This is a genomic window from Kaistella flava (ex Peng et al. 2021), assembly GCF_015191005.1.
GTDB classification, from domain to species: Bacteria; Bacteroidota; Bacteroidia; order Flavobacteriales; family Weeksellaceae; genus Kaistella; species Kaistella flava.
This window is the reverse complement of sequence record NZ_CP040442.1, coordinates 403,700-1,326,445: the sequence shown is the minus strand read 5'-3', so window position 1 is coordinate 1,326,445 and position 922,746 is coordinate 403,700. Positions and strand designations below refer to the sequence as shown.

Here is a 922,746-nt window from a genome sequence, read left to right as displayed (position 1 = left end):
AAGATATTATAAAATCTACCGAAGCCGACTTAATCATTGACGGAGAAATTCCTGAAATGCAATTTTAACCAAATTCAGTCTTTATATTAAATCCTTTTCAGTTTTCTGAAAAGGTTTTTTTTTCTAAAATGCGCTCGCAGATTTTACAGATTCAGCAGATTTAATACTTCATCATATTTAATCAGCAAAATCTACGACATGTCAGAATTAATGAAAGGACAAATTAAGAAGTGGTTAATTAACTCGCGTCTAATTTTCAAAAAAAGGTTTCGACAAGCTCAACCTGACATTACCTAAATTAAATGATTCATAATAGAGATGTCATGCTGAGCTTGTCGAAGCATCTTTAAATTTTTAGCCGAAGTTTCCAGTCCTTGAGGTGTAATTATTTTGTTTCAATAGAAAAGAATAAGAGAAATAACAGCACTATGAATTTTTCATGACACAAGACCATTATTGATTCTCCTACAAATCAAAAAATCCTTTTCAAAACTGAAAAGGATTTTTTTAACCAAGCATTTAATATAACACTGTGATGCTGAGATTATCGAAGTGTCATCAAAAAATATTATTTCAAAATCTCTTTCAAAAACATTAAGGTATGATCCCAAGCTCTCTTCGCCATTAGCGCGTTATAATCAGGTGACTTAGGATTCGTAAAAGTATGTTTTGAATGTGAATACGTGATAATCTGCCAATCTGCATTTCCGGCATTCATTTCCTTAACCAAATTACTGTAATCCTCCGCAGTAACACTTTCATCATCTGCTGGATGTTCTACTAAAATTTTTGCAGAAAGCGGTCCGTTTTCTCTCGCTTTATCTTTTCCTAAACCACCATGAATCGAGACGACTCCAACAACCGGCATATTTGCTCTGGCTGCTTCCAAGGCGCCGCTTCCTCCAAAGCAATAGCCGATAATTGCAATTTTAGCCGGATTTGCACCGCTCTTTTTCAATTCATCTAAAGCTAAGGAAATTCGTTTTTGATAAGACTCAAAGTTTTGTTTGTAATAACCTGCCGTTTTTCCGGCAGAAGCATAATCGGTTGGAATATTTCCTTCCCCATAAATATCTGCGATAAAAGCAATGTAACCTTGTTTTTCCAGTCCGAGCGCGGCGGCTTTTGCTTCGTCATCAATTCCCATCCACGCTGGTAAAATTAAAACTCCCGGAAGCTTTTTTTCGGCATTGGAAGTGACCAATCCGTTAAGTTTTTGAGCGCCGTCTTTATAAGAAACCTTTTTAAGATTCTGACTAAAAACAGTTCCTGAGGCCATAAATAAGCCTGCTAATAATAGTGAATGTATCATATTTGTAGTTTTATTTAGGTTAAAAATACATACAAAATTGCTTAAATAAGAGAAAAATATAGAATGATTTCGATTGATTTTTTTAATAATGAGAAAGAAAATGTTTTTATTTGGTAAAAAGTTAAATTTTAAAAACAGCTTTACTTAAATTTATTGACCGAAAATGAATTTAGCCAAAAATTTAATTTGTAATTTTAAACCTCTTAAAAATGAAACATGTCAAAATATAAAATTCAAAAATCACCTTTTATCGTTCCGACAACTGACGGAAAACTCATTGAAGAAATCTGGGGGAACTCGACCGGACATCCAAATATTTCAATTGCACACATGGTGGCACCACCAAACTGGAGCGAACCTTTTCAAACTCCTGAATTTGATGAATTCACTTATATTATTAAAGGAAAAAAACAATTTGAAATTGACGGTGAAATCGTCGTTCTAGAAACCGGACAAAGTATCATTATCGAAAAAGGAGCGCGCGTTCGGTATAGTAATCCGTTTGAAAATCCTTGCGATTATTTAGCAATTTGCTTGCCTGCATTTTCTATGGATTTGGTAAATCGGCAAGAACTTTAAACCACAAAAGTCACAAAAGTTTTTTTAGAGATGGAACTTATTGGGTTTATTAAGTTCATATAATAGGAGTTTCTTAAACATTTCCAATTTGTCTGAGACGAACTTTGCGCCTTTAAATATTTTCAAGGAATTAAAAAACTTTGCGTCTTTGCGTGAAATATAGAGCCTGTTTCAGTTTTAATAAAACAGATGAGTCACATAAGATTTAGTTCTCACTTTAAAAATATCTAGAACACAAAGTTGAACATTTATGCGTCAGTGAATCTTCGATTTATGGTTAAAAGCTTACTCCCAATTGTCTTAATTCCTTATCTAAATCTGTATGCTGTTTGATGTGAACACAGATAAATCCTAAACTTTTAGCGACTTCAATATTCTTGGCGTTATCATCAATGAAAACAGATTCTTCAGCTTTAATTTTATAACGGTCAAGTAAAACTTGCCAAATGGTTGGATCGGGTTTAATCAATTTTTCTGTACCCGAAACCACAATTTTATCATTAAATATTTTAAAGAAATCGTAGTTTTCAAAAGCATAAGGAAAAGTTTCTGCCGACCAGTTTGTTAAGCCGAAAAGGTCATGTTTCGAATGTTCCAGTTTTCGCAAAACCGCTACGTTATGAGGAATATCTGACTTTAACATTGTCGTCCAATTATCGTAATAAGCGCGGATTTCCTTTTCCCATTCCGGATGTTTTGCCACCTGAATTTCTGTTCCCTCTGCTAAAGTTCTTCCGCGATCTTGTTCTGCATTCCATTCATCGGTAACGATGTTTTTTAGGAAATGTTCCATCTTTTCATCATCCTTAAAATGATCCTTGAAAAAATAACGGGGATCCCAATCCATCACCACGCCACCGAAATCGAAAATAATATTTTTAATCTTCATTTAATTATCGTTTAAATTGTTGACTTATTAAGAGTGAATTTTTTCGTATTTCTAAATATAATTGAACCCAAAGTAATCACCAAAAGAAGATGCAAATAAAAGGAATTCAATACCAAATCAGTATAGCTCATTTTAAAATTACTCAAAGAAATCAGAAGCAAAATCTGTGCACCATATGGAATAATACCTTGTACATAACAGGCAAATATATCAAGTACAGAAGCGCTTTCTTGAGGTTTTAAATCGTACTTATCCGTAATTTCTTTCGAGACTTTTCCAGAAATTAAAATAGCGATCGTATTGTTGGCCACACAGAAATTAGCGACACTTACTAAACCGCCAATTCCCAATAAAGCAGTTTTCTGTGAATTGATAATTTTGTTGATATTTCTTAAGAGGAAATTAATTCCGCCCGCTTTTTCAACCAAGGCTGCTAAACCACCTGTGAGAAGGGAAAGTAGAAAGATTTCGGTCATACTTGTAAAACCTTCATAAGTATTTTTTGCAAAATCCATTACCCCAAAAGTTCCATAACCCATTCCTAAAAGTCCGGCGAAAAGCAATCCTGAAAAGAGGACTACAAAAACATTAATACCGATGATAGAAAGTGTAATAACTAATAAATAGGGAAGGATCAGCATGAAATTAAAATTCTTTTGTTCCATGATAACGGACGTTGTTTCCTGATTAAATCCGATAGCGACTAAAATAATAATGGCAATTATAGCTGCCGGTAAAGCGAGTTTAAAATTGACTCTAAATTTATCTTTCATGGCACAACCCAAACTTTGAGTGGCTGCGATCGTCGTATCGGAAATTACGGAAAGATTATCTCCAAAAATCGCTCCCGAAAGCAAAGCTGCACCAATTAGTCCAAGTGGCGAACCGCTTTTTTCTGCCAGTTCAATAACAATCGGTCCTAAGGTAACAATAGAACCCACCGACGTTCCAGAAGCGAAAGAGAGAAAGGAAGCAATCACAAAAATCCCAACTGGAAAATAGGCTGCCGAAATATAATTTAAACCTAAATTGACAATGGTATCCACACTTCCGGTGGCTTTTGAAACGGTGGCAAAAGCGCCGGCCAAAAGATAAATGATGCACATGGTCAATATTTTACCATCGCCACATCCTTTTAGAAAAGTATCTATTTTCTTGTTCACTTTGCCTTTGAGTAAAATAAATGCGAAAACAATTCCAATTAAAGCTGCGACAGGAGAGGGCAAAGCGTAAAAATCCTGATTGTAAATACCTGCTCCCAAAAAAACAAATACAAAGATCAATAAGGGAATTATGGAAGTAAAGGAGCCGTTCGTTTTAGTCATGGTGCAAAACTAAGCTTCAAAATGTCAAAATGCAAAAAGTTGATGATGAAAAGAATAATCTATAAAGATTGTTATTGCAGAATAAAATAGAAATATCGATTAAAATTCACCTTTATAAAACTCATATTTTCCATCAATAAACTTCGCGTAAATATGCTGCAAACCATTACTCAGGATAATTTCCTCCGCATCTAAAACTGAATTATATCTTGCGGCTTGTTCAAAGGTTTTTTCAGTAAGTTTAATTTCAGGAGCTTTACATTCGATCAGAATTTTAGCAACTGTTTTTTCGGTGACAAGCAAGTCAATTCTCTTCGTAGTTCCGTTTAAAACCAACTTTTTTTCTAGAATTAAAGAAGATAGATTCCGACCTTTAGTCAGGTGAAAATAATGCACCCAATGTTGTCGCACCCATTCTTCGGGCGTGAGCAGCAACCACGACTTGCGAACCAAATCATAAATAAAAAACTTATCTTTGTCTCTCTTGATTTGAAAGTCAAAATCCTCATTAAAATTCAGTTTCGGAAGTTCCATTTATGAAAGAATTAGATTTAATCCTCAAAAATATTAAAAATAAAGAGCTTTTGCCGATTTATTTTTTCCACGGCGAAGAACCCTTTTTTATGGATGTTGCTTTGAAGTCCTTTGAAAACGATGTTTTGGAGGAAGATGAAAAGGCATTTAATCAAACCGTTGTTTACGGAAAAGACACCACGTTTTCAGAAGTGCTTTCATTAGCACGACAATTCCCGATGATGGGCGACAAGCAAGTAATCATAGTGAAAGAAGCACAGGATATTACGCTTACCGAACCTGAAAGTACCGCCTTAAAACTCTACGCAGAAAATCCTGTAGAATCCACGATTTTAATCATCGCTTACAAATACAAAAAAGTCGATGCGAGGAAAGCTTTTACCAAAATTCTGACCACCAAAAAAATGATTTTTTTGAGTGAGAAAGTGAAGGATTACAATGTGCCAAAATGGATTGAAAACGAGATCAGAACTTTAAAAATTCAAGCCAAACCTAATATCCCAACATTGCTTGCAGAGTATTTAGGAACGGACTTATCAAGGATTTCAAATGAGTTGTTGAAACTCAAAATGATTCTGAAAGACGGCGAAGTTCTGGATGAAAAAATCATTGAAACCAATATCGGAATCAGTAAAGATTTCAACGTTTTCGAACTCATCAAAGCACTCGGAAAAAAGGACGAAATCAACGCTTTCAAAATCGCACACTTTATCGGAAAATCGCCAAAAGCAAACCCATTTGTGATGACAACCGGGAATTTGTACAACTTCTTTTCCAACCTGATTATCTTCCATACCATGGCCGGACAGTCGCCACAAAATCAAGCTTCAACGATGGGGATTAATCCTTATTTCTTAAAAGATTTTGCCGAAGCTGCACGGTTTTATAACCTCAAAAATTGTACGCGAGCCATTTCCATTTTACGGGAAATCGACCTCAAAAGCAAAGGGTTAGGCGCCATCAATATGACCGACAGCGAACTTCTGAAAGAAATGGTTTACAAAATTTTACACATCGACCAATACAAAGTGAAACTATAAAAACCTGTCTTTTGGAGGGTATTTATTTTTCTTTTTTGGGCGACAATTTCCGTCCTCCATTCCCGCTTTTTTGCTTCACTTCGTTCCACAAAAAGAGCTCCATTCAGGCCGGGTCGCGGTTGGGGTTTTCTTTCAAATATTTTGCAAAAAACTAATCTTCTGTTATTTTGAATAATAGAAAATCTGCGCAATCTCCAAAATCTAAGAGAGATTAATACTTTATTGTAGAATATATATTCCAACTTTTATTACAATGCGTCACTCCATTTTCAGTCATTGACAAAATTCATCGCCAAATAATTCGATAACCCGAAATAAATCACGATTTTTGAAAACTTTAAAAATCAATTTTAAATCTAATTTTTTATAATGGAAGACAATATTTTAGACTGCGTGATCGTAGGTTCCGGGCCATCCGGTTTTACAGCTGCAATTTATGCGGCCAGAGCCGACTTAAAACCTGAATTATACACAGGTCTTGAACCAGGTGGACAATTAACCACTACGACCGAAGTCGATAATTTCCCTGGATACCCGAACGGAATTACCGGTCCGGAAATGATGATGGATTTGCAAAAGCAAGCAGAAAGATTCGAAACAAAAGTTCATTACGAAATGATCACCAAAGCTGAGTTCTCTAAAGAAGTGGGTGGAATTCACAAACTTTGGGCAGGAAACAAAGAAATTTTGGCAAAATCAGTGATTATCTCAACCGGAGCAACTGCAAAATATTTGGGACTTGATGACGAAAAAAAATATTCTGGCGGAGGAGTTTCAGCTTGTGCTACATGTGACGGATTTTTCTACCGAGGAAAAGATGTTGTTGTAGTAGGAGCGGGAGATACGGCTGCAGAAGAAGCTACTTATCTGGCGAAATTGTGTAACAAAGTAACCATGTTGGTGAGAAAAGACCATTTCCGTGCTTCAAAAGCGATGATTCACCGTGTAAGTAATACAGCTAATATCGAAGTATTATTCAACCATGAACTTACTGGCATCGAAGGTGAAAATTCATTAGTAGAGAGAGCGGTGGTAATTAATAATCAAACTCAGGAAACGGCAAAAATCGATGTTCATGGAGTTTTTATCGCGATTGGTCACAAGCCAAATACTGAAGTATTTAAAGGTCAAATCAATTTAGACGAGAACGGATATATCAATACAATTCCAGGATCAACCAAAACGAATTTACCAGGAGTTTTCGCAGCAGGAGATGTGCAAGATAGTCATTACAGACAAGCGATTACCGCTGCGGGAAGTGGTTGTATGGCAGCAATGGATGCTGAGAAATATTTAGGCGAATTAGTGTAAAATATAAAAGAGCCAAGTAGAAAGAACCAGTAAAATATAAAATAGTTAAGGTGGATTTTATTTAACTTAAATTCTAAAGCCTATTACCTAATATCCAAAAAGCATTGAGGAACTTATTTTACATATTCATAGGAGGAGGATTAGGAAGTGTTTTACGCTTTCTGGTTTCCAACTATACCCAGAGGTTATGGAATGTTAATTCATTCCCTATGGGGACATTTGTGGTGAATATCATCGGCTGTTTTTTGATTGGAATAATTACTTCCTATTTCATCAAAGTTGATAATTATCTGAAGTATCTATTGATTTCCGGATTTTGCGGAGGCTTTACCACCTTCTCTACTTTTTCTGCGGAAAGCTATTCTTTATGGCAAAGTGGTGACTATCCGATATTGATATTTTACATCTTATTGAGTGTGATGGTGGGGTTATCCGCTGTTTACCTCGGATTACAAATGGTTAGAAATTAATTTTTCACTTTGAATATGAGTGATTTAAGATATTTTTGCAAAAAACATTTGGTCAGTATCAAAAAGGTCTTTATATTTGCACCACTGAAAAAGAGAAATCAATTTCATTGGAGAACTGGCAGAGTGGTCGATTGCGGCAGTCTTGAAAACTGTTGACTGTAACAGGTCCTGGGGTTCGAATCCCTAGTTCTCCGCTGGTTGCGAAACTAGAACACATCAAAAGCCTTTAAATAGTAGTATTTAAAGGCTTTTTTGTGTTTTATGATGTATCAAAATACATCATTATAATACAAATGAAAGGTGAGTAGGGTGGTGAGTACTAAGAAATAATAATTAGGTACCCACCGAATTTTAACATAAACAGCCTGTTCATCAATTATACATGCTATTGAACATCTTGTAGGTTTAAAGGTTCAGATATAAATTTATTAACCCCTTTAAATTATTACCTATGCAAACTTACAGTTTACTGTTCTATGCCAAAAAAACGAAAAGTAATCCTAATTTTTCGGCCATTTATTTACGAATTACAGTGGATGGAAAAAGAAAGGAACTCTCCACAGGGAAAACGATCAAATCAACTGACTGGAATTCCAATTCAGGACAATTCTCTGGGCGCTCTTCCCATGCAAAATCTTTTAATTCATTTCTAGAAAGTCTGAGAACAAAAATGTTCGAATCTTATAATTACCTTTTAAATAATCGGAAAGTGATCACCGCTGAAAGTTTGAGAAATCGATTTATGGGTATTGATGAACGAACAGTCACTTTGGTAGAAGCATTTACAGATCATAATAATCAAATAAAAGAACTTATAGGAAGAGGATTTGCTCATGGAACTTGGGAAAGATATGAAACTTCTCTAAGGCATACTCAACAATTTATGAAGTGGAAATATAATATTTCAGATATTGATGTGCGAGAGATTAATCCTGCATTTGTTTCAGATTATGAATTCTTTTTGAGAACGGTACGCAATTGCGCAAATAATTCTGCCGTAAAATACGTCAAGAATTTTCAGAAAATAATTAATATCTGTTTAGATAATGAATGGATGGTCAAGAATCCTTTTTCGAATTATAAATCCAAAATTATTGTTACTGATGTGCGTTTTCTAACAGAAGACGAGTTAGAGAGTATAAAAAATAAAGTATTCAGTACTGAAAGATTAAACATCGTTCGCGATATATTTTTATTTTGCTGCTTTACGGGATTGGCATATTCAGACGTTAAAAAGTTAGCACATGATAATATATCAATCAGTGCAAATAACGAGAAATGGATTAAGATCAAAAGAACAAAAACAAAGGTTGAGGCAAGTATTCCACTTCTTCCAATTGCTAGCGAAATTTTAGAGCGTTATAAGACCAACGGAAAGTGTGTGAATGATGAAAAGGTTTTACCTGTTTTAAGTAATCAAAAGATGAATGAGTATTTAAAAGAGATTGCCACTTTATGCGGATTGGACTTTGATATCAGTTTTCATACCGCCAGACATACTTTTGCAACCACAGTCACTCTAAATAATGGGGTGCCCCTTGAAACTGTAAGTAAAATGTTAGGACACTCTAATGTTCAAATGACGCAACATTATGCTAAAATTCAAGATCGAAAAATTGGAGATGATATGAAATTACTTAAAAAGGTATTAACTAAAAAGACAAAAATAAAGGAAATTAAATAAAAGAAAATAAATTAGTATTAGCGGTAGTAGTTATTGAGTGGTAGTGTTTGCGATTGTTGTGAATCGTAGTAGCTTCAAAGTCGGGAGACTTCGGAGAGTACGTATTCAGGAGGATAAAAGGAAATGTTATATTTAGAAATAAACTAGTGGTGTTTGTTATTTCAATCATTTTGTTTAAATTTGTATGAAATAACAAACGTTATGAATAAAAAGCAACAGGTAATCCTTCCTAAATTCACTCAGTTACTTGACGAAATGGGAGAAAATATAAAACTTGCCCGAAAGCGAAGAAAACTAACTGCGATTCAAGTGGCGGAAAGGGCAGGTATTGCTCGGTCAACATTGTATTTAATAGAGAAAGGGGATTCGGGTGTTTCTATGGGAGCCTATTTTAATGTTTTAAGAGTTTTAGGATTGCAAAATGATTTTCTGAAATTGGCTGCAGATGATGAGTTTGGCAGGAAACTTCAGGATTTGGATTTGCTTAAATAATAAGAATCATGAAACAAGGAAAATTTGATATTTATGTATTTGCTGACTGGAAGGGAATGCCGGAGCATCAATTAATCGGTGTTTTGTCGGCACATTATGGAAAAGGTAAAAAGGCCTTTAGTTTCGAATATGATCAACATTGGTTAGATACAGAAGGTCAATGGTTGATCGATCCGGATATTCAGTTTTTTTCAGGTGCGCAATTTCCAAATAGTAAAGAAAACTTTGGCGTCTTTTTAGATAGCATGCCCGATACTTGGGGACGCACTTTAATGAAAAGGAAAGCCGCCCAACAAGCAAGAGAGAAAGGCGAAAAAGCACAAATGCTTTATGATATTGATTATTTGCTAGGCGTTTATGACAAAACAAGAATGGGTGCATTGAGGTTTAAAACTTCTTTAGACGGTTTATTTCTTGATGATGACCATAATAATTCAACACCGCCTTGGTCGTCTATTCGGGAACTGCAAGCCGCTGCGAAAAATCTTGAAGATGATGAAAATGCAAATGTCAAAAAATGGTTAGCGATTCTAATGGCTCCGGGGTCTTCATTAGGTGGAGCAAGACCAAAAGCCAATGTTGAGGATGAAAACGGTGATTTATGGATTGCTAAGTTTCCTTCTAAAAATGATACGATTGATAAAGGAGCGTGGGAATTTTTAGCATACCACTTAGCTTTGAATTGTGGCGTTGAAATGGCTGAATGCAAAATCGAAAAAATTGCAGGAAAATACCATACTTTTTTTACGAAAAGATTTGATAGAGAGGGCAGTCAAAGAATTCACTTTGCTTCTGCAATGACGATGACTGGGAATAATGAAGAGTCTTTAAGGTTTTCAACAGCGAGTTATCTAGATATTGCAGAATTTATAATGAATTTTGGTGCTAATGTCAATGAAAAACTCCTGCAACTATGGCGAAGAATAGTTTTTAATATTTGCATTTCCAATACAGATGACCACTTACGAAACCATGGTTTTATTTTAACAGATAAAGGATGGGTTTTATCTCCGGCATATGACTTAAATCCTTCTGTTGAAAAAGACGGATTAGCCCTAAATATCGATATGGACGACAATGCACTGAATTTCGAACTGGCAAAAAGTGTGGGTGTCTATTTTAGGATCAATGAAACCGAAATGAATGCAATCATTTTTGAAGTTAAAAATGCAGTAAGCAAGTGGAGAAGTATCGCTTCAGAAATCGGAATTTCACGGGGAGAACAGGAGTTGATGCAGCATGCTTTTCGATATTAGTTTTAAAGAGTGTTTTTTTTAAATTCGTTTCATCCATTTTGTATGAGATTTTTTGTCCTCGATGAACTAGTGTAAAATCTTTTTGATGAGCGTTTTGAGAAGTAATAAAGCAAAAACATTGCAACATACGGTGGTTGTATTTATAGGCATTGACTATAATCTGCAGCATAGGAATCTCCTAAGTCAGGAGACTTCTTAGAGCGCGGAATTAAGATTTGTTCGTCAATTGTATAATTTCTATTTTGCAATATCTAAATAATGAATTATCAGTTTGAAATTTTAAATATGAAAAAACTATTACTATTTTTATGGGCTCTCTTATTTTCGTTTGGATATAGCCAAAAGACAGTAAAACAAAAAGAAATACTGAAGATATATAACTCCAAGAAGTTTTATAATGATGACATTTTTTTGAAAGATTTGGAAGGAGCTATAAAATATGGTGTACTTGATCATAATGAAGCTGAAATTGAGTGTTTAGGTTATTATATTGGTAGAATGAAAACTTTAGGAAAGCTTCAGGAATTAAGAAAATACAAGCACGAAGAAATCTATTGGATGTCTGAAGCTGAATGTCAGATTCGGGATGAAATGCAAGCTGAAAATGACTCATCTGAAAAGATTGATAGGAGTGCTCCAGAAAAAAGACCTGTTCTTCAAAAGTCCAACAAGGAAGCCAATCAGTATATTCAGATTCAATTTTCAAAAACAAAACAGGGGTGTACTTTCTTTTATACCAAAATCATCGAAGGTGATTTAGTAAACATTAATGCGTCTGAACATCTTCAAGATATAATAAAACAAGATTTTGAAAAAGACAAACCCGGCAACTACACCGCTTTCTATGATGTGTTTTATGTAGATGATAATCCAAAGAAAATCACATTAAAAACAAGATTAAACCGATAACTCTAGTGTTTTTTTTTATTCCCCACTACCGCACGATTGTATCGGGTAGTTTATCATTACAAACTCGCTACAGTGCGTTTAGAATGTTTGATTTTTATAATATGACCACACGAAAGGATTCGTGCGGCAGCGAATGGAGCTAGGTGCTATATTAGCATCGATTCACAAGAAAATTAGACCTGATACCTCGAGTCAATCTCTTAATTATGGTTTTCCACAGTTGGACTAATTATTTTATTAATTGTTTTTCTCTGGAAAAAAGGCAAAAAAAAGAGTCCTCAAATTTGAGGACTGGAAATAAATTGATTAGTTGCAACCAGTACAATAAGAACAGTCTACATACACTTTACTGCGTCCACAATAATAGTAGCATCCTCCGCGTGGACCTACGATTAGGGTTTGACCATTGTATGTGCATCGCTTAGAAACTGTTTTTTTACTTTACTTTTTGATTTCTTTTTTTTTCTGTTGCGAGGTAGAAAATTCAAGTTTATTTCTTACAGAATTCTCAGTTGCACCGCTTTGTACAGGTATTAAAAGGCTGAGTCCAAGCAAACCTGTAATAAAAAACTGAGCCCAAGTATACCTGTAATAAATTTTTTTTCATTTTGTTGTTTTTAGAATCTAGCTTGTATGGCACGTCGGGCTGCATGTTTTGCAACCATTGGATTGCGTATAATATCGCTTTGCTTCAGCTACAGCAGCTACACAAGAAGAAAATTCTCCAAGGTAATTACGATTTGCAGGAAGAGGTAAGTACATGCAATTTTCGTGATGAACCTCATGATCTCCGTTTCGTTGCGCATTTTTGTTGACATAATACTTTTTCATAAAATAATAATTTTAGGGATTAGACATTTCAAAAATACCATCATCAAGGTCAACTACATTACGGATATCCGTAAAAACAACACTTTTTATTAAAAATTGAAAGTTGCTGTAATGGTATGGAGCTAATTTTGTTTTAAATCACCCCTAAATCTTTACAGAATGCAATCAGCTGTTCATTATTATTAATCCTCAATTCTTCTTTAAGAATATTCAATCTTTTTTCAACACTGCTGAGACTGTTAGGTTTGATGTCATTGGTCACGAGATAGGTTGGTATGTTCTTTTGTATAACTCCTTTTGACAGAAGTGACACTAAAGTAATGTCATAGGAAGTAAATTCATAACTGTTTAATTTTTTTACTTCATGTTTTATGTCCAGGGCAAGATAATTTTTACCAGCAAATACCGCATCAATTGCCTTTTTAAGTTCTTTACCATCATTTCTCCCTTTTCGAACATAGCCATTAATACCATTATCTTTGAATAAGGAATCAATAATCCCGGATTTCTGTTCTGCAGAAAAGACAATTACTTTAATGGAGGGAAGAACCGACCGAATTGCGCTGACCATTTCTCTTCCATCTTTTAATTTCTGCTCCCTATGATCGGTGTCAAAATGAAGATCGGTAATCACAAGATCATAGGGTGAATTATCCCTGATGCTTTTTCCTACCCTCGCAAGTGCATCATCACAATAGTGCACGTAGTCCACAATAGGGATATTGAAATCATGAAGTGTTCTCTGTAAGGAAAGGTTTTGGATTTCGTGATCTTCGGCGATTAAAACTTTTTTAAACATATAATTCTTATTTATAAGCCAGAAAAAGAGAAATCTATTTTTAATCCTTTTTCTAATTCTGTGTCAAAAATAATCACTCCCTCTAGATTTACAATACGGGATTCCATATTTCGCATTCCGTTTTTAAAAATAGTTTCTTTTTTTATTCCTATCCCTGTATCTCTGTAGACTACTGTAATGCTGTCTTCTATTCTTTCAAATATGATCGTTACCCGATCTGCACGACTGTGTTTTTTCATATTAATCAGCATTTCTCTCAATATTTGATAGACTTCCCCTTTTTTAAAGTGGCTGACCCCTTCCCAAACCGATGGGTCATTTCCTGCAATAAATGTCTGTACGTTGGGGGTGTTAAAATACCCTATTAATTTTCTGATTTTTTCACTGAAATTTTCCGGGCTCTCATGTGACTCAATAGCATCATACGATATGTTTCGGGATCTATCGTAGACGTATTCCAAATCATCAAGCGTTTCATCTCTGCTGATATCCAAATCGTGTTCTAATTTGGTCATCAGCTGATAAATACCATTGGCCACTACGTCATGAACTTTTTTCGAGTATTGTAACTCCGTTTTTTTTACTTCCAGGTCTTTTTCCTGTTGCAGCCTTTTTTGTCTTTTCTTAGAAGATATTATACCAGTTATCATCATCATGATCAGTCCTAACACTAAAATCGCCAAGTAAATCTGTTTCTTCTGAGATTCCAGTTTTTCTACTTTTAAAATACTATTTTCGGCTCTGCTTTTTTCTACCCCGTACCGTATCAAAGCAAACTGGTTTTTGGCTTTGCTACTTTCAAGTTGAATTTCATCACTGAGGGTATTGTAATTCTGAAAATTTTCCAAGTAATTATTTTTATTCAAAATAATTATTCTCTTAATGGCCTCCAGAATATCCGGAGTGCTATTGGCTTCTACCGCCGTCTGTTTCATTTGTTTTGCGAACTGTAAAGAGATGGTGGGATCTTTATCAGCGTAGTAATCACACAGATTGATATAACTTGAATTTAAGCCGTGTTTATTACCGTCTTTTAGTCTGATTTTTAATGCTTTATAGTAATAGGGTATAGGATTAAAACTCTTATCACTAAAATGATTTGCATAAGCCCAATTATTTAAAGCTCTTGCATAACTTATGCTATCTTTTACGTGAAGCGCCATCTGCAAATTCCGAATAGCATTTTTAAAGTCACCTCTCGTTATTAATACATCCCCAATATTATTATAATAAACATATTTATTTTCAGGATCAGTCACATTTTTTAAAGCCAGGTTGTAAAAATTCTCAGCATGATCAAAGTTTTTAAGTTTAGTTGATGCAATGGCAAGATTATTATAATTTGCAGCTAAAAAGCCTTTAGGAATACTCTCATTTTTATTAACCAATAGTGTGTCGGCTTCGAGAGATGTTTCAATACTTCCAAAATAATCTCCGTTATCACACTGTATAATTGCCATGTTGATCAAAGCTTGAGCGGCTTTTATAGAATCGTTTTTTAATAAATATTCATCCTTTGCTATACTATAATAATAAAATGCAGAATCGGAAAGCTGTTCACTTCTAAATAAATTGGCTTTGTTGTGATTCTTATTATTGACTGAAGGATCTTTATTTACAGGATCTTGTTTTTCGCAGGAGTAGACAATAAAAACGATTAGAATTAATATAATTCTGAACATATATAATTTTTCATGCAAAATAATGAAAAAAGGCAGATATCTCGTATCTGCCTCTTAATAATGTAGTTATTAGGGTTATGGTGGGGTCTGTCCAGTATTTCCCCCAATTGGTCCATGTGGTTTGTCCCCTCCAGTGTCTAGACCTTCCTCAAGTCCTGCAACCTGAGTGGTAGTTTGGTTTCCTACATTGTTTGAATTTTTGTAACCACTAGTATTTCCATTATGATTTCCCCATGCTAAACCTAGTAGCATTAATAAGAATTGTATCATCGTTTTCAAATTAAAAATTGACATTGGTGCTCTTCCTCGCAAAACTGATTGCGAGTGGTGTTGCACGATTTTAGAATAAGAAGCGCTTCTTAAAATTTTCAGGGAAGTACGGCAGGTGATCAGCAAAGGGGAATTCCGCTTCCCCAAAACCAGTTTTACCCTTTGCCTTTTCTGCCTTTTTAAAATCAGTTTTGTAACTTTGTTTTAGTGTTTTATATCACTGATTTCTAGGACAAAGTAACGGCTGCGGTAATGAATTCGAAAGACAGTGGCGGGACAGGTGGCGGACAGGTATTCTGCTGTGTTTTATGGGAAACCTTATTTTTTAAGACATCAAACTGTCTATTTTTGGACAATAATTTTAAATATTTCTCCTGACCGCTATGGAAAAAAAACGTACGCTTCTCAAAATGGTGTTTGATCATGCAAGAACAGAGCTTCCTCAGGGAAGCATAACGACGCTGGCCTCTTATTTAAGTGCGCATTTTGAAGAAAGGTTCGGATATGCTAAAAATGAACGAACATTTGCGCGGTATTACAAAAGTCTTGTGGTGAATCATATGGATTATGCAATCGATGAAATCACGCTTGATCATTTAAGCGTATATCTAGGTTTTAAAAACTTTTCAGAATTTTCAAGGAAAGCCATAGCGAAAGAGACCCATCTAAAACATCCCTTACAGGTTACGATTTCAGATGGGGGAAATGAAGTGAGTACGCTTTCCGAAACGCTTTCCAATATTGTAATTAACATCACTAACTCACCGGTGTTCACGCTTCCACAGTTTATTGCGCATCATAAAAACAGTTTTGGTATCGTGGGCTTTTTGTTATTGGGAGGTTTTATTGCGAATCAATCAGGATACTTTCAACAGCAAAAAGCGCAGCCTCTATCAGGGACGGGCAATCCTGTGCAGACAGAGATTCCTCAGAATCCCATAGCCATTCCCCAAACACTAATATCAGCAGCAACCACAGCTGAAAATAAACCTTACGCTACTGTAATAGTACCATCACAGGAACGGAAAAAGGAGTGTATGTACTGGAAAGAAGACCACTATGAAGCGGTTTTCTGCGATGAAAAGATAGCAGGAGCCACCATTATCGCATGGGATGAAGGACAATACAAGCAACTGAAAAAAATCAATTTGCCGGATACCTTAACGGTTGATAATGCGCTCGGAAAAGTCTGGTATGACAAGTCTAACAATACCCTTGAATATTTTACCAATTATGGTATTCATCCGGTGAACGGTAAAACGCTGAGACCGATTACGAAGCATATTGTTGAGAACCATCTCGAATAGTATGATACCTCTATGTCCTAAGCGTAAATTCTTTAGTTTGGTTCATATTTTCGATGTAGCCATCAGTGAATAGTAGCACAATATTTTTGTTTTTTTTAACTAATTGTATGTTATCAGTTGGGAGATTTACGTATTCTCCCTTGTGGATTAGGAAAATCTTTTCCTAAATCCGAAAATAATTTCCGTACTTTCAATCGCCAGCTCAACCTCACTTCTATCCAGCTTTTTCCGCCTTCAACGATATCGATCCTGTCGTGCGAATGAGTAGGGCGGTGCGATTTGGAGTTTTGAGGTTCATCAAATTCCAAAAGTAAATCAGGATGTTCTAAAACATGTTTTTCAATATGTAAATCAAAAAGAGATTGGTGCTCAGTCGAGTGATATCGGTTTCTTTTTTCCGAAAGTTGATGGTATAACTCCGTTAATGGTATTTTATTGGTAATAAAATCTAAATCATAAATATCTTTCTTCGCAAAGCGATTGGTAGCACTCATCAATTTGAAAAGACCAATGTCGTTTTTGTGAAGCATTCTAATTTGTTAACGATTTCGGGATCAAATAAGCATTTCATATTTTGCAGAAATTCGACTTTTATCATTTCACTTTCTGCAGTAATAAACGTGCGTAAAAATAAATATTGCTCGCCCAGATCTTCATTAATAAGAATTGACTTCATTATCCTATTTCCAAAATGTTCTTCCAACTCAGAAATAATTTTTCCGAAACCTTTTTTTTCTAATAATATGGGGAGAAATGAAGTCGATATCAATGGAAATGCGATGCTGGTAACGAATGGCGAGATTAGTGCCTTCACCTAAAGCAAACTTCAATAGAGAAGAAAAATTTTGTAATTCAAGAATCGTTTTTTTTAATTCTTCACTTACGGTACTCATCTCTTTTTGAACCTTACAAATGGAGTAGTGTGATATCTTTTAGAAACCAGTGCACAAACTTCATTACTAATCAACTCTTTGGTGTTTTTAAGGTGATCAAGAATTTCCTTTTTGGTGTAAAGTCTTTCTAACCTTTCAATATCCTCTTCAAATGAATCACAGGTGGTTGCATACATCGCCCTTGGAATAATAATATCTTGGTCCTGTTGAGGACTCAATTTTCTAAAAATCCATATCCCCAAAAAGATATTTGGGAAAAATAGTTGATATGTTAACAATTTGTTTCACTATACAAATTTAATCAAAATAATATCATTAAAACAGATCTCCTGTTTTTTTATGGAGCGGAGTTTAAAAACTAAGACTAGGAAGAATCTCTTACACCGCTTAATAAAAGTGCGTTACAGAAAGATTAGGTTGGGCCAATCGTTAAAGTTTTAGAAAGACTTATATACAGCTATTGTAATCTTCCCCAAAAACAGGAACGATTAAAAATATAGTTTTTAAATTTGGGAAGAATATGAAAAACAGTAAATTTTCAGAAGTTCAGATTATCAAGATTTTATCTGAACAAAATCAGGGAAAGACGGTGAATGAGATTTGCCGCAATCACGGAATAAGTCAGCCAACCTTTTACAATTGGAAGAGTAAATATGGTGGATTGGATGTTCAGCAACTTTCAAAGATGAAAGAGATGGAAAAGCAACTTTCGCAATATAAAAAGATTGTAGCTGAGCAAACTTTGGAGATTGTCGTTTTAAAAGATGTGATCGAAAAAAAGCTCTAACGCCTTGTGAGAAGCGTGAGTTGGTGGAATATTCGAAAGAGATCCATAACATGAGTTTGCGCAAGGCTTGTAAAGTGTTCAGTCTAAGAAGTTCAGTTTATTATTATCGTCAGGTATTTAAAAGTTCAGATGATGAGATCCGTGCAGAACTTATTTTAGTTGCGGATTCTAATCAAACGTGGGGGTTTTGGATGATGCACAATCGGTTGAAAAACTTAGGCTTTGGATGGAATCACAAAAGGGTTTACCGGATTTATAAGTCAATGAGATTAAATTTGCGAAGCAAAAGGAAGAAGCGGCTTCCAGCACGGATAAAACAACCACTGGTTCGCCCCATCTATCCGAACGTGACTTGGAGCATGGATTTTATGCACGACAGTTTGGAAAATGGCAAAAGCGTGAGAACCCTTAATATCATTGACGATTTTAACAGAGAGATTTTAAACATCACTATTGATAGCAGTTTGCCCTCGTCAAAAGTAATTTTTCAACTCGAACAATTAATTGAGTGGCGTGGAAAACCAGAAAAAATAAGAGTGGACAACGGACCGGAATTTATTGCAGAAAAAATGAAAGATTATTGCCGCAAAGAGAATATCGAACTGGGCTTCATTCAACCAGGGAAACCTACACAAAACTCATTGATTGAGAGGTTTAACAGAACGTTCCGGACAGAGTTTTTAAGTGTTTATCTCTTTGAGAACATCAGACAAATGAGAAATTATGCAGAAATATGGATGTGGATGTACAATAATGAGAGACCGCATAGTGCGTTACAATACCTTACACCACGGGATTTTTTATTGAAATATGGAAAACTCAATCAAAATAGCGCACATGAGTTTCCCACATTCCAACAAAATTTCAACAACGACAACAATAAAATATTAACAAAAAACTCTACTTTTGAGTGTGCCTAAAGAGGGGAAGATTACACTTTGATTCGTTTAATTAATTCCATGGTTATTTTGTTAATATTCAAATATAAAATTATTAGTTTAAATAAAAAATTTTTAATTTTTAGTTATGAATAATCTATTTATCCCCACAAATTACCAACCCTTTACTTATAAACTCCCCATAAGAAATTTTTAATCCGTCCCAATCAGGATCATCTAACCATATTTCCTCCACCTTACTAATTGAAGGGTTATCGTGTGAGGCGCCTTTTGCAGCACCATTTAGTGCATAGGTTTTGCCATTGCTTGCTTTCCCATATATCTCGGCGTATCCGGAACAATACACTTCCATCTTATTTACCGCAAAAGGCCATTTCCCCACAAATTCCTTTTTCGTAAATTTTAAAGTATCTAGTGTTGTATTGGTACATGATAATGCTAAGAACATCATGCCTAAAAAGTATAGTTTTCTCATCATTAAAATTTTTTATTCAAATATATTAGTTAATCTTTTTAGATAATTACGGAAAACCTCAATAGACTTATTGTTAAATATGGTATTTTTATAAACTAATTCTTACTTTGTAATTGATTTAAATATGAAAACCTTAAAATTGTCAACTAGAGAACCGGAAGATTTATGCAAAGGCATCGAAGAAAAAATATTCAATAATGAAATACGCTCGTGGGAAATTGATGATCAGTCAAAAGTTATTTCACATAAAGGAGAGCAGTATAGAAATCATTTTTATTTTGAAACAAAAGTTGATGATCTGAAAGGTATTTTGGAATTCAATTTTCATAGTAGTGGAACGAGTGAATTTGCAGATTCGAGGGCTTTTCAGCTTTTAGAAAGAATGTTGCTATCTCACTTCAAATCTAGAATAGAAATTCTGAAATAAAAGCAATTCGGTTAACTGCGGTGAATGATTTGGCCACAATCGTAAGATGGACCATGACTGCAGAAACCAGACAGTATCAGGAAAGTCTTGTGATTAATGAAGCGATTAAGAACAATATAAATCTGGAGCGCGAATGGGAAAACTTTCAGGAAAAGCCTGAAATTGAAATGCTAGAGAGGGAAGTCGAGGCGATTGAATAATAAGTGATTATTATCGATGAAGTGCAGGACTTTATTAAACTTGTTTCCTAAGTAATCAAAATTTTTAAGCAGCGAAATTATATAATTAGGATTACTATCCGCTTAGGCATATTTATGATAAAACACACTTAAACATGAAAATAAAAATTAAAGAACTGATTGAATTTAAAGACTACAGTGAAAGAAAAAAGCAAAATTTCGTTTTAAAGCTCAGGCTCCCTGTCGTTGTATTAGAGGAAAGCGATAAAGGTGGTGGTGATTACTGGATTCGAGGTATTTCGGCTATAGTAGCATCTTGCAAAGAGAATAATAATGAAAAAATTGTGCAGAAAATTAATGATATAGAAAGGAACAAAAATACGACAACAAATAGCAGAACCATAAAGCAATATGAGAAAAATTTAGAAATTTTAAACACGTTTAGAAATTTTAATTTCAGAGACCTCTTTCCCGAGAACTATGAAATTCTCAAGAAAACCATTAAAAAAGGTGAAATAATCGTTCATAATAATTTTGAAATTAAAGTTCAAATATCACTCCCTTTTACTTTTGTAGAAAGTGAACTTACCAAAGTTGGAGTTATATGGTTTGTAGCAATCAAGAACGGATACAGCCGATCTCAACTTGGAATCTTTGCTGAACTTGCTTATAATTTCCTAACTTCTAACTATTCCGAAATCTATGAAGTGTGTCCAGAGAATATTTTGATTGTTGACGCGTATTCTACTAGCAGTGTAAGTTACAGTATGGTCCAAAATGGACAGATACCCTCACAATTAACTTCCACACTTACAGAAATATCAAATACTTTATAATGATAATTTTAGGAATGAAATAGAATGAAAACTCTCTTTTTCAGAGACTAATTATGAAGTGCTAATTAAACAGACTCATAAGTTTCTCTAGACTGTGGCCGCAAGAAAGAATTCGCAGATCTGTGGAGAGAAGTTTTGTATGTTAAATTTTATTCTTAAATTTTCCTTAATAACCAGAAGACTTATTTATGTACATATCTAGCCTAAAACTTTGGAATTTCCGGAAGTATGGATCTCTTACTTTTGATTTAGAAAATCCTGATTTAATTGTTCCTTTAAACAAAGGAATGAATATACTCATTGGAGAAAATGATTCAGGAAAATCTGCTATTATTGATGCAATTAAATTAGTTTTAAAAACACACGCATATGAATGGATAAAAGTTGAGGAAAGTGATTTTTTTAGTGTTGGAAATGAAACCTCAGAAGTATTGAGAATCGAAATTGAATTTTCCGGAATAACAAATCGAGAAGCTGCACATTTTACGGAATGGTGCGGTTCAGAAAATGAGGAAGTTAAAATAGTTGATCAAATACAGATTCAGCGAAGGCCCAAATTATTTCTGATTTATCAAGTTCAAATAAGAGAAGGTAAAATAATTCCTACAGATATTAGAGCGGGCATGGATGGACACGGTAACACCTTAACAGCTGAAGCAAAAGAGTATTTAAAGTGTACCTACTTAAAGGCTTTAAGGGATGCTGATAGTGAATTGACAGCTAAGAAAAATTCTCGATTATCTCAAATTTTAAAAGAGCATAAAGAATTCAAAACTAAGCAAACAAACGGTTTACATGAATTTGAAGAGTTATTTGACAAAACAAGTCATACCATCCGAGATAAATTTAAAGAAGAAGGAGGCGGTTATAATGTAAACATTAAAAACGTGGTTGACGATTTTGTGTCTGCTTTCATCGGTAATGACTCTCAATCTTCTTTTGATCTAGGTCCAACAAAAATAAGTAATATCCTAGAAAAAATATCTTTAGGTATAGTCGATTCCAATAATCTGGGCTTAGGTACAATGAATCGTTTATTTATGGCAGCGGAATTATTGCATCTTAAAAAAGCAAACTGGAACGGACTAAAGCTATGTATGATCGAGGAATTAGAAGCGCATCTACATCCTCAGGCTCAATTGAAAATAATAAACAGACTAAAAGAAGAGCCAGATATTCAGTATATCCTTACAACGCATAGTCCTAATATTACTTCCCAAGCTGACCTTGAAGACATTATTATCTGTAAAAATAATAACGTTTATCCCTTAGGTCAAGAACATACCAAACTCAATAAAGAGAGTTATAAATACTTAAAACGTTTTTTAGATGTTACAAAAAGTAATCTTTTCTTTTCTAAGGGTAATATAATTGTGGAAGGTTGGTCAGAAGAAATTTTACTTCCTGTGCTAGCAAGAAAAATTGACATTGATTTAACTAAAAATGAAATATCAATAATTAACGTTGCTTCTATAGCTTATCTACACTTTGCAAAAATTTTTCTCAGAGAGGATGGAGAGAAAATGAGTGTACCCATTTCGATTGTTACAGATTTAGATAACAGATCAGATGAAAACGGCATTTTTAAACCATTACATGAAGAAAGTGAGAAAGTTAAAAAGAAGCAGGGAAATCTCGAAATCTTAAAAACCGAATTGAACGAAACTGGTATTTCGTTGCAAATTGCTAAAGAGTGGACTTTAGAATGGTGTTTATATAAATCGTGTTTATCGGATCTGTTTAAAAATGCTATAGCCAACGTACACTCGGGAACAGATGAATTTAAAAAAGGTGAGGATGATAATTTTAAAGTAACATTTCAAGAAAAGTTTATTAAAAAACTATCCAAAAAAGAAGGAACTACACCAATAGATAAAGTTGCTGTTGCAAATGAACTAGCAGACTTAATTGAAAAAGATATTGTAGTAACAAAAGACCAAATAGAACGAGATCCATATCTATTGTATATAATTAATGCTATCAAACACGTTTGCGGAAATGGAAATTAATCCTGATGACATTAGAAAGGCCGAAGAGGTTTTAATTGATGGAGATCAGTTTGATGAAGAAAGGAAGAAATTCATTAATTGTATGAACACCCTTGATTTGTTAGCGGTTCCGGGAAGTGGTAAAACGACTGCACTCTTAGCAAAATTATATTGTATAGCTCAACAGATGCCTCTTGAAAATGATGCAGGAATTCTTGTCTTAGCCCACACTAATCATGCTATTGAAGAAATTGAAAAGGTTTTAAAACCAATTTGTCCTCAGCTTTTTTCATATCCAAATTTTGTTGGAACCGTTCAAAGTTTTGCAAATAGATTTATTGCAAATCAAGCTTGTTTTGAACTTTATGGAAGTTACATTAGAAAAAATGATGATGAAATGTATCTGTATGAAGTTGAAAAATTTTACAGAATCTTAAATTATAACAAAAATCCACCAGCACTTAAAAATAAATTATTTGGTATAGCAAATAGAGACTTTGATGGAACATCTAAAGAAAAAGAAAATAATATTTTAGAATTTTTAAAGTCGTGTTCATTTGATTTAGAAGGTAGAAAAATAAAACTTGGGAAAACAACTAAAATAGCATATACTGGTGTTAATCAAAATTACTACGTAGAATTAGAGAATTGGAAGATAGCCTTATTGTCTCAAGGTATACTATCATATAAAGATAGTTTTGATATTTCGAAAAGATATCTTAAACTCGAAAATGCCCAGAGCATAAAATCTATTTTGCAGCAAAGATTCAAATTTGTTTTTATTGATGAAATGCAAGATTTGGATCAGGATCAAGTAAACCTAATCGAAAATGTTTTTTTTACACAAGAATCTGATACTGTAATTCAAAGAATTGGGGATAAAAATCAAGCAATTTATTCAAATGTCTCTGACTCAGGTGATACTATTTGGAAAACTAGGCATGAAGTATCACCGAAAATATATACAGAGAATTTTAGTCTGAATAACTCTCATAGACTAACCTCAATAATCGCTAATCTTGTAGATGGCTTTGTAATGGATAGAGATGACGGGTATAAAGTTATCGGCATATCAGCACATCAACAAATACCGCCATATTTATTAATCTATAACGATGAAACAGATGCGGAAAAATTAAAAAGTAAGTTTATTGCATTAATTAAGAATTACGGGCTGGAGGAAAATCCAAAAAATACCACGAGGGGTTTTCATATTGTTGCTTGGACAACAGATAAAGAGGAAGACTCAGATAAATGGCATTTAAGAAAATTATTTCCTGAATATTCTAAAGAAAGCAAACAGAAAAAAGAAGATTTTGACTGTTTAAGAAAATATGTCTTTTTGTTTGATCATAACAAAAAGACATTTGAATCAATCAGAAAATCTTTGCTAAATGGAATTATACGGATACTTCGGATTGAAAATATTTACATGGATGAAGAGAGTAAAAAACATTTTCGCAAATCAAGTTTTATTCAAAGGTTAAAAGATAATAGTGAACAAACTTATCATGATTTCAATCAAAAATTATTTGACTGGTGCTATTCTGTGGTAGTTAATAAAAATTATGAGGAGATATTTATTCAGTATTCCAATTATGTAAAAAATGAGTTGTGCGAATTGTTTCCCAATTTCTCGGTTTCAAAATCAAGTAATTTCATAAATCAAGAATATGATTATGTTCCTATATGTGACTTAGGTGACACCGAAGATTCTAAAGATGAAATTCAAATTAAATTAGGCTCTATTCATTCAGTTAAAGGTCAAACCCACTGTGCAACTATGTATTTAGAAACTGATTATCATAACAGTGAAACAGTGAAATTGAATGTTGAGATAATTAAAGAAACTAGAAAAAGACAACAAGTTTTAGGAAATAATCCATTGTTTTTTCAGGAACAGAATTTTTCTCATTTAAATAAAGCAAGATCAAATGAAACTTTAAAAATGATGTATGTAGGTTTTTCTAGACCTACAGATCTTTTATGTTTTGCTGTACGAAAACAAAATATTGAGAATGATATCGAAAAATATAAAGCCTCTGGTTGGCACATAGAATTTATCTCACCATAAAGTACTAATCTTATTAATATTTATTTTTGAAATAAAATATCATATCAATTATCCTTAAAGGCAAACAATAAATGAATAAAGACTGGTTAATTTTAGTACAAAAATTTGACGTTGAAAGTGCTAGAATAAAATTCGAAAACATCTGTGAAGGATTATTTAGAAAATTAAATCCTACAAAAACGGTAAGAACTGTAAGAGTTAATCACGGCGATGGAGGGATTGATGTTTTTGTTGGAGAGATAGGAGAAGAACCTATTGATGTAATTCAATGTAAGTTTTTTGTTAACGGTATTGAAGAATCTCAACAAAATCAAATTAGAGAATCATTTAAAAAAGCAATTGGATCTAACGAATTTGAAACTAAAAGTTGGACTTTATGCATTGTAAATATTTTAGACTTACAACAAAATAAATGGTGGAGTTCTTGGAAAAAAAAGAATGAAGAAAACTACCAGCTACCGAGCAACTTTATTTCTTTAAAAGATGGTAACGCGATAATTGATTTAATAAAAGAGCATAATCTATATAATACGTCTTTTGAATTAGAAGATAGTCTAAAGATCGATGAAATTCATCAGAAATTAGTTAGAGAAAATTCACAAATTGATATTGGAAGCATTCTAAAAAGTACTTCCTACGCATTATTGCAAGTTAGAAATTACATTGAAGATAAGACCAATGCTCATATTGTAAGAAGTGAAGTTACATCTATATATAATTGGATAATTCAAGATCTACCATCAAATCAAAAAAATGTTTTGATTTTAAAAGGAGAAAAAGGATTGGGAAAATCTGCCATATTAAAAGATTTATATGAGAAGCTTAGCATAGAAAAGTATAATGTTTTAGGGCTAAAAGCAGACAAGTTCTATTGTAAATCAATTGTTGAACTTGAAACTAAGTTATTTGATAATTTACTTTCATTTGACAAGTTAATTAAAGAAACTGTAGGAAAAAGAGAAAAGCTAATTGTTATAATTGACCAAATTGATGCTATGTCTCTTACACTTTCTTCGAGTAGAGAATATATTGAAACTTATAATAAACTTATTTCGAAGTTGCAAACCTATCAAAATGTTAGAATTATAATTTCTTCCAGATCATATGATTTAAAATATGATTCTGAATTAAGTATTTACAATTCTGACAGCTATAAAAAAATATTAGTCAATCTTTTTTCAGAGGAAGAAGTTAAAAGTATTCTTACAACTTTTAATATAAAACATCCCTCACAAAAAGTTTTACATCTACTAAAAACTCCTAATCATTTAGATATTTTTTGTAGAATATATGATAGTAATTCAAAGCGTGAAATTGATTCAATTTCTACATTAAAAGATTTATATGATCATTTATGGAAAAAATATATCTCTCCACGGAAAGAATTTAAACTAAAGGAACTAATATATAAGATAGTTCAGAGGATGTATCAAGAACAGAGAATTTCTGTAGGAAACATCTACGAAGATGATTATTTTTCTGAAATAGGTTATTTGAGTTCAAATAGTATCTTAATTGAATATGATAAAGAAATTCAATTCTTTCATCAAACATTTTATGAATATGCATTCGCAAAACACTTTGTTGATAATGATAGGAATCTTGAATCTTACATTATTGAAAATGAACAAAGCTTGTATGTTAGGTCAATCACTAAAATGATTGTTGAATATTTAAGAGAGTCTGATATTCAGAAGTATATTAATACAATTAAAAATATTTTAATATCAGATAAATATAGATTTCATATAAAATCATTAATAATTAGTCTACTAGGTGGAATTAAGAATCCTTGTGAATTAGAAAAAAAGTTTGCTCTTGAGGTTTTGTTTGAAAATGATGACTATGAGAATGTATTTATAAGTTCTATTCATTCATTTGGATGGGTTAACTTTTTTATTTCTGAAAACATTCCGTCAAACTATTTTAGTAAAACAAAGATAGGTACCGAGACTGAAGAGGAATATAAATTTAGAAAGAAGAAATATTCAGATTACAATTGGAGTGTATTTGTAAATAACATAAATGAAAGCCCTACAAAACTCATTGACCATCTTGAGTTACTAAACTTTGAAAATAAAGAATTTTTTATTCCAAATTTACTTTTCTATATTAATGATTGGAGTGACGCTGACCTTATACCTTATTTTGAAAAATACATTCCTTTTCAAAAGGAATCAGAAGGAAAAAGAGATAATCATTATTTTTATGAAGTTCTTAGAAAAATATTTCCACATAATAAGGAATTTGCTTATGGAATGTTAGGAACTGCTGTTGCTGATTTCTATGATAAGTTTGAATTCAATTATAGATTTGAGCATTCTTTAAATGAAATTGTCAAAGATTTTTGTAAAACTGCTCCATTAGAATCTTTTAAATATTTGTTCTCTATCTATAAAGAGATAGTTGATAAAACAAAAACACCATATTTATATTATGGAAAAATTGAATCTCCACTTTATAAAAGTTCAAAAATAAATGATAAAGACACTCATCAAATTTATTCTGGAAAACGTGGATTAGAGGATTATTTGGAAGTATTTATTCTAAATAGTAACACAACCTTTTTCTTAGAATTTTATCAGAATTATAAAAATTCCGATGATACTCTATTACTAAAAATGATTATAAAAAAATTAGATTTTAACTATTCCTTTTATAGGAATGAAATTCTTGAATTGATTGAAATCCTTACTTATAAAAATATATTTGGAGGTAGTGATGATGATTTGCAACTTCAACTCAGAATTTTAATTAGTAATGTTTATAAATTATTAGAAAAAGAACAAAGAGAATTCATTGATAATATCTTATTGGATCTTAGAACTACATATGATTATTGGATTTGGAAAGATGAAAATGGAAAAAGAAGAATCAGTTTAAACGAGTTTGGAAAAAAGAAATATCTCTTTATAAAAGCACTTCCTTTTGATGAACTAATAAAAAACAAATTACTCTTCAAAACATACAAAGAGCTTAATAGAAAATTTGGAGATCTAAATCCTAAAATAGCTACTGATACTTCTGGAGCTACATGGTCTTCTGTAAGTCCTCCTCTATCAGAATCAGCTTGTAGAAAAATGACTTTGAAACATTGGAAGAAAAGTATGATTAAGTACAATGAAAATTATAAGTCAGATAGATGGGCATTCGGTAATATTGAAGAGCATTCAAAAGTGTTTCAAAATATCGTTAAAGAGAATCCAAGTAAATTTTACGAATTCATAGAAGGTTTATTTAATGATAAACAAATTTCAGAAAAATATATTTTAAGAGGAGTAGGAGGATTAATTGATGGAAATTATAATCCTAATAAAGTTAAGAAACTATTCAAACAATTAATTACCCTTGATATTATTAATAGTTATTATGGAAGTATTGTTAACCATTATATTGGGTACTTTATTGAAAATAAGAATATCGACAAGGACATTGTTCTTTATTTAAGTGATTTAGCTCTTAATTACCCTACTAAAGACAAAGAACACAATCCTAATTATCCATTACATGATGCAGTAAATTCAGTTGTAGGTTCTGCTTTGAGTGAATTAATTCATTGTTTTTATAATAAAGAGTTTGAAGAGATCATTTTTTCAACAATTGAAAAGTTGATTGAAAAACCATGCTGTAATGATTCTGTAAAAATCATGATTCTTAATGACTTAGTACATCTTAATCGTTTAAACATTATAAGTGCTTTTAAGATTTTCAGTAAGCTAACTGATACCTCAGATTCTAAAATTTTAAAACATTCTATTAATCCTTCTCAGTATTTTAATAATAGATTTCATGATGAAATGGATTGTTATTTTGAAAGGGTTTTTGAATGTCCTGAAATATACAAGCAAAATTATGTATTGATTTCTAGCTGGATTTTAGGCTTAGATAATGAAAAAAAATGGTACAATAAATTTATCGAAAAAGGTAAAGATGCAAAACTATGTGCAATAGATGTTGCTGAAAATTTCCTGATAGATGAAGATACTGGAGTAATAAATGTAAAAGCACTCGAAATACTTTCAGAGTTTTTATCAGAAACTGATAAAGAATTTGCAGGAGAATATTCTTGTGTGATTCTAAGAAAATTTAAACCCGAAAATTTTCAATATTTTTTCCCATTCCTTAATGAATACTCAAAAACAGTATTATGTAGAAAAGACCCAAGATACTTTTTACAATACCTTTCAACATGTTCAAAAAATTATCCAGAAAAATGCTTAGAATTACTTGAAAAAATAGATTTTAGAGACAAACCTGATATTCAAGATAGTGGTCATTATGACAAAGAACCAATCCAATTAATCCTTGCAATCTATAGTAAATTAGTTTCAGAAGTAATTAAAAATAAAACTTTAATTAATCAATCTTTGGATATTTTTGATGGTATGTTAAAACATAGACATTTAAGAAATAATGCTAATCAAGCGATTGAAACAATACAATAGTTCATGATGGATTATATGACCAGTGCCGGAATTGAACTGTTATTTCTTGTTTTTTTCAAATAAATCATAGTCAGAAGATTTCGGAAAAATGCCTCCAATCTCAGGAGACTTCGTAAATCGGGATTATCGAGTCTTACAAAACGTGCTTGAATTAATTTGTCGTCCATCGAGAATAAATTTGCACAGGAGAATAAAATTTAATTTCTATTTCAACAAAATTGGTTATTTTAGTACACTTAAGCGATTAAGTTAATGTTTTTGTATATTTGTAAATTAAAGATCTTACAATACATCAAGTATTGTAATCTTCCCCTCTTTAGGCACACTCAAAAGTAGAGTTTTTTGTTAATATTTTATTGTTGTCGTTGTTGAAATTTTGTTGGAATGTGGGAAACTCATTTGCGTTATTTTGATTGAGTTTTCCATATTTCAATAAAAAATCCCGTGGTGTAAGGTATTGTAACGCACTATGCGGTCTCTCATTATTGTACATCCACATCCATATTTCTGCATAATTTCTCATTTGTCTGATGTTCTCAAAGAGGTAAACACTTAAAAACTCTGTCCGGAACGTTCTGTTAAACCTCTCAATCAATGAGTTTTGTGTAGGTTTCCCTGGTTGAATGAAGCCCAGTTCGATATTCTCTTTGCGGCAATAATCTTTCATTTTTTCTGCAATAAATTCCGGTCCGTTTGTAATCTTCCCCTCTTTAGGCACACTCAAAAGTAGAGTTTTTTGTTAATATTTTATTGTTGTCGTTGTTGAAATTTTGTTGGAATGTGGGAAACTCATGTGCGCTATTTTGATTGAGTTTTCCATATTTCAATAAAAAATCCCGTGGTGTAAGGTATTGTAACGCACTATGCGGTCTCTCATTATTGTACATCCACATCCATATTTCTGCATAATTTCTCATTTGTCTGATGTTCTCAAAGAGATAAACACTTAAAAACTCTGTCCGGAACGTTCTGTTAAACCTCTCAATCAATGAGTTTTGTGTAGGTTTCCCTGGTTGAATGAAGCCCAGTTCGATATTCTCTTTGCGGCAATAATCTTTCATTTTTTCTGCAATAAATTCCGGTCCGTTGTCCACTCTTATTTTTTCTGGTTTTCCACGCCACTCAATTAATTGTTCGAGTTGAAAAATTACTTTTGACGAGGGCAAACTGCTATCAATAGTGATGTTTAAAATCTCTCTGTTAAAATCGTCAATGATATTAAGGGTTCTCACGCTTTTGCCATTTTCCAAACTGTCGTGCATAAAATCCATGCTCCAAGTCACGTTCGGATAGATGGGGCGAACCAGTGGTTGTTTTATCCGTGCTGGAAGCCGCTTCTTCCTTTTGCTTCGCAAATTTAATCTCATTGACTTATAAATCCGGTAAACCCTTTTGTGATTCCATCCAAAGCCTAAGTTTTTCAACCGATTGTGCATCATCCAAAACCCCCACGTTTGATTAGAATCCGCAACTAAAATAAGTTCTGCACGGATCTCATCATCTGAACTTTTAAATACCTGACGATAATAATAAACTGAACTTCTTAGACTGAACACTTTACAAGCCTTGCGCAAACTCATGTTATGGATCTCTTTCGAATATTCCACCAACTCACGCTTCTCACAAGGCGTTAGAGCTTTTTCGATCACATCTTTTAAAACGACAATCTCCAAAGTTTGCTCAGCTACAATCTTTTTATATTGCGAAAGTTGCTTTTCCATCTCTTTCATCTTTGAAAGTTGCTGAACATCCAATCCACCATATTTACTCTTCCAATTGTAAAAGGTTGGCTGACTTATTCCGTGATTGCGGCAAATCTCATTCACCGTCTTTCCCTGATTTTGTTCAGATAAAATCTTGATAATCTGAACTTCTGAAAATTTACTGTTTTTCATATTCTTCCCAAATTTAAAAACTATATTTTTAATCGTTCCTGTTTTTGGGGAAGATTACAGTATTATTTAAGATAAAATCTCTAAAAATCGTCCGATATCAAAATGGAGAAAGTTTTAATTGATAAAAATATTGTTGTAGCAGGCGAGTTTAAACCATCTGCATATGATAAATTATACTTTATAAAAAATGAAATTCTAGAGGAAGAAGATTTCTTAGAAGACAGTATATTCTTGCCTGATAATTCTATTGTATCGACTGAAAATTTTAATATTGATATTAAATTTAATAGGATAATTATATCATTTAAGAAAAAACTAAATTCTGAAGAACTAAAATTAGATAGTTTTTTATCTCATTTATCTGCGACATTGTTTGGTTTTAATTTTAAATGGCTTTTGATTGTTGATGATTTTTTGGAGTTTTCCAAAGCAAATTTCTTTTTTGAACAAAATAAATTAAATCATTTTTTTCCTGAAAGCGAAAGTTCTTATGGCTATTCAATTAGTTCTACTTTTGAAAATAGCAAGGTGAGATTAAGAATTAATCCAATCGAATTAGTTGCTAAAGATGGCACTAATACAAAGGAAGCCTTAGAATTTAATTTCAATTATCATTTTTGGGATAATTATAAAGAAACAATTCAGCAGTTTGAGAAATTTGAGTCGCATTCAAATAAAATATTAAGCGCTTATGAGTGATATAAAAGACTTTGACATTGTAATAAGTAAAACTTCTTACAGCAGTGATAACAACTATTTAAACTCAGGATTTATATTACCAGAAGAGAATGATATGTGTTTTACATCAATTAATTCATTTAGCTTTAATACGACAGAACCATCATCATATCAATTATTAATAGGGCATATTGAGAGAGAGAATATTTATATTAGTGCTATTCGTAATTTGATAAAACAGAAGAAATATTTAAGTCTAGTTTATGAATTGTCCAATGACTATATTTCGGAAGAAGAGTTTCATAATGAATTAGACTCGAAGGAAGATGAATACCTAATCAAAGTTGAGCATAACCATTTATCGCACTCAAAGATTGATAGTTTCATAAATGTTTTATCTAAAATTGATGTTGATTTCGAGGAAGATGATTTGTTAGAAATTTTCTCAATTATGGGTTCTAATATGGATTCGAACTTTTTGTCGCTAAAATATTCTAAATGTATTTTAAATGATAAAACTCGTCCATAATAATTCTACTATAGAATGCTTATCCGCTAAAGTCATATCGAGAAAGATTATGCCTGGATCATTCATTGATCTTCCGAATATTGGAAAATGTTTTTCTTATAAATGCTCTAGAAATAGTGAGGCAAAAATTCTAAAAGAACTTACTCCTAGAGCAGCAATTGTTAATGAGTTTTCAGGTTTAGAACTTGATACGATTTTAGAGTGTGAAAATTTATATGTTGCAGTAACAGCAACAAAACCATATAAACTCGATGTGATTAATCATTCAGGAAGGCATAAGGCTCGGACTTTTGAATCCAAAGAATTTACATTTGCTAAAGTTATACTTCAACATCATAATATTAAATTTTTAGTTCCTGAAAAAGAAATTAAATATTTACCTAAAAGGATTGACTAATATTTTTAGTTTGGATTTTTTATAAAAATGACATTATCCCGCAAAGTGTGTAATTTTAAAAGTTTGAGACTTGAGTTTTTTATAATCTGAGCCTTTTTTCAAATATAAGCATAAATTGATTGAGTAAGATTTTCAAATTTCTACTGGCATGGTCTTTTTTTAAGGCTTATCTTATGGCAAGGAGAACCTCAGTGGTGTACTTTGTGTCGGAATGTCACTCTTTTTTAATGAGTCATTAAAAAGTATAATTCGCGCTTTTTTCTTAAATAATGCATTTAAGTGTTGCACTTTATCTCGGAATAATTGGTGCACTTTTTTTTGGAATAATTGGTGCACTTTGCTTCCGAATGGTGATTTGTTTTACATTAGAATATCTACATATTGATGTTTTCATTTTTCTGTATTTTTGAAATATCCCAAATTTTTTTAATATTTGGAATTAAACATTACCTTTCATTCCCAATCATGGTTTATATTAATGATTTGTTTTAAATAATCATTTTCTTTTTTGATTTCTTCGCAGTTTTGAGCAAAAACAAAGTTGGATACAATTATTAATAATAGGAGCAATTTATTTCTCATAATTTGTTTTTAAGTTTTATAGATTATAATAATTATTTTTTACTAACATTTTGAAATTCCAACTTCCATCAGGATTTGCTATCTATAATAGCTAGCTTTTCATTTCATTTCTTGCATAAAAAACGAAAGCTTATGTTATTATGTACAGTTCTTTATCGTCAATAATTGTACAGAACTTTTTTTAATTTAATATTATTTCTGGTGCGACTAATTCTGCTAATTTAGAAGCTATATCTTCCATTGAATCTTTAAAGTACTTAAACCACTTCGTGAACCAATTAATGGCTCACATCACGTAACTCATCGTAAGCTGTGTTATGAACAATTGGAATCGTTTTCCCATAAAAACCAAAAAAAGGGTCTTTTAACCCTTTTATAAATAAGAACTCCAATTCTCGTCAGAATTTAAGTTTTGAAAATTTTTCTTTCGCTGCAAATTCTAAATTCATATAATATAATTCTTTTTGGGCTGTAAGTTTTTTCTCAAGACTTAAACATTCTTTAATGATTGATAAAATTGATTCTAAGGGTTGTAAAATAAATAGGGCGTGAAAATCTAACTCTAATAATCGGCATACTTTAAGCAAGTTAGCCCAGCTAGTAGAATTCTCATATCTTTCTATTCTACCAATAGTAGTACCATTGGACTCAAACATTAGACCCAAATCATCTTGTGAAAGTCTTCTTCTTAACCTTTCTACTTTTACTATACAGCCGATTTGTAAGCCTAAAGCATCAATTTCTTCATTACTAAATTCTTGCATTCAGTAAAATTTGTGATTATTAATAAAATTATTCGATACAAATATGTATTGAATAGAAAATATTTATTATATTTGTCTCAAGATTACATTCAAAAATGTAATTTTGCGATACTTCAAAGAATAATAGAAGCTATTGCTTAGAACCTCGACTTGAAAACTGGTAATTTTTAGTACACGAGAGGATAAGTATAGTAGCTCACGCTAAAGCGTGGGCTCACTTATCTGTGTACACGGTATACCAGTACCTCAAGTCGGATATGTTGAGTTCCACGCTGTTTTTGTATCCAGTATTCTCAATTCCCTAAGCCCGCTTTTCAATATAAAGTATCTACGACACTTACAATGGTGTGCACAACCATTGCGGCTTAATTGCTTCGCGGGAAATTGGGTTCTTAAACACTGAAACAAAATAACCTTCATGCCCCAAATCATGAAAAAACTCCACCTCTAAAATCTCACACCTCATGTCTCACCTCTAATATCTAATAAAAAAAACATTCATATCAATGCTCCTTAAAGGATTGGTCCTTAGCGGGAAAGTGACCCTACTGCAAAAGCGTTTCTACACACTTTCCCCTAAGACAATCCGATCAATTTTGGTCACTAAGCGAAGCTGAAGCCAAAAGAAAAAAGAGCCAAGCAAAAAGAGTTAATCTGTATAGCTATTTCAGGACGGGTCAACCTAAAAAAATGCCCGAGGATCCTTCCCGGATGCTTCATGGTTCCCCCTAGGATACTTCATGAGGAGTTCATGAAAAGTGTTTGAGAATTTCACTACAAAAGTGCAGTTCAGAAAAATGGTAAATAATAGAAACTATGATATTTTTTTATAACAGTCATAAAAGAACAAGACATTCATATCAACTATTTTAAAGGATAGTCTTTAGCGGGAGAGTGACACTTCTTCATAAGTTTCTACACGCTTTCCCCTAAAGCATTCCGAATAATTTAAAATTATAAAAAAGAAAGCCCTTTCCCTAAAGTTTGCAGACCCGACAGGAAAGAGCACAGAATTAATTAATGTATAACTAAAACCTTTACAAAACTATGAAAAATAAGTTTTGCAGGGAAATTCTTTCCCTGATCTTTATGATGCTCCTGTTTTCGCATGCAGGTGCCCAACAGAAACCTCTGAAAATCGGAGATGCCCTACCCGAGAAAATATGGCGCACTCCTTTACAAGTCGTCAATGCGCCACAGAAAACGATGACGCTTTCTGCAGATCAAGACAAACTCATTCTGCTCGATTTTTGGGCGACGTGGTGCAGCAGTTGTCTGAAGGCATTTCCTAAAATGGAAAACCTTCAGCAGCACTACGGAGACCGCATCAAAATTCTTGCGGTCAGCAGCCAGGATCGCGCTACCCTGGAAAAATTCTTTGCTTCAAAAAACGGTCAACGATTCAAAGGAATGGTGTCGGTAACAGATGATCAGCTTTTTACGACACTTTTTCCCCATGCAGGTGTTCCCTTCATCGTCTGGATCAAAAATGGAAAATTGCTGAATACCACGGATGGAGATCAGGTAAGTGAAAAAACGATTGCGGAAGTACTCAATGACTCAAGATCTTCACTGCAAACGGTGGTGCAGCGTGATGATGATGGACCGCTTATGATATCATCTAATCTCCATCTTGAAAAAGGATTTACGCTCAACCATTATACTTTTTTTGGAAAAGGCAGGGTAAGAGGGTTAGGCTATGGTACTAAGTTTCATAGGGAAGCGGGAAAAACCTATGGAAGACAATTTACCAACCTTTCTTTATTGGAGATTTACAGAGCGATTGCGCAGGAGCTCTTTAACCAAAATGGGGAGAAACTGAATGTAAAACGAATACATAATTTAGTTGAACATCGCGAAAAAATTGATTTTACACCCGACAGTGAAAATGAATCTCAATTATATTCGGTGGATTACCTCGTTCCAAAAGCAGAATCGGATTCTCTGTACCGCAGAATGTTGCGGATGGTTAATGAAAATACAGCCTACCATGCGATCATTCAGAAAAAACCGACCAAGTGTTTGGTGTTGAAACGCACTTCAACCCAAGATAAAATAGCGACTAAAGGCGGCGTATCGATTAACACTTTTCTGAAAAATCCCTCGGTACTGCAGAACACGACTTTAGATTTTATGTTATCCGCCCTGAATGCGAATAATGATTTTACCGCCCTTCCGGTAATCGATGAGACTGGTTATCAAGGAAACGTGGATTTGCGCTTTTCAGCCATAAAAGACCTGAAAACTTTGCAAAAAGACCTTGCCGCCTATGATCTTGCGTTAGAGGAGACCGAAAGAGATTTGAACGTCTTGGTCATTGAAGATAAAAAACCCTTAAAACCATAGTATATTATGAAAAAACTTTTACTAATACCATTGATCTGTAGCAGTATTACGATCTTGGCGCAGCAAGAGCTGACCGGAGTGGTAGTGGATGCAGTAACGAACAAACCCATCGCTGGAATTCGTATTGCAGTTGCAGAGACCCCGCTCGTCACTCTTACCGATGATGAAGGACGTTTCTCCTTGAAACTTGGTGAAGCAAAAGTGATCTCGGTACCCCTGCTTCTTTCCGGGTCGGGATACAAAAAAAGCGAAATCACTGCCCACCTCTCGCAGAAGCAACTGCTTAAGATTTACCTGTCTCCAAAGATGATCGATATCGAAGAAGTGAGCCTTTCTACAGGGTATCAGAAAATACCGAAGGAACGGGCAACAGGATCTTTCTCTTCGGTGAACCAAAAGTTATTGCAGCAGCAGGTAACTACTAATATTTTGGAACGTCTTCCTGCTATTACGAGCGGACTGATGGTGGGTACGGGACTTACTGGAAAAGGGCAGTTGATGATTAGGGGACTAAGCACCCTGCAGGGACCTAAAAGTCCTTTGATTGTTGTGGATAATTTCCCGTATGAAGGAGATCTCAGCCGGATCAATCCCAATATGGTAGAGAGCATCACCGTATTAAAAGATGCTGCCGCATCCAGCATTTGGGGCGCCAAAGCAGCGAATGGCGTTATCGTGATTACCACCAAAGGCTCCCGATTCAATCAGCCGCTATCTGTAGAATTTACTTCCAATACAACCCTAAGTTCCAAACCAGATTTGAGTTACAGCAGGCAAATTTCGAGTTCAGATTTTATTGATGTAGAAATGCAGCTTTTTAAAAATGGCTACTACAATAGCGATATCAATTCTTCCAGTCATCCGGTATTGACTCCAGTAATAGATTTGTTGAACCGGGAAAAGAAAGGCCTGATTTCTCACGCAGAAGCCATGAAGCAAATCGACAGGCTTCGGTCGGTTGACGTGCGGGATCAATATCGGAAATACATGTATCTGCCGATGGAGAACCGACAATACGCCATAAATGTGTCCGGCGGTTTCCCTAATTTCTCCTGGACCTCTTTCATTGGTTTTGATGACAATACCGGAAGCTTGGGTGAAAAGTACCAAAGGTTGAATACCCGATTCCAAAATGTTTGGAAACCTATTAATCAATTAACCCTTACTACGGGAGTGCAATTTTCCAATACCGATTCTAAAAGCGGAAGAAGTGCCTATAACAGTATCACCATGAAAGGAAACTGGAAAATTCCCTATTTAGAAATGGCGGATAGCAATGGTAATCCATTAGTAGTGAATGCTGATTATGATCAAAATTATAAAAACAGTCTCATTGGTCAAGGTTTGCTTGACTGGAATTATTATCCACTCACCGACTGGCAGCATACCTTGGCTAAAAATACCACGAACGAGATCATCCTCAATGCCGGCATTAATTATAAATTGCTGAAAGGTTTAGATGCAGATGTGAAATATCAATACCAGCGTTTGAACGGACAAAGCTCTAATAATAATGATGAGCAAAGTTACAATACAAGGTTTCTGATCAACAGTTTTGCACAGCGCAATACTAATGGCACCATCAAATTCATCATTCCAAAAGGAAGTATTTTGGATAAAGGCAATACGCAGACGGGCATCGACAATTTTCGGGGACAGCTTAATTATAATGCTGCGTTTAAGAAACATCAAATTTCCGCCATTGCAGGAGGAGAAAGCCGAACAACGGTTACCAAAGATGAAGGGAACCGATACTACGGCTACAATCAAAATGACATGTCAACTGCCGCTGTAGATTATACGCATAACTATCCCGATTTTGTAAGCGGAGCCAATATCTACATTGCAAAAAATAATTCGCTACGTGAAACCCATCTTAATTTTTTATCATTTTATGGCAATGCTGCCTATACGTTTGATAAAAGATATACGGTATCTGGAAGTGTGAGGAGGGATGCGAGTAATCTCTTTGGTCTGAAAACTAATGACCAGTGGAATCCATTTTGGTCCTCGGGAGCAGCATGGAACATCTCTAATGAAAACTTTTATCAATTGGCGTGGCTTCCTGTTGTCAAAGTGAGGGGCTCTTTTGGATATAGTGGAAATATCGATCCAGCCATGGTCGCTGTTACCACAATTGCTTATGATACTGATGTATCAATTTACACCGGAGAACCTACGGCGAGGATTGATCAGTATTTCAATCCCAAACTGCGCTGGGAAATGCTTAGGATGATCAATTTAGGAATTGATTTCGAAACCAAAAACAATAGGATCTCAGGATCACTTGAATATTACACTAAAAAAGGCAGCAATTTGTTTGGGCGGGCTCCGATTGACTACACCACCGGCATCACTACTTTATTATGGAATGTTGCGGGAATGAGCGGCAACGGAATTGATATTGTTTTGAATACGAAGAATATAGACAAAGCATTTAAATGGAATACTATTCTCAATTTCAGTTCCTATAAAGACCACGTCACCGAATATTACCTTCCGAATACGTTTGCGAGCAACTTCGTTGCGGCCGCAGGGACTACAGCTCCTATATCTGGAATCATTGAATTTCCTGTCTATTCGGTTTTTGCCTATAAATGGGCGGGTCTTGATCCTAATACTGGTGAAGCCAGAGGATATTTGAATGGGCAGATCAGCAAAGACTACACCAAAATATTGGCTTCGGATACAGGGATCGAAGATTTGCAGTACTTTGGTTCAGCCCTACCTACCACTTACGGATCACTAATCAATTCCATGAGATTTCAGCAGTTCAGTGTCGATGTAGGAATCACCTATAAATTCGGATATTGGTTCCGCCGAAATTCCATCAACTATACTTCCTTCATCAGTGGAAGAGATGGGCACAGCGATTATGCGAAGCGATGGCAAAAGCCGGGTGATGAACTGATCACAGACGTTCCATCTGCTGCTTTTACTACAAATTCAGCAAGAGATAGTTTTTACAATGGCTCTGCAGTCCTTGTAGAAAAAGGAGATCATGTCCGGTTACAATACCTCAATATTGGGTATCAGATTAAAGAGGAAGCTCTCCGAAATGCGCGCTTAAAAAATCTGCAGCTTTACTGCTCCGTCAGTAATTTGGGTATACTCTGGAAGGCTAATAAATCTGGTATAGACCCCGATTACAACTGGGGAACCTACTCTCTGAAACCTGTCACTACTTACACACTAGGGCTTCGTGCCCAATTTTAAAACAATGATTATGAAAAATAAAATCGTATTACTCGTTTTGATGTCTTTGCTGTTTTCAATTACTGCATGCAGAGAGTTTCTAGAAGAAAAATCGGATACCAAGCTGGTTACGCCTCAAACCTTGCAGGATAATCAGGCATTGCTGGATCGTATTAGTAATTTATTAGGCGACAACAGCATCAGCGGAGAAATTTCTGCAGACGACATTTATATTACAGACAGCGATTATAACGGAGTGAGTTATGAATCGGATAAGCGACTTTACACTTGGCAACCAAATTTAGTCGCAAGAGGAAGTGGAAATGATTGGAGAAATTGCTTTAGCAGAATAAATATTTGCAATACCGTTCTGAATAATCTTGAACAGTATCAGATTTCCAATGCGGATGATGTAAGAGGGCAAGCTTTGGCAGTTCGAGCTTCCATTTATTTGGAAGCGGTCCAAATCTGGTCCTTAGCCTATACCAAAAGTACCGCACAAAAAGAGTGGGGCTTACCGCTGAGATTAAGCCCTGATATAAATCTTCCGTCGGTACGTACTTCATTACAACAAACATATGATCAGATTTTAGGGGATTTGCATACCGCTGTTTCCCTTCTTCCTGATCAGCAGGTCTCCGCTGCCCGGGCATCTAAGGCAATGGCGCTGGGGTTTTTAGCAAGAACGTACCTATATATGGGAGATTATCCCAACGCATTACTTTATGCTACAAAAGCTTTATCAATAAATAACCAATTGATGAATTTTAATACCCTCAATTCTGCAGACCCTTATCCCATAAAGGAGATGAATGTAGAAGTATTGTTGCCTACTTTTGTTGGGTATTCACCCATATTAGGAACGAATGCCGCAAAGATTTCAACATCGATTTATAACTCTTATGAAGATAATGATTTGAGAAAGAGGGTCTATTTTAAAACTAATACCCTGGGAGAAATCATGTTCAAAGGAAATTATTCTGGTAATTCGACCAGAACATCGATTCTGGCAAATGACGAACTCTACTTGATTGCAGCGGAAAGTTATGCACAGTTGGATGCGGTCGATAATGCCATGGGAATTTTAAATCAGCTGTTGGTAAAAAGGTGGAAATCTGGAACCTTTATCAACTTTACTGCACCCAACAAGGTCGCTGCTTTAGCGCTTATTTCTACAGAGCGGCGCAAAGAGTTGTTGTTTCGAGGCATTCGGTGGGCAGATTTGAAAAGGTATAACCGGGATGGAAAAAATATTATTTTGCAGAGAACCGTGAATGGGCAAACATACACTTTACCCCCGAATGATCTTCGATACGCGATCGCAATTCCGGAAGATATTATCAAACTCACCGGTATGCCTCAAAATCCAAGATAACACTAAAAAGGCGGGAATGACTTCCCGCCCCTTAGTAAAAATCATCTCCCCTTAAGGTGCTGATTTTCTGCTCTCTGAAATGTCTAAGACTTGTTGATTGTCCTTGGATTCAAGAACATCCACGAGAGAACTGTTTTGCGGAACAATCAATTTACAAGGTCGTACTCCCGAAGTTGAACAACCAATTTCAGCACTATTGGAAGTGGTCCAGTTACTGACATTCTGAAATGCACCTTCGCTCATATCATCACTATTATAGTAATAAGCGGTATCTGCAGCTCTTTCTTCTGCCATTTTAAATGACATGGTAACTCCTGCTGTTAGCAAGGCGATTGCCACTAAAAAGTGGTTTCTTAAAAATGATATTGTTTTCATTTTTCTGGTCTTTTTTTAATAAAAAAGATTCCCTTAAAAACTCAAATGAATTAATAATTAATTACGTATTCTGCCAACTCTTGGCAGACTGTTATCTGCGACGCAAAAGGATTCGTCAATCTTTTTGCGTTCGTGATGCAAACAGGAATTCACTGTTTATAAAGTTCACTGAATGCCTAGGACATTCTACTCTGAAAAGCGTGCACGCTTTTTATATTTTTTTATTTTGATCTCCCTGCCTTCATTGTCAAAATACCAGTGAGGGCAGTGATCATTAATCCTAGATTTAAAACTAGATTGTCTTTCCAAGTCATCTTTTCAAAAAGTCCGATACAGGTGCAGGGGAGGTTTTTACTGTCAGTCTGGATGAGGGCAATATATCCTGCAAAGACCGTTACCATTCCGAAGGTTAAGCATAAACCCCATAATCGGGAATGCTCATAACACAGCAAAAAAATAGCGGTCACCTGAAGAACAAGAATGCTGTAAGCCAACGTCTCACCAAACCGCTGAAGTCCCGGTGCCTGCTCCAATTGATTTCTAAAGTATTCGAAATTTCCTGCTTTGCTTATTACAGCGTACGAAAAGAGAATCACGAAGAAGACGGTTATGATAGTACAAATTATTTTTTTTAAAATTTTCATGACCAAAAATTTATAGTTAGTTTTTAACACATTAGGATCAATTTCCATTCGATTTTTTTACCACCGTAATTGGGCATTTCACTACCTTTTGATATTGCACACGTGGTTTTGAAATTTCCTATACTTTCCCATATTCCACTCTGGGGACATAATAAACCACTTTTACGGACGGTAATTTTTACAGGTAAACTCATGGTGTTTCTAAGTTTATTCCTTTTTATTTACTACCCTCCAATCTTGTCCGTCTTTAATCGGCGGATTTGGATTTTTTACAGTGTCTTTTGCTGCACTATGAATCGGGTAGATTACGTATGCTTCTAGCAGGTTTTCACTAAAAGTAGGACGAATTACTTCTTCAGATTCTCTACATGAGTAAACACCTAAAGTAAATAATAAAATTGCTGAATAAGAGATTAACTTTTTCATAATAATTGATTTTGTTTTAAGTTATCTCGGCCGAGTTTTGAAGAATTCTTAGTTCAAATGTAAGCGAGTGTTAGCTGTTATAAAAGACTTTGTGGGTGTGATTTATAATTTTTTACGTCCATATTCTTAAATTTTGACAAGCTCTGTAGTATGTCAATCTTGTGGAATAGAAAATCTCGCAATCCGAAATGTATTTTTAAATAATTACCTTTTATAAAAAACAATTAGCATAATTTGTCTAATTTTGAAAAGCATCTTTATTTAAAAAGTGGGGTTATGAGTTGCTTTAAAAAAATATCAATTGTCGTTTTGATTGCCGTAATATTTAATTGTTTACGTGCGTCTAATCCTTCTGACTATACAGCAATCAGAAAAAATTACGAGAATTTTAAAAAAAATGATAAGAAGGCGCTTCCTTACGTAAATTCATATATTAAGAAAGCAAAAAAGGAATCTAATTTCCCCAAGTTGGTCCAGGGTTACAGAGATGCCGTTCTTTTTAATTCGTCGGCCTATCAAAAACTGGTTTACTCTGACAGTATGATATACGCTGCATTACGATCAGGTGATGAAGATTTAATTAGTACGGCGTATTTGGGAAAAGGTATTATTTATTATTCCGATTTTAAAAGGTTTAAACCGGCATTAGATGAATATGTGAAAGCATATCAATATTCGAAAGACACCAACGATAAGTATTTAAAGCATAAAGTGATTTATCATTTGGGAATGGTAAAAAATTATCTGGGCTATTATGAAGAAGCATTAACGCACTTCATAGAATGTGCAGGTTTTTTCGAGACTAAAACTAAAGAGAATCTTCACACGAACGAACTTTACAATAATACAAGAGGTTATTTTAATAGTTTACATCAATTAACTATTTGTTATGGGAATACGCAACAATACGTAAAAGCCGATAGTATTATTACGCTAGCTTTTGCTAAAATTGATAAGTCTGATAAAACCCATGATTTTTTGATCGAGCGTAGTTATTTTTTAAAGTCGAGGGGAATCTTAAATTTATGTCTAAATAATTACGAAGGAGCTACCAATGACTTAAATCAAGCTCTTCACAACATTATTAGGGTAGGCGATTTTGAATGGGCGTCCATTATTTATTACAATCTGGGAAGAAGTCATTTGAAATTTGATCACGATAAAGCGATCAATTATTTCCAAAAAGTTGATTCTATTTTTACCAAGCATCGTTTTGTGGTGCCTAGAATTAGAAACAATTATGAATTTTTGATCAATCATTATAAAGAGAAAAAGAATATTGAAAGGCAATTATACTATACAAACCAATTATTAAAAGCTGATAGCTTACTTTCCAAGGATTTTACGTATTTATCACTTAAAATTCATAGAGAATATGATAGACAGAGCTTGTTAGATCAAAAAAAAGGTTTGGAGAAGAGTAATTTTAATAGAACGATGCTTGCGTCTGTACTACTTCTGTTGATTATTATTTTGTTAATCTATTATATATTTTATTTCCGAAAAAGAAGAGAGGTCAAACTTAAATATCTGGCATTACTAAATACATTAAATGATGATCAACGAGGGATTGGTGTAGAAAGAAATATTCCTAAATCTGCTGCAGAATCCAATAGAAAACTTACTGATACAATAACTCTTGATTTAATTGAAAAATTTAAAATATTTGAAGAGAATAAAGATTTCCTCAAACCAGGTTTAACGCAGAATAAGTTGGCGGTCAGAATGAAAACAAATACTAATTATTTATCAAAGTTTATTAATCAATCTAAAGGAATGAATTTTACTCGGTATATCGCCGAATTACGAATTGAGTACATCACTAAATTACTTTATACGGAGAGAAAATATCTTAATTATAATATTGAAGCTATTGCTGAAGAATTTGGATATGCGAACCGTCAGAGTTTTTCAGATCAGTTTTTCGAAATTAATGGAATCAGACCAATCGACTTTGTTAAAAGGAGAAAAGCAGAAATTGAAAATGATAATGATTGATCGAGTCTAATTTGTTTTTGTACATTTTATAAAAAATTATGATTACAAAAACAGTTTTTAGAAAAATTCATCATGTATTAAACAAATTAAATTCTGAATTAGTCCAAATTTCGGAAGAACAGGAGAACGTAATTTTTTCTGCCGAGTTTTCGTTAATGAAAATTGATGAGGCGATACGAGAAGTTAAATCTCTCATCTCTGAACATCGTTTTGAATGTGTCGCAGATGAGGTCTTATTTTTCAAAACGCAAAAACCGTTGTTCATATCAAAGTTTATTTATTTTTCAAAAATTCTGACTATCGAAGCTTCGAAGCCGGTGGCTGGTCAGAAAGAAATTAAAAAGCATTATTTGGCTGAGCTTGCGAAATTGAAGCAATATCATATAGATAATAAAGACTTTCATAACTACTACTTGCGTAATGCTACGTATCTGGATCATAAATATTTTGTGCGTAAGTCATATGATCTTAAGATGGAGCTCTCACCCGAACTATATAATTTTGACGAAAACTTTACAACCTCTCATGACAATAAAGTAGCTTTCATAATGGCCAACGAATTTTTGGAAATTTATTTAATAAATTCAATAAATAATATTGGATTAGTTTCTTCGGAAAACAAGTCTAAATTTCCTCTAGTATGGTCGGCATCGAAGGTTTCTTTAGTTGAACTTTTGTATGCACTTTATCTTACACGTTCTTTTAACGGTGGAAATATTGAATTCACTGAAGTAATTAAAGCAATTGAAAAGTTATTTGAAATTGATTTAGGGAATTCTTATAAAACCATTGCTGAGATTAGAAATCGTAAAAATGGAAGAACCAAATTTTTGCAATTACTGAATGATAATTTAAATCAGCTGTTTCTCGACAGTGATAAATAGTATAATTCTTCGTTAATTTCCAGTTATTGAGCAAGTCACACACCAGCTTTTAATTCAAAACTATTTATCAATAGGCTTTACAAAAGAATCGTTCGGTAGTACCGATGAACTACCGAATGAAATTCTTTTTGATTTTGAAAATTTGTCATATAAAATAATTTCAAATTATGGCAATAGCAATTATCACCAAAGAAGACCTTCAGCAGTTTAAAATTGAACTGCTCGAAAGTATCGAAAACTTACTTCAAGGAAAGAAGACAGAAGAGAAATTATGGCTTCGAACTTCTGAAGTCAAGGAGCTTTTAAAAATATCTTCAGGAACCTTACAAAACCTGAGAATTAACGGAACCTTGTCGTACAGTAAAATAGGAGGGACGCTATATTACAATTATAAAGACATCCAGAAACTACTGATGGATTTTAAACATTAATTGTAATTCAGTAATTATGAAGCAGTCTAAAAATATCATCAGTTTTTTTGAACGTGTCATTGAGGATGACCGTTTAAATCCCTCTCATATCAGTATGTACGTTTCTCTTTTCCAGTTATGGAGTTTAAACCGGTTTCAAAATCCTTTTCGTATTTGCCGAGAAGAAGTAATGAAGTTGGGTAAAATTAAATCGATTGCTACTTACCATAAATGCATTAGAGAGCTTTACGAGGCGGAATTTATTATTTATTTACCCAGTTACGATTCCTACAAAGGCAGTTTGATTGAAATTATTGATTTTGAAAGTGAACAAGCAGATAGAAATAGATTATTAATAAATCGAAAATTATTATCAAAAGTGGAGATTTCTTTTTCTGTACCGATGAGGTATGAAGTTGAATTATATTTTAACGAACGTGATTTGCCTTCTACAACTGCAGATCAATTTTATTCTTCGTATCAATCTACAAATTGGAAATTGAGTAATAATAAACCCATGAAATACTGGCAAGCGGCTGCGAGGAATTGGATTTCTAAATTGAATAAAGCTCAAGATCATTCAGGATAATCAGATGAACTAGTAATTTAAAAGATAGCATCAAATGAAACGCATAGATCCTAAAACACCGATTTGGCAGTTAACCGTTGAAGAATTCTTAGAAGTTTCCCAAAATCTCAATTCTTATAAAAAGTATGAATACGGTTTGAAAGGATTGGCGAAGGTTCTTGGATGCTCTGTGTCAAAGGCTTCGGAAGTAAAATCTTCAGGTATTTTAAATGATGCCATCATCCAAAACGGAAATATTATCATCATCGATATAGAAAGAGCATTGGAACTTTTTGGAAAAAAATAAGCATGTATTATCTTGAACTCATTCAACGGTTTTGGCAATTTAACAAAGAAAATCAAGTAGGTTCGACGGCAATCTCAATGTATCTCTACCTTTTGAAAACTAGTAATGACACCAATCGTTATGATTTCAATATTTCGGATGTTGAAATTAGTAAGCAGTTAGGATTGACAAGAAAAACGGTAAAGTCGACAAAAGAGAAACTAAGGAGTTTAGGTTTAATTCAATATCAAACTAAAAATGGTTCTCCTGGGTCTTACAGATTGATTTTAGATTATCCTTTATTGATTACTCACTCTAAAGCTTCGGAAAAGCAACGAAAGGGAAGAGAGACTATTTCTCCAAAAACTGAACAATTAGAAATTCCATTGCAGATTGTTTTACCGATTCAAGAGGCTGGCGAAAACATTCCCAAAATTGTCAATCAAAACATTAAACCTCAATTTTTAAAAGTATCAAGCCCAATCAGCGATGATAAAAGGATTCCTACAATTGAAGAGTTCATTAAATATGCTCAAACATTAGAAAGTTATGATTCCCAATTAGATTTCAGCATTAAAGAAAAATATGAAAATTGGATCAATAATAACTGGAAAAATAGTTCAGACCGGCCGATTACCAATTGGAAGTCTTCATTGAAAAGCACTTTGCCTTTTATGAAAAGCGCCACGATCAATACAATACCATCAATTCCAAATATAAAGCGCACTAAGTTTTCAATTGATTAGTAAGAAAGTGAAAAATAGGTAATAAACTACAAAACAAAACCTAAAAAACGATTATGAACAATCCAGAAAAGGATTTGAAATTAATCCGCAAGGAATTTGAAACAAAAGACGAGAGATTTCCCGACAGAATTAGACTGGGAAATAATTTCGTGGACGATTTTATTTTTGAAAATAGTGAGGCGGCAGATATTCCGATTAATGCACTACGGGTGATTTTCAATATCGTTTCAATTATTAGTAATGAGCAATTTCGACCAGAAGACCGTCCGAAACAACTGACTTTATTCGATGAAGAATTTGAAACCGAAAACAACACTTTTGCTTCTATAAAAATTAGGAACAGTAAAATCTCGCCAAGTGGTTCTACAAAACAAGTCGTAGATGCGTATGAGTTTTTGGCTAAATATAAAATGAGCTGGTACAAATCACTAAATTCAAAAGGTAGAGAAATTAAGACTTTTGGCGGACTTATTTCTACGCCAAGTTACGACCACAGAGGATATACTTCATTTTTGATAAGCAGTTATTGGTTGAAAAAACTAATGGTCATTCCTGAATATAATTACATCCTTTACAATTTGGTGTACAACATCAAAAATAATAAACATATCATTTTTGCAATATGGCTTTCTAAATTACCTGAAAACGGAACGGTTTTAAAGCTTTCTACCTTGAATAAGAAATTCAAGTTGAATTATAAAACAGCCAATGATTTTTGCTTTAAATTTTTAAAATCTGTGAGAATCAGCCTTGATAAGTTCAATAATTTGTCTTTCAATTATAAATGCGAAAGAGATCATATTTACATCATTCCTTATCATACCAAAACGATTTTGGATGATACTTTATCCATAGATGCACAAGATCGATTGGAAATTACCCGAAGATTAATATATTTCAGAAAAAGGTATGGTTTACATGAAAGTGAAATGCTTCAGTTTTCACATCAATACAGAAACATTCCGCAAACTAGAGCGTTAATCGACCAATCTTTCAAAGAGTTTGTCAGGACTAACCGATTAAATGGAATTAAATCTACAAATTTTCAGGGAAAAATGTTTTTGAATGAAATTCAGGAAATAATAATCGAAAAGTACAGAAATACAAAAATGGGAGAGTTGATTCCGAATGGTTATCCAATTATTATTTGAATTCGGATTTGCACTCATTTCATTTCGGAATTGCACTCATTCAGAATTCGGAATTGCACTCGCTGAAGTTAAGGAAATGTTAAAATAAATGGAAATAGGAACAAGTTTTCGGAATTGCACTCCTTTCAAAATTTCAAAATCATTCTAACTATGGATAATGATATGAAATTACGACTAACTGCGATTATTGCAGAAAAAAAAATATTTCTATTCGGAATTGCACTCATTCCAAAACAGGTGAATTTTCGGATTTGTACTCATTTCAGTTTCGGATTTGCACTCATCCTTGATTCGGAATTGCACTCATTTCAAATCCTTGTTAAATGACTTGTCACAAGGTGTTTCAGGTATTCATTAAAAGTGTATTTAAAAGTAATTAAAAGTCTTTTTTTATTAAAAAGGAAAATGTGGATTAAAAATTTGCTTTAAAAAAGAAAAAAAATGAATTGCGAAAAAATAAAAAACAAAGTAAGTATAAGAATGGTTTTAGAATCATTCAATCTTTTTCCGGTAAAGGAAAACCAACGGACTGCATTTTATTTTGCTTTGGATAGAGTAGAGGTAGTTCCGAGCTTTTCAGTTGATTTTGTAAAAAATGCAGGATTTGATTTCGGAACAGGAAAAAGTTATGATGTTATTTCGATTGTTCAGCAAATTAACAAATGTTCAGTTTCTGAAGCTTTGAAATATCTTTCGGAATTCAATTTTTGTGGTCCAGAAAAGGATTTTAAAAATGAAAAAACGAAGAAAAATTATCAAATTCTTGAAGTAAATGAGATTAAACATCCAGCATTAATTAAATACTTGAAATCCAGAAAAGTTTTTGAACAAAGTCATTTTGTTAAAGAGATTTATTATGAATTGAATGAGAGAAAGTATTTTGGAATTGGTTTTTATAACAATTCCGGAGGAGTCGAAATCCGAAATAAATATTCTAAAATTTGTCTGGGTAAAAAAGATATTACGTTAATTAAAAATTCAAATCAGAACAATGAAATTTGTGTTTTCGAAGGTTTTTTTGATTACTTAACTTTAAGAAATATTGAGAAATCAGAAAACGTAACATCAGATTATTTGATATTGAACTCTACTGCAATGCTTTTTAAAGCTGATGACATATTGAAAAATTATGATAGAATTTCGCTTTTCTTGGACAATGATCCAAATGGAGAAATCACAAAAAAAATCATTCAGCAGAAATATCAAAATGTGGAAGATTGTTCTTTGTTGTATTGTGATTTTAAGGATTTTAGTGAGTGGTTTTGTTCAAACAGTGCATTTCCATAATGACATTCATCAAAAAAAAATATAACAAGTTTTACTTTTAGCTAATTGTAATTATCCCCAAATAACAGAGCTTTTAAAAACTAATATTTAACCAAACTTTCCGTTGTTCAATAATGCAGAGTACTGTTGAAAACATATTTTTAGCGTCCCATAATTTTATTTATGTTAAGTATAATATTTTTGTCATCTTTTTACATGGTATCGTTTACCAATTGTCCCGATCGAAAATTGATATTTACTATCCCTGTCATAATTTCTGAAAAAACCAAATTTCATATCAAGATCAGTAGACTCTGCAGCACCACCATATCCATCATTGCAATTAACTTTAATAGCAATATTTGTTAGATTATTTCCTTCAAATTTCACATCCGAATAGTTAAATGTGATATTTTGTTTAGAAAGGTTTATTTGTGCATTATTTAGTGAATCTAAATTCCAATTCTTTTTAATTATCAGTACAATGTTTTTTTTATTACCAGCGCTATTTGAGTTAGTGTGATAAAACTTACTAGTACATGAAAGTAAAAAGAAAGGAAGCATATAATACTTTATCTTATCCATATATCGTCTTTTTCAACTGGGTTATTGTGGTTTTTCATAAAACGCCAAATCATCTCATTGAATAACTTGTATTTTTCATTATTCGAAACTTCCTTACCTTCAATATATGTTTTATAATTGAACGAACTATTTGAAAGCATATCGTTTTTACTTGGATTTTCTGCTATCTGTTTTAAGACTTTAAGATACTTTTTTCGGGACAGTAGTTTTATTCTTGAAGGAATAAGAGAACTGGTTTCATCAATGTTTTTTATTTCGACTGCTTCAAAACTATAATCTCGATCGTCAGAAGATATTTTTAATATTAATCCTGGTAATTTTTTAAATTTATATGGACCCTCATTAATAGGTATATCTAGAGCATACCAAGCGGTGTATTTTCTACCTCTGAATTCCATTGTTGCAGATTTACATAGATGCCCCAAAATTGATAAAGTGTCTTTCTTCAAATCCCAGTTAATAACCACGTCATCTTTGTAAGCATAATATTCATCTAATTTAATGTAATTGATAACTGTATTATGCTGTAGGTTATTGTAAATTGTATAAGCAGTTTTTAATTTATTCAATATTTGACTATTATCGAGTTTTTGATTAACCTCATTATTGTTAAATGAAACATATAATGGCGCATAATAATAACTTTCAAAATTAATAATGTCTAGAAAATGAACATCCTTTTCAATCTTATTTAAGTTCAAAGTATCCGGTCTCATTTCAATTTCATACACAATCCTCATTTTTTGGCTTAAAAGATAATTTGAGATAAAAAATAAGATTAATAAATAGGTTAATTTCTTCACTATTATTATTATTTTAAAATAAAAAAAACTGATTTAAATATCTATCTAGAAGGATAAGGCTGTTACAGTTAGTATTTCTATAACAGCCTGTGCATTATACTCTTTCTTTAGCACCAATAACTTCAAATAATAAATTTAATTTTTCTTTTGTTTCAACATCAACATTGAAAATATTTTTCAAATAAATTGCTCTTTCAGATTGAAACTGTAGGTAATTTTTTGATTTTAGGTTTGTTACCATATTTACCAAAGAACTATAAGCTTGAATAGCATTTTCATTTTTGCTTTCGGATAGAATATTGGCTAATAATTTTGTTTTTTTGTATTGTGTCTCATTCATTGAAACTACTGCTAATTGTTCTTCTTCTTCTCCTTCTTTGCTGCATGTACATTTAAACCAGTTACAAGAACAAGAACAAGATCCGGAACCACTGCAACTAGTGAAGGTGCAATCAGCACGACAAAGCACACCTAAATCCATTGCTTTTGAAAATTCAGGAAATGGTGACGAATTATTCATATTTTTAGCGCTAAGTGTAGAATGCAAACCTAAACCTAAAATAAATAAAAATGAAATTAATAATTTTTTCATGATATTAAAATTTAAAAATACACCTACTTAGTTTATCAAAAATTCACGCTGAATTTTTTTTTGATTTTCATTATAATGGGGCAGGTGTTCGGTTTTGTCCTACCCATTTTGAATATTATTAACAGTATCTTTGTTGTCAAAGCGTTTCGTCTGTTTTCCTTTTGTCAATCGAGATATGTCATTGCAAAAATGATATTGTGATAACGTTCTGTGTAATAAAACAGTCTAAAAAATTGTTATTTTTTAGTTGGAAAATATTTGAAGCAAAACTAGCTAGCATTTTTGTCATTTATTTTCTATTTCCAAATATCACAGACTTTACAATTTTATACAAGCAAAGTATCTCGTAATTGATAAATTTCGGCTAATCAAGCTGCTTAATTTGTAAATGACATATTAAAAATGATTCAATTGTATCAAACTGTGCTTGCTTTTATTATCTTAGCAGAGAATAAAACAACACATAACAGACGATTGGTGCAATTGCCTGCCGCAGGCGCAACACAGGCAACTGCACCAATCGTCAACCGTTATCTTTAAGTTTCAAAATCAGGACATTAATTCTAATAGAAATACAGTGATGATAAGGAAAGGCAAAGGAAAAAAAGACCGAATGGTTCCACTATCCAGTAAAATTTTAGAATTATTAAGGGATTATTACAAACAATACCGACCAAAAACCTGGTTGTTCGAAGGTCAAAATATTGGCGAACAATATTCTGAGCAAAGTTTGCAACATGTTTTAAAACAAGCTTTGGTAAAAGCAAATATAAAAAAACCAGTCACTTTGCATTGGTTGCGTCATAGTTACGCCACTCATTTGTTGGAAAGCGGAACTGATTTGCGTTATATTCAAGAATTACTGGGACATAACAGCAGTAGAACAACGGAAATTTACACCCATGTGAGCACAAAGAGTTTACAACAAATCAAAAGTCCCTTTGATGATTTGTGATTTTTCTATTGATTTCATAAAATTGATGAAGTATTACCAAATTTTTCAATATATTTGAAAAACAAATAAGTATCAAGTTTATGATACCAATACACCGTATCTCGGGTGTGTTTGTATCACGCAGTGATACATATAAGAGAGTTAGCAGAAAGTCTATGAAAGCCGTTGTAAAATTAATATTCATATTATTATCAATCCAGAATTATTCTCAAAATACTTCTACTTCATACTGCTTTGAATCTATAGAAAATGACGGGATAAAAACGAAATTACAAATTGAAGTATTTCCAAACCGTAATTACATATGGAAATCTCAAAATTTGAGTTCACCAAATTTTGGTAAAATTGAAAATCAGGAATCTGGAGTTATAATCGAAAGAGATGGTAAATTATATCTTGGAAAAAAGGATTCTGAACCCAACTCAGAATTTCCAATTAAAATGACGAAAACTAAATTGATTATTCTTGGATTAAAAAAAGTGAAAAAATTTTTAAGTAATAAATATGAATACAAGTTGGTTAATGGAATTATATTTAGAAAAAATAATTGTGGAAATAACTAATCATTAAAAGACCTTCTGCTAACACGGTATTTCTATTAGCGGGGCGGAAGTTCCTATCATCAAGATTTTCGTTAATTGTTCAATTCGTTATATTTACAAAGACTTGTTATAAAAAGTCCCCGCCAACAGAAATACCCAAACGTTAGCAGAAATGCCATACAAACAATCGCCCATTTTCAAAACATGAAAAAATTTAATATTTTAAACGATGAAATTTGCCTGTCCTGTTTTAATTTTGCTACTTTTATTGTCCTGTCAGAAACATATAAAATTTGATAAAAATTTATGGAATAGCGATGATACTGATGATAAGATAAGTTATGATTTAAGATATGAAATGCTAGATGACTTATTAGCGAACTACAGGTTAAAAGGTAAAAATATTCAGGAAATTGAAAAAATTATTGGAAAGATTAATGAAAAAGGAAATGACGATCAGAAAACACAAGATGCTCTAATTTATACAGTTTTAATAAAATGGCGCGGAATTGATCCCGTACAATACAAATATTTAAATCTTCATTTCAACAAGCAAAAAATTATTGATAGTGTATTTATATCTGAAAGAGAAGTAGATTAGAATTAAAGAATAATGGATATAGGCACTTCTGCTAACACAGTATTTCTATTAGCGGGTCGGAAGTTTATATCATAACGATTTTCGCTAATTGTTCAATTTGTTATATTTACAAAGACTTGTTATAAAAAGTCCCCGCCAACAGAAATACCCAACCGTTATCTACAATCCCCCCTATACCCCCGAATTGACTTCTCAAGCTAACGTTTGGTGCGTATAGAAAATATTTTCTAATTTTATTAAGCTCTTTGCAAGGCCGATTTTAAAATTGTTGCGTAATAGCACGGGTGCAATCCTGGTTGAGATGTATGTGATGACTTCAGTGGCGGTCTAATTGATTAGAACCCCGTTCAGAATATTTTTTTTGCCTAAAGAACATCTCCTTAGAGTATTTTTAATCATTAATTTTTGAAAATATGAATGAGAACAAAATTTCAATGGAAATTATCAATTCAAATGCTGCAGGAATTGATATTGGTAGCCGATCTCACTGGGTTGCGGTTGGCCAAAAAGAGGAAGATATTAAAGAGTTTGGTGTTTTTAATGAGGACTTAAAAAATCTCTCAAATTGGCTCAAAGAAAAAGACATTCAAACCGTTGCAATGGAAAGTACAGGAACTTATTGGCAAGCACTTTATGCTATTTTATTGGCTGATGGATTCCAAGTGATTTTGTGTAATGGCAAATTCACTAAGAATATTAAAGGCAGAAAAACAGATGTTCAAGATTGTCAATGGATTCAAAAACTACACAGTATAGGCCTTTTAACAGGTAGTTTCCTTCCAGATGAAATTACAGAGAAGCTCAGAACCTACTGTCGTCATCGTGCAAATTTATTAGATTCTGCAGCAAGCACTTCAAAAAATGCAAAAATATTTACGGTTATTAAACCTTCGATTAGATGTTGTTGTTAATGACATCTGTGGTTTAACTGGATTACTCATCATTCATGCGATTTGCAACGGAGAAAAAGATCCTTTAAAATTAGCCGAATTAAGACACGGTAATTGCAGAAAAACAGAAGAAGAAATTTCAAAAGCACTTCATACTAATGGTAGAGAAGATTATTTATTTGCCCTCAATCAAGAGCTTGAGATGTATGAAGTCTTGCAAAGTAAAATTGTACAATGCGATGTAGAAATTGAGAAAATCTTAAACTCAACAATCGGAAAAGACGACAATAAAAGACAGCATCACATTGAACCTAAAAAACACAAAAAAATTAATAAAAACACTCCTAAAAATATCGACTTAAATTTAATGGCCTATCAATATTTTGAAGGTGTAGATTTACTGGCAATAGAAGGAGTTTCCTATTCAACCGTACTTTCAATAATGAGTGAAGTTGGATTAGAGGGTATCAAGAAGTTCCCGACTGCAAAACACTTTGCAAGCTGGTTGAGACTGACCCCAAACAATAAAATAAGTGGTGGTAAAATACTTTCTAATAGGATCCCAAAAGGAAGTAACCGTTTAAAAATCGCTTTAAGAAATGCAGCAAATGCGATTGGTAATCTAAAAGACTCAACACCATTATCGGATTTTTTCAAGCGAATCAATTTTAGAAAAGGTCGAGTATCTGCAATCTCAGCAACTGCAAGGAAATTAGCAATCATCATTTGGAATATGGTCGTTAAAAATCAAGCTTATGTCAATCCGGAAGGCTACTTATTTTTGGATGAAAAAAGAAAACTAGGCTTAGTAAAAAGGATTCAAAAACAAATTACTAAATTTGGTTTGACTAATGAAGAAATTAATTTCGCAACTAATTGATTGTGAGCAAAAAAGAAAAACGTTAGTCAGAATTATAGAACACCGTTTAAATGAAATTTAAGTTTATAATATTAATATTTCCAATTATCCTCATAAATTGTAAGAATGAAATTAAAAAGAAAGAAAATTGGCAAAATTTCATTGTGGATAAAAATATAAATAAGAATAAAGTTTTTAAACAATTATCTTCTCAAAATGAGATTCAAATGATGATTGATTCAGAATCTCCAAAAACAAAGAAAACCACTAAAATTATTTATGATGAAAGTGATGAATTTGTCTGCAATCCAATGTACTGGAAAGGTTTTGATACTTTAAATATAAATATTGTTTATCATTCTGGATTTACATCGAGTGGATTTAATATCAGAGTTAACAAAAAAAATTATGATATTTATCCGTTTTCCGCAGATGACGTAATTACGGATTACGAGAAACCTTCGAAATTTAAAAATCCTAAACAAAAATTAATTTTAAATAAATCTTCTTACAAACCAAATGACAGCATTTATGGTTATGTCGAATTTGAAAAAATAGAATATGATAATTTTGGAAATATAATTCCACATAAAGGAAAAGGTTATTTCAGAGGAAAAATTGAAGACTATAAATAACTGCAGATAACAGCGGTTTTGCAATAGCGCGGGATTTTCGCCAGGTTTAAAGATTTTAGATATTCCGAAGTTTAGTTAATAATAGAAAGATTTTATATATTAAGCCGCACCATCGCAAAGCCGCAAAACGTTAGCGGTAATCCCCCCTATACCCCCGAATTGACTTCTCAAGCTAACGTTTGGTGCGTATAGAAAATATTTTCTAATTTTATTAAGCTCTTTGCAAGGCCGATTTTAAAATTGTTGCGTAATAGCACGGGTGCAATCCTGGTTGAGATGTATGTGATGACTTCAGTGGCGGTCTAATTGATTAGAACCCCGTTCAGAATATTTTTTTTGCCTAAAGAACATCTCCTTAGAGTATTTTTAATCATTAATTTTTGAAAATATGAATGAGAACAAAATTTCAATGGAAATTATCAATTCAAATGCTGCAGGAATTGATATTGGTAGCCGATCTCACTGGGTTGCGGTTGGCCAAAAGAGGAAGATATTAAAGAGTTTGGTGTTTTAATGAGGACTTAAAAATCTCTCAAATTGGCTCAAAGAAAAGACATTCAAACCGTTGCAATGGAAAGTACAGGAACTTATTGGCAAGCACTTTATGCTATTTTATTGGCTGATGGATTCCAAGTGATTTTGTGTAATGGCAAATTCACTAAGAATATTAAAGGCAGAAAAACAGATGTTCAAGATTGTCAATGGATTCAAAACTACACAGTATAGGCCTTTTAACAGGTAGTTTCCTTCCAGATGAAATTACAGAGAAGCTCAGAACCTACTGTCGTCATCGTGCAAATTTATTAGATTCTGCAGCAAGCACTTCAAAAAATGCAAAAATATTTACGGTTATTAAACCTTCGATTAGATGTTGTTGTTAATGACATCTGTGGTTTAACTGGATTACTCATCATTCATGCGATTTGCAACGGAGAAAAAGATCCTTTAAAATTAGCCGAATTAAGACACGGTAATTGCAGAAAAACAGAAGAAGAAATTTCAAAAGCACTTCATACTAATGGTAGAGAAGATTATTTATTTGCCCTCAATCAAGAGCTTGAGATGTATGAAGTCTTGCAAAGTAAAATTGTACAATGCGATGTAGAAATTGAGAAAATCTTAAACTCAACAATCGGAAAAGACGACAATAAAAGACAGCATCACATTGAACCTAAAAAACACAAAAAAATTAATAAAAACACTCCTAAAAATATCGACTTAAATTTAATGGCCTATCAATATTTTGAAGGTGTAGATTTACTGGCAATAGAAGGAGTTTCCTATTCAACCGTACTTTCAATAATGAGTGAAGTTGGATTAGAGGGTATCAAGAAGTTCCCGACTGCAAAACACTTTGCAAGCTGGTTGAGACTGACCCCAAACAATAAAATAAGTGGTGGTAAAATACTTTCTAATAGGATCCCAAAAGGAAGTAACCGTTTAAAAATCGCTTTAAGAAATGCAGCAAATGCGATTGGTAATCTAAAAGACTCAACACCATTATCGGATTTTTTCAAGCGAATCAATTTTAGAAAAGGTCGAGTATCTGCAATCTCAGCAACTGCAAGGAAATTAGCAATCATCATTTGGAATATGGTCGTTAAAAATCAAGCTTATGTCAATCCGGAAGGCTACTTATTTTTGGATGAAAAAAGAAAACTAGGCTTAGTAAAAAGGATTCAAAAACAAATTACTAAATTTGGTTTGACTAATGAAGAAATTAATTTCGCAACTAATTGATTGTGAGCAAAAAAGAAAAACGTTAGTCAGAATAATATGATCAAAGCACCGAAACAAAATATATCTGCCAAGAAAGCGACCGCCTTACTAAAAGACGGAAGTAAATTGTTCGATTTATGTATTGAAGGTGAATTAAAAATTGAAAGCACGGAAAAGTGGAATAAACAATTAGTTATGGAAAATTGTTTAATTGAATATTTTTCAGGAAGTGTCACACAATTTGAAAAACAAGTACAATTTATAAACTGCAATTTCAAAAATTGCCAATTCGTTTTTACGTACTTTTTAGGCGGACTTACAATTGAGAATTGCACTTTTGACAATTATCTAGACTTTCAAGCAGGCGGACATAATCAGAAAGGAAATTCAATAATTATAGCAAATAATGATTTTAAAGGATTTGTGAACTTTTTTGATTGCATTTATGAGGATGATGTGATTATAGAAAATAATAAATTCCAAAAAGGCACAAACTTATTAGGGAAACCTTTCAATATTCCTGTGACTTTTAGCATTAAACCATTTATAGATAAAAACGTTGGACAACTTGATGCAAACGATGAAGGAGAAACTAGGTAATACAATGGATAATTATGAAAAATATTACTACCGCTAACAAGGTATTTATACAAGCGGGTATGAAGTTTTCATCGAAGATTTCAGCGATTAATTAAGATTTTAGCAAGTAGAAAGTTTTCGTATTTTTATCCCGCCTGCATAAATACCCAACCGTTGGTGGCAATCCCCCCTATACCCCCGAATTGACTTCTCAAGCTAACGTTTGGTGCGTATAGAAAATATTTTCTAATTTTATTAAGCTCTTTGCAAGGCCGATTTTAAAATTGTTGCGTAATAGCACGGGTGCAATCCTGGTTGAGATGTATGTGATGACTTCAGTGGCGGTCTAATTGATTAGAACCCCGTTCAGAATATTTTTTTTGCCTAAAGAACATCTCCTTAGAGTATTTTTAATCATTAATTTTTGAAAATATGAATGAGAACAAAATTTCAATGGAAATTATCAATTCAAATGCTGCAGGAATTGATATTGGTAGCCGATCTCACTGGGTTGCGGTTGGCCAAAAAGAGGAAGATATTAAAGAGTTTGGTGTTTTTAATGAGGACTTAAAAAATCTCTCAAATTGGCTCAAAGAAAAAGACATTCAAACCGTTGCAATGGAAAGTACAGGAACTTATTGGCAAGCACTTTATGCTATTTTATTGGCTGATGGATTCCAAGTGATTTTGTGTAATGGCAAATTCACTAAGAATATTAAAGGCAGAAAAACAGATGTTCAAGATTGTCAATGGATTCAAAAACTACACAGTATAGGCCTTTTAACAGGTAGTTTCCTTCCAGATGAAATTACAGAGAAGCTCAGAACCTACTGTCGTCATCGTGCAAATTTATTAGATTCTGCAGCAAGCACTTCAAAAAAATGCAAAATATTTACGGTTATTAAACCTTCGATTAGATGTTGTTGTTAATGACATCTGTGGTTTAACTGGATTACTCATCATTCATGCGATTTGCAACGGAGAAAAGATCCTTTAAAATTAGCCGAATTAAGACACGGTAATTGCAGAAAAACAGAAGAAGAAATTTCAAAAGCACTTCATACTAATGGTAGAGAAGATTATTTATTTGCCCTCAATCAAGAGCTTGAGATGTATGAAGTCTTGCAAAGTAAAATTGTACAATGCGATGTAGAAATTGAGAAAATCTTAAACTCAACAATCGGAAAAGACGACAATAAAAGACAGCATCACATTGAACCTAAAAAACACAAAAAATTAATAAAACACTCCTAAAAATATCGACTTAAATTTAATGGCCTATCAATATTTTGAAGGTGTAGATTTACTGGCAATAGAAGGAGTTTCCTATTCAACCGTACTTTCAATAATGAGTGAAGTTGGATTAGAGGGTATCAAGAAGTTCCCGACTGCAAAACACTTTGCAAGCTGGTTGAGACTGACCCCAAACAATAAAATAAGTGGTGGTAAAATACTTTCTAATAGGATCCCAAAAGGAAGTAACCGTTTAAAAATCGCTTTAAGAAATGCAGCAAATGCGATTGGTAATCTAAAAGACTCAACACCATTATCGGATTTTTTCAAGCGAATCAATTTTAGAAAAGGTCGAGTATCTGCAATCTCAGCAACTGCAAGGAAATTAGCAATCATCATTTGGAATATGGTCGTTAAAAATCAAGCTTATGTCAATCCGGAAGGCTACTTATTTTTGGATGAAAAAAGAAAACTAGGCTTAGTAAAAAGGATTCAAAAACAAATTACTAAATTTGGTTTGACTAATGAAGAAATTAATTTCGCAACTAATTGATTGTGAGCAAAAAAGAAAAACGTTAGTCAGAATATTAAAAAAGATTTCGCACAAATGAAGAAACACATAGTAACATTATTTATAGTTCTTATTGGACAAATACAATTATTTTCTCAAAAACCTGAGAAAGTAATTATAGATAGCACAAATTATTATTACAAACTTGTACCTAAATCAAAACCAATTGGAACAATAATTATTCTTCATGGTGGTTCAGAAGATGCTAAAGGAGTAATGAATCAAATTACATTAGATGAAATTGCTTTAAAAAATAATTTTATTGTTATTTTTCCAAATATCGAAGATGACGATTTTAAAATGTCAGTATCACAAGAATTATTGAATACTATCGCAAAACAAATAGTTGACAAGCATAAAGTTTCAAAAGATAAAATATTTCTTGGTGGACTTTCAGGCGGTGGAATGCAAACAATAACATACACTGAAAGAGCAATTAGAGATAAAGATACTTACTTCATACCTAAAGCAATATTTGCACTAGATCCACCACTTGATTACGAAAATATGTATTATCGTTATCAACGAGAAGTAGAAAGAAATTTTTCAGAAGTTGGCGTAAACGAAGCAAAATGGTTTTTAGAAGAAATGGAGAAAAATTTGGGAGGAACTCCTGAAACAGCGAAAGATGCATACATCAAAAATTCAATGTTTTCATACCGGCAAAAAGATGGCGGAAACGCAAAATATCTTGTAAATATTCCAATTAAAATTTATACCGAACCAGGAGTAGAATGGCAACTTAAAAATAGACATAGAGATTTATATGACTTGAATTGTGCGGACATTTCAGCAATGATAAATTTTCTGCAACTCAAAGGGAATAAAAACGCTGAAATTGTAATTACTCATGACAAAGGAATTAGACCAAATGGAATGGTACATCCTCATTCTTGGTCAATTATGGACTCAAAAGATTGTATGGCTTGGATTTTAAGACTAATGAAATAAAAACACTGCCACCAACACGGTATTTCTATTAGCGGGGCGGAAGTTCCTATCATAAAAGATTTTCGCTAATAGTTCAATTTGTTATATTTACAAAGACTTGTTATCAAAAGTCCCCCCGCCAACAGAAATACCCAACCGTTGTACACAATTTTATAAAAATCATGTTTAATTTCAGAATCAAGATAGTTGTAATTTTAAATTTGTCACTTCTATTGACGAATTGCACAAATAATGATAATAAATTTCAACAAAATGAAATCAAAAAGATTCAATTAAGTACATTTAATGCTAAGTTTTTCTTAACAGATAATATTTATGAATTAAATGAAGATTATAAAAAACCAGGAATTCATAATTTAAAATTTACGGTAAAAGATATTGAAGAAATAAAGCAAAATATAATTTCTGAAAAAATATATGAATTGCCAGACTCATTAAAGTATATAAAATCTTGTGAAAAAGTATGTTGGGTTGAGATAGATATCGAATATATAAATAACAAAAAACAAAAATTTAGAATTGATAATTCAAATTACAAATCTAATTTTCCACTAAATCTAAAATATAAAAAATTATCAAATCTTGAAGCGTTAATTTCCAGGAAAATAATGGATAAAAGACTTGAAATGGATGCTAAAATTGAATTAATGTAAAAAAAACTGCGTACAACAAGGGTGCTTGTTGCACAACCAAAAATACTAAAAATAAATTTTGCAAATATTCAGAAATAAAACATGATAACTATTTGACAGTTAGCATATTATTTGTAAATTAGTGCATGCAAGGAAAGAAAATAATTACGCCGCAACTCTTTTACCATCAAAGCCTGGATGAGATGGTTCCCAAAGATAATTTCTACCGAAAAGTAAATGAAAATCTGTCACTCGATTTTCTTTATAAAGCTACCGCAAACTATTACGGCAAATGTGGCCAAGAGAGCATCGATCCGGTCGTATTCTTCAAAATTCTGATGGTAGGTTATCTCAATAATATTAACAGTGATAGAGGCTTAATACGCTTTTGCAGCAATTGTCTGGATATCCGTCTTTTCTTAGGATATGACATTAATGAAAGTTTACCATTTCACTCCACTATTTCCCGAACAAGATCTCTTTTCGGGGAAGAACTTTTCTTAGAATTATTCCGTAAAGTTTTGAGTTTGTGTGTAGGGAAAGGAATGGTTCGTGGCAAAAGAATGGCGGTAGATTCAGCTTTCATTAAAGCCAATGCGAGTATGGATTCTTTAATCGAAAAAGAAGTTTTGGAAGATGCTTCAGCCTTTGTAAATGAACTGGAAGATAACAGTGAATTTAAAACAACTTCGACCAGAAAGAAAATGGTAGACCAGCACCATGACTGGAAAAAAAAAGAGTATGAAGGAATGCCGGGCACTAATAAAAGTGACAGAAAAGATGAAGATGGCAATGCAATTCGGCCAAAATACTTGAGCAATCACACCCATTACAGTCCCACCGATCCTGATGCAAAGATTTCTGTAAAACCAGGTAAAGCCCGACAGTTAAATTATTCTGGACAACTGGCTGTGGATGATGCTTTTCATGTTATAACCGGTGCTTGTGCCAGTACATCGGGAAGTAAAGATTCTGTTATTTTTCCCGAGATTATGAATCAGACTTTAGAAAACTGCAAACAAAATCACATTGCGCTTGATGAAGTTTTAGCCGATGCGGGTTATAGCAGTGGCGAGGCTTTAAAGTATTGCAAAGAGAAAGGTATTAATGCCTACATTCCGAACTTCGGTCAATACAAACCATTTCGGGAAGGCTTTGTCTTCAACAAAGAAGAGAATCGGTATGAATGTGTAAAAGAAGGTGGTTATAACGCTTTACTTCTCTTTAAAAAAATCAAGACAGATCCCAAAGGTTATTCTTCCAACCACTATCGCAGCAGCGAGAGCGATTGTAAAGATTGTCCGCTCCGAGCAGAATGCTGTGGCAAAACAACCAAGTTTAAAAAGATCGATACTACGATCCACAAACCGCTCTACGATGAAATGCACGAAAAACTCAACCGCGATCCAAATTACACTCGTTTTCTCACTAAACGCAGAAGTTCCCGCGTAGAGCCAGTTTTGGGTACGTTGATTAATTACCACAATATGAAACGGGTGAATACTAGAGGAATAAAAACGCCAACAAACATGTTTTGATGGCTGCTCTCACTTACAATCTGAAGAAATACCTAAAATTCATTACCAAAAAAGTCCATCGAAATGTTGCAATAATGAACCTTCCTCAAGGAAAGTTCTGGCAATTTTTCAGAATTCAAAATACGAGTTATATCGCCAGGAATTAAACCACTCCAAAAATCAAAACATTCTCTTTGCCAAAAAAACCAACCTCTCTTAAATCGCTTTAAAAGAGGTTGGTTTTTATCTTGTTTTTGAAATAACTGAAAAATTGAAGGGTTGTGCAACGGCTACAAGGTATTTCTATTAGCGGGGCGGAAGTTCCTATCATCAATATTTTCGCTAATTGCTCAATTCGTTATATTTACATAGACTTGTTATGAAAGTCCCCGCCAACAGAAATACCCAACCGTTGTGCGCAATTTTAACCAAACTATCGTCCATTCAATGAAACTTTTATTAATTCTATTTTCAACGCTTTTCTTATTTGGGTGTAAAAAAAACCGAAACAGAATTGAAACGATGAGTGCAAACGGAGGGGAATATTATGTGAAAAAATATTTCAAAAACAATTCAAAAACCAAAATTGAAGTTTACAGAAAACCTTCAATTTTAGTTTATACTAAAGAATTTGAAAATAAGATATTAACCAAATTTGTTGAGTATTATCCAAATAAAAAAATTAAAGTATTAGCCGAGATTCTTCATAAACCTGATTTTTTAAATGCAAAAACATATTTTCAAAATGGTAAATTAAAAGGCAGAGGCTCATATTTATACAATTATGAGACTGACAATGCATTAATTACCGATTATTGGATTTATTACAACGCGAATACTAGTGAGGCTGACTCAATTGTTCATTACTTTTGTGATGGTAAAAACACTTCGATCGCAACTGAAGTTCAAAAAATTGACAATAAAAATCATAAATCCACTAAAATTAAATATTTTGATGTAAAACTTAAAGATAGCGTTGGAGATTTTTTAAATTATGAATTACGAAAAGTAAAAACAAAAAATTAAAAAAAACTTCGCACAACATGGTATTTCTATTAGCGGGGCGGAAGTTTATATCTTAAATATTTTCGCTAATTGTTCAATTTGTTATATTTACAAAGACTATTTATAAAAAGTCCCCGCCAACAGAAATACCCAACCGTTAGCAGAAAGCCTATGACGACAACGAATAACAAAACAATATCGAACGAACAAAATGAAGATTATTCTTACTGGATAATAAAATATTGTTCACCGAATTTTGAATATCCGTTATTTTTAGTTTGGTACACTGATACAGACAAAGCAAGTACTGACCGACTGTTGACATATAGAAGCGGAAAAATTCTTGCTGCTGAATCTCTAGTAAATTTATATTCAACATTGCTATCACAAATTGATAGTCTAACCATATCCGAAAACTTTAAACTTTGGTTAGACAGTTTAACGAAAGTAGATTTAATTGCAGATTGCACTTATAATCTTATTTCGGTATCAAATAATATTAAAAAAGGTTCTTTAGATATAAATACAGTTGAAGATTTTGCAAATTTTATAAATTTATATGGTGACTTTATAAATCAAGATGAACGAAACAATTATCTACAAATTTATGCAGACAACGAATTAATAAAAGGACTTTGGGACTATTTTTATAATTTCATTTTTTGGCCAAGATTCAATGATAAAGAAAAATTTGATGTGAGTGAAATTGCAAATTTAGAAATTGACACGAAAGATTTATTAATAAAACTTCACGACATTCTTAATTCCTTTGATAAATGTATCAAAATAGCGGAAAAGGCCATCTGCTAACACGGTATTTATACAAGCGGGTCTGAAGTTTTCCTCGAAGATTTTAGCGATTAATTAAGATTTTAGCAATTATAAAGTTTTCGTATTTTTATCCCGCCTGCATAAATACCCAACCGTTGTACGATATGTATAAAAACTGCCTTAAAAACTAAAATCCAACAAATTATGAAAAGAATTTTTACTTATTTATTTTTATTTGTTTTTTATAATTTCTCTTTTGCACAATGGGAACCACTCAATCTTGGTGTAAATATAAATTCCTTTTACGATATATTCTGCATTTCCCCCACTGTGATTATCGCAGTTGGTTCAGAGGGCACGATTTTAAAATCGACCGACGGTGGCGATACATGGACGAAAAAGCTTTCAGGCACAGATTCAAATTTAACGAAAGTGAAATTTCCTACTGCAAATATTGGATATATAATTAGTGGTAGTGGAAATATCTTAAAAACTACAGATGGAGGAGAGACATGGACAGCCAAACAAACTGGATTTAGTGGTCCTTATTTTTCGGATTTATCATGTGTTGATGAAAATATAATTTTCACCTCCAATCTGAAAAGTACAGATGGTGGGGAAAATTGGGTATTATTTAGTGAGACGTATTCTGACAGAGCTCAATTCGTAAACGGTAATGTTGGATTTGCGGGTGAATATCTCTGGCAACAAAGTAATTGGCAAAATCCCCAATTTTTTAAAACTATGAATGGGGGCAATTCCTGGCAAACTATATCTGGAGTTGCCCCATTTCATTTTTTAAATGAAAACATTGGTTTTTATTATTTGGGAGGGCTTTATAAAACAACTAATGGGGGTCTAAATTTTGAAAAGTTAAATAATCATGGAGATAACAATTACTCTTTACGTGACATTTTTGTTGTTAATGAAAATACAGTATGGGGATAGTTTATCTATCAATGCTTGATTGGGATACTTCAAGTAGAGGCTTTATAAAAATTTCTTCGAACGGCAATGAATCTTTCACAGAGCAAATTCTCTACGACTCTAATCCAGCGCTTGATTTTCAATCAATTCATTTTGCGAACGAAACACTGGGATTTGCAGTGGGACGCAATAATAATCAAGGCATTATTTGGAGAAATGGAAATGGTATAAATCAAACTATGTCAACGAAAGAAATTGATCATTTAGAAATTCAAATTTATCCTAATCCAGCAACCACAGAAATTAATATTAATTTCAAAAAAACTATTAAAGAAAATGTTAATATCATCTTAACTGATATAAGCGGAAAAATTTTGTACTCTAAGGAATTTTTAAATAAACAAAATATTAAGATTAATACATCAGAATTCGCAAAGGGAAATTATATTCTTTCGATAAAATCTGACCAAAAAACATTTAATAAAAAAATCATAATTAATTAGAAAAAACACATCGTACAACATCGTATTGGCAATAGTGCGGAGCAATCGCAAGTTTAACTATTTTAGATGTTCCGAAAATTATTTTATAATAAGATAGTTTCTGCATTAAAGCCGCACCATCGCCAATACGCAACCGTTATCTGTAATTGTAGAAAAAAAAACGCTAAAAAAACACTAGATATGAAAATATTGATTTCACTTTTTTTACTTATTAGTACTATTTTATATTCCCAGACTCATCGTTTCATTTATGAATTTAAGTATTTGCAAAATCCTAATCAAACTGAATTGAAAAAGGAAAATATGACTTTAGATATAAATACTGAAGACACTAAATTTTATAATTACCATTATGTAACGATTGATTCAACAAATATCACTAAAGGACAAAATAGTCAACTTTGGGATTCTTCCACTCCTGTAATTGTAAGGAAAAAAAACTCAAACCTTAATAGTAATTATACTCTAATTGATGATGTTTTTGTTTATGAAACTAACGACAATATAGATTGGAAATTAGAAAACGAAACCAAAAAATTTGAAAACTACATCTTACAAAAGGCAACTACAAAATTTGGAGGAAGAAATTGGACGGCTTGGTTTGCTAAAGAAATTAATATTGCGGAGGGACCTTATAAATTTCGTGGATTACCTGGATTAATTTTCCAAGTATATGACGATAAAAACCATTTTGAATTTACTCTTGTTAAAAGTTTCAAATTAAAACCCACTTATAAAACGCCATTTTTAGAAAGTTTTTATGGACAAAAGCCTATTAAAACAACAGAAGAAAATATCAATAGAATGTTAATGAATCTGTATAATGATCCTTATCACGACACAAGAGAAAGGTTTTCAAAAAACAGTAATACTAATACAGAGTTTAATATTAATGGAGTTATCATTAAAAATGTAAGTCAGTTTAAAGAATTAGCGGAAATAAGACAAAAAAATATACGCGAAAATAATTATCCAATTGAAATTGAAAAAGCATTAAATTATTCTGCCAAATAAAAAACAACTACAGATAACAGCGTATTGGCAATAGGCGGAGTTTCGTCTTCGCAAGAAAATTTTTGCTAATTTGAAGATTATTTCTTCGATTGAAGTTTTTCGCTACAAAGCCCGCCCATCGCCAATACGCAAAACGTTACAGGCAATCCCCCCTATACCCCCGAATTGACTTCTCAAGCTAACGTTTGGTGCGTATAGAAAATATTTTCTAATTTTATTAAGCTCTTTGCAAGGCCGATTTTAAAATTGTTGCGTAATAGCACGGGTGCAATCCTGGTTGAGATGTATGTGATGACTTCAGTGGCGGTCTAATTGATTAGAACCCCGTTCAGAATATTTTTTTTGCCTAAAGAACATCTCCTTAGAGTATTTTTAATCATTAATTTTTGAAAATATGAATGAGAACAAAATTTCAATGGAAATTATCAATTCAAATGCTGCAGGAATTGATATTGGTAGCCGATCTCACTGGGTTGCGGTTGGCCAAAAAGAGGAAGATATTAAAGAGTTTGGTGTTTTTAATGAGGACTTAAAAAATCTCTCAAATTGGCTCAAAGAAAAAGACATTCAAACCGTTGCAATGGAAAGTACAGGAACTTATTGGCAAGCACTTTATGCTATTTTATTGGCTGATGGATTCCAAGTGATTTTGTGTAATGGCAAATTCACTAAGAATATTAAAGGCAGAAAAACAGATGTTCAAGATTGTCAATGGATTCAAAAACTACACAGTATAGGCCTTTTAACAGGTAGTTTCCTTCCAGATGAAATTACAGAGAAGCTCAGAACCTACTGTCGTCATCGTGCAAATTTATTAGATTCTGCAGCAAGCACTTCAAAAAAAATGCAAAAATATTTACGGTTATTAAACCTTCGATTAGATGTTGTTGTTAATGACATCTGTGGTTTAACTGGATTACTCATCATTCATGCGATTTGCAACGGAGAAAAGATCCTTTAAAATTAGCCGAATTAAGACACGGTAATTGCAGAAAAACAGAAGAAGAAATTTCAAAAGCACTTCATACTAATGGTAGAGAAGATTATTTATTTGCCCTCAATCAAGAGCTTGAGATGTATGAAGTCTTGCAAAGTAAAATTGTACAATGCGATGTAGAAATTGAGAAAATCTTAAACTCAACAATCGGAAAAGACGACAATAAAAGACAGCATCACATTGAACCTAAAAACACAAAAATTAATAAAACACTCCTAAAAATATCGACTTAAATTTAATGGCCTATCAATATTTTGAAGGTGTAGATTTACTGGCAATAGAAGGAGTTTCCTATTCAACCGTACTTTCAATAATGAGTGAAGTTGGATTAGAGGGTATCAAGAAGTTCCCGACTGCAAAACACTTTGCAAGCTGGTTGAGACTGACCCCAAACAATAAAATAAGTGGTGGTAAAATACTTTCTAATAGGATCCCAAAAGGAAGTAACCGTTTAAAAATCGCTTTAAGAAATGCAGCAAATGCGATTGGTAATCTAAAAGACTCAACACCATTATCGGATTTTTTCAAGCGAATCAATTTTAGAAAAGGTCGAGTATCTGCAATCTCAGCAACTGCAAGGAAATTAGCAATCATCATTTGGAATATGGTCGTTAAAAATCAAGCTTATGTCAATCCGGAAGGCTACTTATTTTTGGATGAAAAAAGAAAACTAGGCTTAGTAAAAAGGATTCAAAAACAAATTACTAAATTTGGTTTGACTAATGAAGAAATTAATTTCGCAACTAATTGATTGTGAGCAAAAAAGAAAAACGTTAGTCAGAATGCTATAAAGAAAGGCGGCCCTAAAAACCAAATCAATGAACATAACATCTTGGGAAATATTACTAGGAATTCCAGCCATAATAATTTTTTTTCTAATTATTATGAGCCCCATTTTTGTTTTCCAAAAACTTACGTTCGTAATCCATAACAAGTTCTTGAATATATTAAGCACATTCATTATAAGTTTAGTACTGTCCATCATCCTTACAATTGCTGTAACCTATTATTATACCGAATTTTCTAGCAATTTTCTTTTGCAAAAGTTTGGCTTTTATGAAAACGGAATGAATGAATTTGAATATTACAAAAATGTTAATTTAGAGAATCTTGCGAAACTAAAAGAAATAAGAAATTCGCAAATGGGGATTGGATGGCCGTTAAAAGCCATGTTTGCTTGCGTTTTTTTTACTTTACCGACGAATGCGATAATGAGCATAATTTTAACACTGAAAAATCGAAGAAAAAAGCACTGCCTGTAACACGGTATTTCTATTAGCGGGTCGGAAGTTCCTATCATAAAGATTTTCGCTAATGGATCAATTTGTTATATTTACAAAGACTTGTTATAAAAAGTCCCCGCCAACAGAAATACCCAATCGTTAGCGGTAATTTTAAGAAACCTCGCTTGAAAAATCAATATGAAAGTATATAAAAAATTTTAATTTCTTGTTTTCTAATTTTTTTGTCTAGTTGTAGTTATCTATACAAAATTGAAAAAGATAAATTTGGAGAACCAATTCTAAACGAAAAAGCAAAATACACTTTTAATGAAAGGCTTTCTAATGAAAACTCTAAAAAAATTGATACTATCGCATACTATATGCAAATTTTTGAAGGACAGTATTACAATGAAAGTGAAATGAAAAATCCCAGAATAATTATATTCCATAATGATGGATTTTTCAAAAGAGAATCTTTATTATACTACGGGTATCATGATAAAAATAGAGATAAAAATTCTGTTTATTACGGTGGTAAATATAAAATAGTAGATTACAAAATTTATTTGGAAAAATTTTATCCACTCAGAGGAGATTACACCAAATATTATACAAAGGAAATTTCAAAAGGAAAAATAGAAGGAGACAAATTAATATTTGAAGACAAAAATTCGATAACTATTTTCCAAAAAAGAAAGACATTACTAAAAAACTTCCGCTAAGACGGTATTTATATTAGCGGGTCAGCAGTTTATATCATAAAGATTTTCGCTAATTGTTCAATTTGTTATATCCTGTAATAGATAATTTTGGAATTGGACTCGGAATCTTAGATAAATATGAATACTATTATAATCTTAAAAATGAGAAATTGGCACCATAAAGTAATAAAACTTATTCCCGTTTTCCTATTTGTGCTTGGTTTTGGGCAAAGATCACAAAAACATTATGATTCTATTTGTAGCATTGCTTATAAAGATGATTCTATTTTGTATTTAAAATTAAGGAAGGAAGCAAGACATGTGAATTATAAAAAACTAACAGAAAAAATTATTAATGATATACAATGGGATAGTTTAAAGAAGGCTAATCTGATTTTTTATATTACTTCAATAAAAAGAGAATTTAATCCAATGGATTATCATCCAATGAAAACTTGTGAATTTGACCAAAAATCGAAAAACCCTAATTATAATGACACGATATTCTGGAACAAAAAAAATATCGAGTTTATCGTGAAAAAGTATAAAAAAAATCTAATCCCAAAGATTGCTACTAGTTTTATTTATGACAAAACAAATACATTTTTCGTCATTGGTTTAAATCACTTTATAGAACATACTAGAAAACAAAAAGAAGGAATTTTTAAAGATTCACGTAGTCATCAAGAAAAATTTCACTATTTCGCATATGAGAAACAAGAAAAATTGGTTTTAGATAATGAGGAAGAGAATTATAATCAATTATTCCTTTCTTTTACTAATGAATTAGGAAATATTGTAAATGTAGAATATGCGTATGGTGATGGTGCGTTATTAAAACAATATCGTGTTGAAAAAAAATACCAATACGTTAATAAAAAGTGGATTGAAATAAAGGATGATGAATAAAACTGAAAACATAGCATAATGAGAAACTGACACAAAAGATTAATCCAACTACCGCAAAATGTAACAGGAAACAATGTCGTAATTGGAGTTATAGATGTGGGGTTATTAGAATTTGCAAGAAAAAACACTAGAAATGTTGATCCTGAATTGTCACCTCCCTACTATAAAGTTGCTCATCCTAGTTTTGATGACAATAGTGGCGCGCAAGAAAGTAGAGTCTTTTTCAGAAAGAGTGATGAAGATCAGCATTTGAACACCGAGAAATAAATATTAACATTGGAAAATATTATAAAAAAACTACGAACCAGCTAGAAAATTTAGATGTGAGTAGCGAATATACGTTTCAAATAGCTTGGTTAGTCTTGGGATCAATTATTCCTAATCCCTCACCATTTCCTACAGATAATGTGATGGATTATTTCCAATTTAAACCTTATGGCGAAGACAAATTACGGAAACTGATCTGGAAGTGGAAAATGAAGAAAATATGGAATATAGATTATGGTAATACAAAGCTAATTAAAGAGTAATGAAAAAACTATTGATAATATCTTTTCTCTTTATTCATATTTTGTCATATAGTCAAGAGTATAAATCGATTAAAAATATTTTTGGAAAAAGTTGTTCTGATGAAAATTATAAGGAATATATTAATATAAAAAAACTTTATTTGAAACAATTACGTTCAGATTCTTCATTAGTAATATACAGAAATTCTTACAACTCTTTTTTTCTTAAGGATAAATTAGACAGTATTGCTATTTCTGAAGGCATAAAAAACATCAATAAGATTGAATTTAATAATATGGAGCAAAGATATAGATACCAATACTTTTTAAAATATAATAATTTCAAAATATATGGAAACTCTCCATCTACCTCAGCAAAAGTATTATACTACCTTGAAATTTTTAAAAATGACAAGCGTTTAGAAACAGTCCATTTTTACGGAAACGAAGATATAAGTATAGAAATTTCACCTGATGGGAGATACAAAAGAACGGAAATGTATTCCGGAAATCCTAGAAAATGTTCATATTATACACAAGATACTTTAATGAGCAATGTTTTTGTCGGGGAAAGTTTATTTTATGATGGAGAAAAAAGCAGATATACTGATTGGGACAAAGAATTTACTGTTACTGATGAAAAATTATTGAAAATTTTACCACAATTGTTTTTGCAAGCGATTCAAATTCAACAAGATAAAGTCAAAAATCTTAAAGGAAAAGATATTGGGTCTGGCTATATTGTTACGAATGAAGATATTGATGTGGCTTTAAAATATTTAGATGAATTATTGATTACATTCCAAAAGGATATTAAAAATAATAAAAAAAACATAGAATTTGAAAAACTCTTTAGCGAAAAAAGACAACCTATTTGGACTGTGGAATATGGAATTGGTTTGGTTATAAGTGGTAAATCAGGTAAATTGATAAATGTAAATGGATTTAAAACTATCCAAGATTAATATGTAATTCTATCATATATACCACAGTATTAATGATGACGAATATAGATTTAGCAGATCTAGGGATCAAACTCTGGATGTACTAATTTAGCGTCCAGTTAGAGTTAAGCATAAAACTGGACGCTAAATTAGTACATCCATAAAGCAACTACACAATAATGTAAACGGAAGCGAAAAAAATCTAAAAATAAATGAAAATATTTTAACTATAAGTGTTCGAAATATTATTAAAGAAAAAACTGAAAAACACAATTCTATATTTACAATTACGACAGTTAAAAAATCATAAGTTTAACCAGAGCGGAACTTGAAAAAAACAATATTTTAAATAAAACTACCGCTAACACGGTATTTCTATTAGCGGGTCGGAAGTTTATATCATAAAGATTTTCGCTAATTGTTCAATTTATTATATTTACAAAGACTTGTTATAAAAAGTCCCCGCCAACAGAAATACCCAACCGTTGCCCGCAATATGAAAAAACTGTCTCAAATTTTAACAATCGCAATTTTGATGTTGAGTTGTGACCTTAAACAGAAAACTGAACAGAAAACTTTTGAGAAAGTTGAATCGGGATTAGGAAATTACGAAGAAAAAGACCAAATGAAAAAAATGGAGTTTTTAAAAATTAACGTGTTTACCGGACTTAAAAACCTGAACTCAGGATTCGACTCGGAATCAATATATTATTTCTCAGAATCTGATTTTGAAATCGTACTTGACCGCGTTGAAAAACTTGGAATTGGAATTATGGGAATTGAACCATGGTTGGACGAAGATTTTTATGGAGTTAAAGTATTTGAGGATTTCAATATGGAAGCAACTGACCCAAAATGGTATAGAAAAGCATTTACAGAATTTAAAAAGGACAAAAAGAATTTAATATATGCTGCGAGTTACCAAGTTCCAGAAAAATTATTAGTTAAATAAAAATACTGCGGGCAACACGGTATTTCTATTAGCGGGGCGGAAGTTCCTATCATCAAAATTTTCGCTAATTGTTCAATATGTTATATTTACAAAGACCTGTTTTAAAAAGTCCCCGCCAACAGAAATACCCAACCGTTATGGTTAATATTTCAAGGCCGCTTTTTTAGAAATTTTTTTTTGAGTTTTAAAACTTGATTTTTATTCAAAATTCTTAAAATATGCTGAATTACACTTTTGACAAAAAGGAAAATAATTACGGTTGGAAATTTAAAGAATGGAAATTTACAGTGAATAGTGGAAAAAACTACACTTCAAAACTTTATCTTGAATTGCGAAACTGACTTAAAATATTAATCATGATCATATTGAATAATGGAAACTACTACTCTTTCTAAAAAATTATTGAACTGACTAAAAATTTCAGCCTAACAAAAAACTTATTGGAGAAGAAATACTAACCATAACACAATATTTCTACAAGCGGGGAATAAGTTTTTAGTTGAAGATTTTAGATGTTTTCACTACATTCGTAAATAGAAAAGGTGGTTATATTAAGCCCCGCCTGCAGAAATACCCGGACGTTAGCAACAACGCCATAGAAAATTTTGCATCAAATAAGCGGTTCTGAAATTATCAAAATTTGAACTTTAAAGAAACTGAATTCAGACCAAATTTTCTTTGCGCAAAAGGTCTAAATTCTGTTTCTATTATTGATTCTGAAAAATCCACCAAACATTCCAAAAGCGTGAATTAGACAAAATTATCAACGACTTTTATTACTAACTGTTCAAGCCAGATTTGTTCTATTTTAGACAAGAGATTGCGCCGGAATAAAATATTGAACCAAACTTTGCGCACCAACTTTGTGAATAAAATTTGAACTGAAAATAAATATTTTTGCAAGTAGACAGACCAGAAAACTGTAAAGTTATTGCGCAAAACTGAATGAATAATTAAAAAAAATTAGAGTTTTAACCATAAAATAATGGATGGAAAATTCAAAGAAAACTGTTTAGAGATTGGAAATAGGCGCAATTGCTAACACGGTATTTCTGCAAGCGGGAAAGAAGTTTTTAATCGAAGATTTTTGCGATTAAGTAAGTTTCTTGCTAATAGAAAGTTTTCGTATTTTTATCCCGCCTGCAGAAATACCCAAACGTTAGCAACAACGCCATAGAAAATTTCGCATCAAATAAGCGGTTCTGAAATTATCAAAATTCGAACTTTAAAGAAACTGAATTCAGACCAAATTTTCTTTGCGCAAAAGGTCTAAATTCTGTTTCTATTATTGATTCTGAAAAATCTACCAAATATTCCAAAAGCGCTGAATTAGACAAAATTATCAACGACTTTTATTACTAACTGTTCAAGCCAAATTTGTTCTATTTTAGACAAGAGATTGCGCCGGAATAAAATATTGAACCAAACTTTGTGCACCAACTTTGTAAATAAAGACGGAACTAAAAATAAATATTTTCGCAAATAGACAGACTAAAAAAAACTGTAAAATTATTGCGGAAAACTGTTTGAATAATTAAAAAAAAATTAGAGTTTTAACCATAAAATAATGGATGGAAAATTCAAAAAAAAACTGTTTAGAGATTGGAAATAGGCGCAGTTGCTAACATGGTATTTCTGCAAGCGGGAAGGAAGTTTTTAATCGAAAATTTTTGCGATTAAGTAAGTTTCTTGCTAATAGAAAGTTTTCGTATTTTTATCCCGCCTGCAGAAATACCCAAACGTTAGCAACAACGCCATAGAAAATTTTGCATCAAATAAGCGGTTCTGAAATTATCAAAATTTGAACTTTAAAGAAACTGAATTCAGACCAAATTTTCTTTGCGCAAAAGGTCTAAATTCTGTTTCTATTATTGATTCTGAAAAATCCACCAAACATTCCAAAAGCGTGAATTAGACAAAATTATCAACGACTTTTATTACTAACTGTTCAAGCCAGATTTGTTCTATTTTAGACAAGAGATTGCGCCGGAATAAAATATTGAACCAAACTTTGCGCACCAACTTTGTGAATAAAATTTGAACTGAAAATAAATATTTTTGCAAGTAGACAGACCAGAAAACTGTAAAGTTATTGCGCAAAACTGAATGAATAATTAAAAAAAATTAGAGTTTTAACCATAAAATAATGGATGGAAAATTCAAAGAAAACTGTTTAGAGATTGGAAATAGGCGCAATTGCTAACACGGTATTTCTGCAAGCGGGAAAGAAGTTTTTAATCGAAGATTTTTGCGATTAAGTAAGTTTCTTGCTAATAGAAAGTTTTCGTATTTTTATCCCGCCTGCAGAAATACCCAAACGTTAGCAGAAATTTAAAAAAATCGTGAAATATTTACAATTTGTTTTAATACTATTTTTAATATCTTGTTTTGATAACAAACAAGATATTAAACTTGTCAAGGTTGCTTATTACGACAACAAATATCAGATTGAAATCGTTACAGATTTGAATGAAAAAAGAATTTATTTTTATAATACAAAAAATTACGGTCCTACTCCATATCCTCCTCCAACTATGGAAACATTTAGTTCCGAAATTGGATTTGAAAATTATAAAAAAGAAAGTGCAGAATACGATAATCAAAATTATATATCTCCTTTTAGTGCAAAATTAACAGAAATTGAAATTACTGACATTAAAAATAGGTCAAAAGTTATGATGAATCAAAAGTCTGAAGTATCAGAATTTAATGCCTTTCACACGAATGTTCTAATATTTGACTCAAATGGTAAATTTAAAAACTTAAATTTTGATCAGGTAATTAGTAAATTTAATAAAAATTATTTGTCTAATATTTTGAATATTGCAAAAAGTAAAACTAATAATAATGCAAACTTGAAAATTCTAAATGAACTTACAGAAGAATTATAAAAAACTTCTGCTAACACGGTATTTCTATTAGCGGGTCGGAAGTTCCTATCATAAAGATTTTCGCTAGTTGTTCAATTTGTTATATTTACCAAGACTTGTTATAAAAAGTCCCCGCCAACAGAAATACCCAACCGTTAGCAGACATTTATAAAAACCTGTACTAAAAGAAAATCATCGCATGAAAAAAATATTATTTTTAATTATTATTTGTCAATTTAGTTGTAAAGGTCAAGAAGATTGTCCACAAGGAATTAATTTATTGCCAATGTATGGAGAAGTAAAAAAATGTAAACAACAAATTGACTCTGATAAAAATTTTATTTTAGAATCAGAAAAAAAATTTGGAGATAGTAAAAAAGCATCAGAATATTATGTTTCAAAAGGTTGGGAATATTTTTATGACAATGACAACGAAACATCTATGAAAAGATTTAATCAAGCGTGGCTTTTAGACAATACTAATTCACAAATTTATTGGGGATTTGGAAATTTATTGGGAAGGTCAAATAAATTTGAAGAATCACTAAAATTCTTAAAAAAATCCATACAAATTGACCCAAATAAACCTGAAGTTTACGAATCTATATCAGTTAGTTATGGACAATTATTTTATAAAACAAAAGATGCTAAATTTTTAAACTTACGACTTGAAAATCTTAAAAAAGCAATGAAAATTGAGCCTAGAAATGGAAGAGTTTTAGGAGAAATAGCAAATACATATGCATATTTAAAACAAAAAGACAGTCTGATTAAATATATTAAAAAAACAGATGAAATTGATTCTAAATTTGTAAATCCAGAAGTAAGAAAACTTACAAAAAAGAAATAAACATCTGCTAACACGGTATTTCTATTAGCGGGGCGGAAGTTTATATCATCAAGATTTTCGCTAATTGTTCAATTTGTTATATTTACAAAGACCATTTATAAAAAGTCCCCGCCAACAGAAATACCCAAACGTTGTGCGTCACTTTAAAAACAGATATATAATTCAAAGTTTTCAAAAAATCAATTTTAATCTATGAAAAATATAACATTTTAAATGAAAAATTTAGAGTCATTAATTACCGACCAAGAAACATGGACATCTGCTGAAGGATCAAATGATGGAGTAATTTTCCTATTAAGATTCAGACCAAATCTTCAGGCGTTTATTAGCACTGAGAAATATAATGAGAGAATAACTTTGACTTGGAATTATGATTCTGACGATAGTTCATTAATGCCTACCGAAAAAGAAATGGAATTAATGGAAAAAGTTGAAAATTCTTTGGTAGACGTTCTCGAGAATGATTTGCAGGCAATATTATCTTTTGTTTATTTAGGAGATAATCAAAAGCAATGGCATTGGTATTCCAGCAATGTTGAAGAAACTGGCAAAAGAATAAATGATGCTTTGTCAGATTTTGAAATACTTCCAATTGAACTTTCATCAGAGGAAGATCCCAAATGGTCTGAATATAATGCTGTCATTGACGGCGCTGATGATTCTGATTACGAAGAACTCGCTGAAAAATAAAGCGAACGCACAACACGGTATTTCTATTAGCGGGTCGGAAGTTCCTATCATAAAGATTTTCGCTAATTGTTCAATTTGTTATATTTACAAAGACTTGTTATAAAAAGTCACCGCCAACAGAAATACCCAAACGTTATGTGACATTGTCAGAAACCACGCGCTAAATGGAACAGAAATTATTTTCGAAATTGATTTTTGAATTTTTAAATGAAAATTATCCAGAGTTTATTAAAACAATAAAATTCCAAGATGATGGTTCTTTTGACTGTGATTTAAAAAGTGAATCAGGAATATTTTCAATTTGGATTGCTACATATAATTGTGAAATCACTATCGGAATTGAAGACCCAAATGGAAAAACTGACATTCACAGTCATATTTCTTGTTATGAATTGGACGATTTAGAAACTTGTTGTGAGGAATTGTCTTCATTTATCGAAAATATCAAAGCCGACAAATTAATTTTGTATCAAAACAAAGATGGAAAATATGATTGGATTGAAACAATCAATTTTGAAAATTTAAAAGGAAGTAAAAAATATTCTTGGCGAAAGTAATCACAACGCCACATAACAGCGGTTTTGCAATAGTGCGGGATTTTCGCAAGTTTAAAGATTTTACATATTTCGAAATTTATTTTATAATAGCAAGATTTGTCATATTAATCCGCACCATCGCAAAGCCGCAAACCGTTAGGCAACATTTGACCAGACCACCGAAAATCGGAACAAAATGAAATTAATCGTAGGTAATTATTACGAAAGTATAAAATGTGAGAGCTTTAAAGATAACGAAACTGGAAGAATTCGAGTTAGACCTTTAGATGGACAAAATTTACCGACAAATTTGGTAATTGAATGTAGTAAAAGCGAAAGAGAATCAAACCCTATTGGAACAAAGTTTATAACGGAAAATGTAAAAGTCTGCCAAAAACCAGATGGACGAATTTATTTACGAGCAAAAGACCAGTTCATTAAAAAAATAGATTAGAGGAATGAAAATTGACAAATTAAAATCGGAATATCTAAATCTGACTAAAATTTGTGCGGAAATAGATTACTCTGACAAAAAATCTGTAAAAAGAAATAATTCTGCGGTTAAAAGAATGTATATAATTATGAATCTACTTTCGGAAAATAATAACGAAACTGAAATTCTAAACTTTGCGGAATTACTTACTGTTGATGAGAACAAAACTAATCTTTGGCTTGCAGCTCAAATGCTCGAAAAATTGAACGTTGACAAAAAAACTGAACAAAAAGCATTGAAAATAATTAAAAAAGCAGCTAAAGGAAATGGAACAGAAGGAATGGGATTTCAAAGTTGGTTAGCTGAATATAAATTAAAGAATTGAACAAAATAAAAAACGTTGCCTAACAAGGTATTTATACAAGCGGGTATGAAGTTTTCATCGAAGATTTTAGCCATTAATTAAGTTTTTAGCAAGTAAAAAGTTTTCGTATTTTTATCCCGCCTGCATAAATACCCAACCGTTAGCAGAAATACTCTCCACACAATGTACAAAATTCCCACTTTATTAATTTATTTATTTTGCAGTTTAACGCTTGTCAATTGTTCTACAAAAAAGAAATCCATAAAAACGACTAAAAAATTACAATCTTTGGATTTTAAGTATATTGAATCCAATTTTAATAAAAATTATATTTTCATAGGGTATTTTAAATGTGATGATCTTAACATTAGAGTAGAATCCACAGCGGATAAATCAGATTTCAAACATTTTATGAAATTGGGAAATCCTGAAGAAATAACATTTTTTTCAAGCCAAAAATTTTACTTGAATACAAATTCTAATGCAAAATTATTTGTCAAGGAAGGAATATATTATATTGAAAGGCTTGCTACAGAAAGAAAACTTTTAGGAATGAATTATCCTAGAAGAAATACAATCTATGAGGTGACTTTTACCAATAATGAACTAGTTTTAAGAAACTTAACCACAAAAGAATATTGTGAGAAATATGAAATAATAAATTGGTAAGTACTTCTGCTAACACGGTATTTCTATTAGCGGGTCGGAAGTTTATATCATAAAGACTTTCGCTAATTGTTCAATTTGTTATATTTACAAAAACTTGTTATAAAAAGTCCCCGCCAACAGAAATACCCAAACGTTGTACGACATTTTAAATAAAACCATTTATGAAAAAAAATTTAGTTATAATATTAATTTTTTACAGTTTTTTGAATTTATATTCTCAACAAAATCAAACGGATTATTTTTCTGGGAACCGAACTTATTGCAAAAAACCTGATAACGAAAGAGTTAAAAAAATATTTCCTCTTGGAATAAAATGTATCCAGCAAAATCAATATCTTGGAAGTGCTGTAGAAATTTTTACTGAAGTCATAAAAATCGATAGTACATTCTGTGACGCATATTTTTGGGCAGGTTATACTTTAAGATTAAGTGGTATGAATAAAGAAGCAGTTGCTTTGTATTATGTTGCAGATAGCCTTGCACAAAACAAATCAATAGAATTTAAACAAAATCTTGCAACAACTAGTATGTTGATTGGAAATTTTAATCTTTCAAGAAAAAAATATACAGAAATAACAAAATATTTTCCAGAAAGTCCTGAAGGATTTTACGGGATTGGATTAACTTCTTTATTTATTGAAGATTATTTGAATGGACTTGACAATATAAATATCGCAGAAAAAAAATACAGTTCTGAAAATAAAGATTGTCAATCTCTAAAGGCTGTTTTATTGACTCTTAATGAAAAATACTTGGAATCAATACCATATTTTGAAAAAGTCGAAAATAAATTTAAAAAAGATGACACTTTTAACGGTTGCTATGCATTGAGTTTAAAACAAATAGGAATTAAAAATTCCGATGAAAAAATGATAAAGAAAGCCAAAAAATATTACGAAAAGATAACAAATAAAAGTGGACTTCCTGAGAAAGTGAAATTTGCATTCAAAGACACTTAAAAAAACGTCGTACAACATCGTATTGGCAATAGTGCGGAGAAATCGCAAGTTTAACTATTTTAGATGTCCCGAAGATTAATTTATAATAAGAAAGTTTCCGCGTTAAAGCCGCACCATCGCCTATACGCGGAACGTTAGCCACAATCTTCCCAAAAGTACGTTTTAAAATGAAATTTAGTATATGCAGTCTGGTTTCCTTTATATTGTGTTTTAATTGTTGTAGTAAAAATGAAGATATATACAACTTAAAATCGCAATTAAAAAAAGTACCATCAAAATTATTACGTTTTGGAACTAAAGAAGAATATATAAATTCTCAGTACAAAATTGATTATTCCGAAAAAGGGTATATTAAAATTGCTTATCTAAATAATAGTATTAGTCAAAATAAAATTAATGCAGTAAAATTATTGAGAGTAAAAAATAAATATTATAATGGTTACGACTTAGATGAAAAAGACAGTTTAAATACTAATTCTTATTTATATCTATCACTCAATCCTAATGATTCATACCAAAGAATATATAACCTAAAAACATCCGATGATACACCGCCACCTCCTTATGAATTTCCAGTTTATAATGATAGTATTATTTTTAAAAAAAATGGAAACCTAACAAAAATGTTCATAAAAGACAATAATACAAATAGAATTAAATCTACGATCATCTATTATGACTCCAATTTTAGGATTAAAAAAATTGAACAAAAAATTTATGATGTTATTATTAATTATGAATAATAAAGACTGTGGCTAACACGGTATTTCTATTAGCGGGTCGGAAGTTTATATCATAAAGATTTTCGCTAATTGTTCAATTTATTATATTTACAAAGACTTGTTATAAAAAGTCCCCGCCAACAGAAATACCCAACCGTTACCATACATACAAAAAACCAGAACTATGAATCAAGTTAAAGTATTAAAACAAGACGAATTTTACTGCAGAATATTAGTTACAAGTGAAAGTGACTATTTTGGATTGGACGGACTAATTGAGTTAAGTGGAAAACTTCTATCAACTAATAAAACTTTAGGAGTTAAAGTTGCAAACCCAAGTTGTAAAATATACTGTATGACAGACAATCATTCAAATTATATGGGAATTGAAAGTCGCTTGAGTGTTGAAACAGAAATGATGTAAATATGCCACGAATTGAACTTCGCACTGAAATAAAAGCGGATAAGAGAATAGTTTTCGACCTTTCAAGAAGTATCGATTTACATAAAATTTCAACCGAACATACAAATGAAAAAGCAATTGCGGGAAAAACGAGCGGATTAATAGGAATGGATGAAAGCGTTACATGGAGAGCGAAACACTTTGGAATTTATCAAAATCTAACTTCCAGAATTACGGAGTTTGACCGACCAAAATACTTTGCTGACGAAATGGTAAAAGGAGCGTTTAAAGAATTTAAACACGAACATCATTTTGCGGAATTGAATGGAGGAACTTTAATGACTGACTTTTTTGATTACAAATCACCTTTTGGAATTTTAGGAAAATTAGCAGACGAGTTGTTTCTTAAAAGATATATGACTGAATTACTAACAGAGCGGAATCGGATTGTAAAGGAATTTGCGGAATCTGAAAAATGGAAAAAATTTTTAACTGAATAATGTACGTATGGTAACAAAGTATTTCTATTAGCGGGTCGGAAGTTCCCATCATAAAGATTTTTGCTAATTGCTCAATTTGTTATATTTACAAAGACTTGTTATAAAAAGTCCCCGCCAACAGAAATACCCAACCGTTACCATCAATTTTAAAAAGAATCGTTTTTATATGAATAGTAGATATTTTAAAAAATTTTGGGAAGAAACAACCGGAGAAGAATTGACCGATTCTTGGGGTGATTCAACTTATTTTTTCGAAACAGATAAAAACTTAAATGTTATAAAGCAAATTCAACTTTTCCGAAATGGCAAAATCCTGAAATATGACGAACAGTATTTAGAAGATGAATTTGGAGGTTTAGCAGATCAACAACTTGAAATTGCTGAATTTATTGACAACGAAATAACAGAGGTTGAGTTTTTAGAAATCTGGAATAAACCGCACTAAAAATAAACTATGGAATTACTTTAGAAATATGGAATTGAAAAATGATTCAAATGCTAATTCTCTTTCTAACTGTCAATTAAGAATCTAACTTCAAAAAAAACTGCTGGTAACAAGGTATTTCTATTAGCGGGTCGGAAGTTTATATCATAAAGGTTTTTGCTAATATTTCAATTTGTTATATTTACCAAGACTTGTTATAAAAAGTCCCCGCCAACAGAAATACCCAACCGTTACCACACATTTTAGAGCAAATTGAGAAATTGGAAAAACATAGAATGGATTTTTGAAAAGGATGGAGCCTTACGAGATATTTATGTCCAAAACGCAACGATTTCGGATTGGCAAAATGTTGTTGATTTATTAAACTCTGAATACAAATTGACTTTTGGAGTTTGGGGAGATAATTTGACAGACAAAATTGATTTTGAAGTTGTGAAAATAATGTTCGCGGACGAAACTGGCGAATTGGAAATTAAATCTGCAACAATTGATTTAAACGGAATCATTATTAAGTGCTACTTCTTTCTCGAAAACCAAATTGAGTTCGACATAAATCCAGCCGAAATTAAAACGGAATTAGAATTTAATAAGATTTCAAATTTCATGAAATCCATTAGTTTGAAATTAGAAAAACAGATAACTCTTTGTGGTGAAAATCAACCTGAATTTCCGCTAATTAAAATTGACACTAAAAACGGAGTTGAAAAAATATTAAGTGAAAAAGAGGCTAAAAATTTATGGAAGAAATTAGACAAAAACATTAGCCTTTATGCGAAGTTAAAGTCAAATATAATCATGAAATACTTTCCAAAATTATTTGAAAGGAGAATTCTGGAAAGTGGAAATAAAGAATATAAATCAACACCTATAGAAAAAAACGCGTGGTAACACGGTATTTCTATTAGCGGGTCTGAAGTTCCTATCATAAAGATTTTTGCTAATTGTTCAATTTGTTATATTTACAAAGACCATTTATAAAAAGTCCCCGCCAACAGAAATACTCAAACGTTGTAGGCAATCCCCCCTATACCCCCGAATTGACTTCTCAAGCTAACGTTTGGTGCGTATAGAAAATATTTTCTAATTTTATTAAGCTCTTTGCAAGGCCGATTTTAAAATTGTTGCGTAATAGCACGGGTGCAATCCTGGTTGAGATGTATGTGATGACTTCAGTGGCGGTCTAATTGATTAGAACCCCGTTCAGAATATTTTTTTTGCCTAAAGAACATCTCCTTAGAGTATTTTTAATCATTAATTTTTGAAAATATGAATGAGAACAAAATTTCAATGGAAATTATCAATTCAAATGCTGCAGGAATTGATATTGGTAGCCGATCTCACTGGGTTGCGGTTGGCCAAAAAGAGGAAGATATTAAAGAGTTTGGTGTTTTTAATGAGGACTTAAAAAATCTCTCAAATTGGCTCAAAGAAAAAGACATTCAAACCGTTGCAATGGAAAGTACAGGAACTTATTGGCAAGCACTTTATGCTATTTTATTGGCTGATGGATTCCAAGTGATTTTGTGTAATGGCAAATTCACTAAGAATATTAAAGGCAGAAAAACAGATGTTCAAGATTGTCAATGGATTCAAAAACTACACAGTATAGGCCTTTTAACAGGTAGTTTCCTTCCAGATGAAATTACAGAGAAGCTCAGAACCTACTGTCGTCATCGTGCAAATTTATTAGATTCTGCAGCAAGCACTTCAAAAAATGCAAAATATTTACGGTTATTAAACCTTCGATTAGATGTTGTTGTTAATGACATCTGTGGTTTAACTGGATTACTCATCATTCATGCGATTTGCAACGGAGAAAAGATCCTTTAAAATTAGCCGAATTAAGACACGGTAATTGCAGAAAAACAGAAGAAGAAATTTCAAAAGCACTTCATACTAATGGTAGAGAAGATTATTTATTTGCCCTCAATCAAGAGCTTGAGATGTATGAAGTCTTGCAAAGTAAAATTGTACAATGCGATGTAGAAATTGAGAAAATCTTAAACTCAACAATCGGAAAAGACGACAATAAAAGACAGCATCACATTGAACCTAAAAACACAAAAATTAATAAAACACTCCTAAAAATATCGACTTAAATTTAATGGCCTATCAATATTTTGAAGGTGTAGATTTACTGGCAATAGAAGGAGTTTCCTATTCAACCGTACTTTCAATAATGAGTGAAGTTGGATTAGAGGGTATCAAGAAGTTCCCGACTGCAAAACACTTTGCAAGCTGGTTGAGACTGACCCCAAACAATAAAATAAGTGGTGGTAAAATACTTTCTAATAGGATCCCAAAAGGAAGTAACCGTTTAAAAATCGCTTTAAGAAATGCAGCAAATGCGATTGGTAATCTAAAAGACTCAACACCATTATCGGATTTTTTCAAGCGAATCAATTTTAGAAAAGGTCGAGTATCTGCAATCTCAGCAACTGCAAGGAAATTAGCAATCATCATTTGGAATATGGTCGTTAAAAATCAAGCTTATGTCAATCCGGAAGGCTACTTATTTTTGGATGAAAAAAGAAAACTAGGCTTAGTAAAAAGGATTCAAAAACAAATTACTAAATTTGGTTTGACTAATGAAGAAATTAATTTCGCAACTAATTGATTGTGAGCAAAAAAGAAAAACGTTAGTCAGAATTTAAAACCAGAACAAAAATGAAAGATTTCAATCTTAAATTAAAGCCATTTGATTCACTTCCGTATTCCGACGAAAGTTCTGAAATACTTAATATTGATTATGATTTATGGACTTTGAGAATTACTTTGAAATTTTTTAAAAGTGATAATGTGATTTACGTCGTATTTAAAAACGTAATAGGATTTAGAGTTTTAGATGAAGGAAACTTATTAGAATATTGGAATCCAGAAATAAGAGTTTCTGGTTGGATGTGGGAAGTGGAAGAAGGCGGTTGGTTTGATATGGAAAAATTGAGAACTGAATTTGTTGAAGGTTTACACGAAAATAAATTAAGAAAAGAGTATTTGTTAAGTGGCATTAACGATTGCGTAAGTGTAATTACAACTTCTAAACCTGAAATACTATATTCAGAATAAAAATAAACTGCCTACAACACGGTATTTCTATTAGCGGGGCGGAAGTTCCTATCATCAAGATTTTTGCTAATCGTTCAATTTGTTATATTTACAAAGACTTGTTATAAAAAGTCCCCGCCAACAGAAATACCCAACCGTTATGTGCAATTTGAGATTCGGCTTCTAATAAAAGCAGTCTTTAATGAAACGTAAAAAGGTGGGTTTTGAAATAAGAAAATAGATGTATTTTCTTCAAGCCTTACAAATGAGATTTGCGGAAAACTTTATTTTCAAAGCGAAGCCGCTTTAAGGCTTGGTGAAGTTATGAGAAAAAAATGACAAAGTCAAGTTTTTTATTATAACTATTTCAAAACCCACGTTTTAGAGTGATTTATTTAGACTGGATTTAAAAAAACTGCACCTATCATTACGGTCTGATAGGAGCAATATTTTTAAATCATTTATTAAGAATCCTCATGCCTCAAACTGTGCTTGCTTTTATTATCTTAGCAAAGAATAAAACAACACATAACAAGCGATAAGCACAATTGCCTGCCGCAGGCGCAACACAGGCAACTGCGCCTATCGCCAACCGTTATGTGCAATTTGAGATTCGGCTTCTAATAAAAGCAGTCTTTAATGAAAGGAAAAAAGGTGGGTTTTGAAATAAGAAAATAGATCGATTTTCTTCAAGCCTTGCAAACGAGATTTGCGGAAAATTCATTTTCAAAGCGAAGCCGCTTTAAGGCTTGGTGAAGTTATGAGAAAAAAATGACAAAGTCAAGTTTTTTATTATAACTATTTCAAAACCCACGTTTTAGAGTGATTTATTTAGACTGGATTTTAAAAAACTGCACCTATCATTTCGGTCTGATAGGAGCAATATTTTAAAATCATTTATTAAGAATCCTCATGCCTCAAACTGTGCTTGCTTTTATTATCTTAGCAGAGAATAAAACAACACATAACAGGCGATTGCTGCAATTACCTGCCGCAGGCGCAACACAGGCAACTGCAGCAATCGCCAACCGTTACCTGCAATGCTAACTAAATAAGTTCATAAATGAAAAATATCGGAATCTTCTTTTTACTATTTTTTTTAACTTCTTGCAATGAAAATAAAATTATTAAAAATAGTATTATTTTAAAGGATCCATCAGATATTTATGACTTTAAAAATAAGGTTCACTCTCATTTCGATATAATTGGCGACGGTTCTAAAACACGATTCTACTTAACTGACAAAGATTGGAATTATCTTGAAAAAAGTTTTATAAAAAATAAAATCTATGATCTAAAGGATAAAAAAATTGGATTTTATACTAATTCAATTGACTTTGGATATGCTTTGAAAATTGAAACTAAAAAAGAAATCTTAACGTTGAAAACAGAAGGATTACTTTCAGACAAAAAGGGATTTTTAAATGATGAAAGTCAAAAGTATGATAAATTCGTGAGAGAAGTTTTTTCATTAGCAAATTGGAGAAGTGAAGATTCAGAATTCTCAAAAAAGCAAGTTGATTCAATGGTTAAAAAATATTACTCGGAAAACTATTGAACAAGCACTTCAGGTAACATGGTATTTCTATTAGCGGGTCTGAAGTTTATATCATCAAGATTTTCGCTGATTTTTCAATTAGTTATATTTACCAAGACTTGTTATAAAAAGCCCGCCAACAGAAATACCCAACCGTTATGCGACATTTTATGAAGACACCGCTAATATTAATATTTTTTGTTTTAAATACATTCCTCTTAAATGCACAACTTTCTAAGTTTGCATTGATTGACGGTATTGATAAATCACCGGTCAGTTACGCAAACATAAAATCTCAAAATAATGATTTCGGAACGTCATCTGATTCTCTAGGAAATTTCTTTTTTGAAAAGGAATCCAAAGTTTTAATAAACGCTGTTGGATATGAGAAAATTACGCTTGACTTGACGCAAAATAATTCCGTCATAGAACTTTTTCCAAAAGAAAAACTACTTCAAGAAGTCATATTATTCAAAAGAAAAAACCAAAATAAAATACTGCTTGACGAATTTAAAGCATCAAAAATTAATAAATATTATGGATTATCTGCAACAGAAAATTCGTCATGGATAATCGGAAAATTCTTTGAAAACAAATCTTACAAAAGTAAATTTGTAAAAAACATAAAAATTGCAACCAACAGTATGGTGCAAAATTCAATTTTCAACGTTAGAATTTATTCAGTTGATAATTATGGTAATCCTTTGAATGAATTATATAACGAAAATATTATTGGAATTGCAAAAAAAGGGAAACATAAAACTAATGTAGATTTATCATTCACAAATGTTATAATTCCTGAAAGTGGAATTTTCATTGCTGTAGATTGGATCAAAAATCAAAAAAATTTATATGAATATAAATATATAATGAAAAATAGTAGCGAAAAACTGTTAGGTAAATCGTACTCTCCTTCTTTCGGAAGTATTCTAAGTCAGGATGAAAATAAGACGAAAATTTTTAGAGGTAACAAGTGGCAACCAGCAATTAAAGACATGACCAATAACACAAATAGTTACTGTATTCTTGCTATGGAACTGACATTAACAGATTAAAAAAAACGCCGCATAACATCGTATTGGCAATAGTGCGGAGGAATCGCCAGTTTGACCATATTAGGTATTCCGAAGAATATTTATAATAGAAAAAGACGGTTTTTTTAGCCGCACCATCGCCAATACGCAAAACGTTAGTAGCCATTTTAGAACCCAAACAGAATAAGAAATGAATAGAACTTTAAAAATTATCTTAATTATTATTTTATCAATTGCAATTATTATCGGAATAGTATTTTTTATTGCTAACGGAAAGATGAAAAAGTCAAACTTAGCAAAACAAAACGCTGACAATATTATTGAAAATTTAGATAACCAAAATATCTTAAAAGAATTTCCAGACAAAAACTTTCCTGACAAAGCACAAATTCAAAACCTTATTTCTGGAATTTCACAAAACTGTGACTGGAAAAAAAAAGATGGAAAATTCGTTGACTTTTTCACAATGAAAAACATTGGTGGAGTTGACCAAACTGCATATATTTATGAATATTATCTTAAATGTGATAGTTTAAGATTTATTTTGACATACAATATGGATAAAGAAAAACCTGAATTATCTAGATTTGATATTCAACCTTTAGAAGAACCAAATGAAATGATAATCTATCCAGAAAAACAACTGAAAAATAGAAAGTAAAAAAAACGGCTACTAACACGGTATTTCTATTAGCGGGTCGGAAGTTTCTATCATCAAGATTTTCGCTAATTGTTCAATTTGTTATATTTACCAAGACTTGTTATAAAAAGTCCCCGCCAACAGAAATACCCAAACGTTATGTGCAATTTGAGATTCGGCTTCTAATAAAAGCAGTCTTTAATGAAACGTAAAAAGGTGGGTTTTGAAATAAGAAAATAGATGTATTTTCTTCAAGCCTTACAAATGAGATTTGCGGAAAACTTTATTTTCAAAGCGAAGCCGCTTTAAGGCTTGGTGAAGTTATGAGAAAAAAATGACAAAGTCAAGTTTTTTATTATAACTATTTCAAAACCCACGTTTTAGAGTGATTTATTTAGACTGGATTTAAAAAAACTGCACCTATCATTACGGTCTGATAGGAGCAATATTTTTAAATCATTTATTAAGAATCCTCATGCCTCAAACTGTGCTTGCTTTTATTATCTTAGCAAAGAATAAAACAACACATAACAAGCGATAAGCACAATTGCCTGCCGCAGGCGCAACACAGGCAACTGCGCCTATCGCCAACCGTTACCTGTAATTGTATAAAAATGACTTCCCAAAACCAAATTTCTATAATTTTTATTTTTTTAATTATTGTTAGTTGCAATAAAAAAAACGATGAATGGACTCAGACCAATTTTGACAAGAATATATCGCAAAATGATAGTATAAAAATGATGAATAAATTATATGACCCCGAGGAATTTTATAATGATTCTATTTCGGGAAATAAAAAAACATCGTTTATTACTTACGACAATGATTATAACAAGAATGTTTGCGAAGCAGAACTCATAAAAGATACATTAAATATTAGTATTGGGTTTTCAAGTGGATTTTCATCAAAAGGTTTCAGAATTTTATATCATGATAAAAAATATAAAATTGAACCATATTACGGAACGGATAATATTGCAGTTTTCGTAGATGATAATGGAAAAGAGGTTTACGAAGAACCTCCAAAACATTATTTCAAGAATCAAAAACTAGTATTAAATAAAACACAGTATAAAAAAGGAGATAGTATTTATGGGTATGTTGATTTTTCATCTTTAGAGGTCGGAAAAGATCAAAACTTAAATCATAGTGGTAAAGGATATTTTAAAACTAAGATTGAGTAAAAAACAACTCCAGGTAACATCGTATTGGCAATAGTGCGGAAGAATCGCAAGTTTAACCATTTGAGATATTGCGAAGATTAATTTATAATAGAAAAAGTCGGTATTTTTAGCCGCACCATCGCCAATACGCGAAACGTTGGCAGTCATTTTCAAATGACCACAGAAATTAAGATTTATAAAAATGAAAAAACTATTATTTCTCGTAACACTTTTTACATTTACTGTTTCAGTATTTGGCCAAACACAAGAAAATTTGAAAACTCATTGGGCAGAGGAATATAAATGGAAAATTGGCTCAAATCAGGAAGACAATTCTAGCCATATGATAGAACTACTCAGTGGCAACGAAACTTTTGACAATTGGACAATACTTGGAACAATGATGTCATACAAAAATGTAAAAATTTCTAATACTGACCAAATAGTGGAACTATACAGAAAAGCATCAATAAAAGAATCACCTAAAGCGAAATTGGCTATTTTAGAAACTAACGAAACAGCAAAAAACATTTGGGTGCTTTTTAAAGTCGAAACACCCAGTTTTCCAAACGATCCGAAACCAGAATCACAATTATATTACGCAACTCAAGGCGAAACAACACTTTATGTAAATTTTATCGCAATTAAAGAAAAAAAATTATCGAAAGACTTTGTGGAAAAATGGTCAAAAGTTTTTAAAGATAGTGAATTTGTATATCAGTAGAATAACAACGAACTGCCAACATATTCTATGACAAAAAGCAAGCGAAAATTGAAAAAATTAAGCAGCAAACTTTTGTAGGTTAACAAAGTTTGATTCTCGTTGGATCACCGCAAAGATTCTGTAGACAATTTTACATTTTATATTGTTTAAAACCAGCATCGTATGTTTTCCTTCCGCTTTTTTCCGGGTATAATAGTCTTTCAGTTCAGGATCGTATTTAATTGCAGTGAGCGAGACCATATGTAAAAGCGATTTCATCTTTTTATCCGCCAAATGACTGACTCTTGTTTTCCCCTTAATGCTGGTTCCAGAGGTGTGTTCGAACGGTGCTACACCGGAATAACACGCAAATTTTCGCCCGTTTGTAAATGCCGTAAATCCTTTGGTGACCATTAAAAGATAGACGGAAGTGATTTCACCGATTCCCGGAATACTTTTTAGAAGTTGCTGCTGTTTGTACAGTACTTCATCTTCGCGGATCAGTTTTTTAATCTTATCATCCAGCATTGCAAGCTGTTTTTTCAGGTGTTTCACCGTTTGACGATTGATGGCTTTTACGCTGCCGAAAACTTCTTTGCTGAGGAACATTTCGTTTTCCATGGTTCTTTCAAAAACTTTAATGGCAGCAATGGTTTTCTCGCGTTCAGCAAATACGATTTTTAGTTGCTGGAGATTCAATTCCGGAAGTACGGAAAGCGTGATTTTATCGGTGTTGCGTTTGGCGTAATATGCAATTTCTTTAGCGTCTACTTTATCACTTTTGCCGCGCGTAATTCCCAAAGAACGTTTTATTTCCAGGGCAGGAACCTGCGCATAATCGAGTTCGGTTTCGCTCAAAACCAAAGAAAGCAAGGAGGAATAAATGCCTGTGTTTTCAAAGACGAAAAGCATTTCCTTCAAATCGTGTCCGCCTTTTTTGAGGTCTTTTAAAAATAAGTTCAAGGATTTCTGAGTGTTGAGGAGTTGCCCTCTTTCCAGCTGCTGATCTTCTGTTACCAAGCAATAATCGAGGGTTAATTTAGCCACATCAATTCCGAGGTAAGTCCTGTAATTTTTCATAATTTAGTAGGGTATTAAATTAAATGTTGAAATTCTTTAAAATCTTTATTAGATCTGGGTAATCTGGTATTCTATCTAAAGCTGTTTCAACTGATTAAAACAAGACAGAGGACTGATATGTTAGTGAAGTCTATTAATCTTTAACGGTATTTCTAGTTCACCTCTGTCTTGCTTATTTAAAGGTATTAATTTTATGAATGTAAAGTAAAGACGGTATTTCTATTAGCGGGTCGGAAGTTCCTATCATAAAGATTTTCGCTAGTTGTTCAATTTGTTATATTTACAAAGACTTGTTATAAAAAATCCCCGCCAACAGAAATACCCAACCGTTACCTGCAATCCCCCCTATACCCCCGAATTGACTTCTCAAGCTAACGTTTGGTGCGTATAGAAAATATTTTCTAATTTTATTAAGCTCTTTGCAAGGCCGATTTTAAAATTGTTGCGTAATAGCACGGGTGCAATCCTGGTTGAGATGTATGTGATGACTTCAGTGGCGGTCTAATTGATTAGAACCCCGTTCAGAATATTTTTTTTGCCTAAAGAACATCTCCTTAGAGTATTTTTAATCATTAATTTTTGAAAATATGAATGAGAACAAAATTTCAATGGAAATTATCAATTCAAATGCTGCAGGAATTGATATTGGTAGCCGATCTCACTGGGTTGCGGTTGGCCAAAAAGAGGAAGATATTAAAGAGTTTGGTGTTTTTAATGAGGACTTAAAAAATCTCTCAAATTGGCTCAAAGAAAAAGACATTCAAACCGTTGCAATGGAAAGTACAGGAACTTATTGGCAAGCACTTTATGCTATTTTATTGGCTGATGGATTCCAAGTGATTTTGTGTAATGGCAAATTCACTAAGAATATTAAAGGCAGAAAAACAGATGTTCAAGATTGTCAATGGATTCAAAAACTACACAGTATAGGCCTTTTAACAGGTAGTTTCCTTCCAGATGAAATTACAGAGAAGCTCAGAACCTACTGTCGTCATCGTGCAAATTTATTAGATTCTGCAGCAAGCACTTCAAAAAAAATGCAAAAATATTTACGGTTATTAAACCTTCGATTAGATGTTGTTGTTAATGACATCTGTGGTTTAACTGGATTACTCATCATTCATGCGATTTGCAACGGAGAAAAGATCCTTTAAAATTAGCCGAATTAAGACACGGTAATTGCAGAAAAACAGAAGAAGAAATTTCAAAAGCACTTCATACTAATGGTAGAGAAGATTATTTATTTGCCCTCAATCAAGAGCTTGAGATGTATGAAGTCTTGCAAAGTAAAATTGTACAATGCGATGTAGAAATTGAGAAAATCTTAAACTCAACAATCGGAAAAGACGACAATAAAAGACAGCATCACATTGAACCTAAAAACACAAAAATTAATAAAAACACTCCTAAAAATATCGACTTAAATTTAATGGCCTATCAATATTTTGAAGGTGTAGATTTACTGGCAATAGAAGGAGTTTCCTATTCAACCGTACTTTCAATAATGAGTGAAGTTGGATTAGAGGGTATCAAGAAGTTCCCGACTGCAAAACACTTTGCAAGCTGGTTGAGACTGACCCCAAACAATAAAATAAGTGGTGGTAAAATACTTTCTAATAGGATCCCAAAAGGAAGTAACCGTTTAAAAATCGCTTTAAGAAATGCAGCAAATGCGATTGGTAATCTAAAAGACTCAACACCATTATCGGATTTTTTCAAGCGAATCAATTTTAGAAAAGGTCGAGTATCTGCAATCTCAGCAACTGCAAGGAAATTAGCAATCATCATTTGGAATATGGTCGTTAAAAATCAAGCTTATGTCAATCCGGAAGGCTACTTATTTTTGGATGAAAAAAGAAAACTAGGCTTAGTAAAAAGGATTCAAAAACAAATTACTAAATTTGGTTTGACTAATGAAGAAATTAATTTCGCAACTAATTGATTGTGAGCAAAAAAGAAAAACGTTAGTCAGAATATTACAATGAATCGCATAACTAGGAATTTTTTAATAGCTATTTTCTCTATTTGTATACTCTACGTTTTGGTTCCCGAAATTTTGACACCCAACTGCGAATATTTTACAAATGAAATCCGTGAAGAAAACTGTGAAATAAGAATTAAAAGAGTCGAGCATCTAAATTCTTTTATAATTATAGGTGAAAATCCTAAAACCTCTGAACCTTGCGAATGTATACACGATAACAGATGGTGGCAACAATATAAAAATGAAATGAATGAGGGAGATTATTTTATTAAAAAGAAAGGTGAACTATTTTTACAAATAGTTAAAAAGGATACTGTTATTACACACACATATAAATGTTATGAAAGATAAAAATATAAACTAATAAATATTTCAGAATTATGAATATATTAGATCTGAACTGTATGTTAGATTAAAAAAAATACTGCAGGTAACACGGTATTTCTATTACCGGGGCGGAAGTTCCTATCATCAAGATTTTTGCTAATTGTTCAATTTGTTATATTTACCAAGACTTGTTATAAAAAGTCCCCGCCAACAGAAATACCCAAACGTTATGTGCAATTTGAGATTCGGCTTCTAATAAAAGCAGTCTTTAATGAAACGTAAAAAGGTGGGTTTTGAAATAAGAAAATAGATGTATTTTCTTCAAGCCTTACAAATGAGATTTGCGGAAAACTTTATTTTCAAAGCGAAGCCGCTTTAAGGCTTGGTGAAGTTATGAGAAAAAAATGACAAAGTCAAGTTTTTTATTATAACTATTTCAAAACCCACGTTTTAGAGTGATTTATTTAGACTGGATTTAAAAAAACGGCACCTATCATTACGGTCTGATAGGAGCAATATTTTTAAATCATTTATTAAGAATCCTCATGCCTCAAACTGTGCTTGCTTTTATTATCTTAGCAAAGAATAAAACAACACATAACAAGCGATAAGCACAATTGCCTGCCGCAGGCGCAACACAGGCAACTGCGCCTATCGCCAACCGTTATCTGCTATCTGACCAAAATGAATGTATTAGAATTAAAAAAATATTTGGATAAGGAATACTTATTTTATAAAATTTTAGATTATTTTCTTGCAACTTTTTTTTTAATAGGTGGGTTATTCTTTATCTATAAATTGTTATTGACTGACTGGTCAAATAATTTAAGCGTAGGATTATTCATAGCGACCTTAATTTTTTCTATTTATTGCATTTATTTTGGAGCAGCAGGTTTTTTCAGGATTCCGTATGTGACAGAAGTCCACGTTATAATAAATAACAGTGGAAGAGAAAACAATGAAAAAAGAATTCGTGATCTTTCTACGAAATTTAATTTTTTTATTTATCCATACGAAATAAACGATAACATAATAAAGTTTGACACAAAAAAAATTTTAATGGGAAACAAAGAACTGTTTTTCTCTTATGATGACAAGGGTATTTATTTTAATGTGCAACATAAAAACTTTAGAGATCCTAAATATGGATATTATTATACTACCAGGAAATTAATTAAAAAAATTAAATTGGAGTTAACAGACAGCAGATAACACGGTATTTCTATTAGCGGGTCGGAAGTTTCTATCATCAAGATTTTCGCTAATCGAGCAATTTGTTATATTTACAAAGACTTGTTATAAAAAGTCCCCGCCAACAGAAATTCCCAAACGTTATCTGCTATGTCACCAAAAAACCGTCATAATAAATGAAAATAAAATTCTTTTTAATAATTCTTTTTACATTTCCTTCTTATGCGATTCGAGCACAAAATGGAAATGAACTAACAATTCAGCAAAAACAATACATTAATAAATTTATATATCCACTTTCGACTTTTGAACCTTCTACTGAAAATAATGAAGATTTGAAAGTATTAAATAAATTTATTGGTAATTGTGATATTGTAGGATTAGGTGAATCAACTCACGGTTCGAGTGAAGTTTATAAGATGAAATATCGGATTAGTCAGTATTTAATTAAAGATTTGAATTTTAATATTTTCTCGCTAGAAGCAAATATGCCAGAAAGTTATCTGATGAATGATTACATCAGCAGAAATATAGATTCCCCAGAAGATGTTTTACGCGGAATGTATTTTTGGCTTTGGCAGACACAAGAAACTTTAAATTTCGTTGAATGGTTAAAAATTCACAATGAAAATACAAATAATAAAATATTATTTGATGGATTCGATATGCAATATTATTTCGGAGCATTAAAGCAAGTTAGAGATGTATATAATGCTAATAATTATCCTTTAGATGATATTAACAGTTTGATTAAAATTTTAAAAGATAATAAAAGAGGTCAAAAAAAGTACGCAAAAAAAATTCAAGTTATCGTAAATGAATTGTTAAATAAGGTTTCGCAAAAGGCTTTAACAATTGTAGATATTGAAAGTAGAAAAAGATTTTTACAGAATATTTCAATCATTAGACAAAAAATACAAGTAGGCAGTTCAGCAACGAGAGATAAATTTATGGCTGAAAATGTAGATTGGATCAAACAAAACTATGTTCCAAGTAAGGTGATTTTATCGGCTCATAATAATCACGTGTCTAAAGGAAATTCTACGTCAATGGGCTATCATGTAAATCAGAAATACCACAATGATTATGTGAATTTTGGATTTGCATTTTATGAAGGAAATTACACGGCAAGTATTGGTAAAAAGATAGGAACATTCCCATCACAAACAGCACCTACTGGAAGTTTGGAATATAACTTAAACTCTTTAAATATACCTTATTTCATTTTAGACCTAAAATCTATAAAGGAAGATAATAATGAATTGGGGAAATGGATATTAAAAAAGATTAAGTTTCGAAAAACCGGTTCTGGATCTAAAGATGATGAGTTTAGAAAAACAAATATTGCAGATTCTTTTGACTATTTGATTTTTATAAATAAATCTTCACATTCAAATTTGTTACGAGAATATTAAACTGAAAGACACATCAGATAACATCGTATTGGCAATAGTGCGGAGGAATCGCAAATTTAACCATTTTAGATGTTCCGAAGTTTAATTTATAATAAGAAAATTTGTGCATTTAAGCCGCACCATCGCCAATACGCAACCGTTACCAGCAATCTCACCCACATGCCGTCAATAGAAATAATATCAATAAATTCGAAAGGTTTAAATCTCAACCAAGATGAGTTCGATTTTGCTATTATTGAAGAAAGTGAAAAAATTGAAACGCACCGCAGTTTGTATTTTGACTTTTTAAAAACATTGAGCGGAACTATAATTCATATTGGAAATCCTGAAATGATTGATAATATAGACAATGGTTTTTTTGGGGGAAAATTAATCGACTGGAGTTTCGGCGAAGAGAATAAATTTAAATTTTTAAAAACATATGAAAATGATTTTCTAAAAATACTCAAAATTGCTCATGAAAAATCGCCTAAAAAATTAATACTTTTCCTAACCGACTATCAATTTGCTGGAAGTAATGCGAACGAAATTAAATATCTGACACTCGAAAAATTCATTGAGGAATATCAACAGAATGGCGTTGAGTTCAACAAATTATATGAAATTGAAAACTAGAGACTGCTGGTAACACGGTATTTCTATTAGCGGGTCGGAAGGGTCTCCTATATGGCGGTTCTTATCCGAAGCCAGTTTACGAATTACTTATGTTTTCCAGCGTTACCCTAGCGAAAAAGAGACTTGTACTTTATGAACTATCTTCCTTTAATTCAGCGAATTTATTTATATTTACCATTTAAGGTGGAAACAAGATCGGATATAAAAGTTTTCATCGAACGGTTTGGGGATTAATTAAGTTTCATGAAAGTAGAACGATTTGTGATATTTTTCGTGGCTTCAGAAAAACCTAGTCGTTAGCCATCACAAAAAAAAGAAAACCTATAATCGAAAAAAAATGAATAGATTTATTGGAATATGGCAAAATGAGATTGGAAATAAACTTCTTATCAAGAAAATCGATGAAAAAAAAGCAAGTGTTACTTTTATTTCCGGAAAAACAAATGAACCTATTGGAAGACCATATGCAGATAATAAACTGACAATTGATATGAATGCTGAATTAGATTATTATGGATCAAGCGTGGAAGTTGAATTGTGGGAAAAAGGAAAGGGATTTATGTTGTGTCTCATTGATAATGATTATAAACAAAAAGCAGAGGAATTGAGTGTAGGAATTTCTCGTATTGTAGATGAAAAATTTGATTTTTTAGTTAATTATTATCACCTATTTGAACCATTGAGTTCATATAAAAGAGTAAAAATGTAAAGCTTTGGCAGTAATCCCCAAAAAAAGCCATTCGAATATTTTTCTATCTTCCCTATTTTTTCAATATAACATTTTGTGATTTTATTCCGACTCCCATGATGCTGCCGTTACTGCAAACCCTAAAGCCAACATCGCCTATATGAACAAAATTGATTTTGCTTTTCTCAATTATTCTATTTTCTCCAATATAATGCGCAAGTGAATAGATTTGTCTAAGAAGTGATTTTTATTAGGGATATGGTTTCTAAAAGTATATTTACAAGCATTCTCTTATTAGATACGAACAGTAAAGATGTGAAATTTTTCTATCGAGAATTATATAAAGTTGATCTACGCAAAAAGCTAGTAAAGAATATAATTGGAATATTTCGATGGGAAATAGTATGATGACAAAGCGAAATGTAAATAGTTGCAAAATGAAAAACTATGTGTTTGTAGATATAGATTACTATCATATAAAACTACTAAAATGATCTGGGATATTTCTTCTGAAACTAAACTCAAAAAAATTACCATTTACAAAAAGCCACAAGAAAATTAGGCGAAAGAAAATGGATTGCTTGGTTCTCAAAAGATATTATTTACAAAGCCCTTTATAAAAAGTCTCTGATTGCAGAAATGCCTAACCGCGCGTTACAATAAAAAAACACTGATGAAAGCAACATTAACAGTACTTACTATTCTTATCTCAATATTAAGTTTTTCCCAAACAAAAGTTTATAAATCTCCTAATGGAAAAATACTCTCGCAAGAAGAATATAAAAAGGCGAAAATTTCTTCTTTAGAAAATATGAAGAAAATGTTAGGTGCGGATTATGAACTTTATGAAAAATTAGAAGTTAGTAAAAAAACTAATAGTAGTATTTTATACTCGTTTGAATGGGAGTTTTTAAATGAAGAAATGCATGCTGAAAAGTTAGTTTTAGAAAAATTACTTGGAACTAAAATCGATTTTAAAAATCTAAATTTCCTGGTACATAACGAAAAAAACAACGTTGATTATAAAAAACCAACATTTGTGAATTTTTGGTTTACGACTTGTCCACCTTGCATTGAAGAACTACCTGCTTTAAATGAATTGAAAAATAAATATCAGGATAAAATTAATTTTGTTTCAATAACTTTTGATTCTTCCGAGAAAGTAGAAAAATTTCTAACGAAATATGAGTTTAATTTTATTCATATTGTTGGAGAAAAAGATTTTATTAATTCACATGGTTTTAATGGTTATCCAAAAACATTTTTATTAGATAAGAATCAAATTTTAAAATCTGTTACAGGTTCTTTACCGTCTAAAAAGGATGAAAATGCTTATAATGTGCAAATGAAATTAATGGAAGAAGCACTTCAGAAATTATTATAGATAAGAGGGAAGTGATTAATTCTCTTCATAAGAAAGCGATTAATTTTCATCTTGGGTTAAATCGATGGGGTAGACGGTGTTCATTATAGTGAGTTTAGCGAAGATTTGAAGTCAAGCTATTCAAAAATATTTAATTGGATCTAAGAGTCTGTTTAAGTTTCATCTTTAAAATTTTCTCGCATCTTCAATTTTGTAATTTTCTCGCAGATTATTTAAATTGAGCAGATTATTCAATTATTATGCTTCTATAAATCTTATAAATCTGCAAGAAAAAGAATCATAATATGATTTTAAATCAAATTTAAACAGGCTCTAAGAACTTTAGGTTTTTTTGGTGATAATCATACTGTTTATATTGTGCCAGGCAATATCTTATTCACAATGTAAGTGTAATCTTCCCCTCTTTAGGCACACTCAAAAGTAGAGTTTTTTGTTAATATTTTATTGTTGTCGTTGTTGAAATTTTGTTGGAATGTGGGAAACTCATTTGCGTTATTTTGATTGAGTTTTCCATATTTCAATAAAAAATCCCGTGGTGTAAGGTATTGTAACGCACTATGCGGTCTCTCATTATTGTACATCCACATCCATATTTCTGCATAATTTCTCATTTGTCTGATGTTCTCAAAGAGGTAAACACTTAAAAACTCTGTCCGGAACGTTCTGTTAAACCTCTCAATCAATGAGTTTTGTGTAGGTTTCCCTGGTTGAATGAAGCCCAGTTCGATATTCTCTTTGCGGCAATAATCTTTCATTTTTTCTGCAATAAATTCCGGTCCGTTGTCCACTCTTATTTTTTCTGGTTTTCCACGCCACTCAATTAATTGTTCGAGTTGAAAAATTACTTTTGACGAGGGCAAACTGCTATCAATAGTGATGTTTAAAATCTCTCTGTTAAAATCGTCAATGATATTAAGGGTTCTCACGCTTTTGCCATTTTCCAAACTGTCGTGCATAAAATCCATGCTCCAAGTCACGTTCGGATAGATGGGGCGAACCAGTGGTTGTTTTATCCGTGCTGGAAGCCGCTTCTTCCTTTTGCTTCGCAAATTTAATCTCATTGACTTATAAATCCGGTAAACCCTTTTGTGATTCCATCCAAAGCCTAAGTTTTTCAACCGATTGTGCATCATCCAAAACCCCCACGTTTGATTAGAATCCGCAACTAAAATAAGTTCTGCACGGATCTCATCATCTGAACTTTTAAATACCTGACGATAATAATAAACTGAACTTCTTAGACTGAACACTTTACAAGCCTTGCGCAAACTCATGTTATGGATCTCTTTCGAATATTCCACCAACTCACGCTTCTCACAAGGCGTTAGAGCTTTTTTTCGATCACATCTTTTAAAACGACAATCTCCAAAGTTTGCTCAGCTACAATCTTTTTATATTGCGAAAGTTGCTTTTCCATCTCTTTCATCTTTGAAAGTTGCTGAACATCCAATCCACCATATTTACTCTTCCAATTGTAAAAGGTTGGCTGACTTATTCCGTGATTGCGGCAAATCTCATTCACCGTCTTTCCCTGATTTTGTTCAGATAAAATCTTGATAATCTGAACTTCTGAAAATTTACTGTTTTTCATATTCTTCCCAAATTTAAAAACTATATTTTTAATCGTTCCTGTTTTTGGGGAAGATTACATAAGTTGAAAAATTATTATAAAGACTTTTGCGCATCACAAGGCTTAATATATTTTAGATAATACTTTCTGCAGAAAAGGTTTCGACTTTCTCACATTTTTAGATAAGTATAAATAATAGGATATTACTTTGCACCACCACTATCTTTCTCCACGTTAGTTTTAGTATTCTCTTTCACTTTTTGATTTCCAAATCTTTTGACTAACGAAAATGAAATTCCATACCAATCAGAGGCGAAATTATATCGGAATTGTCCTATTGGTGCGTACGTGGTACTATCGAAATTTGGCTTAAATAGAAAGTTGTTTAATCTTACGGTTGCCTCCATTTGCAATGGTGTGAAGATTTTCGTTGCAGATAAACTGTGAAATATGTTTTGTTTATTTGAAACCGAATTCCCGCCATTCTGACTGTAAACGCCAACCCAAGCATTTAAATTGATGTTCTTTCCAAGTAAGTTGGTATAAGACATATTGCTAGAACCACTGAAATTGGTGATGTAATTTTTAATATTTAGATTATTTTTAATATTGAAGTCGCTGCTGTCCGAGTATTCTACGCCAATATTGAGATTTACAGTAAACTTATTTTTGAAAAAAGTTTGATTGGTGCTAAAATTTCCCGAAAGTCGTTCAATCCGTCCATCAAAATTTGTGGGTGTACTGATTGTTTTTCCATCTTCAATGACATAAGAAGTCCAGTAATCATGGTTGCTGAAGAAGTAGTTTGCTGATAAAAAATATTTCTTTTTAATGCCCAATTTTAAACCCAATCGATCACTCGGATTAGGTTGTAGATCTAAATTTCCACGGTAGTACATTCCTTCATCACTAGGCAAGAGAAAAGGATTAAATTCTGAAAAATAAGGACGCCATAAATTATGATTATAGGTCGCACTCAAACTATAATTATCCGAAAAAGCATATTTTAATAGTAAATCGGGAAGTATTGTGCTGTAAGATTTACTTCTTTCTACATTGCTGACTTCTTGCTTAACAGTGTATGACAGATATTCGAACCGAAGTCCGATTCTTGTTTCCAGTTTTTTGAAAAAAGTCTTACTAATATTAGCATAAAGAGAATTTAGGTTGTCGGTATATTGAAAATTATTTGTTCGGGATTGATCAAATGTCCACTGGTGATCAATTAAATTTAAATAATCGTAAGGAATCACATTGTTTTTAAAACTTGTTTTTCCACCAAATTCTAATTGGCTCCCACTATCTCCAATAGGTTGCGAATAATCCACTTTAACATAATATTCGCGGTCTTGTCTGTGATTATATATTCTACTTCCTAAAGGAACTGGAGTTGATGTAAAATTAGTTATATGATCATTTTGATCGTCAGATAGTCTATAATTGATACCGGCATTGACGTCTAAAATTTTGTTTTTGACCTTATCATAGTATTTGTAGAATACGTTAGTTCCTACATTTTGATAGTCGCCTTCTAGATTTTGAGTTTTCGTAAATGAATCTTGTAAGTTACCATTGATATAACTGCTTCCATAGGAATTCATGTCACTGAATCGTTTCGATTTTCTATACTCGAGAATTAATCCAACATTATTTTTCTCGCTTAATTCGATCTCTGAAGTACTGGAGAATGATGGACTTCTATCTGTTGAAGTGCTTTCAGCATTAAATAGGGTAAGTGCATTATTATCATAAATTAAACTTTCGCTGTCCCTTTTATAAAAATTAGTATTGTCGTTGTATCCTGCGGTTAAGTTTTGAGTAAAATTCTTTTTATGATAATTAATGTTCAGATTTGAATACTGGGAATTCTTGGAACTTTGATTATTAGTAAAACTAGCACTCCCTTTTAAACCTTCATTCTCTAATCTTTTCAAAACGATATTAATAACTTCTCCAGTTGTTTCGTACTTTGAAGAAGGACTCGTTATCACCTCGATTTTCATCAGATTATCAGCGGGGATTGTATTCAAATACTCTTTAAGTTCCTTTCCCGAAAAAACCGATTTACGGTCATTAATATAAACCGTGACGCTTTGACCTTCCGCCTTGATCACGTCATCACTGTCAATACTTACTAAGGGTGTTATTCTTAGGACATCCCAAGTCGTATTTCCTGAAAGTATAGAACTATTTGCAACATTGAAAACGGTTCGGTCTACTTTGTTTTCTACAGTTGGCTTTCTAGCGATGACAATAACTTCTTGAATATCTTTCAGTTTGATACTGTCTTGTTTGGATTGTGCGGTAATAAATGCGGTGCTAAAAGTGGCTGCAGTAATAAGTGTAAATTTCATGCAATAGTTTATGTTTTTTATAGAGACAATAGTAAGAAGTGTTTCGTTACATCATCTTATTATTTTTCATGTTTTTTTTGAAAAGAAGAATGATCATGATATAATTTCGAACTTAAGGTATTTCGGATTTCTGATATCCAGTCGCAAACATATACATGAAATTAGAAACCTGATAGGGAAATTGTTCATATAAAGAATTCCCTTCATTGAATGTAAATCCATTTTTAAAATCATTATTAGCTTCTAAAAGTAAAATTTGCCCCTCTTCTTTTTTATTAAGATTTAGTAAGGAAAGTGCTTTGTAATATTTGGCATCAGAAAAATTCTCATACTGTTCCAATGATTTATTGAAATTGTTTATTGCATTCTGATAATTCTCTTTTTCATATTCTATAATTCCTAAATAAAATAGTTCATAAGGATTTACGAAATTATTTTTCTGTCCAAATACAATCGATTTCTCTATAAAATTTTTGGCTTTATCAAATTCATTTAATTGCAAATAGCATAAACCCATCCAAAAACTGTAAGGATGATCCATTATTACTCCGTCGTCACCATTGATTTTCGTTAAATAATTAAACTCTTCCAAAGATTCGGAATAGTTCTTTTGGAAAACACATTTAATGAAAGCTCTGTATTCTCGGTAATGATCTGTAGGATCAAGTTCGATGGCTTTATCTAAATATTTCATCCCAAGTTCATATTTTTTTTGCTTGAATAAGGGCATTGCTTTTTGTTGCCAAAAAAAAGGTTCTTTTGGAAGAATGGCAATTAAAGAATCCAGATAAAGTTGATGTTGTATAGAAAAAAGAGAAACCTTGGCATCGTTAGTGATAAGCTCTAAAAAGATTTTCTTTTGCGCTCCATCTAATTCTTTAATCATACTTGAATTTTGGGAAAAAAGTAAGAAAGGAAAGAATAGTATTAATACTTTAAATATGATCTTCATTCTAATTTTCATTTATATTCTATCTTATCGTTTAGCTCAATTGGATTGTTTTTCTCTTTTAAAGATTTTTGCATCTTTCTTGACATATCATCGTAACTTCTATCAAGTTTATTTCCTTTGTCATCGGTAACGATCATTTTTGCACTTTTTGATTTTAATTCACCAAATGGATTTTCATAAAAGTTCATTTGTATTTTCTCCATTATCGACCAGTTAATAAGTTTTCCGGTTTTAATTTTAAATAAATTATTATTTTCTGCTTTTTTTGACTCAATCAAGCTAAAGGCGTAATCTCCTTTATCGTCAATTATCTTGATGATTAATCCGGGGAGACCGTTAAATATATAAGGTCCCTCCGGAAGAGGTATACTTTCTGTGAACCATGCTTCCCATTTTCTCCCTCCATATTCTAACGTTGCTTTCTGACAGTTTATATTTGATATTAACTCTGTTTCCGGCGATATTTTCCAATTCAGATTTTCAATTAATATATCATAACTATCCCCATAAATTGGAGTAGTAATCGTTTTGAACACTTTTTTTGTCCGTAAATCTTTACGCGAATATATTTGATTGAAATCGAGGTAATTAATCGAACTTCTTCCACTTTCAAAATTTACTGAATCAGAATGCTTTTCTCTTTCCGAACGAAATACTGATTGAGATTCAGAAATATCTAGATAATAATTTTCATTTTTCACAAAACGGTTTTCTTGGCTTGGTCTATACGCTAATTCGTAGGTATAAGTAACATTTTGACAATATATCAAAATTGTATTTAACACAAAAAATAGAGAAAGTGTTAATTGCATTTTTATAATTTTTTTTGCTGACATTAAATTAAATAAGAAATTAATATCGTAACAAATCAATTTCTATAATATTATTATCTTTTGAAATCTTTTCTTTCAGACTTTTTTCAACTCTTAATACGATGTCCATTCCGGAAACTGTATTTCCATTATGATCTCTTTGATGTGGTATTTTCCCTGCCATATATTTCATTCTAATTTTTGATGCAGGATCATTTCTGTAAAAATTTAGTAATTCTTTGTATTTTTCCAGAGACAGTTCTATTTTTTTTTCTTTTAAATCAGGATATCTATAAGATGCTTCCAAGTTTTTATTCCCCATTAAAGTAAATTGATGTTGCAATTTTACATCAGCAATATTAACAATAAAGCCAGGCAAACCATGAAACTTATAAGGTCCATCGTTAATTGGTATTTCAGTTGTAAACCACGCTTCCCATTCTCTACCTGCAAAAAAGGCTTTTGCTTTTTGTACGGTGTAATTATTAATTTGTTTTTTATCTTTTAAAATTTTCCAATTAATTTTTCTATCATCCTTTATTACTATTCTACCCATTTCTAATTCAGTATTTTCATAAACAACTTCTCCATTTATTGATTTAATAATTTTATAAGTGTTGTTCATATCTTTGAAAGACATTGCATACTTTCCTGTTCTATCGGCTTCTGCTAGCAAGGAATCGGAAGCAAGTTTTGTTTGACTGAAAAATTCTGATTTTTCTTTAAAAATATCAAGAAACATAACTTCGGTTTTCTTCAGTTGAACATCTGTAGAATCAGGATAATAATCGTATTGATAAAAGAAACGCTTGTCTTGAGATTGTAATGTATTGCAGAACAAAAAACTAATAATAAAAAATATTTTATTGTACATAATAAACGATTTGTTTAAAAAAAGATTCTTTCCTTCCGCATGAGAGAAATTTATCGTTGAATTACAATTACTGGATTCTTTATTATAGAAACATCTAGATGTTGATGTTGCTTCACTTAACAGTTGTAATTCCTTTTTCCAAGTTCTTTTTAAATTTTTCATAAAACAAATCTTTTAATTATTTGTCATTATTGAAGCGTTAAACTTAAAATTAATACTTCAAAATATTATATAATGGTATATCGAGATTGATTATTTAAGGGTTTTCTAATTTATATATTGTTAATAAACAATATTTTGTAAAATAATTTATTTCTAAGTAATCAGACCAAAACGTGCAACTATCTACTGGTTTTGTAAACGTATTTTTGTGATTATTAAATTTTCCTATTTTTTAATCAGCAAAAGCAAATCTTGCTCGGAAGATAATCCTGTAGAAGCTCCCAAAATTTTCAGATTGTTATCAACTAATACAGTATAAGGGATGACTGTATTGAATTTCAATAATATTTGTAAATCGTTAAAAGATGGGTTTTTCTGATCTACAACAAACTGCTTCCAAGGCATTTGTTCTTGCATAAGTGCATTTTTCCATGAGTTTCTATCATCGTCCGTAGATATAGAAATAAACTCTATATTTTTTCCATTGCTTTCATATACGCTTTTAAGCATGGGAATTTCCAATCTGCAGGGACCACACCAACTTGCCCAAAAAACAATGAGATGTCTTTCGTAATTAGTGTCAATCACGGCAGCTTTTTCTCCAATACTGCTTTCTAATATAGGAAATACTATTTTTTTAATTTCTTTTACTTTATTGTTATATTTTACGAGACCCTTGTAAGGTTCACTCTGCTTTATATTGTCATCAAACAGTTTGAGAAAATCATCAGTTTGATGGGTATTAAATGTAGTTTTATTTTTAATAATACTGTAAAGTATATGATAAGAATAAGGAAACTTTTTAAGTTTTTCTTTTATCATATTTATCTTCTCCGGATTATTGTTTCCGAAAATTTGATCACCAGTATTATATAATGCCTCCGTTTGTTTCCCTGCTTTTATTATTGGGCTATTAGTAAATATTACCTCTGGAGATGTTATAAGATTTACAGGTATATAATCTTCAATGTTTCCTTTAATATTAATTAACGGATCTGACATAAAAGTAGGAGAGCCCCATTTTGGCACATTTGTTTTGAAACCAAAAATTCTTTTAAGTCCATTTTTATCAACGTGAAATAACCCTAGATAAAAAGGTTCTTTTACTTTATGTTCAAAATTTATTTCAAATCTACCCTTTGTTACTTTCGCACTATCTATTTTGGTAAGCATGGTTTCTTTCCAGAGATAAATAGTACCATCAGGTAAATTGGGAATATCTCCAATAATCTTTACTGAATTATTTTTACTACACGAGTAAAAAAGTAATAATAAACAAATAGCATAGGTTAGTTTTTTCATTTTTTTTTTATCTATATTTTATCTTATAATTCAACTCGATAGGATTATTATTTTCTAAAAGCATTTCTTGTGTTTCCTTGACTCTTTTTCGATAATCAATTTCCATTGTACCACCACTTCCGTTATCTTTAACAACTTTCATCCCTTTCGCTTTTGCAAAGTTGTAAGGACTATCAAAATAATCTTGTAATATCTTATTAAATTGGTTCCATGTTATTTGTTTCCCACCATCTATTTCAAACAAAGAACTATTCGCTAAGTTTTTTATTTCAGTGGCTTTGAAAAGATAATCTTCTTGGTCATCTTGAATTTGCAAAATAAGACCTGGAAGTCCATGAAAACAATAAGGTCCTTCTGAAACTGGAATCTCTTTAGTAAACCACGCAAACCAATTTCTACCTCCGTATTCCACTTCTGCTTTTTGACAATTAAAATTTGCGATTACTGTAGTTTCAGGTAATATTTTCCATTTTAACTGATCATCGATTTTAATGAAAAATTTGTCACGACTCAATGGTGAGACAAAATGCTTTCTAATAATCGAATGATCTCGATCTTTTGTTAAATAGAGTTCATGGTTAGGATCTGTATTATAACCCAAACCAAATCCTGTTTTCGCAATTAGTGAATCAGAAGATCTACGGCTTTCAGTACGAAAAATTGATTTTCCGCCTAAAATATCAAGCTTATAATTCTGCTTTTTTATTCTGTCTTTTTGAGTCGGATTGGTTTTATAAATAAATTCGTAGGAAATACTAGAGTTTTGCGCAAATATTGTTAAGCTGAAAATAAACAGTATTAAACAGACTGTTTTTTGAAAGAAAAATAGGATGGTTTTCATTTATATTGTATTAATTATTTTAATAAATCAATTTCTATAAGATTATTATCTTTCTTTAGTTTATCTTTTTCTCTCTTTGAAATTTCTAACCAAAGTTCTGTTCCTGTTTTCATATTTCCATTGCGATCAGGTTGGTCGGGAATACTCCCCATTAAATCTGCTGCTGGATTTCCTCGGTATTCTTCAAACTTCCTTTTAAACATTTTATAGTTTATCGCAGGTAAATCTTTTAAACTGACGGAGGAAGGATAAATAAAGTTTTCAGTAGAGTTTTTTACACCTACTAATTCAAATAAATGTTGGTCGTTTTCATCTGTAACTTTTACAATAAGTCCAGGTAAGCCGCGAAACTTATAGGGTCCATCGGTAAAAGGAATATCTCTGGTGAAATAAGCGATCCATTTTCTACCTCCGAAAGTGGTTGTTGCCTTTTGAACTTTATACCCAAGTATTTCGACAAATTCTGATTCTAATTTCCAGTTAATCTTTCGATCATCTTTTAATAAATATGATGTTACTCCTAAAGTAAGTTTATGATCAAGTGTTTTCTCATTTGGATATTTTAAAATTCTGTAAGTTGAAATATATTCACTTTGAGTATATCGGGGATCATTGTTTCCCTTATTTCTTCTAGCTAAAAGTGTGGAGTCAATTTTCATTTTTTCTATACTATAAAACTCAGATCGATCTTTATTAATGTTTAAAATCATTAGTTGAGAAATTTTATTTTCTGTTGCAGTAGAATCTGGTATAAATTGGTATTGATACGTGAAAATTTGACTATACATAATTGAATAATTAATTAATAAAAAAAGTAAAGATAAAAGTGATTTTTTCATAATATTGATAAAATAAATTTTAAAAGATAATTGAAAACCTTATCTCATGAAGATTAGATTTAGGTAATTGCTTGTTTTTAATTGAATCTAAGAAGCTCAAAAACAACCTAATAATTTGGGCCTTTTTCATTGATATAGTGATAATTCTAAAAAATTATTATTTTTCTTTAATTTTTCTTTAGCTTGCTGATCTCTCATTATTAGGATTTCCTGCCTTGAAATTTCCCTTCCAGTATTATCGAACATCTGTAGTTTCGCTTCTGAATTCTGGGAAAAAATCTGACGGATTTTTTTTGTAGGATCATTAGTATATTCTTTCCATAACTGAGTGAATTTTTTAGCAGAAATTTCCAATGGCTTAACTTCTGAGTCAACATTAAAAGTTGGATATGCAATTACTTTTTTACTCCCAACAAATTTAAATGCATGATCTCCTTTTTCATCTTCAATATTTAGGATGAGTCCAGGTAAACCACTAAATTTATAAGGTCCGTCTTGGATAGCTATTTCTGTAGTGAACCAAGCAATCCATTTTCTTCCACCAAATTCAGTAGTTGCTTTCTGGGCTTTTAAACCTTCAATTTCTTTATTTTGAGCCAGAATATTCCAATTTAATTTGCCTGCATTAAGTACAGAAAATTGATCTCCGTTAATTGCGGTGTGGAGCTTTGTTTCAAAATTGGGATATTTTTTGGTCACGGAATATTCAATTTTATGATTTAACGGAATTTTTGAAAAATCCACATGATGTGATTTCATAGATTGCGCCCTTTTCTCCTCAATACTTGTCAGAGAATCATAAACAAATTTTCCACTGCTGTAAAAATTGGAACCGTCTTGCGTTATATCTAAATTCATCAGTTCTTTTTCAATTAGATTTCTATTCAGAGAATCCATCTTAAATGAATACTCATAAGTTATTCTATGATTTTGGGAGGATAATTGAAGCGACAGTATTGAAAAAATAAAGAGGATAATATATTTTTGCATTGTATTTTTTATTTGAGAATGTTTTTATTGATCAATGATTGTATATTTTCGGGAATAAGATTTTGATAATCATCCATTGTAATCAGTGATGTTTCTTCAGCATCACTAAATTCAGGTCTAACGATATAGATATTTTGTACCAATTCGTATTTGTAGGAAAAGCCTTTTTGAGATATTTTGGACGTGTAATATTTTGCGATCGATTTCAAATCTTTTAGTTTGAAATTTGTGCTTTTGAAACTTTCGGTGATATAATGATCTGTTACTTCAGATTTTAAACCTAAGATAGATTGCTTTTTGGTTTTTAATGGTGAGTTATAAACAATATTAATAGTTAAATTATTCTCATTAGTAATTGTGTAGTCTTTTTCTTTTATTTGAATTTTATCATTTTCAATTTTTACATTATTCGAATTAAGGAGCTCTTCATAAAAAGAAAAAGGATAAATATTAGAGCCTACGCTAAGTGTTCTATTGGGATTTTCTTTATAAAAACGATTCAAGAAATCTACATTTTTCAATAGTCGTTGTTTAATGATTTTAGTTTTGCGAATTTTTTGGGTTTTGGTATTAATCGTATATACAATTATTCCATCAGAATAAGATTGCGGCGTATTATTGATCAGCTGGTAAGAAATGAAGTATGCATATAAATTTAAATATTTTTTGGACTGATTTGAAATTACTACTTCATCGATATCTTTGGTTTTAAATTTCTTTAGAATAATAGTGTCATTATTTAATTTTGAGTTAATAAAGCTTATTTGATAATCAGCATGAAATAGCTCTAAATTGTTTGAGGGATGTTCTGCGATATTTAATTTTCCATTCAAATCTGAAATTCCAACTATTTCTCCATTTTCATTTATTGCTTTTACATTTGGGATTGTCATTTTTTCCTCATCCATTACCATGAAAATTTGGGAATTAACAAAAATATTAAATAGAAAAAAGCTTAAGGCAAATTTTTTATTCATAGTTTATTTTAAATATAAATCGATCTTTCAAATAGTAGAATTAACATTAAAATCTCAATCGGATTATTGTCTTTTGCGAGTTACCTCATTTGGTTTTTCCAGTGTTCATTATATATTTAGTTTCGTAAATAAAACTTAATTTCTATGAAAAACTTAAAGTCGATATTATGAGAAAGAATAAAGTATACTTCATTTTAAAATTTGATGGTGAGAATTTCTGCTAACGGTTGGATATTTCTGTTGGCGAGGAGTTTTTATAACAAGTCTTTGTAAATATAATAAATTGAACAATTAGCAAAAATCTTAATGATATGAACTTCCTACCCGCTAATAGAAGATGTTATCTGCTATGTCTTATTTTAGCAGGTCGATTTCGATGATATTATTGTCTTTTTTTAAACGTTCCACCCACTGATCATTTAGTTCTTTTATTATTTGTGTAGAAGTTCTAAAATTTCCATTTGCATCTCTTTGGTCTGGAATTTTACCAACTAAATCAGCTGTTGGATTTTTTCGAAAATTCTTATATTTAGTTACATATTGATCATAATTCAAATTATAGCCTTTAGAATTATTCACATTTGGATAGTCAAATTTGGTAGTGTTGCCTTTTATTCCTATTAATTCAAAACTGTGATTTTTAGTTGAATCTTCAACTTTCAGAATTAAACCGGGAAGGGTTTTGAATTTATAGGGTCCATCCTGAATTGGGATTTCTTTCGTAAACCACGCAGTCCATTTTCTTCCGCCAAAATCAGTTGTTGCTTTTTGCACTTTATAACCCAAGATTGTATCAAAACTATTTTCTAAATGCCATTTTAAATCAATATCTTGTTTCACAGTATATTTATCCCAAAACATGATCGTTATATAGTTGATAAGATTTGAATGAGGATACTTTATAACTCTATCATTAACCATTACTTTATTGAAAGGCATTGCCATAATTCCTTTCTTACTTTGTGCTAACTGAGTTGAATCAGAAGCATATCTTTCGGAACTATAAAATTCAGATCGATCTTTTTGAATATTCAAAATCATTAATTCTTCTTTCAAATTATCTTTATTAGCTGAATCAGGAATAAATTTATATTCGTATAGAAATAATTTGTTTTGGGCAAATGCCATATTTGTTAAAGTAAGAAAAAGTAAAATTTTTAATTTTTTCATTGTTTGTTTTATTTTCTGTGACATTTTACATAACGTTTTGTAAACTGATATTAGCAATCGTTTTTTCTATTTATTTAATTTTTCTAATTCGGGTAATTCACTTTTATACTTTTCCACGTCCCAACTTAAATTCCAATTTTTAACATAGTCAGAGATTGAACCTAAGCCAACTTCTGCTCTTCTTTTATCTACGTTGTCAGGATCAATTAAAGGTAAAACATATTGAGTTTTATTATCTGGTTTGGTTCCTATCTGGCTTCCGTAAATTTGCTTTCTACCTTCTCGAATTTCGATCCTGTCAATTAATAAAGCTAAAGAACCTGAATCTGCATTTCCTTTTATTACAGCTTCTTTCATCATCGGTAAATATTTTTTTTGCGTTTCCAAATCTGAATGTTGAATGACGAGGAATATTGCACTGTTGGCTTGTGCGCCCACTTTATCTTTACCAACCCAACCTTTTTCATCTAATATTTTTTTTACTTTTAATAAGTTAATGGAGTCGCTCTGAAGTGTTATTTTCCAGAGATCCTGCATTTCTTTAGAATCATCACTGGATTTTTTTAGAGTTTCATGGATTTGTTTTCTATATTTTTGGTCTTCGTCATAAATTGTCAATAATTCAGCCTGCAAGGGTTTATCATAATTTGATTCTATTATCTCTAATTTTTTTTCTAACTTTTCAATTGTTTTTCCCCATTCTTTTTTTGAATGTAAATTTTCTAAATCGGTATCAGAATTTAAGTGCTTTAGATTTGTCCAACCTTTTTCTATGGATAAGTTCAACCATTTAAATGCTTTTTTTGTATTTCCAGCTAAAGAAGATGCACATGCGCCATTATATAAGTGACTTGGATTTTTGCTTTCAATTTTAAAAGCTTTATCATATAAATCAGTAGACATTTTATAATCTTTTGTTTCATATAATTTGTTTGCTTCACTTATTAATTTTGAATATTCTTGAGCATTAACGCTTGTGAATAAAAATAATAATAACAAAGTATAAAAACTGTTTCTCATTTTTTTTAGTATTAAATTTTAGATATTTTAGTTCTGTTTTTTTTTAATGTCTGCTAACGGTTGGGTATTTCTGTTAGGGGACTTTTTATATCAGGTCTTTTTAAATATAACAAAGTACGTAATTAGCAAAAATCTTTATAATAGTAACTTCCTTTTTTTTATTTGTAAAGTTCTAAATCTAAATAATTGTTAACATCTCCAATCAATCTTTTAGCATAGTTCAATTCCTCTCTTTTTGCTTGTGTCAGATCCATTTCATTTCCATGCGCATCAAAACTTTTTCCACTGAGCAGCCCAGGATTCATAATCATAAACTGTTCAGTACCACCTATGGGATTATTCCTGTAAATATTCCACTTTTTATTAAACTGTGAGCGAGTTATTGTAGCAGATAAAAGATAAGGTCTTTCAATAATATTTGTTTTTACATTTGCAGTTTTATAATTGGCGATTAATGAAAAAGAATGTTGATTTTTTTCATCATTAATTTGGATGATTAAACCAGGAAGATTGCCAAAAACAGAAGGTCCTTCTTGAAGTGGTATTTCTTGAGTGAACCAGGCAATCCAATTTCTTTTTCCAAAATTGATGATGGCTTTTTGACAATGATAGCCTTGAATATTTTTAGTTTCCTTTAAAAGCTCCCAATTAAGTTTTTCATTTTGTAATACTTTAAAAGGTTGAATTCCTACAAATTCTAAACTATAGTTAAGTTCCTTACTTTTGTAAACGATATTTTTATAATTCCCTATTGGAAAAGCACCATCTTCATCACCAATGTTTTTTCTAGTCGCAGAAAGAGAATCTCTTATTGCATTCAAATCGCTCACAAATTCAGAATGGTCTTTAAAAATTTCTAATCTTGTATTTTCAACAATAATACTGTCGCTTTTTGTTGAGTCAGCAACAAATTTATATTCATAAATAAATCGGTGCGACTGAGCAAAACAGAAGTTGGAGAGAAATAGAATAAATAGTAATATGTTTTTCATCTTTTTTATTTAGTTCTGAATTTTTCTGACATGGCAGATAACGGTTGTGTATTTCTGTTGGTGGGGACTTTTTATAAATGACTTTTATTTATATCACCGCCAGAACCTACTCCAAATCTTTCAATGTATTCTTCTTCAATTGTATTACTACCCCAAAACTGATTTTAATTCAACCCTTGAAAGTTTTAGTAGATTTTTCATAATAAAAATTTTTAAATATTTGTCTTTATTGTCTGTCAAACTTATAATTAATATCAGAGGTTGTGGTAAAAAGCACATAGGACTTGATAAATTTCGTCTTACTATTTTATATTATATTGCTAGATAATTTATTATTAAAAAACTATAACAAGACATGTTGCGATAGATGTTATATTTTCGAAGTCGGGGCTAAAAATACAGAATTAATTGATGAAAATTGTAATTTACATTTTGCTAAATTGTTCACTTCAATAGATCAATTTCTAAAAGATTATAATCTTTCTTCAATTTGTCTTTTTCTTTTTTAAAAATTTCTAACCAAATTTCAGTTCCTGTTTTCATACTGCCATTGCGATCAGTTTGGTCGGGAATACTCCCCATTAAATCTGCTGCCGGATTTCCACGGTATTCTTTAAACTTCTTTTTAAACATATTATAGTCTACCGATGGTAAATCTTCTAAACTGACAGAGGACGAATAGACAAAGTTTTCTGTGGAGTTTTTTACACCTACTAATTCAAATACATGCTGGTCGTTTTCATCTGCAATTTTTACAATAAGTCCAGGCAGTCGCGAAACTTATAGGGTCCATCGGTAAAAGGAATATCTCTCGTGAAATAAGCAACCCATTTTTTACCTCCAAAAGTGGTTGTTGCCTTTTGAACTTTATACCAGTATTTCGGCAAATTCTGATTCTAAATTATTAAATATTTCATGATTTTTTTTTAAATTAGAAAAGGTTACTTTTTACGCAATCTTTCAACATATAGGAATTAATAGGGTGTCTGGTCAAACTAGTACCAGCATCAGTGCAATACAAATCATTAGAATCTCCGAATGCACCGAAAACTGCAACCGGAACCGGCGCAACAGCAATAAAACCCAGGCCCGACAAATCTAATATCTTCTTTTTTTAGCTGATTTCTTATGATTTCTTTAAGTTTTTTAATAATAAAGATTTTTGTTTTTTACCTACTTTGTAAGCTTTTCAGATACCGCTATAAATTATTTTTCAAAGATGGAATCGTTTAACACCTTTTGCAAGAAAGATATGTCTAAATTGATAAATTCAGTATAATTCAATCGGTAATTGATAAAAATAGGACTAAAACAATAATTTATATAATCAATATTTAACTAATTATAAGATATTTTTATATTCTACAAACAATTTATCGCTAAAATCTGTACTATTGCAAAAACATTGCAACTATGTGGAAAAACCAGTTAACGATTCTCCTGATATTATGTTACAATCTTATAATCTGCCAAAGTGTAGTTGGTTTTAAGATTCCAGACTCCCTTAAAAATAGAAGTGGAAAGGAACTTAATGATGCCTATGATAAGGTATTTCGAATTGATAATGTAAAATCAGAACTGTATGCAAATACAATTCTTCGTAAAGGCAAAATGTCCAAAAATTCTAATTTAATTTATGATGGTTATTATAAAATTGCGCATGTGAAAGGTCTCGCTTCTGAAAATGGACATCCTTTTGCAGATTCTTTATTGCAAATGACAAGAAATTTTATTTCAAATGAATATCCTGCAAAAGCACATATCATAAAAGGTACACTATTATACTATGACTTTAAGTATTCGGATGCGCTCGATTATTTCATTTCTGCTCAAAAACTGGCAAAAGATAAAAATAAAGATCAATATTTTTATGTAAAAAAACTTATTGGTATTCTAAAAACTGCTACAGCAGAAAATGAGGAAGCGCTTCCTCTCTTTATAGAATATTATCAATATGAAAAAAATAAAATAGAAAATAATAACGGAGATATAAAAAACTATATAGGATCTATCTTTTCTCTATCAAACAGCTACAGTAAAAATGAAAAGTATAATAAAAGTAAATTTTACTCTAGTGTAGGTTTAAAAGAATGTCAAAAATATAATGATTATACCTACTATACTTATTTTATACTGTCCGATGGGGTTTCAAATTTCTACTTAAAAAATTACGAAGCAGCGATTAAAAACTTTTTATCCGTAGAAAAGGAATTCTTAAAGAATAAGGATTATGAAAATTTAGCAGTTTCCTATTATTTCCTTGGTAAGACTTATGATCAAACTCAGAGAGAACAAGAAGCGATAAATTATTTTCTAAAGACTGACTCATTATCTTTTGCGTTAAATAAATTTCTACCTGTAACTCGTGATGGATATGAAAGATTAATAGATTATTATAAAAAAGAAGATAATAAGGTTGAACAATTGAAATATATTAATCATTTGTTTTACGCAGATAGTGTAATGGCTAAGAACAATAAATATATTGCGAAAGACATTTACAGGAAATATGACACCCCATTATTACTACAGGATAAAGAGCTGCTAATTAATAAACTAGCAAACAAAAACAATTCGCTGCAGTGGTTTCTTATATTTAGTTCACTATTAGTTCTTGTCTTGACAGTTATATATTTCCGTGCGCGAAAGAGATTACGACGATATCAAAAGCAAGCTATTATTCTTCTGGATAATGTAGAAATTGAGAATAGGAATAAATTGAGCATCGTAGAAAGTGAGAATAGATTAAATAATAATCAAAAAAAGAAAAGCACTTTATCTGATGAGAATTATCACGAAATAAAAACGAAAATAATTAATTTCGAAAGTACTAAAGGTTTTATTCAAAACAATCTAACGTTAGGTGAACTAGCTAAAGATTTAGATACAAACCGGGATTATCTATCAAAATTTATAAATGAGGAAAAAGGAAAAAATTTCTCGCAATATTTAAACGAGTTAAGAATTAATTACATCCTTTTAGAACTAAAAAATAATAAAAAATTAAGAAAATACACCATTAGTGCTATTGCAAGTGAAGCTGGATTTAGCAATTCAGAATCTTTTTCGAATGCTTTTAAAAGAATTACTGGGACTTTACCATCTTTTTACATTAAATTACTGGAAAAAGGAAGTGATACGACAACGCATGATTAATAGTGGTTTAAAAGTTTATTTAAACGACATTGATAAATTTAGAGAATAGTTTATTTATTTTTATAAAAATACACCCTACTTTTATAAAAAATAAATTTAATTCAAAATGATACTATTCTGGATAGAACAGATAAAACAATTTCAGTAATTATTAATCTATAAGTTATTTTTTCAACCGAATTCGCAATAAAAAAAATCAGTTATTTAAAATATAATTTACTGATTTTTTTTTATCATCAAATAATGAAGCAATATTTTTCTTTCTTTTTAATACTATTCTATAGTTTATCATTTTCTCAAAAAATTTCTATAAAACAATTTGAGAAAATTGATTTTAATCAAATTGAGAGCTTGGTACAATATCTCTCTTCGCAAATTCCCCAAAAATACGATGAAAAGGATAAAGCAACTTATTATGATAATATTTTCCGGATAAGCATGGCGGCTGGTAAATATGAGACAGCAATGAAGCAGTTAGATTCGGTTAAAAGTATTTTTATGGAAAGCAATCCGACGATTGCAAATGCAATGGGAACACAACATGAGATTTATATTAAAACTATTGTAAATCCAAATTCGAAAAATAATTTTGAAAAAATTTATAAAAACGAATTTAAAAAAAAGTATGAAGAACTATCTTTAAAATCGCAAATTAGTCTACCGGTCTATTTCAAAGGTGATAGTGATCAAATAAAGAAAGGCGTTGTAGATTTGCTGCAAAAAGAGTTTGTCGGAAAAGATAGTGTTAATGTAAATACTGCTTTGGAACTTTGCAGAGATTACAACGGTTATATTGTAGTAAAAAAATCTTTTCATCTAGCAAATCAATATTTAAAAGAGTTTGACGCGGAAAACTTTACGGTCAAAGACAGTATCCTGATAAAAAACAAATCCAATAGCAATATATCTATAAGGGTAGTGTTAAATAATAAAATTAAAAAACCAGAATCTACGATTATCATCAATACAATTTATGCTGATGAAAATGATATTAATGATGCTAAAGTGAAGGCAAGCTATGGCTATAACTGCGTATACATTTATACTCGAGGAAAACATTTAAGTAATCATAAAATTGAACCTTTTGAACATGAGCAAGAAGATATTAATGAGGTGATTAACTGGATTATTAAGCAACCCTGGAGCAATGGTAAAGTTGGAATGATTGGAGGTAGTTATTTGGGCTTTAGTCAATGGGCAGCAGCCAAAAAATTGCATCCAGCTCTTAAAACCATTATTCCTCAAGCCTCTGTGGGAATTGGTTCTATGGATTTCCCTATGAATAACAATGTCTTTGGCACTTATTCTTTAAGATGGCTGAATTATGTTACAAATAATAAGACAACGGATGCTGAAAATTTTAGAAATGAAGAAAAATGGAACTCAGTTTATAAAAAATGGTATGTAAGTGGAGTTCCTTTCAATAAATTAGATTCTATAAGCGGAAACAGAAACGAAATTTTTCAACGTTGGCTGCAACACCCGAACTATGATCAATTTTGGAAAAATATGGTTCCTTATAAAGAGGAGTTTTCGAAAATTAATATCCCGATTTTAACAATAACTGGATATTATGATTCAGATCAGTTAGGAGCGCTATATTATTTTAGAAATCATAAAAAGTATAACAAAAATGCTAATCATTATTTAATAATTGGTCCTTATGATCATTCCGGAGCGCAAGGTTACATCAAAAATGAATTATTAGGATATAAAATTGACCCTATAGCTGAAATTAACCTGACTGAAATCTGTATGGAATGGTTTGATTATGTGTTGAAAGAAAAGAATAAACCAACATTTTTGAAGGATAAAATTAATTATCATGTGATGGGAACTAATGAATGGAAACATTCTTCATCAATTGAACAATTTGATGAACATCAACTAAAATTTTATTTTCAAAAGCACAATAATCAATTTGTCTTATCTCAATCAAATTCAAAAAAGAGAGAGTTTTCAAGACTGAATATTAATTTTGAAGATAGAAGTGACGCTGATGAATTAATAAAACAGGAATTCAACATTATAAAAAGTTCTATTTATAACAATAACAATCTAACGTTTTCAACAGATACCTTTGATGAGCCATTTGAGTTTTCTGGAAATTTTTCTGGAACCTTTAGAATTTCAGTCAATAAAAGAGATGTTGACCTTAATGTGAAACTATATGAAGTTTTACCAGACGGAAAACATTTTCTGCTTTCCAGTTATTTGGGTAGAGCCAGTTATTCTCAAAATCCTGAAAAAAGAATGTTGCTCACTCCAAACAAGAAAGCCACTATACAAATAAAAAACAATGAATTTGTCAGTAAAAAAATAGAGAAAGGAAGCCGATTATTTGCAGTAATTGGCGTTAACAAAAATCCATTCTGGCAAATAAATTATGGGTCTGGAAAAGAAGTTAGTGAAGAATCAATCGAAGACGCAAAAGAACCTTTAGAAATTAAGTTTTATAATGACAGTTATATAAAAATCCCGATTTCACAAAACTAAATGGCCAATTTTTCTATCAATTTTTCAATAATTTGTTGCAAGAGCTCCTGTTTTATCCTGCAAAAAAGTCCAAAATCTATTTTTAGAAGAAGAATTAAAAAATTACAATATTATACGATAAATGTTGATCTTGATGGTAGTATTACCTTTTTGAAATTTGATAAAACAAATAAAATAGGAGCTAGTATATTTGATTTTAAAGTAAAAACTCTTCTGGACAAGTTGAAATGATCACTGATGGTCGCTTTGATGAAAGATCTCTTTAAAAGCAAAAATATAATTTTCCGCATGGCGTGTAAGTTAAAAAGTTGAGGCTTGGATTATAATCTGAGTCTTTCTTCAAATAAATGCATCAATTTATTGAGTACGATAATGTATTTCTGTGGTGCCTTTTTAATAGGAGGTTTCGAAATTTTATTTAACAGATTGATTGTAAATTTTAAGTTTATCTCTTTCAATCGGATTGTTTATTAACATTATCTCGTCTGATAATGCCTCTTCAATGTTTTTCTTACTTTTATCAACATGCATCACGTTACCATCTTTAAGTACAAAAGAATATCCATTTGGTAACACAACCATTTTATCAATGTTATTATTAACATTTTGTGCAGTTTCTGCCATAAGTTTATAGTATTGATTCCATGAAATAGTTTTTTCTTGAAGAGTCGTATTAGGTTTGACTTTAGAAATGTTTTTTATTTCTATTAATTCAAAAGAATGTTCATTTTCAGAGTCATTTATTTGTATAACTAATCCTGGCAAACCATTGAATTTATAGGGACCATCCTGTAATGGTATTTCATTTGTGAACCATGCAGTCCATTCTCGGCCTAGATATTTTACAGTTGCTTTTTGGCATTTATAATTAGAAACTGTTTTTTTTTCGTTAATAATTTTCCATTTTGGCTTGTCTTTCTCTTCAATTTTGAAATTTATATTACCATATTTTATATGAACTGCAACTTCATTCAAAAGATAATCTTTTGAAATACGGTAATTCAAATTGGGGTTATATCTTGGGAAATCGAATCTATTTAGTTTTTCAATAATATTTATGAGCGAATCAGTTTTCTTTAGTGATTGACTATAATAATCCGATCTGTTTCCATCTGTATCAAGTTGCATATAATCTGTAAGAATTAAATCTTTTTTTTGAGAATCTGGGACGTATTTGTATTCGTAAACAAACTGCTTCGTTTGCGAAAAATATAAACTGGAGAGAAATATTAAAATTATGGAGAATTTGTTCATTGCTTTTCTATTTGATTAAAATGATGAAATATTATACTATTATCAATATATAAAATACAAAAGAACGGAATATTAAGAATATTTTCATCATTAAAGTTCCCAAGATTGATAAATCTTGGGAATAGTATATTTGAAATCGTTGGAAATTAGAACTTTGTATTTTATTCCTATTGGACAATTTTCAAATAATAGGAAGGAAGTGTATCGTTTTTTTTAAATAAATTAGTGAACGATTCCGAATTGTTGAAGCTGGCTTCTCTCGCAATTCTAATAATGATCAATTATTGCCCTTAGAAAAGCTATTGTTAATTATTTCGTTCACAATTGAAGGAGTTGCAAAAGAGGAATTTTTTGAAGGTTTTTCTGTGCCTCGAAATAAAGAAATCATGCGGATTTTCAAAGATCTGGATTTGGTAGAGCAACTCTGTTCAGGTATTCCTCGTATTTTACAATTTTATAAGAAGGAATCATTTCAATTTTCGGAGAATTTTTTAAGAATTGGTCTGCCTAGAAATGTTGATGAAAAAGGTGGTCAAGATGGTGGTCAAGTAGGTAGTCAAGAGAGTGGTCAAGTTGATCTTTTTAAAATTGAAATGACTCCTTCACAAAATCAGGTTTTTAGTTTGATAGGTGAAAATCCGAAAATATCTAGAAGAGAACTAGCGAAAAATCTAAAGATTAATGAATCAGCGATTCAAAAACATAGAAATAATTTGAAAGACAAGAAGGTCATTCAAAGAGTATGGAAGACGAATGGCTACGGGGAAATAATGAGAACTAATTGATCAAGATTCAAAATAAATATATGCAACTAAAACTATAAATATCGAATGTCAGCAGCAGGCAATACAGTCTGTGGTGAAAGTATTTGATGGAAATACCCGAAACACTTTTGATAATGCAAACCTTGAGGGAGTCCGATCCAATTTTTCTAATTTAGATTTAGAGGAATTTCAAGAAAATATTAGAAATGTTGCCCAAGAAAATGGGCTGTTATCTGAGATTATAATCTTATAAATTTTTGAAGAAAGTCCATTCCTTGTATTATTATATGGATGTATTCTTTAAAGTTGCTCCAAATTATAGCGATAAAGTTTCCTAAATTGGTATAAATTGTATCTGTATTTGCAGGAAATTGCAAGTAATAATAAGAGTAGCCGTTGAACTAAAACAAGGCGACCTTCCACAATCGGTAATCGTTGAATTCGTCGTTGACAAAGAAAAACTATCGAATTCTTACTATTATTGTAAATGATATATTTTTTTTGTCATTTTAATATGAGTAAAATGAACATAGGATATTTTATAACCTGCGCAAAAACGACTTATCTAATTGTAACGATTCCGTCAGTATTTCCTGCATCAAACGGTAATAGTACGTGCTTCATTTCCCATACCTGTGTAAAATAAACAAAGGTACCTGTGTCAAATAGGTACAGGTTTCATTACAAATATAGTTTTATACCAGATGGTAATAAGAAAGATTCCATTGTTCAAGATATAATGACCCTCGATGTTGACCTTAGTAAAAAAGAATCTAATTTTTATAATGACGCAAAAAGATATAACTACTCAATTTTAAGTAAAAATGGGGCAAATGCTGTACAACGGCTGTTTTTTCTACAACACAATTCTAACCTCACGTATAATATATCCAAAGATTTGTTGAAGGACAAAATGATATACCGTACAGTTTATGCTGGAATTCGAATGAAAATCACCGAAAAAAATCGTCCGATATGGATTCTTGCGAATGAAGAAAAAAAAATTGGAGATTATCTATGTCAGAAAGCACAAACAAATTATAAAGGGCGAAGTTGGATTGCTTGGGTTACAAAATAAGTTCCGGTTTCTGAAGGTCCATATAAATTTTCAGGATTACCAGGATTAATTGTTGAAATCTATGATGAAGGAAATAACCACGAATTTAGCTTAATAGAAGTTATAAAAAATGAAAATATAGAATTACATGATTTTTCAAAAAAAAAAAAAGAAATAACCCAAATGCAGTTGAATAAGCTTATTGACGAAGGATACAAAGATACTAATGCAAACATCAGGGAAATGCACATTTCAAATAGCAATTATACATTCCTATTGAATGATGGAAACATCTTGAAAATTCGAAAAGACATAAAAAATTTAGACAATGAACTTTCAAAACAAATGCGGCGTATGACGAATTCTATTGAAATTGAAAAATAATAATTATACTTATCTTTAAATATAATATCTACTTGGATTATCAACCAATCAAAATCATCAATGTAAAAGAGTGAAATTTTTTCGAATTCTTTCAGAACTATTTTATATTATTCAGAATTAGAAAATGGGATTTTTTAAAATTTAAGATAACAAAAATGACCTTTTTTCAGTAGATCATTTCCACACAGTAAAACATGTATGAAGAACCAAAGATAATTTGAATTAATTAATGAAATTATACAATGATAGAAAATCAATCCTGCATTTTCTCGATTTATTTAAAATCGGAATTATTTATTACGGACTACAAGATTTAAATAAGCGATTAATTATTTTGATAAGTCTTTACAACAATACCCTAATTTTTCAGATGCCCAATTCTACAAAGCGCAAACTTATTATTTTCTAAATGATAAAAAGAAAGGCATTAAAACTGTTTATAAAATCTTCAGATAATTTTCAAAAAAGATATACCATAATAGAATACAATGCAGCATATGAAGAATATCCCTATTAGATAAAGAAGTAGAAATTTCGTAATTATTGTGATATCCTAGATTTTAATAAATAAGTTTTATATTTTTATTTTGAAACAAATTCCATTCTATAAGCAACCTGATGCCAAAGACTGCGGCCCCACTTGCTTACGAATTGTAATTAAATTTTATGGAAAAACCATTCCCTTACAGCAAATCCGTAACCTTTCAGAAACCACAAGAGAAGGAAGTTCTTTACTGGGAAGTGATGCCGTTGAAAATTTGGGTTTTAGAAGTTTATATTGATTGCAATATCATCGTGTTGTAATAATTTTTTTGAGCTCGCTTTTCACTATTGTAGTTTATTAATCTTTTAAAACGATATTTTACAAAACACTAAAAATCAAACATTTAAAATGACCTTTATTCCAAGATTTATCAATTTCGATATACAATTGTACTTCTGTAAAAGTTTTATTTATAGTTTTGAACTGTCAATAATGACACAAAATAATTTAAAACATTTCTAATTATGAAAAAATTAAGCTTAGATGATTTAAAAAAAAGGTAAATTATTTAAAAAGGTAATTAACAATTTGGATCTACTTAAAGGAGGATCTGTAGCACCTGCGGAATTTTGTCATGTCGTATTAGGTCAGTCTTGGGGGAAGCCTGAAGATAAAATGAAATGGACATAGTACAATAGAAAATATCCCAAAAGTCAAAAACATAATGATTTTATCATTTCAAAAAAAATATTTTATCAAATATTTTTTGAATTTGAAATAGAAACTTTTGGGATAGTTTCTTAAATTCTTAATATGAAAATAGATTTTATAGAACTTGAAAAAAATATAATAGAGTTTGGTTTAGATCAATTGTCTGACTCTTTAAAAGCCTTATTATATGAATATGATCAAAGTATATTTGATGATTTTTATTTTGACTCTAATTATTTGGAACCTCAATTGTTTTATCTTTTTTCAAAAAAAAATATAGATTCTCCATTGCAATATATTTTAAATAAATATATGAATAAGGAAAAGTCTGTAATATTTGATTGAAAACCCTTACAAAATTCATTATATACCAGGTTATGGGACAACTCAAAATATTAATGATAAAAAATTAGTTTTTAAAGATGGGTCATTTTATAATTTACATGGAAAAAATATAGAAATAGAAGCAGATATAAAAATTTCTGAATCTGATATTTGTCTATGCTCATCCGTACCAAATGTACTTGTTAATTATACTAAAGGTATATCCTACCAAGGTATTTATAAAACTATTTTAAATAGTATACCAAACATTGAAACAGCATGGAAAAATATTACAACATATTCGCCAGATTTTGGAGACTGTATTAACAAATCAACAAAAGAAATATCAATTAGTAATTTCCCAGAAATGCCATCATTTGCTTCTAGAGCTTATTTCGGAACTTCCTTCATTAATATTCATAATCAAACCCTACGGATTTTTTTTTTATGGACGAAATAGCTCATCAGTCAGGTCACACAATATTTTATTTATGCACATTAAACCCCAATGATTATTTTAAATATCCTTTCAATACTCCTTTAAAAAATATAAATGGTAGTGTATATGAAACGAGAGAGATTTATGGGTGTTTTCATAGTATGTTTACACTATGTACCATAATTCATACACTCAACAATTATTTTTCAAGTGGGGAATTTGAAAAAAATACAAAAATTGAATTAATTGGAAGAATTGGTTTTTATTTAAACAAACTAATTTTTGACGTTAATAATTTGGCTAATTGCGACATTTTTACAAATGAGGGGCTCTTATATTACGAGATGTTCAGAAAAAATAGCATTTTTTATTCTGATTTATATGAAGGACTGTTTAAAAAACTTTCATTTGAAAATCAGAATTATTATTTTAATTTAGATGTTTTTATGAATGAAAATAAAAAATTTATTAATGAAAAAAATATTATTGTTTAGCGTTTTACTATATGTAGCCACATATTCACAAAAAATAAATAAGAATCAAGTATATGATAAATATTTAAAAAATGGTGCATATCAAGGTTCTTATTATAACCCAAAGTATCAAAAATATCTTGACTCTGCGTTAGTTTTATTGCCTAAAGACCCTTATTTATGGCAACAAAAATCAATGCCTTATTTTAAGAAAAAACAATATGAATTAGGTTTTTTGGCACTTGATAATGCAGTAAAATATGATGATGAGTATTACACATATCATAGTTATCATGCCTTCATAAAGTGTATTTTTGAAAAAAATTACACAGATGCAGTAAATGAGTTTGATGCACTAATAAAATTTTACCCAAAGGGTATTATAATGGATCATTCCTATTATTTTTATAAATCCTTATCTTTAATTCAATTAAATAGATTGAATGAAGCAGAAGAAAATTTAAATATTTCTTTAAATTTATTTAAAGGCAATATTGAACCTCATTTTTTGGAATTATTTTATATGGGTATTATATGTTATGAGAAAGAGGATTATGAAAAAGGCATACAGTTTTTTGACAAGAGCCTTAAGCAATACCCTAAGTTTTCAGATGCTCTTTATTATAAGGCTAAATGTCTTTATAATATTAATCAACCTGATAAGGCATTTGAAATTCTCAAAAAGTCTAAGGAATTTTTATCTGAAAAATATACAATAAATGAAGATAATGCTTTTTATGAAGATTACCCATATCAAATTAAATCTTGGATGGTTGATAATTTAATTCAACAAATGGGGGTCGTTATTAAACAAAGGTAATCACCGTTAATTTAGATTTCTTGAACAAATTCCCCTTTTACCGCCAACCCGACAATAAAGATTGCGGACCAACTTGCCTACGTATAATAAGTAAATTTTACGGCAAAACTATTCAGTTGCAGCAAATCCGCAACCTTTCAGAAACGACAAGAGAAGGAAGTTCTTTACTCGGTTTAAGCGATGCCGCAGAAAATTTGGGTTTCCGAAGTTTGGGAGTGCAAATCGACTTCACTACTTTGGTTGAAGAAGTTCCTCTTCCTTGTATTGTCCACTGGAATAAGCAACACTTTGTTGTGGTTTATAAAATTGATAAAACAGGAAGAATTTATATCTCTGATCCGAGTTATGGTTTAATCACTTACCAAAAGCAAGAATTCATCAAGTTCTGGATTGGCGAAAATGCAAATGAAAACACAGAGTTTATGAATAAATATAGGTGATTTTTAAACCTGCGTAAAGTAGGACAAGGTTAAACCTGCATAAAATAAACATAGGTACGATCGTTGAACCTGTAAAATAAAACCAGTTACCTGCGTAATAAATATACAGCTACCTGCATAAAAAGAATACAGGTTAAAATTATTATTATTTGATTTACAGTGAGATAAATGATTTTTTCTTTACAAGCAATAAATAATATTCTTTCAAAATCACAGCGTTCCATTAACGACTGTTTCCATTGAAAACAAGTGAAATAGTAAAAGACACTAATTACCAATACTATATATGGATTTTCAGACCTCTAAAAAATAAGGATTCATTTTTAGCAAGATGTGTCTTTGTATATACAAACTTTCGCAAGTTTTATATCCAAAGACTATCTTGCTTTTTTTGCAAAAAGGGGAAAAAACTGCGGAACTTGTTTTTTTTATTTTATTAGAATTTTTAAAGTAATATTCCAAATTAACCCAATGTATTCTTTTTTAATCTTTTCAAAATCCAGATGAATCCAGATTGTTCTTATTTAGCCCAAACGCTTTGATTACTATTGTTTTAGACGGTTTTAACCCTCAATTTTGTCTCGAAGTTTTTAATCAAAATACAGATGAGAAAATTGATTTATTTTTTATTATTGCTAATAGCAATATCCGTTGAGGGACAAGTTGGTATCAATACGCAAACTCCAGAAGCTACATTAGAAGTGGTAGGAAAACCAAATGATGTGAATCATTTTGATGGAATTATTCCTCCACAAATCACGGGTGATCAGTTAGCGAAAAAATCTTATTCTTCAACAAAAAAGGGTGCTATCATCTTTGTAACAACTGTAGCATCTATTCTCTCGGGACAGGTCATTCATGTAACCGAACCGGGCATATATTATTTTGATGGTAGTCTATGGCAATCTTTTTCAAAAGAAAAGCCACCGATTGAATGCAGAATTGTATTGACATTTGACCATAACAGCGCCGCAGGTCTTACCACAACCTCTACCTGGTCTGAACCCGTTAACTATTCGGGAAATCCGAACGTCTATTTAACAGCTCTTAAATCTTATACGATAGGAACGAAAAATTACGGTGGTTTAAAAGGATCAGTATTATTTAGAAAAGTTCAAGGAATCGTCAATGTATTTTTTCAAATCTACAGATCAAGTGAATCAGAGCCAATATTGGATGACGCCTTTATTAATATCGGAAATATTTACAGTGATATCGGTTATATTCCTAATCAGATTGTTTTACTGCATACCGAAAATTCAACCCAATTTTTTCCCGCACTACTTGAAAATTTTGCGATACAAATTCCGAAAAGCTCTTTAGAAGCAATATCTAAGACCTACTATACCTACGGAGAAATTCAAGGGTACTCCAATTGGACCAAACCCTATTTACCTTAAATTAAAAATATTATTGGTCTTATTATTCAGAAGAATATTCGGGAATATTTAAAAATAAGATGGTGAAAGAAAAACTGATAATTCTACGAATTCAGAATTCTAAAAAAGAAGATTGGCAAAAACACTGTGCGAAAAGAAATATTTCTCTGACGAGCTTAATCATCAATTCAGTAGAAGGTAGAATTCTGGACGACGAAAGAAGAAAAATAATAGTGTTCATTGAAAAGCAGGATAACCTATTTGTAAAAATTGAAACCAACATTAATCAGGTTGCAAAAATCGTGAATGGACAAAAATTCATAAGTGAAATAGAATTAAAGAAATTTTCAGAAAAGTTATCAGAAATAGCAATTCTTAAAAAACAGCAAAATGAAACGTTTGAAAAAATTTACTCTTTGCTTGCAAAATGATTGTTAAGGTTATGGCTGCGGCGGGTTCGAGTTTTCCCGGAGTCAATTACAACGATAAGAAAATTGATAAAGGAAGCGGAGAATTAATGCTGATGAAAAATTTCCCATCATTCATTAATGAGTCCAGTAAGAAAGAGCAAGTCAGAGATTATTTGAGAGCGATTTCAATTGGGAATAAAAAAGTACTAAAACCTCAGTTTCACGCCATGATCTCGACCAAATTTCAGGAACATTCGAAAGAGGAGTTGGCGAAGATTGCAGAAAATTTCATGGATGAAATGGGTTACGGAAAACAGCCATTTACAGTAGTTTTTCATAATGACACCGATAATAACCATGTGCATATGGTTACTACAAGAGTGGACAAAACAACCGGGAAGAAGATTAATGATAGCTATGAAAAGCTAAAATCACAAAAAGCGTTGGCTCAAGTGATGGAAAAAATATACGGACTCAATGAGGATGAAAAATTAAACAAATTATTGAAATACAAGATCAGTTCTCTTAACCAACTGGAAACTTTACTCGAAAGAAGCGGATACAAAATGGTCAAAAATAAGAAAGATGAAAACGCTTTTGATATTCTAAAAAACGGAGTGAAACAGAAAACTATTGATGGTAATCAAATCATTTTTGACCACCAAAAGAATGACAACAGGAAAAATCAAATCAAAGCTATTTTGATAAAATATAAAGAGATTCATTCGAATAGAGTTTTTAAAGTGGAAGATAATAGGAGGCAAGAATCAATGCTACCAGATGAAAAATTAGCTCCTCGAGAAAATCATTCAAAAATGAAAATTGAGTTTGAAAGTGAACTTCAAAAAAAGCTGAAAGACATTTTTGGAATAGATATAATTTTTCATCAAAAAGAAGATTTAAAACCGTTTGGGTACACTTTGATTGACCACAAATCTGGAAAGGTATATAAAGGAAGTGAAGTGTTGAAAATGAATGAATTGTTTGAATTTACTTCTGATAAAATTGATAAAAAGCTTTTTGAAATATTGAAGGATTACAATATTCCCAATCTAGAGTCAAAAATGATTCTACTTGAATTTTTAAAAATAAAAAATCCAGTAGCCGGATTACAAGATTTTATGCTTTTTGAAAACAGAGGAAAAAAAGATTTGGATACCTATAGAAAAGTTCAAAATGAAGTAAGGGATTTTATTAAAACGAAGGGAAAAGTGAATGATTGTATTTCTATTACAAAAAGTGAGGATGGAAAAGTGTACGCAGTTCACACCAGATTCCATTATATCGGAGAACTTCGATCATTATTGGGAGAAAATGAATACCAAAGATATTTCAATCCAGAAAGTGTTTTCAATATGGAAATAGAAAACCGACCTCAAAATAATGAAAAAAATGAGATTATAAAAGCAGTAGATGAAATGTTATTTGAATTGATGAAGAGTACGATAACTGCAAAAGATCCTGCTGAGAATGAACTTAAAAAGAAACGAAAACGTAGAAAATAAAAACGGAAAAAATGATTATCACTTTTGCAACTCAGAAAGGAGGAACCGGTAAAACTACACTTGCCATTGCCTTCGCTAATTACATTTCGACAATTTCAAAAAGAAAGCTTAATGTCTTTGATTTTGATTTTCAAAAATCATTTTACCACAAATGGAAGGAAGATGAAGCGCTGAATCTTCCAAAGCTTTACGAAGTGGAAATTATAGAGGAGGAAGTGGAGCAGCCGTTTTCCGATTTTGAAACCATTATTGGACTTAAAGAGAGTGAAGATATTAACCTGTTTGACTTGGCAGGAACGCTGGATGAAAAATATATCGATTTATTGATTTATAGCGATTTCATCATTATCCCTTTTGAATATTCTGATGTCTCTGCAAAATCAACTTTAGTATTTGTCAATTTAATGGGACAGTTAGAAAGCCAGGCGGAACGAATTTTTATCCGGTCAAAATATGATAAAGGCTATAAATATCTTAATCAGGAAGGAATGGATTCGGAAATAGTAAAATATGGTCTTCTATTGAAGAACCCTGTTTTTAAAAGGAATTGTCTACAAACAATTAGTACGAGAGAATTAACGAAACATCAAAAATATGCAGTTAAAAACTCATTGGATGAGCTCATTAATTGCATCAACGGATCGCTGGAAATTTCGCTTTAATAAAAAATGTTACCAGAAAAAACACTTGAAACAAATGACACAATTTATCATTATTCTACTCGCACTTTATGCACTCTATTACGTTGGGAATATCGTCTATGACCTCTTTCTTAAAAAAGAATCTGCTGTGAATTCTGAAGAGAATGAAGACTTTTATCACCTTGATTTTGAGGAGTTAAACAAAACCGAAGTCACAACTGTAGGTATTGAAGATGTCGAAAATTTAAATACTCCAAAATCATTTAGTCAACGTGAATTTCCAATTGAAACAACGCTGTTAGAAGAAAGACAAAATATGGATCATTGGAGAGAACGGTTTGAATCTGAACAAAACATTGATTCGTTTAATGCTAAAAAATTGATAGAACCAACCGAAGAAAAAATTATTGAAGATTCCGAACTAAAGTTTGAAGAGAAACTTGATTCCGTAATAATCGACGATGAACGAATTCAGAACCAACAAAATGACGAAGTGAATTTAGCAATCAAAAAATTAAATAGTGACCGATGGAAGAAAATGTTAAATCTAGCTGAAACCAATGTTCAATTAATTAAGAACATCGATGGATTCAAAGTTTATCAATCATCCGCAATGTAAATCAATAATAATTTTTAACCCTTAATTTTTTAACATGATGAATCAAGAATTCAAAAAACACAAAATGATGAAAAGAGCAATAACTGTTTTTGCGATTGTTCTGTCCTTAACTCCTGCATTTGCACAATCTGGTGGTAGTGCGGCTTTAGGTGCAGCAGCCTCAACTATTTCCGGTTATATCACCGATTTGGGATTGCTGATTTATGCCATTGGTGCCATCGTAGGAACGGTCGGAGGAATTAGGATTTACAACAAATGGACGAATGGAGACCAAGACATCAACAAAGAAATTGTTGGTTGGGGAGGTGCCTGTATTTTCCTTTTGCTAGTTCCAACATTTATTGCGGCAATATTCTAATGGGATATTTCCTTTATAAGGGGTTGAAAAAGCCCCTTATATTTTTCGGACTAAAAGACAAGTATATCTACTTCGCGATGGGTTCAGCCGTTGGTGGACTTATTACAGTTGCGATACTTTCTTCTTTGTTTGGATTATTCGGAATGATCATCGGCGCAGCAATAGGAGGAACTGGAGTCTTTCTCAGTTACAAAATGCAGGATAGCAAAGGGCTATATAACAAAACAAGGAACGAAGAAGAATTGCACATTATTCCGACAAAATTCAGAAATGTAAAACTTTTACCAAAAAAAGTAAATCATGAACTTAAAGAAAAAAACTTTTGATATTCCTTTTATCGGGTATGATTACGGGAAAGATAATAACTGGAATTTTGATGTGCTCATCGGTCAGTTCGGCAATCCTGTTATCGGAATTCAAATCAAAAATAATGTAGAACAATATTCTGCTGATCCTGATGCCTATCTACAATTTCATACGGTTTTGAATCAAGTTGTTGCGATCATTGGGGAAAGTCATATTGTTCAGAAGGTTGATATTTTCAGTAAACAAAAATATACTGCTGAAAAATCAAATGAATTTTTACAGCAAAAATATTCCGAACATTTTGACGGTAGGATGTTCAAAACCATCGATACCCTTTTATTGTTTACAGATATAATAGATCAAAATACAAAGAAAATCAAATACAATTTTTCTGAAAAAGCGTACAAAATATTAAGAGATAAATGCCTTAAAATCTTTATGCTATTATCTCAAAATGACTGCGATCCCCAGTTTTTAAAGGAAAAGGATTTCGAACATTATATCAGTGGAATTTTATCAATGAATTTTGCTCAAACGCCTTCTTTTGATAATATTAAAGCCACGCATGAACATCTTAACATCGGTAACAAATTTGTTAAAACGATTAGTTTCGTAGACATAGAAAAAATCGAATTACCTTCAGAAATTGAAACCTATTCCTATTTAGGTGGTAACGGTTCCGCTTCGGAAACAGCAGTTGACAATTTTTCTTTTATCAATGAATTAGACGATTACAAAACCATCGTTTACAATCAGATTATTTCGATTCCTCATCAAGCTTCAAAACAGCGAGAATTAGAAAAAAAGAATAAAAAGCATGAAGGCGTCGCTAATAATTCACCCTCAAATGCCATCGTTGCAGAAGAAATTGATGAACTGCTTCATAATATAGCGATGGACGGTCAACTCATCGTCGATGCCCATTTTTCTATTTCCTATTCTACAGATTCTCTTGAAAAAATGGAAGAAACTCAATCCTTAATTGAAAATAAATTGTTCATGAAAGGAATTATCGTTTCCCAAAATTCTTACAATCAACTGGAACTTTTTAGATGTTCTATTCCCGGAAATGCAGTGGAACTGAAATCATACGATTTATTTACAACGACAAGCGAAGCTGCGCTTTGTTTTTTTTTTAAAGAAAGTTATCCCGTAAACGAAGAATCAAATTTTTACTTACGCTTCACAGATCGACAAGGAGTACCCTTAAAAATAGACCCATCAGATTTACCAATGAAAACCGGCAGAATAAATAACAGAAATAAGTTTGTACTTGGTCCGTCCGGTTCTGGTAAATCTTTTTTGATGAACAATATCGTGGAACAATATCTTACTTACAATTATGATGTAATTATTGTAGATACCGGCGATTCCTATTCCGGTCTTTGTGCTTACAAGGGTGGAAGATATATTCAATACACCGAAGAAAAACCAATCACAATGAATCCCTTTTTAATGGATAAAGAGGAGTTCAATATTGAAAAAATTGAGTTTTTAACCAATCTTATTTTTTTGATTTGGCAAGGTGCAGATGCTTCGATGAGTTCGACTCAAAAATCTATTTTAGATAATGTGTTGATGTCTTATTATCATCAGTTTTTTAATGGTGGCAACAATTGGTACGAAGAGAAAAGCTCTGAAGATTTGTTTCATTATTTGAAAAAATACAACATTCACGAAGAGGATATTCATGCTGATTTTGAAAGCGAAATTAAAGAGCATCAAACCTATTACGATATTCTGGAAATTCCTTTTGATGCTACCACTGCTCATGTTAGAGAAAAAGGACGGAAAATGATTCAGATTTATCATCCCGATAAAAATTTGGATAACCCGGATTACGATTCTTCTAAATTTTTTCAAGTCTTTGAAGCTTACGAAACTTTGAATGATGAAGAAAAAAGAAAAATTTATGACGAAACGCAACTCATTTTGACCAAAGCTAACTCTGTAATAAAAAGACCAGAGAATACCAAAGAATGGAACGATGCACTACGAAAAGCGCTCATCAAAAGAATTGTTGAGTTAGAGAATAAACTTGCGTTTGCAGAATTATCATTTAACAGTTTCTACGACTATTGTGATCAGTTCTTACCGATTTATCTCAATAATAAAAAGCACCGAATTGATGAAAGTGAATTCAAACTAAGAACCTTCTTATTCGTATTAAAAGACTTTTACAAAGGTGGACGATATGGCACAACGCTGAATGAAAATGCAGATAGTACTTTATTTGATGAGCCCTTTATTGTTTTTGAGATTGATAATGTAAAAGATAATCCAAAACTATTTCCAATCGTCACGCTTATTATTATGGACACGTTCATCCAGAAAATGCGATTGAGAAAAGACCGACGAAAAGCATTAATTATCGAAGAAGCTTGGAAAGCAATTGCCTCAAAATTAATGGGAGGTTATATTCTTTATTTGTATAAAACAGTAAGGAAATTCTGGGGTGAAGCGGTCGTGGTAACTCAGGAACTCGATGATATTATTGGCAACACCATTGTGAAGGATTCTATCATTAATAACTCTGACACTTTTATCTTATTAGACCAGACTAAATTCAAAGATAATTTTGATAAAATCGCCTCTTTGCTATCACTAAACAAAGTGGAACAAAACAAGATTTTCACCATTAATAATCTGAATAATAAGTTCGGAAGAAGCCGCTTCAAGGAATTCTATTTGAAACGTGGATCGAAAGGAGAAGTCTATGGGAATGAAGTTGCCTTGGAGCAATATTTAACCTATACGACAGAGAAACCCGAGAAGATCGCCATTGAATATTACGCGCATCAATCTGATAGTTATGATGAAGCACTGCAACTTTTTATCAAAGACTTTACTGAACTGGAGGACAAAATGGAAAATATGGTTGGTTTAGTCAATCTCTATCAACAACCTCTTGATGAAGATATTCTTGGTTATTATCAGGAAATAAGAAATGCAAACAAAGACCAAAATATTTTGAAAATAATTGGACAGGAAATGCAAGATCGTGGATTGAATTTAAAAGAACTCCTTCATTCTAAAAAGCACGATTATGAAAAAGTTTAGACTTATTCTTTTGTTGATCGTAGTAAATTTCGTCTCGGCGCAAAACACTTACATCGATGTGACAACAACACTTGCGTTAAAATTATATTCGGATAATCTTGAAAATCAGCAGGAAAAAACAATTACGGAACAAACAAAACTGCAACAAGCTCAAGCTTGGGTAGGAACACAGATGGTGGTGGCAAATAATATTCAAAACACCGTTCTCAAAGGTTTGAATGAGGTATCTGGAACATTGAAAAATGGAGTACAGGTGATTGGGATTTATAACGAACTGGACCGCTGTTTACAGTATTCAAGTGATATTTTAATTCTAACAAAAGACAAACCACAATATGCTGTTTTTGGAGTTAAGGCGTCTCAAAAAGCGTATGAACAGGTCATAAAATTGACCACAGATGTGACAGACTTATTAAAGCCGGGAGAATTAAATCTTGCTACTGCAGGAGATCGTTATAAACTACTTTTTTCGGTTTCTCAAAATGTAATAATGCTTAAAATATGGTTGCTTTCTACCAAACTGAATATCGAAAGAGCTATAAGGTTAGGATGGTTTCAGTCTATTAATCCTTTTCAAGGTTATATCAATACTGATATAAGCATTGTGCAAAACATTATGTGGACTTATAAAAACAGATTTTAATATTAAAAAAAGCACCATGAAAAAAAGACTATTTCTTTCAATAATGCTTCCAACAGTTTATCTGGTAATTACTTCATCCGGAGGAAATCCGACTCCTCCGTGGGAAAAAGAGAATGTTTCATTTCCGATGATGAATCAAGAGATTCGGCACACGATGCAGGAAAATGAAAGACAGAAAGAAATGAAAAATTGGCAAGACACCAATTTAGCAACCGAAGTTGTCAATAAAAAACAATGGGAAAAGTTTAAGGAAACCACGACTAAAATTCAAGACCGATTGAGAATTGTTGATTTTGCAATGCAGGCCATTCCCACCGGTTATGCCATTTTTCTGGAAAGTCAGAAAATACAAGATATTCAATCCAAGATAATTACAGAAATTCAAACCGCTCCTTATTCGCTCATTGTTGTTTTGCCTGCAGAAATAAAATTTGTTGATGATATGCAAATGATTGTGCGATTACTAACGGGTATTGTTCTTTCCTATGGTGCAATTAATCAAATGGAAAAATCCGAACGAAAAATTTTGTTAGAATATGCTTTGGAGGAAGTTACAAGACTTCGAAGAGATTCCTTTTTTATGTTGATGAAGATCAGAGATATCAAGCGGAAAGTGGAGTGGACAAAGTTTGTTGTCCTCAATTATATCAATAAGGACAAACAGATTGTAGAACAAATTATCAATCACTTTTAATAGTAAGAACATGAAAAAAATAACGCTTGCTCTATTGACTGTTATAGGAGGATTAACTTTTACAGAAGGACAAACTATTGTGATAAACGACCAACTGATAGCACAATTGACCAAAAATCAAGCGGTTCGATTGGCGAGCAATGAATCCTTTCTAAACTCTTATGAAAAGCAGAAAAAGTTATACAACGATATCAATCAAAAAATTGCCCAAGTAGTTGCCATTCAAGAATTCATCTATGATAAACTCACCAATATAAATTCAGCAATCAAGCAAGGAAAGCAACTATATTATTTATCTAAAACTTTTGTACAAATCGGTCAAAATGCAAATGACGTTCTGGCTCTAACTGCTCAACATCCCGAATATGCTATTCTAATGAACAGATTTTACATAGCAGCTGTACAGGAACTCCTTAAAATGCAGGCGGAACTTACGCAGGATATACTTCATGAAGAAAACGATTTTCTGATGGATCCTTACGATCGCCAAGTACTGATTCAAAATCTTTCTTCCAAAGCTCAAATGATAAATGGCTATCTGATCTGTATTAAAATAAGGCTGAAAAACGCTAAGAAAATTCCATATATCTATCAAATTCCGACCATTAATACTTATGTAAATCTTGACAGAGCTATTGTTAAAAAAATCATAATCTATTACCAAAACCTTTTTAATTAATACGATGAAGAAAAATTACACAAAAAAAATCTTGCTTTTTCTTACAATTTTTGTTGGAAGCTCATTAAGCTATGGGCAAGTCAAAAGATTGAATGATCCTTCAATTGTCGCGCACAATAAGAGAATGGTATTTGAATCATGGGGAGATTTTCGTCCCTATCCAAAATACTTTTTAGGAATACAAACCAATTTCGCTTATGCCACCGTTTGGGGTTGGCTCGCTCCATCAAGAAATAGAGATTACAAGGATGGTGCAGACATTCGACCATTGAAACCAACCGGATTAGAAATTCAAAGATTCGCTGAGTTAGAATTTCAAAGAAAAGAGGCTGAGAAAATCAAACTTCAAGTCGATACTTTATACACAAGAAACGTACAAGATTTTGCTCACTGGACTTCTGTAACTGTTGAAGCCGATCCTCTTTGGTTGCTCTATTATAAAAGAATGCTCAAACCATTGAAAGAGTTTCCCGACAATCCTCAAAATTATATCCAATGGCAAATAAAGGAGGATAAAACGTATCAAAATATGTTGGCTAATGGAGGAATTGCACATCTTGAAAAAGAACTTGCACTACTAAAAGATAAGTACAATAACTCGCGGACTTTGGATATGCCTCGTGGAAAGCGCTTTCTAATGTATCACGAAACCTTAATTGGTTGGAGAAAATTTGTAAATCAGTTAAGAGCTTTCGATCAAAAAAATAATTTATTTCTCGACTATAAAAAACTTCTGACGAAATCAAGAACGAAATTAGAATCTGATTGGAGATCCAATGACTTGGCGATTGCTCAAAAAATGATGATTGAATATAAAAATAAATTTTAAAGCATGAAAAAATATTTAACGCTAACGCTTTGTCTTTTACTATTCCTTTTGCCAATGATAATTTTTGGTCAAAGTAACGATCCTATTTTAAGTCAGGCTGGCGAAACTGATAGTTATAACAAACTGCTACAATTTCTAAAAGGTGATGGTGCTTTTGAAAAATGGTTTATGGAGGCATTTACAAGATTAGACACTACAATGGCAGCTCAGTCGGCAGGCGCGGTAATGCTCGGACAGGCGGTTGGTGGTTTCGGAGCCTTATGTTATATGGGTTATTTGGGTTGGCAAATGCAGGAAGGCGCAAGACCTTGGGAAGTAACACCGATGATCCGTCCTACAATCATTGCTTTTATTTTAATGTATTGGGGTGCTTTTACCAATATGATTCAATATCCACTACAATCTTTGGCAGAACCAGGAATCGCTCTTTTTCAAGATATTGAAAAAGATGCTAATGATTTGAGAGTTGAAAGATTCAAAAAACAAAATCAAATCTTAGAAATTCTTATAAAAACGCAAGCAGAAGAGGAAGCCAAGCAAGAAACTTTGGATAAGTTAGAAAAAAAAGCAGACGACAGTTGGTTCGATATCGATGTAGACAAATTACTGGCGCCCGCTAAAGAATGGTATATGAAAATGGAATTTAAAATTCAAAAAACATTATCAGAAATTATTGAAGCAGTTTCTCTTACCATTCTTCGGGTCTGTACCTATCTGATTTTTTTTATTCAGAAAATATGGAGTTACATATTAATTGTTTTGGGCCCTTTTGCCGTAGGAATGTCCCTCATACCAGGATTTGAGAACTCCTTTAATAACTGGGTTACCAAATTCATCAATATTAATCTTTACAGCTTCATCACGTACACGATTATCAATATTGGTCAGCAATTGATTATGTCAGGATATCAAATGGAACTCGATCGATATGCGCTCATGATTGATTCCGGCGGTGTTGCAGATATGAATACGCTTCGGGTTTACGTACAAAACAGCGGTATGATGTACACCGCTCTTTTTCCTGCAGTTGCCTATATCATAACCGGAATAGGAATTTTGATGGTTCCTTCGATTTCCGATTCAATTGTCTCCGCTGGCGGTGCTGGAATTATGAGCAAAGGAAAAGCCGCCGGAGGAACGGTAGCGAGCGCAGGAAAAGCAGTGGGAAGAACTGCAACAGCAGCGGCTGCGGGCGGAGTTGCAGGAGCCGTAGTTGCGGGTAAAGAAATAGCAAAAGCGGTCGGTAAAATGAATAACAAATAAAGATAATCTCCTATCTGAAGTCTAACATTTACAACTTTAAATCATGCTAGTTAAAAATATAGAACAAAAAATAAAAATAAATAAAGCGGTGTCAATAGCATCGATACTCTTTGCGGTTTTCGTTGTTATTGCAGGATTTGTGATGGCTTACAAAACTGTGCAAGATTCACGGAAATCGCTGTACGTGATTGACAACGGTGTTCCAATTTTGGTTAAACAAACAGACGAATTATTAAACAGACCGGTGGAGTATCAATCTCAGATCGAATTATTTCACCGCTTATTTTTTACCCTCGCACCAGACGACAGATACATCAAGGAAAACGTCGAGAAATCTCTTTACCTCATTGATGATAGTGGAAAAAAAGAATATACAAATCTGCGAGAGAAGGGATTTTATAATCAGATTATCTCTGGAAATTCTCTGGTTACGGTAAGGAACGATTCCATAAAAATAGATTTACCAAATAGAAAATTCATCTATTATGGTACGCAGATGATCAACCGGAAAAAGTCCCTAATCATTCGGAAATTGATTACAGAGGGGAATTTTGAGGACATGATAAGAAGTCCAAATAATCCACACGGTGTTCTTCTGAGAAACTGGAGAATTTTAGATAATAGCGAACTGTCTAACAAAGTAAAATCCAACTACTAATGATCATTGAAAAATACAACTTCGTTAAAGAACAATTACTTCAGTTTAAGGACTGGATTATGAAACATCCAAAGCAAGTTTACGGTTACGTAATGATTGTCTTGCTCATTTCTTTTGGTTTGATCTTCATTCAATATTTTTATTTCACGCCGAAATTCTCCTTCAAAAATAACATTCCAAACCTTTATTCAAAAAGCGATCAAATAAAATCTGATATGGATAAAACTGAACAGAAAATGAGTAGCGTAGTGAAGGAACTTCAGCAATTAAAAAACAAAAGAGAGAATGGTCCTTTAACTAAAAGTGACAGTCTCAGAATCGAATATTTATTCAACCAATATCAAACTTTGAAAAATGGATATTAAGAAACTCAATTTCAAACAGCCAAAATATATTTTTCCACTGATTCTTCTACCAGTCATTCTTTTTCTTGGCTATCAGACGACAAAATATTTGGGGAAAGAAAAACAGCCACAGAAAGTAACGCAAGATTTATCGCTTAATCTGGGAGAAACGCAGGATTCTATATTATCGAAAAATGCAGCCTATGATGATTTTTTCAAAAAAGGAGATGGAAGATCAATGCTTGATGGAATTGATAAAGAAGAAGATAGTTTGCAAAATTTTTCGGATAACCTTGATGATCAACAAAAACGGTATATCGATTCTCTTAAAACAGTTCGATCTCTTAATAATGGAAGTTCAACTGATTTGGGAAAGGGTAGTTACTACAAGCAACAGTCAAAAATAAATTCTGATGAAAAAGATTTTCAGCGTTCCGCAGAAATGATACGGATGCTGAATAATGAAAGCAATGGACAAGGAAGAAACGCAAGTAATTATTCCGATTCTCCATCAGGTTTAAATGCTGCAAAACAGGAAAAAGAGAATGATCCCGTGAAAATGTTAAGAAAACAAATGTTGATGATGGATTCTTTGGAAAAAGCAAAAGATCCGGAATATCAGTCTGCATTGGCTTCTGAAAAAAAGTTGAAAAAGAATAAAGAAAAGATGGCCGCTTTTTTAAATTCCACACTTCGCGTAGATAAGTCATCATTGAATCCAAGTTTTAATTCAATCTCGAAGAAAAAGGATAACAATTTTATAAAAGCAGTGATTGATGAAAATCTAAAAGGATATCTCGGAAGCCGAATCCGTTTTCGTCTGTTGGAAGACATCAATGTTGGAAAACATAAAATTAGTAAAGGGTCTATTTTGTACGGTCAAATATCAGGATTTTCTCTACAGAGAGTGAATTTGAATGTGATTTCAATTTTAAATAACGGTGAAATTCTTCCCATCAATCTTTCTGTTTTTGACATGGACGGAATGCAGGGATTATATGTACCACAAAGTGACTTTCGAGAAATGCTCCGAGAAATGGGTGCCAATTCTGTACAGGGAACTCAAATGGATAGCAGTGGAGAAAGTTTTTTCACCAGTCTTTTTAGCAGTTTATTCAGTTCGACTTCTAAAACCATTTCTAACATGATCCGCCAGAACAAAGCAAAACTGAAATACAATTCTTACATCTTTCTTATTAACGACAAAGAACTTAAACAAAATGAAAATGATTAAAAATACATCGAAAAGATTACTTCTTGCATTATCGATTTTTGCAGTAATATCAGTTTCTGGTCAAACAGAAATGCCCGAAAAGCGAGTGTCAGATCTAACAAAATTAGATATTTCAAATGGAGTTAGTCTTCATATTATTTCTCCAGAGCCCATCCAATTTGTGGATTTATCAACCAGTAATCTCACTGGTGATTTGCCTGCTGAAAATATCGCACGAATAAAAATCACCGATGCGACTGAAATGGATTCAACTTCAATTCGTAAAGATATTGACGTAAATAATTTAGGAGTTATTACCATCGTTTGCCAATCGTTTATGGCTCAGTACAAAGTCAATTATTTAGATTTTAAAGGCAACGCGGTAACCAATATCCAAATTCAACCCGAAGACATGCAGCCGCTTGAATATCCTAAAATGGCATTCTCTAATTCAGAACTGCATCGATTCTCTTTAGATATTTTGCGTAAAAAGAAAGTAAATAAACCTATTCGGGAAGTAAAAGGCCTCAAATTAACGATGCAAATCAACAATGTTTATGTGGTAAATGATTACATCTTTTTGGACATGACTTTTCTAAATTCTTCCAATTTAGGTTATGATATCGATGCGATTAAATTTTCTGTAGAGGATAAAAAAATCTACAAGGCAACCAATAATCAGTGCATCGCACTTGACCCGGTTTTTAAATTATATGATCAAAAACAATTCAAGAAAAGTTACCGCAATATTTACGTCTTCAAAAAATTTACTTATCCCAATAGTAAGGTGATGAAAATTCGACTTTTAGAAGAACAACTCTCTGGAAGAGCAATCGAAATGACCGTGAAGTATTCTGATATTTTAAATGCTGATACTTTTTAATCTCTTCAGTCTTCAGTTTCATAACCTCTAATATTTCACTCATGCAAGAACAACAGAATCAAATTAAGATCTATAGCTTTTTCCAAAAGATGGTTTATTTTATCGTCTTATTGGATTGTGCTTCTTTGTTTTTTCTTTCTGCAAATATTCCATTTGTAACTGATCTTTTGACAAAGTTCGCGAAGATGGGTCTTTTTTACCCACCTTTAAATGCTAAAATCTGTACGATCATTCTTATTACACTGGTTGCAATAGGAACAAGGGCAAAGAAAAAAATAGATTTGAATATTGGTAAACAAATCCTTTTACCAATTATCATAGGATTATCACTGATGTTTTCTTCCCTCGTTTTTATTTCTGAAGCAGGAAACAATACTCTTCCGAAAGTAATTCCACCATTAAATCTGTATCAAATTATTTATACATTTTTATCTTTTCTAGGGGCATTGATAGCGCAAGTTGGTGCCGATAATATTTCAAAATTAATGCAACAGAAAATGGGTAAAGACCGCTGGAATATTGAAGAGGAAAGTTTTGCTCAAAATCAAGAACTGGTGAAAACCGACACATCGATTAATATTCCTTACCTCTTTCGGTTTAATAAAAAAACCAACAAAGGTTGGATCAACATCAATCCGTTTCGAGGAACGATGGTTATTGGAACGCCTGGATCTGGAAAATCTTTCGGTGTTATTAATCCGGCAATACGACAAATGATTGATAAAGGTTTTTGTCTTTGTATTTATGATTTTAAATTTCCCGATTTGGCCAAAATCGCCTACTATCATTATCTCATAAAGAAAAGAAGCGATTCTAACTATCAACATCAATTGCATGTCATCAATCTGAACGACGTTGAGAAATCCAAAAGAGTTAATCCATTCAAAAAAGAATACATCCGAACTTTAGCAGAAGCACAGGAAATGGCAGAATCTATGGTTTCATCTTTACAAAAAGGAGGCTCAAGTTCTGGTGGTGGTTCGGAAGCATTTTTTACGCAATCTGCGATCAACTTTCTTTCTTCTTGCATCTACTTTTTTGCGACTTTCGAGAATGGAAAGTATTCTGATTTACCTCATATTCTATCTTTTATGAATAGAAGTTATAAAGATATTTTCGATACTCTTTTTACCAATGAAGAAATTTATTCCTTGCTTTCACCTTTTAAAACTGCTTATGATAACAAAGCATTTGATCAGTTAGAAGGACAAGTCGGTACTTTGAAAATCTTCCTTTCCCGATTGGCTACCAAAGAAAGCTTTTGGGTTTTTTCAGGTGATGAAGTAGAACTGAAAATAACAGATAAAGAAAACCCATCCATTCTAATTTTGGCTTCAGATCCGGGAACACAGGATATCAATTCTGCATTGTATTCATCGGTTTTAAATCGAACATTACGATTGATCAATTCGAAAGATAATTTGCCGGGAGGAATTATCGCCGATGAATTTCCGACCATTTATATTCATAAAATAGACAATATTGTTGCCACTGCAAGAAGCAATAAGATTGCCGTATTACTAGGACTTCAAGAAATTCCGCAGCTTCGCCAGTTCTACAAAAAAGAAGTTGCTGATACGATTTCTGCTATTGTTGGAAATATTCTTTCAGGTTCAGCAAGAGATAAAAACACATTGAATTGGATGGAGAAAATGTTTGGAAAAATCAAACAGAAAAGTTTTTCACAATCTATTTCACAACAAGGAACGACTACCAGTATTAATGAAAAAATGGATTTTATGATTCCTGCAGGTAAAATCGCTGCGCTCAAAACTGGGGAAATGGTCGGGATGATCGCACAAGGTGAAGAAAATGATACTGAAGAGTATAAAACATCGGCAATCAATGGGAAAATTAATCTTGATATGAAGGCAATTAAAAACGAGGAAAATAATTATGTCTCACTGCCAAATTACTATTCATTCATCGACAAAAAAGGAAATGACCGGAAGGAAGAAGTTCTAATGACCAATTTCAGAAAAATAAATAAAGAAGTAGAACTCATTGTTAACGAAATGATAACAGCCTGAAATTATGAAACTAAAATTTAAATATAAGGTCAGTTTTCTAATCTTGTTTTGCAGTTCGCTGGTATTTGCGCAGTTCAATACGCTTACCAGAAATTCAATAAAGAAGGATGAAGTTTTCCCTAAAAAAGAAGAGATGCAGCAAGATGGAAAGGACAAAGATGAAAAAGTCAAAGATGAAAAAGAGAAAAAGAAAAGCAGTCGAATAAAATTCTTTAATACCACTTCAAAATCAGATTTGAAGAGAGAATTGGATTCTTTAAAAACACTTATGCTCAAATATAGTTTGTCCAAAAACAAAGAGCAAAAACTCAATTTCAAAAAGATTGAAGATTCCTTAATACAAATGATGAAAAAAAATATTGAATATTCAACCGAAATTAATTCAAGAACATCTATTAAACAATATGATTTTGTTAATGATGATCAACCAAATGCAATTTCAAAAATATTTATGCCATTGAAAAATGGAATTATGGTGACCTCACCTTTTGGAACTCGTATTCACCCCCTATTTGGAAAAATGAAAATGCATAATGGTGCTGATTTAAAAGCGAATTATGAAAATATACATTCTGTAATGGACGGAATCGTAATGGAGTCAGGATGGGATTCTGGCGGTGGTGGAAATTATATTAAAATCAAACATTCCAATTCCTATGTAACCTCCTATCTCCATTTATCGCAAATTTATTACAAAGTCGGTGAATATGTAAAAGCCGGATTTATCATCGCGAAAAGTGGAAATTCTGGAAATTCTACTGGAGCACATTTACACTTTTCTGTTACTGAAAATGGAAATTATATAAATCCTATTCGGTTCCTAAATGATCTTATAAAAGCAAACAATTTAATCGCAACCTATTATGCAAACTAACAATTTACCAATTGACGACTTAAAAAAATACGGAATCGTCGATGCAGATAACTCTTTTTCAAAAAAACTTTCTGCCAACGATATTCAAAAGTTTTTGCAGGGATATACCATCGTCGCAGATAACGACAAAAGCAGAGCAACTTTCCAACTCGTTGAAAATAACAGCAGACTGAATGTGATTTTTCTGGAGAGAGATAAGAGCATTTCTGAAATCCTCACCAACAGTAAAGATAAAATCGAATATTCCAATATTCAAGATTTTTCAAAATCTGATAATGAATTGAATTTTGAGAAAAAAGCATTTGTAATTGATAAAGAAACCAACAAATTGGTGGAGTTTGATTTAACTAAAAATGCAAGAGAATTGACAGCAATTATCGTTGATAAAAATGATGCTCGTGAGACAAACCGCTACAAAGTTGAACTTTTAAAACTGAAAGGTTTTCTTCAGGATAAAATTGATCAATTCCCTGAGATGGCAAAAGAAATAACCAACGATTTAAATATTGTGTCAAAAGAAATCAACACCGTAAATGGTATTTCTCAAAATGAGAGTAATTCTCAAAAACAAGAACAATCAGAAGTTCAACTCAATGTGAATGATCCTGATTTGTACCAAGATGCTAATCGAATAAGAGAAGAAGAACTCGAACGAGAAGAAGACCAAGAGAAATCGCGAGGTTTCAGAAGATAAACAGTTAAAAATCCCACCATTCTTAAAAACTAAATATGAGTGTAACATTAGAAATAGGCAAGTACAACGAACAAATTGAATCTGCGGGCTTTCAGAAAATGGAATTTTCTGACATCGATGAAGCGATAGCTAATCTCGAATTTATGAAAATGGGATTCAATTATTTTAAAACTGGAGAATCTTTGATCGTGAGATTAGAAGAAGGAAAAAAGCCACATCTCATCGATTACGATGCAGTTGTTCCGATTCAGGAAATTAGAAAAGAACTCGAAGATAAATACCACCCCAATTTAACTCAAAATGAAAAAGAAGTTCAATCGATTGCAAGAGAAGCAAAAACGAAAATATCGGCAAACTCAAATTTTATTTTTGAGGAAGATGAAACAACAAGGTATGCAAAAACCTCGTCGGGTGAAAAATTACCGTTTAAATTGTTTAATCCCAATGAAACTGGTGCAGGATCCAATTTACTACGGGAACCGGAAAATTCTTTGCAATCTAACGATTTTGCATTAGTAGAACGGCGTTTTGCTGAGAATAAATCACTTCAACTCTTTGGAAATGAAAAAATCGGAAGTATTGATGATGTTGCGTGGCTATTTAAAGCACTGGAAGATGAAGCCGTAGAACATGCTTTTTTAGTCTATGATTTTGAGGATAAAGGATATTTTGTTCAGCATATTTCTACCGGAACTTTTGATGCAGCATTTGTAGATAATCGGCTTTTGATTGGAAATGTTTTGGAAGTCAAGCCAAAAGAAATAACTCTAGTTCATAACCATCCGAGCGGAAATTTGAAAGTTTCAAAAGCTGATAAGGATTGTATCATCAAATTAAAAAAAGCATTAGAAGATTCAAATATAAGGGTCAATAATGGGGTCATTATCAATTTACGAAGTGGAAAGTATGTCGTATTTGATGAGAATGAAACTGAAAATATTGATATGAAATCAAACCCACAATCTTTTAAAGAAATACAACCGTATTCTTTCAGTAAACAGGTTTTAGTCGAAAATTATCAACCAGTTAAAATAACCAGTTCAACAGATATTGCAAAATTTATTACGTCTCAAAAATTTGGGATATCCGATAAGACGGAATTGCTTGTGCTCAACAATCAGTTGAATATCGTTGGGAAATTCATCATGCCGCCAGATAATCAACTTGATTTTATCATTGGAAAGGTTGCAAAGTTCGGTGGGTCAAAGTGCATTTTATATGGAAACAATATCACTCCGGAGCAAGTTAACGCCTACAATAAAAAACTTCATTTTTCAGGAATTGAGATTTTAGATGCTATTCTATTCAACAGTGAAAATGGAAGAAAATTGTATGAATCATTTGCTGACAGTGGAGTACTTAGAACTCAAAAAGAAATGAATGGCGAGGTAAACGAAAATGAAATCACTAATGATTACAAAAGGTCGGAAATAATTAAAACAATCCAAGAGAAGCCATCTAGATATGACACCAATATATTAAGTGATAGCGGAAAATGGGCAGATAGATTTAGAGAGGAAAAAAAAGAATCTGAAAATAAATTAAATCATATTAACAATCAAAATCCAAAAATTATGGAAACACAAAAAGAATTTAACCAAGTAGATTATTTAAGAAATCAATTAAAATACCTTGGTTTTGGTGAGGGAGAACAACTTCACAACGATTTAGAATCGGGAATGAATTCTGCTGAAAAACAGTTTGAAATTAAAACAAATTCAGACAAAGCATTACCTGGAAATAAGGTTGATTTTACCTTGAAATTCAATAAAACAGAAAGTGGTGGTGTTTTTCTTAATTCCTACCATGCCGTTTTGAATAATAAGAAGGGTGAAGATATCTCTCAAAATTTCCCTGTAAATAGAGAAAATACATTTACCGCTAAAGAAGCAGTCAACCTTTTGGAAGGTCGTTCCGTGAAAATAGAATTCACTAATCCGAAAACGGAACAACTGGAACCCGCTTTCGTTAAACTCAATTTTGCGGAACCTAAGACTGAAAAAGGAAATTATAATTTTCAAAATTTCTACAAAAATTATGGAGTCGATACTGATCAGATTGTAGCGAAATCCAACCTAATTTTCGATCAACCAGAATACAGAGAAAGCACTATAAAATCTTTAGAAAAAGGAAATGTTGTAAAAGTGAAATTTGAGATCGATGATCAAACGGTAGAAGGAAAAGCAGTGCTCAATCCTCAATACAAAAATCTGAGTCTCTATGATCAGGATATGAACAGGATTAATACCAATAAACCTTTGGAGGGTTTGGAGAATGATAATAAGCACGAAAAAAGCAACGTCAAGGAACAGAGTATTAAGAGATAATAATTACTTACTAATTGCTATTAAAGAGCGGTAAGTCTTAATTCATAAGCTTGCCGCTTTTTTCTTTAAATCGATTTATTATGAAATCACAGATGTACGAGTTTACCACAAAAACAATTGTTAGAATGCATAAAATCACCATTATATTACCCGCACTGTTTTTCCTTTCTATTACAAATTCTTGTAACAAAGAAATTAAAGCCGAAAAAGGAGGAATTGACCTTATTTCAAATGTCTATTTTGACGCTTCCAAAGGATTGGACAAAATGCAAAATTTTCATTTATCCAGGATTAATTATTCGGGAGAAACCCTAGTAGAATTAGTTCCTGATCTCACTTTTCCTGAAATCACCAATGAAATTTATTATATAAAAGACTCATTATGCTATTCGCTTGGAAAAGAAAATAGCAGGAGCATTGTTCTTTCGGAAATTTCAAAAAAACAGAAACCATTTTTAGTGGAGAAAAAGAAAGAGGGCGGTCTTTTTTCAAAAGAATGGATTCCCAATTATCTTCATCGTAAAAACATCAGCGACACGGTTTTGTTCAATAAAAAATACAAAAGATTTGAAGTGAACTCTGCCAAAAGTTTTTCAAGATTTTACATTTATCCAACCGACACTATTTTACCTTATTCTATTTATAAGCACGCTGAAATCGACTATGCAGGAAGGTTAGAGCGTATTGATTCCTATAATAAAGAGAAAGATGTTTTTGTCACGCTTCAACTATTACCACGAAAAAACTGGGATGAGGAAGCCAAAGAAATTTTTGAGTTTAATGAGTTTGTGAAAAAGAAAAAGTGATGAATACAAATCCAACTCTTTATACGACTGCAGAAATTGCTGAAATTTCAGAGAGCGTTTCTGTTTTAGATTATTTCCTTCATCATATTTGAAAATAGGCAATGAACAGTAATTGGTTGAAGAATTGAGTAAAATAGGAAGAAAAATTTCAAGCGATAGCAATATCCCTCTTTCTGCTTTTGAAGAAATTTTCAAGGATTCTAACAAGACATCTCAGTTGTTTAATTTGTTACGATTTGAAGGAAAAAACAATTATCAATCTGAAAATACTGACATCGAAAACAAGATAGAGAATAAATTAAAACGTTAATATTGATTAAGATTCAAGTGAAGATATAACATTTAAAATATTTCCATCTTCCAGTTCTTTTTTTCGTTGCTTTATGAAATCAGTTGGTCGTATTCCATTGATTTCCTGAAACAGATCAGAGAAATTCTGCCGGGAACCTATTCCACACTCATCTGCTAATCCCTGAACTTTCAGACGAAGGTATTTCGGATTGTCATACATTAATTGTGTAATATAATTAATACGAAGTGTAGAAAGATATTTGCTGAAATTCACCCCTTTGGTATCATTAATATACTGGGAAAGGTAGGATTTGTTGGTGGCAAAATTATCGGCAAGTTGTTCAATCGTAAGACCACTCTCATTAAAGCCTTTATTCTCTTCAAAATCCTGTAATTTTTTATATAATTCCGAAAAAATATCTTCACTGATAATGGATTTTCCTTGTGCGGAAATACTCTCATAAGAAATAGAAACTGAGTTTTTATTTTGCTCTAGCAGTTTTTTCTCAAGATCAGAATATTTCTGTTTTATTAGTTTTTCATTTTGATAATATCTCCAGACCCAAAAAGACAGCATCCCAATAATGGAAGTAAGTATCAAAATAACTACTAAGCTCCATTTACTTCGTTTTTCCAGTTGGGTTTTCGCTTCCACAAGAACTTGATTATCAAACCCTCTATGTATTTTAGAAGAAAGGTAGGGGAAGTCTTTTTTTAAAATGCTATTCACTTTCAGTAAATCATTCGTGTAAGATAATTCTTTTTGATATTCATTCTTCCTTCGAGAATATGAAATAAGTAGTTCGTAGTTTTCCTGTAATTCAGGAAAAATAAATTGTCTTTTTCGGAAAATAGAATCTACCTTTTTAAACTGCTTAATTGCAGAATCTCTTTTATCCATGCTCAAAAGACTTTTCCCAATATAAAACTCAGAAACAGAAACCCAGTAAACATCATCATTCTTTTTCAGAACGGATAATGCTTTGGTAAGACTTTGCTCGGCTGTTTTGTAATTTTTATGGTAATAATCCGAAATACCTTTGCATTTCAGAAAATAAGCTTTTTCTAATGGGAAATCTTTGGATTGATCAGTAAAATTAAATCCAATATTAATTATTGAATCTGCTTTTTTATAATTATTAATTTTTTGGTAACAAGCGATTGCCTGATGCATACTGTTCAGATAGCCTTTAGAGTCATTATAAACTTGATTAGGATGATTTTTCTCTTTGGTTCTACGTTCAAAATAAACGATGCATTCTTTAAAATATTCCAGAGCTTCATCATAATATCCCAGATAGCTTTTTACTAATCCCATTTGATAGACTATTTTATACTTCAGGTAATCATCATTTCCTTTTTTAGAATAATCATATGCTCTTAGGTATTCTGTCAATGCGGCCGGATAATTTTTGTAATAAAAGTAGTATAAACTCCCCTTCAGTAAATAGGTAGTAGAAATTAAATTATTATCACTTGTTTCTTTCGCAGAAATAATAGCACTATCGGCATATTTTATTTTTAGGGATTTATCGGGTGAAAAAAAAGTACCATCTCTGTATCCTTGCACTAATTGTGCTTTGTTCACTTCTTTCTTTGCTTTTTGGATGAAAAGATTGATATGCTGAAGAGCAGACCCGTCATTCTCACTCAAGTTTTCATATTTACTTCGCAATTTATCAAAAGTTTCCTGACCGCTTATTTTCCCAAAAGAAAAAAAGAGAGAAACATAGAAAAAATACAAAATAATTTTTTTGAGGTGCATTTTAAGAAATATCATTGTGTTTGGTTTCCAAAAGTAATCAAAATCATTAAGATTGTATTAAAATTTATGGATTTTACATAAAATGGTGTTTTTATCTAATGTGTAAAATATCAATGGCTTATCCGTCTTAATTTCTCAATTAGGACGTCACAATTCGTCAATTGACTGATTAGGACATACTTATTTTGCCTAAAGGGCACTATCCAGATAGTTTTGACCCAAGAATTCGATCAAAAAAAAATTCCCGGCGCCGGGATAAACTTCAAAAACAAAATTTAATTATTATGAAAAAGTTTATCTCTTGGGTAGCAGCAGTTGCTGTATTAGTTTCAGTAGTCAGTTGTAGAGAAGCTGAAGAACTAACGGCTATACCAGAAACAAATTACGTTAATGCAAAATTAAAGAAAGATTCTTTGGAAATCAAAACAGAAAATCATACTTCATTGGACACTTCAAATACAGTAAATGATGCAGAGGGTGATCCTCCAAAGAAAGATGAGATCAAATGGTAGTTCTTAAAAAATGATTTGTCATCTGTGGATTTTGTAGTGCGCAATACAAATAAAAACAGATTATAGATAAGTGTAAATTAATTTTTTAACCAGTAGCTAAGAATAAAGTTCCCGACTTAGCTTCTTACTAAAAAACAATTGGGAACAACATTTTTTATTATGAAAAGAATAATTTTTTCTACAGTAGCAATAGCAGCTACTTTTGTTGTGTTTTCTTTTGCTCCTGCTGAGAAGAATAACACTATTAACAAGACCGAAGTTTCCACATTGAAGATTCCAGAAGGAGGAGCTTGTGATGCGAAGTTTCAAACAAATCAGACATTTAGTAAATGTGATACAAGATGGACTGAAACATCGACTGCAGGAAAATCTCAAGATACTGCTCTTAAAGCTTTGTAGTTATTAAAAAAAGAATGTCCTTTTGGAAAGAAGGACATTTTTATTCCCAATTTTCAATTTATGAATTTTATGAATTGAGGTATAATAAAACTTTTTAATAATACATACAATCGCTATTTGCAAAGAAATAAAATAAAAATTTTTTAGTAATAAACAAAAGTTAAATAATATGGGAAAATCAAAGCAGTTTTTATTAACCTCGTTTTTTATAGTACACTTGGTATTAATTTTTTTTCAAGGAGCAAATACTACAATAGATAATTATTGGAGTTATCATTATAAATCAAAACCTAATTTACCCAGATTTTTCACACAAAATGAAAATAATGAATGGTACTATATTCTAACAGGCATCAATACTGGATATGGTTTTTATGGTATAAAAACCTCATCTAAGAAATATTTTAAAATTAGTTATTACGATAATCATAATAAACTTATTCTAACTGATAGATATTTTGGACTAAATAGCACAAATGGAATTCAACGATTAGGTGGGTATTCTTCGTATATGGCAAATTACATAGCAGATACAGAAAAATTAATAAAAGAAGATAGTTTATCCAATTTAGTTAAATTTAGGAGGCAATATATAACAAAATCTATGAAATGGTTGGGAAAGGAAAAGGCCTATTTAATTCCAAATTGTAACTCATATAGAGTAGAACTTCTAACTATAATTCCAGATTACTATAAAGATGTCAATAAAAAAATAAAATTATATGCTTTACAAAGCAATTTATACCACGCAAAATAGAATATTAGGTTACTTCAAGCGAGAATATTCAGAAGTTTCTTTTTTACTTTTCTTTAGAATTATGATAGGTTTAATAGCTATCATTGAAATATTGTCATTGAAAGGGGATTTGTCTTTGTTCTTTTCCTCGTCTAATACTATGATTCCACAAGAGTTGATGTATATGGAAACAGGTGTTTTTAAATATCTACATCCACTTAGTTTGTTTCTTAAAGAAAAGGGATTATTTGATTTTTTTTATCAATTTACTTTATCTGCTTACCTTGTTTCTTTATTATTTTTAATAATTGGATTTTTGACTCGTTTTTCTGCATTTTTCGCATTAATCTTACAACTAATTATCTTTAAGAGTTTTGCTCAATTTAATTATGGTTATGACCAATTTATGACTATTTCATTATTTTATTGTTTTATTTTTCCCGTCGGAAAATACTATTCTTGTGATAATTTGATTTTTAAAAAGAAAAATGTTGAGATGTTTTTTAATTATCAGGGTGTATTACAAATACATCTGTCTATAGCTTATTTTTTTTCAGGCTTAGCAAAAGCATTAGATTCTGGTTGGTGGAATGGTAAATCTGTTTGGAATGCTTTGGCATCACTTGATGGTAATTTCTATCCAATACCTATTATTTATATTGTTGGAGGTATTTCAACAGTATTACTTGAATTATCTTATCCAATTTTAGTTAATTTTAAAAAAACAAGAAAAATTATTGTAATAGCAATGATATTAATGCATTTATTTATTGGATTAATGATGGAGCTATTTGCATTTTCAATAATAATGATTGTTTGGAATATTGCTTCTTTTGGAGAATTGAGTTTGGTAAAAGAGAAAAAATTACAAAATAATTCTCTGAATCAAATAGCATAAAAGACGTTTTTTATCCTTATTATTTTCTAAATATCTTTTGTAAGTTTATTATTTTAAAAACATATAACCTTAACATCGTTAAAATTTAATAGTAAGATTTAATTTTTTACTCATAGCAAATACTTTTTAAAATAATTATCAACCAAACACACACACCCTTAAAAATACTTAATATGAAAATATTTATTTTAATTTTTGCCGTTATTTTCGGGCTAGCCAATGCACAGACTCATCGCTTTATTTATGAATTCAAATCTAAACAAAATCCTAAGCAAGCTGAGTTTAAAAAAGAAAATATGACTCTGGATATAAATCCAGATGATGTCAAATTTTATAACTACCATTACGTTACAATAGACTCTACCAATATCACAAAAGGACAAAATAGCCAGCTTTGGGATGTTTCTACTCCTGTTGTTGTTCGAGTAAAAAACTCTAATACAAATAGCAATTACACTTTAATCAATGATGTATTTGTTTTTGATACAGAGGATAAAATAAATTGGAAACTCGAAAAAGAAACTAAAAAATTTGAAAACTATACTTTGCAGAAAGCAACAACAACTTTTGGTGGAAGAAATTGGACTGCTTGGTTTGCTAAAGAAATTAATATTTCTGAAGGTCCATATAAATTTCGAGGATTACCCGGAATAATTTTTCAATTGTATGATGATAAAAATAATTTCGATTTTACTTTAGTGAAAAGTTTTAAATTAAAAACTACCTACAAAACTCCGTTCATTGAAAATTTTTATGGTCAAAAACCAATAAAAACAACCCAGAAAAATATAGATATGATGTTGATGAACGAATATAAAGACCCATATCACGAAACTCGTGAAGAATTCAAAAAAAATCCTAATACCACATTTAGCATTAACGGTGTTGATGTAAAAGACATAAGCCAATTTAAAAAATTGACTGAATCAAGGCAACGATATATTAGGGAAAATAACAATCCTATCGAAATAGATAAAGCTATTCATTATCCAGAAAATAAAAAATAATCTATAGCACACTCACTCTGCAGAATATTAATGGCTAATCCTTACGATATTAATGCATATATGTATCGTTATAAGTTTTAATTTATTCTTTTTTTAATCAAATATGATTGTCTGGAATCTAATTGTATATTATTTTAATTACTATGAAAAATCCGATTTTAAAAGCCCTGCTGCTAATCCTGTTAGCCTTGCTAAGTCATAATTATTTTTATGGGCAGTCATATAAAATAATTTATGAAATGACCTGGAAACCCTCGAAAGATTCCACAGATTACGAAAAAGAATTAATGTCATTGGTTACAAATGAGAAAGAACCTTCTTATTTCCAATCTTATGACAAATTCAGATACGATTCTCTCAAAACCAAATTGGTAAAAGATTATATGGAAAACGGTGGAGAATCTCTACGATTTCCAAACGAAACTAACCAATCGAAATACAGAACATTTATCACAAAAGATGTATTAAATAATACTATATCCGCAGAAAATAAATTTTACACCTCAGTATTTCTTACAAAATACAAATGCCAATTCAAGTGGAAAATCAATAATACTCAAAGCCAAAATATATTGGGATATAAAACCTACAATGCAACAACCAGCTTTGGTGGTAGAAATTGGACAGCTTGGTACACCACCGATATTCCAATACCTGATGGACCTTATAAATTTTATGGCTTACCTGGATTAATTCTAAAAATATCCGACAGTTCCGGCGATTACGATTTTGAAATAAAAGGAATAACCAAAGAAAAAAACGATATAAGTCGTAGAGCATTTTCTTATAAAAAAGCAGTTGAACTCACTCCCAAACAATGGACTGATTTCTGGAAAAAATATAAAAAACAACCCTCGATGATTTTGGAAAACCTTAATACCACACATACAACTTACGTCATCAATGGAAAAGATGTCAACAGCCGTGAAGTAAAAGATGAATATGATAAAAAAGAATGGGAAATAATAAATAATTTTGAAAACCCAATCGAATTAACACCAACTTGTGACTAACACCTTTTTCAAATGATTATTATTTATGACAATTATTGCCAAAACTGTACCCAATTTATAAAAGTAATTGAAAAATTAGACTGGCTAAATTTCATTGAAATCAAAAAATTGAGGGCATCAGATGACTTAAAAAAACTCTCAAATCTAAACTACAATCTTGCACTGAAACAAATGGCATCTTTCAGGGGAAGTTGGGCTTATGGATATACAACATTATTCAGAATATTTTTAAGAATTCCTACTTTTTGGCTTTTTATTCCTTTCTTTTGGTTTTTAAAAATTTCAGGAATCGGACAATATTTATATATGCAACTTGCAGTAAACAGGCAAATAATTCCATTGCATTGCACAGAAGAAAGTTGCGAATTAAAATAAAAATTAAATTAGTTTTTGTTAATCCATTACTAAACAAATTCTAAATAAAATGAAAAATGAGAAATTGACCAAATTGTTATCAGAACTTCCAAAGAATGCAGACATTCTAAAAAAGATTCTACAACCATCTCCTTAGATGACAATGATACAAGGGGCCCGCCTATAAAAGGAGCCCATTGGAAAATAAAATAATAACAAATTCTTCAAAAATTCACTGTAAATACAATTTTTGAAAAAAAATATTCAGTAGCTACGAATTGCGAGTTTTGTTTATTACTCACAGGAAAAAAATAAAATAGTGAGATTATGCGACCACAATAAAATAAGTATAAGGTCGCTTTAACGCTCAAGACCAAATGGAGCAACAATAAAATAATTTATTATGAAAAAATTAATTTTCGGTGCGCTACTTTTAGGTGTCACTACATTCTCGTTTGCTAAAACAACGACTAATTTAAAAAATTCTAATGCTGAAATTTCGACAATTTTAAATGATGATAAAGGTCAAAAAACAGTTTTGACTTTAAATGCAGAAAACATTAAATCTATTGACGAATTAAAAGAGTCTTTATCTAAACAATATGCTGTTAAGACAACTGATATTTATATCTTTATTTTGGAGGATGGAACTGTAATCGTTATAATTGTACAATACTAATCTATTTTTTTTGGAGGCGTATTTCGTACGCCTCTTTTTTTATCACTAATAATAATTACAATATGAAAAATATAAATATTTTAATTGCTTTATTGATTTTTATTTCGTGTTCTGCACAAAAATCACAAAAAATGGAAAATTCAATGAAAAATACTACTGTTGTTACTTATGAAGAAACAAACAATGTAGATAGTCAACTATCACAAATTCCTGATGAAAATTTAAGAGCTCAAATTAAAAGTCAACTTACTAAGCCTGCTTATTTTGACCTTATATTTAATGAAAATGAGTCCAATTATGAAAAATCGAAGAGTAGTGATTTGAAAAAAGATGACGACTTAGGTGTTCAACAAAAATTTCAAGTCATTACAATGAATGCCCAAAGTATGATCTATAGAAATCTTAAAACAAATAAATATTTGAAAGGAACGAGTTTATTAGGCAAAGATTTTCTAATTGAAAATGAACCAAAAAAAATAGACTGGAAATTAGAAAACGAAATCAAGAAAATAGGGAATTATAATTGTAATAAGGCTTTTGCAACTATAGACGGGAATTTGGTGGAAGCTTGGTATGCCAATAGTATTCCTTTTTCTGGTGGTCCCGCAGATTACTTTGGTTTGCCGGGTTTGATTTTAGAACTGAAAACAAATAAAAAATATTACCTCGCAACAAGCATCAAGGAAAGCAAAGATGTTGAAGTAGTAATTCCTGCAAAAGGCAAAAAAATAAGTGAGCAAGAATTTGAAAAACTGAAATTGGAATCTTTAGAAGAAATTAAAAATGGGGTTTTCCAAAAATAAAAATAAATTTTTTATTTTCCTGTCATTTCTTTTCTGTTACAATTTTCATTCTCAAATAAAAATTTTTGGAAATGTTTTAAACCAAAACCAAAATCCGTTAGAAGGGGCAATTGTTCAGGTAAAAAATAATTCTGACAAGTCTGTTTTGGCTTATGCAAGAAGTGATGAAAAAGGTTTTTTTCAGTTGGATGTGCCTTTCGTTTCGTCCTATTATGTTGAGTGTAATAGATTAGGCTTTGAAACGGACATACAAGAATTTTCACTAAAAGAAAATGAGAAAAAAGAAAATCTAAATTTTTCACTTTCGGAAAAAGTAAAAACCATTGATGAAGTAAAAATTTTAGGACAATCTTCTGTTATAAAGCAGAAAGGAGACACTTTGTCATACAATGTCAAAGGATTTATAAACGGAAATGAAAAAAATCTAAAAGATGTTTTAAATAAATTACCCGGTTTTGAAGTGAGAGATGATGGTAAAATTGCAATCGGAGGAAAAACGGTGGATAAGCTTCTGATAGATGGTAAAGAATTTTTCGGAGATAACCAACAAATCGCTACGGAAAACCTAGCTGCAGCAATGGTAGGAAATGTAGATGTAATTAATAACTATACTAATAATTCTAATATAAAAGAATTTGATAGCTCTAATAAAACAGCTGTAAATATTAGTGTAAAAGAAGAATATAAAGGTAAAATTACAGGTGATGTTTCCCTAACTTCAGCATATGAAAATAGGTACAAAGCAGGAGCTAACTTATTTCGATTCGACAAGAAAGCAAACATTAGCTTCATAGGAAACAGCAATAATACGAATCAGGAATCGATTACTTTTGAACAATATTTTAATATGAAAAAATCGATACAAAGTGATTTTGTAAGCGATAGTAGAACAGACTATAATAACTTTAGTATTCCTAAAAGTTTACTTTCAGATGATAGAGTGAGTAAAAAAAATCTAAATTTTGGGGCATTTAACTTATCTTATGTACCCGATACAAAATTAAAAATAAATGCCTATACCATTTTAAATAATAATTTTCAAAACAGAAATATTCTCGAAACAAATACTTTTTTTAATCCGCATTTACATATTACAAATCAAAATAAAATTTTCCAAAAAGAAAATCTATTTTTCAGCCAAACAAAATTGTCGGCAGAATATCAATTAAATGAAAAAAAATTATTGAATTACAGTTTTTCTTTTGACCCGTCAATCACAAAACAAAACAAAACAATTCTGCAGACACAGAATACCTCTATAAATCATATTAGCGAATCTGAAAATGAACAGAAAATAGATTTTGGGCAACAACTTAGTTTTGCTAATAGATTATCTTCGAATAAATTATTTTCTATTTATGCATATCAAGAACTTAAAAATCAAAAAAATAAATATGACTTATACTCAGATTTATCATTGTTTGATTTATCCAATGTTTTTCTACAAACTCAAAATTTTAAACAAAATGAAATTGGCTTTCTTAGCAAATTTATCATAAAGCCTAAAAACATAATCTATTCTGTTGGGTTGGGCTACGCCTATACAGGACAAGATTACCAATCGAATCTTGATGCAAATGTTAATACATTTATAAATGATTTGAGTATAGAAAGAAATAGGTTTTCTTTTGACGCTGAGATTTCTAAAAAAAGAGGTTTTTTTCAGTTTTCTATATATAACAGGTTCAGTTATATACGATTACAAAACAGCAATCCAAAGAGATTGCTGTTACCATCTATACAGGCGAAATTTGAATTTTCTCCAACTTCTTTGCTTTCATTTTATTATAAAGAAATGAATTATTTTGCACAACAAAATCAGATTTTCGAATCTAAAGTAATCGATAATTATTACACGATAAAAGAGGATAATCAAATAAGAGAAAACCAATTGCTTAATGATAACAAATTGGGTGCTAATTATTTATATATAGATTTGCTCTCAGGAACTGCTTTGTTTGCGGATATTAATTTTTCAAATAAAAAACAATCTTTAACATCTAATAGCACTTTAATTAATAACTATACTGCAGTAAAAAATGTTCTTACAGATGTTAACAGCACATTAGCCTCTAATATTTCTTTTGAAAGACGAATAAAATTTATAAAATCTCGAATAAAGACCACTTTTGTTTATACCAACCTTAAAGGACAAAATTTCATAAGCGGTGTAGGAAATGAGTTTTCCTCAGAATTTTTTTCTTCAAAATTCTCACTTTACAGTAAATTTAAAAATAAAATATTTAATTATAATTTGGGCTATGAAACCCAAGTTAATAGGACAGAATTTGAAAATAATTTGAGCACTAAATTGGAGACGAAGAAATTGTTTGCAAACTTTGATGGCTCATTTAAAGACGATATTAGATATTATTTCAATAACTCATACATATGGAACAAATCTGAAAATAATACAAGACATTTTCTGAAAATAGATTTAGAAATTGTATTTATTTCTCTGAAAAAAAATTGGGAATTCAGCCTAATTGGGAATGATATACTAAATTTTAATGAAACACAAATTATAGACAACCGTTTGCAAGATAATTTTCTAAGAGAAAGGATTACAGACAGACTATCAGGATTTTTGGGGGTTGGAATAAAATATAAATTACTTTAAAAAAAAATAATAATCACCATTATGATTAAGTAGAGCTTAACCTCGCATAACGCCAACCATATTGTCGGAAAAGCGAAAGTTGAAGACCGACGATTTTCCTCAGATTTTAGAATCAAAATCAGCAAACTTCAAAATTGGGGATTAATACTTGGATGGCAGCTCAATATATTCAGGATAAACAGAATGGTAGAAATGTTACTCTTCTTTCTGTAACTCCTTTTACCAACAAACCTTTGGAATATTATTCTATTTTATCTTTGATTGCAAATAAACGTCTAGAAGAGTCTGGGTATTTCAATGTGAATACTTTCTTTGAAACCTTTATGGAAGCGGATAACGATATGGAAATTGATGCAAAAGGCGATGTGAAGTTTAAAGCAAATGTCCGAAGATTTAAAAATAATTCGCTGTTCCAACAACTCCTTTCGGAATTTATTGATGTAAAAGGTGAGGAAGATAATGGTGAATTGATTCGTCCAAAAAAAATCAATAAAGAGTATAAAATTGAACAGAACGATCTGACGAAAGAACAATATAATTTACTAAATGAAAATTTCAATCACACGGAGAAAGGTGCGATCTTAACGCTCGCTTAATTGCGTTTTCTCCTTATTTATCGCTTTATTATAATGGTGAAGATCCTTAAACCAAAGAATTTGTAGAAAATTCGCCAAAATTGCTTGAAACAATGAATCTGATTCGTCAGAACAAAAAAGACATCCCTGAATCTGGACAAATTATTTATTCTGAATTAGCAGTTTCTCAATTTCCGAAATTGAAAGAATATCTTATTAATGAAGTAGATTTTAAACCTGAAGAAATAGGAATCATTACTGGAGCAACAAGTAAGAAGCAACGAATTTCCATACAGGATGATTTTAATTCTGGAAAAATTAAAGTTATCATCGGAAGCGAAGCTATTCAAGAAGGAATGAATCTTCAAGAAAATACAACCGACGTTTATTTACTGACGCTACCTTACAACTTTACGTCGCTGCGGCAGATAGAAGGAAGAGCCTGGAGACAAGGTAATAAAAATGAAAACGTACGTGTAAACTTCATGCTTACCAATGATAGTATTGATGTTTTTATGCTTCAAAAATTACAGTCAAAACAAGCGAGATATTTAGAAGCGATGAAAAAGGGAGCGAATGTGTTAGATATTTCCGACATCAGTACGCAGGAATTGAAAACTTCAATCATCACCAATCCTGAAACGAGAGCGAATATTGAAATTGAATTAATTAAGAAAAGAATTGAGAGCGAAAAAAATAAATTTCTTGCAGATAGTGCTTTTGTATTGAGAAAGTATGAAGATTTCATTAAAGTAAAAGAGGATGTTACTAAGGCAGAACATTCTTACAACAGGATTTTAGGCTATGCAAAAGATTCAGAGGATGGCAATTCTGACTACTGGAAAAACCAACTTCCTTTTTATCAGAAAACTGTAGATCTGGCTAAAATTGAAGTTCAAAAAACAATTGAAAATCTTGCCGGAAAAGGTGTTAATGTTACAGAAATTGAAAAACAAACGAAAGCTACCGAAGATAATATTGCGAAACTCGATGCGAAATTGGAAGAACTTCCAAAAATAAAAGAAGCATTAATTGTTCAGTATCAAAAAGAAAAAGAGCAACAATTGATGATGAATGAGAATAAAGATTATGTGAAGGAAAGAGCTTTTGAGAACAGTGTTTTGTTTAGACAAGTCAATCACAATAACCCACAATCATTGATGTCTGTTTCTACTGAATCAGAAATCAACAAAAACGAAAATATAGGGGAGGAGAAGAGAGAATTCAGTTGGCGGAAAAGATGATTGGATTTTAACCTTAATTTAACTTACACAGTTAATGGGACGCTGCCCGAAAATACCAGACTGTTTCAGTTTGGTATTTTTCATCTCAATAGGGTTGCTAACTTAAAGAATGATGTCTTATTATAACACCTATTTCTTTAATCTATTCAATCTTCCCTGATAAGCTTGCAGGTAATTGCGTTTTAATTTTTCACTCAGAAAAGAATTGTCAATGAGTTGAGTTATTTTTCCCTGGTTGGAAGTTAAATTACGCATAATCTTCTCAATGATTTTTTTAGGTATACCTGCTTTTTCACCTAGAAGAACAAACTGTAGTAAATCATTTCCTTTTGAAAAAGATTTAGGCAGAAGTCCTTCTTTTAATGCAAATTTAGAATCTTCGATATGGATTCTGGTATTCAGTAAATCATAAGCAGGACTTAACTTGTAATCTCCCTGCTGCGTTTCGATGATTGAAAAATTTTTTAAATGAGCATCACCATTTGAAAACAAATAGTTGAAAAGAATCAATGTGAACAGTTTTGGTGCTTCCACTTTCCAGGCCGGAATATATCTTTGCAAGGCTTCAAAAAGTTCGTAGTAGTTCCCTTCATATTTATACTGTTCACCATGCGTTGCCGGAGATTTTTGCAGTAATGATGCAAAGTCCTCCACAGCTAACTTATTTTCCTTTTTGTTATCGACGAGAGAAGAGTTTTCTAATCTGTCGAAACGTTTTGTAATATATGCAGGAGTGCCGTCTTCAAAGAATATTAGTGAATTTTCAGCTACCTCCATTTTAAAAATTTGTTGTGCAATCTGCATCGTTAAATGTTCATTAGCAGGAGCATACTCATTGTTTTTTGGTAAGTCAGATATTGGTTTTAGTATATACTGTCCGTGTTCATGTTTATGAGTTAAACGAAGATTCTTTCCATCAAGAATTAAAGAATATTTTTCCTGAAATCCTGAAATGGAAATATGAGTTTGATTTTCATTGAAAGTTTTCTTTTCCTTTTTATTAGTTGGAGATGCATAGGGCAGAATAGGACTTACTTTCCGTCCAAGAAACATTTTTTTTAGAACGGCTGGGCTATACGAGGAAAATCCTTCTTTTAAACTTCCCGGACAATTTGTGAACTTTAATTCCATTTTAGATTCTTTGTAGAGTTACTGCTCCAATAGTATCGATTTTAGAAGTATGCAACAAAATTCCAAACTCATCATCTTTATCAATTTTAAAAGTTCTGCAGACTATTCGTTTGTTGGCACCTTCGGGTAGAAGGTGATAAAAAAAAGGAAATAAAGTTTCTGAATAGAACTCATCTTGACTTTTTGGCAATGTGAGGCTGATTGCTGGTTTTAACGGATCAGACAGCCAATCTCCATTGTACTTAAAATGAAAACTACCGTTGTCTTTTTGTGTTAGAATTCCCGCAGAATCGCCTTTATATAAAACATTAGCTGCCCTCATTATTCAGTTTTTTTAATTTGAAATTTTATTTCCATGCCTAAAGCATCTCCAATTTTTTGTATTGTTTCAAGCGTGGGATTTCCTTTTCCACTTTCGAATTGTTTGATTGTTCTCAACCCTACACCGGAAACTTCTGATAATGTTTCCTGCGTAACATCCAAAACTCGCCTGCGTTCTTTAATTTGTTCAATTAACGTCAATGGTGTCATATAATGCACTTTTATACAAATGTAAGAAGAATTTTTTAATGTACTATGGCAATAGTGCTATTTAGTGCACTTTAATTGTGAATTTGATTAATATATAATGAATTCAGTGGTAAAGTGTGTTTTAATACACTTTTATTTTTGCTAAATTAGGTTGTCAAATGAATCTGCTGTTTGCACTATTTAGTATAACAGAGGTTTAAAAGCCTTAAAAGAAGAATCTGTATATGACATGATTAAATTTATCTATTTGGAATCAATTTGCAACTGTTTATAACACTAGGTTAAGGAGGAAGTTATAGATGTTTTTGAGTTTATGAACAAGAAAAGTGATGAAATATTATTTGGTTTATTCAATGGATAAAGAACGAATTTAACAATAAACTTATTTTTTATTTAAACTAATTTATTTACTAAATTTGAAGTTACCAAAACGAATCAAAAATCTACATTTTTCAAGGTGAGTAATTAGGTGAGTAGGTGTTATAAAATCTATCTCAAGTCCGGTCTGTAAACGTATTTAAAGAGTTGATAACGATCCCTAGTTCTCCGCCAAAATCCCTATAAGTTAATACTTGTAGGGATTTTTTTTGTTGAAATTTCTTCCCCACCTCCTCCCCAAGGTTACAATGGATCAGTATCAAAAGTTGGGGACTAAGCAAAAAGTTTAGATAATCTGAACAAGAAAAATGTTTTGTCTTTTACACCTCGAAGTTGTAATCTGAAGTTTTTTATTTTCGCATTAAAAGATTCTGCAGAAGCATTTGTGCTTCTCTGATCAAAATAATTGAGAATATCATTGTAATGATTCATAATGGTTTTCATGAGTACTGAAAATGATTTAAAGCCCGATTCTTCTACCTTTTTGAACCAATGTGCTAATTTGAGCATTGCGACGGACTTTTGAATATTTTGATTGTAAATTTTTCTCAGCCCATCAGATAAATGATAGGCTTTTTCTAAGTCGGGATAGTGCGAGAATAATATGTCCGCTCTTTGGTTTTGGCTTGGTGTCCACTTTTCTTTGGTTTTGTAGAGTAAATATCGGCTCCTTGCCAAGAGTTGCTTTCTGGTATCACCATTTTCAAAAACTTCAATTTCCGGCTTCTTCTTTCTCTCTTTGCCTCGGTTAGTAAAGTGTTTTCCAAATCAATGGCTTCCCATCGATGTTGTATTCTGAGGTTCTGCAATGCTTCTGTGGCGAGCTTTTGAACATGAAAGCGGTCAATAACCTGCACGGCATTGGGGAAACATCTTTTAGCAATGAGTTTCATTGAACCTGCCATATCGAGTGTGATCTCTTTAACTTTCTGTCGGAGTTTTCTACTGATTTTCAGAATTTGTTCAATGACTTTATCACTCTGAGTTCCTTTAATAATGGCTACGATACTTCCTTTTCTGCCCTTTGCTTTTTTGGAGGTAAGAACAGTGTACAATTCCCCGTCAGAAAGAGCGACTTCATCTAAAGAAAGCTGGTCAGAGAGGTTTTCAGAATATAAGATCCAGTCTGCAGCATGTTCTTTCTGATCCCAATCTTTAAAGTCGCTAATGCTTTTTTTATATTGTCGTTGAAATTTTCTTCCATTCACGCCATACATTTCTGCGATGGTTTTACAAGGAAGTGCTTTAGTATCGGCTGATTTTTTTTAAGAACTCTGCAAAATCCTGTGTCATGCGAGTTCCTTTAGCGATGAGATTCCAATCTCTTTGAATAATGTCTCCCGATTTCACATCTGTCCATCTTCGGCGTTTGATATGGAGTTTTACAGACTTTCCACGCAGCGGAAAATCATCTACCGTTATTTCGGGCAGAAAACCCTTTGATTGCAAAGTAAGGGACGTAAATTCTTTGGGAATCGTATTTTTTTCCTCAAAATAAAGATGCACAACTTTATTTATTTCTTCAAATTTCACAATTTCAAAATGATCAATTAAAAATTCAGGTAGTAATAATTTAAGAACTTCTGTTTCGTTTAGCATCTAACAAAATTATCAAATTTATTCTTTCTCCCCAAGTTTTGAGACTGATCCAAAACTTGGAGCATGTGAAAATTTATTAATAGATAAATAAAAAGAAAAGAAGTGGCTTATCTTCAATAAAAGAATATTTCAATATCTATTTCGCAAGATTTGGAAGTGAATACATCATAGAACTCAGACAATTTCCAGAAAAACTTTATGGTTAGATATTTCTTTTAATATAATCAAAGGAAAAATTAAATCGCTGCTGTTTTATGGTCCTATGTCTAAAACCGAAGATTATTTAAATCTGAAATTACACTGATCCTATTGCATGAAAATTGTGTTTTTTGGGCGAATTTCTCAGTACACTTTTCATGCACTCCTCATACACTATCCATGCTTTATCTATGAAGTATACCATTTTAGGTGACCCGTTCTTGATCCGACCTGAAATAACTATACAGATTATTCAATAAATACTGATATAACTATACACGTAACAAAGGTAACCCGATTTTGAGGGTTATGTCTTTATCCTTTGATATGTGGTGAGTTAACCTGCAGTCAACATGCACTTTGGCATACTGTATTCATACTATATCTATTGGATTGGTTATCTTTGTTAAATCCTTTAATCTTTAATACCATGGCGAAACTCAAAGGTGTGCTGAAAATTACCGGAAAGCTGGGCGGGCTTTCATATTATGAAATGAACGGCAAGATCATCGTGCGGAAACCTGGCGGATTTGATGGAGAAAAAATACGGGCGGATGAAAAATATGTGAACGTAAGGAATAATGCGTCTGAGTTTGGGCGCTGTTCAAAATTTGGGGGAAGACTTCGGCGTGCTCTTCAGCCGTTTGTAAAGGATCTGAATGATCCCCAACTTCATGGGAGAATGGCAAAGATGCTACACAATGTTATGAAGATGGATGTGCTGTCTGGAAAGGGTGATCGGACGGTAGAGTTTGGGCTGCTCCACGCTGAAGGCAACGAAATTCTGGGCGGTTTTGTCTGGAACCTTAGTGACAGAAAAAGATGCCGATATGATTATGGTCAGCGGATGCTCTTTTTCGACCGTATTCCTAAGGGAAGTACGAAAGCGGAGGTGACGCTGAGGTTCATCAATCCTGAATCTGGGCAGGATTTGTTGAGATATGTGGAGGCTGTTTTTGAGGTTTTGCTACCGTGTGATTCGTTTTTCATTCCTGAGAATGAGGGATTTGATTTTGATGAAGGCCTGTTGAAATTTGCGCTGATCCGGTTTTTTGACAGAAGTGGCTTACTGTTGCCAGGGAAAACTGCGGTGGAGCTGGGGTAGTTTTGGGAGGATGAGGGTGTGTATAAGGCTGGATGTTGCAACTCTGAAGTTCGACCCGTCCTGAAATTTTAGCTTGTCCCCAAGTTTTGGACATGATCCGGGGCTAAGCAAAAATCTGCGTTAATCTGAAGATGAAAAATTTTCTATCCGTTACACCACGAAGTTGCATTCTAAAGTTTTTTATTTTTGCATTAAAGGATTCGGCACTTGCATTGGTACTTCTGTTGATAAAGTAATTTAGAATATCATTATAATCTTGAATGATGGTTCTCACTAGCGTATTAAAAGACTTAAAGCCCGCATTTTCTACCTCTCTAAACCAGTGTGCCAGTTTTAGCATCGCAACATCTTTTAGTGTTCGTTTGTCGTAAATCTGTAGAAATCCATTGGTTAAACCATACGCTTTTTCTATATCAGGATAGTTTTGAAAAAGTATTTCTGCACGTCCCTGTTGTGATTCCGTCGATTTTTCTTGGCTTTTATAAAGCAAATATCTACTTCTTGTCAGAAGTTGTTTTCTGGTATCTCCATTTAATTTTCCCAAGTTTGATGCTTGGCCGGAATCTGTAATTTGTTTAATAAGCATTGTACAAAATTGTACTTTTAAACTCATCGATTTAATACTATATTTATCATTATGTTAAAATTAGATGAATGTGAAAGCTGTGCTTAAAAAAAAGATAAGAAATTATAGTAATGATTATTTTACTAAAAAAGGAGCTCAAACTAAATGTCGTTTTTCGATAATTGCTCTCATTTATTAAAAATACAAGAATTTAATATTTCTTACTAATATCATTTAATTTTTTCATTATTACTCATAAATTTTCTTAACTTTGACTATTTACCAGTGTATTTATGTTTATTTAATTAGGACAATAACAAGAACTAAAACTTACAATGATTTTTAAAAAAGCACTTATATATTTATTTTTTATCGTCCCAATTTTTTGCTTCGGCCAGAGTTTCAAAAAGGAGAAACGTATTTATATGTTAGATATCACAAAATCAATGTGGGGATTGGCAGGAAAGCCATTCGATGTTTTTGATAAAGTTAAGGAAGAGTTATACAAAGGAATTGGAGATATAAAAGATCCAAATACAATAGTCACAATAATTCCGTTTCAGGCTACTTATACCTATGATATTTTACATTCCTGGACTTTTAAAGCAGGCGATCAAGCAGCTTTTGGTAACATGAAAAAAGTAATTGATTCTTATACCATCAAATCCGTTCCGGGAGGGTATACTGATATTTATTCGGCCTTAGAAAAAGCGAAAAAACAAATAGATCCTGATAGAACTAATTATCTATTTCTATTAACAGACGGCGAACAGTCAGCTGTTCCAAGTTCACAAAATAGAAATTATCAAGTTGCATTTGATAATAATGCGCTGTTAAAATCATTGGGAAATTGGTGTCAATTCTCTCAAGGAAAAGATGTTCACTTATTTTATACGATGTTGACAGCAGCAGCGGTAGATCAAAAAATCATTAACATTATTAAAAGTCAATGTAATGCATACGTTACTCAGGGCACAAATATTAATATCGCTTTCGTTCAGCCCGCAATGAACCGATTGAAAATCAATCTTCACGATAATCCCGACCAAATAGAGATTCCTTTTGACGCGAATAATTGGGCGTATATAAAAAAAGGGACGGTAATCAATGCAAGTTTGTCAGATAATACTTTGTTTGAATTGAGCGGTAATTCTGCTGAATTAAAGAACAACAAAATCATTTTAAAACTCAAAAGAAAAGGAGGTGTTTCTTTTGCTAACTTAATTAAAAATAACCCAATAAATAATATTTTAGAATTGAAATTATCCAGCCCTACTGAAGTGATTATTTTGAAGCCTATTATTCAGCTACAGGTTAGTAATAAAAAAGAAAGAGTGTTGAATCTAAATTTTTCTAAAAATGATTAAACGAATTACTCTACTTTTAATAACCAGTGTATTATTTCTAAGTTCTTGTAAGGATGAAAATTATGTGGGAGAAACTGCTGATTTTGGAACGGCAAAATATTACAAACCCTTTTTATTTGTAAAAAGCGATACTGTTGTTTTAAGTAAAACTTTAAACTATGATTTTAATGATTATGCAGTTGAGCAAAAATCGTTTGCAAAAATCAAATGGGTAGACGAGAATAAAAAACCTATTCAAAATAAAAATATCCGATTTTTCGTCAATGGAGTACAATCGGATTCAAACGAATTTGAGATTTCAAGTAAGGTAAATAAGGGTCAACTCGAGCTTGGAATTCAAATGCTTCCTGATTTTCCTAAAGGCTACACCTCTGGATTCTTATCCATTTCAAATCATCAATTGGATGTTGTGAATAATTTAGATTTGGGCAGCGCATCAGAGGATCGTATTTTTAAATGGGAAGCCACACATAAAGTGGTTATGAATCCATTGAAAAAAGGTTTAATGTGGGTTGGGATTTTAATACTTGCCTTGTTATCAGTTTGGTTTTTAGTCCTTCGCAATATGTTACATCCTAAATTTAAAAGAGGAAAGATTCAAATTCTTTCACCTTATTTTGGAGGAGTATCATTTAATCAAAATACAAAACTCATTGTCTTTACTTCCACTATTAAGAAACAGAGTGCATTTAATAGAATATTCACAGGCAAGATTATTTATGAAGTGAACCCAATCTATTCAAACGACATAATATTAAGACCAGGAAGAGCGAATAAAATAAAGATTAAATTACCTGTGGGAGTTACAATCAAACCAGCTGTTGCTAACCTGGACAAGTTTAGCGAATACACAATCATGTTAAATAAAAATATAATAAAAATACAATACTCATAAAACTCACAACTATGGCAAAATTAAAAAGAAGTCTATTTATTGGTTTAGGCGGCACAGGATTAAAATCTATTTTACACACAAAAAAAAGATTCATTGATACCTATGGAGAAATACCTCCGATGACTGCATTCCTTGCTTTTGACACTGATGGAGATAGTATCAATGTTAGCTTAGACAGCCATTTAGGAGACAAAAAGATAAGTTTAGATAATTCTGAATTTGTATATATACAGGTTAAAGGTCCACAACAAGTTCTTAAGCAGCAACCAGAACTGTTTGACTTTGTACCACAAGTAAATAGAGATTTACTTGTTAATTTATCAGATGGTGCCGGACAAGTTAGATCTAACGGTAGATTTGCCACCCATTTTAATTACGGTGCGATAGAGAACGCTATTCAGAGTAAGCTTACGTCTATATTAAATGCAGACTCCATAGCTAATGAGAAATTTAAAGTTAACGGAAATGACGTAGAAATTAATATGATGTTTTCTGTAGCAGGAGGTACAGGTAGTGGAACTTTTTTAGACATTGCTTACATTGTTAAAGAGGTCTCTAAAAGCATCAATGCCAATGTAGGAGTTTCAACTATTGCGTTTGCTATTTTACCTGATGTATTTAACGCAATGATGAATGGACCAGCTATGGCTAATGTTTTACCCAATGGTTATGGTGCTTTTTATGATTTAGATTACTTAATGCATCAAAATTATGATAAAAAACCTCTGGAGATTAAATATGCTAACAAAACTATTCAAGTTGAATCTCCTCCATTTGATTTAGTATTTACCATAAATAATAGTGATAAAAATGCCAACACCTACACCAAAGTAAATGATTTAAGTGAACTCATTGGTCTTGCTATGTTTACGGGAGCTAGTGAATTAAGTGGTGGAATGTCAAGCTCATATGATAACGTGAAAACCGTAATTGCAGGAGGTTCTATGAAAGTAGCAAACAAACATTCCTGGGCTTGTGGATTAGGATTAAGTGAACTTTATTACGATGGTAATAAATTAGGGAATATTTATGCGCACAAAGCATCTGTAAGCATTATCAACAATTTGATTGCAGCGGAAACAGACTCTTTCAATTTAGACGATATTTTTATTACTGATGCCAAAATAAGAGAAAATAATGGAGATGAAAATAATGATTTAATCGATTCTCTCTTATCGGCAAATCCTAAAATCCAGTATTCCTTTATTCAAGATGAGAAATCTGTAGAAAATGAGATAAAAGCGTATTTAGGCAATGTTTCTGAGTCTGCTAAAACAGATATTGAAGATAATTTTAATTCCAAAGAAACTGATGTAAATAAAAAGTTAAATGATTTTGTTATTGAACATATTAACAAACCTTACGGAGTTGGAAATGTAGAACGTTTTTTAAATGCCTTAACGAAGCATGTCAATCTTTTCTTAAATGAAATGAAAGAAGAGAGAGATGAGAAACACAATAATGATGAGCTATTTAGAAATCAGTTAAATCAAACTATTTCGGAATTAAAAGATCTCGGATTTATGCAGAGAAAACTGGGTTCAACCTTAAAAAATACTAAGAGCGATGTGATACAGTCTGTAAATTTAGTTGCAGGCAATATTCATGAGCACATAAGACGTCAATATGCAATAACCTTTTTCAATAATTTATTATTAACAATTGATAAAGAGTATACTAAAGTTAAGGACATCAAATATAAGCTGAAGAAAGTTGCTGAAGATTGTGAATCTCAGTTCATAGGGTTACAAAACCAAATCAATGAGGAACCAAAGAAATTCGTAAAAGAATTACACAGAGATTTTGTAAATACGGTGGTAGTTTTAGATGAGGACATTAGCGTAGGTGATTATATAAAAAGCTTTTCCAGTCATACCAACGATAAGGGAATTTTTAATTTCGCAGAAATTTCTGATAAACTAATAAAAGATTCATTTTGGGGTTTTTCAAAAGAATTACCAAAAGCTCTGGAGTTCAGAAATCGAAAAATTGATGATGTTTTGTCAACGTACACTCCTGAGAAATTAAATGAAATGATTAAGGAGTTAATTACCAAATCTAACCCTTTGTGGTCCTACAATTATCAAGGTCACGTTGTCAGCAGGCAACATCATGAAGCTTTTATCGTAGGCGTTCCTAATAGTAATAATTCAGTATTTGTAAAAGATAATTTATTTGTGAATCTTCTTGAAGCGAATCAGAAAGCAGATTTCAATTCCACTAATATGGATGATCGGATTGTAATCTATAGAATGGAAGCAACGGTTCCGATTTATGCAGTTTCCAATATGCCTTTGTACGGAGAGAAAAGTAAGATTAGTAATATCAGCCACCATATAGATGCAAATTGGCTGTTAAGAATGCAGCGAGAAAATTTTGACATTTATCCTACTAAACGGGAAGATCATAATTTGGAATATTGGGTAACTGGTTTTATCTATGATTTTATCAAATTTGACGGTGAAAAATATATGGCCTATAGCGAAGAACAGGGCGACCCCATCGAAGATTACTGGATTGAATTAGGCCACTATAGAGACGAAGCATTTGATGATTTTAAGCGACGCAAGCTTCAGGAAGAATTTAAAAGAATGATTGACGCAAAAATAAATGCTCTGGGAGAAACTGAAAATCAAAAATTGATTAAAGAGGTTACGACTGGAACAAACTACAACGAAAATTTTTCTAAAAAGAATTTTGATAACAACGATTTGAAAGACTCTAAAATGATTAAAGTTAGAGAGCTATTTTCTGATGAAATTAATTTTGTAAAAAAAGTACTGGCAGTATAGTACAAAAATTTGTATTGTGATTAATCCGTTCACCATTGGTCAAATTCTTTATTTGATTCTTGTTGAACGGAAAATCACTTTTTACATAGACCACATTTTTCTACCTAAGTTTCAATTTAACATTTAATTTATGCCTTCTTCATCCATCAATATTGGTATTAATCGACAAGGGAAACGACTTGTAGATAAAATTAATCTGCATTATAAAAATCATGAACCTGATTTTTACAACAATCATATCCTTAATGCGGCCATGGAGTCGGGCGATACAGGTCACAAACTTTTCACTCTTTCACAAGATCAATTTGTTCCATCGCATAATGATGACACTAAAGTTTGGTTTGACGTGGAATTATATGGTGAAGTACGAAGATTAAGTAATTTAATAAATGAAACCGTTGGTAGTTCAATTGATGTCAATATTATTTTTTCAATTTGTGATAAAGAAGCCACATCTCAGTTAAAACTGCTTTTGGAAGCCATAAGAATTTTAAAAGATAGCGAACAAATTTCAGGAGTTGATGTTAAACTTTTTGTGATTTTGTATGAATTAGACAACACTAAATCATCAAACTATTCAGGTGTACAACAAGAATTGATTTCCATAACGGAAATGACGCAAGAATACGATTCGATACTCACAGATATTTATTATTTAGATGATCGAAATGTTGGTCAAGTCATTTTAAACTTAAATACAGAATGGTTGGCTTTTGCACTTGCTGAATTTATCGTTTTTGAAATGCTAAAAGAAAGATCAGGTGCGATACTGAGAAAATCAAAAATTTTTGGAGTAGGAGTTATTCATTTCAACGAAGTACTTTTTCGAAATGTGATTCAACACACCATTTTACAGTATAAATTTGAAGATGAAGGAATTCTTGACGAAGATGCCGTTGTACTGAGAGATTTATACCGGAAGTGCAATCCATTTATTGAGAGCCATCAGAACTTTTTCACCCGATTCTTGGAGGCATTTCCTTATACTTCAAATAATAGTGGAGAGTTAACATTAAACTCTAAAAAATATATTAGTGATTTCAAGGGTACTTTAGAACAGTTCATTACTAATGAGGAGTATAAAGTTGGTGAATCTAAAACTTTACTCGCACACTTATTGGGTGAAGATGATAACAAACTGGAAGGTATAAATTGGTCTGGTGAGCGCCTAGATATTAATGATCTGGAATTTGATGTTATTAATTATTTTAATAAATATTTAGAAGAAAATGATCGTGTCAAATATCCTGAACAAAAAGCACGTAAAAATTCAATTACTGAATTATCGCAGGGAATAAAAAGAGAAGAGAGAATTCTTCGCGATTTAGAAGAAACTTCTAATGAAATATACAGGAATTTAAATGTATCATTTAAAAATGGAACCTTTAGTTTAGATGGAAAAAGAATTAATGCATCGGGTTATATTCCTTCGCCGATCAATCCCAGCGATGAATTTTATACCTATCCAGATGAAAATATTCCGACTAGTCTTGATTTGTCGATGTATTTATCTGCCGTTAAAAATCAAGGAGACCTAAAGAGTTGTACAGCCTTTCCGATCTCAACGGTATACGAATTTTTTGCACAGAGAAATAGAAAAAATGTTAACATCAGTGAACTTTTTATTTATTATAATTCCAGAGAACTCAATGGAAATATAAATAATGATAGTGGAGCTACCCTTGTTAATGCCATCCATGCTGTAAAAGAAAAAGGTGCCTGTTATACTAAAATGTATCCATACGATACTGAATCTTTCAGCCAACTACCAACAGACGATGCTTACTCAGAAGCTAAGCATCAAGTAGTCAGTAAAGCCAGTCGAATTAACATCACCGAAACAGATTTCAAACATGCTATTGCCAATGGGCATCCGGTTATTATTGGTCTGAAAATTTTTGAATCCTTTTACCCTCAAGATGCCTCGGGAATTATTCCTTTCCCTTTGATTAATGAAGCAGAATATGAACAACATGGTAATCATGCTTTACTTGTTGTTGGTTATAATGACGAAGAGAAACTCTTTAAAATACGAAATAGTTGGGGTGAAGAATTTGGTGATAGAGGATATGGCTACGCTCCATACGATTATATAGCAAATCCAAAATTCTGCCATGAAGCCTTTGTAATTACCGAAATAGTAGATCTGTCTTATGAAAAATTCACCTATGATGAAAATTCAAACTTTTCATTTTTAAAAGATGCAACTATAAGAAGAAAATTAATCGTCGAATATCAATTGAGAGCTAAGAAAAGAGAATTAAAGGAAGTGAAGATAGCTTATGATGATTTAGCTTTTCAAAATGAAAGAAACTCTGAACAAATAAAAGATCCAATATTCAGAAGGAGATTACTAGACCAATTAATGGTAGCGACGCCTAACGTTTCAGTACAAGAACCTATTGTAATAAAAAAGCCTCAAAATAAAATGTGGGGGCTTCTAATAATGGTCATTGGAACAACCTTTATAAGAGCAGCAATAGCTTTAAAGAAAGATCTTGGACATACGGGATTGCTAATTGCAATAGGACTCGGCGTAATTATAATATTAATCGGAGTTGTACAATTATTCAGAAAAAAAACGGTATCAGAAAATCCCGTACCTGTAACTGCAACACCAAGATTTGGCGAGCAAGATAGGTACGCATTTGAAGCTGCAGATAATTTATTTGAAGCCTTCGATGGCATGAGGCAAAATTTAGTTAGAAGATATAAAGCGATATCGAACTACTACACCAGAATTAAAGAATGGCAAATAGAGAGTAAGAAAAAGCTTGATAAAATTGAATACAATTCTCCTGATTTTGTAATTAATGTTATTAAAAAAGAGCCGCTGCTTCATTATTTGGAAATGAATAAATCTGAATTTCTAAGAAACTTAATCAATTTCTCCACTATTTTCCACAGAGACTACGATCCGGCTTCCGATAATGTTGACCAGGTTTACAATGATTTATATAAAAATTATTTTCTAAATATCTCTGAAAATATCGACGGGATTTTAGAAATGAGTATTGTAGACTACATTCAAAACAGAGTAGAATATCCATATTTAGAACCTGCTCCTGTTCTCCAAAGTACAATAAGAAATATTCAAAACGTGTCGATGCCTTTTTGTAATATAAAGCAGACCGCAAACTCAATCAATATTCAAAACTATGTTATTCACGAAAAAATTTCAAGTAATGAAGATTCTAAGCTTAGCGAGTTTGCAAGACATAGGGATGCGGCGATAAATCCAATTTTAACTTTCAGAAGCGACAACAAGAAGAAATATGTGGCAATTCAGGTAGCGGCTATTGAAAATGTTGAGGATATTGCGAGGTTTAATTTATAGTGTATTATTAATCGTCAGCAAAGACGTAAACTGCTTTAACGCTAATCGAAGATTTTGTTTTTATAATTTCCGAGTTTTTAAGACTAAATGAGCAACTACAAAAAATAATTGATTAATGAAAATTGCTATTTCAATCTGCTTTCTATTTTTTATAACAATCCTTAACGCCCAAATCAAACTCCTCTCTTGGAACATCGAAAACCTAGGCAAATCAAAATCAGATTTTACGATCACTTATGTTGCCGAAACCGTAAAAAACTATGATATTATAGCTATACAGGAAGTTGTAGCGGGTTATGGTGGAGCGCAAACAGTGGCTAGATTAGCAGATGAATTGAATCGTAAAGGAGCTAAATGGGATTATACCATTAGTGACCCAACGAGTAGCAGCGCCTACAAAACGGAACGCTATGCGTTTATCTGGAAAACAAGTAAAGTCAAGAAAATAGGAAAAGCTTGGCTTGAACGAAAATTCCATTTAGAGATTGATAGAGAGCCCTACTTCTGTACTTTTCAATATGAGGGCAAACAGTTCACTGTAGTTAATTTTCATGCGATTACTAAAAATAGACAACCGGAAACTGAAATTAAGTACTTTAAGTTTTTGCCCCATGAATATCCTAACTTAAACTTGATTTTTGCGGGTGATTTCAATTGTCCGCAATCACATACGGTTTTCAATCCTTTAAAGAAGATGGGTTATCGATCGATATTAATGAACCAAAAAACATCATTGAAAAAGGAATGTCGAGAGGATTTATGTTTAGCCTCAGAATTTGATAATATGTATTTCAATGCGGCTAAAATCAAACATCTCAATTCAGGAGTTATTCACTTTTACAAAAATTTCAATTCGCTGGAGGATGCTAGAAAAATCTCGGATCATATTCCTATTTGGTTTGAATTTGCAGTGGTAAACTAAATCATATAATTGGCGCACGGTTAACGCAAATCATATGGATGTAGACGTATTAATACAAATTACAGGTAGAAATTAATTTTATATTATCTAAAACTTGCCTTACGCAATATTTTAAAACAAAAATTAGTGTCTTTGTGCCTTCATTACAAACGTATTGCAAATCCAAATATCTAATAGAGCTAAATAAAACATGCCCTCACAAAAAATTTTGGAGATTATTGATTTTATAAAAATAGATTAGGAGTTATTATTAACCTTTATACTAGTTGAATCCCGACAACATTCTCTGTTATTTTTAATGGTAAACTTGCTTTTTAAAATTTCAAATGCCACTATTATAAATCCTCTCTATAGACAACAATATTATTCCGTATAACGATTTTTTTAGCAAGTTTAAAAGTGTTTTCGTTGATGATTAAACTGCTATCGAAACTTCTGTTCCTAAATTCGTTTCTCATCAGATGAAGGTAGGTTCCACGTGCAGTTGTCCAACCAGGATTACACACTTCCTTGTTGAAACTTTTGATAAGTTCTTCATCGGTTTGTGCAGCCAGACGATGCTTCCAAAGTTGTTCCTGTTTTATCATTATATGTTTGTTTTTGATTACGCTTTAAACCAACGTAATTATTTTATCTGTCATCTTTGAAATAATAAATCTGAAAGCATCTTTACCAAATTTACTTTTATTAGGAATTTGATTTTTATGCAATAATTCAACTGCAATTTCTCTGTTTTTCTGTAATAAACTTTTACTAATATATTCAGGTAAAATATTTAAACACATTGCTTTGTTAATTCGGGTAAGATATTGTTCGTGAAGCAGAATTCGACCGGTCTCATTGGTGGTTTTATTAAGATCTGATTCATAGTGGAATTTAAAATTAAAACTTTCCCGACCTCTGTCTAAAACATCTAAACCCAGAACCAATCCTTCCATCATGTCTCGGATGACTTTCACTCTTTCTTCTGCATCGAAACCTCCCTCAACAAAGAATTCTGAACCGTAATCCTGGTACGGAAATAAAAGTTTAAGATCAATGAAATCTTCATGTGAAGATTCATCAACTGCATAAACTTCAAGATATTCTTTTGGAGAAATTTCTACATTTTGCTTATAAACCTGACCTATTGTTTTAGTTGCCATATCTTTTTCAATGTTTTTAGATTAGATTAAACCGTTGTCTTAATTTTAAAATTGATGATTAATTATTTTCTTTTAATCAACATAAATTCACCATCTATTATTCTACACAACTGCAGCGTATCCGCAATACGATCAACACCAGAAATGATGTAAAGTGCAACTTCACGTCCTTCCATTAATTCCACAAAATCATCAGTTAATTTCGGCGATGGATAATTCATACTGCTTATAATTAGGGGCAGTTTATTTTCTTCTTCAAGCATATATTCATCGATTGTGCATTTTTCAGTGTATTCTTCTGCTACCAGATTCCAGGTAGATTCAATTGTTTTAAATATTATGTTTTTACAACCTGACTCTTTGTAAAATTCATGAACCAAAGTGTGACCGAAGATTGTACTGAAGTCCGGATTTATAAATGAAATATTGCTGTGTTGCGTAACAAAATTGCTTACGGTCACTTCAAATTCCGAATGGTCCCTCTTAAATTTAAATTGTTGTTCGTCAATGAGATATTCATATAATGAATCCAAAACGCTGTGAAGAAAGGTGTCTCCTAGATTTTTGTGCGTAAAAGAACAAGTGTTAACCCATTTGAATCTTTCGATTAAATACTGCTTAATAACTTCTTTGCTTTTTTCCAAATCATTATTGTAAAAACAAAAAATCCCGTAATCTTTCTTTAATACTTCTAAGGAGTTATATATTTCGTTGAGCGAAGAAATCATTTTGTTGACAAAGACTATTAATCTGTCTTTAAAATTCAAAAAATGGTATGTTTGTTCTGAATAACTATCGAACTTAAAAGTGAAAGGATAGAGGATTTTACCCTGAAAAAAATGGGGTGAGTACTCATCAATTCTAAATAGTATTGTTTGTCCCTCGGATATCATTTCGTATAAGTGACTGTTGTCTTCACCTTCCTTATTTGAGTGATATTCACTATTCTTTACCGCATTACAACTCATAGTTTATATTTTCAATTTGTTCTCTTGTAATTTTCTTAAGTGTTTTAAATTCGCCATTCTTAATCAGTTTTAAATCCATAGAATGTTCATATCCGGATAATTGTGATTTATTTAGAAAAACAACTTTCTGTCCCTCCATTCTTTTTATCAGTTCGGGTATGATTTTCGGTGAAATACCAAATTGTGTCCCTATAAATAATGGAAGTTTACCGTCTTCCTTGTTGAGATACTCATCGATCCCACTTTGTTCCAAATATTCATCAGGAATTCTGGTGTTTTTGTGATTCGTTTGAAGCATTTTTAGCAATTTGCAATCTTCTCCCATTTCTTCAAAAAACCTTTCGTGCAGTTTAGGATAAATGCTCCAATTCTCTTCTCCATCTAAATTAATGATGTATTTATATTCACTCAAAATATCTTCAAATATATCTTCGTGTTGAATTTCTTTATTTCTTATGCTGTAGTAAGGATTTTTTATAAGAACTTTAAATATTGCTTCCGCGAGACTTTGCTTGAATGTAAGTCCTACATTTTGGAAAGGAAATTTATTGATCGTGTTTTCAATAAATGGATCTATTACAATTCTTCGAATATTATTTTTTCCATCTTCAGAATGCTTGTTATACTGGCAAAATTTTGCAGAAATTTCTTTTATATATTCGATATTTATTGCAATATCTTCTAAAATAGAGATCAGATTTCCTACATATTCCTTTACATGTTCTTCAATATTGTATGGAAGGAAATAATGCTCTTCAGTAAAATAATAGAACTTGATGTTGGGAAATGGAAAGATAATTTCACCATAAAAGTGATGTTCAATGTAATTTTCAATATTAAAAATAATATTATTTTCTTCACGCGAAAATTGGTAAATAACACACATATCAGTTGGGTTTTTTTAGTTATTGTATTTTAATCTTGAATATGGTTTTCATTATTTTCGATAAATTCCTGCATCAGAAACCAGTCGTAATGGCCTTTTCTTTTATTCATACTTTGTTGTGCAAGAAGAAAGAGTTTCTCTTCAAAAGGTTTCGCCAGATATTCTTTCAGTTGCTGTTCAAGATCACTAAAACAAGGTGGTTTGGGATTAGTCGTAAAAGTTGTAGTGATTTCCAGATCTGCACATTTACCATTGCTGATGAAATATTGGGAAAGAAAAGTAAAGATGCCTTCGCTAAAGTTGATATTAGAATTTTCTCCGTCATTAAAATCAGGAAAATGAGCCCGCATAAAAACGCCTAAAAGTTCATCTCTATTACGAATGTAGATTTCGCTTTTGCCATTATTAAAGTTTTCCAGATTGGTCAGCAGTTGCAGAAAATCTTTTCTGATGATTTTATTATGCTCTTGAATAATCGCTGAAATTTCAAAACATTTCTGAATCAAATCCTGACCTGCAGAATTCTGTTCTTCGTCATTAAATTCTTTTGAATCTTCCGGTATTCGTTGTAGCACTAAACCATTAAAAGGTGAGAGTATTTGTAATTCCACCAAAGTCGGCATGCTGATGGAAATATTACCTACGACGATTCTGTCGTTGTTTTCAAAATAGATAATACTGTTTCTCATAGGATTTTAATTTTAAAATCGAAATAATGAACAGGAGGTTTTGGCTGAAATTGTTGGGATATAACCTTTTATTTTGGCAGGTCGCCCTCATTCTATACCACCGCGGAGGGTTAACTCTCGGTTGGTGTCCCGCATTTGCAGAATCTCCTGATGATTTGTTTCGTTGATTTCTATTGCAAAGTAAAACATGATATATGCATTCTATCTGCACAGTTTATTTTTTATAGAATTAAATAGTAAATAATCTTATTTGGATGAAGAAAATTATTCTTGGCGGGCAGTCTTAGTATTTATTCCATTTTTGGAGTCAAACCACTCCTTTGCAAGGTCATTATAAGGCAACCATTTCCCTTTTACATGATGCCTGGAAAGATAAAATTCCTTTTCTACATCAGTAAACTTTTCAAATTCTTGGCGTAATAACTTTGATTCAGTGGTAAGGGATAGGCAGGGATAAGAATATGAAGATTCCGTAATGGCAATCTCAAGCTGCTGTGCGAAATCCACATTTTTCTCGCGCTGTATTTTTTTATGATAATTTTTTATTTCGGTGTCATTTCTGCCATCACATAGATATATATATAAACATGATCACAATTTTGTTCAGTTATTAGATTTCTCATCTTTCGGAGCGTGATATCACGGTCTTCATATTCATAAATGTCAGCAATAGATGATTGTTTCGTTAAAATGAAATGCTTTAAGGAAAGAGTGATATTTTCGATGGTTCGTTTACTGAAGAATTTCATATCATCATCAGCCCACCATTCAAATCTGACTTCCTCATCAATACTTTTCCAAACGAATCTATGATAACATCTTTCGGTTGACTCATGGTTCAGAAATTTGGCTTTATCATGAAGACTATCGCTGGCAAAACGTGAAAAGTAGAAGTAACCTTGTGATACTCTAAAGATAAGGTTCCTTATAATCCAGAAATTATTTTCATCGTGCAAGTCATCGGCATCTGTAAAGTATTCTCCTTTTATTCCTGGATAGGGATAAATGACCTCGATTTCCACATAATATTTTTCTGGAATTTTTACATTGACGATCAAAAATTGACCCATCGCCCATTGTACAAAAGTAGTTTCCATATGATTGTAATTTTTAAACAAACATCAAATCATCAGTAAGGAAAATGATTGTAGTAACCTTTTATATTTGGCAGGTCGCCCTCATTCTATACCACCGTGGAGGCTTAACTCTCGGTTGGTGTTCCCGTGACTTTGTTCGGGACTCTCCTGATGATTTGTTTCGTTGATTTCTATTGCAAAGTAAAACACGATATATGCATTTTATCTGCACAGTGAAATTCAATTAAAAGTTTTTAAATTTGATTTTATAAAATAGACCGATGATTACTTCTCTGAAAAATGCCACCATTAATGATATTGCTGTAAAAGAATTAATTTTCTATGATGACAGCGATGTTGAAGGACTTGTCCAGTTTTGCCACAGGAATTCTATTTCTTATTTACCATCGAAAGACCGGAAAAAAGTGTACAGACTCATTAAGAATGTATTTGCAGAAATAGAGCTGCATCATCATATGTGCCTTTCACCGGAAGATTTGCTTTTTGAAGAGACTACTTTGGAAAAATTCAGAAAGGTGAATGAACATGAAATTAAGTTTGTTACTGAAAATGAAAAAATTGTTGGTGTGGTTCATATTGTTGATTATAATAACGAATTTGTAGCAGTAGAGTTGTACCGTGCTTTTTTTAAGTTTGAAAATAACTTGAGAACCCTACTTATACGCGAAAAGTTGACCAATGAGGATTTCCTTTCGTGGTTAGGTCATCAAAGAGATATTGAAGTCAATGATAATGACATCGATTCAGATTACTGGACAAACAAGTTTAAGTCTTATTTTCCTCTGGATGAAAAACACAAATCATTGAAAGAGCGGGAAAGAAAAAGTGTTTTCCCATTTCAAACTTTTTACTTCTCCGATATTTTGTCATTTGCAATAGATCAAAATATTCTGGATGAAAATATATTCTCACCAAAATCCTTAACAAAACTAAGGAATTATATCGCTCACAACCGTCATTTCACCTCCATTAGTGAATCAGATGAGGGGCAACTTATTTACGATTTTTCGCACCTTTTAAAGTTTATTGAGAACATTAATTTTTTTTTCATTTCTTATGAAGAGCTGCTGAACCAGTTAAAGGCACCTGAAAAAACTGCAGTGTAAAATTCATGTAAGTGCAGGTCAAATGCACAACTTGCCGTTTGCTTTGTAGATCTAATCCATCAATATTATAATCTACAAAAAATGAAACAGGCAGTTATTCATATTCCGCATTCCTCAACGCGCATTCCCATTCTCGAAGGTTATACCGTTAACGGTGATTTTTTAGAGAAGGAAATTTTAAAACTTACTGACTGGTATACCGATGATTTATTTTACTCTGAAAATGATATCATCATTAAAGCTAATTTTTCAAGAATTTTTTGTGATCCTGAAAGATTTGCAGATGACGAGCAAGAAGTCATGGCCAGGTTTGGAATGGGAGTGCTTTACACAAAAAGCGATGAAGGCAAACTGATTCGTGATATTACGCCCGAATTAAGAACGAAAATTCTAAACGGCTATTACTGGGTTCATCATAATGCATTGACCAACGCCGTAAAAAATCAATTGGATGAATACGGTCAGTCGCTCATTATCGATGGGCATTCATTCCCGCATATTCCACTTAAAAGAAGTTTAGATAAGAATCTGAACCGGCCTGATTTTAATATTGGTACCGATTTATTTCACACCAGTCCCAAGTTAGTGGAGGCTTCAGAAACTTTTTTTAATGACAGAGGATTTTCTTTAGGAATCGACTGGCCTTACACAGGTTCTATAGTTCCACTTGAATATTATAGAAAAAATCCAAATGTACAATCCATTATGCTCGAAGTCAACAGGAAACTTTATTTAAAAGAAGATTCAAATGAAAAATCTGAAAGTTATTTAGAGATTAAAAAAGTGGTAGGAGAGTTTGTTAAGACCATGAAAAATATAGAATGGTAGTATAGGTTAAATGAAGATATTTTTAACAGGTAATTTTGTACAAATTTGAACTTTTTTATTATTGTCTATTTTCTTATTTTTACTTTCTACTACTTCTTTTAAATAAATAACTTAAACTACTTTTTAAATGAAATTAAATTTACCTACCGCTATTAAAATCCTCTTAGCCATTCTCTTTTTTCTATGTTTGCTACCAATGCCTTACGGATTCTATCAATTGGTAAGAATGCTAGCTTTAGTCGGTTTTGCCTTGTTGTCTTTTCATGCGAATCAGCAGGGGAAGTCAACAATAATGATTATTTACATAGGACTAGCTTTGCTTTTTCAGCCGTTTTTCAAAATCGCATTGGGCAGAGAAATTTGGAATACCGTGGATGTCATTGTGGGGATAGGACTTTTGATATCGATATTTATCAAACCTAAAGTAAACGTTGTTTAATATAGAATTCATCTTGAAATTTTATAGTGTTACTATAGAAATTTATAAACTAAAAATATAGTTGAAATAAAAAATTATTGCCGATTGTAGCCTAAATTTAATATCATAAAAAAATTGCTATCAAAAGGAATAGTCGCTATATTTGAGAATTGCATCTTAATATTGAATAAAACTTAAATATTGCTATTTTTAAATGATTAAAAATCTCAGTAATCTAACATAGTAATAAGTGATATAACAAACGATAAAAATGAAAGAAGAATTACTTCATAAAATTACAGAACTGCGCTTAGCCGTTGGGTATATGATTGAAAAACAGGAATGGTGGAACAGTACATTTTTCGCCCCCCACGCAAATGATTATTTGGGTTACATATTTCCCAAATCAACTAAGGAAAATGCTGGCTTTTTTTTAGATTCAATAAAATTTTCTGTAGATGCTGAAGTAGGTGCGAATTATTATCATTTGTTTCGACTCCCCGTGGAACTTGAAGAGCAATTGCACAAAATCACTTTCGATATTAAAGAATCGATAAATAGCGATGAAAAAGCTTTACATATTTTAGAGCAGTTATCTGACGGCTTAACAGTCGAAGTTAACAATGGACCAATTAATATTGGAAATTCGGATCAGCTAAATTCCGACATTGTTCAGGCATTCGCATCACAATATTATTCTGCATTTTTAAATCATCATAAAGTACATCCCTATTTAAATTAATGACTGCGATTAAATACGTATACAATGCTAATTTGGCTAAGGGTACAGGTTTAATAAATGAAACCTTGACTCTTACCGAATTTTATAAAGAGGGCGATTCAAAAGAATCATTCTTAAATAGGTGCATTTCCCACAATATTTTAAACAAATCAACAGAGCATAGGACCAAAGATATTATTAATTTGGTCTTTTATCAGCGGTACTGGAATGTAGATTATCAAGTAGTAAAGAACCTAAAAGACTTAAGAGAATACGGATTAAGTTTAGAAGGTTTAAAATCACTTTTTTATGTGTACACCGCGAGAGCAAATCAAGTATTATTTGATTTTGTTTTGGAGTTGGGTGAGTCGAACCAGAATCAAAAGATTAATAATGAAACATCAAAGAGTTTTCTTTTAAGAGCGATATCAAGTTTAAAAGCTCCAGCGTGGAGTGATTCAATTATCAAGCGTGTTTCTTCCTATCTCATTTCATGTTTAAAGGATTTCGATTTAATTGATAGGGAAGGGACTTTGAAAATGAATCATCCCAACCAAATGGTTGTTAATTATTTGCTCCACGAACTTCACTTTATGGGCCTAAGTGACGGTGCAATTGTACAAAATAAAGTATGGAAATTATTTGGGTTATCAGAAAATGATATTATAACCGAAATTGAGAAGATTTCTTTTAAAGGAACTTTCATTTTTCAACACTCAGGCGAGATATTAAGAATTGGATGGAAGTACCATAATATGGATGAATTTATAGAAAATGAATATAGATAAAAGATTTACAGATTTGCTAGACTATTTGGTGCAGCCAAAAGCGCATGATCACAGTGGAGATAAAACTATCTGCTACCTCACTTTTCCAACGGAAAAAATACAGCACGTTAAACGAAAACTTAATGAAGGCTGGTTAGACATTGCCAAGCACAAAGGAATTAATCCCATAGTACTTTCTCTACATGAAGTTTTAAAAGATTTTTTTATCGAAGATGATTATAGAATTACAGCGGGAGAAGATGCGGTGGAAGATGAAGAAGAAATGAAAGAAACCTATAACAGCTTAGGGGAAAATATGAAACAGCGGCAAGTGTTAGAGAATGCAATTTTAGACAAACAAGAAAATGTAAAGAGTTTAAAGGATGGCGTCTTGATCATCACAGATCTTGAAGCAATTCATCCTTACAGCCGTTTTGGACCAATAGAACAAGAAATATATACTAAAGTAGAAGTTCCCATTATCGTAATGTATCCGGGGGAAATATCAGGCTCAGCCCTTAAGTACTTAGGATTTTATCCAGAAGATGGAAATTACAGATCAAAGCATTTTTAAATAGACAGAAAGATGACAAAAATTAGAGAAATATTTGGCGCAGATAAAAATATCTACCGCTCCATAGAAAAGGTAGTAACTTTTGGCAACGCTACAGAACTTAATCTTAAAAATGAGATTTCCGAATATGTAGTTACGGACAGACTTAAAGACAATTTCGATAAAATTCTGGATGCCTTACATCATGGAATGGGAGAAAAATCTACTGAAGTAGGAATTTGGGTTTCTGGTTTTTATGGCTCAGGTAAAAGTTCTTTTGCTAAATACTTAGGATATGGGCTTCAGAAAGATTATACAGTTGATGGTCAATTATTTTTAGACCGCTTATCAAACAGGATTAATTCAATACCTACCTCTCAACTTTTTAAGAGAATTGTTGAAAATTATGATCCAGCAGTTGTTCTGTTAGATTGTGCTACAGAACAAATTAAAGGCGGAACACTTCCTCCAATATTGGAACTGCTAATTGCGAAAGTAAATCAATTGGCGGGTTATTCTACAGATGGGCAATTAGCTAATTTGGAGCAAATGCTACAAAAAGATGGTAAATTGGACACGTTTATTAATGAAATTCAAACAGAACATAATGAAGACTGGCACGAGATAAAAATGCATGACCAGTTAAAAGCAAAAGGAATTGCTTCGACATTGGCCGCTAATTTCTATCCGAAAATTTGGAGAGATGACAAATCATTCAAAACCACAAAGGTTGATGACATGCGAACCGATAAGCAGAAAATAGAAGAGCTGCTTTCAACAATTCGGAAAATCACAGGTAAAGAAAATATTATTTTTGTTGTCGATGAAGTGGGACAATACATTTCTGCTAAAGAAAGTTTGATTCTTTCTCTCCAGGGAACACTCGAAAATTTGAAAGATATTGGAGGTGGAAAGGCCTGGTTACTTGCGACCGCACAACAAACATTAACTGAAGATAATCCTAATTCCCGTTTAAATTCAGATAAACTTTATAAGTTAAAAGACCGATTTCCCATTAAAGCTGAAATTGAAGCTTCTGATATTAAAGAAATTTGTACGCAAAGAATTTTAGGAAAATCCCCCACATCTTCTGATCAACTTAAGCAGTTGTACAAAGCGCACGGAGAAAAACTTCGTCATTATACCAAGCTTGAGAAATGCGAGCGAACCATGTACAGTAAAGATGATTTGGACGAACAATTATTTACCAATCTATATCCATTTTTACCACAGCATTTTGAAATTATCATTTCATTATTGGGAAGGTTAGCTAAGATTACCGGTGGAGTAGGTTTGCGTTCGGCAATTAAAGTAATCCAAGATGTTCTTACCGCTAAACTGTCTTCTGAAGATAAAGCATTAGCAGAGTTTGACTTAGGAAAACTTGCAACTGCTTACCATATCTATGATGTCTTAAAAGCAGATATTAGAAAATCGTACAGCCATATTGTAGGAGCAGTCGATAAAATCGCGGCGCTTTATGGTGAATCTTCTGAGCATGCGCAAGTTGCAAAATCCATAGCAGTTCTCCAGTTATTAGATGATTTCTATTTGTCAACAAAAAATGTAGCAGTATTGATGCATCCAAACGCAACAAGTGATTCTGTGATTGAAAAAGTTACAGCGATTGTTGATGAATTAAAAAATACACCGGGTTGTACTCTAAATGAAATCGATGGTGAATTAAGATTCATGACCGATGCTATTATTAACATTGAGATCGAAAAGAATAAGATCCTGCCAACTTCTAGTGAAATTAGAAAGGTTTATGAAGACATTATCAAAGATATATTCTCTCCCGTTCCGCAGGCGAGACTCTTAAACACTAAAACGGTGCGAACCGGAATTAACTTAAATCAAAACGGTAAAATATCTAAACTGCTCGAACCTAATGAGGAAATTCAAACGGATGTGATTATTTCTAATGCTGTTGAATATTCTCAACTGGTGATCGATCTCATCAGAAACAGTACTGACAGTTCATCGTCATCCAAAATATTTCTAATCGGTAAAATCGAAAAAAATATTGATGACAACATTATGGAAATCGTTAAAAATGAAGCGATTTATAGTACGAGAAATAAATATAATGACAAAGAGATTACTGATTATCTGAACAGCCAGAAACAGGAAGCTTCCCGCTTGAAAGAACTAGTAACTAGAGTTATTGTCCAGGCTTTTGAAAAAGGTGAATTTGTTTTCAGAGGAAGCAATAAGCCTGTTACCAGTTATGGGAATAAATTTAGAGACTGTACCAATAGTAAACTGAGCGAAGTTGCTAATTTGGTATACGATAAATACATTCAGGCTCCTATTAATATTGGAGGTTCTGATGCAGAGAAATTATTGAATTTTCCAAATTTAAAAGTTTTGCCGTCATCTCTTAATCATTTTGATTTGATTAAAGGCGATGGAAGTATTGAATTAGATAAGGAATCGCTCAAATCTATCAGAGAATTTATCATTAAAGAGGATCAAGTAGAAGGCCGTAAACTGCTGGAGCATTTCGATGCAGCACCGTATGGCTGGAGCAAGGATACAACGCGGTTTTTAATCTCTGCTATGTTTATTGCTTCCGATGTTAAATTGAGAATTTCAGGGGAGGATATTAAGGTGGTTGGACCCAAAGCAATTGAAGCTTTAAAAAATGTAAATGGGTTCAGTAAAATTGCAATCTCTGCTTTTCAGGCAAATGAAAAGCCTTCTGCCGAAATGGTTTCGTTATCAATTCAGCGGTTAGGTCAACTTACTGGAAAGGTGATTGCCCCTCTTCCAGACAAAATTGCGGAGGCAGTACGACATTATTTCCCTGAATTTCAAACTAAATATTCCTCCGTTAAAACCAAACTTCAGTATTTGGGCTTGCCGGGACAGGATAAAGCACAGGAAGTACAGGACGGTATTGCTGAAATTTTGAAAGGCGAAGGTTCAGATGCTGCATTCAGATTAGGCAAGCCAGTTTCTGATTTATTTACAAATTTAATTTGGATTGCCGAAGTCCAAAAAGGATTTGATAACGGAATTGAAGAATCTTTTATTGAAGCAAATGATTTAAAAAAGAGTATTTCTGAACTTCCTGATTCCGGCCTTCTAAAAGATTTGAAAGAAAATGCCCAAAACGATTTCGATATTGTACATCAAATTACAAACAATACTAATTTCGTATCCAAAATATCTGATTTAAAAGAAGCAAATAGCAATATTAAAAACTTGTGTTCAGATTATTCACAAAAATTGCTGTCTGCTGAAAATGAAAATATCACTGCAGAGATTTCGCAAATAAAGTCCGCTGAAGATTGGAGTAGATTAAAAGAGGATCAGCAAAAAGAGATTGCGACACGATTGGAAGGTTTGAAAATCGAAAACCAACAGGGCTTGGAAGGAATTAAAAATATTTTAAAATACAATTATACCATTTCTAATAACTTAAAGGAAGTTCGTGAGCAAATAACGGAGTACACAAAAATTAAACCTGTAATTATAATTGAACCCGTTGTAGTTCCAGATCCTCCGGTTCCAAATCCGAATCCTGAACCCACGATAATCGAAAAGAGTAAGGTTACAAAAAGTTTATCTGCTTTTTCAAAAACGATTTCTAGTCAAAGCGAATTGAATCTTCTTATCGAAGAACTGCAAAACATCAAAGAAGAATTAGATGCAGGAAATATAATTGAAATAACTTGGTAACATGGCATTAACACAAGGCGCAAGAAATAAAATAAGATCCGTTGTTCAGTCTGCGAAAAAATTGCTGATGAACGAGTTCGAAAGTCAATTACAACAGTATTATGGCATTCGTCCGGATGGTTCTTATTTATTGGTAGAGGAATTAACAACGCGCAAAGCATCCGAAATTGAAACTGCACGATTACTCCGGCAGCGTCTTCATTATTTGGAAGAAGGAATTGCGGGTACCAAAAAAGCTCCCGAAGCAGTACGGCAGTTAATACGTGAACAGGCCTTTACTATTTTGAACCGTTTCGCTGCCGTAAGAATGTCGGAGGAAAGAAATATCATCCGCGAATCTATTCGTAAAGGATTTCAATCGGAAGGCTTCCTTGTCTACGATCAGTTGACCGGCGGTGCCAAAACAGCAGATGAATTTACGCGCTATACTTGGTATATCGGTCATGTTTTTGATGAACTGGCAATCGATCTCCCAGCGGTGTTTGACCGTTTTTCTCCCTACGCTTTATTGTTCCCCTCTGAAAGAGTCTTGCTTGAATTACTCACCATCATCAATGATGACGAGTTGAAGATGTATCGGGAAACCGGACAACAACCTGTAAACCTATGGATAGAAGATGAAACAATCGGTTGGATTTACCAGTATTACAATAGCCGCGAGGAAATTTCTGAAATGCGCGACGCTTCCGGTGCTCCCAGAAACAGTCGGGAGTTAGCCGTTAGAAATCAGTTCTTCACGCCGAGATATGTCGTGCAGTTTTTGGTGGATAACAGTTTGGGAAGACAATGGTTTGAAATGACCAATGGACAAACTTCTCTGGTTGATTCCTGCCAATATATGGTGAAAAGAGAACATGAGATTTTTCTGAAAAAAGGAGAATCAATTCCTGAGACCACCATTGAAGGCGCCAATTATATTGAATACCGAGAATTAAAAGATCCACGGGAAATACTGATGCTCGATCCTGCTTGTGGATCCATGCACTTTGGATTGTATTGTTTTGATCTTTATGAACAGATTTATATCGAAGCTTGGGATAATCATCCGGAATTAATGCAAGATCTAAGAGCAGATTATTTGCGGGAAGATTTTATTAAAATGATTCCCGGTTTTATTCTTCGTTATAATATTCATGGAGTAGATATCGATCCTCGTGCGATACAGATTGCCGGACTCAGTTTATGGTTGCGGGCGCAGAAGACATTTGACCGACTGAACTTACAGCCTGCAGACCGACCTGCGATCAGCAAAAGTAATTTGGTCTTGGCAGAACCTATGCCGGGAGATGTACATATGTTGGCTGAGTTTACCCAAAGTTTACCAGGCCCAATTGGAAAATTGGTGCGCGTAATTTGGGATAAAATGCAGTTAGTTGGTGAAACCGGACTTCTATTGAAAATTGAAGAGGAACTGAAGAAAGAAATTGAAATTACAAAAGCGGAGTACGAAAAACACAAAGACAGCTCTGCTCAATTGAGCATTTTTGATGAAGGCCCTGAACTTAAAATGCGAGAAATGGCCGCCATTTATGGCAAAGGTCAAAAGATCAGCAAAGACTTTTTTGATACCGCGGAAGATGAAGTGTTGAAAGCTTTACAACGTTTCTCTGAAAATGCAGAAGGTAGTGATGCTTTTCAGAAATTACTCTTTGCAGAAGATACTGCACGCGGTTTTGCATTTATAGAATTGTGCAGAAAAAGGTATGACGTCATTGTCATGAATCCACCATTTGGAGCAGCTTCGAAAAACTCTAAAAAATATATTGAAGATAATTATTCTCTAAGTAAGGCAGATTTAGCATCAGTATTTATAGATCGAATGCTTCTTATGCTTTCTAACGATGCCAATTTAGGAAGTATTACTACCAGAACAATATTTTTCCTAAGCACTTATTCTGCTTGGCGTAGAAAATACATCCTTGAGGAAAATCAAATCCAAACGATGATAGATTTGGGTGGAGGAGTTCTTGATGCGATGGTAGAAACTTCAGCTTATGTAATTAAAAAAGGAAAAAGTACTAACAAATCAATATTTTTCAGACTGACTGATTATCAAGATAAAGAACTAAATTTAAAGACAGTTCTTTTAGATTCTTTATCTAATAATACCTATAAATTAAATCCAAATTTATTTTTATTATTACCAAATGCTCCTCTTTGCTACTGGGCAATAAATAAAGCATTTGATCTTTCAAAAGATAATCCGAAAATAAGTGATACTACCGCAAGTGCTAAAAAAGGGTTAGATACGGGAAATAATTTTAGATTTATCCGAAATCAGTGGGAAATAATTGAACAAAATAATTGGGAGTTTTTTATTCTTAATGAAGAAAGTACTAGGATATTCGGGGATTATTACACAGTTATTAATTGGAAAGAGAAAGGTAAGGAAGTAAAAGTTTACGGAGGAAATATCAGAAATGAAAAAGAATATTTCAAAGAAGGTTTAAGCTGGGCTTTTAGAAGTGTTTATTTTAAACCTCACATAATTCCAAAAGGATTTATACCAACAAGTTCTAAATCTTTGATGGTATTCTCCCATGCTGATGATATTTCAGTAATTTGTGGATTATTTAATTCGCAACTTTATGATTATATTATTAAATTGAATTTAGAGAAGGATTATCAACCAGCATATAATAATGGAACAGTTAACAATTTACCAATTCCACATTTAAATGCGGTTCTTGTTAATGCGATTAAGCAAATAGTTTTAACAAATTATGAAAAATTAAAATACGTCAAAGCACTTGATTCCAAAAGTGTTAACTTTAAATTTAACACTTTTGTGAATAAAAAGTCTATCTCTATTTTCTTGCAAAATATAACCGAAAAATTACAAAATTATAGAGATCAATATGTGTCTGATCTGAGCGAACTGAATTCCTTAGTTTTTAATTATTTTCAGATTACAGAATTGGAGAGAGATGCAATTTTGAGAATTGTGTTAAAAGCTGGAGAAGATGATGAGGGAAAGATATTTCAAATTGACAAAAAGTCTCAATTTGATAAAATATTGACAATATTAGTAGGCTCTGCTTTTGGCAGGTGGGATATCCGTATTCTAAAACATTGGGATCAAGAATGGAGTGATGAAGATATTTTTAAAGCTAGAAAACACAGCCCTTTTTTATATGGAAAGAGGGAATCAACTTTAGATTTGGTGCTTCCAGAATACCACGATAAAATAAAAGAAATTTGGGAAATCCCTTATCCAATTAAAGTATTGGAAGAGGTTGCCACTGTTTCAGATATCAATCCGATTGTAGGCAAACTAAAAGAAGTTATCCAATATTTCTGGCCGGAAACTCATGGCACCATTGAAGAAGAATTAACCGAGCATTTTAAAGTCAACGAACTTTCTGAAATATTTGACAAACATTCTAAATTCTTTGAGGCGCATTTAAAAGATTACTCGCGCAACAAAAGAGTCTCACCAATTTACTGGCATTTGGGTGTTCCTTCCGGCAAGTTTAATGTTTGGGTTTATTATCCAAAACTTAACGCGGGTTCTCTTTTCAAAATAATTAATGAACTGGTTGATCCAAAAATCAAAGAAGTCGCCAAAGAAGTAGAGGGTTTAGAATTTAATGGGACTGGTAAAGAATTAAATGATCAAAAATTATTTTTAGCCGAGTTAGAAGATTTCAAAGAAGAATTGCTACGAGTTGCGCAATTGCCTTACCAACCCAATCAAGATGACGGTGTCCTCATCACTGCTGCACCACTACACAATCTTTTCCGCCACCCGAAATGGAAAAAAGCCACCCAGGACTGTTGGAAACAACTTGAAAAAGGAGATTATGACTGGGCACATTTGGCCTACAGCATTTGGCCGGATCGCGTCCGCAAGAAATGTGTAAAAGATCTGAGCATGGCAATCGCTCACGGTTTAGAAGATATTTGTACGGTAAAGCCGAAGGAAACAAAGGGAAAAATAGTAAAATAAATAAACGCAGATTAGTAAAAATATTTCATGAAAATAACACCAACACCACTTACGATAAGTCAATTGTTCAGTACTCGGAATGAGCAATTTTTCATCCCTGCCTACCAAAGAAGATATGCCTGGAAATGGAAGCAGTGTAAAGACTTATTTAACGATATCAAAAACTTAACCGATGATGATTCTCATCTACTCGGCAATTTAGTTTGTTTAACAGGCGCACACACTGCGAAAATTAATCAGTTAGAAGTGATTGACGGGCAACAAAGAATTACGACTTTGTCTCTACTGCTAACGGCATTAAGTAAAGCTTTTGAAGAAAAGAAAGATACTGAAGAGGCAAGTAAAATAGAGGGTTACCTTAAAGCAAGTGGAGTTGATCGCGTGAAGGAAAATAAAGTAACATTGGGCGAACTGGACAATCCCGATTACATTAAAGTTTTAAAGGATGCTGATCCGGAAACCATTCACAATGAAAATCTTAAAAATAACTTTGCCTATTTTACAGAATGGATTTCAGAACTGACGGATGATGAGTTCAATTCATTCTATTATAAATTGATGGATAAAGTATCGGTGATTCGTTTAGATGTTTTCCAAGCGAAAGATGCTTACAAACTTTTTGAAACCATCAACAATCGAGGATTAAGTTTAAGTCCCACCGACATCATTAAAAATTTTCTGTTAGGCCATGCTTCAAGCTTGGATCAGGAGACTTTAACAGCGGTAAAGGAAAATTGGAGGGATATAATTATCTCACTTGATGGAATAGATACCGACGAATTCTTCAGACACTTTATGTGTTCTCAATTAAGGAAAAAAATCACTTATACATTTTTGAATGATGAGTTTAAAAAATTATATGTTAATTCCGTAGAAGCCTGTGAAGGTCTAGCCGAGTATAGAGTTTACAGTACAATGAAAATTGAAAAGGAGGAAGATGATATTGAAGATGAACTTGAATCCGATGAGGAAATAGAAAATAGCAGTAAAGAAGAAGTTGAAGATGAGAAGAGTGAAGAACAAAAGATTACAGCCGTTTCTTTTACTGAAATGTTGGCAAATTATGCAAAAACATATTCCTATATCAGAAATCGAAAGTTCTCCAATAATAAAATAAACAACGCTATATTAGATTTACAACGTATAAAGTCAATTCCAACCTATACTTTTTTATTGGAATTGTTCTCTCGAGACAATATCACCGATTCGGATAGAATTGTTATTCTGAAAATGGTCGCAGTATTTATGCTTAGAAGACATATTTGCTTGAGACAGACTGCTATATTGGACGATATATTTTCAGACTTAGTAAACATGTTAGATAAACACAATATTATCGATGCAGTAGGTAAGCGGTTGAGTAAAGATATTCCTGATGATGAAGAGTTTAAATTAAATTTTGTAAAAGCAGATTACAAGAGAAGTATCAATAGAGCTAAATATGTTCTAGAGCAATTTGAATATAAACTCCATGAAACCGAAGGAGAGTTTACTATTAATTCTGGTGTAGAAGTTCATTTGGAACATATTATCCCCCAAACGATAACTACCAAAAAATCAAAGAAAGAATTTGGTGATTGGGAATTGTATTTAGGAGAAGGTGCGAAACACAAGCACAGTGATGTAGTTAACAGAATTGGGAACTTAACATTATTGGGACAAAAATTAAATATTGTTGCATCCAATAATCCTTTTGAGGATAAAGTAGAACAATACAATAAATCATCGCTGAAAATAACTAAGGAAATCGCTGAAAATTATGAAGAATTTAAATTTGATCAGGTTGCGAGCAGATCAAAAGATTTAGCAGATAAGGCGATAAAAATCTGGAAAATATAATGATAAAAGAATATATCCATCAACATTTTCAAAAAAAACTAGACTCAGGTTATGGTTTGGTTATTTATGATCCCACTTTATTTTACAAGGAAATTGTCCAAGGTTTAGAAAACGATGATGTCAAAGTTTTTGATGCTTCAGAAAATGTAGTGACCGCTCGGGAAAATGCCCTGGAATATTGGGTCAATGTGATGCCTAAAAATAAACACGCGAAAATCGTGGTCTACGTTCCCTTTGAAGTAAAAAGAGATCAGGATGATTTAACCTTTGATCCATTTATTATATTTTCTTCCGGAGGTTGCGTATTTCCGGACCAGGCTGCAGATGAATATAAACAGCTATGCCTCGCCGCTCTTCCGGAGAAAGAAACTAAAATTGAAGAGTTTTTTAGAGATGAAAAATATCCTTCCTTCGACGCAATCGATGCATTGCAGGGAGGCAATAATTACCCAAAATTAAAAAGTGGATTAAATGCCTCCTCAAACGCAGAAATTCTGATCGCAATGTTGATTCCCTCCACGGCTCAAAAGGAATTTTTACAAGCCGATAAAACTTGGATTAAAGAATTAAAAACTTTTACAAAAAGCGTTTTAGGGATTACTTTACAAAACCAAAAGTTTGAGTCTGTTTCGCAGGAATTATGGAACCTTGTTTTATACAGTGAATTTGTACATGATTTACCAATTGAACTGCCGAAACAACTTAAAGATGTCCCGCTTGCACAACCAAATACAATGGTTTTGATTCAACAGGTTTGTACACAACTAAGAAAAACAAAAGATGTTGAAGAAATTTATGTAAATCAAGCACAGCGCGTGAGTGAAGAACTTTCTTTGCCGAAACTATTTGCTCAAGAAACCGACTTAGGTCGTATTAATACCTTCGCTTTTGAAGACACTACTTTCTTTAATGAATTTAAAGATAAACTCGTTTCCGGTGATTTAAAAAAAGCGGAATCACTTCTCAACCATGAATCTATTTGGAGCACCTATGATGATGACCGAAGATCTTCTTGGTTGATTGGTCAAAAGGCGCATCTTATTAAAAAATTGGTTGAGAAATTAACTGTTGATGCCAAAAAATATACTGACCTTAATTCCATAGTAAATTGGTATGCGGCCGAAGTTCACCAGTTAGATACCTTGCACAGAGAACTGGATAAAAGTTATGCTGAGTTAATATCCGCTTCTCCGATACTAAAAGAAGTTCATAAATACGCAGTAGATGCTTATTTGATTTTTGTGGAAGATTTACAAAAAACCTTTTTAGATCAAGTGAAAGGTCAAGGTTTGAGCACCCTTTCGATTCAACGAAATATCGATTTATTTGACAAAAGAGTAGAGCCACTTTTTAAATCAGGTAAAAAGACCGTTTATTTTTTAGCGGATGCAATGCGTTACGAACTGGCAAGTCAATTGAAGGAAAGATTGGAAAGAAATCAGTTTGATACTGAACTGGAACCGGCTTTGGCTTTTTCTCCTACGGTTACTAAATATGCAATGGCAGCCTTAATGCCAAAAGCATCTTCGAATTTATCACTCAAAATAAAGAACGAAAAATTAGAACCTTATCTCTCTGACGTTGAATCTTCTACGCGGGAGAGTCGTATAAAATATACTTCTCAAATCTTAGGAGATAAAGCTTCTTGGGCGTGGGATAAAGATATATTGACCGACAAATATGATAAAACAGATTTGTTGTTTGTGACCACAACTGAAATTGATCAGGCAGGAGAGAATTCTCCAGATAACGCACAATTGCTCATTGAACAGGCATTGATGAAAATCCTTAAAATTTCCAGTAAGTTGAAAGACGAAGGTTATGAGGAATTTGTATTGGCTGCCGATCATGGATTTGTTTTGCTAAATGAATTTAAAGCAGGTAACAATAGTACCAAACCTGTTGGAGACTGGTATCTTCAAAAAACACGATGTCTCGCTGGAAAGGGTGCAACAAATAATGACCATATCGAATTGTCAGCGGTAGAATTAGGTATTAATTCAGAAGTAGATCAATTTTTATTTTTAAAAAATTATGCTACTTATGAACGCGGTAAGCAATTTTTCCATGAAGGTATTTCGTTGCAGGAAATTATTACCCCATGCTTGACTTATCGCCCGCAGAAAGTTTCGCAAAAAGAAGACATTCAAATCAATTTAACCTACAAAGGTAAATCGTCAGGTAGTATCACTACATTAAGACCCTCTTTGGAACTTGCTGCTTTTGGAGAATCTCTTTTCGGAGAAATTAATGATGTTCAGATTGAAGCGGTGAGTGGAGATAAAGTCGTTGGTACTCCAGCGCCTTCAGAATCGGTTAATTCAACGACAGGATATGTTGAAATCGCGGAAAACACGACCATGAAATTTTCACTTGCAATGGAGGAGGATTTTGAAGGTGAATTTACTGTATATGCAAAATCACCCGCTACAGGTCTTATCCTTTCAGAATTAAAACTAACAACCAATTACATGTAAAATTATGGATGAATTAGATTTAAAATTAAACGAATTCTATCCCGGAAAAGTGGTTAGAAAAGATTTGGTTCACGATATTAAAAAAGCGGCGAATGTTCCAGCTTTTGTTTTGGAATTTCTATTGGCTAAATATTGTGCAACAGATGATCCCGAGGAAATCATTGCAGGTAAAATGGCTGTTCTGGAAGTTGTTGAGAAAAACTATGTTCGACCGGATGAAGCGAATAAAGCCCAGTCAATGGTGCAGCAAAAAGGACGTCATAAATTTATAGATAGAATTCATGTAAAATATAAAGAACGAGAAAAACGGCACTGGGCGGAAATGGAGAATTTCGGCTCTAACCGCATTGCCATTAACGAAAAATTCTACAAAGACAATGAAAAGCTATTAGAAGGCGGAGTGTGGGCAGAAGTTACCGTGGGTTATAACGAAATTGAAGATGATGATTATGCCTTTTACATAGAAGATTTAAAACCCATTCAGTTATCTCGATTTGATTTCAATAAATTTCTGGAAGGCCGAAGAAACTTTACTACTGAAGAATGGATAAATGTGGTGCTGAGAAGTGTAGGTATTAATCCTGAAATTATCGATCATCTTCCACCAGAATATAAAGGCAGAGTTCCGGAAGGAAAAAGATTGAAGTTTCATTTTTTAGCACGCTTGATTCCATTGGTTCAAGCAAATTACAACTTTATTGAATTGGGACCTCGTGGAACTGGAAAATCTCACTTCTACAGTGAGTTCTCTCCCTATTGTACTTTAATCAGTGGTGGTAAAGCCAGTACTGCAACCTTACTTTACAATAATGCTCGAAAAAAAGTTGGTCTGGTTGGGTATTGGGATACCATTGGTTTTGATGAAGTAGGTAATCTTAAAATTACAGATACGGATACAATTCAGATTATGAAGGATTATATGGCCAAAGGTAGATTTAGCCGTGGTCGAGAAGTGATTGCCAATGCAAGTTTTGCTTTTGTTGGAAACATTGATCATTCTATAGAACAGGTAGTGCGCTCCTCTGATCACTCTTTATTTATAACCCTACCAAAAGCCTTTGACTTTGCAATTCAAGACCGATTTTTTTACTATTTACCAGGCTGGGAAATTCCTAAAATGGATCCAAGGTGGTATGCGTCCAACTATGGATTGATTACAGATTATTTTGCAGAAGCATTTCATCACATGCTTAAAAATAGCAGCGCATATAGCAATATACTTTCGTCTAAAATGAGACTCGGACCAAATGTGGAAGGACGTGATGATCTAGCTATTCAGAAGACTTCAATGGCCTTATTGAAAATTATCCATCCAGATGCTAATCCAACTGATGAGGAATTTGATGAAATCTTGGAGTATGCGATTGAAGGACGACGCAGAGTAAAGGAGCAAATGGATAAAATGAAAGATGATGATGAATACAGTCGTGTAGATTTATCATATTTTAATAAGGACGGAATTGAAAAAATTATTTACTGTCCGGAAAGTAAAGCGGTGCTACAAGGTATTTCTTTAAAGAAAGGAAAAGATAATACTCTGCAAATCGAAAGTGTAAATGCGGAACTAAATTTCGATGCTGATCGTACTCCAGAAGTTCAATCTGAGAATTTCACAAAACAAACTGAAACTAAACCGAAGAATCTCAAAATTCTTTACGGTGACATTGGGTACAGTTACGAAGATGTATTTAAAAGTTATTTTATCGGTGCAGAATCTATTACTATTCAGGATCCCTATATTAGATTGAAGCATCAAATTTCCAATTTTATTAAATTGGCAGAAATGATTGTGAAAATTGGAGACTGCAAAAAAATTCATCTTATCACCTCACGTGATGATCGAGACCAGCGAGAAGAAAATAAAATTGCTTTTGAACAGATTGCGGATAGCTTGTATGAAAATGATATCCAGTTTACATTCGAATTCTCAGATACCATCCATGGGCGCGAAGTTAAAACAAGCAATGGTTGGAGAATTGTGATGGATAGAGGTTTGGATTATTTTCAGTCTCTAGCTGGTAATTATTTGCAGATTGGTGCGAATGATCAAAGTTTGAGACCGTGTTTAGAAACGAGTTTTGACTTTATTCGAAGTGATGAATGATGTGAGAATTTCTGGATTTTTAAAATGGAAAGTATTACGTTTTTAAAAATTTGAAAGACGTCAGGAGTATTTAATTATCAATAAAAGTTCAAGTAAATAAATGTTATTATCAGTTGACATAGAATACTTTTCAAAGAAAATTACCTCTAAAAGACATTTATTTGAATGTCAAAAGTGCAAACAGACCCTCGGGATAAAAAAGTTTCTAATCCATTTAGCAGATGTTCATAATGAAGATGTTTCTAATAAATATTGGTCTGCTTATTTATTGAGATGTACAAAAGTAAATGCAATCTTTGAACTTACAGAAGAATTTAGGGGTGGTGAAGCTGAGATAAATCATGCAGTTGAGAATTATATAAAACCTAAAGAAAGGGAGTTTAGCGCTTTTCAATTAAAAGAGAACGAAAAAAGAGAGAAACTTCTTAGTATAGAAAGACAAAATCTTAAAAGAGAAAAAGAAGAAAAAATTAGGGCAGCTATTGTAGAAGAAGAAAAACGGGCAAAGCAAATTCTTGATTTGAAAATTAGTGAAAGCAAAACCGTCTATATGGTTTGGGAAGATGTAGTTTTTGGAAAAAATAAAATAAGTTTTAAACATAAAACTGAATTTATTTTACCTATTGATATGCAAGGTATTGTGGAAGAAATGAACTTGCTAAAAGAGGGTTATTTTAAAAAATATTATAATACCCTCCTTAAATTTTTAGTGCATAAATCAATTGTTTTAAAAGAACAATCACCAGGCTGGGATAAAATACAGGATACTGTAGTTTTAGTTGAAGAACGGGTAAGGAGTGAATTAAATTTCAATAGAAGTGGTAGTAACAAAAATTTAGTTCAGCTCCCTTCCGTTGAGAATTTGACTAATGAAGAAATTATTGAAAAATATATCGGTAATAGAAGTAAATCTTATTATATCCAGTTGCTAGCTAGTATGCATAGCGCTACCCGAAAAATCGTTCCTATAATTGAACAGCGAGATACTGTCAAAGAAGTTAGTTTTTTATTTACAATAAAGTCAAAAAGCAGATTTTATATTGTTTGGGAAAATTGTAATGATTTGAGGGGAACGCATATTTTTAGAGCAGGAAATGAAGAGATTGATAAAGTGCTGCGAAACTTAACAACATATATCCAAGATCCTGAGATCTTACAAAAAAGGATTGTATTTTGGAATAAAGATGTAAATTCACTCCAGCTTAAACAAAAACTTCAACATTATCAATCTCTCAAGCACAATAATAGAGATGCATTTGTTCAGGGAATTAAAAAATTATTGAAATGATTTCGAATAAAATGGCGATAATCCACTTTAAGGAGTTTCCCTCAATTCGAATTGCTGGATATGACTAACTACCAAATTAGAAAATAAAACAAAAGCTCAGAATTAAATCCGAGCTTTTATTTTTATATAAAATAATGAAGAATTACGCCATATTATTCCTCAAAGAAATTATCCTTCGTATCCTCATTTCTTTGGACTTTTGAATAATAAACATCGCGCGAAGTTCTGTCTTTTTCAAACATTTTCTTAATGCCGGCTTCGTTTTTCTCAAAAATCAAAGTATTGGTGATGGAAAGATTAAGTGCGATTTGATCTACGTCGTGATCGGTTCCGATATAGGTAAAAGTCCATTTTTCTTGTTTCAACTTTTCAATCAATTCTTTAATCTGTTTTCCAGAATATTCCTTCGATGCATTTTCTTCACCATCGGTCATAATAGTTACCAGGACATTACAGTTCTGCTGATCTTTTACGACCTGATGTAATTTAGTCACCGAGAATCCGATAGCGTCAAAAAGTGGAGTACAGGCATTTGGCTGATAGAGATCAGCATCGATCTCATTAAGTTTTTCTACAGGATCAATGAAGTGCAACAATTTGTTGCCAAGATCATTAAAACTAACGACAGAGATAAAATGTTCCTGCTCAGGGAATTTTTTCTGAGAACCTTTAATCGACTGAACGGTTTCGTTAAAGCCCGAAATGATTTGGGATTTAATGCTGTGCATGGAGCCACTTTCATCTAAAATAATAAGGTTGTGTACATGTTGCTTTTCCATAATAAATAATTTTAATTGTTAGACCAATATTGATGACATTTTATAATTTCCTTAATACTGAAGATTCCTTCTTCTTTTAATTTTCGCCAGTTTTTTGTAAAACCTAATTCCTGGCAGAGTTTATAAAATCCGTCGCCTTCTTCACCATTTTTCGAAAGAACTACTGCGCTTAAAAGCGGTCGTTGGTGATTAAATTCGTGTACTGAGATTTCGCCCAGAATTCTACCGATTTCTGTTCGGTCTGCTGGATTCTCTCGCATGTCGAGTTTTAAATTGCAGACATTACATAATTCCTGATACGTGATAACTGCTTTATCTTTTGCAACCTCGATCAATTTTTTTCTTACTGTTTCATTCATAATCTAGTGTGTTTTCAATTTGATTTGCGGTATATCCAAGTTCTAAAAGTTCTATAGTTTGCACTGCATTTCCGCCAATTCCTTTAATCGAGCCGTACATATTCACGGTGTTGTTGATCACTTTTTGAATCTGCTTTTCGCGTTGTTTCCAACTGCGCATCATCGCTCTTTTTTCGGTGTTCAAATCTATTTCCATTTGCTGGAAACCTTCGATGATTCCTTCCATTTGCATTCTGAATTCTGTACCAGAAAGAAAGTTATAAAGCATCACCATTTTATCACCTTTGTTTTCCTGCGACTGAATCGCGGTACTGATGGTGATTAATGACTGTCGCAAAATATTAGAAAGCCCTTTGAATTCGTCAAAACGACAGATGTAAATTCCCTGATGAAATCCCATTCTTTCCATTCCGGTAGGTAAAACTTCGGTTACCAAAACCCCAATATCTGCGCCTTTCTCACGAATATCATTTTTGAATTTTTCAATCCAGCCAGACGAAAAGTTCTTCGCACGCTTGCTTTCATAATATATGGTGCCACAGTTTTGGGTATCGAAAGTGTTTACGGTTTGAAGACAGTCTGCGCCTGAAGCACCTTTTTTAATTTCTTCAATGGTATCCAATGGAAAATTAGAAGCAAGGAAATTTTCAATTGCCAGTTCCATCACTTCTCCCTGCAATTGCATTGATCCTTGATCCTGTTTGCGTTTCATTTCCTCCGTAAGTTTTTTCTGATCATCCAATTTCTTCTGGAAGTCTTTTATTTCCAGTTCATGTTTAGACATAATCTGTAATTGAATTTTTTGTCGTTCTTCTTCAATTTTTGTATTTAATTTTTGCTCATTTTCCGCTTCAAGGGTTTCTTTCAGTTCATTTTTCTCACGTTCAATTCTGGCAAAATCTGTTTTCATTTTATTATAAGCTCTAACCTGCTCAGATTTCTCTTTAAGTTCGTCATCCTTCATTTTGAGAATTTCTTCATGGTCTGCCTGCAACTTCAGTTTCATTTTTGCCTCTGCCTCTTTTTCAATTTTCTTTTTTTCTTCCTCCAGTCTTGTCTGCAGAATTGAGTCTTGATTTTTCATTAAATCCTCGACTGCTTTTCTCTCTGCATGGAGAGTTTCTTCTTTTTTCTGAAATTCTTCTTTTAAAGAATTTTCTTTGGCAAGAAGTTTTATTTTTAAACTTTCTTCGATTTGATGTGACAACACATCATTCACGTCGATTTCAGTTCCACATTTCGGGCATTTGATAATTTGATTTTCAGTTTTCATCATTTATGTTTTATTATTTATTTACTCTACAAAAGTATTTGTATCTTGTGCAGTGAATCTGCATATTAAATAATTCTACTATGGCAATCAATAAAAATGCTTACTTCCGATACCAAATTTTGGATAATTGCTTTCGCAATACGGGAAGAACTTATAACATCGATGATTTGTTAAAAGAAATAAACGATAGATTATTTGAACGTGATCCAGACAATACAGGAATTCAACGCCGCCAATTATTCGAAGACATTAAGTACATGGAAAGCGAAGATGGTTTTTCGATTCCTTTAGATAAGATAAAAGATGGACGAAGGAAAATTTATCGATATTCAGATAGGGATTTCAGCATCAGAAATGAACCCATTAATGAAGCTGAAGCACTTCAAATGCAATCGGCCCTACAGATTCTGTCACGTTTTTCTGGTGCCCCTCAGTTTGAATGGATGGATGAAATGTTACCCAGATTAGAATCAAAATTCGGCGCAATTCCGGAAAGTGAGCATATCATTAGTTATGAATCGAATATTGATTATGTAGGAACTGAGTACATTAAGGTGATTTTTAATGCGATTCATAACCAACGCGTTCTTAATGTTTCTTATCATCCCTTCACGCAGGAAAAGTCAGTAAATATAGTTTTTCATCCTTATCATTTAAAACAATACAATAATCGCTGGTTCGTATTTGGACGAAATGAGGAGAATGGAATCAAAACCTGGAATTTAGCGTTAGACAGGGTTAGTGGAGTAAAAGAAACTAACAAAACCTATGTTGATGCAGACATTGACTGGGAAGATTATTTCTCCGATATCGTAGGAGTGAGCAGACCTTTTGACGCAGTTGCGGAAGAAGTGAAATTACTCTTTAGTGCCGAAGCGAAGCCCTATATATTAACGAAGCCTATTCATCAGTCCCAAAAGGCAAGAGAAATTAATGATCAGTTAGAAGTTCGCATCAAAGTTATTCCTAATTTTGAACTGCAAAAACTCATTCTTTCTTTTGGTTGGCAGGTAACCGTTATTACTCCTGAAAGTTTAAGAGATAAGATTGCTTCTATTTTAAAACAGGCCGTCGGGAATTATTGAAATTTTTATCTTAAGAGGTGAATTGATAATATTGTTTTAAATAAAACTACAAGTATTTTTATGAAATTTAATGAAATTGGTTTTGTTTCTGTTTAATTCGATAATGACTTCTTAATTTTCATTATCTTTAGGATTAATAAAAAGTTTTTTAATATGGCATATTCGGAGGAACTTGAGGCAAAGATGATAGAGTTAGGGATAAAAAAAGAAAATATTCTTTACTTGACTATTGAGAATGTTAATATTCAGGAAATGAGAGATGGTGCCAAAAACACTGAGTATCGGGAAGTAACAGAATTATATTTAAGCAGGCTTTTTTCAAAAAATGCAGAAAAGAAATTTCAGAAAATGAAACCTAAAACTCACATTTTATTTCAAGGCGGTTATAATCCGGATAGTCCGCGCATAATCATAGAGTTGTTAGGCTTTTCGGTTGGAAATCAAATCTTCCCACAGGATGGTGAGCTCAAACAAAATTATCGTTTATATGAGGCTTTAGATATGTTTTTAGGTAACATTGTTTATGACAGTAAGAACGCTGATTTAATTATTTCCCCTATTAGAAAAACAAAGGCTACAATAGCTTCAAAAAGTACTAAACAAAAGTCGAAAGGAAAATCTATCTTAACAAGCAGTCGTGATTCGAAAAATAACGAAAGTTTCACTTATACTTACAATGTAACTGAATAAAAATGAGGATCCAAATCTTTTGAAGACGAATTTTGCATTTCCTTTTGGGAGATTAAAAAAGCATCAAATTAATAACTCTTTTTTGAGTTCTAGATTATAAATATATCTTTTTAACTACACGAAAGATTACGATTCAGCAAATATTCGTAAAACTGAAAAAATTAGTATCATATATTTTCGCACACATTTACATCACTGCTTCTAATTGAAAAATCCTTTCCAATTCCTCCACTTTATTACTAGGCAACTTGTTGACATACACTCCTGTACTTTGTCCCTCACGAACTCCTCTTAAGAATAAATAAATAACTCCTCCAAAGTGAGTTTCATAATCAAAATCAGCTCCCAGTTTGCTTTCGACAAACCGTTTCATAGCGACGGTATAAATACAGTACTGCAAATGATAGTTGCTCTCATTCATGGACTCATTGAGCTGGTCTGCGTGATAACATGCAATCGAATCTCCTAAGAAGTTAGACTTCCAGTCGAGGATGTAATATTTTCCCTCATGCTCAAAAAACAAATCGACTAAACCATTCATCATGCCTTTGACATCGCCTGAACGTTTTGTTAGAATCTGTGAATGATCCATCATCACGCTTTCTAAATCCATCATTCCAAATTCATTTGCAATTTTGAAATTGAATTCAATCTCATTGATTCTTTTTCCCCGTTCTATAGCTTGTAATGAAAAGGTGTTTCCATAAGCGTCTGTGCCTAAATTAGCATGAACAGTATGGTGAACGAGTTGATATAAGTTCTCTAAAAAAACAGTGTCTTCAATATTAGATGGCGCAAAACACTGCACAGAAGTACGAATAACTTCCGTCCAATTGTCTGTGTCTGAATAATTAATAAATTCAAAGATGTTGTGCAGTAAATTTCCTATTTGGGCGCCTTTTTTTAAATCTTTAAAAACAAAATGGTCATAGTGACTTTTCTCATAAGAAGTTCCGTCTTGTTTGGTAGATTTTGAAGGATGAGCAGACAGAAAAGAGTAGCTCATCTTGTTATAATTTTTATCTGCAAAAACGAGTTTTGGAATTGTCTTATCAGAAGAGGGTATCGTTTCCTCTTGTAATGTAATAGGATCCGGATTCCAGTCGACAATATCTTCTTTTTTATAAAGTTTAATATTGTTGTTTGTCGTTTGTAATTTAGCCAGTAGGTTTGAAAGGGTACTTTTTCCAACCTTACTAATTACAATCGCATTATATTTAGCACGGGTCAAAGCAACATATAGCAGACGTCTGTTTTCTTGATTTTGCTGACTTATAAATTGAACTTTCAAGGAAAGATCACTTATTGGCTTTCTTGTAAAAACATAATCACTTTCACCTTCTTTTTCTATTCTTATACTACTAAACTCACCTTTTTCATTCTCGTTCAGATTCAGATAAGGAGCTATGATGACATCATATTCTAATCCTTTACTTTTATGAATGGTAACAATTTTTACTGCATCTTCATCACTTTCTATCCGTTGCGAAAGTTCTTTGTTTTCTGTATCATCAACTGATTTTGTCTGATTGTATAAGTAAAAATAAACTTCATTTGGTGTTAAGGCATTATTCTGTTCTTTTTCCTGCAGCAACTCTAATAATTGCCTGATGTTCGAAAGGATTCGATGTCCTTTCGTGATATCTGACTGGTTTTTTGCTATCAAATTAAAATCATTAATCACCTGATTTAATGCTACAAAAATACCGTCTTTTGTCCAGTTTTTTTGATAGGTAGAAAATTTTTCAACCCAATAATCGAAATCAATATCTTCTAGATCAATAACTTTTTTCCCTAATACAGAAGTTAGAAACGCCTTTTGAATGGCTGCTTTTTTTGGATTAAGAATCGCTTGCAGGATAAACAATAATTCATTTGCTTCTGCTGACTGAACCACTTTGCTGTCATCCAAAATTACGGAAGGGATATTTTCACTTTCCAGTATTCTTTTTAGTGTTTTTCCTTCACGATTGGTTCTGATTAAGATAGTGATATTAGAAGGTTTTAAAGGTTTTTTATTTAAGGTCACGTCTCCTTTTAATAAATGTCGAATGGTTTTTCGTACTATAGCGTTGACCTCTTCCTCACTCTTATATCCATCAATTATGGTTAATGGGGAAAGCAACTTGTTATCTATATTGAGGCCTTCAGCATTTTGTTGTTTTGCTTTTACAACTTCGTATTTTATTTTTTGGTGACCCTCTACTGCACCATTTTCGAAAGTATCGAAATCAGTGTTGGGCAGGAAAAACTTGTTTAAAGCATCGATATAATTTGTTGTGGACCGGAAATTCGTCTTCATCGTAAAACGTTTTTCCGAGACGATAGCGTTTCGTGCTTCGAAATAGGTATTTAAATCCGCTTTTCTCCAGGCGTATATAGATTGTTTTGGATCACCGATATAGAAAATTATTTTGGAAGGATCGTGTTGGAAAATTTCCTTGAAAATAGCATATTGTTTTTTATCGGTATCCTGAAATTCATCAAGAAAAATAGCATCATACTTCGCTCTCATTAATAGCTTTAGCGCATCCTTGTCTCGCGATCCGTGTAATTGATCGATTAAATCATCAAAGGTGAAATGGTTTTTAGACTTCAATTCTTGCTTAACTTTTGGAAGGATCCAGTCGATGGCTTGCTGAAAAAAAACATTTTTAGTCGAGCAGGAATAAAGGTCTCTTTCCTGTTTATTCTTTTTGCACTCTGCAATTTCAATTGGGAAAAGATCGTTAAAATCAAATTTTATTTTATCTGCATCTAGCTCAAAATAAATTAATAGTTTATTATTATCTTCAATTTTAGATAAAGCTGATGCTTTGCCGTATCCCTTTTTTACATAATTATTTATAGTATTAGTCATTGAATCTTTGCTGTTTTGCAAATATTCAATTGTGGCATCTCTTATCTTTTCTAACTCTTGATTGTACTCTAAAAGAGAATGAACTTCAGCATGATCTCCGTGAAGTTTTTGTCCACTTAAAGCATTTTTAATGATTCCAGTTAAGATTTTCTCATTGCTTAATTCGCTTATTTCGAATAATTCAGGATTTATTATATTTAAAACTGCGCGTCTAAATCCATTCGTATGTTTCGTCACAATATCTGAAATATCCGATTTTAATTCCTTACCAAAAATCTGATTGGTTTCAAAAGCAAATTCATTCAGCGTTTGCTGGCAAAAACTATGAATTGTACACATCATCGCATTATCAATGTTCAACAAGGCTTTGCGAAGTCTATTTTCAATGTCAGCACTCGTCTGATTATTGTTAAGCGCATTTTCTACCACTCCCTTAATAATTTCATTTCCGGATGATCCAGAGTTCTCTATTTCTAACAGGGCTTCTCTTATGAATTTTATAGAACGTTCTTTTAATTCTGCAGCTGCTGATTCCGTAAAAGTAACCAACAACATTTTTTCGATTGGTATCCATTTCTCAACCAATAATCGAACTACCAATACTGCAATCGAAAATGTTTTGCCGGTTCCTGCACTGGCTTCGATAATATTTGCTCCCGAAAGATCAACTGATTCCACTTTAAATTCTTCCATGTTTATTCTTGTAATCCAGATTCAACTATTCCTATTATTTCTATGTAAGTCGTTTTAAATTGATCAAATGCCTGTTCTTCATCTAAAAAACCATTCTTTAATTCTCTTGTAAAATATTCAGAGGCATATACTTTTGAGGGTTCAGGAGCGTTTAATTGACTGTGAAAATATTCTTCGAGATCAGTAGCACTTAAATAAGTATCCATTTTTTTTGCCGTAATCTTTATAAAATCACTCGTAAAATGAATTAATTCTGATGACCCTCGTTCAAATAGTTCGCATAACTGAATCAAGTTATTTTCAAAATCTTCCTTTTTATTTAAAGGACTTTGGTCTTTCTTATGGATATAAGAACCCTGGGTTTTACTAGTGTCAAAAAGAGTTAACACCATAAAATTGATTAGTGAACGGATTCTATATTTCCATTTATCAGTTGATACCGTAGCAAAAAGGTACTTATCATCATAAACGCCATCAATGTTCCCTATAATTCTGTATTGATTACAAACAAAGTTAATAGGTACTGATCTATTAACTGTTTCTGAAAACCAATGTGGTAATTTAGCTAATAGTGAATCAACTTCTTTCATGTTTTCACTTATTGGAGCAATACCAAAATTTCTAAATGGAAGCTTTCCTCTACGCTTTTTTTCCAGAACAGAAGTTTCATCATCTTGATTTATTTGCAATCGTTTTTTTAATAAATCATCTTTAATACTCCAGTTCTCTAAGTGACTTAATGCAAAAGGTTCACAGTCTTCCAGATCTATTGTTCTATCTGAATAATATATACCTAAAACCCTATTGTAATAATGACGAATTGGATCTTCAATAAATCGAATCAAACTGTGAAGTGGAATAATTTTATTTCCTTCAGCATCTTTTTCTAATTCTAAATTTGCAAAATTGGAGACTGCCGCTTTTTCAATTTCTTCTTTGGTTGAATTTGAAAATCGAATCAAGCGCGGATCGTTTTGATTGTATTTTGTGCTAAACAAATGCAGAGGATGTTTTGCGATAAAAGTATCTTTCGGAATTCCCCATTTTTTTAAAGCATCAGTTAATTCCTCAATCAAGGTACTTGGCGGAATGGAAGAATTGTCTGTAACACTCTGTCCGATGTAACTGATGTATAATTTTTCTTCAGCCCCAAGAATTAAGTTCAAAAACATATTTTTGTCTAATCCTGAGGCACTAAATTCTTTCTCCTCCGAAAGTAAATCAAAACTTAATTTGCGGCTTAATCTTGGAAATTCGTTTCCATTCATTCCCAGGAAACAGTAGATTTTAGCAGGTACAGCAATATTTGGATTTGGAGAAATAAAACGGATACCACCGTAACCTATCTTTTCAGACTGTTCTAAATTGTCGAAAAGTTTTTTCAAATGATAATGTATAACTGCGAAAGGGACATCTTCACTAACCAAATCTCTTACTTTCATCAATCCGTCTAATTGTCGGTTAAACACATTTGGATCCTGTTCCTCAATGTTGATGAAGTTTTCGATAGTTCGTTCTAAATGTTTGATCCAGTCAAACAAACTGCGTTTTTCTTCTTTTAATTTTACCCAGTCATAGAGTGTTTCTACAAAATGATTTAACCGAATTATTTCAAAAAAGTCGCCGTCTTCAAATTCAGAAACAGGATAAAATTCGGTATCGGCAAAAGTGAGGAGTTCATCAGTGTTCTCTATACAACCGCCATAAACTAATCGTTTTAAACCATATCGCCAAGAGACCATATCAGTTTCTAATTCGATATCTCCATCTATTCCGTGACGGATATTAGCCAAATATATCGCACGTTTGATCGTTTCTAAATCCTCTGCAAAACCAAATTTCTCTCGAATATACTTATATTCTAATAATCCAAAAACCTGCTTAGAAGTAAATTCTTTTTCATCCATAGCATACAACGCCAATAATGCCTTGTAAGGAGAATCCTGGATTTTATAACTGGTGTTGAAAAAAGAATAGTCAAATTTCAGATGATCGTTTCCAAAAATTGCTTTAATTGCAGGAGCATATTTTTCAAATGAAGGAATGATCACACAAACTTCACGTTGCTGTAGATTTTTATCGGCATCAAATTGAGTAATCAAATAATTCCATAAAGCCTCAACCTCTCTATAAACCGAATAATTATTGGTAATTTGAATAGAGTCATCCGTTTCGTTAAAAGCATAATTAACAGTATTCGAACCTACTAATTCCTGTTGAACGGAACTTAATAAAGTGTTTTCAGCCTGTGAAACTGATACCGGTAATTTTTCAGTGATGATACCATTGAATAAAGGAGCCTGTTTCTTCTGAAAGCCGGAAAGTGTTTCGTAGAGTCTGCAGGAATAGGTGTCAGAATCATGATCTAATCTAAATATTTGAATATCAATATATTTCCCTAACTCAACTAAAAAATTGACGAAATCGGTGGTATAAGGAACAGTTCCATAAAAATAAAGTGAAGGTATTTTTTGAGTTAAGATTTTTTGATGGTCTAAATTCCCACTTAAATGAGCAAGAATCTCCTGATACATTTTTGAGAGCGAGCTGAAGTTATTGCTGGCAATTTGATTGAGCTGTTTCCATATAAAAGACTGCCAGCGAATATGTTCTTCATTATTTTCTCCTGTTTCATCTTCTAATTTATTGATTAGATTTTGATCAAACTCCTGGTATTTAGAAAATAAACTGGCTATTTTCTCGGCTAAAGTAAAGCGCTTTAAATCATCTGCGGAAAAATAGTTGGCTATCGTTGGAAACTGCCTTGTAAATTGTTCTTTTTTAAGAATAGAAAAAATAATCCAGTTTAATTGACTGGATTGAAGAAGCTCTTTTCTGGAGTTTCCCAGTCCCAGAATCTGATGAATCATTTCAACACATTGCAGCGGTTTTTTAAAAACAAAATTGGCTGAAATGGTGTTGTATTCAGCCACTTGTTCTACAAGCCACTCTTTGGTTTCATTATTTGAAATACCTACGAATATGGGGGTAAAAATGCTATTTTCTTTTTTGATACTTGCAGCAAATTGCTGAGCTAAGTCGTTATTGTTTGTGGTAGTATACTGGATGATCGACATGCTGTTAATTATTTTGAATACGTTCTTTAATTCCTGACACCCGATTTACAAAACGGTCGGCGGTCGCCACTATGACTTCTAAAGTGCCTTGTATATAGGCACGCTCTTTTGCTCTTGTAATACCGGTATATAGTAGTTCGCGCGTTAAAATCCGATTATCCTGATTCTTTGGCAACATCACAAAAACGTCCTTGAATTCTGAACCTTGGCTTTTATGAATGGTCATTGCAAAAACGGTTTCCCACTGTTCAATAAATCCAGGCGTAACAACATGATACTTTTTATTTTCGTCCTGAACCGAATTAGACTGTAACTGTGGGAAATATACTTTTAATTTATTTTTATCATCTCTCCGAACAATGCCAACATCTCCATTAAACAAATTCAAATCGGGTTGGTTTTTTGTAACCATAATCAACTGATTATGATATAACTCGCCTGAAGGATTAAATAGCCCTATCTGATTGGCGAACTCCCTTTTCAAAAAACTTTGGATGCGTTCATTTACTTTATAAATACCTTGTTCTGACTCTCTGTTCGCACATAAAACTCTGCAGTTATTTAATTTAATCAGTGCCTGTTCTATATTAACTTCTTCAATATAGGCTTTGTATTTCTTTAAAAAGTTTTCAAAAAAAGTTGTTTTATAATCGTAATCAACAAATAAGCAATCATCATCTGGTGAATTGATGATCGATTCCAATTGCCCCGATTCTCCTTTAATAATGGCTTGCGTAAACCTTCCCATTTTAGAATTCTGATCAAAGCGATACGTTTTCTTCAATCGAACCAAATGCTGATTCAGAAAATTATCAGGCTTTTCTAGAACATATGAGACAACTCTATCAGGTTGAATTAATGAATTAATCAACTTTAGATTCTCATTAGCAAATTGATTTTCTGTCTCTTTTTGAGAAAGACAAACATCTCCAAATAAACTTCCGGCATCGACTGAGGCCAACTGTTCTGAATCACCGAGAATAATTATGCGTGTATTTTCACCAATTGCCGCTAACAATTTTGAAAACATCGCAACACTGATCATAGAAGATTCATCTACAATTACGACATCATAGGGTAGTGGATTAGTGCTGTTATGTTTGAAAAATGGAGAATTTAAATTGGTTCCCAATAATCGGTGAAGTGTTTTCGGTTCGGTTTTATTCACCACATCTTCAATATTCAAACCTTTGTATTGAATGACGCTGGCCAAAAGTGATTCCTTCATTCTCACCGCAGCTTTACCGGTTGGTGCAGCTAAAGCAATTTTCAATTGATCGCCTTCAGTTTTTTTAAGAAGTGCTAAGATTTTCGCAACACTGGTAGTTTTACCCGTTCCTGGTCCGCCCGTGATAATCGTTAAATTATTCAGTACCCCCTGTATTGCAGCGACAGCTTGCCAGTCGGGTTTTTCCTCAGCTGAATAACTGGAAAGGTCTTCAACAGGTGAAATCTCTTCACGGATAAAATCGATTTGTGAACGCAATGCTTCACTTCTTTCTGTAAATTTACCTTTACTTTTAGCGAGTGATTCTAAACGGTTTAAAATAGTAGTTTCATACTGAAAATAGCGTTGCAGATAAAATTTATCATTAAAAAGAACAAAGGGTTTTAAATCTGTTTCATTCGAAGTTACTAAAGAAGAATCTTTGAAAGATTGTTGCTTTAAATAGCCACCTTCTTTCAATTCTTCATCAATACTGCTGTTTACTGGAATACAGATATGTCCATTCTCCATTCGTTTTGACAAAACGTAAACGAAAGGTTCAACAAGTTGATCATTAAAGTATGAGGCAAAATGACGATGGAGCTTATGTGTGTTTTCCATGAAATGGTAGATTTGTAATTATAAGGTAGGTTTTTGATTTTATTAATGAAACGATTAAAAAACCAGTAGTTTGTGTTTTTTTAAATCAATTCGCAGTCTTCCATATCCGAAATAAGGTATTTCAAACCTTCTTTTGCCTCTTCATGTCCTAAACTGATTGCTTTTTTAAACCACTTTCTGGCTAAGAACATGCAGCTTTCATCACACATAAAATCGCCTCCCCAATTCACTGCATTATCATATAGCAAACCAACGTTAAAGATTGCATCAACATTATTTTCGGCTGCAGCTCTTTTAAACCAATACATTGCTTTATTAAAATTTTCTTTAGGAAGATGAAATTTGTTTATTTCGCTATAATCTATTTCAAAATCCCAATGTCTGTCATTCCAATATTCACCTTTCTCTACGTCTTTTTTTATATTTCCTTTCCCGTTCTTGTAAATATTAGCTAAAGTATTCATCACCATGAAGTTACCGTTTTCTGCGGCTTTTTCAAACCATTGTATGGCTTTATTGTGGTCTTTTTCTACTATATCTCCGTTGTAATAGAAGTAGCCGATTGCTTTCATAACTTCTGAATCGGTCGTTTGCAAAATCTCCTGCAACCATTTTTCTTTTTCTTCTTCGTTTTTATCTTCGTGGCAAATAACGACAAGACATCTTTTCGCCTCATCAGAACCTAATTGGGCAGCTTTAATAAATAACTCTTTAATAGTATGATTTTCCTTTTCAATTTCAATTCCAGAGTTCTGTAGTTCCGCTAATTGTAATATAGATGGAACGTAATCTAAATCTGCCGCTTTCTTAAGCCAATGATATCCTTTTACTTCATCTTCTTTTACATTTTGACCGTAAAAGTACATTTCTCCCAATGAATGCATTGATTGAACATCACCTGCCATCGTTTTTTCAAATAATTCAACGACATCGGAAGCATTCCAATAATTAATTTGACCCACTATGCTATCTCTATACATTAAGCCAAGTTTTACCATTGATTCGGTATTTCCCTTGATTGCATCTTTTGCAAGAAATGGAAATCTTTCCGCATAAGTGGCTTCATGTTCACGCCTATTTCCTAATTGATAATCTCCATTTTTTTCATTGTACAGTGACCTCCAGTAATTGGCTTGATCCTCCTTTTCATCTTCTTCTTTCTCGCCTGCAAGTTTATTATCATATAATTCTGCAAGTTCTAACATTGCAAGAAGATTATCATTTTCTAATGCTCTTTCTGATAAATTATTTACTTTTTTCTTAGTATATAATTCAGTCCAATAATGTGCTTTTTCTTTATCAGCCTCCAATTCTCCAGCTACACCATTTTCGTATAGATGTGAAAGTTCAAGCATGGAGTCGGTAATGTCTGATTCAAAAGGAGTATCAGTATATAGAGCAAGGTCTGTTAGATTAATTATTCTTTTTTCAGTTTCGTTTTGTGTTTCTTCTTTGTCTGGCATAATTGTTATTTTTTTAAATGGTTGAAGATTCTTAATTGGGTTCTATCAAGCAACTAATTCTATTTGTAATTCGTTTGCAATTCTTTTTATTCTTACCTGCTGTTCTTTTTTGCCTAAATGGTTACTGTAAAAATAATCCTCATGTGATTTTACTCGGTCGTAATTTCTTGCTGCTCCTAAAACATCATCAAGTTGATCACGAGTGAAATATTTTTTTAAAGTTTCATTCTCTTCTAACCGATGGCTAAAATTATCGATGACAAATTGTATAAATCTTTTATATTGCTGAGCGGCGTTTTTGTCGTTCTCGCTTAAATTAAAGATTTTTCTGTCCATTACCTTTTCGACTTTATTTTCATCCATCTGAAGGGACGATTTCTTAGGTAATGTTGTAGTTTTTTGTTCCTCCTTTGTGTCAAAATCTTCCATTTCCTCGGATTCAATAATTTCAATCTCCTTAATCATATATTTTTTTAATTGAGGAAAATTAAAATGCTCATCTGCTAAATCTACCAATTCAATTCCAGCCAATTTATAAGCTTCATCTTCAGAAACAAACAGCGCAGTTTTCTGATATTTCTTTAATTGAAGATTCTCCTCTTTTAAAACTAAATTATATCTACCAAATTTTTCAAGAAATAGATTACATAACGCGTCGGTATCTTTGATGATTTGAATTAAATGCTCGTTAAACAATTTATTACCGGCAACCTTTCTTGGGAATCCATGCTCTTGCACCAATTTAACTTTAGAATCAATTTTTATTTCTTCCAACGCAGCTTTACTGATTTTTCCACTGAATAAAACTTTGCTGTTTGGCAGATACCAAATTCCTGCACCTATAAGCGTCTCAAGCAAACCTCTTTGAGATTCATCTAAATTTTTATCATGGTATAATGGAGCCAACATTGCTATCGCTTTTGCCAATACTTCGGTTTTCTTTAACAGATTATCTTTTTTCATAGTTTATTTTTTTTTAGGTTACATAAATACAAATAATTTTTAACTTTTAACGGAATATTTTGATTTAAATTAATGATTTATTACATATTTAGTAATTAATATTCTTTGATTTGATCCGGGAGCGATTTCGTATATAATAATACACGGTTTACTAGAGTTTTTTTAGAAAACTATATTTTTCCAAAATAGGAGCGGCTTCTTCAACTCCGTACATCTGCAACACGTTTGCAAAGTTGAAAAATGCTGCGTCGAAGTGATGATAATCAGCTGCATCAAGTTCAAAGATGTGGTTTGCATTTTCGTGAACTTCATCAACAAAAACAGTTTCAGTTTTCGAATCACGTTTATAATATTCTGTTTCAATTATTTTTACTGAATTAGAAGAAAATAATGCTGCAATTCGGATCAGTAAAAAAGCATCAGTATCCTCATAAAGTTTAAAGAATGATTGATGGTCAAGAATCGTATCACTATCAGCATCAGCATCACCAAAATTTTCTATCTCAAAATGAGTGTACAATTTTTTTAAATCAATGATGTCGATTTTGTTGATATCAAAATCAAATTCGTGTGTTGCTGTTGCGGTGTTTTCCATGATTAATTATTTTAAGATTTAGTGTTATTGAAATGAATTTTCAATTATCGTTCTGCAAACATAATATATTTTTTACAAATAAAGTATTATTTTTACACAAATTGTGTAATTGTTTTTATTTCAGTGTAAAATGTGTATATTTGCATCAAATTAAATTACAATGACTGGAGTTTTTTTACTGCTTCTACTTATGATCGATTTCAAAGATAAAAATGATGAAACCAAAGAATACTCATTCGGCGATCTGTTTGACCTACAAGCTGGGATTGTTGAAGATAAATATTCAGCAATAACTACAGATCAACAAGAGAAGGTCGAATTTGTGAAAATAAATTCTTTTACCGAAGACGGGGTATTAATGATGGAGCATCAATCTGAGAATCCTAAAGAAATTTCCCGAACAAAAGCAAAAAGGAAAACAGCAAAAGATGTTCAGCTTAAAACAGTAACTGAAAGTAAAGTCATTCAGGAAAATGATTTTCTAATTTACACCCGAGGTAAACCCAGAGGATTCTCTGGAAAAAAGTTTTTAATGGATGCCGATAAAAACTATGTTGCCACCCATCATTTTATTTATTTGCGCCCCAGAGTAAATGTTCTTGATATTGATATGACCTATCTTCATTTGATGCTGGACTTATACACCCGGAAAGACCTTACTGAAAACTACGAAAGAAAAATAAACGAAAAAAGGTGGACTCAAAACATGGGCAATTCAATCAGCATCAAAGAACTGAAGGATTTGAAAATTACCTTACTGAAAGACCGCTTTTCACAGCAAAAAGTGGTTTTAGAATATGAACTCAAACAGAAAGAGTATCAGAATTCCATAAAAGATTTAAAAGATTTAGAAAATTGTATGCGGAGTAATAATTTTGATATAGATAACGAAACCAGTGTTTAAAATGGTCAACTTGCTGATATGATGTGGTTTTTTTGAAGATTATTTCATAAATTTACTATGATTTAGTCTCTATTAAAAAACAGGGACTATAATCTCTGTTTTTTTGTTTTTATCTGTAAAAAATATTTTCTATAAGTTTTTCGTGTCATAATGGTTATCAAGTTTTGATTCGAGCGTATTTCCTACTTTGCATTTCTTCTTTAATATTATCTTTTTTGATTTTTTTTATAAAAAAACACAAATCAAAAATACATGTTCAATTGGTGATTCAGAAAGCATTAACATCTATTTTAACTACAGGTTTTGAAACATGGTCGTAATTAGGTGTTTGGTATTTCCTTGAATTTTTCTTGTATTAATTTTAATTTTTCAATTAAATCTGAAAATGATAAACTTTCGCCTATAATCATATTTTCCTGCATTTGTCTGTAATCTGCTTCCCAAAGATCAATAACTTCCGCTGGCGGAATGATGTTGAGTTGATCTCTTTTATGATTTTCAAAAGAAATCCCTCTCACATTATTCATCAGTTCTCTAAATTTAGCAATCTTATTGAAAAGATCTTTGTCGGTAATTGCTTTTTCACCGTATTCAGAATTCATGAGCCGATCTAAATCATACAAATGACGACTCAATTTATGATGTCTAATTTTCTCTAGGGGTTTTGAAAATTCTTCATGCAGAAGAAAAACTTTTTCCAGAAATGTTTTTGTTGGAATGGTAACTTCCACCTCAAATTCAGGAAAAGCAAATTCATATCCTTTAAAACTCTGATCGATGTATGAACTTATTTTTCTTTTCTCAGAAGGTTCTGATAGAGCTCTTGCGCCCATCTCAATAATCACTTTCTTTTGAATGTGGGTTTCACTTGGAACCACTGATTGATATGATAATTCCAATGTATTGGGGTCACTTGTATCATCAATTTTTGGGTCAAATTCTATGATGAACATTTCTTCCGGAATTCCTAATGTTTTAAGTTGCTCAGTCAATTCTACTCTGAAATCGCCAATAACGAAATGTCCTGAAGCTTTGCGAAGTTTCTTTATTTGCGATTTCGATTTAAAATCATCAAAACCAAGAAAATGATAATCAACAATTAAATCAACATCTTCGGAAAACCGTTCAATAACAGCATATGCTTTACTTAATGACGTTCCTCCTTTGAAAACGATGTGTGTATTATATTTCGATTGAAATACAGCTCTTAAAACCATACAAACCCACCAATCTTTTTCGATGACCACGTCGGAAAAGCCAAGCTGAGCAGAAGTCTCATTGATTATTTCGAATTGTTGCTGTTCTGTTAATGTAAACCAATTATTCATTATTGAGGGACTTTAAAAGGATTTCTCTGATCCACGCTGGAGCAAGTTTAGCATCGTGAAGAATATTATTTTCTTCTTCATTTTTCAATTGTTCAGAAATTTTATTCAGAGTAATTTCATCTACATTGTCTTTTTTTATTTGTTTCAAAGCTTGAATAACCAAAGTAGAAATTTTTCCTTTTGTAGATAAATTTTTAGGAACTGTAGATTTGAAATTGATTGTTCGGTTGCCCACTTTAATAATTCTCGCAGCACCATCTGTGAGGAATGTGAACTTCATGGGAACTTGTGTTGTTAATCCCAATATGTTTTCTGCAAAAGCACCAGTCGGGATTATTCTTGCGTGATCTCTTCTTGCAATAGCATTTGCAATATCTTCGATTGATGGAATAAGTTCTCCAATAATTTTACTGAGTTTTGGCTTATAATAAATACCGTGAGATAGTCTTTTGATTTTTTGTTTTTCTTCAAGTCTGAGCAATGCTTTTTTTACACTTTCCGAGGTTCCAAAATCTAAAAAATCATCCACAAAAAAGATTGCTCCATTTTCTAGGGTATCTATTTGATCTGAAATATGTTGTTCAACTTTTGGTCTCATAATAGTCCCAAATATAATAAAAATTTGGGACGAAATAGAGTTGAGGACTAAATAATTTCTAATTGGAAATACAATATTTCAGTTTAATATAAAGAAATAGAATTGCTGTTGCTGACATCTGTTAAAATGAAGGAAAATCCGCAGGGTTGATGTTTCTGATTTTTCTACATTTAAAAGATTGATTTTTATAAATTTCTCATTTCTATTTGCTTTGAAACCAAACTTCATTTCTCTCTGTGAGAAAAATAATCTAGATTCGGTGAATGTTCTAAAATGAAAAGGATTACTGACTGATAAAAATGGAGTAACTTCCAATTTAGTCCCTACTTAAAAAACAGGGACTAAATTGGGAGTTGTTCATTGGTTTTTGGTAACTTCTACTTGAGTATAAATGTTTATAAATAATTGATAATCAATACGGTATTTGCTTATTGGTTTCTATTAGTTTTAATAAGGAAAACCTAGTTCTCCGCCCAAATCCCTATAAGTTAATACTTTTAGGGATTTTTTTTGTTATAATTTCTTTCCGTACTTCTTGAATCGATTTTAAAACGAACCAGTCACAAAATTTAGGGACAAATGATGGATATGTTATTTTTGCTAAATGATCAATAGCTTTGAATTACTTCAATTGTTTCTATTAGGATTTATTGTTGAACACTTTGAGTTTATTTCTGCCGAAGAATTCGATCGTGTTTTGTTTTTGATCCTAAAAAATGAACCTATATTTTTTCAACATTAAGGCTTAATGGAGGAATTAATGAAACTCAAAAACCAATTTGTATTCTGTAAGGAATTTTGGAAGTTCTTTTTTTAGAGAAAAATTGTTTTTATGGTGATTTCGTTTTCATGAACTCGTCATGAACTATCCATGCTTTATCCATGAAGTATCTATGAGGTATGTATGAAGCGTCATTTTGGGGACCCGTCCTGAAATAGCTATACAGATTAATAGGTAAATCCTGACATAACTATACACTTGTATTTTCAAAGTTAAAACGTTTATAATAATTCTTCCATCTCTTGTTTAATTTTCCAGATTTTAGATGTGCTTGTATTGGGGTTAAATAATCACAACTGGCATGTGGTCTTAATTCTTTGTAAGATTTAAATATCTTCTGAACCTGTAGCAATAAAAAATCCTCGGTAATTTATTGTTTAAGCAGGCTTAGTTGTTATTGATTTAGTTATGGTCTGTAGTGCATGGAAATCTTTTCTACTTTTATATTATTCTAATTATCAGGATTAATAAATACACCTGTGGAAAATTCTTTCCTACCTTGAAACTAAAGTAATTCTAAAGGTTAAAGGGTATAGATTTTTCGAATTGATTTTGTTTCTTCTGATATAGAATAGGATTCTCATTTTTGTAGGTTTTTTAAGAATTAGAATGGGTCACTAAAGTAGTAAATGCGTTACCTTATTGTATGTCTTCTTTTATATAATTTGAGATTTATTAGAATAGTATCATAATAGGAGAGAGTATAGGGAATCTCCAAAACCCTCACTTAACCCCACAAAAAAAGAGAATCAATTTCTTGATTCTCTTTACTTAGTAGCGGAGACACGACTCGAACGTGCGACCTCCGGGTTATGAGCCCGACGAGCTACCTACTGCTCTACCCCGCGTTATTATGGTGCAAAAGTACAACAATTTCTTGATAAACAATTTTAAAATGGAAAAAATATCAATTTAATTTTATCCACTCCTAAAATAATTGTAATTAATCGAAATCATAAAAAGGAATGAAGGATTGTATTATTTTCGTAAACTACATGATTATAGTAGTTTATGAAATAAATATATGCTCGAAAATTTTAAATCTATTGATTTTCTAACAACGATTTATATTTTTTCTCCTCATTTCTTTTACAATTAAATTTTTCAGATCCGTGTTTTTGATAGGAAATACAGTGAGATTCATGGAGGAAATGAACAAGTAACGTAGAGGAAATGATCTTTTTTAGCCGGAACTTTTTTTGAAAAGCACAATTTATTCAATTATTTGAAGCAACTTTAGTTATAACCTCCTTTTTGAATCACTTAGTACTATAAAGCTTTTGTGACTTTAGTACTTTAAAAAGCCATGTATAATTTTTTCAATTCCTAAAACGGCAAATCAATCCCTTCCGGCACCACAAAATCCTTCGTATAAGGATTCTCGAGAAAACTTAAAAAAGGTTTTTGAAACTGAATAATATCGCCTCTTTGAATTCCATAAACCGACCAGTAATTGGTTAACAACTGTGCAAAAACCTCGTCATCCCAAAATCCGAAAATAGGTCTGTTTTCATTAGCGGTAATAGGAACTGCTTCGATCGTAATTTCGGTATCGGTATTTTCAATTTTGAATTCTGGTTTGTACTGTAAAATATAATCGGAGTAATGAAACCTGGCAAACAGTTCTTCAAACTGGAGCGGGTGTAAAACATGACCTTCCATTTTTTCGAGAATCTCTTTTTGTTTTTCACCTATAATTCCGTTATCCTGCATACAGGCGATAAATCCAAAACCATTGACTCCAAACTGGAACAATAAATTAACAGTATCGTCGCGGTAACTGAAAATATCGGCCGAATATTTAAGCGGAAATACGGCAATGCTCCACGGTTTTTGTCCCACAAAAGAAATCGGTTCTACGATAGACTGCATCATGAGATGGAAGTTTCCAAAACGTTCGCGCAGCGTAGCAGACAAATCAAAATTTTCTCTTAGTCTGAGCTTGCGTGAACTTTCATACCGCATTTCGTGATACAGCATTCCGTAAACCATTCTGCCTGTCCAGAGGAAAAGCAACTGTTCGTCGAGCGCTTTCATTCCTTCAAATCCTTTTTTGTAGGCTTCCTGAACTTTTTCTTCCAAGTCTTCAAAAGCTTTTTTTACGCGCGGAGAACACGGCAATTGAAGATCTGCATAAGTATAAGCCTTCGATTTATCCATCATCTCAATTCGGTCGGTCCCAAATTTAAAATGATCCATCAGCCATTCCGGATAAACGGACATTTTTTCAGTGGTTAAATCTCCAGTTAGGAAGCAAAATTGTTCGTCGAAAATTAAATCTGTGAAAGGATTAAATAAGGATAAAGACATAATTAAATAGCTCGTTAAGTTTTGAATTTTGCAAAGATAGCCATTAACGGTGGGTTGTTTTATGTAATTTAAAGAGAATTTATTTCAGAAATAAAATTAATTAGAATGTTCTGAATAATACTGATTCCAAAGAGAAGATATTTACTTCAAATAACTGATCAACTTTAGTAAACTGACTTAGTTTGGCGCTTTGATTTAGGATCTTTGTCAAAATAAATATAGAGCATGGAAACAAAATTTAATTTTAAAGTATTGGATTGTATTGAAAAGATATACAATACATCGAAAGAAAGCCAGTTAAAGGATGCGTTGTTTATAGAAATAGAAAGTGAGGTGAAATTGCTTTCCGACTATTTAAAACTAAACGCTATCGAAACGGTTTTGTTTGCCAATGCTTTTGCGATGTGGTTTGAGACCAGTAATTTTTCTGATGTTTTTGACCATTTTGGCTTAACCAAATTTCAGGTTTTGAAATACAGAGAGTCGATAGAAACGCTTTACAGCCGAAATTTATTAATGAATAAAAACAGCCGTAAAAAACAGATTTCTACATATGAACTTTCTCAAAATCTTATCAACAGTATTTCTAAAAATGAAGTTCTAAAATACAGTAAAATAGCGGAGTCTACAGAACCCAAAAATTTTGTCGATATCCTGGAAGAGTTTGATAAAATGAGTGATCAACTCGGTGATCAGTTAATTTCCCATCTGGATTTTAGAGAATATGTTTCTACGATTTGTGATGAAAATATAGAAATGCCGATGTTTCGTGAGATCAAAAATTATCAGCTCGAGGTGTTTGAAACTTATTTCCTTTTAGATACGATTTGGGATGCCATCAAAAACGGCGATAATGATTTTAATACCAACGTAATCATGACGGTTGATGATTATTTTGCTCATAAAAGTCAGGCTTTAAAGCATGTTAAAAAAGTAGCCAACAAGGAAACCAAACTTTCGAAATTAGATTTGATTGATATTTCTAAAGAAGATTTTTTCAGTAAACACAATGCAAAGGTTTCTAAAAAAGTAACTGATTTCCTAAGAGAGCACGAAAATGTAATCATTGATGAGGTTTCGAAAGAGTATTCAAAATTGATAAAGACCGAAGATATCCCAGAGAAAAAGCTCTTTTTTAATACCGATGAAACTGCTCAGCTGAATCAGATTTCGGCCATTTTAAGTGAGGATAAATTCAATGAAATGCAACAGCGCTTGAAAGATAAATCAATGCCAATTGGGGTTACAGCGATTTTTCACGGCGTTCCTGGAACAGGAAAAACGGAGAGTGTTTATCAGTTGGCAAAACAAACCGGCAGAAAAATTTATAAAGTTGATATTTCTTCAACCAAAAGTATGTGGTTTGGCGAAAGTCAGAAATTGGTCAAGAAAATTTTCACTCAGTATAATGAAATGAAACTGACCGAAGATCTTTGTCCGATCTTGCTCTTCAATGAAGCAGACGCCGTTATCGGAAAACGCAAATCAGCCGGAAGTTCTAATGTCGCTGATACCGAAAATGCTATTCAAAATATTATTCTGGAAGAAATGGAAAAGTTCAACGGAATCCTTTTCGCCACCACCAATCTCGTCGAAAATATGGATGCTGCTTTTGAACGCCGCTTCTTATTTAAAGTAAAATTCGAGCAACCTTCCTTAGAAAATGCTGCTAAAATCTGGTGTGAAAAATTTCCTTTTTTGTCGGACAAAGAAAGCATTGTTTTAGCCGAAACCTTCAATTTCTCCGGTGGTGAAATGGAAAATATTGCCCGAAAATCTGCGATGCAGGAAATTCTAACTGGTGAAAAACTTCTTTTCGAAGAGATTAAAAACTTATGCAAAAATGAAAAATGGAGTGGGGAAGAGAAAGGGAAGATTGGGTTTTAAATTTTCTTTAATGTGTGATGAACAGCTTCTGTGAAAGTTGGGGTTTAATTAAAAATAAAAACTATTCGCAAAAAAACCTTGAAAGTATTATCAATCAAGGTTTATATAAAATTTTATAAAGCTCAAATTATTATTTCATTTTCATATCTTCTTTCTTAATCGGCATCAAAACCGGAATCATTTTACTCACGCCTTGCAGATACTTTTCTGGATTAGGATTTCCGCGGTGGCAAGTGATGCAATAAACAGAGGTTATTTGTTTTGGTTTTGGATCTGGTGCGTGCGGCAGAAAATAATTCGCATTAATGTCATTGGTCATTTTAAGCATACCACGTGCGATTTCTTTGTTTTTGTTGGCGTCAGAAGGGAAATCCATTTTGTCAGGATTATCTTTTTTCGGAGTATGACAATGAGAACAATCTACGCCTAAAGAGTTGTTAAAGGTATGCATTACAAACATCAGACTGTCTTTTGTAATGTCCTGAGGCAAAATTTTAAGATTTTTCCATTCGCTCTGCATCTCACTTACCGGGCGATAAGTTTTGGTAGAATTGGTAGTTAAAGTAATGATAACTCCGATAATTCCTAAGAATCCCAAAAAGGATACAAAGGATTTTAATTTGTTAGTTTTCATGATAATTATGTTTTTAATGGAACATCTAAGTTAGAAATTATTCTTTTAGGAAACTAAAATAAATTCGAAAAATTCAGTAAATTCAATTGAAGGTGAGTGGGTTAGGACTTGTGAGAGATAAGTTGTATCTAAAGAAACTGTATAATTTTCACTCAATCAAAGTTTGAATTATTTAGCAAGTTTTATTTTAAAACCGTCATGTATTGTCGTTTAAGTTTTCTACATTTACTTTTTAATAATCGTAAACTCAAACTTCATCCAATGGCAAAAATTGAACAAATCCTTCGTCTTAAATTCATTGAAGATTTTTTGAGAAGCAGAAAAAATAAAGGAGCGTCTTATGATGATATTTTTGATTATTTATGTCAAAAATTTGAAGATAAAGATATTGAAGCGGACAAATTAAAATTTACAAAGAGAACTTTCCTGCGTGATAAAGAAGCGATTTCTAAAGTGTTGGGAACCGATATTATTTACCGCCGTTCTACAGATACTTACGCGATTGAATCTGATGAGCTCGATGAAATTCAGGAAGATGTATTTGATAATTTATTATTGGTCGAAGCATTTCGGGAAGTGAAAGGACGAAAAAATGTCATGTTCTTTGAGCAAAGAAAATCCCGGGGTTTACATTTACTTAACGGATTGGTTCACGCCATTACGCATCACAAAATAATCACGCTGCAGTACACCAAATTCTGGGAAGGCGTGGCGTATAAAAAAACTTTGGAACCTTATGCTTTAAAGGAATTTCGAAATAGATGGTATTTGTTGGCCAACGAAAAAGACGATCGCGATTTCTTTATTAAGACCTTTGCTTTGGACCGAATTTCAGATTTTGATTTTGCACCATCTTCTTTCAAACCAAAAAAATACGATACCGAAAAAGCCTTTGAAAACTCATTCGGAATTATTTCTACTTTAAATGAAGAAGCGCAAGAGATTGTTTTGTCGTTTGATTCTGATCAGGGAAGTTATATAAAAACGCTTCCGCTTCATCATTCTCAGGAGATTTTAATTGATAATGAAACAGAATTTAGGATTAAATTGACTTTGTTTCCGACTTACGATTTCGAACGTGAAGTTCTTTCACATGGCAAGCGCGTGAAGATTATTTCTCCGGAAAGTTTTAAAATTCATTTAAAAAAGGAAGTATCAGAAATGCTGAAGAATTATTGAGATCAAACTTATTAAAAAACGACCTACATTTTATCGAAATATAGAGTTTTCCCGATCCATTGCCATTTCCAGAAACCACGGACAATAAGTTGACCATCATCTTTAATTTCGGCATAAGAATCCCAAGTTCTTCCACTGGAAGCATCATAAATTTTACCGTTTTCCCAACGTTGTTTGGTGGTATTGAAATATAAATTCTCTAAAATATCCATTCCAATCAATTTTCTATTTCTTAATTTAGGATCGGGATTTCGGGTATCTACTCTTGAATTTATTGGCTGTCCATTTCCTAATTTTTCATCAAACCAAAGGACTTTCGCTCTGATTGCTTTTCCCTCTTTATAAACCAGTACGCTCACACTTTTGTCAGTAGCCATCCATTTTCCCAGGATGTCTTCCATCTTTGTTTGACCCATCACAGAATGACAAAGAAGTAGAAAAAAAATGATTGAGGATTTGACCATTGTGATTTTAAGTTTCAAAAGTTATAACGGATTTAAGAGGTGTTTTATGATTTTCAGAACAGATAACGTGGTTGTTTTAACTAAACTTTAATAGAAACGCTTTCGTTTTGTTAGAATCGTGAACAAAATAGCTTTTATCCATTATCGAGCCATTTATTCAGCGGCAAAACTCGGCTTATTTTTTTTAGTTTCAAAGAGGATATTTCAATTCTTTCAATCTCTGAAGTAATCGGATTTCTAATTTGCAGATAATGAGCTTTATAAGCTTAAATAAGAGCGCAATTAATATTTTAAAATTGGATTTATTTATTCAAATACTTATTAAAGATGTATTTTTTTTATTTAAAATTCTAACTAAAGGTGCTGATATATTGGTTGTTAAAAATGAATCAATAATTATTCAATCGGAAGTTCTTATTGTTTACATATTAAGTTCCTTTCCAATAAAATTTAAATGAATCATTTATTGAACTAGTTCAACAAGTTCTTTTCTATGCCCAAACTACCTTTGTCCAAGATTAATTGAAGAGAATCACTTTCTTGATATAGTAAAGTATTTCGAGATAGGTAGATGAACTTTTAAAACTTTAGAAAAGACAAATTATGAAACAATACCTTAATAATACGACCGCATTACTTATTATAGACATCCAAAATGACTACTTTCCAGGTGGAACGATGGAATTGGTAGGATCAAATGAAGCAGCAGAAAAGGCAAGTACGGTACTTTCTTATTTTAGAAATAATAATATGCCGGTCATTCACATCCAGCATATTGCGGTTCAGGAAAGCGGGACTTTCTTTTTGCCAGAGACAAAAGGTGCAGAAATTCACCAAAGCGTTGCTCCCTTAGAAACGGAAAAGGTGATCACTAAAAACTTTCCGAACAGTTTTAGAGAAACTGAATTATTAGATTATTTAAAGCAGAAATCTATTTCAAATTTAGTAATTTGCGGCATGATGACCGACGTTTGCGTAAGTTCTACCACCAGAGCTGCCATGGATTTCAGTTTTCACAATACAATTATCGCAGATGCAGTAACCACGAGAGATCGCGAACTGAATGGAAAAATTATTCCAGCTGAACAGATCACAGAATCATTTTTGGCAGGATTAAATGCATTAGGCGGATTGTATGCAACACTTGAAACAAGTGAAAGCTATATAAAACACCACTAAAACAATATGGGGGCGTACCCTTCCTTCGAAAAGAATATCCTAAAATACGTTGATTTATCACAGGATGAATTAGCCAGGTTCATCTCTTGTTATCAAATTGAAACCGTAGAAAAGAACAGGATTATTCTAAAGGAAGGCGAAGTGTGCGAATTTGAAAGCTATGTGCTGGAAGGTTGTTTTAAAGTTTTCTATCAGGACGAAAATCTCAAAGAACATATTCTCTATTTTGCCATCGAAGATTGGTGGGTTTTAGATATCGGTAGTTTTGTGTCTGGCAAAGTCTCAAGATTAAATATTCAGGCATTAGAAGATTCTGTTATTTTAACGATTGACCGCGCGAAAAAAGAGCAGTTGTATATCGATATTCCGAAAGTGGAAAAGCTCTTCCGGATCATGAATCAAAAGTCTTTATCATCGATGCATTTAAGAATGATCAGTATGCTTCACAAAACTGCAGAGCGAAGATATTTAGATTTTACAGAAAGATATCCGACCCTTAATCAAAGAATTGCCCAGCATCAAATCGCCGCCTATTTAGGAATCTCCCACGAATTCTTAAGTAAAGTGAAAAAAAGACTTCTGCGAAATAAATAGCAAACCTTTAGCATTCAATAATCTTTAACAATTTATAAAGCAACTCAGAATTAAGATGCAGTAAACTACTGTACTCTAAAATTAAATTTTCACAATTATGAAAACAGGAAAAAATATAATCATCACAACCGCTCTATTGTTCATGTCTTGCATGGCATCAGCTCAATATGTGCAAAAAGAAAACAGTCTGAATCAGGCAGGCGCATTGAAGTTAGCAGAACAGGCCGGAATTGAAGCTCAAAAATTAGATAAAAAAGTATCGGTTGCTGTACTCAATTCCTCCGGCGTTACCTTGTTATTATTAAAAGCTGATAACGTTGGACCGCACAATACAGAAGCGTCCAGACGAAAAGCGTACACGTCATTATCAACAAAGACTCCAAGTTTAGACTTGATGAAAAATGCAGCCAATAGCGAAAGTGCTAAAAACTTAAACACGCTTCCGGAATTACTTTTATTAGGAGGTGGCGCACCAGTTTGGAAAGATGGCGAACTCATAGGAAGTTTGGGTGTTTCCGGCGGTGGAAGCGGAGAAAATGATAATAATATCGCGATGAAGGCAATAGAAAACTTAGGATTTAAAACCAATAAATAAATAAAAATGAAATCAAGAAATTTTTTAATCGTACTCATGCTTGCCTTTGCAAGTTTCAGCTTTGGACAAGAAGCAAAGTTCCAATTATCCAGTCACATCTTAGATATTACGAAAGGTGAACCGGCTCCAGGGGTAAAAATTAGTTTATCAAAACAGGATAAAGCAGGAAAGTGGATCGCTGTTGATGAAAAAATCACAGACCAAAACGGTCGTATTACCGATTTTTTAAAGGTAACAAAAGGCGTCGATAATCAAGGTATTTATAAGTTGACCTATTTTGTGGAACCTTATTTTAAAAAGTTAAACCAAAATTCTTTTTACCCTTTCATAGAGGTTGTATTTGAAATCAAAGGAGAAAGTCATTTCCACGTTCCGATTACGTTATCTGCTTACGGATATTCCACGTATAGAGGTAATTAATATTTGGAATTGAAATAGACAAATAGTTTTCAAAACCCTGGTCAAGCTGGGGTTTTGTTTTTAAAACTTTTTAATGAAAATAATTACACCAGATTTATTTCTCTGTCTATGACGATCATTTTTATTTAAAATCGGTGCTGCAATTCGATTCTACGGGTTTTCACTATTTTTGCACGCTGAAAAAACACCCAACTACTATCCCTAAATCCACACTTCCAGGAAAGAATTTTACTTCATGAAGAAACACAAAGCTGCTCGGTTTTTGATGATATCAACTGTTCTATTTGTTCAGGTTATATTTTTATTAATGATTATTAAAGAGCAATACGAATCCAACAATTTTGTTACCATCATTTCAATAGTGCTCGTGACCTTAACGCTGATATTTGGCTATAAATATTTGGATTTACATCACGAAGAATATGTTTACGAAAATATGTCTGTTGTAATTTGGGTGCCAATCGGAGCAGTGACTTGCTATTTATTGAATACTTCTACCGATTTAGGAAGTGTTTTATCAGTCGGAATTACGGGCGCTGTTGCCTCTTTTTTACCTTCCATCGATAAAAAATCAGATTATTTTAACAAGTTACCAGCCGCTATTTATTGTGGTGCTTTCATCGGAATGTCGAGTGTAAAAATTGCACCATCGATTGGTTTTGTAATTGCTGCGGGAATTTTAGCCGGTCTCTTTTTCATGTTGGCAAAAAATCTATTTGTCGGTATTGGCGGAAAATTCGGAAGTATTGCATTTTGCAGTATGGTTATTATCTCTTTAATTAATTGGTTTTTATGAATGATTTAATGATGACTACGGTCTCAGGAATTCTTGGTGCGACGCTTACTTTCTATGTGAGCGAACATTATAAACTGGGTCCGATTCGGTCTTCAGCTTTACTTTCGGTTTCTGTAGGTTTGTTTTTCTACTGTTTTCCGCACCTTTTCAATTCTTATCTTACTAAAAATATTCCTCTTGTATTTATGGGAACATCCTTTATTGGAATGGTTTCCTCCAAGTCATATGGAAGTTATTTCCGTTTGGCAGTTGCCGGAACTTTATTCAGTACAATTTACTGTAACAAAAGTCTTTTCTTCGAAGGTTTTGGCGGCGCTCTTGGAGCCTTGGCATTTATTTCTTTGTTAACCGTAATTAGCATTTCGGATTTACTTTCCAGAAAAGCTAAAATGAAGAGGGTTTATGTCCGCGCCAGACGTAGCGTTTTTAAATATAGAAATTAGGATAATTAGAATTTTTTTCAAACGTTTCTCACTTTCTTTATCTTTATTTTAGAATTAATATTTTATTTAAAATGGTCTCTTAGGATAATTTTCATTATTAAAATATTCCCCTTTTGAATTCCAACAAATATTTATAATGTAACTTTCAACCTGTAGAATAGGGAAGGAGAATTTTCTATGTGACCATTTTCCAATCTAAAAATTCACTTTCTATTTTAAATTTAAATTAAAAAATGAACGTTCATTCTTTTTTTTATATCTTTGCAAAGTAAAATAAAAGTCAAGTAAAATGAGAGTCATATTTTGGGTGATCGTAAGTATCCTTTTAGCAGTTGTAATGATGGTTGCCGGTGTTTATCATTTATGGAACCCTGAATTCTATGTTCCGATTGTTCCATCATTCTTACCGTTTCCATTGGCAATCGTTTATTTGTCGGGGATGGTTGAATTGCTTTTGGGGATTGTTACTTTATTTTTAAATCAAAAATACACCAAGTATGGAATGTTGGGTATTTTTGGTTTGATGGTGATTTTCTTACCACTTCATATTGCAGATGCTTTGAAAGATCAGCCCGTAATCGGAAGTCATATGGTGGCGTATTTCAGATTGGTGATTCAATTCGTATTGATTTGGCTGTCTTGGAAATCATACAAATTTACTTCGCTCGCAAAATAGAATTTGAAATGGCTAAAAAAGAAAAAATATCAGACAAAAAAAGTGCGTTACTGAATGCTACACTTACTTTGGTGAATAACCACGGGTTTCATAATGCGCCAATGTCTAAGATTGCAAAACTGGCAGGCGTTTCACCGGCTACGATTTATCTGTATTTCGAACATAAACAGGATTTGATTAATACCCTTTATTTAGAAGTGAAGGAATCATTTAGTGCCTGCGCTTTTGAAGGGTATCATGAAGAGATGTCTGTGAAAACTGGTTTTGAACTTATTTGGTTTAATATCGCCAACTATAAATTAAATCAAATCAAAGAAGCTAATTTTTTATCTCAATGTGATAACAGTCCGATGATTGATGAAGCGATTAGAATTGAAGGTTTAAAGAATCTGCAACCATTACTCGATTTATGGGAAAGAGGAAAAAAAGAGGGAATTATAAAACCGATTTCGGACTATATTTTGTATTCATTTACTGTTTATCCTTTGTCTTTTTTACTGGAAATGCAGGAAAGAGAAATCTTCACTTTAGATGAAAAAGTAAAAAACGAAACTTTTCAGTTGGCTTGGGATGCAATTAGAGTTTAACTCTTTTTTGACCTTTTAAAAAAATGAACGTTCATTAATTAAAACGAAGCAAGTTGCTTTCCAGAATACTTTTTTAAATAAAAATGATAAACCTCAGTAATCCAGCATTAGCGATAAGAGTAATTTAAATTTAATAAAAACCTTTAAAGATGAATAAAACAATCACACTAAACAGTCGTCCAGTTGGGAAACCTCAACTTTCAGATTTTAAATTTGTTGAGGAAGAAATGCCTGTCCTAAAAGAGGGTGAAGTTATTTTAAAAACAAAATTCGTGTCCGTAGATCCGTATTTAAGAGGAAGAATGAGTGATGCAAAATCGTACGTACCGCCTTTTGAACTACAAAAAGTAATAAGTTCCGGAGTTGTTGCAGAAGTGACAGAATCTCAAAATGAAAAATTCAAAGTTGGAGATTTTGTTTCAGGAATGTTGAACTGGAAAGAATTTCAAACTTCAACTGGAGAAAACCTTTTAAAAATAGATGATCAAATAGCGCCACTTTCTAACTATCTCGGTGTTTTGGGAATGACCGGATTAACCGCTTATTTCGGACTGACAGAAATTGGAAAGCCGCAAAAAGGAGAAACCCTTGTTGTTTCCGGAGCCGCCGGAGCAGTCGGAAGCATCGTTGGTCAAATCGGAAAAATATTAGGTTGTCGCGTTATCGGAATCGCTGGAACGGATGAAAAAGTAGAAATGCTGAAATCAAAATTCGGTTTTGATGAAGCCATCAATTATAAAACAACGAGTGACATGACCACAGCCATTGCAGAAGTTTGTCCCGATGGAGTCGATGTTTATTTTGACAATGTTGGTGGAACCATTTCCGACAGTGTTCATGCGAACATCAACAGATTAGGAAGAATTATCGTGTGTGGAGCAATTTCCGCTTATAATGATACTTCAGTTCCGCAAGGACCAAGAGTTGAACATTTTTTAATTCGAAAAAGTGCTTTGATGCAAGGTTTCATCGTAGGGAATTATGCAGAGAAGTTTCCGGAAGGAATGAAGCATTTATCGCAATGGCTATCCGAAGGAAAACTCACTTATTCAGAAACCATCGTGGAAGGTTTTGAAAATATTCCACAAGCTTTTATCGACCTTTTCGAAGGTAAGAATAAAGGAAAAATGATCGTAAAAATATAAACATTAAAATACATAATATGAACAATTTTAAATACAGAAATCCAACAAAAATATTGTTTGGTAAAGGACAAATTGAAAATCTTCCAACAGAAATTCCAGCAAATTCAAAAATACTGATGCTTTACGGCGGAGGAAGTATTATGAAAAATGGAGTTTATGATCAAGTGAAAAAAGCACTTTCAGGATATGAAGTCGTAGAATTCGGTGGAATTCCCGCAAACCCAGAATACAGTGTTTTATTGGAGGCTTTAAAAGTAATCAAAGAAAAAAACATCACTTACCTTTTAGCAGTTGGTGGCGGTTCAGTCATTGACGGAACTAAATTTTTATCAGCCGCAGCTTTATATGAAGGCGAAACTCCTTGGGATTTATTGACGAATAAAAAACCAGTAACGGAAGGAATGCCTTTCGCAACAGTTCTGACACTTCCTGCAACGGGTTCAGAAATGAATTCTGGTTCTGTAATTACGAGAGCAGAGACCAAAGAAAAATTAGCGTTTGGTGGACCGGGAATGTTCCCGCAATTTTCTATCCTTGATCCTGAAGTGATCAAATCAATTCCACAACGTCAGTTAGCAAACGGAATTGCTGATGCTTTCACGCACGTGATGGAACAATATATGACGTATCCGATCGGTGCAAAATTACAGGATCGTTTCGCAGAAAGTATTATGCAGACTTTGGTTGAAGTGGCTCCGGAAATTATGAAAGATCCAACCAATTATGAAGCGGCGTCCAATTTTATGTGGAGTTGTACCATGGCTTTGAATGGATTAATTCAGCAAGGAGTTCCCGGAGATTGGGCAATTCACTCCATGGGTCACGAATTGACCGCGATGTACGGAATCGATCACGCCAGAACTTTAGCCATTTTAGCCGGAAATCATTACCGTTATAATTTCGAAACCAAGAAAGAAAAATTAGCGCAATACGCAGAAAGAGTTTGGAATATTACCGACGGAACTTTAGAAGAAAAAGCCCACGCTGGAATTGACAAAACAGATGAGTTTTTCAAATCTTTAGGAATTGATATTAAATTATCAGAGTATACCAAAGATTATTCAGGAACCGGAACTGCTGTTGCGAAACGTTTTACTGAAAGAGGTTGGGAAGGACTTGGAGAACATAAATCTTTAAAACCGTCTGACGCTCAGAAAATCATCGAAATGAGTTATTAAAAATCAGAATTATAAAAATTCGTATTAACAATTCATTGCGGGCATTGCTAAGTGAAACGCCTTTGCGAACTTAAGGAGGTACGTAAAACAGTATGTTTTAAAAAAAAACTTTGCGAGGCTTTGCGTTAAAATTTTATTGTTCAATATGAATAATCATTAAATTATTAAAAATTAAAACACTAAAAAAATAGATATGAAAATATTATTTGTCTTAACATCACACGATCAATTAGGTAATACTGGCGAGAAAACTGGATTTTGGATTGAAGAATTCGCAAGTCCTTATTACTATTTAGTAGATAAAGGAGTTGACGTTATTTTAGCTTCTCCAAATGGCGGTCAACCACCAATTGATCCAACCAGCGATAAACCTGAAAATCAAACAGAATCAACCATCAGATTTAAAGCAGATAAAGATTTACAGGAAAAATTAAGCAGAACGCATAAACTTTCTGAGGTTTCATCTGAAGATTACGACGCCGTATTTTATCCGGGCGGTCACGGACCATTATGGGATTTGGCTGAAAGCGAAACATCCGCAAAACTGATCGAAAGTTTTTACAATTCCAACAAACCTGTATCTTTCGTTTGTCATGCTCCCGCAGCGTTGAAACATGTGAAAAATACGGATGGAGAACCATTGGTAAAAGGAAAAAAAGTAACCGGATTTACCAATACCGAAGAAGCTTTGGTACAATTGACAGATGTTGTTCCATTTCTCGTGGAAGACATGTTGAAAGAAAATGGTGGAATCTATAGTAAAAAAGGAGATTTTGAAGAATATGCGATTGAAGATGGATTATTGATCACGGGTCAAAACCCGGCTTCTTCAGAAAAAGTAGCTGAAATGTTATTGGCTAAACTTCAAAAATAAAATAGACTTAAGTTCTATTAATTAACTAAAATGTTCCAAAGTGAGTTTTCGCTTTGGAACATTTGTTTTATAGAAATTTGATAGCGTAGTTTTTCAATTGGTGATTTTAATTTATCTAAAGAGTTCCTCCACTTTTTCCTAAATTCGTTTGATAATAAATTAAGATGGACGAAAATATTCTGGGATTGGTTGCTGGTGGAATTACCTCGGTGGCGATGTTGCCGCAACTCATCAAAGTTTTGAAAAATAAAGATGTCGAAGATTTATCTTTATTGATGATTTTATTCCTGATTGTCGGACTTTCGCTCTGGGTTTGGTATGGCTTTATCAAAGAAGAACTCCCCATTATTCTGTCGAATGCTTTTGCAGTTTTGGTAAATGTTTGTCTTTTAATTTCCTATTTTATCTTTGGAAAAAAGAAGAGTGATAAAAACTAATTTCAGCACTATTTTACCATTTATAAAGTTGAAGAATTAATCCATTTTGGCAGACTTTTTTCTGTGTAGCTGATACTAAAAACTAAAGTTATGGCTGCTAAAAATAATTTCTTCGAAAAATTTTCAAATGCTGCAACAACTTTTACAGGAAGTTCTTATGCATTTTTAGGCGCCTTGGCAATCGTCATTATTTGGGCGGTGAGCGGACCGGTTTTTAAATATTCAGAAACCTGGCAGTTGGTTATTAATACGGGAACCACGATTATCACTTTTCTAATGGTTTTTTTGATTCAAAAAGCACAGAATAAAGATTCTAAAGCCATTCAAATAAAACTCAATGAGTTAATTGCTGCCAACAAAACAACCAGCAATCGGATTGTAAATATCGAGGATCTAACAGAAGAAGAACTCGATCGAATTCACAAATACTACGAAAAGTTAGCTGAAGAAGCCCAGGAAGATGCAGATTTACATGCTTCACATTCTATCGATGCTGCGACGAAAAACCAGGAAGAAAAATCGGAATATTTCCGAAATGATAAACACTGATAAATTTTCACACCAAAAGTCCTAAAGTAGTCTTAAAAATTTGTGCTGTTAGTGTTTAAAAAGAAATTGCAATTTCCGAAGGCAATCTTAATCCTCTTAAGGTCTTAACTAAATCTTAATGGTAAAATAAACGGTACTTTATCTTTTATTAATTAAATCAATCTCCTTCTTCAAACTCAAAAACATCTCCTTCACCGTCATCATATCCAAAGTTTCGTTCTCAAATTCTTCCGTATTAATACTGCAGGAATACTCCCAAATTTCCACCAAGTCCGAAAGTTTAATGTCATAAGGTTTGTATAACGGATTATCTGAACTCACCGTAATGCTTTTTGAAGTTTTCTTTTCAAGTCTTTTATAAACCACACCTTCATTTTGAGTAATGAAAATATAAGTTTTGTCTTTCTTCAAATCACTCACATTTTCCACATATTTCCCCACGATGAAAGTTCCGTCTTTAAAAGGCGGCATCGAATCTCCACTCGCCGGAAAAGCCCGAAATTTCCCGTTCCTCAAAAACGGTAAAGAAATGGTTTGTAACCTTTCAATATATCCCGGATCGCTGTACCCTTGCAGATAACCCATTTGGGCTTTTTCGGGAATAATTTCTATTTTGTTTTCGCCTTTTTCATCCACCATAATCGGAAGGATGGTACGGTTATCAGGAAGTTTCATCATCTTTTCTAATGAATATTTACTCAAGTCAAGACCGACCAATAAATCGATGCTTATTCGGTAATATTTCGACAGACGAATCAGGATTTCGATAGGCGGCTCACTGGAACCATCTTCATATTTGGCGTACCGTCCGCGCGTAATAAGAAGGTTATCGGCGATTTTCTGTTGCGCGTATTTTTGCTGACCTCTCAGATACCGCATGTTTTCTGATAAAATTGACATTGCTATAAATTATAGCAACAAATATACAAATATTTGATATAAATCGTACTAATTTTGTACCATGGAAAGAGCAATTGCACATATGGATTTGGACACTTTTTTTGTGTCCTGTGAAAGATTACAGGAATCGAAACTCAACGGAATTCCCGTTATCATCGGTGGTGGCGACCGTGGAGTAGTAGCATCCTGTTCTTATGAAGCGCGTTATTTTGGCGTTCGTTCTGCCATGCCGATTAAAATGGCGATGAGGTTATGTCCCGAGGCAAAAGTAATTCGTGGTGACTACGAACGATATTCTAAACTCTCCAAAGAAGTCACCGAAATTATTCAGGAGAAAGTTCCCGTTTTAGAAAAAGCCAGCATCGATGAATTTTATATGGATTTATCCGGCATGGATCAATTTTTTGGCTGTTATCAATGGACCAGGGAAATTGCAGATTCTGTTACGAAAAATACAGGATTGCCGATCAGTTTCGCGTTGTCTACCAACAAAACCGTTTCCAAAATTGGGACCGGAGAATCGAAACCCGTCGGAAGATTAGAGATTCCGGCTCAAAATATAAAACCTTTTCTCAATCCTTTATCTGTACGGAAAATTCCGATGGTTGGCGATGTTACTTTTCAATTGCTTTCCCGTGTCGGAATCAGAACTATTCAGACTTTAGCAGAAATGCCCATTTTGGTTTTGCAGCAAATGATTGGTAAAAACGGTAGCGAACTTTGGAAAAAAGCCAACGGAATTGATTTGACTCCAGTTGTCCCGTATTCTGAAAGAAAATCATTATCAAGCGAACATACTTTCACCAATGACACGATGGATATTTTCGAATTGAAAAGGCTGATTTCAGGAATGGCAGAATCGTTGGCCTATCAACTCCGAAAAGAAAAGTGGCTAACTTCCACGGTCGTTTTAAAAATACGATATGCTAATTTTGATACAGAAACCAAGCAGTGTAAAATCTCCTATACTTCTATTGATCATACTTTAGCCAGAGTCGCCTTGGATTTATTTGAAAAACTCTATACGCGAAGAATGCGGCTGCGTTTGGTCGGTTTGCGATTTACGAATCTAGTTCATGGGACCTATCAAATGAATTTATTTGAAGACAGCGAAGAACTCATGAATCTCTACCAAGCCATGGATCGCATGAAAAACCGTTTCGGCAAAAATGCTTTGGGACGTGCGTCTGGATTTGAATTGGTTTCTATTTAACCATAAAAGTCACAAAGTTTTATTACTGTTAAACTGAAAATGGTGCTTCTGAAAGTTCACAAAATTATTGAATTTAACCATTAAGATTAATGAAGTAATTAAGTTCATTAAGATTTCCTTCGGAAATTGAACTGCGCTGAAACTTCTGTGAACTGTGCGTTTGACTAAAAACTAATGTGATTAATGTAGAAAAAATAAATCTGAAAATTTATAAAAGCATTCATCTTAAAAGTTATTCAAAATAATAAAAAAGATAAATTGGTATTTCCCTTTGCTAAGTGAAACGCCTTTGCGCCCTAAAAAGTGCATGAAAAACGCGCGAATTGGAAAGAATACTTTGCGTCTTTGCGTTAAAAATATTAAACCTTAAAACCTAAAACCTAAAATCTAGAATTTATAATTCAAAATTAATTATCGTGTTCCTCAATTCCCACACTTTTCACAGCCTTCGCTACGGCACTTTATCAGTTGAAGAACTCGTGAAGCAAGCCGCCGATTCCGGTACAAAAGAATTGGTGCTGACCGATATCAATACCGTCACTGCGATTTATGATTTTAAAAAAGAATGTGAAAACTTCGGCATCAAACCAATTGTAGGAATGGAAATTCGTAAAGAAAACCAACTCCTTTACATTACCATTGCCAAAGATGAAACAGGAATTGCAGAGATCAACCGTTTGCTCACGAATCATAATTGCGATGGAGTAGAACTGCCGCAAGTTTCTCCGGATTTTCAGAAAGTATTTGTGATTTATCCTTTCGGAAATATTCCAGAGGAATTAAAGGAAAATGAATTTATCGGAGTTAGGGCAGAAGAACTCAATCTTTTAATTCGTCCGGAATGGAAAAAGTTTTTGGATAAAATGGTGGTGTTGCATCCGGTTACCTTTAAAACAAAAAAAGAATTTAATCTGCACCGAATTCTAAGAGCGATCGATCAGAATACTTTGATTTCAAAACTGTCGGAAACTGATTGTTGTTCGCCAAATGAAGTTTTTCAGCCGATAGAAATAATTGCAGAACAATTTAAAAACCATCCAAAAATTATAGAAAACACGCAATATATTTTGGATGAATGCTCCTTTAATTTTGATTTTAAAACACCAAAAAATAAAATCTACTTTACCGAAAATAAAGAAAACGACGATGCACTCTTAAGAAAACTCGCTTACGAAGGTTTAGATAAGCGATATCCGGAAAGAACACAAATCGTCATCGACCGTATTGAAAAAGAACTGAAAGTGGTTACCGAAATGAACTTTGCAGGTTATTTTCTCATCACTTTGGATATTGTAAAATACAGCATGAGTCGTGGTTTTCTGCATGTCGGTCGTGGAAGTGGCGCGAACAGTATCGTCAGTTATTGCCTGGGGATTACAGAGATTTGTCCCATTGAACTGAATCTTTATTTTGAACGTTTTCTCAATAAACACCGAAATAACCCGCCTGATTTTGATATTGACTGGAGTTGGCGGGAACGCGATGAAATTTTGAAATATATTTTTGAACGTTACGGAAAAGAACATGTCGCTTTCTGCGGAACGAATGTCGAATTTAAATACCGTTCTATTTTTCGGGAAGTTGGGAAAGCCTTTGGTTTGCCGAAAGAAGAACTCGATGTTCTGGCTAAAAATCCAATGGCCACTCATGATACTAATAAAGTGGTAAAACTCGTGCAGAAATACGGAATGTTACTGGAGAAATTCCCAAATCAACGAAGCATGCATTCCTGTGGAATTATTATTTCCCAGGAACCGATTACGAATTATACCGCTTTGGAAATGCCGCCGAAAGGTTTTCCGATTGTACAGTTTGATATGAATGTGGCGGAAGATATCGGTTTTGAAAAATTTGATATTCTTTCTCAGCGCGGCTTAGGAACGATTAAAGATACTTTGGATCTCGTTAAGAAAAATCAGGGAATTGATATTGATATTCACAATACGACTCTTTTTAAAAATGATAAAAACTGCAATGATTATTTAAGCATTGGAAAAACGATTGGGTGTTTTTATATTGAAAGTCCCGCTATGCGTGGATTATTGCGTCGTTTGAAATGTGAAGATTATAAAACCTTGGTCGCCGCATCTTCAATCATTCGTCCGGGTGTGGCGAAAAGTGGCATGATGAAAGAATATATTTTCCGACATAATAATCCGGATCAATTTGAATATTTTCATGATGTTTTTAAAGAGCAACTCGGCGAAACCTACGGAATTATGGTTTATCAGGAAGATGTAATTAAAATTGCCTTGCATTTTGGTGGTGTTTCTGCTGATGATGGTGATGTTTTGAGAAGAGCGATGAGCGGAAAAAGTCGGTCGATAGAAAAATTGCAAGAAGTTCGCGAACATTTCTTCGAATCCTGTGCCAGACAAGGACATCCAGAACAGTTATCAAAAGAAGTTTACCGACAGATCGAATCATTCGCGGGTTATTCTTTTTGTAAAGCGCATTCGGCGTCGTATGCGGTAGAAAGTTATCAAAGTCTATATTTAAAGGTGTATTATCCGATTGAGTTTATGGTTTCTGCCATTAATAATGGTGGTGGTTTTTATCGCACAGAAGTCTATGTTCATGAATGCAGAATGGCGGGTGGAAAAATTCATAATCCGTGTGTAAATAGGAGTTTGTTTGAAACTACCGTTTATGGAGAAGATGTTTTTTTAGGTTTCATGCATATTGAAAAACTGGAAAGCAGAATCGCCAATTTTATTCCGGAAGAAAGAGAAAAGAATGGAGAATATACTTCATTGGAAAACTTTATTAAACGAGTTCCGGTTGGGATTGAAACTTTGCAGACTTTGATTTTTGTGGGTGCTTTTCGGTTTACGGGAAAACCCAAAAATGAACTTTTGATTGAAGCGCGGTTGCTCATGATTCATTTCAAACCTGAATATCGGTTACCGACTTTCTTTGAAACGCCTGTGCAGGAATATCAACTTCCGGTATTGAATAGAAACCGGTTTGAGGATGCTTTTGATGAAATAGAAATTCTGGGGTTTGCCGTGTCTTGCAGTCCGTTTGATTTATTGCAGACGAACTACCGAGGTATCATTATGGCCAGACATTTACCGCAACATCATAAACGACAAGTGAGAATGTTGGCCTATTTAATTTCCCGAAAGCACGTTCCGACTAAAAAAGGAACTATGTTTTTTGGAACCTGGATTGATTCAGAAGGAAACTTTTTCGACACGGCTCATTTTCCTGATAATTTACAGAAATATCCTTTTCAGGGTGGTGGTTGTTATCTGTTATTGGGACAAGTGGAAGTAGATTTTCATTTCCCTACGATTACGATTTTCAAGATGGCGAAAATGCCTTTTATTCCGGATCCACGATATGCCGAAGATCAGCAGAAAAGTTATGAAGTTCACAAAAAGATTAATGAAGATGTGAGTATGACGACGAGAAATCCTTATCCACAGGAACATGAGATTGGGTTGCCGCGGAATAAAATGGTGGTGAAGTAAATAAAATATCTTAATAATTTTTTCCCTCTTGAAATGACTACGAATATTATTGTTTTATAAACACTTTGAGGATAATTTTTAAATTTGTTTAAAACTTTTATGCGATGAAATCTACACGGGAAATTTTCAAAAATAATCCTTCCTTACTTCAAGAGCCACAAGTGATCGAACTTTTGGAATATTGCGAGGAACTGGAAACCGAAATTATAGAACTCAAATTTCAGAAATCGAACAGCAAAGAATTAGCAATGATTGATATGTTGCAGGAAGTTATAAAAGGATGCAATGACTTGGAAAAAGAACAGATGGAACATGACCGTTTCGGGTATGAAGTGCCGCACTATCAGGAAGCGATTTTAAGTTTAAAAAAATATATTTTGGACCGTTGTAGAGATGAAAAAATATGGCTTTAAGATATAAGATGCGTGATGGTATTTCTAAATTATCATTAGATCCAATAAATTGTCTTAAATCATTTTCGTTTTTAGTAATACATAGTAATGTAATGAAAACACCAATCTGGATGACACTCTGAAAAAAAACTTTCATTTGCAGAAAAATTGTTCACATAATTTATGTTTTTTGAATCCTGATTTTTATAAATCATATCCACTATCAAAGAATCGTCCTTTCGAACAATTCTCCAATAATTAAAACATTCTATTATTAGTTTTAATATCCCATCTGCAGCCCGACTTGAGTAGAGCTCATTTTTATTGGTGGCTGAGCGGAGTCGAAGCCACCAATAAAAATAGCGGGAACCCTTCGACAAGCTCAGGGTAAACTCAGGCGGAAATGTCTGCCCAAATAATCATTAAAAACTAACAACTTCGGCGAAAGATTAAAAATTTTAGTCACATGAACCGAAAATGAAAACGGTGATTTAAAAATTAAACCTATATTTAACTTTCAAAAAAAATTAAACGCATGAAAAACTCTAAGTATTTTATACTTCCTCTGGCTTTTGCGCTTTTGCAAAGTTGTGCCGCCAATCTTTCTTATTCGGGTTCGCCATTTAAGAAATCGTATGAATCAATTACGTCTGACGAATTGAAAACCCATCTCTATATCGTCGCTTCCGATGAAATGGAAGGTAGAGATACGGGAAGTGAAGGACAGAAAAAGGCGGGTCGCTATTTGATTGAGCAGTATCAGAAAATGGGTGTTTCTCATCCAAAATCGATGAGTTCTTATTATCAGATTGTGCCGAAAGATGCATTAAATGGAAGAAGAGGAAACTTACCGGAATCAGAAAATATTTTAGCTTTTATTGAAGGTTCAGAAAAACCCGACGAAGTTATTGTGATTTCTGCGCATTATGACCATATCGGAATCTCGAAGGGTGAAATTTATAACGGTGCCGATGATGATGGAAGTGGAACAGTTGCAGTTCTAGAAATTGCAAAAGCTTTTCAGATGGCGAAAAAAGCCGGAAAGGGACCGAAACGATCTATTCTATTTTTACATGTTACCGGTGAAGAACACGGACTTTTAGGTTCAAAATATTACGCTGATCATCCGATTTTTCCAATGGCTAATACGGTAGTAGATTTGAATATCGATATGATTGGAAGATGTGATGCAGGCAATTGTGGAAAAGACTATGTGTACGTCATCGGTTCGGAAATGTTGAGTTCTGAGTTAAAGAAAATTAATGAACAGGCGAATAAGGAAACGGTCAACTTAGAACTGAATTATAAGTATGATGATCCTAATGATAAGGACCGATTATACTATCGTTCAGATCATTACAACTTTGCGAAAAATGGGGTTCCGGTGATTTTTTACTTTGATGGAATTCATGAAGATTATCACAAGCCAAGTGATACGCCTGATAAAATTGATTACGTTTCCTTGAGAAAACGAACGCAATTGGTATTCGCAACTGCGTGGGAACTGGCGAATAGAAAGGATAGAATTGTGGTGGATAAAAAATAAAGCCAAGGTAAAAGAGTAAGTAAAAAATTTTAAAGCTGAATATTAAAAAGAATCAAGTATAGCCTTGGTTCTTTTTACTTTTTACTTGGCTCTTAGAATGTGACTTCACCGGGAATCGAACCCGGATCTAAAGTTTAGGAAACTTTTGTTCTATCCGTTGAACTATGAAGCCGAAAAGGAAATCAAATTTAAGGTTTCTGCTTTAGAATGTGGTATGGGTTTTTTAAATATTTGAAAGCGCTGTTAGAGCTTGAAGCTCTAACAGTACTAATCAAAAAAGCCAACTCCGAAAAGTTGGCTTTTATATTTAATTTTAAATTATTTAAAAAATTTGTAAACTTTTATTGATAAAGTGATTGTCAATAATGGGATCAGAAAGAAAATTAAAGAATATGAAACCCAACCTGCTGTTATAATATGTTCCATTTCTAAAAAGTAGATGATTCCTGAATAAATAAAAAGAATCAGTAATAATAAAATAGTGAAATCGATATGTTTTTTAGGTTTCACAATCATCCACAAAATGATCGCAATCAAAATGGGGATTAATAATGTATAAAAATAAAACATCATTGTTTCTTTCATTTGCTATTTCAATTTCTCTTTTAAATATTTTCCAGTATGCGATTTTTTATTCTTCACCAAATCTTCCGGAGTTCCTGCAAAAACAACTTCGCCACCGTATTTTCCAGCTTCTGGGCCGATGTCGATAATGTAATCTGCGGTTTTAATAATGTCGGGTTGGTGTTCAATAACAATTACTGAATGTCCAAGTTCTATTAATGCTTGAAGTGATTTCAATAATTTATTAATATCATGGAAATGTAATCCTGTAGAAGGTTCATCAAAAATAAATAATGATTTATCGGTTGTCGCACCTTTTACTAAAAACGATGCTAACTTCACTCTTTGCGCTTCACCTCCAGAAAGGGTTGAGGAACTTTGTCCCAACTGCAAATAACCCAAACCAACTTCCTGCAGAGGTTTCAGCTTGGTTACGATTTTGCCTTGGTCGTTATCTTTAAAGAATTCCAAAGCTTCATCAACCGTCATGTGAAGGATATCTGAAATATTCTTTTCGTCGAATTTAATTTCGAGGATTTCATTTTTAAAACGTGCGCCGTGACAAGTTTCACATTCCAATTCGATATCGGCCATAAACTGCATTGATACGGTAATTACACCTTCACCTTTGCAATCATCGCATCGTCCGCCATCTACATTAAAAGAGAAATGTTTCGGCATTAAACCTTGCATTTTTGCCAGTTTCTGTTTCGAGAATAAATCCCGAATATCGTCGTATGCTTTTAAATAAGTAACTGGATTCGAACGGGAAGATTTACCAATCGGATTTTGGTCAATAAGCTCAATGTTTTTAATGAGTTTCGTTGGAAAATCTACAGAATCGTAATCGCCTTTTTTTCCGCCCATTCCCAATTGAATCTGAATATCATTGGTTAGGATTTCTTTCATTAAAGTGGATTTTCCACTTCCGGAAACTCCTGAAATTACGACCAAACATTCCAATGGAATATCAACGTCGATGTTTTTTAAATTATTCTGACGCGCTCCTTTGATGTGAATCCATTCTTTTGGTTTTCTACGGGTTTCCGGAACTTTAATTTCTAATCTTCCGGTCAGATATTTCGAAGTTAAAGTATCCGCATTTTCTAACTCATCAAAGTGTCCGGCGAAAACTAATTCGCCACCCAGATATCCTGCTTCCGGACCGATGTCGATAATGTAATCTGCGGCTTTCATTACATCTTCATCGTGTTCTACAACGATTACAGTATTTCCTAAATCACGAAGACTTTTTAAAACTTCGATTAAATTTTCGGTGTCGCGGGAATGCAAACCAATCGATGGTTCATCTAAAATATAAATCGATCCAACCAAAGAACTTCCGAGCGAAGTTGCTAAATTAATACGCTGACTTTCCCCACCTGAAAGCGTGTTTGAAGTTCTGTTAATCGTTAAATAGCCTAAACCAACTTTATCTAAAAATTCTAAACGAGTCGTAATTTCGTACAATAAACGTTTTGCAATTTCAGCATCGTGTTTGGAAAGTTTTAAAGATTTTATTAAAGGTAAAAATTCATCTAAGGGCAATTCAATCACCGACTGAATATTATGTCCGTCGATTTTCACCCATTTTGTTTCTTCACGCAAACGCAAACCTTCGCAAGTTGGACAAAGTGTTTTCCCGCGATATCTGGAAAGCATTACTCGGTATTGAATCTTGTATAAATTTTCCTCCAGCATTTTGAAGAAATTATTAATGGACGGGAAGGTCGCTGTGCCATCACCTTTCCACAAATAATTTTTCTGCTCTTTCGTTAATTGATGATAAGGTTTATGAATAGGGAAGTCTTTGGCTTTTTTAATGAAATCTCTTTTCCATTCGCTCATAGTGTCGCCTTTCCAACTCGCAACGGTTTCTTCGAAAACCGATAAATTTTTATTTGGAATCACTAAATCTTCATCAATACCGATTACTTTTCCGTAACCTTCACATTCCGGACAAGCGCCGTAAGGATTATTAAAACTGAAAAAATGAACATTCGGTTCCATGAATTCCATACCATCGAGTTCGAACTTATTAGAGAATTCGGTGATTTTTCCGGTCTCAATATTTTTTAAAGAACAATATCCACGACCTTCATAGAAAGCCATTTGAATAGAATCTGCTAATCTTTGTAAGAAACTTTCATCCTCTTCATAACTAAAACGGTCAATCACCAATTGAATTTCCATGTCAGGTTCAGGAATAAAACCGAAGCTTTCTAAATCTTCAATTCCAGCCACATTTCCATTAACTTCTAATCTCGTAAAACCCGAAAGTTTTAAAGTGTTTGCTTGCTCAGTAAATTTAGAAACATCAAAACTTAAAGGAGTTCGCAAAAGGAAAGTTTGGTTTTCATTTTTTTCAATGAATTGAATAACATCGGTAACCGAATCCTTTTTGACTTCATTTCCTGAAACGGGCGAAAAAGTATGTCCAACTCTGGCAAACAGTAATTTTAAATAATCATAAACTTCGGTGGAAGTTCCAACTGTAGATCGTGGATTCGAAGAAATTACTTTTTGCTGAATCGCAATCGAAGGAGCCAAACCTTTAATATCATCAACTTTTGGCTTTTCTAATTTTCCTAAAAATTGTCGTGCATAAGAACTCAAACTTTCGACATAACGCCTTTGTCCTTCAGCATAAATCGTGTCAAAAGCGAGCGAGGATTTTCCACTTCCCGAAACTCCCGTAATCACGATGAGTTTGTTTTTAGGAATCAGAACGTCAATATGTTTCAGATTATTAAGGTGCGCATTTTTTACGAAAAGTTGTTTCTTAATATCGATATCTGTCGGTGTAATCATTATAAAATTTAAGGCTACAAAATTACGGATTTTTTAAGAGAAAAATTCTTAGAATTGTTTGCTTATTTCGATAAAATTTACAATATTTGTTGTAAACAAAATAGTGTAATATCATGAGAAAAATTCTGAATGATTTAATTACACATTTGATGAGAAAAAGATAAGTTTTTAGTTAAACCTCTAAAGAAAATGCAATACTTCGGTGTTGCATTTTTTGCATTTAATACAATTTTATTTCTTAAAATAAGATTTGCTTTTTTGCGAATTTCTTAAATATATTTGCCGTTTTAAATCACGATAATCATTATTAATAAAGGTAATTGACCAAATTTAAGGATTATCAATTCAGAAGAATTTAAACGTTAAAAGTATTTTTATGAAAAGAATTGTAGTAAGTATATTACTTCTAGGTATCGTTTGTCAGGTTTCAGCACAGGAAAAGGAAAGTTCAATTCCAGAAGTTACAGTTCAGGGAAGGTTTCTGGAGCTTCCGATAAAGAAAGTTAATGAAAATATTACCGTTGTTTCTAGAGAGGAAATAAAAAATTCACCAGCAAAAAGTGTAGAAGAACTTTTGGCAGAAATCACGGGATTTGATATTCAACGAAGAGGAGGAAATGGCGTACAGGCAGATATTTCTTTGCGGGGAAGTAGTTTCGAACAGGTGTTAATTTTGGTGAATGGCATTCGAATGAATGATTCTCAAACGGGACATAATTCGATGAGTCTTCCTTTTGATCTGGCTTCTGTAGAAAAAATAGAAATTATCAAAGGTCCTGCTGCAAGACGTTTCGGTCAAAATGCCTACGCTGGAGTTGTGAATATTATTACCAAAGCAAGTTCTGAAGAAAAGGCGATTGTTTCTGCAAGTGGAGGCGATTATAAAACTTATTCTTTAGGTTTAGGAGCAAATTTCGGGAATGAAAAATTTTCTAATTTTATTCAGGCAAGTTCTTCGAGTTCTGACGGATATCGTCACAATACCGATTATAAAATCAATAATCTTTTTTATCAAAATCAGTTTAAGATTAACGACGGTCAGTTGAAATTCCAAGCTGGTATTCAGGAAAAGAAATTCGGGGCAAATGGTTTTTATTCTTCTCCTACAGCAACTGAGCAATATGAAGAAACACAAGCTTCGATCGTAAGTTTGGGTTATGAACAAAAATTCAATCACTTCAATTTAAATTCAAATATTTACTGGAGAAGAGGCCAAGACATGTATTTGTTCAATAGAGAAAAGCCTGAAATTTATCGAAATATGCACATCGGAAATAATGTGGGTGCCGAACTTAATGGTTCCTATTCTTCAAGTTCAGGAACGACAGGATTAGGGGTTGAGTTCAGAAAAGAATTTTTGGCGAGTAATAATTTAGGACATCGTGAAAGGTTTTTAACACAGGTTTTCTTTGAGCATAATTTTTCTCTTTTTCAAAATAAATTACAGATTTCGCCGGGAATTTCCTGGGCAAATTATGATAGTGTCGGAGATTTTTTCTATCCCGGTTTAGATATTGGATTTGACTTTGATGAAAACCATAAAATCTATGGAAACATTGCCAAAGTAAATAGGATTCCAACCTTCACCGATTTGTATTATGTAAGCAAAACAGAAATTGGAAATCCTGATTTGAAACCTGAAAATGCGATTTCTTCCGAATTAGGATATCGTTTTCAAAAAAATAATTTCTTAGGAAAAGTGAGCGTTTTTAACAGAACTTCGGAGAATTCAATTGATTGGGTGAAATCAACTCAAAATGGAATTTGGGCTGCAGAAAACATTGGAAAAATCGAAACCAATGGAGTAGAGGTTGAAGTTGGTCAGCGCTTCAATTCTTTCGTGAAATCTTATTCTTTGGGTTATACTTATTTAGACAGTAAAGCAAAACAGCCGCTGAATTTAATTTCTAGGTATGTAATGGAAAATCTGAGACATCAGTTTGTGGCAAAGTTAGAAAATAAATTCTTTAAAAATTTTACTAATCAATTGATTTATAGATGTAATGAAAGAGTAACCACCGGAAGTTATCAACTGCTCGATGAGAAATTAGGTTACGATTTTAAAGATTTGAATGTATATGTTTTAGTGAATAATATCACCAATACGAATTATACCGAAACCTTTGGCGTACCAATGCCTAAACGTTGGTTTCATCTTGGGTTTACTTATAAAATCGGACTTTAATTCAAGACGATAAAGATATTTAACCTTTTTAAAAATTTATTTTTCCAGCCAAAAACAGTTTTGACGATTTTGAAGATTGAATTTTCCATCCTTAGCAATAAGGATGGAGTTTTTTTAAATATTTATAGAATATTTAGGAAAAAATATAGTTTAAAAAAAGTTAAATAATTTAATTTTGTAAAATGTTACACCGGATTTATGTACTTTTAATTCTATTATCCATGCTGAATCTCTCAGCACAGGAGGAGCATATATCCAGTTATAATTCCATTAATCTAAATTATACAATTAACAAGAAGTTTTCCATTTATGCGGAAGGTCAGCTGCGAAGTATTGCAGATTTTTCGTATCCTGATCATTACGAAATAAAAGGTGGATTAGCATACAAGCTTCCTAATAATCATAAAATTATGGTTGTGATTGGCAGGTATATGAATTACAAAGATCACTCCGTAGATAAAGAAGAATTTCGTATTTGGTTGCAAGATGCTTATAAGTTAAATGCTGGGAAATTTGAATTTGAAAATCGGGTGAAATTAGAGAAAAGCTGGTTTTATAGTCCTCAAAAAGATGAACATTCAGGTCGAATGCGTTTTCTGTATCGGCTTAATGTTTCTGTGCCTTTAAATTCAGCAGAAGTGAAACCGGGAACAATATCTGCAAATGTGTATGACGAAGTTTACTTCCTTTTAACGGATCAACCGTTCTTTTCACGTAACCGTGTTTTCGGCGGTTTTAGCTATCAGGCTGATCAAATTTTTTCTCTTTCGGCGGGCTATCTATGGCAAAGAGATCTTGCGCTGAGTGGGAATAAGAATCTGCATTATCTGTATCTTGCTTTAGGAATTAAGCTGGATGGCAGTAAATCACGAAAAGTTAAGACAGCGAAAGCTGATTAATGTTGGTAACTTTTTAACGGAAACCTTTTTTATCACCCAAAATATTGCATTTTTTAGGGTTTAATTTATATATTTGTGAAATTAATAATAATTGATTTTTATGAAATTTATTGTTTCAAGTAGCGAATTACAGAAAGCCCTTCAAACCGTGAGCGGAGTTATTTCCAATTCACAGTCAAGGCCAATTTTGGAAAACTTTTTGTTTGAAATTGAAAAAGAAATACTGAAAATTACCGCTTCCGATGGTGAGACGACTTTGATTACTTCTCTGGAGGTAAAGTCTGACGTTGAAGGTAAGATTGCAGTTCCCGCAAAAATATTTCAAGAATTTGTGAAAACTTACGGTGACCAACCTTTAACGCTTTCTGTGAAAGATGCTGAAGATGGAAACGGTAAATTGCTCGAAATTTTGGATGAGAAAGATAACTTCGCAGTGGCCTTGGATCACGCAGAAGATTATCCGGAAATCCCTGAATTTGATGCAGCTCAAAGCGTAACGATTTCTGCAGGTATTTTATCTGAAGCATTAAATAATACTTTATTTGCAACAAGTAACGATTCTCTGCGTCCAGTAATGACGGGAGTTTTGTTCCAGTTCAAAGAAGATGAAACCAATTTCGTTTCTACAGATTCGCACCGTTTAGTGGTTTATAAAAGAACCGATTTAATGAATGCTGAACCAGTAGAATTCATTATGCCTAAAAAACCTTTGGCAATTTTCAAAAGCATTTTAGCATCTTCAAACGAAGACGTTTCTATTGAGTTTAATGAAAATATGGCGAAGTTCACTTTTGGAAATAATATTTGGATCTGCCGTTTGATCGATGGAAAATATCCAAATTATTCAGCGGTTATTCCAAAAGAAAATCCAAATGTATTGACGATTAACAGAAGTCTTTTATTGAATTCAATTAGAAGAGCTTCGATTATGTCTAACAAATCGACGAACCAAGTTCGTTTCAAATTATCAGGAAACATTCTTCATTTACATGCAGAAGATACTGAGTTTGCCAACAAAGCTGATATGCAGATTCCTTGTGATTACAACGGTGAAGATATTAATATCGGTTTCAGCTCTAAGTTTTTAACTGAAATGTTATCAGTACTTTCTGCTGATGATATTACAATGAAAATGTCGCAACCAAACAGACCGGGAATTATTGAACCAGTTGATGGTTTAGAAGATCAGGAAAAACTATTAATGCTTTCGATGCCAGTTATTGGAATGTAATAAAAAGCAATTTTAAATAATTGTACTATATATTAATTGAGATTCAAAATTTTTTGAATCTCAATTTTTTTTTAACCTTCAAAATCACGATATTTGCACCTTTCCGATTTGAATGTATCTATTTATGAAATCGGAAATCTAACATCTGAAATTTACGACAGAAATGAAAATCTCAAACAACTGGCTGAAAGAATACATTAACACTGATTTAAAATCCGAAAAGATTGGCGAAATTCTGACCGATATTGGTCTTGAAGTCGAAGGGATTGATCCGTTTGAATCTGTGAAAGGCAGTTTGCAAGGAATCGTTGTTGGGAAAGTTTTGACTTGCGAACAACATTCAAATGCTGATAAATTAAAAGTAACAACGGTAGATGTTGGAACTGGAAAAATCCTAAATATCGTTTGCGGTGCTCCTAATGTTGCAGCGGGACAAACTGTTCCTGTGGCCGTAGTTGGTACCAAAATTTATGGAAAAGACGGAAGTTCTTTTGACATTAAAGAAGCCAAAATCCGTGGTGAAGTTTCTCAGGGAATGATTTGCGCTGAAGACGAAATGGGCTTGAGCGATGATCACGGCGGAATCATGATTTTGGATGAAACTAAATTTGAAGTTGGAAAAAATTTCGCAGATTATTTTGATCTGACTAATGATTTGGTTTATGAAATTGGTTTAACGCCAAACAGAACTGATGCCATGTCTCATTACGGTGTTGCCAGAGATTTAAATGCTTATTTAACTACGCATCAAATTAATTCTAATTTCGAAAAAATAGTTTCAAAACCTTTAACTATTGAAGGAACTACTGATTTTCAAATTGAAGTTGAAGATTCAGAATTATGTCCAAGATATATCGGTGCAGTGATCGAAAATGTAGAAGTAAAAACTTCTCCAGATTGGTTGAAAAACCGTTTAAAAGCGATTGGTTTAAGTCCGATTAATAATATTGTTGATATTACGAATTATATTCTTCACGGTCTTGGACAGCCACTTCACGCTTTTGATGCTGATAAAATTTCAGGTAAAAAAGTGAAAATCGGAGTGAATGAAAAAGGAACAAAATTCACCACTTTAGATGGCGTTGAAAGAACTTTGAACGGAACTGAAATCATGATCAAAGACGGCGAAAATAACCCAATGTGTATTGCGGGAGTTTTCGGTGGACAAAATTCTGGCGTGTCAGAAAATACAAAAACGATCTTTTTAGAAAGTGCTTATTTTAATCCGGTTGGCGTAAGAAAAGGAGCGAAACATCATGCTTTAAATACCGATGCTTCTTTCCGTTTCGAACGTGGAGTTGATCCAAATATGACAAGAACTACACTGAATCATGCAATTACAATGATTGCAGAAATTGCGGGTGGAAAAATGGTTGGTGAACTTTTAGAGCATTATCCAACAAAAATAGAAGACCATTATATCATTCTTCGTTTCTCTAAAGTAGAGCAAATCTTAGGAACTAAAATTCATAAAGAGAAAATTAAAGAAATTTTAAAATCGCTTGAAATTACTGTTTTAAATGAAATTCAGAATGGTTTAGAAATTTCTGTTCCAGCTTACAGAGCTGATGTTACCAGAGAAATCGATGTAATCGAGGAGATTCTAAGAATCTACGGTTATAACAAAATTGATTCTCCACAGAAAATTTCTTTTACGCCGGTAAAATTAAGTTTTGATGATCAAGATGCTTTAGAAAACGCTTGGGCGAGAACTTTACAAAGCAATGGTTTCAATGAAGTAATGAACAATTCTTTAACTTCTGTGAAAGATGAAACTGATGCTGTTCGTTTATTAAATCCTTTAAGTGGAGATTTAGCGTTTATGAGAAAGTCTTTATTAGAAGGCCTTTTGGAAAATGCAGATTATAATATCAAAAGAAAAAATCAAAATATTAAGTTCTTTGAACTGGGTAAAATCTACCATAAAAAAGGAACGTATTTAGAGAGAAAACAACTGGCGATTTTGGTTACCGGAAGAGACGAAGCAGAAAACTGGTTGCAACCAAAATCTACTACGGATTTCTACAAACTGAAATCTTATGTGAAAGTTCTTTTGGATATACTGCCAGTTTCGATTGAAGAAAAATCTTTAGAAGATGTACGTTTTTCAGATGCAATTGAATTATCAGTAAATGGAAAAACCGTTGCAAGATTGGGTAAAGTTGCTCCTTCATTATTGAAAGATGCGGATATCGACCAAGAATGTTTCTACGCAGAAATCGAGTTAGAAGTTGCGCAAAGTTTCAGAACTAAAGAGAATTTGAAATTTAAAGATATTCCAAAATTCAATAAAACCAGAAAAGATTTGGCTTTATTGATTGATAAAAATGTGACTTACACTGAGCTTTATAAAGCAGCCAGAAGCAATCCTTCCAAATATTTGAAAAACATTAATTTATTTGATGTTTATGAAGGTAAGAATCTTCCGGAAGGTAAGAAATCGTACGCCATGAGTTTTGAATTATTAAACGAAGAAAAAACCTTAGAAGACAAAGACATTACGGAAGTAATGAACTCTTTAATCAAAACCTTCCAGAAAGAATTTTCTGCAGAGTTAAGGTCTTAATTTAAAAGCTAGAATAAATATTAAAAGCATTTCTGAAAAGAGATGCTTTTCTGTTTTACGAGAAGAGTCTTTAAGATAGAGATTGTCTAAATTCTTTTAACCGCAAAACAGGCAAAGTTCTACTTTAAAATAAATGAATCAAAAGTTTGCAAAAATTTCAGAAAACAAAGATTTTTCGATTTTGTAATCTTTTGAGATTCTATTTATTAGTATTGGTCTTTTGTTTCTTTTGCGGTTAAAAGCGTGAAATTATCCGTATTTAGATTGTTACTCAATTTAATTAATTAAATTTACGGTATTAAAATTTTAAAAATGAAAGCAATTCACTTCCCTCAGAAGAATATTTTCAGAAATATTTCCTTAGCAATTTTTACTGCTGCCACGATTGTTTCTTGTTCAACAATGTCTACCTCCAAATCAAAAGTGGGAACACCACAACCGAATATCGCAAATACCCAATGGACTTTAGCGGATAATGTAAAAGGTAAAAAACCAACATTGGTTATTGAATCAGCGAAAATTACCGGAAATGGTGGTTGCAATAGTTATTTCGCCGATGTAATGCTGGACCGTACAGTTGGGAATTTTTCCACTAAGAATATTGGTTCAACTAAAATGGCCTGTCCGAATATGAGTGAAGAATCCAACTACTTCAGCATGCTTGGTGCGGCAACAAAATATGTTGTGAACGGAACTACTTTGGAATTGTATAAGGATAAACTTTTGTTGTTGAAATTTAACAAGTTATAAACTTTGATTCAACAAAAATTGACATAAAAAAAGGAACTCTAATTAGAGTTCCTTTTTGTTTTTTTGCTATTTAGTCTTCTTCTTCTTCATCATATTTAGCGAGTTCTTCGTCGCACCATTTGAAAGCTGCTTCGACTACTTTAGTAGCTTCATCTGCTACTGTTTCTTCGTCATCTCCTTCCAGGTCATCGAACCATTCTACTTCCTCTTCCTCAACATTCAAAACAAATCTTGGGTATTCGGTATGAACTACGAATAAATCTTCAGGAAAATCTGAATTGTCTGCTAATAAAAACTTTGGTAATTTCATTTTCTTAATGTTTATAACTGGGTCAAAGATAATAATTATTTATTGAAATTGATTCTTATCAATTTTAATTTTTCGTGAATATTCGAGATAACTAAATGATAGTTTTCTTAAATGTAAGCGTAATTTATAAAACTATTTCGCAAACATTTTCGCAACTTTCTCCGCTTTTCTACTTTCGCTATAATCGTAGAATCCTTCACCTGATTTGATACCAAGTTTCCCTGCCATCACCATATTTACTAATAATGGATTGGGTGCGTATTTAGGATTTTTAAATCCGTCGTACATTACATTTAAAATCGCTAAGCAAACATCTAATCCAATGAAATCTGCCAATTGCAAAGGTCCCATCGGATGAGCCATTCCCAACTTCATTACAGTATCGATTTCTTCAACTCCCGCAACGCCGTTGTATAAAGTTTCGATCGCTTCATTGATCATCGGCATCAAAATTCTGTTCGCTACAAAACCTGGATAATCGTTCACTTCTGTTGGAACTTTTCCTAAAGTTTTACTCATCTCATAAATCTCGTCAAAAGTTTCTTTCGAAGTAGAGTAGCCTTTGATGATTTCCACCAATTTCATAATCGGAACTGGATTCATAAAATGCATTCCAATCACTTTTTCCGGACGGTTCGTCACCGACGCAATTTTAGTAATAGAAATCGAAGAGGTATTGGTTGCCAGAATACAGTTTTCCGGAGCTAACTCATCCATTTGTTTGAAAATTTTCAGTTTCAAATCTAAGTTTTCAGTAGCAGCTTCAACGATTAAATCAGCGTTTGCTGCACAATCTCCTAAGTTGGTAAAGGTCGAAATATTGTTTAAAGTAGTTGCTTTTTGCTCTTCGGTCATATTACCTTTTGCGATAATTCGGTCAAGATTTTTTGTAATCGTTGCAATACCTTTATCTAATGCTCCCTGCGAAACATCAACTAAATTAACGGTAAATCCGGTTTGTGCAAAAGTGTGTGCAATACCGTTTCCCATGGTTCCTGCGCCGATAACTACAATGTTCTTATTCATTTTTAAATTCTTTAATAATTTTTAGTATAACTTTTACCTTCTTCTAATAGTGTTGCTTTACTTTCAGAGGTTTTAAATTTCGTTTTTATAAATGTTCTTTTTCCGTCTATTCTATTGATGAATACTGCAAAATGTAAATGTGGCCCACTTGCAAAACCCGTGCTTCCACTATAACCAATAAGTTGGTCTTTCTTTACATAATCACCTTTTTTAACGATTGCGCCGTAGTATTCCAGGTGAGAGTAATCAGCAAAAGTTCCGTCGCTGTGCATGATGACGATTTTGTTATTGTATTTTGCGCAGGAAATATCAGGACAACTCTGGCTGTTATTGTTAATCACTACAACCACAATTCCGTCACGGGCAGCCATAATTTCACTTCCAGTTTTTAAATCAAAGTCTAACGCGAATTCATTCTGATGAGAAAATATCCCATCATAACCTTGGAAAATAGATTGCGTTTTTCCTTTCGCGAAAGGTAAAGAATAAATGTATTTTTCATCAAAACTTTCCTGTAATGCATTTCCGAAATTATACGAGTTGGTATAAGAAAAAGAATTGGCTTCATTTGCTTTAATAGGAGCCAGTTTTGCAATCAGAAATTTTTTAGCTTTTGGTGGTATTACCACTATTTCGTCATTAGGAAGAGTACAGGTTAAATTCGATAATTTGAAGGCAAACTGGGCAGATATTGGCATTTCTTCTCTATTATCTGCGTAAATAAAAACTTCGTTACTAACAACTTCATTATAAAACTGAATATCCCATTTCTCTTGTGAGAATATAAAGGTTTGAATAAATAGAAATAAAAGTAAAAGTATTTTTTTCATTAAATGTGATTTTTGCAAAAATAATCAAAAAAAATCTTAGAAATATCGGCAATTATTTTGGTATTCGTCTCTTCGTTTTCCATAGAATCTGAAACGAAAACGCTTATCGCATAATGCTTTCCATCTGGAAGGGTAATAATCCCGATGTCATTTTCCGCAACGGTCATTCCTTTTTTATCTTTTCCCGAAGATCCGGTTTTGTGTGCAACTGGAGTTCCTTTTGGCAAGTGAGAAACGATTTTATTCTTTCCGGTATTGGTTTCGAGCATAGTTTTCATTAAAAAATCTGTGGAACTTTTAGAAAGAACTTTGCCGTCATAAAACTTTTTCAATAGCGAATTTGCAGCATTTGTCGTTGTCCAATTCAAATACATAAATTCATAACCTTGATGCATTTTTTCCTCGTCAGCTTTTATTTGAAAGGCTTTAATTCCTTTTGAATTAATGAATTTTTGAACGGTTTCTGTTCCGCCAATTAATCTTAGCAATAGATCACAACCATTATTGTCACTTTGTGCAACAGTAAATTTGATGAGTTCGCTCAAAGGCATTTCAATATTTCCATTCGGATATTTTTCACGAATCGGACTCCAGGTATTTTCTAAAAGCTCTGATTTTTTAATGAAAATATTTTGATCCAAACTCAATTTCCCTTCATCAACTTTATTCAAAACAGCCAACGCAATATGAAATTTGAAAACACTCAACATCGGAAGTTTTTTATTTCCGTTAATGTCAATCGATTTGTTATTTTCGAAATCTAAAACAGAAACAGCAACGGTTGCGTTTTTACCTTTTATAATTTCATTGATTTGATGCTTCAGAACATTATTTTGCCCAAAACTAAAAAGAGAAATAAAGAGAAATAATGCAGTGATTTTTTTTAACATCGATAAAGTGATTTTCTAAGATTTTCGTTTTAAATATTCAGAATATTCTTAACATTTTTAATTATGAAATCAACCTCACAATTTCCAGTGCCACTTTCAAAGCTTCCGTTCCATCTTCCAAAGAAACTTCTACACTTTTATTTTCAGTAATGGCATCAGCAAAACTTTCCAATTCATCCAAAATTGCATTATTCGGCTGAATGTTTGGATATTCAAAAATGATCTGATTTTTTTCACCTTCTGCATTTTCAATAATCATATCGAAATCACTTGGGTGTTCCGGAGCCGGTTTCATGCGGATTACTTCTGCTTTTTTCTCTAAGAAATCTACAGAAATATAAGCGTCTTTCTGGAAGAAACGAGATTTACGCATTGCTTTCATCGAAATTCTGGACGTCGTTAAATTCGCAACACAACCATTTTCAAATTCAATTCGGGCATTACAAATATCCGGAGATTTCGAAACCACAGAAACGCCACTTGCATGAATCGCTTTCACTTTTGATTTTACCAAAGAAAGCAAAATATCCAAATCGTGAATCATTAAATCTAAAACTACAGAAACATCTGTTCCTCGCGGATTGAATTCTGCCAAACGGTGAATTTCAATAAACATCGGATCTTTAATGAAATCTCTCGAACCAATAAACGCAGGATTGTATCTTTCAACGTGACCAACTTGCGCTTTTATTCCGAATTCACGGCATCTGTGGAGAATTTCTTCTGCTTGTTCTAAAGTTTGAGTAATTGGCTTTTCAATGAAAAAGTGGATTTTTTTATCGATCGCTTTCATCGCGTAATCGTAGTGATATAAAGTCGGGGTTACGATATCCAGCATTTCGATTTCATTTAATAAATCATCGAAATTTTCAAAATATTTATAACCGAATTCGCTTTCCAGTTTTTTACCGTTTTCCTTATCTGCATCATGAAAGCCGACTAAGTCGTACTTTTCTGATTTTTGAAGTAACATTAAATGGATTTTTCCTAAATGGCCTGCGCCAACTAAACCAGCTTTTAGCATTGAAAATAAATTTTTGTAAAGATAATAAAATAGATGAAAAGACATGAGAATAAGAGACCCGAGACTAAGAGACCGTAGATCATTATGGAAATATAGAAAATTTTAAAATCTCTAATCTCAAGTCTTTGAATCTCGAGTCTATTTCCTATTTTTGTGAAATGCAGGATTCGTACGTACATAAAGGGAAAAGGAAAATTTTGATTGATTATCTCCGTGATAAAATGGGAATTGCCGACGAGAAAGTTTTGGCTGCCATCAACCAAGTTCCCCGTCATCTTTTTTTAGAAAGTGTTTTTGAAGATTTCGCTTATGAAGATCGGGCTTTTCCGATTTTGGCAAAACAAACTATTTCTCATCCATCAACTGTTGCTGAGCAAACTGCTCTTTTAGAAATAAAAGAAAAAGACAAGGTATTGGAAATCGGAACGGGATGCGGTTATCAAACAGCGGTTTTAATTGCTTTGAATGCTTGGGTTTATACCATTGAACGTCAAAAAGGTTTGCATGACTTTTCACTTAATAAATTGAGAGAATTGAATTTCCGTCCGAAATTTCAAAGTTTTGGCGATGGCTTTTTAGGATTGCCGACGTATGCTCCTTTTGATAAAATCCTCGTGACTTGTGGCGCTGAAGTTCTACCCACCCAATTACTGCATCAATTAAAAGTAGGTGGAAAAATGGTCATTCCTTTAGGAAAAACCGATGAGCAAATCTTAATGAGATTTACCAAAAAATCAGAACGCGAATTTGAAAGAGAAGAATTTGGAGCCTATAAATTTGTCCCGATGTTGAATAATACCAATCATTAAATGAATACAGAAATACTCCTTTTCAAAACAAAAATTGGGAAAAGCTTTCTCGGTTTGTATCTCCTAATGTTCTGTATGATTTTATTGATGACCATCGTCACTTATGTTTCAAACATTGACTCTTCGATGTTCGGTTTTATGGCAGGAATCTGTATTGTGGCTTTTTTATTTATGGCCTCCACTTTTTTCCTTTTGAAGATTAAGATTGAAGATGAATTTTTATGCGTTGATCTTTTTTATCCAATTTATAAAGTTGACATTAGAACAATTACGACCATTATCACTGGTAAAACTATGTGGGTTGGTTTTCACAAACACTGAACGGCTACAAAGGGTTTGATCATTTCTTCAAAATTTAAGAATGATGTTTACATTACTCCAAAAAATGAGGAATTATTTATTCAAAAATTATTGGAAATCAATCCTGTAATCATTATTAAAAAAGACTAATATATCCTTTATTACTTCTACATCGAAGAATCAGATAGTTTCATTCGGTTTTTTCAATGTTAATTAACTTAAAAAAAGAGTTGCAAATTCGCTAATTCAGATTATAGATTGTATTTTTGCAATCGTTCAATTTATTCTAAATTAAAATACCTGAAATCAAGAATAAACTTTTTTTCAGTTAAAAAGTAAATTTTTAGATTCTCATGAAAAAAATTCAAGATATTCTTATTTCGACCAGAACCATGGCGGTTTTATTATTAGTATACGCTGCCTCAATGGGTTATGCTACTTTTCTGGAAAACGATTACGGAACTCCTACTGCAAAAGCACTGATTTACGAAGCAAAATGGTTTGAGTTGGTCATGCTTTTACTCATGTTAAATTTCGTCGGAAACATTTCAAGATACCGACTTTGGCGAAGAGAAAAATGGCCGGTTTTGGTTTTTCACCTTTCCTTTATTTTAATTTTCCTTGGTGGAGCAGTGACGCGATACATTAGTTTTGAAGGAATTATGCATATTCGTGAAGGAGAAACTTCCAACGAAATTATCACCGACAAAAATTTCTTTAAAATTCAAATCGAAGAAAAAGGAGATGTTTTGAACTACCAAGACGTTCCTTATCTAATGTCGCCGCTTCACAAAAACTTTAAAGCAAGTTATCAATATCACGATAAAAATATTTCTGTAAAAGCACTTGATTTTATTCAGCGTAAAAAAGACAGCTTAGTCGTTGATCCAGCAGGGACAGAATATCTTCACCTAGTTTCTACAGGACAATCTGGACGAGAAAATATCTACATCAAACCAGGAGATTCTAAATTGGTGAACGGAACTTTAGTTTCATTCAACAGAGCGATCGATGGAGCAGTAGAATTCAATAATACCAACGGAACGATGCTCATCAAAACTCCGGTAGAATCTGAATACATGACCATGGCGACCCAAGCAAAAGGGACGACGAAAAAAGATGAATACGAACCTTTGATTTTAAGAAGTCTTTATAATATCAACGATTTGAAGTTGGTTGTTCCTGCAGGTTTAATGAAGGGAAAACTGATTGCTTATGAAGGTGACCGTAAGAAAGATGCAAATGTTTCTGATAATTTAAAAGTAGAAGTTCAGGGACCAAAATCAAAAGTGATTGTTGATCTTCCAGTTGAAAAAGGAAATCCAAATGCCTTTAAACAAGTCTCAGTTGACGGAATGAATATCATTCTTGGATTCGGACCTAAAGTGTATACAACGCCGTTTTCTATAAAGCTTGAAAAATTTGTGATGGAAACTTATCCGGGAAGTTCTTCACCAAGTGCTTACGAGAGTCACGTTCAAATCATTGAAAACGGAAAACAAACGCCTTATAAAATTTATATGAATCACGTTTTGAATCATGAAGGTTACCGATTCTTCCAGTCAAGTTTTGATCCGGATAGAAAAGGAACTGTTCTTTCTGTGAACCACGATTTCTGGGGAACATTGCTAACTTATATTGGTTACTTTTTCTTATTCACAGGAATGTTCGTTATCTTCTTCTGGAAAGGAACTCATTTTTGGAAACTGAATCAAATGTTGAAAAACGTAAGCAAAAAGAAAGCAGCAACACTATTATTAATTTTACTGACTTTAAACTTTAATGCTCAGAAAATTGAAACCCACGGAACAAACGATGGTGCTGGCGAACATGTTCATTCTGCAGATGATGGTCATGGCCACGGTGCAGCAGATTTGTTAACTGCAGAACCTGCTCCTAAAAAAGAACAGGCTGTTGGAATGCTGAAATTTCCAAAGCCAATTACCGCTGACGAAATTATCGCAAGAAATAAAATTTCAAAAGAACACGCAGATAAGTTCGGTTATTTGTTAGTACAAAACTACGAAGGTCGTATTGTCCCGATGAATACTCAGGCATTAGACGTTCTTAGAAAATTATACAAAAAAGATGCTTTCCGCGGAACTGATGGAAAATATTTAACAGCAGATCAGTGGTTTTTATCAATCAATACCGATACTGCAAGTTGGACCATGGTTCCTTTAATTAGTATAGGAACAAAAGGTGGCGGCGAATTGCAGAAAAAAACAAAAGCAAATGACGAAGGTTATACGACCTTAATGTCGCTTTTTCCTGCTGACGAAAATGGTGCGCTTCACTATGTTTTAGAACAGGATTACCAGGAAGCATTTAGAAAAAAACCAGCTGCACAAACTAATTATGATAAAGAAGTAATTAAAGTAAATGACCGCGTTCAGGCATTTAATGAATTCTTCAGCGGACAGTTTATGAGAATTGTGCCCGTGAAAAATGATCCAAATAATACCTGGCATTCTTGGTTAGATCAAAATTTCGAACCAGATACCGCTTCACAAGAAGTGATGGGACCTTATTTCTCAGAAGTATTAGCTGCACAGAAATCAGGAAACTGGAGCAAAGCAGATGCTGAATTATTGAAATTAGAACAATACCAAAAAACTTGGGGAAAAAACGTTGTTCCAACTGAAGCAAAAGTAAACCTTGAAGTATTCATGAATAAAGTAAATATCAACTTTCATTTGATGATATTCTACAGCGTAATAGGTGGCTTATTATTACTTTTAGGGTTCATTGAATTATTCAAACCAAATAAGATTTTAAATAAAATTATCAAAGGTTTAATCCTTGTTGGCTTAATTGGCTATTTCGCCCAATTCTTAGGATTAGTTGCAAGATGGTATATTTCAGGTCACGCACCTTGGAGTAACGGTTACGAAGCAATTATCTTTATCTCATGGGTTGGTATTACCGCCGGATTATTATTGTACCGAAATTCAAACGCTTTAATTCCTGCAGCCGGATTTATGGTCGCAGTAATCATGATGGGCTTTGCACACGGAGGTTCAGCACTTGATCCGCAGATTACACCACTTGTTCCGGTATTGAAATCATATTGGTTAATTATTCACGTGGCGATTATCACGTCGAGTTACGGATTCTTCGGACTCTCGATGGTGATTGCGATTATCACCTTGTTCTTTTATATTTTCTCTAATAAAGCAATCTATAAAATTCACCATGATACCACGATTAAAGAATTAACAATCGTTTCAGAAATGTCACTAACCATCGGTTTATACGCCTTAACTGTCGGAACATTCATGGGTGGAATTTGGGCCAATGAATCTTGGGGAAGATACTGGAGCTGGGATCCAAAAGAAACTTGGGCCTTCATTTCAGTAATGGTTTACGCCTTCGTTTTACACATGAGATTGGTGCCAGGATTAAGAGGAAGATGGGCATTCCATGTTGCTGCATTATTCGCAATCAGCACTATTGTGATGACTTATTTCGGAGTAAATTATTACTTAAGCGGACTGCATTCATACGCAGCAGGAGATCCAGTTCCTGTACCAATTTGGGTATACCTCGGTATAGCTTTCATGTTCACTTTAGCAATCGTTTCTTATATAAGATTCAAAAAATTAAATACGAAATAATTAAATATTAAATCCCGGAATCTATTTTCGGGATTTCTTTTTAGGAGCATCAAGATTTTCGCTTCTCACAACATACGTCCCGCTTTCACTACTCGCTTTTTTTGCGATCGAAAAATTCCGTTGAAAAGAAAGGATAGGGATTCGCAAAAAAGAGCTCAAACAGACCGTTCAATCGGGGCTATAATCAAGATTGTTTTTATCTTTTAAAAGTCCTCAAAATATTCATTAAATTTGTTTCAATTAAAAAACGCAATCATCCATCATCCATCAACAATCATCAATCATCAATCATCAATCATCAATCATCCATCACCCAACACCTAGCACCTAACATCTAACACCATTTTGAGCGCACACCTAACTATTCTCGGCTTCAATTCAGCAATTCCTACCGTAAATTCGTCTCCCACATCACAGTTTTTGGAAATGGATGAGCGCTGTTTCCTCATCGATTGTGGCGAGGGAACACAAGTTCAGTTGAGAAAAGCAAAAGCACGATTTTCAAAAATCAACCATATTTTCATTTCACATCTTCATGGTGATCATTGTTTTGGTTTGCCAGGATTAATTGCATCTTTCCGTTTGTTAGGACGAGAAACTCCTTTGCATGTTTACGGCCCGAAAGGAATTAAAGAATTATTGGAAACGATTTTCAAATTGACAGAAACGCACAAAGGTTTCGAAGTCGTTTACCACGAATTACAAAGTAAAAAATCAGAGAAAATTTACGAAGACCATAAATTAGAAGTATTCACCATTCCTTTAGATCACCGTATTTATTGCAATGGTTATCTGTTCCGTGAAAAACCAAAAGAAAGACATCTCAACATGCAGGAAGTTTCGAAATATCCCGAAATAGAAACCTGCGATTATCAAAATATAAAAAACGGAAAAGATTTCGTTCTAAGCGATGGCTACGTTTTGAAAAACGAAATATTGACAACGGATCCAAACCGATCAGTTTCTTATGCTTTTTGTAGTGATACCCGTTATTCAGAAAGTATTTTACCCATCATCAATGAAGTAGATTTACTCTACCACGAAGCCACCTTTTTACACGATTTAAAAGAAATGGCAGATTATACAGGACATACAACCGCTTTAGAAGCCGCCAGAATCGCCCGTAAAGCCAACGTAAAGAAATTAATTGTCGGACATTTCTCCAACCGTTACCATGATTTAAACGTTTTCTTAGATGAAGCACGCGAAGTGTTCCCAAACACGGATTTACCGAAAGCTTTAGTGCCAGTTGAAATTAAATAGTAAGGAAGTGAATAATTCCACCGTATATCCAGATCCTAAATTTCTAAAAGATTTCCTTAATGAAAAAGCCGATTTGTATAATCACATCGACTTTATCGAAAATGATCCAATTCAGATTCCGCACCGTTTTTCTTTAAAACAAGATATTGAAATCGCTGGATTTCTAACCGCAACAATTTCCTGGGGAATAAGAAAATCAATCATCAACGATGCAGAGAAAATTTTGTCCTGGATGGGAAATTCTCCGTATGATTTCGTCTTGAATTTTAAAGAAACCGACATGGATTTCTTTAACCACAATTCAGTTCACCGAACTTTTAATAAAGAAGATCTGAATTATTTCATCCGAAACTTAAGCAGACTGTACAAAGAAAATGACTCGCTCGAAAATCTTTTTTTGGTAAAAGAAGATGAAATCAATTTCTATCACAGTCTCGACCGTTTCAGAACAGAATTTTTTAAAGAAAACCAAATTCACCGAAGTACAAAACACGTAAGTTCAACTTATAAAAACTCTTCGGCAAAACGCTTAATCATGTTTCTGCGTTGGATGGTTCGCCAAGACCGAAAAGGAGTCGACTTTGGTATCTGGAAAAATATCGATCAGAAAAATCTATCGGTTCCTTTGGATGTTCACACCGGAAATATTTCCCGCAAACTCAATCTTATTCAAAGAAAACAAAACGACTGGAAAACCGTAGAAGAAATGGATTTGATTTTAAGAAAATTTGATGATAAAGATCCCGCAAAGTATGATTTTGCACTTTTTGGTTTAGGAATTGCTAAGGAGATTTAGGACTTATAAACCATAAAAATTTAGGAGTTATAAACCACAAAGTCACAAAAGTTAAATTCACTAAAAGTCATTGCCTTTGTAAGTAAAGAAAACAAAGTTTTTGAAAATCTGTAGATTTTCTATTTTGTGAACTTTTAATTTTAGGTAATTTGCACACCATAAAACTTTTGTGTCTTTTGTGGTTGAAAAGATGATATGATTATTTATTAATTTGACGTAAAAAGTATGAAAAACAGAGAAGAAAAAACCAAAGAAAAAATCGAGCTTCTTGTTCGCATTACCGATGGTGTTATGTGGTGGATTGGTTCTATTCCGTCTTTAATTGTCCATTCAATTCTTTTCATCACTGCATTTTCCCTTCCTCTTTTTGGATTCGTAGCATTTGATAAAATGCTTTTAGTTCTTACAACCGTACTTTCTTTAGAAGCAATTTATCTCGCCATTTTCATTCAGATGTCAGTGAACAGAAGTCAGGTCCATATTGAAGATTTGAAAGACGATGTGAACGAAATTCAGGAAGATATTGAAGATATTCAGGAAGACATCGAAGAGATTAGCGAAGACATCGACGATATCCAGGAAGATATTGAAGATATCGCTGAAGACGAAGACGATGAAGATCACAACGAACGCGCCAGAAATGTGATGCTGAAAAGCAATGTTTCTTCTAATAAAAATGATATCAAAGCAATGCGAGAAGTAATTGCTAATCTTCAAAAACGATTAGAGGATTTAAGAAGTGAAGAAGAAAAGCAAAATCTTCCTCCGGAAAACTAAGTTTATAAATCTTGATTTTTCTCAAAAAACCTTGTCAAGGTTCTGAACCTTGACAAGTTTAAGTTTTTCCCTTTTGAATAATTTTCAAAGATTATACAAAAAAACCATTTCAAATATGAAATGGTTTTTATTTTTTTAAGAATGCTCTTTCCAAAGTTTGGTAAATGCAATAAAATCTTCTACCGATAATTCCTCGGCTCTTTTATCCATAAACTCATGCGTTTTCAATGCTTCCGGAATATCCAATGCTTTCCATGAATTAGATAATTTCTTACGTCGTTGTCCAAATCCTGCTTTTACAATTCGCTTGAACAAAACTTCATTTCCAGCTAAACCTTCTTTCGGATTTCTCGTCAATCGAATAACGCCTGACTTTACTTTAGGAGGTGGATTAAAGACGTTTTCATGAACAGTAAACAAATACTTGACATCATACAACGCCTGAACGAGAACTGATAGAATTCCATAATCTTTCGTTCTTGGAACAGCCGCCGTTCTTTCGGCAACTTCTTTCTGAAACATTCCCACCATTTCTGGAACTCGATCGTAATAATCAATAATTTTAAATAAAATCTGTGACGAAATATTATACGGGAAATTTCCAATAATAGAGACTTGGCCTTCAAAAGTTTCCGCAAGATTTAATTTTAGAAAATCACCGATGAAGTGTTTTTCTTCTAACTTCGGATAATGACTTTTTAAATACGCAATCGATTCGGTATCAATTTCTGCTACGAAAATCTCGGCATCTTTTTCCAAAAGATATTTGGTAAGCACTCCCATTCCTGGTCCGATTTCCAAAACCTGATTTTTATTTTCGTAACTCAATCCATCGACAATATTTTTGGCAATATTTTCATCCATTAAAAAATGTTGACCGAGGTGTTTTTTGGCTCTTACGCTCATCCAGAAATATAATTTTATTTATTAAAAATAAAGCTCAAAAACCCATTTTTCGAAGGTTCGCTTTATTTCTTTTAAGTTTTTTTTAACAGCGATTTTCCGCGTTTGTCCGCAAATTACGGAAGTTTTTTTCTATTTTAGCAGAAATTTTTTATTTAATGGCTAAGATAGTTGAAGATTTTAACAAAAGGCGACTTCGTTCCAGCAATATCACCGTAGTGATAAGTATTGCATTGGTGTTATTTTTATTAGGGTTAATGGGACTTATCCTTATTAATGCTCAAAAATATTCAGATTATATCAAGGAGCAATTGGTAGTGAATGCTTATTTTGATGAAAATTACGAGGCAAAAGACTCTGTGAAAATTGCAAAATTAGAGGCAGAAACCTTTAAGAGAATCCAAGTTTTGGCTCCCGTAAAAAAAGCAACTTACATTTCCAGAGAAATGGCTGCTGAAGAGGCAAAGAAAAGTATGGGTATTGAAAGCAGTGCGCTTTTCGACGAAAACATTTTCCCATCTTCTATTGAAGTTGCCTTGAAACCCGAATTCGTAGATCCGGCAAAAATCGATGAAGCGATTAAGCAGATTAAATCTACGCCCGGAATTGTTGATGTGAAAAACAACAGTACTTTAATGGTTGAAGTGTACAACAACCTGAACAATATTTTGAAATGGATCTTAGGATTTTCAGTCCTGTTTTTAGTGTTAGCAATTGTCTTAATTAACAACTCAATACGTTTGAAGATATTCTCTAAAAGATTCATTATCAAAACGATGCAGTTGGTTGGTGCAAAACGCCGTTTCATCTTGAAACCATTTATTAAAGAAGCAATTATTCTTGGAGTAATTGGAGCTGTTATTGGTTTACTTGTGCTTTTTGGAGCCTGGTATTATTTCATTACCCAAATCGGAACGCCATTCGCACAGGACAATAATCAATTAATTATCTTAGTCGTTGGTATTTTCTTGCTGGGAGTTTTCATCACTGTTTTCTCTACCATTTTCGCAACATGGAGATTCTTAAGATCCAATGTTGATGATTTATATTATTCTTAAAAATGAGCAAAAAAAATAAACAATTCTCTGCGGACTCGATTGGTAAATCGGTAGAAGTTTCAGAAAATAATCCTTTCTATTTCGGTAAAGAAAATTACAAACTCATGTTAATAGGTTTGGCTTTAATTATCGCTGGATTCCTTTTAATGATGGGAGCTGATGCCAATACCGTTGATGGGAAATACGATCCCAACGTTTGGAACGAAGGTATTTTCTCCATTCGCCGAATTCGAATTGCACCCATGTTAGTGATTGCAGGATTCGTCGTGGAAGTTTACGCGATTTTGAAAAGAGAGAAGAATTAATAACGATTTCTAAATTACATCACTTTGTCAAAGTTCTACAACTTTGACAAAGTTTTTTTTAATCACATCTCACTCTGAGCAAGTCGAAGAGTTTTAATATCAAAGATAAAAATGGATTTATTCAAAGCAATTATCATTGCAATCATCGAAGGACTTACCGAGTTTCTTCCAATTTCTTCAACCGCACACATGGGTTTTATCGCCAACTTAATGGGAATGGAAGAAACAGAATTCTTAAAAATGTTTCAGGTGTCGATTCAGTTCGGAGCAATTTTAGCAGTGGTCGCTGCTTACTGGAAAAAGTTTTTCGATTTTCAGAACCTTAAATTTTATTATAAATTGGCGTTCGCAGTGCTGCCAGCATTAGGATTAGGGTTTTTATTTGATGATAAAATTGAAGCACTTTTGGGGAATCAAGTCGCAATTTCGGCAATGCTTGTTTTGGGAGGAGTCGTTTTATTATTCGCAGATTCTTGGTTTAAAAATCCAACTATCGATGACGAAAAAGATATGTCAATCAAGAAAGCCGTTATCGTTGGTTTTTGGCAATGTCTCGCAATGATGCCAGGAACGAGTAGAAGTGCCGCTTCGATTATTGGAGGAATGTCACAAGGTTTAACCCGAAAAGCCGCCGCAGAATTTTCATTTTTCTTGGCAGTTCCAACGATGTTGGCAGTTACCGTTTATTCAATTTTTGTTAAAACTTGGGGAAAAACAACACCAAATCCGATGAAAGGATACGAGATGATTCTATCTTCATCAGATTTTATGATCGCATTTGTTGTTGGGAATGTGATAGCGTTTATCGTTGCATTAATCGCGATTAAATCGTTCATTGGATTGCTCAATAAATACGGTTTCAAACCTTGGGGTTGGTACCGAATTATCGTGGGAATTGTTTTGTTGATTTATTTTACACAGTTTCAATAATTTTATTTGGACAGATATTTGACTTGGTCGAATGTCTATCTATTTTTTTTATTGCAGACATTTCCGCCTGAGTTTATCCTGAGCTTGTCGAAGGGTTCCCGCTTTTTGTATTATTGTCTTCGACTACGCTCAGACAACAATACTAAAGAGCTCCACTCAGGTCGGGCTGCAGCGCAGAACTTTTCACCAATTTAGTTTTTAAAAATGACCGATACCGATTTCTTAGAAGGCCAAATAATACTTCTCGACAAACCTTTGGATTGGACGAGTTTTCAGGCGGTGAACAAATTGAAATATAAACTCAAAAGAGAATTTAATCTTCCGAAGAAATTTAAAATTGGTCACGCGGGAACTTTGGATCCACGCGCGACAGGATTGTTAATCGTCTGCACCGGAAAATTCACCAAGATTATTCCTGAAATTCAGGATGCGCCAAAAGAATATTTCACCGAAATAAAAATAGGAGTTCAAACAGAATCTTATGACACTGAAAAACCTGAGATTCTTCAACAGGATATTTCAGACATTACTGAAGAAGAAATCAAAGAAACTTTAGATAAATTCCTCGGTGAAATTGATCAGAAACCGCCCATTTTTTCAGCCATTAAAATCGAGGGGAATCGTGCGTATGATTTAGCCAGAGCTGGAAAAGAGGTCGAAATGAAATCCCGTAAAACCACTATTAATTATATCAGCGATATTGAGATCGAATTGCCCTTCGTTCGCTTTACCGTCGGTTGTTCAAAAGGAACTTATATCCGAAGTTTAGCGCACGATATCGGTCAGGAATTAGGAGTTGGTGCTTATTTGACCAATCTTCGCAGAACAAAAATTGGAGATTATAATATAGAAAATGGAAGTTCAGAATATCTGGAAAACGAATACAGTTTTGAAAACTTCAAGAAATAAAGAAAAATTTGAATTGTGAATTTTTTAAACCGCAAACCTGCCTTGCCGGCAGGATTCACAAAAGATAAATGTTTATTTAAGCCAATCAAAAGATCTAAAAAGTGGAGTGCATTTTAATTTCCAAAGGAAATCTTAATAAACTTAACTTCTTAATCTTTATCTTAATGGTTAATTTTTCACTAGTGTAATTTGTGAAAATATTTGTGCAATATGTGTTTAACTTTGCAATCTTAAAATACATAATTTTCGATCAATGAAAAAATTATCCCTACTGCTTTTATTGGTTTCTATTTTTGGATTTGGCCAAACGGAGAAAAGACCAATCCAGGGTTTTTATTTCAGTCCGGAAGTGAGTGCAGGATTTAATTTATCAAATATCATTCAAGGAAATCGAGATAGAGACAACAATCCGTATAATCCTCCTGTGAATTATCCGAACGATTTTTCTTACGGAATTTCAGCAGTTACAGGATTTAATTTTATTCCGAATTTGTCTTTAGGCGGCGGATTAAAATATACGTACACGACCGATAATTTTCATATTGTGTACGGAATTATCCAACCGAAAATCCTTTTCAATGTTGATGATGGAGAACCTGTTTTTATTGATTTGACTTATGGATTTCAACTGAATAAATCGGTGGTTGAAAATTCAGATTTATTTGGAATAAAAGTGGGAAAATTAGTTTCTCACAGTAAAAGATTAAGCCAGCAAGGCGGCTTATATTTTGAAGGTCAACAATTAGGAAATACCGGAGTTACCTTTGTGGGGTTATTTTACGGGCTAACGATCTTCAGTAACAAAAATTATAATGAGTATGGAAAAGACTAGAATAAATAAATACCTTTCAGAAGTTGGATTCTGTTCACGCAGAGAAGCAGACCGAATGTTGGAAGAGGGAAGAATAACCATCAATGGCGCTGTTCCAGAAATGGGAACTAAAGTTTCTGACGATGATGAGATTTTCGTGGATGGAGTGACCATAAAAAAAACAGAAGAAGAACCCGTTTATATCGCATTGAATAAACCGGTCGGAATTGTCTGTACTACTGATACCAAAAGAGAAAGAGATAATATCATCGAATTCGTGAATCATCCGAAAAGAATTTTCCCGATTGGCAGATTAGATAAACCGAGTGAAGGATTAATTCTTCTGACGAATGATGGTGATATTGTGAACAAAATTCTTCGTTCCAGAAACAACCACGGAAAAGAATATATTGTACGAGTTGACAAACCAATCACACCGAAATTCCTAATGCAAATGCGTGGCGGAATTCCGATTTTGGATACCATTACCAATAAATGCGAAGTAGAACAAATCGATAATTTATCGTTCCGAATTGTTTTGACACAAGGCTTAAACCGCCAGATTCGTAGAATGTGTGAGTTCTGTGGTTATGAAGTAAAAAAACTTAAACGAATCCGTGTTTTAAATATTAAACTTGATCTTCCAATCGGAAAGTGGCGGGATTTAACTGAAGCGGAAGTGAGCGAATTAAAAGCCTTGGTTTCGGATTCTGATAAAACGGTTAATTAGTATTTTTCTTTTAAATAAAGATAAGCCGTCAGATACTTATTCAATCTTTTCATATCTCTTTCTGTCATCAAATTATTAAATCGGGTCAGATTCATATTGTCCTGCAAATCATTTAATTTTACGGAAACGGCCAATGGAGATTGTTCAGTTTGTTTGATGAATTCTTTGTAATCAACATCTGCCGGAGTTTTGGTGAGGCATTTAATCGCGAAAATTATCTCTTCAGAAAAGCCTTCTTCAACCAAAGTTTCATAAGTGATTTCCGGGCAGTCTTCGATGACGTCGTGAAGAACTCCAACGATTTTTTCGTCGTAGGTTTTTCCTGCATTCATCACTCGCATCACGTGACCGATGTATGGTGTTCCGAATTTATCGGTTTGTCCTTTATGCGCTTTTTGAGCTAATTTAATAGCTTTGTTAAGCAGTTCGTCTTTCGTCATTTTATTTTAATTAAGGCGTGAAATTCGATTTAAATATAATTGATTTTTTGAAATTCATTCTAAATCAGCTCGCAAACTTTTAAGAATTATTGGTCGGTTTCGACAGCATTTTGACTTTCTTATTCAGCTCCTCTAAAAGTTCTAGTTGCTTCTGCTGAATATCGCAAAGATGCTTGTACTGATCGATTATAGAAAGGTCGACTTTCTCGTGGAGATTTCTAATTTCAATCTCAGATTTGAGGTTGATCATATAATCATTAATCGCTCTTTTGCGGTCTTTAACTTCTTTTCTGTTTTGACTCATCATAATGATTGGCGCTTGGATTGCGGCAATACACGACAAAATTAGATTAAGCAAAATGTACGGGTATGGATCAAAACTTTTATTGTGCTTAATTTCAGTATTGTAGAAAATCCAAATCATCAATAAAACACCAAAGATGATGATGAACTTCCAGCTTCCACCCAATTCAGCAACTCTATCAGAAAGTTTTTCGCCGTACGTCCGCTCTTCATCAGTGTCTTGAATGGTCGTGGTGATTAGCGTTTCTTCCGTTATCGCCTTTTCAATGATATCGTGCATTTTGTGAAGTTGCTCGTCTTCACTTTTAAGGAGATCCAGGACGTATTTTTTATTTTTCATTTTTTAAATTATAAAGAATGATTATTACAAACTTTAATAAAAGTAAGCGTTATTTCTGAATAAACTTTATTTAAGCCAGAATTTATGCAAAAGAACCACTACAATAATTCCAATTCCTATAATTGAAATACCAAATAGGATTTCGGCCGCTAGCTCCAGTCGGTGCGTCCAGATTCTACTTTCACTTTTAATGGAGAAAAAAGACAGCATTACCGACACACAAAGCATTGCTGCAACAATACTTGTAAATTCATCTAAGATAGAATTTATCGTTGCATTACTGATATGCAGTGAGGTGATGACGATAAGACAAAATCCTAAAAGATTTGATGCCGTAGGGAGAATGTGTTGTGAGGTTTTATTGGGAATTGACATTTTTTTAAAAATATTTTATAACGGAATCTGCAAGCATTTTTGAGTTGCCTCCGAAATGATGATCCCCTGGAAGATGAAGAAATTGATAGTTTTTTAAAGTGATTTCATTTTTCGGAAAATAAATTTTTTCAAGATCGCTTACTATTAAAGTGAAAGGCACATTTTTCAAATGATTAATTTCGTTGATGACGCTATAACCATATTCCATGTGGCCGGTGATATATTCCTCAAGATGAATTTCAAAATCGTTCACTTGCGAAGGTCCTATGATAATTAAATCCTGAATTTTTTTTTGAAAATCTTTATCGAAACGGTTATAGATAAACGGTGCAACATCGGCTCCATAAGAATATCCAATAATGATTATTTTTTTATTTATTCGATTTTTAATAACCTCTTTCAGATAATTTTCAGTGTCCTGCGAGGCTTGTAAAGGAGTCTTTTTCTTCCAGAAATATTTTTTAGTATTCAGTGCAAAAACATCATAACCATAACGGTGAAGTTCTTGTGAAAACGTTTTCGAAAAATTATTAAAACCGGCGTCACCACTGATATAAAAAATAACCGGTTTGTCGCTGTTGCCGTTCCATTCAGATACTGGAAAACCTGAATCCTGACAGGAAAATAAAAGCAATAATGAAGACATGCTTAAAATTTGCGCTAATTTTTTCATTTGGGTTTTGTGATTTTATTCAAAGCAGCTGGAATTTGCAACAAATCAAAATCATTGCCATAAATCAGATATTTATTTTCCCATTGATCCGCATATTTTTCTTTGAAATCACGTAAGCTTTGATAATGTTTAAAACTCCCAATACGATTATATACGAACTTTAATATTTCCTCTGCCGTATTATCGGGTTCTTTAATTCCTCCTAAAGGCGTTAAACCAAGGTTGATATAAAGCAATTCCTTTGACTTAGCATATTCCACAAGTTTTACAATCATCGCATCCATGCTTCCATTTGGGGCGTTTACCGTTTTTCGAATCAAATCATACGTACATTCCTCAGGCGCAAAATCTGGAATAATATTAAGAAACGCTTCGATCTTTCCAATTTCATTTTTAATTACGATTAAATCCTGATTTTCTATTTCAGCGCGATCAAACATTCCTTGCGAAAAAACCATTTCCTCTTTATCGAATTCCTTCAGCCATTCATCTGAAATATTTTGAATTTCATTCAGGATTTCTTCATTCTGAGGATGGTAAAGAATCTCTGAAGTGTATCCTTTTTTAGCTAAAGAATTCAAACCGTTTCTCAATGTTTTTCTGTCTTTTCCTTCTAATTTAAAGTTTTCGGTATTCATAATTGCTTCCTGACCGATAAATAATTTCTGTTTTTTTAAAGGTTTAAATAGAAATAAACTCTGTTCGTCAATTCGATAATAGACCGATTTTAAACCATTTTTTTTACAGAAATCTTCAAACTCCTCGATGATTTTTTCTTTATGATCTTCTTCGCAAACCGGTTCTTCCAAGACGAATGCAAAATTATTCGCAACGCTGTAAGAAACAAAACCTTCAACCTCATCAGAAAAATAGAATTGTTTGTCTTTTGCTACTTTAAAGAAATCCAACGGTGAAGTTCCATACATCTGTACTAAATTTTGTGCTTCTTCAAAATCGTCGAAACTCTCCTTAGTATCGACAAGTTTTCGAACATTAAACACAGAGAAAATAAGCAATAACCAAGAAACAATTCCGAGGAAGTAATTGAGATATTCAAAATCTCGGGCAAATCCAGTTTTTGGTATCAAACCATTATCTTGAAAAAGAAAAAAACTTTGAACCGTATAATAAAGAGATTCTCTCCAGGTAAAATCAATTCCAAAATGGCGTCTGTCAATAAAGTAAAAACTTAGAAAATTGAAAAGTATTACGGCAATAAATAGTCCAACGACCCACGAAAATCCAAGTCTTAAATATTTTCTGTTCGTCTTTAAAACATATTCTTTTCGACTCATTAATAACATGAAAATTATGACCAAAGCCACAATCGCTTCTTCATAATCAAGTGCTTTAATTAGATTCCCGAAAAAAGAAATTACAGCGAGAATAAGGGCAAAATACCACCCTCTTTTTAAACCTCGCAAAAGATAAGCAGACGTTACCACCAAAAGAATTCCCGCGATTAAAGTCAGTATTTTTGAAATATGCATCGTATCTTCTGAAAGATAATGTTTACCGATTCTCAGACGATCTGCAAGTGGCGGAGTAATTACCGAAACAATATTGATTAAGCCCAAAATGAAAATGGAAAGTGCCGGAAAGATTCGGGCAACGATTTTTCTGCCCTTCCAAACAAAAGCAAAAAGTCCCAGTAATAAAGGCAACCAAAATTCAAATACCCGATAAAGCAAAGTAATTCCCAATCCTTCACTGTGAGAGAATCCAAAGTTTGCCAAAATATAAATCAAAGTAAATTCGACCGCACCAAGACCTCTTAAAAAAGGAGAAACCAGCATCAGCAAAACTGAAATCGTGTAACCTACCGCCGCTGCAGAAAAAGATCCCGTTGCACCAAATGCAAACATGGCAATCAGTAAATGAAAAATTCCGCAAAACTCGATTAAAGTCGAAATGAAGATGGTGATGTAAAAATATTTTTTGTGAATTTCGCCACCGAAAAACCCATCAATATCGGTGACTTTTTTCGGGAAATGTTTCTCTAAAAAATGATAGATAAATCCTTTGGTTCGAAGGGAATTCACCAGCCAGAAAACGGCTGCGATAAAAATTCCTACGCCCAACAACCAAATCCAGGAATTTCCAAAATTTTTATTAACAAATGCGGCGTACGCAACTACGGGGATTCCGACTAGGAAAACGGTAACAATTCCAATAAATCCATAGATGGCGCTCGCTTGATGAATGCTGTTTTTATCATAATTTTTCCGCTGAATCTGTCGCGGTGTAAAAGCGAGAGAACTGATTCCGCCCGCAGGAAGAAAAACGCTTAGGAAATTTCTTTTTAAAAATAATTCGAGCGCATCTGAAAGTTTCAGTTTTACGCCAACTGCCCGAAAACTTGCCATGTACATTGCGGCTTGCAAAAAAATATAAACGCCGGTGAGCAGAACTCCGGCAACAATCCAAAATGGTTTCGCCTGATAAAGCTGCGGTAGAATAGAAGCCATTTCTTTTCTTTCACTTCTGAAAAAAACGAACGCCAGAAAAAGAATTAAAACCGCAAGAATTTCCTGCCATCTGATTTTCAAAATGGTTTTTTTGAGAAATAAGTAACTATTTTTAATCATGAATTTTAATCTAAATTTTTTGGTCCTGAATTCAGCAGTAAAAAAACGGTGCTGCTTAAATGAATATTCTAATGGTGAAAATAAGCTTTCTCATTTCATCATGAAAATATTTCTTTATTAAATAGAAAAAAATCAAAAAACATATAATGAAACTTATTTGGTGTTATAAACTTGTGTGGTGCAACGGTGATTATTTAGGTTTTTACTCATATCTCAAGGCTTCAATTGGGTCAAGTTTAGAAGCTTTCAAAGCAGGATAATATCCGAAGAAAACGCCAGTAATTGCACAAACGACAAAGGAAAGAATAATCGAGGATTCCGTAATATAAGTAGGCCAGGAGAGAAAAGCGGTAACCAATTTCGTAACGGTAATTCCGAGGATTACTCCTATAATTCCGCCAGTTACACTGATGAGAATTGCTTCAATTAAAAACTGATACAGAATATCTTTTCCGCGTGCACCTATAGACATTCGCAAGCCGATTTCTTTCGTTCTTTCTGTCACCGAAACGTACATGATATTCATAATTCCAATTCCGCCGACTAAAAGGGAAATTCCCGCGATCGCTGATAACAGCACCGTTAAAAGTTGACTGGTAGAACTCATAGTCGAAATTAATTCTGCCTGTGTTCGCACCGAAAAATCATCACTGTTTCCGTCTGGAGAAAGATGATGCTGTTTGCGAAGAATCTGAGAAATTTCATCAGAAGCTTTTGAGGATGTATTTTCGTTGGTGGAAGCGGCGTAGATTGTTTGAACATAATCAATTCCTAAAAATCTTCTTTGCACGGTATTAAATGGTGCAATGATTACATCGTCCTGATCCTGACCAAACGTATTGGCGCCTTTCGATTCGAGCACACCAATAATCGTCATCGGAATTTTATTAAACCGAATCACTTTTCCAATCGGGTCTTCTCCATTTGGAAATAAATTGGTTAAAACCGTTTGTCCAATTAAACAAACTTTACTGGAGGAAGAAACATCTTTCTCCGTAAATAATGCTCCGTCAGAAGCTTTCCAGTCACGGATTTTAAAATAATCAGCATTCACGCCCTGAAGTTGAGTCGGCCAGTTATTGGCACCATTAATCGATTGACCATTGGTTTGTACTGCTGGAGAAACATACGAAACATCTGGAGCGCCTTTTAAAATCGCGTCGACATCTGCCGTTTTTAAACTCTGCAACCCGGACGCACCAATTCTTGCACCTCCCGAAACATTCACATTGCTTGTCGGCCGAATGTTAATCATATTCGAACCCATCGAAGAAAGCTGATCGCTGATGCTTTTTTTCGAACCTTCACCAATGGCGGTCATGGCGATAACAGAAGCGACACCAATGATGATTCCGAGCATGGTCAGAAACGCCCGCAGTTTATTTCGGAGAATGGCTTTCCAGGCAATTTTGAATAAATTTGAGAGTTTCATCTTTTAGGGTTTATAATCGACATCTACCGGCAATGCATCAAGTGCATCTTTTGCACTTTTAATATTTTCATTTTTCACATCTTTGATGACTCTTCCGTCTTTCAAAGTAATCGTTCTTCCACTAAAAACGGCGATATCCGGTTCGTGCGTTACGAAGACAATAGTTTTTCCCTGTTGATTGAGTTCCTGCATCAAAGTCATAATTTCGTAAGACGTTCTTGTATCTAGATTTCCAGTGGCTTCATCAGCTAAAATCATTACGGGTTCGTTGACCAAGGCTCTTGCAATGGCAACTCTTTGCTGTTGTCCGCCCGACATTTGATTTGGGAGATAGTTGATTCGGTCACTCAATTTTACGGTTTCCAGCGATTTCAAAGAACGTTCATATCTTTCCTGACTCGATATTTTTGAATTGTACAAAAGCGGAAGTTCCACATTTTCTAAAGCAGAGGTTCTTGCCAGTAAATTGTAAGACTGAAAAACAAATCCGATTTTTTCATTTCTTAATCGAGCGAGTTGATCTTTGTCTAAATTTTTTACATTGACGCCATCCAGAAAATAATCACCCTCCGTAGGTTTATCCAGGCATCCTAAAATATTAAGCATCGTCGTTTTTCCGGAACCACTGTGTCCCATGATGGTCACAAATTCACCTTCTTCTACAGTGAAACTTACGCCACGTAAAGCATGAACGGTTTCTGCGCCCATTTTAAAATCTCTTGTAAGATCAATGATTTCTAATATTTTTGCCATGTCTTTACATTTATCTTGGTCCTCCGCCACCGCCACTTGGTTTTTTTCCACTAGATCTTTGTGGCAAGAAGGGACTTTTAGAAGCGCCGGTTGTTTTTTTGGTTAAAGTTTTATAACCTGTGATCACATTGTCGTTGACACTTAAGCCTGAAATCACCTGCAGATCGGTGTCATTGCTCGTTCCTGTTTTTATCTTTTTTCTGGAAATAGATTGGTCTGTGGCCAAAACCCAAACTGCCGCTTCACCTTTTGGCATTTCTTTATTAGCTGTAGATTTTTGGCCGGTCCATTGTTTTTTCTGACTTGCAGTGTAAGGAGAATTAATGGTGTAATTGCTGGCTACTAAAGAATCCGGTTTAAAGTTAACTGCCTGCGCTGGAATTTTCATGACTTTAGAAATATCGCTTGTAATCACTGAAATATTTGCGGTCATTCCAGGTTTCAGTTTCAGTTCAGCATTATCGGCATTGATGATGGTGATATAATTCACTACGTTGGCGGAAACGGTCGGGTGTAAACGGATCTCAGTGACTTCACCACTAAAATTGAGATCAGGAAAAGCATCTACCGTGAAAGTTACTTTTTGTCCAGCTTTCACATTTCCGATATCGGCTTCGTCAATTGACGCACGAACCTGCATTTTTGTTAAATCTTTAGCAATACTGAATAAAGTTGGGGTACTGAAGCTCGCAGCTACCGTTTGACCTTCGCTTACATTTCTGGATAAAACGGTACCGTCAATCGGTGAGTAAATTCTAGTATATGATAAATTTTTATTGGCGGCAGAAAGCTGAGCATTAATTGACATGATCTGGGATCTGGCTGCATTGTTTTGATTTTCGGCCACTTGCAGATCGGCTTTACTGATTGCTCCAACTTTGTAGAGTTGCAGTTGACGATTATAATTATTTTGATTATAGGCTAAATTACTTTTGGCATTGGCAAGATTCCCGGCGATCTGTAAAGCCTGATCTTTTAATAAAGAAGGTTCCAAAGTCGCCAGAAGTTGACCTTTTTTTACTTGCGAATTAAAATCGACATAAATTTTATTCAGCGTTCCTGAAACTTGTGTACCGACCGCAACCGTATCGACCGGCTGAATAGTTCCCGTCGCGGTAATGGATTCGGTGATATCGCCCATTTCGGGTTTTACGGTGGTAAGTTGTATTTTGACGGCCTCACTTTTTTTGAAATAGTACCAAAGTCCGATTCCCAAAACTAAAACTGCAGCAGCCCAAATCAGCCATTTTTTATTTTTCATCGTCATGTTTTTACAAATTAATTTCTTGCCCGGCGTAGAATTCGTAGATTTTCTTATTGAGAACTGCCGAGTATTTTGCCTGTAAATAATTTTGAAGAGCTTGAATATAAATCAGTTTCTGTTGCTGAAGTTGCACATAATCAATGGCACCAAGTTTCAGCTGTGCATTAACAATAGAATAAGTTTCTTCGTTAATTTTCATTTGCTTTTCGGCTGATTCATATTGCGAAATTGAATTTTGAAGATTAATGAAAGCCTGTTCGATCTGTTGATTTAAAACCGTTCTGGTATTTTGTAAACTTAGATTAGCTTGCTGTATTTCGATTTTCGATTTTTCGATGTTGGTTCTATAAATTCGGTTATTGTAAATGGGAATTCCCAGACTTAAACCAACCGGTAAATAAAACTGATTTCCTAACTGATTAAAATAATTGCCGTTTCCCTGAGAATAATTAGTCGAAATATTTCCTGCCAAACTTAAAGTAGGTTTAATGGAAGATTGTGCAATTTTTAAATTGGTTTCAGAATTTTCAATATTCAGTTGACCGTATTTAACTTCAGGTCTTTTCGTCTGTGCCGAATTTTGAACTTCCTGAAGCGTTTTAATATCATCACTGACGAGAATATCTGAAGGTGCCGAAATTTGAAAATCATAAGATGACGGCAATTGCAGAAGCTGTTTTAAATTCAATAAATCTGTTCGTAGCGTGTTTTGGGCGGCAACCAAATTATATTCGTCCTGTGCTTGCTGAGACTGAAATTGCAGAAAGTTTAATTTTGAAATACTTCCGGCATTATAAAGTTGCGTTCCCTGTTTAAGTTGAATTTGAGTTGTGGAGAGTAAGTTTTGAAAGTAAATAAGATTTTCCTGCGCCATCATCACATTTAAAAATGCTTGTGTCACACTCAACGTAATATTATTTTCCGCTTCATTAACAGATAAATTCGCCATTTGAACCAATAAATCTTTTGACAAAACAGTATTGTTAATATTGTTGTCGTGGTACAGAATCATAGAAGAACTCGCACCAATACTTTGGGAATTTGCGCCATTAATATGAAATCCATTATTCCCGCTAACGGCAAAGATTCCTTGCGAAACAGTTCCGTTTAGATTTGGATATTTTGCTGCTTTTGCCTGTAAAAGATCTTGATCTGATGAGTTTTTTGATAGTCGTAAAGAAGTGATGCTGAAGTTATTTGTTTTTGCGTATTCAATGGAATTCTGCAAAGTCCACTGATCCGGATATTTAATATTTTGTGAAAAAACATTTAAATAAAAAAAATTCAGAATGATTAGAAATCCTATTTTTGTTTTCATAATTCCTATTTTATACTCGATATTAAGGACTGAAAATTCTAAACCAAACGATTGTATGATTTTTGTTTTAACTCAAAATTAACCTGAATTAAATAAATATTAAATCAAAGTTACTGCTTTGAATCTGTAAATGATATTAAAATGGATTAAATTATGCAGTTTTCACATTTCCTGTTCTTTTCAGAACTCCCCAGTTTTGAATTTCTCCTTTCACTGCTTTACGGAAAGATTTGAACAAAATATAATACATCATTTGTCGATAGATTACGCGTTGAGGAATCATCCAGATCAGTTTGCTGAATTTTTCTTTTTCGAAGGCAAAAGCCACTGCAGCTCCTAAAATATCGACGAGGGAGAAAATAACATAGTATAGAATGATGTGATACGGATCGGCAACAATTAACCCCAATCCGGACAGAATTAAACTTACGAGCAAAAGCAAATCTGCGAGTGGAGCTAAAAACGGAAGTAAAATCTGATAGAGCAAAATATTAGGCAACGCAACTCGTCCGAAATTTTTATATTTTTTTCTGAAAATCGCATCACGGTGTTTCCAAAAACTTTGCAGAATTCCAAAACTCCAGCGGAAGCGTTGTTTTAAAAACTGTCCGATAGTTTCGGGCGCTTCGGTGTAGGAAATGGCATTATTACACTGTTCAATAATATATCCCAGTTTGTGCAATCGCATTGTTAAATCACAGTCTTCCGCTAATGTATCGGTTGTAAATCCGCCAGCCTGTATAACAGCTTCTCTTCGGAAGGCTCCTAAAGCTCCTGGAATTACCGTAATACAGTTGAGTAAAGAAAAGGCACGACGGTCAAAATTTTGAGAAGTAATATATTCAATACTTTGCCATTTCGTAATCATGTTAATTTCGTTGCCGACTTTTACGTTTCCTGCTACAGCACCAACCTCCGTTGGTTTTCCTGCCAAATAAAAAGTATTCATCAATTGGGTAACAGCATCGGATTTCAGTTGCGTATCTGCATCAATGCAAACCACAAATTCTGAATCGGTTTTTGAAATTCCGAAATTTAAAGCGGAGGCTTTTCCACCGTTTGATTTGGTGAAGACTTTAACTTTAGGATTTCCTTCAAAGGCTTTTTTTACATTTTCAAAAGTGTTGTCCTTACTTCCATCATCCACAAAAACGATATTGATATAGGGATAATCCTGACTTAATAAAGAATCTACGGTTCTTATTGAATTCATTTCTTCATTATAGGCAGGAACAATAATACTTACTTGTAAACCGTCTGGAATTCCTTTGAATACGGCCTGTAATTTCTTTTCTTTTTTGGTTTGAAGATAAGCCAGAACTCCCATGAAAATCATTCGGCTCATGGACAGAATAATTCCAATCAGGAAGAGCGAATAAATGACTTGTCCGATCCAGTAACTTGCAGAAGCGAAAAAGAAATTCAGATCATTTTTCCAGCTTCTTTTTACCGGTGGCATTAATTGATCTTCCGGAACCTTCATTAAATCTGCAACGGTCGTGAACTTACATCCTTTGTCTTTAAAATATTTAATGATTCTAGGCAATGCATCTACAGTAGGCTGTCTTGTATCGCCACCTGAATCGTGCAGCAGAATAATACTCGCATTATTCTGAGTCGCAAAACGAATGGTTCGGTTGACGATCGAATCTGCATTCATTTTTGGATCCCAATCGTTCGGATCGATACTTTCACCAATCGCGATATAATTATCTCTTTTACTTTGCACCAAAGGTTCGAGTTCCTCGTAAGTCTGAGGTTCAGAATCCGCATTGTAAGGCGCGCGGAAAAGAACGGTGGATTTTCCGGTAATGCATTCAATTAAAGAACGCGTCGTTTTCAATTCTAAAGCAGCTCTTGCAGGAGACATTTTCGCCAGATTCCCGTGCGTGAAAGTATGATTCCCAATTTCGAAGCCGTCGCGGTTAATTCTTTGAACCAAAGGAATATTGGCTTCTGCATTTTCACCAATTAAAAAGAAGGTCGCCGGAACTTTTTCTCTTTCTAAAATGTCGAGAATTTTCGGCGTGTATTTCGCGCTTGGTCCGTCGTCGAAAGTTAAAATAATCTTATGGCCAGGTCCAATTTTAGTACTGTCTTCCGCAAATTTTTCATAGAGAAAGCCAGATGGCAATTGTGCATAACTTTCAGACGCGATTAAGTTTTCATTTTTATCGGTCTGAATTCTGGTTCGACCTTGTTCCGGAGAATATAAAATGTTAATAATTTCACCACTTCCGATTGCCGTTGGTTTACTGTTGAAATTGGGAGGCATCATCTCTAGAATAGTGTAATTGAAAGGATTTTTCTTTAGACTTTCAGTACTTAAATCTCGGGCATAAAAAGACCAAATTCGAGGATCCTCACTTCCTAATCTCCAAAGTGCAGTGCCGGCATTTCGGTAATCATCAGAAAACCGGATGATATTATAAGCAGTTGCAGCATCCGTAAACCAAACACTGTTTTTAGAAGCGGGTTCATCATTACTTCCCGAAAAATTGTAAGCATAATGAAGGTTGTAGGAATTTTCATCAAAATTTATGGAAGATTTTGAAATCTTGGCGCGATCAATAACCTGGCTGTATGTTAAGTCTTCTGTTCGCGTACCATTTTCATCGGTAATCCATTGTCTTCCGTAGGCACCGATACCTAGGATTAGTTTTTCAGAGGGAATATCTTTTGCAATTTGATCGAGTTGTTTTTCAATCCATTTCTGATCGCTGATTGGTCCAGCTTGTGAATTGTCATTAAACTGATCATAAGCCATCACGATAAAATAATCGGTGTAATCTTTTAAATAATTATGATTGTAATCGGTATTGTCTGCCATGATGTCGATGGAAACAATTAAGCCGTTTTGTTTAAACTGCGTATATAAATTTTTCATGAAAGCATTCAGAAATTCATCTGAGTTTTCCTTCATTTCTTCAAAATCAATATTAATTCCCTGCAGATCGTTTGCTTTTAAAGTCGTAATAATCTGACCAATAAGTTGGTTCTGAATTTTCTGATTATGAAGAACGGTGTGCAGTAAATCACCGCTGAAATTCCCTTGTTTTCCGGGAATTGAAATGAAATTATTAAGAATCGGCTGGATACTCAATTTATGATGTTTCATCACCTCAAGCGCTTCTTTGTCGATTCGGGAATCCAGCTGATAGGTTTTTGGATTGATGAAAAACCACTCTGGATAAATGGTGTTCAGTTTGCTTCCGTTCGTTCTAAGATCGTACAGCGAAAGGGGAGACCATGGAACATAAAAGGCACCGCGAATCAGTTGAGCATTCACGACATTGGTTTTTGCTTCTTCTGCCATGATTTTTTTCTGCAGAAAATCTTTGAAACCTTTAAATTTTTTATTCAGCGGAGTTGCTAAAGTGAATGTATTGTCCGGGTTTATTTTTGATTCAAATGATTTCTGGATAGAATTCATTTGTGGCATCGAAGGGTTTTTTCCCCGAGCTACAGCAATACCTACAACCACGACTATGAAAAGAAGAACAGATGCGATGGTGCGTAAAGTCCATTTGGTAACTTTGTATCTTTTTGCATCATTAGTTTGAAATATTTGTCTTGAATTCTCTGACATCTTTTGTTTAATTTGTTAATCAAAGATATATTAGATTTCAAGTGATTTTCTTTTTTAAATCGATAATTTCAATGAATATTTTAAATATAGTTGGGTGTTAATAATTGCTTTTATCTATTAGAAATGAATAAAATTGAAATAAAATCTACATTATAAAATGGTGTCTTAAAGGATTTTAAATAATATTAAAAAATTTTGTGATTGTTTTTATAGTTACTTTTATTAATTTTACCTTGTTATTTTATCATCATGAATCTATCTCCGGAAGGACAAAAACTCTTTAATAAACTGATTTCTGAAATGCTGGAAGACGGCTTTGTAAAAATTAGTGAACATACTTTTTATAAAAAATTAGGAAGTATGACCGTGTCTTTGGGAGATCGAGCATTGAATATTATGCATAACGGTAAATGTTACGGCATCATTCCGGAACGTGAATTTCTGAAATTATCCAACGGGATTGAGCCGCTCCTTTTTCAGTTAAAATATCTGCTTGCCTTTTCAATGAGACAGGATATGAACCGAGTTGTGAATTTCCTGTCAACTTATTTCTGGAATTAATTTCAAAATCAATCACCTTTAGAAATTAAAAGCTTGAGATAGCGGGAAGGAATTTCTATTTTTCAATCGCCACCAAATATTCAGGATCTTTAATAATATTCACATCAATTACTGCTTCGGCATTATTTAAAAGTCGAATACAATCAGCACTTAGATTTTGAAGATGAACTGTTTTTCCAGCTTCACTGTATTTTTTGGTAATTGAATTCACGGCTTCAATTGCCGACATATCTGTAATACGGGATTCTTTGAAGTTGATGATAATCGTATCAGGATCTTCGGCAACCGTAAACTTCTCCGAAAATGCCATCACGGATCCGAAAAATAAAGGACCGTATATATCATAATGTTTTATTCCTTCTGCATCTATAGTTGTTCTCGCCCGAATTCTTTTCGCACTTTCCCAAGCAAATACAAGAGCAGAAATAATAACACCTACCAAAACTGCTAAAGCTAAATTGTGCAAAATAACTGTAATAATTGCGACCAAAACTCCGACGAAGATATCGTGTTTCGGCATTTTTTTAATAATTTTAAAACTTGCCCATTCAAAAGTTCCGAAAGCGACCATGATCATTACGCCGACCAAAGCAGCCATCGGTAATTTACCAATAATGGGAGCTCCGAAAAGAATAATCAGTAAAATAGTTATTGCTGCGATAATTCCCGAAAGTCTTGCGCGAGATCCGGCTGAAAGATTCACGAGAGTTTGAGCAATCATCGGACAACCGCCCATTCCGAAAAAGAAACCATTGGCAATATTCGAAGTTCCCTGTGCGATACATTCGCGGTTTCCATTTCCTTTTGTTCCAGTCATTTCATCGACTAAATTTAAGGTCAAAAGTCCTTCTGTCAATCCAACCGCTGCAAAGATCATCGAGTAGGGAAGTATGATTTTAAAAGCTTCCAAACTAAAAGGAATATTAGGAATATGAAAAGGAGGAAAACCACCTTTAACTGAAGCGATATCCTGAACAGTTTTCGTATTGATTCCAAATCCAACGACCAAAGCAAATACGACAATAATTGCCACTAAAGAGGCAGGAATTTTTTTTGTAATCTTAGGAAATAAAACAACGATGGCAATTGTTAAAGCCACTAAACCAATCATAATCATTAATGGTTCTCCTTGCAACCATGTCAGTTGTCCATTCGACAGAACTTTGAATTGATTGAGTTGCGCCATAAAAATGATGATGGCCAATCCATTGACAAAACCGTACATTACCGGCTGCGGAACGAGTCTTATGAATTTACTGAATTTAAATAGACCGATTAAAATTTGAATCACTCCCGCAAGTGCAACGGCGGCGAAGACATATTCAAGTCCGTTAGAACGCATTAAGGCAATTAAAACGACTACCGTTGCTCCAGCACCACCGGAAACCATTCCTGGTCTGCCTCCAAAAACTGCGGTGATCAAGCCAGCAATAAAAGCAGCGTATAAACCAACGAGCGGGGGAAAACCTGCCAGAATTGCAAATGATAAAGATTCCGGGATCATGGTCATTGCGACCGTTAGTCCTGCTAATATTTCGTTTCTGTAATTTACTTTTTGAGTAAAGTCAAATAGGTTGAGGGCAATCTTCATGTCTTTTTAAATTTTTGAGATAAGCTACCTCGACGGATTTTCATGCTAATTTTGGTACAGATGCAAAAATAAAGCAATATTATAACTTGATGAGGTTTTTTTTAAAAGTGAATCATTTAATGCTGTTCAAAAAAATTACTTTTCCTTAGGGTGAGAATAGTTTTATTTATTTAAAAAAAAAGCAGAAAGCTAATTGATATCAACGTTCTGCTTTATTTTATTTAAAAATAACGATATTATTTTTCCGTCATTTTCCTATCTTTCTTCATCACTGCATCGTCTTTCATCATTGCCTCATGTTTCATCACTGAATCCTGCTTCATCATTTTGTCGCTTTTCATTTTTGTACTGTCGGTCATCTCATTATTCTGCATTGTGCTGTCACTGACCATAGCGGGGGTGGTATCATTCATCATATTATCAGAAGTCTCCGTTTTTTTTGCACAAGAAGCCATAATAGCTAAAGTTGCAATTGCTAAAAAAGTAGTTTTCATAATGTTGAATTTTAAATATGAAAAATTTGCTAATACAAAATTACGAAGAAACGGAGCTAAAGCTTATCGTCTTAACTCCATTTTTTTTAAAAGAAAAGACCAGTTTTTATTAAGCTTTAAAACTGAATGAATCAGCTGTTTTTTCGTTTTTTTACTTAGTTATTCTTACTTAAATATTATTTATTTTTTTTGAAATGTACTCACATTCAATCTTTTATTCTACTTTTGTCGTACATAATGGTAAAGGTTTTTAAGTTAAATAACTCATCTAAAATTTTATATTATGTTTAATAAATTAAGTCATTATTTAATGCTCTTATTGACTGTTTTTGCCTTGAGCTGCAACAAAGCTCAGAATGAAAACAAAAATAATAGGATGCAAAAGAGTAAAGAGGTTTCTAATCAATATCCAATGCAGCTTTCTGATGCCGAATGGAAAAAGAGACTTACTCCAGAACAGTATGAGATTCTTCGTGGAAAAGGGACAGAAGTTGCTTTTACTGGGAAATATGATCATTTTTATAAAAAAGGAACTTATTATTCTGCGGCATCATTGCAACCCGTTTTCAGTTCTGCTACAAAATTTGATTCAGGTACAGGATGGCCAAGTTTTTACGAACCTATTTCGCCAGATGCTGTAAAATATATTACAGACAACAGCGATGGAATGGGACGGATCGAAGTGGTAGACAGCAAAAGTGGTTCTCATTTAGGTCATGTTTTTGATGATGGTCCAAAACCTACCGGAAAAAGATATTGCATGAATTCTGCAGCTCTTATTTTTGTTCCAGAAGGCGGTACACCTCCGACTGCTTCTCATTAATTAATTTTTTTTAAAAATGGAAAGGATTAAAAAAAAGCATCCACTCGCTATCAGATGGTTTCACTGGGTGAATTTCCCCGTGCTTGCAGTAATGATATGGAGTGGATTGCAGATCTATTGGGCCAATGATGTTTACAAAATACAGATTGGTGGCAAAGATTTTATTCATTTTTTTCCTGATTCATTCTATGATGCTTTAAATCTTCCTTATCATCTCAGCGAAGGTATGGCGTGGCATTTTGTCTTCATGTGGTTCTTTTTTGTGAATGGATTTCTCTATGTTGCTTACACGTTATTTTCTGGAGAATGGCGATTTTTGCTTCCCAATAAAAATTCCTTTAAAGAAGCTTGGCAGGTCTTACTCCATGATCTTCATATTCGAAAATCAATTCCTCCTCAAGATAAATACAATAGCGCTCAAAAAGTTGCTTACACTGCAATCGTTATTATGGGATTTGGTTCTTTATTGACTGGTTTAGCGATTTATAAACCGATACAGTTAGGATGGCTCTGTACTATTTTCGGTGGCTATGAAAGCTGTCGTATTATTCATTTCATTTTGATGATCGGCTATTGTTTATTCTTTATCATTCATGTTTTACAGGTTGTATTGGCGGGTTGGCAAAATTTCAGCAGTATGGTTACGGGTTTTGAGGTTTTAAAAAATAAAAAGAAATAAAATGGAAAAAAATAATAGAAAACAAGAGGAAGAGGTTTCATCGGCAAAGATTAGAAATCTAACCATTGCTGCCTTTGTGATTTTTATTCTGCTTTTTGGAGGTGGAGCATTTACTTTTTTTAAAATTAAAAATCAACCAGGTGAAACGCAGCAAACAGGCGTGCAAGATCCTTTAAGAAAAGTGCTTAACGAGAATGAGAATGTTTTTAATAAAGTATTTTCCTCTAATCATCTTGCGAAAACATATCCGAAATCTGAAGCGGTGAAAAATGTAAGAGTAAACGGCGATGTGGGAATGGGCAACGATTTTGACGCAAAAGACTGGAAATTAAAACTGGTAAAAGCGGATGGAGATACTTTAGCTATTTCTTTGGCGGATATTCAGAAACTTCCCAAAACAGAAATTACGTTCGATTTCAAATGTATCGAAGGTTGGAGTCAGGTAACAAATTGGGGCGGTGTGAAATTCAGTGATTTTGTAAAAGCCTATCATTTAGATCAGCAATCACAGAAAAAATATATCGGCTTGGTAACACCGGACGGAGAATATTATGTGGGGATTGATATGCCAAGTGCAATGCATCCGCAAACGCTGCTTTGTTATGAAATGAATGGCAAACCTCTACCAATGGATCAGGGTTATCCTTTGAGATTGATGATTCCTACAAAGTATGGTATCAAAAGTTTAAAACGAATCGGAACACTTTCCTTCAGTAATGAAAGACCAAAAGATTATTGGTATGAAAGAGGATATGATTACTATTCTGGTTTGTAGGATTAATTTACTTTAAAAGTGACAGATTTCGTTTTTCTATTTTTGAATTAAATAATTTCTTAAAACGACTGCCTGATTAAATTCAACATTTTTTGCAGAGTATAATAAAGTCAGATGTTGTTTCTTGGCTATCAATTTTAAACGTTCAATTTCATCACTTTTTAAATCCAGTTCCGCTTTATAGCGTTTTTCAAATTCAGGAAATCGCTCTTCTGTATGGTCAAACCATTTTCGAAGTTCGGTGGAAGGTGCGATGTCCTTATTCCATTCATCCAGTTTTGCTTCTTCTTTTGAAACGCCACGTGGCCACAAGCGATCAACTAAAAGTCGATAGCCGTCATTCTCCGAAGCTTCTTCATAAATTCTTTTAATGGTAATGGTTTTCATGATTTTATTTATTTAAAGTAATAAAAATGCCTAAACGAAAGATTAAAGTTAAGGACAATATTTTATTCCCAACCCGGTTTTTTCAAAATTAAATGGTAATCTTTTGTTTAAATTTTTTAGATAAGTCTTTGTGAATGAAAATGATAGTAATGACGATTGTTTTTTAGTCGTTCTCGATTTCTTTCTGAAACTAAAAAAAAATCCAAGCTCTAATAAACTTGGATTTTTTTTTAATTTTAAATGCAACTATGGTTCCATTGCAATTACATTATTTAGGAAATCCACAATGTCTTGCCCGGAATAATCTGACATACCTTCTGTGATATGAGCGATATTTCCCTGTTTATCCAAAATTACGGTTGTAGGCAAACTCCCGCGGAAAAATTCGGCAGGAAAATCTCCGGCAGGATAATAAAGAGGTAAATTCAATTTTCTATTTTCCATGAATTTTGTGGCTTTAGTTTTATTTCCTTCTGCTTCTAAAATTACAAAAACGATGTCTTTATTGTCTTTAAATTTATCATGAAGCTTTTGGATGGAAGGCATTTCTGCGATGCATGGTCCACACCAGGTTGCCCAGAAATTAATAAATACTACTTTGCCTTTCAGATCTTCCAAAGAAACTTTATTTCCTTTTTCATCGATAAGATTCATGGTGTAATTTGCTGGTTCAGCGGTTTCTGGATTTGAGTTTTGAGAATTTGCTGAGAGTGTAGATTCGTCTAATTTTGGATTAAAAAATCCCAGTTTCATTAAACCTTGTTGCATTGTTGCCTTTACATTGGGTACAAATAGTATGGATAGAATTAAGCCGATAAAGCCGATATTGAGAACTCTTTTCATTGTTTCTTTTGTTTTAGTATTCATAAATATTTGTTTTATGTGCATTAAAAATTGACATTCTGAGCTAGAATGTAAAATCATCGATAAAAAAAATATTAAACTAAAGAGGAGCGTAATTGCTGATAGAGGATGTAAAGAGGAACAGATCTGGCTTTTCGAAAACCAGTTTTCACTGATGTTGAAATTAAAATCTGATCAGTAAATTTTAGAACTGCGTATTGATTATCTTCCTTTTTTACGGCAACTTGTTGCGATTTTTGTAAAGCCGTGAATTGAACATATTGACAGGAAGAACCAGATTTAGCGCTATTTGAAGTAAGATTTTCAATGTTGAAAATCTGTTTAACAGATTGTTTTATTCCACAAGGTGTGAGAACTAATACTACAATCAGTATCAGAAAACTCAACGTTTTGAAAACCCCTGATGATGGAAAAAACTTTTTCATTTCGGCGAAAATACTATGATTTAAATCCTTAGCCCAATTTTTAACAAAGTTTATATTTTGGGAAAAGTATTGTAAACGGCGGATTTATAAAAGTTGCCTTATTTAACTTATTTAATTACGTTGAAAATTATTAAAATAAATAATAGGATTAGCATTAATAAAATTAAAAACCAACCTGGTTACAAGTTGGTTTCTTTAATAAAATCTGAGAAGTGTAAATTTAAAAATTTCAGAAATTATGAGATTCTTTAGAGTTTTGATATTTTTGTGTTTATAGTTTCTAAAACGTGTAATATTTGGATTTAAAAGTACTATAAACTAAACTCTAGAATTGTTTTTCGTCGAGCTAATCCGTTCAGATTCGTCCAGTTATATTATTTTATATAAAATAAATAAAATCTTATTTTACAATAATTTTCCCCTTCATTACTAAGTGAATAGTGCAATAATAATCTGAAGTTTTCTCGGGAGTAAAAGTCCAGGATTGCCCTGGCTGTAACATTGGAGAAGCCCAGGCTTTATTTACTTCTGTTGCATTATGTTCCACAATGTCTTTGTTGTTGAACGTTACTTGATCTCCTTTTTTCACAGTAATCGTTGCTGGATTATATTTCATGTTTTCTATGGTCACAACATGAGTTTCAGCGTTTGGATTAGTACTCGGAGTTGCTGCAGTCGCACCGGTTTTTGCTGTCATTGCAGTATCAACTGGTGGTGTAGCAACAGTAACATCTGGACTGCTTGTCGTTGCACTGGAATTGTCATTTTCTGCAGGCATGGTGTCTTTGGATCCCGAATTACAACTGGTTATATTTAATAAGCAAACCATTGCAAATAGTGAGAATCCTATTCTGAAAAAATTCTTTAACGAAATCATTGTTTATTATTTAAATTCTTTCTGAATCATTTTTGCATGCTCAAGATGAGTTTTAAAAATAGGCAATGCTTTTTCAAGTAAAGCTTTCAGTTCCGCATTTTTAGCTTGTGGAATAAGCATATCTTCCACTGTTTTAATGACTGATTCGTGATAGGCTACTTCATTGTCAACATATGCTTTATCAAAAGCTCTTCCTTTTTTAGCATTTAAGACTGCTTTTTCTTTAGTGGCGGCTGCTAATAAAGATTTTGAAACTGCATTCGTTTTTGGAGTGACTTTCAATTTTGTGACAAGATCCACAGCCATTTTAATGACAGCGGTGTGGTCTTTTTTCATCGTTGTAGCAAAGTTTTTAACGTCTTTGTTGACCGATTTTTTCAATGCTATTTCAGCATATCCGATATCGACTTGGTTTGCGGTTACGGCTACAGAGGCGATTTCTGGATCTGTAAGCTGAGGTGTTTTGTGTTCCTGTGCAGAAACTTTGGTGGTAAATAACAATGCTGATAGAAGCATCGTTCCAGATAAAGCTAGGTTTTTTAACGTTTTCATTGTTTCATTGTTTAAGTTAATAGATGATTTTATTTAAATTTAAATGAAACACTAGGTCACATTTAAAAATAATTTCTTTATTTTTTTAAACTTGGTTGATTTTTTTCTAGAAAACTATGACGAAGTTACGATGTTCTATAAATGAAGCCAAGTTTATTTAGGAATGTGTAAAATAGATTATATTTATAATATTGCTATTGATTTGATAATTTTAATTTGTAATATTTAGGAATAATAAAATAAATGAAGCGGAGAGTTGGTTATTTTATTCCTAGAATAGTCAGGTACTTCTTAGAAATAATTAAGAATTTTAATCCAGATATCTTAAAATTTACCCCATTATTTTATCAATTGCTTTGGCGAGTTGATGATCTTTTTCGGTGATAATGTCACCTGCGTCATGGGTGCACAAGGTGATCTTTACTTTGTTGTATTCGTTGGACCAGTCGGGGTGATGTTGTTGGCTTTCGGCAACCAAGGCAACTCTGGTCATAAAGGCAAATGCTTCGGAAAAATCTTTGAACTTAAAAGTCTGCTGCAATTTCCCATCGGTTTCTTTCCACATGATTTTATATTTTATTGGTTAAAATTTTTGTGAATATCAAGTCGTCTGATAAATACAAATTTAATGAAATACAACCCGTCGGTGTTACGAAATTAATTGTTCTAGTTATAGAAGTATTTGTTTTTTTGTAAAGTTGAGAATTTTTAAAATAATAGATTTACGAAAAGATTGGTGTAATGTTTAAGTGTACATTTCTATTTTATCAGTTAAGAATTGACATTATAAAATTTTGAAATCTTGTAAAGGTTCTTCAAAATCTGAAAACCTATGATTAAAGCAAAAAATCCCTCGATAAGTACAATAAAATATTAACAAAAAAACTCTAATTTTGAGTATTACTAATAAGAGAAAATAAAAGACTTTGAAAAAATAATCAAAAAATAGTCGGATTAAAAAGTGCTTCTCAATCCTGCTGTTTTTGAATAAAAAAAGAGAAGACGAAAAGCACGATGAGCACTCAAATTTATTATACCGTCTTTATAATTCTATTTATTGCAGTCCTGATTTTTAGCATTATAGAAATTGTGAAAAGTCCTTATTCAATGCCCAGAAAATTAATGTGGCTTTTTATATGTCTATTAATGCCTTTTTTTGGCTCGATTGTATTTCATTGGTATAGAAAGGGATAATTAAATCTACTTCATAGTTTTTCAAGTAAATAAGTGTAGAGAATGTATCTTGGGTTTCTAATTTAATCTGGGAGTGTGTTTTTATTTTGAGTTTACTTAACACTGTATTTTTCATTTCCTTACGTTGAGCATGGTTTTTAAATCTGAGAGCCAAAAAATCAAGAATAAAACTTGAAGATTATTTTGATAATAGGGAAATAAAAAACTACCATTTATTATTCTATGAATCTCTATATGCAAAGGCTTTTAAAATATAAAGTGCTTTTTTGTATTAATGAAATTATATTGATTTTTCGGTCGTAAGAAGAAATGCCTGAAGTCATAGCCCGATGGGAGCGGCATCCCCGCGCAGCGGGATATAGCGGACAGCGGGACGGGATTTGTAAGGAGCGAAAGTTTTGGTGCTTCTTATTGAGGACTTCGTGATTGGATTTCTTTTCAAATATCGGTTGATAATTTTTTAAAACAAAAAAAACCAATGATTGCTCATTGGTTTCCTAATAGTATTACTTTTTTTCTTATCTAAAGTTGGATTTAAATAACTCGCAATGAAGAACTGAGCATTACCTCCATAGTTTAACAATAATATATAAAAAAGCCGTCTCAATATAAAATTTGAGACGGCTTTTTTTTTGATGCTATTTTTCTAAACTAACAATTCTGTTTTAAATGAAATTGATTCATTATAAAAAAGAAAATACTAAAGTGAATTTAATGTAAAATCTTTAAGAGACTGTTTGAATTCAACACAAAAAAATTTAACCACAAAAGTCACAAAAGCTTTAGGTAAAAACTACTTCTAAAAGTTTACATAAGTTCCGAAAATCGGCTGTGTTCTACAGTGTCTTCTACGGCTTCGTAATTTCTGATTCTATATTCAATTATTTTCATCAATATAGTTTTCTCAAATATAACATATTTAAACAAATTTCACTAATACAAAATATGACAGAACTTCAAAAAACACTACTTTTAAAGTCACCGATAGCGCGGATTTGCAATCCGTGCTTAATATAAAAAAAGAACGCCCCGATTTCTCAGAGCGTTCAAACCACATATCAAACTATTTCTAGTAAGATCCTTTTTCCACGAAATGGGCTGCAACCTTTTCAGTTAATGCAACTACATTTGGCATATTGGTATATTTTGTAAATCTGCGTAATCCAGAAAGCATCATGCGCTGTTCGTCGCCTTCTGCAAAGGATACGATTCCTTCTTTCGCTGCGGTGGTAATTGCTTCCACGGCTTTGTAAAGATTTAATCTTGCCATTGCTGCTTGCACAGAATCGGTATCGAAATGTTTCTCTGCTCTTAAAACTGCAGATTCTGCCATATAGATTTGGTTCAGAATTTCAGACGCATTTAATAATAAGTGCTGCTGTTTTTCGATGTCCATCATGTATTTCTGAAGCGCTGCTCCGGCAACCATTAAGAATACTTTCTTCAAGTTGTGAAGAATTGCTCTTTCTTCAGACATGTATTCTGAATAATCAGGAACTTCAAAAGAGGGAATTCCCATCAGTTCTTTTCCGATCGCCATGGCTGGTTTCAACAAATCAAGTTCGCCTTTCATTGTTTTCTTGATCAACATTCCTACCGCAAGTAGTCTGTTGATTTCATTGGTTCCTTCGTAGATTCTACCGATTCTGGAATCTCTCCAGGCTGCTTCCATTGGGGCATCTTCCGAGAATCCCATTCCACCGTAAATCTGAATTCCTTCGTCAGCGATATGTTGGGTTAGATCTGAAACATAAACTTTAAGAATAGAACATTCAACCGCATATTCTGCCAAAGCATTCATTTCTGCGTTTTCGTGAGACATTCCACCAGCAACCAATTCTTCGATTTTATCTTCTACATTTTTCGCTGCTCTGTACGCTCCAGATTCTGAAACGAAAATCCCTGTTGACATTTCTGCAATTTTCTTACGGATTGCTCCAAAAGTAGAAATTGCAACGCCGAACTGTTTTCTTTCGTTGGCATATTTAATGGCAAGACCTGTAATTCTTCTTTGTCCGTCTACGTTTGCTGCTGCCAGTTTAATACGGCCAGCGTTCAAAGCGTTCAAGGCGATTTTGAAACCGTTGTTTCTTTCTCCTAAAAGATTCTCCACGGGAATTTTCATATCATTAAAGAAAACCTGACGGGTAGAAGAGGAGCGAATTCCTAATTTGTGTTCTTCTTCGCCCATGGTCATGCTGTTTGGATCTTCCAGTTCTGAACGGTTGATCACGAATCCGGTAATGTTTTTATCATCTCCAATTCTTGCAAAAAGGGTAAAAGTCTCTGCAAATCCAGCATTCGAGATCCACATTTTCTGTCCGTTGATGATGTAATGTTTACCATCTTCCGTTAATACTGCTCTCGTTTTTCCAGAGTTGGCATCGGAACCTGCATCTGGTTCTGTCAAACAGTATGCACCGAATTTTTCACCCGTCGCTAAAGCCGGAAGGTATTTTTGTTTTTGCTCTTCAGTTCCGTACAATAGGATAGGAAGCGTTCCAATTCCAGTGTGCGCTCCGTAAGCAGTTGCCAATGATCCATTTCCACCAGAAACGACATCACATGCTAACATTGTACTCACGAATCCCATTCCAAGACCGCCGTATTCTTCTGGAACTGCAATTCCTAAAGTTCCCAGTTCTCCTAGTTTACGCATGGTTTCCTGAGTCAAAGCGTAATCTTTCTGTTCAAATCTCTCTCTGTTTGGAATAACTTCTCTTTCCATGAATTCATGAAGAGAATCACGAAGCATTATTTGTTCTTCTGTCAGTTCTTCAAGACTGTACAATTCTGCTGCAGGAATATCTTTGATGATGAATTCACCGCCTTTTAGTGTTGTTTTTGTTGTATCGCTCATTTTATTGTTTTTTTTTATTGAAAAGTACTTTTGCTTATTGATTGTACTTGTAAATTTTTATTTTTGATCTTTTTTAAATTCATCAAATTCGGTTTTAAGTGCCTCTAAAATTTGACTTTCTGTAGGTAAATACAATTGATATTTACTTGCCAAAATGCTTTTGTTTTCTTCGGGTAAAGTAAATTTCACCAAAGAATTATTTTTGTCCGCACATAATAAAATTCCGATGGTTTTGTTTTCATATTCCAGCTTTTCCATGCGATCGTAGTAATTAACATACATTTGTAATTGTTCCAAATCTTCATGAGTAAGCTTATGAGTTTTGATTTCGAAAATGACAAAACATTGCATTAACCGATTATAAAAAACCAAATCGATAAAAAAATCATCTCCATCTAAATGAATTCTTTTTTGCCTTGCAACAAATGAAAAACCGTTTCCTAATTCTAACAGAAAATCCTGTAAATGCGTAATGATCGACTCTTCTAAATCTTTTTCATAATAAGCCGATTCTCTTTTTAATCCCAGAAATTCTAAAACCATAGGATCTTTGATAATCTGTGAAGCATCATTTGGAATGAGTTCCCCTTTTGCAATTGCTAAAACACTTTCTTTGTCGTTGCTCATTAATAATCGCTCATACAAACTGCTGTTAATCTGTCGTTCTAATTGTCTTGCAGACCAATTGTTTTTCACAGATTCAGCGATGTAATATTCTCTCTTATGTGCATCATCAATTGATGTAAGTAGTTTATACTGAGTCCAGTTCAATTGTGTCCGCAGTGCGGACATAATTGGAAATGTCTTGTAAAATTGGCGATACCAATTCAGTTGTCTGTAAGAAAATCCACTGCCAAATTCTGGTTGAAGTTGCTCTGAAAGATATTTAATGAGATAAGTTCCGTATTCTGCGCGTTCTTCTCCATTTTGCTCTTCCTCAAAAATTCTTTGTCCAATATGCCAATACATCAGTGTCCGCTGATAATCTACCGAACGAACCGCATTATCTCTTGATTGGGAAATAATGTTTTTAATTTCAGAAATTAATGATGCATTTGTTAACATTTGTAAGGATTTTAAAGTCGAAAATTTTACAAAAGTTCGAAGATTGAAGCCGCTCCCTGTCCAGTTCCTACGCACATCGTTACCATTCCGTATTTCATGTTTCCGCGTTTGCGCATTTCATCAAGAAGTTGAACAGTTAATTTTGTTCCGGTACATCCAAGTGGATGTCCGAGTGCGATGGCGCCTCCATTGACATTTAAAATATCTGGATTAAGATTCAATTCTTTTTTCAAAGCAACCGATTGAGAAGCAAAAGCTTCATTCAGTTCAATTAAATCGATGTCTTTTAATTCTAAACCTGCTTGCTTCAATGCTTTTGGAACAGCGTATAATGGACCCATTCCCATAATTCTCGGCTCTAAACCGGCAGCTGCGTAAGCAACTAATCTTGCTTCCGGTTCCAATCCTAATTCCTTTACCATTTCTTCCGACATTACAATAACGAAAGCTGCACCGTCACTCATTTGAGAAGAGTTTCCTGCAGTTACACTTCCACCATTTGCAAAGACTGGACGTAATTTTGCCAAACCTTCTAAACTTGTACTTTTTCTTGGACCTTCATCCACGGCAAATTCATATTTCTTGGTTTGCATTTTTTGGTTCTCATCCAGATAATTATACTCAACTGGAATCGGAACAATCTGATCTTTGAATCTTCCTGTTTCATTAGCTTTTAAAGCTTTGTTATGAGAATCGAAAGAAAATGCATCTTGCTCTTCACGAGTGATATTGAATTGTTTCGCGACTTCTTCTGCGGTATAACCCATTCCCCAATAATAGTCAGGATTGGATTTTGCCATATCACTTTCCGGAACTGGTTTGTAACCGCCCATTGGAATGTAAGACATTGATTCTGTTCCACCTGCAATGATACAATCAGCCATTCCTGCCTGAATTTTCGCCGAAGCAATAGCAATCGCTTCGCTTCCAGAAGCGCAATATCTGTTCACCGTAACACCTGGAACTTGATCTGTTTTCAATCCCATTAATGAAATTAAACGCGCAACGTTTAAACCTTGTTCTGCTTCCGGCATTGCGTTACCAACGATTAAATCGTCGATTCTGTTTTTATCTAACTGCGGCACTGCAGCCATTAACTTTTCGATAACGGTTGCTGCCATGACGTCGGGACGCGTGAAGCGAAGTGAACCTTTGGGAGCCTTTCCGACGGCCGTTCTGAACCCTTTAATTATATATGCTTGTTTCATTTTAGATTAGAGATTTTTAGACAAGAGATTTGAGACTCTTGTCGTTTAAATTATTTATTAATATTTTCTTTAAAAACATAAACCATTTTTTGAACTTCATTTAACTTCACCAACAAAGCTTCATTAACTTCAGATGAAATAAAATTTAACCTTTCAGAAATAATTAATTGTGTTTGAAGTTCATAAGAAGACCCATATGCAATATTTAAAAAATGAGAAAATTGTGGATTTGTATCTCTTCCTGCACCTTCAGCAATGTTGGAAGGAATTGAAACCGCTGATCTTTTGATCTGTGATGAAAGTCCATATTTTTCATCATTTGGCATATTTGCCAATGCTTGATAAACATCAACACACAAATCAATTGAATCATTCCAGATTTTTAATTTTTTAATATTATGCATGATAAATAAGTTTATTTAAGATTTACATTTTATTTTTAATTCTGAAGTTGAAAGTCTTTTAGTCTCAAGTCTGTCCGTCTCAAGTCTAATTACGAAGAGGTTTCCCTTTTGTCAACATGAACTGAATTCTTTCTAAAGTTTTTCTCTCTCCACACAATTGTAAGAAAGTTTCTCTTTCCAGATTCAATAAATACTGCTCTGTAACAATTGTTGGTTCAGAAAGATTTCCTCCGACTAGAACGTTCGCTAATTTGTCCGCAATCAACTTATCGTGTTCAGAAATATATTTTCCGGTTAACATTTGATCGGTTCCGACTAAGAACATTCCTAAAGCATCACGTCCTAAAACTTTTACTTTTTGTTCAATCGGTTGCGTGTAACCATGTTCTGCTAGACTTAAAGCAAGCATTTTTGCAGTTTTAATCTGACGGTTTTTATTCACCACCACGATGTCTTTATGGTTTTCTAAAATTCCCATATCGTACGCTTCGTAAGCAGAAGTTGCCACTTTCCCCATTGCGATATTCATGAACATATCACGAAGTCTGTTGTTCTTCACATCATCAGAATGGAATTCGCGGGAAACTCTCAAGGCCATTTCTTTCGTTCCACCGCCGCCAGGAATTACACCGACACCAGTTTCTACCAAACCGATATACGTTTCCGCTGCAGCAACAACGCGATCAGCATGCATCGTCATTTCGCAACCACCACCTAAAGTCATTCCGTGTGGAGCAACTACGACAGGAATTGAAGAGTAACGAACGCGCATCATTGATTTTTGGAAATAGGCAATTGCCATATTTAAATCATCCCAATCCTGATCGATGGCCATCATTAAAATCATGGCTAAATTAGCTCCGACAGAGAAATTCGCTCCTTGATTTCCTATTACTAAACCGTCGTACTCTTTTTCAGCTAAGTCGATGGCTCTGTTCAAACCATCTAAAACTTCACCACCCAAAGAGTTCATTTTAGAGTGGATTTCAAAGTTGATAATTCCATCGCCCAAATCCTGAATTGAGGATCCTGAATTACTCCAAAGGGTTTTATTTTTTCTAATATTATCAAGAATGATAAAAGATTCCTGACCCGGAATATTATTATAATTTCCAGAGTTTTTGTCGAAGTAAATACTTTGACCTTCATCATTCACTTTATAGAAAGTCGCTACGTTTTTCACCCAATCAGAAACTTCATAACCGGCGTCTTTTGCCAATTCAATTCCTTTTTGAACTCCAACTGCATCCCAAATTTCAAACGGTCCATTTTCCCAACCAAAACCAGCACGCATTGCATCATCGATTTTGTACAGTTCATCAGATATTTCCGGAACTTTATGAGAAACGTAAGCGAATAAAGCTCCGAAAGATTTTCTATACAATTCTCCGGCTTTATCTTTTCCACCGATAAGAACTTTAAAACGGTCAATTGGTTTATCGATAGATTTCGTTAATTCCAGAGTAGGGAAGTCTGATTTACCTTGAAGTTCGTATTCCATGGTATCCAAATTCAAACCTTGAATTTCTGATTTACCTTCGGCATTTTTCACTTTCTTATAAAAACCTTGCTCCGTTTTTGAACCCAGCCATTTGTTATCAACCATGGTTTGGATGTATTTCGGAAGTTTGAAAACATCATTGAAGTCGTTGGCTTCAGCACCACTTTGACTTACTCCGTTCGCAACCATGACCAAAGTATCCAATCCAACAACATCAGCAGTTCTGAATGTTGCAGATTTCGGACGACCGATTACCGGACCGGTTAATTTATCAATGTCAGAAACATTTAATCCAAGATTTTGAACTTCATGAAGCAAATTCATCATGGAGAAAACTCCGATTCTGTTCGCAATAAATGCGGGAGTATCTTTCGCTTCTACCGTTGCTTTTCCTAAGAATTTTGCTCCATATTCCATGTAGAATTTAACGATTTCAGGATCAGTTTCCGGCGTCGGAATAATTTCCAAAAGCGGTAAATATCTTACTGGATTAAAGAAATGCGTTCCTGCGAAATATTTTTTGAAATCATCGCTTCTTCCTTCAATCAAGAAATGAATGGGAATTCCGGAAGTGTTTGATGAAACTAAAGTCCCAGGTTTTCTAAACTGTTCTATCTTTTCGTAAACCGATTTTTTAATGTCGAGTCTTTCAACTACAACCTCAATAATCCAATCGGTTTTTTTGATTTTTTCTAAATCATCATCGAAGTTTCCAACGGTTATTCTCTCAGCAAATTTCGGAGTATATAAAAGTGCCGGACTTGATTTCTGTAATTTCACAAAGTTTTCGGCAGCGATTCTGTTTCGAACCACTTTATCTTCTTTGGTCAGACCTTTTTTCTGTTCAGCTTCTGTCAGTTCAAAAGGAACGATATCTAATAAAAGCACTTGTACGCCGATGTTGGCAAAGTGCGCTGCGATACCGGAACCCATAATTCCTGAACCGAGAACCGTTACGTGTTTAATTCGTCGTTTCATTGATATTTATTTTTTGTTATTTAATTCGTTTGCAATTTTCAAAATGTCGGTCATGACTTCTTTGAAAATTTCCATTTTTTCAGCAGGGATTTTCTCAATCACCTTTTTGTTGAAATTCACCACGACTTCTTTTGATAAGTTTCTGCTGTTCAGACCTTTGTCAGTAAGTTTGATGATGACTTCTCTTTTGTCGTTGGTGGTTTTTTCTTTGTAGATGTAGCCGTTGTCTTCCAGAAGTTTAATTATTCTGGTTAAAGATGTCGGTTCAATGGCCATTTTTGGTCCCAGATTCGTGCTTCGTGTTCCTTCTTTCGGATCAATCTTTAAAAGAGTCAAAGCTTGAACGGCTGTCGCGTCATGGTCTTGCGCCAGTTCCGAATACATTTTCGAAACAGCAAGCCAGGTCGATTTTAGAATCAGATCGACGTTCTCTACTTTTTCATTGTTCGTTTTGTTCATAATATTGAGATAATGTGGTTATTCAAATATAAATAATATTATGCATGCATAGTATATTTAAATTGTTAAAATTTTGTTAATAACTAGCAATCAAACAGTTAAAAGGTATGAAAAGCATAATACTATGCATGCATAGTACTTTTGAAAACGTTGAATGAATAAGGATTTAATGAAGGTTTTGAAGGAATTTAGCAATTTCTTCAAAAGAATCATATTTTTGTTGAATAGGAGGGTTTGAAATCTCCCAAAAAGGTTCTTTAAACGTAAATTTAAATTCTGAGAGGTTGGTTTTGAAGTTTTTTTGTAGAAAAGAGTAGAGCATTTCTTTGTGTAATTCTGGGGCGAAAATTTGTGGCGGCACAAATCCTTCGTTAAAATTAAAAATGCTTGGATTGAGTAATTCGTTATGGTTTAAAAGAATCTCTTCAGTTATTCCAGCGTGAAGTTTTTCATTGCTGATGAGCCATATTTTGTCGGCAAACTCTTTTGCTAATCTCCAGTCGTGCGAAGAAAATAAGATGAGTTTATTTTGTGTTTTCGCTAAGTTTCGAAGCAATTTGAGAATGATGATTTTGTTCTCTTCATCTAAATGAGTTGTTGGTTCATCTAAAATAATCATTGGTGAATTTTGTGCTAAAGCTCTGCCGATAAAAGCTTTCTGAAGATTACCATCTGAAAGTTGACTCAACTGGAAATCCCGGTATTGTGTTAGATTAAGACTTTCAATAATTTCTTCAACTTCTTGTTGGTCAGATTCTTTCAGTTCAAAATAATAAGGATAATGAATGTATTTTCCGAAAGAAATTAAATCGCGTAAGGTATAATTGGCTGGAATTTGCGACTTTGAAAAAACTACGGCAATTTGTTCTGCCATTTCTTTTGATGAAAGGGTTTTAGTCTCCGTTCCATTTAATAAGACTTCGCCATCTAATAATTCGATTTGATTAAGAATGCTTTTAATTAAAGTCGTTTTTCCTACGCCGTTGTTTCCGATTAAAAGGCAGATTTCACCTAAAGCCAAGCCAGTATTAACTTCTTTAATTAAAGGAGTTTTATAACCAATTGTTGTGTTTTTTAATTCTAGAAACATTTCTTTTAATTAAACTGAAAAGGTTTTTTATTAAATTGTTTATTAACGCAAAGTCGCAATGTTTTTCTATTTATCATTCTTTTAAAGTTAAAAATACTTTACGTTAAAAAAAGTATCAAGCTTTTCTACCTCTTAACATCATAGTTAGTATTACCGGTATTCCAAACAACGACGTAATCACATTCAAAGGAAACTGCGTAGATTCTGATATAATCGAGAAAAATTCCATGATTAAAATTCCTAATAACATATTTAAAATCCATTGTTGCCAAAGTTTTGCTGGATTAAAAAGCATTCTGCAAAAATGCGGAACTACAATTCCGATAAATAAAATAGGACCTAAAAAAGCCGTTACAGAAGCTGATAAAAGCGATGATGAAATGATCACAAAATACTTTAAGTGTTTCAGATTAACGCCTAAACTTTGAGCATAAGCTGTTCCTAAGGAATTTCCAATTAAAGGTTTGATGGTTTTGAAACTCAAGATTAAACCAATGAAAACGAAAATACTTAAAACGATGATTTGATTCTTCGAAACCTGATTATTTGCACCGAAACTCCAAAGAATGTAATTTTTTAAACTTTGATTTTCTGCATAGAACTGCAAGATAGAAACGAGAGCGCCGGCTAAAGCAGAAATTAAAAATCCGAAAATAATTAAAAATGATTTGTCTTGAAATCGTCCTGAAAAAGCCAGTAGAACAACCATTAATAATAAACTTCCACCAATGGCAGAGAAACTTAAAAAACTATTTTGTAAAAATTCTGGTAGAATAAAATCTTGAGAAAAGAAAATATAGAAAGCGACACTCAAACTCGCCACAGAAGTAATTCCTAAAACAGAAGGACCAGCCAAAGGATTCTGAAAATATTCCTGTAATAAAAATCCTGAAGTTGGAATTGAAATTCCCGCCAACATCATAACCAATATTCGATTGATACGAAGTTGTGCAATCTGAGAATTTTCAGAACTGGACGAAAAGAAATCTGAAAAATTTAAATCCATAAAACCAATATTCAAATTGATTATGATCGAAATGATAATTCCGATGAGAATGAATATTCCGGTGATTTTAAAGTTTTTCGACATTTTAGATATACAAAAAAGTCACAAAAGTTGTGTTTTTTTATTAGAGATCAAAAGTGATTTTGAAAGCTTTTTTTAGATTAAAAATCTATACTTTCAAAAATACTTTTCAACTCTAGTTTTACAGTAACTTTTGTGACCTTTAGTTGGATTATTTAAAAGAATTTATCTTTTCTGTTAACGCTTCCATGCTCATCATTCCTACAGTTTCGTCAGTTTTATCGCCTTTTCTCATAAAAGTAAAAGGAATCGAACCGCCGTCCCATTGTTTGAAATTTGCTGGGAAAAATTCTGGAGTTAATGAGGATCCATCTAATAAAACTACATTTTGTGAAAGACCTTGTTCTTCAGAAAACTTCTTCACTTTCGTGTCCCAATCTCCTTTTTCATCTAAACTAACGAAGGTAAATTTAACCGGTTGCGATTTTAATTCTACCATTTTTTCTTTAAAATGAGGAATTTCTTTCATGCACGGTCCGCACCAAGTTGCAAAGAAATTGGTCACATATAAGGTGTCATTATCTTTTTTACCGAGAAGTTTTGAAGCTTCCTGCTGACTTACTTCAACGTGCTTAAAAGGAATGACAGCTTCTGTAGCAACTGCTGATTCACCTGTACCAATAGAATCTGTCGTTTTTGACTCATTGGTTTCAGTTACTTTTGCTTCTTTGTTACAAGCTGAAAGTGCAGTCAATAACACTACACCAAAAATCAATTTTTTCATTTTATTTTTATTATTTTTGAATTCTTAATAACTATGGAAAATCTCTTACCTAAAGCAAGACAAATAGAATTTCACCCGCTAAAATTAGCGAAAAAGCAAGAACTGACCAAAACTACCTTTGCGCTCGAATTCGAAATTCCGCTGAATTTATCATCCCAATATCATTTTGAAGCAGGGCAATATGTTACGCTTCAATTCTTAAGCGATGGAAATTTGGTACAGAAAGATTTCTCAATGACTTCGGCGCCGCACGAAGGAAAAATCACTTTAGGAATTAAAATCAGCAGCGAAGAAAGTTTCGCAAATTCTTTATTTAACAATTTAGAAGTTGGAGATGATGTACAAGTTTCTGAACCGAGAGGAAGATTTACGTTAATTTCTAAACCACATGAGTTTCGTACAATTGTTGGTTTTGCAGGCGGAATTGGGATTACACCAATTTTAAGTCATTTCAAAAATATCTTACACACCGAACCCAGAACACGTCTTTTTCTTTTTTACGGAAATAAAAATAAACGGCAAGTTGCCTTTAAAAATGAATTGGATGAATTGGTGAATCAATACCCAGATCGATTAGAAATTCATTATTTTTACTCTCAGGAAAAATTGGGAAATGGTCTTTTTGAAGGAAGGTTAAACGCCAAGAAAGTGGCTTTAATCATCAATCAAATTTTACAATTAGATGATACTGATGAAGAGAGTACAATCTGGGACGCTGTTGATGAAGTTTTGATTTGTGGCAAAGGTGAAATGATAAAATCGATTGCCAACGCTTGTTATAAACACGGAATTCCGAAGAAAAATATTCACTTTGAATTGTTTGAGGAATTTAATGAAGATATTTTTCCTATTGAAAAAGAGTTTCCTTTAATGGAAAATATTGAGGTAGATTTTAAACTTTTTAATAAAGAATATAAAACTACTTTGAACAATAATAAAATGCGATTGTTGCAGCAATTATTGATTCAAAAATTCCCGGTTCCTTATTCCTGTAAATCCGGAATTTGTGGAAGTTGCGAATGTATTTTAGAAGAAGGCGAAGTTGAGCTTTTGGAAAATGAATATTTGACCGAAAAAGAAGAAGCCTCTGGAAAAATATTGGCTTGTATGTCAGTAGTTTTAAGTAAAAATATTAAAGTTAACTTTGATTTAATATAACCGTTTTGAAAAAGATATTAGATTATTTGAAATCATTTTTTAATCTCGTTGAAATCGGGATTCTACTTATGATTTTGGCTAATATCTGGGTATTTGCCGTAACCAACGGAAAAACGTACACCAAGATTTCTAAAATTCCGCCCAGAGAAGCAGCACTTGTTTTAGGAACTTCACCCAAAATGAGATCCGGAATTTCGAATCCTTATTTTACGGCTAGAATGGATGCCACGGCGCTTTTATACCATCATGGGAAAATCAAAAAAATCATTGTGAGTGGCGAAAAAAGTAAGGGTTATGATGAACCGGCGGCCATGAAAGATTACCTTATTTATCAGGAAGGCGTTCCCGAAAATATCATTATTGAAGATCCAAAAGGTTTTAAAACCCAAGCCAGCATTAAAAACTGCCTGGATGTTTACCATCAAAAAGATGTGATCATTGTTTCCCAGGGTTTCCACAATTTACGTGCTTTGTTTTATGCCAGAAATAGCGGAATGAATGCGCTCGGATTTGATGCTCAGGATGTTCTCGCTAATAAAAGTTTTTATAGAAATCAATCCCGAGAGTTTTTAGCACGCGTAGTTGCCGTAATTTATTACGTTTTAAATATTGAAAGAAAAGTGTAATTTTTTATAGTGACAATTAAGTGGTAGGTTTACTCAAGAATTTACCACAAAATCTTATATTTGTAAAAATATAATTTATGCTCGTAATCGGAATTGCAGGAGGAACCGGATCAGGAAAAACCACTGTTGTCAATAAAATTCTTCAGCAACTCAATATAGAAGGCGTTAATGTGCTCTCTCAGGATAATTACTATCATGATAATCCGAATCTTACCTTGTCAGAAAGAGAGGTTTTGAATTATGATCATCCAAAATCCATCGATTTTGATCTTCTTATTAAACATGTAAAAGCCTTGAAAAATGGCGAAACGATTGAGCAACCTTTGTATTCTTTTGTAACGCACTCCAGAACGGGAGATCATGTTTCAATTGATCCTAGAAATGTTTTGATTGTAGAAGGAATTCTGGTATTGACTAATTCTGAATTGTTGAAAGAATATGATTTAAAAGTTTTTGTTCATGCCGATTCAGATGAAAGGTTGATTCGTAGAATTAGACGTGATACACAAGAACGTGGTCGCGATTTGCAGGAGGTTTTACACCGCTACCAAACGACTTTGAAACCGATGCATCAGGAATTTATCGAACCATCGAAAAATGAGGCAGATTTAATTGTTCCGAATATGAAGCAAAATACCGTTGCGATTGACTTTCTTTCGACAGTAATTAATAATACTTTGAAAAACGCTCACTAAAATGGAAGATCTAATTAAAGAAATTAAACCCAAATCACCGAAGTTAAAATTCATTCAAAAATATTTTGTGAATAAATATTTCGTGACTATTTTTCTTTTTTTAATGTGGATGATTTTCTTTGACAGTACTTCTTTTTTAGTTATTAATGAGTTGAATGGTGAAGTAACAAAGTACGAGGATCAATTGGCTTATTACCAGGCTGAGTATCAAAAAAACGATGATTTCTACAAGAAATTAATGAACAATAAAGCGGAGAAAGAAAAGTACGCCCGTGAAAATTACTTCATGAAAAAACCGAACGAAGAAATTTTTATTTTGGTGGTGGATAGTACGAAAGCGGTTAAGAATTAATTCATCAGATAAAAGCCGATTAGTGGCGCCATGAAAATTATGTTTAAAAAAACTTCACTTCAAGACTGGGAATCTGTTGTTCAGAAACAATTGAAAACAGAAAATATCTTCGAGATTTTATCTAAAGAAAACCTCGAAGGAATTGTAGTTAAACCTTATTACGATTCTGTTTCGAAACCTTTAAGTAATCTTCCGAAAGTAGAAGAATCTACACATCTTGTTTCTCTTTATCACGAAAGTGCCGAAGAAAATGTCTTTGCTTTTCTTTTAAATAACAATGTTGAAGATCTTCAAGAGAAAGTGATTTTCGTCAACGATAAAGATTTAGCAGAACACATTTCTCTGGACGAAAGCAACCGTTATTTTTCTTTAATCGATGTTTTTTCAGAAGATAAAAAGGGAGAATTAAACCAACAGTTAGCAAAAGAACTTTTGGCGAAAAATTTTGAAAGAAATATTTGTGTTGATATTTCTTTGCATCAAAATGCAGGTGCAGCAATTGTTCAGCAATTAGCAATCGCTTTGGCAAAAACAAAAGAAATGAGCGAAGTTTTCGGCTCAGAAATTTTAAATAAGATTATTTTTAAAATAGCAGTTGGTGGAAATTATTTCTTTGAAATTGCTAAAGTTAGAGCACTTAAATTAATCTTTAATGAGTTTTCAAAAGAATTTGGTTTAGATCAAATACCTTATATTTTTGCAGAAACATCTTTCAGAAATAAAGCAAAAAATGATGCTGAAAATAATCTGATTCGTTCAACATTAGAACTTTCAGCGGCGATGATTGGCGGTGCAGACGCCGTTTTCACCAACGATTATAAAATCGAAAACTCAGATTCTGTTTCCGAAGAAATTTCATTTAAACAGCAAATCGTTTTAGCCTACGAAAGTATCATTAATGTTTTTGATGATGCTGGAAATGGATCTTATTATATTGAAGATTTAACGCAACAATTCGCAGAGAAGTCCTGGCAACTATTTTTAGAAATGGAAGCTGAAGGTGGTTATTGCGAACTTTTAAAGAAAGGCTGGATTCAACAAAAAATCTACAATCAAGCCATCAAGGAACAAAATTGGGTTGAAGAAGGAAAAGTTAAAATCATCGGTGTCAATCTTTATCCGAAATTAGAGAAGACCAAATCTGTTGAAGAATTATATTCTGTAAATGAAATTAAAGCAGTTCGTTTAGCTGAAATGTTTGAGTAGTTTTTTGCCACGAATGCACGAATCTTTAAATGAATAAAAATGTAATTAGTTATAAGTTTAAAATGTGTTTTTATGGCAATTATCTATAAAGAAGAATCATATGAAATTATTGGAATTTGCATGGAAATCCATAATTATTTAGGTTTTGGCTTTTCTGAAATTGTGTATAAGGATGCCTTGCAAATTGAATTTGGAAATGCTGGAATTCGTTTTGAAAGAGAAAAGAAATATGAAATTGAATATAAAGGAACTATTTTACCACATTTGTTTTATGCCGATTTTATTGTTTTCGATAAAATTATTTTAGAAATTAAAGGCAAGAAAGAAATTGCAGATGTTGATTTAGCGCAAGCGATCAATTATCTAAAAGTTTCTGAAAATAAGTTGGCATTAGTTATAAATTTCGGTGAAGAAAAATTAAATTATAAAAGGATTGTTTTATAATCTGCCACGAATCCACGAGTTTTATAATTTAACTAGGAAATTCATTTATTCATGGCATTATTTCATCCAAAATTAATTCGTGCATTCGTGGCATTTATTTTTAAATTAAATAAGTGGAAATTAAAATATTAGATTCAGAAGTTCAAGAATACATCAATGCAAATCTAAAAACGGATTTGCATTCTTTGTTATTGAAGAAATCGCGTTTCCCAGAAGTTTCGATGCAGGAAATGGTGCAGCAGATTAGAGGGAAAAAAGTTGCTCAAAAGAAGTTTCCGTATTTATTAAAAGACGGAATTGTATTTCCACCAAACCTAAATTTAGAGCAGGCATCTTCTCAAGCAACTGCAGAATTCAAGGCTAAAAATTTAAAAGGAAGAAGTTTTATTGATTTAACTTCCGGGTTTGGAATCGATGCTTATTTTTTAAGTCAAAATTTTGAAGAAGTTACTTTAGTAGAGCAGAATTCTGAACTCTTAGAAATTGTAAGACATAACTGGAAAATTTTAGATAAAAAAGCGAATTTCATTAATGAGAATTTAGAAAATTTATTGAATCAAAATCACGAAAAATTTGATTTGATTTATCTCGATCCAGCCAGAAGAGATGAACATAAAAATAAGAAGTTTTTACTGGAAGATTTATCACCGAATCTTTTAGAAATCCAAAACGATTTACTGAAAATTTCCGATCAGATTATCATTAAACTTTCTCCATTGATTGATATTTCTTATTTAATTTCAGCTTTAAAGAATGTCGTTGAAATTCAAATTATTGCAGTTAGAAATGAAGTAAAAGAATTGTTGGTTTTAATTAACTCAACTCAAAAGAAAGACCAAACTATCATTTCTTGTATCAATCTTGAAAGTGAGGAAAATACGTTTTCCTTTAAATATAAGGAGGAGAAATTGGCAGTTTCAGAATTTTCAGAACCACTTCAGTATTTATATATTCCCAATAATGCGGTTTTAAAATCTGGTGGATTTAATAGCATTTCAGAAAAATTTGGTTTAAAAAAGCTTCATCCCAATACACATTTTTATACTACCGATGAATTTGTAGAAAGTTTTCCCGGTAGAATTTTACACGTAGAAGTCATTGATTCAAAACAAATTAAGAAAGGAAGCCAATTTAATATTATTTCTAAAAACCATCCTTTAACTCCGGACGAAATCAAGAAGAAATATAAAATTTTAGATGGAGGAAAAGACTATTTAATCTTTACTCAAACCCAGAAAAATAAAATTATTTTAAGAACTGTTTAGAATTTAGGGAAAGCCTTGTGGAAAATATTAATATTTCTTACTTTTGGGGCATTCAAAAATAGAAGGATTCTTAATCATCATAAAGTAGATATGAAAAAAATTATTTTAGCCGTAGCAATCGCAGGTTTAGCAATGAGTTGTCAAAAAATTCAAGCGGGTTCAAACAAAGGTGTTTTGAAAAGAGAAAGTGGTGTTGAAAGATACAGCGACGATGTGATGAAGGATGAAAGTTCAGCTACAGTTGAAGCAGCACAAGCTGGCAAAGCTGGCGTAATGATGTCTTCGGACAGTGCTAAAGTTACTGCTCAGCCAGCAGTAGCAGTTAAGAAAGACAGTGCAGTAGTTGCACCTTCTTCTACCGAAAAGAAATAAGTATTTTAAAACATATTCGTAAATGTCTTGCTTCGGCGAGACATTTTTTTTATTTTTACCAAGTTCGATGTTAAATAATTTTAATTAAAATAAAATGAAAGAAACCTTAAATTACATTCAGGAAAATAAACAACGTTATGTTGATGAACTTTTTGAATTGTTAAAAATTGCTTCTATCAGTGCTGATCCTGCTTACAAAGATGAAGTATTGAAATGTGCGGATGAAGTGGCAAAATTCTTGAAAGATGCCGGTGCTGATGATGTAGAAGTTTGCGAAACGAAGGGATATCCTATTGTTTTTGGTCAGAAATTCTTAGATAAAAATTTACCAACGGTTTTAGTTTACGGACATTACGATGTTCAACCACCAGATCCATTGGAATTATGGACAAAACCACCTTTCGAACCATATATCGAGAAAACTGAAATTCACCCAGAAGGTGCAATTTTCGCCAGAGGTTCTGCAGATGATAAAGGTCAATTCTTTATGCATATCAAAGCTTTTGAAGCGATGATGAAAACAAATACTTTGCCTTGTAATGTTAAATTTATTTTTGAAGGAGAAGAAGAGGTAGGTTCAAAAAGTCTGGAAGATTTCGTTAATGAAAATAAAGAAAAATTAGCGTGTGACGTTATTTTAATTTCAGACACTCATATTTACTCTAACGAACAACCGACTGTAACTACTGGTTTAAGAGGTCTTAGTTATGTAGAAGTTGAAGTTGAAGGACCAAACAGAGATTTGCATTCTGGTTTATACGGAGGTGCAGTTCCAAACCCAATTCACGTTTTGTCAAGAATGATTGCTAATCTAATTGATGAAAACGGACATATCACCATTGATGGATTCTACGATAATGTAGAAACGGTTTCAACGGAAGAAAGAACTGATATGAATAAATTAAAAGATGATCCAGAACACTTCAAAAAATCAATTGGTCTAAGTGGAGTAGAGGGTGAGAAAGGATATACAACTTTAGAGAGAACATCGATTCGTCCGACTTTAGACTGCAACGGAATTTGGGGCGGCTATATTGGTGAAGGTGCGAAAACAGTTATTCCGTCAAAAGCATTTGCGAAAATTTCTATGAGATTGGTTCCTTATCAAACTCCGGATGAAATTACAGAAAAATTCACGAAGTACTTTGAAAAAATTGCACCAGCAAACGTGAAAGTTAAAGTAACTCCACACCACGGGGGAATGCCTTACGTTTTACCAAGCGATACGAAAGAGTTTTTAGCTGCTAAAACGGCTATGGAAACTGCATTTGGAAAAGAAGTGCTTCCGTACAGAAGTGGAGGAAGTATCCCAATCACGGCGATGTTCGAACAGGTCTTGGAGGCAAAATCAGTCTTGATGGGCTTTGGATTAGATTCCGATGCGATTCACTCTCCTAATGAACATTATGGATTATTTAATTTCTATAAGGGAATTGAAAGTATTCCATTATTCTTTGAGAATTACACAAAATAGATAGAAAGCACCTTTTTTTAAGGTGCTTTTTTATTTTTGTTAAAAGTATTTCTGGAATTTAATAAAGAAAATGTAATTGAAAGTGCCTGCCAATTATCGACGATGGAAGTATATTTTTTTTGGATGGGATGTGAGGCGATGTGCTCATAGAAAGAGATTTGACTTTTATAAGCAAAGTTAAAGTATTTAGGAATTCACAAGATAAAATCAATTTTAAAGTCATTTTCTAAAAGAAATAGCTTTTTTGTTGTTGAAAATTTCATCTTTTCAATTTTTTTCATATATTTGAATTTAATTTAAATAAATATATTATGAAAAGAACATTTACTATTTTAGCAATTGCAGCACTTTCTGCAACCGCAACTTCTCAAGTAATCACCCAGAATTCAGTTCCAAATACAGTTACCTCAGGGGCTTCTGTTGCATGTGGTAATCAAGCAGAAGGATATACTTCAGACAATTATTATTCAAGAGCATTTACACTTGCAGATTATGCGATCAATTACGATTACAAAATTACCAATGTAGCAATCGGTGTTGAAAGTGTAAATGGAGGTGACTTTGATGTTACCCTTAATCTTTACAGTTTAGTGGGTACTTATCCAGGTGGAACTAAAACGTTATTAAATACAGCTCCGATCCCTGTAGTAATGGGTGACGATGACTTAAAGATGGTAAGCACACTTGATGGTTTAACTCAAGTAATTCCTGCAGGATCTAAATTCGTAGTTGAAGTTTTTCACGATGGATCGGAAACTGGTACTACTTTTTATATGGGTGCAAATCCTGCGGCTCAAACAAAACCTTCTTATTTAAAATCAATTGCTTGTGGAATTGCTAATCCAGTTGCAACAGGAACAGGTGCTCTAGCTGGTTTTGCAGATGCAAAATGGGTAATGACTGTTACTGGTGTAAATAACTTAGGAGTTACAGAAATTATCAACTCTAAAGATCTTCAGGTTTTCCCAAATCCTGTAAAAGATGTTTTAAACTTTAAAATGGCAAATAATCTTCAGGTTGAATCTGTTGAATTATATGATATGACTGGTAGAAAAGTAAACACTGTAAATGCTAAATCAATTAAAGATGTAAATGTATCGAACTTCAGAAAAGGTACTTATATTCTTAAAGTAAAAGCAAATGACGGAAACGTTTATGTTCAGAAAATTTTAAAAGATTAATTATCTAATCTAAATTATAAGAGCACCTTTTTTAGGTGCTTTTTTATTTTAGTTAAAGAATTATTTTGCAAGTTCAAGTTTTTTTTGAAATTACTTCCTTTTCAGCCAATAAATAAAAAGGATTGGAGTCGGGGTAAGAGTAACGTTGGTGGTGTGGTGTTTGTTTTTAACTAGGTGTTTTAATTTTTTAATTTTTATTAAAACGCTATAATTGTTTAATTATAGTGCTTAAATTTAGATTTTTGTTGCTTGTTATAAGTTAAAAGAATATTAATCTTTAAATTATATGTATTTTAATATTTTTTTTCCTTAGCTTTGAGTAAATATAAAATTATTCAATATGAAAAAACTTTTACTTTTTGTTTCCTTTTTAGGATTAACATTTTCAAATGCACAAACTAATGTGTATAATTATGGATTTGACGTAGCTTTCAATGTGGACTGGACAATGACAAACCAAAGTTCGCCGGCAACAGCTACATTGTGGTCAAAAGCTGCTTATACTACAGCTTCTACTGCAATTTTCGGAAGTACTCCACCTGCTCTTCCAAAGGGGCAAGACGGGACGTCTAATACATTTGCAATAGTTAATTATACAAGTACATCTGGGGCAGGAACAATCAGTAACTGGTTAATTACGCCTGCGGTAAATGTACAAGATGGTGATATCGTTAGTTTTTACACTAGAAAAGGAACAGACGGCGCGACAGATTATGCTGACCGTTTGGAAATGCGTTACAGTACTGCTGCAACAACTGTGGTTCCTTCAGGCGGTTCGAGTGGTTTAGGAAGTTTTACAAATCTTGGCGTTACAGTTAATCCCGATCTACTTGGTGGATTTGTATATCCAAAAACTTGGACCAAATATTCATTTACTGTTACCGGTGTTGGTACTACTGCAATTCCTGTGAAGTTTGCGTTTAGATATTTTGTAACAAGTGGAGGGCCATCAGGGAATAACTCCGATATCATTGGAGTAGACACATTCTCAGTTGATAGACCAGCCATGGCTGTAAGTGAATCGTCGAATGTAAAGCTATCAGTTTATCCAAACCCTACAAAGGATTTCTTGAACTTCAGTGAAAAAGTAAAATCAGTACAGATTTTCGATGCATCTGGAAGAAAAGCTAATTCTTTACAAGTGGTTGATAATAAGGTTGATGTTAGAAATCTTGCAAAAGGTATTTACATCATTAAATTTGAAACTGAAAAAGGAGCTCAGTCTCAGAAATTTATCAAAGAATAATTTCTTTTTTTAAGAAAATTAGAAGAGCGTCCCATAATTGGGACGTTTTTTTTATCTTTATACAAATAAAAAGTAATGAAAAATAAAGTAGCTTATATTACTGGTGGAACGAAAGGTATCGGCTTAGGAATCGCACAAGTACTCCATAATCATGGAATCACTGTTGTTATTTCTGGACGTAATAAAGAAGATGCAGTTGAAGTTGCGAACCAATTATCTACGATGGAAGCACCCGTTTTTGGGATCGGCTCTGATGTGAAAAACTTTGAAGACGAGAAAAATGCAGTTGCCGAAATTACCAAGAAATTTGGAAAAATCGATTATGTTATCGCCAATGCGGGACTCGGTGTTTTCAAACCTGTTGATGAACTTTCATTAGAAGATTGGTCTTCAATGATTGATACTAATCTCACCGGAATTTTCCATACTTTGAAAGCATCGGTTGAACAATTGAAAAAAACAGAAGGATATTTTATCACTATTTCCAGTTTAGCAGGAACTAATTTTTTTGAAAATGGTTCTGGTTATAATGCTTCAAAATTTGGCGCAGTTGGCTTTACGCAAGCAGCGATGCTGGATTTAAGAAAATATAATATTAAAGTTTCAACGATAATGCCTGGCTCCGTTTCTACTCATTTTAATGGAAACGAACCGTCAGAAAAAGATGCCTGGAAAATACAACCAGAAGATATTGGTCAGTTGGTACTGGATATTTTAAAAATGAATCCACGGACTTTACCTAGTAAAATTGAAATTAGACCTTTAAAAGTAAAGGGTTAATTATGTATGTAATATAATTTTTTTAGATTACTATGCATGCATAGTAAATAATTTTTTATCTTAGCAAAAAGTAAAACAATAAATATTAGCACATGAAAATATTAGTTTGTATCAGTAGTGTTCCAGATACTACGTCCAAAATTAATTTTACAGCAGACAAATCTGCTTTTGACAAAAATGGGATTCAGTGGGTGATTAATCCATTAGATGAATTCGGATTAACCAAAGCAATCAAATTGCAAGAATCAGCTGGCGCTACGGTGACAGTAATCAACGTTGGTGATGCTTCGACAGAGCCAGTGATTAGAAAATCATTAGCAATCGGTGCCAATGATGCAATTAGAATTAATGTTGAGCCAAAAGACAGTTATGCTGTTGCAAAAGAAATTGCCAATATCGCTCAAAGTGGTGGTTATGACTTAATCCTTTGTGGTAAAGAATCAATCGATTATAATGGTGGCGCTGTTCCCGGAATGGTTGCCCAATTATTGAACCAACCTTTTGTAAATGCTTGTGTAGGTTTAGAAGTAAATGGTTCTGAAGCTACTGCGGTTAGAGAAATAGAAGGTGGTAAAGAAACTATTTCTGTAAAACTTCCAGCGGTTATCGCAGGTCAAAAAGGATTGGTTGATGAAAAAGATTTAATAATCCCAAACATGCGTGGAATTATGTCTGCAAGATCAAAACCTTTAACTGTTAATGAACCAATTAGTAACGAAGTAAAAGTAGATGCGATTTCTTTCGATGCTGTTCCGGCAAGGGCGGCAGTGAAAATGGTATCTCCAGACAATCTTGATGAATTGGTAAGATTACTTCACGAAGAAGCGAAAGTAATTTAATTCTTAACCTTAAACAAAATCAATCATGGCAGTATATGTATACGCAGAAAATATAAACGGAATCTATAAAAAAGCGGCGTTCGAGGCAATTTCTTATGCCAAATCAATCGCAGATAAAACTGGAGACACCGTAACCGCAATTTCCGTAAACCCAACAGATTCTTCAGACTTATTATATAAATATGGTGCAAATCAAGTTTTAAATATTAAAGACGAAGGTTTAAAAAGTTTCAGTGCAAAAGCTTATGCACAAGCAGTAAGCGAAGTTGCAGACGGAAATATTATTGTATTCCCTCACACAACTGATGCTTCGTCGGTAGCGCCAATGTTGGCAATTATGAAGAACTATTCTTTGATTACCAACGCTTTGGAAACTCCAGAAAGTATCACTCCGTTCCAGGTGAAAAGAAGAGCTTTTTCCGGAAAAGGAATGATGCATGCAAAAGCTGATGCTTCAGGAGTTATTGTAACTGTTTCTCAAAATGCTTTTGGTGTAAAAGAGAATGCGGTTTCAGGTTCTGAAGAAGTGAAGAATTTATCGGTAGCAAATGAAGATACCAAAGTTATTTCGCACGAACAAAGTTCAGGAAAACTCGATTTAAAAGAAGCTGAAATAGTAGTTTCTGCAGGTCGTGGAATGAAAGGTCCTGAAAATTGGGGAATGATCGAAGATTTGGCAAACCTTTTAGGTGCAGCAACAGCTTGTTCAAAACCGGTTTCTGACATCGGCTGGAGACCTCACTCCGAGCACGTTGGACAAACAGGGAAAGCAATTTCACCAAACTTGTACATCGCAGTTGGTATTTCTGGTGCAATTCAACATTTGGCGGGAGTGAATTCTTCTAAAACAATTGTTGTAATTAACAACGATCCAGAAGCTCCTTTCTTCAAATCTGCGGATTATGGAGTAGTAGGTGATGCTTTCCAAATCATCCCAGCATTAACTCAGAAAATTAAAGCATTAAAAGGATAAACTCTTTTTTTGATTATAAACTTAAAGTCCGGATTTTATTTCGGACTTTTTTTTCATGATTTTTTCACAAAAACGGGTCTTCAAAACCTGTGATGTTAAAAATTGATTTATATTTGTGTTATGGATTATAAAAAATTAACCATTCGAGGGATTTCCTATAGCCAAACGCAATCTGGCGCTTATGCGTTGCTTTTGGAACATGAAGAGACCAACATTAAACTGCCGGTAGTGATCGGTAATTTCGAAGCGCAATCAATTTCTTTAGGTTTAGAAAAAGATATTCATCCGCCACGACCTTTGACTCATGATTTGTTTTCAAAATTTGTTTCTGCAACTCATTTTGAGATTACTTCTGTTATTATTTATCAAATCATCGATGGTGTGTTTTTCTCCAATATCAATTTTAAAAATAAAACCACGGAAGAAGAACTTATTTTAGATGCAAGAACTTCTGATGCGGTTGCAATGGCAGTTCGTTTTGATGCGCCTATTTATACCACTCAACAAGTTTTAAATGAAGCAGGTATTTTATTGGAACTCGATGTTCCTTCAAAAGAAGCTCATGTAGAGGAAGCAGTTCAGGTAGAAGGAAATTTATCGTCACTATCTTCTGAAGAATTAAATAAACTGCTGGAAGATGCAGTTAAAGATGAAGATTTCGATGCCGCTTTAGAAATTCAGGAAGAAATCAAACGTAGAAAAAAGAAAATCGACTAAAAATTTTAATAATATTATGAATTTAAAATTAAGACTTACCATTCTGTCTTTCCTTCAGTTTTTTGTGTGGGGGGCCTGGTTAATTACCATAGGAGTTTATTGGTTCGGAACAAAACATTGGGGAGGTCAGGAATTCGGAAAAGTTTTTGCGACTTTAGGAATTGCTTCTCTTATAATGCCTGCTCTTGTTGGAATTATCGCTGATAGATGGATAAATGCAGAGAAATTGTACGGTATTTTGCATATTCTGTACGGGATTATCCTGGTATTCTTGCCTTCAATTTCGACTCCGGAAAATTTCTTTTGGATCATGCTCATCGCGATGATGTTTTATATGCCAACGATTTCTTTGTCGAATTCTATCGCTTATTATATTCTGAAAAATAATAATTACGATGTTGTCAAGGTTTTCCCACCAATTCGTGTGTGGGGAACGGTCGGATTTATTGTAGCCATGTGGATTACCAATCTTACAGGAAATAAAGATTCCGGAAATCAGTTTTATATTGCTGCGGTTATCGCTTTCGTTTTGGGGATCTATGCATTTACATTACCAAAATGTCCGCCACAGAATTTAATACCTGCGAACGCTACTTTATCAGAGAAATTAGGATTAAATGCATTTTCTTTATTTAAAGATTATAAAATGGCGTTGTTCTTTTTATTCTCCATGTTCTTAGGTGCAGCATTGCAGTTGACGAATATGTATGGTGATACTTATTTATCAGATTTTGGAAAAATTCCAGAATACGCTGAAAGTTTCGTGGTAAAACGTTCTACTTTGATTATGTCGATTTCGCAGATTTCAGAAACATTATTTATTTTGGCGATTCCTTTCTTTTTAAAGAGATATGGAATTAAAAATGTGATGTTATTATCAATGTTTGCATGGGTTTTACGTTTTGGATTTTTCGCTTATGGTGGGCCTGAAGGTTTTGGTTTAGGATTAATTATTCTTTCCTGTATCGTTTACGGGATGGCGTTTGACTTCTTCAATATTTCGGGTTCTCTTTTTGTGGAAACAACTACTGATTATAAAATTCGTTCTTCAGCTCAAGGTTTATTCATGATGATGACTAATGGTTTTGGTGCTATTGGTGGAAGTTTACTAAGTGGTTGGATGATTCAACAATATTTTACCCTTGAAAACGGTGATAAAATGTGGCAGGAAATCTGGCTTGTATTTGCAGGTTATGCTTTAGTGATTACGATATTATTTGCCATAATGTTTAAGCACAAGCACGATCCAGAAGTGGTCGCTGATTTAACGCATTAATTTTTAAGATATCAAAACACACTTTTTTTAAAGTGTGTTTTTTTTTGTAATTTGGCGTACTTAAAAAAATATAAAATCTACATAATGAAAGAAGTATTCATCGTATCAGCAGTAAGAACTCCAATGGGAAGTTTCTTAGGAAGTTTAGCCACAGTTCCGGCTACAAAATTAGGTTCAACTGCAATCAAAGGTGCTTTAGATAAAATTAATCTTGACCCGAAACACGTTCAGGAAGTGTATATGGGAAATGTATTGCAAGCAGGTGAAGGTCAAGCGCCGGCACGTCAGGCTGCAATTGGAGCAGGCTTGTCAAATCATACACCAGCAACTACTATTAATAAAGTATGTGCTTCAGGAATGAAAGCAGTGATGATGGCAGCGCAATCCATCAAAGCAGGTGACCAGGATGTTATCGTTGCAGGTGGAATGGAAAATATGTCTTCAGTTCCTCATTACTATAACGCCAGAACAGCAACAAAATTAGGCGATGTTAAAATGTCAGACGGAATGGTTCTGGACGGTTTAACAGATGTTTACAATAAAGTTCACATGGGAGTTTGTGCTGAAAAATGTGCAGCTGAATATGGCTTTACAAGAGAAGATCAGGATAACTTCGCCATCGAATCTTACAAACGTTCTGCGAAAGCTTGGAGCGAAGGTAAATTTAAGGACGAAGTTGTTTCCGTTGAGATTCCACAAAGAAAAGGTGATCCAATTATTTTTTCTGAAGATGAAGAATACAAATCAGTAAACTTCGACAGAATCGGAACTTTACCAACAGTTTTCCAAAGAGAAAATGGAACGGTAACGGCAGCAAATGCTTCTACTTTAAACGATGGAGCTTCTGCTTTGGTACTTATGTCTAAAGAAAAAATGGAAGAATTAGGCTTAAAACCTTTAGCAAAAATCGTTGGTTATGCAGATGCAGCACACGAGCCAGAATGGTTTACAACTGCACCTTCAAAAGCTTTACCTATCGCTTTGAAAAAAGCAAACTTAGAAATTTCAGATATTGACTTCTTTGAATTTAATGAAGCATTTTCTGTTGTAGGTTTGGCGAATAATAAAATTTTAGGTCTTGATAGTTCTAAAGTAAATGTGAATGGTGGAGCAGTTTCCTTGGGTCACCCACTTGGAAGTTCAGGTTCTCGAATCATTGTTTCTTTAATTAATATCTTAAAGCAAAATAACGGTAAGTACGGTGCAGCTGCAATTTGCAACGGCGGTGGCGGTGCTTCGGCAATTGTTATTGAAAACTTATAAAATATTTAATAGCCTTTAAATCAAACCATTAAGAATAACTAGTGATTTTTTCAGTAGATTCTTAATGGTTTTGTTATTTTTGTTCAATCAATTACTTAAAACATGTCGGAAAACGAATCTCTACAAACTCCAAATATCAAGAATAATCCAAAGATCATGAATGCGTGGGCTTTGTATGACTGGGCGAATTCAGTTTATTCATTGGTCATCACATCAACTATTTTTCCGATTTATTATTCGATCATTACAACGGCTTACAAAAAAAAGGTTTTTATAGAAAGTTCTGGAGAGTGGAAAGAAGTTCCTGTTCCTCACATGATCAACATAATGGGAAACGCTTATGAACCGACTGCAATTTTCAGTTTTTCATTAACCTTGTCTTTTTTAATCGTTGTTATTATTTCACCAATATTATCTTCTCTGGCAGATACGATCGGAAATAAGAAATCTTTTCTGCAGTTTTTTTGTTATTTGGGAGCGACTTCTTGTATGGGGTTAGCAATGTTTACAGGAATGCAAAACGTATTTCTAGGTTTGCTGTTTAGTATTACCGCAAGTGTAGGTTTTTGGGGAAGTTTGGTGTTTTATAATTCCTTCCTTCCTGATATTGCAACACCCGATAAGCAGGATGCGCTTTCTGCAAAAGGCTATGTATACGGATATATTGGTTCTGTGATCTTGTTAATTTTCTGCTTACTGTTAATTCAGGTAGTAGCGAAAACGCCGGAAGACACTAAGATTTATACGAGAATTACCTTCCTAGTTACGGGAGCTTGGTGGTTTGGTTTCTCACAATATACTTTCCGATATTTACCACAATTCGGTATGGTCAAAGATAAATTACCGAAAGATCTAGTGCTTTTAAATTACAAGAATATCTTCGAAAAACACGAAGAGCATGGTGGTGTTTTTGAAGTAATTAAGGATAATTTAGCATTTTATGTTGATATAGCGAAAGAAAGTTTCCGAGAGTTATTTAAAGTAGGAAGAGAATTATTTAAAGACCGGAATCTGAAATTTTTTCTATCGTCTTTTTTCTTTTACAGTATTGGGATGCAAACTATTTTTTTAATGGCAACCTTATTTGGGACCTCAGAAATTTTTACAAGAGAAGAAGATCAATACAAACTGATTATCACTATTTTGGTTATTCAGATTGTCGCAATTTTCGGAGCTTTGGCTTTTTCCAGATTATCAAAATCAATAGGGAATAAGAATGTAATTAGTATCGCGGTCGCAATTTGGATTGTTTGCTGTCTTTCTGCATTTTTTCTTAAAAAAGAAAATCCTAACGTTGAGATACAATTTTACGTTTTAGCAGGTTTTATTGGTTTGGTAATGGGTGGATTACAAGCGATGTCACGTTCTACTTATTCTAAATTATTGCCGGAAAACAGTATGGATAATACAACCTACTTTAGTTTTTATGATGTTTTAGAAAAGTTGGCAATTATTTTAGGATCACTAATTTTTGGTATTGTAATTCAGAAATTTCACAATATGCATTATGCGTTCATAGGAATGTCTGTCTTTTTTGCAATTGGCTTGATATTGATCAGATTCCTCAAGTTAAAATCCTATAAATCATAATTAATACGAAATTCCTATTTTAATAAGTAATTTATTGATATTCAGAAATTTCGTATATTTGCAAAGGAAAACAGATTATAAACTATGACCAACCCTTTATTTTACGCAAAGATTCTTTTGTTCGGCGAATACGGTATTATCGAAGATTCGCAAGGGCTTACTTTACCGTATAGTTTTTATAAAGGAACTTTGAAATTCTCTGATTTGGAGAGCGATTTTGAGAAGAAATCAAATGATTCGCTTTTAAAGTATTCAGAATATTTAAAAGATTTACAACTTCCAGAAATATTTCAACTTAATATTTCTAAGTTCATAAAAGACATTAAAAAAGGATTATTTTTCGATTCTAATATTCCGCAAGGATATGGAGTTGGAAGTTCCGGTGCTTTGGTTGCTGCTATTTTTGAAAAATATTCGATCAAAAGTTATCAGCCAGAACAAGTTTCTAAAGATGAGCTTAAAAATCTTCGAACAATTTTCGGTCAAATGGAAAGTTATTTTCACGGAAAAAGTTCAGGAATTGATCCACTGATCTGTTATATGAATCTTCCGATTCTTATTGAAAGCAGAGACAGTGTAGATAAGGTTTCTGTGCCGGCAAGTCATGAAGGTAAAGGAGCGATTTTCTTAATTGATTCTGGAATGACTGGAGAAACTGGACCGATGGTTCAAATCTTCTTCGAGAAAATGAAGACTGAGGGTTTCCGTAAAACGATGAAAGAAGAGTTTATCCGTTACAATAATGCTTGTATTGATGCTTTCCTGAAAAAAGAAATGACGCCACTTTTTAGGAATTTAAAGAGTCTTTCAGTTTGGGCATACGAACATTTCAAACCGATGATTCCCGAAAGTATTTATAATGCCTGGAAAAAAGGTTTAGATACCAATGCGTATTACCTAAAACTCTGCGGAAGTGGCGGTGGCGGTTATATTTTGGGCTTTACCAAAGATTACAAAAAAGCAGAAAAAATGCTTGAAGGTTTTCACAAAGAAGTTATTTACAGGTTTTAGATCATTTTTAAAGTCCAAAGCCACCAATCAAAATTCAATTTTAATTAAGCAGTTTGTGACTTTACGGTCTATGAAAAATCCCTTATTTTATCGGTTTTCACAGTTCATTGCCTTTCTCATGGGCGCACGGGTTTTCGTGGCTTTACTACTTACTTTCGCTTTATATGTTTCTACTTTTTTCCTTTTTAATCAAGAAGAAAGTTTACGAAATTTCGTCTTCGATTTCAAGGTTCACGGTATTATTCTGTGTTGTATTTTAAGTATTCTTGCCGGCGGAATCATCAATCAATTCTACGATCGCGAAAAAGATCGCGTTACAAAACCGTTCCGGACAAGAGTTCAAAATTTCCTTAAACAAAAATATTTCCTGTACGCTTATATTGTACTGAATACATTCTCATTAGGAATTGCCGGAATAATTTCGATGCGGGTTTTTTTCTTCTTTTTAATCTATCAGTTTCTGATGTGGTTTTATAGTCATAAATTAAGTAAACTGTTGATTATTAACAATCTAACTTTTGTTAGTTTATCGCTCTATCCATTTTTTGGAATGTTATTTTACTACAAAACTTTCTCACTTCAAATCTTTTTAATGTCCATTTTTATTTTTGTAATGCTTTTAATTATTGATGTTTTAAAAGATACTTTAACAAAAAATGCTGATAAAATTTTTGGCTATTACACCATTCCGAATTATTTCAGTTCTGCAATTTCACGCACTGTTATTGTTATACTTCTGATTTTTGCACAAGTTTCTTCTGGATTAATAATTTTAAAAATGGGCTTGCACAGCATAATGAGTTATTATTTTGCAGCCAGTATTTTTATTCAAATTATAGCGGTGTTTTTAGTTTTAAACCAAACCAAATATTCGAAGTTCGCCAATTTGAATATGTTAAGAATCTGGATTTTCGTTGGTATTATTTCGATGCTGGCCAATGGAATTAATCAGTATTATTTTTTCTGAAATAGAACCTCCTTTTTAGAACTTTTCTAACGAACACTATTTTCTTCAGTATTAAATTTTAGAAAATTATAAAATTTAGTTCCTATCTTATTGCATTGTCGCATTTAAACAAATAAAAAATAGCTTATCTTTGCAGATAAATTTTTCAGAACATGAGCAGAGATAGTTATGGTAATAAGAAGCCACGCATAAGCAAAATTTCTAATTCAGGAAGTTCCGTGAAGCCACGCGCAACAAAATCTGCTCGTCCCCGTGATGAAAAACCAGATGAGAAAAAGGCTCCAAAAGAACCGAAAGCGCCAAGAGAACCGAGACTAATGTCCCAATCGGAAGCAAAATCTTACGAAAAAACTTTTGATAAAGCACCTTCTAGAAAGATGGGAAAAAGAATTGGAAAATCTTTTGACAAAAGCCCTACAAAATCTGGAGTAAAAAAACCGTACAAGAAACCTTTCGTTCCAGTTGATGAAGCTGAGAAAACCCGTTCTTTTGTTCAAAAAAGAAGGTTTGATAAATTGGCGAAAGAAACTCCAAAAGAATCAATCCGTTTAAATAAATACATCGCTAATTCAGGAATTTGTTCTCGTAGAGAAGCAGATGATTTGATTACGCAAGGGTTGGTAGAAGTAAACGGAAAGCCAGTAACTGAAATGGGTTACCAAGTTCAGAAAACCGATAGAGTTGTTTTCGACGGACAGGGAATTACGCCAGAGAAACCAGTTTACGTTTTATTGAATAAACCAAAAGGATATATTTCTACTACGAAAGACGATAAAGCAAGAAAAACTGTTTTGGATTTAGTTGCGAATGCATCACCTTACCGATTGTTCCCAGTGGGAAGATTAGACCGTTCTACAACCGGAGTGATCTTGTTGACCAACGATGGTCACATGACTAAGAAATTGACGCATCCATCTTTTGCAATGAAGAAAATCTATCATGTTACTTTGGATCGTAAATTAGACAGAGCTGACTTAAATATGATTCAGGAAGGAATTCGTTTGGAAGAAGGAATTGCCGAAGTTGACAGTATTTCTTACATCGAAGGAAAACCGAAAAATGAAATCGGAATCGAATTGAGTATTGGTTGGAATAGAGTAGTGCGTCGTATCTTCACAAAATTAGGTTATGAAGTTGAATTGCTTGATCGAGTTTTGTTTGCAGGATTAACCAAGAAAAATATCAAACGTGGACACTGGAGAATCTTAACTGATTTAGAAGTGAATACTTTGAAAATGATATAAATTTTTCTTTAAATAAAATTAAAGGAATTTAGAAATATAAAACCCTTTTTGCTTTGTTGCAGAAAGGGTTTTTAGTTTTTGGATCTTGTGCGTAATTAACAATAACTGGTTTTAGCTAGAACTTATTTAAGTGAAATTAAAAATTTAAGTCATAAAAGGCAAGTTATAATGTCTTAAGTAAATTCGATATATTGAAAAGAAAACAAAAGCTCTGAAAATCTTTAGATTTTCAACTTTGTGAGCATCTTTAGAAGAAGATGATTATCTTAAGCATGCGTAGCGTTTTTGTGACTTTGTGGTTAAATTAATTGTTTCATCTAATGTTCATTATATTTAAAGTTTAAAGTTTTCTGTAACAAATATTTCCAATCGATACTAACTTGTTAGATTACCCAAATATGTCTTCATTAGAAAAAGAATTTTTAGAAAAAATAGAAAAGCACCGGGGTGTTATTTTTAAGATTTCTAAAATGTACATGGATAATTTCGACGACCAAAAAGATTTATTCCAGGAGATTACTTTTCAGGTTTGGAAAGCCTATCCAACTTTTGAAGCGAAAAGTCAGTTTTCAACTTGGCTATATCGAGTTGCTTTAAATACGGCGATTATATTTTTGAAATCAGAAAAGAAGCGAAGTTTTATTAAAAATGATGAAGTCGAAAATTTTAAGATTGTTGCTGATGATTACGATGATGATCAGGAAAAGAAACTCGCAGTAATGTACAAAGCAATTCAACAATTAAATGAAATTGATAAAGCATTGATATTTTATTATCTACAGGATTATTCAGGTAAAGAGATTGCAGAAAATATGGGAATCACAGAAGTGAATGCAAGAGTAAAACTGAATCGTGCAAAGGAAAAACTAAAACAACTTATTTAAATTCAACATCATGGAATTAGATCAACTTAAAAATATTTGGGGTAAAGAAGAGGTAACTGAAACTCCAGAAATCTCTACAGAAAAACAAAAAGAAATTCATCTTCCGCTGGGAAAAATTCGTAAAAATATGCGAACGGAGTTTTGGTCAACTGCGGTGATGTTTCTTTTAATCATTGTTTTCTTTGCATTAAAAGACATGTACATTTTCAAGTTTAAAGTCTATGTAATTACTCTGGTTTCCGCTCAGATGTTGGTGACGAGTTTCTACTTTTTTAAATTTTTTAATTTGTACAAAAACTTAACTGCAGTTGACTTTAATACCGCAGATAGTTTAAGAGAACTCGGATATCAATTCAAATTAAATAAGCAGTATTATCTATCATTTTACATTTCATTCGTACCATTTGTTGTTTGCGAAATGTTGTTAATTTTTGAGTTTACTCCCAGCCTAAAAAGTATTCAGGGATTAGAATTTATATTAACCTTTTTAGGGTTATGTTTATTCACTTTATTATTGCTTTACTTTGTTGGAACCTGGTGGTTTAAAAGATATTACGGAAAATATATTTCTCAAATTACACAGATAACGAAGAATTTGAAATAGTTTTAAAAATTAATTATAATTAAAACTTTGAAGGTTTAAACAAACAAAACTTCCCGAGCAATTCAGGAAGTTTTTATTTTATAATCGAAATGAAATTTATTTTAAAGCAGAAGTATTAAGTTCTCCCAACACTTTTTGTAATTCATCATAAGAAAAACCATCTGCACTTACGGTTAATAAATAGCGGTTTTTTAAGACGGTCTCAATTTTAGAAGTGATTCTATCCCCACTTTTATTTTCAGAAATAATGGATTTTGCTCCATTGATTTCAGTGCTTTTTTCAAAACCAGTTTCGGTAGTTTTCTCTTTATTCACATTCAGTCCCATTATCATGATAGAAACCATGGCGCTTCCAGTCTCACCGGCACCGTCGATAATTTCTACTTTAATTCGCTTATTAGCTTCATCTGAATATTTAGCTTCTGCTGTTGATAAATTCATCATAGCGTTGTCACCAACTGAAAGTTCCTTTCTTTTTAAGCCCAACAATTGTTCGGGTAAAACGGCTTTCAATTCATCATTAGTAAGCGGCGGAATATTCTTTAAATTTTCAATGTTTTTGGTCACGTCCTGCATAGAACTGCTCACCTTGCTATAGTCTTTTGCACTTGAAACAAGATCCGACAAACTGCCAGTTTTCTCGTTCTTGACTTTTTCTTCTTTGGAACAGGCGACAAGCATTAGAATGGCCGTCGTCATCATTAGTTTTTTCATGGTATGAATTTTTAGTTTAAACAAAAGTAATGAAATTTAATCTCATTGTAAAATGCTGATTGATAATACAAAAACACTCCCCAAAACTGGAGAGTGTTTTCAATTTATATAAAATGTATCTTGTTAAAAATACTAATTAAATTCCGTCAATAATTGCGTTCAAAGTTGAAGAAGGTCTCATTGCTGCACCCGTTTTCCCAAAATTAGGTTGGTAGTATCCACCAATATCCTGAGGTTTTCCTTGAGCACCAATTAACTCTTCATTAATTTTAGATTCCTGATCCTCCATTGCTTTAGTCACAGGAGCGAAAATAGCCGCCATTTCAGCGTTCTTGGTTTGGTTTGCTAATGCTTCTGCCCAATACATCGCCAAGTAGAAATGAGAACCTCTATTATCGATTGATCCTAATTTTCGTGATGGTGATTTATCATTAGCCAAGAACTTCTCGTTTGCTACATCTAAAGCATCTGCTAGAATCTGCGCTTTTTCGTTATTTTGGGTTTGAGCCAAATGTTCTAAACTCGCCTGTAACGCCATAAATTCTCCTAAAGAATCCCAACGTAAATATCCTTCCTGGATAAACTGTTGGATGTGTTTCGGCGCAGAACCTCCCGCTCCGGTTTCGAATAAACCACCACCATTCATCAATGGAACTATAGAAAGCATTTTCGCCGAAGTTCCTAATTCTAAAATAGGGAAAAGGTCCGTTAAATAATCTCTCAATACATTTCCAGAAACTGAAATCGTATCTAAACCTTTTCTAATTCTTTCTAAAGTAAAAGTCATCGCATCTTCGATGTTCATGATGCGAATATCAAGACCGGTAGTATCATAATCTTTCAGGTATTTCTCAACTTTCTTGATCATTTCACGGTCATGCGCTCTTTTATCATCTAACCAGAAAACTGCGGGAGTATCAGATAATCTCGCTCTGTTAACAGCCAGTTTTACCCAATCCTGAATCGGTGCATCTTTCGCCTGACACATTCTGAAAACATCGCCAGTTTGTACTGGTTGTTCCATATATACATTACCATTCGCGTCAGAAACTTTTACCGTTCCGTCTGCAGTCAGTTGGAAAGTTTTATCGTGAGATCCGTATTCTTCCGCTTTCTGAGCCATTAATCCAACGTTGGGAACCGAACCCATTGTTCTTGGATCAAGTGCACCATTTTTCTTCATATCGTCAATCGCCGCTTGGTAAAAACCTGCATAACATCTGTCCGGAATCATGGCAACCGTATCTTCTTCATTTCCTTCTGCATTCCACATTTTACCACCGCCTCTAATTAAAGCAGCCATAGAAGCATCAACAATAATATCAGAAGAAACATGGAAATTGGTAATTCCTTTGTCAGAATTGACCATCGCGATTCTTGGTCCGTTTTCAATCGTTTTAGCAATATCCGCTTTAATTTCTGCTTCTTTTGGATGACCGGAAATTTTTTCGAAAAGTGTTGCTAATCCGAAGTTTGGATTAATATCTAATTCTTTGAAAGTGTCTTTGTACTTTTCAAAAACATCTTTGAAATAAGTTTCTACAATTGCTCCAAAAATAATTGGATCAGAAACTTTCATCATCGTTGCTTTTAAATGTCCGGAAAGAAGAACATTCGCTGCTTTTGCTTCTGCCATTGCATGAGCAACAAAATCTTTTAAAGAAGAAAGATGCATTACCGAAGAGTCGATAATTTCGCCGGCTTTTAAAGGAGAAAGTCCTTTCAATTCTTTTACAGAACCGTCATTTCCAAAGAATTCAATTTTATATTGAGAATCATTTTCTAAAGTCACTGATTTTTCAGTACCATAAAAATCTCCGCTGGTCATATTCGCTACTGTCGTTTTAGAATCCGCTGACCAATCGCCCATTCTGTGAGGATTTGTTTTTGCGTAATTCTTAACAGCTTTTGGTGCTCTTCGGTCTGAGTTTCCTTCTCTAAGAACAGGATTCACAGCACTACCAAGAACTTTAGCATATTTATTTTTAATTTTTTCCTCCTCTGCATTTTTTGGTTCAGCAGGATAATTTGGTAAAGCAAAACCGTGCTTTTGTAATTCGGCAATTGCTTCATCTAATTGAGGAACTGACGCTGAAATATTTGGAAGTTTGATAATATTCGCTTCCGGAGTAGTTGCCAATTGACCTAGTTCAGCCAGGGCATCTTCTACTTTTTGATCGTCTTTCAGATATTCCGGGAAATTAGCCAAGATCCTTCCAGCAAGTGAAATGTCTTTTGGTACAATTTCGATATCTGCAGTTTTGGTAAACGCTTGTACAACAGGTAAAAAAGAATGAGTTGCCAACATCGGCGCCTCGTCTGTCCAAGTGTAGACGATTTTTGATTTTTCTGCCATTATATTTGATTTTTAATTATAAAATTAAGCAAGCACAAAAGTAGTGAATTTTAGGCGAATTTGGAATGGTTTCGCACGATTTGTTACCGCTATGAAATCCAAATAGATGTGTAATGTCAAGCTATTTCTTTTATCTATGATACCTATTTATTTTAAAAGAATTCCACGGTTAGACTTTATTGTATTTTTGCTTCTTTAAATAGATTTTAATTGTAAGAATCTAATAAAAATATCGAATTATGAATATCAAAAAAAATATTTTCAGTCTATTGTTATTAATGTTGAGTTTTATGTTATCAGCTCAATATATTGAAAAATCAAATTCACTCAATCAAGAAGGAGCTATGCGATTAGCAAAAGAAGCCAATGCCGAAGCTCAGAAATTAGACAAGAAAGTTTCAATAGCAGTTTTGAATAATTCCGGAGTTGTTTTATTGTTATTAAAAGGAGACAATGTTGGACCTCATAATACAGAAGCATCTCGTAGAAAGGCATACACTTCATTTTCTACTAAAACGGCGTCTTGGGACTTAATGAATAACGCTGCAAAAAGTAAAGATGCCCGCAACCTTAATACTTTACCGGAACTTTTATTGTTGGGTGGAGGAATGCCTATTTTTAAAGATGGCGACTTGATTGGAAGTGTTGGAGTTTCCGGTGGTGGAAGTGGTGAGAACGACCACAATATCGCCAAAAAATCAGTTGAAAATTTAGGATTTAAAGTATCAAAATAATGATTTAAATTTGTTCTTCACTTTAAAATGAAAATCAACTTTTTATCTTTTTTAAAGGGAAATTTTCAAACAGGAAAGAAATTGAATTTCAATAATACACAAATGAATTTAGACAGAAAAAAACATTGGGAAACCGTTTACGAAACCAAAAATCCTGATGAAGTAAGTTGGACGCAAGAAATCCCAAAAACTTCTTTAGCTTTTATAGGATCTTTTGGATTAGATAAATCAGCTAAGATTATTGATATCGGTGGCGGAGATAGTAAACTCGTTGATTATTTAATTGATCAAGGTTTTAAAAATATTACCGTTCTCGATATTTCTGAAAAATCCTTTGAGAAAGCAAAAGTACGTTTAGGTGAAAAAGCAAAAAAAGTAACTTGGATTGTCAGCGATATTCTGGATTTTGAACCGACAGAAATTTATGATATCTGGCACGATCGCGCCGCTTTTCATTTTTTAACTACTGAAGCAGAAATCGAGAAATACAAATCAATTGTAGAAAAAGCAGTTAATGGTTATTTGGTCATTGGAACATTTTCAGAAAATGGACCATTAAAATGCAGTGGTTTAGAAATCAGTCAATATAGTAAAGAAAAATTGACGTCAACGTTCAAAAATAATTTTGAAAAGATAGATTCTATTCTTGAAGATCACGAAACACCTTTTGGAACAACGCAAAACTTTCTCTTCTGTAGTTTTAAGAATAAATAAAAGTATTTTTAAAAATCACATCAATAATAACTATCTAAAAGCATAAAGATATTAACCGTAAAAGTGACAAAAGTTAAACGTTAAAACTAGTTATTCAAAAGTTTGCAAAAAGTAAAATCCAGATTGTATTCATCTTTTGTAACCTTTTGAATTTGCCTTTTAGAATAAAGCTTTTGTAACTTTTGTGGTTTTAAATAAAAAAGAGATTCCTTTCGAAATCCCTTTTTTTATTTTTAGTCAAACAAGTCCCTAACCTTGTCGAAAAAAGTTTTTTCCTTTCCCGATGGTTCAGCTTGCATTTCACCATTTGCCATCTGCTTTTCGAAAAAATCTTTTTGTTCTTTGGACAGATTTTGTGGCGTCCACACATTGATGTGAACAAACATATCACCAGTTCCGTAACTATCGATGCTTGGTAAACCTTTTTTAGAAAGTCTTAAAATCTTTCCAGATTGTGTTCCTGCATCTACTTTTATTTTAACTTTTCCGCCAACGGTCGGGATTTCTTTATGAGTTCCTAAAGCCGCTTCAGCAAAAGAAACATACAATTCCTGATGAAGATTATCACCTTCTCTTTTAATTGTAGCGTCAACTTCTTCCTCTACAACTACGAGTAAATCTCCCGGAGTTCCACCGAATGGCGCGTCATTTCCTTTACCACGAACATTCAGCTGAATTCCTTCTCTTGCTCCTGCCGGAATATTGATGGTTACTTCTTCGTCCTCTTTAATCAAACCTTGCGAGTTTGCACCAGCTGGAATTTTATCGGCAACTTTACCAATTCCCTGACAAGTTCCACAATGCGTTTGCGTTTGCATTTGGCCGAACATGGTGTTCATCACTTTCACTTGAACACCAGAACCGTGACAAGTAGGACAAGTCTTAGAAGTCGCTCCTGGAGCCAGCTTCATCTTTTTAACTTTAATGGTTTTTTGGGTACCATTAACCATTTCCTCCAGATTCAGTTTTATACGAACGCGAAGATTACTTCCGCGCAACTGTTGTCTTTGTTGACCACCGCCACCGCCGCCGAAATGTCCACCGAAAATATCACCGAACTGAGAGAAAATATCGTCCATATTCATTCCACCACCGAATCCACCGCCTCCGCCGCCAAATCCGCCACCACCGTTCATGCCGGCGTGACCATATTGATCGTAACGTGCTTTCTTATTGCCGTCGCTCAAAATTTCGTAAGCTTCTGCAGCTTCCTTAAATTTCTCTTCTGCGGCTTTATCACCAGGATTTTTATCCGGGTGAAATTTGATTGCCATTTTTCGGTAGGCTTTTTTTATTTCCTCTGGAGAAGCACTTTTAGATACTTCCAGAATTTCGTAGTAATCTCTTTTAGACATAATATTGATAGTGAATTTCTTCAGATAAGAACTGAGAAATGTTTTTAGTATATGTTATTTGGGCAGCTTAATCCATCTTCCGTTCCCGCTTCCGCAGTGGCGGAGAGCTCCACTCAAGCCGGGCTGCACAATTCGACTGTTTAAATTTTAGTTCCCAGTAACCACTTTAGCGAATCTGATCACTTTGTCAGAAAGTTGGTAACCAGTTTCAATAACGTCTACAATTTTACCTTTTAACTCAGGAGTAGGTGCAGGAATTTGTGTAATCGCTTCGTGGAAATCAACATTGAAATCATCACCAGCATTTACAGTCATTGCTTTTAATCCTTTATCAGTCAATTTGTTTTTTAATTTTTGATAGATCAATTCAACACCTTTTAAATCAGCTTCATTACCATTTTTGGCAATTTCCTTCAAGGCACGTTCGAAATCATCCAGAACATCCAACATAGAAATCATCATATCCTGATTCGCGTATTGAAAGAATTCCATCTTCTCTTTGGTAGTTCTTTTCTTATAATTTTCGAATTCAGCAAAAAGTCTGATATAACGGTCTTTTTCTTCTGCCAAAAGGTCTTCTGAAGATGGTGCTGCTGTCATGTTTTCAGCAGTTTCTTCTGAGGTGTTTTGGGTAAGATCGTCTTGTGGATTTAAGTTTTCTTCGTGAATATCTTTGTTGTCTGACATAATATTAAATTTTATATCGTACGTTTCACAAAGATTTTGCCAAAAAGACGTTTAAGACATTTCGGCAGATTTTACGTATAAAGAATAATATTACATTTCAGCAAATGTCTGATAGAGCAATACAAGATTAAGAACGAGAATAATTCCTGAGATCATCCAAACTAAAATTTTCAGCCAAGGTTTATTGACGAATTTCCCCATCTTTAGTTTAGAATTGGTAAACATCACCAACGGAATAACCGCGAAACTTAATTGCATTGATAAGATAACCTGACTCAAAACCAATAAATCGGTTGTTCCTTTTTCACCATACATTATGGTTACAATCAAAGCGGGAATTACGGCAATTGATCGGGTAATTAATCTTCGCAACCAAGGTTTCAAACGAATATTAAGAAAACCTTCCATCACAATTTGTCCAGCCAATGTTCCTGTTAAAGTCGAATTTTGACCAGAAGCTAATAAAGCAATCGCGAAGAAAATACTGGCAAAAGTAGTTCCCAAAATTGGGGTTAACATTTCGTGAGCATCGTGAATATCAGCAATGTCATTATTTCCGGTCGTATGAAAAGTTGCGGCGGCAACGATAAGAATCGCTGCATTAATAAAAAAGGCTATAAATAAAGAAATGGTGCTGTCAATCGTGGCAAATTTAATCGCTTCTTTTTTTCCTTCATCATTTCTTTCGTAGTTTCTTGTTTGTACAATGCTGCTGTGTAAATATAAGTTGTGTGGCATTACCGTCGCACCTAAAATCCCAATTGCGATATACAACATCGAAGGATTGGTAAGCACTTCTTTCTGCGGAACTAATCCACTGAGAAGTGGGAAAATATCGGGTTTACTTAAAATGATTTCGTAAGCAAAACTTCCTAAAATAACAAAAGTTAAGCCCGCAACAATGCTTTCAATTACACGGAAACCTTTTGCCTGAAGGAAAAGAATAATGAATACATCAACGATCGTGATGGCAACTCCCCAAGTTAATGGAATTCCGAAAAGTAAATTTAAGGCAATTGCTGATCCGATTACTTCTGCTAAATCACAGGCGGCAATCGCAATCTCACAGAGAATCCAAAGAATAAAATTGGTTGTCGGATTAAAATGGTCCCGACAGGCTTGTGCTAAATCCCGCTCTGCAACAACTCCTAATTTTACTGATAAATGCTGTAGAACCATTGCAAAAAGATTCGAAATTAAAACCACAGAAAGTAGAGTGTAACCAAATTTTGCACCTCCGGCGATATCGGTTGCCCAATTTCCGGGATCCATGTAGCCAACCGCAATCATTAAACCAGGACCGGCGAATGCAAAAAGTTTCCTCCAAAAGCCAGCGTCTTTTGGAATATTAATAGAAGAAAAAACTTCTGGTAAAGAATTGGAATGTTTTTCTCTCCTCCAGGGATTTTTTGACTCGCTCACAAATGTTAGATTATCCTAACAAAAATAATTAAATAAATCTTACCATTAATTATAAAACAAAAAAAATCCCGAAAAAATTTCGGGATTCAAATGATATAATTTTAATAAAATTACTTTGTAAATCGTACGGCCATTTTTCTGTCAACCGCTCTTTCGTCGTTTGAAGCTGTAGCAGGAACTTTAGCGAATTCGCTTCCGTAACCTTCTGCGCCAGCAACCTGTGCTCCGACACCTAATTTGCCAAGTTCAGCTTTGATAAAGTCAGCTCTTTTTTGAGAAAGCTCTTTATTTTGTGCAGCGTCACCAGTCATATCAGTATATCCACCAATTTTTATTTTTGCATCGGGATAAGCTTTCATAATTGCGGCTAAGTTTTGAATTTGTCCTTCAGAACCTGGCTCTAATTCTGTAGCAGAACCCATTTTAAAGTTAACATTGTCAAAGTCGTACCAAGTATCTTTTAATGCTGCATCATCTTTTGCATTCTTGTAACCATCAGATTTCAGGAAATTAATCATTGATGCTTCCATTCCGTTCGCATAACCTTTAATCATTTTTCCATTTAAATCAATGTCTGTAACTTCTTTTGTAGGCATTATAGCAGTTGCGCTGTCGTTAGCAGTTGTGTTCATAGTAGTAGAATCAGCAGCAACTTCAGTAGTTTCAGTTACTGGTGCAGTTTTTTTACCATATTGAGTCCAAAGGAACCACGCAGCTAAAGCTACTAATATAAGTGGTAATAACCATTTCCAAATAGATCCGCCACCGTCATTGTTGTTATCACTTGGCGAAGGATGTGAGTTAGTATTTCCACCTCTGTTAACTTCTACTTTCGGTTGATCATAAGAAGTAACTTTTACATTTTCCGCTTGATGTCCACCGAAAAGATTTCCAACTCCTAATGAAGCAAGAGAAAGACCAGCAGGAAGCAATGATGACACAATTCCTTTTTGATCATTCAGTAAACTGGTAATTCCAGATGCACCAATGTTATTATCTGCAGCATATTTTCCAACAGAACCTAAAGTTGCTCCGGTAACCATATTCAATAATGAACTGGAAGATTCATTACTCACTCCAGAGTAAGTAGAAATTGAATTGACGATACTTCCAATTTTATCTCCAAAAATTGCTGTTAATACCGTTGTAATTAAAGAATTGTTTGAAGTTCCTCCTAATAAATTACCAAGAACTCCACTTGAAGCTGCTCCAGTAATTGCATTAATGACTCCTGGTTTATCAGCATTATTAGCCATTCCGCCAACTACTGCCGGAAGTAATCCACTAATCGCTTTCGAAACTCCTGATTCGCTTTCTCCTAATTGAGAGGCTGCCTGTGAAATCAACGCTGGACCTAATTGTCCTTTGATAAGATCAATAATGTTTAATGCCATAATAGTTTAATTTTTAAGGTTAATTCTTCGAATATAAGCAAAGTTTAGTCCAAAAACTTGCAGATTAATTAATTTATAAAAACATTAACATTTTAAAAAACACAAATTACTTATGGTTAAATTAGTAGGATTTAGCGAAAATTACTCTTTGTTTCGATGGTTTTCCGGTAATTAAAGAGATTCCATCTTCTAATTCATTATTTAAAGGAATGCAACGAATCGTGGCTTTTGTTTCATTTTTAATTTGTTCCTCTACTTCGGCAGTTCCGTCCCAGTGTGCAGAAATAAATCCACCTTTTTCTTCCAATACTTTTTTAAATTCGTCGTAAGAATTAACAGGAGTAATGTGTGAATCTCTGTAATTCAACGCTTTTGCATAAATGTCTTTTTGAATCGTTTTTAATAATTCTTCGATGTAAACCTCGATATTTTCAAGAGGCTGTACTTCTTTAGTTAAATTATCTCTACGCGCTATTTCTACCGTTTGATTCTCTAAATCTCTGGCACCCATTGCTATTCTAATTGGGACTCCTTTCAATTCATATTCTGCAAATTTCCAGCCCGGTTTATTTTCAGTTCTGTTATCGTACTTAACTGCTATACCTTTCGCCTTTAATTTATCTTGAATTTCAAAAGCAACTTCATTAATTTGATTTAATTGCTCTTCACCTTTAAAGATAGGAACAATAACCACTTGAATCGGAGCTAAACTTGGAGGAAGAACCAAACCTAAATCGTCAGAGTGCGTCATGATCAAACCACCAATTAATCGGGTCGAAGTTCCCCAAGAAGTTCCCCAGGCATGTTCTATTTTTCCTTCTTTATTCGTAAATTTTACATCAAATGCTTTACCGAAATTTTGTCCTAAAAAGTGAGAAGTTCCTGCTTGTAAAGCTTTTCCATCTTGCATTAAAGCTTCTATACAATAGGTTTCATCAGCTCCAGCAAATCTTTCTGAAGCGGTTTTGATTCCTCTAATTACAGGAATGCCCATGAAGTTTTCTACGAAGTCTGAGTAAACATGAATCATTTTTTCAGTTTCTTCGATTGCTTCCTCTTTAGTAGCGTGTGCGGTATGACCTTCTTGCCATAAAAATTCTGCAGTTCTTAAAAAGAAACGTGTTCTCATTTCCCAACGAACAACATTGGCCCACTGATTAATTAAAATTGGTAAATCACGGTAAGACTGAATCCATTTTTTATAAGTATTCCAGATTATAGCTTCAGAAGTTGGACGAACAATAAGTTCTTCTTCTAATTTTGCCTCTGGATCCACGATTAATTTCTTAGGATTATTAGGATCTGTTTTTAGACGATAATGGGTTACAACTGCGCATTCTTTAGCGAATCCTTCTGCGTTTTGTTCTTCGGCTTCGAAATAACTTTTTGGAATAAAAAGAGGGAAGTAGGCATTTTGGTGACCTGTTTCTTTGAATTTTTTATCTAATTCATCTCGCATTTTTTCCCAGATTGCGTAACCATAAGGTTTAATAACCATACAACCACGAACCCCTGAATTTTCTGCCAAATCAGCTTGTACTACTAATTCATTATACCATTTGCTATAATCTTCAGCTCTCGAAGTAATTTTTGCCATTATATTTTATCTTTTAATTTAACTAATACTCGCTTTTAATATCTAATCTAAAAAGCCTATTTTTACTCAAAATTTGTACTTAATAATTGGTACAATTTTGGTGCAATTTGCAAATATAAATCAAATTAAAACTTTTTCACCTTATCATGAAAAAAATTACTTATAAAAATTCAATAGGATTACTGAAATCTAAAGCGGTTTTAGCAATTTTGGGCGGTTTTATTTTAGCCTCTTGTGGTGCGACAATGGGTGGTTATAGTGAGACCGACGGCGTATATTATGACCCTAATAAAGATACCATTCCGCAGGGAGTTGTAATGAACAATGGAAATCAAGTAGGAGAGTATTATGACTATCAGCAAACTGACAATCAAAATAAATATTTGAATTCCGAAAATAGAAATCAAAGTTGGGCAGATCCCCAGAATTCTGATTGGGGGAATTTTACGGGTACAGAAACTTATTATAATGATTCTTGGGGATATCCTTACGGAATGTATTCAGGATTTAGTTTTGGGATGAGTTTCGGATTTGGTTCACCTTGGGGTTATGGTGGCTATTATAGTCCTTGGGGATTTGGCTACAGCCCTTTCTCTGGATATTACAGTCCTTATTACAACTACTATAATCCTTATTACGGTTACAATCCTTACGGATATGGATACGGTGGTTACGGACATGGAGGATATAATGGTTACAACAGTTATAACGCACCTCGATTTAATTATAAAAGAAGTGGCTCTGATGGATCTGGATTTAGACCTACTCAAAATCAATCTGGAATGAGACCAAGTATTAATCAGAATTCTGGTTTTAGAAATGACAATCCTCGATATAATGCGCAGCCGAATAACACAAGATATAACACGCCGCAGCAAAATAACAATCAACCGAGATATAGAACTTCGCCTCAACCGAATTCAACGCCGAGACAAAATAATACTCCTCGTCAGGAAACTCCTAATTACAACAACCAACCAACTAGAAATAATTCTAATGATGGTGGTTTCAGATCTGGGAATTCAGGAGGTGGTTTCAATAGTGGATCATCAAACTCAAGTTCTGGTTCTACTAGATCTTCAGGAGGTTTTAGACGTTAATATTTAATTCAAGCATATTTTAAAAATGATTAAAAAGTCTTTTATAATTTTGGGTATTTCTGCAGCATACTTTGTGAATGCCCAAGATATTTCTACCCTTAGAAATACAGCAGATGTTTATTCTAATTCTTCTTTATATGGAACATCAAAATATAATGCGATGGCCGGATCTATGGGAGCGTTAGGTGGTGATTTTTCTGTATTAAATTCGAATCCAGCTGGGATTGGAGTAAGTATTACAAGTGAAATATCAGGAACTTTAGCTATTCAAAATAGTAAGAATGCAACTTCATTAGCAGGGAAATCCTTTGATTATAAAGTTAATCGAACTGACCTTGGGAATGTTGGTGGTGTTATGGCATTGAAAATTGATGGTGCTTCACCCTGGAAATTTGTAAATATTGGAGTTAATTATTCTAGTCAGTCTATTGAAGATTATTCAGAAACACCTGGAAATAGTAATGTTAATTTTAATATCAATGATGGGACAGGTGCCTTAATTGAGAATGTAGCATTTTCTGGTCATGCGTACAACCGTTATGGTGATGTCTCAAAAATGAGCATTGCTGTTGGTGGTAATTATGATAACAGAATTTATGTTGGTGCTGGTTTGAATTTTCATAACGCAAATATCGACCAGTATGATTCTGCCGCATTTGATTCCAGCGCAAACGGCTCTACAAGCGTTTACAACAAACAATACACTCCATTTTCTGAAGCATCGAATGGCTTTTCTGCTACAATAGGAATTATAGGAAAAATAAATCCACAATTCAGAGTAGGTGCAGCCTTAGAAACACCAACTTGGTGGAGTATTGCCAGAGTTTACAACGAGTATGAAAACCCAACTGACGGAACTTATACCGAAGATAGAAATCTTTCTACTCCAATGAAAGCGACATTAAGTGCAGCTTTTGTTCCGAATAAAAACTTTGCAATTAACGTGGATTATAGTTTAGGTTTAACAAAACCAAAATACAAAGTGTACGGAAATGCAGAAACTGAACTAAACAATTTCTTCAGCGATAATTCTAAAAATTTATCAGAAGTAAAAGTAGGAGCGGAGTACAGAATTCAAGCCTTCCGTTTAAGAGGTGGATACGGTTTCGCCTCAAGTCCTTTTGATTCAATGAGTATTTCATCTTTTTCAGATAATGGAACTGCCGGAAATAATTCTTACGATAATTTAATTGTAGGAAAACGTTCGACAATTGGAGCCGGGATCGGTTATGATTTCAAATCTTTCTATATTGATGCAGCTTATCAAAATTCAAGTTCAGAATATAAAAGTCCGTTATTGCGAGGTTCTGCAAGTAATAATACAGGATATTTCTCCGATAATTATATTGTAGAATCCGATGCATCTGTAGTTTCAAATGTAAAAAATACAAGAGACAATTTCTTTATTACACTCGGTTGGAAATTCTAACTGAATAAAATTTAGCGATAATAAAAAAGAAGCCGTCTCAAAATACAATTTGAGACGGTTTTTTTATTTTCATTTGTAAGGTGTTAAATTTTGATTATTTGTGATTTTTGCACATTAGGGCAAAAAGATGCTTTTGTTAAGCACTTTTCTTTCTTAGATTGTGTGCTAAAGCGTGTAATCCGAACTCTAATTCCACTTTTTCTATTCCGGTGTGCGTAAAACGCTTGAAGTTCCGGTTGGATTTGATATGTGCAAAGACAGGTTCGACATCGGCAGTCCGTTGTCTACGTTTTATTTCACCTACTTCACTTAAGAGATTTTCCCGAACTCTGTCCTTATGCCGTTCTAAATTTTGGTTCCGTTCTATTATTCTGTTTCCCTGCGCTTTGTGGCAAGTCCCTCGCAGCGGACAACCATTGCAGTTTTGAGCCTGGTACAGTGAACTTGTCTGAGCATAACCGCTTTTGGTTTTTCGGTTTTTAGAATATATTTTGTTCATCGGTTGCCCCATCGGACAGATATACTGATCTTTCTCTTCGTTGTAATAAAGTTTATCGCGGTGAAAGTCTTCGTTGATTTTTTTCTTTTCGATTTTAAAATACCCTGTTCCTTATCGAAGGTGTTGTATTTTACGAAGGTTTCTATATTTTTCTCTTCCAGAAAATCATAATTCTCTTCACTGCCATAGCCTGCGTCAGCAGTAAGTTCTTTCGGCAAAACTGATAAAGTTCTTCAAAAGTATTGAGGTGTGGTTTAAGCGTATTTAAATCATTGGTGTTTTGGTGTAAAGTATAATGAATGACGAACTGCGATTCGGAACTTATCTGAACATTGTAAGCGGGTTTAAGTTGCCCATTCTGCATATGATCATCTTTCATGCGCATAAATGTGGCATCGGGATCGGTCTTACTGTAACTGCCACGTCCTGCCAAAACTTTTTCCTGCTGCTCGTACTTATCCAGGTTCTGAGAAAAATTCTTTTGAATGTATCTTAATTTTGCCTTTGCTTTAGTAGAAGCATTCGGATTTTTGCTGATGATCTCTTCTATTTTCTTGGTGGTCTTCTCTATTTTATCTTTATCGATTGTTTTAAACTCCGGTGGTGTAGGATCGCTGTCTTCTTCATCAGCAATGCTTTGGGCATAGTTCCACATTTGTTCAAGTTGTTCTGCCATCTTTTCTTTTCTGGTTTTAATGGCATTGCCCCAAACGAAAGTATATCTCCCGGCAATAGACTCTATCTTGGTTCCATCGGTAAAAACTTCTTTCAAGCTAACGAGTCCTTCCTCTGATAATAACAGGACGACCTGTTTAAAAATATCTTTGAAAATAGTCTTGAGTTTCTTACTCCGAAAACGTGCAATGGTGTTATGGTCTGCGACCTGTTGAGCGGACAACCACATAAAATTAATATTCTCCCGCATCGCTTTTTCGATCTTCCTGCTAGAATAAATATTATCCATATAAGCGTAAACCATTACCTTGAGCATCATCTTGGGATGAAAGCTGGGTTTGCCATCTTTACTATACTCTTCAATGAGCAATCTCAGATCAAGTTGCTCAATAATCCCATTAACGATCCGAACTGGATGACTTTCTGGAATCAATTCCTCGATTGATGGTGGAAATAACCAGTTTTGCTGTTGGTTATAATTTTTAAACTTAATACTCATATCATTGATTATCAATACTTAAAGATACAAAAAAACCATAAAATAAACAATAATTTTCAAAACAAATCACAAAAAAACCGCCTCAGTTTTGAGACGGCTTCTTTTATTTTTATTAAATTTTTAATGATTGTGAAAAAGATGAGTAGTCATCGCCAGTAAAACACCAAGCGTCACGTAACCGATTTTCTTCCAGTCTACATTATGATTCTTATTACTTTCGAAAATAATAACGGAAGAAATATGAAGGAAGATTCCACCTACTAAAGCCAGGAAATAAACTTCAAGATTTGGATCAAAGTATTTCCCAAGAACTAAACCTAAAGGCGAAGCCAAGGCAAAAATTGAAATAATTAATAAAGCTGACGGTGAGAATTTTTTGTTCTTCACCAGGAAAGCTCCAAGAATAAATGAAATGGGAATATTATGAACCAATATCCCCGTTAAATACGGAGTTATTGCTTCATGCTCATTTGCTAATGGAATTCCTTCTAAAAAAGCATGAATAAAAAGTCCAACCATTAAAGCTAAAGGAAGAATATTCTTTCCTTCAGAATGATGATGAAAATGTCCGTGTTCAAAACCTTTGGTTAAATTTTCTAATAACATTTGAAGTAAAACTCCGCCAATGACCCAAAGGCCGATATTATGATGTTCACCAGAATATATTTCAGGAAAAACCTCATTCAAACAAATCGTAATTAAAAACCCGGCACTTACAATCAAAAGATTCTTCGCGAACTTTTCTCGGTCTCCGAAAAATCTCCCGAGAAAAACGCCAATTAAGACACTAAGAATTAATAGAATAATAATCATAACTCAATCGGTTTAGTTGTCGCTTTTCTTTTTAAAAACATTAATACAACGTGGTGACGTTTCTAAATCGAATTCATTTAAATGATAATCACCGAAAATTTGAACTCTTTCAAAACCAAATTCTTCAGCGTAACTGTTGATTTCGTCTAAGGTGTGTAATTTCACTTTTTCAAAAAAATGATAATCCTTTCCGTCATCATTAAATGTAATATCTTTAATAACGTGCTGATCTTCAATTTTCTTTTTAATTGTAAAATCAATTCCTTCTTTCGAAGTTTTATCTTCTTCAATTAAAGTATTTTCCACCCATTTTGCATTCAGGAAATCCAAAACAAAATAACCGTTGTCTTTCATAACATTTGAAATCGACTGAAAAACTTTTCGATCATCATTTTCATCTTCAAAATAGCCGAAACTGGTAAAAAGATTTAAAACTGCATCTACTTTTTCAGCTGATATTTCTGGAAAAATTTCATTCCGCATATCGTGAACTTCAAATTTTAAATCCGAATTTTCGAACTGTTTATTATGATCAATGCTCTGATGAGATAAATCCAAACCCAAAACTTGGTAACCTAATTTGTTCAAAAAAACAGAATGTCTGCCTTTTCCACAAGCCAAGTCGATTATTTTCGAATCTTTCTGAATATTTAAGTAGTTGATTAATAGAGTAATAAAATTTTCTGCTTCTGCAAAATCTCTGTCTTTATAAAGAATATGATAATAAGGAGTATCAAACCAAGTTTCAAACCATGCCATTCTGCAAAAATAACTAAATTTGCATTTCTAAAACGATAAGTTTTGAAAAGATTTCTTTTGAAGATCATATTCTAAAAAGTAAAATTTCAACTTTGTCATTTTTGATACTTTAAAAATAAACGCAATTCGCAATTAATAAATATCAACAAATTGTTGGTCACCAATATATGGATACAGAAAATTTAAAAATACAGATTAAAACGTTTTTCGGACTCGAAGAAATTTTAGCAGAAGAAATCAGAAAACTCGGCGGAACCAATGTCGAAGTAAAAAACCGTGCGGTTAACTGCGAGGGAGATTTGGGGTTTCTTTACAAAATTAATTACTCAGCCAGAACGGCGTTGAAAATTTTAGTTCCAGTTTTGACTTTCAAAGCTTGGGATGAAAACCGTTTCTACGATAAACTTTTCGATTTTCCATGGGAAGAATATATGACGGTTGATCAAAGTTTTGCAATCGATACCACGATTTATTCTGAGCGTTTTTCGCATTCTCAATTCATGGCTCAAAAAATGAAGGACGCCATCGTTGATTATTTTAAATTCAAATTTAATAAAAGACCGAGCGTTGATACGCAGGATCCAGATATCAAAATTCATCTTCACATCGACCGGGAATTGGTAACTGTTTCTTTGGATTCTTCTGGAGATCCTTTATTTAAAAGAGGGTACAGAAAAGAACAGGGTGAAGCGCCATTGAATGAAGTGCTTGCTTCCGGAATGTTACAATTAGCAGGTTGGGATGGAAAAGGAAATTTCCTGGATCCAATGTGCGGTTCGGGAACCTTATTAATCGAAGCAGCTATGATTGCGATGGATTTACCAGCCCAAACTTTCCGTAGAAGATTCGGATTCCAAAACTGGTTAAATTACGACGAAGAATTGTTCAAAACAATTAAAGAAGTTCGTCTTAATCGGGTAAAAGAATTCACCGGAAAAATTGTTGGTTACGATATCGATTCGGATATGCTTCACGCTGCAAGAATCAATATCGAATCTGCCGAAATGGAAGATGTAATCGAAGTAAAACACCAGGATTTCTTTGAGTCTAAAAAAGAATTGTTCCCATTAATGATGGTTTTCAATCCTCCATATGATGAAAGAATTGTAATTAACGATGACGAGTTTTACGCTAAAATAGGAGATACCTTTAAGAAAAACTATCCAAATACTTTGGCTTGGTTAATTTCTTCAGATTTAGATTCATTGAAAAGAGTAGGATTAAGACCTTCACGTAAAATCAAACTATTCAACGGAAAATTAGAATGCCGTTTTATGCAATACGAAATGTATGAAGGAACGAAAAAGATTCACAAATTAGAAGGGAGAGAAGGAGATAGTTAAACAATTCCATTTTCTTTTTTGAACTTTTGGGAAATTTTTAGAAATAAAACTTTTGTGCCTTTTGTGGTTAAATAAACTATGCAGTCAATTTCAATAATCATCGCCATCTACAACCGAAAAGACGAACTTTTTGAGTTGCTCAATTCTTTATCACATCAAACAGATAAAGACTTTGAGGTGATTATTGTTGACGATGGTTCGATTCTTAATTTGCGTCCAACTGCCGAATTATTCAACGAAAGTTTAACTATAGAATTTTTTCGAAAAGACAATTCCGGTCCGGGCTTATCACGAAATTACGGAGCCAGAAGAGCCAAAAATGACTGGCTAGTTTTCGTCGATTCCGATGTGATTGTCGAGACTGATTTTATTCAAAATATAAAGAAGAACATTTCCGAAATTCCATGTGATGCTTTTGGTGGTGCGGATAAGGCTCACAAAGGCTTTAATCTCATGCAAAAAGCGATTTCCTATTCCATGACTTCCGTTTTTACAACGGGCGGAATTCGTGGTAATAAGAAGGCGGTGACTAAATTTCAACCCAGAAGTTTTAATATGGGCGTTCGAAAATCGGCTTTTGAAAAAGTCGGTGGTTTTTCAGAAATGCGCATTGGCGAAGATCCGGATCTTTCAATGCGACTTTGGGAAAATGGCTTTACGACGGCGTTTTTCGACGATATCGGCGTTTATCATAAACGTCGCGTTGACTTCGGAAAATTCTCCAAACAAGTCTATCAATTCGGTTGTGCGCGCCCGATTCTTAATCAGCGCCACCCGAAATATGTGAAGATCTCTTTCGCGTTTCCATCGCTCTTTTTGTTGGGCTATTTCCTCGGATTTATCGAATATTTTTTCTTCCAAAAAGGCCTCATTTTAGGTTTTTACGGACTTTACACCTTCATCGTTTTCTTCCACGCTTTGTACAAAACCAGAAACGTCAGCATCGCTGCAATGGCGATTATGGCGACCTATATCCAAATGTTTTCCTACGGTTACGGCTTCCTGAAATCATGGATTTTGCTCAATGTTTTCCGCCAAAAACCTGAAGATGCATTTCCTTCCCATTTTCATAAACAGTAATTTCAAGCTGAGCTTGTCGAAGTTCAGGGCGCACAATTGACTTCGTCGAAAGGCTTTATTTAATAATTGTTTTTTGGACGCCTTTTCCGGCTTTCACTACTCGCTTTTTTTTTGCAGCCGCTTGTTGCCTTTGCTTAAAAAAAGAGCTCAAACATGCCGTTCAATCCGGGGCGCAACCTTCTTTAAAAACAAAATTATTTATTTTGTTCTAAATTTTAAAACAACAGATTGAAAAAGCAATTCACCTTCTTGTTACTTATTCTGAGTTCTTTAAATTTATTTTCTCAAAACACTTACCTGTTTATGGGTTAATTTAATAGAGACAAAAACACAGAAGGAATTTACGTCTATCAGTTAGATACCGTGAGCGGAAAACTGTCTAAGATCACCACTGTAAAAAATATTCTTAATCCTTCATTTCTAACTTTGTCCACTGACGGAAAATATCTCTTTGCCTGTACAGAAAGTAAAACTCCAAACGCGGGAAGTGTAAGCAGTTTTGAATTTAGTCCTAAAAATAAAACGTTGACTTTTATAAACAGTCAGAAAAGTGGTGGAGAAAACCCAATGTATTTGACGGTTCACAAAAATGGAAAATGGCTCATAAATGGAAACTACACCGAAGGAAGTATTTCGGTTTATCCTATTACCGAAAACGGAGTTATAGCACCAATGGCTCAAAATTTTCACTTTGATGAAGGAAGTGTAAACAAGGAAAGGCAAAGTCGCTCGCATATTCATTCAGCCGTTTTTTCGCCGAACTTTGATTATATATTTTTTCCGGATTTGGGTGCAGATAAAATTAGAACATATAAGTTTGAAAACGAAAAAACCAAACCCTTGGAAATTGCCAAAGTACCTTTTATTCAATCAACTTTAGGAAGCGGACCGAGACATTTTACCTTTCATCCAACCTTACAATTTGCTTACTGCATTGAAGAATTAACGGGAACTGTAAATGCTTATCAATACGAAAACGGAAAATTAGAAAGCATTCAGCGAATAAATTCCCATTCCGAGAAATACAAAGATAATTTCGAAAGTTCTGATATTCACATTTCACCTGATGGGAAATTTTTGTACGCTTCAAATAGAGGGAATGAAAATAACATCGCAATTTTTAAAATTCAGGAAAATGGAACTTTGAAAAGTGCTGGCTATCAATCTACTTTAGGTAAACATCCACGGGTATTTGCAATTGACGAATCCGGGAAATTTCTTATTGCCACTAATTCTGTAAGTGGAGATGTGGTAGTTTTTAAGAGAAATGCTGACACTGGCTTACTGAAAAAAGTCGGTAGAAAACTAAAAATTAAAAGTGTTTCCTGTGTACAGATCAGGAAGTATTAATTTTCGTTCTAAAATAACAGGTATTAGAGTACCTATTTCTCAGGTCAATTTTATCGAGATAGATTCGGCTTAAAAACCTTATTTTTGCAAAAAAATAAGCATGCAAAATTACCTGGAATTTAATTTCAAAATACAGCCACTACAACCCTGGAACGAAATCTTAATGGCAGAACTCATCGAAATCGGTTTCGATAGTTTTACTGAAGAGCACGACGGGATTTTAGGCTACATTCAAACAGAATTATTCAAAGAAGAAGACCTGAAAGAAGTGCAATTACTTCAGAATCCTGAAATCAACATTTCTTATACTTTCAAAGAAATGCCGAATATCAACTGGAATGAAGAGTGGGAAAAAAACTTTTCACCCATTAATATTGAAGATCAAGTTTCCATTCGTGCCGAATTTCATCCGAATCAAAACTTACCTCACGAAATTATCATTCAGCCAAAAATGTCTTTCGGAACTGGTCATCATGCCACAACTTATTTGATGATTCAGCAAATGCTCGACATGAATTTCGAAAATAAAACCGTTTTGGATATGGGTTGCGGAACTTCTGTTTTAGCCATTTTTGCCAAACAACAAGGTGCAGGAAAAACCGTAGCCATTGATATTGATGAATGGTCCGTAGAAAACTCGATTGAAAACGCAGCAAGAAATAATGTACAATTAGAAATCTCTCAAGGAACTGCCGATAATTTAGGAAAAGAAAAGTTCGATATTATTTTAGCAAACATCAACAGAAATATTCTAATTTCAGATATTCCAACTTATGTTTCAGTTTTAAATAATGGCGGACAATTATTGCTTTCTGGCTTATGTTTCTTCGATGTAGATGATATTCTGGAAGTTTGTACGGAACAAAAATTAATTTTGAAAAAGAAATTACAGAGAGAAGAGTGGGTTTCTTTACTATTAGAGAAATAAAAAAAACCTAGCAAATGCTAGGTTTTTAGTGACCTCGACTGGATTCAAACCAGTAACCTCCTGAGCCGTAATCAGGTGCGCTATTCAGTTGCGCCACGAGGCCTGTTTTTCGGTGTGCAAATATAACAATTTTTTATTCCTCTCCAATAATGAAATCAACTTTTTTTACTTTATTATCATTTTTTCTTCTTTTTTCATGTAAAAAAGAAATTAAAACAAGTTCCGAAGATTGGCAAATCGTCTCAGAAAATGTCCAGTTTAAAAGGGATGCAAATGTTTTCCATTTAAAATCTGGGAAGTTTAATTATGATATTCCGACTTCTAAACTTCCTTTTAAGAAAGTGATTTTGCTCAATGCGAGTTTGGTTGGATATTTCACCGAGCTTGGTTTAGAAGAAAACATCATTGGAATTTCCAGTCCGGAATATGTTTATTCAGAAAGGGTTCATCAATTAATCAATGAAGGAAAAATTCAAAATGTGGGAAATGAACAGAAATATAATTTGGAGAAAATTATCGCTTTAAAACCTGATGCGATTTTCACCAACTATATTGCGAGTTTTGAGAATACATACGATTTAATAAAGAAAAACGGAATCGAAATTATTTTCCTGGATGAATATTTAGAACAAAATCCTTTAGAAAAATCAAAATATTTATTGGTATTTGGGGAACTCTTTAATAATGAAAAGAATGCAATGACTAAAGTAGAAGAGATTCAGAAAAGTTATGATTCTTTGAAAACTTTAGCGAATACTGCAGCAACAAAACCGATTGTTCTTGCCAATGAAATGTATGGAAATCAATGGTTTCTTCCTGGTGGCCAATCGAATTTAGCCCAGTTTATTTCTGATGCCAACGCCACTTATATTAATGCTGATAATCAAGAAACGAAAGCAATTCCAATGAGTTTTGAAGAAGTTTTTGCAAAAGGCCAGAAAGCCGAATATTGGGTGAATATTGGGAATCATGAATACAAAAAAGAGTTGTTGCAGATCAATCCGAATTACACCAAACTTCCGGTTTTTAATAATGGTAAACTGTACACGATTACCGGAAGAACTAATGGCAAATCAAACGATTACTTCGAAAGTGGAGTAGTTAGAGCAGATTTGGTTATCAAAGATTACATCAAAATTTTTCATCCGGAATTGTTACCAAATTACCAATTAACGTATTTAAGGGAGTTGAAGTAAATATTATTTCTATTTTTGCACCTTTGAAACTGTTTACTCATTGACCGATTATTTTATGTGGAAGAAAATTAAAAGACTCATCTATATCCTGATCCTGGCAAATATTCTTTTTATTGTCTGGGGTAAATTCTTTAATCCGCCCATCACCTTTACTCAAATCGGTGGTTTGCTGGAATATGGAAAACTGAAAAGAGATTATATTTCTTATGATGAAATGGGTAATAATGTAAAAAAGGCGGTGATTGCGGCCGAAGATCAAAGTTTTTTCGATCATAATGGTTTCGATTATAAAGCGATTGAAAAAGCCATGCAACATAATCAGCAAGGCAAAAAGATTCGTGGCGGAAGTACGATTTCTCAACAAACTGCAAAAAATGTTTTCCTTTGGCAGGGCAGAAGTTGGATCAGAAAAGGTTTTGAAGCCGTTTACACCTTCATTATCGAATTGGTTTGGGGGAAAGATGTTATTCTGGAAAGATACCTGAATTCAATCGAAATGGGCCGTGGCGTTTTCGGTGTTGAAGCTGCTTCACAATATTACTTTAATAAAAGTGCAAAGGATTTAACCAAAAGTGAAGCCGCCTGGATTGCTACGATTTTACCAAATCCTCAGAAATACGATCCCAAAAATCCGTCTCCTTATCTTAATAAAAAGCACAATTGGATTATGCGTCAAATGAATAATATCACGCTTAAATAATTTATCTTTACCGATATTATGGGATTTATTTTTCGACATAGAGAAGGTTTCAGTACCATTTTGATCAAATATTTTAGTTTTAAAAATGAGACTAAATCTTTGGATCCACTTATTGAATTGCTTACAAGTATTCGTTCAGAGGATTTTCATGAAGTGTTGGATTTTCTAAAAGAACATCACGAAGTCACCGAGAATCTTGGATATTATATTCGCAATTTATTTGAAGGAAAACCATTCAATCTTTCGTTGACCGAAGCCAATATCTTATCAGAAAACGCTTTCTATCCAGAATTAAAGAAAAGATTACTCGATAAAATTTTACCGAGTGTTGAAAATGAAGAAACCATTTGGTATTTGGTTGACACTGTTTCTGTGCGTCCAAAACTTGATTTAGAATATTTTAGAAATCTTCCGAAAGAGAGTTTGGATGAGATTTTTAGATTACTAAATATTGATCGGTATATTTTAAAACCAGGTGTTAAGAACGAATTGTTATTTTCATTAAATATTCTGTCCTGGCGTATCATTGGAAATGCGATGGACGTACAAGTGGTGAATATGGCGCCCGAATATCGGAATTTTGACAATCCGTTTTTGGCGATGCAAAATGAGCTCGATCTATTAAATCAAAGTTATAAAGACAATCCTGATTTTAATTTGACGTCAAAAGATGTCAATTATAAGCAGATTAAAGTTTTAATGCAGCAATGTTTGGATTTTGTTGCCTTGGCTTTCAAAAACTCTTCTAAGTACGGGATTTCGGGGAAAATCAATCAGTCTTTAATGAAAATCAGACAGCAGTTAGAACGAATGTCAGACATTCTTTCGGTCATGATTTTTGATAAAGAAGAAGATATTCTTAGAAATTCTAAAAGATTGTTTTTCAAGATATTAGAGTATAAATCTCACAAAAATAATTTGCGTGAATTGATTTCGGACAGTACCAGGCTGAAATCTCACCTGATTACCAATCACACTGCAGAAACCGGTTCTCACTACATTACTTCTACGTCCAAAGATTACATGAGTATGTTTTGGCGAGCGAGTGGTGGTGGAGTTATTGTAGGCGCACTTTGTGTTCTAAAATTATTATACGGTTATATTCCCGGCAGTGATTTCTCGCATGCATTTTACTATGCTTTTAATTATGCAATGGGATTCATTATGATTTATTTAATGAATTATACTTTGGCGACAAAGCAACCGGCAATGACGGCGGCAACGATGGCGAAAGTACTTTCGGAAGGAGAGAATACCCGTAAAAATTATGTTGATTTTGCGCATTTGGTTTCCAAATTGTTCCGATCTCAATTCATTGCTTTTATGGGAAATGTTTTATTGGCTTTCCCGATTGCACTCGCCATTATTTACGGAATGGATGTTATATTTAAACAGAATTTTGCCATAGAAAAATCTGCCGCATTGTTGAGAGATTTGGACCCCGTTCAGTCTAAAGCTATTTTCCATGCTTGTATTGCCGGATTTTTCTTATTTATTTCTGGGATTATTTCTGGTAATGTTGGGAATAGTTCTGTGTTTTACCATATTCCAAAACGAATTGAAAAAAATCCTTTCCTTAATTATTTCTTTGGAAAAAATATCGCAAAAGGACTTTCTGAATATTATGCAAAAAACTGGGCAGGAATAATTTCGAATTTCTGGTTTGGTATTTTCCTTGGAGTTACCGGTCCAATCGGACTTTTCCTCGGTTTAGATTTAGATATTCGTCACATTACTTTTGCTTCTGGGAATTTTGCTTTGGGACTTTACGGAGCTGATTTTTCTGTGAGCAGTGCTACTTTCTGGATCGCTTTCGGAACAGTATTCCTAATCGGATTCTTCAATTTTGCAGTGAGTTTCGGCTTGTCGATGATTTTGGCCTTCCGATCCAGAAAGGTGAATTTCGGAGAAGTGAAGGAAATTTATAGAGAAATTTTCAGATACTTTATGAAAAATCCGCTGCGGTTTTTCTTGCCGATTCGCTCTAAATTAGATGATAGTACCAAAGAAATGGTTGATAATACGGTGGCTATAAAACCAGAAGATCAATAAAATGTTCTTCGCCGAATTTCTCCTGAAACTTCTTTAGGTAAAATGTTTTTCGCATTCTAAAGTCGTTTTTCAGCAAAGGAGATTTTATTCTGATTTCTAAAATTTTCTTGTTGATATTCACCGATTCTATTTCGCTGAAAAGAGCATCGTTTAAATATTCGTGTAAGAAATCTTTAACCTCAAAAGCAAGTAATTTATTTTCAAAGCCATAGATTCTCGCAAATGATTTCACGAGTTCTGATGATTGATATTCTCTTTTCTTCTTTTTCATGGTCGTGTTACGAGTTTCGGGTTTGTAGTTTCGAGTTTAAAAAATGTGGTTTCAGTTATGGTTTAGTATTTCCATCGTTCCAATTTATTCTCACCCATTTTAGGTAATTATTAATCTTTCCTCCTAATAAATCGTAGTCATTACGCAGTGGTTCAAAATCATCTTTTAAATCAGGATATAAATGCAAAAGTTTTTCTAAATGTCCAATAGTTTCATCGCAACTTGAATGGCTGAAAACTAAAAACCTTTCGTATTCTTTTTTATAATAACTTCTTCCGTAGCCTTCAATTATATTTGATAAAACCGAATCAGATGAACGTCGTAATTGACTTCCCAATTCATAAAGTTCATACTTTGGAAGTTTTAATGAAGTAGGATGCGTTTTTAAAAATAGATCAAAACTCATTTTATAAATGTCAAGTGTTCTGTAACTCATTATTTCTGTTTTTTAAAAATTAAAGTACTATTCAAATATATAAAGTTTAAATATCAAAACTTAAATCGTGCGACACGTAACCCGAAACCCGAAGCCCGGAACTTTTTTTACAATTCAAAAATTTTTGATTCCTCATTAATTCTCTTCACCACATTCTCCGTTCTTTCTCGGCTTGTATCCGTAATGAAAATTTGCCCAAAATGTTCTTGATTGACGAGTTCAATTAATTGTGAAACTCTGGAATCATCAAGTTTATCGAAAATATCATCCAGCAAAAGAATCGGAGTTTTTCCGGTTAATTCTTTAATGCGATTCATCTGAGAAAGTTTTAACGCAATTAAAAAAGATTTTTGCTGTCCCTGACTTGCCGTTTTCTTCATTGAGATTCCGTTCATCTCAAAAAGCAAATCATCTTTATGAATTCCTTTCGACGTGTAAGTTAAGATTCTGTCTTTTTCTAAATTTTGTTGAAGTAAATCTCCGAAAGAATTTTCACTCAAATCAGATTCATAAATCACCGAGATTTTCTCTTTTCCTTTAGAAATAATTTCGTAGTAATTTTGAATTAGTGGTACAATCGAATCGGTGAATTCTCTTCTTTTCTCAAAGATTCTCGTTCCAAATTTACTTAAAGGTTCATTGTAAATTTCCAAACTGTCGGCATCAAAATATCTGTTTTTAGCGAAATCTTTTAATAAAGCATTTCTTTGCTGAACCGTTTTTTGATATTGAATTAAATTGAAAAGATATTCAGAATCCGTTTGCGAAATCATGGCATCAAGAAATTTCCGTCGGCTTTCACCAGAGTCAGAAATCAAATTAGAATCGTACGGCGATATAATTACACTTGGTAAAAATCCGATATGATCTGCCATTCTATCATAAGATTTATCATTTTTCTTAATGATTTTCTTGGCATCTTTCGGTTGCTGAATTTTGATAATATTTTCTTTTTCGCCATCGTCAATTGTTCCTTCAATGGTGAAAAAATCTTCATCAGTTTTAATATTGTTAAGATCTTTATTTCCCAGGAAACTTTTTGCCATCGACAAATAATGAAGAGCATCAAGAATATTGGTTTTTCCTACACCATTATTTCCTACAAAACAATTGATTTGTTTAGAGAAATCGAAGTCTCGTTCTTGATGATTTTTGAAATTCTGAATTTTTAAATTATTGACAATCATTTTCTATTTTTTCAAAATTTCCAGTATTTTTTTTGGATTCTGCTTACTATCCCAAAAAGAAAGAATGTAGATATTATGTTTTTCAATTTTATAGACCAAACCGTAATTTTCAAAATGGATAATTCGTGCATTATAATCTTCAATTTCTTCACCGATTAAAGGATTTGACTCCAGTAAATCTATTTTCTCGTAGATGATTAAATTAATCCTTTTAGAATAGGAATTACTTCTATTTCTTTTATTCCAATATTCAAAAATCTTATTTCTTTGGGTAATGGCTAGATTGGTCCAAATTACAATTATTGCATCCATTCCTCATCCAGTTTTCTAAGTTCTGCATCGGTTAATGTTCTGCCATACTTAATATCCTCTTCAGCCAATAGAAGTATTTCTTTCTGTGTTGCGGAAAGTTGAAATTTCTGTTCAGTATCATTTTCTGTAGATGAAAAAATTTTGTCTAGCGCATCTAGTAAATCTATATTTTTTGTTAAAAATATTTTTTGAACCAATCTGCTTCTTAATACATCTAAATTTTCCATCACACTAAATTTCTGTAAAGATAAAAATTTCATTTCAGAACACTCTCAAAAAAAGACTTCTAAAGTTTAGTTTTCAAAATTGACAAAATGAGGAATATCCGTTCCAAAAGAATTGATAGGAAGCATTGTATTGCGGTAATTATTGAATTCATAAACCGCTTTGTTGTCAAAAGGAACATTTGGATAATAGACAAAAGATACCTGAATTTTGTTAAAAACCAAATAAGGATTATCTATCAGAATACCAATTCCAAATTTCGAATTGGTTTTGGCTTTGAATAAGATTTCGTTATTTTTCGCAAGCCAACCAAATTCTACGATACTGTACGGACTAAAGTGAAAATTCTTCCAGGTTTTATCGACGAAAAATTGCATTTGATGTCGCAGAATTAGTTTTTTTGTCCCAATAAAATCTTCACTGTACGCCGGAAATTCTTCCTCACCAGAAATCGTCATTCGGTCTTTGTAAGTGGAATTATATGCCGGACTTCCCCAAGCAAAAGTCGGCGAAAAGAAATGTCTTACTTTACCAAATTTATAATCGTGCAACTTTGTAAAATAAGTTCCCTCTAATCGGAAAGAATCACTGTTTTCTTTTTCTTCATTAAAGAATCTTCCATATTCAGCTTTCACGGTAAAATATCCCCAGTTGATAAAACTGCCAACAGATCCGGAAATTCCGGCATAAGGAACAATCTTACTGCTTCTTTTTAGTAACCCTCCAGTCATTCCAAGCGATTTTCCGTAGGGAATATCTTCGGGAAGGTTATATTCAAATATATTTCTTTTTACAGAGAATTTCCTTTCTACATAAGTTGCTGAAGCCAGAAAACTATTGTAAGAAGAGAAGAAATTTTGATCATCAATCGCTGGATTGTCTTTATATTGATAATTTTGAAAACGTCCCAATACCGCAATATTTCTGGAAATTTCCGTTTTGTCTCCGAAGAAAACTGGGAATTGATAACCGCCCCATAAATCCTGATTATAAACTTTGATTTGAACTTCAGGAAAGACTTCGGTATTTTCAACAGGCATCAAAACTTTTTTCATAAAATATTCAAAAGTAAATCCTCCCGCCCATCTTGTAAGTGGCGAAAAGAAATCCCGTCGCGCACTGAAAGTGATTCTTTCATTATTTAAAAAATCTTTTTCTCCAGAAATTCCTGCATTGATAAAAGAGCCGAAAAGATTGTACGCCATATAACTTCCCGAGATGTGATTCTCTTTTTCTTTAAAATCATTGGTGTAAAGAAAATTGAATTCATGGCCCAAACCGAGTAGATTTTCTTCTGTAATCCCCGCACCAATTTTGCTTCCGGAAAGACGTAATCTGGGTTTTAAACTCCAGGAATCCAAAACTTTTACCAAAATATCAATTGAATCTTTGGTGCTTATACTGTCAATAATACTGATGTTCACGCGGTTGATAAACGGCATGTCACGCAAGATTCGTTCGGATTCGTACAGTTTCTGAGCATTATATTTTTCTCCTTTTTTGAAAAGTAAATAATTGCTGATCGTCGATCTTTTAGAATCGATGTGAATGTGTTCTGCAGTGCGATCAAACCATTTAGGTTCCGTATTTTTTTTTGAAATTTCGTGACCAAAAGGATCAATAGTTTCAATTTTAATATTTCGAATGATTTTTCCATTATAAGAAATTCGAGAATATTCTTGAGTTCTCGATGCGACCGAAACAGAATCAGCTTCACGTCGAAAAATAAAACGGTGAATAAATTTGGTAGATTTTCTTTTGTCAGAAAACTCTTCAATTTTATAATACAAGGAATCCTTTTTTTCTAATGAATCGTTTGTCTCTTGCGCTGAAACAAAAGAAATACAAGATAAAAATAAAATTAAAGGGAAGATATATTTGGACTGCAATATGATTTTTTAAGGAAAAGGGAGTATCAATTAATGAGCCGATTTAAGATTACAAATAAAAACGGCAAAGCCGAACAGCTCTCAACCCAAAATGAAAAGTAAGAACCTTTATTGGAATTCTCTGAAAAATAGATCAATACAAAGGTGAAAATCAATGTTAGGAAAAATGCGAAAGAAAATTCAATCTTTAAATAAAATATCGAAATAATTAAACTGAGAAAAATTAATAGGTACGCCAAGTATTTTGTATTCTGAACACCGATCAATTGAGGAAAAGTAATAACGGTATCTGATTTCATATCCCGAATGTCGAAAGGTAAAACCAAAGCCGTGATAAAGAATAAACTGATCCAGAAAATCTCGGCATTAAACTCCGGTAAAATCAGCCAGGAATTAATTAATGCCCAAGTTAAACCAACATAAAATATTTTGAATAATGGGATTTTTCTTACGAAAAATTTAAGAAAATTACTGTCGTATAAAAGTCCTAAAACCACAATAATCAGCCATTTTACTAAGCGGATTTCATTGTGATTAAAGATAATTAAAGCTGCAGAAGCCAGTCCGGAAATAACATTGAATATCAGTACTTTGTAAAATAATTTACCGGTATTTTGGTATTTGGTATAGAGATATCCGCTAAAATAAGTAATGAAAATAAGTGCAATGGTCGGCGTTTTGATAATGCTTTGCTCCCACATAAAAAAGACAGCAAACAAAGTTCCCATAAGGGAAACATAAATTTGACTGTCGATAATGTATTTTTTTAGTAAATTTAAACAGTGCTTAACCATAAACCTTAGTGGTTATAAAAAAACCTACAAGGTTTTACATATTATAAAACAAATCTATGAAAAATAAATTTTTTACTCTCGTTCTTTTTCTTTTTACTTTAAATTCTTTTTTTGCCCAAAAACAGTACGATTTGCAATGGAAAAAAGTTGCAGAAAATTATCATTCAGGTCAATATAAATCGAATCTTCCATTAATTTTAGACATTCAAAACCAAGCCATGAAAGAAGACAATCCGGTGCAACTTATTCGTTCTTTGAAAGCAGAATTCAGTATTATTAATCAAACTTATGATGATACTAAAAATGATACTTCGACTCAATTTTTCACAAAATTAAATGGTTTAGATGCAAAATTAAAAGGTGATGAAAAGTTATTGTATCAAGTTTTATTAGGTGAGTTTTTTACTGAGTATTACAATGAAAATCAATGGCAAATTAATCAAAGAACAAATTTAAATAATCAGGATTTTACGCAAATTGAAACTTGGTCGAAATTGGATTTTAAAAATTATTTAACGAGAAATTTTACGAATTTGGAAACAAAGAAAGTAGAATTGCAAAAGATTTCAATGTCGAAGTATAAATCGATTTTTGAAGGAACCGAAGACTTGGATTACTTCCCGACTTTGTTTGATTGGAATGCGATGAATGAAATTAAATTCTACAATAATTCGCAACTTTTTACTCCGAATGAAAAGAAAGGCAATCAATCGAAGATTTCAAATTTGTATTCAGAATTAATTCAGAAAAATACAGGAAATTCAAAACTCTATTTTCAACATCAAAAATTGAATGACGATTGCTCTTTTTCAAATTGTAAAGACAAATCTCAGCAACTCCAAAATTTAGTAAAATCTCCAACTGAAGGTGATTATAAAGTAATGATTATTGCAGAAATCATCGATCAATTAATTGCTGACCAAAAATATAACGAAGCGCTTTTATTGATTAAAAATACGAAAGAACAATACGCAAAATCTAAATTTATAAACAATATTCTCAATCGGGAAAATAGTATTCTTCAACCATCTTTAACGATTTATTACGAAACGCATACGGAAGCAAATTTGCCGATTCAACTGGTTGCCGAAGCCAAAAATATTTCAAAATTTTCTTTGAATATTTATGAAGTTAAAGATGATCAGCAGAATTTTTTGAAATATGTGGCAAACTCGTATGATAAAACTCGTTTTCCGGCGGTCAAGAAAACTTTAGTTAGAAAAGAAAGTTTCGATTTGCAGGATTTAAAAGATTATAAAAATCACAAAACTTCTTTAGAAATAAAAGCACTTCCGTCTGGAATTTATCTGGCGGAATATGTGGTTGAAAATGCGATTCAGGAAAATTTCTATTTCATCGCCACGAATTCCAGAATCATCTATAATAAAAAAGATGAACGTAAAACGATTGCTGACCAATTACAGTTGGTGAACCGTGAAAATGGAAAATCTGTTTCTAATGAAAATCTGAAAATTTTTGAATTTACAAACGATAACAAGGCCAATTCTTTTGCGGTAAAAACTGATCAATCTGCGGTTTTCAAATTTCCTGTTTCTAAAGATAATCAGTATTACAGATATTATTTGGTTCAACAACCTTCGACCAATGATTATAATTTAATGCAGGTTTATGGCAATCAATATTATAATGAACCGAAGAAATTAGGAGAAGAAAATCTGGCGCAAATTTTTATCGATCGCGGAATTTATCGTCCCGGACAAATCGTTTATTTTAAAGTGATTAATACCAAATTATTTTTAGATAAAGAATCTGTAGCATCTGGAGTTTCCCAAGAAATAACTTTAAATGATGCCAACGGTGAAAAAATATCTTCTCAAAAATTCACCACCAATGAGTTCGGTTCTTACCACGGAAGTTTCACTTTACCTAATGGAAAACTGAATGGTCAATTCTCTCTAGAAGTTGATTCTGATGATTTAGATGATTCTGCGACCAAATATTTCCAGGTTGAAGAATACAAACGTCCAAAATTTGAAGTGACTTTTGATCCGATTGTAGAAGAATACAAATACGGACAAACCATCGAACTGAAAGGTAAGGCAATGATGTTTTCCGGCGTTGTGTTGAGCAATGCAACTGTGAATTATGAAATCAAAAAACAAAATATTCGGTGGAGATATTTCTGGTGGTTTCCACGTGGAAATGATAATGAAAACTCTATTTTAGGTGAAGTTAAAACCAATGATAAAGGAGAATTTGTCATAAAAATCGATCTCAAGAAAGATGAAACTTTAGACGGAATTCAAATTGATAATTATCAGATTAATGCTTCTGTGACAGACATTAACGGAGAAACCCAATCTTCCACAGAAAATGTAAAAGTCGCTTCCGTTTCACATTACATTAAAACCGATGATATCAAAGATACTTTTACCGATGAACCTTTAAAAATTAAAGTTGAAACAAAAAATTACAACGATCAAAATTTAAAGAAATCGTATCAGGTTAAACTATCGAAACTTCAACCGAAAGAGAGAGTTTACCGGTCTAATTTCGAAACTCAAATTCAGGACTTACCGAAATTTTCGAAAGCAGAATTCATTCAAAAATTCCCACATGATTATTTCTCTAAAGAAGAGCAAGAATGGAAAACGGAAAAAATCTTGATTGAAAAGACAGAGCAACCGTCAACTGTCAACGCTCAACTGTCAACTAATTTAGATCTCGGAAAACTTGCTGCTGGAAATTACAAACTTGAACTCTTTAATATTGAAGGAAAAGATACCATTAAAACTGAAAAAACTTTTGAAGTTTTCGATAAACGATTTTTAACAGATTCACAGAAACCTTATTTAAAAGTCATCCAACCAAAAGCCGAATTCAAGCGAACTGAAAAAGCGAAAATATTTGTTTATTCCGCAATTCCTGATGCTTTGGTGAATGTTTATATTCAAAATGGAAATGGCGAAACTTTGACCGAACAGAAGAAATTTAAAAATGGACTTTTAGAATATGAAGTTTCATTTCCAAAAGACGAAAGTATCGATCAAATCAATGTTCAGTTTCAGTTGGTCGCTTTTAATGATGTGCAAACGCAATCCGTTAATTTGAACATTGCTTCCGACAAAAAACCGTTGCGAATTGAAACCGTAACCTTCCGCGATAAATTGCAACCCGGACAAAAGGAAAAGTGGACGGTTAAAGTTATAGGCGACACTTCGACGGGGCTTAGTGCAGGCTCAGAGAAAATCAACGCTGAAGTTTTGGCGAATATGTATGATAAATCTTTGGATCAGTTTGCAAGTAACTCTTATTCTTTCCAACAAATTTATCAAAGATCTTTCATTATGAATTCTTATGGAATTAATGAAAATCTGGCTCAGGAAAACTTCAGTAAAAAATTGCATTACTTAGATCAGAAAATTATTAATGTCCCACAATTTAATTGGTTTGGTAGTAAAATTTACGGAGATATAGTAATGAACAGAATGTATTCTGCTTCTGTAAAAATGGAAGTTCAAGCAGAGACAGAAGGTGCCGGAATGGAAGATGCTCTGTACTCCCCACCGCCACCACCACCTGGAAATGGAAAATATACGAATAAACAAGCAGCCAATTCACAAGAAAACCTCGATAAAATCCCCGTTCGTCAAAATCTCAACGAAACCGCTTTTTTTTATCCAAACTTAATGACCGACAAAGACGGAAATGTAACTTTTGAATTTACGTCTCCGGAAGCATTGACGCAATGGAAACTGATGTTTTTGGCGCACACGAAAGATGCGCGTTCAGCAACTTTAGAAAAATCAGTAATTACGCAGAAAGAGTTTTCTGTGACGCCTAATTATCCAAGGTTCTTACGAGAAGGTGACGAACTGAATTTGCAATCAAAACTCTCTAGTTTAGTCGCTAAAAAATTGAGTGGAACTGCGCAACTGCAAATTTTAGACGCATTTACGAATGAAGATATTTCCAGTAAATTCAATTTAAATGAAACTCAAAAATCATTTGAACTTAAAGAAAATGGAAATGAAGTCGTGACTTGGAAATTGAAAGTTCCAAATGATATTTCTTCGATGATTATTAAAGTCGTGGCAAAAGCGGGGAATTTTTTAGATGGTGAACAAAAAGCAATTGCCGTTTTACCAAATCGAATGTTGGTTACAGATGCCGTTCCAATTTTTGTGAAAGAAGGTCAAACCAAAACTTTTACTTTAGAAAATTTAGTAAAAAATACTTCGACAACGGCAACCAATTTTTCCAATACTTTGGAATTGACAACGAATCCGATTTGGGAAATTATGTTCGCTTTGCCAAGTCTGAAAAATGATCCGAACAATTCTGCAGATGTCGTCTTCAATAAATGGTTTGCCGATGTTTTGGCTTCCGAAATCTTTAAAGCGAATCCAAAATTAAAAACTGTTTTTGAGGAATATCAAAGTAAAGGTTTACTGATTTCTAATCTGGAGAAAAATCAGGAACTGAAACAAATGTTATTGGAAGAAACGCCGTGGGTTTTAGAAAGTAAAAATGAAACTGAACAAATGGAAAAACTCGCCAGATTATTTGATGCGAATAATATGCGAAATTCCATTCAAACCGATTGGAGCGAATTGCAGAAATTGCAAAATCCAGATGGTGGTTTTTCCTGGTATCAAGGTTATCCGAGTTCGTACTATAACTCACTTTACATCTTGAATAATTTAGGAAAAATCAATGAATGGCTGAAAGAAGATACAGCAGATTATCAATCTTCGGAACAGAAGGAAATGGTTGCAAAACTAATTAATTATGTTGATTCTGAAGTTCATAAATATTGGGACGTGAAGAAAGAATACGTTTGGAATAATTATGTTTTAGACTATCTCGACACCCGAAATTATTGGGAAAAAGATTATCCATTAACAGGAAAAGGAGCGCAATTGAAATCATTGGTCATTAAAAAAGCGCCGACCGCGAAAATCACCGATTTCACGTTCTTCGGTTTGCACAGAGCTGCTCTGCTTTTCAATGATTATAAACTTCCTGTTTTATCTAAAAAATTATTGACTTATTTAAAAGAAACTTCCACCGAATCAGAGACACAAGGAATTTACTGGAAACAAAACCTGAATGATTGGGGATGGTATTCTTCCAAAACGGTGAATCACGCCGGAGCGTTGGAAGCGTTTAATAAGTTAAATCCAAATGACACCAATTTTATTGAAGAAATGAAAATTTGGCTGATTACTCAGAAAGAAGTCAATTCTTGGGGAAGTTCGCGCGGAACGGCGGAAGTAATTTTCACCATTTTAAATTCAGGTAAATCCTGGACTTCTGCAGATAGCGATAAAGCCACGATTATTTGGGGCGGAAAAGAACTCACCAATCCAGATGCGAAAGCGACAGGTTATGTGAAATCAACTTTAAAAGGAGAAAATATCGATAAGCAATTAGGGACAGTTACGGTTACAAAACCAGGTCCTGGAATTGTTCAGGGTGGATTATTCTGGCAATATTATGAGGATCTGGATAAAATAAAATCTTCCGAATCTTATCTTTCAATCGTTAAAGAATTGTACAAAAAAGTGAAAACCGTAAACGGTGAAGAATTGCAAAAAATCGCAAATGAAACCCCGCTGAAAGTTGGTGATAAAGTAACGGTAAGAATGATTTTAAACACCGACCGAAATATGGAATTCATTCACCTGAAAGATATGCGTGCTGCAGGATTTGAACCTTTAAATGTCATTTCCGGTTATGAATGGAAAAACGGTTTAGGATATTATCAAAGTACAAAAGATGCGTCCACGAATTTCTACATCGAGAATATGCCTAAAGGAAAATACGTTTTTGAGTACGATTATATTTGCAACGCATCAGGAACATTCAGCAACGGAATCACGACTTTGCAAAACTATTACGCGCCGCAAATGAATGCGCATACAAAAGGAACGAAAGTTACGATTACCGAATAATCTACTTTGACAAATCTTAGATTCCACGAAGTGAAACTTTAAAATCTTGGCAAAGTTTTAAAGAGATCCGTTTCAATTTTGAAACGGATTTTTTTTGGTTTATCCGAAAAATCCGACCGCATATTTTTTCGTAAATTTATTTATGGATAAGTTGGTGAAGACAAGTCGAAATTTATTACCAAGAATTCATAAGGGAAATGCGCTTTTTGACAAATGTCAAAGGATTCGGTTTCCATTCTCCGCAACTTTGTACCATCAAACAAACAAATAGAGAAAATGAAAACCTTTAAAAATAATTTGGGCAAACTGCTGCTATTTTTTCCAGCATTAATTTTTGCGCAACAGGCACCGACTTTACAGGAATTAATTGACAACGCTTTGGTGAACGATGGAACATTAACCCAACAAACCCTTGAAAATAAATATACCAAACTCGATGATCAAAAACTGAAAGATGTTTTTCTTCCCAAAGTTGATGTCTCTGGGAAAGCTGGTTATCTGTATGCGAGTGCTCATCTAAAATCGCCGGAATTCGGTATTCCCGCAATTCCAGGAATTTTTCCCGGCGCTGTAATTCGGGAAGGTCAACTCGATAATAATCTCAATATTTCGGGCCTTTCTACTTTAGCCAAGGCTGAAGCCAGTATGCTTTTATACTCGGGCGGAAAAGTGAAATACCTGAAAGAAGCGAATAAAGAAAAAAATATTTCAGAAAACCTGTTGATGCAAAAAAGCCGCGACGAGATCATTACCGAAGTTTCAAAAGCGTATGACCAAATCGCATTGGTTCAGGAATCAAAAAAAGTTTTGGACGAAGCGAAAAAGCGTTTGGACATCAATAGAAAAACGGCTGATAAAGCTTTAGGTTATGGACTGATTACGCCATATGACCGGAAAAAAATCGAATTGGCGCAGGCAACTTTAGATTCTAAATTAGTAGAATACGAAGGAAAAAAAGAATTGCTGATTACCCAGATCGAAATATTAACCGGAATCGAAAGAGAAAGAATTGCCTTAATTCAACCACAATTGCAAACCATTTCCTACGAAGTTCTTGATCAAAATATTGAAAATAGAGTAGAAATACAGGCATTGGATCATGGTATTAAAGCGACCGATTTTAAAATTAAAGCCGAGCAAAGATGGTGGGTTCCGAAAGTTCAGGCGCAGACTTCACTGAGTTATTTCGGTCTGTTCAACAGTAATATCGGAACTTCTAAAGAACTCTTGCCAAACACAGGAAAAAAACTGGATCTGAATCCTGCGAATACAAGTGTATTCCCTTTATTTCAGGCCGGAGTTGGTTTTAAATGGGATGTTTTTGATGGTAATGAAGGAAAGCATTTGGTTGAAAAAGCAAAAATTGAAAAAGAGATTTTAGAAAATAAAAAGCGCGACGCTTCTAAAAAACTGAATTTGAATTTAGCCAACAATCAAACCAATTACACGATTGCCAACGCGCAAATTAAGTTGAAAGAAAAATCCCGTGAGATTGCGAAAGAAGGTTTAGAGCAAGTTGAAAAAGAATTTCGATATGGAACAAAAACTTCATCAGCTTTGATCGATGCTGAAAATGATTTAGAAAATGCCGAGCTGGAATTGCAAACTGCTATTTTTAATCAAAGAAGAAGCGCCATCGAACTTATGAAATCGACTCAGAACTTGCAGATTGAAAAACTTTAAATTTTAACCGCAAAAGAGACAAAAGAAAAATGGATAAATAAAGATTTCCAAAAGTCTGAAAAAATTAAAATATTGACTGTATTCACTTTTTGCAAACTATTGATTCACTTATTTAAATAAAACTTTTGCATCTTTTGCGGTTGAAAAAAAACTAAAAACCAATCTTAACCATAACAAACAAACAATCAAAATGAAAAATACTGTATTAACATCTTTGGCTTTGGTAAGTGTCATCACACTTTCAGGCTGTAAAGAGTCAAAACCTGAAAGAGAAATTGTCGGCAAAACGAAAAAGGAAGTTATTTCTTTTGCACCAAAACTCACCGGAAGAATTTTAGCCATTAAAGTAGAAGAAGGGCAAACCGTAAAAGTTGGCGATACGCTCGCAATTTTAGATGTTCCCGAAGTTTCCGCGAAAATTGCGCAGGCAAAAGGCGCAACTTCTGCCGCAAAAGCCCAGGTTCAGATGGCACAAAATGGTGCCACCGCTGATCAGCTTCGTCAATTGAAAGCAAAACAAAAAGGATTACAAGAGCAGTTTCAATATGCTCAAAAATCTTTCAACAGAGCGAAAAACATGTATCATGACAGCTTACTTTCTCCCCAAAATTACGATGAATATTTTGCAAAATATCAAGGAGCAAAAGCACAATTAGACGCGGTGAATGCTGAACTTCATGATGTGCAAGCTGGGACGCGATACGAAAAAATTGAAATGGCTCAAGGTCAGGCGAATCAGGCGATGGGCGCTTTGCAGGAAGCAAATATTGCGAATTCTGAAAAATACATCATTGCCACAAATGACATGGAAATCGAAACTATTGCATTAAACAAAGGAGAATTGGCAACAGCAGGTTATCCATTGTTTACCGGTTATATTCCAGAAACTTCTTATTTCAGATTTACCATTCCTGAAAGCAAAATTGCAAAATATCAAAAAGGAATGACCGTAAAAATGTTGGTTAATTACAACAATAAAGAATTTACCGGAAAAATTGTCGCCATCAAACAATTGGCGAAATACGCAGATATTACGACGGCTTTCCCTGATTACGAACCGGAAGAAGCAATTTATGAAATTAAAGTTGTTCCAGAAAATCAGAAGGCCGCGAGAGATATTTTGGTGAATTCAAATGTGACTTTAAAGTAATTGGAAAATTAAATTAAATCTCACAAAATGAAACAAATAAGATATTTATTAAAAAGAGAATTCCGCCTGTTCTTAACGAACAAAACCTTGATTTCGGTTTTCTTTTTAGCGCCGGTTTTCTATGCGTTGCTCATCGGATTTACCTATCAATCAGGGAAAGTAGAAAACATTCCCGTGATCGTGGTGAATCACGACAATACGCCTTTATCCGACCAACTTTTGGAAATGCTGCAGGACAGTAAATCTTTGAAAATATTAAGTTATATCAACGAACCTGCAAATCTGAAAGATGAAACTATAAAAACGGAAGCAGCTGCTGTGATCATCATTCCCGAACGTTTTGAAGCCATGATGCTTCAGAAAAAATATCCGGAAGTGAATGTTTATGTGAATACTTCAAACGTTTTGACCGCGAATTTTGCCACGAAAGCCATTCAGTTAACGCTCGGAACTTTTTCTGCCGGCGCGGAAATAAAAGCACTGCAAAAAAAAGGAATGACTGCAGATTTGGCGAAAACCCAATTTGAACCTTTCAAATCGAATTATATAACGCTCTTCAACACGACCAGTAATTACCTGATTTTCATGTGGCCTGCGATGATGGCGGTCGTTTTACAGCAGGTAATTCTATTGGCAATGGCAGTCTCGTTTTCCGAAGAATTTAAAAGAGAATCGTTTATCAAAGATTTTGCGGGAAAAGAAAAATATGCGGTTGCCGTTATGGCGATAAAATGTCTGCCGATCTGGGTTTTTGCGAATTTCAACATTCTTTTCTTCTATCTGTGCAGCCTCTATTTCAAAATTCCCGTCCCGGATAATGTGTGGAATTTCTTCCTAATCACCGCAGTTTTTGTTGTGGCAGCAACCAATCTCGGCGTTTTGGTAAGTATCGTAATTCCGGATGCGCTGAAAGCGACTCAGTATTTAATGGTGATCGCGTCACCTGCATTTATCATAAGTGGATTTACGTGGCCGACTTACGCAATGCCGGAATTTATCAAAAATTTTACGGCGATTATTCCTTTAACGCGTTATTTAGAAGCGCTGAAGATTATGGTTGTTCAAAACGGATCTGCAATTTTGACTAAAAAATATCTGGTTCACCTTTTTATATTAGGTTGGGTGTATTTTATTTTAGGCTGGATTGCTTTAAAAATTAAAATCCATTTCCTTTTCAAAAAATATAAAATATCTCAGAATCAGGAAGTTGAAAGTATAACCAAATAATTTCTTCTGAAGAATAAATTGTAAGTCATAACAGTTTTCATACTGTTTGTTTGTTGGGAGCGTCTGGACTTATTGTTCGGACGTTCTTTTTTTAAGTGTTTAATTTTGGGCAGACATTTCCGCCTGAGTTTATCGTGAGCTTGTCGAAGGGTTCCCGCTTTTTTTATTGGTGGCTTAGTTTCGACAGGCTCAACTGCCACGACAAGCTCAGCCACCAATAAAAAAGAGCTCCACTCAAGTCGGGCTGCATATTTTGCTTCTTTAAACAGATAATTATTAATTCAAAGTCTCTGCTTTTTTACCAGATTCTTTCATTATTTTTGTGAAAACTCCATTACGTGAAACTTCTTGACCAAATTTCAAAATACATAAAAGTAGACGCTGTTACCGAGGATTTTTTCCGAAACGAAACGCAGACAAAAACTTTTCCGAAAGGCGAATTATTAAGCCATCAAAATACCCACAACCGAAATGTTTATTACATGGAAGAAGGTTTGGCGAGAACCTATTATTTTGAAAAAGGAAAAGATATCACCACCAATTTTTATTCAGAAGGAAAATCATTTGGCAGCATCGACACGATTTTTGCAAATGTTCCTTCCATCTATAATATCGAAACTTTAGAAGAAAGTACCATCACTTTTTGCGATTATAAAAAGTTAGAAGAATTGTGTTCAGTTTCTTTGACTTCCGCTAATTTCAGTCGGTTTCTTTTGGGGAATTTAATGACACAAATGTCCAAACGAGTGAGTTCATTGCAACACATGACTGCGAAAGAAAAATACTCCCAACTTTTGGAGGAAAATCCAAATATTATTCTGCGAGCACCTTTGGGAATGATTGCTTCTTATCTTGGGATTTCACAGGAAACATTAAGTAGAATCAGAAGTGAAATTTAAATTTGAAAATAGTACCGTAATAATTTCTATTTTTGTTAAGTAAAACCAAACTATGCAAGATATCTTCAACGCCAAAGAAGCGCAGAACTACATCGACAGAATCAATAAACTTTCTCCCGAAACAAAAGGGAAGTGGGGAACAATGACGGTTGACCAAATGTTGACACATTGTAACGTGACTTACGAAATGGTTTATGAGCCTCAAAAACATAAAGCACCAAGTGGAATCGCGAAATTCATTTTAAAGAATTTTGTAAAATCAAAAGTGGTCGGAGAAAAATCTTATTCACAAAATTCTCCCACTGCGCCACAATTTAAAATTAAAGGCGATCAGGATTTCGATTTAGAAAAAAAACGATTAATCGGCTTTATTCAGAAGACACAACAGTTAGGACGCGAAGCCTTTGACGGAAAAGAATCGTTCTCCTTCGGAAAACTAAAAGCTCAGGAATGGAATAATATGTTTGCGAAACATTTGAATCATCATCTAGAACAATTTGGAGTTTAATATGAAATATCTTTTAATTCTATTTTTAGGAATTTCAACAGGCTTGTTTGGTCAAGTTCAGAATTCATTTCCTTACAAAAATGCTGACCTTTCAAAAATTATACATAATCAGGATACTTTTTATATCGGCCAGATTGATGGAGACAAAGCGTATAAAATCAAATTTGAATCTGTTGTTAAGAATCCACTAGCACCAGAAAAATACATTATAATTGGAGTGACAGATGTTGAAGGTATAATTACGAATTTTAAAGGTGAAATTATTTTTAAAGAAAAATTTGCAGTGAAAAATAATCCCGATACGGTTTTGCTTTTTGGAGATTTTAATTTTTCGGAAGTATCCTCTCGGCATAATACAGATTTCTTTAAGGGTAAAATAAGAGTGCAAACTGGCAGTGATATTAGTAAATCAGATGGATTAAGTAATGTTACTTTTAAAGGAGAATTAAAAAGAGCAGAGGATAAAACTCACCAGATTTGGTTTGGGAATTTTTACCATAACGATATCGATAAAGTAATTTTTAGATAAAAACACATCATGATGAAAAACTTAACTCTTTTATTGCTGTTGATCAGCGCCTCTGCCTTCTCGCAAATGCCTAATATTTCAAATGTTTGGATGAATAATTCTCAACCTTATATTGGAACCATCAGCGCTGAGAAAATGCCGATAAAGTTGAGAATTTTAACTTCTGAACAAGACAAAAAGAATGATCAGGAATATTTTGTTTCCGGATTTACGTTGGTTGATAAAACGCATACCAATTTTGAAGGCAAACTGAAAATCACAAAATACAAACCTGGCAAAAAAAGAAATACTGTTTTCGGTGAATATGAATTGGCTGAAGAAGACAAGGGAAAACATTCTGGAATCTTAAAAGGAAAATTTATTTACACCTTTATCTGGAATAAAACGACCGAAAAAATTGACCAGCAATTTATCGAATTCATCGGTGATTGGAAGAGTTACGATGGAATTTTGAATTACCCAACCAACTGGAAAAAGCAATAATCATGATCAGAAAAATATTGGCGCTTTTAGTAGGAATTATTGCAACCAGTGTTGTGGTCGGACTGGTTCAGCAACTGGGACATTACCTGTTTCCGCTTCCTGTAGGAACCGATCCTAACGATCCGGAAGCCATCAAAAAATATGTAGAAACGGCACCTTTCATGGCAATATTCTTTGTCATTATTTCTTATTCGGTCGGTGCTTTTACAGGTGGGTTTGTTTCCACAAAAATCGCAAATAACGGAAAGAAAATCTACGCCATCATCATCGGAATTCTTTTTTTAATGACGTCAATTTACATGATGATCATTATTCCTTCGCCAATTTGGTTTTGGATTTTGGGAATTGCAGTTTGGACTTTGGTTTTAGTTGGATACAAATTAGCTTTGAATAAAAATGAATATACAAATCATTGATTTTGAATCAAAATACAGAGATGATTTTAAAAATATGAACGTGGAATGGCTACAGAAATATTTTGTGGTAGAGGCGTTTGACGAACAGCAACTCTCTAATCCCTAATCTGAAATTTTAGATAAAGGTGGGAAAATTTACCTCGCGAAAGTCGGCAATAAAATTGTGGGAACGTCGTCGCTGCTGAAAGAACACTATATTTACGAACTCGTTAAAAATGGCAGTAACAGAAGATTTCAAAGGCCATGGAATCGGAAATCCTTTGATGGAATATTCAATTGAAGAAGCATAGAAATTAGGCTCCCAAAGACTGATTTTACTTTTGAATCTGAGTTTGAAACCAACTTTAACAATGTATGAAAAATTCGGTTTTGTAGAAAATCCTTTAGATGAAAAAACGTCTTACGAAAGAGGAAATATCAAAATGGAACTAAAATTAAAATAATTTTAAACTTAAATTAAAAATCTAATAATCATGGCAACAATTAATCCTTATTTAACCTTCGACGGCAATTGCGAAGAAGCATTCAATTTTTACAAATCAGTTTTCGGTGGTGATTTTCCAATGGTCGGAAAATTTGGAGATATGCCAGCACAAGAAGGGATGCCGCCACTTCCCGAGGATGCCAAAAACAGAATCATGCACATCACGCTCCCGATTTCGACCGAAACAATTTTGATGGGCAGCGACACGATGCCGGGAATGCACAATCATAAAATTGGCAACAATATTTCACTTTCCATCAATACCAATTCTAAAGAAGAAGCCGACAAAATTTTTGAAGGACTATCTGAAGGTGGAGTAGTAACAATGCCACTCAACGATACTTTTTGGGGCGCTTATTTCGGAATGTGGACCGACAAATTTGGCATCAATTGGATGGTGAATTATGATGATCCGGCCAAAGTTCAGGCACATTAATTTCTGATAATAAAAAACCCTTTCAGCCTTTTAAAGGCTGAAAGGGTTCTTAAATAAATTGGATAAAGTTTAGATATTTACATTTTCCAGAATCACGGCGTAACCTTGTCCAACGCCTATACACATTGTTGCCAACGCATATTTCTTACCCGTTTTCTGAAGTTCAAGAGCAGCAGAATAAGTAATTCTGGTTCCGCTCATACCAAGTGGATGGCCGAGTGCGATTGCACCGCCATTGACGTTAACTCGAGCATCATCATTTGCGATTCCCAATTCTTTTAGACACGCGATACTTTGTGCTGCGAAAGCTTCATTCAATTCGATAATATCAATTTGATCTAAAGTTAAGTTGGCTCTCTTTAAGGCTAATTTTGTGGCTTCAACAGGACCGATTCCCATAATGCTCGGTTCAACGCCAACTACGGCGGAACTTACGATTTTAGCTAAAGGTTTTAAATTATAATTTTTAACTGCCTCATCTGAAGCGATAATTACGGCAGCAGCACCGTCATTTAATCCCGAAGCATTTCCTGCGGTAACCGTTCCGTTTTCCTTCATGAACGCTGGTCGCAATTTTCCTAAAATCTCTAAAGTAGAAGTTGGCTTGATGAATTCATCTGTATTAATAACAATCGCATCACCTTTTCTTTGTGGAATTCTAATCTCAGAAATTTCTTCTGCAAATCTCCCACTTTCTTGAGCTTTGGTCGCTTTCATTTGAGAATTTAAAGCAAATTCATCTTGTTCTTCGCGCGAAATATTATATTTAGCAGCTAAATTTTCAGCAGTTTTTCCCATCGCATCAATGCCGTACATTTTCTCCATCGCAGGATTTACGAAACGCCATCCAAAACTGGAATCAAACATTTTAGAATCTGTTCCGAAAGCCGATTCGGATTTAGAAAGAACGTAAGGCGCTCTGGACATTCCTTCAACGCCACCAGAAATAAACAAATCACCTTCACCAGATCTGATCGCTCTCATCGCTTGAACAATCGAGCTCATTCCAGAAGCACACAATCTGTTAACTGTTTCTCCCGGAACATTAATTGGAATTCCAGCCAGAAGCAAAGCCATTCTCGCAACATTACGGTTGTCTTCACCCGCCTGGTTCGCGCAACCAATAATCACATCATCAATTTTATCTAAAGGTAAATCTGGATTTTTTTCAATTAAACTTTTTAAAACAGAAGCCATTAAATCATCAGTTCTAACTGGTGCCAAACTTCCTTTAAAATTTCCAATCGCAGAACGGGTTCCATCGATGATATATGCGTTATTCATTTTTTATTTTTTAGTGAGCGTAAATTTAAGAAAATTAAAAAGACTCTTCTAACGTCAATTTTCACTTTTAAAACTTTACAAAATTTTATCTTTTTTCCATTTACTGATTTTGTAAAAGATAGTTTCTGTCGAAAAATCGACTTCTTTTAGGTAAAATTAAATTTTAATTGAAATTATATATCTCTTCGGCAGATTCTTTGCTTTGATCATGGTTTTTGGCACCGTTTAAAGAAAAATAAAAAGCAGAACGTATTCTTCTTTTCAATTAATTAAATGATTTATAAAACTAAATACAGACAACTTATTCATTATTCGCTCATTGCGTGTGCGTTGTGTATTCAAGTCATCATTTGCATCTTTATTTACAATGAATATTTTAATGGAAAGAAATTAGAAGTTATTCAGAGTCAAATTCAGGAAACTCATGTGCTGAAAAATTTAATGGAAGATTCCCGAAAAGATTTATTGAGCGCGCAGGATAATTTGCAGAAGTATGTTTTTGATAATGACAAAAAATATTTAGAAGCGTATTTTCAGTCTTTACGAAATTTGAATAAAAATCTGGACCGCATCAGTGCTTATAAAAATATCAATCCTACTTTAAAAAATTTCATCGATTCCAGGAAATCTGAACTTTCAAAACTTCCTGATTTAGAAAAATCGATTAATTCTGTTTATCGAGAGTTTCAAAAACCTTCACCAGAGAAAGTAGCTTTTAAAATTAAAGATTTTGAGATCAAAAGTATTCCTAGAAAGTCTGATACCAAAATAGAATATCGCCTGGACAGCGTGGAGAAAAAGAATTTTCTTGGGCGGCTGAAATCTGCCGTCAAAAACGATGTAGATGTTCAACGAGAATTGACGATTATTTCAACCCAATACGGAGATTCTGTAAATACAGACCAGATTAAAACGTCTCTCGACAGCACAATAAATGCGGTTAACAGACATTATGGTAAGGAAATAAAGAAGTATGAATCTGGCATTATGGCTTCTCAAACGAAGAATAATAATCTGTATCAGATTTACGACCAGTTGATTGTTTACAGCAATAACTGGATGGGAATTTATAATATTGCCGTAAGTGATTTCAGTAAAAATCTGGAAAAAGATCTCTATGAACAAAATTCGATTAATAATAAAATTAGAAGATATTCGGTTTTAGGATTAATGATTTTGATGTTCTTTGTAATGATTGTCGTGGTTTATTATAACAGACAATCTTATTTGTACGAGAAAAAACTGAAATTGGCTTATGAAGAAATTAATAAAAACCTGAACTTTAAAAATAAAATTTTGGGAATGTTGAGTCACGAAATTCGTTCACCTTTGAAAATCATCAATATTTTTATTGACCGAATAAGCAGAAAGACAAAAGATGAAAATATTGCAGATTATCTGAAAACGATAAAATTCACCAATAATTCCTTATTAATTCAGGCCAATCAAATTTTGGAATACACCAAAAATCAAGAAAAAAAAGTTGAATTAAGACCAATCGAATTTAATCTTAGAAATGAAATAGAATCGATATTAAGAGCATTTGAACCTTACATCGAATCGAAGAATAATGTCTTTGAAGTACGAAATGACATCGATATGGAAACAGTTGTTCTAGCTGATAATATTAAAATTCATCAGGTTTTCACGAACATTTTGGGGAATGCAAATAAGTTTACGGAAGATGGTAAAATTGAAGTAAATATAGATACGACTTACGTTACCGACAAAATTTTAAAACTAAACGTTACGGTTTCGGACACAGGAGCGGGAATTTCGAAATCGGATATTAAGAAGATTTTTGAACCTTATTTTCAAGGAGTTCTTTCCACAGAAATTGATAATCTTGGCGCAGGTTTAGGTTTAAATTTATGCAAGGAAATTATCGATCTTTTTCATGGAACTATTTCTGCGCAAAGTACTTTAGGACAAGGAACAACCGTAACTTTCGCCATTAATCTGAATATTGTAAAATGAGTAAATCGATAACATTTCTGTTGGGTGATGATCACAATATTGTCCGTCAAGGTCTTCAGTTTGTAATTGAAGATGTGGTTGAAAATACAGAAATTAATCATGCTTCGAGTTTGGATCAAATTTTAAGTCAATTAAAATCGAATTCTTTTGACATTGCCATCCTAGATGCACAGTTCCCTGATGGAAATTCACTTTCAATTATTGCTGAAATTAAGCGACTTCAACCCGAAATTAAAATTCTGATTTTCACCAGTTTTGAAGAGGATAACTATTCCTTAAAATTCATTAATGAAGGTGCAGATGGTTTTCTCAACAAGTTAAGTGAAGAAGCTGAAATTCAAAATGCCATTCAGGAAATGATTGAAAAAGGAAGTTCGTTTCCGCCGTTTACCACAAAAATGTTACAATTGTCTGATGAACATATTGCGCTTTTAAATCCTTTAAACCAACTCACCGAAAGAGAATTAGAGATTGCTGTTTTGTATGCAAAAGGATTTGGAAACCTTGAAATTGCAAACAGTTTGTCACTTCGACAAAATACCATAAGCACCTTTAAGAAAAGGATATTTGATAAACTTAAAGTCGAAACCTTGGTTGATTTAATTGACCTGGTAAGAACGCATCACGATCTCTAAATATCTTTCTTGTAGATAAATATCTACAAACCGCTCGACAAACATCGACTCGAATTTCCCCGAAAAAAAATCCGTTTCCCTTTACTTTGTAAGTGAATTTAGTTAGTAACTATAAAGTTTAGGAAAATGAAAAAAGCTCGTATACAGAAGAAAGAATTTTTACGTGAGAAAGTAGATCGTGCAGTCTCAAAAATAAAAGCATTAAGCAAAAAAGAATTCGGTGTTTTAATTGCGGTTCAAATTGTAATGTTTAGCGCTATTTATGCCGTTAATAATTTTAGTCCTTATTTTGAGGAACTTCATTTTGTAAGAATGCAGACGATTTCTGGGAGAATTTTAGTTTTCTCTTTGTTGACGATTTTGATATTTCAGGTTTCATTTCTAATTTATATCGCCTATTTATTTTTTAAATATAAATCGATACCGTCCGTTACCGATGCTGAACTGCCAAGTTGTACCGTAATTGTTCCAGCGTATAACGAAGGAAAGTTGGTTTATGAAACTTTGCTAAGCATTGCTGCAAGTGATTTCCCAATACATAAAATGGAAGTTATCGCCGTAGATGACGGAAGTAGTGATGATACCTGGTATTGGATTAACAAAGCAAATGCAGATTTAGGAAATACGATTACGGTTTATAAACAACCAGAAAACAGAGGAAAAAGACACGCCTTGCATCTTGGATTTACGACTGGAAAAGGAGATGTTTTCATTTCTATCGACAGCGATTCGGTTGTGGAAAAAAATACGATCAGAAATTTGATAAGTCCTTTCGCAGTCAATAAAAATTGTGGCGCCGTTGCAGGAAATGTTAAAGTTTTGAACAAAAATCAAGGCATGATTCCGAGAATGTTAAATGTGAGTTTTGTATTTAGTTTTGAATTTATGCGGGCTGCACAAAGTTCTTTAGGATTTGTATTATGCACGCCGGGTGCTTTGTCTGCTTACCGAAGAGAAGCAGTTTTACATTGCCTGACAGACTGGATTGACCAAAAGTTTTTCGGACGCGCTGCAACAATCGGAGAAGATCGTGCGATGACGAATTTAATTTTAAAACAAGGTTACGATGTTCAGTTTCAAAGAAATGCAAACGTTTTAACCAATACGCCGACTTCATTTAAAACCTTGCACAAAATGTTTACGAGATGGGGCAGAAGTAATGTTCGCGAAACATTGATGATGAACAAATTTATTTTTGATGATTTTAGAACGAAAAATAAAACAGGAGCACGATTTATTTTCATTAACCAATGGGTGAACTTACTTGCTGCTTTCCCTCTAATGATTTTGATGTTCTATTTTTTAATGACGCATCCGCTTTTATATCTGAGTTCAGCATTGACAGGAACATTTATTTTCGCAAGTATTCAGATGTTGTTTTTCAGTAAAAAATATAATTTTATCGATGCGCTTTGGGCGTATCCGTACAGTGTATTTTATTTATTTGGTCTTTTCTGGATTTTCCCTTTTTCGATTGCTACGGTTAAAAACGGAGGTTGGTTAACGAGATAAAATTCAATTTAAATAATAGAAAACTCCCTTTGATATTCAATTATTAAAGGGAATTTTTTTTGAAAATTTTGAGACCACTGCTGATAAAGATAATTCCAGCGGCAACCAAAGCAACTAAATAAACCTGCTGACTTACTTCTTTGTTCGCCATTGCAATAGCAACCAAAGCCCAAACTGCAACGAAAGCAAATACAGGTGCATTCTTTTTCCAAGTCATGAAGATATGAATGAGAGAAGCGATTATGATTAAAATAATCGTCCAGTTAATTTCTGAAATTCCCAATCCGCTCCATTCAATTTTTGTTAGCCAAGCTGCCATCGCTGCGATTAAAGCAACACTTACCCAACCAGCGTAAATCTGGAAAGGAAAATTGATGAACCATTTTTGTGCGTTACCTGAATTGTATTTTAAAGCTTCCATTAATATCATTAAAAGAGATATAAAAGCGATTAATAAAACAATTACAGATAAGCCAGTAAAACCATAAAGCCACGTCAAAATCCAGGCACAGTTTGCGAGACAGGAAACTACAAACCACCAGCCGATTTTTTCAACAAATGCGTCAGCTTCATTTTTAGAAGGATTAAATAAACTTCTACCCGTATAAAAAACAAAACCAATTAATAATAAATAAATAAAACCCCAAATCGAAAAGGCATAACCTGCAGGCGTAAATAAATTATGATATTGATCAGAAACATTCGCGATCGTTTTCCCATTAAAAATCCCGGTATTGCTTAAATAATTAAAGATGATGGTGAACACCAAAAAGAAACCATTTGCGATTTGTAGTATTTTTTTCATTTTAAAAGTATTTAGGAATGATTGAATTTAATTAAAATCTAAATTAAGAATTTTTACACAACGTCAGCAATTTCATCGCTCATCAAATTTGACAAAAATGGTTTTTTAAAATAGATTTAAAAAACCAAAATTTTATTAGGATTTAATTACTGATAAGCTTCCCACCATTTTTCGTAAACTTTCTGATCATCTTCCCAGTTTACTTTTTCTCCAATTTTCGGTGTGATCAAGCGGAGATTTTCTTTTTCATTTAATTCTGAGATTTTCTCTAAAGGTTCTTTCCAATCATGCAGTGAAAGGGCAAATTTTGAATTATGAACGGGGATAATTCTTTTCGCTTTTAAATTTTTTGCAGCAACTAAAAATTCTTCCGGCAGCATGTGAATGTATCGCCAATCTTTATTGTATTGGCCGTTTTCTAGAATAGCCAAATCGAAACCTCCATATTGAGTTCCGATCTTTTCAAAATGATCATCAAAGCCAGAATCACCGCCGATATAAATTTTATGCTTGAGAGTTTCAAAAACAAAACTCGCCCAAATTGCCTCATTTCGTTTAAAACCTCGTCCGGAAAAATGTCGCGCAGTTTCCGCATAGACCTTAAACCCATTTCCTAAATCAAAATTTTCGCCCCAATCTAATTCAATAATTTTTTTCGGATCGTAATTCCAGTATTCTAAATGTTCACCAGTTCCTAAACCTGTAATCACTTGATTCACTTTTGGATCAAGTTTTTTCACCGTTTCAAAATCCAGATGATCCCAATGATCGTGCGTGATGATTAAATAATCCAAATCTGGAATGTCATCTGTAGTATATAAATCAGTTCCTTTAAATGCTTTGGTGGTGAAAGTTACCGGTGAGGCATTTCCGCTGAAAACGGGATCAACAAGAATTTTTTTTCCATCAACCTGCAGAAAATAGGAAGAATGTCCCATCCAAACATAGATGTTTTCGGTTGGATCTAAATTCAGTAAATCGGTTTTTGTGAAATTGAATTTCTGCTTTGGTATTAAATTTTTGCTTTTAGAAAAAAGGAAATTGTACAGCACTTTCGGCATTGAAGTATCTTCTGCAAGCTGCGGCGTGAAATTAATATTATCGAATTTATCTTTCTTATAATACGGAGATTTCAAAATTCTTTCGAGACGTTTTCCAGACGGAGCTTTTCCAAATTTAGGATGTTTTAGGAATAGCGATATTGATACTATAATTAATAAAATGAGGATTAAAAAAACGATCATGAAATATATTTTAAGGTCGTAAAAATTTGAAAAAATAAAGAGCGAAATTAAACCAAATATTTATCATGTTGCTTGTAATGATGTTTAAATTTTGCCTAATTTTAAGTAATCAATTTGTTGAACCCATTAATACTTAAAGTTATGCACGAGAATGTAATCGTTAAACAACGAGTTAACGCACCAGTAGAAAAGGTTTGGAGCGCAATTACCAATAAAGCGCAAATGAAAGAATGGTATTTTGATATTCCGGATTTTGAGCTCGGTTTGCACAACGAGTTCAATTTTTATGAACCCGGAGGAGCAAATAAATACCACCATCAAGGTGAAATTCTGGAAGTAATCCCGAATGAAAAATTCAAATACAGTTGGTCTTATCCTGAAATTTCTAAAGAAAGAACCATCGTTAAATGGGAGCTTGAAAAACGTGGAGACGGAACCGAAGTTACCCTAACTCATAAAGGTTTAGAAAATCTGGATCACTTGGGAAAAGATTTCCAAATGGAAAGTTTTGAAAAAGGGTGGTTAGGAATCGTAGGGCATAATTTAAAAGCATATGTAGAAAAATAAACAGTTTATCTGAAAACAAAAAACACGCTCGAAAGCGTGTTTTTTTTGTGAAATATTTTAGATTAAGCTCTTTCTTTTTCTTCTTCTAATTTTCTTTTCTGTACTTTTTTAAAGGTATAAGCACTCATTATAATACTGAATTCATACAATAATAAAAGTGGAAATGCTGCCATCATCATACTCAGAACGTCTGCAGGGGTAATAATCGCGGCAACTACCAGAATTAAAACAATGGCGTGACGGCGGTAAGTTCGCATGAATTTCGGCGTAAGAATTCCAATTGCCGTCATGAAATAAACAATTACTGGAAATAAGAAAATAACGCCCATTCCTAAAACGATCTGAAGGAAAAGGGTAGTGTAATCACTTAAATCAAAAAGTTGCGTAATCGAATCTGAAACTTTGAAAAGCAAACCAAAATTGATTGCAAATGGAAGGATTAAAAAATAACCACATAAGATTCCACAAGCAAAAAGGATCCAAACAAAATTAATTAACCAAACAGAATTCTTTCTTTCTTTTGGATGAAGTGCCGGAGAAATAAATCTCCAAAGTTCCCAAACCAAATAAGGAAATGCGGCGACCATTCCACCAAAGATAGATACCGCCATCATCACATTAAACTGTTGAAATAATTTCTTTTGTTGTACCGCAAAATGCGCTGGAAGTGTAATACTGTCGTGACCAAGTAATTCACGCGAATAATGATTCACTACTCGAAAAGTAAAAAAATCATTTCGTGTTGGTCCGAAGAAAATATGATCCATGATCCAGTTGACATTAAAGCCAACCACAATCGCACAAACGACAATTGCAATCATTGCGCGAATCAAGTGTGCTCTCAATTCTCCGATGTGTCCCCAAAAAGACATTTCTTTTTTTTCGCTCACGAAAATTTTTGTTTTAAGATTTTATAATGGTTGTATTTTATAACAACTAATTCTTTTCAAGTTGCGAAATTAATTAATTATTAGCGAATATCGTTTAAATCAATTGATTTATAATTAATCAAACAGGTTCAACAAACTTTAGGATTCGTAATGATATATAATGAAATTTGTAAAAGCCTTTAGTTAATTCCTTCGTCCAATAATTTGTGAATGTCGATGATTCCGAAATATTTTCCGTTTTCGGTAACGATTAACTGACCGATATTTTTATCTTTTAAGATCTGCATAGCTTCTTTTGCCAACGCATTTTTATCAATGCTCTTCGGATTTTTACTCATAATTTCTTTAGCGACGAACTTCGATAAATCCTGTTCGCTCATCAACATTCTACGCAAATCACCATCAGTAATAACTCCGATGATTTCTTCGCCGTGAGTGACAACTGTAATCCCGTGTTTTGAACTGCTCACCGAAATAATGATGTCCCGTAAATTGGCTTCTTCAGAAACTTGTGGTTTTTGTGCAGATAAAAACTGTTCTACTTTGGCTGTAAGATTTTTTCCTAAACTTCCACCTGGATGAAATTTCGCAAAATCTGATTCTTTAAAACCATTAAGTTCCATTAAACAAACAGCTAAAGCATCACCCAGAGCCATTTGAACGGTAGTAGAACTTGTTGGTGCCAATTTAATTGGACAAGCTTCTTTTTCAACAAAAGTATTGAGAACGACATCAGAAAATTCTGCGAGTTTGCTGTTTAAATTCCCAGTCATTCCAATGAGGCTTGAAGAATATTCTTTTAGAAAAGGAGCTAATGTTACAATTTCCGGAGAATTTCCAGAATTCGAAATACACAATACGACATCCGTTTTTTGAATAACTCCTAAATCACCGTGAATCGCTTCCGAGGCATGAAGGAATTGCGACGGAGTTCCTGTTGAATTTAAAGTGGCAACCATCTTATTTCCGACATGTGCCGATTTTCCTATTCCGACAATAATAAGTTTTCCTTTTGAAGATTTAATAATGTCTACCGCTTTTAAAAATTGTTCGTCTAAACGGTTTTTAAGAAGTTCGAGCTCAGCAATTTCAATCGAGATAGCATCTTTTGCAAGCTGAAGGATTTCTTGGTTATTCATAAAATTAATGGTTCATTTTATTTATAGGATAATCGGCACTATTTTCTACATTATTCAACAGAATTCAGTGTAAAAATGGGATATTCCCTATAATATACAAAAATATTAAATGTAATGTTCTTCAAAATTAAATATCATTTTTTTTTAATGTGATAATAATTAATTAACTTTGATTATTATGCAAATTTAGGAAAGAAATTTTAGAACTTAAACCTAAAATCTAAATTTTCAGGCAGAGTGAAAATGAAGATATTCTACCCATAAACGCTGCTCAAAAAAATGTCAATTTAAAGATGAACATAAAAAATACCGATTTATCAAAAGAATTAAAGAAATATTTCGGTTTCTCAAAATTTAAAGGTCAACAAGAAGAAATTATAAAAACCCTGATGAAGGGTGAAGATGTTTTTGTTTTAATGCCTACCGGAGGAGGGAAATCCCTTTGTTACCAGCTACCAGCATTGATTTCTGAAGGAACTGCAATTGTAGTTTCCCCATTAATTGCTTTAATGAAAAATCAAGTTGATGCGATCAACGGACTTTCTTCTGTTGAAGGGATCGCCCATGTACTTAATTCTTCGCTCAATAAAACCCAGACTAAACAAGTATTCGATGATATTAAATCGGGTGTCACCAAATTATTATATGTTGCCCCCGAATCTTTAATTAAAGAGGAATATCAGGAATTTTTGCGAGATGTTAAAATCTCATTCGTAGCGATTGATGAGGCACACTGTATCTCAGAATGGGGCCACGATTTCCGTCCGGAATACAGAAACCTGAAAAGTATTATCGATAAAATTGCGGATGTTCCAGTTATTGCTTTAACGGCGACGGCAACTCCGAAAGTGCAGGACGATATTCAGAAAACTTTGGGCATGAGCAATGCGCTGGTTTTCAAGGAAAGTTTTAACCGTCCGAACCTTTATTATGAAGTAAGACCAAAAGTTAATATCGACCGTGAAATTGTAAAATTCATCAATGCCCGTAAAGGAAAAACGGGAATCGTTTACTGTCTAAGTCGTAGAAAAGTAGAAGAGTTTGCTCAAGTTCTTCAGGTTAATGGAATTAATGCATTGCCTTATCACGCTGGGTTAGACCAGAAGACAAGAGTGATGAATCAGGATAAATTCTTGATGGAAGATGCAGATGTCATTGTAGCTACAATTGCGTTCGGAATGGGAATCGATAAGCCTGATGTTCGTTACGTGATTCATTATGATATTCCGAAATCTTTAGAAAGTTATTATCAGGAAACTGGTCGTGCCGGAAGAGATGGAGGTGAAGGATATTGCTTGGCTTTTTACGATCCAAAAGATATTGAAAAACTAGAAAAATTCTTGGCTCAGAAACCTGTTTCAGAAAGAGAAATTGGGTTGCAACTTTTAAATGAAGTGGTTGGTTATGCCGAAACTTCGATGAGCAGAAGACAATATATTCTTTATTATTTTGGAGAACAGTTTGACCCTGTAACTGGCGATGGTGCGTTGATGTGTGATAATGCTACAAATCCACCAAAACTAAAAGATGCTTCTAAAGAATTGAGATTGGTTCTTAATTTAGTGAAGGAACTCGAAGAGAAATTCAAAACAAAAGATTTGATTTCTGTGATTGTAGGTAAAGAAAATCCAGTGACGAAATCTTATAAATTAGAAGCTACTAAACATTTCGGTATTGGTAAAAATGAAACAGAAAATTTCTGGAAATCGATTATCAGACAAGCTTCTGTGCAGAATTTCTTGCAGAAAGATATTGAAACTTATGGTGTTCTGAAGTTAACTGAAAAAGGAAACAAAGCGCTTTCTTCCAAAAAAGAGACTGAGTTCTTTATTGCTGAAGATCGAGAATATAATTTGGAGCAAACCAAAGCGGATTCTGATAAAGTTCAGACCGAATCCGGTGGTGGTTTAGATGAAGTTCTGTTTGGTCAGTTAAAAGAATTGCGTAAAAAAGTAGCGAAAAAGTACGGAATTCCGCCTTACACTGTTTTCATGGATCCGAGTATGGAAGACATGACGGTGCAATATCCTATTAACATTGAGGAAATTGGAAAAATATATGGTGTTGGTGAAGGAAAAGCCAAAAAGTATGGAAAAGAATTCGCTGATTTTATCAAAAATTATGTTGAAGAAAACGGCATAGAACGAACGCAGGATATGGTGATGAAAACGGTCGCCAATAAATCCAGTCACAAAGTTTTTATTATTCAGAGTACCGATAAAAAAATAGATTTAGAAGATATCGCCAAAGCCAAAAATATTTCAATGGATGATCTTTTGAAAGAAATGGAAAGGATTGTTTATCAGGGAACTAAATTGAATATCAATTATTACGTTGATGAAAATTTCGATGAAGATATTGTGGAAGAGTTTATGACTTTTATGGGAGAATCTGAAAGTGACAGTATGAAAGTTCTTTTGGCAGAATTTGGTGATGATTTAAGTGATGAAGAAGTAAGAATGTTGCGAATTAAATTTATTTCAGACGTAGCAAATTAAATGAGGTGTCATGGAAAATCCAACATTAGAAAAGAAAAAAACGCTGATTGAATGGATCGAAAATCTTGATGATTTAGAAATCATTCAACAGCTATTGAATTTAAAAAATGTTCATGAATCATCTACATTGATTTCAGATATCAATTCTGAAACTATTGTAAAAGAAGATTTTGATGAACAGTTTGCTGCGGGAATGACTTCTGACGAACTTCTGGAAAATATTGCGGCGCATATTGAATCTATAGATTCGGAAGAAAAATAGATCATTTCAAATGAGATTATTATAAAATAATTGAAAAAATTGATTCAATGGAAAATCCAATTTTAGACTTAAAAAAGGAAATTATCATTTGGGTGAATAATCTTGATGATTTAGATATTCTATCAGAACTGATTGAGTTAAAAAGTAAGGATAAATCTATTCCATTAATTTCAGAAGCCCGATCTGAATATGCCGTAAAAGATGATTTTGATGAAAGATTTGCGAAAGGAATGAGTTCTACGGAATCTCGAAAAAGAACAAAGGCGTTTATAGAAAGTTTACCTTGGAAGAAGTAATTATTTTTTCTGAGGAATTTCACTAGGTTTTAGAAGAGTTAGTTGAAATTTTATTTGTTAAAGAATATTTTGGTTTTAAAATCGATTGCGATCTTTATGTAGATGAAATTTATGGCTATATAGAAAGTTATATAAGTTTTCCAATCTCCATAAATTCTCCTGAACCTTTTCAAAAATTCGGTAAGAAATATCTCCGATACAAAGCGAACAGTCAAACTTTCTGGTATATATTTTTTGATTAAAAAGATAATCAATTTATCATCAATCATATTTTAAATAACCATTCTCAAGACTTTCCGGAATTGTTGTAAATTTGATAAGAGATAAAATTCATATGATGGAAAATCCAATTTTTGAAATTAAGAAAGAATTGATCAAATGGATCAAAAATCTTGATGATTTGGAAACAATTCAAAAGGTGTTGGATTTGAAAAATTTTGATGAACCTGCTTCATTAGTTTCCGATGCTCAATCCGAATACTCCAGGACAGATGATTTTGATGAAAGGTTTGCTAAAGGCTTAAATCCAGAAAATGCTCGAAAGGAATCAAAAAAAATAATCAGAGAATGGTGGGACAAATAATTTATTCAGCTTACTTTATTTCTCAATTAGATCATCTTGCAAAAATACTTTACATAAAGCAATATTTTAGTTATTTAGAAGATGTTGACAATTATATTGACGAAATTTACGATGTTATAGAGAATAACATTGAAAATTCAATTTCTCAAAACGCTCCCGAACCTTTTCGAAAATTTGGTAAGTACTTCCTTAGCTACAAAGTGAATAAGCATGCATATTGGTATGTTTTCTTTGACCAAAAAGACAATCACTTTATCATCAATCATATTTTAAATAACCATTCTCAAGACTTTCCCGAATTGTCGTAAATTTGTTTTTCGATTGAAAAAATTTAACCCATGAAAAATCCAATTCTAGACCTTAAAAGAGAAATTATTAGTTGGGTTCATCATCTTGATGATTTAGATATTCTAACACAATTGATTGAGTTAAAAAGTAAGGATAAATCTATTCCATTAATTTCAGAACCTCAATCTAAATATGCGGTAAAAGATGATTTTGACGAAAGGTTTGCGAAGGGAATGAGTTCTGCGGAATTCCGAAAAAGAATTATTCAACACATCGATTCTTTACCTTGGGAGAAATAACAATATATTCTGACTCTGCACTAGAAATATTAAGTGAGTTAGTAGATATCCTTTATACTAATAGTTATTTTGGTTTTAGAGATTCAGCGGTCGAATATACAATGAAGATTGTTGATTTTATTGATCAGAATATTGATAAATCGATTTCAAAAAATTCCCCAGTAAAATTTCAAAAACATGGTAATAAATACCTAAAATATACCGCGAACAAAAGGACCGTTTGGTATATTTTCTTTGACCAAAAAGACAATCAATTTATCATCAATCATATTTTAAATAACCATTCTCAAGACTTTCCCGAATTGTTGTAAATTTGAGATTCACTTTGTCAAAGTTGAAATCTTTGATAAAGTTTTATAAAAATACATGAAAAAAATCTCTATCCTCTTTATACTTCCCGATTTAGAAACTGGCGGAGCAGAGCGAATCGTAACAACGATTGCGAATCATTTGCCACGCGAAAAGTTTGAACCAAAAATTCTACTCTTAAGAAAAGAAGGAGGTTATCTGGAATTTTTAAAAGATGATGTTGAGATTATCGATATTAAAACGCCCCGAATTCGTCATTCTTTAAAACCAATTTTAAAGGAAATTCGCAAGAGAAAACCTGATGTCGTTTTCAGTGGTTTCGGTGAAGTGAACGCTTATCTTGCTTTATTTATTAAACTTTTTCCGAAGACAAAATTCATCGCCAGAGAAACTAACGTTGTTTCGCAACACGTTACCCGAAAGGAAATCCGATTTTTTTATAAGTTCTACAATAACTATGATAAGATTATTTGTCAGAGCGACGATATGCAAAATGACCTGATTGAGAATTTTAAAATTAAAAAAGAGAAATTGATTAAGATTAATAATCCGGTTGATTTTGATTTTATTGATGAAAAGTTAGCAACTTCAGAAAAGCCAGGATCTTTTAAAGATGATTTTAAAAATATTGTGGCTATTGGAAATCTATCTTCCAGAAAAGGTTTTGATAATTTATTAAAAGTTTTCAGTCATTTAAAAAATGAAAAGATTCTGCTACATATTTTAGGAAATGGACGAGATAAGGAACTGCTTCATCAAATGAAAAAAGATTTGGGATTAAAAAACGTCATCTTTCACGGACAGCAAAAAAATCCTTATCAGTTTTTGAAGTTCGCAGATTTATTTATTCTCTCTTCCCGTTACGAAGGTTTTCCAAATGTTTTGTTGGAAGCAGGAGCGTGCGGAACTTATTCTTTGGTGAATAATTGTCTTGGTGGAATTACTGAAATTATTCAGCCAGGAATAAATGGTGAGATTTCTAATATTGAAAATCATCTGGAATTTGGAAATAAAATATTGACTGTGCTTAAAGAAGCTCATGATTCTGAAGCCATCAAAAATTCTATTTCCTCTCGGTTTTCAAAAGATTTTATTTTAAAGAAGTACGAAAATGTTTTAGAAAACATCATTACATAAATAGTATGAAGAAATTTCTAATTTTAATTTTGCTAATAATTCTTTCTTGTAATGAGAATAAAAAAATTGTCGAAAGTAGTATTGAAACTGATAAAGTAAAAAATCTTGAATTATTAACTTTTATGTTTCAACCATCATTAAAAGAGAATACTGAAGTAGTTCTAAATTTTGATAAAAAATATTTAACATTTAAAAACATTTATCCAAACATTCAAGAACCGCCGGCACCGCCAAGTGCAAATGGTCAAAGTAGTAAAAGAGAATATGTTTTGAGAAAGCCAATTCATCCTTTCGTCACGAATTTAACGAATGAAGAATTGCTTCCCATAAAATTAGCATTGAACGATCTGTCAACTGTTGATTACCAAATAACAGAAGGAACCGAAATTGATGGAACAAGTTATGGTTTTAGTATTCTATTCTCAGATAGAAATTTTAAAGTAGGATTTATTGCTAATGAAAAAACTGAGAAACAAAGAAAATTAGTAGATGTGATTTTAAATTTATTGAAGAAAAAAAATATCTTTCCAGAAAATGAAATCATTTTAGAATATTATTCTAGGTATTAAAATAAATATTTTCAACTTAATAGACGTTTTATTATTTATAACAACTCGGCAAAAAAAATCTTTATTGGAAATATATAATTCTTTCTTAAGTTTATGATTTTAATCATATTGTAAATTTTATTTTTTGTGAACTTTTATAATTTTTAAAATATTTATTTTGTTGATTTACAAATGGTTGAATTAAATTATTTGCAAACAATTTTTTATTAAAAGATACTTCTGTATATTTATTTCGTCAAAAAAATTAATTATGGAATCAACTCTCTTAGCAAAAAAAATAAAAACTTATACGTACGATGAAGCAATTCAATCTTCCTTACAATATTTCGAAGGTGATGATTTAGCCGCTAAAGTTTGGGTGAGCAAATACGCCTTAAAAGATTCAGAGGGAAACATTTACGAACAAAATCCCGATGATATGCATCACCGAATTGCGTCCGAAATTGCCAGAGTTGAAGCGAAATATCCAAATGCTCTTTCGGAAGAAAAGGTCTTTGATCTCATTAAAAAATTCAAATATATTATTCCGCAAGGAAGTCCGATGACGGGAATTGGGAATAATTTCCAGATTGCTTCGCTTTCAAATTGTTTTGTAATTGGCAGCGGAACGCAAAGTGATTCCTACGGAAGCATTATGAAAATTGATGAAGAGCAGGTTCAGTTGATGAAGCGACGCGGTGGAGTTGGTCACGACTTGTCACACATTCGTCCGAAAGGTTCTGCAGTAAAGAATTCTGCGTTGACGTCAACGGGTTTGGTTCCTTTTATGGAAAGATATTCTAACTCGACGCGGGAAGTTGCACAAGATGGTAGGAGAGGCGCGTTGATGCTTTCTGTGTCCGTAAATCATCCGGATTCTGAAGATTTTGTAGATGCGAAATTGGAGCAGGGAAAAATAACGGGTGCGAATATTTCCGTGCGAATCGATGACGAATTTATGAAAGCCGTTGTCAATAAAGAAAATTATATTCAGAAATATCCTATTCATAGTGCAAATCCGAAATTTCAAAAGGAAATAAAAGCGACTGATCTTTGGGATAAAATTATTCATAACGCCTGGAAATCTGCAGAACCTGGAATTCTTTTCTGGGATACCATTATTAATGAATCTTTGCCGGATTGTTATGCAGAAATCGGCTACGAAACAGTTTCCACGAATCCGTGTGGAGAGATTCCTTTGTGTCCGTATGATTCTTGCCGATTGTTGGCGGTGAATCTTTTCTCTTACGTGGAAAATCCGTTTACGAAAAAAGCGAAATTTAATTTTGAATTATTCAAAGAGCATGTTGGTTATGCCCAAAGAATGATGGACGATATTATCGATTTGGAAATTGAAAAGATCGATGCGATTCTGGCGAAGATTGAATCCGATCCGGAAGGTGATGAAATCAAAGCAACAGAGAAAAATCTTTGGACAAAAATCCGTCACAAAACAATTGAAGGCAGAAGAACCGGCGTTGGAATTACAGCGGAAGGCGATATGTTAGCTGCTTTAAATATTCAATATGGAAGCAAAGAAGGCAATGAATTTTCCACTTTAGTTCATAAAACTTTGGCTTTGGCGGCTTATCGTTCATCGGTAGAAATGGCGAAAGAAAGAGGTGCTTTTGCAATTTATGATGCGAAAAGAGAAGCGAAGAATCCGTTCATTTTAAGAATGAAAGATGCCGATCCGGAATTGTACGAAAATCTAAAAAAATACGGTAGACGTAATATCGCTTTATTGACAATCGCACCAACTGGAAGTACATCTTTAATGTCGCAAACTTCGTCTGGAATTGAACCTGTGTTTATGCCGGTTTATAAAAGACGCAGAAAAGTAAATCCAAATGATCAGGATATTCGCGTGGATTTTGTAGATGAAGTTGGCGATTCCTGGGAAGAATATTTGGTTTTTCACCACCGTTTTAAAGAATGGATGGAAGTCAATGGAATCGACACGGACAAAAATTATTCTCAAGAGGAATTAAATAAAATTATTGAGCAATCGCCCTATTACAAAGCGACTTCCAATGATGTGGATTGGTTGAGCAAAGTAGAAATGCAGGGTTCGATTCAGAAATGGGTGGATCATTCGATTTCGGTAACGATCAATGTCCCGAATGATGCGACGGAAGAATTGGTGAATCAACTCTACATCAAAGCGTGGGAAGTGGGTTGCAAAGGCGTGACGGTTTATCGCGACGGTTCACGTTCCGGAGTTTTGATTTCGGCAGACGAGAAAAAAGACGAAAAACCAGAAATGATTACGTCTGTTTTCCCTACGAAAAGACCGCATGTTTTAAATGCAGATGTGGTTCGTTTTCAAAATAATAAAGAAAAATGGATTGCTTTTGTTGGTTTAATTGAAGGTAAACCTTACGAGATTTTCACTGGTTTGGCCGACGATGAAGAAGGGATTTCCGTTCCACGTTGGGTGAATGATGGGGTGATTATTAAAAACCAGGATGAAAATGGAAAATCGCGTTATGATTTCCAGTTTAAGAATCAGCGTGGTTATAAAACAACGATTGAAGGACTTTCGCACAAGTTTAAACCAGAATTCTGGAATTATGCAAAACTGATTTCCGGTACTTTACGACACGGAATGCCGATTGAAAATGCGGTTGAATTAATCAACCGTTTAGAACTCGATTCTGAATCCATCAACAACTGGAAAGCCGGAGTTGCACGTGCATTAAAGCGCTACATCGCTGATGGAACCGAAGCCGGCGGAAAATGTTCAAGTTGTGGTTCTGATCAAGTGGTTTATCAGGAAGGTTGCTTGACTTGTAAGAATTGCGGGAATAGTAAGTGTGGGTAAAACTATATTTTGATATAAATAATAATGGCTGCTTCAATTTTGAGGCAGCCTTTTATAATTCTATAGAATTGTGGAGCAACCATATCATCAAACAAAAAATAGATGAAGTTCACCAAATTCTGTGGAAACGACTTTAGTTTCTAAATCAGAAGATTACTTTTACTGCAGTGCTAAAGACTATGCAGACGAGACAGGATTTTTAAGTGATGTTGTTGTTGTTTTCGGGTCTGATGATTAAAATAATATTGGCTTATTGACCGATGCCACACGAAAGGATTCTTTTGGCAGCAGGAGTCTTAGCATTTTTTATTATTTATTAACAACTACTTGTGATTTATTAAAATTTACACCGGTTTTGAAAGTTTTGGATCTCATTTGTATCTTCGGAAATATTTTTTAGTAATTTTGATATACACAAATGAGCATAGTGCTTAATTTCCCTTATTTAAGCTAAATTAAATAGTAGCTCACCTTATTAACTATTTAAATTTATAGACAAAATGAGTTCAAATAAAGTAAATTCAGTATCAGCAAAAAATACGGATAATGCTCCAAAAAGTATCGGTCCTTATTCACAATCGGTAGCTTTCTCTCATTATAATAATCTTTCAGCGCAATTACCTATCGATCCAAAATCGGGCACATTGGTAGCTGGTGGTATAAAAGAGCAGGCTGAGCAATGCTTTAAAAATATTAGGGCAATTGCAGACAGCATCGGCCATGTGATGAGCGACGTTGTCAGAATCACAGTATTCGTTAAGAATGTTAAAGATGTTGACGCTGTAGACGAAGTTTATAAAACATTCTTCCCAACCTATGTTCCTACAAGAACTACAGTTGCAGTTGCAGCTTTACCTATGGATGCAATGGTGCAGGTAGAAGCACTTCTTTCGCACGGTGAAGGTACAATTCCGAACGCGCCACAATCTGGCGATCTTATAAAGCTTACAAATAATACGGAAAATGCGCCAATAAGTACTTTATCGACACAAACTGTATCTTTCTCTCATTACAATAATCTTTCAGCTCAATTACCGATTTGTCCAAAATCTGGTAGATTGGTAGTGGGTGGTGTAAAAGAGCAGACTGCACAATGCTTAAAAAACATCAAGGCAATTTTGGAAAGTATCGACGTTCCTTTTGATGATATTGTTAAAGTTAATATCTTCCTTAATAACCTAGCTGATATTGAAGCTATAGACGAAGTTTATTCAACATTCTTTCCAGATTCGGCTATTGCCAGATCTGTAGCTTATGTTCCTGCACGTACAACAGTTGGAGTTTCAGCTTTACCGATGGATGCTTTGGTGCAAATCGAAGTGGTGGTTTCACACGGCGATGGAACACCTCCACAAGCTATTGAACACCGACATGGAATCGTTATTTGGGCAAATAATACTGAAAATGCACCAAAATGTTCTCTGTCTAACCAAACGGTAGCTTTTTCTCATTACAACCATCTTTCAGCTCAGTTACCTGTGGACTCAAAAACAGGGGAATTGGTTTCTGGCGGTATAAAAGAGCAGGCTGAACAGTGTTTAAAAAATATCAAGGCAATTGTAGAAAGTATCGATCACGTTATGGATGATGTGGTTAAAGTAAATATCTTCCTTAAAAATATCGCGGATATTGCTGTTGTAGATGAAGTTTATACAACATTCTTCCCGGGCGGAATTCCTGCAAGAAGAACAGTTGGAGTATCAGCTTTGGCTAAAGATGCTTTAATCCAAATTGATGTAGTTGTAGCAAACGCTGAGGGAACACCTCCACAAGCATAATAGGCATTTGTCTGTAAATACAGGAACTATAACGTTACTTGTAAAGGCAGAGAGCAAATGCGAAACTGCATATTCTAATCATAAGAAGTCTGTCTGAAATGAAAATTGAGACAGGCTTCTTTTTTTAGTTTCGGGATGTTTATGAATAATAAAGGCTGTTTCATTTTTGAGATAGCCTCTTTTTTATTTTCTTTTCCGATGAACTACATGTGAAGGTTGCTCCGCAGGAGCAATATCTCTGTAGAAAATATTAATTAGTAAGAGAGGTGCGCTCCATAGGAGCGCTATCTTTTTCCATCATTTTTAATTGAGATAAAAAATAAGAAAGTTAAGTTTCTAAATTTTGCAAAGTTTATCTAAATCCAGTAATAGTTTTCTATAAAAACTTGGATAAAGTTATCTTTTGAGTTAACTTTATCCAATGAGTAGGCGAATTGATTTTACCAAAATCACTTTTTGGACTTTTATAAAGTTCAGGGTGAGAAGGTAAAATCTAAAATAAAAAATGTCCTCGAACTTATCAAACAAGTTGACAGAGTTCCTGAAAATTTTTGAAACATTTGTCTGGAACTGATGGGATTTATGAAATTAGAATTGAATACCAATCGAATCTCTACCGAATACCTGTCCGCCGACAGGCAGGTTCTGTTGTTTTGGCAAAGGGAATTTAGTAATTCTGTTCAATGCGTTTCAGAAGAAATCACAGAAAACGCCGCAGAATGAATTGGACAAAGCAATAAGATTGAAAAATGAAAATTTTAAGAATAAAAAAGATTAAAAATGGATAATTACACAGATATTAAAACCTTTGACCAACTGATTGAATTAGAGCATGGTAAAATTGGGACTGAAAGTAGAGTGGAATATGAAGAAAATGCTCAAATGTTTATTATCAGTGAGATGTTAAAGCAAGCCCGCAAAGAAGCAAACATGACACAAGAACAACTTGCAGAAAAAACAGGTACCAAAAAAAGTTACATTTCAAAAATTGAAAAAGGCAAAGGAAATATACAACTCTCTACCTTATTTCGACTTTTTGAAGTGGGTCTAAACAGACGGATAGGATTGACCTTTTTGTAGAGTAGTTGTGGATCTTACCAATTGCTTTATAAGGGAATAAGTATGTGTTAGTGAAATGTACAATTTTGTACTTTTTTTACTAGATAATAGTAATTATGTTTGTAAAAATATAATTTTAACAATATGAAAACAAAATCTATTATTACAGGACTTTTAATTTCTGGTTCATTAGCGCTAACAAGTTGTGCTTCTAGTCATTATGGAACTTTACAAAGTTCGGCTAATCTAAGTTCTAATAATTTCAACTATTCGGCGAATAGTATCACAGGAACTTCCACAGCGACATATATATTTGGAATTGGTGGTATGAAAAGACAATCTCTTGTTGATGAAGCAAAACAAGATATGCTTGCAAAAAATCCATTACAAAAAGGTCAAGCACTTGCAAACACAACAGTAAATATAAAAAATTCTATGATGTTTGGAATTGTTCAAGAAGTTATGTGTACTATTACCGCAGATGTTGTAACTTTCAATTAATAAGGTCTTTTCATTTAAGATTTTTTGAAAATTCCGCTTAACAATGTTGCGCGGAATTTTCTTTTAGATTAAAACATATTGGCCATAAATATTTTACGTGTGCTTACTTTTCCTGCTCGCTTTTCCACTCATGCTCAATATTCGTCATCAACAAAGCATTGTCAAAATTCACTGAACCTTTTGGAAAGATTTCTTCATTTTCAAAAAAACTTGTTTTCACATTTGAAACTTCAAGCGGTTTAACTTCCCATTTGTAGGCTTTCAATCTTAATCCATCAAACTTATCTTTGTTGGGTGAATATCCAAGGTCTCCATTTTCAAAAAAGTCAGAAGCATTTTCTAATGTTTTGAAGATTGAGTTCTCATAAAATACTTTGGTTTCAGTTGCATCAATTGATGTTTCGGTTTCATCGGAACTTTTAAAGTCGATGTGATAATTTCCATTTGCTTCTTGTACGTTGAATTTTGCCAGATAATGTTTACCCGGAAATAGTCGACCGCCAATAAATGCGTTTAATTTTAGAGAAGTGTCTCTTCGTGGAATGTAAACACCAGATTTTGTTTCACCATTCTCGTCCCATTCGACGGCAATTCTGTGTGCGCCATTTTCTGAATTGACGCCGATGAAGTCAGGAAATCCTTTTGGTTTAATGTCTTTTAGTCTGATCAAGCAAATTCCTACAATGGCTTTGTCTTTATAGATTTTTGGTCGAAAAGGAAAAGGAATAATTTTCTCTACAGATTTTGGATCAGCGGTAAAGTTGATTAAAATTCTTCTGTCGATATAGCCGTGGATTGTAGGGATTTTCATTTAGATCAAATGTTTTTTATTACTTACCGTACGAAAGGATTCGTGCGGCAACGCGGGAGATTTATTTCCAATCATATTTTATTGGAAAATCCATTCCATCTTTTAAGAAGTCTATTCGATCTTTCAGGTTTTCTTTTATCATATCATATTTAAATTTATATGGAATTTTCTGGCTGATAGATTCAAAATCTTGTAATGTTTTTTCTTTTCCCTCAAAATAATAACTTATACCCATTCTTTTATATATCTCAGGCTGATCCTTATATGGATCGGGATTTTTTAACAAGATATTTATTTTTGGTTGATTTCTTTGTAGTTCATTATAATATTGTAACATTTGTTTTTTATACAAAATTGATTCTGTTAATGCCATGCAGTAAAATTGACCGAACTTTAAATCTTGCTTTTGTGCTGAATTTAATGAGTCATTTTTAATCAATAAGTTATAGGTACCAATCATTTCTTTTAAATCATTATTCAGAATTAATAATCCTAACTTCTTACTCAATAGATTCACACTATTTGGTTGTTTTGTTAGCAAAGTATCTAAATATATTTTTGTAGAATCATAATATCTATGAAAATTGGTAGAATCTTTTTTTTCAATTGCAAATTGCGTTTTATCATAAAACAAGTTGTACTTTTTATGATAATCAGATTGTTTTTTATTTTCATCTTGCCCCTTACAAGAGAGAAATAACAGCAGTAATATTAAGGGTAGTTTTTCCACTATTATTGTCGTCATTGATTTTGGATCAGCGGTAAAGTTGATTAAAATTCTTCTGTCGATGTAGCCGTGTATTGTTGGGATTTTCATCATTTGTGCTTTTCATTTTTCTAATATAAAAAAAATCTATTTACAGAACGAAAATAAATTTTTTAGAATAATGCTTATTGCAATGAATGATTTATACTGATACAAAAAGATTAATAAGAAATAAAAGCTTCACTTAAATAACATTGTATATTGTTTAAGTTTTACCTATATTTGTGTAATATTTAAATCATATGAAAAGTTTTTTAACAGCATGGGAACTGCAAAATGCAATTGATACGATTTCTGAATCAATATCAGTGGCGGAAAAACGTAAAAATGAATTGGAGAGATTCTCAAGTTTTTACTTTATCGATCAAGAAGTTGATCATGATTACTTGGAAAGATTAAATCTTATTCGAGGATATTTTAGAAAAGAAAATGCCGTATCTATTAGCGAGATTGAACAGCTAAATTTATTAGAGTACAATCTTTCTACACAATTATATGATGAGCTTAAAATCTTAAGAGAAGTAGAAATACTAACCTCAGAAATTGAAAGTTTAAAACTACGAAAAAAACAACTTAAGCGTAGTTTAGCATTGTGTAGAGGTATTTTTGACGATCGAAAAATCATTAGGAACCAAAAAAATAACATTAGGACATTCGACGATGAAGAAAATACAGATTTTGACTTAGTTAAAGAAAGTTTATTAACAGCTCAAAATCTAAATTTCAATGTCTACAAAATATATAAAAAATGCGCTTAGTGATATCATAGAAAATTATGAATTAACTGAGGAAGTCAAAATCGCTTTAAATGATTTAAGAGAAAAAATCAGTGATGATTTAACTCAAAAAGAAAAATTTGAAATTTTAATCAAGTGGATTTCCATCTTTAAGGATGTTGGTAATCTAGCAGTAACAATCCAAAAATTATTTGAATGACCTTAGGAGAAGTAATAAAAATCTTATTAAAGAGAAAAGGACTTTCTCAAGTACAACTTGCAGCACAAATTGGGAAAAGTAAAACGAGTGTATCACAAATTATTAATGGCGTTTATAGTCCCAGTCCAGAAACTCTTGAAAGTATTTCAAAAGTTTTAGAAGTTCCAGTGCCAGTGATTCATTTCATGTCATTGTCTGAAAATGACATTCCGGAAGATAAAAAACAACTTTATAAGATGATATCACCGATGATGGACAAGTATTTATCTGAGCTCTTTAGTATTGAAATTTAATCTACATATTTTTTTTAGAATGGAATGAAAATATTATATTACTTTCTTACTTATTACTACAAAACCGACAATCTTTTTGTCGGTTTTGTAGTAATATACATGTATATCACAACTGTTTAAATCAATAGCCCTGATTGCAGCGGCATCCTTTTTTGCTTTCTCAAATTTTCTTTTTATAAATGAAATTTCTAGCAAAAAAGATATAGCGAAAAGCAGGTTCCCGGCTCCTAAAAAAGTCTCGAAAATCTCTGCAAATCCACACCATCCAAAGCGAAAATATTTTGTAAATTTGCCCTACTTTTAATTAAATCATAAAAAGATAAATATGAGTCAATTCGATGTTACCGTAATCGGTTCCGGTCCTGGTGGTTATGTTGCTGCAATTAGATGTGCGCAATTGGGTTTCAAAACAGCAATTATTGAGAAATATCCAACGATGGGCGGTACTTGCCTGAACGTGGGTTGTATTCCGAGTAAAGCGCTTTTGGACAGTTCTGAACATTTCGAAAATGCAAAACACAATTTCGCGAATCACGGAATTATCATCAACGATCCTGTGGCAGACATCAATAGAATGGTGGCTCGTAAGAATGAAGTGGTGGACCAAACGACCAAAGGAATCCAGTTCTTGATGGATAAAAACAAGATCACGGTGTTCGAAGGGGTTGGAAGTTTTGAATCTGCAACTCAGATCAAAGTGACTAAAAACGATGGTTCTACGGAAACGATCGATTCTAAATATACGATTATCGCGACGGGTTCTAAACCGAGTACGCTTCCTTTTATTACTTTGGATAAGGAAAGAATCATCACTTCTACGGAAGCATTAAATCTGAAAGAAATTCCGAAACACCTGATCGTTATTGGTGGTGGAGTTATCGGTTTGGAATTGGGTTCTGTTTACAAAAGATTAGGTTCTGAAGTAACGGTGGTAGAATTTATGGATAAAATTATTCCTACCATGGACGGTGCTTTGTCGAAAGAATTAAACAAAGTTTTGCGCAAACAAGGAATGAAATTCAACCTTTCTACGGGAGTTCAGTCTGTTGAAAGAAATGGCGATACCGTAAAAGTTACAGCGAAAGATAAAAAAGGCGAAGAAGTAGTTTTCGAAGGTGATTACGTTTTGGTTGCTGTTGGTAGAAAACCTTACACTGACGGACTTGCTGTTGAAAAAGCAGGTGTTGATTTGGATGAAAGAGGAAGAGTGAAAACAAACGAGCATTTACAAACCAATGTTTCGAATATCTACGCCATCGGTGATGTTGTAGCAGGAGCAATGTTGGCACACAAAGCGTCTGAAGAAGGAACTTTGGTGGCTGAATTAATCGCTGGACAAAAACCTCATATCAATTATAATTTGATTCCAGGTGTTGTTTATACTTGGCCAGAAGTTGCTGCTGTTGGTAAAACAGAAGAGCAATTGAAAGCGGAAGGTGTTGCCATTAAAGTGGGTAATTTCCCGATGCGTGCTTTAGGAAGAAGCCGTGCTTCCGGTGATGTTGATGGTTTCATCAAAGTAATCGCTGACGAAAAAACGGATGAGATTCTTGGAGTTCACATGATCGGAGCGAGAGCGGCAGATTTAATCGCAGAAGCGGTTGTTGCAATGGAATATAGAGCAAGTGCTGAAGATATTTCAAGAATGTCTCACGCGCACCCGACGTACGCTGAAGCTATGAAAGAAGCGGCTTTGGATGCGACTGGGAAGAGAGCGATTCATTTTTAATTGTACAAAGTAGAATGTATAAAGTATGATGTATTAATTGCATTGTAATATAAATTTAAAGAGAAGTTTCGGCTTCTCTTTTTTTTTGTTTGGTACTTTTTAAAGCCATCCCGAAACTTCGGGACACGAATTTTTTTCCTTTAATATCTTGTGTTTATTCTTTGGAGGATTAATTTGAAGTATAAAAGCAGCATAAAAAGAGATTCGTGCATTCGTGGCAGAAATAATTTAAAGAGAAGTTTCGGCTTCTCTTTTTTTGTTTGGTTTTTTAAAGCCACGAATGCACGAATTTTTTCTTTTTATAACTCTTTGTTCACTGAGTTCATTAATAATAAAAGGGTAAAAATCTGTTTAAGAGTTGTGTAAATATTTGAAGTCAGAAGTATACATAAAAGAAATCCGTGTCCCGAAGTTTCGGGATGGCAAAAATATTTTATGCGTGTGATTCGCTTTGATAATGATTTTTAGGGAAGGTTAAAGCGGTTTTGAGGCAATTAATGTATTAATTAATAATTTGCATATATTCATTGAAATAAGGTGATAGTAGCAGTTTTTGGCATCATTATAGAGTAGTGTTCTGTAACAACCTTTAAAATTTAATATTATGAAAAATATTTTTACTTCTTGTTTATTATTAATGAGCCTTGGTGTTTTTGCCCAAGAAGCTGGACGAGCTGGTGAACTTCTGAAAAATGAAGCGAGAACCAATGAAATGCAAAATCCACGAAATGACAATTCTGGAAGAACGAATGACAAAGTTCTGGATAATTCAAATTACAGAACTCCGCCAACGTACAATAATCCAAAAGGAAATACGAATACTACAAATTACCGCTGGAATTATAATTCCGGAAATTCTGAAGTATTTGTAAGGATTCCACAAAACGGAAATTACACCGTAGAAGTTGGTGATCAAATGATGAGTAACTCTTCTGGGAAATTTAGATTTTTTGATTTGCAATTTGGAACACTTCCTATTTCAATTTATCAAAATAATTATCTGATTTACAGAACGAATTTGAAACTGAAAACGTACACAAGACTGGTCCTGGATTTCTTTCCAAATAAAGGATTATATCTTTTAGGAACTTATCCGGTTCAAAACCAATCTTACGGAATTAATGAGTGGGACGATGTTTGGAATAATCCTTACGGAAATCAAAATGGGAACTGGAACGGGAATAACGGAAATGGAAATTATTATGGAAATGCGATGAATAATCAGGATTTTAATAATTTTATGTCGTCCGTAAAAAGAAATGGTAGTTTTGACAAGGATAAAATGTCGATGATTACGATGACTGCTAAAAATATAAATTTCACTTCGCAACAAATTTACAGCCTATTAAAAACGATGGATTTCGACAATAATAAACTGGAAATTGCAAAGCTTCTTTATGTAAAATGTGTAGATCGCCAAAACTATCATTTGGTTTTTGATGCTTTTGATTTTAGTACTTCGAAAAATAAACTGACTGATTTTATTTCAAAATATAGATAAAATAATTTACGACTTGTTCGTTTGATCATATTAATAGAGAAGTTTCGGCTTCTCTTTTTTTTGCATTAATTTGATTTATTGACATTCAATTTATTTCGTGTCGCAATTGATGCTTCATATATTTGCTTTCTGATTTGTTGAATTTTCCCAACGGGCTGTAGGTTTTCAGCGTTTTCAAATGGATTGAAATTTAGATTTTCAATTTCGGGATCATTAGAATCAAGAAGGGAATCCTGGGGAATTACAATTTTTCCTAAACAATATTCCGGTGCATTTTTCCAGGTCTTCATTAAATCATTGACAGGTTGATTTTCTAAATTTTCACACAATTGAATGGTTAAGAGAAAATTTGAGTCTTGTAGGGAAATAAATTCTGTAATCGATTCCTGCTGAGATTCGTTCTCGCCAATACCAGAAAGGTTTCTGACGGGTTTTAAACCAATTTTCATGATGTAATTCCCAAGACGATAACAGCCAATTCCATCATAATTAAAGGAAAAGAAAAAGTCTTTTCGTTTCGGTATAAATTTGATTATTTTCTTTAAAACATCTACCGAAAACATAGAAATGAAAAGAGATAAACTGTTTTTGATCAGCGAAGGTAGATCTAAAACTGAAACTAGAAAATTATCCTGTTTCGTTACTAAAAAAGTATTCACTGATCTGAAAAAATTTAAAAATATTGAAGGTGAATTCGTTGGAAATAAAGGGAAATTAACCAAAGGAAAATTCGCATCCTGACCTTTTACCTTTTTAATTTTTAATGAAAATCCGTATAGTGGAGTATCTCTTCCTTTTTTATTAATAACCAAATTTCCATTTGAGAAACGTGCTAAAAGTTCGTATTCCTTTTGGTCGAAAATATCGGTTATAAATTCAGGTAAATCTTCGGATATTGTTAAACGCGCTTTTACGGTGGCATATGTTTTTGAATGAGCATCGCGGGTGGCATGATTAACCTTGCTTATTTTTGAAGAACTTTTTATAAACTGTTCTACGGACTTTACCGCTTTTGCTAAATCACTATTTTCTGCGGCTGAAAGTTGGTCGAGGTCAGAACTATATTGAAGGAGTGATTTCATATAATTTTTCTTTAGCAATAGCAACAACCATTCCCGAAAATTTCTGAGAAAATACCTTATCTTTGCACCTTACAAATATTTACTTTTAGTCACCTTCATTATGAACATCGGAAAAACTCAATTATTAAAAATCGCAGAAAAAAATTATTCAGGATTATTTCTGGAAGATGAAGAAGGTATAAGATGTTTTCTGCCTAAAATTTTCGCTTCTGAAGATGCTGAAATTGGTGATGAAATGGAAGTATTCGTTTATCAGGATGATGATAAATTAAAAGCAACGACCGAAAAAGCAAACGCTGAAGTAGGAGAGTTTGCGGTAATGACTTGTGTACAAAGTTTGCCAGCTGGTGCTTTTATGGACTGGGGAATTATCAAAGATTTATTCGTTCCATACAAACAGCAGCGCGCAAAAATCCTGGAAGGGAAAAGATATTTGGTTCAAGTTTATATTGATGACGTTTTAGGCTTAGTTACGGGAACGACGAGATATAAGAAAAATCCACATTACGAAAATCTGCCTTTTCAAAGAGGGGAGAAAGTGAACTTAATTATCGCTGGCGAAAGTGAATTAGGCTGGAATGTGATTGTGAACAAAGAATATGTCGGTTTGATTTATACTTCTGATGTTTACAAAAGATTATTCCCATTGTCAGAAGAAATCGGTTACATCAAATCTATTCGAGAAGACGGTAAAATCGATGTTTCTCTTCAGCCAGAAGGTTATGAAAATATTGATGAATTTCAGAAAATGATTATCGATAAATTAGAATTAAATTACGGTTTAATCTATCTTTCTGATAAATCTACGCCAGACGAAATTAAAGACGAATTGCAAATGAGCAAGAAGAATTTCAAGAAAGCCATTGGTGGTTTGTACCGTGATAAGAAGATTGAAATTTTGGAAGATAAAATTCGATTAATTGCGGAGGACGAAAAAGTTTAGAATTAGGTAATCTATTAAAATATAAAAGAGCAGAAATTTCTGCTCTTTTTTTTATGGAATCTTCGAAAGAATCTTTTGTTTAATTTCTATTTTTAATTAAAACCCAACCGTTTAATAATCTTCCGTCAGATACTTTTATGACGTACCAATAATTTCCTGTTGGTAGAACTCGTGAGTTGGAGAATCCGTCCCATTCGAAAGTTCCGTTGGTGATTTTCTGGAAGACCAGAGTTCCGAAACGGTCGAAAACCTGAATTTCAGAGTTTGGATAATTTTCGATGCCATCGATTTTCCAGGTATCGTTTATTCCATCTGCATCCGGACTGAAAGCATTTGGAATACTGAAGATGCTAAAGTTCATTGAGCCAATAATACAACCTGATTTAGTTTTAACAAAAACGGTAAAATTTCCATTGGAAAGGTTTTTAAATATATTTAAATTCTGCCAGGTTATATTATCCAAAGAGTATTCAAAATCACCAGCAGCAGACATTTGAACCGCTGCGGTATTATTAATAATTTGAATTCCCACGATGTTCGCAATCACAGATTGGGTCACATTTACCGACGCCGTATTTTCACAAAAACTATTTTTGACTTTAATTGAATATTTCCCTGCTTCTGAAACGACCAAAATTTGCTTTTTTGAAATGACCGTTGGAGAATCATCTTTGGTCCATTCATAGGAATCAAAACCACTTCCTGCATCTAATGTTACCGTTTGACCATTACAAAATTCTTTGTTTAACGGAAGATTTAAAATCGGTTTTGGATTCAGCGTTAAATTCAATTTCACAAAGTTGAAACACCCCAATGAATTAGAGATTTTTACGTTAAATAAATTAGAACCAATATTTAAATTGACGTTTGCAGGATTTGGAATAACTTGATTGTTCGCATCGAAAAATTCAAAAATATAATTCGTTGAATTTGTAATTAAATTTCCTTTGTAATTGTTAAGATTATCAGTTTTAGTATTTCCTATGGTATCATTACAAAATGACCAAGGAAAATCTATTGCCGGAATTCCGCCATTGGTAATTGAAACGGTTACAGCAGTTTTCTGAGTACTTTCACAACCATTTACCGTCTGAGTTGAATAATACGTTTCACCATCAACAAGTGGTGTAGTTCGTGGTAAAAGAGTTCCAATTCCGTTGTACCATTTTACATTTTGTTCAATAAGGATAATATTTGAAATTGTAGGATTTTGCGCCGAGCAGAAATCCTGAGTTGCATTTCCTGTTGGAGCATTTGGATCATTGACGTTAACTAAAATTTCTTTTTGAGCACTTTCACAACCATTTAAAGTTTGGGTGGCAAAATATTTTGTTCCATTGACTAACGGCGTATTTCTATTTAAAAGAGTTCCGGCTGCATCGTACCATTTTACGGAAGTTCCTGTAATTTGAATAGTTGAAATTTTAGGATTATCAATTAAACAGAAATCCTGAACTGAATTAGCAGTTGGCAAAGGTTCACTTGTAATGATAACATTTTGGTCTTGGGTAGAACTATTTCCATTTCCATCTTTATAAATCCAGTGAATAACATAATTTCCCGGTAACGAATATTGCATTGGATCTGCAGTTGTTCCCACAATATTTCCAGTACAATTATCAAACGCGGTAGGAAAAGTAGTTATAACTGTTTTACAATTTCCGGTGATTGTTGGCAGATTAGTAACATTCGGAATTGGTGCAGTAATATCTTCAACTTTTACGGTTACAGAATAAGATCCATCACAATCGCCAGTTCCTGAAATAGCGCAGATATATATTCCGTCATGTATAGAACTTGCATTCGTAATTATAGGATTAGGTAACGAAGATGTAAATCCATTTGGTCCGGTCCAGGAATAAGAAGTTCCGCCGGTCGCCAACAATTTGATTTCAGACCCTGGACAAATATTTGAATTGGCAGAAGCAGAAACATTATTTTGGCAATAATTGAATTTGACAACATAACCATCTTCCCAAGTGTTGTATTTGTTTTTTTGATAAGCGTTTGGTGATGCGATGTTTATAGAACTATAGGTTCTTCCCCCTAAATAAATATTTTTTAAAATTTTATCAACATGTAAAGCTGTTTCAACTTCAAAACTGTCGCCTCCGAAATAGGTTCCCCAAATTTTACTGTAATTATTCACGTCATATTTAATGGCAAAAGCATCTTCTGAATAATTGTATCGAAGAGGTTGAAAAGAATTTGGCGTTGCCAATCCATCTGTTGTTGTTGAACCTGCGATCAAAATATTTCCATCAAAGTCAAATCCGCAATCAGTAATTTTATTGTAAAAATAGCTGCCCATCAAAAGCTGTCCGTTTTTGTCAAATAAGGAAAATATAGATCCCAGGGAATTCGAACCGACAACTGGAGTTGGGTAAGGAGCATTTGGAGTCGATAATTTTGTGGTACTGTTTGAGTTTCCAGAAATAATTACTTTTTGATCAGCATAATCAATTTTAGTAAAATATTCGTTATTTTCTCCTCCATAATATGTTCCGAAAATGATGTCGCCAGATTGGCTGAAAAGGGCTAAAACCGCATCAATTGGTCCATCTTTCAGCGCTTTATACGGGATGCCAAAAATCATATTATCATTGCTTGAAGTTTCTCCAATGATATAAATATTACCTGCTTCATCTAGAGCACAGTCCTTTAGTATATCTTCTCCACTACCTCCATAATAGGTTCCCCAAACTCTTTGTCCGAAAGTATTAATCTTTGCAATGAAACCATCTTTTGAGTAGCCACTTCTGTTTTGTTGATGCGCAGAAGCACTTGCTATTTCCGTAGAACTTTCTGTATAACCAACAATAATGACGTTATCATTTATATCTATTGAAGATCCATAAATATATTCTTCACCGGGACCACCATAAAAAGTTCCCCATTCTCTAATTCCATTTGGGTTTAATTTTAAAATGTAAGCATCATGATTATAATTATTGTGATTGGGTTTGTGAGTTCCAGGAGTACCAATATGACTAAGAAAATAGACGTTTCCTGTCGATATAACATTATTGTAACTGTCAATATTAATATCAGCAACTGATCCATTTGTATAAGTTCCCCAAAGTTTAAAACCATTGGAGTCCATCTTCATAACGTAAGAATCTAGGTTACTTGGCATATAAACTGAGGTAATAAATCCACCCGCTGTAGCAATGTTAGTAGTACTAAATGTATTGCCGGTAATACACACATTCCCAAGCTTATCAGTAACAATTTCGCTAACGTAATCGGTAGAATCACCACCGTAGTAACTTGACCACATTCTATTCGGAACCGGATCAATTACGACCACTTTGTCAGATATATCTTTGGCTGATGTAAAACCGAATGTTTCATTTCCGAGATTTCTAAATCCAATCTCAATTGGATTTTTGTTTAATCCTTCCTCTTCCCAAGAATGTGGAATATTTTCCTGCATTTCCCCAAAACGTAAATTCATCGATATTTTACCGTTTTTCAATTGGGTTTTTGCTCCCTTGAATTTTAATTGTATATCAGAAATTCTTCCACCAGGATTAACGATGAAATTATATTCAATCGGTTTTAAACTGTCATTTGGTTTAAAGAAAACAAGATCAATATTGGGGTAAAGATTCTTATAAGTTAACTTTTTGTAACGACGAACGTTCGTAACACCATTTGGCTTTCCTGGAATATTATAATAATTCTCGTAATCCTTGGATTCCCCTTCTGCAATGATTTCTGGATTTTTATTTCCATTTATAAAATCAATATCAACTCGGTGAAATTGATAATTTAAATCATAATCAGGAGCGTTTTTTCTCGGTTTGAAATTGAATTCTTATGGTGCTTATTTTTCTTTATTAAAGTTTTCTTGACTTCATAAACATCATAGGAAAATCCCCCATTTTTAAGTTGAACATTAAGACCGTTTGAATGAAAAAGATATTGGACAGCAGAATTTTCTTTGCCTTTTTGATCAACAATTTGTCCTTTGTTTTCGTAGAAAAAATAGTCAGAACCTGATTTTTGATTTTGGGAAAATAGAGTAGTACTCAAAGTAAAAAGGAAAGAAAATATAAAGAGTTTTTTCATTAAAATAAATATGCTCAAATATAAATTATTCTAGATTGATGACCAAAATGAAAAACTTGATAAATACTATTAACCATCAATTATAATCAAAGCTTTCAGATATAGAAATGGTTTTAAGTCAAAATAAAAAAGAGCAGAAATTTCTGCTCTTTTTGGTCATTTATTAAGAAGGTTCTTCAGAAGAATCATCTTTTTTAATTTCAGGTTCTTCTTTCGGTTTCTGTGGATAAACCACTTTAGTTTTTTCTTTAATGATCGTTGCCTCCTTTGGTTCTTCCCCTTTAAGATAAGTCGGTAAATTCAAACCAGCCATATTAAATAAATCATTCAAAGGCGGAACAGATTTCATCATTCCAGAAACAAAATTCGCAGTAGAAGTATTTCCTTCTGTATTATTTCCACCATCCCAAACGGTGATTTTATCGATCTTAATATTCTTCACCGCTTCAACCTGTGTTTTTACCAATTCTGGTAATTTCTCAATCAATAGCAATTGGAACGCACTATTCGTGTCGCCACCTGCAGCTTTAATAATACGGTCGTAACCTTCGGCTTGCTTGGTTAAGATTTCAAATAAACCTTTTGCTTCAGCTTCCATTTTTGCGAAGATCGCATCAGCTTCACCTTTTGCATTTAAACGGATTTTTTCGGCGTCGGCTTCAGCTTCGATGATTTGCTTTTGTTTTGCAATTTCGGCGTGAATAACAATATTTGCATTTTGGGTAGCGCGCTCTCTTTCTGCTCTGGCTTTTTCAGCTTTCTGTTCAGCAACATAAGATTCTTCCAAAGCTTTTGCAGCCTGTACTTTTTCGGCAGTCGTTGCAATTTTCATTGCTTCTGCTTCTTTTTCACGACGCAATGCATCTGACTGTGCGATGGTAATTTTTGCTTCGTTTTCTCCTTTTACAGCTAATGAATTCGCTTCGGAAGTTGCAATTCTGGCTTCTTTTTCCGCCACTGCTTTTCCAATACTTTCGTCTTTTCCGGCAGAAGCAATACTTACTTCCCGGTCTTTTTGAGTAATGGCAATTTTCACATCACGATCTCTATGCGTTTCGGCAATCTGAGTATCGCGTTCTCTATCGGCCATTGCTTTTCCGGTTTCCCCGATTTTTTCCTGTTCAGCAACAGAAATTTTCGCTTCGTTAATTGCTTTCGCCGCAGCTTCTTTTCCTAAAGCTTCAATATATCCAGATTCATCTTTAATATCGGTAACGTTGACGTTGATCAATTTTAAACCGATTTTCTTTAATTCATTATCAACGTTTTTAGAAATATTTTCAAGAAATTTATCTCTGTCAGAATTAATTTCTTCAATCGTCATCATCGCAACTACCAAACGCAATTGTCCGAAAAGGATATCTTTAGAAAGTTCCTGAATTTGTTCTGTACTTAAGCCCAAAAGTCTTTCCGCAGCATTTCCCATAGAATCCGGTTCTGTAGAAATCGCAATCGTAAATCGACATGGAACGTCAACTCTAATATTTTGTTTCGAAAGGGCGTTGGTTAAATTGGCTTCAATAGAAATTGGCTTAAGATCAAGATAAGCATAATCCTGAATGACCGGCCAAATAAAAGCACCACCACCGTGAATACATTTTGCAGACTGTCCGCCGGTTTTACCATAAACCACTAAAATTTTATCTGAGGGACACCTTTTGTACCTCGAAACTAGAGCAAGAATGGTAACAAACACGACGAATGAACCAATGCCAATAAGAATAAATCCTTCCATTAAATACTATTTTTTTAAATTTTTTCTACAAATAAAACTTGATTTTCAATTCTCACAACTCGCACCGTTTCTCCTGAACTGATTTTTTCATCCTCTTCCGTAAATGCTTCTAATTCATGGAAACTTCCATTAACGCTCAATTGTACTTTTCCGGAACCTGATTTATTAGCAGGGATATTAATATAAACCTGAGCCGTTTTTCCTAAAGTATTATTCAGATTAAAGGTATTGTCTTCCTGTAATTTTAGAATTTGTTTAATAATGAAAAAGAAGATGCCGACGAAAATAATTCCGACTATAAAAGCGATTATTACTAAAAATGCCTCGTTCATTTTGCCATAAAAAGCAACGCCTGTCCAACCAAATCCTAATAAGAAATTGATTAAGTTTCGAAAAGAAAACAGTTCAAAAGGAGCTTCTACATTATGAAAATCACCATTGAAGTCTGCATCTAAATCAGCAGAAGCATCGGTGCCTAAAAAAGTCAAAATGGTTTGAAAAATAAAGATTAAACTGGCGAAAAAAGCGAGATACCAGAACGCTTGTTGCAAAGCCGGCATCTCAGAAAAGAATTCTGGAATCATATGTTAAATATCAAATGCTAATATAAAGAAAAGAAACAGATTTTTCATAAAATATAAGGTCAAAAATTAACAGAATGAATTCACTGAATAGTTGTTACTGATCAGATTGATGATGGACTTATTTCTAATTAATTTCTATTTTTAATTAAAACCCAGCCGTTTAATAATCGTCCATCAGATACTTTTATGACATACCAATAATTTCCTGTTGGGAGAACGCGTGAGTTAGAAAATCCATCCCATTCGAACGTTCCGTTGGTTATTTTCTGTAAAACTAAAGTTCCGAAACGGTCGAAAACCTGAATTTCAGAGTTTGGATAATTTTCGATGCCATCGATTTTCCAGGTATCGTTTATTCCATCTGCATCCGGGCTGAAAGCATTAGGAATACTAAAAATAGTAAGGTTCATTGAGCCGATAATACAACCCAATTTAGTTTTAACAAAAACGGTAAAATTCCCATTCGATAAGTTTTTGAATACATTAGAATCCTGCCATTTAAGATTGTCCAGCGAATATTCGAAATCACCAGAATTCGACATTTGAACGGTTGCGGTATTGTTCACAATCTGAATTCCAACAATCGTTGCAATGATTGATTGGGTGACGGTTACCGATGCCGTATTTTCACAAAAACTATTTTTGACTTTAATTGAATATTTCCCTGCTTCTGAAACGATCAAAATTTGCTTTTTTGAAATGACTGTTGGAGAATTATCTTTCGTCCATTCATAGGAATCAAAACCACTTCCTGCATCTAATTTTGCTGTTTGACCATTGCAGAATTCTTCGTTTAGCCGAAGATTTAAAATCGGTTTTGGATTCAGCGTTAAATTCAATTTCACAAAGTTGAAACAACCTAATGAATTAGAGATTTTTACATTAAATAAATTAGAACCATAATTCAAATCAACGTTTGCCGGATTTGGAATAACTTGATTATTAGCATCGAAAAATTCAAAAATATAATTCGTTGGATTTGTAATTAAATTTCCTTTGTAATTGTTAAGATTATCAGTTTTAGTATTTCCTATGGTATCATTACAAAATGACCAAGGGAAATCTTTTGCCGGAATTCCGCCATTGGTAACGATAACTTTTACAGCAATTTTTTGAGTGCTTTCACAACCATTTACCGTTTGTGTGGCATAATAAGTTTTGCCATCAACGAGTGGAGTAGTTAGTGGTAAAAGAGTTCCAATTCCGTCGTACCATTTTACATTTTGTTCAATAAGGATAATATTTGAAATTGTAGGATTTTGAGCGGAACAGAAATCCTGAGTTGCATTTCCAGTTGGCGGATTTGGATTGTTAACGTTAACTAAAACTTTCTGTTTTGCACTTTCACATGCACTCAAAGTTTGAGTTGCAAAATATTCTTTTCCATTGACTAAAATGGTATTTGGATTTAGTAAATTATTATTTACATCATACCATTGTATATCTGTTCCGTAAATTATAATGTCTGAAATTTTCGGAGCATCAATTAAACAGAAATTTTGAGTAGCATTGGCAGTTGGCAGTGCAACTCCCTGAACAATTACATTTTGGTTTTGATTCAGCGTATGTCCATTTCCATCATCATAATTCCAGTGAATAATGTAATTTCCAGGAGTATTATACGAAAGCGGATCTGTAGTAGTCGCATTAATTTTTGTTCCACAACCAGTTGTTGCGGTCGGAATTGCAGTTACTGTTATCTTACAGAAAGCAGTGATATTGGGTAAATTCGGAATATCTAAATTCGGTAAAGTCGGACTTCCTATGTTGACAATTACTGAAAATATTCCACCGCAAGATTGCCCGCCTGTAATCCGAACAAAGTACTCACCCGAATCACTCGCCTGTGCATTCACTCTGATAGGATTTTGTAAAGTCGAAGTAAAACCGTTGGGGCCAAACCATTCGTAGCTCGTTCCTCCCGAAGCATTCAGTTGAAGGTTTTGATTAATACAAGTCGGAACAAAAGATACTGTAACATTGGAAGCACAGTCTGCAAACTTTGCGATGAAGATATCATTCGAAGGATGACCGCCAACTTGTTGAAAAGTGCCCGGAGTTGCGATACCTGTTTTATTGTTAGATGACATTCCCGAAAAATAAAGATTGTCGGCATAATCTTTTATGATCATTCCTATTTGGGTTCCACCATCACCCTGGTAAAATGTCGACCAAATTTTTTGAAAATTAGAATCGTACTTCGTGAAAAAAGCAGAAATGTATTGTCCGATTTTGGGCATGTAAGCACCAGATGTAGTGACTTGGTTTACCCATGAATCGTTTGGACTTGCTCGACCTGAAGTGAAAATATTTCGCTGACGGTCAATATAAATATCTCCATCATTATTAAAAACAGTTACTTCCTTGTAATCTTTAATGATCTTTAATGAGGTGTCAACAAGATAGTAGCAAAATTTATTTTTCGTTTGCATTCGAGCTCCAAACATTACTTCATCACCAAATCTTTGAGCACTTAAAAAATAGTAGTATTCATTTGCACCGATATAGCTCGACTTTACTAAATTTCCCGCTTCTGAAAACTTTACGTACAGACCATTACTGCCGTTACTTCCTTGATTGTTTAAAACTTGAAAAGCATCAACCATAGGAAAATTGAGTGTGCTGGTTGTTCCTAAAATTTCAATACCTGTAGAGTCTGCATTGAAAATAGTATAAAAAGAAGTCGAACCGATTCCGCCGATATAGGTGAAGTAATCTAAATCTCCTGTCACTGCATCGAATTTTGATAGAAAACCAGATTGTCCTGAATTTAAATTCGCCTGAAAAGTTCCTGGTGTTCCAAATCCATCAATCCTGGTGTAACCGGTAAAATAAACTTTATTGTTAAATACTTTAACGTCATTAATTTCTGTTTCATCTCCATATGCGTTATAAGATGGATTGCCTGTTTCACTACCAATTTCTTTATTAAATATTAAAATACCATTCGGATTTAGTTTTAGTAAAACGAGTTTTTGGTGCCAATAATAATAATTTCCTGGATATCGGGGATTTGGTTTTTGAGATACAATAGCGGTGTAAACATTAAACTGGTCATCAAAATCAACAGATCCTGTGATATCAAAATAAGGTTTTCCATAGTAAGTTCCCCAAAATCGCTGGCCATCTTTACTTATTTTTGAAATGAATGCATCTCTACCTCCTGCCAAATTACTTTGATAGCTTCCAGTTGTAGCGATATTGTTAACACTTCCAGTAGTTCCAAAAACATAAATATTATTATTTTTATCAGCTTTTATGAAGCCATAATCCTCGCCATTTCCACCAAAATAACTTCCCCAAATTCTGGTCGGAACGGGATCAATAACGACCACTTTATCAGAAATGTTTTTCTCTGAAGCAAAACCAAATGTTTGATTTCCTAAATCTTTAAACTGAACAGAAATTGTGTTTTTAGCAATTCCTTCTTCTTCCCACGAATGCGGAATATTTTCCTGCATTTCTCCAAAACGAAGGTTCATGGAAAGTTTTCCGTCTTTCAGTTTAGTTTTGGCGCCACTGAATTTTAATTGGATATCAGATATTTTTCCGCCAGGATTTACAATGAAATTATATTCCACCGGTTTCAAAGTATCTTTAGGTTTAAAGAAAACCAAATCGATATTAGAATAGAGATTTTTGTAAGTAACCTTTTCAAAACGGTGAACATTTTCGACCCCTTCTGGCTTATTAGGAAGATTGTAATAATTATCATAATCTTCTGATTTGCCTTCTGCAATGATCTGTGAATTTCTATTCGCACCAACAAAATTAATATCAACACGATGAAACTGAAATTTTAAATCATATTCTGGTCGCTGTTTATCTTTTACTGAAAGATTATCTTCCTTCCTTTTTTTTCTTTTAATTAAAGTTTTTCTAACGTCATAAACGTCATAAGAAAAACCCTCGTTTTTAAGTTGAACATTTAAGCCCCCAATATTCAAAAGGTATTTCACTTTAGAATTTTCTTTGCCATCCTGATCAACAATCTGACCTTTATTTTCATAAAAAAAGGCATTAGAATTGTTTTTGGATTTTTGACTAAATAGAGTAGTTGAAAAAGAAAATAGAAATAAGAAAAGTAGAGTTTGTTTCATTAAATAAAATATGCTCAAAGATAAATTATTCCTTCCTTACGAGCAATATCCAATCATCCTCTAATAATTTATATCCAATATCATAAAGAAAACGATATTCTGCCCCATTTTTATAAACAATTAAACTGGTGAAATATTCGAAATCGAAACCTTCAGAAATTAACTTATTTCGAGTGGTTTTGGCTTTTCCTTCAATGAATTTCTGTTCAGAAAGAATACGATGATTTTTGCGCAATCTATTATTAATGTTGCGCATCAGATTCGATGAATCTTTGTTGTGCTTATTATTGTAGGCATTTCTGCAGCCGTCATTGCAGAATTTTTTATCGCTTCTTCCGATAATTTTTTCACCACATTCCAGACAGTTTTGCATAGTAATCATTTGTTTATCAAATATATAAAAAATATCCGTTTGTAAACGGATATAATTTTGGAATAGGTCGTGGATCAACTTTTTGAAGGTTCATGATAAAATGTTATTGATCTTTAAAAGAACATTATAATCAGTCTCTCTATATTTAATGTTTTACTAAAAGTGAATTTGTCAGTGAGTTTTAGTATTCTCCATTTCATCCATTGCAATAGTAGCATGCGCATAAGCCGCTCCGGCACGCATTTCTGCCGCGACCCAAATCGCTTCCATAATTTCTTCTTTAGAAGCACCTTTTCGCATCGCCTGTTTAGAATGGGATCTTATACAATATGGACATTGGGTGACGTGTGCAACCGCAACGGCAATGAGTTGTTTTGTTTTTTCATCCAAAGCGCCTGCTTCAAATACTGTTTTGCTGAAGTTGCGCCAGGCTTCAACATTTTTTGGGGCTAATGCCGCTTTTTTATCTAACAACTCGTTGGTGGTTACTGGATATAAATCTTGATTTTCCATGATATACTATTTTGGTTAATGATATAAATTGTCTAATTTTTTGAAAACCACAAAAGGCACAAAAGTTTTATAGAATCTAAGTTTTACTTTTTGCATCCTTTTGAATAACTGCTTTTATGCATTTTTCTTTTGCCTCTTTTGCGGTTGAAAATTTTTATTTTTCTAAAAACTGGCGTAATACATATTGTAAGATTCCGCCATTTCTGTAATATTCAATTTCAATTAGAGAATCTAAACGGGCGATAACCATAAATTTAATTTCGCTACCATTTTCATTTTTGGCTGTAATCTCAATTTCTTTTAAAGGTTTGATATCGGTTTCAATTCCTGTAATAGAAAAGATTTCTTTCCCGGTAAGTCCTAGTTTTTCTGCCGTGTCACCTTCTTTATATTGCAGAGGTAATACACCTAATCCGACTAAATTGCTTCGGTGGATACGCTCGTAACTTTCTGCCAACACTGCTTTTATTCCTAATAGGAAAGTGCCTTTTGCTGCCCAGTCTCGGGAAGATCCGCTGCCATATTCTTTTCCGGCCAAAACTAATAAAGGCGTTTGCGTTTCTTTGTATTTTACCGAAGCATCATAAACGGTCATTTCTTCCCCAGTCGGTAAATAAGAAGTGAAGCCACCTTCTTTTTTGGCTAATTTATTTTTGATCCTCACGTTGGCAAAAGTTCCACGAACCATCACCTCATCATTTCCACGTCGGGATCCGTAGGAATTAAAGTTTTCTTTTTTTACACCTTTGCTTAAAAGGTATTTACCCGCTGCAGAAGTTTCGCTGAACGCACCTGCCGGAGAAATATGATCGGTTGTTACGCTATCTCCCAAAACCAATAAAGCTCTGGCATTTTCAATATCCTGTAAAGGTTCAGTCTCTATTGGAAGATTGTGAAAGAAAGGGATTTCTTTAATATAAGTGGAGTCTTTGTCCCATTCATACAATTTGCCTGTCGGAACTTCGAGGTTTCTCCAGATTTCATTGCCATCAAAAATTTCATCATAGTTTTTTGCAAAATCGGTTGGAGATAAAACTCGGTTTAATATTTCATTTATTTCATCATCAGTTGGCCAGATATCTTTCAGATAAACCGGTTCCTGATTAGAATCATAACTGATAGGTTCTGTAGTTAAATCGATATCAACGCGACCAGCAATTGCATAAGCAACGACCAACATTGGCGACATTAGAAAATTCATTTTTACCTGTGGATGAATTCTGGCTTCAAAATTTCGGTTTCCTGATAATACCGAGGAAACAATCAAATTATAATCGTCTACGGCTTGTGAGATTTTTGGAGAAAGAGGTCCTGAATTTCCGATACACGACGTACAGCCATAGCCAACCAAATGGAAATCAAGAGCTTCCAGATCTTTCATCAAATCTGCTTTTTCGAGATAATCGGTCACCACTTTTGATCCCGGTGCGAGCGAAGTTTTCACCCAGGGTTTTACATCAATGCCATGTTCTCTGGCTTTTCTGGCGACTAATCCTGCACCAATCATCACAAATGGATTGGAAGTATTGGTACAGGAAGTGATGGCGGCTATAGCTACAGCACCGTCTGAAAGCATGAACTTTTCATCACCTCGGGTAATCCAGACGGTTTTCATTCCATCTTTATCCTTGGCTTCTATTTCTGCATTCATCGGTTTTTGTCCGGCTTTTGGAACCGGTAAATCACCACCTTCATTATCAAAACGGGTAATTGAGGATTCACTTTCCCGATCTTCAGGATGAATATATTTTCGGTTAAAAGAAGTATGAAGTAAATCGATAAATGTATTTTTAAAATCCTTTAAAAGTATTTTATCCTGCGGACGTTTTGGGCCTGCCACAGTCGGTTCAATGGTTGAAAGGTCCAGTTCTAGTACAGAAGTATAAGTTATTTTATCTTCATTCTCCCGCCAAAGCATATTGGTTTTACAATACGTTTCTACCAAATTAATCTGGGTTTCGGAGCGGTTGCTTTTTCGCATATACTCCAACGTTTTATCATCAATAGGGAAATAGGTAATGGTGCAGCCAAATTCCGGTGACATATTTCCAATCGTCGCCCGATCTGGAACAGAAAGGTTGGATAAACCGGGACCAAATACTTCTACAAACTTTCCGACGACGCCAAATTTCCTTAGCAGATTGGCAATTGTTAATACCAAATCGGTGGCGGTAGAACCTAAAGGAAGTTTTCCAGTCAGTTTTAAACCAATGACTTCTGGCATAATAAAATAGAGTGGTTGTCCAAGGATCGCGGCTTCGGCTTCGATACCTCCAACTCCCCAGGCAACGACGCCAATACCATTAACCATCGGCGTGTGACTGTCTGTTCCCACCAAACTGTCCGGAAAGACTTCGCCATTTCTTTCGATGACGCCTTTGGAAAGATATTCCAGATTGATTTGATGGCAAATACCCATTCCCGGTGGAACGACACTAAAATTATCAAAAGAATTCTGTGCCCATTTTAGAAACTGGTAGCGCTCTTTATTTCGTTTGTATTCTTCATCCATATTGCGGGAATAGGATTCTTCAGTGCCGAAATAATCGACTTGAACCGAGTGATCAATAATCAAATCAACAGGAACCAGCGGATTGATGGTATCTGGATCTTTTCCTTTTCTCGCCACCTCAGCACGAAGTGCCGCAATATCTACAACCGCCGGAACTCCGGTGAAATCCTGCATTAAAACCCGGGCTGGTTTAAACGGAATATCTTTGTCTGAACCTTTAGGTGTCCAATTTAATAGTGTTTCAATATTTTCTTTGGTGATCGAAAAACCATCGTAATTACGCAATGTATTTTCTAAAAGAATCCGAATCGAAAAAGGCAATTGATCAATTTTGTATCCTTGACTTTGTAATTCAGGAAGGCTGTAATAATTAAAATTCCCCTCTTTGGTTTGCAGATTTCTTTTAACTTGAAAAATATCTTTTTCCATAATATTGATGTTTTATTGGTGAACTATTTAAAATTTAGAAGACAACGAATTAATAACATTGCTTAAATGAAAACATGAAAATTATTTTTCTGAATAACTGGAAAGGTTTTATTTAAAGTAGTAGCGTTATAAAAACGAGTGATCATTTCCTTTATTAATGATTTTTATAAGAAGATAAAAACCTTAATATCTTACCCTATAAAATTTCTAATGAAAATCCACGGGTTATTTTGTTCCTTTCAAAGTTAAGAAATAAAGGAAAGCAAAAGGGAGAATTTGCATATTATCTGATTCTGAATGTGTTGTATTTCTTTTAACCACAAAAGGCACAAAAGTTTTATTTTTACAAACTACCTAAAAAAGATTGCAAAAGGTTTATGGAATAATTGTTTTTTTTTGCATTCTTTTGAAAGCCTTTTTTCGAGTTTATCTTTTGTCACTTTTACTTCCATTGTTTATTGATTTTTTTTTAAGGAGTCAGTGAATCTTCGATTTGCGATTAAAAACTTCAATTTTAAATATTTACTAAAGGTCATAAATGCTCTATCTTTTCTGCATTTTGAATTGAGATGGTTTTGAATGAATTAACTTTGTAATGGAATTATTTTAAAAGAATAAAATCATGGAAAACAAATCATTATTAGTAATCGTAGGAGCCGGGCTAGGAGTAAGTGCAGGTGTCGCAAGAAAATTTGGAACCAACGGATTTAAGGTCATTCTTATTTCAAGAAAACAGGAATCTTTGGACTTGCAGATTGCTGAACTTCAGAAGAAAAATATTGAAGCCCACGGAATTATCGCTGATGCTTCAGTCCCGGAATCTATCATTTCGGCTTTCAATCAAATTAATTCAACCTACGGAAATCCGGATGTTTTAATATATAATGCAGGCGCTAATTCAATCAATAATCCTTCTGTTTTAACTCAGAATGAATTACTGAACGATTTCAAAGCCAATGTTGCAGGTGCTTTGATAAGTGCTCAGCAAGTCATCCCTCAAATGATGGAACGTAAGAAAGGAACCATTTTATTTACAGGTGGTATGTTGGCTTTAAATCCAGTTCCATCCAGAGCTTCTGCTTCAATAAGTAAAGCGGGGTTGCGAAATCTTACCTTCACTTTAGCAGATGAATTGTCGCCGTTTGGTATTCATGTCGCAACCGTTACGATCGGAGGTGTTGTAAAAGCAGGAACCTTTTTCGATCCCGATTTAATCGCTGAAGCTTATTGGAACCTTTACATTAAAAAAGATCAAAAGGAAATTTTATATAAACCAGCATAGGAATTTTTGGTTTCGGCAAAATCTATCTTCCACCGAAATGAAATATAAAACGATTTAATTCAAAAAAAGCTACCGGGAAATCGATAGCTTTTTGATTTTTATAAGTCCAATGCCTTTATGATGGTTTGATAAATGTATCTTAAATCAGCTGTTGAAATACAGTAGGGAGGGACCAAATAGAGAATATTCCCCAATGGCCGTAATATAATCCCCTGACTTAAAAAATACGGATAGAGTCGTTCATGCTGTTTGTTGAAATAAGAAGTTTCTTGGATAATCTGTAGCTCCAGGGCCAGAATAGTGCCACGTTGTCGGACATTTTTTATGTTGGGATGTGCAGATATTTCTTTTGCAAATAGTTCATGCTCATTGCAAATTCGCTGGATGTCTTCCTGGGTTTCTTTTCTTAAAAGCAATTCCATACTGGCTAATGCAGCGGTGCAGGCTAAAGGATTTGCGGTAAAAGAATGTCCGTGAAATAAGGTTTTGTACGCATCATCGGAATAAAAAGAATCAAAAATAGCATTTGAACAAGTTGTAATTCCCAACGGAAAAGTGCCACCAGTTAATCCTTTTGAGAAGCACATGATATCTGGTTTTTCCGTTAAATAATCTGTTGCAAACAATTTTCCAGTTCGGCCGAAGCCTACAAAAATTTCATCCTGAATCATTAGAAGATTCTTTGAACGGCAGTAAGTCATTAAGGCACTCAAATCTTCAGGTTCGTGCATTAACATTCCAGCCGCTCCTTGTACAAGAGGTTCATAAACAAAACAAGCCAACTGATCCAGGTGTTCGTCAATGATTTTCTTTATTTCCGGAAGATTGTCTTGTGTAGGGACATCGATAAAAATAACTTCAAAAAGCATTTCGCCAAAAGGCTGCGTCCAAACACTACGACTGCTGACTGACATTGCACCAAAGGTATCGCCATGATAAGAATTGTTAAACGCTAAAATCTTGTTCTTTTTTAAACCTTGATTATGGGCGTATTGAATACACATTTTTAAGGCGACTTCAATTGCGGTAGAGCCATTGTCAGTATAGAAAACTTTATTTTGGTTTTCGGGCAATAACTTTAATAGATTTTCAGAAAGTTGTACGGCAGGTCCATGCGTAAAACCTGCAAAAATTACCTGCTCCAGAACATGCAACTGTTCAGAAACTCTTTGTGCAATATAAGGATGAGCGTGTCCGTGAAGCGTAACCCACCAGGAAGAAACTGCATCGATGTATCGATTTCCCTTGTCGTCAAAAAGATAAGCGCCTTGACCTCTAACGATCGGAATGATGTCAGTGGCAGTTTTCATTTGGGTATAAGGATGCCAGTTTACTGCTTTGTCTCTTTCTTTTAAATTGTTGTGCATGCAGATTCTTTTTCTTTAATCATCGGTTTTAATCCCAAATTGTTAAACATTGCCATATCTTCTGAAAGACCAGGATTTGGAGTAACCAGTAAGGTTTCGCGTTCTCCCGTAAAAATAGAATTGGCTCCAGCCATAAAACACCAAGCTTGTTCTTCTTCTGACATTTCAATTCTTCCGGCACTTAAACGGACTACTGAAGCCGGCATAATAATTCGTGCAGTAGCAATCATTCTTACCATATCCCAAATAGCCACTTTTGGAAGATCTTCAAGAGGTGTTCCTTTTACTCTTGCCAGTGCATTTACAGGAACGGATTCCGGATGTTTGGGCATTGTAGCCAAAGTCAACAACATTGAAATTCGGTCAATATGTGTTTCACCTAAACCGATAATTCCACCAGAACAAACAGTGATTCCTGCTTTTCTTACGTTGTTGATGGTATTGATGCGATTGTCAAATTTTCGGGTAGAAATAATTTCATCGTAATATTCTTCCGAAGTATCTAAATTGTGATTATAGGCATAAAGTCCAGCTTCCTGTAATCTCAAAGCTTGCTCTTCAGTAAGCATTCCCAGAGTACAACATACTTCAAGACCTAAATCATTTACGCCTTTTACCATGTCAATGATGCGGTCAAAATCTCTGTTGTTACGTACTTCACGCCAAGCTGCCGCCATACAGAAACGGGAAGATCCTCCGTCTTTTGCTTTTTGCGCATGTGCAATCACGGTTTCTGTTGGTAAAAGTGCCTGTACTTTAATGTCGGTGTGATATCGCGCTGCCTGGCCGCAGTAGGAACAATCTTCGGGACATCCACCTGTTTTTACAGAAAGTAAGGTGCAGACTTGGATTTCCGAAGGTTTATGCCATTCCCGATGGATCGTTGCAGCTTGGTAAACCAGTTCTAATAAGGGTTGATGGTAAATGCTAATAATTTCTTCTTTGGTCCAGTCGTGTCTCAATTGTTTTGTTGTTTGCATGTCGTTAGATGTTTTTTAATTTGTTAGCGATTTCTCGAATGGTGTTGGGTTCGATTGTTTTTAAATTTGGAATATGTAAAATTTGTGTGTCTTCATCAAGATATTTTTTAATGACGCGAAAAGTGTCTTCATCAAAAGTTCCATTAAAAATGAAATAAGCGATTGGTATAGAATTTTTTCGTAAGCTTTCGATCGATAATAAAGTATGATTGATGCATCCCAAATAATCTTTAGCGACCAGAACTACCGGTAACTTTAATTTTTTGATAAGATCCAGCATGAAAACCTCATCGGAAAGCGGAACCCACAATCCACCGGCTCCTTCTACAATCAGATGATTTTCAGTTTCTGGTAATTCAAAGTCTTCCAGATGTATGGAGATGTTTTCTTGGGCAGCTGATTTATGCGGTGAAGCTGCCAGTTTAAAACGGTGTCTTTCGGGATGGATTGTAATTTTATTATTGACAAGACTTTGAACAAGCATACTGTCTGTTTGGTCTAAATCTCCAGATTGAATGGGTTTCCAGTAATCTGCTTTTAAATATTCAACGAGTATAGCGGAACAAATCGTTTTGCCGATTCCAGTACCGATTCCGGTTACAAATAATTTTTTTGGAGTGTTCATGTTTTAAGTAATTGTCTGATTTCTTTTTAAACCACAAAAGACACAAAAGTTTTTATTCTATTATCTGTGTTAAATAAATTCCTTGATAATAGTGGTTAACTGATTAATTTCTTCTTTTGAATTAAAAGAATGCAGGCAAATCCGCAATCGTTCTTCACCTTCCTTTACGGTTGGAGCTACAGCCGCAAAAGTTAAAAATCCTTTATTTTCTAAATGTTGTTGTAATTTTTTTGCTGATGAAATATTTCGCATTGGTAAAATCTGAATAGGACTTTGAACATCCGATAGTGTAGGCAGATTGATCTTTCTAAATTCACTGATGTTTTCCTGTAGCTTTTGGCTCAAATTTGAATTGTTTTCCAGAAATTGATATCCCTTTTTGATACTCATCGCATGAAAATCATTGCTACCTGTCGTATAAATAACCGGAGAAGAAAAATTAACGAGATATGAGATCATTGTTTGATTTCCCAATATCGCTGCTCCGTGCATTCCCATACCTTTTCCGTAGGTTACAACGGTGGCAAATACTTTTTTATGTAAGTTTTTTTGAGCAACTAATCCATATCCGAAAACTCCGAATGCGTGTGCTTCATCAACAATTAAAAACGCATTGTATCGTTCAGCAAGTTCTGTCAGTTTTTCTAAAGGAGCGAAATCACCTTCCATGGAATACAAACTTTCAACCGCTATAAAACAGTTTCCTTTTGCCTCTTTTAATAATTTTTCTAAATGGTCTAAATCATTATGTGCAAATTTTGATCTTTTTGCATTGGACAATCTTAGGCCGTCACGCACTGATCTGTGAATGAATTCATCCATCAAAACGATATCTCCACGTTGAGGTATGGCCGAAAATAAAGCGACATTTGCGACAAAGCCCGAAGGTAAAAGTAAGGCACTTTCTACTTTGTGCTTATTTGCTATATAAGCTTCAACTTCCATCGTGAAATTCGAATTACCACTGATTAATCTTGATCCTGTCGCACCTTTTAAAAGATGAGGTTGTTGATTGATTTCTTTTAAAAGGATTTCCTGAAATGTTGCATTTTGTGCCAATCCCAAATAATCATTTGAATAAAAATCAATCCCTTGTTTTTCTGGATTTAACGATCTTAATACATTTTCCTTATTTCGCTTTTCTAAACTGTCTTTAAGTTTTGATAAGGTGTTAAGCATTGCTAATCTCTTTTTCAATACAAATAATCCAGTTATCAAAAAGTTTGTGTTCTAAAGTCAGAATAGCAACAGCATACTTTTCCCAATCCGTATGAAAGTTTTTCAGTTGCTGAATCATTTCTTCAAGATGTCCTTCTTCTTCCAGTATGATTGATTTCACCATTACTTTATGTCCTTTTTCAGTAAGCACTTGCTGGTATTGAGGATACAGTTCATCGGCACGTACTTCAATCGCATAGGTCACAAACAGATAGGCCGCATATTTCAATTCCTCTCCTGATAATTGAAAATTTTCTTTCAGATAGCGACAGGTTTGAATATCTAATTGATGTAAATAGTAACGGGTTGCTTTAGCAGCGAGGAGTTCACGATTATCATAGCTCGAACAAATTTGAAAATTGATTTTGCCAATTTGCTTTTTTAAATAATACGCGTGTCGGTGTTCTTCTGCTGCATGTTTAAGTTGGATGATATTAACTTTTGTTGGATGCTCACATAAAGAGATTTTCCTCGCACCAGCATTTTCCATAAAGGATAAGGTATTTAACCATTTTGCATGCAATTCATTATTATTTACAAGTTGTTGAAGTAAATTGTACATCTTATTTTTTTATTTTGCCAAAAGTAGTATCTTTCCGGTCAATCAAATGGTGCCACTTTTCGTATTATGGGTAGTCCGGTTTTAATTCCTTATCAAAGTTTTGTACATATCGATCGTGAATCGGCTACTGCCGTTTACATGCAAATTGCCAATCAACTCATCAATGCTATTCAACGAGGATATCTTATAGAAGGAACAAAATTACCTGGAACACGGGTGTTAAGTGAAATTGTGGAAGTACACCGCAAAACTATCGTAGCAGTTTATGATGAACTGGATGCTCAAGGTTGGGTAGAAACCCGACCTAATAAGGGAACATTTGTTTTGAGTAGAAAAGACAGTAAACCCAATCGTTTTCAACCTTTTTTACAAAATAAGCTAGCCACTTATCCAGGAAATACCGGTTATTCTTTTAAAAAGTCAAGTTTGCTGGATAATCCTTTTGAACACTCAAAATGTGAATATGTTTTTAATGATGGAACGCCAGATATAAGACTGACACAAGTTGATCATTTATCCCGCTTGTACAGTTCGAGTATGAAACGCAAAAGCAATCGGCGTAAACTGGGTTATTACAATCAGGACGGAAGCGAATACTTTAAAGAAAACCTTTCTAATTTTCTCAACTTATCCCGAGGACTGCATATTTCTAAAAACAATGTGCTTATTACCAGAAGTACGGAAATGAGTGTTTATATTATTTCTGAAATTTTACTGGCTGTTGATGACATTGTGGTTGTGGCTTCATTGAGTTATTTTTCTGTGAATATGATTTTTCAGAAATCAGGTGCTCGAATTCTTCAGGTTCCTATTGATAACGAAGGGATTCAAGTTGATGCCGTTCGGGATTTGTGCAGAAAACATAGTGTGAGAATGCTATATCTTACACCACATCATCATTATCCTACAACAGTTACATTGAGCGCACAACGCAGAATTGAACTTTTGGATTTGGCGAATGAATTCGGATTTGTGATTTTGGAAGATGATTACGATTATGATTTTCATTATGATAAAAGCGCGGTACTACCTTTGGCAAGTGCAGATACCAACGGAATGGTTATTTATGTTGGTTCGTTTGGTAAATCTCTTGCACCCGGCTTCAGAACGGGTTTTATCGTGGCTCCGGAAAATTTGATGGATGAAATGCGAAAGTATTTAGGAATTATTGACCGACAGGGAGATGTCTTGATGGAGCAGGTTTTGGGAGAAATGATTGAGGAAGGTGAAATCCATCGGCATCTAAAAAAATCAATAAAAGTTTACCATCAGCGCAGAGATACTTTTACAGCACTTTTAGAGAACAACTTTGAAGGCTATTTGCAGTTTAAAAAACCATCAGGAGGTTTGGCAGTTTGGGGAGAATGGCAGTTGCCCATCAATCTTCTGCAATTAAGTAATGGTTGTGCCAAAGATAATCTGTTTATTCCTAAAACCTTGTTGTATCAAAATCGGCAGTTAAGCGCAATGCGCCTTGGTTTCGGACATTTAGACGAATCTGAAATGCAACATAGCGTTGCTATTTTACTGCATCATGTAAAGAAATTTTCCTGATTATTTTTTTAGGAAAAAGATCAAAAGGAAATTTTGTAAAAGTAAGTTTAGAAAATTTGGTTTGGGATATTATGATGAGGTTACATCAGAAACTTTCACCATTTGTTTGCCGATATTTTCACCCTTAAATAAACCGATAAATGCAGCAGGAATATTTTCAAATCCTTCGATGAGGTTTTCTCTGTATTTTAATTCGCCACTTTTGAGCCATTGCGAAATTTCCTTTTTGGCACTTTCAAATTCATCCATAAAATCGAAGACAACATAACCTTCCATTCTGGCGCTTTTTTGAATCAGAATATGATGAGGTCGCGGTCCTTGTGGCGGATGATTTTCATTGTAATCGGAAATCTCACCGCAAATAACCAAACGCGCATGTTTGTTAATCGAACCCAAAACCGCATCGAATGTTTTCCCACCAACATTGTCGAAAAATATATCGACACCATTTGGACAAGCCTCGGAGATCGCTTTCGCTAAATCATCGGTTTTTTTATAATTGATGCCGACATCAATACCAATTTCTTTTTCCAGATATTCGATTTTCTTTTCAGATCCTGCGATTCCGATTACTCGGCAACCTTTTATTTTGGCGATTTGTACTGCGATACTTCCAACGCCACCTGCTGCACCAGAAACTACAACGGTTTGTCCTTTTTTTATTTCTCCGATTTTTTCAAGACCAAAATAAGCAGCAAGTCCGGGAACTCCTAAAACACCGACTGCCGTAGAAATTGAACCTAAAGTAGGATCTACTTTCTCTACTTTTTTAGCATCGATGGTTTGGTAGATTTGCCATGGTAAACGACTACTAACGATATCGCCTTTCGCAAATTCACCGCTTTTACTTTCTACAACTTGTGCAACCGATCTGCTCGTGATTGGAAAGCCTATTTCAAATTTTAATCCGATGGCATCGTCGGTTCCTTTATTCATAAATCCACGCATTCCCGGATCTACCGAAACGTAAAGAAGTTTGACAAATACTTCACCCTTTTTTAATTCGGGCATTCCGATTTCTTTTAATTCGAAGGTGCTTTCTGTAGGGATTCCGGCTGGTCTTTCGGCTAAAAGAATGACTTGGTTTTTATCTTGATGTTCCATGTTTTTAGAATTTAAATAATGGAGAGAAAGGGTTTCTAATGTGATTCCTAAAGTGAAATTACATCTTACAAATTTAGCAGAAAAAAATAGAGTAGGTGATCATCAGTTGAAATGATGACTATCGATTATAGCAATGTTTTCAATTACCGATGCTCAATTGTTTTCCAGCTGGTAGAAGAATTTAGTTGTGCAATGCTGCACATTCCTTTTCCAATATTCCTTTTATTAAAATCGGAGGAGTGGACCATTTTTTAATGGTGGTGTCTAAAAGCAAAGGCAGTTTAGAACTAAATCCACCAATTTCTCCAGTTGCTATTCCTGTTACGATGATCGGGATTTTGGTATGTCGAATTACATATGAACACATAATGCACGGTTCGTGCGTGGTGTACATGATGCAGTCTGATAAATCCTGCTTTTCTATCTTTTTTGTTGCATTCCGTATCGCTTCGATTTCCGCATGAAAAGTAATGTCTTTATGCGTTTTTCCACCTTCAATTCCTTCCCCGATAATGACTCCATTTTGTACGATGATTGAACCAACAGGACTGTCGCCTCGCTGCTTTGCAATTTTGGCAAGGTCTAAACAAATTCTCATATAGGATTCGTGCTGTTGTAAATCGGTATTGTTCATTTTTTGTTTTTAATATTCCTTTGCGGCTCCACAAATCCTGCTTTGCCAAATGATTGTGGGGAATCTTATTCTCTTTTATTTTGTTATTTCGTCAATAAAACCGTGAAGTTTTTTAAGTTCTATTCTCCCTCTATTTTTCTCTCCAAGAAAGCAAGTTGCGGTAATTACCATTTTTAAATCGGGAATAATACAAATAATTTGTCCGCCGTAACCAACTGCTACAAAAGCTTGATGTCCGTTTGTTTTTCTACGCCACCAATAATAACCGTAACCATTTGCATTGGGTAAGACATCCCAAGAATCTAATTTAACTTGTTCAGCCGTTGCTTCTTCAATCCATTTTTGAGATACAATTTGGTTGTTTCCAATTTTCCCTTTATTGAGGATTAATGTTCCAAACTTTAGCATATCATTTGGTTTCATGAAAAGTTCAGAACCAGCAAGATTTCGATCTAATACGTTCGTATCCCATTTTTCAATTTTTAAAGATAAAGGATTGAATAAATTTTTGTCAGCAAATTCTTTCAAATTAGATTTCACCAATCGGGAAAGAGCAGCACCAAAAACATAAGTTTCACCAGTGCTGTAATTGAATTTATCGCCAGGATATTCTTCAAAAGGTAAGTCTAAAACAAATTTCACAGGATCTGAAGATAAGCCCATCGCTCTTGAAAGTTGACTGTTTTCTGTGAAGTCGAAACCACCTTGCATGGTCATTAAATGTCTTAAGGTTACTGTTTTCCTTATAGAATCGTGAAGCATCTTTCCTTCAATATCTGAAATGTTTTTAAATTGACTTCGGGAAATATCATATTCGGGAAGGATTTTTAGAACAGGTGTATTTAAATCTGCAAGCATTCCTTGATCTCTTGCGATTCCAGCTAAAATGGATGTTACACTTTTGGTAACAGATTTTACGTTAAAAACTGTTTCTTTATTTGCACCGTGAAAATAGTGTTCATAAATAATACGGTCATTTTGAGAAACAATAAATGACCCAATAGAAGGAATAGAGTCGTTTAACTTTTTTGTAAATTCTTCGTAAAATGGTTTGGGTAATTCTTTGGTTTTATAGGTCTGTGATTTTAGAGTAAAAGAAAAAAAAATTAAAAATGATAGGATTGAAATATACGATATTGATTTATAATTCATTGGTCTTACTTGTAAGTTTAATAGTGGTAGTCTTTGAAAAGATCGGTATTTATTTCTTTCAAAAATAGTTGAATTATTTTAACAAAAATAAAAAAACGGTGAGTGTTTTATAACGTTTGCGTATTCAATATGGCTGTATATTCAAAGAATTTTTAAGCGCAACAAAAGTACAGTAATCAAACAGTTGAGATGATGATTCATTGCTCAATTAAGAATTTTAAGCTCCATTAAGAACAAAAATTGATGGTTTGATATGGAAAATGCTTGCAGTTTTTTGTCTATGCTCCGAATTGTCTCAAATGATGGTCAATATGTTTATACGCCATATAACCAATTTGTTCTTTTGTCATTTTTCCGAAAAAAGAATGAATGAATTCTGGATTTGAAAAATAGTCATACTCTTCAATCAGGCTAATCCATTTACTTTTTTCCGCTTCCAGGTCATCTGTTGTTTTTATAACTTTCAGAAAAGAAAGAGTAGGTACATTTCGCTTTAGTGGGCTTTCATCTTTTAAGATATCTTTCAAAGCCATTTTTCCAAATAAGCGTCCAATCAATGCTTGTTGATATTGAGGCTTGTTTTTTCCTAATATCCATTCGTCATATAGCGTACAATGCTTTATCATTTGGTAAATATTCATTTTGCCGAATTGAGCTAAACTGTTTTTATCAAGTTTGCTTATTCTTGCAATTAATTTTTCTCTTGTTTCTTTGTCAAAAATCGTTTTCATTGCCAATGAGTTTTGAATAAATATTTTTTCTTATTTGCTTGACAAAAATAAAGTTTAGGGTTTACAATTAGAGCAATTCGATTCTCCAATTAATTTCCCATTTTTATCAAACTCATATTTACAGCATTCGTTGAAGTTTTTCTTTAAAATATCTTTTGCCCGTTTAATCCTGGCCTTCACATTTTCAAGACTGATATCTAATTCTGTTGCAATGTCATTTTGCTTCTTTCCTTGTATATAAACCAATTCAATGACTTGTTTGTAAATTTCTGGTAAATCGTTAATGAACTTATCAAAGCAGCAAATATTTTGATATTCCTCTACCTCGTTTTCTTTGTTATCTTCGAGATTCTCAACATAAACAGATTCTTTATTAAAGTAATTGGCTATTTCGTTTCGGGCAATTTGAAAAACCCAGGCTCTTGCTTTTTCATCGTTTTTGAGCTGAGATAAATTTTCGTGAATTTTCAGAAAGGTATTTTGGAAAATATCATTAGAAACTTCCTTATTTTTAACTTTCTTAAGAATAAAAAAGTAAAGTTCATTATTGAAATTATTCCAGATTTTTTGAGTTTCCATATTCGTAAAAATAAAAAAAGATTAGTTGAATAACTAATCTTTTTTCAATTTAGCAACAAGTGCATTTAGTACATTCGCATTTTACACAAGGACAATTGTTTTCGGCACAATTTCCACATTTACATTTGGTGCACTCACAATTAGTGCATTTACATTTGCTCATTTTATTAAAATTTTAAGTTCATTAAGTAGACTGATAAAATGTATAAAGGATACATTTTATTTTTATTATAGAACTTTAAGAGGTTGAAAAATACCGTTTATTACTTTCAAAAAAAGTATCTTTTTCTGCAATGCTTACCATAATCCATTTATTGATGAGTTGTCACTCCTACGATGACTCCGAAATTACCGTCGGTCTGTATCCAGTTTTTTTCAGGTTGATAGGTTCTGCTAACAAAACCGTCAAAAGAAAGGGCATTTTTACAACCTAATTCTTTTAAGCGCTTTGCAAAATCAAAAAGGCTGACTTCTCTTTTGGACATGATAAAAACTAAATCATTATTTGGTAAGACACCAACTCCATTTCGGATATTCAAATTCGTAGATCCTTGTTTAAAGTCCGGGTGAATTTTTCCATTAATAACAAGCATGGGACCGGATTGAGTGGCGTATTTTATCTTTCCATTATTTTTAAAATTCTCAGTGGTACAAATAACAGCATTGTTTCCAGTATCGATATACAAAACGCCATTCGGTTTCCAATAAAAATTACCCGCAGCTTTCCTGGTATTCAATGGAGTAATCATTTTTTGATCCTGGATAAAGAGACCCAGTGGGGAGTTGTCCGCCTTATACATTCCCGCATTTGTTGCGAATATAAGCCTCTCTTTTTTTGCGCCAAGCCAGTTTTTTAGATTTTGAATGCTTTTGAATTCTTGATTCTTATCATCCTTCCAGTATAGTTTTAAATCTTGTTTTTTTAAATTGACCTGATAGATTAGAAAAATTTCATCATCAGATTTTGAAACAGTGAATGCAGAAATTCCCAGGATAAGCAGTGCAAAGGGAATAAAAAGATGTATTATTTTCATGGTATAAATATAACCTGTTAAATGCTAAATTCGATCATTCGTTACCTGAAAAAAGTTGGAGAAAAGTTTCCAAAATGAATTTGATCTGGCGCAAAGCCGAAGATTCAGCGTGCTTGTATTTCTTGTCTTGCAGACAAAACGAAAGCTTAGTTTTATCGCTAAAATTTTCTCAAAGCTTATATAAGTGTCTCCAATTCTATATGTCATTTTTAAACGTTTTTTGGTTAAAATATCCGTAAACGTCAGTCTTTGAAAAAAAACGTTTTATTACTTTCGAAAATAGCTAAATCATTTTAATAAAAGGAAGGAAATTAGTATAATGCCTCACCGAAATGACCGCAGTCAAATGTTTTTCTTCCGAGTTTAGAAAATTCCATTTCTGAAGAATGTTTAATTCTTTTTACCGCTGCTTTTCTTAAAACAAACCACTTAATTTTGCGATCCTAATTGAAAGTTGAGGATCATCGTGCCCACCAAAGCATTATTAAATTGACCACCCGGATTAATGATGTACTGTACATCTGCTTTTACATTGAACCAATTCGTAATGACTAATTTATAAAAAGCTTCCACGTTGGCTTCGTTCTGTTTTGACAAATTTAATTGGGGACTTAAATTCACATAGTTTGCCGAAAAACCTAGGGCGTCATTACTTCGCTTGGCAGACAAGCCTGTCCAAATAATACCACCGCCATATTGTGCGTAAATTGCTGTGAGATTGGGGTCAGTTAAACCTAAATCAAGAAACATTCGTATTCCTCTGTCATTTGTTTGGTCAGAAAAAGGTTGCCATAATGTTTGGTTAAATATGGCGTACATCCCATTTGCACCTTGCTTGCTTTTATCATTAAAGTTCGAGAAAGTTCCCGTATGTTGCCATAAGCCAAGTTTAAAATTTCCATCTTTTTTAAATCTGGATAAATGACTCCATGTTAAACCCGCTTCACTTAAAAGCAATACTCCGTTTTTCGTTGGTTGGTCAGACATTGGATTTCCATAAAAATTGAGAAATCCTGCCTTTTGATTAGCATAATCTATTCCCAGACTGAAGTAAAATAATTTTCCCGGTGTAAAAAAAACATTAATTCCCGGCGCTGGATCAGGAAAGGTTGGAAAAACGAAAAGTGTCGGCGAAACCTGTGTTGAACTGTTCATAAATTCAAGTCCGTTTTCAATTACGCTAAATTCTGTATTGGCATCGATCTTACCTATTTTTATTCTTAACTTCGAATTAAACAGTTTCTGCTGATACCAAAATTCAAATATTTGTGCAAAGGGAAATGAATTATTTCTATCAAAAAGTTGAAAATCGCCAATTAATTTTTTAGAAGGATTATCTCCGGCGTGATACTGAAGGTCGGCATAAAAAGTAGCATTTTTCAGTCCTATTAATTTTTGCAAATCCAAATTGATGTTCGCATCGAAAGTGGAAGCATAAGCAGTTCCTGTTTTAATCCCACCTTTCAAATTTTGGTAACCTTCCAATGATTCGCTAACGGCAAAGGTGATTCCTTTTTCATTGAGGTTAGTGAAAATATTCTTTTGTTGAATGGAATCCTGAGCACTGCTGTATAACCCCATTGAAATGAACAATACATAAAAACATTTGAAAATAACCCTCGGAAATAGAATGGTAATTTCTAATTGGTTAGTTCTTGTAGTTTTTTGAAACATAACTATTCTTCCATTTTAAATTTCTAAAAACATCATATCTGCCACACGAATTTGAGTTAATTCCTGTTTTGTTTCTCGTTGACAATGAATGCTGTTATGGTACCGTTGCATAAAATCTAATAGAATTCGCTTTGTTGAAGTTAATATTTTTTGGTGAATAAATGAATTGCAAATATTAAAAGGAAGGAGTTTGAGAACCGTGATCTCTATTGATTTTGTATTTTTAAACTAATAAAAAGCAAAAAGCAGTCCTACTAAAAAACTGCTTTGTAATGCTAAATTGTTAATTCATTTCTTTCAGATAGAAGAAAGATTAGTTATTTTGAGTTGGTGTTTCAGGTTGAATGTAATATTCCTGGTCTAAACCCTTTTTTTCTAAGTTGATGATTTCCAGTAATTCCAAAATTTTCACTTCCTGAATACTATCTGTTTTAAAATTTAGTTTTTGCTTATTAAATCTTTCTCTATTTCCATTTTCCCTTAAATCACTTTTAATATTTTCAGGGACGAAAAATGTAGCCTTTTGCCCCAAATGCTTTTTGTATTCATTTAAATAAATTCCAATTCCTGCTAGGTCAAAGTCTCCAAAATGTAGATAATTGTTAGGAATAGATTTCAACCATTTTATCAAATCTTTGTTTTGATTTTGTGGATAACGTGAAACAAATAATGGATTTAAACCTTCAAATAAGTATTTCTGTTCTTGAATTTGACTAAAGTTTTTGGCGTTTTCCACTCCTATAATCGTTATATTTTCGGGTATTTTAAAAGTTTCATAGTCATAAATAAAAATAAAACTACCTAATGCCGGATTGATTGTTACCATCCGATTGTTTAGTTCAGCTATAATTGGAGAATAACAATTTACCAAAAAGCCTTTAAAAGCTCTTTCTTTAGATTTTTTAGAATCGCTGGTGATTTTTACAGATTCTGAACGACTTGAATTTTTGTTTTCTAGAAGTAAAATATAACTTTCTAAATCATTAATTTGCAGTTGGTTTTCTAAGTAAATTTGCAGTTGGTTTTCATCTAACAACTGTAAAGTTTTTTGATGTTTTCCCTTTCTGAAAATGATATTTTCTGCTACTAAATCGTCAATGAACTTGCATCTAGCAGAACTGCCTGGAATAGTTTCACCTTTGATGAGTTGAACTAATACTTTTGCGATTTTTAAAGTTAAATTCATTAATTAAGAACTTTTGAGTTAACTTTTACCAATCGATTTATTTTAGTGATATATTTTTTAGCATCCGTTTTAGATTGCTCTTTGGCGAGTTTATAGGTGTATTTATAGTCAGTCGCATTTTGGCTTGTTGGCGAACCATTGATTAATAAAATGTTTCTTTCATTGGCAAATCGTAAAATTCCTTTTACATTATTTGGGTGAAGTCGTCCAATTTCATCCATCATACAATGCAATTTAAAGTCTTTAAATTGTTTGGAAGCACTTTCTTTAAATACATTCAGCAGCAAAATATTAATCATTGCCTTTACTAAAACATCTGTTCCTTCACTTCCCACATTCGAAAGTTTTTCCACCCAACCAGAATCATTGTCGTTTTCTACAATTCTAAACTGTAAATCAAAAGATTCTGATAATGTAACTGAAGTATTTTTAGATTTTTCGAGCTCTTTTACCAGTTGTTTTAATAATTCTACTGCTTTTTGATTTTTTGAATTGGTATCTGAACCCGTAAATAGATTTGATTCGCCTAAAAGCAAACTATTCTCGTCGTTAAATTCTTTAATCTGAATGAGTAATTTCACTATCGGATTGGAACTTTTTTGCGTTCTCATTTCCATTTCTTTAATAGCTTGCACAAAATTTTTGTTTACAAAATCGTCATTTATTTTTCTGATAATTTTTTCAATTTCTGCTTCCTTTGAGTTTAACTCGGTAGTTTCTCTTCCAATTAATCGAATAATATTGGCAAAGCGTTCGTTAACTCTTTTTTCAAATTCATTTATTTTATCGGCTTCAATAAACTCTTTTAAGTCTGAGGCGAAATTTAGAAAATCTATATCTTCATTTAATTTTACTTTAAAACTGAAAATATTATGCTCATTAAAGTTTCCATTAAAATTATTGATGGCTTGCTGCAATTCTTTGAAGGTTTCAATTCCTTTATAATGCTTGTCATTTATTTCCGAAATAATTGCAACAGCAGTTTTTGTATCTTCAACTTTGTTTGTTGCATCAGAAAAATAAGCTTGAATACTTGCATATGTTTCAGATTTCTTAAACTCTAGAAACTTACTTTCGTCACTCTCAAATTCAGTAATCTTTAATTGAATTTTATCAACAATCTCTTTTTGATTTCTATATTTTTCTTCTAATTTATTAAGTTCAATTTTATGTTCCGTTTCGAAAGCATGTTGCTTTTTTTCTAAACTTATTTTATTTGCTTTCAGTTCCGGCATTTTATCAAAAAGTTCTCTTTTGTCTTTTTCAAATTCAATAACGATACGTTCATTAAAAGCTATGAAATCTATTGATTTTACCAATTCTGTTAATCTAACATCAATTAAATGAAGTCTTTTTGTATCTGCACCTTTATCGTCGAGCTCTGAAGTTTGTTGTTTTTTAAGTTCAAGAATACGATTGTCACACGCTATTTTATTTGCAGAAATTGCGGTTGAAATTTCTTCAATTCTAGTATTCTTTATGGTGTTTAGATTTGAAATTTCGGTGGCTCGTTCTTTTTCTTTTAAAGTAATTTTGCGCTCAATTCCTTTTTTAATGAGCTCTATTTGCTCTTGTGCCTTAATCTTTTGAGAAGTTATTTTATCCAATTCACTATCCAAACTTAATAGAATTTTTCCTTTTTCAGATTGAGCTTTTTGAAGCCATTCATTAAATTCAATGTTATTTTTCTTTAATTTTTCATTAGTTTGTGTACTAACATATTCGTTCTCTGCACTTTTATCTTTAAACTCTTTTAGAATTTTCTGGAATTTAGTTTTAAGTTTTAGCAAACTAGAACTTTTATCTAAATTTAATTTATCACTTGCTTTTTGAACTTCTTTAATCTTATTTTTAAGTTCTTCAATATCAAAATTATATTCTTTTACCGTTTTTATTCTGCTATTCAAAGCATTTAAATTTAGCTCTATACCGTAAAAAGTTGCGACTTCATTATCAATTAATTTAGGATTTAAGTCCGAATTAAAAAGCACAGTATCTTCATCAATTACTTTCCCAATCGTATTTTCCCAATTTGGTATTGTATCATTTAACCAACCGTAAAATGAAGATTTACTTTGTTTGATTTTGTTTTGAATGACCTCAATTTCGGCTTCCAATTTTTTACTATTGTCTATTGCTTTTTCAATGGAAACGGTAAAATTTCTTTCTATTTCTTTTGTTTCTAATTCCCATTCTTTTCGAATGTTTTCTGATTTGTTTTTTGAATCTGAAATTATTGAAGTAGATGTATTTAACTGATTGTTTAGCGTTTCTTTTTCTGCTTTGCATTTTTCAATTTCTGCAATAAAAAAGGTTTGATGTTTTAGTTCAGATTTTTTATTTTTAATACGATTTTCTTCACTTTCAATATTTTTTAATTCGTTAAAAGCCTTTTCTTGTTCCGCTTTATGATCTTGTTTAATTTGTGAAATCAACGCTTGATACCGATCGATTAATGCAGCTTTTTCATCACTAAATTCACTTTGGATTTTATTTGTTTCGGCGTTTTGAGTATTTGTATATTCCTGATGTTGGTTTTGAACCTGAGCTAATAAAGCTTCATATTTTTGACTAATTAAACCAAAAGAAGAAGTGAGAAGATTTTTTTCTTCACCCAAGGTTTTTTGCTCATTACTCAATGTGTTTTTTTGCGCTACTTTTTGAATTAAATAGGTAATATTTTGATTTTTGTATTCTGTTTGTTTTTCGCCAGCCTTTGCTAATTCTTTTGTTATATATTTAATATCCGAAACAATATTTTGTTCTCTTTTTAAATGAAGTTCTTGTAGGTTTTCTTTCTTTTTAAAAATGGAATTAAAAGTATTGTTTTCAGTCGAAAAATTGGATAATAAAATGGGTTTTTCGCCTTCAATATAAGACATTCGAGAATTTAAACTTAAAGCTAATTCTCTTTTTTCTCTATTCAAATAATTAAAAACTCTGTATTTATCAATCACTCTATCTGCTTGATTTCGAACAATAATTTGACCTTTTTTGTTTTTGTTAAACCATATTTTAATATCATTAATTTGAGTTTCAAAATCCCGCAAATGACTTTTTGCATAGTTTTCAATATCGATTATAAATTCATCTTCATTTAAAGAATTGATAATGGTGTCTTTGATGAATTTGGCCTCTAAATTGGAGTTCAACAATACATTTTGGATGGTTCTAGGAATGTTTTGATATTGCTTACTTTCAATTAAAGCATATTTTCTAAAATCAGCATTTAGTCCTTTGTTATCGCCATAAATTATCCTGCGAAAATCTTCATAACTTGAAACCAAAGGCGTGTAATGAATTTCTTTTCCAAACGCATTTCTAATTTTATCCCAGCTTTCAAAGGCTCGATTATTTGCATCAACAAAATTTTCTCGTTTGTATTCTGAATTAAAAAATCGAAAAGCAACCTTGCCATTTACTTTGTAGGCTAAAACACAAAAGGGGACATTATCTTTAACAACTTCATAAATAATATAGGAGTTTTGATACTCAAAATAATAATCGTCAAAGCTTTTCTTCTCTCTTGGGATGCCCAATTTCGTTTTATTCGCATTATAAAAAAATAAAATAGCTCGAAGCAAAGTACTTTTTCCAACACCTTGTGTACCAATTAAGTGGGTGTTTCCGTCTAACTCAATTTCGGCATATTTTATAGATGCACTGTTGATAAAAACTATTTTATTCAGGTATCTCATTTTCTATTTCTTCAGGAATATTAATAGTTGTAATGATGTCTTTTAAGTAATTGAAAGAAGTTAAAACTTTGTAGGTTTCAGAAATTTCATTTTCTAAAGTAATGAAATTATCTTTTTCTAGTTTTTCAATTATTTTTTTAATTCGGTCGGTATAATTTTTTTGTTCACCGCTTATTTTTTTAAGACTATCTAATTTTGTTTTTAAATCAGCATTATTTTTTAACTGATTGACAATATCTGCGGGCGAAAACCGAAAGCCAACATCAAAAGAAGAATCAAAAGTTTTAAAGAAATCTAAAATATCAATCCAATTAAATGCTTTTTCTAATTTTCTGTCTAAATCAACATTGTTTTCAACACGACTAAAATAAAAATATTCGTTGCCTTGCTCTAAAATGTAATTGATTTGGTAGAAATACTCATATAAATCGGCAAAAGTATCTTGTTCTTCCAGTACTTTATAGAGGGTTTGAATATGTTCATTTGGACTGTTTGAACAGATAAATTGTCCTCTGCGAAGCACGTCAAATATCTCTGAAGTATATTTTGTAATCATAAGCTTTATCTTGAATATACGATGGCGTATTCTATATCATTTGTTTTTTGAAAATCATCTTCTATGACTAATTCTTGCTCATACTGAGAAATAATTTGACAAAAAACCGTCACTCGTTCATCAAAATCAACTTCTTTCTGAAAATCATAATGAAGAATAAAATTGAAGAGATTATCGCTCGTTGCCACAAACTTATTTCTAATTTCTTCCAAATTTATCATCACTTCACTTTCAATATTGCTTTCGAGGTATTCATCAGAAATTCTATCAGCTAATATCGGTTTGGAATGGTTTCTGTTTTTATGATTTTTTGCAATTCTTTTAATCGCTTCAAAAGCTTTTTCGCTTTCTCGAAGAAAATCTAATGATAAATTTAAGCGTTCAATTGATCTTGTTTCAAAAACAACTTGGTTTTTAGTGGCTATTATTTGCTTAATATCCGTTTCAGCTTCAATTGTAAAATGGTCTTTTAAGTATTTTAATTTTCGAAGTTTTTCTAAAAATTTCCCTTGATGCTTTATTTGATTCAGATAATCTATGATTTGTTTTTCTATTTCAATCAAGTTATGCGAACATTCTCCCAATTGGTATTTTAGCTCAATAATAATTCTGTTGAGTTCTTCATCTAATGCTCTGTTGAAAAATGTAATTTCATCTTCGTTAATCAATTTTAAAGTATGATTAATGAGGTTTTCAATAACTTTTCTCTTCGTATCGAAATTTTCTAACTTTAGTTGTTTGTTTTTATAATTAGCTTCATTTTTAAAAGTATTCTCGATATTTCGTCTCAAATCTACGACACTTCGACGAGTAACAGTTCCCATTTTCCGAAAGGTCTTTTTTATAAATCGTAGATAACTGTATTTTTTGTTCTCATTATTTTCATTTAAAAAGTAATCAATATTTTCTCTAATATTTTTGATGTTTTCATCAATATAAGACAAGTTAATTTCCTCATTAACATCTAAAATCTGTTCAAAAAATTCTAAAAATTGGTCGTCAAGCTCTAATAATCCTCCATTTTCTCTTACAACTGATCTTTGTATTAAATAATCAATCCGATTTTCGTCATAATCAACCAAGGCTATCGCATCGCTGTACTTGTAATCAATAGATTTTCTTTTGCTAAACATTTCAGAAATCAATTTTTCCTCTCTTTTCAAAGCAGAAATTAATTCCTTTATGTCATTGAATGTATTCATCTATATGTTTTATTTAACTAGCATTGGCACAAAACAATTCTTTTGGTTTTCTCCGCGTTGGAAAAATCGTAGGTAAAACCAAATGTACATTTATGTAAACTGATTGTTTAGCTTTTACAGAATGGTAACCTGTGAAAAAATCTCCGTTTATTACTTTCAAAAATAACTAAATTATTTCAATAAAAGGGAAAGCCGATTAGTGCTTCAAAAACCGTAGGAATTAGCAAAAAAAAGCAGTCCTACTAATAAAACTGCTTTATAATGCTAAATTCTTACTTCATTTCTTTCACATAAAACGAAAGATTAATTATTTTGAGTGGTTTAATCTTGCTTCTACTATTTTCTCCATTTCTAATTTCTTAAAATCAAACCATTCTTGTCTAAAATCCGAATTATCGATTGAATTCTTAAAATTCTGAAATGGTTTTCTCTCCTGTAAAATATGTTCCAGTTTCGCTTTATATTGCACATCAGCAATTTGGTCAACAAATAGTTCCATGATTTTAAAGGATTCAGAACTTTCTAAAGGATCTATTTCTATTAAATCTGCTCTGTTTTTCTCGATTGCTTCTAAATCCTCGTGAAACAACTCTTGAAATTCTTCTTCATCCTGAATGATTGAATAATTCGGAATTGCGATAATTTCATCCGTTTTAGGATTGTAATAACATTCATTTCCGCAATCTAATTCTTGCGCGATTTCATTAATTATTTTCGACTTGGTATTTTCCATTTTTTTATAATTCTATAATTTATATTCGCTTTTTAATCACACTCCTCGGCTACCTCACGAATCCTTCGTGTGGTCTTTCTTAAATCATACATTCTAAATACAATTTAGAAATTTTTATGCTATAGACCACACGATATAATCGTGCTGCAGCAGTTATTCTTTTGACCACTATTTACTGTTTTCAAATTCATCTTCTACATTTTCACGTAAATCATAGAGGAGCCATTGTTTATTCATAACGGCTGATTTTTCCTTTTGCAAAAGATTGCTGAACTCTTTTATTCCCAATGGTTCATTTCCATTGCCATGTATCAATACAATGTTTCCGTTATGTGCAACTTGTCCTTTTGCCAGCCAGGCATCGCTGCCAATTGGAATCAATCCGTAATTGGTAACATCTTCAACCAACTGATGGTCAGAAACCAATCCTGGAAATCTAAAGAATGCAGACAGTTTCAAATCCTTTTCAAGCAATGCCATTTCAGTGCCCAGTATTTCAAAGTTTAGATCAGTTCCGGGTTCTAACAGAAAATTATTTTTTAAGGGCACTTTCGGATTAAAATGATGATTGTAAGTATGATTAACCCAGGTAATATTGATATAGCCAGTTTTTTCTAAATTTTTCAACCATTCTATATCTTCGGAATGGGTAATCATGAATCTTCCGGTAATCGACAATGCGATCGGTACTGGTTTCTCGTATTTGTTAAATTCATTGATGAGCGAGGTGAATACAATACGGTCTAATGGTTTATGAGAAGGGCAAAGGTCAATCGTTAATACAATGCCTTTATCGGCCGGATATCCATTAATTATTCCGGCATTTTGAAGGTCGAATGATTGTTGTTTCGCAGCTAATATCGCTTTTATATACGGTGTGTTTTTGTAGCCAATCAAAATCTGCTGCCAATTGGAAGGACTCACTTTTATTTGATCCGAAGATAGGATAGAAGTACTAATATCATTAGGATTAATTCCTACATAAAACTGCTTTCCAGCTCGTGAAAATTGTCTGATGACGATGATTTTTTTATTGTTGTAATCTCCAACTCCTAAATAAACTTTATAATTACTAACACCAATACCTTGCGCGTAAACATTGAAATTCAATGATAATAAAAGGATGAAAAATGCAACAACTATTTTCTGTGTAAAAGTAAAATTGATGGTATTCATTGGTTATTATTTTTTGCATCGTTACTAATGGAGGTAAACTTCAATAAAATTACAAATAATGAATTTACTAAAAAAATTGCTAAAGAAAATGCAATCGACGATATTACGGAATCGAATTAGTAGGCAACAAAAAGCAGTGCAGTCAGAACACTGCTTTTAATTTAATAACGGTCTGATTTAAAAATGGTATTAATCAAAAAAAATACTGTTTTATGAACTTAATAGACCTAATATATTCCATCTTTTAAGATTCTTTTGTGACTTTTGTGGTTTAAAAGATCTTTGTGGTTTAAGAAATAATGGTACCAATCAAATAAACGTGCAATTTTGTGAACTTGATAAACGTAATATATTCCATCTTTAAAGATTCTTTTGTGACTTTTGTGGTTTAAAAGATCTTTGTGGTTTAAGAAATAATAGTACCAATCAAATAAACGTCCAATTTTGTGAACTTGATAAACGTAAAATATTCCATCTTTAAAGATTCTTTTGTGACTTTTGTGGTTTAAAAGATCTTTGTGGTTTAAGAAATAATAGTACCAATCAAATAAACGTCCAATTTTGTGAACTTGATAAACGTAAAATATTCCATCTTTAAAGATTCTTTTGTGACTTTTGTGGTTTAAAAGATCTTTGTAGTTTAAGAAATCTTACTTCCCAACCTCTAAAATATGAAAAGTCCCATCAATCATTCTTAATCTTTTTTCGTTCTCTCTTATTTGTTTTTCATATTGCGCAGTCGGCAAATAAACTTTGTGCGAAACAGGATCTAAAGTCAGTGTTCGTGCTCCAACCTCTGTAATGATATTGTCCAATTTTATATATTGACCTGTCGCATTTTGGGTATAAACACTCAGCGTTCCATCATAGTTAGAAGCGAAAATATGATTGGTTTCAGGGTCGAAAGCTACGCCGTCACAACCTTTACCAATCGGTAAATTAGTTACCAGTTTTCCGTTCGTGGCATCTACGATAAATAAGCCATTTTCACACGCTGCAAATAAATGGTGGTTTTTAAGATTTAAAGCTAAACCACTAGGACTTTCACCAGATGCTAAAGAAAAGTATTGAAGCACCTTTTGTTGTTTTAAATTCACCTCCGCAATTTTACTTTTGTCTTCGATGTTTACATAGATTTTTCCCTTTCCGTCACTTGCCATATATTCGGGATTGCCGATTAAGGTTATCGTTGATTCTACTTTTAAAGAACTTGGATCGATAATACTTAATGAATTACTTCCGGCATTCGCCACGATAACTTTTCCTGAAAATGCATCGTAAATCACAGCATCCGGTTTCGTACCAACCTCGATACTGCTTACTTTTTCATTCGTAGCAACATCAAAAACATAAACAGAATTAGATTTCCCGTTCGTAACATAACCTCTGTTTTTTTGGTCAAAACCGATTCCGTGAACGCCTTGCTGATTCTTAATAATTCCTTTGGATGCCAACGTTTCTGGATCGATAATATTCACCTGTGTCGAATGACTGGCATACAGGTAATGATTCAAAGGATTTATCTGAATATAATCCCAGCCGCCGTTTCCTTCAGCAGGTATTGATTTCAGCACTTTCAGTCCACTGTTTTGGGCATTAAAGATACCAAGACCCAAAGTAAGGACCATCACGGTGTGTAGCAGTTTATTTTTCATTGTTAATGAGGATTAATGATTTAAAATTAAAGTTTGTAATCTGATTTAAAATGAAGTTTTTATTCTTCTTTATATTTATTAAAGTCGATTTTATTAAGCAATGTCGGCAACACAATCAACAGAAGCGGAAGTGCTACTATAAATCCACCGATAACGGCAATGGCCAAAGGTTGGTGCATTTGTGCGCCGGTTCCAATTCCCAAAGCAAGTGGCATTAAGGCGATAATAGCACCGATTGCGGTCATTAATTTCGGACGTAATCTTGTGCTGATGGCATAAATCAGCGATTGCTCTTTGGTCTGGGTTTCCAGATTTTCGTGAAACTGAAGATAAGTGAAAATAGCATTTTCACCGATGATTCCTACCATCATAATCAGTCCGGTGTAACTTCCTACATTCAGCGGTGTTCCGGTAATAAAAAGTAAAAGATAGCTTCCTGAAATTCCCAAAATCGCAATCAGTAAAATAATCAAAGCCACTTTTACATTTCTGAACAAAAACAGAATTGTGGTGAAAACCAACAAGCAGGAAATAAATAAAATCAAAAGCAACTCACCGAAAGATTTTTGCTGTTCTGCATAAGCGCCGCCGTAAACAATATTGTAACCGCTCGGAAGTTTGACTTTCTGATCAATCTGTTGTTGAATGTTTTTAATCGTTCCGCCCAAATCGCTGTTGTTCAAACGTGCTGTTACGATTCCTAAATTCTGCAAATCTTCCCGCTCAACCTCCGCAGAACCTTTCTTGATATTCACAGACGCAAATTCTTTCAGAGGTTTCAACTGCCCGTTTGGAAGCGAAATCATGCTGTTTTCAATCTGGTTTAAAGACGCATTTCCCGAATTGTTATATAGCGTTCTGATCGGCGTATATTGTTGTTTGTCGAATAATTCGCCCACCACATTTCCTTCTAAAATTGTCTGCGTCTGAAACTGAAAGTCCTGCGCCGTAATATTATATTGTCCCAAAACAGAAAGATTCGGTTGAATCTCAATCGACGGACCAGCGATTATAATTCCATCAAAAACATCGGCCGTGCCAGGAACTTTTTCAACAATTGCTGCAATTTTTTTTGAATATTCGTGAATAACTTGCGAGTCGTTTCCGAAGATTTTAATTTCAATCGGCTGAACACTACTCATTAAATCGCCCAGCATATCACCGATCACCTGACCGAAATCGACAGTTAAGGGCAAACCGGTTGCTTCTATTTTCGTGCGGATATCGTCAGTAACTTCGTCGGTAGTTTTACTTCTGCTCTTTTTTAATTGAATTAAATAATCTCCTCTGTTCGGCTCGGTGATGAAAAATCCCATCTGAGTTCCTGTTCGTCGGCTGTACGCTTCAACATTAGGATCTGCTTTGATGATTTTTTCAACTTCGCGCAGTTCGCGATCTGTTTCTTCCAAAGAGGTTCCCGGCGGAGAATTATAATCCAGAACAATGCTTCCTTCATCCATTTCAGGTAAAAATCCGGTGGAAATATTCGGGATAATCAAAGCGGAAATGATGACTAATAAACCCATGAAAATATAAGAGAAAATAGGTCTTCTGATAAAGAAACCGACCCATTTCTGTTCTTTTACTTCGTGATGAACTTCTTTTTTCGTTTTCTTTTTTGTTAAAAATAAATAGACAACCGGAAGTAAAATCCACGTAGCAAAAAACGAACAGACCAAAGTGATGATAATCGTATTCGTCATTACTTTAAAATAAGCACCTGCAACGCCACTCATTAAAATAAAAGGAAGGAAAATAACAATCGTGCTCAGGGAAGAACCAATCATGGCTTTCAGCAGATAATTCACAGCTTTCTGCACCAGCGTTTTGCTCGTTTCTTCGGGATGTTCTTCGTGGGTTCGGTGAATTTGTTCTACGACGACAATTGCATCATCGATGATTAAACCAATTGCGGCAGCAATCGCGCCCAAAGTCATAATATTAAAAGTCTGTCCCGTTGCCGACAAAACCAAAACCGTTAAACTTAAAGTAATCGGAATCGTGATGAGAATCGCCGCACTCGCTTTCCAGGATTTTAAAAAGATAATGGCCACGACAATCGCAAGTAGCAAACCAATCCAAAGTGCATCGGTAACACTTTTGATGGAGTCATTTACAAAATCTGCCTGAACGTAATACGGTTTTAAAACAACATCTTTCGGCAGAGTTTTCTGCAGATTGACAATTTTAATTTCCATCTCTTTTGCCAGATCTACTACATTGGCATTCGGTTGCTGAACGATGGCGATCAGGATGCTTTCCTGGCCGTTGGCATTGACTTTAATATATTGTTTTGCACTGTGAATATTAATCTGGGCGATATCTTTAAAATAAACAATGCGGTTACCGTCGTTTTTAATGACGATATTTTTTAACTGATCGATATTTCTAATCTGAGAATCGGTTAAGGTTAAATAAAGATAATTGTAATCGGACGAATAACCGTCTGATTTAATGAAATTGGTATTGTTCAACGCTGTAGAAATAGTGGCCGGATTTAACCCAAGTCTTGCCACCATATCCTGATTAAGGACTGCCCAGTATTCTTTGTCCTGACCACCGATTACGCGGATGTCACTCACGCCATTAACTTGCGACAGAAAAGGTTTAATCGTATAAAGCGCCAGCTGTTTCAAATCAATTGGCGACATCGACGTAGAATTCAGCGAATAACCCATCACCGGAAGAATCGATGGATTCATTTTTTCCACGGTGATGTTGATGTCAGGAGGCAAAGTATTTTTGATTTGATTGATTTTTCCTTCAATCTGTTGTTGACTCAAATCGATATTGGCATTCCAACTCATGAAAGCAGATATTTCGCAACTTCCTCTGCTCGTGGTGCTTTTAATGATTTCTAAATCGGGAACCTGCTTGATGGCATTCTCCAAAGGTTTGGTAATCGCCACCGTCATTTGATCGACTGGCTGTTGCCCAGCTTCTGCAATTACTTTTATTTTCGGAAAGGTAATCTGCGGAAACAGCGACGATTTCATTTTGGTATAAGAAAATACGCCACCGAAAATAATCAGCAGAATAAGAATGAGCAAAGGGTTTTTATACTTTACAAAAAAGGACTCCTTCATTTAGAATGTTTTTAAAGCTGTTGAGCTGTTTTATTTAAATAATAGTAATTAACGGTCTGAATTTGAGATTGAAACAGGAACATAGAATCTATCTTTTACCTTTTGTTTCCTTTTAAAAGCATTTTTTTACTTTTATCTTTGTGACTTTTGTGGTTTAAAAAATTAAATAAACTCTTTCAACATCCCATTTTGTGAACTTAATAAACCCAATATGTTCCATCTTTTAAAGTGCTTTTGTGACTTTTGTGGTTTAATAAATTACATAAACTATATCAATATCCTATTTTGTGAAATGAATAAACCCAATATATTCCATCTTTAAAAGTCCTTTTGTGATTTTTGTGGTTTAAAAAACTAATGTGCGCTCATAAAAAGCTCATTTGTTAAAACTGAAAAAACTAATGTGCCTAATGTGTTATAAAATTATTTATTTCTTCAAGACTAACAAAATAATCTGATAAACCGCAGCGTATCCCTTGATGCTCTTTTTTATTAACTTTCAGCTGCATCATCTTTGTGCCTTTGTGGTTTAAAAACTCAAACAAACTCCTTCAGCATCCTATTTTGTGAACTTAATAAACCCAATATATTCCATCTTTAAAAGTCCTTTTGTGACTTTTGTGGTTTAAAAAACTAATGTTCGCTGATAAAAAGTTCATTTGTTAAAACTGAAAAAAGCTAATGTGTCTAATGTGTTAAAAAATTATTTATTTCTTTAAGACAAACAAAAAGATCTGATAAATCGCAGCATACACCTTGATGCTCTTTTTTATTAACTTTCAGCTGCATCATCTTTGTGCCTTTGTGGTTTAAAAACTCAAACAAACTCCTTCAGCATCCTCTATTTTGTGACCTAAATAGCCCCAATATATTCCATCTTTAAAAGTCCTTTTGTGACTTTTGTGGTTTAAAAAGTATCCAGTTTAAAAAAAACTAATGTGCCTAATGTCTTAAAAAATTATTTATTTCTTCAAGACAAACAAAATAATCTGATAAACCGCAGCATATCCCTTGATGTTCTTTTTTAATAATTTTCGACTGCATCATCTTTGTGCCTTTGTGGTTTAAAAAATCAAACAAACTCCTTCAGCATTCTATTTTGTGAACTTAATAACCCCAATATATTCCATCTTTAAAAGTCCTTTTGTGACTTTTGTGGTTTAAAAAAGTTTCATGGTATTAACCCTGTAAAAGTTATTTTGTAACAATTACAAAAGCCGTATCCTCTAAACCATAATTCCCAGATGTAACAATTCGATCCGTTTTCGAGATATTCCCAGAAATAACCTGAACCCACTGATTAGTTTCTATCCCTTTTACAATATCAACTTTCACTGCCGTTGTATCATTTTTCATTTTCATCACCCAAAATTGGGACTGGGTTTCATCACTAAGAACTGCCGTTTTCGGAACGTAAATTCCACCCGTATTTTCAGTCTTTCTTAAACTAACCGTTCCTATCAAGTTCTCCGGAATCACACCACCGTATCTCACTTTCACCAAAACCTTTTCTGTTTGCGAAACGGGATCGACAGCAGGCATAATTTTCGCCACATAACCATCCAAAGAACTTCCGTCTGGCAGATTAATTTTAAGGGAATTATTGCTTCTCACAAGCTGGTTATATTCGTAAGGTACATTCATTACAAAACCAAAACTGCTGGAATCTGCAATAGTCGCCAAAACTTCACCGTCCTGCACATAATCGCCCACTTGATGATTCATCATTTCCACATAACCAGCGGTCGGACTTGTGACCGAAGTCGTTCCTGAAAATCGAAAAGACGGATCCAGTTTATTAATCGTATTTCCGAGTGCGCGTGCCTCTTTGGTTTGCAAAGCGAAAAGAACCTGTCCACGCGCAACTCTATCTGCAAGTCGAATCGTCACTCTGGTGATATAGCCGTTGGTGTTTGCTTTGACATCAGATTTCAAAAGGTAAGAAGATGTGGCATTTAAAGTTACATTGTCGCTCACGTTCACCGTGTCTGAAGGATAAGCGATGGTAACTGGTGTTTTCGGTTTCGCTGTATTTTCAGTTTCAGTGATGGTTTCTTCAGCCTTTTTTTTGCAGCTAAAAACCACAAACACTAAAACCGGAAATAATATGGATTTGAAGATTTTCATTACTGAACAATTAGGTTGGATAAATTATTTTGAAGTCGCAAAAGATTATTTTCATACTGAAGAATTCCCGTTTTCAGCGTCGTGTAATTGGTGATGGAAAGGATGAAATCCACCATTCTCACATCGCCCGTTGGCAACTGTTTTAAATTAGCCTCAATCAAAGTTTGCGAATATTTCATCTGCGTTCTCGCAATTTTCAACAGTTCCTGATATTGCTGCATTTGATTACGGATCAAATTAATCTGTTGTAAATATTGATTTTCAGTATATTTTAAATATTTCGTTTTAGTATCGGTTTCTATCACTTTTTGCTCGATAAGCATTTTACGTTGATGACCATCATAAATCGGAACGGTGAGCGACAAACCTACACTAACGCCAAAATTCTTGTAAGGCGTATGAATGAGTGCCGACGAATACCCACCATCTGCAAAGGCTGAAACTTTTGGTTTGTAATCGTAATTAATGATTTTAATATCGTTGGCTAACTTTAAACTGTCGGTTTTGAAGGAGTCCGCATAAACGGTTTTGGTAAAATCCAGATCACCAGTATTTTCAATATTCGGAGCGGATAATTTTTTGAAATCAGTACTTACCAAACCTGAAAGGTATTGCAACGCTGCATAATTATTTTGCCAGTCTGCTTCATGCTGTTTTTGATTCAGCAAACTTTGCTGATGCATGACTTTAAAAGTAAGATAATCGGTCTGTTTAAAAACCGAAGCCTGCGTAAGTTTTTTTAAAATTATATCTTCCTGGTCCAGAATATGGATGATTTCTTTGTCGATGGCAAACTGTTCCTGTGCCGAATAAGCCAAAATATACTGTTCGGTAATGGCTCTCTTTAAATTTAAAACAGAGAGTTTTTTCTGGTTGAGAATCTGCTGAATGATTAAAGAAAAATTTTGAAGACGCGTATTTAAATTGTCTTTTCCCAGAAAATCTCGGGAAACACGCCCCAAAAGCGCCAGATTATTACCGTTAATTGTAGAGTTACCGTCATAACCCCAACCGTTGAATTGTGGAGAATAAGAAGCATCAGCGATACCATTTACTTTAAAACCGAAATCAGCACGCTGTTTTAAACTGTCTATTTTTGAGGAGAAAATTCGATTGTTATAATCATTAAGTAACGGACTGTTTTTTTCGGCCGTCGTAAGATAAAACTCCAACGTATTTTTGTCCTGCCCAAAATATTTTCCCGAAAACATCAGAAAAAAAAGAGCAAGTAGGATTACTTGATGAAGTGACTTTCTTTGCAACATCTTTTGAATAAATAAGGAATGAATAGGTAAAGATAATTTCAAAATCTGAATAAAAACTGAATTTCAATAAAAAAGTCAATAAAAAAGCGGTGAACAATTATTGATTCACCGCATCATTAATTCTATTGAAAATGATTAATCTTTGACTATTTTAATAAATTGTCCGTTAGCCGTAAACATGGCGTCGCCACTTTTTACTTCGGCTTCATATTCAACTTTTCCATCTGCTTTGGTAATCATTGAAACTTCTTTTATTTTTCCTAAATTATTTTTCAAGATATAATCTGAAGCGGCTTTTGGAAGTTGAGAAACTGGGATTTCCATTTCGGTTTCTTCTAAAGTTCCGTCGGCATTATACAAAGCACTTGTTTCATGTTTTCCCTGGTCGAAATTGGCTTCGTATTTTCCATGTTCGTTTTCCCATTTAGCAGTTACGCCAGGAAATTTTTTTGCAAACGCCGCTTTTACAGCTGCCGGAACATCTTCTGTTTTTCCTTTTTTCTGTGCAGATAGAGTAGTCGTTCCAAATCCTAAAGCGATCATTCCAATTAATGCTAATTTTTTCATTATATAAATTTTAAATTTTTGTTGGTGTTGAAAAATGTCTTTCATTGTTTTAACACTACAAAGTAGCGATGCAAAACTGAACAGAATCTGAATTTTTACCGCTGAAATAAAATTTAACAACAATTAACGCCTATTGAAATATTTATAAAATTACATTATCAACTAAGATTTAGTTATTACTTTAAAATATGTAGAGTACAAAATTTGGAATCAAATATTTCGGAATTTATTTGAACTTTTTTAAGTCGTTTATAACTAAAACTTTTGTGACGTCTGTATCAATTATCCAGCATCAAAGCGAAGCAAAAAACTTCTGTGATCTTTACGAAGTACCATTTTAGCTTTAAGAATCATAAAAACTTTTGTGACTTTTGTGGTTAAAAAAAACACTCGTTCGATTATTCCACAGTATTAATCAGCAAATTCACAACAATCTGCGGGTGCCAGTTTTTCACGCTTTAATTTCCAAGGTAAATCACTTCATCAACTATCAACTATCAAAGCGAAGCAAAAAACTTATGTGATCTTTACGAAGTACCATTTTAGCTTTAAGAATCATAAAAATTTTTGTGCCTTTTGTGGTTAAAAAAACACTCCTCGCTTAATCCACACTTTCAATCAGCAAAATCTGCGGGTGCCAATTTCTAGCGTTCTAAAGTTCCAGAGGAAATCATTTCATAACTACTAAGAGCCTGTTTAAATTTTAATAAAACACATAAGTCACATTAGAATTAGTTCCCACTATAAAAATATTTAGAACACAAAGTTAAAAAATCGTTGATTTTCGAAACTTATATGCACTTTTTAAAGTCATTTTTTTTCTAAAAACTCATGTGACTTATGTGTTTAAAAAGAATATTTTGTTAAATTTAAACAGCCTCTAAAGCGAAGCAAAAAACTTATGTGATCTTTATTAAGTACCATTTTCACTGTAAGAATCATAAAAACTTTTGTGCCTTTTGTGGTTAAGAAAAACACTCGTTCGATTATTCCACAGTATTAATCAGCAAATTCACAACAATCTGCGGGTGCCAGTTTTTCACGCTTTAATTTCCAAGGTAAATCACTTCATCAACTATCAACCATCAACTATCAAAGCGAAGCAAAAAACTTATGTGATCTTTACGAAGTACCATTTTACTTTAAGAAGCATGTAAACTTTGTGCCTTTGTGGTTTAAAAAAACACTCCTTGCTCAATCCACAGTATTAATCAGCAAAATCTGCGGAAGCCAATTTCTCATTCTTTAATTTCCGAAGGAAATCACTTCATAACCATCAAAGCGAAGCAAAAAACTTCTGTGATCTTTATAAAGTACCATTTTCACTTTAAGAATCCTAAAAACTTTTGCGCCTTTTGTGGTTAAACTATTTTAGTAATTAAATTTCAACAGACTCTTAACTACAAAGAATTTTTATTGAGGATAGTAAAATGATGTTTTTGATCTTTAAAATGATAAGAAAGTTCCAAACCGAAATTCTCGCAAATCTTTTTGCTGATCTCCAAACCTAAACCAGTACTGTTTTCTTTACTACTTTGTTTCTGAAACCTCTGAAAAAGTTTGTCCATATTTAAACTTTCGTTTTCTGCATTATTAATGATTTCAAAAGAGTTTTCATGAGCATTAATGAAAATGTCGCCATTGTTTGGACAATATTTTATCGCATTGGATAATATATTATTGATCAGAATTTCCGCCAGATTTTGATCCATCTTCACTTTCATTTCTTGTGTGAAATCAGTTTTTATATTGATGTTTTTAAATTGAATCTGATCAGTATTCGATTTTAAAAACTTCTCTGAAAGTACATTAAAATTGACCACTTCAATATCATTAAATTGTTGATTGTCGATTTTTGAAAGCAGTAAAAGTGATTTGTTCAGTCTGCTCATTCTGGTATTGGCTTCAGAAATGTTTTCTAAAAACTCGGCTTGTTCTTCAGAAATCGGTTCGGTCTGCCAGACCAATTCTACATTATTCTGAATAATGGCGAGTGGCGTCTGCAACTCATGAGAAGCGTTTTCGGTAAACTCTTTCTGCGACTGATAGAGCTTTTTATTTTTTTCGGTAAGCGTGTTTAAGGCGGTATTTAAATCATTGAGTTCCCTGATTTTGGTTCCTTTTAAATTTAAACTGTTGGCTTCGTCAATTCTGAAATTCTTCAGTTCATCTAAGGTGTGATAAAAGGGTGACCAGATATTTCTTTTAACGATGATATTAATGATGAACAAAGAGATAATTAGAAGTCCCAATATTCCGAAAAGCAGATAAAGAATACTTTTCAACAAATCTTCACTTTCCACTAAAGATTGCTGAATTCGAACATTGTAGGTTTTCGTAGAAGTGGTAACGGGAAATTCAATCACTCTGAAACTTTCGGTTTCATCATCTTTTTTATTAAAGATATCTTCGGTAAAAACTTTGTTGTGATTGAGCTTTTCAGGATTTTCTTCGATTTTAATGCGTTCATCAAAAATGTGAAAACTCCCTAAATCAGCTGATTTTAATTGTTTGGTCGTCCACTTTTTTTGGTCCTTAAGATTTTCATCAATATTATTGGTTAGAACTTTTTGTATCACAACGTAAAAGACAGGAATAGAGATCAGTAAAACCAAACAGGAAATTCCAATATATCGGATTGATATGTAATGTGTTAATTTCATTTTGCTTCCAGTTTATAGCCCATTCCGTACACTGATTTAATCATATCGTCGGCACCTGCGGAAGCCAATTTTTTCTTAATGTTTTTAATGTGCGCATACAGAAAATCGAAGTTATCAAAGAAATCTGTATTCTCTTGCGAAAGGTGCTCTGCAATAGCGTTTTTTGAAATAACACGGTTTTTATTCACCGCGAAATAAAGCATCAAATCATATTCTTTTTTAGTAAAATCAATAATTGTATTTTGATGAGAAATGGTTTTTGCAGAAGTATCAATTACCAAATTATTAATGATTAAATGATCATTCCCATTGAATTTACGACGCCTAATAATCGCTGAAATTCTGGCACCAAGTTCGGACAAATGAAAAGGTTTCGGCAGGTAATCATCGGCACCGAGTTGAAGACCTTCGATTTTATCATCTAAAGAATTCTTCGCAGAAATAATAATAACGCCGTCCGTCTTATTTTCGTTTTTAAGTTCTTTCAAAAGATTCAATCCGCTTCCATCAGGAAGAGAAATGTCCAGCAGAATACAGTCGTAATCGTATAATTCCGTTTTTTCTCTCGCTGAAGAAAAATCTTCCGCCAGTTCGCAGGTGTAATTTTCGGATTTCAGATAAGCGAGAATACTTTTAGACAGTTCTTTCTCGTCTTCAACCAATAGAATTTTCATTTTATTTCTTTAGTCAAAAATAGAATTTAATTCTGAAGGAAATCTGAATCAACAACAGGAATTTTTTATTGAAATTAAAATAGCATACTTTGTTTCAGGTAATCACCCGGCTATATAATGATCCTCCAATGATAACCAATATAGTGGAAGCTACGAATAAAATTCCAAAATCAAAAGGTAAGTTAAATGTAGAAGGCGTTCCTGTCATCATGGTGCGGAGCGCATCAACCATGTAAGTAAGGGGATTCACATGCGCTAAGACTTTTAACCAACCCGGCATAATGTCGATAGGATAAATGGCGTTGCTTGCAAAAAATAAAGGCATGGTCATTAACTGCCCAATCCCCATAAACCGTTCACGTGTTTTTACCAGACATGCAATGATTAATGAAAAGGTAGAAAAGAAGATAGCACCCAACATGACCATTATTAATACGCCCAGTAAGTTTAATGGATTCCATACGATATGCACCCCAAGCAATACGCCGAGAATGAAAATAATAACGACAATGGGTAATGTTCTTATGCCTGCTGATAGTGCTTTGCCCAGTACAATTGCAGTACGCGGCGTGGGTGTTGCTAATAATTTATGAACGAGACCCAGATCCCGTTCCCAAATGATGGCAATGCCGGAAAAGATAGAAACAAATAAAACACTCTGTGCAAGTATTCCGGGCGTCATAAAATCAATGTAATTGGTTTGCCCTGGAATGGCGTGTAGTCGCGCAAATACCTGTCCGAAGATAAGCAGCCATAAGGCAGGTTGTACCGCTCGCGTTATAATTTCTGTAGGGTCGTGAAAGATCTTTCGTATTTCCAGTTCGGTAATCACGAATGATTTATTGATGAAGTTTAGTATTCCCATAATATCCTGTTGATTAACCTAAACGTCCTGTTGTTTTTCTTTCTATTGAAACATTGCGGAAGTTGCTGCCAGACTCGCCTAAATTATCTGCTGTGTAATGAATAAAAACATCTTCCAGTGTTGCGCCCTCTTTACCAATAGAAGCCTTTAATCCTTCCGGCGTACCGATCGCTGACAGTTTTCCTCTGGCCATTAAAGCTACTCTGTTGCAAATCCCATCGGCCTCTTCCATTAAATGGGTGGTCATCACAATCGTTGTCGAATATTGTTTTTGCAAAGCAGATATATGTTCCCAGACCGTATTTCTACCGATCGGATCAAGTCCTGTAGTCGGTTCATCAAGGAATAGAATAGGAGGGCGGTGCAATGTTGACTGTGCAATTTCAAGCCGTCTGATCATGCCTCCGGAATATTCTTTTACCAATTTGTAAGCAGAGTCTGCCAATCCCATAAAATTGATTGCCTCCTTAATTCGTTCTTTACGTTGATTTCTAGGAATATCATAAAGCTTGGCAAATAACGATAAATTCTCATACCCAGTTAAAGAACCATCAGCAGAAATCATCTGCGGAACATAGCCAATAATTTTCCGGATCTCATTCGTCTGAGTTTTAATGCTAAATCCATTGATAAATGCATCGCCGCTTGTTGGTGGAAGAAGGGTAGTAAGCATTTTAATCACGGTACTTTTACCGGCTCCATTAGGACCAAGCAGGGCAAAGATTTCACCTCTTTCTATGGTAATGTCTAAACCATCTACTGCTGTAAATGTTCCGAATAAACGAGTGAGGTTTTTAGTTTCCAGAATACTCATGACTATTTATTTGATTAGGTTATGAGGTTTTGAAAGGGCTTCTGACTGTTGTGTATTTCTGCAAGCAGAGGACTTTTTATAAGTCTTTGTAAATATAACAAATTGAACAATTAGCAAAAATCTTGATGATAGGAACTTCCGACCCGCTAATAGAAATACCATGTTACCAGCAGTACTTATTTTATTTATAATGGGTTACGTTAATAATTTTTGAATTTCTTGCATCAATAATAATTGAAAAAGCTCCACCAAAAGAAAATCTGTTTATAGTTCCATTAATTACCCAATAATTTTTTATTAAATATGCTTCGTATGGTTTTTCATCTTCAATTTTTTTTTTGCCATAAATTTCAAATAATATTGGTTCAGCTACTTTTATAGCTGTATTTTCATCTTTAATTAAAAGTTCATTTTTATCAAGAATAGCTATTTTAGTCGTGTCATTTAATGTACTTTCAAGTTCTTTTTTGGCATTTTCTATACCTAATTTATTATGTAAAACTTTGTTACAACTAATTTGCAAAATCATAAAAAGCATTAGGATAATTTTTTTCATTTAATTGTTCGATTTTTCGCTTTTTTACGTTTTTTCGTCGTATTGCTGGTAACGGTTGGGTATTTCTGTTGGCGGGGACTTTTTATAACAAGTCTTTGTAACTATAACAAATTGAACAATTAGCGAAAATCTTTATGATAGGAACTTCCGACCCGCTAATAGAAATACTTTGTTACCTGCAGTGCTTTCTTTATATTCGGTCAGTATTATCTCTGAAAGAATCAATAAATTTAGTTTGTTTTATGGCTTCCAAAAGTTTTATGTTATATTTTTTATTTAATGGAAGAATTTGAATTTCACCAGAATAATGAATATAAAAAATAATATTTTGATTTATATCGGTGAAATGATAATCAAAAAATCCACTATCACAACTCGTAATTTCATAGAAATTTGGTAGAAACTTATCTAACTCATCAATTTCTATTTGAATTCCGCCATTAAATTTACTGTCAATTTTTAAAGATTTAAAATATTGAAGAGTTTTTATTAATGGTTTATAATCTTTTCTGTTTTGAGTCTCCTTTGAAATCCATGATTTATTTTTACCATTAAGAAATATAAATTTTTTAAAATCTAGTAGTTTTAAAATTTTTATAGTTTCTGCGGTTATTGTTTTTGAGGAACTTTTTTCAAGTTTAATCCAATACTGAGATTTGTAATTTGGAAAATAATAAACTTCTGAATCTGTATCTTTTTCATATTCAATCAAAGGAAGTTTTCTATATTTTATTAGACAAATATCTCTTTTAATTTTCTTTATTCTTTTGGACATAATCTTGTGCATTGCAGGTAACGTTTTGCGTATTGGCGATGGGCGGGCTTTTTAGTGATAAACTTCAATCGAAGAAATAAACTTCCTTTAAGCGAAAAATTTATTTCGAAGACGAAACCCCGCCTATTGCCAATACGATGTTAGCGGTTCGGGCTTCTTTCTTTGTCGTTTTATTTAGTTTTAAAGATTTAATTGTCAATCTTTCAATATTACTCCAAGTCTGTCGGCAAGTCCTTTTACATATTCTTTATGTCCGTTCTTTATTTTAATTTTGTTGTAGTAGTCTTGAAATAGTTTTTCTGCTTTTGATTTGTCTCGGTGAAATTCAATTAAAGCAACGTTCAATTTTGCTCTCGGTGAATCACCTTCCAAATTTCCTAAGTTTCTGCAGATCTTATCTCGATTTTCAAAGTTGTCAAGCCAATCAAGTCCGTGTGAACTTAGTCCGTTAATAACTTCTTTCGCTGTTTTATTATTATCGTCTGAAATACTCCACCAATGGTCTTGTTTAATAGTCAAATGAGGCAGTCGTTCTCTAATTTGGCAATCGTAATCTTGGTAGATGTTTTTCGGTTTGTTATGGCTATCAAGTTCATAAATCTCTCTAACCATAACTCCTAAATTCACTGTAAAGTTGCCATATAAATTTTCCCTAAATCCTGGAATTACATACTTATCGTCAAATTCGTATCTGCCACTCTGAATATTAATTACTTGATAAATTCCGTCTTCCGTTTGTCTGTTAAATGCCCGTCCTTTTTTCTTAAATCCTAACGGCTTCAAAAACAGAAAAATTTCATTCTGTATGCTTTCCAAATGAGTTTTGAGTTCCAAATTATTTGTCAAATTTTGGTTATTTGATTTTTCGTCAGTCAATTCTGGTTTATTCTTTAAGAAGTCAAAAAATCCCATTTTCAGTTTCTGTTTTTTATTCGGTGTCGTCTTTTAGTCTGACCGCTAACGTTTTGCGGCTTTGCGATGGTGCGGATAAATATGCAAAATCTTTCAATTATAAACTAATCTTCGGAATATCTAAAATCTTTAAACCTAGCGAAAATCCCGCACTATTGCAAAACCGCTGTTAGTGGCTGGCTATTTTTTCATTTCGTAAACCATCATTTTTATGTTCCATTCCTTTTTCTCTTTCTTTTTTAATTTAAAATTTGGCTTGAAGAAAAAATTTCTAGAATTAATTAAGTCGAAGCAATATTTAGGAAGACTTGTTGTTGAAATTGCATCAGAGCAACTATTAGTCATAAGATAATATTTTTGTTTTAGTAAATAATTCATCTTTTGAAGAACTGAACTTTTATTATTATTTTTCTTAGCGAAAAGAATAAATCCTACACATTTTAAGGTTCCGTTTTCGGAATCTATAAGTTGTTCAATTTCACTTTCAGTAATCTGATTTTCCAATTTTAGAATTTCTAAATATTGATGTTCACATAATTTATAACCAACGTATTCTGTTGATTTCTTTATATTTCGAATTTTAATAGCTGAAATAGAATTTTTAGAAATTTGCTGAACTAGTTTTCCTTTTTCAGAAATAGAATCATTTAGTATATTATTCTGTCCAAATAAACTACTAGAATAAAATAAAAGTAAGAAAAATATAAGATAAGTTCTCTTCATTAATTATGGGTTTAGTCTCGGTTTTTTAGCTTGCCACTAACGTTTGGGTATTTCTGCAGGCGGGATAAAAATACGAAAACTTTCTATTAGCAAAAAACTTATTTAATCGCAAAAATCTTCGATTAAAAACTTCCTTCCCGCTTGCAGAAATACCGTGTGCTTGTTGCACAACCAAAAATACTAAAAATAAATTTTGCAAATATTCAGAAATAAAACATGATAACTATTTGACAGTTAGCATATTATTTGTAAATTAGTGCATGCAAGGAAAGAAAATAATTACGCCGCAACTCTTTTACCATCAAAGCCTGGATGAGATGGTTCCCAAAGATAATTTCTACCGAAAAGTAAATGAAAATCTGTCACTCGATTTTCTTTATAAAGCTACCGCAAACTATTACGGCAAATGTGGCCAAGAGAGCATCGATCCGGTCGTATTCTTCAAAATTCTGATGGTAGGTTATCTCAATAATATTAACAGTGATAGAGGCTTAATACGCTTTTGCAGCAATTGTCTGGATATCCGTCTTTTCTTAGGATATGACATTAATGAAAGTTTACCATTTCACTCCACTATTTCCCGAACAAGATCTCTTTTCGGGGAAGAACTTTTCTTAGAATTATTCCGTAAAGTTTTGAGTTTGTGTGTAGGGAAAGGAATGGTTCGTGGCAAAAGAATGGCGGTAGATTCAGCTTTCATTAAAGCCAATGCGAGTATGGATTCTTTAATCGAAAAAGAAGTTTTGGAAGATGCTTCAGCCTTTGTAAATGAACTGGAAGATAACAGTGAATTTAAAACAACTTCGACCAGAAAGAAAATGGTAGACCAGCACCATGACTGGAAAAAAAAAGAGTATGAAGGAATGCCGGGCACTAATAAAAGTGACAGAAAAGATGAAGATGGCAATGCAATTCGGCCAAAATACTTGAGCAATCACACCCATTACAGTCCCACCGATCCTGATGCAAAGATTTCTGTAAAACCAGGTAAAGCCCGACAGTTAAATTATTCTGGACAACTGGCTGTGGATGATGCTTTTCATGTTATAACCGGTGCTTGTGCCAGTACATCGGGAAGTAAAGATTCTGTTATTTTTCCCGAGATTATGAATCAGACTTTAGAAAACTGCAAACAAAATCACATTGCGCTTGATGAAGTTTTAGCCGATGCGGGTTATAGCAGTGGCGAGGCTTTAAAGTATTGCAAAGAGAAAGGTATTAATGCCTACATTCCGAACTTCGGTCAATACAAACCATTTCGGGAAGGCTTTGTCTTCAACAAAGAAGAGAATCGGTATGAATGTGTAAAAGAAGGTGGTTATAACGCTTTACTTCTCTTTAAAAAAATCAAGACAGATCCCAAAGGTTATTCTTCCAACCACTATCGCAGCAGCGAGAGCGATTGTAAAGATTGTCCGCTCCGAGCAGAATGCTGTGGCAAAACAACCAAGTTTAAAAAGATCGATACTACGATCCACAAACCGCTCTACGATGAAATGCACGAAAAACTCAACCGCGATCCAAATTACACTCGTTTTCTCACTAAACGCAGAAGTTCCCGCGTAGAGCCAGTTTTGGGTACGTTGATTAATTACCACAATATGAAACGGGTGAATACTAGAGGAATAAAAAACGCCAACAAACATGTTTTGATGGCTGCTCTCACTTACAATCTGAAGAAATACCTAAAATTCATTACCAAAAAAGTCCATCGAAATGTTGCAATAATGAACCTTCCTCAAGGAAAGTTCTGGCAATTTTTCAGAATTCAAAATACGAGTTATATCGCCAGGAATTAAACCACTCCAAAAATCAAAACATTCTCTTTGCCAAAAAAACCAACCTCTCTTAAATCGCTTTAAAAGAGGTTGGTTTTTATCTTGTTTTTGAAATAACTGAAAAATTGAAGGGTTGTGCAACGGCTACCCGTGTTACCTGATGTTTTTTTTATTGTTGTAAGTTTCTAATAATTTTCCGTCAAAGTCAATTTTATATTTTGTTTTTGCAAAGTCTGTTAGTAAAATTCCATCATTTTCAATTTTAAAATCTTCGTCATTGTCTATCGATACAAAAATGTCAGAACCACCAAATTCCCATTTTATATTTCCGTTTTTGTCAAGTTTTGTTACTTGAATTTCTCCATGTATTATGTAGTCTTCTTGATTTTTGAAAATTTGAAAACAAGTTGATTGGTCTGCTTGTATTTTCCAATTTAATTCAAGGTCTGGAAGTGTTAAACAAAATATGCTATCGCAACAACATAGTAGTAATTTGTCATTGTCAAGAAGCGAAGAGTTTTTAGAGATACCTGTTGCTCCTCCTGAACCAATTATAATACAACTATTAATAATTTGTTCGTCTTGATAGATTTTTATTCCATGTTTGGAAGTTGGATATTCGCTTGCGCCATCTCCAAAATAATGTTTTAAATAATTGTAATTATTGTCTGATGAACTGAACTTATATGTCGGTTCATTAAGCACCTCAATTGTCAAATCTTTATATTGATATCGGTTCATTTTATTTTGAGGCAAAGTTTTAAAAATAGCAGGTAACGGTTGGGTATTTATGCAGGCGGGATAAGAACACGTAAACTTTCTACTTGCTAAAATCTTAATTAATGGCTAAAATCTTCAACTGAAAACTTCCTACCCGCTTGTATAAATACCTTGTTAGCGATAGTGCCAATGTTAAGATATGTATGTTTTTGCAAGTTTTATAAAATCATTATTAGCATTCAGAAAGTTATCAAAATAAGGTTTTCGCTCTTTCCAATATTCCGTATAGAGTTCGTCATTTTTCATTCTAATCTTTTTTTCTTCTTCTGCTAATTCCTTTAAAAAGTCAGTGACATCAGAAGATTTTGTAAAATTTTCCACAAATGTATCTTTAAGTGATTTCCCCCACTTTAAATTAAATTCTAATTTTCCCAGTAATCTTTGTGTAAAATGAGAGTAATCTAATATAACCATCTGTAATTTATGTGATTCCATAACTAATTCATGATTATCAGACCAAAATTTCAAATTATTTTGAATTACATTTAATGCACTATATTTTCTATCAATTTCCTTTAATCTTGTTTTAATCTCTTCATAATTATTGTAACCATAATCGAGAATTTTAATATCTAATGCACCATAAACTAAGTCGCTGTATAATCCTAAAAATTCTATAATTGATTTTCTTTCTTCATTCTTTATTTCAATTTTTTGATTTTTTTCAAAATCTAAATCTGAAGATATTTTTGATAGTTCTTTATTTAAGTCCAGTTGATATAACGCTAATTTTTCACTATATAATGCTTGTTGCTCATTTGACTTTTCGTTTAATGTTTTTTGTATTTCTCCTTGAAGTTTGGTTAATTGAGCATCAAATTCATATTGCGCAGATTTTTCGATAGAACTTTTAAAATAGATCCAAAATCCTGTTAATATTATTGCTAATAGTAAAAAAAACACTAAACCAGCAATACCAGAGTATAGATAAACTTCATCAAGTTTTTTAATAATTTTGTCAAAATCGTCCATAGTAATTTTTTTAATGGGATTGTAGCTAACGTTTTGCGTATTGGCGATGGTGCGGCTAAAAATACCGCCTTTTTGTTTTATAAATTAATCGTCGGAACATCTAAAATCGTTAAACTTGCGATTCTTCCGCACTATTGCCAATACGATGTTAGCAGAAGTTTTTTATAATTCTTCTGTAAGTTCATTTAGAATTTTCAAGTTTGCATTATTATTAGTTTTACTTTTTGCAATATTCAAAATATTAGACAAATAATTTTTATTAAATTTACTAATTACCTGATCAAAATTTAAGTTTTTAAATTTACCATTTGAGTCAAATATTAGAACATTCGTGTGAAAGGCATTAAATTCTGATACTTCAGACTTTTGATTCATCATAACTTTTGACCTATTTTTAATGTCAGTGATTTCAATTTCTGTTAATTTTGCACTAAAAGGAGATATATAATTTTGATTATCGTATTCTGCACTTTCTTTTTTATAATTTTCAAATCCAAATTCGGAACTAAATGTTTCCATAGTTGGAGGAGGATATGGAGTAGGATCGTAATTTTTTGTATTATAAAAATAAATTCTTTTTTCATTCAAATCTGTAACGATTTCAATCTGATATTTGTTGTCGTAATAAGCAACCTTGACAAGTTTAATATCTTGTTTGTTATCAAAACAAGATATTAAAAATAGTATTAAAACAAATTTTAAATATTTCACGATTTTTTTAAATTTCTGCTAACGTCTCGCGGCTTGCAGAAGTGGCGAACTTCGTAACCGATTATTTTCGGCTAAGATAAAATTTCTTGCGAAAGATAAACGTGAATTTACCACATATTTCGCCATTTTTGCAAACCGCTGTTGTGCGTTCGCTTTTTTTATTTATTATTCTCCCCATAAATTATAAACACTCATTTCATTTTCATCATTATTTATTATTACAAAGCCATTCTCTTCAATTGAGTTGTCGGTTCCTGGTTCGATAGTTACAAAATTTGTTTTGAATTTATAAATTGTAATGTTTGAGTTTATCCATCTAGGAAAATCTTCGGATATATTGTCCTCCATTAATTTGGGGTTAAAACCTTGTGAAGTCAGAGGAAAAATAGATTTTCCATTTTCTACCCAATCTTTCATATTTTCTGTATTAAACTTTTCAGTTCCTGTTAAAGTCCATCCATTTTCTTTAGCAAATGCTATAATATTTTCAGATTTAAAAGTTTTTTTAGATTCTGCTTTCCAATACATTGCTCTATGTCCGCCATACGGACCTTGATTACTAATGTTTTTAACTATATAATTACTCTCGAAATTTTCCCAGAAAGCGGTTGGGATTAAATTTTTACAAGAATTTAATAAAAGTATAGAAATCAAACAAAGAAATATAATGCGAGTCAGTTTCATTTTTGTTTTTTATTTATTTACTTTCTGTTCGGTTTTCTGTCGCTCGAAAGTGACGCACAACGTTTTGCGTATTGGTGATGGTGCGGCTTTAACGCGAGAATTTTCTTATTATAAATTGAACTTCGGAACATCTAAAATGTTTAAACTTGCGATTCCTCCGCACTATTGCCAATACGCTGTTATAGGCAGTTGCAATCCACGATTATGGGCGATTCGTATTTTCCAGTAACAACTTCTGATTTTATATTTTTTTTAGAATCTATAATTATTTTATTTCCGTCGTATTTGATTTTGTCCACAATATGATAAACATCTTCATGATGAAATAATTCTATTATTTTAGTGCACATAATGTCGCCATTATTTGAACCGCGAATTATCATTACTGACTTTTTTCCATTAGGATTTATTTTGAAACTTAAATTTATTGAGATATTTTTAAAAACCTTTTCTTTTAAAAGTATCTCGGTATTTGTTTGATTAACTAATATTTCAGTTTGAACAAGATTTATAATATTTAATTCCGCAATATCATTTGCAACTAAATTACTTAAAATTTCAAAAGCAATTTCCTCAAGTTTTAAATTTCTCTGTGTTTCATTCAGGTTATTAAATTTTACTTTATCCAACCCATAAAAGATGTCTTTATTCCAACCTAAATCATAAATTTCGGTTTCAACTATTTTATTTTCTGAAATTTTGGGATTTAAGAAAACATATAAATGGTCAAAATCGTCAAACGTAAAATGATGTTCATTTAATTTTTTCGCAATTCTAATACCTATATTTTTTGAATCAATTGTATCATTATATACATTTCCTAAAATTCCATCGAAGTTTCCAATATAATTTTCAGGCTTTATTTCAAAAAAACGAATATCTTTAAAATTCAGTACTTTCATTCGATGCGATTTTTTTCTCTGCAATTGACTATAACGGTTGGGTATTTCTGTTGGCGGGGACTTTTTATAACAAGTCTTTGTAAATATAACAAATTGAACAATTAGCGAAAATCTCGATGATAGGAACTTCCGACCCGCTAATAGAAATACCGTGTTACCAGTAGTTTTTCTATCTATTGTCATTCTTGATTTTCCGTTTCATTTGTTTTCCGTATAAATATAATTGTGGAATGAATAATAAAACCAAAAATAAGTTTCGTGAATTAAAGCCTTTTATTATTATAAAAGTTGTCACAATAATTGTTGCTAACACAAGTATAACTGTGTTAATTCTATATGCTGTTTTTATGTAGCCCTTGTCTGACCATTCATCCCAACTGTCAATTTCTCGTACATCATTTCTTTTCGTCAAAATGCCAAGTTGATAAATGAATTTGTTTGCGTCTTTTACTTGAACTTTTGCATTATTAATTTTTATAGTTCGGTCAGCAGTTATTATTTTTCTCAATAATTGTCCGCTATCAATTACAATAGTTTTAATGTCAGCGATGTTTACAGGTTCTATGTCGTCATAATTAAATATTAGTTTTCTTGTCCATCTGAATTTTAGTTGTTCATTATTAATAGAAACCGTTAAGTGTCCAACAACAAAGTAATAAACCGTCAAAACATAAACAGGGAAAAGCACGAGACCTATAAATATGTTGTTTAATTCAGCACATAAAATAAGTATTCCAATTAATGAAATTGGTGTCAAAAAGAGTCCAACCAATACTCTTGATTGTCTGAAAATGGTCAACTCAAATTTCTGCATTGTCGGTTTTCTAAAATTACTGGTAACGTTTGGGTATTTCTGTTGGCGGGTACTTTTTATAACAAGTCTTTGTAAATATAACAAATTGAACAATTAGCAAAAATCTTGATGATAGGAACTTCCTACCCGCTAATAGAAATACCGTGTTGTGGGTTCGTTGTTTTTTGCTGTTATTCCGTTTTGAAATCTACAACTTCATAACCTTTTCCATTAAATTTAACATAAACCACAACTTTATTTCTAACTTTAGTTCCGAAAGCATTTTCACTTCTAATTTCTCTAACTACTTGGAAAGTACCTTTGTCGTAGTTTATGTTTTTTGAAGTGTCTTTCCGAATTAAGGTGTTTGTAGCATAATTTTTTGTAAACTCTCCATCAAAACCTTTCATTTCTAAAGTTTCTGGAAATTTTGAAGACGTTGCAATACTATTATTAATAAGTTCATTAAGGTGAAAATTAGGTGCTTCAAATTTGTTTTTTCCTTCAAAAAAAGAATCTAATAAAAAGGTTTTGTCGGTGATTGGAAGGTCTGAATATTTTTGAGACTGTAACTTTTCGATTCGCGGGTCAATTACATTAACGATTTCTTTTTTATCGTTAGATTCATTAGAAAATAAATTCACTAAAATACCTAATCCAACAAAGCATCCAAAAATTATCAGACCAATTTTTAAACAGCCATTTTTCTTTTTGATTGGTGGAGTAGTATTTATTTTTTGTTTCAAAGATTCAATTTCCTCATCATTCATTGAAGTTAATTGAGCAATGTATTTAAATAATTTGTCAATATGATTATTCGCATTTGTAATTTCCGCAGGTTGATTAAATGAACCTATTTTTCGCCTAATTTCAAGGTTAATTTCCGTTTTATTTTCGCTAATTGAATTTAGATGAAAATCTAAAAAAACACCAACACTTAAAAACTCAAATGACTCAAAAGTAAATTGATTAAAGATTTCATTGGAAGAAGAAAATCTATAATTCTTATTTAGTAAAGGAATATTTAAAATGCTTTTTTTAATTTTTTCAATTGGAAAATCTACTTGGATTGTTTTTTTTGGATTTGGAATTGCAAATACTGCCATAGTTATATTTTTTTAATTTCTTTTGAAACTGAAGTTTTTATACGGACATTTCCTGACAATGACCCACAACGTTTTGCGGCTTTGCGATGGTGCGGATAAATATATAAAATCTTTCTATTAAAAACTAAACTTCGAAATATCTAAAATCTTTAAACTTGCGAAAATCCCGCACTATTGCAAAACCGCTGTTATCTGCAGACGATTTATTTTTTTACTTGTTCAAATTCTTGTTGCGTTATAATTTTCTTTTTTAGCATAACATTTAACCAACTTAAAATTTTTTCTTTTTTTGATTTGTCGAGTTTAGAAATGTTTAATGTTGTGTAATCGCCAATTTCATTCTTTAGTTCGTATTTTTCAGTAATTGCATCTAAATAATCGATATATGCTTTTTCGTCATTATATTTCTCCGCCATGATTTTAGAATAAATCATTAGTGAATCAGTCCGTTCTCCAAAATTTGAATCTTTAAAACTGTAGAATAATTCTGAATATGCATCTTCATCCCCATATTTCATAACTCTATTTGTAATTGAGTCATAACTTCCAGAAAGTTGATTCATTGTAAAAATTTTTTCGTTTTCGTCTACACTATTAAATTTTTCTGACTTTTTACAAGAAGTTAGAAATACAAATAAAATCAAAATATATAAAATTTTCATCTTCGGTTTTAAACGTCGGTTTCGTTTGCAGATAACGTTTGGGTATATGAAAAGTAGCGGCTTAAATTGCCGAAACTTTCGGTTAAACACTAAACTTCGAAAATAGCGAAAATCTTCGATTAAGCACAGAATCCGCTATTTTTTATATACCGTGTTGTAGTGCGTTATTTATTCTACGCAATGTTATTGGTATATTTTCCAACAGCTTTTAATTCCGCAACTCCACTTTCGTTTTCAGCTAATAATTTCAGTTCTCTACAAAAAATATCTATCGAATTTGGCTCAACAATCAATTCCATCACAAGCTTGTCTTTCTCTTCTTTTCTATATTCTGTTGCAACATTTTCTTCCATTTTGATTTGTAATCCGCATTTTCCAGTCAAACCAATTTTATAAAATTCCATTTCAAAATATGCGTAACTGTCTTTTTCTCCGCAGGAGTGAGTCACTTTATCTTTTCCAAATGGAAATCCATTAAGTTCATTTACAAATTTCAGTAGGGAATCAGATACTTCGTATACTTCTGTAATTCCAGAATAGCGTCCGTTATTTGCCGAAACTTTTAATTCGAACATATCCTCATCTTTCCAGATAACTTCTAATTTTAAATATCTTTCGTTCATTTTTTTTTAATGCACTACAACGTTTTGCGTATTGGCGATGGTGCGGCTAAAAATACCGTCTTTTTCTTTTATAAACAAATCTTCGGAATATCTAAAATGGTTAAACTAACGATTCCTCCGCACTATTGCCAATACGATGTTATGCGGCGTTTTTTTAGTCTATTAACATCTGTTTAATTAATTCTTTTTTGCCCATTTTTTTTACTGAAATCATGGTTTCATAAGCGGGTTTATTATTCTCCCATTTATTTTCTAATTTTTCCATCTCTTTTTGGCTGTTTAAATCGCCTATTAATAGTAGTGAAAAATATATGTTTGAATCGTTTAATTGAGGATTAAATTCTTTATTTTGATTTCTTTCTTTAAATAATTCAATACTTTTTTGATAATCTTGGTTTGCGAGTTTTTGATTTCCGTTTAAATCGTTAATCAATCCTTTAAATGTCCAACCTTCTGCGAAATCTGGTTTTATTTCCAATTGTTTTTGAATTGTTTTTTCGGCTTCATTTAAATTGTTTTGCTTAATAAACATTTGTGCTTTTATCGTATAAGCGTTATAATTTTTTTCATCTGCTTTAATCGCTTGCTCGGAATATTTTAACGCTTCTGAATATTGTTCCACACTAATCGCATTTATCGCTTTATTATTTAGTTCAATCGATTTTTCAGAAATTTTATCAGATTTACAAGATGTTAATAGAATAAGAAAGATAAGTAAATAATGAGGGAATTTCATTTTGATAAAAGTGTTGGTTAAAATGTCGCATAACGTTTTGCGTATTGGCGATGGTGCGGCTTTAACGCCGAAACTTTCTTATTATAAATTAATTTTCTAAATATCTAAAATCTTTAAACTTGCGATTCCTCCGCACTATTGCCAATACGATGTTATAGGCAGATTTATTTCAAATTTCTTTGATTGATATCCTGTTCCAGTTGATCACTTGCATTATTCCAGTATTTATTGGATAGAATATTTATCTGCTTTACAGTCAATTCGTTTTTATCTTGGTCATATATTTTTATTGTTTCACAACTAATTGTCAAGGTACCACCACAATAGTTAAAGTCTATGTCATGTTGATTACAAGCAATTTCCACCTTTCCATCTTTGATTTCCGCGGACAGCAGTTCAAGTTCTGCTTTGAAAATATCATTTAGTTTAGTCAAAGTTTGCACCGGTAAATCAAATGGATTTGGCCATGTTTCTAAGAATAGTTTGTCAACTTTCAAAAGTTCAACATAAAATCTATCAAACGATTTGTCAATAAGTTCGGCTAAATATTGACAATCAACTGTCAAAGTCAAAAAACTCTTATCTCCTTTCCATGAGGAAATTGCTCCATCATGAAGTATTGAAAAAATGTCTCGTATATTATTGGTAGCGGTCATTTAATTTGCCTATAACGGTTGGGTATTTCTGTTGGCGGGACTTTTTATAACAAGTATTATTAAATATAACGAATTGAACAATTAGCGAAAATCTTGATGATAGGAACTTCCGACCCGCTAATAGAAATACCGTGTTGTATGCAGTTTTTTTTAGCGAATCCTTTTTACTTCCCAGGTTATTGAGTCACTCAAAGTGTCCTTTGGCTTTGCTTCGAAATATTTAATCTTAGTCATTTTTTTGTTTTTGTTGTCAATTCTTTCCACGTCTACAAGTACGGAAGTATCTCCGTCACTAAAATAATGTCCAATTGAATCGATTTCTCCTGTTTGTTTATTGTAAAACAACCAATAACTCACAGGACTTAAACTACTTTTTTTATAATTATATAGAAGAGAACCTTCACTTTCCTTTTTTCCATTTTCGGAATAATTTTTCACTCCAAAAAAATTAGGTTTTTTCAACAGTGTTGCAATTAATTTTTTCTTTAGATTTGGATAAAATTCCACAATTTTTGTAATTGTTTCTTTGTCAAATTCTGTGACGATTAAAAGTTTATTTGTGTTTTTATCATAAACCTCCATTTTACTTTTTGAATTATTTTTGAAATATTTCTTCACATAATTTTTACCATTATTTGCAGACATTTCCTCCACTCTGTCAGGATTTTCTTTGCAGGCATAAAAAGTGAAAAGAAAAATGATAATCAAATATTTCATTTAAGCGCGGTTTTTATAAAATTCTGACTAACGTTTTTCTTTTTTGCTCACAATCAATTAGTTGCGAAATTAATTTCTTCATTAGTCAAACCAAATTTAGTAATTTGTTTTTGAATCCTTTTTACTAAGCCTAGTTTTCTTTTTTCATCCAAAAATAAGTAGCCTTCCGGATTGACATAAGCTTGATTTTTAACGACCATATTCCAAATGATGATTGCTAATTTCCTTGCAGTTGCTGAGATTGCAGATACTCGACCTTTTCTAAAATTGATTCGCTTGAAAAAATCCGATAATGGTGTTGAGTCTTTTAGATTACCAATCGCATTTGCTGCATTTCTTAAAGCGATTTTTAAACGGTTACTTCCTTTTGGGATCCTATTAGAAAGTATTTTACCACCACTTATTTTATTGTTTGGGGTCAGTCTCAACCAGCTTGCAAAGTGTTTTGCAGTCGGGAACTTCTTGATACCCTCTAATCCAACTTCACTCATTATTGAAAGTACGGTTGAATAGGAAACTCCTTCTATTGCCAGTAAATCTACACCTTCAAAATATTGATAGGCCATTAAATTTAAGTCGATATTTTTAGGAGTGTTTTTATTAATTTTTTTGTGTTTTTTAGGTTCAATGTGATGCTGTCTTTTATTGTCGTCTTTTCCGATTGTTGAGTTTAAGATTTTCTCAATTTCTACATCGCATTGTACAATTTTACTTTGCAAGACTTCATACATCTCAAGCTCTTGATTGAGGGCAAATAAATAATCTTCTCTACCATTAGTATGAAGTGCTTTTGAAATTTCTTCTTCTGTTTTTCTGCAATTACCGTGTCTTAATTCGGCTAATTTTAAAGGATCTTTTCTCCGTTGCAAATCGCATGAATGATGAGTAATCCAGTTAAACCACAGATGTCATTAACAACAACATCTAATCGAAGGTTTAATAACCGTAAATATTTTGCATTTTTTTGAAGTGCTTGCTGCAGAATCTAATAAATTTGCACGATGACGACAGTAGGTTCTGAGCTTCTCTGTAATTTCATCTGGAAGGAAACTACCTGTTAAAAGGCCTATACTGTGTAGTTTTTGAATCCATTGACAATCTTGAACATCTGTTTTTCTGCCTTTAATATTCTTAGTGAATTTGCCATTACACAAAATCACTTGGAATCCATCAGCCAATAAAATAGCATAAAGTGCTTGCCAATAAGTTCCTGTACTTTCCATTGCAACGGTTTGAATGTCTTTTTCTTTGAGCCAATTTGAGAGATTTTTTAAGTCCTCATTAAAAACACCAAACTCTTTAATATCTTCCTCTTTTTGGCCAACCGCAACCCAGTGAGATCGGCTACCAATATCAATTCCTGCAGCATTTGAATTGATAATTTCCATTGAAATTTTGTTCTCATTCATATTTTCAAAAATTAATGATTAAAAATACTCTAAGGAGATGTTCTTTAGGCAAAAAAAATATTCTGAACGGGGTTCTAATCAATTAGACCGCCACTGAAGTCATCACATACATCTCAACCAGGATTGCACCCGTGCTATTACGCAACAATTTTAAAATCGGCCTTGCAAAGAGCTTAATAAAATTAGAAAATATTTTCTATACGCACCAAACGTTAGCTTGAGAAGTCAATTCGGGGGTATAGGGGGGATTGCCACTAACGTTTTGCGTATTGGCGATGGTGCGGCTTTAAAACGAAAACTTGCTTATTATAAATTAATCTTCGGTATATTTAAAATGGTTAAACTTACGATTCATCCGCACTATTGCCAATACGATGTTATCTGCAGTACCTTTTATTGTAGCAGGTTTACTTCGATTATATTATTGTCTTTTTTAAAACGTTCTAACCACTGATTATTTAATTCTCTTATTATTTGTGTAGAAGTTCTAAAATTACCATTTGCATCTCTCTGGTCTGGAATTTTATCAACTAAATCCGCCGTTGGATTTTTCCGATAATTCTTATATTTTTTTACATATTGATCATAACTCAATTTATACTCTTTATAATTATTCAAATTTGGATAGTCAAATTCGGTAGTTGCACTTTTTATTCCTTTTAATTCAAAAGTGTGATTTTTATTAGAATCCTCAATTTTCAGAATCAAACCTGGAAGGTTTTTAAATTTATATGGTCCATCTTGAATTGGGATTTCTTTAGTAAACCATGCAATCCATTTTCTTCCTCCAAATTCGATTGTTGCTTTTTGAACATCATAATTTAAAATTTTGGAGAAATCATTTTCCAACGTCCATTTTAAATCAATGTCTTGTTTAATAATATATTTATCCCAAGATAAGAAAGTTATGTAGATTATGAGATTTGAATTAGGGAACTTTATAACTCTATCACTAATCATTTCTTTACTAAATGGCATTGCCATAATTCCTTTCTTACTTTCTGCTAACTGTGTTGAATCAGAAGAATATCTTTCGGAACTATAAAATTCAGATCTATCTTTTTGAATATTCAAAATCATTAATTCATTTTTCGAATTATCTCTACTAATCGAATCTGGAATAAATTTATAATCGTATAAAAATAATTTGTTTTGGGCAAATGCCATATTGGCTAAAGTAAGAAAAAGTAAAAATTTGATTCTTTTCATTGTTTGAAAGATTTTTGTAAGATTGGAGATTTATTTTATTTCTGACACGGTTTCAGTGATTTCAATATTATCCATATTTTTAAACTTCAAAACCATGTTTTTATGATTGAGCAAATAAAAATTTATTTCTTGTCCGTCTAAAAATTCTGTAACTTTTTTATTATTTATTTCTGTCAAATAAAATCCCTCTCTAATTCCTAAATTATATAGTTCAGAATTTTCATTTATTACAGACACAATGTAACCAATATTGTTATTGAGAAACCAAATATCTTTTAACGTAGAGAAGAATTTATTTTCATTTAAATAAAATTCTTTATTTTCTATGTCAAAATATATAATGAAATTTTGTAATGTTAGATTTCCAATGACATTACGGGAATTTTTTATTTTAAATGACTGAAAATTAAAATTTACATTTTTTTCATCAGGTAAAATAATGTTGCATAAATCAATATGTTTATTAGTAATAGATAATGATGAAATTGTATATTTCGTACAGTTCGCATTATTAGCAAGAATTGATTCAGATATCTCCCCAAACAACGGATTTCCGGTGTCAATCAGAAATTTTTCATTTTTCATTAAAATTCTAGGATAACCCTTTTTGACCATTTTAAATTTATATTCTGGACTAACTGGAAGTTCCGTTCCTAAAATTATTTTTTTGCTTTTATAGTCAATCATAAACTTTTGATAGCCCAAGTCAGTAAAAAATTCCACACCTACAATGCCTGAAATATTTAATTGATTTAAAAACTCCCAATCTAGAACTATAAATGAAACATCATTTAAATCTTTATTTTGAATGGTTATCAGTTTGACGTCCGTTTTAAATGATTCTGTTTTACCTTTATAACCACCTATTTTTCTTCCATCTTTTAATTTAAAATGACTTTCATCAGCGAATTTTTTGGTTAAAACATTTCTTGCCCCAGTATCAAATATAAAATGTTCTTTCTTACCATTAACACCAATTTGAATATTAATTAAATTATTTTCATATGTAAAAGGTATCTCAATCTTTTCTTGAGAATAGATTAAACTGTATAAAATGAGACTTAGAATTATATATATGTTTTTCAATGTAGTTTCTTTTGGGATTCTGACTAACGTTTTTCTTTTTTGCTCACAATCAATTAGTTGCGAAATTAATTTCTTCATTAGTCAAACCAAATTTAGTAATTTGTTTTTGAATCCTTTTTACTAAGCCTAGTTTTCTTTTTTCATCCAAAAATAAGTAGCCTTCCGGATTGACATAAGCTTGATTTTTAACGACCATATTCCAAATGATGATTGCTAATTTCCTTGCAGTTGCTGAGATTGCAGATACTCGACCTTTTCTAAAATTGATTCGCTTGAAAAAATCCGATAATGGTGTTGAGTCTTTTAGATTACCAATCGCATTTGCTGCATTTCTTAAAGCGATTTTTAAACGGTTACTTCCTTTTGGGATCCTATTAGAAAGTATTTTACCACCACTTATTTTATTGTTTGGGGTCAGTCTCAACCAGCTTGCAAAGTGTTTTGCAGTCGGGAACTTCTTGATACCCTCTAATCCAACTTCACTCATTATTGAAAGTACGGTTGAATAGGAAACTCCTTCTATTGCCAGTAAATCTACACCTTCAAAATATTGATAGGCCATTAAATTTAAGTCGATATTTTTAGGAGTGTTTTATTAATTTTTGTGTGTTTTTTAGGTTCAATGTGATGCTGTCTTTTATTGTCGTCTTTTCCGATTGTTGAGTTTAAGATTTTCTCAATTTCTACATCGCATTGTACAATTTTACTTTGCAAGACTTCATACATCTCAAGCTCTTGATTGAGGGCAAATAAATAATCTTCTCTACCATTAGTATGAAGTGCTTTTGAAATTTCTTCTTCTGTTTTTCTGCAATTACCGTGTCTTAATTCGGCTAATTTTAAAGGATCTTTTTCTCCGTTGCAAATCGCATGAATGATGAGTAATCCAGTTAAACCACAGATGTCATTAACAACAACATCTAATCGAAGGTTTAATAACCGTAAATATTTTTGCATTTTTTTTGAAGTGCTTGCTGCAGAATCTAATAAATTTGCACGATGACGACAGTAGGTTCTGAGCTTCTCTGTAATTTCATCTGGAAGGAAACTACCTGTTAAAAGGCCTATACTGTGTAGTTTTTGAATCCATTGACAATCTTGAACATCTGTTTTTCTGCCTTTAATATTCTTAGTGAATTTGCCATTACACAAAATCACTTGGAATCCATCAGCCAATAAAATAGCATAAAGTGCTTGCCAATAAGTTCCTGTACTTTCCATTGCAACGGTTTGAATGTCTTTTTCTTTGAGCCAATTTGAGAGATTTTTTAAGTCCTCATTAAAAACACCAAACTCTTTAATATCTTCCTCTTTTTGGCCAACCGCAACCCAGTGAGATCGGCTACCAATATCAATTCCTGCAGCATTTGAATTGATAATTTCCATTGAAATTTTGTTCTCATTCATATTTTCAAAAATTAATGATTAAAAATACTCTAAGGAGATGTTCTTTAGGCAAAAAAAATATTCTGAACGGGGTTCTAATCAATTAGACCGCCACTGAAGTCATCACATACATCTCAACCAGGATTGCACCCGTGCTATTACGCAACAATTTTAAAATCGGCCTTGCAAAGAGCTTAATAAAATTAGAAAATATTTTCTATACGCACCAAACGTTAGCTTGAGAAGTCAATTCGGGGGTATAGGGGGGATTGCAGATAACGGTTGGGTATTTCTGTTGGCGGGGGTTTTTTATAACAAGTCTTGGTAAATATAACAAATTGAACAATTAGCGAAAATCTTGATGATATAAACTTCCGACCCGCTAATAGAAATACTTTGTTAGCAGAAGTGCCTATTTCCATTATTCTTTAATTCTAATCTACTTCTCTTTCAGATATAAATACACTATCAATAATTTTTTGCTTATTGAAATGAAGATTTAAATATTTGTAGTGTACAGGATCAATTCCGCGCCATTTTATTAAAACTGTATAAATTAAAGCATCTTGCGTTTTCTGATCGTCATGTCCTTTTTCATTAATCTTTCCAATAATTTTTTCAATTTCTTGAATATTTTTACCTTTTAAACTGTAATTCTCTAATAAGTCATCCAGCATTTCATATCTTAAATCATAACTTATTTTATCATCAGTATCATCGCTATTCCATAAATCTTTATCAAATTTTATTTGTTTCTGACAGGAGAATGAAAGTAGCAGAATTAAAAAAGGACAGGCAAATTTCATCGTTTATAAAATTAAATTTTTCAAGTTTTGAAAATGGGCGATTGTTTGTATGGCATTTCTGCTAACTCTCTTATAGGTATCACTGCGTGATACAAACACACCCGAGATACGGCGTATTGGTATCATCAACCTGATACTTATTTGTTTTTCAAATATATTAAAAAATAGATTAATTCCTCAATGATTTTTCAAAATCAATAGAAAATTCATAAATCATCAAAGGGACTTTTGATTTGTTGTAAACTCTTTGTGCTCACATGGGTGTAAATTTCCGTTGTTCTACTACTGTTATGTCCCAGTAATTCTTGAATATAACGCAAATCAGTGCCACTTTCTAACAAATGCGTGGCATAACTGTGACGCAACCAGTGTAAAGTAACGGGCTTTTGTATATTTGCTTTTACCACAGCTTGTTTTAAGACATGTTGTAAACTTTGCTCAGAATATTGTTCGCCAATATTTTTACCTTCGAACAGCCAGGTTTTTGGTCGGTATTGCTTATAATAATCCCGTAATAATTCTAAAATTTTACTGGATAGTGGGACCATTCGGTCTTTTTTTCCTTTACCTTGCTTGATCAGGACTATATTTCTTTTAGAATTAATATCTTGACTTTTTAAATGAAGCAATTCACTCCGCCGTAATCCACAACTGTACATCAAGCAAAGCATCGTTTTATGCTTAATGTTGAGATGTGCATTTAAAATCAATTTTACTTCCTCTTTACTCAAAACATTAGGCAAAACTTTAGGGGTTTTTGGCCGATTAATTTTTTCAATTTCAATTTTAGTTTCACGAACGGTTTTAAAATACAATTTTACGGCACTCGTTATTTGATTTTGATAGGAAGCGGAAAAATTATTTTTTAAAATATATTCCGTGTTAAAATAAAGGACATCATCGTTTGTAATTTCTGAAATATTCTTTTTTCTGAAAAAAATAAAAAAAGAACGGAGTGCGTCAGAATAAGTTTTGATTGTGTTTGGGCTATATCTTTGCACAGAAAGGCAGCGGATAAATTGATTAAGTTGCTCTTTGCCCTCCTCAGAAGGTTTGGTATCTTCCTTTTGTACTATTTTGAAGCGTTCTCTATTTTCAAAAGTATCTGGAATATGCCAATACTTTTTTTGAGGATTCCAGCGGGCATCACTAATCAGCTTTATTCTACGGATTAGTTCTTCATCCCTCTCGAATTCCACAGCAATCCTGCCTACATTATGGTGTTTAATTAATTTGGCTTTCCAGATCATAGCGCGCTGATTTTGAGAGATAAAGATAATCAAAATTGGAATACGGAAGTTTTTATAAATATTTTGGAAATTCAAACGCATTTAAAAGGTTTTAAACATAAACTTTACAGATTTACAGCAATTCTTTAAGGAATCGCCCGATTTTTTTTAATAAAATTATGTTTGAACAATGACAAAGAAAACAATGATAATCTATACGTAATCTTTACCCTAAACTTTAAACCACAAAGAGGCACAAAAGAGATATCTATATATTATTACAAAAATAACAAGCATGCACCTTGATGCTCTTTTGTACAACCTTTTTTTAAGCATCATCTTTGTGACTTTATGGTAAAAAAATAAAAACTTTTTAGCTGTTCTATTATTTTTGTTACCTTTAACAAACCAACCAATTCTTTAGTTCGGTCATCCTCTGAACTTCTCCATACCAAGTCCATAGTAGGTCCATAGTAAGTCCATATAAAGTATAAAGATGCTATGCTTTTGTAATAGATTTATTATGTACCTTTATACCATATAGGGAGTAGAAACCCTAAACAAACGTACACGCAAAAACACAGAACAATGGCAAGAATCTCCAAGAATACAAACCTCAGCGGTGCGGTTGCAAATTTGGTCTTTGTACAAAATGGTAAAGAACAATATGTAAGAAGCAAACCGGGAAAAGTGAAACAGTCTGCGCAAACTAAAGCAGCAGCTTCGGTATTTGGGTGGGCGAGTACCCGAGATAAAATCTATAGAAAGGTATTGGTTGAAAAATTGGCGATCGTCACCGACAACCGCTATGCAGCGAGACACCGCGCAAGAATGACCAAAACGCTTATTAAGGCAACTCCTGATCAATCTTCAACTGCCGATTTATCCTTTCAAAATCCAGAAGCCTTATTGGGATTTGATTTCAACAGCAACTTGCCTTGGGAAAAATCGACCCAGTTTTATCCGGAATTTAGCCATGATGAAGCACGTAATGTGCAATGCAAAATTCCGTCTTTACAATGGGGAAAGCAGATAAAACCTCCTAAAAAAATCACTAAAGCTCAACTCATATTCGAAGCCTTTACGATTAATCCCAATACTGAAAATATAGCAATCACAAATCTTGCTACATTGACGGTAGAGATTTCTGCGACTCGAAATCAGGAAGCAATCACCTGGGATTTCGCTTTTCCCACCAATAGTGAATGGGTGGTCGTGATTGGAATTTTATCTTTTGATCTCAGTCAATCTAATTTAAGTTCCACCGAAAGAAGTTCTGCAACTTATCTTTGGGCAAAAAACACCAGTAAAATAGAGTAGTGTCGCCAAAATAGAGTATTGGTCTAAAATTGTAAATCTCTTATCTTTTAACTATAAAAGAAAAAACATTGGCCACCGCACGAATTCTTTCGGGTGGTCATTATTAAAATAAATATACTTTAGAAACTTTGTCTGTCATAAGCCACAAGATAAACCGTTTGGCAATGCCCTTCAACAAAATTAATCTGCTCAATCTGCCAAATCAGCAAGAATCAATTTCCAATCAATTCAATTCCACAAGGCAATCTGAATGAACTTTAATTACTTCATCAAAATCTTAAAGTTGAAATTAAGATATTCTAAAATTCACCATTCACCATTCACCATTCACCATTCACCATTCACCATTCACCACTCACTATTCACCTTCCTTACCAGACGTAAAACGCACCACCGAATTTTTAATGGGTTTAACTGTTTTTAAATAAGCAAAAATTGCACTCAGGTCTTCATCATTCATCTTGCCATACATCGTCCATGGCATCATCGAATTAAAATCTCCGGGTTTAAGTTTGGTGTTAAGAATCGTAGAATCCGAACGGGTATGAAATAAATCAAGGAACATTTTTTCCGTCCAGTCTCCCAAACCGGTTTCTTTATCAGGCGAAATATTGCTGGAACGAACAATCGAACCATTGGGAAAAGGAAATTCTCTTCCTCCTCCGAATTCTGTTCCGGCAACCAAGCTGCCTTTCTCAAATTTGGTATGACATTCCACACAAGCTGCGGCATTCGTCAAATATTTCCCATAATTAATAATATCGGTTTTTGCGGGTATTATTGTAAAATTTGCCTGGTGTGGAATGGTGTTGATGATAAAATTCATCGGAAAATCAGACGTAGAATTAGGCACCCTATTTTCGATAGATTTCAAGGTGCGGATGTAGGCAATGATGGATTTAATATCTTCCTGATCCATTTGTCCGTAGTAATGATAAGGCATTACAGGAAATATAGCTTCACCTTCTTTCGTAACACCGGTTGTTATTACTCTGAAAAGTTCACCATCGGTGTAACGACTTAGTCCGTACGGTGTAATATTTTTTGCATAATATTTTCCTGGAAACCCGAAGTTTTTATCGAATAAATCTCCACCAATTCCCAAAGTTCCTTCAGTTGAAGCTCCCGCAAATCTTGTCCAGTCACGTTTGGAATGGCAATCCATACAATTGGTAACATGGTTGGCGAGATATTGTCCACGTGCAATTCTTTCGGGAGTTCTTTCTATGGTCATACTCGGAGCTTCTCCGACATTGGGTAAAAAAAACTTGACATAACTTAATATTGATATTCCTATGATCCCAATGATTATAAAAAACCAAAGTAGAATTTTAAATAGTCTTTCATTAGTTTTAGGTACTTTTATTATTTTTTTGGCGAATAGGGATAGTGGGAATCATGAAGGATGATCTTCAGTTGACCCGTATTATTTTTCGTGTAGGCAAAAGAATATTCTACTTTTCCTTCATTACCACCTGTTGCCGGTGTGAAATAATAATTGCCCATCGCTACAGCCATATTACCAATAATTTTAGTCCCAATATTTTCCCACCGCACAGCGCTCCATGGATTAATAGCAAAACCTGCATCTTCCGGATATTTGCTGTTCCCTGCTACAAAATAGGATAAGGCACCTTCAAAATCAGTACGGAACTGATTTTGAGAGGCTAAAGTTGGTTTAAACAAAACAGTACCTTCCTGATAATTATAAAAATTATTGAGGTGTGCAGTAGCAGCCGCTTTGTAGTCACCATGTTCTGAAAAAACTTTTCCAATGTTCACAATACCTTCGCCCCATGCTTTCTGCGCATCTGCTACTTCTTGTTTGGTAATAGTTTTAGTTCTAATATCAATTTGACTGTTTGTTTCACTTACTTTACAGGAAGTAATTCCTAGCAGTACCATTGCAGCAAAAAATACCGCAATTATATTCCAGTTCATTCTCATTTTAAAGTTTGTCGTTTTCATTTGGTTGGTTTTTAAATTATTTCTTACTCTTTTAAGAATTGTCGGATTCTCCTTTTGTCTTTACAGGAATGCTAACTTTTATGTAAATGAGCTGTGAAGTGTTTTGGCTCATGATTTTTGATAAGTAAAGGCGTGAATTATTCTTTTATCATTACCATACCAAAGGAGTAAGGAATCACATCTTTACTAGAAATAGGATATATTTATCGTACCATCAAAATTACAATTATTAGTTCAGTAGGAATATGTATAACAAACTGATATTGAGGTAATTGTTTTTAATTAGTGCCGATGGGAAAAGGAAAAGTTGACATGCCAGCTCTTTTACGATGAAAGTCTGTGTGAATGGATTGCGAAGATAATTTCGATTAAAAACTAATGGGGAATTTTGGGTTGACTTTCCCGTAAAAAGTCACCGCTTTTTATCAGAAAGTTTGATCTGTTACCAAAAAGATAAATGTTCTTGTGTTGCGCTAAGCAGAAGTTTTTTGATCTTTTATGGTGAAAATAACACCCAGTATTAGAAAAGTTAAGAAGATAGAATAGAGGGTAAAAAATGGAGTATGAACTGAAGTTATTGATAACACTAATGATAAAAACAGATGCAGGCCGGCAATCACAATAATTCCTACGGTTCCGATAGCGAAAAATGGATGAAACTTTTTCATGATGGTTTGGTTTTAAACTGAAAATAGAAAAGTAATTTGCTGTTTCTCAATCAAAATTACAATAAATATTTTAATTAAAAAACATTGAACTGGCTGGTATTTAGATGATTGTTTTAAATTAATAGATCTGATTAGAGGAAATATTTTGAACCTAAAAAAGCTTATATTCTTGATGTTTATTTATAATTGTTTAAAGTTCGTTGGTGATATTTGGAATGATAATGTGAGGATAGAATTTTCAAATTAATTTTAAAACGAAACTGATATTTATTATAAGTATAAAAATAGGCATAGCTATTTAGGAGTATATAATTTCTTACGCTTTTTCATCAAAAAAAACACGGCTTAAAAAAACCGTGCTTTCAAATTTATTTGTTTTTCGAATCCCGAATACTCAGAACCCGTACCTGAAATTTACTCCGTATGTCCGTACATTTCATTATACAGCTTGATGTACCTTTCTTTCACTGCTTTTCTCTTCAGTTTCAAAGTAGGAGTGAGGAGACCTAAATCAATCGACCAAACTTCTGGCGTGAGTTCGAATCTTTTAATCTGTTCCCAGTTTCCTAATTTGGTGTTGAGATAAGCGATTTCTTTTCCTATTCTTTCTTTGAGTTCCGGACTTTTAGCCATTTCGGCTGGCGTAGTTCCGATTTTTAACTGTTTTCTTTCTGCCCAGTTTTTGATGAAATTGAAATCCGGCTGTACAAAAGCACACGGCATTTTTTCACCATCACCAACCACCATAATTTGCTCAATGAATTTTGACGCTTTGGCTAGATTTTCAATCACCTGAGGCGCGATATATTTCCCACCAGAAGTTTTGAACATTTCTTTTTTACGATCGGTAATATGCAAATAACCTTCATCATCAAGATGTCCGATATCGCCTGTTTTAAAGAAACCATCAGCCGTAAATACTTCTTTGGTCATCTCTTCATTTTTAAAATAAGATTTAAATACAGAAGGACCTTTTACCGTAATCTCACCATCTTCCTGAATTTTAACTTCCAGATTATCTAAAACATGACCTACCGTTCCGATTTTAATTTTACCGAAACTGTTCACTGAAATTACTGGCGAAGTTTCCGTTAAACCATAACCTTCCAATATAGGAATTCCGGCATTTTGAAACATTTTATTTAATCGTGCAGACAACGCCGCAGAACCCGAAACTAACGTAATGATATTTCCTCCCAAACCTTCTCTCCATTTGGAGAAAACCAATTTATCAGCAATAATTTCTTTTAAACCAGATGGTTTTCCTAATTTCTCTTTGGCTTTATTCACGCCAAGTGCCCACAGGAATATTTTAGATTTTAACCCACCGGCACTTGTTCCTTTATCGTAAATCTTATCGTACACTTTCTCGATCAATCTCGGCACTACCGACATAATATGCGGCTGCACTTCCTTGATGTTATCGCCCATCTTTTCAATGCTCTCCGCAAAATAAATCGCATAGCCATTGTATTGATAAAGATAAAAAAGCATTCTTTCGAAAATGTGACAAATCGGTAGGAAACTTAAAATTTTGATATCCGAATATTCCAAACCTTTCACTCTCGGAATTCTTGGATTAGAACCCAATACATTTGATACAATATTCAAATGGGAGAGCATTACTCCTTTCGGTTTTCCTGTCGTTCCAGAGGTATAGATAATCGTTGCTAAATCTTCTGTATTAATGGAGTTAGAGATATCTTCAACTTCACCTTGTGTCGCTTCATCACTTCCTAAATCAATAATTTCCCGCCAGTTCGGTGCACCGTTAATTTCATCAAAACTAAAAACACCTTGTAACGTGGCTACTTGGTTTCTAATTTTCATCACTTTTTCATACAAGTCATTATCAGAAACAAAACAATATTTCACATCAGCATTATTAAAGATAAAATTATAATCGTCAGCCGAAATACTTGGATAAACAGGTACAGAAACTGCGCCGATTTGAGAGATTCCCAAATCCATTACCGCCCACTCAGTTCTTGTGGCAGTGGTGATTAGCGCGATTTTATCTCCTGGTTTTATGCCGAGTTTTAATAACCCTCGAGACACTTTATTTCCTAGAGCGATAAATTCGCTGGTCGATGTTTTTTCCCACTTACCATTATATTTGGTAACGAACATATCTTCTCTTGAATATTTTTCTAACGCATTATGCGCGAAATCAAAAGTTCTTTTTATTGACATATGATAGTTTTATTGATGAATACCTTTATTTAATTCAAATATTTTATTGAATTAATGTAAAAATATCATTTTTATTTAAACCCACAATAGCTATTTGAAAGTAAGTTTTATTTTAATTTTTTCCTTTTTAGAAAAATTGTATTTTTACAACCAAACAATTTTTAAACTTTATGAATTTTAATTTATCTGAAGAACAGTTAATGATTCAGCAAGCTGCAAGAGATTTTGCACAAACTGAACTTTTACCAGGAGTAATAGAAAGGGACAACGCTCAGAAGTTTCCTCACGAACAGGTAAAGAAAATGGGAGAACTGGGACTACTTGGTATGATGGTAGATCCTAAATATGGCGGTGCAGGAATGGATAGCGTTTCTTATGTACTTGCTATGGAAGAAATTGCAAAAGTAGATGCCTCTGCGGCGGTAGTAATGTCTGTAAACAATTCATTGGTTTGCGCTGGTCTTGAAAAATTTTGCAACGAAGAGCAAAAAATGAAATATCTAAAACCACTTGCAAGTGGGGAAGTAATCGGTGCATTTGCTTTATCAGAGCCGGAAGCGGGTTCAGATGCTACTTCGCAACAAACAACGGCAGTTGATAAAGGTGATCATTATATCTTAAACGGAACTAAAAACTGGATTACCAACGGTGGTACTGCAACTTACTATATTGTTATTGCACAAACCGATCCTGAAAAGAAACATAAAGGAATCAATGCTTTCATCGTTGAAAAAGGATGGAAAGGTTTCGAAATCGGTCCAAAAGAAGACAAGTTGGGAATTCGCGGAAGTGATACGCATTCTTTGCTTTTCACAGATGTAGTTGTTCCGAAAGAAAACAGAATTGGTGAGGACGGTTTTGGATTTAACTTCGCAATGGCAGTTTTAAACGGTGGTAGAATCGGTATTGCTTCTCAAGCTTTAGGAATCGCTTCTGGTGCTTACGAATTGGCTTTAAAATATGCTAAAACACGTAAAGCCTTCAAAACAGAAATTATCAATCACCAGGCAATTGCATTTAAATTAGCAGATATGGCAACGTCGATTATGGCAGCCAGAATGTTATGTTTCAAAGCAGCTGTAGAAAAAGACGAAGGAAAAGATATTTCTGAAATCGGAGCAATGGCAAAATTGTATTCTTCGCAAGTTGCTATGGATACTACAATTGAAGCAGTTCAAATCCATGGAGGTTACGGTTATGTAAAAGAATATCACGTTGAAAGAATGATGCGTGATGCGAAAATCACTCAAATTTATGAGGGAACTTCTGAGATTCAAAAAATCGTAATTTCAAGAAGTATCGCCAAGAACAGTAATTAGTAAAAAGTAAACGCTATGAAAAAAATCTGGATCGTTGTTGTGGCCGTTCTTCTCGTTTTGGGAGGTTTTATGTGGTATAAATATTTTTTCGTTTTTGCGGAAGGCGTCAAATCAGGCTATCTTAATTACGCTACGAAAAAAGGATACCTATTTAAAACTTACGAAGGGAAACTTATTCAGGAAGGTTTTGGTCGCGGAAAAACTGGCGGTCTTACCAGTTATGAATTTGAGTTCTCTGTAGAAAACGAAGCTGTCTTTAAACAGTTAGAAGAAAACAGCGGAAAGCAATTCGATTTGCATTACAAAGAGTACAACGGTGCAATTCCATGGCGTGGAAATACCAAATATGTGGTTGATAAAGTAGTCAACATGAAATAAAGAGAAAATCCTTTCAGCATTCTGAAAGGATTTCTTATTTTTAGAAAATGAAAGAATATATCTTAAAGAAGGAAAGAGTTTTCCATTTTTTATTGCTCGCTTTAATTGCAGGATCGATGTTTATTACTGATCCAATTCAAAAAATGTTTGTTTTAGTTTTTGGGATTTTGGGTTTGCTGGTTTTGTCCGCACTCAAAAAACAAAAGATTTTGGTCATCGTTTATTTTGTTCTAATGATCGCCGCCGGAGTTTTCTATTATCTAATGACGAACGGCAAACTGAATTTCTAATAATACTTTTTTGGGCAAACATTTCCGCCTGAATTTATCCTGAGCTTGTCGAAGGGTTCCCGCTTTTATTATTGATGGCTTAGTTTCGACAGGCTCAACTGCCACGAGAGGCTCAGACAAAAATAAAAAAGAGCTCCGTTCAAGTCGGGCTGCAAATTGGACAAATAAATAACTGATGTTTTTAATTTTAGAAATTACTTTTCTTCAATAATTTATATTCCGCAAAACCTTGTCAGTGTTCAGAACCCTGACAAGATTAAATGATCATCTTTTTGCGACCTTCGCAAAGTGAAACAGAAGATTCGACGAAGTCAAAATCCTTTGCGCCCTAAAAGCATTTCACAAACATTCGAATTGTAAAAATTCTCTTTGCGTCTTTGCGTTAAAAGTAGTTCCACAATTCTATTACCTCTAATTAAATTAAAAATGAATAAATTTTTTCCAATTGCAATCTTATTCAGTTTCGCTGTAAACGCTCAGGACTTGCCAAAATTCACGGACGATATCGCAACGAAACTGGCCGAGAAACCAATGAAATGCATCAATCAGGAATATCCCAATAAAACGGCTCATATCATTAATAATGAAAAGGAAGCGACTTTAACTCCCACCGAATTACATCCAAGTTTCTACGGTTGTTTCGACTGGCATTCGTCTGTTCACGGACATTGGATGTTGGTTCGCTTATTAAAGTCAAAACCACATTTGGCTAATAAAAAAGAAATCCTTGAAATTTTGAACGCTTCTTTTCAGCCCGAAAAAATAAAAGAAGAATCGGCCTACTTTACAAAATATGCGGTTTCAATGAATTTTGAAAGAACGTATGGTTGGGCGTGGTTGCTGAAATTAGATGAAGAACTCATGACCTGGGATGATCCTCAAGCGAAGGTTTGGCATCAAAATTTAAACCCTTTAACCGATGAAATCCTGCGACTTTGGAAAATTTATTTACCCAAACAAACCTATCCAAACAGAACTGGAGTTCATCCGAATTCTGCCTTTGCCATGGCTTTTGCAATTGATTGGGCCAGAACAGCAAATGATAAAGTATTCGAAAATCAGCTGGTGGAAAAAGCAAAATACTTCTATTTAAAAGATCATAAAACGCCGGCTTATCTGGAACCGGACGGAAGTGATTTCTTTTCGCCAAGTCTTGAAATTGCTGATTTGATGCGAAGAATTCTGCCTCAAAAAGAATTCGTAAAATGGTTCAATCAATTTTACGATAAAAAAAGTATTGCTAATATTTCGGAAATCCCAATCATCAGTGATATTAATGATTTTCAAACCGTTCATTTGGTCGGACTTTCCTTTACCAGAGCCTGGACGATGAAGGGGATTTCTAAATCATTACCTGACAATCATCCGCTTAAAAAACAGTTTGCGACAACCTCCGATAAATTTTTAGCCAACGCTTTACCTTTGCTTTTCCAGGGTAATTACGGTGGAGATCACTGGTTAGCGAGTTTCGCAGTTTATGCTTTGAGTGAGGAATAATTGTAAACACTAATTGCACAAATAGGTGCACGAATTACATAAATAAAGGACGAAGAAATGGTTTGATTTCTTCGTCCTTTCTGTTTTAAATGCAGTTTATTATTAGTGACATTTGTGAAAATCATTAGTGACATTTGTGTTTAAAAAAAAACACAGTTATTTCTATAATTACATCAGTAGATATTATCTTTAGCCAATTGAAATTGATTTAGCGAGGTAATTTCATGGACTTTAAAACGATTAGTAAATCACTTTTATTGTCATAATTCTTTTGTGACTTTTGTGGTTTTTAATTATTATTTCGGCAAATATTTCGAATAATCTGGCTCGTCAGAATCTTCGTTATTTTTCTTTTCTGCGATATCAGATGGAGTAGTGGTTTCTGTTTTTTGAACAGAAACAGAACTTTGATTTTCTAATAATTTCAACTCCTTATTCTTTTTATTTCGTCTCACAAAATAGAAGATTAAACCCGCAATTAAAAAGATGGGCCAGAAGGGGAGAATCGCAACCATCATATCTCCAAGAACTTTAAAGCCACTCATAAATGCTGACGAAGATTTTGAACCAAATGAATCAGAGTATTTATCACTGCTGTCTGTAACGATTTGATTTGAAGTAGTTAACTCTTTCTGAACTAAAGTGATTTCTACATCGCACATTTGGCTTGAAATATAATCGATTCCTTGACTTTCAGTTGATTTTGATTTAACTTCACCCAATCCATTTGATACCGTAGAAACCAAATTGTCGAAATTATACAACGGAACTTTTGCCGTAATATATTCCCTTTCAAATCCTTCCTGTTTACTGAAATTTTCCGAAACCAAATCAGCACTACTTTCGCGAATTTTCTGTTTCAAAATCGATTTTGCCTGAGAAATGTCATCTACCTGAATTTCTAAAATCGCCGTTTTAACCAAAGGGTTTTTTTCCACAATTGGTGGAACGACAACCGTATTATTTTGATTCGTTGTTGGATTTTGACTTTCAGTTTTCGCTGAAGTATTCGTTTTTTGGGCTTGCGTTCTTTTCAGAATTTTATCTGCCGTTTTGCTTAAAACGGAAAGTGCATTCTCACCGTTTTGAAGTGCTTTATTGGCCGAATCTAAAGTTTTCGCAACGTCTGTTCCAACCTTTACATTCTTCGTAATTTCTGCAATATCTTTATGAAGAGAATCGATTTTCCAACTTCCGGATTTCAAAGTGCTGTCGATTCTTTTAGTCTGTTTTTCAATTGTTGGAATAAGGACCTTTCTTGCAATTCCATCAGAATCATTAATTCTTTTTGAAATGGAATCTATGGTTTTTAAACCGTCATTGGCCTTCATAAAAAGACTGTCGGCTCTTTTGATAGAACTTGTTGCGTCGGAAAACTCCTGCTTACTACAAGAACTTAAAAGACCCAAAAGTAGCAAGGTGGCAAATATTTTTTTCATGATGATTTTTAAATTTTAATCGGTGCAAGGTAATCAAATAGCATTCCCTTAAAAATAGAAAAAGACTCTTAAAATCATTAAGAGTCTCTCTATCTGTGTTTTGCAAATTAATTTACAAAGACTTTACAAATTATTCCTGTTTGAAATTTTATTAAAACCACAAAAGTCACATAAGAATTAGTTTTATCTTGAAAATATTTAGAACACAAAGTTGAAAATCTTTGATTTTCGGAGAACTTATGTGACCTTTCCCAAGTTCATTTTTAGGTAAAACTTTTGTGCCTTTTGTGGTTAAAATATTTTGATACTAAATTTATAAAAGATCTTAGTCTTGTTTGAATTCACTGATGAAGTGCAATTTCACGTTCGGGAATTTCTCCTGAGTCATGTGAATCGTAAAAGAAGAATCGGCCAAAAATACCGGACGTCCATATTTATCCTTACACATAAATCGTTGTTTCAATCTGGCAAATTCTTTGAATTCTTCAGATTTTTCATCAGCTTCAATCCAGCAAGCTTTGTGAATGGAAAGTGGTTCATACGTACATTTAGCACCGTATTCATGCTCCAAACGGTATTGAATAACCTCGTATTGAAGCGCTCCAACTGTTCCGATAATTTTTCTATTGTTCATGTCCAACGTAAACAATTGCGCCACACCTTCGTCCATTAACTGGTCGATTCCTTTCGCTAACTGTTTCGCTTTTAATGGATCATCATTATTAATATATCTGAAATGCTCTGGTGAGAAGTTCGGAATTCCTTTGAAACTCATTTTTTCACCACCGGTCAAAGTATCACCAATTCTGAAATTTCCAGTATCGTGAAGTCCTACAATATCTCCGGGGAAACTTTCGTCAACGACTTCTTTTTTATCGGCGAAGAAAGCATTTGGCGAAGAGAATTTCATTTTCTTATTTTCTCTAACTAAGAGATAATTTTCATTTCTTTTAAAAGTTCCTGATACGATTTTCACGAAAGCTAATCTATCGCGGTGTTTCGGATCCATATTGGCGTGGATTTTAAAGATAAATCCAGTGAAATCTTTTTCTTCTGGTTTTACCAATCTGGTATCGCTTTCTTTCGGCTGTGGATTGGGTGCGATTTCAATAAACGCATCCAGCAATTCGCGAACACCAAAATTATTTAAAGCTGAACCAAAGAAAACAGGTTGTAAATCACCGTTCATATAATCTTCACGATTAAATTCTGGATAAACTTCCTGAATCAATTCTAATTCTTCTCTTAAAGTTGCTGCGGCTTTTTCACCGATCGCCTCATCAATTTTTGAATCATTAATGTCATCAAACTTAACTGCGCTTCCAACTCTTTGTTTTTTCTCTTCTAAAAACAATTGAATATTATGTTCCCAAATATTATAAATCCCTTGGAAATCACTTCCCATACCAATTGGTAACGAAAGTGGAACAACAGTTAATCCCAATTTCTGCTCAACTTCATCCAACAAATCGAAAGCGTCTTTTCCTTCACGGTCCAATTTATTAATGAAAACGATCATCGGAATATTTCGCATTCTACAAACCTGAACCAATTTTTCAGTCTGTTCCTCAACTCCCTTTGCAACATCAACTACCACGATTACAGAATCAACTGCCGTTAAAGTTCGGTACGTATCTTCCGCGAAATCTTTGTGACCTGGCGTATCTAAAATATTGATTTTGTGACCTTTATATTCAAATGCCAAAACAGAAGTTGCTACAGAAATCCCTCTCTGTCTTTCAATTTCCATGAAATCGGAAGTGGCGCCTTTCTTAATTTTATTCGATTTTACCGCACCAGCTTCCTGAATCGCACCTCCAAAAAGCAAGAGCTTTTCCGTAAGCGTGGTTTTTCCGGCATCCGGGTGGGCAATAATTCCGAAGGTTTTTCTTTTCCCTATTTCTTTAAGTAGATCTGACATAATTATATTTGAGTTTGCAAAAATCGTTTTTTTTTATCGAAAATGAAAATGGAAGCGATTCCTTCTTTTTTAAAGAGTTGGAATTTTCGTAGAGAAATAAACTCGTGGGCTTCGTCGGTTTTTATTTAAAGATTTATCTTTGCCCAAATTAAAAATTCATGGAAGATAAACCGGTTTGGAAAAAATTCGTTTTTGACGGTAAAGGAGCGCTCGCTTTGGTTGGTGGATTTTTCGCCGGAAGTGCTTTGATTGCCGTTTTAAACGTCTTCTCAGTTTTCGTTTTTAAGATCAACCTCCAATACCAGGATTATTATTTATTATTGGCCAATGCAGCTGGATTTTTATCAGCCATTTTCGCGTTCGATTATTTCGTCTGTCGACCAACAACTGGGCAAAAATTGAATTTCAATTTCTCGAAGACCAATTTGATGACCTATCTTTTGATCTTTCCGATGATGCTCGGAATGATGTTTATTGCTGAATTCATCACTTCACAAATTCCGATTACCGGACCATTCTTTGGAGGATACTATCAATATTTTTCAAGATTAATGGATCAAATGACCAATGATAAAGCCACTTTAATTGTGCTCGCTGTCGTGATGGCGCCCTTATTTGAGGAAATTGTTTTCCGTGGAATTATTATGAAAGGACTTCTTAACAAAGGATTGAAACCCAAAACTGCGATAATTATTTCTGCCGTAGTTTTCGGATTGGTTCATGGAAATCCCTGGCAATTTGTAGGTGCAGTTTTATTGGGAAGCGTTCTTGGTTTGGTTTATTACAAAACAAAATCACTGCTTTTACCGATTCTTTTGCACGCATTTAATAATTTATGTTCCTCTATTTTAATTTTTTATAATAAAACAGAAAGTTTCGCCGAAACCTTTAAAATGTCGGAATGGCTAATTCTGGCCATTGGAATCGTACTTTTCACCACATTTTATCTTCTGTTTACCAAAAAATACAGAGTTCATTACAACGAAAATTAATACCCTTTGTCAAAGTTTAAATCTTTGACAAAGTTTAAATAACAGCATTTTTTAATATTACTCATTACTCATTACTCATTACCCATTATCAATGAAAAAGGAAATCCTCATCGCCACTCACAACGCTCACAAGAAAGAAGAAATTCAACAAATATTAGGAGAAAACTTCACCGTGACTTCTCTCACTGATTATGATATTCACGATGAAATTGTAGAAGACGGAAATAGTTTTCACGCCAACGCTTTAATCAAAGCACAATATTGTTTCGATACCACGGGAAAACCAAGTTTAGGAGACGATTCTGGCTTAGTTGTAGAAGCGCTGGACGGAAGACCTGGAATTTATTCTGCGCGTTATGCAGGTGATCACGATTTTGCCAAAAACATGGCGAAAGTTTTAGAAGAATTAGAAGGCGTAGAAAACCGCAAAGCTTATTTCGTAACCGTAATGTGTTTGGTTGATGAAACGGGAACGAACTATTTTGAAGGTAGAGTTTACGGTAATTTAACGAAAGAAGTTCGTGGTGAAAAAGGGTTTGGTTACGACCCGATTTTTATTCCGGAGAATTATGAGATTACTTTTGCAGAAATGAAAGCCGAAGATAAAAACAAAATCAGCCATCGTAAAAAAGCAATTGAGCAGTTTTTAGAATTTATGGAGAAGTAGATTCTTAAATAACAAACGCACAAAGTTTTTATACTAATTTAAAGTAAAACATTCTTTGCACTTGAACCATTAAGTTCTGATTAAGAAGTTAAGAGCATTAAGTTTTCCTTCGGGCTATTGCATTAAAAACTAATGTGATCTTGACTTTACTTTTAAAACTAATGTCACTTATGTGTTAAAAAAGTTTAGCAATTAAAAAAAAATTAAGGTTAGAATCAAAACACTTTTTTGTTCTTGATTCTCCAAAAATAAATTTAGTTATAATCTGGTAAGGCCTTTTAACCGAAAAATTGTATTTTTGCACTCACTTATAATAAAGAAAATGTTAGAAAAGATTGATGCCTTATTGGTTGAAGTAGAAAATTTCAGTTCAATAAATAAAGATGAAATTGAGCAGTTCCGCATAAAATTCAGCGGTAAAAAAGGTATTATCAATGATATTTTGGCGCAGTTCAAACAAGTTCCGAACGAACAGAAAAAAGAATTCGGACAAAAAATTAATACCTTAAAACAAGCGGTAGAAGCAAAGTTGGAAGGTTTAAAGAGCGCCACAACTTCCAGCATTCTTTTTGAAAAAGACGATTTAACCAAACCAGGTTTTCCTTCAGAATTAGGATCTCGTCATCCAATCAATTTAGTGAAAAACAGAATTATCGAAATCTTCAGATCGATCGGTTTTGCTGTGGCAGACGGACCGGAAATTGAAGACGACTGGCATAATTTCACCGCTTTAAATCTTCCGGAATACCATCCGGCGAGAGATATGCAGGATACTTTTTTCATCGAAACCAATCCAGATTTATTATTGAGAACGCATACTTCTTCGGTTCAAATCCGTTATATGGAAGAAAATGAACCGCCAATGAGAATTTTATCTCCGGGTCGGGTTTTCAGAAATGAAGCAATTTCTTCCCGTTCACACTGTATTTTCCACCAGATCGAAGGTTTGTATATTGATCAAAATGTAAGTTTTGCAGATTTAAAACAAACGATTCAGTTCTTTACAACAGAACTTTTCGGAAAATCAAAAATCAGATTAAGACCTTCCTATTTTCCATTTACCGAACCAAGTGCAGAAGTTGATGTTTATTGGGGTTTAAACTCTGAAACCGATTACAGAATTACCAAAGGAACAGGTTGGTTAGAAATCATGGGTTGTGGAATGGTAGATCCTGCCGTTTTAGCAAACGTGAATATTGATGCTGATAAATATTCTGGTTACGCGTTTGGAATGGGAATCGAAAGAATCGCAATGTTGATGTATCAGATGAGCGATATCAGAATGTTCTTTGAAAATGATAAAAGAATGTTGGAGCAATTCAAGACTCTTTAATTAAAGAGAAATTCAAGTTGATTCTCTTCGAATCGGCTTTAAATAAAATAAAAAAACTTCCGGAATGATCTGGAAGTTTTTTCGTTATAAAGTGCAGAGTTTAAAATTATTCTTTCTTTTTAAACCAATTTTTCGCCTGATTATAATTCAGATAATAGGTTAATTTCAAAGAGATATTATTGACCATCGGCTCATTAAATAAAGTGCTGAAATTATCCTTAAACTTCATTCTTGAAATTCCCAAATAATCTTGAACGGCATTTCTATACATCAAAGTAAGTTGGCTTCCGGGTGCAAACCACCACGAATAGCGCAAATCGACATTCCAGGAATTATAAGTTCCATTAAGATTCTTGTCGAAATTATTAGTAGAAGTTAAAGTTCCGTCTTGATTCAAAGTGAAGAAACTTTTATACGTTACATCTGAATAATAATGACGGAAAGCCAATGAAAGAGACATTTTATCATTAAAGGTATATTGTGAAGTGAAACTGTTTTCATAGGTATTTCGCTGTCTTTTTCCCATGTAGATCTCAGTGCCTTCTTTTCCTGCAAAGCCATTTTCATTGTTACTAAAAGACGGATTAAATCTCCAAACAGTATTGAATTTGTCGGAGAAACGATATCTTAAATACATTGAGGGACTTACAAGATTTCTCCCTTTTTCATTATAAGCGTAATAATCAAAATTCAAATTATACTGAAACTTTTTTCGACTGTCACTTTCAGTCCAAATCCAGGTATTTAAATAAGAAGGAGTTTTTAAAAATCGACCTTCTGTTCGAGGTTCGTAAATGTCATTTTCACCAAAAGGCGTAAATTCAAAACCGCCGCCGTAACTTCTAAAGTTCTTATTCGTAAACTGATTATTGTGATTAATCACCAAATTGGTAAATAGATAAGGCTCTAATCGGTGGTAATAATTGACATTAAAATTCAGATAAATATTATTAAATTTTTTCGTTGGTTCTAAAATCCGATATCCATAGTAACTGTTGTAATTGGCGAAATTGGTTGACGTAGAAAAGCCTAAATCATTGATGTCCCAATTTTTCGTAACAAAATTTCCATCAAATTTAAATTGATTCTTTCCGGAATTTTTAGCGAAACCGACTTGGCCTCGAGATCCGAATTTGGTGCCGTCATCCATCACCCAACTGCCTTTGATTGCCCCGAAATAATTATAAATGTTTTTCTTATCATTAATGTTCCACAGAAAAGCCGTAGAATTCGCATCCCGGAAATTACCGTCGCGAACGACATTTGTGTTGACTAAAGTTACCGAAGAATTCTCATGAAACCTTTGATCCAAAACCAAGACATTATAATTCGTCCAAGGCTCTACGACCTCCTTTCTGGTTTCACCGGTTTTTTCATTTTGAATTTGGGCTTCCATTTTTTCGGTAATTCCATTGAAAAATCCGATTCCTAAACCTTTATTGGTTCTTCCAGAAATTTTAAAAGCGTTGAATAATTTTACTTTAGCAGGATATTCGGTCACTTTTTCATCAACTGAAGTTTCAGGATATCGCGACGGATTACCACCAATTCTTCTGGAATAAAAAAGATTTCCTTTATTAAAAAGTTCGGTTCCTTCAGTAAAAAATGAACGTTGCTCATCAAACTGCTGTTCGAAAGGGCCTAAATTTAAAATAGAATTATCGAAATTGGTTTGTCCGAAATCTGGAATCAACGTCATGTCAAAAGTAAAGGCGTCATTAATTCCATATTTAATATCCATTCCGCCATTGAAATTGGTGGTTGTTTTACCGTCAAAATTATTCAAATACGTAGAAAAATATGGTGTTAGGGATAATCTTAAGGGAGGTTGAATATTCTGGATTCCATCTAAAATTCCGTCATACATTAAATAAGTTGCTTTTTTATTATCAACGAAATTCCAAGTTAAATTCTGATTGGTTTTCTGAATCAGTCTAACGAAATTAATTCCCCATTTCTGAATATCTTTCTTCGGAAAACGCAGTTCTGAATAAGGAATTTTCATTTCAACGGTCCAACCGTTTTCGTTAATCTTAACTGCTGAAAACCAAACGGCATTCCAGGAGAAATCATCGTTTGCAGTTGACATAATTTTCGCATCTGCCTGCACACCAGAAGCCTGAACGAAGAATAAAACCGCTTGTTGATGATCGTCATATCCATTAATGGTAATTCCGAAAACATCATCGTTACCGATATTATCACGCTCTGCCAATTGCTTTTGAATGTTTTCAGGATTTGGATCATACATCGTTGCACCGAAATAAACACCTGTGTCATCGTAAAGAACTTTAACGGTGGTTTTAAAATCCTGAGATTCCGGTTTTCCGTTGTTCGGATTTCTCTCAATGAAATGTTCTGCTACCGCTGCATTTTTCCAAACTTCTTCATCCAGGATTCCATCGATTTTTGGAGCACTGCTAATTTTGGTAATTGTAATTTTCTTTCTTGAAATGCTGTCTTTTGCAACAGTTTGTGAATTCGTCTTTATAAAAGAAAGTAAAAGTAGAAATGTCGTGAAAATGAGCTTCATGTAATAGTTTAGGAATAAGACAACGAAAACCTCAATATTGTTACATCACTTTCAAAAAAAATCAAAAAAAATAAACGAACAAGGTCCGTTTATTCTATTCTTAGTTATTGATCTAATAATTTACTTTGTAAAATTGAGTGGATATTTTACATTCGAATAGGAATCAATATCAGCTTTCAATGATCCCACCGCTAACTCTGCTTTTATAGCAAGCGGAACGTGATTTCTATCGTTGCTTACCCAAAGTGTAACGCCTTCTTTGTCTTTAAAAACTCTACCACTGATTACTTGAGGAACAATTTTCAAACTGTTGATCCAACCAAATTTCGTTTTGATGTTTTCTGTTCCAACTACTTTTAATTGAAAAGGAAACATTTCATCATCAATCCAAATGTTGACTTTTTTCACACTTCCGACTTTTAATTCGCTATCATCTAAACTTCTTAAATAATAGAAAGCAGACAACATGTCTTGAATGCCCGTAACGGAATTTAATGACTTCGTAATATTTTTTTCTTTATCAGTCAAAAGTAAAGTTTGATTACTGTGGTTAAAAACCGTTTCATAATGTTGGGTATAATTCCCTTCCTGTACATCTCTGACATAAAAACTTGGTAAACCTGTATTGTAATTAATGAAACTTTCATAATTATCTTCTACTTTAAAAAACGCTCGAACGGCTCCGGTGGTTCTTCCGTATCCTTTGACATAATAATGAGGTTGACCTTTGTAAGTCGTTTTCAAAGTTGTTAAACTCGCTGTTCCCGCATTCAAAAGTCCATAGTGAATTCGGTAACGCAAAACCTCACCAGATTGGATGTTCTGAAGTTTCTGCGCGTTTCCGAGAGTGATGAATAAAAGTCCAAATAGTACTAAAATCTTTTTCATGGGTTTGCTTTTGCAAATAATTTGCCACAAAGATAAAACATTGGTTTTATTCGATTTCATTATGACAAAAATCATAAAGAGGCTCAGCATAGTACTTTTAATTTTTGTAAATTTGTGGGATTATTTCCAAAATTTAGATTAATGGTTACTACAGATATATTGATTATAGGAGCCGGCCCGACCGGACTTTTTACTGTTTTTGAAGCAGGTTTATTAAAGTTAAAATGTCATCTTATTGATGCACTTCCGCAGCCGGGAGGTCAATTAACGGAGTTATATCCGAAGAAACCTATTTTTGATATTCCAGGATTTCCTTCTATTAATGCAGGAAATTTAGTTGATAATTTGATGGAGCAAACCAAACAATTTCAACCAGGATTTACTTTGGGAGAAACGGCCCAAACTTTAACCAAATTAGAAGACGGAACTTTTGAAGTTATTACCAATAAAGGTACTGTTCACCATGCCAAAGCAGTTGCAATTGCTGGAGGTTTGGGAACTTTTGAACCTAGAAAACCTGCTTTGGAAAACTTGGCAGATTACGAAGAAAAAGGAGTTGAGTATTTCATTAAAGAACCCGAACATTTCAGAAATAAAAAAGTAGTAATCGCCGGAGGTGGTGATTCTGCTTTAGACTGGAGTATTTTCTTGGCAGATATTGCAAGCGAAGTTACTTTAATTCACAGAAGAAATGAATTCCGTGGAGCATTGGATTCTGTTGAAAAAGTGCAGGCTTTAAAAAATCTAGGGAAAATCCATATGATGACTCCCGCAGAAGTTACTGGCTTAAAAGGTGATGGCAAGTTAACTGCGATTACAGTAGAAAAAGAAGGGGAAACCTTTGATATTGAAACTGATTATTTTATTCCTCTTTTTGGTTTAACACCGAAATTAGGGGATTTAGGAAATTGGGGACTGGAGATTGAGAAAAATGCAATTAAGGTAAATAATGCTTTGGATTACCAAACTAATATTCCGGGTGTTTATGCGATTGGTGATATCAATACGTATCCAGGTAAACTGAAACTGATTCTATGTGGTTTCCATGAAGCAACTTTGATGTGTCAAAGTGTTTACAATATGCTGAATCCAGGTAAAAAATTCGTGCTGAAATATACCACCGTAAGTGGTATTGATGGGTTCGACGGAAGCCGTAAAGAAGCAGAGAAAGCAGTCGTGATGAAAATTGACTAGTTTTCCAAGAAGTTAAAAAAACTAAATGAAGTCACGAAGTGGCGATTTAACAAAGAGTAGGGTAAAGCCCTATTTATAAGATACAAACAACAGATGCAAGATATTAATCTTAAAATTACCGATAGAAACGGCGATATTCATGAAGTGGTTGCCCCGACTGATATGTCGATGAATTTGATGGAAGTCATTCGTTCATACGAATTGGCAGAAGAAGGAACCATCGGAGTGTGCGGCGGTATGGCGATGTGCGCTTCTTGTCAGGTTTATGTGGTGGAAGGATCAGATAAATTAACCGAAATGGGAGCTGAAGAAGATGCCATGTTGAGCGAAGCATTTCATGTTCAGGACAACAGCCGTTTAGGTTGTCAGATTCACATCACCGCAGAAATTGACGGTTTAGAAGTTGCGATCGCACCTTATCCATAACAGAAATCGTTTTTAATAAAAGTTTAAAGGGAAGAAAATTTAGTTTTTCTTTCCTTTTTTATTTTCAGTAAATGACTGGAAATTGTACGATACTTTTCTTACCTTTAGTAGACAAATATTCAATAGATGTCTTTTCATATTCCCGAACATTTAAAAGGTTTAACTGACGAAGAAGTTCAACGTTCTCATCAGAAATTTGGTTTTAATCAAATGAAACAATTGGAGAAAAGCAGTTGGCTCAAATTGCTGTTCGACATCCTGCGCGAACCGATGTTGATTTTATTAATAATCATTGCCATCATTTATTTAGCCGTTGGGAATTACGGTGAAGCACTCTTTATGCTGGCGGCGATTATTCTGGTTTCCGGCATATCTTTTTATCAGGACAATCGAAGTCAGAAAGCGCTGGAAGAATTAGAAAAACTCAATGAACCTTTAAGCCGCGTCATTCGGAACTCTAAGATTGTGGAAATTCCTACGCATGAAATTGCAGTTGGAGATTTATGCATTACCGAAGAAGGAAAAATGATTAATGCCGATGGAAAAATTGTTCACAGCAATGATTTTTCTGTCAATGAATCTTCGCTAACAGGCGAAAGTTTTTCTGTTTTTAAAGACAACAGTTCTGAAGACCGACAAGTTTATAACGGAACTTCCACCGTTTCTGGTTTGGCTGTTTTTGAAGTGGAACATATTGGTAAAGAAACGAAACTTGGTAAAATTGGAGAATCTATTTCAGCCATTAAAGATGAAAAATCTCCGCTGCAAAAGCAGATTGAGCAGTTTTTGAAATACATGGCTATTATCGGAGTCATCGTTTTCCTGTTGGTTTGTGCCGTTAATTATTACCATACTCGAAATATTGTTGATTCCTTATTAAATGGATTGACTTTGGCAATGTCGATTTTACCTGAAGAAATTCCCGTTGCCTTCACAACCTTCATGGCTCTTGGAGCATGGAAATTAATGCGGGACGGCATCATTATTAAAAAAAGTAATATCGTTGAGACTTTAGGAAGTGCGACCGTTATTTGCACTGATAAAACGGGAACAATTACGGAGAACTCGATGCATCTGAAAGCGGTTTATGATTTTGGAAACGACAAAGTTTTTAATGACGAACAATTTAATGACGAATTGGTGTCAGAACTTATTCAATATGCGATGTGGAGTAGTGAGCCCGTTCCTTTTGACCCGATGGAAAAATCGCTTCATCAGGTTTATGGCGAAACTCAAAAAGTAGATCTTCGTCCGGAATTCAAGATGTTTCATGAATATCCACTGGATGGTAAACCACCAATGATGACGCATCTTTTTAAAAATGAAAAAGGCGAACGAATCATTGCCGCAAAAGGCGCTCCTGAAGCCATCATCAATGTTTGTCAACTTTCTGAAGAAGATCAAATTAAAATCAGAAAGGAAATTGATGATTTTGGAAAGCATGGATATCGACTTTTAGGTGTTGCTAAATCGAACTTTGAAGGAAATGATTTTCCAAAAAGACAGCAGGATATTCAATTTGAATTTCTGGGAATGGTGGTTTTCTACGATCCGCCAAAAAAAGGAATCGACGAAGTTTTTAGAAAATTTAAAGAGGCCGGAATTAAGATCAAAGTGATTACCGGTGATAATTCCCAAACTACAAAAAGCATTGCATTACAAGCCGGAATTTCAGGAATTTCAAATCCAGTTAATGGTGATGAAATAACTCATCTAACGGAAGAGGAATTAATGAAAGTCGTTGAGCAAAAAGTGTTATTTACCCGAATGTTTCCCGAAGCAAAACTTCGCGTTATTAATGCTTTGAAAAAAAACAATGAAGTGGTCGTCATGCTTGGCGATGGCGTCAACGATGGACCTGCGTTAAAAGCCGCACATATTGGAGTGGCCATGGGAGAGAAAGGAACTGAAATCGCAAAAGCCGCTGCTGCAGTTATTTTAACCAACGATGATTTAGGAAAACTGGTGACAGCAATTGCTGCCGGACGTAGGATTTATACGAATATCAAAAAAGCAGTTCAGTATATTATTTCGATTCATATTCCGATTATTCTGACCGTTTCATTACCCTTATTTTTAGGCTGGGCTTTTCCTCAAATTTTCACGCCGGTCCACGTTATATTTCTAGAATTGGTGATGGGTCCGACCTGTTCTATTGTGTATGAAAATGAACCGATGGAAAAGAATACCATGACTCAAAAACCACGACCAATTTCAGAAACCTTCCTAACGATGCGGGAATTGGTCATCAGTATTATTCAGGGATTAATGATCACTGCCGGAGTTCTGTTCATTTACCAATTAACTTATAGAAATGGAGGTGATGAAGATCTGACGAGATCGATGGTTTTCACAACTTTAATTTTTGCGAATATCTTACTGAGTTTTGCGAATAGATCGTTCTACTATACCATGTTTGAAAGTTTTAGAAATAAGAATAATCTTTTAATCTATATTACTTTAGGAACCTTATTTATGTTAATGATTATGCTTTATGTTGATCCGGTTACTCAATTTTTTAAGTTGAATTCACTGAATTTAAATCAACTCTTAACTGCAGGTTCTGCAGCAATTATTTCGGTCATGTGGTTTGAAATCTATAAATTGATAAAGAGAACTTTTAACAGTAAGAAAGATAAAATTTAATTGTCGCGTTTGACTTCCTCTTTTTTGAGTGTAGTTTTAAATCAAGATATTTTTAATAATTTTATATAAAATAGAGATCATGAAAATCGCAACCTATAATGTAAATGGAGTTAACGGTCGACTGCCAGTGCTTCTACAATGGCTCAGCGAAGAAAAACCTGATGTTGTTTGTTTACAGGAATTAAAAGCACCACAAGAAAAATTCCCTGAAGCAGAAATTTTAGAAGTAGGTTATCATGCGGTTTGGGTCGGACAAAAAAGTTGGAATGGCGTTGCAATCTTAACAAAAACTGAAAAAGCAACTGTTATTAAAACTGCATTGCCAGGTGACGAAGCTGACGAACAAAGCAGATATTTAGAAGTAAAGGTGAACGATTTAACAATCGTCTGCGTTTATGTACCCAACGGAAATCCTACGCCTGGTGAAAAATTTGATTATAAATTGAAGTGGCTGGAACGACTGGATGCTCAAGCCGAGCTTTTAATAAGTTCTGGAAAACCGGTCATCATCACGGGAGATTTTAATATTATTCCTACTGAGAGCGACGTTTATAAACCAGAGAAATATATAAAAGATGCTCTTTTTCTGCCTGAAGTTCGGACTGCTTTCAAAAATTTAATTGCGCAAGGTTGGACGGATGGTTTACGACATCTTTATCCAGAAGAAACCATTTATACTTTTTACGATTATTTTAGAAAAGCCTACGAAAGAAATGCGGGAATGCGCATTGATCATTTTTTGCTTTCTCCCGAGCTTGTACCAAATCTAAAAAAGGGTGGTGTAGATAAGGAAGTTCGTGGCTGGGAAAAATCGAGCGATCACGTTCCGACGTGGATTGAGTTGGAGAATATTTAATTGCTAACTTTTCGTTTAAAATTAAAAAAATCTCTTTTAAATAAAGAGTTTTACAATTTTTTTCAATATTGAAGATTAGTACAATTTCTGAACTTTTTCTACAACGTAGGTTTTCCGTTTAATTTTCGGAGCAACGTATTCTAAAACTTCTTTATCTTCCCATTCTTTTTTCTTGTAAACGGAACTGGAGGATTTCCATATTTTTTGTTCGATTAATTCTACTGACGCTTTGGAGAATTCTTTAATAATTTGAAGCAATTCTTTAATTTTTTTGGAAGGAATTTTATCAACCGTACTTTCAGGATGAATCTTGCTTAAAAACAAAACTTCATTTCGAATAATATTTCCTAAACCTGGAAAAACATCTTGATTCAAAAGAACATCACCAATTTTCTTATCGGCATATTTTTCAAGTAAAAGTTTTTGCGTCTTTTCTAATTTATATTTTTTTGAAAATACGTTTAATTCCTGATCAAAATCGTGGTCTTTCTCTATCTTCTTAATTTTAACGACGTAGAAATTAATAAAATCATCGCCGAAGAAAAGTGAAAAACTGGCATTAACTTTTTTAGTTTCATTAATCAAAAAACTACCAAATAATCCAAAATGAACCGTGATTAAGAAATCTTTAAAATCGAGTAGAAGGAGTTTTCCATAGGATTCAACCGAGATTAATTTCTTTCCTGAAATTTCTTCTGCGAAAGGATTATTATAACCATCGCTTTCGGTTACTTTTTTACCTTCGAATTTTTCAAGTCTCTTTTTAAAAACAACAATCGTGGGACCTTCTGGCATAATTACGGTTTTTCTGTTTGTAGGATTTTCATCACAATTTGTTCTTCTTTTGTCAAACCCGATTTACCATCGTTAACTTCAATTTCATCTAATTCTCTAAAGTACTTTTTAATAGAATCATTTTCGTACATATTAATAATCAGGGGATGAATATAGTATTTTCGACAAACAGTGCTTGTATTTCCTAATTCGCAAGCGACCAAATCAATCGCCCTTTTTATTTTAGATTTCTGATTTTCCTCAATTTCCTGGGCTTCAATTTCTTTAAAAGCGATTAGTGCATTCACGGTTCCAGACCAAGTTCTGAAATCTTTTGCGGTGAAATCTTCACCACTGATTTCTTTAATATAGTCATTGACCATTCCGCTTTCTATTGGATGTCGTTTTCCTTCATCATCATAAAATTGGAACAATTCCTTTCCGGGAATGTCACGGCAGCTTTTAACGGCTTTTGCTAATTTGGCATTCTTTAAATCGATATCGTGGTAAATTCCTTTTTTTCCTTTGAAGGAGAATTTAATTTTCTGACCTTTAATATCAACATGTTTATCTTTCAAAGTGGTTAATCCAAAAGATCCATATAGTTTTTCGTAAATATTATTGCCAATTCGAATATTGGTTCGTTCCATTAGACTCACTACCAAAGCCAAAATTTTTCGTTTGTCTAAACTTCGATGCGCTAAATCCTGTTCTAATTGTAATCGAATATTCGGTAAAACTTCACCGAACTGCAACATTCGATAAAACTTGGTGCGATTTCGCAAGGCATTCCAAACTGGATGATAGCGGTATTGTTTGCGATTTTTAGCATCCAAACCTGTAGCTTGTAAATGTCCGTTTTGCAAGGCGCAAATCCAAACATTTTCCCAAGCGGGAGGAATCGCCAATTGATTAATACGCTGAATTTCTTCTTTGTCTTTAATCTTTTGTTTGCCCGAAAAGTAGGAAAATGATTTGCCACTTTTCTTGCGCGCGATTCCTTGATTTTCACTGTCGTTGGTGTAAATTAAATTTACAGCCATTGCAGATTTTTCCGGATCCTTCATGATTTTCACCATTTTCGAAGGACTTATTTTCGTGATAAGTTCGAGTGAAGGAGTTGCCGTTTTCATTCAATTCTATTTAATTTTTACCCCTGCTAAATAACCAAACGATTAAACCGATTACCAATGCCACTAAGAAAAATGCCCACCACATTCCGGCTTTAAAAATGGTTCCGATTGCTTCACAACTGGTCAGAGACATTAAGGCAAATACGGCTAACGTAAGAAATGTAAACTTTTTCATAATTTTATTTTTTAAGGTTAAATATTTATAAATGTTGAGTTAAACTCTATTATTATCGGCTTTCCAATTGGTAATTGACTTTTTAATTTCGTCTGCTGAAATGTTTTGTTGAATTGCTTTTTCTAATAAAACTTTAAATTCATCATCATAAGCGAAGCGAAGTGCTGCGATTTGGCCAGATGAAAGTTGAGTTTCTACTTCATCCGAACTTTTACCAAATAGTTCAAAATATCTTAATTTGAATTCTAATCTCACAATTCGATCTTGGTTTCCTAACGCGTAATGTTGTCTTACCATTAAAGCCAAATAAATGAAGAGGAAGATAACAATTGAAAATAAGATCCAGATTAATTGGTTGGGTTCGTCATTGAAAATTTTCCATATTCCCAGTATTTGAAGGAATCCAAGTAATGGGAGATAAATGAAATGATGGGGCGGATAAAATTTGATGTAATTGTTATAATTTTGATTCTTCATGAATATTTGCAATCAAAAACTCAACCATTCTAAATAATCACTATTAAAAATCGCAATTTTTTAACCGATTACGATGTTTTAAATCAAAAGAAAAAGCCGGTAAAATCCTCAACGCTAAACGTTTTAGAAATTACCGACTTTTTATTTGAGATTGTCTTTTAAATCAATCAAGAAGACCTTAGTCTAAACCACCTTTTCTGGTTGGTTCTTTCATTTCTGGCCATTTTGCTGGTTCTCCAGTTCTTGGGTTAATTGGCATTTTAATTCTTTCTGCAGATGCTTTTTCAGGATCTTCACTTGCCATATACGTTAAGATTGCAATGGTTGCAACGTTGCTTTTTAAATCATCAAAAACAATTTTATCATACGTATCTCTGTTGGTATGCCACGTGTAAGAACCGTAACTCCAACTCAATGAACTTAACATAAATGCAGGAACTCCCGCAGCGATAAATGACGCATGATCAGAGCCACCACCGCCAGGAAATCCTGGGTAAGAAGTTTCGATTCCTTTGGTTAATTCTTTTGGAACAGCGCTTAACCATCTTCCTATGTAATCATAAGAATTCAAGAAACCTTGTCCGCTAATATTTGCGATTCTTCCGGTTCCGTTATCCTGGTTGAAAACGGCCTGAACATTTGGCATTTGATCTTTGTGATCCCAAACGTAACCACGAGAACCGTTCAAACCTTGCTCTTCACTTCCCCAAAGTCCAACAACAATTGTTCTCTTTGGATTAGGATAATATTTTTTAAGAATTCTTGCCACTTCCATCATAGTAATCGTTCCGGTTCCGTTATCGGTAGCACCAGTTCCACCATCCCAAGAATCGAAATGCGCAGAAAGAATCACATATTCTTCAGGTTTTTCAGAACCTTTAATGACTGCAACCGTGTTGAAAGTTGGAGCAATTCCTTTATCTTTTGATTGTGCATTAATTTTTAATTTCGGAGTTTTTCCGTGCTGAATCATTCGGTATAATTGTCCGTAATCTTCTAAGGAAATATCTACAACAGGAATCGTTTTTGTTCCGGCAGCGAAAATTTTATTTACACCAAATCCTCTTGACCAATAAGAAGAAACGATTCCAGCAGCGCCGGCTTTTTCTAATTTTTCATTTAAGGATTTAGAAGTTTCTCCAGTCGCAGCGATTGATTTTCTCCATTCTTCAGAAGCATCCGCAGATTCTTTTTTCATTTTTTCAAATGATTCCGGTGTAGCGAATTCTTTCCAGTTATATTCAGGTCTTCCAGTTGGTTGGTATTGAGAAACCATTACCAATTTTCCTTTTACTTTTGGAAGCCAAGCCGCGAATTCTTCTTTGTTTTTAAACATTGGCAGCATCACTACATCTGCTGTTAAACCTTTTGCAGAAGTTGCTGGACTCCAAGCCAACTGCATTCCTTCGATTGATTTTGCATAAGGAGAAACCATTTCGATGGTTGAAGGTCCTCTTTCCCAAGATTTCCATTCGCCCCATTTTTCGTTCTTGGCATCGATTCCCCAGTTCTGAAAACGTTTTACCGCCCAGTCGTGTGCTTGTTGCATTTTTGGACTTCCGACCAATCGTGGTCCTATGTCGTCCATCAATTCGTACGCAAGTGTTTCGAGTTGAGAGTTTTTGTAAGTTTCGTCCATAATTGATTGTACCATTTGGTCTTTCGTTTGAGCATTTAAACTCACCGCGAAAACCGTAGAAACCATCAATAATTTTGCATAGTTCTTCATTGAATATAATTTTTGCGATGAAGATAATAAAATTTATTCTAAAGAACTGTCTATTCATCAGAGAAAAGAAATTATCATTGAAGTTCTTGCTTAGTCACTTTAATTTTTTAATTTTATAAAAAAATAGATTATGAATTTAATTATCCGATTATTAGTAACGGCAATCGTTGCTTTTGTCCTCACAAAAATCCTAAGTGGAGTTCATATTGATTCCTTCGGTTCTGCCGTAATTTTCGCTTTGGTTCTTGGGGTTTTAAACTTAATTGTGACGCCAATTTTAAAGATTTTGGGATTACCGTTAACGATTATTACTTTAGGTCTTTTCTCTTTAGTAATTAATGCATTGGTGGTTTTATTAGCGGCAAAGTTTGTAGAAGGAATGGCTATTGATGGATTTTGGTGGGCATTTATTTTCAGTATTGCTTTATCACTAATCACGTCACTTATAAACGGAATTATTGCTCCAAGTGAATAACTTACAAAAAGAGTAAATTTATAAACGGTTCGATTTATTTGAACCGTTTTTTAATTAATAATATTTAAATAAAAATTAATGCGTACGATCGTAACTTCGATACTATTTGTATTTTGTTCTATTCAAACCTTTTCTCAGGATTTATATACTCCGAGAAATATTGTGAAAGCCTACGAACAAAAAACCCGTTCGCTGGACGGAAAACCGGGTTCAAATTATTGGCAAAACTCAGGAGATTACACCATCGATTTCAATGTAAATCCAACGACCAAAGTTGTTTCAGGAAACGAAACCATTATTTACAGCAATAATTCTCCGGATACTTTAAAATCAGCCGTAATTCGATTTGTAAATAATGTGCATAAACCAACTTCTCCCAGAGCCGCAAAAGCCTCACCTGATTTTTTAAGCGAAGGTTTGAAAATAAAATCTCTTTCCATTAATGGAGAAACTTACACCGTCAATTCTGAAGATTGGGAAACGTTCTATGATTTAAAATTGAACACAGCACTTCTTCCGAACTCCAAAAATACCATTAAGATAGAATGGGAATTTCCTTTGTCAAAACAAAGTGGGAGAGAAGGTCAAATTGATGAAACCACATTTTTCTGTGCGTATGCTTACCCAAGAATTTCGGTCTATGATGATTATAATGGCTGGGATAAACTTCCGCACAATGGTCGCGCTGAGTTTTATAATGATTTCAGCAATTACAATATTTCTGTTACCGTTCCCAAAAACTACATTGTTTATGCGACCGGAGTTTTACAGAATGCTGAAGAAGTTTTACAACCCGGAGTTTTAAAGAAATTTAAATATTCCTTAATCTCTAATCAGGTAATTCACGTTGCTACTAAAGACGATATTGAAAAACAAAAAGTAACCAAGCAAAATGATTTTAATACCTGGAAATTTAAGGCTGAGAATATCACTGACTTCACTTTTGGATTAAGTTCAACGTATGTTTGGGATGCCTCAAGTGTAAAATTGAAATCGAAAAGAGTAAGCACGCAAGCTACTTATAATGCCGGAACGAAAGATTTTGAAAAATACGTTGAGTGGGAAAAATACAGCATCAAATGGTTTTCTGAAAACTGGCCGGGAATTGAATATCCTTTTCCAACCATGACCGGATTCCAGGGATTTGCCGATATGGAATATCCAATGATGGTTAATGATACTGCGATTCCTGATGATTTTGCAGATTCTCGCCAAACCGTAGATCATGAAATTGCACATACTTATTTTCCGTTTATGATGGGAACCAACGAAGCGCGTTATGCCTTTATGGATGAAGGTTGGGTGACGGCTTTCGAATATTTAATTGGTGAGGCTGAAAATGGAAAAGCATTTAATGATAAAATGTTTACTGATTTCCGTGTTAAAAAATATATCAATGATCCTTCAACCGAACAGGATCAGCCAATTATTTCGATGAGCAGCCAACTTTCCGGAATTGGCTACGGAAGTAATGCTTATATAAAACCTGCTTTTGCGTATTTGTCTTTGAAAGATATGCTTGGAGATCAATTGTTTAAAGAAACGCTGCATTATTATATGAATACCTGGAAAGGAAAACATCCGACGCCGTGGGATTTTTTCTACAGTTTTAATTCCGGAAGTGGACAGAATTTAAATTGGTTTTGGAACAACTGGTTTTTCAGTAATAATTACATCGATTTAAAAATTAAGTCCGCACAAGTTTCAGGAAACAATCTCAATTTAGCGATCGAAAATGTAGGCGGATTTGCCATTCCATTCGAAGTAGAAATTACGTATCAAGATGGAAAGATTTCTAAAAAGCATATCACGCCTGAAATCTGGAAAAATAATAAATTGTACCAAACGGCGATTGAAGTTAATCAGAACGTAAAATCTGTAAAAATCGATGGCGGAATATTCATGGATTATACGCCGAATGATAATGTATATACTTTTTAAAAATGATAAATACCAGAGAATTCGACACCGCAAAGATGGATGAGACGACGAAGATATTAACAATAATTCTTTTACTGTTTCTCATCTTATTTCCAATATCTTCTTTTTTCTTTGAACCGCCAAAACCAGTGATTTCAATTACCAGTTTTGTGTTGATGTATGGAGTTATTTTTATTTCCTATGGATTTATTCCTAAAAGAATTGCGGTTTCTAACGACCAGATTTTAGTTAAAAACTTATACGGTCCAATCGTCATTAATATCAATGAAATTGAAACTTTTAATAAAATAGAAAAAACTGGATTAAACCTTAGAACTGCTGGAGTCGGCGGACTTTTTGGCTATTTCGGCTATTTTAATGGAAAAGATGTTTGGTATGTAACCAACAGACATAAAAAAGTAAAGATGGTTTTAAAGTCTGGAAAAGTATATGTCATTAGTCCTGAAAATCCTGATGATTTTGTTAAAGAAATTCAAAAGAGAAAGAGCGAAATGGTTTAGAAATTCTCCTTTCCTCCTGAATTTTCTATATTTGTAAGATGTTAATTTTCGATTCTTAATGAAAGAATATTAGCGATTTTTTCAACCTTTATATATTTAAATAATTTAATTTTAAAATGAAAATAAAACACACCTTGGTTGCTCTGGCAGCGCCGTTCCTTATGAATGCGCAGAATGTCATGACTCCCGAAATTTTGTGGACTCTTAATAAAATAGGAGTTTCTGCAGTTTCACCAGATCAAAATTCCTTGATCTACAGTCTTGGAAAAACTGATTTGAAGACAGAGAAAAATAATAAGAAGAACTATTTCTTTAATATTAAAAGTACAGAAGCAACGGCTCTCGATTTAGGAAAAAAATCTTTAGTTCAATGGGATAAAAATGGAATCTACGCTCAGGAAGACGACAAAATTTATCTATCGAAAGATGCCGGAAAAACCTGGACAGAATTTTATACCGTTGGAAAAGTAGATAATATTGTTATTTCTCCAGATGGTAAAAAAGTAGCTTTTAGTAAAGAAGTTCTGGTAGAAAAATTATTGGGGAAAGAGAAGTATGCTGATACTCCGAAATCTACTGCACATATTTATACCGACTTGAATCTCCGTCATTGGGATTATTATAATGAAGGAAAATACAACCACGTTTTTATAGTTAATACTTCTGAAACTGCTGATAAAGCGAAAGATTTACTGGAAGGAAAAGCTTGGGATTCGCCACAAAGACCTTTCGGAGGAACTGAAGATTTTATTTGGACTCCGGATTCTTCCCAGCTTTTATATGTGACAAAACCACTAAGCGGTGCGGAATATTCGTTTTCAACAAACACCGATATTTTCGCTTATGACATGGCATCAGGAACTTTAAAAAACCTTACGGAAAGCAATAAAGGATACGATGTTTCCCCTAAATTTTCGCCAGACGGAAAATATTTATATTGGATGTCAATGGCCAGAGATGGTTATGAAGCCGACAAAAATGATTTAAAAATCATGGATTGGAAATCTGGGAAAATAACTAATTTAACCAAAGATTGGGATGAAAGCGTTACCGGTTCTGTTTTCTGGTCGCAAGATTCAAAGGATATTTATTTCACTTCGGCTTTTAGAGGAACAAAACAATTGTTTTCTTTGAATCCGAAAAACTCTAAAATTCAGCAAATTACCAAAGGTGATTTTGATTTGAATGATATTTACGCTCAAAGTAAAAATTCGTTATTGATTTCAAGAACCGATATGAATCACAACGCAGATTTATTTTCTGTTGATTTGAAAAATGGTTCTATGAAACAAGTGACGGAAGTGAATAAGAAGAATTACGAAAGTATTACTCCTTCCAGAACCGAACTAAAAATGGTGAAAACCACGGACGGAAAAGAAATGGGAGTTTGGTTTATTTATCCGCCAAACTTTGACGCGAATAAAAAATATCCAACTTTATTGTATTGTCAAGGTGGACCACAATCTGCTTTAACACAGACTTTCAGCGTTCGATGGAATTTCGCTTTGATGGCAGCAAACGATTATATCATTGTTGCTCCAAATAGAAGAGGAATGCCAGGCTGGGGAACAAAATGGAATGAAGCTATTTCTAACGATTGGGGCGGACAGCCGATGAGAGATTATTTAGCAGCGGCAGATTTTGCGAAAACTTTACCGTATGTTGATGGTGACAGAATGGGAGCAGTTGGTGCAAGTTATGGTGGTTATAGCGTGATGATGTTGGCAGGTATTCATGAAAACCGTTTTAAAACTTTTATCGCACATGATGGACTTTTCGATATGAAATCTTGGTATTTAACGACTGAAGAATTGTTTTTCGCAAAATGGGATTTAGGAGGTTCTCCTTATGACAATCCACTTCCGAAATCGTATACCGAATTTAATCCGTCAAATTTTGTTAACAAATGGAATAAGCCAATTATGATTATTCAAGGTGGAATTGATTACAGAGTTCCTTACGAACAAGGTCAGGAAGCATTCCAAGCAGCTAAACTGAAAGGTTTGAAAGCGAAGTTTCTTTACTTCCCGAACGAAAACCACTGGATTTTACATCCGCAAAATGGTTTGGTTTGGCAGAGAGAATTCTTCGGATGGTTGAAAGAAACCTTATAAATATGGAAGTTCAGAGAAATCTGAACTTCTTTTTTTTTACTATTTTTAAGCGATGAATCGTATTTCTTCTTTTCCACCAATTGTTTCTAAAAATTCTAAGATTTTAATTTTAGGTTCTGTTCCTGGTGTTAAATCTTTGGAAATGCAGGAATATTATGCCCATCCACAAAATAAATTCTGGAGAATTTTATTTGAATTATTTCAAGAAGAATTCACCACAGAATATGTTGAAAAAATAGAATTTTTGAAAAGAAACGATATTGCCGTTTGGGACGTCATTGATTCCTGCGAAAGAAAAGGAAGTTTAGATACAGAAATTAAAAACGAAAATCATCATAATATTTTGCAGTTGTTGGAAGATTTTCCGTCGATAAAAGTCATCTTTTGTAATAGAAATCCTTTAAAACTTTGGCTAAAATCCTTCCAAATGATTTGAAAATTCCGATAGTTGTTTTACCATCAACATCGCCTGCTTATACCATTTCCTATGAAAAGAAATTAGAAGACTGGTCGGTTTAAAATCATTTAAATAAATAAAATCTCATTTATTTAAATGAAATTTGACATAAAAAAATCAAGAAAATATAAGTCTTCTTGATTAAATTAAAAAAGACCGGCAATGATTTCCGGTCTTTTCTATATTTTACAATTGAACTTTTATCTTAAAACCAGCATTCATATTCATCTTAATTTGATCAGCAGTAATTCTACTTGCCTGAATTTCGATAATTAATGAATTTTGATTCGTTCTGAAATATTCTAAAATCTCTGTATCTTCTAAAGTGAAAGTGATTGTGTTTGGATTCGTATTATTATACGCTGTCGCAATTAATCGGTCTGCTTGGTTAGGAGATTTTACATAAATTCTGGCGTTTTTAATAACATCTAATTTATTTCCTAATTGCGAACTTATATAATCCAAACTCAACGTATTCAACTTCACCGACTTCAAATTATTGATAGAAAAATTAGGATTGTTTTCTTTAATCTTCGCATTTAAATCAATATTCATTGGGATTTCTGGTGTTCTGGTATAAGTTGTTGTACTTACACTGGCAAACGGAACGTCGACATTTGTGCTAAATGGAACATCAAATGGTGGCAGAACATCTAAGACTGCATTGACAATATCTCGACAACTTGTCATAAAGAACAACACTAATATTCCGGTAAGCAATGATAATTTTTTCATAATAGAAAATTTTTGATTTTTTTAATGCGTTGCATTAATCATTCCATTCACATTTCCATGGTAAAAATTTCTATATTTGTTTTGAGCTACAATCCTCATTAAAAAAATGGAGTAGTGCTAATTGAATAAATCATTGTCGATGAGAAAAATTTACATTTTATTTTTATTACTGCCTTTTAGTTTAGGCTTTTCGCAAACTTATCAATTTGATTTCGTGACGAATTATACGAGTACAAGCTCTAAAAATAAGTTGGCATATGATAATGTTAATTATTTTAATTCAGATGATTTCAGTTATTCTCTGAAAATCATTAATCACGAAAATGAACTTCACGGAATACTAGGTGATCGGACAAATAATTTAGCACACCATTTTAAAGTAATAAAATCGAAACTTAACAATGAAATTCAGTTTCAATTTCTCTATGAGTATTCAACTAATTTAAATGCAATTAATTACGACAAAGATTATCGTTTTGAATTTGTAGAAAAACCAAATATTTCAGGTAAAGAAGTAGTACTGAAAATGTATAGAACTAAAAAATCAAAAAGACCATTTTTAACTCAAACTCTAAGCTTAGTTACTGCCAATAAAAATCTATTTCCAATATACCGTTTAAGTGTACTTCATCATTTCTGGAGTTATAATGAATTAATTTATCCCGAAAACTATATGGTTTCTAAAGCCATCGATAAAACAGGGAACCAAACTTGTGAAATTAATTTAAAAGAATATAAAAATGTAGACCTCCAAATTACACTTCCAAAAGAATTAAAATTCTAGTCCAAACATTCCTTCAAATTTTCATCATTTTTAAAGGTCCAATTTTTGATTTTAAACTTGTCTTAAAACACCTTGAATAAGCCAGGATATTATTAAAGAGCGCATTTACTTGACTTTGCCTTTTCAATGTCGTATATTTGCACTCCGAAATTTTTTGTTTTTCGGATCTAATTTTTAAACCGTAATTTAAAAAGATGAAAACATCCCATTTTAACTTTGACTTGCCAGAAGAACTTTTGGCAGAACATCCAGCAGAACACAGAGACGATGCAAAACTCATGGTTCTTAACCGTGCGACACAAACCATAGAACATAAACATTTCAAAGACGTTGTAGATTATTTCGACGAACACGATCTTTTTATCTTTAATAATACCAAAGTTTTTCCAGCAAGATTATATGGGAATAAAGAAAAAACGGGAGCAAAAATCGAAGTTTTCTTATTAAGAGAATTAGATAAAGAAACCCGCGTTTGGGACGTATTGGTAGATCCAGCAAGAAAAATCAGAATCGGTAATAAATTATTCTTTACCGAAGATGAAGGTTTGGTTGCTGAAGTTATTGACAATACCACTTCAAGAGGAAGAACTTTAAGATTTTTATATGATGGTTCTTACGAAGAATTCCGTGCAAAATTAAAAGAATTGGGCGAAACGCCACTTCCAAAATATTTCAAAAGAGAAGTTGAACCAGAAGATGCAGAACGTTACCAAACGATTTATGCAAAACATGAAGGTGCTGTTGCAGCTCCAACTGCAGGTTTACACTTTTCAAAACATTTGATGAAAAGATTAGAAATCAAAGGAATTGATTTCGCGGAAATTACACTTCACGTTGGTTTAGGAACTTTTAATCCAATCGAAGTTGAAGATTTATCGAAACACAAAATGGAATCTGAAGAAGCCATTATCACTCAGGAAAACGCAGATATCATCAACAAAGCTGTTGCTGAAGGTAGAAGAGTTTGTGCCGTTGGAACTACGACGATGAGAACGATTGAGACTTCAGTTTCTTCAAATAGAAAAATTGGACCTTATCATGGTTGGACTAATAAATTTATTTTCCCTCCACACGATTTCGGTGTAGCAAACTGTATGATCACCAACTTCCACACACCAAAATCTACATTAATGATGATGGTTGCAGCGTTTGCAGGAAAGGATTTCTTGATGCACGCTTACGAGGAAGCTGTTAAACACAAATACAAATTCTATTCTTACGGTGACGCCATGTTGATCATCTAAGAAAATAGAAGAGCCAAGTAAAAAGTAAAAAGAATCAAGTAAGATACTTGATATTTTATATAAATTAGAAAGGTTAACTTTAGTAAATCAAAATTTTTTTATGAAAAAAATGATTTACTAGAGAGGACCTTTTGGTTTGGAATTCATTGTCTAAAGTTTTTAAGGAAACTTCCAAATGATCCAGAATATCGGTTAATACGATTTCAACTGGGGAAATCTTCAACTTCACTTGGTGCTAATTATGAAGAATCTCAAGCGGGCTCTTCAAAAGCAGACTTTAAAAATAAAGTCAAAATTTCTTTACGAGAAACAAGAGAATCTAATTATTGGTTAAGAGTGATTAAAGCACTCGAAGAAGGACAGAATGAAGAATTGGATCAACTACTTGCTGAAAGTACAGAACTTAAAAACATATTTGGAGCAATCGTTAACAATACCAAGTTGTAAACATATGGCTCTTTTCACTTTTTACTTGGCTCTTATTATACAATGAAGGATATCCGAACTTTATCACTCGATCAATTACAGGAATATTTCGTCTCTTTAGGCGAGAAACCTTTTCGTGCAAAACAAGTCTATGATTGGCTTTGGAGCAAAAACATGCATTCGATCGAGGAGATGACGAATCTTTCTAAAGACTTGAGAGACCGTATTTCAAAGGAATATTTGATTAATCCTATTTCGGTAGATCAACTTCAAAGGTCGAAAGATGGAACCATTAAAAATGGCGTAAAATTACATGACGGACTTTTGGTAGAATCCGTTTTAATTCCGACCGAAACAAGAACTACAGCTTGTGTTTCTTCTCAAGTTGGCTGTTCATTGAATTGTGAATTTTGTGCAACTGCACGATTGAAAAGAATGCGAAATCTTGAAGTCGCAGAAATTGTAGATCAAGTTGCCTTAATCGACAGACAAAGTAAATTATATTTCGACCGACCACTTTCAAACATTGTGTTTATGGGAATGGGAGAGCCGATGATGAATTACAAAAACGTTGTCGAATCCATCAAAAAAATTACCGAACCTGAAGGAATGGGAATGTCACCAAGACGAATTACCGTTTCTACATCCGGAATTCCGAAGATGATTAAAATGTTGGCTGATGAAGATATCAAAGTGAAATTAGCACTTTCTTTACATTCCGCTATCGAGAAAAAGAGAAACGAAATTATGCCTTTCTCTGATAAATTCCCGTTAACTGATATTATGGATTCCCTAAAATATTGGTACGAAAAAACAGGAAATATTATCACTTTTGAATACTGCGTTTGGAAAGGAATTAATGACCAGGACGAAGATATCAAAGCATTAATTCGTTATTGTAAGCAGATTCCGAGTAAAGTGAATCTAATTCAATACAATCCAATCGGTGACGGAAAATACGACCAATGCAATAAAGCAGCGGAAGACAACTACGTTCGACAATTAGAAAAAGCCGGAATTACCGTTCTTATTCGCAGAAGTCGCGGCGGCGATATCGACGCAGCTTGCGGACAACTAGCCAACAAAAGCAGTGAGTAATGTTTTCACACATCGGCAAAACCAGAACACCAAAACATAACCTCGGCATTGCGTCCTTACTTTCGTTTGTTGCCGGTTTGGTCAATGTTGTGGGGTTTTTCTCCGTACAAAAATTAACCACCAATGTTACCGGACATTTCGCTTTTTTCGTCGACGAAGTTTTCAAACTCAATTTCGAAAATGCCTTTCACGTTGCGCTCTTTATAATTTTCTTTTTCTTAGGAGCCTTCTTTGCCAATTTTATGGTCGAAACCTATTCCAGAATTCGAGAAAGTGAAACCTATATATTTCCAATTATTACCGAAGCAATCATTCTCGGTATAATTGCGTTTACCGGAAATTATTTAATCAAAGAAAATCCAGATGTAATCGCTTACAGTTTACTTTTTGCCATGGGAATGCAAAATTCTTTAGTGACCAGTATTTCAAAATCAATTGTCCGAACCACACATCTAACGGGACTTTTCACCGATATGGGAATAGAATTTTCCCAACTCTTTTTTTTCAAAGATCAATTTCACAAACGAAGATTAATAAAGTCCATCAAATTACGACTCACCATCATTTTCATGTTCTTTTTCGGTGGCCTTTCCGGTGGTGTTTTATTCGAGCATTTTAGCATAAAATCCCTAATTCTTGGGTCTGCGATTTTGCTGGGAGGACTGCTTTATGATTTCATGAAAATCCAGTTTCTTTTATTAAAACGCAGGAGAGGATGATTATCTTTAGAGTTTATTTGGGCAGACATTTCCGCCTGAGTTTATCCTGAGCTTGTCGAAGGGCTCCCGCTTTTTTTTGCCAGAGCTCTTGGCCACGCAAAAAAAAAGGATTTCCGTTCAAGTCGGGCTGCGAGATCCGGAATTAATTAATACTTCGTTAAAAAATTAAAAACAATCAATGAAGAAGTTTTTTCTCTTATTTTTGATATTGAGTTCTCTGAGTTTTTCTGCTCAGCAAGATTACGACTGGTTCAAAATTAATAAATACCGAACCGCAATTTTAAGTGATTCCTTAAATGAAAATTCTGGTTTAGATTTTTTCAACAAACGCTTGTTCACCATTAACGATAGCGGAAATAGTTCCGAAATTTTTGAAATCGATAAAACGACTGGAAAGATTCAAAATGTATTTAAAACCAATTTAATCAATAAAGATTGGGAAGCAATTACCTCAGATTCAACCAATATATACATTGGCGATTTCGGTAATAATGTCGGAGCCAGAAAAGATCTGGTGATTTACAAAATTCCTTTTGACAGCTCTGTTAGAGCTCCTAGCTCTAACAACGCTCAGGCAATTCCTTTCTATTATCCAGAACAAAAAGATTTCACTCCAAAAAATCTAAACAACGATTTCGACGCAGAAGCCATGATTTTCCTCAACGGAAAAATTCACGTTTTCACCAAAGAATGGGTTTCGAAATATACAACGCATTATATTGTTGATCCGGCGATTTCAGAAAATCAACCGGCACAAAAAATAGAAACTTTTCCAACAGGTTATGTAGTTACCGACGCTGCTTATTTTGACAAAAAATTATATTTAGTAGGTTATACCAAAAAAACAGAAGTATTTCTCACTATTTTTAATGAAACCGAACCGGGAATTTTCTTTAAAGAAAAACCAAAGAAATATTATCTCGGAAGTTCTTTAACCATCGGACAAATAGAAGGAATTGCAGTGGATGAACAAGGTATTTATATTTCCGGAGAAGAATTTAATTTGCCAATTATTAAAGTAAAACCTTATTTGTATTTTATTCCTTTTGAAAAACTGAAATAAATCAATTTGAAAGGCCGATTAATTCTAAGATATTCTTTATTTATAATTATCTTTGTAGCTATTCATCAATTATAATCCTTTATCATTCATTCGTGGCGAACATCGTAGAAGAAATTAAAAAACCAATTAATGCAGAGATGAAACTTTTTGAACAGAAGTTTTACGAATCGATGCAGAGCAATGTAGCACTTTTGGATAAGGTTACACGATTTATCGTGACTACAAAAGGAAAACAAATGCGTCCGATGTTTGTATTTCTTTGCGCAAAACTGGTTGGTGACGTGAACGAAAAGACCTTTCGTGGAGCTTCCATGATTGAGTTGATTCATACCGCGACTTTGGTTCATGATGATGTTGTAGATGAAAGTTTTAAACGTCGTAATTTCTTTTCTATTAACGCTTTATGGAAAAATAAAATTGCAGTTCTAGTAGGAGATTATCTTTTATCGAAAGCAGTTTTACTTTCTACCGATCATAAAGATTTCGATTTGCTTGCTGTAATTTCCAGAACGATCCGTGAGATGGCAGAAGGGGAATTGTTACAATTGGAGAAAGCCCGTAAATTAGATATTACTGAAGATGTTTACTACGAAATTATCCGTCAGAAAACCGCCACTTTAATTGCTGCTTGTTGCGAAATAGGAGTTCTCTCTGCCAGCAACGATGAAACGTTATCCAAGAAAATGATGGAATTTGGTACATTGACCGGAATGGCTTTCCAGATTAAAGATGATTTATTCGATTATCTGACGACCACAATCATAGGTAAACCTGTTGGAATTGACATTAAAGAGCAAAAGATGACTTTGCCATTAATTTATGCTTTAAAAACGGCTAATGAAAAAGACCGTAAATATTATTTCACTACGATTAAGCGCTATAACAACGACCAGAAAAGAGTGAAAGAACTCATTGCGTTTGTAAAAAGCTCTGGTGGGTTAGATTACGCAGTCGATAAAATGAAAGAATATCAGCAAAACGCAAAAGATATTCTCGCTGAATTCCCAGATTCTGAAGCTAAGAAATCATTACAATTAATGCTTGATTACGTTATTGAAAGGAAATTCTAAACCTTTCTGAAATCAACTATTTTTTATTCAACCTCAAAGCCGCAAAAGTTTACTGTAAAATTTAACCATTAAGATTTTGGTTAAGAAGCTAAGTTCATTAAGATTTCCTACGGAAATTGCCGTGCGCCAAACTTTTGTGAACTTTGCATTTAACTAAAAAACTAATGTGACTAATGTGTTAAATGTATTTAGCCGCGAATAAACTTTGTGACTTTGTGGTTAAAAGTTCATTGTTGAAATTTGTGGTTTAAGAGATTACTTGATTTTCAAATCAACTCCATTTAATCGCAACGAATTTAGAATCACCGAAACTGAACTAAAACTCATCGCTGCAGCTGCAATCATCGGACTCATCAGAATTCCGAAAATAGGGTAAAGCAATCCTGCTGCAACTGGTATTCCCAAGGTATTATAGAGAAATGCGAAGAATAGATTTTCTCTAATATTCTTCAATAATTTCTCACTTAAAATTTTTGCTTTTGCAACACCTAAAATATCACCTTTTAGCAAAGTAATTTGCGCACTTTCAATGGCAACATCGGTTCCGGTTCCCATCGCAATTCCTACGTTAGATTGTGCTAAGGCCGGAGCGTCATTAATTCCATCTCCAGTCATGGCAACTATTTTTCCTTCGGCTTGAAGTCTTTTTATTTCTGCTAATTTATCCTGTGGCAAGCAATTCGCAAAGTATTTTTCAATACCCAATTCCTGGGCAACGGCTTTCGCAGTATGTTCATTATCGCCAGTCATCATAATAACTTCAACATTATTTTCTTGTAAATACTGAATGGCACGTTTCGAACTTTCTTTAATATTATCTGAAAAACTAAGGATTCCTAAAACCTGATTTCCTTTGGCTAAGAAAGAAATTGTTTTTGCTTTATCTTCATTTTCGGTTATTTTCTGTTTTAAAGAATCTGGAATTTCAATGTTAAATTGTTTTAAAAGAGAATTATTCCCAAGTAAAACTGTTTCACCATCAATTATTCCTTTTACCCCTTTTCCGGAAATGTTTTCAAAATTTTCTATTTTTTCAAAATCGTGATTTTCTTTTTTAAATTCAGTTAAAACGGCATTTGAAAGTGGATGTTCTGAATTTTGATTTAAAGAAGCTGCTAATTTTAAAACCAAAGTTTTGTCAACATTATCAGAAGGAATCACTTCATCCAATTTTGGTTTCCCCTCAGTTAAAGTTCCTGTCTTGTCGGTAATTAGAACGTTTACTTTATGCATTTGTTCAAGTGCTTCAGCATTCTTAATGAGGATTCCATTTTTAGCACCTTTCGCAATTCCGACCGTTAAAGACATCGGTGTTGCTAATCCTAAAGCACACGGACAAGCCACAATTAAAACAGCTACAGCATTTACCAAAGCATAAATTAAGGCATTCTCTCCACCAAAAATTCGCCATAAAATAAAGGTCAAAACTGAAATTCCAATTACGGTAGGAACGAATATTTTAGAAATTTTATCTGCTAATTTCTGAATGGGTGCTTTACTTCTGGTCGCATCATTTACCATTTTAATAATTTGAGAAAGCAAGGTTTCGTCACCTACTTTTTCCGCTTTCATTAAAAAGGTTCCGTTCCCATTAATCGTTCCGGAAGTCACCTTCATTCCTGAGCTTTTCTCCATCGGAATTGGTTCGCCCGTAATCATGCTTTCGTCAACCGTAGAATTTCCCTCCGTAATTTTTCCGTCAACTGGAATTTTTTCTCCTGGTTTCACTCTCAAGAAATTACCGATTTTAACTTCAGAAAGCGGAACTTTCTTTTCGATATTATTAATAATGAGATTAGCTTCATCGGGTGAAAGGTTCATTAACTCTTCAATCGCTTTTCCTGTTTTTTGGTGCGCCCTAGCTTCAAGCATTTGACCCATGATCACCAAAGTTAAAATCACGCAAACCGATTCAAAATAAAGCGGTGTTTTTCCTTCATGAGAAATTTCGTGGGGTAATATTTCAGGAAAGAATAATGCCAATAAACTGAAAAAGAAAGCTGCAAATGCACCTAAAGCAATTAGCGAGAACATATTGAGGTTCCAGGTTTTAAAGGAAATAAATCCTCTTTTTAAAATAAACCAACCTGCATAAAAGATCACTGGAACTGAAAGTGCTAATTCTAAAAACCCCTGAACTTTATTTGAAAAAGGAAATTTAAACCACATTCCGCCCATTGATAAAATGAAAACCGGAATGGTAAAAATTAAGGAAATCAGAAATTTATTCCTTAACAATTTATACGTGTCATCATCGGAAGCTTTTTCTCCTTTCTCCGGAATTTTAACCAAATCCATTCCGCAAACCGGACAGCCTACATTAGAATCATAAACTTTGTCGCCTTCACAAAACATCGGGCAATAATATTTCCCAGCATTACTTTCTTGGTCGATGACCGGTGCTATTTTTTCTTTGTGATGATGGTGAGTTGAAGCATCCACCAAATTTTGTGTGATTTTTTCGAGATGCATGTGACAAACTGGACAGCCAACATCAGACGCATAAGTCTTATCGCTTTCACAAAACATAGGACAAAAATACTCGCCAATTTTTTCTTCGAAACTTTCCGGTAAATTGGTTTTTGAAAAAGTCTGAGGTTTGTTCTGATAATCGGCTCTTTCCTCGATTGGAACAAGAAACATATTACAAGTTGGACAACGCTTCCCGGGAGTAAAATAGACTTTTTCGCCTTCACATTCCATTGGACAATAATATACAGAACTCGGGGAAATCCGCTCAGATGGAGGGATGTTGGTATTGGACATTTTTGTTGATTTATTTAATAGAAATGAAATTCATCCTATTCTTTGTTAAACCGTGATCGGGATTTTATCCCACTATATTGAGCAATAAGGTGGTCACTTTTTATTCTCCCTGACTTTTCAAACGGTCAGCGATAAATTCAATTTTTGTTTTTCCGTGTCGGGTTGGTTTTCCATCCAGATTTACGCCAACAAATATAATTTTATCAATGGTAATAATCGTTTGACGCGTCATCATATTTCGAACTTCACATGTCAAAGTGATAGAAGTATTTCCGAAATCTGTGGCTTCAATTCCTATTTCAATGATATCTCCCTGTTTGGCAGAACTGATAAAATTAATTTCCGAAATATATTTGGTTACGCAACGTGGTGTTTCCAATTGTACAATCGCATAAAGCGCGGCTTCTTCGTCAATCCACTGTAATAATCTGCCTCCAAAAAGGGTGTGATTGGGATTTAAATCTTCTGGTTTGATCCATTTTCTGGTATGATAGTTCATCTTTTTATTTTTAATTTAATACTTATTTAAACACAAAGGACGCAAAGAAGTTTGACAAAAATGCTTCTGAAATTACGGTCGCAATGGCGCTTCGCTTAGCAAAGAGAAATTTCACTCCCATTTTATTTCTGAAAGAAATCTTAATGAATTAAATTTCTTAACTAATTCTTAATGGTTATTTTAGAACGGTACTATTTCCAGCACTATTTAATTCATCTTATCTTGTAAAAACAAGTTTTGTTTCTGTGGAAAGTTCTTCAGCAATCCGATAATTTTCAAGGTTAAATCCTTTCACATCTTCTAAAGTTTTTGCATCGTTCAATGCACAATATCGAGTAACTAAACCTCTTGCATGTTTAGTATAAACCACTATTGTTTTTAGTTTTCCATCTTTATAATCATAGAAATCGAAATCGATAATTGGTGCTTCTAATTTGGTTTTATCAATGACTTTAAAATATTCTTTACTGGCTAAATTCAGTACGATATCTTTTGATTTTAATTCGCTGTTGAGTTGTTCAGTGACTTTATCTTTCCAGAATTCGTAGAGGTTTTTATACTGATCGAATTTAAATTTTCTTCCCATTTCTAAACGGTAAAGCATTACTTTATCTGAAGGTTTTAGCAATCCATATAAACCGGAAAGCATACGGTAATTTTTCTGAAGATATTTCACTGCATTTTCATCCAATGATTTTGCATCTAAACCACGATACACTTCGCCACTAAAAGCCATCATTGCTGGAGCAGATTCTTTTGAAGAAGGTTTTGCTTTCCAGTTTTGATTTCTTTCCCAGTTTTCATCGGCCAATTTTGGCGAGATCTCCATAAGTTCTGATAAATATTGGGGAGATTTATGTTTTAAAGTAGATTGTATAAAGTCGGCTTCCTCAATAAAATGTGGTTGGGTTGGTTTTAAAAATTCACTTGAATTATCAATATTCATGAGTTTTGCCGGTGATGATATGATTTTCATTGATGAGATACTTAAAAATTTGTTTTGAAATTAATACTTGAAAAGGAGCGAGATCTGTTTCGTTATTGATGAAGAGATACAAATAGAATTAAAGAATGCCTTTACCCTGACGAAGAATTTCCGGTTCGCCACTGGTTAAATCCACAATGGTAGAAGCGACGTTATCGCCATAACCGCAGTCGATGACAATATCCACCAGGTTATCGTATTTCTCGGCAATCAATTCGGGATCGGTGGAGTATTCGATGACTTCATCATCATCTTTAATCGACGTGGACGCAATTGGATGTCCTAATTTCTCGACAATCATTTGCGGAATAATATGATCAGGAACGCGAATTCCGACCGTCTTATTTCCTTTGTAGGCGAGTGGTAAACTTTTGTTGGCTTCTAAAATAAAAGTAAAAGGTCCGGGAATATTATTCTTCAAATATCTGAAAGTACTGGTGTCAATCGGTCGTGAAAATTCGGACAGATGACTTAAATCGTTACAGATGATTGAAAAGTGGGCTTTATCTAACTTGATTTTTTTGATTTGTGCGAGTTTTTCCATTGCTCGGATATCAAAAATATTGCAACCCAACGCATAAACCGTATCGGAAGGGTAAATAATTATTCCACCATTTTTTAACGTGCGAACGACCTCGTCCAGGAGGTTTTCTTGTGGATTGTCCGGATAAATTTTTAGAATTTTTGCCATATACAAATTTACTAAAAATAGATGAATAAAGATTTTTTATAAAAAATTTGGAAGTTTAGATAATAGTTGTATATTTGCACCACAATAACGCGGGGTAGAGCAGTAGGTAGCTCGTCGGGCTCATAACCCGGAGGTCGCACGTTCGAGTCGTGTCTCCGCTACTAAGTAAAGAGAATCATTTTAATGGTTCTCTTTTTTTGTGCGTGTTGGTGAAGGTTTTTGGGGATTATTGGATCAAGCACAAAACTTGGGGACTACGCAAAAAGTTTAGATAATCTGAACAAGAAAAATGTTTTGTCTTTTACACCTCGAAGTTGTAATCTGAAGTTTTTTATTTTCGCATTAAAAGATTCTGCAGAAGCATTTGTGCTTCTCTGATCAAAATAATTGAGAATATCATTGTAATGATTCATAATGGTTTTCATGAGTACTGAAAATGATTTAAAGCCCGATTCTTCTACCTTTTTGAACCAATGTGCTAATTTGAGCATTGCGACGGACTTTTGAATATTTTGATTGTAAATTTTTCTCAGCCCATCAGATAAATGATAGGCTTTTTCTAAGTCGGGATAGTGCGAGAATAATATGTCCGCTCTTTGGTTTTGGCTTGGTGTCCACTTTTCTTTGGTTTTGTAGAGTAAATATCGGCTCCTTGCCAAGAGTTGCTTTCTGGTATCACCATTTTCAAAAACTTCAATTTCCGGCTTCTTCTTTCTCTTTTGCCTCGGTTAGTAAAGTGTTTTCCAAATCAATGGCTTCCCATCGATGTTGTATTCTGAGGTTCTGCAATGCTTCTGTGGCGAGCTTTTGAACATGAAAGCGGTCAATAACCTGCACGGCATTGGGGAAACATCTTTTAGCAATGAGTTTCATTGAACCTGCCATATCGAGTGTGATCTCTTTAACTTTCTGTCGGAGTTTTCTACTGATTTTCAGAATTTGTTCAATGACTTTATCACTCTGAGTTCCTTTAATAATGGCTACGATACTTCCTTTTCTGCCCTTTGCTTTTTTGGAGGTAAGAACAGTGTACAATTCCCCGTCAGAAAGAGCGACTTCATCTAAAGAAAGCTGGTCAGAGAGGTTTTCAGAATATAAGATCCAGTCTGCAGCATGTTCTTTCTGATCCCAATCTTTAAAGTCGCTAATGCTTTTTTTATATTGTCGTTGAAATTTTCTTCCATTCACGCCATACATTTCTGCGATGGTTTTACAAGGAAGTGCTTTAGTATCGGCTGATTTTTTTTAAGAACTCTGCAAAATCCTGTGTCATGCGAGTTCCTTTAGCGATGAGATTCCAATCTCTTTGAATAATGTCTCCCGATTTCACATCTGTCCATCTTCGGCGTTTGATATGGAGTTTTACAGACTTTCCACGCAGCGGAAAATCATCTACCGTTATTTCGGGCAGAAAACCCTTTGATTGCAAAGTAAGGGACGTAAATTCTTTGGGAATCGTATTTTTTTCTTCAAAATAAAGATGCACAACTTTATTTATTTCTTCAAATTTCACAATTTCAAAATGATCAATTAAAAATTCAGGTAGTAAAAATTTGAGAACTTCTGTTTCGTTTAACATCTAACAAAATTATCAAATTTATTCTTTCTCCCCAAGTTTTGAGATTGATCCGGATTATTATATAATCCTAATTATAGAATACAGTTAAATTTTGAAATAAAGGTATTAATTGTTGTATTTGATTTGTATATCATCAAATCCGAAAATCCTAAATCTGCAAGTCATTACATTTTGAAATTCTTCCTTACATTTGATTCATGAAAATTATGCATACCGCCGATTGGCATTTGGGTAAACGATTGGACCGCTTTTCACGTCTGGAAGAGCAGGTTTTAGTATTGAATGAAATTATTGAAATTGCGGATCAACAGAACGTAGATTTGGTTCTGGTTGCCGGTGATTTGTTTGATAATTTTAATCCAGGTGTCGACGCGATTGAACTTTTTTATAAAACTTTAAAACGGTTATCATTAAATGGTAAACGTCCTGTTATCGCGATTTCCGGAAATCATGATTCTCCCAGTTTAATCGATGCTCCGGATCCTTTGGCGCGTGAATGTGGCATTATTCTCATTGGACATCCGAATGCTAAAGTCCATCCTTTCGAACTTGAAAATTTTAGAATATCCAATTCTACAAATGGTTTCCTGGAATTAGAACTGAAAAGTTTTGATTTCCCAGTCCGTATTTTGCATACTCCTTACGCTACTGAAGTTCGGTTAAAAGAATATTTTGGTGAAAATAAAGAAGATGCACTCAACCAAGTTTTAGCTGGAAATTGGGCAACGATTGCAGATGAATTTTGTGATGAAAAAGGAGTTAATCTTTTGATGGCTCATTTATATATGAATAAAAAAGGGTCAGCGATTTTGGAAGAACCAGACGGCGAAAAACCGATAAAAATAGGTAATGCTGATTTGATTTTTTCAGAGACGATTCCGCCGCAAATTCAATATACCGCTTTGGGACATCTCCACGGTTTTCAAAATATTGGAACTAAGGAGAAACCGGTCGTTTATTCCTCGTCGCCGTTGTGCTACAGTTTTAGTGAAGCCGGACAGACGAAATATGTTTCCATTATCGACGCTGAGCCGAATAAAGAAGTTTCATTTGATAAAATTGCTTTAAAAAATGGAAAACCTTTGTTTAGAAAAACTTTTGATTCAGTTGAAAAAACAATTGATTGGCTGACTGAAAATCCAGATTCTCTGGTTGAATTAACTTTGGAAAGTGAAACCTTTTTGAAAGCGGAAGAACGCAAACTCATTTATCAGTCGCATGGCGGAATTGTTCATTTGATTCCTAAAGTTAAAAATCAGGAGTTTACTGAAAATCAGGTGCACGAAATTAATCTCGATCAAGATATTCAGTCTTTGTTTAAAGATTATTTTAAATCTAAAAACAGCGGTCAACAGCCTAACGAAGACCTTCTTAATTTATTTAATGAAATTTTAAATGCTAATTCATGATTCCAATTCAACTCACGCTCGAAGGTTTATATTCTTATCAGGAAAGACAAACAATCGATTTTAAAAGTCTTACGGAAGCAGGTCTTTTTGGGATTTTCGGATCAGTCGGTTCAGGAAAGTCATCGATTTTGGAGGCGATTACTTTTGCTTTATATGGCGAAACAGAACGTCTGCATTCGAGAGATAAACGGGCGTATAATATGATGAATTTGAAATCAAACCGTTTTTTTATTGAATTTGATTTCTACAATTTTGAAAATAAAAAATTTCGTGCAATAAGAGAGTTTGAACGAAATTCTAAAAACTTTGAAGATGTGAAACCGTACGATGTTACTTTCTATGAGTGGAAAGAAAATCGTTGGGAACCTTTGCCACACGTAAATACAAAAGAAATAATTAATCTTACGTACGAAAATTTTAAACGCACGATTATTATTCCACAAGGTCAGTTCAAAGAGTTTCTGGAGTTAAAAGCGACGGATCGGACCAATATGATGAAAGAGATTTTCAACCTATCTAAATTTGATCTTCAGGGAAATGTTTCTACTTTAAATGCGAAAAATAAATCTGATCTTGATCAACTGGAAGGTCAGTTGAAAGGTTTTGAAGAAATCAATGAAGAACAAATTTCGGTTCAGAAAGAAAATTTGATTTTACAGCAGAAAAAATTTGAGAAAGTAAAAAATGAATTCAGTCAAATTGAGAAAAAATACCAGCTTCAAAAAAACCTTAAAATAGATTTTGAACTGTTAAATCAAAAGCAGGAAAGCTTTAAAAAACTTTCGCTTGAAAAAACGGATATTGATTTATTAGAGAAACAAACGGAGCGGTTTGATCAAGTTTTCAGATTGTTTAATCCTTTAATTAGCGAGAAAAATAAACTTCAAAAAGAAATTGAATTCAAGAAAAAAGAGCAGAAAAATCAAGGTGAAATTTTAGCAGAAACAGAAGCGAAATTTAATTTGTTAAAAAAAGATATTGAAGCGATTTTGCCTCAATATGAAGTTTTGGATCAATCTAAAATTCAGGAAAATGATTTGAGTTTGCTGCTTCAAATGTTGCAGTTTTCAGATGAAATTAAAATTCTGAAAGAGCGAACTGAAAAAGGTTCTGAAAAAGTAAAAGAAGTTACTGAAAATCAAAAAGTATTTAAAGAGAAAATTGAAGTTCTGGTAAAAAATTCAGAGTTTTTGAAATCTCAAAGATTAGATGCTCAATTATTATTGAATGTCGGTAACTGGTTTTCTAAAAAGAAAAATTTAGCAGAAACGCTTCAAATTCAAAATAAAAAAATTACCGATTTTAAATTAGAGATCGAGAAAGTTTTAGAAGAACTGAAACCTTTTAATATCAATCTAGAAAGTTTTAAAAATGATTTTGAATTAAAGAATGAAACTTTGGAAATTCAGAAAAAATTACTATCAGAAAAGAGGAATCACTTGCAGGTTCAGCAACAATTATCACATTTTTCGACTGAACTTCATGACGGAGAATCTTGTCCGCTTTGTGGTGCTTTGGAACATCCAAATGTGGTTGAATTTGAAGATGTACAAATTGAATTGGCGACCACTTTAAAGCAAATTGAAGAAGTTGAAAATCAGCAGAAAGAGATTCAAAAAAGCATGTCTGAAATCGAAAAGATTCTGGACAGAAAAAAGTTCTTTGAAAGTCAATTGAAAGCCGAAGAAGAAACTTTTAATCAATTAAACACTGAAGTTGAAAATCATCAAAGTCACTTTAGGTGGAAAGAATTTAATTCAGAAAAAGAAAATGATTTTGAACTGAAAAGAAACCAATCTTTTGACCTCGAAAAACAGATTGAAGAAGTAAGTAAAACAATTTCTCAGGAACAGAATAACCTGGAAAAAGAGCGTGAAAGTTTGGAGAAATTTAATAAAGCTTTAGAAGATTTTAAATTAAAGGAAAAGGAAGTTGAGACGAAATTTCAAACCAATCAGTCTAATTTAAAGAACTTATCGTGGGCAAATTTTCAGGGAAAATCTTTTGAAGAAGTAGAAGAAAGTTATCAGAACTTATCCAAATCAAATTTGAAAACTGAGCAAGATTATCAATCTTTAATGAAGCAGGAAAAAGAGCTTTCACCGAAATTCGCCGAGCAGAAAACAATTTCTGAGCAATTGGGAAAACGAATTTCTGAACTTGAAAAAGAGATTTCAGAAAATGGAACTGTTTTAATTCAATATTTAGAAGCACATCAATTCAATGATTTAAAGGAAGTTGAAACGATTTTAGGTCAAGAAATCAATGTTCAAAATAATAGAAATCAGGTTCAGAAATTTAAGATTGATTTTGAAACTTTAAAAAATGGAGTGGACGAATTAGCTTTAAAACTAAAAGATTTCTCTTTTGATGAAGCTCAGTTTGCTGCGTTGGAAACTCAATTTAAATCGGGCGAAAATGATTTAAAAATCGCCAATGATAATGTCGTAAAACTCGCTTCTGAAATCGACAGACTTGAAAAAGAATTTAAGAAAAAAGAAGAACTTTTAAAAGAATTATCAAAACTTCAAAAGCGTGCAGATCATTTGAAAACGATGACCAATCTCTTTAAAGGAGCTGGTTTTGTGCAATATGTTTCTTCGATTTATTTGCGTCAATTGTGTGATCATGCGAATATTCGTTTTCACCGAATGACTCGAAATCAACTGAGTCTTCAATTGAATGAAAATAATGATTTTGAAATTGTAGATTTTCTAAATGAAGGCCGAAGTAGAAGTGTGAAAACTTTGTCCGGTGGTCAAGCTTTTCAGGTTTCTTTAAGTCTGGCTTTGGCTTTGGCAGAAAGCGTTCAGTCGAATGCACAAGCGGAAAAGAATTTCTTTTTTATCGATGAAGGTTTCGGAACTCAGGATTTGGAATCGGTAAATGTCGTTTTTGAAACCTTGACCAATTTGCAAAAAGAAAATAGAATTGTCGGAATTATTTCCCACGTCGAAGAACTGAAAGAGAAGATGCCGATTTCGCTAAATGTTATTAAAGATGAAGAGAGAGGAAGTTTGATTACATAGAATTAAAGAATAACTTCAGAAATCAGTTTAAAATAGTTTCTTATTTTTATAAAAAATTGCAGCGTGAAAAAACTTTTATTTCTTATTTTGATAGGTGTTTCTTGTAATATCGCTGCACAAAAATGGTCATGTGGTAAACTGATCAATTTCTTGCAGAGAAACATTCCTAACCCTGATCGAGTAGAAACACTTAATTCTAATACTTTGGTTAAAGTTGAATTTTTCCTCTCTATCGAAAGTGGTTACGTAATTGCGTACTTCAAAAAAAAAAGCTCGGACAAAATTAAAAACGCAAAAATTTATTTTTGGATTACGCGAGATGGTTGGGATGAGTTTAAGTTAGATGGAATGCAGAATGGTTATGATAAAGCTTTTTCGACCTATATTGAAAAATATAAGTACGATTGTGAATAACTAAAAACAAATCGTTCAAACTTCTTTAATCTTATAGTTTCATAATTTATCTGCAACCTTGGATTAATAACTTTATGCAATTATAATTTCTTAGCCTCGTAGTCACTTTCGTTCCCTAAACGGTCCACCGATTTTATTGCAATTGTATTCAATTTTTTACCATTTTTAGTTAAAGGTAAATTCTTAGAAACAGTATCTTTTTCTAAAATTTGAGTTTCCCAAGTGTCGCCATTTTTCACATATAAAATCCATTGAAAAACATTTTTATCATCTGTCGAATTCCATTTTACGTTGATTGAATTACCGTTGTTGTCAACAAAAAGATTTGGCTTATTTAAAGCTTTTGATTTAATCCAAGGAGATGTAGGAATCAAGGCTTGTGTTTGATAGGCATTTTTCACCGCGTTGTACATCGCAGGACTTTTCGATAATCCGTCGACGCTGTAATGAATCGTTCCCGCTCCGTTTTTCAACAGAGATCTTGTCGTGTTAATTTGACTCACAATTTCTGTCGGACGATCCGAAACTCCGTTTAAACCAATGGTATTTAGGCCTGGATAAAGATGACGTTTCTGCGTGTTTTCACTTTCCCACCATTTCAATAAGGCAGGGAAACTTTGCGGACCGTCGTTTTTCCAGTAGAGTTGGGGTGAGAAATAATCCAGCCAACCTTGGTTCAACCATAATTTGGCATCGGCGTATAATTCATCGTATTGTGAAGAACCTTTAATTCCTTCCGGAAATCCAGGTTTCCAAATTCCAAACGGACTAATTCCAAATTGGACGTAACTTTTTTCAGCTTTTATTTCATCGTGAATTCTTTTGATAAATTTATTCACGTTAGCTCTTCTCCAATCAGCTCTGGAAAGGTTTCCACCTGAATTCTGATAAATATTCCAGGTTCTGTTATCCGGGAAATCTTTACCTCCATTATATTCTCTGTAAGGATAAAAATAATCATCAATATGAATCGCATCAATATCATATCTTTTTACTAAATCCTTAATCACTTTTGAAGTATGATCCTGTACTTTTTCATCAGATGGATCCATCCAATACATTCCGTTCTTAAGTTTAATGATTTGATCCGGCATTTTTTTAACCAAAGATTCACTCGTAATCGGTCCACCCGTGGTGTGATGAGCGCGGTACGGATTTAACCAAACATGCAATTCCATTCCTCTTTTATGAGCTTCAGCAATCCAAAATTCTAATGGATCATAAAAAGGAGTAGGAGCTTTGCCAATTGAGCCGGTCAAGAAATAAGACCAAGGTTCTAAATCACTTTTGTATAAGGCATCTCCAGACGGACGAGCTTGAAAAATCACCGCGTTGAAATTGGCGTCTTTCAACAGGTCTAAAATTTTAATCGCCTCGTCTTTTTGTTGTTGAGTCGTTAAATTATTTTTTGAAGGCCAGTTGATATTTGCTACCGTTGCAATCCAGGCAGCCCGAAATTCCCGATTGACTTCTGGTAAAGCCAATTTTTCCGTGGGTTTTTGATTATCAGCTTTTGGCTTTTGTGGTTCAGTCTTTGGGATTTGCTGAGTTACTTTTGGTTTGTTGCCGGTAGATTTTGAAATCGGTTTTTTAGTCGAACAAGAGGAAATGAAAAGTAGAAAGATAAGTACTATCGCGGATGCTTTCGCAAATGAATATTTCATAAATTGATTTTGAGAAAAATTAATAACGGTCTTACTTTATTTTAATTGCAATTTCTATATTCGTCGTAATTTTAATAAAGCTAAAAATAATAGTGGCAAATATATAAAAAGCAATATGATTAAGTCTTTAGATTGAATGTCAAAAAAAAACTTTAAAGTATTTTAACTTTAAAGTTCTAAATTTGTTTCTTTATTATGAAAGTCTGAGTATGTCAGTTTTTAATTGGATAGTTTTTAATTAAAAGAGAGGCAGATAGATTTAGTTTTTCCTGTAAATTTCTAATCATGTCAAGTGTTAGTCTTTTTTTACGGTTCAAGACTTCTGAAGTTTTACTTTTTGAGCCGATGATTTCAACCATGTCTTTTTGTTTTAAATCCATTTCTTCCATACGGATTCTAATGGCTTCAATTGGATCAGGTGCTTCGATTGGGTAATGTTCGTTCTCAAAATTATCAATAATTAAAGATAAAATTTCAGCTTCATCACCATCTGGTGTATTTTCTTTTGCATCAAAAATTTCTTCTAATCTTTCTAATGCTTCGAAATAATGTTGTTCTGTTTTTATCGGTTTTATTTTCATTGTGTTAAAATTAAATTTCGTTCGCATCTACTTTATCATATTCGGAATGTGTTCCAATAAATCTAATAAACGCCCATTCTCTTTCGTAATTAAACTTTACTACCAATCGGTAAGAATTTCCTTTAATATTAAAAACTACTCGGTTATTTTTCAAAATACTTGCATTGGCAAAATTTTGTTTAACATCCTTTGGTGATTTCCAAGAATTAGTTTTTACAATATCAAACCAAGTTTTCAAATATTGTTCTGCATCAGGATGTTCTTCCCAAAACTCTTTTAAAGTTCGCTTTGCAATTATTCTTTTCATATTACAGTACAAATATATAAAAAGTTCCCGGATTAGGAACTTTTAAGATTATTTTTTTATCTGAACCATATCTTTATTTCATTTTTTAAATCTTCTTCAGAAATGGTTTCATTATTATCGGATTCTTTGATTCTAATTTCTAAATTCTCAATAAAAATTAATCGTTCAATTAATTCGTCAATTCTTATTTCATCAGGAAATGTTTCAATATGTTTCAGCAATTCTTCTTTAGTAATATTTATGACTTTAAATTGTAGATATCTAAGTTAGAAAAATAAAAACAAAGAGTTCCAAAAATTAATTTGGAACTCTTTTATAAATGTGGCTAAAGCCAATATATTTAGAACAGGATCTAAGGATTACCCTTTTGCACCTCTTTCAATACGTTTTCTTTCGTTTTCTGAAAGTACTTTTTTACGCATTCTGATGAAGTTAGGAGTTACCTCAATCGCTTCATCACTTTGGATGTATTCCATACATTCTTCCAGAGAGAATAATTGTTTTGGAGCGATGTTTCCGTCTTTATCTTTTCCAGAAGCACGCATGTTGTTCAATTGTTTTGCTTCAACAATATTTACAACCATATCTACCGGTTTGTTTTGCTCACCGATCACCATACCTTCATAAATTTCCTCACCCGGATCAACAAAAAACTTACCTCTATCTTGTAATTTTGCAATTGAATATTCAGTTGCTGGACCTTGAGTTTTACTAATCAAAACACCAACTAATCTTCCTGGAATAGAACCTTTGTAAGGTTTGTATTCGCTGAAACGGTGTGCCATAATTGCTTCACCTGCAGTTGCTGTTAACATTTGAGAACGCAATCCGATTAATCCTCTTGAAGGAATTTCGAATTCCATGTGTTGCATTTCACCTTTCGTTTCCATGATGTGCAAGTCACCTTTTCTTTGAGTCGCTAAGTCGATTACTTTAGATGCATATTCGTCTGGTACATCAACAACCATTGATTCATAAGGCTCACATTTAACACCGTCAATTTCTTTGATGATTACTTGTGGCTGACCAATTGTCATTTCATAACCTTCTCTTCTCATCGTTTCGATCAAAACAGAAAGGTGAAGAATACCTCTACCGAATACCAAGAAAGTGTTGGCATCTTCTGTAGGTTCCACTTTAAGTGCTAAGTTTTTCTCTAACTCTTTCATCAACCTTTCTTTCAGGTGATTAGAAGTTACATATTTACCATCTTTTCCAAAGAAAGGAGAGTTGTTGATCGAGAACGTCATGTTCAAAGTCGGCTCATCGATTGCAGTTCTTGGCAATGGTTCTGGATTTTCCAGATCTACGAATGAATCTCCAATCTGGAATTTATCAAAACCTACAATTGCACAGATATCTCCGGCTTGTACTTCCTGAACTTTTTTCTTTCCTAAACCTTCGAAAACGTAAAGTTCTTTTACTTTTCCTCTGATAATTTTTCCGTCTTCCTGAGCTAAACCGATTGTTTGACCTTCTTTAATAGAATTTCTTCTGATTTTCCCGATAGCAATTCTACCTAAGAAAGAAGAGAAATCTAATGAAGTAATTTGCATTTGCAAGCTTCCTTCGAAAGTTTCCGGTTCTGGAACATATTGAATAATACCATCTAATAATGGAGTAATATCTGCAGCTTTTTCTAAACTTGTGTTGAACCAACCTTCTTTAGATGAACCGTAGAATGTTGGGAAATCCAATTGCTCTTCAGTAGCTTCTAAGTTAAAGAACAAATCGAAAACTTTGTCATGAACTTCGTCAGGACGACAGTTTGGTTTGTCTACTTTATTAATAACCACGATTGGCTTAAGACCTAATTCTAATGCTTTATGCAATACGAAACGAGTCTGAGGCATTGGTCCTTCAAAAGCATCTACTAAAAGTACAACTCCATCAGCCATTTTCAAAACTCTTTCTACTTCACCACCGAAATCGGCGTGACCAGGCGTATCAATTACATTGATTTTTGTGCCTTTGTACATTACCGAGATATTCTTCGATAAAATAGTGATTCCTCTCTCACGCTCCAAATCATTGTTGTCCATGATTAAGTCACCTGTCTCTACCTGATTTTCTCTGGCAACAGTGGTTGCGTGGATGATTTTATCAACCAAAGTAGTCTTACCGTGGTCAACGTGCGCAATAATTGCGATATTTCTAATGTTTTGCATATTCGTTTTTTGACGGTGCAAAAGTAATCTTTTTTCGTCAATTTCTAATATAAGTTGTTTAATTTAATAAATTTTTATGTTAAAATTTATAGAAAGTTTAAATAAAGAAAGATTTGAAGGTAAGAATAAGGCTTTAAAATGACTTTAAAATGGGAAGTGCTACTCAATCAGACCGTTATTTCTTCGGAAATATTATATTATTTAATATTCATTTTTTTTTAAGTCAGGAATTTTCTTATTTATTGAAGTACATCTAGAAATAATTGGAGTAGGAAGTTGAAAGTTTGCAGAAAATTATCTGATGGATTGATTAAAATGATTTTTGGATCAGTGAAAATATATTGATTTTTCTGCGGTAAGAAGAACTGCCTGAACTTATAGCCCCGATGGCAGCGGCATCCCTCCCGTTTCCGAGAATTCGGAACGGGAGGATACAGCGGACAGCGGGACGGGTTTTCTAAGAAGCGAACGTTTTGGTGCTCCTTATTAAGAATCTAATTATTCGATTCTTCTCAATGAGCGGTTAATTTTTTATCCTCAAGATTTAATACTGACTTTTATTTAAAGATAATTAGTAGAATTCTTTTTTGATAAAAACAGAAAGTCCAGCGATAAAATTAATCAGCTGGACTTTCATTAATAACAAAAAAATAAGGATCTTTCTAGATAACAGCTCCTGCTGCATCTTCAATTTCTTGTAACTGTGTTCTTTTAAATTTCGCTTTATGTTTTCTACGATCGGAGGTAACTTTAATTCCTCGATAAATTTTATAACGTTCAACACCGAAGTGGTACGCCAGAATATACATCAACACTCCAATTCCAGCGATACAGATGTAACCGAGCAGTCTTTTGTTCGCCGCTAAAATAGCGTTGAACTGAATCGCTTTCATATTTCCCATCACTTGGCTGTAACTGATAGAATTCCCATCCATATATATGGCCAGATTGCCAACTGCTTCTATTTGAAACTGATATTGCAACCAGGAGAATAAGGCTGAGAAAATCCCGACTGTAAAGAACGTTCGCCAAACCAGAACTAATCCTGCGCCGGCTAACATTTCATCCATTGGTATTTTATCTAATGTATAATACCAAACCGCAATAAACAGCGCGCCCATTCCAAATCCTTTTAACAACATGGGAAGAATCCACCTTTCAAAATTAAATTCTAAACTCATTGAAAAATACATCATTACCGTGTACGCCAACATTGCCGAAAAACCTAAGAAGATAAACATCTTCAGACCACGACCTTGTTTGAACCAGAAATTCATATAAACTCCAGCTGCCACAATTCCCGGAATCATGAGTAAATTTAAACTCGCATTCACCACCGGATCATAGCCTAAAATCCCAACCGTAAATATATTCTGGATAGAACCTGTGCTTAAAAACATTCCTGTAAACAGCAACATGATCAATCCATGAATGACATTGTTTTTTCTAAATAATTTAAAGGAAAGATAAGGACGCTTTAAGGTATACTGACGAATAACCAATAAAATTAAACTTACAAAAGAGGCAATACTCGCATTAATAATTCTTGGAGAATGGATCCAGTAAAGTTGTTTTCCAAACGCCAGAACATAAGCTCCCAACATAAACATCGCAACAAATAATAAGATACTCAACCAATCTATATAATGAAGTGGCATCTTGAATCCTCCATATTTGTCGTGCATGAAAATCCAGGCCAGTAAAGCCAAAGCCAAACATATTACCGCACTTACGATATGCACAAACTGCCAGTTATAATCAAAAGCAACAATTGCTAAAATGTATCCTGCCAGCTGCGAAACAATAATGGAAAAAGGGTAGAAGACCGAATAAAATTTCCCACGATTTCCTTCGGGACTGATCATAAACATGATCGGTATAATAAATTCTAACATCACAATCATCTTCAAATATCCGATGATAACGGAGTTCGCAACGATTAATAACGGTCGGTCTGTAGTTCCATTTAGATAACTTAAAATGGCAATCAGAATAAAAATGAAAGTTACTTTATCCCGAATTTTATACCGGAATTTCATTCTTAAAATAATCGGCATTGCAGCTCCCATTCCAATCGTACTGCCGTAACTTGCCCAGACAAAATACTCCGATGGCATTCCTGTGCTTCCAACCATAGCAGAAACATTTCCGATATAAATACCATTAACAGGAACGATTACGCTAATGAAAATGATGATCAAAAGCAGCTGAACCAACTTTGGAACCCAAGTTCTAAATATTCCCTGGTTATACATTATTCAAAATTTTTGTTTTGAAATACTTCATCTTATTTCGATTTTGTATTTTCTTTCGTAGCTGTTACGGTAACGGCCATGTTCATCCCGGCACGTAGTTTTGCGATATCTTCTTTTTTATTGTTTTCTGTGAATTCAATTCTCACTGGAATTCTTTGTTGAACTTTCACGAAATTTCCTGTTGAATTATCCGTGGCAACATTTGAATATTGAGAACCAGTAGCAGCAGAAATAGCAGTTACCACACCTTCAAATTGTTTTCCTCCTAAAGCATCTGCTTTCATCGTAATTTTTTTACCGATTTCGATTTCCGGCATTTGACTTTCCAGAAAGTTAGCAGTTACCCATTTTTCACCATCTAAAACAATGGTTGCTATTTGCTGTCCGCTTTGAATTAATTGTCCGTCAGAGATTAATCTTCTTCCCATAATTCCGTCGTATGGAGCGGTTATTACTGCATAACTTTCATTAATTTTCGCCATATCCAAAGCAGCTTTCGCTCTTTTAATTTCTGCATCATTAATTCCGATTTTGCTCTTCACTTCTGAAGTGGAAAGTTGTGCAGAGTTTTTTTGATTCAACAAGGTTTGGTAAGAAGCTTTGGTAGCGTCATATTCCGTTTTTACTTGATCGTATTGCTGTCTTGTTACCGCTTCTGCTTTCAGTAAGTTTTGATACCTTTTTAAGTTTTGTTCAGCATTCCACAATCTTGCTTTTTGTCCGGCAATATTACTTTCCAAAACTGAAATATTACTGGAAACAGTATTAATAGAAGAGTTGGTTGCTTGTCTTTGTGCTAAGGTATTTTGATATGCCGCTTCAGCTTGCTCCAATTGAGTACTGATTTCACGGTCATCCAAAATTACAAGCGTGTCGCCTTTTTTAACTGCCTGGTGTTCTGTGAATTTTATCTCTTTAATATAACCAGAAACTCGTGAGCTAATTGGATTAATGAATTCCTGAACTTGTGCAGATTCGGTATAGTTTTCTTTACCTACATTGAAATATTCTTTAATTAACCAGTAAAATCCAAAAGCGACCACGACAAAAACCAAAACATTTGCAATTGTATTTCTTAATTTATTGGATTTGTTTTTAGTCATCTTTTTTTCAGTTTGTGGATTTGCTACTTTTGTTGGAGCGGTTGGCTTCTGAGCTTCCGCATCCTTATTTTCTATTGTTGAGTTGTTTTCCTTATTTTCCATTTTGTTATTTCTTAGTCGTTATATCGTTTTTTTTAAAGCGTTCCTGTAGCTTTCAATAGGTTGTAGTATTGATAAAGCAAATCGATTTCCGCATTAACGTAATCTAATTCAGCTTGAATTTTTTGGTTTTGAGCATCCGTCATTTCAGCTTGTACCGCTAATTGATTCAAATATTTAGCTTCCGTGATTTTATAATTTTCATCTGCCAAAGTTTGTGCTTCTTTTAAAATAACCAGATTTTCAATCGCATTTTGATGATTAATAAATGCGGCATTAACTTGCATATTGATATTCTGCTCTACCAAATTATACGTTTTTTCAGCCTGTTCTTTTTGAAGCTGTCCCAATTGTAATTTCTTTTTTGTTTTATATAAATTATCAATATTATAACTCAAAGAAACGCCAACTTGATAACCACCAGAATACATATCAACTACCGGAGAACTGCTTGTAATAGGTTTGTTTAAAGTATATCCGCCAAATCCAGCGATCGTCGGCATTTTATCAGTATTAATGATTTCGATATTCTTATCAGAAATTTCGATGCTTCTTTTTACATATTTTTGACTCGGATTATTTTCGTGAGCCAAATCAATATAATAGTTCAAATCGTTGAGTGATTGTTCTTTTTCAATATTTTCTACAGGAACGATTTCAGTGTTTTCAGCTAAGCCTAAAGCGTTATTTAAATTGTAGTTCAAGATTTTTTGATTATTAGTTAAAACCAAAAGTCCCTGATTGATATTCATAATTCCGAGTTCACCTCTAATGATTTCATTTCTGGTAACCATTCCTTGCTGGTAGAATTTTTTGACGTTATCTAATCTGATTTGTGCTAACTTTTTATTGTTATCGTAAACTTGTTTTTGATTGATAATTTTTAAAACATCCAGGTAATTCGACATCACCAGAAATTTTACATCTTGCTGATCTTTTTCGTAATCCAGTTCAGACAATTGTTCCTGCAAAGCCGTAATCTCAATTGATTTTTTAATTAAACCACCTTTAAAAATAACCTGACTCGCCTGAATACCATAAGAACTCCCGTAATGAGGCAATTGAACCGACATTGAATTTGAAAAATCTTTATCGATAATTAAAGAATTTCCTAAATAAAATTGACTCGTAGAAGCGGTAATAGAAGGAAGTTTCTGAAGCTTTGAAATCTCAGTATTTTGTTTCGCTATTTCTATCTTTTTCTCAGAAACTGCTAATTGCGGATGATGTTGCAAAGCCAGTTCAGTTGCTTGCTTAATGGTCAACTCTTTAACTTCCTGACTTTGATAATGCCCTGCCCAAAAAAAAGCCGCTGTCAGACATCCTATTTTAAATACTTTATTCATTTCCTTATTTTTATGCAAAATTATGGTGAAAGTAACTTGGTTACAATGATTAAAACAATTAACAAAATGTTCAAATGTAGGAATTGCCTAGTTTGGTTCAGTCCTATATTGAATTGGGCTCATTCCCGAATGCTTTTTAAAGAAATGGGAGAAAGAATAGGGATCCGAAAACTGAAGATCATTTGCAATTTCCTGAATGCTAATTTTAGACGAAGTAAGTAAGATCTTAGACTCGTTCATTACAAACTCAGAGATCACCTGATTGGCGGTTTTCTGCGTAATCGATTTTACGACCGAACTCAGATGTCTAATCGTCAGATTTTGCTTGTCGGCGTAAAACTGCAATAACTTTTCAGATCTAAAATTTTCAAAAACATTTTTTACAAATTCAAAAGTAATTTCCTCCTGACGGGTCATAGTAGTTTTCCCCAGTTCTTCTTGCTTCAGCAACGCACCAGCTAAGCCATAAATAAAGGCAGAAAATAGATGATCCACGATATCTTCCTTATAGTCTAAAGAAATATCATTTTTTAAGAGTTCGGCTAATAAATCTATTTCTGTCCAAAGTAAATTATGCTCTTTTTCGGGTAAATAATCAATGTTATTAAGGTGCGATTTAAAATGTTTAAAGACTTGCAACTTGTTCAATTTCAATCCTAATTTTTGAACGTAATCGTTTTCGTATACTACAATTCTGCCTTCAAAATCAGGGCTTACGCTGTGGATTTTATAAGTCGATTTTGGATCAAGAATCAAAACCGTATTGGCACTGAGTTGTACTTTATTAATTTGCACGCTGAGATTTGCCTGTCCTTTTCTCACGAACAACGTTGTAGGATGTTCTTGCTGATAAAGCTTTTCAATCTCCACTTTTTCAAAGAGATCTTTTTCGGTTAAAATTGTTAATGGGAATTGTTCCATATTTAAAGCATCTCATTGGTCTGAAAAAAGCGAAGCTTCTGTAAATTTATATAAAATTTTAAACAGATTTCAAATTTAGTATTGAAATTTTTAAAGAAATAAAATATCTTGAACTAAAAATAAAAAAAGCGACTGATAAAGCCGCTTAGAAAATAATTGATGAAAAGGTAATTTTAATTTTGATGAAGATAAGAATACAAATCATCTTTTAAATGAACTCTTTTTTTTCTTAGATCAGTTAAGTGTTCATCGGTGGTGTGATTTTGTTCGCCGTCTTCGTAATGCTGAATGAGTGCGTTGACTTCTTCATAATTCACATACATTTTTTTGAAGGTTTCATCATTCAGCTTAAACGCATTGATTTTTTCTTCCAGTTCAGGGAATTCGTGGGTAAGGTTGTGATTTTCCATGACTTTAAATATTTTAATTTTTAATACATTAAAGTTAAGGAAATTTACGATGTTGTAATGATGAAAATACTCCTGAATTTTACTGATTTATTTCAGCAAATCGAGCTCGAGAGGATTATTATCTTTCATGTTTTTTTCCTTTTGCTGCTTTTCACGATCACGAAGAAATTCATTAATATCAGTCATCTTACCGCCTATATTAACTCTTACCATTTCTAAGTTTCCCAAAGCGGAGCGAACTGATTTGTTCGGATCGTTTCTGTTTTCCAGATAAAACTTTTTATAGGCAGATCGTTCCATATTAAGATAATTTCCTTCATCAAAAACAAAATTTTTATTGGGATCAATATTTTTCACTTCTTCTGCAGTTAGATTTTTAATTCCATTTAATGCGAACGAATGACTTTTATTTTGATCTTCAATTTTCACAATCAATCCCGGCAAACCGTGAAATTTATAAGGTCCTTCCTGAATTGGAATTTCTGTCGTAAACCAAGCAGTCCATTTTCTACCGTACATTTCGGTTTCAGCTTTTTGAGTTTCGAATTCGCCAATTTTTTGTTTTTCCGGTAGAATTTTCCAATTTATCTTTCGGTCATCTAAAACTTTCATTTTGGTTTGTCCGATTCTTGTAATTAAAAATGTTTTATAATCAGGGTTTTCTTTAATAATTGTATTTCTGAAAAATCCTTTTCTCATATCAGTTTTTACATTTACTACTCCTGTAGCTTTAGCTTCTTTTTCTAAAATTGCGTTAGAAATCGAATCACTTTTAAAAACGGTTTCGCTATAGAATTTTGAAAATTTCGGTAAAACTTCCAATACTACCATTTCAGATTTTACATCTGCTTGATTTGTAGAATCGGGAACAAATTGATAAACATAACTGAAACGCTGATTTTGAGCATTTCCGAAACTGAAAATAAATAGTGAAAGAAAAAGTAGTTTGTTCATATTTGAAGTATTAGAAATCGTTTTAAAATATCAATTATTTTTTGAGTTTTATATGAATTTCACCTTTTTTATTTCCATCAAATCCTTTCTTATAAACGTGAACTGATTCAATTGTATTTGGATCTAAATTTTGCATTTCTTCATTGGTTGACGGTTTTTCGTCAATGAAAATATCAGTTTTTTCAGCTTGTTTTATTATTGAATTTGGCTTGTAATTAACTGATTCAATCGCTATTATTTCAGAGTCATTCATAATTTGTTTGAATTCTGCGAATTTTAATTTTCTCTCAGCTTCTTTCATTTTTACTTCTGACTCTTTCATTTTCTTTTGAAATTCAGGAGAATTAAATTTCCTTTCAGCTTCTTTCATTTTTGCTTCTGCATCTTTCATTTTCTTTTGATATTCAGGAGAATTGAATTTCCTTTCAATTTCTTTTGCTTTAAATTCTATTTCTTTCATTTTAAATTTGAAATCCTCAGAATTATAATATTGATCTATTTTAGCATAGAGTTGATCTAATTCACCATAATTTTTATCAACGAGTTTCATTTTATTTTGAAAATCTTCTGTGTTAAATATTGCATCGATTTGGGCACCAAGTGAATTCATTTGCTCCTCAAGCGCTTTAAATTTCGGACTGTCGAAATCTTTATTTGCACTAAGTTTCAGAAGTTCTTTACTTTTTGCATTCATTTCCGAACTTAATTTTCCAGCTTCTTTCTGCTTTGCATTTAAACTTTCCTGCAAAGGTTCCAATGCTTTGTGTTTTTCATCAATCTGACTTTGAATTGAATTAAGATCAGATTTAATTTTTACATTATTCTCTGCTTTTATATTGGGTTTAATGGTGTCCGTTTTCAGGTTAGAAACCATTTTTTCAATTTCCTGATTTGTGATTTTTATTTCTTTGTTTTTTGCATTGACCAAATACATGAAAGCAAGGATAAACAATAAAGGCAACGCTAGAATTCGTCGCGCATAACTGAATTTTGTTTTTGATTTTTTAAGCATTGTTAATCTTTTTTTGAGGTTAGAACTAAGGAACGGACTCGATGCAGGTAACTGTTTTCCGGAAAAGTGACTTGCCAAAAGCATCTGCGCAAATGCTTTGGTGTCCGAGTTTTTGACGGCTTTTTTATCAGCCAGATATTCGTGTATTAAATTGATCTCTTTTTTGATCAAATAAAAGAAAGGATTAAACCAAAATAGGGAAGTGGTAATTTCGAGGAAAATTTTGTCCCAGGAATGTTTCTGTTCGATATGAACAATTTCGTGCTTCAGAATTTGACGGCCTAAATCGGATTGAAGTTCGATAGAATTTTTCCAGAATAAATTTTTGAAAAAAGAAAATGGAGCTTCTGCCAAATCGGTTTGATAGAAACTAATTCCCTCGAAATTTTCTTTGCTAAACTTCTTTTTTAAGAACTGAATTTTAACCAGTCCGAAAATTAATTTCGTTAGAAAAAAGACAGCAACCAGTCCAGTAAGAAAAGCGCCAATTTTAAAATAATTGAAATCATTATTTGAATTATTAGTTGAACTTAAATTTTGTAATCTATTAATTAATAAATACATATTGCTGTTTACTTCAAGTGTAAAATAACTCACTTTGAGTAAAGGCAATGTCAAACTTGTTACGGTAGCCGCTAACAAATAGAAGCGATTATAATGATGAAAAGTCTTGTCTTTAAGAAACAACTTGTAATACAAAAACATTACACCCGACGTGAAAATAACTTTCCCGAAATATAAAAATAGTGCTTCCATCAGTCTTTATTTTTAAGTTCATTTAAGAGCATTTCAAGATCTTCAACGCTCATTTCGTTTTTTTCGACCAGAAAAGAAACAGCGTTTTTATAAGAGCCTTCAAAATAATTTTTGACCAAACTTTTCATTGATTTACCGCTGTATTTTTCTTTAGAGATCAAAGGAAAATATTGATGTTGTCTGCCAAAAACTTCATAATCAACAAAATCTTTTTCTTTTAAAACTTTCAGTATTGTAGAAACTGTATTCGTATGTGGTTTTGGTTCGGGAAAAAGTTCGAGAATATCTTTTAGGAAAGCTTTTTTTAAGTCCCAGAGATAGTGCATCACCTGTTCTTCCGCCTTTGTTAATTGAGAGATTTTCATATCACTATTTGTTTAGTGATACAAATGTAGAAATAAATTTTAATTGTACAACTATTTTTATAGTTATAATTATGAAATTAAGTATCAATCTATTTTATTGTATATTTAATAATACAATTTTCAGCTGATAAATACATAAATAGTGCTTGGAAGCTTAATATGTTAAAAAAACCTTAAAATAATAGAAGAATTTTACAAAGGAATTATTCTTGCTAGTAAATATTCAATCATTAAAAATTTAAATTATGGATACTAAAAGACTTTCGTCAACCCTGGAAGAGGCATTAAGCACCCAAATGAATGTTGAACTACTGCAATCGCATGTCTATTTATCCTACGGAATTTGGGCAACCGATTTAGGATACGATGGAATTGGGAACTTTTTATTCCGCCATTCTTTAGAAGAAAGAAATCACGCTATTAAATTCATGCAGTACATTTTGAATCGAGGCGGAAAACCTACCGTAACTGCTTTAAAGGCTGCAGATAAGGATCCCAATAGTTTGACCGAATGTTTCAATCAGGTTTTTAAACATGAAGTAGATAATACGGAGAAAATTTACAATTTGGTTACAATGGCTTTTGAAGAAAAAGATTGGGCAACCTGGAATTTCTTGCAATGGTTTGTACAAGAACAGATTGAAGAAGAAACTTTAGCCATGGATTTAATCGACAAATTAAAAATTGCTGGTGGCGATAAAGCGACTGACGAATCTCTTTTCAATTTAGATAAAGATTTGGGAAAAGCTGCCGATGATGCTGAACTGGCCAGAAATGCTTCGTCTGAAAACCCATAATAATATCTGTCATTTAAAAGATAAAATTTCAACCACAAAGTAACAAAAGATTTAGTCATCACTTTGAAAGAAGGAAGAGCACAGAGTTGAAAATCTTTAATTTTCAGAATGATGTGAACTTTAAAAAATAATTTTCACCAACTTTAAAATGATTTTTTAACATAAAACTTTTGTGCCTTTTGTGGTTTAAAAAAGTGAAATCTTCACTTAAGATTTCTAAAATAGTATCAAAATCTGCTTTATTAAAAGGCAGATTTTTTTATTCCATAACTCACTCAAAATCTTTATCTTTGCCAACTGTCAATTTAATGGGTTTAAGGACGACTTTAAACCTTGATTTATAAACTTTTGAACTAAAGATATGAAATGTGGAATCGTAGGTTTACCCAATGTAGGTAAATCAACCCTTTTTAACTGTTTAAGCAATGCCAAAGCGCAATCTGCCAATTATCCGTTCTGTACCATCGAACCAAATATCGGAACAGTTTCTGTGCCAGATGAGCGTTTGTTTGAACTGGAAAAATTAGTAAAACCGGAAAGAGTTTTACCAGCTGTGGTAGAAATCGTGGATATTGCAGGTTTGGTAAAAGGTGCAAGTAAAGGGGAAGGTTTAGGAAATAAATTCCTGGCGAACATTAGAGAATGTGAAGCTATTATTCATGTTTTAAGATGTTTTGAAGACGGGAATATTATTCACGTTGAAGGAACGGTAGATCCCATCCGAGATAAAGAAATTATCGATATCGAACTTCAGTTGAAAGATATTGAAACGTTAGCGAAATCAGTTGAGAAGGCTAAAAAATTCATCAAGTCTGGTAAAAAAGATGATGTGATGACTTATGAAACGCTTCTTAATCTTCAGAAATTTGTTGAAGAAGGTAACAATGCACGTGAATTTGCAATGGATGATTTTTCTACTCCAATCATTTCAGAAGTTCAGTTATTGACGAATAAGCCTGTTCTTTACGTTTGTAATGTTGATGAAAACTCCATTAAAAACGGAAACGAATGGATTGGTAAAATCGAAGAAATGGCTGCGAAAGAAAAAGCAGAAGTTGTTGTTCTTGCTGCTCAAATCGAAGCTGATATCAATGAATTAGATACTTTCGAAGAGCGCGAAATGTTCTTAGATGAATTGGGTTTAACGGAGCCTGGAGTAAACAGATTGATTAGAAAAGCCTACGATTTATTGCAGTTGCAGACTTATTTTACCGCTGGCGTAAAAGAAGTTCGTGCATGGACCATTGGAAAAGGTTGGACCGCTCCACAAGCAGCTGGCGTAATTCATACCGACTTCGAAAAAGGATTTATCCGTGCAGAAGTAATCAAATATGAAGACTTCTTAAAATTTGGTTCTGAAGCAAAAGTTAAAGAAGCTGGAAAAATGGGAGTAGAAGGAAAAGAATATATCGTTCAAGATGGTGATATGATGAATTTTAGATTTAATGTGTAAGACGTTTTAAATAACGATTTACATTTAAAAATATTCAGCGGACTTCGGTCCGCTTTTTTTATAGTCTTAACTCCCAATTCAAAACTTAAATATTTGTTAAACAGCATTCTAAAAATCAATTTAACTAAGAGTATTTGTAACTTTAATTTAAATTAAAAAAAATACATCATGGAAAAAAAGATTGCAGTTCTAGTCGGAAGCTTGAGAAAAGAATCTTTTAATAAAAAGATCGCCAACGAATTAATTCGTCTCGCGCCCACCACTCTAAAAATGGAAATTGTAGAAATAGGAAATTTACCGCTCTATAATGAAGATTTAGATTCGAATCCACCGCAGCAATGGATAGAATTTCGTGAAAAAATTAGAAATTCAGATGCCATTCTTTTCGTCTCACCTGAATACAACCGAACAATTCCGGGTGGTTTGAAAAACGCAATTGATGTAGGTTCGCGGCCTCCTGGGAAAAGTGTTTGGAAAGGAAAATCAGGTGCAGTGGTAACTGTTACTCCGAGCGCTACAGGTGGTCTTGGTTCGAATCATAATATCCGTCAAGCAGTTGTTTTTCTGGATGTTCCGATGATGCAGCAGCCGGAAGCTTATATTAGTAAGGTTCATGAGTTATTATTGGAAGACGGTAAAACTGTCAACGAAAAAACGGAAACTTTTTTGAAAGATTACATGCTGGCTTTTGAAAAATGGATCAATCATTTTTAAACTAAAAATCTAAATTCTCACCCGAAAAAAGCGGTCCTATTATCGTTGTTGCTAGAAAGGTACCGAAAACTTCTCCACAAAATTTTAGAAATCAATTTGCTTTCACTATTTTTGTGAGTTACTGATTTTATCAAGCAGTTTCTACCCAAAATATGAGCGACAACACTACTGTTAATTATTCCGAAGATAATATTAGAACCCTTGATTGGCAAGAGCATATCCGACTTCGACCGGGAATGTATATTGGTAAACTGGGCGATGGTTCTTCGGCTGACGATGGAATTTATATTTTGCTCAAAGAAATCATCGATAACTCGATCGATGAATTCGTAATGAAATCCGGAAAAAGAATCGAAATAAAAATCGATGATGGTAAGGCAATTATTCGTGATTACGGACGTGGAATTCCTTTAGGAAAAGTAGTTGACGCCGTTTCTAAAATGAATACCGGTGGAAAGTATGATTCAAAAGCCTTTAAGAAATCAGTAGGTTTAAATGGAGTAGGAACAAAGGCGGTTAATGCGCTTTCAGAGTTTTTCAAAGTAAGATCGATTCGTGATGGAAAAATGAAAATCGCCGAATTTTCAAAAGGATTAATTACAGAAGATTTTGCAGAAACCGAATCTACCGACCGAAACGGAACTGAAATTACTTTTATTCCTGATACCACGATATTCACGCATTTCAAATTTAGAAAAGAGTATATCGAGAAAATGCTTAAAAATTATTGCTACCTGAATCCAGGCTTGAAAATAGTTTTTAACGGCGAAACGTACTTTTCAGAAAATGGATTGAAAGATTTATTGAATGAAGAAATTGAAGGAGAAATTATCTATCCGATTGTTCATTTGAAAGATGAAGACATTGAAGTTGCTATAACGCATTCAGATAAATCACAGTCAGAAACTTATTTTTCTTTCGTCAACGGTCAAAATACAACACAAGGTGGAACTCACTTAAATGCTTTCCGGGAAGCGTATGTAAAAACCATTCGTGAATATTTTAATAAAAACTTTGAAGCTGCCGATATTCGTAAATCGATTATTGCAGCAGTTGCCATTAAAGTAATTGAACCAGTTTTTGAATCTCAAACAAAAACAAAATTAGGTTCCAATGAAATAGAACCTGGAAAAGAAACCGTAAGAACTTTCATCACTAATTTTTTAAAGAATAAACTCGACAATTTCTTGCATCAAAATCAAGATATTGCAGAAGCAATTCACCGAAAAATAATTATTTCAGAGAGAGAAAGAAAAGAACTTTCGGGAATTCAAAAGTTAGCGAGAGAAAGAGCAAAGAAAGTTTCTCTGCACAATAAAAAACTTCGCGATTGCCGTCAACATTATAACGACCAAAAAGCATTAAGAAAATCGGAAACCATGATCTTTATCACCGAAGGAGATTCTGCTTCTGGCTCGATTACGAAATCTCGTGATGTAGAAACTCAGGCGGTATTTTCTTTGAAAGGAAAACCTTTAAACTGTTATGGTTTAACCAAAAGAGTAGTTTACGAAAATGAAGAATTTAATTATTTACAGGCCGCTTTAAATATTGAAGATTCTTTAGAAGATTTGCGTTATAATCACGTCATCATCGCAACTGATGCCGACGTTGATGGAATGCACATTCGTTTATTAATGATTACGTTCTTCCTTCAATTTTTTCCTGATTTAATTAAAAACGGACATCTTTATATTTTGCAAACGCCTTTATTCAGAGTTAGAAATAAGAAAGAAACCAGATATTGTTATTCGGAAGTTGAGCGAGTTAAAGCCTTACAGGATTTAGGAAAAAGCCCAGAAATTACCCGATTTAAAGGACTTGGAGAAATCTCACCTGATGAGTTTAAACATTTTATTGGAAAAGATATTCGTTTGGAGCCGGTTGTTATTGGTAAAGATCAGACAATAGAACAGTTGTTAGAGTTTTATATGGGTAAAAATACACCAGACCGACAATTGTTTATTCTGGATAATCTGGTAGTGGAAGATCCTGATATTGACAGCAAAGAAATCTTAATAGAAGCTGAATCAGAAGTTAATTAAGAAAGAATGAGATTAAATAATACAAACAAAACCGGGTATTTTAATTTCTTATGTACATTAGTTGTAATGATCCTTGTTTTGGGGCTGGCAGCATTTTTATTAGAATATTATATTTACGATTATTTGGGAGCGTCACAGTGGTTATTACTTATTATTCCAATTGCAATCGTATTGATATTTTATTTTAGAGGAAGACAGATTTTTGAGTATGATAGTGATGGAGAAGCTTTAAATTTTAAAAATAGAAATGTTTTTTTATTTTTAGATAGAAATTTAAGTGATGAGTTTCCGAAATATAAACTTTTAAAATACGACATTGTTAATATTCTCATTTTGAAAAGATTGTATATTACAATCAGTAGTAAGAAAGGTAATATTACGCTTCGATATGATGTCTCATACCTAACAAAGAAAGAATTAAATGACTTGAAAATTTCCCTCAGTAAAGTCGTTAGAAGTAATAAAGAACAAAAGAGAGAGGCTATTAGTTGATGGAAGAGCAAGAAAATCACCAAGAAGAATCCCTGAGAAAAGTTTCCGGTCTTTATAAAGACTGGTTTTTAGATTACGCGTCTTATGTAATTTTGGACCGTGCGATTCCTTCTATCTTTGATGGATTCAAACCTGTGCAAAGGAGAATCATGCACTCGATGCGTGAGCTGGAAGATGGCAGATATAACAAAGTCGCCAATGTCGTAGGAAATACCATGAAGTATCACCCACACGGTGATGCGTCGATTACCGATGCCATGGTACAGATTGGTCAAAAAGAATTATTGATTGATACGCAGGGAAACTGGGGAAATATTTTCACCGGAGATTCTGCGGCAGCTGCGAGATATATCGAAGCACGATTAACACCGTTCGCTTTAGAAGTAGTCTTCAATCCAAAGACGACAGAATGGGCGAAATCTTATGACGGTCGAAATAATGAACCTATTGATTTACCGGTAAAATTCCCATTGCTGTTAGCGTCAGGTGTGGAAGGAATTGGAGTAGGGCTTTCTACTAAGATTATGCCTCACAATTTTAATGAATTGATTGACGCTTCTATCGCTCATTTAAAAGGCAAGAAATTTCAGATTTTCCCCGATTTTATTACGGGTGGAATGCTTGATGTTTCGAATTATAATGACGGTGAGCGTGGCGGAAGAATCCGTGCCAGAGCCAGAATTATTCAGAAAGATAAAAATACACTTTGTATTACTGAACTTCCTTTTGGTAAAAACACGAGCGATTTAATTGATTCAGTGATTAAAGCCAATGAAAAAGGCAAGATCAAAATCAAGAAAATTGAAGACAATACTTCAGATCAAGTTGAAATCAACATCTTCCTTGCAAATGATGTTTCGCCGGATAAAACCATTGATGCTTTATACGCTTTTACCGATTGTGAAATTCCGATTTCGCCGAATGCCTGTGTAATTGTTGGTAATAAACCGATGTTCCTGAATGTGTCAGAAATCCTGAGACAAAATACGGATCACACCGTTTCTTTGCTTAAAAAAGAACTGCAAATTGAATTGCATGAATTGCAGGAAAACTGGCATTTCTCTTCCTTAGAAAGAATATTTATCGAGAACAGAATTTACCACGATATCGAGGAAGTGAAATCTTGGGACGAAGTCATTGTAACCATTGATAAAGGGTTGAAACCACATACCACTCATTTATTAAGAGCCGTAACCGAAGAAGATATTTTAAGATTAACCGAGATTCGAATCAAGAGAATTTCGCGTTTCGATTTAGATAAATTTAAAGAAAATATTAAAGCGCTTGAAGGAAAAATCGAGCAGGTTAAATATAATTTAGAACATTTGATTCCGTACTCAATTGACTATTATGCTAATATTCAAAAAAAATACGGGAAAGGAAAAGAACGTAGAACCGAACTAAGGATTTTCGATACCATCGATGCTTCGAAAGTTGCGGTGGCTAACGAGAAATTCTACGTGAATTGGGAAGAAGGTTTCGTTGGAACTTCTCTTAAAAAAGATGAATACTTATTCGACTGTTCTGATATCGACGATATTATTACCTTCCAGAAAGATGGGACGATGAGAGTCGTGAAAGTAGAAGCTAAAACTTTTATCGGTAAGAATATCCAACATGTTGCCATTTGGAAAAAGAACGATAAACGCACGGTTTACAATATGATTTACCGTGAAGGAAGAGACGGTCCTTATTATATGAAACGTTTTTCTGTGACCGGCGTTACCCGAAATACCGATTATAAATTAGCTTCCGACAAGAAAGGTTCTGAAATGTTATACTTCTCTGCCAATCCTAATGGTGAAGCCGAGAAAGTAACCGTTTTATTAAAACCAAACGCCCGCGTTAGAAAAAATAAAATAGATATCGATTTCTCAGAACTGGCAATTAAAGGTCGGGATTCCAAAGGGAATGTGGTGACCAAATATATCGTCAAAAAAGTAGATTTAAAAGAAGAAGGTCATTCGACTTTGGCTCCGAGAAGAATTTGGTTTGATGATACCGTTCGACGATTAAATGCTGATGCAAGAGGAACTTTACTGGGGACTTTCAAAGGGGATGACAAAATATTAATTGTCAATTCTCATGGTGAAGCCAAATTGGTGAGTTTTGAATTAGGAAACCGTTTTGATGATGAATATTTAATCCTCGAAAAATGGAAACCAGAGCAGCCGATTACCTGTATTTATTTTGATGGTGAAAAGCAGATTTATTTTATTAAAAGATTCTTGCTCGAGAACACCACTAATGTTCAACCTTTCATGCCATCGGAACATCCAAAATCGTTTGTAGAAAGTATTATTGTTTCGAATAATGCAACGGCTGAAATTACATTTGCTAAAGTAAAAGGAATAGAAAAAGATCCTGAAACCATTAATATCGATGAATTTATTTCGGTAAAAGGAATTAAAGCAATCGGAAATCAGTTTATTAAAGATAAAGTGAAATCCATCAATATTACGATTCCAGAACCGGAGGAAGAAATCATTGAGGTACCTGATCCATCAGAAAATTCGGGAAATCATGAAGATGAAGATATTCCAGAAGAAGGATTGATTGGTGATTTGTTCGAGAGTGAAGAAGAATAAGCAGGACTTTTAATTACACAAGAAAAGACGCTTTATCGAGCGTCTTTTTTGTTGCTTTTTTTTGAATCACAATCAATAAAAAACTTTTAACATCTTAATCATTTTCGTTTCTGTCATCAATATTTTCGCTAATTGTTCAATTTGTTATACTTACAAAGACTTGTTATAAAAAGTCCCCGCCAACAGAAATACCCCGCCGTTAACGGAAATGCTATCAAAACCATCCTTCAAAAATATGAAAAAACAGATTTTATTTTTATTCTTCTTAATTAATTCAGTATTGGCATTTGGACAAACTGAATTAAAAAAGGAACCTATCGACTATTATTTCACCTACAACGATTATGTCAACAACATACCAAATATTCCTGAAAAGGCTTATATAACAATTAAAGAAGAAAATCCTAATTCGATTATTTATAAAGAAATTCTTTCAGAGTCAACAAATAAAAAAATAAAAAAAGGGTATACTATCTGGGGAATAAAATATAAGGGACAGTTGTTTCATAATTTACTGTTAACAAATTATGAAATAGCGAAAGATCACGCTTTTGGAAAATTTAGTGTTACAGGAAAGAAATTCAATGTAATCATTCTTGATACAAAAAAAGATAAAAAAGCAATTGGCCGTAATGGAAATCCATATGGTGGCGGAATTGTTGCCTCTGCGTTATATAAACCTAACAATACTGAATGGAAAGATAAGGACGGAAATAGTTATAAAATACTTGTTTTTAATGCTGAATCTCCAAATATGAGTCCAGTTCATAAAGAAAACGCTTTGGTGATGTTACTGACTTCAAAAGATGTTGCCAATTTCAATAATAATGATCCTGCTATTATTGAAAAACTAAGTAAAGGTGAATATTATGTAGAAGAATTCTTAGAGTTTGCAAGGAAAGAAAATGAATAATCACTACCGCTAAAATATTCTATGACAAAAAGTAAGGAACACTAAAAAGATGATCCACTTCCGCATAAAACCTTATTTGTGTGTATAAAACAAACCGTCTCGTCAACTAATGACGAGACGGTTTTTCATAAATGATTTCAGTAAATAGGAAACCCTAAAACTTCACTCTCAAAATAACTTCCTTGCCATCACGCAAAACCGTAACAGGAAGTTCGTCGCCTGAATTGACTTTAGCCAGACATTCCATATAAGAATAGACTTCTTTAATTTCACATTTACCAATCTTGGTTAAAACATCACCCGCGACCATTCCAGCATTTGACCCTGGTCGATTATCGGTAACACCGTCTATATGAAGTCCGTCTTTGGTATCGGCGTAACTCGGCATGATTCCCAGCGTTACTTTGTATTTCGGAACCGATTTACTCTCCGACATTTTTGTTTTGGTGAAAGGGATTCTTTCAGTTTCAGACAAAGCGTTTGATAATGCGAAGACGTAATTGGTGACCATTCTGACTCCATTAAAATTAATTTTATCGGTATCATCACTCGGTTTATGATAATCGCTGTGCGTGCCGGTGAACATAAATAAAACCGGAATATTTTTTAAATAAAAACTGGTATGATCAGAAGGTCCAACACCTGAACTGTCGATTGCCAGGTTAATTCCAGCTGGTTTATACCGATGAATATAATCTGGAAATAGAGGAGAAGTTCCTACGCCACCAACTGATAAATCTTTGTCTTTATTGAGACGACCCACCATATCTAAATTAATCATCAAATCGATTTTTGTTCCTTTTGGCAAATGATCTGCCATGTATTTTGAACCCATCAAACCATCTTCTTCCCCAGAAAAAAGAGCGAAAATATAATTTGCTTTTTCTGTAGTTTTATTTTGAGAAAACATTCTGGCTAATTCTAAAACTGCCGAAACTCCAGATGCGTTGTCATCGGCACCATTATGAATTTGCCCTTCCGAATTCATCAAAGTAGAGTTGTGGTGCTCATTTAAACCAAGGTGGTCGTAATGCGCTCCGATCAAGATTGTTTTGCTGGCTTTATTATCTAAATAGCCGATCACGTTTCTGGCATTTACTTCTACTGAAGAACCATCTTCATGCGGATTTAGTTTTACCGAATATTCAAAAGGCTGGATATAATCTTTACCAATAAATGGTTTCAACTTCAGATTTGTAAATTCCTTTGCGATATATTCTGAGGCTTTCTTTTCACCAAGACTTCCTGCTAATCTTCCTTGCAAATCATCGGAAGCGAGGTAAGTAATATGGTTTTTTAAATTTTGTTCTGAAACATTTTCTGCTGCATCGGTATCAACCCAGTCTGCGATAAAAACGTTGGTTTCATTTGGTTTCTCCCCATTTCGATTGCTGGAGAAAACGAGTTTCTTTCCATCTGGCGAAAACATTGGGAACGCATTGAACATACTTTCATAAGTGACCTGCGTTAAATTATTTCCATCGAGATCCACTGAATAAATCTGGAAATCATAACCTCGGGTTGAATGATGATTCGAGAATAAAATCTTTTTATCAGACGGATGAAAGTAAGGCGACCAGTTCGCTTTTCCTAAATGAGTAATTTGTTTTAAATCACTTCCATCAATATTCATGGTGTAGATTTCCATTTCTGTGGGAGCGACAAGATGCTGAGCCAACAAATCTTTATAGTCTTTAATCGCTTCCGGAGTCGTAGGTCGCGAAGAACGGAACACCAATTTTTTGGAATCGTGAGAAAAGAAAGCACCGCCATCATAACCTAAACCAGAAGTTAATTGTTTCAAGTTTTTACCATCAATATCCATTCTCCAAAGTTCTAAATCACCAGTTCTGTCAGAAGTAAAAACAATGTATTTTCCATCTGGAGAAACTACGGCTTCCGCATCATAACCTGGAGAATCGGTGAGTTTCTTAACAATTTTTCCATTAAGGTCGGCAACGTAAATATCAAATTCTGCATAAACGGGCCATAGGTATTTTCCATCTGCTCGCGGTGCTGGTTTTGCCGGACATTCTTTATTGGCTTCAAAAGTAGAGGCGTAGAGAATATGCTTTCCATCAGGCATAAAAAAGGAACAGGTTGTTCTGCCTTCGCCATTAGAAACCATTTTCAAATCTTTGGTTCCGATGTTTTTTTTGGTTAAATCTAAAAGATAAATCTGATCACAATGCGCTCCAATCAAAGGATTGGTGACCTGTATCGTCAGCTTTTTTCCATCAGGTGAAAAATAGGCTTCTGCATTATCGCCACCGAAAGTGAGTTTCTGAATATTTCGAAGGTGATGTTCTTGTGAAAATAGAAGTGCGGAAACACTTAAAAATGTTACTTTTAAAATAGATTGAGACCAATTCATATTGCATTTGTTTTTAGTGACTTAACAAATGTAACAAAAAAAATCGCAGAATAATCTGCGATTAAATTTTAAGAAATAAATCATTTTAGAGAAAATTATTTTTTGATTTTATAACTTATTAATCGACTTTCTAAATAGCTTTTACTGTAAACTGAATGACATATTTCTTTAACCAGACCTAGACCTTTTTTGTATGAAATTTCCTGAGTCTTTTTTAACAAATTCGATTGATTGGGAGCAGGAGTAAAATCACCTAAATAGGGAAGTACTACATATTGAACTCCATTGACTTCAACATTTTTTTCTTTGTCTAACTTATAAAAAAGATTTCCCACGACTTGATTCATCTCAATAAAATCATAACTGAAAGTGAACGCATTTTCTTGCCCCGGATGAACCACAGATCCGCTTGTTTCCGTAACATTATCAAGCGTTCTTAAATAGACCAAATGTCCTTTATTATTTACTCTCAAATACCGAAAATTTTCCTGGTTGTTTAGGTTAGAATTTGGCCAATTTATTTTAGTTCTTTCTTTTGCAAATGTTAATCCTTGAACCTCTACTTTACCAACAATACTAACAGAATCAATTCTTCCAGAAAAAGTTGAAACGCTTTGTGGATTAGTAAAATCAGGATTATCATAGGTTTTGTAAACCCATTGGTTGTCAACATTCAGATTGAAAAAACTTTCCGGCTCAGGAACTTCAATATTAGAATCATCACTTGAGCGACAGGAAATAATCAGAAGCGATAAACCTACCAATAGTAACGGAATTGATTTTTTTCATAGTATATTTTTCTTATTTAACGTAATGTATTGCTGTTTTATTATTAATAACGTTAAAATAATAAAGAATATATAAAATGAATTAGAATGGATATCCAAATGCGAAATTAAGTACTGGTTTCAATGGTTGCCATTTGCTGATGACCCATCTGTCACCATTCGGTTGATTAGGATCATACACTTTATAAGCAGCATCTAATCGCAACGTAATATAAGCGACATTGATTCTTAAACCAAGACCAGTCCCAACTCCCATTTGAGAAATGAATTTATTAAATTTAAACTGATCACCAAAACCACTGTCTTTTAAACTCCAGATATTTCCGGCATCTACGAAAGCTGCTCCTTCAAACATATCGGTAAACGGCATTCTGTATTCAATATTGGTGGTTAATTTCACATTATCCATCACGTAAGAACGAACCCTTTCATCGATTTGAGAATCTGCCGGACCAAGACCTCCGAATACTCGCCACGCACGAATATCATTGGAACCACCATTAAAGTAAGATCGTACAAACGGCATGGTGGATGAATTACCATAAGGAATCCCGATTCCTATAAACTGTCTTAAAGCCAGTGTTTGCTTTTCATTATTAAAAGTGAAATATTTTCTGACATCAAAATCAAATTTCACAAACTGAGAATAAGGAATATTGAAAATGGTTCTTGAGGGACCAGAGACAATTCCATCCTCTTTTCTGCGACTATTAAAGAGACTAAATACATTTCCTGCTGTTTCGATTTTACCATTAAAATAGAAAGGATTTGGTCGGTCTTTCTTTCCGATTTCATTATAAATAAAATTATAAATCATCGATGAAATAAGAATATCCTGAGTTTGTCTGTCTTTATTAACCAAGGACTGCAGAAAGTTATTTAAGGCAGATAAGTTATCACCAGTTAACGATGTCTGAAAGCCCTTATCATCAACAATCATGGTTGATAATGCATCTGAAGTGATACTTCCGGCAAGAAAATCCTGGTATAAAGCGGGAGAATAAATCGCAAACATTTGATCTCTAACTTCTGCATCTTGTGGAAAGAAATCATAGTAGCGATCCTTATTTCTGGTCAAACTTAACTGGCTGTTAAAAACCGTAAGTCGGTGAGAAACAATATCGTTGGCATTGGCGTAGTAATTTAGTCCTGCATTAAAACCGATTCGGCCCAATCCTATATTGTTTTGGATTGAAGTTCCTGCACTAATCGATGAAGTAGGGGAATATCTTTTGGGGATGATTTTCCAGGTTTGAAAAGGAAGTAATAATCTAGGGAAATTCAACGCTGCCTGTGCCGATATTTCATATGCCAGACTTCTTTTATTTGTGTTTTGAGAACCAACAACAGAACCGAAAATACCGGATAGACTTGTAGTTAAGTTTTCGGCCCCACCAAAAATATTACGACTTGTAAGATCGACAGACGGCGAAACTCCGAAATTTAAAATTTGAGAATAATTAAGATCGGTCGCGACTTTTAAATCATATTTCGGAAGTGGTGCCAGAAAATAACTGACATCTAAAATACTGTCGTTCGATTTGCGAAGCGTTTCATCATATTTAATAATGCTGAAATTATTCATCCCTGCAATATTTCTCTTTGTTAAATCTAATTTTCTTTGATCATAAACCTCTCCCGGACGCAAAATAATTGGTCGCCATAAGGACAATGTTTTATATTGGTCATCGAGTTTGTAAAAGTTAATTCTTAGTAAAGAATCTTTAACGGTATCTACAGAATCCGATAACTTTTCAAGAAGATGAACCTTCACCTTTCCAATGGTAGTGACCTTGTAACGGGAATCTACAGAATCTTTACGAATATCCATCGTCAACGGAACATTCTTTCTGCTTTGTAAAGTATCTGCGGTAAAATAAATCTCTTCGTTAGAATTATTGAACTTATAATAACCGTAGTCTTTCATCAAATCATTGATTCTCTTAACCTCTTTTTCTAAAACCGCCTGATCCAAAACTTTCTTTCCACGAACTAAACTTTTAGCAAGATGCTGTTCATACACGTTTTTAATAGCTGGATCGGGAATATTATAATAGTAATCACTGATGTAGGTAGGATCTTTATGTGTAATCAAATAATTAACCTGTGCTTTTTTTGCAGCTGAATCTAAATCCTGGGTATATTTTACATCGGTGTCCCAATATCCTTTATACACTAAAAATTTACGAATGGAAGTCGCGCTCTGGTCCGTTTTACCTTGATTTAAAATAACTGGCGGCTGCCCAATATTTTGAAAAAACCGCTCTGTAAAAAGACGTTTTCCCACATATTCAGGATGTTTGAATTTTATAAAGAGAGAATCCCGAAGTTTCTGATTCCTCATTTCATTAGGATAAGTCATATATTCTGCAATGATCGAATCGTATTTAGGATTCGTCGCATTATACATCCACAACCCAAATGGTAGAATGAAAAGTTGTTTTTTATTGGGTTTCTGACTTACATGACTTTCGACTTCATCTTCATGTATTTTCCCATCTTCATATTTAAAGTTATTTTTGGTCAACAGAAACTCGCCATCAGGAACTTTTTTTGTTGTACTACAAGCGTACAAAAAAAGAATAGTGATTGCAGATGAAAAAAATAAGTAATACTTTTGAAAATATTTTGAAAAATGCTTACGGCTCATAAAATAAAAATTTTACAGTCTCTTGATAAAAAGAAGTTCAGACAAAAATACAATTTGTTTTTGGTTGAAGGTAATAAAACGATTAAAGAAATACCAACTTCTAAGTATAAAATCAATGAGATCTTTTCGGTAAATCCTGCTGAATTATCAATCGGAAATCTTACTGCAACAGAAATCTCACCAGCTGAATTAAAGAAAATAAGTTTCTTACAACATCCGAAAGATTCGGTTGCGGTCTGTGAACTTAAAGAAGAATTGTTGAAGGAAGAAACTGGTGTACAGTTAATTCTCGATGGAATTCAGGATCCTGGGAATTTAGGAACGATTATTCGGTTAGCAGATTGGTTTGGCATTTCGCAAATCATTTGTAGTGAAGACACTGCGGATTTTTATAATCCAAAAGTAATTCAGGCGAGTATGGGATCTTTTCTTCGGGTAAATATCGTTTACCAGGATTTAGAAAATTACATTTCTGAAAATAATCAACCGATTATCGGAACAGATATGGATGGAACTGATTTCTATGATTATCAATTCCCTTCGCAATTTAATTTAGTTCTCGGAAATGAAGGAAATGGAATTCGTCCAGAAATCGAAAATCTGCTAACAGACAAAATCACCATTCCACGTTTTGGAAAATCAAAAGCTACAGAAAGTTTAAATGTAGCGATGTCTGCTGGAATTATCTTAGGTCAAATTTTCGGTAAAAGAGATTAGACTATTTGTAAGAAGTTTAAAACTAGTAAGGTTAAACACAAATAGCACTAATGATTTCACAAATTTCACGATTACAATTTTACCATTAAGGTTTATTGAAGTAATTAAGCTCATTAAGATTTCCCACGAAAATTATAATGCCCAAAACTTATATGTACTTTTACTAACAATGTTTTTACTTAAAAAAACTAATGTAGCTAATGTGTTAAAAATGATTTTTAACCATTGACAAATGAAGAAAATTAAGAATTCTTGAAGTTATAATGCGTAAAATCTTTTTTGAACTTTATTAATTCCAATTATCAACTTAAGTATTTCAAAATATAACTTTGGTGACTTTTGTGTTTTTAATAATCCAATTAAAGTATATGAAAAAAGTCGGAAAAAAATCCGACTTTGCTTTTTTTAAATCAACTGTTCGAAACTCGACGTTGTTTTACTTTTCTCATACTGTTCCAATTTCTTACGAAAGAATCGAAGTGCGATTGGCGCCAAATAGATAAGAGCCAAACCAATTAGTTTTTTCTTCCAGCTTTTATTGTAAAGACTTTTTCGGGCATAATTTCCGACAAAAGTTACCGCGCCCAATTTCAGTGCATTTTCTACAATACTCATTCCAGCATCACTTTTGGCAAAACCGTAAACCGTATTTTTACTAAGAAGCGAATCTTTAATATTACCAGAAATCTCTTTTACAATTTCGTTGGTTTTTAAAGAAATTTTCGTTTCGCCGTCTTGTGTGGTATCTTGTTGCAAGTATTTATCTGTAAAACCATTAGTCAAAGCACTCAGACTTTCTTTGGCATTATCGAAGGTTAAAAGATCTTCTAACTCAGAAACCTCTTTCTTTAGTAATGCTTTCTTTCTTCTAAGTTCCTCCAAACTGTTGTATTTCGTGCTCATCTTTAGGAATTTATAAATTTAATAATTTTATCTGCTACATTATTTTTAATGGCGTTTCGGGCGGCAAAAGTGATTAAGAAAATCAATAAATAAAGCCCGGCCATGATCAAAATTCCGTAGGCGTAATTACCTAGCCAAGAACCAATCAATAAACCCAAACCAATATTAAATAGGATGATGAAGAATAGCGCCGCAACTGCAGCAAATAGGAGATAGGTTAATGTTCCTACGGTGATCGAAGATTTTTCGGTCATCTCCATTTTGAGCAGATCTATTTTTTTTGAGGCGAATTCTTTTACAATGTCAACCATAATATTTTTTTTAAAGTTACAAAAAAAGGAACTTAATTTAAAGTTCCTTTTTATTTTTAGGAATAAACTGAAGTCGAAATTAAGACTTCATTCCGTCTAATTCATTTTCTACATCTGTAACAACCTCTTTGGTTTTAGCAACCGCCTGATCTTTGTATTTATCATAACCGTCTTTTACAGAACTTACTACTTTATCAGCAGTTTCTTTAAATTGAGAAGAAAGCGTGTCGTACTGACCTTTTACTTTACCAGATACATCTTCGTATTGTTCTTTAGCTTTCTCAGAAACTTTACCGTATTGATCAACAGCCTGGTCTTTTAAATCATTTGCTTTGCTCTTGATTTTTTTTCTTGTTTCTGCTCCTTCTTCTGGTGCGTAAAGCATTCCCAAAACAACACCTGCTGCTGCTCCAGCTAATAAACCTGCTAATACACTTGCTGTATTGTTACCTTTTTTTGACATCTTAGTTAATTTTTTAATAGTTAATAAATCTTACGTACTGGATTTCTCCATCTCATCTAAAGTTACAATTAATATACCAAATAAAAAAAATGGACTCTTAAAATTTTGTTAAAACTCCTTTAAGTAGGATAAAATGATATCGATGGTTTCATGTTTAGTAAAATCTGAATTGTCGATAAGAATTGCGTTTTCTGCTTTTTTCAAAGGAGCAACTTCTCTTTCACTATCTGTCTTATCTCTGGAGATTAAATTTTCTCGTACGGTATTTTCGTCGGTTTCGATGCCTAAACTTTTTAATTCTAAAAAGCGTCTTTTGGTTCTTTCGTCTACGCTTGCGGTCAGAAAGAATTTGAAATCGGCATTGGGTAAAATAACGGTTCCGATATCTCGGCCATCCATAATGACGCCGCCTTTTTCTGCCATTTCTCGTTGTGCATCGAGCAAGAAATCACGGACTTCTTTTTGGCTGGCAATTAAACTTACATTTTGAGAAATTTCATTGGTTCGAATAGCTGTAGAAATATCCTCTCCATTTAGGAACATAACCAATTCTGTATCAACAGGTTTAAACTCAAGTTCTATTTCATTAAACCTGTTAAAAAGCTCCGACAAATTGATTTCACCATCAGCACCGATGCAGTTATTTAAAGCAAAATAGGTGATCCCACGATACAACGCTCCGGTATCCAGATGAACCAAACCGAGTTTTTGAGCGATGATTTTAGAAATCGAACTTTTGCCAGTAGAAGAGTAGCCGTCGATAGCAATTACAGGTTTTCTCATAAGGCAAATTTCCTGAAAATTTTTGGGTTAAAAAAATAAATAATCGTTCGCAGTAAGCAAAACACAATCACTCCAATATTTTAGTTTAAATTATTTCCGAAGAAGAGCCCGAAACTGATAAAACTTGTACCGAATAATAAAATTGAAATGGTTCTAATAAATTTATTTTAACGAAAAATTATCTTCTATTTCCGGAAACTTCAATTAAATCGAGCGTCAATCCAAACATATTGACATTGGAAGCGTTGTGATATCTTACATGAGCGTAATCAAATCGGAAACTTGAAATCTTAATTCCAAAACCTGCGGATAAACCGGCAAAACTTCTTTGATCTAAAACAGCGAGTTCATTTCCGCGTCTTACGTTATATCCAAAACGAATATTAAAAGCCTGTTCCGGGAAAAGTTCGGCGCCTAAAGAAATGTGATCGGCCATTTTTCGGCTCCAACTCACTTCTTGACCGTTATTATCGAAATTCTGAGAAATATTTAATTTTTGTAAATCGTGTGCGGTAATGGTAAATGCAAGTGGAAATTCATCTAAAATTTTGGTGTATCCTAAATCAACTCTAAAAGCAACATCCTCGCGAGTCCCATTAAATGATTTAAATTGATATCCAAAATTACGGAAAACTAAAGCTAATGTTTCTCGGCTTTGTGCATTGTGATAGGTAACTCCGGCCGTTCCAACAACTGCCATCGAAGTATAATTATCGATTTTTGATGTGATAAAATTTGCGCCTCCACCAATGGTGAAATCTTCATCAAACTGGTAAGCGTAAGCAAGTCCAAGTGAAGCATCCATCGCCCCAAAATTTCCATTGATCTCTGCACTTTCATCGGTTCTTGGCATTTTGCCGTAATCCATATATCGGGCATTAAAGCCGATGAGATGACCTTCTTCTAAATCTTTTACAAAACTAATCGTTCCATATTGAGAATCGGCGAGATAAGAAGCGTAGTTAATTGAAATCATTTGATCCTGATCCAAGTTCATTAAACCTGGATTAATGGCAGCAAAACTTACATCGAAATCACGAACAGAAACCGCGTCACCACCTAAAGCGGCTTGCCTGGCAGAACCAGGAATATTCAGAAAAGGATACACATTTGTCCCTTCCTGAGCAGATAATAAGCCCGCAAATAATAATGCAGTAACAACAGTAATTTTTCTCAATGTATTATATAAGGATGCAAAAATAATTTAATTAAGTACTTTTCAAAAATAATTTCGGTGTAAATATAATTCTATTAACGAAATTATTTGCGTTTACTTATATTTGCACCGTAAAAAAGTAATAAAAAAGTAAAAAATGAAATACAACCGAATTCTTCTAAAATTAAGTGGCGAGGCATTAATGGGAAACCGTCAGTACGGAATCGATAATGACCGATTGAAAGAATATGCTGCAGAAATTAAAAAAGTAGTTGATATTGGTTGCCAAGTGTCAATCGTTATTGGTGGCGGAAATATCTTTAGAGGTCTTGCCGGTGCCGCTACAGGAATGGATAGAGTTCAGGGTGACTATATGGGAATGCTTGCAACTGTTATTAACGGTATGGCTTTGCAGGGTGCATTGGAAGATGCAGGAATTTTTACCCGTTTGCAAAGTGCGATCGAAATGGATAAAGTGGCAGAACCATTTATCAAAAGAAAAGCAGTTCGTCATTTAGAAAAAGGTAGAGTTGTAATTTTCGGTGCCGGTACTGGAAATCCATATTTCACAACCGATACTGCCGCAACTTTGCGTGCTATTGAAATGAATGCTGACGTGATTTTAAAAGGAACAAGAGTTGATGGGATTTATGATTCTGACCCGGAGAAAAATTCTGACGCCGTAAAATTCAATAACTTAACTTACAGTGAGGTTTTTGAAAAAGATTTAAAAGTAATGGATATGACGGCTTTTACTTTAAGTAGAGAAAACAATTTACCCATTATTGTTTTTGATATGAATAAAGAAGGCAATCTATTAAAAGTAGTTCAAGGCGAAACTATCGGAACTTTAGTGAATTTATAAAAAATTAACACTATTTTTGAGCGCTTCAATTTAATTAGTTAAACAGAAATTTAAGATATAATGGAAGAATTAGAACTTATTGTAGGAATGGTAAAGCAGGAAATGGATGCTGCCATTAAACATTTGGAACATGCTTTTCAGAAAATTAGAGCCGGACGTGCTTCTACAACAATGGTACAAGACGTTATGGTAGAGTATTACGGAGCGCCAACGCCATTGAGCCAGGTTGCCAACGTGATGATTCCAGATGCGATGACTATTTCAATTCAACCTTGGGATAGAACTGCAATTGGAGCAATTGAAAAAGCGATTATTAATTCAAACCTTGGTTTTGCACCATCGAATAATGGTGATAATATCATTTTGAATGTTCCACCATTAACTGAAGAAAGAAGACGTGAGTTAGGAAAACAAGCGAAATCTGAAGCAGAAGCAACAAAGATCGTTGTAAGAAATGCACGTCAGGATGGTATGAAAGAACTTCGTAAATTAGAAGGAGTTTCTGAAGATTTAATTAAAGACGAAGAAGCAAAAATTCAAGTAGTTACAGATAAGTACATCAAAATGTGCGACGATCACTTTAAAGTGAAAGAAGCTGAGATTATGAAAATCTAATCTTTTTGATATTAATATTAAAAGCCGTTTCAGCATTGTTGAAACGGCTTTTATTTTTAAATGCAATTGCCACGAATGCACGAATTTTTAAAATGAAAATTTTTTTGATTAAAATTAATAAGGTTAAACACAAATGGCACTGATAAATTCACAAATTTCACGATTGAGATTAATTGTTAATAATTGTACAATTAAAATTTAACCATTAAGGTTTCGTGAAGTGATTAAGATTATTAAGATTTCCCAGGGAAATTGTAGTGCGCATCACTTCATGAACTCTGAATTCAGCTAAAAACTTTGTGACTTTGTGGTTTAAACTAATACGATTAAACACAAATTCCACTAATGTTTTCACTGATTCCACCATTGAAAATTCAATACTAAAAATTACAGAATCAAAATTTAAACATTAAGATTTCGTGAAGCGATTAAGATTATTAAGATTTCCCACGGAAATTGTGGTGCGCATCACTTCATGAACTTTGAATTAAACTAAAAAACTTTGTGCCTTTGTGGTTTAAATTAATAATTTTAACCACAAATCTCACTAATGTTTTCACGAATTACCCCATTGAAATTTCAGCATTAAAATTTTACAACTAATAATTTTACATTAAAAAATTAATATTTATTACGATTTTGTCCGGAAATTATTGTTCGCATTACTTTTGTGATCTTGTAATTGAACTAAAAAAACTAATGTGACTAATGTGTTTAAAAAAGTAATTTAGTTAAAATTGAAATTTCCCTTTGCTAAGTGAAACGCCTTTGCGACCGTAATTTTATGCAGCATGATTAATTAACCCTTTGCGTCTTTGCGTTAAAAAAACACAGTCAAAAAACTAATTATGTTTGCCAGCGAAACTGAAAATATTTCCTAGTTTAATTTTAGAATAACCATTTGATTTTATTTTTGACGCGTTAATCATTGCCTGAGCGAGAACGTCAGTTGGCAAAGGTTTCTGGCTTTTTAGTAAACCTAATTTATTGATAAATTTAATCACTTTAGCACCGGTAACTTCTCCAAAACGATCAGAACTTTTTCGCTCTAACATTCCGGGTTGGAAAATGGTTACTTTATTAAAATGGAGATCTTTTATTTTTTGTTCCAATTCGCCTTTTAATTGAGAATAGAACATTTTCGAGGTTGGACTTGCGCCATAAGCAGAAACTAAAATGAAATCTTCAACGTCATTTTCCCTGGCACTTTTCGCGAAGTTATATTGATAATCGACATCTACTTTTTTCTGAGCTTCTTTACTTCCTGCCGCTTTCAGAGTGGTGCCCATACATGAAAATGCGACGTCGCCTTTTACAAGATCTTTCCATTCTTCAGGTTTTTCAAAATCAACAATATGAGCTTTGAGCTTTGAATCATTGATGTTTAAAGGTTTTCGTACAAATACATCAACTTCTCTAAAATCAGGATCCTGAAGCAGTTGATAAACTAAATCTTTACCTGTTGCGCCAGTAGCGCCAATGACTAATGCTTTCATTTGTATAGGAGTAATGGGTAGTGAATAATAAGTAATGAAATTAATATTTAGTAATGAGCAATTATTAATTTCTCACACAAATTTATTAATTTTATAATGTTAAAACGATTATTATTAATCATTATTACCTTTTTATAATTACTTATTACCCATTACTTATCTTATATATGGATGTCACCGAAATTTTAGAATATTGTCAGCGCAAAAAAGGAGTTGAAGAAACCTTTCCTTTTAATCCGGAAACTTTGGTTTTAAAAGTAGGAGGGAAGATGTTTGCTTTAATACCTCTGGAAAAACAGCCTTTATCAATTGCTCTAAAAACAGATCCGGAATGGAGTGCAGAACTTCGCGAGCAATATCCACAGATTGAAGGTGCATATCATATGAATAAAACGCATTGGAATTCGGTGGTTTGTGATGGTTTGAAAAAGGAATTAATTTTCAAGTTGATTGATCATTCTTACGATTTAATCGTACAATCTTTAACAAAGAAAAAAAGAGAAGAGTTGTTGAACTCGTAGTGACTTTGCAAAAATGCTTTTAACAAGAATAGCACAAATTATTTCACAAATTTCACGAGGAAAATTTCACCATTTAGGTTTCAATAAGTAGTTAAATGAATTAAGAATTCCGTCGGAATTTAAATTGCGCCAACCTTCATAAACTTTAACATTTTAAAGCTTTACAATAATTGATTAAAAAAAAGGCTTTGTGACTTTGTGGTTGGAGAAAAAATTAAAATTTGAATTCTGCGGTCAACCTTTTATCTTCATCCAATCTCACCATCAATTCTTCCAGACCATTAAATTTAATTTCTTCGTGTAGAAACTCTCTGAAATTAACTGAGATTTCCTGGTCGTAAATATCTTCATTAAAATCTAAAATATAAACTTCCACAGAAATAGCTTTACCATTAACAGTTGGATTGGTGCCGATACTCAACATTCCTTTATAATGTTGGTTCTTCACGAACACATCAACTATATAAGCTCCTTTTTTAGGTAGAAGTTTTAAAGCATCAACTTCAATATTAGCCGTCGGATAACCAATTGTTCGACCGATTTTCTTACCGTGAATTACCGTTCCGGAAATAGAGTAGTTATAACCCAACATTTCATTGGCAGAAAGAATATCACCTTTACTTAAGGCTTTTCTAATCTGAGTGGAACTTATATTAAGGTCTTTATAAGAAACCGCTTCAACTTGTTCTACTTCAAAACCGAATTCTGGACCCATCTTCTTTAATAATGAAAAATCACCGCTTCTGTTTTTTCCGAAAGTATGATCATAACCAACTATCAAATGTTTGACCTGAAGTTTCTCCACCAAAATCTGTTTCACAAACTCTTCACCAGTGAGGTTTCTGAAGTCTTCATCAAATTCTTTTAAAAATAAATGCTGTAATCCGTTTTTCTGAAGCAGGTATTTTTTTTCCTCAATGGTATTTAATAATTTTAAATCGTCATTGGGATTAAATATCTTTCTCGGATGTGGCCAAAAAGTAAGAATGGCAGATTCCAGATTTTTTATTTCTGAAATGGTATTGAGTTTTTTTATAATACTTTGATGTCCCAAATGAACACCATCAAACATACCAATCGAGAGCGCCAAAGGATTTTCGGAAAGTGGACCGATGAAATTTTCTGTAATTATCAACTGAAATTCTTAATAAGAGTGGAAATAATTGCCCTAAAAATGGACTTAAAATAACTTTGTGCAAATATGACAAAAATCTTCTTTTAAACCAATTGCAAATGTGCGAATATTCATTATATTTGCACTCAAGAAAAAAATTAGCAATGGCAAACCAACTTAAAGGAAAAATTTCTCAAATTATCGGTCCAGTAATCGACGTAATTTTTACAGATGCGGCAGAACTTCCAAGCATTTATGATGCATTGGAAATTACAAAAACAGACGGTAACAAAGTGATACTTGAAGTAGAACAACATATTGGTGAAGATTCTGTAAGATGTATCGCAATGGATGCAACAGACGGACTTCAAAGAGGTCAGGAAGTAATTTCACAAGGAAGACAAATCACCATGCCAACTGGCGAAGGTGTTTATGGTCGTCTATTCAACGTAGTAGGTGATGCTATTGACGGAATTCAACAAGTTTCTAAAGAAAACGGTTTGCCGATTCACAGAGAAGCTCCGAAATTTGATCAATTAACAACTTCTGCAGAAGTACTTTTTACCGGGATTAAAGTAATTGACTTGGTAGAGCCTTATGCAAAAGGAGGAAAAATTGGTTTGTTTGGTGGAGCAGGTGTTGGTAAAACGGTATTGATTCAGGAATTAATTAACAATATTGCGAAAGGTCACGGTGGACTTTCTGTTTTTGCCGGTGTAGGTGAAAGAACCAGAGAAGGAAACGACCTTTTGAGAGAGATGCTGGAATCAGGTATTATTAAATACGGTGATGCATTCATGGAATCCATGGAAAATGGAGGATGGGATCTATCTAAAATTGATCTTGAGCAAATGAAGGATTCTAAATGTACCTTCGTTTTCGGACAAATGAATGAGCCACCTGGAGCAAGAGCTAGAGTTGCTTTGTCTGGTTTAACAATCGCTGAATATTTTAGAGATGGTGACGGACAGGGGCAAGGAAGAGACGTATTATTCTTCGTAGATAATATCTTCCGTTTTACACAAGCAGGTTCTGAGGTATCTGCACTTCTGGGAAGAATGCCATCAGCAGTAGGTTACCAACCAACTTTGGCTTCTGAAATGGGTGCGATGCAAGAGCGTATTACTTCAACTAAAAATGGTTCAATTACATCTGTACAGGCGATCTACGTTCCTGCAGATGATTTAACTGACCCGGCGCCGGCAACGACGTTTGCTCACTTAGATGCAACAACTGTATTAGATAGAAAAATTGCTTCATTAGGTATTTATCCGGCAGTAGATCCATTGGCTTCTACTTCCAGAATCTTAACTTCTGAAATCTTAGGAGACGAACATTACGACTGTGCTCAAAGAGTAAAAGAAATTCTTCAAAAATACAAAGCATTACAGGATATCATCGCGATTCTAGGAATGGAAGAACTTTCAGAAGATGATAAATTAGCTGTTTACCGTGCTAGAAAAGTGCAGAGATTCTTATCTCAACCTTTCCACGTTGCAGAACAGTTTACAGGATTGAAAGGAGTATTGGTAGATATCAAAGATACCATCAAAGGTTTTAACATGATCATCGACGGTGAGTTAGATCATTTACCTGAAGCTGCTTTTAACCTTAAAGGGACCATCGAAGAAGCAATCGAAGCAGGTGAAAAAATGTTAGCGGAAAACGCTTAATTAGAAAAAAGACTAAAAGATTTGAGATAAGAGACATAATGTTTCTGTCTCTAATCTTTAATCTCTAAATCTTTTAATCTATCAGAAGATGAATATTAAAATTTTAACTCCGGAATTTGTAATTTTTGAAGGTGAAGTAAAATCAGTTTTGCTTCCCGGAAAAAGTGGAGAATTCCATATCATGAAAGATCACGCCGCTATTGTGGCTTCCTTAAATTCAGGGAAAATTAAAGTGTTCACTAATGAAATCAAGGAGCAATACAGTCAGCACTTCACCAGAGAAAACGAAAAGGAAAGTGTTTTTTCTTTTTCTATGAAAAGTGGAGTGATAGAATTCAGCAATAATAAAGGAATTATTCTGGCAGAATAAACCTCTTTTATATCCATATAAATCCCGTCTTATTTTTAAGGCGGGATTTTTTTTATTGTATTTCTGAACTAAATCTTCAAATCAGTGGACGAAAAATATGATAAACCGGACATTTAGATGAAATGAAATAACTAGATTCCTATTAAGGAGCAACAAAACTTTCGCTTCTTCCAAAACCCGTCCCGCTGTCCGCTATATACCGCTTTGCGGTGATGCCGCTTCCATCGGGGCTATAAGTTCAGACATTTCTTCTTGCCATAGAAAAATCAATATACTTTCACTGATACTATAATTAGTTTAACACAACTTCCTTTTCAATTTTTCATCGGAACTCAATGTTCGAAGATAAATGGTAAAGCATATTCAACAACAGTTAAATTTTATAATGGACTTTTTTGTTATTCTAATTATGAAATATTTTGTAAATTATAGCTGTACTTTCTCCTTTTTGTGAGCAATAATAATTAAGGTGATCATGATAATAATTGAGATTATTGATGCATTCAAAGTTCCTAAATCTAAGCCACCTTTCGCAAGAGGTTTAGTTAAGAAATCTCCAAAGGTTGCACCAAAAGGACGTGTAAAAACAAAGGCAATCCAAAATAAAAGAATGTGATTGATTTTGGTATAGGAATGCAGTAAAACGACCACGATAATAACCGCCAAAGTGATCATTGCACCAATAAGGTAACTGAATCCTAAGCCATCATTTAAATAATCCCCGAACGCTGTTCCTAAACTATTTGAAAATAAGACGGCGACCCAGAAAAAAGATTCTTTTTGCTTATCGAAGATCGGTGAGACTTCTAAATTTCCGTACTTTTTATACCAGAGATAAAGTGTTAATAAAAGAAATGCAACAAGAACTAAACTTCCTAAAGCATAACCTAAATGTAAACTTCGATCTATAAAATCGGATATTTCCGTTCCTAAAGTCGTCGTTCCGATAATGACCAACCAGAAAAAAGCCGGAATATACCTCTTAGCTGAAAGTTGAAAATAAAGGGTGATTAAAAAGAAAATTAAAGTGATTCCGATTCCAGCGGCATAACCTAAATCTAATGTTTGCGCAAAGAAATCGCCTAATGTTTCACCGAGTGTAGTGGCGACAATCTTCATTAACCAAAAGAGAATCGTAATACTTGCAATTTTATTCAGAGATAAATCTTCGGTTGAATTCATGTTGAGTTTATTTGAAGTTCACGCATCAATTTTGTAGCCAATTATTATTAACAAGGATGAATTTTTGTTACTATTTTAAACCACAAAAGGCAAAAAAGTTTTGATTATTAAAAAGTTGACATTCGTATTCTACAAAGTTCATAAAAAATAATTTCACAGTGTACTTTCTAAATCAGATTTTATTGATTTTGGAAATTGATCATTTAGAAACGAGAATGCATTTAGGTTTCTCAGAGTTTTGTGCTCTTTTAGAAGTAAGTTTTTAAACTTTATTTGGAATTAACTTTGTGACTTTTGTGGTTAAAAATCTTTATAATTAAATTTAATAACATGGTGTTATCAGAAATTTACAAACTAAGAATAACGCCGTTTTCTTTCAATTGCTGTATCGGTTTTGAAAACCAGAATAATTCAAAATCCTCAAACGTTTCTTCAAAGTTAGTTTTGAGTTGTTGCAGTGTAATTTTTTTAGGATTGTCTGTAGAGTTTTCAGCGAAGATTTTCATCAACCACGCTGCTTGATCTCTTTCCAATTCTATTTTTACAATATTGGTTTTCAGGTGAAAGGTCAATCGGGTATATTCAAAAGCGCCAGCTCTTGTTTTTTTAACGAAGTTTTCGACATTCGCATTTTTATCCAGAAAAACTAATTTTGAGTTTCCTTTAAAAATAAAATTCTCTTCTTCTAAAAGACAGTCGTGAATATAATCCGGATGAATTGTTGTTTTCGGAATTTTAAAATCGAACCAATCTTTTAGCGGTAAATCGAAATTGATTCCGTGCATAAAATTAAATAGAGATTTCTTTAAACCAAAACTAAATTTGCTGTGATCAATTCCCGTTTCGTCGGTAAAGTCGATATCATTATGTGCAAACAGGATTTCTTTTTTAAGAGGTTTTACACCGAACTCTTCCGGATTATTTCCAATCGGTGAGTGTGCAGTCATGGCAAACTGATGCCAGAAACCACTTTGTACAATTCCCATTTCAAATAATTGTCTGACCATTTCTAAAGAATCCACCGTTTCCTGAACCGTTTGAGTCGGGAATCCATACATTAAATAGGAGTGAACCATCACGCCAGCTTCGGTAAAATTTCTGGTTACTTTCGCAACTTGATTTACAGAAACTCCTTTGTCAATCAATTTCAGTAAACGATCACTCGCAACTTCTAATCCGCCTGAAACTGCGACCAAACCAGAAGTTTTTAATAAGAAACATAAATCTCTGCTGAAGCTTTTTTCAAACCGAATATTCGTCCACCAAGTCACGACAAGATTTCGACGTAAAATTTCCAAAGCTACTTCTCTCATCAAAGCAGGAGGCGCGGCTTCATCTACAAAATGGAAACCTGATTCTCCGGTTTGTGCAATCAGTTCTTCCATTCGATCCACTAAAATTTTAGCAGAAATAGGTTCATAAAGTTTAACGTAATCTAAAGAAATGTCACAGAAAGTACATTTTCCCCAATAGCAACCGTGCGCCATGGTCAGTTTATTCCAACGTCCGTCGCTCCATAAACTGTGCATTGGATTGGCGATTTCTATAACGGAAATATATTGATCTAGAAGTAAATCGGTATAATCCGGCGTTCCTATAAAAGCTTGCTTATAGTCTGATTTCGTCGTATTATTTTTATAAGTGACTTCCTGATTTTCTAAGATAAAAGTTCTTTTAAATTCTCCTTCTGAAATCGCTTTTCCTGAAATGACATTTTCATAAACCAATTCGATCGGTAATTCACCATCATCTAAAGTGATATAATCAAAAAATTCGAAGACACGCGGATCTTTTAATTCCCGTAATTCCGTGTTTGGAAAACCGCCGCCCATGACAATTTTAAGTCCGGGATAATTGGCTTTTATAAATTGAGCACATCGAAAAGCAGAATATAAATTCCCAGGAAAGGGAACAGAAAAGCAAACCAATTTGGGCTGCACTGCATCTAATTCTTCCTTTAACAATTTTAAAGTGAATTCATCTGTAAAAGTTTGAGGTGCATTTAATTTTGAATACAATTCATCAAAGGAATTGGCACTTTGTCCGATTCGTTCTGCATATCTGCTAAAGCCGAAATCAGCATCGATATTTTCAACAATGTAATCTGAAATATCTTCCAAATATAAAGTCGCAAGATGTTTGGCTTTATCCTGTAAACCCATATTTCCGAAAGCGTATTCCATATCATCAAGCTGATTAAAACGGGAAGCTTCCGGCAAGAAATTCATGCTGCAGATTTGCCTTGCTAAAGTCGGATTATGATTTTGTAGAAAAAGAATAACCTGATCAATCGTCTTAATATATTCTTCTCGTAAAGCAAAAATTCGCTTTGAGTTTTCAGAGGTAATTTCAGTAGTATTTGTTGCAAAGACTTTTTCTATACCACTTTTGGAGAATAATTCCAAAATCACTTCAATGCCCAAATCAATCTGATAACTTGAAATGTTTTTAGTATTCAAAAAACCTTTAATATAGGCTGTCGCCGGATAAGGAGTGTTGAGTTGGGTAAAAGGCGGAGTGATTAGAAGCAGATCTTTCAAGGAATTTTCTTTTTGCAAATTTATTTTAAATATAGGACATTATAAGCATGAAATTTTTTAAACCACAAAAGTCACAAAGTAATCTGTGACTTTTGCGTAAAAAGTTTACAAAAGGAAAAAATGATAATTACTTTACCTTTTGTTTTTCTTATTTAAAATTGATTGTTCAGCTTTTTTGTTGGTGAAATTATCTTTTACAAATCAAAATCCCCTGCAGATTCTGGCTGATAAATTATTTCATCTATTACAATTTTAGTCATTCCGGAAGGAATCAACCAATCGATTTCGTCACCAACTTTATAACCAATCAAGGCTGAAGCAACTGAGGAAAATATCGAAATCTTACGTTCCTTAATATTCGCATCAGCGGGATAAACCAGTTGGAATTCCATGGTCGTTTTGTTATTCTGAAAGTGAATTTTCACAATAGAATTCATAGTAACCACATCACTTTCAACTTGATCCTGTTCTACAATTTTTGCAGATTTTAATTCAGCGAGTAGTTTTTCAGCTTCTTCTTTTTTGATGCTGTTCTTTGCTTTAGCGTCAGTAATAGATCTGTGGATTTTATTAAAATCCTGTTTGGTAATTATAACTTGGCTCATGGTATTGATTGTTAAGTGAAAATAATAGACCGTTTGAATTTTTCAAACGGTCTATATTAAAAATATATTTTGAAAAATTTTATGACTCTTTAAATTGAAGTTGTTTTTCCTCTAACAATTTTTGCTCCTGCTCTTTATAAAAGCCTGAAACTAATTTTTCGTGAATTGCTTCAAATGCGGCAAGCGTTTCATTAATTTCTGAATCGGTATGAGATGCAGTTGGAATTAATCTTAACAAAATCATTCCTTTTGGAATAACCGGATAGATTACGACAGAAGTGAAAATCCCAAAGTTTTCTCTTAAATCTCTTGAAAGTAGGGTAGCTTCTACAGTAGAACCTTCCATCATTACAGGGGTTACACAAGTATCAGATCCTCCTAAGTTAAATCCTCTTTCTTTTAAACCATTTTGAAGTTTGTGAACATTTTCCCAAAGCTTCGCTTTGATTTCTGGTCTTGAACGAAGTAGGTCTAATCTTTTTAAACCTCCAATAACCATTGGCATTGTTAAAGATTTTGCAAAAACCTGCGAACGTAAATTATATTTTAAGATTCCAATAATATCTTTATCTGCAGCGATGAACGCTCCAAAACCTGCCATTGATTTAGCAAAAGTAGAGAAGTACACATCGATTTGATCTTGACAACCTTGCTCTTCACCAGCACCAGCACCGGTTTCTCCTAAAGTTCCAAATCCGTGAGCATCATCAACTAATAATCTAAAATTAAATTTTGATTTTAATTCACAAATTTCTTTGATTTTTCCCTGCATTCCACGCATTCCGAAAACTCCTTCGGTAATCACTAGAATACCACCACCTTGTTCTTCTGCAACTTTGGTTGCTCTAACAAGATTTTTCTCTAAACTAGCGATATCATTATGCTTATATGTAAAACTTTTACCCATGTGAAGACGAACTCCATCAACGATACAAGCGTGAGAATCTGAATCATAAACGATAACATCATGTCTGCCAACTAAAGCATCAATGGTAGAAACCATTCCTTGATAACCGAAATTTAAAAGATAAGCGGAATCTTTTTTTACGAATTCTGCTAATTCTCTTTCTAATTGCTGATGTTGTTCAGTTTCACCAGACATCGCTCTCGCGCCCATTGGATAAAACATTCCAAATTCAGCTGCAGCTTTTGCATCTGCTTCTAAAACTTCTGGGTGGTTACAAAGACCTAAGTAATCATTAGCACTCCAGAAAATCACCTCTCTACCCTGGAATTTCATTCTCGGACCAATTGGACCTTCTAATTTTGGGAAAACAAAGTAGCCCTCTGCGTAATCTGCAAATTGTCCTAATGGACCTGGGTTTTCTCTAAGGCGATCAAAAATATCTTTCATTATTTTTTTATTGTTTTTAATACTCAAAGTTATATAAATTTAACTAAAAAAACCTTTTGCTTTCTACGCAAAGGTTTTGTCTAGTATTTTCTTTATTTTGTTATTTTATTAATTCTGTTTTGAAAACTTCGTCATAATTATGGACACAATTATTAACGAATCCCTGTTCGGCCATCCATGCATCACTATATACTTTAGTAATGTATCTGGAACCGTGATCCGGGAATAGTGCAACTACCAAATCATCTTTGGTGAATTCATGAGAATTCGCATATTGTAAAAGACCTTGTGTTACTGCACCTGTTGTGTAACCACCCATGATGGCTTCTTTCAGTGCAATTTCTCGAGTTCTATAAGCTGCCATTTCATCATTCACGCGAACGAACTCATCGATTTTATCAAACAGCAAAGCTGCTGGAATTAGGTTTTTTCCCATTCCTTCAATTTGATAAGGATGAATGTCTTCTTTGTGAATTTCGCCAGTTTCATGGAAACTTTTGAGAATCGATCCAGAAGCGTCAACGCCTATCACTTTGATATTAGGATTCTTTTCTTTCAAAAATTTCGCAGAACCTGATAAAGTTCCACCTGTTCCTGTGCAAGCAATAAGGTGGGTAATTTTACCATCGGTTTGTTCCCAAATTTCGGGACCAGTTGTTCGGTAATGTGCATCAATATTTAATTCATTAAAATACTGATTAATGTATATTGAATTTGGCGTTTCGGAAGCTACTCTTTTAGCAACTTCGTAATAAGATCGAGGATCGTCTGCAGCTACATTTGCAGGACAAATATATACCGTTGCACCTAAAGCTTTTAGATAGGCAATTTTTTCCTTCTTTGTTTTATCACTTACGGCAAGAATACAATGATAGCCTTTGATAATACAAACCATCGCAATTGAAAAACCGGTATTTCCGGAAGTTGTTTCTACCACGGTTGAGCCGGGTTTTAACAAGCCTTTTCTTTCAGCTGCTTCTATGATATGAATTGCAATTCTGTCCTTTGTAGAATGGCCGGGATTAAAAGATTCTAATTTAGCGTATACTGTGGCCGGAATCTCTTTTGTAACTTCATTTAGTCTAACTAAAGGAGTGTTACCAATTAGGCCCAGAATGTTATCGTGAACATTAGTCATTATTTAGTCATTTTAGTCTATTAAAACCGTGTGCAAAAATACTAAAAAATTAATAAGTCAACAATTAATAACGAAGTTTGTATTTCGATGTATGAGATATGTCATCTTAAGAATTTCTAATTCTGCGCTCACCAATTTCTCAAAAACCGAGCCAATTGCTTAATTTATGTTAAAATCAATAGATAATAAGTTAAAAACCTTATTTTCGCATCATTGAAAATTTAATATGAAAAATTGGTCTTTTAAAAAGTGGAATACCCTAATCGGCTGGGTGGTCTTCATTATTGCATTTTTTACTTATTTATCAACCATTGAACCGAATTTCAGTTTTTGGGATTGTGGAGAATATATTGCTTCGGCAGTGAAACTGGAAGTTACGCACGCTCCCGGAGCAGCCCTTTTCCAGTTGGTTGGTGCAGTCGTAGCAGTATTTGCTTTTGGTAATGGTGAGCATTATTCAATCGTTATTAATGCAATGTCTGCTTTATTCAGCGCATTTACGATTTTATTCCTTTTCTGGACTATTACGCATCTTGTAAGAAGATTGCTTCACAAAGATTTTAATGACATTACAAAACATCAGGAAATCTCCATTTTATTTGCGGGTGTGATTGGTGCTTTATGTTTTACGTTTTCAGATACGTTCTGGTTTTCAGCCGTAGAAGGGGAAGTTTATTCGATGGCGTCAATGTTCATCGCACTTTTATTATGGTTAGTGACGAAATGGGAAAATGAATATTTAGAAAGCGATAACGAACGTTGGATTATTCTAATATTCTTCGTAACAGGTTTATCAGTAGGAGTTCACATGATGGCGATGTTGGTAATCCCAGCAGTTTGCTTTATATATTATGCTAGAAATTATGAGTTCACTTGGAAAAGTTTCCTTTGGGCAAACGTAATAACATTGTTTATTTTAGCGATGGTATTTAAAGGAATCTTCCCTTTAATAATGACTTTATTCGGAAAGATGGAAATATTTGCCGTGAATGGAATAGGATTGCCTTTCCACTCAGGTACTATTATCGCTTTCATTATTTTAATTGCACTTTGTTATTTTGCACTTAAATACGCTCGCAAAAGCAAGAAAAACATTTATCAAACCATCGTGCTTTCTGTGGTTTATATGATGATTGGTTTTTCATGTTGGATGGTAATTCCAATCAGAGCTAATGCTAATCCGCCGATGAATCTTAATAATCCTGATACCGCAATTGGGATGCTGGATTATTACAACAGAGAGCAATATGGTGACTGGCCAACTTCTTATGGTCAAAATTACACCGCTTATTTAGATGCCAACGGAATTCAGAAAAATGAAGATGGAAGCTATAAAACGACGAAAACTGGTGACGTTTACGAAAAAGATGAAAAAACTGGAACTTACCGAAAAGTAGGAGAACGATTTAATTATGTGTTCAGCCAAGATCAAGTAAGCTTTTTACCGAGAATGTTTAATGAAGATAAATCGGTAATGGAAAATTATATTTCCATGTATGGTGCTCCAGATTTCACTTTTAATTACGCCAATGAAGAGGTTGCCGATAATCCGGAAGCTATTAAAATCTTTGATGATTTAAGAAAAAAATATGAAGAAGGAAGTATTAAAGCTGCGGATTACTTACAGGTAAAACCTTATAATTTAATTAATGTCCAGAGACCTTCTTTGGGACAAAATTTAGATTATTTCTTCACCTTCCAAAACGGATATTACTTTGTAAGATACCTAATGTGGAACTTTGTTGGAAGACAAAACGACCTCGAAGGAAATATGGAAAACAACCGTGGAAACTGGATTTCCGGAATTCCATTTGTTGATAATGCAATGTATGGCGATCAAAGTCAAATGCCCGCAAAATTCAAAAATGAAAGTACAGTTGGATTTTTCTTCTTGCCACTATTATTAGGATTGATTGGTTTCTTTTTCCAACTCAATCGGGATTTCGGCAGATTCTACGCGATCTTGTCCTTGTTCATTATAACGAGTGTCGGAATTGTTTTCTACACCGGAGTGAAACCATTTGAAGTTCGGGAAAGAGATTACGCAATGGTCGGTTCCTTTTACGCTTTTGCGATTTGGATTGGTCTCGGAGCCGGAGCGATACTTTGGTATTTACAGGAAAAAGTAAAATCTGATGCTTTAAATATCGGAGCCGGAGTTATTTTAATGGGAATTCCATTAATGATGGGCTTCCAGAATTACAATGTACATGATCGTAGTGGACGATATACCGCTTATGATTATGCTTATTCCACTTTAAAATCTTTACCAAAAGACGATATCCTTTTTGTTTATGGCGATAATGATACCTATCCGATTTGGGGAATGCAGGAAACTTCCGGACTTCGTGATGATGTGAAAGTAGTGAATTTTACTTTGCTTTCAACTCCTTGGAATATCGATCAGGTGAAGAGAAGAACGTATAATTCAATGCCGGTTCCTTCTGTATTTACGCATGAAGATTACCGTGACGGAACCAATGATCAAATCTTTTTAATGAGCAAAAAAGATTGGCAAAATATCTTTGCCAATATGAAAGAGCAAGGTGCGCCGGATGACGTTTTCCCTGAGTTTAGAAAATTCTTGACTCAAGATTCTATGACTTTAAAAGAAGCTGTCAATTTTATTAAAATTAAATCTGATGATAAAGATCAAATTTTAAAAATGATTTTTGGTGAAGCTAAATATGAGAAGTTTAATTTCTTGCCAGTTTCTAAATTCATTTTGCCAGTAAATAAAGCAAACGCTTTAAAAGCCGGAACAATAGAACAAAAAGATTTGGCAAGTACTGTAGATCAAATTACCATTGATTATAAGAAAACCAGCATGTTCAAAAACAATTTATTGTTGATGGATATTTTAGCAAACTTCGATTGGAAGCGTCCGATTAATTTCTCTTCAGGTGGAGTTTATGATCCAGAAAATCTTTTCTTTTTAGGAAATTATTTGCAGTATGACGGATTCAGTTACCGATTGGTTCCGATTGAAACCAAAGAGCGTGAAGACGGAGAAATGGGTAGAGTTGATGCTAACTCCCTTTATAATATTGTTAAAAATTACAAATGGGGTAATTTCAAAGATTTGAAAGTTCATTTTGATGAAACCTGTACCCAGAATATTGTGAGCTATAGAAGTTCAGCAAGTCGCGCGGCAGAAGCTTTAGCGCTATCTGGACAAAAAGCAAAAGCCGTTGAAATATTAGATTTAGCTTCCAGAGAAATTCCAGTTGCTAAATATAATGATCCACGTTCTTTAAGTTCAATGGTTTATGGATATATCGTTGCGGGGCAAGAACAAAAAGGATTAAAACTGGCAGAAGAATTAAAGAAAGGAATCTTCACAGAATACGATTACTACAATAGTTTATCACCAAAAGATCAACGTTTTGTGGGCAGACAAATGAGAACCAAACCGATGGAATATTCATTAGTTGTTGGAGCAGTTGCTGATGCTTATACGAAGATTGGACAGAAATCAAAAGGGTATGATTATTTAGTAAAATCGATAGAGCCGATTGATAAAAAATTCAATAATTTTGTTAAAGATTTGCACACAATGGGTAAAGAAAAAGCATTTAATGAATCAGAGAAAGTTCAGAAAATCACCCCGTTCTATACTTATCTTTTCGACATTATGAATCCTTATGATTCGACTTATGCAAAAGAAAAAGAAGCGCAAATTACCGCAGCAATAATGAAAGCAACGCAATAGTATGTAAAAGTATTAACTTAATCTTTTAATCAAATGACTCCATCAGAATACATTAAAAAAGTTCCGAAAGCAGAATTACATCTTCATATCGAAGGAAGTTTTGAACCGGAATTAATGTTTGAAATTGCACAAAGAAATAAGATCGAGATTCCTTACGAAAGTATTGAAGAACTAAAGAAAGCTTATCAATTTGGGAATTTGCAGGATTTTCTGGATATCTATTATGCTGGAGCAAATGTGCTTATTCACGAACAGGATTTTTATGATTTGACGATGGATTATTTTAAACAATGCGCCAAAGAAAATGTAGTTCATGCAGAGATCATGTTCGATCCACAAACACATACTAAAAGAGGAGTAGAGTTTTCTACCGTTATTAATGGAATTCAGCGAGCCAGAGAAGAAGCAGAAAAGCAATTTGGGATTTCTTCTTTATTAATTATGAGTTATCTGCGCCATTTATCGGAGGACGATGCGTTCGAGACTTTACAACAATCGCTTCCGTACAAACATCTCATAAAAGCAGTTGGTTTAGATTCTTCTGAAAAAGGAAATCCACCTTCTAAGTTTCAAAAAGTATTTGAAGAATCTATAAAAGAAGGATATATTCCTGTTGCTCATGCTGGTGAAGAAGGTCCTGCAGAATATATTTACGAAGCTTTAGATTTGCTAAAAATCGTCAGAATCGATCACGGAAATAATGGTTTGTCTGATCCAAAATTAGTTGAGAGATTGGTTGAAGAAAAAATTGGATTAACCGTTTGTCCGCTTTCTAATACGGCACTTCGAAATGTGGATCAAATTAATAATCATCCTTTGAAAAAGATGTTGGATTTAGGTTTAAAAGTAACTGTAAATTCTGATGATCCTGCTTATTTCGGTGGTTATATTACTGAAAACTATTTGAGTTGTATCGATGCACTCGATTTATCTTTAAAAAACGTAAAACAATTGGTTCGCAATTCTTTCGAATATTCTTTTCTTTCAGATAAGAAGAAAGAGGAATTTATTGCTAAAATATAATAAGACAAAGTCAAAACCTTTTGCGCTCTTTGCGTAAAAAACTTTGCGCTATTGCGTGAAAATAAACATGAAAAAATATTGTGCTTTTCTTCGCGGAGTTAATGTCAACGGAACTTCCATGAAAATGGCAGAAGTTTCTAAAGTATTTACAGAAGCAGGAATGAAAGACGTTATTTCTGTTTTAGCAACTGGAAATATTATATTTTCCTCAGATAAAAATCGTGCTGATTTAAAAATAATTTTAGAAAAATCACTGTCAGAATTTTTTAATTACGAAGCATTTCTTTTCCTTAAAACCGAAAAAGAAGTTGTCGAAATTTTTGAGCAGAATCCATTTTTAAAATCTGAAGATTCACATATTTATATTTTTGTCGGGATAGAAAATATAGAACATTTGCTTTCAGAAGAATTCAATCAGTCCATAAAATCTGAAAACGAAAACGGAACAATTGTCAATCGAACTTTTTATTGGCAGGTTTCAAAAGGAAATACTTTAGATTCCAACTTCGGAAAAGTTTTAGGTAAAAAATCCTTGAAAGAAAAAATGACTTCCCGGAATTTGAATACGATTGAGAAAATCATCAAGAAATTTAACACACAACAATTAATATAAAGGGGCTTTTAGTCCGTTTTTTTTGTAATCGTTTTCAAAAGACTTTAGTCAAAAATGATAAAATAATTCATCAAAAAAATCCGTATTTTTGTTGATCTTTAATTTTAAACAAAATCCTCATGATTCAATACTTAGACAATATCCACCACAAAAATTCTAAAAACTTTTTCCTGATTGCCGGACCTTGTATTATTGAAGGTGAAGAAATGGCTTTGAAAATCGCCGAAAAAATTGTGGAGATGACTAATAAATACGAAATTCCATATATTTTTAAAGGAAGTTTTAAAAAAGCAAACCGAAGCAGAGTAGATTCTTTCACCACAATTGGTGAAGAAAAATCTCTGGAAATCCTTAGAAAAGTAGGAGAGACTTTTAATATTCCAACGACGACAGATATTCATGAAAACGAACATGCAGCTTTAGCAGCGCAATATGTAGATGTTTTACAAATTCCAGCATTCTTAGTTCGTCAAACCGATTTATTAATCGCTGCAGCAAAAACCGGAAAATGTGTTAGTTTGAAAAAAGGACAATTTCTTTCTCCAGAATCAATGCAGTTTGCTGTGCAGAAAGTAAACGATTCGGGCAATCCAAAAACGGCGATTATCGAAAGAGGAAATTCTTTTGGTTACACCGATTTAGTTGTTGATTTCCGTGGAATTCCTACGATGAGAAATTATGCTCCGGTGATTTTAGACGTAACACATTCTTTGCAACAACCAAATCAAAGTTCTGGCGTAACTGGAGGAAGACCAGAATTAATTGAAACCATTGCCAAAGCAGGAATCGCAGTTGGCGCAGATGGACTTTTCATCGAAACTCATCCCGATCCAAGTGTCGCACTTTCTGATGGAGCTAATATGCTTCGATTGGATAAACTGGAAGAATTACTACAGAAATTAACACGAGTAAGAGAAGCGATTTTATAATCGCCTCTCTTATTTTTTTGTAGAATATATATTATATTTTAAGCCTAAAGAAATTGCTTCGCCTCCACTTCTCGAGTGAAACCTTGCAAACGCTTCAAGAGTTTTAATTCTTAATCCAAGTTCGAAAAAATTATTTTCAAATGCAGTGAAGCCACCGATCTTTTCTTCCTGATTATTATAGCTCATGTAGGTTTGATTCATTTGCGAAAAATTCACAATACTGTAAGAAGCATACATTTTGAAATCTTTTGTCTTGATTGGATAATATCTTAAAAGGATTGGAAAAGAGATAATGCTTTTTGTGGAATATTCTCTATATGCAAGATCTTTCTTTTCATTATACACGAAGAAACCCGGCGCAGCAGCAACTGCAAAGCTGTAGTTATTTAATGGAAGATGATACTCAAATTCATATCCACCACCAAAACCTGTTTCATTCGGATCCTTAACTTGGGAGTATGCACCATAAATCTTATGCTCTATATAATCGTTTGGCTTTTTATATTCAGTATTAGTTTCTCCATTGCATTGATTAATTTCATTAAAATAATTGGTCAAGCTACTTTCGAGATAAAGTACATTTTTATAATTGTTATTACCACAGTTTATTTTTTCGAGTACAGTTAAATATTCTTTATTACTGGCTTTTGCATTCTCATTTAAAAAATATTCTTTAAAGAGAAGAGGTTTTATACCATCTGAATCCTCTGAAGAATAAAAATAAGCTTTATTCATATCATCCGAATATTTATAGAGATTGTATTTTCCAAAAGCAATCTGTTCGATAAAATGCTCTTCTTTTTTTATATGGAAATTCTTGTTATTTTCAAGATTTTGCAAATTTTCAGGATGTCTTGAAATCTCAATTTCAGCTTTTATAAATTTAGCTTTATCTGTAATATTAACTTCTTTGATTTCTCTCTTTCCTAATTTTTTTGCTTGTTCTGAACCTTCTTTGAATTCAAAAGTTTGAGGAGTCATAATCGGATTGTTGTAGGCAACATTTCCTATTTTTTCATCATCATTATTAAAAGTAACTACTGCCGGTTTGAATTTTTGAGCACTAATAAAAACGGTTAGAAAAAGAGAAAGAAAACTGATTTGTTTCATATATAATTTTTTTTCGAAAGTAGTAAAAAAAAACTAACAATTAGTCTCATAAAATAAAGTTAAAATTCTTTGATTTTTGCTATCTTTAAAATCTAAATTTCCAGCATTGAAAAAATTTATTCTATTCTTATTGTTCGTACCGTATTTTGCTTATTCGCAAATCAATATCAAAGTTTTAGACGAAGATGGCAAACCTGTTTCACAAGCAAGTGTTTCTTATAATAACCAAAATTTCACTACTGATGATAAAGGTTTCGTAAAGATTCCGATTGCAGATTCTGAGCAGTCTTTATCAGTTCAAAAAGCCAATTTCAGAGGTTTTAATAAAAATATTAAAATCAATCCAAAAGTTCAAAACGTAAATGTTTTGTTTGTAAAATCAGAACGTGAAACAGAAATTCAGGAAGTCGTTTTTCAGAAAAAAGGAAAACCAAAAATCACCGATTTAACTTCGATAGAAATTTCATCTAAAGAAGCACAGCAAGTCGCTTCACTTTCTGGCGGTGTCGAAGACCTTTTGAAAACTTTACCTTCTGTAAATTCAAATACCGAGCTTTCTTCGCAATATATGGTAAGAGGTGGAAACTACGATGAAAACCTTATTTACATTAATGATATTGAAATTTACCGTCCGTTTTTAATTAGAAATTCTTTGCAGGAAGGATTAAGTATTATTAATCCGGATATGGTTCAGGCGATTAGTTTTTCGCCTGGTGGTTTTGAAGCAAAATATGGCGATAAAATGTCTTCAGCTTTAAACATTTACTATCGTCAACCAACGAAATTTGAACTTTCTGGAGAAGCGAGTTTAATTGGAGGAAGACTTACTACAGGTTTCGCGTCGAAGGATAAAAAATTGTCTGGTATGATTTCCGGTCGTTATAGAAATACCAATTTGGTTTTAAATACTTTGAATGAAGACACCGATTTTAATCCACAATACATGGATTTCCAGACCTACATTAATTATAAATTAAATGATAAATGGGGATTTTCATTCATCGGTTATTGGAGTAAAAATGATTACGAAATGGTTCCAAAAGTGAAAGAAGTTGAATTCGGAACTTTGCAATCACCTTTGAAATTGAACGTTTTCTACAATGGTAAAGAAGATGACAAGTATAAGAATATGATGGGAACGGCTTCCATTAATTTTAAACCCAATAAAAAATGGGCTTTTAATTTAGATAATTTTGCCTACCAAAACCGCGAGCGTGAATACTATTCAATCGCTTCTGCGTATATGTTACAGACTTTTGATCCAATTACCGGAGCGCCAGTTGCGTCGTACGATGTTGGTGGACAAATCGATCACGCCAGAAATGACTTATTGGTAAAAACTTTCGGTGCACAATTTAAAACTAAATTCTCACCAGATGTCAATACTGATTTCGAAGTAGGTTTAAAATTTGAAAAAGAAAATTTAAGAGACTTTACCAATGAATGGCAATTGGTTGATTCCTTGGGTTACAGCACGCCGAGAACTCATGTAGATCCTGGAACTTTGGATACTTCTCAGCTTCGTTTACGTTACAGTATTTCTGGAGCCAATCATATTGAACCAACCCGACTTTCTGGTTATGTACAATATTCTAAAAAATTCTATTGGGGTGAAAATCGCGTTTTTGTAAATGCTGGAGTTCGTGCTTCTCATTGGGATTTCAATGATGAAACCATTATTTCTCCACGTGGACAAATCGCGGTTAAACCAAATTGGGATATGGATATGTTGTTCACCGTTTCCGGAGGTATTTACTATCAAGCACCTTTCTATAAAGAGATTAAAGATTTCGACGGAAACTTTAATCCAAATATAAAGTCACAACGTTCGATGCAGGTGATCTTAAAAAACGATTATGAGTTCAACATGGCTGAACGTCCGTTTAAGTTAACAACCGAGTTGTATTATAAGAAAATGGATCATTTGATTCCTTATTATTTAGACAATGTTAGAATCAGATATTCAGGTGAAAATAATTCAGAAGGTTATGCTTACGGAATTGATACCAGATTATTTGGAGAATTTGTTCCGGGAGTTGATTCTTGGATTTCTGCAAGTTATGCCAGAGTTTATGAGAATATAGATCATCAAGGTTATATTCCAAGACCAACGGATCCACGTTTTAGATTCTCAATGTTCTATCAGGATTATATGCCGAAGTTTCCGTCAATGCGAGTTAACTTAACTTTGAATTATGCAAATGGTCTTCCATCTGGAACACCGATTTCTTTAGATGAATTTGGCAAACCAGATTTCCAAGCACCTTACAAATATCAAAGAACTTTGCCTTCTTACAAAAGAGTTGACATTGGTTTATCTAAAGTTTTCATTGATCAAAAAGACAATAAAGTAAACGGCGGTTTCTGGGGTAATTTTAGAGAATTGACTTTAGGCGTTCAGATTTTCAATGCATTTAACATCAGTAATACGGTTGCAAATCAGTGGGTAAATGATGTGAATTCGGGTTACAATTATCCGGTTCCTGTGAGATTGACAGGGAGATTTTTTAATGTGAAATTGGAGTTCAAGCTGTAATCGGTAATATAAACTACTTTTAACATTGGATGTGTTCCGAAGATTTTCACACCATATTATAGGACAAAGTTTAATTCCAGAAAATACTTATAATTAAAAATATGAATGCATTTCATTACGCCTTTAAAGTGAAAGATATTGAATCGACCAGAAGATTTTATGTCGATATTTTAGAATGTGAGGAAGGAAGATCAACAGAAAACTGGATTGATTTCAATTTTTTTGGCAATCAATTATCTGCGCATATTAGTACTAATTTTCCCGAGCCTGATTACTGCGGCAATGTGGATGGTGTGAAAGTACCTATCCCGCATTTCGGATGTCTTTTAGAGAAAGATCAATTCGAAAAAATTTATGAAAAATTTGAAAGAGAAAAAGTAAACTTTATTCTAAAGCCTCAAAAACGCTATGAAGGAAAGGTTGGAGAACAGATGACTATGTTTGTACAAGATTTCAGCGGCAATTTTTTGGAATTTAAATCATTCTCTGATAAAGACGAGATTTTCTCGTAATAGGTTCGCTCCCAAAAAATAAAAAGATTTTATATAGCTGCTACGCTCCCGAATCCTTTCGTGTAGTTTTGTAAATCAAATAACAAACCCACCGCAATTGCAGTGGGTTTTTTTTTAGAATGGTGAATTTTTAAAAAATGATTTAAATCTCGCTAATTTTCTCATCACCAATATGAGCATGAAGAATAGCAAGTATGACGATTTTATTTTCTTCAATAATATAGTAAATATGATAATCAAAGTGTTTTAAAAGAATCGTTCGAACTTCTGAATATTTCACTACAAAACCTTTTGGCGTATTTAAAATACTTTGTTTAGCTTCTTCAATTCTGTCTAAAAAATCTGCTGCTAATTGTGGATTTATCGAAAAGAAATAATCAACAGCTTCTAAAATATCATCATAAACTCTGGGTCTATTTTCAATGAGATAATTCACAAATTGTATTTTTTTCTAATATCTTTCAACAGCTCATCAAAATTCAAATTATTATTCGGATTTTTCCGATAATCTTCTAATCGTTCAGCTACAATTGCTTTATGCGCTTCAGGGATTTCAACTTCTTGATTGTCCTCGAAATCTACACTTTCAGCAACTTTAAATTTTAATTTCAAAGCTTTACCAAACGCTTTTAAAGCTTCTGATTCTTCAGAAGTACTTGGTTCGAAAATGATGATATCTTGTGCTGCCATTTTTTCTAAAATTTAAAGTAAATGTACAAATTAATTTAACCCATAAAAAATCCCGAAACTAAAATAGTTCCGGGATTTCGTTTTTATTCATTATCCGTTTCAGTATTATAAGAAATCGTATCATACAAATCTTTCCTGCGATCACTCATTGTCCTTACGGCGCCGTAATGATGAAGTTCTTTCAATAAATTTAGATCAACATCGACGATTAAAGTCATCTCGGTATTCGGCGTTGCTTCCCCTTTTATCGCATTTGATGGAAAAGCAAAATCTGACGGCGTGAAAACCGCAGCTTGTCCGTATTGAATATCCATGTTATTTACACCAGGTAAATTCCCGACACAACCTGCAATCGCAACATAACATTCATTTTCAATCGCTCTCGCAGACGCACAATTCCGAACACGCATATAAGCATTTTGAGTATCTGTCAAATAAGGAACAAATAAAATCTTCATTCCTTGATCGGCTAAAATTCGAGGCAATTCTGGGAATTCCACATCATAACAAATCACCAAACCAACTTTTCCACAATCGGTATCAATCACTTTTATTTGATCTCCACCTTTCATTCCGTAGAATTTTTTCTCATTTGGCGTAATGTGAACTTTTCTGTGTTCATCAATATTTCCGTCACGGTGAAGTAAATAACTGACGTTGTACAATTCTTCATTTTCAACCAAAGGCATACTTCCACCGATGATGTTGATGTTATAACCAATTGCCAATTGCGAAAGTTTATTTTTAATTTCTTCAGTCAGTTCTGCCAGTTTGAACATGCTGTCTCTTTCACTTAAATCATTGAATGGAGCGAGTAGAGGTGTATTGAAAAACTCCGGGAACATAATGAAATCTGATTTATAATCTGCCATTACATTCACGAAAAATTCAACCTGTTCAAAGAAAGCATCAATGTCTTTAAAATGACGCATTTGCCATTGTACCAATCCTAGACGAATTACAGCATCCTGCATGGTATTTGGCTTTTTGCTGTAATAAATATTATTCCATTGCAACAAAACAGCATTTTCGGCCGACTGTAAATCCTCAGGTAAATAGTTTTTTAAAACCCGAACTGGCAGGAAATTATTCGCTAATTGAAAACTTAAAACAGGATCGTAAATTTCTTTTTTGCGGACTTGCTGAATATATTGTCTTGGTGAAAGTTCATGACTGTGCAAATGGTAATTCGGAATACGACCGCCAACGATAATCGATTTTAAATTCAGTTTTTCACACAATTCTTTTCTCGCATCATATAATCTTCTCGCCAAACGTAATTCTCGAAATTCGGGATCTACAAAAACCTCAATTCCGTACAATACATTTCCCGTATCAGAATGTGTGTTGAAAGTATAATTTCCAGTAATTTCCTTATAAGTGTGATCGTCACCATACAATTCATATTGGACAATGAGCGACAGACAGACGGCTGCAATCTTATTGTCAACAGTGATACAGATCTGTCCATCGGGGAAAATTTTGATTAGTTTTTTGATACTTGTTTTTGACCAAATACTTTCAGACATCGCAGGATATGCCTTCTGCATGGTATCCCTAAGTTCGTCGTAATCTTCAAGTTTTAAAGGTCTAATATCTATTTGCATCTATCTTTTATTTTTTAATTATTACTATTTAAACGAGGATTCCAGAACAATGATCGTGAGAACTTCCAGTTGCTGATGATAACACATTATTATCATTTCTCATTCTTAAAACTCCCATGAAGGCAAAAATCAATGCTTCTTTAAAATCAATTAATTCTTTTTCTTGAATGATAATTTCTGTTTCAGTTTTATTTTTAATGCTTTCAACTAAATGAGAATTATACGTTCCACCGCCGGTAAATAAAACTTTTTTTATTTGATATTGATTAAAAATATGGGCAATTTGAGTGGCGGCGTGTTCTGTAAAAGTCGCTAAAATCGTTGCTGGATTTTCATTTTTCAATTCTGGTAAAATATGTTCCGAAACCCATTCCATTCCTAATGATTTTGGCGGATTTTGATGATAATATTCTATTGAATTTAATGTTGATAATAGCTTATCATTAATTATTCCATTTCTTGCAAAATTTCCGTTTTCGTCGTATTCTTTTCCTAATTGTTTAGCAAAATGATTCAGCACGATATTCACGGGACAAATATCAAAGGCAATTCTCTTTCCGTTTTCTTTAAAAGAAATATTAGAAAATCCACCAATATTTAAACACGCATCAAATTCAGAAAAAAGCAACTCATCACCGATGGGAACTAAAGGAGCGCCATTTCCACCCATCAAAACATCTTGACTTCTAAAATCGTAAATCACTGGAATAGTAGTCAGTAATTTAATGGCTCGACCATCTCCAATCTGAACGGTAAACTTTTTCTGGGGTTGATGAAAAACGGTATGTCCGTGAGAAGCGATGAAATCTATATTTTCTAAAGAATATTTTTGAATAAATTCTTTTACTTTTTGACCCAAATAAAATCCGTATTCAGAATTGAGTTCGAAGATTTCTTCCGCCGATAAATAAATGGCATTTCTTAATTTGTTTTCCCATTTTTCAGAGTAAGGGAAAGTCGCAGCATTTAGAATCTTAAAATTCCATTTTCCGACTTCATTTTTTTCAAAAAACGCATGACAAATATCCAATCCATCTAGACTGGTGCCAGACATTAAACCCAAAGCGTGAAAATTCATAAGATAAAAGTTTTCTTGAAAGTATGAATTATTGTTGAAAAAAAAGAGCGTTTGTCAGAAAGAAATAGATCGAATTACCTGGATTTTTCCGGAATTTTCTGAGCATTGATATCACCTGAATTATTATAGAACGTATATTCAGAGAAGTCATCTTTGGCGGTCATTCCATTAGCGCCAACTAGAGTAGAACCATCTTTATCAGTAACATAAACGGTGTCTTTCGTGTAAATGACTTTTTTTACCTGATCCCAATAAACCGACTGCATCGCAAACATTTGATTTTCATTACTGATAATTTTCACGTTTCCTTTGGCTTCGTAAAATTTCTTTTTCTCGTTAAACTTCGCATATTTCGCAGAAATTTTTCCAGGAACATCAGGTTTCTTTTTATCGTAAAAAAGGATATTAATTCCTTTTCTGGCCACGATATAAGGTGAGTCAATATATTCGTATTTTTCGATAAGTGGAGCAGTAGCACGCAATTTAATCATTCCAGAATCGCGCTGTACAATATTGGCATTGTTGATGATTTGCGACGGGAAATTATTATTCCTGTTTTTATTGATCTTGGTAAGATCTTCGTCACATGATATTAAAGCAAAAAATATAGCACAACTTAAAAAGCCGGCTATATTTTTATATATTATTTCTTTACTGAAATTCATTTTTTAATCATAAAGTCGTTTAGTAAACCACTTGTCTGCAAAATTAATTCCTATTTTTAAATTAACAAAGTTCTGACGGATTAAATTATTATCCAACGTTCCTCTTTTTCCTAATTCAAGACCTAAATCGATACCGCTCATTCTGCTTGCGCTTTTGTTTTCGAAAGGCAACGACATTCCACCAGTAATCGCAAATTGATTAACGTTGGTTCCGTTAAATGCTAAACTTCCTTTTTCGTAATACGCACCATATCGGTAAGTAACTCGGGAAAAGTAATTTCTGAAGTTATTGTAGTTGGGTAAATACCAACCTCCCGCAGAAATCTTATAAGAGTTATCATTAACAAAAGGTTTTCCTAAAAATTGAATAGTTTCTCCTTTTTTATAATCGTACTGCGTTCCTAAAAACCATTTGCCATCTTTACCATAACCTGCTCCTAAAGAGAATTCCATAGGAATCAAGTTTTTAGCTTCGCTGTATTTCTCCTCAATAATACTTTCATTATTTTTGGTATCACCAGCAGTATAGTAATAAGTACTGTTAACATAACGGGTTTCCATTTGACCAGTATTTCCGAAAGTATAAGTTGCTCCTAAAGTTAACTTTTTGTCTTTCGGAAGTTTTTTCTGATAAGTAGTCCCCAAAGTAAAATTAAAGGTTTCAACTTTATTCTTTGTTTCATACCCATTGATTAATTCAGCATTAGAAAAGGTCACTTCATTAATATCATATAAATTACCAAAGAAGAAATTAGATCTTAGACCCAATGCAAACGCTGGAGTAATCTGATAAGATAAAGCAGCTTGTACCGTACTTACCGTTCCTTCTCCGCGATTAATACTCGCTTGTGTATTTCCACCGGCCAAAACTTGGGAGTTATAAACGGTGTATTTTTTTGAACTGTAAGGTTGATAACCCATTCCGAATTTTATTTTACTCGAAATTGGGAAAGCAATTGTTAAATTAGACAAATACGTTGAATGCTTGGTAACACTCAAATTGTTATAATTAGATTTGAAGAAGTTATTTTCATTACTTGCTTCAATCTTCAAAGTGGTTAGCTCCAAATTTTTATTGGCTGCTGGATTGCTGAAATTAAAGTTGTTGTTAAAATCCCAAATATATGCGGTAGAAACGCCACCCATTGAACTGATATCAGTTGTATTATCGTATTTTACATCACCGATTCCAAAGGCAGCATATGGAGAATTACCAATTGTTTGTGCATTAAGTAAATAACCTGCAGCAATCAATGGTAATACAAAAAATCTTTTCATTCTCTATTTTTAAAAATAATGCGCAAATATCTTAAATAATACTGAACTGTGAAAGGAAGTTTGGTTAAAGTTTGTTAACCCTTTCGAATGAATTTTTTCCTTTATTATATATCAAAACCACATTGTACAGCTATTTTCTTATTTAAATTATCTATTCATTCACTTTTGAATATTTCATTTTAGGAGTTTTATATTAACGTAAAGTTTAGATTTCATTATCATTTTATATTAACAATCATCGGTACAATTTCCTCTATAATCATCCAACAAAAATATTTATCTTTGAAGCATGAATTGGGAACAGATTGTAGGTCATCAAGAATTAAAAAATCTTCTGAAAGATAGTATTAGTAACAATAGGGTTAGTCACGCCCAATTATTTGTGGGCAAAGATGGTTACGGAACACTTCCTTTGGCGATGGCATTTGCGAAGGAAATTTTAAGAAAAGAAAATGAACATTCTTCCGCTAAAGTTGATAGTCTTAATCACCTCGATTTACATTTTAGTTTTCCAGTTTTTAAAGCAAATAAAAGCGGATTGACCGCTCAGTTTTTTGAAGACTTTCGGGAAATGATGTTGAAAAACCCGTATGCAAATAATGAAGATTGGAGTACAATTTTAGAATCAGAAAATAAACAACTCAGCATTTACGTAGAGGAAATTGATGAAATCAATAAAAAATTCGCTCTAAAAAGTTTTGAAGGCGGAAGTAAAATACTCATTGTTTGGCAAGCTGATAAAATGAATACGGATGCTGCCAATAAGTTTTTGAAATTTTTAGAAGAGCCTCCAAAGAATACGTATATCATTCTGACCGCGTCGAACATCGATTTTATGTTGCCGACGATTCTTTCGAGAACACAGATTGTTGAAATTCCCAGTATTAAAGAAGAAGATCTCGACCAGTTTTTGCAGAAGAATATTGAAGTCAATGCAGAGCGCCGACAGCAAATTGTTTTTCAAGCACAAGGAAACTGGAATACTGCCCAGAAATTAATTCACGCTGAAAATACAGATTCCGAATTTGAAGAACAGTTTATCATGTGGGTTCGGGAAGCTTTTCAAGTTAAAAAGAAACCCGAATTTTTAAAGAATATCGTTCTCTGGGGAAGAAGAATTGCAACCTGGAATAAGGAAAAGCAAATGAACTTTTTAGAATATTGCGCAGAAATGTTTCGCCTCGCTTTACTTCAAAATTACGGCAACGACGCGTTGGTCTATAAAAAAATAGAGGCGGGCGGTTTCAAATGGGACAGTTTTTCTAAATTTATTCATGGAGCGAATATCGAAGCCATCTTAGAAGAAATTTCGACCGCCGATTATCATTTAGAAAGAAATGGTAATACCAAAATAATTTGGACGGATCTGGGAATAAAACTATCTCGATACCTTCACAAAAAAGCATAAAAGAAAACCACCGATTGGTGGTTTTCTGTTTTTAAGCTGATTTCTTTTTTTCTTCCTTTTTCTCTTCACAAACTCCTTTGCAATCTTTATGATCTTTCATATTGCAAGCTTTGCTATTCTTTTTATCGCCCATTTTACATTCCTTTTTATCTTTTCCAGAACAACAGGATTTCTTTGGAGCTTCTTGAGCAAATCCCAATGTAAAGATAGTGACGGCTAAAACTGAAATTAATTTTTTCATGTTCGTTAATTTTTTTTTGGTTATTAGTATTTCAAAGTTAGGAATATTTTGATAAGAATTATTCAATCATATTTTAAAATTATTATGAGTTTAAAACAGATTTCAGATTATCGAAAAAATCAATAATATATTCCTAAAAAAAAGTCAATCAATCGTTTGATTGTTTTCTGTTTTTATTTAAATTTGCACGCTCAAAAAAAATCTTCTGTTATGATTTCCAAAGAAGAACACATCTTATTACACGCTGAAGAACTCTTTGCTGAAAAGGGTTTCGAAGGAAGCTCAACCCGTGAGATTTCTAAAATGGCCAAAGTAAATGTATCCATGATCTCTTATTATTTCGGATCCAAAGAAAAACTTTTTGTTAAAATTTTCGAACTGAGAATGAACGAAAGTTTAACATTTAGTAAAGATATTTTAGCCAATGAAAACTTGAACGAATGGGAAAAATTAATGATTGTTATTAACCGTTATGCAGATCGCGTTAAAAATTTGAAAACGTTTTATCGCATTTTGCAAAGAGAACAGTTAAACAATAAAAATCCTTATATCGCTCAATTTCTACATGAATCTAAGAAAGGATTTCTAAGCATTTACAGCGAACTTATTGATAAAGGATTAGAAAAGAAAATCTTTACAAAAAAACCGAGGATTGAATTTATTCATTCTACCGTTTCAGGAACCATTTTTACCGCACTCAACACGCTTCCTGTTTATAAGGAGTTTTTCGAGGGCGACGAAGATTACGAAGATCAGTATTTCGAAGAAATTAAAATACATATCCAAAACATATTAAAACACCTTTTAGGTTATGAAGAAAAATTATAGTCCCTTGATTGTGCTCGTTTTTTCGGTAATCGGAATAACAACTCAGGCACAGGCGAAGAAAATGCTTACGCTCGACGAAGCGGTAAATCTGGGAATTCAAAATTCTAAGAATCTTAAAATCGATCAGGCAAAAATCGATCAGGCAACCGCTAATTATATGGAAGCCAAAAACAACAGACTTCCAAGTTTGAAAGTTACTGCAAGTGCGTTGGCTTTAGCAAATGCAAATGTTGAGTTGAAGGCGATTCAACCTTCTGCAAATGAAGGAGGAGGCACACCAAAAGCTAATTCTGCTTTCTACGGAAACGTTTCTGCGTCTTTACCAATTTATGCGGGCGGAAGAATTAAGTACGGAATTCAGTCGACAGAATATTTAGTTGAAGCTTCTAAATTGAGTGCTGAAAACGACAAACTGGCGATCGCTTACAATGTTTCGCAAGCCTATAATAATTTGTTTAAAGCCAGTCAGCAAATTAAAGTTTTGGAAGATAATCTTACGGCTTCACAAAAAAGAGACGAGTCTTTTCAAAAATTAGAAACGAACGGAATCATCGCCCGAAACGATAAGTTGAAAGCGAATCTCCAAACTTCAGATATCGAACTTCAGCTTTTAGATGCGAACAATAACTTTAATATTGCCAACATCAATATGGATTTGCTTTTAGGATTACCTGATGCAACTGAAATAGAAATTGATCCTAATTACATCTCAGAACTTACAGAAAACCAACCGGTTGCTTATTATTTAAACCAAGCCGTTTCTCAGCGAAAAGATGTACAAGCTTTGGATTATCAAAGAAAAGCTGCAGAATTGGGAACGAAAGCTGCAAAAGCTGAAAGTCTTCCAACCATCGCTTTAACAGGAGGATATGTTGCGGCTGAAATTCCAAAAATTCTGACCATTACCAATGCCGCCAATATCGGCGTGGGAGTTCAATATAACATCGATAATCTCTGGAAAAAGAATTCTTCATTAATGAAATCTACTGCCGCAGAAAAACAACTTTCTGCAACCACCGAATTATTAAATGATCAGATTAAATTAGAAGTCAACAGAGATTATCAAAATTCAGATTTTGCAAAAAAGAAAATTACTGTTTACGAAAAAGCAGCTGCTCAGGCGAACGAAAATTATAGAGTCACCAAAAACAAATTCGATAACGGTTTAGCGACTATTACTGAACTTTTGGATGCTGACACCGCGCAGATCTCAGCCAACGTCAATGTTGTAAATGCCAAAGCAGACGCAGCTTTAGCGTATCGAAAACTATTGCAGACTACAGGAATTTTGACTTTACACTAATACAATTCAGAACAAAAAATTAAACTTAATATTTTTTTAAAATAATGGAAGATAACAATACACAACCAGAACTTTTCCCAGAAGTCAAAAAGAAAAGATCGCTTACTTTTCCGATTATTCTAGCGGTCGTTTTAATCGTCGGTGGAATCATCGGATACAGAACTTATTCTTACGGTTTAGGACATGAAGTGACAGATGATGCACAAATTGCATCGAACATGAGTCCTGTAATTTCTAAAATCTCAGGTTATGTTTCTGAGATTAAAGTGAAAGATAATCAGTTTGTAAAAAAAGGAGATACTCTGATTGTGATTGATGATCGTGATCAGAAAATGATACTTCAGCAAGCAACGGCTGCTTTGGGAACCGCAAGAAGTAACGTGCAAACTGCAATCGCTTCTACCCACGCAGCTTCTCAAAACATTAATTCTACCAATGCAGCGATTACAACTGCCAATGCGCAAATTGAAGCAGCAAAAGTAAATGTTTGGAAAACGTCTCAAGATTTAAAAAGATATGCAAATCTGGTTAAAGATCACACCATTACCCAACAACAATATGATGGGGTTTTAGCAGCAAAACAATCTGCTGACCGTCAATTGCAGGTTTTGGTTGACCAAAAAAATCAGGTATCACAACAAACCGGAATTGTAACCTCTCAAACCGCAGCAAGTTCTGAGCAGATCGGGGTGGCAAATTCAATGGTTAAACAACGTGAAGTTGATGTTGAAAACGCAAAACTCAATCTTTCTTACACTGTAATTCTTGCAGCTGAAGATGGTTTTGTTGCTAAAGTTCCTATTCAAAAAGGACAGTTTGTACAGGCAGGATCGCAGTTGTTCAGTTTGGTCAGAGATAATGATGTTTGGGTAATTGCCAACTTTAAAGAAACTCAGCTTTCTAAAATGGTTGAAGGTCAAACCGTAGATATCGAAATCGATGCTTTTCCTAAAGATAAATTCGAAGGTAAAGTGACTTCATTTTCTCCGGCAACAGGTTCTTCATTCTCAATTCTTCCTCCGGATAATGCAAGTGGAAACTTTGTGAAAGTTGTTCAAAGACTTCCGGTAAGAATCGATTTTGTAAAGATCAAACCGGAAATTGCTAAAAAACTTCGTGCGGGAATGAATGTGAAAACAACCGTGAATTTAAAATAAAATTGGATCAAAGTTTGGGATTTTTTTAAACTTCAATCCCAATCGATTCGATTTCAAATATCCAGCAATAAAAATGCAAGACGATTTAGTCGAATATGGCGCACGACGCGTCATCATCACCATTACCGCCATTCTGTGTGCACTTCTGGAAATTGTAGATTCTACAATTGTGAATGTGGCTTTGAATGACATGAAAGGAAATTTAGGCGCCACACTTTCTGAAGTGGGTTGGGTAATCACTGCGTACGCCATTGGAAATGTGATTATTGTTCCTATGACAAGTTGGCTGTCCCAACAGTTTGGAAGACGGAATTATTTCGCAGCTTCAATTATTATATTTACCATCTTTTCATTTCTCTGTGGAAATGCAACCAGCATCTGGGAATTAGTATTCTTCAGATTAATGCAGGGAATCGGTGGTGGAGCCTTACTGGTAACTTCGCAGACGATTATTACCGAATCTTACCCACTTGCAAAACGGAGTATGGCGCAAGCTATTTATGGTTTGGGAGTTATTATCGGTCCAACTTTAGGTCCGCCTTTAGGAGGTTATATCGTAGATAATTTCACTTGGCCGTATATTTTTTACATTAATATTCCAATCGGAATTGCAGCAACTTTAATGACTTTACAATTTGTTAGAAGTCCTAAATTCTCTGAAAAGAGAAAATCAAAAGATGTCGATTGGTTGGGGATTGGTTTGCTTGCTGCATTTGTAGGCTCGCTACAATATATTTTGGAAAAAGGTCATGAAGATGATTGGTTCGACAGTAAAATTATTATCATCTGTACAGTAGTGGCGGTTATTGGATTCATTCTTTTCCTTTGGCGGGAATTAACTTTCCGATATCCTATTGTAGAATTGCGGGTTCTGAAAAACGGGAATCTGAGAATCGGTACCATTATGTCCTTTATCCTTGGATTTGGTTTGTATGGTTCTACCTTTATTGTACCATTGTATACCCAAAGTGTGATGGGCTGGACCGCGCTGGAATCCGGCGCACTAATGATTCCCGCGGCCTTAACGACAGCCGTCATGATGCCAATTATCGGAAGATTACTGACGAGAGGAGTCAAGCAACAAATTTTGGTTTCGCTCGGCTTACTGCTTTTCTTTGTCTATAGTTTTTGGGGCTACAATATTATTACGCCAGACACCGGAAAAGATGCGTTCTTTTGGATGTTGATCGTAAGAGGAGCAGGACTTGGATTACTGTTTATTCCGATTACTTCCCTGTCATTAAGTACTTTGAAAGGTCAGGAAATTGGTCAGGGAGCAGCGTTCACCGGAATGATGAGACAGTTAGGAGGTTCATTTGGAATCGCAGCGATTACGACTTTTATTTCTAATCAAACTTCGATTCACCGAGCTGCTTTAACGAGCCATTTAGACGCCAACAGTTTCGATGTTCAACAGAGAATTGCCGGGCTGAAAGCGATGTTCCAAGCTAAAGGATTCACGCCCGATGCCGCGATGCAGGCTGCCTATAAACTTCTGGATGGATCAGTTATGAAACAGGCTACAGTCCTTTCTTATATGGATGTTTTCCTTTATTTGGGACTTCTGTTCTTAGTCTGTATTCCTTTTGTTTTATTCGTGAAAGAACGAAAAGGCAAAGCAAATATTGATTTAGGAGATATGCATTAAAAAAATATAGATCTGGAAGTTTCCTTTATTTTTCAAAAAAAGCGAGGGAACTTCCAATCCATATTGCATCTTTTTTAGTAAAGATAATATTGGCCATTTATAATTTGGTCATTCTGGCGACATTACCCATTTATAGTGGTTTTTTTCGTTTTCATTAAAAAGATGAATTATTCAAATTTCTACTTTCTAGAAAACATTATTTAAATCTTCAAGCAAAGCTTTCTTTCTATAAATAAATTTTATTTGTGCGAAATTGAATCCACTTGAGAATAAGATTAACACTAAGTAATCTCTTAATTTTTAATATATTTCTTTTTATATTATTAAAAGTAAGCAGAGTAAATAAAATTTTCAAACAAAAAAATTTGACTGAAATTTAAAAAATCAGTCAATAATATATTTTATAATAAAATCATTTAAGCCAGCACGGGACTTTTCATAATTTCTTTAGCAGCATGTTGCAAAAATTTTGGTAAAATCTGTGAATGTGTCAGTCTCATTTTATCTGGATCATCCAGTTGATCAATTGTTTCAAGATATTTCTCTACTCCGAATTCTTCAATCATCGCCATTCTATTCTTCTCAATTTTCAAATCTTCGACCATTCCTTTTGAATCTGCTTCTGGATGGAATTGGGTTCCGAAAATTTCGTCTGAAAATCTTATTGCCATCACTGCGCGTTCTAAATTAACATGCGGACGAACTTTTTCCAAGGCCACAATTTTCATTCCCATTTGTTCAATGGTTTCATGATTTGGTTCAATTAACTGATAACCTCTCGAATCTAAAGCATAAAATAGTTCTGGAAGTTTATTCAATAAGAACTCTTTTTCACCATCAGCCGCTTTATGAATCGGCATCACCCCAAATGAGTGTGATTTTCTTTTACAAACATTCCCTAAATTCCAGTGAATACTCGCTAATTGAAAAGAATGGCAAATTAAAAAAGTGAATTTTTTGTGCTCTGAAGATTTATTGTGTTCCCAAAGGTTATCCAAAAAATCAGCAAATTTCTGTTCCCAAGCCAATCCTTCTTTTTGAGGATTTCCTGGTCCGCCAGAAGAAATAAAAATATCGAAATCCTTAATATCAGGCATTTCATCTTTAGATCTTACATCAAATAATGTTATAGAAACGTCTTCACCAGATTGTTTTTTAAACTGCTGTGAAATCTCTTTAATATTGCGCATACCTTGATTAACATGATTGTTATTCATATCGAGCAAGGCGATTTTTAACTGTTTCATTTTATTTATTTACGCTGCAAATTTAAGAAAATCTCCTTGACTGGAAAGCAATTCCTCATTCAGTTTCTGTATTTGTATGATCTGCAATAAATATAAAAATATTTGGTTTTTCAATAACTTCTATTTTGAGTTTTAATTAATTCTACTTTTAATTATTGATTGATTAAATCCAGGAATTCCTGTTCATCTAAAATAGTAATCGTTCCAATATCTTGCGCTTTTTTCAGTTTGCTTCCCGCTTTTTCGCCAACCACTAAATAATTCAGGTTTTTCGAAACGGCAGAAATATTTTTTCCGCCATGTTTTTCAACCATTTCTTCGGCTGCTTCTCTCGTAAATAATGAAAGCTTTCCAGTGAATAAGAAAGTCTTGTTTTCTAAGACAGTACTTAAAACTTCATTCGTATTTTCTCCTTTTTCCAACTGAACGCCGTAGGATTTCAACCGTTCAATCATCAATAAGTTTTCTGAATCGTTAAAGAAATTAACGATACTTTCCGCGATTTTCCCACCGATATCTTCAACTTGAATCAATTCTTCCGCAGTTGCATTTTTCAAATCATCAATAGAGTCAAAATTTTTAGCTAGTTTCTTAGCAACTGTTTCTCCGACGTGTTTTATACCAATTCCAAATAATACTTTTTCAAACGGAATTTGTTTTGAATTTTCAACGCCATCAATAATATTCTGTGCCGATTTCTCCGCCATTCTTTCTAAAGGAAGTATCTGTTCTTTTGTTAAAGTATAGAAATCTGCGGGATTCTCAACCAATTTTTCTCTGTATAATTGTTCGATCGTTTCAGCGCCTAAACCTTCAATATTCAATGCTTTTCTGGAAACATAATGAATCATTCTGCCTACAACTTGAGGTGGACAATGCAAATCATTCGGACAAAAATGAATCGCCTGATCTTCAAGTCTCACCAATTCAGTTCCGCATTCCGGACAATTAGTAATATATTGAATTTCTTTATTTTCGGGATTTCTTTTTTCTTCGTTGATGCCGACAATCTTTGGAATAATTTCGCCACCTTTTTCTACGTAAACAAAATCATGTTCGTGCAAACCGAGTTTCTTGATGATATCTTCATTGTGTAAACTTGCTCTTTTGACAATTGTTCCAGCGAGTAGCACGGGTTTAAGATTGGCAACGGGAGTAATTGCTCCGGTTCTTCCAACCTGATAAGTTACAGTCAATAATTCGGTTTCTACTTTTTCAGCTTTGAATTTATATGCCATCGCCCAACGTGGAGATTTCGCTGTATAACCCAATTGCGATTGTTGTTTAATGGAATTTACTTTCAAAACAATTCCATCAATTTCAAAAGGAAGTTTGTGTCTGTGCTGATCCCAATATGTAATAAAATCTTTCACTTCATCTAAACTCGCACATAATTTTGCGTGATCAGAAACATTGAAACCCCATTGCTTCGCATTTTGCAATAAATCCCAATGAGTATCTTTCGGAATTTCAGAAGAGATAAACTGATAGAGTACCGCTGAAAGTTTACGCTTGCTCACTTCTCCGGAATCCTGCATTTTCAAACTTCCGGAAGCGGTGTTTCTGGGATTCATAAATAAATCCAAACCTTCTTCTTCCCGTCGAGCATTAATTTTATCAAAGTTTTTCCGCGTTAAATAAATTTCACCACGCATAAAAAACTGATTCGGAAAATCACCTTTCAAGGTTAAAGGGATATCAGAAATCGTTCTCACATTCGCTGTGATTTCATCGCCTTGAAATCCGTCGCCACGAGTAACAGCTTGTTTCAACTTTCCATTTTCGTATAAAATAGAAATCGAAGCACCGTCGTATTTTAATTCGGCAACAAATTCTACTGGATCTTCAATGGTTTTAATAATACGATTTTCCCAGTCTTGTAAGTCATCAAAATCGTAAGAATTATCCAAAGAATACATTCTGAATTGATGTTGAATCGTCGGAAAGTTTTTAGTAATTTCTCCACCAACTCGTAAAGTAGGAGAGTTGGGATCGGAAAATTCGGGATGTTTTTTTTCGAGTTCCTGAAGTTCTTTTAATTTTAAATCAAATTCAAAATCAGAAATCGTGGCTTCGTCTAAAATGTAATAATTGTAATTATGTTGGTGAAGTTCTGTGCGCAGTTCTTCTATTTTTTGCTGAATATCTTGGGACATTTTGAATAGAGGTTTCTACAAAAATACTAAAACCTTTGAGATTTTAGGGCAAAAAAGTTCATAGAAGATTGAATTGAAATAATTGAAATATTTGGAAGAAATATCTCACAGGTTTTGCAGATTGCGCAGATTTTTTTGTAAGATAAACTTTGTCAAAGTTTTAAATCTTTGACAAAGTTATCGTTGTGTGGGAAATCTATATTAAGATAAAAAATCTACTTATTATAAATGAGTTGCGCCCCGGATAGCAATGGAAATCCTTTTTTTTATCACTCAAAGACTTTTTAAAAAGAAAGGAACTAAAAAAAAGATTGTAATGGATAGCCGGAAATGTGCGCCCAAAATAATAAATTTTTGATAATGAATCTATTAGTGATTTTAATGAGTTAGAATTTCTTGTATCTTTTTGGTCAGTTTTTCAGCATTTGGAAGCATTTCTTTTTCCAACACTAAATTGATCGGGACAGCAGGTAAATTGAGTGAACCCATCGCTTCAACTGGCGCATCTAAATATCTGAAACACTCTTTCGAAATACGGTGAGCAAATGCTTCTGCAAAGGAATTGTTAAGTTGCTCTTCGGTAAGAACCAAACATTTTCCGTGGAGTTTTGCCCGTTCGAAAACTAACTTTTCGTCCAAAGGAATTAAGGTTCTTAGATCTATAATTTCAACTCGACCTTCGAAATTCTTAGCAGCTTCTTTTGCCCAATAAATGCCCATTCCATAAGTGACGATCAATATTGTTGTGCCTTTTTCAGTTTCAGACTGATCAGCTTCTAAAGTGATGTTTCCTTTTCCAAAAGGTAAGATATAATCTTCGGCTGGTTCGATGGTTTTTGCATCTTCAGTTCCTGGAACTTTGCTCCAGTACAAACCTTTGTGCTCCAACATTACAACCGGATTTGGATCATAGAAAGCAGCTTTTAGTAATCCTTTAAAATCGGCAGCATTGCTTGGATAAGCCACTTTAATTCCTTTAATATTGGCTAAAATACTTTCGACACTTCCGCTGTGATAAGGTCCGCCACCGCCGTAAGCACCAATCGGAACACGGATAATATTGCTCACCGGAAATTTTCCATTGCTTAAATAACATGATTTTGAAACCTCGGTAATCAGTTGATTAATTCCAGGATAAATATAATCGGCGAACTGAACTTCGACAATCGGTTTTAAACCAACTGCGCTCATTCCAACCGTAGAACCAATTATATAAGCTTCCTGAATCGGTGTATTGAAAACTCTTTTGTTCCCGAACTTCTTTCCTAAAGTAACCGTTTCTCTGAAAACACCACCAATTCGTTCACCGACATCTTGTCCGTAAAGTAATGCTTCCGGATGTTTCCACATGATTTCCTGAATGGCATGAATTGCGGCATCAACCATCACAATTTTTTCCGGATTTTCTCCTTCTCTTTGTCCAACTTCTTCCGTAATTGAAGTAGGAGCGAAGACGTGATCTTCTACTGATTGTGGTTTTGGATCTTCTGCTGCAATGGCTTTTTGAAAGGCCTGCTCAACTTCTAATCTGGCTTTCTTTTCTATTTGTTTTAAAAGATCTTCGTCGGTGCCTTCTTCTAATAATCTTTTTCTTAAAATATTTCCGGGATCTTTTGCGCGGTGCTTTTCTAAATCTTCTTCGTCCCGATAAAATTCTCGTCGAACGCCGGAAGTGTGATGTCCGATAAGAACGGTACTTGCACAAACCAACATTGGTTTTCTTTCTGTTCTTACAAAATCGACGGCTTTTTTCATGGCTTCGAAACTGGCTTCAAAATCAGTTCCGTCCACTTTCATTCTGTTAAGACCGACAAATCCTGCGGCGAAATCATAAGCGTCAGAAGTTCTTGCTTCTTCTTTAGTTACAGAAATTCCCCATTCATTATCCTGAACCAAGAAAATTATTGGTAACTGATGAAGTGCTGCAAACTGAAAAGCCTCTGAAACTTCACCTTCTGTGATTGAGTTATCTCCAAAACTGCAAACTACAACAGGATTATTTTCGTATTCTTTTAGTTTAAATTCCTGAATATATTTTATTCCCTGCGCAACTCCTGTCGTAGGAATTGCCTGCATTCCAGTTGCGGAACTTTGGTGAATTATTTTAGGTAAATTTTCTTCGCGACTCGATGGATGAGAATAATAAGAACGACCACCCGAAAAAGGATCATCTGCTTTTGCCAATAACTGAAGCATTAACTGATACGGTTCAAAACCCATTCCGAGCAACATACTTTCGTCGCGGTAATAAGGGGAAACCCAGTCTTCTTTTGTTAACTGGTAAGCGGTGGCGAGCTGAATCGCTTCGTGACCGCGGGATGTAGAGTGTACGTATTTGCAAATATTTCGGTTTTCTTCATAAACATCTGCAGTTGCTTTTGCAGTCATCATGTGACCAAACGCTTTCAGCAATATCTCTTGAGAAACAATTTCTTTTTTAATAATCTCCATAGTTAACAAAGATAAAACTTTTATTCATTATTGAAAATAGGGATTAAACAAATGAATAGTAGAAGGAAGGTTGAAGAAACTAAACTACGGCTCAAGTACGGGTTAACTACGGCTCAACCTCTGGAAACTATTTTATGGAAAGGGATTGGAAGGATTTAATAGTACAAAAACAATCATTTCGATAGGAATAAAAAAAAACTACACTGTTGATTGTCAATCACATGTAAAGATAATGAAAAATTTTATAAACTAAAAAGTATTGTGTGTTTTTATCATTTTGAGTTCCTCATGATTTTAATTAAACTAATAGGGGAAAGGTCAATTGGAACGAATAAAAAATAATTTGCTGCAATACGTATTCTCATAATTCCAACTTTTTTTTAAAGAAATTTTAGCCTAATTTTACCAAAATTCTTCTAATTTTTTTCCTAACAGCTCAACAAAATGTTTTTAATCTTCGATACCGAAACCACTGGTTTACCTAAAAATTTCAACGCTCCGATTACCGATTCCGACAACTGGCCGAGAATGGTTCAGATTGCGTGGCAACTTCATGATATGGAAGGTAATTTACTTGAAAATCAAGATTATATAATTAAACCTGAAGGGTACGACATTCCCTTTTCATCCCAAAGAATTCATGGGATTTCTACGAAAATGGCGACTGAAGAAGGTCGTGATTTAAATGAAGTTTTATTAGAATTTAAAGAAGCTTTAAAGAAAGCGGAAGTGGTTGTTGGACACAATATTATTTTCGATTATAATATTGTTGGTGCAGAATTTTTCCGGAAAGAAATTGAAAACAATTTACAAACTATTCCGTCTGCAGATACCATGAAACTGGGAACAGATTTTTGTCAGTTAGGCGGCGGAAAAAGCGGAAGATATAAATCTCCGAAACTGACTGAGCTTTACGAAAAGTTATATAACGAAAAATTTGATGAAGCACATAATGCCGCAGCCGACGTAAATGCAACGGCACAAGTCTTCTTCGAAATGATGCGGATTGGGATTATTCCTGCCGAAACACTGAAACTTGAAAGTTCAGAATTACAGCATTATATCAATAGTCATCCAATTTCGATCAGACCGTTTCCGATTGTTATAAGAAGACAGGTTGCGGATTCGAAAAAGAAGAAAAAAACCACTTTTAATAATACCGATGAAATTGAAATCGGCAGTTATTTTAATTTCCATAATCATAGCATTTATTCATCTCTTCAAGCGTCATCGAATATTAATGAATTGATAAAAAAGGCGCTGGATAATAATTTTCCTGCGGTTGGTATTGTCGATTTAGGAAATATGATGGGTGCTTTTAAATTTATTTCTGAAGTTGAAAAAACCAATGGTAATATTAAAAAAGCCTATCAGGAATATTTAGATAAAAAACAAAAAGCGGAAGAAGAAGGAATTGCATTTACTGATACAGAACCTCGTAAAGAACCTTTAATTCCAATTGTCGGTTGTGAATTTTATCTTTCAGACCGTCCGGATCAAAAGCAGTTTACCAAAGATGATCCCGACCGACGAACCAATATGGTTGTGTTGGCGAAAAATTTCAACGGCTATAAAAATCTGGCAAAACTATCGAGTTTAGGCTATATCAATGGTTTCTATTTTGGAGTTCCGAGGATTTCTAAAAAGATGATTGCGGAACTAAAAGAAGATTTAATCGTCGTAACCTCTGGAACGATGGGAGATATTCCTAATGCAATTTTGGAATTTGGAGAGCAAAAAGGAGAAGAAGTTTTCCAGTGGTGGAAAGATACTTTTGGCGATGATTTTTATGTACAGCTTCAAAATCATGAGATTGAAGAAGAGCATTATTTGAATGATGTTTTATTGACCTTCGCAGAGAAATATGAAGTCAAAATTTTAGCGCAAAACGAAACTTTTTACACCGAAAAATCGGAAGCTCATATTCAGGATATTTTATACTGTATTAAAGATGGTGAGAAATTATCTTCACCTGTAGGAAAGGGTTTCGGTAAAAGAAGAGGTTTGCCTTCCCACGAATTTTACATTAAAAACACAGAGGAAATCAAACAGAGTTTCCGTGAATTCCCAGATGCTTTTGAAGCGTATGATGAATTAGTAAAAAAGTTTGAGCCATATACTTTGAAGCGTGATGTATTGCTTCCGGAATTTGATATTCCTGAAGAATTTCTAAGTGACGAAGATAAAGTAGATGGCGGAAAAAGAGGTGAGAATGCTTATTTAAGACATTTAACTTACGAAGGTGCCAATAAAAGATATAAAGAAATCACTGAGGAAATCAGAGAAAGACTTGATTTCGAATTAGAAGTTATTGCCAAAACCGGTTATCCTGGATACTTTTTGATTGTTCAGGATTTCTGTAATGAAGCCCGAAATATGGGCGTTTGGGTTGGTCCAGGTCGTGGTTCTGCCGCCGGTTCTGCCGTTGCATATTGTACTGGAATTACCAATGTTGATCCTATTAAATATGACTTACTATTTGAGCGTTTCCTAAATCCTGAAAGGGTTTCGATGCCGGATATCGATATCGATTTTGATGATGAAGGACGTGATAAAATCATCAAATGGGTCGTTGAAAAATATGGTAAAAGTAATGTTGCCCAAATTATTACCTATTCCGTCTTAGGTGGAAAATCTGCGATAAAAGATGCCGGAAGGGTTTTAGATCTTCCGATTTTTGAGACCAATAATATTGCGAAATTAATCCCACCATCACCGGGAATGAATATTGCAAAAGCATTTGCCAAGTTTGATAAACTCGCTCCAGAAGATAAAGTTTTGGCGCAGGAAATGAAAGATATTTTAGCAAATCCAAAAGATGAACGCTATGAAGTTCTTTCCGCTGCTCAGAAAATGGAAGGTTGTATTCGAAATACCGGAATCCATGCTTGTGGGGTAATTATTACGCCGGAAGATATTACGAATCTGGTGCCGATTACGATTGCGGCGAAAGATGCAGATATTTTGGTTTCACAGTTTGATAACTCCGTGGCGGAAAGTGCAGGTTTGCTAAAAATGGACTTTTTAGGATTGCGGACTTTAACCATCATTAAGCACGCCATAAAACTCATCAAAGAAAAACACGGGATCGATATTGATCCAGATACGATTCCTTTAGATGACGCGAAAACATATCAATTATTTAAAGAGGGAAGAACGGTTGGGATTTTTCAGTATGAAAGTCCGGGAATGCAAAAATATATGCGGGAACTGAAACCAACGGAGTTTGCCGATTTGATTGCAATGAACGCGCTTTACCGACCGGGACCGATTAAATATATTCCACTTTTTATCAATCGAAAAAATGGAGTAGAAGAAACTGTTTATGATCTAGAAGAGACTGAAGAATTTTTAGGGGAAACCTACGGAATCACCGTGTATCAGGAACAGGTAATGTTGCTTTCTCAGAAGCTGGCCAACTTTACAAAAGGTGAAGCCGATACTTTGCGTAAAGCAATGGGTAAAAAGCAAAGAGATGTTCTGGATAAAATGTACCCTAAATTTTTGGAAGGTGGAAAAAGCAATAACCTTGATGAAACTAAACTTAATAAAATCTGGAAAGACTGGGAAGCTTTTGCTGAATATGCTTTCAACAAATCTCACTCGACTTGTTATGCGTTAATTGCGTATCAAACTGCTTATTTAAAAGCGAATTATCCGGCAGAATATATGGCGAGCGTCATGTCGAATAACATTAACAATACCAAGCAAATTACTCTGTTTATGGAGGATTGTAAAAGTATTGGTGTTGATGTTTTGGGACCGGATGTGAATGAATCTCAATATGCATTTGCGGTGAATGAAAAAGGGCAGGTTCGATTTGGATTAGGCGCTATTAAAGGAATTGGCGAAGGTCCGAGTGAAGCAATTGTGGCAGGGAGAAAAGAAGAAAGGTATAAAAATATCTATGATTTCTTTGAGAAAATTCCGTCTTCGCAAATGAATAAAAGAGTGGCGGAAAGTTTGGTCATTGCGGGTGCTTTTGATGAAGTTGATCGTTATCATCGCGCACAATATTTCGATATTGATCCTTCCGGAAAAACCAATATAGAAAGATTACTGCGTTATGGCTACAGTTTTCAGGACAGTAAAAATGAGATTGAAAATTCGTTGTTTGCAGATTTCGCAGATGAAGTAAAAATAGAACAGCCAAAAATTAATCCTGCGCCGGAATGGCAAAACATGCACAAACTCAATAAGGAAAAGGAAATTATTGGGTTCTATCTTTCTGCACATCCTTTGGATGAATATAAATATCAGTTCCAGTTTTTACAGGGAGCTTTGAGTAAGAAAGAAATCTTGGAAGGTAAAAAAGAAGAGATTTTAGAACTCGAGAAAGTTATTTTACCTATCGAAGTTACTGAAGTTGATGATTCAGACGATGATTTAGTTGATCTTCCAGATGTTTCTTTAGATGGTGAAGAGGATGTTCTAATTGAAGAACCAACTAAAGTTGTAGAGCCAAGAGGGAATTTTAATTTCTTGAATTTAGATGAAATTGAAGATTTTAAAAATACAGTTTTTGCCAATCAACAGACTGATTTATTTAATAATGATAAATTAAACTGGAAAGAAAAGCAAGCCTTAAAAAACAATACTCCAGAATATATGGTTGCTGGTTTGGTAACTGAATATACTATTAAAGATGGAAGAAATAGTGGTGAAAAAGTAGCTTTCCTTTTATTGGAAGATTATAGCGGAAGTTATTCTTTCCGTTTAGGTGATCGTGATTACATGAAATTCAGAGATAAAATTGATGTCCAACGATTTGTTATTTTTAAGATTAAATTTTCACAAGCAAACGATGGACGGGTTTTCGTAAATGTATCAGAAGTAATCGACTTAAAAGAAGCGTTTGAAAAATTTGCAAAAAAAATGACTATCGTTGTTGATGTAAATGATTTGCGAAAAGAAGATATTGAGTTTTTCCGAAATCAATTTGATGAGCATAAAGGTGAGCAAAAACTTAATTTCTTTATTAAAAATCCTGAGGACGAAAGCCAGATTGAATTGATGAGTATGCAAACCATGATTCAAGTTAATGGAGATTTACTCGAAGTATTTAATGAAACTCAGAAATATCAGATCTTTCTGAATTAGATGAAATTTTCAACTAAATTGGATAATCATCACTTTAAAATAAATAATATTAGCTAAAATCAAATTTAAATAGAAAAAATTAAACAAAACACAGAATTAATTAACCTATTCGTGAATTTATAATTCAAATATATTTACGGCATTTAATTATCATTTACACAAATATAGTACTGTTAAATTATTAATAATTACTATTACTATTACATAATTTGGATTTAATTAAAATTAGTGGTATTTTCGTATAAACACAAATGCCATGAAAAATAAAATAATTGTATACGATCTGCAAAGATTGTATCTCGAGTCTACCCATTGTTTATTAGAGAAATACGGTATTACAAAAAAATATAATATTGAAGGGGTGCTAGATTTTGATAACCTTGAGAAGGAAATTCTTGATAAAGACAGCATTCTTATCATTAATACTTTAGGATTAAGTTTAACAGATGTTAACGAAAGTATCGAAAAATTCCTTGAGTTAAATCCAGTGCTTAAAATAATAATTCATTCCGCCAGTTCTGAGGTTAGATCTATTAAGAAATTTTTTGATAAAGGAATAAAATGTTATTTTGGTAGGGACACCAGTACAAAGGAATTTTTAGAAGGTTTATCTCAAGTGATTGAAGGTAAAATTTTTGTTAGTGATGATGCAAAAAGTGCACTTTTAAATTTCATCTGCAATATTGATGAAGAAGACGAGAAAAAACACAATTTAGCAGAAGAACTTACAGCCAGAGAAAAAGATGTTTTAATCTTAATATGTGAGGGTTTGCGCTCAAAAGAAATTGCAGAAAAACTATTTATCAGTGCACATACCGTAGAATCGCACAGAAGAAATATGATGCTTAAGTTCAACCTCAACAGTTCTTCTAAATTGATGAAGTTTGCTTTAGAAAATAAATTGGTCGTATTTTAATTACAATAGTTTTAGAATAAAAGAAGCAGATCTTATGGATCTGCTTCTTCTTTTAATCAAATTAAAAGAAATCTATTTTTTATACTACTCCCAGTCTGGCATTTCTGCATCGCTGAATAATAATGTTCGAGCCGATGCATTATTCACAATACTCAATGTCATTTTATAAATGTTTTTTACAGAGATTCCATCATTCGAGGTATTCATAAATATTATTTCAGCATCGTTCGGCGAAAATCTAGGATCCAAATCGTTTGAACCGCCAGGTTTTTGGCCTAACAAAGAAATGTCCGTCGAAACATTTGTACTTAAGTTATAAAGGAAAATATGTGAATCAAGCTGTCTGTGATTTAGATTTTCGTACCCAGAGATATCTCTTGTAAAAAGAAGACTATCACCTGCTATGGAGAAATTTAATCCGCCTGCAGCACCTAATTGTCCAGTTAGAACTGTTTGAAGAATATTTCCCAATGGATCGATAATATAGATCTTCGCATTATAACCATTAACGTCATTTGTTTTCAAAGCTATTTTTGATCCGTCATTACTCCAATCACATTCTGTAATAAAACTTCCATCCGATGTTGTATAAACGAGTGCTAATCCACTACCATCTTTATTAATTTTATACAGCTTATTGAAACTAGGATACAACAGTTCACTTCCATTGGTACTCCAGCTGAAATCCAAATCGTCGTAATTATAGCCTAATACCGGCTGCGTAGTAGTTACCTGCCTCACATCAGAGCCATCTTTTTTTGCCGTAAAAATTTGAGTATTTCCCGAAACAGTTCGCAAGAACGCAATTAAACCAGCAGCGTTATTTAGCTTAGGCCTCCAACTGTTGACAGAGCTTGGAGTGAACTGAAAATTCAGACCACTTTCATCACTGGAAACAATGTAATAATTTGCTCCTGCTTTTTTCACATAATGAAACCTGTTATTCGGAGTATCTGAAACTTTAAATTGCTGAACCGCACTATATACAGGAGTATTAACTGTATCATCTGCAACTACTTGCCAAAAATAAGTAACCCCAAAAATTAAATTATCTAAAACATAGTTTTTAACTTTAATATTTTCTTTTTCGAAGACAATATTGTTCAAGCTATTTTTTACAATAATTTTAAATTTTAATTTTAATGAATCTCCAGGATCAGGATCGGTACAGCTCCAGGTTAGGTTTACAGAAGTAGGTTGATCCACGGACTGATCAAGTGGAGTTAATAAAATTGGGATAGAGGGTGGCGAATTTAAAGAATCATCATCAGACAATTCGAAAACTACGCTTATTCCATCTTGTGTCTTTACATTAACTCCTTGAAATGTTGATAAATAACCGGTAAGTTCTGCTTTTAAAGAATAGTCTCCTAAGGGAATATTTTCTAATATAAACGTGCCGTCAGTTTTGGTAAAAACAGTCTGCGTCGTTGGAGACGTATATATTTTAACATTAGCCAACGGGGTGTTGGTTCCTTTTTGAACGACCTTTCCAGTAATTGTACCAGTTGTTACTTTCCCTACCAATTCTTCTCTGCACGAAATGCAGAAAAGAAAAAGTAAAGATCCTAGTAAAGAATATAATAGAGTTTTCATGGTTTTATTTTTTAATATTGAGTTTTTTAGCCTGATCAAAATAGTAGTTAATTCCAACACCAATGTGGAGGGCTTGATCTTTTCGTTTTCCGTTGACAAACTCGTCCCAAGTATCATCAAATCCCATATCATATTGAGCGTTGAGTCTAAAAGCGAGATTGTTTCCCAACAAGTATTCTATTCCTCCGCCAAATTGATATTTTAAAAAATTCTTGCCATTATACATCGATCCAAGACCAGCGTAGGCATAAGGAGAAAAGCTAAACTTTGGTAACAAAAGATATTCAAGATTGAGATCAGTATACATGAAATTATTTTTAACTATTCCTTTATTTTCTAACTTTTCAAAACCGACACTCACCTCCGCATTTATATTGTCATTTAAAAAATATTTGAATGCTGCTCTACCGCCTATATTCATTTTGGCGTCGGTATAGTCTCCTTTGATAACATCACCATTAGCCAAGAGTAATAGAGATGCTTTTGATCTGTCCTTATCAGAAAACTTGTTACCGACCAATTGATTGATATTTTGTTCTTGCTCTACATGATATTTTTGAAGAAGATCTTTCATTTCTTTTTCATGAACTTTCTCTATTCTAAATGTTCCATCTTGAACGCTCTCTAAAATTAAAGTATAGACCGCTTTTTCTATAGCTTGAGTAACAGCTAAACTTACAGGCTCATTTTGCGTAAAGCCCATTTCAGCTTCTAAAATCCTGTCAGTATCAATATATCTGAAAAAGCTTCCGTTCACAGTAGTTGACAGAATATTTTTAGAAGTGTAAACAGTTTTAAGTATTTCTCCAGTCATACTGGAAACCACCCGCAGGTAAACCGTAACCCTATCTTGTCTGTACTGAGTTCCGCCTCCGACACCAAAATATCTTGCTCCAATTCCACCCGTCATTATATTTGTATCGTAAGAGACAATTCCACCTTCCAAAAGGATTCCGGCATAGAGTAGTGGTGGAAGTTGATCGCTGATAACTGTTTTCCCATCACTGGCAACTTCATATTCTTTTCTGGTAGATCTGATGATCTGTCGTTCATTTAATAGATTTCCGATATTTTCTCTTTCTATTGGACGAAACCATTTAGAATCTTCTAAAGCTTTTAGTAAAATAGAGGTGGTTCCTTGCGGAATAGCAGTACTCCAGTTACTTCCATTTTCCGCCATTTTATATTGACCGGTCTGGTCTTTGAATTTATAAACTCCAATAACAATTTTTTCATCTGGTGCAGGTAGGTCTTTCAGTTGTTTGGTAAAGGGAGTCATCTCTCCCAAAGTAGATTTATCTCCTTCGGCAGGTAGATTCATCATTGTACCACAACTGTTCATCGTACCTAGAAAAATGAGTAGGAGTAAAATTTTGATTGTTAATAAATTTTTCATGATATTAATTCTTTAGTTCGGTATTATGATCTCTGATTGTTCCCCTGTTGATGTATTTAAAATTTTTATTATTAAACCTTTGTCAGACTGCGTAACTTGTACGTACATTGAACCGAAAGTATAATTTCCCGGTTTTAAATTTCCATCTCCGAATTGATCTCCAAAAAGTTTTTGAGACAGTTGGCTTAACAACTGTCTGTTGAGACTTTCGGTAAAACTATCTAGAGAATTTAGAGATTTATAAGCTGAAGCATCACCTTTGAATTGGTTTTGCGAAGCAGCTGAGCTTAGCAACCACTGGTAATTAAAAGTATCACCACCAAAAGCTGGATTTATCGGTTTGTAAGAAAACTGTTGTGCACTTACTAAACTAATTCCTAAGACTAGATATAAAAAAAGTGTTTTCATCGAGAATGTTTTTATATTAATAAATAAAACCTTTATCAGAAACCTGCCGATCATGATCATATGCGATAAGACCTGCAATCGACTGTTTTACTACATCGTCTAAATAATCATCTTCCGGTCGGGCAGCAAAGGAGAGAATGTTTTCATCATTTGCGAAAATCTGAAGCATCATATTTGTACCTGTTGAAGGAAGTTCAGCAATACGTATTCTGAAGCCAAATTTCATATCATTTAACATTAAGACAGAATAGAGTTTCCTGTAAAAATCATCTCCAACTCTTGTTTTTGTCTCGTTAATGACTAAATTATTCATCAACATATTCTCTTCGTTGGTTGTTTTCTCATAGGATACTGCATTTTTGAAATTTTTAGAATTCATTTCCAGACTATCCTTCGCAATGACTTTTTCAGTTTTTTCGTCTTTAATAAAGAGATACACTTTCAGTGCATCATCTTTATTCACATTAATAGAAATTTCCGAAAGAACTTTGGTTTCTTTCGGAAGAAGGGTAAATTTATTTTCTTGTTTTGAAGAAGACATATTTTTCCCTTTATCTTTTTTGACAGCAAGAAAGATATAATTAAGGGATTGGAAAACTTCACTTTGATTTTGAGCAATTGCTTTTAGACTGATTACTCCTTCAATATTGTGAGCGTCAATCTTTGCAACTACTTTGTTGGAGTCCTGTGCATTAGAATTAATTCCAAAGAGGAAGAGGAAAATAAGACTTATGCTTTTACTAATATTTTTCATCCTTTTTATTTTAAATTAATAGTGTCGTACAAAAATCATTTTATCGTTTGTTTTTAGATTAAGCTGCATTTCTTTCGAATTACTATTGTTACCAGTAATGTCTATATAATTATTATCGCCTTCAACATTTACCTTTTGTTTGTTTTCTAAATTAGGATTCGTATTGGTCATTAAAGTGGTATTAAAATCACCAGTTTGCCGAATCAACAAATCACTACTTTTACTTTTATTATAAACTAGAGCGCTATTATTATTTCCTAATTGGATAACTGAGCTTTTTGAAGTGAAGGTAGAAACATCGGTAGTAGGTGTGTTCATGATATTTAACACATTTAAACTATTAATATTACTAAAATCTATGCTCTGTGCATGCATTAGAAAGCTCGTAACTATTGCTATAGATAAGAATATATTTTTCATGATTTTATTATTTTGGATAAAAGGGAGAAGCCATCAAATAGCTTCTCCCAAAGGATGAATTAATATCAGGTCGTTGATTTTAAGGACAACCAACGGTTCCTTTTGGACATTTGATAGGTGGCATTGGAGGTGCACAACATGTATCGCCACCATGAGGGTTATTGTCTTGGAAAACAGTGATGTTGTTATCACATCCCATTTGGGTATCTCTTGAATAATGTGAATTTCCCATTTGAGTTTGGCTGATGGTGTTATTATCTCCAGTTTGATCAGCATATGCTTTATTGTCAAAACCAATTTGCAACTGCGTAATTGTGTTATCATATCCTAACTGTTTTGCATCAGCATAGTTATTAATTCCGTCTTGATCTTGAGAAATAGTATTATTTTTACCATTTTGCCATGCTACAGCATCATTTTTATAAAATGCTTGGTTTTGAGTAACCTTGTTATCGTTACCGTACTGTTTGGATTTTGCATCGTTATCAAATCCAACTTGGGTTTGAGTAGCCTCATTTTTGTTACCGCATTGTAGTGCGTAAGCGGAATTATCACTACCATATTGGGTTTGAATCACCTTGTTAAATTCACCATACTGTTTTGCAGTTGCATGGTTTCTGTCACCAAATTGAAAAGCATTATTTGAATTCTCCTTGCCATTTTGATAAACGGTCTCGTGATTCTTATTTCCCCAACTATTCGTTGTGTTTTTATTGTCTGTACCATATTGGGAAACTTTAGCATCGTTACTATCTCCCCACTGAAGGATTCCATTATGGTTCGTTTTTCCGTGTTGATCAACATTAGCTTTATTTGAGTTTCCCCATTGTGTTGATTCATCTTGGTTTCCTTGTGCATTCATGAATGCTACTGCCATTAGTGCGAAAGCACCTACAAATAATTTTTTCATGGTTAAAAATTTAATTGGTTAGTTTGTAGTACAAATGTATACTGATTCGAAAAGAAAAAAACCACCGATAAAACTGAAATTTACGAATTGGATAAAAACGATTAGTCTGAGAGTGAAAACACCTTGTCAATTTTGCGGAAATGCGCAAATGCAACTTTTAAAAATCTTTTTTAAATAAAAAACAAATTTTGCATAGAGCTTTTCAGCAGCCACTTTCACCTTTAGTTTATATAATCTAAATAGATGATGTCCATCGTTAAAAACCAGGAAACTAATTTTTCTCTTTGGTTTTCTCTCGGTTATTTCAAAACTTATTTTGGAAGCGCACATTATTTTTTTAAGAAAAGTTCACAATAGTTCATCGAAGACGGTGCAAAAAATTCAGGAATAGCTAAAATTGCGAAAGCTTTTAAATATCAATTAAGACATTTTAAATCAAACTCTTTTAGCAATTAAAGTAAACTTCAATATCACTTCGTCCTTCCGTATTTTGAATTCGCATTTCTCATTAGGTAGAGAAAATGACGCATTAAACCATTGGCTTGAAGAGCTATTTTTGGATTTTATTGCCAATCCTAATAACCTTAATTATAATTCCATTGATGTTCTATATAATCTCAACAAGAAAATTCCACAATTTGAAAAAGCACTCTCATGATACAGAAGATAAATAGAAGATAAATAGAAGAATATTACAGATTAAGAAAACTTTATCCTGATGACAGTCATTTGTAAAATTTAAAATCAGAATAAATATCGACTTTAAACAAAAATCCCTGAAGATTAATATTCTTCAGGGATTATAATTTTTAATGAGCAACTGCGGTATCTATTTTCCTTTGTGAAAGTTTAAAGAACCTGATGACTAAGAAAATTGCCGAAATGGTTAACCCTAATCCAAGGGCAATCCACATTCCCCAGGCGCCCATTTCCATCGTCACACACAGAAAATACCCTAATGGGATCGTAATAATCCAATAAGCAACAAAAGTAATCAATGAAGGAATTTTCACATCCTGAATTCCTCTTAAAATTCCAAGAGCAACAACTTGTACACCATCTGATAATTGGAATAAAGCAGCGATAATCAATAGTTTTGAAGCAAGCAAAATAACATCAACATCTTCTTTTTTAGTAAAGAATGTTGGTAAAATATTTCGACCTAGAATAAAGAATAATCCACAAAAGGCCATAAAAATAAATACTATTTTCAGATTGTTAATTCCGACTTTCTTCAAACCTACAAAATCCCGTTCACCCGCTCTACGACCGATCATCACCGTGGAAGCAACACTGAATCCAATACTAAGATTAAAGGTGAAAGAAGCCATCGACAGCGCAATCTGATGCGAAGCAATATCATTTGCCGAAATCAATCCACAAATAAAAGCAGCACCAGCAAATGCCGTTACTTCGAAAAACATTTGCAAAGAGGTAGGGAAACCAATCTTCAACATTTTAGAAAACATTTCCTTTGAAAATCCAGCAATCTTTAAAGAAAAATGCTTGATGTATCTTCTGGTTCCCGGTTGTTTTACCAATACATAATACAGGAAAACAAACATAAAGATTCGCGCAATTAAGCTTGCAAGCGCAGATCCTTTAACACCCATTGGAGGAAATCCGAACATTCCTTTAATAAAGACATAATTCAAGATAATATTAATTACATTGGCAATGATTGTTGCTTTGGTAACGCCGATTGTAAAAGATAATCCTTCACTAAATTCCCGTAAAGTCTGAAACGCCATAAAAGGCACAATACTCAAAGTCATGATCGTTAAAAAGGAAATCGTATCCGGAATAATTTCTACCGGCTGATCCATATGATAGAGCAGTGGCATTGCCAACAGCAGCAGAATCATCAGTATTAATCCTATAGACATATTAATAATGAATCCATGACGGAAAACAGAATTGATGGTGTTGTGATCATTTCGAGAATGTGCTTCCGAAACCAAAGGTGGAATCGCCAGGGAAAATCCCAGTGCAAAAACAAAGATTGAAAAGAAAACTGAATTGCCCAGCGAAACTGAAGCTAAAGCCTGAGCACCTAATAATTTCCCGACAATAATATTATCGAACAAATTTACAGAAACTTGTCCCACCTGCGTAAGCATAACAGGTAAGGCTAATTTTAGAAAAGGTTTGGTGTATGTTTTACTTAAGAACGACATTGTAATAAAAAAATTTGCGGCAAATTTACTGCAAACTTTCTATAATTAGAGACTTTTTGTTTCCAATGTTAATAAGAGTTAACATCTATTTGATTGAATCTCTTTCTACTATTTCTTTTAAATAAAGTGCATTTTTAATTCCCGCAATTCCATAAGTATTATTAAAGAAAACAAAAGTAGTCCCTTCAAATTTTTGAATATCTGTAGCTAGTTTTTTAAGTTCAGTTTCTGAATATTCAGATTTAAACATTGCAGGTTTTCCATGAAGGCGATAGTAAGAAAACTTTTCATTGTTAACAATAAAAACATCAGGAATATCTCTCGGAATTGAAACGCCTGAGAAAATGATATTTTTCGTTTTTAAAGTTTCAAAGACTTCTGAAGTCCACCACGATTGATGGCGAAATTCTACGACATTTAAATAATTTTCATCAACGGTATTTAAAACTTTTTGCAAATTCTCTTCGCTAAACTGAAACAACGGTGGCAACTGAAAAAGAAATCCCGCTAATTTTTCTTTTAAAACCGAGGAAATATGGGTGCAAAATTCGCTCGTGTCAATTTCCGTCTCAGCCAATTTTTTAATATGAGTAATCGCTTTAGGAATTTTAATGAAAAATTTAAAATTATCTTCCGTTTCATCAAACCATTTCTCTAAAGTTTTCAAAGTTGGTTTTCGGTAAAAAGTTGAATTGATTTCTACGGCATTCAAATATTTTGAATAAAAACTTAAATATTCTTTCGCAGCCAATTCTTCTGGATAGAAAAATCCTTTCCAAAGTCTTTCAGTAAAACCTGAACAACCGATGTATACTTTATTTTTCATGTTTAATTAAACCATCTGTTAAACCTTCCCATTGAATTTTACTGCCAATTAACATTCCGCCAACCGAAACTATTTTATTACGTATTTTTTCTGAAAGTGATTTATCTTTTGAATTAGGAGTTTCATTTCTTGCATAAACTTCTGCAGAGATTTCTTTCCCATTTCTTCTAATAAAAAAGTTAGAAGTTGCAGTTGGATTTAGAAAATGAGTAATCTCATCGCTGGAATTTTTAGGATTTGAAGTTGGGCGAACTCTTATATAAACTGCTTCGTAATGCTCTTCTTTGGCTTCTTCATAAACTTCAATTTTCACCCAATCAAATCCGTCATCATCTGGATTATGTAGCAAAGGAATTTTAATACTCACATAATTCCCCACTTTCGGATGGTCTAAAATAAGATTGCCTTTTTCGTCGCGAAGAGAAAATTCCGCTTTATGCTCACCCGCAAAAAGCTCCCACGAATTAATATCGAGGAAGCGCTTTTTTACCGTTTCAAAATGAACTCGTGCTAATTCTTCAGTTTCAAAAATAATCTTTGAAATTGCTTCACTTTCTGCACCGATTTGTTGGGTAGGAATTTTGTTTTTCATCTCACAAAAATTAAAGTGGCGAAAATATTATTTAGAAAATTCTTCGATAATTCTTTTATTAAAAGCGGGTAAATCTTCTGGCGAGCGACTCGTTGTTAGATTTCCATCCGTTACGACTTCTTGATCGACCCAATGTGCTCCAGCATTTTTCAAATCAGCTGAAATTGATTTATAAGAAGTCATTTTTTTCCCTTTAACTGCTTCTGCATTGATTAATGTTTGCGGAGCGTGACAAATTGCAGCGACTGGTTTATTAGCTTCAAAAAAGCTTTTAACGAAATTTACAGCGTCTTGATTTGCTCTTAATGCATCTGGATTAATAACGCCACCAGGCAATAATAGTCCGTCGTAATTCGCGCAATCTGCATTAGATACAGTTTGATCCACTGCGACAGAATTACTCCATTGATGATTTTTCATCGCTTTTATCTCACCACTTTTCAATGAAACAATTTCTATTGTTGCGCCAGCATCTTTCAACGCTTGAACTGGACTTTCTAGTTCTGATTGTTCGTAACCATCTGCTGCTAAAACTGCAATTTTTTTATTTTCTAAACTTGACATAATACTTGATTTTTATTGTTGTTGAATATTGTCCAACAAAAATTTTGCCGATTATATTGGTTTAGTAAATAAAAAAGCCAAATAGTAATTTATTTGGCTTCCTTTATATATGCATGTTGAATTAATTATTTTCGTACAAAACTTGCAACATCTTCTGCGTTAATCGGGTTAGATCCTAAGATAATCAAACGCTCGACTACGTTTCTTAATTCACGAATATTTCCAGTCCAACTGAAATTCTCTAAAGCTTTAATCGCTTTATCATCAAAAGTTTTCAAAGCCGTACCATGTTCATCAGAAATGATTTTAGCAAAATGTTTTACTAATAGTTTAATATCATCTTTTCTTTCATCTAAAGAAGGAACATAAATTTCGATAACCGAAAGTCGGTGGTAAAGATCTTCTCTAAATTTTCCAGCTTTAATTTCATCCTGCATATTTTTATTGGTTGCCGCCAAAACTCTAACATCGACTTTAATTTCTTTATCACTTCCAACTGGCGAAACTTTACTTTCCTGTAAAGCACGAAGAACTTTAGCTTGTGCAATCAGAGACATATCTCCAATTTCATCTAAGAAAATAGTTCCATTATTGGCTAATTCAAATTTCCCTTGCTTGTCTTTAATTGCTCCGGTAAAACTTCCTTTAACGTGTCCAAATAATTCTGATTCAATTAATTCTGACGGAATTGCCGCACAGTTTACTTCAATCATAGGTCCTTTGCTTCGGTCACTTTGTGCATGAATCGCGTGAGCTACCAATTCTTTACCAGCACCATTGGGTCCGGTAATTAGAACTCTGGCATCAGATGCAGCAACTTTTTCAATCATATCCTGAATTTTCTTCAACGCAGGAGATTCACCAATCATTTGATATTTCTTGTTAACTTTTTTCTTTAAAGTGGTGTTTTCAATTTTTAAGTGCTGATTTGTTTTCTGTAAAATTCTTTTATCCAAAGCGTTTTTAACACTGGTAATCAATCGGTTAATATCAATTGGTTTTGAAATGAAATCGTACGCACCATCTTTCAAACAATCTACGGCAGTATCGATATCGGCATGACCTGAAATCATTACAAAAGTAGTGTCTGGCTTAATTTGAAGTGCTTGTTTTAAGAGTTCTGTCCCCGAAACTTTAGGCATTTTAATGTCAGAAACCACCAAAGCGAAATCTTCTTTCTCTATTTGTTTTAAGCCTTCTAAACCATCATCGGCAATAACGAATTCATAATTAGGTAATTCATCAGAAAGAATGCTGTGTAAAACGCCGGAAATGGCTTTTTCATCTTCAACAATTAGGATTTTTTGCATTATAAAAATTTATGGATTGTATTAAAAATATTGTGTAAATATTGCAAGCTATGTAGCAATAATCATACCTAAAAAGTACTCTATAAGTAATTTCGGTTTCCGAAAATCGCTGATCCGATGCGTACTGAATTGGCACCGCACTCAATAGCAAGAGGGTAGTCATCACTCATTCCCATCGATAATGTCTCGAGTTTCTGTTGTAAAGAAAGTTGGTCAAAAAGGTGTTTTAAAAAGGAGAACTCTTTTTTAACTTGGTTTTTATCATCCGTAAAAGTTGCCATTCCCATTAATCCCGAAACGATAACATTTGGAAATTTACCATTGAGGTAATCTAGGTATAACTCTTTGGTTTCATGGATTTCTAAACCATATTTAGTATCTTCCTCCGCGATTTTTACTTGAAGATAAACTTTGATTTTTCGGTTATTTTTTTCAGCTTGTTTATCAATTTCTAAAAGAATTTTTTCAGAATCAACACTTTGAATCGTGTCAATAAAAGGAGCGATATATTTAACTTTATTGGTTTGTAAATGCCCAATTAAATGCCATTGAATATCTTGTGGAAGTTCGGGCTGCTTCTCTATTAACTCTTGAACTTTATTTTCGCCGAAAACCCTTTGACCTAAATCATAAACTTCTTGAATCATTTCTTTAGGATGCGTTTTAGACACTGCGACGAGTTGAACGTTATCTGGTAAAGTGTTTTTTACTTTTTGGTAACTCTCCGCAATGGTAGACAATTTTTGCATTCGTTTATTAATTTAGTGTTCAATTCTTATAAAGATATAGGATTCCGAAATTTAAGGAATTTATCCTTTATTAACAAGAAATACCGAGATGTAGAAAAATAATTTAAAATAATTAAGTGAATAGGTGTTTTCACGCATCAACTTTAACTATTATATGTTAAATTTGTTAACACAAAACATATAAAAATGAACGAATTAGAAAAACATTTGATTTCAAAAGAGGAAAGTGCTTTACTGGTAAAAGAATATGATAATAGTAATTATGAAGCAATTAATGCGAAACGACCTGGTAAAAAACCTGATTCTAAATCTTATACCTATGATTTAGAAGTTTTGCAGGATTATATTAATTTAATTCGTGATGGAATGGAAAAAATGGGAATCAAAAAGAAAGGAATAAAAATTAATTTAGGAAAATATTCAGATAATGGTTTTGATCCAAGATTAGATCCCGTTTACAAAGGTTACCAAACCATATTCTTTTCACCCGAAAATATGGATTCAGAAACTATAGCAGAAAGATTAAGTGATGATAGTGACTTAGAAAAATTACCGAATTTGGATTACGGTCAACTCTGTCCTCCATATTAATATTTGAAGAATGATAGCATGGAATAGAGATATAGCAAGTATGGTTCAACTTGCTGTAGTAATATTATTTTTTATATTATTACTTGTTTATAGAAGAAACCTTGGAAAAGGTATCATTTATTTTATTATTGCGAGTGCCATTGTTTGTAGTATTGATAGTTTTGTTTTTACAATGCGCCTCAGCACTTCAAGATTTAACAGTATCCCCATTTATTCAATAGCGATTAATCTCTTCGTCTTTTTACTCTTTTTCCTCTACTTTCGGACGGTTCTGGAACTGAAAAGATCAAAAATAATAAACTCGATTATAATTATGATCTTTCTGGTATCTTATTTTTCATTTGCACTTTTTTCTGAAGATTTCATCAATAAGTTCTCTTTTAATTTTTACTTTGTTGAAGTTATTCTATTGATGTGTAATATCTTTTTGGTTTTACGTGAGACCTTTAATTCAGATAAGATTCTTAATATTAAGTCGTATTACCCTTTCTGGGCGTGTATCGGCTTAATGGCAATCTATTTAGGAGTAACACCTTTACTTATAATTAGTAATACTGCAATACAAATGATGAATATCAACATATTTTTCATAATTTTATTTCTTGTAAATGTTATCGGATATTCTATTTTGATAGCTGGTGTTTTTTTTGCAAAAAATATTAATATAAAAAAGTGAATCTCACAGAGACCGATTTCCTTCTTACCATAACTACTTTCATTATTTTAATTGTAATTTTAATGATGGTTTTAGTTTATGGGATTTTCGTCAAGAAAAAATCAGAACTTCTTTTATCACAGCAAAAAAAAGAAGCTCTTTTCGAACAGGAATTAGCAATCTCTCAAGTAGAAATTAAGGAACAAACTCTTGATTATATAGGAAAAGAACTTCATGATGATTTGGGTCAAAAACTTTCTGTAGCAAGATTGATGACGAATAAATTAGCTTTAGCAAATGATGAAGATAAAACAAATATTGCGCACGAGATTAACTTATTAATAGGTGAATGCATACAGGATATTAGAAACTTATCTAAAGTATTTATTAGTAAGCAAGTAAAACACTTTGGCTTTGTCGAATCATTGGAGAGGGAAATTTTTAGAATAGAACGATTGCAGTTAATGGATGTAGAATACCAGATTAACAATCACGATTTAGAAATTAATGCAGATCATGCTCTAATTTTATTTCGAATAATTCAGGAGTCTATTAATAATGTAATAAAACATGCCCGATCGAATAAAATATTAATAAAAGTTGAGGATCATTCAAATTTTATTGAAATTAGCATTAATGATTACGGAGTTGGATTTAATGCAGAACATAGAAATGATGGAAGTGGATTGACAAATATTAAGAACCGTGCAAAAATTATTAATGCTAGTTTTAAAATTAAGTCCACCGAAAATATTGGTACCGAAATTACCATTACCTATAATAAACCGACACTATGCAAAGAATAAAAATCGCAATCGTAGATGACCACAAATTGGTGTCTAAGGCAATCGAAAACATGATTTCATTTAATCCCAAATTTGAAGTGGTAATGAATTGCTGTAATGGCGAAGATTTTTTGAAACAGCTGGAGCACCGCAAAATTTTTCCGGAAGTAGTCTTAATGGATATTAATATGCCTCGGAAAAACGGCATAGAAACAACATTGGTACTTAGTAAAAATTATCCGGACTTAAAAGTGATTGCTTTAACAATGGAAGATAATGAAAGTACGATTATCAGTATGCTGAAATCAGGCGCAAAAGGATATTTATTGAAAGATATGTCGCCTGACATTCTTTTTGACGCCATCAATATCGTACACGAAAAAGGGATTTTCTACACCGATATTGTAACGCAAAGTTTGCTGAAAATTAAAACGGAAGAAAAAGTAAATCAAGAAATAAATAATTCCTTAAAAGATCGTGAAATCGAATTTATAAAATTAGCTTGTTCGGAACTTACCTATAAAGAAATCGCTGAACAAATGTATGTAAGTCCAAGAACGGTAGATGGTTACAGGGATTCTATCTTTGCAAAACTTAATGTGAAAACCAGAGTTGGAATTGTACTTTTCGCCATAAAACATGAAATGTGTTAAAAAGGGTGTTTTCACTCTTTTTTATACTACTACTAAAGTTTATATTTGTTTCATCAGAAAACACAAATGATAAAAAAAATATTAAGCCGATTATTTAGTCGGCTTTTTTGTTTTCTTAAATTCAAAATGTATAATTAGTTATTAATCTTTTCTAAAATACTCTTTTTAAATAATTCCATTCCTTGCGTCGCAGAAGTTGCAAAGTGATTTTTATTTTCTGTGAAATTATTTGAAAGATTGGGATCAATCACAAAAATCTCACAATTTCCTGGAATATAATGAATTAAACCGGCCGCAGGATAAACCATCATCGAAGTTCCAACAACTAAAAAAAAATCTGCTTGAGAAGCAATCTCAATTGCTTTTTCCATCTCCGGAACCATTTCACCAAACCAAACGATATGAGGTCGCAACTGGATTCCCTCAAAATTAAAATCACCAACATTCAAATCTTTTTCCCAAGAAATTATATTAGAATCAGAATTGATTGGTCGTACTTTTTTAAGTTCACCATGCAAATGAATTACTTTAGTTGAACCCGCTCTTTCATGCAAATCATCAACATTTTGGGTGATAATTTCCACATCAAAATACAGTTCTAATTCCGCTAAAATTAAATGAGCATTATTGGGCGTAATCTCAGTGAGTTGTCTTCTTCGGGCATTATAGAAATCCAAAACCATTTGCGGATTTCGAGCAAATCCTTCTGGACTCGCAACATCTTCGACGCGATGATTTTCCCATAAACCATTGGAATCGCGAAATGTTTGAACTCCACTTTCTGCAGAAATTCCAGCTCCAGAAAAGACTACTAATTTCTTTTTCATCTGACTTTTTTTTAAAAATAAGAATAAAAAATGACTCTTTAAACTACTCAACAACGTAATTAAAAATAAATCTTCTTTAAATTTGTAAAAGAAAAATAGAGTCAATGTCAAAAAAAGAAGAACAATTTCATTTTAGAAGAGCTGAATTAGATGATCAAGAAACCATCTGGGAAATTCTCCAACAAGCAATTAAAAGAAGAAAAGAGGATGGCAGCACACAATGGCAAGATGGGTATCCGAATCCCGAAACAATCGAAAATGATATTAAAAAAAATTACGGATTTGTCTTAACATCTGACCAACATATTGTTGGTTACGCAGCAGTCATTTTCGACGTCGAACCTGCGTACGAAGTTATCGAAGGGAAATGGCTGTCTGATGGAAAGTATATCGTCGTTCATCGTGTTGCGGTGTCAACTGAAGCAGCAGGAATGGGAATAGCAACGCACATCTTTAAAGAAATTGAAAAAGTTGCCACTTCAGAAAATGTTTTCAGTATTAAAGTTGATACCAACTTTGACAATATTCCGATGTTAAAAATCTTAGATAAACTAGGTTATAAATATTGTGGTGAAGTTCATTTTCGCGAATCTGCGCGGAAAGCGTTTGAAAAATTACTGAATTAGAAATGTTGCTTTTAATAAGTTTGTTTAAAATCAAGCGCTAAATAATTGTTAAATCACTAAATTTGTATTCAATATTAAATAAAAAAGAAATGTCAAAAAAAGCCATTTTAGCGATACTCGACGGTTGGGGAATAGGAACAGATGCTGCGGTTTCTGCAATTGCTCAGGCAAATACTCCCTTTATCGATTCTTGCTATGAAAAATTCCCACACACTACTTTAGAAGCGAGTGGAATTGCTGTTGGATTACCTTTTGGACAAATGGGAAATTCTGAAGTTGGACATATGAACTTAGGCGCTGGAAGAGTGGTTTACCAAAATTTGGTAAAACTGAATATGGCGGTTGAAAATGCGACTTTAGGAAAAGAAAATACTATAACTAAGGCATTTCAATATGCTTTAGAAAACAATAAAAAAGTCCATTTCATCGGTTTGGTTTCAGATGGTGGCGTGCATTCGCACATTAATCATCTTAAAGGATTGCTTACTGCAGCTCATGATTTTGGTTTAAATGACAATGTTTATGTCCATGCTTTTACAGACGGAAGAGATTGCGACCCACATTCAGGAAAAGGATTTATACAGGAACTTTTAGATCATATGAAAACGACCACCGGACAATTGGCTTCGGTTATCGGAAGATATTATGCGATGGATCGTGATAAAAGATGGGAACGGGTGAAATTAGCTTACGATGCAATGGTCAACGGAGTTGGTGAAGGATCGCGCGATGTTTTAGAAACGATGGAAAATTGCTATAAAGAACAAATTACGGATGAGTTTTTGAAACCTATCATTTGTTTAAAAGATAACAGTTTACCAGTTGCCAAAATTGAAAATGATGATGTCGTTTTCTGTTTTAACTTCAGAACAGACCGAGGTAGAGAAATTACAGAAGTCCTTTCACAAGAAGCGTTTCCAGATTTTGGAATGCATCCATTGAATCTTTATTATGTCACCATGACTAATTATGATCAAAAGTATAAAAATGTTCACGTAGTTTTCGACGAGGAAGTTTTACACGAAACAATGGGTGAAGTATTAGAAAAAAACGGTAGAACACAAATTCGTGTCGCCGAAACAGAAAAATATCCCCACGTTACTTTTTTCTTTTCCGGTGGAAGAGAAGCAGAATTCGTAGGAGAAAGACGCTTACTTTGTCCAAGTCCGAAAGAAGTTCCGACTTATGACTTCAAACCAGAAATGTCCGCGTACGATATTACCGAGAAAATTCTGCCAGAAATTGAAAGTGAATCGGCAGATTTTATTTGTTTAAATTTCGCCAATGCCGATATGGTAGGTCATACCGGAGTTTTCTCAGCAGCGGTAAAAGCAGCAGAAGTTGTAGATGAATGTATTTCTAGAGTTGCAACTGCAGCGTATGAACATGATTACGCAGTTTTCATTCTGGCAGATCACGGAAATTCAGATGTAATGAAAAATGCAGATGGAAGTCCAAACACGCAACATTCAACGAACTTAGTTCCCCTAATTGTAATGGATAAAGACAAAAATTGGAATTTAAAACCTGGTAAATTGGGCGATGTTGCACCATCAATTTTAAAAGTCATGGGCATTGAAATTCCAACAATAATGACTGGAGACATTTTAGTGAGTTAAAATAAGTTCCGAAAAAACACGTTATAAATAAGTGATATTTTTTAGTTATTTTTACGGCCTAACTTTGCATTACAGCCGTTTTATAATTAATTTAACGGATAACTTATGCTATAGATAATATTTTTAAATTATATTTGCCCAACATATAAAAGAGTTAAGATGTATAATAAATTGATGAGAATAGAAGTAATGAGAACTTTAGGCAAAAATGTCGATGAGTTTATAGACTCCTATTTAACACCCGCAGAAAAGATTTGGCAACCGACAGATTTTTTACCAGATCCATCTGCAGACAGTTTTAGATATGATGTAGAAGAACTTCAAACTTACGCCCAAGAAATGGGTTACGATTTATTTGTAACTTTAATTGGTGACTGTATTACAGAAGAAGCTTTACCTAGTTATGAATCTTGGATTATGGGAATTGATGGCATAAACCAGGAAGAAAGATCTGGTTGGTCAAAATGGGTAAGAAATTGGACGGCAGAAGAAAATCGCCATGGTGATTTGCTTAATAAATACTTGTATCTGTGTGGTAGAGTGAATATGCGTGAAGTAGAAATTACAACGCATTATCTGATCCAAGATGGTTTAGACATTGGAACGACCATGGATCCATATAGAAATTTCGTTTATACCAGTTTTCAGGAAACGGCAACTAATATATCTCACCGAAGAGTTGGTTCTTTGGCCAAACAAAGTGGGAATACCAAACTTTCCAGAATGTGTGGTGTAATCGCCGCTGACGAAGCTCGACATGCAAAAGCATATAAACATTTTGTTACCAAAATTTTCGAACTTGATCCGTCAGAAATGATGTTGGCTTTCGAAGATATGATGCGTAAAAAAATTGTAATGCCTGCGCATTTAATGCGTGAATCTGGTCAGAAAGCCGGTGAACTTTGGGGACATTTCTCCGATGCAGCACAAAGAGCAATGGTTTATACAGGACAAGATTACATTAATATTTTATCTGAATTATTAGAAGACTGGAAAATCGAACATATATCTGGATTAAATGAGTCAGCTGAAAAAGCACAGGAATATTTAATGAAACTACCAGGAAGATTACAAAGAGTTACCGATAGAATCTCAACTCCTGATCAGGAGTATCAATTCAAATGGATTAAATCTTAGATTTTTAATCATTAAAATTTATAGTGCCAATTAAGTTAATCGCTTCTTTGGCATTTTTTATTAATAAAGAACTGACAAGTAAAGTAGCATAGAAACCTTAGTCGCAGCTAAATTTATTATCTTTGCACCATTGAAATTTTAGAATAATGAAAAACAGTAAAAAACTTGCTATTGATTTTGACGGAACTATCGTAGATGATGGATATCCCGGAATTGGAAAAACAAAAACTTTTGCTTTCGAAACCCTTAAAAAATTGCAGTCAGAAGGCTACAGATTAATCTTGTGGACTTACCGACATGGAAAAACTTTGGACGAAGCAGTTGAGTTTTGCAAAAAAAATGGCGTGGAATTTTATGCAGTTAATTCAAGTTTTGAAGGTGAAGTTTTCGATAATGAAAATGCTTCCCGAAAAATTGACGCTGATCTTTTCATCGACGACCGAAACCTTGGTGGATTTCCAGGTTGGGGAGAAATCTACAATATCATTAATGAAAGGATAGAATTTCGTGTTGAAGGAAAAGAAGTTTTGGCTTATTCAAAAATGAAAAAAGACAAAAAGAAAGGATTATTCTGGTAAGCGATTATCCGAAATTTACGAATCCTTTTTCTAACTTTTAAGATTATACAATACAGTGATACAGTTAAAAACAATAGAAGAACTTCGCTTAATGCGAGAAAGCGCACAATTGGTTTCTAAAACTTTAGGCATGCTTGCTAAAGAAATTAAACCAGGCGTAACTACTTTACATCTTGATAATTTAGGTGGCGAATTTATTCGCGATCATGGTGGTGAACCTGCGTTTTTAGGAATGTATGGCTTCCCAAAAAACTTATGTATTTCCCCAAATGCTGAAGTAGTACACGGTATTCCAAATGAAAAACCTTTAGTTGAAGGTGATATTTTATCTGTAGATTGTGGTGTTTTCATGAATGGCTTTTATGGCGACCACGCTTACTCATTTGAAGTAGGAGAAGTTGCACCGGAAACTAAAAAACTTTTACAAATCACCAAAGAATCTCTTTACAAAGGAATCGAACAATGCGTTCGTGGAAAAAGAGTAGGAGATATCTCAAATGCAATTCAGACTTATTGTGAAGCTCATGGATATGGAGTTGTTCGTGAATTGGTTGGTCACGGTTTAGGCAGAAAAATGCACGAAGATCCTCAAGTTCCAAACTATGGTAAAAAAGGAAGCGGTAAAGTTTTAAAAGACGGAATTGCTCTTGCGATTGAACCAATGGTTAATTTAGGAACCGAAAAAGTAAAATTCCATGATGATGGTTGGACAGTGACTTCACTAGATATGTCTCCTTCAGCACATTTCGAACATGATGTTTGTATTATTGCTGGAAAACCAGTTTTATTGTCAACCTATAAATATATTTATGAAGCATTGGGAATTGTAAGTGATGAGGAAAAACCATTCACACTAGATTTTTAATGAAAAAAATCACTAAATTTCTTTTAAATAAAATACCAAGACCAATGCTTATTAATTTAAGCATTTTTCTTCGGCCTATAATTTATCAATTTTTTAAAGGAACAAAATTTACAGATCCCATCGACGGGAAATCATATCGTAAATTTCTTCCTTACGGTTACGGAAAACAGCGCGAAAATGCATTATCTCCAGGAACTTTAAGTTTAGAACGTCACCGTCAGATGTGGTTGTATCTTAAAAATGAAACCGATTTTTTTAGTAAAAATTATAAGGTTCTTCATATTGCACCGGAACAGGAATTCTTAAGAAGATTCAAAAAAATGAAGAATCTCGATTATACTTCTGCAGATTTGTATTCGCCTATTGTGGATGTAAAAGCAGATATTCTGGATTTACCTTTTGAAAATGAAAGCTTCGATATTGTTTTTTGCAATCATGTTTTAGAACATATTGAGGATGATCAGAAAGCGATGAGCGAATTATATCGGATAATGAAGAAAGGAGGCTGGGGAATTTTTCAGGTTCCAATGAAGAATTCTTTAGAAAAATCATATGAAGATTTCTCGATCAAAGATCCGAAAGAAAGACAAAAACATTTTGGCCAATACGATCATATTCGCTGGTATGGAATGGATTATTTCGATCGCTTGAAAAAGGCAGGTTTTGAAGTTGATATCAACTTTTATTCAAAAAAGTTTTCTCTTGAGGACCGTAAAAAATATGGTCTTATAGAAAATGAAATTTTGCCTGTTGTTTTAAAAAAATAACTAAAATTAATCGGTATGAAAACAAAATACTTTTTTCATTTACTAAAGGCGATTCCTTTATTACCGATTATTTATTTCCAGGGAAAGAAAATTAAAAGAGATATTCCCCTTCTTCCAGAAGCAAAAGATCCTGAAGGATTTGTCAATATCAATGTCGATAAAAAGTTAAAGGTTTTATTTATTGGTGAAAGTTCTTTTGCTGGTGTAGGCGTAGAATTTCATAAAAATGGTTTTGCCGGTCATTTCTCCAATAAATTAAGCGCTTTATTTCACTTCAACATCGACTGGAAAGTGTACGCTAAGACTGGTTATAGTGTGGAGAAAATTCATCAGAAAATTTTACCCCAAATTAATGAAACTGCTTGCGATTTGCTCGTTATTGGAATTGGTGGTAACGACTCATTTGAACTGACTCAGCCGAAAAACTGGAATAAAAACATTCAGTTTCTTATCGATGATTTGCAGTATAAATTTCCGAAAACTCCGATTTTATTTGCACATTTACCTACTATTGAAAGCTTTCCTGCGTTTACAAAACAACTTCGTTTTGTGTTGGTAAATCACAAAGATTTACTTGCTGAACATCTTAGAAACCTTGTTTTAAAAAACAAAAATATTTATTACCCACCTGAAAAAATAAATATACAAGAATGGACGGGAAAACTTAAGGAAAATCAAACCGTGGTCGATTTTTTCAGTGACGGGATTCACCCTTCTGAACTTTGTTATGAACTGTGGGCGCGAGATTGCGTGCAATATCTTTCTACTTCAAATATCAATTTTCTTAAATCTTAGAAAGGTTCTCTAATGCTTTCAACATATCAATTCCTTTACCTAAAACTGGTTTAAACAGATCGCCGTTCTTTTTGATACGCTCCAAAGCATTATGAATATTGAAGTCCGTAGGCTTTAAACCAAACTTCAATTCTTCCCAGATTAAAGGCATTGAAACAGGCGCGAAAGGTTTAGGTCGAATACTGTAAACGCTCGCTAAAGTCTGACCAGTTCGATTTTGCAGATAATCTAAATAGATTTTATCCTCACCCCGTTTTTTTAAATTTCTTTCCAGCGTCGTTAAATCAGGCAATTTTTGTTGCACTTTCTGCATTAAAACATGTGCGAAATTTTTTACTTGTTCCACCTCATACTTAGCTTCCATTGGAATAAAAATATGAATTCCTGAGCTTCCCGAAGTTTTACAAAAGCCTTTAATTTTTGCCAGATCTAAAATTTCCTTCACGCATAAAGCAGTTTCGATCACCTGGTCAAAAGTATTTTTGTCTGACGGATCTAAATCCAGGGCAAGCCACGTTGGTTTATTCAAATCTTCGACTGTCGAATTCCAGGGATTCAAATCAATGCAACCTAAATTATTCAAATACGCCAAATCATCAGCGGTATTGCAAATTAAATATTCAATATTTTTTTCATTTGATTCTGAAAACACAGAGACTTTGTCAATCCAAGCGGGAGCGTCATTTCCAGCATCTTTATGATAAAAACTTAATCCTTCAATCCCATTTGGAAAACGGTTTAACGATTGTGGACGGTTTTTCAAATGAGGTAAAATATACTTTGCCACAGATTGATAATACTCGACCACTTCACCTTTTGTAATTCCACTTTCCGGAAAATAAATTTTATTTTGATTCGTCAGCTTAACCGATTTTATCGTCGTTTTACTTTTGCTTTTTTTGACATCAGTTATTTTCAATTCCTCTTTTTTAATTACTTTTAAAGGTGGTACATCTTTAGAGTCAGGTGTGTTTTCGTCAATTAAATCTTCTTTGTCTTTATCACTTCGAAGTCCCATAAAAACGGGATGACGAAAAATTCCATCTTTCGTTTTTTCGGTATATTTTATTTCACAAACTAATTCAGGTTTCATCCAAGTTGCAGGAGCATTGGTTTTAGGAATTGCTTTAAAAGGGCAATCTTTAGTAATTAAAGGTTTAAACAAATCATGCAAAGAATCTAAAGTCTTATCTGAAAAACCAGTTCCGGCATGACCGCAATATTCTAATTGACCATCGATATAAGTTCCTAAAATAATGGCGCCAAAGTTTTTTCGTCCACCATTTGGTTCTGTAAAACCACAAATTAAAACATCTTCTGTATTTTGAAATTTAATTTTCAACCAGTCCGAAGAGCGAACTCCTTCTGAATAAGTACTGTCGGATTTTTTTGCAATCATTCCTTCCAACTCCATTTTTTTTATCTGATCAAAAAAATCAATTCCTTTTTCTGGAATATGTTCGCAATATTTAATAACCTCATTTTCGATCAAAGCATCTTTCAGTAATTCTTTCCGTTGAAATAGACTTAAGTTTTCTGTAGAATGTCCATTGAGCCAGAGCAAATCAAAGACTTGATAAGTCATCGCCAAATCTGGATTTTCACCAATTTTTTGCAAGGTTTGAAAATCAGGTTTTCCGTCCTTATTATAGGCTACAATTTCGCCATCTAAAACCATCTGGTAATTTTGATGATCTAAAGCTTTAACAATTTTTGAAAATTTATCAGAATAGGAGAGACCATTTCGGGAATAAAGCTGAATCGCAGTTTCTCTCAAATCTGCAACAGCACGATAACCATCCCATTTAATTTCGAAAACCCAGTCTTTATGATCAAAAGCTTTTTCTCCCGGCTGAGCCAACATTGGTTTAATAAAATCTTTTAACTTTTTTTCACCAATTAGTGAAGGAGTAAAGTTTCTAAATGTTTTCTGCTCTTTCTCAGGAGTCTTTACTTTTTTTTTACTGGGTCGGTTTTCTTCTCGTAAAGTCACTTTTGATTTTTTCGGGACATGTTCTTCAGAATCGTATTCTGCAAGTGCGAATTTATCTTTGTGTTTAATCAGCAGCCAAGCATTTCCTTCCTTCGAGTTTTTAATTTTCACCAAAGCAAATTCCCCTTTTAATTTTTTGCCGTGAAGAACGAATTTCAACGATTCTTGATGCAGTTCGTGGCGCATTACTAAATCATCAGATTTACCTTCGACTTTTTCTAAAGGTTCATAAGTTCCCGAATCCCAAATTTCAACTTCGCCGCCACCATAATTTCCTTCAGGAATAGCTCCTTCAAAATCCTTGTAAGAATATGGATGATCTTCTGTCATCATTGCCAATCTTTTATCTTGTGGATTTAGTGAAGGACCTTTCGGAACGGCCCAACTTTTAAGAACACCATCCATTTCCAAACGAAAATCATAATGCAATCTTGTTGCAGAATGCCGTTGAATGACAAAAATCAATTTGCCCTCGTTTTTATTCTCCTTTCCTTCTGGTTCAGAGGTTTCGTCAAATTTCCGCTTTTTATTATATTCTTCAAGTGGCATGATCAGGAGATTTTTTTAGTCTTTTTGGAACTTTCTAAGCTGGCTTTTAACTGTGCCATTAAATCAACAACTTTACCATTATCTTCAGGTGCCTCATCAACTTTTTTGACTTTTTTACCTTTCGCCTTTTGTTTAATAATCTTCATTAAATCTTCTGCATAAGTATCTTTAAAAGCTGTCGGTTCAAATTTTTCAGAATTCTGTTCAATTAGCGAAACTGCCATTTTTAATTCTCCAGGTTTCGGACTTTTCTCATTTGATATTTTTAAATCTTTATAATCCCGAATTTCCTGTGCAAACCTGAGTCTGTTAATAATGAGAACTTTATCATCATAAGGACGAATCATTCCAAAAATTTGTTTGTCACGCATTACAAAAGTCCCGATGCCTGCCATTTTAGTTTTTTGTAGTGCTTTTAATAAAAGATTGTAAGCGTTCTCTGCATTTTTCTGAGGTTCTAAAAAGTAAGGAACTTCGAAAAAGACAGAATCAATATCCGCTTCTTTTACAAACTGTTCAATCGAGAACACTCTCGTTTTTTCGGGACTTGCGGCAGTGTAATCTTCAGCATCCAGCACGACGTACTTTTCATCCAACAAAAAGCCTTTGACTATATTTTCCCATTTGACTTCTTTGCCTGTTTTCTCATTAACGCGTTTAAACTTGATATTTGAAAAATCACTTTTATCCAACATATCCAAATCGAGATTGCTGTCTTCCACCGCAGAATACATCTTCACTGGAATATTCACCAGCCCAAATCCAATTGCTCCGTTCCAAATTGACCTCATAATTAATAATTTAAGGTTTTCAATAATGAAATAATTATGCCTTTTGAAAATTGTAATAAATACTTTAGTAATCTTGGTGATTTTAAATCAAGAATAAAATCAACACCCACGAAAATTCATTAACTTTGCCCTTACTTTAAAATTATTATACTTTGAGCACTCATAAAGCAGGATTCGTAAATATAGTTGGAAAACCCAACGCTGGTAAATCAACACTTCTTAATCAATTGATGGGGGAGAAGTTGGCCATTGTCACTCAGAAAGCACAGACTACAAGACACCGTATTTTTGGAATTTATAATGAAGAGGATTTACAGATTGTCTTTTCTGACACTCCCGGAGTTTTGGATCCTAAATACGGACTTCAGGAAAAAATGATGGATTTTGTGAAGGATTCTTTACAAGATGCCGATGTTTTTCTTTTCATCATCGACCTTACTGATAAAACAGAACACAGTGAATTTTTGGTTGAAAAACTAAATAAGATTCCGGTTCCTGTGTTGATTTTGGTGAATAAAATCGATGCTTCTAATCAAACTGATCTTGAAAAAGTGATGGAATTCTGGCACGAACAAATTCCAAAAGCGGAGATTTTACCGATTTCTGCCCTAACAGGATTTAATACAGAAGTGATTTTACCAAAATTAAAATCAATGCTTCCAGAAAATCCACCGTATTACGGTAAAGACCAATACACGGATAAACCAGAAAGGTTTTTTGTAAATGAGGCAATTCGCGAGAAAATCCTTTTGAATTACGATAAAGAAATTCCTTATTCGGTAGAAGTTGTTACAGAACAGTTCAAGGAAACTGACGGCATGATATTCATTGACTCAGTGATTTACGTAGAACGGGATACTCAGAAAGGAATCATTATTGGTCATAAAGGTGAAGCCATTAAAAAAGTTGGAACAGAAGCCCGAATAGATTTAGAAAAATTCTTCTCTAAAAAAATTCACCTGACTCTTTTCGTGAAAGTGAAAAAGGACTGGAGAAAGAACGACAGAGATTTGAAAAATTTCGGATACCGTTAGAAATTTTAAGGTAAAAATTTCGTATTTTAGACGTTTTTATTAATTTACTTATCTAATTATATCAAATGAATTACTTTTCTTCGACTAAAGATTTTCCTACGGTAAACAATATTGTGATGCTTTTTGCCAGGATTTTTGTAGGGATTTCACTCATCTTTCTTCACGGACTTCCGAAACTTGAAAAATTCCAGCTTGGCGGAGAAATTAAATTTTATAATTTTTTAGGCCTTGGTATGGAAACTACTTTAGTTATCGCAATTCTATTTGAATTAATAGGAGCCTTTTTAATTATCATTGGATTATTTACGAGAGCAGCTAGTTTGGTACTTTTGATCGTAATGGCTGTCGCAGCTTTTGCCGTTCATCAGCCAGATCCATTCAACATCATGGAGAGCAGTCTGCTTTACCTCACTATTTTTGCGTTGATTCTCGCGTTTGGACCGCGGAAATTTTCTATTGATAGTATGTTGACGCGAAGACGGGAATCTAAATGGTAGCATTCACTTATTAAAAATCATATAAACCACCAATTTACTAGCTGTATTGGTGGTTTTTTTATATTATTATTGAAGAGTTACTTGCTAAGAACATTAATTTTCAATACTTTTGAAAAAAGAGTATATATATATGAAAAAACGACTGACGGCAATTGCTTTACTTTTTGTAGTTTTTGCAAGTGCCCAAGAAAACATTACCTATCAAAAACCATCTGCGGAAATTATGCAGTTAGCAGATTTTGAACGAGCACCATCAGTAATGATGGACAGTAAGCGAGAAATGATGATTTTCTCTTACCGAGACACCTATAAATCCCTGGATGATTTGAGTCAGGAGGAAATGAAGTTGGCGGGCTTAAGGGTGAATCCAATCACCAATATCTCCAGTACGATGACTTACGTGAACAATTTGAAGACCCGCAAGTTGAAAGATAAAACAGAGTCACAGGTCAAAGGTTTACCAGCGAACGCAAGAATCGCCTATCTTTCTTTTTCTCCTGATGAGAAAAAATTAGCCTTTACTAACACGACAAAAAATGCGGTTGAGTTATGGATTATAGATCTTGCTTCAAATACCGCAAAAAAGATTTCAAACCAACCACTGAATGCAAACTTAGGAAATCCTTATGTTTGGATGTCAGATTCTCAAAATTTGTTAGTTAAACAAATTCCTTCTAATAGAAAGGCGTTAATTGATGAGAAACAAAATCTTCCATCTGGACCAACTGTTTCTGTCTCAGACGGAAAAGTTTCACAAAACAGAACGTATCAGGATTTATTAAAAAATCCTCAGGATGAAGCTAACTTTGAAACATTAGCAAAATCTGATCTTGTAAAGATTTCTATTAATGGAGATCAGCAGAAATTTAAAAGTGAAGAAATCTATACTTCAGTTAATTTCTCTCCAGATGGCAATTATTTAATGTTGACAACGATTCAAAAACCGTATTCTTATATTGTTCCTTTGAATAGATTTCCGATGACTTCCACCGTTTATGATAAAAACGGAAATTTGGTAAAAGTAGTCAACGAAACTCCATTGAATGAAATTATGCCGAAAGGTTTTTCATCAGTAAGAGAAGGGAAAAGAAATATCAGTTGGAGAGATGATCAACCATCAACACTGGTTTTTGCAGAAGCTTTGGACGGTGGAGATCAGGCAAAAAAAGTGGATTATCGTGATGAACTTTTCGTTTGGGAAGCACCCTTTAATAATGCGCCAAAATCTTTCTTTAAAACAAAGCAGAGATTCAGTGGAATCGATTGGTCAAACGGCAATATTGCAGTCGTTTCTGATACTTGGTATGATACCAGAAATTCTAAAACCTATTTAATTAATTTAAAAGATAATTCATCAAAAATAATTGATGACCGTAATTATCAGGATGTTTACAGCAATCCTGGAAGTTTCGCTGAAACTAAAAATCAGTACGGTAGAAATGTAATCGACGTTAAGAATAATAAAACCAATCTTATCGGAGCAGGTTTTACAAAAGATGGTCAGTTTCCTTTTATTGATGAATTGGATTTAGGAACAATGTCTAAAAAAAGAGTCTACACTTCAAAATTAACTAAGTCGAAAGAAAGCATTGTTGATATTTTAGATGCAAAAAACGGACAGGTTTTAGTAGTAGAGCAGTCGCCAAGTCAGTATCCAAACTACTTTGTAAGAAACATTAAAAATGGAAAATCTACCGCAGTAACTCATTTTGCCAATCCTTTTGAAAGCATTAAAAATGTATATAAAGAGGTCATTACTTATAAGAGAAATGATGGAGTAGAGTTAACCGGAACGCTTTATTTACCCGCAAACTACGACCGTAAAAATCATAAAGAAAAATTACCACTTTTAATTTGGGCTTATCCTAGAGAATTTGTGAGTAAAGATACTGCGGGACAAACTACCCAGAATCCAAATGATTTTACGTTCCCAAGTTATGGCTCATTTATTTATTGGGTGACCAAAGGTTACGCTGTTTTAGACGATGCCTCTTTCCCGATTATTGGTGAAGGAAAAGCAGAACCTAACGACACTTTTATCACGCAATTGGTTGCAGATGGTAGAGCTGCGATTGACGCTGTTGATAAATTAGGATACATTGATCGTAATAAAGTTGCCGTTGGTGGACATTCTTACGGAGCATTTATGACCGCAAACTTATTGACACATTCCAAAGATTATGCTTGTGGAATTGCAAGAAGTGGCGCTTATAACCGAACTTTGACACCGTTTGGTTTCCAAAGCGAACAAAGAAATTATTGGGATGTTCCGGAAATCTATAATACAATGTCACCATTTATGCATGCTGATAAAATGAAAACGCCGTTGTTGCTAATTCATGGTGAAGCTGATAACAATCCGGGAACATTTACTTTGCAGACGGAAAGATATTTCCAAGCTTTGAAAAATTTAGGAGCACCAGTTAGAATGGTTCTTTTACCTAGAGAAGCTCATGGATATGCAGCCAAGGAAAATGTATTGCATACTTTATGGGAAGAAGATCAGTTCTTAGAAAAGTGTTTAAAAAACAAGTAATATTTTAGAGCCTTCCAATTTGGAAGGCTTTTTTTATCCATATGATTAATGCCTGCAGAATCATATTCGACTAAGAAATTGATTTTTAGTATGAGATGGTAATTTTGTAATAACGCTATTAACTTTTCATGAGAAATAAATCCAATTTAACATAATATAAATTATAGGACTTTTATGAAATGACAACTGTAATGAGATTTTCATCTTTTATCTAAGTTTTTACCAACTCAAATAATATCATTAAAAATATCTCATTTTTAAATTTCATTAATATCGACCATTTATCTACAAAAAATTCTACAGCCGATTCTCAGCGATTATGATTTTTTATGTTTAAATCATTTTTCTTATCCAAATTTTTAAATGGAATTTATTCTGAATATCTAAATTGAATCTTAACTAAAAGTTTAATTGATGGAAAATTTAATTTTGTCTGCGAGAATCTCAGCGATTTTAAAAACAAGGATTTAAAATAGTATTACTTTTTCTTTCTTAAATTTAAAATAGAAAACTAAAATTATTTTGGCTTCCAATTAAAAAACTACTTTCAGATAAACCAATTATCATACGCAGATTATTTTTCGATTTAACATAATCTACATTCTTTAAATTAAATTCAGTAAATTGATGCTCAAATTATTTACAAAAATATTTCATGAAAAAACTATTTCTTTCTGCACTTATCGTATCAACAATATTAAGTTGTGAAAAAAAATCTAATGAAGTTGTTGCAACTCATGAATCCCTTGATTCTTTGGTTGTTATTCCCGAAACCAACGAACCTAGAGAGTCTTCTACCCTACAAACCTGCTATATGGAGGCCACAAATAAGGATTCTGTCTTCGTTTCTTTAGAAGATAATCTAGGTACCATCATTGGAAAAATGCGCTATAAAAATTTCGAAAAAGACAGTTCAATTGGTGATGTGGTTGGAAGTAAAAATGGAGATACTTTAAAACTGGTTTATACTTTTGAAGCTGAAGGAAAAACTTCTGATCGTGAAATTTATTTCTTGCGAAAAGGAGAAAATCTCATCGAAGGAATTGGCGAGCAAAAAGTTGATGGAAGTAAATCGAATTATACAAATCCTTCAAAAATTAAATATTCAGGAAATACTTTAAAGCAAGTTGATTGTATCGATTTCGATAGAAATTTTAAAGATAAATAGTATTTAATAATATCCAAAAAATAGGAGAAGAGCACCCAAATTGGTTGCTCTTTTCTTTTGAATTAGTTGATTTATTTTGATTACATATTTTTCATCAATCAATAAGAATAGTAAATCTCATTATCTTTCTAATAAAAACATAAATTTCCTCTAAATATTTCCTTAAAATCTTTAATTATCCTAAATTAGGGCAAACAAAATTAATATGTCTTATTATCCCTTAAATTCCATTCCAGATTATTATGGAATTGATAGTTTACTTACTGAGGAACACTTACTTATACGCCAATCTGTTCGGGATTGGGTAGAAAGTTTTGTGATGCCGAAAATCGATGACGCCGCACAAAATCATACCGATATTCCTAACTTAATGAAAGAACTGGGGAAAATTGGAGCACTCGGTCCTTATATCCCTGAAGAATATGGTGGTTCTGGTTTAGACCAAATCTCATACGGAATCATTATGCAGGAACTTGAAAGAGGCGATTCTGCCGTTCGTTCCGCTGCTTCTGTACAAAGTTCTTTGGTTATGTTTCCAATTAATGAATATGGTTCTGAGGAACAAAAAAAGAAATTTCTGCCGCAATTAGCAAGTGGTGATATGATTGGTGCTTTCGGATTAACCGAGCCAAATCACGGTTCTGATCCAAGTTCAATGGAAACTTATTTCGTTGACAAAGGCGATCACTATTTATTAAACGGAGCAAAAATGTGGATTACCAATGCACCAGTTTGTGATATCGCTGTGGTTTGGGCAAAAAATGAAGAAGGAAAAGTTCAGGGTTTAATTGTTGAAAGAGCTTTCGAAGGATTTACAACACCAACAACTCATAATAAATGGTCACTTCGCGCGTCAAAAACTGGAGAATTGGTTTTTGATAATGTGAAAATTCCTAAAGAGAATTTATTGCCAAAAGTTACTGGTTTGAAAGGACCATTATCTTGTTTAAATTCTGCAAGATATGGGATTTCCTGGGGAGTAATCGGAGCTGCAATTGATTGTTATTGCACCGCAGTTCAATATTCAAAAGAAAGAACACAATTCGGAAAACCAATCGGATCTTTCCAATTACAACAGAAAAAATTAGCCGAATTTTTAACGGAAATTACGAAAGCACAACTGCTTTGTCTTCAGTTAGGAAATTTGAAAAATGCACATAAAGCAACGCCGGCACAAATTTCAATGGCGAAAAGAAATAACGTGAAAATGGCGATTGACATTGCCAGAGAATCACGACAAATTCTTGGTGGTATGGGAATTATGGGAGAATTTCCAATGATGCGACACGCTGCGAATCTAGAATCCGTAATCACTTACGAAGGAACGCACGATATTCATTTGCTGATTACCGGCATGGATATTACCGGAATTAATGCTTTCGGATAAGAAAAAGTAAACCTTCAAGATTTTAAAACTTGAAGGTTTTTTTATTTGGTAAGCGAAACTTCAATAATCTTTTAAACCACAAGTCTTTGTGACTTTGAGGTTTTAATTTTCCTTACCGTTTTAGTTTTTCTACCAACTTTGTTTCACTTCTTCAACAAAATCACTTGCTGGATTTAAAATTTCAACAATTACATTCTTAATCCATTTCATAGGACCTACCAAAGAGTGATTAGAGATTTCTTCATCACCATAAATCTGCAAATTCTGAACGCCTTTATTCGCTTCCGCAAAACTCCAGATTCCACATTCTACAAAATTATCGGGATATTTCTTTTCATTTAAAACGGCGTAAGCATAAACACACAATTGCATCGCTTGCTTGAAATCGTCTCTGAAAAATAACTGCTCGAGCTTTTCTGCTTCCTCTTCTTTTTTGGCTTCTTTAATTAAAAGATTTTTAGTTTTCGCGGTTTTATAATCAATAATTCTCAATTTTCCGTTCAGTCGGTCGATTCGGTCAATAAATCCGTAGAATGAAACTTTATCGGTTTTTCCCTCATTCAGAAAATAATCGATATTTTCAAAATTTCCTTCAACGCTTAGAATTTCTAAAGTATTTCCGTCAGAAATTATTTTTTTATCAACCTCCAAAATCGTTCGCACTACTCTTTCGGCAATCGATTTATGAATATAATTCATTCCCTTTTCATAGAAATCAGTTTGATGATTTAATTTTATAATCGCCTGATTCATCACTTCAACTAACTGTTGATTTGAAAACTCTAAATCACTAACTGATAACTTTTTGCCTAGATGTTTTTCGTAGATAATTTGAAGGGCATAATGAACTAAATTCCCATAACTTCTTTGCGAAAGTTCTTCTTCCATTTCGCTGGTTTCTCTGGTTCCCAAAATTTTGGTCAGATAAAAATCAACCGGATTATAAATAAATGAAGTAAGATGGGAAGGCGAAACTCTCTTTTTCCATTCTTCTAATTTCTGAAGGACAGAAGAAGATTTTTCAATTTGAATAACTTGTTTATTAATTGGTTCCGAAGAATTTTCGATAATTATATGTTCAATTTGATGATGTTTATCTTCAATTTCAATTTGAGTAATAAACCTGCTTTTTTCACCTGTATTTACACCAGAGCTTAAGGCATTAAAAAGTAAATGAACATTCTCTGAATCCTGTAAAAGTCGGTAAAAATGATAAGCATAAATACTGTCATTTTCTAAAAAAGTATGCAAATGAAAATGTTGACGAACATCAAAAGGCAGATACGTATTTTGAGAATTTCCTAAAGGAAGTTTTCCTTCATTCGTAGATAATAAAATGATATTTTCAAAATTCAACAATCGCGTTTCCAAAAGTCCCATTACTTGTAAACCTTGCAGCGGTTCCCCTTGAAAATCAATCGTTTCTGAACTGACTAATTGATTAATCAGAACTTCCAGCGTTTCCATTTTTATATCAAATGAATATGGTGAAAGTTGATTTTTAATAATTTTAAAACTCTTCTCGAAATGAGAAATATTTTCATATAAAATATCATCTAACTCTCTGTATTTTAATTGATAACAGTACACAATTAATTCATCAATAAATTGATTAACGGAACTCGGTTTTTCAAATAAATTAAAATAAGATAGTTCTGATAAAAATTCTTTAAACTGCTTTTTCGAAATGTAAACGATATTTCTCTCTTCAATTTTTGCTTTAAAATCTACAATGATTTGCTGATCAATTTCCTCATTCGGAAGTTCTTCTAAAACCGACAAAACATCATTATAATAATAGGAAGAATCTTTTTTCTCCAATTGTTTTTGGAGATAAAAAAGCTGTTTCATCGCATTGCTGAACCCAAGATTTTTCAGTGGAAATCCCATTGTAATATTCAGATGTTCTACGCTGCTCATTGCATCTAAACAAGTTGGAAGTAGATTTTCATCCAATAAAACCACAGCGGTTTTTGATAAGTTTTCATCATTAATTTCTTCAAAAATTTCAGGCAAGACTTTCGCTTGCGTTATATTTCCGGAAACTTCATATACTTTGATGTTTTTTGATTGTGCAAAATCATTTTCAATCCAGTTGAAATTTCGACTTTCATTAAATTCTTTCCACGTTTTAATGATTCTTAAAAACTTGCCCGCTTCTTGTCTCTCATCATTAATATAATATTCATCAGCTTGGAAAAAACATTGAGCTTTGTCCCACTGCATCAAGTTTCTGACTAGTTTTTCTTCTACCGGAGTAAATGCATTAAAGCCACAAAACACAAATTTTCCGTCTGTTTTTTGAGCGTATCCTTCAATTTTATTTTTCGCAGATTCATGAATCATTCCTGAAGTTGCCCAGTTTTTTTTGTTCAACTTCTGCTTTAATAAAGGTAAAAACAAATTCATTTTCTGCCAGAAATTAAGGAACTTTCTTAATGATCCATCTTCGCGAACTTCTAAATTTTCAGACCAGTTTTTTATCTGTTCATCATCAAACATATATTCTAAAACCGCTTTGTCAGAATCAGAAAATTTTAAAATATCATCCCAATCTTTTAATATCGTTGGAAACCATTTCAAAAAATTGGCAAAATCTTCTGATGGCTGAATTTCACGATATACTTCAAAAGAATAAAGCCACAAAGCAATTCCCTGGACTGGCTGTTTGTCGGCGAGATCTTTAATTAAATCTTCTATTGTAAAAAAGTTAGGAAGCATGCCCGAATATTGTTTTTCTTTCAAAATTCTTTTGATGAAAACCAATGGTCTTTTACCCGGCAGAATAATATTAAAAGTCGACAAATCAGTATTTTGTGCTAAAAGTTCAGTGACAATTTTATTTAGAAATTTCATGAATGGTGTTCTTAAATGATAACTTGAATCTAAGTATAGTTTAGAAAATGAAAAATAAGGAAAATTCAACAAAAAAGCATCAAGAAAAATTGAATTCTTGATGCTTAATAAGTATTAGTTGGATTTCAAAAACTTTATCTAAAAATCGACATTCTATTTAACTTTAATCGTCTTTTCAATCCAGATATTTTCGCCGGCAGAATTTTTTCCGTTCCAGAACTTGAAAGTGTAATTTCCTGTTTGCCGCGGACGGAAATTAATTTGTGAAGCATGAACAACTTCTTCACCGCAAGCGACTGCAGTTTTGAATTTATAAGCACTCACAGTACGGGTCATTTCATCAGAATGAATGTAATCATAGCCATAAAAACCTTCACATTTAGTACTATAATTTGAAAAAGTTTTGATGGTTTGTGTGGTGAAAACATCCATAGAATCCTGTGCAACTTTTACACTGTCAATTTTCACACGATCAACACTTTGAATCAAATCCTCTTCATTACGATCATTACAATTCATTAGCGTAACAACCATGAAAAGAGACAAACTGAACTTTATAATATTTTTCATAATGGTAAAATGTTAAGTTAAACAATCAGTGAAATTATGTTTTAAATTAGCAATTAAAATTTCCTTTAGATAAATATACTACTTTTTTTGTGTCAAAAAATTCTCCTTCAAAATGATCTTTAAGTTGAAATATTTCTGCTTTTAAACCAGAAAGTTCTTCTCCCAAATCTCCGCCTTTTAAATAAAGAACGCCATTGTGCTTTGGATTAAACTGTTCTTTTAAAAATTTACCCTTTAACCAACGAAGAAAAACCGGCATCTGAGTAACCGCCCGGCTTACCACAAAATGAAATTGATCCTTCACGGTTTCTGCTCTTCCGTGAATTGCAATGATATTTTTCAAACCAATTCCTTCAGAAACTTCTTTCACAACGGTAATTTTTTTACCGATAGAATCAACCAAAGTAAACTGAACTTCAGGAAACAAAATCGCCAGGGGAATTCCGGGGAAACCACCACCGGTTCCTATATCCAATACTTTTGTGTTTGGTGCAAACTCCATAATTTTAGCAATTCCAAGCGAATGAAGAATATGTTTTTCATAAAGAGAATCCATATCTTTTCGAGAAATGACGTTGATTTTTTCATTCCATTCCTGGTATAATGCTTCAAGGTCAGCGAACTGCTTTTTTTGTATTTCGGAAAGATTGGGGAAGTACTTTTCTATTAATTCTACAGACATTTTTTTGCTAATTTTTTACAAAAATAAACAAACGAATTCACAATAATTTGGTTTTGTGAGTTCAAACTAAAAAATTATCTTTGATTCACTTAAAATTAATTATGGAAAAATTCTCTGACCGGCTTAATAGAATGAGTTTCTCACAAACATTTGTAATGAGCAACAAAGTCCGGCAAATGAAATCTGAAGGAATCGACGTGATAAGTTTGACTCTTGGTGAGCCCGATTTCGATGTTCCGGCAAATATTAAAGAAGCAGCTTTTGCGGCGATTAATAATAATTTCAGCCACTACTCGCCTGTTCCGGGATTTTTGGATTTAAGAGAAGCCATTTGTGGAAAATTAAAAAGAGATAATCATTTAGAATATAAAGCTTCGCAAATTTGTGTTTCAAATGGAGCCAAACAAGCCATTCTAAACGTACTTGCTTCAATTATTAACGACGGTGATGAAGTAATTCTTCCTGCGCCGTATTGGGTTAGTTATGATGAAATGGTAAAAATGATGGGTGGAAAATCGGTTTTTGTGGAAACTTCGATTGACACTGAATTTAAAATGACCGCAGAACAACTTGAAAAAGCAATTACGCCGAAAACAAAAGCGCTGCTTTATAGTTCTCCTTGCAATCCTTCTGGAAGTTATTATACTTATGAAGAATTGGAAAGTATTGCTAATGTAATTGCGAAATATCCTCAGATAACGATTATTTCGGACGAGATTTATGAGTTCACTAATTACGACGGTAAACACACTTCGATTGCGGAGTTTCCTCAGGTTTATGAACAAACTGCCGTAATCAATGGAATGTCAAAAGCATTTGCGATGACAGGTTGGCGGATCGGTTATTCGGCTTGTCCGACGTGGTTGGCAAAAGCGTGTGAGAAAATTCAGGGACAAATGACGAGCGGCGCCAATACGATGGCTCAAAAAGCTTCTATTACTGCGTTGCAAACCGACCCCAGCGAATATCGTTTTATGATTGATGAATTTAAAAAACGAAGAGATCTGGTTTTTTCTTTAATCAAAGATATTCCAGGATTTAAAGTTAATTATCCGAAAGCGGCATTCTACTTTTTTCCTGATATTTCATTTTACATCGGAAAAACCTTAAATGGGACTTTCATTAAAGATGCTGATGATTTTGCGATGTTCTTGTTAGAGAACGCTCATGTAGGAACGGTTGGAGGTGTTTCTTTTGGAAATCCGAACTGTATTCGATTCTCTTATGCAACGTCTGAAAAAGATCTGAAAGAAGCGATGAAAAGAATTCACGAGTTTTTAGATAAAGTAGAAATCAAATAAAAGCTATTCCATAAAAAAACCGGTTTGAAAATTTCAAACCGGTTTTTTTTATTTTAAGAAAGTATTAAAACTTGATAATATCTTTCATTTTTTCGTTCTCTTCGTTTACCATATCATCGTCAACAAGGATTTTACCTGAATGTTCGTCGATAATAATTTTTTTACGTTGAGCGATTTCCATTTGTTTTTGTGGAGGAAGTGTAAAGAATGATCCTTTCGGCGCACCTCTTTCTAATCCTACAACTGCTAAACCGTTTGGTGAATTCGTACGGATTCTATGGTAAGAAGCCAATAATCTTTCATCAATATTTTTAGCGAATTCCTGTGATTTTTCAATCAAGAAATCTTCTTCTTTCTGAGTTTCAGAAACTAAATTTTCAAGCTCTTCTTTTTTGAATTTCAAGTGGTTTTTCAAATCAGCAATCTTAGAATTTAACTCGTCTAAAGTTTCATTCTTGTGACCGATCTTCGCACCAAATTCATTAATTCTTTTTTCAGAAAGTTGAATTTCCAATTCCTGGAATTCAATTTCTTTATCCAAAGATTCGAATTCTTTGTTATTTCTTACGTTATCTTGCTGAGACTTGTATTTTTCAATCAAAGATTTTGCGTGATTAATCACTTCATTCTTTGTACTGATTTCATCGTTTTGAAGTTTAATCTCACTTTGAAATTTGTCAGCTCTTTTTTCTAAACCTTCGATTTCAATTTCTAAATCTTCAACTTCAATAGGCAATTCGCCTCTTGTGCTACGGATTTCGTCTAATCTTGAATCGATAATTTGTAGGTCGTAAAGTGCTCTTAGTTTGTCTTCAACGGCGATTTCTACTGTTTTTTTAGCCATATTTTATAAAAAATAGTTTACAGGGTTGGTTTTCTCGGTAGATTTTGAGACTGCAAAGGTAGTGAATTTTTGTGATAATAGCTCAACTAAATGCTCAGTAACAAATTGTTCAGATTCAAAATGACCGATGTCACAAGTCAACATTTTACCTTCGCCCTGGAAATAATCATGGTATTTAAGATCACCTGTTAAATAAGCATCGCATTTTTGGGAAATTGCAGCTCCTATTCCACTTGCTCCACTTCCGCCTAAAACGCCTACTCGCTTGATTTTTTTATTGATAAAATTGGAGTGACGAATTGCCTTTAAACTAAATTTCTCTTTAACGAAATTCAAGAATTCTGCTTCATCCATCGCTTCTTCAAATTCACCAAATCTTCCTAATCCTAAAAAATGATTTTCATTTTCTAACTGAATGATTTGATACGCCACTTCTTCGTAAGGATGCGCCGATTTCATCGCAGTTAAAATTTGATTCTTTTTATAAGTTTCATAAATCACAGAAATCATTACTTCATCACCATTTTCGCGAACACCCTTTGTTCCAGAGAATGGGTTAGAACCTTCAATCGGTCTAAAAGTTCCCTTGCCCGGAATTGCGAAACTACATTCATCGTAAAAACCGATATTTCCAGCGCCTGCTTCGAACAAAGCATTCTTTACTTTTTCTGAAAAATCTCTTGGGACAAAAACTTCCAATTTATGAAGATCCTGTTTTTTCGGCATTAAAACTTTTTGATTTTTTAATCCAAGCTCTTCGCAGATTCTAAAATTCACGCCAAAATAATCATTATCAAATGCCGTGTGAATTGCATAAATCGCAATCTTATTTTCGATTGCTTTCAGAACTGCTTTTTCAACATAATTTTTACCGGTAATAGATTTTAATCCAGAAAAAATTATCGGATGAAAAGTTACAATCAAATTTAAACCTTTAGCAAATGCTTCATCTACAACATTTTCCAACGCATCATGACACACTAAAATTCCTGTTACTTCCCGGTCAGGATTTCCGCAAAGTAAACCTACATTATCAAAATCTTCTGCTTGCGCTAACGGAATTAGGTTTTTTAGGTCACAAATTATTTGGTTAACTGTCATTTTGTTATGTTTGCAACGAATTTAAGAATTAAATCTTTAATTAGACTGTCAATAGCAATGGAAAGAGAACATAATTTTATGCCCGAGCGTGTCCGCTGGAAACGTAAATTATTCCGGATCATTTTTAAATCGGATACCAAACTGGGAAAACTTTTTGACATCTTCTTGTTGGCACTAATCCTTCTAAGCACCTTTATCGTAATGATGGAAAGTGTAAGGATTTTCGATGCGAAACTTCATAAAGTATTTGTGATTGTTGAAATCGTAATTACTGTTTTCTTTACGGTCGAATATATCTTGAGAGTGATGACGATAAAAAACAAAAAAGATTATATTTTTAGTTTTTTCGGTATCATCGATTTTCTCGCGATTCTTCCTTTTTACCTGAGTTTATTTATTCCGATTACCAAATATTTCCTGATTATCAGAATGCTCCGAATGCTAAGAATTTTTAGGATTCTGAATTTAATGGACTTTATGAACGATGGTTATTTCATTGTTACAGCTCTAAAAAACAGTTCCCGAAAAATCTACATATTTCTTTTATTCCTAATACTATTTTCTGTAATTGTTGGCTCTATGATGTTTATGGTTGAAGGTCACAGAGAAGGTTTTGAAAGTATTCCACAAAGTGTTTACTGGGCGGTTGTAACGGTTACGACAGTTGGTTATGGAGATGTTTCACCAGGAACTCCACTAGGGAAATTTCTTTCTGTTTTACTAATGCTTGCGGGTTATTCTATTATCGCAGTTCCGACTGGAATTGTTACGGCGGAAATGCGCAACAAGCGTCAGGAGCTCGGTAAAGCTTGCGATCGATGCGGAAATAACGATATCGATGACGATTCAAGATTTTGTAAAATTTGTGGTGAAAAAGTCGTATAACAAAAAAGGTGCATTGGAATAATGCACCTTCTCTTTTTTTTCACTCACTTGGTTTTTCTAAAACTCATCTTTTTTATTTTCGGGGAAAACCAAAATCATCATTTGTGTTTTCGAATAGTTAGTAGTTTTTACCCTATATTTAAAGATTAAGTATTATTAAAACTTTTTAAAATATCACATTAGAAGTAATTTCTTAACCAAATTTAGCTACGTAATTTTCTGTATGTTAAATTAATGAGAAAATAAATTTTCGTCTAATGTTCTTATTTTTATAGGACAAATATAGGGCATTGAAATTCCAGTTAAAGCAGTTTATTCACCCATTTTTCAAGTAGTTTTTTTTAACTAATATCTACTAAGTTATCGGTACCTTACTTTAAACAAGTATGAGCATTAAAACGTTAGAAATATCTCGATAAAAAAAGCACCTCAATTACTTGAAGTGCTATATAAAATTTAACACGGTGAAAACAATAATCTAAACCGGTCTTTTTTTATAATTTATTTTGATAAAGTGCTGTTCACTTTTACCAATTGTACATCGAAGATTAACCATGCATTCGGTGGAATAACGCCTCCTGCACCATTTGCTCCATAACCAAGTTCAGATGGAATAAGTAATGTCGCAGATTCACCTTCTTTTAGTAAAAGAATACCTTCGTCCCAACCTTTAATTACTTGTCCTACACCGATAGAAATTTCAATCGGCTCATTTCTTTTAAATGAAGAATCAAATTCAGTCCCGTCAACTAATTTACCAGCATAATGTACAGAAACCATATCACCAACATTAGCAGTCTTACCATCAGTTGTTTGAGTGATTTTATAGTATAAGCCAGAAGGAGTTGATTGCATAGTCGCTTTCAAATCATCAACTAATTTTTGCTGATTTGCTGCAAACTCTTCTACTTTCTTCTTTTTATCTGCTTCAATTTTGTCAAGAATCGCTTTATTATTTTCTTTAATTTTTGCTTTTCCTTCTTTGAAAATGGTCGCAGCATCGTAATTTTTGTACTCATCACCTTTAGAGAAAATCGCAACTTTTTCTAAAACTACATCAGTTCTAGGTTTATCCTGTGCTCCTTTATCTACATTAGCAATCGTATCAATTACCTCAATACCGTTTACCACTTCACCGAAAACAGTGTGTTTTCCGTCTAACCAATGAGTAGGGATTTCTGTAATGAAAAATTGAGAACCATTCGTATTTGGTCCTGAATTCGCCATTGATAAAATTCCCTTTCCTGTGTGTTGTAGGTCATTTTTTTCGTCGTCGAATTTATAACCTGGATCACCCATTCCTGTTCCTTTAGGATCACCTCCCTGGATCATAAAATCTTTGATTACTCTGTGGAAAATCGTTCCGTCATAAAAAGGAACACCTTTCGCTTTTGCAGTGTTATCGATTTTTCCTTCAGCTAGACCAACAAAATTTGCAACTGTAACAGGTGCTTTTTTGTCTTCTAGTTTTACAATCATATTTCCTTTTGAAGTTTGGAAATTGGCATAAAGTCCGTCTTTAAGGCCTGCGTAAGTTTCTTTGTCTACGTTCATTTTTTTATAAATTGGGGTGCAACTTGTTAGCGAAATCGCTGCTATCGCGATTAATAAATTCTTTTTTAACATAAATAGCAATATTTTTAAAGTACTTTTAATTTAATTATTAAAGGCATATCATTTGGAATCTGGTCATTGTCGCCATAAGTTCCAAAACCTAGTGATGAAGGAATTAGCAGCGTAACTTCCTGATCTTTTTCCATGTGTCGCAAAGCATCTTCCACTGGTTTTAATTCTTCAAAGCGACCAAAAACTTTATTTTTATTCTGGACTGGTGTTTCATACAATTTCGTTAAATCGAAATCGTAAATATCATATTGATAAGAAACCACTTCACCATTCTCTTTTTTTCTATGATTTTGTAGATTTTTATCGTTTACCCAATAATTCATACTCATTGGATAAAAGGCTTCATCTTGATTTTTGATCCAATCTTCAATTTGATTTCTTTCTATAAGATTCAAATTTTTAGATCTATTTTTTGAATTATCTAAATCTTTTTGACTCAAAATTCCGCCTACAGGAGGATGAGCCGGTGCGTGCTTTACACAACCAATCAAGATAAAAGAACAAAGTAGGATTATTTTTTTCATAAAAACTTTTGCGAAAATAAGCATTTCGAATTAGATTAAAAAACGAAAAAACCGAGAAATAATTATTCTCGGTTTTTGAATACTATATTTAATAAAACTAAAAAGTTTCTTAAATGCTTTTTTCAACTAAAACTCTCCATCCAAAAGTATCTTCGGCAACATTCGTTTGAAGGTCAACTAAATCTTTTTGAAGTTGTAGAGCAAAACTGTCTTCAATAGTTAATAGAGGCAATTCTAATTTCTCACCTTGATATCCGATTGCTTTAAAAAGGGTTGTAACAACAGCAGTTCCAACTCCCCAAACTTCTTTTAAAGAACCATTTTTGTGAGCTTCAACTACTGATTTTACAGAGATAGGTTCTACTTTTAATTCAATTCCTCTTTTATTTGCTAATTGAATGAAACTGTCTCTGGTAACTCCATCTAAGATTTTCTCTGAAGTTGGTGGCGTATAAATCGTATCATTAATTCTAACGAAAACGTTCATCGTTCCACTTTCTTCGAAATATTCATGAGTAGAATCATCAGTCCAGATAATTTGCTCATATCCTTCTTCATTCGCCAACTGCGTTGGATAAAAAGATGCCGCATAGTTACCAGCTGCTTTTGCAAATCCTACTCCACCGTTTGCAGATCTTGAATAATAGTCTGAAATTTTTACTGAAACTGGTGCTGAATAGTAACTTTTTGCAGGTGTCGCAACAATTGCAAACATATATTTATTAGAAATTCTAGCTTTTAAAGCTTCTTCCGTTGCGAAAATAAGCGGACGAATATATAATGAATTTCCTTCTCCGTAAGGAATCCAGTCTCTGTCTAAATCAACTAATGCTTTCAAACCATCTAAGAAAACTTCTGCAGGAATTTCTGGCATTGCAAGACGACTCGCGGATTTATTGATTCTTGAAAAATTCTTTTCTGGTCTAAAAATAAAAACTTGATCATCTTTATCTTTGTAAGCTTTCATTCCCTCAAAACAAGCCTGACCATAATTAACTCCCATCATTGCTGGCGTAAAAGGAAGCGGTCCATAAGGCATCACTTTCACTTCTCCCCATTTTCCATTTTCATATTCACAAATAACCATGTGATCGCTAAACATATTTCCAAAAGAAAAATTCTCTGGATCAAATTCTGAAATTCGTGGATTAGTAGATTTTTGAATTATCATTTTTAAAATTTTTGTTGATGTTCCACAAATTTATAATAATTTTTTAAATATCAAAATTTTAAATTAATTTTGAAAAAAAATATCATGGAAAGAGAGATAAGAACCACGTCAGACGGAAGTAAAACACTACATATCAATGATTTAAATGAAAACTACCATTCACACCATGGAGCACTGCAAGAAGCTCAACACGTGTTTATTGATAATGGATTAAATTTATTAAATAATTCCGATATTAACATTTTAGAACTCGGTTTTGGTACAGGACTTAATGTTTTGGTCACAATTGATGAGTTTTTGAAAACTGACAAAAGTCATGTTATTCATTATTTCACTCTTGAAAAATATCCCGTAATTGAACAGGAAGTTAACGAACTTGATTATGGTTCTATTTTTCATAAAAAAGAAATGGAAGAAATTTATCAGAAAATACATGCTAGTAATTGGAACGAAACCGTTGAAATCTTACCTCATTTTTTCTTGACTAAATATAATTGTGATTTTTTTGAAATTAAAAATCTAGACTTACCGGAAATCGATCTCGTTTATTTTGATTGTTTTGGAGCAAGAGTTCAACCTGATTTATGGGAGAACCCGTTATTTGAAATGGTTGCAAATACAATGAAACAAGGCGGACTTCTTACCACCTACTCATCTAAAGGCAGTGTTCGTCGTATCTTAAAGGAGCTCAACTTTAGCGTAGAAAAAAAAGCTGGACCTCCCGGAAAACGTGAAATGATCAACGCGATTAAGAATTAAAGATATTTGAAAAATTCCTAACTTTGTGATTGTCCGATAAAAAAACTAAAACTTAATTATGATTGATAAAGTAAATGTAAGAGTATATGCTACCATTATAAAAGATGGAAAAGTCCTTGCGCTACACGAAGAATACGTTGGTGAGCATCTTATGAAATTCCCCGGCGGCGGTTTGGAATTTGGTGAAAGTGTCTTGGAATGTGTTCAACGAGAATTGGAAGAGGAGCTGAATATCAAGGTGAAAAACATCGAACATTTATATACTCAGGAAGATTTTCTTGTTTCTAAATTTCGAAACAGTGAACAGCTTTTGAGCATCTATTATCTCGCAGAAATGGTTGACGAGCATGAATTGCTGATTATGGATCCATGTATCGAAAAAATAGAATGGGTTTCCCTCACTGCTGAAGAAAACCCATTTCTTTTACCTATAGATAAAATTGCTTTTGATGTTTTGAAGAGGAAATTTTTATAAAACCTCGTTCAAAACTCTTGCTAAACGCAGACCACCATATAACAACTGGCGTTCTAAAAGCGGTTCAAATTTGTAATTATAATCGAAAGAATAATTTGCATCAGCTTTAGAATTGGCATAGATTCTATTCGCCTCTTTATGGCTGTCAAATAACCAATCTTCTAAGGTTCCTAACTGAATCGTTTTCACTTCTTCTTTCGTTTTAACATCTAAAACTCTTGCAAATTCTGTATAGCTGTATTTTTGAAAATCAACCATTTTAGAATCCCATAGAGAGTGCAAATTAGTTGGCGCTCCAAAATAATTCAATTTAATTCTATTACCTCCCAAATCTTCTAACCGTCCAATGTGTAGAGGTTGTGCAGCATCTCCCACTAAGTGAACAAGAAATCTTAACGCGATTTCACGATCTTGTGGTGATGTTTTTTTATCTTTAATCTGCTCAGAAAGAACTTTTATTTGAGTATAGATATTCGGACCTGCTTGGGCTTTTAAAGCCTCTGTAAACTCTTTTATATTCGACTGTGGGGCGACGTTTACGTAATGCCATTGCTCCGTTGGTTTCCAAACTCCGGTAGTGTCTGATTTAATATCATCCGGCCAGTTCGCCCAATAGGCTAATTTTTCTGTGCCTATAATTTTCTTTAAACTTCTTTTTGCTTTGCCAGAAAGATGGTTTTCTGCGATTTCTGCAATAACTCTGTGACCGGTCATTCCCCATGAATAACCGAAATTAAAACTCAATAAAGCAAGTAGCAATACTGAATTTTGTAAAACTTTGTTCATACTATTTTTTAATTTTAAAGGTAAGATACCCAGGATAAGGTTGCAAATATCCGCTATTCCAATTACTTTGGAGCAATGATTCTATAAATTCATCAGTTCTATTTACATGAGGGTCGTAAGGTTCCTTTAAACTTACGTCAGCAATATTGCCTTTTACATTCCACCAGAAGGCACTCCAACCGCCGCGAAGTTCTTTTATAATCTCATAAACTGTTTTGCCAGTTGCGCGATTCATTAGTTTGGCAAAAACCTGCCCTTCCGTTGTCGTTAAATCTCGTAATTGAAGTTCATACTGATTCGCCAGTTCTTTTTGGCGATCTGACACGTATTTTCGTTGGGAATTTTTATCAAGAGTTCGCATTTCATCTTGAATATCTTCATATTGCTCTAAAGCGGTTAAGAATAGTGGATAAACCCTATTGAGTTTTTTGTTGAGAAAATAATAATAATTTTGATCGAGTTGATTATTAAATTTCGGCTTATTTCTTAGCATAAGCTCGTCCATCACCACAACATTCTCTCCATTTATTTCATAAATTCTCGCCTTCTGACTTGGGTCGTAGTAGTATTTAATACCAAATTCGTCTGTTTTAAGAAGTTCAGGCGGATATTGACTTATCGGTTTTAGCGTCGTTAAATCTTGTTGAGCATTTGCATGAAGTCCGAAAAACAGAAGAAATAGTAAGATCAGTTTATTAAAATTCATTATTTTTACCTTCTATAAAATCAAAATTTAACCTAACAAAATTCATTCCTTTCTCATGAAATTTGAAAACAAATCATTAGAATTTTTAGAAAAATATCTAAACACCGCATCTCCAACTGGTTATGAACATAACGGTCAAAAAGTTTGGATGGACTATTTAAAACCTTACGTTGACACAATAGAAGTTGATCATTATGGCACCTGCTACGGAATTATCAATCCTGAGGCAGAGTTTAAAGTGGTCATAGAAGCACATGCTGACGAAATTTCCTGGTATGTGAATTACATTACTGATGATGGTCTTATTTACGTCATTAGAAATGGTGGTTCTGATCAAATGATTGCGCCTTCAAAAGTTGTTCATCTTCATGGTGAAAAAGGCGTGGTTAAAGGAGTGTTCGGTTGGCCAGCAATTCATACCAGAGGAATCAATTCAGACGAACCTGTTCCGAAATTAGACAATATCTTCATCGATTGTGGCGCTTCTACTAAAAAAGAAGTTGAAGATTTAGGAATCTTTGTTGGAACCATGATTACTTATCCTGATGAATTCTTTCAATTAAATAATAAATATTTTGTGTCACGTGCTTTGGATAACAGAGTCGGAGGATTTATGATTGCTGAAGTTGCAAGATTATTAATGAAGAATAAAAAGAAACTTCCTTTCGGATTATACATCACCAATTCTGTACAGGAAGAAGTTGGTTTATATGGTGCGAATATGATCGCAGATACCATTAAACCAAACATTGCAATTATTACCGACGTTACGCACGACACTTCTACTCCAATGATTGAAAAGAAAAAAGAAGGAGATTTGAAATGTGGTGATGGTCCTGTAATTTACTTTGCACCGAGCGTTCATCACAACATTCGACAGTTAATTGTAGATACGGCTAAAACAAATAAAATCCCTTTTCAAAGAGCTGCAGCAAGCAGAGCGACCGGAACTGATACCGATGCATTTGCCCATTCCAACGGCGGAGTTCCTTCTGCATTAATCTCATTACCATTACGTTACATGCACACAACGGTTGAAATGGTTTCACAGGAAGACGTAGCCAATGTGATTCAATTGATTTATGAAACATTATTGAAAATTGAGCCAACCATGAATTTAAAATATCATTAATTTCAACGTCAAAAGAAAGCGTAAAAATAAATTGTAAAAAAGTAAAAATGAAAACAAAATTAATCTCACCTTCACTTCTTTCTGCAGATTTTGGAAATTTGCAAAGAGATATTGAAATGCTGAATCAATCGCAAGCAGATTGGTTGCACGTAGATGTTATGGACGGAAGATTTGTCCCTAATATTTCGTTTGGATTTCCGATCATGAAAACGGTGCAGCAACATGCGAAGAAATTTATCGACGTGCATTTGATGATTGTAGAGCCCGAAAAATATGTGGAGGAGTTTATTAAATATGGTGCAGATTTGATCTCCGTACATTATGAAGCGTGTGTACATCTCAACAGAACGATCAATCTTATTCAAGAAAAAGGCGCAAAAGCTGGAGTGGTTTTAAATCCTTCCACACCAGTTTTAATGCTGGAAGATATTATTGCAGATGTAGATCTAGTTTTAATAATGAGCGTAAATCCAGGTTTTGGTGGACAAAAATTCATTGATAATACCTACAAGAAAATCGCGGAAACCAAAGATTTAATTTTATCGAATAATTCTACGGCTTTAATTCAAATTGATGGCGGCGTCAATTTAGATAATGCGGCTAAACTTTTTGAAGCCGGTGCAGATGTACTGGTTGCCGGGAATGCGGTATTCTCATCAGAAAATCCAGCAAGAACGATTGAATTACTGAAGTTATAGAACTTTAGAATTATTTATAGAAATAGAAAACCCTTTTAGTAATTAAACTAAAAGGGTTTTACTTTTAAAATCCTCCATCAAAAAATTGACTTCAGATATTTATAATTTTCTAGAAAATCTCTCTTCCTGAGAAGTGGAAACTTGCTTCAATCAAAGCATTTTCATCTGAATCTGAACCATGTACTGCATTCTCTCCTACGCTTCTTGCAAACATTTTTCTAATCGTTCCTTCTGCAGCATCTGCAGGATTAGTAGCACCGATTAAAGTTCTGAAATCTTCAACTGCATTGTCTTTTTCCAAAACTGCTGCAACGATTGGTCCTGAACTCATAAAGTCAACTAATTCTCCGTAGAAAGGTCTCTCTGCGTGAACTTCATAGAATTTTTTCGCATCTGCATTCGTAAGTTGAGTTAATTTTAAAGCTTTCACTTTATAACCAGCTTCTGAAATCTTTCCTAAAATAGCACCAATATGTCCGTCTGCAACAGCATCCGGCTTGATCATGGTGAATGTAATTTTACCTGACATAAATCTTGTTTTATTGTGGTGCGAAAATACGAAAAACTTTTCTATATTTGTAATGAAAATTCTTACAGAGGATAGCCAATTTAATTTGGCACGGAAATTGTAAATTTATTTCCGATTCTCATGTTTAATTTGAGTTTTCATGGTTATTAGTTTTTACCCAGCCTCGGCTGGGTTTTTTTATAGTGCAGAATTCTCTTCTGCCTCTTCCATAATCTTCAAATAAGTCATGTAACGCGACTCCTCTATTTCGCCCATTTCGATGGCTTCCAGCACCGCACATTTCGGTTCATTGATGTGCATACAATTGTGAAATTTACACTTTCTACCTGTTTTAAAAATCTCCGGAAAGTAATGTTGAATCTCTTCTTTTTCAACATCAATCATTGCAAACTCTCTTACACCAGGCGTATCGATGACACTTCCGCCAAATTTCCAAAAATGCATTTGGGCAAAAGTTGTGGTGTGTTTTCCTTTTAAATGGGTTTCAGAAATTGCTGATGTTTTAATATTGACTCCAGGTTGCATGGCATTCACTAATGTCGATTTTCCACTTCCTGAATGTCCAAAAAATACCGAAACTTTATCTTTAATAATATTTTTTAATACTTCTAAATTCAAATTTGAATAAGAAGAAATTTCTAAAGTTTCATAGCCGATATGTTGATAAAGTCCTTCAATTTCCTTCGAAATTTCTTTTTCTTCATCAGAAAGCACATCCATTTTATTAAATAAAATTAATGGTTTAATATTATAAGCTTCACAACACGCCAAAAATCGATCTAGAAAACCGAAAGACGTTTCCGGATGTTTAAGCGTGAAAATAAAACAGGCAATATCAATATTTGAAGCAATGATGTGTGCTTCCTTGGAAAGATTAACTGCTTTTCGAATCAGATAATTTTTGCGTGGTTCAATTTTAGTAATCCACGCAACATCATCCTGTTCCAATGAAAACTCTACCAAATCGCCTACAGCAAGTGGATTGGTTAAGCGGGTTTTTATCAGTTTAAATTTACCTCGAATTCTAGCCTCGAAAAATTTTCCGGTTTCATATTCTAAAACCTGGTACCAACTTCCGGTGGATTTTGTAATGAGTCCTTTCACGAATTATTGTTGAGGGAAATTAAGTTTACACATAAATTAAATACTATTCTGAACTTCAATCGATTCCTCATGAATCGCCTTGAACACTTTTTCAATAAATTCAGCTGACATTCCAGATTCGTCTGCTTTTTGAATCGCATATTCAGTAATCACTTTCCATCTTTCAGGTTGGAAAATTGCGATATTATTGTCTTTTTTCAAGCTTCCGATTTTCTCAGAAACCTTCATTCTTTGAGATAATAATTCAATTAACTGAAAATCTAAATCAGAAATTAAAGTTCTGTGACGTCCCATTTCTCCATCAAAAGCAGAAATATCAGAATTTCTAACTTTTAAATTTTGCAGTAGTTCTGCCAAAGTCTCAGGTGTAATTTGTTGTGCAGCGTCGCTCCAAGCTTCGTCTGGATTGCAATGTGTTTCAATCATCATTCCTTCGTAGCCAACATTCAATGCTTCCTGCGCAATTCCTGCCAATCCAGTTCTGTTCCCACAAATATGTGATGGATCTACCAACATTGGAATATTTGGAAATTGATTTTTAAAATCTAAAGCAATCTGCCAGTTCGGAACGTTTCTATATTTTGTTTTTTGGTAAGTTGAAAAACCACGGTGAAGAACACCCAAGTTTTTAACATCCTGACCTAAAAGTCTTTCTAAAGCACCAATCCACAAAGCCAAATCTGGATTTACTGGATTTTTCACCAAAACTGGTTTATCAGTTCCTTTTAAGGCTTCTGCAATTTCTTGAACGGTGAAAGGGTTCACTGTAGAACGAGCGCCAATCCATAAGATATCAACGTCTGCTTCTAAAGCGGCAGCAACGTGATGCGCATTTGCAACTTCTGTGGCTGTTTTAAATCCGTACTCTTCTTTAACTTTTTTCAACCAGTTTAGACCAATCACTCCTACTCCTTCAAATCCGTTAGGTTTTGTTCTCGGTTTCCAGATTCCCGCACGGAAAATTGGAACGTCAGCATTTGATTCTTTGATTCTTCTAGCCGTCTCCAGCATCTGTGCTTCACTTTCTGCACTGCAAGGTCCGGCAATAATTAATGGTTTGGAAAATTCCTTAATCCAATTATTTTCTAAGCTCTGTAAATTCATATTAAAGATTGAGAAGTATTATTTTTAATTGAAATCCAATTTAAAAAGATCGTCTAATTCTTTTAGGACCGGATTTATCTCGGCAAATTTATCAAAAATCTTTCGTTTGGTAATGATTTCTTTTTTCATTGATATATCTGCGCGATATTCTATAGTGATATTATAGTTGTTGACGATGTGCATAAAATGATTGAAGAATTCTGTTCTTATCTTATCAAACTCTACTTTCGCTGATTCTGATGGATACGTAACTTCTACAATATTTTCATTTTTTTTATGCAGTTTAAAAGAATTGATGGCATTATAAATAAGAATATCTTTCTGCTGAAGTTCCTGTAAGAATTTCTGCCACTCGTTTTTTAAATCAGTTTCGCTGAAATGACTGCTTGGTAACTTTTCCTTTTTAGCAGAGTCGATTATAATTTCCGGTTCTTCCTCGGATTTTTCTAAAGCTGCACTAATGCTAAATTGAGAAGTTTTTTTGGGTAAACCAATTGGAACATTGGCTTTCAGAATAACTTTTTTGATTTCCTCGTGAATTTCTTTTGGGACTTCTTTCGGTATTTCTTTAGTAACTGCGGGAGTTACCATTACCTTAGAACTAAGAAACGGTGCTAAAATCAGATATTTTTTTTTTTAGAATCTGCCGAGTTTGTAGATAGGGAAGAAAGTTGCATCAACGCAATTTCTACGGTTAATCGAGGATTTTTAGAATTCTTATAATTAATGTCTGCATGATTGCAAATTTCTACCGCATCAACTAATTGTTGAGCGTTCCATTTTTTACTTTGTTCTAAAAACTTGATTTTTGTTTTTTCACCAACTTCGATTAAACTTACCGTCTGAGCATTTTGCGCCATCATTAAATCACGGAAATGACTTCCTAAACCTGCAATAAAAATATGCGGATCAAATCCTTTTTTAATAATTTCATTCAAAGCAAATAAAGTTTCGGAGATTTTATTCTCATGCGCTAAATCTACAATCGAAAGATATTGTTCGTAATCAAGAACGTTTAAAACTTCGGCTGCTTTTGCCAAAGTGATATTTTTCTGTGAAAAAGTTGAAAGTCGGTCAAAAATTGAAAGGGCGTCACGAAGTGCTCCATCAGCTTTTTGAGCAATTAAATAAAGAGCGTCGTCTTCATATTGGATTCCTTCTTTATCGGCGATTTTCTTTAAATGAATTTGAATATCCTCAATGGTAATTCTCTTGAAATCATAAATCTGACAACGTGATAAAATCGTAGGAATGATTTTATGCTTTTCGGTCGTAGCCAAAATAAAAATAGCGTGCGCTGGTGGTTCTTCTAAAGTTTTCAAAAAGGCATTAAAAGCCGCTTGAGATAACATATGAACCTCGTCAATAATATAAATTTTATACTTCCCAACTTGTGGTGCAAATCGCACTTGATCGGTCAGTTCCCGAATATCATTAACAGAGTTATTAGAAGCTGCATCGAGTTCGAAAATATTGTAAGCGAAACCATCTTCTGAGGTTGAACCGTCTCTCTCATTGATTTTCCGCGCAAGAATTCTCGCACAGGTTGTTTTACCAACTCCTCTCGGTCCGCAGAAAAGTAAGGCTTGCGCCAACTGATTTTCTTCGATAGCATGTTCCAGAGTTTCTGTAATATGACCTTGCCCAACAACAGTATCAAACTCTTGCGGACGGTATTTTCTTGCAGAAACGACGAAATTTTCCATTGGTCAAAAATAGGGAAATAAATGAGAATATAAAATAGAAGCGATAAATAATTATCCCAAAAATCTTTTATAAATCATATCGGTTTCAAAGTCAATGGTTCTCTAAAATAAAAAAACTCTCAAAACTTTTGATTTTGAGAGTTGATGATATTCTTTTATTATTTATAACTAAATTTTAAAAAGTGCGAAGTCTGCAGCCCGGCTTGAGTGGAGCTCTCCGCCGCGGCGGAAGCGGGAACGGAAGACGGAAATGTCTGCCCAAATAAAATATATTAAAATAATTGTAATGTCGTTAATTCATGTTTCCTTCTTCCAAAATCTCGCGGTTTTGATATTCCTGCACCAACTCGATCGCATTTGTCACAACGTCACTCAACGCGGTAATAAATGTACCTTCTTCTGCCATACTCATGGCGTGTTTCAAGGCTTCAATCTCTTTTGGAATACATTCGTAACTCACGTTTCTACCCGCTTCCTGAATACCGGAAATAAGAAGCTCATTGATTTCTTCCTCGGTTCTTCCTCTCAAATGTTTTTCATTTCTAATGATGATATAATCAAACATTCTACCGGCAATCTTACCACATTCTCGGATATCCTCGTCTCGACGGTCGCCTACTCCAGAAATAATTCCGATTTTTTTGGTGGCTTCTACATTGCTCAGATAATCTTCAATCGCTTCATATCCTGCTGGATTATGTGCGAAATCGATTAGAACGTGGAATTTTTTGAACTTAAAAATATTCAATCTTCCTGGCATCAACATCGGACTTGGAATAAAGGTACGAAGTGAATTCGCAATATCTTCGATTTCAAAACCGTATAAATATGTGGCTAAACTCGCCGCCAAAACATTAGAAATCATGAACTTGGCTTTTCCTTCCATGGTAATCGGAATGCTTTTCACTTTGGCAATCCGAATTTTCCAGTCGCCTTTTTTAATGGTGACAAAACCTTCTTCAAATACACAAGTTACTTTTCCTTCTTTGGCGAATTTCTTAATGTGCGGATTATTTTCATCTAAACTAAAAATGGCTACTTTAGAATCTAAATCAGGCATTAATCTCATCGAATAAGCATCGTCTGCGTTCAAAACACTCCAACCATCTTTTTTTACAGAATCCATTACGACTCTTTTTACTTTGGTCAAATCCTTCAAATTATGAATATCACTAATTCCAAGATGGTCTTCTTTAATATTGGTTAAAACGCCGATATCACAATAACTGAATCCTAAACCAGATCGAAGAATTCCTCCTCTTGCAGTTTCTAAAACAGCAAATTCTACAGTAGGATCTTTTAAGATAAATTCTGCCGAAACAGGTCCTGTAGTATCTCCTTTGGTCAACATCGTATTCTGAATATAAATACCGTCTGAAGTTGTAAATCCTACTCTATACCCATTATTTTTAACAATATGAGAAATCAATCTCGTCGTTGTTGTTTTACCATTAGTTCCTGTTACCGCAATAATTGGAATACGAACCGCTTTCCCTTGTGGATACAACATATCGACTACTGGAGCAGCAACGTTTCTTGGCAAACCTTCACTCGGGGCAAGGTGCATTCTAAATCCTGGCGCGGCATTTACTTCTAAAATAGCACCTCCACTTTCCTTTAAAGGTTGGGTAAGGTTTTCTGCCATGATATCGATTCCCGCAACATCTAAACCGATAATTCTGGAAACTCTTTCTGCCATTACAATATTTTCTGGGTGAACCATATCGGTTACATCAATAGAAGTTCCACCGGTTGAAAGATTTGCAGTAGATTTTAAATAAACAATTTCTCCGTTTTTCGGAACGGTTTCTAACGTATAATTTAATTTTTCTAAAAGTTCATTGGTATCTTTATCAACCAATATTTCTGTTAAAACATTTTCATGTCCGTAACCTCTTCTTGGATCTAAATTTTCTTTGTCAATCAATTGTTGAATATTCAAGTCACCATCTCCAATAATATGAGCAGGAACACGTCTGGCCGCAGCAACCATTTTATGATTAATAACAAGAATACGGAAATCATATCCGGTAATATATCTTTCTACAATAACTTTGTTGGAATACTTTTGAGCATGAACCAATCCTACTTTTGCAGTATCTAGATCGTTAACATTAATCGAAGAACCTTTTCCGTGATTTCCATCTAAAGGTTTTAACACAAGTGGATATCCAATTTTTTCAACCACTCTTTCTAAACCTTCTTCATCATGCACCAAATCACCAGTTGGAACAGGAATAGCAGCTTCATCGAGCATTTTTTTGGTGAGTTCTTTATTACAGGCAATATCAACTGCGATCGAACTTGTGTTTCCAGTAATCGTCGCTTGGAATCTTGTTTGATTTACGCCATATCCTAATTGAACTAAAGAGTTTCTACCCAATCGAATCCAAGGAATATTTCTCGCAACAGCTTCCTGTACGATACTTCCGGTAGAAGGTCCCAATCTTTCTCTCTCTCGGATTTCTTTTAATCTCTGAATACAATCTTCTAAACTATAATCGCGGGCTTCAATTAAACATTTTGCAATTTCGACAGATTGTTCTGCAGCATAAATCCCTGAATTCTCTTCAAGATAACTGAATACGACATTGTAAACACCCGGAGTTTTAGTTTCTCTGGTTCTGCCGAAGCCAGTATCCATTCCGGCCAAAGTCTGAATCTCTAAGGCGATATGTTCAATAACATGACCCATCCAAGTTCCCATTTCAACCCGTAAGAAAAACCCGCCTTCTACGCCTTCCGAACAACGGTGCGTAATTAGCGAGGGCATCAGCAGTTGTAATCTTTCACGGAATCCATCAATCTTATTGGTTGGAAAATGCTCCATCTCTTCCAGATTCAAACGCATCTGAATGAGTTTTTTCCTTCTTATACTCCAAATATTCGGGCCGCGTAAAACTTGTATTTTTTCGATTTTCATAGGTAAATGCTATCTTTTTATATCCTTAATTTTTTATTTGAATATCAAAGATAAACGAAAACCTCTATAATTCGAAAAAAATAATGGAAATCGGAAGCATTTTTTTCAGCAGAACTTCAATTCAACAATAAAGTATATCAATAAATTGATTGGTTATTATGGAAGTAACAAATAATAATTTTTTAAATTTGCAAGCTATGAAAGCAGTTGGAAAATTAATGATCATCGGTGGAGCCGTTAATAAGGGCAGTTTCGCTGAAACTGATTACGATCAAAATATAGAAAAAAACCTCAATTTTTTTGAACGAGGTATCCTAAGAAAAATAATCGATGAATCTAAATTGAAAGAAGATTCGGTGATTGAGATTATTACTACCGCATCACAAATTCCACAAATTGTGGGACCTGAATACAAGAAAGCTTTTGAGTTTCTGGGCGCAAAACATGTTAATATTTTAGATATTCAAAACCGTGAGCAAGCGAACAGCGACGAAATAACCGCACGTGCCAATGCCGCAGATGTTGTTATGTTTACGGGTGGTGATCAGCTTCGACTCACATCAATTCTGGGCGGATCGAGATTTCACGATATCATTCTTCAAAAATATCAGGAAGAAAATTTCATTTACGCCGGAACTTCTGCCGGTGCAGCAGCGGCTTCGGAAAATATGATTTATCAGGGTTCAAGCAGTGAGGCTCTTTTAAAGGGAGAAATTAAGATAACGCAAGGTTTGGGCTTCATCGAAAATGTAATCGTAGATACGCATTTTGTTCAGCGTGGAAGAATTGGAAGATTGTTTCAAGCTGTTGTTAATAATCCTCGAACTTTAGGAATTGGTTTAGGTGAAGATACCGGACTTTTCATTGATAATGATATCATGACTGCGATTGGATCTGGGCTTGTAATCTTGGTCGACGGCCGTTTTATTAAAGATACCAACCTTACAAATATTCAATTGGGTCAACCTATTTCTATTGACAATCTTATCGTGCATGTTTTATCTCAAAACGATTTTTACGACTTGAAAGCGAAAGATCTTACGATTGTCAATTCACAGTATACTCATGCTGCTCACGCTAAATAAAATAAACTCTAGCATTTAAAAATGAAAATAATCATCCACGGTGGGTTTTTCTCGGAAAGCGACCAAAGTCACGAAGTGAAAATTGCCAAACAAAATTCTTTAAAAGAAATCGCGAAAAAATCTTTTGAATTTTTAAAAAGTCATTCTGCTGAAGAAACGGTAGTTTTTGCAATTAAACAATTGGAAGATGATTTACTCTACAATGCCGGAATGGGATCGCAAATTCAAAGCGACGGAAAAATCAGAATGAGTGCTTCTTTAATGAATGGAGCAACTCAGAAATTTTCTGGAGTTATTAATATTGAAAATATAAAAAACCCGATTGAAGTTGCTCAAGTTTTAATGAAAGAAGATGACCGAGTTCTCGGTGGAAACGGAGCAAAAAAATACGCCACTGAAAATGGTTTCGAAGATTTCTCAACGGAGATTCCACAACGAAGAAAGGAATACGAAGAGAAATTAAAAAACGGTGGAAAAGGAACAGTTGGTTGTGTCGCTTTAGATGAAGAAGGCCGACTGGCAGCAGCAACTTCTACAGGTGGAAAAGGTTTTGAACTTGTTGGAAGAATTTCTGATTCTGCAACGGTTGCGGGAAATTTCGCAAATGAATTTTGTGCCGTAAGTTGTACCGGAGTTGGCGAAGATATTGTCAGCAATGCTACTGCAGCTAAAATTGTAACCAGAGTTACTGATGGTTTTACCTTGCAAGATGCGGTAGAAAAAACTTTTGTAGAATTAAAGCAAATCGATGGTTTTGCGGGAGCAATTGCTATTGATAAAAACGGAAATATTGCTCACCAGGATTCTTATCCTACGATGGTTTTTGCGAGTTATGATGGAACGGATTTTGTGGTTTTTGAGTAAATAATAAACTTATTTTTTCAACTACAAAAGGCACAAATGTTTTTTCATTTTTAAAGTAAATTAAATAGATCCATTTAAGTTTGCAAAAGACGCATTTCTCTTAAAAATTCGATTTATAAATAAACAAAACTGCCCCGAATTCGAGGCAGTTTTTTCATTTACTATAATTGTTTAAAATGTGGCTGTTTTATCTTCAATTGCTGCCTGTGCCGCAGCCAGTCTTGCAATCGGAACACGATATGGAGAACAGCTTACATAATTCATTCCGAGTCGGTGACAGAATTTCACGGATTCTGCGTCACCGCCGTGTTCACCGCAAATACCTACTTCCAATTGTGGTTTCGTTTTTCTTCCTCTTTCGACTCCAATTTTAATTAATTCGCCAACGCCACTTTGGTCAATGGTTACAAATGGATCATCCGGTAATAATTTTAAATCTAAATACTGCGGCAAGAATCCACCAATATCATCTCTGGAGAAACCGAATGACATCTGCGTCAAATCATTGGTACCGAAACTAAAGAAATCTGCAACTTCCGCCATTGAATCTGCTTTTAACGCTGCTCTTGGGATTTCAATCATCGTTCCGTAGAGATAGGCGATTTTTTTAAGTTTCAATTTTTTTAATACTTCTAAATAAACTCTGTCGACAATAACTTTCTGATGTTGAAGTTCATGTTTCCCCATGGTTACAGGAACCATAATTTCAGGCATGGCATGTTTTCCATCTTTAATTAATTCACCTGCAGCTTCTAAAATTGCTCTCACCTGCATTTCCGTAATTTCAGGATAGGAAACTCCAAGACGCACACCGCGGTGACCAAGCATTGGATTATTTTCATGCAAGGCAAGAATTCTTCTATTCAAGATACTCATGCTCACGCCCAACTCTTTGCTTAAAGCCATTAACTTTTCTTTATCATGCGGCACGAATTCGTGTAAAGGCGGATCCAGAAGTCTTATGGTTACAGGTTTTCCATCCATTACTTCTAAAGTCGCTTTGATGTCTTTTTTTACAAACTTGAATAATTCATCAAGAGCCGATTTCCTTTCTTCCAGGGTGTCGCTCATGATCATTTTTCGCAACAGGAAAAGTGGTTTCTCACTACCTTCGCCATAGAACATATGTTCGGTTCTAAATAATCCAATTCCTTCAGCACCGAAATAGGCAGCTTGCAAAGCATCTTTAGGATTATCAGCATTAGTTCTAACGCCCAATACTTTTGTCTTATCAACCAATTTCATTAAGGATCGATAGGATTTGTTTTTATTGAGATCGGTCGCTATTAATTCAAGAACGCCTTCATACATTAAACCACTGGTTCCATTTAAACTTACCCAATCTCCCTCATGAAATTTCTTGCCTTCTTTGGTAATCAGCAACTTTTCATGTTCTCTAATTTCGATTTCACTACAACCTACGATACAGCATTTTCCCCAACCTCTGGCAACCAAAGCAGCGTGCGAAGTCATCCCTCCTTTTGAAGTGATAATTGCCTGTGCTTTGTGCATTCCGTCCACATCTTCCGGTGAGGTTTCTTCTCTTACCAAAATTACTTTCTCGCCTCTTGAAGCCCATTCAACAGCATCCGAAGATTCGAAAACCAATCTTCCAACTGCGGCGCCCGGACCTGCAGGAAGCCCTTTTGCAATAGGTTTATTTTTAAGTTCTTCCATATGATCAAACATTGGCAATAGTAATTCTACCAGTTGATTTGGACCAACTCTCATAATTGCTTCATCCGCAGTAATCAATTTTTCTTTGTACATGTCTGTGGCCATTTTCACAGCGGCAACACCATTTCGTTTTCCAACTCTGCACTGCAGCATATACAACTTTCCTTTTTCAATCGTAAATTCGATATCCTGCATGTCTTTATAGTGACTTTCCAATCTTTTTTGAAACTCATCTAATTCTTTGTACTGCGCAGGCATTAATTTTTCTAAAGTAATTAACTTTTTACTGTGATCGTTTTTAGAAGCATTATTAATCGGAGCCGGAGTTCTGATTCCTGCAACCACATCTTCACCTTGAGCATTGACTAAATATTCACCGTAAAAATGATTATCGCCATTTCCGGGATTTCGCGTAAAAGCAACGCCGGTGCAAGAACTATCGCCCATATTTCCGAAAACCATTGCCTGAACATTCACAGCAGTTCCCCACTCTTCAGGGATTCTTTCAATTTTACGATATTCAATGGCACGTTTTCCATTCCAGGAAGCGAATACAGCTCCTACGCCGCCCATCAACTGGTCCCAAGGATTTTCCGGAAATTCTTGTTTTAAATATTTTTTAGTTAAAGCTTTAAACTCTTTGACTAATTTTTTCAAATCTTTTGCTTCAATTTCAGTGTCGAGTTCTACGCCTTTTTCTTTTTTAAGTTCAGACAGTTTCTCATCCATAATACGGCGGATACCGATTCCTTTGGCAGGTTCCAATCCGCCTGCTTTCTCAATGACGACATCGGCATACATCATCACCAGTCTACGATAAGCATCGTAAGCAAATCTTTCATCGCCCGTTACTTTAATCAAACCTTTTACAGTTTCGTCATTTAAACCAATATTTAAAACAGTGTCCATCATTCCAGGCATTGACCGTCTGGCACCAGAACGTACGGAAAGAAGCAATGGATCTTTAACATTTCCAAATTTTTTGCCCATCAATTTTTCAATCTGTTTGACGGAGTCTTTAATTTGAGAATTTAAAGTTTTGGGATAGGTTTTTTTATGTTGATAATAGTACGTACAAACTTCTGTAGTGATGGTAAATCCCGGCGGCACAGGTAATTTTAAATCTGGATGACCGGCCATTTCTGCCAGGTTTGCTCCTTTGCCCCCTAATAGATTTTTCATCGATTCATTACCATCGGCTTTACCACCACCGAAGAAATAAACATGCTTTTCCTGTTTTTTTGATTGAGTTGCCATAGTGTGTTTTTTATGAAAAGATTAGTTTCTAACCATTTGATTCTATGTAAAGTTACAACTCTAAAATTTCAATAATTCAATGATGAAATGATAAAAATCAGATTTGCTTAAAATGAAGTCGAAGCAAAAAAAAATGCATCGATTGACGCATTTTAAATTTAAATAAAATTCTTGTCGATTATCTTCATAATAAACCTTCATAAGAATTTTAATGAACTAATTTTTTAATAATTAAATAAAACGGATCCCCAAGTAAATCCACTTCCAAAGGCTGAAAGAAGAACCAAATCTCCTCTTTTAATTTTACCGTTTTCGATGGCTTCACTTAAAGCTAAAGGAATTGAAGCTGCCGTCGTATTTCCAAAACGTTGAATATTATTGTAGACTTTTTCATCTGGTAAACCGAAACGATTTTGTACAAACTGGGCAATTCTTAAATTCGCTTGATGGGGAATAAACATATCTAAATCTTCAGGTTTCTTTCCGGCTTTGTCTAAGGCTTCCATCATTGTTTCAGGGAATCTGGTAACCGCATGTTTGAAAACAAAATTTCCATTCATAACTGGATAAACTTCAGCATCGGTTACATTTTCTGGTTCCAAACGCATTCTGTCGCTCCAACCGAATTTAGAACCCGGGAATTTGGTACATAATTCTTCGGCGTGTTTTCCTTCTGAATGCATATTTGTGGCTAGAATATCTCCAGCGTTTTCATCTTCAGTTGCCGATAAAATTAGCGCACCTGCACCATCTCCGAAAATAACGGAAACTCCACGTCCGGCATCAGAAAAATCCAAACCAAAAGAATGAACTTCTGCACCGACGACTAAAATATTTTTATACTGACCTGATTTAATAAAAGCATTGGCAACACTCATCGCATAAACGAAACCTGAGCATTGGTTTCTTACATCTAATGCACCGATCGTTTCACAGCCCAACATTTCCTGTAATAAAACGCCACAACCTGGGAAAAAGTAATCTGGGGAAAGTGTTGCAAAAACAATATAATCGATATCTTTTCCGGTCATTCCTGCCATTTTCAAAGCAGATTCTGCCGCTTTGAAACCGAGATACGCTGTGGTTTCTTCAGAATCGTTTCTGTTCTTTCGGTGATGACGTTCTTTGATTCCGGTTCTCTCGGTAATCCATTCGTCATTGGTGGTCATCAACTTCGACAAATCATCGTTGGTCACTATATTTTCTGGCACGTAATGGCCTACTCCTTTGATATAACTTTTAAGCATGTAATTTGTAATTTAAACAAAGATAAATTTTATTTGACACATAGGAAGTGATGTGTGTGCGTAAATATATTAAACTTTTTTTGCCACGAATTCACGAATGTATTTTAAAAATGAAATTATTCTGTTTCCCTAATTAGATAATTTTAATAATATCATTTGCAACTTTTTATAGAATAAAAACAGAGTCAATAAAAGAATTAATTCGTGAATTCGTGGCTTTCATCAACACTATAAATTTTATTGTGTTTGTCATAATTTTGTAGATTTGAATGTTAATTTTAACTTAAATTTGTCAAATGCCTATTGAAATTATTTATAAAAATGACCATTGCGAATGGATTGATGTAGAAAGTCCTACTGAAGAGGATTTGGCTTTTCTACACCAACGCTACAATATCAACTCTCTTCTTTTGGATGATACCATTGACGCCAATCACTTACCAAAATATGAGCAGGATGGAGACGTCAATTTTTTCCTGATGCGTGAAAATACGCAGTTGGAACGGTCAAACTTAAATACGATCAGCGATATTTCTACCAAGCTCGGTATTTTTTTAATTGATAATGTGATCATCACGATTCACCGATTGAAAAACCGAAGCATTTATGAATTTAAAAAAGAAATTCTGCTTCCGATTAATAAGGAAATCACCCGCGACCAAATTGCTTTAAATCTAGCCTTAAAAGTAATGAAGTCTTACGATGACGAATCGAAAAATCTGCTGGAAATAATGGATCAGATTGAGAGTGAAATTTTCCTTAAAACCACTAATCATTCTAATCATATCAGGCGACTGTACCGATTGAAAAGAAAATCAGGTTTGAATACCAGAATTTTAAATATCTCTGCGGTTTGGGTTGATAAATTTAAATTACTTCAACTTGACGATACCGCCGTAACTGACTTAAAGGACAAACATAAAGATGTAATTGCGGATTTTGAACATTTGAATGCGCAGGTTGCCAGTTTAATTTCAATGTTTCTCGCAATGAGCGATCAAAAGGCAAATCAGGTGATGAAAGTTCTTGCAATCTATTCGATGTACTTTTTCCCAATCACTTTTATCGCAGGAATATACGGAATGAACTTCGTCTTTATGCCGGAACTTAATTTGAAATATGGCTATTATATTACGCTTGGGTTAATGGCAACAATTACCGTTATCACATTTTTTTATGTTCGGAAAAAGGGTTGGTAATTATTTAGACTAAAAGATAAGAGACCGCTTCGCTGATGGATAAAAGACAATGTTTGCGGATATTAAACTTCTTCCATTTTTTTTTAAATCCAAATGTTTAAACAAAATAAATCCCAACTTTTCAGTTGGGATTTACTATTTTAAAAGAACTAAATCGATTTAAAAGTTCAAAATACGAACATCAATTCTTCTGTTTTGTGCTTTACACTCTTCAGTATCATTTGCGGCACAAACTGGATGTAGAGAACCGTAACCTTCAGCTTCTAATCTGTCGGAAGCAATTCCCATTTCCAATAGTTTAAGCTTAGTTGCCTGAGCACGTAAGTTCGATAACTTCATATTGCCTTCTTCGCTTCCGGTATTATCGGTGTAACCACCTAATTTCACTTTAGCAGTTGGGAAAGCGTTTAATATATCAGCCAAATTGCTCAGCTGCTGTTCAGAACCTGGTTTCAAATCGCTGCTTCCAGTTTGGAAGTGAAGATTTTCAATAGTAAACCATTTTGTACTTTCTAAATCTTTTTGATCTTTTGATTTAAGACCGTTGTACAACGCCATTAACTGGCTGTTTTCACCAACACCGATTGATTTGTTAGCTAATTTAATTTCCTGAATATTACCAGTATCATACACGAAATCACCTTCTTCATTAAGCATTCCTCTTGCAGGTTGTATAGGAGTAATTGCTTGAACGCCACCAGCTGAAGTGGTGCCAGCCGTCATGCCTGCCATTCTCTGTAATGATTCTAATTTTGCTCTTCTGTTTTCTTCGATTTTATCTTTGTGAAGAATTGCTAAAGTTGGTGCGATTACTAACGAGATAATCGACATTAATTTAATTAAAATATTCATCGAAGGTCCCGAAGTATCTTTAAATGGATCACCTACAGTATCTCCGGTAACTGATGCTTTATGTGCTTCAGAACCTTTGTAATGCTTTTCACCATTAATTTCAACTCCTTGTTCAAATGATTTTTTAGCATTGTCCCAAGCACCTCCTGCGTTGTTTTGGAAAATCCCCATTAACACTCCAGAAACGGTAGCACCTGCCAAGAATCCTCCTAATACTTCTGGCCCGAAAATAAAGCCCATTAATAAAGGGGATACAAGAGCAATTGCGCCGGGAAGCATCATTTTTTTAAGGGAAGCATCAGTAGAGATCGCTACACATTTTTCATATTCAGGGATTGCTTTTCCTTCTAAGATTCCAGGAATCTCACGGAACTGACGACGAACTTCTTCTACCATCGCCATGGCTGCTGTTCCTACCGCTCTTATCGCTAAAGACGAGAAGATAAACGGAATCATTGCTCCAACAAATAGACCCGCTAATACGTCGGCTCTGTAAATATCAATACCGTCAATACCAGCAATTCCTACGAAGGCAGCAAATAATGCAAGCGCTGTTAAAGCAGCAGACGCAATTGCGAAACCTTTTCCGGTTGCTGCGGTAGTATTTCCAACCGCATCAAGAACATCTGTTCTTTCACGAACTTCTTTTGGTAATTCACTCATTTCTGCAATTCCACCCGCATTATCAGCAATCGGTCCGAAAGCATCAATCGCTAACTGCATTGCCGTAGTTGCCATCATTCCGGCTGCAGCAATTGCAACACCGTAAAGTCCTGCACAAAAATAAGATCCATAAATACCACCTGCTAAAACTAGAATTGGTAACATCGTAGATTCCATCCCAACTGCAAGTCCACCAATAATGTTGGTTGCGTGACCTGTAGAGGATTGTTTGATGATACTGCTCACTGGTTTTTTGCCCATCGCCGTGTAATATTCAGTGATGATACTCATTAAGGTTCCTACAACTAATCCTACGATGATTGCTCCAAAAACACCCATTTTGGTAAATTCATGTCCTCTTAACACCATGGTTTCCGGCATTATATAAGTAACTAAGAAATAAGAAGAAATTGCTGTCAAAATAATACTTCCCCAGTTTCCTAAGTTTAGAGCATTTTGTACAGGAGAAATATCCAAACTTGTTGTTTCACCAATTTTCACAAATAAAGTTCCAATCATTGAATAAATAATTCCTGTACCAGCAATTAACATAGGTAAAAGAATGGGAGCAAAACCTCCAAAGGCATCTACAGATAAAGTTTCTCTACCCAATACCATTGTTGCTAAAACCGTTGCAACATAAGATCCGAATAAATCAGCGCCCATTCCGGCAACATCTCCTACGTTATCTCCAACATTATCAGCAATCGTTGCTGGGTTTCTTGGATCATCTTCAGGAATTCCTGCTTCTACTTTTCCAACTAAGTCGGCACCAACATCGGCTGCTTTGGTATAAATACCACCACCAACTCTGGCGAAAAGTGCAATAGATTCAGCACCTAAAGAGAATCCGGTCAAAATCTCGATGGTTCTTTCCATTTCGTGAGAATCAACACCGGCACCTGGCGCAAAAATTTGTTTAATGATGATGTACAAACCACCCAAACCTAAAACCGCTAAACCAGCAACACCCATTCCCATAACGGAACCTCCGGTGAAGGAAACTTTCAAGGCTTTAGACAAAGAAGTTTTTGCGGCTTCGGCTGTCCTTACGTTGGCTTTGGTCGCGATCTTCATTCCAATAAATCCTGCCAGAGCAGAAAGAATCGCTCCTAAAACGAATGAAATACCGATACTCCAGTGAGAGTTAGCGTTCGACGCGCCCATTAATGCTAATAAAATTGCAACAACGACTACGAAGTACGCCATCACTTTGTATTCAGCTTTTAAGAAAGCCATCGCTCCATCTGAAATATAACCTGCAATTTCTTTCATGCGGACATTACCTGCATTTTGTTTACTCACCCAAGAGCTTTGAACAAAAGTGTAGATTAAAGCAATAATACCAAATATTGGTACGAGATAAAATAATAAATCCATAAATTACTTTTTGATGTTAATTTTGTTAATGTTAAATTTTTGTTAATTAAAACGTTAATCGAAAATACGCCTTTTTTTTAACTTAAAGTTCATTAATTAAAATAAAAAATAGGCAAATGAAAACATTTACCTATTAATAATTATGGAAAACTGATGGGTTTATCCACCAAATTTATTTGCGTAATCCTTCTGTGATGCTTTAATCACTTTTTTCGCATGTTCTGCACCATAAACCTCGTGGATGGTACATTTTGCTGGCTCATCGGGAAGGTTTTTGTAAGTAAGGAAATAGTGCATCAAACGCTTTACTTCTGCTTGTGGCAATTCGGTAATGTCTCTGAAATGTCCAAAAGCATGGTCACCTTTCATTACTGCAACAATTTTATCATCAGCTTCACCTTTGTCGATCATTTTAAAACCACCGATTGGCAATGCTTCCATCAACATTCCACCTGAGTGAATATTGTGGGAACTTAGTACACAAATATCCAGTGGATCTAAATCTCCTCTATCTACATTTTGTGCACCGCTTTCCAAAGCTAATTTTAAAACTTCATCATGGCAATAAGTTCTTGGAATAAATCCATATAAAGCAGGAATAATATTAGAGAACTGCTGCGGACGGTCAACCTTTAAATAACCACTTTGTTTGTCGATTTCATATTTAATAGTATCGCTTGGTACAATTTCCACAAAGACATTTACAACATTTGGTGCTTCATCTCCGACAGGAATCCCATGCCATGGATGTGCTTTAAAATTAGGTATCATTATTTTATTTTAATTTATAATTAAGTTTTCTTTTCTAAGGTCTTCAATACATGCCAAAATATAATCTTGTTCGTTTATGTAATTCATCAAAAAAACCGTCTTATAATCCTGTAATGTACTTTCATTACTAAGATTTTCATATGTTTTATGAAGTAAATGCAGAATATTATTTTTACAATTCACAACTTTAGTCCAAGAGTTTTTGGTTAAATAAAGTTGTTGAGATGCGTTATAATCGAATTCTTCATTAATGGTTTTTTCGATCAAAAACAGATATTCATGAGCCTCTAAATTCTCATCAAATTTGGTTACTAAATTCGCTGGCTTTATTCTTTCCAGGAAAAGGGTAATTCTTTCGTAAGCATGCATTCTTTGCTCTGATTGTCCTTTTACGGTCAACAAATTGAGTTCCTTGTTTTTGAGCTTGATATAATTATACACGAATTGTCTGGTATATATCAAGAACGGAGCAGCAATTATTAATGCAAATGCATAGGGAAAATAAGGCGATTCTATCATTGGTTTTTTCTACGGTGCAAAATTAGTGATAATTCTGTATTTCTTCCATAAATTTTTCAATAAAGTAATCTTAGTATTGGTCAAAAGTGGATATTGGTAGGAAATAGCGCCAAACCTCTCGTTAAACTTGGCAACGTTCTCAACTTCACTGCCCATAAAGTCGAAATTTTTGTCCTCAATGAAATTTTGTAAGCAATGATCAATCATTATTGAAGGGAAGTTCGGATTGATTAAGGGATATCCATTGATGAACAAACTCAGATATCTTCGGTTCTTTCCTTCATATAAATAAACAAAGGATTGAATTTTATTTTTAAATTCCAGGATTCTAAGATGACCAATATTTTTTTCTAAAAGTTCCTTGAAAATTTCGAAATAAATTTGATCGTCTTTGTCTTTATTTGTTCCTTTTATATTTTTAAAAAAGAATTGTTTATGGTCTTCTTTCCAGTCTTTTTTTAAACTAATATTATCAACCAAATCACCAATAATCCGAACATTTCTTCTTCGGTGACTGCTGTAATTTTTCTTAGTGGTTGGATAATTATCTTTCTGTAATAGATAGGAGGTTTTCTTTTGAACAGGTATATTAAATTGATTATCACCGTTAAAAGCATAAATTAAAACCAGGAAATTATTTTCTAAAAAATCATAAAATTGTTGATTGATTTCAGGATCGTCTTCTTTAGAAAAAACGCCTAATTGCTGACAGATTTTTGGCATTAGAATAAAAGTCAATCCAAATTTACGGAAATAAGAAACTGGCATTACCGCCTGATAATCTCCATAAACCAAAAGAAACCATTGACGATTTGATACGATATCTAAAAATTGTTTATCTGCATAATCCGCATTTTGACAGGCATTTTCTAAACATTCAGAATATTGAACGAAATCAATTTTGTCGTACTTTACTTTTTTAATCATAATAAATTTTCGTCTGCAAAACTTAAATAAGCATTTTGCGCAATAATCAAGTGATCCAGCAATTGGATATTTAAAATTTTTCCTGCTTCTGCGATTTGTTTGGTGATTTTGAGGTCTTCTGAACTAGGTTTCAAATTCCCTGAAGGATGATTATGAGCAATGATTATTCCTGTAGCGAGATGCTCTAAAGCGGTTTTAAAAAGAATTCGTACATCAACAACCGATTGATTAATTCCGCCGGAAGATAATTTACTTTTTCCTAAAATTCTGTTATTTTGATTAAGGTAAATCGCCCAAAATTCTTCGGTTTGCAAATCAGATAAATAAGGCATCAATACTTTATAACTTTCTTTGCTGCTGGTTACCTGCACTTTTTCAGGAACTTCTTGCGCCGCTCTTCTTCTGCCAATTTCGAGCGCTACCGCAATTGAAATGGCCTTTGCCTCTCCTATTCCTTTAAATTTCATTAAATCTGAAATTTGCAATAGAGATAAATTATGCCAATTATTCCCGACAGAAGTTAGAATTTTCCTTCCTAACTCTACGGCTGAATCTTCTCTGTTTCCGCTGCCCATGATGATCGCCAACAATTCTGCATCTGAAAGTGAATTTTTACCTTTTAATAAAAATTTCTCTCTCGGTCGATCGTCTTCAGCCAGATATTTAATTGACATACCACAGAATTTTCAGAATTAACTTTTAAATTTAAGAAAAATAAACCGATTGTCATTTTCTTAAAAAATCAGCACTAATAAATAATCTGTCCGTCTTTCATCACCAGTTTGCGATCAGTAGTATCGGCAAGATGAATATTGTGAGTTACAATTACAAAAGTTTGATGGTATTTATCTCTTAAATCAAAGAAAAGTTGATGTAAATCGTCGGCATTTTTAGAATCTAAATTTCCCGTGGGTTCATCTGCGAAAATAATTTTTGGAGAATTAATCAACGCTCTTGCTACGGCCGTCCTTTGTGCTTCACCACCTGACATCTGATTCGGTCGATGATGAATTCTGTGGGCAATATTTAAATCTTCAAAAAGTGAATAGGCTTTATCAATCGATTCTTTCTCATTTTTACCCGCAATTCTCGTTGGCAATAAAACATTTTCTAAAGCTGTAAATTCAGGCAAAAGTTGATGGTATTGAAAAACAAATCCAATATTTTCATTTCTAAATTTCGACAATTGACGATCACTCATATTGATAAAAGACTGCCCTGCCAATTCGATTTGAGTGTCAAAATGTTTAGGATTAGTCGGCTTATCAAGTGTTCCAAGAATTTGTAATAAAGTTGATTTCCCGGCGCCGGATTCACCGACGATCGAAACTACTTCACCTTCTAAAATGTGAACATCAACTCCTTTCAACACTTCTAAATCACCGTAGGATTTATGAATATTACGCGCTTTAATCATGGTTTCAAAAATAGTGAATTTGAGTTAAATTACTAGCAAATATCTTTTAGTTTTAGAATTAAAAAACCTTTCAGCAGATAAATGCTGAAAGGTTATTATTAAAATAGAATTAACTCTTTCTTACAAAAGTAAAGATAAAGGTTGTTCTAAATATGTTCTTAGTGTTTGTAAGAATTGCGCTCCGGTAGCACCATCAACTACTCTATGGTCACATGCCAAAGAAAGTTTCATCGTATTTCCTACCACAATTTGACCATTTTTCACAATTGGTTTTTCAACAATTGCTCCTACAGAAAGAATCGCAGAGTTCGGTTGGTTGATAATTGACGTAAAAGTTTCAATACCAAACATTCCTAAGTTAGAAACAGAGAAAGTAGAACCTTCCATTTCATTCGCTTTCAGACCTTTGGATTTAGCTCTTCCACCCATATCTTTTACACCTGCAGAAATTTGATTATAATTCATTTGATCTGCATTTTTCAATACAGGAACCACTAATCCATCAGGAATTGCAACAGCAACACCTACGTTAATATTTCCGTGGTGAATGATTTTATCCTCTTTCCAGGTAGAATTCACTTGTGGATGTTTTCTTAAAGCCATCGCAGTTGCTTTAATAATCATATCATTAAATGAAATCTTAGTATCTGGTAAAGAGTTAATTTCTTTTCTCGCTTCAATCGCTTTATCCATATTGATTTCTACGATCAAATAATAATGCGGAGCTGTAAATTTACTTTCAGAAAGACGTTTTGCAATAATATTTCTTACTTGAGAATTTGGTGTTTCAGAATCTTCACCCTGAACGAAATTCATAGCAACCTGCGCCGGAGCAGCAACTGCAGCAGAACTTGAAACTTCTTGCTTCGCTGGTGTCGAAGCAGCAGCACTTGGCTGATAATTCTCAATATCCTTTCTTACAATTCTGCCGTTTTCACCACTACCTTTTAAAGAACGTACATCAATTCCTTTATCTGCGGCCATTTTTTTAGCCAAAGGAGAAATCGCTAATCTTTCAGTAGATGAATTTTCTACAGTTTGTGTTGGTGTATTTTCAGAAGCGGAAATATTTTCTGAAGGTTTTTCAGTGGCAGCTTTTGAATCTGCTTTTTTCACTCCACCTGAAGTAAGACCAGAAACATCTGTTCCTGCAGGTCCAATGATTGCTAACACCGTATCAACCGGACTTGCTTCACCTTCGCCAACGCTCGTGTAAAGTAAAGTTCCATTCACTTCTGATTCAAAATCCTGAACTGCTTTATCGGTTTCAATCTCTGCTAAAACATCACCTTCTTTTACAGTATCACCAACTTTGAAATGCCATTTTGCAACTTTCCCTTCAGTCATCGTATCAGAAAGCCTTGGCATTGTGATTACTTCAACACCAGCAGGAATTTCTTCAGTACTTGTAGATTGAGTTTCTGCAGCAGGTTGTTCTTCAGTTTTCTTTTCTTCGGCTTTTTCAGAAACCGCAGCTTCAGAGTTTCCACCGATTAATGAAGAAATATCTTCACCTTGATTTCCAATAATTGCCAATACAGAATCTACAGGTGATGAACCACCTTCTTCTGTACCAATATATAATAAGGTCCCGTTAAATTCTGATTCAAAATCCTGTACGGCTTTGTCAGTTTCGATTTCGGCTAAGATATCTCCTTCTTTTACTGCGTCTCCTACTTTCTTGTGCCATTTCGCCACTTTACCGTCCGTCATCGTGTCTGAAAGACGGGGCATTGTAATCACTTCTGCCATAATATTTTATTATTTTTAGATTCAATAAATGAAATCTGACTTTAATAAAAAATCAGATTTCAAATGAATTATTTTTAGTTATTTTCTAATTTATTGATGAAAGGATAATCTTCCTGAGCATAGACGTAGTCATAAACTTTATCTAAATCAGGATAAGGAGAATTTTCCATAAACTCTACACATTCTTCAACGAAATCTTTAGATTTATCTTCAATTGCCGTTAATTCGTCCTGAGTCGCCCAGTTATTATCTAAGATTCTTTTCTTTACGATTTCGATAGGATCTTCTTTTTTGTATTCAGCAACTTCTTCTTTACTTCTGTACGGTTCTGCATCAGACATAGAGTGTCCTCTGAAACGGTATGTTCTTGCTTCGATGAAAGTTGGTCCATCTCCTCTTCTTGCTCTTTCGATGGCTTCAAAAGCAGCTTCTGCTACTTTCTCAGGATCCATTGCATCTACAGCAAGACAAGGCATTTCATAACCTAATCCTAATTTATAAATATCTTCATGGTTAGCAGTTCTTTTTACAGAAGTTCCCATTGCATATCCGTTATTTTCTACAACAAAAACTACCGGAAGTTTCCAGTTCATTGCCATGTTGAAAGTCTCATGAAGAGATCCCTGTCTCGCAGCTCCATCTCCAAAGAAACAGATATTCACTGCTTTTCTGTCGAAGTATTTATCACCAAAAGCAATTCCTGCTCCTAATGGAATCTGACCTCCAACAATACCGTGACCACCATAAAAACGGTGTTCTTTGCTGAAAATGTGCATAGAACCACCCATTCCTCCTGAAGTTCCTGTAGCTTTACCACACAGTTCTGCCAAAATTCTTTTCGGATCTACACCCATCGCCATTGGATGAATGTGACAACGATACGCTGTAATCATACTGTCTTTGGATAAATCCATAGCATGAGTAAAACCTGCAGGAATCGCTTCCTGACCGTTATATAAATGTAAAAATCCTCTGATTTTTTGTTTAAGATAAAGAGAACGGCATTTGTCTTCAAACCTTCTCCACATTGTCATTTCTTCGTACCACTTCAGGTAGACCTCTTGCGAAAATTCTTTCATGTGCTAACTTTTGCTATTTTTTTGAAACAACATATAACCTCTCGATTTTATGTTTGTTGGAAATATTTAGCAAAAATAACAAAAAACTTTGTCTTTATTGGTAGCATAAGAAAACATTGTTCTGATTTTAGTCATTAAAAAATATTACTTTTGAAAGTATAACAGAATTTATGCTAAAAACTCCTTCTTCTTTCGTCCTGAAAATTTCAAAATACATCTCGGATTTCTTTAATCCTATGAATTCTTTATTAATTTATTTCCTGTTATACAGTATTCAAAATTTTTCCCTGAAAGAAACTTTATCCCATTTTTTACCTATTTTAATAATTACTATTATTCCTATTTCATCCTGGATCTATTATAATGTAAAAACAAAAAAATATACGGATGCTGATGTTTCAGATCGCAAGCAAAGAAAAGGTCTTTACTTTTTTATCTCGGGAGCAATCATTTCCTACTTAAATTTTGTGTATTTACGGTATGAAAGAATTGATTTTGTTCTGCTCTTTCTTTTAATATTGTTAGTAATAATGCAAATCAGTAATTATTTTATTAAAAGCTCGATGCACACTGCTTTAAATATATTTGTGGCTGCGTTAATGTTTACCTTGAATCCTATTTACGGTTTAATCTGGCTGGGCTTTACGATAGCGGTCGCCTACAGCCGAATCGTTTTGAGAAGACACAGTTTGGCAGAAGTCCTAAGTGGCGCAGTTATCGCGAGTATCATTTCTTTTATTTACCTTTATACTCATATTCAAAATCAGTAATACATTATGAAAATAAGTCATTTGACTCCGGGCGAAGAAATTTTAATGAATGTTTTGTGGCGACTTGATGCTGCTTATATGCGCGAGATTATTGAGCAATATCCAGAACCTAAACCGCATCCAAATACGATTTCAACTTTCTTAAAAATCTTGGTTGAAAAAGAATTTCTGACTACGCACAAAGAAGGTCGTGTTTTTCAATATTCGGTCGCAATTCCATTTGAAGATTATAGAAAATATTTATTAAGGATTTTTCTGGAAGACTATTTTAATAACTCAGCTTCTGAACTTGTCAAATTACTTCTTGATGAAAATCTTCTTAAAAGTTCTGATTTAGAGCAATCTTTTGACATAAAAACGACTGTATTTCCAACTCACGAAAAGGAAGAGGAATCAGAACTGACTGAATTCTTAAATGATATTACAGCACCCAAAAAGAAGAAAAAGAAAAAAGAAAAGGACGACAAAAAGAAAAATAAAAAGAAGAATAAATAGTTCCTGCAAAGACTTCAATAATATTTTTCATTTCTAATTCCTCAATAAAAATTTAAAATGGTAAAAAAATTCAAAGAAGTCTTTGGTAAAACGGAGGCGGTAATTCGGGAATATCCGATGGTATTGACAATGGCATTTATCGGCGCAGTTTCGATGATGTTTTACGTCAACAACGATTTTGTAAACAGGGAATATTTATTTTTCTATTTGAAATTTAGCTTAGTCGCTTCCCTGGGAATTTCGTTAATGTTTGCCTTAAAGATGCTTGCACAGCGAATCGGTAAAGAAGTTTTCTTGCAACTATTAGGAATTATTTTCCTGGTTCTTTTTTATTTTCTACTTCCATCCAGTGAAAAACAGTTTACTGAGGTTTACGCTTATCTTCTGATACCAACATTTTTGTTATCACATTTATTCGTTTCTTTCATTCCTTTTATTGGGGAAAATAAAGAACAAAATTTTTGGCAATACAATAAGAATCTATTTATCAACTTCTTCCTAACCATAATATTTACAGGCATTTTAACTGGCGGAATGATGTTGGCAATATTAGCCGTCGATAAACTTTTCGATTTTAATTTTAATGGTCGTTACTATTCTTATACGTTCATTTTCCTATCCATTTTCGGAAGCTGTCTGATTTTTCTTCTCTTTAATGAGAAGGGATTATCTTATTTAGAAAAAAATAGTGAATATCCGGTTATTCTCAAGTTTTTTACGCAATATATTTTAATTCCACTTCTCCTTATCTATGCGGTAATTCTTTATTTTTATTCTGCGAAAATCTTGATCAATTGGGAATTACCGAGAGGTTGGGTTTCCTATTTGATCCTCGCCTATTCAGTTGTTGGAATTCTTGCTTTGCTTCTGGTGCATCCGTTGAAAGAAAATTCTACCAAATCATGGGTTAAGATTTTTTCTAAAATTTTCTATTATACACTGGCCCCTTTAATTATTCTATTATTTGTTGCCATCTTTACCCGTATTTTAGAATATGGTTATACAGAACCAAGATATTTCGTCTTGATATTGGCAATTTGGTTAACGACCGTTGTACTTTATTTCATCTTCATTCGCAAACAAAGTATCAAATTCGTACCGATAACCTTATTTATCTTTGGTTTATTTTCTCTGGCTTTACCTTATTTGAATACTTTTTCAGTCGCTAAAAGAAGTCAGAAAAACGAATTGATGAAATTAGTTAGTCAGAAAAATATTTTGGAGAATGGCAAAATCAAATTTAATAAAGAAATTTCGAGTGCCGTTGCAGATGATATCGCTAATAAATTTAATTTTCTGGCAAAAAGGAATGAGACTGATTTCTTATCAAATTTACTTCCTGCTGACGTTAAAAAAAGATTTAATAAAGATTTAGCGAGTAACGAGACTTACAAATTTGCCAGCATTAGAGATGAATTTAAATCCGTAACTGAGGTTAATGAGGCGAACAATAGAAATTACCGTAGTGTAAGAATATCTTCAAAAGCTTTTTCGGCTGATATTTCTAAATACAGACAACTGTACAAAGTAGATTATAATCATAACACTAGTTTTACATTTGAAAATAATCTCTTTCAGTTGGATGCGCCTGGAACTATTTTAAAATCTGAATTTAATTTGGCTTTAAATGGAGAGCGAATCAACTTGCTTCCTGAACTTAAGCAACTATTTGACAATGCACCTAAAGACGGAGAACAATTAGTTGATGAACTTTTCATAACCAAAGTGATTGGAAAGTATGAAATTAAAATGATGTTTGATTCAGTACTTCGAAATACGGCACCGAATAAAAGCGAGGAATACATCGTCAATTCTGAATCGATTATTCTATTAATTAAATAAACAGAAAAATATAAGGCACAAAAAAAGCGACTTTTTTAAAAAAAAGTCGCTTAAATTATTCAGGTAAAATCTTACCAGTTAGAACCGCCACTACGACCTCCGCCGCTGTATCCGCTTCCACCACCACGATTTCCACCTCCGTAACCACCACCGCCTGAACGGTTGTTGTCAAAGCTTCTTCTTGGTTTGTCTTCTCTTGGCTTAGCTTCAGAAATGTTAAGTTCTTTACCGTCCAATTCTTTTCCGTTTAGAGCTTCGATAGCATTCTTGCCATCTTCGTCGCTCATTTCTACGAAACCAAATCCTCTTGATCTCCCGGTTTCTCTGTCAGTGATAATTTTGGCAGACGATACGTCTCCAAATTCTGAAAATAAATCTTGCAACGACTGTTCTTGGGTTGCATAGTTGATGTTTGAAACAAAAATGTTCATCTTAAAAAAAAATTAATTATTAATACTGTTGAAATTATAAATGAAACTCAATGAATGCGATGAACAATGATTGATTTCGGTTATAAAAACAGGTGCAAGTTACAATTATAATTCAAACCTGCAAGTTTTTTAACAAATATTTTACTTTATTTCATTTCCATTTTTTGCTTGCAAGAGTTTAAACCAGTCTTGATGCTCGAGATTAATGTTTAAACTTTCTCTGAATTTTATAATATTTTCTACACGCGAAGTGCCTATAACAGGTAAAATACCAGCCGGATGTTTTAAAATAAAGGCGAGCAGAATTTGATTTTCTTCCGCGTTATATTTCTGACAAAGATTTTCGAGAACTTTTTTTATCCTTTCATTCTCTTCAGATTTTTCTGTAAAATAATTTCCCATGACGGACCAAGCCATTGGTTGAAGGTTTTTCAGCATCATATGATCTAACGTTCCATCGTAAAAAGCGTCAGTATGGTTTAAAGAAATTTCTACCTGATTCGTAATAATTGGAAAAGCGTCATTGATTAACTCAAATTGCGAAGGCGAAAAATTGGACACGCCGAAATGCCTTACTTTCTTTTGCTCCCTTAAAATCCCGAATGTTTCAGTAATTTCTGAAGGATTCATTAATGGTGATGGACGGTGAAGTAATAAAACATCGAGATAATCGGTTTGTAGATTCTCTAAGCTTTTCTCTACCGATGTTAGTATATGTTCTTTTGAGTAATTATAAGATTTTACACTATAGTTTCTATTCGAGCATGGAATTTCAATTCCACACTTGGAAATAAACTGTACGTCTTCCCTATTTACATTCATTTTAGAAAAAGCATCGCCAAACAATTTTTCGGTCGTGTAGTCTCCGTAAATGTCGGCATGATCAAAAGTGGTGAGATTTTCCTGGATTGATACTTCAATTAATTTCTGCACGTCTTTGATGGAATGATTGGCTCCCCAAATTCCCCAGCGCATTGTTCCTATAATGATTGGTGAAAAATTCATTGTTTTCATAATTTGCTCAAAATTAAAATTTTAACATTTAAAAATAACATTATCGACATATATTTCTAACTTTGATTTAAATATTTAACTATGAAGAAATTATCTACTTTATTTTTGTCCCTACTTTCGGTGTTTTTATTTTCACAATTTACAAGTCCCGGCACTGGTGTTACTTATAATTTGAATTCGCTCTCCGCAGCTGCTCCAACGGCACTGGTAAAAGACGGAACGGATTATCAAATGAAAGCAAATATCACAATTACCACGGGCGATGTTTTATTAATGGATGAGAATACCACTTTGAAAATCGATGGCGGTCTTCAATTAACGATTGCCGGTATTTACAACACTACCGCAAGCAACTTTTTAATTACCGCAACAAATCCTGCAGTGATATTTAAAGGAATCAGACTTGAAGAAGGTTCTGAAGCTACTTTTAAAAATACCATTTTAGAATATGGTGGTGGAATATCATGTTTGACTGAAAATTTCCTAATGGATAATTGTACGGTTCGATATTTTAAATCAGGTTTGGTTACTGGGGCTGCAGTCAATTTCTCGAGAGGAAATCCAGTCGTAACAAACTCGAAGTTTATCGATAACGATTTACCTGCAGTTGCTTCTGGCGCTAATCTGTCTGTGGCGTTAGAATTTACAAACAACTATCTTTCTGGCAATACCAAACTCAACTCTAACCGTCCGCAAGTTAACATGGGTCCGAGTGGATCAGGAACTACAAAAGTTCTGAACAATATTATTCTCGGTGACAGAACATTAACTAAAGTTGGAGGGATTTCGGTTTCATCACTTTTAGGAGTTGAAAATAATGTTAAGATTGAAGGAAATACAGTGACTGATAACCGGTACGGAATTACCGTGGCCGGAAATGCTTCTACCGGATCAATATCCAATAATATTTTAACGGATAACAATTCTGAAAACATTCCGAATAATGGAGGAAGTGGAATTTCCATTAATGGCACTGGCGCATTAGGAGCCGGAATTAAAATTGAGAAAAATCAAATTCGTGGTCATCTTTGGGGAATTACTATTATTGGAACAATGAGTGCTGATTTAGGAGGTGGACCTTTAGGCAGCGTGGGTGAAAACATTTTTAAAGACAATGGAAATGGTGGACAATTATATGCGCTGTTCAACAATACGGCAAATCCTGTAAGTGCAAAGAATAACTGTTGGAGAGAAGGCGAACTTTCTGATGACGCCATGGTTGAAGATGTGATTTCTCACAAAGTTGATGATCCAGCTTTAGGATTGGTGAATTTCAAACCTTATTTATGTGCGAAACCACTCGCTTCTGTAGAAACTAAGAATTTGCAGGCAAGTATATATCCGAATCCGAGTAATGGAACATTTACTTTGAATGCTGAAAAATCAGGAAATGTTTTGATAACTGATGTTTCTGGGAAGGTTGTTTATTCTGGAAATGTATTTAAAGGAAAAAATACAATTTCTGTAAAATCAACTTCCGGAGTGTACTTTATGGTTTATCAAGCTGATGGTAAAACACAATCTACTAAATTGATGATTAAATAATTTCTTATTTCTGTGGAATAAATTCCAATGCTTTAAAATCGAACGCTCTTCTGGAACTCTATTTTTAATTTATTTAAACTCATTCTGCATTTTTGTAGAATGAGTTTTTTTTTGAAATTGCTATTATATAATGATGTATTTATCATTTTGAAAATAAGACTGAAAATTGAAATTATAAAAAACACTTCATTATCGCCGACACTGCGACCCGGCTTGAGTGGAGCTCTTTTTGTGGAACGAAGTGGAACAAAAAAGCGGGAACGGAAGACGGAAATGTTCGCCCTAAAAAAAATAAAAAAGCAACTTTCGACCTGGTAAAATATTTTAGATAAAAGAATATTCACTTTATTTTTAAATAATTGTAACCTTTTACTACTTCGTATCGTATAATATAATGCAGTCCTAAAGTGGACCTTATTTACTACATGAGACAATTAAAAATTACCAAACAGGTTACCAACAGAGAAACCGCCTCTCTCGACAAGTATTTGCAAGAGATTGGGAAAGTTGATTTGATTACGGCCGACGAAGAAGTTGAATTGGCACAAAAAATCCGCGCCGGAGACAGAGTGGCGTTGGAAAAATTGATTAAAGCCAACCTCCGATTTGTGGTATCTGTTTCTAAACAATACCAGAATCAAGGACTTTCTTTGCCCGATTTAATTAATGAAGGGAATTTAGGTTTGATGAAAGCGGCGAAAAGATATGATGAAACCAGAGGTTTTAAATTTATCTCTTACGCAGTTTGGTGGATTCGTCAGTCGATTCTACAGGCATTGGCAGAACAGTCTAGAATTGTAAGATTGCCATTGAATAAAATTGGATCAATTAACAAGATCAACAAAGCATACGCGCATTTGGAGCAGGAAAACGAAAGACCTCCGTCCCCAGAAGAGTTAGCGGAAGTTTTGGACATGAGCGAAGACGATATCAAGGAATCAATGAAAAACTCCGGAAGACATTTGTCGATGGATGCGCCGTTGGTTGAAGGTGAAGATTCTAACTTGTATGACGTTCTGCGTTCTGGTGAATCTCCAAGTCCGGATAAAGATTTGATGCTTGAATCTCTTCAGATTGAAATCGAAAGAGCATTGCTTACTTTGACTCCAAGAGAAGCTGATCTGGTTCGTTTGTATTTCGGTTTGAACGGAAAACACCCAATGACTTTGGAAGAAATCGGTGAAACTTTTGACCTAACGAGAGAAAGAGTTCGTCAGATTAAAGAAAAAGCAATTAAAAGATTGAAACACAATACGAGAAGTAAAATTCTTAAATCGTATTTAGGTAAATAATATTTATTAAAAATATTATATAAATTAGAGCAGGTTTTTAAAGCCTGCTTTTTTTATTTACCAAAATGAAAATTATAAAAACATTTAAGTTCGCGTCAAATTTAGAATATGTTCATTCAGTTTTGAATGAGCAAAAAATAATACATTCTATAGATTTGCAAAACCTAACTATTTCATCTGAAGAATTCCAAGAACCAAAAATTTTAAAGATTATTAGGGGTTTAAATTTAGATGAAAAAGAGGTTAAAATTGATGAGAATTTTCAGAAGGATTATGATGACTGGCATAAAAACAGTTTAAATCCGGGACACTTTATGGGCGGTAGAATTCCTTTTTTCTACTGGAACAAAAAGAATTATCCCTTCTTATTTTTTACAATCTTTTTTGTGCCAATAATTACAATTATTATAATGGCGTTTTCAGATGGAAAATGGAGTTTTCAATTTGATCTAGTAGGAATCTGCACATTCTTATTTCTTGTATTCGTTGCTGTTTCTATGATTGTTCAATGGATTAAATATAGAAAAAACCTAAAGTAAAAGACGCTAGAAAAATTATGAAGTTTCAAAATTTTTCCTTGCCAGTTCCTTCCGAACTCTACTCAAACTTTCCGGCGTAATTCCCAGATAAGAAGCCACCATCCATTGCGGAACGCGCAGTAAAATATCAGGATACATTTTGATGAACGTCATGTAGCGTTCTTCGGCTGTATCTGCCAGAAGAGAATTTACCCGATTTTGTAAATTTCGAATGTGTTTCTGCAAAAGCATATCATTGTTTTCTGCAATATTCGGAAATTTCTCAATCATATTGGTGAAGAAATCTTTGCTTAAAAGGTAGACTTCAGAATCTTCAACTGCTTCAATGTAATACTTTGACTTTTGATTAAAATTAAGCGAGCTTCGATCAGAAATCAGCCAGTTTTCCGGGGCAAACTGAATGATGTGTTCTTTGCCATTTCTGTCGAGAGAATACATTCTAAGCAATCCTTTTTCCACAAAAAAAGTATCCATACAAATTTCTCCGTCTCGCAGTAAAAATTCGTTTTTTGCCACTTTTTTGAACGTGTAAAAATTGTCACAACTGGCAAGTGCTTCTGCAGGAACCTCTAGAACTTCAGCTAAGTAATTGGTTATATTTTGACGTGAATCCATAGAAAAATTTAAATCAGATTAACGGAAATACTTTGATGAGAAGCGTCTTTCACTGCTTTTCCATTTTCAAGAACAATCAGTTGTGGACTTTGATGCGTAATGCCAAAATCTTCTGCGATTTTATTTGAAATCGGTCGGTATGCAATTAAATCAAGAAAATAATAGGACACCTCTTTATCAGAATTCCCTACTTCTTTCTCGAAATTTTTCAAAACCGTTTTACTGATAAAGCATCTTGTAGAATGCTTGAAAATGGCAACTTTTTTGGTGAAAGATTCTTCAACAGCTTTGTTTAAATCTTCCTCAGAAGTGATTGTTTTCCAAAATGTTTCAGCAGATTTTTCATCTTCGGAACCGCCGAATATTTTATTTAAAAAACTCATATTTTATATTTTTTTATTACTAAAACGCTTTATCCACAATTATCCTACCAATTATTTTCAGTCTTCAAATTTTGAATATGTGCAAAATGATGATCACAATGCCAGGCACAAAATGCCAGACTTTCTTTTAAAGTGATATCTTTATTTTGGTCTGGATGATGGTAGGTGCTTTCGTATTCTTTATTGGTCAGTGATTTTAATTCGTAAACCCAACGTTTATGAATTCCCTTCAACATTTGAAAAGCCGGTTTTACATCTATTGTAAAACTATCCTGCAACTCTGCCCACTGCTGTTCATCGTAAGATTTAATCGTAGGATTATCTTCAGTCAATGCGAGTTTAAAACGCATATAACTATTCATACTGCTATCTGACAGATGATTAATCAATTGGCGAATAGTCCAGCCTCCTTCACGGTATTGCGTATCCAATTGATCAGCATTCCAATTTTCAACAACATGTTTTAATTTGCTGGGAAAATCCTTTATCGTTCTGATATGGCTGTCAATATCTTGATCCGTAATTTTTTTGGGTTCCTGAAATTTTCCAATCGGATATTTTTTGTGTTCTAAATTGTCCATTTTATTTTTATTTTTTGACGATTTGGCTCATCCAATAATTTGGCTGAACTTTTGTGCTTTGTTTTGTAAATTTACTACAAAATAAGTTGAATTCGAGCTGAATCGAAAAATTTAAAAATATGAAAAAAGCCCTAATTATCGTTGATGTACAGAATGATTTTTGCGAAGGTGGCGCACTTGCTGTTCCTGGTGCTAACGAAATAATTCCCTACATCAATCTCCTCATGCAGGATAATGAATATGATCAAATTGTTCTTACCCAAGATTGGCATCCTGCAAATCATAAAAGTTTTGCCTCCAACAACGGAAAAAAAGTTGGTGATAATATTATTCTTAATGGTATTCCTCAATTTATGTGGCCGGATCATTGTGTTCAGGGAACTTTTGGAGCTGAATTTCATCCCGATTTAAATAGAGATAAAGTAACTCACATTATTCAAAAAGGAACAAACACCGACTTTGATAGTTACAGCGGATTTCAGGATAATAACCATTTTATGAAAACTGGTTTAGACGATTTCTTAAAATACCACGACATTCAATTACTAGAAATTGTCGGTTTAGCTTTAGATTATTGTGTGAAATTCACCTGCTTAGATGCAGCCCAATTAGGATATGTGACTTGTTTGCATTTTAATGGAACCCGTGGAGTAAATGTAAAACCGGATAGTGCCAAAAATGCGATTTATGAAATGTTGCAAAATACGGTGACTATTTTAGGATAAAAATAATCCACCTCAAAATACATGAACTTCTCATTTTTAATGGGAAGTTTTTTTGTTCGCTGATTTAATTTTAAAATTTTACTTTTAGCAAAAATTTAACTTTGAAAAAAATCATCCTCTTTTCTTTATTACTCATCATCTCTTCATGTGTTTCCGTAAAAAAGCACAATGAAAAATTAGAGATTCCTATCTCCGTTGAAAAGTTAAAAAAAGATGTTGATTTCGCACACCAGAAATTAGAAGAACTTCACCCGAAATTGTACTGGTATATTTCTAAAGAAGAACTGAATTTTCAATTCGACAGTTTAAAAACAACTATCAATAAACCTTTAAAGCCAAACGAATTTTACCAAAAAATCGCTCCAGTTATTGCGAATATCAAGGAAGGTCATTTGAGATTATTTGCTTATGATAAACGCCTGACAAAAAAAGAAATCAAGAAACTCAAAAATCAAAAAGGGTTATTAAACCGATATAATTTCGTGATTGATAACGACAGAATTTTTGTGAAAGATAATACGGATAAAATCCCCAATATGAATTTGGGTACAGAAATCCTGAAGATTAAAGATATTCCTGTAAAAGATTTACTCGAAAAATATAAACCTTTGGTGAATAGTGACGGTGATAATACAACCTTTCAAAAATATTCTATGGCGAGAAGATGGCCTTCTTTTTTTACGGCAGAATATGGAATTTTAGACAGCGTAAAAATTGAAGCTAAATATCAAAACAAAGTCAAAACCTTTTACATTTATAGAGAAAAAATTACCAAAGAAGAAAAGAAAAAAACCGAGCAAGAAAATAAAAAACTAACCAAAAGCGAAACCGGAAAAACCAAAGATTATAATATTGTCACTAAAAGTTTCAACCGTGATTTACAGTTTCCGACCAGAGATTCTACGATTGCGTACATGAAAATCAAAACCTTCTCAGGAACTTTTTCAAAGAAATTTTATAAGCAAAGTTTTGCCACGCTTAAAAAATCACCTGCGAAGTATCTGATCATCGATGTTCGTGACAATCTTGGTGGTTCATTATCCGAAATTAATAATCTCTATTCCTATTTAGTCTCGGAAGATTTTAAATTCGTCAATGGAGAAGTAACATCGCGCTCATCATTGTTACAAGCGGATTATTTTACTTACGTTCCTACTTTAGGCAAACCGATTGCAGCAATTACTTATCCATTTTATTTGATTGGATCTCTGTTTCCTATTAAGAAAATAGATGGGAAATTTTATTTTAAAAACTGGGGAGTGTTCGCCATTAACAAACCAAAGGAAAATCATTTTGACGGGAAAATTTATGTTTTAATTAATGGAAGTAGTTTTTCTGCTTCATCAATTATTGCGTCAAAATTAAAAGGAGATAAAAGAGCATTTCTGGTAGGTGAAGAAACCGGAGGAACAAATGATGGAACGGTTGCCGGAAGATATTCAACTAAGAAATTACCGAATTCAAAACTGGAATTACCAATTGGTTTAATGCTGATTCAACCCAATATCGAATTTACAAAAACCAAAAAAGGCGTTCTTCCCGATTACGAAATCATTCCAACTTTACAGGAAGTGCTGCAGAAAAAAGATATTCAATTAGAATGGATTATGGACCAGATAAAAACTCAGGAAAAAACGGAGTAGTTAGGCTTCAGCAAGCTCTTTGACAGCATTAAGCGCTCGAGGAAAGCTATTATTAAAATACGTAATATATTCTTCATCGGTCTTTATGGTCACCGTCAATTCTGTACCGAAGTCACTTTCATACAAATCATAGTATTCGATAGCACCTTCTTCGAAAGTTTTATGCTGCGAAACACCATCGAGTACCAATCCAAAATGGATAAAATGCATCGATTGAAATGGAATCACTTTCTCCACCATTGCAAAAAGTCCATGTTCACCTGGAGACAAAAAACGGACATCATTGCCTTCTTTAAGTTCTCCTGTATAATAAGAACCTGGTATAAAAGAAGCTGTCCATTTACGGTAACTTTCATCCTCCCAAAGAATGTCCCAGACTTTCTCTTTGGAGGCCTTTATCTCTATTGAAAATTCTAACTGTGTCATTAATCTTCTACATTTTATAAATTTAAAAATAAAATTTTAGAAATTCTAAATATTTATTTCAAAAACTGAAAAACAATAATTTTTTCAGTGGAAATATTGCTAATTACCAATCGATTCCAAGCAAAAATGCAACCAAAAAAATAGTTAGAAATTAGTTTTTGCAATTACCTTCGTATAACCATACAATGACGCTTAAATATTGAGAAATTTCAATAAAATAAAAGAGACTCTCAAAATTGAGAGTCTCTTTTAAAATTAAAGGAAATAATTAGTTGTAATGTTCAACGCCTAATATTTCAAGGTTTCTTTCGCCTTCTTCAAACGGCCAGTTGATCACATCGCCCACTTTATTTCCAACGATTGCTAAACCGATTGGCGACAAAATCGAGTATTTCCCTTTTTTTATTTTTTCTCTGTCCGTTTGAACAAATAAATATTTCTCTTCTTCGTTGGTAGAAATATCTTTTACTTTTACTTCACAATTTACAGTAACTACGTCTGCTGGAAGTTCTTTCCTCAGTACCTGCTTGGCACCTTTTAGTTGATCCAATAGAATTTGCTCTTGCTGTTGCGTTGTTCTTTTTCTACGTAAATGATCTTTGATTAAATCGTAAACTCCGGTTGTTAAAACTATATTTTCTGACATAATGCTTTATTTTAAATTTTTTGTTGAATACTTAAATAGGATTCAGAAATAAAATGCAAGCACAAATTTTGTGACTGTATTTTGTAAAAAGTATTCGAAATTAATGAGTATTTAGTAATTGTAAACTACCCTGTCCCTGAATCTTGACAGGGTGAATTAGATGAACTCTTTAGAATCTTTAAGAAAAATGTCGTCATGCAAATAAGAGAAAACCAACCACTTTCCCTCAGAGAATAAATTCCCCGAAAAAAAATTGATATGTGTTATTTTTGCATTCATTATTACGAATATAGGGATAAATTTTGACAATTCCAAAACCTTAACCTTTGTTAACTACTTACAAGTTATATGACTAACCTCAAAATATTCTTTACTAACTGCTTTTATCCTGATTAAAAAGAATAATTTTGTTTAAAATAAAAAATATGTTTTCAAAATTAGTTTTCAGTACGTTATTATTTTTCTCGGCATTTCTATTTGCCCAAAATTCTAAAGCAGCAAATACGATTTTGATGGGCGGAAAGCCAGTTCATACCTATTCAAAATTACCGGCAGTCAATAAGCAAGCGCCAAAATTTACTTTAACGGGAGTTGATATGAAAGATCAAAATCTAGATTCTTACAAAGGAAAATATTTGATCCTCAACATTTTTCCAAGTGTTGATACGGGAGTCTGTTCAGCTTCAGTACGTCATTTCAATGAAGATGCGGCAAGCATTCCAAATACTGTTGTGCTTTGTATTTCAAAAGATTTACCTTTTGCACAGAAAAGATTTTGTGGTGCCGAAGGAATTAAAAATGTAGTGATGCTTTCAGATTTCCGTTCAGATTTTGGAAAAACTTACGGAGTAGAAATCACTGATTCTGCGATGAAAGGTCTTTTGAGCAGAGCAGTTGTCGTAATTGATCCGTCTGGAAAAATTATTTATGAAGAACAGGTTGATGATATTTCTCACGAACCGAACTATGAGGCGGCAATTAAAGCGGTGAAAATATAAATTTTTCGCTTTTTAAAATTTAAAGTCAAAGAAGAAGCCGTCTCAAAACTGAGGCGGTTTTTTTGTGATTTGTTTTGAAAATTATTGTTTATTTTATGGTTTTTTTTGTATCTTTAAGTATTGATAATCAATGATATGAGTATTAAGTTTAAAGATTATAACCAACAGCAAAACTGGTTATTTCCACCATCAATCGAGGAATTGATTCCAGAAAGTCATCCAGTTCGGATCGTTAATGGGATTATTGAGCAACTTGATCTGAGATTGCTCATTGAAGAGTATAGTAAAGATGGCAAACCAAGCTTTCATCCCAAGATGATGCTCAAGGTAATGGTTTACGCTTATATGGATAATATTTATTCTAGCAGGAAGATCGAAAAAGCGATGCGGGAGAATATTAATTTTATGTGGTTGTCCGCTCAACAGGTCGCAGACCATAACACCATTGCACGTTTTCGGAGCAAGAAACTCAAGACTATTTTCAAAGATATTTTTAAACAGGTCGTCCTGTTATTATCAGAGGAAGGACTCGTTAGCTTGAAAGAAGTTTTTACTGATGGAACCAAGATAGAGTCTATTGCCGGGAGATATACTTTCGTTTGGGGCAATGCCATTAAAACCAGAAAAGAAAAGATGGCAGAACAACTTGAACAAATGTGGAACTATGCCCAAAGCATTGCTGATGAAGAAGACAGCGATCCTACACCACCGGAGTTTAAAACAATCGATAAAGATAAAATAGAGAAGACCACCAAGAAAATAGAAGAGATCATCAGCAAAAATCCGAATGCTTCTACTAAAGCAAAGGCAAAATTAAGATACATTCAAAAGAATTTTTCTCAGAACCTGGATAAGTACGAGCAGCAGGAAAAAGTTTTGGCAGGACGTGGCAGTTACAGTAAGACCGATCCCGATGCCACATTTATGCGCATGAAAGATGATCATATGCAGAATGGGCAACTTAAACCCGCTTACAATGTTCAGATAAGTTCCGAATCGCAGTTCGTCATTCATTATACTTTACACCAAAACACCAATGATTTAAATACGCTTAAACCACACCTCAATACTTTTGAAGAACTTTATCAGTTTTGCCGAAAGAACTTACTGCTGACGCAGGCTATGGCAGTGAAGAGAATTATGATTTTCTGGAAGAGAAAAATATAGAAACCTTCGTAAAATACAACACCTTCGATAAGGAACAGGGTATTTTAAAATCGAAAAGAAAAAAAATCAACGAAGACTTTCACCGCGATAAACTTTATTACAACGAAGAGAAAGATCAGTATATCTGTCCGATGGGGCAACCGATGAACAAAATATATTCTAAAAACCGAAAAACCAAAAGCGGTTATGCTCAGACAAGTTCACTGTACCAGGCTCAAAACTGCAATGGTTGTCCGCTGCGAGGGACTTGCCACAAAGCGCAGGGAAACAGAATAATAGAACGGAACCAAAATTTAGAACGGCATAAGGACAGAGTTCGGGAAAATCTCTTAAGTGAAGTAGGTGAAATAAAACGCAGACAACGGACTGCCGATGTCGAACCTGTCTTTGCACATATCAAATCCAACCGGAACTTCAAGCGTTTTACGCACACCGGAATAGAAAAAGTGGAATTAGAGTTCGGATTACACGCTTTAGCACACAATCTAAGAAAGAAAAGTGCTTAACAAAAGCATCTTTTTGCCCTAATGTGCAAAAATCACAAATAATCAAAATTTAACACCTAACAAATAAAAATAAAAAACCGTCTCAAATTTTATTTTGAGACGGCTTCTATTTTTATACTTAGACTCGAATTATTTTCAAATCATCATAATATAATTAAGTTTAGATGTTTTAAACTAAAACTCAAATATAAATCCGAAATAAGGAAGCGGTGTTGAACGGTCGCTTTCACCAGTTTGCAACAAATAATACTGTTGATTTTGTGGATCAGTTGGATTGGCTATAATTCCGTTATTATTGGCATCACGCTGAAGATTTACGACTGGCAATCTGCTTGGACTTTTCGATCCGTAAGCATTTACAACGTCAATGTAAGCCGTCAATTGCCATTTTTTGAAAACCCATTTTTTCTCGGCACGCAAATCCAGTTGATGAGAAAGATTTCCTTGCGTTGAATTCAACAAAGTGAAATCCTGGAGTGGTCCATTGGCAATATTCCAAATGTTGACTAAAGCACTTCTTTGCAAATCATACGGCGTTTCCGGCAAACCGGATTGCATTCTAAATCTTGCACCTAAATTCCAGTTTCTGTTTAAATACTTTCCGGCAGTAATTGCTACGATATGTCGGGAATCCCAACTGGATGGCAATAAATTTCCGGCAGCATTTGAGAATTTTGAATAGCCAAAAGTGTAAGCCATAATTCCATAGAAATTATTGACCGTTCTTTTTTGAGCCAAAAACTCAATTCCATAAGTTTCACCAAAACCTCTTGAATCCAAAGGTTCATTTCCAACCACCCCGAAATTAGCACCAACGTTTGCCAACGAAATCTGGTTTCGAAGCGAGAAAGGATAGTTTCTATATTTCTTATAATAACCTTCAACAGTTAATCGAAGATTATTTTTACCATTGTATTCTACTCCACCAACAATGTGTGAATTTCGAATATATTTTAAAGAATTCTCGTTTGTAAACTTCCCATTTTCAATGAAACCAAGCGCCGTATAAGCTGGAAGTTGATAATAAATTCCGGTATTAAAATTCAAAGCAAATTCCGGATTTAATTTATAACTCAAAGAAATTCGTGGAGAAAATTGCTCTAAAGGATTACTCGTTTTTTCATTATAATTACTCGCATCGAAACGAGCACCAGCAGAAAATTGAAGTTGATCATCAAAAAACTTTCTGGCCGTTTGTACATACATTCCATATTGAAACACATTAATTTCAGATAAAATATCATCAAAATTGACTGTATTTTGAGTTACATTTTTTACGGTGGAATTATTGTAATATTTTGAAAAATTAACATTCGCTCCAGAACTGAATTGATAATCTGCCCAATTAAAATTTCGGTCAAACCGAATTTTATTTTCACTTTCCTGAGATTTGTAATTGTATAATAAATTGTCAGGTGTTTCAATATTTCTATAATATTTCAAGGCTTGATTGTCGAGCATATTTCTACTCATCGTCAAAAGCCAGTTTCCGTTTTGAGCCAAATGACGATATCCAGCGCCAATGGTGTAATTCCATTGTGGAGAAATGGGAAGTTGGTCGATTAAAGTTAAATTAGTTAATGTTTTTTCTGCATCATCATTAAATTTAAAACTGTCTTTCGCACCTAAACCAAGGAAAAATAATTCATCGCCAGACTTATATTTTTTAGAAACTTTAAAAGTGGCGTCATAATAACTTGGCAGAAAAGGCAAACCAATCGCTTTAAATAACAATTGCAAATTCGATTTACGAACACTGAAAAGTCCTGTCCAGGATTGATCTTTTGAAAGCGGTCCATCCGCCATTAATTGCATATCATCTAAACCGATAACTGCTTTATAACCGAGTTTGTCTTTTCTGGCCTGCTTCAAATTAAATTCGAATAAAGAAGATAAAGCCCCATTTCTACTGGCTGGAAATGCACCACTGTAAAAATCGACATCTTTAACAAAGTCAATGGTAATAATTCCTCGCGGCCCACCAGAAGCACCTTGCGTTTGAAAATGATTAATCACGGGAACTTCAATTCCGTCGATGTAAAATTTATTTTCAGCCGAACTTCCGCCACGAATAAATAAGTCATTTCTAAAAGTCGCCGTACTTCCAACGCCAGGAAAACTTAAAATTGCTTTTGAAACATCACGAGTTGAACCGGCATTTTTCTGAACTTCTTCACTGGTAATATTTCTTAATGATAATGGACTTTCAGCCGTTGTTTTATACTGCCTTTTGGTAATGACTACTTCATCAATGTTTTTAGCAATTTTATTTAAACCAACGGAAAAAGTAAGATTTTGATTGGGTACAACATTAATATCATTTAAAAATCCGGTTTCGTAACCTTCGGAAGAAATCTCCAGATTATAAGTTCCAGATTGTAATTCTGACACAATGATATTTCCTGTTCCTGAAACATTTTTAATCAACTGTTTAACATTTATTTCTGCGGAAAGTGGTTTCTTACTGAATTCATCGTAAACATTGACATTCAAACTTCCGGTTTGGGCAGAAATTATAATAGAGATTATTGATAAGAGAATAGAGATTTTTAACTTCATGAAAAAAAAATTTGCGCTAAATTACAATAAGCGCCTCAATACTGAGACGCTTATTAGAGTAAAACCTAAAAAACTAACTATGGTAATAATACTTTATCGATGGCATGAATAATTCCATTGCTACACTGCACATCGGTCAGAATAATATTCGCAACTCGATTATTGGCATCTGTAATTTTTGCACCACCAGTGGTTGTGATTGTAAATTTCCCACCTTGGAAGGTCGTTACAACCATATTGTTGGTCAAATCTGTTGAAGCAACGTTAGCTCCTGCTACTACGTGATATTTTAAAACATTTTCTAAAGTTGCTTGTGGAATCGCAGCTAAATTAGGCAAACTTAATTCTGTTAACAAAGAGGTAAATGCAGCATTTGTTGGTGCAAATACGGTAAATGGAGAACTTGCTGTTCCGCTTAAAATTCCTACGAAATTCGGCATATCTGGTCTTGTCAATGCTGCAACCAGAGAAGTAAAATTAGGGTTAGCTAAAGCGTGTGTAACGATTGTTGGCAAACCAATCACGGCATCAACTTTGTGGATTACGCCGTTAGTAGCCATAATATCTGCTTTGGTAACATTTGAAATTCCGTTAATTTTCACACCTGAAGCAGTATTAATAAACATACTCAGATTTCTCGTTGTAGAAGCTGATCCTTTTGCTAAAGTAGAAACGTAACCAGTGGTAATCTGACTTGAAGTTACTTTGGCAGCTAAAACATGATTTAATAAAATTTCTTTTAAAGCAGCTACTGGAACATCATTCAAACTTGCAAAACCATTTGCCGTTAAGAAGGTAGCAAATGCTGCATTTGAAGGAGCGAAAACGGTAAACGTTCCCGTTCCATCTAAAGTTGTAGCAAGACCTGCCTTGTCAATTGCAGCTTTTAAGGATGATAAATCAGAATCTCGTGACGCGATTGCGTAAACGGTTTGACTCATTACAGGCTCATCTTCGTTGTCATTACAACTGATCGTGGTTAATCCAATAGCAAAAAGAACTGAAAGGATTTTAAATACTTTTTTCATAATTGTAAATTTTAATTATTCAAATATAGAATTATTTGACACTAATAATTAATTAATAGTAAGAATAATTACCAATATGACTTATCTATAAAATCTATCTCATCACAAATCCTTTAGCAAAAGGAAACCCCGCAGATTTTGCAGGGTTTATTTTATTTAATATTAATTATTCTTATTGAAGAAGATTCTCATCCACTAAATTTGGTAACGTCACTTTCAAATTAGGTTCTATCTCCATAGCACGTTTTATGGCAAAAATAGCGCCTTCATTTCTGGCCCAACTTCTGCGCGAAATTCCATTATTAACATCCCAGAAAAGCATAGACTTCAATCTGCGGTCCGCATCATCACTTCCATCAAGCAACATTCCGAAACCACCATTGATTACTTCGCCCCAACCAACGCCGCCTCCATTATGAATCGAAACCCAGGTTGCTCCGCGGAAACTATCGCCAATTACGTTTTGAATCGCCATATCAGCAGTAAATCGAGAACCATCATAAATATTAGAAGTTTCGCGATAAGGAGAATCTGTGCCTGAAACATCATGGTGATCTCTTCCTAAAACCACTGGACCAATTTCCCCATTTTTAATGGCTTTATTAAAGGCTTCAGCGATTTTCATTCTTCCTTCTGCATCGGCATAAAGAATTCTGGCTTGCGAACCAACGACCAATTTATTTTCCTGCGCTCCTTTAATCCAGGTAATATTATCCTGCATTTGTTGCTGAATTTCTATCGGAGAATTTTTCATGATTTCTTCTAAAACTGCACAAGCAATTTCGTCAGTCTTCTGGAGATCTTCTGGTTTTCCACTGGCACAAACCCAACGAAACGGCCCGAAACCAAAATCGAAACACATTGGTCCCATAATATCCTGAACATAACTTGGATATTTAAATTCCCTTCCAAGCGTAGGATTTTCTGACATTACATCAGCTCCGGCTCTACTTGCTTCCAATAAAAAAGCATTTCCATAATCGAAGAAATAAGTTCCTTTTTCTGTGTGTTTATTAATTGCGGCTGCATGTCTTCTCAAACTTTCCTGAACTTTATCTTTAAATAATTCAGGATTTTCGGCCATCATTTTATTGGCTTCTTCAAAAGGAATTCCGACCGGATAATAACCTCCTGCCCACGGATTGTGAAGCGAAGTCTGATCTGAACCAATATCTATATGTAAATTTTCTTGGTCAAATTTTTCCCAGACGTCAACCACATTTCCGAGATACGCTAAAGAAACTGTTTCTTTATTTTCCTGGGCTTTTCTAACTCTTTCCACCAATTCATTAAGGTTTTCATGAATTTCATCAATCCATTTCTGCTCGTGACGAATCTTTGTAATTTTAGGATTTACTTCTGCACAAACCGTGATGCAACCAGCGATATTTCCGGCTTTTGGTTGTGCACCGCTCATTCCGCCTAATCCTGAGGTGATAAATAATCCGCCTTTTGGTTCTTTTTTAATTTTTCTAAAAGCATTCAAAACCGTAATAGTAGTTCCGTGAACAATTCCTTGTGGCCCGATATACATGTAACTTCCGGCCGTCATTTGTCCGTATTGAGAAACACCCAACGCATTAAATTTTTCCCAATCATCCGGTTTTGAATAATTTGGAATCACCATTCCATTCGTCACCACAACTCTCGGCGCTTCTTTATGACTCGGAAATAATCCCATCGGATGTCCAGAATACATGGTCAAAGTTTGGTCATCTGTCATTTCCGACAAATATTTCATCGTCAAAAGATATTGCGCCCAGTTTTGAAAAACCGCCCCGTTTCCACCGTAAGTAATTAATTCATGTGGATGTTGTGCAACAGCATAATCCAAGTTATTTTGAATCATCAACATGATCGATTTCGCTTGTTGCGATTTTCCAGGATAGTTAGAAATTGATCTCGCTCTCATTTCATAATCCGGACGAAAACGATACATATAAATTCTACCGTATTTCTCCAGTTCTTCTTTAAATTCCTTTAATAATTCTGCATGAAATTTAGGTTCGAAATAACGCAAAGCATTTTTAAGCGCCAGTTTTTTTTCCTCTTCGGTAAGGATTTCTTTCCGCTTTGGAGCGTGGTTAATTTGTGGATCGTATGGTTTTATGGAAGGAAGTTCATTCGGAATTCCCTGTTGAATCTGTTCTTGAAAAGTCATTATATTATTAAAAGTTGTGAGTTGATATATTCGAAGTTTTAAAGATATTCAAATTAGAAAATACAAAGCAAAGAAAAGCGGAAAAAAAATTCCTCTCTCCCGCAGTTTCAGCACAAAAAAACCTTACTCTGAAAAGTAAGGTTGTATTAATTAAGATAAAAGATCTTCATTTTCTTCTTCGTGATCATCTTCGTTATCACTTAAACTATAATAGTTATTTTCTTCGTCTTCAGATCCAATTTCTTCCATATCGTCATCAGCATCTGCGCCAGGAACATCTAGATTTTCGTCCAAATCACTTTCTTCAATTTTTTCTACAGTAATCGGATCTCCGTTTCCGTCTAAGGAAATGTGTTCTTCCTGATTAAAAATATCATCTTTCGAACTATAGTTCATTTCTTCTAAATTCTCTTTTTGCTCGTGGGTGTTATCTTTTGGTTTCATAATATAATGGTTTAGTGTATTTGCTATGCGACAAAAATGATTCCAAGATTAATTTAACCTGAAATTAAAATTACATTAACTATAAATATTAGTTTTTATAAACTTCAGGATTTGCACAATTAGGCATTTTTTCACCTTTCGAAAAAGCAATAATATTTTCTGCGGCCAGTTTCGCCATTCCATTTCGAGCTTCTACCGTTGCCGAACCAATATGTGGTAAAACACAAACATTTGAAAGTTTCAACAGCAGATTATCTTTTTCCATCGGTTCTGGATTGGTAACATCTAAACCGGCACCCCAAATTTTTCCTGATTCTAAAGCTTCGTAAAGGTCTTTTTCATTTTGAAATCCGCCTCTTGCCGTATTAATAAAAATACAGTTCGATTTCATTTGATCAAAAATAGATTGATTGAAAATCACCAATTGTTCTTTGGTGTAATTTGCGTGAATACTTATAACGTCCGAGGTTTTTATCAATTCTTCAAATGAAACATATTGCGCGTCGAGTTTATTTTCAGCCTGTTCATTATGATTTCGATTGTGATAAATGATATTCATATCAAAAGCGTTTTTACACTTTTTAGCCATTTCAAAACCAATTCTACCCAACCCAAAAATACCCAATGTTTTGCCGTACAATTGCTGACCAAGCTGTTCGACCGCATCAAAATCTTTCCAGTTTCCCGATTTTACTTTTTCCATATAATAACCCGCTTTTCTGGAAATCATTTGCATGAGAAGAAATGCAATATCAGAAGTAGCTTTGCTCAAAACATCAGGCGTATTTCCGATTGGAATATTTCTCTGAGTTGCTTCGTTCAAATCCACATTGTCAAAACCTACAGAAAACAAAGCAATCGCTTTTATATTGGGACATTGATTAAAAAAATATTTATCAAATTTATTTTTACCAACATTCAACAGAATGTCTGCATTTTTACAATTTTGTAAGTATTCCTCTCGACTTTCATTTTCAGTTTTAGGGAATATAATTTCTATATTTTCTTGTTTTAAAAGTTCCAAACCAACTTCTGGAATTCTCTGATTAATAAATACTTTCATTGTTTAATTTTAAATTTCACTTCTAAATTTTAGTAAAAAAGCAAATTGCTTTTAGTAGAAATCGAATTTATTTCATTATTAAATTTAGTTCAATTTTTATTCCGAAATAATGATCTTTTTCCGCAAAATTAATCTCTTAAAAAATTTATTTTGACTTAAAGAAGACTTTTCTATTGGTGATAATTTCTTTGAAAACTATATATTTGTCCCTGAAAAGGGTGAATCGTGTGAAAATCACGAACTGTCGCGCAACCGTAATTCAGTAAATGAAAAGTCGGATCCCCAAAAACTTTCGCGATATGAAGTAGAAAATAATCAACGATTTTCTGTTCATTTCAATTATTAATATTTTAACTATTTAAAAATGAACTACGAAGAAAAAATTCAAAATTCCGAAACCCACGTTTTCAAAGTTGTTTTTCCGAATATTACCAATCATCACAATACCATGTTTGGTGGTACGGTGATGGAAATGATGGATGAAGTTGCTTTTATGACCGCTACCCGATTTGCCAGAAAATCCTTTGTGACGGTAAGTTGTGACCGAATTGATTTCAAAAAACCGATTCCTGCCGATACTTTAGTAGAGTTAATTGGTCGCGTAAAATACGTCGGAAACTCCAGTTTAAAAGTGAATGTCGAAGTTTATGTCGAACAGATGTATGATGAAATAAGAGAAAGAGCAGTTTCTGGTGATTTTACTTTAGTAGCAATCGGTGCTGACAAAAAACCAATGAAAATATTTGAAAGAGATGAAATAGAAAATCAGTTTTAAATTACAAAATCCACCTAATAGTGGATTTTATTTTATTTATAAATCGCCGTCGTCAAGCATTCGATTTTTATTATCTTCCCATTCGTCTTCATAGGCCTTTTCTTGATTTTCCCACGCTTTTGGGGGAACTGCATTTTCAGCATGTTTTATAGGATGGCTGTCGGTAATTAATTTTTCTTCCGATGCATGATTTTCTACATTGAGAACCTCTTCTTTTTTATTATCTAATGACAATTTATCTTTCTCTTTTGAATTGTTATTTGCATTATTCATGATCCATTTATTAAAAGGTTATGTCTTTTATTGCTTCAAATATTATTCCGAAATCAGATTATTTATTTCTCGAAAAATAGGATTTATATGAACCGAAAAAGTCGTAATAATTCCTTATTTTACACGTTTTAAAAACAAAAATTAATTTAATAATTCAGAAAAATTTCTTAATTATTATTATTAAATTTGCCCCGATTGATATTATGGAAAAAGACAAAAAAAAACCAACGCCTAAAACGGCTGACCAAAGCAAAATCCTTTCTAAACCGCGCATATTTTTCGGAATTTTATTTCTAGTGTTTTCGGTAGTTGCAACCCTTTCCTTCATTTCGTATTTAATGAATTGGAAAGCAGATCAAAGTCAAGCCGGAACCATGCTCGATAAAACAATCCAGTCATCCAACATTTTTGGAAAAATTGGTGACTGGCTCGGTAATATTTTTATTTTTGACAGTATTGGAATTGCCGCATTTCTAGTTGCTTTTCTCTTTTTCGTTTTGGGAATGATGATCCTCAAAAAAAGTTACTTCAAACCTTGGAAAACTATTGGACATTCTTTATTCTTCATTTGTTGGCTACCTATTTTTATGGGAGCACTGACTAAAGGTGAAGGCGTTTTGAGCGGTGTTTACGGTTTCCAAATTATGGATTTCTTAAACTCTATTATTGGTACTGCTGGATTATGGGTGGTCATTTTGCTGAGTATCGCTTTGTATTTTATTTTAGAATTTAATCTTCGTCCAAGTAGTATTAAATCAAAATTGAGTGATTTAAATGATAATACGATTGGTCGTGTCAAAGGAATGATGCCGCGTTCAGAAGAGAATTTCGAAGCGGATGAAGAACTGGAAGAAATAGCACATGAGAAGGAGCAAAATGTGACGGTGAATGAAGCAAATGCAGTTCAACAAAAACCGAACGAAGTTATCCTTAATAATGAAATAGAAACTATTAAAACTCCGAATCAAACTTCATTTGACCAGGACGAACAAAAAACAACGTTAACTTTAAGTCCTACAACTTCAGCGGAGGAAAAAGAAATTGCATCTAAAACTGATGATATTAATTTTAAAGTTGAAGTTGCAAAAACCATTGATATCATTGACGAAAGTGATCGCAAATCTCAGGAATTGGTTGACAAACATGGTTATTATGACCATAAATTAGAACTCGGTAAATTCCAAATGCCGCCAATCGAATTATTACGTGATTATGGTAACGAGGAAATCTCCGTTAATAAAGATGAATTAGAAGAGAACAAAAATAAAATTGTTGGTTTATTAAAAAACTTTAATGTCGGTATTTCTGAAATTAAAGCGACCATCGGGCCAACTGTTACTTTATACGAAATCGTTCCAGAAGCTGGAATTCGTGTAGCTTCGATTAAGAAACTGCAAGATGATATTGCGTTGAATCTTTCTGCGTTAGGAATTAGAATCATCGCTCCAATGCCAGGAAAAGGAACGATCGGAATTGAAGTTCCAAGAAAAAATCCTTCAATGGTTTCTATGAGAAGTGTAATTGCTTCACAGAAATTCCAGAATTCAGATATGGATTTACCAGTGGTTTTTGGTAAAACTATTTCCAATGAAATCTTCATGGCCGATTTAGCGAAAATGCCTCACTTATTGATGGCAGGTGCAACAGGACAAGGAAAATCGGTTGGGATTAATGCCATTTTAACTTCATTACTTTATAAGAAACATCCAAGCGAGTTGAAATTTGTGATGGTGGATCCGAAAAAAGTGGAACTTTCGCTTTATTCAAAAATTGAAAGACATTATTTAGCAAAACTTCCAGACGGTGAAGATGCTATTATTACAGATACTCACAAAGTAATCAACACGTTGAATTCCCTTTGTATTGAAATGGATCAGCGTTATGATTTATTAAAAAATGCGTTCTGTAAAAACATTAAAGAATACAATAAGAAATTCTCTGAACGTAAATTAAGTCCAGAAAACGGACATCGTTATTTACCTTACATCGTTTTGGTTGTTGATGAGTTCGCCGATTTAATTATGACGGCCGGAAAAGAAGTTGAACTTCCGATTGCCAGATTAGCACAGTTGGCGAGAGCGGTTGGTATTCACTTAATCGTTGCAACACAAAGACCTTCAGTCAATGTAATTACGGGAATGATTAAAGCGAATTTCCCGGCCAGAGCTGCTTTCCGTGTAATTTCCAGTGTAGATTCCCGTACGATTTTAGATTCTCCCGGCGCAGATCAATTAATTGGAAAAGGAGATATGCTTTACTTTAATGGAAATGAAATTATGCGTTTGCAATGTGCATTTGTTGATACTCCAGAAGTTGAAAAAGTAGCTGAATATATCGGTGAACAAAAAGGATATGCAAGTGCTTACATGCTTCCTGAGTACTCTACCGACGAAAACACTTCTACGGTTGGTGCCTTTAATCCGAACGAAAAAGATGTTCTTTTCGAAGATGCGGCGAGAATATTAGTTTCTACGCAACAAGGTTCAACCTCGATGCTACAAAGACAATTGAAATTGGGATACAATAGAGCCGGAAGAATTATGGATCAGTTAGAAGCGAGCGGTGTTGTAGGAGGCTTTAATGGAGCAAAAGCGAGAGAAGTGTTAATCAGCGACTTAAATTCTTTGGAACAGTTTTTGGAAGAATTGCGAAAGTAATTTTAAATCTTAAACAATAGTTTAACTTTAAATTAAATTATTCATCCAAAAAATAAAAAAAGAATGAAAACGATATTGAAAAAAATCTCCTTTGGACTTTTGGTTGTCGCGACCACTGTAAGTTTTTCTGCACAGAAGATCGATGCGAAAGCAAAAACGATTTTAGATGCCGTTGCAATCAATTATAAAAGCAAAGACAACGTTTACTTCAAATTTGTCTATGGAACTGGAACTGATAAAAAAGTAACCAAAACAGAACCTGGAATTTTCTACTCCGCGAAAGATCTTTACAAATTAAAGATCATGGGAACTGAACAAATCTTTGACGGAAATAAGATTTATAATATTTCTGCAGAAGACAAAGAAATTACCGTAGCAAAACCAACAGGAAACGAACAAATGTTCTCTCCTCTTAATTATATTGAGCAATACAAAAAAGGATATAACGTAAAATATGTCGGGAAGGTTAATGTAAACGGAGTGAATTCTGATTACATTAAATTAACTCCAGTTAAAAATAATGGCATTAAAGAAGTCAACCTTTTTGTTAACGCAGCAAAAAAACAGATTGTAAAAATCGAACAATTCTCGAATGATAATGCAGTGTCTGTAATTGCAATCAACGATTATAAGGAAAATCAGAAGTTGAGCAGCACGATGTTCACCTTCGATAAAGACCAATATAAAAACTATTTTGTTACCGAACTTTAGAATTCAGTAAGTCACGATAAAAAAAGTCACAAAGGAAAAATTTCTTTTGTGGCTTTTTTGGTAAATTTGAACCATGATAAAAAAACTCGACGGTTACGTCATCAAAACTTTTTTCGGCCCGTTTCTTTTCATATTCAGTGTGTTGTTTTTCATTTTTGTGGTGAACATCATTTGGATTAGATTGGCGCAATTTACCGGGAAAGGTTTGAGTTATTGGGAGATTTTAAAATTACTCTCTTATCTGTCTGCGATTGTAGTACAACTGGTTTTACCGCTAACAATATTACTTTCCTCCATTATGACCTTTGGTGATTTTGGTGAACGTTATGAATTGGCAGCCATGAAAGCTGCCGGTATTTCGCTTACTCGAATTATGTTGCCATTATTCTTCACTACCCTATTCTTTTCGGCTTTTCTCTTTGTTTTTTCCAATAACGTGGTGCCCGATTTTCAACGGAAGGCGAAGAATATGCTGTATAACATTGCTGCAACGAAACCTGCGTTGAACTTTACTCCAGGACAATTCATTCAGCAGCTTCCAGGTTATAGCGTAAAATTTGATAAAATTACGGGTGAAAATGGCGAGAATTTAACAGGAGTTTTTATTCATAAAATGGCAACTTCTTTTGAAGACCAACAATCTATTGTCGCAGAAAAAGGAAAATTCGTTCCTGCTGATAATCCAAATTATTTAAAGCTAGTCTTATTTAATGGTCATATTTATGAAGATCAATTAAACAATATCGATTATAATGCAAGACTGAAACAACCCGATCAGGCGATTAAATTTGATACTTTAGTTTCGCATTTTAATATTTCTGAAATCATTGATAAAGCGATTGAATCAGAAAAAATTACAGATGACTACTCTTTTCAAAATGTTATAGAATTGAATTCCACTATTAAAGATACTAAGAAAAGTAACGATAATATCATGAATAATTTAACATACGAATTGGTGAGCCAAACAAATAGTTATGTAAGTTATGTGGATAAAACGAAATCAAAAATCCCAGTTTCTGCACCTGTAAAAACAGATACTGTTAATATCAAGAAAAAGCAGAACCTTCTCTATAATGCCTACAATAAATTAGAAAACATCAAACAGTCGACGATAGGAAAAGATGCTCAGATTAAAGATATGCATGCCTATTTTGCACGCGTGGTTATGCAGCAACAAAGGATTGTTTCGTATTCTATAACGTGTATCATTTTCTTTTTAATTGGATCAAGTTTAGGATCAATCATCCGAAAAGGAGGTTTAGGATTACCGGTTGTGATTGCGATTGCTGTTTTTATTTTCTTCTATGTTCTTAATCTTACTGCCGAAAACATCGCTTGGTCTGGGAAAATGGACCCTTATCTCGCAGCTTGGCTACCTAACATAGTACTTCTTCCGTTTGGTATTTGGTTGACTTATAAAGCATTAACCGATTCTCAACTCTTCGATGTTGAAAAATACAAATCGATGTTTAAACCACTGATCAATAAGTTTTCAAAGAATAAAGAACATCAGCGGTACCGATAATAGATTCGCAATATTTCTACAAAAATTAAGGATGGTTTTTCCATCCTTTTTTAATGATACCCTCACCAATATAGTAATTTAGATATTTGATGAAGAATGTCGTTAACTGAATATATTAACATCATAATATTTCTTTCCTAAAATTCATTTTATTATACTATAAAATACAAGTATTTTTGTATTTAACATTTTTAAGAAACAATATCCTACTCTCTGAAATTTAAATTTATTCTGACTTTTACAATCTCAGTTTCTTTTTTATTAATATTTAATGCGCAAGATAATCGCGCACAAGTTCCTTCCATACTTCAAAAATCCTATTTTGAAGTGAATGTCGGATCGATAGATTATAGATTTTCGAATCAACACTTGGAATCCGGCTACACAATGAACTCTGTTTCTGTACCGCATTGGGCAGCCCGTTTGGTATTATTTGGTTACGATTTCAATCAGTATTTATCCGCACAAATAACTTACATGCGTCCTGTTTATTGGGTTCGTTACAATTATACTAGAAGAAATCCAGACATCAATCAGCCACATCCGATAGAGGGATCAAGTAGCGTAAGAATGAATATTGGCGGCTTAACTTTAAAATCCAAATTACCTATAAGTAACAAATTATCAGCATATGGTGAAGCCGGATTAGGCATTATTACACGTCATGGATTTATTGATACATTTGGTGAATCCGTAGTAAAAGACGCAAGTTATGCCAGTGTTTTGTTAGGACTTGGTCTAAAATATCATTTCAACGATAAATGGGCATTACAACTACAGTCCAACTATTCTCCCGAAAACACGAAATTTAAACAACCAGCCACAAGTTTTATCGGGACTGGATTCTCATACAATTTCAGACCCTTTACTCCTGAGAAACTAGAAAAAACTAAAGAACTTGGATATATTCATCCAAAACAATGGATACAATTTGGAATTACCAACAATTTTATGGGATATGGAATTAACAATGCTGTTTCAAGTAAATATCTTCCAATTTTTTGGGGCGGACATGCTGAAGTCAAAAATGGATTGTCAATCATCTATCAGCGAAACATATTTCATGGTGCAAAAGTATTTGCTTTAGATTGGGGGATTAATCTCTCCGGTTGGGAAACAAATGTTAAAAATGATAAATTCTTTACGCTTTCAATTTTTCCTGCGTTTAGACTCAATTATTTACATACCACAGATTTCGATGCTTATTTTTACTATTCTGTCGCTGCACCAACCTACATCTCCGAAACAATTTTAGATGGACATAAAATGGGTGGTAAATTCACTTTCATGGATAATATGGGAACCGGTGTATTTTTCGGACCTAAAAGAAACCTCAATGCTGAAGTAAAAATCGGTCACTATTCCAACGGAAATATTTTTACGGACAATGAAGCTGTTAAAATACCTTTATCATTAAGTTTAGGCTATGCATTTTAAGTCTGAAAATTTACTATAAAATAAATTCACTTTATTTTTTTATCAGGCACTAAAAAAGGTTATTGAGTATTCTCAATAACCTTTTTTAATCATAATAATTACTGATATCTTTGAAATCAGCATCTATTTTTTTTCAATATACTACTTCAAATATTTTGTAATAGAATCGCTTGTAGGTTTGGTTGTGCTGATAAATGAATCAATTAAATGACCATTTTCATCAACAAGAAACTTGGTGAAATTCCAAAGGATTGTAGTGTTTTTAACACCGTTTAAATCCTTCTCTGTAAGATATTTAAAGATTGGCGCAGTATCAGCTCCTTTTACAGAAACCTTTGCCGCCAAAGGAAAAGTAACACCAAAGTTTTTTTCACAAAAAGCTCCAATTTCCTGATTGCTACCAGGTTCTTGTCCACCAAAATTATTGGCAGGAAAGCCTACAACTACTAAATTATCTGGATACTCTTTTGAGAGCTTTTCTAAGTCAGCGTATTGAGGAGTAAAACCACATTCTGACGCCGTATTTACTATTAAAATTTTCTTGCCTTTAAAATCAGCGAAGTTAATTTCTTTACCATCTAAACTTTCAACTTTGTAATCATAAATAGTTGTTCCCATAGTATTCTCAATGGTTTTTGTTTGTGAAACATCGTTTTTTTGATTCTTACAACTTTGTAAAAATACACCAGCTGACAATAGTACTAAAAATAGCTTTTTCATTCATTTTAAAATTTAAAAGTATTCGCGGGGAATACCTTGTTGGTTTCGATTTTATTTAAAATCATTACGAAATCGCCATCTTTCTTTGGAGAAGAAGATTCGATTCTGTACGGCATCATCAAAGATCCGACCATTTTATAATCAGAATATAATAAGGTTTCATCTTTTTTAAGTTCCTTTAAAAGCATGTAAGTTTTAGAGTCAAAAAAGTAAAGTGTTTTATTAACATTTTTTGTCAATTCTACTTTATGACAATAAATATCTCCTACTTTTTCTTTGCCCAGATATTTCGCATCAAAACCTTTGTTTTCCCAATCGATAAAATCATTGTCAAAACTTTCCGCCATATAATTCGGATATTCCTGAATTTTATTGGCTGCGTAATTCATCGCATATCCTTTAGTTCCGTCGTAACCTTCAACTGCAGTTTCCTTTTTACCAATGGTAATGGTAGTTTTGGTAAGATTGGGTCTTTGTTGATAAATCTTAATCGGATATTCATCATTGATTCCCAACGTAACTTTTCCTTGTAATAAAACGGAATTTAACAATTTCCAATTGGTTAATCCACCTGTTAATTCTATGTTTTTGTCGATAATTTCTTTAGCAGTTTGCGCTGAAACTATAGATCCTACTGCTATTAATAAAACTAAAAATAATTTTTTCATACGATAACATTGCGTTCTTATCAACGCTCTTTCTTACATTAAATTTTATTTTGACAAATCAAGCCTTGCCACTATTTATAAATCGGAATAATTTTCAAATATATACTTTTAGAAATGAAATAAATATGATTTGAAACATCTCAGGACTTATTCTTCCTGCATTTTATTCAAAATCGACCGTGCTTTTTCTAAATCTTCAGGCACATCAATTCCAACTCCCACGAAATCGGTTTCAATCATTCTGATTTTCATTCCATATTCCAAGTACCGAATGCACTCAATTTTTTCTGCAATTTCTAAAGGTTGCATTTTTAATTTCGAAAAATTCAGCAAAGCATTTTTTCTAAAAGCATAAACGCCAATATGTTTATAATATTCTGCTTTCACAGAAGTCTCGCGAGGATATGGAATTACCGAACGACTGAAATACAAAGCAAAACCTTGATTATCAGTAATAACTTTTACGTTATTTGGATTTTCTATTTCCTCAATTTCTGTCAGCTTTATTTTTAAAGAAGCCAACGAAATTTGTTCCTCTTTATCATTATTAAAAACAGAAATCAATTTTTTCAGAGGTTCGGTTTTCAGAAATGGTTCATCACCCTGAACATTGACCACGATATCACACTCAATATTTTCTACCGCTTCAGCAATTCGGTCACTTCCTGTTTCGTGTTCACCAGTCATGACCGCGTTTCCACCGAAATTCTTAATTTCATTAAAAATAATTTCGGAATCAGTAGCGACAAAAACTTCATCAAACAATTTCGTTTCGACCACATTTTGGTAAGTCGTTGCAATGACGGTTTTTTCACCTAAAATCTGCATCAGCTTTCCAGGAAACCTACTGGCTTGATAACGAGCGGGAATAACAGCTATAATCTTCAAATTATTTATATTTTTTTAAAATAAGTTCTAATCTCTCATCAGGATAAAAGCCAAGAATATCAATAAGTTTAACTTTTTTATAAGCAGGATGAAGCGTGTTAATTACGACATTAAAATTTTCGGGTACCACTGCAGAAGGTACTTTCAAAGCAAGATCTTTTGCAGCATCAAACCATTGATCTCCAATTTCTTGGCAATTTTGGTAATTCCGAAAGTCTCGCCAACTTTTTGGTAAATGAGAGCTTTCTACTATTAAGCAATCAGCGATTGTCGGTAACTGAATCACCATGATTTTAAAATCATTATTAAAACCAAATCCTTTTCTAAAATTCATGGTTTCTAGATAAGCAAGTGATATACTTTCTGCTGTATATAATACTTTCTTACCTTCACTATTCCAGCGTCCTTCTAAACCACTTGCGAAAAGAGTTTTAGAATATTTCTCGTGTACAATCCTGTAAACTAACATTATAAAGGATATCCTTGTGCCAATTTTTCTATTTCTTCAGCGACCAAATCTACCCCACCAGAAGTATTAATCAAATCAATCGGTTTTTCCTCGGAGTTCCAGAAGGGACGTGCAAGCCAAAGCGTAAACTCTTCTAATGAACCAAAAATCTCCTCACCTAGATTATATAAATTAATCAATTTTAGGAGATGCTCACTATAATTAGGATCTAAATCTTTATTCTGGTCACGATAATTACTAATGGTTCTCGGTGATAAATTAATAACTGATGCTAAAGTTTTTTCGGGCATTTTTATGATTTCTGCTAACGAATAAAACACATGAGTATCTACGCCATGCCTCGCCTTTTTTATTAGCGAATAATCGTCTTTAATAACAAAAGCACTCAAACGTGTACTTCCGTACGCAACAGCCGGCTCGGAAACAATAGTTTTCCTTTCGGTTTTCTTATTAGAATTTATTTTATTTACTGACATGATAATATTTTTAATAATTACCTCACCACAAATATAGAAATTTTTCCAATGCAAAAGTGAAAAATTTCACTTTATTTTAATTTCTTCAATGCCAGTTCAAGCCTTGGTAACATATTTTTGATTTCATCTAAAGAAACTCCACCTGCAGAAGCACGGAACCACGGCATATCACGAGAATTTCCAAACGCAGAAAAAGGAACTAATGCAATTCCAGCTTCTTCAATTAAATAGAAAACAAGATCTGAAGAATCCTTAATTACAGTTCCATCTGGTTTTGTTTTGCCTACATAATTCAGTTCCACGGTTAAATAAAGCGCACCCATCGGTTGAATACTTTCTACAGCGAATCCTTTATTTTTAAGTTCTTGAATTCCGTTATGAAGAACGGTCAAACTTTCGGCGATTTCTCCTTTAAAATGATTGACGAATTCATCCACTTTTTCTGGATGATTTAATAAAACAGAAACTGCTTCCTGCTCTGGTTTTGGCGCCCAAGCTCCAATATGACCGAGCAAAGCTTTCATTTTATCGATAATTAAAGATGGACCAAAACTCCAACCTACACGAACTCCAGTCGCTGCAAAACATTTGGAAGCACCATCAATATAAATCGTGTAATCCTTTAATTCAGGGTATAACGAAACCGGATCAAAATGTGCACCACCAAAAGCCAGCATAGCATAAATCTGATCGTACATGATGTATAAAGGTTTTTCTCCTTCGCCACGACTTTTATTTTCTTCTATAATCAATTCACAAATTTCAGCAAGTTGCTTTTTTGTAAACATCGTTCCAGTCGGATTTAAAGGCGAACAAAGCGCAATTAAAACTGCTCCTTTTAAATGAGGTTTTAAATCTGCCGCTGTCGGTAAGAAATTATTTTCCTTCGTCGTTTCAACTTCAACTTTTTGAGCATCAGTCAAATAAGAATAATGATTATTATTCCAAGACGGAACAGGATAAATTACTTTATCATTTGCATCAACAATTGTTTTAAACACTGCATAAATCAAAGGCCTGGAACCTCCAGCAACCAAAATATCATTTTCAGAATACTCTAAATTCCAACGGTTTTTAATATCCTTTGAAATCGCTTTTCGCAAAGATAAAAGTCCATTAGCCGGTGGATAATTGGTTAAATTATTTTGATAGGCTTTCTGAATTTCCTCTTTTAACAAATCAGGAATCGGATAAATATTTGAATTCAAATCACCAATCGTAAGATTCGCAATTTCAGCACCTTGGGATTTCATGTCATTGACTTGATTTCCTATTTTGATGATTTCTGAGCCAATAAGGTTGGCTGCCAATTTTGATACTTTCATATACTTTAGTATTTGAGTATGGACTTTTATTGTAGAAATTTGCTGATAAAGAAATTCAGATTTCAAACGAAAAAATTAAGCTTGAAATCTGAATTTTAAAGTCAAATTAGAGTTTTAAATCTTCTTTAACTTGATTTATTTTTTGACCTAATAAAGCTGCTTTTTCTTTAAACTCTTCTTTTGAAGCTATTTGATCTTTCACAGAAACATAGAATTTAATTTTCGGCTCTGTTCCAGATGGACGCACACAAACTTTAGTTCCATCTTCAGTATAATAAATCAAAACGTTCGATTTTGGAATTTCATCCATCACCGATTTTTTATTTTCTATCACATTTAATGAAGTTTGTTCCTGGAAATCTTTTACGATCGCCACTTTTGAACCTGCAATTTCTTTTGGTGGATTTTCACGGAAATCCTTCATCATTTGCTGAATTTCTTCAGCTCCCGTTCTACCCTTTCTCACCACATTAATCAGACCTTCATAATATAAACCAAGATCTTTGTAGATCTCAATCATATATTCAAACATGGTAGTACCGTTAGCTTTACACCAAGCTGCAATTTCGCAAGCCAATAAAATTGAACCACAAGAATCTTTATCGCGAACGAAATCTCCAGTCATAAAACCGAAACTTTCTTCACCACCACAAACAAATTTTTCTTTGCCTTCGAAGTCACGGATCATTTTACCAATCCATTTAAAACCAGTCAAACCGATTTTACAATCAACACCAAATTTATTAGCAATATCTATAAAAATGTCAGAGGTAACAATCGTAGAACCGATGAACTCTTTTCCGGTAATTTTACCGGCTTTTTTCCACTGGTCTAAAATATAATAAGTTAAAATCGTATTGGTTTGATTTCCATTCAGCAACTGCATTTCCCCTTCTAAATTTCTAACAGCAATTCCCAATCGATCACCGTCTGGATCAGTTCCCAGAACGATATCACCATTGGTAATTCTTGCTAAATCCATTGCCATTTCAAGAGCAGCTGGTTCTTCAGGATTTGGTGAATCAACGGTCGGAAAATTTCCACTTGGAATCATTTGCTCTCTCACCAAATCAACTTTCTTAAAACCTGCTTTTTTAAGTGACTGAGGAACAGTTGCATACGTTGTTCCGTGGATTGAAGTGAACACAATATTCAAATTATCTCTGCCGACATTTTGATATAGAGAGTTTTCCATACAAGCATCGATATAAACATCATCTTGTTCCGGACCAACCCATTCGATTAAATCATCGTTTCCGTTGAATTTAATTTCACTGAATTTTACTGAATAAACTTCTTTAATAATATTCTCATCATCTGGCGGAACAATTTGTGCTCCGTCATTCCAATACACTTTGTAACCATTATATTCAGGCGGATTGTGAGAAGCAGTCAACACAATTCCAGCGTTACATTTCTTATCTCTAACCGTGAAAGAAAGCTCAGGAGTTGGACGGTGTTCTTTAAAAAGTAAAACTTTGATTCCGTTTGCAGTTAAAACATCTGCACACATTTTCCCAAATTCTTTTGAGTTATGTCGAACGTCATAAGCAATCGCAACTTTAATTTCCTGATTAGGAAACTGCTGATGAAGATAGTTTGCTAAACCTTGAGTTGCTTGTCCAAGCGTATATTTATTCAAACGGTTTGTTCCAACACCCATAATTCCACGCATTCCACCCGTTCCGAATTCTAATTCCTTATAAAAAGAATCTTCTAATTCATCAGAATTGGTATCAATCCATTCTTGAATTGTAGTTTGGGTTTCTTCATCGAAAGTATCTGTTAACCAGAGTTTTGCTTTTTCTAAAGTTGTCATATCAATATTTTTTTATTTCTAATTTTAAAGTTTTTAAGAGCTGTTCAAATTAAATTTTAATCCAATTCTTTGTGTTGAACAGTTGCCGTTTCATCTATTTTTATCGCACTAATTGGCTCACTATAATACGTCAGTTTCGCCGTATTTTTAATGCTTCCTTTTAAAGAATCTTTTACATTAACTTCAGCATAGTTTCCATTTTTAGAAGTGATATTTAAATGGTCAATCATCCAATAAGGTGCTATAATACTTGCAGTATCAGAGATTTTTAAAACTGCATCTTTAGTTTTACCTAAAAAATTAGCACGACTTTTTTGCGTCATATCAACTTCCGCTCTTCTTGAATTAACAGACCCAATAAATTTAGCGTTATTTTTTAAAGTAAGTTTAAAATTATCCGTCTTTATTTCACTGGAAATATTCAATTCCACAGATTGCGACATCGAAACTTGCTCTAAATTATATTTCGAATAAATAGTGATATTATAAAAATCAACGCCTTCCGTCTCGCGGTTTTCAGAAATGGTTAAAGTCTTATCTTTTACTTTGATTTTCAAATTATCACCGACGTTTTTATAAGTTTCAACATTCACGAAACTGCTGTCACTTTTAATATAAAAAGCCCTGAAATTACCATTCAGATTAAGGTTGACAAAATCTTCCACTTTGATATCTTTACTAACAATATCACCTTTTGGTGAAACTTTTCCGCAAGAGAATAAACTGAAAACAAGGATGATATAAATTAAATTCTTCATTATTAAAGTGAGATAAAAAAGACTTTTCGTTATCTACTATTTTTAAATTATTTTTTTAAAATTTCTTCTAAAGGTCGATAAGTCACGACTTGTTCCTACTAAATTACTTGCTCTACGTGATAATTCTCGTGTTGTCTGTTGGTTCTGATAATCATTTCACCCAAAAATCCTGCGATGAAAAGAAGTGTTCCTAAAACCATCATGGTTAATGCAATAAAAAACCAAGCATTATTCGTTAATAAATGTCCATAGATTCCTTGAGAAACATCAATTAACTTTGAGATTCCCAACCATAAAGCTGAAAGAAATCCGACGATAAACATTACTGTTCCGGCAGCTCCAAAGAAATGCATTGGTCGTCCACCAAATCGGCTAACAAACCAAAGGGTAATCAAATCTAAAAATCCACGCACGAAACGTTCGGATCCAAATTTAGAAGTTCCATAAGGTCTCGCTTGATGCTGAACCGGTTTTTCAGTAATCTTTCTAAAACCTGCATTCGCAGCCAAAACCGGAATATAACGGTGCATATCTCCATACACATCGATGGATTTTACAACTTGTTTTCGATATGCTTTTAAACCACAATTAAAATCATGTAATTCTACACCAGATAATTTTCTTGCTGCCGCATTGAATAATTTCGAGGGAATATTTTTGGTCATTACGTTGTCAAAACGTTTCTTTTTCCAGCCGGAAACAATGTCGTAACCTTCCGTTTTAATCATGTCATATAATTCTGGGATTTCTTCCGGAAAGTCCTGTAAATCAGCGTCCATGGTAATAATAACATCACCGTTTACCCGTGCAAAAGCAGCATGTAAAGCTTGAGATTTCCCGTAATTTCTAGAAAATTTAATTCCGTTAATTTGTGGATATTGAACCTTTAAATTTTCAATAATGTTCCAGGAAAGATCGGTGCTTCCATCATCTACGAACCAAATTTCATAGGAAAGGTTGCGGGAATTACAAACTTTGTCGATTCTTGAAAAAAGTTCGTCTAGAGATTCTTCTTCGTTGAGAAGTGGAATTATGATGGATAAATTCATTTATTATAAAAGATTATTAAGACAAAATTAGTGGTTTATTTTTTTTAATCAGCATTTGAATAAGTGATTAAAATCAAAGTTCTGATCTGCTTCTGAAAAAACTCGCGAAAAATGTAGATAAAATGACGTAGAAAACAAGAATCGCAGCGAAATAGTACGAAAACTGACGAAAGCTAAAAAAATCTTTATCCTTGGTCATTTCATGTGAAATACGCAGCTTATTTTGTGCATATTCCTTTTCCAATTCTTCTTTTTGCTCATCCGTTTTTAATATGGGTTTAGCCGTATTGTACTCATTATCCATTTCAGTCTTCTGTCTATCAAGATATTGAAAGTTCAACAAATCTTTGGCAGCTGGATCTACAAAGTTTAAAAATAGGAACATTACGATCACCGATAAAAATCCACCAACAAACATTGGTTTAAAAGCGCGTCCAAAAGCTTCACGAAATCCCATCCGGATTCCTGCTTTTCTTAACACGTTTACGGAGAAATAAGCTCCTGCCAAATAGATTACAGGCATCAAAAAGGAATTAATAAGCATCGTATTATCGAAATAACTGGTATTCATTCCGAAAAAATACATTCCAAAGAAGACGACCATTGTTGCAATAAACAGCACAAAACCAATGGTATAGACATTTTTAGTCATTTTTAAATTACTCAATTTTATTATTTTTTATGTTTAGAATTTTGAATTTTGAATTAAAGGCGTATATTTGCAACGGCAAGTCCTAAACAACCAGCTCCTGAGACTCCTCCAGGGTGGGAACGCAGCAAAGGTAATCGGTTGTAGCGGTGTGATTTAGGTAGCTTGCCATTTTTTGTGCCTTATATTCTCGTTTTTTCATTTCACTTAAAGTTTTTTCGTCCATCCAATTCTCTTTGGTTTTAAGATTTTTAATCTGCATATCTGAAACTTTAAATTATTATGTGAATTACCGAAACGTTTTATTTTACTCAGTTCTTTTTTTAAATTTCAAAATCTTCACCTAATTTTGGTAAAGTAAATTCGATATTTCTTTCTGAAAAGAGTTGGTGAGCTTCCTCATGATTAATTTTAATCGGCGGAAAAGTATCGAAATGACATCCAATTACTCTCTTTGTTTTCAGCAATTCTGCTGCAGCAAAGCTCGCTCTACGTGCACACATCGTATAATGTGAACCTACAGGAAGTATTGCTAAATCGATATTCCCAAACAATTTCGGGAATAGTTCCATATCTGCCATAACGCCGGTATCACCTGCTAAATAGATGTTTTTACCCGGAAATCTGAAAATGTACCCAGAAGGTTCGCCACCATAAGTTCCATCGGGAAAAGAGCTGGTATGACTTGCCGGAACCATTGAGATTTTTAAATCTTCAATCTTCGCAGAACCACCGAAATTAATATCAATTGAATTCGCATGAGCAAAATATCCACAAATCTCAGGCTGGCCTATTACAGACGCTTCCGGATATTGCTGTAGAACTTCTTTCACATCAGCAATATGATCGCCGTGCGCATGTGTAATCAATACATAATCGATTTTCTGCGCAGAAATATCAAAACCAGATTTCTCTTTTTGATAATTATAAAAAGGATCACTTAAAATCGTTTTCCCTTTGTAAGTGAACAAAAAACAGTTTTGTCCCAGAAATTTTATTTTCATCGTAGAATCCATGTTCTTGATTTTTAAATTTTAATTGAAATAATTCAGTCCCGCTGCTACTAAAATAGCCATCGTCAAAGTCAAGATTCCAACTTGTTTTAAGAATGGATCTAATTCTCTTGGCTCGGTAACCTGCATGATTTTACGACGAAGCGCAGTCATTGGAAGCATCAAAATGAAAAAGATAAAAGCGTAGTATTTACCTTGCGTATGCAAACCGTTCATCATCATGAATACCAATATTAAAAGCAAAGGCAATTGCAATAAAATGATTTCGTACACCATTGCTTTTTTAAAGCCTAATCTTAAAGCTAAAGTTTTCTTACCACTTGCTGCATCACTTTCGATATCTCGCATATTGTTCAGATTTAATACTGCTGCACTCAACAAACCAACCGCTGTTGCGGGCAAAAGTAGATCCCAGTCGAAATGTTTGGTGAAAAGAAAATAACTTCCACACACCGAAACCAATCCGAAGAAGATGAAAACCATGATATCACCAAGTCCTAAATAACCATAAGGTTTTTTACCAATCGTATAGCCAATTGCTGCCAAAATACAGGCAACTCCCAACGCAACAAAAGTGTAAAATTCCTTCATTAAGTTTTCTCTAAAGAAAGCCAAATACAAAAGTGCAATCGTAGCAACCAATGATAAAATAGAAAATAGAATAACGGCATTTCTCATTTGAGTTGCGGTAATTCTCCCTGAAGCCACGGCTCTTTGCTCAGCTTCATTCACTCTTAATTGATCTGTTCCTTTAATTCCGTCGCCATAATCATTTGCGAAATTTGATAGAATCTGGTATAATAATGTAACGACCAACGCCATCGCAAAAATCTTCCAATCCCAAGTTCCACTAGTTTCGTTAATTCTCCATCTTGCGATGAAAGAACCTAAAATAATTCCACTCATCGAAAGCGGTAATGTTCGCAGCCGCGCTGCTTTGATCCAATCTGTCATAGTTGATAATTGATGATTCATAATCGATAATTGTAAAATCAATCATCAATAATTACTTATCATTTATGTTAAGAAATCCAATTATTATCTCCGAAGTCGGGTTTTCTTTTTTCAAGGAAAGCATTTCTACCCTCTTTCGCTTCTTCAGTCATGTATGCTAAACGTGTTGCTTCACCAGCGAAAACTTGCTGACCAACCATTCCATCGTCTGTTAAATTCATTGCGAATTTTAACATTCGAATTGACATTGGTGATTTTCCTAAAATCTCCTCAGCCCATTCGTACGCAGTATCTTCTAACTCAGCGTGAGGAATTACAGCATTCACCATTCCCATATCGGCAGCTTCTTGAGCAGAATAATTACGTCCTAAAAAGAAAATTTCTCTGGCTTTTTTCTGTCCAACCATTTTTGCCAAATAAGCAGAACCATAACCACCATCAAAACTGGTAACGTCGGCATCAGTTTGTTTAAAAATCGCGTGCTCTTTACTCGCTAAAGTAAGATCACAAACGACATGCAAAGAATGTCCGCCACCAACTGCCCAACCATTAACCACGGCAATCACAACTTTCGGCATGAAACGAATCAATCGTTGAACTTCTAAAATATTCAAACGGTGTCTTCCGTCCTCACCTACATAACCCTGTTCACCACGAGCTCTCTGATCGCCTCCACTGCAAAAAGCATGACCACCATCTTTCGGGCTTGGACCTTCGCCGGTCAACAATACAACGCCAACCGACGAATCTTCGGAAACGTGGTAAAAAGCATCATATAATTCGGAGGTTGTTTTCGGGCGAAAGGCGTTGCGCACTTCCGGTCTGTTAAAGGCGATTCTTGCGACGCCACCTTTTTTTTGGTACGTAATATCTTCGTATTCCTTGACGGTTTTCCAGTCTGTCATTTTGCGTAAAATTTTGCGTAAAGATAGGGAAAATAAAAAGCCAAGTCAAAATGAAAAGACGTTTAAATTAGGACAAATTCGTAGTTTTTAGGAGCATGAAGATTGAATTTTATTTCGAAGATTCCACCCGCTTTCCGCTGTATCTTTTTTTCGTCTTTCCTCCTCAAAAAAGGATGTCGCTGCAATCGGGGCTAAAAGAAAGAGATTTTTCTATTTTCGAAGATTTTTTGGAAAATTGAATGATTTAGTACGGATTAAATTAGAAAAAAAGATATCGAGTTATCAAAGAAAAGAAAATGTTGAAAATATCTCTTTCCTACGGACGCCTTAAAAATATTTTCCTTGATATTTTGACTGCTAAAACTGTGGGAACGTAATATAAATAGAATAATTCATCTCTCAAAAAAGATAGCGTTCCACCAGAACGCCCCAAATTCTTCTCTTTATATATTTCTACAGAGATACGATTCCTCCAGAATCACGTTTTACGTTATCAAAAAATAATCTAAAAATAGAAAAAACATTTATAGAAAAAGCAAATACACAATCATATTAACCGAAACATTGTTCCGGAGGAACAATATCTCTGTAGAAGATCAATTTGGAGTAATGATTTTGCGTTCCGGAGGAATGCTATCTAAAAGTAATTAGAAATTTGCGTAATAAAAATATTCAAGCTTATTTTTACGACTTAATAATCTTCTTTATCGAAAGATTTTTCACCAAAATAAGTTTCAATGGTGGAATGCTTAATTTGAAGATGCTCCAGTTTGTGCTTAATGGTATTTTTCAAATCTTCAATTTCGGTAATCGTAAGACTTTCTGAGATTCGAACATGAGCGGTCAATGCATTTTCAGTCGTACTTAAAGCCCAAATATGAACATGCTGAAAATCTACTACTCCATTTATTTTCAGAATCTCTTCTTTTACTTTTTCTGGATTTACATTTTCAGGAACGCCATCTAAAGATAATTTTAAACTTTGCGTCAACAAACTCCAAGTTCCAATTAAAATAACGACGCCTATTATAATACTCAATAATGCATCTAACCAAAACCAATCCGTATAAATAATAATAACCCCACTAATAACAACTGCTAAAGAAACTAACATATCAGCTACCATATGCAGGTAAGCGCCTTTCACATTAAGGTCTTTTTCTTTATCTTTTAGAAATAGCCAAGCGGTAATTCCATTCACGAAAATCCCTACGAATGCAACGATTGAAACCACTCCGCCTTCCACAGGTTGTGGATTTAAAAACCTCTCAATCGCTTCATAAATAATAAATCCGACGGCGAAAATTAATAAAATAGCGTTTGTTAATGAAGCCAAAATTGTCGCTCTTCGAAAACCATAGGTATAAGTTGAAGTTGGTTTTCTCTTTAATAACTTAAAAGCGATTAAGGATAAGACCAAACTCATTACATCGCTTAAATTGTGTCCAGCGTCAGAAAGTAGAGAGAGTGAATTGTAAATCCAACCATAACCGGCTTCGATAATCACAAAAACCAAATTCAATCCAATAGCGATATAGAAAGCACGATTCAAATTGCTCACATTAATCTGATGCGAATGGTCATGGGAATGATCGTGAGCCATAACTATTTTGCTTATCTAATATCTAGAATTATAGAATTGAACTATTGAACGAAGTCTTCGGAGATTTCATCGTTTTCCTGCAGGACTTTTTCTGCGGCTTCAAAGTCTCTCTCGCTAACCAACAAATAATAATTTTGCGAGATTGGAAATACTGCAATATTGTTTACATATTCATTTTTGATATAACTGGGAATATCTCGGGAAGCGAGTTTTGTTTTGGCAACTTCAATTTCGTACAAGTAAGAGGATTGAAAAATAGGGACTAATTCTGACATAATTTCTTTTTGAAAAGTTAGTTATTTTTTATGAACCTGAAATCGATTAGATGCAGTTTTAAGCAGCGTTTTTTTTATTTAATTAAAAAAAATTCTGTCTAAACTTCAAAGTTCAAATCAGCTTTTTTTAGTAACAATTATCATGCAATCTTATTATAGTTCTAATTATTTTTCCATTTTAGGCACATCAATTTTATTAAAAGATAGACCTCAAAAAGATTACATAAAGTTTAACTGCCGAAACTTACTCTTTATAAACTGTTAATTTTAAAACTTTTGAAAGAAAAACAGAAAGAAGTTTTAGCCCCGATTGGAGCAATTGTTTGAGCTCTTTTTTCTTTTATGCGGAGGAAAATGCGGAGGAAAAAGAAAAAAAGCGAGTGCGGAAAGCGGGACTGATCGTCGAACTCTGCACTCACTTTGTTGCTTCTGAAAATTGATTTTAAAACTATTAATTAATCAATTTTTCTTCTGTTAATGTACCAATAGACGGGAACTCCGATTAGAATGAGGATGAATCCTGGCCAGGTATATTGCGGTTTGAAGATGATTAAAAGGATGCAAAATGCGGTTCCGATGAGTAAATAAATGATTGGCGTGATTGGATAAAGCCAGGTTTTATAAGGTCTTTCGAGGTTTGGTTGCTTGATTCTCATCCAAATTACACCGAAAACGGTGACCATGTAAAAGAGAACAATGATGAACGAAATCATGTCGAGTAAGTCGCCGTACTGCCCGGAAAGTGCGAGGACACAAGCCCAAGTTCCTTGCATCCAAAGGGATTTACCAGGAACATCGTTTTGATTATTTTCTGCGGCAGACTTAAAAAACAAGCCGTCTTTTGCCATGGTTTGAAAAACTCTAGCACCAGCTAAAACCAACCCATTGATACAGCCAAAAGTGGAAACCATTACTAAAATTGCCATAATGATGGTGCCTGTACTTCCGAAAATAACTTCTGAAGCAGCGACTGCAGGGCGATTGTTATCTGCAAATGCAATTCCGTTGCGATCGAGTGCGTGAAGGTAAACGAAGTTCACAAAAAGGTATAAAACCATTACGACAGAAGTTCCTAGAACCATCGCTTTCACTACGTTTTTCTTTGGATTTTCGATTTCTCCTGACATGAATGTCACGTTTTCCCAAGCTACCGAACTGAACACGGAACCAACCATTGCAGCTGCGATTCCGCCTAAAAGAGTGATTCCGCCGATAGATTTCCAGCCAGTTGGTTCTAAGGTATTTCCGGTATCGGTACCAAAATCCTGAAAAGCATTCCAGCCAAAACTCATGTTTTCAGTCCATTGGGAATTTTTCACTAAAATAACTCCGAAAATGATAATTCCTAAAAGCGCAATAATTTTAGAAGAGGTAAAAACATCTTGTAGAATTTTACCATTTTTTAAACCTCGGGAATTAATATAAGTCAACAATAAGATAATTCCGATTGCGAGAATTTGAATCCAAGTAATTTTGAATCCGCCACTTTGAAAAATCGGTTGCGAATTAAGTGCGGGAACGAGATAAGCGGTAAATTTACCGAAAGCCATTGCTACGGCGGCGATTGTACCAGTTTGGATGACGGTGAATAAACCCCAACCATAAAGGAAGCCGGGCATTTTCCCGAATATTTCAGTTATATACGTGTACTGTCCGCCTGCTTTTGGAAACATTGATGAAAGTTCACCATATGAAATTGCAGCAGCGATCGTCATAATTCCGGTAATGATCCAAACGGCGATGAGCCAATATCCGGAACCTAAATTCCGCATCATGTCTGAACTGACAATAAAAATTCCGCTTCCAATCATAGAGCCCATTACGAGCATGGTGGCATCCCAAAGTTTAAGTTTCTTATTCATAGATCATGGAGATTAAAGAGAAAATAAACTTTCTTCTTTAAAAATTATTTTAGTTATTATTAATGCAGATTGTTAGTTTAAAAACACATCTGTCTTATTTCGAATTTTATTTTGAAAGGGTTAAATATATAAATTTTATGTAAAGAATTTAAGATTTTAATTGCAAGTATCGGGTAAAATGCACAAATAGCTGATTGTGAAATAATTCTGATTGAAAAATATTTTATACTTTTGTAAAAATTAAATGAAATGAAAAAATTTGTTCTTTTATTATCACTGATGCTTTCCACAGTTGCGTTTGCACAAGGAGCAGAAGCAAAAAAAGTAGGACCACCTGAAGGAAAAGCTTTGGTTGGCGAGGTTTATGGAGCTGGAGTTTCTGCAAAAGCAGAGAAGTCTGCCATGACGACTAAAAAACTGGATCAGAAATTAAAGAAATCTGCAAAAGTAGAAAACGTAGCAGTTAAAGGGAAAGTAACGAAGGTTTGCGATAAAAAAGGATGTTGGTTAACATTAGAAACCGATAGTAATGAGAAGTTCTTCATTAAAATGAAAGATTACGGATTCTTTGTGCCGACTGCTTTGGAAGGAAAAACGGTTGTTTTAGAAGGGAACGCAGAAATGAAAGTTACTTCTGTAGATGAGCAAAAACATTATGCTGAAGATGCGAAAAAACCGCAATCAGAAATTGATGTAATTACGAAACCTGAAGAAGAAATTAGATTTATGGCCAGCGGAATTAAAGTAGTTAACTAAATCATCAACGTGAATCAATAAAAAAGCGAAGTCTCTCAACTTCGCTTTTTTTTATTCAATTATAAAATCAACTTCTTCATCCAGTTTCGGAAATTTTCGATCTGAAACAAAGGTTTTTCCGGTACAGTCAATTTCTTTCCAGCCTTTCTTTTTTCCGATATCTCCAACTTCTACAACGATTGGTGTAAATGAAATTTCATCAGCTTTTGGTTTTATTTCTTCTTTATATTGTACAGCGATATCTAGAATACATTTAAAATCGGTATTAAGTTTTACATTTCTGTATATCAAATCATAGTGAGATTCTTTGTTCTCAGGAATCTCTCGATAGTCTTCCCAACCATCGGTCGCGCCATTCAATTTAGAAATTGCCACCAAACTTTCATATAAAGCCACCGTGTAATATTTACGTGTTCCTGTTCTCTTGTAATCATCTGGGAAATGTCCACCTTCAAACAGAATTGTTGGAATACCGAATTTCGTAAAATTATCTCCCGTAGAACTCGGATAGAACTCATCTGAATATCTCGCAATTTGCTTAGGAATCTCGTTCTTCAATTTTTGGTAAATTTTAGAAATTACCGCCATTGCTTTTTTCCTCGTTTCCGTAATTGTTCTGTCGACATCTTCTGCAGGAGCCAAAAAAGATAAGGTTGCTGGATGAATTCCATCTGTACTGAAAATCGTTCTTTGTTCGTGTAGATTCAAGGCATAATCATAAGAACCTTTATGAGCCAGATCTTTTAGAAAAGGAAATTCCTTACTCGACTGTTTTAAAAAATCTCTGTTTAGATCGATATCTAATCCATTTCTTCTGGTCCATCTTTCTGAACCATCGGGATTAAGCATGAAAATAAAATCCAAAGTAATTTTTGAAAATAATTCCTCCTTAAGCTCTGGTTGATGTTTAAAGATCTCCAACAAATCTAACATCGCATGGGTAGCATTAGATTCATTGCCATGCATTTGTGACCACGCCAAGATTTTAATCTTACCATTTCCTAAACACATTTTATAAATAGGTTTCTCTAAATAAGAGGAACCAAGCTCTATAATACTATGGCTGTAATTCGTCTGTAGGAAATTAAATAATTTTTCCGGGGAAATATACCGGTTTGGGAAATCAGGGTTTTGTACGTAATTCAGGTTTGATAACATCTATTTCAATTTTACAATTTCCAAATTTAAATCTTTCTTTCTTAAAAATAAAATTTACTTTTGTAAATTCATTAAACACTTCAAAATGTCAGAATGTCTGTTGATAATTTTGTGGATTGCTTTATTATTAATAAAAATTTATAATTTACATAAAGTCAGTTGGTTACAAAGATTATCTAAATCAAATTAACAATCTTACTTTAAGTGAATAACCGTGTGGAAAACTCCATTTGATGGTAAGTAACATAAACAAGTTATACGCACTACCCGACCTATTTTTTGTATTGTTTACATTTGTAAATAATTGACGAATCTTTAATTTCATTATATTTGTTCTTTATAATTATATGACAAACGAGAGCATTTTCCTTTTGGGTTTCATCGTCTTTATCGTGATGATCCTGGCTTTAGATTTAGGCTTATTAAATAAGAAATCATCTACGGTTTCTATGAAACAAGCCGGCTTAATGAGTTTTTTCGTGGTTGCACTTTCAATGTGTTTCTATTTTGTTTTAACCAACTACGGTCACCTACTCCATGGCATCGACAGTCTTGAAAAACTGCAACAGGTCATTTCTAAGCATCATCATCCTGTAAAAATCATTCCCGGAGATTTAGGAACCAGCATCTATTTATACAACCACAATCTTGGACTTGAATATTTAACAGGTTACGTCGTCGAATACGCGTTGTCTGTGGATAACATATTCGTAATGGTCTTAGTATTCACCGCTTTTGGTGTAGCCCCAAGGAATTATCACCGCGTGCTGTTTTGGGGAATTCTGGGCGCGATTGCCATGAGGTTTGTCTTTATATTTGTAGGTGCGGCGCTTATTCAGAAGTTCGAATGGATCATGTATGTATTTGGTGCGTTCCTGGTGTTTACCGGTATCAAGATGTTCTTCGAGAAAGATAATGACGATAAAATCGATACCCAAAAGCATCCTGTCGTCAAGTTTGCGAATAAGTATTTTAAGGTCCATAATCACTTTGTCGGTAATAAGTTCTTTGTAAAGATCAATGGTATTAATAAGATGACTCCCCTATTCTTAGTTCTTATCATCATAGAGATTACCGATTTAATCTTTGCCGTTGACAGTATTCCAGCGATATTCTCGGTTACTAAAGATCCTTATATTGTTTTCTTTTCTAATATTTTTGCCATCATCGGACTGCGTTCCATGTTCTTTCTTTTAGCGGGAGTTATCGATAAGTTTAGATTCTTAAAAGTTGGTTTAGCAGTCTTATTAACCTTCATCGGTTTGAAGATGTTATTTCATGAATATCTCGATCAATTAGGTTTTTCGACAACCGATTCTTTGTTTATTATCGTAGGAATATTAGGTGGAAGTATCTTCCTTTCGCTAGTTTTACCAGAACATAAAAAGGATAGAAAACTTAAGTATGATCCTAAAAATGATGACCATTTACGTAAGTAATTTAATATTGTAAATAGAATAATTAATTATTAATCAATTACTTATAGTTATTATTTACATTTGTAATTAAGTAAATTTTGAAGCGGTTTACTTTTGTAATTTATAATTGTAAAATTATATTTACATTTGTAATATGGATTTAAAGGAAAGAATTTCTAAAGTTATCACCTATTCTGAATTATCACTATCAGAATTTGCAGACGAAATCGAAGTACAACGTTCGAGTATTTCTCATATCACTTCCGGCAGAAATAAACCGTCACTCGATTTTCTGATGAAGATTAAAAGTCGTTTCCCTGAATTAGAATGGGAATGGCTGATCGAAGGCGAAGGTGAAATGGTGAAAAAGCCTGATGCTCCAGTTGAAATTAAGGTTATTCCTGAAAAACCAAAACCTACTTCCCTGCCCGATTTATTCTCTTTAATTAATGATGAAGCATTCGGAATTACTGAATCCGAGGATCGCATCGAAATTCAAGAACCACGAGAATCGAAAATTCCTGTACAACAAACTGAAAAGGAAAAAATATTCGATTCTCAGCGATTAGAGATTCCAGAAACAAAAACTAAAATAGAATTATCTGAAAATCAAGAAGTTAAGATTAAGAAGATCGTTTTCTTTTATGAAAATGGAAAATTTGAAACTTTCGAGCCATAATTTCTATATTGAGTTTAATTTCTGAAAGAACTTCAAGAATTTAATTTGTAAATTTGATTATACTCTTAAAAATCGATTGATATGAAATTGGCTGAACTTGCAAAAGAACTTAAAATCCCTACCGAAAGTTTTATCAAATTTATTCAAGATTTTGATTTGGAACTTTCAGAATGTATTAGTACCAACTTTGAGGTCAAAGATGATTTTGCAAAATTTGCTCGAGAGAATATCGTTTTTTTGAGGAAATATTCTGAAGATTTAAATCAAAATAAATCAATCGAAGATATCGCAGAAAATATCGATCAACCAAAAGATAAAGTAGCGGAAATCATTAAAAAAGATAAACCCAAATTATTTGATAACGGTAAATATAAATCGTCTGTTTCAAGTTTCGGAATCGATAATAAATTAGGAGGAAATTACAAATTCGTTTATAATTATTTTGGTAAAAACACCCACTTAGCAGAAAGAGATTTTATTGGTTATCGTGATTTATTTTTTTTTGTTTCTCAAACATTAGAACCTTACTTGAGTAATATTTCTGTACAAGATTGGGGAATTCATAGACCTGCTGGAATTGTTCTTTATGGTCCTCCGGGAAGTGGTAAAATATTTTGGGCAAAAAAAATAGCTGAGATTATAGATTACGAATTCAAAGAAATAAAAAAATATTTTTTAGGAATTTCTTTTGTTGATGACCAAAAGATAACCTTTAATGATTTTTTAATTCAGATTATGAAATCAGAAAAAACACTTCTTTTTCTAGAAGATTTTGATGAAATAATGAGCGAACGTAGCGAAGATGAATCTGTAAAAAGTGATGATGAGGAGACGAAAGAAATCATCTTACACTATATTAGTCATTTCGAAAAAGAGAACATATTGATGGTTGGTGCGGCAAATTCATTAGAGAAAATTGATCGGGAACTTCTTGCTCCAGGTCGATTTGATGTTTTGATTCCTGTATTTCCACCCAATATGAAAGAACGTTCAGAAATGCTTTTTCATCATATGACAGAAGATCTCTCGCCGGATGCTTTGCTGATTAAAATTTTAGAAGATAACAAAGCGCATCAACTTCCATTTTGGTTAGAAATATCTAAAAAAATGCAAGCGTTTTCAAATACGATGCTGATTGATTTTACGCAAAGTTTGAAAAAAAGAATTAGAAATCTTTACTTAAAAAATAATTCAACAACGATAAAAATCACTCAAAAAATGTTAGATGCCTCTTTAAGAGACGCTTCTTCAAAATTAACCGGAACTTATCTTGATCAAATTCAACAATTTATTTATGATGTTTCTTTGAATAATTACGAAGATTTTACGGTAAGAATCGAAGCATTAAAAGTTGAAGTAGAACATTACAAAATTGTGGATGAGCCCACAAAACCAATAGGTTTCACTCATAATGATGAAATAAAACAAAAAAAATAACCCATTATCTATCAATAGGTTATTAAAAATATTCTTTGAAAATAAAGTTTTTTAAGCTTCAATATGTTTTAAAACTCCGATTTCATAAACGTTGGCTTGTTTCAAATATTTGGATCTTTCTCTGGAAGTTACCGATTCAAATTCATCATTTTTAAGAACGATAATTGGGTCTTCTGAAATTTCAATTTCTGCATTGGCAAAATACTTTTCTTCCGGACTTTCTTCAATTAATTCTGATTTTCTTTCTTGAAGTTGATCAGCAAAATCCCTGAATTCTGGATCTGATGAATGAATAAATCGATATTCAGGACCAGCTTCTACGAAATAATGAATTTTTCTATCAATTAATTCCGCTTCATTTGTTAATTGCGGATTATCATTTCCACCTTTAAATCCTACTTCTACTAAATTTCCTTTATTGTGAGCAGCGTAGTTAACTGCATCTTTAAAAGTTGCAAATCCAACTATAATCTCCTGATTATCTATTTGATATTTTACTAATTTTTCTGAATTATAAGTTTCCATAGTTATTATTTTTAATTGATTTAATAAATAATATCAATTATTTTGCCATTAAAAGCGATTAACGGAAAGTTTAACGGTATTTTAAGAAATTTCCTATCTTTGAAATCTTATCAATTTTATTATGAAAAAAATCCTATTCACAATTTCTATTTTAACTTCTGTTGCGTATTTCTCTCAGGAAATTACCTTAGATAAAATCTACTCTGGTTATTACAGAGGCAAAGGAATCTCCGGAATTTCGTCCCTAAAAAATGGTGAAAATTACGTAATCATTGAGCCAGGTGGAATTGCAAAATATTCCTATAAAACCACAAAAAGAGACGGAAATATAGTCGAAGGAAGCTTTCAATCTTATATTTTCAATGACGATGAATCAAAAATCCTACTATTAAAAGAAAGTCTGCCCATTTACAGACATTCATTTTTTGGTAAATTCGATGTTAAAGATTTAAAATCTGGAAAGGTGGTAAGTCTCAATAATGGGAACTTTGTACAGGAACCCACTTTTTCTCCGGATGGAAATAAAGTAGCTTTTATCGCTGATAACAATTTATTTTATCAAGATTTAAGTTCAGAAAAAATCACTCAGATTACTACTGATGGGAAGAAGAATTCAATTTTAAACGGACTTGGAGATTGGGTTTATGAGGAAGAATTCGGACATGCAAAATTGTATGAATGGACCAAAAATTCTGACGCTATTATTTTTGTTAAATCTAATGAATCAGAAGTACCAGAAATGTCAATTACGATTTATGGTAAACAACTCTACCCTTCTGAAATGAGATTTAAATATCCAAAAGCGGGAGCAAATAATTCGGTAGTATCTGCTCAACTTTATCGTTTAGATTCTGCAAAAACGATAGCGCTAAATCTTAGCAATTTTAAAAACTACTATATTCCAGATGTTTATAGAACTGCAAAACCTGACGAACTTATTTTAATTACTTCTGAAAGATTGCAAAATGCATCAGATGTTTTAAAAGTAAATACCAAAACTGGAGAGATTACTAAATTATTTACAGAATCTGATAAAAGATGGATCGATACTGATAATGTAACTTTAGAATTCTTGGCTGATAATTCTTTCATCTGGGGAGCTGAACGTGATGGAAACAGACACCTTTATTGGTATAATCAAGACGGAAAACTGAAAAAACAAATTACCAAAGGAAACTGGGAAGTAACTAATTACTACGGTTTTAATCCGAAAACAAAAGAAGTTTTCATTCAGACAACTCAGGAAGGAAGCATTAACAGAGTCGTTTCTAAAGTAAATATCGAAACAGGAAAAACAACTTTGCTTTCGAATACAAGTGGAACAAATAGTGCCAGCTTTAGCCAAAACTATAAATATTTCATCGAAACTTCTTCGTCTGCAGCAAAACCTTATACGTATGTTTTAAAAGATGCGAATGGAAAAACCTTGAAGGAATTGCAAAATAATGAGGAGCAATTGAAAAAACTTCAGGCAGATAATATGGTGAACAAAGAGTTTTTCACTGTTCCAAATGAAAATGGCGACCAAATGAATGCATGGATTATGAAGCCGAAAGACTTTGATCCTAATAAAAAATATCCATTATTTATGTTCCAATATTCTGGTCCAGGATCTCAAAGTGTGGCCAATTCTTGGGATACAGGAAACGCATTATGGTTCAATCATTTGGTTCAAAAGGGATATATCGTAGCTTGTGTTGATGGTCGTGGAACCGGTTACAAAGGAACTGAGTTTAAAAAAACAACTTATTTAAACTTAGGAAAATACGAAATCGATGACCAAATTGCAGCTGCAAAATGGTTTGGACAGCAATCCTATATCAATAAAGACAGAATCGGAATTTTCGGATGGAGTTTTGGTGGTTATATGGCGAGTTTAGCCTTAACAAAAGGAGCTGATGTTTTCAAAACCGGAATCGCTGTTGCTCCGGTAACTAACTGGAGATATTACGATTCAATTTATACAGAAAGATTCATGAGAACACCACAAGAAAACCCTGGTGGATATGATGATAACTCGCCAACAACTTACGCGAATTTGTTAAAAGGAAAGTATCTTTTAATCCATGGAACTGCGGATGATAACGTTCATTTTCAGAATGCTATGGAATTCTCTGAGGCTTTAATTCAAAATAATAAGCAGTTTGAATTCATGGCTTATCCAGATAAAAATCACGGAATTTACGGTGGACAAACTCGCCCACAACTCTATCAGAAAATGACTAATTTTCTTTTAGAAAATCTTTAAAAAAGTTTGTTTAAAACAGGCAAAAAAAGCTCTCCTATGAGGGCTTTTTACATTTAAACTTAATAATATATATTTGCTAAAATTAAAATTTGAAAATGGAACAAAAAACAACCAGAAAACACCCTAAAGGTTTACCCTATCTGTTTTTTACGGAAATGTGGGAGCGATTCGGCTATTATCTAATCCTCGGAATCTTCGTTCTTTACATGATCGATAGTGAAAAAGGAGGTCTCGCTTTTAATGATAAAAGTGCCGACGATATCTTCGGAACCTTTATCGCTTTAACCTATCTTACTCCGTTTCTGGGAGGTTTCCTGGCCGACAAACTGTTAGGCTATGTCAAAGCAATTTATATCGGTGGTACCTTAATGGGATTGGGTTATTTAGGAGTTGGTTTATTCAAAGAACTTCCTCTTTTCTATGCTTCACTAGGTTTGGTAATTTTAGGAAATGGATTCTTTAAACCTAGTATTTCTACTCTTTTAGGAAACCTTTATAACGAAGAACCTTACAAGGATAATAAAGATGCCGGTTATAATATTTTCTATATGGGAATTAATATTGGTGCATTTATTTGTAATATTATTGCAGCATTCATGCGCAACAAATATGGTTGGGGACCAGCCTTCATGACTGCAGGAGTCGGAATGTTTATCGGTCTTATCGTCTTCACACTTGGAAGAAAACATATTTTACAAGCCAACGTTTTAAAACCTTCTCAAGAAGGAGATACCAAAATTTCTGATATTTTATTAAAGGTGTTCTTACCTGCAATTATCGCGGGAGTTATCGGTTGGATGATTCCAGGAAATATTTTCGGTACTGATTCTACGGATGCTTTTATCTTCGCCTGTATTCCGGTAATCTACTTCTATATAATGCTTTACGTGAAAGCTAACGCGGAAGACAAAAGACCAATTGGTGCTTTGCTTGCGATCTTCGCCGTAAGTTTAATGTTCTGGGCGGTATTTAAACAGAACGGAACTGCCTTGACTCGCTGGGCGAATAATTATACTGATCGTGCTATTCCAGCTCCATTAGTAGAGCCTTTACGTGCCATTAATTTAATTGACGGAAAAGACGGAGTTCAAGGGAAAACCTATGAAATGAAGGAGGTTTCTGTCTATGATGATCAATACCGTACAAAAAAAGATGAAGCAGGAAAACCCGTTAAAGAAATGGGACAGGATATTTATTTTAGAAATATTTCTGAAACCGAGCGAGCTAAACTTGAAGCAAATCCAACTCAGGAAGTGGCGCTTTACAATACCGAATTATTCCAGTCGATCAATCCGGCCTGGGTAATTATTTTAACTCCGATTGTTGTTGGATTCTTTATGTTTCTTCGACGAAAGGGCAAAGAACCTACTACGCCTACTAAAATTGTTCTGGGATTATTCATTTCCGCCTTATCATGTTTGGTAATGGTAGGAGCAGTTTATGCAGGAAACAATGGAATGATCAAGGTTTCCGCAATTTGGTTAATTCTCTCCTATGGAGTAATTACGTTGGGAGAATTATGTCTTTCACCAATGGGATTGTCGTTAGTTTCAAAGCTTTCGCCACCAAGAATTACAGCATTAATGATGGGAGGATTCTTCCTTTCAACTTCGATTGGAAACAAACTTTCCGGAGTTTTAGCCAGTTTCTGGTACGAGTACGATAATAAAGCCTATTTCTTTATCGTAAACTTCGGTTTATTATTAATCGCTACCTTATTAGGACTATCGATTTTAAAGAGACTTAACAAGATTATGAAAGAAAGAGGTGTTAACTAAATCACATTAACGCATACATAAATAAAACCGCAGAACATTTCTGCGGTTTTTTCGTTTAAATGTTGCGAAAAACATTTGTAAAAACTGAAAAAAAACTATATTTGCTAACCTTAACAAATAATTAACGATTAACATATGGACGAGCTAGAAGCATTAAACTCGAGTAACGAACTTATAAACGAACCAAAAACGAAGCATCCGAAAGGTTTGTGGGTACTTTTTGGCACAGAAATGTGGGAGCGTTTCAACTTCTATGGAATGCGCGCTTTGTTGACGCTTTTTATGGTGAACTCGCTGTTAATGAAAGAAGGAGATGTTACCATTATATACGGTGGATTTTTGGCCCTTTGTTATCTTACCCCAATGCTTGGTGGTTTTATTGCAGACCGATTTTTGGGAAATAGATATTGTATTATTGTTGGAGGAACATTGATGGCAGTTGGACAATTTCTGATGTTTATGAGTGCTTCAACATTCGACTCCAATTTAAGTTCGGCACAAATGCTGATGTGGGTCGCTTTGGGAGTGATTATTTTCGGAAATGGTTTCTTTAAACCAAATATTTCTTCGATGGTAGGAAGTCTATATCCAAAACAGGAAAAATCAAAATTGGATTCCGCTTTTACCATTTTTTACATGGGAATTAACTTAGGAGCATTTTTGGGTCAGTTTATTTGTCCTTTTTTAGGAGATGTAAAAGATGCAGGTGGAATAAGAGATATTCACGCATTCAAATGGGGCTTTTTAGCAGCTTCTATAGCAATGGTAATCGGAACACTTACTTTTGTATTACTTAAAAATAAATACGTTGTAACACCAGAAGGAAGACCAATTGGTGGACTACCAAGCCAAAATACCGCAGAAGATTTTGAAGAAGGTGAATCTCAAACAGCTAATTTCACTGGAAAATCAATCGGTATTGCGGTAGCAATTTTCGTATTAACATTCTTTGGATTTCAATATTTATTTGTAGATAAAATCGGATTTGGTTCTGTCGGAATGGGAGAATTTGTGAAAGCAGTTATTTATCCATTCATCTATTCTATGGGACTTGCGTTGGCTTATTTAATTATGTCTGCAACCGAAAATAAAGTAGAGAGAGACAGAATTTGGGTAATTTATATCGTATCATTTTTCATCATTTTCTTCTGGGCTGCTTTCGAACAGGCAGGTTCATCTTTAACATTTATTGCAGATAACCAAACTGACCGAGATATTTTAGGTTGGAACATGCCTCCATCAATGGTTCAGATTTTTAATGGTTTATTCATTGTGGTTTTAGCAGTTCCATTCAGTATGCTTTGGGACAAATTAAGAGCAAATAAAAAAGAACCAGTTTCCCCTTTAAAACAAGCAATTGGACTTGGTTTAATCGCCTTAAGTTATTTAATTATCGCTTACAATGTAAAAGATTTAGGAAATACAGGACTGCTTGCAGTGAAATGGTTGATTTTACTTTATTTAATCCAGACCATGGGAGAACTTTGTTTATCTCCAATCGGATTATCTTTGGTTGGTAAATTAGCACCAAAAAGATTTGCCTCCCTTTTATTTGGTGTATTCTTTATTGCCAATGCTGCAGGATACGCTCTTTCAGGAATTTTAGGTTCAATATTACCTGCGACTGGAGACAAATTCCTAAAGGCTAAAGAATTAGGCATCAATCTTCAAGATGTATTAGATAAAAAAATTACATTAACTGCAGATCAACTATCTCTTCTTGATAAAGAGCAAATTTCAATTGTTTACAATAGTTTCGCTGGATTTGAAATTCATAATTTATTTGAATTCTTCATGGTATTTGTAATTCTTTGTGGAATTGCAGGAGCAATTTTAGCACTTATATCTCCGATTTTGAAAAAAATGATGCACGGCGTAAATTAATAATATTTCAAATATTTAAGATAAAACCACCGATTATTCGGTGGTTTTTCCGTTTAAAGTTGCGAAATGTATTTCATAAACATAAAAAAACTATATTTGTCCACTAATCGAAAAATTAACAATTAAAAATGGACACTACACAGCCTCAACAAGGTCATCCAAAAGGATTATACACCTTGTTCTTTACTGAAATGTGGGAGCGTTTTTCCTATTATGGAATGCGTGCCCTATTAACAATTTTCTTAACCGCAGAATTAGCAACGGGAGGTTTCGGCCTAAACCGTGCTGAATCATTATCAGTTTACGGTGTTTTCACCGCTTTAGTTTACCTGACTCCAATTTTGGGTGGTTGGTTTGCTGATAAACTTTTAGGTCAAAGAAAATCAATCCTAATTGGTGGTTTGGTAATGGCGATTGGTCAATTCATTTTAGCAGCGAGTGCTTCTGTAGATTTATTAGGTGATGTGGAAACTAGAAAACACTTTTTCTATTTAGGATTAGGAGTGTTGATTCTAGGAAATGGATTCTTTAAACCAAACATTTCAACCATCGTTGGAGATTTATATGATAACGATGATCCAAGAAAAGATGGTGCATTTACCATTTTCTACATGGGTATTAATATTGGTGCTTTCCTTTCTCCTTTTGTTGCTGGTACTTTAGGCGAAAAAGTAGGTTGGCCTTACGGTTACTTCGCTGCAGGTTTAGGAATGCTTTTAGGCGTTCTTTGGTTTTATGCACGTAGAAATACTTTAGGAGATAAAGGGCTTCCACCAGGATATAAAGAAAAAGGAATTACTGATTTAATAGGTAAAGACTGGAGAGACATTATTCTTTATACTATTGGAAATGTGGCTTTCGTATTTTTGGTAATGTTCATTTGGAACAATACCTCAGATATTATTCACACCATTATGGTTTGGGTATTAGGTATTGCAGGTGTTGGATTTATCGGGATGTCTATTTTTAAAGGAACAAATGGATCAACAGAATGGACCAGAGTCTTTGTAATCCTTATTCTAGCCTTCTTCAACATTGTTTTCTGGGCTGGTTTCGAACAGGCAGGAGGAACATTTAATCTTTTCGCACAAGAAAATACAGACAGAGTTGTTGGTGGTTTTGAAATCCCGACTACTTGGTTCCAAAACATTAACCCTATTGTAATTGTGACCTTGGCTCCTCTATTTTCTATCTTATGGGTAAAATTGGCGGCCAAAAGACTGAATCCAAGAACTCCAATTAAATTTGCGATGGCGATGTTCGTTGGAGCATTTGCGTTCTTCATTATGACTCAGGCACAAAACAGTGCAGATGCTGGGAATATTGTTAGCCCAATGTGGTTGGTAGTTGTTTACGCGCTTTTAACGGTAGGAGAATTAATGTTATCACCAATCGGACTTTCGATGGTAACCAAACTTTCACCAGGTAATATTACTTCAATTATGATGGGTGTTTGGATGGCGAGTTTCGCTTTAGGAAACTATCTTGCAGCAACTTTGGAGCAAATTTTAACCACTTACGATTTTGCTTTATATCCTTTTATCACGTATTTGATGTTGGCTTCGGGAGCATGTTTATTATTGCTTTCACCACTTTTAAATAAATTTATGAAAGGTATTCACTAATCTTTATTTAAAATATAAATCACAAAAACCATCGATTATTCGGTGGTTTTTTCTATTTTCGTAAGATGGAAATCTCCGAAGATTCTTTGTTTCTATCCGTAAAGCAGATTATTAGCCAGTCGCGCGAAAAGGTATTTCGAATCGCGAATTCTACTTTATTGCTAACTTATTGGCAAATCGGGCAGCTTATTGTTGAAGACGAACAGAAAGACCAAGAAAGAGCCACCTACGGAAAATACACTTTAAAAAATCTCTCACAGAAATTGTCTTTAGAATTCGGAAAAGGTTTTGATTATACCAACCTTTCCAATATGCGTAAGTTTTACCAATCATTTCCAATTGTTGACGCAGTGCGTCAACAATTAACTTGGACCCATTACAGAATGTTATTAAAAATTGATTCAGTTAAAAAAATCAATTATTATATTGATGAATCTATTCAAAACAATTGGAGTTCAAGAGATTTAAAACGCCAAATAAATTCTTTGGCATACGAAAGAGTTTTAGAGCATAAAAAATCACCAATAGAAAACATTCACAGTTTATTAAAAGATCCTTATATTTTTGAGTTTTTAGGCCTTAAACCTGATGAAAAAATTTCAGAAAAAGAAATTGAAACAGGAATTATCGATCATATTCAAAAATTTCTGCTGGAATTTGGGAAAGGATTTGCCTTTGTAGCAAGACAGCAACATATTTCTAGTCATAGCTCAGATTTTTATATAGACCTTGTTTTTTACAACTATATATTAAAATGTTTTGTCATTATCGATTTAAAAACGGGCGAACTTTCTCATCAAGATATCGGGCAAATTGATATGTATGTAAGAATGTATGACGATTTTAAACGTAATGAAGGTGATAATCCGACAATCGGAATTTTATTGTGTTCGGAAAAAGATGAAACAATTGTTAAATATTCCGTACTCAACGACAAAAATAATCTTTTCGCCAGCAAATATCTATTATACGTTCCAGAAGAAGAATTAAAACAACTTATTGAGCAATATCGAATTCGTTTTGAATTGGAGCAACGTGATAAAAAATAAAACCAAAATTAATTACTAATAAAAATATGAATCTTACTCTCGAACAAATTCAGGATTTCAAAGGAAAATATCCTAAACAAATTTGGTCACTCTTTTTCTCAGAAATGTGGGAACGTTTCTGTTTCTACGGAATGCGAGGAATGCTTGTATTCTTCATGATTTCTCAATTAAATTTAGGCGAAAAAGAAGCCAATTTACAATACGGAGCAACACAGGCTTTTGTTTACGCCTTCACTTTTGTAGGCGGTTTGTTTGCTGATAAAATTTTAGGATTTCGAAAATCTTTATTTTGGGGAGGTTTTTTAATGATTATCGGCAGTTTGATTTTAGCAAGTAACGGATTTACTTTACTTTCAGGTATTTCACGATTCAATTTCTTTCTAGGAATTTCATTTACCGTTGTAGGAACCGGGTTCTTTAAACCAAACATTTCTACGATGGTTGGAAAACTTTACAAAAAAGGCGACAATCGTACCGATGCTGGTTTTTCACTCTTTTATGCAGGTATTAATTTAGGAGCTTTACTCGGTGGTTACCTTTGTATCGCCATCGGAAAAGGTGAATTACTTTCTCATTTAATCCCAGAAGGACTTCATTGGAACGTTGCTTTCGGTTTAGCAGCAGTTGTAATGGTTATCAGTTTAGTTAATTTTATTTTCACTCAAAGAAGATTAGGCCCGATTGGACTTCAACCATTGAAAATGTTAAAAAATGGACAAGAAGTAGCCATGGAAAGATGGAAAGAATATGGTGTTTACGCCCTATCTTTACTCTTCATTCCGATGATTATGGTAATGGTTGCAAAAACACAATACACCGATTATTTCATGTACGCTGTTGGACCACTAACATTGCTTTATTTATTCTTTGAAATGTCTAAAGTGAATAAATCAGAAAGAAATAAACTTTTAGCTGCTTTAGTTTTCATCCTTTTTTCCATCGTATTTTGGGGAATTTATGAACAAAGTGGAGGTTCGCTAAGTATCTTTGCTGCTCATAATTTAAATAATGATTTACTAGGTTTAGATCCAAATGGAGTAAATAATTCCGGAGGTGCTTTTTTCATTTTATTAGTTGCAGTACCAATTGGTTTACTTTGGATCTGGTTAAGTAAAAAGAAATTAGAACCGAACACGATTATTAAATTCGGTTTAGGTTTTCTATTCCTTGGTTTAGGTTTTTACGCAATTTATGCCACGAAATTTTTCGCAAATGCAGCGGGTATTACTTCTTTAAGTTTATTTACCATCGCACTCTTTATTATTACAATTGGGGAAATGTGTCTCTCACCAATCGGTCTTTCGATTATGACGAAACTTTCTACCCAAAAATTACAGGGAATGATGATGGGAATGTGGTTCTTGGCTTCTGCTTACGGGCAGTATGTTGCGGGACTTATTGGCGCCAATATGGCAACTGCCAGAGCAGGTGCTTCCAATATAGAAAAATTACAAGCTTATACTTCAGGTTACAAAGATTTAGGTTTATATGCCGTAATCGCTGGGGTTATTTTAATACTAATTTCGCCTTTAGTTAAAAAATTGATGCAGGAAGTGCGATAATTTCTAATTTGGTACGACTTTAGACGTCAAAATAAGATGAAAAAAATCACGCTTTTATTCTCTCTTTTAATAACATTTCTGGCTTCCTCACAAGTCAAATGGATGACGTTGGAAGAAGCGATTAATGCTCAAAAAATAGTTCCAAAAAAAATACTGATTAATTTCTATACCGATTGGTGTGCTCCGTGTAAGGTAATGGACAAAAACACCTATAACCAACCAGTGATTGCTGCTTATTTAAATGAGAACTATTATCCCGTAAAATTTAATGCAGAACGAAAAGAAAAAGTCACCGTTTTTGGCAGAACATTTGTCAATTCAGATTTAGAAGCTGGCAAGAAAAAAAACGCGATGCATGATTTCACTAAATACATGAATGTCAATGCAATACCATCCGCTGTTTTCTTAGATGAAGCTGGAAATCCAATCACCATTTTACAAGGTGCCTTGAGTGCAAAAGAATTAGAGCCTTATATTCCGTTCATCGCAAACAACGAATTCAAGAAGATTAATACCCGTGCACAATGGGAAAATTATCAAAAGAAATTTAAATCAAGCATTAAAGATTAATCTCTGAAATTTAAATACTAAAATCAAAGACTTTCAAATAATTTTTGGAAGTCTTTTTTATTTTAACGAAATTCGCTCCTGAACTAAAAATAAGCAATAATTCAAAATTGACTTTAGAAACTTCCATCGAATTTTTAAAGGGAATCGGTCCCGAACGAGCCAAATTCATTAAAAATGTTTTAGGATTTACGACCTTAGAAGATTTTCTAACCTTCTACCCTTTGCGCTATATCGATAAAAGTATCGTTCATAAAATTGGGAATTTAAAAGCAGACCTTGAGGCTGAAATTCAATTGAAAGGAAGAATAACCGACATTCAGGAAGTTGCGTATGGCAAAGGTCAAAAAAGGTTAACCGCCAAATTTCGTGATGATTCCGGAACGCTGGATTTAGTTTGGTTTCGATATTCCAAATGGATGAAAGAACAAATCCCATTAAATCTTGAAATTTTCGTCTTTGGTAAAATCAATGAATTCAACGGACTATTTTCAATGCCGCACCCAGAAATTGAAGTTGATGAAAAGAAAGCGCTGTCAGGAACACTTTTACCCATTTATCCAGGTAGTGAAAAACTCTCGAAACGTGGTTTGAACAACAAATTCTTTCAAACCGTAATTGCTGATATTGTTAAAAACTTGCCCAATTTAGTTTCTGAAAACCTTCCCGATTCTTTACTGAAAAGTTTGAATTTAATCGGAAGAATTCCGGCTTTATACAATATTCATTTTCCTAAAGATTTGGTTCATTTTCAACATGCCGAAAACAGAGTTAAATTTGAAGAAGCTTTTTTCTTTCAGTTAGGTTATGGTTTAAAAAAGCAACATCATAAAGCCACGGTTATCGGGAATCCTTTTCCAAAAATTGGTGAAAATTTCAACGAGTTTTACAACAACTATATTCCGTTTGAACTGACTAATGCTCAGAAAAGAGTTTTAAAGGAAATCCGAACCGATATGAAAAGACCGATTCAGATGAACCGACTTCTTCAAGGGGATGTAGGTTCCGGAAAAACAATGGTTGCCTTACTTTCAATGTTAATTGCTCTGGATAATAATTTTCAAAGCTGCCTGATGGCACCAACCGAAATCTTGGCACAACAACATTTTCATTCTATTCAGGAGCTTTTAGAGAAAACAGATATTAAAGTCCGCTTATTAACCGGTTCTACCAAAACTTCGGACAGAAAAATCATTCATCAGGAACTTCTGAGCGGTGAACTTTCCATTCTAATTGGAACGCATGCAGTTCTAGAAGATGTCGTACAATTCAAAAATTTAGGACTGGCCATTATTGACGAACAACATCGATTTGGAGTCGCACAACGTGCGAGATTATGGGCGAAAAACAAAATTGCTCCACATATTCTGGTAATGACTGCAACGCCTATTCCACGGACTTTAGCGATGAGTTTCTACAGTGATTTAGATGTTTCTGTTATTGATGAATTGCCGGTCGGAAGAAAAACAATTATTACCGCTCACCGACGTGAAAAAGATCGTTTGTCGATTTTCCGATTTGCCAAAGATGAGATTGAAAAAGGCCGACAGATTTATTTCGTTTATCCTTTAATTGAAGAATCAGAAACTTTAGATTATAAAAATTTACTGGAAAATTTCGACCACATCCTGGAGTTTTACGAAGGCTTTAATGTAACGATGCTTCACGGCAGAATGAAACCTGCGGAGAAAGAAGCTGCCATGCAATATTTCGCCTCAGGAAAAGCCCATATTATGGTTGCTACAACGGTTATTGAAGTTGGTGTAAATGTTCCCAACGCTTCAGTTATGATTATTGAAAGTGCGGAACGATTTGGCTTGTCACAACTTCATCAACTTCGCGGGAGAGTTGGCCGTGGCGCTGAGCAGAGTTATTGTATTCTGGTCACTTCCGACAAACTTTCAAGTGACAGCCGAACCAGAATGAAAACCATGGTCGAAACGAACGATGGTTTTAAAATTTCTGAAGTCGATATGAAACTACGCGGTCCCGGTGATATTCTGGGAACGCAACAAAGTGGTGTTGTCGATTTTAAAAAACTCGATTTAATTGCAGACGGAAAAATCATCAAAGTGGCAAAGTCAACGGTTGAAAAATTACTCGAAAATGATCCGCATTTAGAGCATTCCGAAAATTTTGAATTAAGAACGTACTACGCTAAGCAATATAAAGGGAAAAATAAATGGGGACGGATTTCTTAAAGATTATTTTTCATATTTCATCGGTGGTGGCGGAACTTCTGTAACCTGCTCTTTTTTCACTGACGAAATTCCGTTGAGAAGTTCTTGCATCTGTGGAAAATTTTTGTCAAAGTTCTTTTGAGTAGAGAAAGCAACCACGCCACAATACCCCGAATCATTAATATAATAATTAGCGATATATTCAAAATCTACTCCTTTCGCATTGGCAATGTATCTTAAGTAAAGTACCTTCAAACCGTTTACAGTACGATATTCTGATTCTTTCAATCGAAAAAAATCTGCACTTTTTTGAATATTTAGAATTACAATATCTTTCAAGTTTTTCAAGGTTGGAATTTCAATTTTTTCAGTAATCAGAAAACCGACTAATTGAGTATCATTAACAGTATTATGAAACATATATTCCATGTAAGGACTGCTTGTTTGCGAAATAACTTTCCATTTTTTAGGATTGAAATAAATTCCCATATCCATTTTTTTACTTCTCATTAAAAAGGAAGCATCTTTACTCTTTTCAAACAGAGAATCATTGGTAGTAATAGTTTCTAAAGTTTTCGCATCACTTTCATTGACAAATTTCCAGGTTCCGTTGTCGAATAAAACAACTTCTTTTCCATCATCCGTCAATCCTTTTGTTTGCGAAAAAGCACAAAGATTAAGCAAGACAGTCCCAAGAATAAATATTTTTTTCATTGTACTAAAATACAAATTATTTCAATCCTTATTATTTGAATTATTAAAAAGTAAGACAAAAATTACTGCGAAAAATGATAACTTAATCCATTCTGACGCTAAAACTTTAATTATTTTGAATACTTTTGTTTTCTATGAAAAAACATATTGTAATTCTCTTTTCATTTCTAGGTCTTTTCTTCTTTGGTCAATCTAAAATAACCGTTTTAAAAACTGGAGAAAGAACGCCAATTTCAAATGCATCTATTTTTTGCAAAGGCAAACTCTTGGGTAAAACCAATATTGATGGGACTTTAACCTTTAAAACAAAATGTGAAAAAGTAGAAGTAAAAGCAACTGGATTTTATGAAGACGAAGCCGTAGTTGATAAAGTGATGGAATTGGGTCTTTCTAAAACAGATCCTAAAACGCAATCGATCGAAGGAGTGACCATTTCTGATAAAAGCGATCCGCGCGCTTTGGCTATTTTGCAGAAAGTAAATAACAATTTTAAAAATAATTCTCCCCACAGTTTAGATTCTTATTCTTTTAAATCTTACGAAAAAATCTCGTTTGACTTCGATGAAGACAGTATTAAACAGTACAATCAATATTTAACTCATCGTCTGGACTCATTGAAATTAGTTCCGACAAAAACGCAATCTGCCGAGCAAAAGAAAGATTCGCTGGAAAAGTTGAATGTGATGAAATTGATGACGCAGAGCAAATTATTTCTTTGGGAAAGAGCCTCAGAATATTTGTACTCCAAAAAATACGGTGAAAAAGTGAACATTTTAGATAATCGTGTTGCAGGTTTGAAACAACCAGTTTATGAAATGCTGGCTTTACGCTCTAACAGAAATAAAATCCCGAAAGAAATCCAAGAGGAAAACAGAACACTTTATCGCTACTTTTTAACAGATAGTATTGAGATAGACGGTAGAAAAAATTATGTCATTCGCTTTCGACAGGCAGATTATAAAAACCCAATTCAGAAGAGGAAATTCAATGGTTATATTTATGTCGATGCAGCAACTTATGGTCTGAAAAAAATCGAGAGTAACAGTAAGAAAAAAAGCGAAGGTTCTATCACAAGTATTTGGCAACCAATTGACAACAAGTGGTTTTTGCTTAAAGAAAACTTTAAAATAAAAATGGGATCCACCGTTTTCGATGAAAAGCAAAAGGACAAAAAAAGCAAGGATAATTCTGAAGAAAAACTGAAGAAAAAATTTGGAAACTACGTTTTCGTTATGGCAGATTATTTCGATTTTAAAACTTCAATCAATGAGAATAAAAAGGACTTCACTGGCTATTCGATGTCAGTGAAAAATTCTGATGGTGATGTTCTTGAGAAATATAGAACAGATTCGCTCACCGAACGTGAGAGAATGACTTACACCAAGATTGACAGTGTTGGAAAAAAATATAATCTGGATCAAAAACTGAATGTTTTAACTGGTTTCACTAAAGGAAAAATTAGAGTCGGAAATGTAGATTTCGATGTGCTTCAAATGCTAAAGTATAATCAGTACGAAGGATTTCGATTGGGAATAGCTGCAAAAATGAATGAGAAATTCAATAAATACATTTCTCCCGATGCGTATATCGCTTACGGATTCAAGGATGGTGAGTGGAAATACGGTGCTGGAATTGATCTTAAAACGACTTTAGATAAGACTTCCTATTTCCGTGCTGAATACTATAATGATGTTGATGCGGCGGGAAGATTTCCTGAAAATCTCTGGAACTTTAAAATGAAGATTAACAATTCTGGAGTTGATCTACACAACGACCGATTTTATCATTTAAAAGGTTTTAAACTTTCTTATGAAAACGATTTATCAAATGCTTTAACTGTAAGAGTTTCTGCAAAAAGAGATCAGGAAGAAGCGAAATTTGATTATAATTATAACAATCTGGGAAATAGCTTTGAAAACTTTGCAACGCAATTGACGTTGAAATATTCGCCGAATTCAAAAAGTATGATGACGCCGTCCGGAAAACTGACTTACGAACAGAACTATCCTGAATTTTATTTCAACTATGAACAGGGAATAAAAACGTTAGGCGGAGACTTCGACTATAGTAGATTTGACTTTTTAGTTCAACACAGTTTCAAAACAAAAATCGGGGTTACAGGTATTCGTGTTTATACTGGTTTAGTTACTGGTAACGCTCCGATCTGGCATCAGTACGCAATTAATGGTTTAGGAAGTGGAAATAGCACTTTGAATTTCAACCTTACTTCTTACCTCGGTTTTGCGACCATGGAAGGTGGGAAATATTATAATGACAAGTTTGTTGGTTATTATTTAACACACCGAGTTCCGTTTTATTTCAGCACATTTGGGAAGAAAATCTCCAGTTTCGATATGGTTTATCGGGGAATTACCGGCGATATGAAAAACACCGCAATTCATCAATTTGAGTTCGAGAAACTCAATCACTTTTATCAGGAAATAGGTTTAGAAGCCAATAACTTTTTAGGAAGTCCTTTCAATTTAGGATTCTTTTACCGTGTTGGTTATTACGCAACTCCAACTTTTAAAGAAAATTTCGCCATACAATTAAAACTCAATTTTTTAGGATTTTAGAAATGAAAAATATACAAATTAAAGCAAGTTCTTTTTTTGAATTATTAAAGATGAAAGACACTTCAATGTGGGAAATTTTCGCCCAAATGATTGACGGTGAAGAAAAGGAAATCATCTTCTTAGACGATGAAGAAAAGATTCTCTTCAATTATTTCTTGCCTGATAATATAGAAAAACTGGATGAAGACCGGAAACAATTTGCAGAAGAATACGCTGGGAAATTGTCTGGATTGAATTAGACTTTGTGTTTTTTACCGCAAAAGAAGCAAAAGTTTAACGACAAATAAGTAGAACAAAAGCGTGCAAAAGATTCCAAAAATGGTAATTTTACTTTTTACATCCTTTTGAAATTCTTTATTTTCACAGATATCTTTTGCCTCTTTTACGGTTTAAAAAATAAAGATTGATTTACTTTCCTAAAAATATATCAATCGTTTTCTTAGTTGCCAAAACATCGTGAACGCGCAGGATTTTCGCTCCTTTTTCCAGAACTTTTAAATGGAGTTTCTGTGTTTCTTCTTGAATATCCAAAGGTGATTTCCTCAAAGGTTTATAGATAAAAGATTTGCGGGAAATACCTATTAACAGCGGATATTCACCAAAACTAATTGCGTCGAGTTCATCAATCATTTGATGGTTCTGCTCCACTGTTTTACCGAAACCAAAACCGGGATCGAGAATAATATCTTTAATTCCCAGACTTCTTAATTTTTGAATCTTTTCAGAAAAATAATAATTAATATTCAAGATAATATCGTCGTGAATTAACTTTTCATGCATCGATTCATAAGTGGAATTAATGTGCATTAAAACATAAGGGAGTCCAGTATTCGCAACGATTTCGAACATTTTATCATCAAACATTCCGCCTGAAATATCATTCACCAAATCTATTCCTTCATTAAAACCAAATTGCACCGTTTCAGAATAAAAAGTATCTAAAGAAATTAAAATCTCCGGAAATTCTTTTTTAATATTTGAAATTAGATTTCCAATTCTTAAAATTTCTTCCGCTGCAGAAAGCAGTTGCGCATTTGGTCTGGTCGACTGTGCGCCGATATCAATGATTGCGGCTCCTTCCTGAATCATTTTTCTAATTTGATGAAGCGCATCACTTTCATTATTAAACTGTCCTCCGTCAGAAAAAGAATCCGGAGTTATATTGAGGATTCCCATGATTTGAGGTTTCGACAAATCGATTAATTGACCACGACAATTCATAGAAGAAAAATTGTAAGATTGAAGGTTAGAAAGCATTTGACAAAAATACTGTTTGTTTTTATTATTAGCAAAAAAGCAAAACACAGTCAACTACAAATCAATAACTTATGTTTTCAACCATAAAGTCACAAAAGATTAATTCAAAAAAAACGAAAATAAAATTTCACAAATTTGATAAAAGTCTGAGAGTTCTTAATTTTCTAATCTTCTTATTTTCAATAGGGTAAACTTATTTCATTCTAACTTTTGTGACTTTTGTAGTTTTACATTCCTGATTTAATTTTTTATAATTTTTGTCTTTATTAAAACGATTTCTGCCAAGTATCAGCCGACAACTCTCAAACGAAATTCTTATCTTTGAAAAGTTTAGAAATCTTATGCAAAAAACATCAAAACAGTTCGACGACGTTATCGCAGTCTGCCGGGAATTATTCAGTAATAAACTATCGGATTACGGCGCCTCTTTTCGGGTCTTACGAACTTCATCATTAACGGATCAAATTTTCATTAAAGTTAAAAGTTTAAGAAATTTTCAAACTACGGGAGTTTCGAAAGTTGGCGAGTCTGAAGAAGAAAATTTTATCGCGATCGTGAACTACTCTATTATCGGTCTAATCCAGTTAGAGAAAGGTTTTGCAGATGATTTCAAACAGGATAGAAATGAAATTCTGGAGATGTACGACCAGTTTGCTCACGAAGCAAAAGAGTTAATGCTCAGAAAAAATCACGATTATGGAGAAGCCTGGCGCGAAATGCGTATTTCTTCAATCACCGATTTGATTTACCAGAAAGTACTGAGAACCAAACAAATAGAAGACAACGCTGGAGCAACTCTGGTTTCAGAAGGAATTGATGCAAATTATTTTGATATGCTGAATTACGCCGTATTCTGTCTGATTAAGTTTTCTGAGGAAAAAGAGATTATTAACCCACTATAATTAATTAATATGTTGAAAAATATACTGAGAATTGTAATTGCTTTAATTTTTATTGCGTCAGGTTTTGTGAAAGCCGTAGATGCAGTAGGATTTTCATTTAAATTGGAGGAGTATTTTTCACCATCCGTTTTTAATATTCCTTTTTTAGAAAAACAGGCACTCGTCTTAGCTGTGATTGTCGTTGCTTTTGAATTGATATTTGGATTTTTATTATTAATAAAAAGCAAATTAAAATTCACCCTTTCGATGTTAATTGCGCTGTGCGTATTCTTTGCGTTCCTGACTTTTTATTCCGCCTATTTCAATGTCGTAACAGATTGCGGATGCTTTGGTGACGCCATGAAAATGGAACCTTGGCAAAGTTTCTGGAAAGATGTTGTTCTTTTGGTAGGATTAATTATCGTTTATTTTCTTTACCGACATAATTTTAATGATGTTGAAGAAAAAAGTAATTTCAAGAAATACCTTTCTGCATTTGCTTTTATGACAATGGTTTTCGTTATTAATTGGGGAATTACTCACGAACCAGTTATTGATTTTAGAGATTATAAAATCGGTACAGATTTAAATATCGAGAAAGAAAAAATCGCCAAAGATCCTTCTGAATTTAAAACCTATTATTCTCTTAAAAATGAAAAAACAGGCGAAGTTTTAGAAGTCAATCAGGACGATTATGTGAATGATAAAAAATACTGGGAAGAAGGTTCGCCTTGGATTATTGAGGAAGGAAAAACGACTTCTAAATTAGTCAAACAAGGTTATGATTCAGAGATTGCGAAGTTTAAACCAGAAACTCCAGACGGTGTTGATTTAACAGATGAAATCTTGAAAGCACCAAAAGCAATTCTAATTTTTTCTTACGATCCGAAAAAGGTAAATATCAATATTTTAGAACAGGCGGAAGCGAAATTGAGTCAACAAAAAGACGCTTTAGTTTTGGGAATTTCTACCAATCCGAATACTTTTAAAACCATTAATAATGCAATGATGGACGGTACAGCGATTAAAACAATTGCCAGAAGTAATCCGTTCGTCCTTACTTTAGAAAAAGGAAAAATTGTAGATAAACGTTCTGCAAAAGATTATATTAAACAAAAAAAATAAAAGATAATGCACCAAAAAAAATCAAATAAATCGATTGCAGGTTATCACTTGTTGATGATTCTTTCGGCTGTTGATGGAGAGTTTGCTCCAGAAGAAGGAATGATGATCCAGCAATATCTCGCCGATGAATTTCCATTTAAAATGGACTTAGATGACGAATTAGAAGTTATTGCTCTTTTAAAACCTGAAGAATGGAAATCGCATTTTGAATTTCACGCACAGTGTTTTCTGGATGATTCAACTGAGAAAGAAAGAATGTCTTTCAGACAATTTGCAAAAACACTTATCAAAGCAGATGAGGAAGTTTCTGAGACGGAGCACGACTACTATCAGATGCTTAAAGACATTTGGAAACTCAACTAAATAAATATTTGACCATGAGAAAAAATATCGTTGCAGGAAACTGGAAAATGAATAAAAATGTAATTGAAGCACAAAAGTTAATGTTTCAATTATTGGACTACAAAAAAAATCACGAAACGAACTGTGAAGTTTGGATTGCGCCACCGTCAATGTATTTAATGATGGCGAAAGATGTTTTTGCACACAATGAAATCGGAGTTTTCGCACAAGACATGAGCGAGCACGAAAATGGCGCTTACACTGGAGAAATTTCCGCAGATATGCTGGAATCTATTCATGCTACTGGTGCAATTATCGGTCACTCTGAAAGAAGACAATATCATGGTGAAACTGATTCTCACTGTAGAGTAAAAGTAAAATTAGCTTTAGATAAAGGATTAACACCAATTTATTGTAACGGTGAAACTTTGGAGCAAAGAAAATCTGGAAAGCATTTAGAAGTGGTAAAAAACCAAACTGAAGTTGCTCTTTTCAATTTAACTGCTGAAGAAATTAAAAAAGTCGTTATTGCTTACGAACCAGTTTGGGCAATCGGAACGGGTGAAACTGCTTCTCCTGAACAAGCGCAGGAAATTCATGCACACATCAGAAGTTTAATCGCTGAAAAATATGGAAAAGAAGTTGCTGACGAAATTTCAATTTTATACGGTGGTTCTGTAAAACCGGATAATGCGAAAGAAATATTCTCTCAACCAGATATCGACGGTGGTTTAATCGGCGGTGCGGCTTTGAAAGTAGAAGATTTTGCTAAAATTATCGAAGGTTTTAATTCTTAAGACGTTCGATTTCAATCATCAAAAATGCGTCTCAAAACTGAGACGCATTTTTATTTTTATCTTTAAAAGAAAATTATTTTTTCTCTACTTTTCTTTGAAGAACTTCATCCACCATTCCGAAATCTTTCGCTTCACCAGAAGTCATCCAGTAATCTCTGTCAGAGGCTTTCTCAACCCATTCGTACGTTTGTCCTGAATGTTCAGAAATAATATCGTATAATTCTTTTTTCAATTTCAACATTTCTCTCAAGTTGATTTCCATATCAGAAGCAACACCTTGCGAACCACCGCTTGGTTGGTGAATCATAACTCTTGAATGTTTCAAGGCTGAACGTTTTCCTTTTTCACCTGCAACCAAAAGAACCGCACCCATCGAGGCAGCCATTCCTGTACAAATTGTCGCAACATCTGGTTTGATGATTTGCATCGTGTCATAAATTCCTAAGCCTGCATAAACACTTCCACCAGGAGAGTTGATGTAAATCTGAATATCTTTTGAAGCATCAGAACTTTCTAAGAAAAGCAACTGTGCCGTTACGATATTCGCAACCTGATCGTCAATCCCTGTTCCCAGGAAAATGATACGATCCATCATTAGACGGGAAAAAACGTCCATCTGAGCAACGTTCAATCGTCTTTCTTCCATAATATACGGTGTCAAATTGGTCGGGCCATACATTCCCATGTACTGATCTGTTACCAATCCGCTATTTCCTAAATGTTTTACAGAGAAGTCTCTGAAATCTTTTTTAATATCCATTTTATATTTTTTACTATATTTAGTTTACAATTTTTGTTCCTTAAAAAAACTATGACCTTTTGTCAGTTGTCGGCTTAATTTCAAATTAATTTCGTTCAAAAGGCTCTTTAAAACCATAATCCTTTTCACCGACTCATAATATTCTTCTGGATTGTCATCCCTTAATGAATCAAATTTTTTAACAATATCATAAATCATCTTTTCAATAAAATGACTTTTATGAATCAGAATATCATCTTCAATTTCCGCTTCTAATTTTTCACCAGGTTTAGGTGGAAAAATATTACTTTTTTCCCAGTTACTCAAGTCATCATCTTCAAGAATTGCATTTGAAACTTTGGAAACAATAGTTTCATCCATTAAAGTTAAGAAAAAATTACTTTGAATAATTTCATTATTAACCAATCCGTTTTTTAATTCTTCAATTATTTTCTGATTAATTGGCGATTGAGCCTCATAATTATCTTCATTAAAATGACTGATTATTTCTTCAATCACTGTAATTTTAAACGGCTGATTATCGGCATCTGACTTTTCCAAAACGCGATCACCAAAGTTAAGCATATGTTTCACCAACTTTTCTTCTAATTCCAGCAAAGGATTTACAGCGATTGTCGTTGGCGGAACAATTTCCATTTTCGGCCTTTCTTGTGGCTCCGGTCTATGTCGAGGCGAAAAGTTCTGACCTTGAATTTGCTTCTGAACATTCAGTTCATTAAAAAGCGATTGCTCCGAAATTCCAAATTTTGTGGCAACTTCCTTTAAGTAAACTTCCTGCTTCAAAGCATTTTTAACAAATGCCACCGACTTTACAATGTCACGAATGGATTCCGCTTTTTTAATCGGATCATCACCCGCTTCTTTCAATAAAATTTCGGCTTTGAAATCGATGAAATCTTTTGCCTGATTTTTAATAAAATCTTCTACATATTGCTGTGGATGTTTTCGGGAAAAGGAATCAGGATCATCACCATCAGGGAAAAGTAGAATCCGAATATTCATTTCCTCGGCAAGCAATAAATCAATACTTCTGAAACTCGCTTTAATTCCGGCTGGATCACCATCAAATAAGATGGTTACGTTTTCTGTTAAACGCTTGATCAGTTTGATTTGATCAACCGTCAAAGCCGTTCCTGAACTTGCCACGACGTTCTCAATTCCGCTTTGGTGCAGAGCGATGACGTCCATATAACCTTCAACCAAAAGACAAAGGTTTACTTTAGAAATCGCTTGTTTTCCTTGGCTTAAACCATAAAGAACGCTGGATTTATGATAAATTTCCGTTTCCGGAGAATTCAGATATTTCGCAGTTTTTATATTATTTCTAAGAATTCTGGCACCAAAACCTAGAACTCGACCAGAAAAACTATGAATCGGAAATAAAACACGTTCCCGAAAACGGTCGATTCCGTTCGGTGCATTTTCAGGGAAAATAGAAAGTCCCGATTTCTCCAATATTTCTTTGGAATACCCTTTATTTAAAGCAAATTCTGTAAAAGCATTTCGCTGTTCCGGCGAATATCCCAATTGGAATTTTTTAATAATATCGTCACGAAGTTCACGCTCTTTAAAATAAGAATAAGCGATGGTCGTTCCTTCTTCCGTCCCAAACATTTGTTCCTGGAAAAAATCGTTCGCAATCTCATGAATTTTATAGAGTAATTCTTTATCCGTTTGAGCCTGCTTCTGCGCTTCCGTCAGTTCGCGTAGATCTTCCTCGATTTCAATTCCATACTTTTTTGCAGCATGTTTAAGTGCTTCAGGATAAGTAAAGTTTTCAATTTCCATCAAAAAAGAAATCGCAGTTCCACCTTTTCCGGAAGAGAAATCTTTCCAAATCTGCTTACTTGGCGACACCACAAAACTTGGCGATTTCTCGTCGTGGAAAGGACTCAGACCTTTAAAATTAGAGCCTGCCCTTTTAAGTTGTACATATTCGCCGATGATTTCCTCTACCCGAACGGCAGAAAATATCTTGTCAATTGTTTGCTTAGAAATCATTCGGTAAAAATAAGGAATAAGTTTTTGTTTTCATCAATTTTTTGGGCGTATCCCTCGTTTCCTTTGCTCAGCCACCCAACTCGGGTCGGGCTCTACATTACAAGTCCTCAGTCGGCGCTCGCTTTGCTCGCGCCTCCTTCCGGGCTTTCCATTGCGATCCCTTACGCGGGGAAGATAATAGATTAAAGACTTTATATAAGATGAGAGACTTTGAGATCAAAGATATAAGACATTAGATTGTGAAATTTCAACTTTCGAATTCTGACATCCAACTTTAAATTAAAAGACTTCAAAAAAATTCAATAAATTTGGCAAACATTTCCATTGATTATGAAAAAACTCCTACTCGCTTCCATTGTCACTTTTTCACTGATGATGTCGGCACAAAAAAAATACGTTCTTGTGATTCACGGTGGTGCCGGAACCATCTTAAAATCAAACATGACCACCGAAAAAGAAAATGCTTATAAAGCAAAATTGACAGAAGCCTTGAAAGCTGGATATGCTGAAATTCAGAAAGGAAACACTTCAATTGATGCAGTCGCTGCTTCCATTATAATCATGGAAGATTCTCCTTTATTCAATGCCGGAAAAGGAGCCGTTTTCACCGCAGATGGAAAAAACGAACTCGATGCTTCCATTATGTATGGCAAGGATAAATCCGCTGGAGCGATTGCCGGAGTTCACACCATCAAGAATCCGATTAAAACTGCAATTGCAGTAATGCAGAAATCTGAACATGTGATGTTATCAGGAGTTGGCGCAGAACAATTCGCAAAAGAGCAAAATTTAGAAATTGTAGATCCTTCTTATTTCTGGACCAAAGACCGTTGGGACGGTTTGCAAAAACTGAAACAAAAAGAAGCATTGAATCCAACAAAAAAATTCTCGCAAAATACTTTGCCAGAATCTTACGAAATCGATCAGAAATTCGGGACTGTTGGCGCAGTTGCTTTAGATAAAAGCGGAAACATCACCGCCGGAACTTCAACTGGTGGAATGACCAATAAAAAATATGGCAGAATTGGTGACGCTCCGATTATTGGGGCCGGAACTTATGCTAATTCTCAAGTTGGAATTTCAGCTACAGGTTGGGGAGAATATTTTATCCGAGCTACAGCTGCAAGAACCATCGCTGCGAAAATGGAATATCAAAATAAAGACATCAAAACAGCAACTCAGGAAACCATCGATGAGATTGAAAAAATGGGTGGCGATGGTGGTTTAATTGCTTTAGATAAAGACGGAAACATTGCATTGCCGTTTAACACTGCAGGAATGTACCGTGGAGCGATTACTGATAAAGGCGAAATCTTTATTGAAATTTATAAATAAACATGGAATTCAAAATTAATAAATTAGAAGACTGGCAAACGGTTATTGACGAAATTCTGCCTCAACTTCAACACAACATTCTTTTATTAAAAGGAAATTTAGGAGCCGGAAAAACAACTTTCAGCCAGTTTCTTTTAAAGAATTTAGGCAGCCAAGATGAAGTCTCCTCTCCTACTTACGCAATTGTCAATGAATATGATACGCCGAAAGGAAACGTTTTTCATTTTGATTTATACCGTATGAAATCTGCTGATGAAGTTGAAGACATTGGCATTCATGAATATTTAGACAATGCTTTTCTTTGCATCATCGAATGGCCAGAAGTTTATGAAGAAGAACTTGCCCATTTCCCACATCACGAAATGAGCATCGAAAATGATGGAGAATATCGGATCATTAACTTCCGATAGAATTTTCCCCGTTAATAGTCAAATCATCGTATATTTGTGCACTGATTCTTTTGAATTAGTCACCTTTCATCAAAACTTATAAAATGAGTCATACCCACGTTTTCACCCCATTTTCCGAACAAGATTTACTACCTCAGGAAGAAAAATTAGAAATTGTAAGAAAAGGAAAACAATTTAGTATCGGCATTCCAAAAGAAACTTGTCTTAACGAGCGAAGAACTTGTATTACACCTGATGCAGTGCAGGTTTTGGTAGCAAATGGACATCAAATCGTTGTAGAATCAGGTGCCGGAGAAGGTTCTTTTTTCACCGATTTACAATATTCGGAATCGGGAGCGAGAATTACTCCAACTCCCGAAGAAGCATTTCAGCAGGATTTAGTTTTAAAAATTAATCCGCCGACTACAGACGAGATTGACATGCTAAAAATGAATACCTATTTGGTTTCAGCTTTACAAATCAATTTGCGCGACAAAGAATATTTTAAAAAATTAGCCGAGAAAAAAATCAACGCTATTGCTTTTGAATTTATCGCCGATGAATACAAACAATTGTCTTTAGTAAGATTGATTGGCGAAATTGCAGGAAGTATTTCTATTCTTTATGCAGCAGAATTGCTGGCCCTTTCAAACGGATTAATGCTGGGCGGAATCACAGGAGTTCGTCCGACAGAAGTTGTTGTTATGGGTGCTGGAATTGTTGGTGAATTCGCTACCAAAGCAGCTTTAGGTCTTGGAGCGAGTGTAAAAGTTTTCGATAATTCTTTATCAAAACTTCGCCGTTTGCACATGATGGTTGATGGGCGCGTTCCTACTTCCATTATCGATCCGAAAGAATTATCAAAGAGTTTGAAAAGAGCCGATGTCGTTATTGGTGCCCTTGCGAAATTAAGCAGTAGCCCAATTATCACTGAAGAAATGGTGGCCGGTATGAAAAAAGGCAGCGTCATTATTGACGTGACTATTGACAACAGAAAAATGATTGAGACGTCGGAATTAACCGATATGGAAAATCCGTATATCATTAAACACGGCGTAATTCATTGTGGTTTACCGAACTTAACGTCGAAAATGCCGCGTACGACTACGAAAGCAATTTCTAACTTTTTCCTTTCTTATCTTTTAAATTATGATGAAGAAGGTGGTTTTGAAAACATGCTGGTCCACAAAAATGAAATGAAGCAATCGCTTTATATGTATAAAGGTCGTCATACCAAAAAAATAATTTGCGACCGTTTCGATCTTACTTACCATGATATCAACCTTTTAATTTTCTAAATGAGAAAAGCCAAATTCTTCTTACTGGGATTAGTTCCCGGACTTGTCATCGTATTTTTTATTCTGAACAAAAAAGGCGCAAGTTGCAGCGGATATCTTCCTAATTCTAGAGTGATTGCAGAAACATTATCTAAAAAATTCAATTATTCCGATAGTTTTAAAACTGAAATGGAAATGCTGAAAATAGATGAGAAATTTTTAAAAGACAGTATTCTAACGAAAGGAAATGTTGATTTCGAAAGAAGTGATGCTCAGAAAAAACCTTGTCCAAATTATATTTTGACCTATCCGAAGAACAATCCACGATACGAAATCGGATATGAAAAATGTACGGAAACATCGAATTTCCAAAGTCTGAAAAAATTACGTTAATCCTTTTCTTTAGACCTTAATACTTATGAAATCGCCAATAACAAACACAGTAAAAAATTGCTGATGAAGTTTGGCGATACCATATTTCATTAAAAAAAACAAACATCTTCATATGAAATTAACCATCATCGGTACTGGTTTAATTGGTGGGTCAATTGCCTTAAAATTACGTGAAAAACACTTTGTAGACCACGTTTACGGCGTTGATCAAAATGAGCAGCATTTACTGGAAGCAAAAGAACTGGGAATTATCAATGAAGGTTCTTCTTTAGAAAATGCCATTAAAAATTCTGAATTAATTATTCTGGCCATTCCAGTTGATTCAGCGAGGAAATTATTGCCATCTATTTTAGATTTGGTCAACGATCACCAAACCGTAATGGATGTTGGTTCTACCAAAGCAGGAATTGTAAAGGCAGTAGAAAATCACAAAAACAGAAATCGTTTCGTTGCTTTTCACCCGATGTGGGGAACAGAAAATTCTGGGCCAAAATCAGCGATATCAGACAGTTTCACGGGAAGAGCGGGCGTAATTTGTGACAAAGAAGATTCTGCGCCAGATGCTTTAAAAATGGTGGAGCTAGTTGCAGAACATTTAGAAATGAATCTGTTGTATATGGAAGCAGAAGGTCACGATGTTCACACGGCTTATATCTCTCATATTTCCCATATTACCTCTTATGCGCTGGCAAATACCGTTCTGGAAAAGGAACGTGAAGAAGATACTATTTTCCAGTTAGCGAGTTCCGGTTTTTCGAGTACGGTTCGTTTGGCAAAATCTCATCCTGAAATGTGGGTTCCTATTTTCAGACAGAACAAAGAGAATGTGTTAGATGTTTTGAATGAACACATTACGCAACTTCGTAAGTTTAAATCGGCCTTGGAAAAGGATAATTATGAGTATTTGGAAGAGTTGATCCGGAATGCGAATAAGATTCGGGGGATTTTGCGTTAACGATACGACTTTCAAATTTAGAATTGTTTCAGTACCATTTTTATGCTTTGATGACGTGACATTTCGTTTTACTTTTTTAATAATGATTTAGTACTAATTCGAATATTATATCAATCAATAGAATTTAAAAAATATTGCACTAAAAGAATAATCAAGAATTAAGACCCTGTTTATATTTAACACAAAAAAATCAACCACAAAGTCACAAAAGTTTTAGGAAAAAACTACTTCTAATAGTTCACATAAGTTTCTAAAGTCAAAGATTTTCAACTTTATGTTCCAAATATTTTCAAAGTGAAAACTAATTCTTACTTGACTAGTATGTTTTATTAAAATTTAAACGAACTCTAACTCTATATAAAATTCAGCTATTTTTTTTAGGAATTTCATAAACTTTACTGTTTCATTTCTGAAATGTTAAATTTTAACTTTACTTAAAAAAAGCTTAAAAAAAAGAAATTTGCGTCCTGACTTTTTTCTAATTTTACTACTTGTAATCTCATTTACAAGCTATTAAAATGGAAAATCGAGTAAAAGTAAGCGGTAACTTGATTCTTTTAGTATTGCTATTTTGCAGTATTGCTACCAATGCTCAGGAGCAACCAATTTCTAATCCTCCTGTTAAAATCCCAAAAGTACATCATATTGAGCCTTTGTATATCGATTTAGTTCGGGATCTTGGTGCACGAAAAGGTGAGAAAGAGCTTAATCTTGCAGGTGATTTTAAAAACACATCAGATTATAGCGAATATGGAGTTTTAGCAGAATACGAATTTGCTCCAATTGACCGACTGGGACTCGAAGTAGAAACCGATTTTTCATTCTTTAAAAGGATAAGCGACGCACAAGTTATTCCCAAAAACAGATTTGATAATTTGAGATTGTCTGCGCAATATTCTTTTTATGTTTCCCCCAAATACAATACAACGCTTGCGATTGGTTACACGCAAGTTTTCGGTTTTACCGCTTTTGAAGATCTGGATGATAAACCATTGATCAAGGGATTACAATACTGTCCATTTTTTATTGCAGCAAAACGTTGGGGAAGCAGTATTCACACTTTAATTTTTGCAGGTCCTATCTTTAAACATCGATTTAATACGGATTATACCAATGTCGATTGGCAGATTAACACTTCAATTGATTATGCAATCCCCAATTCCTCCAATTTTGTAGGAATTGAATTCAACAAAGAGATTGTCGATGGAAAGTTTGAAATGACAATGCGTCCACAGGGAAAAATCCAGATCAATAAAGCTTTAGCACTGGGTCTAGTTGCAGGTTTTCCAATCACAAAAAGTAAAGAAAAATTCAGTTCTTTTTTTAGATTGATTTATGAATTGTGATGATGGATTTTGATTATAAAGTTATAGGCAATTAAAAATTAACTTTTATTTTACAATTCATCTGGCGAACCCCGACCCTGAAATATTATTCCGATTTTCAGACAGAATAAATAAAATGTGTTGAATATTATGAATTAACATATTACGCAACATCGTAAGTTTAAATCAGCGGTAGAAAATGATTATGATGATTTTTGGGAATATTTGATTCGTAATGCGACTAATATTACCGGATTTTGCGGTAGTTGAAATTTACAAATCTTTTTTTAATAATTTTTTCTCAAAAAGATCTTGTACCCAAGTAGTGTAGAGTCTAAAAGTTATAATAGTAATTATATAAATAAAACCTGTCGCTATCAATGGAACAGTGTAGGTTCGGGTAAAGTAAAAAGAAAAACAAATAAAAATTAAGGAGAAAACAATTCCCATTATTTTTGGCTTTATTGTAACAGAAATATTGAGCAGGCTATTACAATCAATCTTACCCTCAATTTTATAATTGATGGGACTTCTTCCCTCAATCTTTTTCTCGATTAAGAATTCTCCCTCAGAAATCTTACCTCGAATTGAAAAATCATTTACTGATAAATTAAAGACATTTTCAGATTTTGATGATTTTAGTAAAGAAGACAGATTTTTTTCAAAATCATCTTTGCTAATAGAAGATTCAAAATTCATGCGCTTAAAAGGTAGAAAATTCATTACTTTGGATAAGTTAAATTAAATGGTTGTTAGCTATTAGTTTATATTATTAATATTTCAAAATAATCATTAATTCATTTCATGTAGACAAAACTATATTAATTTATTTTCTATCAAAATTTTAACTATTTGATTTTTTTGATTTTGATTAGTTTCAAACGAAAAATTCAAGTTTTGTTTTTTAAATAAAGTATCAACTTTCCCTGTTATTTTAAATCCGCACGTTGTAGAAAATATTGTTCCAATTTTGCTTTGATTACTAATTCCTTCCTTTATTTTTTGTGAATTACTATCTTTATAAAATAAAATTGCAGGTTGTGCTTGTTTGATCAAGCCATTAAAGTTTACATTATAAATTAGCACAATTATTTCACTTTCTATTAAAATTAAATCTGCTCGATTTATTCTGAATCCAAAATTCCAAGTCTGTGTAAATACTATATTTTTGAAAATTTCATACTTTTCATTTCTAATCTGATTTAGAATTTTCTTGTGTTGCTTCTTGTAATAAATATGAATTAACATATTTCCAATTGTCACAAACAATAGAAGCGCTCCAATGAGTATCGCCCATTGCTGAATAGTTGATAAATTTTGAATTTCAAAAATCCTATTTTTCGGAAAACTGTGGAATAAGAAAATAATTAAAGACACAATAATATTCAGACAAAACAGAATTGAAATAATAATTAAGATTTTCTTTTTTACATTCATATTTTCCTTGCTTTTACAAAATTGAAGCTTAATCAACAATAATTACACTTTATTTACCAAAACAGTAAAAATGATCTACAAACTTCAAGAGGAATTTCTATTTATTGTAATCTTCAAAGCAAAAAAAACCTTAATTATAGCCCCGATCGCAGTGGAAATCCCGGAATGAGGCGCGAGCAAAGCGAGCACCGAATGGAGGATTGTAACGAAGAGCGGGAAGAGTCTTCGGAAAAGCGAAAATCTTGTTGCTCCTAAAAATTAGAGAAAAGAGTTTAACATTCAGCGACGTTAACTGCGATGGCGAGGCCACCTTCGGAGGTTTCTTTGAAGCGGTCATTCATGCTTTGAGCGGTTTCCCACATCGATTGAATCACCTCGTCTAAAGTCACGCGCGCTTTGGTAGGATCGGATTCTAAGGCGATATTGGCCGCGGTAATCGCTTTGATGGCGCCCATAGAATTACGCTCGATACACGGAATCTGAACCAATCCACCGATAGGATCACAAGTCATGCCGAGGTGATGTTCCATGGCAATTTCGGCAGCCATCTGAACCTGACCTGGAGTTCCGCCCATGATCTCGGTAAGACCGGCCGCGGCCATGGCAGAGGAAACGCCAATCTCGGCTTGGCAACCGCCCATCGCCGCAGAAATGGTGGCGTTCTTTTTAAAGAGCGTTCCAATTTCGCCTGCTACCAAAAGGAAGCGGATGATATTATCGTCACTTTTGAAATCGGTGAAACATTGAGAATACATGAGAACGGCAGGAATTACGCCACTCGCACCGTTGGTTGGAGCCGTAATAATTCTTCCAAAATTGGCATTTTCTTCGTTCACGGCAAGCGCAAAACAGGAAACCCATTTATTGATATTGGTAAAACTTACATCCGCTTCGACAAGATGTTGATACCATTCATGAATATTTTTATAGACTTTGTCGCCCAGTAATTTGGTGTTCAAACCGGCTGCACGACGGGTCACATTTAAACCGCCAGGAAGAATTCCTTCTTTGTTGACACCTTTGTAAATGCATTCTTTAATCTGTTGCCAAATATAAAGGGCTTCTCTTTCGGTTTCTTCTTTGGTTCGCCAAGATTCTTCGTTGAGGAAAACCAGATCTGAAATTTTATCCAGATTTAATTTCGCAATATTTTTGTCGATATCTTTTCCGTTGTGGCAAGGATAAAGGGTTCTGGTACAATGGTTTTCGTAAGAATTAGCTTCTTGAGTGGCGATAAATCCGCCACCGATTGAATAGTAATCCTGAGATAATTCTTCACCATTTTCAAATACGGCTTTGAAGATCATTCCGTTCGGATGAAAGTCGAGTGATTTCTGTTTGTTTAAAATCAAATGATGACCGTAAATAAAAGGAATTTGTTTTTCGCCGTTAAGATTCAGCGTTTTCGAAAATTTGATATAAGCTACTTTCTCATCAATTTTGGACGTGTCGATTTCTTTAAAATTCTCACCTGAAAGTCCAAGCATTCCCGCGATATCAGTGCCGTGACCGATTCCGGTTTTGGCAAGTGAGCCAAAAAATTCTACAAAAACTTCTTTGACATCCTGAAGCTGGTGATCGGTTTTAATTTTTCTAATAAAACTTTCCGCCGCATTCCACGGTCCCATGGTATGGGAACTGGAAGGACCGATTCCTACTTTTATAATTTCAAAAACACTTATTGATTCCATTATTCTTTAATACGAGATGATGATTAGACCAAATTGAGAGCGTCACAAAGATAATTCTATTTTAATTAAACTTTAACTTTAAGTATTCTAAAAAAAACGTTTTAATCGCTAATTTTGATTTAAATAACAAATATGAAAACCCATTACGACTTTATCATTATCGGATCTGGCGCTGGAGGTGGAACGATTGCTTACACTTTGGCGGGAAGTGGCAAAAGTATTTTAATATTGGAACGCGGTAGTTTTCTACCTCAGGAGAAGGAAAACTGGGACACAATAGCAGTTTTCGACAAAGAAAGATACCACACCAAAGAAGTCTGGAAAGATAAAGACGGAAAAGATTTGCATCCCGGCACCGGATATTGGGTTGGTGGCAACACGAAGGTTTATGGCGCGGCCCTTTTTAGACTTCGGGAAAGGGATTTTGAGGAGATTCAACATGTGGGCGGAATCAGTCCAAGCTGGCCTTTGTCTTATTCTGATTTGGAACCTTATTATGCGAAGGCAGAAAGACTCTATGATGTTCATGGTAAATCAGGCGTAGATCCTACATAACCGTTTCGTACTACTGAACTTCCATATCAAGGTGTAAAAGATGAACCCAGAATTGCAGAAGTTCGGGAAGGTTTACAAAAAATGGGCTTGCATCCGTTTGATATTCCGTTGTGTATTAAATTAAATGAAGAAGATATGCTTCACAGCGAATGTATCAAATGCAATACCTGCGATGGATTCCCATGTTTACTGCACGCCAAAGCAGATGCCGATATCAACTGCATTCGGAAAATAATGGATCAGGAGAATATCACTCTTTTAATTAATGCCAAGGCGGAAAAACTACTGACCAACGAAGAGGGAAATCAAATTACTGGCGTTGAAACAATGGTGAATGGCGAACTAATAACCTTCAGCGCAGAAACTGTGATTGTTTCTTGTGGTGCCATTAATTCTGCCGCATTATTTTTAAAATCCGCTAATGAAAAACACCCAAATGGATTAGCCAATAAAAGCGATCAGGTTGGCAGGAATTTTATGAAACACCAAAATGCGGCCATGTTGGCGATAAGCTTTGAAAAAAATCCGGTCCATTTTCAGAAAACGTTTGCCATTAATGATTACTATTTTGGTGATGAAGATTTTAAATTTCCGATGGGCGGAATTCAGTTGATGGGGAAAAGCAATCGGTATATGTTAACGGATGATGCGCCGATTTTCACGCCTGCCAAAGTATTGTCGGAAATGGCTGAACATTCTGTGGACTTTTGGTTTATGGCCGAAGATTTACCGCTGGCAGAAAACCGTGTTTTATGGAAAGATGACCAAATTCATCTTCTTTACACCGAGCATAATGCTGAAGCGCTGGATCAATTATTGAAAAAATTCTCAAAGGTTTTAACGGAGATGGAAGATCATATTAAGTTTCTGCCGGAAAATATTAACATTAGTAAAAAGATTCCGCTGGCTGGCGTGGCTCATCAGAATGGCACTTTAAGATTTGGCAATAATCCTGAAACTTCTGTTTTGGATCCCCATTGTAAAACCCATGAAATCGATAATCTGTATGTTGTTGACGGTTCTTTTTTCCCAAGTTGCGGAGCCGTTAATCCGTCGTTAACGATTATTGCGAATGCTATTCGGGTTGGTGAACATCTTTTGGATAAGATTTTAGAGACTCGAGATTGAAAGATTGGAGACTAGAGATTAAAAGATTGGAGATTGGAGATCTTCATTTTTGAGTTCTTCAATTTTTGAGGTTTTAAGGTTTTAGAAAAAACATTTTGATTTGCTAAAATTGTTAAAGAAACTCCATGGTTATATTATTTCATTTACAAATTAAAGAATGCTAAAAAGCTTAAGGAAGAATTATATTTTATTTTTACAGGAAGGATTAGGCTTGTTTATCTTTATGATTTCTGCCTGCTTTTTCGCTGGAAATTTAGAGCATCAAACCACTGTTCTTCACCTCGATCTTCCGAATCCTAAAATTCGGTTGCTGGTTATGGCAATTGCAATGGCCACTACTGCCCTCTTTATTTTCTTATCACCTTTAACTTCGCCGTCGGGAGCTTTCATCAATCCTGCGGTATCAATTATGCGCTGGAGATTGGGACAATTAAGTCTGGAAAAGCTGATTTGGTATTCTGTTTTTCAAACCATCGGAGGATTATTGGCCGTTTACATTATGAAATTTTTGATGGGAAATGTTTTGAGTGATCCACCAGTAAATTATGTGGCAACTGTTCCAGGAAAGAACATAAGTGATATTTCGGCAGCTTTGATGGAAACTGTGACCGCTTTCGTAATGATTGCGATGGTTCTTTTTCTGTCTGACAGTAAGTTTTCGAAAACCGTTCCTTATTTATCTGCTCTTTTAGTCGGAGTTTATGTTTATATAGCTGGTCCGGTTTCGGGCTTTGGAATGAATCCGGCACGAACAATTGCAAGTGCTGTTCCGGCAAATATTTACACTTCTTTCTGGATTTATATGTTATGTCCAACCATTGGAATGCTTGCGGCAGCAGAACTTTATCTGCAAATCAAACACAAAAAACCTTTTGTAGATTTACATCTCGACGACAATTAATTTTCGATTTAATTTAATTAAAAACCATTCAGAAATATCTTTTTAGGAGATGCTCTTTCTTTAATCTTTTAAATTAAAATATTTTGCAATTACATAATTATCGCCAATCCTCAAAAGTTTATAAGGTTTTAAGCTATAATTCTTCTCTTTAAATGTTTTTGTTTTTATCTTTAATAAATCACATTGTTCAACAATTTTATCACTGATACTGATTGGTGCTAAACATAATTTTCCAGTACCTTTTTCAATATTATTTTTGATAATTTCAAGAGTAAAGTTTATATTTTTAATTTCAAAATAATTTTTCCAATTTCTGAATCCTTTAGTTTGCTCATTAATTGTATTTTCAAATTTCTTTAATAATTCTCTAGAATTGGGATAAGCTGAATTAATGAAAGTTTCAACATGATCTTCTTGATAATCAATCAACAATGGATGATTTAATTCAACCTCAAGAGTTCCAGCATTTCCTTTCTTAAGATAGAATTCTTTTTTTGCATCAAAATTAATATGATAATTTTCGTTTTGAAAGTTAACTATTACATAGGTTGTTTGAGTGTCAATAATTTTGACAACTTTACCAAATAAATCTTGAATTTTATCGACTCTCATTCTTGACGAAATGTTGTTTATAGTTTATGCTGACTCTTTTATTAAAAGAAAAGCAATCGTTATTTAGAGAAAATCTCCTCTAAAATTTTTGAAACTTCTTTAGCTTTAGTTACCGGAAAAAGATGTGTTCCATTCTCTACAACGTAATCTGGCTTTGAGTATTTCACCGGAAATACAATGTCTTTACTGCCCAGAATTTGGATTACTTTTGGATTAGGTTCGAATTTCCAGTCGCTCACTTTCTGAATTCCCCATTTTAAATAATAAGGATCTGTGACCTTTAAATACTGCATTAATTTGGGATTTTTAGGATCCACTAATTTTCGTGCAAATGAATAAATGGTTGCAGATTTTACATTAAACATTTGTTTGGGTAAAAAACGGGTAATCTTCGAAACTTCTCCGAATTTGATGAAGCGGGATTTTTCTTTATCAGATTTAATGCTTCCAAGAATAACTACTTTTTCAGCATGTTTAATTTTATCTATTTCTTGTACGATGAGTCCACCGAAAGAATAACCGAGTAAAGCAAACGGTTCGGAACTATCGACTCTAGCCGCCATTCTTCCTACATAATGATGAAACTCTTCATGATTGGTCGGAATCAACCAATTTAAAAAAACGACTTCTAAATTTTGTGGAAAAGTAATTTTTTCTAATACGGTAAAATCGGCTCCAAGTCCGCTAACAACATACAATTTCATAGATCAAAAATAGAAAAAAGAGCAGACAATGCTGCTCTTTTATAAAATAATATTTTGTTAAAATTATTTCGCGGTAATATTAATAACCATATCGATTGCGTCTTTTACGATTACATCCGCCGCTGTTGAAGCGTAAGCGATTCCGAATTTCTGACGGTCAAAACTAAACTTGTCTGAAATCATATTTAAAACTCCCTTATTCAAAGATATTTTTGCTGGAAAAGAAACAGGATTGGTTTTTCCTTTTGCGGTAAGAGTTCCGTTAACCATGTAAGGAAAAGCTTTGTCGTTATTCTTTTTTACAGAAGTAATCTTATAAGTTGCACTTGGGAATTTATCGGTTTCGAAAAAGTCACCGTTTTTCAAATGGTTGTTTAATTTGGTTTGGTATTCTCCTGATAAATCAGTTGCATTAATGCTAGTCATATCCAAAGAGAAAGTTCCTCCAACGATATTATTTCCTTTCATTACAACGTCTCCAGCTTTCAAAGTCACATTTCCGTTATGAGACGAAGCTTCAGTTTTTGCTAATTTGTAACCCCACCATTCAATGTTTGAATTAACAACTTTCTTGGTTTGAGCAAACATCATTCCTCCGGCCAAAAGTGCCGCTAATACTAAATTTTTCATTATTTCTTATTTAAAATTTCAAGTGCAAAAATATTGAAATTTTATATAGCAAAGTATTGATGTAGGATAAGAAATCTTATTTAGCTTTAATGGTGACATTCATTTCAACATCATTGATGATTAACATATCTTCGAAAATATTGTATTTCAAACCGTAATTTTTTCTGTTAAAGGTAAATTGAGCCGAAGTTAAAGTGTAAACAGCATTGCTTTGTGAAACCTTTACGGGGAAAGAAATATTTTTAGAAATCCCTTTAATAGTCAAAGGTCCCGTAACTTGATAGTTGTAGCCATTACTATTAATTTTCTTTAATGATTTGATTTGAAAGCTTGCTGTTGGAAATTTATTGGTGTCAAAAAAATCATCACTTTTCAAATGATTCTCCAGCATTTTCTTCATTTTTGGATCTTCATTCATATCTGCTGCATCGATGGATTTCATATCCATTACAAAACTTCCACCAGCCAAATCATCACCATTAAAAATTAGGGTTCCAGATTTTAAGTTGACAGTTCCGAAATGAGAAAGTGATTCTGCTCTTAAGGTTTTGTAGGCTTTCCAACGAATTTCAGAGGACAGAATAGTTTTGGATTGAGAAAATAGAGCGATTGAGAATACACCGAAAATAAGAAGTGCAAACTTTTTCATTAAAATTATTTGTTAGAATTAAAATTAAAAAACTTCGCTTTTGAGGCGAAGTTTATATATTGACTATATGATTAGCATTTGTTATAATAAGCGGCGTATAAAGCTGCTCCATTGAGAATTGTTTTTTCATCTTTAACTAAATAGATTGGAATATCTTTTAAAATATTTTCCATTTTATCACTGATAATGAAATTTTTATAAAACTTTTTGTTATTAATGAATTGCTCCAGCATTACTGGGATTTCTCCACTTAAAAATAAACCGCCAGTTGCTTTCATTTTTAAAACTAAACTGTTTGCTTCACGCGCAAGAAACACCAAAAAAGTATCGATTGTCATGGTACAAATACGGTCTCTTTTTTCAATTGCACCATGAATAATGGCTTGTGTAAAATTTCCTGCTTCGATTTCCTGAGTCAACCAATCTGGCTGTACTTGACGTTTTACATCTCTTAAGAATCGGTAAACATTAAATAAACCACCTTTAGAAAGTACAGATTCCCAACTTACGATTCCGTATATTTTTTGTAAAAACGAGTAGAATTCGACTTCATCATTCGTTCTTGGTGAGAATTCACAATGGCCACCTTCTGTTGCAAAAGGTCTTAGAAAACATCCATCCCAAAACAAAGCTGCTTCTCCCAAACCATCACCAGGCGCTAAAAGAACAGCGTTACCTGGCGTAAAATGTGCTGAATCATGAATGGTTACAAAATCATTTTCTGCGACATGTTCAAGACCGTAAGCAGAAGCTTCTAAATCATTAATTAAGAAAACCTCCTTAATTTGAGTCTCCTTTTTAATTTCGTCGGCATCTAATTTCCAAGGTAATCTTTGAGGTTCACTTTTCCCGCCAATGACAGGGCCAGGAACCGCTACGGCCAATTTTGAAATAGTTTCTGAAGAATGTTCACTAATAAAACTTTTTATGATCTCCGAAAAAGAACTGAATTCTTTCGTAGAGTAAGATTTTTCTATTTTCAAAAACACCCGTCTATTTTCAGCTGCATAAAGTCCTATAACCGTTTTTTCATCTCTAAGATCTGCTGCGATCAAAGAAATATCATCGTTTGTTTCAGACGAAATACCAGGTAAAAAAAGATTGAATTTATTTTTAGTTTCCATGTTGTAATGTTATCAACCAAAGATAATAATAATTTTAAAACACCACTGAAAAAATAAAAAAACCTCCTTTGTTACCAAAGAAGGTCTAAAAATTTTTATGCGAAGATTACTTACCCAAAGGGATATTGTAACCTACTCCTACGCCAATTGCACCAGCGTTGTATTTTTGATCTCCAATTTGTCCTTTATCACCTGTGAAGGTTTTTTGATATTGAACAGAGAAGTTCCAATCTTGGTTATGGTAACCGATTTCTGGTTTGATATACAAACCACCATCTGGTCTTTCTTTCGTATTATTCGCAGCAACTTTGTCATCCCCTACAATGAAACCGTAACCAATGTCAGTACCTAAATAGAAACCTGTTTGTTTAGGATAAATTCTGATTAAAGCAGCTACAGGAACAACTCCAAAATCGTTATTTTTTAGACTATTATTTTCTTTTCCAAAGAAATGACTGTATCCTGTTGCGATACCTAAACCAACTCCTGGCACCACTAAGTTTTGGTAAGAAACATCTAAACCTACAGTTCCACCAGCATTTTCTGCAGGAACAGCAAGTCCACCGTTGATTCCTACTTTTAGCATGTTATTCATACTTGCATTTTGTGCACTTACTAATCCCACTGTCATTAATCCTAATGCAAGGATTGTTTTCTTCATTGATTTCATAATTTTAAATTTTAAATTTTACGAAGAGGTACTTGTCAAAATCATGCCAAAACTTATAATATTATGTTAAAATTTTAATTAGCAAATGTTAAACCGTTGGCTATCAGTAGAAATAAATTCAAACAATCATTTAGATTTATAAATGGTCATTTTTGCAGGCTGTAAATCTTTCAAAAAAGAGGACAAAAAAAAGAGCTGATTAACAATCAACTCTTATCTTAAATAAAAAAATCTTTTAAAGATTTTCTAAAGCTTGCTGTACATCAGCATAACCACCTCCGTTATAGATATCGGTTAGATTTTCAGATTTAAAAAACTCCAACGCCTTTCCACTTCTGTTTCCGCTTCTGCAGAAAAAGATTTTCGGACCATCTAACTGCTCTACTTCTTCTTTACGATCTTCGATTTCTCCTAAAGGAATATTGATAGCAGATTCGATTTCGCCATCCATTTCCAATTCCATTGGTTCACGAACATCGATTAAATGGTATTTTCCTGATTTTAAAATTTCTTCAATTGACATATTATGCAATTTATTGGTTATAATAATTTAAGTAGCAAATTTATAAAATATTGTTAGTTTTGCAAGGCAATCTATGTTACAAAGTCCAGAAAATTATTCAAATCTTATTAAAGCCAAAGCAAAAAAGTTTGGTTTTCAAAATTGTGGAATTTCACGAGCTGATTTTTTAGAAGAAGATGCCCAACCGTTTGAAAGTTGGCTAAACAGAAACTACCATGGAGAAATGTCTTACATGGAAAATTATTTTGACAAAAGACTCGATCCACGTTTATTGGTTGAAGGTTCAAAATCGGTTATTTCACTTTCCTATAACTATTTCCCTGAAGAAAATCTGTTCGGAATTGATCAGTTAAAAATTTCTAAATATGCTTATGGACAAGATTACCATGAAATTATTAAAGAAATTTTAAAAGAAATGGTTGCTGAACTTCAAGAGGAAATAGGTGATTTTCAATGTCGGATTTTCACCGATTCTGCACCGATTTTAGAAAGAAGTTGGGCCAGAAAATCCGGAATTGGCTGGGTTGGAAAAAACGCCAACCTCATCACCAAACAAACCGGTTCTTTTTATTTTTTGGCGGAAATCATTTGTGATCTTGAACTTCAGGAAGATTTCGCAACCAAAGACCATTGTGGTTCTTGCCGAAAATGTATTGATGCCTGTCCCACCGATGCAATTGTTTCTGAACGAATTATTGATGGAAGTAAATGTATTTCTTACGCAACCATCGAATTAAAAAATGAAATCCCCGAAAGTTTTAAAGACAAAATGGAAGATTGGATGTTCGGTTGTGATATTTGTCAGGATGTTTGTCCTTGGAATCGTTTCTCAAAACCTCATCAGCAGGAGAAATTTAAACCCAATTTGAGGCTTCAAAATCTAAAAAAATCGGATTGGCAAGAATTGTCCCAAGAATTATTTTCAGAAATATTTCGAAAGTCGCCCGTAAAGAGAACGAAATTTGCAGGGCTGAAAAGGAATATAGAATTTTTGACTGATTCTAGAAATTCAGAACTGTAATTATTGAAAAAAATCATTTTAAACCTTTTAAATAGAATTGTATTTTTTAAACGCAAAGACGCAAAGATTTAATAAAACATATTAATAATTACGGTCGCAAAGGCGTTTCACATAGCAATGGGCGCAAATAATTTACATTAGCAATTACAGATATATCTGCATCATAATAACTCCATTAAAAAAATATTTACATTGAAAAAAACACTCCAAATTATTCTTAAAGCCCTAGCTGGAATTGTAGGTCTGGTTCTGCTCTACGTTGTGCTTGCTTTAACGATTCCTTTAATTCCAGTTCAGAAAAAAGCAACCACCGAAAAAGCAGAAGTTCCGATTTACCTTTACACCAATGGCGTTCATACAGATATTGTTCTTCCCATTAAAAATGATCAAATCGATTGGAGCAAAAAGATCTTATTTGAAAACACAGTTTCTAAAAGTTCAGATTTCAATTATGTCGGAATTGGTTGGGGCGATAAAGGATTCTATTTGGATACGCCAACTTGGGCACAATTAAAATTTTCTACGGCTTTTTATGCAGCTTTTTGGTTAGGCGATTCTGCGATGCATTGCACGTTTTATAAAACAATGAAAGAAGGTGATGATTGTAAAAAAATGCTGCTCACTAAATCGCAATATGCAGATCTTATCAAATTTGTGGATTCGAAGTTTGATAAAAATTCAATGGGACAGAATATTTTAATTCCAACGAAGGCAGTTTATGGAAATGATGATTCTTTTTATGAAGCTAAAGGAAGTTATAGTTTTTTATACACTTGTAATACTTGGACGAACAATGCTTTGAAAGCGGCCGGACAAAAAGCGGCACTTTGGACGCCTACTGATTTCGGTATTTTCGAACATTATAAATAAACTTTTGTTTAGATTTCCTGCGGTGCTAATTATATAGCATCTTTATAATCAACCTATTTGAATTTTTCAAAAAACAAAATCTCTCCTTCTTTAAACTTTTCCCTAAAATTGCAACCAATTAATCACTGAAAATTACTTGGGTAAAAAGCATTAAAAAAGTTCCCGATTAAGGGAACTTAAAAAAAAGAAAATCAATTAAATTTAATCTTTTGTTTCTAGACTGAATACAAGATCCAGTTCGTCTTTTACATAAACCATACCGCCCATTTTTTTGGGGGGAACAATCTTAAAGTCAGAAAACTTCAATCTTTTATTTCCTACCAAACTGTTGTTATAGTTAGAAAACTCAATATTATATTTTCTTGCAACGGTCATCATTTTTACTTCAACCACCGCTTCAAATTTATTAGAAGCTGTTTTCTTAAATTCTAAAAACTTGATAATCATGTTCGGATACTTATCCGATTGTAAAACTTTTCTAAAATCAGCAGTCATCATTTTATTTCTGCAATCAAAATCTTCTACAGCTACACTAATATTCGGCAGTTGATTTCCGGTAAAAGAATAAACGGAGCTGGAATTCTTGAACTTAGGATTACTACATTTAAACGTATTAATATTAGTCCAGCCATTAATTTCCAGTCCATTTTTCTGTGCGAAAACACTTGTAGAAAAAAGGATGATTAGTAAGAGGGTGATTTTAGTTTTCATGATTTTAGCATTCAATATTTAAGATAGAAAAAGGGGTCAATAATCAACCCCTTTTTCCTGTAATATTTAATAATTAGAAACCTATGGTTGCTTCAAACATAAAACCGTTAAACTTACCACCTCTTAGAGCACTGGTTGCTCCCCATACTGCATCATCGTTATATTTCTGAGTAACATACTCTACTTTTGCAAGTACGTTTTTGGTCAGAAACCAACCACCTCCTAAGTTCAATCTGTCGATTTTTCTTTCTGCAGAAACTTTATCATCTTTACCACTTACTGAGTTATATCTTCCACCTACGTAGAATTGCTCATTTCCTCCTAATCTGTAAAGTAGCTCACCTCCTAATTGAGTGTAGGCACCTCTTGTCGCTCTTGGTGTTAAACCGCTCGCTTTATTACCAGTAACATATTCATAAACTCCGAAGAATTCTAAACCTTGATATTTGATGAATGGATTCACTTGGAATGCATTTACTTTTTTGAACCCTGGGTTAAATCTTCCTGTTAAAGGATTATCCATTCCCATTGCATCATTTTCAGTTAACAATACATAGTAGTATCTAGATCCTGCTCTGTCTGCACTGTATAAGTTTCCACCAGTGGTTAAACCGTTTGTCTGGATGAATGATCCTGTTAATCTTACTCTTAAATCTGAACTAACTTGTTTGTCATAACCTAATTTAGCATATACTGAAGGGGAATTCCAGCTTGTTCCTTTAACAGGAGTTTGGTTTAATTTCCCATTAGACATACCAACCATCCCAATAAAATTATTGTAGAATCCGTATGCTTCACCAAAAGCCTCTGTCGTAAAGCTGTCCATAATATAGTTCCCTACGAATGGGTTGTTAATGGCTTCCGCATTATCAGTTCTTCTGAAGTGAGTGTCACCGTAGTTAATCTCATCCATACCGATTTTTACTCTTGCGTGCTTCATGATATCTTCAGCAAATCCTTCTTTAATAAAATCAAGATTATCAACCTGAATATAACCTCCTTTTACCCAAGCTTCGTTATGGTGACGGGCAGAAAGATAAGTTCTTAAGTGCATTTTCAAACCTTTTCCTAAATAGGCATTCACATCTAAATTAGCAGTAGGAAGGTTAAAATCTTTACCCATCACTCTTAAGGTATTTGGAGTAGTGGTTCCTGTTTTTAAACCTAATGAAGGCGCTTTAGTTGATTGATCTAATCCTTGGAACTGTAAAGCGAAATCTCCACCAACAGATACTTTCACACCATCATACTCTGGAGATGGTCCTTTTGGGTCTTCAAACACGTTACGTGATGATTTTTCTGGAGCCAAGTAGTCTCTCATAGAAGTTGAAACTTCCTGTGCACTCACAAAATTGATTCCCGTAACTAGTACTGCGAGCATCGATGCTCTGATTAACATAGTTTTCATATTCTTAATTTTAATTATTTATAAATTGTTTGTCTGTTTGTTTGTCTGCTATTTAGTTAGCAACAGCATTAACTGTGATGGTGATTTCATTTCCAGTTTTAACAGTATTCATCATGAAAGCTGGAGGAGTTACGCCGTAATCAGTCATTTTAATATTTGCCTGACCCCAAACGGTATAAGAGTTTCCATTTTTCGTAACATTTACGGGCATCGTAATTGTTTTAGTTACGTTAGTTACCGTTAGTTTTCCAGTCATTGTTCCTTTCCCCATATTTACAGAAGCTGCTGTAAAAGTGATGTTCGGGTATTTATCTGCTTCGATTGCTTTGTAAGCGTTGTTATCCATTGGTCCTTTTCCGCTCTTTAATGTTTTAGAACCCATTTTATAAGTAATATCCTGGATTGCATTTCCTGCTACATTTCCAGAAAAAGTACCACTGGTTGAAGTCATGCTCCATTCGTGTAAAGTAGAAGTTCCAGAAACTGTAGTTTTAACATTACTGCTATTAATTTTTTGTGCAGCTACTAATCCTGAAAACATTCCGAAAGCGAGGACTAGGGTTTTGAAGTTTACTAAATTTTTCATTGTATCTAATTTTAAATATTTACTGTTGAGTTGATCATCATTTTGTAGTACAAAGATATCCTGATAATTGTAAGATTCATAATAATTAGGGATTAATATAAATGACATATATCTTATATTCTATAAAATATGCGTAATTACCAGTTTAAATACATTATTATTAAAAATAAATCAATATATATTGTAGTTACTTCCTGATTAAGTAAAAAAAAATCACTAATGTTAAATATTGTTAAGATCAAAAATTAAACACCTGTATAAAACTTGATAGAAATCATAAGAAAATGTATAATATATTTCAAAAATTGTATTATTTTGAGGTAATATTATTTAGAATAAAGAAAAATAACGAAGATATTTCACAATATAAATAAACCAGGATTTTTGTAATGTTTTATTTTTTTAACAAAGTTGAAATATAGAAAACCACAATCTCATATTTTGGGGACGATAATTATAAAAAGATAATTTTAGAGAAATCGAATAATTAAATCTTCAATAAGGAGCAGCAAAACTTTCGCTTCTTACAAATGCGGTCCCGCTGTCCGCTGTATCCTCCCGTTCCGAATTCTCGGAAACGGGAGGGATGTCGCTGCCATCGTGGCTATAACTTCAGGCGTATCTTCTTACCAAGGAAAAAGCATATACTTTTAGTAAAAAAAATCACTTTAATCGATCTACTTTAAAAGCATTAGCGTAAATAGAGATTCGTGGAATAATAGATTTTATGTTTTATTTACCTATTATCTAAATAATCCCCAAAGGTATTGTGACTCATAAGATGTAACGTATAGAAAATTTTTCCTTCTCAGACTAATCAAAATTTTTGATTAGTCCCCAAGCTTTACACTTGATCACAGAAAACCAGATCCTAAATATTTTTCTAATAAAATTTTTCATAAAATCACAAAAAAAACCTCTGCGAATCAATGATTGCAGAGGTTTTTAGTACCCGGTACCAGAATCGAACTGGTACATCTTGCGATACTAGAGTTTGAGTCTAGCGCGTCTACCAATTCCGCCAACCGGGCTCTTTAAATTGGTGTGCAAATATAGAATTATTTTTTATTTAAGAAAAATTATTTCCCGATTTTTTTAATATTATTTAAATAAATAGGAATATTATTTTTTAACTGTTTGATTTTCAAAACAACAGTTCCAAACCATCATAGGCAAGATGTACATTTTCGGGAAGCTCCAGCTCCGTTTCATCATGCAAACCGAGGTGATGAGAGATATGAGTGAGGTACATTTTCTTCGGTTTTAACTCCTCAAACAGTTCTAAGACCTGTGGCAATATAAAATGAGCAGGATGTAAATCGGTTTTCCGAATACAATTCAAAATCAAATAATCAAGATTTTTCAATTTCTCTTTCTCATTATCTGAGATAAAACTCGCATCTGTAATATAAGCGAGCTTTTTAAATTTATACCCGAAAATAGAAATCTTACCATGAGAAACCGCAATAGGAATCACCTCAGTATCTAAAATAGTAAAGGGCTTTTCAATTTCATGCAGATTAAAAGCTGGCGCACCAGGATATCTTACATCCGCAAATGCGTATGAAAATCTTAATTTAATTTCGTCACCTACCCTTTTCTGACAATAAAGATCAATGTTCTTTCTATTTTTAAAGATTAAAGGTCGCAGATCATCTAAGCCAATCACATGGTCATTATGTTCGTGAGTTAGCAGAACTGCATCGATTTGTTCCTCTTTATTGTCAAGCATCTGCATTCGAAAATCGGGTCCACAATCGATCAGAATTTTTTTCCCAAAATCAGTCGTCACCAACGTCGACGAACGAAAACGTTTATCTTTTAAGTTTAATGAAGTACAAACCTCACAATGGCAGCCAATGACTGGCACTCCCTGAGAAGTACCCGTTCCTAAAAATTTCAACTTCATTTTTTTTGATGTTGGTTTAATTTTGGTAAATTTACAAAAAATTAGAATTGACAGTGATTCATCCGAAATTAACACCGAAACAGAAAGCTTTAGCGATTAATCTGGATCGAAATATTTATGGCACCTTCGCAGAGATTGGTGCTGGCCAGGAAACGGTTCGCCATTTTTTTAGAGCAGGCGGCGCTTCCCAAACTATTGCAAAAGCCATGTCAGCATATGACAAAGACTTTAGTGATGCCATTTACGGCAAAGAAGCCAAAAACAGATATGTTACCCAAAACAGACTCCGCAAAATGTTGCGGTATGAAGTTTCTTTGATAGAAGAGCGTGTATCACGCGAAACATTTCCGGGTAGAAAATTTTTCTCTTATGCCAATACCGTAACGACGATCAATTTTGATAAAACCATGAAAGGTCATGGTTGGGTAGGATTGCGTTTTCAATGTCATGAAGCGGAAGATTACAATGAGATCGTTCTTCACGTAAAGTTTAATGAAAATGATGCTACTTTACAGCAAGAAACTTTAGGAAGCTTAGGAGTTAATCTTATCTACGGCGCATTCAACTATGCTGATAATCCCCGTAGGATGATCAACTCGCTTTTAGATGATATTTCCAAAGACAATATAGAAATCGACATGATCGATTTTAGCGGACCTGCTTTCTCTTATGTTGATAACCGATTGATGAGTTTACAATTGGTGAAGAACGGAATGACAGATGCGGTTATTTTTAATTCTGAAGGAAATAATATGTTACCCGCTGATATCCTTTACAAGAAAAATATTTTCGCAGTTCGTGGGAGTTTCCGTCCGGTAACTTTGGTGAATATTGACATGTTTGAGAAAGGCTTAGACCTTTTCAAAAAAGATTGGGGTTGCAGTGAAGAAGAAACTGAAGTTTTATTTGAAATTACGATTGCTAATCTTAGAGCTGCCGGAGATATTGATGAAAGAGATTTCCTTGACAGAGTCGATATTTTAGGAAAACTTGGATATACGGTCATCATCTCTAACTTCTCAGAATACTACCGATTAATCGACTACTTCGCTCCTTATACCAACGGTAAAATAGGGGTAGCAATGGGCGTGAATAATATGCTGGACGTTTTTGATGAAAATTATTATGAAAATCTTTCAGGTGGAATCTTGGAAGCATTTGGTAAGTTTTTCAGAAAAGGAATGCGCGTTTATCTGTATCCATACAAAGATCCTGAAACTCATCAATTATTGACCGCAAATAATTTAAAGGTTAATGATAGTTTGAAAGAATTGTACAAATACTTTAAACACAATAAACGAATCGTCGATATTCAAAATCACAATCCAAATTATTCTGAAATATACTCCCGAAGTATTCTTGAAAAAATTGCCAGTCATAACCCAACATGGGAGCAGGAAGTTCCGGAAGGGGTGGCAGATTTGATTAAAGAGCGCGGAATGTTTGGTTATAAAGAAGAATTAATACTTAAAGAATTTTCTTAAAAATATAAAAATATGTCAGAAATAAAAAAACGACTTTCTATTATATTAGAAAGTCCAAAAAATAATAAAGAAGAAAAACTTCAAAAAATCTGTACTTTATTGGATCAAGAAATTTCCTATTTCAACTGGACCGGATTTTACTTTAAAAACGGTGACAAAGAAGAATTGATTTTAGGACCTTACTTTGGTGCTCCGACAGATCATACCATTATTCCTTACGGAAAAGGAATTTGTGGTCAGGTGGCTGTGTCTAATGAAACTTTCGTTGTTCCGGATGTTCATGAGCAAGACAACTATTTGAGTTGTTCAATCGACACCAAAGCAGAAATCGTAGTTCCGATTATGAAAGATGGTCAAAATATCGGACAAATTGATATTGACTCTCACAAAGTAGATCCATTCACAGATGAAGATCGTGAGATGCTGGAATGGCTTTGTGCAGAAGTTGCAAAGATTATGTAATCAATATTTGATTAAAATAAAAAAAGTGTGGATTTATAGTAAGTCCACACTTTTGGGTTTTTTAATGGTTTTTTATTCTGCTAAATCAGCGATTCCTTTTTTATCTAAACGGTAAACGGTCCATTCATTCATAGGTTTTGCTTGAAGTGATTCGTAGAAATCGATGGCGGGCTGATTCCAGTTTAGAACCGACCACTCCATTCTTCCGCAGTTTTCTGCTTTTGCAATTTTTGTCAGTTCAATGAGCAAGGTTTTTCCGTATCCTTTTCCGCGGTGTTCTGGCTCTACATAAAGGTCTTCCAAATACAATCCGGGTTTTCCTACAAAAGTTGAAAAATTGTAGAAATAAAGCGCAAATCCAGCCGGAATACCATTTTCTTCGCCGATGATGACGTGTGCGAATTTCTTTACAAATATATTTTCCTGAAGTTCCTCTACCGAAGTTACAACTTCGTCTTCCATTTTTTCATAAACGGCGAGTTTTTTAATAAGATCAAAAATTACTGGAGTATCTTCTGGCGTGGCTTTTCTAATCGTGAACATTTCTTTTTAATTTTAGAAATCAAAGTTAAGGTTTTTGAAAGAATTTTATTTAAAATGACGTGATAAAGAAAGCAGTTTTGAAATTTATTGGCTGAATAAATGCCACGAATGCACGAATTTTCTTGCTATAAAAAATCTTGATTAATAAAAAGTATTATTCGTGCATTCGTGGCAAATCAGAATTAAATAATATCGCGATAATTTAATTTAAAAATCCACTCGTAAATAGCCCCGATTGACTCTATTTTTTTATTTTTTTTAAGGAATCGTCGAATCTCATTCTTCGATTTGCAGCGACATCCTTTTCTGAGGAGGAACGACGAGGAAAAGACCTGCCTGTCGGCAGACAGATATAGCGGAAAGCGGGATTAAGCTCCAAAAAAAAACCTTTGAGAAATTCTCAAAGGTTTGCTTTTATATTTTGGTCTTCCGAAAATTAAATTTCAGTATTCATATCCCAGTTTTGAAGATAATCGTGAACATGTTTCAGGAACATTCCACCCAAAGAACCGTCTACTACACGGTGATCGTAAGAATGTGACATGAACATCAAATTACGTATTGCAATCACGTCGCCATCTTTAGTTTCCAAAACTGCAGGTTTTTTCACAATCGCACCAACCGCTAAAATAGCAACTTGAGGTTGTGGAATAATCGGCGTACCCATTAGGTTTCCGAAACCGCCAACGTTAGAAATCGTATACGTTGCACCTTGCGTATCTTCCGGTCTTAATTTTTTATTTCTTGCACGGTAAGCCAAATCATTGATCGCTTTTGCTAAACCGGAAAGTGAAAGTTGGTCTGCGTTTTTAATAACAGGAACAATAAGGTTTCCGTCTGGAAGTGCCGTTGCCATTCCGATATTGATGTTTTTCTTTTTGATGATTTTATCGCCATCTACAGAAACGTTGATCATCGGGAAGTCCTGAATTGCTTTCACAATTGCGTGAACAAAAATCGGCATATACGTCAATTTTTCACCTTCTCTCTTTTCGAAAATATCTTTATGTTTCGTTCTCCATCTTACAACGTTCGTCAAATCGGATTCGATGAATGAAGTAACGTGTGGCGAAATTCTTTTTGAGTTGACCATTGCATCTGCAATGATTTTACGCACTCTATCCATTTGGATAATCTCGTCACCTGCGCCCAATTTAATTGGTGCAGAAACCGGTGCTGGAGTTGCGGCTACAGAAATTGGTGCTGCGGCTGCTTGTGGAGCTGCAGGAGCGGTTCTATTCGCAACAAATGACAATATATCTTCTTTGGTAATTCTTCCGTCTAAACCACTTCCTTTAATAGATTGCAATTCGTTGTCAGAAATTTTTTCATTCTGTGCGATTGATTTTACTAATGGAGATAGATATAAGTCAGAACCTTCGAAACTGGTAGAAGTTTTTGAACTTTCCAACGCTTCCTGCAAACCTCTTACAACGTCAGAATCTACATTTGGAATTTCAGTTTTAACGTCTTCCGCAGATTTTGGTTCTTGAGGTTGATCAGCAACTGCATCTCCAGCGCCGGCAACTTCTAAAATTGCGATTGCTTCACCAATTTTTGCAACTTCATCTTTCTGCTTCAGGATTTTAATAATTTTCCCCGAAACCGGAGTCGGAACATCGGAATCAACTTTGTCGGTTGCAATTTCTACAACGGAGTCATCTTCCTTTACGGAATCTCCTTCATTGAACATCCAACTGATAATCGTCGCTTCCATCACGCCCTCTCCCATCGATGGAAGTAGTAATTTATATTCTGCCATTTTATATTTCGATTTTCACAAAGATAAAAAATTTTCCCATTAAGAAAAAACGAATTTTTAGGGCATTTTTTTGATTTTATTTCAATAATTAAGTTTTCTATTTTTACATTTGTCTAAATATTTATTTTAATGAAAAACCTGCATATCGTAGCCTTATTCCAGTTCAAAGAAAGTGATTTGATGGACGCTTTGGAATTACTGAAAAAATTAGTTTTTGAAACCCGAAAGGAAGAAGGTTGTTTACAGTACGACTTGATCGAAGACAACACGAATAAAGGTGTTTTCTTTATTATTGAACTTTGGGAAAGTGACGAACATCACCATCAACACAATGGCACAGATCATTTGATGAATTTTAGAAATCAATCGGCATCGATGTTGGAGAAATCTGCGCAGGTTTATAAAGGATACAAAACGTTTTAATCATGAAGAAGGTTTCCTTATTATTCGTCTTATTTTCTGTTTTTGTCTTTTCTCAAAAATATACAAAATCAGAAATTTCAAGAATTACGGAAGGAACTATCGATTCAGCCTTGCCTATTTTTCAAACATCTGATTCTTTGCAGCATCGAGTTTTACTCGATCAATCGATGGATGCAAATCCAAAAGATAAATACACAAAGATTTTAGTCAACCGAATGAAACTCGCACTTCTTTCTACGGGAAGCGGTGTCGGAATCGCAGCACCACAAGTTGGAATCAACCGGAATATCATTTGGGCAAAAAGGTTTGATAAAGACGGAAAACCGTTAGAATATTTTATCAATCCAAAAATTCTGTGGCGTTCAGAAGTTTTGAATTTAGGTCCGGAAGGTGATTTATCCATCGAGGTTTTCAGAGATAACTTCTACAGAAGTCAAGTCATTCAGTTAGAATATTTTGATTTAAAGGGAAAGAAACACACTGAAATTGTAGAAGGTTTTACGGCGGTTATTCTGCAGCACGAAATCGATCATCTTTCTGGGATTTTAATATCTGATAAAATAGAGAATCAGAAAATGAAGACTTTCGAAAAAGTTGAATTGTATAAGGAAGTAAAGTGATTTTTTTAGCGCACAGATTTCACGGATTTACACAGATTCGTTCTAACTATTTTCTGTAATTGCTTTATTAGTTGAATTTTACAAATAAAAAAATCACCTTTCGCGAGGTGATTTTCAGTTATTATTAAATCTGTGAGAATCCGTGAAATCTGTGAGAATAAATTTTAAACAATCTGCGCTTCAAAAACGTCACAGAAATGTTTTTTAATTTTCTCTTTCACTTCATCCATTTCCTCATCAGAGAATTCTCGTTCTAATTCTCTTTGCAAAGAAGTCACGCCTTTATCTTTAATTCCGCACGCAATAATATATTCGAAATAGCGCAAATCGGTGTTCACATTCAACGCCAAACCATGCATGGTCACCCATTTAGAAGTCTTCACACCCATCGCACAAATCTTACGCGCATACGGTTTTCCAACATCCAGCCAAACACCGGTTTCTCCTTCACTTCTTTCGCCTTTCAAACCATATTCAGCAATCGTGCGAATAATCACTTCCTCCAAATTTCGCATATAAAGATGAATGTCAGATTTAAAATTATCCAAATCCAAAATCGGATATCCCACAATCTGCCCGAAACCATGATACGTAATATCTCCACCGCGATTCGTCTTCACATAAGTCGCATTGATTTCTTCCAACTTCTTCGCATTTGCCAGCATATTATGCTCGTCTCCGGATTTCCCGATTGTATAAACATGCGGATGCTCTACAAACAATAAATAATTCGGTGTTTCTACCTGTTCATCGTCCGTTCGGTTGCGATTCTCCAATTTCAAATCGATGATTTCCTTCATCAGTTTCTCCTGAAATTCAAAAGCCGGTTCATAATGCATCAACCCTAATTCCTGAAACTGCAAAGTTCTATTCTGTGTGCTTGTCATTTTATTTTACTTTTTTGGGCAATCCCCTCTCCGACGCTATTCCACCCGCTTGGGTCGGGCTATCCGTTACAATTCCTCGTTTCGGCGCTCGCTTCGCTCGCGCCTCTACTCCGGGATTTCCACTTCTATCCCTATTGCGAGATTCCGCCTCTTTTCAATTTTTATTTCTAAAATTAAGGAAGAAGGTTCTTTGTTTTTTCCTGGGCAAATTTATAAAATTAATTTATTATGCTACGAATAAAGTTTTCTCCTTTTTTTGCCCAGTCATCATTATTAAGCAAAATATTCACGAAAGCCGTTCCGATAATTCCGCCATCTGCTTTTTCAGTTACCTTATCAAAATCAGATTTATTTTTAATTCCAAACCCAATCATCACTGGATTTTTCAAACCTAAATTTGCAAGTCGATTCAGATATTCTTCATTGTTGATTTCTTTTGCCTCATTTCCTGTCGTGGAAGAACTTGAAACCGCATATAAAAATCCGGAACTCAAAGAATCCAAATATTTTATTCTTTCATCCGAAGTTTCTGGCGTCACCAAAAAGATAAAATTCAGATTGTATTTTTCTAAAATCGATCGGTAGTTTTTCTCAAATTCCACGGGCGGCAAATCCGGAATAATCAATCCCGAAACTCCAGACTCCTTACATTCTTTACAGAATTCTTCAAATCCAAAACTTAAAACTGGATTAATATAGCCCATCAAAATAATCGGAATATTCATTTCTGATTTTACCGTTTTTAATTGTTCAAAAAGTTCAGCGATGGTCATTCCGTTCTTCAACGCAATTTCGTGTGCTTTTTGAATCACAGGTCCATCAGCAACCGGATCAGAATACGGCATTCCGATTTCGATATAATCAGCACCGGAATTTTGGATTAATTTTAAAATTTTAGTAGTGTCTTTCAATTGGGGAATTCCCGCAGTGAAATATATATTCAGTTTTTTCATGGGTTTAAAAATTTAATTAAATAGTTGATACTAAACATTAATAATTCAATAATTGCAATCATCACAATGCCAATCGGAATATAAATCCATCTTATTTTAAAGATAAACTTACCTCTTAAAATTTTCAAAGCATCCAGAATTTTGCCGCGATGTCTGAACAGAATTATTAAAATTAATAGTTGAAATAAAATTGCATTTGCTAATGCTCCTGCATGAACTTTGAAAAAATAATCTTGAAGAATGATATTTATTAAAATTGAACTTAAAACAAATCCACCAAATATTCTTGTTGTGGGAATCATCAATAACACCGCTCCTAAAACTTCGAATACTCCAATGATGATAGCGTAAGGTTTTGAATAGGAATAAAATGCCCACATTAAGGACATTGAATCCATTTCATTGATGGGTTGTCTATAAGATTGGATATCGCCGAACTGCATTGGTTTTGAGACGCCATAGATAATCATATAAACGGCTACAATGTAAACTGCGATCCATTCGAAGATATTAAAAATTTCAGCCTTCGATATTTTCATTCCAACAGTTTCAAATACGTTTCCATATCCTTATCGCCTCTTCCACTCAAACAAATAACCACAACTTCATCTTTTCCAAAACTTTTCTTTTCTAAAACTGCCAAAGCATGCGCAGATTCCAAAGCCGGAATAATTCCTTCTATTTGCGTTAATTCAAAAGCAGATTTCAATGCTTCATCATCAGTAATACTGAAAAATTCCGCTCTTTTTCCTATGGCTAAATTGGCGTGAAAAGGTCCAATTCCAGGATAATCCAATCCTGCAGAAATCGAATGAGGTTCGATGACTTGTCCATCTTCGGTTTGCATGACCAAACTTTTACTTCCATGCAAAACTCCTAACGTTCCCAAAAAAGTCGTCGCCGCAGATTTACCAGAATCCAAACCAAAACCTCCCGCTTCAGCAGCGATAATCTTCACACTCGGCTCATCTACAAAATGATAGAAAGTTCCGGCAGCATTACTTCCGCCACCAACACAAGCAATCACAACATCTGGATTTTCACGTCCGATCTTTTCCTTCAACTGCCATTTTATTTCTTCAGAAATTACACTTTGAAACCGCGCTACCAAATCTGGAAAAGGATGCGGACCAACCACACTTCCAATAATATAATGCGTTGTAGAAGCATTATTAATCCAGTCTCTTAACGCTTCATTCACTGCATCTTTCAAAGTTTTAGATCCAGAAGTCGCAGGAATAACGGTTGCTCCCAACATTTTCATTCGTCCAACATTCGGTGCTTGACGGGCAATGTCAACTTCGCCCATATAAATAATGCATTCTAATCCGAGCAAAGCACAAGCAGTTGCCGTCGCAACGCCATGTTGTCCTGCGCCAGTTTCTGCAATAATTCTATGCTTTCCTAATTTTTTAGCGAGCAAGGCTTGACCTAAAGCATTGTTAATTTTATGCGCGCCAGTATGGTTCAAATCTTCTCTTTTCAGATAAACTTGCGTCTGATATTTTTCGCTCAAATTCTTCGCAAAATATAACGGAGTTGCACGACCAACGTAATTCTTCAACAAATCTTGGTATTCCTCCTGAAATTCAGCAGAATTAATTATTTCTAAATAATTATGTTGAAGTTCCTCTACATTTGGGTATAACATTTCCGGCACAAAGGCACCACCAAATTCGCCGTAATAACCATTTTCATCTGGGTTTCTGTATGTTTTCATCTTATCTTTTTTATCATTTCTCAACTTTTTAATCGAGAAGTTTTTTAATTTCTTTTATTTTGTCTATGTTTTTATTTCCAGGTTCAATTTCAAATTTTGAATTGATATCTAAAGCAAAGGGTTTCTGTTTTAATAATTTGATATTTTCAATATTCTCTTCTGAAATTCCACCACTTAAAAAGTACGGTTTGGTGATTTCTAATTCATTTAAAACTTGCCAGTCGAATGATTTTCCTGTTCCACCAAAAGCTTTTGAATCGGTATCGAAAAGAAAATAATCTACTTCAGATTTTAAATTTTGGATTTTAAATTTTAAATTTTCTAGTTCTGTTCCTATTCTAAAGACTTTGATTATTTTAATTTCAGGATGTAGTTTTTCTCTTAATTCTAAAATAAAATCATCAAGTTCATCACCGTGAAGTTGAATGAAATTGAGTCCGGCTTTTTCAGATATTTCTATAATTTGTTCTAGACTTTCATTAACAAAAACTCCAACTTTTCCTTGATGGTTTATTGATCTTATTTGATCTAAAGTCAAAGAATTTAAAACATAACGCGGCGATTTCTTATAAAAGATAAAGCCCAAAAAATCTGTCTTTAAAGAAATTAATTCTTCAATTTGATCTAGTTTTGTTAAACCGCAAACCTTAAGTTTTGGTTGTCGGTTATCTATTGTTGGTTGTTGGCTCATTCTAATTTCTAAAATCTAGTTTCTAACATCTTTTATAAATTCTTCAAAAGCAATTCCTGGATTTTCATTTCGCATAAAATATTCTCCCATTAAAAATCCATCAAACCCTTTTTCCTTCAAAAATTTAAAATCTTCTACAGAAAAAATTCCGCTTTCTGCAACTGCCAAAACTTCTTTTGGCAAAAGGTTTTTCAAATTGACCGAATGTTGTAAATCAACTTTAAAATCTTTGAGGTTTCTATTATTAATTCCGACTAAATCAATGTTTTTATTGCAGTGATTTAACTCATCTTCTGTATGAATTTCCAACAAAACTTCTAAACCTAATTCGTGAGATAATTGTGTAAACTCCTGAACTTGGTTTGGAGAAAGACACGAAGCGATTAATAAAATCACGTCTGCTCCATTCACTTTTGCTTCGTAAAACTGATATTCATCAATCATGAAATCTTTTCGCAAAATAGGAATTGAAATTTCACTTCGTACTTTCAAAATATCTTCTAATTTCCCTCCAAAAAATTCTGAATCAGTCAGGATTGAAATTCCACTTGCTCCAAATTTTTGATATGATTTTGCAACTTCTAAAACCTCTGCCTTATCATTAATAATTCCTTTACTTGGCGATTGTCTTTTAAATTCAGCAATTATTCCACAACCCGATTTCACTGATTCTTTTAAGGAAAAAGTTTTTCGGTTAAAAAGTGCTGCATCTTTTAATTGCGTTAAAGAAATTTTCTTTTTTGCTTCCGAAACTTCGTGCTTTTTTTGTTCAATTATTTTATCGAGAATATTCATTTCTAATCAATTAAAAGATTTAAACAATTCAAGGCTTTTCCTTCCATTAAACTTTCTTTCGCCATCATTAAACAATTTTCGTAATCGCCATATTTCTCCGTATTTTTCAAAGCCATGGATGCATTGGCTAAAACAACGGCGTTCTGCTCGTACGTTCCCTTTCCTTCTAAAATGCCTTTGAAAATTTGCGCTGCTTGTTCAATACTGTTACCACCGAAAATAGTTTCTGCTTCGATATTTTTAAACTGCAATTCTTCGGCTGAATAAATCTTTTCGCCATATTTATTAATGATTTTCGTATCGCTCGTCAAACTGATTTCGTCGTAACCATCTAAAGCATTTACGAGTAAAAAATCAGCATTTTTCTTCTGTAATAAATATTGGTAAATCCGTGCGATTTCCAAATTCGCAACACCTATCATGGTATATTTTGGTTGAGCCGGATTAATCAAAGGTCCCAACATATTGAAAAAAGTTTTTAAACCTAAATTTTTACGCATCGGTGCAATTGACTTCAATGAAGTGTGAAAAATTGGTGCGTGTAAATAACAGAAATTTCCTTTTTCTAAATCGTTTTTCAAATCGGCTTCTGTTTCTTTAAACCGATAACCTAAAGTTTCCAAAACGTTGGACGCTCCACTAATTGTTGAGGCCGCATAATTTCCATGTTTCGCTACTTTTTGTCCAGTTCCGGCAACAACCAAACTCGCCAAAGTTGAAATATTAAACGTGTTTTTTCCATCGCCACCGGTTCCAACAATGTCCACCAAATCATCCGTTCCCAAGTGAATTTTCGGCGCAAGTTGTTGCAATGCTTCGGTAAAACCTTCCAATTCTGCCAACGTAATACTACGCATCAAAAACACGGTAACGAAAGAAGTCACTTCAATTTCATTAAAAATATTCTTTGAAATTTCCAGTAGAATTGATTTCGCCTGAGCTTTGCTCAAAGTTTGATGGTCGAATAAATATTGTAATATTTCTTTCATTTTAATTCTGTAAAAAATTTTGGATAATCTTTTTTCCGTGCGGTGTCAAGATACTTTCCGGATGATATTGAACTGCCTGAACATCGTAGTTTTTATGTTGAAGCGACATGATCATTCCGTTCTCATCAACTGACGTAATTTCCAGTTCTTCGGGGAAATCTACGGGATTTACGGCCCAACTATGATATCTACCAACTTCCAGATTTTCGGGTAAATCCCTTAAAAGTCGAGCGTCTTTTTTAATTGTTTGAGCGTTCGTTGCAACGCCGTGATAAATCTCCGTGAGATTAATCAAACTTCCGCCAAATGCTTCCGCAATCGCCTGCTGACCAAGACAAACTCCTAAAATCGATTTTGTTGGCGCGTATTTTTTAATCAGTTCAATTAAGATTCCCGCTTCACTCGGAATTCCCGGACCGGGAGAAAGAACGATCTTATCATACTTTTCGATCTCCTCTAAACTGATTTGATCATTTCGGAATACATCTACTTTATCGCCACTGATCTGCTCAATCATTTGAACTAAATTATACGTAAAACTGTCGTAATTATCGAAGACTAATATTTTCATAATTGTATTTTCTTAAATTGAGGTTGCTTTTTTAACCGCCATTTTCAGCGCATTCAGTTTATTATTCACTTCCTGCAATTCATTTTCCGCTGTAGATTTTGCAACGATTCCAGCACCGGCTTGATAATAAAGCGTGTTATTTTTACTTAAAAAAGTTCGGATCATAATCGCCTGATTGCAACTTCCATCGAAACCGACAAACCCGATACAACCGCCGTAAAAGGAACGCGAAGTTTTCTCATAAGAATCGATCAATTCCATCGCTTTATATTTTGGGGCGCCACTCAAAGTTCCCTGAGGAAAAGTAGTAGCGATCATTTCATAAGGATTTTGATTTTCTTCAACATCGGCGGTAACCTCGCTTACCAAGTGAATGACGTGAGAAAAAAACTGAACTTCTTTCAACTTCGTAACCGTCGTATTTTTACCGCAAATGCTTAAATCATTTCGCGCTAAATCGACAAGCATCGTATGTTCTGCATTTTCTTTCGCATCTTTTTTCAATTCTTCTGCTGCTTCTAAATCTTTCTGAACTTCACCAGTTCTTTTAAAAGTTCCCGCAATCGGATGAATAATAGCTTTTCCGTCTTTTATGATCAGTTGACTTTCTGGACTGGAGCCCATTAATTTGAAATCTCCGTAATCGAAATAAAATAAATAAGGAGAAGGATTAATATGTCGCAAAGCACGGTAAACATTGAATTCATCACCATTAAATTTTTGCTCAAACCTTCGGCTCAAAACCAATTGGAAAACATCGCCACGGAAACAGTGTTTCTTTGCGGTTTCTACCAATTCTCGATATTCTTCATCTTTCAAATTTGAAGTTTCATAATCGGTGATTTTGAACGGAAAAATAGGAGCATTTTTCTGGTTGATCAAGTTTTCAATTTCGATCGTATTTGATTTCAGTCCATCGATTTTATTTTCGATGATGAACATCTCATCGTTGTAATGATTAATCGCAATCACATACTGATAAAGACGATATCGTAATAATGGAATTTTATTTTCGTCTGAAAGTTCTTTAAATTGAATGTTTTCAAAAAACGGAATCGCATCGTAACTCGTGTAACCAAAAAATCCTTGTGCCGATTTACCAATTTCTTTAGATGGTTCTTCACAAACAAAACATTTGGTGAAATCATTTAATAATTCACTCAACTTCTCTTTTTCTAAAGCGATCTTATGTGGATTACCAACTGGAAATTTTATTTCTGCTTCATGAAAATTTCGGATTTCAATTCCGGCAACGGCATTGATGGCGATAAAAGAAAAGTTGTTATCGGTATTTTGATTTCCGGCACTTTCCAACAAAATGGTATCGCGAAATTTATCACGAAGTCGCAGATAAATTCCGACGGGCGTGAATAGATCGCTCATCACCGATTTGATGGTTGTTTTTATGTTAACAGTTTGATTAAATTCCATGATGTTTTTTAAAATTTAGATAAAAAAAAAGACCTTAACGAGTCACGTCAAAGTCTTTTTATATGTTTTTACAAACAGAATACAAGATTTGCTTCAGACCCTTTTGAAGTTTGAATGATGCCACCAAGTAATGTTTGTTCTTGTTTTCATTGGAGCAAATATATAAATGTTTTTTTTATCTGCAAGTAAATTTTTAAAAATTTATTCTTCTACATTTTTCAGCGCCATTAATAATTGATAAGCGCCTTTGGTTACGAATTTTTTACTTTTATTTTCTTCTTTAAAATTTAAAAGTTCCGTAAATCCATTTTCAGCATTTCCGATTTCTACGGGAAACATCTTGTAGGTTTTGGGTTTAACTTCTTCAAAAATATATTGTTTTTCTTCCCAGGTTACGATGGCGTCATCGGGTATTACAATTCCATCTTCAGAATCGGCTTCCATTTCGGCGTTCATAAAAGTTCCCGGAAGTAAAGCCAAACTGTTATCAACAAAATGACAATGTACCAAAACACTTCGGTCCGCGGAGAAATCTTTTCCAATAATAAAAACGCGGGCTTCATATTTTTTGGTAGGATTTTGATTGGTATAAGCGAAAACTTTCTGACCAACTTTAATCTTACTTAAATCCTTTTCAAAAACCTTTAAAGCCAAATGTAAATCACCAGTATTGACGATATCAAACATTTTATCCATGGGCGAAACATATTGTCCGATATTCACGTTTACCGTAGAAATATAACCGGAAATTGGAGATGTTACGGCAAAAGTTCGGCGGATATTATTCGCATTTAAAGAGCCTGGATTAATTCCCATCGCGGTTAATTTTTGCGCCATTCCTTTCATCATTATATTTTGATTCTGGCTTTCATTAAAGGCTTTTTGAGTCACCTTATCAGAACTGGCTTTGTTTTCATTCAAATCTTTTTGGCGCGAATAATCCTGTTGGGCGTATTGTAAATTCGATTTTGCCAACAGATAATCCTGCTGCAACTGCACCAATTCTGGATTTTCTAAAGTGGCTAAAGTCTGTCCTTTAGAAACATAATTTCCCGGCATAAATCTCGAAACTCGCACGTAACCTCCGCTTGGCGCCGAAACACTTGCCATTCCTTGCGGTGGAACGTCAACCTGCCCGGTGAGCATAATTTTATGAGCGATATCGAGGTTGTTTAAAGTGCTGGTTTCAATGCCCGAATTTTTGATTTGCAGATCGGTTAAAGAAACCTGATCTCCAACGACGGTGCCGATTTCTTCCGGAACCACTTCTTCTTTGGAGCAGGAAAAAATCATGAGGCTTAAAAATATTATAAGTACTTTTTTCATTTTAAAAATTTTGTTGTTAAGATTCACCACCGATCATTTTTGAGGTGATTCCTTTTCGATTTGTATTTTCAGAAATGGCAATTCCGCCGAAGTGTAAAATAACGAAAATCGGCATCCAGTAAACCGCGAGTTTATGCGTCGTTTCTGCTAAATCAGCAAAAGATTCTGAGCCGATCTCAAATTTTAGAACACTTCCCGTAATTATTTGAACGGCTATTAACACGTAAAATCCGACGTAGATAAAACCTTGAAATTTCTCTTTAGCAGACGTTGTTTTTAGAAAAGGATTCGGAAATCTAATTCCCTTTACAATCATATAAATAATTCTGGCGATAAAGGCAAAAGTAATGACGTAAGCAGCGTAAACATGCCATTGAAACATAGGATCCTGAATGGAATGAACGATGGTTCGAAGACTTTGTTTATCCAGATTTAAACTTTGAATTTGTGCATTTTTATTAACGGCTGCAGAAATTACGGCTTTGCTCATCCACACAATTCGGAGAAATCCGGTGGTAAATAAAACCAGGATTCCCAGTGCAAAAATCCAGTGAAGGACGCGGTGAAGGACGGTATATGTTTTCATTTTGTTTATTTTAAATTATTGTTGCGTTAAATTATTTAACTGAATTGTTTTCTCATTCAGCAATTTTTGGGTGTCGATGAGTTTGTTTTGAATATCTAAACTTTGGTTGATCAAAATGGACCATTCCAGATAATTGATTTCACCTTCATAATACAATCGGTTTGCGGTTTTCATAATCGTTTCTGCATTTTTTAAACCTTTGGATTTGTAATAATCTGTTTCACTTTTTAGTTTTTCATATTCACCGAAAAGTGTTGCGTATTGATTTTTTAAATTTCTGGAACCGAGTTCATAATTGTTTTCCGCGATGAGTTGGTTGATTTTCTGTCCTTCAATCAATGATTTCTGCGCTCCATTAAAAAGTGGAATTCCAACGCCAATCATTCCGGAATGAAAACGAGCTGATCTTTCATAAAACTTGTCATCTGCGCCAGTTCCGTACATGCTGGAATTATTATACCCAATATTAAAGGTCGGCAAAAGTTTGGATTTTTCTGCATTTAATTTGGCCAGTTCTATCGCTTTCTGCTGTTCCAGTTGCTTTAAAACTATGGGATTTCCAGCATAATTCAGATCTTGAGTCGGACCATTCATTTCATAGAAATTTGAATTTTCGTTTGAATACATTGTTTCATCATTGATCAGATAATTGAACTGATAAAGGGAAACTTCACGGTCTTTCTTCAGATTTGCCAACTGAATTTCAGCCTGACTTCTGTAATTTTCTGCCGTGGTTTTTTCCAGAATATTACTTTCTCCTTTTTTCAATCTGAGTTCAGCGCGTTTGTAATAATTGGTATAAATGGAATCGGCTCTCAATAGCAATTTTTCTTTTTCCGTCTGATAATTGAGTTCATTGTAAATCAAAGCGATCTCGCGTTTCAATTGCCATTTTTGAAGATCTAAATTCAGCATGGAGTTTTTCCATTCTTCCATTAAAACCTGTTTCTGACTGTTGTAAAAACCAGGTAATCTGAAAGTTTGATTGACTGAAAATTTAGTATCCGTATAAGCGGAAACGAATTGACCGATTTCTCCGGAAACGTTCAGCGGATCGATTACGGCAGAAGATTTTTTGATCTTGTCTTGGTAATCAATTCGAAGTTGTCCGTTTTTTAAATTGAGATTATTTTTAAAGGCTTTTTCGTAAGCCGATTCGAGTGAAATCGGCGTTTGTGCTTTCAGTTGAATTGCTATCACTACTGAAAATGTTATAATTATTTTTATAATTTGTTTCATTTTTAAATTCTTTAAATGATTTTTTTACCGCAAAAGAGGCAAAAGTTTTATTTTTTTTAAGTCAGTCAAAAGTTTGCAAAAAGTGCGTAAACCTTTATTTTTATCTGACTTTTTATTTTATCTAAAATCTGCAGCCCGACTTGAGCGGAGCTCTTTTTTATTGGTGGCTGAGCTTGTCGAAGCCACCAATAAAAAAAAGCGGGAGCCCTTCGACAAGCTCAGGATAAACTCAGGCGGAAATGTCTGCCCAAATCATTATTTTACTCATCGTAACCATCTTCTTCGGCACTTATTTCTACAATTTTTTTACGTCGGTCTGGGAAATGTTCTTCGAACCAAATGTAAATTAGGGGCAACAAATAGAGCGTGAGGAACGTGGCCAAGAGCAATCCGCCGATGACGACTGTTGCTAAAGGTCTTTGAACTTCTGCGCCTTCGCCTTGACTTAAAGCCATTGGTAAAAAGCCGAGTGAGGCGACTAAAGCGGTCATTAAAACCGGACGTAATCTGGTTCTTCCACCGATTTTTACGACGTCTTTTAAATCGGAATGATGCAATTTCTGACGGTTAAATTCGGCGATTAATACGATTCCATTTAATACGGCAACTCCGAAAAGTGCGATGAAACCGACACCGGCGGAAATACTGAAATTCATTCCGCGAATCCAGAGCGACATAATTCCGCCAATCATTGAAAGTGGAATTGCGGAGAAAATGAGCAAGCCATATTTCACGGAATTAAAGGCGAAATAGAGCATCAATAAAATCAGCAATAAACTGATGGGAACTGCGATCATTAAACGGGATTTCGCGTGTTGAAGGTTTTCAAATGTTCCGCCGTAAGAAATGGAATATCCGGGTGGAAGTTTGAAATATTTTTCGACGACTTTCTGTAAATCTTCTACGGTCGACTGAATATCGCGGTTTCTGACATTGAACCCAACGATGATTCTGCGTTGTGCGTTTTCACGTTGAATTTGATTGACGCTTTCTTTGAGTTCAACACTTGCAACGGTGCTTAACGGAATTTCAGTTCCTAAAGGTGTAGAAATTAACAGATTGTTGACGTCCTCAACATTCTTTCTTTGCTCACCATCTAAACGAACGACGAGATCGAATTTCTTTTCGCCTTCGAAAACAGAACCTGTAGATTGTCCGGCAAATGCAGTGTTGACAATATTATTGACATCTTCGACATTTAAACCGAACTGCGAAAGCGCTTCTCTTTTGTAAGAAATCACGATTTGTGGCATTCCTGAAATTGGTTCTACGTAAATATTTTGAGCGCCATCAATTTTCTTAGAAATCTCACCTAACTTTTCAGCATACACTTTTAAAGTATCCAGATCTTCACCGTAAATTTTACAAACAACGTCTTGTCTTGCTCCTGTCATTAATTCGTTAAAACGCATGGCAACTGGATATTGGAAAGAATAGGTAACGCCGACGAGATTTTTCTTTAATTCAGCGGACATCTTTTCCGATAACTCATTATAAGTTTTAGCAGAAGTCCATTCTTTGCGAGGTTTCAGAATGATCATCATGTCACTTGCATCGATCGGCATTGGATCGGTTGGGATTTCACTGCTTCCGGTTTTTCCGACAATTTTTTCGATTTCCGGGAATTTCTTCATTAAAATTTTTGAAGATTTCTGAACCGCATCAGTAGAGGTTTTCAAATTACTTCCGGGTAAAACTCGGGTATCGACAGCAAAATCTCCTTCGGGCAGCGAGGGAATAAATTCTCCACCCAATCTTGACATCACAAACAAAGAGATTAAAAATAATCCGACAACGCTGAAGAAAACCAAGTTCGGAATCTTTAAAACGAAATTTAAAGTTCGATGGTAAAAGGCTTCAAACTTTGCCATCATTTTATCTGAAAAGTTTTTCTTTAGATTTATTTTTTTAGATAAAAACAAAGAACTCATCATTGGAATGTACGTCAGCGAAAGGATAAAGGCACCGAGTAAAGCGAAGATTACAGTTTGTGCCATTGGCTTAAACATTTTTCCTTCAATTCCTTGTAACGTTAAAATTGGCAGGTATACAATCAGGATAATAATTTGACCGAAAACCGCTGAATTCATCATGGTACTGGAGGAAGTATAAACTTCGCGATCCATAAATTCCTGGGAAATTTTCTTGTCCTGAAACTTTGTTAAATGTTTAAACCGATGCAGAATTGCTTCGACAATAATCACGGCTCCATCGACAATCAAACCAAAATCCAACGCGCCTAAACTCATTAAGTTTCCAGAAACACCGAAAATATTCATCATGATAATGGCGAAAAGCATTGCCAAAGGAATGACGGATGCAACCAAAAGTCCCGCACGGAAATTTCCAAGAAATAAAACCAAGACGAAGATTACAATTAAAGCACCTTCCAATAAGTTTTTACTTACCGTACTGATGGCATTATTCACCATTTTTGTTCGGTCCAGAAACGCATCTATTTTCACTCCTTCCGGAAGTGTTTTTTGAATTTCAGCGATTCTATCTTTAACATCTTTGATGACTTCATTGGAGTTTGCTCCTTTCATCATCATCACGACGGCACCGGCAACTTCGCCTTCGCCGTTGTAAGTCATTGCACCATAACGGATGGCTTTTCCGTATTGAACTTTACCAATATTTTTAATGAGAATTGGAGTTCCATCAGCCAAATTTTTAACCACTGTGTTTTCAATGTCCGGAATTTGATTCATCAAACCTTCCGTTCTGATAAACAAAACGCTGGGTCCTTTTTCAATATAAGCACCACCGGTATTTTGATTGTTCTTTTGCAAAGCATCAAAAACTTCGGTGATGGTAACGCCCATTGATTTTAAAATAGCGGGATTTACGGCAACTTCATATTGTTTTAAATAGCCACCAAAACTGGCGACATCAGCGACTCCAGGCGTTCCGAGCAATTGTCGGCGGACAATCCAATCTTGAATCGTTCGTAATTCCATGGGATTGTATCGGTGTTCGTACCCTTTTTTCGGACGAACCACATATTGATAAATTTCCCCTAAACCTGTAGAAATTGGTGCCATTTGCGGAACTCCTAAATTGGTGGGAATATCTTTTGAAACTTGTTGAAGCCGCTCCGCAACTTGTTGACGAGCGACCATTAAATCGATATCGTCTTTAAACACAATGGTAATTACAGATAAACCAAAGCGCGAAAAACTTCGCATTTCTTTGATTCCCTGAATATTATAATTGATCTGTTCTAAAGGAAAGGTAATAAACCGTTCGACATCCGGCGCACCCAAACTTGGTGAAACGGTGATGATCTGAACCTGATTATCTGTGATATCAGGAACTGCATCGATCGGTAGATTTCTGAGTTCGAACAGTCCATAAATAATTAAACCAAGCGTCATCAAAATGATGATCAGTTTATTTTTTATAGAAAATTCTATAATTTTATTAAGCATATTATTTCTTTAAGAAGTTACCAGATAAACTCTGATAACATTATTAATCATCATGTTTATCACTTTTGGAAGCCGGACCATTGCCTTCAAAATTTCGATAGTCGAAGTCTTGGCCAGTTCTGATCTCGTTGTGTTTAATTTCACCACCGGTTGTTCCCACTTTTTGAGCAAAGAAGAGACAAACAATTGCGAGAATTCCGACCACAAACGGCGCATATTTCGATATGACTGAATTTCTGAAACTGGCAATGAGAGCAACCATAGAGATTGCTCCCAAAACGTAAGTTAAGGCTGCAAATATTTCAGAGACTTCTTCATGTTTTTTTATCAGATTTTCAGAAAGACCTGCAATTTTTGTTGCAGAATTTTCAGCACCTTCACCTGTTCCCATTGCGGCCATTGAAGTAAAGGCTCCGAGAATAAAAATGAAGTAGGCGTTTCGTTTGGTAACTTCGGATTTACTGAAAATTCCGATGAGGAGTATTATAATTCCTACGATAGGAAATATAATTGGCAAATGGTTGACCACCAAATGCAAATGTAATTCGTCCATTTTTTTGAATCTAAAATTTAAATTTAGTCTAGGATAAAACCAGTTAGAATCGAAAGATTCGACCTGATTTTACACGGGAAAATTTTAAATTAAATTTTAGGAGGTTCCCAGATTTTTTGAAATACAGAAGGATAGAATTTTTCCGAATAAGAAAAACTTGAAGAAACATCAACATATATAGATTGATGTTGCAAAGTAAAAGTTGTTTTTTCTGGTGGAATATTTAAAACGATTGAAATGCTGGATAAATCATGAGTTTTGAAAGGCAATTTCATATCCTGATCATAATCTTTATCTATTTTTTGCTCGTCGAGGTAATGCATTTTTAAAAATGCAAAAACAGAAATATCAGGATTCTCAATTTTATGAGAAATGTAGTGCTCAATGAGATTCGGTAATTTCGCAACTTGTCTCATCTCACAAAAAGAAGCGAGATAAGTAACAATCATAAAATAAACCAACCATTTTTTCACATTACAAATTTAAGGAAAATTGCCCACGGAAGATAATATATTGAAGATTTGGAATCAATCCAAATAAATATCATGTTTATTTCCATTAAAATATTTAAAAACAAAATGACTTTAAAAATGAAAAACTACTGCAAAACATTTAAATTTAACGAGAATTTCTACGTTCTTTTCTTCCCTAAAAATTTACTAAATTTGCACTCTTAAAATAGCAAGAAAAATGCAGTTATCAGAACAGGAAATCATTAGAAGAGAAAAGTTACAAACCCTAGAAAAAATGGGTATTAATGCTTTTCCGGCCGAAGAATATAAAATTACAGAAACGTCTAAAACAATAAAGGAGAATTTTACTGAAGGTAAAAAAGTAACTATTGCAGGTCGTTTGATGAGCCGTAGAATTCAAGGGAAAGCAAGTTTTGCTGAACTTCAGGATTCTGAGGGTAAAATTCAGGTTTATTTTAACCGTGATGAAATCTGTATTGGTGAAGATAAAACCCTTTATAATGAAGTGTACAAACACCTTTTAGACATCGGTGATATCATCGGAATTGAAGGAACATTATTTAACACTCAAGTTGGTGAAATGACCGTCAAAGTGGAAAGTTTCAAAATTCTAACTAAATCTTTACGTCCGCTTCCGTTACCGAAAGTTGATGCTGACGGAAATACTTTTGATGCTTTCAATGATCCGGAACTTCGATATAGACAACGTTATGTAGATTTAATCGTAAATCCGCAAGTAAAAGAAGTCTTCATTAAAAGAACAAAACTGTTCAATGCGATGAGAACCTACTTTAATACTGCAGGTTATTTTGAAGTTGAAACTCCCATTTTACAGGCGATTCCAGGTGGTGCCGCAGCAAAACCTTTTATCACGCATCACAACGCTTTAGACATTCCATTATATTTAAGAATTGCCAACGAATTATATCTAAAACGATTGATCGTAGGTGGATTTGACGGTGTTTATGAATTCTCGAAAAACTTTAGAAATGAAGGAATGGACCGAACTCATAACCCAGAATTTACGGCGATGGAAATTTACGTTGCCTACAAAGATTATAACTGGATGATGGATTTCACTGAGAAATTGTTGGAATTTTCTGCAATTCAAGTGAACGGATCTACGGATTCAACTTTCGGTGAACAAACCATTAACTGGAAAGCGCCATATCCGAGAGTTTCGATGACGGAATCAATTCAACATTTTACCGGATTTGATATCACGGGAAAATCAGAACAGGAATTGTTCGATTTTGCAAGATCAATCGGAGTTGAAGTGGATGAAACAATGGGTAAAGGAAAATTAATTGATGAAATTTTTGGTGAGAAATGTGAAGGAAATTATATCCAACCGACTTTCATTACGGACTACCCTATTGAAATGTCACCTTTAACAAAGAAACACAGAAGCAAAGAAGGTTTAACAGAACGTTTTGAATTAATGGTTTGTGGAAAAGAAATCGCAAATGCTTATTCGGAATTAAATGATCCCATCGACCAAAGAGAGCGTTTTGAAGCACAATTAAAACTGGCTGAGAAAGGTGATGATGAAGCAGGACAATTTATTGATGAAGATTTCTTGAGAGCCTTGGAATACGGAATGCCGCCAACTTCAGGATTAGGAATCGGTATGGACCGTTTGATTATGTTTTTAACGAACAATCCATCTATTCAAGAAGTATTATTCTTCCCACAAATGAAACCTGAAAAAGCAACACCAACTTTTGAACTGGATGAAGACGAAAAATTGGTTTTGGAAATTTTGAATTCTTCAGAAGAACCAATGACATTGGGACTTGTAAAAGTAAAATCTAACCTGTCTGGAAAGAAATGGGACAAAGCTACCAAGAACTTAACAAAATACAATTTAGTAAAAGTAGAGAAGATTGACGATGTCGTTTTGATGAAAACAATCTAGTTTAAACAAAATAAATTACCAAAAGCGAGCTGTTATAGTTCGCTTTTTTATTTTTAAGTTCTATATATTCACTCGCGTTTCGTCAATTAAACCATCTATCAGTCTTATATTCATGAGGGAAAATCAGTATAAAAATAATGATGTAAATTTGATGTTACAATATAAAAACACCCAAAAAATTACATTATGAAAAGAAATGCAACAGCCATTTGGCAAGGTTCAGGCAAAGATGGAAAAGGAAATTTAACCACTCAAAGCACGACTTTGAACCAAACACAATATTCTTACAGCTCTCGTTTTGAAGAAGGTGTAGGAACAAATCCCGAAGAATTAATCGCTGCAGCCCATGCCGGTTGTTTCGCGATGGCTTTATCTTTCAAAATCGATGAAGCCGGTTTTAAAGCTGAAAATTTAGAAACTAAGTGCGTCATAAATTTAGATCCAAAAGAAGGAAAAATAACGGAATCAATGTTGACTTTGATGGCAAAAGTTCCAGGAATTTCTAAAGAAAAATTTGATATATTAGTTGCTGATGCAGAAAAAAACTGTCCGATTTCTAAATTGTTGAATACCGAAATCAAAGTTGAAGCAACTTTAGTTTAACAAGAAAATAAAAGTTAATATCTATTTAAAAATCCTCATCATTTTGAGGATTTTTTTATGGAAAAACACTCCAATTTTATGACTTCGTTAACTTTCATATTCGGACCAAATTCAGTATCTTTGTTAGCCTTTTGAAATAGAGAATCAACTCTCTGTTTCTCAGCAAAATTTTAATTTAAATATATTAAAATGTCGAAGCTCAATTGCTTTGATGAATAATAAAAATATGAGCCAAAAAGAATATACCGCGAGTAGCATACAAGCACTGGAAGGGATGGAACACGTGAGAATGCGTCCATCAATGTACATTGGTGATGTTGGATTAAGAGGTCTGCATCATTTAGTATATGAAGTAATCGACAACTCTATTGATGAAGCCTTAGCAGGACATTGTGACATGATTTCTGTAATCATTCACAAAGGCGAGTCAATTTCTGTAAAAGATAATGGTCGTGGTATTCCGGTTGATTTTCACGAGAAAGAGCAAAAATCTGCTCTTGAGGTAGTAATGACCAAGATTGGTGCTGGTGGAAAATTCGACAAAGATTCTTATAAAGTTTCTGGTGGATTACACGGTGTTGGGGTTTCTTGTGTGAATGCACTTTCTAATTCGCTGATCGCGACTGTTTATAAAGATGGTAAAGTTTACCAACAAAAATATTCCAAAGGAAAAGCGTTGGCAGATGTAGAAGAAATTGGAACAACTACGGAAAGAGGAACAGAAGTTTTCTTTCAGCCCGATGATACCATTTTCCAGGAATTGATTTATAACTATGATACTTTAGCGAGCAGACTTCGAGAACTTTCTTATTTGAATAAAGGGATTACAATCACTTTAACAGATGAAAGATTTGTGGATGAAGAAGGCGTTGAAAAACATGATACTTTCCACTCTGAAGGCGGTTTGAAGGAGTTTGTTGAATATATCGACGGAAACCGTGAAAGCATTATGAATAATGTCATCTTCATGGAAGGTGAAAAAGACAGTATTCCAGTAGAAGTTGCGATGAGATACAACACTTCTTACACAGAAAATCTACACTCTTACGTTAATAATATTAATACTCATGAAGGTGGAACTCACCTTGCAGGTTTCAGAAGAGCACTGACAAGAACGCTGAAGAAATTTGCGGATGAATTAGGACTTCCGGCCAAAGAAAAAGTAGAAGTTACCGGAGATGATTTCCGTGAAGGTTTAACTGCGGTGATTTCTGTAAAAGTAATGGAACCTCAGTTTGAAGGACAAACCAAAACGAAATTAGGAAACTCAGAAGTTTCTGGTGCGGTTGATAAAATCGTAGGAGAAATGCTTTCTAATTTCTTGGAAGAAAATCCGAACGAAGCAAAATTAATCGTTCAAAAAGTTGTTCTTGCAGCAAAAGCAAGACAGGCAGCGAAAAAAGCAAGAGAGCTTGTTCAGCGTAAATCCCCAATGGGAGGAAGTGGACTTCCAGGAAAACTTTCTGACTGTTCTTCTAAAGACCCGGCAATTTCCGAACTATTCTTAGTCGAGGGAGATTCGGCAGGTGGAACAGCTAAGCAAGGTCGTGACCGTCATTTCCAAGCAATCCTTCCTTTACGTGGTAAAATTTTGAATGTTGAGAAATCAATGCTTCATAAAGTGTACGACAACGAAGAGATTAAAAATATTTATACTGCTCTCGGAGTTTCTGTAGGAACTGAAGAAGACAGCAAAGCGTTGAATATTGCTAAATTGAGATATCATAAAATTGTGATTATGTGTGATGCCGATATTGACGGTGCTCACATTGCCACTTTAATTATGACGTTTTTCTTTAGATACATGAAGGAGCTCATCGAGAATGGATATATTTATATTGCACAACCTCCTTTGTATTTACTGAAAAAAGGAAATAAAAAAGTTTATGCTTATAATGAAAAAGAGCGTGAAGAAATCACTTTGGAAATGTCTCCAGATGGAAAAGGTGTTGAAGTTCAGCGTTACAAAGGTCTTGGGGAAATGAACCCAGAACAACTTTGGGATACGACTCTTAATCCAGAAAAAAGAATGCTAAAGCAAATTGCGATTGAAAATCTGGCAGAAGCAGATAATGTATTTTCTATGTTAATGGGTGACGAAGTGCCACCAAGAAGAGCATTCATTGAGAAAAATGCAATCTATGCAAAAATCGATGTTTAATTATATCTAAAAATTTAGTAAAAAGCTGTTCAATGATTTGAGCAGCTTTTTTTATGATATTAATAGAACTAACTGTCATTATCTAAGAATTTAATTTATTTGCTAAAATAATATGATATATTTGATAAACTAAAAACGATACTATTATGATGACTTTATTACAAATGAATCCTTATGAGGGAATGAATTCCGGAGATGCGACTGGTGCATTTGCCATGGGATTAGGGATGATGATTTTCTTTTTGATTTTCTATGTATTTTATTCATTCTGTCTTTACAAGATTTTTCAAAAAGCAGGAAGAGAAGATGCTTGGGCAGCATTTATTCCCATTTATAACACGATTGTATTACTTGATATTGTTAAAAAACCCATTTGGTGGTTTATTCTTTTGTTGATTCCATTTGTTAATATTATTTTTTCAATTATCATAGCAGATCGCTTATCGAAGTTTTTCGGCAAAGATATTTTAATGACGATACTTTTGGTCGTATTATCATTTATAGGTTTACCACTGCTCGCTTTCGGTGACGCTGTTTACAACCCGAATGCTTTGCCTGATGACAGGAAATAATATTTATTAAAACTTTATATAAAAAACCGTCCATTTGGCGGTTTTTTTGAATACTCTAGTTTTACTAAATTCAACAACATTAATAATTTTACTAAATTTCAGCATGAAAAATTTCTTAGCCTTATCAATCCTATTTTCAATCGCATTCGTCAGTTGCGACAAAACCAAAACTTCCGCAGAAAGTTTAAAAGATAAAGGCGAACAAATCACCAAAGCCGATCACTTCTCGGCTGATTCAATTAAAGTGAATGATTCTTTAAAAATTGATAAAAATCTAACGCTTCATTTTCAGTCCAAAATATTAGCCTTTCCGACTATTAAAAATAAAGCGCTTTTAGATTCCATTTATGCACCAAAGAAGATTCACTTAGCTGATTATTCCAAAACCAATCTTACCGCAGCCTTAGATCAAAAGAAGCAAGAATTCTTTGACGAAGAAAAAGAAAGCTTGAAAGATTATAAACCAGAATTTGCACAAAACTGGGATAATAATTCGCACATGAAAGTATTCTCAAAGGAGAACGACTTTTTGACGATTCAATATACTGGTGATGGTTATACCGGCGGCGCACATGGATATTATTATGAAAACTACAAAGTTTTTGATCTTAAAAACAACAAAACCGTTCACTTAGAAGATATCGTTTCCAACCAAGATTCTAAAATCTGGAATCCTATCTTAATGGATAATTTCACCCAAAACGATGGCGACAAAGGACAAGTAGAAATGCTTTTGGTGAATGAAATTCCGCTCAATAATAACTTTTATTTTGATAAGGAGTATTTATATTTCCTTTATAACCAATACGAAATTACAGCGTATGCTGCCGGCACCGTTTTAATTAAAATTCCACTTTCTGATATCAAACCACTTTTGGCAGATGAATTCATTCGTCGTCAAGGTTTATAATAATTTTCAAGAAAGCAGTTTTAATCAACTGCTTTTCTCTATTTTTGCCAACTATGGAAAACGTTGCCTTTATCATCAATCCTTTCTCTGCAAAGAAAAACTATCAGCCATTTCTTGATTCGCTAAAAAAAGCGGTGAGAAATCCTAATTTCTATATTTCAGAATCAATCGAAGGAACTGAAAATTTCATTCAACAAAACTTTTATAAAACTGATGTATTTGTAGCAGTAGGCGGCGATGGAACTATTTCTTCTGTAGCCAAAAGATTGATTAATACCGGCAAAATTCTGGCGATTTTCCCAGCAGGTTCTGGGAATGGATTTTCAAATGAAAACAATTTTTCTAAAAATTTAGAAGAACTTTTAGATAAAATTAAAGCTAAGAAATGGCGAGAAATTGACACTTTCAAAGTTAACGATAAACTGTCCATCAACGTTTCAGGAACAGGTTTTGACGGAAAAGTAGTGAAGCAATTTGAAAAAACAAGTCGAGGTTTTAAAAACTATATTCAAGTATCGATAAAGACTTTCTTTAGTTATAAACCGATTAAGGTGAAATTTTCCTCAGAAGAGTTTAAGAAACACGACGGCGAATATTTAATGTTAAACGTTGCAAATACTCGTCAGTTCGGAAACAACGCGTATATCGCACCTCACGCAAGTACGATCGACGGCTTGGCAGAAATTGTTTTAGTAAAGAAATTTCCGTTGTATTACGGAGCTCTTTTCGCTGCTCGTATGTTTTCTAAAAGTTTAAAAGAAGATCAGTACGTCACTTACCTTTCTGTTCCGGAAATCGAATTTACAGTTGATACCCAAGACTGGCATTTGGACGGAGAATACAATGAAATCGACTCTCCTATTCATATTAAAGTTTTGCCCAAAAGCTTAAAAATTCTTATTTAAAGTTTTTAAAATAACAGATTTAAAAATCCTGTTCCTGTAATCCTTTTTTATAAGTTTCCAAAGCTCTCAATCTGGCAAATTTGTGTTCAACAATCGGTTGTGGATAATCTTTTGTTCCGAATTCTTTGACCCATTTTTTAATATATTTAAATTCAGGATCGAATTTCTTCTGCTGTTCTTCTGGGTTAAAAACTCTAAAGTAAGGCGCGGAATCACAACCTGTTCCTGCACTCCACTGCCAGTTTCCATTATTCGCAGATAAATCGTAATCCAATAATTTTTCAGCAAAATAAGCTTCACCGATTCGCCAATGCATTAAAAGATGTTTGGTGAAAAAACTCGCGCAAACCATTCGAACTCTATTGTGCATCAATCCAGTTTCGTTGAGTTCCCGCATTCCTGCATCAACAATCGGATATCCAGTTTTTCCTTCCTGCCATTTTTTCAAAAGTTCTTCGTCATATAACCACGAAATATTATCGTATTTACGCTTAAAAGATTCATTGACGACCTTTGGAAAATGATAGAGAATCTGCATGAAAAACTCTCTCCAAATCAATTCTTTCAAATAAGTTTCATTCAACTTTGTTGCTTCAGCAGCCAATTTCCGAACAGAGATTGTACCAAAACGAAGATGAACGCTCATTTCAGAAGTTGGTGTTGTTGGAAAATTTCGGGTTTCGTGATAAGTCTTTAAAATTTCACGATTAATTTTAGGAGCAACAAATTTGTAATCCGTTTTTATGAACCCAATTTTTCCTAAAGAAATTTCCTGTTTTTCAACATCAATTAAATGATGAAGGAGTTTCTCACTTGGATAAGACTCCTCTTCTTCATCACTAAACTTTTTTAGCCATTGCTTTGAATACGGCGTATAGATCGTATAAGGTGTTCCATCAGATTTTAAAATATCATCTTTATGAAAATGAACCTGATCTTTAAAAGACTGAAATCCAATATTTTTTTGACTTAAGAAATCTGAAATTTCCTGATCTCTTTTGATGGCAGAAGGTTCATAATCTTCATTACAGAAAACGTTTTCTATGTCATAATTTTCAGTAAGTTCTTTAAAAACATCTAAAGGTTTACCATAAAGAATCCTAATCGATTTCCCAGATTTCTCTAAAAACTGATTTAGAATCTGCAAAACCTGAACAATAAAATCAACTCGTCGATCTTCTTTATTTTCAAGTTTCGAAAGAATTTCGGTGTCGAAAATAAAAATAGGCAGAACGTTTTCAGAAGATTCTAAAGCTTTAAATAATCCGTGATTATCAGCCAATCTTAAATCTCTTCGAAACCAAAAAATTGAAATTTTATTAGTCATAATCAACCATTTGAAGAATCTTTACTAATTCTTCATTTTTAAAATTGGTATAAACGGTATGGTGAAAAGTGTTGAGTTTTTTCAAATAAATCAGCAAGTTTTCTTTTTCTTCCTCATTCAATTTTCCACACATAATTTTAGAAACGATTGTAATATCTTTCATCGATTCCAGGAAAACGGTTTTCCCTTTTTCCGTCACAGAAATCCGCGTACTTCTTTTATCATTTAAATCAGGACTTTCGACTAAAAGACCATTTTTAACCAATCTTTTTATAATCTCAATACCTGTTTGTTTTTCGTGTGCGTTTTTTTCGATCAGCTGCATTTTGGTCAGCGACGAATAATCCATCATTCTAAAAAGATAGGTAAAATCTTCATTCACCAAATTAGGATTATTCTCCAAAGATTTACGAATCAACTGTTTAGAATATCTTCCAAGCATAATGACCTGCTTCGCAATTTCGTTTTCAAGATCATTAACTTTCAAATCAAACTTCTCGGTTAAATTTCTGGGTGTTTCATTTTCGTAGGCTTTCTCATTCAGATACATTCTGAAATCCTCCAAACTCTTTTGACTTCCCGGCTGAAGTTTTTGAAAAGAATCCAGTTCTTTTAATATCTCAATAATTAAATTTAATTCCATTTTTTTCTACAGTTTTATATTTCCTAAACCACCATCAATTCCTATAATTTGTCCCGTCATCCAAGAGCTTTTATCTGAAAGCAGAAACTCGACCATGTTGGCGCTATCTTCCGGCAGACCTACTCTTTGCAAAGGATGTCTTTTTGCTGACGCTATTCTTTTTTCCTCTGTTGAAAGAAGTTGCGCCGCTAAAGAAGTATCAGAAAGCGATGGCGCAATTACATTAACCCGAATATTTGATATCGCTAATTCCGCCGCCAAACTCTTTGCAAAACCTTCAATCGCACCTTTACTTGCAGCAATTGATGTATGAAAAGGCATTCCTACTTTTACCGCAACGGTTGAAAAAAGAACGATACTCGCCGATTTCGATTTCTTTAAAGCTGGCAAACATTTCATAATAATTCTTACCGCACCCATAAAATTCTTATTAAAATCTGCCAAAAAATCTGCTTCTGACAAACGATTAAATGGTTTCAAATTAATCGATCCCGGACAAAAAACAACGCCGTGCAATTCGTCGGGCAAAGATACTTCACTTAGATCATCCGTAGAAACATCTAACTGAAAAAAGTGAGTTCCTAAACTTTCTAATTCGGGTGTCGAGTTCCTGGAAATCGTGAAGAGGTTTTCATCTTTTAAAAGTTCTGCAGATTTCAATCCAATTCCTTTTCCGGCGCCGACAATCAGTATATTTCTCATGGTGATAATCGTTATTTATGGTTTATTCTTTTTACATTTTTCACTACAATACTTTACTTGCTCCCAATCTTTTTCCCACTTTTTACGCCAGGAAAAACTTCGGTTACAAACCGGACAAATCTTTGTTGGAAAATGTTCCTTTTTAACATTTTTCATTAGAAGTAAAAAGTAAAGTTACGGCTTTGCATACGGTAATTGCTCTATAAATTCACTGGTATAATAAGCATCTAAACCGCCGCTTAAAAGTAAATCAGTTGGTTTTACCAATCCATCTTCTGCTAATCTACTTTTGGGAATATGCACACATTCGATACTTCCAATAATCATTTTGGTATTATTTATTTCGATGTCTAAAACCTGCTGCAGTTTCATTTCAACTTTAATTTCTGCTTCTTCTACAAAGGGAGAAAAGCAATTTTCTACATATTCCGGTGTTAAACCTACAGCAGCAAACTCAGAAACTTCTTTCGGATAGCGCGCCGAAGTTTGATGCGCTTGTTTCACAAAATCCTTATGAATAAAATTGATCGTATAACTTCCGGTTTCTCTGATGTTTTCTAAAGTATCTCGTTCCACAGAATCCGGTCTTGAAATTAAACCAAACAAGGGCGGACGTGCTCCCAAATGAATCAATGAACTGAAAATCGATAAGTTCTCCTGGCCGCTTTTCGACTTGGTTCCAATTAAAACAACTTGCCGAATTCCCGCCAACGAATTAATCAACATGGTTCTGAACAATTTTTCACTTTCCAGAATTTCCTGATGATTGATTGTCAATATTGTTTCTTCGTTCTGCATCTTATCTTTTGCTAATTTTATTTCCAGAAATCGTTCTTTGTCTCGTACATTTAAATCTTTCGATTTCACCATTTCTTTTATGCAAATGCTTTTGACTCACGCCCGAATTTACGCGGGCCCGCCACAAATTGAAAGAACTTCTTTTCAACTCCTTTCTCATTAAAGCAATCACGTCTTTTTCTGCCAAATCAAATTGGTAAGTAATCGCTTCAAAAGGAGTACGGTCTTCCCACGCCATTTCAATAATTCGGTCAATCTGTACTTCAGTGAAATTCACTTTTATTGAAAGTTTTTATAATTATTAATGATAATATGTTCTGCTTTGATATCGTGCATCAAATTATACAAGCCGAAAAACGTACGGTTCATATAAATAAAATGTCTCGATCCACGATTGGCATTTCTACCTTTAATCTGTGTATTTTTTGCATATTTCTGTCCAAGATCTGCAATGGCTTCGAAAAATTTACCATCAGAGAAATCAAAGTTTTCTTCCTGAAAAGGGGTTGTAAACAAATAAAGCAATTCATAAAAAATCTGCGTAAAAAACTCTTTTTCTTCAACCGAATCATCGAGTCTGATGATTTCAAGTTCTAATAATTTTTGATCTAAAAATGCTCTATTTTCTAAATTTTCCCGAACTGCCAATTCAAAATAAGGTACGTAAAAATCCTCCGGAATACTCTTCATACATCCAAAGTCGATGGCAATTAAAGTTCCGTTGTCAGAAACCAAGAAATTTCCCGGATGCGGATCAGCATGAACTTTTCTTAACTTGTGAATCTGAAACATGTAGAAATCCCACAAGGCTTGTCCAACTTGATTCGCTAATTTAGGATCCTTATTCGCTGAACAAAAAGTCGAAAGATGGATTCCGTGCATCCAGTCCATGGTGATAATTCGGTCGTTGGAATATTGCGGATAATAATTTGGAAAAGCCAGATTTGGCAAATTCTCACAACTCTTTCTAATCTCTAAACTTTGCTTGATTTCTAAATTATAATCGGTTTCTTCCAACAGTTTATCTTCAACTTCCTTAAAATATTGATCAGAATTTTTTCCTTTAATATTAAACATCTTCATCGCAATCGGTTTTACCATCGCCAAGTCAGAAGAGATACTGTCGGAAACTCCAGGATACTGAATTTTCACCGCCAATTCTTTACCATCTTTCATGGCTTTATGAACTTGACCAATACTTGCAGCATTCGTCGAATTCGCTTCAAAATCGTCAAAAAGTTCGGTCGGCTTTTTTCCAAAATACGTCTTGAAAATCTTGGTCACCAAAGGCGCAGAAAGTGGCGGAACCTGAAACTGGGACAAAGAAAATTTTTCCACATAAGCAGCGGGCAAAATATTTTTTTCCATGCTCAACATTTGGGCAACTTTCAACGCGCTTCCTTTCAGTTCTTTTAAACTGTCATAGATATCTGTAGCGTTATTTTTATTTAAATTTTCCTTGGCTTCGTCTTCTGTTTTCGTGATTTTTTCACCGTAATATTTCAAGTAATTAACGCCAACTTTTGCACCCGTAGAAATCAATTTACTGGCACGCTGGATTTTACTCGTTGGGATTTTATCTAATGTTTTCATTATTTGTTTTTTACTTCATTAAAGAGAAATTTTCCTAAATCGATTAATTTCTTCAAAGGTTTTATTTCAAAAAGTTCAAAACTCGTGTCGACTGATTTCTCAATAAAAATATCGGTTTTCTCAAAGTTCGAACTGGTATCTTCTATCCAAAATTTAAGTGTGGTGAGAAAATGTCCCCAATATAATTCTTCGATTCCTTTATTTTTAAAGCGTTCCATTTTCGCCATATTTTCATTTTGACTTTCCATTAAAGGTTCAGAGATATCTAATGACCTGATAAACTGCTGAAACTCTTTTTTCAGTGACCATAATTTTTTAAGATTGTCCAAATTATTTTTGTCAGAACCGATAAGGTAAATCACCAAACTTCTATTAATCGTCAACTGTTCAAAAAAGGTAAAATAGAAGGACAACATTTTTGTTTTGGCGTCATCTTCTTCATAATTCTCCTCGTTAGATATAAGGAGTAAACTTTGCTGCATAAAATATTTAAGATAATCTGCTTCCAACTGATCGAAATTCGCATAGTAGAAATAAAATTCGGATTCACTTATTTCATGATCATCGCAAAAAGTGAAAACATTCAGCGGTTTTTTATTATTTCTTAAGACATATTTAGAGTAAAGGTCTAAAATTTTTTCCTGCGTTACTTCTGTATTTTTCATATCTTGGTTTAAATTAAAGCACAAATTTAGTAAATATATTTTCTATTTTAAAAATAAAAGTATAGTTTTGTTCCATTATTAAAAGAGATGAAAAAAGTAATCATTATCGGTTCCGGATTTTCTGCAATTGCTTCTGCCTGTTATATGGCTCAAGCAGGCTATTCTGTTCAGGTTTTAGAAAAAAATGAACAGTTAGGCGGTCGTGCTTCAATGCTGGAAATCGACGGATTTAAATTTGACATGGGACCAAGTTGGTATTGGATGCCAGATATTTTTGAAAGATTCTTTGCAGATTTTGGTAAAAAAGTTTCTGATTATTATGAATTAAAGAAGTTATCGCCCGGTTACAGAGTCGTTTTCGGGAAAGATGATTACATCGATATTTCTGATGAACCAGAGAAAATCATTGCTAAATTTGAAGAAGTAGAACCTGGAAGTGGAAAACATCTGCGAAAATTCATGGAAGATTCCCGCAAGAATTATGAAATCGCCATGACAGATTTGGTTTATAATCCTGGAAAATCGCTATTAGAATTAGTGAGTTTAGAAACTGCAACTCGATTAAATCTGTTTGTTCAAAATATTTCACAAACCGTTCGTAAGAATATAAAGAATCCAAAACTGCAAAGTATATTAGAATTTCCGGTTTTATTTTTAGGAGCAAAACCTCAGAATACACCAGCGTTTTATAACTTCATGAATCACGCCGATTTCGGTTTGGGAACTTGGTATCCAAAAGGAGGTTTCAATGCTGTTGCGATGGGAATGGTAAAACTAGCAAAAGAATTGGGCGTTGAATTTCACATTAATCAAAATGTTCTAGAAATTCAAACTGAAAATAATAAAGCAAAAAAAATTATTACAACTACTAATTCTTTTGAGGCAGATTTGGTTATTTCTGGAGCAGATTATGCGCACACCGAAAAGTTATTAAAAAAAGAAGAGAAAAATTATAACGATGAATATTGGCAAAAGAAAGTTTTTGCGCCGTCTTCCTTCTTATATTATGTAGCCTTTGATAAAAAAGTTCCGGAACTTCAACATCACAATTTATTTTTTGATACCGATTTCGGACAACACGCAGTGGATATTTACGATGAACCGAAGTTGCCAAAGAAACCTTTGTTCTACGCTAATTTCTCTTCAAAAACCGATTTAGATTTATGTCCGGAAGGAAAGGAAGTTGGATTCTTCTTAATTCCTGTGGCCGTTGATTTAGAAGACAATCAGGAAATTCATGATCGCTATTTTGAATTGATTATGGATCGTGTTCAGAAAAACATCGGTGTCGACTTAAGGAGTTCAGTTTTATTCAAGAAAAGTTTTGGCGTGCAAGATTTCAAAGAGCGGTATAATTCTTGTCGTGGCAATGCTTACGGCTTAGCCAACACTTTATTGCAGACTTCTATTTTAAGACCAAGTATCAGTAATAAAAAAATTAAAAATCTATTTTATACGGGACAATTAACTGTTCCAGGACCAGGAGTTCCGCCCGCTTTAATCTCCGGAAAAGTAGTGACAGATTATATTATTAAAAATCAAAACAAAATATTCTAACCATGAATAATTTAGAAATATTTAACTCGTTTTGTGGAGATTCTTCCAAAATGGTTACCGAAAAATACAGCACCTCGTTTTACAAGGCGTCATCACTTTTTAAACCGGAGATTCGTCAACATATTTATAACATTTATGGTTTTGTACGTTTAGCTGATGAGATTGTTGATACTTTTCACGATTATGATAAAGTAAGATTGATGGCAGATTTCGAAAACAATTACAAATCAGCGCAAGAACATGGTATTTCATTAAATCCAATTTTACATTCTTTTTGTTTGACTCAAAGAGAGAAAAAAATTCCACAGGATTTGGTCGATGCTTTTCTTACTTCAATGAAAATGGATTTAGGAGAAATCAAAGATTTGAATGACGAAAAGTATAACGAATACATTTATGGTTCTGCCGAAGTGGTTGGTTTAATGTGCCTGAAAGTCTTTGTTGATGGCAATGTAGAAGAATATCAAATTTTGAAACCTTATGCTCAAAGCCTGGGAGCAGCTTTTCAAAAAATAAATTTCTTAAGAGATATCAGTGCAGATTTTATTGATTTGGACCGAACTTATTTTCCGGGAGTTGATTTCAAAAATTTTTCTGCACAAGATAAAATTGAAATTGAAAACGATATTGCGAAGGATTTTGCTCATGCCAAAACCGGTATAAAAATGTTGCCCATGTCAAGTAGATTAGCTGTTTTTATGGCTTATAAATATTACTTTAATTTGTTTAAGAAAATCAGAAAAACAAAACCTGAATTACTTTTAACCAAAAGAATTCGTGTTTCAAATGCCAGAAAAATGTATCTTTTCGGAGAAATGATTTTAAATAAAAATTTGAATTTACTTTAATGAAACGATTTGCCCTTTTTTTTCTCCTATTAATGTCAAGCTTTATGTTTTCACAGAATTTAAAAGAATATAGAACTTTAATTCAACTAAGCAAAGATTCTGAAAATGCTTCGAAGACTTTAATAGAGAAATCGATGAGCAGTTATAATACGACAAAAGAACCTATTTTTGCAGGTTTTGTAGCAGTAGGCGATTTTTTCATGGCAAAACATGCATTTAATCCGATAAAAAAGATCTCCTATTTCAACCATGGAAAAAAAATGTTAGAAATGGCGGTGGCGACAGATCCGAGCAATTTAGAAATTAGATTAATGCGCTTAATTGCACAGGAAAACATTCCAAGAATTTTAGGATACCATCAACACATTGATGAAGATCGAAATTTTCTACACAAAAATTACAAAAAGACCAACGACTCAGAATTAAAGAACTTTATCATCGAATATTTAAAATTATAAAATGGAAATTATAGGATATATTATCTTAACAATCACCGTTGTCATTGCAATGGAGGGAGTGACCTGGCTTACTCATAAATTCATCATGCACGGTTTGGGTTGGTATCTGCACGAAGATCATCATCAGCCTGGTTACCCGCATGTATTTGAAAAAAACGATGCTTTTTTTATTGTTTTCGCAATTCCGAGTATTTTGCTTTTTTACTTCGGAACCAGAGGCGAAATCAACTGGATGTTTTTCGTTGGTTTGGGAATTCTAATTTATGGAATGTGTTATTTCTTAGTTCATGATATCTTAATCCATCGCCGTTTTAAATGGTTTGACAATACGAATAACTGGTATTTCCGTGGTTTGAGAAAAGCACACAAAATGCACCACAAACATTTAGGAAAAGAAGAAGGCGAATGCTTTGGAATGCTCTTCGTTCCGATGAAATATTTTAGAGAAGCGCGATTATCAACTGTAAAAAAATAAGTTTTTCAAACTTATTACTTCCTACTTTGCCTGTTGTTCTTATGATAACACTCAAAACTTGGGAATTAGAAGCGCACGATTTAGATTGAAGACAGTTTCTATTGTTTCGTCCTACTCTATTCTCTTTTATTTTGAATATTTAAAAACTAAAAATACTTCCGCTCCACCGATGAAAATTAATTTGACCAAACAATCCGGAATTTACACGTTGACTTCCGAACAGATTTTACCAATTTCATTAGAGAAAGCGTGGAATTTTTTCACGTTGCCAACGAACTTAGATAAAATTACACCGAAGGAAATGGATTTTAGAATCACTAATAATCCACCCAATAAAACGTACAAAGGACAAATCATCACTTATAAAATTGGTATTTTACCATTCATCAAATCCAACTGGATTACGGAAATAACGCATCTGGAAGATCATCAGTTTTTTGTAGATGAACAAAGATTTGGACCTTATGCAATGTGGCATCACGAACATCATTTTGAAGAAGCAGCTGACGGAAAAGTAAAAATGACTGACATTGTTAATTTCAAAATGCCTTTCGGGATTTTAGGAGATTTTTTCGCCGGAAAATTCGTGCGGGATAAAGTAAAATTCATCTTTGAAAGCAGATATACCATTTTAGAAAAACACTTTACATCATGAAAATTCTACTTACAGGCGGTACCGGTTATATTGGTAAAAGACTTTTGATTCAGTTACTGGAAGAAGGTCATCACGTGGTATGTTCTGTAAGAGATAAGAATCGGTTTGGACTGAAGTTATTTAAAGAAAAACTAAATCAGATCGAAGTTATTGAGAATGATTTTCTAGATGAAAAGTCTTTAAATAACATTCCTAAAGATATTGACGCAGCCTATTATTTAATTCATTCTATGTCTTCCAGCGAGGGTGATTTTAAAGAAAAGGAAAAAATATCAGCCGACAATTTTCGCGGTGCTTTAGAAAAAACAGATGTTAAGCAAGTCATTTTCCTAACGGGAATCATTAATGAAGAAAAGCTGTCAAAACATTTAGAATCGAGGAAAGCTGTGGAAGAAGCGCTTCAAAGTTCAGTGTATGGTTTAACAAGTCTTCGTGCCGGGATCATCGTTGGATCCGGAAGTGCATCCTTTGAAATCATCCGGGATTTGGTTGAAAAATTACCGGTGATGATTACACCAAAATGGCTCAAAACTAAATGTCAACCAATTGCGATTCGAAACGTTATTCAGTTTTTGGTCGGCGTTTTGGGCAAAGAATTTACGTATAATCATAATTACGATATCGCCGGAACAGACATTCTGACTTACGAACAAATGCTTATGCAGTACGCAGAAATACGCGGTCTGAAACGTCATATTTTCATTGTTCCTGTGATGACGCCAAAACTATCTTCTTACTGGTTATACTTTGTAACTTCTACCAGTTATTTTCTTGCTATCAATTTGGTAGACAGTATGAAAATTGATGTAGTTGCGAAAAAAAACAATTTAGCAGAACAATTAAACATTCACCTTTTTTCTTATCATGAAGCGATTCAACAGGCTTTTGATAAAATTAAACAGAATGATGTATTATCAAGTTGGTTTGATTCATTTTCTAATCAGTTTCACAGCCGTAAAGTATGGCAATATCTCGAAGTTCCGGAAGAAGGATGTTTCAAAGATATTCGTGAAGAAAAAGTGGATGATGAAGAAAAAGCTTTTGACCGGGTTTTCAGTATTGGCGGAAAAACCGGCTGGTATTATGCAGATTTCCTGTGGAGAATCAGAGGGTTTCTCGATAAACTTTTTGGAGGCGTTGGTTTACGAAGAGGCCGACGAAATATGAGTGATTTAGAAGCGGGAGATTCTGTAGATTTCTGGCGCGTTCTGTATGCAAATAGAGAAGAAAAACGTCTTTTACTTTTTGCTGAAATGAAACTTCCAGGTGAAGCCTGGTTAGAATTTAAGATTAAAAATGGAGTCCTTCGTCAGGAAGCCACTTTTCGTCCTCTTGGCTTATCGGGAAGATTGTACTGGTATTCAGTCCTTCCCTTTCATGGTTTGATTTTTAACGGAATGCTGAAAAAACTGGCTGGTAAATAATAGTAGTTTAAAAGCTGAAAACTTGATCCTTTGCTGCATCAAATAAATAAAACTGAAGAATTATTTTTAAAATAAGTTCGTCAATATATTCAATACAACAAAGGCAAGAAATGAGATTACTCTCTTATTCATCATGTGTAATAGAATCAATTGCAAAGATAAAGCAACTCCTTTGCAATCAACTTAACATATGTTAATTCGCACCTATTTTATTCCTTTCTGCGCGAATTCTTGAAAGATGCACGGCAGAAATGTTAAACCAAAACGCAAGATGCTTCAAAGGCACCACATCTAAATATCTCGAAAAGGAATTTTCCAGCAATTCATAATTTTTACTCGCATCGTTAAAATGAATGGTAGTCGTGATTTTAAACAAATTAATAAAATGATGTTCGATAATGGCGATTCCTACTTGAGCCCATTCGTGATAATCAATATAAAGATTTGACAAACTTTCCCGATCGATGGAACATATTAGAGAATCTTCATAAATATGAATACTGGATTGACTTGGCGCCTGCGAATTGAAACTCTCGTATTCCGTAATGAAACTCATTTCCGGCTCCAGCCAAAGTGTTTTTTCCTCGCCATCTTCACCCAGAAAATAACAACGTGAAATCGATTTCTCGATAAAGAAAACATTTTTACATACTTCGCCAGCTTTCACAATATAGTCACCTGCTTTACCGTCTGATAAATTAAATTTTTCTAAACCTATATTTAAAACCTCTAAATTAAAATCCGGTTTATAGGATAATATTTTATCTCTTAGCTGTTGCTTGAATTTAGTTACTGCCATGATTAAAATATTTATTCTACTCCAACAGAATCATCGCCACGTCCGTCCGCAACGGCAATAGCGTTTCCATTTTCATCAATGATGATTAATTCAGTTCGTCCGATTTGTGAAGTTCGTTCGATTTTATAATTATTCTTTTCTAAATCAGCAATCGTGGTTTCCGGGAAATTCTTTTCTACAAGAACGGTTTCGGGTAACCATTGATGGTGAAATTTTGGAGAATTTACTGCGATGTTTGGACTTAGTTTAAAATCAACAATATTCACAATCGATTGGTAAACAGAAGTTGGAATCGTTGTTCCACCAGGAGTTCCTACGATGATATACGGTTTTGAATTTTTAATAACAATCGTTGGAGTCATCGAACTCAACATTCTTTTTCCGGGTTGAATTGAATTTGCTTCACCGCCAACTGCACCAAACATATTTGGAACGCCGGGTTTTACGGAAAAATCATCCATTTCATTGTTTAAGAAAAATCCTGCACCGGAAACGACCACTTTACTTCCGTACAATCCATTTAAGGTCGTTGTAACTGCCACTGCATTTCCGTCTTTATCAACGATTGAAATATGAGTTGTTTCCGTAGATTCTTTTGGCTGCGGAATTATTTTACCTACTTCTGAACTTGGAGTTGCTTTGTTCATGGTGAAACTTTTCCAGCGGTTTTTCAGATATTGATCGGAAATTAGCATTTCGGTTTGATCTTTAATAAAAGCCGGATCGCCCATATACTCTGCTCTGTCGGCAAAAGAACGACGTTCTGCTTCCACCATAATCTGAACTGCCGGAGTTGAGTTTTGCTGGTATTTATCGATGTTTTCGAAACTACTCATTTTCAGCATTTGGGCTAACAGAATTCCACCACTTGAAGGTAATGGCATCGACACGATTTCAGTTCCTTTGTAATTAAAGGTAAGCGGTTTTCTTTCAACCACTTTGTAATTTTTCAAATCATTTAAAGTAATAATTCCGTTTCCTCGTTTCATTTCATCGATGATGAGTTGAGCGGTTTTTCCTTCATAGAACCCTTTAGCTCCATTTTTTTGAATCAATTTTAATGTGGCTGCTAATTCTTTTTGAATCAGTAAATCACCTTGTTTCCAAGCAGTTGCTTTTTGAAAAACGGTTTTGGTTTTATTATGTTGATTGAAAAATTTCATTTGATTATTCAATAAATCGGCTTCTTTCTGTGTTACTGCAAATCCTTGTTCCGCCAAATCAATTGCGGGCTGAATCAGTTTTTCCATCGGGAGTTTTGCATGTTTTAAAGTTGCATAAAATCCGGCAATAGAACCTGGAATTCCAACCGCTAATCTGCCGTTTTGAGAAAGGTCAGTATTTGCATTTCCTTTTTTGTCGAGATACATATCTCTGGAAGATTTTTCCGGAGCAGTTTCCCGAAAGTCGATCGTGAATTTTTCACCGTTATTTTTTACACCAACTAAGAATCCACCACCACCAATATTCCCGGCTCGTGGATAAACTACGGCTAAAGCATATTGTGTAGCGATTACTGCATCGTAAGCGTTTCCGCCCATTTTCATAATCTTCGCTCCTGCCTCACTCGCTAACGGATGCGCAGAAACCACCAAACCTTTGTCTTTGGTGTGAATTTCTTTTACAATATTAATATCGGTGAATTGAGCAAAGGCAAATTGGGAAAAGACAAGAAATAATAAGTAGAATTTTTTCATGCGTAATAAATTTTACCAAAAATAAGAAAATTGAAATTTAAAAACGAAGATTTACGATGAAATGCAAAGACAAATGCATTAAAATAAACGCAAAACAACAGGAGGAATTTTAACAAATAACCTACTGAATTAGTTAAACTAATGTGATAAATTTTATTTTTAATAAACAATGAAATCTATTTTGCTTTATACGATTAATATTAAAACCATTAATAATACTAATAAACATGTTTTAACCATTAAGGAATTAAGATTAATAAAGAAAAATCAATAGTTTTTATTTAGCAGAACATTAGAATTTGGTTGCAGATTCTTAATTCACCTTAATTTCTTACTGATTTTTTTAACGCATTGAAAGTAAAGCATTTAATAATCGATTTATGTTTTATTATTTTTCCATTATGAATAAGATTTCTTCGGGTTAAATGAATATTTGATCAATAAAAAAAACGTCTTTCCTTATGAAATCCTGAATTGCGACCCGGCTTGAACGGAGCTCTTTTTTCTTTTTTAAAGGACTTCAGCGCGGGCAAAAGAAAAAAAGCGGGAGTGGAAGACGGATAAAAGTCGCCCAAAAAATTATTTTAAGAATACTATTTCTTTTGATAGTCGATTTTCTTAAATTTGCGTGAATCTAAAAATCTAATAAATGGAATCCCAAACGGAAAAAATCCTTATCACCGGAGCTCTTGGGCAAATCGGTACCGAACTTACCAATCGATTAGTTGAAATTTATGGCGCTGAAAATGTGGTCGCTTCTGGACTTGACCGTTGGGATAAAAATCTGACTTCTGCCGGATTCTATGAAAGAATGGATGTGACCAACACGCAATTGGTGCGACAAGTCATTAAAGATTATCAAATAACGACGGTTTATCATTTGGCTTCTTTGCTATCTGGAACGTCAGAAAAACAGCCGCTTTTTGCCTGGAAACTGAACATCGAACCGTTACTTCAATTTTGTGAAATGGCGAAAGAAGGTCTGATTAAGAAAATTTTCTGGCCGAGTTCTATCGCGGTTTTTGGGACTGGAATTCCGAAAGAAAATGTGGGACAGGAAGTGGTTTTGAATCCGACAACTGTTTATGGGATTTCTAAAATGGCAGGTGAAAAATGGTGTGAATATTACAATACTAAATTCGGTGTTGATGTAAGAAGTATTCGTTATCCTGGTTTGATTTCCTGGAAAACTCCTGCTGGTGGCGGAACGACTGATTATGCGGTAGAGATTTTTTACGAAGCGGTAGAACAAGGAAAATATACCAGTTTTATTTCTGAAAATACGGGAATGCCGATGCTCTATATGAGTGATGCGATTAAAGCAACGCTTGATTTGATGGCTGCTCCGAAAGAAAACCTTTCTGTTCATACTGCTTATAATTTGGGTGGAATGTCTTTTACTCCAAAAGAACTGGCGGAAGAAATCAAGAAAGAAATGCCTGATTTTACGATTGATTACAAACCGGATTTCCGTCAGGAGATTGCGGATTCTTGGCCGGCTTCGATTGATGATTCTGTGGCGAAAAAAGATTGGGGACTTTCTTATGATTACGGTATTACGGAGATGACGAAAGATATGTTGGATAATCTGAAAGTAAAGTTGGCGAAAAATTAGTACGGTCTAAAAGAGCTATATTTAAATTTTAATCGTAAAAGACAATTCTTAAAAATTCGCGTTTATAATTTTTTGGGAAACTAATATTTTTCACCATTAAGGAATTAAGGAGATTAAGATTTTTTTTATTGTTAGCCTCAAATACTTTAAGTTTTGGATTGATTTATTAAGAAAAATCAATAGATTTTTAAAATTAAGAGCGTTAAGAATTTTTGTCTAATTTAAACGATATAACTTCTTTTTTGAACTTTTGAATGACATAAAAGCATTCATCTTTTTTGTCTTTGTGATTAAAAAATTTAAAGTCACTTCTATATCAATAACAATCTGCAATGTCGAAGGAATTTCTCCTGATGATTTTGCAGATTTTTTTTATACTTTCACCAAAGCATTCTTTAACGAAATGATTTTATTGACTTTTAATATTATTAATCCTGATCGGGCATTTAAAAATGTTGGAAGTATGAGCAGTGATGAACTTTTAGAAATAACGATCCAGAATACGAAAGCGATTTTGAGAAGTCTGGAAAGTAATGAAATGCGAGCAACTTTTTTTATTGAAATTTCACTCCTGGCTCATTTGGAAAAATTAATTAAAAAGATAATTAATGAAGGTCACGAGATCTCTTTCTATAATATCGATTCTACTTTAGAGGAACTGGAAATGGTTAAGAAAAACACGGAAGATTTGATTGGCAAACAAATTAGTGGAATTCGGATGATAGAAAATGCCTTTGATTTAAGCGAACTTCATAATTTACGCTTCACTTATGTTTCTCTAAATGAAGATACGGCTTTGATTTTTCCTTTTAAAAGATTTGAAAGAAAAGCGTCTTTCACCGAAAAGAATGGACTGAGTATTTTACACGAAAGTATTTCTAGATATGCACAGATTCCTTTTAATGATTTTATCTTCCAAATAATTCCTCTGTCTTATTATGAAAGCATGGTGATTGAAACCATTAAAAAAGATGAATTTGTTTTGGTTTATTTAAACTCCTGGCAGTTTTAACCAAAACTATATTATTATGAAAAAAATTCTATTTTCGTTATTAGCAACGGCCGCCCTATTTGCTTCCGATGCAATGAAAGCTCAAACAGTTCTTTTCGAAGACAGTTTTGAAACGTACACTGATTTTGCAATCGCTAATGTTGGGAGCTGGACGCTCACAGATGTTGATTTACTGCCTACCTATGGTTTTAATGGAATTACATTTCCTAATACGATGGTAGCAAAATCTTTCCAAGTTTTTAACTCTACCACTACGACGCCACCACTGAATCCTACACCAACATCTAACTGGACCGCCAGAACGGGATCGAAAATGATGGTTTGTTTTGCAGCAGAATCGGCTCCCTGGAACAATGACTGGTTAATCTCTCCTCAAGTACAATTAACAGCAGGTGAAGGAGCAAAATTAACTTTTTGGGGTAAAGGCTGCGATGCCTCTTACGGTGCTGAAAAATTCAAAGTTTTAGTTTCTACTACGGGAACTGCAATTGCAGACTTTACAGCAATTTCACCGGTTACAGTTACGCCTTCTGACGCCGCTTGGCATGAGTATACGTTTAACTTAAATGCCTACGCAGGACAACAAGTTTATGTAGCTATCCAATGTACATCACAGGATCAGTTTGGATTTGCAGTTGATGATTTCAAAATCGTTACTGCTGCACTTCCAACAGCAGCGCCTAATTGTGCGACCTTAAATTTACCTGCCAACGGTGCGACCAATCTCGCTTATCTTTCTCAAACATTAACTTGGTCTGCTCCTACTACCGGTAGCACACCAGATTCTTATGATGTGTATTTAGATAAAAATATGAATCCAACAACTTTGGCTACCAATACTTCTGGTACAAGTTATACTGCGACTAACCTAGATGGATCCTCAACTTACTATTGGAAAATTGTTCCTAAAAACACCATTGGATCTGCCACAGGATGTAGTACTTTTTCATTTACGACAGCTGATCCTACTTACTGTACAGCGGGCGCTACCTCTACTAGTTTTGAAAAAATAAGTAACGTTACTTTTGCAGACATTAATAATAATTCTACTTCAACTGCTGGATATGAAGACTTCACATCTGTAGTTGGAAATGTTACCGCAGGATCGACTTATACTTTCACCGCTAATTTTACTGGAACATCTTACGCTTCTGATCAACTTATTGTTTGGATTGATCTGAACAATGATAAAGATTTCACCGATGCAGGTGAGCAAGTTTTCACGGTAACTGGTAAAGCACCTTGGACAGGCTCTATCACCATTCCTGCTAGTGCTACTACTGGACTAACCAGAATGAGAGTTAGAATGCATGATTCTTCTTTGGGTGGAAATACTACGCCATGCGGAACTTCATCTTATGGTCAAGTAGAAGATTACACCTTAAACATTGGGACTTTAGCTGTTGCAAACACAAGTAAATCTCAAGTGAAAGTTTTCCCTAACCCAGTGGTTGACGTCTTGAATATCGAAGCTGCTTCCAAAGTAAGCAATGTGCAAGTATTTGACGTTTCAGGAAAAGTAGTTTCTTCTCACACTTTAAATTCAGTAAAAAATCAAGTAGATCTTAGCAAATTAACTCCAGGAGTTTATGTTGTTAATATTCAAACTGAACAAGGAATTCAATCAGTGAAAATTGTTAAAAAATAATCCCGATTAATTTCAATAAAATGAAGGTCTGCAATTTTGCAGGCCTTTTTTAATGACCAAAACTAAATAAACAACGATTTCTTTAATTTTTTATTTCTACCTAAAAAACAACAGAGCAATCCTCCATTTTTTTCAACCATCAATTCAATATTTTTTTTAAATAATTTAATATAAACCCTTTGCTTTCTTATTAAAGAAAATTTATTTACAGAAGAAATTCGTACCTGCATGACCTCTATTTTTTGAATACATCAATAGTATTCTTTTTAGTGAAAATAATTAGGTGATTTAAAAGGGTAAATGCGTGAATCCGTGACTCTATTGACTCAATTATTTTTTAAGAGATTTATCCTAATTAGTAAAGCCAAACCCGTTAAAAAATTATATTTTTGCATAATGCGAAGTCTTTTTATTCTAATTCGCCGTTCCATCAAAAAATCTTTTGATAACATTCACAACGAAAAACTGAAGCATAACTTGTTACAGGCCATCCCGTTTTGGATTGGATCTTTTATCACAGGAATCTTCGCCGTAATGTACGCTCAACTCTTTCAATGGGGAGAAAATTTGATGCACGCGATGATGAACTGGCACAGTTGGCTCATCTTCATCGTGGCTCCCGTTGCTTTTGTATTGTCCTGGTGGTTGGTTACAAAATTCGCACCTTATGCCAAAGGAAGTGGAATCCCTCAAGTAATGGCTGCCGTAGAATTAGCCAATCCCAAAGAACATTATAAAATTTCCCGTTTACTCAGTATCAAAATTATTTTTTTCAAAGTTCTTTCCTCAATTATTTTAGTCATTGGTGGAGGTGCCATTGGTCGAGAAGGTCCAACCATACAAGTGGCAGGATCTGTATTTCGAAAAGTAAATGAATACTTGCCAGAATGGTGGCCAAAAATATCCAAGAAAAACATGATTATGACCGGTGCAGCAGCCGGACTTTCTGCAGCCTTCAATACGCCGTTGGGTGGAATTGTTTTTGCCGTCGAAGAACTTTCAAAAACGCATATCAATTATTTTAAAACTGCCTTATTCACCGCAGTGATTATTGCCGGTCTAACTGCGCAAACTTTTGCCGGTTCCTATTTATACTTGGGCTATCCAAAAACAAGCGACATCGGCATGATGATCATATTTCCGGTGATTTTGGTTTCTGCCGTTTCCGGAATTTTCGCCAGTCAATTATCGCGAATTATGCTCAGCATCAACAACTGGAAAAAACGCTTAAAAACCGACCGTTCTAATATTATCTTTCTAGTCATTTCTGCTTTAGTGATTGCTACTTTGGCTTATTTCATCAACCATGAAATTTTGGGTTCAGGGAAAGGAATTATGCAGAGAGTACTTTTCACCGACGATAAAAATGAAGCGTGGTATATGCCATTATTCAGAATGATTGGTCCTGCACTTTCCTTTACTTCTGGTGGCGCGGGCGGAATTTTCGCTCCAGCACTAGCGGCGGGAGCAAGTATGGGTTCGGTTATCGCAGGCTGGATTAATTTAACACCACACGAAACCAACGTCGTAATTCTAGCAGGAATGGTTGCCTTCTTAACAGGAATTACACGCGCACCTTTCACCTCTTCAATTATCGTTTTAGAAATGACCGACCGACACAGTTTAATTTTTTACCTAATGCTTGCCGGCATGGTTTCGTCACTAATCTCAGTTCTGGTCAGCCGTCACTCTTTATATGACGAACTAAAAGAATCTTATCTCCATGAATTAAGGGAATAATCAGGAGCATTAAGACCCTTGCTTTTTCTACTATCCGACCCGTTTTCCACTATATCTTTTTCTCGTCGTGTCTCCTCAAAAAAGGATGCCGTTACAACCGGGGCTAAAAGTTCAAGCAGTTTTTTTATTCGAAAAATTTCTCTCAAAGCATTACATCTCGTCCAAAAACCATTAACTTCGTTGCAAGCGTTATTCAAAATTTTGTTCGTTCTTAAACCCTCGGGAATTTTTTTTGCAGGCATTTTAAAGATTTTATTTTGGTTGAATAAAAACAAAGTTAGTAAAACAGCTTGAGGGAAAGCTACCGGAAGTTTAGCTCAACAAGACACTTATATTAATGGGTCGGAAATTCCTATTGTAAAGATTTTTGCTAATATTTAATTTTTTTATATTTATAAAAAGTCCCCGCCAACAGAAATGTCCAAACGTTCACGTTCAAATTATGTGATAAACTTATTCAAAGATTAAATACAATGGAAGAAAAAGTATTTTTTAAGACACGAATCTATTTTACAGGAATAATAACATTTGCCATTTGGACACTCTTAGCCTGGAGTTATTATCACGGAGGTGTAAAAAGCCACCACATTTTGGCAAATAAGGACTTACCCGAAATCTCTAATTGGTGGGGAGGAATTTTGCTTCCACTTTTAACATGGTTTCTTTTGCGGCAAATTCAGAATAGAATTAGCTGCCACAATGAAGAAAATTCTGAAAAGCCAAACTATCAAAAAAATATATTTTATAGATTCATTTGTTCTTTATTATTTGGAGCTCTACTTTCTACCTTCTTTACCTTTGACTCGCCAGTAACAGGTTACATGGTTTTAAGCCTTTTTCCACTTGCTCTTTTCTTTCCAATTTTTCGTGCAGAATGTCTTCTCGGATTCGTCCTCAGCATGACATTTACTTTCGGCACAGTGCTTCCAATTCTTGTCGGCTCAATTTTAACATTAGTATCTTTCATATTATATAAATTTGTTGGACCAATATTTCTACGACTTTTTAAGGCTATTAGAAAAGACTAAACCTGAAGAAAATGACGTCCGAACGCTAGAGGCGTTTTTTTAATATAGCGGGACCGTGCTCAATTCAAATTTAGTTTTATAATTGAACTTTAGGTCAAAAGTAAAGACTTATGAATCGATTGAAGAAGTTCATATATCTACTCATTAAAAATAATTGAAATTGATTTTGGCGGATGCTTATAATTACCGATGAACACTTAATGCAAAACTTTACCAGAAAAAAAATACTCCTACTTTTTCGCCAAACCCATTAATTATCTTTTATGTTACAAAAAATTGCTTTAATAAGTTCATTTTGTTGCATGTTAGAAAAAGAAGTTATATTTTTGCACCTCGAAATAATTAACAAAATTAATTAACATTATGAACAATTACGAAACTGTTTTCATTTTAACTCCCGTTCTATCTGATGCTCAGGTGGAGGAAGCAGTGAAAAAATTTGAAGACCTATTGGCTTCACACAATTGCGAAATCGTTGCCAAAGAAAAATGGGGACTGAAAAAATTAGCTTATCCAATTCAATTGAAAAAGAATGGATTCTACACTTTGATCGAATTCAAAGGTGAAGGAACTGTAGTAGCAGACTTAGAACTTGCGTTCAAACGTGACGAAAGAGTACTTCGTTACCTTACTACAAAACTTGACAAACACGCGATCGAGTATGCAGTAACAAGAAGAACGAAAGTGAAAACTGCGAAAGTTTAATTTTAACCCTTAAAAAAGAAAAAGACATGGCAATAGATGATATGGCTAAACAAGCCTCAGCAGGCGGAGAATCTGAAGTAAGATTTTTAACTCCACTAGACATCAATACAAAATCTGACAAAAAATACTGTAGATTCAAAAAATTCGGTATTAAGCATGTAGATTATAAAGATGCAGATTTCCTTCTTCAGTTCGTTAACGAACAAGGTAAAATTTTACCAAGAAGATATACAGGAACTTCTTTGAAATACCAAAGAAAAGTATCTGCAGCGATCAAAAGAGCAAGACACTTGGCGATGATGCCTTATGTTGCGGATCTTTTGAAATAAGACAAAATAGATAAAAGAATAAAGAGAGAAATTTAATTAAGTTTCTTTTTTAAAACTTTTGTTGCTGATTTATAAATTAATTCTAACGATTTTTTGATAAAAGAAAATAACTCTTTTATTTAAAATTAAAAACGGACAACAACAATGGACATTATCCTAAAAAAAGACGTAGAAAACTTAGGTTTAGAGTTTGATACAGTAAGTGTAAAACCAGGTTATGCAAGAAACTTCTTGTTACCACAAGGTATTGCTCTTTTGGCAACCCCAAAAAACAAAGCAGCTTTAGCAGAAACTTTAGAAGCTAGAAAAGAAATAGAAGCTAAATTGGTTGCGGCTGCAAATGCAATAGTAGAACAATTGAAGAAAACAACAATCACTATCGCAACCAAAGTTGGTTCAGGTGACAAATTGTTTGGTTCAATCAACAACGCAAACCTATCTGACGAATTATCTAAAGTAGGGGTACAAGTTGATAAAAAATACATCAAGATTCCAGGGAACAATATTAAGAGAACTGGTAAATCTACTGCAGTAATCAGATTACACAGAGATGTAGAATACAGCTACGAATTCGAAATCGTTTCTGATGCTCCACCAGTGGTAGAAGCTCCGAAACCGGTTGCGAAACCAAAAGCAGTTGCTACAGAAGAAACTCCAGCTGAAGAAGCATAAGAGTTTTTGAAATATTTAAAATCCGTTATCATTTAGTTGATAGCGGATTTTTTTTGGTCTTAAGTTAATGGGTAATTAGTAATGAGCAATGGTGAAATGGTGAATGGTGAATGGTGAATGGTGAATGGTGAATTTAGACAATTGGGACTTTTTTTGACCTTATTTAATGCGCAATGAGTAATTAGTAATGAGCAATAGTGAATGGTGAATAGTCAATGGTGAATTTGAACAATTGGGGTTTATTCGGCTTATCTAAAAAATTGGAAAGGTAATTATCAATTTGTGAAAAATGATTTTATGGATTGATCAAACTGGTTTTTGTATTAGTGAAAGTATATTGATTTCCCTGTGGAAAAAAGAAATACCTGAACTTATAGCCCCGATGGCAGCGGCATCCCCGCCTTGGCGGGATACAGCGGACAGCGGGACGGGATTTCGGAGAAGCGAAAGTTTTGTTGCTTCTTATTGTCAACCTAATTATTCGATTTCTTCCCTATCAGTTTATAATTCTCGGTCAAGATTTGGCACTGATTCGAAATCCCATTTAAAAATTAAGCACAAAAAAAAACTTCAGAAATGAATCTGAAGTTTTTAATTTTATGATAATCGATTGTCTTGTAAATTTTAATATTTACCAACCGGTGTTTTTACATTTCCTAAAATGTCCGGGAAGTAATAATCGGCAAGATGCTCGAACTCGTCTCCACGCATAAACATACTTGCATCAACTTCACTGTAAGAAGTCTTTCCTGCAGCTCCAATAAGCTCATTACACGTACGCAATGTGTTTTTATGGAAGTGGTATACTCTTTCGCTCTTATCGGTTACATCTAATCCTTTAATAAGCATTTTGTCTTGAGTCGCAACTCCAGTAGGACAAGTATTGGTATTACATCTTAGCGCCTGAATACATCCTAAAGCAAACATAAATCCTCTCGCGTTGTTACACATATCTGCACCCATAGCAATGGCACGCAAGATATCAAGGGAAGTCAATACTTTACCACTTGCGATAACTTTCAATTTATCTCTAACGTTGAAATTAGTTAAAGTTCTGTTGACAAAGATTAATGAAGGCTCTAAAGGCATTCCTACTCCATCAGAAAATTCTGGTGGCGCCGCTCCTGTTCCTCCTTCTGCTCCATCAACGGTAATGAAATCCGGATAGATTTTCAATACATTCATTTGTGCACAGATATCTTCAAACTCTCTGGTATCACCAATACATAATTTGAATCCAACTGGTTTTCCGTCTGAAAGTTCTCTTAACTGTTGCACGAATCTCAATAATCCGGCAGCATCAGAAAACGCAGAGTGAGATGGCGGAGAAATAATCGTCATTCCCGGTTGCACGTGCCGAATCGCGGCAATTTCAGGAGTGTTTTTAGAAGCTGGTAATACACCACCATGTCCCGGTTTTGCTCCTTGAGAAATTTTTATTTCAATCATCTTCACCGCAGGAAGTGAAACGTTTTTCTTAAAAATTTCTGGTGAAAAACGACCATGATCGTCTCTACAACCGAAATATCCTGTTCCGATTTGCCAGCATAAATCACCACCTTCTAAGTGATAAGGTGAAATTCCTCCTTCTCCGGTATTGTGATAAAAACCACCTTTTTTTGCACCTCTGTTCAAAGCCATCTGAGCACGGTCACTTAATGATCCAAAACTCATTGCTGAGATATTAAACAGTGACGCATTATATTTCTGCGTACATTGATCGCCCCCAACTAATACCCTTGGTAATTCCTCACCTGGCGATTTAGCATAAATGGAATGTTTTATTCCTTCGTACTTTCTATTATTGATTTCAAGTTGTGTCCCGAAAGGAACAGTATCACTAATATTTTTAGCTCTTCTATAAGCCGCAGAACGTTCGTTTCTTGGGAAAGGTTTTCCATCGGTTTCTCTCTCGATGAAATACTGCTGCATCTCTGGTGAAATCTCTTCGAAGAAATATCGGAAATATCCTAATACCGGAAAGTTCCTTAAAATTGCATGTTTGGTCTGGAAACTATTATAAAGTCCCAATATATAAATACAAGTAAGCAGAATTGGGATCCAATAATGGGTCTTAATCAATATAGATATTGCCCATGTTACCAACAGAAGTACAAGTCCCCACCTAATGAATTTTTCTCTCATTATAAATTTTTTATTTTATGGCCCAAAAATAATAATAATAAGTGGACAAAAAAAACCGCTTTCATTAATTTTGAAAACGGTACTATCGATAATTTCTATTTAACTTCTTCGAATTGATTTTTAAAGTCCTTACTTGCTCATAATCAGTGCATAACATAATACATACTCCTCTTTTTCATAATGATATTATAATTGAACGATATAAAATTTAACATCTTGAATAAAAATATTAAGAGGTGTATTTTTTCACCCTATCCCCTTTTTTTTAATACTTTACAATAAAATATTGATTTTGTTGATTAACAGCGTATTTTGGCTTGCTATTTGGAAATGGTAAAAACATTAATTAAAAAGAATCATCATGACAAAAAATACAATTTTAGTAGCGACGATGGCCATCGCAACAATCGGAACTACTACACAATCCTGTATGGCGATAGCAACGTCCAGCATTGGCTTAACTGTTTTAAAACAAATTTTATTAGGAGGAATTACAAAAGGTTTAAACATCTTTAGCAACCAAGACAGTTTCTTAGCGAATCAGCTGATTGATGCAGCTTTACCGCAGCAATTGAGAGATATCAATAATACTTTGCAGAAATTGGGTCTAAATAATTTGGTTCAAAAGGAAAAACAATATATTGCTCAAGCAGCGGCGTTTACAGTGGATACTTCCAGACCAATTTTGGTGAATGCCGTGAATTCATTAACTGCCGAAGATGCCGCGAGAATTGTACAAGGAGGAAGTGGCGCTGCGACACAGATTTTAAAAGAAAGAACATCCGCTCAATTAATGGCCGCAATCGCTCCGAAAGTTGATGCAAAGCTTAATGAGTTCGGATTGGTTCAATCTTTAAATTCAGCCTTAGCAGGAACCAATATATTAGGAAGTATTTTTGGAGGACAAAATTCGAATAATTTGGCAACAAGTGGGATCAGTAATTTTGCTGCTCAGCAAATGGTGAACGGACTTTTTAATATTATTGAAAGTCACGAACAACAAAACGCAACTACGATTCTAAATTCGCTCAACGGAGTGAGATAAAAAAATATATTTAACTATCTTTGAATTCCGGTTTAGGCCGGAATTTTTTTTAACTCAAAACAAATGTAATATGGCTAATATTATTGAAAACGAAGATCATAAAAGCCCTGAAGATTTCTACGCTTCTTTAAAAGAAAAATTAGAACACAACCATAATTTCCCGGAGGATTATCCTTTTAAATTCATTGTTATAAATGAAGAAAAAAAGATCACCGAAATTTATCGCGTGTTTGATGATATGAAATTTACACTGACAACACGAGACAGCAAAAATGCAAAATATACTTCGCTAAGCATCACCGCTTTTGTACTTGACGCTGAACAGGTGATTGACATCTACAAAAAAGTGGGCGAAATCGAAGGCGTAATGTCTCTTTAAATAACAATATGAATATTTTAATCACCGGAGGAACTGGATTGGTCGGAAGCTCTTTAGTCAAGAAACTTCAGGAACATCAACATATTGTAAGAATTTTAACCCGCTCAAAAAGTGAGGAAGAAAATGAATTCTACTGGAATGTTGCTGAAAAAGAAATTGACGATAAAGCGTTTGAAAATTTAGATTGTATCATTCATTTGGCGGGTGCAAACATTAGCGAAAGATGGACGGACGATTATAAAAAAGAACTGTATTCCAGTAGAATCGACTCTGCGAATTTACTCTTTGACTATTGCGGGAAAAAAGCAATTCATTTGAAATCATTCATTTCTTCTTCAGGGATTAATTATTATGGAACTTTTACTTCTGACCAGATTCTCACTGAAGAATCCGGAATTGTACACAATGACTTTCTCGCTAAACTTTGTGACCAATGGGAAAATGCCGCAGATCAGTTTTCAAAAATTTCAGACAGAGTTGTTTGTTTAAGAACAGCAGTTGTTTTGTCAAAAAAAGGCGGTGCGTTTCCGATGTTGAAGAAAACCGTTGATTTGAATATTGCATCAGGAGTTGGTTCCGGTAAACAATGGATGAACTGGATTCACATTGATGATTTGGTAAACATCTATGTAACTGCAGTCGAAAATTCAGCAATGAACGGAAAATATAATGCCGTTGCTGATGAAGTGCCGACGAATAAAGAATTCATGAAAAAACTGGCAAAAGCTGCAAACAAATTTTTTCTCCCTTTTAATGTTCCTATATATATCATGAAATCTATTTTCGGTGAAATGAGTTCTATTATTTTAGAAGGAACGCGGGCAGATAACAAAAAAATCAAATCACAGGGATTTGATTTTAAATATGCTGAGCTTGATAAGGCTTTTAAAAATTTACTCTGAAAATGTAAATTCTGCTTTGCAGGTGAATGGTGAATTTTTTCGATGAAATGTGAATAATCAATTTAATTCACTCGAAGAAATTCACTCTTTAGTAATTGACTTAAAAAAATTCACTGCGAAGCAAATTCACTCTTCAGAAATTCACAACTTATCATTTTTCAAGAAAAAACTTTACATTTTCAATCGGGCGACCAATCATTGCGACCGAACCTTTAATGATAATCGGTCTCTGAATCAGTTCTGGATTCTGCAATAGCATTTGAATTAAATCGTCATCGCCTAAGTTTTTATCGCCAAATTGTTCCTTATAAAGCTTCTCATTGGTTCTTACCAAATCTTTCACTGGACAGTGAAGCTTCTTCAAAACCGTGCGAAGTTCCATTTCACTTAATGGTTGATTAATGATATCAATAATTTCAAAAGCAACGCCATTTTCATCGAGATATTCTAAAATACCACGACTTTTTGAACAGGAATTATTATGAAGAATTTTAATCATTTTTTTCAATTTAAAAGGTTGATTGTTCTATTTCAGACTTACTCGAAAAATCGGATTATTACTCTTCATTATTAAATGCATCATTAAAATAATCCATGTAATTCGGTTTCAATCCTTTCAAGAATATGACCGAAATCTTCAGGTCTTTCCACGAAGTCCAAATCATCAACTTCAATGATTAATAATTTGCCTTCACTGTACTCAGAAATCCAACTTTCATATTTCTGATTCAGTTTAGAAAGATAGTCAATAGAAATTGAAGCTTCATAATCACGTCCTCTTTTGTAAATTTTCTTTACCAAATTCGGAACGTCCGATTTTAAATAAATCAACAAATCAGGTGCCGAAACAAAACTCTTCATCAAATTAAAAACCGATGAATAATTGGCAAAATCACGATCAGTAAGCAAATTCATATCGTTAAGATTTTCCGCGAAAATATGAGCATCTTCATAAATCGTACGATCCTGGATGATATTTTTCCCACTATCTCTGATTTCCTTTACCTGACGAAATCTACTTCCCAAAAAATAAATCTGTAAGGCAAAACTCCATTTGCTCATATCGGCATAAAAATCCTCTAAATAAGGATTGTGATCTACATCTTCAAATTGCGCTTCCCAACCGTAATGTTTTGACAACATAGTAGTTAAAGTAGTTTTTCCCGCGCCGATATTTCCTGTTACCGCAATGTGCATTTCTAAATTTTATTTAATGGATCAGTAATTTATTTTCGAAAAAGTCGGTGAATTAAATTATTAGTAATCTTTTTTAACCGCAATAGTCACAAAAGTTTTATGTTCATCAAACATTCAAAAGATTGCAAAATGTAATAAAATATATTTTTACTTTTTGCAATCTTTTAAGATGCTACTTTTCATATCTTTCTTTTGCCCCTTTTGCGGTTAAAATTTAAAACTTTTATTATTCAACTAAAAGAAAAATTGTTATTTAATTTCGACCTCTTTTTCGATGGGGTAAAGATAAAGTTTGTTCCCTTTGATAACAAAATAAGAAGCTGTGTTTTTATCCACAATTTGTGAATTGTCAGCCTTAAAAATAGTTTCTAAAGTTTGCGGCTTTATTTTCTGAATTTTATTTTGGGTAATAATCAATACTTGATCGTTTTCCCGACGAAGCTTTCTAGCATCTTCCAAAACAAATTCTGCCATTTTATCTGATTTAAAATTATAAATCGACAAATGATCTTTGTATAAAAAATAAACCTTTTTTTCGAAAACTAAAAGGTCGACTAAATTATCAAAATTGAGATTAAAGGGAAAAGTATTAATTACCCGGTCGTCACGGAAATTATATTGAATTAAACGCTTCGTGCTTTCATCCAACAGCCAGGCTTGTTGCAAATCTTCAACGTACGCCATTCTGATAAACCCAAATTTCTGTCGGAAATTAATGGTTTGAATCTGATTTAAATTTTGATCAAAAAACTTTAATTCCTGAGCATTTTCAGAAAAAGATGGAATATTTAAAGGATTTTGAACCGATTGAATTCGGAAAGGCAAAGTCAACATTAACTTGGCTTTCTGATTTCCCAGAGAATCGTATTTGGTAAAACTAAAATCTTTGTTTTGATAAAGGTAAATATTGCCGTAATCATCTGCGAGAAGATCTTTCGCCGTTCCTAATCTTAACGTATCAAACGTAAGCGTTCTCTGCGCAGATAATGAACAAAATAAAAACAAGCATAAAATTTTAGCAATTTTTAGCATTGATTTATTTTATCGAAACTTCATAAATCTTAGACCATAATTTTCCGGTAATCAACATATTATCACCTTTGAAAGCGATTCCGTTTAATACGTCGTTGGTGTCATCTTTGGTATTAAGTTTTGCAATTTCAGTAAAATCGAATTTTCCTACCACTTCCCCATTTGCTGGGTTTATTTTAATGATAATTGGTTTCTGCCAAACATTAGCATAGATGAATCCTTTGTGATATTCCAATTCATTTACTTGGTCATAAGCTTCGGTATTTCCTGCTACAGAAATATAGCGAACCATTTTTGAAGGATCATTAACATCAAGGAAATAAATGTTTTTTGTTCCGTCAGAAGCGATCAAATTTTTGCCATCATAAGTTAAACCCCAACCTTCGCCCATCACATTTGGATAAGCAAATTCACTTAACAATTTTAAAGAATTTTTATCGTACACAAAACCTTTTTTATTTCTCCAAGTCAATTGGTAGATTTTATCACCTACAATCGCACAACCTTCAGAGAAAACATCATCAGCTTGTTTAGTTTCGGCGATAGGAGTTGTAGTTCCTAAAGTATATTTCCAAATTCTTGACTCACCCATTTGGCCGTCAGATTCATAAATAGTATTCCCATCAATTTGGAAACCTTGCGTAAAACTACTTGGATCGTGGGGATATTCTTTTACGATTTCGTACGTTAATTTCTCTTCTGGATTTTTTGCAAAAACATTAATGGTAGCGTCTTGATTTAAAACTTCACCTCCTTTTTTCTTGATATTAAAAGTAACAGGATTATCTCCTAAAGTAAAAAATGCTGGATCAACCACCAACTTCGAAGTTTCCTTATCTCCAAAACTAATCGAAATACTTTCCGCATTATCGGTAACCTCTTTTGGAAGCTGTAAAGCATCACCAAAATGGTAACCTTTGCTTTCCATAGAAAGATTGTAGTCATTCAAAGTATTGAGAATCTCTCTGTCTTTATTACAAGAAACAAGAAAGACGAGGGCGAAAACGAGGGAAACAATTCTAATATTCATTAAATAAATTTTTTCAAAAATACTGAATTTTAGCTACATATTCCGAGCCAAATTTAAAATCCAGGTTAAACCTACTAAATTACTTTTGACACGAATGCACGAATTTCCTTCAAAAATGATATTAATTTAATAATGTAGTATCAATATTTTTTAAATAAAACCTTTGCTAATATTTAAGCAAGTGATTTTAAAGACAAACATTCGTGAATTCGTGGCTTTTTTCCACAAGATTGATTTTAACGAATCTGATTTGTTCAAAATCAAAAATTCATCAAGAAAAATAATAATTATATTTGCTCCACTTATTTGTTTAAAAATGAAAAAAACGCTCGCACTTCTTATCTTCACCTCTGCAGTTTTCTCTGCACAGCAATTCACAAAACAAGATACACTGAAAGGTTCTAACACTGAATTCAGAAATTTTTGGGATGTCAAAAAATATGAAATTTCTGTGGAACCAAAGTTTGCAGATCAATCGGTTTCGGGTACGAACAAAATTACTTTTGAAATTTTAAAAGACGTCAAAAATCCTGTATTTCAAATTGATTTACAGCAACCGATGAATTATAAAATACTCGATTCTGATATCAAACATTATTCTTCAAAACGCGACGGCGATTTTATTTTCATTCAAACAAAAAAAGACTATAAAAAAGGAGAAACTCATTCATTCACGATTCAGTTTTTTGGACATCCAACGGTTGCAAAAAATGCACCTTGGGATGGTGGCTGGGTTTTCAAGAAAGATGACCACGGAAATCCTTGGATGTCGGTTGCTCAGGAAGGAATTGGTGCTTCGGTTTGGTTGCCATCAAAAGACCTTTGGAGTGATGAGCCTGATAACGGAATGATTTTGAAAATCATTACCCCGAAAGATTTGGTGGGTGTAGGAAACGGAAGATTGATTGCTAAAAAAGCAGAAAAAGATAAAATTGTTTACACTTGGGAAGTCAAGAATCCGATTAACCTTTACTCTATCGTTCCTAATGTCGGGAAATATGTGAATTTTAAAGAAGAATATGCGGGAGAAAAAGGAAAGCTTGATCTGGACTATTGGGTTTTGGATTATAATTTAGATAAAGCTAAAAAACAATTTAAGCAAGTTAAACCAATGATGAAAGCTTTTGAATATTGGTTCGGTCCTTATCCTTTTTACGAAGATTCTTATAAATTGATTGAAACTCCTTATTTGGGAATGGAACATCAAAGTGGCGTCGGTTATGGAAATAATTACGAAAACGGTTATTTAGGTCGTGACTTATCTGGAAGCGGAGTTGGTTTAAACTGGGATTTCATAATCATTCACGAAAGCGGACATGAATGGTTTGCCAATAATATCACAGCAAAAGACAAAGCAGATATGTGGATTCATGAAAGTTTCACCAACTATTCTGAAACGTTATTTGTAGAGAATTATATGGATAAAGCTTCGGCAGAAAAATACATAGTTGGAATTCGTAAAAACATTAAAAATGACGAGCCGATTATTGGTCCTTACGGAATCGCAAAATCAGGAAGTGGCGATATGTATTATAAAGGTGCCAATATGATTCACACCATTCGTCAAATCATTAATAACGATGAGAAATTCAGACAAATCTTACGTGGTTTAAATAAAGAATTCTATCATCAAACAGTGACTACGAAACAGGTCGAAGATTATATTTCTGAAAAATCAGGGATTGATTTCTCTACTGTATTTGATCAATATTTAAGAACGACTCAAATTCCAACTTTAGAATATTCGCAAACTGGAACTGTTTTTAAATTCCGCTACACCAATATCGTGAAGGATTTAAAATTACCGATTAGAATTAATGGAACGCAAGAAATCAGTCCAACTTACAAATGGCAAACTGTTAAATTATCGTCTTCAGCTCCGGTTAAATTTGATGAAAATTATTACATTTATTATTCTGAGCAAAAATAAATTTTTAGCAAAAACTCTAAATATTTGCCATTATAAAAAATGCCGCTTCTTCTGGAAACGGCATTTTTTTTTAATTTGAAACTAATTGCTACAATTCAGAACATCTGAAACTTTTAAGCGCTGACTTCCGGTATTTGCTGGAACCGCGACATCATCAGAAGGAATATAATTAACAGAAGTGATTGTATTTGGAACATAAATTCTCACGGTCATTTGTCGGTAACCGTGTGGTTGATATGAAGTCCAATATCCGTTTGGATGAAGTCCCCATGTTCCATAAGAAATTTCTGATGTTACAGGATTAACACCTGTAAGCAAAGCCAATTTTTCTAATTCTGAATAGTTGGACGAAGAAGAACTGAAAAAACTTCTGATTCTATTTTCAGCTTCTAAAACCAATTGAACTGGTTGCGGCAAATTACTTTTGGCTTTAGACATCACACTTTCGGGCACAAAATCTAAACCCATTTTAGATAAATTAAGCAACTCGTTTTTACTTAACAGTCTGGTTGCAACCAATTGTAGATCTGGGCTCATATTTTTGAAACTTGATTTTGCAATGACGCCCCAAACTAACGCCTGTACTTTTTGTTGTGGAATATCCTGGTTTTGATACCAATTTTTGATGAGAGAATTAACCAGGTCTTTTTTCTGACCTTTTAGCGGTCCATATAAGTAACCATCGCCTTTACTTGGCGCATAAGTTCCGGCATGCAGACAAAAACTTTTGAGTTCTATCGTATAAAACCCAGGTTTCAAAAGGTAACCTTCTGAAGGAGAAAAAGTAGCATTACAGAGATTGGTATATTTTTCATTTTTCCCAAAGTCTGCATTTTTAATATCTACTTTATTGCAGTCTTTAAAATTAGTTGTGATTGCCTCAGTTGTGATAGCGCCAATTACTTTATCGCCAACTAAACTAGCTGTTTTGTCTTTTACCTTATCTTTTAAAATATTGATAATTTGTGCATTGGCAAAAAAGGAACTTATCAGGAAAAAAGAGAGTATTAACTTTTTCATAATCAATTAGTTTTAAATTACTTAATAACGAAATTATGTAATTTAATCAGAAGACGCGACCGTCTTTTAACCCAAATTGATCAATCAGAAATTAAAATAAACAAATTATGAATTTTTCATAGTAATTCTAAAAGTAGTTCCTACTCCTACTTCAGTTACGGCGATTTTGATATCACCACGGTGGTATTCCTTAATCACTCTTTTGGCTAAAGATAAACCAAGTCCCCATCCTCTTTTCTTGGTAGAATAGCCAGCTTTGAAAGCATTCCTGGCTTGATTCCTGGTCATTCCTGAACCAGAATCTTTGATATCGATGACAATATTTTTATTCTTTTCGTAGAGTTCGATTTCGAGTCTGCCCTCACCTCTCATTGCATCGACTGCATTTTTTACAATATTTTCAATCACCCAACTTAATAGGATTCTACTATGTGGAATTAAAATTGGCTCTTTAGGTAAAATCAGCATGAAACTCACTTTCCTCGAAATTCTCGATTTCAAATAATCGTAATTCTGTTGGATGGTTTCATTGATATTCAAATCGTTAAGTTCGGGAATTGAACCAATTTTAGAGAATCTTTCAGAAATAGTTTTGAGTCGATTGATATCATTTTCGATTTCTTTTACGCCTTCACTATTTTCGTTTTCCATGCGTAGGATTTCAATCCAGCCAATCATTGAAGATAACGGAGTTCCAATTTGATGCGCAGTTTCTTTAGCCAAACCAGCCCAAACGTAACCTTCATCAGTTTTCTTAATCGTTCTCAGAAACCAAAAAGAAAAGAATATATAGGCTAAAATCAGTAAACCTAAAATATACGGCGAATACCGCAAATTATTCAATAAATCAGAGTTGGTATAATAAACGTATTGATTATTCCCATCTGGCATTTGCAGTTCAATAGGTTTGTAGGAACTCGCCATTTTATTAACCAGCGCCTGCATTTTTTGGGGATCATTCTTGATAGCGTCCGGTATATTTCTTTGAAAATCAAATCCTAAAGGTTTTCTGTTTTTATCGGTAATGATAATTGGGATCGTATTATTGGTCTTATTAATCTGCAGAATTAAATCCAGTGTCATTGGATCTTCGATGATTTCATTTTGCTGGTATTTTATAGTAGTCGCAAAAAGTTCAATCCTTTTAATCTCTTCTTTACGCAAATAATTAATCAGAACGACCGAAGCTGCTACTACTCCAGCCACCGCTGAAGTCAGTAAAATATAAATAATCCAGTTATTGAGTTTCGAAAAAATCCCCCTTTTCTTCATCGTACGAAAATACAACTATTTTAAAACGTTCAGCACTTGAAATAAGGCTTCGCTCACATTACCACCTTGATAATTATTAATAATAATGGCAAAAACATATTTTTTTCCGTTCTTAGAGGTATAATAGCCGGCAAACGATTTGGTATCTTTCATAGTTCCACTTTTCAATTTCATGCCATTTCCTTGCATCGGAAAACCATCATAAAATTCATTAAACCAAGGTTGTTTTTTGCTATAAAGCAACGACTGCACTTCCGCTCTTGCCGAAACATAGTTTTGTGGAGAAAGCCCACTTCCATCTGCAAAGTTAATAGACGCCGGATTAATTCCTTTCGATCTCCAAAAGTCTTTTAAGTAGGAAATTCCTGCGTCAAAACTTCCTTCATTCTTCTTTTCTTTTCCTAAAGTTTTTATTAAAGTTTCGCCATAAAAGTTGATGCTTTTTCGCATAAACCAAAAGACTATTTTATCTAAAGTTGGCGATTTATATTCGAGCAAAAGATTATTTTTGGGAGCAGTTGTTATTTTATCACCATCGATTCTTTGCTGCGATGTAGAAGTCACTTTTCCATTAAATTCAATCCCTGATTCTTTCAACCACTTTTTTATTTCCTGTCCAAAAGTTAATGGCGGGTTGGGCGTCGCGCCAGAAACAGTAAGCGATTTAGCAGGCAAATTCCCATTAACATAAGCAACATCAGAATGTGGCGCGGTGAAGACGAGACTTTGATCTGAACTTCCGCCTGTTTTAATATCATTCACCCAATTCACATTTGGTAAATCGACATTGATGTTTTTTATCTGTCCACCAGCGACTTGAATATCAAATTGATTTTCTCGCCAGTTAACTCCCCAAACTCCGGCTCCATAATAATTGCCGAGATCATTCCAAGGCCAGCCACCAGGAGTGGTTAAGAAGTCAAAATAAGAATCATCAATAATCAAGTTTCCTGAAATCTTAGAAATGCCTTTTGCTTTTAAAGATTGAATCAATTTTTGTTTGAAATTTTCAGGCTTAAAACCATCATATCTCCAACTTCCGAGGGTTGGATCGCCCGTCGAAGTAATAAAAAGATCACCTGCTAAAGAACCCTCAGAAATTGTTCCTGAATAATTTGCGGTAGTGACATACTGATAATCCTTACCTAAAGTTTCCAAAGCGGCCGCAGCAGTAAATATTTTTTGAGTCGAGGCAGTCGAGAGACCTACATTGCCATTATTTTCATAAATGGAATTTCCATTTTCATCAGCAACAAACATAGAAATTATGGAGGAATATGCGGGAGAAGAACTTAATAACTTTTGGGTTGCAGCATCCAGATTTTGTGCAACGCTCTGTGTAAAATACAATTGAGAAATTAACAGAAATAAAGGAATCAGCTTCTTCATAATCACTTTTTTTTATTTTCAAATATAAAGAAATAATATTTTTTAAACCTTAAATATATTAACATTATAAACAGTTATTCTCAAAGAATACATAATAACTATCGCTTTTACTTGCATTTTTATTATTAAATATGTAACCTTTGTATTGTAAATTTAAAATTTAGAATAATGGCATCAATCATCACAGGCTTATTTGAGAGCCAAAGTCAGTCCCACCAAATTGGGCAAGACTTAGAAAATGCAGGTATTCAAAACCAAGATTACATCATATACTTGCATGACGAGAAAATTCATAAAGAAATAAAGACGTCAATTTGGCAATATTTCTTTAAAGACAAAACCAAACTTGAAGATGACAGTTTGGTTGTGAGTGTAAAAGTAAAAGAACCAGAACAAATTGAAAAAGTAAAAGAAGTTTTCGGAAAAAATAATTGCATTCATCAAAATTATTTTGACCATATTAAATTCAGAGATGCGAAATCTTTAGATTTTCTACAAAAAATAGTCGCATTACGTGCAAGAGCAGAAATTTTCAATTCACCGCATGTCAATTATCGAGGTCAATCTGCGGGAATAAATTCCGAAGTGAATTTTGGAAATACTGAAGTAGAATCGTAAGTCCGTTTCAACTTTTAGAAGCGGTTTTTTTCTGCTTATCTTTTTAACTACTGTTGCATTTATAAAAACACTTCTAATTCTTTCTCGGACTCTGTTTAGCTCCCAGAATTAAAATAATTTCACAATTGTATATTCTACTGAGAATCTTTAACATAATAAGGTTCTCAGTTTTTTTTAAATAAATGTATTTTTGAATCTTATTATAGTTATTATTAAAAAAGCAGTGTTCAAAAACAATTGATGGTGTAAATTCCTACACTTTGAGTTTTTATATAATCACCACAAACATTACATTTCCAAGATTAGGCTGTATTTAAAAAGTCCCTTTCCACTGATACATTTTTTGGATTTAATCACCATAATTGGACTTTTTTTTCTTATTTTCGTGTCATAATTGGCATTAATAAATGGTTTACGATTTAGAACAAGAAAATAAAGAAATTCTCGCTAGGTACAAGGATTTGATTACAAATACCTATCGTAATTTGGATGAGGAACAAAACAAAGTCATCCGAAAAGCGTTTGATATTGCCTTAGATGCTCATAAAGACCAGCGACGAAAAACAGGTGAACCTTATATCTACCATCCGATTGAGGTCGCAAAAATTGTAGCCAACGAAATTGGATTAGGCGCAACCTCGATTGCCTGTGCACTTCTTCACGATGTTATCGAAGATTCTGATTATACTTATGACGATCTCAAAAAAATCTTCGGAAAAAAAATTGCTGATATCGTCAATGGTTTGACCAAAATTTCGGTCATGAATCATCAAAACATTTCGATTCAATCTGAGAATTACCGTAAACTTTTATTGACACTTTCCGAAGATTTCCGGGTAATTTTAATTAAGATTGCAGACCGACTTCACAATATGCGCACGCTGGAAAGCATGACGCCTGAGAAGCAGAAGAAAATCGCTTCGGAAACGGTTTATATTTATGCGCCACTCGCCCACCGACTTGGTTTATACAACATCAAATCAGAATTAGAAGATCTTTCTTTAAAGTTTAATAATCCTGAAGTTTATCTGGATATTTCTTCAAAGTTGGAACTTGCCAAAGAAAGCCGCGAGAAATATATCGAAGAATTTAAGAAAGAAGTATCGGAACAATTGGAAGACGAAAATCTAAATGTTTCAATTAAAGGACGGGCAAAAGCAATTTCTTCGATCTATCGAAAAATGCTCAAACAAGGCGTTGCTTTCGATGAAGTTTTTGATAATTATGCCATTAGAATTATTTATAAATCAGATGCGAAAAACGAAAAATTTCTTGCCTGGAAAATATATTCAATTGTTACAGACCTTTATCACAGTAATCCACAGCGAATGCGTGACTGGATTTCTCAGCCGAGATCCACAGGTTACGAAAGTTTACATTTGACAATTTTAGGCCCAGATAAAAAGTGGATTGAAGTTCAAATTCGATCTGAAAGAATGGATGACATCGCCGAAAAAGGCGTTGCCGCACATTATAAATACAAAGAAGGCTACCAGCAAAGTTCTGACGAAAAAAACTTTGAACGTTGGGTGACAGAAATCCGTGAGGTTCTGGAAAACCAGCAGTCGATGACTACTACAGAACTTTTGGATGATATTAAACTTAACTTATATTCCAAAGAAGTTTTTGTCTTTACGCCAAAAGGTGAAATAAAAATTCTACCGATTGGTTCTACCGCTTTAGATTTTGCCTTTTCAGTGCATTCTGATTTAGGAACAAAATGTCTTGGCGCAAAAGTAAACGGTAAGTTAGTTCCCATTTCTTATGTTTTATTAAATGGTGATCAGGTTGATATTCTCTCTTCACAAAATCAAAAACCGAAAGCAGACTGGCTGGATTTTGTAGTAACTTCTAAAGCCAAATCAAAGATAAAAGCCATTCTAAATTCTGAGAATAATGGTTTAGTCGAAGAAGGAAAAGAAATTTTGCAGCGAAAAATGCGTCATGCGAAACTCAATTTCAATGATGAAGAAATCAATAAAATGCAGAAGTTTTTTGCTTTAAAGACTTCTCAGGAATTATTTCTTAAATTTCAAAATGGCGATTTAGATATTAGTGATATTAAAAAATACACTGAAGGAAAAGGACTTTTCGGTAATATTCTGCAACGTTTCCGTAAGTCGCCGACCAAAAACGAGCTCTTTACAGAAACTCCGGAAACCAATCTTGACATGATTGTTTTTGGAAAAGATGAGCAGAAAATGAATTACACTTATGCAAAATGCTGTACCGTAATTCCAGGTGATCGAATTTTTGGATTCATCACCATTTCTGAAGGTATTAAAGTTCATAATGACAATTGTCCCAATGCCATTAATCTTCGTGCTCAATACGATTATCGAGTTTTACCTGCGAAATGGGTGAATGAAGAAAGTTTCAAAAACAGAATTAAAATTGAAATTGAAGGTCTTGACAGAATGGGAATGATTAACGATATTACGGCGGTCATCAGTAACAACATGAATATGGACATGAAAAGCATGTCGATTGAATCCAATAATGGCGTTTTCTTAGGTAACATTAATCTCGAAGTGAGAAACAGAAGCCAGTTAGACGAAACCTTCAAGCAACTAAAAAACATTAACGGTGTTTCTCGTGTAAAACGAATGCAATAACACCACTAAATAAACCTTATGCTCATTACTGACTATTTTAAAAAATTTCTTCACAGCTCACAATCTTCAGGGATTCTGTTAATACTTTGTGTTTTAATATCACTTTTTATTGCGAATTCTTCTCTCGGCGTTCCTTTTCAAAATTTATTAGATACCGAAATTGGAACCAATATTTTTCACCTTAATTATTCACTAAGCATTTGGATTAATGATGGTTTGATGGCGATTTTCTTTTTACTCGTCGGTTTAGAAATCAAACGTGAAATCGTAGAAGGTGAACTTTCGACTTTTAAATCGGCTTCATTACCGATCATTGCGGCAGTTGGTGGAATGGTTGTTCCGGGCTTAATTTATTTTTTTTTTAACCACGGAACCGACTACGCAAATGGTTGGGCAATTCCGATGGCGACCGACATTGCATTCTCTCTGGCAATTATTTCGATGTTGGGAAAACGTGCTCCATTATCTTTAAAAATATTTTTAGCAGCCTTGGCAATCGTTGATGATTTGGGTGCAATTTTGGTAATTGCAATCTTCTATACCGACCAGTTACATTGGGTTTATTTAGGTTTAAGCGCTGTGATGGTTATCATTTTAGTATTATTGAATTTCTTTAATTTTAAGAAACACATTTTCTACATTATCCCGGGACTATTTCTATGGTATTTCATGCATCATTCTGGGATTCACGCTACGATTGCAGGAGTTCTTTTAGCCTTTACAATTCCTACCAATACTTCTGCGACCGAAATTTCACCTTTAGAAAAATTAGAACAAAAATTACATTTGCCTGTCAATTTTCTAATCATGCCGATTTTCGCCTTGGCCAATACCAATATTATGTTCAAAGAAGGAATGGTAGATGGACTTTTCAGTAACTTTGGCTACGGAATCATATTCGGATTAGTCTTTGGTAAAATAATCGGAATCAACTTATTTTCCTGGATTTTCATTAAACTAAAAATCAGCAGTTTGCCCGACAAAAGTTCCTGGTCTCAAATGTTAGGTGCCGGACTTTTGGCAGGAATTGGTTTTACGATGTCGATTTTCATTGCTTTACTTTCCTTTAAAGGACATACAGAAATTCAAGCTGAAGCGAAATTTGCAGTTTTGGTAGCTTCCGTTATTTCAGGATTCGCCGGTTTTTCGTTGTTAAGGTATATTGGGAAAAAGAAAGAGATTTTAGAGGAGGCAGCAGATTAATAAACAGTTTTATAAATTTTTAGAGCAGAACATTTCTTCTAAATTAAATTAACTTTCTAAAAATTTAAATCTTTACTCTTTACAACGCCAAAAATGGCAAAAGACTATTAAGAAAAAATTTTTCAAAAGAATTCAAGTATTGGAACCGTTATTTTATGGTGCTTTTCCAAACTTTTGTTTGGATACTATTTAAATAAAACGTTTGCATCTTTTGCGGTTAAAACGAAATTTAGATAATCTCGAGATTATTTATCCATTTTAATATGATGTTGATCTTCAATATCTTCGGAGTCAGAAACCAAATCTGCATCGAATTGTAAAGCATTTGAAGTCATTTCTTCGGCAATCATTTTTTCGACACGCACTTTTTTAATGGCAATATTCAATTCATTTCCTAATAAAATTAAAATGATATTGATATTCACCCAAACCATTACTAAAATAATCGTTCCAATTGAGCCATAAAGAACGTTATATCTGGCAAAGTTTCTGACGTAAATCGCAAAGAAATAAGTCAATAATACGAATAAAATCGTGGTTAAAATAGCACCTGGAATCGCCTGTTTAAAAGTGGTGATTTTCAAACAACCTACCCAATAAAAAAGCGCCAACAAGATAAAATAGAAAATCGGGAATGAAATAAATCCAATAATTTTCGACATATTATCTACAAACCACGAAATATTGATCTCTGGCGTAAATAATTTCAGAACGACTTCACTGTAATAAACTCCTAATAGAGAAGCGATTATCAGTACGATAAACGCAATCGTAATCACGAAAGCGACCAAATATTCTTTTACAGCTCCCCTTTGTAAATTGGTATTGATATTAAAACCATTAATCAAAGAATGCGTTCCATTGACCGCGAAAACCATCGCAAACACAATCGTCATATTGCTGATATTCTTGATATTTGGAATAATAAAATTTTGAATATAACCTGTAACATCACTTTGCATACGCGACGGCAAAATATTGTGCATCAACACTTCAAAAATATAAAACTGCAATTTATCGTAATGTGGAAGGTAAGGCAAGAGCGAAAGTAAAAACAATATAAAAGGAAAAAGACTTAGAAAGAAACTCCAGGAAATACTCGCGGCACTTCTACCAATTTGCATTTTAAAAACGCCTTGTCCATAAATTTTAAACATTTCCCAAAGAGAAATCCCTAAAAAAGGAATATGAATACCATCCAGAAAATTTTTTATTTTGATGATGAATTGCGGAGTTTTAATGCCCATTAATTTATATTTGCAAAACAAAGATAAGAAATGCGAATTAATTTAGTGTGCATGGGCAAAACTGATGATAAAGAAATTACCAATTTGGTAAAATATTATCAAAACCGCCTGCCGAAATATTGGAATTTTGAAATCATCGAAATTCCTGATGTAAAAAATGCTAAAAACCTAAGTCCTGATTTACTCAAAAAGGAAGAGGGAAAATTATTTTTAAATCTTATCGAAAACTCAGATACTATTGTTCTTTTAGACGAAAAAGGAAAACAATTTACCAGTCGTGAATTCGCTTCTAAAATTGATAACTGGATGACTTCATCAGTTAAAAAAGTGTCGCTCATTATCGGTGGTGCTTATGGTTTTTCAGATGAAATGTATGAAAGGGCGAATGAAAAAATGTCGCTTTCTAAAATGACCTTTACCCATCAAATGATCCGCCTTTTTTTCGTGGAACAAATTTACCGTGCTGATCAAATCCTTCAGGGAAAACCTTATCATAACGATTAATTTTTTTGCCACGAATTCACGAATGTTTGATACATTCTATTATTGAGAAAAAATAATTTCAAAAATTTCCAATTAACTTTCAGTACTTTTTATTATAAAATAAAGTGGTATTTTTAAAGAGAAATTCGTGAATTCGTGGCTTTTTAAAAACTCATAGACCGCATCACCTTTTTTTGTACTTTTGCCCTATGAGTCAAGATTTATCACTTCGAACAGTTACGGTAATGCGGTACATTCTGCCTTTGCGAGAAGGCGGTTCTTTGCCTGCACTTGCTGAAGCAGACGACGATTTCAAATATGTTTTAAAGTTTCGTGGCGCAGGTCACGGCGTGAAGATGTTAATTTCTGAATTGTTAGGCGGAAAGATTTCACAGGTTTTGGGTTTGCCGATTCCTGAATTGGTTTTTGCTAATCTCGATGTAGATTTTGGACGGACAGAAGCTGACGAAGAAATTCAGGATTTACTTAAATTTTCGGAAGGTTTAAACTTAGGATTGCATTTTTTGTCAGGTGCGATTGCTTACGATCCTTCGGTTAAAGTTGATCCACTTTTAGCTTCCAAAATTGTTTGGCTGGATGGTTATATTACCAATATCGACCGTACTTTTAAGAATACCAATCTTTTGATGTGGCACAAAGAACTTTGGCTCATTGACAATGGTGCTTCCTTATATTTTCACCATTCCTGGATGAATTTTGAGAAACATGCTTTAAGTCCTTTTGTATATATAAAAGATCACGTCCTTCTTTCGCAAGCCACGATGCTCGATGAAGCAGATCAGTTTGCGAAATCTGTTTTAACCGATGAAATTCTACACGCCATTGTAGAACTAATTCCAATGGATTGGCTGGATTGGAACGATACCGACGATTCCGCGGAACAAATAAAAGAGGTGTATTTCAATTTCCTGAAAACACGCCGCGATCATTCTGTAAACTTTATAAACGAAGCGAAAAATGCAAGAAAATAAAATTTACGAATACTCCGTCATTCGGCTCGTTCCGAAAGTTGAAAGAGAAGAATTTTTCAATATTGGGCTAATTATGTTTTCAAAAAGAGAAAAGTATATCCGTTTTGAATTCCATCTTTGCACCGAGAAATTTCAGTCGATGAAATCTAAACTCGACTATAAAGATATTGCTCAGAATCTTGAAAATTTTAAAAATGTAGCAAGCGGCGCAAAAGAAGGTGGCCCAATTGCTCAACTCGATATTCCCGAAAGATTCCGTTGGTTGACTGCGGTTAGAAGTTCTGTGATTCAGACCTCTCGTCCGCATCCGGGAAAAACTCAAGATTTGGATGCGACGTTTGAGAGATTGTTTGAGGAGTTAGTGAAGTAGATTATTCTTTAAATTTAATAAGAATCGATTTATCAATTTTGTAAATTGAATGCAACTGCACCCAGACTTCAAAATCTTAATACAATGATCTTTTATCAAAATTAATTATCCGAACTTTTTTTAATCTAATTTCATCCCACTTTCAGAAGTTTCACTACATCTTAAAAGAGATTTAAAATAGGTAATATTATATAACCAAAAGAGCTTTCAAATTGAAAGCTCTTTTGGTTTTTATACAAATGAATAAGGAAATTAAACCTTCGTCAACTTCGCAAATTTCAAAATCAAATTCTTTTCGCCTTCGTGCTGGAATTTCACTTTTGCTTTGATATTCTGCGGATCTGTTCCATCTAAGAAAATAACTTCTCCAACACCAAAACGGTCATGACGAACTCTATCGCCAACTTCGATATCCTGTGAAGAATTACCGCTTGGATTGATGATTCTTGCCGTGGCAACAGGTTTTAAATTTTGTGGAATCAGCTGTGGCTCGTTGCGTTCGATTGTTTTCTTGGCATCTTTCTTTTTAAAGAATCTTGGCTCTGAAGGTTCGTCATCAAAAATACTGGATTTTAAACCGGAATTATTCGAGAAACGACTTTCAGTCGCCGGATTAACGAATTCCAAATACTGCTCATCAACTTCACTTAAAAATCTTGAAGGTTCTGCACTCGTAATTTTCCCCCATTGAAAACGGGAAACTGCGTAGGTAAAATAAACTTGCTTTTCAGCTCTGGTTAACGCTACATAAAACAAACGTCTTTCCTCTTCTAGCTCTTCTCTGGTGGAAGAACTCATAAAACTTGGGAATAAATTTTCCTCTAATCCAACCACGTGAACTACCGGAAACTCCAATCCTTTTGAAAGGTGAATCGTCATTAATGAAACCTGGTCACCATCTTCATTTTTATCGGTTTGCGTATCTGCAGAAAGTGCAATATTTTCTAAGAAATTAGGAAGCGAAGGATCGCCATCGTCCAGCTGTTGCTGTTCTTCAATGAAACCCTGCATCGAGTTCATTAATTCCTGAATATTTTCTACGCGCGAAATTCCTTCTGGAGTTTGATCATCTTTTAAAAACTTAATAATACCTGTTCTTTTCGCAACTTCCATTGCAACATTATAAGCATTTTCAGTTTTTAACATGACCTGAAACGCTTTAATCATGGACCAGAAATCAGAAAGTTTGGTTAAAATTCCATTATTTAATTTCAAGTTTGGTGCATAAAAACCAAGATTATCCAAAACCTGAGAAACCGAAACATTCTGAGAATCTGCAAAGACAATTAATTTATTTTGAGTCGTTTCTCCAATTCCACGCACAGGATAATTGATAATTCTGGAAAGTGCTTCTGAATCATTTTCATTAATTAAAATTCGCAGATAAGCTACTAAATCTTTTACCTCTTTCCTTTGGTAAAAGGATAATCCACCAAAAACTTTATACGGAATATTCTTTCTTCTCAAGGCATCTTCAAAAGCACGCGTTTGAGAATTGGTTCTATATAAAATGGCAAAATCAGTGAATTTTTTTTGTTCAGAATTATGCTGTTCCCAAATATTACCTGCCACAAAATTCGCTTCATCCGCATCTGAAAGCGAACGGTAGACTTTTATTTTTTCTCCTTCTTCATTATCACTAAATACGTTTTTCTTGAACTGCTGTAAGTTTTTAGAAATAACAACATTTGCTGCATTCACGATATTTTGCGTTGAACGGTAATTTTGTTCCAGAGAAACCGTTACTGCATCAGGATAATCTTTTTTAAAGTTTAAGATATTCTGAATATTGGCTCCACGGAAGGAATAAATAGATTGTGCATCGTCTCCTACCACACAGATATTTTCAAATTTAGAAGCCAAAGCTTTCACAATTAAATATTGAGAATGATTTGTATCCTGGTACTCATCAACCAAAATATAACGGAAACGGTCTTGGTATTTCGCAAGAACTTCTGGAAACCTGGTTAGTAACTCATTGGTTCTTAATAATAGATCATCAAAATCCATCGCCCCATTTTTAAAACAAGCCTCAACATATTTCTGGTAAATCACGCCAATACTTTTCATGTTGGCACGTTCGTCAGCTTCGATGAGTTCTGGATTATTTAAATACGCTTTTACCGTAATCAGATTATTTTTATAATTCGAAATTCTGGCCTGAACTTTTTTAGGCTTATATAAATCAGAATCGATTTTAAGGTCTTTTAAAACCTTTCTAATCACATTTAAAGAATCCTGGGAATCATAAATAGTAAAGTTCGATGGAAACCCAATATAATGAGCTTCTGAACGTAAAATCCGCGCAAAAACAGAGTGAAAAGTTCCCATCCAAAGAGATTTCGCTTCGCTTTGTCCTACTACTTTCCCAATCCTTTCCTTCATTTCTTTTGCCGCTTTATTGGTAAAAGTTAAAGACAAAATATTAAAAGGATCTACTAAATTAGTGATCAAATGAGCAATCCTCATCGTAAGCACACGGGTTTTCCCGGATCCTGCTCCAGCAAGCACCATCAATGGTCCTTCGAGCGTTGTTACGGCTTCATATTGCGCTTCATTCAGTCCTTTTAAATACTCCATTTTCATAAAAATTTGACAGACAAAGGTACGTATTTTATAGCTTTTTTAAAAGTCGAAGTTTTTCGATGTATAAAAAGAAATTGCTTTTTGGCATTGCAACATATAGGACAAAAGACGTTACTTACGGTAAATTCTGCTAAACAACCAAGTAGAAATAAATTTCGAAATTATTTAGAGTAAAGCGTAATTATTCTTTAGTAATGTTAAGGAATTACAAAAAAAAGCTTTATATTTGCACACTAAAATTCAGAAGAAAAAATGAGCACTATATTTACATTATTCATGATCCTTATCATGATTGCGAGTATCTTACTAGTTATTATGGTTATGGCACAAAACCCTAAAGGTGGCGGTCTTTCAGGAACTTTCGGTGGAACATCATCTGCCCAATTTGGAGTTCAACGAACCAATGACTTTATGGAAAAAGCAACTTGGACTTTGGGAGCTATTATTGTTGTATTGATTTTATTAAGTGTTATTTTAACAGCAAAACCTAGTCAACAATTCCAACAAGCTCCAGCTAAGAAAGAAGCTCCGGCTCCACAAACTGCACCTGGAACTAACAATTCTACAACGATGCCAGCTCCTGCACCTGCTGCAGCAGATTAATTAAAGAACTATTTTATCAAAAATAAAAAAGAGATATTCAATTGAGTATCTCTTTTTCTGTGCTTTATATCGAAAATTTCATTACTTATTGGATTGAAAAACAGAATGGTATTTCTTCCAATATTCATCTTGATCTTTAAAAAACAAACAGGCAATCCAAGAATCTAAAGACATCATTTCTAAATTTTTCGTAGAAATTTCTTTAAAATCGGACTCGAAAAATTCGGCATTAACATCCAAATTATCCCGATCCAACGTCATAATATTATCTTCATTATAGAAAGGATAATTTTTAATATCTGAATTCGTGGTCAAGAGTTTTTTACCAGACGCTAAAGTTTCGAACGTTCTCATTGATAATCCAAATTGAAACGGCTTATTGATATCTAAAACCGAACGAGACTGTGCATAAATGGAGGCAATTTCAGAATGTTTTAATTTTTTAAAACTCAATTTCTTAGTATCAAATTTCTTTAAATTCTGATCAAAAATTTTCTTTAAGCGAAACGCTGCTTTACTCTGGGCATAATAATAAAAGTAAGTTTTAAGATTTTTAATTTCACCGATTTCTTTGATTTTCTCACCAATTAAATATCGGTCAGTGTGTGCACTTCCAATAAAAACAACATCATATTTTATGGAACTATCTGTGGTTGAATTCTGATAGTCATTAAGAAAAAACAACGGTCTGAAATGTAAATTATAGTGCTGAGCATCTTTTGGTTCGAAGGTGAAATTCTTGTCAAAATAAGAATATAGTTTTAAGAATTTCGGATATTCCTGAACCGTGTCGTAAGAATAAAAAATCATTTTTGCCGACGGATGATGCTCTTTAAATTTTCTCAAAAAAGAAAAAGGAATCGTTTCTCCTTTAATTAAAAGGAAAAAATCATAATTCTGATTACCTGTTTCGTTTAAAATCTTTTGATAATAGGATTTAATCTTCTTGAAATAAAAATTTTTATTAACCCGAATAATTCCTTTTGACAAAACAGAATCAGAAGGTCTTTCATTATAGAAATCCACTTCTGCTCCTAATTCCCGAAGTCGGTTGACTATCGCTTTTTCATAACCGAAAAAGTTTGCTGACAGAAATAAGATTTTTTTGCCTTCCAGATTCATGATTTCAAAAATCCTTTTTCTTTCATTTCCTGAAGAGATTGCTCTAAATTATTATCGATGCGTGGTTGCTGCAAAACCCAATTCGTAAATTCCTGAATTCCTTTTTCAAAACTTACTTTAGGTTGGAAGTCCAAGAGCTGTTTTGCTTTAGTCAAATCGGCAAAATTATGTCGGATATCTCCTACTCTAAAATCTCCTGAAACTTCTATTGGAACATCCTTTTCGTAAGCTTTTACTAAAAGATTTGCGACTGACAAAACATCGGTTGCGACACCGGTTCCAATATTAATTATTTCATTATTCGCAGTTTCTAATTCTAAACTTTTAATGGTTGCATCTACTGTATCTTCGATGTTGATGAAATCTCTGGTCATCAAACCATCTTCGAAAATATTGAGCGCATTTCCGTTTAAAATTTGGGTAGAAAATATGGATAAAATTCCGGTGTAAGGATTGAGCAACGATTGTCCGACGCCGAAAACGTTTTGATAGCGGAGAATCACGTAATTAATTCCAATCGATTCGCAGACTAATTTCACCATTTGTTCTTGCTGAAGTTTGGTCAGACCGTAAAAAGAAGTTGGATGTAATTTTGAGTTTTCGTCAGTTGCTAAAGGTTTCAAAAGCTGACAATTTTCATCAGTCATTTCAAAATGGCCTTCCTGCATAACTTCTACCAATCTGCTCTTTGGATAAACAGATTCTGATTGGGGATTTTGATATTTTCCTTCCCCATAAACGGCTCTGGAAGAAGCCAAAATTATTTTCTTAACCGAGTTCTTTTGATTCACTAAAATATCAAGAAGCAAAGCCGTTCCAGAAACATTGACTTGATTATATTTTTCAAGGGAATACATCGATTGTCCAGTTCCGGTTTCTGCTGCCAAATGAATAATTGCATCTTGACCTTCTATGACTTTTTCAACGTCTTTTCTATTCGTAATATCACCTTTAATGAAATTTACTTTACCCAAAATACTTTGATATAAAGCAGAATTCTCAGGATTGGAACCATGAATTTGTTCTGACAAATTATCTAAAACCGTAACAGAATAACCTTGACTGATAAGTTTTAGGGCTACATTACTACCGATAAATCCGGCTCCTCCGGTGATTAATATATTTTTCAAATTGATCCGTTTGATATTTCCGAAAGTTCGGGTTTATAATTCTATTTTGTAAAATCCAACAAAGATAGTTTCTCTATAAATGTATGAAATTAAAACTTTTATCGTCAACTAAAAATTCTATTTTCCTTGAAATTTTAACATTTTATTTCTGCTAATTCTAAAGATGTACTTCAATTTATAAAAAATGAAATATCCAATATACTCAGCGATACCAATTCTCTTTAATTTAAAAACTTCTTTCAAATTTTTCTGAAAACCTTTTTCCATTTCTACCAAATTCGCAGATAGTCCGGAAACGCCAAAGGTTCTTTTCCCAGCACCAGTCAAAACCAGTTCTTCATTTAAAATGTACATTTTATTATGCTCGGAAACTTTTAACCAATAATTCAAATCTTCAGAATATCGCTGGTTCCCATCAAACAAACCACTATTATTTAAAACTTTACGTTTAAAAATAACGGTAGATGGTTGCGTTTCATTTCTGAACATTAATTTACGAAAAGTAATGAGTGCAAGATTATTTTTATCAATTTTGTAAGGATAAAGAATTTCATGATTCGTTCTTCGAGATCCTATAAAATCGACTACTAAATTCCCGTTTTCTAAAACACTAATTTGTCTTTCTGTTTTCTGTGGATACCATTCATCATCTGAATCTAACAAAGCGATATAATCACCTTTAGACACTTCTAAACCAGTATTTCTGGCTTTAGAAACTCCGCCGTTTTCTTGGTTAATTAATAGAATATTAAGTTCGGGATTTTGTTGAATATAAGTTTCAACCACTTCCTTACTTTTATCGGCAGAACCATCATTGACAACCAGAATTTCGAAATCATGTTTCGAAGTTTGATTTTTAACAGAATCTAAGGCATTAACAATAACCTTTTCTGCATTGTACATGGGAATAATTACCGAAATCATTTCTTACTGATATTAAAATTTCTCTTCAAAATGAAAATCAAACTTACGATTAAAAAAGGCATCGACATGTTGAAAAAACTCAAATCAAAAAAAGAATTAGTCATTATGTTTTCATATCCGTACTCCACCAAATACAATAGGTAAGGAATAAATACAGCGATAAATAAAACCAATCCTGAAAACAAAGCAATATTAAAATAAGATTTTACCTTGAAAGCCAAAATTACCGCCATTACGATATATGAAAGACTTAGAAATAAAGGCTGCTTACTTCCTTGAATGGTAAATGGATTATGTTCTAAAATCGTATCCCAGTTCGCAGCATTCCGAAAAAAGAAATATATAAATCCAGAAACCACCAAAATAAAAACAGAGATAAAACGCAATTTTTCTCTGACAGTAAATTTGTAAAATGCTTTAAATAAAATAACAATCAAGGGAATTACGACCGAAAGCCGTGTAAGAAAAATGAGGGCGGTGAGTATTGAAACCCACTCTATTTTGATTTTTTTATGATGGATAAATTGAGCCCAGATTATATAAGAAAAACCGATAACTAGAATGAAATTTGATAAAAGATCACTTTTGGTATAAACTTCCCACAAATAACTCGGTGATAAAACCAATAAAACAAGCGCTGCTAATCGTAATTTATAATGGTCGAAAATTTTAAAAACCAAATAAGAAAATAACAGGAAACTAAAAGATTGCAAAAATCCAACACTTCCGAATAGTAAATAAAATGGCATTCCCAAGACTATTAAAAAAGGTAAGTTGGAGGATTCTCTTCCCATAAAATCCTTAAGATCATAAGGATAATGATTATTAAATAGGGCTTTTATCCCAACTTCCATCGCATCCCAGCGATCGACATTCAAAGAGTTTCCATCTACATAATTGTTCAATCCAACACTAAAAATGAAAAACAAACCAATTAAAATCCAAAAGAGATATTTATAGACTAAATCTTTAAGGTTAATTTTAATGTAAAAAGTCGCTATAACGAAAATAGCGATACTATAAACGGGCAATAAGTAAAATGAAAAATGACCTCCGTATTTCGCCACAAATAAACCATTAATAAAAAGATAGATAAAAAAAACGCCCCATTTTTCGAGGTTATTTTGAAGGGAATCTGGAAGATTCATAAAAAGTTTAATCATAAGTTATCAGTCAATATTATGAGCCTTCACTATAAGGCAAACGATTTTGAATAGATCTTCCTAAAGAAATTTCGTCCGCATATTCTAATTCATCACCAACAGAAATTCCGCGGGCAATGGTTGAAAAACGGACTGTTGAACTTTTGAATTTTTTATAAATATAATAAGCCGTTGTATCACCTTCCATCGTGGCACTTAAAGCGAAAATAAGCTCTTTTACAATTCCAGTTTCTAACTTTTTTTCGATGGAGGAAATGTTCAATTTATTCGGACCGATTCCTTCCATTGGAGAAATTTTACCGCCAAGAACTAAATATTTCCCACGGAATTTTCCAGTATTTTCAATCGCCATAACGTCGCGAACATCTTCTACGACGCAAAGTAATTCTTCCGTTCTTTTTGGATTAGCACAAATATCACAAACTTCAGAATCAGAGAAATTATGACATTCTCTGCAATATTTAATATCTGTAACTAATTTTTTTAAGGAATCTCCCAAAGCAATCGCCTGACTTTCGGGTTGCTTCAAAAGATGCAATGCCAAACGCAACGCAGACTTCTTACCAATTCCCGGTAAACCAGAAATTTCATCTACGGCTTTTGCTAAAACTTTGCTCGGATACTCCATTTCACAAAAATAAAGTTTAATAAGAGAAGTACCAAGTTTCAGAGATTTTATTATCTTTAAAAAAAATAATTAATGGTCCTAAAAAATCTGAACTATCCCCTTGATTTTAAATTCAAAATAACCACCCTTTCCAGTGACTTTAATATCACCGATAAAAATGGAAATTATGTGGCTTATGTTCGTCAGAAAATGTTCAAACTGAAAGAAGATGTTATCGTTTTCAATGATGAATCCAAATCGCAGGAATTGTTTAGAATTAAAGCCGATCGCTGGCTAGATTTCAATGCGAGTTATTCCATTAATGATCTTTTAAATAACAAAAATTACGGCCGACTTGCCCGAAAAGGAATGCGTTCCATTTGGAAATCACATTACGAAATTTTGGATCAAAACGATCAACTGAGATTTCTGGTTAGCGAAGACAATGCCTGGGTGAAAATTATGGACGGAATAGTAAGTGAAATCCCTATCATTGGAATGTTTACCGGATATTTCCTAAATCCATCTTATACCGTAAAAGATTCTTCAGGAACAGAATATTTCAGATTAAAAAAAATGCCGTCTTTAATTGGAAGAAGATTTCAGTTAGACCGTTTAAAAGATATCGATGACCAGGATGAATCATTGGTAGTTTTATCGTTTTTAATGATGGTGTTGCTTGAAAGATCGCGTGGCTAAAACAAAATAAACTTTAAATAATAAAATAGATCGAATGAAAAAATTGATGATTATCGCTTCTTTAATGATGTTGTTTTCGTGTAAGAAAGAAGAGAAAATTTCAGAAACTAAAACAACAACTGACTCTTTAACGGTAGTGAATGACTCTGTAAATGTAGCAGAAAATTTAAATCAAATTAACCTTGAAACATTTGAATTTCCAGCGGAAGTGAATGGATGTTCCTGTTATTTTGCGAAAAACAAAGAAGATTTTGAAAATGAAAAATACGTCTATATCGACGATTACGGAAATAATGCTTTTTTGAAAATTGATGGAAAGCCCGTAAAAATCAAAATGGAAGAAGGTGATCTTGATCCAGAAAACTTTAGTAAAACCATTAAAAATGACGAAATTACAGTTTCTATTCAAGGACAAAAAGTAAAAGGTTTAGAAGAAGTAATGATGTTTGATGGAATAATGAGTGTGGAAAATAAAAACGGCGAGAAAACAACCACGCCGATTTACGGAGAATGCGGCTGTTAAAATAATCTTAAAATTAAAATATTGCGCTTTTGAAAATTTCAGAAGCGTTTTTTATTTGTATTTTTGAGCTAAATAAAATTTTATAATGGAATTATCACAACTCGAACCGCAAATCATCTGGAAGAATTTTTCAGCATTGAACTCGGTTCCCCGTCCCTCAAAAAAAGAAGAAAAAGTAATCGCATTTATTAAAAACTTTGGTGAGAATCTGAATTTAGAAACTACGGTTGATGAAGTTGGAAATGTGATCATCAAAAAACCTGCAACTCCAGGAATGGAAAACAGGAAAGCAATTGTGTTACAATCCCACCTGGATATGGTTTGTCAGAAAAACAATGATATCGAATTCGATTTTGACACAGAAGGAATTAAGATGGAAGTTGACGGCGATTGGGTAAAAGCAAAAGGAACTACTTTAGGCGCAGATAACGGTTTGGGAGTTGCTTCTATTATGAGTATTTTAGAAAGTAGCGACATTGCTCATCCAGCTTTGGAAGCGCTTTTCACTATTGATGAAGAAACAGGAATGACCGGAGCAATCGGTTTAAAACCTGGTCAATTACAAGGTCAAATTTTATTGAATTTAGATACCGAAGAAGATGACGAAATCGATATCGGTTGCGCTGGAGGAGTTGACGTTACTGCTACACAAACTTATGGTTTGGAAGATGCTAAAGGTCAAATCGTAAAAATCACCGTAAAAGGTTTACAAGGTGGACATTCAGGAATGGATATTCACAAAGGTTTTGGGAACGCTAACGTTATTTTGGGTAGACTTTTATATACAGGAGTTTCGAACGAAAATATTCAGTTAATTTCTATGGACAGCGGCGGTTTGCGTAATGCAATTCCGAGAGAAGGAAACGTGGTTTTATCAGTTAGAAATTCCGTAGAATTTATGGAAGGTGCTGAAAGTTTAAAAGCATCCATTATGGAGGAATTTGCTTCAGTTGAGAAAGATCTACACATTAATATCGAAACGTATTCTACTCCAGAAAAAGCAATTTCTGTAGAAGATTCAAAGAAAATAATTTTCGCCTTAAAATCAGCGCACAACGGAGTTTACAGAATGTCTCCTGATGTAAAAGATTTGGTAGAAACATCGAATAACATCGCCAGAGTAGAATTGAAAAATGGAGCATTACAAATTTTAAATCTCTCCCGTTCATCCGTTGAATCTGGTAAATATGCCGTTGCTGAACAATTGAAGTCAGTTTATGAATTAGCCGGAATGAAAGTAGAATTTAATGGATCTTACCCAGGTTGGAAACCAAAACCAGGTTCTGAAATCGTTCAGATCATGGAGAAAATGTATGAAAAAGATTTCGGTGAAAAACCACAAGTTGTCGCTTGTCACGCTGGTTTAGAATGTGGAATTATAGGTGCCAATTATCCTGAAATGGAAATGGTAAGTTTCGGACCAACCATCCGTGGCGCTCACTCGCCGGATGAAAGAGCAAATATTGCATCTGTTCAGAAATTCTGGGGATTCTTAAAAGAAATTTTAGCGAATATTCCAGCGAAGTAATATTTATTTAAAAAACTAAAATATCCAAAAAGCAAAATTGTTTTTTGGATATTTTTTTTAATATTAACTATAAAGAATAACTAAGACACCTTCTATCTGTCTTTTAAAAATCGGCAAAAGGGCGTAAGAAACATAAAGATAACCAAGAGATTTGTTTTTACAAGCTGATTTAAAGTCGCTGTCATTTCCATTATATTTATTCTTCTTAATACTATTACAACATCTACCATTTTAAATGAAAAAGATCTAAAATGAAAAATTCAAAATAAATGATTTAGTTTTTTGACAATTTAAAAATTGGTGATTTAAAATATCCTGCATTCATTTAAATTAATTTTATTAAATAATCTAATTATCATTAAAACACTTAAATAACTATAGATTATTTAAAATTTACACAACAATTGTTAAAATATATCAAATAATTATCTTATTTTTGGAATTAACAATTAAAAAAAACAAAACTATGAAATGGTATTTAAAAGTACTAAGACAGTACGCTGATTTTAGCGGAAGGGCAAGAAGAACAGAATTTTGGATGTATGCCTTATTTAATATGATTTTTGCAATTACAGCAGCAGTTTTAGATAACATTTTAGGATTGAAATTCAATGAGCAAATACCATATGGTTTTATTTACTTACTCTACGGTTTGGCAACTTTCATTCCTGGGTTAGCTTTGGCTGTTAGAAGATTGCACGATGTTGGCAAAAGTGGATGGTTCTATTTCATTGCATTTATTCCGATAATTGGAGCAATCTGGCTGCTTATCTTATTTGTAACAGAAGGAACTCCAGGAAGTAACCTGTACGGAGTAAATCCAAAAGAAAATTTCAACGAAATCAATGAAATTGGCGTTAATCAAATTTAATGATATCAATAAATCCTGAAGTATTTTTCGGGATTTTTTAATATATCGAATTTCAATTTCAACAATCATTTATAACTTCCAAATCAGCGACTTTTTTCAAAGGTTGTTTCTTATCATTTGGATCTGAAAGGAAAAAGAAAAGACGTTGGGTTTCATAAAAACTTGACAAGTCCAAAATCATATCTGGTAAATCATCACCATTTAAATCGCCTAACCAAATTATTTTTGGAGTGGAAAATTCAATTTTGTTGATTGTGGCGAGGTTAAAAGTTTCATTACCCACGGAAAAACTCAGCGTATAATCGGTGATTTGTGAATCCGCCAATTCCTGTTGTGTTTGCTCTCTGACCAAATTTGCCGGCAGAATATGTCCCTCATCATCAACTACACTTCCCATGGGTGAAAGAAGATATTCCTGGCCTTTAAATTTAAACGAAATGTTATGTTCTGGGAAAAGTGGTTTATCCTCCAAAATAGTTTCAGGATTTAAATTTAAACCGTCAAATCCAGTGAAAAAGAGAACTACATCTTCATGTTTTGACTTTATAATCATGACATCTTCTCCCACACATTCATCGCGTCCGTAAGATATTTTCAAGTCGGCTTTACCGATGAGCCATTTTCCAGTTTTCTCCTCTTTGTAAAGTTCAAACCAGTTTTTATCTTTTACATTTTGTGGATAACCTGTACTTTTCTTCCGATATTGGGTTGGAAGAAGAATGGAAACCTCCTTCGGAAAATTTGCAGTAATTATAGGTGCTGGCTTTTCTGATGTGCTACTTTCTTCTGCAGTTATAGCCTGTTGCTTCATTTCTGGCTTATTCCCTTTATCACAACTGATGGCTGTGTTTGCAAGCATTATAAAAAATGATACGGTAAGTAATTTGATTTTCATGGTTCGTATTTTTAATTTTTAAAAAATCTCTGAGTTCTTTTGTTGCGAAAGTTTCAATTATAATTTAAAACTGCTCTCCATAATAGAATTTAATATTTTGGAAAATGCTTCATATTTTGAAATAAAACAGGTCCGAAATCCTTCTGTGTAAGATGATTTACCAGCGCTGCAGGTTTAGGATTGAAGCCGGAAAAATGCTCCACATCAAAACGATAAAGCGTCCAGTTATTTTTGTCATATTTAAAGGTTACATAACGTTGATCGAAATTTTGATCATTAACTGCAATCCTTTGTTCTAAAGTAAAGAAGCCGTTTTTAATCACTATTTTAAAATTATTTACGTTAAAGTTTTCGTCGGGAACAATCAGTTTATCATTGGTAACTTCGGTTTTATAACTGCCGTTTGATTGTTGCAATAAAAGCTGAATTTTACATTCATTTTCATTATAAAGTAAAAGAATGAGATCGTTTTTATGAGCATCTAAATTTAAATCTCCATTTGCATAAGCGCCCAATCGCCATCCTACCGGGATATATTTCGAATAGGTAGAAGAAGCTTTAAAAACCTGATCTTCATTGGTCTGATTTGGTATTTGGATTTTTGCTTTCTTCAAAATTAAATTTTCACTTGCCTCAGAAAAGTTGATTTTACCTGTTTGCTCTGCTGTAATTTTCGCTCTTTCGAAAAGGTTTTCTACTCCAAAATTTCTTGTAATCGTTGTATATTCTTTGAACCAATAATTACCATCTTTATCTTTTTGAAAAGAAATCGAAATATCAGATTGACTGCTATTACTGCCTAAAGTGTAATCTACAGAAATTATTTCACCATCTAAAGAAGGATAATTCCCACTGGAAGCGCCCAGAATATCTTTGCTCATCAGCAGTAATTTATTCTCTGTGATTTTAGTTAGTTTCCCTTTAGAATTTCGAAGAATTAGGAGTGTTTCATTTTCATCCTGTTCCTTTGAAACGAGCTCTAATAAAATATCTCCGGAATTGTTTTTAATTCCCGGTCCGGAAGCATCTTTGAGTTCAAGTCCTTGTATGAAAGGTTTATACTGAATTGTTTTAATTTGAGCACGAATCGTAATTATAGAAAAAGTGAAGATCATCAATAGTAGATATTTTGTTTTCATGACTTTAATTTTTAAAATTTAATATCTTCAATCCTCGTTTCAATTTCAGGATCCAAAACTACCGTAAACTTTTTTTTGTGGATGATTCAAAATGTATATTTCTTTACTAATACACCAACGAATTAAATAGCGAGATTGAATTGATGACTTTGCTTATTTATTATTTCCACCAAATTCGCTGTTCTTCTTTTAATGCTTCCGAATCTTGCTTTTCAAGTTGATACGCTTTTCGATAATTTTCCCAGCCTAATTTATTCTGAGGATCTTTTACTTTTACATAAAACATTCCGTCATCGCCCATTAATCCAACTGGAGCGTGCAAGAAACTGTCGCCCCATTCTACCGGTTTTTTTTCTCCGGTTTTATTATTTGTGAATGTTCCTTTAAATAGAAAATTTTTAAAACCATCTCCGACATTGGATTGGTCATCTTCCACCAATTGACCTTTTGGATTCATACCACAATAAAAATTTAAATTGCCTTTATAATCACCGTTCGCATTTTTCCCTATTTCTTTCAGTTTACAATTAAAAGTCCCTGTTTTCAAATGATAAGTCTGTCCTTTTTCATTCTTGTACAAATGTTCATCCTGTTCGTTGTGAAAACTTATTAAGGTTAATGTTCCAGAAAAATCAGTAACCTTTCCATCAAACAAAGTTTTGCCTTTCACTTCGTAAATCGCTGGATCTTTTGGAGATTGCAGAACATTTGTAAAAACAATTTTCAGTCTTTTGCCCTCCTTTCCTTTATATCCTAAAAGAATATTACCATCTTGGTAATAATTAATAATGGGAGATAAATCCGTAGTCGAAGCCAACTTTTTCTGCGCAAAGACAAGACAGCAAAAGAGTCCTAGAAATACCGTTAGCGTATTTTTCATCGGTTTTTGTTTTTAAATTATTTTAATAATATCAACAAAATTTAACACTGAACTAAATAGGTGATTTTAGTTAATTTTCCGGATCGGTTAAAATGTAACATCCAACTATCATCACTTTCTGCTCCAGTCGCAATTGTGAAAGTTTCTTCATTATTTTCATCAAAATCACCAGTAGAACTAAAAGTATCTGGAAACAGTTTTCGCAAATCTGAGATCTTGGTATTTTCGTCAATAGTACCGTTTCCTGATTGAAATTTAATTCCACTTCCCAACATATTAATTGAAATTAAAGAAGCTTTATTTTTACTGCTGAGTTCAAAAATCAAATCCTTGTAAACCAATTCCCGATAATGAAGTTCATCGTAAACAGTTCCACATTCTTTCATTTCATCATATTTTACCACTTTGGCTTTACCTAATAATTTCTCATAATTATTAAGTGTAGAAGAAATTGGGACCACAATATGATCTGCGGTAAATATCTCATCACAAAAAAGATATTCCCGATTTCCTGCATCTTCTTCCTGATGTAACCCTGTGAATATATTAATGATAACACCATTTTTAAGAATGAAATTCACAGGTATTTCTTTTAGACTTCCCTCTTTATTTCCTACCCAATTTCCTAAAATATTTCCATTTTCAATTTTGGTTAATTTCAGGATTCTATCACTAAAATCTCCGCCTGCATTTACTAAACTTTGATATTTCCATTCTTTATTAATGTTTAAAAATGCCGCATAATAGGTGCTCCAGTTATTGCCACCATCCCGTCCTTCTACCGAAAAAAAAAGTAAAGCATCTTGAACTCCATCACCATTCAAATCGCCGGAAATGATTTTCATCAAATCATCATTCCAGGTAAAGTGTTTCTCGCCATTTAAGCCCAACTCTTTTAGAAAAGACAAATTGGTTTCTAATTTAGAAAATGCCTTTATCAAAGCAACGCTATCAGATTTTTGGGAGTTTTTCGAAACTTCCATTGTTGCTATTTTTGTTGAATCTGTAGTTGATTCAATCGAATTCGTTTTACTTTTTCCGCAAGAACTTATGGCATAAAACGCCCACAAAAGCATCGTATATTTTAAAACAGATTGTAGATTAATAGTCATCATTTTTTATTTTTTAATTAAACAAAATGAATTTGAACACCATTAACTTTTAAAAACATTTTCAGCTGCAGCTTCGCCGGTTTCAATTGCACCTTCCATGAAGCCTTGCCAATCGGCGAGATGTTCACCGGCAAAATGCGTATTCATAAAAGGTTGAGCTAATATCGGACGAAGCTTAAACCACTGGTCGATTCCATAAACAGCATAAGCGCCCCGAGAATATTCATCGTTCCCCCAGTAATAACCGACCTGATCTTTAAGCAGAGGTTTGATGTTTCCAAAATGCGGTTCCAGACAACGGAAAACATCCTGTGCTTGAAATTCATTGGTTTGATTGGCATTCATCATTGCTTTGTCACCAATTGAATACGCAATTAAAACCCCTTCTTTCGATGGTTGATTTTTGGTTGCATGGTAAAAATAGAGTGGCGATTGATCGGTTATTAAATCGAAACTTTCGTCTCCCCAAAATCGTTCTGTAAAATGCAAGGCGTGTTTTTGAATTCTTGCGTATTGCAATTGCCGAACTGCATCTGCATAATCAGTGGGCAATGCAGGCAACCAGTTGATTCGGCTCAAAGCAAAAGTTGGCGCGGTGCAAATCACTTTATTACATTCAATCACAGTTCCGTTGCTGCAACGAACTTTCACTTTTTTACCTGTTTGATCGATTTGAGCAACGTGATGTTTTAAGCGGATATTTTCAGTGCCGATTCGTTTAGCAAACGCCTTAGCTAACTGTGCATTTCCACCTTTCATTTTTAAATCCATTTCGTTTTTCGGGCTGCTTTCCGCATATTCTGCAAGTGCGGCGAATGCTGAAACATGACGAATACTTTCGCCAAAATCAGTACTGTCTAATAATTCCCGAATATCTAAATCTCTGTCTGAACAGCCGTTATCTACCAAATACCGCCACCAATCATATTGATCGAGTTTTAGCTTTTCAGCTTCAGACATGTCTGGGTATTTTTTCAATAAACCTTCAAATTTATTACGCCATTCATCGCTATAATCCCATTTACCGGCCGGAGAATATTGATTTTTGTAGATGAGATGCGTGTCGAATTGGTTGTTCTGAAGTGGTATATTAAATTCTCCACACAATTCCTGGATTCGGGTGTGCGAATTCCCAACCCATTCTCCACCGAGTTCGATGACGAGATCATTGCTCATTGGATGCGAGAATACTCTGCCCCCAATTCGGTTTCGACTTTCTAAAACGACAAAAGAAATTCCTTTCTGTTTCAGTTGATAAGCCGCCGCCAAACCGGAAAAGCCGCCGCCAATAATTACGACTTTTACTTTTGCCGAATTCTCCGCAAATGACCAAAGGAATGATGGCATCAATAGCGCACCTGCCGCGAGGGAAGTTTGTTGAATAAATGTTTTTCTGTTCATGGTTAAAAGTTTTTATGGTTTAGTTTTTACTTGCAGTCGAACATCTTATTTATAAATTTTTCTCTATAATTTTATATTTTTATTGGTTTGATTAAAAAAGATTACTATTTGGTCTTTACAAATTTTGAACTTGTTGTGGACTTTTACATTACAACGGTCAAATCCCGTTTATTCTAAAGTGAACATTGATGTCCCATTGAGGGTTTTACTCTAAAAAAAATAATCCCCCGATGGTTATATAAAGTGTAGAATTAAATTCTAATTCCTTCTCTTTGAATGCGAAATGATTTAACAGTCAATAACTTAAACAATCAAAACATTGAAGTTAGTATTATTTTTTAAATTGTTTTGAAAGTTATTATTAATAAAAAAATTACGCTGTTTTTGATTGTTCAGTGCAGGTCACAACAAAACCCTACCAATTATTTCGGTAGGGTTTCATATAAACAGTTTTACCAGTTTCTACGTTCTAGAATGCGATTTTTGCAATCAGGGAAAAAATCTGCGTGAAAGAAGAGTTAAAATAGGTAATAAAAAATTCAGAATTGAATAAAACGAAGAATAAGAATTACACTTTAAACGAAATCTATTTTTGATTCAAGCACAAACTATTTGATGAAAAGAACCTTGTATACAAATTCCTTACATAATTAATCGAACTCCGCCCAGATCGGCCACGCGATAACTGAAGCGATCACTTGGTGACGCAATAAACATAAAGTTTTTCGGAATATTCCACTTTGTAGAAAGTTCATCAATTAACTGTGGTGTAAACTCCCCTAAAATTTCAATAAATTCAATATCAATATCCGGATATGCACGATCTAAAACTTCGATATCTACTTTCAGTTTTTCATTGTCGTCGCCAGGTTGCATTACGTTTACAATTTTTAATTTTTTAGTGGTCTCATTTTCCTCAACGTATTGCATTACTTTATTCAAAATCGCAACATTATCTCTTTTGGTAAAAAAGACAAATTCCTGCGAATGAACTTTAAAATACATTTGTTGTAATTTCCTGTTAGAAAGAATAGAAAGCTTCCTTAAAGGTCTGAATAAAGCATTTACAGCCACGAGCAAGGCAGAAATAATAATTGACCTATTCAGCATCACTGCGACCACCAAAATAGCCGGAATTAAATAAAATATAAAAGTCCTAAAAGAACCCGGATTCAGTAAAAAGTTTCCCCAAAAAGCCAGAATAATAAAAGCAATCGCCACCAAAACACTTAACACAGGCGCATATTCGGGGCGCGGCAGTTGGCTTCTTTTTATTTTAAGCAATAGATTACCAATACCAAAAAGTACCATTACCGATAGAAAAGAAAACGTATAAACGCCTGCAAGAGAAGTTAAAACGCCATTCGTTGCCAATAATACGGAGACACATAATAATAGAAAAGCAACTGCAATTCTGTAATGCGCACCTCTTTTATTTTGTTTCAGAAAAAAGTTGGGTAAAATACGATCCAAAGTCATCCTGTTTACAAGTCCGGAAACTCCTACAAAAGATGTTAAAACTGCACCACAAAGTACCAAAACAGCATCAGCAGAAATTAAATAAGCGAGCCACTTGCCGCCCGTAATTTCACCAACATACGCCAAAAGCGATTCTTCATGCGCGCCCACAGAAGCCAGTGGTAAAACGAAAATAATGATTAATGCAATCAGTGGATTAAAAAAACTTACGGCAAGCCACATATTCCGTAAGGTTTTGGGAAAAACTCCCGGTTCCTGTTCTTCCACGAAATTGGCAGAACTTTCGAAGCCGGAAATTCCTAACATTGCCGCGGAAAATCCCAGAAATAGCGCCATCAAAATACCGCCAGATTTTACCGGAACTGCCCAGTTAAGATGCAAAGTTGTCATTCCGTTATTGGCTATAAACCAAATTCCGGCGATAACCAAAAGCGTTAGAGAAACCAAATGAATCAGAAAAATTACCACTGCAACAATCGATGATTCACCGATTCCTGAAATAGTTAGTAGGGTAAAAATGAGGAGCACTACAATTGTGGCAATCATCACATTCAGGCTTGGAATCAATTGATGGAGGTAATGCATTGCTTCAGAACCGGACAAAACTGCGGTTGCCATATAAGACAAAACAGTAAGCGTAGCCGCAAGAGAAGCAACTCTCTTCGACGAGGTATTGAGCAAAACGTTGTAAGCTCCTCCATTCAACGGAAGCGCTCCTACTACTTCGCCATAAATTTTACGGAAAAGAAATAAAACCATCGCCACAACTAGCAGGGAAATCCAGGCATATTGACCGGCATACATAATGGTAAGCGCTGATACATAAAGACATGAAGACGTAATATCATTCCCCGAAATCGCAGTTGACTGCAATTCATTGAGTTTTTTATGGACGGACTTTGCCATTTCTCAAGTTTTTCAATTTGCTTTGCTCCATTAAAATCTGATCATTATCCAAAACATTAATTCCACCGAATTTTCGGTCGACTAAGGATTTTATACCTGTATGAAATTTAATCGATTTTATGTTTTTTGCAGTTGGTTTCGTTATTTTCATCTTCTTTTATTTTAATGGTTTTAAAAAGTATTGTTCTCTATTCGAAACTTTTTTCTAAAATTATTAGGACTATTCTGAGTATTTTTTTTAAAGTATTTTCCAAAGTGAGACTTATCTGAAAAACCGAGTTCAAATGAAATTTCTGTAACTGACAAATCAGTATTCAACAACAATCGTTCCGCCTCCAGAATCACGCGATTTTGAATATAGTTTTCTGCCGAGATATCTAACTTTTCTTTAATTAAAGCATTTAAGTAGTTGGCTGAAATCGTCAACTTTTGGGAATAATCAGAGGTTCTTTTCAGTTCTTTAAAATGAACTTCTACCAGATGTTTAAAATCTTCGATATAAGAATTTTTGCGGTTTGTTTTAAAATCACTGTAATTCGGATTGTCAGTTTTTCGAATATATTTAAGCATCGATGCTTTTAGTAATAAACAAATAATTTCTTTGCTTAAAAGAGCAGGCGTGGCAAACTCTCTTTTCATATCTGAAACTCCTGTTTTAAAATTAGCGAGATCATTTTTAGAAAAATCCATAAAAGATGGCAAATCTGAAAAAGCCGTATCGTTCTTTATTTTCCGGTTTCCGGTATAAATTAAATTATAAAATGATCGGGTAAAAAGTACCGCTTCTCCCTTAAAATCTTCCACATCTGCGAACCGAAAAACCTGGTTATAATTCACGAAAAAGACTCTGCCTTTTTGGAGTTCATGAACTTCGTGATCGATCATTAAATTCCCCGAACCGCTTTCTACGATTAATAAAGTATAGAATTTTGTTTTGAAAGAATTCTGAGCGTTAAATACGGCAATTAAATCTGAAGGAGTTAAAAACACAAACTCACCGTCAAAAGAGAAAGGGCGTTTTAAAGAATTAATCGTCACTAAATTGATCAATGAATCGGCCATAAAAAAAGTCTGTTTTATTATTTAAATAAAGATAAAACAAACCTTTTAAACAGATTGGAATTAATAAGAAAGTTTTTCCAATTTTAATTATTGTCGTTGCATTATACTGTTAATCATTTATTTACACAGGGTGAAATTAATTTAAGCAAAGATATTCGTTCGCTGTATTTAGTAAAGGTATCATTTCACCATCCACTTTTTTGTCGACATAATCAGAATTCATCGCTCGAAGAACGGCCATATAATTCATGCTGAAATCAATTGTATCACCAACTTCCAGGTTTTCAGAATTTTCTCCTAAGTCCAAAATTAGCATATCAGAACTGGCTCCAATAATTTCAATTCCGGGAATCATTGCTGAAATATCTTTGTGATCAATATCCAATAATCCAACATCTACGATGGCTCGAAGTGATGATTTCCCTCTTTCTTGTTCAGAAAAAGTAGGTGTTTCTCCCGTAAGATTGGTACCTGCTGTTCCCGACGGAATATTAGGTTTTTGCTGCATTTCGATAATCTCTGCAGTAAGCGTGAAAACGTCCTGATACATTCCTGTAATTAAGGAATCTTCGTAAACATTAGTTCCAAAAAACAAGGTTTCGCCAACTCGGAAATGGTTGATTCCAAACGGAATTTCATTTTTAAAAATTAAAGGAATCGTTACCGAAGAACCGCCAGAAATATAGGGAATCTTCTCGCCAGAATTCTCCTCGATAATTTCTTTAAAACGATTGAGTTTATAAAGTTTCTTTTCATCGGGTAAAATTCCGTTTAAACAATTTAAATTCGTTCCTAATCCGACCACTTCAATATTCGGTAAAGCGAGAACCTCATCATAAAATTGCATTAAATTAAGCGCCATAATTCCTTCGCGCAACTCGCCCATTTCGACCATGAGCACTACTCTATGGATTTTATTTTGTTTCACCGCTTCTTCAGAAAGAGCTTCCAAAGTTGCGATTTCGGTATTGAAACTAACGTCAGCAAATTCAACAATACTTTTAGCCAAACGCTTTGCTGGCGGTTTTATATAAATGGTTTGCGTTTCTGGAGACAATTTTTTGATGGTTTTCAAATTGCTCAATCTCGAATCACAAATTTCTTTGTCAGATAAGTTTAGCAAAATCTGTAAGAATTTCTCATTGCCACATAACAGTTTGGCAACGATGGCCCATTCAATTTTATTTTGGGCAAAAACCTGATTAAGAACTTTATAGTTATGACGGAGTTTTGTAGAATGTAAAGTAATAAAAGACATGTTATTTTTTTAATCTCATCTCGAAATATTTGCTGGTAAAGCCCAGTTTTTCATATAAATATTTGGCAGGATTATCAGGCTCACAATGTAACGCCATATCGCCATCCGACAGATTAATTGCGGTTTGCATCAATTGTTTTCCGACTCCTTTTCCACGCATATTTTTATCGGTCGCAATGTAGACCAAGATATTTTCAGGAATATATCCGTTCATTCCGGTTTTATTAATGATGACCGCGCCCACTATTTTCTGAGTTTCAGAATCGATGGCGGTGATGACCATTCCACCAGGTTTATGGTTTTCACCAAAAGCGTAATCGATACATTTTTCGATATCTTTCTTCGGATCACCATACTGGTCAAGACTTTCAAACAAGAAATTAATGACTTCTTCTTTGATTTCTTGGTTCGCTACATTTTGTTCTGAATAGGTATTTATTTTTATCATTTCTAAATTTTATCCCAGAGCAGGAATGGTTAAATCATAACCGGAAACTGCTTCTGTTTTATTTTTGATTTTCTTTAATTTTGACTTTACGATGAACAAAGGAATAGTAGTTCCATTAATCATTTTTTTGAAGAAATTATCAGCCATAAACGATTTCCACGAATGCTCATCCTCGTCGGCCAACAGAATAATATCACATTTTTTATCTTTTGCAACTTGGGCGATAATTTCTGCGTTGTCATGAGACAGAAGAAATTCTGACTCATAATCTGTTGACTTTAGCATTAGGTTTTTCTTCATTTCGATATAAGATTTTCTTACCTCAATCATTCGGTCAGGATCTCCAACTCCCAAAAGGTTAATATTACCATCGTTTTTATTCGCCAATAAAATAGAAAGATCTGCCTTCTGATCAAGTTCATCTTTCACACGAATTGGGAAAAGAATTTTCTTAAAAGACGTTTTTTTAAATTTTTCCGGAATCAAAAGCACCGAACAATTGGCGTGTAATAGAACATTATAAGAATTAGAACCTAAGATCAACTGCTTCATCTTTTGTTGTCCCGAAGTTCCCATCACGACTAAATCGATCTGATCAGATTCCACAGAATCATTAATACTGTCAATAATATTCTGACTGCACAATCTGGTTTCAACCTCGATATTAAATTTCTCAAGAAGAGAAATTCTCAACTTATCTAATTTTTCAGTGGCGCGATTTGTATTTTCCTGAACTGTTTCTGAACCAATCACTTGTTTCCCGCTGCGACTGATCATATAATAGATATGAACCGTATGAGAAATGATTAATTTTGCCTGATGACGTTGTGCCATTTTCGCTGCAACCTTCAGAGCATTCTTTGATTTCTCGGTAAAATCAATCGGTATTAATATGGTTTTTATTTCGGTTTTCATCTGCATTTATTTAATATTCTTAACATTTCTAGATGCAAAATTACAATGCCTGAGCTGAAAAGCATGTCAAGAAAAACCTCATCCGTGGTATGAATTACTTATTTCAAATAAATATTATAAGACATTATTTAAGAACAAATTTTATGATGAGCAATGAGATCTTGTTTAATTTCCCAAAAAATAATTTTTAAACACATGAGTCACATTAGTTTTAGAAAAAAATTATTCCTAAAAGTTCACATCAGTTTCGAAAATCAAAGATTTTCAACTTTGTGTTTTTAAATATTTTGGGAACTAATTCTTATTTGATTTATGTGTTTTTTTGAAATTTAAAACAGACTCTGAATATTAAATTTTTAAAAACTAAAGCAAATAAAAAACATTGTATTTTTAATTATTAAAATAAATTTGCACATAATTAAAGAATTGATATCCTCTTTAAATAAAGTTGACCTCATCAAAACGTAAATATTAAAAACGATGACTACAAAAAATAATTACCACGATCTTCTCCAAATTCTACAACACCGATTTGAATCAAATATGAACCGTCATTCAAATTTAAATTGGGATGACATCCTGAACAAACTCAATAAAAATCCAGAAAAATTAGAATCATTACTTCAAATGGAAGAAAGTGGTGGCGAACCTGATGTGGTTGGTTTAGATGAGAAATCTGGAGAATATCTTTTCTACGATTGTGCTGCCGAAAGTCCGAAAGGTCGCAGAAGTTTCTGTTATGATAAAGAGGCGCTCGATAAAAGAAAGGAAAACAAACCTAAAAACAATGCCGTAGATGCTGCAAAATCAATGGGCATCGAAATCTTGAATGAAGAAGAATACCGCGAATTACAAACACTCGGAACGTTTGATAACAAGACTTCGAGTTGGCTGAAAACGCCGGAAAACATCAGAAAATTGGGCGGTGCTATTTTTGCTGATTTTCGATTTGATACCATTTTTATTTACCACAACGGCGCAGAATCCTATTATGCTGGGCGAGGATTTCGTGGAGTTTTGAGAGTTTAAATTTCTTTCAAAATGATCAATAAAAAAAGCCGGAAGAAAATTCTTCCGGCCTTATTATTTACCATTTCCTAATGAGGAAAATCTTGTATTAGTCAACAATAATTTTAGCAGACTGTGTTTTAGTAGTCACAAAATAAACACCTTTTGGTAATTGATTAAGATTCACTTTTTCTTTATCATTCACATTATTGATTGTTTGCAATAACTGTCCATTCAAACTGTACACTTTTACCGTTTCATTTTTATCAATTCCACTGATGAAAAACTCGTTGTTTTTTACAGGGTTTGGATAAATATTGATTTTCTGGTTTTTGATTTCTGTTGCATCAGTTCCCATTGAAGTATAGCAAGTCCAGGAAAGGTTATCGAAAGAAACTCTATTGCTGGTGGTTGTATCAATCAATTCAATTACTACATTTCCTTCCACATTGATGTTCTCAATCGTTTGGGTTTTTGCCGTTTTAGAATAAGGAATCAAACCTTTCACAACACCATTAATTTTCAAAGTGTAATTTCCTGCAGAATCAGCAAACGGAAGGTAAGTTTTAACAGTCAAAGTCCCAATACCACCTGAAATTACAGACGATTTTAAGTTCCCTTTTTTAATACAAATTGCTTTGTTAGCATCACCATCAATATAAATTTGTTTGTCAGTTCTGGCAAAAGTAGCCGTCCAAACAATACCGTTACCTGACCAAGTTCTATCACCATATGAAGAAGCTGGCGGCGTACCTCCTGTTGATACTACATTTTCAAAATCTTCTGTTCCACAAGTTGTTCCAGTTCCTGGGTCGGTTCCTGTACCCGTTTCAGTAGTTGCTTCAACCGCTGCACTATTTGCAGATTTGTTACCAGAAGCATCTTTCGCTACGATATAGAATGAATAAGTTGTTGCAGGATTTAATCCAGTTACTGTTGCGTTGGTAGTAAATGCTGTTGATTTAAATACGTTATTCACATAAATATCATATCCGCTTACCGCAACATTATCGGTAGAAGCCGTCCAGGTTAAAGAAACACTTGAAGAGCTTACACCTGAAACCGCAAGATTCATCGGAGTTGATGGTGCTTCTGTATCACCTGAACTTCCGCCACCATTGAAGGTATCTGGCCATGTATTTTGAGCATCTGGTCCACCCCAAATTACCGTTGCCAAATAAGGATTGTCGATAAAAGGATTTCTGTTTTTCTGGGTGTTTGCTACCACATTCTGTCTTTGCATTTCAAAAGCTGAAACTGGATCTTCAATATTCCATTTTAATAAAATATCTGGAAAATCAGCAGAATAGGTACTTGGATTCATTGTAATATTCAATGGCAAACATCTGCTGTTGTATCTTACATACATGTACATTAGGATTCTTGCAACATCCCCTTTCCACTCATCACCAGGATACCAACCACCACGAGCAGTCTTTCCTGCCAATGGTCCTACTCCATCATCAAAAGATAAATGTCCTCTGCTGCTGTTCAAAGAAACATCTGCCGGACGAAGGTGGTGACCATCTGCTCCTGGACCGGAAGTCCCTAAGTTTGGTGTTCCCTGTGATTTTGCATAAACGTGCTCACGGTTCCAAGACCCGCCGATTGGGCGGCTTCTCTGATGAGTTCCCGAAGCTTGTGAACCATAAATCAATAGTAAATTCGCTGGATTTTCAGGATCTACATCACTTGTTTTCATTAGCGTTTGCAATTCACTGTACGAAATGGTTTTCGTGTGAGTTGCTGTAATTAATGCTGCCAAGTCATTCTTCAGTTCGTTTTTCGTTTTATTAAAATTGATGCTCGAGTAATACGCCGGTGCGGATTGAGCATAAACGAAAAATGAAATGATACTTGCTAAAAAAGATAGTTTTAGTTTCATGTTATAATTATTTATTGTTTTCTGCGATAATTGTATTTTTATAGTAAATACAGATTGGGTTTTCTTTTACTATTATTAAAGTGGGTTGTTCGAATTCTAAGAAAGCGGTCTGATCAAAAAAATAGAGTTTTGCAGATACCTTCTCTTCAAATACAGAAGATAATACCTCAACGGTGATTCCGGTTTCTCTTTCATTAGCATTAAAAGAGATTTCCTGATTCCACTGAAAATCATTTTCTGAAAAAGACAATACATTCGTCCAAAGTCCAGGATGATTTTCACCTGCTCCTACAAAAAGTCGGTTATCAATTTCATCAATATTAATAACGTAAAGTGGTTCTTTTTTTCCGCCTACTTTAATACCTTTTCTTTGACCGATTTTGAAATGTTCAACCCCCGAATGTTCACCCACCAAAAAGCCATCGAATAAAGAATAATCTATCTTTGGCGACCTCCAAATCAACTCTTCTTTTTTAGAAAGAAAATCAGGAGCTTCTCTTTTATAAAGAGGAGACGTTGCTGGGATTTCAACAGTTTGTCCTTTGTGGGTCATTATAAAAAGATTTAAAATCCTTACCTAAAAAAGTAAGTTCAGATTACCTTCGTTTAGGGCGGGCTAAAATATATATTATATTTTAAATTTGAGGTAATAAATGTCACTTTTCTAACAATACCGTAACGATGGACTCTCACACCACAATTATTAACAATTATTTATCAAAAAATTAATTTTAATAGAAAACACTTATACTATTTCGTAACTTACTACTTTACCTTTTCTACATCATTTATTCTGGCAACCTTTCGAAAAGGAAATCGTTTGTTGGGTAAAAGGTTTCTTACCCTTTTAATAAAGACACTGTTTTTCAGAGAATCATGCATTCTAAATCATCTATTTCTTCTCTTAATCAATCCTCGAAAATATTTTGAAAATGTAAATTTTGAAACCATGTTAGATTTTTATAAAAACATTGTTAGATTAATCTAATTTTGTACTTTAGCGGTTCTAATATGTATTGTATTCTTTTTAAATCATTATGGAATTAAGTCAAAATTTAGGAATATTAAAGAAAGATCAGGTTGCTGTAATTACGGGATTATCTCCCAACTGCAGCCGCGAAGTACGACAGCGATTGCTGGATTTGGGCTTCGTTCGTGGGTCAGAAATTAGTGTTCAAAATATCAGTCCGCTCAAAAATCCTATCGCCTACAATATTCACGACACCTTGATTTCTCTAAGAAATGAAGATGCTGCCAATGTTTTAATAGAAGTAAAAGAATAGGATATGAAAACAGCGTGTGATACTTGTGAACTGAACCCGAGCGCCGAACTCAAAAAAATGGGTATTTCTGCGGGCGATTCAGATTATACGATTGCTTTGGCAGGAAATCCAAACACGGGAAAAAGTACTGTTTTTAATGCATTGACCGGTTTAAAGCAACATACCGGAAACTGGCCTGGCAAAACAGTTGTCCGTGCAGAAGGAAGTTTTTCTTATCAGAGTAACAAATATAAAATCGTAGATCTTCCGGGAACGTATTCCCTTTTATCAACTTCCGAAGATGAAGAAGTTGCCAGAGATTTTGTTTTATTTGCACAACCCGATGTTACCGTCGTGGTCGTTGATGCAAGTCGTCTTCAAAGAAATTTAAGTCTGGTTTTACAAATTTTAGAAATCACCAATAAAGTGGTTCTTTGTTTAAACTTAATGGATGAAGCCCGTCGCCATCAAATCTCAATTGATGTAAGAACTTTATCTAAAGATTTGGGAATTCCGGTGGTACAAACCAGTGCACGTTCTAAAGAAGGAATTCCAGAATTGTTAGCAGCGATTAAACAAGTTGCCGACGGAACTTTCCAAGTAAGCAAAAACACTTCTTTTCAGTTAAATTCTAAAAGTGGAAAAGCAGTTTCTGAAATCGAAGGTTTATTAACTGAATTAGATCCTACTTTACCCAATACCAATTGGATTGCGATTCGCTTAATCGAGGATGATGAAAGTATTGTGAAGGCTTTACAAGAAGGCAGACTTTCTCAGGAAATCAATTCTGATAATTTACTGGAAACATTAATTGTAGCAAAACAATTCCGTGAAAACCTGGGCGATGAATACCGCAATGATTTGGTAGAAAGCATTTATGCGAAATCGGCCCAATTGGTTAAGGATTCAGTTTCCTCCGATAAAACAAAACGTTCCTTTCGTGTGGACAGAGCCATTGATCATATTGTGACGCATCGAATTTGGGGCTTTCCAATCATGTTCTTATTATTAGGAATTATCCTTTGGATCACGATTGTCGGATCCAATTATCCGTCGCAAATGCTGTCGTCTTTATTATTAGATACGATTCATCCACTATTAAAAACGGGCGCAGTTAACTTGAATTTTCCCTGGTGGTTAAGTGGTTTCCTGGTCGATGGAGTTTATCTGGGAACAGCCTGGGTCATTGCAGTGATGTTGCCACCAATGGCAATTTTCTTTCCTTTATTTACTTTGCTGGAAGACTTTGGATATTTACCAAGAGTAGCTTTTAATCTCGATAGAATATTTAAAAAATCGGGAGCTCACGGAAAACAGGCGTTAACAATGAGTATGGGTTTTGGTTGTAATGCTGCCGGAGTGGTCGCTACCAGAATCATTAACAGTCCAAGAGAAAAACTGATTGCCATTATTACCAATAATTTCTCACTGTGTAATGGAAGATGGCCGACTCAGATTATTATTGCAACCATATTTCTGGGCGTTCTGGTTCCGAGTCAATGGGCAGGAACTGTTTCGATGTTAGCCGTTATCGGAATTGCTATTTTAGGAATTGCCTTTACTTTTTTCACGTCCTGGCTTTTATCGAAAACATTATTAAAAGGAGAATCATCTTTCTTTACTTTAGAACTTCCACCTTACCGACCACCGAATGTTTTACAAACGGTTTACACTTCATTAATCGACCGAACTTTAATCGTATTGTGGAGAGCAATCGTTTTTGCAGCACCGGCCGGAGCAGTGATCTGGCTCATCTCCAATATTATGATTGGCAATCAAAGTATTGCTTTATGGATGATTAATGGATTAGATCCGTTCGGAATGTTCATTGGTTTAAATGGAGTGATTATCTTAGCCTATATCGTTGCAATTCCAGCAAACGAAATTGTAATTCCAACGATTCTGATGCTGACCACTTTAACGATTGGAAACACCGCTTTAGGAGCTGGTGCAGGCGTCATGTTTGAAGGAAGTGATTCAGAAATCGCCAATTTATTACACGCAGGTGGTTGGACAACACTCACTGCGGTTAATCTGATGCTGTTCAGTTTACTTCACAATCCTTGCAGTACTACGATTTATACCATCTACAAAGAAACCAACAGTCGCAAATGGACTTTCGTGGCAACGATACTTCCGGTTATTTATGGATTGGTTGTTTGTTTTATGGTTGCTCAGATTTGGCACTTTTTAGAATAATAGAATTTAGGACGAATATTAAAAATTTAAAACCACAAAGTCACAAAAGTTAAGTTGATTAAAAGTTTAAAATTATATTCAATAAAGATCACAAAACCTTTGTTACTAGTTGGAGAAAACCACAAAGTCACAAAGGTGAATTGATTACAAAGTTTAAAATTATATCGCAATAAAGAGTACAAAACCTTTATTACTTATTGCAGAAAAACATAACATCACAAAAGGTAATTGATTAAAAAGTTTAAAATTATATTTTATAAAGATCAGAAAACCTTTGTTACTTGTTGCAGAAAACCACAAAGTCACAAAAGTTAAGTTGATTAAAAGTTTAAAATTATACTCCATCAAGAACATAAAGCCTTTGTTGCTTTTTGTAGAAAACCACAAAGTCACAAATTTAAGTTGATAATAAGTTTAAAATTATATTCCATCAAGAACACAAACCTTTATTACTTTTTGTAGAAAACCTGAAAGCTATAAGTGATTTTTGTAGCTGTGAAAGTATATTAATTTTTCTGTGACAAGAAGAAATGCCTGAACTTATAGCCCTGATGGGAGCGGCATCCCCGCATAGCGGGATATAGCGGACAGCGGGACGGGATTAGTAAGAAGCGAAAGTTTTGGTGCTTCTTATTAGTAATCTCATTATTAAGTTTGTTCTTAATTATCAGCTTCTAATTTTTCTCATCAAGAATCTTGTGCCGTATTTTTTTGCCTTGATTTTCAAAACAGGATAAAAAAAGACCCGCAATTGCGGGTCTGGGTATTAAAGAATAAATCGCTTGGTTAGCTTTTCACCTTTCGGGGTTGTAATCATTAAAACGTAAACTCCTTTCGGTAAACCGGCAGTAGAGAAAGATTCTCCTTTTCCACCTTGGCGGATTAAGCTTCCACTCATGCTGTAAACTGCATAACTATTTGAAGTTTCATTCCAACGAACGGTATTTGAAGTTTTATCAACATAAACCAAAAGACTGTTTTTTAAGGATGTCGATTGCGTATTCAAAGCTGTGAATGGTAAATCATGAAAATCAATGGTCATATTATAATTTCCAGTCGTGTATAATAGAGCCAGTTTCTTAATATTATCATTCGAATCTGTGATATAACTGCTGCCCACCAAATCTCCTTTGGTGTTGTCTCCTTGTGCTTCAAAGATAATTTCAGTTTCATTTTTTGCAACACGTAAAATATTATATGCTTTACCTCCTGCCAAATGCTTGCTTACATAAGTATAAGTCGGTTGATTGTCATTTAGATAAAGATTCGGCGTCATCGCTTGGTCATAAAGCAACGGCGTAAAATTCATCACATTCTCTCCTAAAGAAAGCTTGGTCGCTTTTTTAAATTGACCTTGACTGTCATAGTGATTAATTTTACCAAAAGATTGCGCACCTACCACATCCAGATCAGGCATCCCGAAAAGGTAATCGTAAGAATCTCCCACTGGCATACGGTTGAAATTTAAAGAAAGTAATTCGCCGTTATAATAAGCCGGAAATTCATAAGCTGAGGTCCAGCTTTTCATGTTAAACATATTTAAACCGCCTACCATCTCGTCATCTCCTATGAACAAACCGATTTGATCATCATGTCCTGGAAGTTCCTGCAATTCGACACGGCCGATAATATCCTTTTCTAAACTTCTGATTCGGTTCCCATTTTCATCGCCTACGAAATAATGATTCCATTCTCGATCTCCCAACAAATCAAAATAGTAAACACTGTAAAGCACTTCAATTGCTTCATCATCATTAAAGGTTTTGTCTGTAACATCATACTTTCCGTAACCGTAGAACATCCCGAACTCCGCCATTGGAATCGTATAAGGCTCTTCTGGATAAGCGGAAGAAATATCTAAAGCAATGCTTTTCTTCAGGTTTAAATCAAAATCATAAATTCCTACAATCAAATGGTTATCTGGAAATACTTCGAAAGTATCATTATCCATAAACAGTTTCTCATAATGTGCCAAAACCATTGACGGTACACCTTTAACATTCATGAAGTTCGCAGGAGAGCCCGACATAAAGTTTAAAAGATCAAAAGGAATCGCCATGCTTTTATCTAAAGAGAAATCTGCAATATTATAATTGGAGATCAACATCTGATCCTCTTCATCGTGGAAAGTCATTATTTTACGTCCTGTCGAAGTTTCCACTACTTTTGCACCGAATCCATCAAGAGTAGCAACTATTTCTCCAGTTTCTGTCACGATAAAAACAGAATCACGCTGATTTTCCGGTCCGCCATTTCCTACAAAATGATGAACGTAGATCATGAAGTTTCTTTTTCCGTCGGCATCATAATAATATTCATTCAACATCCCAAAATTGTTCGCAGATTCCGGTAAGGCTACCGTAAACGATTTAGTTACATTAATCTGATCATCGAGTAACCTCACCGTCACCTTGGCATCAACACCATAATTATAATTGATTAGAAAAAGCTGTTTTTCCTCTTGAGAAACCGATTTCACTTCCCCCCAAAGTTGAGTATAGATACTGGCCGAAGGAGTAACGCTTTTAGAAGTTACATTGGCCGGAACCGCTCCACCCTTTCCAGAAATTGTACCGGTAAAAAGTTGCGCGCGATTAAGGTCGTGATTACGTTTATAATCTTTGAGTGATTTCTTCTTTTGAACAGAAGAAGTTGGCTGATCGTGAAGAGCAATTTTTGTCTGAGCAGTTGCGAAAATAAAACTTCCCACCACCAGAACAGAACATAATAATTTTTTCATAAATAAATTTTAATTGCCTAAAACTAGGGATATAAGTAGAAGCACAGCAGTACTACTCTTTCAAAATTCACGAATTTCACAAGGGTAAATAAAGACCTAACTCTTTATTTATCAGAAGCATTTACTGGAAAATTCAGTTTAATTTTAATGGCAAATAATCGAAGCCGAAAATATTACATCGACATCGCTTTACTTTATATATTCATGAATATCACAATATATTCCACTTAAATCAGCTTGTTAAATAGTAAATTTCAAAAATAAATAAGGATATACTATTTTGATTTATTGATTAAAACAATTTCGTTCCTTAATATTTTCAAATTGCTAACTAATTCTTATTTGACTAATCTGGTTTTATTAAAACTTGAACAGGCTCCAATTTTCACTTCTAAAAAACAATTCGAGCTTTCTAAAATATCACCTGTGCTGCCCCACTAAAATTTACCGTAAATTGCAACGAAATAAAAACATAGACTATGAAAATAAAACAAACTGGACTTTTACTTTTACTAAGTTTTCTTTTGACTTCATGTGTGGTTTCTACCGCTGCTAAAATCGTTACCACAACTGCTAAAATTGGATATTCTGCAGTGAAAGGAACCGTAAAAGGCGTAGGTTGGGCCGTTAAAAAAGCGGAAGGAAAAATCGATGAAGACCGACTGAATGGAACCTGGAAAGTAGTTGGTGTTTATAATGGAACTTACGAACAGTTTGCCCAGGACAGTGATCCGGCAAATAATTTCAAAAGCGAATGTGCAGAAGGTTTTGAGATCATAGAATTCAAATCTAAAAAAGGGAAATTTCAACCTGTTCATTGTCAATCCGAAAAAGAAGATTGGGTGAAATACAAGTTCGAATTTGGTAAAAACCCTCAAACTAAAAACAAAGAAAATTACCTGAAATACAATTCAAGCAACTATATTTCAATCATTGATGTAACGAGTAAAACGATGGTTTTAGAAGGAAACTTAATGCAGAGTTATGCTTTTTCTGGTGGGAAATTGTATCTGTTTGAAAAAGTGAAATAAGCTCCTGTTATTGTAGCCGGGAAAATTGGTAAATTAACTCTTTCAATGATCACTCTTTAAAAGGAGATTACCAGGTCTTTAAATACGATCAAAATTTCTTCTGAGCAAAAAGCAACTTAATTATTTAAAAATTAGGAAGTGATTTTAGGGAGAATTTATAAATAATTACAATTTATCTTGCATCGTGTTAATTTATTTTGTACCTTATCAGATAATTAAAAAACAAATATTAAAATATGGCGGATTCTTTCTCCAAAAAAGAAAACTTTAAGAAGAAACTTCAAAAGCAAAAAGAAAAGGCAATGCGACGTGAAGAGCGCAAAGAAAGCAATGATAAAGGAAAAGGGCTTGATGACATGATCATGTATGTAGATGCAAACGGTCAGTTTACAAGCACACCTCCCGAAAGAAGGAATGTAGATGATGATGAGAATATGGACTTAAGTCATATTCAACTGGGCGCAGCACCAATTGAAGCTGAAAATCCTATAAAATCGGGTATCGTTACTTTTCTTAGTGAAAAGGGTTATGGTTTTATTACCGAAGACAAATCCAAAGAAAACATTTTCTTCCACAGCAATAACTGCGCAGAGATGGTTAAGAAAGGCAACAAAGTAGCCTTCGAAATAGAAAAGTCTCCAAAAGGACTTTCTGCGATAGACATTAAACTTGTTAAGTAGTACCTTAAAATAAAAAAGCTTCGAAAGAAGCTTTTTTTTTATTTAGAGCACTTAGTCCTTATATACTACCAAAAATGAGAACTGATTGATAAGATTTATTTTTCCCAACGGACGCTAACAATAATCTCATTTCTTCGATCCAACAATTGATAGGGAGCATTGTATCCTAAAAAACGGAAGTTGCCGAAATATTCGATTCCATTTGCTTTTAAGTCATTTTCTAATTGGGTAGCGTATTTTTTAATTTCCTCATCGTTTGCAAAGCCACCAAACTGAATCGCAGCAACGTATTCTTCAGCAGTGGTTTCAATTTTAATATCTGAATTATCTGGTTTCGGCAGATTATCTTTGTTATATTCAGAAGGCATTACAAAACTCATCGAAGATTGGGTACTATTAATATCCATATGAACCGGCGAGGTCATGGCAATATTTTTTTTAGACTTATTTCCACCAAATATAAAAGAAGCCAATTTTCTAAAACCTGTAGAAGATAATTCTCTGTAAGATTTCGCGTCCATTGAAACCGTGGCCATCGTAGCCGGAGGATATCGTCGAATCTCAAAATCTTTTTCTTTCTTAATAACCTGATAAGGTTGCGTTTCAGTTTTCGCCATGATAAAGTAAATTTGAGTCCCTAAGAACAGGACGACTATTGCAGTGAGTATTATTATAAAAGTTTTCATGATTCAGAACATTTAATGATTAGAATTTCAAATTGATCCACTGAAGATTTACTTTCTACTTTTCTTGCCTGTATTTTGCCCGTGAAATTATTTTTTCCTCTTCTCTATCAATAAGAAGTTGTGCAATAATTTCCGCAGACCGCACTGTAGTTTCTTTATTTTCAGCCAACTTTTGCTTTAGTTTCTGTTCAGAAATATCCACGCGGTACAGAATACTCAGTAAACGGTTGAAATCATTTCGAATCAGATCATCAATGAAACTAACTAAAACTTCGAATTGCTCTGCATCAGATTTTTCACCGGAATGATCTTCTATTTGAAGATTGTTGACCACGGCGATAAGCGCTTTATTATTTTCCATTTTATGTTATTCAAATTAAAGCAAATCCTTCCTCCTTTAAAACCCTATAAAATTGCAGTCAATCATTTATCACCAGTTTCAAAATGCTGCAAAAATCCCAACTTTTATAATACCGGTATTCTCTACCTTAAATTTAAAGAATATTTACTTATTAATTTTACATCATTCTTTAAAATATTTGAAAGATAGTTACTTCGACTTTAAACAGTTATAGAAAGGTTCAGCAGCACTGAAATCTTAAGCAACAAAAAGAAAAAAGCTTCTTTCGAAGCCTTTTAGTAATTTTTTTTATGAGGTTTTATTTAAAATTATTAACATAATCGTCAATCGTTTTTAACTCTTCTTTGCTTAATTTAATGTCAATTGCTTTCGCATTTTGAGTGGCTTGCTTGGCATTTCTGGCGCCCGCTAAAGCGATGGTAATTCCCGGTCTTTCAATCGTCCATCTCAAAACTAACTGACTTAAACTTGCTTCATGAGCATCTGCAATTGGTTTTATTTGAGCTAAAAGCTCATTGGTCTTTTTAACGAAATCGGGTTGAAAGTGAGCTAAATCTGCTCTGTGATCACCTTCCGCAAATTGATGTCCCGGCTGAATTTTCCCAGTCAACAAACCTCTTTCCATGGGACTATAGGCTAAAATCGATTTATTATTTTTGATACAGTAAGGAACAGTCTCTTCTTCAATTTCTCTCGTTACCATACTGAAGGGGATTTGGTTCGAAACCAAATTAACAGTTTCGTTCGCCTTTGCCATTTGTTCTGCATTGTAATTACAAACGCCCGCAAATCTAACCTTCCCCTGTTCAATCAATCTTGAAACCGCTTCAAAAGTTTCATCAATCGGTGTTGTTAAATCTGGCCAGTGAATCTGGTATAAATCAATATAATCGGTGCCTAACCTTTTTAAACTTTGTTCACATTCATAAATGACACTTTCTTTTCCGGCGTATTTATAAATATCAATTTTGTTTCCATCATTATCTTTAGAATGCATGCCCAAAGTCCCTTTTGTTAAATCCCACCGCATTCCAAATTTCGTTAGAATCTGTAATTGGTCTCTGGAAATTCCTTTAATCGCCTCACCCACAATTTCTTCACTGGTTCCCTGTCCATAAACTGGCGCAGTATCTATGGAAGTAACGCCCAAATCGTAAGAGGATTTGATGGCTTCAATGGCATCATTTCTGTCCGTACTTCCCCACATCCAACCTCCGGCAGCCCAAGCTCCGAACGTAATTGCAGATAATTCTAAATCGCTGTGTCCTAATTTTCTATATTCCATTTTTAAATTTTTGGTGAATTGATACTGATTCGAAAAAGAGATATTATATTTTAATAATAGTAAATCAAACTTAAAGATATAACTGCACATCGACAACAATAATTTGACCAACACGGTTCTATGGCAATCTTAAATTTTCAATAGTGAGAAGAGCGACAATCTATTTTTTATGATGGTTTCGACAAGCTCAACCACCATAACGACTCCTAAATCATCTTGAGCCTGAGCTTGCCCCGGTACCTGAGTCTTCCGCGGTGCCTGAGCCTTCCGGGGTGCCTGAGCCTGTCGAAGGCACTCATTCCCCACTTTGATTATTTCTAGAAAAAAGCGGCAAATCTTCAGACCTATTTTCAATCAGGGCTTCTTTCTTCTTACGGCTCCAACCTTGAACCTGTTTTTCCCTATAAAATGCATCCGCAATGTCCTGATATTCTTCATAATAAACCAAGACTACCGGAAGCCTTTTTCTGGTGTGGTTAGCACCTTCTCCGCTTTGATGTTGTGCTAACCGTAATTCAAGATCTACAGTACTACCAGTATAGTAACTGTCGTCCGCACATTTTAAAATATACATGAATCCTTTAGCCATTATATGGTTTTTTTTATGATCGTGTGGTTTCGACAGGCTCAATCTCAATTGTCGCACAAAAAGAAAATATCTTAAAAATACAAATATTTCCTGGTGCCTGAGCCTGCCATGGTGCCTGAGCCTGTCGAAGGCACAGCACGGTGGTTTCGACAAGCTCAACCACCACGTAATTTACGAGGTGAGTAGATAATCACGATGCAGAAATTCCTTAAAGCCACGCATCTCATCTTCAATAGTACAAGAACCACCGCACCAGTGCGTGTACCGATTATAAAGCAAGGCCTTTAACGAAAGCGGAATACCATCTTCCTCATCATAAAGTGGCAACACATCTTGTTTATACTCAATCACTCGCGGATTATCCTCTGCTCTTTCGTCTGCATTTTCGACCCACATTTTTTCGTAATACCAAAAATTGGAGTTCAAGCAGGACTTTGGACATTCTATTTCTCCTTTGTAGTAGTGGGTAAATTGGAGGTGTGGATTTTTGAGAGACATTGTGATTTTATTTTAGTGGGAGAGAAAATACTTATTTAGAGAAAAAGACTCATAAAAGAATAGCAAAATCTATCTTAAATTCTACATTTTATGATTCGATGTACTGAGCCCATCGCGGTGCCTGAGCCTGTCGAAGGCATCGCAAATTGGTTTCGACAAGCTCAACCACCGAGAGGATCTCAACCATCACACAAAAAACAAATATCTTAAAAATACAACTATTTCCTGGTGTCTCAACCTGCCGTGGTGCCTGAGCCCATCCTTGTGCCTGAGCCTGTCGAAGGTACATTCTATGATAGTTTCGACAGGCTCAACCACCACGTAATTTACGAGGTTCGTAGATAATCACGATACAAAAAATCCTTAAAATCTCGCACGTCATCTTCTAAGGCGTAACCTCCGCACCAATGGGTGTAACGGTTATAGAGTAAAGCTTTCAATGAAAGCGGAATACCATCTTCCTCATTATACAATGGAAGCACATCCTGCCGATACTCCAAAACACGAGGATGATTTTCAGCTCTATCCTCTTCATTTTCAACCCACTTTCTTTCGTATTCCCAAAGAAGCTGCGCATTGTTTACCCGATTTATAGGTTCGGTTCCTGGACCTTTGTAGAAACGAGTAAATTCGAAGAGTGGATTTGTTTTTGACATTAAAATTTTATTTTTAAAATTAGAGAAAATACTAATTTAAAGAAAGGGCTTATAGGAGCGTGGACAAATTAATTCCTAATTTATACACCTTTTTTTAACTCCCCCGCTGCGCAAAGTCTCCGACTTTGAGCCACAACATTCTCACTCCTCATCATTATTATATTTCCAAAAGTCATTTGTTGTAGTGGGGTCTATGATTGGATGATCTGCTAATTCTAAAACGGTTATTGATGAATTTACAACTTTTTTAGTTATTAGTAAATTGAAGATTATATAATTAATTTGCTCAAAGTCTGAGACTTTTGCGCAACGGTTGCCTGAGCCTGTCGAAGACACCGCAAAGTGGCTTCGACAGGCTCAGCCACCAAGAAAATAATCGCCAGGTGCCTGAGCTTGTCGAAGGCACTACTCCGCTGCGCAAAGTCTCCGACTTTGAGCCACAACACTCTCACTCCTCATATTTATTATATTTCCAAAAATCAATTGTTTTATTGGGGTCTGTGATTGGCTGATCTGCTAATTCTAAAACGGTTATTGATAATATAACAACTGTTTTAGTTATTAGTAAATTGAAGATTATATAGTTAATATGCTCAAAGTCTCAGACTTTGCGCAGCGGGAATCTTTTTTTTTGTTTTGGGGTGTTTTACCTTTGGTGGATTCAAGTAATAAATGCAACATGATCAAAATTATTTAGTTGTTCGGCAAATATTTCATTGGGCGTTTTGTACCCAAATCTTTTCCTAGGTCTATTGTTTAAAATATAAGTTACATCTTGTATTTGTTCTTTTGTGATATTTTCAAAGTTATGCTTTTTAGGAAAATATTGTCTTATTAATCCATTCAAATTTTCATTCGCTCCTCTTTCCCAACTGTGGTATGGTTTGGCAAAATAGTAGCTTATATTGAGTGCTTCTGCTATCGCTTGATGATTTGCAAATTCTTTTCCATTGTCAGAGGTTATAGTTTTGATCAGAGGTTTCCAATCTTGTAATAACTCGATGGTTTTCTTCTCAATTTCAGCAGCTTCTTTACTACCTACTTTTCCCATAAATAGTACACCAGAGGCTCTGTCATTAATAGTTAGTAAGGCTCCTTTGTGATCTTTCCCTATGACCAAATCTATTTCTAAATCTCCTAATCTATTCTTCTTTTCAACTATTGAAGGGCGCTGACTAATGTCCACTCTACCAACAATAAGACCTCTTTTGTCTTTTAAATGACCTCTTTTTTTATACTTCTTTCCCTGGGTTCGAAGATGCCGATACAATTTACCTCCTCTGCGTTTATCTTCCCAAATGTATTGGTAAATTCTTTCACCAGATACCATACTTACCTTATCAACTTTAGATCTACCCACGATCTGTTCTGGGCTATAATCCTTAATCAAATAACACAAAATATTCACTTCTATCTCTGCTGTTAATGAGCATTTTTTCCTTTTTATTTGATGCCTATTTTGAGCCTTTTTATCGGCTAATTTTGCTTTGTATGTCCCACTTCTTTGATCCGCATTTCGCTTGATTTCTCTGGAAATTACACTTTTGTCTTTGCCTACAAAGTTGGCTATTTCAGAAATGCTGATTCCAGTACTTCTATAAGTTTCTATTTGGTATCTTTGTTCCAACGTTAAATGAGCCATCTGTTTTTAGAGTTTTGCAACCCAAAGATAAGATGAAATTTTTCGCCGACTGCTGGGATAGCTTCTGTTCCTAGGAACAGAAGCTATCCCAGCAGTCTTTTATTAACCGTTGCATTTATTAATTGAATGTAAGTTTGATTTTTGTTTTCTTTATAATTTTTAATGTTTTTCTAAAATTGAAAATCCAGTTATAAGAAAGCTTATAAATGCCATTAATAAAATTAAATTAGATTACTTAGATTGGTAATTCGTTTAAGATTTTTTTCTGAGTTCTCCAATTCGGTAAATATCGATCCATGAGAATAATGAAATTCTTGTTATGATTCCTTTCTAATAAATGAACCAGTTCATGCACAACAATATATTCGATGCATTCTATGGGCTTTTTGATGAGTTCAATATTAAAATTCAGAGTTCTATTTTCATTGTTACAACTCCCCCATTTGGTTTTCATCTTACGCACGCTGTAAGTATCAACCGTAAGATTCATAATTGGTAAATGGTGCATTAACAGTTTACCTAAAATGGTGTTCAGTTCTCTGCGGTACCAATTGTCAAGTTGTTTCTGTTTCTGTGCAGTGGTGTAATGCGCAGGAGAAAAGAGTTCTATTACGTGATGATGAGTTTCAACATACGCTCTTTTAGCTTCTGTAACTTTTAGCAAATATCTTTTACCCAGAAAATAATGACTTTCCCTCGTAATCATTAATTTCTCACCTTCTCTTTCCTGGCTGGCAATTTTCTTTTGTTCGCGTTTGATCCAGCCAATTTTCGTGGTGAGATAAACCCGAACTTTTTCAAGATCAAAATATTCCGGAGAGGAAACCGTCACTTTTCCATGTGGTGGATGAACGCTTAAGTGCAGGTTTTTAATAGGTTTAAATTTAACTTCAACCTCTAAACTCCCAATTTGTAAATGCTCTGTTCGCATTTTAATAATCTTCTTTATTCTGTTCTATAATCTGATAAACCTGTTCTGCTAAAGCATCATCTTCAACAACCTTCTTAATTGCTTTTTTAACTTTCCTTTGCTTCATCAAATTATCCCTAAAACCTTCCTGTTTTGCATATTGAACTTCGCGATCACAAACCAGCGCCAATTCTTCATCTTCCAAAGTATGATATAAAGCAACTTTGCCTTTTGTATTTAATGATTTTGGAACATCATCTTTCTGACCTTTATTCACCATGCGAATTAACTCCGCCATTTTCAATAAATATTCCTGATACAGAATTGAATCCCGTTTTCTTGCCTCAATGAGTTCCGCTAAAAGAACCGACATTTCATCAAAATATTTAGGATCCAGCAAATGATCTTCTACAATCTTACTTCTTACATTATTTTCAATAACCTCAGCGACGGCTTCTTTATTTCCTTTCACAGATTTAGGTAAAGAATCAATCGCTTTGTCCATATCGGTTTCCATTAAATCTAATAAAGAAATATCTTCAAATGGAGAAATTACTTCTGATTCTTCAGCGCGGATATAAGTATCCAAAAGGAAACGCATATCTGCTTCGTAGACTTTCAGATCAATTATTTCATTACTTGCAATTCTGATCACTTCGCGAACATTTAAATAGAAATCCAAACGGTCTTTAAAATGTTTAATTTCCTTTTCCTGATAACCAGCCAATTCAAAATCGGTCGTCATATTGGCAAAAGCACGAATATATTCGACAATTGCTTTATACAAAGCCATCCGTTTATATTCATTTGCTTTCAAATCGTCTGGGTTTTCCGTATTTCCACAGAAATATTTAATGAAATCTAAATCTGTTTTTTTATTTGGAACATTTTCACACAAGGCTTCTACGGTTTCCAAAGCGACTTCTAACCGATCTGCCGCAACTTTCAACCGATCTTTCAACTGAATAGAAACCTCTTCTTTTGTAAAACCTTCACTATCCAACTCCGAAGTATAAACGTCAATTGCATCGGTTACATTTCCAAATAATTCCATGTAATCTACGATATAGCCATAATCTTTATCATCGGTATCTAAACGGTTTACGCGGCAAATCGCCTGAAATAAAGTATGATCCTGCATCTTTTTATCGATGTAAATATAACTGCACGGTGGCGCATCAAATCCTGTTAAGAGTTTAGAAACTACAATCAGCAATTTCATCTTGGCGGGCTGCTTTCGGAATAATTCTTTTACCTCAGATTCGTAGGTTTCGGTTTTTGATTTATTGCCTGTCGCACTTACGTTTTCTAATAGTTCAGTGTAGATTTTATAAATGAATTCTTTGTCCGTTTCTGTTTCCGCACCGGTATCTTCTTTAGAAATATCGCTCGCATTTGGATTGTAGGAAGTGACCAAAGCGCACTTTCCTTTTAATTCGGTTTGAAGAAATAGACTGTAATATTTCGCGGCTTCATAAATACTTCCCGCCACCAATATGGCATTTCCATTTTGATTGGCTAAACGTGCTTTGGTACTGAAATCAACGACAATGTCTGCTACAATTTTCTCCATGCGTCCTTTCGAACTTAAGATATGCTGCATCTTACCCCATTGCTTTTTTAGAGCATTCCGCTGGAAATCATTCAGTCCTTTTGTTTTAGCATCAAACCATTGATCTATTTTTTTCTGTGAAGTCAAATTCTGTTCAATCATTCGGCCTTCATACATCAAATCTTTTACAACACCATCCTGAACTGCTTCATTAAACTTGTAAGTATGAATATATCGTCCGAAAACATCCATCGTTGTTTTCTTATCGACTTTCAATAAAGGCGTTCCGGTGAAACCAATAAATACTGCATTATGCAAAATAGCTTTCATGGCTTCATTGAGTTTCCCACTTTGCGTCCGGTGACATTCATCTACAAAAACAAATATCTCACCTTGGGTTGTAATCGGATTATCTTTTAATTCTTTAATGAAGACATCAAAATCTGCTTCGCCTTTATTCCCAAACTTGTGAATCAAAGAACAGATTAAACGCGGTTTAGAAGCCTGCAAATAATGCATTAATTCTTTTCCCGATTTTGTTTTAGCAATATCCGTTTCACCAACATCATTAAAAACCCGCTCGATTTGATCGTCTAATTCCGTACGGTCGGTTAAGATAACAATTCTGGAATTCGGAATGTTTTCTAAAATCCACTTTCCAATCATCACCATCATTAGAGATTTGCCCGAACCTTGGGTATGCCAAATAATGCCACCTTCTCTACGCTTCACAAAATCCTGTGCCGCCTTCAAACCAAAATATTGATGAGGACGAGGCAGTTTTTTTATGCCGGCATCATAGATAACGCCATTGTATAGCAAATCAATGACACGCGATTTCTCGCATAATTTCTTCAGGTATTTATCGAGTTTGTAATCGTCATTATCCTGCTCATCTTCTTTCCAGGAAAGGTAATATTTCTCTGGTGTTTCTATCGTTCCATAGCGTAAACCCTGGGTATTGTTTCCCGCCAAAATCATTTGGACCGTCGTAAAAAATCTTTGTGAAAACAATTCCTGTTGATTAGAAATATTCTGACGAATACTTTCTGCAATATCCACTGTTCCTCTTTTTAATTCGAGCACCCCAAAAGCAATTCCATTAATATAAAGAACGAGATCCGGACGGCGATTGTGTTTGTGATTATAAAGCGTTACTTCTTCCGCAATACCAAATTCATTCTCTTCCCAATTCTTCCAATCAATCGGAAAAATAGTTTCAAACTGTTCCCCTAGTTCAGGTCTTGCCTTTACGCCATAACGCAAAAGATTGTACATCTTTTGATTCCGTTCATATAAATTGCCGGTGTTGGAACTGGCTAATTGCGTTAATTCAGTGATGGCTTTTTCTACCAAAGAATCTGCATACCCTTTCTTTATCAAAAATTTCTTGAGATCGGTTGATTCTATATTGCTGTTAGTAGGACGATCTTCCCAATTCCCATAGTAGATGTAACCCAATTGATCGGTGAACAATTTGATGATACGATTTTGGGTGATGCGTTCGATTGGGTTAATCATTTCGTGTGTTTTTTATTTTCATTATTTGCAGGGCGCTTGCCGTACAGACGCGGCTCCTGTTGAGACGGGGCATGCCCCGTCTTTATCTAAATTTATCCTCATTCCAATGATTAATATTAGATTCTATATAATCATTGATCCGTTGATATTCACCATCATTGCGGATGATATGATCATGAAATCGCTCTTGCCACGCAAATTCTAATCCCAAACGATTCGCATTTTTGGTTACGGCAGATTTATAGGATCCTATAATCGATGATACGGTATTTTTCCCCATCCTTGATGGCGATTTTATAGATTCGAAATCCTCATTGAATTGGGAATTATCATTGGATTTTAATTGCGATCGCAATCCCAATCGCGGTACAGACGGGGCATGCCCCGTCTCTGCAATATCGCGCGTATCCCGCATATCCCCCGTATCTTCAGAATCTGCGCCAGATTCCGAATCCTCGCCTAATATCAATATCCCATGAATATGATTCGGCATTACCACAAATGCGCCCAATTCTACATTCTGGGCATGATTTTTTATTTCATGCCAAAATACATCTGCCAATATCCCGCAATTTGATAAATTCATTTTGTTTTTTTCGCCCTGATTAATTCCTCCAAAATAATGATTCCTGTTTTTGGTACAAATGGTAATAAAATACGCACCCGCCCATCCGTAATTCCACCAGGTGGCGCGGGCAGATTGTATGCGGTATTTATTTTTGTATTTATCCATTACACCAAATTACAATTTATTTTTTATGTGATAATTTACATAGTTTATATCCTATGCTTAAACACAGATAAGCTGAAAAGATTTATCATTTAAGAAGATCGTCCTAATCACTATAATTGATGTAATCTTATTCGGTTAACAATTGGATTATACGGTTTTGGGCAATGCATTTGATGCGGGCAAATCATGATTTGAAATAAGGTTAATTTCTATAAAATTAATCAATTCTCGTAATGTATTAAATTCTTCAATGACATCACCGTTTTCTACTTCTTCAACGAGGATATTATTATTTTTTGGTACAACTCTAAATATTTTATTACCTAATACTATATTAGGACTATTATCCCAGCCTAAAGTTCTTTTAACTTCAACCACTTCACATTTACTGAAATATTTTTTTTTAATATACTCCAGCAAAACATCATTAAAATATCCGCCGGTATTTGTTGCATTTAATTGATAAGCATACTTTTTTTGATCTAACTGGATTAAATTAGAACTGCCATATTTAAATAAATCAGGACAATAAATATACAGTTTGTAATAATCAATATTTGATATGTTTGTATTTATCATGTCAATTTCAGAATTATTTTCAATAAAGCGATCGATTATTTTATTTAAGGAATCTATGACATTACTTTCATCATATAACTCATCATCAACTAAATTTTTTAATAATAAATTCTGATTATAATCCAATAAAAAACCTAACCAGTTCTCTCTACGAGATCTATAACTGGTATTATCATTTTTAAAAAATGAAACCTTATCACCGCCTCTTGAACCAAAATAATTCCCGTAAGTTAACAACGATCTTTGAAGCAAATAATTTTCAATATTTAAAATTTTACTTGTAAATAACGGAGAAATTTTGTCTAAATATTTTCTAAACAAATTTTTATCTTTATTTGAAAAGGTTAAAAGAAATCCTATTTTACCATTAAAATATTCATGCGATTCAGCCTCTTCTATTAATGCTAACCATTGTTCGTCAATTACTTTTTGATCTCCTTGATAAATTAAAGATGTTTTTAATTTGTCCTCCGAAATTTGTCCTTTAGTAAACACAGAACTATATGTCTCTTCTTCTAAATTAATTAACCAGTCGTATATATTATAATCATTACCAATTAAATCTTCGTTTATACTATTAATATCATTTATCGCATTCTGATATAATGAAGCACTATCAAAGGTTTGATTATTAAATAGATTACTTAATACTCTAAAATATGATTCAAAATTAAATTGATTTAATGCGTTCTTTGAATTGGCTTCAACAAATGAAATGATTATATAATTCTTAATTAAATCTATCCATGATATTTCAGATGTACTATTAAATAAGAATTTTTTAAATTCTTGAATAGCAACTCTGTTTTTCTCACTCTTAAGTTTATTATCACCACAAAAATCTATGATTTTAAAATATCTACTTAATTGGTTTTTAAATTTTTCATTATATATCTTTTCAAAGTCAAAATCGGGCGAATTTTTAATAATCGATTCGATTACATCATTAATTTCGCCTGCCTTAAATGCACTTTTCATTATTTTGGCTTCGGACACTAAATCAGTTAAATAAAGAATTTTAAAATAATTAAAGTATGCATCGTCTATTTCATAAACGTTTTCGCTTTTTTGAGCCCAAAATAAATCGTTCCATTCTACATCGAATTTTAATGAATACTCATTCCATAACTCACTTTCCAACCATTCATCATTCTCAATTTTACCTATGAGCCACGCCTTAAAATTTTCGAAATCACTTAACTCTTTTCCTCTCGCATTCATCTTAACATATAGATCATCAGATAAACTAAAATTCTTTAAGTTTAAAAAATCAAAATGTAAAATTTCATTCTCGGTAAGGTTCTTCCAAATTGAAGAATAATCTTCTGACAGGATTTTCTCTTCTTTATTATTAAAGTACTGTTGAATTTCATTAATTACGACTAACATTGACTTAACCGTCGGATCATCTTTCCAAGTGGTAGAAAATCTTTCATGATTAACAATTTCCTCGTACAAATTTTTGGTAAAATTAAAACTTACGGTTTCATCGCATAGCATTTCAATAAATAACTCTGTACTTTTTCTTGTTTTATACCTAAATCTTTTAAGTTGTTGTAAGTTTTTATAACATTCATTTTTTTCAAGGTTTGAATTAATAAACCAGTGAATCAGAAATAAAGCAGTCAAGCGCTGTTGTCCATCTAAAGGAATTAAAAAAACTGTTTCTCCTTTATTATTACCCTTTTCAACTATGTCATTTTCAGAAACTATCAAATCAATACTGTCAGCATATTCACGTATACTATCTAACAAAGATTTAATAGAATGTGTGTTTTTTCGTAATTCTTCAATGTTCTTTTCACCATAAATTTTTCCATAAATAAAATCTAATCTCGTCGGTGTATTATCTTCAATAGCCGATAATAATGTATTGATGAATTTTTTTCTAATAATCGGTATCCTTCCGACTTCTCTTCCTTGTGCATAATCACGTTGTATCGCTGGAATTTCTATTCCTATATTATTTAATACATTCCAGAAAGTTGTATATTTTGTGTCAGTCATGTTAGTCAAATTAGTTTTTTGGTAAAAAGTATTCTAAACGCGCTTCAATAGCATCTTTGTAATCTTGGCCGTCTTCATTAGACCACTGTTTAAGTTCAAGATTTTCAGAGAAGGTTTTATTAAACGCATTAAGAGTTTCCATAGGAATAAAGACCCGTTCATTTTCATCGTTTTTTCCATGACGGTCAAATTCTAGAATTTTTGTTCGCTTATCTAAGAACCTGTGGTTACTTAATGCACTATTTGTATTTCTATCTAATAATAATAAATTTGAAATCAAATGAGTTTTATTTTCAAAACTTTCCGCAAGCTTATTTACACGATCTTGTAATTCTATATCAATTTTCAAATCTTCAAAACCATTAATTTTTTTTAACTTTTCAAGGATATCTTTTTCTTCCGACGTAATCTCGTTTTCAGGATTTTTATATTTAATTTGATCCTCAAACCATAATTTATATTCCACGAAATCATCGATGTCTTTTGGCGTTTGAGGTATGATATGCTCAATACTCCATTTCTCTTTTACATACAGCTCGAAAGGAAATTTATTTTGAGCCATTCTTTCAACATGGTAAAGAACGTTATATAACAAAATCACATTCTGTGATTGGCGATAAAAATCTTTATAATGTAAATTATCTATATGATATGGAAGGATTTGTTTATTATCTTTTCTAATAGTTTTTGCAAATTCTGTTTTTATACAATCTTTTAAATCTTGCTTGAATTCTTGTTTCCTTCTACCTACACTTAGAGATAAAATCCCCTGTAAATTTAATATTTTAGTGGCAGTTAAATAACCTATGTAATTGTAAGTGAATGGTTCATTGTACCAATCGATAAGTTTATTATACAATTGAATAATATCACTCCATTTACTTTCAAAACTCCCTTCCCTATCGTTTTTTAATTCATTAAAAAGCTGCTCATACTTTCGGTAAGAGAAAGAGTCATCATCCTTATTTTTTCTTTCGAATTTTAAATCAAATAAAAAATCAATTCTAGTTCCTTTATTATATTTTTCTTTATCCGGTTGAATAAAATACCAAAAGGTGTCATCCTGCAACTTCTTCTCTATCATATCCCATTCTAAAGCAAAACGATTGATTTTATACTCTGCTATCGCTTTACTTTCTTTATTTGAAATATCTAAAATAAATAATGCTTTTATTAATTCAGAAGTTGTTAGAGAAATTTTTCCTTTATTATTATTTAGGAATACATTAACCACATCTTTACTTTCAATTGAATCGTCTAAAGAATACCAAATAAAATGAATATGATTAATCAATTTATCTACAAACGATTTTCTTTGTTCGTGATTTTCTCCAATATACTGCTTGAACCAGTTTTTAATATAATAAGATGCCGTAAAAAAATGATAGATGTCTACATTATCATATCCTTTTCCTTCGTTTTTTAATATGTAATTTGACCAAAAAGTTTGAACTTCGGATAAATCTTTATAATTTTTTTCAGCTAATTTTTCAATAATGTCTGTTGATAAATCTTCGAATAGACCTCTTATTTGTTCAGATAAAAAAGCACCACTTTTATCTCTTATTTTATAGTTAATTGAATATTTAATTTTTTCATCAACTAAACCTAGATATCTTAAGTATTCTAAAATAAGATAAATTGATGTTGTTCTCTGCTGACCATCAATCACCTCATTTTCATTGTAAATTGTATAAGTCAGGTCTTCAATTGTTATATCTTCTTTATTAAGAACATTAAGTGGTTTTAATATAATTGGTTGAATACAGTAAACTCCTTTACTTGGCTCATATTCATTGATATCATTTAAAAGTTCTAGAATTTCTTTTTTCCCCCATTTGTATCCTCGCTGGTATTTTTCGATGATAAATTCTTTCCCATGGAGATTTTTTATTGGTAGTAAAAGTAAAGTGTTTTGATTCATATATTCTGGATTGAATTTATTAATTGTTGCTGTAGGATTGATATAATCTGTAGTTCATTTGCTTTTAAACTTTTTGAATTCAAGATATCTCTTGACTGCCTGTCTAAGCGTAGCCATACCATCATATTTATTTCCATCTATTTGTAAACCTTTAGGAAGTTCCTTGCATGATGTTTCGTCATCTACAGAATATTTTAATAAATCAAGAATATCTTCTAATCTATTTTGATCATAAAGCTCATCAAAATCACCAAAAATATTTTCGACTTTTTGGGCATTACTAATTCTATTATCAGCAGAGCCCTCGCTCATTCCCTCGCCATTTTTATAATCATTTACAAGCCAATTTTTAAATTCTTCTCTTTGCATAGTTTTATTGTTTTTTTAATTTTTAATAGTTACACCAACCTCACTCTCCCCGTCAGCAGTTCCTGCATCATGCCTTGCTTGATTTGGCGGGCCTTGTGCAGTTTTTCTTCCAGCACTTCGATTTCTACATCCATATCCGATAAGATCGTGGCGATACGCATTTGCTCCGAAAGGGATGGGAAATCAATTGGACAATTTAGAACTTCATCTCTTCTCAAATTGGTTTGTCCACTTCCACTATCAAACGATAAGAAATAATCATTTCTATTTATTTTATAAAATAGAAACTTTGGATTAAAATTATCTTTTGCTTCAAAAGCACAAATTCTTTGATTTAAAGTATAAGTATTGTTATGGTCAATAATAAAACATTTGGCAAGTGCTTTCCCATTAGGGATATCACTCATTACCATTACAATTTCATTTTTATATAAAGGACACAAAAAGGCGTTTGAATACTTTCTGACTCTACCTTCTTGCGAAATAAATTTTGAGTTGACAATTACATAATCACCATTTTCATCAACAACGTTTTCGTGAGCAGCACCATTTTTAAAATTGATTATTTCCCCCAACTTTTTCACTTCCCAATCCTCTCTCGGCGTCAACAATTCCTGTATCGCACCTTGTTTGATGAGGCGTTTTTTGGCTAGAACTTCTTCGATGCTGTCAATCCAGGAATCGCAATTACTTAAGGCTGTTGCAATGGCTTCTTGTTCGGCGAGTGGTGGAAGTGATAAATAAGTATTTTTAATTGTGGGACTTGAAGTATGTCTAACAGTTGAACCAGTTGCAGTATTTTTCATTCTATTTGAAAACATACTGGAATTCAAAAAATAACTTAAGTACAATGAATTTAAATCTTTCTTCAAAATAAGTTTTCCAATCCTTTGATTGTGCAGTAAAACTTCATCAGTATTAACTATCCCAGATTTGCCTAACAAATTGCAATCTGGCGTTAAATCAGTCATTACCATTATTAAATCACCATTTGAAAACTTCATGAAATCATCAACTGGACCTTTATATCTTATCGTTTTGTTTGATTCAAATTTTAATCCTCCTTCCAATTTAAAGTTCCCTGGAGTTACAACGATTGGACCTTTATCAGAAAAATATTCACTTTTAAATGCAAAGCCATTTTTTAGTTTAGAGTAATCTCCAAGTTTAATAACGTTCCAATCCTCCGGAATCAAACCAATCTCCGTCTGCTTCATTTTCCTTTCCTTTACCATACCAATCCCATTTTTTCTAAATGCGCCATCACTTTGGTTTCGGCTGCTGCCAATTCCGTTTGCGAACTTGCCAAAGTCGTCGCATAGCGTTCTGCCAAAGCATTAATTCTTTGGGTTAAACCCTGCGAGATTTTATCCTGTTCCTGGTGCAAAGTCGTTAAGAGATGCGCTTTCCATTTGTGATTCAAAACCAGATCTTTAATATCGGCTTCGGTCAGTTTAGGATATTTCTCAACAATTTTTGCTTCAATGTTATCTTTAGCAATTTTAATTAATTTTCCTATTCCGGCTAATGCTTCTTGAGAATCAATATAGCTTTTAATATAACTCAGTTCTTCTTTTGGCGCTTTTACTGCCTTCCTGTCTTTATATAAAACTTTAGCATTCTTTAGATTAATTTTATCTAATTCTGCAAAGATCGAATCGTCATCTTGATTCTCATCTTCAATTTCTTTTAAAGCTTCTTGGGTTAAGTTGTATTGATTTTCAAGGTCATTTAGTTTATCATTTAGTTCTTTAAAATAAACTTCGACCATCAATTCCGGCGAAATCATTCGTCCTTCCACGCCAGCTAATCCTGCCACTTCTTTATCTTTTCCGGGTTTGCCATCTTTGCCTTTCTTTCCTTTAATGATGGTTCGTTCCCATTCATTGCCGGCTTTCCAGCCGTCCAAAGAAACCGAATACACATCATCCTGCATGGTTTCCTGCCAATAGGTCATCGCGTATTGGTATAAATCGTAACCATTCACCAAAGTATTATTTTCAAAGGCTTTGAGCAGACTTTCGCTCATTTGGGCAATCATATCTTTACCGTTGGAATGTTCCGCCAAGGTTTCCCAAATTTTCATTTGACCGTCTAACCAATCGTGATAGGTTTGGTCTAAAGTTGCATTAAATGCCTTGAATTCTGGATGATTATAAATAGTGCTTTTAATATCGGCAACTGCAACATTCAGTTTCACATAACCTTCCCGCAACGGCGAGAATAAATCATGTTTTAGTTTCGGATAAGCGTTCCAGTACGTTTGCATCGCTTCCAGATCACGCACCGGAATGCCACCTTGCAAATGCGCCAATAAATCCTGAATATCTTCACTTTCCTGCATATCGATATATCGCGGAATATTTAAATTGTAATCGTTTTTAGCATCGGCGATTTCGCTCATCGGAACCATGCGGCTGTATTTGGGAACTTCCTGCATTTGGGTAAAGACATCGGTAATCTTACGCAAATCCTGTTCACGCAAACGGTTTTTGTTCCCATCTTTCAGGAAACCTTTGCTGGCATCCATCATGAAAATTCCTTTACGATGTTCTGCATTTTCTTTGTCGAGCACAATTATACAGGCCGGAATTCCCGTACCGTAAAATAAATTCGCCGGCAAACCGATAATCCCTTTGATATAACCTTTCTTTAAAATGTTTTTACGGATTTCACCTTCTGCATTTCCACGGAACAAAACGCCATGTGGCAAAACTACTGCGGCTTTTCCATTGGCTTTCATCGATTGTAAAATATGCAGTAGAAAAGCATAATCTCCATTCTTCTCGGGAGGAACGCCTAAAGTAAATCGGTCGTATTCATCACTTTCGATATTCACGCCATTGCTCCAACTCTTCAAAGAAAAAGGCGGATTGGCAACCACGTAATCAAAACGTTTCAAACTGCCATCGGCTTCTTTGTACGCGGGTCTTGTCAACGTATTATCGGCAACAATTTCTGCTGTTTCCGCACCATGCAAAATCATGTTCATGTGCGCTAAGTTGGCGGTGGTGGTTTCTTTTTCCTGACCGTAAAGCGTAATGGCTTTTCCGGCTTCGTTCGCCACTTTCAACAATAACGATCCCGATCCACAGGTCGGATCATAAGCCGTAGTTTGCGTAGTAGCATTATTAAAAGTAATCCCAATAACTTTTGCTAAAATCCTTGAAACTTCGGCAGGCGTATAAAATTGACCTTTGGATTTTCCTGATTCTGTCGCAAAAGGTCGCATCAAATATTCATAAGCATCGCCCAGAATATCATCGCCTTCCGCGGAGTTTTTAGAAAAATCTAAACTGTTATCATTAAAGATTCTGACCAGATTAGAAACGGTTTCTACCAGATCTTTTCCTTTGCCTAATTTGCTTTCGTCATTAAAGTCGGGGAAATCATTCAGACCATTGGCTTCTTTAATCGGATTCAAAACCTGCTTATTGATTTTATCACCAATCTCGGTATTGCCGATCAGGTTCACCATATCCTCAAAGAAGGCACCTTCTGGAATTTCGATGGCAAAATCCTGATCTGATTTCGCTTTGTCTGAAATATACTTTACGAATAACATCGTGAGTACATAATCTTTATATTGAGAGGCGTCCATTCCGCCTCGTAATTCGTCACAACTCGCCCAAAGTGAGCGGTATAGTTCTGTTTTTTTAATGGCCATTTAAAAAGTGAAAATTGAGTTCGTATAATTTTTTATAGAAGTTGAAATTTAAGAAAAATTAAGATATGATTGCGGTTAAAAATGATACAATATTGTACAATTGAAGAGAGCAACTTTTGCGAAGTTCTTACTGAATAATAATTGTAAAAAAAGTTCAAAATTGAGTTCAATTATGAGGTTGACTTCCTTTCCATTTTGTATAGTTTACACGAGTTCATAACTCCATCTTATTTCATCAGACAGTTCAGGTTTTGCGAAAAAACAATATTTGTCAGAAGGTAAAATATGGCTGATTTTAGATTCTTAGTTTGAAGTAAAGGTAAAGAGCAACAATGCCAAAATACGTCGTAGTATTAACAGTGACTTCTATTTATTTCTCGATAGCCAAACAGGCCAATAATACTTCCACAAAAAAACTCCACTTTCGCAAGTAGAATTCCATTTTAAAGACAAGTAATGATCACAAGTAACAAGCTATTTCAACTTTGTTAAAATCTAACCTTTACTTACGTACTTTATACTTCACCTTTAGAATACCATCGTTCAGATTCCCTATTTTTTTGAATGCACCCTGACTAAGATCGAATGCCCTGCCTGCTTTTAGTGGACCCCGGTCATTGATCGTAACAATTACTTTTTTTGAATTTTCGATATTGATGATTTCCACTTTGGTGCCGAAAGACAATGTTTTGTGGGCGGCGGTCATTTTAGTAGGCCTGTAAACCTCTCCGCTGGCCGTTTTTTTACCATTATATTTTTTTGCGTAATAAGAAACGGTGGTAGATTGATAGGAAGCGTTGGCGTTGCCTCTGTTTGCGGAACAGGAATATAAGGCGATACTCAAGAGGGCTACAAATAAGAGATTGACGGATTTGTTGAGTGCAGAGGTTTTTATCATTTTTCTTTGTTTCAGGCAGATGTGAAGATGAAATTTCTATTATCGTCTTAAAGTTTGCAAAAATACTTTTTTAAAATTCAGGAAGAAAGAACTTTGACAAAGTTGATTGATCTATTGTTTTTTGATGATCAACCTTCTTCTGAAATACGCTTTTAATTTCTCAAAGTTTTTATTTAAACCTTTGATAATGCTGGTTATCCATAAAAAAAACGCCACTTTCGCAAGTACGGTTTCGTGTTAAAGGATAGTGAGCAAGCCGAGATCACTGCTGTTGCACGGCGATTTATCGGTGGCGTTGTTGCTATAAATCCGAGCAACCTCCTCCCACTCTCCTTCGACATTTCTTTCCAAAAACCTCGTTTTTCGGAAACAGTCGGCAAGAGGTTGGCAAGAATTCCGAACCAAAACTTTTTTTGTAACAGACTTTAGCGGACAAAGAGTGACATTGGCGGATATTTAAACCCTTTAATGGAAATGAGCGGATAGTCTAAGACAGGTAAAGACAATGATCGACTTGCCAGGACGCCGGCAGAAAGTTGTGGGCAATCGGTGCAATCTGAGGCCAAAAACAGCAAGACAAAGACAAGGAACGAAACCGCCTGTTTTCAGAGGAAATATCAAGAAATTCAAGGAAAAGAAATGAGAATAAAAGCAAGTTAGCGCAAATATAAGTCATTGACTATCAAACACTTGCGTCGTATTGTTTCTTAATCTATATTTGTCTCAATAATTAAAATTTATATAATTATGGGAACAATTAAAAAAGGAATCCTGGGAGGATTCAGCGGAACCGTAGGTACGGTAGTAGGCGCCACGTGGCGCGGAATGGACGTCATCAGAAGCCGTCCGAAATCTTCAGGCGGCAAACCCACGCCGTTGCAAATCATGCAGCGGGCAAAGTTTGCTCTGGCGATTAAATTTCAAAACTCGTTGCGCGCTATGCAAAGCCGCCTTTACGGCGAAAATGCCGGCGTAAAATCGAGGGTGAATCTCGCAGCAAGTTATCTGCTGCGCGAAGTGGTCGCGTACGAAAATGACCAAGCCATCCTGATGATGGAAAAAGTCATTGTGACGAAAGGGACTCTCACCGGATTTCAGAATCTTGCTGTAACAGCGGCTGCAGATCAAACTCTGAACTTCACCTGGGTGGACAACAGCGCCCAGATGCTCGCCAAGGCTACAGATATTTTCTGTACGGCAATTTACGAGGAGGAAGCGGCGGAGTTTGCGATCATGGAAGGACCGGAACAACGCGATGGCGGAACTGCTTCGGTGGTACTGCCAGAAGGATGGGCAGGTAAAACGGTGTATGTCTATGCCTTCTTCCAGACGGTAGAACAGGATGCGGCGTGCAACTCGCTGTACCTGAGCACGGTGGTGGTACAGTAGGAAACGGTAGCGAGCACCTCATGCAAAAGACCGCGGAATCAGTTGATTCTGCGGTCTTTATTTTTCTTTAAATGGGCCTCCTAATCGGCATTCTCGTCCTCTGCTTCCATCAGATCATCGACTTTATGAGCGAGATAGTAGATTTTGCCACCCAGCTTTTTAAAGGGAACGAGTTTGTCATCTCGCCATCGTTGCAAAGTTCTGGAAGTCACATTAAACAACTGCATCATATCGGCATTGTCATAAAACTTTTTTTCACCGGCTTGTCTTCCAGTCGGCGTTTGCTCCGGCTTTTTTCTAAAAGAGGGTCGGTTTTCTTTCTTATTCCGTTCATTCATATTTGAAATACACTAATTCTACGTTGGCTACCTGCTGCTTTTGACTCTAAAATAATGGAAACTTTATAAATAACACATTATCAGTATTTTGCGACTAAACTTTTGATACAATCCGATCATTTTGCAGCACAATCAAAGATAAAGGAATAGAATATTGTGACAAATTGTTAAAAGACAGCACTTTAGCGGTAAAAGTTTTCCACAATCACACAGACCTTTCATTTTGAGTGACTTCCGTGATGTTTCTGATCTAAAAAGCCAAAATACCGTCTTTTTTACAAAACAACACAATACAACAAGTTGTTAATCAACTAATTAATATCAAACACTATAAATACAGAGCTCGATTGGTACGTTTTCTGAAATACACCACAGCCGATGTCGCGGATTTGTAATCCGTGTCGCTCCCGTCGCACGAATCCTTTCGTGTGGTCGTCTTAACGATCAAACAGTTCTATTATAGATTTGGTGGATCATGATTTCTTAGAGTCTTTTCCTTTTCTTTCAAATAATAGTACTAGTTACCGCTGATTGGTTTGTTAGGAAGAACCATCAGCGTCTGCTTTGGATTTCTTTAAAAAAAGTAGCAGCGCTTTATTCTTTTTATAATGATCTATGATATTCATTTCTCGGAAGTGTGGGAAGTGTGATTCTTACATTTTCAACCCCAACATGGCGTCATCTGCCATGGGAAGCAGTATATTTTTCCGTTTGTACAAAAGCGGTGAGCCACTCTGCAAAATCCAGGAGCTCAACATCATTTTTCGAATAAAGAAGGTATTCTGCAATAGAAGATGTTTGCCAGGTTGAAGATTCAGAATCAGCCTGAAAATCGCTCTCAATCTCTAGAAAAGCAGAGATGAGATGGCCATCTGCATCGTCGACCTCTATAATTTTATCTTCTGCATTTTCAACCTTTCCTTTTTTAAAGAGGGTGATCGTCCACTCCAACAGAAAGATAGGAAATCCACAATCCTCAGGGAAGTTTTTATTAAACCAATTGAAATACCTCAAAGCACCAGAATAATCCTGGATTTTCAGGTAAAGCTCAGGTGGGAGATACCTCAGACCTTTACTGTCATCATAAAACCCACCCCATCTTTTTTTATCGGCAGCAAGTTCCTTTTTAATTTTTCCAATTTTAATTTGTATCCTTTCGATCTGTTTTGGCGTCATAAGAAATAGTTGAAATAGAGAACCCATGAAAACTCTTTCTCGTGATTGATCAGTATTCCCTTTTTGTAAAAATAGTTATTAAAAATCATTTTAGAAAAAATAGGCATCATCGAATTTATTCAACAATTCATATCTTCAATTCGATGTGGGTCGCCCAAAATTCACCTTAACGGACGCTTCATGGATGCTCCATAGATACTTCATGGATAAAGCATGGATAGTTCATGAGGAGTTCATGAAAAGGGTACTGTGAAATCTACCAAAAAAAATCATAATGATCTGACTTCAGAATGCTAAACTGGCTATAGAAGATGATCACTCAAATACCTCAACTCAATACCGTATAGTTACCAGGTTTTAGGGCTTAACCTATACACTTTTCTCAAGACCCCTTCACCCATCATCCATCATCCATCACCCATCATCCATCACCCATCACCCATAAATAATCCAAAATCCAACGGGGACAAAAAGAAAAAACAGTAACTTTATATAATCAACTCTGAAAAAGATGAATGAAAATTACAAAATTCCTGCACAAACACGCATTGGACATGTGCATCTTAAAGTAGCCGATCTCGAACGCTCTCTTGCGTTTTATCGTGATTTATTGGGTTTTGAGGTAACGATGAGGTTTGGCAGTCAAGCAGCTTTTATATCTGCTGGTGGCTATCATCATCATATCGGTTTAAATACGTGGCATAGCAAAGATTTACCACCGGCGCCTATTCATAGTGTAGGTTTGTATCACACCGCAATTGTATATCCGACCAGAAAAGATCTCGCTTTAATTTATAATCGAATTCAAAAATCACATTATCCTTTAACAGGTGCAAGCGATCACGGAGTTTCGGAAGCATTATACCTTGATGATCCTGATGGCAATGGGGTCGAATTGTACTGGGACAGACCTAAAGAACTTTGGCCTACGAAAATAGATGGCTCTTTAGATATGTTTACCAATGCACTTGATATTGATGATTTATTGAGGGAAATTGAAAGGTGAACATTCAATTATATGATAAAAACTTAAGTGGTCTTGTATTGCGCTAACAGAATTTATTTATCTGTATCGTTATTTCATCACGCGTAATCTCTCTTTGAACGGTCGATAAAACAGAACTATTCGTCTTTATAATTCATTATTTTTTAGTCGTTTAGTGCTATTAAATTTCTTAAAACTGGTGAAAATTAATATTTTTTATGCCGGCCTGGAACTTGTTGGCAAGTATTTTGTGTCCTTACAACCTAAATTACAGCATATGAACACACTAGTAAAAATAGCCGTCGGCTTCACAGCAACTGCAGCAGGAGTGCTTGCACTGACTGTTTTAAGGAACAAGAAAAACAAAGAACAGCAAGATGCTTCAGATAGAAATACCTATCGTAAAGCTGAACATAAGTCACCCAATCAGGAATTTCATCATGAAAAAACAAAGGATAAATTTATTACGGAGCATGGAAACATCGCCCTGAACGATATTACACCCGCTAATAATTATAATGCACCGGTTCAAAAAGTTCAGCACCATCAAAGAGGCATAAGACACCATTAATAAATCTCTAAAAAAATAGTGGACCTAACGCTCCAAAGTCTCCTGACTTTGGAGCCGTTTTTCACTGGCAAGAATGGAGTTTATTTAAAACATATTTATAGTCTTAGTAAATGAATTTATTTTAATTAAGATAAATACAAACTATTTTACTCGGTATTTCATTTGCCGACACGAACAACCATAACAATCTATTAATCAGTTACTCATAAACAACAATATAGTATCAAAATAGATGATTTCTTATAGATTGATAATAAATTTAGAAGTGGCAAAAAAAAACAATTCCATCATCTTTACAATTGCTTCAAGCCAGCCCTCATAAACGGTCCAATTGGTAGTGCGGTAACAATTTTCAAATCATCCCAAATTGTACTTTCATTCCCCAGAAATTTTAAAATATGTTCGGGCGAACGTTTTGAAAACATCAGTGAAAAAATTTCTTTTCCTTGCATCTTTCCAGACAGAATAACTTCCAGCAAAGTGCGGTCGTACCATTCATACCGCTTGTCATCAAAAGATTTTTCAGGATTAGGATTTTTCTGTTGTACTAAATTTTTGACAATTTGCGCCGTGTTTTTCTGTACAAACTGAAAAGTATAGCCACTACTTGCCTTGGTGTAACCGCCCGCTGTTCCAATGTTGATGATGCGACTAAAAGCATCGCTATTCCGCTCAAACTTGGCCAGAGACATTGGTATGATACCAAACTCGGTATGCGTTATTTCGTAATCAGTGATTTGAAGATCATTTTCAATGTAATGCGTCAACGCCGTTTGATAGTCTTCTTTTGGCAAAACACTTTTACTGAATAAGGTGTATTCTACCAAAGCTTCCGTGGAGCTTGTTGGTAAAACATACATGAAGGTTGCGCCATGTTTTTGATCTAAAGTAAAGTCCATTAACGTCCCAACCTTTGAATCGAAAGTATCTTCTTTCGTTTTAATGACCCAACCCGTAAAATGTTGAAGCAATGAATTTTCTTCGGTAATTTTCGGATTAAACAGTGAGGTCGAATTGAATAAATATTCAGATTTATAGCTATTCTCCTCCGTTTCTACAGTTACTTCAAGACTGTCTGACGTAATTCCTTTTATATTTTCATTTTTAAAGGTTACATTTTCAAAATTGGCCGCATACGAAAGGACGAACTCATAAAAATCTTTTCCCTGTATCATTTTGTAGCGGTACTTTTCCAGATCAAATTGCCGCGTAAAGTCTTCATTTTTAAAAATTAAAGATTTCCAGTCATGCGTGACCACCGATTCAAAAAGACCTTTCCCTTCCTCCCAAAAACACCAGGTTCGATCATTTTCATTTTTCTGAACGCGATCAATCACCAGGATTTTTTTTGATTGTAAAACAGGATCGATGAGCAATCGGTAGAGCAAACTTAACCCAGCACACCCAGAGCCGGCAATGATATAATCGTATTTTAGGTCGGTAACTGTCATATTTCAGTAAGGTAATCTTAAAATGCTATAAAAAGAAGTTCAATATAGGCTAAGTTATTTTGCGAAACAACAGCAAAATAATATTTCAAAAATATTATTTAAGTTTAGTTTACTTCAATTGAAAAAGCACTTAAAAATGATCGGTTTTGGACCTATTGAAAATGGCAATTGTAAGGAAGCAACTAACTTTTAAATATCTGCAAGTAATTCTAAAATTTACTTCAGAAAAACATTAAAGCTTTACAAATATTTAAACTTATCCTACTTTGCTCTTGCCCTCAACATTTACCAAATCGTAATGCGATCCTTTTCCGGTAAAAACATTTCATTGCCTTCCTTCACCTCAAATGCATTATAAAAGGGAGTGCTGTTCATGAGTGGACCATTAACTCTCCAGCTTGGTGGGGAATGCGGATTGGTTTCGATCCACAAACGTAAAAATTCATCCTTCATCTTCACTCTCCATATTTTAGCAACAGAAAGAAAGAATCTTTGATCTGGCGTCAAACCATCAATTTTTGTAGCGCTTTGTCCTTCTTTTGTCATTTTAAAAGCATCATAAGCTACTGCGATTCCAGCAATATCTGCTGTATTCTCGCCCACCGTCATCGCGCCATTAATAGGTAAATTATCTAAAACAGTAAATTGATCATACTGGTTGATTACTTGCTGTATTCTTGATTTAAACTGCGTGTAATCATCCTTGGTCCACCAATCTTTCACATTTCCTTCTTTATCATATTGCGCACCTTGGTCATCAAAAGTATGCGTTAATTCGTGCCCAATCACCATTCCAATGCCGCCATAATTCAAAGCATCATCGGCCTCATTATCAAAGTAAGGAGCTTGTAAAATTCCCGCCGGAAACACAATTTCATTGGCAGACGGATTGTTATAAGCAGTAACAGTAGGAACCGTTGTAAACCATTCCGACTTATCAACTTGCTTGCCTAATTTTGCAATTTCAAGTTGAAATTCGGCCTCAGAAGCATTCATCAAATTTTCAAAAAAAGTACCTCTTGAAATTTTCACATTGCTGTAATCTTTCCATTGATCCGGATATCCTATTTTCTTGGTGATGGCAAACAGCTTTTCTTTCGCTTTTACTTTGGTCAAATCACTCATCCAGTCCAGTTTGTCAATCCTTGCTGCATAAGCCTTTTGTACATTATCCACTAAAACCGCCATCCGTTTCTTTGCTGCTTCCGAAAAATATTTCTTCACATACAATTGTCCCAGGGCTTCACCCAAATAATTATCAACCGCAGTGGCCATCAATTCTCCACGCGTTTTTTGAACAGCCTGTCCCGAAATCACTTTATTAAAATTAAAGCTGGCATCTACAAAAGGTTTACTTAAATCACCCGCATAGTTTCTAATGGTTTTTGCTTTCAGGTACAATTTCCAGTTTTTAAGAGGAACGGTTTTTAAGAGAGAATTCAATTGGTCATAATAGGCAGGTTGAGCCACATCAATGGAATCCGTTTGAGCACCCAAGTTTTTTAGAAAAGCAGTCCAGCCAATATTGGGTTGGCTTTTTTCTAAATCTGAGATGGCCATCAAATTATAATTCGCATGAACATCCCGACGTTCAACTCTTGTTTTATGGGAAGCCGCAATTTGTTGGTCGATATTATAAACAAGCTCCGCATCCTTTTTAGAAGTTGCTGCATCAGTACCTGTCAATTGAAACAATGTAGAAAGGTAGGTTTTGTAGGCATTTTGAATGGCAACGGTTGGTGCATCTGCTTTAAAATAATAATCCCGATCCGGCAATCCGATTCCTGTTTGGTAGCTGTGAGCGATGTTAATACTGCTGTTTTTATCATCGGGTCCAACTCCAAAAGACATGATTGAGCCATTGCCGACTTTAATTTCATTCGCAACAAATTTCATTAAAGAGGAAATATCTTTAATGGCTTCAATACGTTTTAAAGTGGGCTTGATCGGATCATAACCTCGTTTGTCAATGGTGATCGTATCCATTCCGGACGCATAAAAATCTCCGACCTTTTGCTCGATACTTCCCGCAGGTTGCTTACTCTGCGAAACATTCTCCAAAATTCCCTGCAACCGAATTCTTTGGGGAAAGTTCATAAACATATAGGCACCAACTCCAGCTTGCGTGGAAGGGATGGGTGTGGCGTCATACCATTTCTTGTTAACGAACATAAAAAAGTTATCACCAGGTTTAATGGAGGTATCGAAACCATTGATATCATTCAGTTTTTTGTCCTGAGCTTTGACTCCAGAAAATGTAAATAGGGCAATGAGGACGATTAGGATGTTTTTCATATTTGGAATGATATCGATTAGAAAATTATTTAGATGATCAAAAATATGTAAATTATGTTTGAAATATTCATTTTTTATAAGAAATAGCAACAGCAATGATATTCAACCAAAATAAAACCTCCAGAACATGATGATCTGGAGGCTTTTTATATATTGAGTTGGTATTACTTTCCAATACAAAACTTAGAAAAAATATTCCCCAACACTTCATCATTCGTAAACTCCCCGGAAATCTCACCCAACTGCTCCAATGCATTTCTCAACTCATACGCCAACAATTCGGTATGAATCCCGGAACTCACCGCTTCCTCCACCTGAAGAACAGATTGCAACGATTTCTGCAACGCATCAAAATGCCTTTGATTCGTAATAATCACATTACTTTCCTGATCTTTCAAATTCTCAACGTAATCAATCAAAACCGTTTTCACGGCTTCAATTCCTGTTTGATCTTTCGCGGAAATCCTCAACAATTCATCACAGTAATCCGGAAACAATTCCAGGTTTAAAGTAGCGTCAAATTCGTTTGGCGTTTCGTCGTTGGTCAGATCCACTTTATTATGAACCAGCACAATTTTCAAATCCTCGCGGTGGAATTCCTTCACAAAAGCAATCACTTCTTCAGTCGTAGAATCCTGCTCATCGTAGAGATACAACAGCACTTTCGCCGAAGCAATTTTCTCCTTCGCTTTCGTCACGCCAATTTTCTCAATGATATCCGTCGTTTCCCGAAGTCCCGCCGTATCCACAAACCGAAAAGCCGTTCCTTTCAAATGAATCACTTCCTCAATCGTATCGCGCGTCGTACCCGCAATTTCAGAAACAATGGCTCTTTCCTCTTTCAACAAAGCGTTCAAAAGCGTCGATTTTCCGGCGTTCGGTTTCCCGATAATGGCGACTTCCACTCCATTTTTCAACGCATTTCCATATTGGAAACTCTCAATTAAAGCGCTCAGTTTATGGCGCAGGTTGAGCAGCAGTTTATTCATGGCGGTGCGGTCCGCAAATTCCACATCCTCTTCCCCGAAATCCAGTTCCAGTTCAATCAGCGACGTAAAATTCAGCAAGTCATTTCTAAGGATTGAAATCTCATTCGTAATTCCCCCTTTCAACTGATTCAAAGCCACTTTCCGCGACGCCTCATTTTCCGAAGCAATCAGATCAGCAATCGATTCCGCCTGCGCCAGATCAATTCTGCCGTTCATAAAAGCACGCATCGTAAATTCCCCAGCTTTCGCCAGTCGCGCCCCATTCTTCACCAAAACTTCCAGAATTTTCTTCGCAATATGCGGCGAACCATGAAAAGAAATTTCCACAGAATCTTCTGCCGTAAAGGTTTTCGGCGCTTTAAAGACCGAAACCATCACTTCATCAATCACTTCCGTTTCATCTTTTATAAAACCATAATGAATGGTGTGCGTTTTCACCTCCTCCAGATTCTTACCTTCAAAAATTTTGGCTGCAATTTTAAAAGCCTCGTTACCCGAAATTCTTATAATTCCAATAGCTCCAACTCCGTTTGCCGTGGCGATTGCACAGATTGTATCTTGATTTAAATTCACGTTCATGCTGCAAAATTACGGAATTATTCCTATTTTTAGGAGCACCAAGATTTCGCCTCTTTCGAAGACCCGTCCCGTTTTCCGCTATATCTTTTTTCCCAGCCGCAAAATTCCCTCCCAAAAAAAAGGATGCCGCTGCAACCGGGGCTAGAATAAAGGAAAGTTTTTCTTTTCGAGGTTAGGAAATATTTAGGATTATTTTATACAAGTGTTTTGTATATTTGAGATTGATATTGAATGTTAACTGATAATGAATTATCCTAAAAATGAAATTAATTACTTGGAATTGTCAAGGAGCATTTAGAAAAAAAGCAGAGTTCATTCTTGCAAGGGAACCAGATATTTTAGTTATTCAAGAATGCGAGCATCCAAACAAACTGATTTTTAATTCAAATACTGAGCGTCCAAAAGATTTTCTATGGTTTGGCGAAAATAAAAATAAAGGACTGGGAATATTTTCATACAGTGACTTCACGTTTCAACTCACTGATAATCATAATACAGACATAAAATTAGTCGCTCCGATTTTGGTGACCAATGGCAAAACTGATTTTATACTTTTTGCAATTTGGGCAAATAACCGAAAAGATCCTCAAGGACAATACATCGAGCAAGTTTGGAAAGCAGTAAACTATTACGAACATCTATTAAATAATAAAAATTTAATATTAACTGGAGATTTCAACAGCAATAAAATTTGGGATAAAAAACATAGAGTTGGAAATCATTCAACAGTTGTCGAAAGTTTATTGAGGAAAGAAATCTACAGCGTTTATCACAAATATTTTGAACAGAAACAAGGAGAAGAAAAAAATCCGACATTTTTTCTCCAACGTAATCTCACAAAACCTTATCATATTGACTATTGTTTTGCATCAAACGAAATGTATGCTAAAGTAAAAAATGTAGAAGTAGGTACTTTCGACAATTGGATAGAATACAGTGATCATACCCCTTTGATAGTTGACTTTGATTTAGGGGATGAGTGCTAAGTTAAAATACTTCATCCTTTATCATTTCAAAATATTCTATCTTTAGTACTCCCAAAAAAAAGAAAGCAATGAAAGCCATCCATATCACAAAATCCGGCTGACCTAAAGTTTTACAATTCAATTTATCCCTGAAATAAAAATATGAATATATTTAAATCCATTATCAAAGTCTTCAAGACGTTAACTACAAATGCTGGCACCGAAAAACGCAGAGATCGATTTACTGCAAAGCAAATTCAATTGGAAGAGTTAGCTGAAGAACTCAATAGGGTTTTGGAAGGAAAAACAGACTTTAATTTTATTGGAATCACTGCAAATGGATACGACAGTCTCTTTTTTGTCAGGAATGACCAGAATTTTAATTTAGAGTTTAGGGCACTTAAAAAGATTCAGCTTCCTTACTTAGAACCATTAGAAGAATTTGCTTCGAAACACAATATCAAGTTTGAAACAGAAAAACTGGATAGAATCCCGTATTTAAGCCTTGAAACAAACACGAATATCACGGAAACGGTCGATTTAGCAAAACGCATTCAAAAGGAAGTTTTTGGAAATAATGACAGTACAGTATATAAAGTGATTCCTTAATTAAAACTAAGGCATTAACTAAAATGCAGAATCAATTTTAAAACAACAATTACAGCTATTATAAACTTGCATTCTATTAAATCACGAAGTTGAAAATCTTTGATTTTCAGAACTTTTGTGCACTTTTAAAAGTATTATTTTTCTTAAACTAATGTCGTTTAAAATAGTTTTTTATTAACTTTAAACAGTATAGTGCAAAATAAAACTTTTGTGACTTTTGTGGTTTAAAACTCCCACAACTGCTCTATATAAAAAATTAACTAAATGAAAGCAATCCACATTACAAAATCCGGTGGACCGGAAGTTTTACAATTACAGGAAACTCCAAAACCAATACCGACAGAAAACCAGGTTCTTATTAAAGTAAAAGCCGCCGGAGTCAATCGCAGTGATATTATCACGCGAAAAAACACAGACACTTACGGCAAAGGTTCGCCTACCACTTTAATTCCCGGCTTAGAAGTTTCCGGCGAAATAACAGAAATCGGTTCCGCAGTAAAAGATAAAAAAGTCGGCGACAAAGTCTGCGCATTGATTTCAGACGGCGGTTATGCCGAATATGTGACAGTCGATAGTTCTCACTGTCTTCCCATCCCCGAAGGAATCAGTTTAACCGACGCTGCTGCAATTCCAGAAACGGTTTTTACGGTTTGGTTCAACGTCTTTCATTTGGGCAAACTACAACCGGGTGAAAAATTATTGATCCACGGCGGAACCAGCGGTATCGGAACCATGGGTTTGCAAATGGCAAAAGCGTGGGGCTGCAAAACCTACACCACCGCCGGAAGTGAAGATAAGGTCGATTTCCTCCAAAAAATGGGCGTTGACAAAGTCATCAACTACAAAAAAGAGGCTTTCGAAGAAGTTCTTAAAGACGAGAAAATTGATGTTATTTTAGATATGGTTGGCGGAGATTACACCCAAAAAAATCTCGACATCCTCAATAAAAAAGGCCGCCTTTGTTACATCAACGGAATGAAAAGCATGGATGTCAATATTAATCTGCGCACCATAATGGCCAAGAATCTCACCCTCACCGGAAGTTTTCTAAAACCCCAAACCGCCGACGTAAAAACCCAGATTGCCAAAGACGTCGAAAAAAATATCTGGCCAATGTTTCATTCAAAAGAAATCTATCCCATAATCTACAAAACCTTCCCCCTCGCAGAAGCCGCCGAAGCACACCGATTAATGGAAAGCAGCGAACATATCGGCAAGATTTTGTTGACGATGGATTAACGGAGATATGTGAATGAGTAAATGGGTGAATGGGTGACTGGGTGAATAAGTGAATATGTGAATATGTGAATATGAAAATTAATTTTTACTGACCTAGGAAACGGAGCCGTTAAAAAAATTGGAAATTAATTCGTTAAGAAACCGACAACGGAGGTTCGCCGATTCAAATAAAACAATAAATAAATGGTGAGGCAAACTTCCAGTGTTTGAGTGGCGGCAAAAATTTTTAATCGAAGAAACAATTAAGTTTCCGCCCGAGTTTGGAAATTTTAGGATCAAGTTCTAATTTTTAGGTGAGTTTCCAGTCTTGATTTTTTGGTTCTTTTTTATCAAGAAAAAAGAATGAAGAATAAAAAAATTATTTAAGATAAGGACTGTTGAGATTCCACACTCCACTCCGTTACGCTCTGAATGACAAAATTGGTTGATATTATACATACTCGTCTTTTAATGCCTAAGGAAACGGAGTCGTTAAGAAAATTGAAATTTAATTCGTTAGAAAACTTCCACTAGAAATAGTATGACTTTAAAAAAAACACCATTTCCCGACCTTGAATCAATTGATGAATTGGTTTTTAAACCGTGTAGTTTTAGTTTGAAAAACATTCAACCCGAATCAGAAAGCCAGGAATATGCTGCCCAAATTTTTCAACTCAATGAATATAAAGTCCTGTTTCGAAAAGCCAAAATCACTCCAACAAAAACAGGACAATTTGTAACCCTTTGGAAAAGAAATGAGAAAGGAATTACAGAACCTTTTGATATCACAGACAAATTAAATCTTTACCTAATTGCAACAAAAACTCCAACAAACTTCGGCATTTTCATATTTCCGAAAAAGGTCTTGCACGAAAATAAAGTTTTATCCGATCACAAAAGAGACGGGAAACGCGGTATAAGAGTTTATCCAAGTTGGGATGAAACGACCAGCAAACAGGCACAGAAAACCCAAGTCTGGCAAACTGAATATTTTTTAGATTTATCTGATACCGAGCAAATTGATTTGAATCGAGCTAAGAATTTATTGAGGATGGAACAAATCGACGGATTAGTAAGATAGCGTTCCTCTGGAACGCTTCCAATGTCAATTGAAACAAAATCTACAGAGATATGATTCCTCCGGAATCTTCTTTTTCATTAAACCATTTCGTCTTTGCATTAAAACATTTGCGTCTTTGCGTAAAACCCTTTGCGCCTTTGCGTTAAAACCTTTGCGTCTTTGCGAAAAACCCTTTGCGCCTTTGCGAAAAACCCTTTGCGCCTTTGCGTGAAACCTTTTTACGTCTTTACGTGAAAAAATTCTCGAATCACAAAAAAAGCCAGGGTCATTAAAAAGTGGTATTTTAGTAAAATTAAATTACCAAATCTACTTTTCACTAAAAACGGAAAGCAGTATTTATAAAAGACAATAAAATTATGAATCAACCTGTAATCGATCTTCACTGCGATCTACTCAGTTATCTCACGCGACCGAATTCCAGCATTTACAATACCGAAGATGTTGGTTGCGCAGTTCCCTATTTGAAAGAAGCAAATGTGAAGTTACAAATCATGGCCATTTTTGCGCCGGTAGAAGCGAACAGTCATCAATATGGATTAAAGCAAAGCGAAATTTTCAAGAATTTAAATGCGGAAGAAAATGAATTATACCGTTTTGAAAAACAACATTTAGCCACTTTTCAAACCAATGAAAATATCGGAATGTTGGCTTCCGTAGAAAGTGGTTCCGCTTTCTGTGACGAGAATATTTCTTTGAAAGAAGGTTTTGAAAACTTAGAAAAGATTATTGAAAATGTTGGATCAATTCTGTATATCAGTTTTACACATCATGCTGAAAACAGATTTGGTGGCGGCAACTACTCCACTGCCGGCTTAAAAAATGACGGAAAAGCGTTAATCGATTATATGCATAATAGAAACATCGCCATCGATTTTTCGCATACGAGTGATGGTTTGGCGTATGACATTTTAAATTATATTTCGAAAGAAAATATCAACGTTCCGATTATCGCGAGTCATTCCAATTACCGTCCGGTTTTTGATCATAAACGGAATTTACCCGATGATGTTGCGAAAGAAATCATTAACAAACAAGGTTTAATAGGACTCAACTTTGTGCGGGCTTTTGTAAATCCAGAAAAGGTCGAAGCACTTGAAGAACATGTTGCGCATGGACTTAGCTTGGGCGCAGAAAATGCAATCTGTTATGGTGCAGATTATTTCTATACGAAAGACAATCCAGACAAATCCAGAATTCCTTTCTATTTTGCAGCACATGAAAATGCTGGTTGTTATCCCGAGATTAATAAAGTTTTGGAACAGCAATTTGGTGCTGAACAAACGAATAAAATAAGCAATCAGAATGCTTTGGAGTTTATTGAACGGATTTGGAAGTAATTCGTGAGAAGCGATTGAATAGCATCGGGTTACAACCCGATGTAAGAATTAATTAAGAGAATTAGCTTTAGCCAAAACCGAATAAGTTTCGGCTAAAGCCAATGAATAATTTATTATTTTGAAAACGGTCTTAAGCCCGTTCCTATTGATTTTTTGAAAATTAAAAAGAAAAAAATGGCGCAACAATTAAAAGAAATAGACGGTAAATATTTAAGAAGATGTTTGGAACTGGCTAAAGAAGCGGTGGAAGCTGGTGATGAAGCATTCGGTTCTATTTTGGTCGATGAAGACGGAAAGATTATCGAAGAAGCGCGAAACCGTGTGAATGAAAAAACGATTCTGGCACATCCCGAAATTGATCTCGCCTATTGGGCTGCAGAGAATTTATCGGAGGAAGAAAGAGCAAAGACAACGATGTACACCACCGGTGAACATTGCCCGATGTGTTCGGCGGCGCATGGCTGGGTTGGTTTGGGAGCCTTGGTTTATTTGAGTTCTGCCAGACAGTTGGGAGAATGGCAAAAAGAATACAATCTTCCAGAAGCTAAAATTAATTTTTTACCTGTTGAAGATATCATTAAAAATATAGAAATTCGTGGCCCGGCGGAAGGTGATTTGCTGGAAGAGATTAAGAAATTGCATCAAAAAGCATGGACTAAAAAATAAATATTGAATATTTTCTAAAGTAAAACCGCCTCAAAATACAACTATTTTGAGGCGGTTTTGTTAATTGATTTGTTGTGAATAGTTCTCTAAGAACGCATTTAATAAAAATCTATAATTGATATTTTATGAACGCATCATCATCGAAAATAGAAACTGACTGAACTTTTAGCCCCGATGGAAACGGCATCCCCAAAAGAGAAGGGTTTGCTGCTGCTTGGGATATAGTGGACAGCGGGACTGCTTTTTCAAAGAAGATAAAATATTCTTGCTCCTAAAGAAGTTGATTCAATATATCTAAAAAGTACCATATAGAATTCACTGCTAAATGAGGCAGCATTTAAGATCTGATGATATTAGAAAGACTCTATCAAATTAAGATTCTTCATCGACAAATCAAATACGTTATTGATTATTTAACATTATATGTAAATTAACAAAACTTTAATAATCAAATGGCATTAACATTGTTTAAAGCATATGATAACAAATTAAAAAATAACAGTATGAAAAAATTAGTTGTCTTAATGATTTTCTTTGGCGGATTGGCTCTGGCACAAGCACAGGAAGTAAAACCAAAAGAAAAAGATGAAGTAAAAAAAACGGCCACAATCACACAGGATATTCATAATATCGTACATCCGAAACACCCAGAACATAATGGCTACAAGGTTAAGAAAAAAACCAAAAGAGGCAATAAGTACGTTAAAAGAGTGAATACGGAAGATAAAACCGCCACCATTAAAACCAAAAAAGTAGGTGAAATGGACAAAGAGGTAAAAACAGTTCCAGTGAAATAATCACCACATTACTATAAAAAAAGTGCAGCTATAATCAGCTGCACTTCTTTATTTTAGATCGGTTTTACAAGTTCTAAGAACCATTCCTTGATGTCTCCCTGCAAATCTGCGGCGAGCTTTTCTTCGCACCAACGGTGATAATTGTTCAGCCATTCTTTTTCTGGTGGCGTCAATAAATCAGCATTGATTACTTTCTTGTCGAATGGACAAAGTGTTAATGTTTCGAATTCATAAAATGTTCCGAAGTCTGTGGTTTCTGTTTCCTTCACGGCAATTAAGTTTTCGTGACGGATCCCATAATGGTAGTCGTAGTAGAACCCTGGTTCATTTGACAAAACCATTCCTGGAATTAATTCCTGCGGATTCATGTCTTTTCTGATATTCTGCGGACCTTCATGTACATTCATAAAACTTCCTACTCCATGTCCGGTTCCGTGGTTGAAATCTTTGTTTTCTTTCCAAAGTGCCATCCTTGCAAATGCGTCCAGTTGAACACCACGAGTGCCTTTCGGGAATTTCACCATTGAAAGTTGGATTAATCCTTTTAAAGCTAAAGTACAGTTTTCTTTAAATTCATCAGAAGGGGTTCCCAAAGCCAAAGTTCTGGTGATATCGGTAGTTCCTTCTAAATATTGACCGCCGGAATCTACCAGAATTGTCGCTTCATTGGTTACTTCTTTACTTCCTTCACTTTTTGCTGAATAATGCATAATTGCACCATTTTCTTTGTAACCGACGATACTGCCGAAACTTTCGCCCACGAAGTTTTTACCTTCTGCACGGAAACCTCTTAATTTTTCACCGATAGAAAATTCGGTCATCGGTTCTTTTCCAGCTTGATGGGTTAACCAATAAAGGAATTTCACCATCGCTACTCCATCTCTCTGCATCACGATTCTGAAACCTTCTAACTCGGTTTCATTTTTAATCGCTTTCATTAAATTTCCTGGAACGGGTGCTTTAATAAAAGTGTTATTATTTTTCAAAGCTTCAAAAATCAATTGATTACTGTTCGGTGAAATCAATACTTTTTCGTCGCTAATGTTTTTTAGATCATTGTAGAATTCTTCGTAAGGAAGCATCTTAACACAAGATTCATCCATTTGTTTTCTGGAGTCAACATCCAGCTTTTCTAAATCCACATATAGTTTCGCTTCATTTTTAGTCAAAATAATATATCCTAAAAATACGGGATTGGACTGAACATCACTTCCGCGTAAATTTAAAGTCCAGGCTACATCATCTAAACTGGAAATAATATGAACTGAAGCATCCAGTTCTTCCATTTTATTACGAATATCAACCAACTTATCATTGACTGACTTTCCTGCTCTTTCTACTGGCTGTACGAAAATTGGATTCTTTTTAGCTTCTGGAT

At 33.7% G+C, this 922,746-nt stretch carries 849 protein-coding genes, 6 tRNA genes, 1 other RNA gene, 7 pseudogenes and 3 riboswitches (2 of these 866 only partly in view); of the genes and pseudogenes, 448 read left to right on the top strand and 415 right to left on the bottom strand.

Translation table 11 applies throughout. From position 1 onward, the window contains the following. Positions 1 to 68, top strand: the 3' portion of a protein-coding gene (locus tag Q73A0000_RS06070) for a CoA transferase subunit B (RefSeq protein WP_193813186.1). The gene continues 586 nt to the left of window position 1, outside the view; the window shows 68 of its 654 coding nt (coding positions 587-654); its start codon lies beyond the left edge, outside the window; it ends in the stop codon at positions 66 to 68. 500 nt (positions 69 to 568) lie between these two features. Here the strand turns inward: Q73A0000_RS06070 and Q73A0000_RS06065 are convergent, their stop codons facing one another. After that, complete coding sequence (locus Q73A0000_RS06065; RefSeq protein ID WP_193813185.1) at positions 569 to 1,312, bottom strand: dienelactone hydrolase family protein; 744 nt, start codon at positions 1,310 to 1,312, stop codon at positions 569 to 571. Positions 1,313 to 1,528: 216 nt separating this feature from the next. On the opposite strand from Q73A0000_RS06065, the gene Q73A0000_RS06060 reads away from it, so the two are divergent. Continuing rightward, on the top strand, positions 1,529 to 1,891 hold the full coding sequence (locus Q73A0000_RS06060; RefSeq protein WP_193813184.1) for a cupin domain-containing protein: 363 nt from the start codon (positions 1,529 to 1,531) through the stop codon (positions 1,889 to 1,891). Positions 1,892 to 2,168: 277 nt separating this feature from the next. Here the strand turns inward: Q73A0000_RS06060 and Q73A0000_RS06055 are convergent, their stop codons facing one another. From Q73A0000_RS06055 to Q73A0000_RS06045, 3 genes are all read right to left on the bottom strand, one after another. After that, entirely contained in the window at positions 2,169 to 2,780 is a 612-nt protein-coding gene (locus Q73A0000_RS06055; RefSeq protein WP_193813183.1) for an HAD family hydrolase, read from the bottom strand. Positions 2,781 to 2,791: 11 nt separating this feature from the next. Continuing rightward, a complete protein-coding gene (locus tag Q73A0000_RS06050) occupies positions 2,792 to 4,105 on the bottom strand; it encodes a Na+/H+ antiporter NhaC family protein (protein WP_193813182.1) in 1,314 nt (437 codons plus the stop codon). Between the two features lie 99 nt (positions 4,106 to 4,204). Then, positions 4,205 to 4,639: a type I restriction enzyme HsdR N-terminal domain-containing protein gene (locus tag Q73A0000_RS06045; RefSeq protein ID WP_193813181.1), complete on the bottom strand. Its 435-nt coding sequence runs from the start codon at positions 4,637 to 4,639 to the stop codon at positions 4,205 to 4,207. A 2-nt stretch (positions 4,640 to 4,641) separates the two neighbouring features. On the opposite strand from Q73A0000_RS06045, the gene holA reads away from it, so the two are divergent. The 8 genes from holA to Q73A0000_RS06005 all read left to right on the top strand — a co-directional run bounded on the left by holA (position 4,642) and on the right by Q73A0000_RS06005 (position 11,801). Next, positions 4,642 to 5,679: a DNA polymerase III subunit delta gene (holA, locus tag Q73A0000_RS06040; protein ID WP_193813180.1), complete on the top strand. Its 1,038-nt coding sequence runs from the start codon at positions 4,642 to 4,644 to the stop codon at positions 5,677 to 5,679. 369 nt (positions 5,680 to 6,048) lie between these two features. Beyond that, positions 6,049 to 6,990 carry a thioredoxin-disulfide reductase gene (gene trxB / locus Q73A0000_RS06035; RefSeq protein WP_193813179.1) on the top strand — a complete coding sequence of 314 codons (942 nt, stop codon included), beginning with the start codon at positions 6,049 to 6,051 and terminating at the stop codon, positions 6,988 to 6,990. A gap of 104 nt (positions 6,991 to 7,094) precedes the next feature. Next, positions 7,095 to 7,460, top strand: a complete 366-nt coding sequence (gene crcB, locus Q73A0000_RS06030; protein ID WP_193813178.1) for a fluoride efflux transporter CrcB — start codon at positions 7,095 to 7,097, stop codon at positions 7,458 to 7,460. A gap of 109 nt (positions 7,461 to 7,569) precedes the next feature. Beyond that, a tRNA-Ser gene (locus tag Q73A0000_RS06025) sits at positions 7,570 to 7,654 on the top strand. A 257-nt stretch (positions 7,655 to 7,911) separates the two neighbouring features. Beyond that, positions 7,912 to 9,144: a site-specific integrase gene (locus Q73A0000_RS06020; RefSeq protein WP_193813177.1), complete on the top strand. Its 1,233-nt coding sequence runs from the start codon at positions 7,912 to 7,914 to the stop codon at positions 9,142 to 9,144. Between the two features lie 201 nt (positions 9,145 to 9,345). After that, complete coding sequence (locus Q73A0000_RS06015) at positions 9,346 to 9,636, top strand: helix-turn-helix domain-containing protein (RefSeq protein ID WP_193813176.1); 291 nt, start codon at positions 9,346 to 9,348, stop codon at positions 9,634 to 9,636. Positions 9,637 to 9,644: 8 nt separating this feature from the next. Continuing rightward, positions 9,645 to 10,892, top strand: a complete 1,248-nt coding sequence (locus Q73A0000_RS06010; protein WP_193813175.1) for a type II toxin-antitoxin system HipA family toxin — start codon at positions 9,645 to 9,647, stop codon at positions 10,890 to 10,892. Between the two features lie 285 nt (positions 10,893 to 11,177). Beyond that, positions 11,178 to 11,801, top strand: a complete 624-nt coding sequence (locus tag Q73A0000_RS06005) for a hypothetical protein (RefSeq protein ID WP_193813174.1) — start codon at positions 11,178 to 11,180, stop codon at positions 11,799 to 11,801. A 964-nt stretch (positions 11,802 to 12,765) separates the two neighbouring features. Here the strand turns inward: Q73A0000_RS06005 and Q73A0000_RS06000 are convergent. Genes Q73A0000_RS06000 through Q73A0000_RS05990 form a run of 3 tightly spaced genes read right to left on the bottom strand, consistent with a single transcriptional unit; the run spans position 12,766 to position 15,383 of the window. Next, a complete protein-coding gene (locus Q73A0000_RS06000; RefSeq protein ID WP_193813173.1) occupies positions 12,766 to 13,431 on the bottom strand; it encodes a response regulator in 666 nt (221 codons plus the stop codon). A gap of 11 nt (positions 13,432 to 13,442) precedes the next feature. Then, complete coding sequence (locus Q73A0000_RS05995; RefSeq protein WP_193813172.1) at positions 13,443 to 15,131, bottom strand: hypothetical protein; 1,689 nt, start codon at positions 15,129 to 15,131, stop codon at positions 13,443 to 13,445. Between the two features lie 57 nt (positions 15,132 to 15,188). Then, on the bottom strand, positions 15,189 to 15,383 hold the full coding sequence (locus Q73A0000_RS05990) for a hypothetical protein (RefSeq protein WP_193813171.1): 195 nt from the start codon (positions 15,381 to 15,383) through the stop codon (positions 15,189 to 15,191). A gap of 383 nt (positions 15,384 to 15,766) precedes the next feature. Between Q73A0000_RS05990 and Q73A0000_RS05985 the strand changes: the two genes are divergently transcribed. Beyond that, the gene (locus Q73A0000_RS05985; RefSeq protein WP_193813170.1) at positions 15,767 to 16,690 is read left to right on the top strand and encodes a hypothetical protein; all 924 of its coding nucleotides are present in this window, start codon (positions 15,767 to 15,769) and stop codon (positions 16,688 to 16,690) included. 113 nt (positions 16,691 to 16,803) lie between these two features. On the opposite strand, the gene Q73A0000_RS05980 is transcribed toward Q73A0000_RS05985, so the two are convergent. Beyond that, positions 16,804 to 17,220, bottom strand: a complete 417-nt coding sequence (locus tag Q73A0000_RS05980; RefSeq protein ID WP_193813169.1) for a hypothetical protein — start codon at positions 17,218 to 17,220, stop codon at positions 16,804 to 16,806. A 359-nt stretch (positions 17,221 to 17,579) separates the two neighbouring features. After that, positions 17,580 to 17,801, bottom strand: a complete 222-nt coding sequence (locus tag Q73A0000_RS05975) for a hypothetical protein (protein ID WP_208458807.1) — start codon at positions 17,799 to 17,801, stop codon at positions 17,580 to 17,582. Positions 17,802 to 18,103: 302 nt separating this feature from the next. Here Q73A0000_RS05975 and Q73A0000_RS05970 point away from each other — a divergent pair, with 302 nt between their 5' ends. Both Q73A0000_RS05970 and Q73A0000_RS05965 read left to right on the top strand, forming a co-directional pair. Further along, positions 18,104 to 18,370: a transposase gene (locus Q73A0000_RS05970; RefSeq protein WP_193813076.1), complete on the top strand. Its 267-nt coding sequence runs from the start codon at positions 18,104 to 18,106 to the stop codon at positions 18,368 to 18,370. A 23-nt stretch (positions 18,371 to 18,393) separates the two neighbouring features. Then, positions 18,394 to 19,290, top strand: coding sequence for an IS3 family transposase (locus tag Q73A0000_RS05965; protein WP_193813168.1), 897 nt, complete (start codon positions 18,394 to 18,396; stop codon positions 19,288 to 19,290). Positions 19,291 to 19,405: 115 nt separating this feature from the next. Here Q73A0000_RS05965 and Q73A0000_RS05960 read toward each other — a convergent pair whose 3' ends face one another. Next, entirely contained in the window at positions 19,406 to 19,747 is a 342-nt protein-coding gene (locus Q73A0000_RS05960; protein ID WP_244140825.1) for a DUF2511 domain-containing protein, read from the bottom strand. 121 nt (positions 19,748 to 19,868) lie between these two features. On the opposite strand from Q73A0000_RS05960, the gene Q73A0000_RS05955 reads away from it, so the two are divergent. The 6 genes from Q73A0000_RS05955 to Q73A0000_RS05930 all read left to right on the top strand — a co-directional run bounded on the left by Q73A0000_RS05955 (position 19,869) and on the right by Q73A0000_RS05930 (position 29,693). Continuing rightward, the gene (locus Q73A0000_RS05955) at positions 19,869 to 20,171 is read left to right on the top strand and encodes a hypothetical protein (RefSeq protein WP_193813166.1); all 303 of its coding nucleotides are present in this window, start codon (positions 19,869 to 19,871) and stop codon (positions 20,169 to 20,171) included. Positions 20,172 to 20,200: 29 nt separating this feature from the next. After that, a complete protein-coding gene (locus Q73A0000_RS05950) occupies positions 20,201 to 20,371 on the top strand; it encodes a hypothetical protein (RefSeq protein WP_193813165.1) in 171 nt (56 codons plus the stop codon). Between the two features lie 134 nt (positions 20,372 to 20,505). Beyond that, the gene (locus tag Q73A0000_RS05945) at positions 20,506 to 21,186 is read left to right on the top strand and encodes a hypothetical protein (protein WP_193813164.1); all 681 of its coding nucleotides are present in this window, start codon (positions 20,506 to 20,508) and stop codon (positions 21,184 to 21,186) included. A gap of 188 nt (positions 21,187 to 21,374) precedes the next feature. Further along, complete coding sequence (locus Q73A0000_RS05940; RefSeq protein ID WP_193813163.1) at positions 21,375 to 23,195, top strand: ATP-dependent nuclease; 1,821 nt, start codon at positions 21,375 to 21,377, stop codon at positions 23,193 to 23,195. Further along, the gene (locus Q73A0000_RS05935; protein ID WP_193813162.1) at positions 23,185 to 25,248 is read left to right on the top strand and encodes a UvrD-helicase domain-containing protein; all 2,064 of its coding nucleotides are present in this window, start codon (positions 23,185 to 23,187) and stop codon (positions 25,246 to 25,248) included. The genes Q73A0000_RS05940 and Q73A0000_RS05935 overlap by 11 nt, the downstream gene beginning before the upstream one ends. Positions 25,249 to 25,319: 71 nt before the next feature. Beyond that, positions 25,320 to 29,693, top strand: coding sequence for an ATP-binding protein (locus tag Q73A0000_RS05930; RefSeq protein ID WP_193813161.1), 4,374 nt, complete (start codon positions 25,320 to 25,322; stop codon positions 29,691 to 29,693). A gap of 316 nt (positions 29,694 to 30,009) precedes the next feature. Here the strand turns inward: Q73A0000_RS05930 and Q73A0000_RS05925 are convergent, their stop codons facing one another. Beyond that, positions 30,010 to 30,411: an integrase core domain-containing protein gene (locus tag Q73A0000_RS05925; RefSeq protein WP_244140848.1), complete on the bottom strand. Its 402-nt coding sequence runs from the start codon at positions 30,409 to 30,411 to the stop codon at positions 30,010 to 30,012. Beyond that, on the bottom strand, positions 30,404 to 31,588 hold the full coding sequence (locus tag Q73A0000_RS05920; protein WP_193813159.1) for an IS3 family transposase: 1,185 nt from the start codon (positions 31,586 to 31,588) through the stop codon (positions 30,404 to 30,406). The genes Q73A0000_RS05925 and Q73A0000_RS05920 overlap by 8 nt, the downstream gene beginning before the upstream one ends. A gap of 102 nt (positions 31,589 to 31,690) precedes the next feature. Between Q73A0000_RS05920 and Q73A0000_RS05915 the strand changes: the two genes are divergently transcribed. The 3 genes from Q73A0000_RS05915 to Q73A0000_RS05905 are packed head-to-tail and all read left to right on the top strand — an operon-like array spanning position 31,691 to position 33,192. After that, positions 31,691 to 32,287: a hypothetical protein gene (locus tag Q73A0000_RS05915; RefSeq protein WP_193813158.1), complete on the top strand. Its 597-nt coding sequence runs from the start codon at positions 31,691 to 31,693 to the stop codon at positions 32,285 to 32,287. Next, positions 32,280 to 32,795, top strand: coding sequence for a hypothetical protein (locus tag Q73A0000_RS05910; RefSeq protein ID WP_193813157.1), 516 nt, complete (start codon positions 32,280 to 32,282; stop codon positions 32,793 to 32,795). The genes Q73A0000_RS05915 and Q73A0000_RS05910 overlap by 8 nt, the downstream gene beginning before the upstream one ends. After that, positions 32,776 to 33,192: a hypothetical protein gene (locus tag Q73A0000_RS05905; RefSeq protein ID WP_208458805.1), complete on the top strand. Its 417-nt coding sequence runs from the start codon at positions 32,776 to 32,778 to the stop codon at positions 33,190 to 33,192. The genes Q73A0000_RS05910 and Q73A0000_RS05905 overlap by 20 nt, the downstream gene beginning before the upstream one ends. 980 nt (positions 33,193 to 34,172) lie before the next feature. Here Q73A0000_RS05905 and Q73A0000_RS05900 read toward each other — a convergent pair. Beyond that, positions 34,173 to 34,538, bottom strand: coding sequence for a helix-turn-helix transcriptional regulator (locus Q73A0000_RS05900; RefSeq protein ID WP_193813155.1), 366 nt, complete (start codon positions 34,536 to 34,538; stop codon positions 34,173 to 34,175). 1,047 nt (positions 34,539 to 35,585) lie between these two features. Here Q73A0000_RS05900 and Q73A0000_RS05895 point away from each other — a divergent pair. The 3 genes from Q73A0000_RS05895 to Q73A0000_RS05885 are packed head-to-tail and all read left to right on the top strand — an operon-like array spanning position 35,586 to position 41,454. Then, positions 35,586 to 36,884: a TlpA family protein disulfide reductase gene (locus Q73A0000_RS05895; protein WP_193813154.1), complete on the top strand. Its 1,299-nt coding sequence runs from the start codon at positions 35,586 to 35,588 to the stop codon at positions 36,882 to 36,884. Positions 36,885 to 36,890: 6 nt separating this feature from the next. Beyond that, on the top strand, positions 36,891 to 40,100 hold the full coding sequence (locus tag Q73A0000_RS05890) for a SusC/RagA family TonB-linked outer membrane protein (protein ID WP_193813153.1): 3,210 nt from the start codon (positions 36,891 to 36,893) through the stop codon (positions 40,098 to 40,100). Between the two features lie 10 nt (positions 40,101 to 40,110). Next, complete coding sequence (locus tag Q73A0000_RS05885) at positions 40,111 to 41,454, top strand: RagB/SusD family nutrient uptake outer membrane protein (RefSeq protein ID WP_193813152.1); 1,344 nt, start codon at positions 40,111 to 40,113, stop codon at positions 41,452 to 41,454. A 51-nt stretch (positions 41,455 to 41,505) separates the two neighbouring features. Here Q73A0000_RS05885 and Q73A0000_RS05880 read toward each other — a convergent pair whose 3' ends face one another. From Q73A0000_RS05880 to Q73A0000_RS05870, 3 genes are all read right to left on the bottom strand, one after another. Further along, a complete protein-coding gene (locus tag Q73A0000_RS05880; RefSeq protein WP_193813151.1) occupies positions 41,506 to 41,829 on the bottom strand; it encodes a hypothetical protein in 324 nt (107 codons plus the stop codon). Between the two features lie 221 nt (positions 41,830 to 42,050). Then, complete coding sequence (locus Q73A0000_RS05875) at positions 42,051 to 42,521, bottom strand: MauE/DoxX family redox-associated membrane protein (protein WP_193813150.1); 471 nt, start codon at positions 42,519 to 42,521, stop codon at positions 42,051 to 42,053. Between the two features lie 159 nt (positions 42,522 to 42,680). Then, entirely contained in the window at positions 42,681 to 42,899 is a 219-nt protein-coding gene (locus Q73A0000_RS05870; RefSeq protein ID WP_193813149.1) for a hypothetical protein, read from the bottom strand. Between the two features lie 276 nt (positions 42,900 to 43,175). On the opposite strand from Q73A0000_RS05870, the gene Q73A0000_RS05865 reads away from it, so the two are divergent. From Q73A0000_RS05865 to Q73A0000_RS05830, 8 genes are all read left to right on the top strand, one after another. Then, complete coding sequence (locus Q73A0000_RS05865; RefSeq protein ID WP_193813148.1) at positions 43,176 to 44,897, top strand: helix-turn-helix domain-containing protein; 1,722 nt, start codon at positions 43,176 to 43,178, stop codon at positions 44,895 to 44,897. Between the two features lie 38 nt (positions 44,898 to 44,935). Next, entirely contained in the window at positions 44,936 to 45,781 is an 846-nt protein-coding gene (locus Q73A0000_RS05860) for an RteC domain-containing protein (RefSeq protein ID WP_193813147.1), read from the top strand. Positions 45,782 to 45,948: 167 nt separating this feature from the next. Beyond that, on the top strand, positions 45,949 to 46,212 hold the full coding sequence (locus Q73A0000_RS05855; RefSeq protein WP_193813146.1) for a helix-turn-helix domain-containing protein: 264 nt from the start codon (positions 45,949 to 45,951) through the stop codon (positions 46,210 to 46,212). A 16-nt stretch (positions 46,213 to 46,228) separates the two neighbouring features. Continuing rightward, positions 46,229 to 46,780, top strand: coding sequence for a hypothetical protein (locus Q73A0000_RS05850; protein ID WP_193813145.1), 552 nt, complete (start codon positions 46,229 to 46,231; stop codon positions 46,778 to 46,780). A 34-nt stretch (positions 46,781 to 46,814) separates the two neighbouring features. After that, positions 46,815 to 47,066 (top strand): DUF3853 family protein, encoded by a 252-nt coding sequence (locus Q73A0000_RS05845; protein ID WP_193813143.1) that lies wholly within the window; start codon positions 46,815 to 46,817, stop codon positions 47,064 to 47,066. Between the two features lie 2 nt (positions 47,067 to 47,068). After that, the gene (locus Q73A0000_RS05840) at positions 47,069 to 47,791 is read left to right on the top strand and encodes a hypothetical protein (RefSeq protein ID WP_193813141.1); all 723 of its coding nucleotides are present in this window, start codon (positions 47,069 to 47,071) and stop codon (positions 47,789 to 47,791) included. A 53-nt stretch (positions 47,792 to 47,844) separates the two neighbouring features. Then, positions 47,845 to 48,942 carry a hypothetical protein gene (locus tag Q73A0000_RS05835; protein WP_193813129.1) on the top strand — a complete coding sequence of 366 codons (1,098 nt, stop codon included), beginning with the start codon at positions 47,845 to 47,847 and terminating at the stop codon, positions 48,940 to 48,942. Between the two features lie 441 nt (positions 48,943 to 49,383). Further along, positions 49,384 to 50,229 (top strand): toprim domain-containing protein, encoded by an 846-nt coding sequence (locus Q73A0000_RS05830; protein WP_193813127.1) that lies wholly within the window; start codon positions 49,384 to 49,386, stop codon positions 50,227 to 50,229. Between the two features lie 183 nt (positions 50,230 to 50,412). On the opposite strand, the gene Q73A0000_RS05825 is transcribed toward Q73A0000_RS05830, so the two are convergent. The 3 genes from Q73A0000_RS05825 to Q73A0000_RS05815 form a co-directional block, all read right to left on the bottom strand. After that, positions 50,413 to 50,793, bottom strand: coding sequence for a hypothetical protein (locus Q73A0000_RS05825; RefSeq protein WP_193813126.1), 381 nt, complete (start codon positions 50,791 to 50,793; stop codon positions 50,413 to 50,415). Then, positions 50,781 to 51,596, bottom strand: a complete 816-nt coding sequence (locus Q73A0000_RS05820) for a GLPGLI family protein (RefSeq protein ID WP_193813125.1) — start codon at positions 51,594 to 51,596, stop codon at positions 50,781 to 50,783. Before Q73A0000_RS05820 ends, Q73A0000_RS05825 begins: the two co-directional genes overlap by 13 nt. 94 nt (positions 51,597 to 51,690) lie before the next feature. Further along, the gene (locus Q73A0000_RS05815) at positions 51,691 to 52,188 is read right to left on the bottom strand and encodes a hypothetical protein (protein WP_193813124.1); all 498 of its coding nucleotides are present in this window, start codon (positions 52,186 to 52,188) and stop codon (positions 51,691 to 51,693) included. Positions 52,189 to 52,590: 402 nt separating this feature from the next. Here Q73A0000_RS05815 and Q73A0000_RS05810 point away from each other — a divergent pair, with 402 nt between their 5' ends. The 53 genes from Q73A0000_RS05810 to Q73A0000_RS05595 all read left to right on the top strand — a co-directional run bounded on the left by Q73A0000_RS05810 (position 52,591) and on the right by Q73A0000_RS05595 (position 91,914). Beyond that, a complete protein-coding gene (locus Q73A0000_RS05810) occupies positions 52,591 to 52,728 on the top strand; it encodes a hypothetical protein (RefSeq protein ID WP_193813122.1) in 138 nt (45 codons plus the stop codon). A 40-nt stretch (positions 52,729 to 52,768) separates the two neighbouring features. Continuing rightward, positions 52,769 to 53,143 carry a tyrosine-type recombinase/integrase gene (locus Q73A0000_RS05805; RefSeq protein ID WP_193813120.1) on the top strand — a complete coding sequence of 125 codons (375 nt, stop codon included), beginning with the start codon at positions 52,769 to 52,771 and terminating at the stop codon, positions 53,141 to 53,143. Positions 53,144 to 53,223: 80 nt separating this feature from the next. Further along, the gene (locus Q73A0000_RS05800; protein ID WP_193813119.1) at positions 53,224 to 53,706 is read left to right on the top strand and encodes a hypothetical protein; all 483 of its coding nucleotides are present in this window, start codon (positions 53,224 to 53,226) and stop codon (positions 53,704 to 53,706) included. 208 nt (positions 53,707 to 53,914) lie between these two features. Continuing rightward, the gene (locus Q73A0000_RS05795) at positions 53,915 to 54,286 is read left to right on the top strand and encodes a hypothetical protein (RefSeq protein ID WP_193813118.1); all 372 of its coding nucleotides are present in this window, start codon (positions 53,915 to 53,917) and stop codon (positions 54,284 to 54,286) included. Positions 54,287 to 54,699: 413 nt separating this feature from the next. Further along, positions 54,700 to 55,197: an IS110 family transposase gene (locus Q73A0000_RS16995; protein WP_244140824.1), complete on the top strand. Its 498-nt coding sequence runs from the start codon at positions 54,700 to 54,702 to the stop codon at positions 55,195 to 55,197. Then, complete coding sequence (locus Q73A0000_RS05790) at positions 55,148 to 56,056, top strand: transposase (protein ID WP_244140822.1); 909 nt, start codon at positions 55,148 to 55,150, stop codon at positions 56,054 to 56,056. The genes Q73A0000_RS16995 and Q73A0000_RS05790 overlap by 50 nt, the downstream gene beginning before the upstream one ends. A gap of 206 nt (positions 56,057 to 56,262) precedes the next feature. After that, entirely contained in the window at positions 56,263 to 56,670 is a 408-nt protein-coding gene (locus tag Q73A0000_RS05785; RefSeq protein ID WP_208458804.1) for a hypothetical protein, read from the top strand. Positions 56,671 to 57,058: 388 nt separating this feature from the next. Then, the gene (locus tag Q73A0000_RS17080) at positions 57,059 to 57,184 is read left to right on the top strand and encodes a hypothetical protein (RefSeq protein WP_262892928.1); all 126 of its coding nucleotides are present in this window, start codon (positions 57,059 to 57,061) and stop codon (positions 57,182 to 57,184) included. Positions 57,185 to 57,207: 23 nt separating this feature from the next. Continuing rightward, entirely contained in the window at positions 57,208 to 57,396 is a 189-nt protein-coding gene (locus Q73A0000_RS16990; protein WP_244140823.1) for an IS110 family transposase, read from the top strand. Positions 57,397 to 57,501: 105 nt separating this feature from the next. Beyond that, a complete protein-coding gene (locus Q73A0000_RS05780) occupies positions 57,502 to 58,410 on the top strand; it encodes a transposase (protein ID WP_244140822.1) in 909 nt (302 codons plus the stop codon). Between the two features lie 105 nt (positions 58,411 to 58,515). Further along, entirely contained in the window at positions 58,516 to 58,989 is a 474-nt protein-coding gene (locus Q73A0000_RS05775) for a hypothetical protein (protein ID WP_193813116.1), read from the top strand. A 411-nt stretch (positions 58,990 to 59,400) separates the two neighbouring features. After that, complete coding sequence (locus Q73A0000_RS16985; RefSeq protein ID WP_244140797.1) at positions 59,401 to 59,898, top strand: IS110 family transposase; 498 nt, start codon at positions 59,401 to 59,403, stop codon at positions 59,896 to 59,898. 42 nt (positions 59,899 to 59,940) lie between these two features. Next, a complete protein-coding gene (locus Q73A0000_RS16980; protein ID WP_244140821.1) occupies positions 59,941 to 60,222 on the top strand; it encodes a hypothetical protein in 282 nt (93 codons plus the stop codon). 19 nt (positions 60,223 to 60,241) lie between these two features. Then, on the top strand, positions 60,242 to 60,754 hold the full coding sequence (locus Q73A0000_RS16975) for a transposase (protein ID WP_244140796.1): 513 nt from the start codon (positions 60,242 to 60,244) through the stop codon (positions 60,752 to 60,754). 54 nt (positions 60,755 to 60,808) lie between these two features. After that, on the top strand, positions 60,809 to 61,723 hold the full coding sequence (locus Q73A0000_RS05765; protein WP_193813115.1) for a hypothetical protein: 915 nt from the start codon (positions 60,809 to 60,811) through the stop codon (positions 61,721 to 61,723). Positions 61,724 to 61,884: 161 nt separating this feature from the next. Continuing rightward, complete coding sequence (locus Q73A0000_RS05760) at positions 61,885 to 62,376, top strand: hypothetical protein (RefSeq protein ID WP_193813113.1); 492 nt, start codon at positions 61,885 to 61,887, stop codon at positions 62,374 to 62,376. A gap of 125 nt (positions 62,377 to 62,501) precedes the next feature. Continuing rightward, positions 62,502 to 63,893, top strand: a complete 1,392-nt coding sequence (locus Q73A0000_RS05755; protein ID WP_244140820.1) for an IS1182 family transposase — start codon at positions 62,502 to 62,504, stop codon at positions 63,891 to 63,893. Between the two features lie 426 nt (positions 63,894 to 64,319). Then, entirely contained in the window at positions 64,320 to 64,898 is a 579-nt protein-coding gene (locus Q73A0000_RS05750) for a hypothetical protein (RefSeq protein ID WP_193813112.1), read from the top strand. A gap of 150 nt (positions 64,899 to 65,048) precedes the next feature. Next, complete coding sequence (locus Q73A0000_RS05745) at positions 65,049 to 65,687, top strand: hypothetical protein (protein WP_193813111.1); 639 nt, start codon at positions 65,049 to 65,051, stop codon at positions 65,685 to 65,687. 165 nt (positions 65,688 to 65,852) lie between these two features. Next, on the top strand, positions 65,853 to 66,596 hold the full coding sequence (locus tag Q73A0000_RS05740; RefSeq protein WP_193813110.1) for a WD40/YVTN/BNR-like repeat-containing protein: 744 nt from the start codon (positions 65,853 to 65,855) through the stop codon (positions 66,594 to 66,596). Continuing rightward, positions 66,587 to 67,078, top strand: coding sequence for a T9SS type A sorting domain-containing protein (locus Q73A0000_RS05735; protein WP_193813108.1), 492 nt, complete (start codon positions 66,587 to 66,589; stop codon positions 67,076 to 67,078). The genes Q73A0000_RS05740 and Q73A0000_RS05735 overlap by 10 nt, the downstream gene beginning before the upstream one ends. A 180-nt stretch (positions 67,079 to 67,258) precedes the next feature. Then, the gene (locus Q73A0000_RS05730) at positions 67,259 to 68,092 is read left to right on the top strand and encodes a GLPGLI family protein (RefSeq protein WP_193813107.1); all 834 of its coding nucleotides are present in this window, start codon (positions 67,259 to 67,261) and stop codon (positions 68,090 to 68,092) included. A gap of 394 nt (positions 68,093 to 68,486) precedes the next feature. Further along, positions 68,487 to 69,053 carry an IS110 family transposase gene (locus Q73A0000_RS16970; protein ID WP_244140814.1) on the top strand — a complete coding sequence of 189 codons (567 nt, stop codon included), beginning with the start codon at positions 68,487 to 68,489 and terminating at the stop codon, positions 69,051 to 69,053. After that, the gene (locus Q73A0000_RS16965) at positions 69,029 to 69,322 is read left to right on the top strand and encodes a hypothetical protein (RefSeq protein WP_244140816.1); all 294 of its coding nucleotides are present in this window, start codon (positions 69,029 to 69,031) and stop codon (positions 69,320 to 69,322) included. The genes Q73A0000_RS16970 and Q73A0000_RS16965 overlap by 25 nt, the downstream gene beginning before the upstream one ends. Before the next feature lie 5 nt (positions 69,323 to 69,327). Continuing rightward, positions 69,328 to 69,840 carry a transposase gene (locus Q73A0000_RS16960; protein WP_244140796.1) on the top strand — a complete coding sequence of 171 codons (513 nt, stop codon included), beginning with the start codon at positions 69,328 to 69,330 and terminating at the stop codon, positions 69,838 to 69,840. Between the two features lie 714 nt (positions 69,841 to 70,554). Next, the gene (locus tag Q73A0000_RS05720; RefSeq protein WP_244140819.1) at positions 70,555 to 71,034 is read left to right on the top strand and encodes a hypothetical protein; all 480 of its coding nucleotides are present in this window, start codon (positions 70,555 to 70,557) and stop codon (positions 71,032 to 71,034) included. 141 nt (positions 71,035 to 71,175) lie between these two features. Next, entirely contained in the window at positions 71,176 to 71,922 is a 747-nt protein-coding gene (locus Q73A0000_RS05715; protein ID WP_193813106.1) for a hypothetical protein, read from the top strand. Between the two features lie 96 nt (positions 71,923 to 72,018). Then, complete coding sequence (locus tag Q73A0000_RS05710; protein ID WP_193813105.1) at positions 72,019 to 72,189, top strand: hypothetical protein; 171 nt, start codon at positions 72,019 to 72,021, stop codon at positions 72,187 to 72,189. Positions 72,190 to 72,245: 56 nt separating this feature from the next. Then, positions 72,246 to 72,452 (top strand): hypothetical protein, encoded by a 207-nt coding sequence (locus Q73A0000_RS05705; RefSeq protein ID WP_193813104.1) that lies wholly within the window; start codon positions 72,246 to 72,248, stop codon positions 72,450 to 72,452. Further along, positions 72,452 to 73,396 carry a hypothetical protein gene (locus Q73A0000_RS05700; protein WP_193813103.1) on the top strand — a complete coding sequence of 315 codons (945 nt, stop codon included), beginning with the start codon at positions 72,452 to 72,454 and terminating at the stop codon, positions 73,394 to 73,396. Before Q73A0000_RS05705 ends, Q73A0000_RS05700 begins: the two co-directional genes overlap by 1 nt. Before the next feature lie 475 nt (positions 73,397 to 73,871). Then, positions 73,872 to 74,327 (top strand): hypothetical protein, encoded by a 456-nt coding sequence (locus Q73A0000_RS05695; RefSeq protein ID WP_244140818.1) that lies wholly within the window; start codon positions 73,872 to 73,874, stop codon positions 74,325 to 74,327. Positions 74,328 to 76,669: 2,342 nt separating this feature from the next. Beyond that, the gene (locus tag Q73A0000_RS05690) at positions 76,670 to 77,218 is read left to right on the top strand and encodes a hypothetical protein (protein WP_193813102.1); all 549 of its coding nucleotides are present in this window, start codon (positions 76,670 to 76,672) and stop codon (positions 77,216 to 77,218) included. 178 nt (positions 77,219 to 77,396) lie between these two features. Beyond that, a complete protein-coding gene (locus Q73A0000_RS05685) occupies positions 77,397 to 78,047 on the top strand; it encodes a tetratricopeptide repeat protein (RefSeq protein WP_193813101.1) in 651 nt (216 codons plus the stop codon). A gap of 213 nt (positions 78,048 to 78,260) precedes the next feature. After that, on the top strand, positions 78,261 to 78,737 hold the full coding sequence (locus Q73A0000_RS05680) for a DUF695 domain-containing protein (RefSeq protein ID WP_193813100.1): 477 nt from the start codon (positions 78,261 to 78,263) through the stop codon (positions 78,735 to 78,737). Between the two features lie 188 nt (positions 78,738 to 78,925). Next, positions 78,926 to 79,294 (top strand): hypothetical protein, encoded by a 369-nt coding sequence (locus tag Q73A0000_RS05675; protein WP_193813099.1) that lies wholly within the window; start codon positions 78,926 to 78,928, stop codon positions 79,292 to 79,294. Positions 79,295 to 79,469: 175 nt separating this feature from the next. After that, entirely contained in the window at positions 79,470 to 79,727 is a 258-nt protein-coding gene (locus Q73A0000_RS05670) for a hypothetical protein (RefSeq protein WP_193813098.1), read from the top strand. A gap of 4 nt (positions 79,728 to 79,731) precedes the next feature. Beyond that, on the top strand, positions 79,732 to 80,091 hold the full coding sequence (locus Q73A0000_RS05665; protein ID WP_193813097.1) for a hypothetical protein: 360 nt from the start codon (positions 79,732 to 79,734) through the stop codon (positions 80,089 to 80,091). 267 nt (positions 80,092 to 80,358) lie between these two features. Next, positions 80,359 to 80,739, top strand: coding sequence for a hypothetical protein (locus tag Q73A0000_RS05660; protein WP_193813096.1), 381 nt, complete (start codon positions 80,359 to 80,361; stop codon positions 80,737 to 80,739). 161 nt (positions 80,740 to 80,900) lie between these two features. Beyond that, positions 80,901 to 81,698 (top strand): tetratricopeptide repeat protein, encoded by a 798-nt coding sequence (locus Q73A0000_RS05655; RefSeq protein WP_193813095.1) that lies wholly within the window; start codon positions 80,901 to 80,903, stop codon positions 81,696 to 81,698. Between the two features lie 167 nt (positions 81,699 to 81,865). Further along, positions 81,866 to 82,441: a hypothetical protein gene (locus tag Q73A0000_RS05650; RefSeq protein WP_193813094.1), complete on the top strand. Its 576-nt coding sequence runs from the start codon at positions 81,866 to 81,868 to the stop codon at positions 82,439 to 82,441. 163 nt (positions 82,442 to 82,604) lie between these two features. After that, complete coding sequence (locus Q73A0000_RS05645) at positions 82,605 to 82,844, top strand: hypothetical protein (protein WP_193813093.1); 240 nt, start codon at positions 82,605 to 82,607, stop codon at positions 82,842 to 82,844. A 2-nt stretch (positions 82,845 to 82,846) separates the two neighbouring features. Beyond that, positions 82,847 to 83,323, top strand: coding sequence for an SRPBCC family protein (locus Q73A0000_RS05640; protein ID WP_193813092.1), 477 nt, complete (start codon positions 82,847 to 82,849; stop codon positions 83,321 to 83,323). Between the two features lie 166 nt (positions 83,324 to 83,489). Beyond that, positions 83,490 to 83,768, top strand: coding sequence for a hypothetical protein (locus Q73A0000_RS05635; RefSeq protein ID WP_193813091.1), 279 nt, complete (start codon positions 83,490 to 83,492; stop codon positions 83,766 to 83,768). Positions 83,769 to 84,020: 252 nt separating this feature from the next. After that, positions 84,021 to 84,656 carry a hypothetical protein gene (locus Q73A0000_RS05630; protein WP_193813090.1) on the top strand — a complete coding sequence of 212 codons (636 nt, stop codon included), beginning with the start codon at positions 84,021 to 84,023 and terminating at the stop codon, positions 84,654 to 84,656. 378 nt (positions 84,657 to 85,034) lie between these two features. Then, the gene (locus Q73A0000_RS16955) at positions 85,035 to 85,598 is read left to right on the top strand and encodes an IS110 family transposase (protein WP_244140817.1); all 564 of its coding nucleotides are present in this window, start codon (positions 85,035 to 85,037) and stop codon (positions 85,596 to 85,598) included. Continuing rightward, on the top strand, positions 85,574 to 85,867 hold the full coding sequence (locus tag Q73A0000_RS16950; protein ID WP_244140816.1) for a hypothetical protein: 294 nt from the start codon (positions 85,574 to 85,576) through the stop codon (positions 85,865 to 85,867). The genes Q73A0000_RS16955 and Q73A0000_RS16950 overlap by 25 nt, the downstream gene beginning before the upstream one ends. Positions 85,868 to 85,872: 5 nt before the next feature. Next, the gene (locus Q73A0000_RS16945) at positions 85,873 to 86,385 is read left to right on the top strand and encodes a transposase (protein ID WP_244140796.1); all 513 of its coding nucleotides are present in this window, start codon (positions 85,873 to 85,875) and stop codon (positions 86,383 to 86,385) included. 50 nt (positions 86,386 to 86,435) lie between these two features. Next, complete coding sequence (locus Q73A0000_RS05620) at positions 86,436 to 86,834, top strand: hypothetical protein (protein ID WP_193813089.1); 399 nt, start codon at positions 86,436 to 86,438, stop codon at positions 86,832 to 86,834. 1,042 nt (positions 86,835 to 87,876) lie between these two features. Continuing rightward, a complete protein-coding gene (locus tag Q73A0000_RS05615) occupies positions 87,877 to 88,371 on the top strand; it encodes a hypothetical protein (protein WP_193813088.1) in 495 nt (164 codons plus the stop codon). 149 nt (positions 88,372 to 88,520) lie between these two features. Then, positions 88,521 to 89,405, top strand: coding sequence for a hypothetical protein (locus tag Q73A0000_RS05610; protein WP_193813087.1), 885 nt, complete (start codon positions 88,521 to 88,523; stop codon positions 89,403 to 89,405). 169 nt (positions 89,406 to 89,574) lie between these two features. Then, the gene (locus Q73A0000_RS05605; protein ID WP_193813086.1) at positions 89,575 to 90,045 is read left to right on the top strand and encodes a hypothetical protein; all 471 of its coding nucleotides are present in this window, start codon (positions 89,575 to 89,577) and stop codon (positions 90,043 to 90,045) included. A 719-nt stretch (positions 90,046 to 90,764) separates the two neighbouring features. Then, a complete protein-coding gene (locus Q73A0000_RS05600; RefSeq protein ID WP_244140815.1) occupies positions 90,765 to 91,211 on the top strand; it encodes a hypothetical protein in 447 nt (148 codons plus the stop codon). A 181-nt stretch (positions 91,212 to 91,392) separates the two neighbouring features. Then, positions 91,393 to 91,914 carry a hypothetical protein gene (locus Q73A0000_RS05595; protein ID WP_193813085.1) on the top strand — a complete coding sequence of 174 codons (522 nt, stop codon included), beginning with the start codon at positions 91,393 to 91,395 and terminating at the stop codon, positions 91,912 to 91,914. A gap of 57 nt (positions 91,915 to 91,971) precedes the next feature. Here the strand turns inward: Q73A0000_RS05595 and Q73A0000_RS05590 are convergent, their stop codons facing one another. Next, positions 91,972 to 92,973, bottom strand: coding sequence for a transposase (locus tag Q73A0000_RS05590; RefSeq protein WP_193813084.1), 1,002 nt, complete (start codon positions 92,971 to 92,973; stop codon positions 91,972 to 91,974). A 587-nt stretch (positions 92,974 to 93,560) separates the two neighbouring features. Between Q73A0000_RS05590 and Q73A0000_RS16940 the strand changes: the two genes are divergently transcribed. From Q73A0000_RS16940 to Q73A0000_RS05555, 7 genes are all read left to right on the top strand, one after another. Then, the gene (locus Q73A0000_RS16940; protein ID WP_244140814.1) at positions 93,561 to 94,127 is read left to right on the top strand and encodes an IS110 family transposase; all 567 of its coding nucleotides are present in this window, start codon (positions 93,561 to 93,563) and stop codon (positions 94,125 to 94,127) included. Further along, positions 94,103 to 94,915, top strand: a complete 813-nt coding sequence (locus Q73A0000_RS16935) for a transposase (protein ID WP_244140813.1) — start codon at positions 94,103 to 94,105, stop codon at positions 94,913 to 94,915. The genes Q73A0000_RS16940 and Q73A0000_RS16935 overlap by 25 nt, the downstream gene beginning before the upstream one ends. Before the next feature lie 1,053 nt (positions 94,916 to 95,968). After that, positions 95,969 to 96,496, top strand: a complete 528-nt coding sequence (locus Q73A0000_RS05575) for a hypothetical protein (RefSeq protein WP_193813082.1) — start codon at positions 95,969 to 95,971, stop codon at positions 96,494 to 96,496. A gap of 155 nt (positions 96,497 to 96,651) precedes the next feature. Next, positions 96,652 to 97,890, top strand: a complete 1,239-nt coding sequence (locus Q73A0000_RS05570) for an erythromycin esterase family protein (RefSeq protein ID WP_193813081.1) — start codon at positions 96,652 to 96,654, stop codon at positions 97,888 to 97,890. Between the two features lie 69 nt (positions 97,891 to 97,959). After that, entirely contained in the window at positions 97,960 to 98,505 is a 546-nt protein-coding gene (locus Q73A0000_RS05565) for a hypothetical protein (protein ID WP_193813080.1), read from the top strand. A gap of 337 nt (positions 98,506 to 98,842) precedes the next feature. Then, positions 98,843 to 99,214 (top strand): hypothetical protein, encoded by a 372-nt coding sequence (locus Q73A0000_RS05560; RefSeq protein WP_193813079.1) that lies wholly within the window; start codon positions 98,843 to 98,845, stop codon positions 99,212 to 99,214. A gap of 652 nt (positions 99,215 to 99,866) precedes the next feature. After that, complete coding sequence (locus Q73A0000_RS05555; RefSeq protein ID WP_193813078.1) at positions 99,867 to 100,577, top strand: TlpA family protein disulfide reductase; 711 nt, start codon at positions 99,867 to 99,869, stop codon at positions 100,575 to 100,577. A 404-nt stretch (positions 100,578 to 100,981) separates the two neighbouring features. Here Q73A0000_RS05555 and Q73A0000_RS05550 read toward each other — a convergent pair whose 3' ends face one another. From Q73A0000_RS05550 to Q73A0000_RS17075, 16 genes are all read right to left on the bottom strand, one after another. After that, positions 100,982 to 101,878: an IS3 family transposase gene (locus Q73A0000_RS05550; protein ID WP_193813077.1), complete on the bottom strand. Its 897-nt coding sequence runs from the start codon at positions 101,876 to 101,878 to the stop codon at positions 100,982 to 100,984. 23 nt (positions 101,879 to 101,901) lie between these two features. Then, positions 101,902 to 102,168, bottom strand: a complete 267-nt coding sequence (locus tag Q73A0000_RS05545) for a transposase (RefSeq protein WP_193813076.1) — start codon at positions 102,166 to 102,168, stop codon at positions 101,902 to 101,904. A gap of 182 nt (positions 102,169 to 102,350) precedes the next feature. Continuing rightward, a complete protein-coding gene (locus tag Q73A0000_RS05540) occupies positions 102,351 to 104,501 on the bottom strand; it encodes an outer membrane beta-barrel family protein (RefSeq protein WP_193813075.1) in 2,151 nt (716 codons plus the stop codon). Positions 104,502 to 104,613: 112 nt separating this feature from the next. Beyond that, positions 104,614 to 105,387 (bottom strand): tetratricopeptide repeat protein, encoded by a 774-nt coding sequence (locus Q73A0000_RS05535; protein WP_193813074.1) that lies wholly within the window; start codon positions 105,385 to 105,387, stop codon positions 104,614 to 104,616. Between the two features lie 74 nt (positions 105,388 to 105,461). Then, entirely contained in the window at positions 105,462 to 106,289 is an 828-nt protein-coding gene (locus Q73A0000_RS05530; protein ID WP_193813073.1) for a GLPGLI family protein, read from the bottom strand. 16 nt (positions 106,290 to 106,305) lie between these two features. Beyond that, the gene (locus Q73A0000_RS05525; protein WP_193813072.1) at positions 106,306 to 107,301 is read right to left on the bottom strand and encodes a GLPGLI family protein; all 996 of its coding nucleotides are present in this window, start codon (positions 107,299 to 107,301) and stop codon (positions 106,306 to 106,308) included. A gap of 225 nt (positions 107,302 to 107,526) precedes the next feature. Continuing rightward, positions 107,527 to 108,603 (bottom strand): TlpA disulfide reductase family protein, encoded by a 1,077-nt coding sequence (locus Q73A0000_RS05520; RefSeq protein ID WP_193813071.1) that lies wholly within the window; start codon positions 108,601 to 108,603, stop codon positions 107,527 to 107,529. A 7-nt stretch (positions 108,604 to 108,610) separates the two neighbouring features. Then, complete coding sequence (locus tag Q73A0000_RS05515) at positions 108,611 to 109,444, bottom strand: GLPGLI family protein (RefSeq protein ID WP_193813070.1); 834 nt, start codon at positions 109,442 to 109,444, stop codon at positions 108,611 to 108,613. A gap of 14 nt (positions 109,445 to 109,458) precedes the next feature. Next, on the bottom strand, positions 109,459 to 110,232 hold the full coding sequence (locus Q73A0000_RS05510) for a GLPGLI family protein (RefSeq protein ID WP_244140812.1): 774 nt from the start codon (positions 110,230 to 110,232) through the stop codon (positions 109,459 to 109,461). A 177-nt stretch (positions 110,233 to 110,409) separates the two neighbouring features. Then, positions 110,410 to 111,273, bottom strand: a complete 864-nt coding sequence (locus Q73A0000_RS05505; protein ID WP_193813068.1) for a GLPGLI family protein — start codon at positions 111,271 to 111,273, stop codon at positions 110,410 to 110,412. A gap of 8 nt (positions 111,274 to 111,281) precedes the next feature. Then, positions 111,282 to 112,250: a hypothetical protein gene (locus tag Q73A0000_RS05500; RefSeq protein WP_193813067.1), complete on the bottom strand. Its 969-nt coding sequence runs from the start codon at positions 112,248 to 112,250 to the stop codon at positions 111,282 to 111,284. Between the two features lie 354 nt (positions 112,251 to 112,604). Beyond that, positions 112,605 to 113,420: a GLPGLI family protein gene (locus Q73A0000_RS05495; RefSeq protein ID WP_193813066.1), complete on the bottom strand. Its 816-nt coding sequence runs from the start codon at positions 113,418 to 113,420 to the stop codon at positions 112,605 to 112,607. 66 nt (positions 113,421 to 113,486) lie between these two features. After that, the gene (locus Q73A0000_RS05490; RefSeq protein ID WP_244140811.1) at positions 113,487 to 114,419 is read right to left on the bottom strand and encodes a DUF6624 domain-containing protein; all 933 of its coding nucleotides are present in this window, start codon (positions 114,417 to 114,419) and stop codon (positions 113,487 to 113,489) included. 179 nt (positions 114,420 to 114,598) lie between these two features. Further along, on the bottom strand, positions 114,599 to 115,432 hold the full coding sequence (locus Q73A0000_RS05485; protein ID WP_193813064.1) for a GLPGLI family protein: 834 nt from the start codon (positions 115,430 to 115,432) through the stop codon (positions 114,599 to 114,601). Between the two features lie 444 nt (positions 115,433 to 115,876). After that, on the bottom strand, positions 115,877 to 116,065 hold the full coding sequence (locus tag Q73A0000_RS05480; RefSeq protein WP_193813766.1) for a hypothetical protein: 189 nt from the start codon (positions 116,063 to 116,065) through the stop codon (positions 115,877 to 115,879). Between the two features lie 119 nt (positions 116,066 to 116,184). Further along, on the bottom strand, positions 116,185 to 116,319 hold the full coding sequence (locus Q73A0000_RS17075) for a hypothetical protein (RefSeq protein ID WP_262892927.1): 135 nt from the start codon (positions 116,317 to 116,319) through the stop codon (positions 116,185 to 116,187). Positions 116,320 to 116,845: 526 nt separating this feature from the next. On the opposite strand from Q73A0000_RS17075, the gene Q73A0000_RS05470 reads away from it, so the two are divergent. Further along, positions 116,846 to 118,588 carry a helix-turn-helix domain-containing protein gene (locus Q73A0000_RS05470; protein WP_193813063.1) on the top strand — a complete coding sequence of 581 codons (1,743 nt, stop codon included), beginning with the start codon at positions 116,846 to 116,848 and terminating at the stop codon, positions 118,586 to 118,588. Positions 118,589 to 118,831: 243 nt separating this feature from the next. Continuing rightward, positions 118,832 to 121,084, top strand: a complete 2,253-nt coding sequence (locus Q73A0000_RS05465) for a CocE/NonD family hydrolase (protein WP_193813062.1) — start codon at positions 118,832 to 118,834, stop codon at positions 121,082 to 121,084. A 414-nt stretch (positions 121,085 to 121,498) separates the two neighbouring features. On the opposite strand, the gene Q73A0000_RS05460 is transcribed toward Q73A0000_RS05465, so the two are convergent. Beyond that, on the bottom strand, positions 121,499 to 122,338 hold the full coding sequence (locus tag Q73A0000_RS05460) for a GLPGLI family protein (protein WP_193813061.1): 840 nt from the start codon (positions 122,336 to 122,338) through the stop codon (positions 121,499 to 121,501). Positions 122,339 to 122,622: 284 nt separating this feature from the next. On the opposite strand from Q73A0000_RS05460, the gene Q73A0000_RS05455 reads away from it, so the two are divergent. The 31 genes and pseudogenes from Q73A0000_RS05455 to Q73A0000_RS05300 all read left to right on the top strand — a co-directional run bounded on the left by Q73A0000_RS05455 (position 122,623) and on the right by Q73A0000_RS05300 (position 150,449). After that, positions 122,623 to 123,123 (top strand): winged helix-turn-helix transcriptional regulator, encoded by a 501-nt coding sequence (locus tag Q73A0000_RS05455; protein ID WP_193813060.1) that lies wholly within the window; start codon positions 122,623 to 122,625, stop codon positions 123,121 to 123,123. Positions 123,124 to 123,760: 637 nt separating this feature from the next. Further along, positions 123,761 to 124,306: pseudogene (locus Q73A0000_RS05450) on the top strand (GLPGLI family protein); the annotation flags it as partial. 36 nt (positions 124,307 to 124,342) lie between these two features. Further along, the gene (locus Q73A0000_RS16930) at positions 124,343 to 124,543 is read left to right on the top strand and encodes a hypothetical protein (protein WP_244140868.1); all 201 of its coding nucleotides are present in this window, start codon (positions 124,343 to 124,345) and stop codon (positions 124,541 to 124,543) included. A gap of 587 nt (positions 124,544 to 125,130) precedes the next feature. Continuing rightward, a pseudogene (locus Q73A0000_RS17180) lies at positions 125,131 to 125,319 on the top strand (cysteine peptidase family C39 domain-containing protein); the annotation flags it as partial. Between the two features lie 521 nt (positions 125,320 to 125,840). After that, entirely contained in the window at positions 125,841 to 126,083 is a 243-nt protein-coding gene (locus tag Q73A0000_RS05430) for a hypothetical protein (RefSeq protein ID WP_193813057.1), read from the top strand. Beyond that, positions 126,076 to 126,522, top strand: coding sequence for a hypothetical protein (locus Q73A0000_RS05425; RefSeq protein WP_193813056.1), 447 nt, complete (start codon positions 126,076 to 126,078; stop codon positions 126,520 to 126,522). The genes Q73A0000_RS05430 and Q73A0000_RS05425 overlap by 8 nt, the downstream gene beginning before the upstream one ends. Further along, positions 126,510 to 126,995 carry a hypothetical protein gene (locus Q73A0000_RS05420; protein ID WP_193813055.1) on the top strand — a complete coding sequence of 162 codons (486 nt, stop codon included), beginning with the start codon at positions 126,510 to 126,512 and terminating at the stop codon, positions 126,993 to 126,995. The genes Q73A0000_RS05425 and Q73A0000_RS05420 overlap by 13 nt, the downstream gene beginning before the upstream one ends. Further along, the gene (locus tag Q73A0000_RS05415; RefSeq protein WP_193813054.1) at positions 126,973 to 127,794 is read left to right on the top strand and encodes a tetratricopeptide repeat protein; all 822 of its coding nucleotides are present in this window, start codon (positions 126,973 to 126,975) and stop codon (positions 127,792 to 127,794) included. Before Q73A0000_RS05420 ends, Q73A0000_RS05415 begins: the two co-directional genes overlap by 23 nt. A 20-nt stretch (positions 127,795 to 127,814) precedes the next feature. Then, positions 127,815 to 128,213, top strand: a pseudogene (locus tag Q73A0000_RS05410) (cysteine peptidase family C39 domain-containing protein); the annotation flags it as partial. 626 nt (positions 128,214 to 128,839) lie between these two features. Next, positions 128,840 to 129,634: a hypothetical protein gene (locus Q73A0000_RS05405; protein ID WP_193813053.1), complete on the top strand. Its 795-nt coding sequence runs from the start codon at positions 128,840 to 128,842 to the stop codon at positions 129,632 to 129,634. A gap of 59 nt (positions 129,635 to 129,693) precedes the next feature. Next, complete coding sequence (locus Q73A0000_RS05400) at positions 129,694 to 130,044, top strand: hypothetical protein (RefSeq protein ID WP_193813052.1); 351 nt, start codon at positions 129,694 to 129,696, stop codon at positions 130,042 to 130,044. Continuing rightward, positions 130,041 to 131,528, top strand: coding sequence for a relaxase/mobilization nuclease domain-containing protein (locus tag Q73A0000_RS05395; protein ID WP_193813051.1), 1,488 nt, complete (start codon positions 130,041 to 130,043; stop codon positions 131,526 to 131,528). The genes Q73A0000_RS05400 and Q73A0000_RS05395 overlap by 4 nt, the downstream gene beginning before the upstream one ends. Before the next feature lie 11 nt (positions 131,529 to 131,539). Then, positions 131,540 to 132,190 carry a ParA family protein gene (locus Q73A0000_RS05390; protein ID WP_193813050.1) on the top strand — a complete coding sequence of 217 codons (651 nt, stop codon included), beginning with the start codon at positions 131,540 to 131,542 and terminating at the stop codon, positions 132,188 to 132,190. Between the two features lie 34 nt (positions 132,191 to 132,224). Next, positions 132,225 to 132,788 carry a hypothetical protein gene (locus Q73A0000_RS05385; RefSeq protein WP_193813049.1) on the top strand — a complete coding sequence of 188 codons (564 nt, stop codon included), beginning with the start codon at positions 132,225 to 132,227 and terminating at the stop codon, positions 132,786 to 132,788. 34 nt (positions 132,789 to 132,822) lie between these two features. Further along, positions 132,823 to 133,146 carry a DUF4134 domain-containing protein gene (locus Q73A0000_RS05380; protein ID WP_410504124.1) on the top strand — a complete coding sequence of 108 codons (324 nt, stop codon included), beginning with the start codon at positions 132,823 to 132,825 and terminating at the stop codon, positions 133,144 to 133,146. Positions 133,147 to 133,169: 23 nt separating this feature from the next. Continuing rightward, positions 133,170 to 133,472 carry a DUF4133 domain-containing protein gene (locus tag Q73A0000_RS05375; RefSeq protein WP_317174276.1) on the top strand — a complete coding sequence of 101 codons (303 nt, stop codon included), beginning with the start codon at positions 133,170 to 133,172 and terminating at the stop codon, positions 133,470 to 133,472. Beyond that, positions 133,447 to 136,512 carry a TraG family conjugative transposon ATPase gene (locus Q73A0000_RS05370; protein WP_193813047.1) on the top strand — a complete coding sequence of 1,022 codons (3,066 nt, stop codon included), beginning with the start codon at positions 133,447 to 133,449 and terminating at the stop codon, positions 136,510 to 136,512. Before Q73A0000_RS05375 ends, Q73A0000_RS05370 begins: the two co-directional genes overlap by 26 nt. Further along, positions 136,499 to 137,155: a hypothetical protein gene (locus Q73A0000_RS05365; protein WP_193813046.1), complete on the top strand. Its 657-nt coding sequence runs from the start codon at positions 136,499 to 136,501 to the stop codon at positions 137,153 to 137,155. Before Q73A0000_RS05370 ends, Q73A0000_RS05365 begins: the two co-directional genes overlap by 14 nt. A gap of 16 nt (positions 137,156 to 137,171) precedes the next feature. Further along, positions 137,172 to 137,849 (top strand): hypothetical protein, encoded by a 678-nt coding sequence (locus tag Q73A0000_RS05360; protein WP_193813045.1) that lies wholly within the window; start codon positions 137,172 to 137,174, stop codon positions 137,847 to 137,849. 10 nt (positions 137,850 to 137,859) lie between these two features. Next, positions 137,860 to 138,528 (top strand): hypothetical protein, encoded by a 669-nt coding sequence (locus Q73A0000_RS05355; RefSeq protein WP_193813044.1) that lies wholly within the window; start codon positions 137,860 to 137,862, stop codon positions 138,526 to 138,528. An 88-nt stretch (positions 138,529 to 138,616) separates the two neighbouring features. Next, positions 138,617 to 139,357 carry a hypothetical protein gene (locus Q73A0000_RS05350; RefSeq protein WP_244140809.1) on the top strand — a complete coding sequence of 247 codons (741 nt, stop codon included), beginning with the start codon at positions 138,617 to 138,619 and terminating at the stop codon, positions 139,355 to 139,357. 3 nt (positions 139,358 to 139,360) lie between these two features. Continuing rightward, positions 139,361 to 140,620 (top strand): hypothetical protein, encoded by a 1,260-nt coding sequence (locus Q73A0000_RS05345; RefSeq protein ID WP_244140808.1) that lies wholly within the window; start codon positions 139,361 to 139,363, stop codon positions 140,618 to 140,620. A 43-nt stretch (positions 140,621 to 140,663) separates the two neighbouring features. Beyond that, positions 140,664 to 141,278 (top strand): conjugative transposon protein TraK, encoded by a 615-nt coding sequence (gene traK / locus Q73A0000_RS05340; RefSeq protein WP_193813042.1) that lies wholly within the window; start codon positions 140,664 to 140,666, stop codon positions 141,276 to 141,278. Continuing rightward, positions 141,278 to 141,643, top strand: coding sequence for a hypothetical protein (locus Q73A0000_RS05335; RefSeq protein WP_193813041.1), 366 nt, complete (start codon positions 141,278 to 141,280; stop codon positions 141,641 to 141,643). Before traK ends, Q73A0000_RS05335 begins: the two co-directional genes overlap by 1 nt. After that, positions 141,633 to 142,856, top strand: a complete 1,224-nt coding sequence (traM, locus tag Q73A0000_RS05330) for a conjugative transposon protein TraM (RefSeq protein ID WP_317174275.1) — start codon at positions 141,633 to 141,635, stop codon at positions 142,854 to 142,856. Before Q73A0000_RS05335 ends, traM begins: the two co-directional genes overlap by 11 nt. Next, complete coding sequence (traN, locus tag Q73A0000_RS05325) at positions 142,849 to 143,718, top strand: conjugative transposon protein TraN (protein ID WP_193813040.1); 870 nt, start codon at positions 142,849 to 142,851, stop codon at positions 143,716 to 143,718. The genes traM and traN overlap by 8 nt, the downstream gene beginning before the upstream one ends. Positions 143,719 to 143,759: 41 nt before the next feature. Continuing rightward, positions 143,760 to 145,748 (top strand): type IV secretion system DNA-binding domain-containing protein, encoded by a 1,989-nt coding sequence (locus Q73A0000_RS05320; protein WP_193813039.1) that lies wholly within the window; start codon positions 143,760 to 143,762, stop codon positions 145,746 to 145,748. Positions 145,749 to 145,752: 4 nt separating this feature from the next. Beyond that, complete coding sequence (locus Q73A0000_RS05315) at positions 145,753 to 146,622, top strand: M23 family metallopeptidase (protein WP_193813038.1); 870 nt, start codon at positions 145,753 to 145,755, stop codon at positions 146,620 to 146,622. Next, positions 146,612 to 147,316: a hypothetical protein gene (locus Q73A0000_RS05310; RefSeq protein ID WP_193813037.1), complete on the top strand. Its 705-nt coding sequence runs from the start codon at positions 146,612 to 146,614 to the stop codon at positions 147,314 to 147,316. Before Q73A0000_RS05315 ends, Q73A0000_RS05310 begins: the two co-directional genes overlap by 11 nt. Positions 147,317 to 147,351: 35 nt before the next feature. Beyond that, positions 147,352 to 149,643 carry a JAB domain-containing protein gene (locus Q73A0000_RS05305; RefSeq protein ID WP_193813036.1) on the top strand — a complete coding sequence of 764 codons (2,292 nt, stop codon included), beginning with the start codon at positions 147,352 to 147,354 and terminating at the stop codon, positions 149,641 to 149,643. Between the two features lie 80 nt (positions 149,644 to 149,723). After that, a complete protein-coding gene (locus Q73A0000_RS05300; protein WP_410504123.1) occupies positions 149,724 to 150,449 on the top strand; it encodes a hypothetical protein in 726 nt (241 codons plus the stop codon). Between the two features lie 316 nt (positions 150,450 to 150,765). Here the strand turns inward: Q73A0000_RS05300 and Q73A0000_RS05290 are convergent, their stop codons facing one another. Beyond that, a complete protein-coding gene (locus Q73A0000_RS05290) occupies positions 150,766 to 152,505 on the bottom strand; it encodes a helix-turn-helix domain-containing protein (RefSeq protein ID WP_208458803.1) in 1,740 nt (579 codons plus the stop codon). Positions 152,506 to 152,789: 284 nt separating this feature from the next. On the opposite strand from Q73A0000_RS05290, the gene Q73A0000_RS05285 reads away from it, so the two are divergent. The 11 genes and pseudogenes from Q73A0000_RS05285 to Q73A0000_RS05235 all read left to right on the top strand — a co-directional run. Further along, positions 152,790 to 153,017: a hypothetical protein gene (locus Q73A0000_RS05285; protein WP_193813033.1), complete on the top strand. Its 228-nt coding sequence runs from the start codon at positions 152,790 to 152,792 to the stop codon at positions 153,015 to 153,017. Positions 153,018 to 153,176: 159 nt separating this feature from the next. Then, positions 153,177 to 153,416 (top strand): hypothetical protein, encoded by a 240-nt coding sequence (locus tag Q73A0000_RS05280; protein WP_193813032.1) that lies wholly within the window; start codon positions 153,177 to 153,179, stop codon positions 153,414 to 153,416. 169 nt (positions 153,417 to 153,585) lie between these two features. After that, positions 153,586 to 154,173 carry a hypothetical protein gene (locus Q73A0000_RS05275; protein ID WP_193813031.1) on the top strand — a complete coding sequence of 196 codons (588 nt, stop codon included), beginning with the start codon at positions 153,586 to 153,588 and terminating at the stop codon, positions 154,171 to 154,173. Next, a complete protein-coding gene (locus Q73A0000_RS05270) occupies positions 154,139 to 155,050 on the top strand; it encodes a hypothetical protein (RefSeq protein ID WP_193813030.1) in 912 nt (303 codons plus the stop codon). The genes Q73A0000_RS05275 and Q73A0000_RS05270 overlap by 35 nt, the downstream gene beginning before the upstream one ends. 173 nt (positions 155,051 to 155,223) lie before the next feature. Continuing rightward, on the top strand, positions 155,224 to 156,057 hold the full coding sequence (locus Q73A0000_RS05265) for a GLPGLI family protein (RefSeq protein ID WP_193813029.1): 834 nt from the start codon (positions 155,224 to 155,226) through the stop codon (positions 156,055 to 156,057). A gap of 143 nt (positions 156,058 to 156,200) precedes the next feature. Beyond that, complete coding sequence (locus Q73A0000_RS05260) at positions 156,201 to 157,070, top strand: GLPGLI family protein (RefSeq protein WP_193813028.1); 870 nt, start codon at positions 156,201 to 156,203, stop codon at positions 157,068 to 157,070. Positions 157,071 to 157,082: 12 nt separating this feature from the next. Further along, on the top strand, positions 157,083 to 157,445 hold the full coding sequence (locus tag Q73A0000_RS05255; protein ID WP_193813027.1) for a DCC1-like thiol-disulfide oxidoreductase family protein: 363 nt from the start codon (positions 157,083 to 157,085) through the stop codon (positions 157,443 to 157,445). Positions 157,446 to 157,827: 382 nt separating this feature from the next. Next, a complete protein-coding gene (locus tag Q73A0000_RS05250) occupies positions 157,828 to 158,103 on the top strand; it encodes a hypothetical protein (RefSeq protein WP_193813026.1) in 276 nt (91 codons plus the stop codon). A 62-nt stretch (positions 158,104 to 158,165) separates the two neighbouring features. After that, positions 158,166 to 158,906, top strand: a complete 741-nt coding sequence (locus Q73A0000_RS05245; protein WP_193813025.1) for a GLPGLI family protein — start codon at positions 158,166 to 158,168, stop codon at positions 158,904 to 158,906. Then, the gene (locus Q73A0000_RS05240) at positions 158,887 to 161,526 is read left to right on the top strand and encodes a carboxypeptidase regulatory-like domain-containing protein (RefSeq protein ID WP_193813024.1); all 2,640 of its coding nucleotides are present in this window, start codon (positions 158,887 to 158,889) and stop codon (positions 161,524 to 161,526) included. The genes Q73A0000_RS05245 and Q73A0000_RS05240 overlap by 20 nt, the downstream gene beginning before the upstream one ends. A 45-nt stretch (positions 161,527 to 161,571) precedes the next feature. Further along, positions 161,572 to 163,345: pseudogene (locus Q73A0000_RS05235) on the top strand (helicase-related protein); the annotation flags it as partial. A gap of 129 nt (positions 163,346 to 163,474) precedes the next feature. Here the strand turns inward: Q73A0000_RS05235 and Q73A0000_RS05230 are convergent. From Q73A0000_RS05230 to Q73A0000_RS05210, 6 genes are all read right to left on the bottom strand, one after another. Then, positions 163,475 to 164,476, bottom strand: coding sequence for a type II toxin-antitoxin system HipA family toxin (locus tag Q73A0000_RS05230; RefSeq protein WP_244140807.1), 1,002 nt, complete (start codon positions 164,474 to 164,476; stop codon positions 163,475 to 163,477). Position 164,477: 1 nt separating this feature from the next. Continuing rightward, positions 164,478 to 164,798, bottom strand: coding sequence for a HipA N-terminal domain-containing protein (locus Q73A0000_RS05225; RefSeq protein ID WP_193813023.1), 321 nt, complete (start codon positions 164,796 to 164,798; stop codon positions 164,478 to 164,480). Further along, entirely contained in the window at positions 164,798 to 165,007 is a 210-nt protein-coding gene (locus Q73A0000_RS05220) for a helix-turn-helix domain-containing protein (RefSeq protein WP_193813022.1), read from the bottom strand. The genes Q73A0000_RS05225 and Q73A0000_RS05220 overlap by 1 nt, the downstream gene beginning before the upstream one ends. Positions 165,008 to 165,658: 651 nt before the next feature. Next, complete coding sequence (locus Q73A0000_RS17175) at positions 165,659 to 166,063, bottom strand: transposase (RefSeq protein ID WP_244140749.1); 405 nt, start codon at positions 166,061 to 166,063, stop codon at positions 165,659 to 165,661. Then, the gene (locus tag Q73A0000_RS05215) at positions 165,964 to 166,602 is read right to left on the bottom strand and encodes an ISL3 family transposase (RefSeq protein ID WP_410504122.1); all 639 of its coding nucleotides are present in this window, start codon (positions 166,600 to 166,602) and stop codon (positions 165,964 to 165,966) included. Before Q73A0000_RS05215 ends, Q73A0000_RS17175 begins: the two co-directional genes overlap by 100 nt. 28 nt (positions 166,603 to 166,630) lie before the next feature. After that, positions 166,631 to 166,984, bottom strand: a complete 354-nt coding sequence (locus Q73A0000_RS05210; RefSeq protein ID WP_193813021.1) for a transposase — start codon at positions 166,982 to 166,984, stop codon at positions 166,631 to 166,633. A gap of 628 nt (positions 166,985 to 167,612) precedes the next feature. Between Q73A0000_RS05210 and Q73A0000_RS05205 the strand changes: the two genes are divergently transcribed. Next, positions 167,613 to 168,287 (top strand): hypothetical protein, encoded by a 675-nt coding sequence (locus Q73A0000_RS05205; protein WP_193813020.1) that lies wholly within the window; start codon positions 167,613 to 167,615, stop codon positions 168,285 to 168,287. A 103-nt stretch (positions 168,288 to 168,390) separates the two neighbouring features. Here the strand turns inward: Q73A0000_RS05205 and Q73A0000_RS05200 are convergent, their stop codons facing one another. Beyond that, the gene (locus tag Q73A0000_RS05200; RefSeq protein ID WP_244140806.1) at positions 168,391 to 168,900 is read right to left on the bottom strand and encodes a transposase; all 510 of its coding nucleotides are present in this window, start codon (positions 168,898 to 168,900) and stop codon (positions 168,391 to 168,393) included. Positions 168,901 to 169,277: 377 nt separating this feature from the next. On the opposite strand from Q73A0000_RS05200, the gene Q73A0000_RS05195 reads away from it, so the two are divergent. From Q73A0000_RS05195 to Q73A0000_RS05175, 5 genes are all read left to right on the top strand, one after another. Next, entirely contained in the window at positions 169,278 to 170,219 is a 942-nt protein-coding gene (locus tag Q73A0000_RS05195; RefSeq protein ID WP_193813019.1) for a VWA domain-containing protein, read from the top strand. After that, the gene (locus Q73A0000_RS05190) at positions 170,212 to 171,114 is read left to right on the top strand and encodes a hypothetical protein (protein WP_193813018.1); all 903 of its coding nucleotides are present in this window, start codon (positions 170,212 to 170,214) and stop codon (positions 171,112 to 171,114) included. Before Q73A0000_RS05195 ends, Q73A0000_RS05190 begins: the two co-directional genes overlap by 8 nt. 11 nt (positions 171,115 to 171,125) lie before the next feature. Continuing rightward, entirely contained in the window at positions 171,126 to 173,906 is a 2,781-nt protein-coding gene (locus Q73A0000_RS05185; RefSeq protein WP_193813017.1) for a tubulin-like doman-containing protein, read from the top strand. Between the two features lie 130 nt (positions 173,907 to 174,036). After that, a complete protein-coding gene (locus Q73A0000_RS05180; RefSeq protein WP_193813016.1) occupies positions 174,037 to 177,243 on the top strand; it encodes a C1 family peptidase in 3,207 nt (1,068 codons plus the stop codon). A 115-nt stretch (positions 177,244 to 177,358) separates the two neighbouring features. Then, complete coding sequence (locus Q73A0000_RS05175; protein ID WP_193813015.1) at positions 177,359 to 178,165, top strand: endonuclease/exonuclease/phosphatase family protein; 807 nt, start codon at positions 177,359 to 177,361, stop codon at positions 178,163 to 178,165. Positions 178,166 to 178,500: 335 nt separating this feature from the next. On the opposite strand, the gene Q73A0000_RS05170 is transcribed toward Q73A0000_RS05175, so the two are convergent. The 7 genes from Q73A0000_RS05170 to Q73A0000_RS05140 all read right to left on the bottom strand — a co-directional run bounded on the left by Q73A0000_RS05170 (position 178,501) and on the right by Q73A0000_RS05140 (position 182,950). Next, positions 178,501 to 178,752: a hypothetical protein gene (locus Q73A0000_RS05170; protein ID WP_193813014.1), complete on the bottom strand. Its 252-nt coding sequence runs from the start codon at positions 178,750 to 178,752 to the stop codon at positions 178,501 to 178,503. 24 nt (positions 178,753 to 178,776) lie between these two features. Then, positions 178,777 to 179,310, bottom strand: coding sequence for a hypothetical protein (locus tag Q73A0000_RS05165; RefSeq protein WP_193813013.1), 534 nt, complete (start codon positions 179,308 to 179,310; stop codon positions 178,777 to 178,779). 62 nt (positions 179,311 to 179,372) lie between these two features. Continuing rightward, the gene (locus tag Q73A0000_RS05160; RefSeq protein ID WP_193813012.1) at positions 179,373 to 180,278 is read right to left on the bottom strand and encodes a hypothetical protein; all 906 of its coding nucleotides are present in this window, start codon (positions 180,276 to 180,278) and stop codon (positions 179,373 to 179,375) included. Next, the gene (locus Q73A0000_RS05155; protein ID WP_193813011.1) at positions 180,268 to 181,164 is read right to left on the bottom strand and encodes a hypothetical protein; all 897 of its coding nucleotides are present in this window, start codon (positions 181,162 to 181,164) and stop codon (positions 180,268 to 180,270) included. Before Q73A0000_RS05155 ends, Q73A0000_RS05160 begins: the two co-directional genes overlap by 11 nt. Before the next feature lie 29 nt (positions 181,165 to 181,193). Further along, the gene (locus Q73A0000_RS05150) at positions 181,194 to 181,853 is read right to left on the bottom strand and encodes a hypothetical protein (RefSeq protein WP_193813010.1); all 660 of its coding nucleotides are present in this window, start codon (positions 181,851 to 181,853) and stop codon (positions 181,194 to 181,196) included. 59 nt (positions 181,854 to 181,912) lie between these two features. Continuing rightward, a riboswitch (SAM-I-IV-variant riboswitch) is annotated at positions 181,913 to 182,012 on the bottom strand. 105 nt (positions 182,013 to 182,117) lie between these two features. After that, the gene (locus tag Q73A0000_RS05145; protein WP_193813009.1) at positions 182,118 to 182,360 is read right to left on the bottom strand and encodes a hypothetical protein; all 243 of its coding nucleotides are present in this window, start codon (positions 182,358 to 182,360) and stop codon (positions 182,118 to 182,120) included. Between the two features lie 35 nt (positions 182,361 to 182,395). Further along, positions 182,396 to 182,950 (bottom strand): hypothetical protein, encoded by a 555-nt coding sequence (locus Q73A0000_RS05140; RefSeq protein WP_193813008.1) that lies wholly within the window; start codon positions 182,948 to 182,950, stop codon positions 182,396 to 182,398. A gap of 53 nt (positions 182,951 to 183,003) precedes the next feature. Beyond that, positions 183,004 to 183,109: riboswitch (SAM-I-IV-variant riboswitch) on the bottom strand. A 101-nt stretch (positions 183,110 to 183,210) separates the two neighbouring features. On the opposite strand from Q73A0000_RS05140, the gene Q73A0000_RS05135 reads away from it, so the two are divergent. The 12 genes from Q73A0000_RS05135 to Q73A0000_RS05080 all read left to right on the top strand — a co-directional run bounded on the left by Q73A0000_RS05135 (position 183,211) and on the right by Q73A0000_RS05080 (position 202,687). Beyond that, positions 183,211 to 184,056 carry a hypothetical protein gene (locus Q73A0000_RS05135; protein WP_193813007.1) on the top strand — a complete coding sequence of 282 codons (846 nt, stop codon included), beginning with the start codon at positions 183,211 to 183,213 and terminating at the stop codon, positions 184,054 to 184,056. An 81-nt stretch (positions 184,057 to 184,137) separates the two neighbouring features. Continuing rightward, complete coding sequence (locus Q73A0000_RS05130; protein WP_193813006.1) at positions 184,138 to 184,884, top strand: N-formylglutamate amidohydrolase; 747 nt, start codon at positions 184,138 to 184,140, stop codon at positions 184,882 to 184,884. A gap of 127 nt (positions 184,885 to 185,011) precedes the next feature. Further along, positions 185,012 to 185,323, top strand: coding sequence for a DUF6804 family protein (locus tag Q73A0000_RS05125; protein ID WP_193813005.1), 312 nt, complete (start codon positions 185,012 to 185,014; stop codon positions 185,321 to 185,323). Positions 185,324 to 185,573: 250 nt separating this feature from the next. Next, entirely contained in the window at positions 185,574 to 186,044 is a 471-nt protein-coding gene (locus Q73A0000_RS05120) for a BrxE family protein (protein WP_193813004.1), read from the top strand. Further along, positions 186,044 to 186,811, top strand: coding sequence for a BrxA family protein (locus Q73A0000_RS05115; protein WP_193813003.1), 768 nt, complete (start codon positions 186,044 to 186,046; stop codon positions 186,809 to 186,811). The genes Q73A0000_RS05120 and Q73A0000_RS05115 overlap by 1 nt, the downstream gene beginning before the upstream one ends. Further along, entirely contained in the window at positions 186,798 to 187,364 is a 567-nt protein-coding gene (locus Q73A0000_RS05110; protein ID WP_193813002.1) for a BREX protein BrxB domain-containing protein, read from the top strand. Before Q73A0000_RS05115 ends, Q73A0000_RS05110 begins: the two co-directional genes overlap by 14 nt. 12 nt (positions 187,365 to 187,376) lie before the next feature. Then, positions 187,377 to 191,030 carry a BREX system P-loop protein BrxC gene (brxC, locus tag Q73A0000_RS05105; protein ID WP_193813001.1) on the top strand — a complete coding sequence of 1,218 codons (3,654 nt, stop codon included), beginning with the start codon at positions 187,377 to 187,379 and terminating at the stop codon, positions 191,028 to 191,030. Position 191,031: 1 nt separating this feature from the next. After that, entirely contained in the window at positions 191,032 to 194,979 is a 3,948-nt protein-coding gene (gene pglX, locus Q73A0000_RS05100) for a BREX-1 system adenine-specific DNA-methyltransferase PglX (RefSeq protein ID WP_193813000.1), read from the top strand. Between the two features lie 27 nt (positions 194,980 to 195,006). Then, on the top strand, positions 195,007 to 196,818 hold the full coding sequence (locus Q73A0000_RS05095) for a DUF262 domain-containing protein (RefSeq protein ID WP_193812999.1): 1,812 nt from the start codon (positions 195,007 to 195,009) through the stop codon (positions 196,816 to 196,818). Next, positions 196,818 to 199,295: a PglZ domain-containing protein gene (locus tag Q73A0000_RS05090; protein WP_193812998.1), complete on the top strand. Its 2,478-nt coding sequence runs from the start codon at positions 196,818 to 196,820 to the stop codon at positions 199,293 to 199,295. Before Q73A0000_RS05095 ends, Q73A0000_RS05090 begins: the two co-directional genes overlap by 1 nt. A 4-nt stretch (positions 199,296 to 199,299) precedes the next feature. After that, entirely contained in the window at positions 199,300 to 201,399 is a 2,100-nt protein-coding gene (brxL, locus tag Q73A0000_RS05085; RefSeq protein WP_193812997.1) for a BREX system Lon protease-like protein BrxL, read from the top strand. A gap of 100 nt (positions 201,400 to 201,499) precedes the next feature. Continuing rightward, complete coding sequence (locus Q73A0000_RS05080) at positions 201,500 to 202,687, top strand: hypothetical protein (protein ID WP_193812996.1); 1,188 nt, start codon at positions 201,500 to 201,502, stop codon at positions 202,685 to 202,687. A gap of 152 nt (positions 202,688 to 202,839) precedes the next feature. Here the strand turns inward: Q73A0000_RS05080 and Q73A0000_RS05075 are convergent, their stop codons facing one another. Genes Q73A0000_RS05075 through Q73A0000_RS05065 form a run of 3 tightly spaced genes read right to left on the bottom strand, consistent with a single transcriptional unit; the run spans position 202,840 to position 205,101 of the window. Further along, positions 202,840 to 203,466: a vWA domain-containing protein gene (locus Q73A0000_RS05075; RefSeq protein WP_193812995.1), complete on the bottom strand. Its 627-nt coding sequence runs from the start codon at positions 203,464 to 203,466 to the stop codon at positions 202,840 to 202,842. A gap of 11 nt (positions 203,467 to 203,477) precedes the next feature. Next, on the bottom strand, positions 203,478 to 203,825 hold the full coding sequence (locus tag Q73A0000_RS05070; protein WP_193812994.1) for a hypothetical protein: 348 nt from the start codon (positions 203,823 to 203,825) through the stop codon (positions 203,478 to 203,480). Beyond that, positions 203,818 to 205,101 (bottom strand): DUF2130 domain-containing protein, encoded by a 1,284-nt coding sequence (locus tag Q73A0000_RS05065; RefSeq protein ID WP_317174273.1) that lies wholly within the window; start codon positions 205,099 to 205,101, stop codon positions 203,818 to 203,820. Before Q73A0000_RS05065 ends, Q73A0000_RS05070 begins: the two co-directional genes overlap by 8 nt. Positions 205,102 to 205,178: 77 nt before the next feature. Between Q73A0000_RS05065 and Q73A0000_RS05060 the strand changes: the two genes are divergently transcribed. Continuing rightward, positions 205,179 to 206,183: a helix-turn-helix transcriptional regulator gene (locus Q73A0000_RS05060; RefSeq protein WP_193812993.1), complete on the top strand. Its 1,005-nt coding sequence runs from the start codon at positions 205,179 to 205,181 to the stop codon at positions 206,181 to 206,183. A 153-nt stretch (positions 206,184 to 206,336) separates the two neighbouring features. Further along, positions 206,337 to 206,873, top strand: a complete 537-nt coding sequence (locus tag Q73A0000_RS05055; protein WP_193812992.1) for a hypothetical protein — start codon at positions 206,337 to 206,339, stop codon at positions 206,871 to 206,873. Between the two features lie 187 nt (positions 206,874 to 207,060). On the opposite strand, the gene Q73A0000_RS05050 is transcribed toward Q73A0000_RS05055, so the two are convergent. The 6 genes from Q73A0000_RS05050 to Q73A0000_RS05025 all read right to left on the bottom strand — a co-directional run bounded on the left by Q73A0000_RS05050 (position 207,061) and on the right by Q73A0000_RS05025 (position 218,352). Then, positions 207,061 to 210,426: a UvrD-helicase domain-containing protein gene (locus Q73A0000_RS05050; protein ID WP_193812991.1), complete on the bottom strand. Its 3,366-nt coding sequence runs from the start codon at positions 210,424 to 210,426 to the stop codon at positions 207,061 to 207,063. 2 nt (positions 210,427 to 210,428) lie between these two features. Beyond that, the gene (locus tag Q73A0000_RS05045; protein ID WP_193812990.1) at positions 210,429 to 213,503 is read right to left on the bottom strand and encodes an exodeoxyribonuclease V subunit gamma; all 3,075 of its coding nucleotides are present in this window, start codon (positions 213,501 to 213,503) and stop codon (positions 210,429 to 210,431) included. A gap of 4 nt (positions 213,504 to 213,507) precedes the next feature. After that, complete coding sequence (recD, locus tag Q73A0000_RS05040) at positions 213,508 to 215,331, bottom strand: exodeoxyribonuclease V subunit alpha (protein ID WP_193812989.1); 1,824 nt, start codon at positions 215,329 to 215,331, stop codon at positions 213,508 to 213,510. Positions 215,332 to 215,411: 80 nt separating this feature from the next. Beyond that, a complete protein-coding gene (locus tag Q73A0000_RS05035) occupies positions 215,412 to 216,794 on the bottom strand; it encodes a tetratricopeptide repeat protein (RefSeq protein WP_193812988.1) in 1,383 nt (460 codons plus the stop codon). 45 nt (positions 216,795 to 216,839) lie between these two features. Beyond that, a complete protein-coding gene (locus Q73A0000_RS05030) occupies positions 216,840 to 217,757 on the bottom strand; it encodes a hypothetical protein (RefSeq protein ID WP_193812987.1) in 918 nt (305 codons plus the stop codon). Between the two features lie 151 nt (positions 217,758 to 217,908). After that, positions 217,909 to 218,352 carry a hypothetical protein gene (locus Q73A0000_RS05025; RefSeq protein ID WP_193812986.1) on the bottom strand — a complete coding sequence of 148 codons (444 nt, stop codon included), beginning with the start codon at positions 218,350 to 218,352 and terminating at the stop codon, positions 217,909 to 217,911. Between the two features lie 160 nt (positions 218,353 to 218,512). On the opposite strand from Q73A0000_RS05025, the gene Q73A0000_RS05020 reads away from it, so the two are divergent. Then, entirely contained in the window at positions 218,513 to 219,256 is a 744-nt protein-coding gene (locus Q73A0000_RS05020; protein ID WP_193812985.1) for a hypothetical protein, read from the top strand. Positions 219,257 to 219,576: 320 nt separating this feature from the next. Here Q73A0000_RS05020 and Q73A0000_RS05015 read toward each other — a convergent pair whose 3' ends face one another. From Q73A0000_RS05015 to Q73A0000_RS05000, 4 genes are all read right to left on the bottom strand, one after another. Further along, complete coding sequence (locus tag Q73A0000_RS05015; RefSeq protein WP_193812984.1) at positions 219,577 to 220,584, bottom strand: nucleotidyl transferase AbiEii/AbiGii toxin family protein; 1,008 nt, start codon at positions 220,582 to 220,584, stop codon at positions 219,577 to 219,579. Beyond that, positions 220,577 to 221,182 carry a DUF6088 family protein gene (locus tag Q73A0000_RS05010; RefSeq protein ID WP_193812983.1) on the bottom strand — a complete coding sequence of 202 codons (606 nt, stop codon included), beginning with the start codon at positions 221,180 to 221,182 and terminating at the stop codon, positions 220,577 to 220,579. Before Q73A0000_RS05010 ends, Q73A0000_RS05015 begins: the two co-directional genes overlap by 8 nt. A 1,556-nt stretch (positions 221,183 to 222,738) precedes the next feature. Then, positions 222,739 to 222,811: transfer RNA gene (locus Q73A0000_RS05005), tRNA-Met, on the bottom strand. 478 nt (positions 222,812 to 223,289) lie between these two features. Beyond that, entirely contained in the window at positions 223,290 to 224,273 is a 984-nt protein-coding gene (locus Q73A0000_RS05000; RefSeq protein ID WP_193812982.1) for a hypothetical protein, read from the bottom strand. Positions 224,274 to 224,498: 225 nt separating this feature from the next. Here Q73A0000_RS05000 and Q73A0000_RS04995 point away from each other — a divergent pair, with 225 nt between their 5' ends. Beyond that, positions 224,499 to 226,160 (top strand): AAA family ATPase, encoded by a 1,662-nt coding sequence (locus tag Q73A0000_RS04995; RefSeq protein WP_193812981.1) that lies wholly within the window; start codon positions 224,499 to 224,501, stop codon positions 226,158 to 226,160. Positions 226,161 to 226,290: 130 nt separating this feature from the next. Here the strand turns inward: Q73A0000_RS04995 and Q73A0000_RS04990 are convergent, their stop codons facing one another. Then, positions 226,291 to 226,794 carry a c-type cytochrome gene (locus Q73A0000_RS04990; protein ID WP_193812980.1) on the bottom strand — a complete coding sequence of 168 codons (504 nt, stop codon included), beginning with the start codon at positions 226,792 to 226,794 and terminating at the stop codon, positions 226,291 to 226,293. A gap of 261 nt (positions 226,795 to 227,055) precedes the next feature. On the opposite strand from Q73A0000_RS04990, the gene Q73A0000_RS04985 reads away from it, so the two are divergent. Then, the gene (locus Q73A0000_RS04985; RefSeq protein ID WP_193812979.1) at positions 227,056 to 227,973 is read left to right on the top strand and encodes a helix-turn-helix transcriptional regulator; all 918 of its coding nucleotides are present in this window, start codon (positions 227,056 to 227,058) and stop codon (positions 227,971 to 227,973) included. A 23-nt stretch (positions 227,974 to 227,996) separates the two neighbouring features. On the opposite strand, the gene Q73A0000_RS04980 is transcribed toward Q73A0000_RS04985, so the two are convergent. After that, on the bottom strand, positions 227,997 to 228,374 hold the full coding sequence (locus Q73A0000_RS04980; protein ID WP_193812978.1) for a DUF2147 domain-containing protein: 378 nt from the start codon (positions 228,372 to 228,374) through the stop codon (positions 227,997 to 227,999). A 666-nt stretch (positions 228,375 to 229,040) separates the two neighbouring features. Here Q73A0000_RS04980 and Q73A0000_RS04975 point away from each other — a divergent pair. The 13 genes from Q73A0000_RS04975 to Q73A0000_RS04915 all read left to right on the top strand — a co-directional run bounded on the left by Q73A0000_RS04975 (position 229,041) and on the right by Q73A0000_RS04915 (position 237,910). Further along, entirely contained in the window at positions 229,041 to 229,616 is a 576-nt protein-coding gene (locus Q73A0000_RS04975; RefSeq protein WP_193812977.1) for a cysteine hydrolase family protein, read from the top strand. A 6-nt stretch (positions 229,617 to 229,622) separates the two neighbouring features. Beyond that, on the top strand, positions 229,623 to 230,210 hold the full coding sequence (locus tag Q73A0000_RS04970; protein WP_193812976.1) for a Crp/Fnr family transcriptional regulator: 588 nt from the start codon (positions 229,623 to 229,625) through the stop codon (positions 230,208 to 230,210). A 142-nt stretch (positions 230,211 to 230,352) separates the two neighbouring features. Further along, complete coding sequence (locus Q73A0000_RS04965) at positions 230,353 to 230,805, top strand: GlcG/HbpS family heme-binding protein (protein ID WP_410504128.1); 453 nt, start codon at positions 230,353 to 230,355, stop codon at positions 230,803 to 230,805. A 6-nt stretch (positions 230,806 to 230,811) separates the two neighbouring features. After that, a complete protein-coding gene (gene uraH / locus Q73A0000_RS04960; RefSeq protein ID WP_193812974.1) occupies positions 230,812 to 231,225 on the top strand; it encodes a hydroxyisourate hydrolase in 414 nt (137 codons plus the stop codon). A gap of 235 nt (positions 231,226 to 231,460) precedes the next feature. Further along, entirely contained in the window at positions 231,461 to 232,021 is a 561-nt protein-coding gene (locus Q73A0000_RS04955; protein WP_193812973.1) for a hypothetical protein, read from the top strand. Then, positions 232,018 to 232,464: a hypothetical protein gene (locus tag Q73A0000_RS04950; protein WP_193812972.1), complete on the top strand. Its 447-nt coding sequence runs from the start codon at positions 232,018 to 232,020 to the stop codon at positions 232,462 to 232,464. Before Q73A0000_RS04955 ends, Q73A0000_RS04950 begins: the two co-directional genes overlap by 4 nt. Before the next feature lie 289 nt (positions 232,465 to 232,753). Next, positions 232,754 to 233,140 (top strand): hypothetical protein, encoded by a 387-nt coding sequence (locus tag Q73A0000_RS04945; RefSeq protein WP_193812971.1) that lies wholly within the window; start codon positions 232,754 to 232,756, stop codon positions 233,138 to 233,140. 8 nt (positions 233,141 to 233,148) lie between these two features. Next, positions 233,149 to 233,727: a TetR/AcrR family transcriptional regulator gene (locus Q73A0000_RS04940; protein WP_193812970.1), complete on the top strand. Its 579-nt coding sequence runs from the start codon at positions 233,149 to 233,151 to the stop codon at positions 233,725 to 233,727. Positions 233,728 to 233,876: 149 nt separating this feature from the next. Next, on the top strand, positions 233,877 to 234,872 hold the full coding sequence (locus tag Q73A0000_RS04935; protein WP_193812969.1) for an NADP-dependent oxidoreductase: 996 nt from the start codon (positions 233,877 to 233,879) through the stop codon (positions 234,870 to 234,872). A 17-nt stretch (positions 234,873 to 234,889) separates the two neighbouring features. Then, the gene (locus Q73A0000_RS04930) at positions 234,890 to 236,050 is read left to right on the top strand and encodes an iron-containing alcohol dehydrogenase (protein WP_193812968.1); all 1,161 of its coding nucleotides are present in this window, start codon (positions 234,890 to 234,892) and stop codon (positions 236,048 to 236,050) included. Between the two features lie 193 nt (positions 236,051 to 236,243). Then, entirely contained in the window at positions 236,244 to 236,924 is a 681-nt protein-coding gene (locus Q73A0000_RS04925) for a type 1 glutamine amidotransferase domain-containing protein (RefSeq protein ID WP_193812967.1), read from the top strand. Between the two features lie 164 nt (positions 236,925 to 237,088). Beyond that, positions 237,089 to 237,361: a SemiSWEET transporter gene (locus Q73A0000_RS04920; protein WP_193812966.1), complete on the top strand. Its 273-nt coding sequence runs from the start codon at positions 237,089 to 237,091 to the stop codon at positions 237,359 to 237,361. Positions 237,362 to 237,451: 90 nt separating this feature from the next. Continuing rightward, positions 237,452 to 237,910, top strand: coding sequence for a low affinity iron permease family protein (locus Q73A0000_RS04915; protein ID WP_193812965.1), 459 nt, complete (start codon positions 237,452 to 237,454; stop codon positions 237,908 to 237,910). Between the two features lie 138 nt (positions 237,911 to 238,048). On the opposite strand, the gene Q73A0000_RS04910 is transcribed toward Q73A0000_RS04915, so the two are convergent. Then, positions 238,049 to 238,810: a helix-turn-helix domain-containing protein gene (locus tag Q73A0000_RS04910; protein WP_193812964.1), complete on the bottom strand. Its 762-nt coding sequence runs from the start codon at positions 238,808 to 238,810 to the stop codon at positions 238,049 to 238,051. A gap of 61 nt (positions 238,811 to 238,871) precedes the next feature. On the opposite strand from Q73A0000_RS04910, the gene dinB reads away from it, so the two are divergent. From dinB to Q73A0000_RS04890, 4 genes are all read left to right on the top strand, one after another. After that, on the top strand, positions 238,872 to 240,023 hold the full coding sequence (gene dinB, locus Q73A0000_RS04905; RefSeq protein ID WP_193812963.1) for a DNA polymerase IV: 1,152 nt from the start codon (positions 238,872 to 238,874) through the stop codon (positions 240,021 to 240,023). A 416-nt stretch (positions 240,024 to 240,439) separates the two neighbouring features. Beyond that, on the top strand, positions 240,440 to 243,499 hold the full coding sequence (locus Q73A0000_RS04900) for a DNA polymerase III subunit alpha (RefSeq protein ID WP_193812962.1): 3,060 nt from the start codon (positions 240,440 to 240,442) through the stop codon (positions 243,497 to 243,499). A gap of 104 nt (positions 243,500 to 243,603) precedes the next feature. Next, the gene (locus Q73A0000_RS04895; protein ID WP_193812961.1) at positions 243,604 to 243,912 is read left to right on the top strand and encodes a hypothetical protein; all 309 of its coding nucleotides are present in this window, start codon (positions 243,604 to 243,606) and stop codon (positions 243,910 to 243,912) included. 514 nt (positions 243,913 to 244,426) lie between these two features. Continuing rightward, positions 244,427 to 245,437 (top strand): M28 family metallopeptidase, encoded by a 1,011-nt coding sequence (locus Q73A0000_RS04890; RefSeq protein WP_193812960.1) that lies wholly within the window; start codon positions 244,427 to 244,429, stop codon positions 245,435 to 245,437. A gap of 100 nt (positions 245,438 to 245,537) precedes the next feature. Here the strand turns inward: Q73A0000_RS04890 and Q73A0000_RS04885 are convergent. Beyond that, positions 245,538 to 245,609 (bottom strand) — tRNA-Arg (locus Q73A0000_RS04885). A 416-nt stretch (positions 245,610 to 246,025) separates the two neighbouring features. Continuing rightward, complete coding sequence (uvrA, locus tag Q73A0000_RS04880) at positions 246,026 to 248,812, bottom strand: excinuclease ABC subunit UvrA (protein WP_193812959.1); 2,787 nt, start codon at positions 248,810 to 248,812, stop codon at positions 246,026 to 246,028. Between the two features lie 376 nt (positions 248,813 to 249,188). Here uvrA and Q73A0000_RS04875 point away from each other — a divergent pair, with 376 nt between their 5' ends. The 5 genes from Q73A0000_RS04875 (at position 249,189) to Q73A0000_RS04855 (ending at position 256,443) form a co-directional block, all read left to right on the top strand. Further along, positions 249,189 to 250,997: a TonB-dependent receptor plug domain-containing protein gene (locus Q73A0000_RS04875; RefSeq protein WP_193812958.1), complete on the top strand. Its 1,809-nt coding sequence runs from the start codon at positions 249,189 to 249,191 to the stop codon at positions 250,995 to 250,997. Between the two features lie 221 nt (positions 250,998 to 251,218). Further along, entirely contained in the window at positions 251,219 to 251,896 is a 678-nt protein-coding gene (locus Q73A0000_RS04870) for a DUF2490 domain-containing protein (protein ID WP_193812957.1), read from the top strand. 100 nt (positions 251,897 to 251,996) lie between these two features. Then, positions 251,997 to 253,127: a DNA polymerase III subunit beta gene (gene dnaN, locus Q73A0000_RS04865; protein ID WP_193812956.1), complete on the top strand. Its 1,131-nt coding sequence runs from the start codon at positions 251,997 to 251,999 to the stop codon at positions 253,125 to 253,127. 163 nt (positions 253,128 to 253,290) lie between these two features. After that, positions 253,291 to 255,693, top strand: coding sequence for a phenylalanine--tRNA ligase subunit beta (gene pheT, locus Q73A0000_RS04860; RefSeq protein WP_193812955.1), 2,403 nt, complete (start codon positions 253,291 to 253,293; stop codon positions 255,691 to 255,693). Between the two features lie 312 nt (positions 255,694 to 256,005). Further along, the gene (locus tag Q73A0000_RS04855) at positions 256,006 to 256,443 is read left to right on the top strand and encodes an META domain-containing protein (protein ID WP_193812954.1); all 438 of its coding nucleotides are present in this window, start codon (positions 256,006 to 256,008) and stop codon (positions 256,441 to 256,443) included. A gap of 70 nt (positions 256,444 to 256,513) precedes the next feature. Here Q73A0000_RS04855 and Q73A0000_RS04850 read toward each other — a convergent pair whose 3' ends face one another. The 5 genes from Q73A0000_RS04850 to Q73A0000_RS04830 form a co-directional block, all read right to left on the bottom strand. Beyond that, a complete protein-coding gene (locus Q73A0000_RS04850; protein WP_133440359.1) occupies positions 256,514 to 256,753 on the bottom strand; it encodes a hypothetical protein in 240 nt (79 codons plus the stop codon). A 132-nt stretch (positions 256,754 to 256,885) separates the two neighbouring features. Next, positions 256,886 to 257,779, bottom strand: coding sequence for a 3-hydroxybutyryl-CoA dehydrogenase (locus Q73A0000_RS04845; RefSeq protein WP_193812953.1), 894 nt, complete (start codon positions 257,777 to 257,779; stop codon positions 256,886 to 256,888). A gap of 11 nt (positions 257,780 to 257,790) precedes the next feature. Then, entirely contained in the window at positions 257,791 to 258,609 is an 819-nt protein-coding gene (locus Q73A0000_RS17145; RefSeq protein ID WP_193812952.1) for a M23 family metallopeptidase, read from the bottom strand. Further along, positions 258,609 to 259,499 (bottom strand): class A beta-lactamase, subclass A2, encoded by an 891-nt coding sequence (bla, locus tag Q73A0000_RS04835; RefSeq protein WP_193812951.1) that lies wholly within the window; start codon positions 259,497 to 259,499, stop codon positions 258,609 to 258,611. The genes Q73A0000_RS17145 and bla overlap by 1 nt, the downstream gene beginning before the upstream one ends. A 61-nt stretch (positions 259,500 to 259,560) precedes the next feature. Then, positions 259,561 to 260,523, bottom strand: a complete 963-nt coding sequence (locus Q73A0000_RS04830; protein ID WP_193812950.1) for a Gfo/Idh/MocA family protein — start codon at positions 260,521 to 260,523, stop codon at positions 259,561 to 259,563. Between the two features lie 158 nt (positions 260,524 to 260,681). Between Q73A0000_RS04830 and Q73A0000_RS04825 the strand changes: the two genes are divergently transcribed. From Q73A0000_RS04825 to Q73A0000_RS04795, 7 genes are all read left to right on the top strand, one after another. Then, entirely contained in the window at positions 260,682 to 261,332 is a 651-nt protein-coding gene (locus tag Q73A0000_RS04825; protein WP_193812949.1) for a protein-L-isoaspartate(D-aspartate) O-methyltransferase, read from the top strand. After that, positions 261,333 to 261,653 (top strand): hypothetical protein, encoded by a 321-nt coding sequence (locus Q73A0000_RS04820; protein WP_193812948.1) that lies wholly within the window; start codon positions 261,333 to 261,335, stop codon positions 261,651 to 261,653. It abuts the gene before it with no gap. Positions 261,654 to 261,668: 15 nt separating this feature from the next. Next, entirely contained in the window at positions 261,669 to 261,782 is a 114-nt protein-coding gene (locus Q73A0000_RS17170; protein WP_193812947.1) for a hypothetical protein, read from the top strand. 203 nt (positions 261,783 to 261,985) lie between these two features. Then, the gene (ccsA, locus tag Q73A0000_RS04810; protein WP_193812946.1) at positions 261,986 to 265,249 is read left to right on the top strand and encodes a cytochrome c biogenesis protein CcsA; all 3,264 of its coding nucleotides are present in this window, start codon (positions 261,986 to 261,988) and stop codon (positions 265,247 to 265,249) included. Between the two features lie 345 nt (positions 265,250 to 265,594). Then, the gene (locus Q73A0000_RS04805) at positions 265,595 to 266,512 is read left to right on the top strand and encodes a ribonuclease Z (protein WP_193812945.1); all 918 of its coding nucleotides are present in this window, start codon (positions 265,595 to 265,597) and stop codon (positions 266,510 to 266,512) included. Positions 266,513 to 266,519: 7 nt separating this feature from the next. Next, positions 266,520 to 267,308 (top strand): TIGR02757 family protein, encoded by a 789-nt coding sequence (locus Q73A0000_RS04800; RefSeq protein ID WP_193812944.1) that lies wholly within the window; start codon positions 266,520 to 266,522, stop codon positions 267,306 to 267,308. A 225-nt stretch (positions 267,309 to 267,533) separates the two neighbouring features. Continuing rightward, positions 267,534 to 268,085, top strand: a complete 552-nt coding sequence (locus Q73A0000_RS04795) for a DUF1003 domain-containing protein (protein WP_193812943.1) — start codon at positions 267,534 to 267,536, stop codon at positions 268,083 to 268,085. Between the two features lie 135 nt (positions 268,086 to 268,220). Here the strand turns inward: Q73A0000_RS04795 and rsmA are convergent, their stop codons facing one another. Further along, positions 268,221 to 268,991 carry a 16S rRNA (adenine(1518)-N(6)/adenine(1519)-N(6))-dimethyltransferase RsmA gene (gene rsmA, locus Q73A0000_RS04790; RefSeq protein WP_193812942.1) on the bottom strand — a complete coding sequence of 257 codons (771 nt, stop codon included), beginning with the start codon at positions 268,989 to 268,991 and terminating at the stop codon, positions 268,221 to 268,223. Positions 268,992 to 269,146: 155 nt separating this feature from the next. On the opposite strand from rsmA, the gene Q73A0000_RS04785 reads away from it, so the two are divergent. The 6 genes from Q73A0000_RS04785 to rluF all read left to right on the top strand — a co-directional run bounded on the left by Q73A0000_RS04785 (position 269,147) and on the right by rluF (position 273,731). Continuing rightward, positions 269,147 to 270,046: a cell division protein FtsX gene (locus tag Q73A0000_RS04785; protein ID WP_193812941.1), complete on the top strand. Its 900-nt coding sequence runs from the start codon at positions 269,147 to 269,149 to the stop codon at positions 270,044 to 270,046. A 2-nt stretch (positions 270,047 to 270,048) separates the two neighbouring features. Beyond that, positions 270,049 to 270,351, top strand: a complete 303-nt coding sequence (locus Q73A0000_RS04780; protein WP_193812940.1) for a DUF3098 domain-containing protein — start codon at positions 270,049 to 270,051, stop codon at positions 270,349 to 270,351. Positions 270,352 to 270,462: 111 nt separating this feature from the next. Next, positions 270,463 to 271,281: an undecaprenyl-diphosphate phosphatase gene (locus tag Q73A0000_RS04775; protein WP_193812939.1), complete on the top strand. Its 819-nt coding sequence runs from the start codon at positions 270,463 to 270,465 to the stop codon at positions 271,279 to 271,281. A 204-nt stretch (positions 271,282 to 271,485) separates the two neighbouring features. Further along, positions 271,486 to 272,190 (top strand): tRNA pseudouridine(55) synthase TruB, encoded by a 705-nt coding sequence (gene truB / locus Q73A0000_RS04770; protein ID WP_193812938.1) that lies wholly within the window; start codon positions 271,486 to 271,488, stop codon positions 272,188 to 272,190. Between the two features lie 253 nt (positions 272,191 to 272,443). Beyond that, complete coding sequence (locus Q73A0000_RS04765) at positions 272,444 to 273,022, top strand: hypothetical protein (protein WP_193812937.1); 579 nt, start codon at positions 272,444 to 272,446, stop codon at positions 273,020 to 273,022. After that, positions 273,009 to 273,731, top strand: coding sequence for a 23S rRNA pseudouridine(2604) synthase RluF (gene rluF / locus Q73A0000_RS04760; RefSeq protein WP_193812936.1), 723 nt, complete (start codon positions 273,009 to 273,011; stop codon positions 273,729 to 273,731). Before Q73A0000_RS04765 ends, rluF begins: the two co-directional genes overlap by 14 nt. Here rluF and Q73A0000_RS04755 read toward each other — a convergent pair. From Q73A0000_RS04755 to Q73A0000_RS04710, 10 genes are all read right to left on the bottom strand, one after another. Further along, positions 273,728 to 274,171 carry a phosphohydrolase gene (locus Q73A0000_RS04755; protein ID WP_193812935.1) on the bottom strand — a complete coding sequence of 148 codons (444 nt, stop codon included), beginning with the start codon at positions 274,169 to 274,171 and terminating at the stop codon, positions 273,728 to 273,730. The two genes, rluF and Q73A0000_RS04755, sit on opposite strands and share 4 nt — an antisense overlap. A 79-nt stretch (positions 274,172 to 274,250) precedes the next feature. Further along, positions 274,251 to 274,814 carry a DUF1003 domain-containing protein gene (locus Q73A0000_RS04750; protein WP_193812934.1) on the bottom strand — a complete coding sequence of 188 codons (564 nt, stop codon included), beginning with the start codon at positions 274,812 to 274,814 and terminating at the stop codon, positions 274,251 to 274,253. A 66-nt stretch (positions 274,815 to 274,880) separates the two neighbouring features. Further along, entirely contained in the window at positions 274,881 to 275,189 is a 309-nt protein-coding gene (locus Q73A0000_RS04745; RefSeq protein ID WP_193812933.1) for a hypothetical protein, read from the bottom strand. A 4-nt stretch (positions 275,190 to 275,193) separates the two neighbouring features. Beyond that, entirely contained in the window at positions 275,194 to 275,862 is a 669-nt protein-coding gene (locus Q73A0000_RS04740; RefSeq protein WP_193812932.1) for an AcvB/VirJ family lysyl-phosphatidylglycerol hydrolase, read from the bottom strand. After that, positions 275,859 to 278,450 carry a phosphatidylglycerol lysyltransferase domain-containing protein gene (locus Q73A0000_RS04735; RefSeq protein ID WP_193812931.1) on the bottom strand — a complete coding sequence of 864 codons (2,592 nt, stop codon included), beginning with the start codon at positions 278,448 to 278,450 and terminating at the stop codon, positions 275,859 to 275,861. The genes Q73A0000_RS04740 and Q73A0000_RS04735 overlap by 4 nt, the downstream gene beginning before the upstream one ends. A 202-nt stretch (positions 278,451 to 278,652) precedes the next feature. After that, positions 278,653 to 279,882, bottom strand: a complete 1,230-nt coding sequence (locus Q73A0000_RS04730; RefSeq protein ID WP_193812930.1) for an ABC transporter permease — start codon at positions 279,880 to 279,882, stop codon at positions 278,653 to 278,655. A gap of 3 nt (positions 279,883 to 279,885) precedes the next feature. Further along, the gene (locus Q73A0000_RS04725) at positions 279,886 to 280,635 is read right to left on the bottom strand and encodes an ABC transporter ATP-binding protein (RefSeq protein ID WP_193812929.1); all 750 of its coding nucleotides are present in this window, start codon (positions 280,633 to 280,635) and stop codon (positions 279,886 to 279,888) included. A 10-nt stretch (positions 280,636 to 280,645) separates the two neighbouring features. Continuing rightward, positions 280,646 to 281,896: an efflux RND transporter periplasmic adaptor subunit gene (locus Q73A0000_RS04720; protein WP_244140805.1), complete on the bottom strand. Its 1,251-nt coding sequence runs from the start codon at positions 281,894 to 281,896 to the stop codon at positions 280,646 to 280,648. A 10-nt stretch (positions 281,897 to 281,906) separates the two neighbouring features. Beyond that, complete coding sequence (locus Q73A0000_RS04715) at positions 281,907 to 283,217, bottom strand: TolC family protein (protein WP_193812927.1); 1,311 nt, start codon at positions 283,215 to 283,217, stop codon at positions 281,907 to 281,909. A 151-nt stretch (positions 283,218 to 283,368) separates the two neighbouring features. Continuing rightward, complete coding sequence (locus Q73A0000_RS04710) at positions 283,369 to 286,806, bottom strand: polysaccharide deacetylase family protein (protein ID WP_193812926.1); 3,438 nt, start codon at positions 286,804 to 286,806, stop codon at positions 283,369 to 283,371. Positions 286,807 to 287,055: 249 nt separating this feature from the next. On the opposite strand from Q73A0000_RS04710, the gene Q73A0000_RS04705 reads away from it, so the two are divergent. Continuing rightward, complete coding sequence (locus tag Q73A0000_RS04705) at positions 287,056 to 287,367, top strand: hypothetical protein (RefSeq protein WP_193812925.1); 312 nt, start codon at positions 287,056 to 287,058, stop codon at positions 287,365 to 287,367. A gap of 55 nt (positions 287,368 to 287,422) precedes the next feature. Here the strand turns inward: Q73A0000_RS04705 and Q73A0000_RS04700 are convergent, their stop codons facing one another. Then, positions 287,423 to 288,958 carry a SulP family inorganic anion transporter gene (locus Q73A0000_RS04700; protein WP_193812924.1) on the bottom strand — a complete coding sequence of 512 codons (1,536 nt, stop codon included), beginning with the start codon at positions 288,956 to 288,958 and terminating at the stop codon, positions 287,423 to 287,425. A gap of 236 nt (positions 288,959 to 289,194) precedes the next feature. After that, complete coding sequence (locus tag Q73A0000_RS04695; RefSeq protein WP_193812923.1) at positions 289,195 to 289,452, bottom strand: hypothetical protein; 258 nt, start codon at positions 289,450 to 289,452, stop codon at positions 289,195 to 289,197. A gap of 283 nt (positions 289,453 to 289,735) precedes the next feature. Between Q73A0000_RS04695 and msrB the strand changes: the two genes are divergently transcribed. The 3 genes from msrB to Q73A0000_RS04680 are packed head-to-tail and all read left to right on the top strand — an operon-like array spanning position 289,736 to position 291,729. Then, a complete protein-coding gene (msrB, locus tag Q73A0000_RS04690; protein ID WP_193812922.1) occupies positions 289,736 to 290,275 on the top strand; it encodes a peptide-methionine (R)-S-oxide reductase MsrB in 540 nt (179 codons plus the stop codon). Between the two features lie 16 nt (positions 290,276 to 290,291). Continuing rightward, complete coding sequence (locus Q73A0000_RS04685; RefSeq protein ID WP_193812921.1) at positions 290,292 to 290,954, top strand: cytochrome b/b6 domain-containing protein; 663 nt, start codon at positions 290,292 to 290,294, stop codon at positions 290,952 to 290,954. Position 290,955: 1 nt separating this feature from the next. Next, the gene (locus Q73A0000_RS04680) at positions 290,956 to 291,729 is read left to right on the top strand and encodes a molybdopterin-dependent oxidoreductase (RefSeq protein ID WP_193812920.1); all 774 of its coding nucleotides are present in this window, start codon (positions 290,956 to 290,958) and stop codon (positions 291,727 to 291,729) included. A gap of 36 nt (positions 291,730 to 291,765) precedes the next feature. On the opposite strand, the gene Q73A0000_RS04675 is transcribed toward Q73A0000_RS04680, so the two are convergent. The 6 genes from Q73A0000_RS04675 to Q73A0000_RS04650 all read right to left on the bottom strand — a co-directional run bounded on the left by Q73A0000_RS04675 (position 291,766) and on the right by Q73A0000_RS04650 (position 295,399). Further along, on the bottom strand, positions 291,766 to 292,116 hold the full coding sequence (locus Q73A0000_RS04675; RefSeq protein ID WP_193812919.1) for a DUF488 domain-containing protein: 351 nt from the start codon (positions 292,114 to 292,116) through the stop codon (positions 291,766 to 291,768). Positions 292,117 to 292,362: 246 nt separating this feature from the next. After that, on the bottom strand, positions 292,363 to 292,983 hold the full coding sequence (locus Q73A0000_RS04670; RefSeq protein WP_244140804.1) for a TlpA family protein disulfide reductase: 621 nt from the start codon (positions 292,981 to 292,983) through the stop codon (positions 292,363 to 292,365). Between the two features lie 71 nt (positions 292,984 to 293,054). Then, positions 293,055 to 293,405 carry a hypothetical protein gene (locus Q73A0000_RS04665; RefSeq protein WP_193812918.1) on the bottom strand — a complete coding sequence of 117 codons (351 nt, stop codon included), beginning with the start codon at positions 293,403 to 293,405 and terminating at the stop codon, positions 293,055 to 293,057. A gap of 400 nt (positions 293,406 to 293,805) precedes the next feature. Then, positions 293,806 to 294,282, bottom strand: coding sequence for a cupredoxin family copper-binding protein (locus Q73A0000_RS16915; RefSeq protein WP_244140803.1), 477 nt, complete (start codon positions 294,280 to 294,282; stop codon positions 293,806 to 293,808). Between the two features lie 6 nt (positions 294,283 to 294,288). Further along, positions 294,289 to 294,834, bottom strand: coding sequence for a DUF4142 domain-containing protein (locus tag Q73A0000_RS04655; RefSeq protein ID WP_193812917.1), 546 nt, complete (start codon positions 294,832 to 294,834; stop codon positions 294,289 to 294,291). A 331-nt stretch (positions 294,835 to 295,165) separates the two neighbouring features. Next, complete coding sequence (locus Q73A0000_RS04650; RefSeq protein ID WP_193812916.1) at positions 295,166 to 295,399, bottom strand: 4a-hydroxytetrahydrobiopterin dehydratase; 234 nt, start codon at positions 295,397 to 295,399, stop codon at positions 295,166 to 295,168. A gap of 449 nt (positions 295,400 to 295,848) precedes the next feature. On the opposite strand from Q73A0000_RS04650, the gene Q73A0000_RS17165 reads away from it, so the two are divergent. Next, positions 295,849 to 296,028: a PLDc N-terminal domain-containing protein gene (locus Q73A0000_RS17165; protein ID WP_193812915.1), complete on the top strand. Its 180-nt coding sequence runs from the start codon at positions 295,849 to 295,851 to the stop codon at positions 296,026 to 296,028. 1,069 nt (positions 296,029 to 297,097) lie between these two features. Here Q73A0000_RS17165 and Q73A0000_RS04640 read toward each other — a convergent pair. The 9 genes from Q73A0000_RS04640 to Q73A0000_RS04600 form a co-directional block, all read right to left on the bottom strand. Then, positions 297,098 to 298,888 carry an acyl-CoA dehydrogenase family protein gene (locus tag Q73A0000_RS04640; RefSeq protein ID WP_193812914.1) on the bottom strand — a complete coding sequence of 597 codons (1,791 nt, stop codon included), beginning with the start codon at positions 298,886 to 298,888 and terminating at the stop codon, positions 297,098 to 297,100. A 57-nt stretch (positions 298,889 to 298,945) separates the two neighbouring features. Continuing rightward, positions 298,946 to 299,953: a YhcG family protein gene (locus tag Q73A0000_RS04635; RefSeq protein WP_193812913.1), complete on the bottom strand. Its 1,008-nt coding sequence runs from the start codon at positions 299,951 to 299,953 to the stop codon at positions 298,946 to 298,948. Positions 299,954 to 299,979: 26 nt separating this feature from the next. Further along, positions 299,980 to 301,161: a thiolase family protein gene (locus tag Q73A0000_RS04630; RefSeq protein ID WP_193812912.1), complete on the bottom strand. Its 1,182-nt coding sequence runs from the start codon at positions 301,159 to 301,161 to the stop codon at positions 299,980 to 299,982. 50 nt (positions 301,162 to 301,211) lie between these two features. Then, the gene (locus tag Q73A0000_RS04625) at positions 301,212 to 301,565 is read right to left on the bottom strand and encodes a four helix bundle protein (RefSeq protein WP_193812911.1); all 354 of its coding nucleotides are present in this window, start codon (positions 301,563 to 301,565) and stop codon (positions 301,212 to 301,214) included. A gap of 85 nt (positions 301,566 to 301,650) precedes the next feature. Further along, the gene (locus Q73A0000_RS04620; protein ID WP_193812910.1) at positions 301,651 to 304,044 is read right to left on the bottom strand and encodes a 3-hydroxyacyl-CoA dehydrogenase/enoyl-CoA hydratase family protein; all 2,394 of its coding nucleotides are present in this window, start codon (positions 304,042 to 304,044) and stop codon (positions 301,651 to 301,653) included. A gap of 6 nt (positions 304,045 to 304,050) precedes the next feature. Further along, positions 304,051 to 304,503 carry a MarR family winged helix-turn-helix transcriptional regulator gene (locus Q73A0000_RS04615; protein WP_125022779.1) on the bottom strand — a complete coding sequence of 151 codons (453 nt, stop codon included), beginning with the start codon at positions 304,501 to 304,503 and terminating at the stop codon, positions 304,051 to 304,053. Positions 304,504 to 304,669: 166 nt separating this feature from the next. Beyond that, positions 304,670 to 305,593, bottom strand: coding sequence for an ABC transporter ATP-binding protein (locus Q73A0000_RS04610; RefSeq protein WP_193812909.1), 924 nt, complete (start codon positions 305,591 to 305,593; stop codon positions 304,670 to 304,672). A 115-nt stretch (positions 305,594 to 305,708) separates the two neighbouring features. Next, positions 305,709 to 306,683, bottom strand: a complete 975-nt coding sequence (locus Q73A0000_RS04605; RefSeq protein ID WP_193812908.1) for an iron ABC transporter permease — start codon at positions 306,681 to 306,683, stop codon at positions 305,709 to 305,711. Positions 306,684 to 306,831: 148 nt separating this feature from the next. Beyond that, positions 306,832 to 307,404 (bottom strand): TlpA family protein disulfide reductase, encoded by a 573-nt coding sequence (locus tag Q73A0000_RS04600; RefSeq protein WP_193812907.1) that lies wholly within the window; start codon positions 307,402 to 307,404, stop codon positions 306,832 to 306,834. A gap of 33 nt (positions 307,405 to 307,437) precedes the next feature. On the opposite strand from Q73A0000_RS04600, the gene Q73A0000_RS04595 reads away from it, so the two are divergent. The 23 genes from Q73A0000_RS04595 (at position 307,438) to Q73A0000_RS04485 (ending at position 329,571) form a co-directional block, all read left to right on the top strand. Next, on the top strand, positions 307,438 to 308,562 hold the full coding sequence (locus tag Q73A0000_RS04595) for a ferredoxin--NADP reductase (RefSeq protein ID WP_193812906.1): 1,125 nt from the start codon (positions 307,438 to 307,440) through the stop codon (positions 308,560 to 308,562). Between the two features lie 68 nt (positions 308,563 to 308,630). Then, on the top strand, positions 308,631 to 309,188 hold the full coding sequence (locus Q73A0000_RS04590; protein WP_193813649.1) for a vancomycin high temperature exclusion protein: 558 nt from the start codon (positions 308,631 to 308,633) through the stop codon (positions 309,186 to 309,188). A 77-nt stretch (positions 309,189 to 309,265) separates the two neighbouring features. Next, positions 309,266 to 309,883, top strand: a complete 618-nt coding sequence (gene udk, locus Q73A0000_RS04585; RefSeq protein ID WP_193812905.1) for a uridine kinase — start codon at positions 309,266 to 309,268, stop codon at positions 309,881 to 309,883. Position 309,884: 1 nt separating this feature from the next. Beyond that, complete coding sequence (locus Q73A0000_RS04580) at positions 309,885 to 310,235, top strand: FtsB family cell division protein (protein ID WP_193812904.1); 351 nt, start codon at positions 309,885 to 309,887, stop codon at positions 310,233 to 310,235. A 39-nt stretch (positions 310,236 to 310,274) separates the two neighbouring features. Next, positions 310,275 to 311,441: a methylmalonyl-CoA mutase family protein gene (locus Q73A0000_RS04575; RefSeq protein WP_193812903.1), complete on the top strand. Its 1,167-nt coding sequence runs from the start codon at positions 310,275 to 310,277 to the stop codon at positions 311,439 to 311,441. Positions 311,442 to 311,513: 72 nt separating this feature from the next. Then, positions 311,514 to 311,885, top strand: coding sequence for a GxxExxY protein (locus tag Q73A0000_RS04570; protein WP_193812902.1), 372 nt, complete (start codon positions 311,514 to 311,516; stop codon positions 311,883 to 311,885). A 113-nt stretch (positions 311,886 to 311,998) separates the two neighbouring features. Next, the gene (locus Q73A0000_RS04565) at positions 311,999 to 313,150 is read left to right on the top strand and encodes a class I SAM-dependent methyltransferase (protein ID WP_193812901.1); all 1,152 of its coding nucleotides are present in this window, start codon (positions 311,999 to 312,001) and stop codon (positions 313,148 to 313,150) included. A 90-nt stretch (positions 313,151 to 313,240) separates the two neighbouring features. Continuing rightward, on the top strand, positions 313,241 to 313,522 hold the full coding sequence (locus Q73A0000_RS04560) for a hypothetical protein (protein WP_193812900.1): 282 nt from the start codon (positions 313,241 to 313,243) through the stop codon (positions 313,520 to 313,522). Between the two features lie 94 nt (positions 313,523 to 313,616). After that, positions 313,617 to 314,996, top strand: a complete 1,380-nt coding sequence (locus tag Q73A0000_RS04555; RefSeq protein WP_193812899.1) for a dipeptidase — start codon at positions 313,617 to 313,619, stop codon at positions 314,994 to 314,996. A gap of 311 nt (positions 314,997 to 315,307) precedes the next feature. Continuing rightward, the gene (locus Q73A0000_RS04550) at positions 315,308 to 316,177 is read left to right on the top strand and encodes a T9SS type A sorting domain-containing protein (protein ID WP_193812898.1); all 870 of its coding nucleotides are present in this window, start codon (positions 315,308 to 315,310) and stop codon (positions 316,175 to 316,177) included. Positions 316,178 to 316,517: 340 nt separating this feature from the next. Beyond that, complete coding sequence (locus Q73A0000_RS04545) at positions 316,518 to 317,423, top strand: T9SS-dependent choice-of-anchor J family protein (RefSeq protein ID WP_193812897.1); 906 nt, start codon at positions 316,518 to 316,520, stop codon at positions 317,421 to 317,423. Between the two features lie 75 nt (positions 317,424 to 317,498). Continuing rightward, positions 317,499 to 318,203, top strand: a complete 705-nt coding sequence (locus tag Q73A0000_RS04540; RefSeq protein ID WP_193812896.1) for an SDR family oxidoreductase — start codon at positions 317,499 to 317,501, stop codon at positions 318,201 to 318,203. A gap of 92 nt (positions 318,204 to 318,295) precedes the next feature. Continuing rightward, a complete protein-coding gene (locus Q73A0000_RS04535; RefSeq protein WP_193812895.1) occupies positions 318,296 to 319,042 on the top strand; it encodes an electron transfer flavoprotein subunit beta/FixA family protein in 747 nt (248 codons plus the stop codon). Positions 319,043 to 319,067: 25 nt separating this feature from the next. After that, positions 319,068 to 320,015 carry an electron transfer flavoprotein subunit alpha/FixB family protein gene (locus Q73A0000_RS04530; RefSeq protein WP_193812894.1) on the top strand — a complete coding sequence of 316 codons (948 nt, stop codon included), beginning with the start codon at positions 319,068 to 319,070 and terminating at the stop codon, positions 320,013 to 320,015. 120 nt (positions 320,016 to 320,135) lie between these two features. Next, positions 320,136 to 320,732, top strand: coding sequence for a bifunctional nuclease family protein (locus Q73A0000_RS04525; RefSeq protein ID WP_193812893.1), 597 nt, complete (start codon positions 320,136 to 320,138; stop codon positions 320,730 to 320,732). A 16-nt stretch (positions 320,733 to 320,748) separates the two neighbouring features. Continuing rightward, positions 320,749 to 322,008, top strand: coding sequence for a nucleoside permease (locus Q73A0000_RS04520; RefSeq protein WP_193812892.1), 1,260 nt, complete (start codon positions 320,749 to 320,751; stop codon positions 322,006 to 322,008). 84 nt (positions 322,009 to 322,092) lie between these two features. After that, entirely contained in the window at positions 322,093 to 323,271 is a 1,179-nt protein-coding gene (locus Q73A0000_RS04515; protein WP_193812891.1) for an acetyl-CoA C-acyltransferase, read from the top strand. A gap of 102 nt (positions 323,272 to 323,373) precedes the next feature. Next, positions 323,374 to 324,861: an MFS transporter gene (locus tag Q73A0000_RS04510; protein ID WP_193812890.1), complete on the top strand. Its 1,488-nt coding sequence runs from the start codon at positions 323,374 to 323,376 to the stop codon at positions 324,859 to 324,861. A gap of 84 nt (positions 324,862 to 324,945) precedes the next feature. Next, on the top strand, positions 324,946 to 325,872 hold the full coding sequence (locus tag Q73A0000_RS04505; RefSeq protein WP_193812889.1) for a mevalonate kinase: 927 nt from the start codon (positions 324,946 to 324,948) through the stop codon (positions 325,870 to 325,872). Positions 325,873 to 325,942: 70 nt separating this feature from the next. Then, positions 325,943 to 326,839, top strand: coding sequence for a UbiA family prenyltransferase (locus Q73A0000_RS04500; protein WP_193812888.1), 897 nt, complete (start codon positions 325,943 to 325,945; stop codon positions 326,837 to 326,839). Positions 326,840 to 327,156: 317 nt separating this feature from the next. Continuing rightward, a complete protein-coding gene (locus Q73A0000_RS04495) occupies positions 327,157 to 328,083 on the top strand; it encodes a pseudouridine synthase (protein WP_193813648.1) in 927 nt (308 codons plus the stop codon). 398 nt (positions 328,084 to 328,481) lie between these two features. Beyond that, on the top strand, positions 328,482 to 328,967 hold the full coding sequence (locus Q73A0000_RS04490) for an RNA polymerase sigma factor (RefSeq protein ID WP_193812887.1): 486 nt from the start codon (positions 328,482 to 328,484) through the stop codon (positions 328,965 to 328,967). A 10-nt stretch (positions 328,968 to 328,977) separates the two neighbouring features. Then, positions 328,978 to 329,571, top strand: coding sequence for a hypothetical protein (locus tag Q73A0000_RS04485; protein WP_193812886.1), 594 nt, complete (start codon positions 328,978 to 328,980; stop codon positions 329,569 to 329,571). A gap of 96 nt (positions 329,572 to 329,667) precedes the next feature. Here the strand turns inward: Q73A0000_RS04485 and Q73A0000_RS04480 are convergent, their stop codons facing one another. Further along, positions 329,668 to 330,285, bottom strand: a complete 618-nt coding sequence (locus Q73A0000_RS04480; protein WP_193812885.1) for a hypothetical protein — start codon at positions 330,283 to 330,285, stop codon at positions 329,668 to 329,670. A 136-nt stretch (positions 330,286 to 330,421) separates the two neighbouring features. Continuing rightward, on the bottom strand, positions 330,422 to 332,641 hold the full coding sequence (locus Q73A0000_RS04475; RefSeq protein WP_193812884.1) for an NADP-dependent isocitrate dehydrogenase: 2,220 nt from the start codon (positions 332,639 to 332,641) through the stop codon (positions 330,422 to 330,424). A 278-nt stretch (positions 332,642 to 332,919) separates the two neighbouring features. On the opposite strand from Q73A0000_RS04475, the gene Q73A0000_RS04470 reads away from it, so the two are divergent. Further along, complete coding sequence (locus tag Q73A0000_RS04470; protein ID WP_244140846.1) at positions 332,920 to 333,375, top strand: heme-binding protein; 456 nt, start codon at positions 332,920 to 332,922, stop codon at positions 333,373 to 333,375. 102 nt (positions 333,376 to 333,477) lie between these two features. Beyond that, complete coding sequence (locus Q73A0000_RS04465; RefSeq protein ID WP_193812882.1) at positions 333,478 to 334,089, top strand: class I SAM-dependent methyltransferase; 612 nt, start codon at positions 333,478 to 333,480, stop codon at positions 334,087 to 334,089. Between the two features lie 233 nt (positions 334,090 to 334,322). Here the strand turns inward: Q73A0000_RS04465 and dnaJ are convergent, their stop codons facing one another. The 5 genes from dnaJ to proS form a co-directional block, all read right to left on the bottom strand. Next, entirely contained in the window at positions 334,323 to 335,444 is a 1,122-nt protein-coding gene (gene dnaJ, locus Q73A0000_RS04460; RefSeq protein ID WP_193812881.1) for a molecular chaperone DnaJ, read from the bottom strand. Positions 335,445 to 335,591: 147 nt separating this feature from the next. Then, the gene (locus Q73A0000_RS04455; RefSeq protein WP_193812880.1) at positions 335,592 to 336,131 is read right to left on the bottom strand and encodes a nucleotide exchange factor GrpE; all 540 of its coding nucleotides are present in this window, start codon (positions 336,129 to 336,131) and stop codon (positions 335,592 to 335,594) included. Between the two features lie 90 nt (positions 336,132 to 336,221). After that, on the bottom strand, positions 336,222 to 337,553 hold the full coding sequence (locus tag Q73A0000_RS04450) for an Nramp family divalent metal transporter (RefSeq protein ID WP_193812879.1): 1,332 nt from the start codon (positions 337,551 to 337,553) through the stop codon (positions 336,222 to 336,224). Between the two features lie 110 nt (positions 337,554 to 337,663). Next, a complete protein-coding gene (locus Q73A0000_RS04445; RefSeq protein WP_193812878.1) occupies positions 337,664 to 338,947 on the bottom strand; it encodes an OmpA family protein in 1,284 nt (427 codons plus the stop codon). A gap of 121 nt (positions 338,948 to 339,068) precedes the next feature. Beyond that, positions 339,069 to 340,544 carry a proline--tRNA ligase gene (gene proS, locus Q73A0000_RS04440; protein WP_193812877.1) on the bottom strand — a complete coding sequence of 492 codons (1,476 nt, stop codon included), beginning with the start codon at positions 340,542 to 340,544 and terminating at the stop codon, positions 339,069 to 339,071. 146 nt (positions 340,545 to 340,690) lie between these two features. Between proS and Q73A0000_RS04435 the strand changes: the two genes are divergently transcribed. Together Q73A0000_RS04435 and Q73A0000_RS04430 are read left to right on the top strand one after the other, a co-directional pair. Continuing rightward, a complete protein-coding gene (locus tag Q73A0000_RS04435; RefSeq protein ID WP_193812876.1) occupies positions 340,691 to 341,644 on the top strand; it encodes a prolyl-tRNA synthetase in 954 nt (317 codons plus the stop codon). Positions 341,645 to 341,669: 25 nt separating this feature from the next. Then, entirely contained in the window at positions 341,670 to 343,073 is a 1,404-nt protein-coding gene (locus Q73A0000_RS04430) for an OmpP1/FadL family transporter (RefSeq protein ID WP_193812875.1), read from the top strand. A 136-nt stretch (positions 343,074 to 343,209) separates the two neighbouring features. On the opposite strand, the pseudogene Q73A0000_RS04425 reads toward Q73A0000_RS04430, so the two are convergent. From Q73A0000_RS04425 to Q73A0000_RS04415, 3 genes and pseudogenes are all read right to left on the bottom strand, one after another. After that, positions 343,210 to 344,755 (bottom strand): annotated as a pseudogene (locus tag Q73A0000_RS04425) (IS1182 family transposase). A gap of 111 nt (positions 344,756 to 344,866) precedes the next feature. Beyond that, entirely contained in the window at positions 344,867 to 345,559 is a 693-nt protein-coding gene (locus Q73A0000_RS04420) for a ZIP family metal transporter (RefSeq protein WP_193812874.1), read from the bottom strand. Positions 345,560 to 345,571: 12 nt separating this feature from the next. Then, on the bottom strand, positions 345,572 to 346,318 hold the full coding sequence (locus Q73A0000_RS04415) for a class I SAM-dependent methyltransferase (protein WP_193812873.1): 747 nt from the start codon (positions 346,316 to 346,318) through the stop codon (positions 345,572 to 345,574). Between the two features lie 167 nt (positions 346,319 to 346,485). On the opposite strand from Q73A0000_RS04415, the gene Q73A0000_RS04410 reads away from it, so the two are divergent. From Q73A0000_RS04410 to prmA, 4 genes are all read left to right on the top strand, one after another. Then, on the top strand, positions 346,486 to 347,661 hold the full coding sequence (locus Q73A0000_RS04410; protein ID WP_193812872.1) for a class I SAM-dependent RNA methyltransferase: 1,176 nt from the start codon (positions 346,486 to 346,488) through the stop codon (positions 347,659 to 347,661). Positions 347,662 to 347,739: 78 nt separating this feature from the next. After that, positions 347,740 to 348,741 (top strand): glycosyltransferase, encoded by a 1,002-nt coding sequence (locus Q73A0000_RS04405; RefSeq protein ID WP_193812871.1) that lies wholly within the window; start codon positions 347,740 to 347,742, stop codon positions 348,739 to 348,741. A gap of 363 nt (positions 348,742 to 349,104) precedes the next feature. Continuing rightward, entirely contained in the window at positions 349,105 to 350,091 is a 987-nt protein-coding gene (locus Q73A0000_RS04400) for a lactonase family protein (RefSeq protein ID WP_244140801.1), read from the top strand. Positions 350,092 to 350,191: 100 nt separating this feature from the next. Continuing rightward, positions 350,192 to 351,019: a 50S ribosomal protein L11 methyltransferase gene (gene prmA, locus Q73A0000_RS04395; protein ID WP_193812870.1), complete on the top strand. Its 828-nt coding sequence runs from the start codon at positions 350,192 to 350,194 to the stop codon at positions 351,017 to 351,019. Positions 351,020 to 351,048: 29 nt separating this feature from the next. On the opposite strand, the gene Q73A0000_RS04390 is transcribed toward prmA, so the two are convergent. Next, positions 351,049 to 351,122 (bottom strand) — tRNA-Arg (locus Q73A0000_RS04390). A 46-nt stretch (positions 351,123 to 351,168) separates the two neighbouring features. Between Q73A0000_RS04390 and Q73A0000_RS04385 the strand changes: the two genes are divergently transcribed. The 3 genes from Q73A0000_RS04385 to Q73A0000_RS04375 are packed head-to-tail and all read left to right on the top strand — an operon-like array spanning position 351,169 to position 354,967. Further along, positions 351,169 to 352,215, top strand: a complete 1,047-nt coding sequence (locus Q73A0000_RS04385) for an ABC transporter substrate-binding protein (RefSeq protein ID WP_193812869.1) — start codon at positions 351,169 to 351,171, stop codon at positions 352,213 to 352,215. Positions 352,216 to 352,270: 55 nt separating this feature from the next. Next, positions 352,271 to 352,915, top strand: coding sequence for a monofunctional biosynthetic peptidoglycan transglycosylase (gene mtgA, locus Q73A0000_RS04380; protein WP_193812868.1), 645 nt, complete (start codon positions 352,271 to 352,273; stop codon positions 352,913 to 352,915). Between the two features lie 18 nt (positions 352,916 to 352,933). After that, positions 352,934 to 354,967: a recombinase gene (locus Q73A0000_RS04375; protein WP_193812867.1), complete on the top strand. Its 2,034-nt coding sequence runs from the start codon at positions 352,934 to 352,936 to the stop codon at positions 354,965 to 354,967. Here the strand turns inward: Q73A0000_RS04375 and Q73A0000_RS04370 are convergent. The 7 genes from Q73A0000_RS04370 to Q73A0000_RS04340 all read right to left on the bottom strand — a co-directional run bounded on the left by Q73A0000_RS04370 (position 354,945) and on the right by Q73A0000_RS04340 (position 360,081). Beyond that, on the bottom strand, positions 354,945 to 355,238 hold the full coding sequence (locus tag Q73A0000_RS04370) for a hypothetical protein (RefSeq protein ID WP_193812866.1): 294 nt from the start codon (positions 355,236 to 355,238) through the stop codon (positions 354,945 to 354,947). The genes Q73A0000_RS04375 and Q73A0000_RS04370 overlap by 23 nt on opposite strands. A gap of 55 nt (positions 355,239 to 355,293) precedes the next feature. Then, the gene (locus Q73A0000_RS04365) at positions 355,294 to 355,674 is read right to left on the bottom strand and encodes a four helix bundle protein (protein ID WP_193812865.1); all 381 of its coding nucleotides are present in this window, start codon (positions 355,672 to 355,674) and stop codon (positions 355,294 to 355,296) included. 107 nt (positions 355,675 to 355,781) lie between these two features. Then, the gene (gene recF, locus Q73A0000_RS04360) at positions 355,782 to 356,861 is read right to left on the bottom strand and encodes a DNA replication/repair protein RecF (RefSeq protein ID WP_193812864.1); all 1,080 of its coding nucleotides are present in this window, start codon (positions 356,859 to 356,861) and stop codon (positions 355,782 to 355,784) included. A gap of 3 nt (positions 356,862 to 356,864) precedes the next feature. Then, positions 356,865 to 357,173 carry a type II toxin-antitoxin system RelE/ParE family toxin gene (locus tag Q73A0000_RS04355; protein ID WP_193812863.1) on the bottom strand — a complete coding sequence of 103 codons (309 nt, stop codon included), beginning with the start codon at positions 357,171 to 357,173 and terminating at the stop codon, positions 356,865 to 356,867. After that, complete coding sequence (locus tag Q73A0000_RS04350; RefSeq protein WP_193812862.1) at positions 357,161 to 357,400, bottom strand: hypothetical protein; 240 nt, start codon at positions 357,398 to 357,400, stop codon at positions 357,161 to 357,163. Before Q73A0000_RS04350 ends, Q73A0000_RS04355 begins: the two co-directional genes overlap by 13 nt. 66 nt (positions 357,401 to 357,466) lie before the next feature. Then, the gene (locus tag Q73A0000_RS04345) at positions 357,467 to 359,188 is read right to left on the bottom strand and encodes a hypothetical protein (RefSeq protein WP_193812861.1); all 1,722 of its coding nucleotides are present in this window, start codon (positions 359,186 to 359,188) and stop codon (positions 357,467 to 357,469) included. Between the two features lie 125 nt (positions 359,189 to 359,313). Next, positions 359,314 to 360,081, bottom strand: a complete 768-nt coding sequence (locus tag Q73A0000_RS04340) for a hypothetical protein (RefSeq protein ID WP_193812860.1) — start codon at positions 360,079 to 360,081, stop codon at positions 359,314 to 359,316. A 56-nt stretch (positions 360,082 to 360,137) separates the two neighbouring features. On the opposite strand from Q73A0000_RS04340, the gene Q73A0000_RS04335 reads away from it, so the two are divergent. From Q73A0000_RS04335 to Q73A0000_RS04290, 11 genes are all read left to right on the top strand, one after another. Next, positions 360,138 to 365,999, top strand: coding sequence for an alpha-2-macroglobulin family protein (locus Q73A0000_RS04335; protein ID WP_193812859.1), 5,862 nt, complete (start codon positions 360,138 to 360,140; stop codon positions 365,997 to 365,999). A 276-nt stretch (positions 366,000 to 366,275) separates the two neighbouring features. Beyond that, positions 366,276 to 367,682 carry a TolC family protein gene (locus tag Q73A0000_RS04330; protein ID WP_193812858.1) on the top strand — a complete coding sequence of 469 codons (1,407 nt, stop codon included), beginning with the start codon at positions 366,276 to 366,278 and terminating at the stop codon, positions 367,680 to 367,682. Between the two features lie 190 nt (positions 367,683 to 367,872). Continuing rightward, positions 367,873 to 368,832 (top strand): HlyD family secretion protein, encoded by a 960-nt coding sequence (locus Q73A0000_RS04325; RefSeq protein WP_193812857.1) that lies wholly within the window; start codon positions 367,873 to 367,875, stop codon positions 368,830 to 368,832. A gap of 27 nt (positions 368,833 to 368,859) precedes the next feature. Continuing rightward, a complete protein-coding gene (locus tag Q73A0000_RS04320) occupies positions 368,860 to 370,059 on the top strand; it encodes an ABC transporter permease (RefSeq protein WP_193812856.1) in 1,200 nt (399 codons plus the stop codon). Between the two features lie 338 nt (positions 370,060 to 370,397). Then, positions 370,398 to 370,958 carry a Crp/Fnr family transcriptional regulator gene (locus Q73A0000_RS04315; protein WP_193812855.1) on the top strand — a complete coding sequence of 187 codons (561 nt, stop codon included), beginning with the start codon at positions 370,398 to 370,400 and terminating at the stop codon, positions 370,956 to 370,958. A gap of 52 nt (positions 370,959 to 371,010) precedes the next feature. Beyond that, positions 371,011 to 371,466 (top strand): DUF1569 domain-containing protein, encoded by a 456-nt coding sequence (locus Q73A0000_RS04310; protein ID WP_193812854.1) that lies wholly within the window; start codon positions 371,011 to 371,013, stop codon positions 371,464 to 371,466. A gap of 1 nt (position 371,467) precedes the next feature. Beyond that, a complete protein-coding gene (locus Q73A0000_RS04305; RefSeq protein ID WP_193812853.1) occupies positions 371,468 to 371,995 on the top strand; it encodes a hypothetical protein in 528 nt (175 codons plus the stop codon). A gap of 9 nt (positions 371,996 to 372,004) precedes the next feature. Then, complete coding sequence (locus Q73A0000_RS04300; RefSeq protein ID WP_244140800.1) at positions 372,005 to 372,478, top strand: hypothetical protein; 474 nt, start codon at positions 372,005 to 372,007, stop codon at positions 372,476 to 372,478. A gap of 2 nt (positions 372,479 to 372,480) precedes the next feature. Further along, on the top strand, positions 372,481 to 372,894 hold the full coding sequence (locus Q73A0000_RS04295; RefSeq protein WP_193812852.1) for a hypothetical protein: 414 nt from the start codon (positions 372,481 to 372,483) through the stop codon (positions 372,892 to 372,894). Beyond that, positions 372,875 to 373,000, top strand: coding sequence for a hypothetical protein (locus tag Q73A0000_RS17070; RefSeq protein WP_262892926.1), 126 nt, complete (start codon positions 372,875 to 372,877; stop codon positions 372,998 to 373,000). Before Q73A0000_RS04295 ends, Q73A0000_RS17070 begins: the two co-directional genes overlap by 20 nt. Positions 373,001 to 373,367: 367 nt before the next feature. After that, positions 373,368 to 373,814: a VOC family protein gene (locus tag Q73A0000_RS04290; protein WP_193812851.1), complete on the top strand. Its 447-nt coding sequence runs from the start codon at positions 373,368 to 373,370 to the stop codon at positions 373,812 to 373,814. A gap of 69 nt (positions 373,815 to 373,883) precedes the next feature. On the opposite strand, the gene pcaF is transcribed toward Q73A0000_RS04290, so the two are convergent. Next, positions 373,884 to 375,098, bottom strand: coding sequence for a 3-oxoadipyl-CoA thiolase (gene pcaF, locus Q73A0000_RS04285; RefSeq protein ID WP_193812850.1), 1,215 nt, complete (start codon positions 375,096 to 375,098; stop codon positions 373,884 to 373,886). Positions 375,099 to 375,371: 273 nt separating this feature from the next. Here pcaF and Q73A0000_RS04280 point away from each other — a divergent pair, with 273 nt between their 5' ends. The 3 genes from Q73A0000_RS04280 to Q73A0000_RS04270 all read left to right on the top strand — a co-directional run bounded on the left by Q73A0000_RS04280 (position 375,372) and on the right by Q73A0000_RS04270 (position 379,222). Continuing rightward, positions 375,372 to 377,075 (top strand): ATP-binding protein, encoded by a 1,704-nt coding sequence (locus Q73A0000_RS04280; RefSeq protein WP_193812849.1) that lies wholly within the window; start codon positions 375,372 to 375,374, stop codon positions 377,073 to 377,075. Then, the gene (locus tag Q73A0000_RS04275; protein WP_193812848.1) at positions 377,072 to 377,710 is read left to right on the top strand and encodes a response regulator transcription factor; all 639 of its coding nucleotides are present in this window, start codon (positions 377,072 to 377,074) and stop codon (positions 377,708 to 377,710) included. The genes Q73A0000_RS04280 and Q73A0000_RS04275 overlap by 4 nt, the downstream gene beginning before the upstream one ends. A gap of 126 nt (positions 377,711 to 377,836) precedes the next feature. Further along, the gene (locus Q73A0000_RS04270; RefSeq protein ID WP_193812847.1) at positions 377,837 to 379,222 is read left to right on the top strand and encodes a glycosyltransferase; all 1,386 of its coding nucleotides are present in this window, start codon (positions 377,837 to 377,839) and stop codon (positions 379,220 to 379,222) included. A gap of 43 nt (positions 379,223 to 379,265) precedes the next feature. Here the strand turns inward: Q73A0000_RS04270 and Q73A0000_RS04265 are convergent, their stop codons facing one another. Beyond that, positions 379,266 to 380,027, bottom strand: coding sequence for a tryptophan-rich sensory protein (locus Q73A0000_RS04265; RefSeq protein ID WP_193812846.1), 762 nt, complete (start codon positions 380,025 to 380,027; stop codon positions 379,266 to 379,268). Between the two features lie 146 nt (positions 380,028 to 380,173). Next, positions 380,174 to 381,271, bottom strand: coding sequence for an MBL fold metallo-hydrolase (locus Q73A0000_RS04260; RefSeq protein WP_193812845.1), 1,098 nt, complete (start codon positions 381,269 to 381,271; stop codon positions 380,174 to 380,176). Between the two features lie 141 nt (positions 381,272 to 381,412). On the opposite strand from Q73A0000_RS04260, the gene Q73A0000_RS04255 reads away from it, so the two are divergent. After that, positions 381,413 to 381,838: an SRPBCC family protein gene (locus tag Q73A0000_RS04255; RefSeq protein WP_193812844.1), complete on the top strand. Its 426-nt coding sequence runs from the start codon at positions 381,413 to 381,415 to the stop codon at positions 381,836 to 381,838. A gap of 62 nt (positions 381,839 to 381,900) precedes the next feature. On the opposite strand, the gene tatC is transcribed toward Q73A0000_RS04255, so the two are convergent. Together tatC and Q73A0000_RS04245 are read right to left on the bottom strand one after the other, a co-directional pair. After that, positions 381,901 to 382,728, bottom strand: a complete 828-nt coding sequence (gene tatC, locus Q73A0000_RS04250; RefSeq protein ID WP_193812843.1) for a twin-arginine translocase subunit TatC — start codon at positions 382,726 to 382,728, stop codon at positions 381,901 to 381,903. Between the two features lie 179 nt (positions 382,729 to 382,907). Further along, a complete protein-coding gene (locus Q73A0000_RS04245; protein WP_193812842.1) occupies positions 382,908 to 383,867 on the bottom strand; it encodes an SIS domain-containing protein in 960 nt (319 codons plus the stop codon). 293 nt (positions 383,868 to 384,160) lie between these two features. Here Q73A0000_RS04245 and recQ point away from each other — a divergent pair, with 293 nt between their 5' ends. From recQ to Q73A0000_RS04180, 13 genes are all read left to right on the top strand, one after another. Then, positions 384,161 to 386,365 (top strand): DNA helicase RecQ, encoded by a 2,205-nt coding sequence (recQ, locus tag Q73A0000_RS04240; protein WP_193812841.1) that lies wholly within the window; start codon positions 384,161 to 384,163, stop codon positions 386,363 to 386,365. Positions 386,366 to 386,375: 10 nt separating this feature from the next. Beyond that, positions 386,376 to 386,627: a hypothetical protein gene (locus Q73A0000_RS04235; protein ID WP_193812840.1), complete on the top strand. Its 252-nt coding sequence runs from the start codon at positions 386,376 to 386,378 to the stop codon at positions 386,625 to 386,627. Positions 386,628 to 386,674: 47 nt separating this feature from the next. Further along, the gene (locus tag Q73A0000_RS04230; RefSeq protein WP_193812839.1) at positions 386,675 to 386,923 is read left to right on the top strand and encodes a hypothetical protein; all 249 of its coding nucleotides are present in this window, start codon (positions 386,675 to 386,677) and stop codon (positions 386,921 to 386,923) included. A gap of 337 nt (positions 386,924 to 387,260) precedes the next feature. Continuing rightward, positions 387,261 to 387,506 (top strand): hypothetical protein, encoded by a 246-nt coding sequence (locus tag Q73A0000_RS04225; RefSeq protein WP_193812838.1) that lies wholly within the window; start codon positions 387,261 to 387,263, stop codon positions 387,504 to 387,506. Further along, entirely contained in the window at positions 387,491 to 387,814 is a 324-nt protein-coding gene (locus Q73A0000_RS04220; RefSeq protein WP_193812837.1) for a hypothetical protein, read from the top strand. The genes Q73A0000_RS04225 and Q73A0000_RS04220 overlap by 16 nt, the downstream gene beginning before the upstream one ends. Before the next feature lie 30 nt (positions 387,815 to 387,844). Then, complete coding sequence (locus tag Q73A0000_RS04215; RefSeq protein ID WP_193812836.1) at positions 387,845 to 388,093, top strand: hypothetical protein; 249 nt, start codon at positions 387,845 to 387,847, stop codon at positions 388,091 to 388,093. A 366-nt stretch (positions 388,094 to 388,459) separates the two neighbouring features. After that, positions 388,460 to 389,539: a glycosyltransferase gene (locus Q73A0000_RS04210; protein ID WP_193812835.1), complete on the top strand. Its 1,080-nt coding sequence runs from the start codon at positions 388,460 to 388,462 to the stop codon at positions 389,537 to 389,539. Between the two features lie 5 nt (positions 389,540 to 389,544). Next, a complete protein-coding gene (locus Q73A0000_RS04205; RefSeq protein ID WP_193812834.1) occupies positions 389,545 to 390,108 on the top strand; it encodes a hypothetical protein in 564 nt (187 codons plus the stop codon). 250 nt (positions 390,109 to 390,358) lie between these two features. Then, positions 390,359 to 392,911: an adenosylcobalamin-dependent ribonucleoside-diphosphate reductase gene (locus tag Q73A0000_RS04200; RefSeq protein ID WP_193812833.1), complete on the top strand. Its 2,553-nt coding sequence runs from the start codon at positions 390,359 to 390,361 to the stop codon at positions 392,909 to 392,911. 500 nt (positions 392,912 to 393,411) lie between these two features. Continuing rightward, positions 393,412 to 394,689 carry a RidA family protein gene (locus Q73A0000_RS04195; RefSeq protein ID WP_193812832.1) on the top strand — a complete coding sequence of 426 codons (1,278 nt, stop codon included), beginning with the start codon at positions 393,412 to 393,414 and terminating at the stop codon, positions 394,687 to 394,689. A 673-nt stretch (positions 394,690 to 395,362) separates the two neighbouring features. Next, positions 395,363 to 395,467 (top strand): type II toxin-antitoxin system RelE/ParE family toxin, encoded by a 105-nt coding sequence (locus Q73A0000_RS16910; RefSeq protein ID WP_317174290.1) that lies wholly within the window; start codon positions 395,363 to 395,365, stop codon positions 395,465 to 395,467. 2 nt (positions 395,468 to 395,469) lie between these two features. Further along, complete coding sequence (locus Q73A0000_RS04185; RefSeq protein ID WP_193812831.1) at positions 395,470 to 395,769, top strand: helix-turn-helix domain-containing protein; 300 nt, start codon at positions 395,470 to 395,472, stop codon at positions 395,767 to 395,769. 123 nt (positions 395,770 to 395,892) lie between these two features. After that, a complete protein-coding gene (locus Q73A0000_RS04180) occupies positions 395,893 to 396,249 on the top strand; it encodes a DUF6567 family protein (RefSeq protein ID WP_193812830.1) in 357 nt (118 codons plus the stop codon). Positions 396,250 to 396,352: 103 nt separating this feature from the next. Here Q73A0000_RS04180 and Q73A0000_RS04175 read toward each other — a convergent pair whose 3' ends face one another. Beyond that, complete coding sequence (locus Q73A0000_RS04175) at positions 396,353 to 397,060, bottom strand: DUF2071 domain-containing protein (protein WP_193812829.1); 708 nt, start codon at positions 397,058 to 397,060, stop codon at positions 396,353 to 396,355. Positions 397,061 to 397,121: 61 nt separating this feature from the next. Continuing rightward, complete coding sequence (locus Q73A0000_RS04170; protein ID WP_193812828.1) at positions 397,122 to 397,880, bottom strand: hypothetical protein; 759 nt, start codon at positions 397,878 to 397,880, stop codon at positions 397,122 to 397,124. Positions 397,881 to 398,068: 188 nt separating this feature from the next. Here Q73A0000_RS04170 and Q73A0000_RS04165 point away from each other — a divergent pair, with 188 nt between their 5' ends. The 5 genes from Q73A0000_RS04165 to Q73A0000_RS04145 all read left to right on the top strand — a co-directional run bounded on the left by Q73A0000_RS04165 (position 398,069) and on the right by Q73A0000_RS04145 (position 402,285). Beyond that, on the top strand, positions 398,069 to 398,584 hold the full coding sequence (locus Q73A0000_RS04165) for a hypothetical protein (protein ID WP_193812827.1): 516 nt from the start codon (positions 398,069 to 398,071) through the stop codon (positions 398,582 to 398,584). Next, positions 398,553 to 398,762 carry a hypothetical protein gene (locus tag Q73A0000_RS04160; protein WP_193812826.1) on the top strand — a complete coding sequence of 70 codons (210 nt, stop codon included), beginning with the start codon at positions 398,553 to 398,555 and terminating at the stop codon, positions 398,760 to 398,762. Before Q73A0000_RS04165 ends, Q73A0000_RS04160 begins: the two co-directional genes overlap by 32 nt. Next, positions 398,759 to 399,055, top strand: coding sequence for a helix-turn-helix domain-containing protein (locus Q73A0000_RS04155; RefSeq protein ID WP_193812825.1), 297 nt, complete (start codon positions 398,759 to 398,761; stop codon positions 399,053 to 399,055). Before Q73A0000_RS04160 ends, Q73A0000_RS04155 begins: the two co-directional genes overlap by 4 nt. A 325-nt stretch (positions 399,056 to 399,380) precedes the next feature. After that, complete coding sequence (gene lpdA, locus Q73A0000_RS04150; RefSeq protein ID WP_193812824.1) at positions 399,381 to 400,784, top strand: dihydrolipoyl dehydrogenase; 1,404 nt, start codon at positions 399,381 to 399,383, stop codon at positions 400,782 to 400,784. 604 nt (positions 400,785 to 401,388) lie between these two features. Continuing rightward, positions 401,389 to 402,285 (top strand): DUF4476 domain-containing protein, encoded by an 897-nt coding sequence (locus Q73A0000_RS04145; RefSeq protein ID WP_193812823.1) that lies wholly within the window; start codon positions 401,389 to 401,391, stop codon positions 402,283 to 402,285. A 65-nt stretch (positions 402,286 to 402,350) separates the two neighbouring features. On the opposite strand, the gene Q73A0000_RS04140 is transcribed toward Q73A0000_RS04145, so the two are convergent. Next, the gene (locus tag Q73A0000_RS04140) at positions 402,351 to 403,367 is read right to left on the bottom strand and encodes a catalase (protein WP_193812822.1); all 1,017 of its coding nucleotides are present in this window, start codon (positions 403,365 to 403,367) and stop codon (positions 402,351 to 402,353) included. 100 nt (positions 403,368 to 403,467) lie between these two features. Here Q73A0000_RS04140 and Q73A0000_RS04135 point away from each other — a divergent pair, with 100 nt between their 5' ends. Next, the gene (locus tag Q73A0000_RS04135) at positions 403,468 to 404,310 is read left to right on the top strand and encodes a S1 RNA-binding domain-containing protein (RefSeq protein WP_193812821.1); all 843 of its coding nucleotides are present in this window, start codon (positions 403,468 to 403,470) and stop codon (positions 404,308 to 404,310) included. A gap of 79 nt (positions 404,311 to 404,389) precedes the next feature. On the opposite strand, the gene Q73A0000_RS04130 is transcribed toward Q73A0000_RS04135, so the two are convergent. The 8 genes from Q73A0000_RS04130 to acnA all read right to left on the bottom strand — a co-directional run bounded on the left by Q73A0000_RS04130 (position 404,390) and on the right by acnA (position 418,630). Next, complete coding sequence (locus Q73A0000_RS04130) at positions 404,390 to 407,767, bottom strand: T9SS type B sorting domain-containing protein (RefSeq protein WP_193812820.1); 3,378 nt, start codon at positions 407,765 to 407,767, stop codon at positions 404,390 to 404,392. A gap of 317 nt (positions 407,768 to 408,084) precedes the next feature. Next, a complete protein-coding gene (locus Q73A0000_RS04125) occupies positions 408,085 to 408,384 on the bottom strand; it encodes a hypothetical protein (protein ID WP_193812819.1) in 300 nt (99 codons plus the stop codon). Between the two features lie 163 nt (positions 408,385 to 408,547). Then, positions 408,548 to 410,119, bottom strand: a complete 1,572-nt coding sequence (locus Q73A0000_RS04120; RefSeq protein ID WP_193812818.1) for a flotillin family protein — start codon at positions 410,117 to 410,119, stop codon at positions 408,548 to 408,550. A gap of 14 nt (positions 410,120 to 410,133) precedes the next feature. Beyond that, entirely contained in the window at positions 410,134 to 410,703 is a 570-nt protein-coding gene (locus Q73A0000_RS04115) for an NfeD family protein (RefSeq protein ID WP_193812817.1), read from the bottom strand. A 128-nt stretch (positions 410,704 to 410,831) separates the two neighbouring features. Next, a complete protein-coding gene (locus Q73A0000_RS04110) occupies positions 410,832 to 414,803 on the bottom strand; it encodes a T9SS type B sorting domain-containing protein (RefSeq protein WP_193812816.1) in 3,972 nt (1,323 codons plus the stop codon). 25 nt (positions 414,804 to 414,828) lie between these two features. Then, entirely contained in the window at positions 414,829 to 415,176 is a 348-nt protein-coding gene (locus Q73A0000_RS04105) for a hypothetical protein (RefSeq protein ID WP_193813646.1), read from the bottom strand. Positions 415,177 to 415,347: 171 nt separating this feature from the next. Further along, positions 415,348 to 415,689: a carboxymuconolactone decarboxylase family protein gene (locus Q73A0000_RS04100; protein WP_193812815.1), complete on the bottom strand. Its 342-nt coding sequence runs from the start codon at positions 415,687 to 415,689 to the stop codon at positions 415,348 to 415,350. Positions 415,690 to 415,843: 154 nt separating this feature from the next. Then, a complete protein-coding gene (gene acnA, locus Q73A0000_RS04095; protein ID WP_193812814.1) occupies positions 415,844 to 418,630 on the bottom strand; it encodes an aconitate hydratase AcnA in 2,787 nt (928 codons plus the stop codon). Positions 418,631 to 419,252: 622 nt separating this feature from the next. Between acnA and Q73A0000_RS04090 the strand changes: the two genes are divergently transcribed. Continuing rightward, positions 419,253 to 419,912, top strand: a complete 660-nt coding sequence (locus Q73A0000_RS04090; protein WP_193812813.1) for an SDR family NAD(P)-dependent oxidoreductase — start codon at positions 419,253 to 419,255, stop codon at positions 419,910 to 419,912. 98 nt (positions 419,913 to 420,010) lie between these two features. Here Q73A0000_RS04090 and bioA read toward each other — a convergent pair whose 3' ends face one another. The 5 genes from bioA to Q73A0000_RS04065 form a co-directional block, all read right to left on the bottom strand. Next, entirely contained in the window at positions 420,011 to 421,279 is a 1,269-nt protein-coding gene (bioA, locus tag Q73A0000_RS04085) for an adenosylmethionine--8-amino-7-oxononanoate transaminase (protein ID WP_193812812.1), read from the bottom strand. Then, positions 421,264 to 422,259: a biotin synthase BioB gene (gene bioB / locus Q73A0000_RS04080; protein ID WP_193812811.1), complete on the bottom strand. Its 996-nt coding sequence runs from the start codon at positions 422,257 to 422,259 to the stop codon at positions 421,264 to 421,266. Before bioB ends, bioA begins: the two co-directional genes overlap by 16 nt. A 4-nt stretch (positions 422,260 to 422,263) precedes the next feature. Continuing rightward, positions 422,264 to 422,884, bottom strand: a complete 621-nt coding sequence (gene bioD / locus Q73A0000_RS04075) for a dethiobiotin synthase (protein ID WP_193812810.1) — start codon at positions 422,882 to 422,884, stop codon at positions 422,264 to 422,266. A 69-nt stretch (positions 422,885 to 422,953) separates the two neighbouring features. After that, entirely contained in the window at positions 422,954 to 424,063 is a 1,110-nt protein-coding gene (locus Q73A0000_RS04070) for an aminotransferase class I/II-fold pyridoxal phosphate-dependent enzyme (RefSeq protein WP_193812809.1), read from the bottom strand. Further along, positions 424,056 to 424,664 (bottom strand): hypothetical protein, encoded by a 609-nt coding sequence (locus Q73A0000_RS04065; RefSeq protein ID WP_193812808.1) that lies wholly within the window; start codon positions 424,662 to 424,664, stop codon positions 424,056 to 424,058. The genes Q73A0000_RS04070 and Q73A0000_RS04065 overlap by 8 nt, the downstream gene beginning before the upstream one ends. Positions 424,665 to 424,730: 66 nt before the next feature. Between Q73A0000_RS04065 and Q73A0000_RS04060 the strand changes: the two genes are divergently transcribed. Continuing rightward, positions 424,731 to 426,218, top strand: a complete 1,488-nt coding sequence (locus Q73A0000_RS04060; protein ID WP_193812807.1) for a PLP-dependent aminotransferase family protein — start codon at positions 424,731 to 424,733, stop codon at positions 426,216 to 426,218. Positions 426,219 to 426,287: 69 nt separating this feature from the next. Here Q73A0000_RS04060 and Q73A0000_RS04055 read toward each other — a convergent pair whose 3' ends face one another. The 26 genes from Q73A0000_RS04055 to Q73A0000_RS03930 all read right to left on the bottom strand — a co-directional run bounded on the left by Q73A0000_RS04055 (position 426,288) and on the right by Q73A0000_RS03930 (position 458,359). Next, positions 426,288 to 427,322, bottom strand: coding sequence for an NADP-dependent oxidoreductase (locus tag Q73A0000_RS04055; protein WP_193812806.1), 1,035 nt, complete (start codon positions 427,320 to 427,322; stop codon positions 426,288 to 426,290). A gap of 181 nt (positions 427,323 to 427,503) precedes the next feature. Next, entirely contained in the window at positions 427,504 to 427,956 is a 453-nt protein-coding gene (locus Q73A0000_RS04050) for a nucleoside deaminase (RefSeq protein ID WP_193812805.1), read from the bottom strand. Positions 427,957 to 428,031: 75 nt separating this feature from the next. Next, complete coding sequence (locus tag Q73A0000_RS04045; protein ID WP_193812804.1) at positions 428,032 to 429,108, bottom strand: serine hydrolase domain-containing protein; 1,077 nt, start codon at positions 429,106 to 429,108, stop codon at positions 428,032 to 428,034. Between the two features lie 278 nt (positions 429,109 to 429,386). Then, positions 429,387 to 429,839 (bottom strand): DUF1569 domain-containing protein, encoded by a 453-nt coding sequence (locus tag Q73A0000_RS04040; RefSeq protein WP_193812803.1) that lies wholly within the window; start codon positions 429,837 to 429,839, stop codon positions 429,387 to 429,389. A 54-nt stretch (positions 429,840 to 429,893) separates the two neighbouring features. Continuing rightward, positions 429,894 to 430,418 carry a sigma-70 family RNA polymerase sigma factor gene (locus Q73A0000_RS04035; protein WP_193812802.1) on the bottom strand — a complete coding sequence of 175 codons (525 nt, stop codon included), beginning with the start codon at positions 430,416 to 430,418 and terminating at the stop codon, positions 429,894 to 429,896. A 311-nt stretch (positions 430,419 to 430,729) separates the two neighbouring features. After that, the gene (locus Q73A0000_RS04030; RefSeq protein ID WP_193812801.1) at positions 430,730 to 431,452 is read right to left on the bottom strand and encodes a phosphodiester glycosidase family protein; all 723 of its coding nucleotides are present in this window, start codon (positions 431,450 to 431,452) and stop codon (positions 430,730 to 430,732) included. Positions 431,453 to 431,881: 429 nt separating this feature from the next. Next, entirely contained in the window at positions 431,882 to 433,126 is a 1,245-nt protein-coding gene (locus Q73A0000_RS04025) for a carbohydrate porin (RefSeq protein ID WP_193812800.1), read from the bottom strand. Between the two features lie 313 nt (positions 433,127 to 433,439). Continuing rightward, on the bottom strand, positions 433,440 to 434,312 hold the full coding sequence (locus tag Q73A0000_RS04020; RefSeq protein WP_193812799.1) for a hypothetical protein: 873 nt from the start codon (positions 434,310 to 434,312) through the stop codon (positions 433,440 to 433,442). After that, positions 434,312 to 438,010 (bottom strand): ATP-binding protein, encoded by a 3,699-nt coding sequence (locus tag Q73A0000_RS04015; RefSeq protein ID WP_193812798.1) that lies wholly within the window; start codon positions 438,008 to 438,010, stop codon positions 434,312 to 434,314. The genes Q73A0000_RS04020 and Q73A0000_RS04015 overlap by 1 nt, the downstream gene beginning before the upstream one ends. Further along, on the bottom strand, positions 437,994 to 438,566 hold the full coding sequence (locus Q73A0000_RS04010) for a condensin complex protein MksE (RefSeq protein ID WP_193812797.1): 573 nt from the start codon (positions 438,564 to 438,566) through the stop codon (positions 437,994 to 437,996). The genes Q73A0000_RS04015 and Q73A0000_RS04010 overlap by 17 nt, the downstream gene beginning before the upstream one ends. Before the next feature lie 5 nt (positions 438,567 to 438,571). Continuing rightward, positions 438,572 to 439,768, bottom strand: coding sequence for a hypothetical protein (locus tag Q73A0000_RS04005; protein WP_193812796.1), 1,197 nt, complete (start codon positions 439,766 to 439,768; stop codon positions 438,572 to 438,574). Positions 439,769 to 440,075: 307 nt separating this feature from the next. Further along, positions 440,076 to 440,501, bottom strand: coding sequence for a UPF0158 family protein (locus Q73A0000_RS04000; protein WP_193812795.1), 426 nt, complete (start codon positions 440,499 to 440,501; stop codon positions 440,076 to 440,078). 168 nt (positions 440,502 to 440,669) lie between these two features. After that, positions 440,670 to 441,677, bottom strand: coding sequence for a polysaccharide deacetylase family protein (locus Q73A0000_RS03995; protein WP_193812794.1), 1,008 nt, complete (start codon positions 441,675 to 441,677; stop codon positions 440,670 to 440,672). Between the two features lie 650 nt (positions 441,678 to 442,327). Further along, the gene (locus tag Q73A0000_RS03990) at positions 442,328 to 443,332 is read right to left on the bottom strand and encodes a YncE family protein (RefSeq protein ID WP_193812793.1); all 1,005 of its coding nucleotides are present in this window, start codon (positions 443,330 to 443,332) and stop codon (positions 442,328 to 442,330) included. A 59-nt stretch (positions 443,333 to 443,391) separates the two neighbouring features. Then, positions 443,392 to 446,418: an efflux RND transporter permease subunit gene (locus Q73A0000_RS03985; RefSeq protein WP_193812792.1), complete on the bottom strand. Its 3,027-nt coding sequence runs from the start codon at positions 446,416 to 446,418 to the stop codon at positions 443,392 to 443,394. 1,194 nt (positions 446,419 to 447,612) lie between these two features. Continuing rightward, positions 447,613 to 448,545 (bottom strand): efflux RND transporter periplasmic adaptor subunit, encoded by a 933-nt coding sequence (locus tag Q73A0000_RS03980; RefSeq protein WP_193812791.1) that lies wholly within the window; start codon positions 448,543 to 448,545, stop codon positions 447,613 to 447,615. Continuing rightward, complete coding sequence (locus tag Q73A0000_RS03975) at positions 448,545 to 449,810, bottom strand: TolC family protein (RefSeq protein ID WP_193812790.1); 1,266 nt, start codon at positions 449,808 to 449,810, stop codon at positions 448,545 to 448,547. The genes Q73A0000_RS03980 and Q73A0000_RS03975 overlap by 1 nt, the downstream gene beginning before the upstream one ends. Positions 449,811 to 449,945: 135 nt before the next feature. Then, positions 449,946 to 450,377, bottom strand: a complete 432-nt coding sequence (locus Q73A0000_RS03970) for a PepSY-like domain-containing protein (protein WP_193812789.1) — start codon at positions 450,375 to 450,377, stop codon at positions 449,946 to 449,948. Positions 450,378 to 451,777: 1,400 nt separating this feature from the next. Further along, positions 451,778 to 453,040, bottom strand: a complete 1,263-nt coding sequence (locus Q73A0000_RS03965; RefSeq protein WP_193812788.1) for a sensor histidine kinase — start codon at positions 453,038 to 453,040, stop codon at positions 451,778 to 451,780. Next, complete coding sequence (locus Q73A0000_RS03960; protein WP_193812787.1) at positions 453,037 to 453,714, bottom strand: response regulator transcription factor; 678 nt, start codon at positions 453,712 to 453,714, stop codon at positions 453,037 to 453,039. Before Q73A0000_RS03960 ends, Q73A0000_RS03965 begins: the two co-directional genes overlap by 4 nt. A gap of 94 nt (positions 453,715 to 453,808) precedes the next feature. Continuing rightward, positions 453,809 to 454,579: an ABC transporter permease gene (locus tag Q73A0000_RS03955; RefSeq protein WP_193812786.1), complete on the bottom strand. Its 771-nt coding sequence runs from the start codon at positions 454,577 to 454,579 to the stop codon at positions 453,809 to 453,811. A 13-nt stretch (positions 454,580 to 454,592) separates the two neighbouring features. Continuing rightward, on the bottom strand, positions 454,593 to 455,393 hold the full coding sequence (locus Q73A0000_RS03950) for an ATP-binding cassette domain-containing protein (protein WP_193812785.1): 801 nt from the start codon (positions 455,391 to 455,393) through the stop codon (positions 454,593 to 454,595). A 181-nt stretch (positions 455,394 to 455,574) separates the two neighbouring features. Beyond that, positions 455,575 to 455,949, bottom strand: coding sequence for an NTF2 fold immunity protein (locus tag Q73A0000_RS03945; RefSeq protein WP_193812784.1), 375 nt, complete (start codon positions 455,947 to 455,949; stop codon positions 455,575 to 455,577). A gap of 190 nt (positions 455,950 to 456,139) precedes the next feature. Then, positions 456,140 to 456,724 (bottom strand): hypothetical protein, encoded by a 585-nt coding sequence (locus Q73A0000_RS03940; protein WP_193812783.1) that lies wholly within the window; start codon positions 456,722 to 456,724, stop codon positions 456,140 to 456,142. A 195-nt stretch (positions 456,725 to 456,919) separates the two neighbouring features. Beyond that, positions 456,920 to 457,636, bottom strand: a complete 717-nt coding sequence (locus Q73A0000_RS03935) for a DUF4304 domain-containing protein (RefSeq protein WP_193812782.1) — start codon at positions 457,634 to 457,636, stop codon at positions 456,920 to 456,922. Between the two features lie 180 nt (positions 457,637 to 457,816). Continuing rightward, positions 457,817 to 458,359: a hypothetical protein gene (locus tag Q73A0000_RS03930; RefSeq protein WP_193812781.1), complete on the bottom strand. Its 543-nt coding sequence runs from the start codon at positions 458,357 to 458,359 to the stop codon at positions 457,817 to 457,819. A gap of 260 nt (positions 458,360 to 458,619) precedes the next feature. Between Q73A0000_RS03930 and Q73A0000_RS03925 the strand changes: the two genes are divergently transcribed. Continuing rightward, positions 458,620 to 460,158, top strand: coding sequence for an IS1182 family transposase (locus tag Q73A0000_RS03925; RefSeq protein WP_244140799.1), 1,539 nt, complete (start codon positions 458,620 to 458,622; stop codon positions 460,156 to 460,158). A gap of 132 nt (positions 460,159 to 460,290) precedes the next feature. On the opposite strand, the gene Q73A0000_RS03920 is transcribed toward Q73A0000_RS03925, so the two are convergent. From Q73A0000_RS03920 to xerA, 20 genes are all read right to left on the bottom strand, one after another. Then, a complete protein-coding gene (locus Q73A0000_RS03920; RefSeq protein ID WP_193812780.1) occupies positions 460,291 to 460,878 on the bottom strand; it encodes a hypothetical protein in 588 nt (195 codons plus the stop codon). A 171-nt stretch (positions 460,879 to 461,049) separates the two neighbouring features. Then, positions 461,050 to 461,889 carry a hypothetical protein gene (locus tag Q73A0000_RS03915; protein ID WP_193812779.1) on the bottom strand — a complete coding sequence of 280 codons (840 nt, stop codon included), beginning with the start codon at positions 461,887 to 461,889 and terminating at the stop codon, positions 461,050 to 461,052. 162 nt (positions 461,890 to 462,051) lie between these two features. After that, a complete protein-coding gene (locus Q73A0000_RS03910) occupies positions 462,052 to 462,600 on the bottom strand; it encodes a hypothetical protein (protein ID WP_193812778.1) in 549 nt (182 codons plus the stop codon). 165 nt (positions 462,601 to 462,765) lie between these two features. Continuing rightward, positions 462,766 to 463,284, bottom strand: coding sequence for a hypothetical protein (locus Q73A0000_RS03905; protein WP_193812777.1), 519 nt, complete (start codon positions 463,282 to 463,284; stop codon positions 462,766 to 462,768). 179 nt (positions 463,285 to 463,463) lie between these two features. Next, positions 463,464 to 464,186 (bottom strand): hypothetical protein, encoded by a 723-nt coding sequence (locus tag Q73A0000_RS03900; protein WP_193812776.1) that lies wholly within the window; start codon positions 464,184 to 464,186, stop codon positions 463,464 to 463,466. 169 nt (positions 464,187 to 464,355) lie between these two features. Beyond that, positions 464,356 to 465,000 (bottom strand): hypothetical protein, encoded by a 645-nt coding sequence (locus Q73A0000_RS03895; protein ID WP_193812775.1) that lies wholly within the window; start codon positions 464,998 to 465,000, stop codon positions 464,356 to 464,358. A gap of 170 nt (positions 465,001 to 465,170) precedes the next feature. Continuing rightward, on the bottom strand, positions 465,171 to 466,085 hold the full coding sequence (locus tag Q73A0000_RS03890) for a hypothetical protein (protein WP_193812774.1): 915 nt from the start codon (positions 466,083 to 466,085) through the stop codon (positions 465,171 to 465,173). A gap of 203 nt (positions 466,086 to 466,288) precedes the next feature. Beyond that, positions 466,289 to 466,747, bottom strand: a complete 459-nt coding sequence (locus Q73A0000_RS03885; RefSeq protein ID WP_193812773.1) for a hypothetical protein — start codon at positions 466,745 to 466,747, stop codon at positions 466,289 to 466,291. A gap of 173 nt (positions 466,748 to 466,920) precedes the next feature. After that, a complete protein-coding gene (locus tag Q73A0000_RS03880; protein WP_193812772.1) occupies positions 466,921 to 467,370 on the bottom strand; it encodes a hypothetical protein in 450 nt (149 codons plus the stop codon). Between the two features lie 154 nt (positions 467,371 to 467,524). Further along, positions 467,525 to 468,106, bottom strand: a complete 582-nt coding sequence (locus tag Q73A0000_RS03875; RefSeq protein WP_193812771.1) for a tetratricopeptide repeat protein — start codon at positions 468,104 to 468,106, stop codon at positions 467,525 to 467,527. A 164-nt stretch (positions 468,107 to 468,270) separates the two neighbouring features. Further along, positions 468,271 to 468,762, bottom strand: a complete 492-nt coding sequence (locus Q73A0000_RS03870; protein ID WP_193812770.1) for a hypothetical protein — start codon at positions 468,760 to 468,762, stop codon at positions 468,271 to 468,273. A gap of 150 nt (positions 468,763 to 468,912) precedes the next feature. After that, complete coding sequence (locus Q73A0000_RS03865; protein ID WP_193812769.1) at positions 468,913 to 469,479, bottom strand: hypothetical protein; 567 nt, start codon at positions 469,477 to 469,479, stop codon at positions 468,913 to 468,915. 53 nt (positions 469,480 to 469,532) lie between these two features. After that, positions 469,533 to 470,348 carry a transposase gene (locus Q73A0000_RS16905; protein WP_244140798.1) on the bottom strand — a complete coding sequence of 272 codons (816 nt, stop codon included), beginning with the start codon at positions 470,346 to 470,348 and terminating at the stop codon, positions 469,533 to 469,535. Between the two features lie 42 nt (positions 470,349 to 470,390). Further along, a complete protein-coding gene (locus Q73A0000_RS16900; RefSeq protein WP_244140797.1) occupies positions 470,391 to 470,888 on the bottom strand; it encodes an IS110 family transposase in 498 nt (165 codons plus the stop codon). Between the two features lie 393 nt (positions 470,889 to 471,281). Further along, positions 471,282 to 472,097 (bottom strand): GLPGLI family protein, encoded by an 816-nt coding sequence (locus Q73A0000_RS03855; protein WP_193812768.1) that lies wholly within the window; start codon positions 472,095 to 472,097, stop codon positions 471,282 to 471,284. A gap of 30 nt (positions 472,098 to 472,127) precedes the next feature. Further along, entirely contained in the window at positions 472,128 to 473,261 is a 1,134-nt protein-coding gene (locus Q73A0000_RS03850; protein ID WP_193812767.1) for an aspartyl protease family protein, read from the bottom strand. Further along, positions 473,233 to 473,745, bottom strand: a complete 513-nt coding sequence (locus Q73A0000_RS16895) for a transposase (RefSeq protein ID WP_244140796.1) — start codon at positions 473,743 to 473,745, stop codon at positions 473,233 to 473,235. The genes Q73A0000_RS03850 and Q73A0000_RS16895 overlap by 29 nt, the downstream gene beginning before the upstream one ends. 5 nt (positions 473,746 to 473,750) lie before the next feature. Next, a complete protein-coding gene (locus Q73A0000_RS16890) occupies positions 473,751 to 474,590 on the bottom strand; it encodes an IS110 family transposase (protein WP_244140795.1) in 840 nt (279 codons plus the stop codon). 413 nt (positions 474,591 to 475,003) lie between these two features. Then, entirely contained in the window at positions 475,004 to 475,375 is a 372-nt protein-coding gene (locus Q73A0000_RS03840; protein ID WP_193812766.1) for a hypothetical protein, read from the bottom strand. 206 nt (positions 475,376 to 475,581) lie between these two features. After that, positions 475,582 to 476,706: a site-specific tyrosine recombinase/integron integrase gene (gene xerA, locus Q73A0000_RS03835; protein ID WP_244140794.1), complete on the bottom strand. Its 1,125-nt coding sequence runs from the start codon at positions 476,704 to 476,706 to the stop codon at positions 475,582 to 475,584. Between the two features lie 486 nt (positions 476,707 to 477,192). On the opposite strand from xerA, the gene Q73A0000_RS03830 reads away from it, so the two are divergent. Continuing rightward, the gene (locus tag Q73A0000_RS03830; protein WP_193812765.1) at positions 477,193 to 477,924 is read left to right on the top strand and encodes a hypothetical protein; all 732 of its coding nucleotides are present in this window, start codon (positions 477,193 to 477,195) and stop codon (positions 477,922 to 477,924) included. A 358-nt stretch (positions 477,925 to 478,282) separates the two neighbouring features. Here Q73A0000_RS03830 and Q73A0000_RS03825 read toward each other — a convergent pair whose 3' ends face one another. The 4 genes from Q73A0000_RS03825 to Q73A0000_RS03810 form a co-directional block, all read right to left on the bottom strand. Beyond that, positions 478,283 to 479,158 carry a c-type cytochrome gene (locus tag Q73A0000_RS03825; RefSeq protein ID WP_208458802.1) on the bottom strand — a complete coding sequence of 292 codons (876 nt, stop codon included), beginning with the start codon at positions 479,156 to 479,158 and terminating at the stop codon, positions 478,283 to 478,285. A gap of 131 nt (positions 479,159 to 479,289) precedes the next feature. Further along, entirely contained in the window at positions 479,290 to 479,892 is a 603-nt protein-coding gene (locus Q73A0000_RS03820; RefSeq protein WP_244140793.1) for a phosphoribosyl-AMP cyclohydrolase, read from the bottom strand. Positions 479,893 to 480,365: 473 nt separating this feature from the next. After that, positions 480,366 to 480,560, bottom strand: a complete 195-nt coding sequence (locus Q73A0000_RS03815; RefSeq protein ID WP_193812764.1) for a hypothetical protein — start codon at positions 480,558 to 480,560, stop codon at positions 480,366 to 480,368. Positions 480,561 to 480,974: 414 nt separating this feature from the next. Then, positions 480,975 to 482,753 carry an AMP-dependent synthetase/ligase gene (locus Q73A0000_RS03810; RefSeq protein ID WP_193812763.1) on the bottom strand — a complete coding sequence of 593 codons (1,779 nt, stop codon included), beginning with the start codon at positions 482,751 to 482,753 and terminating at the stop codon, positions 480,975 to 480,977. A 170-nt stretch (positions 482,754 to 482,923) separates the two neighbouring features. Here Q73A0000_RS03810 and Q73A0000_RS03805 point away from each other — a divergent pair, with 170 nt between their 5' ends. The 4 genes from Q73A0000_RS03805 to Q73A0000_RS03790 all read left to right on the top strand — a co-directional run bounded on the left by Q73A0000_RS03805 (position 482,924) and on the right by Q73A0000_RS03790 (position 486,237). Beyond that, the gene (locus Q73A0000_RS03805) at positions 482,924 to 484,072 is read left to right on the top strand and encodes an acyl-CoA dehydrogenase (RefSeq protein ID WP_193812762.1); all 1,149 of its coding nucleotides are present in this window, start codon (positions 482,924 to 482,926) and stop codon (positions 484,070 to 484,072) included. A gap of 15 nt (positions 484,073 to 484,087) precedes the next feature. Beyond that, on the top strand, positions 484,088 to 484,450 hold the full coding sequence (locus Q73A0000_RS03800) for a hypothetical protein (RefSeq protein ID WP_193812761.1): 363 nt from the start codon (positions 484,088 to 484,090) through the stop codon (positions 484,448 to 484,450). 47 nt (positions 484,451 to 484,497) lie between these two features. Beyond that, positions 484,498 to 484,740 (top strand): hypothetical protein, encoded by a 243-nt coding sequence (locus tag Q73A0000_RS03795; RefSeq protein WP_193812760.1) that lies wholly within the window; start codon positions 484,498 to 484,500, stop codon positions 484,738 to 484,740. A gap of 426 nt (positions 484,741 to 485,166) precedes the next feature. Continuing rightward, positions 485,167 to 486,237, top strand: coding sequence for a DUF2891 domain-containing protein (locus Q73A0000_RS03790; protein WP_193812759.1), 1,071 nt, complete (start codon positions 485,167 to 485,169; stop codon positions 486,235 to 486,237). Between the two features lie 296 nt (positions 486,238 to 486,533). Here the strand turns inward: Q73A0000_RS03790 and Q73A0000_RS03785 are convergent, their stop codons facing one another. Then, positions 486,534 to 487,676: a DUF4349 domain-containing protein gene (locus Q73A0000_RS03785; protein ID WP_193812758.1), complete on the bottom strand. Its 1,143-nt coding sequence runs from the start codon at positions 487,674 to 487,676 to the stop codon at positions 486,534 to 486,536. Positions 487,677 to 488,001: 325 nt separating this feature from the next. Continuing rightward, complete coding sequence (locus Q73A0000_RS03780; protein ID WP_193812757.1) at positions 488,002 to 489,597, bottom strand: peptide chain release factor 3; 1,596 nt, start codon at positions 489,595 to 489,597, stop codon at positions 488,002 to 488,004. A gap of 158 nt (positions 489,598 to 489,755) precedes the next feature. On the opposite strand from Q73A0000_RS03780, the gene Q73A0000_RS03775 reads away from it, so the two are divergent. From Q73A0000_RS03775 to pheS, 3 genes are all read left to right on the top strand, one after another. After that, the gene (locus tag Q73A0000_RS03775; protein ID WP_193812756.1) at positions 489,756 to 490,589 is read left to right on the top strand and encodes a CPBP family intramembrane glutamic endopeptidase; all 834 of its coding nucleotides are present in this window, start codon (positions 489,756 to 489,758) and stop codon (positions 490,587 to 490,589) included. Between the two features lie 91 nt (positions 490,590 to 490,680). Next, positions 490,681 to 491,256, top strand: coding sequence for an RdgB/HAM1 family non-canonical purine NTP pyrophosphatase (gene rdgB, locus Q73A0000_RS03770; RefSeq protein WP_193812755.1), 576 nt, complete (start codon positions 490,681 to 490,683; stop codon positions 491,254 to 491,256). 322 nt (positions 491,257 to 491,578) lie between these two features. Beyond that, entirely contained in the window at positions 491,579 to 492,589 is a 1,011-nt protein-coding gene (gene pheS / locus Q73A0000_RS03765; protein WP_193812754.1) for a phenylalanine--tRNA ligase subunit alpha, read from the top strand. A 106-nt stretch (positions 492,590 to 492,695) separates the two neighbouring features. On the opposite strand, the gene Q73A0000_RS03760 is transcribed toward pheS, so the two are convergent. Both Q73A0000_RS03760 and Q73A0000_RS03755 read right to left on the bottom strand, forming a co-directional pair. Beyond that, positions 492,696 to 495,122, bottom strand: coding sequence for a DUF5916 domain-containing protein (locus Q73A0000_RS03760; protein WP_193812753.1), 2,427 nt, complete (start codon positions 495,120 to 495,122; stop codon positions 492,696 to 492,698). A gap of 120 nt (positions 495,123 to 495,242) precedes the next feature. Further along, a complete protein-coding gene (locus Q73A0000_RS03755; protein ID WP_193812752.1) occupies positions 495,243 to 496,010 on the bottom strand; it encodes a DUF3108 domain-containing protein in 768 nt (255 codons plus the stop codon). Positions 496,011 to 496,151: 141 nt separating this feature from the next. On the opposite strand from Q73A0000_RS03755, the gene Q73A0000_RS03750 reads away from it, so the two are divergent. The 4 genes from Q73A0000_RS03750 (at position 496,152) to xth (ending at position 501,132) form a co-directional block, all read left to right on the top strand. Further along, the gene (locus Q73A0000_RS03750; RefSeq protein ID WP_193812751.1) at positions 496,152 to 497,204 is read left to right on the top strand and encodes an NAD(P)/FAD-dependent oxidoreductase; all 1,053 of its coding nucleotides are present in this window, start codon (positions 496,152 to 496,154) and stop codon (positions 497,202 to 497,204) included. A gap of 93 nt (positions 497,205 to 497,297) precedes the next feature. After that, positions 497,298 to 497,630, top strand: a complete 333-nt coding sequence (locus tag Q73A0000_RS03745; RefSeq protein WP_193812750.1) for a 2Fe-2S iron-sulfur cluster-binding protein — start codon at positions 497,298 to 497,300, stop codon at positions 497,628 to 497,630. 126 nt (positions 497,631 to 497,756) lie between these two features. Then, positions 497,757 to 500,276 (top strand): cation-translocating P-type ATPase, encoded by a 2,520-nt coding sequence (locus tag Q73A0000_RS03740; protein ID WP_193812749.1) that lies wholly within the window; start codon positions 497,757 to 497,759, stop codon positions 500,274 to 500,276. Between the two features lie 79 nt (positions 500,277 to 500,355). Beyond that, on the top strand, positions 500,356 to 501,132 hold the full coding sequence (gene xth, locus Q73A0000_RS03735; RefSeq protein WP_193812748.1) for an exodeoxyribonuclease III: 777 nt from the start codon (positions 500,356 to 500,358) through the stop codon (positions 501,130 to 501,132). 75 nt (positions 501,133 to 501,207) lie between these two features. Here xth and Q73A0000_RS03730 read toward each other — a convergent pair whose 3' ends face one another. The 5 genes from Q73A0000_RS03730 to Q73A0000_RS03710 form a co-directional block, all read right to left on the bottom strand. Further along, a complete protein-coding gene (locus Q73A0000_RS03730) occupies positions 501,208 to 501,927 on the bottom strand; it encodes a DNA-formamidopyrimidine glycosylase family protein (protein ID WP_193812747.1) in 720 nt (239 codons plus the stop codon). A 2-nt stretch (positions 501,928 to 501,929) separates the two neighbouring features. After that, positions 501,930 to 503,039 (bottom strand): DNA topoisomerase IB, encoded by a 1,110-nt coding sequence (locus Q73A0000_RS03725; protein ID WP_193812746.1) that lies wholly within the window; start codon positions 503,037 to 503,039, stop codon positions 501,930 to 501,932. 10 nt (positions 503,040 to 503,049) lie between these two features. Beyond that, complete coding sequence (locus Q73A0000_RS03720) at positions 503,050 to 503,214, bottom strand: phosphatidate cytidylyltransferase (protein WP_193812745.1); 165 nt, start codon at positions 503,212 to 503,214, stop codon at positions 503,050 to 503,052. A 39-nt stretch (positions 503,215 to 503,253) separates the two neighbouring features. Further along, entirely contained in the window at positions 503,254 to 503,691 is a 438-nt protein-coding gene (locus Q73A0000_RS03715; protein WP_193812744.1) for a DUF6526 family protein, read from the bottom strand. A 178-nt stretch (positions 503,692 to 503,869) separates the two neighbouring features. Then, positions 503,870 to 505,420, bottom strand: a complete 1,551-nt coding sequence (locus Q73A0000_RS03710) for a M20/M25/M40 family metallo-hydrolase (protein ID WP_193812743.1) — start codon at positions 505,418 to 505,420, stop codon at positions 503,870 to 503,872. 130 nt (positions 505,421 to 505,550) lie between these two features. Between Q73A0000_RS03710 and Q73A0000_RS03705 the strand changes: the two genes are divergently transcribed. From Q73A0000_RS03705 to Q73A0000_RS03685, 5 genes are all read left to right on the top strand, one after another. Then, positions 505,551 to 505,895: a phage holin family protein gene (locus Q73A0000_RS03705; RefSeq protein WP_193812742.1), complete on the top strand. Its 345-nt coding sequence runs from the start codon at positions 505,551 to 505,553 to the stop codon at positions 505,893 to 505,895. A 78-nt stretch (positions 505,896 to 505,973) separates the two neighbouring features. After that, the gene (locus tag Q73A0000_RS03700; protein ID WP_193812741.1) at positions 505,974 to 507,836 is read left to right on the top strand and encodes a M1 family metallopeptidase; all 1,863 of its coding nucleotides are present in this window, start codon (positions 505,974 to 505,976) and stop codon (positions 507,834 to 507,836) included. Positions 507,837 to 507,838: 2 nt separating this feature from the next. Then, the gene (locus Q73A0000_RS03695) at positions 507,839 to 508,336 is read left to right on the top strand and encodes a PH domain-containing protein (RefSeq protein WP_193812740.1); all 498 of its coding nucleotides are present in this window, start codon (positions 507,839 to 507,841) and stop codon (positions 508,334 to 508,336) included. Between the two features lie 116 nt (positions 508,337 to 508,452). Further along, positions 508,453 to 510,450, top strand: coding sequence for a S9 family peptidase (locus Q73A0000_RS03690; protein WP_193812739.1), 1,998 nt, complete (start codon positions 508,453 to 508,455; stop codon positions 510,448 to 510,450). Positions 510,451 to 510,502: 52 nt separating this feature from the next. Then, positions 510,503 to 510,886: a DNA-deoxyinosine glycosylase gene (locus Q73A0000_RS03685; RefSeq protein WP_244140792.1), complete on the top strand. Its 384-nt coding sequence runs from the start codon at positions 510,503 to 510,505 to the stop codon at positions 510,884 to 510,886. Positions 510,887 to 511,093: 207 nt separating this feature from the next. Here Q73A0000_RS03685 and Q73A0000_RS03680 read toward each other — a convergent pair whose 3' ends face one another. Beyond that, positions 511,094 to 511,642 (bottom strand): hypothetical protein, encoded by a 549-nt coding sequence (locus tag Q73A0000_RS03680; protein WP_193812738.1) that lies wholly within the window; start codon positions 511,640 to 511,642, stop codon positions 511,094 to 511,096. Positions 511,643 to 511,781: 139 nt separating this feature from the next. On the opposite strand from Q73A0000_RS03680, the gene Q73A0000_RS03675 reads away from it, so the two are divergent. The 7 genes from Q73A0000_RS03675 (at position 511,782) to Q73A0000_RS03645 (ending at position 518,046) form a co-directional block, all read left to right on the top strand. Then, positions 511,782 to 512,426, top strand: coding sequence for a hypothetical protein (locus tag Q73A0000_RS03675; protein WP_193812737.1), 645 nt, complete (start codon positions 511,782 to 511,784; stop codon positions 512,424 to 512,426). A gap of 194 nt (positions 512,427 to 512,620) precedes the next feature. Then, a complete protein-coding gene (gene queA, locus Q73A0000_RS03670; RefSeq protein ID WP_193812736.1) occupies positions 512,621 to 513,670 on the top strand; it encodes a tRNA preQ1(34) S-adenosylmethionine ribosyltransferase-isomerase QueA in 1,050 nt (349 codons plus the stop codon). 63 nt (positions 513,671 to 513,733) lie between these two features. Next, positions 513,734 to 514,117, top strand: coding sequence for a four helix bundle protein (locus Q73A0000_RS03665; protein ID WP_193813642.1), 384 nt, complete (start codon positions 513,734 to 513,736; stop codon positions 514,115 to 514,117). A gap of 42 nt (positions 514,118 to 514,159) precedes the next feature. Beyond that, a complete protein-coding gene (gene rlmN / locus Q73A0000_RS03660) occupies positions 514,160 to 515,194 on the top strand; it encodes a 23S rRNA (adenine(2503)-C(2))-methyltransferase RlmN (protein ID WP_193812735.1) in 1,035 nt (344 codons plus the stop codon). After that, on the top strand, positions 515,194 to 515,913 hold the full coding sequence (locus Q73A0000_RS03655) for a YoaK family protein (RefSeq protein ID WP_193812734.1): 720 nt from the start codon (positions 515,194 to 515,196) through the stop codon (positions 515,911 to 515,913). Before rlmN ends, Q73A0000_RS03655 begins: the two co-directional genes overlap by 1 nt. A 178-nt stretch (positions 515,914 to 516,091) precedes the next feature. Continuing rightward, a complete protein-coding gene (locus Q73A0000_RS03650) occupies positions 516,092 to 516,976 on the top strand; it encodes a hypothetical protein (RefSeq protein WP_193812733.1) in 885 nt (294 codons plus the stop codon). Between the two features lie 92 nt (positions 516,977 to 517,068). Then, entirely contained in the window at positions 517,069 to 518,046 is a 978-nt protein-coding gene (locus Q73A0000_RS03645) for a polyprenyl synthetase family protein (RefSeq protein ID WP_193812732.1), read from the top strand. A 255-nt stretch (positions 518,047 to 518,301) separates the two neighbouring features. Here the strand turns inward: Q73A0000_RS03645 and Q73A0000_RS03640 are convergent, their stop codons facing one another. The 4 genes from Q73A0000_RS03640 to Q73A0000_RS03625 all read right to left on the bottom strand — a co-directional run bounded on the left by Q73A0000_RS03640 (position 518,302) and on the right by Q73A0000_RS03625 (position 522,987). After that, complete coding sequence (locus tag Q73A0000_RS03640) at positions 518,302 to 520,812, bottom strand: copper-transporting P-type ATPase (protein ID WP_193812731.1); 2,511 nt, start codon at positions 520,810 to 520,812, stop codon at positions 518,302 to 518,304. 100 nt (positions 520,813 to 520,912) lie between these two features. Next, positions 520,913 to 521,311, bottom strand: coding sequence for an acyl-CoA thioesterase (locus tag Q73A0000_RS03635; protein ID WP_193812730.1), 399 nt, complete (start codon positions 521,309 to 521,311; stop codon positions 520,913 to 520,915). A 217-nt stretch (positions 521,312 to 521,528) separates the two neighbouring features. Further along, positions 521,529 to 522,287, bottom strand: coding sequence for a peroxide stress protein YaaA (gene yaaA, locus Q73A0000_RS03630; protein WP_193812729.1), 759 nt, complete (start codon positions 522,285 to 522,287; stop codon positions 521,529 to 521,531). A gap of 88 nt (positions 522,288 to 522,375) precedes the next feature. Next, on the bottom strand, positions 522,376 to 522,987 hold the full coding sequence (locus tag Q73A0000_RS03625) for an L-threonylcarbamoyladenylate synthase (protein ID WP_193812728.1): 612 nt from the start codon (positions 522,985 to 522,987) through the stop codon (positions 522,376 to 522,378). A gap of 88 nt (positions 522,988 to 523,075) precedes the next feature. On the opposite strand from Q73A0000_RS03625, the gene Q73A0000_RS03620 reads away from it, so the two are divergent. Then, positions 523,076 to 523,148: transfer RNA gene (locus Q73A0000_RS03620), tRNA-Met, on the top strand. Positions 523,149 to 523,241: 93 nt separating this feature from the next. Here the strand turns inward: Q73A0000_RS03620 and Q73A0000_RS03615 are convergent. Both Q73A0000_RS03615 and Q73A0000_RS03610 read right to left on the bottom strand, forming a co-directional pair. Then, positions 523,242 to 524,184: pseudogene (locus Q73A0000_RS03615) on the bottom strand (ISL3 family transposase). A 28-nt stretch (positions 524,185 to 524,212) separates the two neighbouring features. After that, the gene (locus Q73A0000_RS03610; RefSeq protein ID WP_193811563.1) at positions 524,213 to 524,566 is read right to left on the bottom strand and encodes a transposase; all 354 of its coding nucleotides are present in this window, start codon (positions 524,564 to 524,566) and stop codon (positions 524,213 to 524,215) included. A gap of 197 nt (positions 524,567 to 524,763) precedes the next feature. On the opposite strand from Q73A0000_RS03610, the gene sbcD reads away from it, so the two are divergent. From sbcD to Q73A0000_RS03595, 3 genes are all read left to right on the top strand, one after another. Beyond that, the gene (gene sbcD / locus Q73A0000_RS03605; protein WP_193812727.1) at positions 524,764 to 525,975 is read left to right on the top strand and encodes an exonuclease SbcCD subunit D; all 1,212 of its coding nucleotides are present in this window, start codon (positions 524,764 to 524,766) and stop codon (positions 525,973 to 525,975) included. After that, complete coding sequence (locus Q73A0000_RS03600) at positions 525,972 to 529,004, top strand: AAA family ATPase (protein WP_193812726.1); 3,033 nt, start codon at positions 525,972 to 525,974, stop codon at positions 529,002 to 529,004. The genes sbcD and Q73A0000_RS03600 overlap by 4 nt, the downstream gene beginning before the upstream one ends. Before the next feature lie 63 nt (positions 529,005 to 529,067). Beyond that, positions 529,068 to 529,418: a hypothetical protein gene (locus Q73A0000_RS03595; RefSeq protein WP_193812725.1), complete on the top strand. Its 351-nt coding sequence runs from the start codon at positions 529,068 to 529,070 to the stop codon at positions 529,416 to 529,418. 80 nt (positions 529,419 to 529,498) lie between these two features. Here the strand turns inward: Q73A0000_RS03595 and Q73A0000_RS03590 are convergent, their stop codons facing one another. The 12 genes from Q73A0000_RS03590 to Q73A0000_RS03530 all read right to left on the bottom strand — a co-directional run bounded on the left by Q73A0000_RS03590 (position 529,499) and on the right by Q73A0000_RS03530 (position 543,359). Continuing rightward, positions 529,499 to 531,082 (bottom strand): glycoside hydrolase family 10 protein, encoded by a 1,584-nt coding sequence (locus tag Q73A0000_RS03590; protein WP_193812724.1) that lies wholly within the window; start codon positions 531,080 to 531,082, stop codon positions 529,499 to 529,501. Positions 531,083 to 531,294: 212 nt separating this feature from the next. Then, positions 531,295 to 531,663 (bottom strand): type II toxin-antitoxin system HigA family antitoxin, encoded by a 369-nt coding sequence (locus Q73A0000_RS03585; protein ID WP_193812723.1) that lies wholly within the window; start codon positions 531,661 to 531,663, stop codon positions 531,295 to 531,297. 10 nt (positions 531,664 to 531,673) lie between these two features. Next, on the bottom strand, positions 531,674 to 531,970 hold the full coding sequence (locus tag Q73A0000_RS03580) for a type II toxin-antitoxin system HigB family toxin (protein ID WP_193812722.1): 297 nt from the start codon (positions 531,968 to 531,970) through the stop codon (positions 531,674 to 531,676). Positions 531,971 to 532,329: 359 nt separating this feature from the next. Beyond that, positions 532,330 to 534,138, bottom strand: coding sequence for a translational GTPase TypA (gene typA, locus Q73A0000_RS03570; RefSeq protein WP_193812720.1), 1,809 nt, complete (start codon positions 534,136 to 534,138; stop codon positions 532,330 to 532,332). A 662-nt stretch (positions 534,139 to 534,800) separates the two neighbouring features. Further along, positions 534,801 to 536,393, bottom strand: coding sequence for an MFS transporter (locus Q73A0000_RS03565; RefSeq protein ID WP_193812719.1), 1,593 nt, complete (start codon positions 536,391 to 536,393; stop codon positions 534,801 to 534,803). A 32-nt stretch (positions 536,394 to 536,425) separates the two neighbouring features. Then, positions 536,426 to 537,598 carry an HlyD family secretion protein gene (locus tag Q73A0000_RS03560; protein WP_410504120.1) on the bottom strand — a complete coding sequence of 391 codons (1,173 nt, stop codon included), beginning with the start codon at positions 537,596 to 537,598 and terminating at the stop codon, positions 536,426 to 536,428. A 32-nt stretch (positions 537,599 to 537,630) separates the two neighbouring features. Continuing rightward, a complete protein-coding gene (locus Q73A0000_RS03555) occupies positions 537,631 to 538,941 on the bottom strand; it encodes a TolC family protein (RefSeq protein ID WP_193812718.1) in 1,311 nt (436 codons plus the stop codon). A gap of 87 nt (positions 538,942 to 539,028) precedes the next feature. After that, positions 539,029 to 539,862, bottom strand: a complete 834-nt coding sequence (locus tag Q73A0000_RS03550; protein WP_193812717.1) for an AraC family transcriptional regulator — start codon at positions 539,860 to 539,862, stop codon at positions 539,029 to 539,031. Between the two features lie 173 nt (positions 539,863 to 540,035). Further along, on the bottom strand, positions 540,036 to 540,272 hold the full coding sequence (locus Q73A0000_RS03545; RefSeq protein ID WP_193812716.1) for a YdcH family protein: 237 nt from the start codon (positions 540,270 to 540,272) through the stop codon (positions 540,036 to 540,038). Positions 540,273 to 540,359: 87 nt separating this feature from the next. After that, positions 540,360 to 541,226: a GLPGLI family protein gene (locus Q73A0000_RS03540; RefSeq protein WP_193812715.1), complete on the bottom strand. Its 867-nt coding sequence runs from the start codon at positions 541,224 to 541,226 to the stop codon at positions 540,360 to 540,362. Between the two features lie 34 nt (positions 541,227 to 541,260). Continuing rightward, positions 541,261 to 542,994 (bottom strand): M56 family metallopeptidase, encoded by a 1,734-nt coding sequence (locus Q73A0000_RS03535; protein ID WP_193812714.1) that lies wholly within the window; start codon positions 542,992 to 542,994, stop codon positions 541,261 to 541,263. Continuing rightward, on the bottom strand, positions 542,994 to 543,359 hold the full coding sequence (locus tag Q73A0000_RS03530) for a BlaI/MecI/CopY family transcriptional regulator (protein ID WP_193812713.1): 366 nt from the start codon (positions 543,357 to 543,359) through the stop codon (positions 542,994 to 542,996). The genes Q73A0000_RS03535 and Q73A0000_RS03530 overlap by 1 nt, the downstream gene beginning before the upstream one ends. A gap of 245 nt (positions 543,360 to 543,604) precedes the next feature. Between Q73A0000_RS03530 and Q73A0000_RS03525 the strand changes: the two genes are divergently transcribed. The 7 genes from Q73A0000_RS03525 to Q73A0000_RS03495 all read left to right on the top strand — a co-directional run bounded on the left by Q73A0000_RS03525 (position 543,605) and on the right by Q73A0000_RS03495 (position 552,361). After that, complete coding sequence (locus tag Q73A0000_RS03525) at positions 543,605 to 544,156, top strand: ferritin (RefSeq protein WP_193812712.1); 552 nt, start codon at positions 543,605 to 543,607, stop codon at positions 544,154 to 544,156. A gap of 361 nt (positions 544,157 to 544,517) precedes the next feature. Continuing rightward, entirely contained in the window at positions 544,518 to 545,609 is a 1,092-nt protein-coding gene (gene ychF, locus Q73A0000_RS03520; RefSeq protein ID WP_193812711.1) for a redox-regulated ATPase YchF, read from the top strand. 168 nt (positions 545,610 to 545,777) lie between these two features. Next, complete coding sequence (locus tag Q73A0000_RS03515; RefSeq protein WP_193812710.1) at positions 545,778 to 546,323, top strand: NADPH-dependent FMN reductase; 546 nt, start codon at positions 545,778 to 545,780, stop codon at positions 546,321 to 546,323. A 152-nt stretch (positions 546,324 to 546,475) separates the two neighbouring features. After that, positions 546,476 to 548,368, top strand: coding sequence for a DNA topoisomerase IV subunit B (locus Q73A0000_RS03510; protein WP_193812709.1), 1,893 nt, complete (start codon positions 546,476 to 546,478; stop codon positions 548,366 to 548,368). A gap of 6 nt (positions 548,369 to 548,374) precedes the next feature. Continuing rightward, positions 548,375 to 548,860: a hypothetical protein gene (locus Q73A0000_RS03505; RefSeq protein WP_193812708.1), complete on the top strand. Its 486-nt coding sequence runs from the start codon at positions 548,375 to 548,377 to the stop codon at positions 548,858 to 548,860. Continuing rightward, positions 548,860 to 551,448 (top strand): DNA gyrase/topoisomerase IV subunit A, encoded by a 2,589-nt coding sequence (locus Q73A0000_RS03500; RefSeq protein ID WP_193812707.1) that lies wholly within the window; start codon positions 548,860 to 548,862, stop codon positions 551,446 to 551,448. The genes Q73A0000_RS03505 and Q73A0000_RS03500 overlap by 1 nt, the downstream gene beginning before the upstream one ends. A gap of 235 nt (positions 551,449 to 551,683) precedes the next feature. After that, positions 551,684 to 552,361 carry a hypothetical protein gene (locus tag Q73A0000_RS03495; RefSeq protein WP_193812706.1) on the top strand — a complete coding sequence of 226 codons (678 nt, stop codon included), beginning with the start codon at positions 551,684 to 551,686 and terminating at the stop codon, positions 552,359 to 552,361. 154 nt (positions 552,362 to 552,515) lie between these two features. Here the strand turns inward: Q73A0000_RS03495 and Q73A0000_RS03490 are convergent, their stop codons facing one another. From Q73A0000_RS03490 to Q73A0000_RS03480, 3 genes are all read right to left on the bottom strand, one after another. Beyond that, positions 552,516 to 554,735: a M20/M25/M40 family metallo-hydrolase gene (locus tag Q73A0000_RS03490; protein WP_193812705.1), complete on the bottom strand. Its 2,220-nt coding sequence runs from the start codon at positions 554,733 to 554,735 to the stop codon at positions 552,516 to 552,518. 95 nt (positions 554,736 to 554,830) lie between these two features. Next, positions 554,831 to 555,499, bottom strand: a complete 669-nt coding sequence (locus tag Q73A0000_RS03485) for a hypothetical protein (protein ID WP_193812704.1) — start codon at positions 555,497 to 555,499, stop codon at positions 554,831 to 554,833. Between the two features lie 106 nt (positions 555,500 to 555,605). After that, on the bottom strand, positions 555,606 to 558,173 hold the full coding sequence (locus Q73A0000_RS03480) for a BamA/TamA family outer membrane protein (RefSeq protein WP_193812703.1): 2,568 nt from the start codon (positions 558,171 to 558,173) through the stop codon (positions 555,606 to 555,608). Between Q73A0000_RS03480 and Q73A0000_RS03475 the strand changes: the two genes are divergently transcribed. Then, complete coding sequence (locus Q73A0000_RS03475; RefSeq protein ID WP_193812702.1) at positions 558,159 to 558,890, top strand: RNA methyltransferase; 732 nt, start codon at positions 558,159 to 558,161, stop codon at positions 558,888 to 558,890. The two genes, Q73A0000_RS03480 and Q73A0000_RS03475, sit on opposite strands and share 15 nt — an antisense overlap. 405 nt (positions 558,891 to 559,295) lie before the next feature. Here the strand turns inward: Q73A0000_RS03475 and Q73A0000_RS03470 are convergent, their stop codons facing one another. The 5 genes from Q73A0000_RS03470 to porQ all read right to left on the bottom strand — a co-directional run bounded on the left by Q73A0000_RS03470 (position 559,296) and on the right by porQ (position 562,527). Further along, positions 559,296 to 559,793 carry a phosphoribosyl-ATP pyrophosphatase gene (locus Q73A0000_RS03470; RefSeq protein WP_193812701.1) on the bottom strand — a complete coding sequence of 166 codons (498 nt, stop codon included), beginning with the start codon at positions 559,791 to 559,793 and terminating at the stop codon, positions 559,296 to 559,298. Positions 559,794 to 559,795: 2 nt separating this feature from the next. Further along, positions 559,796 to 560,104 carry a phage holin family protein gene (locus Q73A0000_RS03465; RefSeq protein ID WP_193812700.1) on the bottom strand — a complete coding sequence of 103 codons (309 nt, stop codon included), beginning with the start codon at positions 560,102 to 560,104 and terminating at the stop codon, positions 559,796 to 559,798. Between the two features lie 79 nt (positions 560,105 to 560,183). Continuing rightward, positions 560,184 to 560,567 carry a YtxH domain-containing protein gene (locus tag Q73A0000_RS03460; RefSeq protein WP_193812699.1) on the bottom strand — a complete coding sequence of 128 codons (384 nt, stop codon included), beginning with the start codon at positions 560,565 to 560,567 and terminating at the stop codon, positions 560,184 to 560,186. A 108-nt stretch (positions 560,568 to 560,675) separates the two neighbouring features. Further along, on the bottom strand, positions 560,676 to 561,350 hold the full coding sequence (gene cmk / locus Q73A0000_RS03455; RefSeq protein ID WP_193812698.1) for a (d)CMP kinase: 675 nt from the start codon (positions 561,348 to 561,350) through the stop codon (positions 560,676 to 560,678). Positions 561,351 to 561,528: 178 nt separating this feature from the next. Continuing rightward, the gene (gene porQ, locus Q73A0000_RS03450; protein WP_193812697.1) at positions 561,529 to 562,527 is read right to left on the bottom strand and encodes a type IX secretion system protein PorQ; all 999 of its coding nucleotides are present in this window, start codon (positions 562,525 to 562,527) and stop codon (positions 561,529 to 561,531) included. Positions 562,528 to 562,663: 136 nt separating this feature from the next. On the opposite strand from porQ, the gene pyrH reads away from it, so the two are divergent. Both pyrH and frr read left to right on the top strand, forming a co-directional pair. Further along, the gene (gene pyrH, locus Q73A0000_RS03445; protein WP_193812696.1) at positions 562,664 to 563,371 is read left to right on the top strand and encodes a UMP kinase; all 708 of its coding nucleotides are present in this window, start codon (positions 562,664 to 562,666) and stop codon (positions 563,369 to 563,371) included. 60 nt (positions 563,372 to 563,431) lie between these two features. Beyond that, a complete protein-coding gene (gene frr / locus Q73A0000_RS03440) occupies positions 563,432 to 563,986 on the top strand; it encodes a ribosome recycling factor (protein WP_193812695.1) in 555 nt (184 codons plus the stop codon). A gap of 842 nt (positions 563,987 to 564,828) precedes the next feature. Here frr and Q73A0000_RS03435 read toward each other — a convergent pair. Beyond that, entirely contained in the window at positions 564,829 to 565,482 is a 654-nt protein-coding gene (locus Q73A0000_RS03435; protein WP_193812694.1) for an NAD(P)H-binding protein, read from the bottom strand. Positions 565,483 to 565,649: 167 nt separating this feature from the next. Between Q73A0000_RS03435 and Q73A0000_RS03430 the strand changes: the two genes are divergently transcribed. After that, positions 565,650 to 566,003: an MmcQ/YjbR family DNA-binding protein gene (locus tag Q73A0000_RS03430; protein ID WP_193812693.1), complete on the top strand. Its 354-nt coding sequence runs from the start codon at positions 565,650 to 565,652 to the stop codon at positions 566,001 to 566,003. Positions 566,004 to 566,217: 214 nt separating this feature from the next. On the opposite strand, the gene Q73A0000_RS03425 is transcribed toward Q73A0000_RS03430, so the two are convergent. Beyond that, complete coding sequence (locus tag Q73A0000_RS03425; protein WP_193813640.1) at positions 566,218 to 567,075, bottom strand: bifunctional riboflavin kinase/FAD synthetase; 858 nt, start codon at positions 567,073 to 567,075, stop codon at positions 566,218 to 566,220. Between the two features lie 206 nt (positions 567,076 to 567,281). Here Q73A0000_RS03425 and atpD point away from each other — a divergent pair, with 206 nt between their 5' ends. Both atpD and Q73A0000_RS03415 read left to right on the top strand, forming a co-directional pair. After that, positions 567,282 to 568,790 (top strand): F0F1 ATP synthase subunit beta, encoded by a 1,509-nt coding sequence (gene atpD / locus Q73A0000_RS03420; protein WP_193812692.1) that lies wholly within the window; start codon positions 567,282 to 567,284, stop codon positions 568,788 to 568,790. 88 nt (positions 568,791 to 568,878) lie between these two features. Beyond that, positions 568,879 to 569,160 (top strand): F0F1 ATP synthase subunit epsilon, encoded by a 282-nt coding sequence (locus tag Q73A0000_RS03415; RefSeq protein WP_193812691.1) that lies wholly within the window; start codon positions 568,879 to 568,881, stop codon positions 569,158 to 569,160. Positions 569,161 to 569,586: 426 nt separating this feature from the next. On the opposite strand, the gene Q73A0000_RS03410 is transcribed toward Q73A0000_RS03415, so the two are convergent. The 5 genes from Q73A0000_RS03410 to Q73A0000_RS03390 form a co-directional block, all read right to left on the bottom strand. Next, a complete protein-coding gene (locus Q73A0000_RS03410) occupies positions 569,587 to 570,342 on the bottom strand; it encodes a hypothetical protein (protein WP_193812690.1) in 756 nt (251 codons plus the stop codon). 347 nt (positions 570,343 to 570,689) lie between these two features. Beyond that, positions 570,690 to 572,882, bottom strand: coding sequence for a B12-binding domain-containing radical SAM protein (locus tag Q73A0000_RS03405; RefSeq protein WP_193812689.1), 2,193 nt, complete (start codon positions 572,880 to 572,882; stop codon positions 570,690 to 570,692). A gap of 194 nt (positions 572,883 to 573,076) precedes the next feature. Next, positions 573,077 to 573,487 (bottom strand): nucleoside diphosphate kinase regulator, encoded by a 411-nt coding sequence (gene rnk, locus Q73A0000_RS03400; protein WP_193812688.1) that lies wholly within the window; start codon positions 573,485 to 573,487, stop codon positions 573,077 to 573,079. Between the two features lie 79 nt (positions 573,488 to 573,566). Further along, positions 573,567 to 574,841, bottom strand: a complete 1,275-nt coding sequence (locus Q73A0000_RS03395; protein WP_193812687.1) for an aminotransferase class I/II-fold pyridoxal phosphate-dependent enzyme — start codon at positions 574,839 to 574,841, stop codon at positions 573,567 to 573,569. 100 nt (positions 574,842 to 574,941) lie between these two features. After that, positions 574,942 to 575,979: a PLP-dependent cysteine synthase family protein gene (locus Q73A0000_RS03390; protein ID WP_193812686.1), complete on the bottom strand. Its 1,038-nt coding sequence runs from the start codon at positions 575,977 to 575,979 to the stop codon at positions 574,942 to 574,944. A 226-nt stretch (positions 575,980 to 576,205) separates the two neighbouring features. Here Q73A0000_RS03390 and Q73A0000_RS03385 point away from each other — a divergent pair, with 226 nt between their 5' ends. From Q73A0000_RS03385 to kdsA, 4 genes are all read left to right on the top strand, one after another. Then, the gene (locus Q73A0000_RS03385; protein WP_193812685.1) at positions 576,206 to 579,691 is read left to right on the top strand and encodes a DUF2723 domain-containing protein; all 3,486 of its coding nucleotides are present in this window, start codon (positions 576,206 to 576,208) and stop codon (positions 579,689 to 579,691) included. 33 nt (positions 579,692 to 579,724) lie between these two features. Next, positions 579,725 to 580,714: an adenosine deaminase gene (locus Q73A0000_RS03380; protein WP_193812684.1), complete on the top strand. Its 990-nt coding sequence runs from the start codon at positions 579,725 to 579,727 to the stop codon at positions 580,712 to 580,714. Positions 580,715 to 580,781: 67 nt separating this feature from the next. Further along, positions 580,782 to 581,327 carry a DUF1697 domain-containing protein gene (locus tag Q73A0000_RS03375; protein ID WP_193812683.1) on the top strand — a complete coding sequence of 182 codons (546 nt, stop codon included), beginning with the start codon at positions 580,782 to 580,784 and terminating at the stop codon, positions 581,325 to 581,327. Between the two features lie 119 nt (positions 581,328 to 581,446). Beyond that, entirely contained in the window at positions 581,447 to 582,256 is an 810-nt protein-coding gene (gene kdsA, locus Q73A0000_RS03370; protein WP_193812682.1) for a 3-deoxy-8-phosphooctulonate synthase, read from the top strand. A 9-nt stretch (positions 582,257 to 582,265) separates the two neighbouring features. On the opposite strand, the gene Q73A0000_RS03365 is transcribed toward kdsA, so the two are convergent. Then, positions 582,266 to 583,366: a hypothetical protein gene (locus tag Q73A0000_RS03365; protein WP_193812681.1), complete on the bottom strand. Its 1,101-nt coding sequence runs from the start codon at positions 583,364 to 583,366 to the stop codon at positions 582,266 to 582,268. Positions 583,367 to 583,703: 337 nt separating this feature from the next. Between Q73A0000_RS03365 and Q73A0000_RS03360 the strand changes: the two genes are divergently transcribed. Together Q73A0000_RS03360 and Q73A0000_RS03355 are read left to right on the top strand one after the other, a co-directional pair. Further along, positions 583,704 to 585,902 carry a TonB-dependent receptor plug domain-containing protein gene (locus Q73A0000_RS03360; RefSeq protein ID WP_244140843.1) on the top strand — a complete coding sequence of 733 codons (2,199 nt, stop codon included), beginning with the start codon at positions 583,704 to 583,706 and terminating at the stop codon, positions 585,900 to 585,902. Positions 585,903 to 586,003: 101 nt separating this feature from the next. Further along, the gene (locus tag Q73A0000_RS03355; RefSeq protein WP_193812680.1) at positions 586,004 to 586,414 is read left to right on the top strand and encodes a VOC family protein; all 411 of its coding nucleotides are present in this window, start codon (positions 586,004 to 586,006) and stop codon (positions 586,412 to 586,414) included. A gap of 142 nt (positions 586,415 to 586,556) precedes the next feature. Here the strand turns inward: Q73A0000_RS03355 and Q73A0000_RS03350 are convergent, their stop codons facing one another. The 6 genes from Q73A0000_RS03350 to Q73A0000_RS03325 all read right to left on the bottom strand — a co-directional run bounded on the left by Q73A0000_RS03350 (position 586,557) and on the right by Q73A0000_RS03325 (position 591,732). Then, a complete protein-coding gene (locus Q73A0000_RS03350; RefSeq protein ID WP_193812679.1) occupies positions 586,557 to 586,850 on the bottom strand; it encodes a type II toxin-antitoxin system RelE/ParE family toxin in 294 nt (97 codons plus the stop codon). Further along, positions 586,847 to 587,104 carry a hypothetical protein gene (locus tag Q73A0000_RS03345; RefSeq protein WP_193812678.1) on the bottom strand — a complete coding sequence of 86 codons (258 nt, stop codon included), beginning with the start codon at positions 587,102 to 587,104 and terminating at the stop codon, positions 586,847 to 586,849. The genes Q73A0000_RS03350 and Q73A0000_RS03345 overlap by 4 nt, the downstream gene beginning before the upstream one ends. An 83-nt stretch (positions 587,105 to 587,187) precedes the next feature. Further along, complete coding sequence (locus Q73A0000_RS03340; RefSeq protein WP_193812677.1) at positions 587,188 to 588,711, bottom strand: carbon-nitrogen hydrolase family protein; 1,524 nt, start codon at positions 588,709 to 588,711, stop codon at positions 587,188 to 587,190. Between the two features lie 28 nt (positions 588,712 to 588,739). After that, positions 588,740 to 589,789 (bottom strand): anhydro-N-acetylmuramic acid kinase, encoded by a 1,050-nt coding sequence (locus Q73A0000_RS03335; RefSeq protein ID WP_193812676.1) that lies wholly within the window; start codon positions 589,787 to 589,789, stop codon positions 588,740 to 588,742. A 74-nt stretch (positions 589,790 to 589,863) separates the two neighbouring features. Beyond that, positions 589,864 to 590,454, bottom strand: coding sequence for an LPS export ABC transporter periplasmic protein LptC (gene lptC / locus Q73A0000_RS03330; RefSeq protein ID WP_193812675.1), 591 nt, complete (start codon positions 590,452 to 590,454; stop codon positions 589,864 to 589,866). A gap of 3 nt (positions 590,455 to 590,457) precedes the next feature. After that, positions 590,458 to 591,732 (bottom strand): hypothetical protein, encoded by a 1,275-nt coding sequence (locus Q73A0000_RS03325; RefSeq protein WP_193812674.1) that lies wholly within the window; start codon positions 591,730 to 591,732, stop codon positions 590,458 to 590,460. 289 nt (positions 591,733 to 592,021) lie between these two features. Between Q73A0000_RS03325 and Q73A0000_RS03320 the strand changes: the two genes are divergently transcribed. Further along, positions 592,022 to 593,140: an ATP-binding protein gene (locus Q73A0000_RS03320; RefSeq protein ID WP_193812673.1), complete on the top strand. Its 1,119-nt coding sequence runs from the start codon at positions 592,022 to 592,024 to the stop codon at positions 593,138 to 593,140. Positions 593,141 to 593,171: 31 nt separating this feature from the next. Here Q73A0000_RS03320 and Q73A0000_RS03315 read toward each other — a convergent pair whose 3' ends face one another. Next, positions 593,172 to 593,381 carry a hypothetical protein gene (locus Q73A0000_RS03315; RefSeq protein WP_193812672.1) on the bottom strand — a complete coding sequence of 70 codons (210 nt, stop codon included), beginning with the start codon at positions 593,379 to 593,381 and terminating at the stop codon, positions 593,172 to 593,174. A gap of 210 nt (positions 593,382 to 593,591) precedes the next feature. On the opposite strand from Q73A0000_RS03315, the gene Q73A0000_RS03310 reads away from it, so the two are divergent. The 4 genes from Q73A0000_RS03310 to Q73A0000_RS03295 all read left to right on the top strand — a co-directional run bounded on the left by Q73A0000_RS03310 (position 593,592) and on the right by Q73A0000_RS03295 (position 598,317). Beyond that, positions 593,592 to 594,209 (top strand): TetR/AcrR family transcriptional regulator, encoded by a 618-nt coding sequence (locus Q73A0000_RS03310; RefSeq protein WP_193812671.1) that lies wholly within the window; start codon positions 593,592 to 593,594, stop codon positions 594,207 to 594,209. After that, a complete protein-coding gene (locus Q73A0000_RS03305) occupies positions 594,193 to 595,512 on the top strand; it encodes a TolC family protein (RefSeq protein ID WP_193812670.1) in 1,320 nt (439 codons plus the stop codon). The genes Q73A0000_RS03310 and Q73A0000_RS03305 overlap by 17 nt, the downstream gene beginning before the upstream one ends. A gap of 44 nt (positions 595,513 to 595,556) precedes the next feature. Further along, positions 595,557 to 596,669, top strand: coding sequence for an HlyD family secretion protein (locus Q73A0000_RS03300; RefSeq protein WP_193812669.1), 1,113 nt, complete (start codon positions 595,557 to 595,559; stop codon positions 596,667 to 596,669). 73 nt (positions 596,670 to 596,742) lie between these two features. Then, positions 596,743 to 598,317, top strand: coding sequence for a DHA2 family efflux MFS transporter permease subunit (locus tag Q73A0000_RS03295; protein ID WP_193812668.1), 1,575 nt, complete (start codon positions 596,743 to 596,745; stop codon positions 598,315 to 598,317). Positions 598,318 to 598,733: 416 nt separating this feature from the next. Here the strand turns inward: Q73A0000_RS03295 and Q73A0000_RS03290 are convergent, their stop codons facing one another. The 3 genes from Q73A0000_RS03290 to Q73A0000_RS03280 form a co-directional block, all read right to left on the bottom strand. Then, positions 598,734 to 599,564: a type 1 glutamine amidotransferase gene (locus Q73A0000_RS03290; protein WP_193812667.1), complete on the bottom strand. Its 831-nt coding sequence runs from the start codon at positions 599,562 to 599,564 to the stop codon at positions 598,734 to 598,736. 152 nt (positions 599,565 to 599,716) lie between these two features. Continuing rightward, positions 599,717 to 601,720, bottom strand: a complete 2,004-nt coding sequence (ligA, locus tag Q73A0000_RS03285) for an NAD-dependent DNA ligase LigA (protein ID WP_193812666.1) — start codon at positions 601,718 to 601,720, stop codon at positions 599,717 to 599,719. Between the two features lie 378 nt (positions 601,721 to 602,098). Further along, positions 602,099 to 604,171, bottom strand: a complete 2,073-nt coding sequence (locus Q73A0000_RS03280) for a thiamine pyrophosphate-dependent enzyme (protein ID WP_193812665.1) — start codon at positions 604,169 to 604,171, stop codon at positions 602,099 to 602,101. A 444-nt stretch (positions 604,172 to 604,615) separates the two neighbouring features. Between Q73A0000_RS03280 and dnaE the strand changes: the two genes are divergently transcribed. Together dnaE and Q73A0000_RS03270 are read left to right on the top strand one after the other, a co-directional pair. Then, the gene (gene dnaE, locus Q73A0000_RS03275) at positions 604,616 to 609,271 is read left to right on the top strand and encodes a DNA polymerase III subunit alpha (RefSeq protein ID WP_193812664.1); all 4,656 of its coding nucleotides are present in this window, start codon (positions 604,616 to 604,618) and stop codon (positions 609,269 to 609,271) included. 256 nt (positions 609,272 to 609,527) lie between these two features. After that, positions 609,528 to 610,187: a response regulator transcription factor gene (locus Q73A0000_RS03270; protein WP_193812663.1), complete on the top strand. Its 660-nt coding sequence runs from the start codon at positions 609,528 to 609,530 to the stop codon at positions 610,185 to 610,187. Positions 610,188 to 610,271: 84 nt separating this feature from the next. On the opposite strand, the gene Q73A0000_RS03265 is transcribed toward Q73A0000_RS03270, so the two are convergent. The 12 genes from Q73A0000_RS03265 to Q73A0000_RS03210 form a co-directional block, all read right to left on the bottom strand. Beyond that, on the bottom strand, positions 610,272 to 611,783 hold the full coding sequence (locus tag Q73A0000_RS03265; protein WP_193812662.1) for a carboxypeptidase-like regulatory domain-containing protein: 1,512 nt from the start codon (positions 611,781 to 611,783) through the stop codon (positions 610,272 to 610,274). A 4-nt stretch (positions 611,784 to 611,787) separates the two neighbouring features. Then, on the bottom strand, positions 611,788 to 613,179 hold the full coding sequence (locus tag Q73A0000_RS03260; RefSeq protein WP_193812661.1) for a CsgG/HfaB family protein: 1,392 nt from the start codon (positions 613,177 to 613,179) through the stop codon (positions 611,788 to 611,790). A gap of 12 nt (positions 613,180 to 613,191) precedes the next feature. After that, positions 613,192 to 613,587, bottom strand: a complete 396-nt coding sequence (locus Q73A0000_RS03255) for a curli production assembly/transport component CsgF (protein ID WP_193812660.1) — start codon at positions 613,585 to 613,587, stop codon at positions 613,192 to 613,194. Positions 613,588 to 613,603: 16 nt separating this feature from the next. Then, on the bottom strand, positions 613,604 to 614,341 hold the full coding sequence (locus Q73A0000_RS03250; protein WP_193812659.1) for a CsgE family curli-type amyloid fiber assembly protein: 738 nt from the start codon (positions 614,339 to 614,341) through the stop codon (positions 613,604 to 613,606). Between the two features lie 15 nt (positions 614,342 to 614,356). Next, positions 614,357 to 614,659 (bottom strand): hypothetical protein, encoded by a 303-nt coding sequence (locus tag Q73A0000_RS03245; protein WP_193812658.1) that lies wholly within the window; start codon positions 614,657 to 614,659, stop codon positions 614,357 to 614,359. A gap of 181 nt (positions 614,660 to 614,840) precedes the next feature. After that, on the bottom strand, positions 614,841 to 615,671 hold the full coding sequence (locus Q73A0000_RS03240; RefSeq protein WP_193812657.1) for a curlin: 831 nt from the start codon (positions 615,669 to 615,671) through the stop codon (positions 614,841 to 614,843). A gap of 809 nt (positions 615,672 to 616,480) precedes the next feature. Then, on the bottom strand, positions 616,481 to 617,848 hold the full coding sequence (locus Q73A0000_RS03235; protein WP_193812656.1) for an MATE family efflux transporter: 1,368 nt from the start codon (positions 617,846 to 617,848) through the stop codon (positions 616,481 to 616,483). An 85-nt stretch (positions 617,849 to 617,933) separates the two neighbouring features. Further along, entirely contained in the window at positions 617,934 to 618,674 is a 741-nt protein-coding gene (locus Q73A0000_RS03230) for a DUF72 domain-containing protein (protein ID WP_193812655.1), read from the bottom strand. Continuing rightward, a complete protein-coding gene (locus Q73A0000_RS03225; protein ID WP_193812654.1) occupies positions 618,664 to 619,266 on the bottom strand; it encodes a hypothetical protein in 603 nt (200 codons plus the stop codon). Before Q73A0000_RS03225 ends, Q73A0000_RS03230 begins: the two co-directional genes overlap by 11 nt. A gap of 27 nt (positions 619,267 to 619,293) precedes the next feature. After that, positions 619,294 to 619,830 (bottom strand): type 1 glutamine amidotransferase domain-containing protein, encoded by a 537-nt coding sequence (locus tag Q73A0000_RS03220; RefSeq protein WP_193812653.1) that lies wholly within the window; start codon positions 619,828 to 619,830, stop codon positions 619,294 to 619,296. Positions 619,831 to 619,955: 125 nt separating this feature from the next. Further along, entirely contained in the window at positions 619,956 to 621,140 is a 1,185-nt protein-coding gene (locus Q73A0000_RS03215) for a sigma-54-dependent transcriptional regulator (protein WP_193812652.1), read from the bottom strand. A gap of 80 nt (positions 621,141 to 621,220) precedes the next feature. Beyond that, positions 621,221 to 621,889 carry a YggS family pyridoxal phosphate-dependent enzyme gene (locus tag Q73A0000_RS03210; RefSeq protein WP_193812651.1) on the bottom strand — a complete coding sequence of 223 codons (669 nt, stop codon included), beginning with the start codon at positions 621,887 to 621,889 and terminating at the stop codon, positions 621,221 to 621,223. A gap of 186 nt (positions 621,890 to 622,075) precedes the next feature. On the opposite strand from Q73A0000_RS03210, the gene Q73A0000_RS03205 reads away from it, so the two are divergent. From Q73A0000_RS03205 to Q73A0000_RS03195, 3 genes are all read left to right on the top strand, one after another. After that, on the top strand, positions 622,076 to 622,480 hold the full coding sequence (locus tag Q73A0000_RS03205; RefSeq protein WP_193812650.1) for a hypothetical protein: 405 nt from the start codon (positions 622,076 to 622,078) through the stop codon (positions 622,478 to 622,480). Between the two features lie 672 nt (positions 622,481 to 623,152). Further along, complete coding sequence (locus tag Q73A0000_RS03200; protein WP_193812649.1) at positions 623,153 to 623,941, top strand: sensor histidine kinase; 789 nt, start codon at positions 623,153 to 623,155, stop codon at positions 623,939 to 623,941. Next, on the top strand, positions 623,929 to 624,573 hold the full coding sequence (locus Q73A0000_RS03195) for a response regulator transcription factor (RefSeq protein ID WP_193812648.1): 645 nt from the start codon (positions 623,929 to 623,931) through the stop codon (positions 624,571 to 624,573). The genes Q73A0000_RS03200 and Q73A0000_RS03195 overlap by 13 nt, the downstream gene beginning before the upstream one ends. Before the next feature lie 134 nt (positions 624,574 to 624,707). Here the strand turns inward: Q73A0000_RS03195 and Q73A0000_RS03190 are convergent, their stop codons facing one another. Further along, positions 624,708 to 625,400: an SIR2 family NAD-dependent protein deacylase gene (locus Q73A0000_RS03190; RefSeq protein ID WP_193812647.1), complete on the bottom strand. Its 693-nt coding sequence runs from the start codon at positions 625,398 to 625,400 to the stop codon at positions 624,708 to 624,710. A gap of 104 nt (positions 625,401 to 625,504) precedes the next feature. On the opposite strand from Q73A0000_RS03190, the gene Q73A0000_RS03185 reads away from it, so the two are divergent. From Q73A0000_RS03185 to Q73A0000_RS03155, 7 genes are all read left to right on the top strand, one after another. Next, a complete protein-coding gene (locus tag Q73A0000_RS03185; RefSeq protein WP_193812646.1) occupies positions 625,505 to 626,026 on the top strand; it encodes a GNAT family N-acetyltransferase in 522 nt (173 codons plus the stop codon). Between the two features lie 89 nt (positions 626,027 to 626,115). Next, the gene (gene gpmI / locus Q73A0000_RS03180) at positions 626,116 to 627,645 is read left to right on the top strand and encodes a 2,3-bisphosphoglycerate-independent phosphoglycerate mutase (protein WP_193812645.1); all 1,530 of its coding nucleotides are present in this window, start codon (positions 626,116 to 626,118) and stop codon (positions 627,643 to 627,645) included. 159 nt (positions 627,646 to 627,804) lie between these two features. Next, positions 627,805 to 628,782, top strand: a complete 978-nt coding sequence (locus Q73A0000_RS03175; RefSeq protein ID WP_193812644.1) for an acyl-ACP desaturase — start codon at positions 627,805 to 627,807, stop codon at positions 628,780 to 628,782. Positions 628,783 to 628,928: 146 nt separating this feature from the next. Next, positions 628,929 to 629,360, top strand: coding sequence for a BT0820 family HAD-type phosphatase (locus Q73A0000_RS03170; protein WP_193812643.1), 432 nt, complete (start codon positions 628,929 to 628,931; stop codon positions 629,358 to 629,360). A gap of 55 nt (positions 629,361 to 629,415) precedes the next feature. Next, complete coding sequence (map, locus tag Q73A0000_RS03165; protein WP_193812642.1) at positions 629,416 to 630,225, top strand: type I methionyl aminopeptidase; 810 nt, start codon at positions 629,416 to 629,418, stop codon at positions 630,223 to 630,225. Next, a complete protein-coding gene (locus tag Q73A0000_RS03160) occupies positions 630,225 to 630,992 on the top strand; it encodes a class I SAM-dependent methyltransferase (protein WP_193812641.1) in 768 nt (255 codons plus the stop codon). Before map ends, Q73A0000_RS03160 begins: the two co-directional genes overlap by 1 nt. A 15-nt stretch (positions 630,993 to 631,007) precedes the next feature. Next, positions 631,008 to 631,787, top strand: a complete 780-nt coding sequence (locus tag Q73A0000_RS03155; RefSeq protein WP_193812640.1) for an SGNH/GDSL hydrolase family protein — start codon at positions 631,008 to 631,010, stop codon at positions 631,785 to 631,787. On the opposite strand, the gene ligD is transcribed toward Q73A0000_RS03155, so the two are convergent. Both ligD and Q73A0000_RS03145 read right to left on the bottom strand, forming a co-directional pair. Next, the gene (gene ligD / locus Q73A0000_RS03150) at positions 631,777 to 634,329 is read right to left on the bottom strand and encodes a DNA ligase D (protein ID WP_193812639.1); all 2,553 of its coding nucleotides are present in this window, start codon (positions 634,327 to 634,329) and stop codon (positions 631,777 to 631,779) included. The two genes, Q73A0000_RS03155 and ligD, sit on opposite strands and share 11 nt — an antisense overlap. A gap of 2 nt (positions 634,330 to 634,331) precedes the next feature. After that, positions 634,332 to 635,120, bottom strand: coding sequence for a Ku protein (locus Q73A0000_RS03145; RefSeq protein ID WP_193812638.1), 789 nt, complete (start codon positions 635,118 to 635,120; stop codon positions 634,332 to 634,334). A gap of 152 nt (positions 635,121 to 635,272) precedes the next feature. On the opposite strand from Q73A0000_RS03145, the gene era reads away from it, so the two are divergent. The 5 genes from era to Q73A0000_RS03120 all read left to right on the top strand — a co-directional run bounded on the left by era (position 635,273) and on the right by Q73A0000_RS03120 (position 641,742). Next, a complete protein-coding gene (gene era / locus Q73A0000_RS03140) occupies positions 635,273 to 636,154 on the top strand; it encodes a GTPase Era (protein ID WP_193812637.1) in 882 nt (293 codons plus the stop codon). Positions 636,155 to 636,219: 65 nt separating this feature from the next. Next, positions 636,220 to 636,651, top strand: a complete 432-nt coding sequence (locus Q73A0000_RS03135) for a DoxX family protein (protein WP_193812636.1) — start codon at positions 636,220 to 636,222, stop codon at positions 636,649 to 636,651. Positions 636,652 to 636,781: 130 nt separating this feature from the next. After that, complete coding sequence (locus Q73A0000_RS03130; protein WP_193812635.1) at positions 636,782 to 639,187, top strand: alpha/beta hydrolase family protein; 2,406 nt, start codon at positions 636,782 to 636,784, stop codon at positions 639,185 to 639,187. Between the two features lie 655 nt (positions 639,188 to 639,842). Further along, on the top strand, positions 639,843 to 640,355 hold the full coding sequence (locus Q73A0000_RS03125; protein ID WP_193812634.1) for a hypothetical protein: 513 nt from the start codon (positions 639,843 to 639,845) through the stop codon (positions 640,353 to 640,355). A gap of 205 nt (positions 640,356 to 640,560) precedes the next feature. Beyond that, positions 640,561 to 641,742: an acyl-CoA dehydrogenase family protein gene (locus Q73A0000_RS03120; protein ID WP_193812633.1), complete on the top strand. Its 1,182-nt coding sequence runs from the start codon at positions 640,561 to 640,563 to the stop codon at positions 641,740 to 641,742. Positions 641,743 to 641,871: 129 nt separating this feature from the next. Here the strand turns inward: Q73A0000_RS03120 and Q73A0000_RS03115 are convergent, their stop codons facing one another. The 3 genes from Q73A0000_RS03115 to rsmG all read right to left on the bottom strand — a co-directional run bounded on the left by Q73A0000_RS03115 (position 641,872) and on the right by rsmG (position 645,850). Further along, on the bottom strand, positions 641,872 to 644,598 hold the full coding sequence (locus Q73A0000_RS03115) for a PD-(D/E)XK nuclease family protein (RefSeq protein WP_193812632.1): 2,727 nt from the start codon (positions 644,596 to 644,598) through the stop codon (positions 641,872 to 641,874). A 153-nt stretch (positions 644,599 to 644,751) separates the two neighbouring features. Beyond that, complete coding sequence (locus Q73A0000_RS03110) at positions 644,752 to 645,168, bottom strand: hypothetical protein (RefSeq protein WP_193812631.1); 417 nt, start codon at positions 645,166 to 645,168, stop codon at positions 644,752 to 644,754. A gap of 46 nt (positions 645,169 to 645,214) precedes the next feature. Next, on the bottom strand, positions 645,215 to 645,850 hold the full coding sequence (rsmG, locus tag Q73A0000_RS03105; RefSeq protein ID WP_193812630.1) for a 16S rRNA (guanine(527)-N(7))-methyltransferase RsmG: 636 nt from the start codon (positions 645,848 to 645,850) through the stop codon (positions 645,215 to 645,217). Between the two features lie 101 nt (positions 645,851 to 645,951). Here rsmG and Q73A0000_RS03100 point away from each other — a divergent pair, with 101 nt between their 5' ends. Further along, complete coding sequence (locus tag Q73A0000_RS03100; RefSeq protein WP_193812629.1) at positions 645,952 to 647,151, top strand: pyridoxal phosphate-dependent aminotransferase; 1,200 nt, start codon at positions 645,952 to 645,954, stop codon at positions 647,149 to 647,151. Positions 647,152 to 647,215: 64 nt separating this feature from the next. Here Q73A0000_RS03100 and Q73A0000_RS03095 read toward each other — a convergent pair whose 3' ends face one another. Together Q73A0000_RS03095 and Q73A0000_RS03090 are read right to left on the bottom strand one after the other, a co-directional pair. Then, the gene (locus tag Q73A0000_RS03095) at positions 647,216 to 647,995 is read right to left on the bottom strand and encodes a zinc ribbon domain-containing protein (protein WP_193812628.1); all 780 of its coding nucleotides are present in this window, start codon (positions 647,993 to 647,995) and stop codon (positions 647,216 to 647,218) included. Positions 647,996 to 647,998: 3 nt separating this feature from the next. Then, positions 647,999 to 649,096 carry a Nif3-like dinuclear metal center hexameric protein gene (locus Q73A0000_RS03090; RefSeq protein WP_193812627.1) on the bottom strand — a complete coding sequence of 366 codons (1,098 nt, stop codon included), beginning with the start codon at positions 649,094 to 649,096 and terminating at the stop codon, positions 647,999 to 648,001. Between the two features lie 57 nt (positions 649,097 to 649,153). Here Q73A0000_RS03090 and Q73A0000_RS03085 point away from each other — a divergent pair, with 57 nt between their 5' ends. After that, positions 649,154 to 649,981 carry an ion transporter gene (locus tag Q73A0000_RS03085; RefSeq protein WP_193812626.1) on the top strand — a complete coding sequence of 276 codons (828 nt, stop codon included), beginning with the start codon at positions 649,154 to 649,156 and terminating at the stop codon, positions 649,979 to 649,981. A gap of 501 nt (positions 649,982 to 650,482) precedes the next feature. Here Q73A0000_RS03085 and Q73A0000_RS03080 read toward each other — a convergent pair. The 3 genes from Q73A0000_RS03080 to Q73A0000_RS03070 form a co-directional block, all read right to left on the bottom strand. Continuing rightward, entirely contained in the window at positions 650,483 to 651,535 is a 1,053-nt protein-coding gene (locus Q73A0000_RS03080; RefSeq protein WP_244140791.1) for a peptidylprolyl isomerase, read from the bottom strand. Positions 651,536 to 651,621: 86 nt separating this feature from the next. After that, positions 651,622 to 652,131 carry an FKBP-type peptidyl-prolyl cis-trans isomerase gene (locus Q73A0000_RS03075; protein ID WP_193812624.1) on the bottom strand — a complete coding sequence of 170 codons (510 nt, stop codon included), beginning with the start codon at positions 652,129 to 652,131 and terminating at the stop codon, positions 651,622 to 651,624. A 109-nt stretch (positions 652,132 to 652,240) separates the two neighbouring features. After that, a complete protein-coding gene (locus Q73A0000_RS03070) occupies positions 652,241 to 653,302 on the bottom strand; it encodes a branched-chain amino acid aminotransferase (protein WP_193812623.1) in 1,062 nt (353 codons plus the stop codon). Positions 653,303 to 653,386: 84 nt separating this feature from the next. On the opposite strand from Q73A0000_RS03070, the gene mnmD reads away from it, so the two are divergent. Both mnmD and Q73A0000_RS03060 read left to right on the top strand, forming a co-directional pair. Continuing rightward, on the top strand, positions 653,387 to 654,061 hold the full coding sequence (gene mnmD / locus Q73A0000_RS03065) for a tRNA (5-methylaminomethyl-2-thiouridine)(34)-methyltransferase MnmD (RefSeq protein WP_193813638.1): 675 nt from the start codon (positions 653,387 to 653,389) through the stop codon (positions 654,059 to 654,061). A gap of 58 nt (positions 654,062 to 654,119) precedes the next feature. Further along, positions 654,120 to 654,536, top strand: coding sequence for an NUDIX hydrolase (locus Q73A0000_RS03060; RefSeq protein ID WP_193812622.1), 417 nt, complete (start codon positions 654,120 to 654,122; stop codon positions 654,534 to 654,536). On the opposite strand, the gene Q73A0000_RS03055 is transcribed toward Q73A0000_RS03060, so the two are convergent. Both Q73A0000_RS03055 and Q73A0000_RS03050 read right to left on the bottom strand, forming a co-directional pair. Further along, positions 654,531 to 655,322 carry a S1/P1 nuclease gene (locus Q73A0000_RS03055; protein WP_193812621.1) on the bottom strand — a complete coding sequence of 264 codons (792 nt, stop codon included), beginning with the start codon at positions 655,320 to 655,322 and terminating at the stop codon, positions 654,531 to 654,533. The two genes, Q73A0000_RS03060 and Q73A0000_RS03055, sit on opposite strands and share 6 nt — an antisense overlap. A gap of 1 nt (position 655,323) precedes the next feature. Beyond that, positions 655,324 to 656,028: a DUF4294 domain-containing protein gene (locus tag Q73A0000_RS03050; protein WP_193812620.1), complete on the bottom strand. Its 705-nt coding sequence runs from the start codon at positions 656,026 to 656,028 to the stop codon at positions 655,324 to 655,326. A 55-nt stretch (positions 656,029 to 656,083) separates the two neighbouring features. Between Q73A0000_RS03050 and Q73A0000_RS03045 the strand changes: the two genes are divergently transcribed. Then, positions 656,084 to 657,160 carry a M42 family metallopeptidase gene (locus Q73A0000_RS03045; RefSeq protein WP_193812619.1) on the top strand — a complete coding sequence of 359 codons (1,077 nt, stop codon included), beginning with the start codon at positions 656,084 to 656,086 and terminating at the stop codon, positions 657,158 to 657,160. 47 nt (positions 657,161 to 657,207) lie between these two features. Next, positions 657,208 to 657,858 (top strand): ribulose-phosphate 3-epimerase, encoded by a 651-nt coding sequence (gene rpe, locus Q73A0000_RS03040; protein ID WP_193812618.1) that lies wholly within the window; start codon positions 657,208 to 657,210, stop codon positions 657,856 to 657,858. 109 nt (positions 657,859 to 657,967) lie between these two features. On the opposite strand, the gene Q73A0000_RS03035 is transcribed toward rpe, so the two are convergent. The 6 genes from Q73A0000_RS03035 to cphA all read right to left on the bottom strand — a co-directional run bounded on the left by Q73A0000_RS03035 (position 657,968) and on the right by cphA (position 665,224). Next, on the bottom strand, positions 657,968 to 658,387 hold the full coding sequence (locus Q73A0000_RS03035; RefSeq protein WP_193812617.1) for a nucleoside-diphosphate kinase: 420 nt from the start codon (positions 658,385 to 658,387) through the stop codon (positions 657,968 to 657,970). A 177-nt stretch (positions 658,388 to 658,564) separates the two neighbouring features. Further along, positions 658,565 to 659,491, bottom strand: coding sequence for a ribosome small subunit-dependent GTPase A (gene rsgA, locus Q73A0000_RS03030; protein WP_193812616.1), 927 nt, complete (start codon positions 659,489 to 659,491; stop codon positions 658,565 to 658,567). 36 nt (positions 659,492 to 659,527) lie between these two features. Beyond that, positions 659,528 to 660,595 carry a chorismate mutase gene (locus Q73A0000_RS03025; protein WP_193812615.1) on the bottom strand — a complete coding sequence of 356 codons (1,068 nt, stop codon included), beginning with the start codon at positions 660,593 to 660,595 and terminating at the stop codon, positions 659,528 to 659,530. Positions 660,596 to 660,619: 24 nt separating this feature from the next. Next, positions 660,620 to 661,186, bottom strand: a complete 567-nt coding sequence (locus tag Q73A0000_RS03020) for a hypothetical protein (protein WP_244140790.1) — start codon at positions 661,184 to 661,186, stop codon at positions 660,620 to 660,622. A 29-nt stretch (positions 661,187 to 661,215) separates the two neighbouring features. Then, complete coding sequence (gene dnaX, locus Q73A0000_RS03015) at positions 661,216 to 662,301, bottom strand: DNA polymerase III subunit gamma/tau (protein WP_193812614.1); 1,086 nt, start codon at positions 662,299 to 662,301, stop codon at positions 661,216 to 661,218. Between the two features lie 292 nt (positions 662,302 to 662,593). After that, positions 662,594 to 665,224 carry a cyanophycin synthetase gene (gene cphA, locus Q73A0000_RS03010; RefSeq protein ID WP_193812613.1) on the bottom strand — a complete coding sequence of 877 codons (2,631 nt, stop codon included), beginning with the start codon at positions 665,222 to 665,224 and terminating at the stop codon, positions 662,594 to 662,596. Positions 665,225 to 665,421: 197 nt separating this feature from the next. Here cphA and Q73A0000_RS03005 point away from each other — a divergent pair, with 197 nt between their 5' ends. Both Q73A0000_RS03005 and Q73A0000_RS03000 read left to right on the top strand, forming a co-directional pair. Beyond that, the gene (locus Q73A0000_RS03005; RefSeq protein WP_193812612.1) at positions 665,422 to 666,309 is read left to right on the top strand and encodes a cyanophycinase; all 888 of its coding nucleotides are present in this window, start codon (positions 665,422 to 665,424) and stop codon (positions 666,307 to 666,309) included. Between the two features lie 21 nt (positions 666,310 to 666,330). Next, positions 666,331 to 667,173, top strand: a complete 843-nt coding sequence (locus Q73A0000_RS03000) for an isoaspartyl peptidase/L-asparaginase (RefSeq protein WP_193812611.1) — start codon at positions 666,331 to 666,333, stop codon at positions 667,171 to 667,173. 171 nt (positions 667,174 to 667,344) lie between these two features. Here the strand turns inward: Q73A0000_RS03000 and ppdK are convergent, their stop codons facing one another. Next, positions 667,345 to 670,107 carry a pyruvate, phosphate dikinase gene (gene ppdK, locus Q73A0000_RS02995; RefSeq protein WP_193812610.1) on the bottom strand — a complete coding sequence of 921 codons (2,763 nt, stop codon included), beginning with the start codon at positions 670,105 to 670,107 and terminating at the stop codon, positions 667,345 to 667,347. A 224-nt stretch (positions 670,108 to 670,331) separates the two neighbouring features. After that, a complete protein-coding gene (locus Q73A0000_RS02990) occupies positions 670,332 to 671,354 on the bottom strand; it encodes a 3-oxoacyl-ACP synthase III family protein (RefSeq protein WP_193812609.1) in 1,023 nt (340 codons plus the stop codon). Positions 671,355 to 671,650: 296 nt separating this feature from the next. Here Q73A0000_RS02990 and Q73A0000_RS02985 point away from each other — a divergent pair, with 296 nt between their 5' ends. Then, entirely contained in the window at positions 671,651 to 672,553 is a 903-nt protein-coding gene (locus Q73A0000_RS02985; protein WP_193812608.1) for a CorA family divalent cation transporter, read from the top strand. Positions 672,554 to 672,712: 159 nt separating this feature from the next. Here Q73A0000_RS02985 and Q73A0000_RS02980 read toward each other — a convergent pair whose 3' ends face one another. The 8 genes from Q73A0000_RS02980 to pdhA all read right to left on the bottom strand — a co-directional run bounded on the left by Q73A0000_RS02980 (position 672,713) and on the right by pdhA (position 681,913). After that, a complete protein-coding gene (locus Q73A0000_RS02980) occupies positions 672,713 to 675,448 on the bottom strand; it encodes a sodium-translocating pyrophosphatase (protein WP_193812607.1) in 2,736 nt (911 codons plus the stop codon). A gap of 159 nt (positions 675,449 to 675,607) precedes the next feature. Then, complete coding sequence (locus Q73A0000_RS02975; protein WP_193812606.1) at positions 675,608 to 676,219, bottom strand: inorganic pyrophosphatase; 612 nt, start codon at positions 676,217 to 676,219, stop codon at positions 675,608 to 675,610. A 9-nt stretch (positions 676,220 to 676,228) separates the two neighbouring features. Then, positions 676,229 to 676,738, bottom strand: coding sequence for a hypothetical protein (locus Q73A0000_RS02970; RefSeq protein ID WP_193812605.1), 510 nt, complete (start codon positions 676,736 to 676,738; stop codon positions 676,229 to 676,231). Between the two features lie 9 nt (positions 676,739 to 676,747). Continuing rightward, positions 676,748 to 677,665 (bottom strand): hypothetical protein, encoded by a 918-nt coding sequence (locus Q73A0000_RS02965; RefSeq protein WP_193812604.1) that lies wholly within the window; start codon positions 677,663 to 677,665, stop codon positions 676,748 to 676,750. Further along, positions 677,662 to 678,339, bottom strand: coding sequence for a RadC family protein (gene radC, locus Q73A0000_RS02960; RefSeq protein WP_193812603.1), 678 nt, complete (start codon positions 678,337 to 678,339; stop codon positions 677,662 to 677,664). The genes Q73A0000_RS02965 and radC overlap by 4 nt, the downstream gene beginning before the upstream one ends. Before the next feature lie 74 nt (positions 678,340 to 678,413). Then, the gene (locus Q73A0000_RS02955) at positions 678,414 to 679,082 is read right to left on the bottom strand and encodes an ABC transporter ATP-binding protein (protein ID WP_193812602.1); all 669 of its coding nucleotides are present in this window, start codon (positions 679,080 to 679,082) and stop codon (positions 678,414 to 678,416) included. A 120-nt stretch (positions 679,083 to 679,202) separates the two neighbouring features. After that, positions 679,203 to 680,834, bottom strand: coding sequence for a 2-oxo acid dehydrogenase subunit E2 (locus Q73A0000_RS02950; RefSeq protein ID WP_193812601.1), 1,632 nt, complete (start codon positions 680,832 to 680,834; stop codon positions 679,203 to 679,205). A 74-nt stretch (positions 680,835 to 680,908) separates the two neighbouring features. Beyond that, the gene (gene pdhA, locus Q73A0000_RS02945; RefSeq protein WP_193812600.1) at positions 680,909 to 681,913 is read right to left on the bottom strand and encodes a pyruvate dehydrogenase (acetyl-transferring) E1 component subunit alpha; all 1,005 of its coding nucleotides are present in this window, start codon (positions 681,911 to 681,913) and stop codon (positions 680,909 to 680,911) included. A gap of 236 nt (positions 681,914 to 682,149) precedes the next feature. Between pdhA and Q73A0000_RS02940 the strand changes: the two genes are divergently transcribed. Genes Q73A0000_RS02940 through Q73A0000_RS02930 form a run of 3 tightly spaced genes read left to right on the top strand, consistent with a single transcriptional unit; the run spans position 682,150 to position 685,020 of the window. Further along, complete coding sequence (locus Q73A0000_RS02940; protein WP_244140789.1) at positions 682,150 to 682,683, top strand: ABC transporter permease; 534 nt, start codon at positions 682,150 to 682,152, stop codon at positions 682,681 to 682,683. Between the two features lie 6 nt (positions 682,684 to 682,689). Beyond that, a complete protein-coding gene (locus Q73A0000_RS02935; protein WP_193812598.1) occupies positions 682,690 to 683,178 on the top strand; it encodes a BlaI/MecI/CopY family transcriptional regulator in 489 nt (162 codons plus the stop codon). A 57-nt stretch (positions 683,179 to 683,235) separates the two neighbouring features. Then, on the top strand, positions 683,236 to 685,020 hold the full coding sequence (locus Q73A0000_RS02930; RefSeq protein WP_193812597.1) for a DUF4153 domain-containing protein: 1,785 nt from the start codon (positions 683,236 to 683,238) through the stop codon (positions 685,018 to 685,020). A 71-nt stretch (positions 685,021 to 685,091) separates the two neighbouring features. Here the strand turns inward: Q73A0000_RS02930 and Q73A0000_RS02925 are convergent, their stop codons facing one another. Both Q73A0000_RS02925 and Q73A0000_RS02920 read right to left on the bottom strand, forming a co-directional pair. Then, positions 685,092 to 685,451 (bottom strand): RNA recognition motif domain-containing protein, encoded by a 360-nt coding sequence (locus Q73A0000_RS02925; RefSeq protein ID WP_125022269.1) that lies wholly within the window; start codon positions 685,449 to 685,451, stop codon positions 685,092 to 685,094. 141 nt (positions 685,452 to 685,592) lie between these two features. Next, the gene (locus Q73A0000_RS02920; RefSeq protein ID WP_317174268.1) at positions 685,593 to 686,465 is read right to left on the bottom strand and encodes an aldo/keto reductase; all 873 of its coding nucleotides are present in this window, start codon (positions 686,463 to 686,465) and stop codon (positions 685,593 to 685,595) included. 81 nt (positions 686,466 to 686,546) lie between these two features. On the opposite strand from Q73A0000_RS02920, the gene Q73A0000_RS02915 reads away from it, so the two are divergent. The 3 genes from Q73A0000_RS02915 to Q73A0000_RS02905 all read left to right on the top strand — a co-directional run bounded on the left by Q73A0000_RS02915 (position 686,547) and on the right by Q73A0000_RS02905 (position 689,841). Continuing rightward, positions 686,547 to 688,010, top strand: a complete 1,464-nt coding sequence (locus Q73A0000_RS02915; protein ID WP_193812596.1) for a T9SS type A sorting domain-containing protein — start codon at positions 686,547 to 686,549, stop codon at positions 688,008 to 688,010. A 425-nt stretch (positions 688,011 to 688,435) separates the two neighbouring features. Next, on the top strand, positions 688,436 to 689,302 hold the full coding sequence (locus tag Q73A0000_RS02910) for an RNA polymerase sigma factor RpoD/SigA (RefSeq protein WP_193812595.1): 867 nt from the start codon (positions 688,436 to 688,438) through the stop codon (positions 689,300 to 689,302). A 65-nt stretch (positions 689,303 to 689,367) separates the two neighbouring features. Then, complete coding sequence (locus tag Q73A0000_RS02905; protein ID WP_193812594.1) at positions 689,368 to 689,841, top strand: hypothetical protein; 474 nt, start codon at positions 689,368 to 689,370, stop codon at positions 689,839 to 689,841. Between the two features lie 15 nt (positions 689,842 to 689,856). On the opposite strand, the gene Q73A0000_RS02900 is transcribed toward Q73A0000_RS02905, so the two are convergent. From Q73A0000_RS02900 to Q73A0000_RS02890, 3 genes are read right to left on the bottom strand one after another with little or no spacing between them, the layout of a single operon-like run. Further along, positions 689,857 to 690,456 carry a Crp/Fnr family transcriptional regulator gene (locus Q73A0000_RS02900; protein ID WP_193812593.1) on the bottom strand — a complete coding sequence of 200 codons (600 nt, stop codon included), beginning with the start codon at positions 690,454 to 690,456 and terminating at the stop codon, positions 689,857 to 689,859. An 8-nt stretch (positions 690,457 to 690,464) separates the two neighbouring features. Beyond that, positions 690,465 to 690,839 (bottom strand): bacillithiol system redox-active protein YtxJ, encoded by a 375-nt coding sequence (gene ytxJ, locus Q73A0000_RS02895; RefSeq protein ID WP_193812592.1) that lies wholly within the window; start codon positions 690,837 to 690,839, stop codon positions 690,465 to 690,467. Between the two features lie 44 nt (positions 690,840 to 690,883). Next, positions 690,884 to 691,420, bottom strand: coding sequence for a YfiT family bacillithiol transferase (locus Q73A0000_RS02890; RefSeq protein ID WP_193812591.1), 537 nt, complete (start codon positions 691,418 to 691,420; stop codon positions 690,884 to 690,886). A gap of 119 nt (positions 691,421 to 691,539) precedes the next feature. Here Q73A0000_RS02890 and pncA point away from each other — a divergent pair, with 119 nt between their 5' ends. Beyond that, the gene (gene pncA, locus Q73A0000_RS02885) at positions 691,540 to 692,145 is read left to right on the top strand and encodes a bifunctional nicotinamidase/pyrazinamidase (protein ID WP_193812590.1); all 606 of its coding nucleotides are present in this window, start codon (positions 691,540 to 691,542) and stop codon (positions 692,143 to 692,145) included. Positions 692,146 to 692,246: 101 nt separating this feature from the next. After that, entirely contained in the window at positions 692,247 to 693,788 is a 1,542-nt protein-coding gene (locus tag Q73A0000_RS02880) for a S41 family peptidase (protein WP_193812589.1), read from the top strand. On the opposite strand, the gene Q73A0000_RS02875 is transcribed toward Q73A0000_RS02880, so the two are convergent. Together Q73A0000_RS02875 and Q73A0000_RS02870 are read right to left on the bottom strand one after the other, a co-directional pair. Further along, positions 693,789 to 694,214: an SRPBCC domain-containing protein gene (locus tag Q73A0000_RS02875; RefSeq protein WP_193812588.1), complete on the bottom strand. Its 426-nt coding sequence runs from the start codon at positions 694,212 to 694,214 to the stop codon at positions 693,789 to 693,791. Positions 694,215 to 694,482: 268 nt separating this feature from the next. Further along, on the bottom strand, positions 694,483 to 694,860 hold the full coding sequence (locus Q73A0000_RS02870) for a GreA/GreB family elongation factor (RefSeq protein WP_193812587.1): 378 nt from the start codon (positions 694,858 to 694,860) through the stop codon (positions 694,483 to 694,485). 425 nt (positions 694,861 to 695,285) lie between these two features. Between Q73A0000_RS02870 and tpx the strand changes: the two genes are divergently transcribed. Together tpx and Q73A0000_RS02860 are read left to right on the top strand one after the other, a co-directional pair. Beyond that, the gene (gene tpx, locus Q73A0000_RS02865) at positions 695,286 to 695,858 is read left to right on the top strand and encodes a thiol peroxidase (RefSeq protein WP_193812586.1); all 573 of its coding nucleotides are present in this window, start codon (positions 695,286 to 695,288) and stop codon (positions 695,856 to 695,858) included. 126 nt (positions 695,859 to 695,984) lie between these two features. Then, positions 695,985 to 697,531: pseudogene (locus tag Q73A0000_RS02860) on the top strand (IS1182 family transposase). Positions 697,532 to 697,705: 174 nt separating this feature from the next. Here Q73A0000_RS02860 and Q73A0000_RS02855 read toward each other — a convergent pair. The 5 genes from Q73A0000_RS02855 to Q73A0000_RS02835 all read right to left on the bottom strand — a co-directional run bounded on the left by Q73A0000_RS02855 (position 697,706) and on the right by Q73A0000_RS02835 (position 704,786). Then, positions 697,706 to 700,090 (bottom strand): TonB-dependent receptor domain-containing protein, encoded by a 2,385-nt coding sequence (locus tag Q73A0000_RS02855; RefSeq protein ID WP_193812585.1) that lies wholly within the window; start codon positions 700,088 to 700,090, stop codon positions 697,706 to 697,708. Between the two features lie 77 nt (positions 700,091 to 700,167). Next, a complete protein-coding gene (locus Q73A0000_RS02850; RefSeq protein ID WP_193812584.1) occupies positions 700,168 to 701,118 on the bottom strand; it encodes a fasciclin domain-containing protein in 951 nt (316 codons plus the stop codon). A gap of 172 nt (positions 701,119 to 701,290) precedes the next feature. Beyond that, the gene (locus Q73A0000_RS02845; RefSeq protein ID WP_193812583.1) at positions 701,291 to 703,279 is read right to left on the bottom strand and encodes a urocanate hydratase; all 1,989 of its coding nucleotides are present in this window, start codon (positions 703,277 to 703,279) and stop codon (positions 701,291 to 701,293) included. Between the two features lie 150 nt (positions 703,280 to 703,429). Then, positions 703,430 to 703,723, bottom strand: a complete 294-nt coding sequence (locus Q73A0000_RS02840; protein ID WP_193812582.1) for a hypothetical protein — start codon at positions 703,721 to 703,723, stop codon at positions 703,430 to 703,432. An 88-nt stretch (positions 703,724 to 703,811) separates the two neighbouring features. Beyond that, complete coding sequence (locus Q73A0000_RS02835; protein ID WP_193812581.1) at positions 703,812 to 704,786, bottom strand: 2-hydroxyacid dehydrogenase; 975 nt, start codon at positions 704,784 to 704,786, stop codon at positions 703,812 to 703,814. 156 nt (positions 704,787 to 704,942) lie between these two features. Beyond that, positions 704,943 to 705,089, top strand: a riboswitch (cobalamin riboswitch). A 61-nt stretch (positions 705,090 to 705,150) separates the two neighbouring features. Here Q73A0000_RS02835 and Q73A0000_RS02830 point away from each other — a divergent pair. Next, positions 705,151 to 705,561, top strand: a complete 411-nt coding sequence (locus Q73A0000_RS02830; RefSeq protein WP_193812580.1) for an acyl-CoA thioesterase — start codon at positions 705,151 to 705,153, stop codon at positions 705,559 to 705,561. A gap of 36 nt (positions 705,562 to 705,597) precedes the next feature. Here the strand turns inward: Q73A0000_RS02830 and Q73A0000_RS02825 are convergent, their stop codons facing one another. Continuing rightward, positions 705,598 to 705,834, bottom strand: a complete 237-nt coding sequence (locus tag Q73A0000_RS02825) for a hypothetical protein (RefSeq protein ID WP_193812579.1) — start codon at positions 705,832 to 705,834, stop codon at positions 705,598 to 705,600. A gap of 203 nt (positions 705,835 to 706,037) precedes the next feature. Here Q73A0000_RS02825 and Q73A0000_RS02820 point away from each other — a divergent pair, with 203 nt between their 5' ends. From Q73A0000_RS02820 to Q73A0000_RS02805, 4 genes are all read left to right on the top strand, one after another. Further along, on the top strand, positions 706,038 to 708,491 hold the full coding sequence (locus tag Q73A0000_RS02820; RefSeq protein WP_193812578.1) for an FtsK/SpoIIIE family DNA translocase: 2,454 nt from the start codon (positions 706,038 to 706,040) through the stop codon (positions 708,489 to 708,491). A gap of 63 nt (positions 708,492 to 708,554) precedes the next feature. Continuing rightward, complete coding sequence (locus tag Q73A0000_RS02815; protein WP_193812577.1) at positions 708,555 to 709,202, top strand: LolA family protein; 648 nt, start codon at positions 708,555 to 708,557, stop codon at positions 709,200 to 709,202. Between the two features lie 73 nt (positions 709,203 to 709,275). Next, positions 709,276 to 710,730, top strand: a complete 1,455-nt coding sequence (locus Q73A0000_RS02810) for an LptF/LptG family permease (protein WP_193812576.1) — start codon at positions 709,276 to 709,278, stop codon at positions 710,728 to 710,730. A gap of 327 nt (positions 710,731 to 711,057) precedes the next feature. Beyond that, positions 711,058 to 712,167 carry an acyloxyacyl hydrolase gene (locus tag Q73A0000_RS02805; RefSeq protein ID WP_193812575.1) on the top strand — a complete coding sequence of 370 codons (1,110 nt, stop codon included), beginning with the start codon at positions 711,058 to 711,060 and terminating at the stop codon, positions 712,165 to 712,167. 141 nt (positions 712,168 to 712,308) lie between these two features. Here Q73A0000_RS02805 and Q73A0000_RS02800 read toward each other — a convergent pair whose 3' ends face one another. The 10 genes from Q73A0000_RS02800 to Q73A0000_RS02755 all read right to left on the bottom strand — a co-directional run bounded on the left by Q73A0000_RS02800 (position 712,309) and on the right by Q73A0000_RS02755 (position 720,991). After that, on the bottom strand, positions 712,309 to 712,887 hold the full coding sequence (locus tag Q73A0000_RS02800; protein WP_193812574.1) for a glutathione peroxidase: 579 nt from the start codon (positions 712,885 to 712,887) through the stop codon (positions 712,309 to 712,311). A gap of 5 nt (positions 712,888 to 712,892) precedes the next feature. Continuing rightward, positions 712,893 to 713,555 carry a histidine kinase gene (locus Q73A0000_RS02795; protein WP_193812573.1) on the bottom strand — a complete coding sequence of 221 codons (663 nt, stop codon included), beginning with the start codon at positions 713,553 to 713,555 and terminating at the stop codon, positions 712,893 to 712,895. A 147-nt stretch (positions 713,556 to 713,702) separates the two neighbouring features. Further along, positions 713,703 to 714,443 (bottom strand): 3-deoxy-manno-octulosonate cytidylyltransferase, encoded by a 741-nt coding sequence (kdsB, locus tag Q73A0000_RS02790; protein WP_193812572.1) that lies wholly within the window; start codon positions 714,441 to 714,443, stop codon positions 713,703 to 713,705. Between the two features lies 1 nt (position 714,444). Beyond that, positions 714,445 to 714,912: an RES family NAD+ phosphorylase gene (locus Q73A0000_RS02785; protein WP_193812571.1), complete on the bottom strand. Its 468-nt coding sequence runs from the start codon at positions 714,910 to 714,912 to the stop codon at positions 714,445 to 714,447. Next, positions 714,912 to 715,388 (bottom strand): antitoxin Xre-like helix-turn-helix domain-containing protein, encoded by a 477-nt coding sequence (locus Q73A0000_RS02780; RefSeq protein WP_193812570.1) that lies wholly within the window; start codon positions 715,386 to 715,388, stop codon positions 714,912 to 714,914. The genes Q73A0000_RS02785 and Q73A0000_RS02780 overlap by 1 nt, the downstream gene beginning before the upstream one ends. A gap of 71 nt (positions 715,389 to 715,459) precedes the next feature. Further along, complete coding sequence (locus Q73A0000_RS02775; RefSeq protein ID WP_193812569.1) at positions 715,460 to 716,713, bottom strand: pyridoxal phosphate-dependent aminotransferase; 1,254 nt, start codon at positions 716,711 to 716,713, stop codon at positions 715,460 to 715,462. A 106-nt stretch (positions 716,714 to 716,819) separates the two neighbouring features. After that, positions 716,820 to 718,532 (bottom strand): phospho-sugar mutase, encoded by a 1,713-nt coding sequence (locus Q73A0000_RS02770; protein WP_193812568.1) that lies wholly within the window; start codon positions 718,530 to 718,532, stop codon positions 716,820 to 716,822. Between the two features lie 56 nt (positions 718,533 to 718,588). Next, on the bottom strand, positions 718,589 to 719,290 hold the full coding sequence (locus Q73A0000_RS02765; RefSeq protein WP_193812567.1) for a GIN domain-containing protein: 702 nt from the start codon (positions 719,288 to 719,290) through the stop codon (positions 718,589 to 718,591). A gap of 98 nt (positions 719,291 to 719,388) precedes the next feature. Next, entirely contained in the window at positions 719,389 to 720,339 is a 951-nt protein-coding gene (locus Q73A0000_RS02760; protein ID WP_193812566.1) for a glycosyltransferase family 2 protein, read from the bottom strand. 73 nt (positions 720,340 to 720,412) lie between these two features. After that, complete coding sequence (locus Q73A0000_RS02755; RefSeq protein ID WP_193813635.1) at positions 720,413 to 720,991, bottom strand: DUF4199 domain-containing protein; 579 nt, start codon at positions 720,989 to 720,991, stop codon at positions 720,413 to 720,415. Positions 720,992 to 721,064: 73 nt separating this feature from the next. Between Q73A0000_RS02755 and ffs the strand changes: the two genes are divergently transcribed. Continuing rightward, an RNA gene (ffs, locus tag Q73A0000_RS02750) (signal recognition particle sRNA small type) lies at positions 721,065 to 721,162 on the top strand. 149 nt (positions 721,163 to 721,311) lie between these two features. On the opposite strand, the gene Q73A0000_RS02745 is transcribed toward ffs, so the two are convergent. From Q73A0000_RS02745 to Q73A0000_RS02720, 6 genes are all read right to left on the bottom strand, one after another. Continuing rightward, positions 721,312 to 721,992, bottom strand: coding sequence for a metal-dependent hydrolase (locus Q73A0000_RS02745; protein WP_193813634.1), 681 nt, complete (start codon positions 721,990 to 721,992; stop codon positions 721,312 to 721,314). 30 nt (positions 721,993 to 722,022) lie between these two features. Further along, the gene (gene menA / locus Q73A0000_RS02740) at positions 722,023 to 722,955 is read right to left on the bottom strand and encodes a 1,4-dihydroxy-2-naphthoate octaprenyltransferase (protein WP_193812565.1); all 933 of its coding nucleotides are present in this window, start codon (positions 722,953 to 722,955) and stop codon (positions 722,023 to 722,025) included. 68 nt (positions 722,956 to 723,023) lie between these two features. Further along, positions 723,024 to 723,860, bottom strand: a complete 837-nt coding sequence (locus Q73A0000_RS02735; RefSeq protein ID WP_193812564.1) for a 1,4-dihydroxy-2-naphthoyl-CoA synthase — start codon at positions 723,858 to 723,860, stop codon at positions 723,024 to 723,026. Positions 723,861 to 724,551: 691 nt separating this feature from the next. After that, positions 724,552 to 725,463, bottom strand: a complete 912-nt coding sequence (locus Q73A0000_RS02730; RefSeq protein ID WP_193812563.1) for a cation diffusion facilitator family transporter — start codon at positions 725,461 to 725,463, stop codon at positions 724,552 to 724,554. A 41-nt stretch (positions 725,464 to 725,504) separates the two neighbouring features. After that, the gene (locus tag Q73A0000_RS02725; RefSeq protein ID WP_193812562.1) at positions 725,505 to 725,738 is read right to left on the bottom strand and encodes a putative signal transducing protein; all 234 of its coding nucleotides are present in this window, start codon (positions 725,736 to 725,738) and stop codon (positions 725,505 to 725,507) included. Between the two features lie 455 nt (positions 725,739 to 726,193). Further along, positions 726,194 to 727,600 (bottom strand): APC family permease, encoded by a 1,407-nt coding sequence (locus Q73A0000_RS02720; RefSeq protein WP_193812561.1) that lies wholly within the window; start codon positions 727,598 to 727,600, stop codon positions 726,194 to 726,196. 249 nt (positions 727,601 to 727,849) lie between these two features. On the opposite strand from Q73A0000_RS02720, the gene Q73A0000_RS02715 reads away from it, so the two are divergent. After that, positions 727,850 to 728,356 (top strand): DUF4920 domain-containing protein, encoded by a 507-nt coding sequence (locus Q73A0000_RS02715; protein WP_193812560.1) that lies wholly within the window; start codon positions 727,850 to 727,852, stop codon positions 728,354 to 728,356. Between the two features lie 51 nt (positions 728,357 to 728,407). On the opposite strand, the gene Q73A0000_RS02710 is transcribed toward Q73A0000_RS02715, so the two are convergent. After that, positions 728,408 to 729,514: a M14 family zinc carboxypeptidase gene (locus Q73A0000_RS02710; RefSeq protein WP_193812559.1), complete on the bottom strand. Its 1,107-nt coding sequence runs from the start codon at positions 729,512 to 729,514 to the stop codon at positions 728,408 to 728,410. Positions 729,515 to 729,861: 347 nt separating this feature from the next. On the opposite strand from Q73A0000_RS02710, the gene Q73A0000_RS02705 reads away from it, so the two are divergent. The 3 genes from Q73A0000_RS02705 (at position 729,862) to Q73A0000_RS02695 (ending at position 733,048) form a co-directional block, all read left to right on the top strand. Then, positions 729,862 to 730,953: a TerC/Alx family metal homeostasis membrane protein gene (locus Q73A0000_RS02705; protein ID WP_193812558.1), complete on the top strand. Its 1,092-nt coding sequence runs from the start codon at positions 729,862 to 729,864 to the stop codon at positions 730,951 to 730,953. 133 nt (positions 730,954 to 731,086) lie between these two features. Further along, on the top strand, positions 731,087 to 731,611 hold the full coding sequence (locus Q73A0000_RS02700; RefSeq protein ID WP_193812557.1) for a helix-turn-helix domain-containing protein: 525 nt from the start codon (positions 731,087 to 731,089) through the stop codon (positions 731,609 to 731,611). Positions 731,612 to 731,692: 81 nt separating this feature from the next. Then, a complete protein-coding gene (locus Q73A0000_RS02695) occupies positions 731,693 to 733,048 on the top strand; it encodes an AAA family ATPase (protein ID WP_193812556.1) in 1,356 nt (451 codons plus the stop codon). 51 nt (positions 733,049 to 733,099) lie between these two features. On the opposite strand, the gene Q73A0000_RS02690 is transcribed toward Q73A0000_RS02695, so the two are convergent. Next, the gene (locus Q73A0000_RS02690; RefSeq protein ID WP_193812555.1) at positions 733,100 to 733,573 is read right to left on the bottom strand and encodes a hypothetical protein; all 474 of its coding nucleotides are present in this window, start codon (positions 733,571 to 733,573) and stop codon (positions 733,100 to 733,102) included. Positions 733,574 to 733,694: 121 nt separating this feature from the next. Between Q73A0000_RS02690 and Q73A0000_RS02685 the strand changes: the two genes are divergently transcribed. The 8 genes from Q73A0000_RS02685 to recG all read left to right on the top strand — a co-directional run bounded on the left by Q73A0000_RS02685 (position 733,695) and on the right by recG (position 746,487). Beyond that, positions 733,695 to 735,821: a S9 family peptidase gene (locus Q73A0000_RS02685; RefSeq protein WP_193812554.1), complete on the top strand. Its 2,127-nt coding sequence runs from the start codon at positions 733,695 to 733,697 to the stop codon at positions 735,819 to 735,821. 95 nt (positions 735,822 to 735,916) lie between these two features. Then, entirely contained in the window at positions 735,917 to 737,599 is a 1,683-nt protein-coding gene (locus tag Q73A0000_RS02680) for a peptide MFS transporter (protein WP_193812553.1), read from the top strand. Positions 737,600 to 737,734: 135 nt separating this feature from the next. Further along, the gene (locus Q73A0000_RS02675) at positions 737,735 to 739,483 is read left to right on the top strand and encodes a peptide MFS transporter (RefSeq protein ID WP_193812552.1); all 1,749 of its coding nucleotides are present in this window, start codon (positions 737,735 to 737,737) and stop codon (positions 739,481 to 739,483) included. 128 nt (positions 739,484 to 739,611) lie between these two features. After that, positions 739,612 to 741,108: a peptide MFS transporter gene (locus Q73A0000_RS02670; protein ID WP_193812551.1), complete on the top strand. Its 1,497-nt coding sequence runs from the start codon at positions 739,612 to 739,614 to the stop codon at positions 741,106 to 741,108. A gap of 65 nt (positions 741,109 to 741,173) precedes the next feature. After that, a complete protein-coding gene (locus Q73A0000_RS02665) occupies positions 741,174 to 742,157 on the top strand; it encodes a YhcG family protein (protein ID WP_193812550.1) in 984 nt (327 codons plus the stop codon). Positions 742,158 to 742,183: 26 nt separating this feature from the next. Then, positions 742,184 to 743,719: a peptide MFS transporter gene (locus tag Q73A0000_RS02660; protein WP_193812549.1), complete on the top strand. Its 1,536-nt coding sequence runs from the start codon at positions 742,184 to 742,186 to the stop codon at positions 743,717 to 743,719. A gap of 36 nt (positions 743,720 to 743,755) precedes the next feature. After that, positions 743,756 to 744,289, top strand: a complete 534-nt coding sequence (locus Q73A0000_RS02655) for a thioredoxin family protein (protein WP_193812548.1) — start codon at positions 743,756 to 743,758, stop codon at positions 744,287 to 744,289. A 107-nt stretch (positions 744,290 to 744,396) separates the two neighbouring features. Further along, on the top strand, positions 744,397 to 746,487 hold the full coding sequence (recG, locus tag Q73A0000_RS02650) for an ATP-dependent DNA helicase RecG (protein ID WP_193812547.1): 2,091 nt from the start codon (positions 744,397 to 744,399) through the stop codon (positions 746,485 to 746,487). Between the two features lie 3 nt (positions 746,488 to 746,490). Here the strand turns inward: recG and Q73A0000_RS02645 are convergent, their stop codons facing one another. Next, on the bottom strand, positions 746,491 to 747,180 hold the full coding sequence (locus tag Q73A0000_RS02645) for a hypothetical protein (RefSeq protein WP_193812546.1): 690 nt from the start codon (positions 747,178 to 747,180) through the stop codon (positions 746,491 to 746,493). Between the two features lie 134 nt (positions 747,181 to 747,314). On the opposite strand from Q73A0000_RS02645, the gene Q73A0000_RS02640 reads away from it, so the two are divergent. After that, the gene (locus Q73A0000_RS02640) at positions 747,315 to 749,756 is read left to right on the top strand and encodes a DUF5686 family protein (RefSeq protein ID WP_193812545.1); all 2,442 of its coding nucleotides are present in this window, start codon (positions 747,315 to 747,317) and stop codon (positions 749,754 to 749,756) included. A 2-nt stretch (positions 749,757 to 749,758) separates the two neighbouring features. Next, entirely contained in the window at positions 749,759 to 749,995 is a 237-nt protein-coding gene (locus Q73A0000_RS02635) for a hypothetical protein (protein ID WP_193812544.1), read from the top strand. 169 nt (positions 749,996 to 750,164) lie between these two features. On the opposite strand, the gene folP is transcribed toward Q73A0000_RS02635, so the two are convergent. Beyond that, positions 750,165 to 750,977 (bottom strand): dihydropteroate synthase, encoded by an 813-nt coding sequence (gene folP, locus Q73A0000_RS02630; protein ID WP_244140788.1) that lies wholly within the window; start codon positions 750,975 to 750,977, stop codon positions 750,165 to 750,167. Positions 750,978 to 751,354: 377 nt separating this feature from the next. Between folP and Q73A0000_RS02625 the strand changes: the two genes are divergently transcribed. The 4 genes from Q73A0000_RS02625 to tpiA are packed head-to-tail and all read left to right on the top strand — an operon-like array spanning position 751,355 to position 754,158. Continuing rightward, positions 751,355 to 751,915, top strand: coding sequence for a DUF1599 domain-containing protein (locus tag Q73A0000_RS02625; protein ID WP_193812543.1), 561 nt, complete (start codon positions 751,355 to 751,357; stop codon positions 751,913 to 751,915). Positions 751,916 to 751,924: 9 nt separating this feature from the next. Then, positions 751,925 to 753,019 (top strand): BT_3928 family protein, encoded by a 1,095-nt coding sequence (locus Q73A0000_RS02620; protein ID WP_193812542.1) that lies wholly within the window; start codon positions 751,925 to 751,927, stop codon positions 753,017 to 753,019. Between the two features lie 6 nt (positions 753,020 to 753,025). Further along, positions 753,026 to 753,382: a TerB family tellurite resistance protein gene (locus Q73A0000_RS02615; protein ID WP_193812541.1), complete on the top strand. Its 357-nt coding sequence runs from the start codon at positions 753,026 to 753,028 to the stop codon at positions 753,380 to 753,382. Between the two features lie 14 nt (positions 753,383 to 753,396). Then, positions 753,397 to 754,158 (top strand): triose-phosphate isomerase, encoded by a 762-nt coding sequence (tpiA, locus tag Q73A0000_RS02610; RefSeq protein ID WP_193812540.1) that lies wholly within the window; start codon positions 753,397 to 753,399, stop codon positions 754,156 to 754,158. Between the two features lie 73 nt (positions 754,159 to 754,231). Here the strand turns inward: tpiA and clpP are convergent, their stop codons facing one another. Further along, positions 754,232 to 754,918 (bottom strand): ATP-dependent Clp endopeptidase proteolytic subunit ClpP, encoded by a 687-nt coding sequence (clpP, locus tag Q73A0000_RS02605; RefSeq protein ID WP_193812539.1) that lies wholly within the window; start codon positions 754,916 to 754,918, stop codon positions 754,232 to 754,234. A 24-nt stretch (positions 754,919 to 754,942) separates the two neighbouring features. Beyond that, a complete protein-coding gene (dnaG, locus tag Q73A0000_RS02600) occupies positions 754,943 to 756,919 on the bottom strand; it encodes a DNA primase (protein ID WP_193812538.1) in 1,977 nt (658 codons plus the stop codon). A 330-nt stretch (positions 756,920 to 757,249) separates the two neighbouring features. Here dnaG and Q73A0000_RS02595 point away from each other — a divergent pair, with 330 nt between their 5' ends. The 6 genes from Q73A0000_RS02595 to Q73A0000_RS02570 all read left to right on the top strand — a co-directional run bounded on the left by Q73A0000_RS02595 (position 757,250) and on the right by Q73A0000_RS02570 (position 762,614). Beyond that, positions 757,250 to 758,254: an isoaspartyl peptidase/L-asparaginase family protein gene (locus Q73A0000_RS02595; protein WP_193812537.1), complete on the top strand. Its 1,005-nt coding sequence runs from the start codon at positions 757,250 to 757,252 to the stop codon at positions 758,252 to 758,254. Between the two features lie 2 nt (positions 758,255 to 758,256). Further along, a complete protein-coding gene (gene tsaE / locus Q73A0000_RS02590; protein ID WP_193812536.1) occupies positions 758,257 to 758,664 on the top strand; it encodes a tRNA (adenosine(37)-N6)-threonylcarbamoyltransferase complex ATPase subunit type 1 TsaE in 408 nt (135 codons plus the stop codon). 83 nt (positions 758,665 to 758,747) lie between these two features. Next, complete coding sequence (locus Q73A0000_RS02585; protein WP_193812535.1) at positions 758,748 to 759,941, top strand: alanine dehydrogenase; 1,194 nt, start codon at positions 758,748 to 758,750, stop codon at positions 759,939 to 759,941. Then, positions 759,942 to 760,313: a hypothetical protein gene (locus tag Q73A0000_RS02580; RefSeq protein ID WP_193812534.1), complete on the top strand. Its 372-nt coding sequence runs from the start codon at positions 759,942 to 759,944 to the stop codon at positions 760,311 to 760,313. Positions 760,314 to 760,425: 112 nt separating this feature from the next. Further along, positions 760,426 to 761,268, top strand: a complete 843-nt coding sequence (locus tag Q73A0000_RS02575; protein WP_193812533.1) for a prephenate dehydrogenase — start codon at positions 760,426 to 760,428, stop codon at positions 761,266 to 761,268. Positions 761,269 to 761,786: 518 nt separating this feature from the next. Further along, a complete protein-coding gene (locus Q73A0000_RS02570) occupies positions 761,787 to 762,614 on the top strand; it encodes an HAEPLYID family protein (protein WP_193812532.1) in 828 nt (275 codons plus the stop codon). Between the two features lie 252 nt (positions 762,615 to 762,866). On the opposite strand, the gene Q73A0000_RS02565 is transcribed toward Q73A0000_RS02570, so the two are convergent. The 3 genes from Q73A0000_RS02565 to Q73A0000_RS02555 all read right to left on the bottom strand — a co-directional run bounded on the left by Q73A0000_RS02565 (position 762,867) and on the right by Q73A0000_RS02555 (position 765,721). Beyond that, on the bottom strand, positions 762,867 to 763,292 hold the full coding sequence (locus tag Q73A0000_RS02565; protein ID WP_208458801.1) for a hypothetical protein: 426 nt from the start codon (positions 763,290 to 763,292) through the stop codon (positions 762,867 to 762,869). A 117-nt stretch (positions 763,293 to 763,409) separates the two neighbouring features. Beyond that, a complete protein-coding gene (locus tag Q73A0000_RS02560) occupies positions 763,410 to 764,030 on the bottom strand; it encodes a hypothetical protein (RefSeq protein ID WP_193812530.1) in 621 nt (206 codons plus the stop codon). A gap of 272 nt (positions 764,031 to 764,302) precedes the next feature. Next, positions 764,303 to 765,721, bottom strand: a complete 1,419-nt coding sequence (locus Q73A0000_RS02555; protein WP_193812529.1) for an L-serine ammonia-lyase — start codon at positions 765,719 to 765,721, stop codon at positions 764,303 to 764,305. A 132-nt stretch (positions 765,722 to 765,853) separates the two neighbouring features. On the opposite strand from Q73A0000_RS02555, the gene Q73A0000_RS17140 reads away from it, so the two are divergent. From Q73A0000_RS17140 to Q73A0000_RS02545, 3 genes are all read left to right on the top strand, one after another. Continuing rightward, entirely contained in the window at positions 765,854 to 766,276 is a 423-nt protein-coding gene (locus tag Q73A0000_RS17140; RefSeq protein WP_208458800.1) for an NAD(P)-binding protein, read from the top strand. An 81-nt stretch (positions 766,277 to 766,357) separates the two neighbouring features. Continuing rightward, the gene (locus tag Q73A0000_RS17135) at positions 766,358 to 767,404 is read left to right on the top strand and encodes a GMC oxidoreductase (protein WP_208458799.1); all 1,047 of its coding nucleotides are present in this window, start codon (positions 766,358 to 766,360) and stop codon (positions 767,402 to 767,404) included. Positions 767,405 to 767,561: 157 nt separating this feature from the next. Next, positions 767,562 to 768,305 carry an MIP/aquaporin family protein gene (locus tag Q73A0000_RS02545; protein WP_193812528.1) on the top strand — a complete coding sequence of 248 codons (744 nt, stop codon included), beginning with the start codon at positions 767,562 to 767,564 and terminating at the stop codon, positions 768,303 to 768,305. Positions 768,306 to 768,365: 60 nt separating this feature from the next. On the opposite strand, the gene Q73A0000_RS02540 is transcribed toward Q73A0000_RS02545, so the two are convergent. The 7 genes from Q73A0000_RS02540 to Q73A0000_RS02510 all read right to left on the bottom strand — a co-directional run bounded on the left by Q73A0000_RS02540 (position 768,366) and on the right by Q73A0000_RS02510 (position 773,217). After that, positions 768,366 to 768,917, bottom strand: coding sequence for a hypothetical protein (locus tag Q73A0000_RS02540; RefSeq protein WP_193812527.1), 552 nt, complete (start codon positions 768,915 to 768,917; stop codon positions 768,366 to 768,368). 59 nt (positions 768,918 to 768,976) lie between these two features. Next, complete coding sequence (locus tag Q73A0000_RS02535) at positions 768,977 to 769,621, bottom strand: alpha/beta hydrolase (protein WP_193812526.1); 645 nt, start codon at positions 769,619 to 769,621, stop codon at positions 768,977 to 768,979. A gap of 63 nt (positions 769,622 to 769,684) precedes the next feature. Continuing rightward, positions 769,685 to 770,251: a YceI family protein gene (locus tag Q73A0000_RS02530; protein ID WP_193812525.1), complete on the bottom strand. Its 567-nt coding sequence runs from the start codon at positions 770,249 to 770,251 to the stop codon at positions 769,685 to 769,687. A gap of 76 nt (positions 770,252 to 770,327) precedes the next feature. After that, positions 770,328 to 770,900 (bottom strand): YceI family protein, encoded by a 573-nt coding sequence (locus Q73A0000_RS02525; RefSeq protein ID WP_193812524.1) that lies wholly within the window; start codon positions 770,898 to 770,900, stop codon positions 770,328 to 770,330. 71 nt (positions 770,901 to 770,971) lie between these two features. Further along, on the bottom strand, positions 770,972 to 772,024 hold the full coding sequence (locus Q73A0000_RS02520) for a glucokinase (protein ID WP_193812523.1): 1,053 nt from the start codon (positions 772,022 to 772,024) through the stop codon (positions 770,972 to 770,974). 106 nt (positions 772,025 to 772,130) lie between these two features. After that, positions 772,131 to 772,694 (bottom strand): hypothetical protein, encoded by a 564-nt coding sequence (locus Q73A0000_RS02515; RefSeq protein WP_193812522.1) that lies wholly within the window; start codon positions 772,692 to 772,694, stop codon positions 772,131 to 772,133. Between the two features lie 235 nt (positions 772,695 to 772,929). Further along, on the bottom strand, positions 772,930 to 773,217 hold the full coding sequence (locus tag Q73A0000_RS02510) for a rhodanese-like domain-containing protein (RefSeq protein WP_193812521.1): 288 nt from the start codon (positions 773,215 to 773,217) through the stop codon (positions 772,930 to 772,932). Positions 773,218 to 773,290: 73 nt separating this feature from the next. On the opposite strand from Q73A0000_RS02510, the gene queG reads away from it, so the two are divergent. Together queG and Q73A0000_RS02500 are read left to right on the top strand one after the other, a co-directional pair. After that, positions 773,291 to 774,238, top strand: a complete 948-nt coding sequence (gene queG / locus Q73A0000_RS02505) for a tRNA epoxyqueuosine(34) reductase QueG (RefSeq protein ID WP_193812520.1) — start codon at positions 773,291 to 773,293, stop codon at positions 774,236 to 774,238. A gap of 192 nt (positions 774,239 to 774,430) precedes the next feature. Then, a complete protein-coding gene (locus Q73A0000_RS02500) occupies positions 774,431 to 775,108 on the top strand; it encodes a TIGR02117 family protein (protein ID WP_193812519.1) in 678 nt (225 codons plus the stop codon). Positions 775,109 to 775,309: 201 nt separating this feature from the next. Here Q73A0000_RS02500 and Q73A0000_RS02495 read toward each other — a convergent pair whose 3' ends face one another. The 5 genes from Q73A0000_RS02495 to Q73A0000_RS02475 form a co-directional block, all read right to left on the bottom strand. Beyond that, positions 775,310 to 775,819, bottom strand: a complete 510-nt coding sequence (locus Q73A0000_RS02495; protein WP_193812518.1) for a hypothetical protein — start codon at positions 775,817 to 775,819, stop codon at positions 775,310 to 775,312. Positions 775,820 to 775,892: 73 nt separating this feature from the next. Further along, positions 775,893 to 777,227 (bottom strand): hypothetical protein, encoded by a 1,335-nt coding sequence (locus Q73A0000_RS02490; protein ID WP_193812517.1) that lies wholly within the window; start codon positions 777,225 to 777,227, stop codon positions 775,893 to 775,895. Between the two features lie 52 nt (positions 777,228 to 777,279). Further along, entirely contained in the window at positions 777,280 to 777,921 is a 642-nt protein-coding gene (locus Q73A0000_RS02485; RefSeq protein WP_193812516.1) for a YceI family protein, read from the bottom strand. A gap of 841 nt (positions 777,922 to 778,762) precedes the next feature. Then, a tRNA-Leu gene (locus Q73A0000_RS02480) sits at positions 778,763 to 778,844 on the bottom strand. Between the two features lie 113 nt (positions 778,845 to 778,957). Beyond that, positions 778,958 to 779,722 carry an MBL fold metallo-hydrolase gene (locus Q73A0000_RS02475; RefSeq protein ID WP_193812515.1) on the bottom strand — a complete coding sequence of 255 codons (765 nt, stop codon included), beginning with the start codon at positions 779,720 to 779,722 and terminating at the stop codon, positions 778,958 to 778,960. A gap of 56 nt (positions 779,723 to 779,778) precedes the next feature. On the opposite strand from Q73A0000_RS02475, the gene Q73A0000_RS02470 reads away from it, so the two are divergent. Then, positions 779,779 to 781,206, top strand: coding sequence for a TonB-dependent receptor (locus Q73A0000_RS02470; RefSeq protein WP_410504139.1), 1,428 nt, complete (start codon positions 779,779 to 779,781; stop codon positions 781,204 to 781,206). Positions 781,207 to 781,218: 12 nt separating this feature from the next. After that, a complete protein-coding gene (locus Q73A0000_RS02465) occupies positions 781,219 to 781,668 on the top strand; it encodes a GAF domain-containing protein (RefSeq protein ID WP_193812513.1) in 450 nt (149 codons plus the stop codon). A gap of 72 nt (positions 781,669 to 781,740) precedes the next feature. On the opposite strand, the gene Q73A0000_RS02460 is transcribed toward Q73A0000_RS02465, so the two are convergent. Beyond that, on the bottom strand, positions 781,741 to 782,211 hold the full coding sequence (locus Q73A0000_RS02460; protein ID WP_193812512.1) for a GNAT family N-acetyltransferase: 471 nt from the start codon (positions 782,209 to 782,211) through the stop codon (positions 781,741 to 781,743). Between the two features lie 436 nt (positions 782,212 to 782,647). Next, positions 782,648 to 783,973 (bottom strand): dihydrolipoamide acetyltransferase family protein, encoded by a 1,326-nt coding sequence (locus tag Q73A0000_RS02455; RefSeq protein WP_193812511.1) that lies wholly within the window; start codon positions 783,971 to 783,973, stop codon positions 782,648 to 782,650. Between the two features lie 129 nt (positions 783,974 to 784,102). On the opposite strand from Q73A0000_RS02455, the gene Q73A0000_RS02450 reads away from it, so the two are divergent. Next, positions 784,103 to 784,396: a putative quinol monooxygenase gene (locus Q73A0000_RS02450; protein ID WP_193812510.1), complete on the top strand. Its 294-nt coding sequence runs from the start codon at positions 784,103 to 784,105 to the stop codon at positions 784,394 to 784,396. A gap of 2 nt (positions 784,397 to 784,398) precedes the next feature. Next, positions 784,399 to 785,016, top strand: a complete 618-nt coding sequence (locus tag Q73A0000_RS02445; RefSeq protein ID WP_193812509.1) for a peptide deformylase — start codon at positions 784,399 to 784,401, stop codon at positions 785,014 to 785,016. A 164-nt stretch (positions 785,017 to 785,180) separates the two neighbouring features. On the opposite strand, the gene lipB is transcribed toward Q73A0000_RS02445, so the two are convergent. The 15 genes from lipB to Q73A0000_RS02370 all read right to left on the bottom strand — a co-directional run bounded on the left by lipB (position 785,181) and on the right by Q73A0000_RS02370 (position 800,661). Beyond that, positions 785,181 to 785,903: a lipoyl(octanoyl) transferase LipB gene (gene lipB / locus Q73A0000_RS02440; protein WP_193812508.1), complete on the bottom strand. Its 723-nt coding sequence runs from the start codon at positions 785,901 to 785,903 to the stop codon at positions 785,181 to 785,183. 218 nt (positions 785,904 to 786,121) lie between these two features. Next, on the bottom strand, positions 786,122 to 786,856 hold the full coding sequence (trpA, locus tag Q73A0000_RS02435) for a tryptophan synthase subunit alpha (RefSeq protein ID WP_193812507.1): 735 nt from the start codon (positions 786,854 to 786,856) through the stop codon (positions 786,122 to 786,124). After that, positions 786,853 to 787,395 (bottom strand): MauE/DoxX family redox-associated membrane protein, encoded by a 543-nt coding sequence (locus Q73A0000_RS02430; RefSeq protein WP_193812506.1) that lies wholly within the window; start codon positions 787,393 to 787,395, stop codon positions 786,853 to 786,855. The genes trpA and Q73A0000_RS02430 overlap by 4 nt, the downstream gene beginning before the upstream one ends. Next, positions 787,392 to 788,576 (bottom strand): tryptophan synthase subunit beta, encoded by a 1,185-nt coding sequence (gene trpB, locus Q73A0000_RS02425; protein ID WP_193812505.1) that lies wholly within the window; start codon positions 788,574 to 788,576, stop codon positions 787,392 to 787,394. The genes Q73A0000_RS02430 and trpB overlap by 4 nt, the downstream gene beginning before the upstream one ends. 28 nt (positions 788,577 to 788,604) lie before the next feature. Further along, positions 788,605 to 789,267, bottom strand: a complete 663-nt coding sequence (locus tag Q73A0000_RS02420; RefSeq protein WP_193812504.1) for a phosphoribosylanthranilate isomerase — start codon at positions 789,265 to 789,267, stop codon at positions 788,605 to 788,607. Between the two features lie 15 nt (positions 789,268 to 789,282). After that, entirely contained in the window at positions 789,283 to 790,062 is a 780-nt protein-coding gene (trpC, locus tag Q73A0000_RS02415; RefSeq protein WP_193812503.1) for an indole-3-glycerol phosphate synthase TrpC, read from the bottom strand. Positions 790,063 to 790,064: 2 nt separating this feature from the next. Next, positions 790,065 to 791,051, bottom strand: coding sequence for an anthranilate phosphoribosyltransferase (gene trpD, locus Q73A0000_RS02410; protein WP_193812502.1), 987 nt, complete (start codon positions 791,049 to 791,051; stop codon positions 790,065 to 790,067). A 1-nt stretch (position 791,052) separates the two neighbouring features. After that, complete coding sequence (locus Q73A0000_RS02405; RefSeq protein ID WP_193812501.1) at positions 791,053 to 791,622, bottom strand: anthranilate synthase component II; 570 nt, start codon at positions 791,620 to 791,622, stop codon at positions 791,053 to 791,055. Positions 791,623 to 791,634: 12 nt separating this feature from the next. Further along, the gene (locus Q73A0000_RS02400) at positions 791,635 to 793,053 is read right to left on the bottom strand and encodes an anthranilate synthase component I family protein (protein WP_193812500.1); all 1,419 of its coding nucleotides are present in this window, start codon (positions 793,051 to 793,053) and stop codon (positions 791,635 to 791,637) included. Between the two features lie 201 nt (positions 793,054 to 793,254). Further along, the gene (locus tag Q73A0000_RS02395) at positions 793,255 to 794,379 is read right to left on the bottom strand and encodes an efflux RND transporter periplasmic adaptor subunit (protein WP_193812499.1); all 1,125 of its coding nucleotides are present in this window, start codon (positions 794,377 to 794,379) and stop codon (positions 793,255 to 793,257) included. Positions 794,380 to 794,395: 16 nt separating this feature from the next. After that, a complete protein-coding gene (locus Q73A0000_RS02390) occupies positions 794,396 to 794,965 on the bottom strand; it encodes a cytochrome b/b6 domain-containing protein (RefSeq protein WP_193812498.1) in 570 nt (189 codons plus the stop codon). 15 nt (positions 794,966 to 794,980) lie between these two features. Next, a complete protein-coding gene (locus Q73A0000_RS02385) occupies positions 794,981 to 796,204 on the bottom strand; it encodes a TolC family protein (RefSeq protein ID WP_193812497.1) in 1,224 nt (407 codons plus the stop codon). 260 nt (positions 796,205 to 796,464) lie between these two features. Beyond that, positions 796,465 to 799,635: an efflux RND transporter permease subunit gene (locus tag Q73A0000_RS02380; RefSeq protein ID WP_193812496.1), complete on the bottom strand. Its 3,171-nt coding sequence runs from the start codon at positions 799,633 to 799,635 to the stop codon at positions 796,465 to 796,467. A gap of 43 nt (positions 799,636 to 799,678) precedes the next feature. After that, on the bottom strand, positions 799,679 to 800,188 hold the full coding sequence (locus Q73A0000_RS02375) for a hypothetical protein (RefSeq protein WP_193812495.1): 510 nt from the start codon (positions 800,186 to 800,188) through the stop codon (positions 799,679 to 799,681). An 89-nt stretch (positions 800,189 to 800,277) separates the two neighbouring features. After that, positions 800,278 to 800,661: a hypothetical protein gene (locus Q73A0000_RS02370; RefSeq protein ID WP_193812494.1), complete on the bottom strand. Its 384-nt coding sequence runs from the start codon at positions 800,659 to 800,661 to the stop codon at positions 800,278 to 800,280. 217 nt (positions 800,662 to 800,878) lie between these two features. Here Q73A0000_RS02370 and lysS point away from each other — a divergent pair, with 217 nt between their 5' ends. From lysS to Q73A0000_RS02340, 6 genes are all read left to right on the top strand, one after another. Beyond that, positions 800,879 to 802,579 (top strand): lysine--tRNA ligase, encoded by a 1,701-nt coding sequence (lysS, locus tag Q73A0000_RS02365; protein ID WP_193812493.1) that lies wholly within the window; start codon positions 800,879 to 800,881, stop codon positions 802,577 to 802,579. Between the two features lie 186 nt (positions 802,580 to 802,765). Next, positions 802,766 to 803,182, top strand: coding sequence for an OsmC family protein (locus tag Q73A0000_RS02360; RefSeq protein WP_193812492.1), 417 nt, complete (start codon positions 802,766 to 802,768; stop codon positions 803,180 to 803,182). 226 nt (positions 803,183 to 803,408) lie between these two features. Further along, a complete protein-coding gene (gene gyrB, locus Q73A0000_RS02355) occupies positions 803,409 to 805,343 on the top strand; it encodes a DNA topoisomerase (ATP-hydrolyzing) subunit B (RefSeq protein ID WP_193812491.1) in 1,935 nt (644 codons plus the stop codon). Positions 805,344 to 805,489: 146 nt separating this feature from the next. Next, the gene (locus tag Q73A0000_RS02350) at positions 805,490 to 805,915 is read left to right on the top strand and encodes a DUF5684 domain-containing protein (RefSeq protein WP_193812490.1); all 426 of its coding nucleotides are present in this window, start codon (positions 805,490 to 805,492) and stop codon (positions 805,913 to 805,915) included. Positions 805,916 to 806,018: 103 nt separating this feature from the next. After that, a complete protein-coding gene (locus Q73A0000_RS02345) occupies positions 806,019 to 806,825 on the top strand; it encodes an RsiV family protein (RefSeq protein ID WP_193812489.1) in 807 nt (268 codons plus the stop codon). A gap of 53 nt (positions 806,826 to 806,878) precedes the next feature. Beyond that, positions 806,879 to 807,730 carry a diacylglycerol/lipid kinase family protein gene (locus tag Q73A0000_RS02340; protein WP_193812488.1) on the top strand — a complete coding sequence of 284 codons (852 nt, stop codon included), beginning with the start codon at positions 806,879 to 806,881 and terminating at the stop codon, positions 807,728 to 807,730. Positions 807,731 to 807,749: 19 nt separating this feature from the next. Here the strand turns inward: Q73A0000_RS02340 and Q73A0000_RS02335 are convergent, their stop codons facing one another. The 8 genes from Q73A0000_RS02335 to Q73A0000_RS02300 are packed head-to-tail and all read right to left on the bottom strand — an operon-like array spanning position 807,750 to position 813,458. Next, on the bottom strand, positions 807,750 to 809,057 hold the full coding sequence (locus tag Q73A0000_RS02335; protein WP_193812487.1) for a cryptochrome/photolyase family protein: 1,308 nt from the start codon (positions 809,055 to 809,057) through the stop codon (positions 807,750 to 807,752). Further along, entirely contained in the window at positions 809,050 to 809,700 is a 651-nt protein-coding gene (locus tag Q73A0000_RS02330; RefSeq protein WP_193812486.1) for a MarR family winged helix-turn-helix transcriptional regulator, read from the bottom strand. Before Q73A0000_RS02330 ends, Q73A0000_RS02335 begins: the two co-directional genes overlap by 8 nt. A gap of 6 nt (positions 809,701 to 809,706) precedes the next feature. Further along, a complete protein-coding gene (locus Q73A0000_RS02325; protein ID WP_193812485.1) occupies positions 809,707 to 810,402 on the bottom strand; it encodes an SDR family NAD(P)-dependent oxidoreductase in 696 nt (231 codons plus the stop codon). A 15-nt stretch (positions 810,403 to 810,417) separates the two neighbouring features. Then, positions 810,418 to 810,558, bottom strand: a complete 141-nt coding sequence (locus tag Q73A0000_RS02320) for a DUF2256 domain-containing protein (RefSeq protein WP_193812484.1) — start codon at positions 810,556 to 810,558, stop codon at positions 810,418 to 810,420. 18 nt (positions 810,559 to 810,576) lie between these two features. Next, the gene (locus Q73A0000_RS02315) at positions 810,577 to 811,272 is read right to left on the bottom strand and encodes a flavin reductase family protein (RefSeq protein WP_208458798.1); all 696 of its coding nucleotides are present in this window, start codon (positions 811,270 to 811,272) and stop codon (positions 810,577 to 810,579) included. Continuing rightward, positions 811,202 to 811,438: a TIGR03643 family protein gene (locus Q73A0000_RS02310; RefSeq protein WP_193813631.1), complete on the bottom strand. Its 237-nt coding sequence runs from the start codon at positions 811,436 to 811,438 to the stop codon at positions 811,202 to 811,204. Before Q73A0000_RS02310 ends, Q73A0000_RS02315 begins: the two co-directional genes overlap by 71 nt. A 41-nt stretch (positions 811,439 to 811,479) precedes the next feature. Beyond that, positions 811,480 to 812,793 carry an ABC1 kinase family protein gene (locus Q73A0000_RS02305; protein ID WP_193812483.1) on the bottom strand — a complete coding sequence of 438 codons (1,314 nt, stop codon included), beginning with the start codon at positions 812,791 to 812,793 and terminating at the stop codon, positions 811,480 to 811,482. Further along, complete coding sequence (locus Q73A0000_RS02300; RefSeq protein WP_193812482.1) at positions 812,793 to 813,458, bottom strand: TetR family transcriptional regulator C-terminal domain-containing protein; 666 nt, start codon at positions 813,456 to 813,458, stop codon at positions 812,793 to 812,795. The genes Q73A0000_RS02305 and Q73A0000_RS02300 overlap by 1 nt, the downstream gene beginning before the upstream one ends. Before the next feature lie 87 nt (positions 813,459 to 813,545). Here Q73A0000_RS02300 and Q73A0000_RS02295 point away from each other — a divergent pair, with 87 nt between their 5' ends. The 6 genes from Q73A0000_RS02295 (at position 813,546) to Q73A0000_RS02270 (ending at position 818,875) form a co-directional block, all read left to right on the top strand. Further along, on the top strand, positions 813,546 to 815,015 hold the full coding sequence (locus Q73A0000_RS02295; RefSeq protein WP_193812481.1) for a phytoene desaturase family protein: 1,470 nt from the start codon (positions 813,546 to 813,548) through the stop codon (positions 815,013 to 815,015). A gap of 2 nt (positions 815,016 to 815,017) precedes the next feature. Continuing rightward, positions 815,018 to 815,863 (top strand): phytoene/squalene synthase family protein, encoded by an 846-nt coding sequence (locus Q73A0000_RS02290; protein ID WP_193812480.1) that lies wholly within the window; start codon positions 815,018 to 815,020, stop codon positions 815,861 to 815,863. 44 nt (positions 815,864 to 815,907) lie between these two features. Continuing rightward, on the top strand, positions 815,908 to 816,321 hold the full coding sequence (locus tag Q73A0000_RS02285; protein WP_193812479.1) for a hypothetical protein: 414 nt from the start codon (positions 815,908 to 815,910) through the stop codon (positions 816,319 to 816,321). Position 816,322: 1 nt separating this feature from the next. Then, positions 816,323 to 816,796, top strand: a complete 474-nt coding sequence (locus Q73A0000_RS02280; protein ID WP_193812478.1) for a sterol desaturase family protein — start codon at positions 816,323 to 816,325, stop codon at positions 816,794 to 816,796. Between the two features lie 85 nt (positions 816,797 to 816,881). Next, positions 816,882 to 817,451, top strand: coding sequence for an SRPBCC family protein (locus Q73A0000_RS02275; RefSeq protein ID WP_244140787.1), 570 nt, complete (start codon positions 816,882 to 816,884; stop codon positions 817,449 to 817,451). Further along, a complete protein-coding gene (locus tag Q73A0000_RS02270) occupies positions 817,448 to 818,875 on the top strand; it encodes an SDR family oxidoreductase (protein WP_193812477.1) in 1,428 nt (475 codons plus the stop codon). Before Q73A0000_RS02275 ends, Q73A0000_RS02270 begins: the two co-directional genes overlap by 4 nt. A 193-nt stretch (positions 818,876 to 819,068) precedes the next feature. Here Q73A0000_RS02270 and Q73A0000_RS02265 read toward each other — a convergent pair whose 3' ends face one another. Continuing rightward, positions 819,069 to 819,674, bottom strand: a complete 606-nt coding sequence (locus Q73A0000_RS02265; protein WP_193812476.1) for a Crp/Fnr family transcriptional regulator — start codon at positions 819,672 to 819,674, stop codon at positions 819,069 to 819,071. A gap of 11 nt (positions 819,675 to 819,685) precedes the next feature. After that, the gene (gene ggt, locus Q73A0000_RS02260) at positions 819,686 to 821,371 is read right to left on the bottom strand and encodes a gamma-glutamyltransferase (protein WP_193812475.1); all 1,686 of its coding nucleotides are present in this window, start codon (positions 821,369 to 821,371) and stop codon (positions 819,686 to 819,688) included. Positions 821,372 to 822,020: 649 nt separating this feature from the next. Here ggt and Q73A0000_RS02255 point away from each other — a divergent pair. The 8 genes from Q73A0000_RS02255 to rplI all read left to right on the top strand — a co-directional run bounded on the left by Q73A0000_RS02255 (position 822,021) and on the right by rplI (position 830,120). Further along, positions 822,021 to 822,986 carry an NAD-dependent epimerase/dehydratase family protein gene (locus Q73A0000_RS02255; protein WP_193812474.1) on the top strand — a complete coding sequence of 322 codons (966 nt, stop codon included), beginning with the start codon at positions 822,021 to 822,023 and terminating at the stop codon, positions 822,984 to 822,986. 250 nt (positions 822,987 to 823,236) lie between these two features. Continuing rightward, positions 823,237 to 823,998 carry a polysaccharide deacetylase gene (locus Q73A0000_RS02250; RefSeq protein ID WP_193812473.1) on the top strand — a complete coding sequence of 254 codons (762 nt, stop codon included), beginning with the start codon at positions 823,237 to 823,239 and terminating at the stop codon, positions 823,996 to 823,998. 16 nt (positions 823,999 to 824,014) lie between these two features. Continuing rightward, entirely contained in the window at positions 824,015 to 825,646 is a 1,632-nt protein-coding gene (locus Q73A0000_RS02245) for a GEVED domain-containing protein (protein WP_193812472.1), read from the top strand. Between the two features lie 396 nt (positions 825,647 to 826,042). After that, complete coding sequence (locus Q73A0000_RS02240; protein WP_193812471.1) at positions 826,043 to 827,386, top strand: chloride channel protein; 1,344 nt, start codon at positions 826,043 to 826,045, stop codon at positions 827,384 to 827,386. A 473-nt stretch (positions 827,387 to 827,859) separates the two neighbouring features. Next, the gene (locus Q73A0000_RS02235; protein WP_193812470.1) at positions 827,860 to 828,414 is read left to right on the top strand and encodes a hypothetical protein; all 555 of its coding nucleotides are present in this window, start codon (positions 827,860 to 827,862) and stop codon (positions 828,412 to 828,414) included. Positions 828,415 to 828,777: 363 nt separating this feature from the next. Then, positions 828,778 to 829,119: a 30S ribosomal protein S6 gene (gene rpsF / locus Q73A0000_RS02230; RefSeq protein ID WP_193812469.1), complete on the top strand. Its 342-nt coding sequence runs from the start codon at positions 828,778 to 828,780 to the stop codon at positions 829,117 to 829,119. Between the two features lie 26 nt (positions 829,120 to 829,145). Next, complete coding sequence (rpsR, locus tag Q73A0000_RS02225) at positions 829,146 to 829,448, top strand: 30S ribosomal protein S18 (RefSeq protein ID WP_133440260.1); 303 nt, start codon at positions 829,146 to 829,148, stop codon at positions 829,446 to 829,448. Between the two features lie 144 nt (positions 829,449 to 829,592). After that, positions 829,593 to 830,120 (top strand): 50S ribosomal protein L9, encoded by a 528-nt coding sequence (rplI, locus tag Q73A0000_RS02220; RefSeq protein WP_193812468.1) that lies wholly within the window; start codon positions 829,593 to 829,595, stop codon positions 830,118 to 830,120. Between the two features lie 624 nt (positions 830,121 to 830,744). Here rplI and Q73A0000_RS02215 read toward each other — a convergent pair. Continuing rightward, the gene (locus Q73A0000_RS02215) at positions 830,745 to 832,265 is read right to left on the bottom strand and encodes an FMN-binding glutamate synthase family protein (protein WP_193812467.1); all 1,521 of its coding nucleotides are present in this window, start codon (positions 832,263 to 832,265) and stop codon (positions 830,745 to 830,747) included. 361 nt (positions 832,266 to 832,626) lie between these two features. Here Q73A0000_RS02215 and Q73A0000_RS02210 point away from each other — a divergent pair, with 361 nt between their 5' ends. From Q73A0000_RS02210 to Q73A0000_RS02200, 3 genes are all read left to right on the top strand, one after another. Continuing rightward, on the top strand, positions 832,627 to 833,310 hold the full coding sequence (locus tag Q73A0000_RS02210) for a DUF4197 family protein (RefSeq protein ID WP_193812466.1): 684 nt from the start codon (positions 832,627 to 832,629) through the stop codon (positions 833,308 to 833,310). Positions 833,311 to 833,380: 70 nt separating this feature from the next. Beyond that, positions 833,381 to 833,689, top strand: coding sequence for a DUF493 domain-containing protein (locus tag Q73A0000_RS02205; protein WP_193812465.1), 309 nt, complete (start codon positions 833,381 to 833,383; stop codon positions 833,687 to 833,689). An 8-nt stretch (positions 833,690 to 833,697) separates the two neighbouring features. After that, a complete protein-coding gene (locus Q73A0000_RS02200; protein WP_193812464.1) occupies positions 833,698 to 834,591 on the top strand; it encodes a TIGR01777 family oxidoreductase in 894 nt (297 codons plus the stop codon). Between the two features lie 151 nt (positions 834,592 to 834,742). On the opposite strand, the gene Q73A0000_RS02195 is transcribed toward Q73A0000_RS02200, so the two are convergent. The 4 genes from Q73A0000_RS02195 to Q73A0000_RS02180 all read right to left on the bottom strand — a co-directional run bounded on the left by Q73A0000_RS02195 (position 834,743) and on the right by Q73A0000_RS02180 (position 837,850). Then, the gene (locus Q73A0000_RS02195; protein WP_193812463.1) at positions 834,743 to 835,090 is read right to left on the bottom strand and encodes an ArsC/Spx/MgsR family protein; all 348 of its coding nucleotides are present in this window, start codon (positions 835,088 to 835,090) and stop codon (positions 834,743 to 834,745) included. An 83-nt stretch (positions 835,091 to 835,173) separates the two neighbouring features. Continuing rightward, on the bottom strand, positions 835,174 to 835,788 hold the full coding sequence (locus tag Q73A0000_RS02190) for a deoxynucleoside kinase (protein WP_193812462.1): 615 nt from the start codon (positions 835,786 to 835,788) through the stop codon (positions 835,174 to 835,176). Positions 835,789 to 836,037: 249 nt separating this feature from the next. Next, positions 836,038 to 836,793, bottom strand: a complete 756-nt coding sequence (locus Q73A0000_RS02185; protein WP_244140786.1) for a hypothetical protein — start codon at positions 836,791 to 836,793, stop codon at positions 836,038 to 836,040. 31 nt (positions 836,794 to 836,824) lie between these two features. Then, positions 836,825 to 837,850 (bottom strand): glutaminyl-peptide cyclotransferase, encoded by a 1,026-nt coding sequence (locus Q73A0000_RS02180; RefSeq protein ID WP_193812460.1) that lies wholly within the window; start codon positions 837,848 to 837,850, stop codon positions 836,825 to 836,827. A 316-nt stretch (positions 837,851 to 838,166) separates the two neighbouring features. Between Q73A0000_RS02180 and Q73A0000_RS02175 the strand changes: the two genes are divergently transcribed. Further along, positions 838,167 to 839,780, top strand: coding sequence for a M1 family metallopeptidase (locus Q73A0000_RS02175; RefSeq protein WP_193812459.1), 1,614 nt, complete (start codon positions 838,167 to 838,169; stop codon positions 839,778 to 839,780). An 81-nt stretch (positions 839,781 to 839,861) separates the two neighbouring features. Here the strand turns inward: Q73A0000_RS02175 and Q73A0000_RS02170 are convergent, their stop codons facing one another. The 3 genes from Q73A0000_RS02170 to dacB form a co-directional block, all read right to left on the bottom strand. Next, positions 839,862 to 840,800, bottom strand: a complete 939-nt coding sequence (locus Q73A0000_RS02170; RefSeq protein WP_193812458.1) for a hypothetical protein — start codon at positions 840,798 to 840,800, stop codon at positions 839,862 to 839,864. A 105-nt stretch (positions 840,801 to 840,905) separates the two neighbouring features. After that, a complete protein-coding gene (locus Q73A0000_RS02165) occupies positions 840,906 to 842,072 on the bottom strand; it encodes a sensor histidine kinase (protein ID WP_193812457.1) in 1,167 nt (388 codons plus the stop codon). A 15-nt stretch (positions 842,073 to 842,087) separates the two neighbouring features. After that, positions 842,088 to 843,461 (bottom strand): D-alanyl-D-alanine carboxypeptidase/D-alanyl-D-alanine-endopeptidase, encoded by a 1,374-nt coding sequence (gene dacB, locus Q73A0000_RS02160; protein ID WP_193812456.1) that lies wholly within the window; start codon positions 843,459 to 843,461, stop codon positions 842,088 to 842,090. A gap of 168 nt (positions 843,462 to 843,629) precedes the next feature. Between dacB and Q73A0000_RS02155 the strand changes: the two genes are divergently transcribed. From Q73A0000_RS02155 to nhaA, 3 genes are all read left to right on the top strand, one after another. After that, positions 843,630 to 844,079, top strand: a complete 450-nt coding sequence (locus tag Q73A0000_RS02155; RefSeq protein ID WP_193812455.1) for a hypothetical protein — start codon at positions 843,630 to 843,632, stop codon at positions 844,077 to 844,079. Positions 844,080 to 844,486: 407 nt separating this feature from the next. After that, the gene (locus Q73A0000_RS02150; protein ID WP_193812454.1) at positions 844,487 to 846,694 is read left to right on the top strand and encodes a RelA/SpoT family protein; all 2,208 of its coding nucleotides are present in this window, start codon (positions 844,487 to 844,489) and stop codon (positions 846,692 to 846,694) included. Between the two features lie 18 nt (positions 846,695 to 846,712). After that, a complete protein-coding gene (gene nhaA, locus Q73A0000_RS02145) occupies positions 846,713 to 847,897 on the top strand; it encodes a Na+/H+ antiporter NhaA (RefSeq protein WP_193812453.1) in 1,185 nt (394 codons plus the stop codon). A gap of 245 nt (positions 847,898 to 848,142) precedes the next feature. On the opposite strand, the gene Q73A0000_RS02140 is transcribed toward nhaA, so the two are convergent. Then, a complete protein-coding gene (locus tag Q73A0000_RS02140) occupies positions 848,143 to 849,144 on the bottom strand; it encodes a YihY/virulence factor BrkB family protein (RefSeq protein ID WP_193812452.1) in 1,002 nt (333 codons plus the stop codon). Positions 849,145 to 849,174: 30 nt separating this feature from the next. Between Q73A0000_RS02140 and rlmH the strand changes: the two genes are divergently transcribed. The 3 genes from rlmH to Q73A0000_RS02125 all read left to right on the top strand — a co-directional run bounded on the left by rlmH (position 849,175) and on the right by Q73A0000_RS02125 (position 850,989). Next, a complete protein-coding gene (gene rlmH / locus Q73A0000_RS02135) occupies positions 849,175 to 849,648 on the top strand; it encodes a 23S rRNA (pseudouridine(1915)-N(3))-methyltransferase RlmH (RefSeq protein ID WP_193812451.1) in 474 nt (157 codons plus the stop codon). Positions 849,649 to 849,836: 188 nt separating this feature from the next. Beyond that, positions 849,837 to 850,619, top strand: a complete 783-nt coding sequence (locus tag Q73A0000_RS02130) for a HipA family kinase (protein ID WP_193812450.1) — start codon at positions 849,837 to 849,839, stop codon at positions 850,617 to 850,619. Beyond that, positions 850,606 to 850,989 (top strand): DUF3037 domain-containing protein, encoded by a 384-nt coding sequence (locus tag Q73A0000_RS02125; RefSeq protein ID WP_193812449.1) that lies wholly within the window; start codon positions 850,606 to 850,608, stop codon positions 850,987 to 850,989. The genes Q73A0000_RS02130 and Q73A0000_RS02125 overlap by 14 nt, the downstream gene beginning before the upstream one ends. Positions 850,990 to 851,241: 252 nt before the next feature. On the opposite strand, the gene Q73A0000_RS02120 is transcribed toward Q73A0000_RS02125, so the two are convergent. Then, complete coding sequence (locus Q73A0000_RS02120) at positions 851,242 to 853,569, bottom strand: ATP-dependent helicase (RefSeq protein WP_193812448.1); 2,328 nt, start codon at positions 853,567 to 853,569, stop codon at positions 851,242 to 851,244. Between the two features lie 258 nt (positions 853,570 to 853,827). On the opposite strand from Q73A0000_RS02120, the gene secG reads away from it, so the two are divergent. Continuing rightward, positions 853,828 to 854,178, top strand: coding sequence for a preprotein translocase subunit SecG (secG, locus tag Q73A0000_RS02115; protein ID WP_193812447.1), 351 nt, complete (start codon positions 853,828 to 853,830; stop codon positions 854,176 to 854,178). An 81-nt stretch (positions 854,179 to 854,259) separates the two neighbouring features. Here the strand turns inward: secG and Q73A0000_RS02110 are convergent, their stop codons facing one another. From Q73A0000_RS02110 to recR, 5 genes are all read right to left on the bottom strand, one after another. Next, the gene (locus tag Q73A0000_RS02110; RefSeq protein ID WP_193812446.1) at positions 854,260 to 855,300 is read right to left on the bottom strand and encodes a lipopolysaccharide biosynthesis protein; all 1,041 of its coding nucleotides are present in this window, start codon (positions 855,298 to 855,300) and stop codon (positions 854,260 to 854,262) included. After that, on the bottom strand, positions 855,297 to 856,430 hold the full coding sequence (locus Q73A0000_RS02105; RefSeq protein WP_193812445.1) for an SDR family NAD(P)-dependent oxidoreductase: 1,134 nt from the start codon (positions 856,428 to 856,430) through the stop codon (positions 855,297 to 855,299). Before Q73A0000_RS02105 ends, Q73A0000_RS02110 begins: the two co-directional genes overlap by 4 nt. A gap of 117 nt (positions 856,431 to 856,547) precedes the next feature. Beyond that, entirely contained in the window at positions 856,548 to 857,354 is an 807-nt protein-coding gene (locus Q73A0000_RS02100) for a glycosyltransferase family 2 protein (RefSeq protein WP_193812444.1), read from the bottom strand. Continuing rightward, a complete protein-coding gene (locus Q73A0000_RS02095; protein WP_193812443.1) occupies positions 857,351 to 858,517 on the bottom strand; it encodes a hypothetical protein in 1,167 nt (388 codons plus the stop codon). The genes Q73A0000_RS02100 and Q73A0000_RS02095 overlap by 4 nt, the downstream gene beginning before the upstream one ends. 16 nt (positions 858,518 to 858,533) lie before the next feature. After that, positions 858,534 to 859,145, bottom strand: coding sequence for a recombination mediator RecR (recR, locus tag Q73A0000_RS02090; protein WP_193812442.1), 612 nt, complete (start codon positions 859,143 to 859,145; stop codon positions 858,534 to 858,536). A 72-nt stretch (positions 859,146 to 859,217) separates the two neighbouring features. On the opposite strand from recR, the gene Q73A0000_RS02085 reads away from it, so the two are divergent. The 4 genes from Q73A0000_RS02085 (at position 859,218) to Q73A0000_RS02070 (ending at position 862,745) form a co-directional block, all read left to right on the top strand. Continuing rightward, positions 859,218 to 859,823: a hypothetical protein gene (locus Q73A0000_RS02085; protein WP_193812441.1), complete on the top strand. Its 606-nt coding sequence runs from the start codon at positions 859,218 to 859,220 to the stop codon at positions 859,821 to 859,823. A gap of 34 nt (positions 859,824 to 859,857) precedes the next feature. Then, positions 859,858 to 860,346: a hypothetical protein gene (locus tag Q73A0000_RS02080; protein WP_193812440.1), complete on the top strand. Its 489-nt coding sequence runs from the start codon at positions 859,858 to 859,860 to the stop codon at positions 860,344 to 860,346. A gap of 85 nt (positions 860,347 to 860,431) precedes the next feature. Further along, positions 860,432 to 861,874, top strand: coding sequence for an aminoacyl-histidine dipeptidase (locus tag Q73A0000_RS02075; protein WP_193812439.1), 1,443 nt, complete (start codon positions 860,432 to 860,434; stop codon positions 861,872 to 861,874). 466 nt (positions 861,875 to 862,340) lie between these two features. Further along, positions 862,341 to 862,745 (top strand): DUF805 domain-containing protein, encoded by a 405-nt coding sequence (locus Q73A0000_RS02070; protein ID WP_193812438.1) that lies wholly within the window; start codon positions 862,341 to 862,343, stop codon positions 862,743 to 862,745. A gap of 58 nt (positions 862,746 to 862,803) precedes the next feature. Here Q73A0000_RS02070 and Q73A0000_RS02065 read toward each other — a convergent pair whose 3' ends face one another. From Q73A0000_RS02065 to Q73A0000_RS02015, 11 genes are all read right to left on the bottom strand, one after another. After that, a complete protein-coding gene (locus tag Q73A0000_RS02065) occupies positions 862,804 to 863,640 on the bottom strand; it encodes a hypothetical protein (protein WP_193812437.1) in 837 nt (278 codons plus the stop codon). 89 nt (positions 863,641 to 863,729) lie between these two features. Beyond that, positions 863,730 to 864,779 (bottom strand): hypothetical protein, encoded by a 1,050-nt coding sequence (locus tag Q73A0000_RS02060; RefSeq protein ID WP_193812436.1) that lies wholly within the window; start codon positions 864,777 to 864,779, stop codon positions 863,730 to 863,732. A gap of 160 nt (positions 864,780 to 864,939) precedes the next feature. Then, positions 864,940 to 865,659: a hypothetical protein gene (locus Q73A0000_RS02055; protein ID WP_193812435.1), complete on the bottom strand. Its 720-nt coding sequence runs from the start codon at positions 865,657 to 865,659 to the stop codon at positions 864,940 to 864,942. A gap of 41 nt (positions 865,660 to 865,700) precedes the next feature. Then, positions 865,701 to 866,774 (bottom strand): hypothetical protein, encoded by a 1,074-nt coding sequence (locus Q73A0000_RS02050; RefSeq protein ID WP_193812434.1) that lies wholly within the window; start codon positions 866,772 to 866,774, stop codon positions 865,701 to 865,703. A gap of 39 nt (positions 866,775 to 866,813) precedes the next feature. Further along, positions 866,814 to 868,172 carry a flavin monoamine oxidase family protein gene (locus Q73A0000_RS02045; protein ID WP_193812433.1) on the bottom strand — a complete coding sequence of 453 codons (1,359 nt, stop codon included), beginning with the start codon at positions 868,170 to 868,172 and terminating at the stop codon, positions 866,814 to 866,816. Between the two features lie 642 nt (positions 868,173 to 868,814). After that, positions 868,815 to 870,557 (bottom strand): APC family permease, encoded by a 1,743-nt coding sequence (locus tag Q73A0000_RS02040; protein ID WP_193812432.1) that lies wholly within the window; start codon positions 870,555 to 870,557, stop codon positions 868,815 to 868,817. Further along, positions 870,538 to 870,708, bottom strand: a complete 171-nt coding sequence (locus tag Q73A0000_RS02035; protein WP_193812431.1) for a hypothetical protein — start codon at positions 870,706 to 870,708, stop codon at positions 870,538 to 870,540. The genes Q73A0000_RS02040 and Q73A0000_RS02035 overlap by 20 nt, the downstream gene beginning before the upstream one ends. Positions 870,709 to 870,728: 20 nt before the next feature. Continuing rightward, complete coding sequence (locus Q73A0000_RS02030; protein WP_193812430.1) at positions 870,729 to 871,619, bottom strand: AraC family transcriptional regulator; 891 nt, start codon at positions 871,617 to 871,619, stop codon at positions 870,729 to 870,731. A gap of 136 nt (positions 871,620 to 871,755) precedes the next feature. Next, positions 871,756 to 872,877 carry an alanine racemase gene (locus tag Q73A0000_RS02025; protein WP_193812429.1) on the bottom strand — a complete coding sequence of 374 codons (1,122 nt, stop codon included), beginning with the start codon at positions 872,875 to 872,877 and terminating at the stop codon, positions 871,756 to 871,758. A gap of 1 nt (position 872,878) precedes the next feature. Further along, positions 872,879 to 873,325 (bottom strand): GNAT family N-acetyltransferase, encoded by a 447-nt coding sequence (locus tag Q73A0000_RS02020; RefSeq protein ID WP_193812428.1) that lies wholly within the window; start codon positions 873,323 to 873,325, stop codon positions 872,879 to 872,881. Positions 873,326 to 873,334: 9 nt separating this feature from the next. Then, positions 873,335 to 874,240: a universal stress protein gene (locus Q73A0000_RS02015; protein WP_193812427.1), complete on the bottom strand. Its 906-nt coding sequence runs from the start codon at positions 874,238 to 874,240 to the stop codon at positions 873,335 to 873,337. A 480-nt stretch (positions 874,241 to 874,720) separates the two neighbouring features. Here Q73A0000_RS02015 and Q73A0000_RS02010 point away from each other — a divergent pair, with 480 nt between their 5' ends. Then, positions 874,721 to 875,269 carry a DUF4256 domain-containing protein gene (locus Q73A0000_RS02010; RefSeq protein ID WP_193812426.1) on the top strand — a complete coding sequence of 183 codons (549 nt, stop codon included), beginning with the start codon at positions 874,721 to 874,723 and terminating at the stop codon, positions 875,267 to 875,269. 88 nt (positions 875,270 to 875,357) lie between these two features. On the opposite strand, the gene Q73A0000_RS02005 is transcribed toward Q73A0000_RS02010, so the two are convergent. Then, a complete protein-coding gene (locus Q73A0000_RS02005) occupies positions 875,358 to 877,133 on the bottom strand; it encodes an endonuclease (RefSeq protein WP_193812425.1) in 1,776 nt (591 codons plus the stop codon). Between the two features lie 7 nt (positions 877,134 to 877,140). Further along, the gene (locus Q73A0000_RS02000) at positions 877,141 to 877,686 is read right to left on the bottom strand and encodes a tRNA methyl transferase PRC-barrel domain-containing protein (RefSeq protein WP_193812424.1); all 546 of its coding nucleotides are present in this window, start codon (positions 877,684 to 877,686) and stop codon (positions 877,141 to 877,143) included. Between the two features lie 484 nt (positions 877,687 to 878,170). Here Q73A0000_RS02000 and Q73A0000_RS01995 point away from each other — a divergent pair, with 484 nt between their 5' ends. Further along, positions 878,171 to 878,416: a ferrous iron transport protein A gene (locus Q73A0000_RS01995; protein ID WP_193812423.1), complete on the top strand. Its 246-nt coding sequence runs from the start codon at positions 878,171 to 878,173 to the stop codon at positions 878,414 to 878,416. Between the two features lie 3 nt (positions 878,417 to 878,419). Further along, on the top strand, positions 878,420 to 880,594 hold the full coding sequence (feoB, locus tag Q73A0000_RS01990; RefSeq protein ID WP_193812422.1) for a ferrous iron transport protein B: 2,175 nt from the start codon (positions 878,420 to 878,422) through the stop codon (positions 880,592 to 880,594). A gap of 766 nt (positions 880,595 to 881,360) precedes the next feature. On the opposite strand, the gene Q73A0000_RS01985 is transcribed toward feoB, so the two are convergent. Continuing rightward, positions 881,361 to 883,334, bottom strand: a complete 1,974-nt coding sequence (locus Q73A0000_RS01985; RefSeq protein ID WP_193812421.1) for a T9SS type A sorting domain-containing protein — start codon at positions 883,332 to 883,334, stop codon at positions 881,361 to 881,363. Between the two features lie 479 nt (positions 883,335 to 883,813). Here Q73A0000_RS01985 and Q73A0000_RS01980 point away from each other — a divergent pair, with 479 nt between their 5' ends. Both Q73A0000_RS01980 and Q73A0000_RS01975 read left to right on the top strand, forming a co-directional pair. Then, a complete protein-coding gene (locus Q73A0000_RS01980) occupies positions 883,814 to 884,365 on the top strand; it encodes a hypothetical protein (RefSeq protein ID WP_244140785.1) in 552 nt (183 codons plus the stop codon). A 236-nt stretch (positions 884,366 to 884,601) separates the two neighbouring features. Then, positions 884,602 to 885,045 (top strand): cold shock domain-containing protein, encoded by a 444-nt coding sequence (locus tag Q73A0000_RS01975; RefSeq protein WP_193812420.1) that lies wholly within the window; start codon positions 884,602 to 884,604, stop codon positions 885,043 to 885,045. A gap of 95 nt (positions 885,046 to 885,140) precedes the next feature. Here the strand turns inward: Q73A0000_RS01975 and Q73A0000_RS01970 are convergent, their stop codons facing one another. The 16 genes from Q73A0000_RS01970 to Q73A0000_RS01895 form a co-directional block, all read right to left on the bottom strand. Beyond that, positions 885,141 to 885,731 (bottom strand): SOUL family heme-binding protein, encoded by a 591-nt coding sequence (locus Q73A0000_RS01970; RefSeq protein WP_208458797.1) that lies wholly within the window; start codon positions 885,729 to 885,731, stop codon positions 885,141 to 885,143. Positions 885,732 to 885,786: 55 nt separating this feature from the next. After that, positions 885,787 to 886,092 carry a hypothetical protein gene (locus Q73A0000_RS01965; protein WP_193812418.1) on the bottom strand — a complete coding sequence of 102 codons (306 nt, stop codon included), beginning with the start codon at positions 886,090 to 886,092 and terminating at the stop codon, positions 885,787 to 885,789. Positions 886,093 to 886,390: 298 nt separating this feature from the next. Further along, the gene (locus Q73A0000_RS01960; protein ID WP_193812417.1) at positions 886,391 to 887,377 is read right to left on the bottom strand and encodes an aldo/keto reductase; all 987 of its coding nucleotides are present in this window, start codon (positions 887,375 to 887,377) and stop codon (positions 886,391 to 886,393) included. A gap of 295 nt (positions 887,378 to 887,672) precedes the next feature. Beyond that, positions 887,673 to 887,966: a GIY-YIG nuclease family protein gene (locus Q73A0000_RS01955; protein ID WP_193812416.1), complete on the bottom strand. Its 294-nt coding sequence runs from the start codon at positions 887,964 to 887,966 to the stop codon at positions 887,673 to 887,675. 171 nt (positions 887,967 to 888,137) lie between these two features. Next, a complete protein-coding gene (locus Q73A0000_RS01950) occupies positions 888,138 to 888,392 on the bottom strand; it encodes a hypothetical protein (protein ID WP_193812415.1) in 255 nt (84 codons plus the stop codon). A gap of 398 nt (positions 888,393 to 888,790) precedes the next feature. Then, a complete protein-coding gene (locus tag Q73A0000_RS01945) occupies positions 888,791 to 889,120 on the bottom strand; it encodes a hypothetical protein (protein WP_193812414.1) in 330 nt (109 codons plus the stop codon). A 661-nt stretch (positions 889,121 to 889,781) separates the two neighbouring features. Continuing rightward, positions 889,782 to 890,762, bottom strand: a complete 981-nt coding sequence (locus tag Q73A0000_RS01940) for an IS30 family transposase (RefSeq protein ID WP_193810852.1) — start codon at positions 890,760 to 890,762, stop codon at positions 889,782 to 889,784. A gap of 235 nt (positions 890,763 to 890,997) precedes the next feature. After that, complete coding sequence (locus Q73A0000_RS01935; RefSeq protein WP_193812413.1) at positions 890,998 to 891,693, bottom strand: M48 family metallopeptidase; 696 nt, start codon at positions 891,691 to 891,693, stop codon at positions 890,998 to 891,000. Between the two features lies 1 nt (position 891,694). Continuing rightward, positions 891,695 to 894,745: a type I restriction endonuclease subunit R gene (locus Q73A0000_RS01930; RefSeq protein ID WP_193812412.1), complete on the bottom strand. Its 3,051-nt coding sequence runs from the start codon at positions 894,743 to 894,745 to the stop codon at positions 891,695 to 891,697. A gap of 82 nt (positions 894,746 to 894,827) precedes the next feature. Next, complete coding sequence (locus Q73A0000_RS01925; RefSeq protein WP_193812411.1) at positions 894,828 to 895,478, bottom strand: transposase; 651 nt, start codon at positions 895,476 to 895,478, stop codon at positions 894,828 to 894,830. 147 nt (positions 895,479 to 895,625) lie between these two features. After that, positions 895,626 to 898,064, bottom strand: coding sequence for a DUF262 domain-containing protein (locus Q73A0000_RS01920; protein WP_193812410.1), 2,439 nt, complete (start codon positions 898,062 to 898,064; stop codon positions 895,626 to 895,628). A 10-nt stretch (positions 898,065 to 898,074) separates the two neighbouring features. After that, positions 898,075 to 899,988 carry a DUF262 domain-containing protein gene (locus Q73A0000_RS01915; RefSeq protein WP_193812409.1) on the bottom strand — a complete coding sequence of 638 codons (1,914 nt, stop codon included), beginning with the start codon at positions 899,986 to 899,988 and terminating at the stop codon, positions 898,075 to 898,077. Between the two features lie 54 nt (positions 899,989 to 900,042). Then, complete coding sequence (locus Q73A0000_RS01910) at positions 900,043 to 900,357, bottom strand: hypothetical protein (protein ID WP_193812408.1); 315 nt, start codon at positions 900,355 to 900,357, stop codon at positions 900,043 to 900,045. Positions 900,358 to 900,386: 29 nt separating this feature from the next. Then, entirely contained in the window at positions 900,387 to 901,574 is a 1,188-nt protein-coding gene (locus Q73A0000_RS01905; protein WP_193812407.1) for a restriction endonuclease subunit S, read from the bottom strand. Positions 901,575 to 901,585: 11 nt separating this feature from the next. Next, positions 901,586 to 904,024 carry a type I restriction-modification system subunit M gene (locus Q73A0000_RS01900; protein ID WP_193812406.1) on the bottom strand — a complete coding sequence of 813 codons (2,439 nt, stop codon included), beginning with the start codon at positions 904,022 to 904,024 and terminating at the stop codon, positions 901,586 to 901,588. 502 nt (positions 904,025 to 904,526) lie between these two features. Then, entirely contained in the window at positions 904,527 to 904,922 is a 396-nt protein-coding gene (locus Q73A0000_RS01895; protein ID WP_193812405.1) for a septal ring lytic transglycosylase RlpA family protein, read from the bottom strand. A 747-nt stretch (positions 904,923 to 905,669) separates the two neighbouring features. Here Q73A0000_RS01895 and Q73A0000_RS01890 point away from each other — a divergent pair. Then, positions 905,670 to 906,311, top strand: a complete 642-nt coding sequence (locus tag Q73A0000_RS01890; RefSeq protein ID WP_193812404.1) for a DUF6266 family protein — start codon at positions 905,670 to 905,672, stop codon at positions 906,309 to 906,311. A gap of 80 nt (positions 906,312 to 906,391) precedes the next feature. Here the strand turns inward: Q73A0000_RS01890 and Q73A0000_RS01885 are convergent, their stop codons facing one another. Further along, positions 906,392 to 906,649, bottom strand: a complete 258-nt coding sequence (locus tag Q73A0000_RS01885; RefSeq protein WP_193812403.1) for a helix-turn-helix domain-containing protein — start codon at positions 906,647 to 906,649, stop codon at positions 906,392 to 906,394. Between the two features lie 678 nt (positions 906,650 to 907,327). Beyond that, a complete protein-coding gene (locus tag Q73A0000_RS01880) occupies positions 907,328 to 907,825 on the bottom strand; it encodes a hypothetical protein (RefSeq protein ID WP_244140784.1) in 498 nt (165 codons plus the stop codon). A 556-nt stretch (positions 907,826 to 908,381) separates the two neighbouring features. Between Q73A0000_RS01880 and Q73A0000_RS01875 the strand changes: the two genes are divergently transcribed. Together Q73A0000_RS01875 and Q73A0000_RS01870 are read left to right on the top strand one after the other, a co-directional pair. Continuing rightward, positions 908,382 to 908,831, top strand: a complete 450-nt coding sequence (locus Q73A0000_RS01875; protein ID WP_244140783.1) for a VOC family protein — start codon at positions 908,382 to 908,384, stop codon at positions 908,829 to 908,831. A 178-nt stretch (positions 908,832 to 909,009) separates the two neighbouring features. Then, entirely contained in the window at positions 909,010 to 909,381 is a 372-nt protein-coding gene (locus Q73A0000_RS01870) for a hypothetical protein (protein ID WP_193812400.1), read from the top strand. Between the two features lie 293 nt (positions 909,382 to 909,674). Here Q73A0000_RS01870 and Q73A0000_RS01865 read toward each other — a convergent pair whose 3' ends face one another. From Q73A0000_RS01865 to mnmE, 3 genes are all read right to left on the bottom strand, one after another. Next, positions 909,675 to 910,832, bottom strand: a complete 1,158-nt coding sequence (locus Q73A0000_RS01865) for a lycopene cyclase family protein (protein WP_193812399.1) — start codon at positions 910,830 to 910,832, stop codon at positions 909,675 to 909,677. Positions 910,833 to 911,117: 285 nt separating this feature from the next. Next, the gene (locus Q73A0000_RS01860; protein WP_193812398.1) at positions 911,118 to 913,127 is read right to left on the bottom strand and encodes a M13 family metallopeptidase; all 2,010 of its coding nucleotides are present in this window, start codon (positions 913,125 to 913,127) and stop codon (positions 911,118 to 911,120) included. A 164-nt stretch (positions 913,128 to 913,291) separates the two neighbouring features. Beyond that, on the bottom strand, positions 913,292 to 914,695 hold the full coding sequence (mnmE, locus tag Q73A0000_RS01855; protein ID WP_193812397.1) for a tRNA uridine-5-carboxymethylaminomethyl(34) synthesis GTPase MnmE: 1,404 nt from the start codon (positions 914,693 to 914,695) through the stop codon (positions 913,292 to 913,294). Positions 914,696 to 914,955: 260 nt separating this feature from the next. On the opposite strand from mnmE, the gene Q73A0000_RS01850 reads away from it, so the two are divergent. From Q73A0000_RS01850 to Q73A0000_RS01820, 7 genes are all read left to right on the top strand, one after another. Then, entirely contained in the window at positions 914,956 to 915,681 is a 726-nt protein-coding gene (locus Q73A0000_RS01850) for an endonuclease/exonuclease/phosphatase family protein (protein ID WP_193812396.1), read from the top strand. A 141-nt stretch (positions 915,682 to 915,822) separates the two neighbouring features. Continuing rightward, on the top strand, positions 915,823 to 916,269 hold the full coding sequence (locus tag Q73A0000_RS01845) for a hypothetical protein (RefSeq protein WP_193812395.1): 447 nt from the start codon (positions 915,823 to 915,825) through the stop codon (positions 916,267 to 916,269). A gap of 264 nt (positions 916,270 to 916,533) precedes the next feature. Next, on the top strand, positions 916,534 to 917,508 hold the full coding sequence (locus tag Q73A0000_RS01840) for an NAD(P)H-quinone oxidoreductase (protein WP_193812394.1): 975 nt from the start codon (positions 916,534 to 916,536) through the stop codon (positions 917,506 to 917,508). A 520-nt stretch (positions 917,509 to 918,028) separates the two neighbouring features. Further along, positions 918,029 to 918,568 (top strand): MepB family protein, encoded by a 540-nt coding sequence (locus Q73A0000_RS01835; RefSeq protein ID WP_193812393.1) that lies wholly within the window; start codon positions 918,029 to 918,031, stop codon positions 918,566 to 918,568. Between the two features lie 356 nt (positions 918,569 to 918,924). Beyond that, on the top strand, positions 918,925 to 919,905 hold the full coding sequence (locus Q73A0000_RS01830; protein WP_193812392.1) for a dipeptidase: 981 nt from the start codon (positions 918,925 to 918,927) through the stop codon (positions 919,903 to 919,905). Positions 919,906 to 920,079: 174 nt separating this feature from the next. Beyond that, positions 920,080 to 920,571, top strand: a complete 492-nt coding sequence (locus Q73A0000_RS01825; protein ID WP_193812391.1) for a nucleoside deaminase — start codon at positions 920,080 to 920,082, stop codon at positions 920,569 to 920,571. 503 nt (positions 920,572 to 921,074) lie between these two features. Continuing rightward, positions 921,075 to 921,368: a hypothetical protein gene (locus Q73A0000_RS01820; RefSeq protein ID WP_193812390.1), complete on the top strand. Its 294-nt coding sequence runs from the start codon at positions 921,075 to 921,077 to the stop codon at positions 921,366 to 921,368. A 53-nt stretch (positions 921,369 to 921,421) separates the two neighbouring features. Here Q73A0000_RS01820 and Q73A0000_RS01815 read toward each other — a convergent pair whose 3' ends face one another. Continuing rightward, positions 921,422 to 922,746, bottom strand: partial view of an aminopeptidase P family protein gene (locus Q73A0000_RS01815; protein WP_193812389.1) — the 3' portion only. The gene runs 448 nt beyond the window's last position; 1,325 of the gene's 1,773 nt are visible here — the last part of the coding sequence; the start codon falls outside the window, past its right edge; the stop codon is at positions 921,422 to 921,424.

Excerpts from the sequence above, each read along its gene's own strand:
- Q73A0000_RS05875 (WP_193813150.1), bottom strand. The coding sequence starts at position 42,521 with ATGGAAATTGATCCTAATGTGTTAAAAACTAACTATAAATTTTTGGTC.
- Q73A0000_RS03775 (WP_193812756.1), top strand. The coding sequence starts at position 489,756 with ATGGAAGATAAACCGGTTTGGAAAAAATTCGTTTTTGACGGTAAAGGA.
- Q73A0000_RS05045 (WP_193812990.1), bottom strand. The coding sequence starts at position 213,503 with ATGTCGATCATCCAGTATACTACCACAAACAATAACGACTTAGCTCAG.
- Q73A0000_RS05150 (WP_193813010.1), bottom strand. The coding sequence starts at position 181,853 with ATGAGAAACAGTATTATCTATTTTGAAAACAACGACAGAATCGTCGTA.
- Q73A0000_RS04870 (WP_193812957.1), top strand. The coding sequence starts at position 251,219 with ATGCTGAATCTCTCAGCACAGGAGGAGCATATATCCAGTTATAATTCC.
- Q73A0000_RS16975 (WP_244140796.1), top strand. The coding sequence starts at position 60,242 with ATGGCCTATCAATATTTTGAAGGTGTAGATTTACTGGCAATAGAAGGA.
- Q73A0000_RS02955 (WP_193812602.1), bottom strand. The coding sequence starts at position 679,082 with ATGATTAAAGCGCGTAATATTCATAAATCCTACGGTGATTTAGAAGTG.
- Q73A0000_RS04630 (WP_193812912.1), bottom strand. The coding sequence starts at position 301,161 with ATGAAACAAGCATATATAATTAAAGGGTTCAGAACGGCCGTCGGAAAG.
- Q73A0000_RS05575 (WP_193813082.1), top strand. The coding sequence starts at position 95,969 with ATGAATGTATTAGAATTAAAAAAATATTTGGATAAGGAATACTTATTT.
- Q73A0000_RS02800 (WP_193812574.1), bottom strand. The coding sequence starts at position 712,887 with ATGAAAAAGCTATTTTTAGTACTATTGTCAGCTGGTGTATTTTTACAA.
- Q73A0000_RS02830 (WP_193812580.1), top strand. The coding sequence starts at position 705,151 with ATGAACTACGAAGAAAAAATTCAAAATTCCGAAACCCACGTTTTCAAA.
- Q73A0000_RS04205 (WP_193812834.1), top strand. The coding sequence starts at position 389,545 with ATGAAGAAATTTCTAATTTTAATTTTGCTAATAATTCTTTCTTGTAAT.
- Q73A0000_RS03980 (WP_193812791.1), bottom strand. The coding sequence starts at position 448,545 with ATGAAAATCTTCAAATCCATATTATTTCCGGTTTTAGTGTTTGTGGTT.
- Q73A0000_RS03995 (WP_193812794.1), bottom strand. The coding sequence starts at position 441,677 with ATGAATACCATCAATTTTACTTTTACACAGAAAATAGTTGTTGCATTT.
- Q73A0000_RS05280 (WP_193813032.1), top strand. The coding sequence starts at position 153,177 with ATGAAAAGAATAATTTTTTCTACAGTAGCAATAGCAGCTACTTTTGTT.
- Q73A0000_RS02015 (WP_193812427.1), bottom strand. The coding sequence starts at position 874,240 with ATGAAAACCGAAATAAAAACCATATTAATACCGATTGATTTTACCGAG.
- Q73A0000_RS04775 (WP_193812939.1), top strand. The coding sequence starts at position 270,463 with ATGGATTTATTCAAAGCAATTATCATTGCAATCATCGAAGGACTTACC.
- Q73A0000_RS03345 (WP_193812678.1), bottom strand. The coding sequence starts at position 587,104 with ATGGCAGCACAAGATATCATCATTTTCGAACCAAGTACTTCTGAAGAA.
- uraH (WP_193812974.1), top strand. The coding sequence starts at position 230,812 with ATGAAATCAAGAAATTTTTTAATCGTACTCATGCTTGCCTTTGCAAGT.
- dnaG (WP_193812538.1), bottom strand. The coding sequence starts at position 756,919 with ATGATTTCTAAGCAAACAATTGACAAGATATTTTCTGCCGTTCGGGTA.
- Q73A0000_RS02065 (WP_193812437.1), bottom strand. The coding sequence starts at position 863,640 with ATGAAAATCAAATTACTTACCGTATCATTTTTTATAATGCTTGCAAAC.
- Q73A0000_RS04310 (WP_193812854.1), top strand. The coding sequence starts at position 371,011 with ATGCAAGATATCTTCAACGCCAAAGAAGCGCAGAACTACATCGACAGA.
- Q73A0000_RS02690 (WP_193812555.1), bottom strand. The coding sequence starts at position 733,573 with ATGGAAACTTATAATTCAGAAAAATTAGTAAAATATCAAATAGATAAT.
- Q73A0000_RS02675 (WP_193812552.1), top strand. The coding sequence starts at position 737,735 with ATGGACGAGCTAGAAGCATTAAACTCGAGTAACGAACTTATAAACGAA.
- Q73A0000_RS01975 (WP_193812420.1), top strand. The coding sequence starts at position 884,602 with ATGGCGGATTCTTTCTCCAAAAAAGAAAACTTTAAGAAGAAACTTCAA.
- Q73A0000_RS02890 (WP_193812591.1), bottom strand. The coding sequence starts at position 691,420 with ATGGACAATTTAGAACACAAAAAATATCCGATTGGAAAATTTCAGGAA.
- Q73A0000_RS03070 (WP_193812623.1), bottom strand. The coding sequence starts at position 653,302 with ATGATAATTCAAAAATCTACTAATCCACGAATTTCAGAATTTGATCCA.
- lptC (WP_193812675.1), bottom strand. The coding sequence starts at position 590,454 with ATGAATTTCAGTAAAGAAATAATATATAAAAATATAGCCGGCTTTTTA.
- Q73A0000_RS02935 (WP_193812598.1), top strand. The coding sequence starts at position 682,690 with ATGAAAATAAGTCATTTGACTCCGGGCGAAGAAATTTTAATGAATGTT.
- Q73A0000_RS04125 (WP_193812819.1), bottom strand. The coding sequence starts at position 408,384 with ATGAAAAAACTCTTTATATTTTCTTTCCTTTTTACTTTGAGTACTACT.
- Q73A0000_RS02130 (WP_193812450.1), top strand. The coding sequence starts at position 849,837 with ATGAGTCAAGATTTATCACTTCGAACAGTTACGGTAATGCGGTACATT.
- Q73A0000_RS04490 (WP_193812887.1), top strand. The coding sequence starts at position 328,482 with ATGTCTTCATTAGAAAAAGAATTTTTAGAAAAAATAGAAAAGCACCGG.
- lpdA (WP_193812824.1), top strand. The coding sequence starts at position 399,381 with ATGAGTCAATTCGATGTTACCGTAATCGGTTCCGGTCCTGGTGGTTAT.
- Q73A0000_RS04525 (WP_193812893.1), top strand. The coding sequence starts at position 320,136 with ATGGATTATAAAAAATTAACCATTCGAGGGATTTCCTATAGCCAAACG.
- Q73A0000_RS05170 (WP_193813014.1), bottom strand. The coding sequence starts at position 178,752 with ATGATAAAACAGGAACAACTTTGGAAGCATCGTCTGGCTGCACAAACC.
- Q73A0000_RS02925 (WP_125022269.1), bottom strand. The coding sequence starts at position 685,451 with ATGAACATTTTTGTTTCAAACATCAACTATGCAACCCAAGAACAGTCG.
- rpsR (WP_133440260.1), top strand. The coding sequence starts at position 829,146 with ATGGCAATAGATGATATGGCTAAACAAGCCTCAGCAGGCGGAGAATCT.
- nhaA (WP_193812453.1), top strand. The coding sequence starts at position 846,713 with ATGCTCATTACTGACTATTTTAAAAAATTTCTTCACAGCTCACAATCT.
- Q73A0000_RS04720 (WP_244140805.1), bottom strand. The coding sequence starts at position 281,896 with ATGAAAAATAAAAAATGGCTGATTTGGGCTGCTGCAGTTTTAGTTTTG.
- Q73A0000_RS02780 (WP_193812570.1), bottom strand. The coding sequence starts at position 715,388 with ATGTCAGTAAATAAAATAAATTCTAATAAGAAAACCGAAAGGAAAACT.
- Q73A0000_RS04290 (WP_193812851.1), top strand. The coding sequence starts at position 373,368 with ATGGCAACAATTAATCCTTATTTAACCTTCGACGGCAATTGCGAAGAA.
- Q73A0000_RS03820 (WP_244140793.1), bottom strand. The coding sequence starts at position 479,892 with ATGAAAACGACAAACTTTAAAATGAGAATGAACTGGAATATAATTGCG.
- Q73A0000_RS05345 (WP_244140808.1), top strand. The coding sequence starts at position 139,361 with ATGAAAAAATATTTAACGCTAACGCTTTGTCTTTTACTATTCCTTTTG.
- Q73A0000_RS04230 (WP_193812839.1), top strand. The coding sequence starts at position 386,675 with ATGGAAAATCCAATTTTAGACTTAAAAAAGGAAATTATCATTTGGGTG.
- Q73A0000_RS02030 (WP_193812430.1), bottom strand. The coding sequence starts at position 871,619 with ATGGCCGATTCATTGATCAATTTAGTGACGATTAATTCTTTAAAACGC.
- Q73A0000_RS03680 (WP_193812738.1), bottom strand. The coding sequence starts at position 511,642 with ATGAAAAAATTATCATTGCTTACCGGAATATTAGTGTTGTTCTTTATG.
- recD (WP_193812989.1), bottom strand. The coding sequence starts at position 215,331 with ATGGAAAACACACATAAGCTCCATCGTCATTTTGCCTCATACTTTAAT.
- Q73A0000_RS04635 (WP_193812913.1), bottom strand. The coding sequence starts at position 299,953 with ATGTTAACAAATGCATCATTAATTTCTGAAATTAAAAACATTATTTCC.
- Q73A0000_RS02040 (WP_193812432.1), bottom strand. The coding sequence starts at position 870,557 with ATGGCAAAGTCCGTCCATAAAAAACTCAATGAATTGCAGTCAACTGCG.
- pheS (WP_193812754.1), top strand. The coding sequence starts at position 491,579 with ATGTTAGAAAAGATTGATGCCTTATTGGTTGAAGTAGAAAATTTCAGT.
- Q73A0000_RS02575 (WP_193812533.1), top strand. The coding sequence starts at position 760,426 with ATGAAATTAACCATCATCGGTACTGGTTTAATTGGTGGGTCAATTGCC.
- Q73A0000_RS05130 (WP_193813006.1), top strand. The coding sequence starts at position 184,138 with ATGAAACAGGCAGTTATTCATATTCCGCATTCCTCAACGCGCATTCCC.
- Q73A0000_RS02045 (WP_193812433.1), bottom strand. The coding sequence starts at position 868,172 with ATGAACAGAAAAACATTTATTCAACAAACTTCCCTCGCGGCAGGTGCG.
- Q73A0000_RS03950 (WP_193812785.1), bottom strand. The coding sequence starts at position 455,393 with ATGAGTATTCTGGAAACTAAAAACCTCACTCGTTTATTCGGAACATTT.
- mnmE (WP_193812397.1), bottom strand. The coding sequence starts at position 914,695 with ATGAACGTGAATTTAAATCAAGATACAATCTGTGCAATCGCCACGGCA.
- Q73A0000_RS03840 (WP_193812766.1), bottom strand. The coding sequence starts at position 475,375 with ATGAAATTTGCCTGTCCTTTTTTAATTCTGCTACTTTCATTCTCCTGT.
- msrB (WP_193812922.1), top strand. The coding sequence starts at position 289,736 with ATGTTTAATAAATTAAGTCATTATTTAATGCTCTTATTGACTGTTTTT.
- Q73A0000_RS04740 (WP_193812932.1), bottom strand. The coding sequence starts at position 275,862 with ATGAAAAAATTAGCGCAAATTTTAAGCATGTCTTCATTATTGCTTTTA.
- Q73A0000_RS02615 (WP_193812541.1), top strand. The coding sequence starts at position 753,026 with ATGCACCAAAAAAAATCAAATAAATCGATTGCAGGTTATCACTTGTTG.
- Q73A0000_RS02490 (WP_193812517.1), bottom strand. The coding sequence starts at position 777,227 with ATGAAAACTATGTTAATCAGAGCATCGATGCTCGCAGTACTAGTTACG.
- Q73A0000_RS04625 (WP_193812911.1), bottom strand. The coding sequence starts at position 301,565 with ATGCATAATATTAAAAAATTAAAAATCTGGAATGATTCAATTGATTTG.
- Q73A0000_RS02200 (WP_193812464.1), top strand. The coding sequence starts at position 833,698 with ATGAATATTTTAATCACCGGAGGAACTGGATTGGTCGGAAGCTCTTTA.
- Q73A0000_RS04245 (WP_193812842.1), bottom strand. The coding sequence starts at position 383,867 with ATGAATAACCAAGAAATCCTTCAGCTTGCAAAAGATGCTATCTCGATT.
- Q73A0000_RS04925 (WP_193812967.1), top strand. The coding sequence starts at position 236,244 with ATGAAAATATTATTTGTCTTAACATCACACGATCAATTAGGTAATACT.
- Q73A0000_RS16900 (WP_244140797.1), bottom strand. The coding sequence starts at position 470,888 with ATGAATGAGAACAAAATTTCAATGGAAATTATCAATTCAAATGCTGCA.
- Q73A0000_RS04115 (WP_193812817.1), bottom strand. The coding sequence starts at position 410,703 with ATGATTCCAGAATTCTTTTCTGAGATGCCGGCTTTGCAACAAGCGTTC.
- Q73A0000_RS05540 (WP_193813075.1), bottom strand. The coding sequence starts at position 104,501 with ATGAAATTTACACTTATTACTGCAGCCACTTTTAGCACCGCATTTATT.
- Q73A0000_RS02465 (WP_193812513.1), top strand. The coding sequence starts at position 781,219 with ATGTCAGAAATAAAAAAACGACTTTCTATTATATTAGAAAGTCCAAAA.
- Q73A0000_RS02535 (WP_193812526.1), bottom strand. The coding sequence starts at position 769,621 with ATGAAATTGTATGTTGTTAGCGGACTTGGAGCCGATTTTACCGTATTA.
- Q73A0000_RS05075 (WP_193812995.1), bottom strand. The coding sequence starts at position 203,466 with ATGGAAAAGCAACATGTACACAACCTTATTATTTTAGATGAAAGTGGC.
- Q73A0000_RS02310 (WP_193813631.1), bottom strand. The coding sequence starts at position 811,438 with ATGGCGTGGGAAGACCGTACTCCTTTTGAAGCGATTACTTACCAATTT.
- Q73A0000_RS05895 (WP_193813154.1), top strand. The coding sequence starts at position 35,586 with ATGAAAAATAAGTTTTGCAGGGAAATTCTTTCCCTGATCTTTATGATG.
- Q73A0000_RS03435 (WP_193812694.1), bottom strand. The coding sequence starts at position 565,482 with ATGAAAGCATTAGTCATTGGCGCTACTGGCGCAACAGGTAAAGATTTA.
- Q73A0000_RS04420 (WP_193812874.1), bottom strand. The coding sequence starts at position 345,559 with ATGATTATTATTCTATTAATTCTTAGTGTCTTAATTGGCGTTTTTCTC.
- Q73A0000_RS06045 (WP_193813181.1), bottom strand. The coding sequence starts at position 4,639 with ATGGAACTTCCGAAACTGAATTTTAATGAGGATTTTGACTTTCAAATC.
- Q73A0000_RS05590 (WP_193813084.1), bottom strand. The coding sequence starts at position 92,973 with ATGAAAAATTACAGGACTTACCTCGGAATTGATGTGGCTAAATTAACC.
- bla (WP_193812951.1), bottom strand. The coding sequence starts at position 259,499 with ATGTTAAAAAAAATCACTGCATTATTTCTCTTTATTTCTCTTTTTAGT.
- Q73A0000_RS02990 (WP_193812609.1), bottom strand. The coding sequence starts at position 671,354 with ATGCTTAAAAGTTATATCAAAGGAGTAGGCCATTACGTGCCAGAAAAT.
- Q73A0000_RS04730 (WP_193812930.1), bottom strand. The coding sequence starts at position 279,882 with ATGAAACTCTCAAATTTATTCAAAATTGCCTGGAAAGCCATTCTCCGA.
- Q73A0000_RS04470 (WP_244140846.1), top strand. The coding sequence starts at position 332,920 with ATGTTGAGTTTTATGTTATCAGCTCAATATATTGAAAAATCAAATTCA.
- Q73A0000_RS04225 (WP_193812838.1), top strand. The coding sequence starts at position 387,261 with ATGGAAAATCCAATTTTTGAAATTAAGAAAGAATTGATCAAATGGATC.
- Q73A0000_RS04140 (WP_193812822.1), bottom strand. The coding sequence starts at position 403,367 with ATGAAATCACTCCTTCAATATAGTTCTGACCTCGACCAACTTTCAGCC.
- Q73A0000_RS02385 (WP_193812497.1), bottom strand. The coding sequence starts at position 796,204 with ATGAAACAAATTATAAAAATAATTATAACATTTTCAGTAGTGATAGCA.
- Q73A0000_RS02445 (WP_193812509.1), top strand. The coding sequence starts at position 784,399 with ATGAAGAAGGTTTCCTTATTATTCGTCTTATTTTCTGTTTTTGTCTTT.
- Q73A0000_RS05480 (WP_193813766.1), bottom strand. The coding sequence starts at position 116,065 with ATGTTTAAAAAGAAGTTTAAAGAATACCGTGGAAATCCGGCAGCAGAT.
- Q73A0000_RS02530 (WP_193812525.1), bottom strand. The coding sequence starts at position 770,251 with ATGAAAAATTTAGTATTAGCGGCACTTTTGGCCGGAGGAATGATGTTT.
- Q73A0000_RS05990 (WP_193813171.1), bottom strand. The coding sequence starts at position 15,383 with ATGATACAATTCTTATTAATGCTACTAGGTTTAGCATGGGGAAATCAT.
- Q73A0000_RS02475 (WP_193812515.1), bottom strand. The coding sequence starts at position 779,722 with ATGAAGTTGAAATTTTTAGGAACGGGTACTTCTCAGGGAGTGCCAGTC.
- Q73A0000_RS05335 (WP_193813041.1), top strand. The coding sequence starts at position 141,278 with ATGATCATTGAAAAATACAACTTCGTTAAAGAACAATTACTTCAGTTT.
- Q73A0000_RS02420 (WP_193812504.1), bottom strand. The coding sequence starts at position 789,267 with ATGAGCCAACAACCAACAATAGATAACCGACAACCAAAACTTAAGGTT.
- Q73A0000_RS03945 (WP_193812784.1), bottom strand. The coding sequence starts at position 455,949 with ATGAAAAAAATTATCCTAATGCTTTTTATGATTTTGCAAATTAGTTGT.
- Q73A0000_RS02845 (WP_193812583.1), bottom strand. The coding sequence starts at position 703,279 with ATGACTTTTCAAGAACAGATTCAACAGGGAATTCCGAATGAACTTCCT.
- Q73A0000_RS01880 (WP_244140784.1), bottom strand. The coding sequence starts at position 907,825 with ATGACGCCAAAACAGATCGAAAGGATACAAATTAAAATTGGAAAAATT.
- Q73A0000_RS03075 (WP_193812624.1), bottom strand. The coding sequence starts at position 652,131 with ATGAAAAAAATAATCCTACTTTGTTCTTTTATCTTGATTGGTTGTGTA.
- Q73A0000_RS02785 (WP_193812571.1), bottom strand. The coding sequence starts at position 714,912 with ATGTTAGTTTACAGGATTGTACACGAGAAATATTCTAAAACTCTTTTC.
- Q73A0000_RS16995 (WP_244140824.1), top strand. The coding sequence starts at position 54,700 with ATGAATGAGAACAAAATTTCAATGGAAATTATCAATTCAAATGCTGCA.
- Q73A0000_RS04785 (WP_193812941.1), top strand. The coding sequence starts at position 269,147 with ATGGCTAAGATAGTTGAAGATTTTAACAAAAGGCGACTTCGTTCCAGC.
- Q73A0000_RS05305 (WP_193813036.1), top strand. The coding sequence starts at position 147,352 with ATGAGTGTAACATTAGAAATAGGCAAGTACAACGAACAAATTGAATCT.
- Q73A0000_RS02580 (WP_193812534.1), top strand. The coding sequence starts at position 759,942 with ATGAGAAAAGCCAAATTCTTCTTACTGGGATTAGTTCCCGGACTTGTC.
- Q73A0000_RS05970 (WP_193813076.1), top strand. The coding sequence starts at position 18,104 with ATGAAAAACAGTAAATTTTCAGAAGTTCAGATTATCAAGATTTTATCT.
- rdgB (WP_193812755.1), top strand. The coding sequence starts at position 490,681 with ATGAAAAAGGAAATCCTCATCGCCACTCACAACGCTCACAAGAAAGAA.
- sbcD (WP_193812727.1), top strand. The coding sequence starts at position 524,764 with ATGAAAATTATGCATACCGCCGATTGGCATTTGGGTAAACGATTGGAC.
- Q73A0000_RS01840 (WP_193812394.1), top strand. The coding sequence starts at position 916,534 with ATGAAAGCAATCCACATTACAAAATCCGGTGGACCGGAAGTTTTACAA.
- Q73A0000_RS03500 (WP_193812707.1), top strand. The coding sequence starts at position 548,860 with ATGGAAGAGCAAGAAAATCACCAAGAAGAATCCCTGAGAAAAGTTTCC.
- Q73A0000_RS05810 (WP_193813122.1), top strand. The coding sequence starts at position 52,591 with ATGATTCAATTGTATCAAACTGTGCTTGCTTTTATTATCTTAGCAGAG.
- Q73A0000_RS03905 (WP_193812777.1), bottom strand. The coding sequence starts at position 463,284 with ATGAAACTGACTCGCATTATATTTCTTTGTTTGATTTCTATACTTTTA.
- Q73A0000_RS04070 (WP_193812809.1), bottom strand. The coding sequence starts at position 424,063 with ATGCTTAACACCTTATCAAAACTTAAAGACAGTTTAGAAAAGCGAAAT.
- Q73A0000_RS05035 (WP_193812988.1), bottom strand. The coding sequence starts at position 216,794 with ATGCCAGACAAAGAAGAAACACAAAACGAAACTGAAAAAAGAATAATT.
- Q73A0000_RS04335 (WP_193812859.1), top strand. The coding sequence starts at position 360,138 with ATGAAAAATAAATTTTTTACTCTCGTTCTTTTTCTTTTTACTTTAAAT.
- Q73A0000_RS02400 (WP_193812500.1), bottom strand. The coding sequence starts at position 793,053 with ATGGAATTTAATCAAACTGTTAACATAAAAACAACCATCAAATCGGTG.
- Q73A0000_RS02395 (WP_193812499.1), bottom strand. The coding sequence starts at position 794,379 with ATGAAAAAAGTACTTATAATATTTTTAAGCCTCATGATTTTTTCCTGC.
- Q73A0000_RS05855 (WP_193813146.1), top strand. The coding sequence starts at position 45,949 with ATGGCAATAGCAATTATCACCAAAGAAGACCTTCAGCAGTTTAAAATT.
- Q73A0000_RS03130 (WP_193812635.1), top strand. The coding sequence starts at position 636,782 with ATGAAAAAACGACTGACGGCAATTGCTTTACTTTTTGTAGTTTTTGCA.
- Q73A0000_RS16945 (WP_244140796.1), top strand. The coding sequence starts at position 85,873 with ATGGCCTATCAATATTTTGAAGGTGTAGATTTACTGGCAATAGAAGGA.
- Q73A0000_RS02340 (WP_193812488.1), top strand. The coding sequence starts at position 806,879 with ATGGAAAACGTTGCCTTTATCATCAATCCTTTCTCTGCAAAGAAAAAC.
- Q73A0000_RS02390 (WP_193812498.1), bottom strand. The coding sequence starts at position 794,965 with ATGAAAACATATACCGTCCTTCACCGCGTCCTTCACTGGATTTTTGCA.
- Q73A0000_RS04750 (WP_193812934.1), bottom strand. The coding sequence starts at position 274,814 with ATGAAAAATAAAAAATACGTCCTGGATCTCCTTAAAAGTGAAGACGAG.
- Q73A0000_RS05960 (WP_244140825.1), bottom strand. The coding sequence starts at position 19,747 with ATGATGAGAAAACTATACTTTTTAGGCATGATGTTCTTAGCATTATCA.
- Q73A0000_RS03985 (WP_193812792.1), bottom strand. The coding sequence starts at position 446,418 with ATGAAGGAGTCCTTTTTTGTAAAGTATAAAAACCCTTTGCTCATTCTT.
- Q73A0000_RS03490 (WP_193812705.1), bottom strand. The coding sequence starts at position 554,735 with ATGAATTGGTCTCAATCTATTTTAAAAGTAACATTTTTAAGTGTTTCC.
- Q73A0000_RS03560 (WP_410504120.1), bottom strand. The coding sequence starts at position 537,598 with ATGGAAAATAAGGAAAACAACTCAACAATAGAAAATAAGGATGCGGAA.
- Q73A0000_RS03640 (WP_193812731.1), bottom strand. The coding sequence starts at position 520,812 with ATGTCCAATACCAACATCCCTCCATCTGAGCGGATTTCCCCGAGTTCT.
- Q73A0000_RS16915 (WP_244140803.1), bottom strand. The coding sequence starts at position 294,282 with ATGATTTCGTTAAAGAATTTTTTCAGAATAGGATTCTCACTATTTGCA.
- Q73A0000_RS05020 (WP_193812985.1), top strand. The coding sequence starts at position 218,513 with ATGACTGGAGTTTTTTTACTGCTTCTACTTATGATCGATTTCAAAGAT.
- Q73A0000_RS04540 (WP_193812896.1), top strand. The coding sequence starts at position 317,499 with ATGAAAAATAAAGTAGCTTATATTACTGGTGGAACGAAAGGTATCGGC.
- Q73A0000_RS05485 (WP_193813064.1), bottom strand. The coding sequence starts at position 115,432 with ATGAAAAACATATTACTATTTATTCTATTTCTCTCCAACTTCTGTTTT.
- Q73A0000_RS04535 (WP_193812895.1), top strand. The coding sequence starts at position 318,296 with ATGAAAATATTAGTTTGTATCAGTAGTGTTCCAGATACTACGTCCAAA.
- Q73A0000_RS04915 (WP_193812965.1), top strand. The coding sequence starts at position 237,452 with ATGGCTGCTAAAAATAATTTCTTCGAAAAATTTTCAAATGCTGCAACA.
- Q73A0000_RS05180 (WP_193813016.1), top strand. The coding sequence starts at position 174,037 with ATGCCTTCTTCATCCATCAATATTGGTATTAATCGACAAGGGAAACGA.
- Q73A0000_RS04545 (WP_193812897.1), top strand. The coding sequence starts at position 316,518 with ATGAAAAAACTTTTACTTTTTGTTTCCTTTTTAGGATTAACATTTTCA.
- pdhA (WP_193812600.1), bottom strand. The coding sequence starts at position 681,913 with ATGAAAGAATTTTCGCAAGAGGTCTACCTGAAGTGGTACGAAGAAATG.
- Q73A0000_RS04965 (WP_410504128.1), top strand. The coding sequence starts at position 230,353 with ATGTCTTGCATGGCATCAGCTCAATATGTGCAAAAAGAAAACAGTCTG.
- Q73A0000_RS03310 (WP_193812671.1), top strand. The coding sequence starts at position 593,592 with ATGATTTCCAAAGAAGAACACATCTTATTACACGCTGAAGAACTCTTT.
- Q73A0000_RS02900 (WP_193812593.1), bottom strand. The coding sequence starts at position 690,456 with ATGGATTCACGTCAAAATATAACCAATTACTTAGCTGAAGTTCTAGAG.
- Q73A0000_RS05525 (WP_193813072.1), bottom strand. The coding sequence starts at position 107,301 with ATGAAAAATTTAAAAAGAACTTGGAAAAAGGAATTACAACTGTTAAGT.
- Q73A0000_RS02165 (WP_193812457.1), bottom strand. The coding sequence starts at position 842,072 with ATGAAGAAAAGGGGGATTTTTTCGAAACTCAATAACTGGATTATTTAT.
- Q73A0000_RS05390 (WP_193813050.1), top strand. The coding sequence starts at position 131,540 with ATGATTATCACTTTTGCAACTCAGAAAGGAGGAACCGGTAAAACTACA.
- Q73A0000_RS04105 (WP_193813646.1), bottom strand. The coding sequence starts at position 415,176 with ATGCAAAACTGTCTGGAATGTGGTGAAAAAATTATCGGAAGAAGCGAT.
- pheT (WP_193812955.1), top strand. The coding sequence starts at position 253,291 with ATGAAAATCTCAAACAACTGGCTGAAAGAATACATTAACACTGATTTA.
- Q73A0000_RS02485 (WP_193812516.1), bottom strand. The coding sequence starts at position 777,921 with ATGTCATTTATATTAATCCCTAATTATTATGAATCTTACAATTATCAG.
- Q73A0000_RS03145 (WP_193812638.1), bottom strand. The coding sequence starts at position 635,120 with ATGAGGTCAATTTGGAACGGAGCAATTGGATTTGGGCTGGTGAATATT.
- dinB (WP_193812963.1), top strand. The coding sequence starts at position 238,872 with ATGGAAAGAGCAATTGCACATATGGATTTGGACACTTTTTTTGTGTCC.
- Q73A0000_RS02660 (WP_193812549.1), top strand. The coding sequence starts at position 742,184 with ATGAATCTTACTCTCGAACAAATTCAGGATTTCAAAGGAAAATATCCT.
- Q73A0000_RS05715 (WP_193813106.1), top strand. The coding sequence starts at position 71,176 with ATGAGAAATTGGCACCATAAAGTAATAAAACTTATTCCCGTTTTCCTA.
- Q73A0000_RS06015 (WP_193813176.1), top strand. The coding sequence starts at position 9,346 with ATGAATAAAAAGCAACAGGTAATCCTTCCTAAATTCACTCAGTTACTT.
- Q73A0000_RS03625 (WP_193812728.1), bottom strand. The coding sequence starts at position 522,987 with ATGGCAAAAATTCTAAAAATTTATCCGGACAATCCACAAGAAAACCTC.
- Q73A0000_RS16930 (WP_244140868.1), top strand. The coding sequence starts at position 124,343 with ATGCAGTTGAATAAGCTTATTGACGAAGGATACAAAGATACTAATGCA.
- Q73A0000_RS04510 (WP_193812890.1), top strand. The coding sequence starts at position 323,374 with ATGTCGGAAAACGAATCTCTACAAACTCCAAATATCAAGAATAATCCA.
- Q73A0000_RS05385 (WP_193813049.1), top strand. The coding sequence starts at position 132,225 with ATGACACAATTTATCATTATTCTACTCGCACTTTATGCACTCTATTAC.
- Q73A0000_RS02975 (WP_193812606.1), bottom strand. The coding sequence starts at position 676,219 with ATGATACCTAATTTTAAAGCACATCCATGGCATGGGATTCCTGTCGGA.
- Q73A0000_RS03205 (WP_193812650.1), top strand. The coding sequence starts at position 622,076 with ATGAACGAATTAGAAAAACATTTGATTTCAAAAGAGGAAAGTGCTTTA.
- queA (WP_193812736.1), top strand. The coding sequence starts at position 512,621 with ATGAAAACATCCCATTTTAACTTTGACTTGCCAGAAGAACTTTTGGCA.
- Q73A0000_RS17140 (WP_208458800.1), top strand. The coding sequence starts at position 765,854 with ATGAAAACCCATTACGACTTTATCATTATCGGATCTGGCGCTGGAGGT.
- Q73A0000_RS05430 (WP_193813057.1), top strand. The coding sequence starts at position 125,841 with ATGAAAATAGATTTTATAGAACTTGAAAAAAATATAATAGAGTTTGGT.
- Q73A0000_RS02210 (WP_193812466.1), top strand. The coding sequence starts at position 832,627 with ATGACAAAAAATACAATTTTAGTAGCGACGATGGCCATCGCAACAATC.
- Q73A0000_RS05000 (WP_193812982.1), bottom strand. The coding sequence starts at position 224,273 with ATGTCTTTATCCTTATTTAATCCTTTCACAGATTTAATTTTCGACGAA.
- Q73A0000_RS02985 (WP_193812608.1), top strand. The coding sequence starts at position 671,651 with ATGCCTATTGAAATTATTTATAAAAATGACCATTGCGAATGGATTGAT.
- Q73A0000_RS03975 (WP_193812790.1), bottom strand. The coding sequence starts at position 449,810 with ATGTTGCAAAGAAAGTCACTTCATCAAGTAATCCTACTTGCTCTTTTT.
- Q73A0000_RS03460 (WP_193812699.1), bottom strand. The coding sequence starts at position 560,567 with ATGTCAAAAAAAGGTAACAATACAGCAAGTGTATTAGCAGGTTTATTA.
- Q73A0000_RS02095 (WP_193812443.1), bottom strand. The coding sequence starts at position 858,517 with ATGATTAAACTTTTTATGAATCTTCCAGATTCCCTTCAAAATAACCTC.
- Q73A0000_RS05095 (WP_193812999.1), top strand. The coding sequence starts at position 195,007 with ATGAAAATAACACCAACACCACTTACGATAAGTCAATTGTTCAGTACT.
- Q73A0000_RS05805 (WP_193813120.1), top strand. The coding sequence starts at position 52,769 with ATGATAAGGAAAGGCAAAGGAAAAAAAGACCGAATGGTTCCACTATCC.
- Q73A0000_RS06005 (WP_193813174.1), top strand. The coding sequence starts at position 11,178 with ATGAAAAAACTATTACTATTTTTATGGGCTCTCTTATTTTCGTTTGGA.
- typA (WP_193812720.1), bottom strand. The coding sequence starts at position 534,138 with ATGCAAAACATTAGAAATATCGCAATTATTGCGCACGTTGACCACGGT.
- Q73A0000_RS03355 (WP_193812680.1), top strand. The coding sequence starts at position 586,004 with ATGAATGCATTTCATTACGCCTTTAAAGTGAAAGATATTGAATCGACC.
- Q73A0000_RS03955 (WP_193812786.1), bottom strand. The coding sequence starts at position 454,579 with ATGGGAATACTAAACTTCATCAATAAATCATTCGTGATTACCGAACTG.
- Q73A0000_RS03875 (WP_193812771.1), bottom strand. The coding sequence starts at position 468,106 with ATGAAATTCCCTCATTATTTACTTATCTTTCTTATTCTATTAACATCT.
- Q73A0000_RS05115 (WP_193813003.1), top strand. The coding sequence starts at position 186,044 with ATGACTGCGATTAAATACGTATACAATGCTAATTTGGCTAAGGGTACA.
- Q73A0000_RS05695 (WP_244140818.1), top strand. The coding sequence starts at position 73,872 with ATGAAAAAACTGTCTCAAATTTTAACAATCGCAATTTTGATGTTGAGT.
- Q73A0000_RS04035 (WP_193812802.1), bottom strand. The coding sequence starts at position 430,418 with ATGGAAACTCAAAAAATCTGGAATAATTTCAATAATGAACTTTACTTT.
- Q73A0000_RS02730 (WP_193812563.1), bottom strand. The coding sequence starts at position 725,463 with ATGGCTCACGATCATTCCCATGACCATTCGCATCAGATTAATGTGAGC.
- Q73A0000_RS04365 (WP_193812865.1), bottom strand. The coding sequence starts at position 355,674 with ATGAGTTACAGAACACTTGACATTTATAAAATGAGTTTTGATCTATTT.
- Q73A0000_RS05790 (WP_244140822.1), top strand. The coding sequence starts at position 55,148 with ATGCAAAAATATTTACGGTTATTAAACCTTCGATTAGATGTTGTTGTT.
- Q73A0000_RS01965 (WP_193812418.1), bottom strand. The coding sequence starts at position 886,092 with ATGGAAAATAATAAAGCGCTTATCGCCGTGGTCAACAATCTTCAAATA.
- Q73A0000_RS02180 (WP_193812460.1), bottom strand. The coding sequence starts at position 837,850 with ATGAATATTAGAATTGTTTCCCTCGTTTTCGCCCTCGTCTTTCTTGTT.
- Q73A0000_RS05545 (WP_193813076.1), bottom strand. The coding sequence starts at position 102,168 with ATGAAAAACAGTAAATTTTCAGAAGTTCAGATTATCAAGATTTTATCT.
- Q73A0000_RS02775 (WP_193812569.1), bottom strand. The coding sequence starts at position 716,713 with ATGAAAGTATCAAAATTGGCAGCCAACCTTATTGGCTCAGAAATCATC.
- Q73A0000_RS01955 (WP_193812416.1), bottom strand. The coding sequence starts at position 887,966 with ATGGCTAAAGGATTCATGTATATTTTAAAATGTGCGGACGACAGTTAC.
- Q73A0000_RS02240 (WP_193812471.1), top strand. The coding sequence starts at position 826,043 with ATGCGAAGTCTTTTTATTCTAATTCGCCGTTCCATCAAAAAATCTTTT.
- Q73A0000_RS02950 (WP_193812601.1), bottom strand. The coding sequence starts at position 680,834 with ATGGCAGAAGTGATTACAATGCCCCGTCTTTCAGACACGATGACGGAC.
- Q73A0000_RS02840 (WP_193812582.1), bottom strand. The coding sequence starts at position 703,723 with ATGAAACCAAAAGATAACACCCACGAGCAAAAAGAGAATTTAGAAGAA.
- Q73A0000_RS03550 (WP_193812717.1), bottom strand. The coding sequence starts at position 539,862 with ATGGAACAATTCCCATTAACAATTTTAACCGAAAAAGATCTCTTTGAA.
- Q73A0000_RS02205 (WP_193812465.1), top strand. The coding sequence starts at position 833,381 with ATGGCTAATATTATTGAAAACGAAGATCATAAAAGCCCTGAAGATTTC.
- Q73A0000_RS03690 (WP_193812739.1), top strand. The coding sequence starts at position 508,453 with ATGAAAATAAAACACACCTTGGTTGCTCTGGCAGCGCCGTTCCTTATG.
- Q73A0000_RS05615 (WP_193813088.1), top strand. The coding sequence starts at position 87,877 with ATGAAAAATATCGGAATCTTCTTTTTACTATTTTTTTTAACTTCTTGC.
- Q73A0000_RS02820 (WP_193812578.1), top strand. The coding sequence starts at position 706,038 with ATGGAAAAAGACAAAAAAAAACCAACGCCTAAAACGGCTGACCAAAGC.
- Q73A0000_RS05610 (WP_193813087.1), top strand. The coding sequence starts at position 88,521 with ATGAAGACACCGCTAATATTAATATTTTTTGTTTTAAATACATTCCTC.
- Q73A0000_RS04780 (WP_193812940.1), top strand. The coding sequence starts at position 270,049 with ATGAGCAAAAAAAATAAACAATTCTCTGCGGACTCGATTGGTAAATCG.
- Q73A0000_RS03300 (WP_193812669.1), top strand. The coding sequence starts at position 595,557 with ATGGAAGATAACAATACACAACCAGAACTTTTCCCAGAAGTCAAAAAG.
- Q73A0000_RS05835 (WP_193813129.1), top strand. The coding sequence starts at position 47,845 with ATGAACAATCCAGAAAAGGATTTGAAATTAATCCGCAAGGAATTTGAA.
- Q73A0000_RS03375 (WP_193812683.1), top strand. The coding sequence starts at position 580,782 with ATGAAAAAATATTGTGCTTTTCTTCGCGGAGTTAATGTCAACGGAACT.
- Q73A0000_RS05730 (WP_193813107.1), top strand. The coding sequence starts at position 67,259 with ATGAAAATATTGATTTCACTTTTTTTACTTATTAGTACTATTTTATAT.
- Q73A0000_RS05640 (WP_193813092.1), top strand. The coding sequence starts at position 82,847 with ATGCCACGAATTGAACTTCGCACTGAAATAAAAGCGGATAAGAGAATA.
- Q73A0000_RS03415 (WP_193812691.1), top strand. The coding sequence starts at position 568,879 with ATGAATATTAAAATTTTAACTCCGGAATTTGTAATTTTTGAAGGTGAA.
- proS (WP_193812877.1), bottom strand. The coding sequence starts at position 340,544 with ATGGCAAAAATTACTTCGAGAGCTGAAGATTATAGCAAATGGTATAAT.
- Q73A0000_RS05055 (WP_193812992.1), top strand. The coding sequence starts at position 206,337 with ATGGCATATTCGGAGGAACTTGAGGCAAAGATGATAGAGTTAGGGATA.
- Q73A0000_RS05955 (WP_193813166.1), top strand. The coding sequence starts at position 19,869 with ATGAAAACCTTAAAATTGTCAACTAGAGAACCGGAAGATTTATGCAAA.
- Q73A0000_RS02755 (WP_193813635.1), bottom strand. The coding sequence starts at position 720,991 with ATGACTAAAAATGTCTATACCATTGGTTTTGTGCTGTTTATTGCAACA.
- Q73A0000_RS04920 (WP_193812966.1), top strand. The coding sequence starts at position 237,089 with ATGGACGAAAATATTCTGGGATTGGTTGCTGGTGGAATTACCTCGGTG.
- rlmN (WP_193812735.1), top strand. The coding sequence starts at position 514,160 with ATGAAGGATATCCGAACTTTATCACTCGATCAATTACAGGAATATTTC.
- Q73A0000_RS04120 (WP_193812818.1), bottom strand. The coding sequence starts at position 410,119 with ATGGAAGGATTTATTCTTATTGGCATTGGTTCATTCGTCGTGTTTGTT.
- Q73A0000_RS05290 (WP_208458803.1), bottom strand. The coding sequence starts at position 152,505 with ATGCACCTCAAAAAAATTATTTTGTATTTTTTCTATGTTTCTCTCTTT.
- Q73A0000_RS04820 (WP_193812948.1), top strand. The coding sequence starts at position 261,333 with ATGAATACAGAAATACTCCTTTTCAAAACAAAAATTGGGAAAAGCTTT.
- Q73A0000_RS16940 (WP_244140814.1), top strand. The coding sequence starts at position 93,561 with ATGAATGAGAACAAAATTTCAATGGAAATTATCAATTCAAATGCTGCA.
- Q73A0000_RS17135 (WP_208458799.1), top strand. The coding sequence starts at position 766,358 with ATGGGCTTGCATCCGTTTGATATTCCGTTGTGTATTAAATTAAATGAA.
- ytxJ (WP_193812592.1), bottom strand. The coding sequence starts at position 690,839 with ATGAGTTTTTTAAATAAAATATTCGGCGGTTCCGAAGATGAAAAATCT.
- Q73A0000_RS04320 (WP_193812856.1), top strand. The coding sequence starts at position 368,860 with ATGAAACAAATAAGATATTTATTAAAAAGAGAATTCCGCCTGTTCTTA.
- Q73A0000_RS04970 (WP_193812976.1), top strand. The coding sequence starts at position 229,623 with ATGGGGGCGTACCCTTCCTTCGAAAAGAATATCCTAAAATACGTTGAT.
- Q73A0000_RS03240 (WP_193812657.1), bottom strand. The coding sequence starts at position 615,671 with ATGAAAAAATTATTTGTAGGTGCTTTCGCACTAATGGCAGTAGCATTC.
- Q73A0000_RS03535 (WP_193812714.1), bottom strand. The coding sequence starts at position 542,994 with ATGGAAGCACTATTTTTATATTTCGGGAAAGTTATTTTCACGTCGGGT.
- Q73A0000_RS05160 (WP_193813012.1), bottom strand. The coding sequence starts at position 180,278 with ATGAGTTGTAATGCGGTAAAGAATAGTGAATATCACTCAAATAAGGAA.
- Q73A0000_RS16955 (WP_244140817.1), top strand. The coding sequence starts at position 85,035 with ATGAATGAGAACAAAATTTCAATGGAAATTATCAATTCAAATGCTGCA.
- Q73A0000_RS03430 (WP_193812693.1), top strand. The coding sequence starts at position 565,650 with ATGGATGTCACCGAAATTTTAGAATATTGTCAGCGCAAAAAAGGAGTT.
- Q73A0000_RS06010 (WP_193813175.1), top strand. The coding sequence starts at position 9,645 with ATGAAACAAGGAAAATTTGATATTTATGTATTTGCTGACTGGAAGGGA.
- Q73A0000_RS05175 (WP_193813015.1), top strand. The coding sequence starts at position 177,359 with ATGAAAATTGCTATTTCAATCTGCTTTCTATTTTTTATAACAATCCTT.
- Q73A0000_RS05760 (WP_193813113.1), top strand. The coding sequence starts at position 61,885 with ATGTTTAATTTCAGAATCAAGATAGTTGTAATTTTAAATTTGTCACTT.
- Q73A0000_RS02270 (WP_193812477.1), top strand. The coding sequence starts at position 817,448 with ATGAAAATTCTACTTACAGGCGGTACCGGTTATATTGGTAAAAGACTT.
- Q73A0000_RS05735 (WP_193813108.1), top strand. The coding sequence starts at position 66,587 with ATGGGGATAGTTTATCTATCAATGCTTGATTGGGATACTTCAAGTAGA.
- Q73A0000_RS03170 (WP_193812643.1), top strand. The coding sequence starts at position 628,929 with ATGAAAAACAGTAAAAAACTTGCTATTGATTTTGACGGAACTATCGTA.
- Q73A0000_RS04520 (WP_193812892.1), top strand. The coding sequence starts at position 320,749 with ATGAATTTAAAATTAAGACTTACCATTCTGTCTTTCCTTCAGTTTTTT.
- Q73A0000_RS17070 (WP_262892926.1), top strand. The coding sequence starts at position 372,875 with ATGAATATACAAATCATTGATTTTGAATCAAAATACAGAGATGATTTT.
- Q73A0000_RS04305 (WP_193812853.1), top strand. The coding sequence starts at position 371,468 with ATGAAATATCTTTTAATTCTATTTTTAGGAATTTCAACAGGCTTGTTT.
- Q73A0000_RS05315 (WP_193813038.1), top strand. The coding sequence starts at position 145,753 with ATGAAACTAAAATTTAAATATAAGGTCAGTTTTCTAATCTTGTTTTGC.
- Q73A0000_RS03795 (WP_193812760.1), top strand. The coding sequence starts at position 484,498 with ATGAAAGAATATATCTTAAAGAAGGAAAGAGTTTTCCATTTTTTATTG.
- Q73A0000_RS05515 (WP_193813070.1), bottom strand. The coding sequence starts at position 109,444 with ATGAAAACCATCCTATTTTTCTTTCAAAAAACAGTCTGTTTAATACTG.
- rsmA (WP_193812942.1), bottom strand. The coding sequence starts at position 268,991 with ATGAGCGTAAGAGCCAAAAAACACCTCGGTCAACATTTTTTAATGGAT.
- Q73A0000_RS04950 (WP_193812972.1), top strand. The coding sequence starts at position 232,018 with ATGAATGATTTAATGATGACTACGGTCTCAGGAATTCTTGGTGCGACG.
- Q73A0000_RS05155 (WP_193813011.1), bottom strand. The coding sequence starts at position 181,164 with ATGTGTGTTATTTACCAATTTTCGCGTGAAGAAAATAATATTATTTTT.
- Q73A0000_RS02300 (WP_193812482.1), bottom strand. The coding sequence starts at position 813,458 with ATGAAAAATACAGAAGTAACGCAGGAAAAAATTTTAGACCTTTACTCT.
- Q73A0000_RS04155 (WP_193812825.1), top strand. The coding sequence starts at position 398,759 with ATGACCTTAGGAGAAGTAATAAAAATCTTATTAAAGAGAAAAGGACTT.
- Q73A0000_RS02680 (WP_193812553.1), top strand. The coding sequence starts at position 735,917 with ATGGAACAAAAAACAACCAGAAAACACCCTAAAGGTTTACCCTATCTG.
- Q73A0000_RS03080 (WP_244140791.1), bottom strand. The coding sequence starts at position 651,535 with ATGAACGTAGACAAAGAAACTTACGCAGGCCTTAAAGACGGACTTTAT.
- Q73A0000_RS04200 (WP_193812833.1), top strand. The coding sequence starts at position 390,359 with ATGGAATCAACTCTCTTAGCAAAAAAAATAAAAACTTATACGTACGAT.
- Q73A0000_RS03915 (WP_193812779.1), bottom strand. The coding sequence starts at position 461,889 with ATGGACGATTTTGACAAAATTATTAAAAAACTTGATGAAGTTTATCTA.
- Q73A0000_RS04550 (WP_193812898.1), top strand. The coding sequence starts at position 315,308 with ATGAAAAGAACATTTACTATTTTAGCAATTGCAGCACTTTCTGCAACC.
- Q73A0000_RS04260 (WP_193812845.1), bottom strand. The coding sequence starts at position 381,271 with ATGATCGTTTTTTTAATCCTCATTTTATTAATTATAGTATCAATATCG.
- Q73A0000_RS05060 (WP_193812993.1), top strand. The coding sequence starts at position 205,179 with ATGGCAATCAATAAAAATGCTTACTTCCGATACCAAATTTTGGATAAT.
- Q73A0000_RS05015 (WP_193812984.1), bottom strand. The coding sequence starts at position 220,584 with ATGAATAATTGGTTTACATTAACAGAACAGCAACAATTCGAAATAATC.
- Q73A0000_RS17165 (WP_193812915.1), top strand. The coding sequence starts at position 295,849 with ATGAGCACTCAAATTTATTATACCGTCTTTATAATTCTATTTATTGCA.
- Q73A0000_RS02060 (WP_193812436.1), bottom strand. The coding sequence starts at position 864,779 with ATGAAAACAAAATATCTACTATTGATGATCTTCACTTTTTCTATAATT.
- Q73A0000_RS04670 (WP_244140804.1), bottom strand. The coding sequence starts at position 292,983 with ATGAATACTAAAACAAAAGAAACAATGAAAAGAGTTCTCAATATCGGC.
- rsmG (WP_193812630.1), bottom strand. The coding sequence starts at position 645,850 with ATGTCTGTAGAATTAATAGAAAAGTACTTCCCCAATCTTTCCGAAATA.
- Q73A0000_RS06055 (WP_193813183.1), bottom strand. The coding sequence starts at position 2,780 with ATGAAGATTAAAAATATTATTTTCGATTTCGGTGGCGTGGTGATGGAT.
- Q73A0000_RS05110 (WP_193813002.1), top strand. The coding sequence starts at position 186,798 with ATGAATATAGATAAAAGATTTACAGATTTGCTAGACTATTTGGTGCAG.
- Q73A0000_RS04500 (WP_193812888.1), top strand. The coding sequence starts at position 325,943 with ATGAAAAATCCCTTATTTTATCGGTTTTCACAGTTCATTGCCTTTCTC.
- Q73A0000_RS02140 (WP_193812452.1), bottom strand. The coding sequence starts at position 849,144 with ATGGGCATTAAAACTCCGCAATTCATCATCAAAATAAAAAATTTTCTG.
- Q73A0000_RS02265 (WP_193812476.1), bottom strand. The coding sequence starts at position 819,674 with ATGGCAGTAACTAAATTCAAGCAACAGCTAAGAGATAAAATATTATCC.
- Q73A0000_RS05870 (WP_193813149.1), bottom strand. The coding sequence starts at position 42,899 with ATGAAAAAGTTAATCTCTTATTCAGCAATTTTATTATTTACTTTAGGT.
- Q73A0000_RS05255 (WP_193813027.1), top strand. The coding sequence starts at position 157,083 with ATGATTATTATTTATGACAATTATTGCCAAAACTGTACCCAATTTATA.
- Q73A0000_RS02010 (WP_193812426.1), top strand. The coding sequence starts at position 874,721 with ATGACTACAAAAAATAATTACCACGATCTTCTCCAAATTCTACAACAC.
- Q73A0000_RS03190 (WP_193812647.1), bottom strand. The coding sequence starts at position 625,400 with ATGAAAAAGAAATTAGTAGTCTTTTCTGGAGCTGGAATTTCTGCAGAA.
- Q73A0000_RS05120 (WP_193813004.1), top strand. The coding sequence starts at position 185,574 with ATGAAAGAAGAATTACTTCATAAAATTACAGAACTGCGCTTAGCCGTT.
- Q73A0000_RS04325 (WP_193812857.1), top strand. The coding sequence starts at position 367,873 with ATGAAAAATACTGTATTAACATCTTTGGCTTTGGTAAGTGTCATCACA.
- Q73A0000_RS03850 (WP_193812767.1), bottom strand. The coding sequence starts at position 473,261 with ATGAAGAAATTAATTTCGCAACTAATTGATTGTGAGCAAAAAAGAAAA.
- Q73A0000_RS05605 (WP_193813086.1), top strand. The coding sequence starts at position 89,575 with ATGAATAGAACTTTAAAAATTATCTTAATTATTATTTTATCAATTGCA.
- Q73A0000_RS05275 (WP_193813031.1), top strand. The coding sequence starts at position 153,586 with ATGGGAAAATCAAAGCAGTTTTTATTAACCTCGTTTTTTATAGTACAC.
- Q73A0000_RS16895 (WP_244140796.1), bottom strand. The coding sequence starts at position 473,745 with ATGGCCTATCAATATTTTGAAGGTGTAGATTTACTGGCAATAGAAGGA.
- Q73A0000_RS04100 (WP_193812815.1), bottom strand. The coding sequence starts at position 415,689 with ATGGAAAATCAAGATTTATATCCAGTAACCACCAACGAGTTGTTAGAT.
- uvrA (WP_193812959.1), bottom strand. The coding sequence starts at position 248,812 with ATGATTACACCGACAGATATCGATATTAAGAAACAACTTTTCGTAAAA.
- Q73A0000_RS04830 (WP_193812950.1), bottom strand. The coding sequence starts at position 260,523 with ATGCTAAAAGCTGGTTTAGTTGGCGCAGGCCATTTAGGAAAAATCCAT.
- Q73A0000_RS02555 (WP_193812529.1), bottom strand. The coding sequence starts at position 765,721 with ATGGAATCAATAAGTGTTTTTGAAATTATAAAAGTAGGAATCGGTCCT.
- Q73A0000_RS04455 (WP_193812880.1), bottom strand. The coding sequence starts at position 336,131 with ATGTCAGACAACAAAGATATTCACGAAGAAAACTTAAATCCACAAGAC.
- holA (WP_193813180.1), top strand. The coding sequence starts at position 4,642 with ATGAAAGAATTAGATTTAATCCTCAAAAATATTAAAAATAAAGAGCTT.
- Q73A0000_RS05400 (WP_193813052.1), top strand. The coding sequence starts at position 129,694 with ATGGTGAAAGAAAAACTGATAATTCTACGAATTCAGAATTCTAAAAAA.
- Q73A0000_RS02825 (WP_193812579.1), bottom strand. The coding sequence starts at position 705,834 with ATGAATAATGCAAATAACAATTCAAAAGAGAAAGATAAATTGTCATTA.
- Q73A0000_RS03005 (WP_193812612.1), top strand. The coding sequence starts at position 665,422 with ATGAAAGCAGTTGGAAAATTAATGATCATCGGTGGAGCCGTTAATAAG.
- Q73A0000_RS02795 (WP_193812573.1), bottom strand. The coding sequence starts at position 713,555 with ATGAAAAAATTATTTTTAGTTTTATTAATAGCAGTAGGATCTATAGTT.
- Q73A0000_RS05905 (WP_208458805.1), top strand. The coding sequence starts at position 32,776 with ATGATAAAACTCGTCCATAATAATTCTACTATAGAATGCTTATCCGCT.
- Q73A0000_RS05050 (WP_193812991.1), bottom strand. The coding sequence starts at position 210,426 with ATGGAAGAATTTAAAGTGGAATCAGTTGATCTTTCGGGAGCAAATATT.
- Q73A0000_RS01890 (WP_193812404.1), top strand. The coding sequence starts at position 905,670 with ATGGGAACAATTAAAAAAGGAATCCTGGGAGGATTCAGCGGAACCGTA.
- Q73A0000_RS04620 (WP_193812910.1), bottom strand. The coding sequence starts at position 304,044 with ATGAAACGACGAATTAAACACGTAACGGTTCTCGGTTCAGGAATTATG.
- folP (WP_244140788.1), bottom strand. The coding sequence starts at position 750,977 with ATGAATTGTCGTGGTCAATTAATCGATTTGTCGAAACCTCAAATCATG.
- Q73A0000_RS02235 (WP_193812470.1), top strand. The coding sequence starts at position 827,860 with ATGGAAGAAAAAGTATTTTTTAAGACACGAATCTATTTTACAGGAATA.
- Q73A0000_RS05415 (WP_193813054.1), top strand. The coding sequence starts at position 126,973 with ATGAAAAAAATATTATTGTTTAGCGTTTTACTATATGTAGCCACATAT.
- Q73A0000_RS04575 (WP_193812903.1), top strand. The coding sequence starts at position 310,275 with ATGTTTAAAAAAACTTCACTTCAAGACTGGGAATCTGTTGTTCAGAAA.
- Q73A0000_RS01980 (WP_244140785.1), top strand. The coding sequence starts at position 883,814 with ATGAAAATAAAACAAACTGGACTTTTACTTTTACTAAGTTTTCTTTTG.
- Q73A0000_RS16970 (WP_244140814.1), top strand. The coding sequence starts at position 68,487 with ATGAATGAGAACAAAATTTCAATGGAAATTATCAATTCAAATGCTGCA.
- Q73A0000_RS05635 (WP_193813091.1), top strand. The coding sequence starts at position 83,490 with ATGAATAGTAGATATTTTAAAAAATTTTGGGAAGAAACAACCGGAGAA.
- Q73A0000_RS03265 (WP_193812662.1), bottom strand. The coding sequence starts at position 611,783 with ATGAAAACTCTATTATATTCTTTACTAGGATCTTTACTTTTTCTTTTC.
- brxC (WP_193813001.1), top strand. The coding sequence starts at position 187,377 with ATGACAAAAATTAGAGAAATATTTGGCGCAGATAAAAATATCTACCGC.
- Q73A0000_RS06060 (WP_193813184.1), top strand. The coding sequence starts at position 1,529 with ATGTCAAAATATAAAATTCAAAAATCACCTTTTATCGTTCCGACAACT.
- Q73A0000_RS05505 (WP_193813068.1), bottom strand. The coding sequence starts at position 111,273 with ATGCAAAAATATATTATCCTCTTTATTTTTTCAATACTGTCGCTTCAA.
- Q73A0000_RS03260 (WP_193812661.1), bottom strand. The coding sequence starts at position 613,179 with ATGAAAAATTTATTAACAATCAAAATTTTACTCCTACTCATTTTTCTA.
- Q73A0000_RS04385 (WP_193812869.1), top strand. The coding sequence starts at position 351,169 with ATGAAATCAACTTTTTTTACTTTATTATCATTTTTTCTTCTTTTTTCA.
- xth (WP_193812748.1), top strand. The coding sequence starts at position 500,356 with ATGAAAATCGCAACCTATAATGTAAATGGAGTTAACGGTCGACTGCCA.
- Q73A0000_RS03425 (WP_193813640.1), bottom strand. The coding sequence starts at position 567,075 with ATGTTTGATGGTGTTCATTTGGGACATCAAAGTATTATAAAAAAACTC.
- Q73A0000_RS02670 (WP_193812551.1), top strand. The coding sequence starts at position 739,612 with ATGGACACTACACAGCCTCAACAAGGTCATCCAAAAGGATTATACACC.
- Q73A0000_RS01830 (WP_193812392.1), top strand. The coding sequence starts at position 918,925 with ATGAATCAACCTGTAATCGATCTTCACTGCGATCTACTCAGTTATCTC.
- Q73A0000_RS02430 (WP_193812506.1), bottom strand. The coding sequence starts at position 787,395 with ATGAAAATATCGAAGGCTGAAATTTTTAATATCTTCGAATGGATCGCA.
- Q73A0000_RS05320 (WP_193813039.1), top strand. The coding sequence starts at position 143,760 with ATGCAAGAACAACAGAATCAAATTAAGATCTATAGCTTTTTCCAAAAG.
- Q73A0000_RS05780 (WP_244140822.1), top strand. The coding sequence starts at position 57,502 with ATGCAAAAATATTTACGGTTATTAAACCTTCGATTAGATGTTGTTGTT.
- Q73A0000_RS05910 (WP_193813157.1), top strand. The coding sequence starts at position 32,280 with ATGAGTGATATAAAAGACTTTGACATTGTAATAAGTAAAACTTCTTAC.
- Q73A0000_RS04610 (WP_193812909.1), bottom strand. The coding sequence starts at position 305,593 with ATGTTTCTAGAATTAAAAAACACAACAATTGGTTATAAAACTCCTTTA.
- Q73A0000_RS05140 (WP_193813008.1), bottom strand. The coding sequence starts at position 182,950 with ATGGAAACTACTTTTGTACAATGGGCGATGGGTCAATTTTTGATCGTC.
- menA (WP_193812565.1), bottom strand. The coding sequence starts at position 722,955 with ATGACAGATTGGATCAAAGCAGCGCGGCTGCGAACATTACCGCTTTCG.
- Q73A0000_RS03895 (WP_193812775.1), bottom strand. The coding sequence starts at position 465,000 with ATGCAGAAATTTGAGTTGACCATTTTCAGACAATCAAGAGTATTGGTT.
- Q73A0000_RS05850 (WP_193813145.1), top strand. The coding sequence starts at position 46,229 with ATGAAGCAGTCTAAAAATATCATCAGTTTTTTTGAACGTGTCATTGAG.
- Q73A0000_RS03050 (WP_193812620.1), bottom strand. The coding sequence starts at position 656,028 with ATGAATTTTAATAAACTGATCTTACTATTTCTTCTGTTTTTCGGACTT.
- tpx (WP_193812586.1), top strand. The coding sequence starts at position 695,286 with ATGTTTTCAAAATTAGTTTTCAGTACGTTATTATTTTTCTCGGCATTT.
- Q73A0000_RS04515 (WP_193812891.1), top strand. The coding sequence starts at position 322,093 with ATGAAAGAAGTATTCATCGTATCAGCAGTAAGAACTCCAATGGGAAGT.
- Q73A0000_RS04685 (WP_193812921.1), top strand. The coding sequence starts at position 290,292 with ATGGAAAGGATTAAAAAAAAGCATCCACTCGCTATCAGATGGTTTCAC.
- Q73A0000_RS03220 (WP_193812653.1), bottom strand. The coding sequence starts at position 619,830 with ATGTCAAGTTTAGAAAATAAAAAAATTGCAGTTTTAGCAGCAGATGGT.
- Q73A0000_RS01835 (WP_193812393.1), top strand. The coding sequence starts at position 918,029 with ATGACTTTAAAAAAAACACCATTTCCCGACCTTGAATCAATTGATGAA.
- Q73A0000_RS04370 (WP_193812866.1), bottom strand. The coding sequence starts at position 355,238 with ATGAAAAAGAAGAAAAGAGAATATCAATCATCAGAACTCGTGAAATCA.
- Q73A0000_RS03755 (WP_193812752.1), bottom strand. The coding sequence starts at position 496,010 with ATGAAAAAGATTTTAGTACTATTTGGACTTTTATTCATCACTCTCGGA.
- Q73A0000_RS06065 (WP_193813185.1), bottom strand. The coding sequence starts at position 1,312 with ATGATACATTCACTATTATTAGCAGGCTTATTTATGGCCTCAGGAACT.
- Q73A0000_RS02255 (WP_193812474.1), top strand. The coding sequence starts at position 822,021 with ATGGAATCCCAAACGGAAAAAATCCTTATCACCGGAGCTCTTGGGCAA.
- Q73A0000_RS04755 (WP_193812935.1), bottom strand. The coding sequence starts at position 274,171 with ATGACGAAAGACGAACTGCTTAACAAAGCTATTAAATTAGCTCAAAAA.
- Q73A0000_RS04015 (WP_193812798.1), bottom strand. The coding sequence starts at position 438,010 with ATGAGATACCTGAATAAAATAGTTTTTATCAACAGTGCATCTATAAAA.
- Q73A0000_RS04825 (WP_193812949.1), top strand. The coding sequence starts at position 260,682 with ATGCAGGATTCGTACGTACATAAAGGGAAAAGGAAAATTTTGATTGAT.
- Q73A0000_RS03395 (WP_193812687.1), bottom strand. The coding sequence starts at position 574,841 with ATGAAAGATATTTTTGATCGCCTTAGAGAAAACCCAGGTCCATTAGGA.
- Q73A0000_RS02405 (WP_193812501.1), bottom strand. The coding sequence starts at position 791,622 with ATGAAAATATTAGTCTTCGATAATTACGACAGTTTTACGTATAATTTA.
- Q73A0000_RS03545 (WP_193812716.1), bottom strand. The coding sequence starts at position 540,272 with ATGGAAAATCACAACCTTACCCACGAATTCCCTGAACTGGAAGAAAAA.
- Q73A0000_RS04570 (WP_193812902.1), top strand. The coding sequence starts at position 311,514 with ATGGCAATTATCTATAAAGAAGAATCATATGAAATTATTGGAATTTGC.
- Q73A0000_RS04185 (WP_193812831.1), top strand. The coding sequence starts at position 395,470 with ATGGATAATTACACAGATATTAAAACCTTTGACCAACTGATTGAATTA.
- Q73A0000_RS04530 (WP_193812894.1), top strand. The coding sequence starts at position 319,068 with ATGGCAGTATATGTATACGCAGAAAATATAAACGGAATCTATAAAAAA.
- Q73A0000_RS02745 (WP_193813634.1), bottom strand. The coding sequence starts at position 721,992 with ATGAAAATAAAATTTCTGGGACAAAACTGTTTTTTGTTCACTTACAAA.
- Q73A0000_RS05135 (WP_193813007.1), top strand. The coding sequence starts at position 183,211 with ATGATTACTTCTCTGAAAAATGCCACCATTAATGATATTGCTGTAAAA.
- Q73A0000_RS05570 (WP_193813081.1), top strand. The coding sequence starts at position 96,652 with ATGAAAATAAAATTCTTTTTAATAATTCTTTTTACATTTCCTTCTTAT.
- Q73A0000_RS04445 (WP_193812878.1), bottom strand. The coding sequence starts at position 338,947 with ATGGCATTAAACATTATTGATCTTATCAAAGGACAATTAGGTCCAGCG.
- Q73A0000_RS02640 (WP_193812545.1), top strand. The coding sequence starts at position 747,315 with ATGAAAAAACATATTGTAATTCTCTTTTCATTTCTAGGTCTTTTCTTC.
- Q73A0000_RS03480 (WP_193812703.1), bottom strand. The coding sequence starts at position 558,173 with ATGAGCCGTAAGCATTTTTCAAAATATTTTCAAAAGTATTACTTATTT.
- Q73A0000_RS04940 (WP_193812970.1), top strand. The coding sequence starts at position 233,149 with ATGGCTAAAAAAGAAAAAATATCAGACAAAAAAAGTGCGTTACTGAAT.
- Q73A0000_RS05595 (WP_193813085.1), top strand. The coding sequence starts at position 91,393 with ATGAAAAAACTATTATTTCTCGTAACACTTTTTACATTTACTGTTTCA.
- Q73A0000_RS05195 (WP_193813019.1), top strand. The coding sequence starts at position 169,278 with ATGTTAGATATCACAAAATCAATGTGGGGATTGGCAGGAAAGCCATTC.
- Q73A0000_RS05210 (WP_193813021.1), bottom strand. The coding sequence starts at position 166,984 with ATGCTAAACGAAACAGAAGTTCTTAAATTATTACTACCTGAATTTTTA.
- ggt (WP_193812475.1), bottom strand. The coding sequence starts at position 821,371 with ATGAAAAAATTCTACTTATTATTTCTTGTCTTTTCCCAATTTGCCTTT.
- Q73A0000_RS05300 (WP_410504123.1), top strand. The coding sequence starts at position 149,724 with ATGAAATCACAGATGTACGAGTTTACCACAAAAACAATTGTTAGAATG.
- Q73A0000_RS05010 (WP_193812983.1), bottom strand. The coding sequence starts at position 221,182 with ATGAGACCAAAAGTTGAACAACATATTTCAGATCAAATAGATACCCTA.
- Q73A0000_RS02360 (WP_193812492.1), top strand. The coding sequence starts at position 802,766 with ATGAAAAGAAATGCAACAGCCATTTGGCAAGGTTCAGGCAAAGATGGA.
- Q73A0000_RS03700 (WP_193812741.1), top strand. The coding sequence starts at position 505,974 with ATGCGTACGATCGTAACTTCGATACTATTTGTATTTTGTTCTATTCAA.
- Q73A0000_RS04795 (WP_193812943.1), top strand. The coding sequence starts at position 267,534 with ATGAAAAACAGAGAAGAAAAAACCAAAGAAAAAATCGAGCTTCTTGTT.
- Q73A0000_RS02345 (WP_193812489.1), top strand. The coding sequence starts at position 806,019 with ATGAAAAATTTCTTAGCCTTATCAATCCTATTTTCAATCGCATTCGTC.
- tsaE (WP_193812536.1), top strand. The coding sequence starts at position 758,257 with ATGGAATTCAAAATTAATAAATTAGAAGACTGGCAAACGGTTATTGAC.
- Q73A0000_RS02685 (WP_193812554.1), top strand. The coding sequence starts at position 733,695 with ATGAAAAAAATCCTATTCACAATTTCTATTTTAACTTCTGTTGCGTAT.
- Q73A0000_RS03270 (WP_193812663.1), top strand. The coding sequence starts at position 609,528 with ATGAAAAATAAAATAATTGTATACGATCTGCAAAGATTGTATCTCGAG.
- Q73A0000_RS04430 (WP_193812875.1), top strand. The coding sequence starts at position 341,670 with ATGATTAAAAAGTCTTTTATAATTTTGGGTATTTCTGCAGCATACTTT.
- Q73A0000_RS03230 (WP_193812655.1), bottom strand. The coding sequence starts at position 618,674 with ATGAAAAATAAAGTATACATCGGTTGTTCAGGTTTTACTGAAAGACTT.
- Q73A0000_RS05650 (WP_193813094.1), top strand. The coding sequence starts at position 81,866 with ATGAAATTTAGTATATGCAGTCTGGTTTCCTTTATATTGTGTTTTAAT.
- Q73A0000_RS03505 (WP_193812708.1), top strand. The coding sequence starts at position 548,375 with ATGAGATTAAATAATACAAACAAAACCGGGTATTTTAATTTCTTATGT.
- kdsA (WP_193812682.1), top strand. The coding sequence starts at position 581,447 with ATGATTCAATACTTAGACAATATCCACCACAAAAATTCTAAAAACTTT.
- tpiA (WP_193812540.1), top strand. The coding sequence starts at position 753,397 with ATGAGAAAAAATATCGTTGCAGGAAACTGGAAAATGAATAAAAATGTA.
- recF (WP_193812864.1), bottom strand. The coding sequence starts at position 356,861 with ATGATTGTCAATAATTTAAAAATTCAGAATTTCAAAAATCATCAAGAA.
- Q73A0000_RS05205 (WP_193813020.1), top strand. The coding sequence starts at position 167,613 with ATGGCGAAACTCAAAGGTGTGCTGAAAATTACCGGAAAGCTGGGCGGG.
- Q73A0000_RS01985 (WP_193812421.1), bottom strand. The coding sequence starts at position 883,334 with ATGAAAAAATTATTATGTTCTGTTCTGGTGGTGGGAAGTTTTATTTTC.
- Q73A0000_RS05530 (WP_193813073.1), bottom strand. The coding sequence starts at position 106,289 with ATGTCAGCAAAAAAAATTATAAAAATGCAATTAACACTTTCTCTATTT.
- Q73A0000_RS02330 (WP_193812486.1), bottom strand. The coding sequence starts at position 809,700 with ATGGAATTAAATTTAATTATTGAGATATTAAAAGAACTGGATTCTTTT.
- Q73A0000_RS03800 (WP_193812761.1), top strand. The coding sequence starts at position 484,088 with ATGAAAAAAATCTGGATCGTTGTTGTGGCCGTTCTTCTCGTTTTGGGA.
- Q73A0000_RS02170 (WP_193812458.1), bottom strand. The coding sequence starts at position 840,800 with ATGAAAAAGTTAATACTCTCTTTTTTCCTGATAAGTTCCTTTTTTGCC.
- Q73A0000_RS05025 (WP_193812986.1), bottom strand. The coding sequence starts at position 218,352 with ATGGAAAACACCGCAACAGCAACACACGAATTTGATTTTGATATCAAC.
- Q73A0000_RS04710 (WP_193812926.1), bottom strand. The coding sequence starts at position 286,806 with ATGTCAGAGAATTCAAGACAAATATTTCAAACTAATGATGCAAAAAGA.
- Q73A0000_RS04715 (WP_193812927.1), bottom strand. The coding sequence starts at position 283,217 with ATGAAAACAAAAATAGGATTTCTAATCATTCTGAATTTTTTTTATTTA.
- Q73A0000_RS02080 (WP_193812440.1), top strand. The coding sequence starts at position 859,858 with ATGAAAAAATTGATGATTATCGCTTCTTTAATGATGTTGTTTTCGTGT.
- Q73A0000_RS02375 (WP_193812495.1), bottom strand. The coding sequence starts at position 800,188 with ATGGACGAATTACATTTGCATTTGGTGGTCAACCATTTGCCAATTATA.
- Q73A0000_RS02125 (WP_193812449.1), top strand. The coding sequence starts at position 850,606 with ATGCAAGAAAATAAAATTTACGAATACTCCGTCATTCGGCTCGTTCCG.
- Q73A0000_RS02325 (WP_193812485.1), bottom strand. The coding sequence starts at position 810,402 with ATGAGAAATATACTGATTGTCGGCGCCGGAAAAGGAATTGGATTGAAA.
- Q73A0000_RS02635 (WP_193812544.1), top strand. The coding sequence starts at position 749,759 with ATGAAAAATATACAAATTAAAGCAAGTTCTTTTTTTGAATTATTAAAG.
- Q73A0000_RS03055 (WP_193812621.1), bottom strand. The coding sequence starts at position 655,322 with ATGAACAAAGTTTTACAAAATTCAGTATTGCTACTTGCTTTATTGAGT.
- Q73A0000_RS05495 (WP_193813066.1), bottom strand. The coding sequence starts at position 113,420 with ATGAAAAAATTAAAAATTTTACTTTTTCTTACTTTAACAAATATGGCA.
- Q73A0000_RS02850 (WP_193812584.1), bottom strand. The coding sequence starts at position 701,118 with ATGAAAAAAGTATTTAAAATCCTTTCAGTTCTTTTTGCTATTGGATTA.
- rplI (WP_193812468.1), top strand. The coding sequence starts at position 829,593 with ATGGACATTATCCTAAAAAAAGACGTAGAAAACTTAGGTTTAGAGTTT.
- Q73A0000_RS02525 (WP_193812524.1), bottom strand. The coding sequence starts at position 770,900 with ATGAAAAAGTTTGCACTTCTTATTTTCGGTGTATTCTCAATCGCTCTA.
- Q73A0000_RS05395 (WP_193813051.1), top strand. The coding sequence starts at position 130,041 with ATGATTGTTAAGGTTATGGCTGCGGCGGGTTCGAGTTTTCCCGGAGTC.
- pyrH (WP_193812696.1), top strand. The coding sequence starts at position 562,664 with ATGAAATACAACCGAATTCTTCTAAAATTAAGTGGCGAGGCATTAATG.
- Q73A0000_RS04145 (WP_193812823.1), top strand. The coding sequence starts at position 401,389 with ATGAAAAATATTTTTACTTCTTGTTTATTATTAATGAGCCTTGGTGTT.
- Q73A0000_RS05785 (WP_208458804.1), top strand. The coding sequence starts at position 56,263 with ATGATGATTGATTCAGAATCTCCAAAAACAAAGAAAACCACTAAAATT.
- Q73A0000_RS05355 (WP_193813044.1), top strand. The coding sequence starts at position 137,860 with ATGAAAAAAATAACGCTTGCTCTATTGACTGTTATAGGAGGATTAACT.
- Q73A0000_RS04485 (WP_193812886.1), top strand. The coding sequence starts at position 328,978 with ATGGAATTAGATCAACTTAAAAATATTTGGGGTAAAGAAGAGGTAACT.
- trpA (WP_193812507.1), bottom strand. The coding sequence starts at position 786,856 with ATGAAAAAACTGAATATATATTTCACTGCGGGAATTCCCCAATTGAAA.
- Q73A0000_RS02100 (WP_193812444.1), bottom strand. The coding sequence starts at position 857,354 with ATGATTTCGGTAATTATTCCCATGTACAATGCAGAAAAGGTTATTGTT.
- Q73A0000_RS03115 (WP_193812632.1), bottom strand. The coding sequence starts at position 644,598 with ATGAAATTTCTAAATAAAATTGTCACTGAACTTTTAGCACAAAATACT.
- Q73A0000_RS02815 (WP_193812577.1), top strand. The coding sequence starts at position 708,555 with ATGAAAACGATATTGAAAAAAATCTCCTTTGGACTTTTGGTTGTCGCG.
- Q73A0000_RS02570 (WP_193812532.1), top strand. The coding sequence starts at position 761,787 with ATGGAAAATCGAGTAAAAGTAAGCGGTAACTTGATTCTTTTAGTATTG.
- Q73A0000_RS04955 (WP_193812973.1), top strand. The coding sequence starts at position 231,461 with ATGAAGAAACACAAAGCTGCTCGGTTTTTGATGATATCAACTGTTCTA.
- Q73A0000_RS05460 (WP_193813061.1), bottom strand. The coding sequence starts at position 122,338 with ATGAACAAATTCTCCATAATTTTAATATTTCTCTCCAGTTTATATTTT.
- Q73A0000_RS04665 (WP_193812918.1), bottom strand. The coding sequence starts at position 293,405 with ATGAAAAAGTTTTTTCCATCATCAGGGGTTTTCAAAACGTTGAGTTTT.
- Q73A0000_RS04020 (WP_193812799.1), bottom strand. The coding sequence starts at position 434,312 with ATGAATTTAACTTTAAAAATCGCAAAAGTATTAGTTCAACTCATCAAA.
- bioD (WP_193812810.1), bottom strand. The coding sequence starts at position 422,884 with ATGAACACTCCAAAAAAATTATTTGTAACCGGAATCGGTACTGGAATC.
- Q73A0000_RS05645 (WP_193813093.1), top strand. The coding sequence starts at position 82,605 with ATGAATCAAGTTAAAGTATTAAAACAAGACGAATTTTACTGCAGAATA.
- Q73A0000_RS03525 (WP_193812712.1), top strand. The coding sequence starts at position 543,605 with ATGGATACTAAAAGACTTTCGTCAACCCTGGAAGAGGCATTAAGCACC.
- Q73A0000_RS04340 (WP_193812860.1), bottom strand. The coding sequence starts at position 360,081 with ATGGTTAAGCACTGTTTAAATTTACTAAAAAAATACATTATCGACAGT.
- Q73A0000_RS02665 (WP_193812550.1), top strand. The coding sequence starts at position 741,174 with ATGGAAATCTCCGAAGATTCTTTGTTTCTATCCGTAAAGCAGATTATT.
- Q73A0000_RS05070 (WP_193812994.1), bottom strand. The coding sequence starts at position 203,825 with ATGAATGAAACAGTAAGAAAAAAATTGATCGAGGTTGCAAAAGATAAA.
- Q73A0000_RS03760 (WP_193812753.1), bottom strand. The coding sequence starts at position 495,122 with ATGAAGCTCATTTTCACGACATTTCTACTTTTACTTTCTTTTATAAAG.
- udk (WP_193812905.1), top strand. The coding sequence starts at position 309,266 with ATGCTCGTAATCGGAATTGCAGGAGGAACCGGATCAGGAAAAACCACT.
- Q73A0000_RS05670 (WP_193813098.1), top strand. The coding sequence starts at position 79,470 with ATGAAATTAATCGTAGGTAATTATTACGAAAGTATAAAATGTGAGAGC.
- Q73A0000_RS02450 (WP_193812510.1), top strand. The coding sequence starts at position 784,103 with ATGAAAAACCTGCATATCGTAGCCTTATTCCAGTTCAAAGAAAGTGAT.
- Q73A0000_RS01850 (WP_193812396.1), top strand. The coding sequence starts at position 914,956 with ATGAAATTAATTACTTGGAATTGTCAAGGAGCATTTAGAAAAAAAGCA.
- Q73A0000_RS03085 (WP_193812626.1), top strand. The coding sequence starts at position 649,154 with ATGGAAAGAGAACATAATTTTATGCCCGAGCGTGTCCGCTGGAAACGT.
- Q73A0000_RS03970 (WP_193812789.1), bottom strand. The coding sequence starts at position 450,377 with ATGAAAAAATTAGCATTAATTGGAATGATCGCTTTAGGATTTGGAACG.
- Q73A0000_RS03000 (WP_193812611.1), top strand. The coding sequence starts at position 666,331 with ATGAAAATAATCATCCACGGTGGGTTTTTCTCGGAAAGCGACCAAAGT.
- yaaA (WP_193812729.1), bottom strand. The coding sequence starts at position 522,287 with ATGAAAATCATATCATCACCGGCAAAACTCATGAATATTGATAATTCA.
- Q73A0000_RS04555 (WP_193812899.1), top strand. The coding sequence starts at position 313,617 with ATGAAAGAAACCTTAAATTACATTCAGGAAAATAAACAACGTTATGTT.
- Q73A0000_RS04495 (WP_193813648.1), top strand. The coding sequence starts at position 327,157 with ATGTCCCAATCGGAAGCAAAATCTTACGAAAAAACTTTTGATAAAGCA.
- Q73A0000_RS02035 (WP_193812431.1), bottom strand. The coding sequence starts at position 870,708 with ATGAAAATAACGAAACCAACTGCAAAAAACATAAAATCGATTAAATTT.
- Q73A0000_RS02560 (WP_193812530.1), bottom strand. The coding sequence starts at position 764,030 with ATGAATGTAAAAAAGAAAATCTTAATTATTATTTCAATTCTGTTTTGT.
- Q73A0000_RS03940 (WP_193812783.1), bottom strand. The coding sequence starts at position 456,724 with ATGTCCAAAAGAATAAAGAAAATTAAAAGAGATATTTGTCTAATAAAA.
- Q73A0000_RS02350 (WP_193812490.1), top strand. The coding sequence starts at position 805,490 with ATGATGACTTTATTACAAATGAATCCTTATGAGGGAATGAATTCCGGA.
- Q73A0000_RS02335 (WP_193812487.1), bottom strand. The coding sequence starts at position 809,057 with ATGACTAATAAAATTTCAATTTTTTGGTTTCGAAGAGATTTAAGATTG.
- Q73A0000_RS03740 (WP_193812749.1), top strand. The coding sequence starts at position 497,757 with ATGTCTTTTCATATTCCCGAACATTTAAAAGGTTTAACTGACGAAGAA.
- Q73A0000_RS02155 (WP_193812455.1), top strand. The coding sequence starts at position 843,630 with ATGGCATCAATCATCACAGGCTTATTTGAGAGCCAAAGTCAGTCCCAC.
- Q73A0000_RS02120 (WP_193812448.1), bottom strand. The coding sequence starts at position 853,569 with ATGGAGTATTTAAAAGGACTGAATGAAGCGCAATATGAAGCCGTAACA.
- Q73A0000_RS02110 (WP_193812446.1), bottom strand. The coding sequence starts at position 855,300 with ATGAATCTGGAAGGCAAAAAAATCTTATTTCTGTCAGCAAACTTTTTC.
- Q73A0000_RS02735 (WP_193812564.1), bottom strand. The coding sequence starts at position 723,860 with ATGACAGACTGGAAAACCGTCAAGGAATACGAAGATATTACGTACCAA.
- Q73A0000_RS03675 (WP_193812737.1), top strand. The coding sequence starts at position 511,782 with ATGAGAAAAATTTACATTTTATTTTTATTACTGCCTTTTAGTTTAGGC.
- Q73A0000_RS01910 (WP_193812408.1), bottom strand. The coding sequence starts at position 900,357 with ATGCAAAGAGAAGAATTTAAAAATTGGCTTGTAAATGATTATAAAAAT.
- Q73A0000_RS03890 (WP_193812774.1), bottom strand. The coding sequence starts at position 466,085 with ATGGCAGTATTTGCAATTCCAAATCCAAAAAAAACAATCCAAGTAGAT.
- Q73A0000_RS04595 (WP_193812906.1), top strand. The coding sequence starts at position 307,438 with ATGGAAAATCTCTTACCTAAAGCAAGACAAATAGAATTTCACCCGCTA.
- Q73A0000_RS03495 (WP_193812706.1), top strand. The coding sequence starts at position 551,684 with ATGAAAAAACAGATTTTATTTTTATTCTTCTTAATTAATTCAGTATTG.
- Q73A0000_RS01935 (WP_193812413.1), bottom strand. The coding sequence starts at position 891,693 with ATGCGAACAGAGCATTTACAAATTGGGAGTTTAGAGGTTGAAGTTAAA.
- Q73A0000_RS05190 (WP_193813018.1), top strand. The coding sequence starts at position 170,212 with ATGATTAAACGAATTACTCTACTTTTAATAACCAGTGTATTATTTCTA.
- Q73A0000_RS04375 (WP_193812867.1), top strand. The coding sequence starts at position 352,934 with ATGGGATTTATTTTTCGACATAGAGAAGGTTTCAGTACCATTTTGATC.
- Q73A0000_RS05700 (WP_193813103.1), top strand. The coding sequence starts at position 72,452 with ATGAAAAAACTATTGATAATATCTTTTCTCTTTATTCATATTTTGTCA.
- Q73A0000_RS03685 (WP_244140792.1), top strand. The coding sequence starts at position 510,503 with ATGAATCGTATTTCTTCTTTTCCACCAATTGTTTCTAAAAATTCTAAG.
- Q73A0000_RS03935 (WP_193812782.1), bottom strand. The coding sequence starts at position 457,636 with ATGGGATTTTTTGACTTCTTAAAGAATAAACCAGAATTGACTGACGAA.
- Q73A0000_RS05535 (WP_193813074.1), bottom strand. The coding sequence starts at position 105,387 with ATGATTAAAGAATTAGATGGAGCGCAAAAGAAAATCTTTTTAGAGCTT.
- Q73A0000_RS05665 (WP_193813097.1), top strand. The coding sequence starts at position 79,732 with ATGAAAATTGACAAATTAAAATCGGAATATCTAAATCTGACTAAAATT.
- Q73A0000_RS03715 (WP_193812744.1), bottom strand. The coding sequence starts at position 503,691 with ATGAAGAATCAAAATTATAACAATTACATCAAATTTTATCCGCCCCAT.
- Q73A0000_RS03295 (WP_193812668.1), top strand. The coding sequence starts at position 596,743 with ATGCAAGACGATTTAGTCGAATATGGCGCACGACGCGTCATCATCACC.
- Q73A0000_RS03045 (WP_193812619.1), top strand. The coding sequence starts at position 656,084 with ATGAAATTTGAAAACAAATCATTAGAATTTTTAGAAAAATATCTAAAC.
- dnaX (WP_193812614.1), bottom strand. The coding sequence starts at position 662,301 with ATGGAAAATTTCGTCGTTTCTGCAAGAAAATACCGTCCGCAAGAGTTT.
- Q73A0000_RS04270 (WP_193812847.1), top strand. The coding sequence starts at position 377,837 with ATGAAAAAAGCTCGTATACAGAAGAAAGAATTTTTACGTGAGAAAGTA.
- Q73A0000_RS03790 (WP_193812759.1), top strand. The coding sequence starts at position 485,167 with ATGAATAAATTTTTTCCAATTGCAATCTTATTCAGTTTCGCTGTAAAC.
- Q73A0000_RS01970 (WP_208458797.1), bottom strand. The coding sequence starts at position 885,731 with ATGAAAACTTTTATAATAATACTCACTGCAATAGTCGTCCTGTTCTTA.
- Q73A0000_RS04580 (WP_193812904.1), top strand. The coding sequence starts at position 309,885 with ATGGAAGATCTAATTAAAGAAATTAAACCCAAATCACCGAAGTTAAAA.
- Q73A0000_RS05030 (WP_193812987.1), bottom strand. The coding sequence starts at position 217,757 with ATGAAAAAAGATAATCTGTTAAAGAAAACCGAAGTATTGGCAAAAGCG.
- Q73A0000_RS03960 (WP_193812787.1), bottom strand. The coding sequence starts at position 453,714 with ATGAAAATTCTATTGGTTGAAGACGAGAAAGAACTGTCTAAAAGTATT.
- Q73A0000_RS06020 (WP_193813177.1), top strand. The coding sequence starts at position 7,912 with ATGCAAACTTACAGTTTACTGTTCTATGCCAAAAAAACGAAAAGTAAT.
- Q73A0000_RS02380 (WP_193812496.1), bottom strand. The coding sequence starts at position 799,635 with ATGCTTAATAAAATTATAGAATTTTCTATAAAAAATAAACTGATCATC.
- Q73A0000_RS05920 (WP_193813159.1), bottom strand. The coding sequence starts at position 31,588 with ATGAAAAACAGTAAATTTTCAGAAGTTCAGATTATCAAGATTTTATCT.
- Q73A0000_RS05265 (WP_193813029.1), top strand. The coding sequence starts at position 155,224 with ATGAAAATATTTATTTTAATTTTTGCCGTTATTTTCGGGCTAGCCAAT.
- Q73A0000_RS04300 (WP_244140800.1), top strand. The coding sequence starts at position 372,005 with ATGATGAAAAACTTAACTCTTTTATTGCTGTTGATCAGCGCCTCTGCC.
- Q73A0000_RS02175 (WP_193812459.1), top strand. The coding sequence starts at position 838,167 with ATGAAAAAAACGCTCGCACTTCTTATCTTCACCTCTGCAGTTTTCTCT.
- Q73A0000_RS05520 (WP_193813071.1), bottom strand. The coding sequence starts at position 108,603 with ATGAAAAAACTAACCTATGCTATTTGTTTATTATTACTTTTTTACTCG.
- Q73A0000_RS05830 (WP_193813127.1), top strand. The coding sequence starts at position 49,384 with ATGAATTGCGAAAAAATAAAAAACAAAGTAAGTATAAGAATGGTTTTA.
- Q73A0000_RS02455 (WP_193812511.1), bottom strand. The coding sequence starts at position 783,973 with ATGGCAGAATATAAATTACTACTTCCATCGATGGGAGAGGGCGTGATG.
- Q73A0000_RS04175 (WP_193812829.1), bottom strand. The coding sequence starts at position 397,060 with ATGAAAATCCCTACAATCCACGGCTATATCGACAGAAGAATTTTAATC.
- Q73A0000_RS03750 (WP_193812751.1), top strand. The coding sequence starts at position 496,152 with ATGGTTACTACAGATATATTGATTATAGGAGCCGGCCCGACCGGACTT.
- Q73A0000_RS02305 (WP_193812483.1), bottom strand. The coding sequence starts at position 812,793 with ATGAAAACATTAGATAAAATCCCAACGAGTAAAATCCAGCGTGCCAGT.
- Q73A0000_RS02190 (WP_193812462.1), bottom strand. The coding sequence starts at position 835,788 with ATGCACATTGCGGTAACAGGAAATATCGGCGCGGGAAAAACTACTTTA.
- Q73A0000_RS04330 (WP_193812858.1), top strand. The coding sequence starts at position 366,276 with ATGAAAACCTTTAAAAATAATTTGGGCAAACTGCTGCTATTTTTTCCA.
- Q73A0000_RS05795 (WP_193813118.1), top strand. The coding sequence starts at position 53,915 with ATGAAATTTGCCTGTCCTGTTTTAATTTTGCTACTTTTATTGTCCTGT.
- rluF (WP_193812936.1), top strand. The coding sequence starts at position 273,009 with ATGGAAAAGACTAGAATAAATAAATACCTTTCAGAAGTTGGATTCTGT.
- Q73A0000_RS01845 (WP_193812395.1), top strand. The coding sequence starts at position 915,823 with ATGAATATATTTAAATCCATTATCAAAGTCTTCAAGACGTTAACTACA.
- Q73A0000_RS01960 (WP_193812417.1), bottom strand. The coding sequence starts at position 887,377 with ATGGAATATAGAAAATTAGGACACAGCGATTTAGAATTATCTGCAATT.
- Q73A0000_RS05655 (WP_193813095.1), top strand. The coding sequence starts at position 80,901 with ATGAAAAAAAATTTAGTTATAATATTAATTTTTTACAGTTTTTTGAAT.
- Q73A0000_RS04265 (WP_193812846.1), bottom strand. The coding sequence starts at position 380,027 with ATGAAAAAAATACTACAAATCGCAAATGGTTTCTTTTTGGTGTTCACC.
- Q73A0000_RS05125 (WP_193813005.1), top strand. The coding sequence starts at position 185,012 with ATGAAATTAAATTTACCTACCGCTATTAAAATCCTCTTAGCCATTCTC.
- Q73A0000_RS03855 (WP_193812768.1), bottom strand. The coding sequence starts at position 472,097 with ATGAAAAGAATCAAATTTTTACTTTTTCTTACTTTAGCCAATATGGCA.
- Q73A0000_RS03555 (WP_193812718.1), bottom strand. The coding sequence starts at position 538,941 with ATGAATAAAGTATTTAAAATAGGATGTCTGACAGCGGCTTTTTTTTGG.
- Q73A0000_RS05560 (WP_193813079.1), top strand. The coding sequence starts at position 98,843 with ATGAATAGATTTATTGGAATATGGCAAAATGAGATTGGAAATAAACTT.
- Q73A0000_RS03060 (WP_193812622.1), top strand. The coding sequence starts at position 654,120 with ATGATTGATAAAGTAAATGTAAGAGTATATGCTACCATTATAAAAGAT.
- Q73A0000_RS03745 (WP_193812750.1), top strand. The coding sequence starts at position 497,298 with ATGCAAGATATTAATCTTAAAATTACCGATAGAAACGGCGATATTCAT.
- clpP (WP_193812539.1), bottom strand. The coding sequence starts at position 754,918 with ATGGATATTAAAAAAGATTTCAGAGACTTCTCTGTAAAACATTTAGGA.
- Q73A0000_RS04130 (WP_193812820.1), bottom strand. The coding sequence starts at position 407,767 with ATGAATTTACGTTTTGGGGAAATGCAGGAAAATATTCCACATTCTTGG.
- Q73A0000_RS03600 (WP_193812726.1), top strand. The coding sequence starts at position 525,972 with ATGATTCCAATTCAACTCACGCTCGAAGGTTTATATTCTTATCAGGAA.
- Q73A0000_RS02195 (WP_193812463.1), bottom strand. The coding sequence starts at position 835,090 with ATGATTAAAATTCTTCATAATAATTCCTGTTCAAAAAGTCGTGGTATT.
- Q73A0000_RS04675 (WP_193812919.1), bottom strand. The coding sequence starts at position 292,116 with ATGAAAACCATTACCATTAAAAGAATTTATGAAGAAGCTTCGGAGAAT.
- Q73A0000_RS01885 (WP_193812403.1), bottom strand. The coding sequence starts at position 906,649 with ATGAATGAACGGAATAAGAAAGAAAACCGACCCTCTTTTAGAAAAAAG.
- acnA (WP_193812814.1), bottom strand. The coding sequence starts at position 418,630 with ATGGAAAAAGATATTTTTCAAGTTAAAAGAAATCTGCAAACCAAAGAG.
- atpD (WP_193812692.1), top strand. The coding sequence starts at position 567,282 with ATGGCAAACCAACTTAAAGGAAAAATTTCTCAAATTATCGGTCCAGTA.
- Q73A0000_RS04165 (WP_193812827.1), top strand. The coding sequence starts at position 398,069 with ATGAAAAGTTTTTTAACAGCATGGGAACTGCAAAATGCAATTGATACG.
- Q73A0000_RS02905 (WP_193812594.1), top strand. The coding sequence starts at position 689,368 with ATGAAAATTATAAAAACATTTAAGTTCGCGTCAAATTTAGAATATGTT.
- Q73A0000_RS04090 (WP_193812813.1), top strand. The coding sequence starts at position 419,253 with ATGGAAAACAAATCATTATTAGTAATCGTAGGAGCCGGGCTAGGAGTA.
- Q73A0000_RS02315 (WP_208458798.1), bottom strand. The coding sequence starts at position 811,272 with ATGGTGAAATCGAAAGATTTAAATGTACGAGACAAAGAACGATTTCTG.
- Q73A0000_RS03610 (WP_193811563.1), bottom strand. The coding sequence starts at position 524,566 with ATGTTAAACGAAACAGAAGTTCTCAAATTTTTACTACCTGAATTTTTA.
- Q73A0000_RS05565 (WP_193813080.1), top strand. The coding sequence starts at position 97,960 with ATGTTCCGAAGTTTAATTTATAATAAGAAAATTTGTGCATTTAAGCCG.
- Q73A0000_RS03125 (WP_193812634.1), top strand. The coding sequence starts at position 639,843 with ATGAAAAAACTATTTCTTTCTGCACTTATCGTATCAACAATATTAAGT.
- Q73A0000_RS04045 (WP_193812804.1), bottom strand. The coding sequence starts at position 429,108 with ATGAATTATAAATCAATATCGTATATTTCAATCCTATCATTTTTAATT.
- Q73A0000_RS05245 (WP_193813025.1), top strand. The coding sequence starts at position 158,166 with ATGAAAAATATAAATATTTTAATTGCTTTATTGATTTTTATTTCGTGT.
- Q73A0000_RS01860 (WP_193812398.1), bottom strand. The coding sequence starts at position 913,127 with ATGAAAAACATCCTAATCGTCCTCATTGCCCTATTTACATTTTCTGGA.
- Q73A0000_RS02700 (WP_193812557.1), top strand. The coding sequence starts at position 731,087 with ATGGATTTAAAGGAAAGAATTTCTAAAGTTATCACCTATTCTGAATTA.
- Q73A0000_RS02150 (WP_193812454.1), top strand. The coding sequence starts at position 844,487 with ATGGTTTACGATTTAGAACAAGAAAATAAAGAAATTCTCGCTAGGTAC.
- Q73A0000_RS05185 (WP_193813017.1), top strand. The coding sequence starts at position 171,126 with ATGGCAAAATTAAAAAGAAGTCTATTTATTGGTTTAGGCGGCACAGGA.
- Q73A0000_RS03530 (WP_193812713.1), bottom strand. The coding sequence starts at position 543,359 with ATGAAAATCTCTCAATTAACAAAGGCGGAAGAACAGGTGATGCACTAT.
- Q73A0000_RS04735 (WP_193812931.1), bottom strand. The coding sequence starts at position 278,450 with ATGATTAAAAATAGTTACTTATTTCTCAAAAAAACCATTTTGAAAATC.
- Q73A0000_RS02915 (WP_193812596.1), top strand. The coding sequence starts at position 686,547 with ATGAAGAAATTATCTACTTTATTTTTGTCCCTACTTTCGGTGTTTTTA.
- Q73A0000_RS02540 (WP_193812527.1), bottom strand. The coding sequence starts at position 768,917 with ATGAGAGTCGATAAAATTCAAGATTTATTTGGTAAAGTTGTCAAAATT.
- Q73A0000_RS02595 (WP_193812537.1), top strand. The coding sequence starts at position 757,250 with ATGAAAAAACTCCTACTCGCTTCCATTGTCACTTTTTCACTGATGATG.
- Q73A0000_RS03100 (WP_193812629.1), top strand. The coding sequence starts at position 645,952 with ATGGAAAAATTCTCTGACCGGCTTAATAGAATGAGTTTCTCACAAACA.
- Q73A0000_RS05765 (WP_193813115.1), top strand. The coding sequence starts at position 60,809 with ATGAAGAAACACATAGTAACATTATTTATAGTTCTTATTGGACAAATA.
- Q73A0000_RS02940 (WP_244140789.1), top strand. The coding sequence starts at position 682,150 with ATGAATTCTTTATTAATTTATTTCCTGTTATACAGTATTCAAAATTTT.
- Q73A0000_RS04465 (WP_193812882.1), top strand. The coding sequence starts at position 333,478 with ATGAATTTAGACAGAAAAAAACATTGGGAAACCGTTTACGAAACCAAA.
- Q73A0000_RS05745 (WP_193813111.1), top strand. The coding sequence starts at position 65,049 with ATGACGACAACGAATAACAAAACAATATCGAACGAACAAAATGAAGAT.
- Q73A0000_RS04110 (WP_193812816.1), bottom strand. The coding sequence starts at position 414,803 with ATGAAACAAACTCTACTTTTCTTATTTCTATTTTCTTTTTCAACTACT.
- radC (WP_193812603.1), bottom strand. The coding sequence starts at position 678,339 with ATGTCAATTAAATATCTGGCTGAAGACGATCGACCGAGAGAGAAATTT.
- Q73A0000_RS04700 (WP_193812924.1), bottom strand. The coding sequence starts at position 288,958 with ATGAAGATTGCCCTCAACCTATTTGACTTTACTCAAAAAGTAAATTAC.
- Q73A0000_RS16960 (WP_244140796.1), top strand. The coding sequence starts at position 69,328 with ATGGCCTATCAATATTTTGAAGGTGTAGATTTACTGGCAATAGAAGGA.
- Q73A0000_RS04295 (WP_193812852.1), top strand. The coding sequence starts at position 372,481 with ATGATCAGAAAAATATTGGCGCTTTTAGTAGGAATTATTGCAACCAGT.
- Q73A0000_RS02835 (WP_193812581.1), bottom strand. The coding sequence starts at position 704,786 with ATGAAAGTATTTATTAATCAGAGAATTCCAGAAGTTGGTTTGGAACTT.
- Q73A0000_RS02855 (WP_193812585.1), bottom strand. The coding sequence starts at position 700,090 with ATGAAGTTAAAAATCTCTATTCTCTTATCAATAATCTCTATTATAATT.
- Q73A0000_RS03090 (WP_193812627.1), bottom strand. The coding sequence starts at position 649,096 with ATGACAGTTAACCAAATAATTTGTGACCTAAAAAACCTAATTCCGTTA.
- Q73A0000_RS03215 (WP_193812652.1), bottom strand. The coding sequence starts at position 621,140 with ATGCAAAAAATCCTAATTGTTGAAGATGAAAAAGCCATTTCCGGCGTT.
- Q73A0000_RS02495 (WP_193812518.1), bottom strand. The coding sequence starts at position 775,819 with ATGAAAACTAAAATCACCCTCTTACTAATCATCCTTTTTTCTACAAGT.
- Q73A0000_RS03710 (WP_193812743.1), bottom strand. The coding sequence starts at position 505,420 with ATGAAGAACTATGCAAAATTATTGATGGTTTCTACGGTTTTCGCGGTG.
- Q73A0000_RS16985 (WP_244140797.1), top strand. The coding sequence starts at position 59,401 with ATGAATGAGAACAAAATTTCAATGGAAATTATCAATTCAAATGCTGCA.
- Q73A0000_RS04210 (WP_193812835.1), top strand. The coding sequence starts at position 388,460 with ATGAAAAAAATCTCTATCCTCTTTATACTTCCCGATTTAGAAACTGGC.
- Q73A0000_RS01995 (WP_193812423.1), top strand. The coding sequence starts at position 878,171 with ATGGAATTAAGTCAAAATTTAGGAATATTAAAGAAAGATCAGGTTGCT.
- Q73A0000_RS04930 (WP_193812968.1), top strand. The coding sequence starts at position 234,890 with ATGAACAATTTTAAATACAGAAATCCAACAAAAATATTGTTTGGTAAA.
- Q73A0000_RS04640 (WP_193812914.1), bottom strand. The coding sequence starts at position 298,888 with ATGAGCGATACAACAAAAACAACACTAAAAGGCGGTGAATTCATCATC.
- Q73A0000_RS05555 (WP_193813078.1), top strand. The coding sequence starts at position 99,867 with ATGAAAGCAACATTAACAGTACTTACTATTCTTATCTCAATATTAAGT.
- trpD (WP_193812502.1), bottom strand. The coding sequence starts at position 791,051 with ATGAAAGAAATATTACAATATTTATTCGACCATCAAACTTTGAGCAAA.
- Q73A0000_RS01930 (WP_193812412.1), bottom strand. The coding sequence starts at position 894,745 with ATGATTAACCCAATCGAACGCATCACCCAAAATCGTATCATCAAATTG.
- Q73A0000_RS01905 (WP_193812407.1), bottom strand. The coding sequence starts at position 901,574 with ATGAAGCAGACGGAGATTGGTTTGATTCCGGAGGATTGGAACGTTATT.
- Q73A0000_RS04560 (WP_193812900.1), top strand. The coding sequence starts at position 313,241 with ATGAAAAAAATTATTTTAGCCGTAGCAATCGCAGGTTTAGCAATGAGT.
- Q73A0000_RS02075 (WP_193812439.1), top strand. The coding sequence starts at position 860,432 with ATGGAATTATCACAACTCGAACCGCAAATCATCTGGAAGAATTTTTCA.
- Q73A0000_RS03720 (WP_193812745.1), bottom strand. The coding sequence starts at position 503,214 with ATGAAAAAGTTTACATTTCTTACGTTAGCCGTATTTGCCTTAATGTCT.
- Q73A0000_RS03725 (WP_193812746.1), bottom strand. The coding sequence starts at position 503,039 with ATGAAAACGGCAACTCCTTCACTCGAACTTATCACGAAAATAAGTCCT.
- secG (WP_193812447.1), top strand. The coding sequence starts at position 853,828 with ATGAGCACTATATTTACATTATTCATGATCCTTATCATGATTGCGAGT.
- Q73A0000_RS03470 (WP_193812701.1), bottom strand. The coding sequence starts at position 559,793 with ATGAGCACGAAATACAACAGTTTGGAGGAACTTAGAAGAAAGAAAGCA.
- Q73A0000_RS03095 (WP_193812628.1), bottom strand. The coding sequence starts at position 647,995 with ATGGCTAAAAAAACAGTAGAAATCGCCGTTGAAGACAAACTAAGAGCA.
- traN (WP_193813040.1), top strand. The coding sequence starts at position 142,849 with ATGATTAAAAATACATCGAAAAGATTACTTCTTGCATTATCGATTTTT.
- Q73A0000_RS04990 (WP_193812980.1), bottom strand. The coding sequence starts at position 226,794 with ATGAAAACTAACAAATTAAAATCCTTTGTATCCTTTTTGGGATTCTTA.
- rnk (WP_193812688.1), bottom strand. The coding sequence starts at position 573,487 with ATGAGCCAAGTTATAATTACCAAACAGGATTTTAATAAAATCCACAGA.
- ligA (WP_193812666.1), bottom strand. The coding sequence starts at position 601,720 with ATGTCCCAAGATATTCAGCAAAAAATAGAAGAACTGCGCACAGAACTT.
- Q73A0000_RS04705 (WP_193812925.1), top strand. The coding sequence starts at position 287,056 with ATGAATCTATCTCCGGAAGGACAAAAACTCTTTAATAAACTGATTTCT.
- Q73A0000_RS05065 (WP_317174273.1), bottom strand. The coding sequence starts at position 205,101 with ATGATGAAAACTGAAAATCAAATTATCAAATGCCCGAAATGTGGAACT.
- Q73A0000_RS03465 (WP_193812700.1), bottom strand. The coding sequence starts at position 560,104 with ATGGTTGACATTGTAAAAGAATTCGCCTCAAAAAAAATAGATCTGCTC.
- Q73A0000_RS03830 (WP_193812765.1), top strand. The coding sequence starts at position 477,193 with ATGGCAAGAATCTCCAAGAATACAAACCTCAGCGGTGCGGTTGCAAAT.
- rpsF (WP_193812469.1), top strand. The coding sequence starts at position 828,778 with ATGAACAATTACGAAACTGTTTTCATTTTAACTCCCGTTCTATCTGAT.
- Q73A0000_RS03195 (WP_193812648.1), top strand. The coding sequence starts at position 623,929 with ATGCAAAGAATAAAAATCGCAATCGTAGATGACCACAAATTGGTGTCT.
- Q73A0000_RS04505 (WP_193812889.1), top strand. The coding sequence starts at position 324,946 with ATGACCAACCCTTTATTTTACGCAAAGATTCTTTTGTTCGGCGAATAC.
- Q73A0000_RS04065 (WP_193812808.1), bottom strand. The coding sequence starts at position 424,664 with ATGTACAATTTACTTCAACAACTTGTAAATAATAATGAATTGCATGCA.
- Q73A0000_RS03255 (WP_193812660.1), bottom strand. The coding sequence starts at position 613,587 with ATGAAAACACTTTTTTTATATCTAGTCTTAGGAATTAGTTTAGTAAGT.
- Q73A0000_RS02875 (WP_193812588.1), bottom strand. The coding sequence starts at position 694,214 with ATGACACAGTTAGAATTTTCAATAGAGATAAAGGCCTCCAAAGAGAAA.
- Q73A0000_RS04945 (WP_193812971.1), top strand. The coding sequence starts at position 232,754 with ATGAGAGTCATATTTTGGGTGATCGTAAGTATCCTTTTAGCAGTTGTA.
- Q73A0000_RS04890 (WP_193812960.1), top strand. The coding sequence starts at position 244,427 with ATGAAAAACTCTAAGTATTTTATACTTCCTCTGGCTTTTGCGCTTTTG.
- Q73A0000_RS04590 (WP_193813649.1), top strand. The coding sequence starts at position 308,631 with ATGATTTTGGCTAATATCTGGGTATTTGCCGTAACCAACGGAAAAACG.
- Q73A0000_RS03920 (WP_193812780.1), bottom strand. The coding sequence starts at position 460,878 with ATGAACCGATATCAATATAAAGATTTGACAATTGAGGTGCTTAATGAA.
- Q73A0000_RS05935 (WP_193813162.1), top strand. The coding sequence starts at position 23,185 with ATGGAAATTAATCCTGATGACATTAGAAAGGCCGAAGAGGTTTTAATT.
- Q73A0000_RS05930 (WP_193813161.1), top strand. The coding sequence starts at position 25,320 with ATGAATAAAGACTGGTTAATTTTAGTACAAAAATTTGACGTTGAAAGT.
- ychF (WP_193812711.1), top strand. The coding sequence starts at position 544,518 with ATGAAATGTGGAATCGTAGGTTTACCCAATGTAGGTAAATCAACCCTT.
- Q73A0000_RS04195 (WP_193812832.1), top strand. The coding sequence starts at position 393,412 with ATGAGTTCAAATAAAGTAAATTCAGTATCAGCAAAAAATACGGATAAT.
- Q73A0000_RS03380 (WP_193812684.1), top strand. The coding sequence starts at position 579,725 with ATGACTCCATCAGAATACATTAAAAAAGTTCCGAAAGCAGAATTACAT.
- Q73A0000_RS05230 (WP_244140807.1), bottom strand. The coding sequence starts at position 164,476 with ATGGAATTAAAGTTCACAAATTGTCCGGGAAGTTTAAAAGAAGGATTT.
- Q73A0000_RS05945 (WP_193813164.1), top strand. The coding sequence starts at position 20,506 with ATGAAAATAAAAATTAAAGAACTGATTGAATTTAAAGACTACAGTGAA.
- Q73A0000_RS02625 (WP_193812543.1), top strand. The coding sequence starts at position 751,355 with ATGCAAAAAACATCAAAACAGTTCGACGACGTTATCGCAGTCTGCCGG.
- Q73A0000_RS05220 (WP_193813022.1), bottom strand. The coding sequence starts at position 165,007 with ATGACACCATTGACGTTAATTGAACAAATTAAAGAACGCAGGCGAGTT.
- frr (WP_193812695.1), top strand. The coding sequence starts at position 563,432 with ATGGAAGAATTAGAACTTATTGTAGGAATGGTAAAGCAGGAAATGGAT.
- Q73A0000_RS06050 (WP_193813182.1), bottom strand. The coding sequence starts at position 4,105 with ATGACTAAAACGAACGGCTCCTTTACTTCCATAATTCCCTTATTGATC.
- Q73A0000_RS05890 (WP_193813153.1), top strand. The coding sequence starts at position 36,891 with ATGAAAAAACTTTTACTAATACCATTGATCTGTAGCAGTATTACGATC.
- Q73A0000_RS04855 (WP_193812954.1), top strand. The coding sequence starts at position 256,006 with ATGAAAGCAATTCACTTCCCTCAGAAGAATATTTTCAGAAATATTTCC.
- Q73A0000_RS04000 (WP_193812795.1), bottom strand. The coding sequence starts at position 440,501 with ATGGAAAATACCAAGTCGAAAATAATTAATGAAATCGCGCAAGAATTA.
- Q73A0000_RS03155 (WP_193812640.1), top strand. The coding sequence starts at position 631,008 with ATGAAAACAAAATACTTTTTTCATTTACTAAAGGCGATTCCTTTATTA.
- Q73A0000_RS05620 (WP_193813089.1), top strand. The coding sequence starts at position 86,436 with ATGAAAGATTTCAATCTTAAATTAAAGCCATTTGATTCACTTCCGTAT.
- Q73A0000_RS03235 (WP_193812656.1), bottom strand. The coding sequence starts at position 617,848 with ATGTCGTTCTTAAGTAAAACATACACCAAACCTTTTCTAAAATTAGCC.
- Q73A0000_RS05240 (WP_193813024.1), top strand. The coding sequence starts at position 158,887 with ATGGGGTTTTCCAAAAATAAAAATAAATTTTTTATTTTCCTGTCATTT.
- Q73A0000_RS05250 (WP_193813026.1), top strand. The coding sequence starts at position 157,828 with ATGAAAAAATTAATTTTCGGTGCGCTACTTTTAGGTGTCACTACATTC.
- Q73A0000_RS02655 (WP_193812548.1), top strand. The coding sequence starts at position 743,756 with ATGAAAAAAATCACGCTTTTATTCTCTCTTTTAATAACATTTCTGGCT.
- recQ (WP_193812841.1), top strand. The coding sequence starts at position 384,161 with ATGAACATAAAAAATACCGATTTATCAAAAGAATTAAAGAAATATTTC.
- Q73A0000_RS03865 (WP_193812769.1), bottom strand. The coding sequence starts at position 469,479 with ATGAAATATTTGATTATCATTTTTCTTTTCACTTTTTATGCCTGCAAA.
- mtgA (WP_193812868.1), top strand. The coding sequence starts at position 352,271 with ATGTGGAAGAAAATTAAAAGACTCATCTATATCCTGATCCTGGCAAAT.
- Q73A0000_RS17080 (WP_262892928.1), top strand. The coding sequence starts at position 57,059 with ATGAATGAGAACAAAATTTCAATGGAAATTATCAATTCAAATGCTGCA.
- Q73A0000_RS04765 (WP_193812937.1), top strand. The coding sequence starts at position 272,444 with ATGAAAAAATTATCCCTACTGCTTTTATTGGTTTCTATTTTTGGATTT.
- Q73A0000_RS05380 (WP_410504124.1), top strand. The coding sequence starts at position 132,823 with ATGATGAATCAAGAATTCAAAAAACACAAAATGATGAAAAGAGCAATA.
- Q73A0000_RS04935 (WP_193812969.1), top strand. The coding sequence starts at position 233,877 with ATGAATAAAACAATCACACTAAACAGTCGTCCAGTTGGGAAACCTCAA.
- Q73A0000_RS03655 (WP_193812734.1), top strand. The coding sequence starts at position 515,194 with ATGTTTTCACACATCGGCAAAACCAGAACACCAAAACATAACCTCGGC.
- Q73A0000_RS03475 (WP_193812702.1), top strand. The coding sequence starts at position 558,159 with ATGCTTACGGCTCATAAAATAAAAATTTTACAGTCTCTTGATAAAAAG.
- Q73A0000_RS05825 (WP_193813126.1), bottom strand. The coding sequence starts at position 50,793 with ATGGATAAGATAAAGTATTATATGCTTCCTTTCTTTTTACTTTCATGT.
- Q73A0000_RS04910 (WP_193812964.1), bottom strand. The coding sequence starts at position 238,810 with ATGTCAATTTTATCAGAAAACATGCGGTATCTGAGAGGTCAGCAAAAA.
- Q73A0000_RS02715 (WP_193812560.1), top strand. The coding sequence starts at position 727,850 with ATGAAAAAATTTGTTCTTTTATTATCACTGATGCTTTCCACAGTTGCG.
- Q73A0000_RS05985 (WP_193813170.1), top strand. The coding sequence starts at position 15,767 with ATGGAAAAAAAACGTACGCTTCTCAAAATGGTGTTTGATCATGCAAGA.
- Q73A0000_RS03930 (WP_193812781.1), bottom strand. The coding sequence starts at position 458,359 with ATGAAGAGAACTTATCTTATATTTTTCTTACTTTTATTTTATTCTAGT.
- Q73A0000_RS03885 (WP_193812773.1), bottom strand. The coding sequence starts at position 466,747 with ATGAAAATTTTATATATTTTGATTTTATTTGTATTTCTAACTTCTTGT.
- Q73A0000_RS03585 (WP_193812723.1), bottom strand. The coding sequence starts at position 531,663 with ATGAAAATAAAACCGATAAAAACAGAACAACATTATTTCGAAGCATTA.
- Q73A0000_RS03250 (WP_193812659.1), bottom strand. The coding sequence starts at position 614,341 with ATGAAAAATATTAGTAAAAGCATAAGTCTTATTTTCCTCTTCCTCTTT.
- Q73A0000_RS04235 (WP_193812840.1), top strand. The coding sequence starts at position 386,376 with ATGGAAAATCCAACATTAGAAAAGAAAAAAACGCTGATTGAATGGATC.
- pcaF (WP_193812850.1), bottom strand. The coding sequence starts at position 375,098 with ATGAATAACGCATATATCATCGATGGAACCCGTTCTGCGATTGGAAAT.
- queG (WP_193812520.1), top strand. The coding sequence starts at position 773,291 with ATGTTACAAAGTCCAGAAAATTATTCAAATCTTATTAAAGCCAAAGCA.
- pglX (WP_193813000.1), top strand. The coding sequence starts at position 191,032 with ATGGCATTAACACAAGGCGCAAGAAATAAAATAAGATCCGTTGTTCAG.
- Q73A0000_RS02965 (WP_193812604.1), bottom strand. The coding sequence starts at position 677,665 with ATGATTAAAAAAGTAAAGTACGACAAAATTGATTTCGTTCAATATTCT.
- Q73A0000_RS03565 (WP_193812719.1), bottom strand. The coding sequence starts at position 536,393 with ATGTATAACCAGGGAATATTTAGAACTTGGGTTCCAAAGTTGGTTCAG.
- Q73A0000_RS05080 (WP_193812996.1), top strand. The coding sequence starts at position 201,500 with ATGTTATTATCAGTTGACATAGAATACTTTTCAAAGAAAATTACCTCT.
- Q73A0000_RS01900 (WP_193812406.1), bottom strand. The coding sequence starts at position 904,024 with ATGGCCATTAAAAAAACAGAACTATACCGCTCACTTTGGGCGAGTTGT.
- Q73A0000_RS03335 (WP_193812676.1), bottom strand. The coding sequence starts at position 589,789 with ATGAATTTTCACGCTTTGGGTTTAATGTCTGGCACCAGTCTAGATGGA.
- traK (WP_193813042.1), top strand. The coding sequence starts at position 140,664 with ATGCTAGTTAAAAATATAGAACAAAAAATAAAAATAAATAAAGCGGTG.
- Q73A0000_RS03870 (WP_193812770.1), bottom strand. The coding sequence starts at position 468,762 with ATGACCGCTACCAATAATATACGAGACATTTTTTCAATACTTCATGAT.
- Q73A0000_RS04415 (WP_193812873.1), bottom strand. The coding sequence starts at position 346,318 with ATGGCATGGTTTGAAACTTGGTTTGATACTCCTTATTATCATATTCTT.
- Q73A0000_RS01925 (WP_193812411.1), bottom strand. The coding sequence starts at position 895,478 with ATGGATAAATACAAAAATAAATACCGCATACAATCTGCCCGCGCCACC.
- Q73A0000_RS03815 (WP_193812764.1), bottom strand. The coding sequence starts at position 480,560 with ATGAAAAAGTTTCATCCATTTTTCGCTATCGGAACCGTAGGAATTATT.
- Q73A0000_RS05360 (WP_193813045.1), top strand. The coding sequence starts at position 137,172 with ATGAAAAAAAGACTATTTCTTTCAATAATGCTTCCAACAGTTTATCTG.
- dacB (WP_193812456.1), bottom strand. The coding sequence starts at position 843,461 with ATGAAGAAGCTGATTCCTTTATTTCTGTTAATTTCTCAATTGTATTTT.
- Q73A0000_RS03590 (WP_193812724.1), bottom strand. The coding sequence starts at position 531,082 with ATGAAATATTCATTTGCGAAAGCATCCGCGATAGTACTTATCTTTCTA.
- Q73A0000_RS03160 (WP_193812641.1), top strand. The coding sequence starts at position 630,225 with ATGAAAAAAATCACTAAATTTCTTTTAAATAAAATACCAAGACCAATG.
- Q73A0000_RS05940 (WP_193813163.1), top strand. The coding sequence starts at position 21,375 with ATGTACATATCTAGCCTAAAACTTTGGAATTTCCGGAAGTATGGATCT.
- Q73A0000_RS03280 (WP_193812665.1), bottom strand. The coding sequence starts at position 604,171 with ATGGAGATTATTAAAAAAGAAATTGTTTCTCAAGAGATATTGCTGAAA.
- Q73A0000_RS05755 (WP_244140820.1), top strand. The coding sequence starts at position 62,502 with ATGCAAGGAAAGAAAATAATTACGCCGCAACTCTTTTACCATCAAAGC.
- truB (WP_193812938.1), top strand. The coding sequence starts at position 271,486 with ATGACCGATACCGATTTCTTAGAAGGCCAAATAATACTTCTCGACAAA.
- rpe (WP_193812618.1), top strand. The coding sequence starts at position 657,208 with ATGAAAACAAAATTAATCTCACCTTCACTTCTTTCTGCAGATTTTGGA.
- Q73A0000_RS03320 (WP_193812673.1), top strand. The coding sequence starts at position 592,022 with ATGAATTGGGAACAGATTGTAGGTCATCAAGAATTAAAAAATCTTCTG.
- Q73A0000_RS03965 (WP_193812788.1), bottom strand. The coding sequence starts at position 453,040 with ATGAAATTAACACATTACATATCAATCCGATATATTGGAATTTCCTGT.
- trpB (WP_193812505.1), bottom strand. The coding sequence starts at position 788,576 with ATGAAAACATACAGAAACCCAGATGAAAATGGTTATTACGGCGAATTT.
- Q73A0000_RS04010 (WP_193812797.1), bottom strand. The coding sequence starts at position 438,566 with ATGATTACAAAATATACTTCAGAGATATTTGACGTGCTTCGCAGAGGA.
- Q73A0000_RS04745 (WP_193812933.1), bottom strand. The coding sequence starts at position 275,189 with ATGTCAATTCCCAATAAAACCTCACAACACATTCTCCCTACGGCATCA.
- Q73A0000_RS04060 (WP_193812807.1), top strand. The coding sequence starts at position 424,731 with ATGGGTAGTCCGGTTTTAATTCCTTATCAAAGTTTTGTACATATCGAT.
- Q73A0000_RS03315 (WP_193812672.1), bottom strand. The coding sequence starts at position 593,381 with ATGAAAAAATTAATTTCAGTTTTAGCCGTCACTATCTTTACATTGGGA.
- Q73A0000_RS05260 (WP_193813028.1), top strand. The coding sequence starts at position 156,201 with ATGAAAAATCCGATTTTAAAAGCCCTGCTGCTAATCCTGTTAGCCTTG.
- Q73A0000_RS03780 (WP_193812757.1), bottom strand. The coding sequence starts at position 489,597 with ATGTCAGATCTACTTAAAGAAATAGGGAAAAGAAAAACCTTCGGAATT.
- Q73A0000_RS03120 (WP_193812633.1), top strand. The coding sequence starts at position 640,561 with ATGTCTTATTATCCCTTAAATTCCATTCCAGATTATTATGGAATTGAT.
- Q73A0000_RS02000 (WP_193812424.1), bottom strand. The coding sequence starts at position 877,686 with ATGACCCACAAAGGACAAACTGTTGAAATCCCAGCAACGTCTCCTCTT.
- Q73A0000_RS02285 (WP_193812479.1), top strand. The coding sequence starts at position 815,908 with ATGTTTTCACAGAATTTAAAAGAATATAGAACTTTAATTCAACTAAGC.
- trpC (WP_193812503.1), bottom strand. The coding sequence starts at position 790,062 with ATGAATATTCTCGATAAAATAATTGAACAAAAAAAGCACGAAGTTTCG.
- Q73A0000_RS02545 (WP_193812528.1), top strand. The coding sequence starts at position 767,562 with ATGCTAAAAAGCTTAAGGAAGAATTATATTTTATTTTTACAGGAAGGA.
- Q73A0000_RS04850 (WP_133440359.1), bottom strand. The coding sequence starts at position 256,753 with ATGAAATTACCAAAGTTTTTATTAGCAGACAATTCAGATTTTCCTGAA.
- bioB (WP_193812811.1), bottom strand. The coding sequence starts at position 422,259 with ATGCAAACAACAAAACAATTGAGACACGACTGGACCAAAGAAGAAATT.
- Q73A0000_RS02520 (WP_193812523.1), bottom strand. The coding sequence starts at position 772,024 with ATGGAAACTAAAAATAAATTCAATCTTTTTTTACCTGGTATTTCGTCT.
- Q73A0000_RS03185 (WP_193812646.1), top strand. The coding sequence starts at position 625,505 with ATGTCAAAAAAAGAAGAACAATTTCATTTTAGAAGAGCTGAATTAGAT.
- Q73A0000_RS02070 (WP_193812438.1), top strand. The coding sequence starts at position 862,341 with ATGAAATGGTATTTAAAAGTACTAAGACAGTACGCTGATTTTAGCGGA.
- Q73A0000_RS01940 (WP_193810852.1), bottom strand. The coding sequence starts at position 890,762 with ATGGCTCATTTAACGTTGGAACAAAGATACCAAATAGAAACTTATAGA.
- Q73A0000_RS04985 (WP_193812979.1), top strand. The coding sequence starts at position 227,056 with ATGGCAAAAATTGAACAAATCCTTCGTCTTAAATTCATTGAAGATTTT.
- Q73A0000_RS05165 (WP_193813013.1), bottom strand. The coding sequence starts at position 179,310 with ATGGCAACTAAAACAATAGGTCAGGTTTATAAGCAAAATGTAGAAATT.
- Q73A0000_RS01825 (WP_193812391.1), top strand. The coding sequence starts at position 920,080 with ATGGCGCAACAATTAAAAGAAATAGACGGTAAATATTTAAGAAGATGT.
- Q73A0000_RS05370 (WP_193813047.1), top strand. The coding sequence starts at position 133,447 with ATGAACTTAAAGAAAAAAACTTTTGATATTCCTTTTATCGGGTATGAT.
- dnaJ (WP_193812881.1), bottom strand. The coding sequence starts at position 335,444 with ATGTCTAAAAGAGATTACTACGAAATTCTGGAAGTATCTAAAAGTGCT.
- Q73A0000_RS02765 (WP_193812567.1), bottom strand. The coding sequence starts at position 719,290 with ATGAAGAATTTAATTTATATCATCCTTGTTTTCAGTTTATTCTCTTGC.
- Q73A0000_RS03135 (WP_193812636.1), top strand. The coding sequence starts at position 636,220 with ATGAATTACTTTTCTTCGACTAAAGATTTTCCTACGGTAAACAATATT.
- gyrB (WP_193812491.1), top strand. The coding sequence starts at position 803,409 with ATGAGCCAAAAAGAATATACCGCGAGTAGCATACAAGCACTGGAAGGG.
- Q73A0000_RS03175 (WP_193812644.1), top strand. The coding sequence starts at position 627,805 with ATGTATAATAAATTGATGAGAATAGAAGTAATGAGAACTTTAGGCAAA.
- Q73A0000_RS03900 (WP_193812776.1), bottom strand. The coding sequence starts at position 464,186 with ATGAAAGTACTGAATTTTAAAGATATTCGTTTTTTTGAAATAAAGCCT.
- Q73A0000_RS05285 (WP_193813033.1), top strand. The coding sequence starts at position 152,790 with ATGAAAAAGTTTATCTCTTGGGTAGCAGCAGTTGCTGTATTAGTTTCA.
- Q73A0000_RS02085 (WP_193812441.1), top strand. The coding sequence starts at position 859,218 with ATGGTCCTAAAAAATCTGAACTATCCCCTTGATTTTAAATTCAAAATA.
- Q73A0000_RS04725 (WP_193812929.1), bottom strand. The coding sequence starts at position 280,635 with ATGGCAAAAATATTAGAAATCATTGATCTTACAAGAGATTTTAAAATG.
- Q73A0000_RS16890 (WP_244140795.1), bottom strand. The coding sequence starts at position 474,590 with ATGAATGAGAACAAAATTTCAATGGAAATTATCAATTCAAATGCTGCA.
- Q73A0000_RS02725 (WP_193812562.1), bottom strand. The coding sequence starts at position 725,738 with ATGTCAGAATTAGTCCCTATTTTTCAATCCTCTTACTTGTACGAAATT.
- ligD (WP_193812639.1), bottom strand. The coding sequence starts at position 634,329 with ATGCCACTTGAAGAATATAATAAAAAGCGGAAATTTGACGAAACCTCT.
- Q73A0000_RS04030 (WP_193812801.1), bottom strand. The coding sequence starts at position 431,452 with ATGAAAATAATACATCTTTTTATTCCCTTTGCACTGCTTATCCTGGGA.
- Q73A0000_RS04170 (WP_193812828.1), bottom strand. The coding sequence starts at position 397,880 with ATGATGAAAATCCCAACAATACACGGCTACATCGACAGAAGAATTTTA.
- Q73A0000_RS02005 (WP_193812425.1), bottom strand. The coding sequence starts at position 877,133 with ATGAAACTAAAACTATCTTTTTTAGCAAGTATCATTTCATTTTTCGTT.
- Q73A0000_RS01915 (WP_193812409.1), bottom strand. The coding sequence starts at position 899,988 with ATGAATCAAAACACTTTACTTTTACTACCAATAAAAAATCTCCATGGG.
- lipB (WP_193812508.1), bottom strand. The coding sequence starts at position 785,903 with ATGACAAGCACACAGAATAGAACTTTGCAGTTTCAGGAATTAGGGTTG.
- Q73A0000_RS05980 (WP_193813169.1), bottom strand. The coding sequence starts at position 17,220 with ATGCTTCACAAAAACGACATTGGTCTTTTCAAATTGATGAGTGCTACC.
- Q73A0000_RS05215 (WP_410504122.1), bottom strand. The coding sequence starts at position 166,602 with ATGTATGGCGTGAATGGAAGAAAATTTCAACGACAATATAAAAAAAGC.
- Q73A0000_RS04025 (WP_193812800.1), bottom strand. The coding sequence starts at position 433,126 with ATGTTTCAAAAAACTACAAGAACTAACCAATTAGAAATTACCATTCTA.
- Q73A0000_RS04615 (WP_125022779.1), bottom strand. The coding sequence starts at position 304,503 with ATGAACAAAACGAACAATGAAAAAGTAGAGAACGTCGATCTGATTCTA.
- Q73A0000_RS02930 (WP_193812597.1), top strand. The coding sequence starts at position 683,236 with ATGGTAAAAAAATTCAAAGAAGTCTTTGGTAAAACGGAGGCGGTAATT.
- Q73A0000_RS05465 (WP_193813062.1), top strand. The coding sequence starts at position 118,832 with ATGAAGCAATATTTTTCTTTCTTTTTAATACTATTCTATAGTTTATCA.
- Q73A0000_RS03035 (WP_193812617.1), bottom strand. The coding sequence starts at position 658,387 with ATGTCAGGTAAAATTACATTCACCATGATCAAGCCGGATGCTGTTGCA.
- Q73A0000_RS02620 (WP_193812542.1), top strand. The coding sequence starts at position 751,925 with ATGTTGAAAAATATACTGAGAATTGTAATTGCTTTAATTTTTATTGCG.
- Q73A0000_RS02025 (WP_193812429.1), bottom strand. The coding sequence starts at position 872,877 with ATGTCTTTTATTACTTTACATTCTACAAAACTCCGTCATAACTATAAA.
- gpmI (WP_193812645.1), top strand. The coding sequence starts at position 626,116 with ATGTCAAAAAAAGCCATTTTAGCGATACTCGACGGTTGGGGAATAGGA.
- Q73A0000_RS04845 (WP_193812953.1), bottom strand. The coding sequence starts at position 257,779 with ATGAATAAGAACATTGTAGTTATCGGCGCAGGAACCATGGGAAACGGT.
- Q73A0000_RS03290 (WP_193812667.1), bottom strand. The coding sequence starts at position 599,564 with ATGAAACAGTTAAAAATCGCCTTGCTCGATATGAATAACAATCATGTT.
- Q73A0000_RS03825 (WP_208458802.1), bottom strand. The coding sequence starts at position 479,158 with ATGACCATAGAAAGAACTCCCGAAAGAATTGCACGTGGACAATATCTC.
- Q73A0000_RS04695 (WP_193812923.1), bottom strand. The coding sequence starts at position 289,452 with ATGAAAACTACTTTTTTAGCAATTGCAACTTTAGCTATTATGGCTTCT.
- Q73A0000_RS04355 (WP_193812863.1), bottom strand. The coding sequence starts at position 357,173 with ATGGATGCAATAATTGTAATTTGGACCAATCTAGCCATTACCCAAAGA.
- Q73A0000_RS02980 (WP_193812607.1), bottom strand. The coding sequence starts at position 675,448 with ATGGATTTATTATTTTATCTCGTACCAATATTTGGTATTATTGCTTTA.
- brxL (WP_193812997.1), top strand. The coding sequence starts at position 199,300 with ATGGATGAATTAGATTTAAAATTAAACGAATTCTATCCCGGAAAAGTG.
- Q73A0000_RS04055 (WP_193812806.1), bottom strand. The coding sequence starts at position 427,322 with ATGGAACATCAAGATAAAAACCAAGTCATTCTTTTAGCCGAAAGACCA.
- Q73A0000_RS05900 (WP_193813155.1), bottom strand. The coding sequence starts at position 34,538 with ATGCAAGAATTTAGTAATGAAGAAATTGATGCTTTAGGCTTACAAATC.
- Q73A0000_RS02585 (WP_193812535.1), top strand. The coding sequence starts at position 758,748 with ATGAGTCATACCCACGTTTTCACCCCATTTTCCGAACAAGATTTACTA.
- Q73A0000_RS05740 (WP_193813110.1), top strand. The coding sequence starts at position 65,853 with ATGAAAAGAATTTTTACTTATTTATTTTTATTTGTTTTTTATAATTTC.
- Q73A0000_RS03325 (WP_193812674.1), bottom strand. The coding sequence starts at position 591,732 with ATGAAAAGATTTTTTGTATTACCATTGATTGCTGCAGGTTATTTACTT.
- Q73A0000_RS01920 (WP_193812410.1), bottom strand. The coding sequence starts at position 898,064 with ATGACTGACACAAAATATACAACTTTCTGGAATGTATTAAATAATATA.
- Q73A0000_RS03025 (WP_193812615.1), bottom strand. The coding sequence starts at position 660,595 with ATGAATTTACAGAGCTTAGAAAATAATTGGATTAAGGAATTTTCCAAA.
- Q73A0000_RS05915 (WP_193813158.1), top strand. The coding sequence starts at position 31,691 with ATGGAGAAAGTTTTAATTGATAAAAATATTGTTGTAGCAGGCGAGTTT.
- Q73A0000_RS04435 (WP_193812876.1), top strand. The coding sequence starts at position 340,691 with ATGAAAAAAATTACTTATAAAAATTCAATAGGATTACTGAAATCTAAA.
- Q73A0000_RS04350 (WP_193812862.1), bottom strand. The coding sequence starts at position 357,400 with ATGGAAAATTTAGATGTATTAAGAAGCAGATTGGTTCAAAAAATATTT.
- Q73A0000_RS06000 (WP_193813173.1), bottom strand. The coding sequence starts at position 13,431 with ATGTTTAAAAAAGTTTTAATCGCCGAAGATCACGAAATCCAAAACCTT.
- Q73A0000_RS02810 (WP_193812576.1), top strand. The coding sequence starts at position 709,276 with ATGATAAAAAAACTCGACGGTTACGTCATCAAAACTTTTTTCGGCCCG.
- Q73A0000_RS05470 (WP_193813063.1), top strand. The coding sequence starts at position 116,846 with ATGTGGAAAAACCAGTTAACGATTCTCCTGATATTATGTTACAATCTT.
- Q73A0000_RS04480 (WP_193812885.1), bottom strand. The coding sequence starts at position 330,285 with ATGAAAAAACTAATGATGACGACGGCCATTCTAATGCTTGTCGCCTGT.
- Q73A0000_RS04655 (WP_193812917.1), bottom strand. The coding sequence starts at position 294,834 with ATGAAAACGTTAAAAAACCTAGCTTTATCTGGAACGATGCTTCTATCA.
- lysS (WP_193812493.1), top strand. The coding sequence starts at position 800,879 with ATGCAGTTATCAGAACAGGAAATCATTAGAAGAGAAAAGTTACAAACC.
- Q73A0000_RS02565 (WP_208458801.1), bottom strand. The coding sequence starts at position 763,292 with ATGAATTTTGAATCTTCTATTAGCAAAGATGATTTTGAAAAAAATCTG.
- Q73A0000_RS05840 (WP_193813141.1), top strand. The coding sequence starts at position 47,069 with ATGTATTATCTTGAACTCATTCAACGGTTTTGGCAATTTAACAAAGAA.
- Q73A0000_RS02970 (WP_193812605.1), bottom strand. The coding sequence starts at position 676,738 with ATGATAGAATCGCCTTATTTTCCCTATGCATTTGCATTAATAATTGCT.
- recR (WP_193812442.1), bottom strand. The coding sequence starts at position 859,145 with ATGGAGTATCCGAGCAAAGTTTTAGCAAAAGCCGTAGATGAAATTTCT.
- Q73A0000_RS03020 (WP_244140790.1), bottom strand. The coding sequence starts at position 661,186 with ATGGTAACTCCCGCAGTTACTAAAGAAATACCGAAAGAAGTCCCAAAA.
- Q73A0000_RS03245 (WP_193812658.1), bottom strand. The coding sequence starts at position 614,659 with ATGAACACACCTACTACCGATGTTTCTACCTTCACTTCAAAAAGCTCA.
- bioA (WP_193812812.1), bottom strand. The coding sequence starts at position 421,279 with ATGCACAACAATTTAAAAGAAAGAGACAAAGCAGTAAACTGGCATCCT.
- Q73A0000_RS04255 (WP_193812844.1), top strand. The coding sequence starts at position 381,413 with ATGCACGAGAATGTAATCGTTAAACAACGAGTTAACGCACCAGTAGAA.
- Q73A0000_RS04135 (WP_193812821.1), top strand. The coding sequence starts at position 403,468 with ATGAACATCGGAAAAACTCAATTATTAAAAATCGCAGAAAAAAATTAT.
- xerA (WP_244140794.1), bottom strand. The coding sequence starts at position 476,706 with ATGCGTTTGAATTTCCAAAATATTTATAAAAACTTCCGTATTCCAATT.
- Q73A0000_RS03705 (WP_193812742.1), top strand. The coding sequence starts at position 505,551 with ATGAATTTAATTATCCGATTATTAGTAACGGCAATCGTTGCTTTTGTC.
- Q73A0000_RS04875 (WP_193812958.1), top strand. The coding sequence starts at position 249,189 with ATGAAAAGAATTGTAGTAAGTATATTACTTCTAGGTATCGTTTGTCAG.
- Q73A0000_RS05885 (WP_193813152.1), top strand. The coding sequence starts at position 40,111 with ATGAAAAATAAAATCGTATTACTCGTTTTGATGTCTTTGCTGTTTTCA.
- cphA (WP_193812613.1), bottom strand. The coding sequence starts at position 665,224 with ATGAAAATCGAAAAAATACAAGTTTTACGCGGCCCGAATATTTGGAGT.
- Q73A0000_RS04650 (WP_193812916.1), bottom strand. The coding sequence starts at position 295,399 with ATGTGGAAAGAAACCGATGGGAAATTGCAGCAGACTTTTAAGTTCAAA.
- Q73A0000_RS04220 (WP_193812837.1), top strand. The coding sequence starts at position 387,491 with ATGGTGGGACAAATAATTTATTCAGCTTACTTTATTTCTCAATTAGAT.
- Q73A0000_RS04995 (WP_193812981.1), top strand. The coding sequence starts at position 224,499 with ATGGAAACAAAATTTAATTTTAAAGTATTGGATTGTATTGAAAAGATA.
- Q73A0000_RS04895 (WP_193812961.1), top strand. The coding sequence starts at position 243,604 with ATGAAATCTACACGGGAAATTTTCAAAAATAATCCTTCCTTACTTCAA.
- Q73A0000_RS05815 (WP_193813124.1), bottom strand. The coding sequence starts at position 52,188 with ATGAAAAAATTATTAATTTCATTTTTATTTATTTTAGGTTTAGGTTTG.
- Q73A0000_RS02910 (WP_193812595.1), top strand. The coding sequence starts at position 688,436 with ATGAGACAATTAAAAATTACCAAACAGGTTACCAACAGAGAAACCGCC.
- Q73A0000_RS04405 (WP_193812871.1), top strand. The coding sequence starts at position 347,740 with ATGCAGTCAATTTCAATAATCATCGCCATCTACAACCGAAAAGACGAA.
- Q73A0000_RS01945 (WP_193812414.1), bottom strand. The coding sequence starts at position 889,120 with ATGTCAAAAACAAATCCACTCTTCGAATTTACTCGTTTCTACAAAGGT.
- Q73A0000_RS05510 (WP_244140812.1), bottom strand. The coding sequence starts at position 110,232 with ATGTATAGTCAAATTTTCACGTATCAATACCAATTTATACCAGATTCT.
- Q73A0000_RS01820 (WP_193812390.1), top strand. The coding sequence starts at position 921,075 with ATGAAAAAATTAGTTGTCTTAATGATTTTCTTTGGCGGATTGGCTCTG.
- Q73A0000_RS02245 (WP_193812472.1), top strand. The coding sequence starts at position 824,015 with ATGAAAAAAATTCTATTTTCGTTATTAGCAACGGCCGCCCTATTTGCT.
- Q73A0000_RS04980 (WP_193812978.1), bottom strand. The coding sequence starts at position 228,374 with ATGGAAGACATCCTGGGAAAATGGATGGCTACTGACAAAAGTGTGAGC.
- dnaE (WP_193812664.1), top strand. The coding sequence starts at position 604,616 with ATGTTTTTAATCTTCGATACCGAAACCACTGGTTTACCTAAAAATTTC.
- Q73A0000_RS04605 (WP_193812908.1), bottom strand. The coding sequence starts at position 306,683 with ATGTCGAAAAACTTTAAAATCACCGGAATATTCATTCTCATCGGAATT.
- Q73A0000_RS03305 (WP_193812670.1), top strand. The coding sequence starts at position 594,193 with ATGAAGAAAAATTATAGTCCCTTGATTGTGCTCGTTTTTTCGGTAATC.
- Q73A0000_RS02710 (WP_193812559.1), bottom strand. The coding sequence starts at position 729,514 with ATGTTATCAAACCTGAATTACGTACAAAACCCTGATTTCCCAAACCGG.
- Q73A0000_RS17145 (WP_193812952.1), bottom strand. The coding sequence starts at position 258,609 with ATGAAAAAAATACTTTTACTTTTATTTCTATTTATTCAAACCTTTATA.
- Q73A0000_RS05800 (WP_193813119.1), top strand. The coding sequence starts at position 53,224 with ATGATACCAATACACCGTATCTCGGGTGTGTTTGTATCACGCAGTGAT.
- Q73A0000_RS03925 (WP_244140799.1), top strand. The coding sequence starts at position 458,620 with ATGCAAGGAAAGAAAATAATTACGCCGCAACTCTTTTACCATCAAAGC.
- rlmH (WP_193812451.1), top strand. The coding sequence starts at position 849,175 with ATGCGAATTAATTTAGTGTGCATGGGCAAAACTGATGATAAAGAAATT.
- Q73A0000_RS04975 (WP_193812977.1), top strand. The coding sequence starts at position 229,041 with ATGAAACAATACCTTAATAATACGACCGCATTACTTATTATAGACATC.
- Q73A0000_RS02280 (WP_193812478.1), top strand. The coding sequence starts at position 816,323 with ATGGAAATTATAGGATATATTATCTTAACAATCACCGTTGTCATTGCA.
- Q73A0000_RS04680 (WP_193812920.1), top strand. The coding sequence starts at position 290,956 with ATGGAAAAAAATAATAGAAAACAAGAGGAAGAGGTTTCATCGGCAAAG.
- trxB (WP_193813179.1), top strand. The coding sequence starts at position 6,049 with ATGGAAGACAATATTTTAGACTGCGTGATCGTAGGTTCCGGGCCATCC.
- Q73A0000_RS03730 (WP_193812747.1), bottom strand. The coding sequence starts at position 501,927 with ATGCCAGAAGGTCCCACGATTGTTGTTTTTAAAAAGAGACTTGAAAAA.
- Q73A0000_RS05865 (WP_193813148.1), top strand. The coding sequence starts at position 43,176 with ATGAGTTGCTTTAAAAAAATATCAATTGTCGTTTTGATTGCCGTAATA.
- Q73A0000_RS04160 (WP_193812826.1), top strand. The coding sequence starts at position 398,553 with ATGTCTACAAAATATATAAAAAATGCGCTTAGTGATATCATAGAAAAT.
- Q73A0000_RS02760 (WP_193812566.1), bottom strand. The coding sequence starts at position 720,339 with ATGAATTTATCCATCATAATTCCACTTCTCAACGAAGAAGAATCTCTA.
- Q73A0000_RS02020 (WP_193812428.1), bottom strand. The coding sequence starts at position 873,325 with ATGATAAAAATAAATACCTATTCAGAACAAAATGTAGCGAACCAAGAA.
- feoB (WP_193812422.1), top strand. The coding sequence starts at position 878,420 with ATGAAAACAGCGTGTGATACTTGTGAACTGAACCCGAGCGCCGAACTC.
- Q73A0000_RS03990 (WP_193812793.1), bottom strand. The coding sequence starts at position 443,332 with ATGAAAAATAAACTGCTACACACCGTGATGGTCCTTACTTTGGGTCTT.
- Q73A0000_RS02720 (WP_193812561.1), bottom strand. The coding sequence starts at position 727,600 with ATGAATAAGAAACTTAAACTTTGGGATGCCACCATGCTCGTAATGGGC.
- Q73A0000_RS03880 (WP_193812772.1), bottom strand. The coding sequence starts at position 467,370 with ATGAACGAAAGATATTTAAAATTAGAAGTTATCTGGAAAGATGAGGAT.
- Q73A0000_RS05420 (WP_193813055.1), top strand. The coding sequence starts at position 126,510 with ATGGACGAAATAGCTCATCAGTCAGGTCACACAATATTTTATTTATGC.
- Q73A0000_RS02920 (WP_317174268.1), bottom strand. The coding sequence starts at position 686,465 with ATGAAAACAATGAATTTTTCACCAATCATTATAGGAACAATGCGCTGG.
- Q73A0000_RS05880 (WP_193813151.1), bottom strand. The coding sequence starts at position 41,829 with ATGAAAACAATATCATTTTTAAGAAACCACTTTTTAGTGGCAATCGCC.
- Q73A0000_RS01895 (WP_193812405.1), bottom strand. The coding sequence starts at position 904,922 with ATGATAAAAACCTCTGCACTCAACAAATCCGTCAATCTCTTATTTGTA.
- Q73A0000_RS01865 (WP_193812399.1), bottom strand. The coding sequence starts at position 910,832 with ATGACAGTTACCGACCTAAAATACGATTATATCATTGCCGGCTCTGGG.
- Q73A0000_RS05270 (WP_193813030.1), top strand. The coding sequence starts at position 154,139 with ATGCTTTACAAAGCAATTTATACCACGCAAAATAGAATATTAGGTTAC.
- Q73A0000_RS02515 (WP_193812522.1), bottom strand. The coding sequence starts at position 772,694 with ATGAAATCAATGAAGAAAACAATCCTTGCATTAGGATTAATGACAGTG.
- Q73A0000_RS05685 (WP_193813101.1), top strand. The coding sequence starts at position 77,397 with ATGAAAAAAATATTATTTTTAATTATTATTTGTCAATTTAGTTGTAAA.
- Q73A0000_RS05750 (WP_193813112.1), top strand. The coding sequence starts at position 64,320 with ATGAAACTTTTATTAATTCTATTTTCAACGCTTTTCTTATTTGGGTGT.
- Q73A0000_RS03635 (WP_193812730.1), bottom strand. The coding sequence starts at position 521,311 with ATGAACTATCATACCAGAAAATGGATCAAACCAGAAGATTTAAATCCC.
- Q73A0000_RS05680 (WP_193813100.1), top strand. The coding sequence starts at position 78,261 with ATGAAAAATTTAGAGTCATTAATTACCGACCAAGAAACATGGACATCT.
- Q73A0000_RS02870 (WP_193812587.1), bottom strand. The coding sequence starts at position 694,860 with ATGTCAGAAAATATAGTTTTAACAACCGGAGTTTACGATTTAATCAAA.
- pncA (WP_193812590.1), top strand. The coding sequence starts at position 691,540 with ATGAAAAAAGCCCTAATTATCGTTGATGTACAGAATGATTTTTGCGAA.
- prmA (WP_193812870.1), top strand. The coding sequence starts at position 350,192 with ATGCAAAATTACCTGGAATTTAATTTCAAAATACAGCCACTACAACCC.
- Q73A0000_RS03340 (WP_193812677.1), bottom strand. The coding sequence starts at position 588,711 with ATGCAAATAGATATTAGACCTTTAAAACTTGAAGATTACGACGAACTT.
- Q73A0000_RS02050 (WP_193812434.1), bottom strand. The coding sequence starts at position 866,774 with ATGATGACTATTAATCTACAATCTGTTTTAAAATATACGATGCTTTTG.
- Q73A0000_RS02320 (WP_193812484.1), bottom strand. The coding sequence starts at position 810,558 with ATGAAAAATGTTAAAAAGGAACATTTTCCAACAAAGATTTGTCCGGTT.
- Q73A0000_RS02770 (WP_193812568.1), bottom strand. The coding sequence starts at position 718,532 with ATGACAACTTTAGAAAAAGCAAAACTCTGGTTAACAGATACTTTCGAT.
- Q73A0000_RS02645 (WP_193812546.1), bottom strand. The coding sequence starts at position 747,180 with ATGAAAAAAATATTTATTCTTGGGACTGTCTTGCTTAATCTTTGTGCT.
- Q73A0000_RS04410 (WP_193812872.1), top strand. The coding sequence starts at position 346,486 with ATGGATACAGAAAATTTAAAAATACAGATTAAAACGTTTTTCGGACTC.
- Q73A0000_RS04600 (WP_193812907.1), bottom strand. The coding sequence starts at position 307,404 with ATGAAAAAATTGATTTTTGGTGTAGTGTTATTGACTGCACTTTCAGCT.
- mnmD (WP_193813638.1), top strand. The coding sequence starts at position 653,387 with ATGGAAAGAGAGATAAGAACCACGTCAGACGGAAGTAAAACACTACAT.
- Q73A0000_RS05600 (WP_244140815.1), top strand. The coding sequence starts at position 90,765 with ATGATGAATAAATTATATGACCCCGAGGAATTTTATAATGATTCTATT.
- Q73A0000_RS03510 (WP_193812709.1), top strand. The coding sequence starts at position 546,476 with ATGAGCGACAACACTACTGTTAATTATTCCGAAGATAATATTAGAACC.
- Q73A0000_RS04280 (WP_193812849.1), top strand. The coding sequence starts at position 375,372 with ATGATTTATAAAACTAAATACAGACAACTTATTCATTATTCGCTCATT.
- Q73A0000_RS03365 (WP_193812681.1), bottom strand. The coding sequence starts at position 583,366 with ATGAAACAAATCAGTTTTCTTTCTCTTTTTCTAACCGTTTTTATTAGT.
- Q73A0000_RS03515 (WP_193812710.1), top strand. The coding sequence starts at position 545,778 with ATGGAAAAAAAGATTGCAGTTCTAGTCGGAAGCTTGAGAAAAGAATCT.
- Q73A0000_RS03695 (WP_193812740.1), top strand. The coding sequence starts at position 507,839 with ATGATAAATACCAGAGAATTCGACACCGCAAAGATGGATGAGACGACG.
- Q73A0000_RS02290 (WP_193812480.1), top strand. The coding sequence starts at position 815,018 with ATGAATAATTTAGAAATATTTAACTCGTTTTGTGGAGATTCTTCCAAA.
- Q73A0000_RS02055 (WP_193812435.1), bottom strand. The coding sequence starts at position 865,659 with ATGAAAAATACGCTAACGGTATTTCTAGGACTCTTTTGCTGTCTTGTC.
- Q73A0000_RS04180 (WP_193812830.1), top strand. The coding sequence starts at position 395,893 with ATGAAAACAAAATCTATTATTACAGGACTTTTAATTTCTGGTTCATTA.
- Q73A0000_RS04275 (WP_193812848.1), top strand. The coding sequence starts at position 377,072 with ATGAGTAAATCGATAACATTTCTGTTGGGTGATGATCACAATATTGTC.
- Q73A0000_RS05365 (WP_193813046.1), top strand. The coding sequence starts at position 136,499 with ATGAAAAAGTTTAGACTTATTCTTTTGTTGATCGTAGTAAATTTCGTC.
- Q73A0000_RS03785 (WP_193812758.1), bottom strand. The coding sequence starts at position 487,676 with ATGAAAAAAATATTTGCCACCTTGCTACTTTTGGGTCTTTTAAGTTCT.
- Q73A0000_RS05500 (WP_193813067.1), bottom strand. The coding sequence starts at position 112,250 with ATGAATAAAAAATTTGCCTTAAGCTTTTTTCTATTTAATATTTTTGTT.
- Q73A0000_RS04215 (WP_193812836.1), top strand. The coding sequence starts at position 387,845 with ATGAAAAATCCAATTCTAGACCTTAAAAGAGAAATTATTAGTTGGGTT.
- Q73A0000_RS03390 (WP_193812686.1), bottom strand. The coding sequence starts at position 575,979 with ATGACTAATGTTCACGATAACATTCTGGGCCTAATTGGTAACACTCCT.
- dnaN (WP_193812956.1), top strand. The coding sequence starts at position 251,997 with ATGAAATTTATTGTTTCAAGTAGCGAATTACAGAAAGCCCTTCAAACC.
- Q73A0000_RS03810 (WP_193812763.1), bottom strand. The coding sequence starts at position 482,753 with ATGTCAATAAAAAGAACTTTTGATTTCGCGCATAATGCGTTAGAAAAA.
- Q73A0000_RS03540 (WP_193812715.1), bottom strand. The coding sequence starts at position 541,226 with ATGAACAAACTACTTTTTCTTTCACTATTTATTTTCAGTTTCGGAAAT.
- Q73A0000_RS04475 (WP_193812884.1), bottom strand. The coding sequence starts at position 332,641 with ATGGCAGAAAAATCAAAAATCGTCTACACTTGGACAGACGAGGCGCCG.
- Q73A0000_RS04005 (WP_193812796.1), bottom strand. The coding sequence starts at position 439,768 with ATGAATACATTCAATGACATAAAGGAATTAATTTCTGCTTTGAAAAGA.
- Q73A0000_RS03410 (WP_193812690.1), bottom strand. The coding sequence starts at position 570,342 with ATGAATTCAACCGAAGATTTATCTCTGAATAAAATTGCAAGTATTACG.
- Q73A0000_RS05405 (WP_193813053.1), top strand. The coding sequence starts at position 128,840 with ATGAGAAAATTGATTTATTTTTTATTATTGCTAATAGCAATATCCGTT.
- Q73A0000_RS05090 (WP_193812998.1), top strand. The coding sequence starts at position 196,818 with ATGATAAAAGAATATATCCATCAACATTTTCAAAAAAAACTAGACTCA.
- Q73A0000_RS02215 (WP_193812467.1), bottom strand. The coding sequence starts at position 832,265 with ATGAGAGAAAAATTCATTAGGTGGGGACTTGTACTTCTGTTGGTAACA.
- ccsA (WP_193812946.1), top strand. The coding sequence starts at position 261,986 with ATGAAAAAAATTCAAGATATTCTTATTTCGACCAGAACCATGGCGGTT.
- ppdK (WP_193812610.1), bottom strand. The coding sequence starts at position 670,107 with ATGGCAACTCAATCAAAAAAACAGGAAAAGCATGTTTATTTCTTCGGT.
- cmk (WP_193812698.1), bottom strand. The coding sequence starts at position 561,350 with ATGAGAAAACCTGTAATTGCTATCGACGGCTACTCTTCTACTGGCAAA.
- Q73A0000_RS02695 (WP_193812556.1), top strand. The coding sequence starts at position 731,693 with ATGAAATTGGCTGAACTTGCAAAAGAACTTAAAATCCCTACCGAAAGT.
- Q73A0000_RS05225 (WP_193813023.1), bottom strand. The coding sequence starts at position 164,798 with ATGAGGGCAGCTAATGTTTTATATAAAGGCGATTCTGCGGGAATTCTA.
- Q73A0000_RS02460 (WP_193812512.1), bottom strand. The coding sequence starts at position 782,211 with ATGTTCACGATTAGAAAAGCCACGCCAGAAGATACTCCAGTAATTTTT.
- Q73A0000_RS05310 (WP_193813037.1), top strand. The coding sequence starts at position 146,612 with ATGCAAACTAACAATTTACCAATTGACGACTTAAAAAAATACGGAATC.
- Q73A0000_RS03225 (WP_193812654.1), bottom strand. The coding sequence starts at position 619,266 with ATGAAAAACAAAATTCCTACCCAACAAATCGGTGCAGAAAGTGAAGCA.
- Q73A0000_RS03110 (WP_193812631.1), bottom strand. The coding sequence starts at position 645,168 with ATGAAAAATATTATAAAGTTCAGTTTGTCTCTTTTCATGGTTGTTACG.
- Q73A0000_RS02510 (WP_193812521.1), bottom strand. The coding sequence starts at position 773,217 with ATGTCAATTGAAGAAATTTTAAAATCAGGAAAATACCATTTAATCGAT.
- traM (WP_317174275.1), top strand. The coding sequence starts at position 141,633 with ATGGATATTAAGAAACTCAATTTCAAACAGCCAAAATATATTTTTCCA.
- Q73A0000_RS03210 (WP_193812651.1), bottom strand. The coding sequence starts at position 621,889 with ATGCAAAAATTGTCTACCATTGCGGAGAGTTACCAAAAAGTAAAAAAC.
- Q73A0000_RS05845 (WP_193813143.1), top strand. The coding sequence starts at position 46,815 with ATGAAACGCATAGATCCTAAAACACCGATTTGGCAGTTAACCGTTGAA.
- Q73A0000_RS04040 (WP_193812803.1), bottom strand. The coding sequence starts at position 429,839 with ATGAAAACGATTTTTGACAAAGAAACAAGAGAAAAATTAATTGCAAGA.
- Q73A0000_RS04050 (WP_193812805.1), bottom strand. The coding sequence starts at position 427,956 with ATGAACAATACCGATTTACAACAGCACGAATCCTATATGAGAATTTGT.
- Q73A0000_RS03385 (WP_193812685.1), top strand. The coding sequence starts at position 576,206 with ATGAAAAATTGGTCTTTTAAAAAGTGGAATACCCTAATCGGCTGGGTG.
- Q73A0000_RS05860 (WP_193813147.1), top strand. The coding sequence starts at position 44,936 with ATGATTACAAAAACAGTTTTTAGAAAAATTCATCATGTATTAAACAAA.
- Q73A0000_RS02705 (WP_193812558.1), top strand. The coding sequence starts at position 729,862 with ATGACAAACGAGAGCATTTTCCTTTTGGGTTTCATCGTCTTTATCGTG.
- Q73A0000_RS03805 (WP_193812762.1), top strand. The coding sequence starts at position 482,924 with ATGAATTTTAATTTATCTGAAGAACAGTTAATGATTCAGCAAGCTGCA.
- Q73A0000_RS03650 (WP_193812733.1), top strand. The coding sequence starts at position 516,092 with ATGAAGAAGTTTTTTCTCTTATTTTTGATATTGAGTTCTCTGAGTTTT.
- Q73A0000_RS02295 (WP_193812481.1), top strand. The coding sequence starts at position 813,546 with ATGAAAAAAGTAATCATTATCGGTTCCGGATTTTCTGCAATTGCTTCT.
- Q73A0000_RS03580 (WP_193812722.1), bottom strand. The coding sequence starts at position 531,970 with ATGAAAAGAATAATTGCAAAGCGAACTTTAAAAGAGTTTTGGGAAGAA.
- Q73A0000_RS05200 (WP_244140806.1), bottom strand. The coding sequence starts at position 168,900 with ATGAGTTTAAAAGTACAATTTTGTACAATGCTTATTAAACAAATTACA.